Source organism: Acidovorax sp. LjRoot129 (assembly GCF_964253765.1).
Taxonomy (GTDB): Bacteria; Pseudomonadota; Gammaproteobacteria; order Burkholderiales; family Burkholderiaceae_C; genus Acidovorax.
On sequence record NZ_CAXUSE020000001.1, the window covers coordinates 830,367 to 1,740,998 of the forward strand.

Consider the following 910,632-nt stretch of genomic DNA (forward strand, 5'->3'; position numbering starts at 1 on the left):
GAAACGGCAGCTTTTGCTTTGAAGAAACCGGGTGATACCAGCGGCTTGGTAGAAACCAAGTTCGGCTACCACATCCTGCAACTGGACGACCGCAAGCCCCAGCGAATCCGTACTTTTGAGGAGGTGCGCGAAGAGTTGATGAAGGAAATGCACACCAAAGCCGCTCAGGATGCACGCGCTTCTGCTGCAGAAAAAATCCAACAAGGTGCCAAAGTCAACCAAAAAGCGATCGAGGCGTTCGCCGCAACTTATAAGACCACGAAGTAAGATTTTGGTTATGAGTTTTAACCTGTATCTCACTGACGGGCCTTCGCGTGGGAATTGAGATAGGGTTCGCTGGCGCATGTTGGAGGTGCGCCAGTAGAAGAGCCCCACATCCGCCTCGTTAATGGCGGTTCTCTGCTTTAACAATTTCGCTTTAGCATGGTGCTGACCACGTTGTTGGATGAAATCCAGGCGCTTTGGCGCGCGCGGGCTTTGGTGTGGGTGCTCACCCGCCGGGAGTTGGCGGCCCGCCACACCGGCACTGCCGCTGGTGTATTGTGGCCCTATCTGCAGCCGCTTCTTACAGTAGCAGCCTACTACTTAGTCTTCGACGTCGTGTTCTCCATGCGATTGGGTGAGGGCGCTCCCTCGCACGCTGTGGGTACTTTTCTTATCGTGGGTGCCCTGCCATGGATGGCTTTTTGTGATGCGGTTTCCCGGGGTATGAATAGCCTCATCGAAGCAGGCGGACTACTGCACAAAAACCCGCTGCCACCGGTACTGTTCGTCGCCAGAGCGGTGTTGGCCAGTGCGCTGATCTATGGACCGCTACTGATGGTGGTGGCCCTGGTGTATACGCCTTTGCATCGCTTTAACGGACCGGTGGTGGGCTTTGTGTTGTTGCTGGCGCTGCAGCTGCTGCTCTGCTTGCTACTAGGTTATTTGGCGGCGGTGTTGGCTGCGGCCCTGCGCGACACGGTACAGCTGGTAGGCTTTCTGTTATCAGTAGGTATTTATCTCTCGCCCATTCTGTTTCCGCTCAGCCTGTTTCCGGAGAACTGGCGCTGGGTGCTGTGGCTCAATCCCATGACAGCTTTAGTTCAGGGCTACCAACAAATATTGTTGCAGGGTGCCTGGCCTCCCGCGAGCGTGTGGTGGGTGACGGGGGCTTGGCTGGCAGTGGTATCTGTACTTTTGAATGTAGCGGTCAAACGCAGCCGCGACCAATTGGTGGACTGGCTATGACCAGTGCGATGCAGAGCTTGGCAGAGGGCAGCAACCCAGCTTCACCGCACGGCGACGCCACAGTTTTGCGTGTACAGGGTGTAAGCAAAGAATACAAGCTGTACCCCACACCTAGAGCGCGCTTACGCGCGTTGATCACCGGCAAGGCGACGCACCGCAGTCACTGGGCGCTGAACGACGTTTCCTTCGAGCTGCAGCGTGGGGAATGTATTGGTGTGATTGGCGACAACGGCGCGGGCAAGAGCACGCTGCTGAAGCTGCTGGCGGGCACGCTACAGCCGAGTCACGGCAAAATTAACCGAGCTGGCCGCGTTACCGCCATTCTGGAGCTGGGGGCGGGTTTCCACCCCGACTTCAGCGGGCGCGACAACCTCTATTTTGCGGGCAGTCTCATCGGCATCTCGCGCGATGAGATGGAGCGGCTAGAGCCCGGGATCATTGCTTTTTGCGAGTTAGGCGAAGCGCTGGACCGGGCCGTCAAGACCTATTCGTCTGGCATGACGGTAAGGCTTGCGTTTGCCCTGGTCACTGCGGTTCAGCCGGACGTACTGATCATCGATGAAGCACTTGCGGTAGGTGACCAGACCTTCCAGAAGAAGTGTGTGGAACGCATCACTGCCTTCCGCAACAACGGCTGCACCATCCTGTTTTGCTCACACAGCCCTTACCACATACGGCACTTGTGCGACCGCGCGCTGTGGCTCAAGGGCGGGCGAGTCGAACAATTCGGCGGTACGGAAACCGTATTGGCTGCCTATGACGTCTATACCCGTGAAAAGGAAAAAGCTGCGGCCGACATTGCCGGGCAACGGGTGTTGGATGGTGCGATGGAAACAGCGCACGTAGCCCCTGCAGATGGGCCGCAAAGCAATGAAGCAGGGATGGGCGTGGTCGATGTGGGTGGCCGTGCGAGCCAAAACGCGGGGGGTGTGTCGCGGACACAAATGCAGGGGGGGAGTGCGTGCATTCTTTCTGTCGATGTCGCCAATCTCGCGGAGGCCGAGCAGAACCAGCCGGCTGTCTTGAAAGGTCAGGATCTGGTGGTGACCATCAAGGCGCGTGGGCGTGGAGAGGAAAGGCCGAACATCGGCTTCATGATCGAGCAGTCCAAAGGGGTGGGCATCACGTCGCTGGCCACACACGAAGATGGTGCTGCGCCGACGCAATTGGAGGACGGCACCTGGCAATCCGTTCTGGCCTTCCCGGACCTGCCTTTGCACAGCGGGGACTACGTCATCAGCGCCTTTTTGTTTGACGAAACGGGCTTGGCGGTCTACGACGAGTGGTTCCAGTTCTTGCACTTTCGCTTCATCTTCCCCAAGCCCTTGCCTGGCTTGGTGCGGCTCCCACATCATTGGAGCTGAGGTGATGGCCTTAGCATCGATCGATGCGGCCAGTGAAGGCAGAACGGGGTTGGTAGGACATCAGGCGTTCGGGGACTCTCAGGCTGCGCGAAGCGCGGGATTCACACCGATACGCTGCAACCCCCGAATCAATGAATAATCGACAGCGACTATGACAACCAAGGCAATCCAACAAATGACGCCAGGAGAACAACTCCTTGATGAAGGTCGGCAACTGCTCGCCCGAGGTGACCGGGTCGGGGCCGCACAGGTTCTGGTGCGCGCCAGGGACGAGCGCGATACGCTCCTGGCAGCCCACCGCCTGATTGAAAGCAACGACCTCGTCGGTTCTTACAACAACGTGATGGGGCTGGACTGCACGATCTGCCCACAGGACGATATTTTTGGCTTCTTTGCCAGCCATCACTCGAGTCGCAATCCGCTGCGCGACTACCTGGCTGACGGGTGGCGGACCTTGTCCGAGCTGATGCTGCTGCTCGAAGCAGTGGATCAGCCGTTGCTTAAGACAGAGCGAATCCTTGAATTTGCCAGCGGCCACGGTCGCTTTACGCGCCACCTCGTGAAAGCGGTCGGGGCACAGAAGGTGGCAGTCTCAGACGTCGTCCCCAGCGCGGTGGAGTTCGCCACGGGCACGTTTGGTGTGGATGGGTTTCTTTCTGCCAGCACGCCCGAACAGGTGAAATGGCCGGCGCAGTACGACTTGGTGTTTGTGCTGTCCCTTTTCAGCCACCTTCCAAAGGCTACCTGGACACGCTGGCTGACCAAGTTGTACGAGGCCGTGGCACCCGGCGGACTGCTGGTTTTCAGTACGCACGGCATCAAGGCCGCAAACTTCGATCATGTGTCACTGGACGACGATGGCTATTTCTTCGCGGCCTCCAGCGAGTCGAACGCAATCGACGAGCAGGAATACGGCACCACTTTCACGTCTGAGGCGTTCGTGCTGGGCCGCATTGCAGAGACCATGGGTGCTGACACGCTCGTGCACAAAGTGCCAGTCCATTTCTGGAACCACCAGGATGCCTATGTGCTGCGCAAGCCTTGATATGGGAACCGCTTTGAATCTCAGGGCGCTATCGCTCGAAAGTCCTGACGAATGAGCTGGATACTCAAGCTACAAGAGCGCCTTTGGGGCATTGCCCCATGGGATGCGGCCCAAATCAGCGACGAATGGTTTCGTGCTCATTTCGAGTACGCGGCCGATGTTGTCAATCACTGGATGGGGAGTGCGCTCGACCTTAAAACTGCCCGCTTATTGAACTTCGGCTGTGGAGACGGCATCACCGACCTTTCGTTGGTGTTGCGTCATGGTGCAACGTCCATTCATGGCATCGATATCCGCCAGGAGTACGCAAAGCTGCCGCGCATTGCCAGGGAGCAACTGGGCATGGCCCGCACAACCTCTGCGTTGACCTTCGAGACCATCAAGCCCGGGGCAGCACTGGCCGGCAAGCGTCCGCAGTTCGACGGAATCATGAGTTGGTCGACCTTTGAGCATGTGCAACGCGATCAACTGCTCCCGATCCTGAAAGACCTGCATGCGTGCCTGCGTCCAGGGGGCGTTTTCTTCTTGCAGATAGAGCCGCTGTTCTATTCGCCTTTTGGATCTCACCTGCGCCGGTATGATGATGTGCCGTGGCACCATTTACTGGCCGATGAAGATACGCTCTGGGACATCATTCAGAAGCACGAAGGCCCAATCGACGCGGCAGAGGTCGACTTCGGTTTTGCGGACTTCGGGGTAGACGGTTATAAGAAATTCGTCTTCAAAGAATACCAGGCGCTCAACCGGCTGACGGCGGGTGAACTGGTCGAGATCACCGCGCAGGCAGGGTTCCATGTGGTGCGGCAAGAGCGGCGCCATGTCGACATGCCCATACCGCTGGAACTACGGGGTCGATACCCCGAAGAGTTACTGCTCAACAACGAGATATTCCTGCTGTTGGGCAAGTGAAGCGCGCGGCCAGTGTGTAGGTCGCGCCGAGCCGTGGCCTGGGGATATGCCCCAACCCACGGTCCGGAGGTTATTGCCATCGATGCGCACTTGGCGATGGTTGCAGCCTGCGATGAATCCGGTATGCCCTCCCAGCGCCTCGAACGTTCGTTCGCAACCGCGCCGAACCATGCACCTCGTTGAACCGGTCAATCGAGCGTTAACGCTGCAGCCAGTTCTTCACCCGGGTTTGCCAATGCTGCGGCACGCGCTTGGCAACCTCACGCAACAGAGGGTGAGATCGAAGGCGCAACACACCTGTGAGCAGAAGCGATTTCGCAGCCGCACCCGTGGCAGCGGTAACTTGATGCTTTTCCAGGAACTCGTGCGCCAACCCGTTCGGTTGCGTGCTTCCCAGGTTTGCCGAGAAGCCGCTCACATAGTCGGTGCTGTAGTGGACAGTGGCAGGCGATTCCTGCTGCAGTGCCGACGCTTCAGATTGGTGCGGGCGGGGCGGGGTGCTATTGCCAGAACCCTGCTGAGAGGCAAAATTCTCTTGTCGCACCCGCATAAACATGTCCACCCACTGCGCCGGTGACTGGTCCCAGCGCTCGACCCAACTCCAGGAGCGGCCGGCCAAGCGTTCAGAAAAAGCGCCAATGTCAGGTGCCACGACGGGCAGGCCGGCTTCCAGGCAGGCACTGAGCGTGTAACTGTAAGTCTCAGGCCACTGCGCCGGGAACCACGCCACATTGGGCCGCAGCCACGCCAGCAAACGGGGCAGGTCCTTGTCCTCGTAGGCGCCGTGCACGGTCAGATGCGTTTTGGGTTGGGTCTTGAGGCTGCGGTAGCCGTAACCTAAAAGATGAAACTCTACCGGCGCATTGCGACGCGCGGCTTCTTCAGCCACAGCCTCCAACACGTCTGCGCCCTTGATGGCGCTGAGCGCCCCCAACACGACAACCTTCAGCGAACCGTTCGAAGCCAAGCCTTCCGGGGCTGGAGTGATACGGGGGACGGCATGATCAAGGTCGGTATGCGGCACCACCAGAATATTCGCGCCGGGTGCAAGGCCAGCAATTCTTCGGGCCGTGTCGTGGCTTGGCGCGATGACGTGTCGAGCGGCTGTGAGAAAGTGGCGGTTTCGGTGCCGCCATTCCCCCACGGTGCCTCCATAGGGTGCTGCAGCATCCGGCGGGCAGCACTTGCATTTGCCAGGCGCTACATCGCCGACGTAGCGGCCGTCCAAGCCAGTCAAGGAAATGTGGGTGCAGTAGCTGTAGAAATCATGCGCTGTGAAGTCGTATCCAACGCCTAGTTGATGTGGCAGGTCCAGAACGCTCTCGTCATGGCCCAGCAAATGGTGATAGTGGATATGCACCACGCCCAGGCTGGTCAAGGCCTGTAGTAGTTGGTCTGTCTCGTCTTCCAAGGCGAATTGCAAGGCAAACCCTTCATTCGCACCTGCGAACTGCAGCTTCACAGTGCGACCCGGTGCGGGGGTGAGTATGAGGAACTGCGCGCGCTTTGACAGGTGAGCTGCCAGTTCGCGCACATGGCGAAGCGTGCCTCCAGCACGGTCATGCAAAATCGTCAGTACGACCGGGAGCTTCGCAGCGCGCATCCGCTCGACGTCCAGCGCCAACCGATAGGGTTTCGCAGGATCTTCCTGCACAAACGACATGACTTCGGCCTCGTACCGCGGATGCAGTCGCCGCAGCGTCTCCATGGCCGCCTTCTCCCGCGGGCTCTTGCTGTCGCCGAAGCTCACGCCGCCGGTGTGCAGCACAAAGGTGTCCAGGTTGTGCAGGTTGCGCCAGCCCTTGGCTGCAGCGCGCTGGCAGAAGTCGTTCTCTTCGCCGTAGCCTTTGCCGAAGTTCTCGGTGTCGAACAGCCCGACGTCGGCCAGGCAGTCGCGCCGGATGTACATGCAAAAGCCCACGCCAGTGGGCACATTCACCACGGCGCCAGGGTTGGTGGCTGCGCACAGGGCGTCCAGCTGGGCGGTGCTGTAGCCTTCCGGCAGGTCATTGCCTTCGCAGAAACGGGGGTAGCTGCAGATGGTGGCGTTGTTCGAAAACGGCGTGACGGACGCGACTTTCTGGTCGCTGTAAGCGGCGCGGCGGATGCGGTCCAGCCAGTCATTGGCGACTTCCGTGTCGCTGTTGAGCAGCAGCACATCGTGACTGTCGCTGAGCGCCATGCCGCGGTTCACGGTGCCGACAAAGCCCAGGTTCTCCGGGTTCTCCAGCAGGGTGACGCGGTCGTCCTGCGCGGCTTTTTCTCGCAGCCACTGGGTGACCTCGGGCTCTGGGCTTGCATCGTTGATCACGATTAGGCGATAGGCACTCTGGAAAGAGCTCGTCAGCACTGACTCAACGCACAGCCGGGTATCCGCCAAGCCGCGGTACACCGGGACGATGATGTCCACCGGTTTGTCCGGAGCGGGAACGGGTTGGGACGCAGGGCGCGCAGCGGCGCGACTCTTGGGCGCACGGCCCAACAAACGGTCAATGCGCATTTTTGCGTGTACCAATGGGCGGGTGGCGCGAAAGACGGTGGACGCCTCGATGCTTTGCAGATGCTGGGCCAGATCGTCGTAGTCTCGCTGAACGCGGGTGGCCTCCAGTTGCCACGTGGCTCGCTGGTGCGCTGTGGCGCGATTGCTTTCTTCCAGCAGTGCGTTGCGGCTTTGAACGGCAGCCAGATTGGTTTGCACCTGGTCCAGGTGTCCTTGTGCGTCGCGGGTCGCTGCTTCCAGCTGTGCAATACGGTCATGCAACGGGTGGACTGTTCCGGCAAGCGCCAAATAATCTGTAGACATGGGCCAGCCCAGCTCGATGTGCAAGGCAAGGCCATGGGGCGATCGAGACTCGAGAATCTGCGCAGGGATCGGCAACTCGAACCAGGGATCTTCTCCCGACATCAACAGCAAAGTAGCCCCGCTGGCCACCGGCAAAGGCGCCTGCCAGACAATCTGGTTGTGAGGCGTGGCCGCGAGCAAGGATCTCTGGCTTGCGTGAGCGTCCCACGTCCACAACTCAGCGCCTTCCGTATCCTTCAGCGTGATACTGTAAAGATGCAGATAACCTGCCCGGTCTGCCGGGTCGAACCGAAGGTGCGTATAAGGTGCGCTGGCGCTCGGAATGTCGAAGCGCACGGTCTGCCGCTCTTGCCCGATGACACCCGAAGCCGTCAGTTTGTTGTCTTCCTGGTACTGCCCGCCCTGGCCCAAATACAACTCGGCAGAAAAATGCGCCTTGCCTTCTGCAGGAAACGACTCCTGAACCACCACCGCTTCTTCGGCGGACTCGACGGGACGCGCCGCACCGACAAACTGGTAGCTCAGCGCGTCCGGGCCCGACAGGATGAAACGCGCCACCGACGGCGGCAGGTCGTCAAATTCGACCTTGAACTCCGATTCGGGGATCGGACGCTCGATGACCTCCAGGGTATCGATGGCCCAGCGCTGTTCCGTCATGAACCGCACCAACGACCGGCGCGTGAAGAAGCGCAGGTGCGTTTCATCCAGCAAGCCTTCCTTGCGGTACTTGAATTCGCCCTTGAGCAATTCGGCGATCAGCCCGCTGTAGCTGGCATTCGGAACGGAGATGAGCAGCCGGCCTCGGGCTGTCAGCATGTTCCGGGCGGCTGCCAACACCGATTCGGGGTGCCGCAAGTGCTCCAACACGTCTGCACAAACGATGGCGTCGTACCGTTCCCCGGCGAACAGGGTGGGCAGATCCGCGGTTTCCAGGTCTGCGACATGCACATGGTGATAGTGGGGGCGGGCGTGCGCCGCTTCCGCTTCACTCCACGTGACGCCATCGCTGACACAGCTGCGGGTTTCCGCCAGGTACTGCCCCAATGCGCCGCTGCCACAGCCCAGGTCGAGGACCTTGGAGCCTGTCGGGATCATCTCAGCGAGGGTAGAGAGAGAAGTTCGTTCTTCGGGACGGATGCTACGTAGATAGACGTGCAAGTCCTCAATTGTTTGCGTCATCACAGAATTATGACGGGGCTTGTCAGCACGCTCCCAGGAGATTGTTACAAGTAGGCCACTGTCCGGGTGACAATAGTGTGGTGTCTGACGCTCCCCTAATTCCCAAGCCCGACCTGGTCGTCTCAATCGTCAGCCACGGCCACGGCCCTCAAGTGCTCGCCTTGCTGAAATCCGTGGCCCGCTTGAATCGCGTGGTGTCGAGAGTCGTACTCACATTGAATGTTCCTGAGCCAGAGTTGCGCGCAGCGGTGGGAAATCTTCCCTTCACGCTGGAAGTCTTATGCAACGAAGCGCCCTTGGGATTTGGAGCAAACCATAACAAGGCGCTGGCCGGGGCCACCGAGACCCATGTTTGCATCTTGAACCCTGACGTGGTGTTGGATGCCGACCCTTTTGAATCCCTGATGGGCGCAGTTGCAGGGAAGAAGTCAACCTGTGCGTATCCCGTTCAGGTCGATGGGGGAGGCAGGATTCAGGACAGTGAGCGGGAGATTCCTTCACTGTGGACATTGTTTCGTCGGCGGTTGATGGGGCGGTCAGAGGTGCGTGTGGACTGGGTCAACGCGGCTTGCCTGCTGATGCCCACGGCCCTCTGGCGAGAACTGAAGGGGTTCGATGAGCGCTACTTCATGTATTGCGAAGATGTGGATTTCTGTCTCCGGTTGAAGCTCAACGGCGGGCATCTGGTCAAGGTGCCTGTGAAAATCATTCATGCGGGCCAACGCGCCAGCCAACGCAGGCTGAACCATCTCGCCTGGCACGTTCGAAGCTTGTTGCGGCTCTGGGCCTCGCCCGTTTATTGGAGAGCGCAACAGTTGCTAACTCGGGCCCCGTCCAGCAAAGGTACCATCGGCACCCGATGATTTGGTTATCTGTGGTCGGTTTTTTGGTAGCAGCGCTGGCTGCAGGGCTCATTGTGCGTTGGGGGCGCGAGCACGCGCTGGTGTATGGCAGTGCCATGCCTCAGCGCTTTCATCTTGGTGATGTTCCGCGTCTCGGTGGGGCGGCGCTTCTTGGCGGCATGGCGGTTAGTTGGTGCCTGGGAATATGGCAATCCTCCCAGTGGGGTGATCCTGGCTCGCTGAGGTTAGGGCCCTGGGTCTGGGGGTGGCTTGCGGTGTTGCTGCCCGCAGCGATGGGGGGCATCGTTGAAGATTTGACCCAACGCCTGTCCGTGCGATATCGACTGATCTTGACGGGGGCATCTGGGGCACTTGCCGTCATGCTGCTAGACCTTTCAATGCCTCGCATCGGGTGGTACTGGTTTGACTCTCTGCTGGTCGCTGCACCATGGATTGGTATCGCGATTGTTGTCCTCGCCGTCACCGGCCTCCCCCACGCCTTCAACATCATCGACGGCTACAACGGCCTCGCGGGCATGGTGGCGCTTATCGTCTGCCTCGCGCTTGCCCATGTGGCCCTGCAAGTCGGTGACCGCGCCTTGGCTGCGTTGCTGGTTTCCACCGCCGCGGCCACCGGCGGGTTCCTGGTCTGGAACTATCCGCGCGGGATGCTTTTTGCGGGCGATGGTGGCGCTTATGTGTGGGGCGTGGTGATCGCCCTTGCCAGCATTTCGCTGGTCCAGCGCAACGCCGATGTGTCGCCCTGGTTCCCCATGCTGCTGCTCATCTACCCCGTGTGGGAAACCATCTTCTCGATCTATCGCAAGACCGTACGGGGCGTATCGCCCGGCGTGGCCGATGCGCTGCACTTTCACCAGCTCATCTACCGGCGCATCGTGCGCGGGGTGTTCCATGACGATGAATCGCGCCGGGTGCTGATGCGCAACAACCGCACGTCCCCGTACCTCTGGGGTTTCACTTTGCTGACGGTTGTGCCTGCCGTGCTGTTCTGGAGCAACACGCCCCTGTTGATGGCGTTTTGTGGCCTTTTTGTCGTCAGCTACGTGATGGCGTACCTGGCCATTGTGCGGTTCAAAGTGCCCAGCTGGCTGCGCCACTGACGGGCGTGCGGGAAGGTGCGTGCCGGTGCCTCCGTGAATGCGGCACAATTTGCGCTTCACATCTTTCTCTTGCGGATGGCACGCCTCCATGACCGACCTTCTTTCGATTGCTCCCCGCGACAAGGCTGAAATACTGGCCCAGGCGCTGCCCTACATCCGCAAGTTCCATGGCAAGACGATTGTCATCAAGTACGGCGGCAATGCGATGACCGACCCGGCCCTGCAGGCCGACTTCGCCGAGGACGTGGTGCTGCTCAAGCTCGTGGGCATGAACCCAGTGGTGGTGCACGGCGGCGGCCCGCAGATCGAGACCGCACTCAACCGCCTCGGCAAGAAGGGCCAGTTCATCCAGGGCATGCGCGTGACGGATGCCGAGACGATGGAAGTTGTTGAATGGGTGCTGGCCGGTGAGGTGCAGCAGGACATCGTGGGTCTGATCAACCAGGCCGGTGGCAAGGCCGTGGGCCTGACTGGGCGAGACGGCGGCATGATCCGCGCGCAAAAACTCAAGATGGTCGACAGCAAAAATCCCTCCATCGAGCACGACGTGGGCCAAGTCGGCGACATCGTGTCCATCGACCCCAGTGTCGTCAAGGCGCTGCAGGACGACGCTTTCATTCCCGTCATCAGTCCCATCGGCTTTGGCGAGAACAACGAGAGCTACAACATCAACGCCGACGTGGTGGCCAGCAAGCTGGCGGAGGTGCTCAAGGCCGAAAAGCTGATGTTGCTCACCAACACCCCCGGCGTGTTGGACAAGGAGGGCAACCTGCTCACCGACCTGACAGCGCGCCGCATCGACGAGTTGTTTGCCGACGGCACCATCTCCGGCGGCATGCTGCCCAAGATTGCGGGGGCGCTGGACGCTGCCAAGGCGGGCGTCAACGCCGTCCACATCATTGATGGCCGCGTGCCGCACGCCATGCTGCTCGAGATCCTTACCGAGCAGGCCTACGGCACGATGATCCGGTCGCACTGAGCCACTCACGATGACAGGCCGACGCGTCCTTCAACCGGTCACCGGATGGGCGCCTTGGCACTGCGTGCCGTGGCGGCTGCGCGCACCGGTCGCACTCGGCAGTGTCTGCAAGTCGCATGAGGGGCCCCTGTGAGACTTTTGTTGGTCGAAGATGACGTGATGGTGGCCAGCGGCATCAAGCTTGGGCTGAGCGATGCTGGCTACGCGGTGGACTGGGTCGGCAGCGGCGAACGCGCTGAGGAGGTGCTGCGAACGGAGTCATTTGACGCAGCCATCATCGACATCGGTCTGCCTGCCATGGATGGCCTCGAGCTCACGCGCCGCCTGCGCCGCTCTGACATGGTGAGCCCCTCCATGCCGGTGCTGATTCTGACCGCACGCGACGCCCTGCACGACCGGGTACAGGGTCTGGACCTGGGGGCGGACGACTACATGGTCAAGCCGTTTGAGCTGCCCGAGCTGCTGGCCCGCCTGCGGGCCCTGTTGCGCCGCTCGCAGGCCGCTACGACGGCGGTGCTGAGCTTTGGCCCGCTGGAGCTCGACACCGCAGGCCGCCGGGCCAGCGTCCGCAGCGGCGATGGGGAGCAGGTGATCGAACTTGGACCGCGCGAGTGGACCGTGCTGGAGTACCTGCTCATCAACGCGCCCAAGCCCGCGAGCAAAGACAAGCTCCTTCAGGCCCTGACGGGGTGGGACAAGGAAATCACGCCCAATGCGGTGGAGGTCTATGTGTCGCGCCTGCGCGGCAAGCTGGAGCCCCATGGCGTGGCCCTGCGCTCCATCCGGGGGTTCGGCTACCGGCTCGAACTCCAGTCACCTTGAGGCGGCGTGGCCGGATCCGCATGCCCGCGCTGCCCACCCACCCGCAATCCCCTGCACTGCAAGCTGTGAGTCGCCATCGTGCTGTCCGGCCGGGCAGGGTGCGTTGCGAGAGGCCTGTTCGCCCCTGCGAGTGCCGCCAGCGCGCCGGCTGACAAAAGAGCGCCCGCGCTGAAATCAGGGATGCAGATGACACCGCCGGACAAGACCACCCTGTCCCAGCGCCCCCGGCTGCGCGCAATGACGTCCGACCTGCGCAACCGGCTGCTGCTGCTGCTGGTGCTGCCCCTGTGCATGCTGGCGCTGGTCGGCGTGTGGCTGGACTACCGCTCGGCCGACGAGGCGGCCGGCCGGCACGACCAGCGCCTTCTGAGGTTGCTGCCCGCGCTGGCCGATTCGGTGCTGGCGCCCTCGATCCGCGACAACGAGCCGCCCTTGTTGCTGCTCGCGCCGCCGGTCGAGGATTTCCTGCGCCAGAACGCAGGCTTTTCCGGCTACAGCGTGCGCGACACTTCTGGCCGCCTGCTGCTGGGGGACGAATGGGTGGCGAGCGCGGTGCCTGGCACCCATGCGCCGGAGTTCCACAGCCTCGAATTCAGCGGCGTGACTTACCGCGTGGCCGTGCAGCGGGGCCGCACCGGCGCCGGCGAGCTGGTCGTGGCACTGGCCGATGGTTCGGACCCGCGCCAGCAGTGGGCGCAACAACTGCTCTTGCGCGTACTGCTGCCCAATTTGGTGCTGGTGGCGGCGGCTGCGCTGGCCATCCACTGGGCGGTGGGGCGGGCTTTCAAGCCGCTGGTGGACCTGGCCGAGGCGGTAGAGCACCGTTCGCCCCGCGACCTGAGCCCGATTGACGAGGCCGCGTCGCCGGCCGAGGTCCGGCCGCTCGTGCATTCGCTCAACCGCTTGTTCGCGCTGGTCAACGCGCAGGCCGAAGGGCAGCGGCGTTTTGTGGCCGACGCAGCGCACCAGTTGCGCACCCCGCTCGCCGGCCTGCAGGCGCAGGTCGAAGCGTGGGCCATGATGGCCAAGGCGGCGGCACCGCCGCGCGTGCCATTGCCAGATTTTGATAAAAAAGTGCCTCTAGCGCAGGACGGACGTGCGCAGGGCGCTATTGTTTTGAGAGCAGATCAGATCGAAAAGCTGCGCAACGCCACGCGCCGTACCTCGCAGCTCGCGCACCAGCTGCTGGCGCTGTCGCGGGCCGATGCGCGCAGCCTGGACGCACAGCAGACGCAGCGGGTGGACCTGAAAGACCTGTGCGAAACGCTGCTTGAAACCTTCCTCGATCCCGCCACCGGCAAAGGCCTGGACCTGGGCCTGGAGGTCCAGCCGGTGCACGTCACCGGGCATGGCTGGCTGCTGCGCGAGCTGCTGTCCAATCTGGTGGACAACGCCATCAAATACACGCCGGCCGGGGGCGTGGTCACTATCCGCTGCGGCATGCGCCAGGGGCGCGCAGGTCCGCCGCGTGTCTTCCTGGAGGTCGAGGACGACGGCCCGGGCGTGCCCGAAGCCGAACGTGCCCGCGTCATGCAGCGCTTTTACCGCGTGCCCGGCACGGTGGGGGAGGGCACAGGCCTGGGCCTTGCGATTGCCGATGAAATCGCCCGCGTGCACCGCGCATCGCTCACCCTGGGCTCGGGCTCCGAAGGCCATGGACTGCTGGTGGCCGTGGTATTTCCGCTGTAGCGCGAGGCCCGCTGGCCTGTTCGGCAACTCTTCCTGAACGTCCCCAGGGGCTGTGCGAGAATCATTTCCACACATGATTTACGCCCTGCCGCAGCCCCGTGTGTGCCTTGTAGGCATGTGAATTTGGCGCAGGGTGCCACCGGCCGCATGGCCCCAAAGCCCCTGTTTGCATGTCCGAACTTTCTCCCCTGCCCGAGCCCGCATCCACCGACGACGCCGGGGGGGCTGCCGCGGCCCGCAAGCGCCCCAAGCCGGGCGAACGCCGCGTACAGATCCTGCAGGCGCTGGCCGCCATGCTCGAGCAGCCGGGGGCCGAGCGCATCACCACCGCCGCGCTCGCCGCGCGCCTGTCGGTGAGCGAGGCGGCCCTGTACCGCCACTTCGCCAGCAAGGCCCAAATGTTCGAGGGGCTCATCGACTTTGTCGAACAGTCCGTTTTCACCCTGGTGCAGCAGATCACCGGCCGCGAGGTGCCCGACCCGGCGCAGCCGCCCGAGGTGGGCAAGCGCCAGGCTGCGCGTATCGTCGCGGTGGTGCTGCAGTTTGGTGAACGCAACCCTGGCATGGTGCGCGTGATGGTGGGCGATGCCCTGGTGTTTGAGCACGACCGCCTGCAGCAGCGCATGAACCAGTTCTTTGACCGCATCGAATCCACACTGCGGCAGTGCTTGCGCTCGGCCACCGCCGCGTCGGCCACGCCCACGGTCGATGCCCAGGTGGCCGCCAGCGCGCTCACGGCGTTGGCGGTAGGGCGCCTGCAGCGCTATGCCCGTTCGGGCTTCAAGCGCCTACCGACAGAGCACCTCGAAGCCAGCCTCGCGCTGATGCTGTAACTGCGGCACGCCCGCTGCTGGGCAGCACGGTACGCCCGCGCTCTCGTTCCGCGTGGCAGAGAGCCCCATCGAGGTGGCGCCCGTGCAACGTGGCTTTGGGCGCCTCTCCCTATTTTTTCCGGGGGTTTTGGCCGGGCGGTGAATTTGCTGCAAAATAGAACGAACGTTCGTTTTTATTTGCCCGCATGTCCGCAACCTCTTCATCCAGCCAGGTCACCCGCATCCCGCGCGCTCGCAGCGGTACCGGCCGTGCCCTGCAAAAAGGCCAGCAAACCAAGGCGGCTATTGTCGAGGCGGCCCTCGGGCTGGCCACGCACATCGGGCTGGAAGGCCTGTCCATTGGGGCATTGGCCGACGTCACGGGCATGAGCAAGTCGGGCGTGTTCGCCCATTTTGGCTCGCGCGAAGAGCTGCAGATCTCCGTGGTCCGCGAATACCACACGCGTTTCGAGCAGGAAGTGTTCTACCCCGCCATGTCCGCGCCGCGTGGCCTGGCCCGGCTCAGCGCCATGTTCGACAACTGGATGAAGCGCACCTCCATCGAAATCGATTCGGGCTGCATCTACATCAGCGGTGCGGTCGAATTTGACGACCGCACCGGCCCCGTGCGCGACGCGCTGGCCAGCTCGGTGCTGACCTGGCACGCTGCCATGCGCCGCGCCATCGAGCAGTGCAAGGGCCTGGGCGAGCTGCGCGCGGACACCAATGCCGAGCAGATGCTGTTCGAAATACACGGCCTCATCCTTGCGCTGCATTACGAAGCGCGCTTCCTGCAGACCCCAGGCTCCATGGGCCGGGCCGTGCAGGGCTTTCACAACATCCTGGCGCGCTACAGCAGTGCCCAGGCCACGACCCCGGCCGCCGCCGCGTCTGCAGCACCGCCTGCTGCCGCCAAGCGCCGCAAAGTTTCCAACCAAACCACCACCTCCAAGGAGTAAACCCCATGCCTATCTACACGCCGCCCCTGCGCGACATGCAATTCGTCATGCACGAAGTGCTCAAGGTCAGTGATGAATTCAAGGCAATGCCGCCCCATGCCGAGGTGGATGTGGACACCATCAACGCCGTGATCGAAGAAGCCGGCAAGTTCGCCGCCGAGGTGACCTTCCCGCTGAACATCAGCGGCGACACCGAAGGCTGCGTGCTCGACAAGGCCACCCACGAAGTGAAGCCACCCTCGGGCTTCAAGGACGCCTATGCCAAGTACGTCGAAGGCGGCTGGGCGGCGCTGTCGTGCGACCCAGCCTATGGCGGCCAGGGCCTGCCCTTTGTGCTGAACCAGTGCCTGTACGAAATGATGAACTCGGCCAACCAGGCCTGGACCATGTACCCCGGCCTGTCGCACGGCGCGTACGAAGCCCTGCACGCCCACGGCACCGAAGAGCAAAAGGCCCTGTACCTGCCCAAGCTGACCAGCGGCGAATGGACCGGCACCATGTGCCTGACCGAACCCCATTGCGGTACCGACCTGGGCCTGCTGCGCACCAAGGCCGAACCCCAGGCCGATGGCACCTACAAGATCACCGGTAACAAGATCTTTATCAGCGCTGGCGAACACGACATGACCGCCAACATCGTGCACCTGGTGCTGGCCCGCCTGCCCGATGCGCCCAAGGGCAGCAAGGGCATCAGCCTGTTCGTCGTGCCCAAGTTCAACATCAAGGCCGACGGCTCGCTGGGCGAGCGCAACCCCATCTTCTGCACGGGCCTCGAGCACAAGATGGGCATCCACGGCAATGCCACCGCGCAGATCGCCATCGACGGCGCCATCGGCACCATGGTGGGCCAGCCCAACAAGGGCCTGGCCGCCATGTTCGTGATGATGAACGCCGCGCGCCTGGGCGTGGGCAACCAGTCGCTGGGCCTGACCGAAGTGGCCTACCAGAACGCGCTGGCCTACGCCAAGGACCGCATCCAGATGCGCTCCTTGAGCGGCACCAAGGCCAAGGACAAGGACGCTGACCCGATCATCGTGCACCCCGACGTGCGCAAGATGCTGCTGACCGCCAAGGCTTATGCCGAAGGTGGGCGCGCGCTGCAGATCTTCTGCACGCTGCTGCTGGACAAGGTGCACAGCCATCCCGACGAAAAAGTGCGCAAGGACTCCGAAGAACTCGTCGCCCTGCTCACCCCCATCGTCAAGGCCTTCATTACCGACAACGGCCACATCTCCACCAACGCCTGCATGCAGGTCTTCGGCGGCCATGGCTTCATCAAGGAATGGGGCATGGAGCAGTACGTGCGCGACAACCGCATCAACATGATCTATGAAGGCACCAACACCATCCAGTCGCTGGACCTGCTGGGCCGCAAGGTGCTGGGCAACAACGGCGCGACGCTCAAGAAGCTGGGCAGGCTGATCGGCAAGCTGGTGGAAGAAGAAGGCGTGAACGAGAAGATGGCCGAGTTCATCAACCCGGTCGCCATGCTGGGCGACCAGATGACCAAGTTCACCACCGAGATCGGCTTCAAGGGCATGCAGAACCCCGACGAAGTGGGCGCCGCCGCAGTGGACTACCTGCGCGTGGCCGGCCATCTGGTGTTCGGCTACCTGTTCGCCCGCATGGCCCAGGTCGCGCTGCGCGAGATTGCCGCTGGCAACACCGACCCCTTCTACGGCGCCAAGCTGCAGACGGCCCGCTTCTACTTCGCCAAGCTCTTCCCCGAGACCGCGACGCTGATGCGCACCGCCCGTGCCGGCAGCAAGGTGCTGATGGACACCGACCTGGCCCTGGCCTGATCGGTGCGTGGGTCGGTGGATGGATCGGATTTCAAGCCTTTTTGCGGGGTAGCGCTTATGTTTAAAGCGGTAGTGGCTATTGTTTTTGTAGCAGGCGCGTTGCCAGCCTGGGCGCAGGCAACGCCCGAGGGCCTGTGGCGCAACATCGACGACAAGACCGGCGAGGCCAAGGCCGAGATCCGCATCCGCGACACCGGCGGCGGCGTGCTGAACGGGGCGCTGGAAAAGCGCCTGTCCAAGGACGCCAAGGCCGATGACGTGTGCGACGAGTGCTCGGACGACCGCAAGGGCAAGCCGATCCTGGGGCTCGAGATCATCCGTGGCGCCAAGAAGGCCGAGGGCAAGGACGTGTGGGAGGGCGGCAAGATTCTCGACCCCGAGAACGGCCGCAACTACACCCTGCGCATGACGCCCATCGACGGCGGCAAGAAGCTGGAAGTGCGCGGCTCTTTCGGCCCCTTTGGCCGCACGCAGACCTGGATCCGGGTGCAATAAAGACGACAACACCGTGCGCGCCGCGCCCAGGCACGGCGTGCACAACAACGAGGGCAGGGCGCCCACCGCGGCCGCCTTTCTGGAGAAATACCGATGTCAAGATTCCAAGTGAAAAAAGTCGCCGTGCTCGGCGCGGGCGTGATGGGCGCGCAGATTGCCGCCCACCTCGTCAACGTGAAGGTGCCCGTGGTGCTGTTCGACCTGCCGGCCAAGGAAGGCCCCAAGAACGGCATCGTCACCAAGGCCGTCGAAGGCCTAAAGAAGCTCAAGCCCTCGCCCCTGGGCGTGGCCGAGGATGCGGCACTGATCCAGCAGGCCAACTACGAAGAGCACATGCACCTGCTCAAGGAATGCGACCTCGTGATCGAGGCCATTGCCGAGCGCATGGACTGGAAGCTCGACCTGTACACCAAGATCGCGCCCCACGTGGCCAAGCACGCCATCCTGGCGTCCAACACCTCGGGCCTGTCGATCACCAAGCTCTCTGAAGTGCTGCCCGAGAGCATCAAGCCGCGTTTCTGCGGCATCCACTTCTTCAACCCCCCGCGCTACATGACGCTGGTGGAGCTGATCAATACCCCCACCACGCAGCCCGAAGTGCTCGACCAGCTCGAAGCCTTCGTCACCAGCGGCCTGGGCAAGGGCGTGGTGCGCGCGCACGACACCCCCAACTTCGTCGCCAACCGCGTGGGCATCGCCGGCATGCTGGCCACCATGAAAGAGGTCGAGAACTTCGGCCTGACCTTCGACGTGGTGGACGACCTCACGGGCAAGAAGCTCGGTCGCGCATCGAGCGGCACCTTCCGCACTGCCGACGTGGTGGGCCTGGACACCATGGCGCACGTGATCAAGACGCTGCAGGACAACCTGAGCATCGAGACCGATCCGTTCTACGAAAGCTTTGGCACGCCCGCCGTGCTGAAAAAGCTGCTGGAGCTGGGCAACCTGGGCCAGAAGGCCAAGGCTGGTTTCTACAAGAAGGTCGGTCGCGACGTCATGCGATTCGACCTGGAGGCCGAAGAGTACGTGCCCGGCGGCCAGAAGGCCGACGAGGTGTACGCCCGCATGCTCAAGAAGCCTGCTGCCGAACGCCTGCGCCTGCTGCGCAACGCTGAAGGCGCGCCCGGCCAGTTCCTCTGGGCCATCCTGCGTAACAGCTTCCACTACGCCGCCGTGCATCTTGGCACCATTGCCGACAACGCCCGCGACGTGGACCAGGCCATGCGCTGGGGCTTTGGTATGAAGCAGGGCCCCTTCGAGCTGTGGCAAGAAGCTGGCTGGCTCGACGTGGCGAAAATGATTCAGGAAGACATCGACGCGGGTAAGGCCCTCTCCAATGCACCGCTGCCCGAGTGGGTCTTCAGAGGCCCCGTGGCTGAAGCCGGTGGCGTGCACACCGCGCAAGGTTCGTGGAGCGCATCGCAGAACAAGTTTGTCCCGCGCCGCCAGTTGCCTGTGTACGAGCGCCAGATCTTCCCAGAGGCCTTGCTGGGCGAGTCCAACCTTCCCGACTGGCGCACAGCCGGTACGACCATTGCCGAGTCCAAGGCGCTGCGCACCTGGACGTTGGATGAGGATGGAAGCCCCTTCGGTGGGCGGGTCCTGATCGCCAGCATCAAGAACAAGATGCACGCCATCAGCCCCGAGGTGATGGAAGCGCTGATGGAAGCCTTGGAGCTTGCCGAGGCCGAATACCAGGGCATGGTGATCTGGTCCGGCGACGCACCTTTCAGCGTGGGTGCCGACCTGGAAGCCACGATGCCGGCCTTTGTGGTGGGCGGTGCAGACGCCGTCGAAAGCATCGAGAAGGAACTGCAGAACCTGATGATGCGCATCCGCTACGCGCAAGTGCCTGTCGTCGCGGCCATCCACGGCATGGCGCTGGGCGGCGGCTGCGAGCTGGCTGTGTATTCGGCCAAGCGCGTGGCCCATATGGAAAGCTACATCGGCCTAGTCGAAGTGGGCGTGGGCCTGGTGCCTGGCGCCGGCGGCCTGACCTACATCGCGCGCCGCGCTGCCGAGAACATGGCGGCCTCTACCGGCAAGGACATCCTGCCCTTCCTGACCGAAGGCTTCACCGCCGCGGCCATGGCCAAGGTGGGCACGAGCGCCCTCGAATCGCGCAAGCTCGGCTTCCTGCTGGAGTCCGACATCATCGTGCCCCACAAGGACGAACTGCTGTTCGTGGCCATCAACGAAGCCAAGTCCATGGCCGCCAGCGGCTGGCGCGCGCCGCACAAGCGCCTGTTCCCCGTGGCGGGCCGCAGCGGCCTGGCCACCATCAAGGCACAGCTCGTGAACATGCGCGACGGCGGCTTCATCAGCGCCTATGACTTCAAGATCGGCGCCATGATCGCCGAAGTGGTGTGTGGGGGTGACGTGGACGCCGGCGCGCTGGTGAGCGAGGAATACCTACTCACGCTGGAGCGCAAGGTGTTCTGCCACCTGATCGCTCAGCCCAAGACGCACGAGCGCATCCTGGGCATGTTGTCCACCGGCAAGCCGGTTCGCAACTGATCCGAACGTCGATTGACAACCGGTTGACCGACATGAGCGAACACGCCCCCAACAAATTGCAGCGCTCGCTGATGCGCCTGGACGAGGCGCCCGCCTTCATGCGTGGCTTCGTGCAGAACATCATCCTGCGCCGGGCTGTGCCGTTCACCGGCACGGCCGGGGTGAAGTTCGTTTCGCTCACGCCCGAGCGCGTCGAGGTGCACCTGGCCAATGAGCACCGCGTGCAGAACCATATCGCTGGGGTGCATGCCTCGGCCATGAACCTGCTGGCCGAAACGGCCACGGGCATGGTGGTGGGCATGAACGTGCGCGACGACTGCATCCCGCTGGCCAAGGAGCTCTCCATGGCGTTCAGGAAGCGCGCCACCGGCGGCCTCAAGGCCGTGGCCACGCTGACCGCCGAGCAGCGCGCCGCCATGCAGGCCAGCGATAAGGGCGAGGTGAAGGTTGCGGTCACGGTGACCGACGAAGCCGGTGTGGAGCCGGTCGAATGTGTATTTACGTGGGCCTGGATTCCTTCCAGCCGCCCCGCAAAAAAGAATTGAAGGAGTTTCAACACCATGGCTCAAAAACAAGTCCAGGACGCCTACATCGTTGCTGCCACGCGCACGCCCATCGGGCGCTCGGGCCGCGGCTATTTCAAGAACACCCGCCCCGACGACCTGCTGGTCGCCGCCATCAAGAGTGCGATGCTGCAGGTGCCCACGCTGGACCCCAAGGCGATTGAAGACGCCATCATTGGCTGCTCGTTCCCCGAGGGCGAGCAGGGCATGAACATGGCGCGCATTGCTGTGGGCCTGGCGTTTGACCACCCTGTGGGCGGTGTCACCGTCAACCGCTTCTGCGCATCGGGCATCACCGCGCTGCAGATGGCCGCCGACCGCATCCGCGTGGGCGAGGCCGATGTGCTGATCGCCGGTGGCGCCGAGTCCATGAGCCTGGTGCCCATGGGTGGCAACAAGACCTCGTTCAACGCAGAAATATTTGCGCGCGACGAGAACGTGGGTATCGCCTACGGCATGGGTCTCACGGCCGAAAAGGTGGCCCAGCAGTGGAAGGTGAGCCGCGAAGCGCAAGACGCGTTCGCCCTCGAATCCCACCTGCGTGCCATCAAGGCGCAAAAGGCCGGTGAGTTCACCGACGAAATCACGCCGTTCGAGATCGTGGAGCGTTCGCCCAACCTCGTCACCGGTGAAGTGGTGGAAAAGCGCCGTACCGTGAGCCTGGATGAAGGCCCACGCCCCGACACGTCCCTCGAAGGCCTGGCCAAGCTCAAGCCCGTGTTTGCTGCGCGCGGCAGCGTCACGGCCGGCAACAGCTCGCAGACCAGTGATGGCGCGGGCGCGCTCATCGTGGCCAGCGAAAAGGCCGTGAAGCAGTTTGGACTGACGCCCCTGGCGCGTTTTGTGAGCTACGCCGCGCGTGGCGTGCCGCCCGAGATCATGGGCATTGGCCCTATCGAAGCCATTCCGGCAGCCCTGCGTTATGCGGGCCTCAAGAGCGATGACATTGGCTGGTACGAGCTGAACGAAGCGTTTGCGGCCCAGTCGCTGGCGGTCATCAACACGCTGGGGCTGAACCCTGCGAACGTGAACCCGATGGGAGGCGCGATTGCGTTGGGGCATCCGTTGGGGGCGACGGGTGCGATTCGGGCGGCTACGGTGGTGCATGCGCTGCGTCGGCACAAGCTGAAGTACGGGATGGTCACGATGTGTGTAGGTACCGGCCAAGGAGCCGCCGGCATCATCGAAGCGCTGTGAGTTAGCTGGCTACTGCGCGGGCCATCTGCGTCGTTGGGCGGTGCTCGGAATCCTCACGTACAGGAAGTACGTTCCGGTTCCTGCGCTCCGTCCGCCTAGCAGCTGATCCCGCTCGTTACGCCCTGGAGGGCGGGGTGTGAAGGCAGGGGAATGGGCGGGGTAAGACTTGAATTGCTCTCACCCAAACCGTTCGGGCTGAGCCTGTCGAAGCCAGGGTTCTGCCCTCAGCGATAGTTTCTTTTCAAGCCGGCGCAGATCGGTTTCGAACCAAGGAGACAGACATGAACAAGCAAACCTTGCAGGTCAACGGTGCAGTGGCTTTGGCGCTGCGCGTCTATGAACCCGAGGGCGCCCCGCGCGCCAGCGTCGTGATCGGCGGTGCGATGGGGGTGCGGCAGTCGTATTACGAGGCCTTTGCGCTGTGGATGGCGCAGCAGGGGTTTCGGGTCACCACGTTTGACTACCGGGGCCATGGGGATTCGTTGCACGGCGCCATGCGCGATGTGAAGGCGGACCTGTTTGATTGGGCGCAGGACTATGAAGCGGTGATCTCCGGCGCCAAGGCCGCGCTGCCGTCGCAGCCGCTGTACTTGCTGGGCCACAGTCTGGGCGCGCAGTTGCCCGGTCTCTTGAAGAAGCCCGAGCAGGTCGATGGCCTGCTCAGCGTGGCCGCAGGCAGCGGCTACTGGCGCGACAACGCGCCGCAGCTCAAGCGCATCGTTCCGTATTTCTGGTGGGTGCTGGTCCCGCTGGCCACGCGGCTGTGCGGGTACTTTCCGGGGCGCACGCTCAAGAAGGTGGGCGACCTACCGGCGGGGGTGATCCTGCAGTGGCGGCGCTGGTGCCTCGACCCAGGGTACAGCGTGGGGGCCGAAGGGCCTGCGGTGGCACAGAGTTATGGCGCGGTGCGGTTCCCGGTGCTGGCGCTGTCGATGGCCGACGATGAGCTCATGACACTGCGCGGCACGCACAACCTCGTCAACCTGTACGCCAACACCGAGCGCCGCGTGGAGAGCATCACCCCGGCCGACCTGCAGGTGCGGCGCATCGGGCACTTCGGATTCTTTCGTGACCAGTTCCGCCAGAGCCTGTGGCCGCGCGCGGCGGCGGCGTTCCTGGCGCTCGGTGCTGCCGCAGGCGTGCCGTCTGGCGAAGACGCCTCGCTGGCAGTCGCCGGCACGACGATCTGAGTTTTCGTTTGGCGGCACACTCGCAGCATGACTTCCGCACCCTCTTCACCACAGTCGCCATCACCACACCACCCGCTGGACGAAGCGCTGCAACTGCAAAGCGCTGCGGCGGATGCCGCGTCTGCTGCGGTCCGTTCTGCCGGTCAGTACCAAGGCACCACCCACCCGGGCTACTGGAACATGGTCGGCCCGTTTGGCGGCATCACGGCTGCGACGCTGCTGCAGGCCATCCTGCAGCACCCCCAGCGCCTGGGTGATCCGCTGTCGCTCACCGTCAACTACGCTGGCGCCCTGGCAGAGGGCCCGTTCACGGTGCAGGCCGTGCCCGTGCGCACCAACCGCTCGACCCAGCACTGGACCCTGTCCATCCTGCAGCCTGATGCCGACGGCGCGCCCGTGGTCACCACCACCGCCACGGCCGTGACGGCGGTGCGGCGCGAGACCTGGAGCGTCGGCGACGTGCCCATGCCCGAGGTGCCTCCCCCCGCTGAGCACAAGGCCATCGTGGCGCCCCCGGGTGCGGTCGAATGGCTCAACCGGTATGAGATGCGACCCATTGCTGGTTTCATCCCGCGCACCTGGGACGGCAGCGGCGACCACAGCCTCACGCAGCTGTGGATGCGCGATGCGCCGCCCCGGCCACTCGACTTTGTGGCGCTGGCTGCATTGGCCGATGTGTTCTTCCCCCGCGTGTGGCTGCGCCGCGCGCGCCAGGTGCCCGCGGGCACGGTGTCGATCACCGTGTACTTCCATGCCACGGCCGAGCAGCTGCAGGCCACGGGCACGGGCTTCCTGCTCGGCCAGGCACGTGGGCAGGAGTTTCGCAATGGCTTCTTCGACCAGACCGTGCAGCTGTGGAACGAGGCGGGCACCATGCTGGCCACCAGCCACCAGATCGTTTACTACAAGGAATAGGACGCAGGCACCCGCAGTTCTGTGCCGTTCCTAGTTCGTCTTCTCCCCATTCAGACACTGGAGTCCCACCACTATGACCGAAGCCACCCAAGACATCCTCGCCCACACCGAATCCGGCGTGACCACCATCACCTTCAACCGGGTGGACAAGAAGAACTCCATCACGCGCGACATGTACGCCGCCATGGCCGACGCGCTGGACGCCGCCAAGGCCGACGCCAGCGTGCGCGTGGTGGTGTTTCAGGGCGACGTGGCCATCTTCAGCGCAGGCAATGACATTGGCGACTTCTTGCAGCAGCCCCCGGCCACGCAGGACTCGCCCGTGTTCCGTTTTCTGCGCGGCATCGCTTCCTTTCCCAAGCCCGTGATCGCCTCGGTGTGTGGCCCGGCCGTGGGCATCGGCACGACGATGTTGTTCCATTGCGACCTGGTCTATGCGGGTGACAACGCGGCGTTCTCGATGCCGTTCGTCAACCTGGGTTTGTGCCCTGAGGCGGCATCGAGCCTGTTGGTGCCGCAGATGCTGGGGTATCACCGCGCTGCTGAGGCGCTGCTGTTGGGCGAGCCTTTTATGGCCGAGGCTGCGTTGGAAGTGGGGTTGGTGAACCGCGTGGTGCCTCCGACGGAGTGCAATGGGGTGGCGCAGGCGCAGGCGCGCAAGTTGGCTGCCAAGCCGTTGTCTTCGCTGATCGAGACGAAGCGGTTGATGAAGGGGGGGCAGACGGCGAAGGTGCTGGAGGTAATGGCGGAAGAGGGTGAGAGCTTTGGGCGCATGCTGCGCGAGCCCGCAGCGCGGGAGGCTTTCTCGGCGTTTATGGAAAAGCGTCGTCCCGACTTCAGCGCAGTCTGAAGGCGGGTAGCCGCGTCAGCGGCGTGGACTGCGGAGCAGGCCGACGGGCTTTCGATAAAAGAGAAAGCCTGATTTCAGCAAGAGCTGAAATTAGGCCACCGCGTTAGCGGCGAGAACCGCGCAGCGGGCCGAACGATCTTTCGGTAAAAGCGCCGGCTGGATTCCGGAGATCTCTGGGTCTTCGGATTTGGTCAATTTGGCTGCTGGCGCTTATCTAGCAAGCGCTAGCAGCTATTATTTTTGTAGTGTTGAGTCTTTTCTCAACCGTTCGGGCTGAGCCTGTCGAAGCCTGGACTTGCGTGTTGGTTTGGGCGGCGTGCTTGTCTTGAGGGCGGAGGCCGGGAGTCGCCCGGCGTGCGAGTAACTTTCTTTTGGGTCGCCAAAAGAAAGTCACCAAAGAAAAGGCGACCCCCAGTCTGCGACCCCTTCGCGGTGCGAAGGGGCGACCTGCGGCGGGGCGGTTGCGGGGTGCGCCGTGGAACTCGCTTTGCGCTGGCGCGCGCCGCTCGGACAGCCACGGCGAGCTAGACAACGAGGCATGCGCGCTCCGACGCGCATGCTCACCCCGCAACCGCCCCGCCGCAGGCGCAGCCAGCAGGGGGTGGACAGCCGAACAACCAAACATCCCGACATCCACACGGGCCATCGCGTTGCTCGGCCTCGCGGTCGCGGCGCGAAGCGCCCGCGCGTTCTGGGCCGAGCGAAGCAATGGCCCATGTGGATGTCCGCTCCCGGGTGCCCTTCAGGATGCGCCGAGGAGCGCAGGGCGCGGGGCGGGCGTGTGCCGAAGGACACACGCTTCGTGAACTGACTCGCTGCGGCTGTTTGAGCGTAGCGCGCAGCGCGTAGCGAGTTCCGCAGCGCGCCCCACGCACGAGCACCGCAGGTTGCCGCACTCGCCCGAAGGGCGGGTGGGGACGCAGCGTGTAGGGTCGCCTTTTCTTTGGTGACTTTCTTTTGGCGACCCAAAAGAAAGTTACTCGCACGCCGGGCGACTCCCGGCCTCCGCCCTCAGCAGAAGCACGCCGCCAGATCAGCACACGTGACCAGGCCCCGACAACTCAGTCCGAACGGCTGATTGCTATAAAAACAATAGCTAAAAACATAGACAGATAAAGCGCTAGCAGCCAAAAAAATCTAAAAAACCCACACCCCTACACTCGGATGAGTAATCTGCAAGTCTATTTTTACAAAGCACTTGCTTGCTAAAAATAAACCGTTTTGCTATCGTGCCACGCATGGACTCACCCGTGCGGCGCACCAGCGCCATCGCCCCCCCTTCTAAAAAATCCCCCGCCCGCCGCAACCAGGTGCCCGCCCCAGCGGCCACTGCAACCGCAACTGCAACCGTAACGGCAACAGCACCCAAACGCCCAGCCGCCGCCAAGCGCGCGCCTCCCACAACGCCTGTGCCGCAAGCAACAGAAGAACCCCGCCGCCCCCGCGGCCGCCCGCTCAAAACCGCGGGCGAACTCGACGACGGCAACCGCCGCCGCAAGCTCATGGACGGCGCGGCCAAGCTCTTCCAAACCAAAGGCTTTGCGGCCACCAGCACGCGTGACATTGCAGCCGCGGCCGGCATGCACAGCGGCTCGCCCTTCTACCATTTCGAAAGCAAAAACGCGCTGCTCTACGCCGTGATGAGCGAGGGCATGACCATGGCCACGCAGAGCCAGCAGCAGGCGCTGGATGCCCTGCCAACCGACGCCACGCCACGCGCACAGCTGCGCACCCTCATTCGCCATCATTTCGAAATCCTGCTCGGGCCGCGCAGCAGCTTCATCCCCGTAATGCTGTACGAATGGCGCTCGCTCACGCCCGCGCAGCGCAAAAGCATTGCGCGCATTAAGGACAGCTACGAGGCCGCGTGGATGCCTGCGCTTGAGGCCCTGGCGCAGCAGAACGCGCTGGAGGCCGAGCCCGCAGTGGCGCGGCTGTTCATCTTTGGTGCGCTCAACTGGGCGGTGCAGTGGTTTGCTCCCAAAAAGGGCAAGTCGCTTGACGGGCTGACCGACCAGGCGCTGGCGCTCTTCATCCGCAAAGCCTGAGCCAACGGCAACGACCAACACGATGGCGATCAACATGACGAAGACAAGCACGACCGCCGCGCTCCACACGCCCCAATATCGATCCGTCTTCGCCCTCGGCCTCTTCGATGGACAGGTGGTCGTCGTCACGGGTGGAGGCTCGGGCATAGGCCGCTGCACCGCGCACGAGCTGGCCCGTTTGGGCGCGCAGGTGGTTCTGGTGGGCCGCAAGCCAGAGAAGCTGCAGGCCGTAGCCGATGAGATCACTGCAGATGGCGGCGCAGCGTCTTGGCACGCCTGCGACATCCGCTCCGAAGACGCGGTGGTCGTGCTGGTGCAGCAGGTGCTGGCCGCGCACGGGCGCATCGATGGCCTCGTGAACAACGCGGGCGGGCAGTTCATGTCGCCGCTCGAATCCATCAGCGCCAAGGGCTGGGAGGCGGTGCTGCACACCAACCTCACCGGTGGCTTCCTCATGGCACGCGAGTGCTACCGGCAGTGGATGGCTGCGCAGGGCGGCGCCATCGTCAACATCGTGGCCGACATGTGGGGCTCCATGCCGGGCATGGGGCACAGCGGTGCGGCGCGCGCGGGCATGGTCAGCTTCACCGAAACCGCTGCGCTCGAATGGGCCTGCAGCGGCGTGCGCGTGAACGCTGTCGCGCCGGGCTACATCGCATCGAGCGGCATGGACAACTACCCGCCCGCCGCCGCGCACACGCTGCGCGCCATGCCGCAGACCGTGCCGCTGGGCCGCTTCGGCAACGAGGCCGAGGTGTCAGCGGCCATCGTCTTCTTGCTCAGCCCGGCAGCCAGCTTCATCAGCGGCAGCACGCTGCGTGTGGACGGCGCGCGGCCGCAGGTGCGCCTGGGCTGGCCGCTGCGCGTGCCCGATGCCGCCACGCAGCAGCGCGCTGCGGTCAAGCCCTATGCAGGCTTTCACCGCGCGCAGGTGCCGCGTGTGTTTGCAGCGTCCGCAGACCCTGCGGGCGATGCACCCAAGGACTCCGACGCATGACCACCGCCTTCGCTTCGCGCTTCCTCCCCGGCGCACCCGATGCGCAAAAGCGCCGCGCTGCCCTGGCTGCGCGCCTCGATGCCCTGCGCGCGCTGGAAGAGCGGGCCGCGGCGGCATCGGCCCGCTCGCAGCCCCAGTTCGACAAACGCGGCCAGCTGCTGCCGCGCCAGCGTGTGGCGCTGCTGCTGGATGTGGGTGCGCCCTGGCTGCCACTGTGCACCTTGGCGGGCTACCTGCAGGATGTGAAGGACCCGGCCAAGTCCGTGCCCGGCGGCGGGATGATTGCCGGCATCGGGTTTGTCAGCGGTGTGCGCTGCATGGTGGTGGCCAGCGACTCCGGCATCGAGGCGGGGGCCATCCAGCCCATGGGACTGGAAAAGATTCTGCGCGTGCAGGAGATCGCCCTGCGCGAGCGCCTGCCCTTCGTGCACCTGGTCGAGAGCGCAGGCGCCAACCTCATGCGCTACCGGGTCGAAGGCTTCGTGCACGGGGGCACGTTGTTCCGCAACCTCGCGCGGCTGTCGGCCGCGGGCATTCCGGTTATCACCGTGCAGCACGGCTCGGGCACCGCGGGCGGGGCCTACATGCCGGGGCTGTCGGACGTGGTCATCATGGTGCAGGGCCGCTCGCGCGCCTTCCTGGCTGGGCCGCCGCTGCTCATGGCCGCCACGGGCGAGGTGGCGACCGAAGAGGAACTGGGCGGCGCCGAGATGCACACCGCCGTCTCGGGTCTGGGCGAATACCTGGCGCAGGACGACCGCGAGGCCATCGGCATGGCACGCGACGTGATTGCGCAGCTGGGGTGGGCCACCCCCGCGCGACCCAGCGCACCCGCCCCTACACTGCCCGCCGACGACCTGCTGGCTCTGATGCCCGGCGACCTGCGCCAGCCCGTGGACATGCGCGAGGTGATCGCGCGGCTGGTGGATGGGTCTGAGCTGCTCGAGTTCAAGGCCCGCTACGGCATGGCCACCTTGTGCGCGCAGGGCCGCATCGGCGGCCATGCCGTTGGCTTCATCAGCAACAACGGCCCCATCGACGTGGCGGGCGCTAACAAGGCCACGCACTTCATCCAGTGGATGTGCCAGCTGGGCCACCCCATCATCTACTTGCAGAACACCACGGGCTTCATGGTGGGCAAGGACAGCGAGCAGGGCGGCATGATCAAGCACGGCAGCAAGATGATCCAGGCCGTGACCAACGCCACCGTGCCGCAGATCACCATCCAGTGCGGCGCCAGCTTTGGCGCAGGCAACTACGGCATGTGCGGGCGGGGCTATGCGCCGCGCTTCCTGTTCAGCTGGCCTGGGGCCAAGACGGCCGTGATGGGCGGCGAGCAGGCCGCGCGCACCATGCAGATCGTGACCGAGGCGGCGCTGGCGCGCAAAGGCATCACGCCCGACCCGGCTGAATCGCAAGCCCAGTTCGACAAGATCGTCGCCATGTTCGAAGCCCAGGCCGACGCGTTCTACACCAGCGGCCTGCTGCTGGACGACGGTGTGATCGACCCGCGCGACACGCGTGCCGTGCTGGCCTTTTGCCTCGATACCTGCGCTGAGGCACAGGCCCGCACGCTACGGCCTTTGAGCTTTGGCGTGGCGCGGATGTAAGCGAAGAGGGCGCAAGCACAAAGACACACATGGCCGAGCCTCTCAAATATTTGCTGAACGACACCGTGCCGCCGCGCATCGCCGCCATGGTGCAGCGCGCCTGGCGCAAGTTCGACACGGCCGCCTTTCTGCGGCAGGTCGAGCCCGGGTACGAATCGCTCGAATTAATGGCGCGCGGCCATCGCATTGCTCAAGCATTGCAGGTGCATCTGCCCCAGGACATACCGCGCGCACTGGCCGTGCTGGTCGACTCCATGGACCCGCCCATGGGCATCGACGCCGCCGGCGAGCCCGATGCGGGCGACCGCCCCTACAGCGCCTTCCTGTACCTGCCGCACAGCCTGTACATCGGATCGCAGGGCCTGGCGCATTTCGAGGCGGCCATGGCCGCGCAGCATGCGCTGACCCAGCGCTTTACCGCCGAGTTCTGCATACGCCCCTATCTGCTGCACCACCCACAGGCCACGCTCGCGCGGCTGAGGGACTGGATGCACGACGAGAACGCCCACGTGCGCCGCCTGGTGAGCGAAGGCACGCGGCCCCGCCTGCCCTGGGCGCCGCGCCTGCCCGCATTCCAGAAGGACCCGCAGCTGGCCCTGCCGCTGCTCGATGCGCTCAAGGACGACCCGTCGTCCTACGTGCGCCGTTCGGTGGCCAACCACCTGGGCGACATCGCCAAGGACCACCCCGACCTGGCCGTGGGCACCGCCCGCATCTGGCTGCAGGGCGCACCCGCCCCGCGCGAAGCCCTGGTGCGCCACGGCCTGCGTTTTCTCATCAAGCGCGGCGACGCTGGCGCGCTCGATGTCTTGGGCGTGGGCCACGCCGTGGCGCTGGATGTGCGGGCCGCCCGCGTGGTGCCCGAGCGCGCGCGCATCGGCGACAAGGTGCGCATCGAAGCCGAGCTGCACAACCCCACGCCATTGCCGCAGCGCGTGCTGGCCGACCTGAAGGTGCACTACGTCAAGGCCCACGGCGGCGCGGCGCCCAAGGTGTTCAAGCTGCAGACGCTGGACATCCCGCCAGGCGCCACCGTGGCCGTGGGCAAGACGCTGTCGCTGCAGCAGATGACCACGCGCACCCACTACCCCGGCGCGCACCAGGTCGAGCTGGTGCTCAACGGGCGGCCGCAGCCGCTGGGGCAGTTTCAGTTGTCGTGATCTAGGTCCGCACCAACAAAAAACCGGAGACAAACACCATGCAGTTCACGCACGAGCACCGCGAGATCCAGAAGACCTTGAAGCGCTTCATCGACGAAGAGATCAACCCCCACGTGGACGAGTGGGAGGCGGCCGAGATCTTCCCCGCGCACGAGGTCTTCAAGAAGATGGGCAACCTGGGCCTGCTGGGCCTGTGCAAGCCCGAGGAATACGGCGGCGCGGGGCTGGACTACTCGTACAGCCTGGCCATGGCCGAGACGCTGGGCCACATCCATTGCGGCGGCGTGCCCATGGCCATTGGCGTGCAGACCGATATGTGCACCCCGGCGCTGGCGCGCTACGGCAGCGAAGAGCTCAAGCGCCAGTTTCTGGCCCCGGCCATCGCGGGTGACATGGTGGGCTGCATCGGCGTGAGCGAGCCCGCGGCGGGCAGCGACGTGTCGGGCATCAAAAGTGTGGCGCGCAAGGATGGTGACGACTATGTGATCACCGGGCAGAAGATGTGGATCACCAACAGCCTGCAGGCCGACTGGATGTGCATGTTGGTGAACACGGGCGACGGACCCGTGCACAAGAACAAGAGCCTGGTCATGGTGCCCCTGCGCGATGGCCCCGGCGGCAAGCTGACGAAGGGCGTCGAGGTGGCGCAGAAGATCCGCAAGATCGGCATGCACAGCAGCGACACCGGGCTCATCTACTTCGACGAGGTGCGCGTGCCGCAGCGCTACCGCATCGGGGCGGAAGGGCAGGGCTTCATCTACCAGATGCAGCAGTTCCAGGAAGAGCGCCTGTGGTGCGCCGCGAGCACGCTCGAATCGCTGAACCACTGCATCCAGTGGACCATCGACTACGCACAGGAGCGCAAGCTGTTTGGCAGCACGCTCGCCGACCAGCAGTGGGTGCAGTTCAAGCTGGCCGAGCTCAAGACCGAGGTCGAAGCGCTGCGTGCACTCACCTACCGCGCCTGCGACCTGTACGTGAACGGGCAGGACGTGCTGGAACTGGCCAGCATGGCCAAGCTCAAGGCCGGCCGACTGAACCGCGAGGTGCCCGACACCTGCCTGCAGTTCTGGGGCGGCATGGGCTACACGCTGGAGAACAAGGTCTCGCGCATGTACCGCGACGGGCGGCTGGCGTCGATTGGTGGGGGCGCGGATGAGGTGATGTTGGGCATCCTCGCCAAGCTCATGGGCATCGCCAAGAGATGAACACCCCCCTGAGCGACTGCGCGCTTCCCCCCGCTCTCGCATTGCTGCGCAATGCGGGCAGGGGGACGCAGCCCTCGCTGCGGGGTGGACCTTGGCTTGCTGCCGTGGCACTGGGCCGCGCCAGTTTCGTATGTCGTGCGTAGCGCGCATCACGGTGGAGACCTGACATGCCTTTACAGATAACCCGCGCGCCGCTGGCCAGCGGCAGCGTGGAAACCTGGGCGCTGAACGACCCCGCCAGCCGCAACGCGCTGTCGGAGCCGATGGTGGACGCCTTGCTGGCCGCGTGCGAGCGGGCTGCAGCCGATGCCGACCTGCGCGGTGTGGTGCTGCGCGGCGCGGGCGGCCACTTCTGCGCGGGGGGCAGCCTGGATGGCTTTGCCAAGACCATCGGCCAGCCGCTGGCTGCGGATGAAGCCGATCCGCTCGTACCCCTGAACCGCCGATTCGGCACGCTGCTGCAGGCCCTGTGCGCGCTGCCGCAATGGCTCATCGTGGCGGTGGAGGGCGCTGCGATGGGCGGTGGCTTTGGCCTGGTGTGCTGCGCCGACCGTGTGCTGGCCCATTCCAGCGCACAGTTCGCCACGCCCGAGGTCACACTGGGCATCGTGCCTGCGCAGATCGCGCCCTTTGTGGTGCGGCGCCTTGGCCCCGCAGCGGCGCGGCGGTGTTTGCTGACGGGTGAACGCTGGGATGCCGCAGCCGCCCAGCGCTATGGCTTGGTCGATGACGTGGTGCATGGCGACATGGATGCCGCTGTGCAGGCCGCCATTGCGCGCCACGCCGCCGCAGCGCCCCAGGCCGTGGCCGCCACCAAACGGTTGTTGCTGGCCCAGACAGAGAGGCCGTTGCCCACGCTGCTCGATGACGCAGCCGTCGCCTTTGCGCAGGCGCTGCGCGGGCCCGAGGCGCCGCAAGGGCTGGCTGCATTTGCCGCGCGCAAGGCGCCGCCTTGGGGTGCGAACTCATGAAGAAAATCCTCATAGCCAATCGGGCTGTTCATGCTGCAGGCATGGCGAAGCACATTGCCCGTGCACGCGCAGCGTGCTGGCGGGCGATGGAGCCGCGAGGGCACAGCCTATGAACAAGATCCTCATCGCCAATCGCGGCGAGATCGCCCGCCGCATCATCCACACCGCCCACCGCATGGGCATCGAAACGGTGGCCGTCTACTCCGACCCCGACGCCAACGCCCAACATGTGCGCGAAGCCACGCAGGCCGTGGCGCTGGGTGGCGCCGCCAGTGCCGACACCTACCTGTGCACCGACAAGCTGCTGGCCGCAGCGCGCGCCACCGGCGCCGATGCGGTGCACCCCGGCTATGGCTTCCTCAGCGAGAACGCCGACTTTGCCCAGGCCGTGGTCGGTGCCGGCCTGACCTGGATCGGCCCGCCCCCCGCAGCCATCCGCGCGCTGGGCAGCAAGGCGGGGGCCAAGGCGCTGGCGGCGGTGCACGGGGTGCCGTGCCTGCCAGGTTATGCCGGTGACGAGCAGAGTGATGAGCGTTTTGCGCAAGAGGCCGCGCGCATCGGCTACCCCGCCATGGTCAAGGCCGTGGCGGGTGGGGGAGGGCGCGGCATGCGGCTGGTCACCGATGCGGCGCAACTGCCCGCCGCACTGGCCAGCGCCCGGTCCGAAGCGATCGCAGGCTTTGGCTGTGGCGACCTGCTGATCGAGCGCGCGCTGCTGCAGCCGCGCCATGTGGAGGTGCAGATCTTTGCCGACGCCCACGGCGCGTGCATCCACCTGGGCGAGCGCGATTGCTCGGTGCAGCGGCGCCACCAGAAGATCATCGAAGAATCCCCCAGCCCGGCCGTGGACGACGCGCTGCGTGCGCGCACGGGAGCCTGTGCCGTGGCGCTGGCGCAGGCTGCTGGGTATATCGGCGCGGGCACGGTGGAGTTCTTGCTGGACGGCCAAGATTTCTACTTGATGGAGATGAACACCCGCCTGCAGGTGGAGCACCCGGTGACCGAAGCGCTCACCGGCGTGGACCTGGTCGAGTGGCAAATCCGCATCGCGCGCGGCGAGCCACTGCCCATTACGCAGTCGCAGGTCGTGCTGCAGGGCCACGCCATTGAGGTGCGTCTGTGCGCCGAAGACGCGCACTTTCGGCCGCACACCGGCCGTGTGCTGCAGTTCAGCGCGCCCACGGCCACGGCCTTTGAACGTGCCGCGCCGGGTGCGCTGCGTTTTGACCACGCGCTGGAGGAAGGCGCCGAGGTCTCGCCCCACTACGACGCCATGCTGGGCAAGCTCATCGTGCACGCGCCCACGCGGGCCGAGGCCATCGACGCTTTGGTCCGCGCGCTGAACGGCACCCGCGTACTGGGCCTGCCCACCAACCGTGCGTTTCTGGCGGCGTGCCTGGGCCACCCGGTGTTCCAGGGTGGGCAAGCGCTGGTGCCGTTTCTCGCGGAGCATGCATCGGGCTTGCAGGGTTTGCTATTAAAAGATGAGCTATCAGCGATTATCCCTTCAGCGCTGGCGGCCATTTTTGCTTCAATTTCCACCGCTCCAGCCTCCGCCAGCCTGCCGTGCGCCCTGGCGCGTCCGCTGCGCCTACGCCACCAGGGCGCGGTGCTGCCGCTGGCGGTGCGCGAGCTGGGGGCCGGGTGGCTGCAGGTGGAGCGCGCGGGTGCCCTGCCTGCCGACGCCGCCCATCCTGCCGACATCTCGCAAGGGCCGAACGACGCAGACACGACCACCACCACGGTGCAGCTGACCCCGCAGCCCGGCGGTGCCGTGCGCGCCACCATCCACGGCGGCGACGCGCCGTTCACCGACCACACCGTGCACGCCGTGCCTGTGGGCCGACTGCGCTGGCACTGGCAGACCGGTGGGGTGGACGGCTGGGTGGAAGACGCATCGTGGGAGCCGGCAGCCCGCGCGGGCGCCGCCGGTGGCGCCACCGAACTGCGCGCGCCCTTCAACGGCAAGGTGGTCGCGCTGCCCGTGGCCGCGGGCCAGGCGCTGGCGGCGGGCGACACCGTGGTGGTCATCGAATCGATGAAGCTCGAACACAGCCTGGCGTGCCCCGTGGCTGCCACGGTGGCCGAGCTGCTGGTCGCGCCCGGCCAGCAGGTGGCGCCCGGGCAGGTGCTGGTCCGCTTTGCGCCCGCCCTGCCAGGAGCACCCGAATGACGGCCCCGGCCCATACGACGTTGGTGAGCGACGAAGACCGCACCGCGCTCACCGACACCGTCACCCGCTTCGCCCGCACCGAGATCGCGCCGCATGTCGGTGCCTGGGACGCGGCCGGCGAGTTTCCGCGCAGCCTGTACCGCCGCGCGGCCGACCTGGGCCTGCTGGGCCTGGGCTACCCTGAGCAGTACGGCGGCACGCCTGCCAGCTACCAGCTCCGCCTGCCGCTGTGGCGCGCACTCAGCCGCCACGGCGCCAGTGGCGGCGTGCTGGCCAGCCTGCTGTCGCACAACATCGGCCTGCCGCCCGTGCTGGCCCACGGCAGCGACCACGTGCGTGCCGAGGTCATCCCGCCCGTGCTGGCGGGCGAACAGATTGCCGCGCTGGCGATCACCGAGCCCGGTGGAGGGTCGGACGTGGCGCAGCTCAAAACCACCGCGCGGCGCGAGGGGTATGACTACATCGTCGAGGGCGAGAAGGTGTTCATCACGTCGGGCATGCGCGCGGACTGGATCACGGTCGCTGTACGAACGGGGGACGCCGGCAGCAAGGGAAGTGCCGGCATCTCCATGCTGCTCATCCCCGGCCACAGCGCAGGCCTGGCACGCACGCGCCTCGACAAGATGGGCTGGCTCTGCTCCGACACCGCGCACCTGCGCTTTGACAACGTGCGCGTGCCGGAGCGCTACCTGCTGGGCGAAGAGGGCGCGGGTTTTCGGATCATCATGTCCAACTTCAACAGCGAGCGCTTTGGCCTGGCCGTGTCGGCCCTGGGCTTTGCCGAGGCCTGCTACGACGAAGCCCTGGCTTGGGCCCGCCAGCGCAAGACCTTTGGCGCCGCGTTGGTGGAACACCAGGTCATCCGCCACAAGCTGGTCGACATGCAGATGCGCATCCAGTCCACGGCAGCGTGGTGCGAATCCGTGGCCGCGCAGGCGGATGCGGGCCGAACCGGCCCAGAGTGGGTGGCCAACGTCTGCATGCTCAAGAACCACGCTACCCAGACCATGCAGTTCTGCGCCGACCAGGCCGTGCAGATCCTGGGCGGCATGGGCTTCATGCGCGGCACCGTCAGCGAGCGCATCTACCGCGAGGTCAAGGTCATGATGATCGGCGGCGGTGCGGAAGAAATCATGAAGGACCTGGCTGCACGTCAGCTCGGCATTTGAAGGAGACAGGCAGCATGCACGGTACCGACCACGGCAACAAAGCCATCATCACCTGCGCCATCACCGGCGTGCTCACCGACCCCGGCCAGCACCACGTGCCCGTCACGCCCGAGCAGTTGGCGAAAGAAGCCCGTCGCGCCTACGACGCAGGCGCCGCCGTGGTGCATGTGCACTTTCGCAACCAAGAGCCCGGCAAAGGGCACCTACCCAGCTGGGACCCGCAGGTGGCGCGCGACTGCGTGCAAGCCATGCGCGAAGCCTGCCCCGGTTTGATCATCAACCAGACCACCGGCGTAGTGGGCCCCAACTACCAAGGCCCGCTCGACTGCCTGCGCGCCACCCGCCCCGAGATGGCCGCGTGCAACGCCGGTTCGCTCAACTACCTGAAGGTGCGCAGCAACGGCACCTGGGCCTGGCCGCCCATGCTGTTCGACAACCAGCCCGCCAAGGTCAAGGACTTCATCGACGTGATGCTGGAGACAGGCACGCTGCCCGAGTTTGAATGCTTCGACGTGGGCATCGTGCGCTGTGTGGAGATGTATGTGCAGACGGGCCTGTACACGCAGGGTCTGCCTGAATACAACTTTGTGATGGGCGTCGAATCCGGCATGCCCGCCGACCCGGACCTGCTGCCCATCCTGCTCAAGCTGAAGATCAAGGACGCCCCCTGGCAAGCCACCGTCATCGGCCGCAGCGAGATCTGGCCCGTGCACCAGCGCGTGGCCGAGCTGGGGGGGCATTTGCGCAGCGGTCTGGAAGACACGTTCTATCTGCCGGATGGGACGAAGGCGGATTCGAACGGGCCGTTGATTGAGCAGCTGGCGCGGTATGCAAGGAATGCGGGGCGAGAGGTGGCGTCGCCGCTGGAGGCGCGGGGGATGTTGGGTTTGAAGGCCGCGGGCATTCAGTGAGCGGGAATAGCGCCCAGCGCCGCAGCTTGGGTTAGCTAGCAGCGCCAGTTGACACTTTACCCAGCGGCGGAGTGGTCTCGGGTAGCGCTGCGTTAACTCTGCGAAGGGTCTGGACACACCCGCCGCGCAAGAAGCCAGCCGACTACAAGGCTCAAAGCTGCCGATAGCGAGAATCCGTAAATCACCACCATCCGAGAAAAGCGATGCCTTCCCCAATGAGCGTCTTCGTTGGTTTGGATGGCGCGTTTGTATTCGTTCAACTCACTGATCTGCGCAGGAGTCAACTGGTCGCGGTGTACATAATTTCTGTCGATGTTTTCGACCATCCCAATGGTGTCCGTCTTGATCATGGGAGAGTGAGACACCATGAACACGCCCGCTACACAGAAAGAGAGAACTGCTTGGCCAATGAGTACGCAAACGAGCTTCTTCACTATTTGTGGTGTTATCTCTACTGAGCATCTAAGGTGGCTGAGTACGCAGGACCGTAACGAGTCCGTTCGAACTGGAAAAATCACATGAACGTCTTCTACAGCTGGTGAAGGGGAAAGTCCGTGACGCAGTCCTCCTCGGTCCTCAAGGGATTTGCCGCGCTGTCGTATCGTGACCCCGCGGTAGTTCTGCGTGAACTCCGCCAGATCGAGGCACAAATGGTAGGCGCAAACTTGTCCCCACAAGTCCGCAATCTACGAACCAACGGCTTGAAGCACATACGCGAGTTCCGCCATGCTGCGCTTTTTTGCCATGGCATGTCACTGCGTCTGGGGCACCAGGTCTTGTTTTCCCCCGTGGAATCAAGTGACTATGACTTCGTTGCCACATGGCGGACTGCTGATGCTCAGCACTTTGCGCGAGTGCAACTCAAGGAGTTAGTGCCCGCGCATTTGAACGAAGGTGCAACTGTCCAGGCATTGGTCGATGGTTTGAGCAAATATTCCGGCGATGACCTGATAGTTGCTATCTTTCTCAACAGAGAGGGCCGTTTCTCTCTGGAGGAGGTTGTGTTTCCCGCCCTGCACATTGCAGAGTTGTGGTTCGTGTTCGCAACAACCCCAGACCAACATATGTGGCAGTTGGTCGGGGATGCATTGCGGGAGCCTGAAGTTAGCTCCTTCAGGTATCCGACTTGAAGGGCCCTGGTTCAGTCAATAGCGTGGCTGAAATTCGCGAATGGCATCTCGGACTTTTGTTTCTAACGTGAACCCCGCTCCATACTTCGCCGCCAGTTCATCCGCACGCTTCAGGAACGCCTCAACACCCGTTCCATAAACGAACTGCATCGCCCCTCCCGTCCACGCCGGAAACCCGATCCCAAAAATCGACCCAATGTTCGCGTCATGCACGCTGGTCAACACGCCCTCGGCCAGGCAGCGCGCGGTTTCGATGGCTTGGCGGTAGAGCAGACGGTCCTGGACCTCCTGCACGCTCCATTCCACGCCGGGCTTTTCGAACAGAGCTTTCAGCTCGGGCCACAGGTGCTTCTTGGCGCCAGCGGGGTAGTCGTAAAAACCGCCGCCGCCCGCACGGCCAGGGCGCTTCAACTCTTTGACCATGCGTTCCACCAGCAGCTCGCCGGGTGTGACGGTGTAGGTCTTGCCTTCGGCCGCGTAGTCGGCGCGGGTCTGGTCCAGCACGTGCACGCTTAGGGTCAGCGCGGTTTCATCCAGCACGGCCAGTGGGCCCACGGGCAGGCCGGCCTGCATGGCGGCGTTTTCAATGGCGGCGGCGGGGATGCCTTCGCCCAGCATGGCGGCGCCTTCCATCACAAAGGTGCCGAAGGTGCGGCTGGTGTAGAAGCCGCGTGAGTCGTTGACCACGATGGGCACCTTGCCAAGGGCCTGCACGTAGTCGAACGCGCGGGCCACGGTTTCGTCATCCGTCTGTTTGCCGCGGATGATCTCCACCAGCTTCATCTTGTCCACGGGGCTGAAGAAGTGGATGCCGACAAACTTTTCGGGCTTGCTGCTGGCCGTGGCCAGGCCGCTGATGGGCAGGGTGGAGGTGTTGCTGGCGAAGAAGCCGCTGGGGGCGAGTTGCGGCTCGGCCTCTTGCGTGACCTGGGCCTTGAGGTCGCGGCTTTCGAACACGGCTTCAATGATGAGGTCGCAGCCCGCCATGTCGGACGCGCTGGCGGTGGGCGTGATGCGGGCCAGCAGCGCTTGCTGCGCTTCAGCCGTCATGCGGCCCTTGTCCACGCGGGCCTGGGTGAGCTTGGCGCTGTAGGCCTTGCCGGCCTCGGCCTTCTCCGCGCTCACGTCCTTGAGCACCGTGGCAATGCCCCGGCTGGCCTGGGCCCAGGCGATGCCCGCGCCCATCATGCCGGCGCCCAGGATGCCGACTTTTTGGGGCCTGTAGCGTGGGGTGGCGCCGGGGCGCGACTTGCCGCTCTTGATCGCGTTCATGTCGAAGAAGAACGTGTTGATCATGTTGCGCGCCACGGGGCCGGTCATCAGGCGGGCGAGGTAGCGGCTTTCGATGCGCAGGGCGGTGTCGTAGTCCACCATCGCGCCTTCGACCATGGCGGCCAGCGCTGCCTCGGGCGCGGGGTAGCGGCCGCGGGTGGTCTTCTTGAGCATGGCGGGCGCGACCGTCAGGGCGCTGGCGATCTTGGGGTTGGGGGGTGTGCCGCCGGGCATCTTGTAGTTCTTGTCGTCCCACGGCTGCACGGCGTGCGGGTGGGTGGCGATGTGGGCCAGGGCTGCGGGCAGCAGCTGCTCGCGCGTAGCGACCAGCTCGTGCACCAGTTGCAGCTCCAGCGCTTCGTCGGGGTTGAAGAGCTTGCCTTCCAGGATGTAGGGCTGCGCGCCCATCAGGCCCAGCAGGCGCGTCATCTTGGTCACGCCGGTGGCGCCGGGCATCAGGCCCAGCGTGACCTCGGGCAGGCCGAACTGGATCTTGGCGTCGGCCACGGCGATGCGGTAGTGGGCTACCAGGGCGACTTCCCAGCCACCGCCTAGCGCGGCGCCGTTGAGGCAGGCCACCACGGGGATGCCCAGTGTTTCGAGCGTGCGGAAGTGCGCCTTCATGCGCTCGATTTCGCCGAACACGGCGGGCGCGTCGGCGGGCGTGAGGCGCATGGTCGCCTTGAGGTCTGCGCCGGCAAAGAAGCTGGTCTTGGCGGATGCGAGCACGATGCCCTTGAGCGCGGCGCCCAGGCGTTCGCGGTCGCCCAGCACCTGGGCCGTGACCTCGCCCAGCTCTTGCTGCCACTGGCGGCACATGGTGTTGACGGGGGAGTTGGTTTCGTCGAACGTGATGACGGCGACCTGGCCTTCGGTGCCCTGGGCGGGGATGAGTTCGTAGCGGATGGTTTGCATGCTGATGTCTCCGAATCTGTAATGCGCCGTGGCGCAGCTATGGGGCGCGGCCTTAGAAGAAGCGTGGCCGAGGCCAGCGGACGCCGTGGAACTGGCTTTGCCAGGCCAGTGGCGTCGTCCCCCTTCCCATCGCGCAGCGATGAGAGAAGGGGGAAGCGGCGCAGCCGCTCAGGGGGTTGTTCCTCATACGCGTTCAACGATGGTGGCGATGCCCATGCCGCCGCCCACGCACAGCGTGGCCAAACCATAGCGCTGCCCCCGGCGGTGCAGCTCGTCGATGAGGGTGCCGAGGATCATCGCGCCCGTGGCGCCCAGCGGGTGGCCCATGGCGATGGCGCCGCCGTTCACGTTGACCTTGTCGTGGGGCACGGCCAGCTCGCGCATGAAGCGCATGGGCACGGCGGCAAAGGCCTCGTTGACTTCGAACAAATCGATCTGGTCGATGGTCATGCCCGCACGGGCCAGCGCCTTTTTGGCGGCGGGCACGGGGCCGGTGAGCATGATGGTGGGGTCTGCACCGCTCAGTGCCGTGGCCACGATGCGCGCGCGCGGCGTGAGACCGTGGGCCTTGGCGGCGGCCTCGTTGCCGATGAGCACGGCGGCTGCACCGTCCACGATGCCCGACGAGTTGCCCGCGTGGTGCACGTGGTGGATGCGTTCTACCTGCGGGTAGCGCTGCAGCGCCACGGCATCGAAGCCCATGCCGCCCAGTTGCTCGAACGATGCTTTCAGCGCGCCCAGGCCTTCGAGGGTTGTCTTGGGCTTGATGAATTCGTCTTCCGCCAGGATGGTCTGGCCGATGAAGTCGCGCACGGGCACGATGGAATTCTTGAAGTGGCCGGCGGCACGCGCCGCGGTGGCGCGCCGCTGCGATTCGAGCGCGAAGGCGTCCACGTCGGCGCGGGTGTAGCCGTCCAGCGTGGCGATCAGGTCGGCGCCGATGCCCTGGGGCACGAACAGCGTTTCCGAATTGGTGGCGGGGTCTTGCGCCCAGGCACCGCCGTCGGAGCCGATGGGCACGCGGCTCATGCTCTCCACGCCACCGGCCACCACCAGGTCTTCCCAGCCGCTGCGCACTTTTTGCGCGGCCAGGTTCACGGCTTCAAGGCCGGATGCGCAGAAGCGGTTGACCTGCACACCCGCACAGCGAAAGTCCCACCCGGCCTTGAGCGCGGCCACCTTGGGCAGCACCGAGCCCTGTTCGCCCACGGGCGAGACGATACCCATGACCACATCGTCCACCGCGGCTGTGTCAAAGCGGTGGCGCGCCTGCAGCTCGATCAGCAAGCCAGTGAGCAGGTCGATGGGCTTGACCTCGTGCAGGGTGCCGTCCTTCTTGCCCTTGCCGCGCGGGGTGCGCAGCGCATCGAATACATAGGCTTCGGTCATGAATGGTCTCCGGTGGTCTTTAAACGAAGGCAAGGCCGAACAAGCCCATACAGGGCCTTGCTACGTGATGCCGTGAAAGTCGCATGGGAAATGCGCAGTGCCTTAAAACACGCTTCGTACACATCGACAGCGAACGGCGCCCGGCCGACCCACGCCACGACAGCACAATCTCTGACGCCGGCCCAGCCGTTTTTGCACTATCTTTCTGCAGTCGCTATCTAAATTTCTGGCTATGAAAACAAACACATCCTCTGCCGTGCAGCGCATGGCCCGTGGCGCCATCGAGTACGACGACACGCGTGACGGGTTTGCGCTGGAGCACCACGTGGTGCTGGCCGCATCCAGTGCGTTGGCGGTGGCGGCCTTCATGGCGCCCTCGCGCGGTGCGGCCGCCGTTCGCGGCATCGGCGCCGGGTTGCTGCTGATGCGCGCGCTGAGTGGCAGCCAAGGCATCCGCGCCTGGCTGAACGTCACAGACCGCCGTCCCGGGGCGCCGCTCAGCCCCGAGGAAGCCCGCGCCGCCTGGTACCTGTGACGGCGGGGGGCGCGCAACGCGGCGCTGTTTTGCGCGCTGCTGCGGGCGCTACGTGCGGCGCAGTCCATGGTGCTATTTGCCCAGGCCCATGGCGCGCGCAATCACCTCTTTCATGATCTCGTTCGTGCCGCCGTAGATGCGCTGCACGCGTGCATCGGCGTAGGCGCGGGTGATGGGGTATTCCCACATGTAGCCGTAGCCGCCGAAGAGCTGCACGCATTCGTCCATGACCTTGCACTGCAGGTCGGTCGTCCAGTACTTGGCCATGCTGGCGGTCTGGGTGTCGAGTTGGTCGTTAGCGATCAGCTCGCAGCACTTGTCGACGAACACACGCGCCACCTGCACCTGGGTCTGCAGCTCGGCCAGGGTGTGGCGGGTGTTTTGGAATGAGGCCACGCTCTGGCCGAAGACCTTGCGGTCCTTGACATAGTCCACCGTCCAGTCGATGGCGGCCTGCGCGGCGGACACGGCGGTGATAGCAATCTGCAGGCGCTCCCACGGTAGTTGCTCCATCAGGCAGATGAAGCCGCGCGCTTCCATGGCGGGGCCACCCAGCAGGTTGGCCGCGGGCACCTTCACGTCGGTGAAGAACAGCTCGGAGGTGTCCTGCGCCTTCATTCCCATCTTCTTGAGGCGCTGGCCTTTTTCAAACCCAGGCATGCCGCGCTCCACCAGGAAGAGGCTGGTGCCCTTGGCCCCGGCTGCCGGGTCGGTCTTGGCGACCACGATCACCAGGTCGGCATGCCAGCCGTTGGTGATGAAGGTCTTGCTGCCGTTCAGCACATAGTGCGATCCATCGGCGCTCTTCATGGCGGTGGTCTTGATGCCCTGCAGGTCGCTGCCCGCGGCGGGCTCGCTCATGGCGATTGCGCCCACCATGGCCCCGCTGGCCATCTGCGGCAGGTAGCGGCGCTTTTGCTCTTCGGTGCCGTAGTGCAGGATGTACGGCGCCACGATCTCGCTGTGAAGCCCAAAGCCGATGCCGGTCGTGCCGGCGCGCGCCAGTTCTTCCATCTGCGCCACCGAATAGAGCTTGTCTGCCCCGGCGCCGCCGTACTCTTCGGGCAGGCTCATGCACAAGAAGCCGTTGGCGCCCGCCTGGCTCCACACCTCGCGTGCCACGTAGCCCTGGTCTTCCCAGTCGGCGTGGTGGGGTGTCACTTCTTTCTCGATGAAGCGGCGGAAGCTGTCGGCAAAGGCCTGGTGGTCGGCCTGGAAGAGGGTGCGTTCGATCATGGCGGCGATCCTGTCTGTCTATTTATGCAAAGTTACTGCTTGGTTAAATTTTGCCATTGACCGGGCCCGAACGCACCCCCCAAAGAAAAAGCCGCCCCATGGCGGCTCTATGGCGGAGTAGCGGCGCGGTTACTTCACGTAGTCCGACACCACTTTCCATTTGCCATCGGTAATTTGCGACAGGCGGGACAGGTCGCTGCCCAGGCGCTTTTGCGGGCCGAAGGTTCCCTCTGCGCTGCCGAACATGTCGGGCGGCATCACCATGGTGTCCATGGCCTTGATGAAGCTGTCGGTGCTCAGACCGGGGCCTGCCTTTTGGGCGGCCTTGATGAAAGCATCGATCGCGTTGTAACCGTACACCGAGAACACCGTGGGGTCTTCGTTGAACTTGGTCTTGTACTTGTTGGCCCAGAAGCGGATGGGCTGGCTCGCCTCGTCCAGATACGGATGCTGCACCGTCATGGTGGCGTACAGGCCGTCCATGGGCTTGCCGCCCAGCTTGTGGATGAGGTCGGTGTATGCGGCGCTGGAGCCGAGGAAGGTGGGGTTGAAGCCCGTCTTGCGCGACTCGCCAATGGTGCCAATCGTCTCGCGGATGATGGTGCCCAGGATCACAAAGTCGCATTCGGACGACTTCATCTTGGCGACCTGCGATGAGAAATCGGTGGCGCCGCGCTTGTACGAGGTCTTCTCGGTGAACTCCATGCCCAGGGCCTTGAGCGCTGCCTCGCCACCGCGCATCACCTCCAGCCCGAACTCATCGTCCTGGTAGATGGTGCAGATTTTTTTGGCGCCCTTTTCCTTGATGAGCTTGGGCGCGGCCAGGCGGATCTGGTCGTAGTAGGTGGCGGCAAACGAGTACTTGAGCTTGTGGAAGGGCTCGTACATTTCGCGCGCGGCCGTGACCGGGAAGAAGTTGATCACGTTCTTGCTGAACTGCACGGGCATGGCAGCCAGGTTTTGCGCCGTGCCAATGTGCGCAATCATCATGAAGATCTTGTCCTGGTTCACGAGCTTCTGCGCGGCCAGCACCGCCTTCTTGGGGTCGTAGCCAGAATCTTCCACCTTGAGGTCGAGTTTGCGGCCGTTGACGCCGCCTTGCTCGTTGGCCTCGTCCACGCGCAGCATCATGCCCAGCCGCACCTGCTTGCCAAAGCCCGCCAGCGGGCCCGACAGATCCTGGATGGAGCCCAGCGTGATGGTGTCCTTGCTCACGCCCTGGGTGGCCTGCGCGTGCGCGGCGCCAGTTGCCAGAGCCATGACAGCAACGGCTGCGATGGAATGAAGTTTCATGGCACGTCTCCTTCGGTTGGATCGAACACGATCGCTCGTTATAGAACGATGCCCGGGGTGGGGCACCAGCACTTTCCCTATCCTGGTCGGATCGCGGTGGGGCTTGCCCTGGCTTCGATAAGCCCAGCCTGAACCGTGTGGGCATGTGAACTCGCCATCCCCATCCGTTCAGCCTGAGCCTGTCGAGACCGGTGCCTACCGGTACATCGCCTCAATCTGGGGCGCGTACTTCTGCTGCACCAGCTTGCGTTTTAGCTTCATGGTGGGCGTCAGCTCTTCGTCCTCGGCGGTGAGCTGCGTGTCGAGCAGGAAGAATTTCTTGATCTGCTCCACGCGCGCAAACTGGTTGTTCACGCGGTCGATCTCGGCCTGGATCAGGTCCTGCACCTCGCGGGCGCGGGTCAGGCTGGCGTAGTTGGAAAACGGTACGTCGCTGTCCTGCGCAAACTTTTCCACGTTCTCCTGGTCGATCATGATGATCACCGTCAGGTACGGAAGCTTGTCGCCAATGACCACCGCGTCGGTGATGTAGGGGCTGAACTTGAGTTCGTTCTCCAGCTCGCTGGGCGTGATGTTCTTGCCGCCCGCCGTGATGATGATGTCCTTCATGCGGTCGGTGATGCGCAGGTAGCCGTCGGCGTCGACGGTGCCCACATCACCCGTGTGCAGCCAGCCGTCGGCGTCGATGGTCTCGGCCGTCTTCTCCGGCAGGTTGAGATAGCCCTTGAACACGTTGGGGCCGCGCACCAAAATCTCTCCGGTGGCGGGGTCGATGCGCACCTCGTTGTACGCCGCAGCAGGGCCGATGGAGCCAGGCTTGATGCGGTTGGCCGGCACGCCGGTGGCGGCGCCGCAGGTCTCCGTCATGCCCCACACCTCCAGCATGGGCACGCCCAGGGCCAGGTACCACTTCACCAGTTCGGGCGAGATGGGCGCGGCGCCCGTGACCAGAAAACGCGCGCGGTGGATGCCGATGAGCTTGCGCACGTTGTTCAGCGCCAGAAAGCGCGCCAGCTGGAACTGCAGCTTCAGCAGACCGCCCACCGGCTGGCCCGCCAGCACCCTGTCGGCGATGCGCGTGCCCACGCCAATCGACCATGCATAGGCCGCCTGTTGCAGCGCGGTGGATTCCTTGAGCGCAATCATCACGCCCGAATAGAACTTCTCCCACACCCGCGGCACGGCGGTGAACACGGTGGGGGCGATCTCGCGCACGTTCTCTGGCACGGTGTCTGGGTTCTCGACAAAGTTCAGGCGCGAGCCGGTGTACAGCGAAAAGTACTCTCCGCCCATGCGCTCGGCAATGTGGCACAGCGGCAGGAAACACATGGCCTCGTCGTCTTCGGTGCGCGAGATCAGCGTGTTGTAGCCGCGCACGGTGTAGGTGAGCGCGGCGTGGGTGTGCATGGCGCCCTTGGGCTTGCCCGTGGTGCCCGAGGTGTAGACCAGGATGGCCACATCGTCGGGCTGGCAGGCCTGCACGCGACGCATGAGTGCGTCGGGGTTCTGTTGGTTCCACGCGCGGCCGACCTCGCGCAGCGCAGCCAGGCTGATGATGTCCGGGTCGTCCAGGCCCCGCAGACCCTCCATGTCGAACACGACGATCTTGCGCAACTGCGCCAATCCGCCGCGCACCTCCAGTGCTTTGTCGAGCTGCTCGTCGTCTTCGACAAACAACACGCTGGTCGCGGAGTCTTCGCTCAAATAGTGCACCTGCGCAGCCGCGTCGGTGGGGTAGATGCCGTTGGACACACCGCCACAGCTGAGCACGGCCAAGTCCGCCAGCACCCACTCGATGTTGGTGCTCGACAGGATGGATGCGCAGTTGCCCCGCGCAAAGCCCAGCGACATGAGCCCGCCCGCGATCTCGCGCACGGCCTCGGCAGTCTGGTCCCAGGTCCAGCTCTTCCAGATGCCCATTTCTTTTTGGCGCATCCACACGTTGGGGCCACGCAATGCCACGGCGTTCCAGAACATGGCAGACATGGTGGTGCCGGCCAGCACGTCGGTGCCAGCGGGCTGGATGTGATCGAGGTCCCAGAGATTCGACATGTCAGTGATCCACTCCGCAGTGCTTCATTGGCAGCGCATGAAACCGCCGAGGCCTAGGCCAGCGCCCCCGCGCAAGGGCCGCCCCGCCGTGCTGGGGGCGTCCCCCACCCCACTCGCGCAGCGAGTCGAGAGAGGGGGAAGGCGCGAAGCGACACAGGGGGTGCTTCATGTCACCGCCAAGTCTTTTTCTTCTTCCACCGCCGCTCGCCCCGCACACCTTCGTCCTTCATGCCCAGGTAGAACTCCTTGATGTCGTCCTTCTCGCGCAGGCGCTCGCAGCTGTCTTCCATCACGATGCGGCCGTTCTCCAGCACGTAGCCGTAGTCCGATGCGTTGAGCGCCATGTTCGCGTTCTGCTCCACCAGCAAGATGGTGGTGCCGCGCTCGCGGTTGATGCGCACCACGATCTCGAAGATTTCCTTGGTGAGCTTGGGCGATAGGCCCAGGCTGGGCTCGTCGAGCAGGATGAGCTCGGGGTTGGCCATGAGGGCGCGCGAGATGGCCAGCATCTGCTGCTGCCCGCCTGAGAGCAATCCGGCGTCTTGCGCGGCACGCTCTTTCAGGATGGGGAAGTAGCCGTACACGGTTTCGATGTCGCGGGCCACGGCGTCGGCGTCTTTGCGGGTGTAGGCACCCATCAGCAGGTTGTCGCGCACGGACAGCAGGGCAAACACCTCGCGCCCTTCCGGCACGTGCATGAGGCCTCGGCGCACGATGGCCGCGGGGTCGTTGGCGGTGATGTCGACGCCCGCGAATTCGATGGACCCTTTGCGCGGGTCGATGATGCCGCTGATGGTCTTGAGGATCGTGGTCTTGCCCGCGCCGTTGCTGCCCAGCACCGCCGCGATCTCGCCGCGCCGCACCTGCAGGCTCACGCCGCGGATGGCCTTGATGGGGCCGTAGGCGCTCTCGACGTTCTGCAGGCGCAGCAGGGGCTGGTCGGCCACGACGGGCTGTATGGGGGCGGCTGCAAGCACGGCGCTCATGCTCGCGCTCCCAGGCTGGCGCCTGCCGGACGCCGCAGGTTGCTCACGTCGTCGATGGTGCCCAGGTACGCCTCGATCACGCCGGGGTGGGCCTGCACCTCGCGCGGCGTGCCCATGGCCACCACTTCGCCCTGGTTCATGGCCAGTACGCGGTCGGACACTTTGGACACCAGTGACATGTCGTGCTCCACCATCAGCACCGTGATGCCCAGCTCATGCTGGATGTCCTGGATCCAGAAAGCCATGTCGTCGGTCTCCTCCACGTTCAGGCCCGACGAGGGCTCGTCGAGCAGCAGCAACTGGGGCTCGGTGCACAGCGCGCGCGCCAGCTCCACCACCTTGCGCACGCCGTACGGCAGGCCGGCCACCAGCGTGTCGCGGTAGTGCTGCAGGTCGAGGAAGTCGATGACCTGTTCGGCCTTCTCGCGGGCGCGCACCTCGGCGTCGCGCACCTTGCGGGTGAACAACATCTCGGCCCACAGTCCGGTCTCGCGGCGCGTGTGGCGGCCGATCAGCAGGTTGTGCAGCACGCTCGCGTGCTCAAACAGTTCAATGTTCTGGAAGGTGCGGGCGATCCCCAGGCCCGCCACCTTGTGCGGCGGCTGGTCGCTCAAAGGCAGCATGGCGCCGCCCGGCCCGGCATACGCGATGGTGCCGGTGGTGGGCGTGTAGATGCGGCTGATGAGGTTGAACACCGTGGTCTTGCCCGCGCCGTTGGGGCCGATGAGGGTGAACACCTCGCCCCGGCGCACGTCGAAGCTCACGTTGTTGACCGCGAGCACGCCGCCAAAGCGCACGCTGAGGTTCTGGGCCGAAAGCAGGATGTTGTCGGTCATCTCAGACGATCAGACTTTTGGAATGACTTCTGCCGCTTGAACAGGCCCCTGCGGTAGAACGGAAACATCTGCAGCCAGGTGCGCACCTTGAGCCAGCGGCCATACAGGCCCATGGGCTCGAACAGCACAAAGGCGATCAGCACCACCCCATAGACGACAGCCTGCAGGCCCGGCGCCTGGCCGATGGAGGCGGGAAGCCAGTCCTTGCTGAGCGAAATCATCTGCGGCATGGTGATGAGGAAGATGGCCCCCAGGAACGCGCCATGCACCGAGCCCAGCCCACCGATCACGATCATCAGCAGCAGGTCGATGGACTGCAGGATGTTGAACTGGTCGGGCGAGATGAACTGCAGCTTGTGCGCATACAGTGCGCCGCCGATGCCGGCCAGGGCGGCGGAGATGGAGAACGACAGCGTCTTGTACCGCGCCAGGTGGATGCCCATGCTCTGCGCCGAGATCTCCGAATCACGGATGGCCACGAAGGCCCGGCCCGTGGAGGAGCGCAGCAGGTTCAGGATGGCCAGCGTGCTGACCACGGCAATCACGAGGCACAGAAAGTAGAACGATTCGGTGGACTCGAACTTGAATCCCCATATCTCAGGAGGCACCAGGTGCTTGCCGGAGTTGCCGCCTGTGACCGACTCCCACCGCGCAAACACTTCCTCGACGATGAACCCAAACGACAGTGTGGCCATGCCCAGGTAGATGCCCTTGACGCGCAGCGCGGGCAGGCCCACCACCACGCCCACGGCGGCCGACAGCCCCGCCGCACAGGCCAGCGACAGCGCAAACGGCCAGCCCATGCCCGTGAGCACCGCCTGCGTGTACGCCCCAACGCCCAAGAAGGCCGCGTGCCCCAGCGAAAACAGCCCCGTGAACCCGGCCAGCAGCATGAGCCCCAGGCCCACGATGGCGTAGATCAGTACAAAGGTGAGCTGCGCCAGCCAGTACTCCGGCGCCACCCAGGGTGCTGCGACCAGCCCTGCGGCCAGCAGGCTGTACCAAAAGACATGCCCGCCATGTTTGGCCAGGCGCAGGTCTTGTTCGTAAGAGGTCTTGAAAAGAAAGCGCATGGGGTCAGACTTTCTTCCTGAGCTTTTCGCCGAACAGACCGTTAGGTTTGACCATCAACATGATCAGCACCACGATGTACGCCGCCGTGTCCTTGAAGCCATCGGGCAGGTAAAAGCCCGAAAGCGACTCGACAATGCCGATGACAAGCCCGCCCACAATCGCGCCCGGCAGGCTGCCAAAGCCACCCACCACAGCGGCCGGAAAAGCCTTGAGCCCGATGAGCCCCATGTTGGCGTGCACGAAGGTAATGGGCGCCAGCAGCAGGCCCGCCACGGCGGCCACCGCAGCGGCCAGGCCCCAGGCCAGCCCGTTGAGCCGCTGCACCGGGATGCCCATGTAATAAGCCGCCAGCTGGTTCTGCGACGAAGCCTGCATCGCGATGCCCAGCTTGCTGTAGCGGAACATCGCGAACAGCAGCACACACAGCGCGGCCGTGGCGCCGATCACCACCAACTGCTCGGCGTTGAGCACGAGCGCGCCAAGGCGAAAGGACATGTCCTTGTACGGCACAGGCAGCGTGTGCGTGTCGGTGCCGATGTTGGGGATCATGGTCACCAGCCCGCGCAGCACATAGCCAATGCCGATGGTGAGCATGACGATGGAGAAAGCCGGCTGGCCGAGGATGGGGCGGATGACGGCGCGCTCTAGCACCGTCCCAAACAGCCCCATGGCCAGAATGCTGGCAAGCACCGCCACCCAGAAGGGAAAGCCCAGCACCGTCATGAGCGCAAGGCCGCAGAAGGCGCCCAACATCATGAGTTCGCCCTGCGCAAAGCTCACGGTTTCAGTGGCTTTGTAGATGAGCACAAAGCCCAACGCGATCAACCCGTAGATGCATCCCTGCGAAACACCGCTGATCAACAGTTGGACGAATTGCACCCTGGCTCTCCAGAATAGGACTCACGCAAATCGGGCGGGGCGAAACGCGTGCCCAGGGGACGTGCGCTGTGTGCATCCTCGCTCGCGCAGGTCCTGCAGAATATTTTTACAAAGCGATTGCTTTGCATAAATAATGGTGCACGCGCTGCAGGCGCACCGCACTCGGGGCTAACCCTGATGGTCGGTCGTAGAGGCAGCGGCGCATATTGACGCAGCGCGGGGCAGGGCGCAATAAGGGTTGCGGCGGATGCCGCGCGGGGCGCAGGGCGCCGAATGCACAGGTAGAGAGCGGGGTGTGCGTGGAGACGCAGATCGCGCTGTGTCGCGCTGGTGACATCGCAAGGGGCGCGCGCAAGCGCTGCGGACGGAACACCGCGCCAACGCTGCATGCCCCGTTCATCGCATTGAACACGACGGGCGGCGCAGCCGGGTTTGCGGTGAGGGCTGGGATGGGCGCGCGACGGGTCCTGTGGGGAGCAGCCGTGCGGACCGCCGCAGCACTGCGCATCGCAGGGGCCTCACCGCGTAACAGGGGTACGCCTTGCATTTTTAGGTCAAAATGGCTGCCAGCGCCTTATTTATATGCACTCATAGCTATAAAAATAATAGCAATCGGCGCTGTTGCCTTCAGCAGGCCGGGCGCCACCGCACAGGAACCGCATGAGCAAAACCACCCACACCACCGCGCCGCCAGAGCATTTCGAGCCAGACTTCGTTGCCGGGCTCAAGGCCATCTTTGAAGAGAAGATCGTGTTCAACCAGGTGCTGGGCCTGAAGGTCACCAGCCTGCGCCCCGACGGCGTAACCGGCCGCATCGACATGAAGCCCGAGCTGGTGGGGCACTACGCGTACAACCGCATCCACGGCGGTGTGATCAGCGCGGGGCTTGACGCCATGGGCGGCCTGGCGGTGATGGCCGCGATTGGCGCCAAACACATGGACGAACCGCCGGAGCAGCGCCTGCACCGTTTTGCCAAGCTGGGCACGATCGATCTGCGCATTGACTACCTGCGCCCGGGCATCGGGACGCACTTCGAGCTGCGCGCGCACGTGCTGCGCCTGGGGTCGCGCGTGGCCAGCACGCGCATGGAGTTCTTGGGTCCCGATGGCCAGATCATGTCGGCGGGGGCGGCGGCGTACATCGTGTCTTGATCAGGCTTTCCGGAATCCATCCCTGCGCGATGGATGTGTGATCCCGCAAGCCTTGCAAGTGCATGCAACCAGAGAACCGTTTGGTTACCGTTCTTGCGTAACGAAGGCATCTTTCCCTACGCGCGGTCCCTACGATGAACCTCTTTTCAAGGAGATCTGATGGCCGTGCAAAACCCTTTCTTTGGCAAGCGTGAACCCGAATCGTTCCAACCCCGCCACAGCGCCACCACTTCCACACCCACCCCATCCGCTTCCGGCACAGGGCTGTCCGGCACCGCGGCCAGCAGTGTCGTCAATTCGCAATCGCTGACGGGAGCCGCCGCGGCCAAGGCAGCATCAGATTCCACCGGCAGCAAACTGACGGTAGGCCCCAACATCAAGCTCAAGGGCGTCGAGATCACCGATTGCGACACGCTGGTGGTCGAGGGCACAGTCGAAGCCACCATGGATTCGCGCGTGATCCAGATCTCGGAGAACGGTGCCTTCCGCGGCTCGGCCGAGATCGACATCGCCGAGATCCACGGCGAGTTCAACGGCACGCTGACCGTGCGCCAAAAGCTCGTGATCTACAGCACCGGCAAGGTCCACGGCAAGATCCGCTACGGCAAGCTCGTGGTGGAAGAGGGCGGCCAGCTGGCCGGCGAAATCGAAGCCGGTTTTGCCAACGGTGCGTCGTCCTCCGGCGCAAACCGCGCGGCTTCGGCGCCCATGCGCGCAGAGCCCACGGCGATGGCGGCCTGAGCGTCGGCCGTCACCGACGACCTCCACGCCAACACGCGCTGAAAAAGCACGCGGGGCACCCGGCGCGGCCCGGGTTGCCTAGCGTGCTGTGGTGGCTGGTGGCGACAGTGTCCTCGCACACAGAGGGCGTGACCTGGGCCTCTGCATCGCAATAGGGTTCGGCCGCCACACGGAGCGGTCGATGGCGCAGCTATGGGCGCGGGGTTTGAGTGGGCCCTGTGCCGGAACGTCTTTGTAGAATTTCCGCATCCCATCCACTCCCGCGCGCTCGCTGCGCGCTGGCCACCATGACGCGAGTTCTCCTTGCCGCGTGCCTGATGCTGATGTCGCTCTCTGCTTGGCCGCAGGCCGACCCGACCGAGCCCGTGCGGCGCGCCCGGCAGCCCGTACAGCGGGGTGCTGCAGAGCCCACCGCGTCCGCAACACCCACGCCGTCCTCAGCCGGAACGCCCATCCCGTTTGTCGATGCCCACGTGCACCTCAATAGCCTGCCGATGCAGCTGGAGCTGATGGCCCGCTGGGGCGCGAGCCACGCAGTGGTGTTCTGGGGCGGGCGCAGCAGCAACGAATCAGTGGCCGAGGCCGCGCGCCAGCATCCGGGCGTGCTGATTCCATTTGCCTCGATATCGCCCGAGCGCACGGCCTATCGGCTGCAGTGGGAGCAGCACAGCGGCGAGCTGCTCAAGCAGCTCGACACCCTGCTCGCGACCGGTGTCTACAAAGGCATCGGCGAAATCTCGGTGGCGCATTTCCCCTCTACCGGTTTTGACGAGACCGACTTTGGCGTGACCGGCCCGATGATGACCGGCATCCTCGAGCTGGCCCGCAAATACAAGGTGCCGGTGATGGTGCATGTCGAGAGCACACGCATGGCCGAGCTTTCGCAGCTGCTCCAGCGGTTTCCGGATGTGCCGGTAATCTGGGCGCACGGCGGGTACACGCCGCTGTTCCTTGCGCGGCGCATGCTGGAGCAGCACCCCAATCTGTATTACGAGCTCAGCGCGCGCACCTGGCCGCACCATCCCCGCTCGCCGGACTACACCATCCTGCGCGATGGGGCACGGGTCTGGCCCGAGTGGCTGGCGCTCATTGAGGAAAAGCCCGGGCGTTTTCTGGTGGGCACCGACGCCAGCCACCGCTCTGCGGCCAGCGACGACAGCAAGTACGCGAGCGTGCAGGGCTTTCTGGCGCAGCTGTCGCCGCCCGCACGCGAGCAGGTAGCGCGTGGCACGCTGCTGCGGCTGGTGGGCATGGGGCCTTGAAACCGGTGCAAGGTCTCGATGCGCCGCGCCCGGCTGGTGTCAGGACTCAGGGTCCTGCGTGCGCTTGGGCACGGGGCGGGGGCGCCCCTGCTCATCGATCGCCACGTAGGTCAGGCGTGCCTCGGTCACTTTTACATAACGGCCCTGGTCCGCAAAACGCTCGGCATACACCTCGACCTCCACGGTCACCGAGGTGTTGCCCACGCGGGTGATGGACGAGAAGAACGACAGGATGTCGCCCACGCGCACGGGCTGCTTGAAGATGAATTCATTGACGGCCACCGTGGCCATGCGGCCGCGCACGTAGCGCGCCGGCAGCACCGAGCCGGCCAGGTCGACCTGGGCCATTACCCAGCCGCCAAAGATGTCGCCATTGCCGTTGGTGTCGGCGGGCATGGGGATCACCTTGAGCACCAGTTCCTTGTCGGAGGGCAATGCGGCGGGGGGCGGGCTGAAAACGGCAGACATGGGCACAATCTCGGTTGGGGCTGAGCCAATCCTCTGGGAAACCAGTGGTTTCACAGGCGCTTGCGCCCCGCAAAGACCACCTGGGCGTCAGCCGGGTCGGTAAAAACAACAACCGGAATTGTCCCCCATGCGCCACCACGGCGAAACCGCCCCCACCGTCCCTGTCGTTCCCGGTGCCTCCGCCGCTCCCGCGCCCGTCCAGTCCGACTGGAGCACCCTGAACCGCCTGCTGCCCTACCTGTGGCAATACAAGTGGCGTGTGGTCGCCGCCATCGTCTTCATGGTGGGTGCCAAGGTGGCCAACGTGGGCGTGCCGCTCCTGCTCAAGACCCTGGTCGATGCGATGAGCTTCAAGCCCGGCGACCCGGCCTTGCTGCTGGTCGTGCCCGTGGGGCTGCTGGTGGGCTATGGTGCGCTGCGCCTGTCCACCTCGCTGTTCACCGAGCTGCGCGAGCTGGTGTTTGCCAAGGCCACGCAGGGCGCCGCGCGTTCGATTGCGCTGCAGACCTTTCAGCACCTGCATGCCCTGAGCCTGCGGTTTCACCTGGAGCGGCAGACCGGTGGCATGACGCGCGACATCGAGCGTGGGGTGCGTGGCATCGAGTCGCTGATCTCGTTCACGCTGTTCAATGTGGTGGCCACGCTGGTGGAGGTGGTGCTGGTGCTGTCTGTGCTGGCCGTCAAGTTCGACGCCTGGTTTGCCTGGATCACGCTGGCGGCACTGGGCCTGTACATCGTCTTCACCGTGCTGGTGACCGAGTGGCGCACGCAGTTTCGCCGCGAGGCCAACGAGTTCGACTCGGCCGCCCACACCAAGGCCGTGGATTCGCTGCTGAACTACGAGACCGTCAAATACTTCAACAACGAAGGCTTTGAAGCCCGCCGCTACGACGAGAGCCTGGAGCACCTGCGCCGCGCGCGCCTCAAGAGCCAGACCACGCTGTCGCTGCTCAACACCGGGCAGCAGCTCATCATCGCCACCGGTCTGGTGGCCATGCTTTGGCGCGCCACGCAGGGCGTGGTCGACGGCCGCATGACGCTGGGTGACCTGGTCATGGTCAACGCCTTCATGATCCAGCTGTACATCCCGCTCAATTTTTTGGGCGTGATCTACCGCGAGATCAAGCAGAGCCTCACGGACCTGGACAAGATGTTCACGCTCATGGACAAGGAGCGCGAGGTGGCCGACGCGCCCGGCGCGCAGCCGCTGGCGGGGCTGGACCAGCCCACCGTGCGTTTCGAGGACGTGCACTTTGCCTACGAGACCCGCAAGGGCAATGACCTGAGCTCCGGCCGGCCGATCCTGCAGGGCATCAGCTTCGAAATCCCGGCGGGTAAGACCGTGGCGGTGGTCGGGCCCTCGGGATCGGGCAAGTCCACGCTCGCGCGGCTGCTGTTTCGCTTCTACGACATCCAGCAAGGCCGCATCACCATCGCCGGGCAGGAGATCCGCGACGTTACGCAGGCCAGCGTGCGCCAGGCGATCGGCATCGTGCCGCAGGACACCGTGCTGTTCAACGACACCGTGGCCTACAACATCGCCTACGGCCGGCCCGGAGCCAGCCAGGAGGATGTGGAGGGCGCAGCACGCTCGGCGCGTATCCATGACTTCATCGCGTCCACCCCCAAGGGCTACGCCACCATGGTCGGCGAGCGCGGGCTCAAGCTCTCGGGCGGCGAAAAGCAGCGCGTGGCGATTGCGCGCACGTTGCTCAAGAACCCGCCCATCCTGATCTTTGACGAGGCCACCTCGGCGCTGGATTCGGCCAACGAACGCGCCATCCAGGCCGAGCTGCAAAGCGTGGCGCAGAACAAGACCACGCTGGTGATTGCGCACCGGCTGTCGACGGTGGTCGATGCGCACGAGATTCTGGTCATGGATGCGGGCCGCATCGTCGAGCGCGGTACCCATGCACAGCTGCTGTCGCTGGGAGGGCGCTACGCAAGCATGTGGTCCCTCCAGCAAAGTGATGCGGCTGCTTGAGCTGCGCATTCTTGGGCCCGCGTCCGCCGGTTTGAAGTCGTGCGCGCTCAGCCTGTCCAAGCGCCATGCGAGGGTTCGGCAAGCTCAGCCTGAATGGAAGTTTCAAATTCAGAAGATGCCGACCCCTCCGTTTCCACTCTTCATTTTTCTTTTGCAATCTCCTCACCCATGAAGCCTGTCCTGCTCGCCCTCATGTTCCTCTCCGACGAACACCGCGCCCAGATGGCGCAATCGTTCGAGTTGATCTACGCACCCGACGCCGCGCAAGCCGCAGCAGCTATCGCCGCCCACGGCGAGCGCATCACGGTGGCGCTGACCATCGGCGCCACGGGCCTCAGCGCGGCGCAGATCGACGCGCTCCCTCACCTGTCGCTCATCTGCGCGCTGGGCGCGGGCTACGAGAACATTGCGGTGGCGCACGCCAAGGCGCGCGGCATCGTGGTCGCCAACGGCGCGGGCACGAATGACGACTGCGTGGCCGACCATGCGTTTGGCCTCTTGATCGCCACCGTGCGCGGCATCCCCAAGCTCGACACCCTCACGCGCCAGGGCGTGTGGCGCACGGCGCTGCCCCTGCCGCCCAACGTGTCGCGCAAGCGGCTGGGCATCATCGGCCTGGGCACCATCGGCAAGAAGATCGCGCAGCGTGCGCTGGGCTTCGAGATGGAGGTCGGTTACCACAACCGCAGCGCACGCAGCGACGTGCCGCACCGCTACTTTGCCGACGTCACGTCGCTGGCCGAATGGGCCGACTTCCTCATCGTGGCCACGCCCGGGGGCGCAGGCACGCAGCACCTGGTGAACGCGCCCGTGCTTAAGGCGCTGGGCCCGCAGGGCCATGTGGTCAACATTGCGCGCGGCAGCGTGATCGACACCGCCGCGCTGGCTCAGGCGCTGCGGGACGGCACGCTGGGGGGCGCGGGCCTGGACGTGTACGAAAGCGAGCCCGCGCCTCCGGCCGAGCTGATGGACCTCGACAACGTCGTGCTCACCCCGCATGTGGCCGGCTGGTCGCCCGAGGCGGTGCAGGCGTCGGTGGACCGGTTCTTGGAGAACGCGCGCCGGCATCTGGCGGGCGAGGCGCCGGTGTCGCCTGTATAGGAAGCCCCCCTGAGTCGCCTTCGGCGCCTTCCCCCGGAGGGGGACGCCACCGGTGGCCCGGCGAAGCCGGTTCCACGGTGGCTCTGGCCTTGGGCCGCGCCAGTTGCAGCCGGTGTGTCGCAAGAATGCCTGCTACCACCCGATGGAAAAGCCCCAAGCCGTTATCAAATCAGGAGTGACGGGATGCCGATCGACCTTGACGACCTTCAAGCCCGGTTGCGTGCCTTCGCGGCCGAACGCAATTGGCAGCCGTTTCACACACCCAAAAATCTGTCGATGGCGCTGATGGTCGAAGCGGCAGAGCTGGCCGAGATCTTCCAGTGGATGACGCCCGAGCAATCGCTGGCGGCACGCAACGATACGGCGCTCAAGGAACCCATTGCCGACGAGGTAGCCGATGTGCTGCTGTACCTACTGCAGATCGCCGACCACGCGGGCGTGGACCTGGCCGCAGCGGTGGAGAAAAAGCTGCGCAAGAACGCCCTCAAGCACCCGGCTCCGCCAACGGGGTTGTAGGCGGGGTGTAAGCGCTAAATTTGAATGAAATAGGCCTCCAGCGCTTGTTGTATAAGCGTTGTATGCTATTAAATTAATAGCTTTCTGATTTTTGGCGTCTCGGGCGATTGCCGGGCAATGCCCATAAAAAAGCCCCGCCGAAGCGAGGCTGGTGCAGCGACAGGGGCGGGCAGCGCCGCAACCCGCGGGCATTTCTTTCGCCCGGCCGATGCGCTGTCCGGCTGCGTTACTTCTTGCGCGCCGTGATGGCCTTCTCGGCCGACGTCACCAGGTCGGCGCCGATCTGGCCCTTCCACTTTTCATAGACAGGGCGCGTGGCTTTTACGAAAGCGTCGCGCTCGGCGGGCGACAGCTGCGTCACCGTCACGCCGTTGGCAGCGATGTCCTTGAGCAGCGGCTTGTCGGCTTCGACCATGCCCTTGCGTGCGATCGCGATCTCTTCCTTGCCGGCATCGATGGCGGCCTGCTTGACGATCTCGCGGTCGGCGGGCGTCCAGGAGGCCCAGATGTCCTTGTTGACCACGAAGATCAGCGGGTCGTTCACGTAGCCCCACATCGTCACGTGCTTTTGCGCCACGGTGTGCAGCTTGGCGGCCATGTAGACGGCAATCGGGTTCTCCTGGCCGTCCACAGCGCCGCTGGCAAAGGCGGGTTGGGCGTCGGCCCAGCTCATCTGCGTGGGGTTGGCGCCCAGGGCGGTGAAGGTGTCGAGGAACAGGGGCGAGCCCACCACGCGGATCTTCAGGCCCTTCAAGTCTTCAGGAGTCTTGATGGTCTTCTTGGAGTTGGAGATTTCGCGGTAGCCGTTTTCACCCCAGGCGAGCGGCACCACCCCGGCCTTTTCCAGCGTGGTGAAGATCTGCTTGCCCACGTCGCCCTGCGTCACGGCGTCCACGGCCGCGTAATCAGGGAACAGGAAGGGCAGCGAGAACAGGTTGAGCTGCTTGACCTGGGGCGACCAGTTGATGGTGGAGCCCACGGCCATGTCGATCACGCCCTGGCGCAGCGCGCTGAACTCGCGCGTCTGGTCACCCTGGATCAGCGAGACGCCGGGGTACAGCTTGATGTTGATGCGGCCATTGGTGCGCTCGCGGACCTTGTTGGCCCACAGCTCGCCGCCCTTGCCCCAGGGGAAGGCGGTGCCCAGCACCAGCGACATGCGGTACTCGCTCTTGTAGGCGGTCTGGGCAATGGCGGGGGCGGTGAAGGCCAGGGCGGCGGCAGCGGCCACGGCAGAAGTGAGGAAGGTGCGCAGTTTCATTGTTTCAGTCTCCTTGTTAGAAATTCATCACTTAATCAATTACTCACTCAATAACCCAGCTTGGCCGGCAGCCACAGCGCCAACTGCGGGAAGGCAATCACCAGCACCATCACCAGGAACATCGCCAGCAGCATCCAGCCGACCCAGCGCACGGTCGACTCCATGCGCACGCCGGCAATGCGGCACGAGACCATGAGGTTCACGGCCAGCGGGGGGGTGAATTGGCCGAGCGCGACCTTCAGGGTCAGGATCACGCCGAACCAGACCGGGTCCCACTTGTAGAACTGCATGATGGGCAGCAGCAGTGGCACGAAGATCAAAAAGATGGAGATGCCGTCAAGGAACATGCCCACGGTAATCAGCAGCACGATGAGCAGCGCCAGCACACCGTATTCGCCCAGGCCCGAGTTCACGATGGCGTTGGCGACCGGGTCGATGACGCCCAGGGTGGACAGCGAATACGCAAAGATACCCGCGAGCGACACTACGATGAGGATCACCGCCGAGAGCTCGCCCGATTCGCGCAGGATGGGGAACAGGTCGCGCACGCCGATCGTGCGGTGGATCACCATGCCGACGAACAGGCCGTAGAACACTGCGACCACGGCAGCTTCGGTGGGGGTGAACCAACCGGCGCGCATGCCGCCCAGGATCAGCACCGGTGCGGCCAGGCCCCAGGTGGCCTCGCGCAGGCTTTTCCAGAACGGGGGGCGGGGCATGGTGGCTTCCAGTGCGCCCATCTTGTGCTTGCGGGCCATCCACACGGCCGGAATGATCAGTGCAATGCCAGCCAGGATGCCGGGGATCATCCCTGCGGCAAACAGCGCGGGCACCGAGGCACCGGGCACCAGCACCGAGTAGATGATGAACGCCACCGACGGCGGGATCAGGATGTCCGTGGCCGCAGCAGCGCCCACCACGCTGGCCGAGAACGACGGCGGGTAGCCCGCGCGCGACATGGCGGCGATCATCACGCCCCCCACGGCCGCGGCATTGGCCGGGCCCGAGCCCGAGATGCCACCCAGGAACATGGCCACGGCAATCGCCACCAGCGGCAGCATGCCCGGGCCGCGCCCCACGATGGCCACGGCAAAGTTGACCAGGCGCAGGGCCACGCCCGAGCGGTCGAAGATGGAGCCGACCAGCACGAACATCGGGATCGCCAGCAGCGGGTACTTGCCCAGGCCGGCATAGAAGTTCTGCGGCACGGCCAGGAGGCCGAACCACTGGCTGTCGGCATTGGCGAGCGCAATGGCGGCGGCACCCGCCAGCCCCAGGGCGGCGCCAATCGGCACGCCCACAAACATCAGGCCCAAAAAGGCCACGAAGAGCAGCGTGGCGATCATGGCTGGGCGTCCTCGGGCACTGCTTCTTTTTCAGCGCTGTCAGGCAGGGTGGCGCGGCTGCGGCGGATGAACAGGCCCACGGCGCGCGCCGTGATCAGCGCCGCAAACACGGGCAACCAGATCGAATACCACCACTGCGGAACGCCAATGCCGGGCGAGGTCTCGCCAAAGCTGTAGTCGTCCCACACCACGCGCACGCTCAGCACGGCGATCACACCAAACAGCAGCGCGACCGTGGCCGCGCCCAGCATCGACAGGCGTTTGCTGCGCAGGGCCGAGCCGCCCTCGGCAAAATATTCGATGCGAATGTGCTGGTCGCGCGCCACGGCAGCGGAGCCCGCGACCAGCGCCAGCACGATCATCAGGAAGACAGAGATTTCCTCCGTCCAGGCAAACGAGGAATTGGTGAAGTAGCGCACCAGCACATTGGCAAACGTGATGAGCGCGAGCGCCGCCATCACGAAGACGGTGAGCCAGTCTTCAAGGCGCAGCGAGCGGGGTTCGGCGTCGGGGCGGGCAGCGCCGGGTGATGTGTCGGGCAATGCGCCGGGTGGTGCGTCGGCCGCAGGCCCGGGGGTGGGAGAGGAGGACATGGGGGGCAGGGGTGGAGGAGAACAAACATGCGATTGCCAGCTGCCCTGCCCGGCGGCGTTGTGCGCCGAGGGCCTGGGGCGATCCCGCCCCGAGCGCAAAAAAAGCGCGGTAAGCGCCAGGGAATCTCTGCGCGGCTCACCGCGCCGTTCGCATCTGCGGTCTCGGGCGGTCTGCGTTGTTGCAAAAAATGCTCGCAATAGCTACGGCTATTGCTGCGCTTTGCGCCTAGCAGCCCATCCCGATCCACAGCGCACACTTGGCCAGCTGGATCCGTGCAGAGGCTTCCCAGCTTCCATTATGCGGTGCTTGCTATGCATGCACACCGTTTGGTTCCCCGAGGGCGCACTGTGAAAACCCTCATATCTTTGCGAAGCGCCGTTCTGGGTGGGCGCGGATAATGCACCCATGGAAACCAAGTGGCTCGAAGATTTCGTCAGTCTTGCGGAAACGCGCAGCTTCAGCCGGTCCGCCCAGCTCCGCCACGTGACCCAGCCCGCGTTTTCGCGGCGCATCCAGGCCCTGGAAGCCTGGGCCGGCACCGATCTGGTGGACCGCAGCTCCTACCCCACCCGCCTCACGCCCGCCGGCAAGACCCTGTACGACCAGGCGCTGGAAATGCTGCAGTCGCTGCAGAACACGCGGGCCATGCTGCGCGCGCACACCAGTGCCGGCAAGGACATGATCGAGTTTGCGGTGCCGCACACGTTGGCGTTCACGTTCTTCCCGGCCTGGGTGTCGAGCCTGCACGACAAGTTCGGCCCCTTCAAGAGCCGGCTCATCGCGCTGAACGTGCACGACGCCGTGATGCGGCTGGTGGAAGGGGGGTGCGACCTGCTCATCGCCTACCACCACCCCTCGCAGCCGTTTCAGCTCGATGCCGACCGCTACGAGATGGTGAGCCTGGGGCAAGAGGTGCTCTCGCCCTACAGCAAGGCCGATGCCGAAGGCGCGCCACTGCACCGCCTGCCGGGCCGCGCCGGGCAACCGTTGCCGTACCTGGGCTATGCGCCCGGGGCTTACCTCGGTCGGGTGACCGAGCTGATCCTCAAGGAATCCGGCACGCCCATCCACCTGGAGCGGGTGTACGAGACCGACATGGCCGAGGGCCTCAAAGCCATGGCGCTGGAAGGGCACGGGGTGGCCTTCTTGCCGCACAGCGCGGTCAAGAAAGAGTTGCGGTCGCGCCGGCTGGTCAGCGCGGCGCCAGCCGATACCGACGGCCTGCAGATGACCATGGACGTGCGGGCCTACCGCGAGAAGCCCGCCGGCAAAGAGGCACCCAAGGGCACGGCCCAGGCGCTGTGGACCTACCTCCAGGCGCAGGCAGGGTCATGCTAAGGGTAACTACTGATATAAACACTTTGCATAGTTGTGCCCGCAAACGGCATTGGAGTTTCATAGTAACGACACGTACAGTTCGCGCCATCGCCGGGTCGGGTACCGCAGGGCAGGCCCCTCGGGCCGCAGCAGATGGCACGAACATTGCGAATCCGATTCCATTCACTCACCGAGACGCCGTATGAAAGTTCAGCATTGGGAATTCGCCACAGGCCTTGCCGCCCTGTGCTGCGCATTGGCGCTGCCGGTTCAGGCAGCCACGGTGCTGGAGCGCATCAGCGCCGGCGGCAAGCTCGTGATTGCCCACCGCGAGTCGTCCGTACCGTTTTCGTACGTGGATTCCCAATCCGGCAAGCCCGTGGGCTACGCGGTGGATCTGTGCCTGCGCCTTGCCGACGTGGTGCGCAAGAAGACCGGCAAGAAGGACATGGAAGTGGAGTTCCTGGCCGTCACGCCCGCCAATCGCCTGGCGATGATCGAGCAGGGCAAGGCCGATATGGAGTGCGGCTCCACCACCAACAATGCCGAACGGCGCCAGAAAGTGGCGTTCACCATCCCCCATTTCATTACCGGGGCGCGCCTGCTGGTCAAGGCGGCCAGCCCCATCGACAAGGTGGAAGACCTGAACGGCAAGAAGCTGGTGTCCACCAAGGGCACCACCCCGCTCAAGGCGGCCGACCAGGCCAATCGTGAGCGCCTGATGGGCATCACCATCGTGGAAGCGCCCGACCATGCCAAGGCGGTCGAGATGGTGGAAAAGGGCGAGGCCGATGCCTTTGTGATGGACGACGTGCTGCTGTATGGCCTGGCCGCGGGTCGGCCCGACCCCAAGGCGCTCAAGGTGGTGGGAAGGTTCATGACCACCGAGCCGCTGGCGATCATGCTGCCTAAGAACGACCCCGAATTCAAGAAACTCATCGACGAGGAAATGCGCCGCCTGATCACCAGCCGCGACATCTACCCCATCTATGACAAGTGGTTCAACAAGCCCATTCCACCCGGCAACACGGTGCTGAACCTCCCGGTCAGCTATCTGCTGCGGGACTTCTGGAAATACCCTACTGACCAGGTTCCGTTCTGACTAACAATCCCTGGTTGCGTCCCCCTTTTGCAGAGCACTGCCCTCCGGCCATCCCGGCAGGCGCGGCGCCCTAAAATTCCCCTGTCCTTTCGCTATACACACAAGGAGATTCTCATGAAGAAACAATTGCTCGCGGTTGCAGTGACCGCTCTGGCAGCAGGCAGTGCGTTTGCCCAAGCCACTGACACGCTGGCCAAAATCAAGGCGTCGGGCAGTGTGACGCTGGGTGTGCGCGAGTCTTCGGGTCTGTCTTACACGCTGGGCAACGGCAAGTACGTGGGTTTTCACACCGAAATGGGTGAAATCATCCTGGCCGACATCCAGAAGCAACTGGGCCTGGCCAAGCTGGAAACCAAGTACCAGCCCGTGACCTCGCAAAACCGCATCCCCCTGGTGACCAACGGCACCGTGGACCTGGAGTGTGGCTCCACCACCAACAACGCCGCCCGCCAAAAGGACGTGGCTTTCGCCGTGACCACGTATGTGGAAGAAGTGCGCATCGCCACCAAGGCCAACTCGGGCGTCACGTCCGTGAAGGACCTGAACGGCAAGACCGTGGCCACCACCACGGGCACCACCTCGGTGCAAACGCTGCGCAAGCACGAACGCGCTGGCGGCATCGATTTCAAGGAAGTCTTCGGCAAGGACCACGCTGACAGTTTCCTGATGCTGGAAACCGGCCGCGCCGACGCCTTCGTGATGGACGGCTCGATCCTGGCTGCCAACATCTCCAAGTCCAAGAATCCGGCTGACTACAAGATCGTTGGCGAAGTGCTGAACGTGGAGCCTATCGCCTGCATGCTGCGCAAGGACGACCCCGCCTTCAAGAAGGCTGTGGACGACTCCATCAAGCGCCAGATCAAGGACGGCTCGCTGGCCAAGCTGTACGACAAGTGGTTCATGCAACCCGTGCCACCGACCAACACCAAGATTGGTCTGCCCGCATCCGACGCTACCAAGGATGCATGGGCCAACCCCAACGACAAGCCCATGGAAGACTACGCAAAGAAGTAATTTTCTGAACGCTTGTGCCCCTTCGGCCAAACGGTTTGAAGGGGCTTTTTTGTTGGGCTGGCACAGCGTTGCGTCCAACGCCACACCAAGAATTTAAGGGGTGCTCCTATGAGTTGGGATTGGCAGGTGTTCTGCCAGGACACCATGGACAGGGAAGTCGTGCAAAGCTGCTTTGGCAAGGGCGGCGACATCACGTACCTGGACTGGATGCTGTCGGCCTGGGGCTGGACGGTATCTGTTTCGCTGCTGGCACTCGTGCTGGCACTTGTGTTGGGCTCTCTCATTGGCACGCTGCGCACCTTGCAGGACCGGCCGATGATCGTTCGGCTGGGCAATGCCTGGGTCGAGCTGTTCCGCAATATTCCGCTCTTGGTCCAGATTTTCCTCTGGTACCACGTGCTCCCCAGCCTGTTCCCGGTGCTCAAGGGCGTCCCCGGTTTTGCGCTGGTGGTGCTGGCGCTCGGGTTCTTCACTTCTGCGCGGATCGCCGAGCAGGTGCGCTCGGGCATCCAGACGCTGCCGCGCGGCCAGCGCTATGCGGGCCTGGCCGTAGGGTTCACCACGTTCCAGACCTACCGCTACGTGCTGCTGCCCATGGCGTTTCGCATCATCATCCCGCCGCTCACCAGCGAGACGATGAACATCTTCAAGAACTCGTCGGTGGCGTTTGCCGTGTCGGTGGCCGAACTCACCATGTTCGCCATGCAGGCCCAGGAAGAAACGTCCCGCGGCATCGAGGTGTACATGGCCGTGACGGCGCTCTACATCATCTCGGCCTTTGCCATCAACCGGATCATGGCCTTCATCGAGAAGCGCGTGCGCATCCCTGGTGTGGTTGTGGCCAGCGCAGGCGGGGGTCACTGATATGAATCTCGACTTCTCCTTCTACAACTGGGACCTGATCTCCAACTTCGTGCTCAAAGGGCTGTACTTCAGCCTGCTGCTCACGTTGGTGGCCACGATTGGCGGCGTGCTCTTCGGCACCGTGCTCGCGCTGATGCGCTTGTCGGGCAAGAAGTGGCTGGACGTTCCGGCCACCATCTACGTCAACGGCATGCGCTCCATCCCGCTGGTGATGGTGATCCTGTGGTTCTTCCTGCTCGTGCCTGCCATCATCGGCCGGCCCATTGGCGCCGAAGTGTCTGCGGTCATCACCTTCATCGCGTTCGAGGCGGCGTACTTCAGCGAAATCATGCGTGCCGGCATCCAGTCCATTGCGCGCGGCCAGGTACATGCCGGCCAGGCGCTGGGCATGACCTATGGCCAGAACATGAAGCTGGTGGTGCTGCCCCAGGCGTTCCGCAACATGCTGCCGGTGCTGCTCACACAGACCATCATCCTGTTCCAGGACACGTCGCTGGTCTATGCCATCGGCGCCTACGACATGCTCAAGGGCTTTGAGGTGGCGGGCAAGAACTTCGGCCGCCCCATCGAGGCCTACCTCGCCGCGGCTGTCCTGTACTTCGTGATGTGCTATGCGCTGTCCTGGATGGTCAAACGCCTGCACCAGAAGATCGCGATCATTCGTTGATCCCGGGCACAACAAGCCAAAGCAAAAGAGATTGGATTGAGGAAAAAGAAATGATCGAACTCAAGAACGTATCCAAGTGGTATGGCCCGGTGCAGGTGCTCAACGAGTGCTCGGCCACCATCCAAAAGGGTGAAGTGGTGGTGGTGTGCGGCCCCTCAGGCTCCGGCAAGTCCACGCTGATCAAGACCATCAACGCGCTGGAGCCCTTCCAGAAGGGCGAGATCACGGTAGACGGCATCCGCCTGCACGACCCCAAGACCGACCTGCCCAAGCTGCGCAGCCGCGTGGGCATGGTGTTCCAGCATTTCGAGCTGTTCCCGCACCTGTCAGTGACGGAGAACCTGACGATCGCGCAGATCAAGGTGCTGGGCCGCAGTGCGGACGACGCCAAGAAGCGGGGCCTGAAGATGCTGGAGCGTGTGGGCCTGATGGCGCACAAGGACAAGTTTCCGGGCCAGCTCTCGGGCGGCCAGCAGCAGCGTGTGGCCATTGCCCGTGCGCTGTCGATGGACCCCATCGTGATGCTGTTCGACGAACCCACCTCAGCGCTCGACCCCGAAATGGTCGGCGAAGTGCTGGATGTGATGGTGGGCTTGGCCAACGAAGGCATGACCATGATGTGCGTGACCCACGAAATGGGCTTCGCCCGCAAGGTCAGCAACCGCGTGATCTTCATGGACGTGGGCGGCAAGATCCTGGAAGACTGCTCCAAGGACGACTTCTTCAACCACCCCGAAGCCCGCCAGCCTCGGACGAAGGACTTCCTCAACAAGATCCTTGCGCACTGATCGGTGCGTGCGCATCGGCGGCCCTCGCAGGCGCGATGCGGTGGTCGACCACAAAGGCGCCTTCGGGCGCCTTTGTTTTGGGCGCCCCACACCACCAGCCGAACGGCAGCCGACGCGTGCTGTCCCGCTACTTGCGTGACGGCCTGCGCACTGGCGGGGCAGCCACGATGAGCTGCTGGTCTTCCACGTCCTTCCACAGTGTGTCCCTGCGCTTGAGTGCCTCGGACACCTGCGCATGCCGAAGCTGCGCGACGGCCGAGACCAGGGCATTGCAGACGAAGAAGGCAGCGGTGTACGAGTCGAACGGCGATGCGTTGGACGTGCGCACCTGCACGAGGTGTTGGGCCAGTGCCGCCAGCGGGGCGGCCGGGCTGTCGGTGATGGCCAGGACCTGCGCGCCCGCGTCGCGAAAGCGCTGGGCCACCTTCACCGGCCCGCTGGCGTAGCGGCGGATGCTGAAGACGAGCAGTGTGTCTTCGGGCTGTACCCACAGCAGCTGGTCGGTGGCGGCCACCGCACCGGCACCCAGTTCGTGCACGCCAGGGCGGCACATGTTCAGGTGCAGCGCCAGCCACGCGGCCACGGGGGCGCTGTTGATCTGCGCCAGCACGAAGATCCGCCCCTGCGCCTGGGCGATGCGCCGGGTCATCGCTTCGAAAGCCGCCATGTCCAGGCTGTCGCGCGTGGCGGTGATGTTGTGCTGGTCGTGCAGCAGCGCATCGTCCACGCACTGCGGCAGGCTGCGCTCGGTGCCGATGGTCACCGGGGCGCGCTGGCCGGCCGTCTGCAGCAGAGCGGTGACTTCGCCGCGCGCCTCGCGCTGGGCCTCGGCATAGCTGGCGTAGCCCAGCTTGGCGAACAGCCGCACCACGGTCGACGCGCTGGTGCCGTTGCGCGCGGCCAGTGCCGTGGCGGATTCGAGCAGTGCGTGCGGGTAGTCGCGCCCCAGGGCCTCGGCCAGGGCGCGTTCGCTGGCAGTCAGCTCCGCGCTCTGCCGCGCCAGGCGCTCGGTCAGCAAGCCTGTGGATGTTTGCAATGATGATTTCATTGATGTCTCTTTGGTGAAAAACGTATTGCAAACACGGACGACGCGTGCAACACTTCAACCCAGATTCGCGCCCCGCTTCCGGGGCCAACCCCGAGGATTCAGATGCAGGATACCCTTGAAAACCAAGGCTTGGCGGTGCGCCAGCGCATTCTGGACTGGCTCGCCAGCCAGTCCCAAGCGATGCAAGACCTGTTGCAGAAAGTCGTGGACATCGACAGCGGCAGCCGCGACGAGGCGGGTGTGACGGCCGTGGCCACCGCGCTGCGCGAGCGGCTGGAAGCCGCTGGCGTGGCCGTGCAGTTCGAGCCAGTGCCAGGCTATGGCGTGCTGTTGCATGCCCACGTTCCCGGCGCCGCCGACGGCCCGCCCATCGTGCTCATGGGCCACATGGACACCGTGTTCCCCGCCGGCACCGCGGCGCGCCGCCCGTTTCGCGTGGCGGACGGCCGTGCCTACGGCCCCGGCGTGGCCGACATGAAATCGGGCCTGGTGATGAACGTGTTCGTGGCCGAGGCGTTTGCGCGCTGCGGTGGGCTCAAGGGGCCGCTGCAGCTGTTCTTCTCGTGCGACGAGGAGATCGGCTCGCCCGTCACGCGCGAGCGCATCATGGCCCAGGCGCGCGGCGTCAAGGCGGTGCTCAATGCCGAGCCCGGCCGCGTCAGCGGCAATTTGGTGACGAGCCGCAAGGGCTCGATGGTGGTGGAGTTCGAGGTGGAGGGCGTCGCCGCCCACGCCGGCATCAACCACGCGGCGGGCGCAAGCGCCATCGAGGCGCTGGCCCGCAAGACACTGGCACTGCACGCGCTGACCGACCCCGCCACGGGCACCACCGTCAACGTGGGCGTGGTGCACGGCGGCATCGTGCCCAACATAGTGGCCCCGCACGCCAAGGCCGAGGTGGACCTGCGCTTCACCTCCGACACCGACCCGGAGGTTTTGCTCCAGACAGTGCGTGCCATCGTCGAGGAAGAATCCGTGCCGCGCACCCAAGGCCGCATCACCGAATCGCGCCGCACGCTGCCCATGAAGCCCACGCCCGACGCGCTGCTGGCGCTGTACCAGCGCGGCGCTCGTTCGCTGGGCTTCGAGGTGCAGGGCGAGTTCACCGGCGGCGCGGCCGACAGCGGCCTGACCGCATCGGTGGGCGCGCCCACGCTGTGTGGCACCGGCCCCGTGGGTGGCCACCCGCACACCGAGCGCGAGTACTGCGAGCTGTCCACCTTCGTGCCGCGCGCGCAGGCGGTGGCGCTGGCGGTGCTGGACCATCCGTGATCCGGCCTCGTGATCACGCCAGGCCCTTACCTGATACGCACTTGATCTTCAGCTGATCCACGCCGCCCCCGCAGGACTGGCCCTGCCGCTGCGCGGACTCCCACTTCATTCCAGTTTCCTGAAAGTAGACCCATGCCCTTTGCTTCGCAATCCCCCCGCCGTCGCGTTCTTTCCGCCAGCCTGGCACTGGGCCTGGCGGCCTTGGCCGGCCTGGCGCCGCTGGCAGTGCAGGCCGACGACAAGTTTCCTTCGCGCCCGATCACGCTCGTGGTGCCGTTCCCGCCCGGCGGGTCGGTGGACATCATGGCGCGCCAGTATTCCGAGCCGCTGTCCAAGGTGCTGGGCGTGCCCATCGTGGTGGAGAACCGCGCCGGCGCGGGCGGGTCGGTGGGCGCGCAGTATGTGGCGCGCGCCAAGCCCGATGGCTACACGCTGGTCGTGTCGTCGCAAAGCAGCCACCTGGCCAACCCGCTGACCCAGCCCAAGGTGGGCTACGACCCGGTCAAGGATTTCGAGAACATCGCCATCCTGGGCCGCCAGCCCAACGCGCTCGTGGTGCACAGCAGCCTGCCGTTCAAGACGTTTGCCGAGTTCGTGGCCTACGCCAAGAAGAACCCCGGCAAGCTCAACTACGGCAGCGGCGGCGTGGGCAGCATGGGCCAGCTCAACGTGGAGATGTTCAAGGCCGCGACCGGCGCCTTCACCACGCACATCCCGTACCGCGGCGGCACGCCGCTGATCACGGCGGTGCTGGCCAACGAGGTGCAGTTCATCCTCGACAACCTGGTCATCATGCTGCCCCACATCCAGGCGGGCAAGGTGCGCGCTCTGGCGGTGGCCGCCGACCAGCGCCTGCCGCAACTGCCCGACGTGCCCACGCTGGCCGAGGTCGGCTACCCCGAGCTCAACCTCACGTCGTGGACCGGCCTGGCCGCGCCCGGCGGCACACCCGACGCCATCGTGCAGACCCTGTACAAGGCCGTGCGCCAGGTCGCCACGTCGCCCGCCATGGTGGCCAACCTCAAGGAGCGCGGCGTGATCGTGCCGGAAGAGATGGCGCCGGCCGCGTTCGAGAAGATGATGTCCGAGCGACTGGTGAAATTTGGCGAGGTGGTGCGCAAGGCGGGCATCACGGCCGAATGAGCGACGGGAAGCTTGATTTTTCGAGTGTTTTTGGCTGCTAGCGCTTATCTGGTAAGCGCTAGTAGCTATAAAAATGATAGTTTCTGAGCCGATGGGACAATGCTGCCCATGACAGCCGCCCCCCACACCCCCATCGACACCCTCACCATCACCCGCCCCGACGACTGGCACCTGCATGTGCGCGACGGCGAGCCGCTGCACACTGTGGTGCCGCACACGGCCGCCCAGTTTGGCCGCGCGATCATCATGCCCAACCTGCGCCCGCCCGTGACCACGGCACAGCAGGCGCTTGACTACAAGCAGCGCATCCTGGCCGCAGTACCGGCGGGCGTGCAGTTCGAGCCGCTGATGACGCTGTACCTCACCGACAACCTGCCCGCCGACGAGATCGCGCGCGCCAAGGACGCGGGCGTGGTGGCCTGCAAGCTCTACCCCGCCGGCGCCACCACCAACAGCGACGCGGGCGTGACCGACCTGCGCAAGACGTACAAGACGCTCGAAGCCATGCAAAAGGCCGGCATGCTGCTGCTGGTGCACGGCGAAGTCACCAGCAGCGACATCGACCTGTTCGACCGCGAGGCGGTGTTCATCGAGCAGCAGCTCATCCCGCTGCGCCGCGACTTCCCCGAGCTCAAGATCGTCTTCGAGCACATCACCACCAAGGACGCGGCCGACTACGTGCAGGCCTCCGACCGCTTCACGGCCGCCACCATCACCGCGCACCATCTGCTGTACAACCGCAACGCGATCTTCGTCGGCGGCGTGCGCCCGCACTACTACTGCCTGCCCGTGCTCAAGCGCGAGACGCACCGCGTGGCGCTGGTAGAGGCCGCCACCAGCGGCTCCGCCAAGTTCTTCCTGGGCACCGACAGCGCCCCGCACCCTGCGCACCTCAAGGAGCACGCCAGCGGCTGCGCCGGCTGCTACACCGCGCACGCCGCGATGGAGATGTACGCCGAGGCGTTCGACAACGCCGGCGCGCTCGACAAGCTCGAGGGCTTTGCCAGCTTCCACGGCCCCGACTTCTACAGCCTGCCGCGCAACACCGGCACCATCACCCTGCGCCGCGAGTCGTGGACCCCGCCCGAAAGTTTTGTCTTCGGCGAGGCCAACCTCAAGCCCTTGCGCTCCGGTGAAGCGCTGCCGTGGCGGGTGGTGTAGGCGACCCTCTCTGGGGCGGCATCGACTGGAGCGCTCCCTGGCTGGCGCCCTGGCGCGCCGTCGGCCAGCCGATCTCGGAGCAGCTGCAGGACCGCGGCGGTGACGGCACCGTGTGCCGCGCGCTGCAAGCCTCGGCACCCGCCAGTGCGGCCGTGCAGTTTGTCCCGCAGACCGATCTGCCTGAGGGCACGGCCTACGAGCAACACATTGGGGACACCCGCCGCGTGCCCACGCGCGACAACCTGCACGATTTTTTCAATGGTCTGGTGTGGCTGCAGTTCCCGCACACCAAGCGCCGCCTGAACCAGCTGCAGGCCGAGGCCATCGCTGCCAATGGCGTGCAGGCCGTGCGTGGGCCGCTGCGCGATGCGCTCACGGTGTTCGATGAAAACGGTGCGTTGCTGCAGGCGCCCGATGCGCTGTGGGAGGCATTCAGGGCGCGGGACTGGGAGCGCCTGTTCGGCCCTCTGCGCCCGCTGTGGCGCGATGCGCGGCTGGTGCTCTTCGGCCATGCGTTGATGGAAAAGCTGGTTTTGCCGCGAAAACCCATGGTGGCGCATGTCTATCAAGCGCCTGAAGCTATCGAATCAATAGCAGAGCTGGACGCCTGGCTTGCGCAGGACGTGCAGCCCTTGCTGTGGGCCTCCAAGCCGTTCACCCCGCTGCCAGTGCTGGGCGTGCCGGGCTGGTGGCCAGCTAACGACACACCGGGCTTCTATGCCGACGAGCGGGTGTTCCGCCCGCTGCGGGCTCCAGGCTCTAAGTCCCAACGGCGCTTGTGTGATAGCGCCCCGGCGCCGATTTGCACCTACCATTGCGCGATGAAATCGCGGCCAGAGGGATAGGGACTCGGGGGACTGCGCCGGCCCGCCGCAGCAAGCCTGCTGCTTGAAGCGCACGGCCCGGCCCCCATCTGGAACTGCGAACCTTGTTGTTGTTGTTGTTGACCCCACGGAGATTCATTCCATGAAGCGGATCCTTTTATTTGTGATGACCAACCTGGCCGTCGTGGTCGTGTTGGGGGTGGTTGCCAGCCTGCTGGGCGTCAACCGCTACCTCACGGCCAACGGGCTGAACCTGGGCGCGCTGCTGGGCTTTGCGCTCATCATGGGCTTTGGCGGCGCGATCATTTCGCTGCTGATCAGCAAGCCCATGGCCAAGTGGACCTCGGGCGTGCGCGTGATCGACGGCTCCGGCTCGCCGGATGAGCGCTGGATCGTCGAGACGGTGCGCAAGTTCGCCACCGAAGCCAAGATCGGCATGCCCGAAGTCGGCATCTTCGAAGGCGACCCGAATGCGTTTGCCACGGGTGCGTTCAAGAACTCGGCGCTGGTGGCGGTGTCCACCGGCTTGCTGCAGGGCATGACGCGCGAAGAGGTCGAGGCCGTGATCGGCCACGAGGTGGCGCACATCGCCAACGGCGACATGGTCACCATGACGCTGATCCAGGGCGTGATGAACACTTTTGTGGTGTTCCTGTCGCGGGTCATCGGCTACGCGGTGGACAGCTTTTTGCGCAAGAACGATGAGAACAGCTCGGGCCCCGGCATCGGCTACTACGTGACCACCATCGTGCTCGACATCGTGCTGGGCTTCGTGGCCGCGATGATCGTGGCCTGGTTCAGCCGCCAGCGCGAGTTCCGCGCCGACGCGGGTGCCGCCCAGCTCATGGGCCGCCGCCAGCCGATGATCAACGCCCTGGCCCGGCTGGGCGGCATGCACCCCGGCGAGCTGCCCAAGAGCGTGGCCGCTTTTGGCATCGCCGGCGGAATCGGCAAGCTGTTCAGCACCCACCCGCCGATCGAAGAGCGCATTGCCGCGCTGCAGAACGCGCAGAAGTAATGCTGATGCACGGCGGGCCACCGGCCCGCAACCAACGACAGAACGACCGCCGCAGGGTTTCCACCTTGCGGCGGTTTTTTTATGGCCCTTCACTGCAGGCACGGCAGTGCTGCAGTCAGAATGGCGCCCCTGCTCAGCCTCTGGGCAGAGCCCTCGCCGGCTCAAGTGGTTGTCACTTTGTGTCGATAAGCTCGTGTCGCCCCAGGCGCTCAGTGCGCGTGCCGCGGCTCCGCTTTGGTTCTTTCTCGCTTCCCGGAAATCTCTCTTATGTCTCTTTCCCACGCACGTGTTGCGGTGCGCCTGGCCCTGGCCTTTGGCGTGGTGTGCCTTGTGATGTCTTTGTCGGCTGCGGTGGGCATCTGGCGCCTGGCTGGCCTGCAAGACATTGCCGACGACCTGGGTGGCGCCTCTGCCGAACGCGCGCTGCTGGCGCGTGAACTGCACGCCATCGTGGTGCTCAGCTCGGTGCGTGCAGAGACATTGCTTGAAATTGACAACGCCGCCTACGCGGCCCGGATCGACGCGGACCGCAAGGTCACCTCCGCCCGGTCTGCCGAGGTGCGCAAGCGCCTGGATGAACTGGCGGCCGACCCGCCATCGCAGGCGCTGTTTGACGCCATCGACAAGACCGGCACCGCGTTTCGCACCGTGCGCGATGAGCTCGTCAAGCGCCGCAAGGACGGCGAAGCCCTGCCGCCCGATGCCATCGCCACGCGCCTGCGCCCCGCGGCCGATGCGTATGCTGCATCGGTGAACCAGTTGGCCGACTTCCAGCGCCAGCGTGTGGTCGAGGCCCGCGAGGCCGCCGCCCGCAGCGAGCGCCAGGGCATCACGCTGCTGGCCGCCGGCTCGCTCGTGGGCCTGCTGCTGAGCCTGGCCTGCGCCTGGTTGCTCTCGCGCTCCATCCTGGAGCCGCTGGCGCAGGCTTCTGACGTCACCGACCGCATTGCCGAAGGCGACCTGACCTCGGCCGTGCCTGTCGCTGGCGCCGGCAACCGCGACGAACTGCAGGCACTGCTTGCGCGCCTGGCCGGCATGCAGGCGCGTTTGGCCAGCCTGGTGGTGGGCATGCGCCAGGCCAGCACGTCGGTGGCCGGGGCCAGCAGCGAAATCGCCGCAGGCAATGCCGACCTGTCGGCCCGTACCGAACACACGGCGTCTAACCTCGAAGAGATCGCCGCCAGCATGGAAGAACTGCTGGCCACCGTGCGCCACAGCGCCGATGCCGCTGCGCAAGCCAGCAGCCTGGCCACGGGCGCGAGCGACGTGGCGCGCCGGGGCCGCGAGGCGGTGGACCGCGTGGTCGGCACCATGGACGGCATTGCGCTGTCCTCGCGCCGCATTGCCGACATCACCAGCGTGATCGATGGCATCGCGTTCCAGACCAACATCCTTGCGCTCAACGCCGCGGTGGAGGCCGCACGCGCCGGTGAGCAGGGCCGGGGCTTTGCCGTGGTGGCGGGCGAGGTGCGCAGCCTGGCCCAGCGCTCGGCCACCGCCGCCAAGGAAATCGGCGGGCTCATCACCGACAGCGTGCGCCAGGTGGACGAGGGCGCCAAGCTCGTGAATGCGGCCGGCAGCACCATGGGCGAGATTGTCGAATCGGTGCAGCAGGTGGCCACCATCATTGGCGAGATCAGCACCGCCGCGCGCGAGCAGACCACGGGCTTGAGCCAGGTCGGCGAAGCCGTCTCGCAGCTCGACCAGATGACGCAGCAGAACGCCGCCCTGGTCGAAGAATCATCCGCCGCCGCGCAGGGCCTGCGCGTGCAGGCGCAGCAGCTGGCCGAGCTGGTCGAGGCGTTCCGCCTGCCATCGGGCAACGCGCTGGTGCGGTAGCCCGTAGCCCGTAGCCCGTAGCCCGTAGCCCGTGCCCGTGCCCGTGCCCGTGCCCGTACTGCGGCTCAGCGCGGCGGCATTTCCACCCGCCAGCGCCGCCGTGGCGCGCGCAGGGCGTGGCGCTTGCGGTACTCGGCCGGCGCCATGCCGGTGTAGCGCGCAAAGATTCGGCGAAAGGCCGCCGGGTCCGCATAGCCGCAGGCCACGGCGATGCTGGGCACGCTCTCCAGCGTCACCTCCAGCATCACCCGGGCGCGCGCGCAGCGCAGGCCGTGCAGGTAGTCCAGCGGCGACTGCGACAGCTCTTGTTGAAAGTGCCGCAGCAAGGTGCGTTTGCTCACCGAAGCCGCGGCTGCCAACTGGGCCAGCGAGTAGGGCTGGTCCAGGTGCGCCTCCATCCAGGCCATCGCGCGCGCCAGGGTGCTGTCGCGCGTGGCCGGGATGTGCTGCTGCGCATTGGCCTGCAGCGCCGCGCGGGCGCGCTGGTGGTCGGGGGTCATCACGGTGGCGCAGGCGGCAGCCAGCTCGTCGCCCAGCGCGTGGCGCACCAGCGCAAGGGCCAGCAGGTTGACGCTTTGGGGCAGCGCGCAGCTGAGCCACGGGCCATCGTCCGACACATCCTGTGCCGGGCTGAAGCCGATGTCCGGGAAGTCCCGCTCAAACCCGGCGATGTAGAACCAGGGCAGGCTGGCTTGGTGGCCATTGAGCCGACCACTTTGCGCTGCGAGCCAGGCACCGCTGCCGACGGTGAGCACCTTCTGGCCCGCGTCGATGGCAATGCCCAACTGCCGCGAGAGCGCGCGGTGCCTGCTTGCCACCGCACGGATGGCCGGGATGTCCGCGGCGTGAATGGACGAGATGAACACCGCGTGCGCTGGAGTGTCCGCTGCGTTCTTGGCTGCTGACGGTTCTTGCGCTGCGGTGTACGCGGCCAATGGGCCGGGCAGCGGCGGCAGGGGCTGGTCATGGGCATCCGTCAGCCGCCAGGCCATGCGCGGCGCCTGTGCACCCAGGCGCAGGCCGGCCAGCAGATTGGCGCCGCGCACCAGGTCGATGAACTGCAGCGCGTTGCCCACGGCGGATTCGGGCAGCAGCGGGATGTCCACGGTAAACACCGGCGCCCGGGGCGCACTGGAAGGCAAGGGCATGGGGGACTGCAGCATGGCGATATTGGCTTGGTGGATGGCCATTTTCGCTTGTCATAAAGCAGGTGCCCGCTTTTAGCATGGACCTGCTTTTTCCCAAGACCGCGGCCTAACACGCTGCTACCCCCACCCTACGGATCTGCCCATGCACCAACCCCTCTCCGCCATCGCACTCGCCGCCAGCCTTGCCGCCAGCGCGCTCTGCGCCGTCTCTTCAGCCCACGCCCAGGCGCTGGACGCCGCCGGCCTGCAGGCCATCGACATCGCCGTGAACAAGGTCGCGCCCAAGATGGTCAACTGGCGCCGCGACATCCACGCGCATCCGGAACTCTCGGGCCAGGAAGTGCGCACCGCCAAGCTGGTGGCCGAGCACCTGAAAAAACTGGGCATGGAAGTGCAGACCCAAGTGGGCGGCACGGGTGTGGTGGGCACGTTGCGCGGCGGGCTGCCGGGCAAGGTGGTGGCGCTGCGGGCCGACATGGACGCGCTGCCGGTCCCCGAGAACACCGGACTGCCGTTCGCCTCGAAGGTGAAGGCCAACTACCTGGGCAAGGAAGTGCCGGTGATGCACGCCTGCGGCCACGATGCCCACGTGGCCATGCTCATGGGCGCGGCCGAGGCGCTGGCCGGCATGAAGGCCCAGTTGCCCGGCACCATCAAGTTCATTTTTCAGCCCGCCGAGGAAGGCGCGCCGGTGGAGGCCGACGCCAACGGCAAGGTGCCCAGCTTCGGCGCCAAGGCCATGGTGGAAGAGGGCGCGATGAAGGACGTGCAAGCCATCTACGGCCTGCACATCACGGCCAACCTGCCGTCTGGCGTGGTGGGCTACCGCAGCGGCCCGCTGATGGCGGGGTCGGACAACATCACGATCCAGGTCGAAGGCCGCGGCGGCCACGGATCGTCGCCCTGGAACGCGGTGGACCCGGTGGTGGCCGCCAGCCAGGTGGTGCTGGGCCTGCAGACGGTGGTCAGCCGCCAGCTCAATATCAGCCAGGAGCCCGCGGTGATCACCATTGGCTCCATCCACGGCGGCACGCGCTACAACATCATTCCGGACAACGTGGAACTGCTGGGCACGCTGCGCACGTTCGACGAAGGCATGCGCCAGGACGCCTTCAAGCGCATCACCACCACGGCCGAGCAGATCGCTGCATCGAGCGGCGCCAAGGCCAAGGTGCGCTTTGGCCCCGTGGCCTACCCCGTCACCACCAACCCGGCAGAGCTGACCGCAGCCTCGCTGCCCGCACTCAAGCTGGCCACGGGCGGCAAGGCGATGATCATCCCCAAGGTGAGCGGGTCGGAAGACTTCTCGGAGTTCCAGAAGGTGGCGCCCGGCTTCTTCTACTTTTTGGGCGCGCCACCCAAGGGCGCGGACTTCAGCAAGGCGCCGTCCAACCACTCGCCGTTGTTCGACATTGATGAAGACCAGTTGCCCGTGGGCGCGCGCACGCTGGCGGCGTTGGCGGTGGACTTTTTGCAGCGCAAGTAGGGCTGTCTCTGTTCTTCAGAGGGCCGACAAGGCGTTGCCTGAGAGACAGGCGCCGCGCAGGCCAGGGCGGCCCCGCCGCGCTGGCTACGCCGCCCTTCCCCCCGCGAGCGTGAGACAAGGGAAGGCGCGCAGCGCCTCAGGGCGTCGCGAGAATACTCCGGGCCACAGCCTCGCCCACCTTGATGCCATCGACCCCCGCCGACAAAATGCCGCCCGCGTAGCTCGCCCCTTCGCCCGCCGGGTACAGGCCCGGTGTGTTCAGGCTCTGCAGGTTTTCGCCCCGGCCGATCTTGAGCGGCGATGAAGTGCGCGTCTCGACGCCCGTCAGCACCGCGTCGTGCATGTCGAAGCCTTTGATCTTGCGGCCGAAGGCGGGCAGTGCCTCGCGCAGGGCCTCGATGGCGTAGCCGGGCAGGGCGGCGTGCAGGTCGCCCAGGGCGACGCCGGGCTTGTACGAGGGCTCCACATCTCCGAGGTGTTGGGACGGCGTGCCGCGGATGAAGTCGCCGACCAGCTGGCCCGGCGCGCTGTAGTCGCGCCCGCCCAGCACAAAGGCGTTCGATTCGAGCTGGCGCTGCAGCACGCTGCCCGACAGCGGGTGAAACTGCCCGGCGGGCAAACGCTCAACGCCATAGGTTTGGCCCAGGTGGGTTTCGAACGCGGCCGGATCGGTGGGGTAGTCGCGCGGATCGATGCCCACCACCATGCCGGCGTTGGCATTGCGTTCGTTGCGCGAGTACTGGCTCATGCCGTTGGTGACCACGCGGTTCGGCTCGCTGGTGGCGGCCACGACCGTACCGCCGGGGCACATGCAAAAGCTGTAGACCGCGCGCCCGTTGGCGGCGTGGTGCACCAGTTTGTAGTCGGCCGCGCCCAAGAGCGGGTGGCCGGCGTGGCGGCCCCAGCGCGCGCGGTCGATGATGCCCTGCGGGTGTTCGATGCGAAAGCCGATGGAGAACGGCTTGGCCTCCATGGCCACGCCGCGGTCATACAGCATCGCAAACGTGTCGCGCGAGCTGTGGCCCAACGCCATCACCACATGGTCGGCGCGCAGCTCGGTGGTCTCGCCGGTGGCCTGGTTCAGCACCTTCAGACCGCGCAGGTGCCTCGCGTCGCCCGTGCCTTCGACGATCACATCCGTCACGCGCTGCTCGAAGCGGATCTCGCCGCCCAGCGCAATGATCTGCTCGCGCAGGTTTTCCACCACCTTCACCAGTTTGAAGGTGCCGATGTGCGGGTGCGCCACGTACAGGATCTCCTCGGGCGCGCCGGCTTTGACGAACTCGTTCATCACCTTGCGGCCCAGGTGGCGCGGGTCCTTGATCTGGCTGTAGAGCTTGCCGTCGCTGAAGGTGCCAGCGCCGCCTTCGCCAAACTGCACATTGCTCTCGGCATGCAGCTCGCGCTTGCGCCACAGGCCCCAGGTGTCCTTGGTGCGCTCGCGCACCGGCTTGCCCCGTTCCAGCACGATGGGCTTGAAGCCCATTTGCGCCAGCACCAGCGCGGCAAAGATGCCGCAGGGGCCAAAGCCCACCACCACGGGCCGCAGGGGCAGGTCGGCAGGCGCCTGGCCCACAGGGTGCCACGCCATGTCGGGTGTGGGCTGGATGTGCGGGTGGTTTGCAAATTGCGCCAGCAGTGCCGCCTCGCGCTCGGGCTGGGTGAGGGTGAGGTCGATGATGTACACCGCCAGCAGGTCCACCTTGCGCGCATCAAAGCTGCGCTTGAAGACGTGCAGGCGGGCGATGTCGGCCAGGGCGATGCCCAGCAGCTTGGCGGCGGCGGCGCGCAGCAGCGCGTCAGGGGCTTCGGCGGCCGTGAAGGGCAGCCGGATTTCAGAGAGGCGGATCATGGTCTTGCGGGCCCGTGTCGATCGGGCGGCGTGCAAAGTCGTGGGGCCGTGATTTTACCGGCCGGGGGGTGGCGCGGTGTGCTCTGCCACGGGCTCTCCACCCGCCCACAGTGCGTTGCTATAAAATGTATAGCTATTAGCGCTTATGGAATAAGCGCTAGGGCCGTTTTTGACTCAATTTTTCGAGTCGTCGGCCGCTTCGCTTCGGCGCCAGCGCAGTTCGGCGACGCCAAATGCCACCGCGGCCAACACCAGCGGCAGGAAGTAGTACAGCGCCCGGTAGGCCAGCAGCGCGGCCAGCACCTTGTCTTGCCCCAGCGCGCCGTGCGCCAGCAGCGCCACGCCCACGGCCTCGAGCACGCCCAGGCCGGCGGGCACGCGCAGTACCAGGCCGGCGACGGCACCCAGCAGCACGGTGGCCAGCGCGGCGGCGTAACTCACCTCGCCCTGCAGCACCGTCCACAGCGCGGCACCCATCAGCATCCAGTTGGTGGCCGACACGGCCACCTGCCACAGGGCCACGGGCCAACGCGGCAGCGGAAACTCGTGGCCGCGCAGCGTGAGCGCCCGGCCCGCGCGTATTGCGCACAGCACGACATACGCCACCGGCAAGCAGCCCAGCACGGTGCCGCCCAGGCGCCACTGCCAAAGCTCCACCGTCCAGCCCGCCACCGTGGGCAGCTGCCACAGCCAGGCCAGCACCGCAGCCAGCAGCAGGTAGCCCACCCAGTTGGTGAGGATGCTGGTGCCCACCACCTGGCCGATGGTGCCGGGGTTGACACCGCGCCGCTCGTACAGCCGGTAGCGCACCCCCACCCCGCCGATCAGCGAGCCGAGGTTGAGCGTGAAGGGGTAGCTGGTCATCGCAATGCCCAGCGTGGTGGTACGCGACAGCCGATGGCCGATGCAATGCCGGCCGATCAAATCGAACGTGCCATAGGTGCAGTGGCTGGCCAGCGCCAGGGCGCCCGCCACCGCAAGCACGCTGGCCGGCAGGGCCAGCAACGCCTGCCACACCGCGGGCCAATCGACCGTGCGCGCCTGCCGCACGATGAGCCACGCGACCACCGCAAAAAACGCCAGTGCCACGCCGCGCGTGAGCCAGGGCCACCAGGGCCGCTCGGTGATGCCGCGCCAGCTGCCGCTGGTCGTGCGCTCTGCCTCGCCACCCATGTCGCGGTCAACGTCAGGCGCCAGGGAGAGTGGGCGCGGTGTGCTGGCGGCCATGGGCATATTGGGTGGGTGTGAGGGCGCGGCGTTCAGCGCGGTCAGGCCGCGGCACCTGCGTTGGACGTGGCGTTGGCGGTGGGATTGGAGGGCGCGGTAGCAGGCTTGCTGTTGCCCTGGCCGCCGCCCGTGTCATTGCCTTGGGCAGCGCCTGTGCCAGTGCGCACCATGGTGATGGTCGGCTCGTGGCGTGGCAGCCAGCCGGCCCAGGTGGGGAACCAGCGCATCAGGTGGAACACCACGTAGCTGCGCAGCAGCCGCAGCCAGTCAAAGCGCCCGGGGGGCGTGGCTTCGATCTGCCGGCAGCTGTTGTCCATCAGGTGTGCGAGGCGGTTGTGCAGGTGCGCGTTGAAGGCGCGGTCGCGGATGATGACGTTGGCTTCGAGGTTGAGCGACAGGCTCAGCGGGTCGAGGTTGCTCGAGCCCACGGTGGACCATTCGTCGTCCACCAGCGCCACCTTGCCGTGCAGCGGCCGGTCGCAGTATTCGTAGATGTGCACGCCGGCGCGCAGCAGGTGGTCGTACAGCATGCTCGCTGCCGTGCGCACGATGGCCATGTCGGGCTGGCCCTGCAGGATGAGCCGCACGTCCACGCCGCGCTTGGCGGCGCGCCGCATCTCGCGGATAAAGCGGTAGCCCGGGAAGAAGTACGCGTTGGCAATCACCACGCGATGGCGCGCAGAGCGCAAGGCCACGCGGTAGTGGCGCTCGATGTCGTTGGTGTGCTGGCCGTTGTCGCGCGTCACAAAGATCGCGTCGGCCGAGCCGGCGTGTGGCAGCTGCTGCGATGCCGCGCCTTGTGGCTGCCCTGGCACCGCGCCGCGCGGGGTGGCCGGTGCGGCGTTGTGTGCTGCGGGCTGCAGCCTGCGCCGCGCAGTGCCCAGTACCGCTGCCCGTGCAAACTGGTGCATCTGCGCCACGATGGGGCCGCGCACGGCCACCGAATAATCCTGCTTGGCCTCGGGCCCGAAGTCCGCCACATGGTCGGCCGAGTAGTTGATGCCGCCGATGAAACCCAGCTCGCCATCGACCACCACGATCTTGCGGTGCATGCGGCGCAGCAGGTTCAGCCGCTGGCCCATGAAGCTGCTGCCGGGGTCAAAAATGCGAAAGCGCACGCCCGCCTCGACCAGGCGGCCCACAAAGGTGTCGGGCAGATCGGGCGAGCCAAAGCCGTCCACCAGCACGTGCACCTCGACGCCCCGCTCGGCGGCGCTGAGCAAGGCGGCGTGCAGCTGCTGGCCAATCTTGTCGTCGAACAGGATGAAGGTCTCCAGCACCACCTCGCGCTGTGCATTGGCAATGGCCTCGAACACGCGGGGAAAGAATTCCTCGCCGTTCTCCAGCAGCTCGAAATGGTTGCCAGGCACCCAGCGGGACGACCGCGGCGGGAAGGCGGTGCGGCGCGCGCTCATAGGTAGATCTCCGCCGCCAGCGGCGCGTGGTCCGAGAGCTTGTCCCAGGGCTTCTTGGGCAGGGTGAGCGGCGAGTGCACGGCCGCGTTGCGCACATAGATGCGGTCCAGCGCGAGCAGCGGCATCGACGCTGGAAAGGTGCGCACGGCGCGCCCGAAGGCCTGCACAAACACCTCCTCCAGCCCTGCACCCTTGTGCAGGATGGCGTGGGCGCGGTGGCGCCAGTCGTTGAAGTCCCCGGCCAGCACCACCGGTTCGTCCTTGGGGAAGGTGCGCAGCAGGTCGCACACGCGCTGCAGCTGCCGCTGGCGGTGCGACTCCTGCAGGCCCAGGTGCACGCACACCGCATGCACAGGCAGGTGATGGCCCGGTGGCTGCAGCACACAGTGCAACATGCCGCGCCGCTCAGGCCCGGCAATCGAGATGTCGTGGTTCTCGTAATGCGTGATGGGAAACTTGGACAGCAGCGCATTGCCGTGGTCGCCGTTGTCATAGACCGCATTGCGGCCGTAGGCGTACTGCGACCAGATGGTGTCCGCCAAAAACTCGTAGTGCGGCACCTGCGGAAAGTTGGAATGCCGGCTCGCGTGCTTGTGGTGCGTACCCTGCACCTCCTGCAAAAACACCAGGTCCGCCTCCACCTCGCGCACCGCTTCGCGCAGTTCATGCAGGATGAAGCGCCGGTTGAACGTGGTAAAGCCCTTGTGTACGTTCACGGTCAGAACCTTGAACGCAATGGGCTGGGACGGGGTGGTATCCATGGGCAGAACAGTCGTTGTAGGGGCCCTGAGACAGCGCCGCAAAGGCCCAGCCCGAAGGGTCTAACGATTGTTCCGGCCGGAGGGGTGCCGCCTCTGTAGGACGGCTGGCCGTTGGCATGTGCTGCGGTGGCCGAAAAGGCTTTCGGAGCCCGCCTCGGCGCCCCTGGTGAGCATGGTGGGCAGCGCCACCAGCCCCTCAACTGGCGCGCCCTGACGCCCGTGCCACCGTGGCTTGCAGCGCCGCGAGGGAGGCGCGTTCAATCCAATACCGTTCGGGCTGAGCCTGTCGAAGCCTTGCGGGGCGCTTCGACAGGCTCAGCGTGAACGGTTTTGTGTTTTCGACAGCAACTGGTATCAGGGGAGCTTACGCCGGCAGAAAACCTTCGACCGAGAGGTAGCGCTCGCCCGTGTCGTAGTTGAATCCCAGCACCTTGGCGCCAGCCGGCAGCTCAGGCAGCTTTTGTGCGATGGCTGCCAGCGTGGCGCCCGAAGAGATGCCCACCAGCAGGCCTTCTTCGCGGGCGCTGCGGCGGGCATATTCGCGCGCCGGCTCGGCATCCACCTGGATCACGCCGTCTAGGATGCTGGTGTCCAGGTTCTTGGGGATAAAACCTGCGCCGATCCCCTGGATGGGGTGGGGCGACGGTGCGCCGCCCGAGATCACAGGAGACGCCGTGGGCTCCACCGCAAACACCTTGAGGTTTGGAAATTGGGCCTTCAGCACCCGCGCCACGCCGGTGATGTGGCCGCCCGTGCCCACGCCGGTGATGAGTACATCGATGCCATCGGGAAAGTCCGCCAGGATCTCCTGCGCCGTGGTGCGCACATGCACGTCGATGTTGGCCGGGTTCTCAAACTGCTGCGGAACCCACGAGCCCGGCGTCTGGGCCTGCAGTTCCTGCGCGCGGGCGATCGCGCCCTTCATGCCCTTTTCACGCGGCGTCAGGTCGAACTGCGCACCGTAGGCCAGCATCAGGCGGCGGCGCTCGATGCTCATGCTGTCGGGCATCACGAGGATGAGCTTGTAGCCCTTGACGGCCGCCACCAGCGCCAGGCCGATGCCGGTGTTGCCCGAGGTGGGCTCGATGATCGTGCCGCCGGGCTGCAGCGCACCCGACTTCTCGGCGTCTTCCACCATCGACAGTGCGATGCGGTCCTTGATCGAGCCGCCGGGGTTGCTGCGCTCGGATTTCACCCACACGTTGGCCGTGGAGCCAAACAGGCGGTTGATGCGCACATGGGGCGTGTTGCCGATGGTTTGCAGAATGTTGTCAGCTTTCATGGCGTCTCCTGGAGGTGAAGAGGGGGGAAGGGAAAGGGTGACGCGGATTCTGAACCAGTTGTGCCGCGTCACCGGCCGGATGGGCATGTTCGGCTGTGGCGTCGAGCGCCGATTGCCGAGCCCGCTCAGGCGGAGTCTTCGTTCGGCTTGGGCGTGATCTCCACGAGCATTGCACCCTCCACGGGCGTGATCTGCACCCGCACCGGCAGGCCCAGCGCAATGGTCTGCGCGTTGGTGGCCGTGTGCTGCGTCACCTCGCTGCAGGTGTAGCGCGCGGCGCGCCCGCTGCGCCACACCGCCAGAGCCAGCGGCAGCATCCACTGGTCAGCAAGATGCGGGCCCAGCGCGCCGCTGCTGCGCTGGTAGGCACGCACCTCGTCCACCAGCCGCCGCGCGACCTGCTCGGCCGACAGGCTGCGTTCGCCCAGCTGGCAGAACACCTCGGTCACGTGTTCATATTCCAGCGTGGCGATCAGCGCGTTGCCAGGCCCTTCGTTCTGGCGCGTTGGGGGTTGGCGCAATTGGCCGGCTTCGAACGTCCAGCCCATGCGCTGGCCCAACGCCTCCAGCTCGCGCGTCGCAATGTTGCGCGCCAGGCCCGGCACCAGTGCCTCGCCCCAGGCGTTGTTCAGCAGCCCGCGTTCCATGACATCCACTGGCGCCAACGGCTGGGCCGAGGGCGTGATGCGCGCCACCAGCTCGCCGCCCCCGGCGGGGTAGAAGCCGCGCCGCTGCAATTGCAGGTCCAGCCCCACGCCCAAACGCCGCACCAGCGGTGCAAACGCCCGCTCCAGAAAGTCGAACGGCGGTGCCATCGGGTTGTGCGTACCGCCCGACAGCTGCACGCGGCTTTCGCCATCCGCCAGCATCAGCGCGGGCAGCACGGTCTGCAGCACCAGCAGGCAGCTGCCCGCCGTTGCGATCTGAAAGCGGTAGTCGCCCGCCTGCACTGCGCCGGGCGTGAACAGCAGCGTTTGGGAGCCCAGCTCGGCGCCGTCCGCCTGCCCGCCGCACACCGCCACCGCGGCCTGCACGCAGGCCAGGTGCTGTCGCATCAGCCCGGGCTTGGCCCGCCCGGCGCGGATGCGCGTGATGTGCAGCGGGCGGCCGGTGACCATGGAGAGGGCCAGGCCCGTGCGCAGGATCTGGCCGCCGCCTTCGCCGGTGGAGCCGTCGAGGGTGACGGGGGATACAGCGAGCTCCGTCATGGCGACGCCTCCGCTGCCGCACTCTCGGCGCGGTGGTCGTATCGCAACACGGTGTCGTGCAGCAGTGCATCCAGCGCGGCGTGTCCGGGCACGGGCAGCGGCTGCACGGGTTCGGCCGCATTGCGCGCCAGCTCGGCCTCGATGAACGCGTGGATGCCGGGCCAGCGCGGGCTGGTGGCGGCCTCGCCGGCGCGCATCTTCACCTCCAGCAGGGCGTTGACCTCCGCGACCAGCGCAGCATCGGCCACCGGGTCCAGCGTGTGCTGGGCCAGCTCGGCAAAGCGCATGGGCGGCACGCCGGGGCGTGTGCGAATCCAGCGCGCAGCCAGCAGCGGGCGCAGCACGTACAGGTACTTCTTGTAGCGCACCTCGTCGGCCTGCAAGTACTCGCGGAAGTTCTTCTTGGCCATGGAGCTGTAGTGGTGCCATCCCTTGGCGTTGGAGAAAACGTTCTCTGCCAGCGCGCGGAACTGCGCCATGGTGGCCGCCTCTTCGCGGTAGACGATGGGCGAGCGCAGCCACTCCAGCAGCGTGGGGTTGGACTCGCGCAGCAGCCCGAGCGCCTTGCGCAGGTCCCAGCCGTTGATGTCCAAGTCACCGCTGATCGGCACCTCGATCACATCGCGGCCCGGCGCCACCGTGAGGTACCAGGGCAGCCGGTGCACGTAGATGAAGCGCACGTCGTAGTCGCTGTCGGGCGATGCAAAGCCCCAGCCGCGGCTGCCGGATTCGCAGGCGAAGAGGATGGCTACGCCGTGCGTGGACTCGATGCGCTGCAGCTCCTGCATCACTTGCGCGCGCATGTGCGGCTCCACGGGATGGTCAGAGCGCAGAAATTCTTGTTGTTGTTCTAGCTTGTGCATAAAAATCGGCCGTAGCGCTTATTGGATAAGCGCTAGCAGCTATCAAAAATATAGTATCTGAGTGCGGCGCTGCTGCCAGCGCCGCACGGGGCCGTCACCCCTTCACGCAAACCACCTGCTTGAGCGTGTAAACCACCTCCACCAGGTCCTCCTGCGCCGCCATCACCGCGTCGATGTTCTTGTACGCCATCGGGATCTCATCGATCACATCGGCGTCCTTGCGGCATTCCACGCCCTCGGTGGCCTTGATTTGGTCTTCGACCGTGAACATCTTCTTGGCCTTGGTACGGCTCATGGTGCGGCCAGCGCCGTGGCTGCAGCTGTTGAAGCTCTCGGGGTTGCCTTTCCCGCGCACGATGAAGCTCTTGGCGCCCATGCTCCCCGGGATGATCCCCAGCTTGCCTTGCTCGGCACTCACCGCGCCCTTGCGTGTCACGAAAACGTCCTGCCCAAAGTGCGTTTCGCGCTGCACGTAGTTGTGGTGGCAGTTCACCGCCTCCACGTGCGTCTCGAACGGCTTGGTGATCACTTTGCGCAGCGCGGCGATCACCCGGCCCATCATCACTTCGCGGTTGGCCGCGGCGAACTTCTGCGCCCACCCCACGGCCTTCACGTAGTCGCCGAAGTACTGCGCGCCTTCCTCGAAGTACGCCAGGTCCTTATCGGGCAGGTTGCGCTGGTTCATCTCGGCGTCCTTCTTGGCCAGCTCGATGAAGTGGGTGCCGATGGCGTTCCCCACCCCACGCGAGCCCGAGTGCAGCATCACCCACACGGACTGGTGTTCGTCCAGGCAGATCTCGATGAAGTGGTTACCCGTTCCGAGTGTTCCCAGGTGCTTGTAGTTGTTCGTGTTCTTGATGCGCGGGTGCGCTTCGCAGATCTCGTCGAATTCATGAACCAGGCCGGCCCAGGCGCGGTCGGTCTCGGTCGGCGGGGTATCCCAGCTTCCCTTGTCGCGACCGAAGCGCTTGGGCGTCATCCCTACTGGCACGGCGCGCTCGATGGCGGCGCGCACGCCGGACAGGTTGTCGGGCAGGTCGCTGGCAGTGAGCGTGGTCTTGCACGCCATCATTCCGCAACCCAGGTCCACCCCCACCGCGGCGGGGATGATGGCCTTGAGCGTCGGCACGACCGAGCCGATGGTGGCGCCGATCCCTAGGTGCACGTCGGGCATCACCGCCACGTGCTTGAACACGATGGGCAGGCGCGCAATGTTGCGCAGCTGGTTCTTGGCTTCTTCTTCCACGGGCACGCCGTTCGTCCACATCTTTACGGGGACGCCGTTGGGTACTTCGAGTTGTTGGTAGGTGGTCATATTGTTCTTTCGTCTTGTCTTCTTTGCCGTTCATTGAACCATTCCGCGTGCTGCGGCCTGGGCATAGTTCTTGAGTTCGTCGTCGTGCTTCACCTGGCGGATGAAGGCGTCCATGTGCGCCTGCAGTTCCTTGGGCCGCCCCAACCGCACGCCCTCGTGGCCGATCCCGTGCAATGCCGATTCCTGTGCGGCCCTGAACGGCATCGCCAGCATCTCGCAGAACACCTGCCACATCGCGTCGCGCCATTCAGGGATGTCCTTGGCGTTCCAGAACGTGGGCCACACGTCAAACCACATGTAGCTCACAAAGTACAGGCGGTCGCTTCGACTCCCGATGGGGGTCGGCCCGGTGTCCAGGCGCGGGCCGAGGCAGTCGCGCCACAAGGTGGGCAGGGCCCGCATCATGCGCATCGCGTCGGCCAGCGGCACGGACGGGTCGTTCACCATTTGCGGGATGTCGCCCGCGTTGTTGCTCATCACATGGTTCAGGCCCATACCCACCTGCTCGTCGCTGTAGGGTGCCCGCGTTAGCGAACAGCACGGTCTGGATGTGCGTCCACTGCAGCGGCGTGGCGTTGAATTCGGGCTCGTCGATCAGCCAGTACCACTCCTGCCCGCTCTTGTCGGGCACGGGGCGGTCGAACAGATAACGCAGGGCTGCGCTATAGACCGCCGGGTCCAGGTTTATCGACTCGCAACTCACCGGCGTCTCCTTGCGGTTCGCGCGCCTTTCACGTGCGGTCAGTTTCTTTGCTTTCATCTCGATTTCTCTTTCTTCATGAGAATCAACGCATCTTCACCAGTCCGTTCAGCACCTGGTCCAGGCCACCAAACACCGAGATCTTGTCGATCCGCTCGGCCACCCGCTCCAGCGTCTCCAGCTCCTTCATGCGCAGGGCGACGGGGTTGTCCTCCATCACCTTGGCGGTGTTGAGCAGCGACCGCGTGGCGGCGGTTTCCTCGCGGCGGCGGATCACGTTGGCCTGGGCCTGCTTTTCCGCCTGCACCACCTGCGTCAGGATGGTCTTCATCTCGCCGGGCAGCACGATGTCCTTCACGCCCACGCTCTCCAGTTGCATGCCGTAAGGCTGCAGCTTGGTGGCCAGGTGCGCGGTCACCACCTCGTCGATCACCGTCTTGTTCTCCAGCAGCTCGTCGAGCGTGCGGGTGCCCACGGCGGCGCGCAGCGCAAACTGCAGCTCGCGGTACAGGTAGTCGGCAGGCTTTTGCAGCTGGGCAAAGGCTTGCAGCACATTGGTGATGCGGTAGGTGGCCGACAGGTTCAGGCGCAGGCTCACCTTGTCGCGGGTCATGATGTCCTGGCCCGAGACCTCCACGGCCTGCAGCCGCAAATCCACCAGTTCCACAGCGATGGTGCGGCCATACTTCCAGAACGCGTAGGCACCGGCGGTCAGCAGGCGCTCGACCTTGCCGTCCACCGTCAGCAGCGCGCACTGGCCCTCGGGCACCTGCACCTGCAGCACGCCGTTCAGACCGGTCACTGCGCGCTGGCGCAGCTGGGTCTGAGTCAGGCGAGCGACCAGGTCGGAGGGCAGCTCGGCACCGTTTTGCAGGTTCACCACCTGCACGGTCACATCCACTAGGCCCTTCCAGTACAGGCGGCGCGTGCCAGGCGGCAGGATTTCGACCAGCACGCCGTTCTCGCTGCGCAGGCCCACTTCGCGCTCCGACAGGTTCACCTGCACGAAGTTGGCTGCCACCACCGCGGGCTCTTGGGCCATCAGGTAATCGGCCAGGCCATGCGTGAACGCGGGTTGCTCCAGGGCGAAGGTCTCCACGCGCAGCGTGTCCAGGCCGGCAAAGAGCCAGTGCGTGCCGCTCTGCAGCACGCGGTCGAAATCGCCGTTGCGCAGCAGCAGGGCGCGTTCGTTTTTCTTAACGGGGATGCGTTGGATCTTGTTGTTCAGCATTTCTTTTTCTCCTTGTTGCGGTCCGCGTCGCGGATTTCTCGTTCGTTCGTCTTCTCTTCTTCGTCGTCGTCTTCATGTCGGCTGCCGCACAGCGCAGGCAACACGACTCCAATCCCAAAAGGGCGCCGTTACAGCGGCGGCGGGGCTCCAGGCAGCGCAGCCGCGGGCCTTGCTGTGCGCCGTGGTGCCTGCCCTGCAAACAGGGCGGCAGCGTGGCTGGCTGCGGGCGCGGGCTGCACCGGGGTCTGGTGCAAACCGCCGCCGGCTGACGGAGTGCCTGCGGGGGCTGCCGTGCTGCAGCCTTTGCCTGCGCCCCGCGTCCGGCGGGTGGTCTTTCGACCGCTTCTTCAAAGCTCCGGCCTTGCGGCCGGAAGAATGGACAGGAGTCGAACCTGTGACAGACCCTTGCGGGTTGCTCTTCCTCTGAGCTACCAGTGGTGGCACGCCTGGAGTCGAACCAGACACGTCCTTTCGGAATGGTCTCCACGACCGTGCCGTTACCCGACGACGGCGACGTGCGGCATGCAGGGGTTCAACAAGAGCTTTTTTTATGGCTCCCGGAACCTCGGCACCGGCAGGGCGAACTTGTGTCCTAACCCTGGCCTGTGAGCGGTCGACGCTGGCGTCTGGTACCTATCTATTGCCAGATGCATGCCAGAGTGTGAACTTACGGTTCTAAAAAACGCAAGCTGTTGATTCATATGAATTTTCTGGCCCATTGGAAATTCTTGTTGCCCATCGATTTGCGTAAAAATTAGAATAGAAGCTAGTTAACTAGCTGAAAATGATGCGCAAAGAAAAAGTGGTCATTGGGTTTCTGGGCACCCAGCTGGACGCGGGCAAAGGGGCAGGCCGCTGGGAGAAATGGCGTCCCACGGTGTCGCTGGCCCAGCACGAGGACGTGGTCGTCAAGCGGATGGAGCTGCTCTACACCCCACCTCACGACGAGTTGGCCCAGCAGGTGCGCACCGACATCCACACCGCGTCGCCCGAAACCACCGTCCACCTCGTCAAGCTGGACATCGCCGACCCCTGGGACTTCGGCGAGGTTTACGCCACGCTGTTCGACTGGACGCAGGGCTACCGCTTCGACACCGAGCGCGAGGAGTACTGGACGCACATCACCACCGGCACGCACGTGGCGCAGATCTGCCTGTTCCTGCTGGTGGAGTCGCGCCGCATCCCGAGCGTGCTGGCGCAGACATCACCGCCTAAGCGCCAGCAGATGGGCGACCCGGGCAGCTATGCGCTGATCGACCTGGACCTGTCGCGCTACGACGTGATCGCGCAGCGCTTCGGCGCCGAGCAGCGCGATGCGGTCGACTTTCTCAAAAGCGGCATCGCCACGCGCAATGCGCGCTTCAACGCGCTGATCGAAGAGGTCGAGCGCGTGGCGGTGCGGTCACGGGCCCCCATCCTGTTTACCGGGCCGACGGGCGCGGGCAAGTCGCACCTGGCGCGGCGCATGTTCGAGCTCAAGAAGGCGCGCCACCAGGTCGAGGGCGACTTCGTCGAGGTCAACTGCGCCACGCTGCACGGCGACGGCGCGGCCTCCACACTGTTCGGCCACAAGAAAGGCGCCTTCACCGGCGCTGCGGCCGACCGCGCCGGCCTGCTGCGCACGGCGCACAAAGGCGTGCTGTTTCTCGACGAGATCGGCGAGCTGGGGCTGGACGAGCAGGCCATGCTGCTCAAGGCGGTGGAAGAAAAACGCTTCTACCCCATGGGCAGCGACCGCGAGGTGAGCAGCGATTTCGAGCTCATCGCGGGCACCAACCGCGACCTGCGCACCGAAGTGGCGGCGGGGCGCTTTCGCGAAGACCTGTACGCGCGCATCAACCTCTGGAGCTACCAGCTGCCGGGCCTGGCCCAGCGGCCCGAGGACATCGAGCCCAACCTGGACCACCTGCTCGCGCGCACCGGGGCCGAGCTGGGCCGCATGGTGCGCCTGTCGGCCGAGGCGCGCGTGGCCTACCTGCGCTACGCCCAGTCACCCGACGCGCTATGGAGCGGCAACTTCCGCGACCTGTCGGCCAGCGCCACGCGCTTGGCCACCCTGGCCGACAGCGGCCGCATCGGCCTGCCCCTGGTCGAGGCTGAGATCGCCCGACTGCGCTGGCTGTGGCAAGCCGCCCTGGATGCGCGCGATGGTTTGTCAAAGGCGGGCGCTAGCGCCGTGGGCCGCGACGACTTGGTGGATGTATTAGGCGACGAAGCGGTGCAGGCCATGGACCTGTTCGATCAACTGCAGCTGTCAGCCGTGCTGCAGGTGTGCCGCGATGCGCGCACGCTGTCGGACGCTGGGCGGCAGCTGTTTCAGGCCTCGCGCACCCAGCGCACGGTGGTCAACGATGCGGACCGGCTGCGCAAGTACCTGGGCAAGCTTGGGCTCGACTGGGACCGCGCAAGCCAGCGTGGCTGACGTGCCCCCAGCGCGCACCGCAGACGCGAGGTGCATCTGCGAGATAATCCAGTCCGTGAAGCACGCCAGACCGCCGCTGGTGCAATCTGGGAAACCAGGCACTGGAGGAACGTCCGGACTGCACAGGACAGCGTAGCAGCTAACGGCTGCCCACCGTGAGGTGAGGATTAGAGCAACAGAGACGAGTCCGGGTGGAAACTACCTGCCATGGAGTGTTCTGTGAGGCGCCAGCGCAAGCTGGCGAGAGGACAGCGAGAGCTGTCCGAACCCGGCGAAAGCCGGGTCCGAACAGCCACCCCGAGCGGGCAAGCCCGCTCGGGGTGAAACGGGCAATCTCTACGCGCAGCAATACCAAGTAGGCCAACGTTGATGTGGTTCCGCAGAGTTGGCGGGTAGGTAGCACCGAGCCGTGGTGGCGACACCCGGCCCAGATTAATGGCGGTCACGCTGCAGGGGCTCGCAAGAGCTTCGGCAGTGCACAGAATCCGGCTTATCGGTGTGCTTCACTTTTTAATTCAGACGGGTGTCTGCGCAATGCAGTTACACCCCCTCCAACGCGCCGCGCTACGGCGTGATTTCGCAGCGCAGGCTCGACGCCACCGCCTTGCCCCGGCGCACCCGGAAATGAATCACGGCGGAGGCCACGTCTTCTCCCGCCGCGTGGGTGATGGACAGCTTGCAACGCCCACCCGTGCAGCTGCCCACGATGATGTTCTGCCCGGCGTACAGATACCCCAATCGCAGTGCAAGCAGGTCTTTGACCCGCAGTGGGCCCGCCTGGCCGTGCGCACCCTGGCAGGTGGATGCCGTGGCAGGAATCGTGTCATTGGCCGCGCCCAGCAAGGCGGTCAGCGCCTGCGTGGTGGCCCTGGGGTCGGCTTCGTGGTCACTGGCATGCGCCATTGCAGGCCCGACGGCCATCGCAATACATAGCCAGGCGGTGGCCCAGCGCCCGCCGCGGTCTGCGGCCACGTGCGCCATGCGGGTCACCCCTTGCCGCAATGGGGCGCGTGCCCCTGCTCCAGGTCCGTGGCGCGCCGCACGGTGTCTGGGTGGCTGCTCAGCAACGACCACACGGGGTGGGCCTCGGCCTCCGCGCGGGCCTGGCCCTGGGTGCGGGGCTTTGGCGTGCTGGCGGGGGCGCTGCTGGCCTCGGCAGCCACTGCTGCCGTTTCTGCGGCCTGGCCTGAGGACGTCTTGTCGCCGTCCTTCTGTTGCTTCTTTTCCTTTTTCTCCTGCTCTTCTTCGTCGTGCGCAATCGCCAGCAGCAGCTTGCCCATGGGGGCGGTCGGCAGGGCGCTGTGGCGCATGAGGGCAATCGCGTAGCAGTCGGCTTCGCGCTCGTGGCTGCGGCTGTAGGCCAGGCCGGTGAGCACCGATGCACCCGTGGACACGATGGTGGACACATCCCCCAGCGCGAGGCCCAGGCCCACGTTGAGCACGCCTTGCTCCACCACCATGCGGGTGGTGTGGCGGTGCACCACGTGGCCGATCTCGTGCGCCAGCACGCCCACCAGGGCGTCGTCGGGCAGGCCCTTTTCGGCAGCCGCCTTGACGATGCCGTCGGTCATCACGATCTTGCCGCCCGGCAGCGCAAACGCGTTGGCGCCCATGCCCGCGCGGAACTCCAGCGACAGCGGCGGGCGGTAGCCGGCGTAGCGGTGGGACGTTGATGGCGCCTGCTGCACCAGGGTGTCGAAGCGTGCCTTGAGCTGCTCCTGCCGCTCCTTGGGGAGCTTGCTGGGCTTCAAGGTGCCGTCGTCCATCTGCTTGAGCACGTTGTCGGCGATGCTGGTCTCCCAGCCGAGGGGGACGAAGCGCGTGAGCTGTGTGGCTGTCCAGGGCGTGCCGTAGCGGTAGAACAGCGTGAGGCCGATGACGGCCGCCACCGTCACGCCCAGCAGTACGGGCCAGCGCGTCTGCATGCGCTGGGCGATGCCGGGGCGCTCGCCCGCAGCGGCCAGTGCGGCGCGCCAGTCCGCAACGGCGTCGATCTCGACACTGCCGTGGTCGCGCAGATCCACCACCACACGGGGCTGGGGCTTGCGCTCGTTCCAGGCCTCGGGCCAGCCGACGTTTTTCCAGGTGAACACGGTGGGCTCGGCACCCGGCTGCGAGAGCGGATGCAGCACCAGCGACGGGCCCTGGGGCGTAGGCCGCAGGCTCACCATCACGGGCCGTGCCTTGCTGCTCTGGCCGTCAAACCAGCGCCCGGGAACGAGAGCTGGCGTGTGGGGAGCGGTGGCGGTCATGCTCAGCCGATGAGGTCAAGGCCCGCCGCATCGGCCAGCGCATCGCCCAGGCCGCCTTGTTGCTGGCGCACCATGGCACCGGCGACCTGGTCCACGCCGCCCTTGACGTGCAGGGTCACGGATTCGAGCTTCATGCGGTATTCGCTCACACGGGCAAACGGCCGGTACAGGCCGAAGGTGAGCAGCGTGAGCAGCATGTTCTTGATGCGCAGGCCCACATAGCGGCCGGTGCGCAGGTGGCACTTGAAACGCGCCACATGGCTCACGCCGGTGTTGTTCCACTGCAGCTGAAACATGCGCGCCTCGCGGTAGGCGCGGGCTGGGGCAGACGCCAGGAACAGCATGAAGATGCCCACCACGAAGCCGACAATGATCGCCACGATGAGCCACAGCCCCATGCGCTCGCTGCGCGACGCGAACAGGGCGATGGAGCTGCCCGCGACCACGCCGACCAGGGCCGAGATGCCCACCACGCACAGGACGAACACCAGCACGGTGGCCAGCCACACCTTCACAAAATCCATGTACACCGGCTTCCAGCGGCCGCGCTCGGCGCCGACCTGGGCCTTGAGCACCAACAGGCTCTTGTAGTTGTACTCGAGGCGGATGAAACACAGCACCGTGAGCACCAGGCCCAGCCCCAGCAACCCGCCCATGGCGGGGGTAAAGCGGGGCAGTGCCTGCTTGACGTCTTCGTCCTCCATGGCGTCCAGCGCCTGCGCGAGTTCAGGAGACAGCGCCTGCATGCCAAAGAACACCCCAAACCACACCAGCGCCAGCGCAAACATGGGCCAGCTGGCGATGTAGACCTCTTTCCAGCTCGCGGTGAACTGCAGCCGCAGACCGCGCCAGCGCGTGGCCCCCAGCCGAAAGCGCATGGCACGGCCCCAGATCAGCGGTGAGAGCAGGGCGCCGGTCAGCAGGAACACGCCCACTGCGGCGTCCTGCCCGGTGTTGGCGGCGATGTTGTAGGCGATGGTGAGCAGCGTCAGCAGCACAAAACCCATCACCATCTTGCGCTGCTGCGCGGTGAACTCGAGCGGGCTGCCGGCTACGAGCGTGTGGCTGTAGAAATACTGCGCCGTGCGGCGCCGGGCCCAGGGCGTGTAGATGCCCAGCGTGATGATGGACAGCAGCACGTTGACGATCCACACCCTGAAATACTCGCCACCGCTGCCGGTGAATTCGAGTGGATGCGCATCGATTTCCTGCGGCATGAAGGTCGACATCGGTCCTGCCGCGTCGCCGGTCTTGTTTTCGTTCATGAACTCACTCCCTCCTGAGTGGCAGGCAGTGTAGCAGCGGCCTGCGAACGAAAATTTCAAGCCAAAACGGCCTCTAGCGCTTGATCTGTAAGCGCTATTAGCTATATATTTTGTAGCAATCTATCTAGGCAGCGCCGCTCGGCAAACTGGTGAGGCCCGGGGCAGTGCACCCGCAGAGCTGGCTTCACCAAGCCACCGGAGCCCTCCCCGTCCGGGGCTGAGTGGTCCGAGGCTCCAGCCTGCGTGCGCAGGCTTGGACATACCGAAGAGGCCGTGCCTCAGGCTCTGCCACAGAGCCGCACAGCCGCTCAGGGGGTCAGAACTTTTCCCAAGGCTGCAGATAGCGCCACTGGCCCTCGGGCACCTTGGACAGCGGCACCCGCCCGATGCGGATGCGCTTGATCGCCACCACCGACAGGCCCACGGCCTCGCACATCGCAGGGATCTGGCCAGGCCGGATGCCCTTGAGCGCAAAGCGCAGCTTGGTTTCGCTCTGCCAGCTCACCTTGATGGGCGGCAGCGGCCGGCCGTTGAAGGTGAGGCCGTGGCACAGGCGCTGCAGGCCATGCGGGGCGATCTCGCCTTTGACCTCCACCGTGCATTCCTGCTCCAGCGATTCGATGTCTTCGGCCAGCTTGCGCGCGATGCGTTTGTCCTGCGTGTAGACCACGAGCCCGCTGGCTTCAGTGGGCAGGGGAGTGAAGCATTCGAGCTGCTTGAAATGGCGCTGCAGCACACGAATGCCCGAGGCGTCTTCCGCCAGGTGCGACGCGGCGCCCAGCAGCGTGGTGGCCGGTGTGGCGCCCTGGCTGCGGCTGGCGTGGGCCGCCTGCCCGGCGGGCATTCCCAGGCCCGCTTCAAAGCCCGCTGGCTTGTGCAGCAGCAAGGTCACCGGGGTCAGCTCCAGCAGGCTGGCATCGGGGTCCACCGTCACGGCCTGGTCGGGGCGCACGCGGGCACCGGGGGCTTCCACCACCTGGCCCTCCACGCTCACAAAGCCGCCTTCGACGAATTGCTCGGCCGTGCTGCGCGAACAGTTCAGTTGGTCGGCCACGCGTTTGGCCAGGCGGATGTGGGTGGGGTCAGGGTTCTTGTCGGTCATAGGGGTATGGCTCGGTTCAGGAGGAATGCCACTGGGAGAGCGGTGCGGCATTTCCTTCAATGGTCGATCTGCGTGCGCTGATCTTGAGGCAAAGGACCCAGCAAACCCGTTCGTGCTGAGCTTGCCGAAGCATTGCGCGGCGCTTCGACGGGCTCAGCGTGAACGGTTTGTGGGGGGAGCGTAAGCGGTTTCGTGTCAGTCATTCCCGGGCTGCAGCGAGCGGATGCGTTCCACATGCGCCAGCAGCGAACGTTGGGCCACCGGCCACATGCGCTGTGGTACGTCGTCGTAGGCGTGGCGCACCCAGTCTTCCATGCTGCCCGCTGGCAGCGCCTGCATGGCGGCCAGCACCTTGGCCTCGCGCGCCAGGCGGTGGGCCTTGAGACGGGCAATCGCGCCCCGTGCATCGCCCAGAACATAGCCGTGCGCAGGCAGGATGAACTCCACGCCGTGCTGCGCGCAGACCGCGTCGAGCCGGTCGAGCGAATCCAGGTAGTCGGCCATGTTGCCGTCCGGCGGGTCCACCACCGTGGTGCTGCCGTTCAGGATGTGGTCGCCGCTGAACAGCAGGGCGTCTTCCACCAGCAGCAGGCACAGGTGGTTGGCCGCATGGCCGGGCGTATGGATGACCTGCAGCGTATGGGTAATTTCGCCCGCTGGCGCTTGCCCTGTCAGGGTCAATAGCTCATTTTTTTGTAGCACCCTGTCTGGCGTGAACACACTGGCCGCGCGCGCCGTGGGTGCGGACGGCAGGCCCAGGATGGGCGGCGGCGCCTTGCCCGCCTGCACGCACAGCGCCTGCAGCGGCGCCGCGCCCGGCGAGTGGTCGGCGTGCGAATGCGTGCACACGATCATGCGAATGTCGCCACCGGCTGCGCGCCAGAGCTTGTCCAGGTGCTCCAGGTCGGCCGGGCCGGGGTCGATGGCGATGAACCCGGTGGCCGGGTCGCCCACCAGGTAGCTGTTGGTGCCGGGCCCGGTCATCGCGCCCGGGTTGGGCGCGGTCAGTCGCTGTACGTTGCGCAGCAGCGGCACGGGCTGCGCGGTCTGCCAGTCGAGCGCGTGGACGATCTGCCCGTCGGGGCACACTAGCGCCAGTTCGCCGTAAGGCGTGTCGCTTTCCATGTAGCGCGCCTCCTTGCCGGCCAGGGTGCCCGCGCGGGGGCAACTGGTCCACAGCGGCTGCTCGTCGGCCAGCGCATCAAACACCGCCTCCGTGGTCTTGAAGGTGGCCAGCCGCTGCAGCGTGCGCACGGTTGGAAAGATCATGAAGAACTGCCCCGCCCCGTGCCGCGCCAGCGCATCGGCCGGGCGCACCCACACGGGCTCGAACTGCTCGGCTTCGTCGGCCACGGGCTCCTGGCCTTCAGGCATCCGGGCCACCAGAAAGGGCACATCGAAGCGGCGTGGCAGGTCGCGGTCGGTCGTCCAGTGGGCCAGCAGGAACACGCTGTCGGCCGCGAGCCGCAGGCCGCGTGCGCTGCATTGCTGGGCGAAGGGCTGGTGGCGGTCGATGGCGGCGATGTCGGCGGCATTGGCCCAGCGTCCATCGGCGGCATGGCGCGCCAGCAGCACGCCCAGCTCTTCGAAGCTCTCGCGGATGGCGGCGATGGCCTGTGTCAGATGCAGGTCGCTCTGCGTGGGGCGGCGGTCGGCGGACGCGTGGGTGCTGGGTGCAGCGTCCAGCGCGTCGATGCCGCCGCCGGGGAAGACGTACGCGCCCGGCGCAAAGCTGGCAGTGGCCGAGCGGCGCGTCATCAGGACTTCAAGGCCCCCCGCATCGCCCAGCGCATCGCGCAGCAGCAGCACGGTGGCGGCAGGGCGGGTGGCGACGGGTTCGCGGTGGGGGTGCAGTTGTTGGCTGGTGCGGGGCATCGGGCGATTATCGAGGGGCGCCCGCCTGCGCGCCCGTACGGGGTTCAGCCGCGCGCCGGGATGTTCAAGCCCTTGGCGACAGCTGGGCGGTTCACAAAGCCAGCCAGCACGCGCTGGACGTCTTTGAACTGGTCGAATTCCACCAGGTCGCCCGCGCCGTAAAAGCCCACCAGGTTGCGCACCCAGGGCAGGATGGCGATGTCGGCAATCGTGTAGGTGTCGCCCATCACCCACTGGCGGCCTTTGAGGCGCTCGTCCAGCACCTTCAAGAGGCGCTTCGATTCCGCCACATAGCGGTCGCGCGGGCGCTTGTCTTCATAGTCCTTGCCGGCAAATTTGTGGAAGAAACCGAGCTGGCCAAACATCGGGCCCAGGCCGCCCATCTGCCACATCAGCCACTGCAGGGTCTCGTAGCGGCCGGCGGTGTCCTGCGGCATCAGCTGGCCGGTCTTGCTGGCCAGGTACACCAGGATGGCGCCGGATTCGAACAGCGCCAGGGGTTGGCCGTCGGGCCCGTTCGGGTCCAGGATGGCCGGGATCTTGTTGTTGGGGTTGAGCGACAGGAACTCGGGCGAGGTCTGGTCGTTGGTTTCAAAGCTGACGAGGTGCGGCTCGTACGGCAGGCCCAGTTCTTCCAGCGCAATCGACACCTTCACGCCGTTGGGCGTGGGCAGCGAATACAGCTGGATGCGCTCGGGGTGCTGGGCGGGCCATTTGCGGGTGATGGCGAAGGCGGAAAGATCGGACTGGGGCATGGGGATTCATCCTTTCAAAGTGAGCGGCCGGGCGCGCGGCCAGGCAAAACAAGCGCGCAAGCCTAAACCGGCGCATCAACCGTTGCACGGCGAGGGCATTGGCCGCAGGCCCGTGGCGGGGGCGCACCGACGATAATCCGGCGGATGCAGATTCGCTTCACCAAGATGCAAGGCGCAGGCAACGATTTCGTCGTGCTCGACGAAACCTCCGGGCCGCTGGGTCTCACCGCCGCCCAATACCGCTTTCTGGCGGACCGCCACTTCGGCGTGGGGGCGGACCAGATCCTCACTGTGCGCCCCCCCACCCCCAATGCGGCGGCTGAGGGCATCGACTTCGAATACGTGATCCACAACGCCGACGGCGGCGAGGTGGAGCAGTGCGGCAACGGCGCCCGTTGTTTTGCGCGCTTCGTGCACGACAAGGGCCTCACGGCCAAGGACACGATCCGAGTGCAAACCAGGAGCGGCATCATCGCGCCCCGCCTCACGGGCGACGGCCGCGTGACCGTGGACATGGGCCGGCCAGAGTTCGAGCCGGCCAAGGTGCCGTTTGATGCGGTGGGCCTTGCGCCGGTGGAGCAGGGTTTTGGGCAAAAATGGCCTCTAGCGCTTGATACACAAGCGCAGTCAGCTACTGTTTTGATAGCGGTTGCCTCCATGGGCAATCCGCACGCTGTGCAGCTGGTGGACAACGTCGACACCGCCCCCGTCGCGCAGACCGGCCCGCTCATTGAAAACCACCCGCGCTTTCCGCAGCGCGTGAACGCTGGCTATCTGCAGATCGTGGACCGCGCCCATGTGCGCCTGCGTGTTTTCGAACGCGGCGTGGGCGAAACCCTGGCCTGCGGCACCGGTGCCTGCGCGGCCGTGGCCTCGGGCATCCGCCTGGGCTTGCTCGACCCCTCGGTGGAGGTCGAAACCCGGGGCGGGCGCCTCACCATTGCCTGGAGCGGCCAGGCGGCCGACTCTGTTTTCATGACCGGCCCGGCCACCACGGTGTTCGAAGGCCAGATCGACATTCCCGACACCCTCCTATGACGTCCCACATCCCACCGATCACCGAAGACGACATCGCCCAGTTTCTGAGCAACACGCCGGGCTTCTTCGAGCGCCACGCCGAGGTGCTGGCCAGCGTGCAGATCACGAGCCCGCACGGCGCGCGTGCCGTGAGCCTGCAGGAGCGCCAGGCCGAGATGCTGCGCGAGAAGATCAAGGGCCTGGAGCAGCGCATCATGGAAATGGTGCGCAACAGCCACGAGAACGCGTCCATCGCGCACAAGGTGCACCAGTGGACGAGTTCGCTGCTGGAGGTCAAGGACCCGTTCGACCTGCCCCTGGCCGTGGTGGAGGGCGTGCGCACCTTGTTTGATGTGCCGCAGGCGGCCGTGCGTGTGTGGGACGTGGCCGGCCCGTACATCGATGCCGATTTCACCCAGGGCGCGAGCGAAGATGCGCGCGCATTTGCCTCGTCGCTCACCATGCCGTTTTGCGGCCCCAACCTGGGCTTTGAGCCCGCCGGCTGGCTGGCGCAGGAGCCGGGTGAGCCGGCCCAGTCGCTGGCGCTGCTGCCGTTGCGCTCGGGCGCCATCGACAGCGCGACGCCGGCGTTTGGCCTGTTGGTGCTGGGCTCGCCCGATGCGCAGCGTTTTGACGCCACCATGGGCACGGACTTCCTGGCGCGCATGGCCGAGCTGGCCAGTGCGGCGCTGATTCGACTGAAGTAATGCTCCCCCCTGAAACGATGGAAGTGAACTCCCCCCTGAGTCGCTTCGCGCCTTCCCCCCTGAGGGGAGGCGCCACCCGTGGCCCGGCCAAGCCGGTTCCACGGTGGCGCTGGTGTGGGGCCGCGCCGGTTGCGGCCTGCGCGGTCACGGCTTAGAGCTTCACGCCTGCCGTTGTTCTGTTTGGCCGTTTCCACCATGCCCGACGCTGCGGCCACCTCGCCATTGCCCATCGACCCGCAGGTGCTGCGTTACTTGGAGCACGTGCGGGTAGAAAAACGGTTGGCCGACCGCACGCTCACGCTGTACACGTTGGACCTGGAGCGCCTTGCGCAGTTTGCGGCGGGTGTGAATCTGCCGCTGCTGAAGCTGACCAGCGCGCACATCCGCCGCTTTGTCGCCCAGATGCACAGCGCAGGGCGCAGCGGGCGGGGCATTGCGCTCATCCTGTCGGGCTGGCGCGGGTTTTTCACCTGGGCGGGGCGGCAGGGTTTGATCACGCACAACCCGGTGCAGGACGTGCGCGCGCCCAAGGCGCCCAAGCCCCTGCCCAAGGCGCTAGGCGTGGACGACGCGGTGCGCCTGGCCCAGTTCGACAACACCGGTGCCGACCCTTGGCTCGAGGCGCGCGATGCGGCCATGGTCGAGCTGCTCTACGGCTGTGGCCTGCGCGTGGGCGAGCTGGCCGGGCTGGATGCGATCCCCAACGCCGACACCCAGCGCCTGGGCCGCGGCTGGGTGGACCTGCAGGCCGGCGAGGCCCATGTGTTTGGCAAGGGCAGCAAGCGCCGCAGCGTGCCCGTGGGCCGCGCGGCCACGGCTGCGCTGCAAGCCTGGCTGGCATTGCGTGCCACGCCGTTTGGCGGCGAGGGCTCTGCGCGGCTCGACGCGGCGCTGTTCGTGGGCCAGCGCGGCGCCCGGCTCACGGCGCAGTCGATCTGGCTGCGCCTGCGCCAACGCAGCCAGCAGGCCGGGCTGACGACGCCCGTGCACCCGCACATGCTGCGCCACTCGTTCGCCAGCCACCTGCTGCAAAGCAGCGGAGACCTGCGCGCCGTGCAGGAGCTGCTGGGCCACGCCAACATCACCACCACGCAGGTCTACACGCGGCTGGATTTTCAGCACCTGGCCAAGGTGTATGACGCGGCGCATCCCCGGGCAAAGAAAAAGTAGCCCCCTGAGCGGCTGCGCCGCATCCCCCGGAGGGGGACGCACCCGGTGGCCTGGCAAAGCCAGTTCCACGGGTGCACTGGTAGGAGGCTCCGCGCGGGGGGAGCATTGCTTCCCAGAAGAAGACGCTCACGATGTCGCCGCGGACTGACGAACTGGCAGCGCGCCCATCAGCGCTTCTCGGGCGCCCGCCACGACGGAACCAAGATGCAACCCGACGTCTCCGAGCACAGTGGCGCCCGCTTTGGTGTGCCGTGGAGCTGTCCTCATGCGAAATTGGATCAAGTCGAACCGTGGGTTCATCGTGCTGCTGTTGTGCTTTGGCATCTTTCGCACTGCGGTGGCCGACTGGAACCCCATCCCCTCAGGCTCCATGCGCCCCACGCTGCTCGAAGGGGACGTGGTGTTCGTCAACCGGCTGGCCTATGACCTGAAGCTGCCCCTTACCGATGTCGTGCTGGCGCGCCTGGGCGAGCCTGAGCGCGGCGACGTCGTCACCTTCTCGTCGCCACGCGACGGCACGCGGCTGATCAAGCGCATCGCCGCCCTGCCGGGCGACACGGTGGAGATGCGCGACGAGGTGCTGTACCTCAACGGCGAGGCGGCGCGCTACGAGGCGCCCGAGTCCGTCACCGAAACCCTGGTCGAACTGGGCGCGCAGGTGCCCGCCACCCGCTGGACCGAACACCTGCAGGGCCACGAGCGCCGTGTGCAGTGGCTCGAGGGTGTGACCGCGCACCGCAGCTTCGGGCCCGTGACGGTGCCGCAAGGCCAATACCTGGTGCTGGGCGACAACCGCGACAACAGCGTCGATTCGCGCTACATCGGCTTCGTGCCACGCCATTTGCTCATCGGCCAGGCCCGCCGCGTGCTGGTGTCGGCCGACATCCTCACCAACTGGATGCCCCGCCTGGGGCGCATCGGGCACGCGCTTTAAAGAGCCTGTTCACGATCTCCCAGGGGTCGCGCAGCGGTCTTTGCCGGATGGGATGCAAAGCGCGTTGCGCAGCCAATAGCTCGGCTATTGGCAAGCGCCACAACGCCGCAGACCGCCCTCAAAGACCAATGCCCCAATGGTTGAAGCGAAATCGGGCCGATGAACTTGAGTGTTTGGCCCCCGCCTGCTTGCATGCGAGCGAGCCCCAACAGCAGCGTGGTTGGCGGCGTGGACGTGGGCAATGCGTCCGGGTACACCACCGTGCCTGGCGACAACGTAGCTTCATGTTCTTTTGCGTGACCCCAGTGGTGCCGGGGCTGTCTCCAGGCATGGAAGTCTGTTCGCCGGGCGTTCAGGTCAGTGCGGTGGCTGCAGCGTCTGCCGCCTCTATCCCGACGTTGTCTGAATGGGGGCTGATCATCTGTCGCTGCTGATCGGCGTGTTCAGCTCGGCTTCCCGCGACTTCGCCGGTAGAGGGCACTGCATGCAAGGGATCAAGCGCGGTGAACATGATAAAGCCCGCGGCGCTGGCCTGGGTGGCCGTGCTTTGAACTGAGCGGTCGGGCGCGTTTCGTCCGCCACCAGCCTTCGCAGTGGAGCCCAGTGCCTAGGGAGCCGGAGCTCAGCGCGCACCCTGTGTGCAACGTCCGCACCTTCACGGCGCCGCGCGTTGGACGACCTTGATCTGCTCGGGGACACCCCCAGGCCATGGGTAGCCGTCGAGAACGGCTGCATTTGCGCGTGTATGCCTGTGAACCCACAACCCCGATCATCGCGGCGAATCGCCACAAGGCGGAGGCACCACGGTCAACGGGGTGCGGACTTTCAGCTGATTGAAGGGCATCGGCCTTCGGCTCGAGGATCTTCGGGTGACGTGGCGATATCGGTATGCCGCTTGTCGTCCAGCCATGAAATGGAAAGTACATGTTTACCGCGTTGCGTCTTTTTTTTGTACTCACCCTTTGGTAGGGTGCGGTTCGATTGCCGGATGAAAGTTTGCCGGAAAATATGCTGAAACGACACACAGGGAGGGGCGCCCAGCGCCTGCAATGCATGGACGAGAACAAGAGGAGCGGACGGCAGGGGAGCGAGGCAGGGCGTTGGCTAGGTGCCATCCTTGCCATGGTGGTGCTGACAACCTTGGCAGGAGGTGGAGGGCTCTGGGCCCGGGCGAAGCTGCAGACTGTGGCCACCGCGAAGCCGGTGGATGTGACCGCACCGACAGGGCGCGCCATCGGCTACGTGGAGGCTTTCCGGCTGTCGGCAGGGGGCACGCTGCATATCCAGGGCTGGGCGGTCAGCCCGGACGTGGCGCGCGCAGTAGAGGTGTTTGTTAATGGCCGGTCGCAGGGCACTTTGCTCCTCGAGCTCTCGCGCCCAGATGTCGCCGCCGCGCACTCTGATCTGCCCGGATCGGCCGAGTCAGGCTTTAGTGGCGACGTCGTCATCCCGAGCCTGCGCCAGCGCATGGGATCCGTTGAAGTAGTTGTTGTGGACCGCAAGGGGCTCAAAACCACGCTGCTGCGTCAGTCCGTGTATCCGGACGACTACAGGACCCGCTGGCACGACCCTCTGCAGGGGCGAAGCCTTGACTCCAACGACGTTTTCTATTTCCCCATCGCCACCAGCCATGTAGGTGAAGGCGGCGCCGAGGGCATCCGCGAGACCTTCGCGCCCTATGAAAGTCGCACGGTCAAGGTCGGTATCCGCGTGCAGATCCTGTATATGCGCACCACCACCGGCGCCAGCGGTGACTACGCGTTTGACCCGGACTTCGCACTGGATAAGAAGTGCGGCGAGCGCTTCGTCGCAGAGGACAGCCTGAACCGCGTGATGCGTTTCGCCATCGAGCAGAAGATGCCCGTGCTGTTTACCCTCAACGCAGGGTTCTGGGCTGATGCCCCTTGTGACGCGCCGCAGTGGGACATCAACGATGTGCTGGAACAGGACGAGAACCTGTGCCAGTGGAACGAGAAGAACCAGGTGATGCCCGACAAGGCTCTGGCCGCGCAACCTGGCTCGTTCGATTCGCCGGAGCTCGGGCGTTCGCTCAGCCTGAACGTATTTGCCGAGCGTGCCCGCTTTTACAAACGGCGGAATCTACAGCAGGCTTCGGCCATCATCCAGCGCTTTGCGACTCAGCATCCCGATCTTTTTATCGGAGTAAACCTCGACCCGGACGTCTACATGAATCCGTTTTTTGAGGGGCGCCAGTGGTACGACTACAACCCCCAGACGCTGCGCCAGTTCCGCGATTGGCTGCAGGGCACTGGGGCCTACGCTGGCGCGGGCGGCCCCGGAGCGCCAGATCTTTCTGCCTACCGCCGCCAGCGCGTGCTGACGCTGGAAGATGTCAACAGACTGACGGGCAAGCGCTACGACAACTGGCGAGACGTGGACCCACCGCGCAAATTTCCCACGCAGGTGTCACAGTTTTGGAAGGACCCGTGGACGCAGGAATGGGAGCATTTCCGCCGTCACCTCGTCAAGCTGCACTATGACGAGCTGTCGCAGTGGGTCGCGCAGACAGGTGTGCCTGCAAACCGCATCTATTCCTCCCAGGGCTTCATGCCCCCGGGCGAGCTGATTGATCCATTTCCCGTGCGCCTGGATAGCCCGGCCAAAAACTATGACTCGGGTGGCATGTCGATCGAGGGTTCCGTGCCCGCGCAGGGACGCCTCGGGGCCATCATCTACGGCAACAGCGCCGTCAACGCCATCCGCATGGAGGGCCGCACGTCGCTCTTCTCCGAATTTCGGCGCTTCAGCCCGCAGTGGGCGGTGGTTGAATACAACACAGCGGATCTGTTGCACCCGCAACGCATGGCCCCCTACGACCAGGCCTACCGTTCTCTGCGGGACGTTTCGAACTTCGGCGCGCGTTTCATCTCCCCGATGGCCTGGAACGGCAGTCCTGGCGAGACTGCGGGCAGCAAAGGCTACGTCAGCTACACCTCGCTGCGCCGCACGCCGCTCGAAGAGGCCATCCAGCAATTCATGATGTCGCGCTATGACCTGCCGCGAAGCGCTCGGCTGTGGACCTTTGGCGCCGGCATGCACCGGGATACCGACCAGTGGCAAGCTGACGCGGGCGGACAGGCGTCCGCCACGGTCGAGGGGCTGCGGCTGCAACTCGGCGGCGATGGCCGCGTCAGCGTGGTTTCCCCCTCCGAGCTGGACGTGCGCAGCGGGGCGTTCGACGCGCTCATCGTGCAGGCAGAGGGCGGCGGCAATGGTTTGCAGCTGGGCGTGGACATGCAAGCTGAGGGCGGTGCATGGCAAGCCCTGGTGCTGGAGGCGCCGCTGAAGCAATGGCCGCGGGGCCCTGCGGGATTTCGCATCCCGTTCCCGGTGGAAACGGCTTTGGGTGCGCGTCCGTACGACCGTCTGCGCCTTGCGTGGCGCGGCCCGGCAGGCGAGGCTGTGGTTATTCGCTCTGTGGCTTTGTACCCATCGCGCCGCGATGCCTCTGCGCAGCCCGCGCGCTGACCTGTCGGGAGGTGGCGGGCCCGCGCGTGCCCCGCTCGGGGACAATACCAACCATGAAAACCCTCCGCCTTCGCCCTGGCAAAGAGCGCTCGCTCTTGCGCCGCCACCCCTGGATTTTTGAATCGGCCATCGCCAAAGGCGGCGGCGACAGCGGCGAGACCGTGCGGGTGGAGTCGCACGAAGGGCAGTTCCTGGCCTGGGCGGCCTACAGCCCGAGCTCGCGCATCCGCGCGCGGGTGTGGAGCTTTGACGAGGCTCAGCGCATTGATGCTCCGTTTTTCATCGCTGCTTGCGCACGTTCCATCATCGCCAGAGCCCGTTTTGATGTGCAAAGCGATGGCGTGCGCCTGGTGCACGGTGAATCCGACGGCCTGCCCGGGCTCATCGTGGACCGCTATGGCGACACTTTGGTGGCGCAGTTCACCAGCGCCGGCACGGAGCGCTGGAAGGATGTGATTGCCGACGCCTTGTTGCGCGAGACGGGTTTGGCCAAGCTGTACGAACGTTCGGACGCCAGCGTGCGCACCCTCGAAGGCCTGGAGCCTGCCACCGGCTGGCTGCGCGGCGGGCCCACGGGCGTGGGCGGCGACAGCGAGGGGCCCCCGCTCGAACTCGCCATCCATGAACACCAGTGGCGCCTGACGCTGAACATCGCCGAGGGGCACAAGACCGGCTTCTACCTCGACCAGCGCGACAGCCGCAAGCGTTTTGCCGACTATGCGCAGCGCCTGGGTTTCAAGCACGTGCTCAACTGCTTTTGCTACACCGGCGGCTTCAGCGTGGCCGCGCTGGCGGGCATGCGCGCGGCGGGCGCCGCGGCCGATGGGCATGTGACGTCGATCGATTCGTCCGGCCCAGCGCTGGAGCGTGCCCGCGCCCATGTGGCGCTCAACGGCTTCGATCTGAACCGCGCAAGCTTCATGGACGCGGACGTGAATGCCTCACTGCGCCAGTTCCTCAAGGAAGGGCAGCGCTTTGACGCCATCGTGCTCGATCCGCCCAAATTCGCACCCACCGCCGCGCACGCCGACCGCGCCGCGCGGGCCTACAAGGACATCAACCGGCTGGCGCTGCAGTTGCTCACCCCGGGCGGCGTGTTGTTCACGTTCTCGTGCTCGGGCGGCATCAGCGCCGACCTGTTCCACAAGATCGTTGCCTCGGCCGGCGCGGACGCGGGGGTGGACGGCTACATCCTGGAGCGGCTGGGCGGCGCGCCCGACCATCCGATGACGCTGGAGTTTCCGGAGGGTGAATACCTCAAGGGGCTGGTGGTGATGCGTAAATCTTGATGCTTTTTAGGGCCTGGCGCTTGATTGGTAAGGATGTGTAGCTATTAAAATAATAGCAATCCTGCCTGGCGCCTCTTGATTGCGTCGATAAACTCCCCATTTTCCCGGCTCACCCCCGCGGCCTGCCGCCGCGGCCGCTGCTGCCAACCACAAGGCCTTTTTCCATGTCCCTCATCCCTGTCACCATCCTCACCGGCTTTCTGGGCGCCGGCAAGACGACCTTGCTCAAGCGCCTGTTGTCGGAAGCCCATGGCCAGAAGATTGCCGTGATCGAAAACGAATTCGGCGAAGAGAACATCGACAACGACATCCTGGTGACCGAGTCCAAGGAGCAGATCGTGCAGATGAGCAACGGCTGCATCTGCTGCACCATCCGCGAGGACCTGCGCGAGACGCTGCAATTGCTGGCCGCCAAGCGGCGCAAGGGGCTGCTCGACTTTGACCGCATCGTGATCGAGACCACCGGCGTGGCCGACCCCGGCCCTGTGGCGCAGACCTTCTTCATGGACGAGGAGATCGCCGAGACCTATCTCATCGACTCCATCATCACGCTGGTAGATGCCAAACACGCCCCCCATCAGCTCAGCGACCGCCAGGAGGCGCGCCGCCAGGTCGGGTTTGCGGACCAGATCTTCCTGTCCAAGACCGACCTCGTGTCCAAGGACGAGACGGACGCGCTGATCCACCGCCTGAAGCACATGAACCCGCGCGCGCCCATCAAGGCCGTGCATTTTGGCGAGGTGCCGCTGGCAGAAGTGCTGGACCTGCGCGGCTTCAATCTCAACGCCAAGCTCGACATCGACCCTGACTTCCTCAAGGAGGAGGGCGATGGGCACGGCCATGACCACCACGACCATGACCATGAGCATGGCGAGCACTGCAGCCACCCGTCGCACCAGCACGAGCACGGACAGGGCCACCACCATCACCATGACGACGACGTGAAGAGCTTCGTCTACCGCTCCGAGCGGCCGTTCGATCCGGCCAAGCTCGAGGATTTTCTGGGGGCCATCGTCAATATTTACGGCCCGCGCATGCTGCGCTACAAAGGTGTGCTTAATATGAAGGGCACCGAGCGCAAGGTGATCTTCCAGGGCGTGCACCAGCTCATGGGCAGCGACCTGGGCCCGCAGTGGGCCGAGGGCGAGCCGAGGTTGAGCAAGATGGTCTTCATCGGCATTGACCTGCCCAAGGACATCTTTTTGCAGGGCCTGGAGCAAAGCCTGGTCTGATCACCACCCCGCCCGGACAGGCCGGCTTGCCACTGGTTTGTGTTGTATCCACAACATTTCCGTTTGCGTCAGCCGAGGTCGATACAATCGCGCCCCGGTAAAACCCCGGAAGGCTTGCCATCCGCCTGAGGCTGTAATAGCAGTCAAGGGCCAGCCCGTTAAGCGAGGAGACCAGGAAGTGAAAGCCGACACCAGCAAACCCAAGGCGGCCACCAAGGCAACCAAGCCTGCCGCCGCAGCCAAGAGCACGGCTGCACCGGCGCCAGCGCCCAAGGCTGCTGCAAAAGCCGCAGTGGCCAAGACTGCCGCCGCCCCCAAGGCCGTTGCTACCAAGGTCGCCAGTCCCGCAGTCGCTCCCGCACCGGCGCCGGTTCCCGCTGCCCCGACTGCAGCGCAGGTACCCGTGCGCACGACCCGGCCTTCTTCGCGATTGGCCCAATTGACCGTACCATCCATGGCACAGGCAGTGGCTTCCACCGCTGCCAAAGCCAGTTATCTACACACCATGCCCACGACCGTGCAAGCGCATCCGACCTATACGGCTGCGAAAAAAGACCCCAAGCTGGCGAACAACTGGAAGACCAAGACTGCCGCCGAGCTGACCGACCCTGAAGTCATGGCCATGCCCGACAGCGAGTACATGAACGAGAAGCAGATGGCGTTTTTCCGCCTGAAGCTCGTTCAACTCAAGCAGGACATCCACAACAGCGCTGGCGAGACCACCGAGCACCTTCGTGAAGACACCGTGGTGGTCCCCGATCCCGCAGACCGCGCCACGATTGAAGAAGAGCACGCCCTGGAGCTGCGCACCCGCGACCGCGAGCGCAAGCTGCTCAAGAAGATCGAACAGTCCATTGCCCGCATCGATGCTGGCGACTACGGCTACTGCGACGAAACCGGCGAACCCATCGGTGTCGGCCGCCTCATTGCCCGCCCCACCGCCACGCTGTCGCTGGAGGCGCAACAGCGCCGCGAACTCAAGCAGAAGATGTTTGGTGATTGATCTGGCTGCCAAGGCCAGACGCCGACCGCTGCGCAACCTGCACCCCGAGCCATGAGCAAGGAAGAAACCACCCCTGGCGGCCTGCTTTCGAAGGTGGTTCGGTTCGTGAAGAACCCGACGGTCAACTGGACGGAGCTCGACTCCGGCCTGAACGACCGCGAGAGCCAGTACAGCAAGCAGATGCTCAAGGAGATGATCGAGCGCAAGCGCCGCAACGACTTCGTGCGGCGCCGCGAGTTCGATCAGCTGCGCAAACTGCGCCAGCGCGAAGTGCTGCAAGGCCAGCGTGTGGAAGACGCCGCTGGCCGGCCCTCGTTCTTTCAAAGCAGCATGGCCTCGCCCGATGATCGGGCGGTCACGCTCAAGAAGATCGACGAGATCGAAGCGCAGATGTCCCAGCAGTGGTGGAAGAGCAAGCAGGGCGCCGACGCCCCCACCCAGCCTGGCGTGATGCCCGAATCGAGTTCCTCCAGCCCCGATTCGGCCCATTCGCGCGCCTACGCACCGACCTCGCCGGGGAGCCTGCCCGGCCCGCTTGAAGACAAGGCCGCCGTCCAGCCACTGTTTGCCGATGACAGCATGGCCATCGGGCGGTTCGGCGGCTCCGATGCGCAAATGCTCGCAGGCCCTGGGCCTGGCGAAGCGTCCTTCAGCCCTGCAGCGCCGACCGCGGCAACCCCAGCGCTTGCATCCGAACCGGAGGAATTCGTGCACGAACCCGATCTAGAAGAAGCCGCCATCCGGTTTGCCAACGGCGACCACGCTGGCGCGGAGTCCGGCCTGATGGATGTGCTCGCGCAGCACCAGCAGGACGATCCCGACGCGCAGCTTGAAATCTGGATGACGCTGTTCGACCTGTACCGCGCAACCGGACAGCACGACCGCTTCGACACCCTGGCCATCGACTTTGCTGCCCAGTACAGCCGTTCGGCACCCCTGTGGTTCTCGATTCCCGAGCAATTGGGCATGGCGAGTGCCCCGGCAGCCACAGCCGTACCGGGTGCGCCTGCGCGCCGGGACTTCAGCTGGAACGCGCCCGGTGCACTGGCCGTGTCGTCGGTCGCGGCTCTGCAGGCCTCGCTAGCCCGCTCGGCTTCGCCCTGGACCTTGTCCTGGGCACGCCTCGTGTCCATCGACGAGGCGGCCGTGCCGCTGCTGGCCGACCAGTTCACCCAGTGGGCGGAGCGCGACGGCCAGCTGGTGTTCTCGGGCGTTGAAAAGCTCAACGCCCTGCTGGACGCCAAGACCCAATCCGGTGACCGCGCCACCAGCCCCGAGTGGTGGCGCCTGCGCATGGCGGCGCTGCGGCTCATGGGCAAGCCCGACGAGTTCGAACTGGTTGCGCTCGACTACTGCGTGACGTACGAAGTCTCTCCCCCGTCGTGGATGTCGCCGCGCTGCGGGTATTCCGACAACGAAGGCGCGACTTCTGGCTCGGCTCCGCTGGCGGCCGACAGCGATTTCATGGCCTCGGACCTGGGGGATGCCTCGGCACCCGCGCCGCTCGACGCTGCACCCGTGGCGCAGCTCAGCGGCCACATCGACGGCGACGCGACGCCGCTGCTGGAGCCCTTCCAGGCTTTCCTGCGGCCGGGCGTGCCGCTCACGATTGCCTGCGACAAGCTCATCCGTGTGGACTTTGCGGCTGCTGGCTCCGTGCTCAACTGGGCGGCCGAGCAGCAGGCCCATGGCCACGTGATCCAGTTCCACAACCTGCAGCGGCTGGTGGCGATCTTCTTCAACGTGATCGGCATCAACGAGCACGCCTGGGTGGTGCCACGCAAGAACTGAGGAAACGACGATGGGCGAGGCCGCCTTGTCGCCGCAACCCGTTACCCTTTCAAAGCGCAGCCACGGCAAAGACCCGTGCTGCGCTTTGTGCATTGTGGGAGGGGGTTTGCTGGAGGGCTGAAGGGCACGCGCTGCGCTGCGAGTGTTCCCTGAGACAGTCGCAGGCTGCAGACCTTTGCGCGCTGTAAGCACTGATCGTGGCGAGAGCCAAGCCAAGCGTGGCGTGGTGCGTGCCCCTGGCCAGCCCTGCTCTCCACCGCTGCGGCGGGCCCTGCCAGCGCCGCGCAATGCACCCATTCCTTGCCGGGTTGCAAAACCGGCGCCCGGCCTTATCTTTCGCAGCTATGGATTCATCACACGACAACACCCCGGTGTTTCACGGCACCACCATCCTGAGCGTGCGCCGTCAGACGCCCGAAGGCATCCAGGTCGCGATTGGCGGCGATGGCCAGGTCACCCTGGGCAACATCGTGGTCAAGGGCACGGCGCGCAAGGTGCGCAGGCTCTACCACGGCAAGGTGCTGGCGGGCTTTGCGGGCGCCACGGCCGATGCCTTCACGCTGTTCGAGCGCTTCGAGGCCAAGCTGGAGAAGCACCAGGGCCACCTGACCCGTGCGGCCATCGAGCTCACCAAGGACTGGCGTACCGACCGCGTGCTGCGCCGCCTGGAGGCCATGCTGGCGGTGGCCGATGCGAGCGCCTCGCTCATCATCACCGGCAACGGCGACGTGCTGGAGCCCGAGCAGGGCATCGTGGCCATTGGCTCGGGCGGCGCGTACGCGCATTCGGCCGCCAAGGCGCTGCTCAACCACACCGACCTGTCGGCCCAGGACATCGTCAAGAAGTCGCTCGAGATCGCCGGCGAGCTGTGCATCTACACCAACATGAACCACACCATCGAGACGCTGTGATCCTGGTGTGTGGATACTATTAAATTGATAGCTACTAGCGCTTATTTATCAGGCGCTGGAGGCTAATTTTGCTTTGAATTTGAAGGCAGGCACCGCATGTCCTCCATGACCCCCCAGGAAATCGTCTCCGAACTCGACCACCACATCGTGGGCCAGACCAGCGCCAAGCGCGCGGTGGCCATTGCGCTGCGCAACCGCTGGCGGCGCCAGCAGGTCGAAGGCAGTCTGCGCCACGAGATCACGCCCAAGAACATCCTCATGATCGGCCCCACCGGCGTGGGCAAGACCGAGATCGCGCGCCGCCTGGCCCGGCTGGCCGACGCGCCGTTCATCAAGGTCGAGGCCACGAAGTTCACCGAGGTGGGCTATGTGGGCAAGGACGTCGATTCGATCATCCGCGACCTGGCCGAGATGGCCGTCAAGCAGACGCGCGAGTCCGAGATGAAAAAGGTGCGTGCCCGCGCCGAGGATGCCGCCGAGGAGCGCATCCTCGACGCGCTGATCCCGCCGGCCCGCGTGGCGTCAGGCGCCACCGAGCCCGTGGCCGACAACACCGCGCGCCAGGTGTTCCGCAAGAAGCTGCGCGAAGGCTCGCTGGCCGACAAGGAGATCGAAATCGAGGTGGCCGAGAGCCGCCCGTCGCTCGAGATCATGGGTCCGCAGGGCATGGAAGAGATGACCGAGCAATTGCGTGGCATGTTCAGCCAGATGGGCCAGGACAAGCGCAAGACGCGCAAGCTCAAGATCGCCGAAGCCCTGAAGCTGCTGACCGACGAAGAGGCTGGCAAGCTCGTCAACGAGGAAGAGATCAAGACCCGCGCCGTGGCCAACGCCGAGCAGAACGGCATCGTGTTCATCGACGAGATCGACAAGGTGGCCGCGCGCCAGGAGACGAGCGGGGCCGATGTGTCGCGCCAGGGTGTGCAGCGTGATTTGCTGCCGCTGGTGGAGGGCACCACGGTGTCCACCAAGTACGGGATGATCAAGACCGACCACATCCTGTTCATCGCCTCCGGCGCGTTCCACCTGTCCAAGCCCAGCGACTTGATCCCCGAGTTGCAGGGCCGCTTTCCGATCCGCGTCGAGCTGGAATCACTCTCGGTGCAGGACTTCGAGGCCATCCTTACCCAGACCCATGCGTCGCTCGTCAAGCAGTACCAGGCCCTGCTGGCCACCGAAGGCGTCACGCTCGAATTTGCGCCCGAAGGTATCACGCGCCTGGCGCACATTGCGTTTGAGGTGAACGAGCGCACCGAGAACATCGGCGCGCGGCGCTTGTCTACAGTCATGGAGCGGCTACTCGACGAGGTGAGCTTTGACGCGACGCGGCTTTCGGGCCAGACCATCACGGTGGACGCTGCGTATGTGGATGTCCGGCTCCAGACGCTGAGCCAGGACGAGGACCTGTCCCGCTACATTCTGTGACGACACGGTTGAGTACGGCCAGGCTTGAGAGGTCACTTTCATAGCCTGCCGTAAGTGCTTCTTTTTCAACGACTTTTGGTGCTTTTCGGGTCTATAAAGTCGCCGCTAAGTCGTTGATTTCATTACAAAAGTTTGGTGGACACCCCCTTGTTCGGTGGGCTTTTCCTGCTACAGTGCAAAAAAGTGCAATTAAGTGGTGAAAAGTGCCCTTCAGGCCATCGTCAGGCCCTGAAGGTTCTCAAAATTCCGAGTTGGGAAATCCTCCGTGTTCCAAGGTGCCTCGTCGCTAAGTCTCGATGCGAAGGGTCGGCTGTCCGTGCCGACCCGGCATCGTGACGTGCTCGCGGCCACCGCATCGGGCCAGCTCACGATCACCAAACACCCGCACGGCTGCCTGATGGTGTTTCCCCGCCCGGAGTGGGAGAAGTTTCGCGAGCGCATTGCAGAGTTGCCCATGTCCGCCCAGTGGTGGAAGCGGATCTTTCTGGGCAACGCGATGGATGTGGAGATGGACGCAACCGGCCGCGTGCTGATCTCGCCCGAGCTGCGCGAGGCGGCCGGCATTTCCAAAGACACCATGCTGCTGGGCATGGGCAACCATTTCGAACTCTGGGACAAGGCCACCTACGACGAGCAGGAGACCAAGGCCATGCAGGGCGACATGCCGGACGTCTTCAAGGACTTCTCTTTTTAAGGGCGCATGGTGACCGAGGTTTTGCAACACACCACTGTCCTGCTCGACGAAGCCGTGGATGCCCTGCTGGGCGGCGCGGGCGCCGAGCCTGCCGGCACGTGGATCGATGGCACCTTTGGGCGCGGGGGCCATTCACGGCTGATCCTGCTACGGCTGGGCCCTCAAGGGCGCCTCGTGGCCTTTGACAAGGACCCCGAAGCCATCGCCGAAGCAACGCGCATCACCGATGCGCGTTTTTCCATTCGGCACGAAGGTTTTCGGCACATTGCCGACCTGCCCGCGGGTAGCGCCGCGGGCGTGCTGATGGATCTGGGCGTGAGCTCGCCCCAGATCGACAGCCCCCAGCGGGGCTTCAGTTTCCGTTTTGACGGCCCCCTTGACATGCGCATGGACACCACGCGCGGCGAGAGCGTGGCCGATTGGTTGGCCACGGCCGAAGTCGGTCAGATTGCGGAGGTGATACGTGACTACGGTGAAGAACGGTTTGCTGGCCCCATTGCAAAGGCGATTGTTGCTCGGCGCGAGGAACGGGGCCCTCTTGCAACCACCGCCGAACTGGCCGATCTCGTGGCTGGCGCGGTCAAAACCCGCGAAGCGGGCCAGAACCCTGCAACGCGCACATTTCAAGCTCTTCGGATTTTCATCAACGCCGAGCTTGAAGAGCTGCAACAGGCGCTAGATGCTTGTCTGTCGGTGCTGCAGCCGGGTGGGCGGCTGGTGGTGATCAGCTTCCATTCGCTGGAAGACCGCATCGTCAAGCAGTTCATCGCCAAGCATTCCAAGGAGGTCTACGACCGCCGGGCCCCGTTTGCCGCGCCCCAGGCGATGAAGCTCGTAGCCCTCGACCGCATCAAGCCCAGCGCGGCCGAGGTTGCGGGCAATCCGCGCTCGCGCAGCGCCATCATGCGCGTGGCCGAGCGAACGGCTGTCGTCTGATATGACAAGGCTCAACATCGTCCTGCTGCTCGCGGTGCTCGCCAGCGCGATCTATCTGGTGCACACCCAGTACGAATCGCGCCGCCTGTTCACCGAGCTGGACCGCTCCGTGGCCGAGGCGCGCCGGCTGGAGACAGAGCACCAGCGCCTGCAGGTCGAAAAGCGCGCCCAGGCCACACCGCTGCGCGTGGAGAAAATCGCCCGTGCGCAGCTGAACATGCGTACGGCCACGCCGGCCATCACGCAGTACGTGTCCGACCCACAGGGTGTGGCGGGTGCTGCGGCAGGCGCAGCTGCGGCTTCTGCGGGCGCCGCGACGGCCCCGGTGCAGGGAGCCCAGCCGTGAGCCGCAGCGTGGTCTACACCGCCAGCCCCCTGCTGGCCAGCAAGACGCCCGTGTGGCGCAGCAAGTTCATCGTGGCCATGATTGCGCTCGGGTTCTTCGGCCTCGCGGGGCGTGCAGCCTATGTGCAGGTGTTTGGCAACGCCTTCTTTCAGCGCCAGGGCGAAGTGCGGTTTGCGCGCACGCTCGAGCTGCCCGCCAACCGCGGCAAGATCGTGGACCGCAACGGCCTCATCCTGGCCTCCAGCGTGCCGGCTGCCAGCATCTGGGCGATCCCCGAAGACGTGGAGCAGGACCGGCCCGAAGTCCGCGCCAAGCTCAAACAGCTGGCGAAGCTGCTCGACATGCCCCTGGCCGAGCTGAACAAGAAGCTGGCCGACGAGGACAAGACCTTTGTCTGGATCAAGCGCCAGCTCGACTGGGATGTGGGCCAGCAGATTGCGGCGCTCGACCTCAAGGGCGTCTACCAGCGCAAGGAGTACAAGCGCCAGTACCCCGAGGGCGAGGCCGCCGCGCACGTGGTGGGTTTCACCAACGTGGAGGACCACGGCCAGGAAGGCATGGAGCTGGCGTACGACAAGGACCTGGCCGGCAAGCCCGGCTCGCGCCGCGTGATCAAGGACCGGCTGGGCCGCGTGGTCGAGGGCGTCGGCGAAACCGTGCCGCCCGTGGACGGCAAGGACATGCAGCTGTCCATCGACAGCAAGGTGCAGTTCTTTGCGTACCAGAAGCTGCGCGACCAGGTCACTGCGCACAAGGCCAAGGCGGGCAGCGTGGTGGTGCTCGATGCGCACACGGGCGAACTGCTGGCGCTGGCCAACTACCCGAGCTACGTGCCCGACAAGCGCCAGAACCTCACGGGTGAGCAGTTGCGCAACCGCGCGCTCACTGATGTTTTCGAACCCGGCTCGACCATGAAGCCGTTCACCATCGGCCTGGCGCTGGAGTCCGGCCGCGTGCGTCCGGAGACGACCGTGGACACCACGCCGGGCCGCATCAACATCACCGGCTCCACCATCTCGGACACGCACAACTACGGGGTGCTGACGGTTGAAGGCGTGATCCAGAAATCGAGCAACGTGGGCACCACCAAGCTGGCGATGCAGATGCCGGCGCGCGAAATGTGGGAGACCTTCTCGGCCGCGGGCTTCGGCCAAAAGCCGCAAATTGGGTTCCCCGGCGCCATCAGCGGCCGCCTGCGCCCCTACAAAACTTGGCGGCCGGTGGAGCAGGCGACGATGTCGTACGGCTACGGCCTGTCGGCCAGCTTGTTCCAGATGGCGCGCTCGTACACCGTGTTTGCCAACGGCGGGCGCGTGATCCCCGCCACGCTGCTCAAGACGCAGGAAGCCGCAGTGGGCGTGCCAGTCTTCTCCGAGCGCACGGCCGATCAGGTGCGCAAGATGCTGCAGATGGCGGCCGGCCCCGGCGGCACCGGCCAGAAGGCGCAGACGCTGGGCTACTCGGTCGGTGGCAAGTCGGGCACGGCCCGCAAGCAGGTCGGCAAGAACTACGCCTCGGGCAAGTACCGCGCGTGGTTCACCGGCATGGCGCCCATCGACAAGCCCCGCATCATCGTCGCGGTGATGATTGATGAGCCCAGCAACGGCGTGTTCTACGGCGGTGCCGTGGCCGCGCCCGTGTTCAGCGAAGTCGTGCAGCAAACGCTGCGCATGATGGGCGTGCAACCGGACATGGCCGTCAAGCCGCAGATCGTGGCCAACGCCGTGGAGGAATCGCTATGACGACGACGCTGCCCTTGGTCCATTCGGTGCACGACGCTGTGGCCTGGCTGCGCGAGCGGGTCACCGGCACGCTGCAGACCGACAGCCGCCAGGTCCGTGCGGGCGACGGTTTCATCGCCTGGCCCGGCGCTGCCACCGACGGACGCGCGCACATTGGCGACGCCTTGTCGCGCGGTGCGGTGGCCTGCCTGGTGGAGCAGGAGGGCGCCGATGCCTTTCCGCTCGATGGCCTGCCCGTGGCGGCACTGCGGGGCTTGAAGGCCGCCACCGGCCCGATTGCCGCCGAGTGGTTCGAGCACCCCTCGCACCGGCTGGACGTGCTGGCTGTGACCGGCACCAACGGCAAGACCAGCACCAGCTGGTGGATTGCCGAAGCCCTCAATACGCTATCAAAAAATGAGCTGCTGGCGCAGGGCGGATGTGCGCTGGTGGGTACTTTGGGCATTGGGGTGCCGCCTGCCCTCACCACCACCGGCCTGACCACGCCCGACCCGGTGCGGCTGCAGCGCGCGTTCCAGCAGTTCACCGATGCGGGCCGCACGGCGTGCGCCATCGAGGCGTCGTCCATTGGCCTGGCCGAGCACCGCATGGTCGGCACACGCATCCGCGTGGCGCTGTTTACCAATTTCACGCAGGACCACCTCGACTACCACCCCAGCATGGCCGCCTACTGGCAGGCCAAGAGCATGCTGTTCGACTGGCCCGGCCTGCAGGCGGCCGTGGTCAACATCGACGACCCGCGCGGCGCCGAACTGCATGCCACGCTGGCCGAACGGCAACTGGACTTGTGGAGCGTCTCCACTGCCGGCCCGGCCCGCCTGGCAGCGCGCGACATCCACATGGGTGACGGCGGCCTGCGCTTTACCGTGGCCGAGGGCGTGCACACGCTGGTGCTGCAGACCCGCTTGATTGGCCACTACAACGTCTCCAACCTGCTCGGTGTGCTCGCCGGTCTGCGCGCACTGGGTGTGCCGCTGGAGCACGCTCTCTATGCCTGCGCCCAGCTCTCGCCCGTGCCCGGCCGCATGGAGCAGATTCAGAGCCCCGGCCAGCCTCTGGTGGCTGTGGACTACGCCCATACCCCGGATGCGCTCGACAAAGCCCTGCAGGCGCTGCGCCCCGTGGCGGCTGAACGCGGCGGGCAGCTGTGGTGCGTGTTTGGTTGCGGCGGCGACCGCGATGCCGGCAAGCGCCCGCTGATGGGCGCCGTGGCGCAGCAGCAGGCGGACCGGGTGGTGGTGACCAGCGACAACCCGCGCAGCGAAGACCCCGCGGCCATCCTGCACCAGATCCTGCAAGGCACGATTGCGGGCAATACCGTGCGCGCCGAACCCGACCGCGCCATCGCCATCGCCCAGACCCTGATCGAGGCTGCCTCCAACGATGTGGTGCTGATTGCCGGCAAGGGCCACGAAGACACGCAGGAGACGGCGGGCGTGCGCGTGCCGTTCTCGGACATGGCCCACGCGCAGAGCGCGCTGCAGGCCCGGGGAGCCCGCGCATGACCGCCCATGCCGATATGGCGATGACCCTGGCCCAGGCATACGACCTGTTGAAGCCCCACATTCCGGCGGCGCGGCTGGTCGGTGATGGCGCCACGCCCCTGGCCCGGGTGCACACCGACACGCGCACGCTGCAGGCGGGCGACTTGTTTGTGGCGCTCAAGGGCGAGCGCTTTGATGCCAACGCCTTCCTGGCCGACGCCCGCGCCGGTGGCGCCGCAGCGGCCATCGCACACGGTGGCCTGGAGGCCGCGGGCCTGCCCGGCATCGAAGTGCCGGACAGCCTGGCCGCGCTGGGCGCACTGGCCGCCGGCTGGCGCGCGCAGTTTGCGATCCCGTTGATCGGCGTGACCGGCAGCAATGGCAAGACCACCGTCACGCAGATGATCGCGTCCATCCTGCGCGCCTGGAAGGGCGATGCCGCCTTTGCCACGCAAGGCAATTTCAACAACGACATCGGCGTGCCTTTGACACTGCTGCGCCTGCGGGCCGGCCACGCGGCCGCGGTGATCGAGATGGGCATGAACCACCCCGGCGAGATCGCCACCCTGGCCACCATGGGCCAGCCCACGGTGGCCCTGGTCAACAACGCGCAGCGCGAGCACCTGGAATTCATGCACACGGTCGAAGCCGTGGCGCGCGAGAACGGCTCGGTGTTTGCCAGCCTGCCGGTTGATGGGGTCGCAATCTTCCCCGCGGGCGATCCCTACACCGCGCTGTGGCAGTCGCTGGCGCAGGGCCGCCGCTGCATCACCTTTGGCGACGGCGGCGATGTGCGCTGCACCGAGGCCACCTGGGTGCACGGCGCGTGGGACGTGACCCTGGCTACGCCGCAAGGCAGCGTAGCCACCCTGCTGCACATCGCCGGGCGCCACAACGTGACCAACGCACTGGCGGCCGCCGCATGCGCAGGGGCGGCCGGTGCGCCACTGGGCGTGATTGCCCGGGGGCTTGAAGCCTTCAACCCTGTCAAGGGCCGCTCGCGTGCCTTCAGCGTGTGCAGCGCTGGCCGCGACATCACGGTAGTGGACGACACCTACAACGCCAACCCCGACTCCATGCGCGCCGCCATCGACGTGCTGGCCGAGTTGCCCGGCCCCCAGCTGATGGTGCTGGGCGACATGGGTGAGGTGGGCGACCAGGGCCCGCAATTCCATGCCGAGGCCGGTGCCCATGCGCGCGCGGCCGGTGTCCCGCTGTTGTTCGCGCTGGGCGCCCAGTCGGTGCATGCCGCCACGGCGTACGGTGACGGCCCAGCGGATGTCAGTGGCCGCGCCCGCCATTTCAACGATATGAGCGCACTGCTGACAGCCGTGCGCGACGCGCTCCCCACGGTGGGCAGTGTGCTGGTCAAGGGATCCCGATTCATGAAGATGGAACAGGTGGTGGAAGCGATTTCCGCCACGACAAGCGCTGCCGGGCAGTCCGGGCAGCCGCAAGCACAAGAACAACAACAAACGCACAACTTGGCATCGGAGGGACACCATGGCGCAACGCACTGACCCCATCCGCGGGGTCGCGCCCCACGGCAGCCGGCCTGCGCACGGGGAGTCCACATGCTGCTGATGCTGTCGCAATGGCTGCAGGGCCTGTCGCCCGAGTTCGGCTTTTTCCGTGTGTTCCAGTACCTCACGTTCCGTGCGGTGATGGCCGCCATGACCGCGCTCTTGATCGGTCTGATCGCCGGCCCCAAGGTGATCCGCATGCTCACCTCGCTCAAGATCGGCCAGCCGATTCGCGGCTATGCGATGCAGTCGCACCTGTCCAAAAGCGGCACGCCCACCATGGGCGGCGTGCTCATCCTGCTGTCGATCGCGATCTCGACCCTGCTGTGGTTCGACCTGTCCAACCGCTTTGTCTGGATCGTGCTCATCGTGACGCTGGGCTTTGGCGCGATTGGCTGGGCCGACGACTGGCGCAAGGTGGTCAACAAGGACCCCGAGGGCATGCGCTCGCGTGAAAAATACATGTGGCAGTCGGCCATTGGCCTGTTGGCTGCGCTGTACCTGGTGTTCAGCATTTCAGAAAGCTCCAACGCCAAGGTGTGGGAGCTTTTCGTCGGTTGGGTGCAGTCGGGCTTCTCGCTCGACCTGCCGCCCAAGGCCGGGTTGCAGTTGCCGTTCTTCAAGGAGATCAGCTACCCGCTCGGGGTGCTGGGCTTTGTGATCCTGACCTACCTTGTCATCGTGGGCTCGAGCAACGCCGTGAACCTGACCGATGGCCTGGACGGCCTGGCCATCATGCCGGTGGTGATGGTGGGCTCGGCCCTCGGGGTGTTCGCATACGTCACGGGCAGCTCGGTGTATTCCAAGTACCTGTTCTTCCCGCACATCCCCGGCTCGGGCGAGCTGCTGATCTTCTGCGCCGCCATGGCGGGGGCCGGCCTGGCGTTTTTGTGGTTCAACGCGCACCCAGCCCAGGTCTTCATGGGCGACGTGGGCGCGCTGGCGCTGGGCGCGGCTCTGGGCACCATCGCCATCATCGTGCGGCAAGAGATCGTGCTGGCCATCATGGGCGGAATCTTTGTGGTCGAAGCGCTGTCGGTGATGCTGCAGGTGACCTGGTTCAAGTTCACCAAGCGCCGCTACGGCGAAGGCCGGCGCCTGCTCAAGATGGCGCCGCTGCACCACCATTTCGAGAAAAGCGGCTGGAAGGAAACGCAGGTCGTCGTGCGCTTCTGGATCATCACCATGCTGCTGTGCCTCATCGGCCTGTCGACCCTGAAACTGCGATGAACCCGGACGAGCCCCTCCACCCCGCGACTGCCGTCCCGCCGGCGGTGAAGCTGCCTCCAGACACGGATGCAGGCGGGGCCTTGCCTGACGATCTGCCAGCGGAAGGCGCGCCAGTGCCGCAGTCCAGCGGCGACACGGCGGGTGCGGACGACGCGGATGGCGCAGCGGCGGGAGTCATTGCTACGCCCGGCAGTGCTGCGCCGATGCAGTCGATGGCCGACGTGGAAGCATCCCCAGATTCCCTCGATACCCCCGTCGACACATCTATCGATCCGCCCATCGAACCACCGCCCGAGGCTGCGACGCCAGCGCCCGGCACCGCTGCACGCACAGCGGCAGCCGCCGCCGCTGCCTGGGACCCAGAAAAGCTTCCTGCCATCTCCGCCGCCAAGGCCGCCGCCGACTTTGTCGCGCAGATCTTTGCCGACGTCTCCGCCGCCGACCTGCCTGCGGACCCCAATTCCACCGGAGAGCCTGAAGCCGCCGCCCCCGCATCGGGCGACGAGCCTGCGCAGCCGACAGAGCCTTTGGGCCGCCCTGGCGAAGGCATGACGCCGCTGCAGGGCCAGAACATCCTCATCCTGGGCCTGGGCGCTTCGGGCCTGGCCATGGCGCGCTGGTGCGTGCGCTGCGGCGCCCAGGTCACGGTGGCCGACACGCGCGAGGCACCGCCACAACTGGCCGCGCTGCAGCAGGTGCTGCCGCAGGTGCGTTTTGTCGCCGGCGCCTTCGATGCGCGCCTTGTCGAGGGCCAGGGGCTGCACGCGGTCTACCGCTCGCCAGGATTGAGTCCTGAGACAATTGCTCCTGTTTTGATAGCTGCTGGTGCAAGTGGAATAAGCGCTGGCGGCGAATTAAGCTTGTATTCCATGGCGCTGTCCGCCATGCGCGCATCGCATGGCTATGCGCCCGCGGTGCTGGCGATCACGGGTACCAACGGCAAAACAACAGTGACCTCGCTCACCGGGCAGCTCGTGGAGCGATCGGGCAAAAGCGTGGCCGTGGCCGGCAACATCGGCCCCACGCTGCTCGACACACTGGCCGGCCACATCGATGCCGGCACGTTGCCCGAGGTGTGGGTGCTGGAGCTGTCGAGCTTTCAGCTCGACGGCGTGGCCGGGTTTGAGCCCACGGCGGCCACCGTGCTCAACATCACGCAGGACCACCTGGACTGGCACGGCGACATGGTTGCCTACGCCGCGGCCAAGGCCCGCATCTTTGGCCAGACGGGGCTCATGATTTTGAACCGCGAAGACGCGGAGGTCATGCGCATGCTTCCACCTCCGGTGAAGGTCAAGCTACAGAAACCCCAGGTGCGCGAGCACCTGACGTTTGGCGCCGACATGCCCCAGCGCCCCGGTGACTTCGGCATCGAGGTGGTGAGCGGCATGCCCTGGCTGGTGCGCGCCATGGATGCCGACGAAACCCGCAAGCGCGGCCGCAACGAGCCCGCCGAGGACCTGCACATCCAGCGCCTGATTCCGGCCGATGCGCTGCGCATCCGCGGCCGCCACAACGCGGTGAACGCGCTGGCCGCGCTGGCCCTGGCCTCGGCCGCGGGCTGCACGCTGGCGCCGCTGCTCTACGGCCTGCGCGAATACCGCGGCGAGCCCCACCGCGTGGAGCCCGTGGCCATCATCAACGGCATCGAGTATTTCGACGACAGCAAAGGCACCAACGTGGGCGCCACCGTGGCGGCCCTCACGGGCCTGGGCGCTGAGCGCCGCATCGTGGTCATCCTGGGCGGCGATGGCAAGGGCCAGGATTTTTCTCCGCTGGCCGCGCCTGTGTCGCGCTACGCACGCGCCGTGGTGCTCATCGGGCGCGATGCGCCGCTGATCCGCGCAGCGCTGGCCGACAGCGGCGTGGCGCTGGTCGATGCCGAGACGCTGCCGCAGGCGGTGGAGCTGGCCTCGCAGCGTGCCCATGCAGGCGACGCGGTGCTGATGTCGCCGGCCTGCGCCAGCTTTGACATGTTTCGCGGCTATGAACACCGCGCCGAGGTGTTTTGCGACACCGTGCGCGCGCTGGCCGATGACGCGATGGGAGGTGCGGCATGACTGCATCCGCTAACACCTTGCTGCAGCGCGTGACCGGCTGGTTCGGCGGCCTGCCGGGCAAGGCCGTGGACGTGCTGCCTGTGCGCGTGGGCGGCACCGACTACCGGCCCCGCACCACCAGCACGCCCGCGAGCGTGCTGGGCTTCGATCAGGCCCTTTTGTGGGTGGTGGTGGCGCTGCTCGCCTGGGGGCTGGTGATGGTGTATTCGGCCTCGATTGCGATGCCGGACAACCCGCGTTTTGCCAACTATGCGTCGACCCACTTTCTCACCCGCCATGTGATGTACCTCGTGGTGGGTTTTGTCGCCGCACTGCTGGCGTTCCAGATCCCGATGGCGCTGTGGGAGCGCGTGGCGCCGTGGCTCTTCGTGGCGGCGTTGCTGCTGCTGGTGGCAGTGCTGATCCCGGGCGTGGGCAAGGTGGTCAATGGCGCGCGGCGCTGGCTGTCCCTGGGGCCCATCGGCTTTCAGCCGTCCGAGGTGGCGAAGTTTGCGGTGCTCATCTACGCGGCCGATTACATGGTGCGCAAGATGGAAGTAAAGGAGCGGTTCTTCCGCGCCGTGCTGCCCATGGGCGCCGCTGTGGCCATCGTGGGCGTGCTGCTGCTGGCCGAGCCCGACATGGGCGCCTTCATGGTGGTGGCGGTGATCGCCATGGGCATTCTGTTTCTGGGCGGTGTGAATGCCCGCATGTTCTTCCTGATCGCCGGGGTGCTGGTCTCGGCCTTCGGCGTGATGATCGCCAGCTCCCCTTGGCGGCGCGAGCGTGTGTTTGCCTACCTCGACCCGTTCAGCGAAGAGCACGCGCTGGGCAAGGGCTACCAGCTGTCGCATTCGCTGATCGCCATCGGGCGCGGCGAGATCTTCGGCGTGGGCCTGGGCGGCAGCGTCGAAAAGCTGCACTGGCTGCCCGAAGCGCATACCGACTTCTTGCTGGCCGTGATCGGCGAGGAGTTCGGCCTCGTGGGTGTGGTCATCCTCATCGTGTTGTTCCTGTGGATGACGCGCCGCATCATGCACATCGGCCGCCAGGCCATCGCGCTCGACCGCGTGTTCGCCGGGCTGGTCGCGCAGGGTGTGGCCATCTGGATCGGCTTCCAGGCCTTCATCAACATGGGCGTGAACCTGGGCGCGCTGCCGACGAAGGGGCTGACGCTGCCGCTGATGAGTTTTGGCGGGTCGGCGATCTTGATGAATCTGGTGGCGTTGGCGGTGGTGCTGCGCGTCGACTATGAGAACAAATTGTTGATGCGCGGAGGTCGCGTATGAGTACGCAAAAGACCGCACTCATCATGGCCGGCGGCACCGGCGGCCACATCTTTCCGGGTCTCGCCGTGGCCGAAGAGTTGCGTGCGCGTGGCTGGCGTGTGCACTGGCTGGGCGCGCCCGGCAGCATGGAATCGCGCATCGTGCCCACGCACGGCTTCACACTGGAGCTCATCGATTTTTCGGGCGTGCGCGGCAAAGGCATCGTCACGCTGGCGTTGCTGCCGCTGCGCCTGTTGCGCGCGTTCGGGCAAGCGCTGGCGGTGGTGCGGCGTGTGCAGCCCGATGTGGTGGTGGGCCTCGGTGGCTACATCACCTTCCCGGGCGGAATGATGGGCGTGCTGGCGGGCAAGCCCCTGGTGCTGCACGAGCAGAACTCGGTGGCCGGCATGGCCAACAAGGTGCTGGCGGGGGTGGCAGACCGTGTGTTCACCGCCTTCCCCAATGTGTTCCCCAAAGGCCAGTGGGTGGGCAACCCGCTGCGCACCGCTTTCACCAGCAAGCCCGCACCGGCCGAGCGCTTTGCCGGGCGCAACGGGCCGCTGCGCCTTTTGGTGGTGGGTGGCAGCCTCGGCGCACGCGCGCTCAACGAGATCGTGCCGCACGCCGTCGCGCTGATGCCGGCTGACCAGCGCCCCGTGGTCATCCACCAGAGCGGCGCGACGCAGATCGACGCACTGCGCGCCAACTATGCCGCGGCCGGCGTCGAGGCGGAATGCACGCCCTTCATCGACGACACCGCAAGCGCCTTTGCCGATGCCGACATCGTTGTCTGCCGCGCGGGCGCCAGCACCGTGACCGAGATCGCTGCCGTGGGCGCGGCGGCGATTTTCGTGCCGTTCCCTTCGGCGGTAGACGACCACCAGACCACCAATGCGCAGTTTCTTGTGAACGCGGGCGGTGGCTGGCTGGTGCAGCAGCGCGACCTGACGCCCGAGGGTTTGGCCCAGATGCTATTAAATACAGAGCGCACTACCCTTATGGATAAAGCGCTGAAGGCCAAAAAAATGCAAAAAATCAACGCCACCCGCGAAGTGGTGACTGCCTGCGAGGAGTTGGCATGAGCCTGTCCAAAATCTTTTCGTGGTGCTCGTTGCCCCGCAAAGGCGGCAGGTGCAAGGCGCCCACCGCAAGTCGCACTGATGTGCGGCGAGGATGGGCAACGCCGCAGATGCCGCCTTTGCGGGGCAACCCTTCGGGCAAGGCGGCAAAAGGCCGCACTCGTCGTTGCGCGCCTTGTCCAGGCCACCAGCATGGCCTGCGGCACGCGCCTAGATTGCTGCCTTTTTCCGCCTTGCGAGCGCCACGAAAAGACTTTGGACAGGCTCTATGAAGCATGCGATCAGGCACATCCATTTCGTCGGCTTGGGCGGCGCCGGCATGAGCGGCATTGCCGAGGTGTTGTTCAACTTGGGCTACCGCATCTCGGGCTCGGACCTGGCCGACAGCGCCACGCTGCGTCGCCTGGAAGGCCTGGGCATCAAGACCTGCCTGGGCCACGCGGCGGCGCACATCGACGGAGCCGATGCGGTGGTCACATCCACCGCAGTCACGCCCGACAACCCTGAAGTGCTGGCCGCGCGCGAGAAGAAGATCCCCGTGGTGCCCCGCGCACTCATGCTGGCCGAGCTGATGCGCTTGAAGCAAGGCATCGCCATTGCCGGCACCCACGGCAAGACGACCACCACCAGCCTGGTGACCTGCGTGCTGGCCGAGGCGGGTCTGGACCCGACGTTTGTGATCGGCGGCAAGCTCAACAGCGCGGGCGCCAATGCCAAGTTGGGCAGCGGCGACTACATCGTGGTCGAGGCCGACGAGTCCGACGCGTCGTTTCTGAACCTGCTGCCGGTGATGGCTGTGGTGACCAACATCGACGCCGACCACATGGAGACCTATGGTCACGACTTCAGCCGGCTCAAGGGTGCGTTTGTCGAGTTCCTGCACCGCATGCCGTTCTACGGCACGGCGGTGTTGTGTGTGGACAGCCCGGCCGTGCGCGACATCCTGCAAAGCGTGAACTGCCCGATCACGAGCTACGGGTTTTCCGAAGACGCCCAGGTACGCGCAATCAACGTGCGCGCCGATGCCGGCCAGATGCGCTTTACCGTGCAGCGCCGCAACGGCGTGACGCTGCCCGACCTGGACATCGTGCTCAACCTCGCGGGCGAGCACAACGTGCTGAACGCGCTGTCTGCCATTGCGGTGGCGGTGGAGCTCAACATCCCCGACGAAGCGGTGCAGCGTGCGCTGGCTGGTTTCAAGGGCGTGGGCCGGCGCTTCCAACATTACGGCGATCTGCCCGCCAAAGACGGCGGTACGTTCACCGTGATCGACGACTACGGCCACCACCCGGTGGAGATGGCCGCCACGCTGGCGGCTGCGCGCGGTGCCTTTCCCGGTCGGCGCCTGGTGCTGGCGTTCCAGCCGCACCGCTACAGCCGCACGCGCGACTGTTTTGAGGATTTCGTCAAGGTCATTGGCAACGCCGACGCGGTGCTGCTGACCGAGGTGTATGCCGCCGGCGAAGCGCCGGTCGTCGCCGCCGATGGCCGTTCGCTGGCCCGCGCGCTGCGCGTGGCCGGGCGCGTGGAGCCGGTATTCGTCGACAACGTGGCCGACTTGCCGCAAGCGATTGCCGACAACGCGCGCAATGGCGACGTGGTGATGTGCATGGGCGCTGGCTCCATTGGGGCCGTGCCCGGCAAGGTGGTGGATATGCTACAAAATAATGAGCTGAAAGCGCTGGAGGGGAGCGCGCTATGACCGTTTTTGATTCAAATTTCGATGTGAAAACCCTGGGCAAGGTCGCCGTGCTGATGGGCGGTGACTCGGCCGAGCGCGAGGTCTCGCTCATGTCCGGCAGCGGCGTGCTGCAGGCGCTGCGCTCCAGCGGCGTGGACGCGCATGCGTTCGACCCCGTGCAGAACGCGCTGGGCGATCTCAAGCGTGACGGTTATGCCCGCTGCTTCATCGCGCTGCACGGCCGCCATGGCGAAGACGGCACGGTGCAGGGCGCGCTGGAACTGCTGGGCATCCCCTACACGGGCCCGGGCGTGATGGCCTCGGCCATTGCCATGGACAAGGTCATGACCAAGCGGGTGTGGCTGGCCGAGGGCCTGCCCACGCCACGCTACGTGTGGCTGGCACCCGACCGTCAGCAGCGCGAGGTGGTGCGCACCGTGCCCGACGAACTGGGACTGCCCCTCATCGTGAAGCCGCCGCGCGAGGGCTCGTCCATCGGCGTGACCAAGGTGCGTGGCTATTCGGACATGCAGGAAGCCGTGGCCCTGTCGGCCCGCTACGACCCCGATGTGCTCTGCGAGGAGTTCATCGACGGCGAGGAAGTGACCTGCCCGGTGCTGGGTCAGGGCGCCGGCGCGGTGGTGTTGCCGGTGATCCGCATCGCAGCGCCGGATGGCGCCTACGACTACCAGAACAAGTACTTCACCGACGATGTGAAGTACCAGTGCCCGAGCGGCCTGCCCGAAGCCGAAGAGCGCGAGATCCAGCGCATCGTGCTCGCCGCTTACCGCACCCTCGGCTGCCGGGGTTGGGGCCGCGCCGATCTGATGATCCGCGCCAGCGACCGCAAGCCCTTCCTGCTGGAGATGAACACGTCGCCCGGCATGACCGGTCACTCGCTCGTGCCCATGTCTGCGCGTGCTGCGGGTATCAGCTACGAAGAACTGTGCCTGCGCATCCTGGCCGATGCAGCGCTGGATACCACGCCGCGCACCGCCCAAGGAGCCGCCCACCCATGAACTCCACGCTGCCCGCGCCGCTGGACGTCAAGCTCATGAACTGGACCGCCTCGGCCCTGTTCGTGGGCCTGGCGCTGGGCGTGCTGGCGGCGGGGGCCTGGTGGGTGTTGCGTTATCCCGGCTTTGCCGTGTCGCGCATCGTGGTGCAGGGCGACCTGGTGCACAACAACGCGGTCACGCTGCGGGCCAATGTGGCGCCGCACCTGGCAGGCAATTTTTTTACGGTCGACCTGCGCGCCGCCCGTGCGGCCTTCGAGCAGGTGCCCTGGGTGCGCCGTGCGCAGGTGCAGCGGGTGTACCCCGGCAGCCTGTTCGTGCAGCTGCAAGAGCACGACGCCGTAGCGTACTGGGGCCCCGAGAGCGGATCGGCCCTGGTCAATGCCCAAGGCGAAGTCTTCGAGGCCAACGTGGGCGATGTCGAGCAGGAAGGCCTGCCGCGCCTGCTGGGGCCGGCGGGCAGCTCACCCGAGGTGCTGCAGATGTACGCGGTGCTCAAGCCGGTGTTCAAGCCCCTGGGGCTGGACGTGGACACGCTGGAACTCACAGGCCGGGGCGGATGGCGCGCGACGCTGGACAGCGATGCGGTGATCGAACTGGGCGGCGGCACGCGCGAGGAAGTGGTGCAGCGCACCCAGCGCTTCACGCGCACGCTCACGCAGGTGGCGGCGCAGTACGGCCGGCGCGTGGACGCGCTCGAGTCCGCGGACCTGCGCCACACGGGCGGGTATGCGCTGCGCATGCGGGGCGTGAGCACCGTGATTCCCGATGGCACGGGTGCCACGGCCACCGTGCGCAGGAGGTAGTGGCATGCGGCAAAGAACATCGCTGAGAAGAACGCTGAAGAACGTGCACCAGGGCGTGGTGGCGACCGAGGGGCGGCGGGGCAGAACAGAGAAGGACAGGGACTGATATGGCAAGAGAATACAAAGACGTTGTGGTGGGGCTCGATATCGGCACGGCCAAGGTCATGGCCGTGGTGGCCGAGGTACTGCCCAATGGCGAGCTCAAGCTGGCAGGCCTGGGCGTGGCCCCGAGCAATGGCCTCAAGCGCGGCGTGGTGGTGAACATCGACGCGACGGTGCAGAGCATTCAGCAGGCGCTGAAAGAGGCCGAGCTGATGGCCGACTGCAAGATCCAGCGCGTGTACACCGGCATCACCGGCAGCCACATCCGCGGCCTCAACTCCAGCGGCATGGTGGCCGTGAAGGACAAGGAAGTCACCTCGGCCGACGTGGCGCGCGTGGTGGAGACGGCCAAGGCCATCAACATCAGCAGCGACCAGCGCCTTTTGCTGGTGGAGCCGCAGGAGTTCGTGATCGACGGGCAGGACGTGAAGGAGCCCATCGGCATGAGCGGCATCCGCCTGGAGGCCAAGATTCACATCGTGACCGGCGCGCAGAGCGCGGCCGAAAACATCATCAAGTGCGTGCGCCGCTGTGGTCTGGAGGTCGAGCAGCTCATGCTGAACCCGCTGGCCAGCAGCCAGGCCGTGCTGACCGACGACGAGCGCGAGCTGGGCGTGGTGGTGGTCGACATCGGCGCCGGGACGACCGACGTGGCGATCTTCACCGGCGGGGCGATCCGCCACACCGCGGTGATCCCGATTGCGGGCGACCTCATCACCAGCGACATCGCGATGGCGCTGCGCACCCCGACGAAGGATGCCGAAGACATCAAGGTCGAAAGCGGCTACGCCAAGCAGCTGCTGGCCGACCCGGAGGCGCAGGTGGAAGTGCCCGGCCTGGGCGACCGCAGCCCGCGCATGCTGAGCAAGCAGGCGCTGGCGGGCGTGATCGAGCCCCGGGTGGAAGAGATCTTCTCGCTGGTGCAGCAGGTGATCCGTGAGTCAGGGTATGAAGAGGTGCTGTCCTCGGGCATCGTGCTCACGGGCGGCAGCTCGGTGATGCCCGGGATGATCGAACTCGGCGAGGACATCTTCTTGAAGCCCGTGCGGCGTGGCATTCCAAAATATTCCAGCGCCCTGTCCGACATGGTGGCCCAGCCCCGCGCCGCCACCGTCATGGGGCTGCTCGAAGAGGCGCGCCTGGCACGGTTGCGCGGCTTCAAGGTGGCGCAAAAGAGCGGGTCGATGAAGACCGCGTTTGGCCGCTTCAAAGATTTCATCGTGGGGAATTTCTGACCATGAAATACCCAGGAATGAGCGCCGCCGGGCCGCCCCAAGGCGCGAAGGCCCCCATGGGGGGCAGCGCAGCACACGCAGTGGCAAGCGTGGGGGCCTTGTGGTTGGCGCGAGGGAGTCCGCACTGGCTACCGCGCGAGCGGTGGCGATGTACCGGACCACCGGCGCACCGACTACCACCCACACCCATCCCCACATTCCGAATTTCGCGTTTGCAAACAAATTTAGTACCAGGAGCTCCAACATGACCATCGAAATGATCGAAGCCGAAGAATTCAACCAGGGCACCCAGATCAAGGTGATCGGCGTGGGCGGCGGCGGCAGCAATGCCGTCGAGCACATGATTGCCCGCAGCGTGCAGGGCGTGGAGTTTGTCTGCGCCAACACCGACGCGCAGGCGCTGACCCGCAGCTCTGCCCACCGCATCATCCAGCTGGGTGGCAGTGGCCTGGGTGCAGGCAGCAAGCCCGACAAGGGCCGCGACGCTGCGGAAGCCGCCGTGGACGATATCCGCCTGGCGATTGACGGCGCGCACATGCTGTTCATCACCGCCGGCATGGGCGGCGGCACGGGCACGGGCGCTGCACCCGTGATCGCCCGCGTGGCCAAGGAAATGGGCATCCTCACCGTGGGCGTGGTCACCAAGCCCTTCGACTGGGAAGGCGGCCGCCGCATGAAGAACGCCGACGACGGCCTGGCCGAGCTGGAAGCCAACGTCGACTCGCTGATCGTGGTGCTCAATGAAAAGCTGCTGGAAGTGCTGGGCGACGACATCACCCAGGACGAAGCGTTCGCACACGCCAACGACGTGCTCAAGAACGCCGTGGGCGGGATTGCCGAAATCATCAACGAATACGGCCAAGTGAACGTCGACTTCGAAGACGTGCGCACCGTGATGGGCGAGCCCGGCAAGGCCATGATGGGCACCGCCACCGCCAGCGGCCCTGACCGCGCGCGCATTGCGGCCGAGCAGGCGATTGCCTGCCCGTTGCTGGAAGGCATCGACCTGTCGGGCGCTAAGGGCGTCCTGGTGCTGGTGACGGCCGCCAAGGGCAGCTTGAAGCTGTCGGAATCGCGCATGGCAATGACCACGGTCAATGCCTACGCGTCGCCCGATGCGCACGTGATCTTTGGCGCTGCCTACGACGAGACCCTGGGCGACGAGATCCGCGTGACGGTGGTTGCGACCGGCCTGGCACGCCAGAACGCGCGCCGCCAGCCTATCTCGGTGGTGCAGGGCGGCCTGCGCACCGGCACGGACAACGTGGCCTATCAGATGCCCCTGGCCGGCGCGGGCGTGATGGGCTCGACCGTGGGTTTGCAGGGCGGCCACGCCGGCGGCACACAGGCCGACTACGGCAGCATGTCGGTGCCCAGCGTGTGGCGCACCAACCGCACGCAGGCTGCCGCGCGTGTCGACGCGCTGTCGTCGGGTGGCATGGACGACCTGGAAATCCCGGCGTTCCTGCGCAAGCAGGCCGACTAGTAGAGGTCTTCCCCCTGAGCGGCTTGCGCCGCTTCCCCCTTCTCTCTGCGCGCTGCGCGCTCCGGGAAGGGGGACGACACCAGCGCGGCGGGGCGGCCCTTGCGCGGTGTCTCTGGCATTGGGCCGTGACGGTTTACACCACCGCGCTTCCTATTTGGCTCGCATGCTCCTCAGCTGCGCAGCCACCGCCGTCTGGCTACGCGGGGCGCGCCAAGCAGCCGTTCTTGGCGCTACCTGCGTGTCCCTGGCAGCTTGCGCCGCGGTTTCCGGCTCTCCGTTTCCTATCAGGGTCATAGGCAGCAACGGGTGGTTTGTGCGGGGTCGGCCCATTAAAATCCAAAGATGCTCCAGCAACGCACCCTCAAGACGATCACCCGCGCCGTGGGCGTAGGCCTGCACAGTGGTCAGAGGGTCGAGCTGACCTTGCGGCCTGCGCAGCCGGACACCGGGATCGTTTTCCGGCGTGTGGACCTGCCGCAGCCTGTGGACATCCCCATCCGTGCCGAGGCGGTGACCGACACCCGGCTGGCCTCCACCATCGCGGTGGGCAGCGCCAAGGTGCATACGGTGGAGCATTTGATGTCGGCCTGCGCGGGGCTGGGCATCGACAACCTGTACGTCGACATCACGGCGGAAGAGGTGCCCATCCTCGACGGTTCGTCTGCGTCCTTCGTGTTCCTGCTGCAGAGCGCTGGCGTGGAACTGCAGAACGCGCCCAAGCGTTTTATCCGCGTTACTCGGCCAGTGGAGGTGCGCGAGGGCGAGGGCGCCAACACCAAATGGGCGCGTCTGGTGCCGTACCACGGCTACAAGCTCAGCTTCGAGATCGATTTTGACCACCCTGCGGTGGACTCCACCGGCCAGCGCGTGGAGTTCGACATGGGTGCGGGCAACTACAGCCGCGACATCGCCCGCGCCCGCACTTTTGGCTTCACACGCGATGTCGAGATGATGCGATCCAACGGCTTGGCCCTGGGCGGCGGGCTCGACAACGCCATCGTGATGGACGATTACAAGGTGCTCAACAGCGACGGCCTGCGCTACGACGATGAGTTCGTGAAGCACAAGATCCTCGATGCCATGGGCGACCTGTACCTCATCGGCAAGCCGCTCCTGGCGGCCTACAGTGCTTTCCGTTCCGGCCACGGCATGAACAACCGGCTGCTGCGCGAACTGCTGGCCCAGCGTGATGCGTGGGAGGTGGTGACCTTCGAAGACGAACGGCAAGCCCCCGGCGGTTTTGCGCAGCCGGCGCGCGCATGGTGAACGGCGGCGCGCGGTGCTGATCTTTCGCTGGCTTGCCATGCTGCTGCTTCTGGCAGCTGCCGTGTCGTTTGCGTTCTACGCCGGCACGGGCCAGGCACGCTACAAGCGGCTTGGGCTGGTGATCCTGAAGTGGACAGTGATTGCCGCCGTGTTTTTCTTTGCAGTGATCCTCATCGGCCGGCTCGCCTGAGGGCGGTGCGGGCGCGCCGGCAGCGCTGGCCTATACTCGCGCCTGCTCCGGGGTGTGCTGATGCACTGAGATGCGGACCGCTTGAAGAAATTCAGGCGGTTTGCGAACCCGACGAACTTGATCCGGTTCATACCGGCGGAAGAAGAGCCGACCTCCTTGTCCCATGCCTGCCATCCGTGCGGGCACATTTGCCTCAGGCGCGCGCGCACTGAGGGGCGCACAGGTCCATTCCGGAGCAGCCATCCACCGCCCCGGAACCAGGAGACCTGCCCCATGAACGCACCCGATCCCCACGCCCAGCTGGCCACCCGCGAGACCTTCGCCGAGTTGCTGGCGCTCACGCGCGAGCCTTTTCCCGCATCCCGCAAGGCCTACATCCCGGGCCATGTCCACCCGGGCCTGCGCGTGCCGGTACGCGACATTGCGTTGACCAACGGCGAGCAGGTCAGCGTCTACGACACCTCGGGCCCCTACACCGACGCCGAGGCCGTGATCGATGTGCGCAAGGGCCTGGCTGATGTGCGCGGTGGCTGGATCACTGGCCGCGGCGATGTGGAGCACTACGAAGGCCGCGCGCCCGTGGCGCTGGACGACGGCCAAAAGAGCGAGGACGCCACCCGCCTGGCGCAGCTGCGCGCGGAGGCTGCCGCCCTGCAGCGCAAGCCCCTGCGTGCCAAGGCTGGCGCCAACGTCACGCAGATGCACTACGCACGCAAAGGCATCGTCACCCCCGAGATGGAATACGTGGCCATCCGCGAAAACGGCAAGCGCGAGTGGATGGAGCAGTACATGGCCGACGCAGGCCGCGAGAAGCGCCTGATGGGCAACCCCATGGGCGCCACCATCCCGCGCATCATCACGCCCGAATTTGTGCGCGACGAGGTGGCACGGGGCCGCGCGATCATCCCCGCCAACATCAACCACCCCGAGGTCGAGCCCATGGCCATCGGGCGCAACTTCAAAGTCAAGATCAACGCCAACATCGGCAACTCGGCTGTCACCTCGAGCATTGAGGAAGAAGTCGAAAAGCTCGTGTGGGCGATCCGCTGGGGCGCCGACAACGTGATGGATTTGTCGACCGGCAAGAACATCCACACCACGCGCGACTGGATCGTGCGCAACTCGCCCGTGCCGATTGGCACGGTGCCGATCTACCAGGCGCTTGAGAAGGTTGGCGGCGTGGCCGAGGACCTGACCTGGGCGATCTATCGCGACACGCTGATCGAGCAGGCTGAGCAGGGCGTGGACTACTTCACCATCCACGCTGGCGTGCGCCTGGCGTACATCCACCTTACGGCGCAGCGGCGCACGGGCATCGTGTCGCGCGGCGGCTCCATCATGGCCAAGTGGTGCATGGCGCACCACCGCGAGAGCTTCCTGTACGAGCATTTCGAAGACATCTGCGACATCATGAAGGCGTACGACGTGTCGTTCAGCCTGGGCGACGGCCTGCGCCCCGGCTGCGCATCGGACGCCAACGACGAAGCCCAGTTCGCCGAGCTGCACACGCTGGGAGAGCTGACCCAGGTGGCCTGGAAGCACGACGTGCAGACCATGATCGAAGGCCCGGGCCACGTGCCCATGCACATGATCCAGGCCAACATGACCGAGCAGCTCAAGACCTGCCACGAGGCGCCGTTCTACACGCTGGGCCCGCTGACCATCGACATCGCACCGGGCTACGACCACATTGCGTCCGCCATCGGCGCGGCCATGATCGGCTGGATGGGCACGGCCATGCTGTGCTACGTGACGCCCAAGGAGCACCTGGGCCTGCCTGACCGCGACGACGTCAAGCAGGGGATCATTGCGTACAAGATCGCCGCGCACGCCGCCGACGTGGCCAAGGGCCACCCCGGTGCCCGCGCGCGCGACGATGCATTGAGCCAGGCGCGTTTTGACTTTCGCTGGCAGGACCAGTTCAACCTGGGCCTCGACCCCGACACGGCCAAGGAATACCACGATGAGACGCTGCCCAAGGACAGCGCCAAGGTGGCGCACTTCTGCTCCATGTGCGGGCCCAAGTTCTGCTCGATGAAGATCACGCAGGAGGTGCGCGAATTTGCCGCGCAGAAGGGCGTGGCAGACGCGGAGGCGCTGGCCAGCGGCATGAAAGCCAAGGCCGCGGAGTTCCAGCAAGGCGGGGGCCAGCTCTACATTCCAGTGATACCGGTGGCATAAGCCCGCCTACTGGCCCCGAGGATTCCCTGAAAGCCCCCTCGGGGCGGTGCTTACCCTGTGCGGCAGACCTCCAAGCTGGCCCTATAGTCCCGCCCAACCCGTCGGTCCAGAAGACCGGCGGTGTGGGTGTGTGGCACCAAATTTGCTATGCTGAGTTGTCTGTTAAAAAATGTAAGGAAGAGCCATGAATGCTCTGGGCCGCTTCTCCATCCGCACGCGCCTTTACTTCGGAACCGTCTTTTCCCTAATTTTGCTGGTTGTCATTGGCGGCATGGGTTATGTGGCACTGGACCGCACGCGCGGCACGCTGCAGGTTTTGTTCTCCGAGCGGGTGCAGACCTTGACCGACATGTCGGAGCTGCGTACCACCTTGGGTGACCTGCGCCGGACCGAAAAAGACATCATCATCAACTTCAACAACTCGGTCGAGGTCTCCGCGCTGCGCGAGAGCTGGGCCAAGACCCTGGCCGCGCTGCGCAAGAGCCTGGCTGAGGTGCGCCAGGTGCAGTCGGGCGACAAGGCCTTTGTCGAGTCCATCGACAAGTCGCTGGACGAGATCAAGCAGTACGAAACCGGCATTTCCCCCATCTTCGAGAAGATCGAGGGTGCGCAGCTCGATGGCGCGGGCGGCGGCGCCTATGCCGACCGGCTCAAGGTTCACATGGAGGCCACCGACAAGCTGTTCTCCAGCCTGGCCACCACGGCCCGCGCGCAGATGGACGAGGCCCGTGCGGGTGTCGAGTCGCGGACCTCCACCATGTCGGCCCTCATCGGCATCGGCCTGCTGCTGGGGCTGGCCGTGCTGATCCCGCTCACGTTTTTCAGCGTGCGGTCCATCACCAAGTCACTGGGCCAGGCGCAGGAGCTGGCCGACCGCATTGCCAGCGGCGACCTGTCGCGCGATGTGGAGGTCATGAACCAGGACGAGGTCGGCCAATTGGTGGCCGCCATGGGCCGCATGCAGGATGCCCTGCGCCGCCTGGTGCGTGAGGTGCAGGACGCCGCGGGCAACATCTCCACCGCCAGCTCCGAGATCGCGAGCGGCAACCACGACCTGAGCCACCGCACCGAGCAGACGGCCGCCAACCTGGAGGAAACCGCGTCATCGATGGAGATGCTGACCAGCACCGTGCAGCAAAGCGCGCAGTCCTCGCGCCAGGCCAGCGACTTCGCCTCCACCGCAGCCGAAGTGGCCGCACGTGGCGGCGCCGTGGTCTCGCAGGTGGTGACCACCATGGACCAGATCACCACCAGCTCGCGCAAGATCGCCGACATCACCGGCGTAATCGACTCCATCGCGTTCCAGACCAACATCCTGGCGCTGAATGCCGCCGTGGAAGCCGCGCGGGCGGGTGAGCAGGGCCGCGGTTTTGCCGTGGTGGCCAGCGAAGTGCGCAGTCTGGCGCAGCGCAGTGCCGAGGCCGCCAAAGAGATCAAGGGCCTGATCTCCTCGTCGGTCGAGCGGGTGGAAGACGGCTCGCGCCTGGTCAGCCAGGCCGGCCAGACCATGACCGAAATCGTGAGCAGCGTGCGCCGCGTCTCCGACATCATTGGCGAGATCACCGCGTCGTCGGCCGAGCAAAGCGACAACATCGGCCAGATCAGCCAGGCCGTGAGCCAGCTCGACCAGATGACGCAGCAGAACGCCGCGCTGGTGGAGCAATCCACCGCCGCATCGGAATCCCTGCGCGAACAAGCCGTACACCTGACCAGCGCCGTGAGGCAGTTCAGGCTGCAGGAAGGCGCAACGGCGGCAACTGCTGCGTTCAGTGCGCCGGCCGAAGTCCCTGCACCCGCCGTGGCGCAGACACCGCGCCGGCCCGCGCTGCAGATTCGCTAACGGTTCACCGGCGCGTACTGAAGGCGGTGAACACCCGGCCTTCAGCGCACCCCTACCGCAGGCGGGATCATCGCGCCGCCGAGGCTGCACCTGCAGCTGCGGGCAGGGCGGTTGGTGAGGTGGGTGGCGTAGTTGGCGGGGCGGCGGGAACCCCACCGCCCGCGGCTGGAGGTGTTGATTCGACCGGTAGCGCCACCGGCTTCGCGGGCGCTGTCCACCGGTCCAGCCACTGCAAACGCCACGCAGTGATTCCCAAAACCAGCACCACCACCAGCGCGCTGAGGCTCCACCACAGCGGCGCCTTCGATTCGGCAAACGGATCCTGCAAGGTGCGGCGCGCGTTGTCAGGCACCTTGGCCGTTTGCGACAGCGATCCGCCCAGCCGGGTGTTGATGCGCATGCGTCCGTTGATCGCCCAGCCGCTGGCATCCAAGAGCGGTCCCAGGCTGCGCTGGCGCAGCTTGAGCCAGGCGATCAGCATGCTCGGGCCCGAGATGGCCAGCACGATGCCCACGAGCGCCAGCGGTATCCACACCCCCAGGTCCACAAACTTGGCAAACACCCCCACCAGCACTGCGCTGATGCTGCCCAGCGCCACGCCAATGGCCGCCACGGTGCCCACATCGGTGCGCCGGGGCGCCGTGGCAGTGAGGGTGTCGGCGGTGGTGGCAGTGCCCGCTGCCTTGAGCGGTGTGTTGGTCAGTGCGCCTGCGGTGCTCCCCAGCGACTTTTGCGCACGCGCCTCGCCGGCCGCAGCCCGCTTGGCCACCTGCTCCTCGATCAGGCGCACGAACTTCTTGTAGGGGGACAGAAAGGCCTGGGCAATGCTGGTCGGGTTCTCGACGATGCGCGTGATCGTGGCATCCCAGTCCTGGCCCTTGCGGTCGTAGAACACGCCGTTGCGGCCCACGAAGAGAAAGTCCACATCGCCGGCCGTGAACGCCGCCACGATGCCCATGTTCTGGCCCCTGCGTGTGCACTGGCAATAGGCCAGGTAGGTCTTGGCCAGACCCGCCAGCTTGGCATGCTGCGCGGCGTCGGCCACCTGCACCGTCAGGTCGCAGCTGCGCGCGTCCAGGTACAGCGTGCCGGCCTGAAAGATCGCGCCCTTGCGTTGGTAGAACGCCGAGAACGACACGAAGTTGTTCAGCAGCTCCAGCAGGTCGCGCTTGAAGCGCAGAAGCTTCTCCAGGTCTTTGGTGTGATCGTTGTGCTTCTGCTCGGCCTCGTCCTCGGCGATCAGGGCCATCACGCGTTGCCGGGCGTCGCTGCGGTGCAAGGAGTGCAGCACCTCGTCACCCAGCACATCCAGCGGGGTGGCGGGCCGGTCTGCCAGCCACTGCTGGCACGGTGCCAGCGCCGTGGTGATGGTGTGCCATTCTTGCTGCGTCAAGGTATCTGCCTGGCGCCCCAGCAGCGGCGCCACCGTGTGATCGCGGAACGTGCGCACTGCGCCGGCCCAGGCCGGATTGACGCCCTCGGTCAGCGGCAGCAGAGCTTTGGGGGTGATCGGCGCCAGCGGCAAGGCCGTGATGGAGGGCGACGACAGATCCAGCTGGGTGCCTGCCATGGCGGTGTATTCCTCCAGCGACGGGTTGAGGGCCGTAGCCGCGCGCAGGTCGTAGGCCGCCAGTTGGCTGCGGGCGAAGAAATCCTCCACCTTGTGGGCGACTGTGTTCATGGCCTGGGTGGCCTGGAGCGTGTGTTCGCCCAGCGCGAGCGCAGTCGTCGCCTCCCGGGCCTTGGCGGCCCAGGCGGAGATCTTGTCCAGGTCGGCAAAAAACGCCTCGGCGCGGGGGCCGTCGATGCCGGGCAGCGGCGGGTCGCCCACCGGCGGTGTGCCTCCGTGGGTCTTCAGGATGTGCTCGATGGTCTCGCGCGCGAGCGTGTCGTCCTGCGCAGTGTCTGCAGTGATGATGCCGTCGCCGTTGAACCGCTGGGTACTCAGGTGCTCGCTGCGTGCCACCACGTCGGCCAGCGAAATGGCGGTGGCATCGGCTTGACCGGCCAGGGCCAGGATGCGCTGCGCCGCACCTGCCAGCGCTGCACCGGACTCGGTGTGGTCGTCGATGGCGGCGATGTCCAGTGTGTCGCCGGGCCGTGTCAGCTCGTCGGGGTCGCGCAGTTGCGCGCAGGCCCAGGCGCAGGCGGCCAGCAGCTCGGGCGGCCGGATGCGGCCATCGTGGTCGGTGTCGATGAGGTCCAGCGTGCGTTCATCGAATTCGATGCCACGCGTGGGGCAGGCCAGCGCCACCCACAGTTTCTGGTCCAGCTCCGGCAGACGGGCGATGTCCTCGCCGGTGCGGATGATGACCTGGTCTACGCCCCCGGCGCGAAAGAATTGCCAGGCGTGGGGCGGAGTGTGGGATGGGGGCATGAGCGACGGCAAGGCGGGGAAGGACTGCGAGGCAAGGAAGGACCGGAAAGGTGGCGCTGGTAGCGAAGCTGCTGCGGCGCCACGCGATAGCCACAGATTCTTCCGGGATGCCGCGCGTCGCTCCAGCGGCCAGGGGCCAAAGCCAGTGCAGGAAGGGGCCTACGCTGTAGGGCCGCTGAAGGGGGGGCTGGACGCGGGCAGGGCTCCCGGCGCGCCGCTGTGCGTCCGGCAGTGGTGCAGATTTTGTGCTTTATTGGTCGCTAGCGCTTATTCAATAAGCGCTGATAGCTATCAAATTAATAGCAGTGGATGCAACGCGCTGTGCGCTAGTCGGAAGCAGTGCCAGCGCCCCTGCGCCGCCCCAGCGCTCAGTCCCGCGTCACCCGCAGCACTTCTTCGCGGCTGGTGATGCCCGAGGCGATCAGTCGCTCTCCGTCCTCGCGCATCAATGCCATGCCATCGGCCAATGCAGCGGCGCGGATGTCGGCCTCCGACGCCTGGTTGTGGATTTGCGCTCGGATCGCGTCGGTGGTCACCAAGAGCTCGAACACCCCGGTGCGGCCGGTGTAGCCCGTCCGGCCGCAGTGCTCGCAACCGCTGCCATGGCAGTGGCTGCAGTACTTGCGCACCAGCCGCTGCGCCAGCACACCCAGCAGCGACGACGACAGCAGGAAGGGCTCCACGCCCATGTCGGTCAGCCGCGTCACCGCGCTGGCGGCGTCGTTGGTGTGCAGCGTGGCCAGCACCAGGTGGCCCGTCAGCGAGGCCTGGATGGCGATCTGCGCGGTCTCGAAATCGCGGATTTCGCCGATCATGATGATGTCCGGGTCCTGGCGCAGGATGGCGCGCAAGGCCTTGGCAAAGGTCAGCTCGATCTTGCTGTTGACTTGCGTTTGACCGACGCCGGGCAGCTCGTACTCGATGGGGTCTTCCACCGTCATGATGTTGTTGCGCGTGGCATCGAGCCGCCCCAGGCCCGCGTACAGCGTGGTCGTCTTGCCCGAGCCCGTGGGCCCGGTCACCAGGATGATGCCGTGCGGCTGCGAGATCAGGCCTTCGAAGCGGCGCAGGGTGTCGCCCTGCATGCCCACGGCTTCCAGGCTCAGCTTGCTTTCGCTCTTGTCCAAAAGCCGCAGCACCGCGCGCTCGCCGTGGGCGCTGGGCAGCGTGGACACACGCACGTCGATGGCACGCGTGCCCAGGCGCAGGCTGATGCGGCCGTCCTGCGGCAGGCGCTTTTCGGAGATGTCGAGGTCCGCCATGATCTTCAGGCGCGAGATCAGCGCGGCGTGCAGCGCGCGGTTGGGCTGCACGACTTCGCGCAGCGTGCCGTCCACCCGAAAGCGCACGCTGGAATGGCGCTCGTACGGCTCAATGTGGATATCGCTCGCGCCGTCGCGCGCGGCCTGCGTGAGCAGGGCGTTCAGCATGCGGATGATGGGCGCGTCGCCGGCGGACTCCAGCAGGTCTTCCACCGCGGGCAGCTCCTGCATCATGCGCGAGAGGTCGGCATCGCTTTCGACCTCGCTCACCACCGTGGCGGCGCTCGACTCGCTGTGCGAGTACGCCGCGCTAATGCGCTGCGCCAGACCGGGCGCATCCAGCGGCAGCAACTGGTGCACGGGGTGCTTGCGCAGCACCTCGGACAGCGCGCCCGCATCGGGGCTCGGGCCATGCCACAGCACCAGCTGCTGGCCGTCATCCTCCAGCAGCAGCTGGGCCGTGCGCGCAAAGGCGTAGGGCAAGGGGTGGCGCATAGAGAGTCAGTTCCTTGTCGGCGTCAACAACACGCTCACAGCGCCTGGGCGGCCACTGTGGCGTTCAGCGCCAGCTTGCCGCGCACCGTGGCGGCAGCGGCATGGGCCGCGTCCTCGGTCGAGAAAGGGCCCACGCGCACGCGGGTGGCCTTGCCGCGGTTGGTGTCCACCGCCTGCAGCGACAGCGGCAGGGCCGAGTCGCGCAGCTTGGCCAGGGTGCTGCGCGATTGCGCATCCTGGCCGAACACGCCCACGTTCACGTAGTACAGCGGCGCAGGGACCTGTGCCTTGGCCACCGCTGCCACGGGCTCGGCAGGCGCGCTGCTGAGGGGGGCCGCGGCCGGGGCCGGCTGCACCGGCGGCGCGATGGGGGTGAGCTGCTGCATGGGCAGCGGCACGGGGGCGGCCGGCTGCACGGGCATGGGGGTGGCGACGGGCACCACACGCTCTGGCAGCGGTGGCAGCACTGGGGCGCCGGACACCGACTTCATCGGCAGGCTTGGGGCAGGCTGGGTGGCATGCTGCAGCGCGCGAATGGCCTCGTAGCGGTCCATCATCAGCGCATCGCTGGTGGCGTTGTCGCGCACGACGATGGGACGCAAAAACACCATGAGGTTGGTCTTGTTGCGCGAGCGGGTCTCGCTGCGGAACAGGTTGCCCACCACCGGCAGGTCGCCCATCAGCGGGACCTTGTCTTGCCCTTGCGAGTAGCTGTCTTCCAGCAGGCCGCCGATCACGATAATGCTGCCGTCGTCCACCACCACGTTCGACTCGATAGAACGCTTGCTGGTGCTGGGGCCGTTGGCATTGCTGAGCGTGGAGGTATCGATCTTGGAGACCTCCTGGTAGATCGCCATCTTTACGGTGCCGTTCTCGCTGATCTGCGGGCGCACCTTGAGCATCAGGCCCACGTCCTTGCGCTCCACGGTCTGGAACGGGCTCACGGTGCTGCTGCCCGTGGTGTTAGCGTACGAGCCGGTGACGAAGGGCACGTTGTTGCCGATGATGATGCGCGCCTCTTCGTTGTCGAGCGTCATCAGGTTGGGCGTGGAGAGCACGTTGGCATCGCCACTGTTTTGCAGAAAGTTGGCCAGCGCGCCGAGGTAATACTGCCCGTTGACGCGGGGTGCCAGCGCCAGGTTCAGGCCCTGGCCCAGGCCGGCAGCGGCCGTGCCGATGGTGGAGACATTGCCCGACGCCAGCGCCGCGGTAATGCCCAGGATGTTTGCACCTGCCTGGCCGGAATTGGTACCGATCACGCCCACGGTGCCGTCACCCTGTTTGCCCAGAATGCCCTGCCACTGGATGCCGAACTCGGCCAGCTTGGTGGCGGAGACTTCCACGATCAGGCTCTCTACCAGCACCTGCGCGCGGCGGCCGTCGAGCTTGTCGATCACTGCGCGCAGCTGGCGGTACAGCGGCTCGGGCGCAGTGATGATGAGCGAGTTGGTGGTCGGGTCGGCCTGGATCTGTCCGCCCGTGGAGGGCTGGTTGTTGTTGGTGTTGCTGGTGCCCATGGCGCTGCTCCCAGCGCCCAGCCCGGAGCTGCTGTTGCTGCTGCCGCCCGCCAAGCCACTGCCGCCCGACAACATGCTGCTGCCCCCATTGCTGCCGCCGCTAAGCCCGCCGCTGGGCGCGGCCGGGCTGCTGCTGCCGCCGGCGCTCGCGCCACCGTTGCCGCCCGTGCCCATGGCCGCCATGGCCGCACGCAGCGTGGTGGCGAGCTTGGTGGCATCGGCGTTCTTCAGGTAGACCACGTGGATGTTGCCGGTGGCCGCGCTGCTGCCGGGCGCAGGCGCCTGGTCCAGCTGGGCGACCAGTGCGCGCACCTGGGACACGCGCGCGGGGTTGGCGGCGCGCAGGATCAGCGAGTTGCTGCGGGGCTCGGCAATCAGCGTGGTCTTGAACGAGGTATCGGCCTGGCCCGGCGCCGCTGCGGGCGCGGCGCCGGCGCCCGTGCCGCTGCCGCCGTCGATGAGGCGCGCCACCAGCGGGGCGAGGTCGGTGGCCACTGCATTGCGCAGCGGGATCACTTCCACGTCGCTGGCGTTCGAGACATCCATCGCCGCCACGATGCGCGCCAGGCGCTGCAGGTTGTCGGCGTAGTCGGTGATCACCAGCGAGTTGTTGCCGGGGTTCACGTTGATGGTGTTGTTGGGGCTGATCAGCGGGCGCAGCACCGGCACCAGGTTGGCCGCGTTTTCAAAATTCAGTTTGAAGATCTGCGTGACGATCTGCCCGCCACCGGGTGCGGAGCCCGAACTGCCTTGCACCACGCTCACGCTGCCGCCCTGCAGCTTGGCGTCGGCTTCGGGGACCACCTTGTACAGGCCCGCCGCCTCGACCACGGTGAAGCCCTGCAGCCGCAGCGCGGCCAGGAACTGCTGGAAGGCGGCGGCGGGGGTCACAGCGCGTTCGGTGACCAGGTTGAGCTGGCCCTTCACGCGCGGGTCCACCACCACGTTGCGGCCGGTGATGGTGGCCATGGTGCGCGCCACCGCCTCGATCTCGGCGTTGGCGAAGTTCAGCGTGACCGGCTCGCCCGAGCGCACGCTGCCGGTGCGGGTGTCGATCGCGGTCTGAGCATTGATTTGGCCGCCAGCGCATGTCAGTAAGGCGCTTGCAGCTATTGTTTTAATAGCAAATGCCAGGCGTGGTGACAACAGGGAATTCATAGGTTCAACCCACGGTGATGATGGAGCGCGCGCCGCTGCGCCGTCCGATGATGTTCAGGAGATTGGACAGGGCCGCCTCGCGCTCGGGGGCGGCGCTGGCCTCGCCCGCAAAACGCAGGCGCTGGCCCACCCATTGGCCGGTGCCGTTCAATTGCAGGTGGCCGTCGAGCGTGCTGAGCGTGAGCGTGGGCACCTCGCCCCCCGCCAGCACCAAACGGTAGCTGCCCATGGGCCGCAGGGTGGACAGGCGCGAAGACATCGCGCGCGCCTCCATCTGGGCCTGGCCTGCCAGCGTCATGCGGCCCGCGTTCCAGCTGGCCGCAAGGCCGCGGGTCTGCACGGCCAGCTGGCCCTGCGGCTGCAGCGTGTTCCAGGGCGTTCCCAGCCCGGCCAATACGGCGGCCGGCCATTGGCTCTGGCCGTCTTTGACAAGGACCAGCGGACCGGCCCAGCGCGGCCGCACTTGCAGCTGCAGGGGCTGGGGCGTGCAGCAGCTCGCGTGCAGCTGGGCGCTCAGGCCGGTCAGGCTGGGGCGCAGGCGCCAGTCCACCCGGCCGGGCAGCGCAGCGCGGTCTTGGCTGGCGGCGCCGCCGGTCAGCACCAGTTGCGCGGACCCGGTCCAGACCGTGCCACGCGCCTGCAGCAGCTGCACCTGCCCCTGGGTGGCGCGCGCCACGCTTTGTGCGAGCCACTGCGCGGGTGCAAAAACCACCACCGCCGGCAGCACGCCCGCCACGGCGCCGGCCAGCGCCCAACCCCACGCGGAACGGGGCGCGCGGACGGGAGGCTTGCGGTGTCGGTTGCTGGTGGCCACGTGGGGAAGGTTGTCGATGGGAGAGGGCGCGTGTGTGTCGGGCAGGTCGGTCGTGTGATCCGGCGTCGGTCAGCGGGCGGCCGGCAGGGCCAGCACCAACGTACCGTCCCAGCGCGGCATGGCCACGGCTGCAGCGCCCAGTACCACCGGTGTTGTGCCACCTGCCGCGGGGGTGGCCGCCGCAGTGCTGCGAACCAGGCGCGCCTCGACCGGCGTGGCGCGGGCGTTGCTGCGCGCTTGCGCCAGCCACTGGCCCAGCGCGTCGGCCGGCGCACCTTTGAGCGTGACGGTGGCCCGGTCGCCCACTACGTTGAGCTGGGCGGTGTTGCCCAGGCGCTGGGTGAGGGCGGTGCGCAGCGCGCCCACGGCGTCGCCGGTGGTGGTGCGTGGGGCCGATTGCAGCTGCTGGGCTTCGGCCTGCAGGCTCAGCATCTGCTGCAACTGCGTGTCGAGCGCCGCATGGCGCGCGGGGGCGGTGCGCAGTGTGGCCAGGGCAGGCGCCACGGCCAGCCACCACAACAGCGCGAACGCGATCAGTCCACCTGCAGCCAGGACCAGGGACTGTTCGCGTGGTGCCATGGCCTGCCAGCGCGCTCGCAGGGCTGCGGTGGTGGGGGTGTTGCGTGTCATTGGCTGCCTCCTGCGCTGGCCCGTAGAACCAGGCTGCCATCGTCAACCCGCGCGCGGTAGCCCAGGGGCTCGAGCCGGGTGGTGAAGGCGGTTTCCTCGTCGGGAGGCAGCGCCACGCCGCGCAGGCGCAGCTCACCAGGGGAATATTCGATGCCCGTGGGCTGGCGGCCGGCGGGCAGGGCCGTGCCCGCGGCGGCCAGCAGGGGCTCCAGGTCCCGCGTGGACACGCTGCCGGCGGCCTGGCGCAGCTGGGCGAGTTCCCGCTCCATTTGCACCGGTGCGTCGACGACGACCTGCACCTTGGGGAAGGTCTGCGTCAGCGTGGCGCGCACGGCGGCTTGTTTTGCGGCCAGCGACTGGCGTTCCTGCCAGGCCCAGGCATTGAGGCCGATCAGGTGCGCTGCCACAAGCACCCCGGCGCCCCAGCGCGCGGCACGCCACTGCGGCGCATAGAGCAAGGCGCTGGCCAGACTGCCCGCCTTGCGCAGCGCGCGCGTGCGTCCGGTGCTAGCCAGGTCGAACTGGGCCAGGTCCCAGTCGCTTCGCGCCGCGTCCAGCGCGCGCTGGCTGGCGGTGTGCAGCACCACACGCTGGCCCAGGGTGCGCTCGGCAAGCGCCGCCACGGCGGGCTCGGCGCGCACCACCAGGGCGTCACCGTCGCCGTCTTGTGGCGCGGCCTCAGCCGGTGCGCCAGCGCGGGCCAGCGCGATGGCCATGTTGGACAAGGGCAGCACCGCCACGCCTTGGTCGGCGCCCTGGCCAGTCAGCACCACACAGGCGTCTTCTGGCGTGCCCAGCGCGCACAGTTCGGGGCGCCCGCTGGCGGTGGGCCCGGGGGCAAATTCAGGCACCACACGCGACACACGGCGGCCTGCGGCTTCCAGCGCCTGCAGGTTGTCGCGCAGCCAGGCTCGGTCGCACACCGCCACCCACAGCGGCTCGCCGGCTTGCGCGCCGGGCTGCAGCGCAAAGTGCAGTTGCGTGGCGTCATCCAGCACCCGGTCTTCGAGCAGGCCGTCGAGCACGGAACGCAGTCGCGGCGTCTGCTGCCCAGGGCCGAGCGCGAGCCCCGGGGGCAATTGCACGCGTTGCCACGACAGTGCCCGTGCCGGCACCACGGCCACCACCTCGCCACCAGGGCGCGTGGGCTCGGGCAGCAGCGCGGCCGCTGCGGTGGCGTGTCGGGTGGCGGTGTGGCCGTCCGCCGTCAGCGTGTAGCTGTACTCGGTGGCGGGGCCCGGGCGGGCCAGCGGCAGGAAAAGGATGAGGGTGCTCATGGACGGGTTTTGCAGGCCATTTTAGGGGGAGGGCATGTCAGTGCCCGGCCCAGCGTGCGGATGTGTTGCGGATGGGATGCTTCTCAGCGCTGGCCCTGCGGCAGGCCCTGGGTGGTTTCGCGGTCGAAAGCGCCGCGTTCGCGCCACAGGGTGGTCACCTCAATGCCTTGTTTGCGCACCAGCGAACGCTCGTCCACCATCACGTCGCCCAGGCGCAGGCGGCCCCGCACCTCGAAGTAGGACGAGGCCACGGCGTGCGCGCCTTCGTTAATGTCGATGGTGGCCCCGAGCAGGTCGCGCACCTCGCTGAGCGTGCGGAAGTGGCGGGACTCGCGCGCCTGCAGGATCTTCTGGGCGCTGGCCATGTCCAGGCCATCGATGGCGGCCACCAGCACATCGATGTTGGCGGTGTTGAGGTTGACCGGCGTGCGCACAGGCAGCACGGCCACATGGGGGGTGAGCGTGGCCACGGTGGTGGGGCTCAGCCCCAGCCAGCTGAGTTGGGACACCGCGGGCGGCATCAGCGGCGCCGAGCTGCTGTCATTGCCGCTGGTGGCCTGGGCCCGCCGCAGGGCATCGGCCAGCAGGCTCAGCTCCTGCGGCGGCAGCCCGAGCCGCTCGAACAGCCGCGTGAACTGCCGCAGTGGCAAGGACTGGTCCGGCCCGCTGACCGCCAGGTTCATGAGGTTCAGGCGCCCCTGCATGTCCGAGATCTGCCCCGACAGAAACGCCTCGGTGGTGTCGATGCTGGCGTCATCGACCTGGCTCACGTTCTTGTCGGCTGCCAGAAAGGTTGACAGCCGCGCCTCTTGGAGTGGCACGGCCCAGGGCTCGGCCAGGTGGTCGGCACCGCCCGAGCGGCCGTCTTCGCGCAGGATGAGGCGAGACCAGTCGAGCGCACCCACCAAAATCCAGGTGGACTGGACCCGGCCACGCTCGGCCGTCTCGACCTCGACCGCGCGCCACTGCTGCCACATGGCCGCCGCCGCAAAAGTGGCCACCAGCGTGACCGTGAGCATGGCCAGCAGCAGCGCCGCGCCGCGGGATCGATGAAACGGTTGCGGCCTTGTGAAACGGGCTTTGCCAGTCCGCATGTCGGGCCCCGCGAGCGCGCAGTGGCACTGGCGCGCCCCAAGCCAGCGCCACCGCGGAACTGGCTTTGCCAAACCACCGGTGGCGTCCCCCTTCAGGGGGGGGGATGATGCGAAGCGGCTCAGGAGGGACCTCATGTTCTGCCCCCACCCAGCACCGGGCTCACCCAGTCGCGCGTGAGCCGGCCCACCAGGGCCTGGCCCGGCGGCAGCGTGATCTGCAGGCGCACGCCGTCGGGAATTGCGGTCGAATTGCCTGACCCGGCGCCGCTGCTCGACAGCGCGTTGGACCATGCACCGCCGCGGTAATAAAAGATCTGCCAGTTTTCGAGCGGCAGCAATGTGGTCTCGTAGCGCCGCTCGGCCTCGCCGGGGCTGCGTGCCCATTGGCCCGCCAGCTGCCAGGCTTCCTGCCATTCGGCGCGGGTGCGCACCGGGGGGGATTGCCAGCGCATCCACCGGCCTGCGCCCTGTGCGCCCCGCACCGTCCAGGCCACCACCAGCGCGCCTTCGTCGGGCACGGCGCTGCTGCGCCGGGTGATGCGCAAGACCTGGCCATCCCAATCGAGCGGCGTGGTGTTGGCAATGGGCATCAGCGCATCCAGGTCGGTGCCCCACTGACCCAGGGCCGCCTGCAGCACCAGCATCTCATCCGCCCGCTGCCGCGTGATCTCTTGCGCCCGCACCATGCCATCGAGCCCACGCCAACTGAGGATGGCCAAGAGGCTCATCACTGCGATGGCGAGAAGCAGCTCGACGAGCGTGAATCCGCGCGCGCCCCTGGCATGTGAAACCGGCGCTGCGCCATCGCGAGGACGGCCAGCAAGGGCCGCCCCGCAGCAAAGGCCGTCGTCCCCTCGGGGGGAAGGCGCGAAGCGACTCAGGGGGGCCATCAATACCTTCCGATGATGGTCGAGATGCGCAGGATGGAGTTATCGCCATCCAGCACCTGCGCGTCCATGCGGCGAAAGCTCGGGTTGGGCGTGGGCCGTACGATCAAGGCCACAGTCAGCTGCCGCCCGGCCTGCTCGCAGGTGACCGTGCTGTCGCCCACGCTGGGCATCTGCCGCGACAGGCGCGCAGCCACCAGCTCGTTCTCGGCGCACAGCTGGGCCAGCACGATGTCCGACTGCCGCAGCGCATTGCGTGTGAGCGCAGTGGTGGCCTGCAGACCCGCCATGAGCGCAATCGCGACGATGCTGAGCGCAACCAGCACCTCTACTAGGGTGAATCCGCCCTCGGGCGTACAACGGGCCGACTGCTGGCGTACTTTCACTGGACCGGCTCGACAGTGAACGGCCGCACGCCGTCGGTGGCCACGCGCAGCGTGCGGTCGGGGTACGTCTGGTGGGTGATCAGCACCTGCTGGGGGCCGATCAATGGTTCGGGCCCGAGCACCAGCACCGTCGGCGCGCGCACCGTGGTGCCCGCGTCCAGCCATTGGCTGGGCAGGGCTGCCTGCGCGCTGGGCGCCAGCCCTTCAAAACGAAACCCGCGTGCATCGGCACGCCAGCGCACCGGCATACCGCCAGCACGCGACTGGGCCCGCGCGGATTCGAGCAGCGCCGCCAGCCGGGCCGCCTCGCGCTCGACCAGCGTCTGCCCGCTGTCGCGCATCGCCACACCCACCCCGGCCGTGGCCAGCGCGATGATGCTGATGACGACCAGCAACTCAAGGAGAGTGAAACCGCGTGAGCGGTTCATGGGCTCATGCGACGCGAGGTTGCAACGGTCACGGCGTCACCCGAGGGCGTGCGGCCGCCGCGCCGGGCCGCCCCTAGGCGAAACGCAGGCCCTTGGGGGCAGCGACCACACGCAGTGGGGAGCGTGGGGGCCATGGTTTCGCCGCCGGGCCGTCCCAAGGCGAAACGCGCCCCTTGGGGGGCAGCGACCACACGCAGTGGGGAGCGTGGGGGCCATGGTTTCGCCGCCGGGCCGTCCCAAGGCGAAACGCGGCCCCCTCGGGGGGCAGGGAGCGACACGAAGTGCGCGACCGTGGGGGTCATGCCTACTGCCAACTGCCAACGTCCGCATCCTTGCCTTCGCCGCCGGACTGCCCATCGGCGCCGAACGACATCACGTCGATCTCGCCCTTGATGCCGGGGTTCAGGTACTGGTAGGGGCGGCCCCAGGGGTCGTTGGGCAGCTTTTCCAGATAGAGCTTCCAGTTGTTGGGCACGGGGCCGGAGGTGGGCTTGTTGATCAGCGACTGCAGGCCCTGCTCGGCCGTGGGGTAGCGCTGGTTGTCCAGGCGGTACAGCTTGAGCGCCTGCATGATGTTGGTGATGTCGGTGCGGGCGGCGGTCACGCGGGCATCGTCGGCGCGCTCGAGAACATTGGGCACGATGAGGGCGGCCAGCACGCCGATGATGACGAGCACCACCATCAGCTCGATGAGGGTGAAGCCCCGGGCCAGGCTGCGGCGGGCGGAGCGCAAGAGGAGAGGGAAGGAAGTGTTCACTGCTGGCGGTCTCTCGGGTGGTCGGTCGGTGTCAGATCGGGTGAATCATAATCCCCGCATGGTGACCAATTCACACAGCAAATGGGGCGTACGCCTGGGGACTTTGACCCTTTGGGCCGCGGCGGGCGCCAGCGTGGTGTTCTGGGGCTTGCGCCTGTCGGCCCCCGCGGCTGGGGCGGCCGCCCCGGTGATGGTGCCGACAGCGGTGTCGCCGGATGCCCAGGCCCTGGCCCGCTTGCTGGGCGCCGTGCCGGCCGTGGCGGGTGCTGCGCCCGCAGTGGCAGCGCCTACGCTGGCCAGCCGCTTCGCGCTGATCGGGGTGCTGTCGGGCCGGAGCAGTGGCGGCGGCGCAGCGCTGATCGCGGTGGATGGCAAGCCAGCCAAGCCCTTCCGGGTGGGCGCTGCGGTGGATGAAGGCCTGGTGCTGCAGGCGCTGGGTCCGCGCCAGGCGCAGCTGGGTGGGTCGATGGATGGCGCTGCCACCCTCACGCTGGACATGTCCCTGAAGAACTGAGTCAGGCCGGGGCGAGCCCCCGGGCTGGGCGAGCGGGCCGACTTAACTGTTGAAGGGCGCTTGGAGCGGTGCTTGCAAAAGCGCGATCTCCCACTGCCCCCAACCCGGTGCGGCCACGGGCCATTCCTCAGAACGCGGCAGCACGTCGCCCTGGGCCTGCAGCCAAGCCACGCAGCGGATCACGCCAGCGTGGGTGATCCACACGACATCCTGCGCGGGTTCGTGGGTCCGTTGGGCGGTGTCGCAATGGGAACGCAGCGCATCGGCAACGCGCGCCAGCACCGAGGCCAGGTTGTCGCCGCCGCCGGGGCGGTAGCTGGTAAACCCGGCCGTCCAGGCGTCGATGTCAGCGCGGGGGATGGTGTCCCAGGCCTGCCCTTCCCAGGTGCCGAAGTCCATTTCGCGCAGGCGGGCGTCGGGTTTTGATGCTAAATCGGGCCTCAGCGCTTGCAGGGACTGCGCAAGCTGCTCACATCTTTGTAGCGTTGAGTGAAACACAGCCGCTTGAGGGGGCAGGGCGGCGGCCAGGCGCCGTGCTGCGGCGCGGGTGGCGGTGGCGTCGGCGGGGATGTCCAGCGCGCCATAACAGGTGCCAGGCGCCACCAGCGGATCGGCATGGCGCACCAGCCAGAGTCGGCGGTTGTGGAAGGGGCCCTTCGCGGCGTCCGTGCCCGTCGCCTTCATCACATCCAGCGCAGCGCCAGCGCCGCGCCCAGATAAAAGCCGATTTCGCTGACCTGCTGCGTGGCGCCCAGGCAGTCGCCGGTAAAGCCTTGGAGCCGGCGCGCAAACCAGCGCGCCATCCAGGCGGCGGCCACGGCGCTCAAGGCGATGGATGCTATCAAATAGAGAGCTGGTTGGGCATATACCACCAGCGCTAGGGGCACTAAACACCACAAAACAGCAACCGCCAACGCGCCGCCCGAGATCTGGTCGGCCAGCGGCTTGCTTTTGGACCGGGCAGTGTCGCCCACATGCGGCAGGCTGCGCACGATGAACAGCGGCCACAGGCGCGACAGCACATGCGCGCCCACCAGGGCCGATGTGGCGGCCAGCAGACTGTGGGCGCCCAGCAGCGCCAGCAGGCTGAGCTTGGCCAACAGGGCCAGCACCAGCGCCATAGCGCCATAGGCCCCGATGCGCGAGTCTTTCATGATGTCGAGCGCGCGCTCCCGGTCGGCACTGCCGCCCAGGCCGTCGGCCACATCGGCCAGCCCGTCTTCATGGAAGCCGCCCGTCATCAGCACCGTGGCCACCGTGCACAGCACCGCGGCCACGGCGGGTGCCCACGGGCTGGGTGCTAGCGCCCAGTGCAGGGCGGTGTAGACGCCCACGGATAGCAGCGCGGCCAGCCACCCGATGCCCGGAAAGTGCGCCGCGCTGGCCCGCAGCATGGCGGGGCTGAATCCCACCCACTCGGCCAGCCGGCCGGTGACCGGGATGCGGGTGAAGAACTGCACGGCCAGCAGGTAGTGGCGCAGGGGTTGCATGGCGTGCGTGACCTGGGGTGTGGTGGAGTGGGGTGGTGAATTGCTACTATTTTTATAGCTGCTGGCGCTTGCCTATCAAGCGATAGAGGCTATTTTTTGGTATTATTTGGAGCGCAGGAACAGGCGGTAGGCCGGGTTCAGCGTCTCTTCCACATAGGGGTAGCCCAGCGTGGCCAGGAACGCGTCGAACGCGGCCTTGTCCTCGGCCGGCACCTGCATGCCCACGAGGATGCGGCCGTAGTCGGCGCCCTGGTTGCGGTAGTGGAACAGGCTGATGTTCCAGGTGGGCTGCATCAGGCTCAGGAACTTGAGCAGCGCACCGGGCCGCTCGGGGAAGGTGAAGCGCATCATCCGCTCGTCCTGGGCCAGCGCCGAATGGCCGCCCACCAGGTGGCGCAGGTGCTCCTTGGCCAGTTCATCGTGCGTGAGGTCCAGCGCCTCGAAACCTTGCTGGCCGAAGTGGCTGGCGATCTCGGTGGACTCGCCCTTGCCTTGCGTGGTCAGGCCCACGAACACATGCGCACGGTCTGCGTCGCTGATGCGGTAGATGAACTCGGTCACGTTGCGCGGGCCGCCGGGCAGGCCACCCACCACTTCGCAAAAGCGCCGGAAGCTGCCGCGCTCCTCGGGGATGGTGACGGCGAACAGGGCTTCGCGCTCTTCGCCCACTTCGGCGCGCTCGGCCACGAAGCGCAGGCGGTCGAAGTTCATGTTGGCGCCGCACAAAATGGCAGCGTAGGTCTCGCCCGTGGTCTTGTTCTCGGCCACGTACTGTTTGATGGCGGCCACGGCCATCGCGCCAGAGGGCTCGACGATGCTGCGCGTGTCCACGAAAACGTCCTTGATGGCGGCGCAGACGGCGTCAGTGTCCACCGTGATGAACTCATCCACCAGGCCGCTGGCGACGACGCGGAAGGTTTCCTCGCCCACCAGCTTGACGGCAGTGCCGTCGGCGAACAAGCCCACATCGGCCAGCGTGACGCGTTGATGGGCCTGCACAGACTGGTGCATGGCGTCGGAGTCGTAGGTTTGCACCCCGATCACCTTGATCTCGGGCCGCACCGCCTTGATGTAGTTGGCCACGCCCGAGATCAGCCCGCCGCCGCCGATGGCGACGAAGATGGCGTCCAGCTTCTGCGAGCCCAGGCCTTGCAGCTGGCGCAGGATTTCCATCGCGATGGTGCCCTGGCCCGCGATGACGTCTGGATCGTCGAAGGGGTGGACAAACGTCAGGCCTTGCTCTTGTTGCAACTGCAACGCGTGGTTGTACGAGTCGAAATAGCTTTCGCCGTGCAACACGACTTCGCCGCCCAGTTCCTTCACCGCATCGACCTTGATGTTGGGCGTAGTCGTGGGCATGACGATGATGGCGCGCACGCCCATCTTGCGGGAGCTGATGGCCACGCCCTGGGCATGGTTGCCGGCCGATGCGCAAATCACCCCGCGCGCCAGCTGCTCGGGCGTGAGGTGCGCCATCTTGTTGTAGGCGCCGCGCAGCTTGAAGCTGAACACCGGCTGCTGGTCTTCGCGCTTCAAGAGCACCTTGTTGTGAAGGCGCCGGCTGAGATTGTGGGCGGGCTCCAGCGCCGACTCGATGGCCACGTCGTAGACGCGGGCGGTCAGGATCTTCTTGAGGTAGTCGGCGGGGGTCAGAGGCTGGGACATGGCGGAGGCAGGCTGTGCAGGCGGTGGAGCGCCGCCAGATGGCGGGGCCCACATCATAGGGCGTCGACTTTCGCGGCCCTGGCGCAGCAACGCGCTGGTGAGGGCGCCACCACGGAAGGGCCGGCCAAAAAAAAGCCCCGGGTCGTGAGACCTGGGGCTGAATCCATCCTTTGAGGAGATGGAGGAGACAATCGGTGCGGGGCATGTGCCTGAAGCAGTGTTCGAGGCCGGTTGCCATCTGCTTTGCCCATTGCTGGAAAAGCAGCGCTTGGTGTGAAGTTTAGCGCGACTCGTGTTGCGATGCAGCAAAATCAACAGCAAATTTAATTCGCCGGGCTGATCCGTGCGAAAAAAACGACGTCATCAAGGAGAAATATCAATGGAATGCACAGTCAGCTGGACCGGCGGGGCCGGAACGCGCTCTGGCATGGGCTTTGTTGCGGAAACCGGCAGCGGCCATGTTCTGACCATGGACGGCGCGCCCGACACGGCGAACCCCGCCAACGGCGGCCAGAACCTGGCGCCTAGGCCCATGGAGACGGTGCTGGCGGGCACGGGAGGCTGCACCGCCTATGACGTGGTGCTGATCCTCAAGCGGGGCCGGCACGATGTGCGGGGTTGCAGTGTCAAGCTGACCACTGAGCGCGCGCAGGTCGATCCGAAGGTGTTCACCAAGATCCACATGCATTTCACGGTGACCGGCAAGGGCATCCCCGCCGCTGCAGTGGAACGCGCCATTGCCATGAGCCACGACAAATACTGCTCGGCCAGCATCATGCTGGGCAAGACTGCGGAGATCACGACCGGGTTTGATGTCGTGGAGGCCTGAGACGGGCGGGCCACAAGGCGTCGCGACACCGAGGTGCAGATTTTTTGCACTGAACCGGTGCGGGTGCCGATGGCCGGCTGCGCGTCAGATGTAGTGCGCCGTGGTCGTCATGACCTTCGCCGCGGCCCTCATCGCGGCACGGGCGGGGGCGGGCAATTCGATGGCTCCCGAGGCGCGCGCCTGCGCGGCGTGCCGCTCCTCGTCATCCTTCATGCGGGCCACCACTGCGCGGGACGGCAGATCCTGCTCCGGCAAGCGTTTGAGATGGCTCTCCAGGTGCGCCGCCACTTGTTTTTCGGTCTCGGCCACAAACCCCAGGCTCGCTCGGTCGCTGATCCTGGCGGCCACGAGGCCGAGCGCAAATGCCCCGGTGAACCACAGGGGGTTCAGCAGGCTGGGCCGTGCGCCCAGCGCATCCAGGCGCTGCTGCGTCCAGGCGAGGTGGTCGGTCTCCTCGCGGGCCGCGTCGAGCAATTGGGTCCGCAAGCCAGCGTCCTTCGTCACCGCGGCCTGGGCGGTATACAACGCTTGGGCGCATACCTCACCCACGTGATTGACACGCATCAACGCCCCTGCAAGCCGCTTCTGGGCTGCGTCCAGCGAGGGCTCCACCATGCCGTGCGCCGGCGTCGGCTCTACTGCCCGAGGGGCGGCGAAAAGCGTGCGAAGAGCATGGTCAGCGGCAACTAACAAAGAATCCATGGATGCTTTCAGATTGGCAATAGTGCAGAAACACAAGTTGCACATGGATACATGTGCTAGGCCTTGTTTTTTGGGTTCTTGCAAGGCAAAGCCGTGATTTTGCAGGGCCCCGGTCGAATGTTGCAACACTGCAACGAATTTCCCCTTTCGGGCCAATTGTGGGTGAATTCCTTTGCGAAACCCGGCCGGGTCTGGTGCAATAAGAGCAACTTCCCCACCAGGAGGTTGGCCCGGGGAACCGGCGGGACTGTGCAGGTGTGTATTCACCATAGACCCCCCGTACCGGCGCCCTATGTTTAACCTTGGAGTAACTCGCAATGAAAAAATCCCTGATTGCCCTGGCTGTGCTGGCTGCTTCCGGCGCTGCAATGGCTCAATCTTCCGTGACCCTGTTCGGCGTGGTTGATGCAACCTACGCTTACGGTTCCGGTAGCGTCGCTAACCGTTCGCAATTGACGAACTCCGGCTACAACAGCAGCCGTCTGGGTTTCCGCGGCGTTGAAGATCTGGGTGGCGGTTTGTCCGCTTCGTTCTGGCTCGAAGCTGGTCTGAACAATGACAACGGTACCGGTGGCGTTACCAACACCAACAACCAAGCAGCTACCAGCACTGGCGGCGGCCTGGTGTTCAACCGTCGTTCGACGGTTAGCCTGAACGGCGGCTTCGGTGAAGTTCGTCTGGGCCGTGATTACACTCCCCAATTCTGGAACCTGACTGTGTTCGATCCGTTCGGCACGAACGGCGTTGGCACGACCCAAACCCTGAACTCCAGCCTGGGTGGCCCAACCACCATCCGCGCTTCGAACGCCATCGGCTACTTCCTGCCAGGCAACCTGGGCGGATTCTACGGCCAAGCTCAGTACTATCTGGGTGAAAACCTGAGCAACGCTGCCAACAAGAAGGACGGCAACGGCCTGGCAGCTCGCGTTGGTTACGCCAACGGCCCTATCAACGTCGCTCTGGCCGCTTCGCAAACGAAGTACCTGGTTTCCGGCAACATCAAGTCGTGGAACCTGGGCGGTCAATATGACCTGGGCGTGGCCAAGATCATGGCTCACTACAACCAAGACAAGATCAGCGGCGGCGCTGACGGTAAGGGTTTCCTGATCGGTGGTCTGGTTCCCGTGGGCGCTGGCGAAGTTCGTCTGGCTTACTCCACGTACAAGGTTGACACCGTTGGTGCTGACCCACGTTCGAACAAGATCGCTCTGGGCTACGTGCACAACCTGTCGAAGCGCACTGCTCTGTACGCAACGTACGCTCACGTGAGCAACAAGAACGGCGCTGCTCAGTCCCTGAACGGTTCCGTGACTGCTGCTGGCGACAACTCCAACGGCTACGACTTCGGTATCCGTCACAGCTTCTAATATCGAACTGGCCTCTGGCCAGTTACCGATATACAAGCTTAAAAAGCCGCCTTCGGGCGGCTTTTTTTATGGCCAGCATTATCGACTCAGGTCTAGGTCATAGTGCTGGTGGAGACGCACAAGGGCCTCTGGAAATTCCTGTGGATGCACCGGTGCGAGGCAGATTTTCACTGCGCGTGCTCACAGGGTCGGCTGTCACTACGCAGAAGCTGCTGCGAATATTGTGTGCGCGGGTTCGAAGCAGGAGCCATCGTCACCGGCTTCTCCAACCACTGAGCACATGCCCCGTGCGGGCAGGGCCTTTGGCGTGAGTCGACTAACAAGCCTTGCAGCTTGCTCGGACAACACGTGTAACTCCGGGAACATTGCAGCGCGCCAAACGGCCTCGATAACCCCGCAACCGACGCGCGTTGGCAAACTGTCGCCCAGGTTCCTCTCCCTCTTGTCTCGATGCCAGTTCTTGGCACCATCCTTGCGTATCCTCCAGTGAAAAATTCCTTCCTTAGGCCCTTCTTAGTGCCTGGGATTCAGGGATTTCCCGTTGGCTATAGAGCAACCTTTACTGCATAGTAAAACTTTTATTCAAGAGGGCTCCATGAAACTCAAATACAGTCTCTTGCCGTTGGCTGCCGCAGCTGTACTGCTTGCCGCACCAGCTTTGCACGCAAAGCCCTTCAAGTGGGCAAGCCAGGGCGAAATCGCCACCTGGGATATTCATTCCCAGAACAATGCGCTGCAAAACGGCATCCATGCGAACGTGTACGAGAGCCTCGTCTACTACAACAGCAAGACTTTTGACGTAGAGCCCGTCCTCGCAACCGCGTGGAAAGAGATCAGCCCCACACAGGTGCGTTTTACGTTGCGCCAAGGTGTGAAGTTCCATGATGGATCGGCCTTCACCGCAGACGACGCCGTGTACTCGCTTCAGCGCGCCATGGCCAAGACATCCAACTTCACGCCATATGTCCAGGGCATCAGCAAAGTGAACAAGGTGGATGCCCAGACCATCGACGTCATCCTGAGCGCACCCAACCCGGTGTTGCTGCGCCAGATGACCGAGCTGCGCATCATGAGCAAGGCCTGGGCTGAAAAGAACAAGTCGGTCGAGCCGAAGGACATCAAGGGGTCTGACGAGAACTTTGCGCACCGCAACGCCATGGGCACCGGCCCCTACACGCTAGACTCCTGGCAGCCAGACGTGAAGATGGTCTTCAAGCGCAACCCCAACTGGTGGGGCAAGATGGACGGCAATGTGACCGAGATCGTCTACACCCCGATCAAGTCGGCCGCGACGCGCATTGCAGCGCTGCTGTCGGGCGAGGTGGACATGGTGCTCGACCCTACACCCCAGGACCTGGGCCGCCTGCGTGCCAGCCCTGATCTGAAGGTGATCGACGGCATTGAAAACCGCACCATCTTCCTCGGCATGGACCAGTTCCGTGAAGAGCTGCCGGGTTCCAACATCAAGGGCAAGAACCCGCTCAAGGATGTGCGCGTGCGCAAGGCGCTTTACCAAGCCATTGACGCAGACACGATTTCGCGCAACATCATGCGCGGCCTGGGCAAGCCCACCGGCACCATCGTGGCGCCCCAGGTGGCGGGCTACACCGAAGCCGTGGGCAAGCGCTTCCCCTACAGCGTTGAAGCCTCCAAGAAGCTTCTGGCGGAGGCGGGCTACCCCGACGGCTTTGAAGTGGACTTCGCCTGCCCCAACAACCGTTACATCAACGACGAAGCCATCTGCCAGGCCGTGACCGCGATGTGGTCCCGCGTGGGTGTGAAGGCCAAGCTGCGCACGCTGCCGCTGGTGAACTACTTCCCCATGATCCAGCGCTACGAAGCCAGCATCTACATGCTGGGCTGGGGCGTACCAACGTTTGACGCCCTGTACAGCCTGCAGTCGCTCACACGCTCGGTGGGCCAAGGCGGTGACGGCAACTACAACGTGGGCCGCTACAGCAACCAGCGCATGGACTATCTGGTCGACCGCATCAAGGCAGAGACGGACGCGCCCGTGCGCACCCGCATGCTGACCGAAGCGTTGCAGCTGTCCAACGACACGGTCTCCCACATCCCTCTGCATGACCAGGTGATCCCCTGGGCCCTGAAGAAGAACGTGGAGTTGGTCCACCGCGCCGACAACCGTGTGGACATGCGCACGGTCAAAGTGAACTGATCGATTGTCGATACGCTGAGAGCAAGGGCCTCGCAGGCCCTTGCTCTCTTTGATTCAGTTGACGACGACGTATTGCCAACCAGCGCCCCGGCCATCAAAAGTGGTCGCGGCGCTTTTATCGAACACTCACTCGACTTCCCGATGCTCGCTTTTATATTGCGCCGCCTGATACAGGCAGTGATCGTCATGGTCACGGTGGCCTTCATCTCCTTCATGCTGTTCCAGTACGTGGGGGACCCCGTGGTGTTTTTGCTGGGACAAGATGCCACCCCTGAACAGATACGCGAACTGCGGGCATCCCTCGGTTTGGACAAGCCCTTCTTTGTGCAGTTCTGGCACTTCCTGGTCAATGCCGCGCAAGGCGAATTCGGCTTGAGCCTGCGCCAGGGCGCGAAGGTCTCGCGCCTGATTGCCGAACGCTTCCCCGCCACGCTGGAGCTGGCCCTTGTCGCGGCCGTGCTCGCCCTGGCCATTGGTGTGCCGATGGGCGTGTATGCAGCGCTGAAGCGCGGCACCTTCACCAGCCAGCTGTTCATGACGCTGTCGCTGCTGGGTGTGTCCCTGCCGACCTTCCTCATCGGCATCCTGCTGATCCTGGTGTTCGCCGTCACGCTGGGCTGGTTCCCAAGCTTTGGCCGCGGCGAGGTCGTGCAAATGGGCTGGTGGAGTACCGGCCTGCTCAAGGCCAAGGGCTGGCACCACATCACGCTGCCCGCCATCACGCTGGCGATTTTCCAGCTCACGCTGATCATGCGGCTGGTGCGTGCCGAAATGCTGGAGGTGCTGCGCACCGACTACATCAAGTTTGCGCGGGCGCGCGGCCTGTCCAATCGGGCCATCCATTTCGGCCACGCGCTCAAGAACACGCTGGTGCCGGTGATGACCATCACCGGCCTGCAGCTGGGCGGCCTCATTGCGTTTGCCATCATCACCGAGACCGTGTTCCAGTGGCCCGGCATGGGTCTGCTGTTCATCCAGGCCGTCACGTTCGCCGACATCCCCGTGATGGCCGCCTACCTGTGCCTGATCGCCCTCATCTTCGTGGTGATCAACCTGGTGGTCGATCTGCTGTACTTCGCCGTCGATCCGCGCCTGCGCGTGGGCAAGGCAGGAGGCCACTGATGCAAGGCCCTCGCCTGAAGGCCGGCGGCCGGGCGTTTGCGCACATCGCGCAGTTCCATCCTGAGCTGACCGCGCTGCGGCGCGATCTGCATGCGCACCCTGAACTGGGCTTTGAAGAGATCTATACCGGCAGCAGGGTGAAAGAGGCGCTCAAGGTCTGCGGCGTGGACGAAATCCATGACGGCATCGGACGCACCGGCATTGTGGCGGTGATCCGCGGCCGCAGCACGTCCAGCGGCAGCATGGTCGGCCTGCGGGCGGACATGGACGCCTTGCCGCTGACCGAGCACAACGACTTTTCCTGGAAGTCGTGCAAGTCCGGGCTCATGCACGGCTGCGGCCATGATGGCCACACCGCCATGCTGGTCGGTGCTGCGCGCTACCTGGCGGAGACCCGCAACTTCGACGGCACCGCGGTGCTGGTGTTTCAGCCCGGAGAAGAAGGCTTGGCCGGCGCGCGCGTGATGATGGAAGACGGGCTGTTCGACAGGTTCCCGGTGCAGTCCATCTACGCCATGCACAACTGGCCTGCGATGAAGCCCGGAACCGTGGGCATCAATTCCGGCCCCATGATGGCCGCGGCCGACCGCTTCACCATCGAGATCACCGGCCGCGGTGGCCACGGTGCCCATGCGTACCAGACGGTCGATGTGGTGGTCGTGGCCGCGCACATCATCACGGCGGCGCAAAGCATCGTCTCGCGCAACGTGCGTCCCATCGAGAGCGCCGTGGTCAGCATCTGCGCCATGCAGGCCGGCGATCTGGGCGCGTTCAGCGTGCTGCCCGGCAGCGCGACGCTGGTGGGCACCGTGCGGACCTTTGATCCCCAGGTGCAAGAGATGGTGGAAAAGCGGCTCAAGGAGCTGTGCAACGCCATCGCCCTGGGCTTTGGCGCAACCGCCACCGTGCATTACGAGCGCATCTACCCGGCCACGATCAACAGCGAAAGCGAAGCCGTTTTTGCGGGCGACGTGGCCGAATCCCTGCTGGGCGCAGACCATGTGGTGCGCGACCTCGAGCCCAGCATGGGCGCAGAGGATTTCGCCTTCATGCTCCAGACCCGGCCGGGCGCGTACCTGCGCATTGGCCAGGGCTTGGGCGCGAGCGGCAGCGCCCTGCACAACAGCCGCTACGACTTCAACGACGACATCTTGCCCCTTGGCGCCGCCTTGCACGCGAGCCTGATCGAGCAGGCCATGCCCTTGCCCGCGGCTTGATGTCTTTGCCGACCACCGCATCTCTCCAAGACCATTCAACCCGAGAGCCCACACGCTTTCGACCACCGTTTTTCTACCAGGAGGTTTTCATGAAATTCCACAAGAAACTCGCCCGTACCGCTCTTTTTGCTGCGCTGACCGCGGCGAGTCTGGTAGCCCAGGCACAGACCCTCCGCATCGCCAACCAGGGCGATTCGCTGTCGATGGACCCGCACTCGCTCAACGAGTCACTGCAACTCAGTGTCACGGGCAACGTCTATGAGCCGCTGGTCGGCCGCAACAAGGACCTGAGCCTGGCGCCCGCGCTGGCCACCGCCTGGAAGCAGACATCCCCCTCCGTGTGGCGCTTCGAGCTGCGCAAGGGCGTGCAATTCCACGACGGCACGCCGTTCACCGCGGACGACGTGTTGTTCAGCTTTGCGCGCACCCAGGTGGAAGGCTCGGACATGAAGAGCTACACCAACGACTTCAAGGAAGTGCGCAAGATCGACGACCACACCGTCGAGATCGAAACCAAGACGCCATTCCCCATCCTTCCCGATGTGATCTCGCTCGTGTACATCATGAGCAAGAAGTGGTGCGAGACCAACCAGGCGCAGACGCCGGTGGACCGCCGCAAGGGCATCGAAAACGCTGCATCGTTCCGCGCCAACGGCACGGGCCCCTACCGCCTGCGCGAGCGCCAGCCCAACGTGCGCTCGGTGTTTGTGCGCAACGGCACCTACTGGGGCAAGATCGAAGGCAACGCGACCGAAGTCGTCTTCACCCCCATCGGCAACGACGCCACACGCGTGGCGGCCTTGTTGTCTGGCGAAGTGGATGTGATGGAACCTGTGCCAGTGCAGGACATCGACCGCGTGAACAGCAGCGCCAACACCCGTGCCATCACCGGCCCTGAGCTGCGCACGATCTTCCTGGGCATGGACCAGAAGCGCGACGAGCTGCTGTACTCCAGCGTGAAGGGCAAGAACCCCTTCAAGGACAAGCGCGTGCGCCAGGCCTTCTACCAGGCCATCGACATCGAAGGCATCAAGAAGACCGTGATGCGTGGCGCCTCCAACCCATCGGCCCTGCTCGTGGGCCCTGGCGTCAACGGCTTCCAGCCGGACGCCAAGCGCCTGCCGTTTGACGTGGAGGCTGCCAAGAAGTTGATGGCCGAAGCCGGTTACCCCAACGGTTTTGAAGTGGCGATGAACTGCCCGAACGACCGCTATGTGAACGACGGCCGCATCTGCCAGACCGTGGCCGCCAACCTGTCGCGCATCAACGTCAAAATCAACCTGCAGGCCGAAACCAAGGGAACGTACTTCCCCAAGATCCTGCGCCGCGACACCAGCTTCTACATGCTGGGCTGGACCCCCGCCACCTACGACTCGCACAACGCACTCAATGCCCTCATGCGCTGCGTGGACGACAAGGGTGCGGGCCAGTTCAACCTGGGTGCTTACTGCAACCCCAAGGTGGATGAGCTGACGCTCAAGATCCAGGCCGAGACCGACAAGGCCAAGCGCAACGCGATGATCAAGGAAGTCTTCGACCTGCACGCAGCCGACGTCGGCCACATCCCACTGCACCAGCAGGCGCTGGCCTGGGGCGTGGGCAAGAACGTCAAGCTGGTGCAGCTGGCCGACAACTTCATGCACTTCAAGTGGATGAGCATCGCCAAGTAAGTCAGCCGCACAGCCGACTACTGCAAGCGACTTCAGATCGTTAACACCCCACACCGCACCACGGTGATTGACTGCCCGCAGCAACACACGGCCGCTACCCGCGCCCTGTGTTGCTGCATGTCCACTAGTTTCCCACAATGAAAACAACCCTTGCCCGCTGGTTCGACAGCGATGTCGGCTACAGCTTTCGCACCTCGCCGGTGGCGATGGCCGCGGCCCTGATCGCGCTCATCTGCCTGTTCTGTTCGGTGTTTGCCGGATGGGTCGCACCCCACAACCCCTTTGACCTCGCCACGCTCGAACTGAGCGATGCGCGGCTGCCACCCGCCTGGATCGCCGATGGCTCCGCCAAGTACCCGCTGGGCACCGATGACCAGGGCCGCGACATCCTGTCGGCGCTGATCTATGGCGCGCGCATCTCCCTCGTCGTGGGCATCGCCTCGGTGCTGCTCTCGGTGGTGGTGGGTGTGGCGTTTGGCCTGCTGGCCGGCTTTCGCGGCGGCTGGATCGACGCTGTGCTCATGCGCCTGTGCGACGTGATGCTGTCCTTCCCCGCCATCCTCGTCGCGCTGCTGATTGCGGGCGTGGGCCGGGCACTGTTCCCCAACGCGCACGAATCGCTCGCGTTTGGCGTGCTGATCATCTCCATCTCGCTCACCGGCTGGGTGCAGTACGCGCGCACGGTGCGCGGCACCACGCTGGTCGAGCGCAACAAGGAATACGTGCAGGCCGCGCGCGTCACCGGCGTGTCGCCGCTGCGCATCATGCGCAAACACGTGCTGCCCAACGTGATGGGGCCCGTGCTGGTCCTGGCCACCATCCAGGTCGCCACGGCCATCATCACCGAGGCCACGTTGTCCTTCTTGGGCGTGGGCGCGCCGCCCACTTCGCCCTCGCTGGGCACGCTGATCCGCATCGGCAATGACTACCTGTTCTCCGGCGAATGGTGGATCACCGTGTTCCCCGGCGCCATGCTGGTGCTGATTGCTCTTTCCGTGAATCTATTGGGCGACTGGCTGCGTGATGCCCTCAATCCGCGCCTGCGCTGAACAAGAACAAGAAAAGCGATATCCCCATGAGCCTCCTAGAAGTCAAAAACCTCGTTGTCGAATTCCCGAGCCGCCGCGGTACCCTGCGCGCCCTGGACGACATTTCCTTTTCCATTGCGCCCGGCGAGATCCTGGGTGTGGTGGGAGAGTCCGGCGCCGGCAAATCGCTCACGGGCGCCGCCATCATCGGCCTGCTTGAACCCCCGGGCCGCATCGCCTCGGGCCAGATCCTGCTGGAGGGCCAGCGCATCGACAACCTCAGCAACGATGAGATGCGCCACATCCGCGGCCGCCGCATCGGCGCGATTTTTCAGGACCCGCTGACCTCGCTGAACCCGCTGTACACCGTCGGGCGCCAGCTGACAGAAACCGTCCTGGCCCATCTGCAGGTGACGCCGGCCGAAGCGCGCCAGCGTGCGATCCAGCTGCTCAAGGACACCGGCATCCCGGCCGCCGAAGAGCGCATCGACCACTACCCGCACCAGTTCTCTGGCGGCATGCGCCAGCGGGTGGTCATTGCGCTGGCGCTGGCCGCCGAGCCCAAGCTCATCGTGGCCGACGAGCCTACGACCGCGCTCGATGTGTCCATCCAGGCGCAGATCATCACGCTGCTGAAAAACATCTGCAAATCGCGCGGCGCGGCCGTGATGCTCATCACCCACGACATGGGCGTGATCGCCGAAACCTGCGACCGCGTGGCAGTGCTGTATGCCGGCCGCGTGGCAGAAATCGGCCCGGTGCACGACGTGATCAACAAGCCGTCGCACCCCTACACCGCGGGCCTCATGGCGTCCATCCCCGACATGACGATGGACCGCGAGCGCCTGAACCAGATCGACGGCGCCATGCCCCGCCTGAACGCCATCCCCACGGGCTGCGCCTACAACCCGCGCTGCCCCCACGCCTTTGACCGCTGCATGACCGAACGCCCTGACCTGTTGCCTGCGGGCTCCACCCGCGCTGCCTGCTGGCTGCACGCCGGCAACAACGCTGCCGCCGCTGTGCCGAACGCCGAGGTGACCGCATGAGCGCCACAACCACCACTCCGGCTGCAGCCACTGCGCCGGTCAAAAGCAAAGCCCTGGTGCAGGCGCACGACCTGGCCAAGACGTTTGATGTGTCCGCCCCCTGGCTCAACCGCGTGATCGAACGCAAGCCGCGCACGCTGCTGCATGCGGTGGACGGCGTGAGCTTCGAGATCGAAAAGGGCAAGACCCTGGCCCTGGTCGGCGAGTCCGGCTGCGGCAAGAGCACCGTGGCCCGCCTGCTGGTGGGCCTGTACGAGCCCACACGCGGTGGCCTCACTTTTGACGGCCAGGACGCGCACGCGGCCTTCAAGGGCAACGACGCCCGGGCCATGCGCCGCCGCATCCAGATGATCTTTCAGGACCCGTACGCGAGCCTGAACCCGCGCTGGCTGGTCGAAGACATCGTGGGTGAGCCGCTCAAGGAACATGGGCTCATCACCGACAAGGCCGAGCTCAAGCAGCGCGTGGGCGAGCTGCTCAAGTCCGTGGGCCTGTCGCCGCTCGACATGGTGAAGTACCCGCACCAGTTCTCCGGCGGCCAGCGCCAGCGCATCTCGATTGCGCGCGCTTTGGCCACCGAGCCCGAGTTTCTAGTGTGCGACGAGCCCACCTCGGCACTCGACGTGTCGGTGCAGGCCCAAGTGCTCAACATCATGAAGGACCTGCAGCGCGAGCGGCAGCTCACGTACCTCTTCATCAGCCACAACCTGGCCGTGGTCCGCCACGTGAGCGACCAGGTCGGCGTGATGTACCTGGGCCGGCTGGTGGAGCTGGCGGACAAGCACACGCTGTTCAATACCCCGCGCCACCCCTACACGCGCATGCTGCTCGACGCGATCCCCAAGATGCACGACACGGGCCGCGCGCGCACTCCCGTGCAGGGCGAGGTGCCCAACCCGCTGAATCCGCCCCCCGGCTGCGCCTTCAACCCGCGCTGCCCGCACGTCAACGACCGCTGCCGCGCCGAGCGCCCACAACTGCTCAACATTGGCGGCATCCGGATCGCGTGCCACGCGGTGGAAGAGGGGCGGATTTGAGGTTTGCTATTTAATTCATAGCTGCAAGCGCTTATGGAATAAGCGCTAGGGCCGCTTTGGAGCATAAAAGCCGGTCGCCATGCCTTTGCCAAGCGGTTGCAGTGCGCTGCTCCACGCTGGGTGATCACCACGCCACAGATCCTTCGGGGTCTGTGGCGTTTTGTTTGGGCGCTTGAAAGGCAGCGTACCTTGCCGATGACCTCAGGAAGGGCGGCTTCGCGCGTCCGCTGGGATGCCGCTGAGCGGGGCAACGGCTGCGGCAATGTGGGCCGTCGCGGCAGCCGAGTGCGAAGCGCTATCGCAAGCCGCTTGCTATCAAAAAATATAGCTTCAGACGCTCTACCATCAAGCGCTAGGGCCTCAAAAGACCCAAAATTCAAGCGTACCGCTTGGCCCGCAGGTTCTCTTTCATCTGCTGCAGGATCGGCTGCAGCGAACTGCCGATGCGCAGCGCCACGCAGGTCGCCAGCACGTCGATGATCAACAGGTGCATGAGCCGCGACACCATCGGGCTGTAGCGGTCGTAGCCCTCGGGGTGGTCGGCGGCCAGGTGGATCTGGCAGGTGCTGGCCAGGGGCGAGCCGCTGGCCGTGATGACGATGGTGGTGGCGCCGTTGCGGCGGGCGATGTCGGCGGCGTCCATCAGGTCGCGCGTGCGGCCCGAGTTGGAGATGATCACTGCGCAGTCGCCGGGCCCCAGCAGGGTGGCGCTCATCACCTGCATGTGGCCGTCGCTGCTGGCAATCGACGTGACGCCCAGCCGAAAGAACTTGTGCTGCGCGTCCTGCGCCACGATGCCCGAATTGCCCACGCCGTAGAACTCGATACGCTTGCCAGTCTTCCAGGTGGCGGCAATGGCCTCGGCCGCACGCTCGATGGCCACCGTGCTGGCCGCGTTGCGGTACTGCAGAAAGGCAGCCACCGCGTTGTCGACCACCTTCACCAGCACATCGCCCGTCTTGTCGTCGGCGTCCACGCTGCGGTGGATAAAGGGCACGCCCTCGCTCACGCTGCCGGCGAGCTTGAGCTTGAAATCGGCCAGCCCGTCGTAGCCCATGCTGCGGCAAAAGCGCACGACTGTGGGTTTGCTCACGTGCGCGCGTTCGGCCAGTTCGCGCACGGGCAGGCGGGCAAAAGCGCGGGGGTCGACCAGCACCAGTTTGCCCACGCGCTGTTCGGCGGGGGCCAGGGAGGACAGCGAGGCGGTGATGCGGTCCAGCATGTCAGCGGCGCTCCTGGGGCAGGCCTGCGCGGGGGGCGGCGGGGTGGGTGGTCATGGGTGTCCGGAAAGCAGGAATTAATGTAACTGGGTTCCTTCCGCGCGGGGTGTCCGGTTTCACGCTGCCGCCTTGGCGTTTACTCGTATTCCCGGTAGGCGCCCGCAGGGGCGGGGCCTACGATCCAGCGTAATTCCGTTACCCAGAAAGCAGAGGTTTTTTTATGCACAAGATCCTGGCAGGCACGGCCCTGGCGTTGGCCGCAGGCGGGGCCTTCGCGCAAGGGCAGGTCAACATGATTTGCTCGGTGCAGGCCGAGTGGTGCAGCCTGATGTCCACCGTGTATGCCAAGACCACGGGCACCAAGGTCAACATGACGGCCAAGGGCTCTGGCGAGGCGCTGGCCCAGCTCAACGCCGAGCGCGCCAACCCCAAGACCGACATCTGGTTTGGCGGCACGGGCGATCCGCACCTGCAGGCCGCCGAGCAGGGCCTCACGCTCGAGTACAAATCGCCGCAGCTGGCGCAGCTGTACCCCTGGGCGCAGAAGCAGGCGGTAGACTCCAAATACCGCACCGTCGGGGTGTACCTGGGCCCGCTGGGGTTTGGCTACAACAAGGAACTGCTGGCCAAACGCAAGCTCAACCCGCCGCAGTCGTGGGCCGACCTGCTCAAGCCCGAGTTCAAGGGCGAGGTGCAGATGGCCAACCCGGCATCCAGCGGCACGGCCTACACCATGATCGCCACGCTCGTGCAGATCATGGGCGAGGACAAGGCGTTTGACTACCTCAAGGCGCTGCACCCCAACGTCAGCACCTACACGCGCTCGGGCACCGCGCCCATCAAGGCCGCGGCGCGGGGCGAGACCGCGGTGTCGGTGAGCTTCGTGCACGACGTGACCACCGAGGCCGTCAACGGTTTCCCTGTGGGCTCGGTCACGCCGGCCGAGGGCACGGGCGCCGAGGTCGGCTCCATGAGCCTCGTCAAGAACAGCCCCAACGCCGAAGCTGCCAAGAAGTTCTACGAATGGGCGCTTACGCCGGGCGGCCAGCAGTTCGGGCTGGCGGCCAAGCAGTTCCAGCTGCCCAGCAACATGCAGGTGCCCAAGGACCCGCGCATGACCGATCCGGCCAAGATGAAACTCATCAACTACGACTACGCCAAGTACGGCGCTAGCGCCGAGCGCCGCCGCCTGATTGCGCGCTGGGAAAAGGAAGTGCAGAACGCTGCACGCTGACAGGGCAAGGCGCGGGCGATTCGGTACCGGTGTTTGTTAGGGCGTGTCATCCATCAATCCCCCCACGCGAAAGCCGGCCAGGCCGCGCAGTGCTAGGCGCCCTGAGAGCCGTGTAGCCCCGCTACACAAGCGAAGGGCAACGACGCAATGCGCGGCCTGGCTGGCTTTCCCTTCGGGCTGGCCCCGCAATGCGGCGTCTGCTTTGTCGCGTGGCTTGCACATAGATGACTATGGGCTGCGCCCCGCTTCGCGCATCCATCCGCATTGCGGGGCCGGCGCGTGGGGGGATTGATGGATGACTCGCCCTAGTACCGAGGCCCGCCGCGCCGATGCGGAATAATGGCGCCATGACCCAACTCGACGCCCTCAAACAGTTCACCACCGTGGTTGCCGACACCGGCGACTTCAAGCAACTGGCGCAGTTCCAGCCCCAGGACGCCACCACCAACCCCTCGCTGATCCTGAAGGCTGTGCAAAAGCCCGAGTACGCGCCGCTGTTGCAGGACACCGTGGCGCAGTTCAAGGGCCGGCCGATGGACGAGATCATCGACCGCCTGCTGGTGCGTTTTGGGCGCGAAATCCTGGCCACCATTCCGGGCCGCGTGTCCACCGAAGTCGATGCCCGCCTGAGCTTTGACACCCACGCCACCATCACCCGCGCCGAGCGCATCATCGAGCTGTACCAGGCCGAAGGCATCCACATCGACCGCGTGCTGATCAAGGTCGCCGCCACCTGGGAAGGCATCAAGGCCGCCGAAAAGCTCGAGCAGCGCGGCATCCACACCAACCTCACGCTGCTGTTCTCGTTCGCCCAGGCCGTGGCCTGCGGCCAGGCCAAGGTGCAGTTGATCTCGCCGTTTGTCGGCCGCATTTACGACTGGTACAAGAAGCAGGCCGGCGCCAGCTGGGACGAGGCTGCGCGCGCCGGCGCCAACGACCCGGGCGTGCAGTCCGTCACCCAGATCTACAACCACTACAAGCGCTTTGGCATCGCCACCGAGGTCATGGGCGCGAGCTTTCGCAACGTGGGCCAGATCACCGCGCTGGCCGGCTGCGACCTGCTGACCATCGCCCCCGAGCTGCTGGCCCAGCTGGCCGCCAGCGACGCGCCCCTGGCGCCAGCGCTCGACGCCAAGGCGGCCCAGCAGCTGGACTTGCCGGCAATGAACTACGACGAAGCGGGCTTTCGTTTTGCGCTCAACGAAGACGCGATGGCGACCGAAAAGCTGGCCGAAGGCATCCGCGGATTTGCGGCCGACGCGATCAAGCTCGACAAACTGGTCCTGGCGCTCTGACCGCTGGATTGAGTCACTGGCACACGGACTCGGCTACTGCGGCAGCGCATTCCCTGCCCCACAAAAAAGCGCCCTCTGGGGCGCTTTTTTATTGCCGCGCGATCCGGGAAGTCAAAGCGACCGCGCAGGCGGCACAGGCCGGCGCAGTGGCGCGGGCCCCTGGGGCAGCGGCAGCTTGATGCCCACCCGCAGGCCACGCGGCGCCACCGGTTCCGCTAGCGTGTGGCCACCATGGCGCAGCGCGATCTCTTCCACGATGGACAAGCCCAGGCCGCACCCGCCGGCGATGTCCGACCCACGCCAAAAACGTGCGAACAGTTCCGTCAGGTGCGCGGCCGGCACGCCGGGGCCGTCGTCTTCCACCACCAGCGTGGCCCACCGCCCCGGCGCGGTAGCCACACGCACCGTCACCGTGGCGCCCGGGCCGGCGTAGTGCAGTGCGTTGTCGATGAGGTTGTTGAGCGCCTCGCGCAGCAACAGCGGGTGGCCGAGCACGTCCAGCCGGTCGTCGCCCTCGTAGCCCAGGTCCATGCCCTGCGCCAGGGCGCGCGCCGCCCATTCGCGCGCCACCTCGCGGGCCAGCGCGGCCAGGTCGATGGGCTGCATCTCCACGTTGGATTCCGAGCGTGCCAACTGCAGCAGCTGGTGCACCAGGTGGGCGCTGCGCTGGGCAGCGGCGAGCACTTTCTGCAGGCGTTCCTGCACCGCCGGTTCATGGCTCTCGTGCAGGGCCAGCTCGGTCTGGCCGATGAGCCCGGCCAGGGGCGTGCGAAGCTGGTGCGCCGCATCGTTCAAGAAGCGCTTTTCCTTTTTCTGGCCGCGGGCCACCGTCTCGAGCAGACCGTTGATGGTGCTGGCCAGGGAGTGCACTTCCTGCGGGGCCGAGGTGAGCTCGATGGGCGGCAGCGGGTCGGCTGTGTTGTGCTTGCGCGCGCCCGCTTTCTCGATCTGCGCCTCCAGGCGCTTCAAGGGCTGCAAACCGCGCAGCACGCCGGCATACACCACCGCGCTCAGCGCCAGGCCCATGAGGCCCATGGGCAGCAGCATCTGCTCGAGCAACTCCTGCGCGATGCGCTCGCGCACGGTCAGGCTTTGCGCCACCTGCACGCGCAGGGTCTGGCGGGTCTGCGGCGTGCCGTAGTCCACGTCGAGCAAGGCCACACGCACCGGCTTGTCATCCACCCGCGCGTGGTACAGGTACGGGTCGCCCACTTGCACGTCTACCGGTGGGGGCGGGGGCAGCTGGGCATTGCCCAGCAAAAAGCGCCCGGGTGGGGACGACACCATGTAGGTGATGCGGTCGGCCGGGTCCTGCTCCAGGATGTCCTGCGCGGCCTTGGGGAAGTCCACCAGCAGCCCGTCGCCAATCGGCTTGATCTGCCGCGCCAGCGCGCGCACCGACTGGGTCAGCGTCTGGTCGATGCCCTTCTCGCCGTTTTGCAGCGCCACGCGCCACGCCAGAAACCCGCCCGAAAGCCACAGCACCAGCTGCGGCAGCAGCAGCCACAAAAGCAGCTTGCGCTGCAGCGAAACACCGTGGAGTGGCCGCATGTCAGTCGGAACCGGCAGGTCCCACGCCAGGGCCGCCCAGCAAGGGCCGCCACGCAGCAAGGGCGGCGTCCTCCCGGGGGGAAGGCGCGAAGTGCCTCAGGGGCGGAGCGACGCGCATCACGGTCTTTCGAGCATGTAGCCCAGGCCCCGGATATTGCGGATGGCCAGGCTGGTGTCGTCCAGCTTCTTGCGCAGGCGGTGCACATACACCTCCAGCGCGTTCGATGCGAGCGGCGGTGCCGACTGGCCGGGTTCGGGCGGGCCGGCGCGCCAGGCAGCCAGCACGTCGTCGCGTGTCACGACCTCGCCGCAGCGGTTGACCAGCAGCTCCAGCAGTTCCCACTCGCGCTGCGTCAGCTCCAGGGGGGCGCCGTCGAGCGTGGCGGCTTGGCCGGCATGGTCCAGCAGCAGTGGGCCGATGGTGGTGCTGGGACCGCCCGATGCGCTGCTGGGCTGCGTGAATGCGGGCTGCCGTGCGCGGCGCAGCATGGCCTGCAGGCGGGCCTGCAGCTCCTGCATGTTGAAGGGCTTGGTGATGTAGTCGTCGGCCCCGGCGTTCAGGCCCGCCACCCGGTCGTCGATGCCGTCGCGGGCAGTGAGAATCAGCACGGGCAGGCCGACGATGTGGCTGCGGACCCAGGTCAGCAGTTCCATGCCATCGGCCCCCGGAAGGCCCAGGTCCAGGATGATCCCGTCCACCGCCTGGGTCTGCAACAGCGCCATGGCCTGGGCCACGTTGCACGCCGTGCAGACGTCAAATTCGAGCTGTTTGAGCTGTCCCGTGAGAGCGTCGAGCAGCAGGGCATCGTCTTCGACGATCAGTAGGGTGGGCATGGATTGAGCATAACAAAGCGCCTCCCGCGGCGGTCGCCGTGGGCCTGTGTGTTCGGGGCGACCACACACTGCGCAAACGCGGTAATCGGATAACGGCGGCAGGGCACTGGCATGTAACCAACAACCCGGGAAAGCCCTGATATGTTCATTAATTATTGTAATTAAAGTACCGACTGCGCTGAACGGCACCGGACTGCTGCGCACCAAACGGATTCAAACATCGAGGAGACAAGGGTATGTGGAAGATGACAAAGATCGCCGCAGTCGCGGTGGGCCTGGCGGCAGCGATGTCGGCCAGCGCAGGGGAGGTCGAGGTTCTGCATTACTGGACTTCGGGCGGCGAGGCCAAGTCGGTCGCCGAGCTCAAGAAGATCATGCAGGCCAAGGGCCACACCTGGCGCGACTTTGCCGTGGCCGGCGGCGGTGGCGACAGCGCCATGACCGTGCTCAAGAGCCGCGTGATCTCGGGCAACCCACCCTCCGCTGCGCAGACCAAGGGTCCCGCCATCCAGGAATGGGCGTCCGAAGGCGTGCTGGCCAACATGGACACCCTGGCCAAGGCCGAGAAATGGGATGAGCTGCTGCCTAAGGTCGTCGCCGATGTCATGAAGTACAAGGGCGCCTACGTGGCCGCCCCCGTCAACGTGCACCGCGTCAACTGGATGTGGGGCAGCTCCGAGGCGCTGAAGAAGGCCGGCGTAGCCGCCATGCCCAAGACCTGGGACGAGTTCTTTGCTGCTGCCGACAAGCTCAAGGCCGCCGGCCTGGTGCCTGTGGCCCATGGTGGCCAGAACTGGCAGGACTTCACCACGTTTGAGTCCGTGGTGCTCGGTGTCGGTGGTCCCAAGTTCTACCAGGACGCACTGGTCAAGCTCGACGACAAGGCCATCAATAGCGACACGATGAAGAAGTCGCTCGAGACCTTCCGCCGCATCAAGTCGTACACCGACGCTGGCGCCCCCGGCCGCGACTGGAATCTGGCCACGGCCATGCTGATCCAGGGCAAGGCAGGCTTTCAGCTGATGGGCGACTGGGCCAAGGGCGAGTTCCTGGCCGCCAACAAGGTGCCCGGCAAGGACTTCCTGTGCGCTGCAGCACCGGGCACGACCACGTCGTACACCTTCAACGTGGACTCGTTCATCCTCTTCAAGCTCAAGGACGCCGCCGCCCAAAAGGCGCAGAGCGACCTGGCCAGCTCCATCATGAGCACCGAGTTCCAGGAAGTGTTCAACCTGAACAAGGGCTCGATCCCGGTACGGGCCGGCCAGAAGATGGACAAGTTCGACGACTGCGCCAAGGCCTCGGCCAAGGACTTCGTCGACACCGCCAAGAGCGGCAGCCTGCTGCCCAGCGTGGCCCACGGCATGGCGATTGCGCCCGCTACCGAAGGCGCCATCAAGGACGTTGTCAGCCAGTTCTGGAATGACGACAAGGTGAGCGTTGCGGACGCCATGAAGAAGATCGCGACCGCCGCCAAGACCAAGTAAGCCAAATAAACCACCACTAGAGGGATCCCATCATGAAGACAAGAAACCGCCTCACGGCGGTGGCTTTGGCCGCCGCATGCGCAAATGGCGCCTTTGCTATGGAAGTAGCGGGCTTTGAGTTCAACGGTTACTCGCGGGGCGGCCCCGTGTTCAACCACTCCGACGGCGTCAAAGGTCACATCGGCCTGGGCGGCGAGCTGCAGATGTTCCGCCTGGGCAATGAGGGCGACAACGGCATTGAAGTCAACTTCGCCCGCGGTTTTGAGACCAACGGCATCAAGTGGAAGGTGAACTACATGCCCGCCAAGTGGGGCAGTGGCGACATCAGCACCGAGCAGGCCTACGTGGAAATGAGCGGCTTCTCTTTCTCGCCAGAAGCCAAGTTCTGGGCCGGGCAGCGCCGCCTGCGCATTCAGGATGTGCACATCGTCGACTACTTTCTGCTGAACTACGGCGACAACATCGGTGCGGGCGTGACAGACATCCCGGTGGGCGGCATGAAGCTGGGCCTCGGCGTGTTCACGGGCGACAAGTTCGACGGCAACCTGCCCAACGACGTGAAGGCGCACCGTTTCAATGCCGACCTCTCGGAGATCAACACAAACCCTGGCGGCAAGCTGCGCGTGCTGCTGACTGCGGTGGGCGGCAAGAACCAGGTGGGTGGCGGTTCGGGCTCGGGCGTTTCGCTGATGCACACGCAAAAGGAATTCCTGCTGCCGAGCATCAGCAACACCCTGTTCCTGCAGACGTCCCGCGGCCATGCCCGCATCGATGGCGAGTTTGAATCCATCGACGGCACCCGTGCTGGCCGCCGCTCCACACGCATTGCCGACTCGATCAACTGGCAAAGCGGCCCCTTCGGTGGTCAAGCCATCATCGGCTACCAGACCAACAAGGCCGACCTGACCGGGGTGGAGACCAAGGACTTCTCGCTGGGCGGCCGCGGCTCGTACGCCGTAACGCAGAACTTCAAGATGCTGGCCGAGCTGTCGACCACCACGCGCAAGGGCAATACGGGTCCCGATCAGCGCCTGTCCAAGGCCACCCTGGCGGGTGCTCTGGCCTTGTCGGAAGACTTCTGGTCACGCCCCGAGCTGCGCCTGTATGTGACCAAGGTCAACTGGAACCAGGCAGCTGCCGTGGCGAATGCCGCCACGTTCGGCGCCAACGGCAAGACCTCGCGCACGTTGGTGGGCGTGCAGTACGAGGTCTGGTGGTAAGAAATTCCGCGTCGGGCCGCTGGGAACGCGGGGCGCTCGCTCCGCAAGCCTCGCGGCTTGGACATGGAATGGTGAGTGAGTTAGCGAGTTAGCGAGTTAGCGAGTTAGCGAGTTAGCGAGTTAGTCAGAGGTTACTTTGTTCATTTGGGGGGCACTCCTGCGTGCCCCCCGTTTTTTCTAATGCAGGACGATGACAAACACATTCCGCGGCCATGAGCAAAAACACGTTTGAAACATGGTTGCCCAAGCTGGTCGTGACACCGGCTTTTGTTCTGGGCTTTGCGTTCATCTATGGCCTCATGGTCTGGAACGGCGTGCTCAGCCTCTCCGCGTCGCGCATGCTCCCCAACTACGAGTGGGTGGGCCTGGCGCAATACGAAAAACTCTGGGAGATGGACCGCTGGTGGGTGGCGCTCAAGAACCTGGGCATCTTCGGGGTGGGCTATGTGGGCGGGTCGCTCGCCATTGGCGTGGTGCTGGCCGTGCTGCTGGACCAGAAGATCCGCGCTGAAGGCGCCCTCCGCACGATTTACCTGTACCCCATGGCCCTGTCGTTTGTGGTCACGGGCACGGCCTGGAAGTGGCTGCTGAACCCGGGCCTGGGCATCGAAAAAATGGTGCGCGACTGGGGCTTTCCCAATTTTGAATTTGGCTGGCTGGTCGATACCGACATGGCCATCTACTGCGTGGTGATCGCAGGCATCTGGCAAAGCGCGGGTTTTGCGATGGCGCTGTTTCTGGCGGGCCTGCGCGGCATCGACGACAGCATCATCAAGGCCGCACAGGTCGATGGCGCATCGCTCCCGCGCATCTACTGGCGCATCGTGCTGCCGGCGCTGCGGCCTGTGTTCTTTTCCACCGTCATGGTGCTGTCGCACCTGGCAATCAAGAGCTTTGACCTGGTGATGGCGCTCACGGCCGGTGGCCCCGGCTTTGCCACCGACGTGCCTGCAACGTTCATGTACACCATGTCGTTCTCGCGCGGGCAGATCGGCCTGGGCGCTGCCAGCGCCACCATGATGCTGGCCACCGTGGCGGCCCTGGTGATCCCGTACCTGTACAGCGAACTGCGGACCAAGCCCCATGACCGCTAAACCTTCACTTCTCCCTTCCGTGGGCCGCTTCCTGGTCTATGCGGTGCTGGCCCTGGCGACCGCGTTCTTCTTGCTGCCGCTGTACGCGATGCTTGTTACGTCGTTCAAGGATGCGGACGAGATCCGCAGCACCTCGCTGCTGGCCCTGCCCGCCGCATTGAATTGGGCGGCCTGGGGCTCGGCGTGGTCCACTGCCTGCACGGGTGTCGACTGCAACGGCCTGCGCCCGTTTTTCCTCAATTCGGTGGCCATGGCCGTGCCTGCGGTGCTGATCTCGACCGTGTGGGGCGCGCTCAACGGCTACGTGCTCAGCCTGTGGAAGTTCCGCGGCAGCGACGCGCTGTTCGGCATGTTGCTGTTCGGCGTGTTCATGCCCTTCCAGGTGGTGCTGCTGCCGATGAGTCAGGTGCTGGGCTGGCTGGGCTTGTCGAGCTCCATCACCGGCCTGGTGCTGGTGCACTGCCTGGCGGGCTTGGCGGGCACGACGCTGTTCTTTCGCAACTACTACGCGGCCATCCCGAAAGAGCTGGTGAACGCCGCACGCATGGACGGCGCGAGCTTCTTCCAGATCTTCTGGCGCATCGTGCTGCCGCTGTCCACACCCATCGTGATGGTCACGCTCATCTGGCAGTTCACCAACATCTGGAACGACTTCCTGTTTGGCGTGGTGTTCTCCGGCACCGACTCCAAGCCGGTGACCGTGGGGCTCAACAACCTGGCCAACACCAGCTCCAGCGTGAAGGCCTACAACGTCGATATGGCGGCCGCGATCATCGCGGGCTTGCCGACCATGGTGATCTACGTTCTCGCAGGCAAATTTTTTGTGCGCGGCCTCACTGCCGGCGCCGTAAAGGGATAAGGAATCATGGCGTCTTCATTGGACATCGCAGGCATCAACAAGCGTTTCGGCAAGGGCGACAAAAGCGTCGAGGTGCTGCGCAAGATCGACATCCACGTGGCACCGGGCGAGTTCCTGATCCTGGTCGGCCCCTCGGGCTGCGGCAAGTCGACGCTGCTCAACATCATCGCGGGCCTGGACGAGCCGACCGAGGGCGAGATCCGCATCGCCGACAAGAACGTGGTGGGCATGCCCCCGCGCGACCGCGACATCGCCATGGTGTTCCAGAGCTACGCGCTGTACCCCACGCTGTCGGTGGCGGACAACATCGGCTTTGCGCTGGAGATGCGCAAGATGCCCAAGCCCGAGCGGCAAAAGCGCATCGACGAAGTGGCGGCCATGCTGCAGATCAGCCACCTGCTGGACCGCCGGCCCAGCCAGCTCTCGGGCGGGCAGCGCCAGCGCGTGGCCATGGGCCGGGCGCTGGCGCGCCAGCCGCAGCTGTTCCTGTTCGACGAGCCGCTGTCCAACCTCGACGCCAAGCTGCGCGTGGAGATGCGCGCCGAGATCAAGCGCCTGCACCAGGCCAGCGGCATCACCAGCGTGTACGTGACGCACGACCAGGTCGAGGCCATGACGCTGGGATCGCGCATCGCGGTGATGAAGGGCGGCGTGGTCCAGCAGCTGGGCACGCCCGACGAGATCTACAACCGCCCGGCCAATACCTATGTGGCGACCTTCATCGGTTCGCCCACCATGAACCTGCTGCGCGGTGGTGCGCAGCCCGCCGGGCACTTTGGCATCGAGGGCGCATCGCTGAACCTGGCACCGCCCGCGGGCGCCGCTGAGATGTTGCTGGGCGTGCGCCCCGAACATCTGCAACTGCAGGACGACGCGCCCTGGCGCGGGCAGGTCAGCGTGGTGGAACCCACCGGCCCCGACACCTATGTGATGGTGGACACCGCGGCAGGCAGCGTCACGCTGCGCACCGACGCACAAACCCGCGTGCAGCCGGGCGATCAGGTGGGCCTGACCGTGGCACCGGCCAACGCCCACTGGTTTGATGCGAAGTCCGAAGAGCGCCTGGCCTGAGACTGCGGATTCAGCTGACCCGCCTCCACGCTGAAGAGGCGCGGTGGTTCCTCCGCCACCGGCGGCCCGCCCTGTCCTGGCCGCGGGCACCCGGCCCGGCTGACCTTGGCGGTACGCCGCCCGGTGCCCTCCCGCCGGCGGTTTGCCCAGTGGCCGCAGGGGCTTTGGTCTTTGCCAGGCCTTGGGTTTCAGGTAAAAACAGGCTCTACCGCTTGATGTATATCCACTTGTTGCTATATTTTTGGTAGCAAAAGGTTGCCCCCTGGCCGGGCCCTGCGCTACCGCCAACGACCTCTGCGATCGACCTATGCACCCACTGCGCCTTCTTGCCGACATTGGCGGCACCAACATCCGGCTGGCCTGGCAGGCATCGCCCACGGGCCCGCTCAACGACACGCGCGTGCTGCCTTGCGCGCAGTTCCCCACCGTCGACGCTGCGTTGGCGGCCTATCTGAAAGAGGTGGGCGTGCCCACCCCGCGCGAAGCAGCTTTCGGCATTGCCAACCCCGTGACAGGCGATGCGATCCGCATGACGAACCACAGCTGGAGCTTTTCGCAGCGCGCGGTCCGTGAAGCTTTTGGTTTTGAGCGCCTGGTGGTCATCAACGACTTCACGGCCCTGGCGCTGGCGCTGCCGCTGCTCACGCCCGACCTGCTGCGCCAGGTGGGCGGCGGTGAGGGCGTGGCGGGCAGCGCCATTGCGCTGGTCGGTCCCGGCACGGGGCTGGGCGTGTCAGGCCTGGTGTTTCCGCCGGGCTCCACCGCGGGCGTGCCGCTGTCGGGCGAGGGCGGCCACGTCACACTGGCCGCGCAGACCCAGCGCGAATTCGACGTGCTCAACATCCTGCAAGAGCGCTACGGCCATGTGTCGGCCGAACGCGCCGTGTGCGGCGCCGGCCTGGTGGACCTGTACCACGCGGTGCGCCGGCTGGCCCAGCGCGGCGGCAAAGAAGTTAGCTCCGCTGCGCAGGTGACCGAGCTCGCGTTGCAAGCGAACGACCCGCTGGCGCTGGAAGCCCTCGATCTTTTCTGCGGGTTCCTGGGCAGCGTCGCGGGCAACCTGGCCCTGACGCTGGGCGCGCGCGGTGGCGTGTACCTGGGCGGCGGCATGGTGCCGCGCCTCGGAACGTGGTTTGACAAATCGTCGTTCCGCGCGCGGTTCGAGGCCAAGGGGCGTTTTCAGTCCTATCTGGCGGCTATCCCCTGCTGGATCATCGACCCGACCGTCACCCCTGCGCTGTACGGCGCATCGCGCGCACTGGATATCGCGGGCGCAGAGTGATGGCGGACAGTGGCGCCGTGCCGCCCGCTTTGCCCGCGCTGCAGCTGGCAGGCATCCACCATGTCGCGATCATCGCCAGCGACTACGCGCGCTCGCGCCGCTTCTACACCGAGGTGCTGGGTCTTCAGGTCTTGAACGAGGTGTTCCGCGCCGAGCGGCAGTCCCACAAGCTTGATCTGCAGTTGCCCGATGGCTCGCAGGTCGAGCTTTTCTCCTTCCCCAACCCGCCACAGCGCCCTTCCTATCCGGAGGCCTGCGGTTTGCGCCATCTGGCGCTGCGGGTGGACGACCTGACCGCGAGCCTGGTGGTGCTGGCAGCGCACGGCGTGGCCGTGGAGCCGGTGCGAATTGACCCTTTTACCGGCGCCGAATTCACTTTCCTGGCCGATCCGGATGGGCTGCCGATTGAGCTGGTGGGGAGCTCAGCCGCGTAGCTGCCATGGAGCGGGATGCAGCGGCCTCAGCGTTCAGCCACTGGATGGGCGCTGGTCCGGTGCACCTCCACCAGCGCAGCGGATATGGCCGCCGATACAGCCGCCTGGGCCTGGGGGCTGTTCTTCCAGCACGACGATCCCGAGAGGCTGGCGCCCTTCGCCAGGATGTCGCGGGCGTCGGCTTCTGCGAGTTGGGCCATGCTGGCAAATCCCATTTGTTCCAGACGCAATACGACGGTGGGGCCGACGCCTTTGACTGCGAGAAGAACGGCGCGTTCAGCGGGAGAGAAAGAGGGGTTCATCCGTGAAGGAAGCGGTTTTGGCCGCGGGCAATGGGGTGAAGGGAGGCGGTGCGGAAGGGCCGGAAAAGGGCGGCGCTATTGGAAGCTTGCCTCATCACCTGTGGGCTCCACTGTAGCGGCGCTAACACGGAGGCAGCGCTACCGTTCGCTCTGGTTTGTAGCCCGAAAACGCCGGATCGCTGAATCGCTGGATTTGGAAGCCGCACCGCCGTTAGGCTGGGCTCCCGCTTCCCATCTACATCTCTTCGCTCCAGCAATGCCCATCGCGCGCAATCATCGCGCTGGCTGCACTCGGCCCCCAGCTGCCCGGCGCATACGGCCGCGGGCCCGCGGGGTCGTTCTTCCAGTGCTGCAGGATGGGCTCCACCCAGCGCCAAGCTTCCTCTTGCTCATCGCTGCGCACAAACAGGTTCAGGCGCCCAGCGATCACGTCGAGCAGCAGGCGCTCATACGCGCCCACGCGTTCGGTGCCAAAGCGCTGGTCGAAGTCGAGGTTGAGCGCCACCTGTGACAGCGCGGGCTCGGTCTGGTGCTGCGCGGCGCCCTGGGCCAGCAGGTGCAGCTCCAGCCCGTCCTTGGGCTGCAGGTTGATGACCAGCCGGTTCACCGCCCCCGAGGGCATTTTGAAGATGGGGTGGGGCACGGGACGGAAGTTGACGACGATGTGCGCGTCGCGCCCCGCCAGCCGCTTGCCGGTGCGGATGTAGAACGGCACGCCCGCCCAGCGCCAGTTGGAGATCTCGGTGCGCAGCGCGACAAAGGTCTCGGTGGTGCTGCCGGGCGCCACACCCTTTTCCTGCAGGTAGCCCGCCATGTTCTGGCCGTGGGTGTTGCCCGCGGCGTACTGGCCGCGAATCACATGCTGGCCGATGGTCTCCATGCTCCAGGGCTTGAGCGACTGCAGCACCTTGAGCTTTTCGTCGCGGATGGCGTTGGCGCTGGAGTTGATGGGTGGCTCCATGCCGATGGCGCAAAGCAGTTGCAGCGCGTGGTTTTGCACCATGTCGCGCAGTGCGCCGGTCTGGTCGTAGAAGGCGCCGCGCGTTTCCACGCCCAGCTCTTCGGCAATGGTGATCTGGATGTTGGCGATGTTCTCGCGCCGCCACAGGGGCTCGAACAGCGCGTTGCCAAAGCGCATGGCAAACAGGTTCTGCACCGCGGGCTTGCCCAGGTAGTGGTCGATGCGAAACACCTGCTCTTCCTTGAGCACGCGGCGCAAGGTGTCGTTGATGGCCTGGTTGGAGCGCAGGTCGTGGCCCAGGGGCTTTTCGAGCACGATGCGGGTGTTGGGGCCGTTCAGGCCGACAGCGGCAATCTGCTCGCACACGTTGGTGAACAGGCTCGGGGCGGTGGCCACGTACATCACCACGGTGTCGGCAGCGCGCTCTTGCAGCAGGCTGGCCAGGCGCGCGTAGTCCTGCGTTTGCGACAGGTCCATGCGCAGGTAGTGCAGCAGCGCGCCAAAGCGCTCGAACTCGTCGGGGGTGGGGCGCTTTGCCAGGTCCACGCTGTCAAAGCGCGACTGGATCAGGCTGCGGTATTGTTCATGGCTCAACTCGTCGCGTGCCACCGCAATGATGCGGCCCCCCTCGGGCAAGGTCCCGTGGCGGAAGGCCTGAAAAAGCGCCGGCATGAGCTTGCGCCAGGCCAGATCGCCGGTTCCGCCAAACAGGACGAGGTCAAAACTCATGGGGTCTCCGTATCAGTGTTGGTTGTTGGCACGCTGGCATGCAAGCCCACCGGCGCAGGCTGGAAATTGTAATCTCGTTACATCGAAATGTGTAGGTGCAAGGCCTGTAGAACGATTTATGACAGTTCCCAGATAGAAATTTATCGAACAAATTTGGTAATCAAGTTACTATCTCGCGGCATTGACCCTCCCACCCGAACCCACCATGTCCCTCCGTTGCGATCACACACCGCAGTGGCCTCAGCTGCAGGCTGCCTTTTCTGCCCAAGGGCGCGCGCTGGATCTGCGCCAGGCCTTTGCCCAGGACCATCAGCGGTTTGCCCACTTCAGCCAGTCGGCACCCCATGTGTTTGCCGACCTTTCCAAAAACCTGTGGGACCGCAGCACCGAAGCGCTGCTGCTGGACATGGCGCAGGCCACCGGCCTTGCGCAGCACCGTGACGCGATGTTGGGCGGCCAGCCCATCAACAGCACCGAAGGCCGCGCCGTGCTGCACACGCTGCTGCGCCGCCCCGCGGGCCTTTCGCTGCCGGGGGATAGCAGCAGCCTTGCCGGCCACCTGGCCGACGTGCACGCCACGCTCGACGCCATGCTCGCGTATGCCGACACCGTGCGTGCCGACGACGCCATCACCGACATCGTGAACATCGGCATCGGCGGCTCAGACCTGGGGCCGCACATGGCCGTGCTGGCGCTCGAGCAATTTCGCGCCCACGGCAAACGGCTGCACTTTGTATCCAACGTGGATGGGCATGAGCTGTACACGGCGCTGCAGTCGCTGCGCCCGCAGAACACACTGTTTCTGATCGCCTCCAAGACCTTCACCACGGCCGAGACCATGACCAACGCCGCCTCGGCCCTGGCATGGTTTGAGCAGCAGGGCGGGCGCGATGTGGGGCGCCACTTTGCGGCGCTCACCACCAATGTGGAGGCTGCACGGGCGCTGGGCATCACCACCACCTTCGGGTTCTGGGACTGGGTGGGCGGACGCTACTCACTGTGGTCCGCCATCGGACTGCCCGTGGCCATTGCCATCGGCTCCGCAGGTTTTCGCGATCTGCTGGCCGGCGCCCATGCCATGGACGAACACTTCCGCACGGCCCCATTCGCGCAGAACCTGCCGGTGCGCCTGGGCTTGCTTGACGTTTGGTACCGCAACTTCCACGGCTTCACCAGCCGCTGTATCGCGCCCTACCACGCGGCGCTGCGCCGCCTGCCGGCCTATTTGCAACAGCTCGAGATGGAAAGCAACGGCAAGCGCGTGGCGCGCGACGGCACGCCGCTGGCGCTGGCCACATCGCCCGTGTTGTGGGGCGAGCCGGGCACTAATGGCCAGCACGCGTTTTTTCAGATGCTGCACCAAGGCACCGACGTGCTGCCGCTGGAACTGATTGCCGTGCGCCAGGCCACCCATCCCCTGAAGGGACACCACGAGAAGCTGCTCGCCAATGCCCTGGCGCAAGCCCAGGCGCTGATGGTGGGCAAAGAGGGCGAAGACGGACATCGCCACTTCCCGGGCAACCGGCCCAGCACCTTCTTGCTGCTGGATGCACTCACGCCCGCTTCGCTGGGCGCGCTGATTGCGCTGCAGGAGCACCGCGTGTTTGTGAGCGGCAGCCTGTGGGGCATCAACAGCTTCGACCAGTGGGGCGTGGAGCTGGGCAAGGTGCTGGCCAAAGACATTGAAGCGCGGCTTGCCAGCGGCGATGCGGCGGGGCTGGATGGCTCCACCGCGGGGCTGCTGGGCCGCCTGCGCAGCGGCGCCTGAAGCGCAAGCGCACGGCATGACGCCGAGGCGCGCCCCTCACCGTTCAGGCTGACCCTGTCGAAGCCCCGCGCGCGCTACTGCCAGCACGCAACCAAACAAAAGTACAAGTCCGTTCACGCGGAGTTGTCGAAGCGACGCGCAAGGCTTCGACAAGCTCAGCCCGAACGGCTCAGGAGAGTTCCACCATGACTGCGTCCCAGCCCGATTTCCGCTCGCCCGACTTCCTGCGCGCGCACATCCGCCAGACCATGGCGTTCTACGACCCCGTGGCCACCGACGCAAGCGGCGGCATGTACCACTTCTTTCTGGACGACGGCACGGTCTACGACACCCGCACCCGCCACCTGGTGAGCGCCACACGGTTTGTGGTCACGCAAGCCATGCTCTACCGCACCACGGGCGAGCCCCGCTACCAGGCCGGCATGGTCCACGCCCTGCAGTTTCTGCGCGCCGCGTTTCTCGACCCTGCCACGGATGGCTACGCCTGGCTCGTCGACTGGCAGCATGGCCGGGCCACCGTGCTCGACGCTACGCGGCACTGCTACGGCATGGCATTTGTGATGCTGGCCTATGCCCGCGCGTTCGAAGCCGGCGTGCCCGAGGCGCGTGGCTGGTTGGCTGAGGCATTCGACACCGCCGAGCGCCACTTCTGGCAGCCTGCGAAGGGCTTGTACGCGGACGAGGCATCGCCCGACTGGGCGCTGACGGACTACCGCGGCCAGAACGCCAACATGCACGCCTGCGAGGCCATGATCTCGGCCTTTCGCGCGACGGGCGAGGCGCGCTACATCGAACGCGCAGAGCAGCTCGCGCAGGGCATTTGCCAGCGGCAGGCAGCGCTGTCAAACCGTGCCACGGCCCCCGGTGCCGAGGGCTGGGTGTGGGAGCATTTCCACGCCGACTGGTCGGTGGACTGGGAATACAACCGCCACGACCGCAGCAACATCTTCAGGCCCTGGGGCTACCAGGTCGGCCACCAGACCGAGTGGGCCAAGCTGCTCTTGCAACTCGACGCCCTGGTGCCTGCCGACTGGCACTTGCCCTGCGCCCAGTTCCTGTTCGATGCGGCCCTGGACAAGGGTTGGGATAGCGTGCACGGCGGCATCGTCTACGGCCTGGCACCGGATGGCAGCATCTGCGACGACGGCAAATACCACTGGGTGCAGGCTGAAAGCATGGCCGCCGCCGCGGTGCTGGCCCTGCGCACGGGCGACGCGCGCTATTGGCAGTGGTACGACCGTATCTGGGCGTACTGCTGGGAGCATTTCGTGGACCACGAACACGGCGCGTGGTTTCGCATCCTGGACCGCAGCAACCGCAACACGACCCGCGAGAAGAGCAATGCGGGGAAGGTGGACTATCACAACATGGGGGCGTGTTATGACGTGTTGTTGGCCTTGGGAGACGTGCGTGCGTGAGATGGCTGCTGTCGGTAGGCCGCAGCCAGGGCAGCTGCGACGGGCGGTCGCACAATGTTCGACGCAGGAGTCGGCCTGCGCCTTGGCACAAGGCATCCCCTGGACGGACGGTTAGATGTCTGGCGCGATGAGGGAAAAGACATAGGCATCGGTGAAGCTGCCTTGAATCTTGAGCCGATTTCGCGCGAGGCACTCTCGAACCGCACCTGACCGCTCCGCCGCGCTGAGACTGGGTGTGTTGTGTTCGGCAATGACGATCTCAACGCGATCAAGCTTGAGCTCCGCAAAGGCGTAATGGCTGAGTGCTTGAATGCTGGCCAAGGCGGCACCTCTGCGCTGCCAAGATTGGCGGACCCAATAGCCGAGGTTGCAAAAGCCGTTGGCTGGGTTGAACTGATTGAGGCCGCAGCCCCCAACAAGGATTTTTGATTCGGCGTCGAAGATGCCGAACTCGTAGCTGGAACCATTCTCCCGCTCGGCTTGGCAGTGGGCAAACCAGGCGTCAGCCTCGGCTGCTGTGTAGTTGGCATGGGCCCACGGCATCCATTTCCCGACGGTGTTGGTGGACTCCAGGACGGCCTCGACGAACGTCGGGAGATCGGATTCAACGAAGGGGCGGAATTGGAAGCGACCGGAAGCAAGCATGGGGACTGAAGCTGTAGCTGTGAATGGGGGCTTTCAAGCGCGGGCAGGCAGGGAGCCGCGGTCGACGGGGCCCGGCTCCAGGACGCTCCATTGCGGAGCGCTCCGTCTGCTCCCGCGGCGACGTTATCGGGACAGCCTGACTATTCCAAACGGATTGAACTTGAAATCATCGTCTTCATAAGTCGAGGTGAACGTAAGCTTGGCGCGGCGCTCTTTCAGCACCTCGACAAGTCCGCGCTGTGCGATCTCGTCCGCTACCGCATCCATCAAATTGACGATGAGCATCTCCGATCCCAGCGATTGCGGCACGTACACCTCTGGCAAGCCGACGAGGTGGAAGCCAACACTTTCAAGATAGCCTCGGGCCGAGAGCGGGCGTTTGGCGAAAGCCAGCCGGCCAATCCGTTGTTGTGCCAACAGGTCGCCCGACTTGAGTGCCTCCGCTCCTTGGCGGATCAGGTCCTTCCATCGATCGAGCCCGTGCGCGACCCCTGCACTTTCGCCCTTGGCAGCAATAGCTCCCGCATCGATCAACCGGCTGACCAGCTGCAACGCGGTCATCGAAACCTTGACCGTCTCGTGCTGGTGCATGCGCGGCCCCAGGACATAGAGGACGGACTGGTGGCTGGCGACTGATTTTTCGTCGGCTGCAGTCCATGCATTGGGTGCAACCCGATCCCGGCTGACCGCGAAAGACCTCTCCATGCGCTCGTCAGGCTCAGGCAGGGAGTAAGCCTCGTCCACACTGAACCCGGTCGCGAAATCACGGATCGCGCCAGACACTGCGTCCAACAGTGGCGTTTGATCGCGACTTTTCCCGAGGAAGCACAGGACGTGGCGGGGCTGTACCGACGATGCAGAAGCTGGAACCTCCTTGTTGGGGGATCCCTCCTCAGGCTTCAGGGCCGAGGCCACTTTCCAGCCCATGGCGGCTGCAATCCCTGCTGCAAGAAAACGGCGCATATGGTTCAAAGGTTTGTACTCATTGGAGGACAGCGATGGGGGATCCCACATCGTTTCCTAGTCGCATGGAATCAACAAGATGACTGCGCGTCTGCGCGCAAAGTAGGCGCCGACACAGACCACGCCCTGCAAAGGCATCAGGAAATTATGGCGGTTGGGGCGTCGCCCACGATGCAGCGCTAGCTGAGCGGGGTCTCGGGAGCTCGGCTCGGATCCATGCCCCGCGCCCGGCGCCTCTTTGTGACCTGCCGGGGCTTCGTGCTGCGCCCGTCAGGGTTCGAAGAAATTCACCCGCAGTCCCTGCACCTCCACGCGCAGGCTAAATAGCGATCCTGCTGGAACGTCTGCGTCCTGCTCTGCCACAGGCCTCCCTGCCCGTGCCGACGTAACGTACAGCGTCCGCAAATCCTCCCCGCCAAAACACACCATCGTCGGGCACACCACCGGCGTGGCGATGCGCTGCAGCACATCGCCAGCGGGCGAGAGCTGCAGCACGCAGCCGCCTTCATACATCGCCACCCAGTAGTTGCCCTCCACATCCACCGCAGCGCCGTCCGGCCGGCCGCCGTACGGCTGCCCATCCACTTTGCGGTCGAAATGCACCCAGGGCTGGCGGTTGGTGATGGCGCCCGTGGCCACGTCAAAGTCAAACCGGTCGATGCGGTGCTCGGGCGTGTTGGACCAGTACATCACCCGGTTGTCGGGGCTGAAGGCCAGGCCGTTGGCGGTGAAGTTGTCGCCCGCCATGTGGCGCACGGCGTAGCCGCCGGGGGTGGACTGCAATCTCCACAAGGCGGCGTTGGGCGCCGTGCGCGGGGTGATCATCGACCCCGCCCAGAAGCGGCCGGCCGTGTCGCAGCGGCCGTCGTTCAAGCGCAGCAGCCGGGTGTCGTGCTGCTCGTGTGGCAGCAAGGCCAACAGGGTGAGCGCGCCGTCGGCGGTATCGAGCAGGTAGAAGCCGTCCCGTAACCCGATTACTACTTTTCTGTTCGCTGCAGGCGCGCAGCAGGCGGGCTCGCTGGGCGTGTTCCACTGCCGGTGCACGCCGCTGACCGGGTCCCAAGCGTTCACTGTGCACCCCTGAATGTCACACCAGTAGAGGCAATTTTCGTCGGGATGCCAGAACGGCGATTCGCCCAGCTCGGAGGGCGGAAGGGGCAGGCGCTGGAGGGTCATGGGTTGAAACGGGGTGGTTATCGAGTTACATTGTAGGACTCAAAAACATGGCCTGAACACAGGCCCATCCAACGATGGAGCATCCCATGCATTCAGTCGTAGCGCGCGTGACGGCCCGCATCACCCTGCGCAGCCAGGACACCCGCGCGGCCTACCTGGCAACGGTGGACGCGATGGTCCGGCGCAAGCCCCCGCAAGACCGCATGGGCTGCGCCAATCTGGCCCATGCCTACGCGGCGCTGCCCGGTGCCGACAAGTTCAAGATCACGGTGGAGAAGGCGCCCAACATCGGCATCGTCACGGCCTACAACGACATGCTGTCGGCCCACCAGCCGTACCACAGCTACCCCGCATTGCTGCGCGACGAAGCCGCCCGCCACGGCGCCACGGCACAGGTCGCTGGCGGGGTGCCTGCGATGTGCGACGGCGTGACGCAGGGCACGCCCGGCATGGAGCTGTCACTGTTCTCCCGCGATGCCATTGCCATGGCCACGGCGATAGCGCTGTCCCACGATGTGTTCGATGGCGCACTGTTGCTGGGCGTGTGCGACAAGATCGTGCCCGGGCTGCTGATCGGTGCTTTGCACTATGGGCATCTGCCCTGCGTGTTTGTGCCAGCGGGCCCCATGGGCTCGGGCCTGTCGAACAAGGACAAGGCCAAGGTGCGCGAGCAGTATGCGCAAGGCCTGGTGGGGCGCGAAGAACTGCTCAAGGCCGAATCGGCTGCGTACCACGGCCCCGGCACCTGCACCTTCTACGGCACGGCCAACAGCAATCAGATGCTGCTGGAAGCCATGGGCCTGCACGTGCCCGGTGCGGCCTTTGCGCCGCCCGGCACGGGCGAGCGCGAATCCTTCACGCGGCAGGCCGTGCGCACGGTGCTCGACATCGGCAAGCGCGGCCAGCGTTTCACGCCCATCGGGCGCCTGGTGGACGAGCGCTGCATCGTCAACGCCATGGCGGCGCTGCTGGCCACCGGTGGCTCCACCAACCACCTGATCCACTGGGTGGCGATTGCGCGCAGCGCGGGCATCCTGATCGACTGGACGGACTTCGACGAGCTGTCGTCCGTGGTGCCGCTGCTGGCCCGCGTGTACCCCAACGGCGACGCCGATGTGAACCAGTTCCAGGACGCGGGTGGGCCGCCGTGGATCCTGCGCGAGCTGCTGGCCAACGGCCTTATGCATGGCGATGTGCTCAGCGTGAACGCAGGCGGCATTGCCGAAGGCGGGCAGAGCGCGCCGGCCGTATCGGGCGACACCAGCGTGCTGCGCCCGGTGAGCGCGCCGTTCAGCGCCACCGGTGGCCTGCGCCTGCTGCAGGGGCGCCTGGGCCGCGCGGTGATCAAAGTGTCGGCCGTTCCGGAAGACCACCACATCATCGAAGCACCCGCGCGCGTGTTCGATTCGCAAGAAGAACTCCTGGCCGCGTTCAGCGCAGGCGAAGTGCAACAAGACATGGTGGCTGTGGTGCGTTTTCAGGGACCGCAGGCCAATGGCATGCCCGAGCTGCACAAGCTCACCCCGCCGCTGGCCGTGCTACAGAACCAGGGCTTCAAGGTGGCGCTGGTGACCGATGGCCGCATGAGCGGTGCATCGGGCAAGGTGCCCGCTGCCATCCACGTCACGCCCGAAGCCATGTCGGGTGGCCCGCTGGCCAAGGTGCTCGACGGCGACATCGTGCGGGTCGATGCGGTGGCCGGCACGCTCGATGTGCTGGTCGACGAGGCCACCTGGGCCGCGCGGGCGCTGGCCCCTTACCCCGCCCCATCTGCCGCCGGCTTTGGCCGCGAGCTTTTCGCCAACTTTCGCCGCCATGCGGGCGGCGCTGAACAAGGAGCCTGCACATGGCTATGACCTCTTCATCCGTCCCCATGAACCCTCTCGATATCGCCAGCCATGGGCCGGTCATCCCGGTCATCGTGATCGACCGCGTGGAAGACGCGCTGCCACTGGCCGAAGCGTTGCTGGCCGGTGGCGTGAAGGTGCTGGAGGTGACGCTGCGCACTGCCGCCGGCCTGCCCGCCATCGAAGCCATTGCCCGCAACCTGCCTGAAGCCGTGGTCGGCGTGGGCACGGTGCTCAATGCCGATGACGCGCGCCGCGCGAGCGAGGCGGGCGCCCGTTTTGCCGTGAGCCCCGGCTACACCTCGGCCGTGGGCAGCGCCTGCAAGGGCCTGAACCTGCCGCTGCTGCCGGGCGTGGCCACGTCGGGCGAGATCATGGCGGCGCTGGCCGATGGGTTCTCTTTCTTGAAGCTGTTCCCGGCCGAGGCGGTGGGTGGCATTCCGCTGCTCAAGTCGTGGGTCAGCCCGTTTGGCGCGGTGAGCTTTTGCCCCACGGGCGGCATCACCACCGCCACTGCGCCCAACTATCTGGCGTTGCCCAACGTGCGCTGCGTGGGCGGGTCGTGGCTCACGCCCACCGACGCCGTGCGCGCGGGCGACTGGGCGCGCATCACGCAGCTGGCGCGCGACACGCAAAGCCTGCGCAAGGCGGCTTGAGTCGTATCAATTTCAGGTCAAATTGCCTACTAGCGCATGTTTTATAAGCTTTTATAGCTATTAAATATGTAGCAAATGCTGCGCAACGGTGTGGCAGCTTGCCGCGTGCGCGCACAGGCCATGGGCAGGCGACGAACAAGCGCGTGGTTTCGAAGCGCTGCTTCCCCCTATCATGCGCAGGGGCTTGCCCCACCATGAGGGAGCCTCTGCACCAATCACCGCGCGGCGCGCATTGCGGCTTTGGGCGTTTTGCCGGGTTGTGAATTGCCTGCGATACCTAGCGAAGGCTATTGATCGCGGCACTTCGCGCCTGGCAGCCGATCCGGGTCCACCAACGCGCGCTGGCTGCTGGATGTTTGGTCCGTGCAGAGGCTCCTTCGCCTTCATGATTTTTCTAAGAGAGGGAGTTCACTATGGATTTTGTTTCGGCTATCAAAAGCTGCCTGACGCAGTACGCGACTTTTTCGGGCCGCGCTGTGCGCTCCGAGTTCTGGTGGTTTTTCCTGTTCCAGATCATTGCGGTGATCGTTGCCAGCTTTCTGGGCGATGTGATTTCCGGCATCGTGTCCATCGCGCTGCTGCTGCCCGCACTGGCCGTGGGCGCCCGCCGCCTGCACGACATCGGCCGCTCTGGCTGGTGGCAGCTGCTGTCGCTGACCGGTATCGGTTTTCTGGTGCTGGTGTACTGGTGGGCGCAGCCTAGCGAAGGCTGATCCGCTGAAGGATGGTGGGCCGCTGCGGCCCGCACACCGAGCCCGCTGGCCGCAAGGCCCGCGGGCTTTTTTGTGCGTGTGCCCGGTGCGGGCGCTACTGGCAACGCACAGGGTCCCCACTTCGAAATCGGCATAAAAAATTGGCCCTAGCGCTTGTTGGTAAAGCGCTTATAGCTATCAAAAGAGAAGCATCTCGTGGCGGTAAGCTGGGGGAGAGCTGTTGCCGTGGTACGACAACGCGTGTTTGAGGCCGGCCGCACAGCACTTTGATTTCTAGAATAGTAATCATTCTTATTTCTATTCTTGAATATCATGACGTTTCAACATCGGCAGACCGCGGTTTGCATCGGCATTGCCCTGGCTTTTGGCGGCACACCGGCCTGGGTGATGGCGCAGGGCGTGGGCGCCACCTTGTCCGAGGTGCGCGTGGACGCGAGCGCCGAGAAAGAGACTGCCACCGCCCCGGTGATCGGCTACCGCGCGCGCAACGCAGCCACCGCCACCAAGACCGATACACCGCTGTCGGAAACCCCGCAGTCCGTCACCGTGGTCACCCGCGACCAGCTGGTGGACCAGGGCGCCACGACCTTCCAAGAGGCGCTCCTCTACGCGGCCGGCGTGCGCAGTGACGCCTATGGCCTGGACAGCCGCTCTGACAGTGTGCGGGTGCGCGGCAGTTACCCAGATACCTACCTCGACGGCCTGCGCCAGGGCTACAACTGGTACACCAGCACCACACCGGTCGAGATCTACACGCTGGAGCGCCTGGAGGTGCTGCGCGGCCCGGCCGGCATGCTCTTTGGCGCGGGCACGGTGGCCGGCGTGGTCAACATGGTGAGCAAGCGCCCGCTGCAGGAATCGCAGCGCGAAGTGGGCGTGCAGCTGGGCAGCTGGAACCGCAAGCAGCTGCAGGCCGACCTGACCGGCCCGCTCACCAAGGACGGCGAGTGGTCGTACCGCCTGGTGGCCGTGGCGCGCGATGCGGACACGCAAACCGACCATGTGCAGAACGACCGCCGCCTGATCGCGCCCTCGCTCGCCTGGCGGCCCAATGCCGCCACGTCGCTGGTCCTGCAGGCCCACTGGCAGCAAGACCGCACGGGCAGCACCGCGCAGTTTTTGCCGTGGTCGGGCACGCTCCTGCCCAACCCCGATGGCCAGCTGCCCATCAACCGCTTCATTGGCGAGCCCGGCGACTACTACGACAGCGACCGCGAATCCATCGGTTACCTGTTCGAACACCGCTTCAACGATGCCTGGACGGTGCGCCAGAACCTGCGCCTGGCGCGCAACGAAAACCGCGGCGGCTACCACTACGCGGACTTCTTCAGCACCGTCGGCGGCTTCGGCGCAGACCCCGTGAACCAGCGCCTGATTGGCCGCCTGTACGGCCAGAACGTCACGCGCACGCGCATGGCCACGGTGGACACGCACCTGCAAGGCAACCTCACCACGGGTGCCCTGCGCCACCAACTGCTGCTGGGCGTGGACTGGAACCGCCAGAGCGAAAACAAGAACGAAGCCGACGATTCGTACAACACGCCCATCGATGCCTACGCACCGGTGTATGGCCACCGCATCAATCCCACGCTAGTCAACAAACCAGAGAACGTGCAGCGCCAGAGCGGCCTGTATGTGCAGGACCAGATGAAGTGGGGCAATTGGATCTTCATCGCGGGCCTGCGCCATGACCGCGCGGTGAACAGCCTGGCGGGCTCGGCCGATGACCGCACCAGCGACACGACCAAACGCCTGGGCGTGATGTACCAGCTGGCCGGGGGCTGGACGCCCTACATCAGCTACGCCGAATCCTTCAGCCCCGTGAGCGGCACCAATGCCTACGGCCAGCGCTTCAAGCCGCTGGAGGGCGAGCAGATCGAGGTGGGTGTGAAGTACGTGCCCGAGGGCAGTTCCACCCAGTTCACCGCGGCGGTGTACGACCTCAAGGAAAAGAACCAGAAGGTGGTCGACCCGGTGGTTCCGAACAACTCGCTGCAGGTGGGCCAGACGCGCAACAAAGGCCTGGAGCTGGAATACAAGGCCCGCGTGGCCACTGCGTTCGACCTGACCGCCCACTACAACTACACCGATGTCGATCCGCTGCTGGAAGGCCTGCCGCGCCACCAGGCCGCCGTGTGGGGCGTGTACCGCTTCTCCATCGGCGGCGTGCGGGGCTTCTCGGCGGGCGCGGGCTACCGCTGGCTGTCGTCGTTCCGCGACGGCTCGGGCCCCAAGGTGCCTGCGGCGGGCGTGGTCGATGCGCTGCTGGCCTACGACACCCAGGACTGGCGCTACGCGCTGAACATCAGCAATCTGGCCGACAAGAAGTACATGAGCACCTGCCTGTCCCGTGGCGACTGCTGGTGGGCGACACGGCGCAACGTGGTGCTGAGTGCGACGTACCGGTTCTGATCCCGACAGGGGACTGGCCTGCGCCTCGGCCCCCATGTAAACCCGGTCACGTTGAGGCTGTCGAAGCGCCGCACAAGGCTTCGACGGGCTCAGCCCGAACGGTTGGAACGAATTGGAGGGTTGAGCGCGCGAGTTGTTGGTTTGGCGCCGGCTGTGGCGTAGATCCCTCGGAATGAATCGGGCACAGACGCGCGCACTCTCAACAGGTCGCCATCAAGACCTCCTACCCTCCGAGGTGGTATCGCCTGTGCAGCAGTGCTGCCTCGTCACCGTGACTAGCGACAGATAGCGGTCCCGCCAGTAAAAAACCCCGCAGGTTTCGCAACCTGCGGGGTTTTTTTGTGGAGACTTACGCGCAGCAGGATCGTGGCCCGCCGCGCGTATGGCCGGCCGGCAATTACATGCCCATGCCGCCCATGCCACCCATGCCGCCCATGTCAGGCATGCCGCCGCCAGCGCCGGCTTCGTCCTTGGGCGCGTCAGCCACCATGCACTCGGTCGTCAGCAGCAGCGATGCCACGGAAGCCGCGTTTTGCAGTGCGGTGCGGGTGACCTTCGTGGGGTCCAGAATGCCCAGTTCGAGCATGTCGCCGTAGCTGTCGTTGGCAGCGTTGAAGCCGAAGTTGCCCTTGCCGGCCAACACAGCGTTCACCACCACCGAGGCTTCGCCGCCGGCGTTGTTCACGATTTCGCGCAGGGGCGCTTCGATGGCCTTCAGCACCAGGGCAATGCCGTGGTCCTGGTCAGCGTTGTCACCCTTGATGGAGGTGCCAACAGCTTGCTTGGCACGCAGCAGGGCCACGCCACCACCGGCCACAACGCCTTCTTCCACAGCTGCGCGCGTTGCGTGCAGTGCGTCTTCCACGCGGGCCTTCTTTTCCTTCATTTCGACTTCGGTGGCAGCGCCCACCTTGATCACGGCCACACCGCCGGCCAGCTTGGCCACGCGTTCTTGCAGCTTTTCGCGGTCGTAGTCGGACGTGGCTTCTTCGATCTGCACGCGCACTTGCTTGACGCGGGCTTCGATGTCACCTGCAGCGCCAGCGCCGTCGATGATGATCGTGTTTTCCTTGCCCACTTCGATGCGCTTGGCTTGGCCCAGATCGGCCAGGGTCACCTTTTCGAGCGTCAGGCCCACTTCTTCAGCGATGACCTTGCCGCCCGTCAGGATGGCGATGTCTTCCAGCATGGCCTTGCGGCGGTCGCCGAAGCCAGGTGCCTTCACAGCCACAACCTTCAGGATCCCGCGGATGGTGTTGACCACCAGCGTCGCCAGGGCTTCGCCTTCGACTTCTTCGGCAATGATCAGCAGCGGACGGCCAGCCTTGGCAACTTGCTCCAGCGTGGGCAGCAGGTCGCGGATGTTGCTGATCTTCTTGTCGAACAGCAGCACGAAGGGGTTGTCCAGAATGGCGGATTGCTTTTCTGGGTTGTTGATGAAGTAGGGCGACAGGTAGCCGCGGTCAAACTGCATGCCTTCCACGACGTCCAGTTCGGAGTCGAGGGACTTGCCGTCTTCCACGGTGATCACGCCTTCCTTGCCAACCTTGTCCATGGCGTCAGCGATCAGCTTGCCAATGGTTTCGTCGGAATTGGCAGAGATCGAGCCGACCTGTGCGATTTCCTTGGAGGTGGTCGTGGGCTTGGAAGCCTTCTTCAGCTCGGCAACCAGGGCCGTCACAGCCTTGTCGATACCGCGCTTCAGGTCCATCGGGTTGATACCGGCGGCGACGTACTTGAAGCCTTCGCGCACGATGGCCTGGGCCAGCACGGTGGCGGTGGTGGTGCCATCACCAGCGTTGTCGCTGGTCTTGGAGGCCACTTCCTTCACGAGCTGGGCGCCCATGTTCTGCAGCTTGTCCTTGAGTTCGATTTCCTTGGCCACGGACACACCGTCCTTGGTCACGGTAGGGGCGCCGAACGAGCGCTCCAGCACCACATTGCGGCCCTTAGGACCCAGGGTCACCTTGACCGCGTTGGCCAGGATGTTCACGCCTTCAACCATGCGTGCGCGGGCTTCGCCGCCGAAAACTACGTCTTTTGCTGCCATGATGGAGCTCCTAAATTTGGTTCAAATTTACCGCTAGCGCTTGTCCAGTAAGCGTTAGCAGCTATGAAAATGTGAGTTCTGGAATGCTGGGTGACTTCTGTCTTCGGCCGGGCCTGCGGCCCTTAACTTGGCTGCGCCAAGTTAGCCTTCGACGAAAGTAATCGCTTTAGCGATTACTTTTCGACCACTGCAAACAGATCGTCTTCCTTCATGACCAGCAGCTCGTCGCCGTTGACCTTGACGGTCTGGCCCGAGTACTTGCCGAACAGAACGCGGTCGCCGACCTTCACGTTCAGGGCGAGCACGTCACCCTTGTCGTTCTTCTTGCCGGGGCCGACGGCCAGCACTTCACCTTGATCGGGCTTTTCAGCGGCGTTGTCAGGGATCACGATGCCGGAGGCCGTCGTGGTTTCGCTTTCGATACGCTTGACGATCACGCGATCGTGCAGAGGGCGAAGGTTCATTGCATTGCTCCTGTTTTCAGTAAAAAGCTAAGGGACTCAAGGCCTGGCGATGCCAAGCGCTACCAAATTCCCGGCAGAAGGGTGCTGTTAGCACTCGTCTGAGGTGAGTGCTAATGATACGGGCATTTGTTGCAGTTTCAAGACCACCGCCCGGCTGGGAGTGGGATTTCGGGCTCTGGCCGGCCGACAGGGTGCTGGGTGCCGTAGGCGGCCCATGTCGTGTGACCAAACCCCCTGCGGGCCCAAATTGTCGATTTCGGACAGTCCGCTTCGTCGTTGGTTGGAACATCCTTAGAAAGCTCTTTCCCATGAAATACCTCGGTCTCGCTTACTTCACCCCCGACCAATTCACGGCCATGTCGTCTGAAGACGTCAAGTCACTGGTAAGCCAATGTCCGGCCCTGGACGAAAAGATGCGCGCGACAGGCAAGGTCCTGGTTTCCGCTTCGCTTGGCGAGCCGAATAGCTGGACGACGCTGCACCCCCACAACCGCAAGACGCGCGTCAGCGATGGACCCTATACCGAGTCGAAGGAAGTGATCGGCGGCCTGTTCATCATCGAGGCGGATAGCCGGGAGGAGGCAATCCGCCTCGCATCCATGCACCCAGCCGCCATCCTGGGCGAAGAAGGGGGATGGGCCGTCGAACTCATCCCCATGGATTTCTACCTCGCGCGGTGAGCTGACGGGGAGGGGCGCTTTTACGAGGGGCATGCGTGAGAAATTTCGCGTTGCGGCAGGCCGATGCGCCAAGCGGCTGGTGCAACGCCGTGGGCAAAGCCTAGAGTCCCTGCTCCACGTTGTTGAACCGAACATCCTCCAAAAGGCAGCCATGAAATACACCACTTCGCGCCCCCGCAAAATCATGATCGTCGGAGCGGGTCAGGCGGGACTCCAGCTGGCGCTCGCACTGCAACGTCGGGGCGACGATGTGACCGTGGTCTCTAACCGCTCGGCGCAAGATATTCGCTCTGGCCGGGTGATGTCCAGTCAGTGCATGTTTGACGCGAGCCTTCAACTCGAGCGTGCTCTGGGCCTCAATTTGTGGGACGAAACGTGTCCACCCGTGGAGGGCATTGCGCTGGCCATCCCGAATCCTGGTGAGCCCGCAGCGAAGCTGCTCGACTGGGGCCATCGGCTGGACCATCCGGCACAGTCCGTCGACCAGAGGATGAAGATCCCAGCGTGGATGGCACTGTTTGAGGAAAGGGGTGGGACAGTGCTGTGGATGGAGGCCGGCACCCCGGAGCTGGAGCGCTGGGCCGTCGAATACGAATTGGTCATCGTCGCCGCGGGCAAGGGTGACATCTCTGGCCTCTTTGAACGAGACGCCGAAAAATCACCATTCACTGCACCGCAGCGCGCCCTTGCGCTCACCTATGTGCACGGTATGGCCCCGCGCCCCGAGTATTCGGCGGTGAGCTTCAACTTGATTCCGGGCGTGGGCGAATACTTTGTCTTTCCGGCACTGACCCACACCGGGCCTTGCGACATCATGGTGTTCGAAGGCGTGCCGGGTGGGCCAATGGACTGCTGGGCCGACGTGCAGTCGCCCCAGGAGCATCTTGCCAAGTCAAAGTGGATTCTGGAGACGTTCTTGCCGTGGGAGGCTCGGCGCTGCGATGCCGTTCGACTCACCGACGACAACGGCCGGCTTGTCGGCCGCTTTGCGCCGACAGTGCGCCATCCCGTGGGACGATTGCCCTCCGGCACTCCAGTGCTCGGCATGGGCGATGTCGTGTGTCTGAACGATCCGATCACCGGCCAAGGCGCCAATAACGCATCAAAGTGCGCTCACGCTTATTACGAGGCCATAGTGGCGCAGGGAGATGCGCCCTTTGATGCGGAATTCATGCAGCGAGCGTTCGATGACTTCTGGGCCTACGCGGAGCATGTCGTGAATTGGACCAACGCGCTCTTGCAGCCGCCGCCTGCGCATGTGCTGGAGGTACTCGGCGCCGCTGGCTCGGCGCCCTCGGTCGCCAAACGGTTTGTCAACGGCTTCAACGACCCGCGCGACTACGTCAACTTCTTCATGTCGCCAGGCAAAGCCTCGGAATACCTGGCACGCGAACTGGCGCCGGCTTGAACCAGGGCCGGCGATCTTCCCCCTCTGGCTTGCGCGCACGGCCAGCCCCATGCGGCTGGTGATGAACTCGGATGCGCCATGCGCCGGTTGGTGGGCGCCGTCACCATCGTGACCACACGGACGGCGCCACGCTGAGAGGGGCTCACCGCAATGGCGCTCACACCAGCTACTCAGCCCAGCATCAAATCCAGGTTCTGCACCGCGGCCCCTGAAGCTCCCTTGCCCAGGTTGTCAAACACTGCCGACAGCAGCACCTGCCCATGCTGCGGGTTGGCAAACACCGAGAGCCGCAGCTGGTTGGTGCCGTTCAGTGCCTGCGGGTCCAGGTGCTCGGTGGCCTGAACGTCCTCGGTCGCCACCACCTCGACATGCCTCGCCCCTGCGTAGTGGTCGTGCAGACAGGCCTGCAGTTGGTCCGCGGTGGCACCACCGGGTAGCTGGCGCAGCAGCAGGGGAATGGTCAGCACGATGCCTTGGCGGAACGCGCCGTAGGCGGGCAGAAAGAAGGGGCGCTCGGTGAGCAGGGCGTGTTTTTCGATCTCTGGCGTATGTTTGTGCGCAAGCTTCAGCCCATACACCTGGAACGCAGGTGCCTGCACTGCCGCTGCGCCTTCATGCTGGTCCACGCGAGCCCGCCCGCCGCCTGAGTAGCCAGACACCGCGTGGATGGCTATCGGGTGGTCGGCCGGGATCAACCCGGCCTGTACCAAGGGCCGCAGCAAGGCGATGGCGCCGGTGGGATAACAGCCGGGGTTGGTGACTCGCCGGGCGGACGCAATGCGTGCGGATTGTTCGGTGCTCATCTCGGGAAATCCGTAGACCCACTCCGCGTCCGTGCGATGGGCGGAGCTCGCGTCGATCACCCGCACGGCGGGGTTGACGATGGACGCTGCCGCCTCGCGTGCGGGCCCGTCGGGCAGGCACAGGATGGCGATATCGCAGCTGTTGATGGCCTCGGCGCGGCGGGCGGGGTCCTTGCGCTCGCCTTCGGGCAGGGTCAGCAGCTGCAGGTCGGTGCGCCCGCGCAGGCGCTCGTGGATCTGCAGGCCGGTGGTGCCTTGGTCGCCGTCGATAAAAACAAGGGGTGCGCTCATGGGGTGCTCCGGTGCCAGTGAATGGCTAACAAAAAAGGACAAGAACAAAAGGGAATGCCGAATCTTCGGTGCCACCGTAAACTTTGAAAAGTTGAATTTCATAAACACCAAAGTCAGATCGGCTGAACGTCATGCGCGAACTCAACCTCGACCGGCTGCGCACGCTGGTCACCATTGCCGATCTGGGGTCGTTCGCCGAGGCCGCGCGGGTGCTGCACTTGGCGGCACCCACGGTCAGCCTGCACATCGCGGACCTGGAGGCGCTCTTCGGCGCGCCGCTTTTGGTGCGCAAGCGCGGCGAGGTGCATCCCTCGGGCGTGGGGGAGGCGCTGGTCGAACGGGCGCGCCGCCTGCTGGCCGACGCGGACGAAACGCTCGAGGCCGTACAGCGCCAGGTGCTGGGCCTGGCCGGTCGGGTGCGCCTGGGTGCGTCCACCGGGGCCATCGCCCACCTGCTGCCGCAGGCGCTGGAGGTGCTGGGCCAACACCACCCTGGCATCGATGTGCACGTGGCAGTGCTGACGTCGCACGACACCATGGCGCGCCTGGCCAATGGCTCGCTGGATGTGGGGCTGGTCGCGCTGCCGCAAGGCGCGGTGCAGGGTGTCAAGGTGGAGCCCTGGCGGCGCGACCCGGTGATTGCGTTTGTGCCGTCGGCCTGGGCTGCGCCCCAGCGCGCCACACCGAAGTGGCTGGCAGGCCAGCCCCTGATCCTCAACGACGTGGGCACAAGCCTGTCGCGGCTGACGGCGGAATGGTTTGCACTGGCAGGTGAGCACCCGAAGGCGCGCATTCAGCTCAACTACAACGACGCGATCAAGAGCCTCGTGGCCGCGGGCTATGGCGCGACATTGCTTCCGCACGAAGCTTCACCATCCGCGACCACGCCGCTCGACCCGCGGATCCGCATGCTGCCCGTGCGTCCCGCGTTGTGGCGCCCGCTGGGCATCGCGCACCGGGCGGGGGCCGTGGAGCGGGCGACGCAGCATGTGCTGGATGTGCTGCGGCAGCAGCGCCAGGCGTGAACAAGACAGGTTGTCCGGCGCGCCCCGGTGCGGGCGTTAGTGGGCGTGCGCTAGGTCGCTGTGCAGCCAGAATATGAATAAAAAGTGCTGCCAGCGCTTATTTAATAAGCGCTTTTAGCTATAAAAACAGTAGCAAATGACTGTGAATCGTTAGGCGTGCACCCAGCGGCCGCCCACTCGGATGGCGGGTCTGCCAAACGGCGGCGCATCTCGTGGGCAGCTCGGCAGCGCGCGTGGGCCCGGTATGTCTTGCGAAGGCTCTGGCAGTCAGCCAGCGTCCTGCAGTGCGTTCAGGCCACGGCGTCCGGCGACAGCGCGCTGAGCACCATCCGGATGATCAGCTCCTCGGCCTTCTCGTAATCGCGCTCCGTCAGCGCGGCCTTGCCCAGCAGCAGGGCGAACTGCGCCTCTTGCTCGGCGTAGGCCTGCGTCACCGACCAGATGATGAACATCAGGTGCGTGAAGTTCACCTTGGCAATGCGGCCCTCGCGCGCCCAGCGCTCGAAGGTGCGCACCTCGGTCTTGAGCAGCGGCCCGACGCGGTCGATGATGGCCTGGCCGTAGCGTGGCGCACCGGCGATCACCTCTTTGGTGAACACCTTGGCCCCCTGAGGGCGCGTGCGCGAGTACTGGAGCTTGGCGCGGATGTACCGGCGCAGCGCCTGCTGCGGGTCGTCGCTGTGCGAAAGGTCTTCCATCCCGGCGAGCCACTGGGTCAGCACATCGTCCAGCACGCGCTGGTACAGCGCCTCCTTGCTGGGGAAGTAATACAGCAGGTTGTGGCGGCTGATGCCGATGGCGGCGGCGATGTTCTCGAGCGACGCGCCTTCGAAGCCGAACTGCGCAAAGTGGTTCTCTGCCTCGGCCAGCATGGCCTGTTCCTTGAGCAGGCGTGACGCGGTGGGTGCCCGGGGTGCGGCCTCGTCAGCGGCGGTGGGGCCTTTGGACCGGGTGGTGGGGGCGGGGCGGGCGGTGCTGGCTTTGAGGGGGCGGGCGGCTGTCATTGCACCATTGTGGAACAAGCCGCGCGCCAAAAACCTGCAAAAGGCTTGCAAAGGACACGAAACGCCTGGCATGGCGCTTGCTGTAGGGATTTTACCAATTGGTAAATTTTTACGCGTTGGTAAATTGGCCCCCATCGCAGGGCACCGCGGCACATCAAAGCAGCGGGCACCTGCACCCCACAGCGAGGACCTCCCGATGAAACCTCCGAAGTTCGCGGGCGCAAGCACCCTGGCTTGCGCTGCGTTGGCTGGCACGCGGCATGGCTGCCGCAACTGCGACAACTGCCAAAAAGCTCCAGGCCGCGCCGTGCTGCACGCCGCACCTGCCAGGCTCCCCACCCCGACCCTCTCGGAGGAACTCTGATGGACACACCCGCAAGCCGTGCCTGTGGCATTCATGCCGCGCGCCTGAACCTCGCCGACTACGCCACCAATTTTGGCGATGCGCACCCGCCGCTGACCCGGCCCCAGGCGCTGATCGAAGCCGAGCGTTGCTATTACTGCTACGACGCGCCCTGCGCCACCGCGTGCCCCACGGGCATCGACATCCCCTCTTTTGTGCACCGCATCGCGCAGGACAACAACCGCGGCGCGGCCCGCGCGATCCTGGAGGCCAATCCCCTGGGCGGCATGTGTGCCCGCGTGTGCCCCACCGAGGTGCTGTGTGAGCAGGCCTGCGTGCGCAACACCAACGAGGACAAGCCGGTAGAGATCGGCTCGCTGCAGCGCTACGCGACCGATGCCTTCTTTGCCAACCCGGGTGCGCCGATGTTCCAGCGCGCAGCCTCCACAGGCCGCCGCGTGGCGGTGGTGGGCGCGGGGCCTGCGGGCCTGGCCTGCGCCCATGGCCTGGCATTGCGCGGGCACGACGTGGTGCTGTTCGAGGCGCGCCCCAAGCTGGGTGGCCTGAACGAATACGGCCTGGCCAGCTACAAGACCACCGACAACTTTGCGCAGAAGGAAGTGGATTGGCTGTTGTCGATCGGCGGCATTGAGGTGCGCACTGCCCAGCAACTGGGGCGTGATTTCACCCTCGACAACCTGCTGGCCAGCTACGACGCGGTCTTTCTGGGCCTGGGCCTGCAGGGCGTCAATGCCCTCGGCATCGCAGAGCCCACGGCGACGGGCCTGCGCAATGCGGTGGACTTCATCGCCGAGCTGCGCCAGAGCACTGATCTGTCGACCCTGCCCGTCGGCCGCCGCGTGGTGGTGATCGGTGGCGGCATGACGGCGGTGGATGCCGCCGTGCAGTCGCGCAAGCTGGGCGCCGAAGAGGTGACCATCGTCTACCGCCGGGGTGCCGACGCAATGTCCGCATCCCATGTGGAGCAGGCATGGGCACAGACCAACGGCGTGAAGATCCGCCACTGGGCTGCGCCGCAAGAGGTGCTGTGCGAAGGCGGCGCCGTGCAAGGCGTGCGTTTTGCCGCCACGGCGCTCGATGCGGCGGGCAAGCTCGTGCCCACCGGCGAGACCTTCACGCTGGATGCCGACATGGTGCTCAAGGCCATCGGACAGACCTATGTGGCCGAGTCTGCGGGCAGGGGCATCACGCTGGAGGGCGGCCGCATCGCCACCGACAGCGCCGGCCGCACCAGCCTGGCCCGGGTGTGGGCTGGCGGCGACTGCCGCGTGGGCGGCCGCGACCTGACCGTTGAAGCGGTGGAGCACGGCAAGGTGGCCGCGCTGTCGATGCACGAAGCGCTGAGCGCGCCCGTGGCACTCGTAGCCTGACGCTGCCACAGCCATCCCACCGCAATCCGACCCAAATCACGGGAGCACCCCATGGCAGACATTCGCAGCAATTTCCTGGGCATCCAGAGCACCAACCCCTTCTGGCTCGCCTCCGCACCCCCCACCGACAAAGAGATCAACGTCACCCGTGCCTTCGAGGCGGGCTGGGGCGGCGTGGTCTGGAAGACGCTGGGCGAAGATCCGGCCGTGGTCAACGTCAACGGCCCGCGCTATTCCACGCTGCTGTCGCAAGACCGCCGGGTGATTGGCCTGAACAACATCGAGCTCATCACCGACCGCCCCTTGCACACCAACCTTGAAGAGATCAAGCGCGTCAAACGCAACTGGCCCGACCGCGCCATGATCGTCTCGCTCATGGTGCCCTGCGAAGAGCAGAGCTGGAAGGCCATCCTGCCGCTGGTGGAAGACACCGGTGCAGACGGCATTGAGCTGAACTTCGGCTGCCCGCACGGCATGAGCGAGCGCGGCATGGGTGCCGCAGTGGGGCAGGTGCCGGAGTACATCCAGATGGTCACGGCCTGGTGCAAGCACTACAGCCGCCTGCCGGTGATCGTGAAGCTCACCCCCAACATCACCGACGTGCGCCAGCCCGCGCGTGCGGCCAAGGCGGGCGGGGCCGATGCGGTGTCGCTGATCAACACCATCAACTCCGTGATGGGCGTGGACCTGGACCGCATGGTCATGAGCCCCAGCACCGATGGCTGGGGCTCACACGGCGGCTACTGCGGCCCGGCTGTCAAGCCTATTGCGCTGAACATGGTGGCCGAGATCGCGCGCGACACGCAGACCGCCGGCCTGCCCATCAGCGGCATCGGCGGCATCACCACGTGGCGCGATGCGGCCGAGTACATTGCGCTGGGCTGCGGCACGGTGCAGGTGTGCACGGCGGCGATGGTGTATGGCTTCAAGATCGTGCAAGACATGTGCGACGGCCTGTCCAACTTCATGGACGAGCATGGCTACGCCACCATCGACGACTTCAAGGGCCAGGCTGTGCCCACGGTCAAGGACTGGAAGAACCTCAACCTCAACCACATCGAAAAGGCCGTGATCAACCAGGATGCGTGCATCCAGTGCGGGCGCTGCCATGTGGTGTGCGAAGACACGTCGCACCAGGCCATTACGGCCATCGTCGACGGTGTGCGCCACTTCGAAGTGAAAGAAGAAGAGTGCGTGGGCTGCAACCTGTGCGTGTCGATTTGCCCGGTGCCGGAGTGCATCACCATGCGCGCGCTGGCGCCCGGCGAGGTGGATGCGCGGACCGGCATCCCGGTGACGGGGGAGTACGCCAACTGGACCACGCACCCCAACAACCCGCAGCGCATTTCGGCAGCCGCCTGAAACGGGCAACCTACGCAATGCAACCTAGCGCAATGAAGTATCTGGCCATCACGGTGGTGCGCATTCGCAACGCGTGCTGCGCTGCATCTGGTGCAGTTCTTGCGTGATCTATAGCATCGCTCGCTTCCTTTGGCCCGCCATCTGAGAGCACCGGAGCGCCGGACCAGGTAGCGGGTTGTGTGCAACCCAAGAGGTCTTTGACAGGAGTACAGGCATGACGAACAGTACGGGCAGCACTGCCCACGCGGCAGGGCACATGCCCAGCGCAATCAACACGCTCGCCAACGAAGATTTGCTCCCCACCACCGCGGCGCAGCGGCATTGGACCTGGAAGGACTTCGCGGCGCTGTGGGTGGGCATGGTGGTCTGTGTGCCCACCTACACCATGGCCAGCTCGATGCTGGACCAGGGCTTCACCTGGCAGATGGCCGTGTGGCTCGTGTTCCTGGCCAATTGCATCGTGCTGATTCCAATGGTGCTCATCGGCCGCGTGGGGCCCAAATACGGCGTTCCGTTCCCGGTGCTGGCGCGTGCGTCGTTTGGCGTGAAGGGCGCCAACCTGCCGGCTGTGCTGCGCGGCTTGGTGGCGTGCGGCTGGTTCTCCATCAACTGCTACTTTGGGGCGCTGGCGCTCCATGGTTTCCTCAACATCGTGGGCATGAACCTCGCGGGGCCGGCAGCCGGGGAGACCATCAGTACCTCGCAGTTCATGTGTTTCCTCGCCTTCTGGGCCGTGCATATCTACTTCATCTGGAAGGGGCCGGAGTCCATCCGCCTGCTGGAGGTCATTGCCGCGCCGCTGATGATTGGCGCCTCGGTGCTGTTCGTTGTGGTGTTGATGATGAAGGTGCCGTCGGGCCAACTTTTCAACCTGCCTGCCAAGGTGGTGGAGGGCGGGCCCAAGACCTGGGCTGCCCTCACGGGGCTGGTGGGCTTCTGGGCCACGCTGGCGCTCAACATCCCGGACTTCACGCGCTTTGCCAAATCCCAGAAGGACCAGGTCGTGGGCCAGGCCATCGGCCTGCCGCTGCCCATGGCGCTGTTCTCCATGGTGGGAGTGATCGGCTTCTCGGCGTCCGCCATCCTGTATGGCAAGGCCCAGTTGTTTCCCGATGGTCTGCTGACCCAGATGGGCAGCGTGGCAGCTGGCCTGGGTCTGCTGGTGATCCTGCTGGCCAACCTGACGACCAACGTGGCCGCCAACCTGGTGTCGCCTTCGTATGACTTCAGCCAGATCGCGCCGTCGAAGATCAGCTTTCGCATGGGCGGCGTCATTGCCGCGCTGATCGGGCTCGTGTTCATGCCCTGGAAGATCCTCGCCACCTCGGGCGGCTACCTCTTCACCTGGCTGGGCGGCTACGGCACGCTGCTGGGCGCCATCGCCGGCATCCTGCTGGTGGACTATTACCTGGTGCGCAAGAGCGAGCTGAAGGTGGACGACCTGTACCGCCGGGGCGGCGAGTACGAGTACAGCAATGGCTGGAACCTGCACGCGCTCATCGCCTTTGCATTGGGCGTGCTGCCTTGCCTGCCCGGCTACTTGGCGGTGTCTGGCGTGGTGGACAAGGCGGGCATGCCCGCCATCTGGCTCACGCTGTTCGACTCGGGCTGGTTCTTCAGCCTGGCTGTGGCCGGCACCTACTACTACCTGACCGCCAAAAAGAAGTGATCCCGTGGCCTGCCCTCGCCAGCGGCCAGGGCAGGCCTGATTTGAACGAGCATCCCTGAAGGAGACCCTCATGACCGAAGCCCTAGTGATCCGCGGTGGCACCGTGGTCAATGCCGACCGCGAACAACGAGCCGATGTGTTGTGCGTGGACGGCCGCATCGTGGCCGTGGGCGAAGGCGTGGCAGCGCAGGCGCCGGCAGGGGCGCAGACCCTGGATGCGAGTGGTCAGTACGTGCTGCCCGGCGGCATTGATCCGCACACCCACATGCAGCTGCCGTTCATGGGTACGGTGACCATGGACGACTTCTTCACCGGCACGGCCGCCGCGCTGGCTGGCGGCACGACGAGCATCATCGACTTCGTCATCCCCGACCCGCAGGAGCCCATCCTGGATGCCTACCGCAAGTGGCGCGGCTGGGCCGAGAAGTCGGCGGCCGATTACAGCTTCCACGTCGCCATCACTTGGTGGAGCGAGCAGGTGCGCGCCGACATGGGCACGCTGGTGCAGGACGAGGGCGTGAACAGCTTCAAGCACTTCATGGCCTACAAAAACGCCATCATGTGCGACGACGAAACCCTGGTGAACAGCTTTAAGCGCGCGCTGGAGCTGGGTGCCATGCCCACCGTGCATGCCGAGAACGGCGAGCTGGTGTACCTGCTGCAGCAAGAGGTCGCCAAGATGGGCATCACCGGCCCCGAAGGGCACCCGCTGTCGCGCCCACCCATGGTCGAGGCCGAGGCCGCCAACCGCGCCATCGCCATTGCCGATGTGCTGGGCGTTCCGATCTACGTGGTGCATGTGAGCTGCATGGAGTCGGCCGACGCCATTGCCCGCGCCCGCGCGCGCGGCCAGCGTGTGTACGGCGAGGTGCTGGCCGGGCACCTGGTAGTGGACGAGAGCGTCTACCGCGACCCCGACTTCGCCACGGCCGCCGCCTACGTGATGAGCCCGCCGTTCCGCCCCAAGGTGCACCAGGAGGCGCTGTGGCGCGGCCTGCAGTCCGGCCAGCTGCACACCACCGCGACGGACCACTGCACTTTCTGCGCTGCGCAAAAGGCCATGGGCCAAGAGAACTTCGCCAAGATCCCCAACGGCACCGGTGGCGTGGAAGAGCGCATGGCGGCCATCTGGGATGGCGGCGTGAACACCGGGCGCCTCACCCCCAGCGAGTTCGTGGCCATCACCTCGGCCAATGCGGCCAAGCTGTTCAACATTTACCCCCGCAAGGGCTTTATCGGCGAGGGCGCCGACGCCGACCTGGTGCTGTGGGACCCCGAGGGCACGAAGACCTTCTCGGCCAAAACCCAATTCAGCAAGGGCGACTTCAACATCTTTGAAGGCCGGACCGTGCGCGGCATTCCGACCCACACCATCAGCCAGGGCCGCGTGGTGTTTGCCCATGGCGACCTGCGGGCTGAAATGGGCAAAGGCCGCTACATCAAGCGCCCGGCGTTCGGCAGCAACTTCCAGGCAGTGCAAAAGCGTGCACACGACTTGGCGCCCACTGCCGTCGCGCGCTAACCGACCAGCATCCGGAGAACACCATGGATACCAAAGTCAAACCCGACATCGACAACCTGCGCATCAATGGCGAGCGCCTGTGGGATTCGCTCATGGAGCTGGCCCAGATCGGCGCCACACCCAAGGGCGGCGTCTGCCGCCTCACACTCACCGACCTGGACAAACAAGGCCGTGACCTCGTCACCCGCTGGGCGCGCGAAGCCGGCATGAGCGTCACCATCGACAAGATCGGCAACGGCTTCATGCGCCGCCCCGGGCGCAACAACAGCTTGCCGCCCATCATGACCGGCAGCCACATCGACACGCAGCCCACGGGCGGCAAGTTCGACGGCAACTATGGCGTGCTGGCCGGCATCGAGGTGGTGCGCACGCTCAACGACCACGGCATCGAGACCGAGGCACCCATCGAGGTAGCGTTCTGGACCAACGAGGAAGGCAGCCGCTTCGTGCCCGTGATGATGGGCTCGGGCGTGTTCGCCAAGGCCTTCACGCTGGAGCATGCCTACGCCGCCACCGACACCGAGGGCAAGACCGTGATGGGCGAGCTGGAGCGCATCGGCTACATCGGCGACCAGGAGCCGGGCGACCATCCCATCGGCGCGTACTTTGAGACCCACATCGAGCAGGGCCCGGTGCTGGAAGACAACGACAAGACCATCGGCGTAGTCAGCGGCGTGCTGGGCATCCGCTGGTTCGACTGCACTGTCACCGGCATGGAAGCCCACGCAGGCCCCACGCCCATGGCCCTGCGCAAGGACGCCCTGCTGGCCGCCACCCACATCATGCAGGACGTGGTGGCTGCCGCCCACCGCCATCCGCCGCATGGGCGCGGCACCGTGGGCATGGTGCAGGTCTTCCCCAACAGCCGCAACGTCATCCCCGGCCGGGTCAAGTTCAGCATCGACCTGCGCAACAGCACGGACGAACTCGTGGACCAGATGGCCGCAGAAGTGAAGGCGCGGGCCCACCAGGTGGCGCAGGAGCACGGCGTGCAGGTGCATATCGAGATGGTGTCCAGCTACCCGGCGCAGGTGTTCCACAGCGAATGCGTGGAGGCCGTGGCCCGCGCCACGGCCAAGCTGGGCTACAGCCACATGCCCGCCGTCTCGGGCGCGGGGCACGATGCCGTGTACATGGCCAAGCTGGCGCCCAGCGGCATGATCTTCATCCCTTGCAAAGACGGCATCAGCCACAACGAGATCGAAGACGCCAAGCCAGAACACATCACGGCAGGCTGCAACGTGCTGATGCACGCGATGCTGGAGCGGGCGGGTACCTGATCGGCCAATCCGCTGCTCGGCCGATTCCGCTGAGCCCTGATCCGCCGACTGTGGGGGCTCAGGCCGCCCCGGCGATTTGCGGCCCACGCTGCTCGCGCCTGTCAGAGGCCGTTGCGTTGTGGGTGCGCCACATCCCGCAGCTGTTACACCGGCCGGCCGTGCGGGCGCCAAGCCAAGTTCTCACGCGGCCTGCGGGCCGATGTGCCCCTATCAGAACCTCATGAAAAGACCGTGACGGTTTGGCGGTCTTGGCAGCCTCTCGGGGCTTTGGCCTGTATCGTATGGTTACTTATTATTTCGTATTCTGAAAAGTAACCGATGAAGCTGCGTACCCGAATCCTGTGGCTGTGTGCCGCGACCTTGCTGGGTCTGGTGGTGTTGTCTGCTGTGGCGCTGACCACGCTCTACCAGTCGATGATGAAAGAGCGCACCGCGCAGCTGTCCAACCTGGTGGTGCTGGCCCATGCGGCCGCGCAAAAGGCGCACGACAAGGAAAAGAGCGGCGCCCTGTCACGCGAGGACGCCATCAAGGAAGCCGAGCGCACCATCGGCAGTTTTGTCGACAAGGACAAATACTTCTTCGTGCGCGGCTTTGCCAACGACGTGAACTACGTGCACCCCAACCCCAAGCGCATCGGCATCGTCGATGAGAAGGGCGGCAAGGAAGCCGGCGTGCGCTACCGCGCTGCGCTGAAGGGCGTGACCGTGGGCACGGTCACGGCGCCCGGCACACGCCCGGGCGCCAAGGAGCCGGTGGACAAGCTCTACGCCATCATCAAGTTCGAGCCCTGGGACTGGATCATCGGTTTTGGCGACTATGTGGATGACATAGAAGACGCCTTCTGGCGCAACACCGCCATCCTGCTGTCCATCGGCGCGGTGCTGATGCTGGTGATTGCGATGATGGCCTGGCAGATGCTGCGCACGCTGGTGCACCAGCTCGGCGGTGAGCCGCAGTACGCGGCCGAGGTCGTGACCCAGATCGCCGAAGGCAACCTGGCCGTGGACGTGAAGACCCTGCCCGGAGACACCACGAGCATCCTGCACGCCATCCGCGTGATGCGCGACAACCTGGCGCACCTGGTGACGCAGGTGCGCGACAGCACCGATTCCATCACCACCGCGTCGTCCGAAATCGCTGCGGGCAACGGCGACCTGTCGGCGCGCACCGAATCGCAGGCGAGCGCCTTGCAAGAGACCGCCGCGTCCATGGAAGAGCTCACGGCCACCGTGCAGCAGAACGCGGCCAACGCCCGCCGTGCGGACGAACTGGCGCGCTCGGCCTCAGACATGGCAGTGCGCGGCGGCGACGTGGTGCACCAGGTGATCGGCACCATGGACTCCATCAACCAGTCCTCGCGCAAGATCGTGGACATCATCAGTGTGATCGACGGCATTGCGTTCCAGACCAACATCCTGGCGCTGAACGCCGCCGTGGAAGCCGCCCGCGCAGGCGAGCAGGGCCGGGGCTTTGCCGTGGTAGCCAGCGAAGTGCGCGGGCTGGCCCAGCGCAGCGCCGCGGCGGCCAAGGAGATCAAGGGCCTCATCGACGACTCGGTGGCCAAGGTGGGTGTGGGCACGCAGCTGGTGCAGCAGGCGGGCGCGACGATGGGCGAGGTGGTGGCGGGCGTGAAAAGCGTGACCACCATGGTCGGCGAGATCAGCGCGGCCAGCAGCGAGCAAAGCGCAGGCATTGCCCAGGTGAACCAGGCGATATCGCAGATGGACCAGGGCACGCAGCAGAACGCCGCGCTGGTCGAAGAGGCCCTGGCCGCCGCGCAGTCGCTCAGCCAGCAGGCGGCGGCGTTGTCGCAGACGGTGGGGCAGTTCCGCGTAGCCTGACGTCAGGGTGGAGGGGACCCTCGTCCTTTCCCCGGTGACCTATGACGGGCTGGATGTTGTCGGGTATGTTCGCCCGTCGGCTAGGTCGCTTGCTTTGAGCCACGGAAGCCATATCCCGGCGTGCCTTTGCCAGCATCGGGATCCTTCACTGCCTACAGCAGTCCGCGACTGGAGAAATCACGTGCCAGTCTCTGACCGTGTACTTGGATTGGTTGCCTTGCTGTATCTACTTCAATGGCCAAAACCAAATCTCTTGGGCTTGGAAGTAGCAGGCAGAGGAGCAGACGATGTATTCACTCGAAGAGTCGATTAGGTCGATATGACCACCTTGATAATCAGACATTTTCCAAAAAAATACAACGCCTTTGCGTCCTTTGACCTTTGTTGGGAAAGTCGTTGAGTTGTATATTTCTGGCGCCCCAAAAACATCAGGTCTTTTAAACTGATCTGCCAGCAACTTGGCCCCGGTTTCTAGTTTCTGGCCTTTGTGAGGCCCTGTTTTTGCGGCCAACCTTCCCGAAAAACCTACGCCTGACTTTAATAATGCCAGACTCACGCGCGTGGCGCACGTGTTGATGTAAGCGGGGTTCTGCTTTATTAAAGTTGCGTGATCTATTCCAATTTCTGCATAGAGTTTTTCTCCACTCACATAATTGGTTTGAAGTTCGCTGGAGGAGTAATAATTTGATCGTAAGGTTGAAAATGCCGGCTTCATTATTTTTTACAGGGAAGAATTTCTTTTAATCTGGATTTGATGGCCGCAGCGGGGCGGCTCTTTGGCAATTTTTCAGATGCGCTCTTCAATCCTATATAGACCTGCTCCTGAACTGCATCAGGCGAGGCTATTTTGAACCCGCACCACGACTCTCCCTCAGAACTTGCTATAACGCCAATTACGTACATTTCTGCCAGTCTTCTCTGCTCCAGATTCTCGCTCATGTATGCGGCAAAAAGAGAATCAGTTGTAAGGTATAGATTATTGGCAATCAGTCTTTGATTTTTATCGCCAGGAATAATTATTGGATTCGCAGCCACCGGGGAGATTAAAGCGAGAGCGAGAGCTAACGCCCCTAGGAATTTTTTCAACTTCTAACTCCTTGGTGATGAATATGGGGAGTGCGAGAAAATATCGCAACACGAATAATCGGGGCGGTTAAGAGCGCCGGAATGGTATATCGCGCCTAACGCGTTTCACAATGCTTTTACAAACAGATGCAGCAGTGTTGTATTTAAAGACCGGTGAGGGGGTGCGGCGAGGCATCAGCCGTTGCGCTGTGTGATGCCTAAGAAGTGATCCAGCATGTGGAAGTGGTCTTCAAAAAAGTCTTCTTCCATCCCCGCCAGCTGGTCAATCGGCGTCCACTGCACGTGCAGCGCGTCGTCATCGGCCTGCACGGCGGGGAAGGGCGCGTCGCCCAGATCAAAGTAATGCGCGTGGGTCAGCGTGCGTCCACGCTGGCTGCGGTCGGGGTGGTCGAACACGGCCACGGACTGCAGCGCGGCGCGCATGGTGGCTTCGGGCAGGGCGCAGTGGGTTTCTTCCACCAGCTCGCGCAGGCAGGACTGCCACACGGTTTCGCGCTGCTCGATGAAGCCGCCGGGCACGGCCAGCTGGCCCTTGCCGGGCGCGTGCGCGCGGCGGATCAGCAGCACCTGGTTCTGGCAGCGCAGCACCGCGTCTACCGTCACAAACACCGGCGGGTAGGGCGCGGCGGCCCAGGCTTCGCGGTAGCCGCGCAGCATGCGCCACTCTTCCTGCAGCGCGGGGTAGTGTGGGGTGTGCGCAAATTGCAGCAGGGCGGCCAGCGTGCTCTCCGGGATCTCATCGGCCAACGGCTGCAGGGCCGCCTGCACGGTGGCGGGCGTGGCGCCAAAGTACGCGTCGCGGATGGCGGTGGCGTCGATGCGGCCTTGGCGCTCGACATGAATGAGCTCCCACCCGGGGAAGGCGCTCAGGTAGCTGCTGGTCGCGTCCTTGAAGTGGCCGACCAGCCCGATGTGGGCGTTGGCGCCGGCGATCTCGGCCACGCCCCGGCGCACGGCCTGCACCCAGACGGCCTCGTTGTAGTAGTCCCGCACCGGCAGCACGCGCACGCGGGCGCGGTCTGCGGCGGGCAGGGCCTCGTGCAGCATGGCCTCGCGCTCTTGCCAGGTGAAGGGGTTCTTGGGCGACCGCGCCTGCCAGGCAGACCCGACCACCACGATCACCTGGCGGGCGCTGTCGAGCGCGCGTTGCAGCAGGGCCAGGTGGCCGGTGTGGACGGGCTCGAAGCGGCCGATATAGATGGCGGTGTCGTACATGGGCAGGTGTCTCTGCGGTGCTGTGGGGGCGGCAAATATGAACAAAAATGGCCGCCAGCGCTTGACGGATAAGCGCTACTAGCTATTGTTTTAGGAGTAATTCTACCTGGGCGGGTTTTATTCGTACCGTGCCGCAATCGGCATCTGCCGCCCGCTGCCAAACGCCCGGGGCCGTACGCGCAGGATGGGTGGGGCCTGGCGGCGCTTGTATTCGTTGCGCGCCACCATGCGGCGCACGCGCTGCACCAGCGCGCGGCCGGCATCGCCCTCTTGCAGCTTGAGCACAAAGGCCTGCGCGGCGGTGTGCTCGGCGGTCGACAGGCGGTCGCCCTCGATGAGCAGCTTGAGCACTTCGTCCAGCACCGGGTAGGGCGGCAGGCTGTCCACGTCGCGCTGGCCCGGGGCCAGTTCGGCCGAGGGTTCCTTGTCGATGATGGCCACTGGTATCAGCTCGCGCCCCGCGTGTTCGTTGACGTGGCGCGAGAGCGCAAACACTTCGGTCTTGTACAGGTCGCCCAGCAGGCCCAGGCCGCCGTTGGTGTCGCCGTACAGCGTGCAGTAGCCCACCGAGATCTCGGACTTGTTGCCCGTGGTGAGCAGCAGGTGGCCAAAGGCGTTGGAGTATTCCATCAGCACCGTGCCGCGGATGCGCGCCTGCAGGTTCTCCAGCGGCAGGCCCGCCAGCGGCTGGCCAAACGACGCCTCGTACTGCTGCGCGTAGCCCGCCACCAGGTCGGCAATCGGGTGCGTGTGGAGCTGGATGCCCAGGTTGCGGCACAGCTGTACCGAGTCATCGACCGAGCCGCTGCTGGAGTAGCGCGAGGGCATGGTGATGCCCACCACGTTCTCGGGCCCCAACGCCTCTGCGGCCAAGGCCAGGGTGAGGGCGCTGTCGATGCCGCCCGAGCTGCCCACCACCACCTGCTTGAAACCGCAGCGGCGCGCGTAGTCCGACAGGCCCAGCACGATCTGCTGGCGGTAGAACTCCATGGTGGGGATGCCCTCGGCGGGCACGCTGGCCGGGGCTTGGCCGTCGGCCATCATGAAGCGGCCGTTGTCGAACTGCAGCGTGCGCACGTCCTCCACAAACCGCGGCGCTTCAAACACGATGCCGGCGTCCGGCTCGGCCGCGAACGACCCGCCGTCGTACACCAGCTGGTCGTGGCCACCGATCTGGTTCACATACAGGATGGGCAGGCCGTGCCGCTTGGACGAGCCGCCGAACATCACGTGGCGCTGCTCACGCTTGCCCACGTGGCTGGGGCTGGCGTTGATGCTGATCACCAGGTCCGGTGACGCATCGCGCATGCGCACGAACGGGTTGACCACGTAGTCGCCGCCGTGGTCGTTCCAGCCGTCCTCGCACACCAGCAGCCCGACCTGGGCGGCGCCGATCCGCAGCACCTTGGCCACGTCCGGGCCGGGCTCGAAGTGGCGGCGCTCGTCAAAGATGTTGTAGGTGGGCAGCAGCTGCTTGGCGTACTGCAGGCGCACGGCGCCGTTCTGCAGCACCACCAGGCTGTTGTGCAGCCGCTTGCCGGGCCCGCTGGCGCGGGTGGGCGTGCCCACCACCCAGTGCAGGCTGGGCAGATGGGTGGACGCAGCCTGCAGCGCCGCCATGCCTGCCTCCACGCGCGCGATGAATTCGGGCTCGTCCAGCATGTCGCCGGGGTAGTAGCCGCACAGCGAGAGTTCGCTGAAGACGACGATATCGGACTGCTCGGCCGCAGCCTGCCGCGCGGCGGCCACCATGCGGTCGACGTTGCCTTCGATGTCGCCAACGGTGAAATTCAATTGAGCGATGGTGATGCGGAGCATGTTTCTTTTTCCTTAAGTGCTGCAGAGCGCGTCGGAGTGGCTGAAAAACTCAGCGAAGCGGTCCAGGGATTCTCTTCACGAATCAAGCGGTAAGTGGGCGCTGCGGATCGGGAGGGGCTGCAAGGCGCAAAACGCAGCAATAGCTGTAGCTATTGCGAGTATTTGCAACGCCGCAGACCGCCCGAGCCCGCGGATGCCCACGGCGCGGTGATTCGTGAAGAGAATCCCCGGGCGTTCAGTCGCAGACAGTACCGGAGGTACGGCAAGACGGAACAACGACGCCAGGAGAGTTTTCTCAGCCACTCAGTTAGCAACGTTGAAGACTTGGCGGAGGTAGGCTAGATAGGTTTCATCGTCGCACAGCGTCTTGCCCGGCGTGTCCGACAGCTTGGCCACCGGCTGGCCGTTGGCGCGGGTGAGCTTCATCACGATGTTGAGCGGCTTCATCTCCCGCGCGTCGCCCATGTCGTTGGTGAGGCTGGTGCCGATGCCAAAACCCAGCTGCGTGCGGTCGCCAAAGTGGCGATACAGCTCGAGCGCGCGATTGAGCGTGAGGCCATCCGAAAACACCAGCCGCTTGGTGTGCGCATCGATGCGCAGCTTCGCATAGTGCGCCAGGGCCTTCTCGCCCCAGGCCACCGGGTCGCCCGAGTCGTGCCGCAGGCCGTCGAACAGCTTGGCAAAGTACAGATCGAAGTCGGCCAGGAACGCGTCCATGCCCACGGTGTCGGTGAGCGCGATCCCAAGGTCGCCGCGGTACTCCTGCACCCAGTCTTCCAGCGCGGCCTTTTGAAAATCGCGCAGTCGCACGCCCAGCGCCTGAAAGGTCTGCAGGTACTCGTGCGCCATGGTGCCGATGGGCACCAGGTTCAAATCGCGCGCCAGCAGCACGTTGCTGGTGCCCTTGAACCACTGCGGCGTCTGCTCGGCAAATGTCTGCACGACCTCGCGCTGCCACGCGCCGCTGTAGCGCCGGCGCAGGCCAAAGTCGAAGATCTCGAACGGATGGCGCAGCGTGGCCTGCTGGGCCAGGTCCTGCAGCTGTTGCACCTTGGTGGCCAGGCGCTCGCGGCCGCTGGCAAGGGCTGCTGCGGCATCGAAGCGGCGAAAGTACAGCTCGTTGACGATGGCCAGCACGAAGATCTCGAAGCCCATCACGTGCACCTGCGGACCACGGGCCACGATGCTGAGCGTGTCGCCGTCGGCCCGCGCCTCGATGAAGTCGCGCTGGAACTGGAAGAGGCGCAGGAAGTCGACAAAGTCGCTCTTGATGAAGCGCAGGCCCGCAAGGTAGTCGAGCTCGCCCTTCGTGAAGCGCAGGGAACACAGGTGGTCAAGCGCAGCATTCACCTCGGGCAGGAGTTCGGCCAGCGGGTACTGCGGCTGGTTGCGGCACACAAAGCGGTACTCGCTCTGCGTCTGGGGGTGGCGGTGCAGCAGCGCCTGCCACATGGTGAACTTGTACAGGTCGGTGTCGAGCAGGCTGGTGATGACGGGGTTCATGGTGGTCCTTCGTGAGGCTGGGGCCGCAAGAGTGGTGGAGCGGGTGGATGGAGCCTGCGTGGTGCCTCAGACGGTGGGCGTGCAGGGTTTGTCAAAATTGATAGCTAAAAGTGCTTATCCAACAAGCGCTAGAGGCTAATTTCGCTGCTATTTGCAAGCTGCATGCCCTGCGCACGCATCGCCTCAAGGAACGCGGTGTGCTCTGCCTCGAAGCCAGGCACCGGGCTCATGCAATCGGTCAACAGCACGATGTGGTCGGGCCGGGCGCCGGCGGCCTGCAGGCGAGGCAGGTGCTGCACGATGTGTTCGGTGGTGGCGCGCACGCAGTGGCTGCTGGCTTCGCCCGCGATGTAGAGCACATCGGCGGTGTCGAGCGCTGCGAGCAACCGGGTGTTGAGCGCAGTATCCGGGTCGGCAGGGTCCACCACCTCGGCCTCAGTGGCGCTGTAGTGCTCGGTCCACGGGTTGGTGCCCTTGAACACGTTGTGCACTGCGCGCTGGCGCCGCAGTTGCCACTCGCCACAGGCAGACAGCACATCGGCATGCACGCCGTGGCCCCAGCTGCCGATCTCGCAGTGCACGGGCCAGACCATGAGCGTGTAGCGGCCCTGGGCTTCGAGTGCGTCGAGGTACGCCAGAGTGCGCGGCAGCGCTTCGGCATTGCGCGGGGCAAAGGCGCCGGCGCGCACCTGCGCTGCGGTGATGGGCGTGAATGGGGCCACTGCCTTGCCACCGCCTTGTTGCCAGAAACCGGGATGGGCAATGTCAAAACGCTGGTGCGAGTCGAGCGTGACGGTGATCGCATCGAGCTGGCCGGCGTGTGCGCGGATGAACGCCGCCACCCGCTGCATGTCGGCGTGGGCGCCCGCCACGGGCAGGCTGGGCGCTGTGCGGGTGCCGTCCGGGTTGTGGGGTTGCCAGTCGGCGGGCAGGTCACAAAAGTCATTTTGCGGGTCGATCACCAGCAGCTGGATATTGCGGGCCATGGTCTTCTCCTCAATGGTGATTCCAGTCTAGTATAGTTAATTCATAAATGCAACTAACTAGTGTTAATAGCTCTGTGCGGGTTGTCGTTGGTACGGCAATCATCGGGAATGATCTTCACCTTGCGCTTCGGCAGTGGTAGCCTTGTTTGTCTCAAGTTGCAATGAACCCCTCGCCGCCCATGAAAGACACCCCTGCCCCCGCCGTGATCTGCACCGTCGACGTGGTGTTGCTGACCCTGCGTGGCGACGCGCTGCAGGTGGCACTGGTGCGGCGGGATCGGGCGCCGTTTGAAGGTGCCCTGGCGCTGCCCGGCGGTTATGTGCACGCCCAGGAAGACGCCGACGCCCAGGCCAGCGCGGTGCGTGTGCTGCGCGACAAGGCGGGGCTGGCAAGCCCGTACCTGGAGCAACTGGCCACGTTCTCGGGCGCGGTGCGGGACCCGCGGGGCTGGTCGGTGGCGGTGGCGTACTGCGCGCTGGTGCCACCGGAGTTGCTGGCCGCAGCCGAGGGGCGCATTGAATTGGCGCCGGTTGATGCCCTGCCGCCGCTGCCGTTCGACCACCGCCAGATCGTGGAGGTGGCCGTGGCGCGGGTGCGCAGCAAAAGCCAGTATTCGTCGCTGCCGGTGCACCTGTGTGCTGAGCCCTTCACGTTGCCCCAGCTGCAGGCGGTGTACGAGGTGGTGTTGGGCGAGGCCATCAACAAGGTGAGCTTTCGGCGCAAGGTGGAAGAACTGGCGATGCTGGAGCCAATCCCGGGCGCGCTGCAAACGGGCGCAGCCCACCGCCCCGCCCAGCTGTACCGCCTGCGCCCGGCCTACCGCCGCAAGCTGTCGCTGAGCGAGCGTGGGCTGTAGCTGCCGGCGCGCGTTGGCGCAATAGTGTTGGACCTGTTGCGCAAAATCTGGCACAAACGCAAACTTTGCCTCCCATGATCGCCCGGTGCATCCTTGCAGCCAGGGCGGCAGGGCGGGCCCCACCGGGCGCCCGTCCTTTCCAATAACAAGCTGGCCCAGAGCGCCGGCACCTGAGGGATTTCCATGTCTTTGCGGCTCAAATTCAACCTGGTGCTGGCAGTGGTCCTGCTCGTGGCGGCGGCCGGTGCGGGGGCGTATGTGCACCGCTTCCTGCAGCAGTTGGCCATCGAGGAAGTGCAGCACAACTCGCAGATGATGATGAACGCGGCCATGGCCATCCGCGACTACACCACCGAGCTGGTCAAGCCGCACCTGGATGTGACGCTGGCCGAGAAGTTCTTGCCCCAGACCGTGCCCGCCTTTGCCGCCACCGAAACCCTGCGCCGCCTGCAAAGCCGGTTTCCGGGTTATGAGTACAAGGAGGCGGTGCTCAACCCGACCAACCTGCGCGACCGCGCCAACGAGTGGGAGGAGCGCATCATCGGCGACTTCCGCGAAGGACGGTCCGACCTCAAGAAAGAGGTTACGGGCGAGGTGGGCGAGGGCATGCACCGCGCGATGTACGTGGCGCGTCCCATCACCATCAAGCAGGCCCAGTGCATGGCCTGCCACAGCACGCCCGCCGTGGCGCCACCCACCATGCTCAAGGTGTATGGCGACAAGAACGGCTTTGGCTGGGGCATGAACGAGACCGTGGGCATCCAGGTGGTGAAGGTGCCCATGTACTTCCCGCTCGAGAAGGCGCGCCAGACGTTCAACACCGTGATGGCCGCGCTGCTGGGCAGCTTTTTGCTGCTGTTCGTGGTGCTCAACCTGTCGCTGTCGTCGCTGGTGATCGGGCCCATGGCGCGGCTCAACAGCAAGCTGGAAGACCTGGCGACCAAGGACTTCTTGACCGACCTCGTGAACCGGCGCCGGTTCTTCGAGCGGCTGGAGACCGAGATGGCCGACACGCGCATCAAGAAGAGCAGCCTGTCGGTGGTGATGTTCGACATTGATTTCTTCAAACGCATCAACGACACCTTCGGGCACGACTCGGGCGACGTGGTGCTCAAGAGCACCGCGCTGCGCGTGCGCGAGCTGCTGCGCACCTCGGACTGTGCGGCGCGTTTTGGCGGCGAGGAATTCATCATCCTGCTCAAGGAAACCCCGGTCGATGCCGCCATGGCCATGGCTGAAGCGGTGCGGGCGCGTATTGCCGGCGTGCCGTTTGATTCGGTAGGGCACGTGAGCGCCAGTTTTGGCGTGGCCACCTGGGACCACCACGAAGACGCGCATGCGCTCATCAAGCGCGCCGACACCGCGCTGTATGTGGCCAAGTCCAAGGGCCGCAACTGCGTGGTGCAGGCTGAAGAATCGGTTTGACGCACCTGGCGGTACGCTGCCGCGGGCTGGTCCGCAGCCCGGGCACTCTGCATTCAGTGGTTGGTCAGGCAGTCGCGGCCTTGGCCTTGGATTCTTCGTAGGTGGCGAAGTAATCCTTGGCCAGATCCAGCTTCTGCTTTTCGGTCAGGAGCTTGCCCGCCATCTGGAAGAACTTGTGCTCTTCTTCCTCAAGGTGATGCTCCACCTTCTCCGCGAGTTTCTTCGCCAGGGGCAGCCATGTAGGCGTTGCCGGGTCGGCATCTTCCAACGACTCCACCAGTTCATCCAGCTGATGGTGTTCAGAGATTGCGTGGCGTGACAGATCGACTCCAGCGTCGTGATCCATCAGCGGGATGTAGAAGTGCCGCTCCTCTGCCAGTTCATGGGCTAGAAGTTCGGCTTTGAGCTGCTCGAAAAGCTCGCGCCGCTCGGGGGTGTCGCCGCTGGTGTCGACCAGCTGCCGGTACAGCTCGCGTTGGCGTTCGTGGCTTTCGCGCAGCGCTTCGAAGATATTGAGGGCCATGGAAGTCCTGGTGTTCGATGAAGTGCCGTGCCGCTTACTTGAGCACCTTGCGTGCCGCGCCCACACCGACAGCGGCCAGGACCACGAACACCACGGCGATGATCAGGAAGATCACGAACAGAACCTTGGCAATGCCTGCAGCGCCAGCGGCCACGCCGGTGAAACCGAGTGCAGCTGCAACCAGGGAAATCAGGGCAAAAATGATGGCGTACTTCAGCATGGCAGTCGCTCCTAAGGAGGGGTTGGTTTAGCAGCGTGGGGCCGCAAGAGGGTGTGGTGGAACGATAGGGGAGGAGCCTTTGTGCGGCCGTCAGTACGGGCGGGTCGCGGCTGTAGGAGAGAGCCGCAACGGGGGTGTGCGCAATGCGAATGGGCAAAGAAAAAGCCGCAACGCGGGGCGTTGCGGCTTTGGAGTCGTGGTGTTGCGGTGGCTGACACACCGCACGTGCGCGAGGGCTTTACAGCCCGGTGGCAGCACGCAGTGCCGCTGCCTTATCCGTACCTTGGTCTTCGTTCACATCGCTGGCGCGGTATGAAACTGCGCCCGAAGACCGATAACCGCGCAAGTAGCGTGGCGGGATTTACAGCCCCGCTGCTGCACGCAGTGCAGCTGCCTTGTCCGTCCGTTCCCAGCTGAACTCAGGCTCTTCGCGGCCGAAGTGGCCGTAGGCTGCCGTCTTCTCGTAGATAGGCCGCAGCAGGTCCAGCATCTGGATGATGCCCTTGGGGCGCAGGTCGAAGTGCTCGCGCACCAGGGCGGCCAGGCGGTCGTCGGAGATCACGCCCGTGCCTTCGGTGTACACGGTGATGTTCATCGGCTCGGCCACGCCGATGGCGTAGGCCACCTGAATCTGGCACTGGCGCGCCAGGCCGGCGGCCACGATGTTCTTGGCCACGTAGCGCGCGGCGTAGGCGGCCGAGCGGTCCACCTTGGTTGGGTCCTTGCCGCTGAACGCGCCACCGCCGTGCGGGCAGGCGCCGCCGTAGGTGTCCACGATGATCTTGCGGCCGGTCAGGCCACAGTCGCCCTGGGGACCGCCGATGACGAAGCGGCCGGTGGGGTTGATCAGGTAGCGCGTGTTCTGCAGCCACTCTTTTGGCAGCACGGGTTTGATGATCTCTTCGATGATGGCTTCGGTGAACGAGGCCTTCATCTTGGTCTGGGTTTCGCTCTGGTCGGGGTGGTGCTGGGTGGAGAGCACCACGGTGTCGATGCTGTGGGGCTTGCCGTCCACATAGCGCATGGTCACTTGCGACTTGGCGTCGGGGCGCAGGAAGGGCAGGCGGCCGTCCTTGCGCAATTGGGCCTGACGCTCGACCAGGCGGTGGGCGTAGTAGATGGGCGCGGGCATCAGCTCGGGCGTTTCGTCGCAGGCGTAGCCGAACATCAGGCCCTGGTCGCCGGCGCCGGTGTTCAGGTGGTCGTCGGACGCGTGGTCCACGCCCTGGGCGATGTCGTTGGATTGCTTGTCATAGGCCACGAGCACGGCGCAGCCCTTGTAGTCGATGCCGTAGTCCGTGTTGTCGTAGCCGATGCGCTTGATGGTGTCGCGCGCCACCTGGATGTAGTCCACGTGGGCGTTGGTGGTGATTTCGCCGGCCAGCACCACAAGGCCGGTGTTGGTCAGCGTTTCGGCGGCAACGCGCGAGCGGGGGTCTTCTTTGAAGATCGCATCGAGAATCGCGTCCGAGATCTGGTCGGCCACCTTGTCGGGGTGGCCTTCGGAGACGGATTCCGAGGTAAAGAGAAAGTCGTTCGCCATTTGAATAAACTCCTGTGTTCCGGCATTTGGGGCGTTGCCCTCACCCCGAAGGAGCTTTGGCGAACGCTTTAGCAGATTTTTTTTACGTCGCCCTGCAAGTTGCTCATTTAACTCAGCGACCCGTCCATTTTAATGCCAGTCGTCTTCCAATTTTTTTCCGTGTTTCCGCTGTGGTTGCTCCACATCATGGGCGCGGCCATGGGCTGGGTGGCGTTTGTGGCGTCGGCCACGTACCGGCGGCGCTTTTTGGCCAACGTGGCGCTGGCCGGCTATTCGTTTGGCGCGGTGCGTGCCGCCGTGGCGCACGCCGGCCGCATGGTGACCGAGCTGCCGCGCCTGTGGCTGGGCGCGCCCATGCCCTGCCGAATCGAGGGCGAGGCGTGTGTCGAGGCGGCCTATGCGGCGGGCAAGGGCATCGTGTACCTCACGCCGCACCAGGGGTGTTTTGAGCTGTCGGCCCAGGCCGCCGCACGCCGCTGGAGCGCCGAGCGCGGCCCCATCACCGTGCTGTACCGCCCCGCGCGCCAGGCCTGGCTGGCCAAGGTGATGGAGACTGCCCGCAACCGCCCCGGCATGCTGGCCGTGCCCACCACGCTGGCAGGCGTGCGCCAGATGATCAAAGCCCTGCGCCGGGGCGAGGCTGTGGGCCTGCTGCCCGACCAGGTGCCGCCTGATGGGCAGGGCCTATGGGCGCCATTTTTTGGCCGCGATGCCTACACCATGACGCTGGCCGTGCGCCTGGCGCAGCAGACCGGCGCGGCCGTGGTGCTGGCGCGCTGCGAGCGACTGCCCTGGGGCCGCGGTTTTGTCACCCATTTCGAGCCGCTCGCAGAGCCGCTGTCCGACCAGATCGACGTTGCCGTCGTACAGATCAATCAGGCCATGGAACACCTCATCCGCCAATGCCCCGAGCAGTACCTCTGGGGCTACGCCCGCTACAAGAAACCCCGGGCCGACGCACCCGCCGCCGCTGCTGAGGTGCCTGCATGACGGGGCGCCTGGGCGTGTGGTTCATGCGCGTCCTGGCGCGGCTGCCGCTGCCGGTGCTGCGCGGCATGGGATGGCTGATTGGCCGCACGCTGTTCGTGCTGGCTGCGCCGCGCCGGCGCGTGGCTTTGCGCAACCTGGCGCTGTGCTACCCCGACGCCCCTGAGGCCCAGCGCCGCGCGTGGGCGCAAGAAACGTTTGTGGTGTTCTGCCAGTCCTGGCTCGACCGCAGCTGGCTGTGGTTTGCGCCGCGCGATGTGGTGCAGGCCCGCGTCAAGCTCACGGGCGCCCTGCAAGAGCTGGAGGGCGACACGCCCACCATCATCTTCGCGCCGCATTTCTACGGCATGGACGCGGGTGGCTCGGCCCTCACGCTGCACACGTCGCGGGCATTCACGTCAATCTTCTCGACCCATCCGGACCCGGCCGTGGACGCGTGGTTTCGCGAGGGGCGCCAGCGTTTTGGCGATGTGCGCATGCTCAACCGCAATGACGGGGTCAAGCCCATCATCGCCAACCTGCGCAAGGGCGGCCTGCTGTACCTGCTGCCCGACATGGACTTTGGCCGCAATGACTCGCTGTTCGTGCCATTTTTTGGCGTGCAGGCGGCCACCGTGCCGTCGCTGCCCCGGTTCGCGCGGCTGGGGCGGGCCAAGGTGATCGCCATGGTCACGCGCCTCACGCCTGCCGGCTACGTGGCTGAGATTTCGCCCGCCTGGCCCGGCTACCCGACCGAAGACGCCGAGGCCGATACCGCCCTCATGAATGCCAATCTGCAGGGCTACATCGATGCGTCCCCGGGGCAGTATTACTGGGTGCACAAGCGCTTCAAGACGCGGCCCGAGGGCGAAGCTTCGGTGTATTGACGGCAACGCTGCGCCGCGCGGCTGGCCATGTCGGGTGGAGCTGGCAACGCAGGTCTCCCCGGGCTTGGGTGCAAGGGACCTTCAGGGCCGGTTTTTTAGCAAAAACAGGCGTCAGCGCTTATCCATCAAGCGCTGATAGCTATCATTTTGATTGCAGAAAGCGCCGCAGCTCCATCGCCACGCGCTCGGGATGCTCGTGCACGACCCAGTGCGTGGCCTGCTCAATGCGTTGCAGTTGCAGCTGTGGAATCCACCCGGGCAGTCCGTCGAGCAGGGCCGGCAGCAGGGCCGGGTCGTCCATGGCCCAGAGCACCAGCGTGGGTACGGCAATGGTGAGCATGCTGTCGGGCAGGGTGATGGCCTGCACGCTGTCGTCCTCGGTTCCGCCCTCGCTGCCGGCCTTGTTGCGCGGCGGGCGCAGGGGGCTGGCGCGGTAGTAGTTGCAGGCGCCCGTCAGGCCCTGCTGCCAGAGCGCACGGTACTGGGCGCGCACGGGGTCGGTCAGCCAGGCGGGTGCGCGGCCATCGGGGCCGTCGAAAAAGCCGAACAGACGGGCGAAATCGTTCTCGGCCAGCAGCGCCTCGGCGTCCGCGCGGCACAGGAAGTGCATGTACTGGCTGGCCGCCTGCTGCGCGGGGTTGTGCTGCAGCTCGCGCAGAAAGGCGCCGGGGTGCGGGGAGTTGACGATGGCCAGCCGCTTCATCAGCTGGGGCTGCTGGTTGGCCAGGTTCCAGGCCACCGCGCCGCCCCAGTCGTGCGCCACCAGGCATTCGAGCGGGCCGCCGGGCGACTCCGACGCGATGAGCGCCACCAAATCCTGCACCAGGTGCTTGGCCCGGTAGGCTTCGACCTCGGCTGGGCTGCTGGAGGGCCCGAAGCCGCGCAGGTAGGGCGCGACGCAGCGGTAGCCGCCGTTCTCGGGACGGGCGAAGTACGCCAGCTGTTCGTCCCAGATGAATGCCCCCTCGGGGAAACCATGCAGAAAAAGCAGCACGGGCCGGCCGGCCACGCCGCTGGTGCGGCAGTGCAGGGTGATGCTGTGGGGCAGAGTGACGGGGCGGGTCTGGATCATGGCGCTATTAACTTGATAGCTACTAGCGCATGATAGATAAGCGCTGGAGCCTAATTTTTCTCAAATTCCTCATCGGCATCTGGCGTGGAGGCGTCAGCGGCGTCCGTGACGCCTGCCAGTGCGCCAGCGGCAGGCACCGCGGCCTGCTCCGGGTGCGCCCACTGCCACAGCAACTGGGCCACCTCGTCCACGCCCTGCTTCTTGAGGGCTGAGAACATCATCACCTCTCCGCCGGCCGCGTTCAGTCGCGTAATCGACAGGATCTTGGCTTGCTCAGAGCGTGTGAGCTTGTCCGCCTTGGTCAGCACGATGAGGAATTTCAGGCCTTCCTCGACCCGGGGGCGCAGCACTTCAAGCAGCGCCTCGTCCAGTTCGGTCAACCCGAGGCGGGGGTCACACAGCAAGACGATGCCGGTGAGCCCGGGGCGGCTGACCAGGTAGTTGACCATCACCTGCTGCCAACGCACCTTGTCGGACCGCGAGACCTTGGCGTAGCCGTAGCCTGGCAGATCCGCCAGCACCGCATCGGTCACGCCGTGTTTGCCCAGAGAGAAAAGGTTGATGTGCTGCGTGCGTCCTGGCCTTTTGGAGGCGAACGCCAGCTGCTTTTGTTGCGTCAGGGTGTTGATGCAAGTGGATTTGCCCGCGTTGGAACGGCCCACAAAGGCGATTTCGGGCACGTGGATGGGCGGCAGGTGGTGCAGCTGCGCGGCCGTGGTCAGGAACCTGGCCGTGTGCATCCAGCCCATGGCGATCTTGGCGTCGGGTGCGGGCGGGAGGGAGCCAGCAACTGGCGCAGAAGGGGTGGTCGTCATGGGGCGTTGGGAGAGAAAGAACCATCATTGTAGAATCGCGAGGTTTTGCGCACATAAACATAGACCCTCGATATGAAGTTGCTTGCCTCCTTGTTGACAGCTGCCGCACTGGCAGCACCTGTTTTCTCGGCCTTCGCAGCGGGGGAGGCTCCCGCGGCACCGCCCAAGGCGGCCAAGCCCGATCTGGTCAAAGGCGAGGCAAGCTTCACCGCCGTGTGCGCGGCTTGCCACGGCGCCGATGGCAACTCGGCCATCGCGGCCAACCCCAAGCTGTCGCAGCAACACCCTGAATACCTGGTCAAGCAGCTGCAGGAGTTCAAGTCCGGCAAGCGCAACGATCCCGTCATGAAGGGCTTTGCCTCGGCCCTGTCGGACGACGACATGCGCAACATCTCGTACTGGGTGGGTGGCAAGACCGCCAAACCCGGTTTCGCCAAGGACAAGGAGTTGGTGGCACTGGGCGAGCGCATTTACCGCGGTGGTATTGCTGACCGCAACATCGCTGCCTGCGCCGGCTGCCACAGCCCCAACGGTGCCGGCATCCCTGCCCAGTACCCGCGCCTGTCCGGCCAGCACGCCGACTACACGTCCAAGCAGCTGTCGGAGTTCCGCGAAGGCAAACGTGCCAACAGCATCCAGATGACGCAGATTGCGGCCAAGCTCAACGACAAGGAAATCCGGGCGGTATCGGACTACATCGCCGGCCTGCGCTGATTGATCTTCGTCAACCCGTGGCCCTGGTAAACGGGCCGCACGGAACCTACCGCCAATAACAACCCCAAAAAGGGCGGGTCCATCGCAAGGATGGTCCCGCCCTTTTTGCTTTGATCTCTCTCCCGCGCGCACCGCAGCACCCTCGCTCCATTTTTTCATTCATGTCCGACAACACCCAGGGCCTTCGCGTCCAGACTGGCTCAGCGGCACTGCGCGCCGGGGTCGAACTGCTGTCCTCCATGCGGTTTGCGATCTCGCTGCTGACGGTGATCTGCATCGCCTCGGTGATCGGCACGGTGCTCAAGCAGCATGAGCCGGCGGTCAACTACGTCAACCAGTTCGGGCCTTTCTGGGCCGAGCTGTTTGGCGCCGTGAAGCTCAACGCGGTGTACAGCGCCTGGTGGTTTTTGCTGATCCTGGCGTTCTTGGTGACGAGCACCTCGCTGTGCATTGCCCGCAACACCCCCAAGATCCTGGTGGACCTCAGGGTCTACAAAGAAAACATCCGCGAGCAGAGCCTGAAAGCCTTTCACCACAAGGCCGAGGCGGACCTCCACGAGACGCCCGAGGCCGAGGCACGCCGCATCGGCACGCTGCTGGCCGGGGGCGGCTGGAAGGTGCGCCTGCAGCAGCGCGATACGCCCGCGGGCCCCGGCACGGGCTGGATGGTGGCGGCCAAGGCGGGTGCGGCCAACAAGCTGGGTTACATCGCCGCGCACAGCGCCATCGTGCTGGTGTGCCTGGGCGGTCTGCTGGACGGCGACCTTATCGTGCGTGCCCAGATGCTGCTGGGCGGCAAGACGCCCTACCAGGGTGGCGGCTTGATCGCCGACGTGAAGCCCGAGCACCGGCTGTCCGAGCGCAACCCCACGTTCCGCGGCAACCTGCTGGTCGCCGAAGGCACGCAGTCGAGCACAGCGATCCTGAACCAGTCCGACGGCGTGCTGCTCCAGGACCTTCCATTCGCCATCGAGCTCAAGAAGTTCATCGTGGAGCACTACTCCACCGGCATGCCCAAGCTGTTCGCCAGCGAGATCGTCATCCACGACAAAGCCACGGGCGAGAAGATCCCGGCGCGCGTCGAGGTGAACCACCCGGCCAGCTACAAAGGCATCGAGATCTACCAGTCGAGCTTTGACGACGGCGGCTCGCACCTCAAGCTGCGGGCCGTGCCCATGGTGGCGGGCGCCAAGCCGTTCGACATCGAGGGCGTGGTGGGCAATTCCACCGAGCTCACCAACCAGGGCGGCGGCCCGGGCAGTGACAAGCTCACGCTCGAATTCACTGCGCTGCGCACGATCAACGTGGAAAATTTCGGTGGCGCCGGCCCCGGTGGTGCGGGCGTGGATGTCCGCAAAGTCGACTTGCGCGAATCGGTCGAATCACGCCTGGGCGCGGCCAACAAGACCGTCACCAAGAAAGAGCTGCGCAATGTCGGCCCGAGCGTGAGCTACAAGCTGCGCGACGCCGCTGGCCAGGCGCGCGAGTTCCACAACTACATGCTGCCGGTGGACACCGGCGATGGCGCTCCGGTGTTCCTGCTGGGTGTGCGCGAGACACCGGCAGAGCCCTTTCGCTACCTGCGGGTGCCCGCCGATGACAAGGGCAGCATGGACGGATTTATGCGCATGAAGGCCGCGTTGGCCGACGAGCAAGCACGCGAGGCGGCCGTGCGCCGCTACGTGGCGCAGGCCGTCGACCCCTCGCGCACCGATCTGGCCGAACAGCTGCGCCAGTCTGCGTCGCGCGCGCTGGCGCTGTTTGCCGGCCGCGGCATGGTCGATGGCAAGCCCACGGGCGGCCTGCAGGCGGTGTCGGACTTCATGGAAGCCAACGTGCCGGAGGCCGAGCGCGCACGCGCCGGCGAGGTGCTGGTGCGCATCCTCAACGGCACGTTGTTCGAGGTGGCGCAGCTGTCGCGCCAACGGGCCGGCCTACCGCCGCTGCCGCAGGACGAAAAGACCCAGGGTTTTATGACGCAGGCCGTGCTGTCGCTTTCTGACGCGCAGATCTACCCTGCGCCGCTGGTGTTTGAACTCAAGGACTTCACCCAGGTGCAGGCCAGCGTGTTCCAGGTGGCGCGCGCGCCGGGCAAGAGCATCGTCTATCTGGGCTGCGCCTTGCTGATCCTGGGCGTTTTTGCCATGCTGTACGTGCGTGAGCGGCGCGTATGGATCTGGGTTGCTCCCCACGAAGGTGAGGGTGGCCGCTCCCGCGCCACCATGGCCCTGTCGACCAACCGCAAGACGATGGATGGCGACCAAGAGTTCGTCCAGCTCGCACAGAAACTGATCGGGGCCGGCAAGGCCCCGGAAGGCACCGCATGAACACCGCCACCAGCAACACGAACAACACCGCGATCACCCTGAACGAGGGGTTCTTCGCCCGCCGCAACTGGTTCGATTGGCTGTTTGCCGCCATCGTCGCGGCCGGGGGGCTGTTTGCGCTGCAACGCTACGGCAGCTTCATGGATGGGTACGAGAAGGGCATCCTGCTGGGCGCCATTCCCTGCACGATCTGGTTGTGCTGGTTCTGGCGCCCGCTGCGTGTGCTGCTGCTGGTGGTGGCGGCGGTGGCGCTGATGGCCATCGGCCTGTACCAGCACGATGGTGCGGGCAGCCTGGCGCGGGCCGATACGGTGTTCGGCCTCAAGTACTTCCTGTCCAGCCAGTCCGCCATCCTGTGGATGAGCATGCTGTTCTTCATGAGCACCATCTTCTACTGGGTGGGCATGTTCTCGCGCGGAGAGGGCCGCACGATGAGCCTGCTGGGCTCGCGCATCGCCTGGGTGGCGGTGGCCATGGCGCTCATCGGCACGCTGGTGCGCTGGTACGAGAGCTACCTCATCGGCCCCGACATCGGCCACATCCCGGTGAGCAACCTGTACGAAGTGTTCGTGCTGTTCTGCTGGATGACGGCGGCCTTCTACCTGTACTACGAAGAGCAGTACGACACGCGGGCCCTGGGCGGCTTCGTGATGCTGGTGGTCAGTGCCGCGGTGGGCTTTTTGCTCTGGTACACCGTGGTGCGCGAGGCACACGAGATCCAGCCCCTGGTGCCGGCCTTGAAGAGCTGGTGGATGAAGCTGCACGTGCCCGCCAACTTCATCGGCTACGGCACCTTCGCGCTGGCTGCGATGGTGGCTTTTGCCTATCTGATCAAGCAGCAGGCTGATGAGACGCGTTGGTACAAGCTGACACCTCTATGGCTGCTGGGTGCGGCCCTGTGCTTCGTGCCCATCGCTTTCCGCCAGCGTGGCGTGGCCGAGGCGGGCGGCAGCTACTGGGTCGGTTATGCGGCTATCTCGGCGCTGATCGCTGTCGGCATCCTGTTCGGGCGCAAGCGGATTGCTGCACGCCTGCCGTCGTTCGAGATCCTTGACGACGTGATGTACAAATCCATCGCCGTGGGTTTTGCGTTCTTCACCATCGCCACGGTGCTGGGCGCCCTGTGGGCGGCCGAGGCCTGGGGCGGCTACTGGAGCTGGGACCCCAAGGAGACCTGGGCGCTGATCGTCTGGCTCAACTATGCGGCCTGGTTGCACATGCGCCTCATGAAAGGCCTGCGCGGCACGGTGTCGGCCTGGTGGGCGCTGGTCGGCCTGGCGGTGACGACGTTCGCCTTCCTGGGCGTGAACATGTTCTTGTCGGGGCTGCACAGCTACGGCACTTTGTAGGCCAGCCTCTGCGTGCTGCGCTCCGGGGTGGCGTGGAGGGTGGCGGGAAGGGTGTGGCTGGGTGAAGGCGCGCATGAAACTATTGCGTCTTCGGTGTAACCTGAGCGGTACAGGGAACGAACTAACAGTTGTTCTGCTCTACCGCCACATCGTTTCAACGTAAGAACGTGCCACGTTCCCCACCGGAGACCGCCATGCTGATCCCTCCCCGCGACACAGGTTTCAACCACCCTCATTTCTCCGAGATCACACCGCGCTCGGTCTACGAAGATCGGCGCCAGATGCTGCGCCTGATGGCCGGCGGCGCCGCAGGGGCGGCTCTGGCGGCCTGGGCAGGGCGCGAGGCCATGGCGCAGGCGGCGGCGGTGCCGCGGCCCGGCAAGCTGGCGGCGCTGGCCAGCACCCGATCGGCGGTGGCGGGGGCCGTCACGCTGGAAAAGCTCACCGATTACAAGGACGCGAGCACCTACAACAACTTCTACGAGTTCGGCACCGACAAGGCAGACCCCGCGCGCAACGCCCACACCCTGAAGACAATGCCCTGGACGGTGGAGGTCGAAGGCCTCGTCAAAAAGCCCGGCAAATACGGCATCGAAGACCTGCTCAAGCTCAGCGCGCAGGAAGAGCGCATCTATCGGATGCGCTGCGTGGAGGGCTGGTCGATGGTGGTGCCCTGGGTGGGCTATTCGCTGTCTGAGCTGATCAAGCGCGTGGAGCCGCAGGGCAGCGCCAAGTACGTGGAGTTTGTGACGCTGGCGGACAAGGCGACGATGCCCTTTGTCGGCTCCCGCGTGCTCGACTGGCCGTATGTGGAAGGCCTGCGCATGGATGAGGCGATGAATCCCCTCACGCTGTTGGCCTTTGGCATGTATGGGGAGGTGCTGCCCAACCAGAACGGCGCACCTGTGCGGCTGGTGGTGCCGTGGAAGTACGGTTTCAAGAGCGCCAAGAGCATTGTCAAGATCCGCTTTGTCGAGAAGGAGCCCGGCACGGCGTGGAACAAAGCCGCCAAGCAGGAGTACGGCTTTTATTCCAACGTGAACCCCGAGGTGGACCACCCGCGCTGGAGCCAGGCCACCGAGCGGCGCATTGGCGAGGACGGCCTGTTCGCCAAGAAGCGCAAGACACTGATGTTCAACGGCTACGAAGCGCAGGTAGGGCAGCTGTACGCGGGCATGGATCTCAAGAAGTTCTATTGATGCACGAGGGCACGCCTGACCACCTGCGCTGCACTTTGACTCCATAGGCCCGACAGATCCATGCGAAAACTCTTGCTCCATCCGGCCGCCAAGCCTGTGATGTTTGTGCTGTGCCTGCTGCCGCTGGCTTGGCTGGTGTTTGCCACTGCCACCAACCAGCTGGGCGCCAATCCTGCGGAGGCTTTGATCCGCGCCACCGGCGACTGGACGCTGCGCGCCCTGTGCCTGGTGCTGGCAGTCACGCCCTTGCGCGTGATCACGGCCACGCCCCAGCTTGCGCGGTTTCGCCGCATGCTGGGCCTGTTCGTGTTCTTCTATGGCCTGCTGCACCTGCTGAGCTACGCCTGGTTCGACATGGGCTTTGATGTGCCAGACATCGTGCGCGACATCATCAAGCGGCCGTTTATCCTGGTGGGGTCGTTGGCGTTGCTGCTGCTCACGCTGCTGGCGGCCACGTCGTTCAACCGCGCCATCAAGGTGATGGGTGCGCGGCGCTGGCAGGCGCTGCACCGCGCGGTCTACGTCGTTGCGGGGCTCGCCATCCTGCATTTTTTCTGGATGCGCTCGGGCAAGAACGATTTTGGCGAGGTCGCGATTTACGCCGTCGTCCTGGCGGCGTTGTTGGGTTGGCGGCTGTGGCAACGGCTGCGAAAAAAGGCTGTCTTAGGCCGCGCGGCTGCGCAGGGAACGTCGTCGCCAGCGCGAGCTCGGTAGGGGCTTAGGTTACGAATGCTATTAAAAAGATAGCTACATGTGTTTATAAATCAAGCGCTGGAGCCGTTTTTTGCCCTTATTCAAGCGATTTGGGGGCGCAGTTGCCGACTCACGGGGTCGATGCGGGCGGTAGGTATCTGGTAGGCCCGCTCGTCGAACAGGTCGATGCCACACACCAGGTTCTCGATCCAGTCAAAGAAGTCGCTGATCGCCTGCCGCCCTTGGATCGGGGCGCCATGCTGGGGCACCAGCATCGAAATATCCAGCTGCCGCGCCATGCGCGTCCACAGTCGCAGGATCTTGTTGGAGACCATGTAGCGACGGTGAAACCCCTCCATGCGCGGAATGTGTGCCTTGAGGTCGGTCACCGGGATACGCGCCTCGGCCCCTGTTGTCATCGACACGCCCAGATCGCCTGTGAATAGGATCCGGCTGACCGGATCGTAGAAGTGAAAGTTGCCTTCGGAGTGCATGAAGTGAGCGGGCAGCAGCATCAGCTCACCGCGCCCCAGCGGCAGGTTGCCTCCGCTGTCCGGCACGCCGATCACCCGGTTCTCTGTCTTGCCCGCCTTGGTGAAATGCGGCGCAAAGCGCTCCCACACGCGCGAGATCACCAGGTGGGCCTTGGTACTGGTCATCCAGCGGTCCAGCGACGCGATGATGTCCGGATCTGCATGGGACGCGATCACGTACGAAAGCTTATGCGGTGGGAAATGCTGGGTCATCCCCATGAACAACTCATTGAATGCGAGGTTGCCGCCCGGGTCGATGATGGCGCCGGTGTCGTCGTCCACGATCAGGAACTGATTGGCCTGCACGGCCTGGCCGTCGTCTTCAATGAGGTCGGTGAACATCAGACAAGCGTGGTTCTTGTCGCGGTAGAGTTCCAGGGCCATGGCCATCCTGCGGTGCAATAAAGCGCCCGACTCTACGGGGGACCCTGTACAGGGTCCTTGATGGAAATCAACGATGGGGAGGGTGGTGGCAAGGCCCTAGCTGGGGCTGCGAGGTGCGCTGCCCGGTGCCTCAGCGCGGCGTGGAAGCTGCGGCGGCCGGGGCCGCTGGCGTAGCACCGCTGCTGGTGGAACTGGTGCTGTTATCGCGGGCAGGTGTCAGGGTTTCGGAGAGTGTGGCCCGCTGCGCGGCAGCAGGGCCGGTAGGCAAATACAGCGGGCCGCGCTGGCCGCAACCGACGGCCGCTGCCGCACTGGCGGCAAGGACAAGCGTCCTGACTAGAATTTGGGAAGCTTTCAACATCCGCAAATTGTAATGACCGACCTTGAATTCATGGACCATGCCGAAAAACTGCTTCTCGCCGTGGAGCGCAGTTGCGATCGGATCAACGATGACACCGACGCCGACGTGGATGCCCAGCGGTCGGGCGGCATGGTGACTTTGACCTTCCCCAACCGCACCCAGATTGTGATCAACCTGCAAAGGCCGCTGCACGAGGTGTGGATGGCCGCCAAGTCTGGCGGCTATCACTACAGATTTGATGGCGCAGCCTGGCAGGACACGAAGGGCGCGGGCGAATTCTTTGCCTGCCTGAGCCGCGATGCAACCCAGCAGGCAGGGCTAGCGCTGCGGTTTTCTGCCTGATCCGGCCGCTTAGCCACAAGGCCGGTCGAGATTTGTTGAGCGGCCGATCTATCTTCCAACGATCAGCCGGCCATTTCTGGCAGCTCCGCTTTAATTGCGGAACAGGTCCAGGATGCGGTTGCGCTCCTCAGTTGGTGGAGGCGTGTGGGGCGCCGCGGCTGCCGCAGCGCCCGTCGAACGGTCCTCCAGGCCGACGCTCGCGACCCCAGCATTGCGCGCATATTCTTCGTAGAACCATTCACCGCCGACGTTGACAACACCGGGAGGAACCGTCGGTTCCATCACCGGCACGCCCTTGAGCGCACGCTCCATGAAGCTGATCCAAACGGGCAAGCTCAAACCGCCCCCGGTTTCGCGGCTGCCTAGGTTGCGTGGCGTGTCGTAGCCGATCCACGTCACGGCCGCCACCGTGGGCTGGTAGCCCGCGAACCATGCATCGACCGAGTCATTGGTGGTCCCGGTCTTGCCGTACAGGTCTGGGCGCTTGAGCGTTGCCTGTGCACGCGCAGCCGTGCCAGAGCGTGTGACTTCCTGCAGCAGGCTGTTCATCACAAATGCATTGCGGGCAGTGATGGCTCGGGGTTGCTCGCTTGTCGCGGGCGGGGTGGTTTCAGAGATTACACGTCCTTTGTGGTCGGTCACTTTGGTGATCAGCCAGGGGTTCACGCGGTACCCACCATTGGCAAAGACGGAATACGCCGTGGCCATCTGCAGCGGAGTGACGGAGCCAGCGCCCAGTGCCATCGTGAGATACGGCGGGTGCTTCTCGGCATCGAAGCCAAAGCGCGACACCCATTCCTGCGCCGTCTTGGGGCCGACGGATTGCAGGATGCGGATCGAGATCATGTTCTTGGACTTGGCCAGACCGGTGCGCATGCTCATCGGGCCGTCGTACTTGCCGTCGTAGTTCTTCGGCTCCCAGGGTTGACCACCGGTGGTGCCGGCGTCGAAGAAAAGCGGGGCATCGTTGATGACTGTGGCTGGCGTAAAACCCTTCTCCAGTGCCGCCGAGTAGATGAACGGCTTGAAGCTCGAGCCCGGCTGGCGCCACGCTTGTGCCGCATGGTTGAACTTGTTCTTGTCAAAGTCAAAGCCACCGACCAGAGCCCGAATGGCGCCAGTGCGGGGGTCGAGCGCGACCAAAGCGCCTTCCACCTCGGGAAGCTGGGTAATTTCCCATGCGTTCTTGGGTGTCTTCACAACGCGGATCACGGCGCCCCGGCGAATCTTGATGTTGGGCGGCGCCTTGTCGCTCAAACCCGACAAGGCTGGCTTGAGGCCATCGCCCGTGATTTCCAGGGTGTCACCACTGGCGCGGGCTGCAACAATCTTGCGGGGGGACGCTTCCAGGACGATGGCGGACAGTACATCGCCGTTGTCGGGATGGTTGGCAAGTGCGTCATCGATCGCATCTTCGACCTCCTGCGGCCCGGCAGGAAGGTTCACGAACTTCTCAGGGCCCCGGTATTGCTGGCGGCGTTCGTAATCCATGATGCCGCGCCGCAACGATGCATAGGCAGCATCCTGCTCCGCAGCATTGAGGGTGGTGTAGACATTGAGCCCGCGCGTATAGGCCTCGTTGCCGTACTGCGTGAAGATCAGCTGACGCGCCATCTCCGCCACGTATTCCGCGTGCACCCGGGTGTTGTCGGGGCCCGACCGGATCTTGAGTTCTTCTTTCTTGGCCTCGGTCGCTTGCTGGGCGGTGATGAAGCCGTTCTCTTCCATCCGCTCGATGATGTAGAGCTGCCGCGAGCGCGCGCGCTTGGGGTTGCTGATGGGGTTATATGCGGATGGGGCCTTAGGAAGGCCCGCCAGCATTGCGGCTTCAGCCACCGATACCGACTTCAACGGCTTGCCAAAATAGGACTCGGATGCTGCGGCAAATCCATAAGCTCGATTTCCCAGATAAATCTGGTTCATGTAAATCTCAAGAATCTGATCTTTGGTCAGTAAATGCTCGAGTTTGAACGTCAGTAAGATTTCGTAAATTTTGCGAGTAAATGTTTTCTCTGAAGACAGGTAAACATTTCGCGCGACCTGCATTGTGATAGTCGAAGCGCCTTGGCTTTTGACACGGCCCAGATTGGCCAGTGCAGCACGCACCATCCCCTTGTAATCAACACCGCCGTGTGAGAAGAAGCGTGCGTCTTCGATGGCGAGCACGGCATCCTTCATCACCTTGGGGATGTCGCCAATCGGCGTGAGGTTGCGCCGCTCTTCTCCAAACTCGCCCAGCAGTGCTCCTTCGGAGGAGTACACACGCAGGGGAAGCTTGGGCCTGTAGTCGGCCAAGTCCGAGATGTCGGGCAGATTGGGATAGGCGACCGAAAGCGCGACGGCAATGGTCAAAGCCAAGCCTGCAACTGCAGCGGCCGCGAGGCCAGCCATCCATGCAATGGCGCGAAAGAACCAGCGAAGCCAGGTAGGGCGTGCGCGATCGGCGGTGGAGTCCGACTTGTCGGAAGGCTTCGATGGAGAGGGCGACATATCGCTCCGGAGAGGTAAGACCTGCCATTATAAAAAGCGGATGTCCTACTGCCCCAAAAACTGTTCAGGTGTTGTCCATGGATCGTTAAATGGTGCATTGCCGCCGCCAAACGGCCTTGCACGGTGGCAAAAAATCGTCTGCTTTTGGCAACGCTCCACCGGTGTTACACGGGGAAAAATCTTTGCTGGAGAAGTACCTTACTGATAGCATTCATGTGAAGTGTTAAGTTTTGTTGCCTCATTTTGGCAAGTTACAGGGGACCAATCTTGAGCTCAATGGGGTCTTTGTTCAGTCGCCAGTCTGCGCCACTGCTGGGAATCGACATCAGTTCCTCCAGCGTGAAACTGGTGGAGCTCGGGCGTGATAAAGCCGGCGGTCTGGTTCTCGAGCGTTGCGCCATCGAGCCGCTGGAGCGCGGCTGGATCACCGACGGCAACATCGAAAAATTCGATGAAGTAGCGGACGCCTTGCGCCGCCTCGTCAAGAAGAGCGGCACCCGGACGAAAAACGTCGCCTTGGCACTGCCGCCTTCAGCCGTCATTACCAAGAAGATCACACTGCCTGGAGGAATGACTGAGCAAGAGCTTGAAGTCCAGGTGGAGTCGGAAGCCAACCAGTACATACCATTCTCTCTGGACGAAGTGAGCCTCGACTTCTGTGTCATTGGCCCCAGCAAAAATGCGCCCGGTGACGTTGATGTTCTGATTGCAGCCTCGCGCCGTGAAAAGGTTCAGGACCGCCAGGGGTTGGCGGAAGCTGCGGGGCTCAAGCCCGTAGTGGTGGACATCGAGTCCCACGCTTCCCGCCTCGCCGCTGGACGTCTGATTGAGTCGCTGCCCAAAAAGGGCGTGGACGCCATGGTTGCTCTTTTCGAGGTTGGTGCCCTGACTACAAGCATGCAGGTCATCCGTAATGAGGAAGTCCTTTATGACCGCGACCAGGCTTTTGGTGGAGCTCAACTCACGCAGCTGATCGTTCGCCAATACGGGTTCTCGGTGGAAGAGGCCGAGAGCAAAAAGCGAAACGGTGATCTACCTGAAGATTATCAATCCGCTGTGCTTAAGCCATTTGTCGATTCGATGGCCCAAGAAATTGGCCGTGCGCTCCAGTTCTTCTTTACCAGTACGCCCCATAACCGTGTTGACCACATCATGTTGGCTGGCGGCTCTGCGCCTCTCCCTGGCCTGACTGAAGCGGTGACTCAGCAGACCGGATTCGCATGCAGCGCGGTCAATCCATTCGATGGGATGGAGATTGGAAGTTCCGTGCGTTTGAAAAAAATGGTGCGTGAGGCGCCTTCTTATCTCACCTCATGCGGCTTGGCCATGCGGAGGTTCCTGCAGTGATTTTGATTAATTTACTCCCGCACAGAGAAGCCGCGCGCAAGCGCCGTAAAGAGGCTTTTCAAGCGACGATGTTTGCCTCGTTTCTGATCGGCTTGGCGATTGCCGGCGCGATCTATTGGTGGTACCAAATGATGATCACTGCTCAGCAGGAGAGGAATGCCTTTCTGCAGAGTGAAATCAAGGTGTTAGAGGAGCAAATCAAGGAAATTGCAACAATTGAAGATGAGATTGCATCGCTGCGTGCTCGGCAGAAAGCAGTGGAAGATCTCCAGTCAGATCGGAATTTACCGGTTCATTTGCTAAATGAATTGGTTCGGCAGATTCCAGAGGGTGCTTATATAACCAATATTAAGCAAACGGATCAGGTGATTGCTATGCAGGGCGTTGCACAGTCCAACGAGCGGGTATCCGAGATGCTTCGAAATTTAACGGATAACACCCCTTGGTTATCGAAGCCTGAGCTGGTGGAAATTGTGGCCAGTAATATTAATTTGTCGTCGAGGGATCAGCGTCGCGTGTCTGCATTCAATTTGCGATTCCGCTTAATGCGGACTGGCGAAGCGCAGAAGAGCAAAGACGTTACTACGGCTGAGAGTGGAAAGTAATTATGTCCAAAAACGCAAAATCACAAGTTGATTTGGTTGCTCTCCAGGCTGAACTCTCTAAACAGTTTCGAAATTTGGATCCAAAAGATCCCTCGTTGTGGCCTATTGCGCCCAAAATTTTACTATGCCTCTTTATCGCGCTTGCAGTAACTGCAGCATTGTGGTTCGCGAAGATAAATGAATATCAAGTGGAGTTGGACACAGAAATCGCAAAAGAGCAGACACTTCGCCAAGATTATCAAGCTAAGCTAACTAAAGCGGTGAGTCTTGAGGCGCTGAAACGCCAGCGGGAACAGGTGCAGCAATATGTAATTCAATTGGAGAAGCAACTACCAAGCAAAGCGGAGATGGCTGCACTTCTGTCTGATATTAACCAGGCAGGACTGGGGCGAAGCCTGCAGTTCGATTTATTTCGACCAGGACAAGTAGTAGTCAAGGAATATTATGCTGAGTTGCCGATTGAAGTGCGTGTGGTTGGAAAATACCATGATATGGGGGCGTTCGCTTCAGATGTAGCTCAACTCTCCAGAATTGTAACGCTGAACAACATTTCTATTGCTCCTGCCGCGAAAGAGGGGCGGGACAGCGCGGTGTTAACAATGGATGCGACAGCTCGGACATTTAGATATCTTGACCCAGAAGAGATTCAGGCGCAGAAAAAAGCTGTGGGAGGCAATAAACCATGATATGGAATAGGACGGGGGTTCTATCGGCCGTGGGATTTATTCTGGCGGGATGCGGCGGGGGGGGGGACGACGAATTGCGCGCATGGATGACAGATTTGCGTGCTACAACAAAGCCATATGTAACCCCATTGGTCGAGCCAAAGCAGTTTTTGCCTCAGGTTTATTCCGTTGGCGCCGGTATTGAACCTTTTAATTCTGTCAAATTGACCCTGGCTCTTAAAAGGGAGTCCACTCAGTCCGCTTCAAACGCTGCGTTAATCGCGCCAGAAATGGCCCGGCGTAAGGAGCCGCTTGAGGCATACCCGTTGGATGTGATGGCCATGGTTGGGAATCTTGAAAAAAAAGGTGCCCCTACCGCATTGTTGAAGGTTGATAGTCTGCTTTACCAAGTACGGGTTGGCAATTACATCGGGCAAAACTACGGGAAAATAATCCGTATTACAGAAAATTCTGTTCGTTTGCGTGAAATTGTTCAAGATGCTACTGGTGACTGGATCGAGCGCGAAGCATCATTGGAATTGCAAGAGGGTAAAAAGCAATGAAATACTTAGTAAGCCTTATAAACAAAGTTTGCCGTGATCGGATCTTGTGTGCAATCTTTGTTCTTGCGCCAGTTGTGGCAAACGCTCAAACCGCGATTCAGTCCGTATCAGGGAGCAGTCAAAATGGTACAGAGGTGATCCGTATCGATTTTGCACAACCGCTGCTGGCCCTTCCTACCGGTTTCTCTATCGAGACCCCTCCTCGTATTGCGCTCGACTTTGCTGATGCCGCAAACGCGAGTGGTAAAACTGCCTTTGAGGTGGGGCAAGGTAATGTAAAATCAGTTAATGTGGTCCAGGCAGGTAGTCGAACCCGCGTCGTGCTTAACTTAAAGCAGTCCACTTCGTATCAAGCCGAGATTCAGGGTCGAACACTGTTTATTTCTTTGGGTGCTGCCTCTGTTGTGACTGTGCCAGACCGTCAATCAAGTCAGGTGCAGAATTTTTCCGCCGCTGTCAATTCTGATGTGATTGCGCTCAAAGATATCGATTTTCGCCGTGGGGGTGATGGTTCTGCTCGAGTGGTGGTCGCACTAGGAGCCGCGCAGGTGGGTGTTGATATACGTCAGCAAGGTAAGGGTCTAGTGGTTGATTTTCTGAAATCCTCCTTACCTGAAGGGTTGCGGCGACGGATCGACGTAAGCGATTTTGGTACCCCGGTTCAAACGGTTAACACCGTTCAGCAGGGGGATCGCGTCAGGATGAGTATTGACCCCATCGGCGAATGGGAACATAGCGCTTATCAGAGCGATAATCAGTTTGTTCTGGAAATCCGCCAGAAGAAGGTAGATTTGAGTAAATTGACCCAAGGCCCCGGATTCAGCGGGGAAAAATTGTCATTGAATTTTCAGAACATCGAAGTTCGATCCTTGTTGCAAGTCATTGCGGATTTCACGAATTTCAATATCGTTACTTCGGATACGGTAACGGGCTCGCTTACGCTGCGTTTGAAAGATGTACCGTGGGACCAGGCTCTCCAGATAATTATGGATGCCAAGGGTTTGGGAATGAAAAAAACAGGTAGCGTGCTTTGGATTGCGCCCAAAGATGAGATTGATGATAGGACAAAGAAGGATTATGAAGCAGCGCTTACGATTCAGAAGCTGGAGCCGTTACGGACCCAGCCATTTCAGATGAACTATGCGAAGGCCGTGGATATGGTGACGCAGCTAACTGCATCAAGTGCGGGTAGCGGAGGAGGAACTTCAAACAGACTGTTGTCCGAGCGTGGCAGTGCGATGGCGGAGCCTCGGACCAATCAACTTTTTGTTACCGACACCGCGGCTAAATTGGAAGAGGTACGTCAGCTGTTGGCAACTCTTGACGTAGCGGTGCGGCAAGTAATGATTGAAGCGAGAATTGTGGAAGCGTCAGACACATTTGGAAGATCCCTGGGTGTTCGATTGGGCGGTGCTGACTTACGTGCAAATAGAGGTGGTACCGGTGGATATAACATCGGAGGGGGGCAAAGTCTCGCGTTCGGTACGAGTTATAGTAATGCTGTCGCTTCGTCCGGGGCGGGGGGTGTTACCAACACTTTGGGTAATTTCGTCAACCTGCCCGCGCAGGCCCAGGGTGGATTCGATCCTGCTAGTTTTGCGATATCTATATTTAACTCAGCGGCAAATCGGTTTTTGAATTTAGAAATTTCTGCTATGGAGGCCGACGGTAAGGGGCGAATCGTTTCCAGCCCGCGGGTGGTAACTGCCGACCAAACCAAGGCGTCGATTGAGCAAGGTACGGAATTTCCTTATCCGGTTACTGCACCAAATGGGGGGACGGTGATTGCCTTTAAGAAGGCTGTATTGAAGCTTGAGGTGACACCCCAGATAACCCCCGAGGGGAACATTATATTGGATCTGGATGTTAATAAAGACAGTCCAGGCGAAGTGCTCAATAATGTTCGTGCGATTAATACAAAGCACATTAAAACGCAAGTGTTGGTAGAAAATGGCGGGACGGTTGTTATAGGCGGTATTTTTGAACTGTTCGAAGATGACGCAGAGGCCAAAGTTCCAGTGCTTGGTGATATTCCGGGTTTGGGTAATTTGTTTAAAACAAAAACAAAGCAGGCGAACAAGCAAGAAATGTTAGTCTTTATTACTCCAAAAGTTATTACTGAGCGTTCCGCAATTCGTTGAAATATCGTTACGGGATAAAAATGTTTAAACTCTATAAGTTGCTTGCTGTGTTTTTTGTGGCCTCAATTACCGCTTGCGGCGGCGGGGGGGGGAGTCCTGGATCTTCGAATCTACCGTACAGCATTACCGTGCGGGCTGCAAAAAATCAGCTCCCCATCAACATCGGCAATGTGAGTGCAAGTATCGGTGCGTATGCTAGTTACACTACCACTATCTACATAGAAGCTCAGACAGGCGGAAAGCCAATCCCAGGTGGGGAGAATATTTTTGCGTGTAATCTAGTCGGTGGATTGGATTCTGGTGCGCTTTACTATTTGGATGGTAGTGAAAGTCATGAAGACGAAGATGGCAATCCGCTGGCTTATCGTTCTGTGACGCTGGGTTCAAATTCAGGGGGTGCCTCTTTCCATTTTCACGCTGGCGATCAAGCAGGTACCGCGCGCATCACCTGCTCCGTCACAAATCCGAGTGATAACTTAGTAACTAGCGCAAGTGTCGATATTGTTGTCGGGGCAGCCACAGGCAAGCCAGCAAATGTAATTGCCACCACAATGGCTCCCTTTTCGTTAGGATCGCGGCTTAACTCTGGCCTCGTGCCGGACAATGTTGGAATCCAAGCCTTTATTAGGGACGATGCTAATCAGCCGGTACCAAACCCGACCGGGGGTGCCAATTTGCAAGTCAGTATTCGACCGTTTGGGGCTTACATCGGGGCTCGTCTTCTTTCGGGAAGTCAGTCCGGTAATGTTTTGCAAGTTCGGACGATCAGCGGCGTTGGGATGGTGTCTCTGTCCAGTGGTTCAGATACAGGCGTCATTCTTTTAGAATACTCTACAGATCGTTTTGATAATGATGTTTCGAATGGAATTCAAGATCCTATCGTTTCTCTGCATGCGGTCAATGTGATTAATACTGTGGGCGCCGGTGTCCCCATCGCTATTACGAGTCCAGATTCTATTTCGGTAACTGCTGGCAATTTGTTTGCATACGCCTTGTCATTGACCGGTGGTGTAGGTCCCTATACATGGTCTACTATCGGTGCGCTGCCTTCTGGATTGGCACTGAGTGAAAGTGGAGTAATTAGTGGTTCTACAAATGCTGCTGCTGGCGATTACAACGTTGTGGTGCGTGTAATTGATGGGGTCGGAGCGGTTGCGGTACAGAATTTGAAAGTGACAGTGGTAGCTGCGGCTACAACGCCCACGACGCCCACGACGCCTACGACACCTACAACTCCCGCGATTGGACCACTTGTTTTTACGGTCAACGGCTGTAGTGCGGATGTTGGCACCGCTTGCCCTTTGCCTGGAGCTGTTAGTACGGGTTCATACTCGTTCGCTTTCTCTGCTAGCGGTGGAGATACAACAAAAGCTGTCACGTGGAATTTCAATGGAGTACCAGGGTGGTTAACAAGTGGTAGCGCTGGTAACAATGGCGTTGTCACGGGAACGCCGCCTGCAGGGCCCGCATGTTTTAATTTCTTGGTTACTGCGACTAGGGATACATTGTCAGTGACGCGGCAGGTTTCCGTCGCAGTAGACGGAGGGGTATGTCCATAGTGACTTTGTGTCATGTTTTGGTTATTGCCTTGTCGATGCGACAATTCTGAATTACCGTTCGACAACGACAATCTAAGCCCCTTGGTTCTGATCAGGGGGTTTTTTTTAACTTCACATGACTGTTAGGTCGGTTTCGGTTTCACAGTGAAGAATTTGGCCTTATTCCATTTCTTGCCTCAAATCATTTACAAATGAGCAATCGAACCCTATCTCCACCTCAGACGGATGCATCTAAGCAAGTAACAATAAATTTGGGCGAACGCAGCTATGACATTTGGATAGCAGAATACTGCGATGCGCATTGGGGCTCTCTACTTACCCTGCCGACAGGCAGCGCCGCTCTAATCGTTACAAATGAGGTCGTTGGCCCTTTGTATGCCGATCAGTTGGGCAGGCAGCTAAGCCAGATTTACCCTGCCGTACACACTCTATTTCTACCTGATGGAGAGGAATTCAAAGATTGGCGTACGCTAGAACTGATTTACAACACCTTGCTTTCCCATGGTTGTGATCGAAAGACGGTGCTGTACGCGCTGGGTGGCGGGGTAGTGGGCGACATGACAGGATTTGCCGCAGCCACCTATATGCGTGGAGTCCGATTTGTTCAAGTTCCAACCACTCTTCTTGCTCAAGTTGACTCTTCGGTGGGCGGAAAGACCGCAATCAATCACCCTTTGGGCAAAAATATGATCGGCTCGTTTCATCAACCGCAACTGGTGGTTTGTGATTTGTCGACACTAGCAACTTTGCCGCTACGAGAGTTGCGTTCGGGCCTAGCTGAAGTTCTAAAATACGGGCCCATCGCGAGCATGGAGTTTATGGAGTGGTTGGAGGTGTCGGTTGAGAAGGTGCTGGCGTATGACCTTGTCGCGTTGTCGCACTGTGTACGCCGAAGCTGTGAAATTAAAGCTTGGGTTGTGAGTCAAGACGAGCGTGAGGGCGGCGTACGCGCTATTCTCAACTTTGGCCACACCTTTGGTCATGCCATTGAAGCCGGGGTGGGCTACGGAGTTTGGCTCCACGGAGAAGGAATTGCCGCTGGGATGGTGATGGCCGCCGAGCTGTCACAGAGGCTGGGGATGGTTGACGACGCCTTTGTCGATCGACTTACAAGGCTGATTAAGCGTGCGGGCCTGCCGACAAAGGGTCCGATTTTGGACGCAACTGACAACGCGGGCCGGTATTTGGAACTGATGCGTGTCGATAAAAAATCCGACGCCGGGGAGATCCGCTTCGTACTCATCGACGGGCCAGGAACGGCGGTACTGCGCACGGCGCCAGACAAGCTGGTTCGAGAAGTGATCGATGCTTGCTGCGCATAGTGCACGTTCGGCCACCATGGTATGTATGGCTATCAGCGCTTTCTAGATAAGCAAGAGGGAATATTCTGGCTCGAAATTTCGATTTGGCTGTTTTCGCTTGCGACGCTGTGCTCAGTCGGGGCAGACGCTTCTACGAGACCCCCGCACCCACCCGCACCGACTACCAGCGCGATCGAGACCGCATCGTCCACTCCACCGCGTTCCGCCGGCTCGTCTACAAAACGCAGGTCTTCCTCAACCACGAAGGGGACCTGTTCCGCACGCGCCTCACCCACTCTCTCGAAGTCGCCCAACTCGGCCGCTCTATTGCAAGGTCCCTGCGCATCAACGAAGACTTGGTCGAAGCGATTTCGCTGGCCCATGACTTGGGCCACACGCCCTTTGGCCACGCGGGGCAGGATGCCCTGCATGCCTGCATGGGCGAGTACGGTGGCTTTGAGCACAACCTCCAGAGCCTTCGGGTAATAGACAAGCTGGAAGAGCGATATCCGCAATACGACGGGCTGAATCTCACCTTTGAAACCCGCGAGGGTGTTCTCAAACATTGTTCGCGTGCGCACGCCGAGCAACTGGAGGCCGCCGAGCCCAATGGCGTTGGGGCGCGGTTTCTGCGCCGCGAGCAGCCCAGCTTGGAAGCGCAGTTGTGCAACCTTGCGGATGAGATTGCCTACAACGCCCATGACATTGACGACGGCGTGCGATCGGGCCTGATCACGATGGCGCAACTTGAAGATGTGCCGCTGTTTGAGCACTACCGCCTGGAAGCGGTGGCGGAGCATTCCACGCTGGCGCAGCCGTCAAACCACCGTCGGCTTTTGTACGAGGCGATTCGACGGATGTTGAGTGCCCAGGTCTACGACGTGATCGATGCGACCCAAGCCGCCATCGCTCGCCATGGGCCTGAGAGTGTGGACGCCGTGCGTCAAGCCCCGCCGTTGGTGATGTTCAGCGACACCATGCGCGAGCGCTCGCAGTTGCTCAAACGGTTTTTGTTCAAGAACCTGTACCGGCACCCGCAGGTGATGGAAACCACGGGACGCGCGCAGCAGGTGGTGCGTGATCTGTTTCAGGCCTACACGACGGCGCCGCACGAGATGCAGGCGGCATTTGCCGAGCAAGCGTTCCTGGACGAGGGGCCGCTGCGGGCCCGCGCGGTAGCCGACTTCATTGCCGGAATGACAGACCGTTTTGCTGTGCGCGAGCATGAACGGCTGACAGGCCAACGGCTTTTGTCTGAATGAGCGGAGCCGTGCGAAGGTGAAGTGACCCAAGGCGATTCCCTGCCTTTTTTATTCAACGAAGTCAGGCTCAATACCCGAGCCCTTCGACCTTTGACCTTTGACCTTCGATCAATGGCTGCGGTTTTCGGCTCACGCACGCGATGAAGGGCAAAGAGGCGCCCACGTAAAATCAAGCGCTCCTCCGCGCCGCGCTTTCTCCCATGACGTTTCCTTCCCCTGCTGCCCCGGCGCGATCTTCAGATCCTGCTGTTTCTTCCCCGTTCATCAGTGACACCATTCGCTGGCTGGAGCGGGCGGTCATTGGACTCAATCTCTGCCCTTTTGCCAAAAGTGTCCACGTCAAAGGCCAGATCCACTATTCCTTGGCAATGACCGAAAGCCTGGATGAGCTGCTGGGGCTGCTGCGCGATGAACTGGCGGCCTTGGTGGTCACTCCCGCTGAAGAGCGTGACACGACACTCATCGTTCTCCCGCACTGCCTGCATGACTTTCTGGACTTCAATGAATTCCTCGGGCGCGCGGATGCGGTGCTGGAAGAGATGGACTTGGAAGGCACGGTGCAGATCGCCAGTTTTCACCCGTTGTACCAGTTTGCGGGAACCGACGTGGACGACGTCACCAACTGCACCAACCGCTCCCCCTATCCCACCTTGCACCTGCTGCGCGAAGACAGCATTGACCGTGCCGTCGAGGTGTTTCCCGAGGCTGAGATGATTTTCGAGCGCAACATAGCCACACTGGAGTCGCTGGGAGCCCTGGGTTGGGCTGAGCTGGGAGTCGGCCCTGAAAGCGGCCACGCTGTCCCCACTGTGCAGACGGCAGCGCCATGAAGGATTCAACGATGACTGCGAAGAACAAGCCCGCCTTCCGCGCCCAGGATGGCAAAGGGAAGGGCCCCAAGTCCAATGGCAAAAGCACGGCCGGTGATGCAACCCCGTCATCCGAGCTCTCCGAGCTGCGCCCCGGTCAATCCATAGAACTGCTCAAGGAGCTGCACATCCTCACCCGCGATGGACGGCTGAATCAGGATTCGCGGCGCAAGCTCAAGCAGGTGTACCACCTGTTCAACTTCATCGAGCCACTGTTGACCGAGCTTTCCGGCAGCGAGAAGGGCCCCACACTCGCGGACCACGGCGCAGGCAAGTCCTACCTGGGATTCATCCTTTACGACCTGTATTTCAAGGCACTCGGCCGCGGGCAGATCTATGGCGTGGAGACCCGCGCCGAGCTTGTCGAAAAGTCCCGCCAGCTCGCGCAAAAGCTGGGTTTTGAGCGCATGTCGTTCCTCAACGTGTCGGTGGCTGAATCCACGGATGCGGACGAGCTCCCGGCACAGATTGACGTCGTGACCGCACTGCACGCCTGCGATACCGCGACAGACGACGCGATAGCGTTTGGCCTGCAGAAAAGGGCACGCGCGATGGTGCTCGTGCCCTGCTGCCAGGCCGAGATGGCCGCCTGCCTGCGCCAGGGCAAGGCGTTGCAGCTTGCCCGCACGCCGCTGGCAGAACTCTGGCGGCATCCGCTGCACACGCGAGAGCTGGGAAGCCAGGTCACCAACGTGTTGAGGTGCCTGTACCTTGAGGCGAGCGGTTACCAAGTCACGGTGACGGAACTGGTGGGTTGGGAGCACAGCATGAAGAACGAGCTCATCATCGCGCGCTACACCGGTCATAAGAAGCGCAGCGCGGCCGAACGATTGCGAGCCATCCTGGAAGAATTCGGTCTTGAGCAGGCGCTCGCGAGCCGCTTTGGCCTCGACACCTCACCGCAGGCCAAGGTGTCTGCGTCGGTTGCTGCCTCCGATTGAAAAGGTGTGACGCGGGTTGACGGTGCCTGCCACGCCCTCTTTGCTTGCCTGGTAAGGGTGCCTTTTATCTCTGGCGGCTGCTTGAGGCGCAGTAGTCCAGCGCCCAGGATTCCAGAGCCCAGGAGCCCAGGGGGCAGTTGGCTGCTTTATGACGAACGCAGCCAATCGATGAGCGCCAGCTGCGTACGGGTTGCATCGGATGCTGGCTCTTAGCCCGGCTTCCCTTTCAAGCGGGGGGCGGGCCTTATGATCGCCACCCACCCCTCCCGCGAAGTCCACCATGGCCCGTCTTCCGCGCCTGACCCTGCCGGGTCACCTCCACCACGTTCTCCAGCGCGGCAACAACCGCCAGCCGATCTTTGTGGACCGCGAAGACTTCGAGACCATGCTTGCGCTGCTGACGGACAACGCGCAGCGCTACGCAGTGGCTGTCCATGCGTATGTGCTGATGGGCAACCACTTCCATCTGTTGGCGACACCAAGCACGGCCAGCGGGCTGCCGCAAATGATGCAGGCCGTGGGGCGCAGTTATGTGCAGTACTTCAACCGCCGCCACGGGCGCACGGGCACGCTCTGGGAGGGGCGCTACCGTTCCACGGTGCTGCAACCCGAGCGGTACTTGTTGCCCTGCATGGTCTATCTGGACCTGAACCCTGTGCGGGCCGGCCTCGTGGCGCAGGCGGCCGACTATCTCTGGTCGAGCCACGCCCATTGGCTGGGGTTGCGGGTTGATCGCCTGCTCACGCCCCACGCGCTCTACTGGGCACTGGGCAACACACCGTTTGCCCGCGAGGCAGCCTATGCAGCGGCGGCGCAGGCGGGCATCAGTTCACAGGAAGAAGCGGCACTGACCGCCTCCGCCCTCAGTGGATGGGCGCTGGGCGAGGTCGAATTTGTGGCCGAGTTGCAAAAGCACACTGCACGCCGCGTGACGCGCGGGCGCCCCGGTCGACCGGCGTTACAACTAATCTAAAGCAAAAATTGCGGCCTAGCGCTTGTCCTTATTGGCATTGCTGCTACGAATTTTGATGTGTCCCCGAAATGGTCAGTACGAATTAAAACATCCGATTAATTAGTATCTGACCCCATTTAATATGCTTGCGCCGCATGTTGCAATGCACTAATCTTCCACTCCCTGCGAAAATATAAGGAGTGCGCCATGACCACGGCTGCCGAGATCCAGCATCTCCAACAACACGGTTTGTATTCATCGGGTAACGAACACGACGCCTGCGGGCTCGGCTTCGTCGCCCACATCAAAGGTGTCAAGCGCCACGACATCGTGACGCAGGCCCTGAAGATTCTGGAAAACATCGACCACCGTGGCGCTGTGGGCGCCGACAAGCTCATGGGCGACGGTGCGGGCATCCTGATCCAGATCCCCGACGCGCTCTACCGCGAAGAAATGGCCCGCGCCGGGACCGCGCCTGACGGGTCTGTGGGCGTCACGCTCCCTCCTGCCGGCGAATACGGCGTAGGCATGATCTTCTTGCCCAAGGAACACGCTTCGCGCCTTGCGTGTGAGCAAGAGATGGAACGCGCGATCAAGGCCGAAGGCCAGGTGCTGTTGGGCTGGCGCGATGTGCCGGTCAACCGCGACATGCCCATGTCGCCCACCGTACGCAAGAAGGAGCCCATCCTGCGCCAGGTCTTCATTGGCCGCGGCAACGACGTGATCGTGCAGGACGCGCTGGAGCGCAAGCTGTACGTGATCCGCAAGACGGCGAGCGCCAACATCCAGGCCCTCAAGCTCAAGCACAGCAAAGAGTATTACGTGCCCAGCATGAGCAGCCGCACCGTGGTCTACAAGGGTCTGCTGCTGGCCGACCAGGTGGGCGTGTACTACAAGGACCTGTCCGACGAGCGCTGCATCTCTGCCATCGGCCTGGTGCACCAGCGCTTCTCGACCAACACCTTCCCCGAGTGGCCGCTGGCCCACCCGTACCGCTATGTGGCGCACAACGGTGAAATCAACACCGTCAAGGGCAACTACAACTGGATGAAGGCGCGCGAAGGCGTGATGGCATCGCCCGTGCTCGCCGCCGACCTGCAAAAGCTGTACCCCATCAGCTTCGCTGATCAGTCCGACACCGCCACGTTCGACAACTGCCTCGAACTGCTGACCATGGCTGGCTACCCCATCAGCCAGGCCGTGATGATGATGATCCCGGAGCCCTGGGAGCAGCACACCACTATGGACGAGCGCCGCCGCGCCTTCTATGAATACCACGCCGCCATGCTGGAGCCCTGGGATGGCCCGGCCTCCATCGTGTTCACCGACGGCCGCCAGATCGGCGCCACTCTGGACCGCAACGGCCTGCGCCCCTCGCGCTACTGCATTACCGACGATGACTTGGTCATCATGGGCTCGGAATCGGGCGTGCTGCCGATCCCGGAAAACAAGATCGTGCGCAAGTGGCGCCTGCAGCCCGGCAAGATGTTCCTGATCGATCTGGAGCAGGGCCGCATGATCGACGACGATGAGTTGAAAGCCAACATCGTCAACACCAAGCCCTACAAGCAGTGGATCGAGAACCTGCGCATCAAACTCGACAGCGTGGGCGCCGACACGGCCTCCACGCCTGACGTCGCGCCCCTGCCGCTGCTCGACCGCCAGCAGGCTTTTGGCTACAGCCAGGAAGACATCAAGTTCCTGATGGCGCCCATGGCCAAGAATGGTGAAGAAGGCATCGGCTCCATGGGCAACGACAGCCCGCTGGCCGTGCTTTCGGGCAAGAACAAGCCGCTGTACAACTACTTCAAGCAGCTGTTCGCGCAGGTAACCAACCCGCCGATCGACCCGATCCGCGAAGCCATCGTGATGTCGCTGGTGTCGTTCATCGGCCCCAAGCCCAACCTGCTCGATATCAACCAGGTCAACCCGCCGATGCGGCTCGAAGTGAGCCAGCCCGTGCTCGACTTCGCCGACATGGCCAAGCTGCGCCATATCGAGAAGTACACGCAAGGCAAGTTCAAGAGCGCCACCATCGACATCACGTACCCGCTCGATTGGGGCCGTGAAGGCGTAGAAGCCAAGCTGGCATCGCTGTGCGCGCAGGCGGTGGACGCCATCAAGGGCGGCGCCAACATCCTCATCATCAGCGACCGCGCCGTGAGCGCTACCCAGGTGGCCATCCCTGCGCTGCTGGCGCTGTCGGCCATCCACCAGCACCTGGTGCGTGAAGGCCTCCGCACCACGGCCGGCCTGGTGGTCGAGACGGGCACTGCGCGCGAAGTGCACCACTTCGCTGTGCTGGGCGGCTACGGCGCCGAGGCCGTCCACCCTTACCTGGCCATGGAAACCCTGGCCGAGATGCACAAGGACCTGGCCGGCGACCTGTCGGCAGACAAGGCCATCTACAACTACGTGAAGGCCATCGGCAAGGGCCTGTCCAAGATCATGTCCAAGATGGGCGTGAGCACGTACATGAGCTACTGCGGCGCGCAGCTGTTTGAGGCCATCGGCCTGAACACCGACACCGTGGGTAAGTATTTCACCGGGACCGCCAGCCGCGTGGAAGGCATCGGCGTGTTCGAGATCGCCGAGGAAGCCATCCGCATGCACAAGGCCGCGTTCAGTGACGACCCTGTGCTGGCCACGATGCTGGACGCTGGCGGTGAGTACGCCTGGCGCACCCGCGGCGAAGACCATATGTGGACGCCCGACGCGATTGCCAAGCTGCAGCACAGCACGCGCGCCAACAACTGGAACACGTACAAGGAGTACGCGCAGATCATCAACGACCAGAGCAAGCGCCACCTCACGTTGCGCGGTCTGTTCGAGTTCAAGATCGATCCATCAAAGGCGATTGCCATCGATGAGGTCGAGTCCGCCAAGGAGATCGTCAAGCGTTTTGCCACCGGCGCCATGTCGCTGGGCTCCATCTCCACCGAGGCGCATGCCACGCTGGCCGTGGCCATGAACCGCATCGGCGGCAAGAGCAACACCGGCGAAGGCGGCGAAGACGCCGCGCGCTACCGCAACGAACTCAAGGGCATCCCGATCAAGCAGGGCGATACCTTGAAGAGCGTGATCGGCGAAGCCAACGTCGAGGTCGATCTGCCCCTGCTGGACGGCGATTCGCTGCGCAGCCGCATCAAGCAGGTCGCGTCGGGCCGCTTTGGCGTCACGGCCGAATACCTGTCGTCGGCCGACCAGATCCAGATCAAGATGGCCCAGGGCGCAAAGCCCGGCGAAGGCGGCCAGCTGCCAGGTGGCAAGGTGTCCAACTACATCGGCAAGCTGCGCCACAGCGTGCCGGGCGTGGGTTTGATCTCGCCCCCGCCGCACCACGACATCTACTCCATCGAGGACTTGGCACAGCTGATCCACGATCTGAAGAACGTGGCACCCCACGCCAGCATCAGCACCAAGCTGGTGTCCGAAGTGGGTGTGGGCACCATCGCCGCAGGCGTGACAAAGTGCAAGAGCGACCACCTCGTGATCGCCGGCCACGACGGCGGCACGGGCGCATCGCCCTGGTCGTCCATCAAGCACGCGGGCGGCCCTTGGGAAATCGGCCTGGCCGAAACCCAGCAGACCCTGGTGCTCAACCGCCTGCGCGGCCGTGTGCGCGTGCAGGCCGATGGCCAGATGAAGACCGGCCGCGACGTAGCGATCGGCGCGCTGCTGGGTGCGGATGAATTCGGCTTTGCGACCGCACCGCTGGTGGTCGAGGGCTGCATCATGATGCGCAAGTGCCACCTGAACACCTGCCCGGTGGGCGTGGCCACGCAAGACCCTGAATTGCGCAAGAAATTCTCGGGCAAGCCCGAGCACGTGGTGAACTACTTCTTCTTCATCGCCGAAGAAGTGCGCCAGATCATGGCCCAGCTCGGCATCCGCAAGTTCAATGACCTGATCGGCCGCTCGGACCTGCTCGACACCCGTTCCGGCATCGAGCACTGGAAGGCACGTGGTCTGGACTTCGGGCGCCTGTTTGCCCAGCCCAATGTGCCCGCCGATGTGCCGCGCTACCACGTGGACGTGCAGGACCACAACATCACCGACACGCTAGACCGCAAGCTCATCGAGCGCAGCAAGCCCGCCATCGAAAAAGGCGAGCGCGTGCAGTTCATCGAGGTGGCCCGCAACGTCAACCGCTCCGTGGGCGCGATGCTCTCCGGCGCTGTGACGCGCGTGCACCCTGAAGGGCTCCCAGACGACACCATCCGCATCCAGCTGGAAGGCACGGGCGGCCAATCGTTCGGTGCGTTCCTCACACGCGGCATCACGCTGTACCTGATCGGCGACGCCAACGACTACACGGGCAAAGGCCTGTCGGGCGGCCGCGTGGTCGTGCGCCCCAGCATCGACTTCCGGGGCGATGCGGTGCGCAACACCATCGTGGGCAACACGGTGATGTACGGCGCTACGACGGGCGAAGCGTTCTTCAGCGGTGTGGCCGGCGAACGTTTTGCCGTGCGCCTGTCGGGCGCCACGGCGGTGGTGGAGGGCACAGGCGACCATGGTTGCGAATACATGACCGGCGGCACCGTGCTGGTGCTCGGCAAGACCGGCCGCAACTTTGCGGCGGGCATGAGTGGCGGCGTGGCCTACGTGTACGACGAAGACGGTCAGTTCGACACGCGCTGCAACATGTCCATGGTCACCCTGGAGCGCATCCTGCCCGCGTCCGAGCAAGAGGCCACGGTGCCGCGTGCCATCTGGCATGGCGGCCAGAGCGACGAGGCCCAGCTCAAGAAGCTGCTGGAAGACCACAACCGCTGGACCGGCAGCAAGCGCGCCCGCGAGATCCTGGACAACTGGGCCGCCTCACGCGGCAAGTTCGTCAAGGTTTTCCCGACGGAGTACAAGCGCGCATTGGCAGAGATTTATGAGCGAAAAGTGCTGGAAGAGCCCGCTACACCTGCGGTAGCAGCTACTAAAAAGGAAGCAGTACCGGCCAAGTAAGGCCGCCATTGCCTCTATCCGCACCACATTCATAGATCGAGATACAAGGACACCGTCATGGGAAAGACCACCGGCTTCATGGAGTACGAGCGCATCGAAGAGGGCTACAAGCCCGTCGGCGAGCGCCTGAAGCATTACAAGGAATTCGTCATCGGTCTCGATGACTCACAAGCCAAGGTCCAGAGCGCGCGCTGCATGGACTGCGGCACGCCGTTCTGCAACAACGGCTGCCCGGTCAACAACATCATTCCGGACTTCAACGACCTGGTGTACCACCAGGACTGGAAGAGCGCGTGGGCGGTGCTGGATTCGACCAACAACTTCCCCGAGTTCACCGGCCGAATTTGCCCCGCGCCCTGCGAGGCAGCTTGTGTGCTCAACGTGAACGACGACCCGGTGGGCATCAAGTCCATCGAGCACGCCATCATCGACCGTGCCTGGGAAGAAGGCTGGGTTCAGCCGAGGGTGGCCAAACATCAGACTGGCAAGAAGGTCGCCGTGGTGGGTTCCGGCCCCGCGGGCATGGCTGCGGCGCAGCAACTGGCGCGCGCGGGCCACAGCGTCACGCTGTTCGAAAAGAACGACCGCATCGGCGGCCTGCTGCGCTACGGCATCCCCGACTTCAAGATGGAGAAGTCGCACATCGACCGCCGCGCCAAGCAGATGGAAGCCGAAGGCGTGACCATCCGCACCGGCGTGTTTGTGGGTGCCGCCAAAGACGGCCTGGGCAAGGACTCCAAGGTCACCAACTGGGCCAAGGAAACCATCACGCCCGAGCAGTTGCAAAAGGACTTTGACGCTGTGGTGCTGACCGGCGGTGCTGAGCAGTCGCGCGATCTGCCCGTGCCTGGCCGCGACCTCGATGGCATCCATTTCGCGATGGAATTTCTGCCCCAGCAAAACAAGGTCAATGCCGGCGACAAGCTCAAGGGCCAGCTGCGCGCCGAAGGCAAGCACGTCATCGTGATCGGTGGCGGGGACACCGGCAGCGATTGTGTGGGCACCAGCAACCGCCATGGCGCTGCCAGCGTCACGCAGTTCGAGCTAATGCCCCAGCCGCCTGAGGTGGAAAACCGCCCTATGACCTGGCCCTACTGGCCGATCAAGCTGCGCACCAGCTCCAGCCATGAAGAAGGCTGCGAGCGCGAGTTCGCCATCTCCACCAAGGGGTTCATTGGCGAAAAGGGCAAGGTCACTGGCCTCAAGACCGTGCGCGTCGAATGGAAGGACGGCAAGATGGTCGAGGTGGCGGGCTCTGAAAAGATCCTCAAGGCCGACCTCGTGCTGCTGGCCATGGGCTTTGTGAGCCCTGTGGCTGCCGTGCTGGAAGCCTTCGGCGTGGACAAGGACGCCCGTGGCAATGCCCGGGCCACCACGGACTTTGACGGCGGCTACGCCACCAACGTGCCCAAGGTGTTCGCAGCCGGCGACATTCGCCGCGGCCAGTCGCTGGTGGTGTGGGCGATCCGTGAAGGCCGCCAGGCCGCGCGCTCGGTGGACGAGTTCCTGATGGGCTACTCGGACCTGCCACGATAACGCGCAGCGACATGGATAGGTGATATGGGGAGCCGGCAGTGGCCGGAGCCCAGTCCCTAGACCCTAAACGGCGCCGCTGGGGCGCCGTTTTTTATTGGCATTTGACTTGGCAGGAAGTCGGCCTGATGGATGCCGCGTAGCTTGCAGGCAACACCGGTGGGTGGGGGGCTTCCCGCCGCCGGCTTCGGCAAGTGTGGGCCGACCCCTCAATCGGTGGGCCGGCCAACCCTTTCGCGTGGGCACCTCCGCCACCTGCCAAGCCCTTTGTTGGCACAATCGGAGGTCTGTTGGGGAGCGGCACGACGCTTTCCCCGGTTCTCCAACCGCACGGACAAGTGCTTCAATTTGCAAACATACATGTATGTATGTTTAACCGTTCGGCTACCATCGTACTTGGCCCTTGCGGGTTTTCCCCATGCAGACTGCGCTGTGCGGTCTCACATCCACCTCTTCTTGCATGCCCGAGCCCTCCGTACTTGCTGAATTGCGCAACGTCACGTTTTCATACGGCGACCGCGAAATCCTGCGCGACGTGACGCTCACGGTGCCGCGCGGGAAGGTCACCGCGCTCATGGGCGCCTCTGGCGGCGGCAAGACGACGGTGCTGCGCCTGATCGGCGGACAGCAGCGTGCCCAGAGTGGCCAGGTGCTTTTCGATGGGCAAGACGTGGGGCGGCTGGACGCCGCAGCGCTCTACACGGCCCGCCGGCGGATGGGCATGCTCTTCCAGTTCGGGGCGCTGTTCACCGACCTCTCGGTGTTCGAGAACGTCGCCTTCCCCTTGCGCGAGCACACGGACCTGTCCGAGGCGCTGATCCGCGACGTCGTGCTCATGAAGCTGCACGCCGTAGGCCTGCGCGGTGCGCGGGATCTGATGCCGAGCCAGATCTCTGGCGGCATGGCCCGGCGCGTGGCGCTGGCGCGGGCGATTGCGCTGGACCCGGAGCTCGTCATGTACGACGAGCCCTTTGCCGGCCTGGACCCCATCTCGCTGGGCACCGCCGCGCAGCTGATCCGCCAGCTCAATGACGCCATGGGCCTCACCAGCATCGTGGTCTCTCACGACCTGGAAGAAACCTTTCGCCTCGCAGACCACGTGATCATTCTGGGGGCCGGTGTGGTCGCGGCGCAGGGCACGCCCGATGAAGTGCGTGCCAGCACCGATCCGTTGGTGCACCAGTTCGTGAACGCCCTGCCTACGGGGCCGGTGCCGTTTCACTACGCTGGGCCCGCGCCCGAAGAAGACTTTGGTCCCCTTGGGGGGAAAGTGCTGTGAGCTGGTACAAGCCTTCCGACGTGGGTTTTGCCGTGCGCCAAAAACTGGCCGACATCGGCATGGCGGCTCGCCTGCTGGCGCGGCTGCTGCAACTGACGGGCGCGGCATTCGGGCGGCCTTCGCTGGTGCGCGACCAGATCCATTTCTTGGGCAACTATTCGCTGGCCATCATTGGGGTGTCCGGCCTGTTCGTGGGTTTTGTGCTGGGCCTGCAGGGCTACTACACGCTGCAGCGCTACGGGGCATCGGAGGCCCTGGGCCTGCTGGTGGCGCTGTCGCTGGTGCGCGAACTCGGCCCGGTGGTCACGGCTCTGCTGTTTGCTGGCCGTGCGGGCACGTCGCTCACCGCCGAGATCGGCCTCATGCGCGCAGGCGAGCAGCTCAGCGCCATGGAGATGATGGCCGTGGACCCAGTGCGCCGCATCCTCGCGCCCCGCTTCTGGGCAGGTGTGATCACGCTGCCCCTGCTGGCGGCAGTCTTCAGCGCCGTGGGCGTGATCGGCGGCTGGGTGGTGGGCGTGGTCATGATCGGTGTCGATCACGGGGCGTTCTGGAGCCAAATGCAGGGCGGGGTGGACGTCTGGCGCGACCTGGGCAATGGGGTGCTCAAAAGTGTCGCGTTCGGCTTCACGGTCACGTTTGTCGCGCTGCTGCAGGGCTACGTCGCCAGGCCCACGCCTGAGGGCGTGGCGCGTGCGACCACTCGCACGGTGGTGATGGCGTCGCTGGCAGTGCTGGCGCTCGACTTCATTCTCACGGCGTTGATGTTCAGTCTCTGACACCGGCGCCATCAAGACATCAACGAAAAACATATACAGGCAGGCGAAGAGGACTCTCACATGCAAGCATCCAAAAACGATCTCTGGGTGGGGCTGTTCGTCATGCTGGGCACAGTGGCGCTGGTGTTCCTGGCCCTCCAGTCGGCCAACCTGCTGAGCCTCAACTTCCAGTCCGGCTACCGCATCACCGCGCGGTTTGACAACATCGGCGGGCTCAAGCCCCAGACGGCGGTGCGCAGCGCCGGCGTGGTGGTGGGGCGTGTGGAGTCCATCACGTTCGACGACAAGACCTACCAGGCGCGCGTGACGCTGGCGATGGAAAACCGCTACGCTTTCCCCAAAGACAGCTCGCTCAAGATCCTCACCAGTGGCCTGCTGGGCGAGCAGTACATCGGCATTGAGGCTGGCGCCGACGAGAAGACCCTGGCGGAAGGCGACACGGTCACTGCCACGCAGTCCGCCGTGGTGCTGGAGAACCTGATCGGACAATTCCTTTACAACAAAGCCGAAGACGGCAGCAACAGCAACAGCAAGCCCGCAGCGGCGGGTGACAAGAAATGACGAAGATGATGACAAACATCCCTCAACCTTCGGGCCGCGTACAAGGCCCGGCACGCGCGGCTTTCTGGCTGGCCTTGGTGTTGGGTGCGGCGCTGCTCACCGGCTGCGCCACCGTGGCCAACCCCGACCCGCGCGACCCGCTCGAGTCGTACAACCGCAGCATGACCAACTTCAACGAGCAGCTCGATGCGTTGGTGCTCAAGCCCGTGGCGATCGCCTACCAGGACGTCACGCCGCCGCCCGTGCGCACAGGCGTTAGCAACTTCTTCGCCAATATCGGCGATGTGTGGTCGTTCGTGAACAACGTGCTGCAGTTGCGCGGTGAGGCAGCCGCGTCGACCTTCATGCGGGTGAACGTCAACACCTTCATGGGTATCGGCGGTGTGCTCGACATTGCCAGCGAACTGGGCATCGACCGCTACAAGCAGGACTTTGGCTTGACGTTGGGCCACTGGGGCATGGCCACCGGCCCCTACCTGGTGCTGCCCATCCTCGGCCCATCGACGGTGCGTGACACGCTCGCATTGCCCGTCGACATGAAGGGCAATGTGATCGGCTATGTCGATCCGGTGTCAGCCCGCAATTCGCTGTATGTGCTGCGCGCGGTCGACGTGCGCGCCAACCTGCTGCGGGCAGGCTCGGTGCTTGACAGCGCTGCGCTGGACAAATACAGCTTCACGCGCGATGTGTTCCTGCAGGTGCGCAGCCAGCAGCAGGGCGGCACCGCCCAGAACGCTGAGGAAAAGGAAGAGCGCAATGCCAACGACGGCATGCTGCCGGAGGAACCCCCGCGCTGAGAGGCCGTGCCCGGTGGGCGTTGCACTTGCTTGCAACCCGCTACCGGCGCGACGCACGGAGGCCCTGCGCCCCACCCACAATGAAATGAATGCAGGGCGCCAGCGCCCGCAGCTTGCAAGAAAGTAGACACCCTCATGACGATGACCCGCCGCACCCTGGGCCATGCCGCCCTTGCCCTGACCGCCGTGGCCGCACTCGGCCTGCCTTTCGCAGCGTTGGCTGCGGAAGAAGCGCCGGATGCGCTGATCAAGCGCCTGTCCACGGACGTCCTCAGCACGGTGAAATCCGACAAGGCCATCCAGGGCGGCGACCTGTCTAAGATCATCGCGCTGGTCGACAAGACCGTGATGCCCAATGTGAACTTCCGCCGCATGACCGCCGCCGCGGTAGGCCCCGGCTGGCGCCAGGCCACGCCCGAGCAGCAAAAGCGCCTGCAGGACGAGTTCAAGATTTTGCTCGTGCGCACCTATGCCGGCGCTTTGGCTCAGGTGAACGACCAGTCCATCCAGGTCAAGCCCCTGCGGGCCGCACCCGAAGACAAGGACGTGCTCGTGCGCACCGAGATCGTGGGCCGCGGTGACCCCATCCAGCTCGACTACCGTCTGGAAAAGACCCCCGGCGACGGCGCAGGCTGGAAGATCTACAACCTGAACGTGCTGGGCGTGTGGCTTGTCGAAACCTACCGCGGCCAGTTCGCACAAGAGATCAATGCCAAAGGTGTCGATGGCCTGATCGAAACCCTGGTGGCGCGCAACAAGAGCAACGCCGCCAAATGATGCATCCACGGGTGCGCTGGCCTGTTGCACGTCCTGTGGGCGGGCCGCGGGCAGCGTTGCTCGGCAGGAGCCTTTGACATGCTGGTATTGCCCGCCGAACTCACGCACCGCCAGGCCACGGCCTGCCTGCACATGCTGCTGCAGGGGCTCAAGGTGCACCGCGAACCGGGCGTGGTGGTGGATGCGAGCGCGCTCACCGCCTTCGATACCTCCGCGCTGGCGGTGCTGCTCGAATGCCGCCACGAAGCGCTCACTCTGCGCAAGACCTTCGCCGTGCAGGGCCTGCCTACCGCGCTGCGGGGCATGGCGGGTCTCTATGGCGTCGGGACCTTGCTCGCTCCTGCGTCCTGAGCCTGCTGCCGCCGCCTGCCGGCATGCGGCCACGCCCCTGGCCGGCGCAGGTTGGAGCGAGGCCGTAAAATCATGGGCTTCATGCCCGCAGTCTCATTCCAAGCCGTCTCCAAGACCTTCTCCACGCCCAAGGGCCCTTTCCAGGCGCTGAACAACGTCAGTCTGGACATCGAGGAGGGCGAGTTCTTCGGCCTTCTGGGCCCCAACGGCGCGGGCAAGACCACCCTCATCAGCATCCTCGCGGGCCTGGCCCGGGCCAGTCAAGGAAGGGTGTTGGTGCAGGGCAGCGATGTGCAGGCCGACTATGCCGACGCGCGCCGCAAGCTCGGCATCGTGCCGCAAGAGCTGGTGTTCGACCCGTTCTTCAACGTGCGCGAATCGCTGCGCATCCAGTCGGGCTACTTCGGCGTAAAGAACAACGAGGCCTGGATCGACGAGCTGCTCGAAAACCTGGGCCTTACCGACAAGGCCAACGCGAACATGCGCCAGCTGTCGGGTGGCATGAAGCGCCGCGTGCTGGTGGCGCAGGCGCTGGTGCACAAGCCGCCGATCATCGTGCTGGACGAGCCCACAGCAGGCGTGGACGTAGAACTGCGCCAGACCCTGTGGCACTTTGTGGCCCGCCTGAACAAGGAAGGCCACACGGTGCTGCTGACCACGCACTACCTCGAAGAAGCCGAGGCACTGTGCGGGCGCATCGCCATGCTCAAGTCCGGCCAGATCGTGGCGCTCAACCGCACCAGCGAGCTGCTGCAGGCCGCCTCGGGCAGCGTGCTGCAGTTCAAGACCGATGCCGCGCTGCCGCCGTCGCTGGCCACAGTGGCGCGTGTCACGGGCCGCATCGTGCAACTGCCCGCACAAGACGCCGCCGAGATCGAAAGCCACCTGGCCGCATTGCGCGTGGCAGGGGTGGATGTGCATGACATGGAGATCCGCCGGCCAGACCTGGAGGACGTGTTTTTGCAGGTCATGTCAGGCACATCCGCTTCGAACATTTCCCTGGACAAGATCGCGATATGACTGGCTGGCAGACCCTGTTTTACAAAGAGGTGCTCCGCTTCTGGAAGGTCAGCTTCCAGACCGTGGCCGCGCCGGTGCTGACGGCCGTGCTGTATTTACTGATCTTCGGCCACGTGCTCGAAGACCATGTCAAGGTCTACGACCGCATCAGCTACACCGCCTTCCTGGTCCCCGGCCTTGTGATGATGAGCGTGCTGCAGAACGCGTTTGCCAACAGCTCGTCGAGCATCATCCAGAGCAAGATCATGGGCAGCCTCGTGTTCGTGCTGCTCACGCCGCTGTCGCACTGGGCGTGGTTCTGCGCCTACGTGGGCTCGTCCATCGTGCGCGGGCTGGCGGTGGGGCTGGGGGTGTTCATCGTCACCCTGGCGTTTGCGCGGCCCGAATTTGCGGCACCGCTGTGGATCCTGGCGTTCGCCTTTCTGGGCGCTGCGCTGCTGGCCACGCTGGGGCTGCTTGCGGGCCTGTGGGCAGACAAGTTCGACCAGATGGCCGCGTTCCAGAACTTCATCATCGTGCCCATGACTTTCCTGTCGGGCGTGTTCTATTCCATCCAGTCGCTGCCGCCGTTTTGGCAGACGGTGAGCCACCTCAACCCGTTCTTCTACATGATCGACGGCTTCCGCTACGGCTTCTTTGGCCAGAGCGACACCTCGCCCTGGCTCAGCCTGACCATCGTGGGCGTTGCCTGGCTGCTGGTCAGCGCGCTGGCCGTGAACCTGCTGCGCACGGGCTACAAGATTCGGAACTGACATGACCGCTGAAGAACTCCAGAACATCATCACCGCCGGCCTTGCCTGCGAACACATCACGCTCGAGGGCGATGGCCGCCATTGGTACGCCACGATCGTCTCGGCCGAGTTCGAAGGCAAACGCGCCATCCAGCGGCACCAGCGCGTGTACGCCACGCTGGGCGCCAAAATGCACACCGATGAAGTGCACGCGCTGTCGATGAAGACCTTCACGCCGGCCGAATGGGCCACACACGCGCGGTGACTGGCATTTGCTCCTAAATTTATAGCTGTTAGCGCTTATGCAATAAGCGCTGGCGGCATTTTTTACTCATATTTTTGGTTTTCGAGATGGACAAACTCCTGATTCGCGGCGGACGCAGCTTGCACGGCGAGGTGCTGGTCTCTGGCGCCAAGAACGCCGCGTTGCCGGAGTTGTGCGCCGCGCTGCTCACGGCCGAGCCGGTGACGCTGCTCAACGTGCCGCAACTGCAGGACGTGAGCACCATGCTCACCCTGATCCGCAACATGGGCGTCACGGCCAGCCGCTCGGACGACGGCACCGTGCGCATCGACGCCGGCGCGCTGAACACGCCCGAGGCACCCTACGAGCTGGTCAAGACCATGCGCGCCTCGGTGCTGGCGCTGGGCCCGCTGCTGGCGCGTTTTGGCGAGGCGACCGTCTCGCTGCCCGGCGGCTGCGCCATCGGCTCGCGCCCGGTGGACCAGCACATCAAGGGCCTGGCTGCGATGGGCGCCGAGATCGTCGTCGAGCACGGCTACATGATCGCCAAGCTGCCCGCAGGCGCCACCCGCCTGAAGGGCGCGCGCATCACGACCGACATGGTCACCGTGACCGGCACCGAGAACTTCCTCATGGCCGCCGCGCTGGCCGAGGGCGAGACGGTGCTGGAGAACGCCGCGCAAGAACCCGAGATCATCGACCTGGCCGAAATGCTGATCGCCATGGGCGCGCAGATCGAAGGCCACGGCACCAGCCGCATCCGCATCCAGGGCGTCGACAAGCTGCACGGCTGCACCCACCGCGTGGTGGCAGACCGCATTGAGGCCGGTACTTTTCTGTGCGCCGTCGCGGCCACGGGTGGCGACGTCACGCTGCGCCACGGCCGCGCCGACCACCTGGACGCCGTCATCGAAAAGCTGCGCGAAGCCGGCGCCGAGGTGCAGGCGGTGGAAGGCGGCATCCATGTGAAGAGCGCAGGCGGCGCCACGCTCAAGGCGCAGGGGTTCCGCACGACCGAATACCCCGGTTTTCCCACCGACATGCAGGCCCAGTTCATGGCGCTCAACTGCATTGCGCAGGGCACGGCCACGGTGACCGAGACCATCTTCGAGAACCGCTTCATGCACGTCGACGAACTGGTGCGCCTGGGCGCCAAGATCCAGACCGACGGCAAGGTCGCCATCATCGAAGGTGGGCCACGCCTCTCGGGCGCCACCGTGATGGCCACCGACCTGCGCGCCTCGGCCAGCCTCGTCATTGCGGGCCTGGTGGCCGACGGTGAAACCGTGGTGGACCGCATCTACCACCTGGACCGCGGGTACGACTGCATGGAAGCCAAATTGCGCGGCATCGGCGCAGACATTGAACGGATCACAGCATGAGCAGCAGCACGATTACCCTGGCGCTTTCCAAGGGCCGCATCTTCGATGAAACCCTGCCGCTTCTGGCCGCTGCCGGCATCGAGGTGCTGGAAGACCCCGAAAAATCGCGCAAGCTCATCCTGACCACCAACCAGCCCAACGTGCGCGTGGTGCTGGTGCGCGCCACCGACGTGCCCACCTATGTGCAGTACGGCGGCGCTGACATCGGCGTGACGGGCAAGGACACCTTGATTGAACATGGCGGCCAGGGCCTGTACCAGCCGCTTGACCTGCGCATCGCCAAGTGCCGCGTGAGCGTGGCCGTGCGCAGCGATTTTGACTACGAGCGCGCCGTCAAGCAGGGTTCGCGCCTGAAAGTGGCCACCAAATACACCAGCATTGCGCGCGACTTCTTTGCCACCAAGGGCGTGCACGTGGACATGGTCAAGCTCTACGGCAGCATGGAGCTGGCCCCGCTCACCGGTTTGGCCGATGCCATCGTCGATCTGGTGTCCACCGGCAACACGCTCAAGGCCAATCACCTCGTGGAGGTCGAGCGCATCATGGACATCAGCTCCTACCTGGTCGTGAACCAGGCTGCGCTCAAGCTCAAGCAGGCACCGCTGCGCCGCATCATCGATGCGTTTGCCTCGGCCATACCCGCCGACACGAACTGACTGCCACCAGAAACCACTTCGACTGACACTATGACTTTGGTAGCTGCTCCCGCCCGTCTGTCCACCGCTGCAGCCACTTTTGAGGCTGATTTTGCAGACCGCCTGCACTGGTCTGCCGACACCGACGCGGCCATCGAGCAGCGCGTGGCCGACATCCTGGCCGATGTGCAAAAGCGTGGCGATGCCGCCGTGCTGGAGTACACGGCTCGTTTCGACGGCCTCTCGGCCCCCGACATGGCGGCGCTGGAGCTTACCCAGGCCGACTTCAAGGCCGCGTTCGACGCCATTCCACAGGCCCAGCGCGACGCGCTGCAGGCCGCTGCCAAGCGCGTGCGCAGCTACCACGAGGCGCAGAAAAAAGCCTCGGGCGAAAGCTGGAGCTACCGCGACGAAGACGGCACCTTGCTGGGCCAGAAGGTCACGCCGCTCGACCGCGTGGGCATCTACGTGCCCGGTGGCAAGGCGGCGTACCCGTCCAGCCTGCTGATGAACGCCATCCCGGCCCACGTAGCGGGCGTGCAAGAGATCATCATGGTCGTGCCCACCCCCGTGCGCGGCAGTGTGGCCACCGGTGGATCGGGCGCGCAACTGGCGTCCGACAAGGGCGAGCGCAATGACCTGGTGCTGGCGGCTGCTTATGTGGCGGGCGTCACGCGCGCCTTCACCATCGGCGGCGCGCAGGCCGTGGCTGCGCTCGCCTACGGCACGGCCACGATTCCGAAGGTCGACAAGATCACCGGCCCGGGCAACGCCTATGTGGCCAGCGCCAAGAAGCGCGTGTTCGGCACGGTGGGCATTGACATGATCGCGGGACCGAGCGAGATCCTGGTGCTGGCCGACGGCAGCACGCCGCCCGACTGGGTGGCGATGGACCTCTTCAGCCAGGCCGAACACGACGAGCTGGCCCAGAGCATCCTGTTGTGCCCCGACGCGGCCTACATCGACGCCGTGCAGCGCGAGATCGACCGCCTGCTGCCCACCATGCCGCGCGCTGAGATCATCGCCAAGAGCCTGAACGGCCGCGGCGCGCTGATCCTGACCAAGGACATGGAAGAAGCCTGCGCGATCAGCAACCGCATCGCACCCGAGCATCTGGAAGTGAGCAGCACCGACCCACACCGCTGGGAGCCCCTGCTGCGCCACGCTGGTGCGATCTTCCTGGGGGCCTACACCTCCGAAAGCCTGGGCGACTACTGCGCAGGCCCCAACCACGTGCTGCCCACCAGCGGCACGGCACGCTTTTCGTCGCCGCTGGGCGTGTACGACTTCCAAAAGCGCAGCAGCATCATCGAGGTGAGCGAAGCCGGTGCCCAGGTGCTTGGAAAAATCGCCGCCGAGCTGGCCTACGGCGAGGGCCTGCAGGCCCACGCGCAGGCGGCCGAGATGCGCCTGAAAACCCCGCTCAAGCCGCGCTGACGGCGCCCCCCGGGAACGGCATTGGGGCCGCGGCGGGCGCCACGGTCAGCGGTTGCATGGGCGCTGCCGCTGCTGCCGGCGCATACGTTGCACCCGCCTTGGGCTGGTGCCGAGCCCAGTTCAGCCGGGCAGGGCGGCGGCCTTCGGCGCTCACGCGCAGCCGCACCGGGCCGGTGAACGACAGGCGCTGGCCGGCTTCGAGGAAATAGTCTTCCATCAGGCCGTCGCAGGTCACCCAGATGCGCCCGTCCTCGACTTCCAGCAGGGCGATCTCGCCCTTGGCAAATTCCAGCACCTGCACGGCCTGCAGCGGCGGCAGTGGCTGGCGCTTCCATTGAAGTGAAAGGGCACCCTGCGCTGGCGTGGCGGGGGTGGGCGACGGGAGAGTGGGGCAGGGCTGGGTGTTCATGGCATTGACTGTGCGCGCGGCTGTCGCTGGGTGCCAGCCACAGCCTGCGGCGATGTGGGGCAGTACAGATAGGCAGTACAGGGCATCTGTACTGTGCGTACAGCCGCCGCTCTGTACTGGCCATTTCCTGGAGACCCAGTACAGAATCCTGCCATGGCCACCCAAGACGCACCCCCGCTTTATCTGCAGATCGCCGAGCAATTGGCGCAACTGATCCGTAACGGCACGCTGGCGCGCGGCGAAAAGCTGCCGTCGGTGCGCGAACTGGCCCGCCAGCATGCGGTGGCACAGACCACGGTGGTGCAGGCCTACCACTGGCTGGAGGACGCGCGGCTTGTCACTGCGCGCCCGCGCTCCGGTTTCTTCGTCGCTGCGCGGCCGGTGAGCCTGCCCGAGCCCAGCACGCCGCGGCCCATGCGCCGCCCGCGCGAGGTGGCGGTGGACTGGCTGGGCCAGCGCATCCTCGGGCGCAACCAGCCCGAGGACATGATCTCCTTCAGCAGCGGCACGCCCGGCCACGAACTCTTCAACCCCGACCGCGTGCGCCGCGCCGTGGTGCGCGCCGCGCAGCGCCACCGTGCCCTGCTGTGCACCTATCCCACCTCGGCGGGGCACGAAGACGCGCGCCGTGCGCTGGCGCGCTACGCCGTCGGCATGGGCTGCAGCCTGGACCCCGAGAACATCGTCATCACCGGCGGCTGCATGGACTCCATTGCGCTGTGCCTGCGCGCGGTGACCCAGCCGGGGGATGTGGTGGCGCTGGAGTCGCCCACGCATTTTTCGTTTCTGGAAGTGCTGCAGGGCCTGCATTTGAAGGTGCTGGAAATCCCCACCCACCCGCGCCACGGCCTGTCGCTGGACGCACTGCAGCTGGCGCTCGACACCCAGCCGGTCAAGGCCGTGATGATCGTGCCCACGCTCAGCAACCCGCTGGGCAGCTGCATGCCGCAGGCCGAACGCAAGCGCCTGGCGCAGATGGCCGCGCGGCACGACCTGGCGGTGATCGAGGACGCGATCTACAACGACCTGGTCGAGGTCGACGAGATGCGCCGCACTGTCAAGTCGTATGACACCACCGGCCACGTGATGCTGTGCGATTCGTTTTCGAAGACGCTGGCGCCGGGGCTGCGCCTGGGCTGGCTGGAGGCCGGGCGCTGGACCGAGAAGGTGCGCGGCATCAAGGACCTGCAGGCAGGCGGCCAGTCGGCCGTGCTGGAGCTGGCGCTGGCCGACCTCATCACCCAGGCCGGCCACGCGGCTGCCATGCGCCAGCTGAGGGCGGGCGTGGCGGCGCGCATGGACGAGGCACGCCGGGTGATTGCATCGCACTTTCCGCAGGGCACCCGGGTGAGCGACCCGCCCGGCGGCCTGCTGATGTGGCTGGAGCTGCCGCGCGCGCTCGATTCGGTGCAGTTGCACGAGGCCTGCCTGGCCAAGAAGATCCTGATCGCGCCCGGCACGGTGTTCAGCACCAGTGGGCGGTTTCGCAACTGCCTGCGCATTGGCGTGGGGGGCGACTGGTCGCCGGCCCATCTGGAGGCGCTGCGCACGGTGGGCGACATGGCGACCCAGATGCTGCAGAGCCAGCGGCAGGCCGCGTAAAAAAACCCGTATCTATGCAAAATTAACGACACGAACTTCGTGGTACACGAAGTTCGTGTAATATCAATTCCATGAAAAACGTCACCGTGACCATGGACGACACTGTTGCCGAATGGGTGCGCGTGGAGGCCGCCAAACGCGGCAGCAGCGTCTCGCGCCTGCTGGGTGAATGGCTGGCCGAGAAGATGCGCCAGGAAGACGCCTATGCCCAGGCGATGCGTGAGGCGCTGGGCTTTGAATCCTGGGGCGCTTCCACGGGCCCGTACGTGCCGCGCGAAACCTTGTTTCTGCGCTGAACGGTGCAATACACATGAGCACCGTCCCCATCTTTGTCGATACCGAAATCCTGCTGGCCAGCGTGGACGACCGCGATGCCGAGCGCCAGGCGCGCGCCCGCGAGTGGATGAACTTTTGCTGGCAAACCCGCAGCGGCCGCATCAGCTCGCAGGTGCTCAACGAGCTGTACAACCAGGCGATCCAGCGCTTCGATGGCCCCCACGTGCTGCAGCAGGTGCGCGCCCAGGTGCGCCGCCTGCGGGTGTGGCTGCCGCCGCACCTCGATTCGTACACCGTCGACGGCGCCTGGGATCTGCAGGACCGCTACCGCCTGGGCTACTGGGACGCGCTCATCCTCTCGTCCGCCCACCAGCAGGGCTGCCGCTACCTGCTGACCGAAGCCTTGCCGCACGACCACGTCATGGACGCCGTGCGCCCCATCAACCCGTTTCTTGTCACCCCCAACGAACTGGACACCACCGAATGACTACTCCTGCGTCGTCTCCCCTCCAAGCCCTGGCCCGCATCCGCCCCGACGTGCGCGCCATGCACGCGTACGGCGTGCAGCCCTCCGCCGGCATGCTCAAGATGGACGCGATGGAGAACCCGTTCCGCCTGCCCGCGCACCTGCAGGCCGCGCTGGGCCAGCGGCTGGGCGCGCTGGCGCTCAACCGCTATCCGGGTGACCGCCTGCTGGACCTGAAGGCGGCCCTCGCCCAATACGCTGGTATGCCCGAGGGCTACGGCGTGGTGCTGGGCAACGGTTCGGACGAACTCATCACCTTGCTGGCCCTGGCCTGCGCCCAGCCCGGCACGGGCCAGCGCGCCACCATGCTCGCGCCCATGCCAGGATTTGTGATGTACCCGCTGTCGGCGCAGCTGCAGGGCCTGGACTTTGTCGGCGTGCCGCTCACCCCGGACTTTGAGCTGGACGAGCCCGCCATGCTGGCCGCCATCGCCGAGCACAACCCCGCCATCACCTACATCGCCTACCCCAACAACCCCACCGCCACGCTGTGGGACGAGGGCGCGGTGCAGCGCATCATCGACGCCGCAGGCGCGCAGGGCGGCCTGGTGGTGATGGACGAGGCCTACCAGCCCTTTGCCAGCCGCAGCTTCATCGACCGCATGCGCGCCGAGCCCGGCCGCAACGCCCACGTGCTGCTCATGCGCACGCTCAGCAAATTTGGCCTGGCGGGCGTGCGCCTGGGCTACCTCATCGGGCCGGGTGCCTTGGTGAGCGAGATCGACAAGGTGCGCCCGCCCTACAACGTGAGCGTGCTCAACTGCGAGGCTGCGCTGTTTGCCCTGGAGCACACCGAGGTGTTTGCCGCCCAGGCCGCCGAGATACGGGCCGAGCGTGCCAAGCTGGTCGCGGCCCTGCGCCAGATGCCCGGTGTTGAAAAATGCTGGGACAGCGAGGCCAACATGGTCCTGATCCGTGTGGCGGATTCCGCCAAGACCTATGACGGCATGAAAAACCGCAAGGTGCTGATCAAGAACGTTTCTACAATGCACCCACTCCTGGCCAACTGCCTGCGCCTGACGGTGGGCAATGCCGATGACAACGCGCAGATGCTGGCCGCCCTGCAAGCCTCCCTATGACTTCCTCCGCACTCGTCACCTCCACGACCCCTGACCCCCTGGCCGACCGCATCGCCGAGGTCAGCCGCAACACCGCCGAGACACGCATCAGCGTGCGCATCAACCTTGACGGCACCGGCCAGGCCAAGTTGCACACTGGCATCGGCTTTTTCGACCACATGCTCGACCAGATCGCCCGCCACGGGCTGATCGACCTCGACATCGACTGCGAAGGCGACCTGCACATCGACGGCCACCACACGGTGGAAGACGTGGGCATCACGCTAGGCCAGGCCTTTGCACGCGCCGTGGGCGACAAGAAGGGCATCCGCCGCTACGGCCACGCCTACGTGCCGCTCGACGAAGCGCTCTCGCGCGTGGTGGTCGATTTTTCGGGTCGCCCGGGGCTGCACATCGATGTGAAGTTCACGGCGGGCAGCATCGGCCAGCTCGATACGCAGCTGGTGTACGAGTTCTTCCAGGGTTTCGTGAACCACGCGGGCGTCACGCTGCACATCGACAACCTCAAGGGCATCAACGCCCACCACCAGTGCGAGACCATCTTCAAGGCGTTCGGGCGCACGCTGCGCGCAGCGCTGGAGCGCGACCCCCGCTCGGTGGGCGTCATCCCTTCCACCAAGGGCTCGTTGTGAGTTTTTTGAGTCAAATCGGGCGCTAGCGCTTGATGTATAAGCGTTGGTAGCTATGAATATGGAAGCAAAAACGGTAGCGGTCGTGGACTACGGCATGGGCAACCTGCACTCGGTTTCGCAGGCCGTGCGGCACGCCGCGCAGGACACGGGCTGGACGGTGGTCGTCACCCAGCGCCCTGAAGAAGTGCGCGCCGCCCAGCGCATCGTGCTGCCCGGGCAGGGCGCCATACCCGACTGCATGCGCGAGCTGCGTGAATCCGGCCTTCTCGAGTCCGTGCTCGAAGCCGCGGCGCAAAAGCCGATGTTTGGCGTGTGCGTGGGCATGCAGATGCTGCTGGACCACAGCGCCGAGGGCCCCAATGGCGGCACGCCGGGCCTGGGCCTGATCCATGGCGAGGTGAGCAAGTTCGACCTGATCGGCCGCACGCAGCCGGACGGCAGCCGCTACAAGGTGCCGCAGATGGGCTGGAACCAGGTGCGCCAGATGCCCCATAGCCAATCTGGCACGGTGCACCCGATCTGGGCGGGTGTGCCCGACGGCAGCTACTACTATTTTGTTCACAGTTTCTACGCGTTGCCGCAAGATGCGGCCCATTGCGCGGGGCAGACGGACTACGGTGGCTTGTTTGCGTCGGCGATTGCACGCGATAATATTTTTGCCACGCAGTTCCACCCAGAGAAAAGCGCGGAGCACGGCCTGGCCCTGTACCGCAATTTCCTGCACTGGAATCCCTGATTCCCCCCATCACCCTTTTTTCCTCAACCAGCCCGTTCGGTCCGAGCCGCGACTCGTGCCTTCCCCCGAACCCCACCACCATGCTGCTCATCCCCGCCATCGATCTCAAGGACGGCCACTGCGTTCGCCTCAAACAAGGCGATATGGACCAATCCACCACCTTCGGTGAAGACCCGGCGGCCATGGCACGCAAGTGGCTGGAGGCGGGCGCGCGGCGCCTGCACCTGGTGGACCTCAACGGCGCCTTTGCGGGCGTGCCCAAGAACTTCACCGCCATCAAGTCCATCCTCAAGGCTGTGGGCGAAGAGATTCCGGTGCAGCTGGGCGGCGGAATCCGTGACCTGGACACCATCGAGAAGTACATCGACGGCGGCCTGCGCTACGTGATCATCGGCACGGCGGCGGTCAAGAACCCCGGCTTTCTGAAAGACGCGTGCAGCGCCTTCGGCGGCCACATCATCGTGGGGCTGGACGCCAAGGACGGCAAGGTCGCCACCGACGGCTGGAGCAAACTCACCGGCCACGAGGTGGTGGACCTGGCCAAGAAGTTCGAGGACTGGGGCGTCGAATCCATCATCTACACCGACATCGGCCGCGACGGCATGCTGTCGGGCATCAACATCGATGCCACGGTCAAGCTCGCGCAGTCGCTGTCGATCCCGGTGATCGCCTCGGGCGGCCTGTCGAACATGGCCGACATCGAGCAGCTGTGTGCGGTGGAAGGCGAGGGCGTCGAAGGCGTGATCTGTGGCCGCGCGATCTACAGCGGCGACCTCGACTTTGCTGCTGCGCAGGCCCGCGCTGACGAACTGAACGGCTGAAACAGATAACCCCCTGAGCGGCTGCGCCGCTCCCCCCGGGGGACGACGCCAGTGGCCTGGCGAAGCCAGTTCCACGGCGCCTGCTGGCCTCGGCAGCGCCTCATCCACGAACCGCTGACTGACTGACCGACATGCTCGCCAAACGCATCATCCCTTGCCTCGACGTCACCGGAGGCCGCGTGGTCAAGGGTGTCAACTTCCTTGAACTGCGCGATGCGGGCGACCCCGTCGAGATCGCCGCGCGCTACAACGGGCAGGGCGCCGACGAGCTCACCTTCCTCGACATCACCGCCACCAGCGATGGGCGCGATTTAATCTTGCACATCATCGAAGCGGTGGCCAGCCAAGTCTTCATCCCGCTCACCGTGGGTGGCGGCGTGCGCTCGGTCGAAGACGTGCGCCGGCTGCTCAACGCGGGCGCCGACAAAACCAGCTTCAACTCGGCCGCGATTGCCAACCCCGACCTCATCAACGCGGTGTCGGAGAAGTACGGCTCGCAGTGCATCGTGGTGGCTATTGACGCCAAACGCCGCTCGGCCGAAGACGCCCAGCGCATCGGCGCCAACGGCCAGCCCGTGGGCGACGGCTGGGACGTGTACAGCCACGGCGGGCGCAAGAACATGGGCCTGGACGCCGTGGCCTGGGCCACCGAAATGGCGCGGCGCGGCGCGGGCGAGATTTTGCTCACCAGCATGGACCGTGACGGCACCAAGGCGGGCTTTGACCTCACCCTGACCCGCGCCGTGAGCGACGCGGTGAGCGTGCCCGTGATCGCGTCGGGCGGCGTGGGCAACCTCGACCACCTGGCCGACGGCGTGCAACAGGGCGGGGCGGATGCGGTGCTGGCTGCCAGCATCTTCCATTACGGTGAATACACCGTGGGCCAGGCCAAGGCCCGCATGGCCGAGCGCGGCATTCCGGTGCGGCTGCTGTGAAGCGCACTGCGGCGGTTGCCGCCCTGCGCTGCGCCCTGGCCCATACCGTGGTGCTTGCTGGGCTGGCTGCGGCACTGCCGGCTGCGGCACAGGTGCCGCCGCCGTCGTACACCCGGTTCTCTGAGCGCATGCCCTGCGTCGACCGCATCGGCCGCTGCTTTGACGCCACCATCGGCGGCAAGCCCGTGGTGGTGATCGGCGAGAAGGCCGAGTTCGACAAGCTCAAGGCGCAGCTCCAGTCGCTGAACGACAACGTGCGCGACGTCTACTGGATCGTGCGCGAACCGGTGCCCGGCAAACAAGCGCTGGACGTGGTGACCCAGCCCAACGCGCTCGGCCTGCCGCTGGTGGGCGATGAGAAGGAAGAGCCCGATGTCACCGTCTACGCCCTGGACGGCCAGAACCTGGAGAGCGAGCCGGAACTGGTGGCGAACCAGAGCGTGCGCGTCAATGGCCAGCCGGTGGTGACGCAGCAGGAAACCCTGACGCAGGACTTCCTGCCGCCGGGCCGCTACGCGTTTGCCATCAAGTACCTGGGCCGCAAGAACTGGGACCGCAAATGGGTGTTCTTGTCGGTGGTGAAGTGAATGCCAGATAAAAATCGGCCTCAGCGCTTGACTGGTAAGGGTTTTTTGCTATTAATATAATAGCAATCGGCCTCATCGCGGCTCGGGTGCCGCCGGGGATATCACCGCTGGCTTTGGCGGGCAATTATTCATATTTGATAGCTATCAGCGCATGATAGGCAAGCGCTGGCGGCCTAAAAGGCTTCAAAACGGGCGGCCGGGCCTGCCGACCCGCAATTCAAATCGCCGACAATCCCGCCCATGAACTGGCTCAACGATGTGAAATGGGACGCGCAGGGCTTGGTGCCCGTGATTGCGCAGGAGCAGGGCACGGGCGACGTGCTGATGTTTGCCTGGATGAACCGCGAGGCCCTGGAGAAAACCGCAGAACTGGGCCGCGCCGTGTACTTCAGCCGCTCGCGCAAGAAGCTCTGGTTCAAAGGCGAGGAATCCGGCCACGTGCAGACCGTGCACGAGATCCGCCTCGACTGCGACAACGACGTGGTGCTGCTCAAGGTCACCCAGCTCGGCCACGAGCCCGGCATCGCCTGCCACACCGGCCGCCACAGCTGCTTTTTCAGCGTGCTCAAGGACGGGGCCTGGCAACCGGTCGATCCGGTCTTGAAAGACCCTGAATCCATCTACAAGTAAGACCCATGAGCTCCAACGATTCCCTGGCCCGCCTCGCTGAGGTGATTGAAAGCCGCAAGCCCGCCAACGGCGGCGACCCCGAAAAGAGCTATGTTTCGCGCCTGCTGCACAAGGGGCCGGACGCTTTCCTGAAAAAGATCGGCGAGGAAGCCACCGAAGTCGTCATGGCCGCCAAGGACGTGGATCACGGGGCCGACAAATCCAAGCTGCTGTACGAAGTGGCGGACCTGTGGTTCCACTCGATGGTGGCGCTGGCCCATTACGGCCTGACCCCTGCCGATGTGCTCACCGAACTGGAGCGCCGCGAAGGCACCAGCGGTATCGAAGAAAAAGCCTTGCGCAAGGCCGTTGCGCGTGCCAGCCAGGAGGGTTCCACATGAACGACATCATTGACGTGCAAAGCAACGAGCAGAAGGCCCAGGGCCTCAAGAACGTGGGCTGGGTCAGCTACGTGCTGCACCTCATCGTGGCCGTGGGGGCCGTGGTGCCGGGCGCCCAGGCCAGCGCGCTGCTGCTGGTCATTGCGCTGGTGATCGATCTGGTCAAACGGGGCGACGCCGAGGGCACCTGGCAGGCCAACCATTTTTCGTGGCGCATCCGCTCGACGATCTGGGCCGGCGTGCTGTACGTGGTGACCTCGCCGCTGTGGCTGCTGCTGATCGCGCCGGGCTGGATCGCCTGGGGCATCATTTCCTTGTGGTTCCTGTACCGCATCGTGCGCGGCATGCTGGCCATGAGCAAGAACCAGGCGGTGGATGCCTGAGCCTGGCGCGCCACTGCCGCATCTGCCCTCCTTGACTCGGCTGAATCTGGCCCTGCAGGGCGGCGGCTCGCACGGCGCGCTGACCTGGGGCGTGCTCGATGCGCTGCTCGAAGACGGGCAGTGGCACTTTGACGGCGTGAGCGGCACCAGCGCCGGCGCCATGAATGCCGTGGCCTTGGCCCACGGGTTTGCCAAGGCGGCCCACGAGCACAAAGACCCCTACGAAGCCCACCTGGCGGGCTGCCAGCTGGCGCGCGAGACGCTCTCTCGTCTGTGGGAGGGCGTGGGCACTATGGGCAGCTTCATGTGGGGCTCGCCGCTGTCCGCCGCCAACCCCATGATGGGGCTGATGCGGCAATGGCTGTCGCCCTACCAGACCAACCCGCTCGACATCAACCCGCTGCGCCGCCTGCTCGAACGCGAAGTGGACTTTGACCTGCTGTGCAACGCGCGGCGCGCCGCCCATGCGGCCGGCGGGCCCAAGGTGTTTGTCTGCGCCACCAACGTGCGCACGGGGCGGGGCGAGATCTTCTCGGGCGCCAAGCTCAGTGCCGATGCGGTGATGGCCTCGGCCTGCCTGCCGCTGCTGTTCAAGGCGGTGGAAATCGACGGCCAGCATTACTGGGACGGCGGCTACTCGGGCAACCCCGCGTTGCACCCACTGATCTACCAGACTGACACCTCGGACATCCTGCTGGTGCAGATCAATCCCATCGAGCACCTGGAGCTGCCGCACTCCGGCGCCGAAATCATGGAGCGCATGAACGAGGTCACCTTCAACGCCAGCCTGCTGGCCGAGATGCGCGCCATCGAGTTCGTGCGCCGCCTGCTGGCCGAAGGCAAGCTCGACCCGCGCCGCTACAAGAACGTGCGCATGCACCGCATCGACGGCGGCTCGCTTTTAGCCCCGTTCGGCGCGGACAGCAAGATGCGCGCGGACCTCGCGTTTGTGCGCAAGCTCTTCGCCATCGGCCGCACGGCCGGGCAGGCGTGGCTGCATGCGCACCGCAAGGACGTGGGTGTGCGCCCGACGATCAAGATCGCTGACAATGCATGAAGCGCGCGAAGCGGCCCTCGGGGTGCTTCGTGCGTTGCCCTCTTGGTCGGAAGGCGCTGCCGACGACCCGGCAGCGCCTTCCGCAAAAAGCTGACTCCCATTTTTCTCCCGATTTCGCATGCACGATCCGAACTGTCTTTTCTGCAAGATCATCGCGGGCCAGATTCCTTCGAAGAAGGTCTACGAGGACGAGGAAATCTTCGCCTTCCACGACATTCATCCCTGGGCGCCAGTGCATTTCCTGATGGTGCCGAAGGTGCACATTGCGTCGATGGCCCAGGTTACGGCCGAACACGCACCGGTGCTGGGCCGCATGATGGCGTTGGCCCCCAAGCTGGCGCTGGAGCAGGGCTGCAACCCTTACCCGGAGGGCGGGTTTCGCGTCGTGGTAAACACGGGGCTTGAAGGTGGCCAGGAGATCCACCACCTGCATGTCCACGTGATGGGTGGCCCCCGCCCGTGGCTCAAGGGCTGAAACTGACCGGTGGCGCGGGCGCCTTTCCCGGGCTTGCGCAAGGCTGCTGTGGTTCGGTCACAGCGGCCGTCTAAAATGATTGCAATTCGTTAGGAGATATTCCATGGGCTCTTTTTCCATCTGGCACTGGCTGATCGTGCTGCTGATCGTCGTCATGGTGTTCGGCACCAAGAAGCTCAAGAACATGGGCTCCGACCTCGGGGGCGCCGTCAAGGGCTTCAAGGACGGCATGAAGGACGGCTCGGCCGAAGCGGCCGGCACGGCCACCCCACCCGCAGGTCAGGTCGCCAACAACCCGGCCGCTGACAAGACCACCATCGATGTCGAAGCCAAGCAAAAGAGCTGAGCCTGCCGCACCGACGGCTGATCGCACCGGCACCCGCGCTGACTGACACCCATGATTGATATTGGCCTGTCCAAGATGATGCTGATCGGTGCGGTCGCGCTCATCGTCATCGGCCCCGAAAAACTCCCCCGCGTAGCCCGCACGGTCGGCACCCTGCTAGGCAAGGCCCAGCGCTACGTGACCGACGTGAAAGCCGAGGTCAACCGGTCCATGGAGCTCGACGAGCTCAAGAAGATGAAGGACACGGTGGAGAGCGCTGCGCGCGATGTGCACAGCTCCATCCAGACCGGCGCGAGCGAGTTCGAGAAAGACTGGGCGGCCGTCACCGATTCCAGCAACAACGACCTGCACGAATCCCATGCCGCGGTGGTGCCGGCGTACAAACACCCGGGCAAGAATTGGCGCCTGAAGCGCGGTGCCGTGCCCCAGTGGTACAAGGCCAAGAGCGGCGTACGCACCAAGGCGCAGTCTGGCGCGGCCCGCGTGGCGCGCTACCGTCCCCAGAAATTTCACTGATCCGAAAGCGCCAGCAAGCAGCCGGCGTCGCCGTGCGCTGCATGGGCGGCCTCCACGCCCTGAAAACCCACTATGTCCGAAACCCCTTCCAAAGAAGACGAGCTGGCCGGTACCGAGCAGCCCTTCGTGCAGCACCTGATGGAGCTGCGCGACCGGCTGGTCAAGGCGCTCATTGCGATTGCCATCGCGGCGGCAATCCTGTTCTTCTTTCCTGGCCCTGGCGCGCTGTACGACTTCCTGGCGGCGCCGCTGGTGGCGCACCTGCCCAAGGGGGCGACGCTGATCGCCACCTCGGTGATCTCGCCGTTCATGGTGCCGCTCAAGATTTTGTTGATGTCGGCGTTTTTGCTGGCGCTGCCTTTTGTGCTGTGGCAGGTGTGGGCCTTCGTGGCGCCGGGCCTGTATTCGCACGAGAAGAAGCTGGTGCTGCCGCTGGTGGTCTCCAGCACGCTGCTGTTCTTCATCGGCGTGGCGTTTTGCTACTACCTCGTCTTCGGCCAGGTGTTTGCGTTCATTCAGAGCTTTGCGCCCAAGAGCATCACGGCCGCGCCTGACATCGAGGCGTACCTGAGCTTTGTGCTGTCAATGTTCCTTGCGTTCGGTCTGTCCTTTGAGGTGCCAATTGCCGTCGTGGTGCTGGCCCGCATGGGGATTGTCAGCGTGCAGAAGCTGCGCGAGTTCCGCGGCTATTTCATCGTGATCGCGTTTGTGATCGCCGCCGTGGTCACGCCGCCTGACGTGGTCTCGCAGCTGTCGCTGGCCATACCGATGTGCCTGTTGTACGAAGTGGGCATCTGGGCGGCACAGATCTTCATCAAGCACACCAAGGCGCCGGAAGAGCCTGAGGAACCTGCGTCGGCATCCTGATCGCAGCGCGCCCCGCGGCTGGTGAGCTGGGGAGTGGTCGATCGGTCGTCTGTGTGCTACTGCAGCTTCGCCTGGCCGTGCTCCGGCTTAGGTGCACCAGAAATTCAAACAAAAATAGCTGCTAGCGCTTGATGCATAAGCGCTAGCAGCTATTTTTTCGATAGCAGTGAGTGGACGGGCGCCTGCTCCCCCACTGGGGAAAGCCAGCCTGCAACAACGGGGTGCACGCCAGGCCAGCGCCTTCTTGGCACTGGCTCCGCGCGGCCCCCTGCAACGCCTCCTTAGGGGGCCTGCAGCTGGCCAGGGGCAAGTTACCGACGCTTGGGGCGCGGGCGCACGCCGGGAGTGATGTTCAACTCCACCATTTTGTCCGCGCGCTGCACGTTGAAGGGCGCCGCAGTGCCGGGCTTGAGCCCCGCCACAGCCGTCAGCAGTTCGGACACATTGCCCACGTTCTTGCCTTCCACGCGCACGATCACGTCGCCGGGCCGCATGCCGGCCAGGGCGGCAGGCCCGTCCTGCAGCACGCCGGTGATGATCACGCCCTCGGTGGCCTTCACGCCGAAGGTCTCGGCCAGTTCGGGCGACAGCTCATTGGGCTCCACACCGATCCAGCCGCGGGTGACCTGGCCGTCCTTCACGATGCCGTCGAGCACCAGGCGCGCGGTGGACACGGGAATGGCAAAACCGATGCCCATGCTGCCGCCCGAGCGCGAGTAGATCGCGGTGTTGATGCCCATCAGGTTGCCGTTCACGTCCACCAGTGCGCCGCCCGAATTGCCCGGGTTGATGGCCGCGTCGGTCTGGATGAAATTCTCGAAGGTGTTGATGCCGAGCTGCGTGCGGCCCAGTGCGCTCACGATGCCGCTCGTCACCGTCTGGCCCACGCCAAACGGGTTGCCGATGGCCAGCACCTGGTCTCCCACCGCCAGGCCGTCGGAATTGCCCAGCACGATGATGGGCAGCTTGTCGAGCTCGATCTTGAGGATGGCTAGGTCGGTGTCGGGGTCGGTGCCGATCACGCTGGCGCGGGCGCGGCGGCTGTCGGTGAGCGTGACCTCGATCTCGTCAGCGCCCTCGACCACGTGGTTGTTGGTGAGGATGTAGCCGTCGGGGCTCACGATCACGCCGCTGCCCAGCCCGGCCTGCGCCTGGGCACCCTGGTCGCCAAAGAAGAACTGGAACCACGGATCGTTGCTGCGCGGGTGGCGCACGGCCTTGCTGGTGTTGATGCTGACCACGGCGGGTGCAGCCTTGCGCGCGGCAGCGCTGAAGCTGCCCGCAGCCGGCTGCGGCACGGGCGCGTTGGGCGCCTCCAGCAGCGAGATGCCCGCACCGGAGCGGGTGGTACCGCGGCCCAGCCAGTCGGGCTGGAGCGTGGCGACGACGAAGTAGGCAGCAACAAACACGGTTACGGCCTGCGAAAAGAGCAGCCAGATGCGCTTCATGGGGTCCTGTCGAATGGTCGGGAAATCGAAGAAGCCGGGACGGAGTCCGGAGTGGGGCCGCAGCTTCTTGCAGCGTGCATTGTCCCCCAAGGCCTGATCCGGGGATGGCCTGCATAACCCTCGCGAGGCGGTGATAGTGCGGATCGAGGGGCCACAAGGCGTCTTTTGCAGGCAATAGCCGGGCTATTGGCAAGAAAAGTAACGCAGTAGACCGCCCGAGGCCGCGCTATCACAGACCGCAGGGAGTTGTGCAGGCCATCCCAACGGGCACGGGCGGCGCGCGACAATAGGCGCATGAGCATTTCCCGCACCGCGCTTTTGCAGGCCTTTGACAGCCTGCTGCAACCCGACCGCTTCAAGGACTACGGGCCCAACGGGCTGCAGGTCGAAGGCAGGCCAGAGATTGAGCGCATCGTGAGTGGCGTGACCGCCAGCCGCGCGCTGATCGAGGCCGCCATCGCTGCGCGGGCCGACGCGATCTTTGTGCACCACGGCCTGTTCTGGCGCGGGCAGGACGGCCGCGTGACGGGCTGGATGAAGCAGCGCCTGCAGCTGCTGCTAGCGCACGACATCAACCTGTTTGCCTACCACCTGCCGCTTGATGCCCATGCCGAACTGGGCAACAACGCGCAGCTGGGCCGCGTGCTGGGTTTTGTTGCCGACGCCCGTTTTGGCGAGCAGGACCTGGGCTTTGCGGCGCCCGCGGCTTTTGCCAATGGCCAGGCGTTGGCGGACCACGTGGGCGGGTTGCTGGGCCGCGCCGTGACCCTGGTGCAGCCGGAGGAAGGCGGCGCATTGCGGCCGATTCGCCGCGTGGCTTGGTGCACAGGCGGGGCGCAGGGCTATTTCGAATCGGCCATGGCCGCCGGGGCCGATGCGTTCATCACGGGCGAGATTTCAGAGCCCCAGGCGCACCTCGCGCGGGAGATGGGCGTGAGTTTTATCGCCGCGGGGCACCATGCCACCGAGCGCTACGGCGCACCGGCCGTGGCGGCGCACGTGGCGGGGCAGTTGCGCCTGGAGCATGCGTTCATCGAAATCCCCAATCCGGCCTGACCGCAAACTGCCTTGCGTCGTTTTGCTATTAAATTTATAGCTTATGGCGCTTTATCTACAAGCGCTGAGCACTGATTTCCCATTAATTTCACCCCACGCGCCCATGAAAACACTGGCCATCACCCAAGGCGACCCCGCAGGCGTCGGCCCCGAGATCGTGGCCAAGGCATTTCGCGATGCGCCGGAAGATTTGCGGGGCTGCTTCGTGGTGGGCGACATCGCCACGCTGCGCCGCGCTGCACAGGCCATCGCGCGCCCGGGCGTGCCATCGGTGCCGGTGGCGCTGATCGGCGCACCGGCAGAGGCTTTGGCAGTGCCCGACCGCTGCATCCCCGTCCTGGCTTTGCCGGGCATCCCGGGCCCGCAGCCCTGGGGACAGGTCAGCGCCGCCGCAGGGCGCGCGGCCGCAGACTGCGTCGTCTGGGCCGCGCGCGCGGCGCTGAGGGGCGAGGTGGCGGGGCTAGTGACGGCGCCGCTGCACAAGGAGGCTTTGTCTGCGGCGGGCGTCGCCTTTCCTGGCCATACCGAGCTGCTGCAGGCCGAGGCCGCCCAGCACCAGGGCGTGGCGCTGTCGGCGATGCCCGTACGCATGATGCTGGCCAGCGACGAGCTGCGCACGGTGCTGGTCAGCATCCACATGTCGCTGCGCGATGCCATCGCGGCCGTCACGCACGAGAACGTTTTGCAGACGCTGCAGATCACGCACGCCGCGCTGACCCGCAGCCTGGGACGTGCACCGCGCATGGCGGTTGCGGGACTCAACCCGCATGCGGGGGAGGGCGGGCTGTTCGGCCGTGAAGAGATCGAAGTCATCGCCCCGGCGGTCGCGGCGGCCCGCGCTGAGGGCCTCGATGCACAGGGTCCGTTCGCGCCCGACACGGTCTTCATGCGCGCCCGCCATACGCCCGAGCGGCCGGGCGAGTTCGACGTGGTGATCGCGATGTACCACGACCAGGGCCTGATCCCCGTGAAGTACCTGGGCGTGGACAAGGGCGTGAACGTGACGCTGGGTCTGCCCCTGGTGCGCACCAGCCCGGACCACGGCACCGCGTTCGATATCGCAGGTCAGGGCGGGGCCGACGCGGCCAGCCTCATCGAAGCGGTGCGCGTGGCGCGGGCCTTGTGTGCATGAATAGGCGCGGGCGCTTATCCGTAAAGCGCCATCAGCTACAAATAAAGTAGCAACTGGGGCGAATGGGCCCTACCGGGCGCGTTCTACCAAACTGGCGCGCCGCAAACAGTGCCTCCGTGGAGTCGGCTTTGCCGGGGCACTGCAGGCGTCCCCCCTTGGGGCTGAGGCCTGCTGCCCCAAGCCTGCCTGCGCAGGCTCGGACCGGCCGAAGAGGCCGCGCCTGCGGCGCGCACCACCGAGGCGCGTTGCGCCCCAGGGCTTACTTCTTCAAGCTATCCCTGATTTCGCGCAGCAGCACGATGTCCTCAGGCGTCGCTGCAGGCGCCGCAGCCGCAGCCGGGGTGTTGCGCTTGAGCCGGTTGATCTGCTTGATCATCATGAAGATGATGAACGCGAGGATGATGAAATTGACGGCAACGGTCAGGAAGTTGCCGTAGGCCAGCACCGGCACGCCGGCTTTTTTGAGCGCGTCCAGCGTCATCGCCGTGCCCGGTGGGACAGTGCCCAGCACCACAAAAAGATTGGAAAAATCCAGTTTGCCGAACACCAAGCCGACGACCGGCATGATGAGGTCGGACACCACGGAATCCACGATCTTGCTGAACGCGGCGCCGATGATCACCCCTACGGCGAGGTCGATCACATTGCCTTTGACGGCGAACTCTCTGAACTCCTGCATCATTCCCATGGGATCTCCTTGGCTGCCTGGACGGCGATGGGGGAGTATTGCGCAGCACAAGGCGGTGTCAAGGCTGGGGGAGGGGGTTTGAAATAACCATTTTCACTCCGCTACAATTCGCGGTTGACCCCAATGTAGCGATGATCAATCGAGGATCCCCATGAGTGACACTCCAATCGACTCCAGCAAGCGGACGTGGATCATCACGTCAGCATGTGCTGGTGCGGTGGGCGGCGTGGCAACCGCCGTTCCTTTCGTGAGTACGTTCCAGCCCTCCGAGCGTGCCAAAGCCGCCGGTGCTGCTGTCGAGGTGGATATTTCCGCCCTCAAGCCGGGCGAAAAAGTCACGGTGGAATGGCGCGGCAAGCCCGTCTGGATCATCAAGCGCACCCCCGAGCAACTGGCCGAACTGCCCAAGCTCGACGCTCAGCTCGCGGACCCCAAGTCGCAGCGCAATCAAGCCGATCTGACGCCCGAATACGCCCGCAACGAAGCGCGCTCCATCAAGCCCGAGATTTTTGTCGGCGTGGGCATCTGCTCGCACCTGGGCTGCTCGCCTTCCGACAAGTTCCAGCCCGGGGCCCAGCCCTCGCTGCCCGACGACTGGAAGGGCGGTTTTCTGTGCCCTTGCCACGGCTCCACGTTCGACATGGCCGGCCGCGTGTTCAAGAACAAGCCAGCGCCCGACAACCTTGAAGTGCCTCCGCACATGTACCTGTCCGATACCCGCCTCGTCATTGGCGAAGACAAGAAGGCTTGACGGAGAACGACATGGCCCACGAATTCAAAGAAATCTCCCCGAACGCGCCGATCAGCGCGCAGGTCACGAACTGGTTCGAGAACCGGTTCCCCACGGCCTTCGACGCCTACAAGGTGCATATGTCGGAGTACTACGCTCCGAAGAACTTCAACTTCTGGTACATCTTCGGCTCGCTGGCCCTGGTAGTGCTGGTGATCCAGATCGTGACCGGCATCTTCCTGGTCATGCACTACAAGCCGGATGCGGCCAAAGCATTCGAGTCGGTCGAGTACATCATGCGCGATGTGCCATGGGGCTGGCTGATCCGCTACATGCACTCCACGGGCGCATCGGCGTTCTTCGTGGTGGTGTACCTGCACATGTTTCGTGGCCTCATCTACGGCAGCTACCGCAAGCCGCGCGAGCTGGTCTGGGTCTTTGGCTGCGCGATCTTCCTGTGCCTGATGGCCGAGGCCTTCATGGGCTACCTGCTGCCCTGGGGCCAGATGTCGTACTGGGGCGCCCAGGTGATCGTGAACCTGTTCGCCGCCATTCCCTTCATCGGCCCTGACCTAGCGCTGCTGATCCGTGGCGACTACGTGGTGGGCGATGCCACGCTGAACCGCTTCTTCAGCTTCCACGTGATTGCCGTGCCGCTGGTGCTGCTGGGCCTGGTGGTGGCCCACTTGCTGGCGCTGCATGATGTGGGCTCCAACAACCCCGACGGCGTGGAAATCAAGGGCCCGCAGGCGCCCAAGGATGCCAACGGCAAGCCACTGGATGGCGTGCCCTTCCATCCGTACTACACGGTGCATGACATCTTCGCGCTGAGCATGTTCCTGATGGCATTCACGGCCGTGGTGTTCTTCGCGCCTGAGTTTGGTGGCTACTTTCTCGAGTACAACAACTTCATTCCGGCCGATCCGCTCAAGACCCCCGCGCACATTGCTCCGGTCTGGTACTTCACGCCGTTCTACTCAATGCTGCGTGCGATCACCACCGAAATGATGTACGTGCTGGTGCTGTGCGTGGTGGCAGGTGCAGGCTTCGGCATCCTCAAGGCTAAGCTGCCCAGCTTCGTCAAGGCAGGCATTGCAGTGGCAGCTATTGCCGTGATCGCGATGATGCTGTCCATCGACGCCAAGTTCTGGGGCGTGGTGGTGATGGGTGGTGCCGTGATCATCCTGTTCTTCCTGCCCTGGCTGGACTACAGCCCCGTCAAGTCGATCCGCTATCGCCCCGACTGGCACAAGTACCTGTACGGCATTTTCGTGATCATCTTCCTGATCCTGGGCTACCTGGGCGTGCAGCCCCCTTCGGCTATCGGCGAGCGCGTGTCGCAGGTGGGTACGCTGTTCTATTTCGGATTCTTCCTGCTGATGCCCTGGTGGAGCCGCATCGGCAAGACCAAGCCCGTGCCCGACCGCGTGACCTTTGTGGCGCACTGAGCCTGGAGATAACAACAATGAAGAAACTCATCCTCACGCTGATCGCCGCTGTCGGCCTGGCTGCCGGCGCGGCGCACGCTGCTGGCGGCGACACCATTGCCTGGGACAAGGCGCCCAACAAGACCAACGACATGGCTTCGTTGCAAAACGGCGCCAAGGTGTTCGTCAACTACTGCCTGAACTGCCACTCGGCAGCTTTCATGCGCTTCAACCGCCTGCGTGATATCGGCCTGACCGAGCAGCAGATCAAGGACAACCTGCTGTTCACGACCGACAAGGTCGGCGAGACCATGAAGGCCTCGATCGATCCCAAGCAGGCCAAGGAATGGTTTGGCGCCAACCCGCCGGACCTGACCGTGATCGCACGCTCACGTGCGGGCCACGGCGGCACCGGTGCAGACTATCTCTACACCTTCCTGCGCACCTTCTACCGCGACGACACCAAGGCCACGGGCTGGAACAACCTGGCGTTCCCCAGCGTGGGCATGCCCCACGTGCTGTGGCAAATGCAGGGTGACCGCCGCCCCGTGTTTGAAGAGCGCGAAAGCCACGGCCACAAGGTCCAGGTGTTCAAGGGCTGGGAGCAGATGAAGCCTGGCACCATGACCTCGCTGCAGTTCGACCAGACTGTCGGCGACCTGGTGAACTACCTGCAATGGATGGGCGAACCTGCCCAGAACACCCGCGTGCGTGTTGGCGTGTGGGTGTTGATTTTCCTCGGTATCTTCACCGTCATCGCCTGGAGGCTGAACGCAGCCTTCTGGAAGGACGTGAAGTAAGAACGCGAGTTCGGATCCACGTGAAGGCGCCCCTTCGGGGTGCCGCCGGATTCTTTGCAGAGTGGGCGCTTTTGGCGTCCCACTCTTTTGATTTTTAGGAGCCTCCCACCATGATGGTGCTTTATTCGGGTACGACCTGTCCCTTCTCCCACCGCTGCCGTTTTGTCCTGTTCGAAAAGGGCATGGACTTTGAAATCCGCGATGTGGACCTGTACAACAAGCCCGAAGACATCAGCGTGATGAACCCCTACGGCCAGGTGCCCATCCTGGTCGAGCGCGATCTGATCCTGTACGAGTCGAACATCATCAACGAGTACATCGACGAGCGCTTCCCGCATCCGCAGCTGATGCCCGGCGACCCAGTCGACCGCGCCCGCGTCCGCCTGTTCCTGCTCAACTTCGAGAAGGAACTGTTCGTGCACGTGAACATTCTGGAATCGCGCGCGACCAAGGGCAACGAAAAAGCGCTGGAAAAGGCCCGTGCCCACATTCGCGATCGCCTGACGCAACTGGCGCCCGTGTTCCTCAAGAACAAGTACATGCTGGGCGACAACTTCTCGATGCTGGACGTGGCCATTGCGCCGCTGCTCTGGCGTCTGGACTACTACGGCATCGATCTGTCGAAGAACGCTGCACCGCTGCTCAAGTACGCCGAGCGCATCTTCTCGCGCCCTGCGTACATCGAAGCGCTGACGCCTTCCGAGAAGGTCATGCGCAAGTAACTGTCGGTCTGCCTGCACCCTTCCCATCCACCGCTTTACCACCTTCATGACCGCACAGGAATCCACCTCCACGCGTCCCTACCTCATTCGTGCCTTATACGAGTGGTGCACCGACAACGGGCTCACGCCCTATGTCGCCGTGCGCGTGGACGATTCCGTGCAGGTGCCGCGCGAATATGTGAAGGACGGCGAGATCGTGTTGAACATCAGCTTCGACGCCACCAGTGCGCTGCAGCTGGGCAACGATTTCATCGAGTTCAAGGCACGCTTTGGTGGCAAGCCCCGGGAAATCCTGGTGCCGGTGGGGCGGGTGATCGCGATCTACGCGCGGGAAAACGGCCAGGGCATGGCCTTTCCTCCGCCGGTGGATGTGCTGGCAGGTAGCAGCAGCGCGGCAGCGCCTACGGTGCTTGAGCCGGTGGCGGGCATCGAGTCGGCGCCCGCAAGCCGTGCGCCTGCCGCCGCTTCTGAAGACCGGGTCGTTCAGCTGGTTTCTGCCGATGATGGCAAGAAGGATGGCGGCGGTGATGGTGATGCGCCAAGGCCCCCTCCCACATCGGGCGGAGCCCGTCCTTCGCTCAAGCGCGTGAAATAAGCGCTGGTTTTGAATTTTTGGTTGGTTTTTACGGGATAAAATCCAGCCCTCGCCGGTTTAGCTCAGTTGGTAGAGCACCCGCCTTGTAAGCGGTAGGTCGTCAGTTCGATTCCGACAACCGGCACCATTTTTTTCGGCCCTTCCCAAAATTCCCTGTTTCATGCCTGACTGTCAGGTTTGAACTTTCAGGCGAATCACGTTAACCTCCCACCCCCGGCTGCGCAAATGCGCCTGCAACGCAGGCAGCAGCTGGCGGATTTTTGCCGCTGCGGCATTGCTCTTGACCAGCAGGCACCAGGAATCCCCATCGATGGGGCCCGCCTGGATCGCTGGGCGCAAGGTTGCGGGAATCAGCATTTCAATGGCCTTGAGCCGATCACTGGAGTCGCGTGTCAGCGCAGTCAGCCTGGCCAGCGTGGGAGAGTCCGCGCTGGCTTGTTCGAGGCTCACGGCGTAGTGGCGGCGGTTCATGGCGTGCGTCTTCGGGCGTGGAGAATTCGTAGTGCATCTGATTATCACGGACGCCCGGCTGGCACGAAGCCGGGCCATTCATCTGTCCGGCACACGCTTGGTACTTGCTGGGTTGGGACTGTCTCTGTGCCTCATGCTGGTGGCGGCCACGCTGTACCACTGGGTTTTTCTCAAGGGCGCGCGCGAGGGCTGGCCCATCGTGGGCTCGCTGGTGCGTCTGGTCGTCAAGGACGAGTTTGCCGAGCGCGACCGCTTCATGCGCGCCAACCTGGATGCCATGGCGCGCCGCGTCGGCGAGATGCAGGCCCGCATGGTGCAGCTGGAATCGCTGGGCGACCGTGTGCTGGGCCTGGCGGGCATGGCGCCCTCGGACATCCAGAAGTCGGATGCGCGGGGCGGAGCCCTGGTGAGCGCCAGAAACCTGTCGATGGAAGAGCTTGAATCCACGCTCAACGAGCTGGAGCAACTGACCCACCAGCGCGTGGACCTCATGACGGTGCTCGAGTCGCGCCTGTTCGACCAGCACATCCGCAAGAAGATGGTGCCCACCCACGCGCCGGTGAGCGGCCGCGCACCGGGTTCTGCCTTTGGCTGGCGGGTGGACCCGATCACCGGGCAGTCGGCACTGCATACCGGGCTGGATTTCCAGGCCGACACCGGCACGCCCATCCTGGCTGCCGCGGGCGGTGTGGTGGTGACGCAGGAATTCCACCCTGCCTACGGCAACATGATCGAGGTGGACCACGGCAACCAGCTGGTCACGCGCTATGCCCACGCCTCGCGCACGCTGGTCAAACAAGGCGACATCGTCAAACGCGGGCAGAAGATCGCCGAGGTGGGCACAACCGGGCGCTCAACCGGCCCCCATCTGCACTTTGAGGTGCTGGTACAAGGGGTTTTTCAGGACCCGCAGAAGTTCTTGAGCGCTGGCGGCACGACTCCTGGCGCAGCGTCCGGCCCACAGGTCGCCTCGATTCAGCCCCGCGCTCCGCCAGCCCAGCCGGCTGCTCCCACAGCGGGCAGGTAAAATCGCGGGTCCGGCGTTCACGGCGCGGGGTTGCAATGCTTGCAATCCGCGGCGATGAACCCACCTGAACTCAATTCATCTTAGGGATTTCGGTCGCTTGGCGCGCTGGTTGCAGCGGGCAAGCGGTCCTGTTCGCATGGCCACCAACTTCCTCACCAAACTATTCGGCAGCCGCAATGACCGGCTCCTCAAGCAGTACCGCAAGACGGTCTCCCGCATCAATGCGATGGAGCCCGAGTACGAAAAGCTGTCGGACGAGCAGCTCAAGGCCAAGACGCAGGAGTTCAAGGAACGCGTGGCCAAGGGCGAGTCGCTGGACGATCTTTTGCCCGAAGCGTTTGCCGTAGTCCGCGAGGGCTCCAAGCGCATCATGAAGATGCGCCATTTCGACGTGCAGATGCTGGGAGGCATGTCGCTGCACTTCGGCAAGATTTCTGAAATGCGCACTGGCGAGGGCAAGACCCTCACGGCTACGCTGCCGGTGTACCTCAATGCCCTGTCGGGCAAGGGCGTGCACGTGGTGACGGTGAACGACTACCTCGCCAACCGCGATGCGCAGTGGATGGGACGGCTGTACAACTTCCTCGGTCTCACGGTGGGCATCAACCTGCCCAACATGCCACGCGAGCAAAAGCAGGAAGCCTACCGCGCCGACATCACTTACGGCACGAACAACGAATACGGCTTCGACTACCTGCGCGACAACATGGTCTATGAGGCCGCAGACCGCGTGCAGCAGGGCCTGAACTTTGCCATCGTGGACGAGGTGGACTCGATCCTGATCGATGAAGCCCGCACGCCCTTGATCATCAGCGGCCAGGCCGAAGACCACACGGCGATGTACATCGCCATGAACAAGGTGGTACCCCTGCTGGTGCGCCAAGAGGGCGAAGCCGACGCCCGCACCGGCGACGGCGTGACCAAGCCCGGCGACTTCACGCTGGACGAAAAGACCCACCAGGTGTTCCTGACGGAGCAGGGCCATGAAAGCGCCGAGCGCATTCTGGCCAGCCAGGGCCTGATCGCCGAGGGTGCCTCGGTGTACGACCCCGCCAACATCACGCTGATGCACCACCTGTATGCAGCGCTGCGTGCCAACCACCTCTACCACCGCGACCAGCACTACGTGGTGCAGGACGGCGAGATCGTGATCGTGGACGAGTTCACCGGCCGCCTGATGTCGGGCCGCCGCTGGAGCGAAGGCCTGCACCAAGCCGTGGAAGCCAAGGAAGGCGTGAACATCCAGGCCGAGAACCAGACGCTGGCCTCGATCACGTTCCAGAACTACTTCCGCCTGTACAACAAGCTGGCCGGCATGACCGGCACGGCCGATACCGAGGCCTACGAGTTCCAGGAAATCTACGGCCTCGAAACCGTGGTTATCCCGCCCAACCGTCCAAGCAAGCGCGACGATCAGCTCGACCGCGTGTACAAGACCACGCGCGAGAAGTACGAGGCGGCGATCAAGGACATCCGCGAGTGCCACGAACGCGGCCAACCCGTGCTGGTGGGCACGACGTCGATCGAGAACTCCGAAATCATCGACCAGCTGCTGAACAAGGAAGGCCTGCCGCACCAAGTGCTCAACGCCAAGCAGCACGCGCGTGAAGCCGACATCGTGGCCCAGGCCGGCCGCGCCGGCATGATCACCATTGCCACCAACATGGCAGGCCGCGGCACCGACATCGTGCTGGGCGGCAACATCGAAAAAGACGTTGCGGCCATCGAGGGCGACGAGTCTTTGTCTGAAGCTGAGCGCGAGGCCCGCGTGGCCGCGCTGCGCGAGCAGTGGACGGTGGAGCACGAGAAGATCAAGGCCCTGGGCGGCCTGCGCATCATTGCGACCGAACGCCACGAGTCGCGCCGCATCGATAACCAGCTGCGCGGCCGCTCGGGCCGCCAGGGTGACCCCGGCTCGTCGCGCTTTTACCTGAGCCTGGACGACTCGCTGATGCGCATCTTCGCGGGCGACCGCGTCAAGGCGATCATGGACCGCCTGAAGATGCCCGATGGCGAGGCCATCGAGGCCGGCATCGTGACCCGCAGCATCGAGTCGGCCCAGCGCAAGGTGGAAGCCCGCAACTTTGATATTCGCAAGCAGCTGCTCGAATACGACGACGTATCCAACGACCAGCGCAAGGTGATCTACCAGCAGCGCAACGACATCCTGGATGCGACCGACCTGTCCGACGTGATCGCCGCGATGCGCGAAGACTGCATGACCGACCTGGTGCGCCAGTACGTGCCTGCCGAATCGGTGGAAGAGCAGTGGGACCTGCCCACGCTCGAGAAGGTGCTGGCCGACGACTGGCAGGTATCCGTCGCGCTGCAGCAGGCTGTGCAGGGCGCCAGCAGCGTCACCGACGACGAGATCCTCGAGAAGGTGCTGGAGGCTGCCAACGCGTCGTTTGATGCGAAGGTGGAGCAAGTGGGCCGCGAGAACTTCACGCAGTTCGAGCGCATGGTGCTGCTGCAGAGCTTTGACTCCAACTGGCGCGACCACTTGTCCGCGCTGGACTATCTGCGCCAGGGCATTCACCTGCGCGGCTACGCACAAAAGCAGCCCAAGCAAGAGTACAAGCGCGAGGCCTTCGATCTGTTCCGCCAGCTGATCGACCTGGTCAAGAACGAGGTCACCAAGATCCTCATGACCGTGCAGGTGCAGTCGCAGGCGCAGCTCGACCAGGCCGCGCAGGACATGGAAAACCGCGGCGAGAGCATTGCCAACGTGACCTATACGGCGCCCACCGAGACCGGGGACGTGGAAACGACCCTGCAACAGAGCCAAGCCGCCGCGGCGCCGCTGCCAGAAGAGCTGCAAGGCCTTCGCGTGGGCCGCAACGACCCCTGCCCCTGCGGCAGCGGCAAGAAGTACAAGCAGTGCCACGGCAAGCTGGCCTGATGGGCTTGTGGCCCTCAGCGCTGATGGGACTGGATTGACTCACGCAACACGGGCTTCGGCCCGTGTTTTTCATTGGCGCGCCACCGTTTTCCGGATAATTGGCCGCAGTTTTTTTTATCGGACAGAAGTGGGCAACGCAGCCGTCGTTGCCGCCGGTCCGTCGTCATCACCACCGAAAGGCCCGCCCCTATGCCTGTGAATCTTGTTGCCCCCAATGCTGGCGATCTGCACCCGATCGCCGGTGTCCGTATCGGCGTTGCCGAAGCCGGCGTCCGCAAGGCCCACCGCAAGGACCTGACGGTTTTCCTGCTGGATGAAGGTGCCAGCGTGGCCGGCGTGTTTACGCAGAACCGCTTTTGCGCCGCGCCCGTGCAGATCAGCCGCGACCACCTAGCCAGCGGCCAATCGATCCGCGCGATGGTGATCAACACCGGCAACGCCAACGCCGGCACTGGCGCCGATGGACTTGCGCGTGCGCGCGCCACCTGCATCGCCATGGCGCGCCAGCTGAACGTGGCGCCCGAGCAGATCCTGCCGTTCTCGACCGGCGTGATCATGGAGCCTCTGCCCCACGACCGCATCGAAGCCGGGCTGCCCGCAGCCATCGCCGACGCGCAACCCGGCCATTGGGCCCGCGCGGCCGAGGGCATCATGACCACCGACACGCTGCCCAAGGCGTTCTCTGCGCAGGTCCAGATCGGCGGCGCCACCGTGTCCATCACCGGCATCAGCAAGGGTGCCGGCATGATCCGCCCGAACATGGCGACCATGCTCGGCTTCATGGCCACGGATGCCTGCGTGGCCCAGCCCGTGATGCAGCAGCTGGCGCGGGAGCTGGCCGATGGGTCGTTCAACCGCGTGACGATCGACGGCGACACGTCGACCAATGATTCGTTCGTGGTGGTGGCCACCAACAAGGCGGCGCACGCCCCCATCACCGCACTGGACAGCGCCGAGGGCCAGGCCCTCAAGGCGGCCATGCTGGCGGTGTCGCAAAAGCTGGCGCAGGCCATCGTGCGCGATGGCGAAGGCGCCACCAAGTTCATCACCGTGCAGGTAGAGGGCGGCAGGACCGGCAGCGAGTGCCGCCAGGTGGCGTACGCCATTGCCCACTCGCCCTTGGTCAAGACGGCTTTCTATGCCAGCGACCCAAACCTCGGACGCATCCTCGCGGCCGTGGGCTATGCGGGCATCGACGACCTCGACCAGACCGGCATTGACCTGTACCTGGACGATGTGCACGTGGCCCTCCAGGGCGGCCGCAACCCCGCCTACCGCGAAGAAGATGGCCAGCGCGTGATGAAACAAAGCGAGATCACGGTGCGCGTGCTGCTGGGCCGCGGAGAAGCCTCGGACACGGTGTGGACCTGCGACTTCAGCCACGACTACGTGACCATCAATGCAGACTATCGCTCCTGATTTAATAGCTGCTAGCGCTTTCTGAATAAGCGCTAGGTGCCAATATGAATGAAAAATTCGAACATTTGATCACGCGCGCCGAGCAGCTTATCGCCCGGATCGAGTCCGTGCTCCCGCAGCCGCTGGGCGCACCCGACTGGACCGCAGCCATCGCCTGGCGCTACCGCAAGCGCAGCAGCGGCCACGGCACGCTGGAGCCCGTGCGGCACATAGGGGCCCTGCAGCTGTCGGACCTGAAGGAGATCAATCCACAAAAGGAAAAGATCGAGCGCAACACCCAGCAGTTTGTGCAAGGCAAGCCCGCCAACAACGTGCTGCTGACGGGCGCGCGCGGCACCGGCAAGTCCTCGCTGATCAAGGCCTGCCTGAACGCCTATGCGCCCGCGGGCCTGCGCCTGATCGAAGTGGACAAGGCGGACCTTGTCGACCTGCCCGACATCGTGGATGTCGTCTCGGCGCGCCCCGAGAAGTTCATCGTCTTCTGTGACGACCTGAGCTTTGAAGACGGCGAGCCGGGCTACAAGGCGCTCAAGTCGATTCTGGATGGCTCGGTGGCCGCGGCCACGCCCAATGTGCTGATCTATGCCACTAGCAACCGCCGCCACCTGCTGCCCGAGTACATGGCGGAAAACCTCACCTACACCCACACCGAGGACGGCGAAGTGCACCCTGGCGAAGTGGTGGAGGAGAAGATCTCGCTGTCTGAGCGGTTCGGCCTGTGGGTGAGTTTTTATCCGTTCAGCCAGGAGGAGTACCTGACCATCGTTGCGCAGTGGCTCTCGTCGCTGGGCGTGTCTGCCGCGGCGATCACCGCAGCGCGGGCCGAAGCGCTGGTGTGGGCGCTGGAGCGCGGTTCGCGCAGCGGGCGGGTGGCGTACCAGTTTGCGCGCGACTACGCGGGGCGGGCATGACGGGCGGGGCCGTAGCACTGGCGGTGATGGGAGCGGCGAGCGCAGTCGATGCTGTGGGCATGCAGCACACGAGCGGCATTCGTCTGCGCCGCTGCGGGGCTTTCATGCGCCCTCTGCGATCACAGCGAACAGGAGTCACGTTCATGCCATTGCTTGAAGTGTGCGGTGGCAACGGCGCGGCATTGATTGGCCTGCGCAGCGCTGCACGTGCGCTGGGCGGCGGAAAGAGGGCATCATGATGTCCGAGCCACGCAAATACACAGAGGTCGCGGTGGGCATCCTGCTGCGTGCCGACGGCGCCATGCTGTTGTCGACCCGCCCGCCGGGCAAGCCCTATGCGGGCTATTGGGAGTTTCCGGGTGGCAAGCTCGAGGCGGGTGAAACCGTGGAGCAGGCCCTGCGCCGCGAGCTCATCGAGGAGCTCGGCGTGACCATCAGCGCCGCTGCCGTCTGGAAAGTGACCGAACACGATTACCCGCACGCGCTGGTGCGCCTGCACTGGTGCAAGGTGTGGGAATGGTCGGGTGACTTTGAGATGCGCGAGGGCCAGTCGATGGCCTGGCAGCAGATGCCGCTGACCGTGGCGCCCGTGCTGCCTGGGGCCTACCCGGTGCTGGAGTGGCTCGCCGAGGAACGCGGGCTGGCGTTCTCGCGAGGCGTTGAGGTCTGATGCTATTGTTTTAATAGCTATGAGCGCTTATAGAACAAGCGCTAGAGGCTATTTTCACTGAATTTTTTGGGCGGCGGACCTGTGCGGTGTCGCCGTCAGTGTTCCGTACGCGGGTCCCCGTACTGCGCATCGGTCGGTGGCGCTTCTGTCGGCATGCGGAAATCTTCACTGGCCCAGGCGCCCAGGTCGACCTGCTTGCAGCGTTCGCTGCAAAAGGGCCGGTAGGCGTTGGCGGGGCTGTAGAGGCTGTCGCCGCCACAGGTCGGGCAGACCACAATGCGGGTCTGGGCTGGTGTTAATGCCGTGCCGTTGTTGGCACCGGCGCGTGGAGGGGTGGCCATGCTCGTCGTCCTCAAATCACAAAGCGCTGCGCTCACTGCCCAGCGGCGGTCAGGCGCACAGGGTCAGCTCGAAGGCTGCGTCTTCATTGCTCGCATGCAGCCGCGCGTCGTCTTCCAACCGCATAAGGCGCACCGACACAATGAGGCGGTTGCCGCTGATCTCGGGGATCAGGTTCAGAGCCGGGTCGATGCGCAGGCGCAGCAGCTGAAAGGTGCGGCCCTGTGGCAGGTTCTGCTGAAACTGACCGCGCTCGGCAGCGACCTTCTGCGGCACACCGGAATCGCGCAGCAGCTTGAGCAACACATAAATCGATTCGGCCAGGGGCGCCAGCGTGGAGGCCCATTGCTCGAGTGCTTGCTGGCGCACATCCGGGGCATGGTGCTGCCAAGCGTAGTAAGCCGGCAGGTCAAACCCACAGGTACCGCCCGGGATGCCGACGCGGCTGCGAATGCTCATCAGCCAGTCGTTCTCAGTCAGCGAATGTCCGGACTTGCCGGACTGGGTGTTGAGCGCGGTAAAACAACGGTCCAGCTGCGCGATCACGGCATCGAGCGCGGCTTCAGAGATGGACGGGTTGCCGCGGTAGCCATCGAGCTGGTGCTTGTGTTTTTCCAGATCCTTGAGCACATCCGACTTCAGGTCGGCGCGCGCCGCCACGTCCATGATCTCGAAGATCGTGACCAGCGCGAAGTGGTGGTCCAGTGCGTGAGAGCGGGGGATCAGCTCCCCCAGGCGCCGAAAGAGCTGTTCAAGCCGCAGGTAGGTGCGCAGGCGCTCGTTAAAAGGGTATTCGTAAAGGATCACGCTGGCGGGTTCCTGGGGGCTCAGGGAATGTTCTGACGCCGGTGGCGCACGGCAGGGAGTGAAAGCACAAACGGTTTGTCGCGCATCATAGCCCGAACAGTGTGGCCGCCTGCCGCGCCTGGGTGTGCAGGTTCTCCAGCGTGCAGTCCATCTCGTTCGCAATGACCGCATCGGCCGCCGCCCGACGTACCGGCCGGCTGGCTTGTGACGCGATGATTCCCTGAACCACCTCGCGGGCAAGGCCGCTGCGGCGCATGACGCGCGCGATCTGTGTCTCGGCCGAGCAATCCACGACCACCACCGCATCCAACCGCCCCGCCCAGCGGCCCGACTCCACCAGCAGTGGGATATCAAAGACGACCAACCGGTGTCCGTCATCCATCGCTTGCTGGGCCTTGAGGGTGCTGTGCAGCGTGACCAGGGGGTGCACGATGGCCTCCAGCTGGGCCCGCGCCTCCGGCCGGCTGAAGGCGAGGGCGCGCATGCGTGCGCGGTCCAGCGCGCCGGTTTCGCCATCTACAAAATCGCTGCCAAACGCCGCGCGGATCGCCTCCATCGCGGCCCCTTGCGGCCCCGTGACCTCGCGCGCAATCTGGTCCGCGTCGATGAGCGCGGCACCCAACGCCACCCACATGTGGCCCACCGTGCTTTTGCCGCTGCCAATCCCCCCGGTCAATCCCAGGCGCAAGGGGCGTGGTTCACGGTGCGGCATAAATCAAAACCCGAACAGCCTTAGGACGGTGTCCAAGATCGCATTGGGCCCAAACACCATGGCCGTGAAACCGGCACCGACCAAGAATGGCCCAAAGGGCACATAGCCGCCCTCGCGCAGGCTGCTGAAAATCTTCATCCCGATGCCCACGATAGCCCCGATGACCGAAGACATCAGGATGATGGGCACCAGCGCCTGCCAGCCAAACCACGCGCCCAGCGCAGCGAACAGCTTGAAGTCACCATAGCCCATGCCCTCTTTGCCGGTCGCGAGCTTGAAACCCCAGTACACCAGCCAGAGCGAAAGGTAACCCGCCGCGGCGCCGATGACCGAAGCATTCAGCGGCACATTCGTCCACTGCAGAGCCGATGCCAGAAGCCCGGCCCACAGGAGTGGCAAGGTGATGTCGTCCGGCAGCAGGGTGGTATCCCAGTCGATGAACGCAAGCGCAACCAACGCCGCAGAGAAACCACACCATGCAACGCCCGTAGGAGTGAAGCCCCAGCGTTGGATGCAGAAGAAAAACAGGGCGCCGGTGGCTATTTCCACCAACGGATAGCGGACCGAAATCCGCACCTTGCAAGACGAGCACCGGCCGCGCAGGAAGAGGTAGCTCAATACCGGGATGTTTTCGTACCACTGGACCTCGTGCCCACAGGCTGGGCAGCGGGAGCGTGGGACCATGAGGTTGAACTTTGCCAGTTCAGGCGCCGGGTACTGTTGCTGGTTTGTCTCGTCTGAACTTACCGACATTGCCGCGAGCTCTGCAGCCCACTGGTGCTCCATCATCTTTGGGAGTCGGTAGATAACGACGTTAAGAAAACTACCGATCAGGAGCCCGAAGAGTCCACCAAGTCCCGCATTCAACCAGACCTCTAACTCCATTACACGACTTGACCGAGTTTGAAAATGGGTAGGTACATCGAAACCACGATGCCGCCGATCAAGGTACCAAGGAATACGATGATGATGGGCTCCATCAAACTCGACAGACCAGCAACCATTTCATCAACTTCCGCTTCGTAAAAATCAGCAGCTTTCCCTAGCATGTGATCGATCGATCCAGATTCTTCGCCAATCGCACACATTTGCAAAACCATGGACGGGAAAATGTTGGCATTCCCCATGGCGGCTGTCAGGCTGGTGCCTGTGGAAACTTCCTGCTGAATTTTCTCGGTCGCCATGGCATAAAGAGAGTTGCCGGATGCGCCGCCAACTGAGTCCAGAGCTTCAACCAACGGGACGCCTGCAGCAAACATGGTGGAGAGCGTGCGGGTCCATCGAGCTACACAAGATTTCTCAATCAGTGCGCCAAAGATCGGCATCTTTAAAAGAATTCGATCCATAAACATTTGCATCTTTTCGTTTCGCTTCCATGCCTGCATAAAGAAGTAAAAACCACCGCCGATTGCACCGAAGATCAGCCACCACCACTTCACAAAAACCTCGCTGATGCCCATCACAATTAAGGTCGGAGCAGGTAAGTCCGCGCCGAAGGAGGAAAAAACCTCCTTAAATGCAGGAATAACAAAAATCATGATCACGGCAACAACTACAAATGCGACGATTACCACGGAAATCGGATACATTAAGGCCGATCTGATTTTGGACTTGATGGCTTCAGTTTTTTCCATATAGGTGGCGAGCCTGTCAAGCAGCGCCTCTAAAATACCGGCTGCTTCGCCTGCCTCTACCAAATTGCAGTAGAGACTATCAAAATACATCGGATGCTTGCGGAAAGCGGCATTTAGCGAGGTACCCGTCTCCACATCGGTCCGGATATCATTGAGTAGTTTGGTAACGCTCGCGTTAGTATTGCCGCGACCTACGATATCAAATGACTGAAGCAGTGGTACGCCAGCCTTCATCATTGTGGCGAGTTGTCTCGTGAAAAGTGCGATGTCTTTCGGCTTAATCTTCTTTCCCGAGCGCATCCGACGCTTCTTGATCTTGGTCGGGAAAACGCCTTGCCGCCGCAGCGTCGCTTGCACCTGATTCTCCCCAGATGCACGTACTTCCCCCCGTACGATCTTCCCGTGGCGGTCTTTGCCTTCCCACTCGTAGACGAACTCTTTGATATCTCTTGATGCAGCAGTAGCCATGCTCGCCCTCTAGCTATTATTCGTTTGTGACGGCCAGCACTTCTTCTAATGAAGTGAAGCCAAGCCTCGCTTTGTGCAGGCCCGATTGGCGCAGGGAACGCACCCCTTCCGCTTTCGCCTGCTCGGCAATCTCCAGTGCGCTTCCATCGCGCAAGATAATGCGCTGAATTTCTTCGGAGATTGGCATAACCTGGTATATGCCAACCCGGCCTTTATATCCGTTATTGCAGGCGGAGCAACCCACTGGTTGGTAAGTTACCAAATTGCCATCAATATCCTCGTCCTTATAACCCGCTTCTAACAATGATTCATGGGGTATATCTGCCGGCACCTTGCAAATTGGGCACAGCCGACGGGCAAGACGCTGTGCTGTGATGAGGATGACACTCGATGCTATATTAAAAGGAGCAATACCCATGTTACGCATACGCGTTAGCGTAGTTGGTGCGTCATTGGTGTGAAGGGTCGACAAGACCAAATGGCCTGTCTGTGCTGCCTTGATGGAGATGTCCGCTGTTTCGAGATCCCGGATTTCACCCACCATAATAATGTCGGGATCTTGGCGTAAAAAGGATTTCAAAGCGACGGCGAATGTTAGGCCGGCTTTATCGTTAACGTTAACCTGATTGACGCCTGGCAAATTGATTTCCGAGGGGTCTTCTGCAGTGGCGATATTGACACCAGGCTTGTTGAGTAGGTTCAGACATGTGTAGAGCGAAACAGTCTTCCCTGAACCGGTGGGCCCCGTAACCAATATCATTCCGTAAGGACGACTAATCGCTTGGAGAAGGCGTTCTTTTTCCTCGGGCTCATAACCGAGGGCTTCAATGCCCAGTTTTGCACTGCTGGGATCGAGAATACGGATAACGATCTTCTCTCCGAACAAGGTCGGCAATGTGCTGACCCGAAAATCGATTACGCGGTCGGGACCGACCTTCAATTTCATCTTGCCGTCTTGAGGTACTCTCTTCTCGGAAATGTCCAATCGCGAGATCACCTTGATGCGGGAGGCAAGCTTGTCCTTGATCGCGATCGGGGGCGATGCAATCTCACGCAGCTCTCCATCGATGCGGAAACGAACGCGGTACTGATGCTCATAAGGTTCAAAATGCAAATCGGATGCTCGCATATTGAATGCATCGAGCAGCATTTTGTGGAGAAATTTGACAATGGGGGCATCTTCCACATCGCCCGCCCCAGCATCGTTATTATCTGGAGCCTCTTCTACGGGAACATCATCAAACTCAAAGTCTCCACCAGTCGAATTTAATGTTTCGAGTGAATCTCCCGCGGATTTTGAATTTACCTCTACCAATCTGCTAAGTTTATCGTACTCTGCTATTATCCAATCCACGCCCATTTGGGTGGTGAATTTGATTTTTTCCGCTGCTTCTTGGTCGGTCGGGTCTGCGGTCGCAACGATGAGCCGATTATTGCGCTTGCTAAGGACAACAACCCGATAGGCTTGGCATATTTTGCCATCCAAGAGGTCTTTAGGGAGCCTCAAAGGATCGATGGCGTCAAGGTCCAATAAAGGGGCGCCAAAAACTGCAGATACCGTGTGAGCTAAGTCCTTGGCCGACACAGCCCCGGACCCGGTCAGTTCCGCGATGAAACTAGTGCGGCCAATCTGTGACTTTTTGTAAATATCCTCTGCTGACTTTTGAGTCAATTTTCCAGCAGACATCAACGCCCTACCTAGACCGGGAAGGGCGACCGCAGAAGCTTCTTTGGGGGCAGTATCAACAGCGGCCATGTAACCAGGAGGGGTAGGTATGGAAAAGAATCCATCCTATCATCGTCGATTGCATACAGGGTGTACAGCAACCGGTATTGGCGCTCGCGCTACAGATAGCGCAAGCTGATTTGAAGGGTTTAGGGGCAGGTACGCGAGAATTGACCTCTAGCCTCAACATTCCGACCGAAGCGCTCCGCAATGCTAGCCACATTTGGCCTCGCGATTGCATCAACGGCTCGATGCAATTGGCAATTCAGTAACGTCGTGCAAGCAATTGTGCTGCTAAATCCAGCAAGCCAGACGTATATGGATTGGCAGGCAGTTGCTCTGCCGCTGCCATGGCGCGCCGAGCCTCGGCGTGGGCTGCGGCGCGGGTCGCGTCGAGGGCCCCGGTTTCCCGCACGATCTGAACTATCTCTGCCAATTCCTCCGTAGAGCCCTTTTCGATGGCCTCCCTCACGACGCGCGCTTGCGCTTCGGAGCCGCGCTGCATGGCGGCAATCAAGGGCAGGGTCGACTTCCCTTCCCGGAGGTCGTCGCCAAGGTTCTTCCCCATTTCCGTAGCATCGCCGTCGTAGTCGAGTACGTCGTCAATGATCTGGAAGGCGGTTCCAAGGGCTTGGCCATAGTTTGCACACGCATCTTCAATGGCTGGGGAGCTTTGAGCCAGGACGGCGCCTAAGCGGGCGCTTGCCTCGAAGAGTTTTGCGGTCTTGGATCGGATGACGCGCAAATACCCGGCTTCGTCCAGCGAGGCATCGTGCATGTTCATCAACTGCAAAACTTCGCCCTCTGCAATCACATTCGTCGCTTCGGAGAGAATCTCCATAATGCGCATGCTGCCCGCTTCGACCATCATCTGGAACGACCGGGTGTGCAGGAAATCGCCGACCAGCACACTGGCCGGATTGCCGAAGGTTTCATTGGCGGTGGGCCGCCCGCGCCGCAGGGTCGACGCGTCAACGACGTCGTCGTGCAGCAGAGTCGCAGTGTGGATCAACTCCACCACCGCTGCGAGGCTATGGCGGTGCTTGCCGCGATAGCCCAACGCCCCGCACACCATCAGCAGCAAAGCCGGACGCAGCCGCTTGCCGCCCGCAGCAATGATGTATTGAGAAATTTGGGCCACCAGCGGCACGCTGGACGTCAAGCGGTCGCTGATGACCTTGTCGACATCATGCATGTCTTGTGCAACGAGCAAGAGAGGGGATGCTGCAGGGGCGGTGTTGTCAGTCAAGATGATGGCCACAGAAAGTGCCCGGATTATAGGAAGCACAGCACGGCGATCTGCTGCGGCGAAGCCTATGGAATGTCGGGTCCGCGCAGGGCTGGCGCTTTTTGGTGCAGTGCGCTATACTCGCGGGCTCTGCGGAAATTCGTCTGCAGAACTCATATCAAGAGGTCATCATGTACGCGGTCATAAAAACCGGCGGCAAGCAGTATCGCGTTGCTTCCGGCGAAAAAATTAAAGTAGAACAGATTGCTGCGGACGTAGGCCAGGAGATCGTGATCGACCAAGTTTTGGCTGTCGGCAACGGCGCTGAACTCAAGGTTGGCACACCCCTGGTGTCCGGCGCAACCGTGACAGCCACCGTTGTGGCACACGGCAAGCACGACAAGGTTCGCATCTTCAAGATGCGCCGTCGTAAGCACTATCAGAAGCGCCAAGGCCATCGCCAGCAGTTCACTGAACTGCAAATCGGTGCGATTGCTGGTTAATCCAAGGAGCTAAGTCATGGCACAGAAAAAAGGCGGCGGCTCTACGCGAAACGGGCGTGATTCCAAGCCAAAGATGCTGGGTGTCAAGGCCTACGGGGGTGAACTGATCAGCGCTGGCTCGATCATCGTGCGTCAGCGTGGCACGCGTTTCCACCCCGGCAGCAATGTTGGCGTGGGCAAGGACCACACGTTGTTTGCTCTGGTCGATGGCCACGTGGCGTTTGGCGTCAAGGGCGCAATGTCCAAGTCAACGGTCAGCGTGACTCCTGCCTGAGGTTTTCCTCCGGCAACCATCGAAGCCCCGCCTGGTCGGGGCTTTGTTATTTGGTCTGTACGATAGCGGCGCGCCGCTGGGTGCGCAGGCCGCACTCGAATGGGGTTCTTTGCCGCTTTGCAAAAGCGGCAGCCAATGGGTTCCGCTGGCGCCACCCCCTTCTGTAAACTGGATATCCCATGAAGTTCGTCGACGAAGCCTTTATTGACATTGCTGCCGGTGATGGCGGCAATGGCTGCGTGTCCTTCCGGCACGAGAAATACAAGGAATTCGGCGGCCCAAATGGCGGCGACGGCGGCCGCGGTGGCCACGTGTTTGCAGTGGCGGACCCCAACCTCAACACGCTGGTGGATTTTCGTTACTCGCGCCGCCATGAGGCCAAGCGTGGCGAGCACGGCATGGGCTCCGACATGTTCGGCGCGGCCGGCGCGGACATCACGTTGAAAATGCCCGTGGGCACCATCATTACCGACGCTGAAACCGGCGAGGTGTTGTACGAACTTCTCACCCCCGGCGAGGTGATCACGATTGCCAAGGGCGGGGACGGCGGCTTCGGCAACATGCGCTTCAAGAGCGCCATCAACCGCGCACCGCGGCAAAAGACGCCCGGCTGGCCTGGCGACAAGAAAAATCTGAAGCTTGAGTTGAAGGTGTTGGCCGACGTCGGCCTGCTAGGCATGCCCAATGCGGGCAAATCGACCTTCATCACAGCCGTGTCGAACGCGCGCCCCAAAATTGCCGACTATCCGTTCACCACGCTGCACCCCAACCTGGGCGTCGTGCGCGTGGGCCCGGAGCAGAGCTTTGTCGTGGCCGACATTCCCGGGCTGATTGAAGGTGCGTCCGAGGGCGCAGGCCTGGGGCACCAATTCCTGCGCCACCTGCAGCGCACCCGCCTCTTGCTGCACATTGTGGATCTGGCGCCTTTCGACGATGCGGTCGACCCGGTTGCGCAGGCCAAGGCCATCGTGAACGAGCTGAAAAAGTACGACCAGAAGCTCTACAGCAAGCCGCGCTGGCTGGTGTTGAACAAGCTCGACATGGTCCCGCTCGAAGAGCGCGAGGCGCGCGTCAAGGATTTCGTCAAGCGCTTCAAGTGGAAAGGGCCTGTCTTCGAGATTTCGGCCCTCACCCGCGAAGGCTGCGAGCCGCTGATCCACGCAATCTTCCGCCACGTGCAGTCTGAGCAGCGCATAGAAAACGAACCGGTGGAGATTGATCCACGGTTTGCGGGCGATGCACCTGCCTGATGGGCATCTAGCAGGCGCTTAGTCTGATCGCTATAAATTTAATAGCTACCAGCGCTTTATAGATAAGCGCTAGGGCCTAAATAGACTCCAAAAAATGGTTTCCAGCGTATTGCGTGATGCCCGCCGCATCGTGGTCAAGGTGGGTTCGAGCCTCGTGACCAACGAAGGCCGCGGCCTGGATGAAGCGGCGATTGGCGAGTGGAGCCGCCAGCTCGCTGCCCTTGTGCGCGGTGACGGCGGCGCTCCGCGTGAAGTCATCATGGTCTCCAGCGGCGCGATTGCCGAGGGCATGAAGCGCCTGGGCTGGACCACACGGCCACACGAGATCCACGAATTGCAGGCCGCGGCTGCGGTGGGGCAGATGGGGCTGGCCCAGATGTACGAGACCAAGCTGCGCGAGCAGGGCATGGGCAGCGCCCAGGTGCTGCTCACCCACGCCGACCTGGCCGACCGCGAGCGCTACCTCAATGCGCGCTCCACCCTGCTGACGCTGCTGCGCCTGGGCGTGGTGCCCGTCATCAACGAGAACGACACGGTCGTCAACGACGAAATCAAGTTTGGCGACAACGACACCCTGGGTGCCCTGGTGGCAAATCTCGTCGAAGCCGACGCACTAATCATTCTCACTGACCAAAAGGGTCTGTACACCGCTGACCCGCGCCGCGACCCAGCTGCGCAATTCGTGCACGAAGCCAAAGCGGGCGACCCGGCGCTGGAGGCCATGGCCGGGGGCGCTGGCTCCAGCATTGGCAAGGGCGGCATGATCACCAAGATCCTGGCAGCCAAGCGGGCTGCGGGTTCGGGGGCCTCCACCGTGATCGCCTGGGGCCGGGAGCCTGATGTGCTGGTCCGTCTGGTGGGTGGCGAGGCATTGGGGACATTGCTCGTCGCACAGACGCAGAAGAAGCAGGCCCGCAAGCAATGGATGGCCGACCACTTGCAAATGCGCGGCGCCGTGGTGGTCGATGCGGGGGCTGCTGCCAAGGTGCGCGACGAAGGCAAGAGCCTGTTGCCGATTGGCATGGTGTCGGTGGAAGGCCATTTTTCGCGCGGCGATGTGATCGCGGTGCGCGATGCGGCCGGGGTGGAGATCGCCCGCGGCCTTGCCAACTATGCCGCCGCCGAAGCGCGCCTGTTGTGCCGAAAGCCATCGACCGAATTCGAAAAACTGCTCGGTTATGTGGCCGAAGCGGAAATGGTGCACCGGGACAACCTGGTGCTGGCGGCCCCCCAGGGCAGCCGCTGATTCATTGGCGGCCCGACGGGCCGGCCCGCAGCGGGAGGTGCTCAATAAGCTGCCGCCCCACGGAGTCACCAACAAAAATGCCTGCACATGGATGCAGGCATTTTTGTTTTGACGCTGGCCGCCAGCACATTCGCCAACGGGTCAGCTACTGCGCGGGCAGTCAACCACCGGGCACCACCGTCACAGGGCTCGGCGGCAAATCGTCCAATTCTGCAGGCATGCTGTTCTGCGGATCCGGGTCAAAGCTGGCGCCAGGCGGCAACTCCATCCCGGGGTTGAGCAGCATCGAACCTGTGCGGTACATCGCGCCGGCGTGCTCGCCTTCGCGTGTACGCATGCCACTGCGCAAATAGCGGTTGCGCTGTTCATGCCGCGGCAGGTAGCGGGCCAGTTCGGTCAGCGCCATTTCATAGACGCCCCGCTTGAATTCCACCACCACGTCGAGTGGCACCCAATAGTCATTCCAACGCCAGGCGTCAAACTCCGGATGGTTGGTGGCACGCAGGTTCAAGTCCCAGTCGTGGCCCACCAGTTGAAGCAGGTACCAGATTTGTTTCTGCCCTTTGTAGTGTCCCCGCGCATCGCGGCGGATGTACCGGTCAGGCACCTCGTAGCGCAACCAGTCCCGGGTGCGGGCCACCACGCGCACGTGGTTGGGCAATAATCCCACTTCTTCATGCAGCTCGCGGAACATGGCTTGCTCGGGGGTTTCGCCCCGGTCAATGCCGCCTTGCGGGAACTGCCAGCTGTGGGTGCGTATGCGCTTGCCCCAGAACACCTGGTTTTTCTGGTTGAGCAGGATGATGCCGACGTTCGGCCGAAAGCCGTCCCGGTCAAGCATAATCAAACCCCAATTTTTAAACTGTGTCCATTATGCACGGCGCTTTGCGTGCGGCAAGTGGGCTGCTCCCTTCTGCCCGAAATCGATTCCGATGAAAGCCTCCCAGTTCTTTATTTCCACCTTGAAGGAAGCTCCGGCAGATGCCGAAGTGGTCAGCCACAAGCTCATGACGCGGGCGGGCATGGTCAAGAAGCTCGGCGCAGGCATTTATAACTACATGCCCATGGGCTTGCGGGTGATCCGCAAGGTCGAGGCGATTGTGCGGGAAGAGATGAACCGTGCCGGTGCCGTGGAGTTGACCATGCCTGTGGTGCAGCCTGCTGAGTTCTGGCAGGAGACAGGGCGCTTCGAGAAAATGGGCCCCGAGTTGCTGCGCATTCAGGACCGCCATGGCCGGGACTTCGTGGTGCAGCCCACCAGCGAAGAAGTGATCACTGACATCGCGCGCCAGGAGCTCAAGAGCTACAAGCAGCTGCCCAAGAATTTCTACCAGATCCAGACCAAGTTCCGCGACGAGCGCCGTCCCCGGTTTGGCCTGATGCGCGGGCGTGAATTCATCATGAAGGACGCCTACAGCTTCGACAAGGACCAGACGGCCGCCAAGGCCAGCTACCAAGTCATGGCCCAGGCCTATCGCCAGATTTTCGACCGCTTCGGCCTGACCTACCGCGCCGTGGCGGCCGACAGCGGTGCCATCGGTGGCGACCTGTCTGAAGAGTTCCAGGTGATCGCTGCCACCGGCGAAGACGCCATCGTCTACTGCCCCGCGAGCGACTACGCCGCCAACATGGAAAAGGCCGAGGCACTGGCGCCAGCCGGCCCGCGCGGCGCTGCAACGCAAGCCCTGACCAAGACACCCACCCCCGGCAAGAGCACCTGCGCCGAGGTGGCCCAGCTGCTGGGCGTGCCGCTCAAGACCACCGTCAAGTCCCTGGTGCTGGCCACGGACGAAACCAACGGCGCGGGTGAAATCGTCAAGAGCCAGGTCTGGCTGCTGCTGTTGCGCGGCGACCATGACATGAACGAAATCAAGGCCGGCAAGGTGCCGGGGCTCGCCGGTTTCCGTTTCGCCACCTTGGGCGAAATCGAGGACCATTTCGGCTGCAAGCCTGGCTACCTCGGCCCCCTGCACCTCAAGAAGCCGGTAAAGATCGTGGCCGACCGCGAAGTCGCCCTGATGGCCGACTGGATCTGCGGGGCCAACGAGCCCGACTTCCACATCACCGGCGTGAACTGGGGCCGTGACCTGCCCGAGCCCGATGCCATTGCCGACCTGCGCAACGTGGTCGCCGGAGACCTCTCGCCGGACGGCAAGGGCGAGCTGGCGATTGAGCGTGGCATCGAGGTGGGCCATGTGTTCTACCTGGGCACCAAGTATTCCAAGGCGATGAACGCGACCTTCCTGGACGAAACCGGCAAGCCCCAGCCACTGGAAATGGGCTGCTACGGCATCGGCATCACGCGCCTGCCAGCTGCCGCCATCGAGCAGAACCACGACGAGCGCGGCATCATCTGGCCCGATGCGATTGCGCCATTCACCGTGGTCATCTGCCCCGTGGGCATGGACCGCAGCGAAGGCGTCAAGGCCACGGCCGAGCAGCTTTATGCCGACCTGCTGGCCGCCGGCGTCGACGTGATCCTGGACGACCGTGGTGAGCGCCCCGGCGCGATGTTTGCCGACTGGGAGCTGATCGGCGTGCCCCACCGCGTGACCATTGGCGACAAGAGCCTCAAGGAAGGTGTGGTCGAGTACCAGCACCGCCGCGACACGGCCGCCACCAAGGTGCTCACGGCAGACATTTTGGCCCACGTGAAGGGCCGCATGGCCGTATGAACGCGCCTTGGTTGGGTGCTGAGGATCGGCCTTCACCAGCGGGGGGCATGTCCCGGCGCGGTTGGCTGATGGCGGCTTCGTCCCTGGCTGCGCCGGCAGGCTGGCTGGCGGCGCCACCACTGGCGCACGCGGGCGGTCAGCTCGAAGAACCCCTGATGGATTCGGTGCGCACGGCGCTCAGCTCGGCGGTAGCCAACCAGGCCCCCCCCGAGCCCGAGTTCTTTACCACCGAAGCCCGCATCCACTACCTGCGCTGGCTGGGCACGATGAGCGATCGCCTGCGCCGGCGCAAGCCTGAATGGGAAGTGCGCCGCGATTTCCTGCAGACCGTCTGGTACGAGTCCAAGCGGGCCGGACTGGATGTGTCGTTGGTGATGGGGCTGATCCAGGTTGAAAGCGCGTTCCGAAAGTTCGCTGTCTCCAGCGTGGGGGCGCGTGGCTACATGCAGGTCATGCCGTTTTGGACGCGGGTGATCGGCGATGGCGACGCGGGCAAGCTCTTTCACATGCAGACCAACCTGCGGTTTGGGTGCGTGATCCTGCGCCACTACATCGACCGCGAGCGCGGCGACCTGTTCATGGCGTTGGGCCGCTATAACGGCAGCCGCGGGCGCTCGCCCTATCCGGATGCCGTGTTTGGCGCGCAGCGCACCTGGCTGTTTGGCGAGAAGCCACAAGTGCCGGCAGCTTGATTCGCTCCTATTTTTGTAGCTATCAACGCCTGATAGCCAAGCGCTGGGGCCGTATTTGATGCTTGATTTGGTGCGGTGGCTGGCGCCCGGGGCGCGGCGCGCCACGTTCCGGGGTGTGATGGAGCCAGGCAAGCGCTGCGCAGCGGCGAGTTTGGCGTGATCACGTTAAGGCCAGGGCGGGCACCACTGAGCTGGCGGCCGAAGTGGGCTTTCCCTCCGGCGCGCTCAACATCGTCACCGGCTATGGCCACGAGGCGGGCGACGCGCGATAGGCTGCTTCATGACGTTGCACATGCGGCGTTGCGTACACGGCGCTGCCAAGACGGCACGGCGCCAGCACAGGCGCGCTGACGCCAGCCCCCAAGGGGTCACCCCCCCTTGGTCGCCGATGGACCCTCTGGCACCGTCCCAGTCGCTGCCGCACCACTGCCATCGGCCAGGGCCGACCCCAGCCGGGACACCATCACCTGGTCGATGCGGTAGCTGTCCACGTCCAGCACCTCGAACTTGTAGCCACCCCAGATCACGCTGTCGGTGCGTCGCGGCACGCGGCGCAGCATCACCATCAAAAAGCCGGCCAGCGTCTCGTATTCGTCGGCATGTGGCAGATCGTCGAGCGACAGCGCATGCAGCACGTCCTGCACCGGCGTCACGCCGTCGATGAGCCACGAGTTTTCATCGCGCCGCACGATCTGCTCTTCATCCGCAGGGCCCACCACCAAGTCGCCCATCACCGTGCTCATCACGTCGTTGAGCGTGACCACGCCCACCACGAGGCTGTACTCGTTGACGATGACGGCAAAGTCCTCATGCACCTGCCGGAACTGCTCGAGCACCTCGGACAGCGTGAGCCGGTCGGGCACGATGAGCACCTTGCGCACCAGGCTGTCATCCGCCAGCGAGATCGGCTGGTTGTTCAGCACCCGCTGGAACAGGTCCTTGGCGTCCACATAACCCACCACGTGGTCGATGTCGCGCTCGCACACGGGGTAAGTCGAAAACGGCTCGGCGGCGATGCGCAGCCGGATCACCGAATCCGGCTCATCGCGCAGGAAGAACGCCACGCGGTCGCGCGGTGACATGGCGCTGGAGACCATGCGCGTGTCGAGCTCGAACACGTTGGTGATCACTTGCTGCTCGCGTGCGGCCAGCACGCCGGCGCGGGCGCCGGCTTCCATCATGGCCAGGATGTCATCGGACGTGATGCGGTCGTCGCGCAGGGACGACATGCCCAGCAGGCGAAACAATGCGTCCGCGCTTCGGCTATACAGCCACACCACCGGGCGCAGCAGCGTCATGCACCAAGCCATCGGCTCGGCCAGGCGCAGCACCAGCCGCTCGGGCTCCGCCATGCCAAGCCGCTTGGGGAACAGGTCGGCAAACAGGATGAACAGCGAGGTGATGACCGCAAACGACGCGAGGAACCCTGCGGTCAGGGCCGTGGCGTCCGACAGCCACAGGCCGAAGAAAGAAGTGAAGTGCGGGCTCAGCGCCCCCTCGCCGACGATACCGCCAAGGATCGCCACCGCGTTCTGCCCGACCTGCACCACCGTGAAGTAGTCGCCCGGTTGTTCCTGCATGCGCAGCACGCGGTCGGCTCGTGCGTCACCCTCGTCGGCCATCTGGCGCAGCCGCAAGCGGCGCGCGGCCGCGAGCGAAATCTCGGCCATCGAAAAAAAGGCACTGGCTGCAATCAGCAGCACGATCACGAAGAGGCTTTGGGAGAGGGAGAGAGTCATGGAGGGCGGCAGGGCGCGGCGCTAGTTCACACCGGTGCAGCAAGTGTATCTGTGCCTCCCGCGCGGGGATGTCGGGCCCGCGGAACGGGCACAGCCGCGCCGCCCGCGGATGGCCGCACAGGCTGGCTTGCGTGCCGGCGCGGCGGCCGCTGCAGCCAGCCGCCGCCAGCGCCCGGCGCGCCTACTGCACGAAGCCGATGCGCCCGCGCCCGGCCGCCGCCTTGGGCAGGTCGGCGATTTCCACCGTCGAGCGGCGGTCCAGACGGGCATTGCCAAACCCCGTCATCAGCGCCCGCCGCATCTCGCGCGGAGGCATGTGCGCCAAGTGGTCCAGCACATCGTCCAGTGGCTCCGGGTCCAGCAGGCGCCCCCAGTCGTGGCCGGCGCGGATGCCGGTGTACAGGTTGTGGGCGATCGTGCGGGCCTGCTCCAGCGTCGGCGCTTCCACCTCGAACACGTTCATGCGGTTCAAGATCGGGTCCGGGATGCCGCGCGGGTCGTTGGCGGTGGTGATCCAGATCACCTGGCTGGCGTCGATGGCGACTTCGGCGAACTCGTCGGTAAAGCTCTGCGCGGTGTCGTGCTCGAGCAGGCTGTACAGCGCGCCCAGCGGGTCGTATTGCGCGTCGGTGCTGGCCTTGTCAATTTCGTCCACCACGATGACGGGATTGGCGTATTCGCCCTCCACCAGCGCTTCGAACACCTTGCCGGGCCGGGCGCCTTTCCACTGCGCGGACGAACCCGACAGCAGCCAGCCTGCGGTCATCGAACTCATGGGCAGCAGGTTCATGCCAGTGCCCAGCAGCGTGGCCAGGTGGCGCGCAAAGTGCGTCTTGCCGATGCCGGGCGGGCCCAGCAGCAGCATGGGCGTGACCTCCAGGCCATCGCTGCTGTCCTGCGCCAGCGCCACATGGCGCTTCACATCGTCCAGCACGTCGGTAAAGTTGGGCAACTGCTCGTACAGGCTGGCCATGTCCGGGATGCCCGAGGGCTTGACCTGAAACCGCTCCGGGCCGCGCTCCAGCATGCGTTCGTACACGGTGCGCAGGGTTTCGTATTCGCGCTGGTTGCCGGACTCCTGCAGCCGTGCGAGCTTGCGCTCGACATCGCCGGGGTGGAACACATTGCGCATCTGGGCCACCGGCAGGCGAAGGGCGGGGGGCTGGGGAACAAGGCTATGGCTGGTCATTGCATGCTCCTTTGTGGCGTGAGGCCACAAAATCATTCAAGCACACAACATGCCCGCGTCAACATCGGAGAAGCCCGCTATTGGTGCCCCTGTTACCGATGCTGTTGCACGCGTGCATAAAAAAACCGCCCGAAGGCGGCTTTTGCGACGGAGCCGAGGCTCATGCTTCGGTGCCCAGCACCTGCTTGAGTTCGCCCGATTCGTACATCTCCATCATGATGTCCGAGCCACCAATGAACTCGCCCTTGACGTACAGCTGCGGGATGGTGGGCCAGTTGCTGTAATCCTTGATGCCCTGGCGAACGGCGTCGTCTTCGAGTACGTTCACGGTAACCACGCTTTTAGGGTCCACGCCGCAGGCCTTGAGGATCTGAATCGCGCGGCCCGAGAAGCCGCACATGGGGAAACTGGCGCTGCCTTTCATAAAGAGCAGGACTTCGCTGGACTTGACGAGGGCGTCGATGCGTTGCTGGGTGTTGTCGCTCATGGGGAATTCCGTAGGTTAAAGCCAGATACCCCCATTATCCCCGTTTAGCGCAAACCAGGGATGGCCTGCATAACCCCCGCGGGGCGGGGAAAGTGCGGATCGGGATGGGATACAAGGCGCCTTTTTGCAGCCAATAGCACGGCTATTGGCAAGAAAAGCAACGCGGTAGACCGCCCGAGGCCGCGCTATCCCCGGCCGCAGGGCGTTGTGCAGGCCATCCCTTGGTGCCCGGGTCAGCCTGTCAACTTTCGCAGTGTGCCTTCCATCTTTGCGACGTTGCCCGCTTCGGTCTCCAGCTTCTTGAGCAGCACGTTGACCTTGTCCAGGCTCGCCTGGGTCGTGGCCTGCACGTTCGAGCCCACGAAGGACACTTCCTTGGGGTTTTGCTCCACGTAGGTCACCAGCTCCATCGTCGCCGCCAGCATGCCCTTCATCGCGGGCAGCAGCTGCAGCATCACGCCGCCGAGCTGGGTGACGAGCTTGTCGAACGCGGCGTCGTACACCGCCTTCAGGTCCGCGGGCTGGCTCAGGGCGTTCTTGGCGGCCGTGGCGCGGTCGATGCGCGCCTTCACGTCCTGCTCGGCTTGGGGAATGTGCTCCAGCAGCTCGTTGACCTGCGTGCGCTTGGCAAGCAGCTGCGGCAGCGAGCGCATGCTCTGCATGGCGGCCATCATCTTGGTCAGCGGGGAGTCCGACATCTCCTGGTTGAAGCCCGTGATGATGTCGTAGTGCGCTGCATACGCGCCAAACGCCTTGCGCTGCTGTTCGTTGAGCTTGGGCACGGCGGCGCGCGGGGTGTTGAGCACGCGGGTCTGCAGAAATTCGATGAACGCCTTGCGTTCGCCGGGCTCGGAGCCGCAGCCGCTCAAGGCCAGGGCGGCGCCCAGGGACAGCGCACTCAGGCGGGTCAGCGCCCTGCGGCGCGAGGCAATGTGATGCATGAAGGTCTCGCAATAAAAAGCGGAAGGAGCCAGCAAGCCACACCGGCTGGGGAAATTGCCACGGGCCCCGGCATAGAACGCCACGGCGGCTGCCATGGTGGCTCGGTGACGGGGCGGGCAGTTCAGCGCGACAGGGTGTGCAAAGCTGCACACCGCCGCAGCTGCCGAGACACGGGCGCCCGGCGTGGACGGAAGCCGATGATTATCAAATCGACCCCATGGGCGGCCCGGCCTTTGTTGTAACAGTTGGTGGCCGTGAGAACGCGCGTAGGCGCTGTGACCAACGGGGGGCAGTCGCACTGAGCGGTGCTGGTCTCAACGACTCCGCCGCACGCAGGCTCCGGCAGGGGCCGCCACATCCAATGCCCCGAACTACCGCCAGCAGCCGCCGGTACAACGCTCCACACCCGCCAGGTCGCGCCGGCTCTCCACACCGCTGAAGCCTGCGGCACTCAGCAACGCGCGCACGGCCTCGGCCTGGTCGTAACCGTGCTCCAGCAGCAACCAGCCACCCGGCGCCAGGTGGCGGGGCGCCTGCAGGGCGATGGCGCGGATGTCCTCGAGCCCGTCGGCTCCGCTGGCCAGGGCTTCCAGCGGTTCGTGCGTCAGGGCCGCAAGGTGCGGGTCGGCGCTGGCGATGTACGGCGGGTTCGACACGATGGCGTCAAAGCTCGCGCCCTCCATCGGCGCCAGCCAGTTGCCCTGCTCAAACCGCACCGGCAGGCCCAGGCGGGTGGCGTTGCCCTGGGCCACGGCCAGGGCGTCGCTGCTGGCATCCACGGCCCACACCTGGGCGGTGGGGCGCTGGCTTTGCAGGGCCAGCGCGATGGCGCCGCTGCCGGTACCCAAGTCCACCACGCGCGGGGCAGGCAGGGGGGCGATCACGTCCAGCGCCCAGTCCACCAGTGTTTCGGTGTCGGGCCGCGGGTCGAGCACGCGCGCGTCGATGTGCAGCGGCAGGCCGTAGAACTCCTTGCGGCCGGTGAGGTACGCCACCGGCTCGCCCGCCGCGCGGCGCTGGCACAGGGCGATGAACTGCGCGTGCAAGGTGTCGTCCAGTGCATCGGTGTCGTGCGCCAGCAGCCACGCCCGGCCGGCGTCGGGGCGGCCCAGCGTGTGCAGCAGCAGCAACTGGGCGTCGATGCGGGCCAGGCCCAGGGTGTGGGCCTGGTGCAGCGCCTGGGCGAGGGTGTGAGAAACGTCGTTCACTATAAATTTGATAGCTGCCAGCGCTTATCAATCAAGCGCTGGAAGCTAATTTGACTCATATTTTGCGATAGGCGCCGCGGGCCGGGCTGCAGCAGGGCCGCGGCTCAGTTCGTCGCCCCGGTCTCCAGCTCTTCCAGCTGCTCAGCCTCGCGCGCATGCGCCAGGGCTTGCAGCACGTCGGCCAGGTCACCCTCCATCACGTACAGCAGCTTGTACAGCGTGAGGTTGATGCGGTGGTCCGTCAGCCGCCCCTGCGGAAAGTTGTACGTGCGGATGCGGTCGCTGCGGTCGCCGCTGCCGATCAGGCCCTTGCGCAGCGCAGCCTCCTTGGCGGCGCGTTCGCTGCGGTCCTTTTCTTGAATCCGCGCCTGCAGCACCTGCAGTGCCTTGGCCTTGTTGGCGTGCTGGCTGCGGCCGTCCTGGCATTCGGCCACGATGCCGGTGGGCAAGTGGACCACGCGCACGGCGGAGTCGGTCTTGTTGATGTGCTGCCCGCCCGCGCCCGATGCGCGGAAGGTGTCGATGCGCAGGTCGGCCGGGTTGAGCTTGATGGCCTCGTGCTCGTCGGGCTCGGGCATCACGGCCACGGTGCAGGCGCTAGTGTGGATGCGGCCTTGGGTTTCGGTGGCGGGCACACGCTGCACGCGGTGCCCGCCGGATTCGAATTTCAGGGCGCCGTACACATGGTCACCCTCAAAACGCAGCACGATTTCCTTGTAGCCGCCCAGTTCGGCCGCGTTCTCGCTCACGATCTCCACCTTCCAGCCCACGCGGTCGGCGTAGCGGGTGTACATGCGCGTGAGGTCGCCCGCGAACAGGGCCGATTCGTCGCCGCCCGTGCCCGCGCGGATTTCGACAAACGCATTGCGCGCATCGTCGGGGTCCTTCGGCAACAACAGGCGCTGCAGTTCGTCCGCGAGCTGCAGCAATTCGGCTTCAGCAGCGGTGATTTCTTCCTGCGCCATCTCGGCCATGTCGGGGTCGGCCAGCATCTCGCGCGCACTGGCCAGGTCGGCCTCGCGCACCTGGTAGCGCGCATAGCGGCCAGCGATCTGCGTGACCTCGGCATGTTCGACGGAGATCCGCCGGTACTGCGCCATGTCGCTCATGATGTCTTCGCGCGAGAGCAAAAAGTCGAGTTCGCCCAGGCGCTGCGCGTAGCGCTCCAGCTGGCTTCTGAGAAAGGGTTTCATGCGAGGAGGGGAAAAATAGGTTTGCTACTGATTTTGTAGCTGCTAGCGCTTATATATCAAGCGCTGGAGGCCGATTTGGCTTGAAATCGGGGCGGGCTGCGGAGCGGGCGAGCGCCGCTACAACCCGTGGGGAGGCTTGGCTTGCGAGCGCAGGAACAGGCGCGAGACCGTCTGGGCCGTCTGGGCGCGCATCTCGGCATCGCCCGCGCGCAGCTCGGCCAGGGTGCCGTGCAGCATCTTTTGCGTGAGGCCGCGCGACAGCGCCTCCAGCACCGCGTCCACGTCCTCGCCCTTGGCCAGGAGCTTCTTGGCGCGCGCGATTTCCAGCGCGCGCCACTCGTCCGTCTGCGCGTTGAGCTGCTGGATCAGCGGCACCACCGCGCCGGCTTCGGCCGCCGGGCTGCGCAGCTCCATCCAGTGCATGAAGCTCTGCACGCCCGCGTCGATGATGGCCTCGGCCTGCGCGACGGCGGCCTGGCGGTTGGCCTGCGCCGTCTGCACCACGCTGGCCAGGTCGTCCACGGTGTACAGGTACACATCACCCAGGGCCTTGACCTCGGGCTCGATGTCGCGCGGCACGGCCAGGTCGACCATGAACATCGGGCGGTGGCGGCGCTTTTTGAGCGCACGCTCCACGGCGCCCAGGCCGATGATGGGCAGGCTGCTGGCGGTGCAGCTGATGACGGCGTCGAACTCGTGCAGGCGCTCGGGCAGGTCGGCCAGGCGCATCACCTCGCCGCCGAAGCGGGTGGCGAGTTTTTCGCCGCGCTCGAGCGTGCGGTTGGCAATCGCGATCTGCTTGGGGTTCCGGGCCGCGAAGTGTGTGGCGCACAGCTCGATCATCTCGCCCGCGCCGACGAACAGCACGCGGATCTTGCCGAGGTCTTCAAACAACTGGCTGGCCAGGCGCACGGCGGCGGCGGCCATGCTGATGCTGTGCGCGCCGATCTCGGTGCTGCTGCGCACTTCCTTGGCGACGGCAAAGCTGCGCTGGAAAAGCTGGTTGAGCGTGGTGCCTAAAGCGCCGGCCGTCTCGGCGGCGCGCACTGCGTCCTTCATCTGGCCCAGGATCTGCGCCTCGCCGAGCACCATCGAATCGAGCCCGCTGGCCACGCGGAAGGCATGGCGCGCGACCAGGCTGTCTTCGAGCGTGTAGGAGTGCGATCGCAGCAGCGCGGGGCTCACGCCGCCGCTTTGCGCCAGCCAGCCCAGCGTGTGGTCCATGGCCGGAGCGTTGCCCGCGCAATAAATTTCGGTGCGGTTGCAGGTGGAGATGATGGCCGTCTCGACGCCCGGATGGTGGCCGGTACCACCCAGCGACTGGCGCAAACCCTGCAAGGTGGGGGCGATCTGGTCGAGCGCGAACGCGAACCGGCCACGCAGATCGAGCGGCGCGGTGGTGTGGTTGATGCCGAGGGCCCAGACTGCCATAGCCGCCGATTATAAAATTGTTGGCTTGTGTGAGCGACCGTGCTTGCCTAAGCCTTGATTTGGGTCAATTCCATGGGTCCTCTCGACATCCTCAACCACACACTGAATTTCCTGGCGCCGGCCGCTGCGCTGGCGCTGGTGCTCGTGCTGTGTGGCCGGTTTTTTGGCGCCAAGGGCGGTGCGGCGCTCTCGCGCTGGCGCCAGTTCGCTGTTGTTTTTGTGGTGGGCCTGGTGGTGCTGGCCTGCGGCCTGGTGGTGTGGGGGCGCGACGGCAAGATGCTGACCTATGCCGCGCTGGTGGTGGGCTGCGCGACCACGCAGTGGGTGCTATTGCGCGCTTGGCGCTAGGGACGCTCCCTGGCCGGCGCCGTCAGCCGAGCTTGTGCCGTGTCTGCAGCAAGCCCAGGCCCAGTGCGATGAAGGTTGCGCCCACGATGCGGTTGAACAGCTTGGCGCGCGCGACGACGTGGCCCTTCACGAGCGAAATCAGCGCCACGTAGAACGCGTGCGAGATCAGCGCCCAGACGGCGAACGTCGTGGTCAGCAGAAGGTATTGCGTGAACAGCGGGTCGCCAGGCGTGATGAACTGCGGGAACAGGGCCGAGAAGAACAGGATGGCTTTGGGGTTTGTCAACGACACGCCCAGGCCCTGCGCCACCAGCTGCCAGTTCTTGCGCTCCCGCCGCTCGGCAGGCGCGGTGCCCGCATCGTTGCCGATCAGCGCGTCCTTGCTGCGCCAGCGCTTGATGCCCAGCCAGACCAGGTACATCGCACCGGCCACTTTCATGGCGAGGAACGCGTTCGCCGACATGCTGAGAATGGTCCCCATGCCGATCATCGCCAGTCCCGACACGGCGAAGATGCCGATCACGCTGCCCAGCGAACTGAACGCCGTTCGTTTGGCGCCAACGTCCACCGAGTTCGAGACCGCCAGCAGCACGGCCGGGCCGGGGGTAAAACACATCAGCAGCGAGACGCCGCAAAAGACGAGCCAGTGGGTGAAGGTCATGGTGAGCGTGCTTTCAGTCGCTGCGAACAGCGGGTATTTTCGACGAGCGCGCAGTGCGTGCACTGCCTGCAATGCGTGCCAGAGGCTCTTGCGGGTAACACCCCGTGCCAGCCCCGGAAAGCCGGCCTAAGCTGCAGCCTTCCTGTTCAGAAACCTCAAAAAGGAGATCTTCGCATGCGCCTGCGCACCTGCCTGGCGGCCGCCGCCTTGGCTTGCCTTTCCTCCGTGGCCGCCCTGGCCCAGGGCTTTCCCTCCAAGCCGATCCGCATCGTCGTCGGTTTTCCGGCCGGCGGGCCGCTCGACCAACATGCGCGCCTGCTCACCGACAAGCTGCAGGCCGTGCTGGGCCAGCCGGTGCTGGTCGACTACAAGGCCGGCGCGGGCGGCACGGTGGGCGCGCAGGACGTGATGAAGGCGCCGCCTGACGGCCACACCCTCATGCTGGCCAACACCGGCGTGATGGTGATCAACCCCGGCCTGTACAGCCGGCTGCCGTACTCCACGCTCAAGGATTTCACGCCGATTGCGCGCACGGCCATGCAGCCGCTGGCGCTGCTGGTCAACCCCAACGTGCCGGCCAAGAATCTGCAGGAGTTCATGGCCTATGCCAAGGCCAAGCCGGGGCAGGTCAACTTTGGCTCGGCGGGCAATGGCGGCATCAGCCACCTGGTGCCCGAGATGTTCAAGACCGCCACCGGCCTCTTCATGGTGCACATCCCCTACCGCGGCAGTGCGCCTGCGTTCACCGACCTGATGGGCGGGCAGGTGCAGTTCATGGCCGAGAGCATTCCGCAGGCCGCGGCGTACCACAAGCAGGGCAAGGTGCGTGCCCTGGCGGTGACCAGCCGCGAGCGCAACCCCGCGCTGCCCGATGTGCCCACCGTGATCGAGAGCGGCATCAAGGGCTTCGAGGTGGTGGGCTTCTACGGCTTTCTGGCGCCCGCCGGTACGCCCAAGGACGTGGTGGCCAAGCTCAGCGATGCGTTCAGCCAGGTGATGCAGTCGCCCGAGGTGAAAAACCGCATGGTGAGCCAGGGGGCCGATCCGGCATTTCTGGGTGCGGACGACTTCGCGAAGTTTCTGGCTGCAGAAATGCCCCGCTGGGCGGATGCGGTGAAGAAGTCCGGCGCGAAGGTGGACTAACAGGCTGGACCCAAGTCCATGCACGCCGGGCTTGTCGATGCGCTGCATGAGGTGTCGACCCGCTCAGCGCGGACGGTGCGCACTGGTTTTTCAAGCCAAATTGGCGCCAGCGCTTGATCCATAAGCGCTTGTAGCTATTAAATAAATAGCATTCAGCCCGCCACAGTGCTGCCGCCACTGGCAGCGCCCTGCGGTTGTGGCACGTTCACCGTGGCCAAGGGTGCGTTGGATGAATCCGCCAACGCACCCGGCAACCCACCCGACAACGAACCCGGCACATAGGGCGCCACCGCCGTGGTGGCGGGTGGCGACAGCGCCAGCCCCGCGTCGCGCAGCCCGCTGAGGATGGTGAATAGCAGGTCGCTGCGCACCCCGCCCGCATTGCGCGGGTTGCTCACATAGCCGATGGCCAAAAAGGTGAGCGTGCCGTTGACGATGCCTTCGAGCTGCACGATGGGCTCGGGGTCTGTCATGACGCCGTCGTGGGCCTGGAAGGCGGTCAGGATCACGTCGCGCATGCGCTCGGCGTCGGTGTCCAGCGGGGCCGGCAGGCGCAGCAGCACGCGGCCGGGGGCGCCGGCCTGCGTCATATTGCGCACGGTCTTGGTGATGAATTCGGAGTTGGGCACGATCACGGTGGAGCGGTCCCCGAGCTGGATTTCGGTGGCGCGCACGTTCACGCGGCGCACGTCGCCCTCAGTCTCGCCCAGCACCACCCAGTCGCCCACCTTCACCGGCCGCTCGGCCAGAAGGATCAGGCCCGAGATGAAGTTCTGCACGATGGCCTGCAGCCCAAAGCCGATGCCCACCGACAGCGCGCTGGCCACCCACGCAATGCGCTCCACGCTGATGCCCAGGCCCGCCAGCGCCAGCGCAATCACCAGCACACCGCCCACGTAGCCCAGCAGCGTGGTGATGGAGCTGCGCATGCCCGGCTCCAGCGAGGTGTTGGGAAAGTAGCGCTCGGTCAGCCAGCGCTTGAGCACGCGGATCATGAACAGCCCCGCCACCACCACCACCAGCGCCGTCAGCAGCGCCTGCGGGGCCAGCGTGAGGTCGCCTACCTTGAGGTTGTGGTCCAGCGTGCTGCCGCGGCGGAAGACCTCGTCCGGCCCGGTGCCGAACGGCGCCACCAGCGCGATCACCATGTAGAACAGCAGCACCAGGCGCAGCACGCCCGAGAGCAGCACGGCCGCCTGGTCCAGCAGCTTGGCGTCCAGGCCCAGGCCCTTGTGCAGGCGCGCGCCAAAGCCACCCTTGGACGACAGCACCGCCTCGCACACATCGTCGACCAGCTGGAACAGCAGGTAGGTGGTGCCAAACACCACGCCCGTCCAGAGCATCTGCCGCGTGAGCGTGCCGGCCAGCGCCACATAGCCAAACGCGACCATGAGCACGGTGGCCACAATCGCCACGCCCGCCGCAGCCACCAGCAGGCCCACCCACAGTGGCCGCGTGGTTTCGGCCGGTGCGGCATCGCCCGCGTTGCCACCTGCATTCCCGCCTTCGCCCACGGCCGCATCGGGCGCGGCAGGCCCAGGGCTGGCCCGCAGGTGGCGCAGCGCCAGCGCCACGATGCCCGAGAGCAGCAGCGCCGTGACCGCGTGGACCGACACCTCGGCCACCAGGCTCGCGCCCACGATGCTGTTCACCTCGGTGAGCAGCCCGCTGACCGACGCGACGATGGCGATCCACCACGGGTACGGGCTCAGGCGCTTGGCCAGATCGTCCGAGATGCCGGGCAGGCGCCACGAGCTGCGTTTGCGCGACAGCAGCGCGTGGCCCAGGCCCACGATGAACGCCGCAAACACCGCCAGCCGCACGGTGGCCTGGGCCAGCGTCTTGAGGCCGTCGTGCAGGTTGCCGTCCACCTCCAGGCCCGACCAGGCCAGCTGCACGGCCATGCCGATGAGCACCACATAGACGAGCACCGACGCTGCGGCCAGCAGCGAGCGGCGCAGCCGCCCCGCGGGCAGGCGAGCGGGCGCCATGCGCACCAGCACGCGTTCGGCCAGCCAGGTGCCCGCCACGGCCAGCAGCAACGCGCCAGCCAGGCTCAACAGGAACGACGCGCGGTGCGCGGGTGCCATTGCCACAGCGGTCGCCCGGCGCAGCGCATCGCCCAGTGATTGCAGGCGGGCCATGTCGCCGGGCAGGGCATTGCGCAGCGCATACCAGAAGGTGCTGCCCAGCGGCGAATCGGTGCGGGTGGTGAGTTCGGCCTGAAACTGCTCGCGCCGCTGGCGGATGAGTTCGGTGCCGCGCTGCTCGGCATCCACGCTGATCAGGCGCGCGAGCTTGAGCTCGCCGTCGACCACGCCGCGCTGTTTGGCCAGGCTGGCGCGCTGCTCGGCCACGTCGGGCGCATCGGGCGTGGCGCCTTTGTCGGGGGCGGGGCCCAGGCCCGCCAGGCGCGAATCGATGTCGGCCAGCTCCTCGGTGCGCCGGGCGGCCAGCAGCTCGGCGGCGCTGCCGATGGCGTTCACTTCGGTCAGGAGCTTGCGGCCGTCGTCGTCCTCGCTGAGCTTTTGCGGAATGGCCTCCAGCTGCCTGCGAAGGTCGTCCACGCTGGGCAACGGTGCGTCGGCGACAGGTTTGCTGGCACTGGCCAGCGCCACGGGCGCCTCCTTGGGTTGCGCCTGGGCCAGCGCGTGGCCAGCAAACAGGCCCGCCAGGGCGAGCAGGCAGGGCAGCGACCAGTGCAACCACCAGCGCAACAACATGGTGTTCGGGAGCACGTCAGCGCAGGCAGTGCCTACGCAAGGGCTTGGGGCCGGGCGTGGGGCGATGGACGGGGTGGGGGTAGAAGCGGGCCGCGGGCGCGGCGCACCCGGGGTGCGGTGCAGGCAGGGCAAAAACATCCGGCCATTGTCGGCCTGCACCAGCACAAGTTGGTTAACAAACTGTAGGCCCGGGCCGCCGTGCCCTGTGGGCCGGGGCCGCGATCCGCGTGATTCAGAACCTGTTCAAAATCTTTTAGGGGATCGCGTTGGGGTGCAATCGGAACGAGTGGATGCCCTGGATGCGCCGCATGGGCTCATGCCCATGCAAGCGGCCGGGGCGCCAAAGCTCCGAGTTCATCGGCCCGATTTCACCCCAACCCTTCGGGCAAGTGCCTTGCCGGGCGGTCTGCGGCGTTGCGGCGCTTGTGGATAGCTGAGCTATCCACTGCACCCCGCGCCTAGCATCCCATCCCGGCAAGGCGCTTGCGCGACCCCGAAAAGATCTTGAACAGGTTCTTGCGGCAGAACCCGCTTTCAGAGCGCGGGGCTGAACAGGTCCACGCGGTCGGTGATGATGCCGTCGGTGCCCAGATCGATGAGGCGCTGCGCGGCCCAGTCGTCGTTGACGGTGTAGCTCAGCGTGCGCATGCCCAAGCCCTGCACCTGGGCCACGAGGGCCCGGTCCCACAGCGCGTGGTTGCACACGATGGCCACGCAGCCCAGCGCGCGGGCCGCATCCAGGCAGCCGTCCCACAGCGCATCGATGAGCAAGGCGCGGGGGATCTGCGGGGCCGTGGCGCGTGCGCCGGCCAGCGCGTCGGGCTTGAAGGAGGAGAACAGCGGTGGCACCGCCTGGCCCTGCCACAGGCGGGCCGACCACTCACCCACCACCTGCCCGGTCTTTTCTTCAAGCCCCGGTGTGGGCTTGATCTCGATGTTGAGAAAGTAGCCGTTGGCGATGCAGTAGCGCGCCAGGTTCTCGAGCGTGGGCAGCGGCTCGCCCGCGTGGCTGCGCGAATGCCAGGCGCCCGCGTCCAGCTGGGACAGCACCGACCACGGGTGGTCGCCGCCGGTGGCGCTGGCCGCTGCGCCCAGCACCTGCACGCCATTGGTGGTGCGGTTCAGCGTCGCGTCATGCATCAAGAAGGGCACACCGTCGGCCGAGAGCTTGGCGTCGCACTCGAACATGCGATAGCCGTGCTGTGCGCCCAGCCGGAAGGCGGCCAAGGTGTTCTCGGGCGCCAGCTTGCCGGCGCCACGGTGCGCGATCCAGCGGGGGTAGGGCCAGGGGGCCAAGGCGGACACAGGGGCGGGGGAGGGGGCGCTCATGCGGGTTCACCAAATTTCAGCAGGTTGCCATGCGGGTCGATGACATACATCTCCTTCATGCCCCAGGGCTGGACGATGGGCGCCGCCAATGCCAGGCCGCGTGCCGTGAAGTCGGCGTGCAGCGCATCGACATCGCCGCGCACGTAGCACGAGGTGTTCTCGGCGATGTGGCGTTCGTTGCAGGGCCAGAAATGCAGCTCGCAGCCGTCGCGCTGCACGATCAGGTAGTTGTCCATCGTGAGCAGCGGGGCAAAGCCCAGGTGCTCGGTATAGAACACCAGCGTTTCTGCAAGGTTCAGAGACGCCAGCACCGGGACGGTGGCCTGAACCCCGTTCCCGCTGCTGGCGGCCGGCTTGGGCAACATCGGCTCAGGCGGCGATGCGTTTGCCGGTGGTGGCGTCGAACGCGTGCAGGCGGTCAGCGCGGGGCTGCACGTGGATCACCGAATCGGGCGCGGGCGAGTGGGTGCCTTCTTCCACGCGCACGATGACCTGCTCGCCGTTGATGCGGCCGTAGATCAGGCGTTCGGCGCCCAGCAGTTCCACCGTCTCGACCTTGACTTCCCAGCCTTCGCTGCGCACGTCCAGGTGCTCGGGGCGGATGCCCAGGATGGTGCCAGGCGCGGCGCTGGGCGCGTTCTTGAGCAGGTTCATCGGCGGCGAGCCGATGAAGCTGGCCACGAAGGTGGTGGCAGGCGTGTGGTAGACCTCTTCGGGCGTGCCGAACTGCTCCATGTTGCCGGCGTTCATCACGATCATGCGTTCGGCCAGCGTCATGGCTTCGACCTGGTCGTGGGTCACGAACAGGCTGGTAATGCCGAGCTCGCGGTGCAGTTTCTGGATCTCGAGGCGGGTCTGGGCGCGCAGCTTGGCGTCCAGGTTGGACAGCGGCTCGTCGAACAGGAACACCTGGGGCTGGCGCACGATGGCGCGGCCCATGGCCACGCGCTGGCGCTGGCCGCCCGACAGCTCGCGCGGCTTGCGCTCGAGCAGGTGGCCCAGCTCCAGGATCTTGGCGGCCTTGTCCACGCGCGCCTTGATTTCTTCCTTGGGCACCTTGGCGATCTTCAGGCCATAGGCCATGTTGTCGAAGTTCGTCATGTGCGGGTAGAGCGCGTAGTTCTGGAACACCATCGCGATGTCGCGCTGGGCGGGTTCCAGGTTGTTGACCACGCGGTCGCCGATGCGCAGCTCGCCGCCGGAGATCTCTTCCAGGCCCGCCACCATGCGCAGCAGGGTGGATTTGCCGCAGCCGGAAGGGCCCACGATCACGATGAATTCACCGTCCTTGACCTCGGCGTTGACGCCGTGGATGACCTGGTTGGCCTTGGGGCCGTGGCCGTAGCGCTTGATGATGTTGCGAAGAGAGATGGATGCCATGATGCAATGAATTTGATAGCTACAAGTGCTTGATAGATCAGCGCTGGAGGGGTATTTGGCTTATTTTTCGGTGTCCACCAGGCCCTTGACGAACCAGCGCTGCATGACCACCACCACAAACGCCGGGGGCAGCATGGCCAGCAGGGCGGTGGCCATCACGATGTTCCATTCGTTGCCCGCGTCGCCGCCGGCCAGCATGCGCTTGATGCCGATCACCACGGGGTACATGTCTTCGGACGTGGTCACCAGCAGCGGCCACAGGTACTGGTTCCAGCCGTAGATGAACTGGATCACGAACAGCGCGGCAATCGACGTGCGCGACAGCGGCACCAGGATGTCCTTGAAGAAGCGCATCGGGCCGGCGCCGTCCACGCGGGCGGCTTCCACCAGTTCATCCGGCACCGTGAGGAAGAACTGCCGGAACAAAAACGTGGCCGTGGCTGAGGCAATCAGCGGCACCGTGAGGCCCGCGTAGCTGTTGAGCATGCCGAGGTCCGACACCACCTGGTAGGTGGGGCCGATGCGCACTTCCACCGGCAGCATCAGCGTGATGAAGATCAGCCAGAAGCAGATGCCCTTGAACGGGAAGCGGAAGTACACGATGGCAAACGCCGACAGCAGCGAGATCGCGATCTTGCCCAGCGTGATGACGATGGCGGTGACAAAACTCACCCACATCATGCGTGCCACGGGGGCGGTCGAGCCGGCGCCCGAGCCACCGCCAAACAGCGCGTCGTGGTAGGTCTGCCAGAAGTTGCCGCCCGGCAACATGGGCATGGGCACCTGCACGATGTCCTGCGCGGTGTGCGTGGAGGCCACGAAGGCCAGGTACAGCGGGAAGCCAACGATGAGCACGCCCAGCACCATGATGAGGTGCGAGAGTGCGGTGAGATAAGGACTACGTTCAACCATTGGAATCTTTCAGGATCAAAGCATGGCCCGCGGCGCCAAGAAAGGGCACGCTGCAGGCGAGGGCCGCCGAGCAAGGGCCGCCCCGCTGTGAGGGCGGCGTCCCCCTGGAGGGGGAAGGCGCGAAGCGACTCAGGGGGTGCTTCATCTCAGTACTGCACTTTCTTCTCGACGTAGCGGAACTGGATCACGGTGAGCACCACCACGATCGCCATCAGCACCACCGACTGCGCGGCGGAGCCGCCCATGTCCATGGCCTTGAAACCGTCGTGGTAGACCTTGTAGACCAGGATGGCCGTGTCGCGGCCCGGGCCGCCTTGTGTGGTCGCGTCGACAATGGCGAAGGTGTCAAAGAACGCGTACACCACGTTGATCACCAAAAGGAAGAAGGTGGTGGGCGACAGCAGCGGGAACTGGATGCTCCAGAACCGGCGCCAGGGGCCGGCACCGTCAATGGCCGCGGCTTCGATGAGCGACTTGGGGATCGACTGCAGGCCCGCGAGGAAAAACAGGAAGTTGTAGGAGATCTGCTTCCACACCGCGGCGATCACGATCAGCGCCATGGCATGGTCGGAATTGAGCATGTGGTTCCAGTCGAAGCCCGACTGGCGCAGCATGTACGCCACCACCCCCAGCGAGGGCGAGAACATGAACATCCACAGCACGCCCGCGACCGCCGGGGCCACCGCGTAGGGCAGCAGCAGCGCGGTCTTGTAGACCATGGCGCCCTTGATGATGCGGTCGGCAAAGATGGCCAGGAACAGCGACAGCGTGATGCCGCTCACCGCCACCAGGATCGAGAAGAACGCGGTGGTCTTGAACGATGCCAGGTAGCCCGGGTCCTGGAACAGATCCCTGAAGTTGTCGAAACCGACCCACTCCTTCGAGAAACCGAAGGAGTCCTGCATCTGGAACGACTGCACCAGGGCCTGGCCGGCGGGCCAGAAAAAGAAGACGCTGATGATGGCCAACTGGGGGGCCAGAAGCACCCACGGCAGCCATGCCGAGCGAAATAAAACGCGTTTTTCCATGTCCACACTCTCAAATAATCCCCGGCTGGGCTCTGCACGGGGGCGCTGCCCGCGCTGGGGCAGCGTTCTTGCCGCAGGCGGGGCCCGGCGGCAGAAAAAGGCAACCCGCCGCGCAGTCAACCACAGGGGTTCACAGGGCGGCGGGCTTGTGATGCGGCCCCGCCCGGGGGCTCGGCCGCATCAACGGTCGCTCAAAACAATCGGCTTACTTGTTAGCGCGTGCGAAGCGGGCCAGTTGCTCGTTGCCACGGGTCACAGCGGTGTCGAGCGCTTCCTTCGGGGTCTTCTTGCCCGACCAGATTTGCTCGGTTTCCTCGTCGATGATCGAGCGGATCTGCACGAAGTTGCCCAGGCGGATGCCGCGCGACTTGTCGGTGGCCTTCTTGATCATCTGCGTCACCGCGACGTCGGTGCCGGGGTTCTTGGTGTAGAAGCCCGATGCCTCGGTCAGCTGGTAGGCGCCCATGGTCACCGGCAGGTAACCCGTGCGCTGGTGGCTGGCGGCCTGCACCTTCGTGTCGTTCAGGAAGTTCAGGAAGTCGGCCACGCCCTTGTATTCCTCGGCCTTCTTGCCGGCCATCACCCACAGGCTGGCGCCACCGATGGCGGTGTTCTGGGGGGCACCCTTCACGTCGTCGTAGTAAGGCAGCGCAGAGATGCCGTAGGCAAACTTGGCTTCCTTGGCGACGCGGGCGTACAGGCCCGACGAGCCGGTGATCATGGCGCACTCGCCCGAGGGGAAAGATGCGTCCGGCAGGTTGCCGCGGCCCTTGTAGACGAAGCTGCCGTCCTTGGAAGCCTTGGCCAGGTTCTCGAAGTGGCGCACGTGCAGGGGAGTGTTGACCTGCAGCTGGGCGTCGTTGCCGTCAAAGCCGTTGTTCTTGGATGCGAACAGCGTGTTGTGCCACAGCGAGAAGCTCTCCAGTTGCGTCCAGCTGATCCAGCTGGTGGTGAACGGGCAGGTGTGGCCGCTGGCCTTGAGCTTGGTCGCGGCAGCAAACACTTCAGGCCAGGTCTTGGGCGGCTTGTCGGCGTCCAGGCCTGCTTTCTTGAAGGCGTCCTTGTTGTAATAGAAGATGGTGGTCGAGCTGTTGAGCGGGTAGCTCAGCATCTGGCCATTGGGTGCGGTGTAGTAGCCGGCCACAGCCGACACGTACTGCGTGGGGTCGAACTTGAAGCCCGCGTCGGTCAGCACCTTGGCCGCGGGGATGATTGCGCCCTTGCTCGACATCATGGTGGCGGTGCCCACTTCGAACACCTGCAGGATGTGCGGGGCGTTGCCGGCGCGGAAGGCGGCGATGGCGCCTGTCATGGATTCGTCATACGTGCCCTTGTAGGTTGGCACCACCTTGTACTTAGTCTGGCTGGCGTTGTACTGCTTGGCCAGGTCGTTGACCCAGTCGCCCAGCGCTGCGCTCATCGAATGCCACCACTGAATTTCGACCTGTTGCGCCTGTACGGGTGCGCAGACCGAAAAGGCGATGGCAGCACAGACTGCCAAATGCTTCGTTTGCATGAATATTTCCTCTGAGGATGACGAAAAACACAAAGGCCGGATGCTATGCAGCCGATGTGTCATTGATATGTCGTTGTCGCATGACCTTCCGACATGCAACAACCGGGAAACCCCTTGGGATGCCCGTGAGGGGAGCGATTGTGACTCTTTTGTGACAATGTGCGGCGCAATTGCCCAAGCTTGCAAGGTTTTGTGCAATGCACCATGCTGGTGTCTTCCCTCGCCCCGGTTCGTTCGCGCCGCCAGCGCGCCGGTCTCTCTACCGTTTGTCCACTCTTTCCCATTCCATGGCCACCAATTCGCTCGACAAAAACAAGATCAAATTTCTGTTGCTCGAGGGCATCCACGCTTCCGCGGTGGATGTGATCCGCGCAGCCGGCTACACGCAGATCGAAACCGTGTCCGGCGCGCTGCCGGACGAAGAGCTCAAGCGCAAGATTGCCGACGTGCACTTTTTGGGCATCCGCTCGCGCACGCAACTGACGGAAGAGGTGTTCTCCCACGCCAACAAACTCGTGGCGGTCGGGTGTTTTTGCATTGGCACCAACCAGGTGGACCTGAACGCCGCCCGCGAGCGCGGCATTGCGGTGTTCAATGCGCCGTACTCCAACACCCGCTCCGTGGCCGAGTTGGTGTTGGCCGAGGCCATCCTGCTCCTGCGCGGCATCCCCGAGAAGAATGCGGTGGCGCACCGCGGCGGCTGGCTCAAATCTGCCGACAACGCGTATGAGATCCGCGGCAAGACGCTGGGCATCGTGGGCTACGGCTCCATCGGCACCCAGCTGTCGGTGCTGGCCGAAGCCCTGGGCATGCACGTGGCGTTCTTTGATGTGGTCAACAAGCTCCCGCTGGGCAATGCCCGGCAGGTGCACAGCCTGCACGACCTGCTGGGCCAAAGCGACATCGTGAGCCTGCACGTGCCCGAGCTGCCCTCTACCGAGGGCATGCTGGGCGCCGCCGAGATCGCAGCCATGAAGCCCGGCGGCATCCTCATCAACGCCGCGCGCGGCACGGTGGTGGATATCGAGGCCCTGGCCGAGGCGCTCAAGGCCAAGAAGCTGCTGGGCGCGGCGATTGACGTCTTCCCGGTCGAGCCGCGCACCAACAAGGACGAGTTCCAGTCCCCGCTGCGCGGCCTGGACAACGTGATCCTCACCCCCCACGTGGGTGGATCCACCATGGAAGCCCAGGCCAACATCGGCCTGGAGGTGGCAGAGAAGCTGGTGAAGTACAGCGACAACGGCACCAGCATCTCGTCGGTCAACTTCCCCGAGGTGGCGCTGCCGGCGCACCCCGGCAAACACCGCCTGCTGCATATCCACCGCAACGTGCCGGGCGTGTTGTCCGAGATCAACCGCATCTTCTCGGACAACGCCATCAACATTTCGGCGCAGTACCTGCAGACGAACGAGAAGATTGGCTATGTGGTGATCGATATCGATGCCGCGTCGTCGGATCTGGCACTGGACAAGCTGGCCAAGGTCGGCGGCACGCTGCGCAGCCGGGTGCTGTTCTGAGCTTGCTCCTATAAGCATAGCTGCCAGCGCTTGTCGTGAAAGCGCTGCGGGCTGATTTGACTTAAAAGTCAGCATTGGCCGCCTTCCAGGCAGGCCCGGCACACGCTGCCGGGCGGCGCGCCCGGAGGCGGTGGCTTAAAATCACGCCCCCAAGGCTCATGGGCGCGCAGCGCCCGCCCCAGGTTGAGAGCTTGTTATGCACTTTTACGTACTCACGTTGGACCCTGAGGCCAGTGATCGCAAGGCGCGGGCCACCGCCAAGGCAGATGCCTTGGCAAGGTCCGCAACGCAGCGAGCGCTGGCCTCAGGGCCCAACCCTCCGGGAAAGCCGGGGAAAGGCCCGGCCACGTCGTTGCAGATCGCTTGCGGTATCCATACCGCAGCGCGTCCTGCGCCTAGTTGCCGGGCCTTTCCCCGGCTTTCGTGGGCACGTAAAAGTACATAACAAGCTCTAATCCCATGAATGTTCCGATTGCGTTGGCTGCCTTGCAGGCGCAGGCTGCCGAGCCTGTGCGTCTGCGCGAGATTCCCTATAACTACACCTCGTTCTCCGACCGGGAGATCGTGATCCGCCTGCTGGGGTCCCCCGCCTGGGACCTGCTGGACCAGCTGCGCAAGGAGCGCCGCACCGGCCGCTCTGCCCGCATGTTGTACGAGGTGCTGGGCGACATCTGGGTGGTGCAGCGCAACCCCTACCTGCAGGACGACCTGCTGGACAACCCCGCGCGGCGCAAGCTGCTGGTGGATGCCTTGCAGCACCGCCTGGGCGAAGTCGACAAGCGCCGCACCCCGGATGACGATGCCGGGCGCGACCGCCTGGTGGGCGAGCTGGTGGTCGCGGCACGCCGCGCCGTGGCCGAGTTCAACGCCACCTTTGAGCAGGCCGCGCAACTGCGCCGCCAGATCCAGAAGACGCTGGGCCGCCTCACGGCCAAGGACAACATCAAGTTTGACGGCCTCTCGCGCGTGTCCCACGTGACGGACGCGACCGACTGGCGGGTCGAATACCCGTTTGTGGTTCTGACGCCGGACACCGAGGTCGAAATGGCCGGCCTGGTCAAAGGCTGCATCGAGCTGGGCCTGACAATCATCCCGCGCGGGGGCGGCACCGGCTACACCGGCGGCGCCATCCCGCTGACCTGGAAGAGCGCGGTCATCAACACCGAGAAGCTGGAGGCCATGACCGAGGTGGAAATGCGCCGCTTGCCGGGCATGGACAGCGAAGTTGGCACCGTGTGGACGGAAGCCGGCGTGGTCACCCAGCGCGTGGCCGACGCGGCCGAGCGCGCGGGCTTTGTGTTTGCGGTGGACCCGACCAGCGCCGAGGCCAGCTGCATCGGCGGCAACATCGCCATGAACGCGGGCGGCAAGAAGGCCGTGCTGTGGGGCACGGCACTCGACAACCTGGCCAGCTGGCGCATGGTCACGCCCGACGCCCAGTGGCTCGAAGTGACCCGCCTGGACCACAACATGGGCAAGATCCATGACGCGGAGACGGCCACTTTCGAGCTGCAGTACTTCGAGGCCGACGGCAAGACGCCCGTGCGCACCGAGCGCCTGGCGATCCCGGGCAAGACTTTCCGCAAGGAGGGCCTGGGCAAGGACGTGACGGACAAGTTCTTGTCGGGCCTGCCGGGTATCCAAAAGGAAGGCTGCGACGGCCTGATCACCAGTGCGCGCTGGGTGGTGCACCGCATGCCCCAGCATACGCGCACCGTGTGCATGGAGTTCTTCGGCAATGCCAAGGACGCCGTGCCCAGCATTGTGGAAATCAAGGACTACATGTTCGCCGAGCAAAAGCGCAGTGGCGTGTTGCTGGCGGGCCTGGAGCACCTGGACGACCGTTATCTGAAGGCCGTGGGCTACGCCACCAAGAGCAAGAAGGGCAACGGCGGTTTGCCCAAGATGGTGCTGATCGGCGACATCGCAGGCGACAACGCCGATGAAGTGGCGCGCGTGACCAGCGAGGTGGTGCGCATCGCCAACTCGCGCAGCGGCGAAGGCTTTATCGCCATCAGCGCCGAGGCGCGCAAGAAGTTCTGGCTGGACCGCAAGCGCACGGCCGCCATCAGCCGGCACACCAACGCCTTCAAGATCAATGAAGACGTGGTGATCCCGCTGCCGCGCATGGCCGAGTACACCGACGGCATCGAGCGCATCAACATCGAATTGAGCCTGCGCAACAAGATCAAGCTGTGCGACGCGCTCACCGAGTTCTTTGAGCGCGGCAACCTGCCGCTGGGCAAACACGACGACGCCAACGAAATCCCGTCGGCCGAGCTGCTGGAAGACCGCGTGGGCCAGGCCATCACGCTCGTGGACGAGGTGCGCAGCCTGTGGGCCGGCTGGCTGCAGAACGTGGAGACCTTGTTCCCCGGGTTGCAGGACCACACCTTGCGCGCCAGCTGGAAGACGCAGCTGCGTGCGCCGCTGCAAAACATCTTCTCGGGCGCGGCGTTTCAGCCCATCCTGGAAGAAGCCACCGCCATCCACAAGCGCGTGCTCAAGGGCCGCGTCTGGGTCGCTTTGCACATGCACGCCGGCGATGGCAACGTGCACACCAACATCCCCGTCAACAGCGACGACTACGAGATGCTGCAGACCGCACACGAAGCGGTGGAGCGCATCATGGTGCTGGCGCGCAGCCTGGATGGCGTGATCTCGGGCGAACACGGCATCGGCATCACCAAGCTGGAATTCTTGACCGACGAAGAGCTGCGGCCGTTTGCTGAGTACAAGCAGAGAGTCGACCCCGAAGGCCGCTTCAACAAAGGCAAGTTGCTACGAAATCAGGAGCTACCAGCGCTTGATGGACAAGCGCCAGCGGCCTATTCGACTCAAAGTCCGGTGCGCCACGCCGACTTGACGAACGCCTACACGCCGAGTTTCGGCCTGATGGGGCACGAGTCGCTGATCATGCAGCAGAGCGACATCGGCGCGATCGCCGCGTCGGTCAAGGATTGCCTGCGCTGCGGCAAGTGCAAGCCCGTGTGCGCAACCCATGTGCCGCGCGCCAACCTGCTGTACAGCCCGCGCAACAAGATCCTCGCCACATCGCTGCTGGTGGAGGCATTTCTGTACGAAGAGCAGACGCGGCGTGGCGTGAGCATCAAGCACTGGCAAGAGTTTGAGGATGTAGCCGACCACTGCACGGTGTGCCACAAGTGCGAGAGCCCGTGCCCGGTGAACATCGACTTCGGCGACGTCACCATGAACATGCGCAACCTGCTGCGCAAGATGGGCAAGAAGACGTTCCGGCCCGGCAACGCGCTGGCGATGACCATGCTCAACGCCACCAACCCGGACACCATCAAGTTCATGCGCTCGGCCATGGTGGATGTGGGCTTCAAGGCCCAGCGCCTGGCCGTGGACCTGCTGCGCAAGGTGGGCCGCAAGCAGACGGTCAAGCCGCCGGCGACGGTGGGCACGGCTCCGATCAAGGAGCAGGTGATCCACTTCATCAACAAGAAGCTGCCGGGCGGGTTGCCCAAGAAGACGGCGCGCGCGCTGCTCGATATCGAGGACAAGGACTACGTGCCGATCATCCGCAACCCGGCTACCACCAACGCCGAGACGGAAGCCGTGTTCTATTTCCCCGGCTGCGGTTCCGAACGGTTGTTCTCGCAAGTTGGTCTCGCGACCCAGGCCATGCTGTGGCATGCGGGTGTGCAGACCGTGTTGCCGCCGGGTTACCTGTGCTGCGGCTACCCCCAGCGTGGCTCGGGCCAGTTCGACAAGGCCGAGAAGATGATCACCGACAACCGGGTGCTCTTTCACCGCGTGGCCAACACGCTCAACTACCTCGACATCAAGACCGTGGTGGTCAGCTGCGGCACCTGCTACGACCAGCTGCAGGGCTACGAATTCGACAAGATCTTCCCGGGCAGCCGGATCATCGACATCCATGAGTATTTGCTGGAGAAGGGCATCACCCTGCAGGGCAAGGGCGCGTACCTGTACCACGAGCCTTGCCACAACCCGATGAAGCTCGGCGATCCGATGAAGACCGTGAAGGCGCTGGTGGGCGAGCAGGTCTTGAAGAGCGAGCGCTGCTGCGGCGAGTCGGGCACGCTGGGCGTGACGCGGCCGGATGTGTCCACGCAGGTGCGCTTTCGCAAGGAAGAAGAGATCCGCAAGGGCGAAGCGAAGCTGCGCGCCAGCGGAGCAGTGGGCGAGAAGGACAACGTGAAGATCCTCACCAGCTGCCCCAGCTGCCTGCAGGGCCTTAACCGCTACCAGGACGATCTGCAAAATGGTTTGCTCGAAGCCGACTACATCGTGGTCGAGATGGCCCGCGAGATCCTGGGCGACAACTGGATGCCCGAGTACGTGCAGCGCGCCAACGGTGGCGGCATCGAGCGGGTGCTGGTCTAGATGACCGCTGCCAGCAGCAGCGCCTGCCCTTTGTGCGCCGAAGATGGCGGCACGCTTGTCTGGCGCGGGGCGCACCTGCGCGTGATCCGTCCTGACGAAGCGGGCTTTCCGGCGTTCTACCGCGTCGTGTGGAATGCGCATCTGCCGGAGTTCTCCGACCTGTCGGCCGCCGAGCGTGCGCACTGCATGGATGCGGTGGTCGTGGTGGAGCAGGCCCTGCGCGGGCACCTGTCACCCACCAAGGTCAACGTGGCGGCGCTGGGCAACATGGTGCCGCACCTGCACTGGCACGTGATTGCGCGCTTCGATTGGGACAGCCACTTTCCGTCGCCCGTGTGGGCGGCGGCCCAGCGGCCCAGCCCGGTAGCCCAAGAGGACGCCGTGCGTGCGCAGCTGCCGCAGCTGGAGGGCTGGATGCTGCCCCGGCTGGCGGCACTCCAGCTGCCATGACCGTCCGTGCCGGGCGGGTATTGATCAGCCCGCGGCGGCATGGCGGCGCGCCACAATTCACCACACAGTTTTCTCACAGGGGACATCCATGGCAGGTTTGAAAACGGGCGCGCCCACACCGCAAGCGATCACGGTGCACGAAGCTTCGCGCGTGCTGGAGGTCGGGTTTTCCGACGGTGCCACGTTCCGCATTCCGTTTGAGCTGATGCGCGTGTACTCGCCCTCGGCCGAAGTGCAGGGCCACGGCCCCGGCCAGGAAGTGCTGCAGACCGGCAAGCGCGATGTGGCGTTGGTCAACCTCGAGCCCGTGGGCAACTACGCGGTCAAGCCCACGTTCTCGGATGGCCACGACAGCGGCATCTTCAGCTGGGACTATCTCTACGAACTGGGTCAGCAGCAGGACGCGCTGTGGACGCAGTACACCGAGCGCTTGGCCGCTGCTGGCGCAGACCGCGACGCGCCCATGGCCCCCAAGGGCGGTGCGGCCGGCCATGCCTGCGGTGGACATTGAACACCAGGGCCCCGGAGGCTTGCAGATCGATTTGCTATTGAAAATGTAGCTATAAGTGCAATATAGACAAGCGCTAGCAGCTGCTTTGACTTGAAATCCATTGTCCTAATTGCGACACAAGCCCCGTTTCGGTGCGTGGTTGTCGCTGTACCTCCGGCGCCCACGCGCCTAGCATGATTCTTATGAGCACCACGCATTTCGGTTTTCAGTCGGTCGACGAGCAGGAAAAAGCCCGCCGTGTGCGCGGCGTGTTCGACTCGGTGGCCTCCAAATACGACGTGATGAACGACCTCATGTCCGCCGGCATGCACCGCGCCTGGAAGGCCTACACCGTGATGGTCGCCAACCTGCGCGAAGGCAGCCAGGTGCTGGACATCGCGGGTGGCACGGGCGACCTGGCGCTGGCGTTTTCCAAGAAGGTCGGCACCACGGGCCGTGTGGTGCACACCGACATCAACGAAGCCATGCTGCGCGTGGGCCGCGACCGCCTGATCGACGCCGGCGTGGTGTTGCCCACGCTGGTGTGCGACGCCGAAAAGCTGCCGTTTCCGGATGCGCATTTCGACGTGGTGAGCGTGGCCTTTGGCCTGCGCAACATGACGCACAAGGACCAGGCCATTGCCGAGATGTGCCGCGTGCTCAGGCCCGGCGGCAAGCTACTGGTGCTCGAGTTCTCCAAGGTGGCCAAGCCGCTCGAGAAGGTGTACGACTGGTATTCGTTCAAGGTGCTGCCCCAGTTGGGCAAGCTGGTGGCAGGCGATGACGCCAGCTACCGCTATCTGGCCGAATCGATCCGCATGCATCCAAGCCAGGAAGAACTCAAAAGCCTCATGCAAAAAAATGGCTTTGGGCATGTGGACTATCACAACATGACGGGGGGCATTGTGGCCTTGCATGTTGGAATCAAGTGCTGAGTGCTTCACTCAGCGATTAACGGAGACGGAGAATTCATGATGAAACTGTGGTCTGTGGTGTTGGTTGCAATGCTGGCGTTCGCACACGCCGATGCCGATGCCAAGCGCATGGGTGGTGGCAAATCGACGGGTCAGCAGTCGAATAACGTGACGCAACGCGAGTCGGCCTCACCGTCCGCGGCGCCTGGCGCACCCGCGCAAAACGCCGCGGCAGCCAAGCCGGGTGCGGCGGGCGCGGCAGCTGCAGCTCCGGCCAAGAAGCCCTGGGGCGCCATGCTCGGTGGCCTGGCCGCTGGTTTGGGCCTGGCCTGGCTGGCCAGCTCGCTGGGTCTGGGTGCAGGCTTTGGCAACATCCTGATGATTGCGCTGCTGGCCGTGGCGGCGTTTGCCATCTTCAAGATGGTGATGCGCTCGCGCAATGGTGGTGCAGGCAACCAAGGCGGCGCGGCCGGTGGTGCGCCGTTTGCCTTCCAGGGTGCCGGTGCCGCAACACCCGCGGCAGCGCAGGTGCCCCCGCAATACAGCCCCAACAACGTGGGTAACGACGCTTCAGCGCGCCCCTGGGAGCGCAGCAGCATGGCGTTTGATGCGTCGCGGGCCGGGCAGGGCGGTGCAGCAGGCGTGGTGATCGGCTCGGGCCTGTCGGGCTCGCAGAACTGGGGCGTGCCCATCGACTTTGACACCGACGGCTTCCTGACCGCCGCCAAGCGCAACTTCGTCACGCTGCAGGCTGCCTGGGACCGCTCGGACATCAACACGCTGCGCTCGATGATGACGGACGGCATGCTGGACGAGATCCGCACCCAGCTGACCGAACGCGAAGCGCACCGCGGCGTCCAGCCCAACCACACGGACGTGGTGATGATCGAGGCCCAGCTGCTGGGCATCGAGGACCTCGGTGACGGCTACATGGCCAGCGTGGAGTTCTCCGGCATGATCCGTGAGGAGCCCTCGGCCGGCCCGAGCCCCTTCCGCGAAGTGTGGAACATGACCAAGCCCAAGACCGGTGGCGGCGGCTGGTTGGTGGCAGGTGTGCAAGCCCTGCAGTAGTGAGGGACATAGCCCCGCTTTGGGGCTATCCCAGTTCAGGGAATAATCGGGGACTATGGCAACACCACAGTCCCCTTTTTCATTTCTGGACGGCCTTTTCGAGCGCGTGGCCGCCGGGCCGCAACCGCCGCAATGGCTGGTGCACGAGGTTCAGCAGCGGGTCGTGCTGTTCCTCAACCATGTGCTGATGCAGGAACCTGAGGCCATGGACCGGCTGGTGCGCCAAAAAGGCCGCACCGCCCGCGCGCAGTGGCGTGCGTATTCGATGGCCCTCGTGATCACCCCCGCGGGCCTGTTCAACCTGGCCCCAGAGACCGCTGTGCCCGACCTGCGGCTGGAAGTGACCGAGACCTCGGCCATCTCGCTCGCGCAGACGGCGCTGCGCGGCGACAAGCCTGCCATCCGCATTGAAGGCGATGTGCAACTGGCGGCTGAGATCAACTGGCTGGTCGACCATGTGCGCTGGGATGTCGAAGAAGACCTGGCCCGCGTGATCGGCGACGCCCCCGCCCACACGGTGGCGCAGGTGGCGCGGCGCGCAGCCCAGGCGCTGCGCCAGTTTGTCGGTTCGCGCATGGCGCCTGCGGAGCCCGCTGCGGCAGCCGCCACGTCCAACTCCATGGCCACGGCGCCCGTCGTGGTGCCCGAGCCGCTGGCGCCATCCGTGCCTGGCAGCAGCCCTGACCGGTCTGGCGCATGAAGCAATTCTTGAGGGGGGCGGCCATCCTGTGGGTGGTGTTTCGGTACGGGCTGGACGGTCTGGTGCTCGACAGCTTTCAGAAGCCCGGTTTGCGCATGGTGTCGCGCGTGCTTTCGGTGGGGCGCAAGCTGGATGCGCCGCGCGGCCAACGGCTGCGCGAAGCGCTGGAGGAACTGGGGCCCATCTTCGTGAAGTTTGGCCAGGTGCTGTCCACCCGGCGCGACCTGCTGCCGCCCGATGTGGCCGACGAGCTGGCCCGGCTGCAGGACCGGGTGCCTCCGTTCGACGCCCAGATCGCGGTGGCCACCATCGAGCGGGCTTTCCGCCGGCCGCTGTCTGAGATCTTCACGTCGTTCGACCACGTACCCGTGGCCAGCGCATCGATCGCCCAAGTGCATTTCGCCACGGTGCGGGACCGGCATGGCATCGAGCGCGAGGTGGCGGTCAAGGTGCTGCGCCCCGGCATGCTGCCCGTGATCGAGAAGGACTTGAGCCTGATGCGCATGATGGCCGGCTGGGTCGAGAGCCTGTCGGCCGACGGCAAACGCCTCAAGCCCCGCGAGGTGGTGGCTGAGTTCGACAACTACCTGCACGACGAGCTGGACCTGATCCGCGAGGCGGCCAACGCCGCCCAGCTGCGCCGCAACATGCAGGGCCTGGACCTGGTGCTGATCCCGGAGATTCTTTGGGACTTCTGCCACCCGGAAGTGATGGTGATGCAGCGCATGAACGGCGTGCCCATCAGCCAGATCGGCCGCCTGCGCGAAGCGGGGGTGGACATCCCCAAGCTGGCGCGCGACGGCGTCACCATCTTCTTCACGCAGGTGTTTCGCGACGGTTTTTTTCATGCCGACATGCACCCCGGCAACATCCAGGTCAGCCTGGACCCTGCCACCTTCGGGCGCTACATCTCTCTCGACTTCGGCATCGTCGGCACGCTCACCGAGTCGGACAAGGAATACCTCGCGCAGAACTTCGTGGCGTTCTTCCGCCGTGATTACAAGCGTGTGGCCGAGCTGCACATCGAAAGCGGGTGGGTGCCGCCCGAGACGCGCGTGAACGACCTGGAGTCGGCCATCCGCGCCGTGTGTGAGCCGTATTTCGACCGGCCGCTCAAGGAGATCTCGCTCGGCCTGGTGTTGATGCGCCTGTTCCAGACCTCGCGGCGCTTTCATGTGGAGATCCAGCCGCAGCTCGTGCTGCTGCAAAAAACACTGCTCAACATCGAAGGCCTGGGCCGCGAACTCGATCCGGAGCTCGACCTGTGGAGCACGGCCAAGCCCTTCCTTGAAAAGTGGATGCTCGAGCAGATGGGACCGCAACGGCTGTGGCGCGAATTGCGCGCCGAGGCGCCGCACTACGCCAAGCTGATCCCCGAGCTGCCCCGGCTTGTGTACGACGCGCTGCGCCAGCGGCAGCGCCAGCCCGACCACCAGCATGTGATGCGCGACTTGCTCGAAGCCCAGAAACGCACCAATCGCCTCCTGCAAGGCATCATTTTTGCTGGAGTCGGGTTTGTGCTGGGATTGCTGCTGGTGCAGTTGCTGATCAGAATCCGCCTGTTCTAAATTCGCTCGTTCCGGTGTCCCTGTGGGGCACCGGGCAGGCGCAGGTATGTCCGTCCGGCTAGATAAATCAAGACAAAGAGAGAGGAGCGCCCCGTGCTGTTGACCCTGGTTATCGTTTACCTGCTGATCACCATCGGCATCGGCCTGCTCGCTGCCCGGCGCGTGAAGAACGCGGCGGACTTTGCCATCGCAGGGCGCCATTTGCCGCTGTACATGATCATCACCACCACGTTTGCCACGTGGTTCGGGTCCGAGACGGTGCTGGGCATTCCTGCCAAGTTCATCGAAGGCGGATTGGGCAACGTGGTGGAAGACCCGTTCGGCGCCGGTTTCTGCCTGATCCTGGTGGGACTGTTCTTCGCGGGCAAGCTCTACCGCATGACGCTGCTGACCATCAGCGATTACTACCGCGAGCGCTATGGCCGCACGGTCGAAGTGGTCTGCTCGCTGATCATCATGCTCAGCTACCTGGGCTGGGTCTCGGCGCAGGTCACCGCGCTGGGGCTGGTGTTCAACCTGCTGTCGGGTGACGCCATCAGCATCCCCATGGGCATGGCCATCGGCGTGGTCTCCATCCTGGCCTACACGCTGTTCGGCGGCATGTGGTCGGTGGCCGTCACCGACTTCATCCAGATGATCATCCTGGTGGTGGGTCTGGCCATCATCGCGGTGTTTGCGGGCAACATGGCCGGAGGGGCCGACAAGGTGATCGAGTTCGCCTCCAACCGCGAGCTGTTCCGCTTTCTGCCCGAGCCCAAGTTCCACGACGTGGTGTTCTTCATCGCGGCGGGCATCACCATGATGTTCGGCTCCATCCCGCAGCAGGACGTGTTCCAGCGCGTGATGTCGGCCAACAACATCCAGGCCGCCACGCGCGGCCCGATCATCGGCGGCATCTGCTACATCCTGTTCGCCTTCGTGCCCATGTTCCTTGTGGCCAGTGCCCTGATCATCATGCCCGGCGAGACGGCGGCGCTGCTCAAGGAAGACCCCCAGAAGGTGCTGCCCACGCTGGTGATGGCCAAGATGCCCTTCATCATGCAGGTGCTGTTCTTCGGTGCGCTGCTCTCGGCGCTCAAGTCCACCGCCTCGGCCACCCTGCTGGCGCCCAGCGTCACCTTCACCGAGAACATCTGGCGCCAGTTCCGCCCCACGATGACGGACAAGGAACACCTGCGCACCATGCGCATCACCACCCTGGTGTTCAGCGCCTGCGTGCTGGCCTATGCGATCCGCATGCAAGGCACGTCCATCTACGAGCTGGTCTCGGGCGCCTACCAAGTGCCGCTGGTGGGCGCCTTCGTGCCGCTGGTGGCAGGCCTTTATTGGAAGCGGGCCACCACGCAGGGTGCGATTTTCGCCATCGTGCTCGGCCTGGGCACCTGGCTGCTGTTCCTGGCGACGCCCATGGGCGCGGTCTTCCCGGCGCAGCTGGCCGGTCTGCTGGCGGCGCTGGCGGGCATGCTCGTGGGTTCGCTGGCCCCTCAGGCCATTGGCAACAGCCACGCCTCTCACCATAAGTTGGTCGGCGCGGAGTAACGGTGTGGTTGAAGGCGTGCCGCCTATAATTGAGGGTTTTGCACTTTCCCTCAACACACTGACATGCCTATTTACGCCTACAAATGCGGCTCCTGCGGCCATGCCAAGGATGTGCTGCAAAAACTCTCCGACACACCCCTCTCCGTTTGCCCCGCCTGCGGGGCAGAGGCCTTTTCCAAGCAGGTGACTGCCGCCGGATTCCAGCTCAAGGGTTCGGGTTGGTACGTGACCGATTTCCGTGGCGGCAACAGCGGCGGTGCGGCCCCCGCAGCGGATTCCAAGGCGGACTCCGCCTCGGCGCCCAAGTCCGAGGCGGCCGCCCCTGCCAGTGCTGGCGATGCTCCTAAAAAAGAAGCAGCCAGCGCAAGTCCAGCAAGCGCTGGCGGCAGTTCTGCCTCTACAACCACCTCTTCGAGCTGAGTCACTGCATGGCTGCCTTGCGCAAATGGCTGTTGACCGGCCTCCTGGTGATTGTGCCGGGGGTTATCACGGCGTGGGTGCTCAACTGGATTGTGAGCACCCTGGACCAGACCCTGCAGATCCTGCCGGGCGCATGGCATCCCGACAAGCTGCTGGGCGTTCACGTGCCCGGCTTTGGTGTGGTGCTCACCCTGCTGATCCTGCTGGTGGTGGGCGCCATCGCCAGCAACTTCGCCGGCCGCAAGCTGGTGCAGTGGGGCGATGCGGTGGTGCACCGCATCCCCGTGGTGCGCTCCATCTATTCCAGCGTCAAGCAGGTCTCCGACACGCTGTTCTCCGAAAGCGGCAACGCCTTTCGCAAGGCGGTGCTGGTGCAGTGGCCGCGAGAAGGCGTCTGGACCGTGGCCTTTGTGACGGGCGCGCCCAACGGCGAAGTGGCCGCCTACCTGCGTGACGAGTTCGTGAGTGTGTATGTGCCCACCACGCCCAACCCCACAGGCGGCTATTTTGTGATGCTGCGCAAGAGCGACTGCGTCGAGCTCGACATGAGCGTGGACTCGGCCCTCAAATACATTGTTTCGATGGGCGTGGTCGCCCCGGCTGACCCCACGCTTGTTTCCCCCAGTAAGTTGTGAATCCCCTTTAACGCGCCACTGCGGCGCCGGAAGTTTTTCCCATGGCCATGCGTTCCCACTATTGCGGTCTTGTGACCGAAGCCCTGATGGGCCAAACCGTCACCCTGTCGGGCTGGGTGAACCGCCGCCGCGACCATGGCGGCGTGATCTTCATCGACCTGCGCGACCGCGAAGGCTATGTGCAGGTGGTGTGCGACCCGGACCGCGCCGAGATGTTCAAGACTGCCGAAGGCGTGCGCAACGAGTTTTGCGTGCAGGTGGTGGGCCTGGTGCGCCCGCGCCCGGATGGCACGACCAATGACAAGCTCAAGAGCGGCCAGATCGAAGTGCTGTGCCACGAGTTGAACGTGCTCAACCCCTCGGTCACGCCTCCGTTCCAGATGGACGACGAGAATTTGTCGGAAACCACGCGGCTCACGCACCGCGTGATGGACCTGCGCCGCCCGCACATGCAGCGCAACATGATGCTGCGCTACAAGACCTCCATCCAGGTGCGCAACTTCCTGGACAAGGAAGGCTTCATCGACATCGAGACGCCCATGCTGGGCAAGAGCACGCCCGAAGGCGCGCGCGACTACCTGGTCCCGAGCCGTGTGCACGACGGCCAGTTCTTCGCGCTGCCGCAGTCGCCCCAGCTGTACAAGCAAATGCTGATGGTGGCCGGCTACGACCGCTACTACCAGATCACCAAGTGCTTCCGCGACGAAGACCTGCGCGCCGACCGCCAGCCCGAATTCACGCAGATCGACTGCGAGACTTCGTTCCTGAACGAAGAAGAAATCCGCGCGATCTTCCAGCGCATGATCACCGAGGTGTTCCAGCAGCAGCTGGGCGTGGACCTGGGCGAGTTCCCCATCATGACGTACCAGGAAGCGGCTTTCCGCTTCGGCTCCGACAAGCCTGACCTGCGCGTGAAGCTCGAGTTCACCGAGCTGACCGAAGTGATGAAGGACGTGGACTTCAAGGTGTTCTCGGCGCCCGCCACCACCAAGGGTGGCCGTGTGGTGGCCCTGCGCGTACCCGGCGGCTCGCAGATCTCGCGCGGCGAGATCGATGCCTACACCGAGTTCGTGAAAATCTACGGCGCCAAGGGCCTGGCCTGGATCAAGGTCAACGAAGTGGCCAACGGCCGCGAGGGCCTGCAGTCGCCCATCGTCAAGAACCTGCACGACGCAGCCATCGCCGAAATCTTGAAGCGCACCGGCGCACAGGACGGCGACCTGCTGTTCTTCGGTGCCGACAAGGAAAAGATCGTCAACGACTCCATCGGCGCGCTGCGCCTGAAGGTCGGCCACAGCGAGTTTGGCAAGAAGAACGGCCTGTTCGAAAGCCGCTGGGCGCCGCTGTGGGTGGTGGACTTCCCGATGTTCGAGCATGACGAAGAGAACGACCGCTGGGCCGCCGTGCACCACCCCTTCACGTCACCGAAGGATGGCCACGAGGACCTGATGGACACGGACCCTGGCAAGTGCATTGCCAAGGCCTACGACATGGTGCTCAACGGCTGGGAACTCGGCGGCGGCTCGGTGCGTATTCACCGTGCCGACGTGCAAAAGAAGGTGTTCGATGCGCTCAAGATCTCGCCAGAAGACGCGCAGGCCAAGTTCGGCTACCTGCTGGATGCCCTGCAGTACGGCGCTCCCCCGCACGGTGGGCTGGCCTTCGGCCTTGACCGTCTGATCACGCTGATGACCGGCGCCGAGTCGATCCGCGACGTGATCGCCTTCCCCAAGACCCAGCGCGCGCAAGACCTGTTGACCCAGGCGCCTTCGCCCGTGGACGAAAAGCAGCTGCGCGAGCTGCACATCCGCCTGCGCAACCTCGACGCTGTCAAGGCAGCCTGATACGGCACTGCCCCCGACCCGGCGGATGCGGTCTCGTGGCATCGCAATACAAAGCGGCAAGGGCCTGGAGGCCCGCGCCGCTTTTTTCTTGGCCAGTCCACCGCGGTGTGGCGCTGGCATTGAAAGGAAACCCTTCATGCGTTCAATGACGACCCGGGCCTTGTGGATGGGCGCTGCGCTGCTGGCACTGGCAGGCTGCGGCGAAAAAAAAACCGAACTGGGCCAGGGTGGTTCGGTGGTCACCGGCTCGGCGGGGCCGGTGGGCGCGAGCAACGCCGCGCGTGAACTGGTGCGCTGCGAAGCGCCCGTCGCCACGCTGGCGTTGGCCGAAAACCCCAACGGCTACGTCATGGGTTCGGGCTACAGCCTCCCACCGTCCCCCGTGCCCCTGGTAAAGCTCCTGGCCCAGCAGAGCGGCTGTTTCCGCGTGGTGGACCGGTCGGCCGGCCTGCGCGGCACCATCCAGGAGCAGGACCTCAAGGACTCCGGGGTGCTGCGCAAGAACAACTCCACCGTGGCCAAAGGCAAGGGCTACGAGGCGCAGTACACGCTTACGCCCAGCCTCACGTTCAGCGAGCAGGATGCGGGGCGCGGACTGGCCGGGGTGATCGCGATGATTCCGGTGCTGCGGGACATCGCCGGCCTGGCCGGCATCGTTGAACAGGTCAAGTTCAAAGAGGCGCAAACGGCCTTGCTGCTGTCCGACAACGAAACCACCGAGCAGGTCGCCGCGGCCACCGGGGCGGCTCGCACCACGGATCTGGGCGTGGGCGGGCTCGTGTTCGGCAAGCTGGGTGGGGCCGCCGGAGCCGGTTGGAGCAATACCAACGAAGGCAAGGTCATTGCAGCCGCCTTCCTGGATGCGCACAACCAGCTGGTCGTGCAAGTGCGCGCATTGCAGGCCAAGGAGCTGCCGCCGCCGGTGCCCACCACCACGGCAACACCGCGTTCCAAGGGCGGCTAAAGAGATCGCGGCACGTGGTGGCAGCAGCAGCGCAGCAGCGGCCTTACAAGCTCCCGGAGTCGGTGCTGGTGGTCATCCACACGCCGGCGCTGGAGGTCCTGCTCATCCGCCGCACCGGCGGTGAAGGGCACTGGCAGTCCGTTACCGGAAGCAAAGACCAGCTGGACGAGCCTTTCGAGGAAACCGCCCGCCGCGAAGTGGCCGAAGAGACCGGCCTCGATGCGCGCGCACCCGGTTGCGTGCTCACGGACTGGGCGCTGGAAAACGTCTACGACATCTGGCCGCAATGGCTGCACCGCTACGCCCCCGGTGTTGTGCGCAACCGGGAGCGCGTCTTTGGCTTGTGTGTGCCCACGGCCACGCCGGTCGTGCTGAGCCCCCGCGAGCACGATGCCTTTGAATGGCTGCCCTGGCAATGCGCAGCCGACCGGTGCTTCTCGGCCTCCAACGCCGAGGCCTGCCTGCTTCTTCCTCGGTTCACTGCGCAACGGGCGAAGTAGCGCGAACCGAGCGCCACCTGGAGCTATCGCTCATTTGCTTTTGGCGAGGGTCTGGATCAGGTGGTCTGAAAAGCCTTCTGCCGCTGGCGAGGTCGCGCGCCGCGCGGGGCTGTAGAGGCACACGTAGCGCATGACCTCGGGCGACAGGATGCGCCGGCGCACCAAGCCCAGGGGCTTGGCCAGTGCGCCGACATAGTCGGGCGCCAGGGTCGCAGCCACATCAGCGGCTGCCAGGCCCATGGCGGTGGAGATGTTGTCCACGATCTCCACCGGCGTCACCCGTTGCCCGCTGGGCAGGCCGGTGTGCATCTGCGCCACGCTGCGCTCATGGTCGCGGCCGGCGGCCACCAGGGGGTAGGCGTGCAGCTGGTTCCAGGTCACGCTGCGCTTGTGGGCCAGGGGATGGGTGGGCGCGCACCACAGCACCCAGGGGCTCTCGAACAGCTGGGTGCGCACGACGTCATCGCCGCAGGCGCGGTCCGGGCCCAACGCCAGGTCGGCATCGCCGCTGGCGACGGCATCCACGAGCTTTTCTACCGGCACATCGCGGATGTGGATGCGCACCTTGGGACGTTTTTGCACGTAGGCCTTGATGGCCTTGGGCAGGATCACGCTGGCCACCACCAGCGGTGCTGCAATCCGCACGATGCCGGCGGCGCGGTTGCGCACATCGCTGGCGGCCGATTGCGCCATGCGCAGGTGCTTGAGCACCGACTCTGCCGAGGCCAGGAACTCCCGCCCGGCGCTGGTGATGTCCACCCGGCGCGTGCTGCGCTCGAACAGCTTGAAGCCGAGTGCGTCTTCCAGTTCTCCCACCAGCTGGCTTACCGCCGACGGAGTGAGCGCGAGGCGGTCTGCCGTGGCTGCAAAGCTGCGCAGCTCGGCCACGGTGACAAAGGCTTCGAGCTGGCGGGGCGTGAAGTGGGGAAATGACATGGCTGGTGATCTCCGGCGCTCTCGGGTGCCATTAATTAGATCATCTTCACAATCGATCAGAAAGCATTGATTGTGGTGCGACGGGGGGCTCTCGATACTCCGCGGCAGATGCAGACAGCCGCGCTGGTCCAGCGTCACTGCCCAGCGAATTCAAGAAAACGATATGCCCACCTGCAGCACCAAATGATGAACGACTCCCGCTCAGAAACCGCACTGGCATCGCTGCGCAGTGCCTATGCAGGCCGTTTGTGGACGGAGCCAGCGGAGACCGCGGCGTTTCTCACGGACTGGCGCGGCAAGTGGACGGGGCCTGCGCTGGCAGTTGCCCAGCCTGCGGACACTGCCGAGGTGGCGCAGCTGCTCGCCTGGTGCCATGTGCACCGGGTGCCGGTGGTGCCGCAGGGCGGAAATACCGGGCTCTCCGGCGGCTCGGTGCCAGAGGCCGACATGGCGGAGGGGAGCTTGCCGCTGTTGCTGTCCCTCACCCGGCTCAACCGCGTGCGCCAGATGGACCCGCTCAACAACACCGTGGTGGTGGAGGCCGGCGCGACACTGTTGCAGGTGCAGGAGGCCGCCCGCGCAGCCGGGCGCCTGTTTCCGCTGAGCCTGGCCGCGGAGGGTTCATGCACCATCGGCGGCAATCTGGCCACCAATGCCGGCGGCGTGCAGGTGTTGCGCTACGGCAATGCGCGCGAGCTGTGCCTGGGGCTGGAGGTCGTCACGCCGGAGGGCGAGGTCTGGAACGGGTTGCGCACCCTGCGCAAGGACAACACCGGCTACGACCTGCGCGACCTGTACATCGGCTCCGAAGGCACGCTGGGTGTGATCACGGCCGCCGTGCTCAAGCTGTTCCCCCTGCCGGCCGCGCAGATGGTGGCGCTGGTCGGGGTGCCCACTCCCGAGGATGCGCTGCAGCTTTTGGTGCTGGCCCAACAGCGCGTGGGCGCCTCGCTGACCGCGTTCGAACTGTTGTCGGACACCTGTATGCAGCTGGTGGTCCACCATGTGCCGGGCACACGGCGCCCGTTGGCGGAAGCTTCGCCCTGGTATGTGCTCCTGGAAGTTTCGGTCACGGGCGCCGAGGCGGATGCCCAGGTGCACGCGGCCCAGTCGATGGAGGGCTTGCTCGAAGCGGCGATCGAGCAGGGTGTTGTCACGGATGCGGCCCTGTCGACCACGCTTGCGCAGTTCGAGGCTTTGTGGGCGCTGCGCGAGAACATTTCTGAGGCGCAGGGCGCCGAGGGCCCGACCATCAAACACGACATCGCCCTGCCGATCTCGCGCATCCCTGAATTCATTGCCCGCACCGATGCCGCGGTGGCTTCCACGTTTCCGCAAGTGCGCCAGGTCACGTTCGGCCACCTGGGCGATGGCAACCTGCACTACAACGCCTCGCCCGCCATTCCCGTGACTCCCGGGCCACTCGGCGCAGCGGCCAAGGCGGCCTTCCTGGCGCTCGAAGGGCCGCTCAACCAACTGGTGCACGACGCCGTGCACGACTTCGGTGGCTCCATCAGCGCGGAGCATGGACTGGGTGTGCTGCGGCGCGACGAATCGGCGCGCTACAAGGCGCCGCTGGAGCTTCGCCTGATGCATCGCATCAAGGCCGCGCTCGACCCAGAGGGCCTGATGAACCCGGCCAAGCTGTTGCCCCAGCCAGCGGCAGGCCACCGCCACTAATTGCATCTATCGCATTGGAAACCACATGAACAATGACACGCTCAGCGTTGCCGGCATCGCCGTATCGCCCCACCATTACATCGACGGCCAGCGCGTGGCGTCGGACCTGCGCTTCGACCTGCACTCGCCCATCGACCAGGCGCTGTTGGGCCGTATCAGCGAGGGTTCGCCCGCGCAGGTGGATGCCGCAGTTACCGCCGCAGCGCGTGCCTTCCCGGCGTGGAGTGCGCTCACGGCCGCCGAGCGCAAGCCGTATCTCGACCGATTCGCGGCCGAGATCGGCCAGCGCGCCGAGGCCTTCTGCACGCTCGAATCCAACGACGCCGGCGTGCTGCTCTCGCGCATGAAGCACGGCGTGGTGCCGCGCGCCATGCTCAACATCACCTGGTTCGCCGAGCATGCGCTGACCCTGCAGGACCGGCCCATCGAGACCGAGCAGGCGACCCACCTCGTGCGCCACGACCCGGCCGGCGTGGTGGCCATCATCACGCCCTGGAACGCGCCGCTGATGCTGGCCACCTGGAAGCTCGGCCCGGCGCTGGCCGCAGGCAACTGCGTCATCGTCAAGCCGCCGGAATGGGCCCCGCTGACCAGCAGCCTGCTGGCCGACTGTGCGCACGCTGCCGGCCTGCCGCCCGGGGTGTTCAACATCGTGCAGGGCGCGGGCGCCAGCACCGGTGCACGCCTGGTCAGCGACCCGCGCCTGGCGCGCATCTCGTTCACCGGCTCGGTGCCCACGGCCAAGTGGATCGCGCAGTCCGCCGGCGCCAACCTCGTGCCCTGCAGCCTGGAGTTGGGCGGCAAGTCGGCCTTCATCGTGCTGGATGATGCTGACATCGACAACGCGGCCGCCACCGGCGCGCTGATGTACCGCAACGCCGGCCAGGTGTGCCTGGCGGGCACGCGCTTCCTGGTGCACCGCAAAGTGCACGATGCCTTCGTGGCCGCGCTGCGCGGCTATGTCGAAAAGCTCACCGTGGGCGACCCGCGCGAGGAGGCCACCGAGGTCGGCCCCATCATCCACCCGCGCCAGGTCGAGCGTGTGCACGGCTTCGTGCAGCGTGCCGTGGCCGATGGCGCCACGCTGCTCTGGGGCGGCTCGCACCACCCCTTCGGCGCGCAGTATTACCAGCCCACCCTGCTCACCGACCTGCGCCAGGACAGCGAAATCGTGCAGAACGAGGTCTTCGGCCCGGTGCTCACCTTGCAGGCCTTCGACAGCGACGAGGAGGCCATCGCCCTGGCCAACGGCACGGACTACGGCCTGGGCGGCGTCTGCTACGGCGAAACGCAGCACGCCAGTGCCGTGGCGCAGCAGGTGCGCACCGGCTTCATCTGGGTCAACAGCTTCGGCATCCGCGACCTGGCCGCGCCCTTCGGCGGCATCAAGCGCAGCGGCGTGGGCCGCGAGGGCGGGGACTGGAGCTTCGAGTTCTTCTGCGACGTCAAGGATGTCGTCGTTCCGAAAAAGCCTTTCCGCGCCAGCTTCAGCCACCGTTGAGCGTTACCTACACACAGGAGACATACCCCATGGGAAACATCGTTGGCGCCGCCATCGTCTCGCACCACCCCGGCCTGATGCAGTGCGAAGAGTTTCGCGTGCTGCAAGGCGCCGGAGCGGACTCGGACTTGATCCCCGGCTATGCGCGCCTGCGCGCAAAGATCGCCGCAGCCCGGCCCGACGTGGTCATCATTTTCGATTCGCACTGGTTCACCACCGGCTATCACCTGGTGGATGGCGCTCCGCGCTACCAGGGCCACTACATCTCCGACGAGATGCCTTGGTACCTGCACGGCGTGCCCTACGACTACCGCGGCCACCCGGACCTGGCATTGGAGATCGAGGCCGTCTCGCGCGAGCAGGGCGGCTACAACCGAGTCATCAACCACCCTGACCTGGGCAAGCAGTACGCCACCATCAACCTGGTCAAGCACCTGCGCCTGGAGCGCAGCGACACACCGGTAGTCACCGTGAGCTCGTGCCAGAACTGCGACTGGCGCCACTTCCTCCAATCGGGCGAGGCCATCGCCGAGGCCGTGCGCCGCAGCGACCTGCGCGTGCTGCTGCTGGCATCGGGCGCGCTCAGCCACAAGTTCAACCCCATCGACTGGAAGCCGAACCACCCGCGCATCTTCCACGAGAGCAATGTCTCGCGCCCCGAGAACATCGTGAGCGACAAGGGCGCCATCGCGCTGATGGAGCAGGGCCGGCACGACAGGGTGCTCGATCGCTGGCAGGACGAATACCGCAAGATGCCCTGGGAGGCCTTCGGCGCCCACTATCTGCAGATGCTGGGCGCCATGGGCGGGGCCGACTGCCGCGCGCGCGGCGTGGCCCTGTCGGCCTACGAGAATGCACGCGGCACGGGCAACGTGCACATGTGGTTCGATGGGGAAACGCAAGCGGCGGAGGCGGCGGCATGAACTTCGAATTCCCGGTCACCGAACTGCCCGCCGTGATGCGCGGCCCGCGCGTGGAGCGCCGCCGCGTGCTGGTGGGCGGCAGCGCCTGCTGGGGCACCCTGGTGGAAGAAGGCGCGCAGCAGGGGCAGTTGCGCCTGGACGATGGCCGCGTGCTCGACCCTGCCACGGTGCAGCACCTGCCACCGGTCGCGCCCAGCAAGATCATCGCGGTGCACATCTCCTACAGCTCGCGCAGCTTGGAGACGCGCAACCAGCCCAAGCCGACCGAGACGCCCACCTACTTCACCAAGCCACCGACCTCCGTCAACGGCCATGGCTGCGAGATCCACAAGCCTGCCGACAGCCTGTACCTCAACTACGAGGGCGAGTACGCTGTGGTCATCGGCAAGACCTGCCGCAACGTGCTGCCTGATGAGGCCTGGGACTACATCGAAGGCTTTTGCCCCGCGCTCGACATGGGCCTGCAGAACTACCGCGACACCGACCAGGGCAGCATGCTGCGCGTGAAGGGCGCGGACACGCTGCTCCCCATCGGCCCCGGCATCGTGCGCGGCGTGAACCTGTTCGAGCAGACGCTGCGCACCTACCGCAACGGCCTGGTGGTGCAGGAGGCACACATCGGCGACGAGACCATCTGGGGCCCGCACTACGTGGTGGCCGACATCGCGCGCCACATCACCCTGGTGCCGGGCGATGTGATCCTGATGGGCACGCCCTGCCACTCGCGCTCTGTGGACCCGGGCGACATAGTCGAATGCGAGATCACCGGCCTGGGCCGCCTGGCGGGCACCGTGGTGGCCATCGATGCGCCGCGCGCCTCGGCATTGGGCGTGGGCCACCAGCCCACCGACAGCCCCGAGGTGCGGCGGGTTGCGTTTGGCTTTGACGAGCGGGTGCCCGAGCGCTTCAAAGCCAACTACCAACAGGCCGCAACAAAACAGGCGCGAACGCCGTAGCCCTTTCCCCGCTCCCGTTTTCCTTGATCGCACTACAACACCGGAGACAAACCATGAACCGTTCCTTCCCCACATCGCGCCGCAACGTTCTGCACATCGCGCTGGCCGGCGCCGCGGGCACACTGCCCATCATCGGGCGCGCCCAATCCATCGACACGGTCAAGATACTGGCGGGCTTTGCTGCCGGGGGCACCGTGGACACGCTCGCCCGGCGCGTCGCGACCCAATTGGCCCCGGTCTATGCCAAGTCGGCCGTGGTCGAGAACAAGACAGGCGCCGGCGGGCAGATCGCGATTGCCACGCTCAAAGCAGCCCCAGCAGACGGTGCCACCTTGTTGGTCACACCCATGTCCATGCTGGGCATCTACCCCCACACCTACAAGAAGCTTCCCTACGACCCGGTGGCCGATGTGACGCCGGTCTCGCTGGGCGTGGTGTTCGACATGGGTTTTGCCGTGGGCCCCCAGGTACCCCTGTCAGTGAAGACGGTGCCCGAGTTCCTCGAGTGGTGCAAGGCCAACCCCACGGGCGCCAACTTCGGCTCGCCCGCCCCGGGCTCGGTACCTCATTTCGTGGGCGAGCTGATCAGCCGCGCCGGCAAGGTCGACATGCGCCATGTGGGCTTTCGTGGCTCGCAGCCGGCCATCCTGGACCTGCTGGGCGGGCAGATCGCGGCCGTGTCGGCCCCGGTGGGTGAGTTCTTGCCGCACCTCTCAGGCGGCAAGATCCGCGTGCTGGCCACCTCCGGCGCCACGCGCAACAAGTTCATGCCCAATGTCAGCACGCTGGTCGAGCAGGGCTACAAGGACATGGTCTACAACGAGTGGTTTGGCTTCTTCCTGCCGGGCAAGGCGCCTGCCGATCTGGTGCAAAAGGCCAACGCGGCCATCCGCACCGCCCTGGCCGACAAGGACGTGATTGCCGGATTGGCGGCCATGGGGCTGGAGGCGCGTTCGTCGAGCCCCGCCGAGCTGGCGGCGCTGCTCAAGGCCGATGGGGAGAAGTGGGGTCCCATCGTGAAGGCCATCGGCTTCACCGCTGAGTCCTGAGGCCCGCACGATGCTCGACGACGCATTGATCCAGCAACTGGCCCGTGAACTGCACCAGGCCGAGAAGACCCGGGTGCAGGTAGAGCACTTCTCCAAACGCCACCCCGGCATGACGGTGCAGGACGGCTATGCCATCTCTCGCGCCTGGGTGGCGATGAAGATCGCCGAGGGGCGCACGGTGCGCGGCCACAAGATCGGCCTGACCTCGCGCGCCATGCAGGTCGCCAGCCAGATCACCGAGCCCGACTTTGGCACCTTGCTGGACGACATGTTTTTTGCCGAAGGCGGCGACATCCCGATGCAGCGCTTCATCCTGCCGCGTGTGGAGGTGGAGCTGGCCTTCGTGCTCCACAAGCCGCTGCGCGGCGAGCCGGGGCGGCCTCCTGTGAACATCTTCGACGTGCTGGCCGCCACCGAGTACGTGGTGCCGGCCATCGAGATCATCGACGCGCGTATCGAGCAGCACGACCGCCACACGGGCGTGATGCGCAAGGTGTTCGACACCATCTCGGACAACGCGGCCAATGCCGGCATCGTCACCGGCGGGCGCCCCGTGCGGCCCGATGCGGTGGACCTGCGCTGGTGCGGCGCGCTGCTCTACAAGAACGGGGTGATCGAGGAGTCTGGCCTGGCGGCCGCCGTGCTCAACCATCCGGCCACGGGCGTGGCCTGGCTGGCCAACAAGCTGGCACCCTATGGCGAGGGGCTGGAGGCGGGCGAGGTGGTACTGGGCGGCTCGTTCACGCGGCCTGTGGCGGCTGCTGCGGGCGACACCTTCCATGCGGACTACGGGCCGCTGGGCAATATCGCCTTCCGTTTTGTCTGAGGCCTCCACCATGCAGACACCGGTGAACACCTTCAAGCAGGCGCTGGCAGCGCGCACGCCGCAAATCGGCCTGTGGTTCGGTCTGGCCAGCGGCTACGCGGCCGAACTCGTCGCAGGGGCAGGCTTCGACTGGCTGCTGCTCGACGGCGAGCACGCGCCCAACGACGTGCCGCGCATGCTGGAGCAGTTGCAGGGCATTTCCAGCGCCCGCGCCATGCTGGGCACTGGCCCGCACCCCGTGGCCCGGGTGCCCGTGGGCGACACGGCGCTCATCAAGCAGTACCTGGACATCGGCGCGCAGACCCTGCTGGTGCCCATGGTGGACACGGCCGAACAGGCGGGCCAGCTGGTGCGTGCCATGCGCTACCCGCAGGACGACGGGCGGGGCGGCATCCGCGGCATGGGTGCCGGTTTGGCACGCGCCTCGCAGTGGATGCGCTACCCCGGCTACCTCACGGAGGCCAATGCCCAGGTGTGCCTGCTGGTGCAGGCTGAGAGCACCCTCGCCATCCAGAACCTGGATGCGATTGCCAGCACGCCCGGGGTGGATGGGGTCTTCTTCGGCCCCGCCGACCTGTCGGCCAGCATGGGCCATGTGGGCAACCCGGGCCATCCGGCGGTGCAGGCTGTCATCGAAGACGGCATACGCCGCGTGTTGGCGGCGGGCAAGGCCCCCGGCATCTTGATGGCCGACGAGACACTGGCGCGCCGCTACCTGGAGCTGGGCGCCGTGTTTGTGGCCGTGGGGGTGGACACCAGCGTGCTGGTGGCGGCCACACGCGACCTGGCGGCGCGGTATGGCAGGGCCGTGCGTTCGGTCCCGTCGGCCACCGCGCCAGCGCTGGCGGTGTACTGATCTGCCAAGAGGGTTAGGGCCGCAGCCGGAGCTTTTCCATCGGATCGTCTGGCACGCTGTCATCGCCCTCACCGAGGTCGCTGCCGCCTGGCGCGTTCGGCGTCGGTCCCAGCTCGGCAGCGTTGCGCGACCGGATGGCGACACCCCCCGGCCGGCGGTCGCTCTCCTGCCCCAGGATCGCGCGCGCTGGCGCACTTCCCACGCGGGTCCGCAGGGCGTTGATGGCCTCTTGCAGCGCTTCGGGCGATGCGATGCGTGCGCTGTGGCGCAGCAGCACCTGCTGCGACATGTCCAGCAGCTTGGAGTTGAGCGTGCGCTCAGCCTGTTGCAACAGTTGCTGCACGGCGCCGGCCGGGTCGCCCGCCAGGCTCTGCGCCATGGCAGCTTCGGCGGTCTTGTTGACCAGGGGCAGGCAATCGCGCACCACTTCACTGTAGGGCGCGTGCAGGTTGCAGGCGTTGGCCAGCAGCTCGGTCAGGCCGCGGGTATTGGCATAGCGCATGCCCACCGCCCGGATCCAGCCCTCGCCCTCAGACAGGTCGATGGACGTGACCGCCAGCACGGCCAGCAGGCTGCCCAGGTTGCACGCCGCCTCAAAGTCAAAACTGCTGGACGTGATCTCGGCCGCCATGTCGCGTACAGACTCCACCGCCTGCGAGAACTGCCGCTGCTGGATAAGCTGCAGCGCGCGCGCCACGGTGGTGAACCGCTGGATGCGCGCGCTGCCCTGGTGGCGTTCCAGCACGCGGCCGAAGTCCGCCATGCAGCGCTCAATGCCCTTGCGGTCGTTTTCGGCAAAGTACGCAAAGGTGAGCAGCACCAGCGACTGGAAGTCGAACAGTTTGGAGTCGATGCCCAGGATGGCGGCGCGCGACAGCACCTTGGTGGCCGTTTCCCGGTCGCCCATGTAGTACGACATCATTCCCAGCTTCTGCAGCCGCACCACCGAATCCGGCGTGAGCCCGCTGGCAGTGCGATAGGTCTCGATAGCCTGCGAGAAATTGCCCAGCTCCACCTGCGCGCGGCCCAGCACATCGTAGGCGTCGGCAAACGACGCGTCCTCGCCAATCAGCTCCTGCAGCGTGGTCACGGCGCGCGCCGCCTGGCCGGACTCGATCTGCGCACGCGCCACACCCAGCTTGGCCCAGGGCAGGGCGCGCGCCGCAATCACCGCCTCAAACAGCGTGCGTGCTTCGTCGTGGCGGGCAAGCCGCAGCAGCAACTCGGAGCCGATGCGCGCGGCGTACAGCCAGTAGGGCTGGCGGGCCTCGAATCGGGCCACACACAGGCGCGCGGCACTTTCAAAATCCTCGGCCTCGATGGCGTCAAAGATGGGGCGCAGGTGCACCTTGCGCAAGCGGGCCAGGCTCAGCCGCTCGAACAACGCACTCGGGGTAAAGGGTTTGAGCAGATAGCCATCGAGCGCCGACTCGGCGGCCTCGGCCACGGCGGCGTACGAGGCTTCGGACGTGACCATGAAGAACACCGTGGAGAAGGGCAGCAACTGGGCACGGCGCAGGTCGTCCAGCAGGGTCTGGCCGGAGTAGCCGCCTTCGCCAAAGTATTGGTCGCACAACACGTAGTCGAAAACGGTGTGCTCCAGCCGGTTGCGTGCGTCCTGCACGCGGGTGCATTGCACGATGCGGGTCACGCCGTACTCGCGCAGCTGCCCCACCAGAATGCTGCGCGACGTGGCATTGCTGTCGACGATCAGCGCCAGGACCGGGGGCGGTGCGGCGGATGGGTCGTTCTCGGTAGCCATCAGGGGTGTGGTCCGGGCCGCCGGGGCGGCAAGTGGATGCAACCAAGTGTAAGTCGATGGTTGCTGGCCGAGCGTCGGGCAAACCCGCACCGGGTGCGGCTTGCGACACAATCCCAGGTCCTACAAGCGGCAGACGACCGCCTGCTATCTTCTAGAGCGCCCCATGGACACTGACTTTCGCTGCTTCGTAGCGCGCCCTGCGGCGTTGCTTCTCCTTGCGGGCATGGGCCCGCCGCGTTGTCGCGGTTTGCCTGGCGCGCCCATCACCGCACTGGCCAGTGCGTTCAACTACCGTTTCTAGGACCATGCAACACGACGACATTCTGCGGGTGGCGACCTACAACATCCACAAGGGGGTACAAGGCATTGGTCCCGTGCGGCGGCTTGAAATCCACAACCTCGGGCTGGCGGTGGAGCAACTTGACGCCGACATCGTGTGCCTTCAGGAGGTGCGCAAGCTGCACCGGCGCGAGGCCACGTACTTTCAGCGCTGGCCCGAGCTGCCCCAGGCCGAGTTCCTTGCGCCCGAAGGCTACGAGGCGGTGTACCGCACCAACGCCGTCACCAAACACGGTGAACACGGCAACGCGCTGCTGTCGCGCTGGCCCGTGGTCGGGCACCAGCACGAGGACATCTCCGACCACCGCTTCGAGCAGCGTGGTTTGCTGCACGTCGAGGTCGATGCCCACGGCCGGCGCATCCACGTGATCGTGGTGCACCTGGGCTTGATTCCCGGCAGCCGCATCCGCCAGATCGAGCGGCTGGCGCGTTTTATCGAACGCGAAGTGCCGCCCGATGCCGCGGTGGTGGTGGCGGGTGACTTCAACGACTGGGGGCAGCAGATCAAGCGCATGCTGGCAGGATTTGCGTTGCACGAGTTCGATGCGCCGCGCGCCTTCACCTACCCCGCGCGCCTGCCGCTGGCGCAGCTCGACCATGTCTACGTGCGCGGGCTCACGCCGCTGTCGCTGCACGTGCCGCGTGGCCGCATCTGGTGGCGCATGTCCGACCACCTGCCCTTGATCGCCGAGTTCCGGCTGTAGCCCCACCCGTGAAGAAAAAATCGCCCTTCAGGACCCACGGTTTCGAATTTGCCGACGACCACCGGGTCCGGCTGCTGCAGGGGACGGAAGAGCTGTTCCCCGCGCTCATCGAGGCCATGGACGCCGCGCTGTCGGACATCCAGTTCGAAACCTACATCTTTGACTTCACGGGCGCCGGGGCCTCGGTGGCCGAAGCGCTGATGCGCGCCGCCCAGCGCGGCGTGCGCACCCAGCTGGTGGTGGATGGCGTGGGCACCGGCGCGCTGCCGGTGGCGTGGGCCGAGCGCCTTCAGGCGGCCGGCGTGCTGTACCGCGTGTATTCGCCCCTGGGGCCGCTGGGTCTGCTGCTGCCGCACCGCTGGCGCCGCCTGCACCGCAAGCTGTGCGTGGTGGACGGCCGCACGCTGTTTTGCGGCGGCATCAACGTGCTCGATGATTTTCACGACCCGAACTATGGCGCGCTGGAGGCACCGCGGTTTGACTTTGCCGTGCAGGCCACCGGCAGCCTGGTGACGGCCGCCAGCGAAACCATGGACCAATTGTGGTGGCGCATGCAGGCCGTGCGCGACGCGCGCGAGCGCCGCCTGCCCGAGGCGCTGCAATCCCTGCGCGCCGCCAGCGCAGCCCAACACGCGGCCGATGTGGCCAACGCCGACACCGGCCCGCCCATGCGCGCTGCGCTGGTGCTGCGCGACAACGTGCGCAACCGCAGCCGCATCGAAAAAGCCTACCGCCGGGCGATTGGCGCCGCGCGGCACGAGGTCATCATCGCCAACGCCTACTTCATGCCCGGCGGCAAGCTGCGCCGCGCGCTGGTGATGGCCGCGCGCCGGGGGGTGCGCGTGCGCCTCTTGCTGCAGGGCCGGTACGAATACTTCATGCAGTACCACGCGGCGCGGCCGGTGTACGGTGCGCTGCTGGAGGCAGGCGTCGAGATCCACGAGTACGAACCCAGTTTTCTGCACGCCAAAGTGGCCGTGATCGACGCGCTGGGCGACCGGCCCTGGGCCACGGTGGGCTCGTCCAACCTCGACCCGCTGAGCCTGCTGCTGGCGCGCGAGGCGAATGTGGTGGTCGAAGACGCCGCCTTTGCTGCCGACCTGCGCCAGCGCCTGGTGCACGCCATGCAACACGCCGGCCGGCGCATGGACCCGGCGCAGTACGCGGGCCGCCCGCTGGGCCAGCGCCTGCTCGACCGCATCGCCTTTGGCCTGATGCGGCTGGCGCTGTGGATCAACGGAAAAAGGTATTGAGGCTGGGTGAGAGTCCCCCAGGGCGGCTGAACCGCCTTCCCCCCGGGGGGACGCCACCGGCGGCCCGGCAAAGCGGGTTCCACGGGGTGCACTGGTGGGAGGGCGGCGCTTGCTTTTTGCGCAGTGGGCGGGCGGGGCTTGGTTAAATGCGGGATTCCTGCATCTGAATTTGCTATGTTTTTAATAGCTATTAGCGCTTATGGATCAAGCGCTGGAGGCCAAAAACCCTTCAAATCCGGATTGTTGCAATCGCTGTTACGATTCCTGCCATGTCCAGCACCACTGCCGCCGATATGACGCCCACCCCGCCGGACGAAGGCACGCCTGTCTCCGTCAAAATCCGGGAGCGCCTTGCCGCCGCCCGCAAGCGCTTTCATGCCAATGACAACATTGCAGAGTTCATCGAACCGGGCGAGCTGGAGAAGCTGCTCGACGAGGTGGAGCACAAGATGCAGGGCGTGCTGGACAGCCTGGTGATCAACACCGTGGGCGACCACAACACCAACAACACGGCGCGCCGCGTGGCCAAGATGTACCTCAATGAGGTGTTCAAGGGCCGCTACGTGGCCCAGCCGCCCATCACCGAATTCCCCAACGCCGAGCACTTGAATGAGCTCATGATCGTCGGCCCCATCACCGTGCGCAGTGCCTGCAGCCACCACTTCTGCCCGGTCATCGGCAAGATCTGGATCGGCGTGATGCCCAACGAACACACCAACGTGATCGGACTGTCCAAGTACGCGCGCCTGGTCGACTGGGTGATGGGCCGCCCGCAGATCCAGGAAGAAGCCGTGGTGCAGCTGGCCGACCTGATCATGGAAAAGACCCAGCCCGACGGCCTGGCCATCGTGATGGAAGCCAGCCACTTTTGCATGTCCTGGCGCGGTGTGCGCGAGATGGACAGCAAGATGATCAACTCCGTGATGCGCGGCGTGTTCCTCAAGGACTCGGCGCTGCGCCGCGAATTCCTCTCCCTCATTCCCCGGTAAGAACCGAGCTTCTTGCCCTCACCACTTTCGGAAAGAACAGACCATGCTTGTACGCCTGCTCTATGCCAGCCGCGCGGTGGACACCTCGCCCGCCGCCATCGAAGCCATCCTCACGCAATCGCGCCAGCACAACCCGGGTTGCGGCATCACCGGGGTGCTGTGCTACGGCGGCGGCGTGTTTCTGCAGGCCATCGAAGGCGGGCGCGCGGCGGTGAGCGACCTGTATGGCCACATCCAGCGCGATGTGCGCCACAAGAACGTGGAGTTGCTGCACTACGAAGAGATTTCGGAGCGCCGCTTTGGCGGCTGGACGATGGGCCAGGTGAACCTGTCCAAGATCAACCATTCGATCCTGCTCAAGTATTCCGAGAAACCCGAGCTGGACCCGTATGCGGTGTCGGGCAAGGTGTCGTTTGCGCTGCTCGAAGAGCTGATGGCCACCGCCGCCATCATCGGCAGAGCCTGAAAAGCGGGGTGCTTGGCTACTGCGCGGCCACATCCCGGGCCTGCGGTACTCGCCGCACGGGAGTGCGGCTGCGTTCCTCAACCCAGGCTGAGGCCGCTCGCTACGCAAATCACCCCACTTTTCTGCGCAGCTATAGATAGCGTTTCCTAGCCGCAGCTGCCCAGAAGGCGCTGCGGTTTTTTGCGTTCAGGCCGTTCCTTTTCCCACCCCGTGACCCTCACCGCCTTCGCCCTCATCATCCTCGCCGGCCTTATCCACGCCTGCTGGAACATCGTGGCCAAGAAAGCAGGGGGCGACTCGCGCTTCGCGTTCTTCACTTCGGTGCTGATGATGCTGTTCTGGGCGCCCCTGGGCTGGACCCTGGGGCGCGATGCGGTGCCGCTGTGGGGCGCGGTGGAGTGGGGCTTTGTGGTGGCCAGCGGGCTGCTGCACGTGGGCTACTTTGTCATCTTGTTGCGTGGCTACCGCAAGGCCGACCTCACGGTGGTGTATCCGCTGGCGCGGGGCTCGGGGCCGCTGTTGTCGTCGCTGGTGGCCATCACGCTGCTGGGCGAGCGCATCTCGGCGCTGGGGGCGTTGGGCATCGTTGGCGTGGTGGGCGGCGTGTTCCTCATCGCGGGCGGCCCGGGCCTGCTGCGTGCGGCGCACGACCCGGCGGCGCGCGCGCGTGTGCACAAGGGCATTGCCTACGGGCTGCTCACCGGCGCCTTCATCGCCAGCTACACGGTGGTCGATGGCTACGCGGTCAAGATTTTGCTGATGTCGCCCATCCTGATCGACTACATGGGCAACTTCGTGCGGGTGGCGCTGCTGGCGCCCGTGGTGCTGCGCGATGTGCCTGCCGCGCGCGCGCTGTGGCTCACGCAGTGGCGCGTGGCCCTGCTGGTGGCGGTGGTGAGCCCTGTGGCCTATGTGCTCGTGCTGTATGCGATGCGCGAGGCGCCCCTGTCGCACGTGGCCCCCGCGCGCGAGGTGTCCATGCTGTTTGCCGCGCTCATCGGCGGCCACCTGCTGGGCGAGGGCGACCGTGCGGCGCGCATTGCGGGCGCGGTGTGTATTGCCGCCGGCGTCACGGCCCTGGCGTTGGGATAAGAGGATGCACCCCCTGAGTCGCTTCGCGCCTTCCCCCTCTCTCGTCTCGCTGCGCGAGCCGGGAGGGGGACGCCCCCACCGCGGCGGGGCGGCCCTTGCGCGGGGGCACTGGCATTGGTCGCGCCAGTGGCATAGGTTGCGTCCAGTTGATCGGCCGGAGTCTGAAGGGGAAGGGCATGTTGGTCGGATGTGATTTCTCCAGCAGCCCCACGCGGCGCAAGCCCATCGTGCTGGCGCTGGGCCAGCGCCAGGGCGCGCGCGTGCAGCTCACCGCGCTGGAGCGGTTGGACACGCTCGCTGCGTTCGGCCAGTGGCTGGCACGGCCGGGCGACGACTGGGTGGGTGGTTTTGATCTGCCGTTCGGCCTGCCGCGCGAACTGGTGCAGACCCTGGGCTGGCCCACCGAATGGCTCGCCTGCATGGCGCACTACCGCAGCCTCAGCCGCGAGCAGATCCGGGCGCAATTTGCGGCGTTCTGCGATGCGCGGCCCGTGGGCGGCAAGTTTGCGCACCGCGCTACCGATGGGCCCGCGGGCTCCAGCCCGTCGATGAAATGGGTGAACCCGCCGGTGGCCTACATGCTGCACGCGGGCGTGCCGCTGCTGCTCGATGCCGGCGTGCACCTGCCGGGCTTGCAGGAAGGCCCGCCCGGGCAGGCCGGCCGCCGTGTGGCGCTGGAGGCCTACCCCGGCCTGCTGGCGCGCGAGGTGCTGCAGCGGCGCAGCTACAAAAGCGATGACCGCGCCAAACATACGCCCGACCGGCTCATTGCCCGCAAAGATTTGGTGAACGCGCTGGAGATGGGCCAGACACGCCTGGGTTTGCGCCTGAAGCTCAGCCACGCGCAGCGCGATGCACTGGTAGACGACGCCAGCGGCGACAGCCTGGACGCCGTGTTGTGCCTGCTGCAGGCCGCCTGGGGCCAGCAGCGCTACGCCGAGGGCGACCCGTTCTACGGCCTGCCGCCGGGGCTGGACCCGCTCGAAGGCTGGATCGTGACGGCCTGAGCGTGGTGAGCAAGGTCAGTCTAAGCGCTTGCTATCAAATCAATAGCTTTAAGCGCTTATCCATCAAGCGCTAAGTGCCAAAAACATCCAAAGTTTCTTCTGAAGAAGACTCTGAGAGTGCGGCCCCGGGCACCCCGCCGATGCCAAAGTGAAACAGAGAGAAACAGCCGCGTCGGCGGCGAACAACACATTGACCTCTGCGGTGCCGGGCCGCTGCCCCCAAACGGTGCAAGCCGCTGCTACGCTCGCGGGCGCTCTTCCGTGGAGGGAGGGTGAAGCGCATCAACGATCGGGAAAAAATGAACAAAAAAGCAGTGTGGGGCACCGCGGCGGTGCTGGTGGTTGCGGGCTATGGCGCCGCGACCTGGTACCTGGGCGAACGCGCGCAGAGCGCCTACCAGGAGGCGCTGGCCGAGATGCAAAAGCTCGTCGGCCCGGAGGTGCTGGTGTCCCAGCAATACACCCGCGGTTTCTGGACATCCCAAGGCCAGCTGGTGCTGCAGTGGACCCCGCCCGCGGCGACTGAAGAGGAAGAAGATGGCGAGGAAGCTGATGCGGCCCCGGCGGTCGCACCGCAGCCCATCCGCTTCACGGTGGAGAACACCGTGCGCCACGGCCCGTTGGCCGGCTGGCGCCTGGCTGCGGCGGTCATCGAAACGCGCGTGGCCAGTGTGGACGGTGTGGACGACAAGATGCGCAAGACCTTTGCCAAGGTCAGCGCCCCCACATTGACCACCGTGCGCAACCTCACTGGCAGCCATGACATCGCGGTGGCCTGGCCTGCGGGCGAGGTAGGTGAGGGCGAGGACCTGGTGCGCTGGCAGCCCTTGGTCTACCAGATGACTTTGAGCGCCGATCGCAGCCGCCTGAGCGGCGACTTCGCCTGGCCAGAGTTCATCCTGCAGACGCAACACCAGCCGGAGGAAGACGACGACGAGCCTGCCGCCGCCGAACGCCCGGTTGAGCGGTTTGCCGTGGCAGTCCAGGGCATGAAAGGCGACTTCAACATGCAGTTTCAGGACGGCCTGTGGCTGCTGGCGCCTGGCCATGGCAAAGGCACGTTCAGCAAGCTGACGGTCACGCGGACGCCGGCAACCGCTGCAGCTGCGGGCGCCGCACCCGAGCCGCTGATGGCGCTGAAGGACCTGTCGTATGGCATCAACATCGAGCGCACCGGCGCCAACCTGGGCTGGGTCACGACCATGAAGGGCACCGGCAGCGTGGGGCCCCTGGCGCTGGAGTCGCTGGAGCTCAACGAGACCGTGAGCCGCATCGATGTCGAAGCGCTGAAACTGGTGCAAAAGGCACTGATCGACGCCTACAAGGCAGATCCGGCCACCGCGATCCCGACGGGCGAAATGCCTTGGGCGGCATCGCTGATGGAAGCGGTTCCGAAATTTGTGGCCGCTTTGCCTGCCTATGCGGTCAAGCTGTCGGCCAAGGTGGACGGCGAGCAAGGCGAGTTGCAATACGGCGTCGAGCTCAAAAGCGTGCCCGATGCCGAGCAGATCGCAGAAGGCGCCTGGGGCCAGGCCGTGCTCAAGAGCAGCGCCCTGCATGCCAGCCTGCGGTTGCCCAAGGCCTGGTTGCCTCGCCTGGCGCAAGCTGCAGGCACCAAAGTGCCCAAGCCCGAAGAGATGGATGTGATGCTGGGCATGGCCCAGGCGCAAGGCTTCGTCAGGCAGGAAGGCAACCACCTGACCAGCGCCGTGCGCATGGAGGACGGCAAAGTGGTGCTCAATGGCAAGGAAATCGCCGTGCCACTGATGCGCCAGTGATCTATTGATCTATTGACCCGTTGCGCTGGCCGCACACCATGCCCATGCCTATGCCCGCACCAAGCGTTTCACGCATTGCACGCACGGCAGACCCTGCGGGGACTGCCAAGGGCTTGGCGGCAGCTGCCCTGGTGCTGGCGCTCTCAGCCCTGTCTGGCGCTGCGTTTGCGGCGCCTGCCCCGTGGTACTACTGGCGCAGCAAGGTGGATGGCGCGCGGGTCTGCGCACAGACCTCTCCCGGCTCCGGCTGGGAGCGCGACAGCGCCGCCTACGAAGGCCCGGGCTGCCAGCCCCGGCGCAAGGTGCTGGTCATCCCCATGCGCTGACCGCCACGCCCGTGCTTCCAGGGCGGCTTGTTATAAAAATCATAGCTAACAGCGCTTGTCACATAAGCGCTGGCAGCCAAAATCGCTTGCAATAGTGTGTATGCATTCGATAATGGCACGCATGACCGAACTGATCCTCATCCGCCACGGAGAAACCGACTGGAACCGCGAGCTGCGCTTTCAGGGCCACGTGGACGTACCGCTCAACGCTACGGGGCGCGAGCAAGCCCGCCGCCTGGCCGAGCGCCTGGCCTTTGACAAGCTGGCGGTGGACCACCTGGTCTGCAGCGACCTCATCCGCACACAAGAAACCGCCGCGCCCAGCCTGCAGGTGCTGTTTCCGCAACTGCGCATCGACACCCTCACCGACAGCGCTCTGCGCGAGCAGAACTTCGGCATCGTCGACGGCAAGCGGGTGGACGACGTCAAGCTCGAACATGCCGACGCATGGAACCAGTGGCTGCGCTTTGAGGCCGACTACGGCATGCCCGGCGGCGAGACCACGCGCCAGTTCCACACCCGCGTGATGGACGCCGTGCGCCGCATCGCGCAGCAGTACTCCGGCCAGAAAATCATGGTGGTCACCCACGGCGGCGTGCTCGACATGATCTGGCGCACTGCCCGCGGCACGGGCCTCGATGGGCCGCGCCAGAGCGACATCCCGAACGCGGGGCTCAACCGGGTGCGTGTGCAGGGCGATGCGGTGGAGGTGCTGGACTGGGCGGATGTGCGGCACCTGGCGGATCTGCCGGCGCAGCCGGTGTATGACCAGACAAAGTTGGTGGTGCGGTAGGGCCGCACAAGCTTGGCCGCCTCGCACGTGGCGCGGCGAGGTATCGTGATGGGACGTTGCTCTGTCAGCCGGCCAACCAGTCCGGGCGGCAGTCCCCACTCTCGATCTGAGCCGCGTTTATGCACAGGTATTTGCTGCCGTCTTCCCTCGCCAGCGCCAGGTAGTGGCCCAGTTGGCGTGATTCAATGGTGAGCAGAACCCACAGTGCCATGATCCGCTGGTATTCATGTCCGGACTCCCACGCTTGGCGGCACAGCCGCTCTGCGTGCGGCGACCCTATGAATCCCAGGGCTTGCAGTGCGATCCGGCGCACGTATTCATCCTGGTCTTCCACCAGCTGCAACAAGGCGCTTTCGGCCGTTGCGAACGGGAGTACATGCTTGCCGAGTTGTTTCGCAGTTTGCCACCGGGTGTCCGGTTCCTCGCAGGAAAGGATGTAGGGGAGCAACTCCGACAGCAGCAGGGGTCGTTGACCCAACTGAGATGAGAGGTAGCTGATTTCGTTGTCCCGGGCGATCGCGTAGATGAGGTCGTCCACGACGTCGACGCACAAGTCTGCGGCAGACACCGTTTCCAGACAATCGATGAAGGCGTGATGAAGTTCGGTCCACGCTTGGTAGCCGCATTCCCACTCACCGTAGCGGTCCTCAGCGGGATACTGTTGCGCCCAGGCGCGAAACTTGGCGACCTCGCTGCGGATCGCGCTTGGCCCTGCACTGTCACCGTCCCCCATCAATGGCGCCGTACTGGTGCATGCCCTTGGCACCTTAGACATCCTGCACAGCGCTGAGCGCAGGCAACCCCAACACCCCATTCAAAACCCCCACCTGCCGCGCCAGCCGCACCGACTCCGGCTGCGCATTCGCCATCGGCTGCAGCACGTTCTGCACCGCCGCCCACTGCCCGTTGCGCTGCAGTGCATCCATCCAGATCTGGTGAAAGAGGTCGCGTTGCGCATGGCTGCCACCGATCTCGATGAGCCTTGGCAAGGCAATGCCCAACTGCTGTGCTGCTGTCGCCCACTCGCCCTGCGCGTGTGCCAGCAGGCCCTCGGCGGCGGGCACACAGACCTGCTGCCACACGGTGCGCTCGTGCGCTTCGGTGCGGGTGGCGGCGTGGGCCTCGATGTTGTGCAGCAGCGTGCGCGCGGCGTCCAGGCGGCCGGCGCGGGCCAGGCCGTAGAGGTATTGCAGGTCCAGAAAGGGCAGCACGTGGTCGGACAGGCGTTGTGCCAGGTGGTCGGCCACATCGGCCCAGCGCGGTCCTACATCGACGCCGGCCAACTCCAGCCGCGCCAGCAGCGACACGGCGTTGATCTGGTCCTGCGTGTATTCCTTGACCACGCCCCACACCTGCTGGTCGTAAAGCGCCAGCACCTCGGCGTGGCGGTCCTGCTCCAGCAGGAAGAGCGCTTGGTGCCACCAGTTGTGGGTGACCATGAAGGAGTTCAGGCCCGTCCAGGTGTCGCTGACGCTGGCCAAGAAGTCCGTGCCTTCGGCGATGCGCCCCTGCGTCAGCATCACGTGCGCAAGCGCGTGGTGGGCCCAGGGCTCCTTGCGGCACAGGTGGACGGCGTGGCGCGCGGCCGCTTCGGCCTGGCCGAGCAGGTGGCACTGCTCCCAGCCAAAGGCCAGCATGCCGTGCAGGTAGGGCACGTCGGCCGCGGCGGGCACGGCCTGCAGGGCCAGGCGCAGCATGCCGGGCGAGTTGCCGCGGTTGAACAGGTGGTACTGGCCGAGCTTGAGCGATGCGAGGTCGCGCGGGTGCAGGCGGGCTTGCTCTTCATGCAGCGCGATGGCGCGGGGCAGGTCGCCGTCGACCCAGGCGGCCACGGCGGCCACAAAGCGCTGTTCGCGTTCACTGGCCTCCGGGGCGCTGGCGAGGGCCTGGTCGATGAAGGGGCGCGCATTGCGGGCTGCATCCGCCGATTCGGCAAACATGTGCAGCGCCGCGCAGCTGGCCTGCACGATGGCGCTGGTGTCGGCCGCTGCGCCCAGCACATTCACCGCACGGGCTTCGCAGGCGATAAAGCCTTCCACAAAGTCGTTTAACGCCGCCAGGCTGGCCGGGTCGTGCAGCGTGGTGGGGTTGCCCAGGCTATCGGTCAAGGGAGCGTGCTGCATGGATGGTTTGGGTAGGCCACTTACACGGATTCCTGTTTCAGGATCCCATGCCGTTCGGGCTGAGCTGGTCGAAGCTCTGCACTGCACTGCGCTTCGACAAGCTCAGCGTGAACGGGTTGTCGTGGTGAAGGCGAGCTGGCATCAGCCCCCCTTGATCAGGGTCAGGTACGCGTTGCGGGTTTCGGCGGAGACCGAGTTCACCAACTGCTCGTGCGGTGTCTGGTGGCGTGCCAGCATGCGGGCCGTGGCGATGGTCTTGGATTTGCAGAACCAGTGGCAGGTGTGCTGCATGAGGAACAGCTCCGCCGTCATCATGAAGGCGCGCTCCTTGGGCGACAGGTGCTGGGTGTTTTGCACCACGTGGGCAATGCCGCGCGCATGGATGGCCAGGGCCTTGCGCATGTCAAAGGTCATTGCCGGCAGCAGCTTCTCGGCAAACGGAATCGCCATCGACAGGCGGCTGACCCGCGCGTCCGCCTCTGCCACTTTGGCAAAGTCGGCGGCAAAGCGGTTGAATTGTTCGCTCAGCTGCAGTTCGGTGGTGCTCAGCAGGTTCCAGATCTGCGTGCGGCGCTCGTCGGTGCTCTCGCCCAGGGCGCGCAGGTAGCCGTCGGTCAGTGCTTCCATGAGCTTTTCGATCTGGAAGTTGGCCAGGTGGCTGCCCAGCAGGGCAATGCGCTTGCGCTGCTCTTTGGCGTTGAGCATGAAGGTGCCGGTGGCGATGAGGATCGCCAGGATGAGGATGTCCATGCGTCGAGGAGTGAAGGCGTTGTGTGGTGGTGGCCCGGGCGCGTGCCGGTCTCGGCGGAGGTTGGGGCCGGCGGTGGCTGCAGACCCTCAAGGGTACCAATAACCCGCGGCCTGCGGCTGCGCGCGTGCTGGCAAGTTCGGTGGTGGCGGCTCGGACGGAGGCCGATCATGCAAGGCGCACACATCGGCGCACTCACCGCAGCGGTGGCGCGGGCTTGCGGCGCAGCGGGACGTCCAGGCTGGCATGCGCGGATCGGCGCACGGGTGAACGACTTGCCGCTCAGTGCCCCTAGTGCCCTCAGTGCCCTCAGTGCCCTCAGTGCCCTCAGTGCCTCAGTGCCCTTAGTGGCCTCAGCCTGCGGGCGGCTGCGGCCAAGGCTGTTGTGGCTCGCGGATCAATTCGAACGCGTGCGCCACCTGCAGCACGCCCAGGTCGTCAAACCGCGCACCCGCAATCTGAAGGCCAATGGGCAGGCCGTTGGCGGTGTAGCCGCAGTTCACCGAAGCAGCAGGTTGCTCGGACATGTTGAATGGCACGGTAAAGCCGATGTGCTCCAGCGGGCGCAGCGGGTCGTTGGTGGGCGAGGGCAGCTCGGCCTGGAAGGCGGGCATGGGCGCCACGGGCGAGATCACGTAGTCGAACGCGCTGCAGGCTTTGACGGTAGCCACGCGTGTCAGGTGGAACTGGTGGCTGGCGTGGAAGACCTCAGTGCCGCTCATGCCGGCCGCGCTGTCGGCCCAGGTGCGGATGTAGGGCAGCACCTTGTCGCGGCGCTCTGCGGGCAGGGCCTGCAGGTCGGTGTGCGAGCGCATGCGCCAGAAGTGGTCCATGCCGTCGAGCATGGCTTGCGTCATGAACGGCAACATGGGCACGATGGTGGCGCCAGCGGCTTCCAGCCAGCGCGCCGCGCGCTCCACGGCGGCCTTCACCTCGGGCTCTACCGCCAGGCCGCAGCCTGCGTCCAGCAGCAGACCGATGCGCAGGCCGCGCAGGCGGTCGACACCCTGGTCGAACTCGCCCCAGGCGATGTCCTGCGCGGGCAGGCTCATGCTGTCGCGCGCGTCGGGCTGGCTGAGCACCTGCATCATCAGCGCGGCGTCGGCCACCGTGCGGGTCATCGGGCCGGCGGCGCGGCCGGTGTAGGGCGGGTCGATGGGAATGCGGCCCAGGCTGGGCTTCAGGCTGAAGATGCCGCACCAGCTGGCCGGCAGGCGCAGCGATCCGCCGATGTCGGTGCCGATGTGCAGCGGGCCGTAGCCGGCGGCCGCCGCAGCCCCGCCGCCCGCGCTGGAGCCGCCGGGGCCCTTGCGGGTGTCCCACGGGTTGCGCGACAGCGGATGAAAGGTGGACAGACCCGACGACAACATGCCGTAGTCGGGCATGGTGGTCTTGGCGACGATGACGGCGCCGGCCTCGCGCATGCGTGCCGCGGGTGGGGCGTCGGCCGCCGCAGGAGTCAGCTCGACGGACGCCGTGCCCAGCGGGGTCGGGTCACCTCGCGTCGCGATGTTTTCCTTGATGGTGCTGGGCACGCCGTCGAGCAGGCCCTGGGGCGCGCCCGTGTGCCAGCGGGCTTCGGACGCATGGGCCTGCGCGAGCGCAGCCTCGGGCCGCAGCAGGTAGGTGGCCTTTATGTGCGGCTCCCAGCGCTCGATGTGCGCCAGCACGGCCTGCGTGACCTCCACGGGGGACAACGTGCGCTGGCGGTAGGCGGCCAGGAGTTCGTGGGCGGGCAGGTCGTGCAAGGCAGTCATGGCGGGTATGGGGAGTTTTATCAATAAAAAAGGCTGCCAGCGCTTATGGATAAAGCGCTGGCAGCTATTGTTTTAGGAGCTATCTACGTCTGCGTGCTTCAGCTATTCATTGCACTGTGCGCTGCCCGCGAAACTGGCGCAGCCCAGGCGCGGGCAGCCGAGCAAGGGCCGCCCCGCAGCGAGGGCTGCGTCCCCCTGCCCGCGCGCAGCGCGAGAGCGGGGGGAAGACGCGAAGCGTCTCAGGGGGGTGTCCGAATCTCAAGACCAGGAGAGCGACGAGATGTCGTTCACGAACACGGGCATGTCTTTCCACAGGCCCTTGAGGTTCTTGTTGGCCACCGTGATCCACTGGTTGGAGTACAGGAAGGCGTGCACCGAATCCTGCGCCAGCAGGCGCTGCGCTTCGCCCAGCAGGCGCGAGCGGTCCGCGGGGCGGGCGGCGTTCTTGATCTGGCTGAACAGCTCGTTGAACTTGGGCGAGTTGTAGCCCCAGTAGTAGTCGGGCTTGGCAAAGTTGCCCAGGTCAAACGGCTCGACGTGGCTGATGATGGTCAGGTCGTAGTTCTTGCTGCCGTAGGTGCCGGACAGCCACTGCGCCCATTCCACGTTCTGGATCTTGGCGACGATGCCGACCTTGGCCAGCTGGGCCGCCACCACCTCGCCGCCCTGGCGGGCGTAGGGCGTGGGCGGCAGCGTCAGGGTGAGCTCCAGCGGCGTCTTGATGCCGGCGTCGGCCAGCAGCTTCTTGGCCTTCTCGGGGTCGTAGGGGTTCACGCCCGTGGTGTCCACGTAGCCGAACGCGCCAGGCACGTAGTGGCTGCCAATCGGTGCGCCATAGCCGTCGCCCGCGCCTTCGATCACGGCCTTGCGGTCCACGGCGGCGGCGATGGCGCGGCGCACGCGCACGTCGTCCAGCGGCTTCTTGCTGTTGTTGATCGCCAGGATGGTCTTGGCGCGCGAGCCGCTGACCACCACCTGGAACTTGGGGTTGGTCTTGAACTGCGGCACGCTGCGCGGCGTGACGCGGGGGAACGCATCCACGTCGCCGGCCAGCAGGGCCGCCACCTGCGCGGCGGGGTCGGAGATGAAGCGGAACGTGGCGCGCTTGATCTTGAGCGCCTTGGCGTCGCGAAAGCCTTCCCACGCCGTCAGCACGATGGACGAGCCCTTGTTCCAGGCCTGGAGCTGGTAGGGACCGGTGCCCACGGGCTTGTTGGCGTTGGTGTCGGCGCTCTTGGGCTCCACGATGATCGAGGTGGCCTGGCCCAGCACGAAGAGCAGGTCGGGATCGATCTCTTTGTTGAGCAGCACCACGGTGTAGTCATCCACCACCTGGGTGGTCAGGCCTGCGAAGGTGCGCTTGTCCTTGTTGGTGCTCTTCTCGCCACCTGCGCGGTCGTACGAGAACTTGACGGCGGTGGCGTTGAAGGGCTCGCCGTTCTGGAACTTCACGCCGCGGCGCAGCTTGAAGGTGTAGGTCTTGAGGTCGGGCGAGACTTCCCAGCTCTCGGCCAGCAGGGGCGACACGCTGCCGTCGGCATTGATCTTGGTGAGCGTCTCGAAGATGTTGTACTGAACGATCTCTGCAATGGCAGACGCCGCGCCGGCGGTCGGGTCCAGGCCTGGGGGTTCGAGCGTCATGGCCAGCGTCACCGCATCTTTGCGGCTCTGCGCCAGCGCGCTGAGGGGGGTGGACAACGGCACGGCGGCGATGGCGCCGGTGGCAAGGACGGTACGGCGGTTCAGCATGTTCGGATACTCCAGACAAAGGACCTGACAACAACCAGAGAAAAGCCCCGGCGCAATTTGTTACCGGGGCGCACAAAAGCGTTTTACACCATCACGTGCGCATTTGGTTATGCGGTTTTTGCGGTTGCTTTTGCCGCAGCGGCCGCAGCGGCCGCAGCGGCCGCACGGCGTGCGCGGGCGCGGCCGGGCAACACCTGGGGCACCGCGCCCACCAATGACCGCGTGTACGGGTGCTGCGCGTGGTGAAACAGCTCTGCGGGCGAGCCGCGCTCGACGATGCGGCCCTGGTACAGCACCACGACCTCGTCGCACAGGTGGTTGACCACGGCCAGGTCGTGGCTGATGAGCATGTAGGTGATGCCGAACTCCTGCTGCAGGTCCTGCATCAGGTTCAGCACCTGCGCCTGCACGGACACGTCAAGCGCGCTCACAGGCTCGTCCGCCACGATGAGGCGCGGGCGCGTGACGAGTGCACGGGCAATCGCGATGCGCTGGCGCTGGCCGCCAGAGAATTCGTGCGGGTACTTGCCCAGGTCGTTGGTGCGCAGGCCCACCTGCGACAGCACCTGGCCGGCCTGCTCGCGCTGCTCGGCGCGGCTGGTCTGGCCCTGCGCCTGCAGCGGCTCGGTCACGATGCGCTCGACCGTCTGGCGTGGGTCCAGCGAGCCATACGGGTCCTGGAACACCATCTGGAAGTCGCGCCGTGCTTCGCGCAATGCACCAGGCGCGAGTTCATGCAGATTGCGGCCCTGCAGGTGGACGGTGCCCGACGTGGGCGCGTCCAGCGCCATCACCAGGCGCGCGAGGGTGGACTTGCCCGAGCCCGACTCGCCCACGATGCCCAGGCTGCGGCCCGGGGCGATCGAAAAGCTCACGCCGTTCAAGGCATGCACTTTGCCCGGTGGGCGGAACAGGTGATCGCGTGGCAGCGTGTATTCACGCACCAGGTCTTTCACTTGCAGCAGCGTGCCGTCGGACGGTGCTGCGGAGGTGCCCTGCGTGGATGGAGCGATGACGTTGTTCATGCGGCCACCTCCACGACCCTCACGGCCTCGGCGCTCAGTGCCGCGGCGATGGCTTCGCGGCGGATGCAGCGCACCACATGGTCGCCGTCGACATCGGTAGACACCAGCGTGGGTGCCGGCGGCTCTTGGTGGCAGGCGTCGATGGTGTAGCTGCAGCGGCCCGCAAACGGGCAGCCCGCGGGCAGGTCGACCAGCTCGGGCACCGTGCCGGCGATGGTGGAGAGGCGAGGGCGCTGGCCCGGTGCATGCACCGCACCCAGATGCGGCCGTGCCGCAAACAGGCCCCGGGTGTAGGGATGGGTCATCGCGGAGAAAACGGACGCCGTCGAGCCGCTCTCAACCACGCTGCCGCCGTACATCACCATCATGCGGTCCACGTTCTGCGAGATCACGCCCAGGTCGTGCGAGATGAGGATCAGCGCCATGTTGCGCTCGGCCACCAGGTCGCTGATGAGGTCCAGGATCTGCTGCTGGATGGTCACATCGAGCGCGGTGGTGGGCTCATCGGCAATCAGCAAATCAGGTCCGCAGGCCAGGGCCATCGCAATGGTGATGCGCTGGCGCTGCCCGCCCGAGAACTGGTGCGGGTAGGCATCAAAGCGCTGCGCCGCGTTGGGAATGCCCACGCGGTCCAGCAACGCAATCGCCTCGGTGCGTGCGGCCGCCGCGTTCATGCCGCGGTGCAGCCGCAGCGGCTCGGCCACCTGGCGGCCGATGGTGTGCACCGGGTTGAGCGCCGTCATGGGCTCCTGGAAGACCATGCCGATGCGGTTGCCGCGCAACTTGCACATCTGCGCATCGGTCCGGCCCACGAGTTCTTCGCCGTCAAAGCGGATGCTGCCGGTGACCTGTGCACTGTCGGGCAGCAGGCCCAGGAGCGACATCGCCGTGATGGACTTGCCGCAGCCCGATTCGCCGATCAGGCCCAGGGTTTCGCCGCGCGCCAGCGAAAAGCTCACGCCGCGCACAGCATCGGCCGGACCGCGGTGGGTCTGCAGGCGGATGCGGAGGTTGGACACTTCTAACAGGGGCATCGTGGGCTCTTGGCTTGTCTTTTGATATGGCCGGTCAGCGCTTACGGGATAGGCGGGGATCAAGGAGGTCCCGCAGACCGTCGCCCAGCAGATTCAGGCCGAGCACGGCCATGGCAATCGCGACACCAGGCCACACGGCGAGCAGGGGCGCCTGGAACATCAGCGTCTGCGCCTCGCTGAGCATGCGGCCCCACGAGGGCTGGGGCGGCTGTGTGCCCAGGCCCAGGTACGACAGGGCGGCCTCGGCCAGGATGGCGATGGCGAACTGGATGGTGGCCTGCACGATGAGCACCGACAGGATGTTGGGGAGCACGTGCTCGAGGGTGATGCGCCAGGCGCCCTTGCCACAGGCGCGCGAAGCCATGATGTATTCGCGTGACCAGACCGCATTGGCCGAAGCGCGGGTGACGCGCGCAAAGGTCGGGATATTGAAAATCCCGATGGCGATGATGGAGTTGACGATGCCCGCGCCGAACACCGCCGTCATCATGATGGCCGACAGGATCGCAGGGAAGGCGAAGGTGAAGTCCGCCAGCCGCATGATGAGTTCCTCGACCCAGCCGCGCTTGGCCGCGGCCAGCAGGCCCAATGCCGTGCCGATGGTCAGGCCGATGCCCACGGCGATCACGCCCACCAGGATGGAGTTGCGCGCGCCCACCAGCAGCAGCGATGCGACATCGCGCCCATAGGCATCGGTGCCTAGCCAGTGGATGCCAGTGGGCGGCTGCAGCTTTGCGGCCAGGTCCATCTCGTACGGGGACCAGGGTGTCCAGACCAGCGACAGGGCCGCGGCCAGGATGAGCAGCAGCGACAGCACCGCGCCGATGACAAAGCTGCGGTGGCGCAGCGCGCGGTGCAGCCAGCCGGGTGCCGAGGTGGCAGGAGAGGAGGGGGTGATGGCGGCGCTCATGGTCGGGTCAGATATCGGAGGCCTTCACGCGCGGGTCGATCACGGCGTAAAGGATGTCCACGACGAAGTTGACGATGACCACCATGGCGGCGAGCAGCATCACGCAGTTGCGCACCACGATCAGGTCGCGGTTGGAGATGGACTGGAAGATCAGCCGGCCGAGGCCCGGCAGGTAGAACACGTTCTCCACCACGATGGTGCCGGCCAGCAGGTTGGCGAACTGCAGCCCCATCACGGTGATCACCGGAATCATGGCGTTGCGCAGCACATGGCCCCAGAGCGCGGCGCGCTGCGACAGCCCCTTGGCACGCGCGGTGCGCACGAAGTCTTCGCGCAGCACCTCGAGCACCGCCGATCGCGTGATGCGCGCCAGGATGGCGGCCTGCACCACCGCCAGCGCGATGGCTGGCAGCAGCAGCGCCTTGAGCGCTTCGAGCGGGCCGCCGCCGGCATCCTCTGTCCAGCCCGGAAAGCCGCCGGCCGAGAACCATTGCAGCTTGACCGAGAACAGCAGGATCAAGAGGATGGCGAACCAGAAGTTGGGGATGGCAATGCCGATCTGTGCCAGGCCCATCACGCCCACGTCGCCCAGCTTGTTGTGGCGCGATGCGGCGTACACGCCTGCAACCAGCGCCAGCACCGTGGTGATGGCCATGGCCATGAGCGCGAGTGGCACGGTGAGCGCCAGGCGCTCCAGCACCAGGTCCAGCACGGGGGAGCTGTAGGCGTAGCTGTCGCCCATGTTGCCCACCACCAGGCCGCTGACCCATTGCCAATAGCGCACGCCAGCGGGCTGGTCCAGGCCCAGCTTGGTGGCAAGCGCTGCCACCGCTTCGGGTGCTGCGTCGGGGCCCATCAGGATCTGGGCGGCGTTGCCCGGCAGGATCTCGAGCACAAGAAAGACCACCACGGAAGCGCCGATTAGCGTGGCCAGAAGGGTGATGAACCGCTTGAGAAAAAACAGACCCATGGGAGGCAAGCGTGGGGAGGGGATGGCGGCGCGGGCGCGTCAAAATTAATGTGTATACACAGCATAACGGCAAAAACATCCCCGTCAGCGGTGTTGGGTTGCAGTGTCGCACGCAAGGCACATGCCAACAGCGCGGGATAATACGGGCATGAACCGCGCCGCCCCTTCCACCGCCGCCGCTGTCGGCACCGCACCTCAGGGGGCCCCATGGCGCTGATGATCACCGACGAATGCATCAACTGCGATGTGTGCGAGCCCGAGTGCCCCAACCAAGCGATCTACCTGGGGCAGGAAATCTATGAGATTGACCCGCACAAGTGCACGGAATGCGTCGGGCATTTTGACGAGCCGCAGTGTGTGCAGGTCTGCCCTGTGGCCTGCATCCCGGTGAACCCGCAGCACACGGAAACCCGTGAGACCCTGTGGCAGAAATTTCAGCGGCTGCAGCCCGCCGCGTCGGCTTGAACCGGCAAAATTCAGGTCTTTTTGTGCCCTAGCGCTTGTCTGTAAAGCGCTAATAGCTATCAAAACAATAGCATATTACCGATCAGTCTTCGACTGGGCGTGGCGGCTTGGGACGGGGCGGTTTGGTGGTGTGGATGAGCAGGGTGGCCTTGTCCATCTCGCCGGCCAGCAGGGCGGGGTAGGCCTTCATTGAATGGACGATGCTGTCCTCGATCAGCGTGCGCTGGTCGGGTGAGGGTTTCTTGAGCACCCAGTTGGCGACCTCGCTTTTTATCCCGGGGTGGCCAATGCCCACGCGCAGGCGCCAGTAGTCGGGTGATCCCAGTTGGCCGTGGATGTCGCGCAACCCGTTGTGGCCCGCGTGGCTGCCACCGCGCTTGAGCTTGACTTGGCCGGGCGGGATGTCGAGTTCATCGTGCACCACCAGAATTTCTTCGGGCAGGATCTTGAAGAAGCGCGCGAGCGAGGCGACCGACTTGCCCGAAAGATTCATGAAGGTCTGGGGCTGCAGCAGCCAGACGCTCTGGCCGTGCACCGTGGTGCGCGCCACCAGCCCGTGGTAGCTGCGCTCGGGCACGAGGGTGGTTTTGAGCTCGCGCGCCAGAGCGTCAATCCACCAGAAGCCGGCATTGTGGCGGGTGGCTTCGTAGTCCGGCCCGGGGTTTCCGAGGCCTACAAACAGCTTGATCATCAGCTCGATTATCCGGGTTGTGTCGGCCAGCAATGCCGGCAGTCTGCGTCCTCACCGGGTGGCTTGCCGCGCGCATTCGCTGGCTTCAGCGCACGGGCCACCAAGTTCTGGCGACAGTGTTGTCTGCGGTTGGGGTGTGGGGGTTGGTCCGGCCCGCTGCAGTCGCCTGAAAACAAAACGGCCCACTTGCGTGGGCCGTTGTGCGCGTGGACAGCCTGCCGAGACAGGCGGGCCATGCATGCATGCAGAAGGGCTGCGGGCAGCCCCTCGTTGCAGGGCTGAATTACTTCTTGCCCTTGCCCTTGCCCTTGGCATCCGCTGCAGGAGCTGCTTCGGTAGGAGCAGCAACTTCCACGACGGGAGGCACCACAGACACCAACACGGGGTTGTTCTGGTTGCCGCGCAGCTTGGCGGTCACGCCCTTGGGCAGCTTGACGTTCTTGAGGGTCAGCGACGAACCCTTTTCGAGCTTGGACAGGTCCACGTTGATGAACTCAGGCAGGTCGGACGGCATGCAGGTCACGTCCAGTTCGTTCACGATGGGGTTCACCATGCACTTGTCGACCTTCACGGCAGGCGATTCTTCAGCGCCGGAGAAGTGCAGTGGCACCTTCATGTGCAGCTTGGTCTTCTCGTCCACGCGCTGGAAGTCGATGTGCAGAACGAGCTGCTTGTAGGGGTGGTATTGCACGTCGCGCAGCAGGACCTTGGCGGTCTTGCCGGCCACTTCCATGTCCAGCACGCTGGAGTGGAATGCTTCCTTCTTGAGGGCGTGCCACAGAGCGTTGTGGTCGATCTCGATCAGTTGGGGTTCAGCAGCACCGCCGTAGACGATGCCAGGTGTCTTGCCCGAAATGCGGAGACGGCGGCTCGCACCCGTACCCTGCTTGGCGCGCTCAAAAGCGACGAAGTTCATATTTAGCTCCTGATAAGAGGCGACCGCGACCAGTCATCCTCTGTTTTAAAAGGGCTTGAGGCCACATTGCCGCAAACCTGCTTGCTGCTCTCAAACAGACAACAAGCCTCCCGAAGGAGGCTTGTGTGCAGAACCCGTGCTCCCATGCTCCCGAAGGAGCGGGTCAGAAAAGGTTTTCTTGGTCCGAGAACAGGCTCATCACCGACTCACCCTTGGCAATGCGCTGGATCGTCTCGGCGATCAGCGGGGCCACGGAGAGTTGGCGAATCTTGGTGCATCCCTTGGCGTTGTCGCTCAGGGGGATGGTGTTGGTCACTACCACTTCATCGAGGGCCGAGCCCTTGGCGATGCGTTCAATGGCAGGGCCCGAGAAAATAGGGTGCGTACAGTAGGCGTACACCTTCTTGGCGCCGCGCTCCTTGAGCACTTCGGCCGCCTTCACCAGCGTGCCGGCGGTGTCGATCATGTCGTCCATGATCACGCAGTTGCGGCCTTCGATCTCGCCGATCACGTGCATGACTTCGGACACGTTGGCCTTGGGGCGGCGCTTGTCGATGATGGCCAGGTCGCAGTTGAGCTGCTTGGCCAGCGCACGGGCGCGCACCACGCCACCCACGTCGGGGGACACGACGATCAGGTCCTCGTAGTTCTTCTGGCGCAGGTCGCCCAGCAGCACGGGGGAGGCGTAGATATTGTCTACCGGAATGTCAAAAAAACCCTGGATCTGGTCGGCATGCAGGTCCATCGTCAGCACGCGGGCCACGCCCACGGCCTGCAGCATGTTGGCCACCACCTTGGCGGTGATGGGCACCCGCGAGGAACGTGGGCGACGGTCCTGGCGCGCGTAGCCGAAGTAGGGGATCACGGCGCTGATGCGTTCTGCCGACGCACGCTTGAGCGCATCGACCATGATCAGCAGTTCCATCAGGTTTTCGTTGGTCGGCGCGCAGGTCGACTGCACCACGAACACATCGCGTGCACGCACGTTCTGCCTGATTTCAACGGTAACTTCACCGTCAGAGAAGCGTCCCACGTCGGCTGCACCCAGGGTCGTACCGAGGTGCTGGGCGATTTCAGCTGCCATGCCAGGATTGGCATTGCCGGTGAAAACCATGAAGTCGGGGTGATTGGCTTGCATGAGAGTCCCAGCAGTCTGAAAAAAAATCCCGTACGCGAGAAGATATTTGGCAGGGGAAGAAGGATTCGAACCTTCGCATGCCGGAATCAAAATCCGGTGCCTTAACCAACTTGGCGACTCCCCTACACAGGTCAATTGCCGAAGGCAACCAACCTCAATTCTCGTCCGATGCCCAACCCGCAAGAGGGTGAATCATCAGATTCTCACATGCTCTGACCTGCCAGCCCTGGGGGGCTCCATTCAGATCAACCGCATGAGACATTTGCGCAAACACCGCACTGCCCGAGCCCGTCATCCGACCTTGCAATCCGCGTGACCTGAGCCAATCAAGGGCCTCGGTAACCTCGGGGCAAAGTGCCTGGGCAACGGGCTGCAAGTCGTTCTGACCGAAGTCAAAGTGTGCTGCAGCAAAGCCTAAGATTGTAGCACTGTCTGAATCACGTTTCAAACTCGACGACGAAAAAATTAATTTTGTCTCGAGGCCCGCTGCAGGTTTCACGACGGCGAAGCGTGCAGGTGGCACTTGGTGCGCTCTCTCAAGCGGCGTGATTGTCTCACCAATTCCCTCGACCCAAGCGTTGCAGCCGCGTAAAAAAAACGGAACGTCTGCGCCCAGCGTAAGGCCAATCGCTTCTAGGGCGGAGCGGGGCAATCGCAGGCCCCACAAGCGGTTCAAGGCCAGAAGGGTGGTCGCCGCATCAGAGGAGCCGCCACCCATGCCGGCCTGGGCAGGGATGCTTTTGTCCACCGTGATATGCGCGCCCTGTGTGCACCCGGTGGCTGACTGCAGCGCGCGTGCTGCCCTGATCGTCAAGTCCACGTCGGGCAGCGCCGGGCCGAGGTCTTCGCGTGTGATGTCGGTAGTTGCGCTGCGGAGTTCAAAGTGCAGGGTGTCGCACCAATCAATCAGCATGAAAACCGACTGCAGCAGGTGGTACCCGTCGTCGCGCCGTCCGGTGATGTGCAGGAAAAGATTGAGCTTGGCCGGAGCCGGCACGTCGTAGAGGGCTTGCATGGAAGCGGACAGGGCCCTAGCGGGTCAGGGCAATACGCAAGGTAGCCTGCGGTGCCGGATCGTCGCGGTGCGCTACGAGGCGACCCTCTGCGACCCCAGTCAGATCGGCGCGCCAGCCAGGTGCCGTAGCTTGGGTGCCCTGCAGCCAGCTGAACAGTGCAGTGACGGGAATGCGGGTGCCGGTGACGTCCTGCAGCAGCGCCTCCAACGAGTCGGAAGTCCGGTTCTCTTGCGCGCTGACCAGTTGGGCGTGTCCGTCTTTCCAATCAAGCTGGGCAAGCCTGTTGCCGAGCGGGCTGAGGAGCACAAGACCACCATTTTCGGGCGTGCCCCGGAGTTCGAACATGGCTGAAAAGGACTGCAAGGCCTGGCCTTCGACTTGCAACGCCAGCCTGCCGCTCCAGGCGTTTTCCTCAGTGTTGGATTTGGCGACTGGCTGCGCACAGCCAGCCAGCCACAGGGCGCAGATAGCCAAAAGGAACCACCAACCGTGCATGTTGCCACTGCGCGCAAGCGGTGCTGGCGCTTGGTGCACCGCGGGCATCAGAGCTTCACCCCAAGGCGCGACAAGGTTTCCTTCAAGGTCTCGTTGTCTGGGCTGACGCGCTGGCTCTCTTTCCAGATTTTCAAGGCAGCGTCTCGGTCCCCAAGGCTCCACAGCACTTCGCCCAAGTGCACGCCGATTTCCACGTCAGGCCTGGCCTTGTAAGCTGCCTCAAGGTGTTTGCGGGCATCGGCCGAATTGCCCATGCGGAACTCCACCCAGCCCAGGCTGTCGGTGATGAAGGGATCGGCTGGGGCGAACTCCAGGGCTTTGAGGATCAGTTGCTTGGCCTCCGGAAGGCGCTGGCCACGTTCCGCCAGCGAATAGCCCAGGGCGTTGTAGGCATGGTGGTAGTCGGGCTTTTGCGCTATCACTTGGCGCAGCAATCGCTCCATCACATCGAGCTGTCCAGCCTTTTCGGCAAGCATGGCCTGGTCGTACACCAGCTCCGCGTCGGTCGGCGCCAGCGCAACCAGTTCGGTCTGCACTTTGTAGGCTTCCTGATAAAGGCGCATCTCACGAAGCAATTGCACTTCTGCGAGCAGCTTCATGCGCTTGTCATCGACAGACGTGCCAGGCAGGTTGCGCAGCAGTGCCCGAGCCTGGTCCACCTTGCCCTGGCGCGCCAACAGCGATGCCCGGCGGCTTTGCGCGCTGAAGATCTCGTCCACGTTGTCGATGCGTTTGAGCCAGGCTTCGGCTGCGGGGAAGTCTTGCTTCTTTTCCGCGATCTGTGCGTAAAGCAGGTAAGCCTGCGTCAGGCCCCGTTGGCGCACTTCCGCGTCTTGGGATGCGGACATGAGTTCTATAAAACGCTTGAGGTCGTTCTCTGCCGCCGGCAACTGGTTGTTTTGCAGGTGCAGCGTGGCCAACACCAACCAGGCTTCAACCAAATCAGGTTTTTCTTTTGTCGCCGATTCCAGCTGACGGCTTGCGTCGGGATAGCGCTGCAAACCCAGGAGAACCCGAGCATAAGCCATGCGCAACTCGGGCACGGGCAGCTTGGTGAGCGCCTGTGTCACAAGCGCTTCGGCTTCCGGTGTGCCTTCTTCCATCAGCTCAAGCGCCAGTTGGGCCGCGCCTTCGCTGGCGTTGTCCAGCGCCTGTGCTTTGCGCGCGGCGTCCAGCGCGCCCGACTTATCTCCGGCCGCTAGGCGAATGCGCCCAAGGGATACCCAGGCCACGGGCCCCGTGGCCGGATGAGCAAGCTCGTCAACGAGTGCGGCCTCCACCACCTTGGCGGCAAGGGTCTTGTCGCTCGCCCGACCATACATTTGCGGCAATGCAGCAAGCGTGGATGCCTTGGCGCGCGGAGGCGATTGCGCGAGTTCTTGCCGGAGCAGATCAGGTGTTTCGCCAATCCGGTTCAATGCCACCAGAATCTGGAGTACATATCGATTGGCTTCCCGCGATTGCGGCAGGGCTTCCTTCCACGCCTTGGCGGCTGCCAGTGCGTACTCGCCAGACCGCGATTGCAGCGCAATATCTGCGGCTCGTTGGTACAGCTGGCCGTCGACGCTGCGGCGCGCTGCTTCAAGCATGAAGGCGTACCCGGCACCTGGATCGCCCGTGCGGGCGCTGATCTCGCCCAGAAAAATCTCGTAGAACAGTTCAGCATCCAGTGCCGGATTCGACGCGGGGGGCGGGGCGTCAGCGGCGGCGGAGTCCGCGTCTTTTTGCTGAGCCCACGCTGAACTGGCAACTACCGCTATCAGGGTAGTCAATGCGGCGATCCGAAAGCTGTGAAATAGCACCATCAGGTCATAATAATCCATGCCTGTTAACCCATTGCCCGGGTCTTTGTATGCCTGAGTTGCCAGAGGTGGAAGTGACCCGCCGCGGTTTGGCCGGAGCCATCACTGGTGCGCGCATCGAGGCGGTCACGATGGGCAAGCCCTTGCGTTGGCCCCTGGGTTGCAATCCTCAGATTTTGGTGGGCCAACGCGTCCTCGATCTGCGGCGTCGCGGCAAATATCTGCTCGCGGATACCAGCAACGGGCTGCTGCTCGTGCACCTGGGGATGTCAGGGAGCCTTCGCTTTGACCAAGGATTGCCGGCGCCAGGCTCCCATGACCACTTCGACATGGTGACTGACCGGGGGACGCTGCGTCTGCACGATCCAAGGCGATTCGGAGCCGTGGTGTATGCCCAGGGGGAGCAGGACCCTGTGGCTGCCAAGCTGCTCGGCGGGCTGGGTGTGGAGCCGCTGTCGGACGGGTTTTCGCTGGCAGCTTTCCAGGCAGGACTGAAGCAGAGCCGGGTGCCCATCAAACAGTTGCTGCTCGCGGGGCGGTTGGTGGTCGGGGTTGGAAACATCTATGCGTCCGAGGTGCTGTTCCTGGCGGGGGTACGGCCGACGACGAAGGCTTCGCTCATCGGGCCGCTGCGGGCGCGCAGGTTGCATACCGCTATTCAACAGGTGCTGGCGCGGGCCGTAGAGATGGGCGGCAGCACGTTGCGCGACTTCTCCGGCGCGGATGGGGCTGCGGGGCACTTTCAAACCCAGGCCAACGTTTACGGCCGGGACGGGGAGCCATGCCACGTGTGTGGCACCTCAATTCAGTTGTTGCGCCAGGGCCAGCGCAGCAGTTACTTCTGTCCTACCTGCCAGCGTCATTGACCACGGGCCGTCAAATGCAGGCTTTATGACAGCCGGCGGGCGGTCGATGCTATATTTTGTATGTGCCAGCCGTATAGGCCATACATAGATATCTGGGAGCAAAGTGGGACCATCCTTCAACGAACAGTTCGACCAGCATGGCGCCTGGCGGCGTGAGTTCGCCCAGCAACTCAAGCGGCTGGCCGAATGGATGTCCTCGCACGAGCTCATGGACGCTGCTGTGCAAGAGCGCCTGCATCGCCTGGAAGAGCAGGTCCGCAGTGACAAGGTGATGGTGGCGTTTGTCGCCGAGTTCTCGCGCGGCAAGTCAGAATTGATCAACGCGATTTTCTTCGCGGACTATGGGCGGCGCATCATGCCCGCCAGCGCAGGGCGCACGACCATGTGCCCCACCGAGCTTGGCTACGATGCCAGCTTGGCGCCCAGCCTCAGGTTGTTGCCGATTGAAACCCGCCTGCAGATGCAGAGCCTGGCTGAATGGCGCGTGAAGCCCGAACGTTGGCAACAGATTCCTCTTGATGTCGGGAATGCGGACCAGATTGCCAAGGCCCTTGAGAAAGTTGCCGAAGTGCGCAAGGTGAGCCTGGACAACGCGCGCGCCCTGGGGTTTTGGCACGACGACCTGACCGACGAAAACCCTGTCCCTGATGCGCAGGGGCTGGTGGAAGTGCCGATGTGGCGCCACGCCATCATCAATATCCCTCATCCGTTGCTCAAACAAGGCCTGGTGATCCTCGACACTCCAGGGCTGAATGCCGTCGGGGCGGAGCCGGAACTTACCGTCAACCTCATCCCGCAGGCGCATGCGGTCGTTTTCATCTTGAGCGCCGATACTGGGGTGACGCGCTCCGACCTGTCCATCTGGCGAGAGCATCTGGCCACGTCGGTTGACAGCATGGAAGCGCGCCTCGTAGTGTTGAACAAGATCGACACTTTGTGGGACACGCTGAACTCGGCCGAGCAGGTTCAGGCGCAGATGGAGCGCCAGTGCCGCACGTCCGCCGAGATGCTAGGAGTCCCGTTGGAAAGGGTGGTACCCGTCTCTGCGCAGAAGGGTTTGGTTGCCAAGATCGCCGCAGACGATGTGTTGTTGGAGACAAGCGGCCTACCTGTGCTCGAAGAAGCCTTGGCCAAAGGAATCATGGGCCGGCGCCAGACCATCCTGCGCGCGGCGGTAGCCAACGGTGTCGGTAGTCTGCGCACCGAAACATCGCGGGTGATCAACATCCGTCGCCGTGATCTGGACGACCAGATGGCCGAGCTGCGAAGCTTGCGCGGAAAGAACGCATCGGTCATCGAATCGATGCGCCACCGCATTGAACAGGAGCAGCGCGAATTTGACCTCAGTACGGCCAAGATCCAGGCGGTGCGGGCTGTCCACTTGAAACTTCTGCGGGATGTATTCCAGCAACTCGGCGCGAAGGCCCTCAAGGCGGAACTCTCTGAACTTGCAAACACCTTGCAGCAAAAGGGGCTCAAGCTTGGTATCAAGCGGGTCTACGTAGAGACTTTTGACAAGCTTCGCGGTACCTTGGACAAAGCCCAGGCGTCGGGTACAGAAATCCAAGCCATGCTGGGCGGTACGTTCAGGCAACTCAATGCGGAGTTTGGGTTTTCGTTGCAAGTGCCAGCGCCACCGCAGCTTGAGCACTTCATGCTCGATTTTAACCAGATCGAGCAAAGCCATCTGCAGTACCTGGGCCTGAGCAACGCCCTGAAGCTGGCACAGCCGGAGTTTGCAGAACGCTTGGTACGGGCGCTGGCGATGCGTCTGCGGACCGTCTACGAATCTGCAGCGAACGATCTGGAGTTGTGGAGCAAGTCTGCCACTGCCCAGCTGGACGCTCAATTGCGTGAGCGCCGCCGAAGTTTCGCGCGCCGCATTGAAGCCGTGGACCGCATTCAGCATGCCGCCAGCGGACTGATTGAGCGCATTGCTGAAATAGAGGCAAGTGAGGCCGAGTTGGTGCAGCTGGAGGAGCGTCTTCAGGACCTAACCTCCAAGCTCATTGCCTTGCCTGCTGTGGACACTGCGGCCATGGACGGCCAGCTCGTGTCGGCATGAGCGATGTCGGCAAAGAGAGCGTCGCAGAACTTGTAGTCGCTTGGCAGGCGGCGCATGGGCGCAACCATCTGCCCTGGCAGCAAACTCGGGATCCCTACAAAGTCTGGCTGTCCGAAATCATGCTGCAGCAAACGCAGGTGGCCACGGTCCTCGACTATTACGCGCGTTTCCTCGCGCGGTTTCCAGATGTCGCAGCTCTGGCGGCGGCCAGTCAGGACGAGGTAATGGGCCTTTGGAGTGGGCTCGGCTATTACACGCGTGCCCGCAATCTGCACCGTTGTGCTCAGCAAGTTGTTGCAGAGCACGGCGGGGCATTTCCTTGTACTGCGGACATGCTGGCCACTTTGCCCGGCATCGGCCGATCCACCGCGGGGGCCATCGCGGCATTTTGTTTTTCCGAGCGCGTTCCTATTCTCGACGCCAACGTGCGCCGGGTGCTTACGCGCTTGTTGGGTTTTGAAAAGGACCTGGCATCGGCTGCGAATGAACGCTTGTTGTGGAGTGCCGCGGAGTCTCTACTTCCGCAGAAGAACCTCCGCGACGCCATGCCCCGCTATACGCAAGGGCTCATGGACCTTGGCGCTTCTATTTGTACGCCGCGGGCGCCGCGTTGTAGCCAATGTCCATTGGCAAGCCGCTGCGTGGCCTATCAGGCTGGTGACCCGGAGCGTTACCCTGTCAAGACGCGCAGGCTGGCTAGGCGTTCTGAATCTTGGCAACTGCTCTTGCTGCGTGGCCCCGAGGGGCGGGTGTGGCTCCAACGACGTCCGGCCTCGGGCATATGGGCGGGGATGCATTGCGTTCCTGTATTTGCCGATGATGCCTCTTTGAGCAGCTACGTTGCCTCTCTTGGCGACGCGTCGCGCGTGTCCTGCAATACGCTTCAGCCGTTCCTTCATGTGCTGACCCATCGGGATTTGCACCTCCACCCGATCTTGGTCACCGGAGAAATCGCGGAGCGGCCGACAGAAGAGGGCGAATGGTTCGGTCCTGATCAATGGGCTGCAATCGGTCTACCCGCGCCCATCCGCAAGCTCCTTGACTCGACCCAAGCACAATTGTGGTAATTGCTTGGTGCTACCGCCCGTCAAGTTCTCGGTGTCTTCTGAGAGCCGTCCATCGGTTGCTCAGGACCTCCGCCAATTGCTCGACCAGATAGACCGATCGGTGCTGACCACCAGTGCAGCCGATGGCGACGGTGACATAGCTCCGATGGTTTCGATCCAGCATTTCCAGCCAATGCGCTAGAAATTGTTGGATGTGTGCTTGCATCAATGAAACCTCAGGTTGCTGCCGCAGAAAGTTGGCAACGGGTTCGTCCAGCCCAGTCAAATCGCGCAGAGCCGGTTCGTAGTGCGGGTTGGGCAACATCCGCACGTCAAAGACGTAGTCCGCATCCATGGGAATGCCGCGCTTGAACGCAAAGGACTGAAAAACAAGGGTCATCTGGCCGCGGGACGTGACGATCAGGCTTTTGACATAGCTCTGCAACTGAGACGACCGTATCGTGCTCGTGTCGATCACATGAGATTGTTCGCGGAGTTCGGCCAGCAGTTCGCGCTCCAGCTCAATGATCTGGACCAGTGCTCTGCGTCCTTGCTGAAGATCGTCATGCGAAAGCGGGTGGCGCCGCCGCGTTTCCGAAAACCGTCTTACCAGCGTATCAATGGTTGCGTCCAAAAAGATGGACTGCACCGTCACGCCTTGGCTTCGAAGTCGGTTCAGCTCCTGCGGCACTTGGTGCAATGATGTCGCACTGCGCACGTCCATGGCGATGGCCACCCGGTTTCCGTGGTGCCGATGCTCAAGCGCCACGAAGGCTGGCAGCAGCTCGGGAGGCAAGTTGTCCACGCAGTAGTACCCGGCATCCTCCAGCGCGTGCAGCGCCACAGATTTCCCTGAGCCGGACATGCCCGTAATCAGTACGATTTCGAGCACCATCAGCTGTCGCCTCCTGAGTTCGTCGCCGCAAGATCCAGCATTTCCCGCGCATGGGCGAGCGTGGTGTCGGTAGAGCGTTCGCCCCCCAGCATGCGCGCAATCTCTGCAACGCGTTGGTCTGCAAGCATCGGTAATACCGTGCTCGTGGTTCCGCTTGGGCTCTTGCGTTTAGACACCTTGAGATGATGGTGAGCGCAGGCAGCTACCTGGGGTAAGTGCGTGACAGCCAGCACCTGGCGATCACTGCCGAGCTGCTGCATCAGCCGTCCTACCGTCTCCGCAACAGCGCCACCGACACCGGAGTCGACCTCATCAAAGATCAAAGTCGGAGCCATGCCCAACTCACTGGTGGTCACGGAGATCGCCAAGGAGATCCGAGAAAGTTCACCCCCAGAGGCCACTTTGCCTATTGGCTTGGGTGTCATGCCAGGGTGGCCGGCAACGAGAAACGCAACATCGTCAATGCCATGGGCAGAGGGCTCCTCAGACTTTGTCACAGAGACTTCGAATTTCCCGCCGTCCATGCCAAGGCCCTGCATAGCTTGCGTGATGGCGTGCGACAACTTGGGAGCAGCCTTGCCTCGGCCTAGCGACAGAGCCCGTGCCGCCGCGTGGTAAGCCTTGGCACTTGCCGCTTCGGCCGCTGTCAGATGGCCCAGATCGGTTGCTGCGTCGAGACGAAGCATTTCTTTCTTCCAGCCCTCGAGCAGTGCAGGCAATTCCGTGGGAGCCCGCTTGTACTTGCGTGCCAAGGTCATCCACAGTGAGAGGCGGCTGTCGAGTTCTGCCAAACGCTGAGGGTCAATCTCGCCATGCCTTAAATACAGCTGAAGCGAATGGACGACATCACTGGCCTGCGCCAGGCTCGACGAAAGAATGTCTGCAAGATTGGCGAACTCCGGCTCAATATGCTCATGGCTTTGGAGTAGGGCGTGCGCGCGCGAGAGTCCGGCCAGTGCACCTGCCTCATCGTCTTGCAGCGTCTGGAGGGATCCCTGTGCTGAATCGAGCAGCGCCTGTGCATGCGACAAGCGCTTGTGTTGGGCATCCAGCTCTTCCCATTCGCCCTCGGTAGGCGCGAGCTTGTCCACTTCGTTGATTTGCCACTGCAGGCGTTCACGTTCTTGCTGCAGAGTCGCCTGCGCTTGGCGGGCTTCCTGCAGAGCTTTCTGGTCCATACGCCACTGCGTCCACCGCGCCGTGGTCTCTGCCGCCTGCACGCCTGCGAAGGCATCGAGCAGTGCCCGCACCGAGTCAGGCTTTGTGAGGCTTTGCCACGCATGCTGACCATGGATGTCCAAGAGACTGTCGCCCAGTGTCCGGAGCTGGGCCGCTGTGGCGGGCGTCCCATTGATCCAAGCGCGGCTTTTCCCTTGCGCATCCACCGTGCGTCGCAGGAGCAGCAACTCGTCAATATCAAAGCCCGCTTCCTCCAGCCACGGTTGAAGGTGGGCCGGGCAGTCGAATTCAGCACAAAGGTCGGCCTTGGCGGCGCCCTCGCGGACTACTCCCGCATCGGAGCGCGCTCCCAATATCAGCTGTATGGCATCGATCAAGATTGACTTGCCAGCGCCGGTTTCCCCGGTAAGCACCGAAAAGCCAGAGTTCAGCTCCAGTTCCAAGTCTTGAACGATCACAAAATCACGCAAGGTGACCCGCTTCAACGCCATGCTCAAGAGCCCCCTTCATTCCACCGAAGCTTTTTACGCAACGTGGCAAAGTAGTTCCAACCCAAGGGGTGAAGAAAGCGCACGCAGTGTTCCGAGCGCTTGACCAGGATGCGATCACCGTGCAGGAGCGACGCGAGCGATTGCATGTCGAAATTGGCGCTGACATCACGGCCGCTGACCACCTCTACCGCCACTTCTGTCGCGTCTGATAGAACGATCGGCCGATTGGACAGCGTATGGGGGGCTATAGGGACCAGGACCCACCCCGGAATAGAAGGGTGGAGCATGGGGCCTCCGGCCGAGAGGGAGTAGGCCGTGGATCCCGTCGGCGATGCAATGATGAGGCCATCCGCACGCTGATTGGCGACAAACCGTCCCCCGACTTCCACACGCAATTCCACCATGCCGGAAGTCGCGCCACGGTTCACCACCACATCATTCATTGCGAGGGCTTCAAAAACGATCCGCTCGTCCCGGACTACCGTCGCATGCATGAGTGGCCTGAGGTCCTCTTCATACTCCCCCTGAAGCATTGGCAGCAGAGTGGCCTTGTATGCGTCGAGAGGAATGTCAGTGATAAAGCCCAACCGCCCTTGGTTGATGCCAATCAGCGGAGTGCCAAACTTGGCAAGCCTTCGCCCGATGCCGAGCATGGTCCCATCACCGCCAACGACCAGCCCCAGGTCGCAGTGTTTGCCTATTTCATCTACAGTGAGCGCGGAGTACTGGGCCATGCCGGTGTTGCTTGCAGTCTCTGCTTCAAGCACTACCTCGCAACCCTGGTCTTCCAAGAATTGGGCAATGCCTTCCAGCGCTTGGCGGGAGGTGTCGCCCACGGAGCCTGCCGCTGAAGCCTGGTACTTGCCTATGAGCGCAACATGGCGGAAATTGGACGTCATCGCGAAATTACATCATTAAAGTGACGTAATTTTTTTGATCCGCTTAAGCATGCGGTCTTTGCACGCGCTGTCTCGCTCTGACTCCAGCGCCGCCACCACTATCCAGTCGCGAGGGTCTTGTCCCAAGACGTCCGCCAAGGCACCTGCGATTGCAGGGCTCAAATGTCCGCGCTCTTTCGCGTTGTACAGCGCCTGCTTAGATAGCCCAAGCTCCTTGGTCCACTCGGCTACGTTCTTCACTTCTAGCGCTTTCTCGAGAAGATTCATTGTGTGTGTCATGGCTACTCCTGTTGTGTAGAAAATACACGAATTGAGTAGATTCTAGAAAGCTCTTGATACTCAATGTGAGTAGTTGTATGGTTCGGCCCTACTCAATGTGAGTATTTGGAGCCGCCATGACCTCGATATCAACGGTTTGCACGCCCCCTGCCATTAAACGGTCCGGCGACAGCTTGGCGGCTCCAGCCGCTGCCGGGCAAGGGGTGTGCATCTCGGCAGAGGACTATCGCTCTGCGCGTAGGTCCATCAGCTCAGCGGGGACGGTGGGCACCGATTGCGACGTGAAATCGTCCCGCACCTGCTGCACGTCTGGCACCCGGGGATACCGCACCACGCGATATCCGGCGTCTAAAAGCAGTGCGTCGCGGGCTCCGTCTTCCTTCTCCCGCCCACGGTGGCTGCTGTCGTCCAGCTCAACCACAGCAAGCACGCCCAGCGCTTTGTCGCAAACCACGAAGTCCGCGACCTTGCGATCAAACGTGTTGCGCGTCGCGTATGACCGCGCCGTGAGTAGCGCACTAAAGCCGACCTGCGCTAGCACGACCAAATCGGGTAAAGCCTGCACAAGCCGGTTGTACATGGCTTGCTCACGCTCAGTCATCAGCACTTTTGGTCTGACCTTTTCGCGTGTTGTGGTGCCCCTCTTTTTCGCCGCACCCATAGCGACGACTACGACGCCCAGAAGAGCCAACACGGCCAGCAGGACAAGCAAACTTTTCATTGGCTCTCTCTCCTTTGTTGCGGCAGTTTCGCATGTCTAAGCAGCCCTCCTTTCGCGGCCAATCCGGGGCCGGCATGGTCCCCATGCACACAGGCCGCATTCCCAACCAATGGCAGCAGATCACTGACTTCATCGCAGCCCTGCCACAGCGCGACGCGGACGCGACCGGCAAGCGCAGCGCGGGCGCGGCAGCGGCGGGCGTTCAAGCCATCCCCGTTGGTAATCACGGGGATAACAGGAGGTCGATCAAGTGACCCGTCCGGCTATGTCCACGCTCGTCCTTGACGGCTCAGAAATCAAGGCCCGCCTGCTCGCTGAGCGCACCGCTTCGCGCTCGGTGGTGCACATCGATTGGGTCCGCTTCACCTGCCTGCTGCGCAACGCGCCCGCACCGTCGATCGATGACCTCTTTCCGGTCGATCCTGGCCCACGCTTTGCGCCCAGCATCTGGGACCCGCAAGAGCTGTTCAACCCCAAGCAACGAATCATTGACCTCAAGCGCGAATTGGCCCTGTTGCCCGACGCCGACTACGCCGCCAGCATCCAGGCCAAAGACCTTGCAGACGCTGTAGCTGCGGCGCTTGGAAGCGACTATGCCGTCGCCCCCGAAGTGCGCAAGGGCCACGACTTCTACCGCTTCCGCTGGAGCATCGAGCGCAACGGCACAGAGTGCGGATGGGTCGGCTACCTGTCCAGCGGCGACAGCCCGCGCCAGCAAGCTCAAGGCCGGACCATTCACTGCAACCTCTACGGCACCGCGTGCACGTTTGCAGAGCACGGATGGAATGACCGCATAGCCTCCATCATCGAATCGCGCGATGGTGACATGACACGGTGTGACCTCGCACTCGACTTCTTCGATGGCCTGCCCGGTGGCATGGATCGCGTCGTTGAAGACTACAAAGCGGGCCTCTGCGACTCAGGCGGCAAGCGCCTCAAATGCAACATGGTCGGCGACTGGGCCAACGGCCATGAGCGCTCGTTCTACATGGGCAGCAAAGAGGCCGGCAAGCAAACCAACGCCTACGAAAAAGGCGATCAGCTCTTTGGCGTGGATGCGCAATCGCCCTGGATTCGCATCGAGTTGCGCTACGGCAACAAGCTGCGCGTCCTCTCCCCCGACATGCTGCGCCGCCCTGCCGATTTCTTTGCAGGGGCCAGCGAGTGGCACGCAGCGCAACTGCTCATGGCTGACCACACCGCCACGCCCGAGCCCGTGAAAACGACAGGCCGCCTAGCGCTGGAAACCGTCGAGGCCGAGGTCACCCGCAACACCCGCTGGCTGCGCAACGTCGCCGCGCCCACCGTCGCCGCCGCCATCAAGTTTTTGGGCACTGATGACCTCTGGTCCTGGCTGCAAAACCAAAAGCTCCCGGGCCGCTTGCAAAAGTTCTCCGTCGCAGAAATCGAGCGTGCCTTCATGCCCGCCTTCGAACGCTCCTCACTGGTCGCAGGCGCTGGCCCCGCCACTGCATAGACCACCACCCAAGGCCCAAGGAAAACACCATGCGTTTCAACTCTCAAGTCATCGTCCACGGCGTCAAAGAAAGCTCCGGCGAGTTCGAAGGCAAAGCCTTCTCCAGCACCACGTTTCATTGCGAAGTAGACCTTAAGGAAAACGGCGCCGGTCGCAGCATTGGCCGTGTCACGCGCCCTTTCAAGATCAAGGACGCTGGCGAGTTCGACAAGTGGGCGCACCTGGGTGCATCGCTGCCCATCTCTGCAAACGCGGTGTTCGAAATGGGTGCTGCCCGCGAAGACGGAACCACGCTGGTACTCGTGGAAATCAAGCCTGTAGAGCAGGCCAAAAAGGCCGCCTAAATGCGCCTGCTCATCCAGTCCCAAAGCACGGGCCGGTTCCTCGCGCCTTCGCTGGAAGACGGCCAACCCGAGTGGGTGGCTTCCTTGCGCGAAGCGGGCGGCGGCGTAGTCCCTGACGTGGAAAGCGCGCACCAGCTCGTGCAGGACTGGTGTGAGCCCGAAGACCGCCCCCAGCTCATCGACCTTGACCGCCTCGGCACCGAAGCCGACTACATGCCATGAACGAAATCAACCTCTCTCATGTGGCCCAGCAACTAGCCATCCTGGGCATCTGCGCAGGCTTCGTAGGCGCTGCCCTGTGGGCTCTTTTGACCGGCACCCTCGGCGTCCTGGCAGAGCGTCTGCATGCTCGCGCAGCACGCCGCCAACGCATCGCCGCTGCACGCAATCGAGTCTTCGGCGATGTCTGAACAAATTGTTTTGGCTACGGCTTGGGAGGTCTGGGGCGTCGCTGCCGCTGGTGGTTTTTCGGGCGCGGCGCTCTGCTACTTATGGCTTTCCTTCGTGTCTGACCCGCGCGTCTATCGCTGGCTTCGGCGTATTTGCCCTTGGGCAAAGAGGCACCTCTGATGCCTGAGCAAACCATTCAATGCACCTCGGCCTGCACGGTCACGGTGCAACACGAAATCACCCTTCATGTGCTCAACCTGAGCCCAGCCGAAGGGGCCGCAATCAGCAGTGCCGTCCTGCTGGTGTGGGCTGTGGCGTGGGCCTTTAGGACCCTCATCCAGACCATTAAATCAACCGACGGAAACCAACCTTCAGAGGACTGAAAAATGAACCGCTTCAATACGCAAACCCGTCGCTTCGCAACCGCTGCTGCAGCTGGCGCCCTGGTGCTGGCAACCAACATGGCTCACGCAGCCATCGACGTCACTGGCGTGGTCACTGAGATCAACGACACCATCACCCCCATCGGCCTGATCGGCGCTGCCGTTCTGCTGGTTGTGGTGGCCGTGGCCGCCTTCAAGTGGGTGCGCCGCGCTATCTCCTAAGCGCCCCTCGCATGTGCTCCCTGACCGGCCGGCAGGGGCCTTGCAAAAGCTCACGTCGTGGGCTTCTTCAAGGTGCAAGCAAATGGGCCTCATCGTCATGATCGCAATCCTGGGGGCCGCATGGCTTATCTTCTCCGCATAGTTGCGTTGTTGGTGCTGCTGTGCACCAGTCCATTTGCCAGTGCCCTCGTGCCTGCGCAGACGAACTACAAAGCTCTGAGCGGATGTGCCGCAGTGTGGCTCGGGCCTTTCAGCTCACTATCCGAAGCTTGTGCGGCCTACGCAACCGAGTTGACCGGCTGCAGTTCTGGCTACAGCTTTACGCCAGTCGTCACTAACGGCACATGCAGGGCGAAGCGCTCCGACAATGCAATGCTCAACGTTGAGATCACGGCAGAGGGCGGTTCTTGCCCTGCTAACTCATCGCCGGTCACGGGCGGTTGCCAGTGCAATACGGGCTACAGCGAAAACGGCACCCAATGCAAGCCCACCAACCCCTGCCCAGCAGGGCAGCACGAAGAAGGCGGCGCATGCGTTCCCGACAAGTGCCAGCCCAACGAAGTGCGTGTAAATGGCGTCTGCGTGAAAGAGCCGGACTGCCCCCCTGGCGAGACCCGCGTCAACGGGGTTTGCAAAAAGAACGGTTGCGAGGCCGGTAAATCCCTCGGGGAGTTTGAGACCAACGGCGAGGCCACCACGTTCTATTGCGAGCCCTACGGCGGCAAAAACTGCATGGTCCGTGTGAACCCCAGCGTGTGTGTCACGGCCGATGGAAAAACAAGCTGCTGGGGCACCGGCAAGATGACCGGCTCGACCTGCTCCCCTGGCAGTAGCGAGCCCGGCCAGGGTGGCCCAGGTGACAACCCCGGCGATGGCCCGGGCAACGGAGATGGCCCCGGCACCGGTCCAGGCACTGGCGGCAACGGTCCAGGCCCTGGCGATGGTGACAACGATGGTCCCGGTCCCGGTCCGACGCAGCCGCCTGTGCAGCCACCGCCACCGGTTCCACCGGACCCGAACACCGGCAAATGCCCTCCGGGCACCTCGCGCTATCCCGATGGGAATTGCTACGCACCCACGCCTCCCCCTAAGGAGCCCGACAACGACGGCAAGTGTCCGCCCGGCACAGTCAAGGTCGGTACGCAATGCGTCTATCCATCGCCTCCAGGCAAGCCCGTTCCGGACACCGGTACACCGGAGAACCCGAACCCGGGCGGCGGTGATGGGGACGGTGATGGGGATGGAGATGGAGATTCGATGTTTGCCGGCTCGTGCATGGGCGGCTTTACCTGCGAGGGTGATGCGATTCAGTGCGCCATTGCACGTGAGCAACACCGGCGCTCATGCCGGCTGTTTGACGACAAAAGCCTTGAATCGGAGCTCTACGAGAAAGAGAAAGGCAAGACCGGCGAGCAGACAAAGGATCTTCCTGGCAACAGGTCGGAGAGCATGGCCAATCGCATCAGCACCGCTGACGCCTTCGGCTCTGGGCAGTGCATCCAGGACTTGAACATCGTGGTTGCTGGCCGCGCTATCTCGCTGCCCATGAGCAAGATATGCCCGAGTCTCGCCATCATCGGAAACATCATGATCGGCGTGGCTTTGCTGCTGGCCGTTCGCATCGTTGGACGGGGGTAAGCCATGCCTGTATTCGTCGCCGCCATTGGGGGCATGCTCATCAATCTGGTTGGCTCCATCGTGGGCCGTGTCCTCGTCGCGCTGGGCATGGCCGTCGTCACTTACACGGGCGTGAATGCCAGTCTCGATGCCCTGAAAACGCAGGCTATCAACAGTTTCCAGTCGCTGCCGCCCGAGGTGTTCGGCATGCTCTCGATCATGAAGGTGGGTGTGGCGATCAGCATTGTCACCAGCGCCATTGCAGCGCGCTTGCTGCTCGATGGCCTGACCTCTGACACGTTCAAACGCTTCGTGCTGAAGTAGCCCATGCTGTACCTCATCAGCGGCGCAAACGGCGCGGGTAAGACTCTCAACACCCTCAAATGGGTGCGTGAACGCCAGCTCAAAGAAAACCGGCCTGTATGCCACAACGGGCGGTTTGAGCCGGTCGACGGCGGCGAGCTTTCCAACTGGAAGAAGATCGACTTCAAAGACTGGCAGGCCGAGCCGGATGGGACGATCTTCCTGATCGATGAGGCGCACAACGATCTGCCCAATCGTGCTGCAGGTGCCACCGTGCCCGAGGCCGTCAAGATGCTCGCTGAGCACCGTCGCCGCGGCTTTGATTTCTACATGGTGACCCAGCACCCGCAGAACATCGACAGCTTCGTGCGCCGGCTCATCGGCCCGCCTGGATGGCACCGCCACCTAAAGCGTTCCTTCGGTGTGGACATGGTGAGCGTGTTGGAGTGGCCCGCAGTCAATCCCAACTGCGAGAAAGACGGCAGTGGCAAGACCGGCACCGTCACGATGCAGGCCTACCCGAAAGAGGTCTACGGCTGGTACAAGTCGGCCAGCCTGCACACCGGCAAAAAGCGCATTCCCGGAAAGGTGTGGGTGTTCCTGGTTTGCCTGCTGCTGATACCTCTGCTGATCTGGTTTGCATCGTCCAAGCTGCTGGCAAAGACCGAAGCGAAGACCGCAGCAAAGGCCGCCACCGAGGTCCAGGGAAAGGCAGACGCCGCGCCCATGCCGGTGTCTACAAAGCTCACCTATGAGCAGTACATCACCGAGCGATCACCGCGCCTGAAAGACTTCCCACACACCGCGCCGGCCTACGATGAGGTCACTAAGCCAACGGTGGCTCCGTACCCTGCAGCGTGCGTCAGCATGGGCAAAACCTGCAAGTGCTACAGCCAGCAGGCGACCCTGCTGCAGGTCAGTGGGCCTACGTGCCTCCAGATCGTCGCGCAGGGCTTCTTTGTGGACTGGCAGCAGGCTACCCCTCATCAACCGCCGCAGGGCCTCCAGCAGCCCGCGAAAGGCACGCCGACCGGTCAGAACGTGCCAGGCACAACGCCACCGCTGCGAGAGGTCAGAACGGTCCCCATGCCGATCATTCCAGCGCCTGACCCCACGCAGATCACGCAGGCCGATGTGACCGGGGCACTGCGCACCCGAAACCCAGCCTTCCGATAGACAAGAAGGGCCCCGAGAACGAAGCCCTTGTGGCGCAGTGGCGGGGTCGGGGTATGGGGTGACAAACCCCATGTTGACAGTCGTTAACCTTGTGCCGGTTTTCCGTGTGCTTTCTCAAATTCACATCAAGTTTCTTTTGATACATTGAAGCTATCAAAACCCTAGCTGAGTAGCATTGTCTTGACTATTTACGGATATGCCAGGGTGTCCACCTTGGAGCAAAACACGGCCGCACAACTAGCCGCATTTCGTCGGGTAGGCATCGATGAGGTAGTGCAAGAAAAGCGCTCAGCGATAAAGGACCGTCCAGAGCTTGAAAAGCTTCTCACGATTATGGTCAAGGGCGATGTTTTAGTGGTGTACAAGCTCGACAGGCTTGCTCGATCTGTGTCGCATTTCGTCAAGGTGTTTGAGCTACTCAAGTCGAAAGGTGTGGGCTTCCGCTCGCTAACAGAAGCTATTGAAACGGACACCTCGCAGGGCCGTATGTTCTTGCATCTGCTGTCAGCCTTTGCTGAGTTTGAGCGTGAACTTATCAGAGAGCGTTGCCTTGCCGGGCAACGTGCTGCACGGGCCGCTGGGAAAACTTGGGGGCGTAAGCGGGCGTTGTCCGACGATGATGTAGCGTACGCCGCTGCTGCGTGGCGCTCAGGTTGGTTTGATCAAGACACTCTGGCAGGCATGTTCGACGTGTCTATTTCGTGTTTGCGTGATCACATCCATCGCCACGAAGGACGAGGCAGGTGGGCAAAGATGCAGTTGCAAAGATTGGCTGGCGCATGACTGCCGATGGCAGAATTCGGCCAGGAGCGGTCGTTGCTAGACGGTGAAAGGAGACATCAACGCTGATCGCCTCCGGAACGCCCACAGGCTAGATTTCGTGTTCGTGGTCATCCACATAGTAAAAGTCTAGATCCAGCGCTAACCCTAGTAGAGCAGCTTTACGGACTTGCTCGCGGTCGAAGTGCATCCCATGCCCGCTTGGCGGAAAGTAGCCCACGCACACCAAAGTAAGGTCGTGCTCAACCCATAGTTGCCGGAGATCCGATGCTTTAGGCTGCAGCCAAAGTAAAAGGGCGGCAATGTGCTCCGCGAGTGGATTGGTGTCGTCAAGGCCGCTACCCATACGCCAGCTCATTGACTTTCGTAGCCTCCCATTGCGTGGATTGGCGTCACCAACATTCCATGCTTCTGAAGGTCTCAAACCGAGCAACGCTGTGACTTCCTCATGCGTGCCTGGCCCCGTGACATGAAAGTAGGCGTACTCACGGGTTGTAAGTGGTGGGGATGTCATGAGCGGTGTGTGGGCAGGTAAAAAAATCCGCAAAACCCGGCTAACTTCAAGTAGGCAAACTATAGCCAGGAACTGGCTGGGTTCAGGCCACGAGCTACCCTGTGATGAATCAATGATCGCTTTGCGGTAGTTTGACCCACTGTCGAATTTGGGCCCTAAGCAGCCGCTCGACATTTGTGATATCAATGAACGAGGGGAGGACAGCAGGCCCCGTTCTATGCTCGAGAAGTCACATAATGAATCGTTGGTGCATCCAAGACGTAACCTCAACACATGAACCTCCTTGCCTTATGTCTTACCGCAAGTTGATGGTTACCGGGGTTCAACTCATCGGCGGTCTTCTGCTGATGGTTGGATTGGTAGTTATGGTCACCGACATGGATCCGCTATTACTGTGCTTTAAACAGTGCCGAGCACTTGAAGGCTGGCGTGTTCTCATCGGGCAAACGATATTTCGTTGGGTGACCGGACTTGGCTACGCTGGACTTGGAATAGGGTTCCTGCTGCTGCCCCGCCCCAAGAGTACTGGGGATGCAGGGAGGCATGAACGGTGATCACGTTTTTAGGCTCCAGCAAACATTCCTGCCTCGCGCCGCTTTCATCTTTTTTCTCCACCGGCCCAGCGCAGTGGTCGGCCGAATTCTGCCTAACAGCGAAGGACGCTCACGGGCCCTGAGCCGACAGTGGGCATCCCTTCCCAAAAGCGGCTATTTATCCGAAGCAGGCTGATCTAAATTACGTTAAGTAGCTATGCGAACTCATTCAGTTATGAATCGCCCTGGGTTCCGTGGAGGCCCGTTGGTTTAAGTCAGGCCGCCGTTGTGGCGGGCTGACTGGCGAGTTGCCGATAGTAGTTTGCCTCAGCTTCTGCAGGCGGGATGTACCCGATGGGTTCAAGCAGGCGATGGTGGTTGAACCACGATACCCATTCGAGCGTGGCGAACTCGACTGCCTCCTTCGTTTTCCAGGGAGCGCGGCGGTGGATGAGTTCGGCCTTGTAGAGCCCGTTGATCGTCTCGGCCAGCGCGTTGTCATAGCTGTCTCCCTTGCTGCCCACCGAGGGCTCGACGCCAGCTTCTGCCAAGCGTTCGGTGTACCGAATGCTGACGTATTGCGAGCCCCTGTCGGAGTGGTGAATCAGGCTGCTGTCCCGCTCGGGTTGGCGCGCGTATAGCGCCTGCTCAAGCGCATCGAGGACGAAGTCAGTTCGCATCGAACTGCTCACGCGCCAGCCCACGATGCGCCGGGCAAACACGTCGATGACAAAGGCCACGTACAACCAGCCCTGCCAGGTCGAGACATATGTGAAGTCACTGACCCACAACTGGTTCGGCCGCTCGGCTCGGAACTGGCGGTTAACTCGGTCCAGCGGGCATGGCGCCTTGCTATCACTGACGGTGGTTCGCACGACTTTGCCGCGCATCACACCGCGCAGCCCCAGCTTGCGCATCAGCCGCTCCACTGTGCAGCGGGCTACTGCTGTACCCTCCCGACGAAGTTGACGCCAGACCTTGTCTGCGCCGTAGACCTGCATGTTGGCCTGCCAGACACGTTCGATTTGCAATGCCAGCAGTTCGTCGCGACGGGCCCGAGCGCAGCGCCTGCCGGGCTCGCGCATCAGCGCTGCGTGTCTTCGATACCCCGACGGGGCGATCTGCAACACCTTGCAGATCGGCTCGACCCCGAAGGTGCCACGATGCCTGTCGATGAAATCCCTCAGGACTTCAAACGGCGGTCGAGCTCCGCCTGGGCGAAAAACGCGCTGGCCAGCTTCAGTATCTCGTTGGCCCGACGCAGCTCCTTGTTCTCGCGCTCCAGTTCCTTGACCCGTTGGGCTTCGGCTGTGGTGACACCTTCTCGCGCGCCTGCATCCACTTCGGCACGTTTGACCCATTCGTTCAGAGTCTGCGGAACACAGCCAATCTTGGGGGCAATAGATTCGATGGCCGCCCAAAGGGATGGGTACTCCCCGCGCTGTTCCTGCACCATCCTCACTGCGCGCTCACGCACCTCAGGCGAGAACTTGTTTGTCTTCTTCATGGCTCAATCCTCTCAGAGTGTTGAGCCTCCTCAAAACCCGGGGCGATTCAGTTATCGTTCTTGCCGCAGCAATTGGCGGTCTCGCTAGCGGACCGTTCTCGCTCCATGCTACTTCGGCCAGTCAGCCTTCACATGTGTGGGAAGACATCCCACTCGTATTTATCGGCTGTGCACTTGGCCTATTCATGGTCATTGGCTTTCAGGCTCTGCTGCGAAACTTCCGCGCCGCTCGGTTTGCCTCACTTGCGTTTGGCGCGATTGGTGTCTATTTTCTTGCTGCTGGCGTGGCAGCTGCCGTATGGGGACTGATCCAGTTCGGAGCCGTCCCTCACGCTTTCATTTTGCTGGCCTGCGGGCTAGGAATCATTGCGGGGGTTGCGGTGTGCCGTCTTCTATTCTCTTCAAAATGGTCAGCGATCTAACTGGTTGCTCTATAGGATCGACCGTGTCGTCCGCTAGCCAACGTTGAGTGTCTGCTTTGCTAAGCGCCACCGACTGTTACTGGCCGAATTCTGCCCAAGGTCTAAAAACGTTAGCGGGGACCCAGCACAAGGTGGGCCAAGACCCTAAAAAATTTAGCACGCTATGTCACGAACGAAAACCTCAGATTTCCAGTTGCATGAAGACATACGCTGCGTCGGCGGGGAATCTGACGACCAAGAGCCTGACGGTCCACTAAGTGCGGGACAGCAAGCACGCGTTGAAGCGCTATCGCAGTGCCAAGTAGCTGCGGCCGACGATGCGCTCATGAGTGCGGCGGCACCCCAGTGGCAAAAAGTCGCCCGTTTGGTCGCAGAGGTAATGACGAGCACTTGGCCCAACAAACCGAGCGGAATTGCGGATGTCTACTACGCTCAGCGTGTGGATAGGCTGGTCCAGAAAGGCATCCTGGAAGCGCAGGGAGACTTAAGAAGAATGCGATTTAGCGAAGTGCGACTGGCAACTTCACACAATCCAACGTGACCTAGCAGTAAGGCTGACACACTAAAAGCAGCCCGCTTGCTTTGTCGGTTGAGTGCGTGCCTTTATCTATCGCCAGAGACTGCTTCTGGCCGTCAGGTGTCGGTCGTAACGTCATCCCACAACTGGCCACAGTATCCGACCAGCCAGTTAATCGCATGGTGACGCTCCCTAACGACGTCCTCGTCGACCGCTGAGACGCTCGGTCGATAGCCTGGGCGCGACAAGCGACGCTGACGCGCGACCACGTGTAGCTCTTGTATTTCATAGGCTGCAGCAAAGAGCTCATCCTCCGACCTGAGCCTCGCAGAAGCGCGAAATTCCGTCGCAGACTCGTCGCCGTAAGGAGGAAGGAGCTCTTCTATGAAAGCCACACTGGTCTCAGGCGCCGGAAATGGGATGGCTGGAATCTTATTTAGTGCCCAGAGCAAAACAACGAGACGCTCGCTTTGCCAGGAGAAATCAATAACGAGCTGTCTGCTCGCCTGCTCATTCAATAGCATCTGCTCACTCGTCGTGAGCTCGCTTAAGAGGCCCATCTCGGCTATCCATGCCAGAAGCTCGTCGCACGGAGCACCGACAGTTCCTGCAACGGCCGCACCAAGAGCCAACGTGCGGTTCAGCACATCTTGAAGGGGACGAACCGCGTCCTTTTCGTCGCCGCCAATTTCCAGGGACCGAGCTGCCATAGGTGAAATGAAAGTTGATGACCGAGTGCGCCGTTGACGGGGTGGTCGCGTTAGATGGACTGCGATTGTTGCCTGGACAGTAGCCAGTGCGCGCGCTTCAGAGCTTGACAGCGACAGTCTGCTTTTGGCCGATAGCGGTCATGTTACCAACGGCTGGCAAGGCTGCACCCACGGCCGTTTCGCGCTGCTACTATGAATGTTTGCCTGCGAGCGACCTTACAACCGTAAAATCACTTCATGCTCGATGACCGTGCCAAGTTGTTGCTGAAAGCTCTGGTCGAGCGCTACATCGCCGACGGCCAACCTGTCGGTTCGAGAACACTCTCACGTGCGTCTGGACTCGATTTGTCGCCCGCCACCATTCGTAATGTCATGGCGGATCTGGAGGAGATGGGCCTTATCGCAAGCCCGCATACCTCCGCAGGCCGGATTCCCACTGCACGTGGCTATCGACTGTTTGTCGACACCATGCTCACCGTGCAGCGAGATCCGCTCATGCACCCGGAACTGGTGGCAGAGCAACCCCAAAAAGTGATCAGCAACGCCGCCCAGGTGTTGTCCAATCTTTCCCAGTTCGTCGGCGTTGTCATGGCGCCTCGGCGGACGTCGGTGTTTCGCCACATTGAGTTCCTGCGTCTGTCTGAGCGGCGGTTCCTGGTCATCATTGTGTCGCCGGAAGGGGATGTTCAAAACCGTGTGATCTTTACGGACGTGGACTACTCGCAGTCGCAACTCATCGAGGCTTCGAACTTTTTGAATACGCACTATGCAGGGCTTGCAATGGAGCAAGTGCGTGAGCGCCTCAAGTCTGAAGTGGACCTGTTGCGCGGTGAGATCGCATCACTCATGCAGGCGGCTGTGAATGTAGGGTCCGAGGCCCTTTCGCAAGCGCAGGACGAGGTGGTGATCTCGGGTGAGCGCAATTTGCTTGCAGTGAGTGATTTCTCCAGCGACATGGGGAACCTGCGGCGCGCGTTTGACCTGTTCGAACAAAAGACCCAGATACTGCGGTTGCTGGACATTTCCAGCCAAGCAGAGGGGGTGCGCATCTACATCGGCGGCGAGAGCCATGTGGTGCCGTTCGAAGAATTGTCAGTGGTCAGTTCGCCGTACGAAGTTGATGGCAAGGTGGTGGGTACCCTCGGTGTTATCGGCCCCACGCGCATGCCGTATGACCGCATGATTCAAATTGTCGACATCACGTCAAAGCTCCTGTCCAACGCCCTCAGCCATCGCAAGTAACACCTACAATACGGCGCTTGCCCCGTTGTATGCAAAGCGCTGGAGCATGGCCTGGGGCGTTAGCTCAGTTGGTTAGAGCAGAGGACTCATAATCCTTTGGTCGTTGGTTCAAGTCCAACACGCCCTACCACTCTTCGGTTCCACTCTGGACGGTTCGCAAAGCCAGTTTGTTGCGATGCTTGGCGGTTTTCGCTTTTTGAAGCTTTGCCGTGCATTACAATCGTGGCTTGCGTTGAATTGAGTAGTCGACAGCCTCTCGTTAGAGAGATAGAAGACAGAAAAAATGCAGGGTTTCGAGGGTCGCCAAGAAATCATGCTATAATTCGAAGCTTAGCGGCTGTAGCTCAGCTGGATAGAGTACTTGGCTACGAACCAAGGGGTCGTGGGTTCGATTCCTGCCAGCCGCACCAATGTTTAAAGCCTGCAATCGAAAGATTGCAGGCTTTTTCCATTTGTCCCGGTGCTTTGTATCGAGGGGGAGATTTGCCATGAGCAAGGCCTTTACCAAAGAAACCGATGGGGCGGACGACGATGAGTTGACCCTCCCCGCGCTACCTGCTGGCGGTAAAAACTACATCACGCCGGCCGGCTACAAGCGCCTGCGGGACGAGTTGTTCGACCTGATCGACAACGAGCGCCCGAAGGTGGTCGAAGCTGTCCATTGGGCTGCGAGCAACGGGGACCGGTCTGAAAACGGGGACTATCTATACGGCAAGAAGCGGTTGCGTGAAATCGACCGCCGCATACGGTTTCTGACCAAGCGTCTGGAGATTGCCGAGGTGGTGGATCCAAGCCTGCACGCCGGCAGTGATCAAGTTTTCTTTGGCGCTACAGTGACTTACGCAGACGACGCAGGGGTTGAGCGTTCCATCACCATCCTGGGCATCGATGAGGCCGAGAGCCGCGACGCCCAGGTCAGCTGGATTTCGCCAGTGGCACGCGCGTTGTTGAAGGCGCGCGTGGGAGATGAAGTGCAGCTTCCGACGCCGGGGGGCGTCCGCACACTCGAGGTCGTAGCCGTGAATTACCCTCGTACTTCAACAGCAGCTTGAGCGAATGCGTTAGCACTCGCCGCGCCATCAAGAGCGGACGGTGTTACGCCTGCGGGGTGATGCGGGCTGCACGGATGACGGCTTGTGTCCGCCGCAGATTGCGCAGGGCCGTCTCCAGGTGAGTCTGATCACGCACGGCCACGATGAAGCGCAAATCCGTGGTATCAAGCGCTGCTTCGTCGTCCATGTCGACATGGGTGATGTCCGCTTCCGAATTGGCGAGTTCTGCAGCCACTCGGGCGAGTACGCCCTTGCCATTGCTCACTGTCACCACCACCCCGGTTTCGAACATGCGGGTAGGCTCATCGGACCAGTCCACCGCAATGAAGCGCTCGCTGTCTTTGTGCTGAAGGCGCTTGGCTACGGTGCAGTGGGCGTTGTGGACCACCAACCCCTCACCCCGCCCCAGGTAACCCACGATGCTGTCGCCCGGCACCGGCCTGCAGCAGGTTGCGTATTGCACAGAGGCGTTTTCGCTGCCGTCGAGGGTGACCGCACCCTGTGACAGCGTTTCGTGCGATGTGTAGCGCTCACGGGTCATGAGCAGCGCGTCGGGGCGATGGCCATGTTCTGACATGAGCACCATGAGCCGTTTTGCCACGATGCTGGCAATGCGTTTGCCAAGGCCCAGGTCGGTCATCAGTTCGCTGCGAGTGCGGTTGCCGGTGAAGCGCAGCAACTTGTCCCACAGGGGCTGCGTTTCTGCATCGAGCGGCGGCAGTTGCTGCAGGCCCTCGGCGCGGATCGCCTGGGTCAGCAGCTTCTCTCCCAACCCTTCAGACTCGGTTTGTGCCAGGGTCTTGAGGTAGTGGCGAATCTTGGAGCGCGCGCGGCCTGTGCGGACAAAGCCCAGCCATGCGGGATTGGGGGTGGATACCGGCGCAGTGATGATTTCAACGACGTCGCCGTTCTTGAGCTCCGTGCGCAGAGGGACCTGCTCGTTGTTGATCTTGGCGGCCGTCGTGCGGTCGCCCACGTTGCTGTGAATAGCGTAGGCGAAGTCCACCACGGTAGCGCCACGTGGCAGCGCCATGATCTGGCTTTTTGGGGTGAAAACGTACACCGCGTCAGGAAACAGGTCCACTTTGACGTGGTCCCAAAACTCCGCGGCATCGCGTGTTTCATTCTGGATGTCGAGCAGCGACTGAAGCCACTTCGTTCCGAGTCGCTCGGCCGAACTGCCGTCGCCGTCCTGCGCCTTGTAAAGCCAATGCGCAGCCACCCCGGCTTCGGCAATGACATGCATCTCGTCGGTGCGCATCTGAAACTCAATGTTCACCCCGGACGGCCCCACCAATGTGGTGTGCAACGACTGATAGCCGTTGAGCTTGGCAATCGCGATGTGGTCTTTGAACTTGCCGGGAACCGGCTTGTACATCTGATGCAACACGCCCAAGGCTGTGTAGCAGTCCGTCACTGAGGGGACGATCACCCGAAAGCCGTAGATGTCTGTCACCTGGGCAAAGCTCAGGTGCTTGAGGTCCATCTTTTGATAGATGGCGTACAAGGTCTTTTCGCGACCGGCGAGACGGACCTTCATGCCGATCTTGGAAAACGCTGCGTCCACTTCGCTCTGGACCTTTTGCACGAGATCGCGGCGGCGGTTGCGTGATTTGTGGACCGCCTTCGAGAGCGTCGCGTAACGCCACGGATGCAAATGGCGGAAAGAAAGGTCCTGCAGTTCCCGGTAGGTCTGGTTCAGCCCCAGTCGGTGCGCAATGGGAGCGTAGATCTCCAGTGTTTCTGACGAGATGCGTCCCCACTTGCTGCGAGGCATGTCCGACAACGTGCGCATGTTGTGGGTGCGGTCGGCCAGCTTGATGAGAATGACGCGCACATCACGAGCCATGGCCAGCAGCATCTTGCGAAAAGATTCCGCCTGGTTCTCTTCGCGGGTGTGGAACTGCAGCTTGTCGAGTTTGGTGAGGCCGTCTACCAGCTCGGCCACCGGCGCGCCAAAGCGATCAATCAAATCCGCCTTGGTCACGCCGCAGTCTTCCATCGCGTCGTGGAGCAGTGCTGCCATCAGGGCCTGCGCATCAAGCTTCCAGGTAGCGCATTGGGCCGCCACCGCAATCGGATGTGTGATGTAGGGCTCGCCGCTGTTACGCAACTGACCCAGGTGGGCCTCGTCTGCAAATCGGTAGGCTTGGCGCACCTGCTCGATGCTGGCAGCGTCGAGATAGTCCAGGTTGTCGGTCAGCGCAGCAAAACTGGCCGCTGCTGCGTTGGCTGCCGCTGCGGCCGCCGAGAGGGCGCCTGGCGCAGGCGAATCGCCAGGCCGGGACTGCGTTGCAGAAGGTAAGTTGAGCACCGCGTTCATGCCTTTAATGTAGCGCGGAGTGCATCCGGCCACTGTGGCGCAAAAAAAAGCACCGCAGCAGCGGTGCTTTTTGGTGGCTAACGCCGAGGAGAAACCTCAACCAGGAACCTTCTTGAGCATCTCCAGGCCAACCTTGCCTTCAGCGATTTCGCGCAGGGCGGTCACGGCAGGCTTGTTACGGCTTTCAATGCGGGGCGCGTGGCCCTGGCTCAGCATGCGTGCGCGGTAAGTAGCGGCCAACACGAGCTGGAATCGGTTGGGGATCTTTTCCAGACAATCTTCTACGGTGATGCGTGCCATGGGGGTGCTCCGGGATTCAGGTGATGTTGAGCGACTGGAATGTGTCAGCACGGGCGCGGCGCTGGGCGGCGTACTTCAGTCGCTGGGCATGAACCACGGCTTTCAAATCGAAAAGCGCGCGTTCAAATAACTCGTTGATTATAACGAAGTCGAATTTACTGACCTGCGCCATCTCTGTGGCCGCATTTTTGAGCCGCACCTCGATGACGTCTGCGGAGTCTTCACCTCGACGCTCGAGGCGGGACCTCAGCTCTTCCCAGCTGGGGGGGAGGATGAACACCAAGATTGCATTGGCGAAGGCCTGCTTGATCTGCAACGCCCCCTGAAAGTCGATCTCCAGGATGACGTCCGTGCCCTGCGCAATCCGCTCCTCGATGGCTTTCTTGGAGGTGCCGTAGCGGTTGCCGTGGACATGGGCCCATTCGACGAACGCGTTGCCCTCGACCATGGCGTCGAACTCGGGTTGCGACGCAAAGTAGTAGTCGCGCCCGTGCTTTTCCTGCCCGCGCGGAGGTCGGGTGGTATGGGATATCGACAGATGCACGTGGGAGTCAAGTTCCAGCAGTGCCTTCACCAGGCTGGATTTGCCGGCACCGCTGGGCGCCGCCACTACGAAGAGATTTCCTGGATAGTCCATGGTAGATCAGCGCCGGGCGCTATCAAAATATGAGTCTTATTCGATATTCTGCACTTGCTCGCGCATTTGCTCGATCAGCACCTTCATGTCCACGCTGATGCGGGTGAGGTCCAGCGCCGCGGATTTGGAGCCCAACGTATTGGCCTCGCGGTGCAGTTCCTGGATCAGGAAATCCAGACGTTTTCCGACCTCGCCACCCTTTTTCAGCAAGCGCTCGATTTCGTCCAGGTGTGAATCAAGCCGCGTGATCTCCTCAGCCACATCAATGCGGATGGCAAAGGCGGTGGCCTCCGTCAGGGCGCGGTCCCGGGCCGCCTCGGGCAGCGTGGCACCGTCGGTCAGAGCCATGGCCTCTTTCCAGCGCTCCATGAAGCGCAAGCGCTGTTGTTCAACCAGTTGCGGAACCATGGGCACGGCCTGGGCGGCCAGGGCCCGCAGTTGCTTCAAACGGTCCAGCAGCATGGTGGCCAGGCGTTTGCCTTCACGCTCCCGCGCTGTCATCAAGGCTTCCAGTGCCTCCTCGGCGAGTGCCGGCACGGCTTCGCTCCAATCCTGGGAGCCGGACGGCGCATTGGCGCACAAGCGCAGGGCATCGGCCACCGTGAGCGGGGCTGCATCGGGCAACCATGCCCTCACGGAATCCTGAATCGAATTGAGCCGTTGCAACAAACGGGGTGGCGGGTCTTGCAGCGCATTGCTGTCTTCGTTTTCCAGGGCAGCACGCACCTCGACCTTGCCCCGCTTGAGGCGGGCAGTGAGCAGGCTGCGCAAGGCCGGCTCCATCGCGCGAAGCTCGTCGGGGAGGCGGAAGGACAGGTCCAGAAAACGGCTGTTGACCGAACGGATTTCGAGCCCCAGCCGGCGCGATTGGGGTGCGCGGGCGTCGGTTTCTGCGCCAGTGGCGGACGTGCCATGCTGTGCGCTGGCGTATCCGGTCATGCTGTAAACTGGCATTGGACTTTTTGATGGTTGCTTGCGATCCGGCGATTATCCGGGTTCCGCTCTACCCCCGAGTCATCTTCGCAAAATATGTCAAAAATCAAGCCGGCTCCCTTGCCGCCCGACACCGCCATCGGTGGATACCGCGTGGTCCGCAGGGTGTCCTCCGGGGGCTTTGGCGTGGTGTACCTCGCCACGGACAGCGAAGGCCAGCAGGTCGCCATCAAGGAATATCTCCCGTCGTCGTTGGCGACCCGCGCGCCCGGCGAACTCCTGCCCAAGGTGCAGTCCGAAAAGCTGTCGCTGTACCGCCTGGGCCTCAAAAGCTTCTTTGAAGAAGGCCGTTCGCTGGCCCAGATTTCGCACGCCTCGGTGGTGAGCGTGCTCAATTTCTTTCGCGAGAACGAAACCGTCTACATGGTGATGAACTACCTGGAGGGCGCGACCCTGCAGGACTTCATCATCACCGCACGCGACCTCAAGACGCAGAAGGTCTTCCGCGAATCCACCATCCGTTCGCTGTTCGACGAGGTCCTGCGCGGCCTGCGCATCGTGCACCAGCACAAGATGCTGCACCTGGATATCAAGCCGGCCAACATTTTCATCACCGACGACAACAAAGCCGTGATGATCGACTTTGGCGCCGCGCGCGAAGTGCTGTCCAAAGAGGGCAACTTCATTCGCCCGATGTATACGCCCGGCTTTGCCGCGCCCGAGATGTACCGCCGCGATTCGCAAATGGGACCCTGGACGGACATCTACGCCATTGGCGCCTGCATCTACGCCTGCATGCAGGGTTTTCCGCCCAACGAGGCGCCCCAGCGCATCGAAAAAGACCGCCTCTCGCTGGCGCTGACCAAGCTGCGCGGCGTGTATTCCGACAACCTCATCGAGGTGGTGGAGTGGTGCATGGCGCTCGACCCTTTGTCGCGGCCGCAGTCGGTGTTTGCGCTGCAAAAGGAGCTCAGCCGTGAAGGCGAGCGCCGCTACACCAAGCTCACGGTGGCCGAGAAGATGCGGTTGCAGCTGGACACCCTGGTGTCAGACACCAAGAAGAATGTGCAGAAGGTGGGTGAAGCCACCGGTATCGGAGCGAAACCCAAATGAAAACGACCCAGGCGAAGCGGGTTCAGGCGGGGCGCCTATTCATTAACGATGCCGTGCTGCATCCCCGTTTGCGCGAGTCTCTATGAAGTTCTCGGTATTCCAGATCAGCCGCCGCGGCGGCCGCGAGAAGAACGAGGACCGCATGGGCTATTGCTACACGCGCGAATCGGGCCTTTTTGTGCTGGCCGATGGCATGGGTGGCCACCCTGAAGGCGAGGTCGCCGCGCAGATCGCGCTGCAGACCATTTCGGCACTGTTCCAGCGCCAGGCCAAGCCGCAACTCAAAGATGTGCAGGAGTTCCTGTCAGGCGCGCTGCTGGCGGCGCACCACCAGATCCTGCGCTACGCCACTGACAAGGGCATGCTCGACACGCCCCGCACGACGTTGGTCGCGGCGGTGCTCCAGTCAGGCACCGCTACCTGGATCCACTGCGGCGACTCGCGTTTGTACATGGTGCGCGATGGCGACTTGCTGACCCGCACACGTGACCACTCGTACATGGAACTGCGCAACTCGCCGCCGCCGGGGCTCGAGCGCATCAACCGCAACGTGCTGTTCACCTGCCTGGGCTCGCCCACCAAGCCCATCTACGACATCACCGGGCCGGTGTATTTGGAGCAGGGCGACCGCATCCTCCTGTGCTCCGATGGCTTGTGGGGCACGATCAGCGACGAAGAGATCGCCAAACAACTGGCCCGCAATGCGGTGGCGCACGCGGTGCCCGAGCTGGTGGAAGACGCCCTGCGCAAGGCCGGCGACACCAGCGACAACGTCACCGTGATTGCGATGGAGTGGGAAACACCCGACGCGTTCGAGTCCACCCAGGGCGTCTCGACCGACAGCATCAGCGACGACGTGTTTGCCTCGACCATTCAGGCGGGGCCGCTGGATGGACTGGTGGACGACCTGGATGACGCGGCCATCGAGCGGTCCATTGCCGAAATCAACGAGGCCATCCGCCGCTCTGCTGCACGGAAAGCCTGAGACTGGCAGGCATCGCGAGGTCGGTGCGCATGATGCCCTGAGGGCTGCAATGTCGCCAGCCACCGGTTGCCTGCCATGCCAAGGGATCAAGTCGGGGTTCGAGCTTCACCTCCCTGTGGTCCTGCCAGCTGCGATCTGGGAGCGGTGACTTGGGCTCATGCCGGCGCTGGCATTTGCGCAGCGGCGATTGGGGTTGCAATGGCGTGGCCCAGGCCCGGCGCGACATGCAGCACCTCGGGTCTTCCTGGGGCGGCAGGCCGGCGAACCCAGGCGCTGACCTCGACCGACCAGCCCGTGGCCGAATCGCCCTGGGACAACTCTAGAGCATCTACTTTTGACATCGGAAACAAACCACATGACCACGACGTTCACCCGCACCGATGCCCGCGCCGCCGACCAACTGCGCCCCGTGCGCATCACGCGCCACTACACGATGCACGCCGAGGGCTCGGTGCTCATCGAGTTTGGCAACACCAAGGTGCTCTGCACGGCGTCCGTGGAAGAGCGCGTGCCGCCGCACAAGCGCGGCAGCGGCGAGGGCTGGGTCACGGCCGAATACGGCATGCTGCCGCGTGCCACGCACACGCGCAGCGACCGCGAAGCAGCGCGGGGCAAACAAAACGGCCGCACGCAAGAGATCCAGCGCCTTATCGGCCGCTCGCTGCGCGCGGTGTTCGACTTGAAGTTGCTGGGTGAGCGCACCATCCAGCTCGACTGCGACGTCATTCAGGCCGACGGCGGAACCCGCACTGCAGCAATCACGGGTGCCTGGGTAGCGGCCCAGGATGCAGTCAGCCACTTGATGGCGGCGGGCAAGATCAACCAGTCGCCCCTGCTCCAACCGGTGGCCGCCGTGTCCGTCGGCATCGTCCACGGCATGCCCCTGCTGGACCTGGAATACGTCGAGGACGTGGGCTGCGACACCGACATGAACGTCGTGATGACGGGCGCCGGCCATTTTGTGGAAGTGCAGGGCACCGCAGAGGGCGTGGCCTTCACCCGCACCGAGATGGACAAGCTCTTGGCCCTGGCCGAAAAAGGCATTGCCGAGCTGGTGTTGCTCCAGCAGCAATCGCTTAGGGTTGCTATTTAATTAATAGCTAAAAGTGCAATACAGATAAGCGGTAGAGGCTATTTTGACCATGAAAATTGTGTTGGCGTCGAACAACCGCGGCAAGCTGGCCGAGCTGCAGGCCATGCTGGCGCCGTTGTCGGTGGAGCTCGTGCGCCAGGCGGACCTGGGCGTGGGCGAAGCGGACGAGCCTTTTCGCACCTTCGTCGAGAACGCGCTGGCGAAGGCGCGGTTTGCGGCGGCGCACACCGGCCTGCCTGCGCTGGCGGACGATGCCGGCCTGTGCGTGGATGCGTTTGGCGGCCTGCCCGGCGTCGACACGGCCTACTACGCCACCCAGTTCGGCTACGAGAAGGGCGATGACACCAACGTGCGCGCGCTCCTGGAGCAAATGCAAGGCATCGACCACCGGCGTGCCGCGATGGTCAGCACCCTGGTGGCTGTGCGCAGCCCTGAAGACCCCGAGCCGCTGATCGCCGTCGGCCGGGTGGCGGGCGAAATCACCCGCGAGCCACGCGGCAGCAACGGCTTTGGGTTCGATCCCGTCATGTTCATCCCCGAATTTGGCAAGACGTTTGCCGAACTCCCGGTCGAAGTGAAAAACGCACACAGCCACCGCGGCCGCGCGGCGCAGCAGATGCTGGCGCTGCTGCGCGAGCGCTGGTTTTAGGCCGCTGCTGCCGCTGTCCCAGTCCCTGCCATGGCCCATATCCCGATCACGCCCGCAGCCGAATCTGCGCCCGCGCCTGTGCGCGACATCCAGCACTACATGCGCCCCGGCTTGCTGCAGCTGGCCAGCCTGCCGCCGCTGTCGCTGTACGTGCACCTGCCCTGGTGCCTCAAGAAGTGCCCGTACTGCGATTTCAATTCGCACGAGTTCCGGGACGGCACCGCCGCGGCCGCCGGCACGGCACAGGTGCCCGAGCAGCGCTACATCGACGCGCTCATGGCCGACCTGGAGGCCGCGCTGCCGTTGATCTGGGGCCGCACGGTGCACAGCATCTTCATCGGTGGCGGCACGCCCAGCTTGTTTTCACCCGCAGCCATCGACCGGCTGATCGGCGACATCCGCGCCCGGCTGCGGCTGGAGCCTGACTGTGAAATCACGCTGGAGGCCAACCCCGGCACCTTTGAGAAAGACCGCTTCCGTGCCTTCCGCGCTGCCGGCGTCACGCGCCTGTCCATTGGCGTGCAGAGCTTCAACGACCAGCACCTGAAGGCCCTGGGCCGCGTGCACGACCGCGCGCAGGCGCTGGCCGCGGTCCAGGAGGCGGCCCAAGCGTTCGACACCTTCAACCTGGACATCATGTATGCGCTGCCGGGCCAGACCCTGCAGGAGCTCGAACAGGACATGCAGACGGCGCTGGCGCTGCAGCCGCCGCACATCTCCATCTACCACCTGACCATCGAGCCCAACACCTACTTCGCCAAGTTCCCCCCTACCATCCCCGAGGACGACCAGGCGTACGCCATGCTCGACCGCATCACCGAGATGGCAGGCCAGGCCGGTTTGGACCGCTACGAAATATCGGCCTACGCAAAGCCCGGCCACCAGTGTTTTCACAACACCAACTACTGGCAGTTTGGCGACTACCTGGGCATTGGCGCGGGTGCACACAGCAAGCTCAGCTTTGCGCACCGTGTGGTGCGGCAAGTGCGGTTTCGAGAGCCGCGCCTGTACATGGACAACGCGCTGGCGGGCCGTGCCGTGGCGCAAGACGATGAGGTGCGCCGGGGCGACCTGCCGTTTGAATACATGCTCAACGCCCTGCGATTGCGCGAAGGTTTTGCGCTGCAGGACTTCACCGCGCGCACAGGCCTGCCGTTGACGGCCATTGCCAAGGGCCTGGAGGCGGCCCAGCGCAAGGGCTTGATCGAGCGCGACATGGCCCGCGTACGCCCGACCGAGCGGGGCTTTGACTTCCTCAGCGACCTGCAGGAGCTGTTCCTCGCGGACTGAGGCCGCCGCCATGGGCGTCAGCCGCAGCGCACCGCGATGATCTTTCCGGCGCTATCCACCTCCAGGTTCAGCCGCTGCGCGTCAAATTCCTTGGTGATCATTTGTCCGGGCCGAAGAATGCGCGCCATCTGCGCCCCAGAGCGGGCACGCGCAGATTCCATCACCGACGAGGTGCTGTTTTGCCCCACCGCAAACTGCGCGGGCTGCGCGTTGCATTGGCCCGTGGCCGGGGGTGGGGTACTGGCCGCAGGTGGCGTCGAGGCCGATGCCCCGGGCGCAGTGCCGTAGCCGCTACAGGCTGTCATGGCAATGGCGGTGGTCACGGTGGCAAACGAGAGGACGGCAGTGGATCTGGACATTTTTTCTGGCTCCGAGCTTCAAGGACTTTTCACCATACTGGAACACGCATTGCGAGGCAGTGTCCAGCCGTAACAACAACGGACGTTGGCGTAGAAGAGTGCGCTCGTCGCCGGCCGCGATGATCAATCTACAGACGCCTCCTACGGCAATGTCGGTTGCGTCCTACAGCGATTTCGCAAACCCACTTTTACTATCCATCCGTCGATACCCCCTCGACATCCCTCCCGCTTGCACAGCAAGTGTTAAGCCTGCATCTGCAGGCTTTTTTTTGCCCAGAAGAAACGTCGGAATTGGAGTCGGGTTGCACGGCCGCATCGCGTTGGCGTGCGATGTGAAGAGTAAAAAAGCCTCTGGCACGCATCTCAAGAGTAGAGTGCGCCAGATCGCCACGACAGGAGAACTCCATGGTCAGCAAAAACACGATATGCCTGTGGTACGACGGCACCGCGCTGGAGGCCGCAACGTTCTACGCTAAGACCTTCCCCGACAGCAGGGTGGGCGCCGTCCACTGTGCCCCCGGGGACTACCCCGCAGGCAAGCAGGGTGATGTCCTCACGGTCGAATTCACGGTGATGGGCATACCCTGCCTGGGCCTGAACGGCGGACCGCAGTTCAAACACAACGAGGCGTTTTCTTTCCAGGTTGCGACCGAGGACCAGGCCGAAACCGACCGCCTCTGGAATGCCATCGTCGGCCACGGTGGTCAGGAAAGCGCGTGCGGCTGGTGCAAGGACCAGTGGGGCCTCTCCTGGCAAATCACACCCCGTGCCCTCACGGAAGCGATCACCGATCCCGACCAGGCCGCAGCCCAGCGCGCGTTCACGGCCATGATGGGGATGACAAAAATCGACATCGCAGTGATTGAGGCCGCGCGGCGGGGTTGACCTCGCGTTGACTTTGGCGACGACAGGCGCGACCGCTACTGAGAGTGTTGTAATCGCCGGCCTTGCTCCTCAAAGGTGCCGCATTGAAGACCGTCCTGCTCTTCGTCATCACAGCCCTTGCTGAAATCGTGGGCTGCTACTTGCCCTACCTGTGGCTCACCAAAGGCGGCTCAGTCTGGTTGCTGCTCCCTGCTGCGATCTCACTGGGGCTTTTCGCGTGGCTGCTCACCTTGCATCCCGCAGCGGCGGGGCGGGTCTACGCAGCCTACGGGGGGGTCTACATCGCTGTGGCGTTGGCGTGGCTCTGGGGCGTGGATGGCATCCGTCCGAGCGCGTGGGACATCGCCGGGGTCGTGGTCAGCCTGGCGGGCATGGCGTTGATCGCGTTCCAGCCAAGGACCGCTTAGCCGCAGCAGCCCTTGGGCTGGGCCAAAGCAGATGCGCCCAGGCTCAGGTCCTTCAAGATGGTGCATTGGGGCGCGGGGCCGCCGATGCATTCGTCCGAGCAGGCCTTCACAAACTTGGCCAAGCTGCGCTCCAGGTTTTGCAGCTCATTGAGCTTGGATCGAACGGCGTCAAGGTGTACCTGTGCAATGTCACGTGCCTCTGCGCAGTCGCTTTCATCGCTGGTCGAAAGCGCTACCAGCGCGCGCGTTTCTTCAATCGAAAAACCAAAGTCCCGGCACTGTCGGATAAGCGTCAGCACCTCCTGCACTTTTTCGTCATACACACGGTGACCGCTCGGGCGCCGCATGGCGGGCGGAATCAACCCCACTTCTTCGTAGTACCGCAGGGCGGACACGTTGAACCCTGTGCGCTGGGCCAGCGCCCCGATGCTCAATTGCCCGTCAATCGATAGGGTATTCATGCGTTGCTCCTTGCATCTCAAGCTACTTGAGGTTTTAGAGTCAGTGTACGGGAATGTTCCCGGCAAACCCTGAAGAGTAAGACGATGAAAAAACCCATCTTGGCCGCAGTCGGACTGGCCGGCGCGTGTGTCGCATGCTGCTCCATCCCCATCGCACTCACCCTGGTGAGCGGCATCTCCGCGGCGGGGTTGGCGGGATGGGTTGTGGGTGACCTCACGGGTCAAATCGCCGCTGCAGGTTTGGGCGTTGTGGTGATCGGTGGCCTGTGGGCTTGGAGGGTCCGCCGCGCCAACGCTGATTGCGCCACACAGGCTGCCCCATCGTGCGCGACAGGTGCGGGGAGTTGCGGATGCGCGGCGAAAGCAGGCTAGGGACGGCAACACGCACGGAAGGCAGAGCTTGCTCATCGCGTGGTTGAAGCGGCGGACAAGGCTGGAGCGTGTTGCGGCGGTAACGATCCCTAGGCTCTGGTTGAGGAACACGGTAAGCGTCCGGGCATCCCACATTGATCTGTAGTTGAAGGTTGCTGAGTAGGCGAACCTCTACGTTTTGGAACCGCAGCAGGTGTCGTCGCCACCGGCTTGGATTGGAGGGCACGGCACCGAACCGAACGAGCAGAACACACAACAATCGCCCGGTTTTGGACGCAAGACGGTGTGGCACCTTTCACACTCGTAGAACCATTGGCACGCGTCCGTCGGCATTGTTTCGTTCTTGGCATGCCCACACACTGGGCATGTCAGAACAGAGTCCAAGATCAAACCTGTCATGGCTTTGCCGCGGCAACAGATGACGGGAACCCGGCTTCCGCGGTGGCCTTGGTCAGCACGTCCACCTTGACCCTGGTGTCATCAAAGACCACCGTGGTCTCTCGTTTGGCCAGGTTGGATTTGACGCCAATGACTCCGTCAATCTGGGTCAGTGCCTTCTTCACCGTGATGGGGCAAGTGGCACAACTCATGCCGGGCACCGAAAGAGTGACGCTCTGTTGGGCAGCCCAGCCGGGCGTCAGCAGCAAGACTGCTGCAGTGGTCATGATCAACCGCTTCATGTCGGAGCCTTTCATCAGTAGAACCAGTGGGCGAACAGGGGGAACACCAGCGCGGCCACCAGTAACAGGGTCACCATGGCAAACAGCACCTTGTAGGAGAGGCTGACCATCGGCCGCTGACATACCTGTCCCGCTTCACAGGCCACAACCGGGCGCCATAACCGGCGCGCCGCAAAGATCAAGGCGATAGTGGCTGCACCAATGAACAGTGGTTGGTACGGCTCCAGCAGCGTCAACGTGCTGATCCATGCCCCAGAGATGCCCAGCATGATCAGCACCAGAGGGCCAAGACAGCAGGCCGACGCCAAGAGCGCGGACAGGCCCCCCGCGATCAAAGCCTTGCCACCGCGAGCGGAACGGTCAGAGCTATCGGTAGATTTTGTTGACATGGCTTAAGCTTAGTCCCGTACATTGGTACGGAGTCAAGCACCATGAGCCTTCCTCTTCCGCATGCCCACCCCGGCTTGACCATTGGTGATCTGGCCAAGGCGGCCGGTGTCAATGTAGAGACCATACGGTTCTACCAACGCAAGGAGCTGATGCCCGAGCCAGAACGGCCCCAGGGCAGCATTCGGCGATATGATCGAAATGACCTATCGCGATTGCATTTCATCAAGACTGCGAAGCGGCTGGGGTTCAGCCTGGATGAGACCGCGCAGTTGCTGCAACTCGACGATGGTGCGAGCTGCGCTCAAGCCCGTACACACGCGGAGTCCAAACTCGCCGAAGTTCAACTCAAGCTTGCAGACCTGCACCGAATGGAAGCCGTACTCTCTGAACTGATCGATCTCTGCGGTTCTGGGAGAGGCAAGGTCCGCTGCCCGCTGATCGCGGCAATGGTGAGGCAGTCGCCCCCTCTACAGATTTGAAGCAGTGGTGGACTGCCAGTAATGTGGCAACAGATCTTGAATGCGGCTGGCGCGCTGCATGGGCAGGCGTGCCATCACATCGTGCAGGTAGGCATACGGGTCGTGGCCATTCATTCGCGCTGACTGGATCAGGCTCATGACGGCCGCCGCCCGCTGGCCCGCGCGCAGGCTGCCAGCGAAGAGCCAGTTATTGCGGCCAATGGCGATGGGCCGAATCTGGTTCTCGATCCAGTTGTTGTCCGCGGGCAGCTGCCCGTCATCGACGAACCGCGTCAACGCTTCCCAGCGCCGTAGGCTGTAGTCCAGCGCCTTGGCGCTTGCAGAACCCTCAGGCACCTTCTGGCGTTGCAGCAGCATCCACCGGTGCAAGGCATCGAGCAGCGGCTTCGTTTGCTGTTGCCGGATGGCTTGGCGATGATCGGCGCTGAGCTCCTTGACTTCACGCTCAATCTCGTAGACCCGACCGAACTGCTGCAGCGCGAACTCTGCGATCTGACTTTGATTGGCCGCATGCAGATCGAAGAACTTGCGCCGCGCGTGCGCCAGGCAGCCAACCTCGGTCACGCCGCTGGCGATCAAGGCCTTGTAGCCGCTGAAGTCGTCACAGGTGAGGCTGCCTCTCCAGTCACCCAGGAAGCGCCGGGCGTGTTCGCCCGAGCGTGATTCACAGAAGTCGTAGACGACCACCTTCGTGTCCTCGAAGGCCCCCGTGGCGTAGGCCCAGAGGTATGCGCGGTGCGTCTTGCCATTGCCCGGTTTGAGCATGGACACCGGCGTCTCGTCGGCATGCAGCACGCGGTGCTGCAGCAGCTCGTTTCTCATGGCATCCACCAGCGGCTGCAGCTGCACGCCGCAGGAGCCCACCCATTGCGCCAACGTCGAGCGTGGGATGGCGAGACCAGCTCGGCCGAAGATCGCTTCCTGGCGGTACAGCGGCAGGTGATCGGCGTACTTGGCCACCAGCACCTGCGCCAATAGACCGGTGGTGGGGATGCCCTTGTCGATAACGTGAGGATCGACAGGCACTTGGGTGAGCGTCTCGCACTTCGCGCAAGCCCACTTACCCCGGATGTGGCGCTCCACGGTGAACACACCAGGCACGTAGTCCAGCTTCTCGGCCACGTCCTCGCCCACGCGCTTCATCTGGCAGCCGCACTGGCACAAGGTGGATTCGGGCTCGTGGCGGATCTCGCGCCGCGGCAGGCTCGATGGCAGCGGCGCGCGTTTGGGAACCTTCTTCTCTTCCAGCTTGGCTGGTGCCTGCGCTTCCTGCAGCGCATCGATCTCCGTGGCCACGGCCGCCAGGTCAGCTTCGATCTCGTCTTCGAGCAGGCTCTTCTGCTCGGGGTTGAAGCGTTCGGACTGAGCGGCAAACTTCATGCGCTTCAAGAGCGCGTTCTCGTGCGTGAGTTTGTCCAGCAGCGCGCTCTGGTGGCGCAGCTGCGTCATGAGGCGCGTGGTCAGCTCACGCAGCTCTTCTGCGCTCAGGCTCTGCAGGGATTGAGGCTCGACCACCATGGGCATTCACTGTGCCAGCACTGGCACATGCGCACCATTGGCGCATGCCCCAATTGGCAAGCACCGGTCCGCGCTTCAGAGTCAGACCACGGTGATGACTCCGCCGTCTGCCAGGCGCTGCCAGGGCAGGCCCAGCACCAGCGCATCGAACTGCGCGCGGGTGAGCGAGGCGGTGCTTGCCGCATCACGCGGCCAGACGAACTTGCCGCTGTTCAGGCGCCGCGCCGCCAGCCACACACCAATGCCATCGTGCACCAGCACCTTCATGCGGTTGGCGCGTCGATTGGCGAAGAGATAGGCGTGGTGCGGGCGCGCTGCGCCGAAGACCGACACCACGCGCGCCAGCGCCGTCTCGGTCCCAGCTCGCATGTCCAGAGGTTCAGTGGCCAGCCACAGTGCATCCACCCGGATCACTTGAGCAGCTCTCGCATCCACACGCCGCACTGCTCGGCCGCCGCCAGGGGCCAGGTCACCGAGACGCTGGTGGCGCCACGGCGCAGCTCGATGCGGATGTCTGGTGCAGGCGCGCACGTCGCGGGCGGCAGCGCTACAGGAACGAATGCAGGGGCCTGCAGTCCAGGCAGCGCGTTGCCATCCTGGCGGCGCCACTTGTGCACGACGTTGGCGTTGATGCCGTGCGACAGGGCAATGCCGGCCACCGAAGCGCCTGGCTCGGCGCACTTGGCAAGGATCTGCTTCTTGAGCTCGGCGCCGTATCTCCGGCGGGTCTTCTTCTTGGCTTCATTCATGGTGTCCACCTAACGCTTGGTGGACACCATCGTTGCCGCTTAGGTCAATGCATTCAAGGGTGGGATGACCGCGCGCTTACGGAACACGGAACAGGTGCAGCAGATGACCCCGACCTGTTTCTGCGTGTGTGCAATAGCCGCAGCGCCAATAAAAAAGCACCTCATGTGAGGTGCTTTCAATTTGGCGGAGACTGTGGTTTTCGAACCAAGAGTTTTTGCTCAAGCGCATGCTCGCCGACTTGGCTAACCCATTTTGAGATGCAGGCAAAATGTCAGCTATCGGCCAGAAGCGGCCAGTGGATGCGGATGAAAGCGGACGCTCAACGTTTGAGATGAGAGGCTGCCGGAGGCACTCCTCACCATTGAAGGGTTAGGCGCCATGCTGCGGAGTGCAGTGGATTGGCGGCCTCATCGGTTAGCTCTTTTTTTCGAGCCCCCCAGCACGTACGACAGGAAGCTCCCGCATAAGTGTTTGCGCCAGCCCGTAGGCGAGAGCGAGCCATGATGCGAGCATGATGAAGTGCACCCCCGTCGGGACTTTGCCGCCGCCGTATGGGCCCCCGCTCAGCAAGAACATCAGAGACAACGCTACGAGATATAGACCGGTGCCTAAAAGTCCAGCTGTCAGCCATTTCTTATAGACGTGGAGATGGGGTGCTGATGCAGCCACCCGCAGCATACGAACTACAAGGAGCGCCACGCATAGGCCAAGCAAAAGTATCGTGGCCCACCTTAGCGAGAGGACAGCCGCGATTGCGCCGACCGGATGATTTTCTTTGAAGAGTGCCTCGACGTTTACTCCCGCCTTCGATAGATATGTATCGGGCCACGGGAGAAAAAATGGGTAGCTCGCACTGACCAAAGTGGTTAAAGAGAGAACGATTCGAAGCATTTATTGGACCTAGCGTGGTGTATTCCGGAAAACATGAAGGATAAACGGGGTGGTGCGGGATATTCTGGACACTGATTCCTCCTGAAAGTGGTGTCCAGCTTGCGCTTGCGGCCTGTGCGGCATTCGAAAGTACAGATATAAATTTCTACAAATCCGGCAAGCATCAACTCAGCAACCTATAGCCTGCCAGTAGGCAGGCACAGGAACCTAGACAGCGCGGTTTGGACTGCAAGCCAGCGGGTATTGACCCAACGGCAGCTACGGATAGTTTTTTGCAACGGCGGCTTCGGGCCCTAAGCAGCCGGTGGACAAAACTACCCCAAAGCTACCGTTGACTCGCTACCTGCTGGCTTGACGTCCAAACCGCGCTGTTCCAGTGTCCGATGCTTGCCTACTGGCATATAGTCTGCTGAGTTGATGCCTGCCGGGTTTGTCGGAAATTTTATACCTGTGCTTTTGAACAGCGCACTGACCGCAAGCCCAATCTGCAAGCCCTTTCAGGGGGAATCAGTGTCCAGAATATCCCGCACGGTCCAGTTTATCCCGCAGGTTTTGCGAGATACATCACGTTAATCCTCACGATGCGCATCTTCAGTTTCGAGGTCGGCGACCCCATGCTTCTCGACAACGAGGAGGGGTTGCGCGCGTTTGGTTCTGAGCTGGAGGCGTTTTTGGCAAGCGCGGCTAGCGCACATTCGTTCCCGTCGCATACGTCTGGGAGCGCGGAGCCTTATGCCCAGTTTCTCGAAGGGCTCAGGGTTGAGAAAGTCGAACTCTTAGCGCCCGAACTTCAGATCGGGGAAGACCGTTGGCTTGCGTTGAAGGCCAGCGTTCCGGAACTGGTTCAACTTCGCGAGCGGATAGGCGTCCTGCAGAATGGCGATCACACGCATCTGTATGCATCGCCGATTTCGCTTGTCGTGGAGGCCGACGATACGTGGCCAAGCTGAGGATTAACTTGAAAATCGACACGGACCCACAACAGCAGCAGGCGGCTTCGCCGCTTGTGTTCGTAGTCCGGTCATTTTTACGTTAGCCGTCACTAAGAACCCATGAGCCCCGTCGAGATATTTGAGTGGGAGTTCTCGCCTGCCGACTACTTCGAAGAGTCATTCAACGTTGTCCGCGACCAGTACTCGCTGTCGGTGCGTCCCGGCAAGGCCGAGGCGCGCGTCTCGGCAGAGCTTTATGCGAGCGACCCGACGATTCGCCAACGGATTCAGGCGTCGCTCAATGACCACCTCCTCGGCGTCCAGCTATTGACTTTTCGGCCCTACACGCTCTCGTCAGCGAGAAGGACGCGTGAGCATCCAGATGGAAGAAGAGACACCTTCATCGAGCTCGAGGGGACTTCCGTAATCGCAATGGGCGGTTCTGTCGATTTCCGAATCACGGCCGCCGACGGAACGGTCGTCGCCGATACCAAGGCCGATCGAATCGCCGAGAAGAGGGTGCTCGCCGAGCGAATCGCAAAGTACAGGCCTTCCAGTCCAACGCTCGCCTCTATGCTGTCCAGCTTTGGGGCAGCTACTCGCGACCCCCAGAATGAACTCGTTCACCTCTATGAGGTTCGAGACGCCCTAAGCTCAGAACTCGGCGGAAAGTCTGGAGCCATGAGGACCCTCGGCATACCTGCCGCCACTTGGTCCCGCCTGGGCCAACTCTGCAACGATGAGCCTTTGCGTCAAGGGCGCCATCGTGGGAAAGGTGGCGCTAGCCTCCGCGACGCCACTGACGCCGAGTTGTCAGAGGCCCGCGAACTGGCTCGCTCCATGCTGCGCGCCTACGTCAACTTGCTCGCTACCCAGAGCGGGCAGTGACGGCTAACCCTTCGCTCGAGCGGATCCCACCGGCATGGCACTCGGGCCGCGAGGCCGTGCCTCTTATCATCGGCCTCGCGGCCCAAGCGCCATACCGGCGGCGGCCCGCTCAGCTCAAACGTTGAGCGTCCGCTTTAACCTGCAGCCAAAGGCCGCTCCTGGCCGGATTCTGCCCCACGGCGAGGGACGCTAGCGGGAGGCCCTAAGCGGCTGTACGCCTTTCTCCGGAGCCGACACTCGATGTGTTCAGTCCAGCGACATCAGTGCCCTGGCCAAGGCTTCCATGGAAGCCATCTCGAAGCTCCCTTCGTTCGAATCGGTTTCATGGAAAGAGCCCGCTACCACGCGGATCAGCAGGCCATCGGGGCTGTATCCGCCGAAATGAGCGTCTGCTTCAAACGACCGTCGGACACCCCGGTAGACGGCGTCCCTGAACATGTCTGGAATCTGGTCCGGCAAGACCTCCCAGATGAACGACAGGTCGGCGCCGGGTGCAGCCTCGATGGACAGGACAACGTGGCCGTACCGATGGAGTCCACCGGATTGGCGCACGATTCGACCTTCCCCACTCACGGGTGCAGGAACAAGCAGATTCTTCATTGCTGCGTATGTCGTTCGTGGCCGATCAATGCCGTTTCCTACGGCTCAAAATCTTCGCCTTGCTGCCATCGATCGGTCCGCAATCTAGCCAAGTAGTTTGCCTCTACGCGGAAATCCGGGATGAATTTGGCGACAAGGTCGGGTGGGTTGATTTTTTCAGCGTTGGCGACGCGCGCTTCGTCGCTCTGGTCCCCGGCCAGAAGAGTTACTAGACAATCATCTGAGACGAGGCCCGATTGTCGAATCTTCCTCAATACTGAGATAAAGACCTCGTGGATTGCGATGTAAGCGCGGTCTGAATCCTCTTCAGAAGCCCCCCGCGCTGTCTGCCAAATCTGCTCGAGCAACTCGTTCGGGCGGTCGAAAAGACTTTCATTTGCAAGGTGAAAAGGCCAGTCACAGGGGCTCCATTTGTACGCATCCGTAGCCGACGCTAAATCGGTATGGAGGCCTCGCGCAATGCTGGCTTCGGCTAGGTCGTGAAGGCCCTTCTTTGTATTGGCTGTATCACAAACATAGTTGTAGCCGCTGCTGGTAAATAGCGCTGCGCAGTAGATGTGGTCGCTCGCGTGCGCTTCTGCAAGGCGCCGGAAAGCCTCAAACGCGGCCCTCTCTAAGGTACTTTCGAGTAGCGGGTACAACTTAAGAACCTCCTATCAATGCCTGCTTCTGGCCGAATGCCGTATTCTGCTACTGCTACTGCTACTGCTGTTGCACGACGAGGTGGCTCAGTAGCCCATCTAGCTCTTCATCGGAGTGGCCTTTACCGTCTGCAGCCATATCCCAATGCCAGATTGCTTGTATTTCAGGAGTCGTGACGTTTTGGCATACGTCGGCAGCGACCCATGCGACATCAGTCCGCTGAAGCTGGAAGCGTCTTGCGATTGCTCGCAAAGCGGCCGATGGCGGGCCTGCGGATAGCTCGGCTCGGGCGGCGGCAAGAATTTCTGGTGTGACTTCAAACATACGTGAACTTGCGGTGCGTGACTGCGGGTTAAACGACTGCTCCTGGTCGAATTCTGCCCACAGCGAAGGACGCTACCGGGCCATGTGCGGACTTTGCGTTAGGGACGCCAGACCTGGATGCCCCCGTCTGGTCCCGCTCCAGTTAGGAGCATTTGCCCGCGCCAATCGACGAGCATGACTTTGTATTTCTGGTTTATACGGGTAAAAGCTGAGGTTAGAGCGAGGTCGTCGCCACCACGCTCAACCATGGCAGCTAGCGAAGTGACGCTCGAGTCAGTGGCGATGCCATAAAGGAACACCGACTCTGCTACCCGAATGGTGAAACCATCCTTGACTTGCCCTATCGGTGCCGACGATGTGGTGAGGATTGGCGCAGGCTTAATGGGACGCTGCATAAGCCCTGCCAGCTCAGTGCTGCCGGCCGTTCCAAGAACCGGTGCGCCGGCGATTCTTCGAGCGTAGATGTTCTTCCAACCATACTGAATTCGATTGTCTTTCTCAAAGGCTTTGAATTCCTTCAAACGCTTTTGAATCTCAGCTAGGCGAGCTACCGGGTAAAACTCGACTTGGCGCCATTCGTCTTCGTGGAACTGTGGCGCCCCGTCAAATGTTTTACCCGTCGGTATCTCAAATTGGAGCTCGTCTGCCGCGACAGTGGGCATTGTGAAGTTAATCGCCTTGGGACTCATCGTGCTGACAGGGGGCGCCGCTGTAGCAGCGGTGCCGATGCCCAGCACCGACATACTGGCAAGGAAGAACTTTTTCAGTGTCATGGTTTTGATGGTTGCCGATGTCCGCTATTGGCCGATAGCGGCCTGATTCCGCTGGGAATTTCGAACCCTATCTTAAGCTGCTGTGTGTAGGCTTCGTAACCCTATAAATCGCTCGTTTGACGCTTGAGGTGTGCACGTCAAAATGTTCAGCTAGAGCCTGCATCGTGTATTTGCCGGTCAGGTACATGCGGACCAGTTTGGCTTCGGTATTTCCAGGCATAGAGCGCTCCCGCCCGAACTTTTGTCCTCTTGCCCTAGCCGCTTCAAACCCGGCAGCGCAGCGCTCGCGAATCATGGCGCGCTCGAATTCTGCGAAGGCACCCAGCATCTGGAAGAACATGCGGCCGGCCGGCGTGCTGGTATCAATGGATTCCGTGAGACTGCGGAACTTGATACCTGCCTGCTCGAGCGACTCCAGCAGCCGCAGGAGGTCGCGCAGGCTGCGGGATAGTCGGTCGAGTTTGTAGACGACAAGCATGTCACCTGGGCGCAGTTTGGCAATCAGTGCCAACAGTTCAGGACGTCGAGCGACGCCGCTGCGCTTTTCCTGCACAACGTGTTTGATTCCTGCGCGTTTGAATGCCGCGAGCTGGACGGCAGTGTTCTGCTCGGTGGTGGAAACGCGCGCGTATCCGTAGGCCGTCACCGGTCCACGTACTGGCTATCGAAGCGCTTGCGAGCCACCATGTGCTCATTTGCGCATGCGGTGGTGCCTGGGTCAGCTTTGCAGCCGGGCGAGGGCTGAAAGAAGTGTGACCATGCCGTGTCCTTGCGCTGCTGCCTTTCAGTCTCAAGACGCTGCGCAAGAGCCATTGCTGATCTGAGTTGATCGGCGTCACGTGCAGCGGCATAGCGAGCGTCGGAATCTGCTTGTTGATTCGCCGCAAAGTCTCTTTTGATCCGGTCTGTCTCTGCCTTAACGTTCTCCTGGATCTTGCGCAGCGCCGCCTCGGTTCGGTAGGCCAAAATCGCTTCGTAGGTGAACGCGGCAGCGAGGCCGCCAATAAACACACCAACTGCAATCTTCAAAATGTCCAACAGGAATGTTCCCTCATCCTCTGTCTGGAATGAACGCCTTTGCATGCTCTCCCTCCTGCGAAATAGTGTAGCTGTGCTTAAGCATGCGGCACGAGTTGAGCGACGGTTTACATGGGGTTTGTCACCCCATACCCCGACCCCACCACTGCGCCACAAGGGCTCCGTTCCCGGGGCCCGTCTGTCTATCGGAAAGCTGAGTTTCGGGTGCGCAGTGCCCCGGTCACATCGGCCTGCGTGATCTGCGTGGGGTCCGGCGCTGGGATGATCGGCATCGGCACCGTTCTGACCTCTCGCGGCGGTGGCGCTGTGCCTGGCACGTTCTGACCTGTCGGCGTGCCTTTTGCGGGCTGCTGGAGGCCCTGCGGCGATTGATGAGGGGTTGCCTGCTGCCAGTCCACAAAAAAGCCCTGCGCGACGATCTGCAGGCACGTGGGCCCACTCACCTGCAGTAGGGTTGCCTGCTGGCTGTAGCACTTGCAGGTTTTTCCCATGCTGACGCACGCGGCAGGGTACGGAGCCACCGTTGGCTTAGTGACCTCATCGTAGGCCGGCGCGGTGTGCGGGAAGTCTTTCAGGCGCGGTGATCGCTCGGTGATGTACTGCTCGTAGGTGAGCTTCGTGGACACCGGCATGGATGCTGCATTTGCCGTGGTTTGGGCCTCTGTGGAGGTCTTTGCTGCGGCTTTGGCCTCGGTCTTTGCCAGCAGCTTCGACGATGCAAACCAGATCAGCAGCGGAATCAGCAGCAGGCAAGCCAGGAACACCCACACCTTTCCGGGAATGCGCTTTTTGCCGGTGTGCAGGCTGGCCGACTTGTACCAGCCGTAGACCTCTTTCGGGTAGGCCTGCATCGTGACGGTGCCGGTCTTGCCACTGCCGTCTTTCTCACAGTTGGGATTGACTGCGGGCCACTCCAACACGCTCACCATGTCCACACCGAAGGAACGCTTTAGGTGGCGGTGCCATCCAGGCGGTCCGATGAGCCGGCGCACGAAGCTGTCGATGTTCTGTGGGTGCTGGGTCACCATGTAGAAATCGAAGCCGCGGCGGCGGTGCTCAGCGAGCATCTTGACGGCCTCCGGCACGGTGGCACCTGCAGCACGATTGGGCAGATCGTTGTGCGCCTCATCGATCAGGAAGATCGTCCCATCCGGCTCGGCCTGCCAGTCTTTGAAGTCGATCTTTTTCCAGTTGGCAAGTTCGCCACCCTCGACCGGTTCAAAGCGCCCGTTGTGGCACACGGGCCGGTTTTCTTTGAGCTGGCGTTCACGCACCCATTTGAGGGTGTTGAGAGTCTTACCCGCGCCGTTTGCGCCGCTGATGAGGTACAGCATGGGCTACTTCAGCACGAAGCGTTTGAACGTGTCAGAGGTCAGGCCATCGAGCAGCAAGCGCGCTGCAATGGCGCTGGTGACAATGCTGATCGCCACACCCACCTTCATGATCGAGAGCATGCCGAACACCTCGGGCGGCAGCGACTGGAAACTGTTGATAGCCTGCGTTTTCAGGGCATCGAGACTGGCATTCACGCCCGTGTAAGTGACGACGGCCATGCCCAGCGCGACGAGGACACGGCCCACGATGGAGCCAACCAGATTGATGAGCATGCCCCCAATGGCGGCGACGAATACAGGCATGGCTTACCCCCGTCCAACGATGCGAACGGCCAGCAGCAAAGCCACGCCGATCATGATGTTTCCGATGATGGCGAGACTCGGGCATATCTTGCTCATGGGCAGCGAGATAGCGCGGCCAGCAACCACGATGTTCAAGTCCTGGATGCACTGCCCAGAGCCGAAGGCGTCAGCGGTGCTGATGCGATTGGCCATGCTCTCCGACCTGTTGCCAGGAAGATCCTTTGTCTGCTCGCCGGTCTTGCCTTTCTCTTTCTCGTAGAGCTCCGATTCAAGGCTTTTATCGTCGAACAGCTTGCATGAGCGCCGGTGCTGCTCACGGGCTATAGCGCACTGGATCGCATCACCCTCGCAGGTGAAGCCGCCCATGCACGAGCCTGCAAACATCGAATCGCCGTCACCATCTCCCTCGCCATCCCCGCCGCCCGGGTTCGGGTTCTCAGGCGTGCCGGTGTCCGGCACGGGCTTGCCTGGAGGCGATGGATAGACGCATTTGCTGCCGACCTTGACCGTTCCGGGCGGGCACTTGCCGTCACCGTTGGGGTTCTCAGGCGGAGGCGTGGGCGGATAGCAGTTGCCATCGGGATATCGCGAGGTGCCGGGCGGGCACTTGCCAGTATTGGTGTCCGGTGGCACCGGCGGCGGTGGCGTCACTGGCGGCTGCGTCGGGCCTGACCCTGGTGCGTCGTTGTCTCCATCGCCAGGGCCTGGGCCATTGCCGCCACTGCCTGGACCATCGCCGCCGTCGCCATTGCCTGGACCATCACCAGGACCATCGCCGTCGCCACTACTTGGAGGACTGCCGGGGGTGCACGTTGCGCCGGTCATCCGGCCGGTGCCCCAGCAACTGTTGTGACCATCCGCCCTGACGCAAACGCTTGGGTTGACGCGGACGAGGCAGTTTTTTCCGCCGTAGGACTCGCACAAGAAGCTAACGCTGTCGCCGTTGGTCTCGAACTCACCAAGAGACTTGCCTTCCTCGCAGCCGTTCTTTTTGCACACGCCATTCACGCGAGTTTGCCCAGCGGGGCAATCAGGCTCTTTCACGCAGACGCCGTTCACGCGCACTTCATTGGGTCCGCAGGCGTCTGGAACGCATGCGCCACCTTCCTCGTGTTGGCCTGCTGGGCATGGGTTCTTGGGCCTGCACTGGCCGTCTTTTTCCTCAAAGCCGGCTTCGCAAACGCAGCTGGAGCCTTGTTGCGTGGAATTAGCAGGGCAAGAGCCGCCGCTACTCATAAGGTCTAAGTACATGGTGCTGCCAGCACTTCCCCCGGACCCCTTGAATTGACACTGGTTAGGTGGGTTGCCGTTGGTTCTTTCCACGGTCCAATCGCCGGGTGAGGAGAAGAAAAACGGGATAGAGGCGGCACACGCGGCAGTCGCGGATGACATCCAGCCGGTATAGCCAGTTTTGAACTGGAGCGGCACAGGCAAAGCGCTAGCCGACAAAGCGACGACCATCAGAAGCGCCGCGCTGATCAGGCGGTAAAGATTAGCCATGCGGCCCCCAGCGTTGCGAGCAGTACAAGAAGGCCCATGTTTTTCACCTTGAAGAAGCCCACCGCGTGGACTTTTGCAAGGCCCCTGCCGGCCGGTCAGGGAGCACATGCGAGGGGCGCTTAGGAGATAGCGCGGCGCACCCACTTGAAGGCGGCGACAGCCACCACGACCAGCAGAACGGCAGCGCCGATCAGGCCGATGGGAGCAATCGTGTCGTCGATTTCGGCGACCACGCCGGTAACGTCGATGGCTGCGTGAGCCATGTTGGTTGCCAGCACCAGAGCACCAGCTGCGGCAGCAGTGGCGAGGCGACGGGTTTGCGTGTTGAAGCGGTTCATTTTTCAGTCCTCAGAAGGTTGATTGCCATCGGTTGATTTAATGGACCGGATGAGGACCCGGAAGGCCCACGCCACAGCCCACACCAGCAGGATGGAGCTGCTGATTTGTGCCGCCTCCGCTGGGCTCAGATCGAGCAGCGGAAGCGTGATTTCGTGTTGCACCGTGACCGTGCAGGCCGAGGTGCATTGAATGGTTTGCTCAGGCATTGCCGAGGGCTCGGGCACGCGCTGCGGCGATGCGTTGGCGGCGTGCTGCGCGAGCATGAAGACGCTCAGCCAGGACGACGAGAGAACCGGTGAACAGAGTCCACAGGGCAGCGCCTACGAAGCCTGCGCAGATGCCCAGGATGGCGAGTTGCTGGGCGACATGAGAGAGGTCGATTTCATTCATGACGAGACTTTCCATAGAGGTCATCGAGGTCAACCAGGGCGGGCCGGTAGAACGGCTCCACGTGGTCTTCGATCAGCTGCACGCAGGTTTCCACGTCACCCAGCGTTGCGGCCTCAGACAGCAACATGACCCACTCGGGCTGGCCGTCTTCGTTGTTGGGCGCAAGGAATGAGCCCGTGGTGCGCGACTGGATGACGAGGCGCATGGTCAGGCTGCGGCCTTGGCTGTAGATGCTGGGCGGATGCCCAAGAGCGTCAGCTTCGTGGAGTTGTCAGCACCTGCGACCACATCAAATTCGCAATCGCACATGACCCCGGTGATGGGCCATTTGGTCTTGAGGTGAGCCCACTTCTGGAACTCGGATGAGTCACCAAACTTGAATGGACGAGTGACCACGCCGATGCTTTCACCGCTGGCGCTTTGGCCCATGTCCACCGAAAGGTGGAACGTGGTGGAGTCGAAGGGTCGGCCTTCGTAATCACCCTTGCTGGACTTGATACCGTGCAACACGGCTTGGCTTTGCATACGCATTTGGGTTTCCTTTTTTGGCCGGTTTAAGCGGCAATCGCAGCGTGGCCAGCGCTGGTGCCAGATACTTTTTTGAACATCGCTTGATAGACGCGCTCGACCTCTTGGCGCTTGAACTTGGACAGGCGACCCGGTAGCTCGGCGCAGTTTTCGATGAAGGCTGCGAGGGTTTCGCGGTCCATGTACAGAAAGGCCAGAGCGGCAGACTTGCCAGCGGTCGAGAAGAACCACCGTGCATTGCGCGTGCACTCGGCCATGAGCGTTTCCAGGGCCAGCCGAGGCTCTGTTTTGATGGGCTCGGCCTGGGCGACGTCGCCGTGCTCAGCCAAGAGCAGTGCATGCCATTCGCTGGTGCCTGCAAAGAAGTTCGCGGGCCTGCGGAGCAGATCGACAGGCAGCAGCCGCTTTTGGTTGCCGTAGCGGACCTCGATGCGCTGCCAGCCGGTGGCGTCCTGTTCGCCGTACAGCTGCACACCCTTGTCATAGACGTTGGTCTGCTTGCCTGCGGCTTTGCTGCCGAAGTAGAACGAGCGACCCACGCCACCAGCACGCCATGCGCCCACACAGCTGTGCTTTGGCCGGTGGCCCATGTGGTCCATCAAGCCGGCGTCGTAGTCGGAGCCGATGCGATCCATGCCACCTGAGATGCCCTCGAAGAAATCCAAGGCAAGATCGCAGCGCGTGACGACAGCGCGATGCTCTTCGAGGTAGTCGGCCATCTGGTAATGCCAGCCAGGACGGGCGAAGGTGCAAGCAGCGCCGTACAGATTGCAGTGCAGGGTCTTGCCCTGTGCGGATTGGCGCGGGCTGTCGCCGCTTGACAGGCATCCAACCCAACCGCATTCAGAGCCTGCGCGCATGATCGACCAGCGGTAGCGGTAGAAGTCATGGCCCTTCTTCAGCTCGGGGTCCACGGTGAAGCCATCGCCTAGCAGCGCGGCGACGTTTTCCGCGAGTTCCAGGGCCTGCGTGGTGGCTGCAAAGTCCGGGTCTTCCAGGCCGCGAAGGATGCGGCAGAGGTCATAGCGGCGGCGGTCTTCTTCGCTGATCGAATGGACCGATTTGTCCCAGTCGGTGGCTTCATCCCGTGCGGGAAAGAGGGTGTCAACCGTGGGAATCGGTGCGAAGCGCAGGTTGATGGTGAAGCGCAGCCAATCGATATGGACCGGCGAGCCTGTCACCGTGCGCTCTTCGTGCAAGCGCAACAGCACTTCATTGCCGTCGAGGACGAGAGGGGTGGAGGTGGTCACGCTCTGACCTCATCGAAGTTGTCCCCGTGATTACCATCGGGGACAGCTGTTGCTGACGCTACGCACCCCCCAAAATTGATAGCAGAGGATTCAGCAGCCGCCGCCGCTGGCGCGCCCGCGCTGCGCTTGCCGGTCGCGCCCGCGTCGTCTTGCTTGGGCAGAAGCGCTATGAAGGCAGTGATCTGCTGCCAGTGGTTGGGGATGCTGCCGGTGTGCATGTGGACCATGCCGGCACCGGATTGGCCGTTGAACTTCATGCGAAGAACCTCCGCTCGATCCAGTCGAAAAGAGGGACGATCACCCAATGGAAAATGACCACGGCCAAAAGGCAGGCCGAGAACATCACGCCAAACCACAGAAAGACTTCCATGCCCATCGACGTTTCACCGGCTGAAATAGTGTTTGCAGCAGTGCTTTTGGCTGTCGTCGCAATTGGCACAGCAAGGCTTTTCATGCGGAACAGCGACAAAAAAGAAAAGGCCGAGGAGCGTGACGCCATGCTGCGCGAGGCGCGCAACGCTGCTGAGGAGGCCAGATGCAACCGCAGGCGCTGACTGGTGCACACCCCCTGCCCGGCTGCGGCTGGAGCCGCCAAGCTGTCGCCGGGCCGTTTGGTGGCAAGGGGCGTGCAAACCAGTGGTGAGAGTTTCAAGGCGGCTCCAAACATATTGAAACGGTTTCAATATGCGGAGTATTGAGAGCCTTTCAAACAACTGCCAAGAGCTTTGTGGTGAAATCCCCTCAATATTGAAGGGTTCTAAACATGCCTCAAACGATGGATTTGCTTCAGAAAGCGCTGGTCGTTCAGAACGCTGCGGCGTGGTCGCGGACGTTCAATATCACACCGGGCGCGCTGTCTCACGCGATCAAGCAAGGGCGCCTTAGCCCTCTACTTGCTGGAAACTTTGCTATCGAATTGGGAGAAGAGCCTGAACCGTGGATGGCAATTGCTGCCATGGAGGCCGAGAAGGAAAGCGAGCTACTTGCACGGCTGAAAAGCCGCGTCAAGGCATGGCGGAGACTGTGAGATTCGAACTCACGGACGGTTGCCCGTCGGCAGTTTTCAAGACTGCTGGTTTAAACCACTCACCCAAGTCTCCGGGAGGGAAGGCGCGTATTCTAGCCGGCCGCCGGGACGGGCTTTTGCAGCATGCCCTTGGCTTCGATGAAGGCGATCACCTCGGTAAGGCCCGCCAGGGTTTTGAGGTTGGTCATCACAAACGGCTTGAGCACCCCCTGGCCGTTTGTGCGCATGCGGGTCGTGTCGGCGTGCATCACATCCAGGTTAGCGCCCACGTGGGGGGCCAGGTCGGTCTTATTGATGATGAACAGGTCGCTCTTGGTGATGCCGGGGCCGCCCTTGCGGGGGATTTTCTCGCCGGCGGCGACGTCGATGACGTAGATGGTGAGGTCCGAGAGTTCGGGGCTGAATGTGGCGGCCAGATTGTCGCCGCCGCTTTCCACGAAGACGATGTCGGCGTTGGGGTGCTCGCCCAGCATGCGGTCGATGGCCTCGAGGTTGATGGAGCAGTCTTCGCGGATGGCGGTGTGGGGGCAGCCGCCGGTCTCCACACCCAGGATGCGCTCAGGTGGCAGGGCGCCGCTCACCGTGAGCAGGCGCTGGTCTTCCTTGGTGTAGATGTCGTTGGTGATGGCGATCAGGTCGTAGTCGTCGCGCATGGCCTTGCAGAGCATCTCCAGCAGGGTGGTCTTGCCGGAGCCCACGGGGCCGCCGATGCCTACGCGCAAGGGGGGGAGATTTTTAGTGCGATTGGCGATGTGGTGCAGTGTGTTGGTCATGGCGTTGTTCACTATCAAATCAATAGCTGCTAGCGCAGGTGGAGAAAGCGCTAGGAGCGGAAAAGTCTTGAATATTGCACTTCGTGCCGGGCGCTCAGGATGGCCAGCATGGGGGAGAAGGCCTGGCGTTCGCTGTCCATCAGGCCGATGGCGTGGTCGGCGGCAGCAGGGATGGCATCGGCCAGTTTTGCCAGGATGCGCTGGCCGGCGCTTTGGCCCAGTTGCATGGATTTGAGGGCGGCCTGCACCATGTTCTCGGCCCAGCCGAAGGCATAGGCCAGCAGCACGTCGCGCACGGGCGCTTGGGTGAAGGATGCAGCCAGTGCAAAGGCCACGGGGTAGGTGGGGGGCAGGGCGGCCAGATACTGCACGGCGGGCATGACCTGGTCATCGCCCTGGTGCTGGTTGCGCAGCCAGTCGGCCATGGAGCGGCCCATCTGCTCGGTCTGCAGGCGCAGCTCGCTCGTCTCGCGGGTGTGCAGCACCCAGTCGTTGAGTTCGCGCACATGCGCCAAGTCGCCGCCGTCGCCACGCCGCCATGCGCCCACGGCCTTGGCGATCAGGGCCATGTCGCCGCGGGACTGGGTGATGTGCAGCTGGTCGAGCAGCCATGCGGCTACGGCGGCTTCGTTGTCGACGCCGGCGTTTTCGATGGCGCTTTCAAGACCTTCGGAATACGAGAAGCCGCCCACGGGCAGGGCCGGCGACGCGAGCCAGATGAGCTGCAGCAGGCTGGCGGCGGGCAGGGGGGCGGGGCGGTCGGGGCGCACGGGCAGGGGGCTCAAGAGTCCGTTCGGGGAGGTATGGGCGCAGGGCGCGCGGCGTGCAGTGCCCAGGCTTCGACAGGCTCAGCCCGAACGGTGGGGGAGGCGCAGGCGCAGATGCAGATGCAAACGGTGCCCATGCTCAGTGGTCGTGGCCGTGGTTGCACTGCGGGCCGTGCACATGGCCCTGGGCCTGGGCCACCACCGGGATGGCGACGGTGCGACCGCGGGCGGGTGCTGCGGGCTGCGATGGATCGGCCTGATGGTTGTGGTCCGGACTGTGGCCGTGGGTGTGCCCATGATCGTGCGCCGGCGATGGCGACGCCGTCTGCGCGTGGCTGTGTCCGTGGTCGTGCCCATGTGCATGGTCATGATCGTGGTCATGGCCTTCATGCCCATGCCCACCATGGTGATGGTGCCCGCCGCCGTGCCCCGCAGCGTAGGCGCCGCCTTCGGGTTCGAAGGGCAGGTCCTGCGCCTTCACGATGAGGTGCATCGCCCGCAGCATGTCGGCCAGCACGTGGTCGGGTTCGATCTTGAGGTGGTCGGGTTGCAGCTCGATGGGCACGTGCCGGTTGCCCAGGTGGTAGGCGGCGCGGGTCAGGTCGAAGGGGGTGCCGTGCTGCGTGCAGTGCGTGACGACCAAGACGGGCTGCGGCGCAGCGATGACGCGGACCATGGAGCCGTCTTCGGCCACCAGCACGTCGCCGCCGCGCACCAGCGTGCCGCGCGGCAAAAAGATGCCCAGCTCGCGCCCGGCGGAGTCGGTGGCGGCAAAGCGGCTTTTCTGGCGCACGTCCCAGTCCAGCTCGATGGTGGTGGCGCGCTTGACGAGGACAGGGGCCAGGCCTTTGCCCTGGGGGATGAGTTTGGAGGCTTGGATCATGGAGGGGGTGTCGTTGGGGCGTGCGGCAAAACGCGCATTGTGGCCCGGCGGGACGGGGGAGGGGCGCGGTGCGTAGCCACTACAGCGGGCGGGTCATGAAGAAGCTGTACGGGTCCAGGTGGTAGTCGGCAAACGGCCCGCATTCGACAAAACCGTGCTGAAAGTACAGCTTGCGCGCGGGCTCGAAGAACGGCTGCGGCCCGGTCTCCAGGCTCACCTGGGTGTGGCCGCGTGCGCGGGCCTGTTGCAGCAGGTGGTTCAGCACCTGGCGGGCGATGCCGCGGCCCCGATGGTGGGCGCTGGTGCGCATGGACTTGAGCTCGGCATGCGCGTCGTCGAGCCGCTTGAGCGCGCCGGTGCCCACCAGCACGTCGCCGCCCGCATGCGGCAGCCAGGCCGACCAGAACGCGATCTCGGGCTGGCGCAGCTGGTCCATGTCCAGCGCGTGCACGCTTTCCGGCGGCGACACCGTGTACATGTCCTGCAAGTGCTCTTGCATGAAGGCTTCGATGCGCGGGTCGCTCAGGTCGTCCAGGCGGATGTTCAGGTCTTGCAGCACAGCATTCACGGGGTGTGGTCTCAGAACAGGAAGTAGCGCTGCGCCATGGGCAGCACGGTGGCGGGCTCGCAGGTCAGCAACTGGCCGTCGGCGCGCACGGTGTAGGTCTGGGCGTCCACTTCCATCTTCGGGGTGTAGCTGTTGTGCAGCATGTCGCGCTTGCGGATCCCGCGGATGTTGTGCACGGCGGACAGCGTCTTGCGCAGGCCGAAGCGCTCGCCGATGCCGGCATGCAAGCCTGCCTGCGATACGAAGGTGAGCGACGTCCTGGCAATGGCCCCGCCGAAAGCGCCGAACATCGGCCGGTAGTGCACGGGCTGCGGCGTGGGGATGGAAGCGTTCGGGTCGCCCATCGCAGCCATGGCGATCATGCCGCCCTTCAGGATGAGCGCGGGCTTCACGCCGAAGAAGGCGGGCTTCCAGATCACGATGTCGGCCCATTTGCCCACTTCGAGCGAGCCCACTTCGTGGCTGATGCCGTGGGCAATGGCGGGGTTGATGGTGTACTTGGCCACGTAGCGCTTGATGCGCGTGTTGTCGTGGCGGCTGGTGTCGCCCTGCAGGCTGCCGCGCTGCACCTTCATCTTGTGCGCGGTCTGCCAGGTGCGCAGGATGACTTCGCCCACGCGGCCCATGGCCTGGCTGTCGCTCGACATCATGCTGATGGCGCCCAGGTCGTGCAGGATGTCTTCGGCGGCGATGGTTTCCTTGCGGATGCGGCTTTCGGCAAAGGCCAGGTCCTCGGCAATGCTGGCATCGAGGTGGTGGCACACCATGAGCATGTCCACGTGCTCGTCCAGCGTGTTCTGGGTGTAGGGCATCGTGGGGTTGGTGGACGATGGCAAGAAGTTGTCCTCGCCCACCACACGCAGGATGTCGGGGGCATGGCCGCCGCCCGCGCCTTCGGTGTGAAAGGCGCAGATGCCGCGACCGCCCACGGCCGCGATGGTGTTCTCCACAAAGCCTGATTCGTTGAGTGTGTCGCTGTGGATGGCGACCTGCGTGTCGGTGGCCTCGGCCACGTCCAGGCAGTTGCTGATGGCCGCGGGCGTGGTGCCCCAGTCTTCGTGCAGCTTGAGGCCAATGGCGCCCGCGTTGATCTGCTCGTGCAGCGCGTCGGGCAGGCTGGCGTTGCCCTTGCCGAGAAAGCCCAGGTTCATGGGGAAGGCGTCTGCCGCCTGCAGCATGCGCTCCAGGTTGAAGGGGCCGGACGTGCAGGTGGTGGCCAGCGTGCCGGTGGCAGGGCCGGTGCCGCCGCCCAGCATGGTGGTCACGCCGCTGGCCAGGGCCTCTTCGATCTGCTGCGGACATATGAAGTGGATGTGGCTGTCGATGCCGCCCGCGGTGACGACGTTGCCCTCGCAGCTGATGACCTCGGTGCCGGGGCCGATGATGATGTCCACGCCCGGCTGGGTGTCGGGGTTGCCCGCCTTGCCGATGGCGGCGATGCGGCCCGCGCGCAGGCCGATGTCGGCCTTGATGATGCCGGTGTGGTCGACGATGAGGGCGTTGGTCAGCACCGTATCCACAGCCCCGCCACCGGAGGGGCCTGTTCCCGTCCCGGCGTTGGTGCGCTGGCTCTGCGCCATGCCGTCGCGGATGGTCTTGCCGCCGCCGAACTTCACCTCTTCGCCGTAGCTGCCGGCGCGTAGGGTGTAGTCGGCCTCGACCTCCAGGATGAGTTCGGTATCTGCCAGGCGCACGCGGTCGCCCACGGTGGGGCCGAACATCTCGGCGTAGGCGCGTCGTCCAATGGTTGCCATGGTGAAATTGCTCCGCGAAAACGGTTTGCTATTGTTTTAATAGCTATAAGTGCTTATAGAACAAGCGCTAGGGCCTGTTTTGGCTTGAAATGGGGCTCAAAGCGCGCCCTGCACACGACCCTGGAAGCCGAAGACGCGGCGCTCGCCCGCGTAGTCCACCAGCTCCACCGTGCGCTCCTGCCCGGGCTCGAAGCGCACGGCCGTGCCCGACGCAATGTTCAGCCGCATGCCGTGCGCGGCGGCGCGATCGAACCCCAGCGCGTTGTTGGTCTCGGCAAAGTGGTAGTGCGAGCCCACCTGGATGGGGCGGTCGCCGGTGTTGCGCACGACCATGGTCAGCGTGCGGCGGCCGGTGTTGAGCGGATGGTCGCCCGCGTCGATGAGGAGTTCGCCTGGGGTCATGGTGTGTACCTCGAATGCTGTGGCGGTTCAGGCCATCCGGGCCATCAACAGCACGCCACCAAAAGCGGCCACGCCGGCGCCCGCCAGCCGTGCTACCCACACGTGGCGCTGGCGCAGCGCCCAACCTGCGGCCAGGCCCGCGCAGTGCAGCAGCACCGTGGCGGCCAGCATGCCCGCCAGGGTCTGCCACGCACTGTGGCTGCCCGCCAACTCGTAGCCATGCGCCGCGCCATGGAACACCGCGAACACACCCACGCCCAGCGCTGCCACGATGCCCGGCACCCGCAGGCGCGAGACCACGAGCAGGCCGGTGGCCAGCAGCGATGCGGCGATCATGGGCTCCACCGCAGGCATGGCCACGCCCTGCAACCCGACGGCTGCGCCCGCCAGCAGCATGGCCGCAAATCCCGCGGGGCCCCACAGAAGCTCTGGCCCCGCGCGGCGGGCCGCCAGCGCGCTCCACAAGCCCACGGCCACCATGGCGGCCAGGTGGTCCATGCCGAACAGCGGGTGCATCAAGCCGTCGAAGAAGCTGTTGTGAGCGTGCGATGGCGCACCGGTGTGTGCGTTGGCACCCAGGCTGACGGCGCTGAGGGCCAGGAAGAGAAGGGGGTTTTGGATACGGGAAGAACGCATGCTGAAGATCTCCAAAATTGAAAGGGCGGCGTTGGCGCGTCAGCGGGCCAGATTGCAGTCAAGGTGCACAGCGGTCAAAACTGGTACGTCCCGGCCGAGTGCCACGCGAGACCTGGCTTGGCCAGGTCGCCGGTGGCGTCCCTCTGTGGCGTAAGGCGCGAAGCGAATCAGGGGTGCTTTCACACGATCGGTTGGTGCACGGTGACGAGCTTGGTGCCATCGGGGAACGTCGCCTCGACCTGGATGTCCGGGATCATCTCGGCGATGCCGTCCATCACATCGGCGCGGGTCAGCACGGTGCGGCCTTCGCTCATGAGTTGCGCCACCGTCTTGCCATCGCGGGCGCCTTCCATCACGGCGGCGCTGATCAGGGCCATGGCCTCGGGGTAGTTGAGCTTGAGACCCCGGGCCTTGCGGCGCTCGGCCAGCAGGGCTGCGGTGAAGATCAGCAGCTTGTCTTTTTCGCGAGGGGTCAGTTCCATTTCGTTTCACTCAATGCTGGGGTCATTGGCTCGCGCGGCCACGAATGAGGCCGAACGCGAGGGGTCAGTTCCATATCGTTTCACTCAATGCTGGGGTCATTGGCTGATGCAGCCGGAGTGCGGGCCAATTGCCGGTTTGCGTTGCCTCGTATTCAGAGGGGGCTTGTGAGGGCCGTCCCATCATAGGCAGCAAGCCCCGTGCCCGCCATACGTCATCTGGCGCAGGGGCAGTGCCCGCTACGGTGGGCCGTGGCATGGAAACTGCACCTGCAGGGCTTGCTGTCCTCCCACCCCATGCCCCTGCCCACCGCCCCCCTTGCTCCCGCCGATGCTGCGCCGGTGCAGCCGTCGGGGCAGGAGGTGGACGGGCAAACGCCGCAGCAGCAGGCGCCGCAACAGGTCGTCAAAATCCGGCGCGACTACAACAGCTGGGTGGCCACCGAGACCATGGAGGACTACGCGCTGCGCTACACCCCCCAGCGCTTTCGCAAGTGGTCTGAATGGCGGGTCGCCAACACGGCATTCGGGGCGGCGTCGTTCCTGATCCTGGAGGCGATCGGCGCCACGCTCCTCGTGCAGTACGGCTTCATCAACGCTTTCTGGGCCATCGTGGCCACAGGGCTCATCATCTTTCTGGCGGGGCTGCCCATCAGTGTGTACGCGGCGCGCTACGGTGTGGACATGGACCTGCTCACGCGCGGCGCGGGTTTTGGTTACATCGGCTCCACGCTCACATCGCTGATCTACGCGAGCTTCACCTTCATCTTCTTCGCGCTCGAAGCCGCCGTCATGGCCTATGCGCTGGAGCTCGCGCTCGACATCCCGCCCACCTGGGGCTACCTGATCTGCGCCGTGGTGGTAATTCCGCTCGTCACGCACGGCGTCTCGGCCATCAGCCGGCTGCAGGTGTGGACGCAGCCGCTGTGGCTGGTGATGCTGGTCGTGCCCTTTGCCTACGTGCTGGTGCGCGATCCTGGTGCGTTTTCTGGCGTCGTGCACTACGGCGGTGAATCCGCACGCGGCGCGAGCTTTCAATTGCCCTTGTTTGGTGCGGCGCTCACCGTCGGCATTGCACTCATTACCCAAATGGGGGAGCAGGCCGACTACCTGCGCTTCATGCCCGCGCGCACCCAGGCCACACGCGGGCGCTGGTGGCTGGGCGTGCTGGTGGGCGGGCCGGGCTGGGTGGTGCTGGGGGTGCTCAAGATGCTGGGCGGCGCGCTGCTGGCCTACCTGGCGCTCACCCACATGGTGCCGGTGGACCGTGCGGTCGACCCCAACCAGATGTACCTGGCCGCGTATGAATATGTGTTCCCGCACTACGGCTGGGCGGTGGCGGCCACGGCGTTGTTTGTGGTGATCTCGCAGCTCAAGATCAATGTGACCAATGCCTATGCGGGCTCGCTGGCGTGGTCCAACTTCTTCTCGCGCCTCACGCACAGCCACCCGGGGCGGGTGGTGTGGGTGGTGTTCAACACGCTGATCGCCTTCATGCTGATGGAGATGAACGTGTTTCGCGCCATGGGCGAGGTGCTGGGGCTGTACTCCAACATCGCCATCGCCTGGATCATGTCGGTGGTGGCCGACTTGGTCATCAACAAGCCGCTGGGCCTGTCGCCCAAGGGCATCGAGTTCAAGCGCGCGCACCTGTACGACATCAACCCGGTGGGCGTGGGGTCGATGGCGCTGGCGTCGGCGCTGTCCATCACCGCCCACCTGGGCCTGTTTGGTCCGCTGCCGCAGGCCTTCTCGGCAGTGATCGCGATGGCCGTGGCGTTTGTGGCTGCGCCGCTCATTGCGTGGGCCACACAGGGGCGCTACTACATCGCACGCCAGTCCGAGCCCACCACGCTGGCCGATGTGCAGGCAGTGCCCATCCATGGCCCCGTCCGCCGCAAAGCGGGCGGCAACGGGGGGACGGACCTTGGCAGCTATGTGCAGTACACCGTGCAGCGCTGCGTGATCTGCGAGCGCGAGTACGAAGCGCCCGACATGGCCCAGTGCCCCGCGTACCGCGGCGCCATCTGCTCGCTGTGCTGCACGTTGGATGCGCGCTGCGGCGATTTGTGCAAGCCCCATGCGAGCATGGCGGTGCAGTGGTCGGCCGCACTGCGCTGGCTGCTGCCGCGCACCAGCTGGCGCTACCTCGACACCGGCCTGGGCCACTTCCTGCTGCTGATGCTGGTGATCGCACCCCTGCTGGCGTCCGTCATGGGGCTGCTGTACCACCAGGAGCTCAACACCATCGCCCAGGCATTGACGGCGACCGAGGTGCTGGCCGCGCCCGAGGTGGCGCTGCGCTCGGGGCTGCTCAAGGCCTACCTGGCGCTGCTCGTCATCTCCGGCATCGTGGCGTGGTGGCTGGTGCTGGCGCACAAGAGCCGCCAGGTGGCACAAGAGGAATCCAACCGCCAGACGGGCCTTTTGGTGCGCGAGATCGAGCTGCACCGCCAGACCGACGAGGCTCTGCAGACCGCCCGCAGCGTGGCCGAGCAGGCGCGCCAGGTGGCCGAAGAGGCCCAGCAGCAGGCTGAGGACGCGCGCATCCTGGCCGACCAGGCCAACCAGGCCAAGAGCCGCTACATCAGCGCCATCAGCCACGAGATCCGCACGCCACTCAACTCCATCCTGGGCTACGCGCAGCTGATGGGCGAAGACGCGGGCGTGCCGCCGCACCGCAAGCAGGCGGTGCACGTGATCCGCCGCGGCGGCGAGCACTTGCTGTCGCTGATCGAAGGCACGCTCGACATCGCGCGCATCGAGTCGGGCAAGCTCACGCTCGACATTGCGCCCATGCGTTTTGCCGATGGCCTGCACGAAATGGCGGCCCTGTTCGAGCTCCAGGCTTCGGCCAAGGGCCTGGCGTTCGTGTTCGACGTGCAGGGCGTGATCCCCGAGGTGGTCCGCGCCGACGACAAGCGCCTGCGCCAGATCCTCATCAACCTGCTGGGCAACGCCGTCAAGTTCACCGCGGCCGGCACGGTGACGCTGCGCGTGCGCTACGCCCGCGAGATGGCGCGCATCGAAGTGCAGGACACCGGCCCGGGCCTGAGTGCTGACGAAATCGACCGCATCTTCGAGCCCTTCGCCCGCGCGGGCGCCAGCGGCAGCGGCCCCGCCGCAGCGCCCGGTGCGGGCCTGGGGCTGACCATTGCCAGGATGCTCACCGTGCTGATGGGCGGCGAGATGTCGGTCTCAAGCCAGCCCGGCGTGGGCTCGGTGTTTCACATCAAGCTGTTCCTGCCCGAGGTGCACGCCGAGGCGCTGGGCAAGGCCGCCACCGCGCCCGGAAGTGGCCGCATAGCGCCGGTGCGCAAGGCCCGGGTGGGCTATACGGGCGAGCGCCGCCGCGTCCTGGTGGTAGACAACGAAGAGCCCGACCGCGAGCTGCTGGTGCACTTGCTGGAACCCCTGGGGTTCGAGCTGCGCCAGGCTGCCAGCGGGCACGACGCGCTCGACCTGCTGGCCACCGGGTATCGGCCCCACGCCATCTTCATGGACCTGGCCATGCCCGGTATCGATGGCTGGGAGACGCTGCGGCGGGTACGGCAGATGGACCTTGTTGGAATCCGCCCGGCGCCGGGCCGCCCCAAACCGGACGGGCCCCTCTCGGGGGGCAGCGACGACACGCAGTGCGGAGCGTGGGGGCACTCCATCCACTGCGCCATCGTTTCGGCCAACGCGTTCGACAAGGCGCTGGACAACGATGTGGACATCCGCCCCGAAGACTTCATCGTCAAGCCCGTGCGCCACACGGAACTGCTGGACTGGTTGGGGCGCCGCCTGGCATTGCAGTGGCAACACGAAGGCGATGCCTCGGCCGCTGCGCCATCCACCGCTTTGCCCGCTGGCACGGCCCCCGCCCTGGGCAGCGCGCTGACCTACCCCGATGCCGCCACCCTCGCCCCGCTGATGCAGGCCGTGGCGCTGGGTTACTACCGCGGCATCCTCAATACCCTGGACGACATCGAGCGCAGCCAGCCTGCGCACCAGGCGTTCGTCCACACCCTGCGGCAGATGGCGCGCGAATTCCAGTTCGACGCCATGGGCCAGATCCTGGAGCAGGCCCCTTCGTGAGCACGACGACAACGATGATGACCACCGCCTCTTCTTATCCACCCGGCCTGGCTGCCAGCGGCGCCGCCGCGCTGGACCGCAGCGACAGCGACGTGGTGCTGATCGTGGACGACGTGCCCGACAACCTGGCTGTGCTGCACGATGCCCTCGATGAGTCAGGCTACACCGTGCTGGTGGCCATGCATGGCGAGGCCGCACTGCAGCGCGCCGCGCAGGCGCTGCCCGACATCGTCCTGCTCGACGCGATGATGCCGGGCATGGACGGCTTCGAGGTGGCGCGGCGCCTCAAGGCGTCGCCTGCCACGGCGCACATCCCCATCATCTTCATGACCGGCCTGACCGAGACCGAGCACCTGGTGGCCGCGCTGGAGGCCGGCGGCGTCGACTACGTCACCAAGCCCATCAAACCGCGCGAAGTGATGGCGCGCATGGGCGTGCACCTGGGCGCGGCGCGCAAGGCCCGGCAGGACGCCAGCCAGGCCCGCGAGGCGCGCAATGCGCTCGACGCCTTCGGCTACGCCAGCATCACCGTGCGCGCGGTCGATGGCCGCATCGTGTGGCAGACGCCGCTGGCGCGCGAGCTGCTGCAGGGCTACTTTGGCGAGGCCAGCCCGTGGGCGCCCGAGCTGGTGCAGGCCTGGCTGCGCCGCCACGTGCTGGCCGAAAACGCGGCCGAGCTGCTGGCCCACGCGTTGGCCGAACCCCCGCGCCTGGCGGTAGAGCAGGGCGCACGCCGCCTCACCTTCCGCCTGCACCAGCAGGCCGGCGACAGCGAGGGCGGTGGCGACTGGCTGATCGTGATGCGCGAGGTGTCGGACGCGAAGATCATCGAATCCATGAGCCTGTCCTTCAAGCTCACCGCGCGCGAGGCCGAGGTGCTGTACTGGGTGGTCAAGGGCAAGATCAACCGCGACATCGGCGACATCCTGGGCGCCAGCCCGGCGACGGTGAAGAAACACCTGGAGCGCGTGTTTGCCAAGCTCGGGGTAGAGACGCGCACCGCCGCGGCGGCGATGGCGATGAACCGCATCCGGCAGCTGCATCCGCAGTTTGAAGGCTGAATTTCAAGTCTTTTTGGCTGCTAGCGCTTATTATATAAGCGCCTGTAGCTATCAAATTAATAGTTTGCTAGCAGCGGGGCTTGCGCCTGCAGCGTGCCATGCCGATGGGCTTCGGTCAGCGGCCGACGGCCTGCTCCAGCGCCTGCTTGTTCATCTTGGACCGGCCTTCGATCCCCTTCTTGCGCGCTTCTTCGTACAGCTGATCCCGCGTGCGGCCCTGCGCGCCCTGGTGTGACCGTTTGCCGCCGCGCACCGGCGCTGGCGTGTCCTTCAGCGTCTTGGGGTTGGCTGTTTTGCTTTCACCGTGCTGGGCGCGTTCCTTGTTCACGGTGCGCGCGGCAATCTCTTCGGCCGTGGCGGTGCTTTTGCCGCGTTTTTTCAGACTGGTTTTGATGTGCTTGAACTGGCGTTCGCGCTGGGCAGTCCATTGGGCTTGGGGCATGGCGGGCTCCTTCGAAAGGTGGACGGGTGGCGCAGCGGCACTGCCCCACGGCTGTGGACCAATCTACCCAGCGTGCGGTCCGTGTGCGTCAGCAGCTTTGGCGCGCCGATGTAGGACAAGGCAATCGCACTGCGCTCCATGCGCCAGTGGGCAGCACTGGCCCGCAGCTCACCGCCCGGAGGTTGGGGCGGCACGGGGCCGTCGAAGCCACCGCAATGCAACCCACCCCAGCGCGCCCACCACCATGCCCGCCGTGCACAGCAGGTGCAGGGTCGGCAGCGGGAGGGCCGCGTACAACCCATTGGCGTCGGACCACGGCGCCCAGGGCTGGATGTCCAGGTGCATCACGCTGTCGAGCAGCACGTGAGAGAAAGTCCCGGTCAGCGCGCTGACCACCAGCACCCGCGGCTTCCACGAAACGGTCTCTTGCAACCACGGCATCCCGTAGTGCACGACTTCGTGGTTCCAGCGCCGCAGCAGCGGCCCGCACAGCCAGGGCGTGAGCGCCGCGGCCGCCAGCGCAATCGGCACCGCGCCCAGGTAGGTGTGGGTGGGCCCGTGCAGCACGGCCGAATCGCGGAGCATGCCGATCAGCGGCTCGATGTCCATGGCCACCTGGGCGATGCCAAACGTGAGCACGCTGAAGTGCCGCCCGCCGACCGCCTTGGCGGCCAGGCCGACGCCCATGTGGAAGGGGGTGAAGGGCATGGCTTGGTGGAATCAGCGCGTGGCTATGGGGGCGAGGGGAGCACAGCGCGCGATCGGTCTGCGCGTGCTGCGTGGCATCGGGGCGGCTGCGGTGGCGGCGATCAGAGGCGGCGTGCGGCCGTATCGGTCGCTGTGATTGCTGTGTTTGATATAAAAATCAGGCCTATCACTTGTTGTATAAGCGTTTTAAGCTATTATTTTTGTAGCAATTGCCTGGTGCGTCGGCACTCTGCCCGGCGCCCGCAACTACATCCCCAACGACTTGAGCAGCGCGTCCGTATCGTCCTGCCCGGCGGGCGGCGGCACGGGCACAGGCGGCGCGGCCTGCGACTGCGCCATCAGGGCGTCCGGGTCAGGGGCCTCTTGTGCTTCGAAGTCGTAGAGCTTGATGAACTCGGTGCGGTCGATCGCCAGTTCCAGATAGAAGATGTTGTTGTTGCTGGTGTAGAAGGTCACGCGCCGGGCCTCGGGCTTGTCGAGGTTGGCGTCTACCGAGAGTTGCACCTGCTTGTTCAGCACCAGCATCTTGGGCTGGTTCTGCGTGATGTGGGTCTGCAGCTCGCGCCGCACCTTGCCGGTGAAGTCGCCCACCACCTGGTTCATGAGCTCGCCCATCACATTGCTCACTTCGTCCGAGGTGTACGAGGTGACCAGGTCGTCCTTGGACATGCCCATGTTGAGCAGGTAGCTGGCGTACAGCTCCATGGCGGCCTGGGCCGAGAAGTTGATGATCACCAGCCCGGAGAAGCCGCCGTCGAACAGCACGAAGCAGCCGATGTCAGGCTTGAGGCAGGTCTTGCTGATGCGCTGCACCATGCCGCTGTAATGGATCTGGCTGTGTGTGGCCACGCCCAGTACCCGGGTGACGGAGTTGCACAGGCTGATCAGCAGGTCTTCGGTGCTGTAGACGGGGGAGGTTTCGGGAAGGCTCATGGTGTGTGGGGCGACGGCCGGAAATGCGCGAAATGCAGGCCCGAGCATAGGCCATGGCGCGGCCCGAAGCCAGTGTGCAGCCGCGTTGTGGCGTGCAGTCCGCTGCGGGATGCGTCACGGGATGGCGCTGATTGACTTTCGCCCGCGCTCGCGTATCGTGCCTGCCAGCGACATTCCGTTACACAGGGCCGCAGCGGCCTGCTGTGGACGGGCAACACAACGAACAGCCGACAGCAGAGAGGGATGTGCACCGATGGGCAATGTCTATTCCTATGGCCTGACCGACTTCCAGGCAATCGCCACGGGCGCTGCGGTGCTCGCCAGCGGCGGCGGCGGCAGCTACACCGACGCCTGCTCCATCGTGCAGGAGCTGGCCAACCAGGGCTTCAGCGGCACCGTCAAGGTGCAGGATTACGACGGCGCCACCCCGGCGTGTGTGCTGGCCATCATGGGCTCGCCCGACGCGGCCTCCAGCCTCGACCTTGCGGCAATCCAGAACTCCATCAGCAACACCCTGGCGGTGCAGCAGGGCATGACGGGCATGCAGATCGGTGCGCTGATCCCTGTCGAGATCGGGCCGATCAACTCCCTGGTGCCGCTCATTGGTGCCGCGATGTCCAACGGCTCAGTCTGGGTGGTTAACGGCGACGGCGCGGGCCGCGCCGTGCCCGAGCTGCCCCAGACCACGTTCACCAGCCCGTCCGGCCCCGCGCCCAGCCCCGCGGTGCTGGCCAGCGATGCGCCCACCCTGGTGGCTGCCCAATACGCGGTGCTGGGGTCGGCCACGGCTTCGGGCATTGAGTCGCTGGCGGGCGGCGTGGTGGGTGGCTTCGGCGGGTATTCGGGGATCGCCATGTGGCCGTCGAACGCGACGAACCAGTTTGCGTTGTCGGGCAGCTACATCGAAGGCACCCTGGAGCAGGCGCGGGCGCTGGGCTTGCAGATGCTGCAGGCCGTTACGCCACTGTCCACAAACGACGTCGCCACCGCCATCCAGAACCTGACCGGGCGGGCTGCCAGCGCAGTGGTCACCAACTTTTTCATCACCTCGGTCACCCAGTCCACATCCAGCGCCACGTCACTGGACTCGGGCATCATCCGACTGGACAATGCGCAGGACTCGAGCCAGAGCACGGCCACGCACTACCTCTACAACCTGAACGAGAACCTGATCATGTATTCGTCGTCGAGCACGGCTCCCGACATCATCGCGCCGGACTCGATTTGCTACTACTCCGAGAGCACAGGGCGCGGGTTCTCCAATGCCAACGACGACCTGGCCGTGTATTTCGACGCGACCACCGGCCGCAGCACGGGCAAGGCGGTGAGCGTGATCGCCGTGCAGACAGCGCCGCAGCTGTACAACACGCCGGGCGTCGTGGCGTCATTTGCGGGTCTGCTGCGCAAGATCGGCTACGCCGGCGGCATGCCACCGGCCTGACCCTGTCGGCAACCTCGAAAGCCAGTGAGCCGCCATGGGTGAAGCAGACCTGAACAAGGAGCGGCTGGAGTTGGCGCTGGAAGCCGCCGGGCTGGACCTGTGGGAGAACGATCTGGTGACCGGCAACGTCACCCGCAAGGCCACCAAGACCTTCCTGGAGCTGGGCTTTACCGAAGAAGAGATCGTCTCGGGCGTGCAGGACATCTATGGCCTGTTCCACCCCGACGACGTGGACATGGTGCGCCAGTCCGTGGCCGACCACCTGTCGGGCATCACACCGCAATACCGCTGCGAATTCCGCCTGCGGGCCAAAAACGGCGAATGGGTCTGGTTTGCCAACTACGGCCGCATCATGGACGGCAGCAGCGATACGCCGGGCAAGCGCTTGATCGGCGTCACCTTCAACATCAACGACCGCAAGCAGCGCGAAACCGAGATCGCGCAGATCAACCGCCAGCTCATCGAGCAAAACAGGCTGCTGCAGCAGCTCAACACCACGCTGGAGCTGCTGGCGGCCCACGATGCACTTACCGGGCTGGCCAACCGCCGCACGCTGATGGAGCTGGGCGCCAACGAGTGCAAGCGCACCGAGCGGTTCGACCACCCGCTGTCGCTGCTGGTGGTGGACATCGACCTCTTCAAGCCCGTCAACGACGTGTGGGGCCACCTGGCCGGCGACCGCGTGATCTGCGCCGTGGCCCAGGCCTGTGCAGCGCGCAAACGCAGCGGCGTGGACATCGTGGCCCGCTTCGGCGGCGAAGAGTTCGTCATCGTGCTGCCCGAGACCGACACCGCCAACGCCGTGCGCCTGGCTGAATCGCTGCGCCACGATGTGTCGGTGATGAGCGTGCCCATCAACGAGGAGGGTGCGCGCATTTCGGTCACGGTGAGCATTGGCGTGGCCACGCTGCACAAGGGCGCGGGGCTGAGCTTTGAAGAGCTTGTCAACCGCGCCGACAAGGCGCTTTACCGCGCCAAGGGCGCCGGGCGCAACACCGTGGTTTGCGCGGATGTGCACCACGCCAGCGCCACCGTGCACGTGCTCCCCAGTGTCGGCGATGCGCCGGATGGGGTCTTCGCGGCCACCTGACTCCCCGTTTGAGGTGCTGCCCGCTGCAGCCCCCGGTCAGGGGTCTCGGGCGCTAAGAACCTGTTCAAAATCTTTTCGGGGATCGCGTTGGGATGAAATCGGGAGGAGTGGATGCTTCTGATGCGCCGCAGGGGTTCATGCCCATGCAAGCAGCCGGGGCGTCCAATGACCCGATGTCACTCCAACCCTTCGGGCAAGCGCCTTGCCGGGCCGTCTGCAGCGTTGCGGCGCTTGCCAATAGCCGAGCTATTGGCTGCGCACCGCGCCTAGCCTCCCCTCCCGGCAAGGTGCTTGCGCGGCCCCGCAAAGATCTTGAACAGGGTCTTATTCCTCGCTCGTCCACTCCACCTGAACGCCCAGGCTGCGCAGGTTTTCCACAAAGCGCGGGTGCGCGCGTCGGATGGGGGTGGCGTTGCGGATCTCAGAGCGGCCGGGCGTGCTGGCCGCCACCATGAAAAGCGCAATCGCCACGCGGATGATGTAGGGGCTCTCGACCACGGCGGGGGTGAGCGGGTTGCCGCCAAAGGTCACGAGCCGGTGTGGGTCGGACTGGAACACATGCGCGCCAAATTTGGACAGCTCGCCCGCCCAGCCCAGGGCGCCGTCGTAGACCTTGTTCCAGAACAGCGCGTTGCCCTCGGCCCGCACCCCCAGCGCGATGAAAATGGGCAGCAGGTCCACCGGAAAATACGGCCAGGGCGCGGCCTCGACCTTGGTCAGCACATTGCTCGTGAACGGCGTTTGCACCTTGAGCGGGCCATCGCACCGGGCGCGTGACCAGCCGTCCTCGTGCGTGACCGTGACGCCGAACTTGGCAAACGTGCGGTCGATGAGCGGGAAGTTCTCGGGCGCGCTATTGCGCACCACCACGTCGCCACCGGTGATGGCGCCCAGCGCCAGGAAGGTCGTGATCTCGTGGAAGTCCTCGTCGAAGCGGAACTCGCCGCCGCGCAGCGTGGTACCGCCATGCACCGTGAGGCGCGAGGTGCCCATACCCTCGATGCGCACGCCGATCATGGTCATGAACCGGCAGAACTCCTGCACGTGGGGCTCTGACGCCGCGTTGGTCAGCACCGATGTGCCCTCGGCCGTTGCGGCGCACAGCACGAAGTTTTCGGTGGTGGTCACTGATGCGTAGTCCAGCCAATGCTGCGTGGCCTGCAGCCGCCCGTGGGCATTGCGCACCAGCAGAGAGCCCTCGGCGCGCTCCACCGTGCCGCCAAAGCGGCGGAACACTTCCACATGCGGGTCGATCTCGCGCACGCCGAGCGTGCAGCCCTTCACGTTGTCCTCCAGCCGCGCCACGCCAAAACGCGCCAGCAGCGGCGGCACCAGCATGATCGACGAGCGCATCTCCTCCGGCAGGCGGTGCTGCGAGGCGTCGAACACGGTGGCGTGGTGGTGCAGGTCAAGCGTGCCGGTGTCGTGGTCCATGCGCACATCGCTGCCCAGGGTGCGAAAGATATCCAGGATCTTGCGCACGTCGGTGATGTCCGGCACGCGCAGCAGGCGCAGCGGCTCGTTGGTGAGCAGCGTGGCGCACAGCACCGGCAGCACGGCGTTCTTGTTGGCCGAAGGATGGATGCGGCCCTTGAGCGGGGTGCCACCGTGGACGACGAGGTTGGACATGGGGGATGGGGGGCGGGGGAGGGTAGAGGGTGCGTGCTGGGCGGCGCCAGGCGCTGCGCGAGGTCGATACTCTAACCAACCAGCGGCGCTGGCCCGTAGTGGAGCGGCGCACGGGCAAACACGCGGCATTGCTGGCCTTGTAGTGTGTTTTGAGTGATTGCTATAAAAGGAATAGCAATAAGTGCAATAGGAACAAGCGCTAGGGGCCTAAATGATGCGAATTGGCCGGCGTTGTGGGCTCCGTAACGTCACGCCAGAGCCCGAACCTGCAAGCTCTCAGCACAGGCCACGCCACGCCACACCACACCACACTGCGCTACGCGGCCGCACGCACCTCCCACCGCCTGCAAATCGCAGCGGCGCCGCACACGCCAGCGCCGTGTACGCCACCCGGCGTATTTCCGCCGCGGGCCCTGCTCTTCAGAATCCATTGCATCGCCCGATCCCAACCGCAGACAGGCTTCAAGGGGGAGCCTGCCGGGCGAGACGGTCCGTTTGAGACCACCACCGGAGAAGCCCACATGCAACGTCGTTATTCCCTCAAGGCCCTTGCGGCCGTCGCTACGCTCGCTGGTCTGTCTGCATTGCCAGCCCATGCGCAAGAGACCATCAAGGTCGGCATCCTGCACAGCCTGTCGGGCACCATGGCCATTTCGGAAACCGTGTTGAAAGACACGGTGCTGATGGCCATCGACGAGATCAACGCCAAGGGCGGCGTGCTGGGCAAGAAGCTCGAGCCCGTGATCGTGGACCCAGCCTCCAACTGGCCCCTGTTCGCTGAAAAGACCAAGCAGCTGCTGGGCCAGGACAAGGTCTCGGTGATCTTCGGCTGCTGGACTTCGGTGTCGCGCAAGTCGGTGCTGCCCGTCGTCGAAGAAATGAACGGCCTCTTGTTCTACCCCGTGCAGTACGAGGGTGAAGAGCTGTCCAAGAACGTGTTCTACACCGGCGCTGCGCCCAACCAGCAAGCCATCCCCGCGGTGGACTACCTGATGAGCAAGGACGGCGGCGGCGCCAAGCGCTGGGTGCTGCTGGGCACCGACTACGTGTACCCCCGCACCACCAACAAGATCCTGCGCGCCTACCTGAAGTCCAAGGGCGTAAAGGATTCCGACATCGACGAGAAGTACACCCCGTTCGGCCACTCTGACTATCAGACCATCGTGGCCGACGTGAAGAAGTTCAGCCAGGGCGGCAAGACCGCCGTGGTCTCCACCATCAATGGCGACTCCAACGTGCCCTTCTACAAAGAGCTCGGCAACGCGGGCCTGAAGGCGAAGGACGTTCCGGTTGTTGCCTTCTCCGTGGGCGAAGAAGAACTGCGCGGCGTGGACACCAAGCCACTCGTGGGCCACCTGGCTGCCTGGAACTACTTCCAGTCCATCAAGAGCCCTGAGAACACCGCCTTCATCAAGAAGTGGGGCGACTACGCCAAGGCCAAGGGCATCGCCGGCCACAAGGACAAGCCGCTCACCAACGACCCGATGGAAGCCACCTACATCGGCATCAACATGTGGAAGCAGGCCGTTGAAAAGGCCAAGAGCACGGACGTGGACAAGGTGATCGCCGCCATGGCCGGCCAGACCTTCAAGGCACCGAGCGGCATCGTCAGCAAGATGGATGAGAAGAACCACCACTTGCACAAGAGCGTGTTCATCGGCGAGATCAAGGCCGACGGCCAGTTCAACGTAGTGTGGAAGACGCCTGGTCCGGTGAAGGCCAAGCCATGGAGCCCGTACATCGAAGGCAACGACAAGAAGAAGGATGAGCCGGACGGCAAGACGAAACTCTGAGCACCCCCCTGAGGCGCTTACGCGCCTTCACCCCCTCTCTCGCCTCGCTGCGCGATGCGGGAGGGGGGACGCCGCCAGCGCGGCGGGGCGGCCCTTGCGCGGCGGCCCTCGCTTCTAGATCGCGCGTGCTTTGCGGCCCACTGCTTTTCACACAGCTCTCGTCATGCTTGCTTCCATCTTTTCTCGCTTGATCGCCTGCCTGCTGTTGTGCACAGCGGTGCAGGCGCACGCGCTCACGGCCGAGGCTGCTCGGGCCATGGCGGCGGGTGATACCGATGACCGGATCGCCGCGCTACAGAAGGCCATCGCCACGCCCGACGAAGCCACGTTGGCGTTTATCCGTGCGATGGGTGACGACGCCGTGAAGATCGCGGGCGACAAGGCCATCGTGATCCAGGGCGACAAGGGGCTGGACCCCGTGACCGGCGCCGAGGTGCCGGTGCCTGACGACGCCGAAGACATCGTCAACAACAACCGCATGCGTGGCGAGTTCGACACCGCGCTGGCTTCGCTGCAGCTGATGTCCACTGACATTGCACAGCGCCGCAGCGCCATCGAAGCGCTGCGCGAAGAGACCGACGAGGCGCGCCTGCCGCTCGTCGAAAAGGCGCTGGCCGCCGAGCAGGATGTGGCCCTGAAGGCGCGCCTCGCCAGCATCCGTGCGCGCATCCTGCTGAGCAGCAGCGACGCCGCCAAGCGCCTGGAGGCCGCGCAACACCTGGCCGCCAGCGGCAACCCCGCCACGCGCACCGTGCTGCTGGAGCAGCTGCGCAACGAACAGGATCCCAAGGTCAAAGCCGCGCTGCAGGCTGCGCTCAAGACGGTGGAAGACAGCCTGAAATGGGGCGAGCGCCTGGCGGCGATGTTCACCGGCATCAGCCTGGGCTCTATCCTGCTCTTGGTGGCGCTGGGCCTGGCCATTACCTATGGCCTCATGGGCGTGATCAACATGGCCCATGGCGAGCTGATGATGATCGGCGCCTACGCCACGTACGTGATGCAGGGCGTGTTCCAGAAATACTTTCCGGGTGCCTTCGACTGGTATCTGGTGGCGGCCGTGCCCGCCGCCTTCATGGCGTCGGCCCTGATGGGCGCGGTGCTGGAGCGCAGCGTGATCCGCTTCCTGTACGGCCGGCCGCTCGAGACCTTGCTGGCCACCTGGGGCATCAGCCTGATGCTGCAGCAGCTGGTGCGCACGGTCTTCGGCGCGCAGAACGTGGGTGTCGAAAACCCCTCGTGGATGAGCGGCGGCGTGCAGCTCATGGAGAACCTGCAGCTGCCCTGGAACCGCGTGATCATCGTGGCCTTTGCGCTGGCGGTGCTGGGTGGCGTGGCCTTCCTCATCAGCAAGACGCGCCTGGGTCTGTTCGTGCGCGGCGTCACGCAAAACCGCCCCATTGCCTCGTGCATGGGCGTGAACACGGCCCGTGTCGATACCTACGCCTTCGCGTTGGGCTCCGGCATTGCGGGCCTGGCGGGCTGTGCGCTCAGCCAGGTGGGCAACGTGGGGCCGGACCTGGGCCAGGGCTACATCGTCGACTCGTTCATGGTGGTGGTGCTGGGCGGCGTGGGCCAGCTGGCCGGCACCGTGTATGCCGCGCTGGGCCTGGGCGTGCTCAACAAGTTCCTCGAAGGCTGGACGGGCGCCGTGCTGGCCAAGATCGCCGTGCTGGTGTTCATCATCATCTTCATCCAGAAGCGGCCGCAGGGCATCTTCGCGGTGAAGGGCCGTACGGCGGATTGAGACTGTTATGAATACCCCTGCTATCCAACTCCCCGCACCCGCTCCGCTGCTTACCCGCAGCGGCTGGTCGGCCTTCATCGTGGCGCTCATCGTGGTGTGTGCCGTGGCGCCCGTGCTCAACCTGTGGGTACCCGCTGGCAGCCCGCTGCACCTGTCCGACTACGCCGTGGCGCTGCTCGGCAAGATCATGTGCTACGCCATCTGCGCGCTCGCCATGGACCTCATCTGGGGCTACACCGGCATCCTGAGCCTGGGCCATGGCCTGTTCTTTGCACTGGGCGGCTACGTGATGGGCATGTACCTCATGCGCCAGATCGGCCGCGACGGCAACTACAAAAGCGACCTGCCCGATTTCATGGTGTTCCTCGACTGGAAGGAACTGCCCTGGCACTGGGCGCTGTCCGACAGCTTTGTGGCCACGCTGATCTTGATCGTGGCGGTCCCCGGCTTCATCGCATTTGTCTTCGGCTACTTCGCCTTCCGCTCGCGCATCAAGGGCGTGTATTTCTCGATCATCACGCAGGCCATGACGTATGCGGCCATGCTGCTGTTCTTTCGCAACGAGACGGGCTTTGGCGGCAACAACGGTTTTACCGATTTCAAGCGCATCCTGGGCCAGCCGATTGCCACGCAGAACATGCGCATGCTGCTGTTCGTGATGACGGGCGTCACGCTGCTGGTGTTCTTTTTGCTGGCGCGCTGGCTGGTGCGCAGCAAGTTCGGCCGCGTGCTGCAGGCCGTGCGCGATGCCGAGACGCGCGTCATGTTCTCGGGCTACTCGCCGCTGCCCTACAAGCTCACCATCTGGACCATCAGCGCCATGATGTGTGGCGTGGCGGGCGCGTTGTACGTGCCCCAGGTGGGCATCATCAACCCCGGGGAGATGAGCGCCGCCAACTCCATCGAGATCGCGGTCTGGGCCGCAGTGGGCGGGCGTGCGTCGCTGATCGGCCCCATCGTCGGCGCCTTCATCGTCAACGGCGCCAAGAGCTGGCTCACCGTCACGGCGCCCGAGTTCTGGCTGTACTTCCTCGGCGCGCTGTTCATCGCCGTCACGCTGTTCCTGCCCGATGGTGTGGTGGGCCTGGTGAAGAAGCTGAAGAAAAACAAGAAAACTCCAGGAGCCGCACCATGACGCCCGATCTGATGGACGAAGGCGCAAGGCGCGTTCAGGCCAAGCTGGCACCCGCTGCCCCGGGCCAGACCGAGTCCGGCGGGCGCGCTGCAGGTTTTTCGCGCATCGCCACGCCCGGTGAGGTGGACATCACCCACGGCCGCATCCTGTACCTGGAAGATGTGAGCGTGAGCTTTGACGGCTTCAAGGCCATCAACAACCTGAGCCTCGATATCGCACCCGGCGAGCTGCGCTGCATCATCGGCCCGAACGGTGCGGGCAAGACGACGATGATGGACATCATCACCGGCAAGACCCGTCCGGACAGCGGCACGGTGTACTTCGGCTCGACCATCGACCTCTTGCGCCACAACGAACCCGAGATCGCCAGCTTGGGGATAGGGCGCAAGTTCCAGAAGCCCACGGTGTTCGAGCAGCTGTCGGTGTTTGAAAACCTGGAACTGGCTTTGAAGACCCACAAGGGTGTGAAGTCGAGCATGTTCTTTCGGCTGGATTCGACCCAGTCGGATCGGTTGGCCGAGGTCCTGCACACGATTCACTTGGCGGACAGCGTGACGCGCATGGCGGGCAATCTGAGCCATGGCCAGAAGCAGTGGCTGGAGATCGGTATGCTGCTGATGCAGGACCCGAAGTTGCTGCTGCTCGACGAGCCTGTGGCGGGGATGACGGACGAGGAAACTGCGCGGACTGCGGAGTTGTTTTTGACGTTGAAGGGCAAGCATTCGCTGATGGTGGTGGAGCACGATATGTCGTTCATCCGCACCATTTCTGAGATCGTGACGGTGTTGTGCGATGGGGCGGTGTTGGCGCAGGGGACGCTGGATCAGGTGCAGTCGGATGAGCGGGTGATTGAGGTTTATCTGGGGCGGTGATGGTGTGTTTGCGCTCTTCGGCTGCGGTGCTTTTTGGTGGTGGCGTGGTGCGTCACCAACCGTTGGGGCTGAGCTTGTCGGAGCCGGCGCAGGCACGTTCGATGATCTGTGCGGCGTGCTTGGTTGGAGGGCGGGAGCCGGGGTGTGCGCCCGGCGGCGCAGTAACTTTCTTTTGGGTCGCCAAAAGAAAGTCACCAAAGAAAAGGCGACCCTACACGCTGCGTCCCCACCCGCCCTGCGGGCGAGCGGGGAAACCTGCGGTGCTCGCGTCCAGCGGGGTCTCGCTCGAACTCGCTTCGCTCAAACAATCGCGAGCCCTGATCCGCTGGCCGCTGCGCTCCTCGGCGCATCCTGAAGGGAACCCGGGGATCGGACATCCATACGGGCCATTGCTTCGCTCGGCCCCGAACGCGCGGGCGCAAGCGCCTCGCGCTGCGCAGGCTGGGCCGAGCGAAGCAATGGCCCGTGTGGCTGTCGGCTGTTGGGCTTCCGGTTGTCCAACCCCCTGCTGGCTGCGCCTGCGGCGGGGCGGTTGCGGGGTGAGCATGCGCGTCGAAGCGCGCATGCCTCGTGAACTGACTCGCCGTGGCTGTCCGAACGTAGCGCCAAAGGCGCGAAGTGAGTTCCACGGCGCACCCCGCAATCGCCCCGCCGCAGGTTGCCCCTTCGCACCGCGAAGGGGTCGCAGACTGGGGGTCGCCTTTTCTTTGGTGACTTTCTTTTGGCGACCCAAAAGAAAGTTACTCGCACGCCGGGCGACTCCCGGCCTCCGCCCTCAACACGAGCATGCCTTTCAAACCAGCACGCCCAGGCTTCGACAAGCTCAGCCCGAACGGCTGGGGACTGCCCCAGGATCCTGCAAAAGCCCAGCCCGAACGGGGATGGCAGCACCACTATCAAAACAATAGCTACTAGCGCTTACTGAACAAGCGCTAGCGGTCAAAAAGGTTAAAAATGCTCACCGTCCAAAACATCAACCAGTACTACGGCGGCTCCCACATCCTGCGCGACGTGAGCCTCACCGCCGCCCCCGGCAAAGTCACCGTCCTGCTCGGCCGCAACGGCGTCGGCAAGACCACCCTGCTCAAAAGCCTCATGGGCCTCGTCCCCATCAAAAGCGGCGCCATCCACTTCGACGGCAAACCCATCGACAAAACCACCCCCTACGACAGGGCGAGAGCAGGCATCGGCTTCGTCCCCCAAGGCCGCGAAATCTTCGGCCGCCTCACGGTGGAAGAAAACCTGCGCATGGGCCTCGCCTACAAAAGCGGCTCCACGCCCATCCCCCCGCATCTGTACGAGCTGTTCCCTGTGCTCAAGCAGATGCTCCACCGCCGCGGCGGCGACCTCTCGGGCGGGCAGCAGCAGCAGCTGGCCATTGCCCGCGCGTTGGCGCCCGGCCCGCGCCTGTTGATCCTGGACGAGCCCACCGAGGGCATCCAGCCCAGCATCATCAAGGACATCGGCCGCGTGATTCGCATGCTGGCCGACAAGGGCGAGATGGCGATCCTGCTGTGCGAGCAGTACTACGACTTCGCGCAGGAGCTGGCCGACGAATACCTGGTGATGGAGCGCGGCGAAGTTATTGCGCGCGGCCCCGGCAGCGAGATGGAAGCCAAGGGCATTCGCAACCTCGTGGCGATTTGACCCCGGTTGCTGTGGCAGCCGGCGTGTGCGCTGCTGCGATCAGACCGGCTCCGTCGCCGGGCGGCGATCCGCGTGCCAGCGCGACACGCTCTCCATGATGAGCACCGTGCACACCATCCACGTCCCGCCCAGCAGCCAGCCTGCGAGCACGTCGCTGGCGTAGTGCACCTGCAGTACGACGCGACTCCAGCCCGTGGTGACGATGAGCGCGCCGGCGAGTAGGGCCGAGGGCAGGTGCCAGGGCCGTGGCAGCAAGCGTGTGGCCAGGTAGGCGAGCATGGCGTAGGCCACCATCGACGCGCTGCTATGCCCGCTGGGAAAGCTGTAGCCGTGCGCCTCGGCGATGCCGTGCACATGCTCGGGCCGCACGCGATCAAAAGTGTTCTTGAGGATTCGGGTCAGCGCGCCGTTGCCGGCCAGGGCCACCAGCCAGGCCGTGGCCAGCATGCGGTGCTGGCGCAGCCACAGCGCACCGGCCACCGCCGCCGTGAGCGCGGTCAGCATCCAGGTGTCCCCCAGGTGGGTCAGCGTGGCAAACCACCGCAGTACGGCGGTGTCTGCGTGTGCGCGCAGGCCAGCCGCTATCGCGTCGTCGAGTTCGCCCCAAGGGCCTTCGGTGCCGCTCTCGGCCAGCTCGGCCATGACCTCGCCGGCCATCACCAGCGCGCAGGCCGCAGCCGCCATCGCGGCGAGCATGAGCCAGCGCGCCTTGACGGGGACAAAGCGGTGCAGCGGCGGCCCGGCACGGCGCAGGCCGCGCAGCCCGAGGAGGGCGCCCCAGGCCAGCGATGCACCCATCAACACGCCGGCCACCCACCAGGCCATGGGGTGTTGCGCCAGCAGGGCGCCTAGCTCGGAGGGGGAGAAGATTGCTGTTGTCATGGGCAGTGGTGGTGCGCTGTCTCGGTGGTGGCTCATGGAGAGGGAACCCGCGTTTGTCTCAGAGTTCCCAGCATCCCTTGAGGCGGTAGGTGATTGATGGGTGGTTGAGAGAGGCATGGAAGTGGCAACCCCGCGGGCTGTCGGCGCGCGCTGACAGGCCCAAGGCGTGGCTACCGGCGGCGCGCGCCGGGCGCTGCTGCGACCATCATTTATCCCAACGGCGGTGCGCGGATGGCGTGCGCCACAGCCTGCGGCCCCGCTGCACAACTTTGTAGACATGACACCTCCACGGCATCCCATTCCAGCCCGGCCCGATGGGCCCATCCACATCGTGGTGCCCAAGCGTCCCGGTGCCGATCTGGATTTGCTGCGCGCCAAGCTCGAAGGCGTGGCGGCGCTGCAGCAGCACAACGTGGTGTGGCACGTGCCGGGCCAGCGCGGCGACATCGTGCAATTGGCCCGCGACGCGGCCTATGCCGCGCGGGGCGATGGCGGGCTGGTGGTGGCTGCGGGCGGCGACGGCACCATCAACGCTGTGGCGGCGGCCGCGCTGCGCGTGGGCGTACCGATGGGCGTGTTGCCCATGGGCACCTTCAACTACTTCAGCCGCGAGCATGGCCTCTCGCTCGACCCGGAAGCTGCTGTGCAAGACCTGCTGCAGGCCCTGCACGCCGGCGACATGCGCCCGGTGCAGGTGGGGTTTGTCAACCAGCGCATGTTTGTGGTCAACGCCAGCGTGGGCCTGTACCCCAAGCTGCTGGCCGAGCGCGAGAAGGCCTCCAAGCGGTTTGGCCGGTCGCGCCTGGTGGCCGTGGCATCGGCGGTGTGGAGCATGTTCCGCCCCGCGTCCGGCCGCCGCTGGCGTGTGGTGATGAAAACCCACGAAGGCGCGCAGGCGCGGCAGGAGGAGCACCTGGTGACCACGCTGTTCGTGGGCAACAACCCGCTGCAGCTCGACCGCATGGGCCTGCCCCAGGGGCGCATGGTGGCCGACGGCGGCAAGCTGGCCGTGGTGCTGCTGCAGCCCCAGGGCCGCTGGGCCGTGGCGCGCACGGTGTGGAACGCCGCCACCGGCCAGCTCCACAAGGACCACGCCGTGACCAGCATGGCCTGCACCGAGCTGACCGTGGAGCCCGCCAGTTGGCGCCCGCCCCAGGTCAAGGTTGCGTTTGATGGCGAGCGCGAGTGGATGGCGCCACCCCTGCACTTTCACATCGGCAAGCGGCCGTTGTGGCTGGTGACGCCTACAACGCTGATCCGTGATGATCCGCCCGAGGTGGCGAGCGCGGTGGTGCCGCAGGAAGACCCCGTGCCGGTGGTGCCGGTCGGCGGCCTTTTGCCCGCATGACGGCGCAGGTGCCGCCTATCTCCTGCCGGACGCGCCCATGGATGTGCTGATGCACCTGTCGGACCTGCACTTCGGGGCGCACGACCCGGCGGTGTGCGCGGCGGTGCAGCGCCTGGCGCAGCGGCTGGGCGTGTCGATGGCCGTGGTGTCGGGCGACCTGACGCAGCGGGCCACGGCCCCCCAGTTCGAGCAGGCCGCGCGTTTTGTGCAGGGTCTGCACGCGCGGTCCACGCTGGTGCTGGCCGGCAACCACGACCTGCCGTTGTTTGCCTGGTGGATGCGCTGGGGCCGGGCGTACGAGCGGTTTGCCGAGCAGTTTGGTGTCGACCACGAACCCGTGCGCCAAGCGGGGCCGTTCTACGTGGTGGGCGTGAACACCACGCGCGCATGGCGGCACGAACGCGGCAGCCTGTCGTCGGCGCAGATCGACCACGTGGCCGACCTGCTGGGCCGTGCGCCGCCCGATGCGTGGCGCATTGTGGCCAGCCACCACCCCTTGGTGGCCCGCGACGCGGCGGACCGCGACCACCGACCGCACCGTGCGGAAGAGGCGCTGCAGCGGTGGCGTGCCGCCGGGGCGCACATGATGCTGTCGGGCCACGCCCACCAGCCGGCACTGCTCAACCCGCTGCCTGGCCTGTGGGCCAGCCACGCGGGCACGGCCGTATCGCACCGCCTGCGCCATGGCAGCCCCAACAGCCTGGTGATACTGACCCTGGAGCCGTCGGGCACGGCCGAGGGCGGCTGGGCGCGCTGCGCGACGCGGTGGGATTACGACACGACCGCGGGCGAGTTTCAACGCGTGCTGCGCGAGACGGTGGGCTAGGAGCCTGCGTGGCAGAAGGCATCGAAGCGAAACTCGCGAAAACCGAGGATCGTGTGGTGCTACCGACAAGCCCAGGGTGGGCCCCTGGGCGCAGGAGGCAGGACCGCACGACACCAGTTTGTCGCGCGTTGCAGCCGATGTTCCTTCTGCCGCGCAGGCTCCTAGGCCGCCGTTACCAGCTTAGCCAGCCAAAAAAAGGGGCGCCTGCAAGCGCCCCCAACCTTGGATAAAAACTCAGCGCGTTGCTCAGAAGCGGTGGCGCACCCCCACGGCAAAGCTGGTGCCCTGGGCGCTGACCACCGAGGGCGGCGCGGGCAGGGTGTGGGTGCGGGTGCTGTCGCGCATCACAATGGCATACAGGTCCGTGCGTTTGGACAGGAAATAGTCATACCCCACGGTGAATACCTTGCGCTCTACATTGCCCCCCGCCAGCGTGGCGGGCACCGGCCCCACGGCATCGCCCGTACGGCGCACGGCATAGCCTGCCAGCACGCGGCCGGCACCCACCGGCACGGCCGCGCTCACATCCCACACCCGGTACGACACGTCGAGCGGCAACGCCGCTGTGCCCCGGTTGTGAATGCGGCCCAGGTGGGCAAACAGCTTGACGACCTCGAAGTCATACGAAGCTGCCAGCTGCCACGTCCGCGTGTTGTTGGCAGAGGTCCCGTCTGCGAAGGTCAGCGGGTTTTTCTTTACGCTTTGCCATGCCAGCGATGCTGCCAGCGGCCCCTGGGCATAGGCCAGGCGCGCGGCGCTGTTGCCGCCGCCCTGGCCTTCGGAGATGGCGTGCGCCACCGATCCGCCCAAGCCCGCGAACTGGGGTGTGTCGTAGACCACCGAGTTGGCCCAGGCGGTGCCACCGGTCAGCAGGCCGCCGATGAAGGTGGTGAGGTTGAGCGGGCCGAACACGGTGGAGTCGCCAAACGCGTTGGACGTGATGGCGTTGATGAACAGCTGCGTGGTGATGTTGCCGGCCCGCACCCGGCCCCAGGTGGGGTGGGCCAGGCCCACCCACGCGGCGCGCGCAAACACCGGATCGGCGCCGACATTCACCGGGGCGGGCAGGGCATCGCTGCGCCCGGTGGCGCCGGAGTCGTTGCGCACGAAGGAGGACAGCTCGAACTGCGCCGACAGCCCGCTGCCCAGGTCTTCATGGCCACGCACACCCCAGTGGCTGGTGGACATGCCGCCGCCGTCGAGCTTGGTGATGGCCCGGTCTTGTGCGTTCACACCCCCTGCCGGGCTGGCGAAGCGGCCCACAGCGGCGTCGACAAGCCCGTAGAGCTGTAGCCCCGGCGCGGCGGTGGGCTGGGCTTGTGCAGCCAGGGCAGCGGCCGAGAGGGTGGTGGTGCACAAGGTGCGCGCCCACAGGCGGCGCGGGGCAGGGGTGTGCAATGGACGGCAGAGGTGGCGGTGTGTCATGGTGGCTTTCGGTTTGAAGTGGGTGGGGACAGGCGCGCACGGACCCGCGGCGCAGCCGAAGGCGGCTGTTCCGAGGGGACGAGACGGGGCGGGCGGTGGCGGTGGGTCAGCGTCTTGTGAACGCTGAAATGGGGCTGTCAGGAACCTGTGGGACCTGGAGCGCAGATGCTGAAATAAGGCGCAGCAAGGCCCGGGCTCGCCGGATCTGCACCATCCGTCGTGGACGGGAGCAGAGCGCGGGTGAGCCGTGGACACGCCGTGGTGGCTTATCTCAGCGGGTGACTTGTGGGGTGGCCGCTAGGGCGCACCGGTCTGGCGCGACGATTCAGCGGGGGTGGCGGCGGTGCGCTGCCCCTGCCACGGCTGGCGGCGGGCGGCAGACCGCGGGGGAGCGCGGGCAGGGCTTTTCATGCGGGGCTCAGCGCAATGGGTTGGAGGATCGTCGCGCGCGCGGTCAGTGCACCGCGCCGCCACACGCGCCGCGCAAACCCTGGGCGATAAAGCGCACCAGCAGCGGCCCGGCAGTGGCCTCGTCGCCCGGCTGGTTCTGGCCCAGCGACAGCCGCTCGATGCGCCGGTCGTTGACGTGGTGCAGCAGGGCGCCCAGCGCAAACTGGTAGCACCACGCCGCCTGGCTGCGCGTGGCCTGGGGCAGGGCGGCGGCCATTGCGTCGATGAAGGCATGCGCCAGCGGATCGAACAGCTCGCGAATGATGGGCTCGTCTTCTTCCAGGTGGTCGTTCATGCCGCGCGACAGCAGGCGCAGAAAGTGGTGGCCTGCCGGCTGGCTGGCGACTTCCAGCACGGGCAGCACGAAAGCCTTGACGATCTCTTCGAGCAACTGGCCCGGCGGGGCCGCTTGCTGTGCCTGGGCCAGGGACTGCAGCCGCACATCGATATACCCCGCATGCGCCCGGAAGATCGCGTGGTACAGCGACAGCTTGGGGCCGTAGTAGTAGCCCACCAGCGCCAGCGGCACGCCCGCCTCGTCGGCGATGTCGCGGATGGACACGCCATGAAAACCGCGCGTGGCAAACAGCCGCTCGGCGGCTTGCAGGATGTTGGCCTGGCGGTTGGGCGCCAGGGTGTCGTCGGCGGCGGCTGCGCGGCCCGCGGCCCGCTTGCGCGGCGTGGTGGTGGCGGTTTGCGTCAGGGCTGCGGCTTTGGCAGGAGCCGCAGGCGTTTTGGAAACTGATTTGGTACGGGACATGGGTTCCGTTTATACGGTTGTATAAATTTATTGAACACTCGTACAAACCCCAGTCGACGAGAATTTGTACGTTCGTATAATTTTTGGCATGGGCGCCTGGAGGCCCTGCTGCACAAGGCCGGCGCGGTCGCTGGGCAGCCCGCCCATCTTGCGCTTACGGAGACACACCACCATGATCAGCCGCCGCCGCTTTGCCCAGCTTTCCACTGCCCTGCTGCCCGCCGCCTGGGCCGGCCCCACCTGGGCGCAGGCGCCCAGGGCGCCGCTGCCCGACGTGGCAAAAATCATCACGGGTTTTCCGGCGGGCGGCACGCTCGATGCCCTGGCGCGCCGCGTGGCCGACCGCCTGCGCGACAAATACGCGGCGGCAGTGCTGGTTGACAACAAGCCCGGCGCGGGCGGCCAGATCGGCATCCTCACGCTGCGCGACAGCCCGGCCGATGGCACCACCCTGCTCATCACGCCGTCGTCGATGCTCTCCATCTACCCCTACACCTACCCCAAGCTGCGCTACACGCTCGACGACGTGGCGCCGGTATCGCTGGGCGCGATGATGGACCACGGCCTCGCCGTAGGGCCGGGCACGCCCGACAGCGTCCGCACGCTGGCGGACTTCCTCGCTTGGATCAAGGCCAACCCCAACAGCGCCAACTACGGCAGCCCGGGCGCGGGCTCCATGCCGCACATGGTGGGCGTGCTGCTGGGCCAGTTTGCCAAGCTCGACATGCGCCACATTGCCTACCGTGGCACGGTGCCGGGCATACAGGACCTGCTGGGTGGCCAGATCCCCGCGTTCTGGGGGCCGATTGGCGACTACCTGCAGCATGCCAAGGGCGGCAAGCTGCGCGTGCTGGCCACCGCCGGGGCCAAGCGCTCGCCGTTCTTGCCGCAGGTGCCCACCTTGCAAGAGCTGGGCTACCCGCTCAAGGTGAGCGAGTGGTACGGCTTCTTCCTGCCGGGCAAGGCATCGGCCGAGACGGTGCAGCGCGCCGCCGACGCGCTGCGCGTGGCACTGGTGCACCCGGATGTGGTCGAGCATGGCAAGCAGTACGGGCTGGAGGTCAAGCCGTCCACCACGGCCGAACTGGCGCAGATGCTCAAGGCCGATGCCGACCAGTGGCGCTCGCTCATCAAGCAGACCGGCTTCACGGCGGAGTCGTGAACGCTGTCCCTCCCACTCCTCTGCACGAAAGCCGCCCATGACCTCCCTGCCGCCGCGTCGCATCGTCGACATCTCCATGCACCTTGAGAACGACGTGGTCTCCGACCCGCCGGGCCTGGGGCCACGCATCACGTACATCGACCACCAGATGAGCTTTGACGACCTGGCGCAGTTTTTTCCGGGCCTCCAGAAGGAAGACCTGCCCGACGGCGAATCGTGGGCGGTGGAAGACGTGCAGCTCAACACCCACAACGGCACCCACCTGGATGCGCCCTACCACTTTGCCTCCACCATGGATGGCGGGCAGCGGGCGCTGTCGATTGACGAGGTGGACCTTGACTGGTGTTTTCAGCCCGGCGTGAAGCTCGATTTTCGGCACCTGCCCGACGGCTACGTGGTGCAGGCCGCCGATGTAGAGGCGGAGCTTGCGCGCATCGGCCACACGCTGCAGCCGCTCGAGATCGTGGTCGTCAACACTCGGGCCGGCAGCGCCTACGGCACGGCGGGCTACACGCGTGCGGGTTGCGGCATGGGCTACGAGGCCACCATGTACCTGCTGGAGCGCGGCGTGCGCCTGACCGGCACCGACGCCTGGAGCTGGGACGCCCCCTTTGCCTACACCGCGCAGCGCTACGCCGAAAGCGGCGATGCCTCGCTGATCTGGGAGGGCCACAAGGCCGGGCGCGACATTGGCTACTGCCACCTTGAAAAGCTGCACAACCTCGAGGCGCTGCCCGCCAACGGTTTTTACATCTCGTGTTTTCCGGTCAAGGTGCGCGGCGCCTCGGCGGGGTGGACGCGGGCCGTGGCGATCTTCGACCCGATGCTGCCGCTGCGCCGCGCCGAAGGGGCATCGGCATGAAGCTAGCGACCCTGCGCAACGGGCAGCGTGACGGCCGCTTGGTGGTGGTGTCAAACGACGCCCGCCGCTGCATCGATGCCTGCGCCGTCGCGCCCACGCTGCTGGATGCACTGGAGCGCTGGAGCACCGTGCACCCTGCGCTCGAGGCGTTGTCCCGTGCGGTCAATGCGCCCAGCGCGCTGGACGCCATGCCCTTCGATGCCCGCCAATGCAGGGCGCCGCTGCCGCGCACGTGGCAGTGGCTGGATGGCTCGGCGTTTTTGAACCACGGCCACCTGATGGAGCGTGCGTTCAAGGTACCGCCCGTCGCCGACTTCGAGACCATGCCGCTCATGTACCAGGGCGCCGCCGACGATTTTTTGGGCCCGCACGACGCGGTGGTTCTCCCGTCAGAGGCCGATCAGATCGACTTTGAGGGCGAGTTTGGCGTGGTGCTGGACGAGACCCCGATGGGCATCGGAGCCGAAGACGCGCTGGCGCATGTGCGGCTGGTGGTGCTGATCAACGACTGGAGCCTCAGGGCGTTCGGCCCGCGCGAGGCCAAAAGCGGCTTCGGTTTTTTGCAGGCCAAGCCGTCCACGGCCTTTGCGCCCATCGCGGTCACGCCGGACGAGCTCGGCCCCGCGTGGAAGGGGGGCCGGGTGCACCTGCGGCTGCAGACAGAGCGCAATGGCGAATGGTTTGGCCACCCGCACGGTGGCGCCATGCACTTTCATTTTGGCCAGCTCATCGCGCATGCGGCCCGCACGCGCCGGCTCTCCGCCGGGACGGTGATCGGCTCGGGCACGGTGTCGAACGCCGATGCTGGCGCGGGCTCGTCGTGCATCGCCGAGCGCCGCATGATCGAGACGCTGGCCGATGGTGCCGCCCGCACACCTTTCTTGCGCTTTGGCGAGCGCGTGCGCATGGTCGCGCTGGACGCCCAAGGCCAGCCGGGGCCGTTTGGCGTGATCGACCAGCCTGTGGTGGCGAGCGTGGACAGCCTGGCAGAGGCAGTTAGGTTGGATGCTACTAATTTGATAGCTATGAGCGCTTATTGAACAAGCGCTAGGGCCCAAAAACACCTAAAAACCAGGTTGTATGGAGCCGCTCGGAGCTGTTTGGATCTCCGCAGATGGCATGGCGACCGGTGCTGCCGCGTGCCAGAGCTCGGCGCGGTGCCATGGAGTGTTTTCACCGGTTGACCCGCCCAGGGGCGCCACCTATTCTGGTGTGATGGTGGGCGGGGGACTGCGGCGTGTGTCGAGCCGGGGCCTTGCCCGTCCGATCACGCAGCCCTCTGACTTCCATGCACAAAGAATTCAACCACGATGCGCTGCGCCGCCTGCAGACGCTGATCGAACGCGAAACTGGCGCGCCACTGAGCGAGGCTGCGCAGGCTGAAGTCGCTGCCATATTGCGCGGCGTCGAGTCGCCGCAGGGTGCGGCCATCGAAGGTGTGGACGCCGCGCCGCGGGAGGTCACCATCTTGCTGGCCGACCTGCGCGGGTTCACGGCACTGTCGGGCTCGCAGCCGGCGGCCGTGGTGATTGCTGCGCTCAACCGCTGCCTGTCGCGGCTCAGCGAGGTGGTGTTCAAGTACCGGGGCAGCATCGACAAGTTCATGGGCGACTCGATCATGGTGCTGTTCGGTGCGCCGGTCGCCAGCGACGACGATGTGGACCGCGCTCTGATGTGCGCCGTGGAAATGCAGATCGCCATGCGCGAGCTGAACCTTGAACACCTGCGTGAGCGGCTGCCCGAAGTTTTTCTGGGCATCGGTGTGAACACCGGCACGGTGATGGCCGGCCGCTTCGGCTCCGACGTGTATTCCGAGTACACGGTGATCGGCGAGGCGGTCAACCTGGCCTCGCGCATCGAGGCGCTGAGCCTGCGCGGCCAGGTGTTGATCAGCGACGCGACCTACCAGCGGTGTTGGGGGCTGGTGTCGGCGTCAGAGCCCATGCTGGTCCACGTCAAAGGCCGCAGCCAGCCCGTGAGCCTGCGCGAGCTGATTGCGATTCCGTCGCAAAAGCTCAAGGTGCCGCGGCAGGAGTTTCGCCGCAGCCACCGGGTGGATGCGCGCTTGCCGTGCCTGTGCCAGCGCATGCAGCACAAGATCGTCGTGCCCCACATCGTGCACGGCGCCATCCGCGACATCGGCTACCACGGCTTGCTGGTGGAGCTGATCGAGCCGCTGCAGGCCCACAGCGAGATCAAGCTGGAGTTCGAGCTGCCGCTGGTGGACTACCGCGTGGCCGACGTGTATGCGCGCGTCATTACGGTCAAGCAGGAGGGCGACGAATGGGTGGCCGGGCTGGAGTTCACCTCCATCAGTGCCGAATGCCACGCCAAGGTGCAGATGTTTGTGCAGCTGCTAGTGGCGCACTGACGGTCGCGGCGCAGTCCGTCTGCCCGTACTGCGGAGTGTTTTCCACAGCCCCGCCGTGAGGCCAAGGGCAAGGCTTCAAGCCCCTCGCTCGTGGAGCTTGTTCATGGGCTGCGGTGGGCGCCTGGATCGTGTCCGTTGGCGGTCATGCGGATCCCATGAAAAGACTTTGAACAGGTTCTTGGTACGCCGCGCCGACCCGGCGGCTGGGCGCAGGGCTGCAACCCGCAGGAAGACGCCCACACCGACCGCTGGCGGTGGCTTGTATCAGCAGCCCAGCATCCGCGCCACGTCGTTCATGCCCGTGGCATGCAGGTCATTGCCCGGCTCAGGCGTCCCATCCTTGGGCCGGGCCTGCCCCAGCTCATAAGGCCGCTCGACATACACAGTGCGCAGGCCACATTCACGGGCAGCGGCCAGGTCGTCGTGGTGCGTGGCTACCAGCGCCACCTGTTCGGGCTGCAGGTCAAACAGGCGCGCCACGCCCAGGTAGGTGTCGGGGCTGGGTTTGTAGGCCTTGAACACCTCGGCGCTCAGCACGCAGTCCCAGGGCAGACCAGCACGCTTGGCCATGTTGGTGAGCAGGCCGATGTTGCCGTTAGACAGCGTGGTGATGGTGAAGCGTGTCTTGAGCCGCGTGAGGCCCTCCACGCTGTCGGGCCAGGCATCAAGCCGGTGCCACACATGGTTGAGGTGGCGGCGCTCGGGCTCGGACAGGTGCGCCAGGCCAAAGCGCGGCAGGATCTCGTCCAGCACGCCGCGGTGCAGGTCGTCGATCCGCGTCCAGCCCTGCTCGCCTCGCATCACGCGGGCCATGGCAGGCTGGTAGCCGGCGCGCCAGGCCAGCGCAAACGCGTCTCCATCCACCGCGGGGTAGAGCGCCTGCATCTCGCGCACGATGCTGCCGTGCCAGTCCACCACGGTGCCGAAGATGTCGAAGGCCAGCACTTTCACGGTGCTGGCAATGCTGTCTGCAGGGCTCTGGATCGTTGTCATTCGCAGTCCTTGGTGAAGGGAGAGAAAGGGCAGGGCAGGGTTCGGGGCGCCAGCGTAGCAGCCCCAGCGGCCTGAATTGTTCCCCCAGGGGACACATGCCCCCAGCACTGCAGCGCAAGGCATGCCGTGCTAAGGTTACGAAAATCGGGTTTACCCCCGTAACTCAGTTTCTTCGCCCCATCCCATTTTTTGTTTGACCTCCCGCGCCGGCCCCTCGCGTGCCGGTCCGGCGTTTGCCTGTTGCCGCCATGACCGCGTCCCTATCCCCCACGTCGCCCACCGCCCACACACCCACAGACGACCGCACCCTGGTGCGCGCCGTGCTGGCCCTGGGGGTGGGGGGCTTCTCCATCGGCACGGGCGAATTCGTCATCATGGGCCTGCTGCCCGAGGTGGCGCAGGACATCGGGGTCAGCATTCCGCAGGCCGGCCATGTCATCAGCGCCTATGCGCTGGGCGTGGTGGTGGGCGCACCCGTGCTGGCCGTGCTGTGCGCCAATTGGGGGCGGCGCGCGCTGCTCATGGCGCTGATGGTGGTGTACGCGCTGGGCAACTTTGCATCGGCCCTGGCACCGGGCTACCTGTCGCTCAGCGCCATGCGCCTGTTCACCGGCCTGCCGCATGGCACCTACTTTGGCGTGGCGGCGCTGGTGGCCGCAGCCCTTGCGCCGCCCGGGCGCCGCGCGCGCGCTGTGGGCTGGGTGATGCTGGGGCTGACCACCGCCACCCTTGTGGGCGTGCCCATTGCGGCGGCGCTGGGCGAATATTTTGGCTGGCGCGCGGCGTTTGTTTTTGTGGGTCTGATCGCCGTGGCGGCTGTCGTCATGGTGCGCTTGTGGGTGCCCAACATGCCCGCATCGCATGGCGCCAGCCCGCTGCGTGAGCTGGGCGCGCTGGCGCGCAAGCAGGTGTGGTTCACCCTGGGCATTGGCGCCATCGGCTTCGGCGGCATGTTCGCGGTGTTCAGCTACATCAAGCCCACGCTTATCGAGGTGGCTGGCATGCCGCCTGCGCTCATGCCCTTCGTGCTGTCGCTGTTTGGCCTGGGCATGGTGGTGGGCAACATCGTCGGCTCGCGCATGGCCGACAAGGCGCTGATGCCTTCCATCGGCAAGGTGCTGCTGTGGTCCATCGTGGTCATGGCGCTGTTTGTGCCCGCCGCGCACCACCCGGTGAGCGCCGCGTTGGTCACTTTCTTTTTGGGCACGCTGGTGGCCATTGGCCCCGCGCTGCAGATCCGGCTGATGGATGTCGCGGGCGACGCGCAGACGTTGGCCGCTGCGCTCAACCACTCGGCCTTCAACGCCGCCAACGCCCTGGGCGCGTGGCTGGGCGGCGTGTCCATAGCGGCGGGCCTGGGGTGGACGTCCACCGGCTGGGTGGGCGTGGTGCTGGGCATCTGCGGCGTGGGTATCTTTGCGTGGTCGCTGGCCAGCGAACGGACTACCAAAGCCCCGACGAGCTGACGACTCACCTGCGTCGCGGCGGTGCGACACCGCTGAAATCGAGAGAGCAATCACCGCGTTGTGCATTAAAGTGACCGCGGGCTGGCCTTTCTGCCAGCCACGTCGCTCGGACGGTTCCGGGCGCTTACGTGAAAGTTCTTCAGCATGTCTGCTTCTCAGGGCAAGCGCCGCTTCGCGCGCATTGATCGCCTTCCTCCCTACGTCTTCAACATCACGGCCGAGCTGAAACTGGCTGCCCGCCGCCGTGGCGAGGACATCATCGACATGAGCATGGGCAACCCCGATGGCGCGACCCCGCCGCACATCGTGGCCAAGCTCACCGAGGTGGCCCAGCGGCCCGACACCCACGGCTACTCCGCCAGCAAGGGCATCCCCCGCCTGCGCCGCGCCATCAGCCACTGGTACAAAGACCGCTATGCCGTGGACATCGACCCCGACACCGAGGCCATCGTCACCATCGGCTCCAAGGAGGGCCTGGCCCACCTGATGCTGGCCACGCTGGACCGGGGCGACACCGTGCTCGTGCCCGACCCGAGCTACCCCATCCACATCTATGGCGCCGTCATTGCCGGGGCCGACATCCGCAGCGTGCCCGTGGCGCCCGACGTCGACTTTTTTGCCGAGCTGGAAAAAGCCATCCGCGGCAGTTACCCCAAGCCCAAGATGATGATCTTTGGCTTTCCGAGCAACCCTACCGCGCAGTGCGTGGAGCTGTCGTTCTTCGAGCGCGTGATCGCCCTGGCCAAGAAACACGACATCCTGGTGGTGCACGACCTGGCCTACGCCGACATCGTGTACGACGGCTACCGGGCCCCCAGCATCATGGAAGTGCCCGGCGCCAAGGACGTGGCCGTGGAGTTCTTCACCCTCTCCAAAAGCTACAACATGGCCGGCTGGCGCGTGGGCTTCATGGTCGGCAACCCCGACCTGGTGGCAGCGCTGGCGCGCATCAAGAGTTACCACGACTACGGCACATTCACCCCGCTGCAGGTGGCTGCGATTGCTGCGCTGGAGGGTGACCAGCAATGCGTGAAGGACATCGCCGCCCAGTACCAGCGCCGCCGCGACGTGCTCTACAAGGGTCTTTGTGAATCCGGCTGGGCGGTGGATTGCCCCAAAGCCAGCATGTACATCTGGGCGCGCATCCCCGAGCCTTACCGTGCGCTGGGCTCGCTGGAGTTCGCGCGGCAACTGCTCGACAAGGCGAAAGTGTGCGTGTCGCCGGGTATCGGCTTTGGTGACCAGGGCGACGAATATGTGCGGTTTGCGCTGATCGAGAACGAGGCGCGCATTCGCCAGGCGGTGCGGGGCATACGCGCCATGTTCAAGGCCGATGGGTTGCTGAAGGTGCCTGCCGCAGCCGCGGGCTGACGGGCGCGCTCCGCGCCCGCCTGCCTTAGACGTGTCGGAGGTGCGGGGCGCCGTGTGCCGGTGCATCGGTTGCGCGGGTGCCGCGCCGCGCAAATCTGTGTATGGGTTGGTCGATGGAACGCCTCTAGTGGAAGCGTTCCCTCCATCGCTGCACCTCGACGGGGCTGTCGGCGGGTCGCCACCGTCGGTTACCGCCGTTTACAGTTGCGCGCCTGCGGGCACAATGCCGGGATGCGCCTATCCGCTTTCATCACTTCAAACTTGGATGCGATCCTCCGTGACTGGGTCGCATTTGCGGGCAAGCAGCTGCCGGCCGCCACTCACATGGATGAGACCGCTTTGCTGGACCATGGCCGAACCATGCTCCAGGAACTTGTCATCAACATGGATCGCCCGGAGGGCGAAACCGAGCGAAAGGCCAAGTCCGAGGGTGCCAGCAGCGAGGCGTCGACAGCGGCCTCCGTGCCATCGCGCAGCCACGCCCGCCAGCGGGAGAGCCAGGGTTTCGAGATCGGTCAGATGGTCGCGGAATACCGCGCACTGCGCGCGACCGTGCTGCGGCTGTGGCAGGCGGCCCACCCCCGGCCCGAGGTCCACGATCTGGAGGACATGGTGCGATTCAACGAAGCGCTCGACCAGGCCCTCGCAGAGTCAGTCGATGTCTTCGTGAAGGAGGTGGACCGCGCCAGGGATTTGTTCCTCGGGATGACCGGGCACGACCTGCGCGGCCCGCTGAGCACCATCGCCAGTTGCGCGGCGGTGGAACTGCGCAAGCGGCCTGAAGACGGCCGCTATGCGTTGTTGACGCTGCGCAGCGTGGCGCAGATGAAGGCGCTCTTGAACGATCTGATGGAGTTCACCGCCCACCGCCTGGGCAAGGGCATCGTCATCGCGTCAGCACCGTTGAAGTTGGACGAGTTTGCGCGCAACACGTTGGACGAAATCAATACCGTTTATATCGAGCGCACCATCGTCCTTGAGACCCACGGCGACATGCAGGGCCAATGGGACCGGACCCGGCTGCACCAGGCCTTGTCCAACCTTGTCTTCAACGCGTTGAAGTACGGAGATGCAGGCCAGCCGATAGGTGTGTTCATCGATGGCACCCATCAAGAAGAGGTGCAGCTGACCGTGCGCAATACGGGTAAACCGATTGCCCCGCACCTGCTTCCGCACCTGTTCGACCCGCTGGTGCGTGAATCGCGCGACGACAACGTTGAGAGCGCTTCGTCGTCGATCCCTGTAGCGGGTGCCAACCTGGGGCTAGGCCTGTATGTGGTGCGAGAGATCGCGCAGGCGCACGGCGGCTCGGTCAACGTTGTGTCGGAAGGGCCGAACACGGCATTCACCCTCTCCTTGCCGCGTGTCCAGCCGAGTGCTGGCGGATCACGCGGCCGGGGGGCAGGCGTCGACAGGGGTTGAAAAGACAGGGCATCGGAAGCTTCGTGAGAAGCCACCCGGGTCCCGCGTCATTCATTTGATCGGAGTTCGCACGGAGACGCCGGGCGGACCCGGCCGCAACACTACATCGCCCAGACCCGGGGCGGCTCGCCAGCCACATCCCACAGCGTGCGCCGCCAGGCGGCGCGCACGGCCTTGAGCAACTGCATCGCTGGCTCCACCTGCGGCGCCAGCACGCGCACCACCACCATGCGGTCGTTCGGGCTGGTGGCACCGGCAGTGGGTTTGAGCACATGGGCGTCCATCACGGCGCGGGCGGCGTCCAGTGCGGCGTCGCGGCGATTGCGCGCCAGCGGGGTGCCGGCGGCAAAAAACAGGCTGGCCACACAGCGCTGGCCGGCCAGGCCCAGCGGGCTTTGCAGCAGGCGTTCATCGGCAGCGTCGATCACACCGCGCTCCAGCCAGAGGCCGGGCACTTCGAGATGCTGCACAAACCGACCCTGCACGAAGGGCTGATCGGCATGGGGCAGGCCGAGCGCCGTGACGTCCCACCCCAGGCACTCGGCGCCGGGCGCAAGGTTCAGCGTGAGGTGGTTCTCGGCATTGCAGGCGCTGTAGCACAGGGCCTCCAGCGGCAGCCACTCCAGCCGCGCGCCTTCGGCAAGGGTGAGGTGGCTGCGCTGCAGCGCCAGCGGGCCGGTGGAGCGGTAAAAGCGCGTGGCACCCGGGGTGGTCACCAGCCCGTGGGCACCGGGGCCTACGGTGGCCGCGATGTCCAGCGTATCTCCACCCACCAGGCCACCGGGCGGGTGCACCAGTACGTTGTGGCAGACGGCGTCACCCTCGGGGTACAGGCTCTGCAAGATGCGCAGCGGCCCGTTGTGCTCATAGCGCGCCACCGTGCGGGCTTGCTCGAGCGTGTAGTTCAACTGCAAGCGTGCGTGCCAGGCCATGGGATAAAACAATCCGTTTGCTATTAAATGAGTAGCTAATTATGACCTCCAGATAAGCGGTGGAGGCCTAAAAGGCTTCAAACCACGGGGCTGGGCACGCCCAGGACGGACGGAACCCGCTTGCGGCACGCTGAGGTGCTCACGGTGCGCTCAACAGCGCCGCCACCAACACTTGCACGCTGTTCACCTGCGCGCCCTCTGGTGTCATGCAGATGAGCAGCTTGCGGCGGGCCCAGGCATCGGTCAGCGCGAGCACGCGGGTGCCGATGCCGCAGTGGCGTGACGCAGCGCTGTGCGGCATCACCGCAGCGCCAGCACCTCCAGCCACCAGTTGCGCAAGTGCATCGAAGCTGCCCAGCCGGACGCGATGGCGCGGAATCCGGCCGCTGCGGCTGGCCTGCGCCGCGAGAAAGCGGCTGAGCCCGCTGTCACGGGGCAGGCCGACCAGCGGATGCTCCAGCAGTTCGCTGTAGGCCATGGCACGCCGGCGCCCCATGGGCCAGCTGCGGGGCAACACGGCGACCAGCCGGTCATCGACCCACGGTCGCACCAGCAATCCGGCGGTGTCGATGTGATCCGCCACGATGCCCAGGTCGGCCGTGCCGCGGCGCAGGGCGTCGATCACCGCGTCGCTGGGCAGCTCCTGCACATCGACATCCAGGTCGGGCGTCGTCGACAGGAAATGGCCGATCCTGTGTGGCAGGGCTTCTGACATGGCCGCTGTGTTGCACAACAGCCGCACAGTACCGCGCAGCCCTTGTCCGAAGCTCGCCATGTCCATGTGCAGCGACTCCAGCTCAGCCAGCACGCGGTGGGCATGCCGTGCCAGGGCCCGCCCAGCATCGGTGAGCGCCGCGCCAGCCTTGGAGCGCTCCAATAGGCGCGCGCCGGTCGCGTTCTCCAAGGCCTTCAAGCGCGCGCTGGCTGCGGCCAGCGAAAGGTTCACCGCAGCCGCCGCGGCGGTAATGGTCCCGTGTTCCACGACGGCGGCGAACAGGTGGAGATCAAAAGGGTTGATGCGGTAGTCAACGGTGCGGCGCAGCTGGGTCATGGCCTTCATCCTACGGATTTTCCGAAGGATGGCTACGCGGCATTGCGATGGACACCGGCCGGTCTTGGCCGAACCATACGTCCATGAATCTGTGGCAACTTCTGATGGTGATGGCGGTGTTCGTTCTGGCGGGCGGCGTCAAGGGCGTGACCGGCATGGGGCTGCCCACCGTGGCGATGAGCCTGCTCGGGTTGTGGATGGTGCCGGTGCAGGCGGCGGCATTGCTCGTCGTTCCCTCGCTGGCCACCAATGTGGCGCAGTGCCGAGGTCCCCATCTGCGCATGCTGGCCACGCGCTTGTGGCCGGGCTGGGTGGCGATCTTCGTGGTCACCGTGGCTGCTCCCGGAGTCAGCAGCACCGCATCGGCGGATATCGCCAGGCTGTGGCTGGGGGCGATTCTCATCGCCTACGGCGCCTGGGGACTCTGGCGCCCAGTCCTCCCTGACCTCTCAGCGCACGGCGCCTGGCTGAGTGCCGTGGCCGGTGCCACCACAGGGGCGGCCACAGCGTTGACAGCCGTCTTCGTTCTGCCATGGGTGCCGTACCTCCAGGCGCTGCGACTCGGAAAGGACCAGATGGTGCAGGCGCTGGGCCTTTCCTTTACCGTCGCCACAGTGGCACTGGCGGTGCGGGTGCAGGCATCGGCTTCCGCGGGATGGTGGTCAGCCTCGGGTGCCATCGCTGTGTGCCTGGCACTGGTCGGCGCTTTCGCCGGGCTGAAAGTAGGAGAGGCCTTGCGCGGCCGGCTCGCGGGGCCCTCGTTTCAGAAGGCACTGTTCCTGGTGTTCATTGCGCTGGGGTTGACCAACCTCGTGCGGGCAGGTTGAGCGCGAGGAGCAACCCGATGGACCTGCTGCCCCTGGCTGCGCTGCTGGAGAGGGCTTACCGCCTCGCCTTGGTTGTCCAGGACGACCGCGCGATCTCGCCCGGCACCGGAGAGTTCCTCTTGATCGAGCTTGTCGATGTGCTGGACGAGGCGCGTGTCGCTCTTCTCGCGGCGCACCGAACTTTCACGGTGGGCTGATTGCGCAGGCAAGGGCTGGGTTTCCGAGGTGGCGGCGCACCTGGCCACCCAGAGAGAACGCTCAGGCTGCCTGCAGCACCAGCTGCAATTCATGCGTCCCCGAACTGATGGGAATGCGCAGCGGGCCGCCATCGCAGCCGAGGGGGGCATTGTCCAAAGTTGCCGATAGAACTCTGCGTCCTGGCGCATCGGTGGCGGTCACCTTGATGCTGTAGTGCGCGTCGCCGAGGGCGATGCTGGCTTCGAAACCCGGCCAATGGGTGGGAATGCAAGGGTCGATCACCAGCACCTGCCCCTCGCGCCGTATGCCCAGGATGCTTTCCACCCCTGCGCGGTACATCCAGCCTGCGGCTCCGGTGTACCAGGTCCAGCCGCCACGCCCGGTGTGCGGTGCCACCGAATAGACGTCGGCCGCGACGACATACGGCTCCACCCGGTAGCGCGCCACTTCTGTGGGCGTGCGCGCATGGTGGATAGGATTGACCAGCGCAAACAGCGCGTGGGCCCGGGTGCCGGCCTGCGAGTCATTGCGCAGCTGGGCCCGGGCCATGATGGCCCACATGGCCGCATGGCTGTACTGCCCGCCGTTCTCGCGCAGGCCGGGCGGGTAGCCTTTGATATACCCGGGGTCGTGTGGCGTCTGATCGAACGGCGGGGTGAACAGCAGGGCCAGGCCCTCCTGCGGCAGCACCAGCTTGTCGCCCAGCGAGGCCATCGCGATCAAAGCCCGCGCTGGGTCAGCGGCGCCCGAGAGCACCGCCCACGATTGCGCGATGGAATCGATGCGGCATTCCTGCCCGTTGTGCGTGCCCAGCCAGGTGCCGTCGTCGAAGGTCGCACGCCGGTACCAGGCGCCGTCCCAGGCCTCGCGCTCCAGCGCGGCGCGCACCGATTCGGCATGCGCGCGCCATCGCGCCGCGCGGCCCGGGTCGCGGGCATCCGCCAGCGGCGCCATCAGCGCCACCGTGCGCACCAGCAGCCAGCCCAGCCACACGCTCTGGCCCCGGCCCTCCTGGCCCACGCGGTTCATGCCGTCGTTCCAGTCGCCGGTGCCCATGAGCGGCAGGCCCAGGTCACCGGTCAGTTCCATGGTCTGGTCCAGCGCCAGCGCGCAGTGCTCGAACAAGGTGGCCGATGCATCCGCCAGCATGGGCTGGAAGAACGCGTCGTGCTCGCCCGGCTGCAGCGGCGGCCCGTCCAGGAAGGGTACGGCTTCGTCCAGCACCGCCGCGTCGCCCGACACCTGCACGTAGCTGGCGGTGGCAAACGCCAGCCACACCCGGTCGTCCGAGATGCGCGTGCGCACGCCCTGGCCCGAGTGCGGCAGCCACCAGTGCTGCACATCGCCTTCGGCAAACTGCCGGCCCGCCGCGCGCAGCAGATGCGCGCGCGTCTCTTCGGGGCGTGCGAACGCCAGCGCCATGCCGTCCTGCAACTGGTCGCGAAAGCCGTAGGCCCCGCTGGCCTGGTAGAAGGCCGACCGGGCCCAGATGCGGCAGGCCTGCGTCTGGTACAGCAGCCAGCCGTTGAGCATGATGTCCATGGCACGGTCGGGCGTGCGCACCTGCACGGCGCCCAGCAGGCTGCGCCAATGCTGCACCACCTCCTGCAGCAGGGCGTCCACGTCCAGCAGGCGGTAGCGGGCCACCAGGGCCAGGCTCTCCGCCGCCGATGCGCATTGCCCGATGAAGCCGGTCACCTCCCTGGTTTCCCCAGGCTGCAGCGTGAGCGTGCACTGCAGCGCCGCGCAGGGGTCGCGCCCCGCACCGCCGCCGCCAGACAGCACGGCCTGGCCGCGCAGCGCCGCTGGCGCCGCCAGGCTGCCATGCCGCCCCAGGAACTCCGTGCGGTCGCTCGTCCACGCCGTCTGCTGGCCGCCCAGGTCGGCAAAGGCCACGCGGCCGGCAAACGCCGTGCTCCAGGGGTTGCGTGCCAGCAGCACGCCGCTGTCCGCATCGCGCTCCGCCAGGATGAACGGGCCCGATGCCCCGCGCGACGTGCCCAGCACCCATTCGGCATACAGCGTCACGGTGATCTGCCGCACCTGCGCCGTGCGGTTGTGCAGGGTCAGGCGCGACACCTTGATCGGGTCATCGATCGGCACGAACTGCAGCAGCTCCAGCGCGATGCCATGGGCCTCGTGCAGAAAGCGGCTGTAGCCGTGCCCATGGCGCGCCGTGTAGGTGCCGTTGCTGCGAATGGGCTGCGCGGTGGGGCTCCACAGCTGGCCGCTGGCATCGTCGCGCACGAAGAAGGCCTCGCCCGCCGGGTCGCTTACCGGGTCGTTGGACCAGGGCGTGAGCTGGTTCTCGCGGCTGTTGCCGGCCCAGGTGTAGCCGCTGCCATCGGCCGATACGTGAAAGCCGAAGGCCGGGTTGGCGATCACGTTGATCCACGGCGCGGGCGTGGTGTCCCCGTCTCGCAGGATGGTCACGTACTCCGTGCCGTCCTTGTCGAAGCCGCCCAGGCCGTTGAAGAACTCCAGCCCGGCGGGGTCCGGCGCGGTGGCCTGCCCGTACTGTGGCTGCGGCGCCGGCACAGGCGCTGGTCTGGCCGCCGGTTCGGGCACCTCCGCGGGCATCAATGCCAGTTGCTGGGAAATGGGGCCGCGCCGCGCCACAAGGGCCACGCGGGCAATGGACTGCAGCAGCGCGCGTGAGGTCGCATCCATGAGGTCGGCACGCAGCGTGTGCACCACGCCCTGCGCCAGCGACTCACCCAGGCGCGGCCTCGACTGGCTGCTGCGCACGGCGGTCTCGATAGCGATCTGCAGGTCTTGCACGTAGGACGACGCACGCTCGTTGATGACCACCAGGTCCACGCCCAGGCGCTTCATGCGCCAGTACTCGTGCGCCTGCAGCAACTGGTGCAGTTGGGCGATGTCCTCCATGTCGTCGATGCGCAGCAGCACGATGGGCAGGTCGCCCGAGATGCCGTGCTGCCACAGGCCCGACTGCGGCCCCGCCCCGCGCGCAATGGCGTCGGCCGGTGCGCGAAAGCGTGCATCGGCATACAGGATGGGCGCGGCCAGGCGCTGAAAGTCCGCCGCCGCATCGGCGCCGATGCCGATGTGGCGCAGCTGTACCTGGGCCTGGGTCCAGGCCAGGGTGCGGGCGCGCTCGAAGGCGCTGCGGTCGTGGTGCTGGTCCAGCAGGTCGAGCAGCGCCTCGCGCGTGGGCGCCACCAGCGTCCAGAAGGCCACACGGGCCATCTGACCCGGGGCGATGCGCACGCGCTGGCGCAGGGCGAACACCGGGTCCAGCACCGTGCCCACGGTGTTGGAGAGCGCACCGCCGCCATGCACCGCCAGCGCATTGCGCGCCGTGCGGCCCCGGCCGAGGAACAGACCCCGGTCGGTCTCGTACTGCGCCAGGGCGATCACCGTGCCTTCCACCACCGCGAAATGCGCGGCCCACACCCCCGGCTCGCCCGGGCTGCGCGCGCGCCGCGTGGCCAGCAGCGCGCCAAACTCGGGCAGGTACTCGGTCTGCACGAACATCTTGGAGAACGCCGGGTGGGCGTTGTCCGCCGCAGGCGGGGCCAGCACCAGCTCGGCGTACGAGGTCAGGTCGATCTCGCGCGCCCGCGGCCCGGTGTTGACCAAGGTGACCTGGCGCACCTCGCCATCGGCCTCGGCCGATACGATCACCTCGGTGGTGGTGGTCATGCTGCCGTCGTGGCGGGTGAAGGCCGCATGGTCCTCGGCAAACGCAACCTCGTAGCTGTCGGCCGCGCGCCCCGAGGGCTCCGCCGCCGCGGACCACGTGCGGCCGCTGTGCGCATCGCGCAGGTAGACATGCGAGCCCCAGTCCTCGCTGGTGGCGTCCTCGCGCCAGCGGGTCACGGCCAGGTCGCGCCAGCGGCTGTAGCCGGTGCCGGCCGCCGTGAGCATGACGGCATAGCGCCCGTTGGACAGCAGGTGCGTGGCCGGTGCACCCGCGCCCGGCGCGCCCATGCGCCGCACGGCATGCAGGTCGTCGCGCACGTCGGCAGGGCCGGTCTGCGTTTCTTCGGCGCGCGGGTGGGCCACGGCCACCAGGCGCGGCATGCGCTCCTGCAGCAGCAGCTCGCAGGCCTGCACCATGGGCTCGCGGTGAAAGCGCTCGCGCATCTGCCCGCCGTGCAAGGTGTTGGCAATGGCCACAATGGTCATGCCCTGGTGGTGCGCCATGTAGTTGCGCACGATGGCCACGGCCTGCCCATCGGGCAGGCGGCTGCGGGTGAAATCAAGCGCCTCGTAAAAGCCATGCTGCCCCAGGGCGCCGAGCTGCGCCAGGCGCGCGAAGTTGTGGCCCGCCGCGGTCGCGTCCACCATGCACGCCAGGCCCGTGGCGTAGGGGGCGATCACCAGGTTCTCGGCCAGCCCGCGCTTGAGCCCCAGGCCCGGCACGCCGAAGTTGGAGTATTGGTAGGTGAACTCCAGGTCGCGCGCGTTGTAGGCCGACTCGGAGATACCCCACGGTATGCCCTGCTGCGCGCCGTAGGCCATCTGCCGCTGCACCACCAGGGTGTTGGTCTGCTCCAGCAGGCTGCCCGCGGGCGCGCGCATCACCAGGGATGGCATCAGGTACTCGAACATCGAGCCCGACCACGACACCAGCGCCGAGCCCTTGCCCACGGGGATCGCCGTGCGCCCCAGGCGGAACCAGTGGCGCGTTTCCACATCGCCCTTGGCGATGGCGAACAGGCTGGCCAGCCGCGCTTCGGAGGCCAGCAGGTCGTAGCAGTTGGCGTCGAGCCGGTTTTCCACCGCCGCGTAGCCGATGGACAAGAGCTTGCGCTCGGGGTCGAGCAGAAAGGCGAAGTCCATGTCCAGCGCCAGGGCGCGGGCGGTGTCGGCCAGCGACTGCCAGCGCGCGTCGAGCGGGGGCGCATCCGCGCCCATCCCGACAGCCTGCAGGTCGCGCCCCTGCTCGGCGATGCGCGAGCGCACGGCGTTGGTCCAGAACAGCAGGGCATCGCCATCGCCGCTGCCTGCCGGCACGCCGATGTCCTGCGCCTCCTTCAGCGCCTTGTCGGCCAGGCGCTGCAGGGCGGGCAGGCCCATCTCCACGGCGCCGCCCGCCACCGCGGTGTCGATCTCGGCCAGCATGGCCAGCAGCCTGCGGCCCTGTGCGCCCTGGGCTGCGGGCACGCCCTGCACCGCCTCGCGCGCCAGCGCCAGGGCATCGCCCAGCCCCTGCACCCAGGTGCCGGGCAGCGGCGCGCGCACCCAGCCCTCGCAGGCATTGGCCAGCGCGATCAGGTGGCCGGCCAGGTTGCCGCTGTCCACCGACGACACGTAGGGCGGCGCCAGCACCTGCGCCGTGCCTGTGTCGTACCAGTTGTAGAAGTGGCCCCGGTGGCGCGCCAGCGCGCCCATGCTGGCCAGCGTGGCCTCCAGCCGGTCGGCGGTCTGCACCGCGCCGGCCCAGCCGAAATCGCGCGACGCAACGGCCGACAGCAGGTAAAGCCCCATGTTGGTGGGCGAGGTGCGGCGCGCCACCACGGGCTTGGGGTCCTCCTGGAAGTTGTCGGGCGGCAGATGGTGCTCGGCCGCGGTGACGAAGGTCTCGAAAAAGCGCCAGGTGCGCCGCGCGATGCGCCGCAGGGCCATCGCGTTGTCCAGGGCGGGTGCGCTCTGTGGCGCGGGCACGGAACGGCGGCTCGAACGCCAGGCCAGGGCCGGCGCCGCCAGCCACAGCGCCAGCAGCGGCAGCACCAAGGCCCGCGATGCCGGTGCGAAGACGACAGTAGCAGCCGCCAGCACCGTGGCCAGCAGCAGGCCACCGGCCATCAGCCGGTAGAAGCCCGCAGGCCCTGGGCGCGGCTTGGTGGCCGACTGCGCGGCGGTCTTCCACTCCAGCATCTGCCGGTGCGTGGCGTACAGCCGAACCAGCGCGCGCACGATGGCATCGACCGCACGCCAGGCGTGGTCGGGCAGCAGTGCGATGGCGGCCACGGTCTGCAGCACCGCCACGCGAAAGTCGCTCACGAGCAGGCGCAGGTGGCTGGCCACGCGGATGCCGGGGCGGCTGGCCCACAGCTCGGCCATGCCCGGCAAAAATGCCGGCACGCCCAGCGCCGCGAGCACCAGCAGCACGCCCCAGGGTGCCTGCGGCCAGGGCAGCGCGCAGCACAGCACCAGGGTCAGCAGGCCGGTCGGGGCCAGCAGCGAGCGGCGCAAGTTGTCCAGCATCTTCCATCGGCCCAGCGCGGGCAAGGCGGCACCCTGGTGGCGCCGGCCCAGCAGCCAGGGCAGCAGCTGCCAGTCGCCGCGCGTCCAGCGGTGCTGGCGCTGCACGGCCACGTCGTAGCGGGCCGGAAAGTCCTCGACCACCTCCACGTCCGACGCCAGGCCGGCGCGCGCCAGCACGCCCTCGAACAAATCGTGGCTGAGCAGCGTGTTCTCGGGAATGCGCCCGGCCAGCGCGGCCTCGAAGGCATCCACGTCGTAGATGCCCTTGCCGGTGTACGAGCCCTCGCCGAACAGGTCCTGGTACACGTCCGACACCGCGGCCGCATACGGGTCCATGCCGCCCGGGCCCGAGGTCAGCCGCTGGTACAGCGAGCCCTCCAGCCCCATGGGAAGCGCCGGCGTCACACGTGGCTGCAGGATGGCATGGCCCCCCACCACGCGCTGCTCGGTCAGGCTGAAAGTGGGCTGGTTCAGCGGGTGGGCCATCTTGCCGATCAGGCGCAGCGCGGCGTCGCGCGGCAGCCGGGTGTCGGCATCGAGCGTGATGACGTAGCGCACGCCGGGCAGGATGTCGGGCTGCGCACCACCGTCCAGCGCCATGAAGCTGGTGTCCGTGGCACCGCGCAGCAGGCGGTTGAGTTCGTGCAGCTTGCCGCGCTTGCGCTCCCAGCCCATGAAGCAGCCCTCGCCGGCATTGAAGCGGCGGTGCCGGTGCAGCAGGTAAAAGCGCTGGCCGCCCGGCGCCGGGCCGTGCCGCAGGTTGAGCGCGGCAATCGCTTCCTGCGCCACGGCAATCAGGTGGGCGTCGCTATCGACGACCTCAGTGGCGGCATCGAGCCCGTCGGACAGCAGTGCAAACGACAGGTCGCCCCCCGCGCCCGCCAGGTGGTGCACCTCCAGGCTCTCGATGTGGGCGCGCAGGTCGGCCTCGCTGGTCAGCAGCGTGGGCACCACCACCAGGGTGCGCAGGTGGGTTGGCACGCCGTCATCGAGCGCCAGGCCCGGCAACCCTACTGCGCCGAAGCGCCGGGTGACGCGCCGGTTGACGAGCACGCTCGCCACCTCGGTGGCGGGCAGAAAGCCGGCCAGCGCCAGGGCCACCAGCCAGCCCGGGTGCGTGCCGTGCATGCCGGCCCAACCCAGCGCCGCGCCCAGCAGCAGCATCGTCAGGCCCATGATGGCGGCAATGTAGCCGCGCACGCCCAGCCCCACCTGCCAGCGGTTGAAGCGAAAGCCCCAGGGAGGCTTGAAGCCGATGGCCCGCTCCAGCGCGGGGCGGCCCTCGGCCACCAGGTGGTAGCCAGGGTCGGCGGCGCGCATGGGGGTGGCTCCGGTGCCTTGGGCGGCCGCTGCGGCCTGCGCGCTGGCCAGGGCCTGCTCGGCAATGGCCAGCTCCGACAGGGCCGAACCGCGTGCCAGTTGCTCGATGGCGTTGCGGTAGAGGTTGCGCGTGGCAAAGTCCATCGCCGCAAAGCCGCTGCTCTCACGCAGGCGCGTGTCCACCAGGCTCATGCCCTCGACCAGATCAGCCCAGTCGATGTCGGACATCAGGCGCATGCTGGTGATCACGTTGCGCACGCTGACGTTCGATGCGCCTTGGCGCTGCTGCGAGTGTTCGATCACCAGGCCCACGCTGGTGCCCTGCAGCTCGAGCCGCTCTTCCAGCCACTGCAGCGCCGGGGTGGTGCGCGGGTCCTGGTCGCGCAGCCGCTTGGCCAGCTGCGCGGCAAACAGCTCCGACAGCGGGCCGTGGGCGCGCGTACCGATGTCGCCCACCAGGGCCGAGTAGGCGCTGCCCGACGCGAGCAGGCGGTCGGCCAGCGCCTGGGCATCGGCGCGGTCGGCCCGGCCGGCCGTGATCTGGTCCGCCAGCCGGCGCAGGTTTTCCACCAGCACGATGCGCAAGGTGATGGCCACCGCCCACAGCTCGCTGATCATCAGCGGCTGCACCTCCTGGTAGGCCGCGATGAAGCGGCGCAACGCCAGCGGATCGAAGTAGCTGTCGGTATGGGCGACAAAGGCCCAGGCAATGCCCAAAACGCGTGGGTAGCCGGCAAACGGCCCCTGCGCCAGCTTGGGCAACTGCCGGTAGTAACCCGGGGGCAGGTCCACGCGAATCTCCCGGATCTGCTCTTCCACCACGTGGTAGTTGTCCAGCAGCCAGTCGGCGGCGGGCACCACGCTGGATCCCGATGCCAACTCGGCGGCGCTGGCGCGGTACGCGGCAAGCAACTGGCTGGCATTGGCGCGCAGGCGCCGGTGCAAAGAGGGCACAGCCACGGGCTTGGAGCTTATTTGCTGCGCCACAGCCAGCGTGCGGGCATGCTGCTCCAGCCGCTCTATCCCGAACAGTTCCTCGCGCACGGGGGCGGCGTCGTTCCACGGCGGCATGGCTGTGCCTCGCCAAGCATGAGCAAGAGAAGGCAACACAGAAACCTTTCAGGGCCCCCGTGACACCACGATGCCTGCGAGTTGCCCACGGCAAGAGGTGCGGACAGGCCTGGCCTGTTCGCACCTAAAAAAGCTATGGCGTCGGGCGCAGGCAAAAGCCTGCGCGGCAACGTGCGAGTGGAAATGTCATGGGCTCTTTTCAGAGCCGTTGCCTGGAGGGAGGCGCTCAGCGGGGGAAGGAGATCAGTCTATTTTTCAGCGGGCGCCAACGCAGTATGGCCCTGGTCTTCGTCGATACAGCGGAATGACCTCTTCGCGCTGCTTCGCCGATCGATAGCCCGCAGTGATCTCAAGCCACTGAAATGACCATCAAAGGGGAAGGGTTGGGTTGGCGCATGACCGAGCTACATGGATGCCATCTGCAGACGGGTTGGTGTCGGGCTTTCGACATCGATACTTGGAGGCGATCAGCTGGATTGCAAGCGAGACTGAGCAGCCCGGTCGAGGGGCGTCGCAAGCGCCATGATCCCTGGAGGTTCGCTGCAGCGCGAAAGAGGTAGCGCGGCTGGCCATTGAGGCTACACGACCATCATGATGGGTGGTCAAAAGCCGAGCTTTCCGAGCCACGGCCTTGGTTGAGACGCGGAGTGCGAGGATTGAAGTGCTCGCGGAGCCTGCTGGAAAAATACCGCGATGGCTGCGGTATCTGCGGTACGGCCGTACCTTAGAAAACATGCCAGCGGAGCTGCCGCGACAAACCGGAGCGACCTGACGGCACCGAAGTGGCGACTACCCTGCCGCAGTTCGGGTTACCGCATGCCTGCCACTTGGTCCTCAAACGCCGCCCCGGCAGCCAAGTCGTTCATTGCGCGAGCCGCTCGACCAGTGCCTCGAGTTCGTCAAGCTCAAAAGGCTTCCTCAGCGGATGAGCGGTAGGGCCGAGCGACAGGACGATGTCCCTCAAGTCCTGTCCGGAGCACACAATCACCGGCAGCTTCGGGTCCTGCTGAAGTGCCTCGCGCGCTACGTCAAGGCCCGATCCGTCGGGGAGGTTGATGTCGGTCATCAGCAGGTTCACCTTCTGCGCGCGCAGCGCCTCGCGCGCGCCAGCGCCGTCCGCCACACACACGACCCGGCGGTCGGCAGTGGTGAGCAACTCGGCGAACGACTCGCGGATCAAGTCGTTGTCTTCGACGTAGAGGATGACGAAAGGGTTGGCGGTCATGGTGGGCGGGCTGCTCGATTCTGTGCAAGGTCCAGGTGGGGCTGGGCGACGGCCTATTTGGTTTCTGATGACCAGGGGAAATTAATGTAGTTCTCGCGCGTTTCGAAACAGATATTGCCGTACATCTTCAGATAAGTCGCGCGCCGCGACGGATCGGCATACACCGCGCCGGGGTTGGCCGTATCGCGCTCATAGTCCGCGATGTTGCCGCTGGTAAGTGCCCTGGGCAGGATGTCCATTGCCTGCGGGATGGATTTTCCGTCCAGCCAATCAGCGGCATGCTGGCCCATCGCAAAGCCGAATATGGATGATGCAAGGCTGATGCTCGCCTTGTAGGGGCTGTCGCCTTTTTTGATTTCGACGACCGCTTCCTGCTCGCCGTCTATCCCGCCCAGAAATTGCTCCGGCCGCGCCTTGCCCGCCTCACGCAATGCCGACAGCGCTCCCAGCACCACCGTGTCTGCACCGAGCACCACGTCGATATTCGGTTGCGCCAGCAGGATCGTCTTCATCGTGCGATATCCGCCCTCCTTGTCGACCGTGGCGGGCGAAATGTCGGCCACGATCGTCACGCCCGGCAGTGCCCGCAGGGTATCGCGCATGGCTGTGAAACGCGGCGCCAGAAATTGCAGGCTGTCATGCGTCAGCAGCACAACCTTGGCCTTTCCGCCAAGCCGCGTGCGGATGTAATGTGATGCGGATTCCGCCAGAACCTTGCCGGTCAGATATTGCGGCGCGTTCAACACCGTCGTTGCCGGCGGCGCCACGACGGCCCCCACATAAGCGCCTCCGCCGATCACCTTCTTCAGTGCCGGCGCCAACGATGGCGGATCGATGGGTGCCACCACCATCGCGCCGGTCTTGTCGGCTGCGATGCCGCTCACCTGTTTGATCATCAGCTCAGGATCGTTGTTGGCAAAGGCAACGCTGTAGTTGAGGCCCCGCGCCCGTGCTGCGGCCTCCAGCCCGCGCCCTACGCCCTTCATGAACTCGCGCCTGTTGTCCTGCACGAACACCAGTTTTTTCTGAAATCCAATGGGCGCTCTGCAAGAAGCCCGTGCTGCGTCGTAGGCGGGCAACTTGACGGACGTGGTAAGCCCGTCGCCGCCCGTGGCAAACGAAGCGCCGCTGAGGCAGGCTAAGGAAACAACCACAGACATTCGAAATTTCATCGCAGGTCCCATTCCCATTACGCGGTGGTCAGCACCAGCCGTGCTGCCGTGCCAGGCATGCGGTTGATGTATTCCACATGTGTCTTCAACGACGACGCCATCGTTTGAATGATCTTGCTGCCCAATCCCGTGCCCGCATGCGTGGCGTTGGGCGCAATCCCGACGCCGTCATCCTCAACCGTCAGTTCGGCCTTGCCGCCGTCCAAGCGCTTCAGCCGCACCCGGACCTCGCCGGGCTTGTCGGCGGGGTAGGCATATTTGAAGGCGTTGGTCACCAGTTCCTGTACGGCCACGCCCAGGCTGACGCTGGCATCAGTGCTGAGCGAAATCGGCTCCAGATAGCACTTCAGGATGGCGGTATGGCCGTCCTTCTTCATCGCCGTCTCCATATTGCTCAGCATGGCGCCCAGGTAATCGTTCAGCGCCACGTTGGTCACATCGCCAGATGTGTAAAGGCTCTTGTGGATCAGCGAGATGGCATTGATCCGCGATTGCGTTTCGGCCAACGCATCCTTTGCCGCCGCATCAGTGACGGAACGCGTCTGCATCCTCACCAGCGCCGCCACCAGCTGCAGGCTGTTGGCCACGCGGTGATTGACCTCGCCCAGCAGAACTTCTGCGCGTTCCCGCGCCATGGCCAGATCGGAAGTGCGGGCCTTCACACGTTCTTCGAGTGTGAGATTGACTGCCTGCACTTCGTCGCGCGCCTGCTTCAAATCCTGTCCGTTGCGGTAGACCGTATAGGCCACCACAAGCACCACCAGGATGATGACCACCGCGGCGCCCGCCGAGATCCAGCGCAGCAGCGACGCATTGCGTTGCTGTTCCGCGCTGTTGAGCGTGCTGTTCTCGTCGGCGATCAAGATCGCGCCATAGAGAAAGACATTGATTTCATCCATCAGCGTCTTACCGCGATTTCTCTGGAGCAATGCCATGGCCTCGGCATCGCGGCCGGCGCTTTTCAGCGTAATGCTGGAGTCCATGTCGGCGATTTTTTCGCTTACTGCTTCCGACAACCTGGGCAGCATGGCCCGGTTGGGGGCATCCGGCGCAATCATCCTGCTCAGATCGTCCAGCTCCTGCCGCGCCCGCGTCTTGGCCGTGTCGTAAGGGGCCAGATAAATCTGGTTGCCGGTCAGAAGGAATCCCCGCTGGCTCGACTCTGCGGTGCGTAAATGATCGCGCAGCTCCACCGCGGCGATGCGGATCGTGCGCTGGAACGCTGATTGCTCAATCAGGCTGTTGCCGCGTTCCACCAGCCAGAGGGTGGTGCTGACGATCACGATCAGCGCCAGAAAGCCAATCGTCAAGCCCGCGCCAACACCTACCGCCAACCGACTTCGTTCGAACATCAATCAACTTTCAAAGGGCTGGGTGGACAAAATAGAGCGTGCGCCTTCGCTCCGTGTTCCATACTAAAAACGGGTCTGTCGCTAAGTTGGAAAACCTGGCAATGATAATTGCTGACATGCCTCATGGCCCGACCCGGGGGCAGCCCGCCTGACGGCACGGAGGCAGCGCATGTATCACCGGTCATAAGGCTGCGTCGCGCCTCTTTTGGGCAAGATCGGACAGCCAACCCGCCGAGGCAGCTCGCGCGCTCCTCCCTGTTTATTAGCCAGAACCGCGCGGTGGTCCGGGCAGGGCGGCAAGCGGCATCTTTCTCTCAGTCAAAGCGCTTGCAATACCTGCTCCCGGCCAGTACGCACCCGCGTGGGCTGCCACCCGCAAGCGGCCTTGCTACTTGTTAACCGCAGGCCCAGCACACCCCTCACCCATTCCCGCCATGCCCGCCAGCCGCTGCAAGCGCGACCGGTTTTCCATGCAAGCCTTGTGCTCCGCTTCCATCACCTTCTGCTGAGCCAATTGAGCGGCGCGCACACGCTCGGCCTGCAATTGCGCGATGCGTTCCCGGATCTGCGGCATGGCGGCCAGGGCGGCTTTTTCGCCCTCCAGGATCGCGCTGGCACGCTGGCCGAAGTCGGCAGGGCCGATGTCGAGCACCTTGGGGCGGATGACCACATCGGCGCGGGCCAGTTCGGCCTCGCCCAGTTTCTGTCCCATGATCGCAATCGACTGGTTCAGTGCGCCCAGCATGTGGGCCGGCGCCTGGCCGCGGGCCTTGTTGGAGATGTCCACGGCCACCACGATGTCGGCGCCCAGCTGGCGCGCTGCGTCTACCGGCACGGGGCTCACGATGCCACCGTCCACGAAGTGGTACTTGCCGATGGTGACGGGCTGGAACACGCCGGGCACGCTGCTGGATGCGCGCACCGCCTGGCCGGTGTTGCCGCGTGCGAACACAGTGCGCTCGCCGTCTTCAAGCCGCGTAGCTACCACCGCAAACGGTTTGACCATCTGCTCGAGCGGTTTGCGGCGCACTTGTTCGTTCACGTAGTCCTCGAGCTTCTGGCCGAGCACCAGGCCGCCCGACGACAGCTGCAGGTCGCGGATCTTCGCTTCGTCCAGCGCGACGGCTTTTTCCTGCATCTCGAACGCGTTCATGCCGCTGGCATACAGCGCGCCCACGACGCTGCCTGCGCTGGTGCCCGAGACGACTGCAGGCGCAAAGCCATTGGCCTCCAGCATCTTGATCACGCCGATGTGCGCAAAGCCTTTGGCCGCCCCGCCGCCCAGGGCGATGCCAACCTTGATGGCACCGCCTGCAGGGGCCGCAGCGGCGGCGCTGGCCGGGGCCGGTGTGGTTGCAGCGGGCTGGGTGGGTTGCGTGCCACCGCATGCGGCAAGGCCTGCACAGCCCAGAAGGGCCAACGGGCGAAAGAAAACGTCCAACCGCATGTGCAGGATCCTGTTGTCAACGGAGGCGGCGAGTGTAGCGGCAGGGGGATGCTGACGATTTCATGGGTCGGCAGATAGGTGCAGATGGATGCGAGTTGCTGCCCGCGACCGGGCGCGTGAATCGAACGCGATGAGACTCGCCAGCACAAATTGTCACAGGCGCCGGCATGCCCGTTACCTACACTGCCACGTCCTTTTTCTGGCTAACCTCCACAACCAATCCAACATGGCCAAACCTGCTGTATCCGTCATCCCTGGCACCATCATCACTGGCGGCGAACTGAGCCCATCCACCATCCTTGCAGTGAACCAGGCGGCCTCCAAAACCCCCGCGCAATGGCGCCGGTTCGTCGCTTATACCGGGGTCGTCAAAGTGGGCGGTTCGCTGGCCTGGCGCGCCAATAACCCGGGCAACTTGCGCGACTCACCCTTCAAGATCGGCAACGTCACCGGCGGCGTGGGTGTTTTTGCAGTGTTTGCCAACATGGACGATGGCCATGCCGCTCAACGCGCGCTTTACCTCAACAAATACGGAGCCATGAAAGTGCGCGACGCCATCTCCAAGCTCACGCCACCAAGCGAAAACAACACTGAGCGGTACCTCAAAGCGTTGGAGAAGGCGGGCGTCGACCTGGATAAAGATGTCAAATCGCAGATTGACGTGCTTATGCCCGCGGTGGCGGTGAGCGAAGGTGTCATTGCCGGTATTGAGGTGCCCCGATGATGAAACGCCTGGGTCTCGTGGCTTTGCTTCTCGCGACGCACTTGCTGGTGCATGCGGGAGAACGGATCGCTGTGGGCTGCAAGAGCGTGCAACTGGTGCTGGATGAGCGGGTAACGCCCAGCGAGCTTGACCGTCTGTGGGCCAGCGGCGAGCCGGCATCGGGCGGGCCGGCTGCGTTGCAGCTGCGTGGTTGCCACGGTGAATTGCTCGACAGCCTGACGCTGGAATCGCCCCTGGCCAAACTGGACCGTACCCCGTTGCGAGGCGTGCGCGTCCCCACATTGCTCGTGACGGTGGACCTGACGGCGCCTGCGGGCAGCTACAGCGGGCCGCTGACCAAGCCGGTTCAAGTCGACGGCAACCGGCTGATCCACGCGCAGGCCCGCGGGGTCGATGGCCGACTTGTGCCGATCGTGTTGGCCCACACTGGCAAAGCTGCCTGGAAGAAGGTACGCATCCGCGGGGCAGATCAGCTGCTGGCTGTGCGCAGCGAGCCGCAGGATGGTGATTTCACCACCAGCTTTCACCGCTATGCACCCGGGCCGCAGGGTTGGCGCATGCAGGTGCGTTCACAGCCGGGACTGTGGGAGTCCGACGGTGAGTTTCCGTCGCGGCGGTCTTTCCCTTGAGTCGGTAGTCGCCAGTCGCCAGTCGCCGCAGGGCTTAAGCCGACATGAGCACGCAGGGGCAGGGCGGCGCCTGCCCTCAGACCCGATCCTGCGGCCTCACTCCCCTTGCGACCCTCGGTGTGCCCAGCCCGTGGTGCGCTTCTCGACCCAGCTGAACAGCTCGTACATCACCATGGCCATGGCGCCCACCACCATCAGCCCGGCAAACGCCAGGCCCATCTGCATGGACGAACCCGCAGAGATCAACAGGTAGCCGATGCCTTCGTTGGCCGCCGTCATCTCCGACACGGTGGTGCCCACAAAGGCGAGCGTGATGGCGACCTTGAGCGAGCCGTAAAAATAGGGCATGGACCGCGGCAGGCCGACCTTGACCAGCACGTCCCAGCGCTTGGCGCCCAGCACGCGCAGCACGTCTTCCAACTCGGGCTCCAGCGTGGCCAGGCCCGTGGCGATGTTCACCATGATCGGAAAGAAGCTGATGAGAAACGCGGTGAGGATGGCTGGCCCCACGCCGATGCCGAACCACACCACCAGGATGGGCACGAAGGCTGCCTTGGGGAGGGCGTTGAAGGCGGTCATCAGCGGGTAGACGGCGGCATACGCCAGGCGAGAGCTACCGATGAGGAAGCCGAGCAGCACGCCCACGACGATGGCAATGCCGAAGCCCGCCATGGTGACCCAGTAGGTGCGCCAGGCGTGGGCGGCAATCACGCCTCCAAACTCCACCATCTGCGTGGCGATGACCCAGGGGCTGGGAAAGAGGTATTCAGGGATGCTGAACGCCGAGCAGATGATCTGCCACAGCAGGATGATGGCGACGAGCAGGACCCAGGGGGACCAGCGCTCCACGGTTTTCTTGTGCATGAATCGCTTTGATCTTTTATTGCGGGATAGGAGCGACGGCCTTGCCTGCTGCACCTTGGCGCAAGGCGCCGATGTGGCCGCGCAGCTCGTGCACGATGTCGGTGAACTCCTTCGTGTAGGTGATCTCCAGGTCGCGCGGGCGCGGCAGCTCAATGTCGCGCTGGACGACAAACCGGCCGGGGCTCTTGCTCATCACGTACACCTTGTCGGCCAAAAAGACTGATTCGCGCAGGTCGTGCGTGACCAGGATCACGTTGAACTGCTGCTCGGCCTGAAGGTCGCGCAGGATGCACCACAGCTCTTCGCGCGTGAAGGCGTCGAGCGCGCCGAAGGGCTCGTCCAGCAGCAGCATCTTGGGCTCGTGGATCAGCGCGCGGCAGATGCTGGCGCGCTGCTGCATGCCACCCGACAGCTGCCAGGGGAACTTGTCTTCATAACCGCCGAGGCCTACCTTCTGCAGCAGGGCACGGGCGCGTGCCTCGTACTCCTTGCGCTTGGCCTTGAACTGGCTGCGGTGGGGCTCGACGATCTCGAGCGGCAGGAGCACGTTGTCGACCGTGGTGCGCCAGGGCAGCAGCGATGGCGCCTGAAACGCCATGCCCGAGATCTTGAGCGGGCCGGTCACCGGCTGGCCGTCGATGAGGATCTTGCCGCGCGACGGCATCTTGAGGCCCGTGGCCAGCTTCATGAAGGTGGACTTGCCACAGCCGGACGGGCCGACGATGGCGATGAACTCGCCCTGCCGGATCTGCAGGTCGATCGCCTCGACGGCGAAGTGGTTCTGCGCGAGAAGCTCGTCGTTGTACGCGAGCCAGACGTCGCGGAAGTCCACGAAGTAGGAGTCAGCAGCCTGCATGGGAAGTGATTTTTGAATAAAAATGGCCGCCAGCGCTTGATGAATAAGCGCTGGTAGCTATCAAATTGATAGTATTTACTTCTTGGGCAGGATGTTCAGCTCGGCCGCGCTGGGCAGGAAGCTGGCGTTCCACACATCGTCGGCGTTCACGCGCGTCTTGGTGTTGAAAGCGTCGGACACCTGCGAGGCCATCAGCGACAGGCGGCCGGGCTTGGCCTGGCCAAAACCTTCGGCGCGTGCGTCGGGGCTGTTGATCACGGTGTCGATGGCCAGCTGCAGGCGGCGGGTTTCGAGCGGCACGTTCACGATGCCGTCGCGCGCCTTCACGTGTTCGATGGAGGCCGCGGGGTTGGCGACCACCTCCTTGGCACCCTTGGTGAAGGCGGAGAGGAAGGCCTTGATGGCGGCCGGGTTCTCCTTGATGAGCTTGGGGCTGGCAATGATCACGTTGCCGTAGAGCTTCACGCCGAAGTCGGCATACGGCAGCACCACCACGTCGGCCGCCTTGGCGCCGCGGGCTTCCAGGTTCAAAAGCGACGTGAAGGTGAAGCCGGTGATGGCGTCCACGTCGCCGCGCACCAGCATGGTCTCGCGCAGCGGTGGGTCCATGGCGGTCCACTGCACGTTGCCGATGCCGTTGGCCTTCTGGAAGATCGGGAACGCGCGGCGGCCGGCATCAAACACCGGGGCGCCCAGCTTCTTGCCGGCCAGGTCGGCGGGCTTGGTGATGCCGCTTTTCTTGAGTGCCATGACCGAGGCGGGCGTGTTGTTGTAGACCATCATCACGGCCACGGGCTTGTTCTGCGCGTCGGGGTTGTTGGCGTGGAACTCCATCACCGCGGCCAGGTCGGCAAAGCCCATGTCATAGGTGCCCGAGGCCACGCGCTGCACGGCGCCGCCCGAGCCGTTGCCGGCGTCGACCGTCACGTCGAGGCCCGCGGCCTTGAAGTAGCCCTTGGCCACCGGCTGCAGGAACAGGGCTGCGGGCCCCTCAAAGCGCCAGTCGAGCTGGAACTTGATGGGCGTGAGCGTCTGCGCCTGGGCCAGCGAGAACACGCTGGTGGCAGCCATCAGCACAGTGGTTTGCAAGAACGAACGTTTTTTCATGGGGGCTCCTGTCAGAAGACGGCAAGGGCGGGCAAGGGAGAAGGGGAAGAGAGAACACGGGGCGCGGCGACCGGTCGGGCCAGGCGTGCGCTGCCCATGCCGTCAAGTCAGCAAAAACGATGCCCGCTTTGGTGGTTGTGGTGTCGGGCAGGCACCCATTGTTCACCGAAGCGGTGCATCGGTGCATGCAGGGTTTCCCGAAATGGTGCACGGGGCAGCGCCTGCTGCGCCCGTAGGAGCGCAGCGACTGCGTGGGCTGAAGGTGCCGCGCCGGTGCAAGGCAGGCGGCTGCACGGGGCGGCCGAGAGCATTGCGCCCCCGGCGTGGTGCCCTTACTTGGGGCGCGCGGCCGCGCTGGCCACTGCCAGTGCCGTCATGTTGAACACCCGGCGCACGGTGGCGGCGGGCGTCAGGATGTAGGCGGTGTCGGCCACGCCCATCAGGATCGGGCCCACCGTCACGCCACCGCTGGTGGTGGTCTTGAGCACGTTGTAGAGGATGTTGGCCGCGTCCAGGTTCGGGCAGATCAGCAGGTTGGCCGAATCGGTCAGCGTGGAGTCCGCCATGTAGGCGTTGCGGATGTTGGGCTCCAGCGCCGCGTCGCCATGCAGTTCGCCATCGCACTCGATCTCGGGGTGCGCCGCCACGAACAGGTCGCGCGCCTCGCGCATCTTCTTGGCCGACGCGCGCTTGGACGAGCCGTAGCTCGAGTGCGACAGGAAGGCCACCTTGGCCGGCAGGCCAAAGCGCTGCACCTCTTGCACCGACATCCACGCGATATCCGACAGCTGCTGCGCCGTGGGGTTCTCGTTCACATAGGTGTCGGCGATGAAGAGCGTGCCGCGGTTGGTCATCAGCGCGTTCAGCGCCGCGTAGTCGTTCACGCCTTCCTGGCGGCCCAGGATGCTGTGGATGCGCTCCAGGTGCGTCTCGTACGTGCCCACCAGGCCGCAGATCATCGCGTCGGCATCGCCCAAGGCCACCATCAGCGAGGCGATGATGGTGTTGGAGCGGCGCACGGCGGCCTTGGCCACTTCGGGCGTCGCGCCGTTGCGCTTTTGCAGCTGGTGGTAATGCTCCCAGTACTGGCGAAAGCGCGGGTCGTCCTCGGGGTTGCACACCTCCACATCCTTGCCCAGCTGCATGCGCAGGCCGGCTTTTTCGATGCGGGCGGCAATCACCGCGGGGCGGCCGATAAGGATCGGCTGGGCGATCTTGTCGTCGATGGCCATCTGCGCGGCGCGCAGCGCGCGCTCGTCTTCGCCGTCGGCGTAGGCCACGCGTTTCTGGCCTTCGGGCAGGGCCTTGGCCGCCGTGATCACGGGGCGCATCAGCATGCCAGTCTGGTAGACAAAGCGCGACAGGGCCTCCTTGTAGGCCTCCATGTCCTCGATGGGGCGCGTGGCCACGCCGGACTCTGCCGCCGCCTTGGCTACCGCGGGCGCGATCTTCAGGATCAGGCGCGAGTCGAACGGCGTGGGGATCAGGTAGTCGGGGCCGAAGGTGAGTTCCTTGCCGGCATAGGCGCTGGCCACTTCTTCACTGATGTCGGCCTTGGCCAGGTCGGCGATCTGGCGCACGCAGGCCAGCTTCATGGCCTCGGTGATCTTGGTCGCGCCGCAGTCCAGCGCGCCGCGGAAGATGTACGGGAAACACAGGACGTTGTTGACCTGGTTGGGGTAGTCCGAACGGCCGGTGGCAATGATGCAGTCGGGCCGGATGGCCTTGGCCAGTTCGGGGCGGATCTCGGGCTCGGGGTTGGCCAGCGCCAGGATGATGGGCTTGGTGCCCATGGTCTTGACCATCTCGGCCGTGAGCACGCCGGGCGCGGAGCAGCCCAGGAACACATCGGCACCGTCGACCACGTCGGCCAGCGTGCGGGCCTCGGTCTTTTGCGCGTAGCGCTGCTTGGACACATCCAGACCGCCGGGGCGGCCTTCATAGATCACGCCCTTGGAGTCGACCATGAAGACGTTTTCGCGCTTCACGCCCAGGCCCACCATCACGTCCACGCAGGCAATGGCGGCGGCACCGGCGCCCGACACCGCGATCTTCACCGCGCCGATCTCCTTGCCCACCAGCTCCAGGCCGTTGAGCAGGGCGGCGCTGGAGATGATGGCCGTGCCGTGCTGGTCGTCATGGAACACCGGGATGTTCATGCGCGCGCTGAGTTGCTGCTCGATGTAGAAGCACTCGGGCGCCTTGATGTCTTCCAGGTTGATACCACCCAGCGTAGGCTCCATCGCGGCAATGATTTCGATGAGCTTGTCAGGGTCGCGCTCGGCCAGTTCGATGTCGAACACGTCCACGCCCGCAAACTTCTTGAACAGGCAGCCCTTGCCTTCCATCACCGGCTTGCTGGCCAGCGGGCCGATGTCGCCCAGGCCCAGCACGGCCGTGCCGTTGGTGATCACGCCCACGAGGTTGCCGCGCGAGGTGTAGTCGAACGCCTTGGACGGGTCTGCCGCGATATCCAGGCAGGGGTAGGCCACACCGGGCGAGTACGCCAGCGACAGGTCACGCTGGTTGGACAGGGGTTTGGTGGGGGTCACCGCAATCTTGCCCCGACCGGGGTTGCGGTGGTATTCGCGCGCAGCGTCGCGCAGTGCCTCTTCGGCGGCGGAAAGTTTCTGGGTCATAGGGAAATCCTGGAAGTCCTCGGCGGAATGCAAAACAAGCGTACCCGATGGGGGAACGGGTCCGTATGGCGGTTTATGCGTATGCGGCATGGAGCCAAAACCCCCCGGGCGGCCAGGCCGGCCAGAGGGCAGCGCCCCGGATGTGCGGGGCCGTTTCTTCATCAGCGGGCAGGCGGGACGCTGGTGCGCGTCGGCCTGGCGTGGGGCGTGCTCAGCGGCGGAGGTGTCGCGGCTGGTGCCAGGGAAGAAAACGTTCAGGGCCATGGCCTTGAGCGAGGCACGCAGGATACCGGATTCGGAGGGGCTTTTTTGGAGTCCATCCAGCCGCATTCCCCACACCTTCAGGACGGTGCCCGCTGCGCGGCCAGCGGCGTGAGCGAGTCGCGCAAGCGGTCGCGCACCAGCGGGTGGTCGGGGTTGAGCGCCGCCTCCACATGCCCGATGTGCGCCAGGAGGCGCTCGCGGGCCAGCGCCGTGTCGCCAGCTTCCAGGGCTTCCACGATCGACTCGTGTTCCGCGCACGACTGCTTGGCCTCATGCCGTGATTGGTAGAGCGAGGCCGCCAGCGTGGTGCGCGCGGTCAGGTCGCGCAGGATGTCGCTCAGGCTGCGGTGGCCCATGGCTTCTGCCAGGCAGACATGGAAGTCGGCCAGCAGGAAGGCGCGCGTGGCGGCGTCAGCCCCCTCGATGGCTTGCTGCTCGTCGGCAATGTGCGCGCGCAGCCGGGGCGTGACCGACTGCAGCGGCCGGCCGGCATCGGCCAGGATGCCCGACTCGATGATCCGCCGTGCCGAGAACGCATCGCGCGCATCCTCCACAGAGGGCTCCACCACGTACCAGCCGCGCCGTGGCCGCACCTCTACAAAGCCGCGTGCCTGCAGCTGCATCAGCGCCTCGCGCACCAGGGTGCGGCTCACGCCGAACAGGTCGGCCAGTTCCTGCTCGCCCAGGCGCTCGCCGGGTGCAAGCTTCTGGGCCAGGATGGACTCCACCACCTGTTGTGCGATTGGGTTCTGCTGGATGCTCATGGGGCCGATTGTGGCGCCACCTCTGGGGCCACCCGCGGTGCCACTGGCGGCAGGCTCTGGCCGTCCAGCACGGCGTGGGCGCGCTCGCGGTCGATGTCGCCCTCCCACGCGGCGATGGCCACCGTGGCCACACAGTTGCCGATCAGGTTGCCCAGGGCGCGGGCAATGCCCATGAACCAGTCCACCGACAGCACCAGCACCAGCCCGATGGCGGGGATCGCCGGAATGGCGTGCAGCGTGGCCGCCAGCACCACGATGGCCGAGCCTGGCACGCCGTGCGCGCCCTTGGACGTGACCAGCGAAATCGCGAGGATGGTCAGCAGGTCGGCCATCGAGATCGGCGTGTTCGTGGCCTGTGCGATGAACACGGCCGCCAGCGTGATGTAGATCGAGAACGCGTCGAGGTTGAACGAATAGCCCGTGGGGATCACCAGGCCCACGGTCGAGTCGCGGATGCCCAGGTGCTTGAGCTTGGCCATGATCTGCGGCAGAACGCTGTCCGACGATGTGGTGGCGAACACCACGGCAAGCTCTTCGCGCAGGTAGCGCAGCAGCTTGAACAGGCTGAAGCCCGAAAACCGCATGATGAGCCCGAGCACCACCACGACGAACAGGAACACCGCTGCATAGAACAGCACCACCAGCATGCCCAGCTGCTTGAGCGAGCCGATGCCGTACTTGCCCACCGTGAACGCAATGGCACCCAGCACGCCCAGCGGCGCCAGCTTGATGATCAGGCCCATGGTCTTGAACAGCACGTGCGACAGGTCTTCGATGAGCAGGGTGACGCGTGCGCCGCGCTCGCCCAGCAGTGCCAGCGCGCAACCGAAGACGATGGAGAACAGCAGCACCTGCAGCACGTCGCCATTGGCAAATGCGCTCACGGCTGTCGTGGGGATGAGCTTGAGCAAAAAGTCGCTGAAGCCGCCACCGGTGAGCTTGCTCGCGTTTTCGGCATAAGCACCCATGGCCTTCGGGTCCAGCGCGCTCGGGTCCACGTTCATGCCCACGCCCGGCTCGAACCAGAACGCGAGCGCCAGGCCCAGCACCAGCGCGATGGACGTGACCACCTCGAAGTAGATCAGCGCCTTGATGCCCACCCGGCCCACGCGCTTGAGGTCGCCCGTACCGGCAATGCCGTGCACCACGACGCAGAAGACGATGAGCGGAATCAGCATCTTGATGAGCTTGATGAAGCCGTCGCCCAGGGGCTTGAGCTGCACCGCTGTGTCGGGCCAGAGCAGCCCCACGGCCACGCCGGCGATCAAGGCCAGGATCACCCGGCCAAACAAGGAGTTGAGAAAACGAAGCATGGGAACCCTTCGATATGTGGATAAGCAAGCACGGAAATCAGTCTTGCATACAAGAAATGTAGACAAGTGTGTGCCGCCATGACATGGGGTTATCCCGCGCTCTGCCAGCGCTTGCCGGCGCACTGCTGCGGCTGCGCAGTTGCAGTGGCGGTTGAACCCCGTTTGACTTTCAAGCGCGGCTGCGCCGTGGCCGCTGCCGCACAATCGCCCGCGGAGACACACCATGACCCCAGCCCCATCCCACCACCCCGTGCCCGATCCGGTTCGCCAGAGCAGCGAGTTCCTCGAATACCTGTACCGCGTCGCCGTGCGCCGCGCGCTGCCCCTGCACAACACCGCCGCCTTTCTGCCCGCCCCGCCTACGCCCGAAAGCGGTGGCCGCACCCTGGTGCTGGGCGCGGGCAAGGCCGGGGGCGCGATGGCGCAGGCCGTGGAGGCTCTGTGGCCGGCCGATGCGCCGCTGTCCGGCCTGGTCGTCACGCGCTACCACCACACGCCGCCGCGGCCCGAAGGTCTGCCGCAACGCATCGAGGTGGTCGAGGCCGCGCACCCCGTGCCCGACGCCGCAGGTCTCGACGCGGCGCAGCGCATCCTGGCGCTTACCCAGGATCTGACGGAAAACGATCTGGTGTTGTGTCTGATCTCGGGCGGCGGCTCCGCCCTGCTCACGCTGCCGGCCGACGGTCTCACGCTCGAAGACAAGCAGCGCATCAACAAGGCGCTGCTGGAGAGCGGCGCTGCCATCGACGAGATGAACTGCGTGCGCAAGCACCTCTCGCGCATCAAGGGCGGGCGGCTTGCCGCTGCCTGCGCACCCGCGCGCGTGGTCACGCTCACCATCAGCGATGTGCCCGGCGACGATCCCTCGGTGATCGCCAGCGGCCCCACGGTGCCCGACGCCACCACCTGCGCCGATGCGCTGCGCATCCTGGCGCGCTACCGCATCGACATCCCGGCCAGCGTGCGCGCAGCATTGGAGGCGGGTGATTTGGAAACCCCCAAGCCCGGCGACGCCGTCTTCGCAGGCCATGCCGTGCACATGACGGCCACGCCCCAGCAGTCACTGGAAGCTGCGGCCGAAGCCGCGCGGGCGGCGGGCGTGCCGGCGTACATCCTCTCCGACGAAATCGAAGGCGAATCGCGTGAGGTGGGCAAGGTGCATGCAGCGCTGGCGCGGGCCGTGGCGCGCCACGGCCAGCCGTTTCCGCGGCCCTGCGTGATCCTCTCGGGCGGTGAGACCACCGTCACGGTGCGGCAGCGGCCACCTGGGGCCCCGAAGGGCCGGGGCGGGCGTGCGGGCGAGTTCTGCATGGGCCTCGCGCAAGCACTGCAAGGGCAGGAGGGTGTGTGGGCGCTGGCGGCAGACACCGATGGCGTCGACGGCGTGGAAGACAACGCCGGTGCCCGCGTCGCGCCCGACACCCTGGCGCGCGCCGCCGCGCAGGGCCTGCGCATTGCGGACCACCTGGACCGCAACGATGCCTATGGGTACTTTGATGCGCTGGGCGACCTCGTCATCACGGGGCCGACGCACACGAACGTCAACGACTTTCGGGCACTGCTGATCTTGTAGCGGGCCGTGCTGCAGCCCGCGCGCCGTGTGAAAAGTGGCAGCGGGGCTGGGACGCGGCGAGGGTATAAAAAAATCCCGCTGGCCTTTACGGCGAGCGGGATTTTGCATTGAAATGGCCTCTAGCGCTTATCTATCAAGCGCTAGTAGCTATGAATATAGTAGCAATCAGTACCCCAGCGTCTTCCCGTCCGGATTGCGCGGGTCCGAGTACCCATACAGCGCGCCTCCACGGATCTGAATCGTCTGCGTGCGGCCCATCGATGGTTTCACGGCGATGTTGTGGCCGCGCTGCTTGAGCAGGGCGATGGTGTCGGGCGACAGGCCCTTTTCCACGCGCAGCTCATCGGGCGTCCACTGGTGGTGCACACGCGGTGCGGCAGCGGCTTCGGCGGGGTTCATGCCGAAGTCGATGGTGTTGACCACCGTCTGCAGCACCGTGGTGATGATGCGCGCGCCGCCGGGGCTGCCGGTCACCAGGGTGGGCTTGCCATCCTTCAATACCAGGGTGGGCGTCATCGACGACAGGGGGCGCTTCTTGGCCGCCACCGCGTTGGCGTCGCCGCCGACCAGGCCGTAGGCGTTGGCCACCCCGGGCTTGGCTGAGAAGTCGTCCATCTCGTTGTTCAGCAGGATGCCCGTGCCCTTGGCGACGATGCCGCTGCCGAAGTTGGTGTTCAGCGTGTACGTCACGGCCACGGCGTTGCCAGCCTTGTCCACCACCGAGTAGTGGGTGGTCTGGTCGCTCTCATACGGCTGGGGCTGGCCGGGCTTGATGCTTTTGCCCGAGCGCGCGGTCTTCTCGTCGATGCCCTTGGCCAGCGATGCGGCGTAGCGCTTCGAGGTCAGGCCCTTGAGCGGGATCTTCACGAAGTCCGGGTCGCCCAGGTACTCGGCGCGGTCGGCGTACGCGAGCTTCATGCTCTCGGCCATGTAGTGGATGGTCTGCGCGCTGTTGGGGCCCCACTGGGCCAGGGGCAGGGGCTCCAACATGTTCAGGATCTGCACCAGGTGCGGGCCACCGGAGGAGGGTGGCGGCATGGTCACGATCTCATAACCGCGGTAGGTGCCGCGCGTGGGCACGCGCTCGGCCACCTTGTACTCGCGCAGGTCCTGCAGCGTCAGGGCTCCGGCGTGCGGCGCCATTTCGGCCGCGATCTTCTGGGCGATCTCGCCTTCGTAAAACGCCTTGGCGCCCTGCTGGCCGATCAGGCGCATGGACTGGGCCAGGTCTTTCTGCACCAGCGGGTCACCCACTTTCAGCGGCTCGCCGTTCTTCCAGAAGATGGCCTGGGTGGCGGGCCAGTTGCCCATGTTCTTCTTTTCCTGCTGCAGGATCTTGGCCAGCGTTTCGCTGACCGGGAAGCCCTTGTCGGCCAGCTCGATGGCGGGTGCGATCACGCGCGACAGCGGCAGCGTGCCCCATGTCTTGAGCGCGTGCTCCATGCCGGCCACGGTGCCGGGCACGCCCACGGCGTAGTGGGTGTACAGCGACTTGCCGTCCACCACGTTGCCCTTGGCATCGAGGTACATGTCGCGCGTGGCCTTGATGGGCGCCACTTCGCGGAAGTCCAGGGCCACGCTCTTGCCGGTCTTGGCGTCGTGCACCATCATGAATCCGCCGCCGCCCAGGTTGCCCGCATTGGGCAGGGCCACGGCCAGCGCAAAACCGATGCCCACGGCCGCGTCCACCGCGTTGCCACCGGCCTTCAGGATGTCGAGGCCGATCTGCGAGGCCAGCTCTTGCTCGGTGGCGACCATGCCGTTGCGCGCCACCACGGGGTGGAACACGTCCATGTCGAAGTCGTACGCGGCGCTGGCGGCCTGGGCCGAGGCCGTTTGCTGTACGGCGGGGGCGGGTGCTGCGGTAACGGCAGGCGGCGTGCTGCCGCAGGCGGTGAGGCTGGCCAGGGCCAGCGCGACGCTGCCAGCAAGCAGCGTTTGGCGAATGTTCATTGCATATCTCCGGTGTTGTTAGGGGCGCAAATCAAAACGGGCGCACCCGTTGTAGGGATGCGCCCGCGACAGTGTAGGCCGGTCAATGCGTCGCACATGGCCACCCAGCCATGACACTGCAGCGGGGCAGTGATGCGCAGCTGGCATTGCCGAGCTTACGGACTGACACCAGCTGCCTTCGAAAATACAAAACCGTTCACGCTGAGCCTGTCGAAGCGCCGCGCGAGGCTTTGACAGGCTCAGCCCGAACGGTATGGGGGTGTTGAATGATTGAACGCGAATCCGTGCGAGATCGTCAAAGCGTTGCAAGGTCAGGCGAGCAGGTCACTCAGCGAGCGCGCAATCACCTTCGTGGCGCGGCGCAGGTCCTCGAGCTGCAGGCGCTCGTCGGCACGCTTGGCGTGCGATTCGAGCACGGTGCGCGGGCCGGAACCGTAGATCACGCCCGGGATGCCGCGCTCCACATACAGGCGCACGTCGGTGTACAGCGGTGTGCCCACGGCAGGCACGGGCTCGCCGATCACGGCCTGCGCGTGCTTCTGGATGGCGTCCACCAGCGGCTGGTTGCCGGCCAGCGGCGTCATCGCGTTGGCCAGCAGCAGGCGCTTGATGTCGACGCTGATGCCCGCGCGCTCGCCCGCTGCCTGCTCGATGATGCGGCGGATGGCGGCTTCCACTTCCACCGGGTTCTCTTCGGGGATCATGCGGCGGTCGAGCTTGAATATCACCTTGCCGGGCACGACGTTGGTGTTGGTGCCGCCCTCGATGCGGCCCACGTTCAGGTACGGGTGCTTGATGCCTTCGACTTTGGACGTGACCTTCCTGTACTCGTCGTTCTGCGCATACAGCGCGTTCAGGATGTGCACCGCTCCCTGCAATGCGTCCACGCCGGTGTGGGGCACGGCGGCGTGGGCCATCTTGCCGTGCACGGTCACTTCCAGCTGCAGGCAGCCGTTGTGAGCGGTGACCACTTCGTAGCTGAAGCCGGCGGCGATCATCAGGTCGGGCTTGGTCAAGCCCTTCTCAAGCAGCCAGCCGGGGCCGAGTTCGCCGCCGAATTCCTCGTCGTAGGTGAAGTGCAGCTCCACCGCGCCCCGGGCGGGCTTGGCGACGGCTTCGAGCGCGCGCACCGCGAAGGTAAAGCTTGCAAAGTCGCTCTTGCTAACCGCGGTGGCGCGGCCGTACATGGCGCCGTCCACAATCTCCGCGCCGTAGGGGTCGTGTGTCCAGCCTTCGCCCGGGGGCACCACGTCGCCGTGGGCGTTCAGGGCAATGGTCTTGCCGCCGTCTCCGTACGGCCTGCGCACGATGAGGTTGGTGATGGACTCCATGCCGTAGGCCAACACATCGGCGGTGGGTACAGCATGTTTCTCGGCCTCGTAGCCGAAGTCCTTGAGCAGCTCGGCGGTGCGCTCGGCGTGCGGTGCGTTGTTGCCGGGTGGCGTGTCGGTGGGCACGCGCACCAGGGCCTGCAGAAAGCGCACTTCCTCGTCGAAGTGCTGGTCGATCCAGGCGTCCAGCGCGGCGTAGTTCTGTGGGGTGTTCGTCGTCATGGTTGTTGTTCCTCGGCAAGTTGGAGCAGGACCTGGGTGAAGGCGTCCACGGCCAGCTGAATATCGTTATTGGTGGTGCTTTCCAGCGGGTTGTGACTGATGCCGGAGTTCTGGCCGCGCACAAACAGCATGGCCTGGGGCATGACTTCGTGCAGCTTCATCGCATCGTGTCCCGCCCCGCTGGGCATGCGGAACACGGGCACGCCCAGCGTGTCTACGGCGCGTTCCCAGTGGTGCTGCCACGCGGGTGCGCTGGGTGCGGCGGCGGCGCGCATGGATTCTTCCAGCGTGTAGCGCAGGCCGCGGCGGGCGGCGATCCTGGCAAGCTGCTCTTTCACGTCGCTCACCAGCGCATCGCGCTGCGTGTCGGTGGGCGCGCGCAGGTCGAGGCTGAACTGGCAGCGACCGGGCACCACGTTGATGGAGCCTGCAGGCACCTGCAACTGGCCGATGGTGCCCACCGAGTCGCCGTCCTGCGCGGCGCGCTGCTCCACGTACAGCGCCAGCTCTGCCACGGCCACGGCTGCGTCGCGGCGGCGGTCCATGGGGGTGGTGCCGGCGTGGCTGGCGGTGCCGATCATCTCGCACAGAAACCGCACGCTGCCGTTGATGGAGGTGACCACGCCCAGGGGCAGGTCCAGCTCGTTGAGCACCGGGCCCTGCTCGATGTGCACTTCGATAAAGCCCAGGTACTGCGCGGGGTCGCGCTGCAGCTTGGGAATGTCGTCGATGCACAGGCCCGCGTGCTGCATGGCCGCGCGCATGGTCACGCCGTCCACGTCCTTCTGGTCCAGCCAGACGGGGTTGAAGTCGCCGATGAGCGCGCCCGAGCCGAGGAAGGTGGCCTTGTAGCGCTGGCCTTCTTCTTCGGCAAATCCCACCACCTCGATGCCGAAGGGCAGGCGCCGGCCGGCGCGGTGCAGTTCGCGCACGCAGGCCATGGGCACGAAGATGCCCAGGCGGCCGTCGTACTTGCCGCCGTTGCGCACCGTGTCGTAGTGCGACCCGGTGATGAGGTAGCGGGCCCCATCAGTGGCGGGGTGGTAGCGGCCCACCACGTTGCCCACGGCGTCCACTTCCACTTCGTCAAAGCCGCAGTCGCGCATCCAGTGGCTGATGCGCTGGGCGCAGGCGCGGTGCGCGTCGGTCAGATACGTGACGGTGAGCTGGCCCTTTTCGGCGAAGCCGGGGTCGGAGTGTTCGGCCAGCTTTTCCTGCCAGTCCCACACGTCGTTGCCCAGCAGGGGCTCGGCGGCGAACTTGTCGTTCAGGCGGATCTCGGCGATGCGGTGGATGTTGCGCAGGGCCTCAGCCAGCTCGAACTCGGGGTGGTTGTCCAGGCGGCGCGCAAAGGTGTCGATGATTTCCTGCTTGGCCAGGCCCGTGCCACGCGGACCGCGCACCGCCAGGATGAAGGGGAAGCCGAAGCGCTCGTTGTAGGCGGCGTTGAGCGCCTGGATGCGCTCGAACTCTTCGGGTGTGCACTGCGTGAGGCCTGCCTTGCTCTGCTCGTTGGTGGACTCGGCCGTGAGGTTCTGCGCCACCATGGCCTTGCCCGCGAGTTCGGGGTGGGCGCGGATGAGGGTCAGCTGCGCTTCCTGCCCTGCCGTGCGCACGGCCTGGGCCATGGCGTGCTGCAGGTGGGCCAGCGAGCGGAAGGGCCGCTGCGCCAGCGCCTGCTCGGCGATCCAAGGCGAGTGCTCGTACAGGCCGTCCAGCAGCTGCAGGGCCTCCGCCGCACCGGCCGTGTTGAGTTGTTCCAGGGTCAGGGCCATGGGTCAGCCTGCTTTCTGTGAAGGGTAGGGGTGCGCCTGTTTCCAGTGGCGCGCGATGTCGATGCGGCGGCACACCCACACGTCGCTGTGCTGCCCGATGTGGTCCAGGAAACGCTGCAGCGCCGTGATGCGGCCGGGGCGCCCGAGCAGGCGGCAGTGCATGCCGATGCTCATCATCTTGGGCGCGTTGTCGCCGGCCGGGTCGCCTTCGGCATACAGCGCGTCGAACGTGTCCTTCAGGTATCGGAAAAACGGGTCCGCGTGCGAGTAGCCCTGCGGCAGCGCAAAGCGCATGTCGTTGCAGTCGAGCGTGTACGGCACGATGAGCTGGGGCACGGTGGCTCCGTTGCTCTTCTTCACGTCCATCCAGAACGGCAGGTCGTCGCCGTAGTAGTCGCTGTCGTACTCGAAGCCGCCGAAGTCGGCCACCAGGCGGCGGGTGTTGGGGCTGTCGCGGCCGGTGTACCAACCCAGGGCCCTGTGTCCGGTCATGCGCTGGATGATCTCCATGGCTTCGGCCATGTGGGCACGCTCGACTTCTTCAGGGATGTGCTGGTAGTGGATCCACTTCAGGCCGTGGCAGGCGATCTCGTGGCCGAGTTGCACGAAGGCCTGGGTGAGCTCGGGGTGGCGCTGCAGCGCGCTCGACACACCGAACACCGTTAGCGGCAGCTTGCGCTTTTCGAATTCGCGCAGGATGCGCCACACGCCGGCCCGCGAGCCGTATTCGTAGATGCCTTCCATGCTCATGTGCCGCTCGGGGTAGCTCGCGGGGTTGAACATTTCGGACAGGAACTGCTCGCTGCCCGCATCGCCGTGCAGCACGGCGTTCTCGCCGCCTTCTTCGTAGTTCAGCACAAACTGCACGGCGATGCGCGCACCGCCCGGCCACTGCGCGTGGGGCGGGGTCTTGCCGTAGCCGATGAGGTCGCGGGGGTAGGGCTGGGTGGAGTCGTAGATCATGGGCGTCGGGATTCAAGGGGTCATGTCACGGACGGGAATGTCACGCGCTGAGCGCGGCGGCCAGGTCGCTGGCCGGGCGCTTGCGGTCGAAGGTCAGGCTGGCTTCCACGTGTTCCAGGTGGGCCTGCATCAGCGACACGGCCAGGGCCTCGTCGCGTGCGGCGAGGGCCGCCACGATGTCGCCATGTTCCTCGTGGGAGTGCTCGGCCGCGCTGGCCGACTGGTACATCAGCGTGATGAGCGCGCAGCGCGAGATCAGGTCGCCCAGCATCTGCGCCAGCACCTCGTTGCCCATGAGCTCGGCCATGCGCACGTGAAAGTCGCCCAGCAGCTCGGTGCGGCTGCTGGCATCGGCCGTGCCCATGGCGGCCTTCTCGCTGGCCACGTGGGCGCGCAAGGCCTTGATCTTGGCGGGGGGCACGCTCTGCACGAAGGCGCGGGTCATCTCGGTCTCGAGCATGCGGCGCACAGCAAATACCTGGCGGGCTTCTTCCACCGACGGGGTGGACACGAACGCGCCGCGCGCGGGCTCCAGCGTGACCAGTCGGTTCTGTGCCAGCTGAAACAGCGCCTGGCGCACCAGCGTGCGCGACACGCCGAAGTGGTCGGCGAGCTTCTGCTCGGCCAGCTTGGTGCCGGGCTGCAAGCGGTGCTCCACGATGGCACGGGTCAACGCCTCGACAATCGCACTGGTGGAGGAGGATTCCATGGCGGCATGATACGGTGGATTGGCGAAAAGTGTATACACTTTTGGTCTACACGCCGCGCCTGTGACACCCTCTCCGATAGGCCGTGCCCCACTTCAGGAGATTCCCCATGGGATTGAGCACCCACGTTCTGGACACCATGAACGGCTGCCCTGCCGCTGGCATGGAGGTCGCCTTGTACGCCACTGAGGGCGACACCGTGACCCTGATCAAACGCCTGGTGTTGAACCAAGACGGCCGCAGCGATGCGCCGCTGTTCGACAACGCGAGCCTGCGCACCGGCACCTACCGGCTGCGCTTTGACGTGGCGGGGTACTTCAAGGCCCGTGGCGTGCAACTGCCCGAGCCCAACTTCCTAAATCAGGTGAATCTGGACTTCGGCATTGCGCATGCCGACCAGCACTACCACGTGCCGCTGCTGGTGAGCCCGTGGAGCTATTCGACCTACAGGGGATCTTGATCGCTATGAAATGGATAGCTGGTAGCGCTTGCCGGGTGCAGGTTTCAGGCCAAAAGAACCTGAGACCCCATGCAATCAAGCGCTAGAGGCTATCTTTTTAAAGCTGCCCCTCGGTCAGGGTGTCCAGTTGGAAATTACCACTCTTGTCCCACAGCCAGGTTTCTGTGTAGGTGACCTTGCCCAGGCGCGTGGGCGCAGGAAAGGGCGCTGCGGCGCGCACGGTGCGCTCGATTTCCTTGACCACCTCGGGCGCGTGGCGCGGGGCGCGCAGCCAGTTCAGGCGCAGGACCTTGCCGGTGCGGTCGATGTCCACCTCGAGCACGCCAATGGCGTAGAGCTGCGGCGGCAGCTTGCCCTTGAAGATGCGTTCGCTGTTGAGGCCGTACAGGTGCGTGGCCCCGTCCTGGCGGTAGGCTTTGGGCGTGGCGGCGGCAGAGGCGCGGGCCGAGCCGGCGGTTGCGGGCACGGGGCCCTTCACAGCCGGGGCGTCCGGGGCAGACGGCGAGCGGCTCTCTGGCGCGGGCGTGGGGGTAGGCTCAGGGCCCGACCTGCAGGCGGCTACCAGGGCCGCGCCTGCGGCCATGATGCCTGCCAGCAGCCAGTGGCTGCGCTTGCCGGTGGGGCCTGGGGGCGGGGTGTTGGACATGGTGGGCGGGCTCGTGGTGGGTGGCCGAAGGCGCTGTTCAGGCAGCGCTGCAGGGCATAACGAAAGGACGATGGCGGTGGAACACTTGCGCTTGTTGCTGGAAGGCCTTGCGGCCGGCCCGGTGTGCCTGGTCAGGGTGGAGTCTACCCAAGGGTCGGTGCCCCGTGAATCCGGGACCTGGATGGCCGTGTTCGCCGATAGGTTGGTGGGGACCATCGGTGGAGGGCACCTGGAGCACCAGGCCATCGCCGAGGCGCGCCGCCGCCTGTCGGGCATGCCGGCGTCCGGCGCCGGGCCCCTGCGCTTTGCACTCGGCCCGGCGCTGGGCCAATGCTGCGGCGGGGTAGTGCATCTGGCGTTCGAGCTGCTGACCGCCGCGGATGCGCCCACGTTGGCCGAGCGCCTTGCGCCCCGCCGGCACCCGGTGGCGCTGTTCGGCGGCGGGCATGTGGGGCATGCGCTGGCGCGGGTGCTGGCGCCGCTGCCGTTCGCGCTCACCTGGATCGACAGCCGCGACGGGATCTTTCCGCAACCGGCGCCCAGCGGCGTGGCCTGCGAGCATTCCGACCCGGTGCAGATGGCGGTGCCGGGGCTGGCTCCGGGCACCCGCGTGCTGATCATGAGCTTCAGCCATGCCGAAGACCTGGACGTGGTGGCCGCCTGCCTGCGACGCCAGCGGGAGCGGCAGGACCTGCCGTTCATTGGCCTTATCGGCAGCAAGACTAAATGGGCGACTTTCTCGAACCGCCTGCACGGGCGCGGCTTTGCGCAAGAGGAACTGGCCCACGTTACCTGCCCCATCGGCATTCCTGGCATTACCGGCAAGGAGCCCGAAGTCATCGCTGTGGCTGTGGCGGCCCAGGTGCTGCGGACGCTGGGTGATGGTGGAGGAGCGACCTCAGGGTAACCACGGCCCATCAGCTCCGCGGCAGGGCTGGAGCCGGGAACAAATCCTGCATACACTTTTCACCGATTCATGGGTCGCAGCGGTGCCCCGGCCAGACCCGCTTCCTGGCCAAGGTGCGCGACCTTTATTTCTGCTCAGAGCGCCCGCAGTGGTGAGCAGGTTTGTGGCGCACACGCGCCACCAAGGTTGAGATATGGAAAGCTACTTTCTCGACTGGGCCAACCTGCTGTTGCGCTGGGTCCACGTCATCACTGCCATCGCCTGGATTGGCTCGTCGTTTTACTTCGTTTTTCTGGACAGCAGCCTCACGCCGCCCGAGGACGAAGACCTGAAAAAGCAGGGCGTCTCCGGCGAGCTCTGGGCCGTGCATGGCGGCGGGTTCTACCACCCGGTCAAATTCGCGGTGTCGCCCCCGCAGCTGCCCAAACACCTGCACTGGTTCTTCTGGGAAAGCTACAGCACCTGGATCAGCGGCTTTGCGCTGTTCACGGTGTCCTATCTGTACAGCGCCAGCACCTACCTCATCGACAAGTCGCGCATGGACTGGGCGCCCGCCACGGCCATCGTGGTGGCGCTGGCGTTCTTTGTAGTGTTCTGGCTGCTGTACGACGCGATCTGCCGCATCTTCGGCCAGAAGAAAAACGGCGACGCCATCGTGGGCGCACTGGTGTTTGGGCTGGTGTGCATCGCGTCCTGGCTGGCCTGCCACTGGTTTGCCGGGCGCGCGGCCTTCTTGCTGGTAGGCGCGATGATCGCCACGGCCATGAGCGCCAACGTGTTCTTCTGGATCATCCCGGGCCAGCGCACCGTGATACGCCAGATCCGCACCGGCCAGGACGTGGACCCGATCCACGGCAAGCGCGGCAAGCAGCGCAGCGTGCACAACACCTACTTCACGCTGCCCGTGCTGTTTGCGATGCTGAGCAATCACTACAGCTTCACCTGGGGCCATCCGCAAAACTGGCTGGTGCTCATCCTCATGATGTTTGCGGGCGCGGCCATTCGGCAGTTCTTCGTCATGCGCCACGGCTACAAGCTGGGCCGCAATGGCAACCCGCTGCCCTACGCACTGGTGGGTGTGGCGGTGATCGTGGGCGCCATCGTCTGGATGCGGCCCGCACCGGTGGCGGCCCCCACTGCGGCTCCCACCGTGAATGCTCCTGTTTTAGGAGCTAATGGCGCAATACCATCAAGCGCTGGCGGCCAATTTGGTTATCAATCCTTGCAACCCGTGCTGGCGCAACGCTGCACCAGCTGCCATGGCGAGCAGTTGCAGATGAAGAACGTGCGGCTGGATTCGCCCGCCGGCGTCAAGCAACACGCGCAGGCCATCTACCAGCAGGTGGTGGTGCAAAAACTCATGCCCATGAACAATGCCACCGGCATGACCGATGCCGAGCGCGCGCTCTTCAAGCGCTGGTTCGAGGCGGGTGCAGCGACGGGGCCTTGAGGTTTGCGGAGTGCAGTGGCTCATTGGCAGGGTTCGGTCTGGAGCCACCACTGAAGAAAGAGTGAATGCAGACGTTCAACTGTTGACGTCACCGGCGCGACGACGCGAGACCTTAGTCCGGCGGGCTGAAGGTCAGGCTGCAGCGGGGTTGGGAACGCGGAACACATCTCTCTCCAGATTGTCGGGAAACAAGCGCCTGTCCGTCTTCACGCCGCCCAGGCGGAGAACCAATGCACGGGCTGATTCGTTTTCATCGTTCATGTATGTTTCGACCGACTCCCACCGGAAAGCCTCGTAAGCATGAGCGACCGCCGCGAGAGATGCCTCGCGAGCAAAGCCCCCGCCCCGGGCCTCGGGCACGAGCCACCACGTCAGCTCGCGAGGCCAACCCTGGCCTTGCCAGAACCCACACACTCCAATGAAGTCGCCCTCCTTGCGCCTCTGAATGGCCCAGACCCCAAATCCTTGCAGGTACCAGCTTCCTATGTCGCTAGCCAATCTCGTCCACGCGGCCGCTGGTGACAAGGGGCCGCCATAGGCTCGTGATGCGTTCGCATCTGTGTAGAAGCGCTGGTAGATGTCTTCACAGGCCGCTTCAGGTGGAAGCAGCAGCAGGCGATCGGTGGCAAGGGTTGGAATTTTCACGGGAGGTGAGCGAAAGGGTTCATCTGTGGCCTAACGCGATTGCAACGCAAACCCAAGGGACAAACGCTCCTTTCGAAGCGTTAAACATTTTTGTGCAGCTTGCATATGCCTGCGTGTCGGTCGATCCATCAGCAGCGTGGATTGCACCATCCCGCTGAAAAGACCCAGACGAGAAGCCAGATCAGTCCGCCGACAAGTGCTGCTACACCGGCAATAGACAGGAAGGCTGTGGCGGCAGTCCCGACAACTAACGAACCCGTACTTGTTCGGGTGATGGCCTTGACCCGTTTGCTGAAGAGCAGTGCGCCAAAAGTTGCTGCAATGGCTACTCCGCAGAGAACCGCGTAGAAGTTTCCGTTAGGGCTCCCGTCTTGGACGAAGCCAGGTTGACTTAAGAATGAGGCCACTATTGCGACGACGAAAAGCGTCGGTAGGAGAATCACAAAGATGGAGATGTGAAGGAAGACACGCAGTGCCGTTTCGCCAAAGGTTTTTTTTTGAGTCTCCACAGAAGCTCTCCCTTTTATCTGCTGTTCCAAAGCGCTTGACCTAACGTATCCCGCAGAACCTGTGACATCGACTAGGCGGTGAACGGGCCTCGCAAGACCCGGCCAGATCCCACGACCTTCGGGCCCTCAAAAACTTCGAAATGAGTACCAACCGCCAATGCGGAGTAATCGACGCCGGGTTCGTACACCAGAGCAGCTAAGGCACGGGCTAGCAACGCGGGACGCGCCTGCGAGCCATCAACAAACGAGACCCCGAGGTATTCGCCGTCTTCCACGCGCAGATGCGGACGATAGATACCTCCGGTCAGGACGGGCATCGTTGCACGACCGTCGATGGTCAATTCCACCTCGATAAGACGTCTCGACATTTGTGCGCTCCTGGCCGCCTGCAGCCCACGAAGCCGTGAGCATAGCCGCCAGCAGGACGGCAATGGCAGGCTTCTGTCTCCCATGCGCGGCATCCTGCAGTGTGATCCCCCCTCAAGCCCGTAGCCTTGGCCTTGGTTCTGTCTCTGCGTATCCCCTACGCCGCCAGCGCATCCTGCAGCGCCCGGCTGGCCGTCAGGCCACCCAGGACCGAGTCCGCACCACCACCGTGCAGCACCACTCCGCTGGAGGATTGCTTGGCCTCGCGTTTGGCGGCGGCTGCGAGATTGGCTACCTCCTCCGCGTGCCGGTAGCGCCCGGGCGTGATGCGCACCGCGCCGATGGCCAGCGTGGTGCACGGAAAAAACCGCGGCACCCCGTGGCGGTCCTCCGCCTGGATACCTCCGGCCTGCCGAGCCGCGTCGTCAAACAGCGTGAGCGCCTCGCGCGCGAATTCGTCCACGATGTTCTTGCAGCGCTGCAGCCAGTTGTTGCTCTGAAAGATCAGCATGAAGTCGTCTCCGCCGACGTGGCCGACGAAGTCGCGGCGCGCATCGCAGTGCGCCGTGGCCAGGCGCGCCACCAGGCGAATCATCTGGTCACCACGCCAGTAGCCGTAGTGGTCGTTGAAAGGCTTGAAGTTGTTCAGGTCGGCATAGCAGGCAACAAACTCGGTCTGGTGGTCCAGCAGCCGCTGCATGTGCAGGCTGATGGGGATGTTGCCGGGCAAAAAGGTCAGCGGATTGGCGTGGCGCGCGGCCTCGATGCGGGTCTCCGTCACGGCTCGCACCAGCTGGTCGCCTGTGCCCAGGCCCAGGTAGCGGCCGTTGTCGGTCACGATGTAGCCGTCGCTCAGGTAGCGCTGGTCTTGCGAGGTGAGGATGCCCACCAGCTGGTCCACGTCGCAGTCCAGTTCGACCACGCGCGGGGCCTGGTTGGCGAACGCCAGGCACGGTTTGCGGCCGTGCACTTCGCGGAAGTACAGCGTGGCGTAGTGGTTCATGAACTGCTGGCGGTTGATGAGCGCCACGGGGCGGGTTCCGTCCACCACCGCCAGCGCATGCAGGTCGGTGCGTTCATGGAACATGGCGGCCACAGCGTCGTTGCTGGTGGCGGGCGCGGCCGTGGGGGCCTGCACCACCAGCAGGCTGCGCAGGATGCCCGGTCGCGCGGTCTGGCCCAGGTGGGGCAGCACGGCCACGCGGCGGTCCTGCATCACTTCCATTGCCGGGCCGTCCACCGCGTCGCGCGGGGCCGGCGCCGGCCGGCCCAGCAGCCAGCCCTGGCCGTAGGGGATGTCCAGGTCGCGCAGCGCACGCAGGTCGTCGCGTGTTTCGATGCCCTCGGCAATCAGCGTGGTGCCGAACACATCGGCGATGCCCTTGATGGCCTGCAGCATTTGCAGGTTTTCGGGGTGGTCGCTGATTTCGCGGATGAAGTATTTGTCGATCTTCACGAAGTCGGGTTTCACCTCGGACCACAGCCGCAGGCTGGATCGGCCATCGCCAAAATCATCCAGTGCCATGCGCGCGCCGCAGGCATGCACTGCCTTGATGGCCTGGCGCAGCAGCGGCATGTCGCTCACGCGCTCGTGCTCGGTGATCTCCAGCACCAGCATGCGGGCGCTCATGCCAAAGCTGCGCACCGTCTCGCCCAGCTTGTCGGCGCCCACCAGGGCCACGCCGTGCACCAGCGCGTCGGCGCTGATGTTGACAAACAGGCGCCCCGGCGCATCGTGCTGGCCCCACTGCTGCAGCGCGGTGAACACACACAGCAATTCGAAATCCTGCAGGATGCGCTCGCGCCGGGCGAGGTCCAGCAGGGTATCGGGGCTGTGCAGGGGTGTGCCCTCGGGTCCGCGGATCAGGGCCTCATGGGCATAGACGCTGCCTTCGCGCAAGTCCGCCAGCGGCTGGAACACGCAGTGCAGCCCGCCCGCACGCATGAGCGTGGCCAGCGGGCCGGTGCCCTGGCGCGCGGCCGGGGACAGCAGCGCCATCATGGCGTCCAGCCGGCTCGATGGGGTGGTGTGCATCGCAGTGGGGTGATGGTCTCTGGGCAAGGGGCCACGATATCGGTCGGGTGTGACAGCCTGGTTACAGACTGTCACGATTAGGTCCAGGTGGCGGACTTGCGCCTGGCGACTGCATGCCGCCAAGCTGAGCGGGCGGAGCTTGTCCCAGCCGGTGCGGGACGGGACGTGCTTCTGGCGGGGTGCACGGGTCGTCACCGTCCTGTGTGCTGCCTCAACCCAGGCACGGCGCGGTCGTGCGGCGCGACGCCCGTTTGATCTTGCGCAATGCACCGCCGCCACCGGCGCGGCACAGTCGGTTCCATGCTGCCCTCCACCTGCTTCTCCCTGCCTGCCCACACCGAGGTCGTCCCCGCGGGGGAAGTGCTGCGCCGGCGCAATGAGGTACTGACATCGGTGCTGCACCTGGAGAGCGGCCGCGTGCTGCGCGGCGTGCTCGACGATGGGTTTCTGCGCCACCAGCTCGGGGCTGTGGAAGGGCCGTTCTGGCTCGACGCCGCGTCGGCGCTGCTGGGGCAGCCGTTCCCGGTGGACATGGTGGCCGACACCCCGCTGCGGCTGCGCCGCCTGCCCATTGAAGCGTTTCAGCGCAGCCTGGCCGACATGCCTGCCGGCGCGCGTGGCCTGCTGCTGGACATGGCCCAGGGCTACCGCCAGCAGTCCGAGCTGGCCGTGAGCCGGCTGGCGCAAGACGCCGAATCGCGCTGCGCGCAGTGGCTGCTTCAACACGCCGAGCCGGCCCCCAGCGGCGCCATGCAAGTGACACTGCACCTGCGCAAGCGGTTGATTGCGGCCCAGTTGGGAATCGCGCCCGAGACCTTCTCGCGCGTGCTGCGCCATCTGCGCGAGCTGGGGCTCATCCAAGGCACCGGCAATGTGATGAACCTGCCGCATCCGCGGGCGCTGCAGTCCATGGCTGGCTGCTGAGCCTGCGGACAATGCCGCGGCGACGGCGCGGCGTCGTGGCCCGCGCAGCGCCCTCACTCAGGGTTTCTCCCTGCGGGTTTTTCCGTGGGCTGGATGGCGTTGACTGAGGGTTGTACCCAAGCGCCTAGGCGCGGGGGCTGCGTATATTTGTTGGGACCAGCCGGTCTGATCCGTCGTCCCGATGCCCAACGCCACGCCCTGTCACTGCCGGGGTGCTCCCCCAGCGGAGTGCCCATGAAACCACCTGCCCCGCCCGCGCCGACGCTGCTGCAGACGCCGCAGCATGACGCCCAGGGCTGGTACGTGCCGGGTGCGCTGGTGTGGCGCCTGGTGCTGGTGGCGGTGCTGGCGGTGGCGTTGTCGGGCGCCGTGTCGGCCTGGCTCGTGACCCGCGCCTCGGGGCAAGAGGCCATGCGACGCGTGGTGAGCCAGCAGACCGACGAGGTCGAAGTCGTGGCCCGCCTGCTGGCCAGCAAGATCGAGCAGAGCCAGAAGGTGCTGCGCACCGTGGCCGCCGGCATCACGCCGGGCATGCTCGAATCTCCCTCGACCCTGGAGTGGCTGCTGCAGCAGGGCCTGCCTGCGGTGCAATTTTTTGACGCCATGCAGGTGGCGCGCGACAACGGCGAGCTGCGCATGAGCCTGCGCGCCGGCCGGCTCGAGAAAGCCGCCGACCTGGACCCCGCAGAGCGCGATGCGCTGCGCCGCACGCTCATCGATGGCAAGCCGCTGGTCTCTGAGCTCATTGCCGCCCGCACCAGTGATGCGCGCGTGATGTTCACCATGCCGCTGCACCGCGAGGACGGCACCGTGCTGGGCGTCGTGGCCGGCGCGCTGCGCCTGCAGTCGCAGGGCCTGCTGCCGCCGTCGATGACGCTGCCCGCGCGCGATGACTCCCGGCTGGTGGTGTTCACGCGCGACGGCACCATCCTGTCGCACTCCAACCCAGCACGCATCCTGGGCAAGGTGCGTGACGAGGCCGGTTTGGCCCCCGTGTACGCGCGCTGGCTGGACCAGGCGCAGCCCGTGGCCGGGCGCGGCGCCACCCATGTCGAGGCCGAGCACATCGTCAGCATGGCGGGCATGCCCTTGCCGCAATGGATCGTGGCGCGGGTGAGCCCGTCGCAGGCGCTGCTGGCCCCGCTGCAGGGCGCGCAGCGCGAAGCCTGGTGGCTGGCCGCCGCCAGCATGATGCTGTGCATGTTGCTGGCCGTGGTGACGATGGCCTGGCTTGCCCAGCCACTGGCCCATCTCACCCACAGCGCCCGCCAGATGCTGCGGCGTGATGGGACCGTGGCCACGGGGGCAGGCGCATCTTCGAACGCGGCCAGCGCAGCACCACCGCCCGCCGGCATCGCCTGGCCGCGCGCTGGCGGCGAGGTGGGCGAACTGGTGCAGGTGTTCCAGGGCCTGGCGCAGCAGGGCCAGCGCGAGCAGATGCACAAAGCCACGCTGGAAGGGCAGTTCCAGTCCGTGCTGGACAACGCCTCGGTGGGAATCGTGATCTCGCGCCACGGCATTCTGGAAGTGGTGGGGCGCCAGGCCTGCGTGATGCTGGGCTACACGGCCGGCGAGCTGCAGGGCCGCCCGGCCCGCACGCTGTACGCCACCGACGCGGAGTACGAGCGCGCGGACGACCGCGTGCAGGCCGAGTTTGCGGCGCATGGCGCGTTTGACGGCGACGTGTGCTTCATGCGCAAGGACGGCAGCCCGGTGTGGGCGCGGGTGCAGGGGCGCGGCGTGCAGCCCGACGAAATGGCAGGCGGCACGGTGTGGATCCTGGAGGACATCACCGCCGCGCGCGAAGCGCAGGCCCAGCACGTGTGGGAGCGCGCCCACGATGCGCTCACCCAGCTCTACAACCGCAACGCCTTCGACGAGCGCCTGGGCGCGCTGTTGGCCGAGCGCTCAGCCCGCCCGCGCGCGCCGGATGCCCATGGCGAGGCGTCTGGCGACGGGGTGGTGCTGTTCCTGGACCTGGACCACTTCACGGTGGTGAACGACATTGCCGGCCACGACGCGGGGGACGATGTGCTGCGGCATGTGGCCCGGTTGCTTGAATCCCAGGTGCGGCAGGTGGGGTGGGCTGCGCGGCTGGGGGGCGATGAGTTTGCGGTGGTGCTGCCGGGGTGCGCGCTGGCACGGGGGCAAGCGGTGGCCGAGCAGCTGCGCGCGTCGGTGCAGGCGTGGGAGCCGTCGTACCAGGGGCGCAGCTTTACGCTGGGGGTGAGCATTGGGCTGGTGGTGCTGGATGCGAGCTTGCAGGATGTGCCGTCGGTGTTGTATGCGGCGGATATGGCTTGTTATGACGCGAAGCGGGCGGGGCGCAATCGGGTGGAGACGCGGCATGCGAGGCAGGCGACTGCGTCGGGGAGGATGGCGTTGGGGCCGGTTTGAAGGTTTTTTGGGCTCTGGCGCTTGTATATCAAGCTGTAATAGCTATTAATTTGATAGCTGATTGGTTCGTCTGTCACTCGTGCGTCGTTCATTCGTTTGCTCTCACCTGTTTGGGCTGAGCTTTTCGAATCTGGGCACCACCAAACCGTTCGGGCTGAGCCTGTCGAAGCCTGGGTGTGCTGGTTTGAGAGGCATGCCCGCGTTCAGGGCGGAGGCCGGGAGTCGCCCGGCATGCGAGTAACTTTCTTTTGGGTCGCCAAAAGAAAGTCACCAAAGAAAAGGCGACCCCCAGTCTGCGACCCCTTCGCTTCGCTGCGGGGCAACCTGCGTCGAGGCGGTTGCGGGGTGCGCCGCAGAACTCACTGCGCTGCGTCGCAGCTCCGTTCGAACAGCTGCGGCGAGTCAGTTCACAAGGCATGGGCGCTCCGACGCCCATGCTCACCCCGCAACCGCCCCGCCGCAGGCGCAGCCAGCAGGGGGTTGGGCAGCCGAACCTCCAAACAGCCACACGGGCCATCGCGTTGCTCGGCCTCGCGGTCGCGGCGCGAAGCGCAAGCGCGTTCGGGGCCGAGCGAAGCAATGGCCCGTATGGATGTCCGCTCCCGGGTGCCCTTCAGGATGCGCCGAGGAGCGCAGGGCGGGGGGCGGGCGTGTGCCGAAGGACACACGCCTTCGTGAACTGACTCGCTGCGGCTGTTTGAGCGGAGCGCGCAGCGCGTAGCGAGTTCCGCAGCGCGCCCCACGCTCGAGCACCGCAGGTTGCCGCGCCCGCCCGCAGGGCGGGTGGGGACGCAGGCTGTAGGGTCGCCTTTTCTTTGGTGACTTTCTTTTGGCGACCCAAAAGAAAGTTACTCGCACGCCGGGCGACTCCCGGCCTCCGGCCTCAGCAAAGGCACGCCGCCAGATCAGCGCATGAGCCCCGGCTTCGACAGGCTCAGCCCGAACGGGTGCGGTAGCACCCAGCTTCGAGACGCTGAGCCCGAACAGTTGGAGAGACGACAACTGCTCTGTCCCCCTTCGACCGTACAACGAACTGAGCACAGATCAGCTCAACCAGATCGTCGGAAGATGGGCTGCTACAAAAATAGTAGCTAATAACGCTTACCAGACAAGCGCCAGAGCCCAAAAAAATCAATCCCCCATCCGCCCCAACGCCCGGAGCACATTCTCCGCAGTCGCCGGCGCCATCAACACCACCGGCGCGGTCGTATCCCCACCACCCCGCCCCGCAGCCACCGCATTGCGCAACGCCTCATACACACTGATCGCCAGCATGAACGGCGGCTCCCCCACCGCCTTGCTGCCCCCCACGTTGTCCTCGCGGTTCGCCTCGGGCCACAGGTCCACCTTGAAGTGCGCCGGAATATCGCCCGTCGCCGGGATCTTGTACGTGCTGGGCGCATGCGTGGCCAGATACCCCTTGTCAGTCCACACCAGCTGCTCCGTGGTCAGCCAGCCCATGCCCTGCACAAAGCCGCCTTCGATCTGCCCGATGTCGATGGCCGGGTTGATGCTGTGGCCCACGTCGTGCAGGATGTCCACGGCGATCACGCGGCTCTCGCCGGTCAGGGTGTCGATGACCACCTCAGAGCACGCTGCGCCATAGCTGAAGTAATAAAACGGCCGGCCCGTGAGCGTGGCTTTGTCGTAGTGGATCTTGGGCGTGCGATAAAACCCGTCGCTCCACAGCTGGATGCGGTTGGCATACGCCTCCTTCACCACGTCGTCGAACGCGCGCACCTTCTTGGGTGAGATCACCTGGCCGCCTTCGGCGCCGCACTTGAACTGCACCGCCCCCGCGCCGCAGCCGTCGAGCCCGGCGACAAACGACGCCAGGTTGTCGCGCACGTTGCGCGCCGCGAACTGCGCGGCGCGGCCGTTCAGGTCGGTGCCGCTGCTGGCCGCGGTGGCGCTGGCGTTGGGCACCTTGCTGGTGTCGCTCGCCGTGACCAGCACCCGGTGCAGCGGCAGGCCCAGCTCGTCGGCCACGATCTGCGCCACCTTGGTGTGCAGGCCCTGGCCCATCTCGGTGCCGCCGTGGTTCACCTGCACGCTGCCGTCGGTGTACACGTGCACCAGCGCGCCGGCCTGGTTGAACAAGGTGGCCGTGAAGCTGATGCCGAACTTGACCGGCGTGATCGCCATGCCACGCTTGAGAACCGGACTCTTGGCGTTCCACGCGGCAATCGCCGCCTGGCGCTCCCGGTAGTTGGCATCGCGCTCCAGCTGGGGCATCAGCGCATGAAGGATGTTGTCCTCCACCGTCATCTGGTAGTGGGTGACGTTGCGGCCTTCAGCCGCGTCCTTGCCGTACAGGTTGCGCAGGCGCACGTCCTGCGCATCGAGGCCCAGCGTGCGCGCGATGTCGCCCAGGATGGCTTCGATCACGATCACGCCCTGCGGGCCGCCGAAACCGCGGAACGCGGTATGGCTCTGCGTGTTGGTTTTGCAGCGGTACGACGCGATCTCCACGTCGCCCAGGTAATAGGCGTTGTCGCTGTGGAAGACCGCGCGGTCGGCCACGGGGCCCGACAGGTCGGCGCTGAAGCCGCAGTTGGCCGCCATTTGCAGCTTCAGGCCCGTAATGCGGCCCGTGCCGTCAAAGCCCACGTCGTATTCATACGCAAACGGGTGGCGCTTGCCGGTGACCATGAAATCTTCATCGCGGTCCAGCCGCAGCTTGACGGCGCGGCCGAACTTGTGGGCGGCCACGGCCGCCCACACGGCCAGGTGCCCGGCCTGGGTCTCCTTGCCGCCAAAGCCGCCGCCCATGCGTCGGCACTCCACGCGCACTGCGTGGTTGTCGATGCCCAAAGCATGCGCCACCCAGTGCTGTACTTCGCCCGGGTGTTGGGTGCTGGAATAGATCCACCACTGCTTTTGCTCCAGCGGCAGCGCGTAGGCGATCTGGCCTTCTAAATAAAAGTGTTCCTGCCCGCCCACCTCGAAGGCGCCTTTGAGGCGGTGCGGCGACTGCGCCAGGCCCGTGGCAGCGTCGCCCCGGCGCACAAATACGGGGGGCAGAACGTAGCTCTCGGCCTTGAGCGCCTCGTGCACCGACAGCACGGCCGGCAGTGGCGTGATGTCGAGCTGGACCGCCCGAACGGCCCGGCGCGCCTGCATCACCGACTCGGCCACCACCAGGCCGATCACCTGGCCGATGTGCTGCACCGTGTCGATGGCAAACACGGGCTCGTCGTGCGCAAACGCAGCCAGCAGCTTGTCGCCGGGCACGTCGGCCGACAGCACCACGCCGCGCACGCCGGGCAGGGCCAGTGCCGCGCTGGCGTCCACGCCGTTCAGGCGGCCGTGGGCCACGGTGGAGAGGATGGGCGCTGCGTACAACGTGCCTTTGACCTCGGGAAGGTCGTCTATGTAGTGGGCCGCGCCGGCCACCTGCGCGCGGGCGCTTTCGTGGATGTGGGACTGGCCCATGGCCCGCTGGCTGGAGGCTGGGGTGGGTGCTGCCGGCGCGCGGGCGGCCAGGGGCTCGGCCGCCTTGGCATCGGCCGCGGCCACCATGGGGTCGTCCCCGGCATCGCGGCTCAAGGGAAGGGTATCGCGCTGGTTCATACGGCTTCCTCCAGGCGGAAGTTCTCTACGCTCACCGTCTCTTCGCCCTGGCTCTCGAGCCAGAAGCGTTGCAGCAGGCTGGCCAGCACGGTGCGGCGGTACGCGCCGCTGGCGCGCATGTCCGAGATGGGGTTGAACTCGGCCTGCAATGCGGCTGCGGCCTTTTTCACTGTCTCGGCGGTCCAGGGCTGGCCGGTGAGTGCTGCTTCGGTCTGGTGCGCACGCGCCGGTGTGGCGGCCACGCCGCCCGCGCCGATGCTGGCATGGCGCACCACGTCCGCTTCGATGTCGAGGTTGATGACGAGGCACACGGCCGAGATGTCGTCGTCAAACCGTTTCGAAATCTTGTACGCGCGCAGTGCCTCCGTGACCCCAGGCCGCGGCACCACGATGCGCACCAACAGCTCATCAGCCGCCATCACGTTCTGGCGGTATCCGGTGTACAGCTTCTCGAGCGGAAGCGTGCGTTCGCCACGCGTGCTGGCCAGCACCACCTCCGCCCGCAGGGCGATCAGGAGCGGCATCGAATCGCCAATCGGCGAGCCATTGGCCACGTTGCCGCCCAGCGTGCCCGAGTTGCGCACGGGCAGGCCGGCAAAGCGGGTGGCAAAGGTGTGCAGTTGCGGCCACTGCGCCGTCAGCGCAGCAAAGGCATCGGTCAGCGTGACCGCGGCGCCAAGGGTGATGTGGTGCGCGTCCTGCTGAACTTGCCGCAGCTCGGCCACACGGGTCACGTCGAGGATGCGCGCGAACTGCTTGTGCTGCTTGGTCACCCACAGGCCCACATCGGTGCAGCCCGCTACCACCTGGGCGTCGGGGTGTGCTGCGCGTGCGGCCAGCAGATCGGGCAGGCGGGTGGGCGAAATATATGAAGAATCAGGCCCTGGCGCTTGTCCTGCTTGCGATAGTTGATCTAATTTTTGTAGCAACAGCGTTTCGTTGACGGCCACGGGGGGCAGCGCGGCCATCTGCTGGGCTGCATCCAGGATGGGCCGGTAGCCCGTGCAGCGGCACAGGTTGCCGGAGAGTTCTTCCTGTGCCAGCTCGCGCGTGATGGGCTGGGTCGGCGGGGCGGTGCAGCCAGAGGTGTAGATGGGGACGATGTGCCGCTGGTACATGCCGAACAGGCTCATCACAAAACCGGGGGTGCAGAAGCCGCATTGGGAGCCGTGGCACTGCACCATCGCCTCTTGTGCGGGGTGCAAACCTGCTGCGCGAACGGGGGGCGTCGTTGCGCCGGAATGGGAGGCGGGCCCCTTTCCTTCCCGCTTGTCGGAATCCTCATGGACTTGCATGTCCATCCCGGTTCCTGCACTCCGTGCGCCTAGCCCGCCGTCTGCTCGCGACGGTTTGTGGGTCGAGGGTACCGGCTGGATCAGCGGGTCTTCCGCCAGATCCTCCACCGTCCACAGCGCCATCCCATCCACCGAATGCGCAAGGCGAATGCAGCTGTTCACCGCGCTGTAGTGCACCCGGCCGCCCTTCGCCTCGCCCAGCACCACGGTGCAGGCGCCGCAGTCGCCTTCGCCGCAGCCCTCCTTGGTGCCGGTGCAGCCCAGGTCTTCGCGCAGCACCTCCAGCAGCGTGCGGTCGGGTGGTACATTGCCCAGCGCCACGGGCTGGCCTCGGCGCAGGAATTGCAAGGGTCGGTTTGTCATGGCAGGAGCCACCTCGGTGTTCTTCAGTTCGTCAGGTTGCACAAGAGGGTAGGGCGCCACAGCGCAACCGGCATAACCTCAAGCTTATGGCACCCATGCCCACACCGCTATGAGAGACCACGCCCTTTTCGACAAGATAGACCTCCATCTCATAAGGGTCTTGCACACCGTGCTCACAGAACGCAGCGTATCGAGGGCCGCCGTCCGGCTGGGCATGCACCAGCCTGCGGTGTCTGCCGCGCTCAAGCGCCTGCGAGACCTGGCCGGCGATCCGCTGCTGGTGCGCTCAGGCGCCAACATGATGCCCACCGATGCCGCGCTGCGCATGGTGGAGCCGGCCGGCGCGATCCTGCGGTCGGCCGAGGCGCTGTTCTCCGATGCGCGCGGGTTCGATCCGCGCACCTCCACCCGCACCTTCCGCGTGGCGGCGAGCGACTACCTCGATCCGCTCTTCTTGCCGCAGCTGGTTTCGCGCCTCAAGGTCGAGGCGCCCCTGTGCCCCATCGAGATCCTTCCGCTGTCGGCCGATGCGCATTACCACGCGCACCTGGCGCAGGGCGAAGTCGATGTGGTCATCGGCAACTGGCCGCAGCCGCCGGACGACCTGCACATGGGCCGCCTGTTTGGCGACGAGGTCGTGTGCCTGGTCAGCCGCGAGCACCCGGCCGTGCGCCGCGGCTGGGACGCCGACAGCTGGCTCGCCGCCGAGCACATCGCACCCACGCCCACCCACCCCGGCGCGCGGGGCGTGATCGATGCGCACCTCGACAGCCTGGGCATGGCGCGCAACATCACCGCCCGCTGCGCGCACTTCAGCGCCATACCGCCCATCGTGGCGTCGAGCCTGCTGGTACTGACCACCGGGCGCCAGTACTGCGAGCGTTATGTCGACCAGTTGCCACTGGCCATCCTGCCGTGCCCGGTGCCTTTCCCCCGCCTCATGTATTACCAGCTGTGGCACGCGCGCACCCACCACTCGGCGGCCGCGACGTGGCTGCGCGACTGCGTGAAGACGGTGGCCGCTTCGCTACGAAAAGAATAGCTATCAAGGCAATCAGGACAAGCGCAGGAAGGCATTTTTGCTCCAATAACCAGCGATAAGAACTGAGAGACAATCCCCGCATGAGTTCACCTCCTACTCCCCACACCCCGGGCGTGGCCCCGCCCCGGCTGCAGCTGGTGGGCATCACCAAGCGCTACCCGGCGGTGGTGGCCAACAGCGGTGTCTCGCTCACCGTGTTGCCCGGCGAGATCCATGCGGTGCTGGGCGAAAACGGCGCGGGCAAATCCACGCTGATGAAGATCATCTACGGCTCGGTCAAGCCCGACGAAGGCAGCGTGTCCTTCAACGGCCAGGCCGTGCAGGTGCGCAACCCGCACGAGGCGCGGGCCCTGGGCATCGCGATGGTGTTCCAGCATTTCAGCCTGTTCGATACGTTGACCGTGGCCGAGAACGTGTGGCTGGGCCTGGACAAAAGCCTGCAGCTCGCCGAGGTCACGCAGCGCATCACCGCCAAGGCGGCCGAATACGGCCTGGACATCGACCCGCTGCGCCCCGTGCACACCCTCTCGGTAGGCGAAATGCAGCGCGTGGAAATCATCCGCGCCCTGCTCACCAACCCCAAGGTGTTGATCCTCGATGAGCCCACCTCGGTGCTCACGCCCCAGGCGGTCGAAAAGCTCTTCGTGGTGCTGCGCAAGCTGGCCAGCGAGGGCTGCAGCATCCTCTACATCAGCCACAAGCTGCATGAGATTCGCGCGCTGTGCACGGCCTGCACGGTGCTGCGCGGCGGCAAGGTCACCGGGGTGTGCAACCCGGCCGAGGAATCCAATGCGTCGCTCTCGCGCCTGATGATCGGCGCCGAGCCGCCGGCGCTGGAGCATCGCGCGGTGCAGACGGGCGCCACGGTACTGCGCGTACAAGGCCTGTCGCTGCCGCGTGCCGACCAGTTCGGTGTGGACCTCGTCGACCTGCAGTTCGAAGTAAAAGCGGGCGAGGTTGTCGGCATTGCAGGCGTGTCGGGCAACGGCCAAAAGGAATTGCTCTACGCGCTGTCGGGCGAAGACACACGCGCCGAACCCGCCAGCATCCAGGTGGCCGGGCAGAACGCGGGCCGCATGGGCCCGAGCCAGCGCCGCGCGCTCGGCCTGCACTTTGTGCCCGAGGAACGCCTGGGCCGCGGGGCGGTGCCCACCATGGGCCTTGCGCACAACCTGCTGCTCACGCGCACCAACTCGGTGGCGGGCAGCGGCTGGATCAAGGTGGGTGCGCTGCAGGACCATGCCAAGGCCCTCATCGAGCGCTTCAACGTGAAGGCGGGCGGCCCCCACGCGGCGGCCAAATCGCTGTCGGGCGGCAACCTGCAAAAGTTCATCGTGGGGCGCGAGATCGACGCCAACCCGAAGCTGCTCATCGTCTCGCAGCCCACCTGGGGTGTGGACGTGGGGGCCGCTGCGCAGATCCGCGGTTCCATCCTGGCGCTGCGCGATGCGGGCTGCGCGGTGCTGGTTGTCAGCGAGGAGCTGGACGAATTGTTTGAAATCTGCGACCGGCTGCATGTGGTGGCCAAGGGGCATTTGTCGCCGCAGGTAGCACGCGCCGACGCCACGGTGGAGCAGATCGGCGAATGGATGAGTGGCCTGTGGAATGCCGATGTGCAGGCGCATCTGGCCCACAGCGGCCAAAGCGCCCACGGTGCGGAGGTGCAGCATGCTTAAGCTGGAACCGCGCCCCCAGAGCTCCAAGCTTTGGACATATGGATCGCCGCTGCTGGCGCTGGCGTTCACGGTGCTCATTGGCGTCGCACTGTTCATGGCGCTGGGCAAAGATCCGGTGCGCGGGCTGCAGGTGTTTTTCTGGGAGCCCATCAAGTCGCAGTACGCCATCGGCGAACTCATGGTCAAGGCCACGCCGCTGTTGCTCATCGCGCTGGGCCTGGCGGTGTGTTTTCGCTCCAACGTGTGGAACATCGGCGCGGAGGGTCAATTCGTTATCGGCGCCGTGGTGGCTGGCGGCGTGGCGCTGCTGGCCGACAAGACCACGGGCCCGTGGATCGTGCCCGCCATCCTGGTCGCGGGCGTGCTGGGCGGCATGGCGTGGGCGGGGCTCACGGCGCTGCTGCGCGACAAGTTCAATGCCAACGAAATCCTGGTCAGCCTGATGCTGGTGTACGTGGCCACGCTGGTGCTGGGCTACCTGGTCTACGGCCCGTGGAAGGACCCCATGGGCTACAACTTTCCGCAGACCAAGACGTTCGAAAAAGTCACGCAGATCCCGCGGCTGATGCAGGGCTCGCGCATGTCCATCGGCCTGCTGCTGGCGCTGGCCGGGGCTGCTGCGCTGTGGGTGTTTTTGTTCCGCACCCGGGCGGGCTTTGCCCAGCAGGTGGGCGGGCTGGCGCCGGCGGCTGCGCGGTACGCGGGCTTCTCGTCGCGCCGCGCGCTGTGGACGGCGCTGTTGATCTCCGGCGGCGCGGCCGGGCTTGCAGGCGCGCTGGAGGTGGCCGGGCCCATCGGCCAGCTCACGCCGTACGTGCCGGCGGGCTATGGCTTTGCAGCCATCATCGTGGCGTTTGTCGGGCGGCTGCACCCGGTCGGGATGATTCTGTCGGCCATCCTGATGAGCATGTTTTACATCGGTGGAGAACTCGCGCAGTCGCGCCTGGGCCTGCCCAAATCGCTCACCGGCGTGTTCCAGGGTTTGCTGCTGTTCACGCTGCTGGCCTGCGACACGTTGATTGCCTATCGCGTTCGCTGGGTGGGCAGCAAGAAAGGAGGTGTCTGATGGAGTCTTATGCACTGCTCATCGGCGCCACGCTCAGCGCAGGCACCGTATTGGCCATTGCGGCCCTGGGCCTGCTCATCAACGAAAAGGCCGGCATCGTCAACCTGGGCGCCGAGGGCATGATGCTCTGCGCCGCCATCGCCGGGTTTGCCACCGTGGTGCACACGGGCAACACCTGGTTGGGTTTTGCCGCGGGCATGGCGGCCGGGGCGCTGCTTGCGGCCATCTTTGGCGTGCTGGTGATCTGGCTCAACACCAACCAGTACGCCACAGGGCTCGCGCTGTCGCTGTTCGGCGTGGGCTTTTCGGCGTTTGCGGGCATCAGCTTCGTGCAGGCCAAGCTTCCCGAGCTGCCCAAGTACGCCATTCCGGTGCTGTCTGATGTGCCGCTGCTCGGGCCCGCGCTGTTCCAGCAGCACCCGCTGGTGTATTTGACGATGCTGCTTGTGGCAGGGTTGATCTGGTTCTTGTACCGCTCGCGCGCGGGCCTCGTGCTGCGCTCGGTGGGTGAGTCGCCCGAGTCGGCCCATGCGCTGGGCTACCCGGTGCGCCGCATCCGCCTGGCCGCGGTGGTGGCCGGCGGGGCGCTGTGTGGTCTGTCGGGCGCGTACATCTCCACCGTCTACACGCCGCTGTGGGTCGAAGGCATGGTGGCTGGCCGCGGCTGGATCGCGCTGGCCTTGACCACCTTTGCCACCTGGCGCCCGGCGCGGGTGCTGCTGGGGGCTTACCTGTTTGGTGGCGTCACGATGCTGCAGTTTCACCTGCAGGCCACGGGCGTGCAGGTGGCGAGCCAGTTGCTCTCCATGCTGCCGTACGTCGCCACCATCGTGGTGCTGGCGCTGATCTCGCGCAATCCGGCATGGATCCGCATCAATATGCCCGCGTCGTTGGGCAAGCCGTTCTACCCGGGGTCATAGGGTTGGCCCGCGTCTTGCGTTCGCGGATACCGCTGAAAAACCTTTGGTTACCGTCCGGTAGATCGGACCATAATCACCGATTTCGTCCCCTGCCGTTGTAAATCTCTCTTCATCTTCATCCATAAGGAAACCGACATGACTGATCTGCAGAAACGCTCCCTGTTCAAGGTGGCAGCGCTCTCCGCCATCGCCGCCGCCGCGCTCGTGGGCTGTGGCAAGAAGGAAGAAGCTGCACCAGCCGCGCCGGCTGCGCCCGCCCCCGAGCCCGTGGCATCGGCCCCCGCGCCGAAGCCAGAGCCTCTGAAGATCGCGTTTGCCTATGTCGGCCCGGTGGGTGACGGCGGCTGGTCGTTTGCCCACGACAACGGCCGCAAGGCCATCGAGAAGGAATTCGGCGACAAGGTCGTGACGAGCTTTGTGGAAAGCGTGCCCGAGTCGGCCGACGCCGAGCGCGTGCTGCGCGACCTGGCCGGCCAGGGCAACAAGCTGATCTTTGGCACGACCTTTGGCTACATGGAATCCATGCTCAAGGTGGCCGAGGACAACAAGGGCATCAAGTTTGAGCACGCCACCGGCTACAAGACGGCCGAGAACCTGCGCACCTACGACAGCCGCACCTACGAAGGCGCGTACATGGCCGGTGTGATTGCCGGCGCCATGACCAAGACCAACACGCTGGGCGTGGTCGGCTCGGTGCCAATCCCTGAAGTGATCCGCAACATCAACAGCTTCACGCTGGGTGCGCAGTCGGTCAATCCCAAGATCAAGACCAAGGTGGTGTGGGTGAACGAATGGTTCAGCCCACCGAAAGAAACGGAAGCCGCCACTTCGCTGATCAATGGCGGCGCCGACGTGCTGTTCCAGAACACCGACTCCCCCGCCGTGCTGAAGACCGCGCAAGAAAAGGGCAAGCGCGCGTTCGGCTGGGATTCGGACATGACGGCCTACGGCCCCAAGGCCCACCTCGCATCGGCCATCATCAACTGGGGCCCGTACTACATCAAGGCCACCAAGGATGCGCTGGATGGCCAGTGGGCCAGCGGCCAAAGCTGGTGGGGCGTGAAGGAAGGCGCGATCGACATCGTCTCCATCGCGGAAGACGTGCCGGCCGACACCAAGGCCAAGGTCGAAGCCGTGAAAAAGGGCCTGGCCGACGGCAGCTTCCAGATCTGGAAGGGTCCGATCGTGGGCCAGGACGGCAAGGAAGTGCTGGCCAAAGACGCTGTCGCTGACGACAAGTTCCTGGGTGGCGTCAACTTCTACGTCAAGGGCGTCGAGGGCAAGATCCCCGGCGGCGACAAGAAGTAGCCTTCTGTTGAAAGCGGGTGCGCACCTTGTGGCGCGCACCACCCAGGGCCGCTGTCTGCGGCCCTTTTCGTTGGTGCCGCGCCAGTGCATGATGTGGCATCGCAGACCTACAAGAGCCCCACCGCCATGTTCAAAGTCCCGCCCATCTCCGCCGCGCAACTGCCCACCTTGCTGCGTGCCATGCCCAAGGCAGAGCTGCACATCCACATCGAGGGCTCCCTCGAGCCCGAGCTGATCTTTGCGCTGGCGCAGCGCAACGAGTTGACGCTGCCCTATGCCAACGTGGAAGCGCTGCGCAGCGCGTATGCGTTCAGCAACCTGCAGAGTTTTCTCGACATCTACTACGCCGGGGCCAGCGTTCTGCTGCACGAGCAGGACTTCTACGACATGGCGCGCGCCTACCTGGGCCGGGCTGCGCGCGACAAAGTGCTGCACGCCGAATTGTTCTTTGATCCGCAGACCCACACCGAACGCGGCGTGGCGATGGAGACCGTGATCAACGGCCTGCACCGCGCCTGCCAGGACGCGCGCACCGAGCTGGGTATCAGCGCCACGCTGATCCTGTGTTTCTTGCGCCACCTGAGCGAGGAGTCCGCGTTTGAAACGCTCGAGCAGGCACTGCCGCTCATCGACAAGATTGTGGGCGTGGGGCTCGACTCCAGCGAACTGGGCCACCCGCCCGAGAAGTTTGCGCGTGTGTTCGCGCGCTGCCGCGAGCTTGGCCTGCACCTGGTGGCCCATGCGGGCGAGGAGGGTCCGCCGGCTTACATCTGGAGCGCGCTCGATGTCCTCAAGGTCGAGCGCATCGACCACGGCGTGCAGGCCGTGCACGACGCGGCGCTGATGCAGCGACTGGCGCAAGACCGCATCGCACTCACGGTGTGCCCGCTGTCCAACCAGAAGCTGTGCGTGTTCCCCAATCTGGCGGATCACAACCTGGGCAAGCTGCTCGATGCGGGGCTGGCCGCCACCGTCAATTCCGACGACCCTGCCTACTTTGGCGGCTACATCAACGACAACTTCACGCAGGTGTTTGCGGCCACGGGCCTCACGGCCAAGCATGCCTACCAATTGGCCTTCAACAGCTTTGAGGCCAGCTTTGCGGGCAACGCCGACAAGCGTGTGTGGGAGCACAAGCTCAAGGAGACCTTCGAGCGCTGCGTGGAGCACGACTACTGACGACCCCTCTGGCGGACCTGCCGGCCAGCCGGCATGCCCGCGGTAAAATAGCGCGAAAGGCTGCTGTCCCGGCAGCCTTTTGCTTTTTCTGCCATCGGGACCATGTAGAGGAACACCATGTACAAAAACCTCGCCACCGCACTGCGTGCGGGTTGTGTGAGTGCGCTTTTTTCTGGCGCCGTTTTCATTCTTGCCACCTCCCCCTTCACCGCCGCTCCCGCGTTCTCGCAGACCGCGGCTGTGGCCAAGGCGCCACCCGCTGGCCCCGTCAAAGCCGGGTTTGTGTATGTCTCGCCCATCACCGAAGCGGGCTGGACGCGCCAGCACGACGAAGGCCGCAAGGCCGTCGAAGCAGCCCTGGGCGCGCAGGTGCAGACCACCTTTGTCGAGAACGTGGCCGAGGGTGCTGACGCCGAGCGCGTGATCCGCGACCTGGCCGCCACGGGCCACCAGATCATCTTCACGCCCAGCTTTGGCTACATGGAGCCCACGCTCAAGGTCGCGCAGGATTACCCGAACGTGAAGTTCGAGTCCATCACGGGCTACAAGACAGCGCCCAACGTGGCGGTGGCCAATGCGCGTTACTACGAGGGCCGCTACCTTGCGGGCATCGCGGCGGGCCGCATGAGCAAGACCGGCGTGGCCGGCTATGTGGCGGGGTTCCCGATCCCCGAGGTGCTGCAGGGCATCAATGCCTTCACGCTGGGCATGCGCTCGGTCAACCCCAAGGCGACGGTCAAGGTCGTGTGGCTCAACGTGTGGTTCGACCCCCCCAAGGAGCGTGACGCCGCCATGGTGCTCTTCAACCAGGACGTGGACGTGATGGCGTTTCACACCGGCTCCACGGCCGTGATGGCGGCCGCGCAGGAGCGCGGCAAGATGGCCGTGGCCTACCACTCGGACATGCGCAAGGCCGGGCCCGATGCGCAGATCGTGGCCGTGACGCACCAGTGGGGCCGCTACTACACGGAGCGCGTGCGCGCGGTGCAGGGCGGCACCTGGAAAAGCGGCAACCTCTGGGGCGGTGTGCGCGAGGGTTTGATCCGCGTGGGCGACTTCGGTCCCAAGGTGCCGGCTGCCGTGCAGCAGGAAGTGCTCGCCGCACAAAAGGCGATCGGCGCCGGGCAGCTGCAGCCGTTTCGCGCCAGCGCCAAGGCCGCCGTACGCGACAACGAAGGCCATGAGGTGATCGCCGCCGGCCAGGCGTTGACCGATGCGCAGATCCTGCAGATGAACTGGCTGGTGGAAGGCGTGCAGGGCAAGGTCGCGCGCTGACGGTGCGGGCCGAGGAGGTCGCGCAGATTCGTAGTTCTCTATCGCGCGGCGCCCGCCGTGCAGGACCAGGTCAGCACGCGGCAATCGTCCGCCGTGCATTGCGCCAGCGCCTTGCGTTCGGCCTCGCGGCGGTTGGCGCCGGTGGCGGCGCCATAGCGCTCGCGGCCTGTGGCCAGCGCGCCGCAGCCGTTGGCAAACCACATCATTGACTGGCAATGGCTGCCTGCGCACTCACGCACCGCACGCTCCTCGGCCGCCGCGCGGGTCGGGTGGTCGAACGAGAACCCATAGGCCCGGGTGCGCTTGTCGAACGCGATGGCGCCGTACAGGTTGTTCTTGCCTGCCGTTGATTTCTTGGGTTCGGGGTGAGCGCCCGCGGCCGCCACGGGCATTGCTGCGGTGACCGCCAGGAGGAGCGCAGTGAGCAGGGCAGTGAGTTTTCTCTGGGACATGGGGCGGTGCCTTTCGTGGGTTCCCGGCTGCGTGCAGACATGCCGTTGCCGCGCAGCATATGGGCCGGGGCAGTGGTTGGGCCGTGTCGCGGCACGCTGGGCAGCGCAAAGCGTGAAATCCTTCCGGGATGCCGCGATCACGGGCCGATAGAGGTTATCGCCGCGCCGGTATGGCCAGATCTGTCCCGGCCGCTAAGCTATCCCCATGCCCGTATACCGTTCAGCCCTTTTGCGATTTGCCGACGATGGCTCGGCCCTGTATGACGAAGACGGCCTGCTGGCCATTGGCCCTGACGGCGCGGGCCGCCAGCGTGTGCTGGCAGCAGGCGCATGGCAGACCCTCGCGCCCCAGTACGCCGGTCAGCCCGTGACGCACCTGCCGGGGCGCATTCTGGCGCCCGGTTTTGTGGACATGCACATCCACTTTCCGCAGACCGACGTGATCGGCTCGCCCGCGCCCGGCCTGCTGCCCTGGCTCGAGAACTACACCTTTCCGCACGAATCGCGGTTTGTCGACCCGGCCTACGGGGCGCAGGTGGCGGGCTTCTTCGTCGATGAGCTGCTGCGCAACGGGGTGACCACGGCACTCACCTTTGCCACCTCGCACCCGGCGAGCGTGGATGCGTTGTTTACCGAAGCGCAGCGCCGGCACCTGCGCATGATCACCGGCAAGGTGCTGCAGGACCGCCATTCGCCCGACGGCGTGCGCGACGAAACGGAGCAAAGTTTGGCGCACACCGAAGCCCTGATCCAGCGCTGGCACGGCGTGGACCGCCTGGGTTATGCGATCACGCCGCGTTTTGCGCCCACCAGCACGCCCGAGCAGCTGCGTGGCGCAGGCGAGCTGGCGGCGCGCTATCCCGACGTGTGGATCCAGTCGCATGTGGCCGAGAACCTGGACGAGATCCGCTGGGCGCGCGAGCTGTTCCCGGCGTCGCGCAGCTACCTGGCGGTGTATGACGACTTTGGCCTGATGCGCGAGCGCGCGGTGTACGCGCACTGCATCCACTTCGACGACGACGACCGGGCGCTGATGAAGGACACCGGTACCGTGGCGGCCGTCAGCCCGACGAGCAACCTCTTTCTGGGCAGCGGTTTTTTCGACTACGCGGGCGCCGATCGCGTGGGTTTTGGCTACGGCCTGGCCAGCGACGTGGGCGGGGGGACGAGCTTCAGCCCTTTCAAGACCATGCTGGCGGCGTACTACGTGGGCCGTGAGGGGCAGAGCAAACAGGGCGTGAGCCTGTCGCCCCAGCAGCTGTGGTGGCAGCACACGGCGGGTGCGGCCCGGGCGTTGGGCCTGGGCGGGGTGGTGGGCAACCTGCAGCCGGGCTGCGAGGCGGATTTTGTGGTGCTCAACCCCCGCGCCACGCCGCTGCTCGCGCGCAAGACCAGCCAGGCGAGCAACCTGGATGAGCTGTTGTTTGCGCTGATCGTGCTGGGCGACGACCGGGTGGTGGAGGAAACGGTGATTTCTCAAGCAAAATACGGCTCCAGCGCTTGATCATCAAGCGCTAATAGCTACATATTTCATAGCGCCCGGCCGTGTATCGACTGCCTGGGCCACAGCGCAGGGAGTTCACCGATGAGCATCAAGAGCGACAAATGGATCCGCCGCATGGCTGCCGAGCACGGGATGATCGAGCCCTTCGAGCCCGCGCAGGTGCGTGAGGCCGAAGGCCGCAAGATCATCAGCTACGGCACCAGCAGCTACGGCTACGACATCCGCTGCGCGCCGGAATTCAAGGTTTTCACCAACATCCACAGCACCGTGGTGGACCCGAAGAACTTTGATGAAAAGAGCTTCGTGGACTTTCACGGCGACAGCTGCATCATCCCGCCCAACAGCTTTGCGCTGGCCCGCACGATGGAGTACTTCCGCATCCCGCGCAATGTGCTGACGATCTGCCTGGGCAAAAGCACCTATGCCCGCTGCGGCATCATCGTGAACGTAACGCCCTTCGAGCCCGAATGGGAAGGCTACGTCACGCTGGAGTTCTCCAATACCACCCCGCTCCCGGCCCGCATCTACGCTGGCGAAGGCTGCGCGCAGGTGCTGTTCTTCGAGAGCGACAAGGACGACGTGTGCGAGGTGAGTTACCGCGACCGCGGCGGCAAGTACCAGGGGCAAGTCGGGGTCACGCTGCCCAAGGCCTGAAGAAGGGTTGGCCTGGGCAATTCACCCGCATCGGGTGTTGCCATGGACGCCTGTGGCAAGGCAGCCGGGCGCCTTGGGTCGCAGGCTGCGAGCCCTGAGCGGCGGCAGGGCGTTTCCGTTTGCACCGTACTGGCCGGCGGCCGGTGTCCTACACCGGCGCAGCTTTTTGGCTGAAGTGCAAGCGCACGTAAGGTTTCTAGCATGGTGTCATGCACCGGATGTTCCGGCCGCACGACGAAAGGAGTTCCCCATGCTGATCTTTGCTGCACCCGCCGCACCCGTGCAGAACCGGGGTGCAGATCGTTCCCCTGGGGCCGCGACCGAGCCTAGCGCCTTCCCTGCGCACGACCGGGGGGCTACCCACGATGGCCGCACGGGCGCGCTGCACGCTACTTACTGGCCGTGCGAACTCCTGAACGCCTTCACCCTCAAGATGGCCAGCCTGGGCCGTTGTGTGAACACCGACATGATGCTGGGCCACCGGCCCTATGCGCTGCAGCAGCTGGCTGCGGCACGGGCCTCAGACGACACGGCGCTGAGCGCACTGGCCGCGCGGCTGCAGGTGTATTTCGATGCCGCGGCGCCCGACGGGTGCAAGGTCGCTGCCGCACTGGACGATGAGGCGTCGCGCGGCGAATTGCTGCTGGTCTGACACCACTGTTTGCGCTAAGGGGTAAAAAGGGTACACAGCGCCCGGCGCGCTGCCTTGCGCTCAGTCGCCTCAGCTGGCGCTGATTTCAGGCCTCCACACACACCCGGTTGCGGCCCTGGCCTTTGGCTTCGTACAAAGCAGCATCTGCGCGGCGCAGGACGGAGGCGCTGGTGTCTTCCGGTCCGCGCACGCTGGCCACGCCCGCGCTGACGGTGATCTGGCCCACGACGGGGTCTTGCTGCTCTGCCATCGCCACCACGAGCGACTCGGCAATCGCCCGCGCGCCGGTCAGGTCGGTGTCGGGCAGCAAGGCGACAAATTCTTCGCCCCCAAGCCGCGCCACCACGTCCGAATTGCGCAGCCGTACCTCGAGCGTGCGTGCCAGCCGGCGCAGCACCTCGTCGCCTGCCTCGTGGCCAAAGGTGTCGTTCACGCGCTTGAAATGGTCCACATCCACGGTGATCAGGCTCAGCGGCCGTGCGCCGCGGCGGGCCAGCGCCAGGGCAAACGCCATCTGCGTTTCAAAGCCACGGCGGTTGAGCAGGCCCGTGAGGACGTCGGTGCGGGCCTGAAGGTCGAGCGCCCGGTTGGCGGCCTCCAGCTCCAACGTGCGCAGGCGCACCTTCTCTTCCATGGCTTCGCGGGCGGTGAGCAGGTGGTGCGTCATGCGGCGCAGCGCGCCCGCGAGCTTGCGCACCTCGCGGCTGCTCGTGGCCTGCGGGATGCGGGTGCCGGGGGTGTTGGCTTCGACCGCGCTGGCGGCGCTGGCCAGCGCGTACAGGTCGTCGCTCAGGCGCCGCGCGGCGAGCCACGCCAGCGCGGCCGCCAGCAACGCGGCCGTGAGGCCGATGGCCAAGGCCATGCGCACCGTGCGGCCCGCTTCCGCAAAGGCCACTTCCACGGGTTCGCGCGCCACGATGCGCCAGCCCAGGTCGCTGGCGGTGTTGCGCGGCTGCAGCGGCGTGGTGGCGGTCAGGTAGTCGCGGCCGTCCAGCCAGCGCACAACGGCAATCGACGGCTGGGCGCCCGCCACGCCGGTGCTGCTGGCCGGGCCCGGGCTGGCCTCTGGCAGGCGCTGGCCGGCGGCCTGCAGGGCCTGCGTTTGACCATCGGGTGCAAAGATCAACTGGCCTGCGCGGTCGAACACGAAGAGCTCCACCGCAGCGGCGTCGGTGCGCGGCGGGGTGAGGCTCTCGATGACCTCGCGCGTCCACTCCCAGCTGCCGTGGATGCCGAGCACGCCGACGGTGGTGGGGCCGATGCGGATCGGTGCCGCGAAGTCCACAAAACGGTATGGCTCGCCCGAGGCCTGCGGTGGCAGCAACTGCTCCAGCAATTTGGCGGGGTGGACGTCGCCCACGTAGAGCTTCTCCAGCCCCGCCTTGAACCAGGGCCGTTCCAGCACGCTCTGGTTCACGAGCAGCCCGCCGGTGGCGGTGCGCACGATGCCTTCGGCGTCGGCCACGCCGATCCACACGCTGTTGGGTTGGGCGGCCTGGCTGCGCGACAACATGTGGTGGGCCTCGGGCGCATCCAGCCCCTTGACCCACACGACCTCGGCGGTGGCCAGCACCTCGGCTTCGCGGCTGCGATCAAGCAGGCCGTTGGCCAGCAACTTGCCGGCGTTTTCAGCAATCCTCTGCAGGGTGGCGCCCGCATCGCGTTCGTTGCGCAGCTTGATCAGCTCGCCAAAACCCAGCGACAGCAACACGGCCAGCGCGGCCATGATGGCGCCAAACACCAGCGCGATCTGTGCGCGCAGGCTCAGGTCGGAGAAGCGGCGCGCCCTCATGGTGTGGCCCACCCGGGTTGGTCGGCGAGGGCGGCGGTGCCTGCAGCGCTGGCTTCGGCAGGGCCGCGCAGGGCCAGCCGCGCGGCTGCCAGGTCCCACCCGGCCCAGCCGCAGCTCTTGAAGAGCACCGGCCCTGTGCGCTGGATGCGTGGCCCTTGCAGCACATCGCGAAGGGTGGGGAGCGTGCCGACATCGATGCCGGCTTGCAACAGGTCGCCGGCCTCGTGCCGCGCATCGGGCGTGTCGACGACGATGTGGCCGTGCTCGGCGATGTGCTGGCACAGCGCCGGGGACAGCTCCGCCATGGTGGGCGTGAACGCACCCACTGCGGCGAGAAAGGCATCGGCCAGGGGCGGCGTGTGGAGCACCACGCTGTGCGCGGGGGTGCAGGTCACGATCAGGGGGCAATGGCGGACTTCGGCATTGGCGTCATCCACCACCCGGGCTTTGACGCCCAGGGTGCGGGCGTGCTGCGCCAGGGCCTGCGCGCTGGCCGGGCTGCGCGACGCCACGCGCACATCCCGAACCCCGAGCCCATGCACGAACGCCTCAAGGTGCGCGACCCCCTGCACTCCGGCGCCGACGATGAGGAGCGGGCCCTGCGGCTCGTGGGCCAGGTGCCGGGCGGCCAGCAATGATGCGGCGGCTGTGCGCCGCGCGGTGATGGTGGGGCCGTCCAGCACCAGCCGGCGCTCCCCGGTGGCCACGTCGAAGACCACCACATCGCCCTGGATGGCGGGGCGCCCGGTGCCGGCGTTGGCGGGTGTCAGGGTGATGAGCTTGGTCATGGCCACCCGGCTGTCGGTGGCAGGCATCACGAACAAAGTGCCGCCCTGCGGCAGCGGCAGCACGCTGCGGGCGGGCACCAGCACCGATCCATCGCGCAGCACGGCAGCAATTTCGTCAGCCAGCGCGGCCCAGGGCAACCGCGCCGCAGTTGCGGCCGCATCGAGGGTGCGAGGGGGCTCGGGGCGGGGCGAAGCGTGCATGCCGGAACTGTACACACGCCAGGGCGCACCGGGGGGCGGGCAAGCCCCAGTGGCGGTGATTGGCAGGCAGGGCGTGCGCGCGCCGCCGCCTACGTCAGTGCGTGGCGCCTGCGCCCAGCGCGATGTCCTCGTGCGCCAGCACCGCCGCCCAGAGCGCCATGTACAGGCCCCGCACCATGTCGCGCAGGGGCAGGTAGGGCGCGCCTTGCCCTGGTAGCCAAGGCACATGGATGAAGCCACCGCGCACGCCCGCCGCGCCGCCGGAGCGCGTCGCCAGCAGGTGCATCAGCCCGTACAGGACATGGTTGCAGACAAAAGTGCCAGCGGTCTGCGACACCTCGCCGGGCACGCCCGCGCGCTGCACGCCGCGCAGCATGGCCTTGACGGGCAGGCTGGCAAAGTAGGCTGCGGGGCCGGCCGGCACAACCGGTGTGTCGATGGGCTGGGCGCCTGTGTTGTCCGGAATCCGCGCATCGTTGATGTTGATGCCCACACGCTCGATCGACAGCGCGGTGCGCCCGCCGGCCTGGCCCAGGCACACGACCATCGACGGCCGGTGCGCTTCAAGCAGTGCTTCCAGCTGGTACAGCGAGCGGCCAAACACCGTGGGCAGTTGCGCCGCCACCACCCGGTGCCCGCCGACGCGCTGGCCGTGCAGGGCTTGGGCGATGAGCCAGCTCGGGTTGAGCGTGTCGCCACCAAACGGGTCAAACCCTGTGAGCAGGATCACCCGTTCGCCGGGCGGCGCGTAGTGGGAGGCGTGGTGGAGCATGGTGTGGAGCGCCAAGTTGGCCGGGATGGCCGCGCTCGGCATCGTAATCCGGCGCGGAACCCGCGAACCCGCGGACGCGTTGGGAAAGTGCCGGGCTGGACGCCGTGTGGCGCAAAGCACGCTCTGCGGCCCCACTGGCCATTGCTGCAGTTTTGCGGGCTGCCCCGTCCTCAAGGCAGCGCGTGTTTTGCGCTCTCTTCCTGCAAAGCCGCACCGGCCGCGGCGCGTAATATGGCGGCCATGCCTTCCACGGGGAGGGCGCTGGAGACTGGCATGAAATGGGAAGGCAATCGCGAATCCGACAACGTGGAAGACCGCCGGGGTGACGGCGGCGGCGGTGGCGGCTCGCCAATCTTTGGCGGGCGCAGCATCGGTATCGGCACGATCGTGGTCGCGCTGGTGGGCGGGTGGGTGCTGGGCATCAACCCGCTGACCATCCTGGGCATGCTGAGCGGAGGCGCGCCACCGGCGCAGGTGCAAAGCCAGGGGCCGGCCCAGAAGCCCCCGGCGGACGACACCATGGCCCGGTTCGTCTCGACCGTTCTGGCCGACACCGAAGACGTGTGGCAAGGCGTGTTCCGCGAGGGTGGCGGGCAGTACAAGGAGCCGCGGCTGGTGCTGTTTCGCGGCGCCACGCAGACGGCCTGCGGCACCGGCCAGGCGGCCATGGGCCCGTTCTACTGCCCGGCCGACCAGAAGGTGTACATCGATCTGGGTTTCTATGAAACCTTGAAGACCCGGCTGGGCGCGCCCGGCGACTTTGCCCAGGCCTACGTGATCGCCCACGAGGTGGGCCACCATGTGCAAAACCAGCTGGGCATCAGCGGCAAGGTCGACCAGATGCGCGGCCGGGTAAGCAAGGCCGAATACAACCAGCTGTCGGTGCGCCTGGAGCTGCAGGCAGACTGCTTTGCCGGTGTGTGGGCCCACCACGCGCAGAACGCTCGCAAGATCCTGGAGCAGGGCGACGTGGAAGAAGCCATGAACGCCGCCGCCAAGATCGGCGACGACGCGCTGCAACGTTCAGGTGGTGGGGCGGTGGTGCCCGAGAGCTTCACCCACGGCACCAGCGCCCAGCGCCAGCGTTGGTTCAACAACGGCTTGCAGAACGGCAGCGTGAAGGGCTGCGACACCTTCAGCACCCGCAGCCTGTAGCCGGCGCAACGACCTACTCACCAACTCATCGCAGCGCGCAGCGGCCCAGCACCTCATGCCATCCGCCCCGCAGTCACAACCTGCACCGCTTCAGCCTCCCGCCTCTACCGGCTGGAACACGCTGGAGCCGGAAGCGGCTGCACCGCAGGCGTCCGGCACTGCTGCCGCGTGGTCGGCGGCGGCTGTCACCGTGCCGCACGCGGTGGGCCTTGGTTTGCTGGCGTTTGCGCCGCTGGCGGGAGACCACTCGCTGGCCGCGCTGGCGTTGTGGTCCGCTGCGCTGCCAGGGCTGTTGCTCACGCTGGTGGTGCCGCGCCCCGGTGTGGTCTATGCGCCCACCACCGTGGTGGCGCTGCTGTTTGCCGCGGTGCTGGCCACAGCGCACGGCGCCGCGCCGGGCCTCGGCCTGAGTGCCCGCCAGGTGCTGGCTGTGAGCGGGGCCACGGTGGCGCTGGCGTTTGTTTTCCAATGGCTGCTGGGCGTGCTGCGGCTGGCGTCGGTGGCGCGTTTTCTGCCGATTTCGGTCACCCATGGTTTTGCTGCCGGCGTAGGCCTGTCGATGGTGCTGGGGCAGGTGCGCAACGGCTTTGGCGCGGGCATGGACGCGCTGTGGGACGCCCGCACAGCCTGGCATGCGCTGGCCGCGCTGGCCGTGGTGGCACTGGCCTGGGCGCTGCGCCTGCGCTGGCCGCGCGCCCCCGGGCTGCTGACCGCCGTGGTCGTGGTGGCGCTGGCGGTGGCTTTGGCGGGCATCTGGGGCGTGGGGCTGGGCACGGTGTTTGCGCCCGCGGTGCAGCCCAGTACCTTTGCCGGGCCGCTGTGGCCCGACTGGACCGGCATCCCGTGGATGGCGCTGGCGCAGCAGCATGGCTCGGACCTTGTCGTGCTGGCGCTCTTGATGGCGCTGGTCAACAGCCTGGAGATCATGGTGTTCAACCAGGAGCTGGAGCTGGACCACGGCCTGCGCGGCAACGCCAACCAGACCCTCCGCAGCGAAAGCCTGCTGGGCGTGTTGTGTGGCCTGGCGGGGATGATCCCGGCCTCCACCAGCGCATCGCGCTCGCGCATCGTGCTGGCGCAGGCCGGCGGGTCGCCCGATGCCCCGCGCTGGCATGCGGCCATCATGCTGGGGGTGGCGGCCACGGGGGCCTGGTGGCTGCACTGGGTGCCCATGGCGTGCCTTGCGGGCGGGCTGGTGCTGGCGGGACTGATGCAGGTACCGGGCCTGATGTGGTCGCTGCGCTATGCCAAAAGCTCGCGCGTGACGTGGGCGCAGAGCTGGCTCGTGGCGCTGGTATTTGCGGTGATGGGCGGCGTGGGCGCGCTGGTGGCGGGGCTGGTGGTGGCCACGTTTGTGCTGCTGCACGATTCGGCCGCCAAGGTGCTGCGGCATGTGCGGCTGGACGGCGAGCTGCGTTCGCGCCGCCTGCGCCGCGCGGGGTCGGACACCTGGCTCGTGCCGCGCATGAACCAGGTTGCCGTGTTTGAACTGCAGGGCGTGATGTCGTTTGGCGTGGCCGCGCATTTGGCCGAGCAGGTGCGTTTGCTGCTGCAGCCGCGCCACCGCTGGGTGATTTTGGACGCGGCGCGCGTACCGGCGTGGGACAGCACGGCGCTGGCCCAGCTGCGTGCGCTGGTGCGCGACCTGGCGCAGCAGGGCGCATCGGCCGCCGTGGCGGGGCTCGACCCGATGGCCGCAGCGCATGCTGGCGAGCAGGTGCGCAGCTTTGCCGACCTGGACCGAGCGCTCGAATGGGCCGAGGCCGGCATTCTGCTGCAGCGCCCCATCGAGCAGCGGCCCGCGTACCCGCACCGCGACCTGCTCGGCGAGATCGGTGAGGGCGTGCCAGCCGCCGCCGGCGAGGCGCTGCAGGCCCTGCTGGTACCCCTGGCCGTGCCGGCCCGCAGCGTGGTGTTCAGCGCGGGCGACAGCGACCGCGACCTGCTGATCGTGCAGTCCGGCCATATCACGCTGGTCACGCAGTGGCCGCCAGAGATGGGCCTGCGCCTGGCCACGGTGGGGCCGGGCATGGCGTTTGGCGAGATGGCTTTTCTCAGTGGCGCGGCCCGCACCGCCAGCGCCGGGGCCGAGCGCCGGCCCGCCCAGCTGGTGCGCCTGTCGCGCAGCCATTTCGACAGCTGGGCCCGCCAATACCCCGAGGCTGCGCTCACGGTGATGAATAACCTCGCCATGATTGGGGCCCGCCGCCTGGGCGTTACCACGCGCCAGTTGCGGGCCGTGCTGGAGTAGTCTTCACGCGAAATTGGCCCCTAGCGCTTGATTGATAAGCGTTTATTGCTATGTAAATAATAGCAATCAGGTGGCTGATATCTCACATCCAGCCGGTGCCCTGATGTGCGCATACCTCAAAAAATAGCGTTTTCACGCGTCAATGCGACAATAGAGGGCTAAATGACAAGTTCCTTTTCCAATCTATCGCTGGCTGAGCCGCTGGCACGTGCCGTGGCCGAAATGGGCTACGAGTCCATGACTCCCATCCAGGAGCAGGCCATCCCGGTCGTTTTGACCGGCCAGGACGTGATGGGCGCAGCCCAGACCGGCACTGGCAAGACGGCGGCTTTTTCGCTGCCTCTGCTGCAACGCCTTCTCAAGCATGAAAGCAGCTCCACCTCCCCCGCGCGCCACCCGGTGCGGGCTCTGGTGTTGCTGCCCACACGAGAACTGGCCGACCAGGTCGCCCAGCAGATCGCGCTGTACGCCAAGTACACCAAGCTGCGCAGCACCGTGGTGTTTGGCGGCATGGACATGAAGCCGCAGACCATCGAGCTGAAAAAAGGCGTCGAGGTGCTGGTCGCCACGCCGGGCCGCTTGCTGGACCACATCGAGGCCAAAAACGCCGTGCTCAACCAGGTCGAGTACGTGGTGCTCGACGAGGCGGACCGCATGCTGGACATCGGCTTTTTGCCCGACCTGCAGCGCATCCTTTCGTACCTGCCCAAGCAGCGCACCACGCTCTTGTTCAGCGCCACGTTCTCGCCTGAGATCAAGCGCCTGGCCAGCAGCTACCTGCAAAACCCCATCACCATCGAAGTGGCCCGCCCGAACGAGACGGCCTCCACGGTGGAGCAACGCTTCTACAGCGCCAACGACGACGACAAGCGCCGTGCCATCCACCAGGTCCTCAAGACCCGGGGCATCAAGCAGGCCTTCATCTTTGTGAACAGCAAGCTCGGCTGCGCCCGCCTAGCCCGCAGCCTGGAGCGCGAAGGTCTCAAGACCACCGCATTGCACGGCGACAAGAGCCAGGACGAGCGCCTGAAAGCGCTGGAAGCTTTCAAGAGCGGCGAGGTCGACCTGCTGGTGTGTACCGACGTGGCCGCGCGCGGCCTCGACATCAAGGACGTGCCGGCGGTATTCAACTTCGACGTGCCGTTCAACGCCGAAGACTACGTGCACCGCATCGGCCGCACGGGCCGCGCGGGCGCCTCGGGCCTGGCGGTCACGCTCGTGTCCGGTAGCGACACGCGCCTGGTGGCCGACATCGAGAAGCTGATCAAGAAAAAGATCGAACTCGAAGCCATCGAATACGAAGAAGACCAGCCGCGTGGCCGCATCAATGACGGCCGCCGCGCCTGGCGCGAAGCGGGCGAGACCGGCGATGGGCGTGATGCCATCTCGGCCGCCCCGCGCCGCGAGCGCGAGCGTGATCCCCGCAGCGGCAGCGGGCGTGAAGGCCGCGAAGGTCGTGAGCCCCGCGAACAGCACCGCGGCTTTCGGCCCGCCGTCGCTTCGCGCGACCCATTCTTCGAAAAGCCGTACGAAGCCACTGCAGCCGCAGACGCCGCCCCCGCATGGGAAGCCGCCAAATCGGCACCGCGCAGCAGCGTGTCGGCCAACATCAAGCCCAAGCGCAAGGTGGCTGCGCTGTTCAAGGCGGTTCAGCCTGAGACCGAAACCGAGACTTCGACTCAATAATTGGTCTAAATGGCCGCTAGCGCTTGATGTGTAAGCGGTGGGCGCTATTTATTTGATAGTAAAAAGACTGGTCGAATCGCTGCCGTCCATCGTGGGGCCGAGAGGGCGAGCCCGTCAGCCCTGGGGCATCGACCGCACCAGCGCCGCATCGGTGGTGCTGACATTCAGCACTCTCCCTTTGCGCCGTTGCAGGAATCGCTGTGCGGCCGTATCTGCCAGCGCAGGGTCGTCGCCCGCGAACCTTGGGCTTGCGCGTACCGGGCTCTGCACATACAGCGCCGCCGCGCGAGCAGCCGCGCGTACCGTCCGTATCAGCGACGTAACAGGGGGCGTGGTGGCCTTGGCTGCATGCCGGCGTGCTGGCTCCCGCGGCCAGGCACATCGGCAACCTCAACGGCAAATCTAGACATAAGGGTGCCCGTTCGCCGCAAACGCTTGCGCGCCCGGCGCTCTGCTAGGGATGACCTCAGGCGCCCGGTGCCTGCGCCTGCTCGCAGTGCACCTGCAGCAACTCGCGGTCGGCCAGCGTGGCGCCAAAGCGCACCGCGCTCAGGCAGCCGCCCCATACGCAGCCGGTGTCGAGGCCAAGCAGGTCGCTGCGGTGGAGCCAGCCGAGCGTGGACCAATGGCCAAACGCAATCAGGGTGCCGGCAGTTTGGCGGCCGGGCACGTCGAACCAGGGCACCAAGCCGGGCGGCGCGGCGCTGGCGCTTTCGGTGCTCTCGAAATCCATGATGCCGTCAGCAGAGCAAAAGCGCAGCCGCGTGAGCGCGTTCACGATCACCCGCAGGCGATCCGTGCCCGTGAGGTCGTCGCGCCACTGGTCGGGGGTGTTGCCGTACATCGACTGCAAAAAGCCGGCAAGGTCCGGGCCGCGCAGCACTGCGGCCACCTCGTCGGCGCGCGCCAAAGTCTCTGCAGAAGACCAGGCAGGAAGCACGCCGGCGTGCACCATCAGCAGGGTTTCACCCGCGTGCTCGTGCGCGCGGGCCAGCGGCTGCTGGCGCACCCAGGCCAGCAGGGCATCGCGGTCGCTGGCTTCTAGCACCGAGGCCAGCGTGTCGCGGCGCGAGGGCTTGCGCGCGCCGTGCGCTGCCGCCAACAGATGCAGATCGTGGTTGCCGAGCAGGCAGCGCAGCGCGCCGTCCACGGCGACGCAGCGGCGCAGCACGGCGGCGGAGTCCGGGCCCCGGTTCACCAGGTCGCCGAGCAGGTAAACGGTGTCGCGGCTGGGGGAGAAGCCGATCTCATCGAGCAGGCGGCCGAGGGCCAGGTCGCAGCCCTGGATGTCGCCAATACAGTAAAGAGCCATGGGTCAGTGTCTGGTGTGAAGGTAACCGTGGATTCTGTGCTGATTGCGCGGTCGCGCTGGGCCGTCGTGGTCCAGGTGTTCAGTCGGGCTGTCTGTGAACTGTGCTTCGGGCCAGCCCGATGGGGTTTCCACTATTCGAAGTGCCAGGGGTTATCGCGCTCTCACGGAGTTTTTGCGCGAAATGCCACATTTTCTCCGGGGTCCAGGATGGGCGACAGGGTACGCAGCTCCCCACTGCCGTGCGCGGTTTAATCGGTTTCATTAAGCGAAACCGGGCCGGATTGCCGTAGGGATATGGCGGCATGTGAGGACGGCAATGGCGGCCCGCTGCACGTGTCGGGTGGTTCGCAGGCAGATTTACATTGCTAATCGCCAGCCGTCGGCATTCATTCCGAATTCCTTGGGTAACCCACCCATCGAAAGGATAGCTCTGCGCACTGACCGGCCGCTGGCTAAATCCGGCGGGCCGATGCCGAGGAGAATGATTTGCACCAATATGGTGGTTTCTGCGCTGAGTCGTAAAAATTCGATTTAATTTCAAAGCGGGCTGCACAGATGTATTACAGATTCCTATAATGGCGCGTCTTCATCCTTATTTAACCCAGACACCATGACCAGCTACAAAGAACTGTTGAAGCAGCGCGAAGCCCTTGAGCAACAAATCGGCGAAGCCCGCCGCCGTGAATTGTCGGACGCTGTGGCGCAGGTCCGTTCGCTGGTCACGGAGTTTGGCCTGACGGCCCAGGACGTGTTCCCCGCAGGCAAAGCCTCAGGCAAGACAGCACGCAGTTCCACCGCTGGTACCAAGGTAGCCCCCAAATACCGCAATCCCGCCACTGGCGAAACCTGGACTGGCCGCGGCAAGGCGCCCAAGTGGATTCAAAACGAAAATCGCGAAAAGTTTGTGATTTAAGGGCTTGGCCCCTGGTTAAAAAAACCCGCTGAAGCGGGTTTTTTTATGGGCGATGTTTTTTGAGGTCTAGGCCTGGAGGCGCCCCTACCACAGGCTGCTCCAACCTGCATCACGAGAGCACGCTGGTTTGGCCAAGGGTGTCGGCCGACCTTGGCGCGGCCATTCTGGGGTATTTGGTGATTTGTTTTGTGGCCCCAGCGATGAATCATGTCGCCCAGCGCTGTATTCCCGTCACCCTCGCGCTCAGGGGTTTTCCTCTGCCACCTTGCGCAATACCTGCGCCGTGAATTCGTCGGCCGGAAAGAACGACTCCACCGCCAGCTCTTGCAGCGTCACATCCACCGGCGTGCCGAATATCGTGGTGGTACTGATGAGTGACAACATGCCGTGCACGCTTTCAAAGCAGAACGGCATTACCACGCCCAGCATTTCCCCTGCCAGTACCAGTGCGTTGGCCTCGGCCGGCGCGGGATATTCCAGCAACTCCGCCTGCAGCGCGATCAGGGCCGGGTCGGCCGTGGCCTGGATTTGCTGGCGCAGGCGCTCGAACAGGTGGGCGCGCCACTGCGCCAGATTGGCAATGCGCGGCGCCAGGCCCTCGGGGTGCAGGCTCAGCCGGAACACGTTGATGGGTGGTGCGAGCAGAGCGGGATTGACATGCGCCGCCAACAGCGCCTGGGCCGCGCGGTTGGTGGCCACAACGTTCCAGCAGCGGTCCAGCGCAATGGCGGGGCAGGGTTCGTGGCCCTTGAGCACCAGTTCCACCGCCTGCCGCGCAGCTGCCAGGGCCGGGTCATCCAGCGCGCGTTCGCGGTACATGGGGGCATAACCCGCGGCCACCAGCAGAGCATTGCGTTCGCGCAGCGGCACGGCCAGGCGTTCGCACAGCCGCAGCACCATGTCGCGGCTGGGGTTGGTGCGGCCGGTTTCCATGAAGCTCACGTGCCGCGTGGAGATGTCTGCCTCGTCCGCCAGCTCCAGCTGGCTCAGGTGCCGCTGCTGGCGCCAGGTGCGCAGGTGGTCGCCAAACGATGCGGGCCCCGCCGGCGCCGGGCGGTGCGGCAGGGCGGGGCGCGGTGGGCGGTGCGATGGGGTGGATGCGGAGGAGGTCATGGGCCACATCCTAGGGTGAAAGCGCGCGCGGGCCATTACCTGGCAGGTCATCGACTTGGTGCGCCCGGGCGGCAACGATGCAGGCCTGTTCTTCATCGTTTTTACTTCACCAAGGAGCCTTCCATGTTCAACCTGATGTCGTCCCCCCGATTCCTGCGCGCTGTGGTCTGGTTTGATGCGTCCACCGGCGTTCTGCTGGGTGCCCTGCACCTGCTTCTGACCGAGCCGCTGGCCGTGTGGCTGGGGTTGCCTGTCGGGCTGCTGCAAGCATCTGGCGCGATGCTGCTGGGCTACGCAGCGCTTGCCATTGCGATCGCCCGGTCCGAGCCTATGCCCCGGGGCTGGCTGTGGGTGCTGATCGTGGGCAACCTTGCGTGGGCCCTGGCCAGCCTGGTGCTGCTGCTGGGCTCCACCCTCGCGCCCACGCTGCTGGGGCAGGCGTACCTGGTGGTGCATGTGGCGTCCGTGGCCATGTTGGCCGAGCTGCAATGGTTTGGCGTGCGCCGCCTGCCGGCCTGGGCTGCCGCGTAAGCTTGTGTTTAATTTGCTACAAAAGTGATAGCTGCCGGCGCTTGCTAATCAAGCGCTGGCAGCTGTTTTTCTCGAAATCGGGGGCGAACGGCCACACGCTGTGGCTCCCCGGGGGGCTTGGCCGGGCGGCCGGCGGCGCTGCTGCGCGCATAGCCCCACGTTTGCGTCGTCATGGGAGGCTGACAGAATGGGCGCGTTGCGTTTCACAGGAGTTCGCCATGGCCCCATCGCCCAAGCTGCCAGCCACGCCGTCGCCCAGCCGACCCCCCCGCCACGCTTTTGCAGACACGCTGAAAAGTTTCAGAACGGCCTCGGGTACGGAGGGCAAGCTCTACTCCCTGCCCGCGCTCGCGCGGCAGTTCCCCCAGATCAAACGCTTGCCGGTGTCCCTGCGCATCGTGCTCGAATCGGTGCTGCGCAACTGCGATGGCCGCAAGGTGACGGCCGAGCATGTGCAGCAGCTTGCGCACTGGCTGCCCAACGCTGAGCGCAAGGACGAAATCCCCTTTGTCGTCTCGCGCGTGGTGCTGCAGGATTTCACCGGCGTGCCCCTGCTGGCCGATCTGGCCGCCATGCGCAGCGTGGCAGTGCGGCTGGGCAAGGACCCCAAAAAGATCGAGCCGCTGGTGCCCGTGGATTTGGTGGTGGACCACTCGATCATGGTCGACTACTACGGGCAGAAGAACTCGCTCGACCTGAACATGAAGCTCGAATTTCAGCGCAATCGCGAGCGCTACGAGTTCATGAAGTGGGGCATGCAGGCCTTTGACACCTTTGGCGTCGTGCCGCCGGGCTTTGGCATCGTGCACCAGGTCAACCTGGAGTACCTGGCGCGCGGCGTGCACAAGACCAAGGGCGACGCGCCCCCCGTCTACTACCCCGACACCCTGGTCGGCACCGACAGCCACACGACCATGATCAACGGCATCGGCGTGGTGGGCTGGGGCGTGGGCGGCATCGAGGCCGAAGCGGCCATGCTGGGCCAGCCGGTGTACTTCCTCACGCCCGACGTGGTGGGTTTCGAGCTCAAGGGCCAGCTGCGCGAAGGCGTCACCGCCACCGACCTGGTGCTTACCGTCACCGAGATCCTGCGCCAGCACAAGGTGGTGGGCAAGTTCGTCGAATTTTTTGGCGAAGGCACGCGCACGCTGTCGCTGCCCGACCGCGCCACCATCGGCAACATGGCGCCCGAATACGGCGCCACCATGGGCTTCTTTCCGGTCGATGAGAAGACCATCGACTACTTCGAGGGCACGGGCCGCACTCCGGCGGAGATCGAAGCGTTTGAAGCGTATTTCCGCGCGCAGGGGCTGTTTGGTGTGCCGCTGGCCGGCGAGATCGACTACTCGCAGGTGGTGCGCCTGAACCTGGGCGACGTCACGCCCAGCCTGGCCGGCCCCAAGCGCCCGCAGGACCGCATCGAGTTGGGCAAGGTCAGCAGCCAGTTTGCCGACCTGTTCAGCAAGCCCAATGCGCAAAACGGCTTCAACCGCCCTGCGGAACTGCTGCATACACGCCACCATGTGCGTCCGGCGGATGCGCCCGCCGACCCGGTGGCCCCGGCCGAGAAGCCCGCGCCCTCGGGCGGGCCGCGTTTCCTGGTCGAGATGGAGCACAACAAGCCCACCATGGCCGCTGCGCACGCCGAGGTGCCCGCGCAGTTGGGCGGCAAGCCAGGCGACCTCTCCGTGGGCAACGGCGACGTGCTGATCGCCGCCATCACGAGCTGCACCAACACCAGCAACCCCAGCGTGCTGCTGGCCGCTGGTCTTCTGGCCAAGAAGGCGGTGGAGGCGGGGCTCAAGGTCAAGCCGCACATCAAGACATCGCTCGCGCCCGGCTCGCGCATCGTGACCGAATACCTCACAGAAGCCGGCCTGCTGCCCTACCTCGAAAAGCTGGGCTTTGCGCTGGCGGGCTATGGCTGCACGACCTGCATCGGCAACGCGGGCGACCTCACGCCCGAGCTCAACGACGTGATCACCCGCAACGACCTGGTGTGCGCGGCCGTGCTGTCGGGCAACCGCAATTTCGAGGCGCGCATCCACCCCAACCTCAAGGCCAACTTTTTGGCCAGCCCGCCGCTGGTGGTGGCCTACGCGATTGCCGGCACGGTGCTCAAGGACCTGATGACCGAGCCTGTGGGCCAGGGCAAGGGCGGCCGCGACATCTACCTGGGGGACATCTGGCCTACCAGCGACGAGATCCACCGGCTGATGAAGTTCGCGATGAACGGCAAGGCCTTCCGCGAGAACTACGCCAAGGTCGCCACCGACCCCGGCAAGCTGTGGGAGAAGATCAAGGGCGTGGGCGGCAACGCCTACACCTGGCCTGCCAGCACCTACATTGCCGAGCCGCCGTTTTTTGCGCAGTTTGCTATCAAAAATGGAGCTAATAGCGCAGGTGGATCAAGCGCTGGAAGCCAAAAAGATGCTCAAAATCCTTCCGTGGAGGGCGCGCGCATCATGGCGCTGTTTGGCGACTCCATCACCACCGACCACATCTCGCCTGCTGGCTCCATCAAGGAGAGTTCGCCCGCCGGCCAGTGGCTGCTGAACAACGGTGTGATGAAGCAGGACTTCAACAGCTACGGCGCGCGGCGCGGCAACCACGACGTGATGATGCGCGGCACGTTTGCCAACGTGCGCATCAAGAACCTCATGATCCCGCCCACGGCCGATGGCTCGCGCGAGGAGGGCGGCGTGACCGTGTTCCAGAGCGAGGGGCCGCTCTCGGGCGAGAAGATGTTCATCTTCGACGCCGCCATGCAGTACATCGCGCAGGGCACGCCCACCGTGATTTTTGCGGGCGAGGAATACGGCACGGGCTCCAGCCGCGACTGGGCGGCCAAGGGCACGCAGCTCCTGGGCATCAAGGCCGTGGTGGCGCGCAGCTTTGAGCGCATCCACCGCTCCAACCTGGTGGGCATGGGCGTGCTGCCGCTGCAGTTCAAGGCGGGCGAATCGTGGGAGACGCTGGGTCTCACCGGCGGCGAGACCATTGATGTGGTGCCTGACCCGGCCCTCACGCCGCAGAGCGACGCGAAGCTGGTGATCCGCCGCGCGGACGGCACGCGCCAGGAAGTGACCGTGACCCTGCGCATCGACACCCCCATCGAGGTCGACTACTACCAGGCCGGCGGCATCCTGCCGTATGTGCTGCGCCAGCTGCTGCAGGCGTGACGACGGCGGGGCTTCGTCCGGGCTGTGGGTTGGCGCAACAGTGCGAATGCAGGGCCGGACGAGGGCGCGCTGAACGTGCAGGCCGCAGGGTCGGGCGTGTGGGCTGAATCCGCGCCCCGAAACCCAGTTTCTTACTCGTAGATACACTTGTGCTGCGAGGCGGAACTCCGTAGAACAGTGGGAGGCCACCCGCCACTTCCTACCCACCGACATGCCGCCGTCGCCGAACCCTCATCCTCCCCCGAGGCGCACCCGCGTGCCCCTGGCGGATGCGCCCGCGTTGACGGTGCTGCTGGTGGTGGCCGCGCTGGCGGCCGTTATTGTGCCCATGGCGCAGATGCTGGGCGAAGGTGCGGGCTCGCAGCATGGGCTCGAGCCCTTCATGGAACTGGTGGCGGTGCTGCTCGGTTTGCTGGTGGTGTCGGTGTCGCTGCACACCCTGGATGGATCCGAGCAGGCGCGGGCCAACGTCCTGGTGGTGGGTTTCGGCGTGGCCGCGGTGTGCAACTTTCTGCACGGGGTGCTGGCGCATTCCACACCGGTGCACATGCCGTCCGGTACCGCGCACATCTCGCTGTGGCTCAGCAGCTGGGCGCGGGTGGCCGAGACAGCCGCGTTGCTGCTCACGGCGGCGCACTTGGTGGTGCCGGGCCCGCCCAAGGCCTGGCTGGCGGTGACGGGTGCGGCGGCGCTGATGCTGGTGGTGTCCGCCATGGGCCCGCTGCCGGCGTGGTTCGCCGCGGCACGCGGCGGTGCGCTGCGGCAAATGGTGGCGTTTGTGCTGGTGGTGGTGCTGGCCGGGGCGGCGCTTTGGCTCTACCGCAACGCCACGCGCCGCGCACAGCCGCGCGACCGCGTGTTTGCCTGGGCGGCCATGGCATTTTTGGGTGGCGAACTCACCGTGGGCCTGCTCGGCGGGCACTCGCCCGTGGGCGGGCCGCTCGCCCACGGTTTGCGGATCGTGGCCTATGCGCTGCTGTACCAGGCGGTGTTCAACGCGGGCATCCGGTTGCCGTTTGCGCGCGTGCAAGAGGCCGAGCGGCGCCTGCGCGAGAGCGAGGGCCGCCTGTCGCTGCTGGGGCGCAACCTGCCGCACAGCATGCTGTTCCAGGTGGTGCGCGAGCTCGACGGCCGCACGCATTTTGCGCACATCGGCGAGGCGGTCGAGCGCCTGCACGGGGTGCGGGCGGAGGACGTGGTGCGCGACCCCTGGGTGGTGTACCGGCAGATCCTCGAAGAAGACCGCGCCAAGCTGCTGGAGATGGAGCGGGCCTCTTTCTTCACCATGACCAGCATGGAGGCCGTGTTCCGCGTGCGCCGGGCCGACGGCCAGTTGCGGTGGATGCACCTGAGCGCATCGCCCCGCCTGCTGGACGACGGCCGCGTGATGTGGGACGGCGTGCAGACCGATATCACCGCCCACCACCTCGCCGAGCAAGCCACCCACGCGCACGAGGCCCTGATGGCCAACGTGCTGCGCCAGGTGCCCGGCGGCGTGGCGCGCCTGGACCGCGACCTGCGCGTGCTGTACGTCAACGAGCAGCAGGCCCGCTGGCTGCGCACTGAGCCTTCGCAGCTGCAGGGCCAGCTGCTCCAGGATGTGGTGGGCCCGGATCTCATGGCGCGCATGCAGCCGCACTTCGACAAGGCGTTTGCCGGCGAAACCTCGGTGTTCGAGAACCACATCGCCGGCCCCGACGGCACGCAGTGCCGCCACACCACCATCGCGCCCGAGACCGTGACCGAGCAGGGCGTGCCCGCCGTGGTGCTTTTTGCCTACGACCTCACGGAGCTCAAGCGCATCGAGCAGGAACTGGCGCACCAGAAGGCGCACCTGGCCCGCGTGGTCAATGCGATGCCCGACATGGTGTTCCTCAAGGATGCCGACGGCGTCTATCTCTCCGTCAATCCGGTGTTCGAGCGTTTTGCCGGCCGGCCGGAGCGGCAGATCGTAGGCTGCAACGACTTTGATCTGGTGGCGCCTGCGGAGGCCGAAAGCTTTCGCAAGTACGACCAGCGCGCCATGCAGGCCTGGCAGCCGCTGGTGTATGAAGAAACGCTCACCTTTGCCGAGGACGGCTACCAGGGCCAGTTCGAGACCATCAAGACGCCCATCCGCGACCTGACCGGCCGCGTGACCGGCGTGCTGGGCGTGTGCCGCGACATCACAGACCGCAAGCGCGCAGAGCAAGAAATCGAGCGCCTGGCCTTCTTCGACGCCCTCACGGGCCTGCCCAACCGCCGCCTGCTGCTCGATCGCCTGCAGCGCTCCATCGCCGCCTGCCAGCGCACCCGTAACCTCGGGGCCCTGCTGTTCATCGACCTCGACAACTTCAAGGACCTCAACGACACCCTGGGCCACGACATGGGCGACCAGCTATTGGCCCAGGTCGCCACCCGCCTGGTGGGCAGCGTGCGCGAAGCCGACACCGTGGCCCGCTTTGGCGGCGACGAATTCGTCGTCATGCTCGAAGCCCTGGCCCCGGACCTGCCCGAAGCCGCCACCCAGGCCGAGACCGTGGCCGAGAAACTCCTGGCCAGCCTGAACCTGCCCTTCGAGCTCGATGGAGCCCAGCACTACAGCACCCCCAGCATCGGCATCACCCTCTTTGGGGATGAACGCCTGTCAGTGGACGAACTCTTGAAACGGGCCGACCTGGCCATGTACCAGGCCAAGGCCGCAGGGCGCAACACCCAGCGCTTCTTCGACCCGGACATGCAAGCGGCCGTCAACGCCCGCTCCAACCTGGAAGCCGACCTGCGCCAAGGTCTCGCCCGGGGGGAACTCCTCGTGCACTACCAGCCCGTGGTCGACCACCAGGCCACTCTGCTGGGCGCCGAAGCCCTGGTGCGCTGGCGCCACCCCCAGCGCGGCATGATCAGCCCCGGCGACTTCATCCCCCTGGCCGAGCAGACCGGCCTCATCCTCCCCCTGGGCCAATACGTACTGCAGACCGCCTGCGAACAACTGCAGCGCTGGAGCCAGCATCCCGAAACCGCCCACCTGTCCATCTCCGTGAACGTCAGCGCCCGCCAGTTCCGCCAGAGCGGCTTCGTGGCCGAAGTGCTGCAGACCCTGCAAAACCACCAGGCAGACCCTAAAAAACTCAAGCTCGAACTCACCGAAAGCCTGCTGCTGGGGGACATCGAAGACACCATCGCCCGCATGGTGCAGCTCAAGAGCGAAGGCGTGGGCTTTGCCCTCGATGACTTTGGCACCGGCTACTCCTCCCTGTCCTACCTCAAGCGGCTGCCCCTGGACCAGGTCAAGATCGACCAGAGCTTCGTGCGCGACGTGCTGAGTGACCCCAACGACGCGGCGATCGTGCGCACCATCCTGGCGCTGGCCAAAAGCCTGGACCTGGAGGTGGTGGCCGAGGGGGTCGAGACGACGGGGCAGCTGGGTTTCTTGAGGCTGCATGGGTGTGAGGGGTTTCAGGGGTATTTGTTTGGGCGGCCGGTGCCCATCGACGTGTTTGCGCGCGAGCACCAGCTGGCGCTGCCTGGGCATGCCGTGCCCGTTGCCTCAGACGCTTTCGATCCAGGGGCTGCGCCATGAGCGCGCCGGGCATCCTGTGGGTGGACAGCGACACGCAGCACGCTGCGCTGGCTCGGCGCATGATCGGCACCGACCACCCCGACTGGCGCGTGGTGAACAGTCCCACGCCGGATACGGCCAAAGCACCGCTGGCCTCGCATGCGTGGGATGCCGTGGTGCTGTGCCTCAAGCCGTCGGTGACGGACTTGCCGGGGGTGCTGGAGCTGTGCGCTGCCCGCCCCGTGCTGATGTGCATCGACGCCCACCAGGAAGCCCTGGCCGCGCGCGCGTTTCGCTGCGGCCTGGGCGACTACATGGTGCGCGATGTCGACGGCGTGGCGCACCTGGGCGAGCTGATGCACCGGCTGGCCGCCCTGCTGCAGCGCACGCAGGGACAAGGCCAGCACGTGCGCATGGTGGATGCGCGCATCTGGCAGGAGGCGCTGACCCTGCTGCAGGGGCAGCGCGCCACGCTGCAGGTGACGCTGGCGAGCATGAGCCAGGGCATCTTCAAGACCGCACCGGACGGGACGATCACCGTCTACAACCAGCGCGTGCTCGAGTTGCTGGACCTGCCCGAATCGCTGATGGCCGCGCGGCCGTCACTGTCTGAGCTCACCCGCATCCAGGCCGAGCGCGGGGACTTCGGTGAGAGCCACAGCCTGGTCGACCGGCGTGGGCATGCTTATGTGGCCGGCGGCGGGCTGGCCAGGGCCCCGGAGGTCTACTGGCGCACCACGCGCGACGGCCGCACGTTTGAAGTGCGCACCACCGACCTGCCCGACGGCGGCCTGGTGCGCACCTTTGCCGATGTGAGCGACTATGTGCGCGTGGAAAACGAGCTGCGCGAGAGCGAGGCGCGTTTCCGCTCGCTCTCCGATCTGTCGTCCGACTGGTACTGGGAGCACGACACCGAAGGCCGTTTTGTGCAGCTCGCGGGCGACCTGAGCGTCAACGGCATTCCGCTGACGACCGTGATGGGCCGCACGCGCTGGGAGATCGGCGCGCTCAACATGACCGAGGCCGACTGGGCCGCGCACCGCGCGGTGCTGCAGGCGCGCCAGCCGTTTCGCGACCTGGAACTGCAGCGCCGCCGGCCCGATGGCAGCATGCACTGGATCTCGGTCAGCGGCGTGCCGGTGTTCGACGCCCAAGGTGCGCTCTGGGGCTACCGCGGGGTGGGCCGCGACATCACCGAGCGCAAGGAGGTCGAAAGCCAGATCGAGCGCCTGGCGTTCTACGACGTGCTCACCGGCCTGCCCAACCGCCGCATGCTGGTCGACCGCCTGCAGCGCGCCATGGCGGCGGTAGGGCGCTCGGGGGGGGCGCAGGGCGCGCTGCTGTTCATCGACCTCGACAACTTCAAGGACCTGAACGACACCCTGGGCCACGACACGGGCGACCAGTTGCTGGTGCAGGTGGCCCAGCGCCTGCAGACCTGCGTGCGCGAGGCTGACACGGTGTCGCGTTTTGGCGGCGACGAGTTTGTGGTGCTGCTGGAGGGCCTGAGCGCCGACGGGCCGCACGCCAGCGCCGAGGCCGCACTGGTGGCCAGCCACATTGCCACGACGCTGGGCAAGCCCTATGCGCTGGGCGAAACGAGCCACCACAGCACGCCCAGCATCGGCATTGCGCTCTTTGGCCAGCAGACTGGCAGCGTGGACGAACTGCTCAAGCACGCGGACCTGGCCATGTACCAGGCCAAGGCGGCCGGGCGAAATACGCAGCGTTTTTTTGACCCCGACATGCAGGCCGCCGTGAGCAACCGCGCGGCAATGGAGGCCGACTTGCGCCGGGGCTTGCAGGAAAAGGAACTGGTGCTGTACTACCAGCCCATCGTGGACGGCAAGGGCCGGCTGCTGGGAGCCGAGGCCCTTGTGCGCTGGAATCACCCGCGCCGCGGGCTGGTGTCGCCCGTCGAATTCATCCCGCTGGCCGAGCAGACGGGGCTCATCCTGCCCCTGGGGCACTGGGTGCTCGAAGCCGCCTGTGCGCAGCTGGTGGCCTGGTCGCGCAGTTCGCTCACGCGCCAGTTCTTCCTGTCGGTGAACGTGAGCGTGCGGCAGTTCCGCCAGCCCGATTTTGTGGAGCAACTGCTGGGCATCGTGCACAAGACGGGCGCCAACCCCGAACGGCTCAAACTGGAGCTGACCGAGAGCCTGCTGCTGGCCGACGTGGAGGACGTCATCGCGCGCATGGAGTACCTGCGGCGCTACGGGGTGGGTTTCTCGCTCGACGATTTCGGCACGGGCTATTCGTCGCTCTCATACCTCAAGCGCCTGCCGCTCGACCAGATCAAAATCGACCAGGGTTTTGTGCGTGACCTGCAGACCGACCCCAACGACGCCGCCATCGTGCGCACCATCCTTGCGCTGGCGCACAGCCTGGACCTTGCCGTGGTGGCTGAGGGTGTAGAGACCACAGGGCAACTCGAATTCTTGCAGCGCCACGGCTGCCAGGCGTTCCAGGGGTTTCTGTTTGGCCGCCCCATGCCGCCCGAGGTGCTCGAGCGTGCGCTGCGGCCCGCGTTGTGAGCGGGTGCGTCTGGTCCATGCCTGCGACAAGGCAAAGAGCGGCGCAGACCCCGCGGCACAATCGCCGCATGACTGATCGCACCCCGGCTCTTCGCGTCCACACCGTGTGGCTATTGCGCGCTGATAGCGCTAGTAGCGCTGATTTTTGCCCCACGGCCGCATCGCAATGAAAAAACAGGTACTGGTTGCCGGCGGCGGCATTGGCGGCCTGGCGGCGGCGCTGGGCGCATCGCGTGCGGGCTGGGATGTGCGGCTGTACGAGCGCGCCAGTGCCTTCAGCGAAGTGGGTGCTGGCGTGCAGATTGGGCCCAATGTGGTGCGCCGCTTGCAGGCCTGGGGCCTGCAGCAGCCGCTGCAGGCTGTGGCGGCCTTTCCCAGCCGGCTGCAGGTGCGCAATGCTGTCAGCGGCCGCGAGCTGGCCGTGCTGCCGCTGGGCGCCGCCGCGGTCGAGCGCTATGGCGCGGCCTACGCCACCATCCACCGCGCCGACCTGCATGGCCTGCTGTTGTCGGCCCTGACGAAATACACCGACACGCAACTGCACCTTGATCACGCCATTGACAGCTTTGCCGACGACGGCAGTGTGGTGACGGTGCGCACCAGCCGTGGCAAGGAGGTGGAGGGCGACGCGTTGATCGGCGCCGACGGACTGTGGAGCCGCACCCGCACGCAGCTGCTGGCGGGCAGTGGGGGTGCGTCGCCCCCGCGCGTGACTGGGCACCTGGCCTACCGCGCGCTGGTGCCACAGCACGCGCTGCCCGAGGTGCTGCGCACCGGCCAGATCACGGCCTGGCTCGGCCCGCGCCTGCATGCCGTGCAGTACCCCGTGCGCCGGGGCGAGCTGCAGAACATCGTTGTCATCGTGCAGGGGCTCGCACCGCAGGACCTGGAAAGCTGGGACCACGCCGCCCATGCCGCGGGCCTGGACCACGCACTGAAAGGCACATGCGCGGCGCTGCAGGATGTGGTGCGCAGCGTTGGCGACCATGCCCTTGCTGGCTGGCGCCTGTGGCCGCTGTGCGACCGCCCGCCGGTGCGCAGTGCCGACGAGATGGCGCGGGGCCTGGTGGGGTTGCTGGGTGATGCCGCGCACCCCATGCGCCCCTATCTGGCCCAGGGGGCGGGCATGGCCATCGAGGATGCGGCCGAGCTGCAGCGCGCCTTGTCGATGCATGACCTGGAAGTGCCGCTGCGCCTGCGTCGCTATGCCCTCAACCGCTGGCAGCGCAATGCCCGCGTGCAGGCCCGTGCAGTGCGCAATGGCCGCATCTTCCATGCGATGGGGCCTGTGCGCTGGGGGCGTGATCTTTCGTTGCGTTGGCTGGGCGAGCGCCTGCTGGATGTGCCCTGGCTGTACCGGGGCGATGGCTCCAGCGCAAGCTCGCTGTAAACACTCTCAACGGCTGACAGCAAGTGCTGGATGACCGGTCCTGCGCCCCCAGGGATGTGTGAATCCGCCACCTGCCGGCATCCGGCGAGTGCGGCAGAACTTTATGCAGTGTGCCACGCTCTATCCGTGTGCGGGCATGGTTGTAAAAAGCACCTGATGCGCACACTAATACCCTGTTCAAGGGTGGACCGTGGTGCTACAAAGAGATGAGCCGTTAGCGATTCCCACTGCAACACCGTGGCATGTCCTGAGCCCGCCAGGAGTGCCACACCAGGAGGTCCTATGGATGCCATCAGCAGTTTCGCCGCGCGTTACGCCCGTAGCCGCGAAGAGGAAATGTCGATCGACGAGTACCTCGCGGAATGCAAGCGCGATCCCATGGTCTACGCCGCGGCCGCCCAGCGCATGCTGGCGGCCATTGGCGAGCCCGAGATGGTGGACACGCGCAACGATCCGCGCCTGTCGCGCATCTTTGCCAACAAGGTGATCAAGCGCTATCCCGCGTTTGCCGAGTTTTACGGCATGGAGGACGCCATCGAGCAGGTGGTGAGCTTCTTTCGCCATGCTGCACAGGGGCTGGAGGAGCGCAAGCAGATTCTCTACCTGCTGGGCCCCGTGGGCGGCGGCAAGAGCTCGATCGCCGAGCGGCTCAAGTACCTGATGCAGAAGGTGCCGTTCTATGCGCTCAAGGGCTCGCCGGTCAACGAATCGCCGCTGGGCTTGTTCGATGCGGTGGAGGACGGCGCGCTGCTCGAAGAGCAGTTCGGCATTCCCCGGCGCTACCTGCAGCGTGTGCTCTCGCCCTGGGCGGTCAAGCGGCTGGAGGAGTTCGGCGGCGACATCCGGCAGTTCAAGGTCGTCAAGCGCTATCCCAGCATCTTGAAGCAGGTGGGCATCGCCAAGACCGAGCCGGGCGACGAGAACAACCAGGATATCTCGAGCCTGGTGGGCAAGGTGGACATCCGCAAGCTCGAGACCTTTGCGCAGGACGACACCGACGCCTACAGCTACAGCGGCGGCCTGTGCCTGGCCAACCAGGGGCTGCTGGAATTTGTGGAGATGTTCAAGGCGCCCATCAAGGTGCTGCACCCGCTGCTGACGGCCACGCAGGAGAGCAACTACAAGGGCACCGAAGGTTTTGGCGCCATCCCGTTCGACGGCGTGGTGCTGGCCCACAGCAACGAGAGCGAGTGGAAAGCCTTTCGCAACAACAAGAACAACGAGGCCTTCCTGGACCGCATCTACATCGTCAAGGTGCCTTACTGCCTGCGCGTGAGCGAGGAGATCCGCATCTACGACAAGCTGATACGCGAATCCTCGCTGGGCAACGCCGTGTGTGCGCCGGGCACGCTCAAGATGATGTCGCAGTTCGCCATCCTCACCCGTCTGAAGGAGCCCGAGAACTCCAGCATCTTCAGCAAGATGCAGGTGTACGACGGCGAGAGCCTGAAGGACACCGACCCGCGCGCCAAGAGCTACCAGGAGTACCGCGACTATGCCGGTGTGGACGAGGGCATGACGGGCATCTCCACGCGCTTTGCGTTCAAGATCCTGTCCAAGGTGTTCAACTTCGACAGTGCCGAGCTGGCGGCCAACCCGGTGCACCTGATGTACGTGCTCGAGAAACAGATCGAGCGCGAGCAGTTTCCCGCCGAGCTGGAAACCAAGTACACCAGCTACATCAAGGAGTTCCTCTCGCCGCGTTATGCCGAGTTCATCGGCAAGGAGATCCAGACAGCCTACCTGGAGAGCTACAGCGAGTACGGGCAGAACATCTTCGACCGCTACGTCACCTACGCCGACTACTGGATCCAGGACAACGAGTACCGCGACACCGATACCGGCGAGGTGTTCGACCGCAGTGCGCTCAATGCCGAGCTGGAGAAGATCGAAAAACCCGCGGGCATTGCCAACCCCAAGGATTTCCGCAACGAGATCGTCAACTTCGTGCTGCGCGCGCGCGCCAACAACCAGGGCAACAACCCGAGCTGGACCAGCTACGAGAAGCTGCGCCTGGTGATCGAGAAGAAGATGTTCTCCAACACCGAAGAGCTGCTGCCCGTCATCAGCTTCAACGCCAAGGGCAGTGCCGAGGAGGCGCGCAAGCACGAGGACTTCGTCACGCGCATGGTGGCCAAGGGCTACACGCCCAAGCAGGTGCGGTTGTTGTGCGAGTGGTATCTGCGCGTCAGAAAAAGCAGTTGATCGACCGGATTGCCAGCGTGTCCCGCGGGAGCGCTGGCCCATGATGGGGGCAAGGGATGGCATTGCAAATCATCGACCGCAGGCTCGCAGGCAAGAACAAGTCGGTGGGCAACCGCGAACGCTTTTTGCGACGCTTCAAGGAGCAGATCGCAGACAGCGTGCGCCGTGCGGTTTCGCAGCGCGACATCCGCGACATCGAACAGGCCGGCAGCGTCACCATCCCCCGCAAGGACATCGGCGAGCCGGTGTTCCACCACGGCCAGGGCGGCATCCGCGACGTGGTGCACCCCGGCAATGCGGAGCATGTGCGCGGCGACCGCATCCAGCGGCCCAAGGGCGGCAGCGGCAGCGGATCGCAGGCCAGCGACAGCGGGGAAGGGGAGGACGACTTCACCTTCACGCTGACCAAGGAAGAGTTCATGCAGCTCTTCTTCGAGGACCTGGCGCTGCCGCACCTGCTGCGCACGCACATTGGCGAGAACCCGCAGTGGAAGTCGCGCCGCGCCGGCTATAGCCAGTACGGCATTCCCAACAACCTGGCAGTGCTGCGCACCATGCGCGGGGCGCTGGGGCGGCGCATCGCGCTGGGCAAGGCACCACACCGCGAGCAACTGCTGCTGCAACAAGAGCTCGACGCCCTGCTGGCAGAGGATGACGGCACCAGCGAGGTGGTGGCCGAACTGCAGCGCCGCATCGACGTGCTCAAGGAGCGCATCGGCCGGGTGCCGTACCTCGACCCCATCGACCTGCGTTTTCGGGCGCGCACGCCCGTGCCGGTACCCAACAGCCAGGCGGTGATGTTTTGCCTGATGGATGTCTCGGGCTCCATGGACGAGGGGCGCAAGGACCTGGCCAAGCGCTTTTTCATCCTGCTGTACCTGTTCCTCACGCGGCACTACGAGAAGATCGACATCGTCTTCATCCGCCACCACACCCAGGCTGCCGAGGTGAGCGAGGAGCAGTTTTTTCACTCCACCGAAAGCGGGGGCACGGTGGTCAGCAGCGCGCTGGTACTGCTCGACCAGATCGTCCGCGCGCGTTATCCCTCCGGGGACTGGAACATCTACGTGGCCCAGGCCAGCGATGGCGACAACTTCAGCAACGACAGCGCCAATTGCCGCAGCCTGATGGTGGACAAGATCCTGCCGCTGGTGCGCTACTTTGCCTATGTGCAGGTGGCCGAGGAGGAGCAGAACCTGTGGGAGGAATACAGCCAGCTGCAGTCGCAGTTTGGCCACTTCGCCATGCGCAAGGTGTCCCAGGCCAGCGATATCTATCCCGTGTTCCGCGACCTCTTCAAGAAAGAAGGGGTCCAGGCATGAACAACATGATTCAGTACCCGGTGCTGGAGCGCCGCCTGCGCGACAACCCCTGGAAGGCGGCCGCCGTCGGCGAGCGCCGCCACCGTGGCGTGCCTGCGCAGCCGCTGCCCGCCGGGGCCCGCCCCGCGCAGCCGCTGCCCGATCCGAGCGACTGGACGTTCGAGCTGATCGAGCGCTACCACGCCGCGATCGCCGCCACCGCCGAGCGCTTTGGCCTCGATACCTACCCCAACCAGCTCGAGGTCATCACTGCCGAGCAGATGATGGACGCCTACTCCAGCGTGGGCATGCCGGTGAACTACCGCCACTGGAGCTACGGCAAGGAGTTCCTGGCCACCGAGCGGCGCTACCGGCGCGGGCACATGGGCCTGGCGTACGAGATCGTCATCAACTCCGACCCCTGCATCAGCTACCTGATGGAGGAGAACACCACCGCCATGCAGGCGCTGGTGATTGCCCATGCGGCCTACGGGCACAACAGCTTCTTCAAGGGCAACTACCTGTTTCGGATGTGGACGGATGCGTCGTCCATCATCGATTACCTGGTGTATGCCAAGGACTACGTGGCCCAGTGCGAAGAGCGCTACGGCTTCGGCGAGGTGGAGCAGCTCATGGACTCGTGCCATGCGCTGTCCAACTTTGGCGTGGACCGTTACCGGCGTCCCTCCAAGAAGCCCCTGGCGCGCGAGCGGCTGGAGCGCGAACAGCGCGAGGCCTATGCCCAGCAACAGGTCAACGACCTGTGGCGCACGCTGCCCACGCGCCCGGGCAAGGACGGTGCGGCGCAGGAGAACAACCGTTTCCCGCAAGAACCGCAAGAGAACATCCTGTACTTCATCGAGAAGAACGCGCCGCTGCTGGAGCCCTGGCAGCGCGAGATCGTGCGCATCGTGCGCAAGATCGCGCAGTACTTCTACCCGCAGCGCCAAAGCCAGGTCATGAACGAGGGCTGGGCCACCTTCTGGCACTACACCTTGCTCACCACCCTGTACGACGAGGGCCACCTGAGCGACGGGGTGATGATCGAGTGGCTGGGCTCGCACACCAACGTGATCTTTCAGCCGCCCGTGGGGCACCGCGCCTACAGCGGCATCAACCCCTACGCGCTGGGCTTTGGCATGTACCGCGACATCCAGCGCATCTGCCAGAACCCCACCGATGAAGACCGGCTGTGGTTCCCAGACCTTGCGGGCACACCCTGGCTGCCCGCGCTGGACCATGCCATGCGCAACTTCAAGGACGAGAGCTTTATCAGCCAGTACCTCAGCCCGCACTTGATGCGCGAGATGCGCCTGTTCGCCCTGCACGACGACACGCGCCAGAGCGAGCTGGTGGTCAGCGAGATCCACGACGAGAACGGCTACCGAAACCTGCGCCAGATCCTGTCGCAGCAGTACGACCTGGGCACGCGCGAACCCAACATCCAGGTGTGGAACGTGAACCTGCGCGGCGACCGCAGCCTGACCCTGCGCCACACGCAGTACCAGAGCCGCCCACTGGGCGACGACACACAGGAAGTGCTGCGGCATGTGGCGCGCCTGTGGGGCTTTGGCGTGCAGATCGAGGGGGTGGACGCGAATGGCAACAACCCGGTGCTGCTGCACTCGGTGCCCGCGCCCACCACATAGGCGGCTTCTGCTCGTAGTTGTGGGTGCGCGGGCGCGTGTGGGGCGTGGGGCGGGTGTAGATATGCCCAGGAACGTCGGGCGTGGGTTTGCCGCTGGCTATGTTGATTTGCTATGTATTTGATAGCTAAATAAGATTATCAATCAAGCGCTGGAGCCCATTTTGGCTTGAAATTTCGGCGGAGCAGACGCCTCAGAACGGCCCCACCGCGCGCAGTGGGCAATCGGTGGCCACGCGCTCGGCCAGTGTCTGGCGCAGGGCCTGCAGTGCGGCGATGCGCGCGTCGATCTCGCCGAGCTTGCCGGCCAGCACCTGGGCCAGCATGGGCGCGGGGTCGGGCGCGTCCCAGATGTCGGGCAGGCGGTCGCCAATCTCGGCCAGCGTAAAACCCAGCTGCTGCGCGGTGCGGATGTACTGCACCAGCATCACCGCCTCGGGCGGGTAGTCGCGGTAGCCGTTGGCCAGGCGCTGCGCGCGGATCAAGCCCTGCTGTTCGTAAAAGCGCAGCGCCTCGCGGCTCAGGCCCGAAGCGGTGGCCAGTTCACCGATCAGCATGGGGGGCTCCGCGGTGGTGGGTGCCGGCAGCGGCTTGTGCTTCGGCCGCCGATGCTGAGGCAAGGACCCAGCGCACGATGGCCATCTGCACCGGCAGCAGCAGCTCCTTTTGCGCGTGGCCCACAAAGCCGGGGTAGTCGACGGGGTCCACCGTCAGCTCGCGGCCCAGGGTGAAGGGCGGCGTGGGCAGCAGGGCCGGGTTGCCCATCGTGGCCAGGTGTTCTTCGGTCAAGGGCATCAGGTCGGTCTGCGTGGTGGCATCGGCCTCGGCGCTGGCCGGCCAGCTGTCGGTGATCACCACATCCACCGCGCTTGGCAGATGCTCGGGCTCCACAAACGCCACGTGGGGCAGCGCCTCATGAAAACGCCGGTCGCACACCTGCACCAGTTCGAACTCCAACACCTGCGCCAGTTCGTGCCACGAGCGGAACACATTGGTGCTGGGCCCCCACAGGCACACCCGCGCTTCCTGCAGCGGTTTGATTTTGGTGTCGACGTAGTACGCATCGGTCAGCACCTCGCAAGGGTGGCCCTGGGCCGACATCGCGTTGATCACCGGCCGCCGCGACGCCGCGGCAAAAGCCGAAATCAGCGGGTGGCCGGACTCGCGCACCACATACAACACATAGAACGGGTCGAGATAACCGGCCAGGTCCTCGGGCCGCTCGCCGGTCTTGAGCAGGTTGGGCAGCTCGGTGAACGCCAGGCCCAGCCGCCGGAACGCCTCGATGAACGTGGTGCGCGTGCGCACGCCGTTGCCCTCGAACGACCAGGCCACGGTGCCGTTCAACGCGGGGCCAGGTGCATCGCCTACCAGCGACCAGATGTGGCGGATGTCGGCGGGTTGCAGGTCGGTCAACTGGATGAGGTTCATGCGGTGGCCCAGATAAAAAAGTGCTTGACCCTGAAGCGTACTTCAGGCTCGAAGCTCGGGGCCTCCTTCACTTTGATGACCGCACGCCATGGCCACCTTTACCGCCACGCTACCTGCATTTTCAGAACCGCGCTACCTGCGCATCGTGCGCGCCAGCGGCTGGTACGACCTGTTCGTCACCTGGCCGTTTGCACTGCCCTGGACCTTTGCCTGGCTCTACGCGCAGCTCCAAGGGCTGGCCCAGGCGCTGGCCTTGCCCGGCATGCTGCACCCGCTCGACAGCACCCACATGCTGTTCGCCAACCTGCTGGGCTCGGTCGTGGTGGTGTGGTCCATCGCGCGCATCGCCGCACCCACCCTGCTGCTGGGCCGGCTCGATGGGCTGGCGCGGTTTCTGTTTGCGGCGTGGCAGATCTATGCCGTGACCCACGGCGCCAACGCCATCGTGCTGGGCTTTACCTTCTTTGAGCTGCTGTTTGGCGTGCTGCAGTGGTGGCGGGTGCGGGGTGCCGGCCTGGCTGTTTGTCCACCGGGGCCTGGCCAGATGAGCGCTAAGCGCAACCCGCGGGTCAGCGCGAAGGCGCAGGCAGAAGCCTGAAGGCAAACGCGCCCGCAGCCAGCATGCCGGCGATGGTGAGCATCACCGCCACATACGGGTCTGCGCCGCGCGCAGCCGCCAGCGACGCGGCCAGCCCGGTCACCCACTGCATCAGCGCCACACCCAGGAACAGCGCCATGGTGAAGACCGCCATGGCGCGCCCCGTCATGGCCGCGGGGTAGGACGAGCGCACGTCCGCGTACTGCAGCACCATGTAGCCCGACAACAGGCCCACCGCAATCGAGCCGCCCACGTCCAGCCATTCGGCGTGCAGCAGGCCCACCGCGCCAAACAGGGCCGCCAGCAGCACTGTAAAGCCGGTGATCCAGCGGCGCCGCCGCCCGGGGCCGGGGTCCAACCGTCCAAACAGGGCCGGGGTGAACAGCGACACCAGCGACGACAGCATGGCCACGTTGCCGCTGGCCACCAGGGAGTAGCCATGCCGCTCGATCAACAGCGGCCCGAGCCACAGCCCGCGCAGCGTGAGAAACGACGCATAGGTCATCAGCGCCAGCAGCATGATGCCGGCCGTGTGCGGCAGCAAAAACAGCGCGCCAAAGCCGCGCACCGCAGCGCCGATCGACTCGCGGGGCGGGGGCGTGCTGTGTGCACCCTGGTCACTGCCGACGGGCTGGGCGGGCTCATGCACCTTCCAGAAGATCAGCAGCCAGGCCAGCGTGGCCGCGCCCGCCAGCACGGCAAAGCCCATGCGCCAGGACGACTGCTGCACCAGCCACGCCAGCGGCGTGCCCGTGAACAGCATGCCCAGCCCGCCCACCCCCATCGCCACGCCCGACACCATCGCAAACCGGCTGGCCGGAAAGTAGCGCGCAATGAACACCGTGCACACCAGAAACGCCGGCGCGCAGCCCACGCCAATCAACACCTGCCCCAGCAGCACGCCGCCATAGCCGGGCGCCAGCGCCGACAGCAGCGAGCCTGCAATGGTGAGCGGAAACGCCACCAGCAGCGTGCGCCGCACGCCGTACAGATCGATCCCCACGCCCATGAAAAGCTGCATGGCGCCGAATGCAAATGCAAAGGCGCCCGCAAACACGCCCAGCGCCTGGGCCGACAGGCCGAACTCCGCCCGGAGCCCGGTGGCCATGATCGCCGTGATGGTGCGAAACGCCTGGCTCAGCGCAAAGCCGGAGACCAGCGCGAGCAGCATGGCCCATGCGGCGGAGGGCTGCAATGGCGGGGAAGGCGGTTGGGGCATCGAGGAGGTCAGGGAGGTCAGGGAGGTCAAGGAGGCCGGGGAGGTCGGGGAGGTCGGGGAAGAAGAGGGCGCCTGCAAGGTATTGGGTCTCCACACAACACGACGCTGGGGCGATGGCCGCGGTCGGTCTGTTTGTCTGTCGAGGGTACCTGCAGATGCGGAGGGGGCTGTCGCTGCGGGTGGATTGCCAGGCAAATGGGGCAGCAATGCCCGCAGCCAGTGGACGGGTTGACTTGGATCACACGCTGTTTCGGGCCTGAGTTGCCCCTCTAGACGGTCCGCACAGAGGCTCCCTAGGAGCTTGCGCGGCAGAAGGCATCGAAGCGAAACGCGCGAAAACCGAGGATCGTGCGGTGCTACCGACAAGCCCAGGGTGGGCCCCTGGACGCAGGGGGTAGAACTGCACGAGACCGGTTTGTCGCGCGTTGCAGCCGATGCTCCTTCTGCCGCGCAGGCTCCTAGGGTATGTCCTGATCTGCCGACGGCCCGTACGCGGTGCCTGCCAAACCCTGCTTTCTTTTCAACAAGTGCTCGCAATGCAGCAGCTGGGCAAACCATTGTGCCGGCGCATGCACCCAATGCGGGCCGGTTCGGGTCCCCCAGCACCGTCACGGGCGCGCCACAGCCCGGCGGCAGACTTTAGAGGGGGCTCTCGACGTGGGGATCACCCCAATGACGGGCCCCGGGCGCTGGGGCAATCTAGCAAACGTGCCCTGCACCGGGTGGTGTACATGGTTCTGGAGTCGCTGGTTTCGGTCTCTCGCCAGCAGGTGGTGCAGGTGTTTTTGGCAGTGGCAGGGTTCGTGCTTATGTGGCCTCAGGGCCGTTGTATGCAGGGGCCCAGCCGTTGAAAGTTGTCGGGTGTGCCGCAGGGTGCACCGCGATGTCAGGAGTGACTGATGAAGAAGATGGTTTTGCTGAGTTCGGGTGCGCTGGCCACGTTGATGTTGACGGGCTGCGCAAGCCAGCCGCCTGCGCTGCAGGCTTTCAGTGAGCCCACAGACCGCAGCAGCATGCAGTTTGCGTGCGGCAACGGCGAAAAGGTGGAGATGCAGTTCTTCCCCGACCAAGGCATGGGCGTCCTGCTGCGCAGCGGCTGGACGGTAGACCTGCCCAAGCAAGCCGCCGAGACCGGTTATGCCTACAGCAACGGCCCGACGACCGTGCTGGGCAAAGGCAACGAACTGACGATCCAGATCGGGCACCTGGCACCGATCTGGTGCCGCAGCAACCGCCCCATGATGGTGGCGGGCGGCAAGTAAACCGCACCCCGTTTTCGGCCCGCCTGCGCGGGTCTGGCGTGCACACCAGTGGTGTGGCAACACGTCAAAAACAATAGCTGCCCGTGCTTGCGTATCAAGCGCTGGCGGCTATTTTTATGCGCTTTTCACCGGCCGCAGCCGCTCACAGGTCCGTGCGCAGCTTCCAGATCTCGGGGAACAGCACCACGTCCAGCATCTTGCGCAGGTAGCTCACGCCGCCGGTGCCGCCCGTGCCGCGCTTGAAGCCAATCACCCGCTCCACCGTCGTCACGTGCCGAAAGCGCCAGAGGCGGAACGCGTCTTCCAGGTCGGTGAGTTCCTCGCCCAGTTGGTACAGGTCCCAGTGCTCCTTGGGGTTGCGGTACACGACCAGCCAGGCCTGCTCCACGCCGTCGCTCTCTGCGTAGGGCTGCGTCCAGTCGCGCTCCGTATGGCTGGCGGGCACGGGGATGCCGCGGCGCGCCAGCAGGCGCAGCGCTTCGTCGTACAGCGACGGCGCTTCATACGCGGCCTGCACCTGGGCCAGCAGGTCAGCGCGGTGCTCGTGGGGCTTGAGCATGGCGCGGTTCTTGTTGCCCAGGGCGAATTCGATGCTGCGGTACTGGTAGCTCTGGAACCCACTGGACTGGCCCAGGTAGGGGCGCATGGCGGTGTATTCGGGCGGCGTCATGGTGGCCAGCACATCCCAGGCGTGCACCAGCTGCTCCATGATCTTGGAGACGCGCGCCAGCATCTTGAAAGCCATCTGCAGTTCGTCGTTGGCGATGTGCGCAATGGCCGCGCGCAGCTCGTGCAGCATGAGCTTCATCCATAGCTCGCTGGTCTGGTGCTGCACGATGAACAGCATCTCGTCGTGCGCGGGCGACAGCGGCTTTTGCGCGGTGAGGATGGCGTCGAGCTGCAGGTAGTCGCCGTAGCTCATCGACTGGCTGAAGTCGAGCTGGGCGCGCTCCTCTTGCACGATGGATTCGGGCAGGGCGGCGGCCGGCGTGTCGCTGGCGGGAACGGTGGTTTGGGAAAAGGGGCACATGGTGGTCTCCTGCGTTCGCGCCGTGTCACACGGAGCGCTCGATCAATCAGAGCCGTTCGGGCTAAGCCTGTCGAAGCCTTGCGAGGCACTTCGACAAGCTCAGTGTGAACGGGTTGAGGTGTTTTTTGGCTACCAACAGGCCTCAGGTCACCGCGTGGGTCTGGTTGAACTCCGGCTTTTGCCAGTCGCCACTCTCCAGCACCTTGCGCAGATGCTCCACCGCATTCCACACGTCTTCAAAACCGATGTACAGCGGCGTGAAGCCAAAGCGCAGGATGTCCTTGTGCGGACCCTTGCCGCCGTCGCCCTTGCGGAAGTCGCCAATCACGCCGCGTGCGATCAGCGCCTGCACGATGGCGTAGGCGCCGCTGCCCTGGCCGTTGACGCCCGCGCCTTCGTCGCGCGTCAGGCACACCTGCGAGCCGCGCTGGGCATGGTCGCGCGGCGTGGCCAGGCCCAGGCCGTGGCCTGCGCAGCGCTCTTCCACGAGCTTTATGAACAGGTCGGTGAGCGCCAGCGACTTGGTGCGCAGCGCGGCCATGCCGCCCAGGTTTTCCGCGGCGGTGAACACATCCAGCCCGCACTGCAATGCCGACAGGCTGATGATGGGCTGGGTGCCGCACAGGTAGCGCGTGATGCCCGGTGCGGGTTTGTAGTCGGGGGTGAAGGCAAATGGCGCCGCGTGGCCCCACCAGCCCGACAGGGGCTGCCAGAAGCGATTGGCGTGGCGCGGGTGCACCCACACAAACGCCGGAGCGCCCGGCCCGCCGTTCAGGTATTTGTAGCCGCAGCCGATGGAGAAGTCGGCGCCCGCGCCGTTCAGATCGACGGGCACCGCGCCCGCGCTGTGCGCCAGGTCCCACACGCACAGGATGCCCTGGGCATGCGCGGCGGCCGTGATGGCGGCCATGTCGTGCATGGCGCCGGTGCGGTAGTTCACGTGGGTGAGCATCAGCACGGCGACGTCGCTCGTCAGCGCCGCAGTGATCTCCTCAGGCTCTACCAGCACCAGCTCCAGCCCACGCTCCTTGCACAGGCCTTCGGCGATGTACAGGTCGGTGGGGAAGTTGCTGCGCTCGCTCACGATGCGCTTGCGCGCGGGGTTGTCTTCGCGGGCGATGTTGAGCGCCGCGCTCAGCACCTTGTAGAGGTTGATGGACGTACTGTCGGTGCAGACCACCTCGTCCTGGCCCGCGCCGATCAGCGGGGCCAGCTGGTTGCCCAGGCGCTGGGGCAGATCGAACCAGCTCGCGGTGTTCCAGGATTGGATGAGGTCGGTGCCCCATTCGCGGGTGACCACATCGGCCACGCGGGCGGCTGCGGCTTTGGGCAGTACGCCCAGCGAGTTGCCGTCGAGATAGATCACGCCCGCAGGCAGCGTGAAGTGCTCACGCAGCGGGGCGATGGGGTCTTGCGCGTCGAGCGCGCGGCAGTCTTGAAGGGTGGTGGTCATGGCTGGCGAAAAGGTTTGCTTCTGTTTTGATAGCTGCTAGCGCTTATGGAAAAAGCGATAGAGGCCAAAAAGGCTTGAAATCGGTGAATTACAGCGCCCGCAGGACAGCGCGCACGGGCGACGCATCCGCGGTGGTCAGCTTGAGCGGCAGGGCGATCAACTCGTAGTCGCCCTCGGGCACATCGTCGAGCACGAGGTTCTCCAGCACCCGCAGGCCGCGGCGGCGGATTACCTGGTGGCTGTCGAGCGTCTTGCTGTCGGCCGGGTCGATGCTGGCGGTGTCGATGCCCACCAGCAGCACGCCCCGGTCGGCCAGGCGCTCGATGGTGTCGGGGGCATAGGCCGCCAGGGCGCCGTCCCAGTGGTCCACCGGCATGCGCTCGTAAGTGCGAACCAGCACGCGCTGCGGCAGGGAGGCATCTACCGCGTGGGCGATGTGGTCCCAGGTGATGAGCGGCCCATGTGCGATGGCATGGATCACGCGGCAGGGGCCCAGAAAGGCGTCGAGCGACACATCGCCGATGCTGGCGCCGTGCTCGTCGTAGTGCAGGGGCGCATCGGCATGCGCGCCCACGTGGGGCGACAGCGTGATGGTGCTCACATTCACCGGGCAGCCGGGCCCGATGGTGGCGCACCACTGCTGGCTGTAGGCCGTGTCGCCCGGAAACACGGGGCTGCCCGCATGCACGGGCGGCGAAATGTCCCAGAGCCTGCGGGTGGTGGAAGAAGAAGGGCTGGTTCGCATGGGACAAAGTTTGCATGTCCCTCAAAACCCGTGGTGTCGGTTATTTCCAACACCTGATGCATTTTGTTGAGGCCTAAACGATCAGCCTTTTTGCCGCGATGTCGGCAACCGATTTGCCCTGCGCTTTCAGAAGATCAGGCCTTCTGGCAGCGCCGGCAGCCCATGCCGCATGCGCGCGCGGTGGCAGGCGTGGTCGCCGGCTTCGAACTCGCGGCAGGGCGAAGGGCGCCATTCGTAGATGCCGCAGGCTGCCTTCACGCCCACCGTGCCGGTGAGCGCTGCGCAGCGCGCGGGCACGTGGTCGGTGCCGCGCATGCGACAGGTGCTGCTGGTCACCTCCACCGCCAGCCCGCCCGGCACCGTGCCGCCCAGCTCCTGCATTTCTTCCACCGCAAAGTCGACGCGAAAGCTGGCGCAGCAGGCGCCGCAAGTCAGGCAGGGGTGGATGGCGTCGGACATGGGGACATGCAGGTAGGTAGGTCGCGGTTGTTTTGGGGATGCGGCTGCGCGAGTGGGCGTTGAAAGGGCTCGTCAGCCAGCGTGCGGGAGGGGAATGCTAACGAAGAACCCCACGCCCGCACCGTTCAGTCCATCGCCCACGTGCACTTGCCCGCCCATGCGCAGCACGGCCTGCCGCACGATGGCCAGGCCCAGGCCCGACCCGTTGGCCGCGTGGCCCAGGCCGCGGTAAAAGCGTTCGAACACCCGACTGCGTTCAGTCACTGGAATGCCCGGCCCATCGTCCTGCACCGCCAGATGCAGCACCCCGCCCTCATGCCGCAGGGTCAGTGCCACATTGCCGCCCGCCGGTACATAACGCACCGCGTTGTCGATGAGGTTGTGCGCGATGGATTCGAGCGCCGGCAGGTCCAGCCGCGTGGGCAGGTTGTCCGGCGCGTCCAGCGACAGCTCGATCTGCCGCGCCATCGCTTGCGGTGCTGCCTGTGCCAGGGCTGCGCGCAGCCACTGCGCCACGTCCAGGTCGCGTGGCGCGGGGCGCTGCGCCTCGTCAAGCGCGGCCAGGTCCAGCAGTTGCTGCGCGAGGTGCGAGGTGCGTGCTATGGCCTGCTCCAGGTGCCCCTGGGCCTGTGTGCGCTCGTCCTCGCTTTGCGAGCGTGCCATCACATGCGCTTGCGCCGTGATCACGGCCAGGGGCGTGCGGATCTCGTGGGCCGCGTCCTGCACAAAGGCGCGTTCGCGTTCGACCTTTTGGCGCAGCTGGGCGAAAAGGTGGTCGAGCGATTGTTCGAGCGGCTTGAGTTCGCGGTGGCGGGCGTTGAAGCCTACGGGCTGCAAGTCGTCCCGGTCGCGCTGGGCGATCAGCTGGGCCAGTTGCTGCAGCGGGCGCAGACCGGTACGCACCGACAGCCACACGGGCAGCAGCACAAAGGGCGCGGCCAGCAACAGGTAGGGGATGAGCGTGCGGGCGTTGCGCGTCAGAAAGGCCGCGTCGCTGCGTTTGGGATCGGCAATGGTCAACATCCAGCGGTCGTTGCGCCCGGCGTAGATGCGGTAGACCTGCTCGTTGGCCGTGGTCTCTGTAATGCTGCCGTCAAGCGGGCGTTGCGGGAGCGGGGGCAGATGCTGCCAGCCGGGTGATGCAAACACCAGCCCGCCCTGCGCATTGCGCAGTTCGTACAGCGACACGCCCGGCAGCATGCCGAACTCACGGCGGCGAATGTTGGTCCAGATGTCGGTAGAGGACATGGCCGCGGCTGCCAGCGCGGGCTCGTTCACGTCTTTCAGAGAAACCAGCACGGCATCGCCGTATTTCTGCAGGCCCGGTTCGTTGGTGACGGTGTGCTTGTAATTTATGAAGTTGTAGCTCAGCAGCACCGCCCACACGAGTAGGAAAGCAACCGTGACTGACACCACGCTACGACGCACCAGCGTGGGTTCTGTCAGCCTTTTCCAAAGCCTACGCAGCTTGTGTGGAATGAACATGGCCCGGTTCATGCCTGCAGCAGATAGCCCACGCCGCGCACGGTGCGGATCAGCTCCGGACCAATCTTGCGGCGCAGGTTGGACACATGCACTTCAATGGCGCCAAAGTCCACCGGCTCGCCCAGGGGGTCGAGCCGCTGCGCGATCACGCCTTTGGGCACCACGGCGCCGGGCTCGCGCGCCAGCTCCAGCAGCAGTTGAAACTCCCGCGGCGACAGGTCCAGCGCCTCGCCGGCCCGCTGCGCCTGGTGGCGACGCGGCTCGATCACCAGCTCGCCCAGCACCCAGCGCTCGCTGGCCTGCCGGGCACTGCGGCGCAGCACGGCGCGGATGCGCGACATCAGCTCGGCCGTCGCAAAGGGCTTGACCACAAAGTCGTCCGCTCCGCCATCCAGCCCGGCCAGCCGGTCCTCCACCGCCGAACGCGCGGTGATCACGATGATGGGCACCTGCTCGCCTTGGGCTCGCCAGCGCGCGAGCAGATCGAACCCGCTGCCATCGGGCAATGTCAGGTCGAGCAGCACGCAGTCCACCGTGGTCGCATCGACCGTGGCGGGCGCATCCACGGCGCGGCGCAGCCACTCGCTGGTCAGGCCCTCCACCTTCAGGGCCGACTGCAGCGCGCGGCCGAGGTCCAGGTCGTCTTCGATCAGCAGGATGTGCATCGCGCGATTGTGGCCGGTGGCGGCTTAAGCGACGCCAAAGAACCGCGGGAGGGACTGCACCGGATGGCGGCACGGGCGGGCTTTGGGTAGAGTGCGGCGCAGCGCCGGCCGGGCCGCGCCCCACCAGGGCGATCAACGTCTGGCGCTGCACAGTCCAACCCTCACTGAAAGAAAGAAGAGCTCACCATGCACATCGGATTTATTGGCCTCGGCGTCATGGGGCTGCCCATGGCCCTGAATCTTGCGCGCGCAAACACCCCGCTGTGGGTGTGGAACCGGTCGCCCGACAAATGCGAAACCTTGCGTGCCGCCGGCGCGCGGGTGGCGTCCACCCCTGCCGAGGTTTGCGAGAACGCGCAGGTCATCATTCTTATGCTGGCCCATGAACAGGCGATGGACGAGGCGCTGCAGCGTGGCACGCGCGCGTTTGCCGGCCAGGTGAGCAACCGCACCATCGTGCACATGGGGACCACGTCGCCTGCGTACTCCAAGGGCCTGGAGAAAGACATCCTGGTGGCGGGTGGCCGCTATGTCGAAGCACCCGTATCGGGCTCGCGCAAACCGGCCGAGGCCGGGCAGCTTGTTGGCATGCTCGCGGGCGACGCGGCCAGCGTGGCGGCCGTGCAGCCGCTGCTGGCGCCGATCTGCCGCACCACCTTTGCCTGCGGGGCCGTGCCGTCTGCGCTGCTCATGAAGCTGTCGGTCAATCTCTTTCTCATCACCATGGTCACAGGGCTGTGCGAGGCCGCGCACTTTGCGGCCCAGCAGGGGCTCGACATGGAGCTGTTCCGCTCGGTGCTGGATGCTGGCCCCATGGCCAGCAGCGTGTCGCAGGTCAAGCTCGCCAAGCTGGTCGCGCGCGACTTCGAGGTGCAGGCCGCCATCCACGATGTGCTCAAGAACAACCAGCTGGTGGCGCAAGCCGCGCGCGATGCGCAGCTGGCATCGCCGCTGCTGGATGTGTGCCACGCACTCTTTGCGCAAACCGCGGCCATGGGGCTCGGGCAGGCCGACATGGTGGCGGTGGTGCAGGCGATGGAAGAGCGTACGCGGGCGCTGTAGCGGCGTTGAAGGGGGGAGCTGCCGGCGTGATGTAGCGCAGGTGCAACCTGTTGCGGTGAGCCTTTGGCATCGGCAAAGGTGGGGCACTCAACAATGCCATGATGCATCGCTACCACCCGGGCTTGGACACCCCAGCCTGTGTCTCCATCCCGCGCGTTCTCCGCCAGACGCGCCCTTTTATCCAGCCCGCACTGTGGCTTGGCGCTGTCTGCGCACTGGCGGGCTCGATAGGGATTGAGCCGGCAATAAACCCGGGCGCCACTGTCCGCTGCGCGTGGGCGGCGGACGACCACTGGACGCAGCAGAACCGCGGCACTGTGCGCCAGCGGCGGCCGCTGCTGGAGCGTGAGCTGCCCGGCTTCGCGAGGTCATAAGCGGCTTGCAGGGACGCCGACGCGCCAGCCTTTGGCTGGGCTTAAGGCGCGGCCTCCCACAATGGCGGCATCCAACGAGGGGGTTCTAGATGCAGTCGAGATTTATCGGTTTGTGGGGCGTGGTGTTGTCATGTGTGCTGGTGGCGGGCTGCGCCACCGGGCCATCGCACCCTGCGTTGGCCGGCGCGCCGCTGCCCGAGCTGATCCCGGTGCGCGACTTCGTGGCGAGCCGGCAGTCCACGGGCGGGTACCGGGTGTCGCCAGATGGCCAGCACATCGCGTGGTTTGGCACGGACGGCGTGGTTCCCGCGATCTGGATCCAGTCCATCGACGGCGGCGATGCCAAGGCGTTCCGCATTCGGGCGCGGTCCATTCGCTTCAGCGCTGATAGCCGCTGGCTCGGCATCACGGCCGACCCTACGGGAGACGAGAACACCCGCATCTATGCCGGCCCTGTCGAAGGGCCCGGCACGGATTTGCGCGAGCTGATGCCGGCGCCGCGCTCGGTGGCGCATTTCTCAGAAGCCGTGGAGGGCTCTGGCGACTTCATCGTCACCTCCAACCAGCGCGACAAGAAGGTGTTTGATCTGTACCGCGTGAACCCGGCGGGGGGTGCGCCCGTGCTGCTGGCTACCAACCCCGGCAACGTCAGCTGGTGGGGCGTGGATGTCAGTGGACAGCTGCGCGTGCGTGCGCGGCTCCAGGGCGATCAGACCTTGCTGGAAAGCCCAGGCGCGGAGCCTGGCACGTGGCAGGTCGTGACGCAGCGAAGCCGCTGGGAGACCCTGAACCTCTTCGGCCTGCACGACCAGGGGCGCAAAGCCTGGGCGCTGTCCAACCGGGGCCGCGACAAGCTCGCGCTGGTGCGGCTTGATCTGACCAATGGCGCCGAGGAGCTGGTGTACGCATCGCCCGATGTGGACCTGGACAACGTGACGCTGAGCCGGCGCACGCGCGAGCCGCTGGTGGCGTACTCCATGCCGGGCTATCCAGCGCGCAAGGTGTTTGACCCCGCGCTCGATGCGCGGCTGTCTGCGCTGGCAGGCTATCAGCCCGCCGAGGTTCTGGTGACCAGCGCAGACCATACCGACAGGGTGCTCACCGTGGCGGTGGCGACCGACCGGGGCACCCGCAACTACCTGCTGCGGGATGGCCAAGAGCCCAAGTTTCTGGGTGAGAACCGGCTGAGCCTGATTTCCAAGGACCTTGCACCGACGGAGCCCATCACCTTCACGGCGCGTGACGGGCTCCCCATGCATGGCTACCTGACGCTGCCCCAGGGCGTTGTGCAGCAGCAGCGGCTGCCGATGGTGCTGCTAGTGCATGGCGGTCCGTGGGCGCGCGACCGCTGGGGTGACGGAGCCACGAGCCGCGCGATGCAGCAGTTTTTGGCCAACCGCGGCTATGCGGTGCTGCAGGTCAACTACCGGGGTTCCAGCGGTTACGGTCGCGCGCACATGGAGAAAGCCATGGGCGAGTTCGCGGGCCGCATGCACGACGACTTGGTCGATGGTGTGCGCTGGGCGGTAGAGCGCGGGGTGGCCGACCCGCAGCGCGTGGCGATCTACGGCGCCAGCTACGGTGGCTACTCGGCCCTGGTCGGCGCCACCTTCACGCCCGAGGTTTTTGCCTGTGCGGTGGGTGTGGTGGGCGTGACGGACATCGCCCGCCTGCTGGAAGCTGCGCCGCCGTATTGGGAGCTGGGCTTGCCGTGGTGGCACCGCTATGTCGGCAACCCGGCCGTGCCGGAGGACCGCGCGCGCATGGATGCCAAGTCGCCGCTGTACCGGGCCCAGCATGCGCAAAAACCGATCCTCATCATGCATGGCGTGAACGATCCGCGCGTGAAGCTGGAGCAGTCTGAATGGATGGTGGCCGCCCTGCGCAAGGCGGGCAAGGACGTGCAGTACGTCACCTTTACGGGCGACGGCCATGGCAATCAGAAATGGACCAACAACCTCACGATGTACCGCAAGACCGAGGACTTCCTGGCGCAGTGCCTGGGCGGGCGCACCAGCGGGTTTGACTACTACCAGTTGGGGGCGTGGGCGTTTTGATGTGCCGTCCAGTCAAGGCATGGCGCAGGAGGGCGGTGTGATGGCGCAATGGAAAGAGATGAGGTTGGGGCTTGGGATGTGGGTCCCCGCGCTGAGGGGTGCGGCACTTGCCGCAGCCGCCATCGTGGCCATTGCGGCCAATGCCGCCGCGGCGCAGCCCGCTGTGTCGCCTGAGGCCACTTCTCCGTCTGGTCAGGCAGTCCCAGTGTTCACTCGTGCCCGTCTGGTGTCCGTTGAGCAGGACGCAGGGGGCAAGCTCTACGTCCGCTTGAAGTTGCTGCCGCGTGCCAAGCTTCCCTTCACGACGCAGGCGTTCAGGGTGCCTGATGGCGCGCTGTTGGCTGGCCTACCAGCAGGAGCTTGGGTGAAGTTCACCGCCCGGCATGTGGAGGGCGAGAACACGCTGACCTCCATTCAGGTCACCGAGGAATGCAAGCGCTTTTAACCCTGCGACTGACGGCTGGTTTACGCGTAGAGCGTTCTGGCCTGCAGCGCGCTCAATGCATTGCGGAGGTTGGTGCGTGCCTGCGTCTCGTAGCGCTCCTGAAACCAGTCGGTGCCGTAGATGCGCGGCCGATCAAGGAACCCCTGTAACACCGCAGTGCGCCCCGCTACATAGCGTGGCCAGCGCACGAAGAAATATTCGCGCCGCACGTTGTATTCGAACTGCCGGTACACCGCGTCGCTTTGGCCCAGGACCGCCAGGTCGATATCGACAACCCATTGCGCATCGCCGGTCAGCGGGCCTGGGGTGTGGCGCGTGTCCAGGATGTGCTGGTGCACGGTCTGCGCCAGCGCCGGAGGCAACTGCTGGCTGCGCAGAAAGCGCACCGCCCAGTCGGCACTGCGCTCCTCGTTGTGCTGGCTCCACGGCCAATAGATCGCGTCGTGGTACCACAGGGCGAGGGCCACCGCGTGCGGATCACTCAGAACGCAGGGCAACTGGTCTTGCACCGCCTGCAGGTGCCGCAGGCAGGCCCAAAGGTGGGTGGTGTCGTGGTACGCGCGGGGCCAGTGGGACCAGCTCAGGACGAGGCGGCGGCCCTCGGCGCGCCAAGCGGGCGTGTCTCGATCAAGCGCCTGGCCCAAGGCTTGCCAGTGCGCCAACAGTTCGGCGCTATGGGCAGGTTGGCGGCGCCACGGCATCTGACTTTGGAGCTCAGGCCACCTTGCCCAGAAGCAGGTATTCCATCAACGCCTTTTGCACGCGCATGCGATTTTGGCGGCGGCACGCAGTCCTCGACTGCTTCACGTCCGCGTTGCGGACATGAGCCTGCGCCGACACAGTCTGCTGGCGCTGGCGCGCCACCGCGCTGCATTTCATGCGACGCGGCCGAGCAAAAGGTACTCCATGAGTGCCTTTTGCACGTGCATCCTGTTTTCCGCTTCATCCCAGACCACCGACTGCGGCCCGTCGATCACATCGGCTTCCACCTCTTCGCCTCGGTGCGCGGGCAGGCAGTGCATGAACAGCGCGTCCGGCTTGGCGGCGGCCATCATTTCGGCGTCTACGCACCAGTCGGCAAAGGCAAGCCGGCGTTCTTCGTTCTCGGCCTCGTAGCCCATGCTGGTCCACACATCGGTGGTCACCAGGTCCGCGCCTTGGCAGGCCTCCAGAGGGTTGCTATAAAATTTATAGCTATCAGCGCTTATTCCACCAGCGCTAACGGCCAATTTCTCATCAATTTCGTAGCCGCGGGGGGTGCTCACATGCACCTTGAAGCCCAGCAGCGCGGCGGCCTGCAGCCAGGTGTTGGCCATGTTGTTGCCGTCGCCCACCCAGGCCACCGTCTTGCCTTTGATGGCGCCGCGGTGTTCGATGTACGTGAAGATGTCCGCCAGGATCTGGCAGGGGTGGTATTCGTTCGTCAGGCCGTTGATGACCGGCACGCGCGAGTTGGCGGCGAAGCTTTCGATCTTGGCTTGCTCGTAGGTGCGGATCATCACCAGGTCGACCATGCGGCTGATCACCTTGGCGCTGTCCTCGATGGGCTCGGCGCGGCCCAGCTGGCTGTCGCCGGTGGTCAGGTGCACCACGGAGCCGCCGAGCTGGTACATGCCGGCCTCAAAGCTCACGCGGGTGCGCGTGCTGGCCTTCTCGAAGATCATGGCCAGCGTGCGGTCCACGAGTGGATGGTGCTTTTCATACGCCTTGAACTTCTTCTTGATGAGCGCGGCGCGCTCGAACAGGTAGGCGTATTCGTCGGCGTTGAGGTCGTTGAACTGCAGGTAATGTTTCAGCGTCGTCGTCATGGCGGGGGTGCTTTTATTCATTCAGCCAGGATGGCTTTGACCAGCGGGGTCAGTTTGGCGACGATCTCGTCGGCCTCGGCAATGGTGAGGATCAGCGGGGGCACCAGGCGGATCACGGTGTCTGCTGTGACCGACAGCAGCAGGCCGGCCTCGGCCGCGCGGCCGATCAGGGCGCCGCAAGGCTTGTCGAGTTCGATGCCCAGCATCAGGCCCTGGCCGCGGATTTCCTTCACGCCGGGCAGGCTGCCCAGTTCGCGCTGCAGGGCGGCACGCAGGTGCGCACCCACGGTGGCCGCGTGCTGCAGCAAGCCGTCTTCTTCCATGATGCGGATGGTTTCGACCCCGGCGCGCATCGCCAGTGGATTGCCGCCAAAGGTCGTGCCATGGTTGCCCGGCTGCAGCACATTGGCGGCCTTGGGGCCAGCCACCACGGCGCCAATCGGCACGCCCGAGCCCAGGCCCTTGGCCAGGGGCATCACGTCGGGCACGATGCCCGCCCATTGGTGGGCGAACCACTTGCCGGTGCGGCCCATGCCGCACTGCACCTCGTCGATCATCATGAGCCAGCCGCGCTCGTCGCAGAGCTTGCGCAGCTGCTGCAGGTATTCCACCCGCATGCCGTTGATCCCGCCTTCGCCCTGGATGGTCTCGAAGAACACGGCCACCACGTTCGGATTGCCTTCGGTGGCCTTCTTGATGGCTTCGATGTCGTTCAGCGGTACGCGCACAAAGCCTTCGACCAGCGGGCCGAAGCCGTTGTAGATCTTGGGGTTGCCGGTGGCCGACATGGTGGCGATCGAGCGGCCGTGGAAGGCCTTCTCGTACACCACGATCTCGGGCTTGGCGATGCCCTTGTCCACGCCGTATTTGCGGGCGATCTTGAGCGCGGCTTCGTTGGCCTCGAGGCCCGAGTTGCAGAAGAACACGTTCTGCATGCCCGACAGCTCCACCAGCTTGGCCGCCAGGGCTTCTTGCAGGGGCGAGTGGTAGTAGTTGGAGGTGTGGATCAGCTTGGTGATCTGGTCCTGCAGCGCAGGCACGAGCCGGGGGTGGTTGTGGCCCAGCGTATTCACGGCGATGCCGCCCAGGCCATCGAGGTATTCCTTGCCGTTCACATCCCAGACTCGGCAGCCCTGACCACGGGCCAGCGCGATAGGGACGCGGCCATAGGTGTTCATCAGGTGGGGCGAGGCTGCCAGGGTGGAAGCGGTCATGCAGAAATCTCCAGACGGTACGGTGATGGGGCGGCTTGTGGCCGCAGGCCCGATAAAGCGAAGCACGATTCTAGGGGGAGCCCGATGAACGGCTGTTGACGATTGCGCATTACTGCAATGCGGTCTGCTGGGCTGTGCTTGCCGTGGTTTTGCACTCCGCCATGTGGATTGTGAGCCTCAGCTCTTATATAAGAGTTAGAATGCGCGCTGCAGTGCAGCAAGCAGCGATCCTGCCTTGCCCGCGCCCCACTACCACTTCCATCCGATGGTTTCCCCCTCCTCCAAAGAAGTCTTCATCCAGGGCATTACCCAAGACGGGAAGACCTTTCGCCCCAGTGATTGGGCCGAGCGGTTGGCCGGTGTGATGAGCAGCTTTCGTCCTGGCGGAGCCCGGCCTGGCAGCCATCTGAGCTATTCGCCGTGGTGCATTCCGACCACGCTGAACGGCGTCAAATGTGTGGTGGTGCACCGGGATCTGCGCGACCACGAGCCCATGGCCTGGGACTTCGTCATCAACTTTGCGCGGGACAACGACCTGCAGGTGGCTGAGGCCTGCCTGCTGCCCGACCCGCCCGCCAAGGGCTGACGTCTCTCGGGTCCTGTACTTGGCCTTAGGTCCGCTGAGACCCTGATCCAGGGCCGCCAGGACTGGCGCGCAACAGGTGGTCGGCCTGCAGCCGGGTCATCCAGGCTTTCTCCACAAACGGATCCGTCACGCCATAGTGCCCGTGTTTCACGCGCATGAGCAGGTTGGCCGAGGTCATCATGCCGATGATGCCCTGCACCTCCTGGGCCGTGACATCGCGTCCGATCTGCGCCGCGTACGCCTTGAGGGCCTCGCCGGTGAACACGCCCTTCACATCGCCGCCGATGCTGCAGATACGCGAGAAGACCGCCTCGGCCAGCGGGCCCATGGCTTCCACCTTTTGCAGCTCCACGTCGGCCGCCGCCGCACCCAATGACTGCGCGATGGTGGGCAGGTGCTCATTGGGCACGGCGTCCGGGGGCAGGCTGCGCAGCACGTTGAGGGCCTTCATCAACTCCTCGGGCCGGCTGCCCATGCTGCGAAACGCGGCCTCGGCCACGTCGGCCGAGGGCAACATGGGACCCAACTGGGGGCGCACCTGCGCGAGTACGTAGTCGATGAAGTCGCGACCCAGCACCGGAAACTCGTTGGTCACCGCGCCGTTGAAGGCCTGGTTGCCCTTGAGCGTGAGCTCTTGCACCCGCGCACGGTGCGAGCCGGTGCCGATGAAGAGGAAATAACCGGGTGTGCCTGGGCGGGTGTTGATCGCGTCACGCGCGGCTTTCAGCGCGTGCAGCAGGTGGTCGCCGTCGGTGCTGCCCAGTGCGTGCTGCACCTCGTCCACGATGAGCACCACATCGGTCCGGGCCTGGTCGATGAGTTCTTCAAACGCCCGGGCCAGGCTGGCGCCGTCGTCCTTGCCCACATCCGAGAGCTTGAAGCCAAACTTGAACCCCGCTGCACCCGCTTCGACGCTGGTGACCTGCTTGAGCCGCTTGAGGATGCCCGAGCCGGGTGTCTGCAGTTCCTTGAGCGTCTTGCGAATGGCCTCGTGCACCAGGTCTGCGGGGTTGGCCTGGGGTTGGCTCCACAAGTCGACATAGACCACGATGGCGCCCAGCGCTTCCAGCGCAGGGATCAGGTCGGTGGCCAGAAACGTGGTTTTGCCCACCCGCCGCTGGCCCGACAGGAACAGGCCCGAGCGCAGCGACGTGTCCAGGAACGAGGGCCGGAGCAGTTGCGTTGCCATCTGCTCGGCGAGGGCGGTGCGGCGAAAAGTCATGGTTTATTGGTTTTTATGAAATTCCAATAATTATGCTTTTTTGATAATTCCCCGTAAAGCCCGGCCTCTAGGTTCCTACCGAGAGGTCTTTATCCCGTTCGGAAACGAAAAAACCGCCCGGAGGCGGTTCGTTCGTTTTTTTTTGCTGGCAGCGCACCCGTTACAAACGGCGAACGGCACATGCCGTTCGGGCTGTTTGCCTGCCGAAGCAGGCGGGGATTGTTTAGGCGGCTGCCAGTGCCAGGGCTTTCACCTTGGCCGACAGACGGCTCTTATCGCGAGCTGCCTTGTTCTTGTGGAAGATGCCCTTGTCAGCCACGGTGTCGACCACGGCTTGCATCTTGGCGAACAGTTCGCTCGCCTTGGTCTTGTCGCCAGCCAGAACAGCCTTCTCGACGTTCTTGACAGCGGTACGGTATTTGGAGCGCAGCGAGGTGTTCGCGGCGTTGATCTTGACGTCCTGACGGACGCGCTTGCGGCCCGACGCCAGGCGCGGGTTCTTCTTCTTTGGTTTAGCGGATGCCATGTTTTTGATTCCTTGGGTCTGTGGATGATGCCAGCAAAGCCCGCGATTATAGCCCAGTGCGGGTTTCAGGCGCCATCACCCTCAAAAACCGGCGCAGTGCCATCGCGAGCGCACCCGTGGAACCGGCTTTGCCGGGCCACCGGGTGTGTCCCCCTCTGGGGGAAGACGCGCAGCGGCTCAGGGGGAATACACTCCCCGCCGTGTCACTGCTCAAAGCCGCCTCCACCGTATCCCTCCTGACCTTGGCTTCCCGCGTGACGGGACTCATGAGCCAGTTGCTCATGGCCTCGATGTTCGGGGCCAACGCCCTCACCGACGCCTTTCAGGTCGCCTTTCGCATCCCCAACCTGTTCCGCCGGCTGTTCGCCGAAGGGGCCTTCAGCCAGGCTTTTGTGCCGGTTTTGGGCACTGCCAAGACGCAGCAGGGCGAAGAAGCCACGCACAAGCTCATCTCCGCCGTGGCCACCGCCCTGGCCTGGGTGCTGCTTTTGGTCTGCATCCTGGGCGTGATCGGGGCGCCGCTTTTGGTGTGGGCGCTGGCCAGTGGCCTGCGCCAAAACCCTGAAGCCTACGACGCCGCCGTGCTGATGACGCGCTGGATGTTCCCGTACATCGGCTTCATGTCCATGGTCGCGCTGTCGGCCGGCATTCTCAACACCTGGAAGCACTTTGCCGTGCCTGCCGCTTCGCCCGTGCTGCTCAACGTGTGCATGATTGCCGCCGCCTGGCTGGGTGCACCGCAGCTGGAGGCCCGCGGTATCGAGCCGATTTTTGCCATGGCCGGCGGGGTGATGCTGGGGGGCGTGCTGCAACTGGCGGTGCAGGCGCCCGCCCTGGTGCGCCTGGGCCTCATGCCACGCATCGGCATCACCTGGGGCACCGTGCGTGCCGCCTGGGCCGACCCCGCCGTGCGCCGCGTGCTCACGCTCATGGGCCCGGCGGTGCTGGGAGTGGGCGTGGCCCAGATATCGCTGATGATCAACACCCAGATCGCCTCGTACCTGGCGCCCGGCAGCGTGACTTGGCTGTTCTACGCAGACCGGTTGATGGAGTTCCCCACTGCGCTGCTCGGTGTGGCGTTGGGCGTGGTGCTGACGCCGCAGCTCACGGCGGCCAAGGCCGCCGGAGACAGCGAAAAATACTCAGCCATGCTCGACTGGGGCCTGCGCATCGTGGTGCTGCTGGCCGTGCCCTGTGCGGTGGCGCTGCTCACGTTCTCCACCCCGCTGGTGGCCACGCTGTTCCACTACGGCAAGCTCACCGACCGCGACGTGGGGCAGATCGCTCTGGCGCTGTCGGGTTACGGCGCCGGCTTGGTCGGCATCGTGGCCATCAAGGTGCTGGCGCCCGGCTACTACGCCAGCCAGGACGTGCGCACACCCGTCAAGATCGCCATCGCCGTGCTGGTTATCACGCAGCTGCTCAACATCGGCCTCGTGCGCTGGATTGACCACGCGGGCCTGGCCTTGTCGATTGGCCTTGGGGCCCTGGTCAACGCGCTGTGGCTGCTGATCGGTTTGCTGCGGCGCGGCAGCTACCACCCGCAGCCGGGCTGGGGCAAGTTTGCGCTGCAAGTGATCGCCGCCAGCGCCTTGCTGGCCGTGCTGCTGGTGTGGGGCTCGCAGCACTTCGACTGGATTGACATGCGCGGGCAAACCCTCAAGCGCATAGGGCTGTTGGCAGGCCTCATGGTGGCCGCTGCAGTGCTGTATTTCGGCGCGCTGTGGGCTGCTGGCCTCAAGCTGCGCCAGCTCCTGCGGCGGTAAAGTCCGGCAGTGCGGGCAACAGGCCGGCAAAGTCCGGCTTTCTGCGGCTTGACGCGCCGGCAGGGTGCACTTACAACAATGCCATGCCTCTGAGCCTTTCCTTGCCTACCTCGCTGGAGTACTTTGCATCGCTGGTGCAAAGCGATGACCACTTTCCGCTGCTCGAAGCGGCTGCCAGCCTGGCCCAGGACGAATACCCCGAAGTGGACGTGCAGCTGCTGCTGGGCGACATGGACCAGCTGCTGGCGCGCATCAAGCGCCGCTTGCCGGCCGACGCTCCCGCGCTGCAGCGCCTGCGCACGCTCAACCAGTTCTTTTTTGCCGACCTGGGCTTTGGCGGCAACATCAACAACTACTACGACCCCGAGAACAGCTACCTCAATGCCGTGCTGCGCACGCGCCGCGGCATCCCGATCTCGCTGGCGGTGCTGTGGATGGAGCTGGCCCAGGGCCTGGGCCTGCACGCGCGCGGCATTGCGTTCCCGGGGCACTTCATGGTCAAGGTGCTGCTGCCGAAGGGGCAGGTGGTGCTCGACCCGATCTCGGGCCAGTCGCTCAGCCGCGAGGAGCTGGCCGAACGCCTGGAGCCTTACAAGCGCCGCAACGGACTGGTGGACGACTACGACGTGCCGCTGGGTCTGTACCTTCAGGCGGCCACGCCGCGCGACATCATCGCGCGCATGCTGCGCAACCTGAAGGAAGTACACCGCACCCAGCAGGACTGGCAGCGCCTGATCTGTGTGCTGGACCGCCTCATCGTGCTGCTGCCAGAAGCCTGGGGCGAGTGGCGCGACCGGGGCCTGGCCCATGCCGAGCGCGGCAACACTGCAGAGGCCATGGCCGACCTCGAAACCTACCTTGCCCATGTCGAGGACGGCCTGGACATTGATTTGGTGTCTGACCGGCTGAGCGCACTGCGCGCCGGCGGTTGATAGTCTGAGCCGTGGACCCGCTGATCAACTGATTGCGGAGTTAGCCGGTCCGCTCAGAACGGCGGGCTGTCCGCCGGCAGTGCAGCCTGCAGTTGCGACAGCTGCCTGCGCAACTCGGTGTTCTCGGCGGTGAGCTCGGCCACGCGGTGGCGCAGGGCCTGCAGTTCATCGGCACCTGTCCCCGCTTCTTTGGCAGGGCTGTCTTCCGAGGCCCCCTCGTCGCCTGCCTCGCGTGTTTCGCGCGGCTTGCGTTTGTTGAGTTCCCGCACCCGCTTGGCGGCCTGCTTGAGCTCGTCCTTGCCCGCCGCCACGGCCGCCACCTGCTCTTCGGCCGGCAGCGTGGCCACAGCCGCTGCAGCGTTGATCGAGATGGTGCCTGACTTCACGGCCGCCACCAGCTCCGGCGCGGCCTGTTTCTGGATCTTCTCGATCATCACCACCTGGCTGCTGCTGAGCCGCGCGGCCTTGGCAATGGCTTCGCGGCTGTTCAGCGGGTCGGGTGCGGGCAGTGCGGTGGATTCAGCAGCCGACACTGAGACGTCGACAGAACCTGCGGCTTCGCCGGCCTCTGGCGCAATGGCTGCACGCGCCTTGCGCTCAGCAATGATCTCGCGCTTGCGCAGCGCCAGCACGCCCCGCTGAAAGTCCGACACGCTGCGCCGACCCAGGTGCTGGTCGATCATCCACAGGTGCACGTCCTCCATCGACTGGAAGCGCGGGTTCTGCACCGTCTGGAACGGCAGGCCGTGTTTTTGGCAGATGCCGTAGCGGTTGTGGCCGTCCACCAGCACATCGCCCCACAGCACCAGCGCGTCGCGGCAGCCTTCGGACAGGATGCTGCGCTCCAGGGCCTCGTGCTCGTCGGGGGTCAGGGGTTCGATGTAGGCTTTGAGTTCTGGGTTGACGACGATGTTCATGGCAGGGGCGGGCGATTCGGAAGCGGGCAAGGGGCGGGATTGTAGACATGCCTGCGTACCCATCGGCCCAGCTGTCTCCCGCACTGTGCGGCGGTGCACCGCCGCATCGTCTCACCGGTCACGCGCACCCCGCAGCGCCAGCCAGCCCGCTACCGCCGTGAAGGCCAGCACCACCGCCACGATGATCCAGAAGCCGTGCGGGTCGTCGGCCAGCGGCACACCGCCCACGTTCATGCCAAACAGGCCCGCCAAAATGTTGATGGGCAAGGCCAGCACCGTGACCACGGTGAGCACAAACAGGCTGCGGCTGTTGGCCTCTTGCACGCTGGCGGCGATTTCTTCCTGCAGCAGCTTGATGCGCTCCTGCAGGCCCTGCATGTCGCGCAGCACCACCGAGAATTCTTCGGTGGAATCGCGCAGCTCCTGCGCGTCGTCCGCGCCCATCCACGCCGGCGGGTGCTGCAGCAGGCGGAACAGCGCCGCCGGCTCGGGCGCCAGCAGCCGCTGCAGGCGCACCAGCAGCCGCCGCAGCCCACCCAGCCGGGCGCGCTTGTGGTCCAGCCGGCCGGCCAGCAGTTCGTCCTCCACATCGTCGATGCGCTGCGTCACGCCGCGCACGATGTCCACCAGGCCCGACGCCTGCGTGCGCATGAGCTCGGCCAGCAGCCCCACGCTGGAGTTGGGAGCCTGCCCGCTGCGCACCGCGGTGCGCAGTGCGTCGACCGAGCGCAGCGGCCGCGTGCGCCCCGTCACCATCAGGTGCGGGGCCACGCTGGTCCACAGCGTAGCGATGTCCGAGGGTTCGAACGCAAAGTCGAACTGCGCGTCGTTGAGCACCGCAATCAGCGTGTCATCGTCGCGCTCGATGCGGGTGGAGACCGAGCGGTCCTTGAGCGCATCGAAGAATGCCTCGGGCAGGTCGGCGTGCCGCTCCATCCAGCGCATGGCCTGCGCCTGGCTCAGGTTGAAGTGCAGCCACAAGAACTCGCCTGCAGGTGCTGCGGCGCCGGTGGGCCCCGCCAAGGCCAGCCACTGTGCGGCTTGCACCGAGTCGACCTCGCGGGGCGCTGCATCCTCGCCCAGCAGATAGCCGCAGATGAGGCCTGCGGCGTCGCCGCCGTAGTTGAGGCTGGCGTTGAGCGCGGGCTGGCCAGAGGGGGAAGGGGCGGCGGGGGTGGACACAGGGCCTGCATCGTGGTGTGCGGCTGTGACGCTGGCGTGACAGATCACGCTGCTGTCACGCCGCTGTCACGATACCGTCACCGCCGGGCTCCAACATGGCCGTCTTTGCGACGACCTTCGAACCCTCCCATGCTCTACAACGACACCTTCGACACCCAGGAACTGATGCAACGCATCGCCAATGACCTGATCGACAGCTACGACGAGGAGCTGGAACTGGAGATCGAAGACCGCGAGGTCGATGACATCGGCGCGCCCAGCCCGGCCGACAAGCTGGCGCGCCAGCAATATTTCAAGGAACTGTTTCGCCTGCAGGGTGAGCTGGTCAAGCTGCAGGACTGGGTGCAGCACAGCCGCGAAAAGGTGGTGATCCTGTTCGAGGGCCGCGACGCCGCCGGCAAGGGCGGCGTGATCAAGCGCATCACCCAGCGCCTGAACCCTCGCGTGGCCCGCGTGGCCGCGCTGCCCGCGCCTAACGACCGTGAACGCACGCAGTGGTACTTCCAGCGCTACGTGGCGCACCTGCCCGCAGCCGGCGAGATCGTGATGTTCGACCGCAGCTGGTACAACCGCGCCGGTGTGGAACGGGTGATGGGGTTTTGCTCTGACGACGAGTACGAAGAATTTTTCCGCAGCGTGCCGGAGTTTGAAAAGATGCTCGTGCGCTCGGGCATCCGCCTCGTCAAATACTGGTTCTCGATCACCGACGAAGAGCAGCATCTGCGCTTTCTGGGCCGCATCCACGACCCGCTCAAGCAGTGGAAGCTCAGCCCCATGGACCTGGAAAGCCGCGTGCGCTGGGAGGCCTACACCAAGGCCAAGGAAACCATGCTCGAGCGCACCCACATCCCCGAGGCGCCGTGGTGGGTGGTGCAGGCGGTGGACAAGAAAAAAGCGCGCCTCAATTGCATCGCGCACCTGCTGTCGCAAATGCCGTATCAAGAGGTGCCGCACCCCACCGTCGTGCTGCCCGAGCGCGTGCGCAACCCCGAGTACCTGCGCCAGCCGGTGCCCGCGTCGATGTACGTGCCCGAGGTGTACTGACGCTGGCGAGTGCCCGGCGACCGGTGTTGGCGCTGGGCGGGCCGCTCCAGCCGATACGTAGATAACGCTACTAAATTGATAGCTATTAGCGCTTATTTATCAAGCGCTAGAGCACGAAAACACTCAAAATTTCCCGCTAGTCCGCACCCTTGAGCATCTGGATCGTCGCGATCACATCGCGCACCTTGAAGGGCTTGAGCAGCACGCGCCGCACCTGCAGCGCCTTCATCTGCACGGCGGTGGATGCATCGACTTGCGATGTGGTCACGGCGATGGGGGCGTCAGCCCGCAGGGCGTACTGCGCCGTGCGCACCTGCTCCAGCAGCATCACCGCGTCGTCATGTTCATCCAGCGACACGATGAGGGCTGAAAACTCCTGAGCCGCAAGCCGCTGCTGAGCCATCCGGATGCTGGCCACCTGGCGTACTGATGGGAGCACTAGCTGCCTGGCCGTCGCTACGATGATGCTGCCCGTGAGGGTGCTGGGCTCCACCAGCAAGATGGGGAGGCTGACCGTGCCGCTCACGTGGCGGATCCCTCTTCGCCGGACCGGCGCATGAGCTCTTCAATGGCCAGGTCGCGCAGTGACGCCAGGATGGCCAGATCGACTTCGTCCAAGGTACGTGGCTGACGGTCCAGCAGGCACAGGGTCCCCACGGTCTGCCCATTGGGCAGCTTGAGCGGCGCCCCCGCGTAAAACTGGATGTGGGGTGCGCCCGTGACGAGCGGGTTGTCGGCAAACCGTTCGTCCAGCGCCGCGTTGGGCACCACCATGGTCTCGTCCCGCAAGATGGCGTGGCCACAAAAGGAGATGTCGCGCGGCGTCTCAGGAATATCCAGGCCGACACGGGCCTTGAACCATTGCCGCTGGTCATCGATGAGCGAGAGCAGGACCACGGGCACGTCGAACTCCTGCGCTGCAAACGCAGCAATGCGGTCAAAGCGTTCTTCTGGTGGCGTGTCCAGGATCAGCAGCTCGCGCAGCGCCTGCAGGCGGCTGTCTTCATTGGCGGGGCGGGAGGGTGCTTGCATGGTGGATTCCTGGCGGGGCGCAACAGGCGCCACGGGATGAGCCCCATTATCGGCCGCGTGCCAACCCCGTGCCGCGGGCGCCCGCGCCGGGTTGCGCGGTCGCTAGGCGGGAGCCTGAGGCTCAATGCCTCCCGCTGCGTAGGCCCCTCAGCGGCGCAGCGTCATAGAGCCATTGCACTGCAGCTTGGCAGCGCTGCCCCAGCGATTTCAGTGGGCCCGGGCGCCCCCACGCGACGGCGTGCCGCTCCGGCCGAACTGGTGCCAGGCGCGGCGCAGTTGGGTGTCGGAGCTGAAGCCCGCCATCTGCGCTGCCTGGGTCCCGTTGCGCCCGGACTGCAGCGCGGCCTCGGCCGTGGCCAGGCGGATGCGGCGCAGGTAGGCCAGCGGCGCGATGCCGGCGTGTTCCAGAAACAGGCGTGTGAGGTGCCGCGGCGAGGTGTGCGCCACCTCGGCCATGGCGGGCACGCTCCACTCGGCCTGCGGCTGCAGGCCCACGGCGTCCTGCACGCGGTGCAGCGCGGCGTGCAGGTGGTTGCGGTGGTGCAGAAAGGGCGAGAACTGTGGGTCGTCCGGCCCGCGGCGCAGGCCGATCACCATGGCCTGCGCCACCTGCACGGCCACCGTGGGGCCACACAGGTCGGAGATGCGGTGCAGCAGCAGATCGATGCCGGTGGTGACGCCCGCGCTGGTGTAGACGGGGCCATCGGTCACGAACACGCGGTTGGCTGCCACGTCGCAGCGCGGGTCCACCTCGGCCAGCTCGTCCAGGTGCAGGTGGTGCGTGGTGGCGCGCCGGCCGGTGAGCAAGCCCGCATGCGCGGCCAGCACCGCGCCGGCGCACACGGTGACCAGCTCCAGCTGCCCGGCCACCGGGCGCAGGCCACGCAGCCAGTGCAGCAGCGCCTGGGCCTCGCTGCCGCTCACATCAATGCGCTGGCCCACCAGGCCGACCAGCACCACCCAGGCAGGGTTGGGCAGGGTCGCAGGCAGTGGCGCCAGCCCGCTGATCGCGACACCCACCGACGTCATCGACTCGGGCGTGGGGCTCACAAAGTGCTGCACAAACCGCTCGGGCAGGCCGCGCGCACGCAGCGTCTGGTTGGCGATGCGCAGCGCCTCGGCCGGGCCCGCCCAGTCCAGCACCAGGCTGCCGGGCAGCAGGGCGAAGTAGACGTGGATGGGGGAGGGCGGGGTGTCGTGCATCATGGGTTTGTGGCGGCTTCCAAGGTCAATGGCACTCTTTTAACCGGTCACGTCGACGCAGTGTGCCTTCAAGGCAGGGTGTTCCACGGGGTGTCCATCTGCCGTGCGGTGCGTTCCGACAGGGCTGCGCCCGCCAAACGCGTGACGAGGTGCAGGCTCATGTCGATGCCCGCGCTGATGCCGGCGGATGTGACGAGCGCGCCCCGGTCCACCCAGCGCACGTTTTCTTGCACGTCCAGGGCCGGGAACTGCGCGCGCAGGTCGGCAATGTCTTCCCAGTGGGTGGTGACGGCACCTTCGGTGACCACGCCGGCTGCCGCCAGGATGAACGCGCCGGTACACACCGACGCCGTGATCTGCGCGCCGCGCGCCGCCTGTGCCACCCAGGCGCGGGTCTCGGCGCAGGCTGCAGCGGCATCGATCACACCGCCGGGCACGATGAGCACATCGGGCTTGAGGGCCGTGGCGAAGTCGGCGTCTGGCAACACACGCAGGCCGGCGCGGGCCTGCACGGGCGCCAGGCTGCGGGCCACACACTGCACGGCAAAGGGGGCGGGTGCGCCGGGCTGCAAACGCTGCTGCATGCGGGTTGCGGTGGTGAACACTTCGTACGGGCCCCCCAGGTCCAAGGCTTCCACTTCGTCAAAGACGAGGATGGCGATCTGCAGGGGGTGATGGGCTGGGGTGGTTTCGGTCATGGTGCGGCGGCAGGTAGGAGGTGGGTGTCAGGCTTCGGTTGGGATCTGGCCTCGGGTGGCAGAAAACACGTAGCGTGGATAGGTGGCCTGCGCGTCCGTCACTGCCTGCAGATCCACATCGACGGTGCAAAACGGCTGCTCGGGCGTGGTGCGCGCGAGCAGCACGCCGTCGGGGCTGATGACCCAGCCGGCGCCGCCGTAGGTGCCGGCCGCAGCGTCCACGCGGTTGGACGACAGGCTGAACGCACCCGTGCGCACGGCGGCCACGGTGCCCACGGCCAGCCACTTGGCGGTGGTGGCAGCGGCCGTGGCGCGGGGCGACAGGATGGCCTGCACGCCGCCCTGTGCGGCGTAGTCACCGTAGGTTTCCAGGGCCCAGAGCTCAGAGCAGATGTTGAGCCCGAACGCCAGCGGGCCGGCGTCAAACCGGGGGAAGGCCGCGTCGCCACGCTCGAACCAGTGCGCCTCCCAGCCGCCGGGCTCGTCGGGCAGATGGAACTTGCGCCGCAGCGGCACATAGCCGCCCTGCAGTGACCACGCAAAACCTTCGTTGAAGCGCCGGCCGCCCACCGTGACCGGGCGTGCGCCCACCACACAGTCGGCGCCCAGCTCGTGCAGGCGCTGCTGCCAGGCATCGCTGAGCGCCACGGCGGCGTCCCAGCGCGCGGGGTCCATGGGCAGGGTCTCCCAGACGGGTTCGATGAAGGCGAACTCGGGCAGCAGCACCAGCTCGGACCGCTCGGCGCGGGTGTGCGCGCAGAGCGCGGCCCAGGCGGGGTCGAGCAGGGCGGGCAGGTGGGGCAATTCACAGACGGTGGCGCGCATGGGTGGGTCCTTTGGAGGGCGGGGAAAAGAGGGGCGGGGGGTGACAGGGACCGGCGGTCGGTGAAAACCAATCACTATCAGACAGGAGTGGATGACTTTCTGAATCCAGGGGAAACCTGTTATTGCCTATATTGCCTGCGCTGTGGAGCATGCGTCCGAACTGCATGGGACAGGTTTCGATCAATTTAGGCCACTGCTGGCGGCGTCCGGGGCTAAGCCGCTACCAGAGCGCGCTAGAGGGCTATGAAATATTGATAAAAATGGCTGCCAGCGCTTGCTGGATAAGGAATTGCAGCTATCAAATTAATAGTTTTCCGCTCCTGAAGCCAGATGCTGTTAAGGTGGTTAGGGTTTTCCCTGCTGTGGCGGTAGGCCGCCTGCCGTCCCCTTTGCTGACTTTTGGCCGCAACACGATCCCACACGACACACCATGGCCCGACGTTCTCGCCTGTTCTCCCTGTCAGCGCTGACGCGGGCGTACCAGCGCAACCTCAAGGCGCTGGTGCGTGCCACGCGGCCCGCACCCGCCAAGCGGCGCAAGGCGGTGGCCGCCAAGCCCCTGCTGAAGGACACGCCGGCCACTGCGCGCCGGTCTGCGGCTGGGGCGCCTCGTGCCGCGGCGCGCAAACCGCGCAGCGTGGCGCCTGCCGAATGGGTGGCCGGCGTTGCGCCCGGGCCTGCCGGTGCGCGGCGCTACCACCTCTTTGTGCCGCCCGGCCTTGCGCCGCTGCCGGGCGAGACCTTTCCATTGCTGGTCATGCTGCACGGCTGTGGCCAGACGGGCCGGGACCTGGCCGCCTCATCGCGCATGAACCGGCTGGCCGCCCGCGAGCGTTTTCTGGTGCTGTACCCCGAGCAGGAACGTGTGGCCAACGCCCATGGCTGCTGGAACTGGTTTGAGCGGCGCAATGGCAAGGCCGACGCCGAGGCCGCCACGCTGCTCGCGGCGGTCGACAAGGTGGCCAAGCGTTATCCCGTCGACCTCTCGCGCGTGGCAGTGGCGGGCCTGTCGGCCGGCGCCAGCATGGCGGTGCTGATGGCCGCGCTGTACCCGCACCGGTTTTGCGCCGTGGCCATGCATTCGGGCGTGGCGCCGGGCACGGCCGAATCGGCTGCCACCGCCATCGCCGCCATGCACGGGCGGCGCGATGCGCACCTGCCCGTGGCGATCTTGCCGCAGGTGCCCACGCAGGCAGCCGCCGCGGCGGGGGGCACCGTACTCGGCGCGGCGCAGCCTGCAGCGCTGCCCCCCTTGCTGGTGCTGCACGGCGATGCCGATGGTGTCGTGTCGGTGCGCAACGCGGCGGCCACCGCGTCGCTGTGGGCGCAGACGCTGGGCGCGCGGGCCGGCCCCGTGCGCACCCTGCAGCGCGGCCAGCGCCACGCCACGCAGGTGACGGAGTTCAAGGCGCGCGGCCGCACCGTGGTGGCATTGCGCGAAGTGGTGGGCCTGGCCCACGCCTGGAGCGGCGGTGCCGCCGACCACTCGTACAGCGATCCGGCCGGCCCCGATGCGTCAGCGCTGGTCTGGGCCTTTGTGGCGCGGCAGTTCAGTGCCAAAAAATGAATAAAAATGGGGTCTAGCGCTTGATGTATAAGCGCTAGTAGCTATGTATTTTATAGCAAACAGCGCTGGGCCCCTGCAGCCTGAGCCCGCAGCGTTTTTGCGCGCTGCGGTCGGTGCCGCCCGTGGGCGCGGCCGCCTGGCAAGGGCAGCGGCGGGCTGCCACCAAGCCATCTCCCTCCCTGCAGCGTGCGCCGCAGCATCGAGCGTGGCGCCCTGGCCCCGTTGTCGGCGCCTTGCCGCCCCCCCGCCAGCGCACCGCTGCCTCATCGCAACGGGCGCTGCACCGTCAGCGCAACTGGCGCTGCCCCGTGGCCGCCCCACCCGCACCGGCGAGCGCGGCGTGTGACGCAGTCGTAGCGCCTGCGCCATGCGCGCCGCCTTGCAGGTGAAACGCCGCCACCACCTGCTGTAACTCGTGCGCGTGCTGCTGCAGCGAGGCGGCTGCGGCCGTCGCTTCTTCCACCAGCGCGGCGTTCTGCTGCGTGCCCTGGTCCATTTGCGACACCGCCTGGTTGATCTGCTCGATACCGTCTGTCTGCTCGCGGCTGGCCTGGCTGATCTCTTCGATCACCGAGGACACCCGCTGCACGCTGTCCACTACGTTCTGCATGGTGGCCCCGGCCTCTTGCGCCAGCTGGGCGCCGGCCTTGACCTGCTCGGCCGAGTTGCCGATCAGCGCCTTGATCTCCTTGGCGGCCTCGGACGAGCGCTGCGCGAGGCTGCGCACCTCGCTGGCCACCACGGCAAAGCCCCGGCCTTGTTCGCCCGCCCGAGCGGCCTCCACCGCGGCGTTCAGCGCGAGGATGTTGGTCTGGAAGGCGATGCCTTCGATGACGCCGGTGATGTCAGACACCTTGCGCGATGACGCATCGATCGAGCCCATGGTCTGCACCACCTTCTCGACCACCGCGCCGCCCTTGCGCGCCACCTCGGACGCCGACTGCGCCAGCACGCTCGCCTGGCGCGCGTTGTCGGCGTTCTGCTTCACGTTGGATGTCATCTCTTCCATCGACGCGGCAGTCTGCTGCAGCGCGCTGGCCTGCGACTCGGTGCGGGCCGACAGGTCCTGGTTGCCCAGAGCGATCTCTTGCGACGCACCGGCAATGTGTTCGGTGCCGTCGCGCACGCGCTGCACGATGCGGTGCAGGCTGCCCTGCATCGCCTGCATGTCCACCATCAGGCTCGACGTGTCGCCCGTGCGTGTGGCCACCGCCACCGACAGATCACCTTCAGCAATGCTGCGGGCAATGCTGCGCGCATAGTCGGGCTCGCCCCCCAGCTGGTGCAGCAGGTTGCGCGAGATCAGCGTGCCCACCACCAGCAGCGCCGCGCCCAGCACCAGCGCGATGGCGCCAAAGCCCAGCGCGCGCTGCCAGATGGCGGTGTTGACGGTGTCGATGTACACGCCCGAGCCGATCACCCAGCCCCAGGGCGCAAAGCCTTTGACGTAGGAGGTTTTTTCCACCGGCGTGTCGCTGCCCGCCTTGGGCCAGAGGTAGGGCACAAACCCCGCACCGCTCGCCTGCACGGTGCGCACGAACTCGACAAACAGCTGCTTGCCGTTGGGGTCCTTGTTGGCAGTGAGGTCCTGGCCGTTGAGCTCGGGCCGGATGGGGTGCATGACCATGCGCGGGTGCATGTCGTTGATCCACAGGTATTCGTTGCCGCTGTAGCGCAGCGCCTGGATCGCCGCGGCGGCGCGCTTGCGGGCTTCGTCGTCCGGCATGCCGCCCTTGGTGCTCAGCTCATGAAAATGCGTGGCGATGCCATGTGCCGCCTCGACCACCTGGCGCACGCCGGTCTGCCGCTCTTCCAGGATCAGCTTGCGCTCGGAGATCAGGAACCAGGCTGTCATCACCGCGATGCCGAGCACTGCGCTCAGCACCAAAAGAGCGAGTTTTCTTGCGATGGTCATGAAAAACCTTTGTCTGCGGCAGAACGCACCGCGCCGCCTCAGGTTACTGCCGGATACATGCGCCCCCGCTTGGCACAAACCCGCATGGATGCTGGGCGCGGGGAGATCTGAGCAGGCGCGGCGGGCGCAAAAAAGCCCGGTCGGGCCGGGCTTTGCGCAGCAGCAGGGAAGCCAGGCGGCTACACCAGCCGCGCGGCCACCAGTTCTTTCTTGAGGTAGGCATAAAACAACGGTGCTGCCACCAGCCCCGCCGGCCCAAACACCGCTTCGGCCACGAACATCACCGACAGCAGCTCCCACACCCCCATCTGCGTGCGCCGGCCCACGACCTTGGCGTTGATCACGTACTCGGCCTTGTGGATCAAGATCAAGAAGCCCAGGCAGGCCGCCGCCGCCAGTGGCGACACCGACAGCCCCACGATGGTGATGACCACGTTGCACACCAGGTTGCCGACGATGGGCACCAGCCCCGCGATAAACGTGAAGGTGATGAGCACCGGCGTGTAGGGCAGCTCCAGATTCCACAGCGGCAAGATGAACAGCAGGAACAGCGCGGTCAGCAGGGTGTTGAACGCCGCAATCCAGAACTGGGCCGCCACGATCTGGCGGAAGGCCTCGCCGAACAGCGTGATCCGCAGCGTGAGCTGCTGGGCCAGTGGGCCGCGGGCCAGCACCGGCGGTCGTACCGCAGCCAGCGCGCCGATCAGCAGGCCCACATAGGCAAACAGCACCCCGGCCAGCCACGCACGCCCTGCAATCGCCAGTGCACCGGCCTTGGCGGCCAGGTAGTTGGCGATCATGCGTTGGATGTCGGCAGCGCCTTCGGGCAGGTGGGCGGCCATGTCGGCCGGCAGCTTCAGGCGCAGCTCCAGCACCGTGCGCGCCATGTAGTTCAGCAGCTCGCGGTATTGCTGCGGTGCATCGACCAGGTAGCCGCGCGAATGCGTGAGGCCGGCAGCCAGCAGCGCCAGCGGCAGCAGCATGACGATGGCCGCTGCCACCACCTGCGCCGCGCGCACCCCCCGGGTGGTAGGCGTGCTGGCCCGGCGCTGGACGCGCGTCAGGCCGCGGGTGAGCCAGCGGGTGAGCAAAAAGCCCAGGCACACGCACAGCAGGCCCGGCAGCAGCCCGCGCCACATCACGAGCAGCAGCGCGCCCGCCATCAGCAAATAGCTGGCCACAACGATGCCCCTGCTCAGCGGCCGGGGCGGCAGCGTGGTGGGTTCGGGCTGCGGGGCGAGCGCAGGCAGTGGAGGGCGCTGCGCCATGCGCGGGCGGCTCTGGACGGGTGTCGGTAGTTCAGCAGGGCCGGCGGCTCAGGCGACGACCACGGCCGCACCTTCGCCGCGCGCCGCGATCGTGCCGATCGTGTACACCTGCTCGCCCGCGGCGCGCAGCGTGGCGGCAGTCGCTTCGGCTGCAGCCGCGTCCACTACCACCACCATGCCGATGCCGTTGTTGAACGTGCGGTTCATCTCGATGTCGTCGATGCCGGCGGTCTTTTGCAGCCAGGCGAACAGCTCGGTCTGGGGCCAGCTGCCCTTCTTGAGGTGGGCGGCGGTGCCTTCAGGCAGCACGCGGGGAATGTTCTCGAGCAGGCCACCACCGGTGATGTGGGCCAGGGCTTTGATGCCGCCGGCATCCTGCGTATGCGGGTGGGCAGCCAGCGCAGCCAGCACGTTCTTCACGTACAGGCGGGTGGGCTCCATGATGGCCTGCTTGAAGGGCTTGCCGTCCAGCGTGGCCGGGGCGGTGGCGCCTGCGCGCTCGATGCACTTGCGCACCAGGCTGAAGCCGTTGGAGTGCACGCCGTGGCTGGCCAGGCCCAGCACCACGTCGCCAGGCTTCACGTCCTGGCCGGTCAGGATCTTGGCCTTTTCGACCGCACCGACGGCAAAACCGGCCAAGTCGTATTCGCCTGCGGGGTACATGCCAGGCATTTCAGCGGTTTCGCCGCCGATCAGCGCGCAGCCGGACAACTCGCAGCCTTTGGCAATGCCGCCGATCACGGCCGCTGCGGTGTCCACATCGAGCTTGCCGCAGGCGAAGTAATCAAGAAAGAACAGGGGCTCGGCGCCCTGCACCAGCACGTCGTTCACGCTCATGGCCACCAGGTCGATGCCCACCGTGTCGTGCATGTTCCATTCGAACGCCAGCTTGAGCTTGGTGCCCACGCCATCGGTGCCAGACACCAGCACAGGCTCCTTGTAGCGCTTGGGCACTTCGAACAAAGCGCCAAACCCACCGATGCCCGCCAGCACCCCTTCGCGCATAGTCTTCTTGGCCAGCGGTTTGATGCGCTCGATCAGCGCGTCGCCCGCGTCGATGTCAACGCCGGCGTCTTTGTAGGAGATGGGGGTGGAGGAGGCAGAGGAGCTCATGGAAGGGGCTTTGGTGCTGGTAGACCCGCCGGGCGGGCTGGAATCCGGGGATTTTAAGCGGCGCGCCACCCTCGGCTTTCGCAGCCCTGCCGGGGCGGGGGCTATGGGGCGCCAATCAATGCGGTACGCACGCTCGCGCACATGCCCTCACGACAGCAAGAACCTGTCGCAATGCATGGGCGTGACATTGATTGCTGCAGGGGTGTTCCCGCTGGGCGAACTAATAAGTTCACTCATCAAACTATGTCGGGTTTGCCCGGATGTGTGCACCCGTACGATCCTTTCATAATTAGTTCGTCGTCCGCACTATGTCGGGTTGAAGTCGTTGCCGGGCACCGGAAAACCCGTGCAACGGACTGCAGCCTGCAGGGTTCAGCGAGAGGGATCGCGGCGCGACAGTCGACGTCGTTCACACCAACCAAGGCCCGCACGAGGCCAATCAATGGAGACAAGAATGAAATTGAAGACAACCTTGACCGCCCTGGCAGCCCTGGTGCTGGGCCTGTCCAGCGCCAGTGCGTTCGCCCAGGTGGTGGGCGTGAGCTGGTCCAACTTCCAGGAAGAGCGCTGGAAGACCGACGAGAAAGCCATCAAGGACCAACTGACCAAGCTGGGCGCCAGCTACATCAGTGCCGATGCGGGCGGCTCGCCCGAAAAGCAGCTGTCCGACGTCGACTCCCTCATCGCCAAGGGCGCCAAGGTGCTGATCGTGCTGGCGATGGACAAGGACGCCATCCTGCCCGCCGTCAACAAGGCCGCGCAGCAGAAGATCCCGGTCGTGGCCTATGACCGCCTGATCGAGGCCCCGGGCGTGTTCTACATCACCTTCGACAACGTCGAGGTCGGCCGCATGCAGGCCCGCGCCGTGTTCGAGGCCAAGCCCAAGGGCAACTACGTGATGATCAAGGGCTCGCCCACCGACCCCAACGCCAACTTCCTGCGCGGCGGACAGCAGGAGGTGATCGAGGCGGCCGTCACCAAGGGCGACATCAAGATCGTCGGCGAGGAATACACCGAAGGCTGGAAGCCCGAGGTCGCGCAAAAGAACATGGAGCAGATCATCACCAAGAGCGGCGGCAAGATCGACGCCGTGGTGGCCTCCAACGACGGCACGGCCGGCGGTGTGGTGGCGGCGCTGACAGCTAAGGGCATCAAGGGCATCCCGGTGTCCGGCCAGGACGGCGACCATGCCGCGCTCAACCGCGTGGCCCAGGGCTCGCAGACGGTGTCGGTCTGGAAGGATGCCCGCGACCTGGGCCGCGACGCCGCAGCCGCCGCGGTCGCACTGGCCAAGGGGCAGAAGGTGGCGGGCGCACAAACCTGGAACGGCGGCGAGAAGAAGGTGCCGCTGCAGACGCAGTTCCTGAAACCCGTGCCCATCACCGCCAAGAACCTCGACCTGGTCGTGAAGGCCGGCTGGATTCAGAAAGACGCGTTGTGCAAGGGCGTGGACGCTGCCAAGGCGCCGGCCGCCTGCAAGTGAGCCCGGCGCGGCGCTGCGTACGGCCCGCTTGCTGAACAACACGTTTCGAAGCTCCCGGACCGGGAGCGGGGCCCCGCTGTGCGCGCCGTGGCGCGTGCAGAGCGGGCTGCCAGCCTGACTGCTTCCCGGTCCTTTCTTATTTCTGGCGGAGTGCGCTTGTGAGTCCTGTTCCCCATGCCTTCAGGCAGCTGGCCATCGACTGGCGGTTGGTGCTGATGGGCGCCGTGCTAATGGCCACGGCCATCGTGTTCAACATCCTCTCGGGCGGCTTGTTCCTGTCGCCCGAGAACCTCTACAACATTGCCCAGCAGACTGCTGTGGTCGGCATCGTGGCCACGGTGGTGGTGCTGGTGATCGTGGCGCGCCACATCGATCTCTCGGTGGGCTCGGTGATGGGTTTTGTCGGCGTGCTGATCGCTACGCTGATGTACACCGCCGGCTGGCACTGGGTGGCGGCGTCGCTGGCCGGGCTGGCGGTGGCGATCGGTGTGTCGCTCTACCAGGGCGCGCTCACGGCGATGCTCGGGGTGCCGTCGTTCGTGGTCACGCTGGGTGGGCTGATGTCGTTTCGCGGCGCGGCCTTCATGGTGGCCGACGGCAAGACCCAGCCGGTCAGCGACAGTTTCTTTCAGCGCCTGGGCGGCGGCTTCGATGGCGCCATCGGCGTGCAGGCCAGCTGGGTGCTGGCTTTGGTGCTGGTGGTGGCGCTGGGCTTGAAGACCTGGCTGCGGCGCCGGGCCAAGGCCTCGTATGGCGTGCCCAACCCGGCGCTGTGGCTGGATGCGCTGGTGGCAGCCGTGCCAGCGGTGATCGCCGTGGGCTTTGTCGCCACGATGAACGCGTACCAGATCCCCACCAAGGACGCGCCGCAGGGCGTGCCCATCCCCGTGCTCATCTGGGGGGGCGTGGCGGTGGTGCTGTCGTTCATCGTGCGGCGCACGCGCTTTGGGCGCTACGTGTTCGCCATCGGCGGCAACCCGGAGGCCGCGGCCCTGGTCGGCATTCCGGTGCGGCGCGTCACGCTGATGCTGTTTGCGCTGATGGGCGTGCTCATCACGATTGCGGCGATGGTCTCGATTGCGCGGCTCAACGCCGGCACCAATTCGCTGGGCACCGGCATGGAGCTGTTCGTGATCGCGGCGGCCGTGATCGGCGGCACGGCGCTTGCGGGCGGCAGCGGCTCCATCCTGGGGTCGGTGCTGGGGGCGCTCATCATGCAGAGCATCGACAGCGGGCTCTTGCTGCTCGACATCTCGATCGGCCTGCGCTACGTGATCATCGGGCAGGTGCTGATCGCGGCCGTGGTGTTCGACGTGGTGTACCGCCGCCTGACGGGAGACACCGCATGAACGCGCCCCTCGTGGAGATGCGCGGCATCCGCAAGTCGTTTGGCGGTGTGCGGGCGGTGGACGATGTCAGCCTCAACCTGTACCCGGGCGAGGTGGTGGCCCTGCTGGGGCACAACGGCGCGGGCAAGTCCACGCTGATGAAGATGCTGGCCGGCGCCTACCCCATCGACAGCGGCGAAGTGCTGGTGCAGGGGCAGAGCGCCCACATCCGCACGCCGGCCGACGCGCAGCGGCTGGGCATCGAATCCATCTACCAGACGCTGGCGCTCGCCGACAACCTGGACGCGGTGGCCAACCTGTTTCTGGGCCGTGAGCTGCTCACCCGCTGGAACACGCTGGACGACCACCGCATGGACGCCGAAGCCCGCAAGGTCTTCGAGCGCCTGAACAAGAACTTCCGCAACGTGCGCACGCCGGTGCGGCGCCTCTCGGGCGGGCAGCGCCAGGTGGTAGCCATCTCGCGGGCCATCTACTTCAACGCCCGCATCCTGATCATGGACGAGCCCACCGCCGCGCTGGGCCCCGAGGAGACCGCCATGGTGGGCCGCCTGGTGCGCCAGCTCAAGGCAGACGGCGTGGGCATCTTCCTCATCACCCACGACATGCCCGACGTGTTCGGGCTCAGCGACCGCCTGGCGGTGATGAAGAACGGGCGCATGGTGGGCGCCTACCGCACTGCAGACGTCACCGAGGACGAGGTTCTGGGCATGATCATCGCAGGCAAACAACCCGAAGGAAAAGCGCAGGCCCACCGCTTGGGCGAGCCTGCGCCGACCCCCACACCCGCATGAAGACCACCGGCGACCAGCAACTTGTCAAACGCATCAACCGCAGCGTGCTGCTGCGGCTGCTGCGCCAGCGCGGAAGCCTGTCCCGCGCCCAACTGGCCAGCGAAAGCGGCCTGACCAAATCCACCGTGAGCCTGCTGGTGCGGGAGCTGATCGACGAAGGCTGGCTCGCCGAAACCGGGCTGGCCGCCGCGCAAGGCATGGGCCGCCCGTCCACACCGCTGCGCCTGGACGGCAGCCGCCGCGCCATGGTGGGCGTGGAGATCGGCGTCGAGTCGCTGCGGGTGGTGGGCGTGTCGGTCACCGGCGAGGTGCTGTGCGCGGCCGAGGCGCCCCTGGCCGACCGCGACCCCGCCGCCGTGTGCCGCCAGGTGGCGGCGCTGGTGCTGCGCACGCAGGCCGAACTGGCGGCCAGGCCGGTCACCGTGTCGGGCGTGGGTATCGGCGTGCCCGGCGCTTTCGACGAGGCTACAGGCACCATCCGCTTTGCGCCCAACCTGGGCTGGCGCGACGTGGCCTTTCTGCCGCTGATCACGCGCGCCCTGGCCGATGTGGGCAGCCCGCCGGTGGCGGTGCATGTGCAGAACGAGGCGGACACCGCCGCGCTCAGCGAGTACGAGTTTGCAGATGGTGAAGCGACGGACTCGCTGATCTTCGTGACCTGCGGCGTGGGCGTGGGGGCGGGCATCGTGCTCAACGACCGGCTGTTCACCGGGCTGCAGGGCATGGCCGGCGAAATCGGCCACAGCATTTTGCAGATCGACGGGCCACTGTGTTCGTGCGGACGCAAGGGGTGTGCCGAGACTTTCTTCGGGGCACGTGCCCTGGAGCGCGAGAGCGACCCTGCGCGCGGCGGCGTGTTTCTGGGCGTGGTGCTGCAAAACCTCTGGACCACCTTCAACCCCGGCGCCCTGGTGGTGGGCGGGCCCTCGTGCGAGCGGTATCCCGGCATCGTGCGGCAGGCCCGCGACACGCTTGATGCGTACGCCGCCAGCGCCGGCGTGGCGGCGCCCAGCGTGCGCGCGGCCCGCTACGGCCTGCTGGCCTCGGCTGTGGGCGCGGCCGCGCTGGTGCTGCACCACGAGCTGCGGCCCATGCACTCACCGGTAGTCACCGCACTGGAGGGGGCCGAGGAGGACTTGGTTTCGTCATCGGCAGGCGGCACGCCGCCCCCTGATATTCACTGAACGCACCTATCCACCATGTACATCGGCATCGATATCGGCACCTCGGAAGTGAAGGCCCTTCTGCTCGGCCCGGACCAGCAGGTGCTGGGCACTGCAGGCGCACCCCTTTCCCTGTCGCGCCCCCACCCTGGCCACAGCGAGCAGAACCCGGCCGACTGGTGGGCGGCCACCCAGGACGCACTGGCCAGCCTGCGGGCGGTGCACTCGCAGGAGTACGCAGCCACCGAGGCCATCGGCCTGTCGGGCCAGATGCATGGCGCGGTGCTGCTCGATGCACACGACCGCGTGTTGCGCCCCGCCATCCTCTGGAACGACACGCGCAGCGCCGAGGAGTGCGCGGAGATGATGCGCGAGCTGCCTGCGCTGAGCGGTCTGGGCGGCAGCCTGGCCATGCCCGGCTTTACGGCACCCAAGCTGCGCTGGGTGGCACGCCACGAGCCCGCGGTGTTCAGGCAGATCGCCAAGGTGCTGCTGCCCAAGGACCATGTGCGCCTGATGCTGACCGGCGAGCACGTGAGCGACCTTTCCGACGCAAGCGGCACCCTGTGGCTCGATGTGCAGCGCCGCGACTGGTCGGATGAACTGCTCGCGCTGACTGGCCTGGCGCGCCGGCACATGCCGCGCCTGGTGGAAGGCAGCGCAGTGAGCGGGCGCCTGCGGGCCGATGTGGCGCAGTCCCTGGGCCTGCGGCCCGGCACGGTGGTGGCCGGTGGCGCGGGCGACAACGCCGCCAGCGCCGTGGGCATGGGCGCGGTGCAGCCCGGCCAGGGTTTCCTGTCGCTGGGCACCAGCGGCGTGCTGTTTGTGGTCACGCCGCACTACCAGCCCAATGCCGCCAGTGCCACGCACGCGTTCTGCCACGCGGTGCCGGGCCGCTGGCACCAGATGAGCGTGATGCTGGCCGCCGCCAGCGCGCTGCAGTGGGTGGCCCACCTGCTGGGCGCTGCGGACGCGGGCGAGGTGGCCGCACGCGCCGCGGCGCTGAGCGCCCACGACCGTGAGGCAGCGCCGGTGTTCTTGCCGTATCTCAGCGGCGAGCGCACGCCCCACAACGATGCCCGGGTGCGCGGCAGCTTCCATGGGCTGGATATGGACACCGACGCCGCACGCCTGGGCTATGCGGTGATGGAGGGCGTGAGTTTTGGCCTGCTGGACGGCCTCGCTGCCTTGCATGCCGCGGGCAGCGAGGTGTCGCGCCTGTCGTTGGTGGGCGGTGGCGCCCGCAGCGCCTTCTGGGCGCAGATGCTGGCCAGCGCGCTGGATGTAGAGATCGTGACCCACGGCGGCTCGGCCGTGGGCGGCGCACTGGGCGCGGCCCGCCTGGGCGCATTGAGCGTCGGCACCCCCATCGAGTGGGCGTGTCTGCCGCCGCCCATCGACACCGTGTACCACCCCGACGCCGTCGAGCACGCACTGCTGGCGCCGCGCCATGCCCTGTTTCGCAGCCTGTACCGCAAGCCCTGATGTCCCGAGGCATGTCCTGAGCCATCTTCTGTCCTTAGCCTTAGCCGAGAACCCCATGAGCACCTACTTCTCCGAAATTTCCCCCATTGCCTACAAAGGCCCCGAGTCCACCAATCCGCTGGCCTTCAAGTGGTACGACAAAGACCGCGTGGTGCTGGGCAAGCGCATGGAAGAGCAGCTGCGCTTTGCCGTGTGCTACTGGCACAGCTTCTGCTGGAACGGCCTGGACCCGTTTGGTGGCGACACCTTCCAGCGACCCTGGCAGCACATGGCCGACCCGATGGCCGCCGCCAAGGCCAAGGCCGATGTGGCGTTCGAGTTCTTCCGCAAACTCGGGGCGCCCTACTACTGCTTCCACGACCGTGACGTAGCCCCCGAAGGCGCCACCCCGCGTGACAGCGTGAACAACCTGCGCGAGATGGTGGACATCCTCGGCGCCAAGCAGGCTGAGACTGGCATGAAGCTGCTGTGGGGCACGGCCAACCTGTTCAGCCACCGCCGCTTCATGTCGGGCGCGGCCACCAACCCCAACCCCGAAATCTTTGCGCTGGGTGCCCTGCAGGTCAAAGAAGCCATGGACGCCACGCTGAAGCTGGGCGGCGCCAACTACGTGCTGTGGGGTGGCCGCGAAGGCTATGAGACCCTGCTCAACACCCGCATCGGCCACGAACTGGACCAGATGGGCCGCTTCCTGAACATGGTGGTGGAGTACAAGCACAAGATCGGTTTCAAGGGCACCATCCTGCTGGAACCCAAGCCGCGCGAACCCTCCAAGCACCAATACGACTTTGACAGCGCCACGGTCTACGGCTTCCTGTGCCGCTACGGCCTGGAGAAAGAAATCAAGGTCAACATCGAAGCCAACCACGCCACCCTGGCGGGCCACAGCTTCGAGCATGAAATCGCCACCGCAGTGGACCTGGGCATCTTCGGCTCGATCGACATGAACCGCGGCGACATGCAGTGCGCCTGGGACACCGACCAGTTCCCCAACAGCATTCCCGAGACGGCGCTGGCCATGTACACCATCATGCAGGGGGGCGGCTTCGTCAATGGCGGTGTGAACTTTGACGCCAAGGTGCGCCGCCAGTCCATCGACCCCGAAGACATGTTCCACGGCCACATTGGCGGCATGGACGTGACGGCCCGCGCACTGCTGATCGCAGAAAAGATGATCAACGACGGCAAGCTGGCCAGGCTGGTGGACGACCGCTATGCGGGCTGGAGCGCCGCGTTTGGCCAGGATGTGCTGGGCGGCCGGCTGGGGCTGGACCAGGTGGCTACCCGTGTGCTGGAGCGCAACCAGGACACGTTGCCGGTCTCCGGGCGGCAGGAGCTGCTCGAGAACCTGCTCAACAGCTATCTTTGAATCACCTTCTGAACAGGGAGCGCGCATGAAACCGGTGGTATGGGGGGTACTGAGCACGGCCAGGATTGGTATGCAGCATGTGATCCCCGCCCTGATGGCGAGCCCGCTGGTTGAGCTGCGCGCGATCGCCTCGCGCTCGCTGCCGGCCGCTCTGGAGGCCGCGCGGTCCCTGGGCATTGCCCAGGCCTACGGCAGCTACGAAAAGCTGCTGGCCGACCCGGCCATCGAGGCTGTCTACAACCCGCTGCCCAACCATCTGCACGTGCCGCTGACGCTGCACGCGGCGGCCGCCGGCAAGCATGTGTTGTGCGAGAAGCCGGTGGCGCTCAGTGCGGCAGAGGCCGAGCTGCTCAGGGCCGCCGGCAGCCGTGTGCACATCGAAGAAGCCTTCATGGTGCGCCACCACCCGCAGTGGCAACGCGCCCGCGAGCTGGTGCACGAAGGGCGCATTGGCACGCTGCGCGCGGTGCAGGTGTTCTTTTCGTACTTCAACAACGATGCCGGCAATATCCGCAACCAGCCCGGTATGGGTGGCGGGGCGCTCTTCGACATTGGTTGCTATGCGGTTCTGGCGGGGCGCTATCTGTTCGAGGGCGAGCCCCTGCGCGCTGTTTCGCTGGTGGACCGCGACCCGCAACTCGGAACCGACCGGCTCACCAGCGCCTTGCTGGACTTTGGCGCCGGCAGGCAGGCGACTTTTACGGTGTCGACGCAGAGCGTGCGTTTTCAAAGGGTGCAGGTCGTGGGCACGAAGGGCCGCATCGAACTGTTCATCCCGTTCAATGCGGTGCGGGGCGGCGAGATGCGCTTGGCGGTGGACGACGGCGGGCCGCTGGATGGAAGCGGCGTCACCGTCGAAACCTTGCCGGCCTGCGACCAGTACCAGCTGCAGGTCGAGGCATTTTCCCGGCAGGTGCGCGAAGGCGCGGGTCCGCAGCCCAGCGGGATCGATGGCGCGGTGGCCCAGGCGCGGGTGATCGATGCACTTTGGCTGTCCGAGCGCTCGGGGCGCTGGGAAGCGGTTGCCTGAAGCGGCGCGCGGCTGAAAGGGGCCGACGCTGAGGCGCGGCCCCACCCGGCCAATCGCCCGGGCGCAAGACGCTGGCGCGCAGGGCTGAGCACAGGGCGGCCTTCCGTTTCCAGGGCGAGGCCGGCTTGGTGCCGGGGGGCATTTGCGGCAGACTAAAATCGCGCGATTGCCGCCAAACGGTCCCTGCCAGCCAGGAGCGTGGCGGCATTGCGCCCGAAGCCGCTTTTTCGCCGCGCCCCGCCCGCCGCAGTTCCCCACGGCCAGGGGCCTTCCAATTCCACTGTGATGCCGCTGCCGACCCGATTCCTGCCCGCTGCTCCCAGATCCGCCCACCTGGGCCTGCCCCCGCTGCCGCGGCGGCGCGGCGCATGATGATGAAGCAGCTGGCGCTGGACATTGGCCTGGCCACCGGGCCCACGCTGGGGCGGTTTTATGCCGGCCCCAACGAAGCGGCCTTGCAGCACCTGCGGCTGGCGGTGGGCGAGGGCAGCAGCCAGGCCACCCGCTCCCCCGTGCCCACCTACCTGTGGGGCGAGCCGGGCAGCGGCAAGACGCATTTGCTCCAGGCCGTGCGCCAGGCCCTGCGTGAGCAAAGTGGCAGTGTCGGCTGGCTCGACCCCTCGGTGGCGGAACCGCCCGAGTTCGACGACCGCTGGGCCTGCGTGGTGATGGACGACGTGCACCTGTACAGCACCGCCCAGCAGGCCACGGCGTTCAACTGGTTCGTCAACGCCATCAGTCCGGCCAGCGGCAGCCAGCGCTGGGTGCTGGCCGCCGGCAACCTGCCCCCGGCCGACCTGCCCCTGCGCGACGACCTGCGAAGCCGCCTGGGGTGGGGCCATGTGTTCCAACTGCAGCTGCTGAACGAGGCCGAGCGCCGGTCGGTGCTGCGCCAGGAGGCAGACGCCCGCGGCGTGTTCCTGGGCGATGAGGTGATGGACTACATGCTCAACCGCTTCTCGCGCGACCTGGGCAGCCTGATGCTGCTGCTCGACCAGCTCGATGCCTTTGCGCTTCGCACCCAGCGGGCGATCACCATCCCCCTGCTCAAGACGATGCTGGAATCAGAGTGATGCCTTCTACCGTCCTAAGTGCCCCGTTTGCCTTTTGTGAACCTGAATGACCTCTGATACCCGCCGTCTGCGGCTTGCGCTGTTCGACCTTGACCACACGCTGCTCCCGCTCGACTCCGACTACGAGTGGGGCGAGTTCACCATCCGCATCGGCTGGAACGACCCGGTGGAGTTTGCGCGCCGCAACGACGAGTTCTATGCCCACTACCAGGCGGGCACCCTCAACGTGCACGACTATGTGCGGTTCGCGACCGAGGCCGTGCGCCAGCGCGGGCCAGAGGCCTCGGCCGCGGCCCATGCGCAGTTCATGCGCGAGGTGATTGGCCCGGCCATCCAGCCCCAGGCGCTCAAGCTGGTCCGCGAACACCAGGAAGCGGGCGACACGGTGCTGATCGTCACCGCCACCAACGAGTTCGTCACCCGCCCCATCGCGAAGGCGCTGGGGGTGGAGGATGCAGCCCTGCTGGCCGTGCAGCTGGTGCGCGACCCGCTCACCGGCTGGTACACCGGCGAGATCGACGGCGTGCCGACCATGCGCGAGGGCAAGGTGCGCCGCATGGAGGCCTGGCTGGCCGAGCGCGGGCTCACCTGGAGCGATGTGGACAGCACCTTCTACAGCGATTCCATGAACGACGTGCCCCTGCTCGACAAGGTGACCCACGCTGTGGCAACCAACCCCGACCCGCGCCTGCGCGCGCTGGCCCAGGAGCGTGGCTGGCGCATACTGGACCTGTTCCCGAAGACCGACGCCAGCCAGGACACTGCTTCCTGAAACACCGCGCCTCGGCGCCAGACCCATTGCTTCACCGCTGACCCATGATCAAGAAGTTCATCGACAAACTGCTGGGCAAATCGACCCCCGGCACCTCCGGCGGCAAGCCGCATTTCGGCAAGCGCGAAGAGGTGCCCGCCACCGTGCATGGCATCAACCCCGAGCTGGTGGACCGCCGGGCTGCCGAAGTGGTGGCCACGCTCAAGCAGGCCGGCTACGAGGCCTACATCGTGGGCGGTGCGGTGCGCGACCTGCTGCTGGGGTTGCGCCCCAAGGACTTCGACGTGGCCACCAACGCCACGCCCGAGCAGGTCAAGGGGCTGTTTCGCCGCGCCTTCATCATCGGCAAGCGCTTTCGCATCGTGCACGTGGTGCATGGCCGGGGCCGCGAACATGAGGTGATCGAGGTCTCTACCTTCCGCGCCTACCTCGACAACGCCGCCGCCGGGCAGGTCAGCGGCAACGAGAAGACGTCCAAGGCGGCCCTTGCGGGCATGCAACATGCCGTGGACGCGTCGGGCCGCGTGCTGCGCGACAACGTCTGGGGCCCGCAGGACGAGGACGCCACGCGCCGCGACTTCACCGTGAACGCCATGTATTACGACCCGGTCAGCCAGATCGTGGTGGACTACCACAAGGGTTTGCAGGACGCCAAGAAAAAGACGCTGCGCATGATTGGCGACCCTGCCACGCGCTACCGCGAAGATCCGGTGCGCATCATCCGCGCCGTGCGCTTTGCGGCCAAGCTGAGCGCGCTGGGCTTCACCATCGAAGCCAAGACCGCCGCGCCTCTGGTGCAGTCGCAGCTGCTGCTGGCCGAAGTGCCGCAAAGCCGCATGTTTGACGAAATGCTCAAGCTGCTGCAGACCGGCCACGCCATCGCCACCATCGAGCAGCTGCGCAAGCTGGGCATGGCCAAGGGCATTTATCCACTGCTGGACGTGGCGGTGGAGCGTGCCGACACCCCTTTCGTGAAGGCCGCGCTGCTCGACACCGACCGCCGCGTGAACGAAGGCAAGCCTGTGGCCCCGAGCTTCCTGCTCGCCTGCGTGTTGTGGGAAGACGTGCGCAAGAGCTGGACGGACCGCCTCGCCCAGCGCCAGCACCCGCTGCCGGCGCTGCAGGACGCCATCGACGACGTGTTCGACAAGCGCATCGGTGACGTGTCGGGCCGCGGCAAGCTGGCTGCCGACATGCGGGAGATCTGGGTCATGCAGCCCCGCTTTGAAAAGCGCGTGGGCAGCACGCCGTTTGGCATGGTGATCCAGCCGCGCTTCCGTGCGGGCTTCGACTTTTTGCGCCTGCGCGCCGATGTGGGCGAGGTGGACGAGGCCCTGGCCGAGTGGTGGCAGGACTTCCAGGGCGCCGACGACGAGCGCCGTGAAGACCTGATGGACCAGGCCAAGGAAGAACAAAAGAGCCGCCAGAAGTCCCAGCAGGCCGTCGTCAAGCGCGTGCCCCGCCCGGCCCCAGCTGCCTCGGCGGCCGGCCGAGAGGGTGGCGATTCTGGCGAGCGGGATGCCGATGACGGTGCCCCAGAGCTCGCCGGCGAAGGTGCTGCAGCCCCAAAGAAGCGCCGCCGCCGTCGCCGCAAGCCCGGCGGTGGCGAGAGCGCGGGCGGCGACGCTGTTGCCGGCCCGGCATCGGACGCCTGACCCGCGTTGCATCGCGCAAGCCGCTGCGGTGGGCGCGGCGGTTTGAAGTACACAACGCACCGTAGCCATGACACCCGTCCTGGAAGAAGGCCGCCACGCGCCGCGGCCTGACATCGCCCCAGGCGCCACGGCCTACATCGGCCTGGGCGCCAACCTGGGCGATGCGCCCGGCACGCTCAGTGCCGCTGTCGCCTCCGTCGCGGCCCTGCCGGGCACGAAAGTGCTGCGGGGGTCCTCGCTGTACCGCAGTGCACCGGTCGATGCCACCGGCCCCGACTACTACAACGCCGTCGTGGCCGTGCGCACGTCGCTGGCTCCCCGCGACCTGCTCACGGCGCTCCAGGCCATCGAGGCCGGTGCTGGGCGCGAGCGCCCCTTCCGCAACGCGCCCCGCACGCTGGACCTGGACATCCTGCTGTTTGGTGGACACGTCATCGATACCCCCACCCTCACCGTGCCCCACCCGCGCCTGCGCGAGCGCGCCTTCGTCTTGCTGCCGCTGGCCGAAATCGCGCCAGACCAGGTCGATGCCGCGTGGCTGGCCGGCGTGCAGGACCAGCGCATTGAGCGGCTGGGGGCAGTCTGGCTCTGAACCGAGGTCATTTGCACGGGTGGGCTGCCCCGGCCTGGCCCATCACTCCGCCTGCCGTGCGCGCTGGTTGGACGCAAACACGTTGTCCTTGGGCAAGGCCTCGCCAGCCTGCAGCGCCGTGACCCACTCGCTTGTCGAGGCCGCGGCAGCAAAGTTGCTGTGGAACACGACGCTGAACACGCGGTGAATCTCCTCGGCGCTGGCACTGCCGGCCGCATTGGCATAAGGCAGGGCGCCACTCGCGTCGCTCAGAAACTCCACGCCCAGGCCTCGGTGCGAGGCTTCGTAAATCGTGCTGGCATCGCAGTTGTGCGTCATGTAGCCCACGATGGTCAGGGTATCGATGCCGCGCTCGGCCAGCCACTCGGCCAGGCCGGTGTGGGTGAAGGCGCTGGCCATCGTCTTTTCGATGCGGTGGTCGGCGTGGCAGCGTGCCACCTCGGGGTGCAGCTGCCAGCGCTCGGTGGCCTTGTCGAACACGGGGGCACCCGAGGGTGCGGTGTGCTGCACCACCACCACCGGCACGCCGGCGGCGTGGGCGGCGTCCATCGCCCGGGCGATGTTGGGCAGCGTGTCGGCCACGGGTGGGTATTCGATGGGCAGGTTGCCGCCTGCGAAATACTCGTTCTGCACATCGATGACGATCAGGGCGCGGCGTGGGGCGGTGGTGGGGGAGGTCATGGTCTGGGTCCTTGGTGAAACGAGAGCGGGTTGAAGGAATGGAGTGATTGTTCGTCTTGCGGCGCATCATCAAAAGTGGCTTGATTGACACTCATCGATAGAATTGAGCCATCATGCACATCACTTTCCAGTCCGATTCCCGTGCCGTTTCTCCACCCGCCCCCACTGCCGCGACCGCCCCGGACACCGTGGCAGTGGTGGCCTTTGACGGCATCAGCCCTTTTCACCTCTCGGTACCCTGCCTGGTGTTTGGCGAGGACCGCACCGCCGAGGGCGTGCACCGCTACCGGCTCGTGGTGTGTGGTGTGGAGACCGGCCCGCTGCGTACCTCTGCCGGGTTTGGCATCCAGGTGGACCATGGCCTCGCGGCATTGCGGCGCGCGCAGATCATCGTAGTGCCGTCGTGGCGCGACGACCTGGCTGCCGCGCCGCCCGCGTTGCTGGCAGCGCTGCGGGCCGCGCACCGCCGGGGTGCGCGCATCGTGGGCCTGTGCCTGGGCGCCTTTGTGCTGGCCGAGGCGGGGCTGCTGGATGGCCGGGCCGCCACCACGCACTGGGCGCTGGCGTCGGAGTTTGCGCGGCGCTACCCGCAGGTACTGCCGCGCCCCGAGGTGCTGTACGTCGAGGACGGGCCCGTGCTCACGTCAGCCGGCACGGCGGCGGGCATCGACTGCTGCCTGCACTTGCTGCGCCAGCAACATGGCGCCGAAGTGGCCAACCGCGCGGCGCGGCGCATGGTGGTGGCGCCACACCGGCAAGGCGGGCAGGCGCAATACATTCAGCAGCCGGTGGCGCCTTCGGTGCGCGGGGATCGGCTGGCGCCGCTGCTGCAGTGGCTGGGCGAACACCTGCACGAAACACACACGCTGGAGGCCCTGGCCGAGCGTGCGGTGATGAGCCCACGGACCTTCACGCGGCGCTTTCGGCAGGCCACGGGGACCACGGTGGGGCTGTGGCTGCAGAACCAGCGCATTGCACTGGCCCAGCGCCTGCTGGAGGGCGGAGACCAATCCATCGAGGCCGTGGCCGCCGAAGCAGGGTTCGGATCGGCAGTCTCGCTGCGGCAGCATTTCTCTGCCGCGGTCGGCATCGCGCCGTCGGTGTACCGGCGGCAGTTTCGCGCTGCAGCTTGAATGCTATTGATTTAATAGCTACAAACGATTTACAGATAAGCGCTGGGTGCCTTTTTAAGCAATATTCTGGGGTGCGGGGCACGCCTCTCACGCCGTGGTCGCTACACAGCTCCCCGAAAACTGTCCGGCGCGGTGCGGTGCACCGGTGGGTACGGGCTCGGCAGGCCCACCGGATGCATCGCCTTTGCAGCCCAGTGCAAAGCGCGTCGCGGGGTCAGTCGACCTTGGCGCCGGAAGCCTTCACGACCTGCTGGTACTTGGCGCGCTCGGCGGCCATGAAGCTGTCGAACTGCGCGGGCGTGGTGGGCACGGGCTCAGCCAGCAGGGCGCCGAAGCGGGTCTTGGTCTCGGGCGCATTGAGGGCCGCCACAAAGGCCTTGTTCAGCTTGTCGACGATGGGCTTGGGCGTGGCTGCGGGTGCCACCAGGCCCCACCAGGTGTCGATGGAAAAACCCTTGAAGGTCGCGGACAGCGGCGGCACGCCGGGCAGCGAGGCCGAGGCGTCCTGCGAGGTCACGGCCAGTGCCTTGAGCTTGCCTGCGCGGATGTTGGGCGCAGCGGCGGCCAGGTTGTCGATGTTGAAGTCCACCTCGCCCGCCAGCAGCGCCAGCTGCGCCGGGTTGGCGCCGCGGTAGGGGATGTGCAGCGCGAAGATGCCCGCGCGCTGCTTGAACATCTCGCCCGCCAGGTGGCCTGCGCTGCCGTTGCCGCCGCTGCCGTAGTTGAGCTTGGCGGGGTTGGCCTTGGCGTACGCAATCAGATCGGCCACGGTGTTGATCTTGAGTTGCTCGGCCTTGGCGGCGTTGATGACCAGCACGTTGGGCACGCGCACCATCTGCGTGATGCCGGCGAAGTCCTTGGCGGCGTCAAAAGGCATCTTGGCGTAGAGCCAGGGGTTGACGGCATGGGTGGCGGTGGCCGAGATGCCGATGGTCAGGCCGTCAGGTGCTGCCTTGGCAATTGCGTCGGCACCAATGTTGCCGCCGGCACCCCCCTTGTTGTCGATGATCACCGTGCCCAGCGAGTCGCGCACACGCTCGGCCAGCGCACGCGCCGTGACGTCGATGGGGCCGCCGGCGGCGTAGGGCACGATCAGGCGGATGGGCTGGCCCGAGTCCTGCGCGAACGCGATGTGGGAAGAAAAAGCCGCTGCGATAGCGGTGCTGGCAAGGAGGAGGTTTCTGCGGTTCATGGTGCGATTGTGCAAAAAAATCGTAAGAGGGCTTATGAAGAGGTGCCAAGCAGTGTGATCGAAGCTGCGTTGGCGAAGTTTTCCGGGTCTCCTGCACCGGGCGGGCGGGGCGGGAGAGCCGGTCTTTTTGCAAGAAAGTACCCCGGCACATCCGAAGCAACCCGTGCAGTTGGCAAGCGCCGCGCTCCGGGCACTGAACGCAGCCTCACCCCATCTGCTGGATCAGCATGCCCAGCTCATGCGACGAGCGGATGTCCAGCTTCAAGAAGATGGCCGAGCGGTGCGTGTCCACCGTTCGTGGGTCGATCGGGCGTTCAGGGTCACGCTGGGCCATCGCCCGGGCGGCTTCCTTGCTGCTGATGCCGGTGGCCAGCAGGCGCGCCACCTCTTGCTGGCGGGGGCTGAGGGAATTCCAGCGCTCCAGTAGCTGGGTGCGCTGCAGCGCGCGCGTTGCCACTTCCTGCGACAACGTGGCGGCGCGCTGCACGGCGGCCAGCAGCGTGGCTTCGTCGCAAGGCTTCTCCAGCCAGTCCACGGCGCCTTGCTTGACAGCAGCCACGGCCGAGGCCAACTCGCCGTGGGCGGAGAGGAACACCGTCTTGAGCACCGTGCCCCGCTCGCGCATGGCCTCGAACACCTGCAGGCCGCTCATGCCATCCATGCGCAGGTCGAGCAGCACACAACCGGGGCGCGCCAGGTTGGCACCCGCGAGGAAATCCGGCCCGCTGGCAAACGACTGGGCTACGTGGCCGCCGGCCAGGAGCAGCGTGGCCAGCGAATGGCGCACGCCTTCGTCGTCGTCGACGATGTAGACGTGGAGCGGCACTGTGTGAGCGGCGTCGGTAAGGGAGGTGTGGGGTTCGGTCATGAAGAGGCTGCGGGGGGCTCGGTATGCAGGGGCAGCCGGATCTCGAAGATGGCGCCGCCGCCCTCGCGGTTGCGGGCCAGCAGCTCGCCACCCATGCTTTCGACGATGGATCTGCAGATGTTGAGGCCCAGCCCCAGGCCGTCGGAGCGGGTGGTAAAAAACGGCTCGAACAGACGGTCGGCAATTTCGGGCGCAAGGCCGGGGCCGCGGTCCAGCACTTCGAGTAACGCCCGGCCCGCGCTGGACGTGGTGCGCAGCAGCAGCTCATGCGCAGGGCGTGGCGCGGTGGGGAGTGGCATGGCCTGCATGGCCTGCAGAGCGTTCAGGCCCAGGTTGAGCACCACCTGCTCCAGCAGCACCCGGTCGGCGCTTACACACACCGGCTTTGGGGCCAGCTCGAGCTGCACGGCTACGCCATGGCGGCGTGCCTCGGCGCGCAGCAGCAGGGCCAGGGGCTGGTCCACGGCGGCGTTGAGGTCGCAGGGCTCGCGCGATTCTGGGTGCTGGCGCACCCAGCGGCGAATGCGGCCCACGATGTCGGCCGCACGCAGCGCCTGGGCAGACAGCGCAGCCAGGGTGTCGTTCAACAGCTCGGCCTTGCCCTGCGCCGCCAAAGACTTGGCGGCAGCCGCGTAGTTGACCAGTGCCGCCAGCGGCTGGTTGAGCTCGTGCGCCAGGGTCGAGGCCATCTCGCCCACGGTGATCACGCGCTGCACGCGTTGCAGCTGGGCCTCGCGCTGCTGCTGCTGTTCTTCGGCGCGCTTTTGGGCGGTGATGTCCACCACCGAGCTCATCCAGCCGATGTGCTGGCCGTTGCCGTCGATGAGGCGCGCCGTGTAGAACATGGTGTACACGTCCGTGCCGTTGCGGTGGCGCAGGCGGTTTTCCTTGCCCTGGGGGGTGAATTTGCCCGCCAGCACGGTGTCGATGTCGTTCCAATGCCGCGCAAGGTCGTCGGGGTGCCAGTAGGGGTAAGGAGGCACGCTGCCGATGAGCTCGGAAGCGGAATAGCCCACCATGTCGCACATGGCGGCGTTCACATAGACGATGCGGCCCTCCAGGTCACGCGCCCGCATGCCCACCAGGAGCGAATCTTCCATCGACTGGCGGAAAGCCTGCGCCTGCTGCAGGGCATGGGTGCGTTCCTGCACGCGCTGCTCCAGCTCGATGCGGGCCTGGCGGTTTTCAGCAAGTCGGCGTTCGCGCAGTTGCCAGTACAGCGCCCCCAGCACCAGCAGGCCCGAGGCCAGCGTGGCCAGCGCCCAGGCCTGCTGGCGCGCCAGGGCCACGACCTTGCTGTCGGCGGTGATGGTCAGCGTCCAGCCCAGGTCGGGCAGCGGTTCTTCGTAGGCCAGGTAGTCCTTGCCCGTGTCGGGTACACGCAGTTCTTTGCCAGGCTGGCCTTTGCGCGGTTCACTGCCCTGCAGCAGTTTCCAGGGCACGGGCTGCGGCGTCCATTGCGCGCCATATTGCTCGTCGTGCTGCACCTGCTGCACTGCATCGGGCGGCACGTCGCGGGTGGTTTTGTAAAGCCAGCTGGCGACAGAGCCGAGGAAAACAATGCCGCGCTCATCGGCCAGGAACACCGGATCGCGGAGCTGCGCCCAGGTGTCGACGATGGGCTGCATGCGCACCTTGACGGCCACCACGCCAATCACTGTGCCATCGGCCTGCCGCACCGGGGCCGACGCAAACAGCCCGGGCTCGCCAGTGGTTTTGCCCACGCCATAAAAGCGCCCCGCTGAACCATGCAGCGCATCGCGAAAGTAGGGGCGGTTGCGATAGTTCTGGTCCACAAAGCTGCTGGGGGTGTCCCAGTTGCTGGATGCCAGCGTCATGCCCTGCGCATCCATCACGTACAGGGTGTCGGAGCCGGCGTGGGTGTTGACGGTTTTCAGGTAGGCGTTGGCTGCCTCACGCACCTGCGGCGAGGCAGGGTTGCCCAACAGTTGTGTGACCAGCGGCTGCTGCGCGGCGGTGTAGGGCAAATAGCTGTAGCGCGTGGCCACCCCGCGCAGGGCCAGGGCCTGCACCTCGGCGGAGCGGCGCAGGTTGTCCCACTGGTTGTCGAGCTCATTGCGCGTGGCCCATTCGCCCGCGCCCAGCACCAGCAGCACGGCCACGCCCAGCACAGCGGACATGGGGCCCGCGCTACGCAAGGCCCGGCGCCAACCGGTGGGCTCGGCAGGCGGTGTGAGGCCTTGTGTGAATGGGGAAGGGGATGAAGGTGCGGGGGATGGCGAGGTTGGAATGGCCGCGCCCGCCCCCGCAGCCTCAGTACCGACGGATGGACGGGTAGGAATGGCCACGCCCGTTGTCCTCAGCCGCCGTGCTTGTCGGCCTCGGAGGTGAAGGCGTCGGCGTAGAACTCTTCGGGTGGCAGGCCGCGGTGCGCGCTGTAGCTGTCGCGCGCGGACTCCACCACGATGGGCGCGCCGCAGGCGTACACCTGATGCCCCGAAAGATCGGCAAAATCATCGAGCACCGCCTGGTGGACGAAGCCGCTGCGGCCCGTCCAGCCGTCCTCGGGCTGGGCGTCAGACACCACGGGCACATAAGTCAGGTGGGGCATCTCGGCCGCACGCGCCAACACCCAGTCGTGCATGTACAAATCGCCCGGGCGCCGGCCTCCCCAGTAGAGCGCGGTGGGGCGGGTGATGCCCTTGAACTGCATGTGCTCAATGAGTGCCTTGATGGGCGCAAAGCCCGTGCCCGAGGCCAGCAGCACGATGGGCTTGTTGGAGTCTTCGCGCAGGAAGAAGCTGCCAAAAGGCCCCTCGACCCGCAGGATCTCTTTTTCCTTCATTGCGCCGAACACATGGTCGGTGAACTTGCCACCGGCCATGTGGCGGATGTGCAGCTCCACGCCGGGGGCGCCGGTCTGCGTGTGGGGCGCATTGGCCATCGAGTACGCGCGGCGGGCGCCATCGCGCAGGATGAATTCGATGTACTGGCCCGCGTGGTAGCGGAAGGTGTCTGCTGCGGGCAACTGCAGGCGCACCTGCATCACGTCGTGTGATTTCTTTTCGAGCGTGGACACACGCACCGGCATCTTCTTGATCGGGTACGCGCTTTCGTCGGTGACCTGGCGGGATTCGAGCACCACGTCCGTCAAGGGCTGCGCGCAGCATGTCAGCACCAGGCCAGCGGCCTCTTCATCTGCGGTAAGCGCCTTGGACTGGTGGGGCCCATGGTGCACGGCGCCGCTGATCTTCTTGCACTTGCACGAGCCGCAGGCACCGTCCTTGCAGCCATAGGGCAGGCCGATCCCGCTGCGGATCGCGGCGCCGAGGATGGCTTCGCCAGGGTTGGCGTTGAAAGCGCGGCCGCTGGGCTGCACGGTGATCTGGAAGGCTGCTGCAGGGTTTGCGGCTTCGGCGCTGGTCATCTTGTGGGTATCCTTGGGACGTACTTCTTCAAGAACCGGTGTGTTTGTTCATTCCATTGCCGGGCTTTACCCGATGGACTGCCGGTTCGCGCAAACGGACCCGATTTTGCCCTCAATCCAAAACCCCCTTGGCGCCCTGCCAGCGCGCTTTCGCCGTGAACGCCTGCTGATCGTGGGCTGTGGCGATGTGGGCCAACGCGTCGCCCGCCGGCTTCAGAACGGGCCCGGCGCCGGCCGCGTGCAGGTGCTGGCTCTCACCTCGAGCCCTGAACGCACGGATGCCCTGCGCGCGCAGGGCATCCGCCCGCTGCTGGGCAATCTGGACGACATAGCCACATTGCGGCGCCTTGCGGGCCTGGCCACGCGTGTGCTGCATCTGGCGCCGCCACCGGGCGAGGGCGCTGGCGGCGATGGCTGGTGGCGTGACCCCCGCACGGTGGCGCTGGCCCGCGTGCTGCGGCTGCGCAGCCTGCCGGTCTCGTTCGTGTACGCGTCGACCACGGGCGTTTACGGTGACTGCCAGGGCGCGCTCGTGCCCGAGACACGCGCCGTGGCCCCCGCCACGCCCCGCGCCCAGCGCCGCGTGAATGCCGAGCGCGCCGTGCGCCACCTGGGTCGCACCGGTGTGCGCGCCAGCGTGCTGCGCATTCCCGGCATTTACGCGCCCGACCGCGAAGGCGGAACGCCCGAAGCGCGCCTGCGCCGCGGCACCCCGGTGCTGGCGCCTGAAGACGATGTGTTCACCAACCACATCCACGCCGACGATTTGGCACGTACCTGCCTGGCCGCCCTGTGGCGCGCCCGGCCCCAGCGCATCTACAACGCGAGCGACGATTCCGAACTGAAGATGGGGGACTACTTTGACCTTGCGGCCGACCTGTACGGCCTGCCGCGCCCGCCCAGGCTGCCGCGCAGCGCGGCGCAGGAGCAATTGCCGGTGATGCTGCTGAGCTTCATGAACGAGTCGCGCCGGCTGGACAACCGGCGGATGGTGGAGGAGTTGGGGGTGAGGCTGCGGTATCCGACGGTCGCTGAAGGGCTGCGCACTGCCGCGCCGTCATCGGGAACGAAGCAGGGTCAGCAGGGCGCCTGACCGCCGCTCGAGCGGCAGACGCCACCCGGTCCCGGGAACCGGCCTGGCCCCGCGCGGGGATAGGTGTTCCCCTGGTTGTCGGTGCAACGGAAATCGCCGCACTGTGTAAGGCGTGGCGGTGGCTGGGGAGTGCCCACCTGCGGGTACGGATCGGGAAACAAGGGGCGCGGCCGTCCGGTCGGCACCACCACCACGCGCGGCTGGTTCGCACGGGCCTTTTCCACCTCCGCATAACCCTGCGGGCCCAGGCAATCCAGGTCGACCTGGCGCTGCGCGGCTTCAAGCCTTAGCTCCTGCTCGTAGGTCGAGCGGCTGAGCCCGGCCGCCACACCCTCCAGGTTGCGCCGGGAGCGCGCGCACTCGGGGGAGCGGGCGTAGTCCTGGGGTTGCGGCGCAGCGGCCGCGGCCTGGGCGGCGCGTGCGCGGTCACGTTCCGCAGCACGGCGGGCGTCGGTTTCAGCCGCAGTGGCTTCGGCCTGCTGCCGTTGTTGCTTGCGCTCCAGCGCCTCGGCGGCCAGTTCGCGTTCCAATAGCCGCTCTTCCGGTGTCTTGCGCGCCTCCACCTCCCGAGCCGCGGTTCCGCCCTCGCAGCTTCCATCGGTGTACGTGACCTTGCCGGTGCGCGCATCGGTGCAGCGCAGGACCTGCGCCTGCGCGCCCCCAGCAATGACCACAGCGCACAGGCCGAAAAGGAGAGGGCGCATGCAAATCATCATGTCAAAGGCGTGGAGGCCAGGAAAGAGGTGGGCGGGGTGCAGGCGCCGCAATCCCGTCAGGGCTTGTCAGCGCTGTTCGACTGCTGACGCGAACGCCAGTCTTGCGGATGGGGCGTATAGCTGTCGGGCGCAATCCGGCCGGGGCGTGGTGCATCGCGGTTGCGGCGGTCGTCGGCGGCGCGGCGGTCGCGTTCGGCCTGCTCGCGGATGGCCTGGTCACGGTCGCGCTGGCGGCGGTCGGCGTCGCGGGCTTGCTGGTCACGGCGGTCGCGGGCCTGATCGCGTGCCGCACGGTCGCGCTCGGCGCGGTCCCTTTCGCGCTCACGTTCGCGCCAGTCGTTGCGGTTGCGGTCACGCTCCCAGCGGTCGTCCTGGCGGTCGCGGCCACCGTAGTAGATGACCGCGGGCGGGGCGGAATACGCGGGATAGACGGGCTGGGGGCTCGAATACACCGGGGAAGAGTTGTAGGTATAGCCTGGCTGCTGGTACACGGGGTACGGGGACGGATCGTAGTACGGGTCCCCGGGCACGGTGGCGCAGCCAGTCACCGCGGCGCCCAGGACCGCGATGGAAATGATGCGGGCGAATTTGTTTGTCATGCTGTTTCGACCCCGGCAGGCAGTGGGTGTTCCTGTCTGCTCGTAAAGCCCCCGAAAAGCACCCCGGCGGGATGTCACAAATTCGTGGGCTGGCGCATTGAAGCCGCTTTCACTTTAGCGCCCGGGCCCCCCATTTGGTTGACCTCTATGCCGATACGGGGAGTAGGACGAATTCTCTCGGCCTGCGCCGTCAACCGGCCTGCATGGGTCGGTAAATCAAAATTGATAGCAATCAATCGTTGCTATATAAGCGCTGGTAGCCATATTCACCAAATTATCCAGCCGCCAGGACGCCCATCCACAAGGTTTGTTCTTTACCCGCCGGTTACTTGGGCAGAACCCGCCGGATGGTCTGGGCCAGGTCTTCCGCCACGAACTTCGCCACGTAACCATCGGCCCCAACGCTGCGCACATGGTCTTCATTGGCCGAGCCCGACAGGGACGAGTGGATCAGCACGGGCAGGCCATGAAAGCGCGCGTCCTGCTTGATGTTGCGGGTCAGGGTGAAGCCGTCCATCTCGGGCATTTCCAGGTCGGTCAGCACCATGGCGACCTTGTCGAGCACCGTTTTGCCTTCGGCTTCGGCGTTTTTTGCGATGGCATTCAGGCGGTCCCAGGCCTCCTTGCCCGACTTGACCATTTCGTACGGCGCATTCAGGACCTTGAGTTCCTGCTCGATGAGCGAGCGCGCCACAAACGAGTCGTCGGCTGCCAGGATGATGGTGCCCGGCTTGAGCACCAGCTTGGCGCCCACCTTTTCTTCGGTGACCTCGTGCCCGTCCGATGGCGACACCATCTGCAGGATGGCTTCCACGTCCAGCACCTGAGCCAGGCGCGATTCGTCGGTGTTGCCATCGAGCCTGGCGATGCTGGTGACCAGCTTGCCGGCGGCGCCGCTGGTTTCGGCCGACAGCACCTGTTTCCAGTCCAGGCGCACGATGTCTTCGACCGACTCCACCGCAAACGCTTGGGTGGTGCGCGCGTATTCGGTCACCAGCATGATGTTCAGGCCGGTCTGGGGCTTGCAGCCGACGATGGCTGGCAGGTCCAGCACCGGGATCACTTGGCCGCGCAGGTTGACCACGCCCAGCGAGTACTGGGTGGTACCCGCAATCGGGGTGATGCTGGGCATGGCCACGATCTCGCGGATCTTGAAGACGTTGATGCCGAACAGCTCAGATTTACCCAGGGCACTGTCGGTACCCAGGCGGAACAGCAGCAATTCGAACTTGTTGGTGCTGGTGAGGTTGGTCCGCTCGTCGATATCCTGCTGCACAGCTTTCATGATGGGTCCTTCGCGCAGAAAAATGGAAGATACGCGCGTTTACAAATTCTAGGATCAGAACGGTATGCGCAGTGCGCTAAATGTTCAGGCAATACCCGAATAGTGCCAGTACAGCGCCCCGCGTCGCGCCACCGTCACAGCCAGGGCCACATCAGCCCGGCGGCAACGCCACCGGCGTGAAATGCACCACCGTAGGGAACGGGTCGTAGAAATGGTGCAGCAACTGCTTCCATTCCTGGTATTGCGGCGATTGGCGAAAGCCCACTTCGTGGTCTGCGAGCGTGAGCCAGCGCACGAGCAGAACGTAATCCTGCGGCCGTTCGATGCAGTGGCCCAGCTCGTGCGACACATAGCCGGCCATGGCGGCGATGATCTTCTGTGCCTGGGCAAATGCCTGCTCAAAGGCGGTGTTCTGCCCGGGGCGAACGGTCAGATGGGCGATTTCAAGGACCATGGTGGCTGCGCACTCGGCGCTGTGGGTGGCTGGAAGTGCCGTTGTACCGCATCCTGCCCAGCGCAATGGCAACCCTCGCAGCGTTCAAGAGCGACCAGAGTCGCCAGCGCTTACGCAGCGTTTGTCTTCGGAAACGCCGGTGCCACCAGGCACGATGCCAGGCGGCCCAGCAGCGCAAGCATGGGTGCGTCCGACGCGTCGCAGGCCAGGCCCAGGTGGCGTGAAAACGCCAGCGGTCCGTCCAGCGGCCGCGTGACGGCATGGCGCGCATGCGCCGCGTACGACTGCGGCACCACGGCCACGCCCAGGCCGCTGTCCACCATGTGCAGCAACAGTTCTTCGCGCTCGGCGCTGGCCTGTACCTCCAGTGCAATGCCGCGCTCGGCCAGCAGGCGGATAAAGGATTGGTGCAGCGGGCAGTGGGGCCATTCGATGAGCGGCACGCCCTGCAGGTCGGCCAGACCAAATTTCTTCTTGAAGCGCAGCGGGTGCTCTTCGGGCAGCAGCATCACATAGGGCTCGCGCCACAGCGATACAAAGGTGTCGCCGGGTGGTTTGCAATGCTCGGCCACCAGGCGCAGGCGCGCGTCCTGCGCAGTGGCCGTGAGCCGCACCAGCGCGTGGGGCAGCAGCTCGGCAATCTGCGCAAACAGCGGCGCGGCGGGGCCGACCATCAGGTCGTCCTGCAGGAACACGCCCAGCGTCTCCCGCGGCGCATCGCGAAAGTCCCGCATCATGGCAGTCGATTGCGCGAGCAGGCTGCAGGCGCGCGGATACAGGCGGTGGGCGGCGGGCGTGGGCGCCAGGCCCTGGCGGCTGCGCTCGAACAGCACCGTGTTCAGCGCGTCCTCCAGGCCCTTGATGGCCATGCTGATCGAGGGTTGCGCCACGAAGCAGCGGCGCGCGGCGGTGGTCACCGAGCGTTCTTCATAGGCCGCCACAAAATAGCCGAGGGCGCGCAGGTCAAACAGCATGGTGGTGCAGGGCTGCACGAGCAGCCTGGGGTGAGGTTCGTTCAGGTCGGGGTGATGGTGGTGACGGTTTCGCGGAAATAGTCCATCTGGCCGTTTTGCGAGTGGCTCACGATCCACGTCACCGATTCCACTTCGCGCTGTTGTACTGCATAAAAGAAGCGCTGGTGCAGTTGGGTGATCACCCAGTCATTGCCCAGGTCCTGGCTGTGGGTGTGCACGATGTGCGTGCCCCGCGGAAAAACCTCGGGGCCCAGCCGCTGCACCACGGTCATCAGCTCGGCCTTGTTGCGGGCCACCTGCCAGGCGGTGTCGGCGTCGTCGCGGTAGTGGTCGATGCGGAAATCGATGTCGTCGGCAATGCTGCCCAGCAGCGTGGGCACGTCGCCTTTTTCAAACGCGGCCAGAACGCGGTCGATGGGGAAATGGGTGGGGGTGGGGCGGGTGGTCATGGGCGTTCTCCAGTCGGCGGGTTACAGGGTCAGAAGCGAGTTCTGGGAGGCGACTGTAGGGAGCCCGCGCGGCCTGCACAACGATGGAATTTGTGGGGCCCAACGATAAAAAATCGATGGATGGAAAGGAGGCGCGGCCTCGGCCTATGCTCGCGACCAATCAGCCTTGCCCAGAGGCGGCGCCCCCCGTACAGCGCCGGGTCCGACAGAGGTCAACGCGCCGCGTGGCAGTCGACCTCAGGCCGTAACACCCGGCACCTGCCTGAGGTAATCGTGCAGCGCCGCGATGGCCTGGCGCACCTTGGCCGGCTGCGCATCGCGTTGGGGCGTGACAGCCCAGATGTCCATGGTTCCAAAAGACCAGTCCGGCAGCAGCCGCACCAGCCGGCCGGCCTGCAGCGCCTCGTGCGAATCCATGCTGCCCACCAGCGCCAGGCCCAGCCCGGCCTCGCACATCTGCTGGATCGACAGCTGGTTGTTGCTGGCAATGCGCGGCTCCACCCGCAGCGCGCGCGGCTCGCCCGCAGGGCTGCGCAGGTCGATGAGAAGGCCACCGCTCTCACGCGCAAAGCCCAGCCAGCTGTGCGAGAGCAGCGCATCAGGGTGCTGCGGCATGCCGTGGGCCGCGACCCAGCCGGGCGCGGCGCACAGCCACCACTGCATGCCCCCCAGCCGCCGCGCGGCCCAGTTGGAATCTGCCAGGCGCCCGTAGCGCACCGCCAGGTCAATGCGCGCGTTGATGAGGTCGATGGTGGCGTCGTCCACCAGCAGGCGCAGGCGCAGCGCCGGGTGGGCGGCCAGCAAATCGCCAAGTGCCGGGGCAATGTGCCGCGCAAAGCCCACCGTGGCCGACAGGCGCAGTTCGCCGCTGGGCGCGTCGCGGGAGGCCGCCAGCTCGGCCCGCGCCTGCTCGGCCGCGGCCCACATGGCGGCGCAGCGTGCGTGGTAGCGCTGGCCCGCCTCGGTCAGCGCCAGCTTGCGCGTGGAGCGGTGCAGCAGCGTGACGCCGCCATCGCTCTCGAGCTTGCGCACCTGCTGGCTCACGGCCGAGGTGCTCATGCCCAGGGCGCGCGCGGCGCCGCTCATCGATCCGTGCTGGATCACGGCGGCAAACACGGCCATGCGTTTGAGATCTTCCATGGGGAGGCGCCGAGTAGTGTGAGTAGGCGGATTGTGAAGTACAGCTTCAAGCACAAGGCATTTTTAGCCCTCTACCGCCTGCTTTGACAAGCTCCTATTCTCACTCCATCGCAACTTGACCTGAGGACCTTCCCATGAACATCGCCCTGATCGGTGCCACCGGCTTTGTCGGCTCGGCCGTGCTCGATGAGCTGCTGCAACGCGGCCACCGCGTGACCGTGCTGGCGCGCAGCCCCGGCAAGCTGGCCGCCCGCGAAGGCCTGACCGTGGTGCCCGGTGACGCGCAGAACGCTGCCGAGGTCGCTCAAGCGGCGGCTGGCCATGACGCTGTGGTCAGCGCCTACAACCCTGGCTGGACGGTGCCCGACCTCCACGACCAGTTCCTTGCCGGGACGCGCGCCATCATCGACGGCACCAAGCAGGCCGGCGTGCGCCGCCTGCTGGTGGTGGGCGGCGCTGGCAGCCTCTTCGTGGCGCCCGGCGTGCAGCTGGTGGACACGCCCGAGTTCCCCGCCGAATGGAAGCAGGGCGCCCTGGCCGCGCGCGAGGCGCTCAACTGGGTCCGCACCGAAAACACGCTGGACTGGACCTTCCTCTCGCCCCCCATCCTGCTGGCCCCGGGCGAGCGCACCGGCAAGTACCGCCTGGGCACCGAAGCGCCGCTGATGAACGGCGACCAGCCCGGCGGCATCAGCGTGACCGACCTGGCGGTCGCCATCGTGGATGAACTGGAAACGCCGCGGCATGTGCAGCAGCGGTTCACGGTAGCGCACTGAGCAAGCCGGACGAGACGCCGGCGCTGGGCTGAAACGCGCGGCGGACAGAACCACGGAGGCAGGCAGATGCCGGCAGTGTCGGCATCCCGTAGAAACGACGGGTGAGGGTGCAGCGCCGCTGGACGCGGCACCGCGCCTCATGTCCTAAATTTCCGATATTGCTATTAATTTAATAGCTACTAGCGCTTATACATCAAGCGCTGGAGGCCATTTTTATTCAAGAAAGGCGCCCTTGGGCGGCACGCCGCTGATCGCGGCACCCGTGCCAATGCCGCCGTCGGCCTGCGTGCTCGCGCCCTCAGCCGTCGATCAGGCTCGGGTCCCACGCAAACACGGTCTGCTCTTGCTCGCCCAGCTTCTCGATGCCCAGCCGCATCACGTCGCCGGGCTTCAAGAACTGCGCCGCGGGCTTCTTGCCCATGCCCACGCCCGGCGGGGTGCCGGTGGTGATCAGGTCGCCCGGCTCCAGGGTCATGAAGCGGCTGAGGTAGCTCACCAGCTTTGCCACCGTGAAGATCATCGTGCGGGTGCTGCCGTTCTGCTGGCGCTCGCCGTTCACGTCCAGCCACATCGACAAGTTCTGCGGATCGCCGACCTCGTCGGCGGTCACCAGCCAGGGGCCGATGGGGCCGAAGGTGTCGCAGCCCTTGCCCTTGTCCCAGGTGCCGCCGCGCTCGAGCTGGTATTCGCGCTCGGAGATGTCGTTGATGGTGCAGTAGCCGGCCACGTGGGCCAGCGCGTTGTCCTCGCTCACGTAGCGCGCGCGGCTGCCGATGACCACGCCCAGCTCGACTTCCCAGTCGGTCTTGACCGAGTCCTGCGGCAGCACCACCGGGTGGTGGCAGCCCACGGCGCAGTCCACGGTCTTGGTGAAGACGATGGGCTCCTGGGGGATTGGCATGTTCGCCTCGGCTGCGTGGTCTGCGTAGTTCAGGCCGATGGCGATGAACTTGCGCATGCCGGTCCACGGCACGGCCAGGCGGCCCTGCGGCACGACGGGCAGTGTGCCCGCGTCCAGCCCGGCCAGCGCCGCAAGGCCGGCAGGCGACAGGGTGGCGGGACCGATGTCGGCCAGCACGGTGCTCAGGTCGCGCAGCGTGCCATCGGTGTGCAGCAGGGCAGGTTTTTCGTGGCCCTTGGGGCCGTGGCGCAGCAGTTTCATGGCTTGAAGCTCAGGGTGGATGGATCGGCAGGTGAAGAGGGTAAGCGGCTTTGGATCAGTTGGACCAGCCGCCGTCGATGATCTGGGCGGTGCCCGTGGTAAACGATGACTCGTCGCTGGCCAGGTACACGGCCAGGGCCGCGATCTCCTCGGCCCGGCCCAGGCGCCCCATCGGCTGGCGCTCCACAAAGCCGGCCTCGACCGCCGCCAGGCTCTGGCCCGTGGCCGCGGCCTGGGCGGTGATGCGCTCCATCAGCGACGGTGACATCACGGTGCCGGGGCAGATGGCATTGCAGCGAATGCCCTGGGCGACAAAGTCCGCCGCCACCGATTTGGTCAGGCCCACCACGGCCGCCTTGGTCGTGCTGTACACAAAGCGCCGGGACACGCCCTTGATGCTGCCGGCCACCGAGGCCATGTTGATGATGGAGCCGCCGCCGCGCGCCAGCATGCCCGGCAAAAAAGCCTTGATGGTGCGAAATTGCGAGCGCACGTTGAGGTTGAACGCAAAGTCCCACTCGTCGTCCGTGCAGTCAAGCAGGCTGCCCGCGTGCACAAACCCCGCGCCGTTGAACAGCACATCCACCGGCCCGGCCGCCGTCGCAGCGTCCTGCACGGCCTGGGTTTGCGTCACGTCGAGCACCTGCGTGTGGCAATCGATCTCATCGCGCAAGGTGGCAAGGGCATCGGCATTGATGTCGGTGGCAATCACGCGGGCGCCCTGGGTGGCAAACGCGATGGCCGTGGCGCGGCCGATGCCCTGGCCGGCGGCGGTGAGGAAGGCGGTTTTACCTGCGAGTCGGAGTGTCATGGTGGTGCCTTGGTTGCGAAGCCGGGTGGGTAGATCGGATCGGGTGCGGAGGCCACGCGCGCGTCAGCCGGTAAACCAGCGCAGCGGCGCCAGCACGGTCTGCGGGAACAGCACCATGATGAACATCACCGCAAACTCGGCCGCCATGAAGGGCAGCACGCCGCGCGTGACCTCGTCCATCTTCATGCGCCCCACGCCCGCCACCACATTCAGGATGGTGCCCACCGGCGGGGTGACCAGGCCGATGGAGTTGTTGATGATGAACAGCACGCCGAAGTAGACCGGGTCAATGCCCGCGGCCTTGATGACGGGCATCAGCACGGGGGTCAGGATCAGGATGGTGGGCGTCATGTCCATGGCGGTGCCCACCAGCATCACCAGCACCATGATCGCAATCAACAGCAGTGTCTGGTTGTCCATCAAGGGCTTGAGCAGTTCCACCATCTGGGCCGGCAGATTGGCCACCGTGATGAGCCAGGACGACACCATCGCAGCCGCCACCAGGAACATCACCACCGCCGTCGTCTTGGCCGCGGTGGTGAGGATGGGCAGCAGCGCGCGCAGCGGCAGCTCGCGGTAGATCACGCTGGCCACAAACAGCGAATACACGGCCGCGACCACGGCGGCCTCGGTCGGCGTGAACACGCCCATGCGCAGGCCCACCAGGATGAACACCGGCAAGGTCAGCGCCCACACCGACTCCCGCGCGGAGCGCCAGACTTCGGCTCCTGTCTTCTTCTCGGGCATGGCCAGCACCTCCTTGCGGCCCACCCACCACCAGGTCACCGCCAGGCCCACGCCGATCATGATGCCGGGGAAGATGCCAGCGATGAAAAGCTTGCTGATCGACACGTTGGCTGCCACGCCAAAGATCACAAACCCGATGCTGGGCGGAATGATCGGCCCGATGACGCCCGAGGCCGCGATCAACCCGCCCGACACTTCTTTCTTGTGCCCGGCCTTCACCATCATGGGCAGCAGCAGCGCGGTCAGCGCCGCGGCATCGGCCACCGCCGAGCCCGACAGCGACGACAGCAGGCAGGCCGCCAGGATCACCACGTAGCCCAGCCCCCCCTTCACGTGGCCCACCAGCGCCAGCGCAAAGTTGACGATGCGCTGCGAGAGGCCGCCCACGTTCATGATCTCGCCGGCCAGCATGAAGAACGGCACGGCCAGCAGCGGAAAGCTGTCGGCGCCGTTGATGAAGTTCTGCGCGAGGATTTGCGAGTCAAACAGGTCGAGGTGCCACATCAGCCCGACGCCACTGGCCAGCAGCGCGTAGGCGATCGGGATGCCCAGGGCCATGGCGCCGATCAGGCCGCCCAAGAAAATCAGCACGGTCATGGTGTTGTCTCCGGTGTTGAGGCTGCGTTACTTGCCGGCGCGCGGCAGCGGGCGGTCGCCCAACGGGGACGGGCTCGCGGCGTTCTCGCGCGCGAGCTCCGCCTGCAGCGCTTCCAGCTCGGCCTGCTCTTCGGATTCCTTGACCATCACCAGCTCTTCCTCGCTCACCTTGCCCGCCAGCACGCGCAGCAGCTGCAGCACCAGCAGAAAGCCCGCGCACACCGAAAACACCACGCCCGACGCGTAGAAGATGCCCATCGACGCGCCGGTGACCGGGGCTTCCACATCCCAGTTGATCTTCATCTGCTTCCAGCTGCCTTCAAAGAACAGCCAGGTGATGTAGAGCATCAGCACATGCCCGACCACCATGCAGACCTTCTTTCCTTGCACCGACAGGCGCGACACCAGCATGTCGGTGCCCAGGTGTGCGTTCTCCTTGATGGCCGCCACCGCGCCCAGGAAGGTGATCCACACGAAGAGCCAGCGCGAAAGCTCCTCGCTGACGGCGATGCCCGAGTTGAAGACGTAGCGCAGCACCACGTTGCCGAACACGAGCACCACCATGGCGGCCAGCGCCAGCGCAATGAGAAGGTTGATGGCCCGGACGTAGTGGTGGATGACGGTGTTGAGCATGCGGGGGTCTCCGTGGATGGCGGGCGGGTATCGTGTTTTTGACGTGCTTAGAGCACCGCGCCCTGCAGCAGCCCGCGCGCCGCCAGGTTGGCCATGAAGGCCCGCAGTCCGAAGCGCCAGGGCGGCGCGGTTTCGCTGTGCGTCACGGTGTTGTGCAGCGCGCCCAGCCAGGCGCTCTGGATCGTGACCACATCGCCCAGCTTGTGCGTGAAGCCGCTGCCGGGCTGGTCGCGGTCTTCAATCGGCGCAAACAGCGTGCCCAGGAAGAGCATGAAGCCGTCGGGGTACTGGTGTGCGGCCAGGGTCTGGGCCACCAGGTCGGCTGGGTCGCGGCTGATGCTGGCCATGGTGTTGATGCCGCGCAGCGTGAAGCCGTCGGTGCCGGCCACACGCAGGTGCACGGTCTCGTTGCGTACATCGTCGAGACCGAAGCCGGCGTCGAACAGCCGGATGAAGGGACCGATGGCGCACGAGGCGTTGTTGTCCTTGGCCTTGCCCAGCAGCAGCGCGCTGCGGCCCTCGATGTCGCGCAGGTTGACGTCGTTGCCCAGCGTGGCACCCACGATGGCGCCGCGGCTGTTGACGGCCAGCACCACCTCGGGCTCAGGGTTGTTCCAGGCCGAATCGGCGCGGATGCCGATCTGCTCGCCCGTGCCCACCGAGGCCAGCACCGGTGCCTTGGTGAAGACCTCGGCGTCGGGGCCGATGCCCACTTCGAGGTACTGCGACCACAGGCCCTTGTCCTGCAGCAGTGCCTTCAAGGCCATGGCCTGCTCCGAGCCCGGACGGATGTCGGCCAGGCTCTCGCCGATGAGCTCCACCACCTGGCTGCGCAGGCCCTGGGCGCGGGCTGAATCGCCGCGGGCTTGTTCTTCGATCACACGCTCGATCAGGCTGGCCGCGAAGGTCACGCCGGCGGCCTTCACCACCTGCAGGTCGCAGGGGGCCAGGAGCCAGGGGCGCGTGGTGTCGCGCATGCCGATCTGGCTGTTTGCGAGCAATTCATTGACGCTGCACAGATATTGGCCCTTGGCCGCACGCGCAGCCTCGGCGGGCGCCGGGGTGTCCAGCAGCGTGCTCATGGTGGGGTACTCGCGGCTCAGGTCGAAGACACCCGCGTTGCGCAGCGCCACCACCGCCGGGCCGGGCACATCGCCGGGGATCCACGCACGGCCCACCAGGGTGCCGGCCACGCCATCGTGCGGAAGAATGTCGGCACGCGTCGCCCCACCGGCCGCTGCGGCCGCTGTCGTTTCAGTCATGGGAGTTCCTTGAAGAAGGGTTCTGAATCGGTGCCGCGCCCGCTTCGGGCGCAGCGTTTCAATGGTTGTGCCGCGGTGTGTGTTCGGAAATTCGGTGGTAGTCCAGCGCAAAGTCCAGCGTCGCGCCATCCACCAGCTGCCCAGTCTTCTCGCGGTACAGCGCCTCCCAGGGCGACTGGCTCTTGGGGATGGGTGGTGCCGGCAGTTCGCGGCGGCGGCGCTCGATCTCTTCGGGGGCCACCAGCGCATCGCAGCGGCCGGTGTTGAGGTCGATACGGATCGTGTCGCCACTCGCCAGCCAGCACAGGCCGCCGCCCACCGCACTCTCGGGCGACACGTTCAAAATCGACGGGCTGTCCGCCGTGCCTGACTGGCGCCCGTCGCCCAGCGTGGGCAAGGTGTTGATGCCGCGGCGGATCAGCGCGTCGGGTGGCTGCATGTTCACCACCTCGGCCGAGCCGGGCCACCCGATGGGGCCCGCGCCGCGCATCACCAGGATGCAGCCTTCGTCGATGTCGAGCGACGGGTCGTTGATGCGCGCGTGGTAGTCGTCCGCACCCTCGAACACCACGGCGCGCGCTTCAAAAATGCCTTCTGCGCCCGGCTGGCTCAGGTAGCGCTGGCGGAACGCCTGCGAGATCACTGACGTCTTCAGGATGCCAAAGTCGAACAGGTTGCCGTGCAGCACCAGGAAGCCGGCTTTGTCCATCAACGGCGCATTGAACGGGTAGATCACCTCGCGGTCGCGTGTCTCGCGGCCCTGCAGGTTGTCCGCCAGGGGCTTGCCCGTCACAGTCAGGCAGTCGCCGTGCAGGCGCCCGGCCTGCTGCAGCTCCCACAGCAGTGCCGGAACGCCCCCTGCGCGGAAGAAGCGCTCTCCCAAAAACTTGCCCGCGGGCTGCATGTTGAGCAGCAAGGGCAGGTCGTAGGCGTGTTGGGTCCAGTCCGACGGATGCAGCTCCACGCCCGCATGCCGCGCCATGGCCATGATGTGCACCTGCGCATTGCTGCTGCCCCCGGCCACGCTGACCACGGCCAGCGCGTTGAGAAAACTCTCGCGCGTCAGGATGCGCGACGGGCGCAGGTCCTCATACGCCATCTCGACGATGCGACGCCCGGTCTCGTACGCCATCTGGCCGCGTTCGCGGTAGGGCGCCGGAATCGCAGCGCAGCCGGGCAGCGAGAGGCCCAGGGCCTCGGCCACCGCGTTCATGGTGGACGCTGTGCCCATGGTGTTGCAGTGGCCGGCCGACGGCGCGCTGCTGCAGGCGCGCTGCAGAAATTCTTCTTCGTCGATGTCGCCCGCGGCCAGCTGGCGGCGGCTGCGCCAGATCACGGTGCCCGAGCCCACCAGCTCGCCGTCGTGCCAGCCGTCCAGCATGGGGCCGCCGGACAACACGATGGCCGGGATGTCTACGGTGGACGCCGCCATCACACCCGCTGGGGTGGTCTTGTCACAGCCCGTAGTCAGCACCACCGCGTCGATGGGGTAGCCGTACAGGATCTCCACCAGCCCCAGGTAGGCGAGGTTGCGGTCCAGTGCCGCCGTGGGGCGGCGGCAGTTTTCAAAGATGGGGTGGACCGGGAACTCCATCGGGATGCCCCCCGCGTCGCGGATGCCTTCGCGCACACGGCGGGCCAGGTCCACATGGATGCGGTTGCAGGGCGACAGGTCGCTGCCGGTCTGCGCGATGCCGATGAGGGGTCGGCCCGAGCGCAGTTCTTCGGGCGTGAGCCCGTAGTTCATGAAACGTTCGAGGTACAGCGCGGCCATGTCCGAGCGCTCGGGGGCGGCGAACCACTCGCGCGAGCGAAACGGGCGGCGGGGTGTCTTGTCCATGGGGAATCTTTGGAAGGCGATCAAAAAAAGCCAGGATGCGGCGGCGCGGGCGCAGGCCCGCACGCGCCGGATGAATGGCCTGCTTACTTGGCTGTGCCGCGCACCTTGGCCAGCTCGGCGTTCATCTCGCCAGTCGTTTCTTCGCCGAATTCCTTGGCGTACTTGACCAGCACCGGCTGCAGCTTGGTGCGCATCTTGGCCTGCTCGGCCGGGGCCAGCTCGGTCACCTGCATGCCCACTTTCTTGAGCTCGCCCAGCGCCTTGTCGCTGAACGCTCGGATGGTCTTGCGCTCGAACAGTGTGGCCTCGCGCGCGGCTTCCTGCACGATCTTTTGCTCCTGTGCCGAGAGGCCGTCCCAGGTCTTTTTGGACATCAGCAGCACCCAGGCGCTGTACATGTGGCGCGACAGCACCAGGTGCTTTTGCACCTCATAGAACTTGCTCGACAGGATGGTGGCAGGCGGGTTCTCTTGCCCATCCACCGCGGCCTGCTCCATGGCCGAATACAGCTCGGTAAACGGCATGGGCGTGGCGTTGGCACCCAATGCGTTGAAGGTATCGAGGAACAGCGGGCTCTGGATCACGCGCAGCTTCAGGCCGGCCAGGTCTTCTGCCTTGGTGATGGGGCGGCGCGAGTTCGTCACGTGGCGAAATCCGTTCTCCCAGAAGCCCAGGCCTACCAGGCCCTTTTCGGGCAGCTTGGCCAGCAGCTTCTGGCCGAAGGGGCCGTCCAGCACGGCGTCGGCTTCTTGTTCGTTGTTGAAGGTCAGCGGCAGGTTGAGTACGCCGAAGGGCTTGATCAGTGACATCAGCGTGGAGCTGTCGGGCACCGTCATCTCCAGCGTGCCGCCGCGCAGTGCCGAGGTCATGCTCACGTCATTGCCCAGCGAGCCGCTGGCATAGAGCTTGGCCACCAGTTTGCCGCCGCTCTTGGCCGCCAGTTGTTCGGCAAAGTGCTTCACGGCCTGGGCCTGCGGGTGGTCTTCGTTCAGGCCGATGCCGACCTTGAACACGTGGTCCTTGATCTGCGCCGACACGGGGGCGGCCACGGCGGCGAAAAGGGCGGCCGCCAGGGCGAGTGCTTTGAATTTCATGGTGAATGTCTCCGAATATGGAATGGCTGGGGCACGGTGGAGCACTGCGAAAGAAGGCCCATCGGCGCCATCGGGTCTCTGCTGGACCCTCCCGACGCAAGTGAGAGAGTAGGTTTCGCGCCGCGCGGGGTCCACTCAATTTTTTGCTAGCATCCATTCCAAATGCTTATGAGTTGCCATGGCCTCCGCTCCCGTTTCGGGTAAACCCTTGTCGATGGTGCAGGCCTGCGCGCGGCTGCGTTTTCGGCATTTGCAGTTTCTGGACATCCTGGGCCAGACCCGCAATCTGCGCCTGACGGCCGAGCAGATGCACATCACGCAGCCTGCGGCCACCAAGATCCTCATGGACATCGAAGAGATCCTGGAGTCCCGCCTTTTCGATCGCCTGTCGCGCGGCATGCGGCCCAACGAACTGGGCCTTTTCACGCTGCGCTATTCCGCCAGCGCGCTGGCAGGGCACCGCAAGTTTGTGGATGAATTCAATGCGCTCAAAGAGGGCGGGCACGGCCACCTGTCGATTGGCGCCATCACGGGTTCGGCCGCGCATGTGCTGATCGCGTCGGTGGCCGAGATCCAGCGCCTGCGTCCGCTGCTGGTGCTCAAGGTGCTGGAGCAAAGCAGCGACCAGCTCATCGTGTGGCTGGCCGAGCGAAAAATCGATTTGATGATCGGCCGCTTCACCGACGAGGCGCAGCGGGCGCAGTTTCACTACGAGCGCCTGTCCAACGAGCCGCTGCTGGTGGTGGGTGGCCTGCACCACCCCTTGCGCGGCGCGCGCGACCTGGACATGGCAGAGCTGTCGCACTGGCCGTGGATCCTGTACCCGGCATCCACCGCAGTGCGCAAGGTGTCGGACGACATCTTCGGGCGCAACGGCCTGGCGCTCAGCTCGGGTGTGGTTGAGACGCCGTCGTTTTTGTTTGCGCTCGAGATGATGCAGACCACCGACATGCTGTCGCTGCAGCCCCAGGCGCTGGTGGAGCGCTATATCGCCAAGGGCCTGCTTGCCCGCATCCCTGTGGAGCTGCCGGACCGCATGCCCGACTACGGTGCCATCACGCGGCTGGGCGAGGCGCCCACGCCCGCCATGCAGGCTTTCATGGAGGTGCTGCGCGACGTGGCGAACCCGGTGGTTGATGTACCGTGATGCTCACCTTGGCGGCCTCGTCGTCGCCCCTGAAGCCGATAGGACGCAGTCTTAAATGGTGGCTATCGATAACCAAACGTTATTGACGAACGCTGACAGCCGCGCCCGCGGCGGGCCGTTATGCTCTGCGCCCTTTCCTTGAATCTTCTGCGACGTTTTTTCCCATGCAAGACACCCCTGACACGCCCGAGACCCTCCAGGAACCGCGCCGTTGGTCCGACGGCCAGTGGACTGCGCAAGTGATCAAGAACGAAGACGACGACGGCTGGGCCGTGTCCATGACGCTCAAGGGCGAGACGGAGCCCGCGCTGGTCGGCCCCTGGACCATGGGGCGGGACAAGAAGAACCCCAAGCCGCTCGATGTCTCGGCCTTCCACACCCTGGTCAAGACCGCCAGCGAGGTGCTGCGCCGCCACGAGCAGCAACTGCACGCGCAGCTCAACAAGAACGTGTTGGTCACGGTGAATGGCCAGCGGCTGAAGGTGGCCCTGGCCATCGTCCCCGACGAAGAGGGCGCCACGGCCACGCTGAGCGCGCAGGACGAGCTGGGCGAAGAGCTGGCGCGGGTGCCGGCGCCGCCCACTTTCAAGCTCACTCCCGCCAGCGCCACGGCCTGGGTGGAGGGCGGTTTTGAAAAGCCTCGCTGATCGATGGCGGGCATCAATGGTGGCGGCAGGGCCATCACCTGGGCGACGGTGGGAGCTACGGGTAACCCCTAGAATGCGTTCGCCGGCCTTCAAGATGGTGAACACGATCTCGGGGCTGGCAGCGTTCTCAGGGCGGGGCGAAATTCCCCACCGGCGGTATCTGCAGGCGGCGTCTTCACAGCTGTACTGCAGCAGCCCGCGAGCGCCCGGGCCGTGCCAGCAGTGGCAGCGGCCTGGGGTCAGCAGATCTGGTGAGATGCCAGAGCCGACGGTCACAGTCCGGATGAAAGAGATCGCGAAACCAGGGCCCGCCCGCAAGGGTGGCGCCGTGTGTGCATCTGCGCAGTTTGTCGTTCGTGCGAGCCCCCGATGGTGATCCGTCACCTTTCCGGTGGCCCGGCCGGGCTCGTCGGCAGACGTGCGCGTGGCGCTGCCAAGGCACGGCGGCCCTGTTCGCGCGCCCTGATTCTGGTAATCCTTTCCTCGCTTTGAGATAAGTCCATGAATCAGTCCATTCCTTCCCAGACAGCCATCTCCGCCGCCACAGCGCGCCGCAGCGAACGCGTCGCGATCATCTGCGCCGGCTGGCACCGGGACATCGTCCACCAGTCGCGCGACGCAGCCGTCGCCGAGTTCGCGCGCAACGGGCTGCCCGCCGGGCAGATCGAGCAGTTCGAAGTGCCGGGCGCCTTCGAGATTCCGCTCCTGGCCAAGCGCCTGGCGCTAAGCGGCCGTTATGACGCCATCGTGGCCTGCGCGCTGGTGGTCAACGGCGGCATCTACCGCCACGAGTTCGTGACCACCGCCGTCATCGATGGCCTGATGCGCGTGCAGCTCGATACCGAAGTGCCCGTGATGTCCGCCGTGCTCACGCCGCGCGACTTCCACGAACACGAGGACCACCTGAAGTTCTTCCGCGAACATTTCGTGAAGAAGGGCGCCGAGGTGGCCGATGCCTGCCTGCGCACCATGGCGCAGTACAAGGCGCTGGAGCCAGCGCACGGGGATTGAGGCGGCGCGACCCGCTTCAGCTGCCGACCCGGTGCGTGGCTGGGTAAAAATGGCCCGATGAAAATCCTGGCCCTTTGCGGCAGTCTGCGTGCCGCGTCCATCAATGCTGCGTTGCTGCGCACGGCGGCGCGTTTAGCGCCACCGGGCATTGAGGTGGTTTGGTGTGCGGCGGTGGCCGAGCTGCCGCTGTTCAATCCCGACCTGGAAACCCAGCCGCCAGCCGCCGTGCTGCGCTTGCACGCCGGCGTGGCCTGGGCCGATGCGTTGCTGATCGCCAGCCCCGAATACGCCCACGGGGTGACGGGAGTGATCAAGAATGCGCTCGACTGGCTGGTGAGCCTGGAGGCCTTTGTGAACAAGCCGGTGGCGGTGCTCAATGCTTCGCCCCGCGCACACCACGCCGACGACGCGCTGCGTGAAACGCTTCGGACCATGTCGGCGCACATCGTGGAGCCTGCGTGCCTGAGCCTGCCCTTGCTTGGCGCGCACCTCGCAGAACGCGAGATGGCCATACACCCGCTGGTGGCCCCGGCATTGACCGTGGCACTGCAGGCCTTGCAGCGGGCCGCAGAACCACGCAATCATCAAATGCTATCAATAAAGTAGCATAAAACGCTTTATAGATAAGCGATAGGGGCATTTTTTATGGATTTTCTGCCCTCTGCCAGCCCATTCAACGGGCCATCAACCCAGAAGACCGCTGACGGGCGGCGGTAGCCCTATCAGCGCCCGGTGGAGCAGGGCATGCCAGCCTTCGGCCTGTGTGTCACACGGCAGCCAGCCGGGGCATGTGCGCCCTTGGCCCAGCGTGTTCGCCCGTGGACAGCCGGAACACCGCCACCGCGTCCACCAGCTGCTGCGCCTGCACCTTCAGGCTTTCGGCGGCGGCCGCGCTTTGTTCGACCAGTGCTGCGTTCTGCTGCGTGGCGCGGTCCATCTCGGTCACGGCCTCGCCCACCTGGGCCACGCCTGCGCTTTGCTCGGTGCTGGCGGCGCTGATCTCGCCGACGATGTCGGTCACGCGGCGGATCGATGCCACCACCTCCGTCATCGTGGCGCCCGCCTTGTCGACGAGGGCTGTGCCTTGCTCCACGCGCTCCACGCTGTTGTGGATCAGGGTCCGGATCTCCTTGGCCGCGTCGGCGCTGCGCCCGGCCAGGCTGCGCACTTCGCTGGCCACCACCGCAAAGCCCCGGCCTTGTTCGCCGGCGCGGGCGGCTTCTACCGCGGCGTTCAGCGCGAGGATGTTGGTCTGGAAGGCGATGCCATCGATCACGCTGATGATGTCGGCGATCTTCTTGCTGCTGTCGTTGATGCCCTTCATGGTGTGCACCACCTCGGCCACCACATCGCCGCCTTGCACCGCTACGGTCGATGCATTCACGGCCAGCTGGTTGGCCTGCCGCGCGTTGTCGGCGTTGGCTTGCACGGTGGAGCTCAGCTCCTCCATCGACGCCGAGGTTTCCTCCAGCGCCGACGCCTGCTGCTCGGTGCGCGCCGAGAGGTCGTTGTTGCCCTGGGCGATCTCGGTGCTGGCCGCGGCCACGTTGTCAGCGTTGTTGCGCACGTGGCTGACCACGCTCGACAGGCTCAGCTGCATGTCATGCAGTGCGTTCAGCAACAGGGCAATCTCGTCCTTGCCGCGCACGCGCTGCGCCACGGTCAAATCGCCACTGGCCACGGCCTGCGACACGCGCACCGCGTTGTCCAGCGGGTTCACCACCGTCCGGCTGAAGGCAATGGCGCCGGCTATGCCCAGCGCACACACCACCAGCATCACCACCAGGCTGATCGTGGTGGCGCGCTGCGCCGTGGCTGCGGCGCGTTCGGCCACCTCGCTGCTGGCCTTGGCGATCAAGTCGCCCGCCTGGTCGATCAGCTGCGAGGGTTCGCGGTCCATGCCCTGCACCGCCTTGTCGCCGGCCTCCGCATCCTGGCCCGCGGCCTTGAAGGCCTCGAAGCCCTTGCGGTAGGCCAGGCCCATGCGTTCGTGCGCCTGCGCAAACTGGGCCACGCGGTCGCGGCCTTCGCCCGGGGGCAGGGCGGCCAGCAGCTTTTGCGCTTGCGCCTTGATCGCCTGCTCCTGATTTTCAAACGCAGCCCAGTAGCGCGTGAGCTGGGCTGGGTCCTTGCCGCGCAGCAGCACGTTCTTCCACTCCTGCACCTGCACTTTGAAGCTGTTGAGCATGCCGGAGGCCAGCCGCTCGTTTTCAAAACTTTGCGCTACGGTGGTCTGGTAGGTGTCCAGCGCCTGGTTGAGCCGGCTGATGCCGAACAGCGCCGCTGCGAACAGCAGCAGCAAGGCAGCCGTAAAGGCCAGGGGGAGCTTGAGGCTGAGCTTCATGGGGAACTCCTTGCTTGCGTGGGCAGGGCGAAGGTAAGCGGGTGAAGTCTGCTGGCGTGCCCGTGCGCAGCAGCGGGCCGCAGAGGGGCCGCTCGCGCCATTGTGGAGCGGTCGTTACCTTCTGTAAACGAATATCCGGCTGCGGATTTCGCAGTTTTTTTGTCTGGGATGGAGGGCTGCGAGCTAGTGGGCGGCCCGGTCAAATTGCGTGGCGGTGGCTGGCCGGAGGGGTACGGACCGCAACGCCTCGGTGGGGAGGCGTGGGCATCCATTTACTCGCGTCGGACCGCACGGCGGCGACGCCCACCACGGGCGCAGGCTGGCTGTTACACCACACCCGCCGCCCGCAGCGCTGCGATGCGCGCCGCGTCCAGCCCCATCTCGGCCAGCACTTCGTCCGTGTGCTGCCCCAGCGCCGGCGGCGCATTGCGCAGCACCGGCGGCGTGACCGACAGGCGCAGCGGGCTGGCCACGCCGGTGATCTGCTGCACGCCATCGGTGGCGGCCTCGCCGTCCTTCCAGCGCGGCAGCGTTACCGCCAGGCCGCGCGCCTTCACCTGGGCATCGTCGAACGCCTGGGCAATGGTGTTGATGGGGCCGCAGGGCACGGCCTTGTCTTCCAGCAGCGCGATCCAGTCGGCGGTGGTGCGCGTGCGTGTCACGGCCTCCATCGCGGGGATCAGGTCGGTGCGGTGCTTCACGCGCAGCGTGTTGGTGGCGTAGCGCGGGTCGGCCGCCCACTGGGGCTGGCCGGCGGCGGCGCAAAAGCGCTGAAACTGCCCGTCGTTGCCGATGGCCAGCAGCATGTTGCCGTCCGCAGTTGCGAAGTCCTGGTAGGGCGCGAGGCTCGGGTGGCTGTTGCCCATGCGCTCGGGTGCTTTGCCGGTGGCGAGGAAGCCCGACGCCTGGTTGGCCAGCACGGCCATGCCTACGTCGAGCAGCGCCATGTCGATGTGCTGGCCCTGGCCGGTGCCGGTGGCCGCGTTGTCGCGCACATGCAGCGCGGCCAGGATGGCGTTGCTGGCGTACAGGCCGGTGAACAGGTCGATCACGGCCACGCCCACGCGCATCGGGCCGCCGCCGGGCTGGCTGTCGGCCTGGCCGGTGATGCTCATGAGGCCTGTGATGGCCTGCACCATCAGGTCGTAGCCCGCGCGCTCGGCGTACGGCCCGTCCTGCCCGAAGCCGGTGACCGAGCAGTAGATGAGCCGCGGGTTCAGCGCGCGCAGGCTCTCGTGGTCCAGGCCGTACTGCTTCAGGCCGCCGACCTTGAAGTTCTCGACCACGATGTCGGCCTCTTGCGCCATCTGCCGGATCAGCGCCTGCCCGTCGGGGGATGCCATGTCGATGGTGACCGACCGCTTGTTGCGGTTGCAGGCGGTGTAGTAGCTGGCTTGACTAGTGTCGTTGCCTTCGGCGTCCTTGAGGAACGGCGGGCCCCACTGGCGCGTGTCGTCGCCCACGCCCGGGCGCTCCACCTTCACCACATCCGCCCCCAGGTCGGCCAGTACCTGCGTACACCAGGGGCCGGCGAGCACGCGGGAGAGGTCGAGCACCTTGATGCCCGCCAGGGCGCCTGCATTGGATGTGGTCATGGAAATTTGAATAAAAAAGGCCGCTAGCGCTTATCTATGAAGCGCTAGCAGCTATCGTTTTAGGAGTGCCGGCAGTGAATCTGCCGGGCCATGATGGCTTGGAAGGCTTAGTTGCTGAATGCCGCAATGCCCGTCTGCGCACGGCCCAGGATCAGCGCATGCACATCGTGCGTGCCTTCATACGTGTTCACCACTTCCAGGTTCACCAGGTGGCGCGCCACGCCGAACTCGTCGCTGATGCCGTTGCCGCCCATCATGTCGCGCGCCAGGCGGGCAATGTCCAGGGCCTTGCCGCAGCTGTTGCGCTTGATGATGGAGGTGCCTTCCACGCTGGCGGTGCCCGCATCCTTCATGCGGCCAAACTGAAGGCAAGCTTGCAGGCCGATGGCGATCTCGGTCTGCATGTCGGCGAGCTTCTTCTGGATCAGCTGGTTGGCGGCCAGGGGGCGGCCGAACTGTTTGCGGTCCAGTGTGTACTGGCGGGCGGTGTGCCAGCAGAACTCGGCCGCACCCAGTGCGCCCCAGGCAATGCCGTAGCGCGCGCTGTTCAGGCAGGTGAAGGGACCCTTCAGGCCCTGCACTTCAGGGAAGGCGTTTTCTTCAGGCACGAAAACGTCGTCCATCACGATCTCGCCGGTGATGGAGGCGCGCAGGCCCACCTTGCCGTGGATGGCGGGGGCTGCCAGGCCCTTCATGCCCTTGTCCAGCACAAAGCCGCGGATGGGGCCCACGGCGCCGCCTTCAGACACTTCCTTGGCCCAGACGACGAACACATCCGCCACGGGGCTGTTGGTGATCCACATCTTGCTGCCCTTGAGCTTGTAGCCGCCATCGACCTTGTAGGCGCGCGTGGCCATGCTGCCGGGGTCGGAGCCGTGGTCGGGCTCGGTCAGGCCGAAGCAGCCGATCCACTCGCCGGTGGCGAGCTTGGGCAGGTACTTCTGCTTTTGCGCTTCGGTGCCGAACTCATGGATGGGCACCATCACCAGCGACGACTGCACGCTGGCCATCGAGCGGTAGCCCGAGTCCACACGCTCTACTTCGCGGGCGATCAGGCCGTAGGCCACGTACGACAGGCCGGGGCCGCCGTATTGCTCGGGGATGGTGGGGCCCAGGAGGCCCACTTCGCCCATCTCGCGAAAGATGCTCACGTCCATCTTTTCGTGGCGGAAGGCGTCCAGCACGCGGGGTGCCAGCTTGTCCTGGCAGTAGGCGGCGGCGGCATCGCGGATGGCGCGCTCGTCGTCCGTCAGCTGTTGGCTCAGGAGGAAAGGGTCATCCCATTGAAAAGAGGCGTGGGCCATGTGCGTGTCTCCAGGTGGAAAAAGGGTGGCAACAAAGGTGTTCTGGGCCAGATCGTAGGCCTCGCGCCAGCGTGCCGCAAGCGAGTTCTTTTCATCCAGATATGCACAAACGGAATGTATGAAAATGCTTTGTTCCATAGACCGCCTGCTGCCCTGGCCCGCAACAAATTCATCTTCATCATGCGCCGCAACATTCCATCGACCCAGGCCCTGGCCTGTTTTGAAGTCGCCGCCCGCCACGAGAGCTACACCCGCGCCGCGCAGGAGCTGTCTCTGACGCAGAGTGCCGTCTCGCGCCAGATCCAGGCGCTGGAAGAATTTTTGGGCGTGCAGCTGTTTCGCCGCACCCGCCACGGCGTGGTGCTGACGCCTGCCGGCGCGCACTACGGCCGCCAGGTGGCGCGCTGGCTGCAGGGGCTGGAGCGCGACACGCTGGACGTGATGGCGCACCAGGGCGAGGGCGGCACGCTGTCGCTGGCAGCCGTGCCCACCTTTGCCACCCGCTGGCTCATACCGCGCCTGCCGCAGTTGGCGCAGTTGCACCCCGACATCGTCGTGCACATCGACACCCAGACGCGGCCGTTTCTGTTTGCCGACACCACCTTCGACGCCGCGCTGTACGCGGGCACGCCCGAGCAGGTAGCCAACTGGCCCGGCGTGCAGGCCCTGCTGCTGATGCAAGAAGACGTGGTGCCCGTGTGCAGCCCCCGCCTGCTTGAATCCGCCGCGCCCCGGGGCCGGGGCCGCGCCCACCAGCCCGTGGCCGCCGAGGCGTTGGCCGACCTGCCCTTGCTGCAGCAGAGCACGCGCCCGTACGGCTGGCGGCAGTGGTTTGATGCCATGGCGGTCGAGGCGCCGCATGCGCTCGATGGCCCGCGCTACGAGCTTTTTTCCATGCTGGCCGTGGCGGCCACACATGGCATGGGCGTGGCGCTGATTCCGCCCCTGCTGATCGAGGCGGAACTGGCCAGCGGCGAGCTGGTGGTGGCTTGCAATCGCCCCCTGCGTGGCGAGCGCGGCTACTACCTCATCAGCCCCGCGCAGCCAGCGCAGTCGCCCGTGCTGGCGGCGTTCTCGGGCTGGCTGCAGGGGATGGTTGCAGCAGGGGGCGGCCCGGTGAAAGATGAACCGTAGCCGCGGCAGGCGCGTACGGGCGGGTCGCTTGCATCCACCGCGGCGGTGAACTAATCTGGCGCCAGGGGAGTCTGTCGAAAATCCACACACGGGAGTGACCTGATGACCACCTACCATGCGCCGCATTTCGATCCTACCGTCGACGAGATCGAAACCCTCAAGCAGTTAGAAATGGGCCAAATCATTACGCTCCCCCACGCGCTGAAGGACCACGTGTCCGGTCGCCTGCTGGAATGGGGTTTCATCACCAAAGGCAACGGTGGCGAGCTGGCCATCACGCCCAGTGGCCGGCAATTGATACGGCGACAGGACAACTGACCCGTGGCGTACTTCATCGGCCAGGAACGCGCCCGACCAAGAATGAGGGCCGTGCTGGCGTGGACGCTGGCCGCAGCGATGCTGGTGCTGCAAGGCTGCAGCGCGGTGAAGCTGGCCTACAACCAGGCGCCTCAGTTGATGGCGTGGCAGATCAACCGCTACCTGGGCCTGTCGGACGCGCAGGCTGAGCGAGTGCGCGACGAGCTGGACGATCTGCACCAGTGGCACCGCGACACCATGCTGCCGCAACATGCACAAGTGCTGCAAAAGGTGCAGCGCCAGTTGGCTGACAACATCACCTCACAGCAGGCCTGCGCCACCTACGCTGAGATCCGCACCCAGCTGGACCAGGTCGTGAGCCAGGCCGAACCCAAGATGCTGTGGCTGGCCGCCCAGCTGACCGATGCCCAGATCCGTCAGCTGGAACGCCGACAGGCCGACAGCAATGCCGACTGGCGCAAGGAATGGCTGGACCCCGCCCCCGACAAGCTGCGCGAACACCGTTTCAAGGAGCTGCTGTCACGTGCAGAAGGCTTCTACGGCCGGCTCGACGAGCCGCAAAAAGCGGCCCTGCGGGCGTTCATCGCCCAATCGTCGTTCGACTCCCAGCGAACCTACAACGAACGCTTGCGGCGGCAGAAAGACCTGGTGCAAGTGCTGCAGAAAATCGCCGAAGACCGCACCAACGCCGACCAGACCCGCAGCCTGCTGCGCGGTTACCTTGCCCGCTTCAATATGTCCCCCGACACGGCTTACCAACGTTATGCACAGACGCTGGTGGAAGAAGGTTGCGATGGCTATGCGCGCGTGCACAACGCAATGACGGTAGCGCAGCGGCTGAAAGCAGTGCAGTCGGTGAAGGGGTATGAGCAGGACTTCCTGGTGCTGGCGGTGCAGTAGCGCGGGAAGATTGAAAGACAAACAAGACGCTGCGTTGCCTCGGAAGACGCACAGCCTGTATCTAAGAGTCACCTGTAACGCCTGATCATTTCCCGCGCTCTGCATCGTGATCGCCAGCGCAAAATTGCTGTCATGCTCAGCCTTCATCACCTCAGGTAGTTACTTGTATGCGTTTCAACGGTTGTTGTGCTTTGGTCATTGCGATAACCGTGGCGGGTTTCGCCATCGCACAGCCGGCGAATCCGATGGATAACACCGCGCCATGCGCCGCAGAAAAGGCCGATGTCGAAAAACGCATGGAGGTCGCTCGGTCCAAGGGACAGATGCTGCTACGCCGGCAATTGGCGGACCAACTGGCGACGTTGCAATCGAGCTGTCACCCGACCGCGGCCGATGAGAGCCGTGCGGCAAATATCGAAAGGCTGGAGAAAGAAGTCAGGGTCCTCCGGGCGGAGCTTGAAGCTGCCGAGGAGCGGCTGCACAAGTTGAAAGGTGAAGCAAACCGCTAAACGGCCAAGTAGATGGCAGGAGCGGTGCTATGGCGCAGAAGTTCTGCCTCATGCAGCGGCCCCAGAGAGTGCTCAGCCTGATTGCCGCGTGAAAATGGGGCCAGAGAGCCGGTAGCGTCGCCAAGACCTCCTTTGGATTTTTGGCGTTGCGTGGCTGCATGGCCTTGCGGGTCTCGGGCCCTCATGGAATGCGCCGAAAATCGCACTTTAAAAATTGGAAATCGCCCGTGACCCCACCTGTTGCCCATGCCGAGCTGATCGCCACTTACAAAAGGGCACAGGCAGACGCCGCCCACAAGCAGGGACTGATCAAGGCCGTTGCTGCCAAGGGCCCGAAAGCTATTCAGGCGGCTATCGATGCGGCAGCCAAAGCAGTGAAGCGCAGGGATTCGTATGCGGCAAAGCTCGCCGCGCTGGGGGTGGTGCTTAAAAATTGAGCGGGGCCCCGCCGATGGCATCTGGCACGACAACGAGGCAGATATTGCTGAGGCCACGTGCTATGGGATCCGGGCCCTAAATGCGCCGTCACATTTTTGAAAACGTGCCCCGGTTTGGTGAGCGGGGCGACGGTCGATTTCAAAGAGGCAAGAAAAAAGGCCGTAAGAGCTTGCGCTCTTACGGCCTTGTTCGTGGTGCCCGGGGCCGGAATCGAACCGGCACGCCTTGCGGCGGGGGATTTTGAGTCCCCTGCGTCTACCAATTTCACCACCCGGGCTGGAATTCGTGAAGCCACAAATTATGGCACAGTAGGGCGCATGAAATATCCGACGATTGAAGACGCGGTTGGCAACACGCCGCTGGTCGCGCTGCAGCGCATTGGGGCCCAGGACAACGCCGCGCGCAGCAACGTGGTGCTGGGCAAGCTGGAGGGCAACAACCCGGCGGGGTCGGTGAAGGACCGGCCGGCGCTGTCGATGATCCGCAGGGCCGAAGAGCGGGGCGACATCCGGCCGGGCGACACGCTGATCGAGGCCACGTCGGGCAACACCGGCATTGCACTCGCGATGGCCGCGGCGATCAAGGGCTACCGCATGGTGCTGGTGATGCCCGAGGACCTGTCCATCGAGCGGGCCCAGACCATGAAGGCATTTGGCGCGGAGCTGGTGCTGACGCCCAAGAGCGGTGGCATGGAGCATGCACGCGATCTGGCCGAGGCCATGCAAAAGCGTGGCGAAGGCAAGGTGCTCGACCAGTTCGCCAACCCCGACAACCCGCGCATCCACTACGAAACCACGGGCCCTGAGTTGTGGGAACAAACGGGCGGGCGCATCACGCATTTTGTGAGCGCCATGGGCACCACCGGCACCATCACCGGTGTGTCGCGGTTCCTGAAGGAGAAGAACCCGAGCATCCAGATCATCGGCGCGCAGCCAGAAGAAGGTTCGCGCATTCCCGGCATCCGCAAGTGGCCGCAGGAGTACCTGCCCAAGATCTACGACGCCAGCACGGTGGATGAGCTGGTGTATGTGAGCCAGGACAACGCAGAAGAAATGTGCCGGCGCCTTGCACGCGAGGAAGGCATCTTTGCAGGCATCTCGGCCGCGGGCGCGTGCTGGGTGGCCCAGCAGATTGCCGCGCGGGAGAGCAACGCCACCATCGTGTTCGTGGTGTGCGACCGGGGCGACCGGTATCTGTCCACCGGCGTGTTCCCGGCGTGACGCCACGCGTCGGGTGGATGGCCAAAATCTGAGTCAAATTGGCTGCCAGCGCTTGATTTATAAGCCCTGATAGCTATAAAAATAATAGCATATGCACTACGAAACCCGTTTTTGCACCCATTGCGGCACGGCCTTGCAAGCCATCACCGTGGCTGAAGATGGCGGCGACAAGGAGCGCTTGCGCTGCCCCGCCTGCGGCTGGACTCACTGGAACAACCCCACACCGGTGCTGGCCGCCATCGTGGAGGTCAATGGCAAGGTGCTGCTGGCGCGCAACGCCGCCTGGCCCGCCAAGATGTTCGCGTTGATCACCGGCTTCATGGAAGCGGGCGAGTCACCCCAGGAGGGCATCGCGCGCGAGGTGAAGGAAGAAACCAACCTCGACGTGCGCTCCACCACGCTGGTCGGGGCGTACGAGTTTCTTCGGATGAACCAGATCATCATTGCCTACCACGTGGTGGCCGAGGGCGATGTGCGGCTGTCGCCCGAGCTCGTGGACTACCGGTTTTATGACCTGCACGAGCTCAGGTGCTGGCCTGCCGGCACGGGGTACGCGCTGGCCGACTGGCTGCGCACGCGTGGGCACGAGCCGGTGTTCTTCACGGCAGAGGAAAATGAGGAACGCCGCCGTGGCCTCAACCTGCCGCCCAAAAACTGAAGACGAAGAGACACCCCATGGACATCCACAAAGAAATCGACACACGGGGCCTGAACTGCCCCCTGCCCATCCTCAAGGCCAAGAAGGCGCTGGCCGACATGGCCAGCGGCCAGCTGCTCAAGGTGGTGGCCACCGACGGCGGCTCGCTGCGCGACTTCCAGGCTTTTGCCAAGCAAACGGGCAATGAGCTGGTGGAGCAGCAGACGGTGGGCGAGGAATTCATCCACGTTCTGCGGCGTCGCTGACGGAGTTGGCGGTGCGCGGTCGGCACGCCGCGCCACGGGCACGTTGCACGTCGCATGGCCTAGATTTCCGATGGGCGCGGTGGCTCCCCAGAACCGAGGCGAGCTGAAACAAAAATCCTCCCGCAGCGTGCGTTCGCTGCGGGAGGATTTTTTTGTTGTCGGGTGTCGGCTTTCGCATCGTGCGAAGCACCTTCACACAGTGCGTAGTCACGCTAAACGCGACCTGGACGCGCAGTTCGCCGGCAAATTGAAGCGCCTCCCAACAGGCTTCGACAAGCTCAGCCCGAACGATCTGGCGTAATCTGACGCAGGCCCGTTTTACAGCTCCAGCGCCTTCAAATATTCCCTGAAGTGCGCACCCACCTGCGGGTGTTGCAAAGCCAGCTCCACCGTCGCTTCCAGAAAACCTTCTTTGCTGCCGCAGTCGTAGCGCTTGCCTTCGTATTGAAAGGCGTACACGGCTTCGTGTTGCATCAGGCGGGCGATGCCGTCGGTGAGCTGGATTTCGCCGCCCACGCCGCGTGGCTGGTTGCGGATCTCGTCGAACACGCCGGGCGTGAGGATGTAGCGGCCGGCCACGCCCATGCGGGACGGGGCCACGTCGGCCTTGGGCTTTTCGACGATGCGCTCGATGCGGATCAGCGGGCCCCCGGCGGATTCACCGGCCACGATGCCGTACTTGTGCACCTGGTCTTCCGGCACTTCCTGCACCGCGATGACCGAGCGGCCTTGTTGGCGGAAGGCGGTGGCCATCTGGGCCAGCACGGGCTGGCCGCTCTGGGGGCCGACCATCAGGTCATCGGCCAGCAGCACGGCAAAAGGCTCCTTGCCCACCAGCGGCTCGGCGCACAGCACAGCGTGGCCCAGGCCCAGCGAGCGCGGCTGGCGCACGAAGGCGCAGTCCATGTCGTCGGGCTGGATGGAGCGCACCAGCGCCAGCAGTTCCTTCTTGCCGGCGGCTTCGAGTTCGGCTTCCAGCTCGTAGGCGGTGTCGAAATGGTCTTCGATGGCGCGCTTGCTGCGGCCGGTGACGAAGATCATGTGGCGGATGCCGGCAGCGTAGGCCTCTTCCACCGCGTACTGGATGAGCGGCTTGTCGACCACGGGCAGCATTTCCTTCGGAGACGCCTTGGTGGCGGGCAGAAAACGGGTGCCCAGGCCGGCAACGGGGAACACGGCTTTGCGGACGGTGGTGGCAACGGTCATGGAGAGAGTTCCTTCGGGGGTATGAAGTGAAGTCGGGGTGGGCCGCCACCAGGGCAGGCCCGTCATCCCGAAGAGTATGGCGTCGGTTTTTAGCCCAGGCGTGTCAGTTGATCGCGCAAACGGCCCAGCGTGACGCCGAAGTCGGCGATGCGCTTCCTTTCCTGGTCGATCACGGCAGGCGGTGCCTTGGCCACGAACGCTACGTTGGCGAGCTTGTTGTTGGCCTTGGTGATCTCCCCGTCGATGCGGGCGATTTCCTTGGACAGGCGGGCCTTTTCGGCCACCACGTCGATCTCCATGTACAGGCACATGCGGGCGTCGCCCACCACGGCCACGGGCGCAGCCTGCGCGGCGGCAGCCCAGGCGGCTTCGTCGTCGAACACCTTGACCTCGCTGAGCTTGGCCAGCGCCTGCAGCACCGGCGCCACGCCGCGCATGAACTCGGTGTCGCCCACCACGTACATGGGCAGGCGGGTCGATGGCGAGACGTTCATCTCGCCACGCAGGGCGCGGCAGGCGTCCACGAGGCCCTTCACGCGGGCCATGTGGGCTATTGAAGCCTCATCGATCTTTTCGAGCTGGGCTTGTGGGTAGCGGGCGATGCTGACCGACTCGCCAGGGATGCCTGCCACGGGCGCCACCGTCTGCCACAGCGCTTCGGTGATGAAAGGGATGATCGGGTGGGCCAGGCGCAGGATGGCTTCCAGTGTGCGGATCAGCGTGCGGCGCGTGGCGCGCTGCACGGCCAGACCCACTTGTGGGTCTTCGTGGTTCATGCCCTGCTGGATCTGCACCTTGGCGATCTCCAGGTACCAGTCGCAGTACTCGTTCCAGACAAAGTCGTAGATCGTGTTGGCCACGTTGTCCAGGCGGTACTCGGCAAAGCCCTTGGCCACTTCGGCCTCGGTCTTCTGCAGCAGCGAGGAGATCCAGCGGTCGGCCTGGCTGAAGTGCATGTAGCCATGGGCCGGGCCGCCGGGCTGGCACTCTTCCTTGGTGTGTTCCTTCAGGCCGCAGTCCTGGCCCTCGCAATTCATCAGCACGAAGCGGCTGGCGTTCCAGAGCTTGTTGCAGAAGTTGCGGTAGCCCTCGCAGCGCTTGCTGTCGAAGTTGATGCTGCGGCCCAGGCTGGCCAGCGCCGCAAAGGTAAAGCGCAGCGCATCGGCGCCGTAGGCCGGAATGCCTTCGGGGAATTCCTTCTGTGTGTTCTTGCGCACCGTGGGCGCAGTCTCGGGCTTGCGCAGGCCGGTGGTGCGCTTGTCCAGCAGCGGCTCCAGCGCAATGCCGTCGATCAGGTCCACCGGGTCGAGCACGTTGCCTTCCGACTTAGACATCTTCTTGCCCTGCGCGTCGCGCACCAGGCCGTGGATGTACACGTGCTTGAACGGCACGCGGCCGGTGAAGTGCGTGGTCATCATGATCATCCGGGCGACCCAGAAGAAGATGATGTCGTAGCCCGTCACCAGCACGGTGCTGGGCAGGTACAGGTTGAAGTCGTCGGTGGGTGCATCGCCCTGTTCAGGCCAGCCCATGGTGCTGAAGGGCACGAGCGCCGACGAGTACCAGGTGTCGAGCACGTCTTCATCGCGGCGCAGCGTCTTGCCGGGGGCCTTGGCCTGGGCCTCGGCTTCATTGCGGGCCACGATCACGTTGCCGTCTTCGTCGTACCAGGCTGGGATCTGGTGGCCCCACCAAAGCTGGCGGCTGATGCACCAGTCCTGGATGTTGTTCATCCACTGGTTGTACGTGTTGACCCAGTTCTCGGGCACGAAGGTCACTTCGCCCGTGGCCACGGCGTCGATGGCCTTTTGCGCGATGCTCTTGCCCGTGGGGTCCTGGTCGCTCACCTTGCTCATGGCCACGAACCACTGGTCGGTCAGCATGGGCTCGATGACCTGGCCGGTGCGGGTGCAGATCGGCACCATGAGTTTGTGCTTCTTCACCTCGACCAGCGCGCCGATGGCTTCGAGGTCTGCCACCACGGCCTTGCGAGCCACGAAGCGGTCCATGCCCTGGTACTTGGGCGGAGCGTTTTCGTTGATGGTGGCTTGCAGCGTCAGCACCACGATCATCGGCAGCTTGTGGCGCTGGCCCACGGCGTAGTCGTTCTGGTCGTGCGCGGGGGTGACCTTGACCACGCCCGTGCCAAATTCCTTGTCCACGTAGTCGTCGGCAATCACCGGGATCTGCCGGTCGCACAGCGGCAGGTTCACCATCTTGCCGATGAGGTGGGTGTAACGCGCGTCCTCCGGATGCACCATCAATGCCACGTCGCCCAGCATGGTCTCGGGGCGGGTGGTGGCCACCGTGAGGCTGCCCGATCCATCGGCCAGCGGGTAGGCGATGTGCCACAGCGAGCCGTCTTTTTCTTCGCTCTCGACTTCCAGGTCGGACACCGCCGACTGCAGCTTCGGGTCCCAGTTCACCAGGCGCTTGCCGCGGTAGATCAGGCCCTGCTCGTACAGCTTCACGAAGGTGTCGGTGACGACCTTAGAGAGCTTGTCGTCCATGGTGAAGTATTCACGGCTCCAGTCCACGCTGTCGCCCATGCGGCGCATCTGCGTGGTGATGGTGTTGCCGGACTTTTCCTTCCACTCCCACACCTTGCTCACAAAGTTCTTGCGCGCCTCGGGCGGGGTCGGGCCCATGTCGTAGCGGCTGATGCCTTGTTCCTGCAGCTGGCGCTCCACCACGATCTGCGTGGCGATGCCCGCGTGGTCGGTGCCCGGCACCCACACCGTGTTGAAGCCGCGCATGCGGTGGTAGCGCGTGAGGCTGTCCATGATCGTCTGGTTGAACGCATGGCCCATGTGCAGCGTGCCCGTCACATTGGGGGGCGGCAGCTGGATAGAAAACGCTGGTTCGCCCGCCTGGGCGGTGCCGGTGCCCCGGAACCCCGCGACGCCGTAGCCACGGCGTTCCCATTCAGGGCCCCAGTGGGCTTCCAGGGCGGCAGGTTCAAAAGACTTGGACAGGCTGTCGAGGCCAGGTTGTGCTTGGGGCGAGCTCATGGGGTGTGGGTGCTGCTGGGGTGCAAAGCGCGCGCGGGGCGTGGCGCCTTGTCGGACAAGATGGACCGGGCATTTTACGGGACCGCCCGCGTGCGTCGGAGGCTTGGTAACAAGCCCCGGTGCGACCGCCTGTCCGGCGTATCTTTCCGATGGTTACCTTGTTCCTTCGCGCGGCAGGCGCGCCCTGCCGATAATCGCGCCCCATGGAGCCAGCGGGCCGCTTGCGTGGCAGGCAGGGCTTCATGTTTGAGAGTGCTTAGGCGCTCGTCGGATCATCACCTACAGCACGGTGGGCGCAGCAGGGAAAGAGGTCGGGCTTCGGTGCCGCCCTCGCGGGGCGCGCCGCCACAACAGCCATCCGAATCCATGACAGTTTCATCTGCTTTCCGCAAGGCCTTGGCGAGGGTTTTTGTATTTGCGCTGCTCGCGCTGTTCCTTCTGCCCGTGGGGACGTATTTCTTTACCGGTTATGTGCAGCGCGACCAGGACGCCAGCTTTGTGGAAGGCATCAGCCAGCGCATCGATGCCGAAAAAGCCATGCCGCAGGCTGAAAAGCAGGCGCGCAAGGACTACTACCGCAGCAACCCCCCGTCTACCATCTGCGACAACACGGCGCCCGAGGCGCAGGACTACCGCGAAGCCCTGTGCGAGCGCTATTCAGACGTATGGCAGTTCGACATGGCGCGCAAGGCCTCGCTCTGGACCATCGTCGCCAGCGCACTGCTGCTGCTGGCCGTGCTGGGCCTGGGCGGCCTGGCCTTTGCCGACCGCACGCTGCAGTACAAAAGTTTTGTCACTGGCTGGCGGTTGACCACCTTTGCCAGCGCGGCGGCGCTGATCGTGCAAGGGGCCATGGCGGTGTGGCTGTCGTTCTGGGTCACGGCGTTCTTCTTCCACAAATACTCGCCCAAGCTCGTGCTCCTGGTCGGTTTTGTGGTGCTGGCGGCCGTGCTGGTAGCCGTGCGGGGCATCTTCAAGCGCGTGCAGTCCGACAACCGGGCCGTGGGCGAACTGGTGTCCGAAGACGATGCGCCTCTGCTGTGGACGCGCATCCGCCACATGGCCGAGCGCCTGAAGACCGCGCCGCCCGAGCACATCGTCGCCGGTATCGACGCCAACTTCTTCGTGACCGAGGCGCCGCTCACAGTGGGCGACAAGACCCTGACGGGCCGTACGCTGTTCGTGAGCCTGCCGCTGCTGCGCATCCTGGACCAGTCGGAAGCCGATGCGGTGTTTGGCCACGAGCTTGCCCACCTGCGCGGCGGCGACACCAAGAGCAGCGCGCTGCTTGGCCCCAAGCTCGTGCAGTACGACCACTACCGACACGCCATGCGCACCGGCGGGCTCACGGTGATGATCTCGCCCCTGCTCGACCTGTACCGCATCATTTTCGAGATCGCCCTGGCCCGCGACAGCCGCGAGCGCGAGTTCAAGGCCGACCGCATTGCCGCCAAGCTCATCTCGCCTGCGGCCATTGCGCAGTCGCTGGTCAAGATCGCGGCGTACGCACAGTACCGCTACAAGATCGAAGACGAGCTCTTTGGCCGCAATGAGCGCCACGACAACACCACGCTGGGCATCGCCAGTTTTGTGGCCCAGGGGCTGGCGCCGTATGCCGCGTCGGACGACTTCCTGTCCGCCATGAAGCACGCCAACGTGCCGCACCCTTACGACTCGCACCCGGCCATGCCGGAGCGCCTGCGCAACGTAGGCATGGCGCTGAAAGAGCAGGACTACGGCGGCATCGCTGTGCGTGTGCCCGCCGCCACCTGGGTGCAACAGATCCTCACGGCCGACGCTATCGAACAACGGCTGTGGAGCGCCTACGAACAGCAGTTCGCGCAGGACCACGAACGGAGCCTGGCCTACCGCTACGAGCCGGTGAACGACGAAGAACGTGCTGTCGTGCTGAAGTACTTCCCGCCGGTGGTGTTCCAGCTCAAAGACGATGACACGGTCGAAGTCAGCATTGAAGGCATCCGCACCAGCGCCGACGAAACCACCGTGTTCTGGGATGCCGTGAAGGCGCTCGAATACAAGGAAAGCAGCTTTGGCAATGCGCTGATCGTCACCCACCCCGAGAAGAACGCCCTGGGACTGGGTGCCAAGACCAGCAAGATCAAACTGGCCGGCATGAAGAAGGAAAAGGACCAATTCAACGCCACGGTGGGTCACTACTGGCAGCGTCACCAGATCATGCGCGCCCACCAACAAGGCGCTTGATCGCCAGCTACCGGTGTCGATCCGGTTCGGGGATCAGTTTTAGTGCCATGCGGCGCGCCGTTGGCTCGCGCGGGCGCTCTAGATGGTTTGCTACGCTATTTGTAGCTGCCAACGCTTGCCATTCAAGCGGTAGAGCCTGATTTGACCTGATTTTCTTTGGAGGCGCGCCTCGGCAGACATCTTGTCAGCCTTGGGCGTACTCCGGCCGGTCGTTCTGCTGCGGCTTGAGCGGTTCGGCCGCTTTGCCTGCGGCCCGCTCCTTGCGCCATTGCTCCTTGCGCGCCGTCCACTCGTTCAGCCGGGCGTGCGCCACGGTGCTGTCCTTGGCCATTTGCTCTTCGTTGGCCAACTGCGCCGACAGCTCAAGCCGGATGCCGTTGGGATCGAAGAAGTAGATGCTTTGGAAGATGTGGTGGTCCGTCACGCCCAACACCTCGATGCCGTGGGCTTCCAGGCGCTGCTTGGTGTTTTCGAGTTCCTCGACGGTGTTCACGCGGAAAGCGATGTGGTTGACCCACAGCGGCGTGTTGGGCGAAGGCTCAGCCTTGACGTCGTCGCCCAGGTCAAAGAAGGCGATGAACGAGCCGTCCCGCAGGCGAAAGAAGAAATGTGTGTAGGGGCAGTACTCGCCCGTGCTGGGCACGTAGTCGCTCTGGATGATGTGGTACAGCGGCAGGCCCAGGATGTCCTCGTAGAAGTGGCGCGTCTCTTCCGCATCGCGGGCCTTGTAGGCGTAGTGGTGCAGCTGCTGGATGGCTGCAGGTGCGGGGAGGGTGGCCAGGTCGGGTTTCAGGGCTGCGTTCATGCGGAGTCTCCTCAGATCGATTTTGTGATTCTACTATTCGTAATTGATTTACGTTAAGTTAATTATTGCCGCCGGCTGGGCTGGCCGTGCGGGGCATGAAAAAAGCCACCCGGCCGCGGGTGCGGTGGGTGGCTCTGGGTGGGGGCAGCGGACCAATGCCCACTGCGCCTGCCGGCTCCAGCCGTGCTGGATTACTGCTTCACGGCTTCGATCTGCACCACCAGGCGCACGTTCTTGGGGAAGCCCCAGTCCACGCCGTAGTTCAGGCCCCACTGGGTGCGGTCGATGGTGGTTTCGAAGTCGCCGCCACACACTTCGCGCTTGAGCATCGGGCTTTCGTAGCAGTTGAACTGCGTGGCCTTCAGCGTCACTGGCGCGGTCTTGCCCAGCAGCGTGAGCTGGCCGGTCACTTCGCTGACCTTGTCGCCGTTAAAACTGAACTTGTCCGACACGAACTTGATGGTGGGGTGCTTGGCAGCGTCGAACAGGTCGGCGCTTTGCAAGTGCTTGTCAAAGGTGGGCGTGCCCGAGTTCACCGAGGTGGTGTCGATCGTGATGTCCACCTTGCCGGTCTTGGCCGCGCGGTCGAATTCCACCGTGCCTTGCTTCTTGTCGAAGCGGGCGCGGTTGGTGGACGCGCCAAAGTGGCCGATCTCGAAGGTCACAAAGGTGTGCGTGGGGTCAATGGCGTAGTTGGCGGCCTGGGCGGCACCGGCGGTCAAGGCGGTGGCAGCAGCCACGGCCAGCAGGGAGAAGAGGGATTTGCGCATGCGAAAAACTCCTGAAGAAGGAAGGCTAGGGGAAAGGGAGCACGAAAAAGGGGTTTGGGTTGTCCGCTCACGCCTGAAACAGGCGCGGCCGAGGCCAGGGCTCCCGCGCAAGGGCCGCCCCGCCGCGCTGGGAGCGTTCCCCTCCCGCATTGCGCAGCAATGCGAGAGAGGGGGAAGGCGCGAAGCGACTCAGGGGAAGCTTCATTCAAAGCTTGCCCACGCCCGTGAGCGCCAGCTTGAACTTCACGGTCACGTCATCGGCCACCATCGAGGTGTCGGCCCACTCGTTCTCGCCGATCTTGAAAGCCAGGCGCTTGATGGGCAAGGTGCCCGTGGCCGTCGTGGTAGGCCCCGCTTGCGTCAGCGCCACGGGCACGACCACGTTCTGCGCGTTGCCCTTGATGGTGAGCTTGCCGGCCACCTCAAACTTGCCACCGCCCAGCGCCTTGATGCTGGACGACTCGAACTGCGCCTGGGGAAACTTGGGCACGTTGAACCAGGTGGGCTTGGGCAGCTCCGCATCAGTTTCGCGGGAGCCCAGCGTCGCGCTGCCGGTGTCGACCGTGAACGCAATCTTGCTCGTGGCCAGCTTGGCCGGGTCAAACGCCACCTGGGCGCTGAACTTCTTGAAATGGCCCTCCAGCGGCACGCCCATCTGGCGCGCGGTGAACTGCACCTCGCTCTGGGCGGGCACGAGCTGCTGCTGGGCTTGCGCGGACTGGGCACCAAGTGCCAGGGCAAGGCCCAACGCGGCGCTGGATAACGAGGAGGTCAAATTCATGCGGAAAGCTCCGGTCAAAAACAGAAAGTGGGATGTCGATTCAGTGATCTAAGCGCCGAGCGCCACCCGCTGCGCATGCCACTGGCGCGGCACAGGCCAGTGCACCCGTGGAACCGGCTTTGCCGGGCCACTGGGTGCGTCCCCCTCCCGAAGGAGAGGGGGAAGGCGCCGAAGGCGACTCAGGGGGTGCTTCATCCCCAAGGCAGCATGCGGGCCAGCAGGCCATCGCGGTCGACGATGTGGTGCTTGAGTGCGGCAGCCACATGCAGCACCACCAGGCCCGCCATGGCAAATGCGGTGCACTGGTGCCAGGGTTTGATGGCTTCGGCCAGGTCCTTGCTCACGGGGACAAAGTCGGGCAGCTGCCACAGCCCCAGAAACACGATGGGGAACCCCGCTGCCGAGCTGTACGCCCAGCCAATCAGCGGTACGGCAAAGAACAGGGCGTACAGCAGTGTGTGTGTGCCGTGGTGCGCGAGCTTCTGCCAGCCGGGCATCGCTTGCTCGACAGCTGCGGGCAGCGCGGGCGGCCGGTGTGTGGCGCGCCACAGCAGGCGAAGGGCCGACAACACGAGGATGGAAACACCCGCCCACTTGTGCCAGTTGTAGAGCTTGAGCCGCTGCGGCGAAAACGGCAGTCCCGTCATATACAGGCCCACGCAGAACAATCCGATCAGCGCCAGGGCCAGCACCCAGTGCAGGAGCATGGCAGTGCGCGTGTAGCGCCGGGGCGTTGTAGCCGCAGTGGAGGGAGTCGTGGCAGGGGCGGTCATCAAAACGAGGCTGGCGTTGCGGAGTGTGGAAGGTGCCGGGAGGCTGAGATCGGCCTGACTTGCGTCAAGCCTGGGCCAGACCATGGCGCAGTGTAGGAAGCCGTCGCCGCGTACGGCTTCAGGCAGATTGATGCTTCAATTCAAAAAAAATGAATTGAGACGGCCTGAGCGCTCAAAGTTCCCCAATGCTGTGCAAGTGGGCCGCGTTGCGCCTGGGGAGTTGTGTTGTGATCACACGCTGATCAGGTCGCGCTTATGTAAACCGCGCGGCGCTGAGACAGGCTCAGCATGAACGGTGTGAATTGCTGAGGCTGATGGGTATCGGGTCCCAGCGCGAAGCGGAGCTGGGCGTTGTAGGGCGATGGGGAGATGTCGCCTTGGAGCGGAGCCTAGGACGCCCGGCCGTCAGGTCGGGTCGTAAGAGCGGCTTGTCACAGGAGCCGCCGAAGAACACTCGTGACCTCGGGTTGAGAGGAGGCTTACCGCCCGAACGCAGCCTTCTTCCAGGCATCCGCCGCCGCGACATCGTCGCCGCGCTTTTCTGCCAGTTCGGCCAGGTGGCGCCACGCACTGGCGCGCAGGCCGGTGTCCGCCAGTTGGTGTGCTGCCTGGGTGAGCAGCTGCTGTGCCTTGCCCCACAACTGGCGCTTGAGGCAGGCCATGCCGGCCAGGTACTGCAGCCGCGCGTCGCGCGGGTTGCCCTGGTGGGCAGATTCAATGCGCGCCAGCCAAGGTGCGTCGAGCGCATCAAGCCCGGATTCGAGCGCGCGCACCAGTTTCAGCGCGTGGTGTTCGGCCAGGGCATCGGGCAGGTCGACCATGCGTTCCCACACCGGCAGCAGCCAAGCGCGCACCTGCGTGGCGTCGCCGCCCAGGCCGGCCAGCCGCTGCGCGGCGTGGATGGCCAGCTCGGGCATGTTGCGCTCGGCGGGCTCCAGCGATATCCAGATCTGCTGCAGCTGGGCCGTGTCGTGCGCGCTGTTGATGAGTTCGATGGCCAGGCCACGCACGATGCTCTGCGCCGCGGCGGGCGAGAACGCGCGGTGTTTGCCCAGCAGGCGTGCGGTGTCGAGGGCGTCCTGCGTCTGGCGGCCCAGGCGTGTGGCTTTGAGCTTGATGCGCAATGCCAGCGTGCGCCGCGCCGCGCCCTGGGGCAGGGCGGCCAGGCGCTCGAGGGCGGCGCTCGGGTCGCGGTCGTCCAGCGACCAGCGGGCGGCGCGCATTTGCGTGCCCTCGCGCATTTCCTGCTCGTTCACGGTGCCACGCGCCGGGGCTTCCTGCAGGGCGTCCTGCAAATGGCTTTCGCGCGTCGCGCTGTCCTGCAGGGCGTGCGACGCTTCGGCCGCAATCATGTGCGCCAGCGCGCGCAGCTGGCGGCCGTGGGGCACGCCCTCGCCCGAGGCGGCCAGCGCGCTTTCTTGCGACAGCGCGGCCACCGCGGCCTTGCGCGAGCGGATGAACCGGCCGCCCAGCATGTGGGTCAGCGCGTCGAGCAGGGCGGCGTGCATGGCGCGCTCTTTTTGCTGCACGCGCCAGCGGCGGGCCTGGTGCGGCAGCTCCAGCAGCGCGGTCAGCGCGCGCAGTGCCGCGTACACCGTGACAAAACCGCCCACCAGCAGCAGCACCACCATGTTCAGCGACAGGTCGATGCGGTAGGGCGGCCAGTACAGGGTGACGGTGCCCTGGTTGTTGCCCGCAAACAGCGCGGCCGCCACGGCCACGCCAAACAATGCCAAAAGCCAAAGTGCTGCGCGCATGTCGTTCAGCGCCCTGCAGCGGCGGTGGCCAAGGCAGACAAGGTCTCGTCCAGACGCGGCTGCTCGGCCGCCTTCATGCTCGCCTGGGCGGTCTGCAGCGTGCTGGCCGCGTTCTGGGTGCGGCGCGAGGCCGGGTCGAAATATTTGTTCAGCGCCATGGTGGCTGCAGCCAAGTCGGCACGGGCCGACTCAAACTGGCGGGCGAGCACGCCCAGGCGCGCGTTGAGCAGCTTGAGCTTGAGGTTCTCACGCAAAAAGAAGGTCTGCTCGGGCGCCAGCAAAATCGCCTCGGGCTGGTCGATGCGGCTCACGCGCACCAGGCCGCGGGCCTCGTCGCGCACGACCTCCCAGCTGCGCTGCAGGGCGGCCTGCCACCAGGCCATGCCTTCGGTAGGGGCCGCCGGCGCGCTGCCGGGCGCCGTGGCGCCGGCAAGGCGCCGCGTGGCAGCGGCCTGGGCCACGGCGTTCAGTACGGGCAACTCGTCCACCTGGCGCACCAGGTCATCCAGGCGGGCCAGCAGGCCGGCGGTGTCGGTGACGGTGGCGCGCGTCAGGCGGTCCAGGTCACGGCCGATGGCCCGTTGCACGGGCGCCAGGCGGGGCTGGGCTGCACGTTCGATGCGCGTGTTGGCGCTCTTGAGCGCGGCCACCAGCGGCTCCAGGCTGCCGGTGAGCTGGGATTGCTGCTGGGCCAGGCGGATGGCCGATTCGATGTCGACCACCAGGTTCTCGTCGCGCGAGCGCGACAGGCTTTGCATGAGTTCTTCGAGCTGGCTGCGCTGCAGGGCGACTTCGCTCACGCGGGCTTCGGCCACCGACAAGCGGGCGGCGGTCTCGCGCACCAGCTCTTCGGCCTGGCGGGCCATGGTGCGGGCTTCGATGGCCTGCGCGCCAGAGTCGGCGGATTGCCGGGCCAGCTGTTCCTGGATGGCGCTGAGCCGCTGCCACAACAGGCCGCTGCTGACCAGCGCGGCGGCGGCCACCGTGCCCAGCAGCAGGGTCAGCGCACCGCCACGGCCCGTGGCGGGCGGTGTGGGCGATGGTGCGGTGCTGACCGCCGGCGGGGCCACGGGGGCGGCGGCAGGTGCTGGTGGCAGGTCGTTGGAAGGCGCGGAACTCATGCGCCCGATTCTATCGACGCGACCACGTCTGCCAGCGCTGGCCGGCATTCGCGCACAGCGCCAAATCCCGCGGCACGGGCGGCCTGCGCGATGCGTGGATGTGTCACCAGCGCCCGCGCCTGGTCCCAGCGTTGCCCGGGCAGGGCCTCTGCCAGATGGGCCACCGCCTCGGAGCTGCTCAGCAGCCAGACCGACCCGTCGTGCGCGGCCTGTTGCGCCAGCGCCACCTCGGCCGCGCTGAACTGCGGCGCGCCGCGTTGGTATGCCACCACAAAGTCGACCTGCCCACCCGCCGCGGTGATCTGCTGCGCCAGCCAGTCGCGCCCGGTGCCCAATGCGGACTCGTGAGCGCCTTCGGGCGTGGCGGAGCGCCCGCGCACGATGAGCACGCGGCTGCCCGGGCCAATCTGGTGCCGCACCTGCTGCCACAGCGCCTCGGAATCGAACTGCGCCGCGTCGGCCGCAGGGCCGTCGATCTGGCGGGGCGATACGCCGGCCTGCACCAGCGCGGCCGCGGTGCCGGGCCCTGGCGCCCATGCTCTTGTTTTGATAGCTATCAGCGCTTTACTATCAAGCGCTAGGGCCTGATTTGATTCAAAAAAATGGGTTGCGGCATTGCCACTCACGAACATCAGCGCCCGGTAGTCGGCCAGCCGCGCGTGCGCTTGTGCCATCGCGTGCAAGGTCGCCGGGTCGGTGCACGGGCCGATGGCGATCAGGGGCAGCGCTACCGCGTTGATGCCATGGGTGCCGAGTTGCTCCACCCAGTGCGCAGCCTCGCGGGCTGGCCGCGTGACGATCACCCGGGGTTGGGGCATCGGAGCCTCAGCCTGGATGGCCTGCTGCGTCCACACCGCGCGCGCCGCCCGCGCGCAGGCGCTCTGCCACCGCGGTCCCCAGCGCCTCGGCCTGCGCCAGCGTGGTGGCGCGGCCGCTGGTCTGCGCGCGCACCAGGGGTGCATGGGCTTCCAGATCGCCCCAGGCTGCCTCGAGTTGCAGCACACCGCCGCTCAGCGTGCCGTGGGCCGCCAGCGGCATCGAGCAGCTGCCGCCCATCGCCCGGCTCACGGCGCGCTCGGCCGCCACGGTGAGCCAAGTGGGCTGGTGTGCCAGCGGCGCGAGTGCGTCGATCAGGTCCTGCCGGTCACTGCGCACTTCAATGCCCAAGGCGCCCTGGCCCGCCGCAGGCAGCATGGCGGTGGGCTCGAACGTTGCGCGGATGCGGGATTCAAGCCCCAGGCGCTTCAAGCCTGCGGCCGCGAGCACGATGGCGTCGTACTGGCCTTCGTCCAGCTTGCGCAGGCGGGTATCGAGGTTGCCGCGCAGCGGCTCGATCTTCAGGTCGGGCCGCAGGGCCTGCAGCAGCACCTGGCGGCGCAGGCTGGAGGTGCCGACCACTGCGCCCTGGGGCAGGTCTTGCAGCGACGCATAGTGGGGGGAGACGAAGGCATCGCGCGGGTCTTCGCGCTCCATCACGCAGGCCAGGGCAAAACCCTCGGGCAGCTCCATGGGCACATCCTTGAGCGAGTGCACGGCAATGTGCGCGCGGCCTTCTTCCAGCGCCACTTCCAGCTCCTTCACGAACAGGCCTTTGCCGCCCACTTTGGACAGCGAGCGGTCCAGGATCTGGTCGCCCTTGGTGGTCATGCCCAGCAGCTCCACCGTGTGGCCCCGTGCGCGCAGCAGGGCCTGCACATGCTCGGCTTGCCACAGTGCCAGGCGGCTTTCCCGGGTCGCAATGACGATGTCTAGCGGTGCTTTCGCCGCCGGGCCGCCCCCAGGCGAAAGGCGCCCCTCTTGGGGGGGCAGCGACCCGCGAAGCGGCGGAGCGTGGGGGGCTTTGGAGCTGCTCAAGTTCGTAACCTGTTTGTAATCTTTCCGGGGCGGGCGATGCTAGCATGCGCCCGCACTGGGGCTGGTGCGCCCGAGGGATGGGAGGCAGACAGCGCCGGGCGATATCTTCCATTCCCGGAGACACCTGCATGAAACGATCCGACAAGGACCAGCCCCTGATCGACGACATCCGCCTGCTCGGGCGCATCCTGGGGGACGTGATCCGGGAACAGGAGGGCGTGGCCGCCTATGAATTGGTCGAGCAGGTGCGCAAGCTTTCTGTCGCCTTCCGCCGCGATGCCGACCAGGAGGCCGACCGCGCGCTCAAGAAGCTGCTCAAGTCCCTGTCGGGCGACCAGACGGTGAGCGTGATCCGCGCCTTCACCTATTTCAGCCACCTGGCCAACCTGGCCGAAGACCGCCACCACATCCGCCGCCGCGCCGTGCACGAGCGCGCCGGCGACACGCAAGAGGGCAGCATCGAAGTCGCCCTGTCGCGCCTGCGCTGGGCCGGCATTGCGCCCAAGACCATCTCGCAGACGCTGGCCGGCAGCTACGTGGCCCCTGTGCTTACTGCCCACCCCACCGAAGTGCAGCGCAAGAGCATCCTTGACGCTGAGCGCGACATCGCCCAGCTGCTGGCCACACGCGACGACATCCAGGTGCGCGCCCAGCTGTACAACAGCGCCAAGGACGCACTCACACCCCGCGAGCTGGCTGCCAACGAGGCCCAGCTGCGTGCCCGTGTCGCCCAGCTGTGGCAAACGCGCCTGCTGCGCTACAGCAAGCTCACCGTGGCCGACGAGATTGAAAACGCGCTCTCTTATTACGAAGCAACCTTCTTGCGCGAGATCCCCAAGATCTACGCCGACCTGGAGGCCGAGCTGGGCCAGTACCCTGTGCACAGCTTTTTGCGCATGGGCCAGTGGATTGGCGGCGACCGCGACGGCAACCCCAATGTGACGGCGCAAACCCTGCGCTACGCCCTGGGCCGCCAGGCCGAGGTGGCGCTGCGCCACTACCTGACCGAAGTGCACTACCTGGGCGGCGAGCTGTCGCTGTCGGCGCGCCTGGTGCAGGTGTCGGCCGAGATGGAGGCGCTGGCCGAGCGGTCGCCCGACACCAGCGAGCACCGTGTAGACGAGCCCTACCGCCGCGCGCTCACGGGCATCTATGCGCGTCTGGCCGCGTCGCTCAAGGAGCTGACGGGTGGCGAGGCCGCCCGCCACGCCGTGGCGCCGCAAAACCCTTACGCCAGCGCCGATGAGTTTTTGGCCGACCTGCGCGTGATCGAGGCGTCCCTCCAATCGCACCACGGCGAGGCCCTGGCGGCAGAGCGCCTGCACCCGCTGATCCGCGCGGTGCAGGTGTTCGGTTTCCATCTGGCCACGGTGGACCTGCGCCAAAGCTCCGACAAGCATGAGGAGGTGGTGGCAGAACTGCTGGCCCAGGCCCGCATCGAGCCGAACTACGCCCACCTGCAAGAGGATGCCAAGCGGGCGCTGCTGCTCAAGCTGCTGAACGATGCGCGCCCGCTGCGCGTGGTGGGCGCCGAATACTCCGCCCATGCGCAAGGCGAGCTCGCGATCTTCGAGACCGCCCGTGCCATGCGCGAGCGCTTTGGCCACGAAGCCATCCGCCACTACATCATCAGCCACACCGAAACCGTGAGCGACCTGCTCGAAGTGCTGCTGCTGCAAAAGGAAGTGGGTCTGATGAACGGCACGCTCGACGCCGAGTCGCGCAACCACCTCATCGTGGTGCCCCTGTTCGAAACCATCGAAGACCTGCGCAATGCCGCGCCCATCATGCGCGATTTCTATGCGCTGCCCGGCGTGGCAGCCCTGGTGCAGCGCAGCGGTGGCGAGCAGGACATCATGCTGGGCTACAGCGACAGCAACAAGGATGGCGGCATCTTCACCAGCAACTGGGAGCTGTACCGCGCCGAGATCGCGCTGGTGGAGCTGTTCGACGAATTGGCCACCAGCCACGGCATCCAGCTGCGCATGTTCCACGGCCGCGGCGGCACCGTGGGCCGTGGCGGCGGCCCCAGCTACCAGGCCATCCTGGCCCAGCCTCCCGGCACCGTGCGCGGCCAGATCCGCCTGACGGAGCAGGGCGAAGTCATCGCGTCGAAATACGCCAACCCCGAGATCGGCCGGCGCAACCTGGAGACCCTGGTGGCTGCGACGCTGGAAGCCACGCTGCTGCAGCCCACCAAGCCCGCCACCAAGGCCTTTCTCGACGCCGCGGCGCAGCTCTCGCTGGCCAGCATGGGCAGCTACCGCGCGCTGGTGTACGAGACCCCGGGCTTCACCGAGTATTTCTTCAACTCCACCCCCATCCGCGAGATCGCCGAGCTCAACATCGGCTCCCGCCCGGCCAGCCGCAAGGCCAGCCAGAAGATCGAAGACCTGCGCGCCATCCCCTGGGGCTTCAGCTGGGGCCAGTGCCGCCTCACACTGCCCGGCTGGTACGGCTTTGGCTCGGCCGTCGATGCGTTTGTGAACCTGGAAGGCAAAGACCCCAAGACCCAGCTGGCCCTGCTGCAAAAGATGTACCGCCAATGGCCGTTCTTCCGCACGCTGCTGTCCAACATGGACATGGTGCTGGCCAAGAGCGACCTGGCCCTGGCATCACGCTACAGCGAACTGGTGACGGACGCCCGCCTGCGCAAAAAGGTGTTCACCAGCATCGAAGCCGAATGGCACCGCACCGCCGACGCCCTGACGCGCATCACCGGCGACAAGCAGCGCCTGATGCACAACGCGGCCCTGGCCCGGTCCATCAAACACCGCTTTCCGTACATCGACCCGCTGCACCACTTGCAGGTGGAACTGGTGCGCCGCTGGCGCGCGGGGCAGGGGGATGAGCGGGTGCAGACGGGGATTCATATTTCTATTAATGGGATTGCTGCAGGGTTGAGGAATACAGGGTGATAATCCATAAAGTTTTGAGTCATTAATTTATAAATTCTTCGAAGATAAAAAATTCTTCTGGATCACCAGGTGTGAGCAACTGTCGGGAGAGACTATTGCAGGCCGAACTACGGCTAATTATCTCGTGGGGCATGGCGATTTACTTATGCACGAGATACGCGGTGAACGGTCATGCGTAACCCGCGAAATGGTATTTTCAGGTGGCGCAGTCATTGAAATAACTTTCGGGGTTTTTTTGAATATCTTGCCGGCCGATAATCGAATGAATCAATGCAGAACGTAGAAAAAATTATGGGCGACCCGTTGGTAGCGCCGCTGGAGTGGCGCACGTAGCTACGACCAAGGCCTAGCTAGCTAAAACGATGTTCTGGATTGATAAAAATTAGGAGGGTGGGTGTGCGAAATTTATTGAGGGTTCTTTTCGGATCTCTGATTTGTATGTTTGCGGCGGGAGCTCAGGCTCAATTGCAGCAAGTCGGAGAAGTAAAAACAGATGCTATATTAAAATTCAAAAGCACAACCGCTGTAGATTGGTTTAATTCGCCGGAAGCCGTTGCAGCACAGGAGCTCCAGAAGGCGGTTTCTAGTTTTGTTCCTGATACTTGCAAAAATGTTTCTCTGAAGTGGTTGAGGCCATGGGACCCCGAAAGTAGTATTAATGGCGTTGCAAGAGTTCATGAATACGCTCTTTGGTGTGTGCATATTTTCGGTCCTGAATATGACATAATAATAGGAGGAGGGAATATCGACACTGGGGCCTTTTGTCCAGAGACAAGTGATGTCGGTATTGGTGCTTGGCTGGTCGAGATGCAACAAAACTCCAGAGCCTGGACTGCATGGTGCAAAGCCTCTGTAGACATACCTACTCGTGCGGAAAGTAAGACGTACAGTTGTACTCGTCAAGAAGGGGACAGGTTTGGTCATCCCATCATTGGCTCCACGGGTCAAAAAATTCGCGAGGAGGATGATTTTAAGGATGGAGCCGCGCACGGTTTGTCTTTTGTGCGAACCTTCTTAAGTCCCGTAAAGAGTGATGTTTATCGGCCTTCTGCATCTTTTGGGCACCATTGGTTTAATAATGTAGAAAGTCGAGTTAAAGTATTTAATGACCACGTCGCAGGAGTTTCTCTTGGAGGCGGTCAGCAGCAAATATTTATTCGTGACATTAGAAATGGTGAGCCGTTAGGATGGCGGCCTTTGGCCAATGATCTTGCAAGCCTCGAGGAGGCGCCGGCAGAATATGTATACAGGGATGCGAATTTAGGCGTCACGCAAGTGTACGACAATAAAGGCAATATAGCATCAAGAGCGAATCGTAATGGATGGATTAATTACTATAGATATGACAAACAGAATCGACTGTTGAAGGTGATAAACAACTTTGGGCGAAGCATGGAATTTTCGTACCATAGCAACGGCCAAATTGGGGCGGTCACACAGCCCGACGGCAAGCAGATTTCATACGCGTATAGCGACACTGACGCATTGCAGTCGGTTACTTACCCGGATGGCCGCTCGCGCACGTACTATTACGAAGATGGGCGCTACCCATCATTTTTAACAGGCATCGCAATCAATGGGGTGCGCTACTCCAGCTATACCTACGATGCCCAGGGGCGCGGACTTAGCACTCAACTGGCGGGAAATGTTGAGCACTATCGACTTGCTTTCGATAATGAATATCCGCGCAGTTCTATCGCTGTAATAGACCCCCTTGGGACTCTGCGCAACTACAGTTACGTTGGTAAAAACGGCTATGTGAGTGTGATCTCTAGCGCTCAGCCTTCTGCTGGGAGTGACTCAGGCGCTCAAAATCGCTCCCTCAACGATGAGGGACTGCTAGAACACGAAACCAACTTCGTTGGGGTGCAAACCCAATACAGTTGGAATTCTGCGCGGCGCGTACCCCTCGCAGTAATCGAAGCGGTAGGGACCCCTGCGCAACGCACGACCAGCACCACGTGGCACCCCCAATGGCGCCTGCCCGTCACCATCACCGAACCCGGCCGAGTCACCAGCTACACCTACGACAGCCTGGGCAACCCCCTATCCCAGACAGTCACTGACAGCGCATCCGGTGTATCTCGCACCACCAGCTGGACCTACCACCCCTCGGGCCTGGTAGCCACCGAGACCGCCCCCAACGGCGCTTTGTCCAGCTACGCCTACGACAGTGCAGGCAATCTCACCAGCACCACCAACGCCCTGGGCCACGTCAACACCTACACACACGACGGGGCAGGCCGGGTGCTCAGCCATACCGCCCCAACGGGCCTGGTGACCACCTACACCTACGACGCCCGCGGCCGGATGCTCACCTCCAGTGTGGCTGGGCGAGTCACCACGCTCACCTACCGCCCCAGCGGCCAGGTCGCCACCGCCACCTTGCCCCACGGCCATGTGGTCACCTACCAGTACGACGCAGCCCAGCGGCTGACCGGCTGGAGTGACAACCGGGGCGCCAGCGCCACCTACGTGCTGGACGGCATGGGCAACCGCACCTCCGAGGAAGTGCGCAACGCCCAAGGCCAGGCCGCCTGGACCCTGGCGCGCAGCATCAACAGCCTGAACCGCGTAGAGAGCACCACCGCAGGCCCTCAAGCCGCCACCACCTACGGCTACGACGCCAATGGTGACCTCACCAACACCACCAACGGCCTGGGCGAAGCCACCTCCTTGGGCCTGGATGCCCTGCGCAGAGTGCAAAGCATCACCAACGCCCAGAGCGCCACCGCCAGCCTGACCTACAACGCCCTGGACAGCGTCACCCAAGCGAGCGACTTCAAAGGCGTAGCCACCACCTACGAACGCGACGCGCTGGGCAACGCCAAGAGCGAAGCCAGCCCCGACGCCGGCACCCAAAGCGCCCAATACGACGCCCTGGGCCTGCCCAGCAGCATCACCGACGCCCTGGGCCGGGCCACCACCCTCGTGCGCGACAGCCTGGGCCGGCCCACCAGCATCACCCACGCGGCAGGCGCAGGCGCTGCCAGCCAGAGCACCACCCTGCGCTACGACCTGACCGGCAGCACCTACAACCAGGCAGGCCAGCCCAACGCCAGCAAAGGCTCCCTGAGCGAGATCGTGGATGCCAGCGGCACCACCACGTACCAGCGCGACTGGCACGGCCGCATCGTGCGCAAGACCCAACTGCTCAAGAACGGCAACAGCCGCAGCGTGGGCTACGGCTACAGCCCCTCGGGCCAGCTGGCCAGCATCACCTACCCGGACGGCAAGGTCCTGCAGCACCAGTACGACAGCACCGGCCAGCTCACCGCCCTTACCTGGAACAACCAACCCCTGGTCAGCGGCATCACCTGGAACCCTCTGGGCCAGCCCACCGGCTGGACATGGAGCCTGCAAGGAAGCAAAGGCAGCAGCAACCTGACCGTGGCCCGCAGCTACGACACCGCAGGCCAGCTCACACAAAGCGAGATCGCCAGCTACCAGTACAACGCCGCAGGCCGCATCGAGTCCCTCACCCAGAACTTGTGGGGCCCCGCCAGCACCAACCCGCTGGAGCAGACCGTGCAGGAGAGCCCTGCCACCTGGAGCGTGCAATACGACAGCGCCGGGCGCATTACCGGCTTCACCCGCCAGGTCCCAGCCAGCGCCCCAGCAGACGCGACCACCTACCAGTACGACGCCAACGGCAACCGCACCGCCAGCACCAGCGAACGCACCCTGGCGGGCAAACCCACCAGCACCAACCGCACCTACACCACCGACCCGGGCCACAACCAGCTGCTGGGGTTTGAGCAAACACAGACTGCCACCGACCCCCAAACGGGAGAAGTCAGCACCGCCACCACCAACGTGGCCTACAGCTACGACGCGGCCGGCGCCCAGCAAGGGGACGGCCTGTACGGCTACCACTACGACAGTGCGGGCCGGCTGGAGCGCATCACCTTGGGCACCGGTGCAGGCGCTCAGAGCGTGCAGTACGCCCACAACGCCCTGGGCCAGCGGGTGTTCAAGACCGAGGTGCTGGCAGGCGGCAGCACCAGCAGCAGCACCAGCCAAAGCACCACGAGCACCGGCAAGGGACAGATCACCCTGATGGGCGACGACGGTGATGACCAGGACGAAGCCCAGGCAGGCACCAAGACCAGCGTACTGCAGGACCTCAAGAACTTCTGGCTGCGCCTGTGGAGCCCACAGACCGACAGCAGCCAGGCCCATGGCCGGGCCTTTGTGTACGCAGAAGACGGCAGCCTGCTGGGCGAGTACCCCATGGAGAGCAACCCGGCCACCGCCCCCACCAAGGGAGCGCAGCACATCTGGCTGCCCACGGCCAACGGCCCGATGCCCATTGCAGTGGTGGGAGAAGGCCGGCAGTACGCAGTGCATGCGGACCACCTGAACACCCCCAGGCGCCTGACCCAGGAAGACGGCAAGGTGGCCTGGCAGTGGGCGTACTCCGCCTTTGGCGATGAGCAGCCGACCACGGCAGCGAACCGGTTCACCAGCGAGGGCACGAACCCGAGCACGGGATCAACGAGCGTGCCGGAAGTGCAATACAGCCTGCGGTATCCGGGGCAGTACTTCGACAGCGAGACGAACCTGCACTACAACTACTTCCGGAGCTATGACAGCAGGACGGGGCGGTATACGCAGGCTGATCCTATTGGGTTGGAGGGGGGGTGGAATCGGCGCTCATATGCCAATGGAAATGCTCTTGCGTACAGTGACCCCACCGGGTTACTGCCACCTCTCGTTATTGGGATACTTGCAGCGGGTGAATTAACTTTATTGATCGATTCAATTGCAAATGGTCCTGCCCCCTTGCCTGTTGGAGGGCGGTTGCTCGGCGGTGGTTTAGCAAACGGTGCAAAGAACTACAGCGTGCTCTTTGAGGCTCCGATTGTTGGTGCGACTAGGCAGGCGCATCGAGCCTCTGCAAATGCGTGTCTGGCCCGCGAGCTTGAGAAAGATGCTGCATTTTCGAGCAGGATGAGTCAAGAACTAGGTTCTGATGTTCTTCAGCATATGCAGGCTGGTCGTAGTTTGAAGAATCCTCCAGGTACTGTTTGGCACCACCCAGTAGATAACGCTTCTGCTGTGCAGTTGTTGCGACAAGGCGAGCACACTAACCCTGCTCTGCAGCATCTACTTCACCCTGAAGGAATTGGCGGATTTGGGACTTTTTATGGAAAATAAACTTGTTCGTGATAGATCTTTGGCTCGGGCGGCTGCGCTAGGATTTCCAATAAATATATCGTTACCTCTTCTGAGTGAAGAAATACATGAAAAATCTGCAGAGGAAATCCTGAATAGATTGTTGTGCCTACACGTGGTTGCAGCTTGTAGCTACGGGTTTAATCGAGAGAAAGCATGGGGTTGGGTTGAACAGGAAAATCTGCAAAATGCTCTTGTTGGGGGGGAGCTATTGTATTTGAGAGAAGGGATAGGGGAGCAAGAAAAGTATCGTCTTCAGATTGAAGGTATGTGGGCATTGTCATGGTCGTTAGGGGTAGTTCAAGAATTAGATTTCGGGAAGGGTTGCGCTAGTAGTTTTGCTCTGCTCTTGCCAAACTTAAAAATCTCCGAAAGTTCAGCTTCATTAAAATCAAAAATTGCGCCGCGTTCAATTGAGCAAATTTTTGAACAGTGTGATCTGGCCTACTGTTTGCATTGGGGAATTCGACAGGCGCAAATATCTAATAATTCCATTCCTGCTAAGGTGCCACCCTATGTAATCGTAGAGCGGCGGCGAGCACTTGAATGGTTAATTGGAGATGAAGATTGGGGTAACGTGATTCTTGACACTTAATGATGTAGCAGGAGCCTCGTCCGACACGAACCGCAATATTTCTCACGCCTGTCGAGGCCCGGCTATTGAGAACTTCGAAATTCATAGCTACCATCGCTTACCTATCAAGCGCTAGCGGCCAATTTGGCCTCAAACACCGCTTTGTGTACATCGACCCGCTGCACCACTTGCAGGTAGAGCTGTTGCGCCGCCGGCGCGCGGGGCAGGGGGATGAAAGGGTGCAGACGGGGATTCATATTTCTATTAATGGGATTGCGGCGGGGTTGAGGAATACGGGGTGACCGGGTGACTGGTGCGATGGCGGTACATACGCTTGGTGATTACGATTTATAAAAAAATACCGGGAGGATTATGTTTAGATTGATGGTGTCGCTCGCGTTTCTTTTTTCTATCAATTGCGCGCAAGCGCAGTTGAAGATCATTCCTGCGGAAAAAGGCTATGTCCCGCCCTCTGGGAAAATATATCAGAGCATTGATGCGGCGTGTATTGCGGGAACCCAAGGGGATATCGATGTCCACAATATTACGCAAACGGATAATATTGCGTGTACGGCAGATAAATTTGTCGTCCAGAGACAGGTAAATACTGCCGCGTATGTTGGATATAGACCAGGGTCAGGCGACTGGAACGGTGCCTATGCTTGCCGTGTAAAATTCACGCATACCTTGGATATCATCGCACCGTCACCGTGCGAAGCTATGGCGATGCATGACTATTCCGAAGTTACTTCGGACAGAATCCCCGTCGCAGAGGTTCGAGTGTGCGATAGAGCCGGCGGGTGGAGCAAATATGGTGAAGACACCTGCATTAAATACGAAGATACCCACGAAAAGTCAAATGATGTTCCGGCGTGCGGCAATCCGACCCGTGTCGGGAGCGGGTGCAAGTTGGAATCATTTCCACTCGGCTGGCTAACCACCACGGGCAATGCGCTGCAAATTGAGGCGAGGTATGCAAATCAGTTCGGAAAGGGTGTCCAAGGCGTATTTGGTGAGCCCGGCTGGTTTCTCGATCCTCTTGATCGGCGGCTAAGCTTCAAATGGTCATCGTTAGAGATCCAGCCGCGGATAGTGGCGTCCCGTGGACACGGCGAAATAGAAACGTTTTTAATTGAACCTGACGGGACCTATAAATCAATGGAGTCCCAGATAAAGTTGCAAAAAGTCAACGGCATCTGGATTCGACTTGATTTCAAAGCTGGGGTAAGGGAGGAATACGATAGCGTAGGGAGAATCACTAAGATACGTTCCTTTGCAGGGGGCGGTGCAGATATTGTGTACCCCGCAGGAGACGCGTCCCTTCCAGAGAAAATAGTCAGCCTCTCTGGAGCCACTATTCACCTTGAGTATGCTTCGGATCGCCTGGTGCGGATGCGTCTGCAGGACGGACAGCACGTGTCCTTTGAGTATGAAAACCTGAGCGATATAGGTCGAAACATTGCGGGTACTTACCTGAAGTCGATTGGTTATGAAAATGGCACCTCAACGCGCTTTAGTTATTCTCCGGGCGCGCGATTGCCGATGCCGTTTGCCAATTCCGCGGACCCTGAGGGCAAAGAGGTCTGGGCCGTCCCTGCTGGCAGCGCTTCAGGCGGAGGGATGGTGGGAGTCATTTCCTCGAATGTATTTGGTCGCACCTTCTTCAACTTAACACGGGTCGTTGATGAGAGCAGCAACAGCTTCGCTAATTTTTCGTACGACGAGGACGGTCGGGTAATCACTTCCGAGCGTAATGGCGGGACTTATCGCCACGAGTTCTCTTATTCATCTACAAGAACTGATGTCACGAAGCCTCGAGGCTCCGTGAACGCCTTTGAAATGAATCGTGTAGGCGATCAAGTTCGATTAACCTCGACGGCAGAATATGAAGATTCAAGTGGAGCACAACTTTCGAGTCTTTTTTACTATCAATATGATGCGAAAGGCAATGTTTCCGAAATCATCAATGCGGGAGCGAACAGGGGCATACATGTCTCCCAGTGCTTCAAATACGATCCATTGACCGATAGGCCGTCGGCTTTGATCGAAGGAGGCATATGCCCCAGCGATTTGCAAACGTATGTGCCCTCCGGGGTCGAGCGGATGAGGAGTTTTCGATGGAGCGGGCCGCTGCGCACGCTTGCTGCGGCTGCGGAGCCTGGCAGAAGACTTACCTATGTTTATCACGCACAGCCAGACCCCACAAATGGCGGCGCGAGCGCATCCTGCGCGCCTGCAGGGGCACGGTTGCCTGACGGCACCCCACTTGCCCTGCTCTGCAAACTCGTTGTTCACGCTACGAACGACCCCCAAGGCGCGCTGGGTTTTAATGCCCCCGTGAGATCGGCTGAGCCATCCCGCACCACCAGCTGGACCTACCACCCCTCGGGCCTGGTAGCCACCGAGACCGCCCCCAACGGCGCTTTGTCCAGCTACGCCTACGACAGTGCAGGCAATCTCACCAGCACCACCAACGCCCTGGGCCACGTCAACACCTACACACACGACGGGGCAGGCCGGGTGCTCAGCCATACCGCCCCAACGGGCCTGGTGACCACCTACACCTACGACGCCCGCGGCCGGATGCTCACCTCCAGTGTGGCTGGGCGAGTCACCACGCTCACCTACCGCCCCAGCGGCCAGGTCGCCACCGCCACCTTGCCCCACGGCCATGTGGTCACCTACCAGTACGACGCAGCCCAGCGGCTGACCGGCTGGAGTGACAACCGGGGCGCCAGCGCCACCTACGTGCTGGACGGCATGGGCAACCGCACCTCCGAGGAAGTGCGCAACGCCCAAGGCCAGGCCGCCTGGACCCTGGCGCGCAGCATCAACAGCCTGAACCGCGTAGAGAGCACCACCGCAGGCCCTCAAGCCGCCACCACCTACGGCTACGACGCCAATGGTGACCTCACCAACACCACCAACGGCCTGGGCGAAGCCACCTCCTTGGGCCTGGATGCCCTGCGCAGAGTGCAAAGCATCACCAACGCCCAGAGCGCCACCGCCAGCCTGACCTACAACGCCCTGGACAGCGTCACCCAAGCGAGCGACTTCAAAGGCGTAGCCACCACCTACGAACGCGACGCGCTGGGCAACGCCAAGAGCGAAGCCAGCCCCGACGCCGGCACCCAAAGCGCCCAATACGACGCCCTGGGCCTGCCCAGCAGCATCACCGACGCCCTGGGCCGGGCCACCACCCTCGTGCGCGACAGCCTGGGCCGGCCCACCAGCATCACCCACGCGGCAGGCGCAGGCGCTGCCAGCCAGAGCACCACCCTGCGCTACGACCTGACCGGCAGCACCTACAACCAGGCAGGCCAGCCCAACGCCAGCAAAGGCTCCCTGAGCGAGATCGTGGATGCCAGCGGCACCACCACGTACCAGCGCGACTGGCACGGCCGCATCGTGCGCAAGACCCAACTGCTCAAGAACGGCAACAGCCGCAGCGTGGGCTACGGCTACAGCCCCTCGGGCCAGCTGGCCAGCATCACCTACCCGGACGGCAAGGTCCTGCAGCACCAGTACGACAGCACCGGCCAGCTCACCGCCCTTACCTGGAACAACCAACCCCTGGTCAGCGGCATCACCTGGAACCCTCTGGGCCAGCCCACCGGCTGGACATGGAGCCTGCAAGGAAGCAAAGGCAGCAGCAACCTGACCGTGGCCCGCAGCTACGACACCGCAGGCCAGCTCACACAAAGCGAGATCGCCAGCTACCAGTACAACGCCGCAGGCCGCATCGAGTCCCTCACCCAGAACTTGTGGGGCCCCGCCAGCACCAACCCGCTGGAGCAGACCGTGCAGGAGAGCCCTGCCACCTGGAGCGTGCAATACGACAGCGCCGGGCGCATTACCGGCTTCACCCGCCAGGTCCCAGCCAGCGCCCCAGCAGACGCGACCACCTACCAGTACGACGCCAACGGCAACCGCACCGCCAGCACCAGCGAACGCACCCTGGCGGGCAAACCCACCAGCACCAACCGCACCTACACCACCGACCCGGGCCACAACCAGCTGCTGGGGTTTGAGCAAACACAGACTGCCACCGACCCCCAAACGGGAGAAGTCAGCACCGCCACCACCAACGTGGCCTACAGCTACGACGCGGCCGGCGCCCAGCAAGGGGACGGCCTGTACGGCTACCACTACGACAGTGCGGGCCGGCTGGAGCGCATCACCTTGGGCACCGGTGCAGGCGCTCAGAGCGTGCAGTACGCCCACAACGCCCTGGGCCAGCGGGTGTTCAAGACCGAGGTGCTGGCAGGCGGCAGCACCAGCAGCAGCACCAGCCAAAGCACCACGAGCACCGGCAAGGGACAGATCACCCTGATGGGCGACGACGGTGATGACCAGGACGAAGCCCAGGCAGGCACCAAGACCAGCGTACTGCAGGACCTCAAGAACTTCTGGCTGCGCCTGTGGAGCCCACAGACCGACAGCAGCCAGGCCCATGGCCGGGCCTTTGTGTACGCAGAAGACGGCAGCCTGCTGGGCGAGTACCCCATGGAGAGCAACCCGGCCACCGCCCCCACCAAGGGAGCGCAGCACATCTGGCTGCCCACGGCCAACGGCCCGATGCCCATTGCAGTGGTGGGAGAAGGCCGGCAGTACGCAGTGCATGCGGACCACCTGAACACCCCCAGGCGCCTGACCCAGGAAGACGGCAAGGTGGCCTGGCAGTGGGCGTACTCCGCCTTTGGCGATGAGCAGCCGACCACGGCAGCGAACCGGTTCACCAGCGAGGGCACGAACCCGAGCACGGGATCAACGAGCGTGCCGGAAGTGCAATACAGCCTGCGGTATCCGGGGCAGTACTTCGACAGCGAGACGAACCTGCACTACAACTACTTCCGGAGCTATGACAGCAGGACGGGGCGGTATACGCAGGCTGATCCGATTGGGCTTGATGGGGGATTTGACAGATATGCGTATGTGGGGGGGAATCCGGTGAGCAAGCGAGATCCCTATGGATTGACTGAGTCCGATGTTCGCTTCATCTTCAATGACGTGATGAACTCATTTGGAGATTTGAAGCCAAGAACCTCAGGCATCTACTTCAGAGATATGCCCATCTCCGAAGATGGCGAGACAAGGTACAACGGGGATATCACGATAGCCAGTAGATTTGCGCAGATTGACTGCTTTACATTCGAACAGTTCGGCAAGATATTTGGAGTACTGTTCCATGAATCCATGCACAGCACCGACAACTGGATCACAGTGCTCCACGACGGGTTTGGCAATGGTGAAACAGCGAATCACGCAAGAATTTATCGCCGCCAAGCGTACGAGACCTTAAGGTCATCCACGCAACGAACCGATATCCCGAAAGGCGATTTGTGGGGAAGGCCGAGCAGTAAGCCGGTCGATATGAAAAGGCTGTACGAAAGGTATCGATCAAGGACGAAGGCGTGCGAATGTTTCCGCTAGCAAAGAAGCCGAAGATTTATTTGATTACAGCGGCGGTCTCGATAGCTGCTTCAATATTTGTGCTCGATAAATTCGGCGGCGTCAAGCATGAGCGTAGTCGCCACGAGACCTTGGAAAGGCTCGCCACGATAAATCTTGCGCTCGAACTCTTCAGGAAAGATGTCGGACGCTGTCCAACTCCGACCGAGGGGTGGCAACTGATCTTGAAAAAGTATGGGCTACCCCAATCCCACAGTACAGATCCCTGGGGAAATGACTTCTCGTATTCTTACGCTGAGGACGGCGCCAAGTGCGAGCTGTATTCAATTGGAGAGAACCAAATAGACGAAAGAATGAAGGGCGACGACATAGTGTTTAGGTCGCGGAGATGAAGTAGCGGCTGAAGGCATGACATGTCCCATCGGGCGGCGGTATGCCTTCGACTACGGGGGGCGGCTGCAACCTGGGCCGGACTCCAATCCTTCTCTTCGAGGAAAGCCTCACCCGGCCCGCCTTCGGCGGGCTCACGGCGTTATCGGGGGTCAGGTCTTGCCTTTTGCCTAAATCGCACAAAACGTGGCGCCTTTCGACCGTGTATTTAAAAGTGAAGTCCAGCGCGCCCACTCATGCTGGCTTGCAGTTATTGAAAATTCCTCAATTCCATAGCTGCCAGTGCTTACCCATAAAGCGCCAGAGGCCAATTTGGCCTCAAACCTAGCAACGCAAGCAGGCTTCGCGGCCTGTTTCTCTTTTAATCTAAATAAAAAAAGCCACCCGCCACCTCTGCCAGCCGCTAAAGCTGTGGGGTTCCGGGTGGCTTCTTCGTTTAGCCGCTGGGTTGATTGGTTGGCGCTACGTCCTCTTGCGCTCCACCTTGCTAGCCTTTACCGCCTTGGCGCTCCCCTTGGCTTGTCGTGCTCCAGCGGCAAGAACCCGATAGGCCGCTTGGACGGTGGCGGCTCGGGCGGCGTCACCTTCTCGGCCAACTCGCGCAGCGCCTCAAACACTTGGCGCAGTTGATTGCGCGTATTGCGGTCGTGCGAGAGTTCCAGCCGCTCGGTGGACAGTTCCAGCTCGGTCAACCGCGTGGCCAGATCGGCATGCACCGCGCTGGCCTAGCGCAGCTGCACAAACGCGCGCACCACATAAATCCCCATTTCCACCGCCTGGGCTGAGGCCAACACATTGGCCAGCGCCACCGCGCCGTATTCGGTGAACGCAAACGGCAGCGCTTTAGAAAATTTGAGTTTGTGGAGGTGATCACAGTTTGTGACCACCTCGGCCTTCTCGGTCGCGTCGAGCTGGAACGGGAAATCCAGCGAAACCGCCCCGCATTGCGCTGACGGGCGGATTCAGAAGGCGGATTCAAAAGTGAAATGCCAGTTGCACGCACTTCGCATGGAAGCGTGGCGCTTCTAAAACTCCTAAATTTATAGCTACTAACGCTTATCTTTCAAGCGCTGGCGGTCAATTTGGCTTCAAACCCGGCAAGACATGCCGGGTTCGCGGCAGGTTTGCACTCGTCCTTGACGCACCGAAGACTGTTTCCCTACTCGCTCACCAACTGGGAATACCGCCAATACCCCCATACCACGCCAAAGACTATTCCGATACCCATTCCCCATCCCGCGTGGACATCGAAGCCAAAAATCAGCAGTGCCATCACGCCGACACTGACCAAGGAAATCCAGAGCAGGGTGAAGAAATTGAAGTGGGCGACCGCGGTGGCATCCTCGCCTATGCCGCGCGTTGTGCTGCCACGCTTTTCGCGTTCGCGCCTGAACAGAAAAACATCGGCAACGAACTCGGCAATGCCAGTCAGAAAATCGGTCACGATGCTCATGGCGAATACATCCCCTTTGCGGTGGCACCCAGAATTATTCAATGCGGCTGCATTGGATTGTCTCCCCGGGTGATAGGGCAGACCAGGCGCAATGTACCTTGACGGGGGTGTCTTCACGGGTCTGGGTTGCTCACAAGGCTGCGAGCCCCGCGGTGTTCTCGCGCACGGGCGAGGCCGCCGCTTGATGAGGGCGGCCGTGGGGCCTCAATCCCCCAACAACTCCCCCACCGCCTTCAAATCCTCCACCCGGTCGCACACGGCCTTCACGGCCATCATCACCGGGATGCCCAGCAGCAGGCCCCACAAACCCCAGAGCCAGCCCCACACCAGCACGCTCACAAACACAGCCACGGGGCTCATGTGGCTAGTGCGGCTGGTGAGCCAGGGGGTGAGCAGGTTGCCCACCAGCGTGTGGATGACCAGCGATGCGCCGCCGATGGCCAGCGCCATGTCCAGGGTGCCGAACTGCAGGAAGGCCACCAGGGCTGAGGCGCCGGCCGTGAGGGCGGAGCCGATGTACGGCGCCAGGTTGAGCACGCCCGCCACCACACCCCACACGGCCGCGTTTTCCAGGCCCAGGGCCCAGTAGGCGAGGCCGGTTGCCACACCCACCAGCACGCTGGTGAACACTTGCACCAGCAGGTAGCGCTGAATCTGGTTGGTGATGTCTTCAAGCACGTGGATGGTGACCTTGCGCCGCTCCAGGCTGGAGCCCGCGATGCGCAGCAGCTTGTTGCGAAACAGGTTGCCTGATGCCAGGGCGAAGAAGGTGAGAAACACCACCACCGTGAGCTGCCCCACAGCCGACACCAGCCCCATGGTGCCGCTCCACAGGTAGTCGCGCACGTTGAACGGCGGGCGTTCGACCACCACGCGCTGCACACCGCGCCGAGGCGCCTGGTTGGCAGAGTTTTCGTTGGCGGCCTGCTCGATCTGGGTGGCGGCCTGCTGGACGGTGTCGAGCGGGCTGGTTGTGCCGGTGCGGGCGCGGAGGTTGTCGCGCACCTTTTTGGCGGCCACCGGCAGCGAGTCCACCAGCTGCGCGGCGCCGTCGCTGAGTGACCAGGCGGCGCTGGCCACGCTGGCCACGATGGCGATTAGCAGGATGCCGGCGCCCGCCCAGCGCGGCACGTGCCAGCGGCGCAGCATCTCAACGCCGGGCCGCAGCGCGGTGGTCAACAGCAGGCTGAGCATGATCGGGATGAACACGGCGCTGGCCCAGTGCAGCAGGGCAACACTGGCAAATACGGTCAACAGCGCGAGCGATAGGTTGCGCACGTCGACCGGCATGTGGAGCATGAGCGGGCCGGCCAGGGGCGACAGGGGAATGGCGGAGGACGCGTCTGCGGCGGCTGAGGAGACTGCAGGGATTGAGAGGTCGGCTGCTGCCGCTGCGGGGGCGCTCTGGGCGGAAGCGGTGCTGCGGCCCGGTGCCGTGCCTGCGGCGTTGTCGGCGTCGGTGTTGGTGTCGGTGTTGGTGTTGGTGTTGGTGTTGGTGTTGGTGTTGGTGTTGGTGTTGGTGTTGGTGTTGGTGTTGGTGTCGGTGTTGGTGTTGGTGTTGGTGTCGGTGGGCGCTGTACTCGGTGCTGCCGCGGCGGCATGCAGTGTGGATTCAACCGTGATCGCGTCAAGCGCCTGGGCCGGCAGTGGCGCTGCAGCAGCTGCGGCGCGGTCGGCGTCGTCGCTGGGCGGCATGGCTGCGCGTGGGGGCGGAACGGTCAAGGTGGAAGCGGTGGAAGAGGGCAGTGGGGCGGCAGCGGGCGCGGTCATGCGCGGATTGTGCTGCAGCCCTTGCCTGGGCACTGTAGGTGGCGACCCCAGCCATGCCAGCGCTGTGAACCCACAGAAACAGCGCCGCGAAACCCGCGCTTATTGCCCGATGGCGACGGCGCGAGCCTACTAGGATGGCGCGATGCCATTGCCTTGCCTGCACTCCATCCACCACCTGACGACAAAGGGGTCGTGCGCATGAAGAAACAATACCAACGCCCCTTCGCCGCGCTGCCCTTGGGGCGCGCCGCTGTCGCCGCAGTTGCGGCCCTGCTGCTGGCGGGATGCTCGTCCCTGGATGTGCCGCGTGCCGACAACTATCCGGTATCCAACCAGAAGAAGGCGCGCGCCGTGCACCACTGGGACGTGCTGGCCGATGACGTGGCCACCCGCGTGGCCGGCAAGATCAGCGCGTGGCCCGCGGGCGAGTACCCGATCTACGTGGCTCCCTCGGCGGGCGACACCAGCTTCAACAACGGATTTCGCAAGCTCCTCATCACGCGCCTTCTGGACCGCGGTGTGACCCTGTCCACCCAGCCCGCAGCCGTCACCCTGACGTTTGAGACGCAGCTGGTGCAGCACGAGTCGCGCGTCGTCAGCATGGGCCCCATGCCCTGGACGCGCCTGGCGCTGGGTGTGGGCGTGGCGCGCGACTGGTACCTGTACCACCAGAGCGCCGGATCGATGCTGGGTGGGGTCGTGGCGCTGGGGGCGATCACCGACCTCACGCAGTACGCAATCAGCGGCCCCGCTGCGGGCGGACCCACGCGCACCGAGGTGCTGATCACCACGTCGCTGGAGAGTGGCGACCGGTACCTGGCGCGCACAGCCGATGTCTATTACGTGGAGCAGGAAGACTCGGGCCTGTACAAGGCCAAGGCGCCAGAGCCGCCACCGCCTCCGCCCCCGGCACCTCCGCCCCCCACGCCGGTCAAGACCTGGCGGGTGGTTGCGCCATGACGGCCGCAGCATGGGGCGCAGGCCCCGGCCGCGCAGCGGCGGTGCGTTGGCTGGCGTGCGCTGGCTTCGTGCTGGGCTTGCAGGGTTGCGAGACCACCATGGTCAACCCCATGCACAGTTACTACTACGGCGACCGGGGCGCTGGCGCGTCGCGCACCAACCTGATTGCTGCCAATGAGCGGGCAACCGATGCGTTGCTGAAATACGCGCCGCTGGATGCCAACCAGCCCGTGCTGGTGGCCACGCTGGTCAACATCGACCGGCTCACTGAATCGTCGCGACTGGGGCGCATCTTCTCGGAGCAGATCGCCGGCCGCATGGTGCACCAGGGCCTGCGCGTGACGGAGGTGAAGCTGCGCGAAAACCTGCTGCTGCAGCGCGACCAGGGCGAATTGCTGCTGTCGCGCGAGGTGCGCGAAGTGAGCCAGGCGCAGGATGCGCAGGCCGTGGTCGTGGGCACCTATGCGGTGTCGACGTCGGTGGTGTACATCAGCCTCAAGCTGGTGAATCCGGTGGGCAACACCGTGGTGGCCGCGCACAACTATGCGGTGCCGATGGATGAGAACGTGCGGGCGTTGCTGGCCGGGCGCTGAGCGGTCGTTGGCGGAGGAACAAAAAAGCCCCATCCAAGGGGCTTTTCTTTGTTGCTATAAAAATAGTAGCTGTGAGCGCTTATCTAGCAAGCGCTAGGGCCTGCTTTGACTGAGAAATCGCTCAGTGCAGCATCAGCGCACCGGCCGTCTTGCTCTTGCCAGCGCGGGCGGGCGGGTTGCACAGGCCGCAGGTGAAGTGGCGGTTTTCGTACAGCTCGGTCACGAACTGGCCGCTGCACTGGCTGCACTTGGTGCGCGTGAGCATGCCGGCGTCCACGAACTTCACCAGGCGCCAGGCGCGGGTGAAGGACAGCAGGGGTTCGATCTCGGCCGTGGCGACCTGTTCGTTGTACAGGCGGTAGGCCTTGGTCAGCAGTTCCACCGAATCCAGGTCCACGCCCTTGGACAGGTATTCGTAGATGTTGAGGAACAGCGAGCTGTGGATGTTTTCTTGCCAGGTCAGGAACCAGTCGGTGGAGAAGGGCAGTTGGCCCTTCGATGGCGACTTGCCGGCGATTTCCTTGTACAGGCGAATCAGGCGTTCATACGAAAGCGTGGTCTCCGACTCCAGCACCTGCATGCGGGCGCCCATCGCGATCAGCATCGCAGCGCGTTCGATCTGCTTGGACTCGTTGAGAACGCTCTTGGCAGGGGCCTTGGCGGCTGCGACGGGTGGGGTGCTGGTGGACATGGCGGGCTTTCGGCGTGGGGAGGGGCGACGTGCGGGAGAAGCTGAAGGAAGTGCGGGTTCAGAGCACTTCAGACACGCGGCTGGCCATCAGGATGTTGGCGTGCAGGGTGTTGGTAGCTTCGTTGCCTACCTTCTTGGCCGAGTGGTTGGTCAGCAAACTCCACACCAGGTTGTCGTCCACCCGGAAGCTGCAAAGAAGCGTGTTGCGGGAGGCCAGTTTCATCACTTGCGCTGCGGACAGCGAAGCGAGAATATCGGCAGACTCTTCGTTCATGCCCAAGCGGAACACGGCTTCTGCCTTGTCCTGGCGAATCAGGGTCTGGGCCAGCATCAGGTAAGTGAGGTTGGCTTCGCGGATTTCAGCGAGGATTTGTTCGTTGGTCATGGCAGCTTCCTTTGTTCCAGTGCCCGGATCCTGCGTGGTCTGCTGGTTGCAGGGTTTGCGTGATCCGTTGAAATGGATTGTGAAACCGCCCCAATCAGAAATTAAGTCGGGGTTTGGATGTGCCGCGTGTCTGGTTGTGCGGTGGGCCATGTAGGAATTTGCCTTACAAGCCGCTCAGCACCTGTCCGGCAATTTCATTGGGCAGCGCATGCTGTGCCTCTGAGGACATTGGGCCGGATCTTGCTCATGGTTTTGATAGCGCCTGCAAAACCATCTTTTTCGCGCTTTAGCAACTGCAGGACCCTGAACCTGCCGCAGCGACCCGCCAAAACGGGGTTTGCGCCGGCCCCATCTACCCCTGATGCGACAAAGACGTGCTCAAGGCAATACTCGCCTGGCTCGTCACCCGCGCCGCATGCCACAACGCGGTGGTGGCGGGTATGCACCAGGGCCAGCTACCCTCGTGCACTCAGCCTTTTTCGACCGGACGCGCCGGGTCTGAACACCATTCGCTCCAGCTGCCCGCAAACAGCGCGGTGGGGCCCAAGCCCGCCACTTCCATTGCCAGCAGGTTGGGCACGGCGCTCACGCCACTGCCGCACTGGTGCACCACCGTGGCCGGATCGCGGCCGGCGAGCAGCGCGTCGAACTCCGCGCGCAGCACGGCGGCCGGCTTGAAGCGGCCGTCGCTGCCGATGTTCTCGACAAAAGGCCGGTTGAGGGCGCCGGGGATGTGGCCTGCCACCGGGTCCAGCGGCTCCACTTCGCCGCGAAAGCGTGCGCCAGCACGGGCGTCGATCACGTTCTGGGCGGGGCTGTGCAAGCCGGCCAGCACATCGCCCGCGGTGGCCAGGCGGCGCAGGGGCTCGCCCAGCTCGAAATTGGATTGGAAATGTGCAGGCTCTTCGCCGCTGGCCACTGCACCACCGGCGGCCTGCCAGGCCTGAATGCCGCCATCAAGCACGGCCACGGCGTCGTGGCCCGCCCACTTGAGCATCCACCACAGGCGCCCGCAGTAGTTGGCGCCCTGGCGGTCGTACACCACGGCCTGCATGTTGTTGGCAAAGCCCACGCTGGAGAGCCACATCGCAAAACGCTCGCGGCTGGGCAGCGGGTGGCGGCCGCCCGACGCGGGCTTGTCGGCCTCTTGGGCGGTCAGCGTGCCATGCGCGCCGGGCACACCGTGTTTAGCGCTCAGGTCGTTGTTGAGGTCGGCGTACACCGCGCCGGGGATGTGCGCCTGCGCGTACTGCTGCGCACCGGCCGAGGCCTGCATCAGATCAAAGCTGCAGTCGAACACCATGAGCGGCGCGCCGCTGTCGATCAGTGCCTGCAGTTCAGAAGCGGAGATGAGCGTGGTGTAGGTCATGGTGTGGGCCGGGTGCAGCAGGGGTGCCGCCAAGGTGCTGAATGAAAACGGGGCTCCATTGTGTCCAGTTGCGGGCGCGCTGGCGCGTCGACTTCGTATCAATGTTCTTCCGCCGGCGTGCCCGGTGCGGCACGTGCCCGCAAGATGGTCGCTGCGATGCCGCTGCCCACAATGAGCATCATGCCCAGCCAGGCAATGGGTGGCAGCTTGTCGCCGAACAAGGCCACGCTGTAGACCGCCGCGAACACGATGCCCGAATACTGAAGGTTGGCCACCACCAGCGTGCCGCGCTGCGTCTTGGCGCTGGCGTAGGCCTTGGTCATGCACAGCTGGCCGCCGGCGGCCAGGATGCCGATGGGCAGCAGCCACAAGGCCTGCCAGCCCGGCCATGCCGAGGTGCCCGTGAACAGCATCGCCCCGCCGCCGGCCACCGCCGAGCCCAGCGCAAAGTAGAAGACCGTGCGCGACTCGGGCTCGCCCAGGCGCGACAGCGCCACCACCTGCATGTAGGCAAACGCGGCGGTCAGCCCCGACATCAGGCCGATCATTCCGGCGAAGGCCTGGTTCTGGTCGAGGCTGGGGCGCAGCATCAGCACCACGCCGACAAAACCCGTGAGCACGGTTGCGATCAGCGTGCCCTGCAGCGCAGGGCGCGGCGCCGCGGCCGAGGGCCGCCATGCCAGCAGCGTGCCGCCGACGAGGAAGGCCGCGATCCACACGCTGCTCATGTAGTTGAGCGTCATGGCCGTGGCCAGCGGCAGGTGGGCGATGGCATAGAACCATGCACCAAGCGACACCACACCCACCAGGCTGCGCCATGCGTGCATGCCTGGGTACTGCGTGGCCAGGGTCACTTTTTGTGATCGCGCCAGCAGCCAGAGGATGAGCATGCCGATGAGGCCGCGGTAGCACACCAGTTCGGCCGAATTGAAGAAGGCCGAGGCGAACTTGACGCACACGCCCATGCTGGCGAACAGGAACGCGGCCAACACCATCCACAGGGCTTGCATCGGGTCGTGACTTCTTGAAATGCACTGCGCGCCGGGGTGGCATGCAGCGCAATGTTTGAAATGAAAATAGCCGCCAGCGCTTATTTTTTAAGCACCGGCAGCTATTGTAATGAGAGCAGGTTGTGGCAGGCCTGCAGATTGGCGGGGTTTTGCGGCGGTGTTCAGCGCTTTGGCGCAGCGCGGTCGATGCTGCTGGAGTCCATCGCCTGCCGGTACCACTCATGAAAGTGCTGCATGCCATCTTCCATCGGGCTTTGGTAGGGGCCGACCTCGTTGTCGCCGCGTGCCAGCAGGGCCTTGCGCCCGGCGTCCATGCGCTCGCCGATCTCGTCGTCCTCAATGCAGGTTTCCATGTACGCGGCCTTCTGCGCCTCGACGAACTCGCGCTCGAACGCGGCGATCTCCTCGGGGTAGTAGAACTCCACCATGTTCATGGTCTTGGTCGGGCTGATGGGGTGCAGCGTGGACACGGTGAGCACGTGCGGGTACCACTCGACCATGATGTGCGGGTACAGCGTGAGCCAGATGGCGCCGTATTTGGGCGGCTTGCCTTCGCGGTAGGCCAGCAGGGCCTCGTGCCAGCGCTCGTACACGGGGCTGCCGGCCTTGCCCAGCCGGTTGGCCACGCCCACGGTCTGCACCGAGTAGTTCTTGCCGAACTCCCAGCGCAGGTCGTCGCAGGTCACGAAGCTACCGAGGCCCGGGTGGAAGGGGCCCACGTGGTAGTCCTCCAGGTAGACCTCGATGAAGGTCTTCCAGTTGTAGTTGCACTCGTGCAGCTCCACGTGGTCGAGCACATAGCCGCCAAAGTCCAGGTCGGCGCGCGGGCCCATCTGGGCCAGGTCGGCGGCCACGTCGTAGCCGTTGTCTTCAAACAGCAGGCCGTTCCACTCGCGCAGCGGGTAGTTGTTGAGGTTCAGGCATGGGTCGTCGGCAAAATGCGGCGCGCCCAGCAGTTCGCCCTGGGGGTTGTAGGTCCAGCGGTGCAAGGGGCACACGATGTTGCCGCCCGCGTGGCCCTTGCCCTGGCCCATGAGCGAGCCCTTGCCCTTGAGCATGACGGCCTGGCGGTGGCGGCACACGTTGGAGACCAGCTCGATGCCGCCCTGGGCATTGCGCACCAGCGCGCGGCCCTCGCCCTCCTGGGGCAGTGCGTAGTAGTCGCCGGGGTTCGGCACGCTGAGTTGGTGCCCCACATAGCGGGGCCCGCGCTGAAAGATACTGGCTAACTCGCGCTGGAACAGCGCATCGTCAAAGTAGCTTGAAACTGGTAGTTGGCTTGCGGCCTGCTGCAGTTGAAGACTTAAATCAGACATGGGTGACCTGACCTAAAGACTCCCCACAGGGAGGTGCGCCGGTGCGCATCTGGAAAAAAGAAACCGGCTACGGTGGGGTAGCCGGTGAGGGAATGGGATTATAGGTGGTGGGGTTATTCCCGCACCTCAGCTACGTGTATTGAAAGCGTCGTTCTAGATGCCCATCCAGCCAGGAGGCGGACCGCGCCAACGTTGGGCGGCGGTGAGCGTATCAAGGGAGCGCCGACCCATTGCGCTGTATTGCCCCCTGCACGATGGGGGTGCGCCTAAAATGACCGGTTTTTTCACCCGCGCTCAGCCGCCCCCTCCATGCCTAAGGCCCCCGCCACCCCCGCGCCACCTTCCGAACCCGCCAGCTACGAAGCGGCGCTGGAAGAGCTGGAGCAGCTTGTGGCCCGCATCGAGTCGGGCCAGTTGCCGCTGGACCAGATGCTGGCCGGCTACCAGCGCGGCGCGGTGCTGCTGGCGTTTTGCCGCCAGCGCCTTGAGGCCGTTCAGGACCAGATCAAGGTGCTGGACGAAGGCCAGCTCCAACCATGGACCCAGGAATGAGTGCAGTGCCCGCGCCGTCAGACCCGCAATCAGTCATGAGCCTCCCGCCGTTCGACGTCGCGCCGTGGACCCAGAACCACCTCGCCCGTGTAGAGCAGGCCCTCTCGCAATGGGTGGGCGACGGTGCACCCGCGGGCCTGGGCGATGCCATGCGCTACGCGGTGCTCGATGGCGGTAAGCGCCTGCGACCGCTGCTGGTGCTGGCTGCGTACGAGGCGGTGTGCAGCGCGGCCGTCGCCTCCTCTGACAAGGCCCCACAGGCAGCAACGTCCGAAGCAGCGCTGCGGGCGTCAACAAGCGAGGCGGCCCTGCGGGCCGCGTGTGCGGTCGAGCTGATCCATGCCTATTCCCTGGTGCACGACGACATGCCGTGCATGGACAACGACGTGCTGCGCCGTGGCAAGCCCACCGTGCACGTGCAGTTTGGCGAGGCCCAGGCGCTGCTGGCGGGCGATGCTTTGCAGGCGTTTGCGTTCGAGCTGCTCACGCCCGATGACAGCGCCATTTCCCCCGCCACGCAGGCCACGCTGTGCCGCCTGCTGGCGCGTGCCGCGGGCTCGGCTGGCATGGCGGGCGGGCAGGCCATCGACCTGGCCAGCGTGGGCGTGGCATTGACCGAAGACCAGTTGCGCCAGATGCACCGGCTCAAGACCGGCGCACTGCTGCAGGGCAGCGTGCTCATGGGTGCTGTTTGCGGCGCTGCTGCGCAGCCTGCGTACCAGGCGCTGTCGGCCTACGGCGCGGCCATGGGGCTGGCGTTCCAGGTGGTCGATGACATCCTGGATGTGGTCTCCGACTCGGCCACCCTCGGCAAAACGGCTGGCAAGGATGCCGCCGCCGACAAGCCTACCTATGTATCGCTGCTGGGCCTCTCGCGCGCCCAGGCCTATGCGCAGGAGCTGCTGCAGGAGTCGCATGCCGCGCTGGCCCAGAGCGGCCTGCCCGACACCCGCGCCCTGGCGGCTCTGGCCGACATGGTGGTACGCCGGTCCAACTGAGCAATGATGGACCCGGTGCACCGCCTGCCTTCGCGCCCGCCCATGGTGATGAAATTTCATATGAAATTGGCCTCCAGCGCTTGATTGGTAAGCACTGTTAGCTATTAAAATAATAGTACATGTCCACGACGCACTTCCCCCTGCTGCAGAACATCAACGACCCGGCAGACCTGCGCGAGCTTTCGCGTGCAGACCTCAAGGCACTGGCCACCGAGCTGCGCGAGTTCGTGCTGCAGAGCGTCTCGCAGACCGGCGGGCACCTGAGCTCCAACCTGGGCACGGTGGAGCTGACCGTGGCCCTCCACCATGTCTTCAACACCCCTGAAGACCGGCTGGTGTGGGACGTGGGCCACCAGACCTACCCGCACAAGATCCTCACCGGCCGGCGCGACCGCATGCACACGCTGCGGCAGATGGGCGGCATCTCGGGCTTTCCGCAGCGCGCCGAAAGCCCGTACGACACGTTCGGCACGGCGCATTCCAGCACCAGCATTTCAGCAGCACTGGGCATGGCCCTGGCGGCCAAGCGCAAGGGCGAAAGCCGCCACGCGGTGGCCATCATCGGCGACGGCGCCATGACGGCCGGCATGGCGTTCGAGGCGCTGAACAACGCCGGCGTGGCCGACTGCAATTTTCTGGTGGTGCTCAACGACAACGACATGTCGATCAGCCCGCCGGTGGGCGCGCTCAACCGCTATCTGGCACAACTCATGAGCGGCCAGTTCTACGCGGCCGCCAAGAACGTCGGCAAGACCGTGCTCAAGCCCGTGCCCCCACTGCTGGAGCTGGCCAAGCGCTTTGAGCAGCAGGCCAAGGGCATGGTCGTGCCTGCCACGCTGTTCGAGAAGTTCGGCTTCAACTACATCGGGCCGATCGACGGGCACGACCTTGATTCGTTGATCCCGACGCTCGAAAACATCAAGAGCCTGAAGGGCCCGCAGTTCCTGCACGTGGTCACCAAAAAAGGCCAGGGCTACAAGCTGGCCGAGGCCGACCCTGTGGCCTACCACGGCCCGGGCAAGTTCGACCCCAGCGTGGGCCTGACGAAGCCCGCTACGCCACCCAAGCCCACCTTCACCCAGGTGTTTGGCCAATGGCTTTGCGACATGGCCGCGCAGGACATGCGCCTGATGGCTATCACCCCCGCCATGCGTGAGGGCTCGGGCATGGTCGAGTTTGAAAAGCGCTTCCCCGACCGCTATTTCGACGTTGGCATCGCCGAGCAGCATGCCGTGACGTTTGCCGCCGGCATGGCCTGCGAGGGCGTCAAGCCCGTGGTGGCGATCTACTCCACGTTTTTGCAGCGCGGCTACGACCAACTGATCCACGACGTGGCGCTGCAGAACCTGCCCGTCGTCTTCGCGCTGGACCGCGCGGGCCTGGTGGGGGCCGACGGCGCCACGCACGCGGGGGCGTATGACATCCCCTTCGTGCGCTGCATTCCCAACATGAGCATGGCCTGCCCGGCGGACGAGCGCGAATGCCGCCAGCTGCTGTCCACCGCGTATGAGCAGAACCACCCCGTGGCCGTGCGTTATCCGCGCGGCAGTGGCGCGGGCGTGGCGCCGCTGGCGGGTCTGGAAGGCTTGCCTTTCGGCAAAGGCGAGATCCGGCGCGAGCGCCAGGGCACTGCGCCCGACGCCCCGCGCATCGCCATTCTCGCCTTCGGCACGCTGCTGTACCCGGCCCTGCAGGCGGGTGAGGCACTCGATGCCACCGTGGTCAACATGCGCTGGGCCAAGCCCATTGATGAGGACCTGCTGCGCGATGTGGCCGAGCGCCACGATGCGCTGGTCACGCTGGAGGAGGGCGCCATCCAGGGCGGCGCCGGCAGCGCTGTGACCGAGGCGCTCAATGCCATGGGCGTCGTGCGCCCCGTGCTGCAACTGGGCCTGCCGGATGTCTTCATCGAGCATGGCGAGCCGGCCAAGCTGCTGGCCCTGCAAGGGCTGGATGCCGCGGGCATCGCGCAATCCATCCGGCGCCGTTTCCTCACGGCCTGATTCGCTGCGGCCCTGCTGCGGCGTTGTGTTCAGTTGATCGCGGCCGACTGCTCCTAACCGCTGCACGCTGCTTGGCGCGCACAAAGCTGCGCGGCTGCTCGCCGTCGCTGTTTTCATGCCGCGTGCATGAATGACTCGGCGACTGTGAAGCGCGCATGTCTTTGCCCAAAGCCATGCGCCCAGGCTTGATGCTCCCTTGTTCGGCATCGAAGGTGGGGCCGATAGCCTTCTGTGCCGTTGCCCGTTGCCCGTTGCCCGTTGCTGTCGCCTGTGACGCTGCGGTGCGTTTGTTCAGGCACCATCGCGATACGCCGCAGAGCGCGGGAAAACCTAGAGGGCTGCCCACACCCCCGCCTCCTACAATTGCGACAAAAGGCAACAGGCCGAGGCTGGGGCGGGCGCAGTGGCAAGCGCTGCCCTGCATTCCGACCGGCACAACCCGTCTGGAGACACGTTTTATGGATCGCCGTTCTCTCATCAAGCACACAGGCATCGCGGGGGTCTTGGCCGCCGGCGCAGCGCCGGCGGTGTTTGCCCAGGCGTCCATCCGGTGGCGGCTTGCATCGAGTTTCCCCAAGTCCCTGGACACGATCTACGGCGGCGCCGAGGTGTTTGCCAAAGCCGTCAGGGGGATGACCAACGGCCGCTTCGAAATCTCCGTGCACGCTGGCGGTGATCTGATGCCCGCGTTTGGCGTGGTGGACGGCGTGCAGGGCGGCACGGTCGAGATGTGCCACACGGTGCCCTATTACTTCTACGGCAAGAGCCCTGCGTTCGCGCTTGGATCGGCCATTCCGTTCGGCTTCAACGCCCGCCAGATGAGCGCGTGGATGCTGCACGGCAACGGCCGCAAGCTCATGGACGAGTTCTACGCCGGCTTCAACATGGTGAGTTTTGCGGCCGGCAACACCGGCACGCAGATGGGCGGCTGGTACCTGCGCGAGATCAAGAGCCCGAGCGACTTCAAGGGCATGAAAGTGCGCGTGGGCAGCGGCTTGGTGGGCGACGTGATGGCGCGCCTGGGCGCCGTGCCGCAGAACCTGCCGGGCGCAGAGATTTATCAGGCCCTGCAAAAGGGCACCATTGATGCGGCCGAATGGGTGGGGCCCTACGACGACCAGAAGCTGGGGTTCAACAAGGTCGCGCCGTTCTACTACTACCCCGGCTGGTGGGAAGGCGGCCCCGAGGTCGACCTCTTCGTCAACAAGAAAGCGTTTGATGGGCTGTCTTCGGACAACAAGCTCATCATCGAGGCTGCGGCCTCCATTGCGCATGCGGACATGCTCGCCAAGTACGACGCGCTCAACCCCACGGCCTTGAAACAACTGGTGGCCGCTAAGACTAAGGTGCTGCCGTTCTCGCAAAGCGTCATGGACGCGGCCTTCAAGGCATCGATGGAAGTCTTTGCGCACAACGATTCCATCAACGCCGATTGGAAAAAGATCTACGGCGACATGCGCAACTTCCAGCGCGACCAGATCCTGTGGTTCCGGTTTGCCGAGGCGCGCTACGACACGTTCATGTCGGCGCAAAAAATCTGACAACCCCCTGAGGCGCTACGCGCCTTCACCCCTTCTCTCAAATGCTGCGCCATTCGGGAAGGGGGACGCAGCCGGTGCGGCGGGGCGGCCCTCGCACGGCTGCCCTGGCAGGGGGGCGCGCCAGTTTCAACCGTCTGCGGTGGCGCTGGCGCGCTGTGAACTCATAGGCTTTGTTGACTGGTCGGCGCCGATGCTTGCAGAACCCTGAAGCCCTCAGTCCAGGGACGGGCTTTCACGGGAAAACCCGCAAATACGGGGAGGGGCATGTTCCTACAATCAATTTCGGTCACAAGGTTCTTGGGGCCTGGGCACACAACTGCCCAGCGTGCCAAGTTTTGCAATTGAGTTTTCGGAGATAAGCACATGGATCGTCGTTCAATCATCAAGCACGCAGGCATCGCGGGCGTGCTGGCCGCAGGTGTCGCGCCTGCCGTTCACGCGCAGGCCGCAGTGCGCTGGCGCCTGGCTTCCAGCTTCCCCAAGCCCCTGGACACCATCTATGGCGGCGCCGAAGTGTTTGCCAACGCGGTCAAGGCCATGTCGGGCGGCAAATTTGAAATCTCGGTGCACGCTGGCGGCGAACTGATGCCTGCCATGGGCGTGGCAGACGGCGTGCAGCAGGGTTCGGTGGAGATGTGCCACACCGTGCCGTACTACTTCTACGGCAAGAACCCCGCGTTCGCGCTGGGCTCGGCCATCCCCTTTGGCCTGAACTCGCGCCAGATGAACGCGTGGATGATGCACGGCAACGGCCGCAAGCTCATGGACGAGTTCTACGCAGGCTACGGCATGATGAGCTTTGCAGGCGGCAACACCGGCACGCAGATGGGTGGCTGGTACCGCAAGGAAATCAAGTCGGTGGCTGACCTCAAGGGCCTGAAGATGCGCCTGGGTGGCGGCCTCGTCGGCGAGGTGATGACCAAGATGGGCGTGGTGCCCCAGAGCCTGCCTGGCGGCGAAATTTATCAAGCGCTGGAAAAGGGCACGATCGATGCGGCCGAGTGGGTCGGTCCTTACGATGACCAGAAGCTGGGCTTCAACAAGGTGGCGCCTCACTACTACTACCCCGGCTGGTGGGAAGGCGGTCCTGAAGTGGACTTCTTCGTCAACCAGAAGGCATTCGACGCACTGTCGCCCGAAAACAAGGCCATCGTCCAGGCTGCTTCGTCGCACGCCGCGGTGGACATGCTGGCCAAGTACGACGCCCGCAACCCCGTCGCATTGAAGCAGCTGATCGGCGCCAAGATCAAGCTCCTGCCTTTCACCAAGGACGTGCTGGACGCCTCGTTCAAGGCATCCCAAGAGGTGTATGCCGAGAACGATGCCAAGAGCCCCGAGTGGAAGAAGATCTACGCAGACTTCCGGAACTTCCAGCGCGACCAGGTGGCATGGTTCCGCGTGGCCGAAGGCCGTTTCGACAGCTACATGCAAACCGTCAAGCTCTGAGCTTTTGCGCCTTGCGGCGCAGGCTCCGTGCAAAGCAAAAAACCGCGCTACGGCGCGGTTTTTTTATGGGTGTCTTTTGCAGGGACAGCGTGGAGCTTGGATTAATTATTTGGGTGCGTGAATCAGGCCAGGGCCTTCGCGCTACGGATGGCGGTGGTTGAGCTGCATCCAGCTGTTTCATATGGCCTTGCGACTTCAACGCGCGACAGACATCACGGGGCAATGTCGGGCGCGACGGTTGCGCGTTGATGGAGCGACATGCCGGACCCCAGCGTTGAAGGCGCGCTCAGGCGCTGGGTTGAACCATGTTGGATGCCTGCTGTTTGCCATGCGCTGTGGCGGCGTGAGCATAGGCGCCGGCGGCGCGCATGTAGCACTTGAACGTGCTGGGGTGGCGCGTGCACCACGTGACGCGGGCAAGGTAACCGTCGAACTCCCAGGGCCCGGGAGCCGGCGATGAAGAGGCAATGGCTCTGGTAGCCGCATCCCAAAGCTTCAGCAGAGCCGCCTTCCCCGAGATCGATCTCCACCTCCACGCACGCAGCCGCCATGAAAAAAGCGGGTCCCCCTTCCGGAGTACCCGCCCATTCGCAAAAGCTTGAGCCGCTGATGACTCAGAACTGCCGAAACGCGCTGAGCTCCTTGCCCATGCGTTCGAACTCGCCGATCAACGCCGGCGTGGCACCGTAAAACACGGTGAACTTGCCCGCCAGGGTGCGCACATACAGGCGCGGAGCAATGAGCCAGCTGAACCCGCGAACGCGGATCAGCCGGACATAGGCCATATCGTCGTAGGGCATGTCCTTGTTCCACACCCACCGCTGGTGCAGGCCGCGCGGGTCCAGGCGCGTGGTGCTCACCATGATGCTCCACCAGGTCCAGGCCATCAGTGCCAGCCCGGCGATGAACCAGCCCGTGCCGGTGCCTACCGACGTGCCCAGGGCACCGCGGGTCCACAGCTGGGCAAACCACGCGGCACACCCGCCCACGATCAACGTGGCAATGAAGCGGAACGTGCGCGAGAACGCAGGGCCCGACACCGAGCCCCCTTCGGGGTTGAAGCGAAAGGGCTCGGGCGGTGGCAGGGGCGTGAAGTTCAGCATCGACGTGTTGCCGGTATCACTTGGCGGGCTCGGACGCTGCTTCGGCAGGGGCGTTGCCGAAGGGGTTCTCGCCCGCAGTTTCACCGCTTGCATTGGACGTGCCTTCCGAGCGCATCAGGTCGTCGGCCGGAATCTCGATCTGCACCTTGTCGGTGTCGATGATCTCCTGCTTGGGCAGGAACATGGTCACCGTCTGCGGCACGAAGATCACGATGGTCACCAGCAGCAACTGCATGATCACCCAGGGGATCGCGCCCATGTAGATGTCGCTGGAGAGCACGGGCTTGGGAATGCGCCCTTCCTTGAACAGCGTGTTGGCAATACCGCGCAGGTAGAACAGTGCAAAGCCGAACGGAGGATGCATGAAGCTCGTTTGCATGTTCACGCACAGCAGCACGCCAAACCAGATCAGGTCGATGCCCAGCTTGTCGGCCACGGGGCCCAGCATCGGCAAGATGATGAACGCGATCTCGAAGAAGTCGAGGAAGAACGCCAGGAAGAAGATGAACAGGTTCACCACGATCAGGAAGCCGATCTGGCCGCCGGGCAGGCCCGACAGCAGATGCTCCACCCACTTGGCGCCGTCCACGCCCTGGAACACCATCGAGAACACGCGGGCACCGATCAGGATGAACACCACCATGGCCGTCAGGCGCATGGTGCCTTGCATGGCCTCCCACATCAGCGCCCAGGTCAGGCGTTTGTGGATGGCCGCCAGGATCATGGCGCCCACGACGCCCATGGCACCGGCTTCGGTCGGTGTCGCGATGGCGGTGTCGATACCGGGCAGGCCGCCCATGGAGCCCAGCACGGCAAAGATCAGCAGGGCCGAGGGGATGATGCCGCGCAGGCACTTGAGCCACAGCTTGGCGCCGGACATGGTGCGCGCTTCTTTCGGAATGCCGGGCACATGCTGGGGCTTGAACACACCCAGCATGAAGGTGTAGCCCGCGAAGATCAGCACCTGCAGGATCGAAGGACCCCAGGCGCCACGGTACATGTCACCCACCGAGCGGCCGAGCTGGTCGGCCATCACGATCAGCACAAGCGACGGCGGCACCAGCTGCGTGATGGTGCCCGAGGCCGCCAGCACGCCGGTGGCGTAGCGCATGTTGTAGCCGTAGCGGATCATCACCGGCAGCGAGATCAGCGCCATGGCAATCACCTGGCCCGCCACGGTGCCGGTGATGGCGCCGAGGATGAAGCCCACGATGATCACCGAGTAGCCCAGGCCGCCTCGCACGGTGCCAAAGAGCTGGCCCATGGAGTCGAGCATGTCTTCGGCCAGGCCGCACTTCTCGAGGATGGCGCCCATGAAGGTGAAGAACGGGATGGCCAGCAAGAGCTCGTTGCTCAGAATCCCGAAGATGTTGATGGGCAAGTTGGCCATGAAGACGGCCGGGAACCAGCCCATCTCGATGGCGAAAAAGCCCGAGGCCAGCCCCAGCGCGGCCAGCGAGAAGGCGACGGGGAAGCCGATCAGCATCACCACCACCAAGCCCGCGAACATGATCGGGGCAAAGTTTTCCATTTGCATTTTGTTGTTCCTGAAAATCCGGAATTGAGATCGCGGTGCGGGGGGCTTGACAGCTCAGCGGCACGGCGGGTTCATGGTTGGCGCAGCGGGCCTGGTTACTGAACCGGTTTCTCGTAGTGGGTGTTCATCTCATGGATGCCGCGCAGGTACGCCACGCGCTTGATGATCTCTGCCAGGCCCTGCAGGAACATCAGCGAAAAGCCGACCGGCATGAGCAAAATGGCGGGCCAGCGGATCAGGCCGCCAGCGTTGTTGGACATCTCGCCCGAGAAAAATGCGCGGGTGAACAGCGGCCAGCTGAGGTAGGCGATCAGTGCCATGGCGGGCAGCAGGAACACCACCAGCCCCGCAATGTCGACATACACCTGCTTGTTGCCGCGCAGCTTGCCGTAGATGATGTCCACGCGGACATGCTCGTTCATGTACAGCACGAAGGGCGCGCCGAGCATCACGGTGGCTGCAAACATGTACCACTGGATCTCGAGCCACGCGTTGGAGCTCTGGTCGAGACCGTACCGAATGAAAGCATTGCCTGCAGAAATCATGGCGGCCGCAAGAACCGTCCACGTGGCAACCTTGCTGAGCTTGCCTGAAATCCAGTCCATGCCAAGGGCTAACTTGAGTAGTGCTGACACTGGGTGCCTCCTAGAGTATAAAAATGGGTGGCGGTGCCCAATGCGCTGTTGGGCACGCGGTCGTACGGGGTGTCCGAAAGTAACGCGCATCGTACCCCCGCAGCGCTGAAGAAAGCCTGACGCGCAGACATGGGGTTTTCCTCAGGGTGCCCGGTCAAAACTGCGGCGCCATGCGGTTTTTGCGCTGTAAATCTCGCCCTATCCCCCAACCCGCTCCTGTGGTGCCCCGATGTGGTGCAACATCCCCGCGGGTGCCTGGGCGCCCCTTTATTACCGTCAGGAAGCGACAGAACGCGGCGGCCGCTTGGGCTGGGCAAAACGCCACCACGGCAGCACCGAGCTCATGGCCAACACTTCGCCACAGCGCAGCGGCGTGTAGCCCGGCAGTTCTGCCATTTGTTCCAGCCAGTCGGGCGTTTGCAGCAGGGTGCGCAATGCCAGGGTGGCCGGCTGGTCCAGGCTGGCCTTGAGGCAGGCCAGGTGATAGCGCTCGTGCACCAGCGGGACAAAACCCAGGCCGCGCGCACGTGCAGCCAGTTCGATTCCCATGCCAACATCAGCGGCGCCCGCGGCCACGGCCTGCGCCACGGCGGTGTGTGAGGGCTCGTCGGAGGCATAGCCCGCCAATGCGCCTGCGGCCAGGCCATCCTGTGCCAGCAATTCATCGACGAGCACCCGTGTGCCGGAGCCCAGGGGGCGGTTCACAAAGCGCGCCCCGGTGCGGGCCACGTCGGCCAGGCTTTTCAATTGCAGCGGATTGCCTGGCGCCACGATGAGCCCTTGCGCGCGCTGCGCAAAACCGATGACCTTGTGCAGGCCCGGCTGCAGCAGCGGCTGGTAGGTGCGCGCGGTCAGCGAATCGGCCTGGGCGTTCTCGACGGTGTGAAAACCCGCCAGCGTGCAGCGGCCCTCGTTGAGAGCGCGGATTGCGTCCACGCTGCCCGTGAAGCGGATGTCCAGGTGCAGCCCGCCGGTGCGGCCCGGTGTGGCCGCATGCGCGCGCAGGGCGGCCAATGCGTCGTCGTGGCTGGCATACAGCGTGAGCACGTGGGCTTGCGGGTCGAAGGCGACAGCGAACGCGCGCTCCAGGTCCGCGTGCAACGCTGCGATCTGGGGCGCGAGCCGCGCCTGGGCCTGCCGCTCGGCCCACAGGAGCTTGGTGCCGAACTCGCTCAGCTGTGCCGACTGGCCCTTGCCCCAGATGATGAGCTCGCCACCGAGCTGCTCTTCCCAGCGTTTGAGTGCGCCCCAGACATGGCGGTAGGACAAGCCCAGCGCCCGTGCCGCACCCGAGATGGAGCCATGCTCCGCCACGGCCTGCAGCAGCTCGGGCAGCGGGTTGCGGATGAGTGCGGTGCCCGCATCGCGGCTCAGCGTGTAGTGGAGTTGGACCCTATGCACGGGATTTCATATGGCTGGATATTGCTGGGGTGCCTACGATAGCCCAGTTCAATAGGGCCACCATGTCCACTCTGTCTGAAAGCGCGGGCACAGCGCTACAACTTACGCTCTCCTTCGACCCGGTCCTGTGGACCATCGTGGGCCGCTCGCTGTCGGTCAGCGCCACTGCCTGTGTGTTGGCCTGCGGGCTGGGCCTGGTGCTGGGCGCGTGGCTGGGGGTGGCGCGGTTTGCAGGGCGCGGGGCGGTGCTGGCGGTGCTCAACACCCTGTTGGCCGTGCCTTCGGTGGTGGTGGGGCTGGTGGTGTACCTGTTGCTGTCGCGCAGCGGGCCGCTCGGGTCACTGGGCTGGCTGTTCAGCTTCAAGGCCATGGTGCTTGCGCAAACGATTCTGGTCCTGCCGGTCGTCACCGCGCTCACGCGGCAGGCGGTCGAAGATGCCGAGCGCGCGCATGGCGAGCAGCTGCGGTCCCTGGGAGCGGGCACCTTGCTGCGCAGCCTGCTGCTGGCGTGGGACGAACGCTATGCGCTGCTCACGGTGCTGATCGCATCGTTCGGCCGCGCGATCTCGGAGGTGGGCGCGGTGATGATCGTTGGCGGCAACATCGACGGCTTCACGCGGGTGATGACCACGGCGATTGCGCTGGAGACCAGCAAGGGCGACTTGCCGCTGGCGCTGGCACTGGGCATCGTTTTGCTGGCCGTGGTGCTGGCGCTCAACGTGGTGATCGCCACAGTACGCCGTTGGCGCGAGCGGGTGGACGGCGCGGCCTCCAGCACGCCGGTGGGGGTGGCGGCATGAGCGCAGTGCATGTCTCCCTGGGTGTGGGCCTGGCAGGCAGGTCAGGCCAAAAAGCCGCCAACGATGGCGCTCCGTGGGTAGAGCTGCACCGGATCAGCGTGCGCTATGGCCAGGTGATGGCGCTCACCCAGGTGAGCCTGCGCATAACGCCCGGCGAGCGTGTGGCCCTGGTGGGCGCCAACGGCAGTGGCAAGAGCACGTTGCTGCGCGTGCTGCATGGCCTGGCCGACGCCGATGTCAACGGTGAGGGTGGCGGCGCCCTGCGCTGCGACCCCACCCTGCGCCAGGCCATGCTGTTCCAGCGGCCCCACATGCTGCGCACCAGCGCCCTCAATAACGTTGCGCTGGCCCTGTGGCTGCGCGGCGCGCGCTGGCGTGATGCGCGGCTGGATGCGCTCACGGCGCTGCAGCGTGTAGGGCTGCAGGACATCGCTGCGCAGAACGCGCGCACGCTGTCGGGCGGCCAGCAGCAACGGCTGGCGCTGGCGCGGGCCTGGGCGCTGCGGCCCGATGTGCTGCTGCTCGACGAACCCACCGCCAGCCTCGACCCACACGCCAAGCGCGAGGTGGAGGCACTGATGGCCGACTTCGCTGCAGGCCACGGTGCGAGGGGCCCGGCCCATCCGGTGACCATGGTGTTCAGCAGCCACAACCTCGGCCAGGTCAAGCGCCTGGCCAGCCGCGTGATCTACATGGAGCACGGCCGCCTGGTGGCCGACCTGCCTGTGCACGACTTCTTCAACGGCCCACTGCCCGAGGCCGCCCGTTTGTTTGTGAAGGGAGAGTTGGTATGAAGAGAACGGACCCCCACGCTCGCCACTGTGTGTGGTCGCTGCCCCCCAGCGGGGCAGCCTTTTCATCTTGGGGCGGCCCGGCGATGAGGGGTTTTAGGCTTTTTAGGCCGCCAGCGCTTATCCATAAAGCGCTAGTAGCTATTGTTTTTATAGCAAATGGTGCTGCGGGCGCCCAGAGCATCACGATGGCATCCACGACGTCCACCGAGCAGTCCGGCCTGTTTGGCCATCTGCTGCCGGAGTTCAAGAAGGCAAGCGGCATCGACCTCAAGGTTGTGGCGCTGGGCACGGGCCAGGCGCTGGACATGGCACGCCGTGGCGATGCGGATGTGCTGTTTGTGCACGACCAGGCCGCGGAAGAGAAGTTCGTGGCCGAGGGCTGGGGCGTGAAGCGCTACCCGGTCATGTACAACGACTTCATCCTCATCGGCCCCAAGGGCGACCCCGCCGGAACGCGTGGCAAGGACATCGTGCAGGCGCTGCAAAAGCTTGCGGCAAGCAACGGCAGCTTCGTCTCGCGCGGCGACAAGAGCGGCACCCACGCGGCCGAACTGCGCTACTGGAAGCTTGCCGGCGCCGACGCCGCCAAAGGCAGTGGCTACAAGGAATGCGGCTGCGGCATGGGCCCCGCGCTCAACATCGCTGCATCAAGCAATGCCTATGTGCTGGCCGACCGTGGCACGTGGCTCAACTTCAAGAACCGCGCCGACCTGGCGGTGCTGGTCGAGGGCGACACCAAACTCTTCAACCAGTACGGCGTGATGGTCGTGAACCCCGCAAAACACCCCCATGTGAAGTCGCAGGAGGCGCAGAAGTTTGTGGACTGGGTGGTGTCGCCTGCGGGCCAGCAGGTGATTGCCAACTACCGGATTGGCGGCGAGCCGCTGTTCTTTCCGAACGCTGAAAAATGAGCACTGCCTGAGTTGCCAGGCGACGCGTGCTCCCACGGGCGCGGGCGGAGGCTGGGCTCACCCTTGTGGGCAGTCCCGCAGCGAACGCGACGGTGGCCTTAGAGCGGATAACAAAACTCAGCGAAGCGGTTCTGGCTAGGCGCTGCGTCGCAGGCAGTACGAGTAGTGCGACAAGTCGCGGCAACGACGCCAGAAGAGTTTTGTTAGCCGCTCTTAATCGTCGTCCCGCTGGTGCGAACTGCGCCAGATGGCCCGCACCAGCCACAGCCCGCAGACCACTGCGCCAAAGAATCCCAGGAACCCAAACGCCGGCAGGCCAAACAGCGTCGGCCCGCCCTTGACCGTCATCACGATTGACGATCCGATGATCAGCGCGGCAATCACCATGGCCATGGCCAGCCGGTTGGCCGAACGGTCGATCTGGTCGCCCACGCGCTTGAGGTGCGCGAGGTCAATGCCCACCTGCAAGCGCCCACGCCGCGCATTGCGCAGCAGCCGGGCCATGTCGTCGGGCAGTTGCTCTACGGTCGAAAGCGTGCGCCGCAGCGCCCACAACGCGCGCCCGGCCAGGGCCTGCGGGTGGTAGCGGTCGCGCGCCACCTGCTTGAGCAGCGGCAGCGCCTGCGTGGCCATGTGAAAGCCCGGGTCCAGGCTGCGGCCCATGCCCTCCAGCGCGACAAAAGCCTTGATCAGCAGCGCCAGGTCGGCGGGCAGCGCGAGGTGGTGTTCGCGCAGGATGGCGGTGACATCGCCCAGCATCTGGGCCAGGCTCAGCTGCGCCAGCGGAACTCCGTGGTACTGGTCCACGAAGGCTTCGATCTCGGTCTCGAGCTGGCCCAGGTTGATGCCGTGCTCATCGCCCGTCCAGTCCAGCAGCACATCGGCCACGGACTGGGGCTGGTGTTCCACCAGGCCCAGCAGCAGCTGCAGCAGTTCATCGCGCCGCCGCTGCGACAAGCGTCCCACCATGCCGAAGTCGATGAACGCAATGCGATCGCCCGGCTGGTAGAACACATTGCCGGGGTGTGGGTCGGCGTGGAAGAGGCCGTCCTCCAGGATCATTTTGAGCACCGCCTGCGCGCCCCGCTGCGCCAGCACTGTGCGATGAAAACCAGCCTCGGGCGTGAGCGCGTCGAGCGCATTGCCGGGCACGCCGGTGATGAAGTCCTGCACGTTGATGCGCTCGTGCGTGTGCTCCCAGTGCACACGCGGCACCACGATGTGCGGCAGCGCCTGCATGTTGATGGCAATGCGTTCGGCCTGGCGGCATTCGCCCGCCAGGTCGAGCTCGCGGCGCAGTGAACGTGCGAACTCACGCACCAGTTGCTGGGGCCGGTAGGGCTTGGCGGCGGGGAGCTCCGCCTCGGCCAGCGCAGCCAGGCGGTGCAGAAGCCGCAGGTCGGCGTGGATGGTGTCGGCAATGCCGGGGCGGCGGATCTTGACGATGACCTCGGTGCCACCATGCAGCCGTGCCCGGTGCACCTGCGCAATTGATGCCGCAGCCAGCGGGGTGGGGTCGAACCAGGCGAACACCTCTTCGGGCTCGGCGCCCAGGTCTTCGCGCAATTGCGGGCGCAGCGCATCAATGGGCACGGCAGGCACCTGGCTGTGCAGCTTCTCGAACTCGGCAATCCAGTCGGGGCCAAACAGGTCTGCACGGCCTGCCAGGATCTGCCCGAACTTCACAAAGGTCGGGCCCAGCTCTTCGAGCGCCAGCCGCACCTGGGCGGGTGGCTCCACGCGGGCCAGGTCGGCAGCATGCGTCCAGTGCAGCGCCTGGCCGGCGCGCTCAAGCTTGTCGGCCAGGCCCAGGCGGCGCACGGTGTCGCCAAAACCGTGGCGCACCATCACGCCCAGGATTTCCTTGAGCCGACCCAGGTCGCGTGCCGTGTCGAGGGTCTCGATGAGCATGGGGACGATGATAGTCTTGCAGGCCCGTTTTTCCGCAACGCCCAGTGCCCTCTAGGAATCGCCAGACCATGACAAAGACCGCTCCAACGCTGGATGCGCGCCCACACCGTTGCGGCAGGCCTTGCTGCCCGCCGGGTGGTGCGTGCGTGGCAAGGATGGGCCTGGTGGAGCGGCCCGCCTGATGCGGGCCTTGGCCCTGGTCGTTGCTGCCTGCGCCGCCGCCTGCGTGGGGGCGGCACTGTGGCTGCTGGTCATCACGGCGCGGTGGTATTTGAGCGCCGACTACGCGCCGCATGCGGCAGGCATGCCGGGCTACATGGCCGGTGGCGTGCAGGCCGATGGGGACGGTATCTTTGCGCCGGCCCTCCTGTTGCTGGCCGTGGGCATCTTTCTGGGCCGGTTTGCTTTCAACCTGTGGCGCAAGCCCTGAGCTGGCGCTGCCCGGCGCAGGCTTACGCCCAGAGGCCGGGCTTGTTCACCATCAGGTAGAACACGACCACCATCGCCACGAAGGCCGGGTAGCCCAGCGCCTCCCACCGGCGCGCGTAGCGCCAGTACCGCGGTGGCAAGGCGCTACCCTCAGCGGCGGCCTCGGCCGCCATGTCGCGCATGTGCAGCTGCAGCCACACCACCGGCAGCCAGCAGATGCCCGCCAGCACATACAGGCCCAGCGACAGCGCTAACCAGGGGGTGGTCAGCGGCAGGCCGACCATGGCGGCCATGGCCAGGCCCGTGGCAGGCTGAATGAACACCGTGGGCGTTGTGAACCACCAGTCCGCCCGCACCACCAGCCGCGTGACCACGGCCTGCGCCTGCACGCTGCCGCTGCGGTTGGTGAAGAACATGTAGAACGCCGACCCCAGACCCGTGCCCACCAACAGCATGCTGGAGATGATGTGAATCCACTTGAGGGTGAGGTACAGGCTCATGGCTTGGACATGCGTGCTGCGTGAGGTGTGCCCTGCAGCAGCACCCACAGGATGGCGGCGATAGGCAGGTTCTTGGTCAGCGGGCCGAGCGGGTGCAGCCACAGGTCGGGCTGGATCACCGTGGCCAGCACCGTCATCGCAGCCATGAGCAGCAGCGCTGCCGCATACGCAACGCGGCCCGGGCGCCAGGCCATCCACACGCCCAGGGCGGCATCGGCAGCGGCGCCCGCCAGGATGAGGGCGGTGGCCACGCCGGGCGTGTTCCACGCGGCTGGCAGCCCGGCCAGGAGGTCGCGGCTTTGGCCGTGCAGCTCCCACACGCTGACGGCTGCAGTGACCAGCCAGACAGCGACCAGGCTGTGGCGCAGCAAGCGTTCGGTGGCCTGGGGCAGGGGGCTCATGCTTCTTCCACCACGTCGGTCACCATGTCCCACCTTGCAAACTCGGGCGCAAAGGCTTCGAGCGTGAGCAGGCTGGTGCTGGTGTGTGCGCCCAAGGGCAAGGCGCTGCCGCCCGCCAGGCGCCGCGCCAGCAGGATGGCAGCCATGCAGGGGATCTCGGGGCCGTGGTCGTTGTCGGCCGCGATGTGCCAGGCGCGGCGGCGCGCAGTGCCAGTGGCATCCACACCTGCGACGCGCACCACCATGCCGCCCAGCGGCGTGCCCAGGCGATCGAACACGCCCCCAGCGCGGTGCATCAGCCCGGCCAGGCGCTCGGGGTGCGGCAACACGCCCCAGTGGCGCAGGGCGGCGATGGCGGCAAAGCTGCGCTGGGCCAGACCCACTTCCAGCGCGGCGCGAAACACCACGCGGTCGCGCACCTGGTAGCGCGCTGGGAAGAGTTCCAGGTCCGGGATATCGCACACCGCGGCGAGGCGTGGCTGCAGGCGCTCAAACTGGATCGGCACCGGCTCGGCCCAGCCGCGGCGGTGCTGCCATTGGCCGCCTTCCCACACGGGGATCGGCGCGCCGCAGTAGCTCAGAACCGCTGCCAGCGTGGCCTGTCCGCGCGGCGCGCGCTGAGCGGGGGCAATGCAGATATCGATGCTGTCGATGTGCTGCCAGCCAGCGCACAGGTGGTCGATGACGGCGGACGACAGCGCGGGCACGGTGCTTGCGCCCGTGATGGCCGTGCGCTGCGCCGTCACAAAGGCGCCGTGCACCGCGGCGGGAAAGTCGCACACAAAACGGCGGCCGTCGGCCAGGTCGATGTAGTGCGCGCCGGCCTCGGCCGCCGCTTGCGCTACCGCATAGGCCTGCGCCTGGAACGGCCCCGCGGTGTGGATCACCAGGCCCACGCCCCATTCGCGCAGCGTGCGCGCAAGGCCTGGGGCCTGGTGGTCCAGCGCCACGCCGAGGGCCCCGTGGTGCAGCGTGGTGGCCAGTGCCTGGGCACGCGATGCATTGCGGCCGGCCACCAGCAAGCTCATGCCGTGGTGCTGGGCAGGGTCGCCCGCCAGCGCACGGCAGATGCGCGCGCCAAAGTTGCCGTAGCCGCCGAGAACTAGGGTGGTGAGGGGATTCACAAATCGGGGAGCAAAGAGGGGAAGTGGAGCGAAATGATGAACGGCTCAGGCCCGCGGCAGCCCGGGCACCCGGTTTGCCCAGGGGGCGCGCGGCAGGGCTGCGGGCAGCGCCATCGGATAAGCCGCCACGGGCGCGACCGCCGTGTCGGGTTCCACCTGCCGCGGTGTTTTCAGCGTCAGCGCCTCAAGTGCCGCACGCCGCGCCGGCATCTCGCGGGTGGTCCAGGCGGCGACCGCATCGGCCGCCATGGGTTTGCCGTACAGGTAGCCCTGCACGCCGTGCAGACCCGCCGCGGCCACGGCCTGCAGTTCTTCTGCAGTCTCCACACCTTCCACCACCACCGACAAGCCAAACTCCTGCGCCAGCGCCCCGATGTGCCGCAGCAGCGACTGCCGGCGCGGGTCGCGGGCAAGCTGCTGCACAAACAGGCGGTCGCACTTGATGCCGGCTATCGGCAGGTCGGCCAGCATGCCCAGGGATGAGTAGCCGTGCCGAAATCGTCCATCACCACGGCGATGCCCAGCGCGGTCAGTTCTCGCAATGCACCCACCAGCGGCGCGCCCAGCGCGATGATCGCGTGCTCGGTCATCTCGAGCTTGAGCGCGTGGTGGGGCAGGGCGTGCTCGGCCAGCTCCATGCACAGCCAATCGGCAAAGCCACGCTCCAGCAGCGTGATGGGTGCCACGTTCACGCTGACCGAAATCTCCTGGAGCCCCTGGCGGTGCCAATGCGCCACGTGGCCGAGCGCATTGCGCAGGATCATGCGGTCCACCTCGGCCGTTTTGCCCTGGAGTTCGCACACCAGCAAGAAGATCTCGGGGTTGAGCGGCCCGAGGGCCGGGTCCTCGATGCGCAGCAGGGCCTCGAAGGGCGCGCCCGGCTGGCGAAAGTCGACCATTGGCTGAAAGTGCAGTTTCAGCCGGTCGGGCTGCAGCAGGTCGTGCAGGTGGTCGGCCACCAGGGACAGCTGCACGTCGCGCTCCGGGTTCTGCGCCATGTGGGACACCCGCATCATCGACAACCCGCGGCGCAGCAAATGCTGGCGATCCACATCGTGGCGCATGTTGCTCAACTGCTCCAGCGCCAGGGCCACGCCGAACAGCAACACGATGAACAGCAGCACGGTGCTGTGCACCCTGCCGCCCGCGGTGGCGCTGGCCAGCGGAAAGGTGTTGACCAGCAACCAGTGCAGCAGCAGGATGGCCGCGCCGCTCACGGCTTTTTCCTCCCACGTGCGGCGCAGCAGATGGGGCGTGAGCACGCTGAGCTTGGCGGCGCGGTGGCGCATCGCGGTCAGGCTGGCCAAAGCAAGCGCAATGGCCATGCCGAGCAGGATGGTCGCCCAGTTCACTGCCGCAAAGCTGCGCACCTGGTTTTGCGTGATCGTGAAGTGGGCCAGCAGCATGCCCGCGGCCAGCCAGGTGCCGGCGACGGTGATGTGCAGCTTGCGGGTGCTGGTGCTCAAGGTCGGAATCGTGAGCCGCGTGCTCACCGCCATGATGATGAGCCCGCTGAGCGCGGGCACCAGCTCCAGCGACGCTGCGTGCTGCGCGAGTTCGCCGTACATGAAAAGGCCCACCACGTCGAGCGCCCATGCAATGCAGCCGATGCACAGCGCCGCATGCGATGCGCTCACGCGCCGGCTCGACACGTCCACCGAGAACGCGGTGTGCTCCACCAGCCGCTGGCACACATGCACCATCAGCGATGCAGCCACCCAGAAAAGCAGGCCCGCCAGCGGCGCGGGAAACCCTATCGCGAACGCTTGCGCCGCGTCATGCCAGATCGAATCCATGTACCACCCTGGTTCCCACTCTTCATTTTGTTAGGCGGTCATCATACGACTGCCGCAGGGCCTTCCGAGGTGCTCAGTTGACGATGGCGACGCCCTTCACCTGCGCGTAGACCGGCGTGCCCGGCGCGAGCCCGAGCGCTGTGGCCGAGCGCTGCGTGACCCGCGCCAACAGCCGCGTGGGGCCCGCGTCCAGCGCCACCATCAGCTGGCCAGGGCTGTCCTCGGCCCATGCGGCTACGGTGGCGGGCAGGATGTTGAGGATGCTGCTGTCGGCGGGCGGCGAAAGCGCCAGGCTCACGTCGCGGGCCTGTATGCGCAGGCGGACCGGCTCCCCTGCGGCACGGGCCCGTGGGCTCACGAGCAGCAACTGCCCGCCGCCGAAGGCGATGGTGGTCACGTGGTCGTGCGCGTCATGGTGCAGGACCTGGCCTTCGATCACCGTGGCGGCCGAGTCGCCATGGGCCAGGGGCAGGTCGAGCCGCACGATGAGTTCTGGCGTGGTCCCCTGGGCCAGCACGCGGCCGTTGTCCATCAGCACCATGTGGGTGGCCAGCCGCGCCACCTCATCGATGGAGTGGCTCACGTACAGAACGGGGATGTCGAGCGTGCGGTGCAGCGTCTCCAGGTAGGGCAGCACCTCGGCCTTGCGCTGTGCGTCCAGCGCGGCCAAAGGCTCGTCCATGAGCAGCAGGCGCGGGCTGGTGGCCAGGGCGCGCGCAATCGCCACGCGCTGGCGCTCGCCGCCCGACAGGGCGTCGGGCTTGCGCTCCATCAACGCGCCAATGCCCAGGAGTTCGACTGCCTGCTCCAGCGCCACCTGGCGCCGCGCGGGCGGTGTGCGGGCCAGGCCGTAGGCAATGTTGCCGCGCACAGTCAGGTGGTCGAACAGGCTGGCCTCCTGGAACACATAGCCCAGGGCGCGTTCGTGTGTGGCGCGCCAGATGCGGCGGGCGTCGTCCTGCCAGACCTCGCCGTTGACCTCCACACGGGCCTGCTGGGCGCGGGTGAGGCCGGCGATCGCGCGCAGGCAGGTGGTCTTGCCGCAGCCCGAGGGGCCGAACAGCGCGGTCACGCCACGCCCGGGCAGGTGCAGGTCCACATCCAGCGCGAAGCCGGGGCGCGCCAGGTGCAGGCGGGCACTGATCTGGGGGGCGGCGGTTTGGCTTGCGTGCATCACGGCACCATCGACGCCCGGCGCCGCGTGAGGTTCAGGCCCAGCAACACCACAAACGAAAAGACCACCATGCCAGCGGCCAGCCAATGCGCCTGCGTGTATTCCAGCGCCTCGACGTGGTCGTAAATCTGCACCGACACCACCCGCGTCACGCCGGGGATGTTGCCGCCCAGCATGAGCACCACGCCAAACTCGCCCACGGTGTGCGCAAAGCTCAGGATCGCCGCGGTGATGAAGCCCGGCCGGGCCAGCGGCAGCGCCACGGTAAAGAACCGGTCCAGCGGGCCGGCGCCCAGCGTGGCCGCAGCTTCCAGCGGACGCTGGCCGATGCTTTCAAACGCGTGCTGCAGCGGCTGCACCGCAAACGGCAGCGAGTAAATCAGCGAGCCTGCGACCAGTCCCCAGAAGGTGAAGGGCAGCGTGCCCAGCCCCAGCCCTTGGGTGATCTGCCCGATCGGGCCATGGGGCCCCAGGGTCACCAGCAGGTAAAACCCGATGACGGTGGGCGGCAGCACCAGTGGCAGCGCCACTACCGCCGCTACCGGCCCGCGCCAGCGCGAGGGCGTGTGCGCCAGCCACCACGCCAGCGGCGTGCACAGCACCAGGAGCAGCACCATGGTCGTGCCTGCAAGGCGCAGCGTGAGTCCGATGGCCGCGAGATCGGCGTTGGAAAAGGGCATGGGGTTATGAACGGGCGGGGTTCAGATCACGGAGGGCCGTGCTGAGCGACGAATACAACTCAACGCGGCTATCCTGCACTGTGCCCGGCCCATACAGTGGGGCACGGTCCGTAAGCGTGCGCAACGGCGTTTGAGGCATTTGAACGGCCACTCCTTCAGAACCCATACCCATAGCCTTTGATGATGGCGCGCGCCTTGTCTCCGCGCAGGTATTTGAGCAGCGCTGCCGCCGCAGCGCTGTCCTTGCCGGGCAGGAGCAGCGCGGCATCCTGGCGGATCGGGTCGTGCAACTGGGAAGGGACTTGCCAGGCCGATCCTTGCGCGACCTTGCCGTCCACCATCACCTGCGACAGCGCCACAAAACCCAGCGGTGCGTTGCCGGTGGACACGAACTGAAAGGTCTGCGCGATGTTCTCGCCCTGTACGAGGCGCGGTTGCAGCCGGGCCGCGACGCCGAGTTTGTCCATGGCTTGCACGGCGGCCAGGCCGTAGGGCGCCAGCTTGGGGTTGGCGATGGCCAGGTGTTTGAAGTCTCCGGTCTGGAGCACGGCACCCTGTGCGTCCACATAGCCGGGTTGCGCGCTCCACAGCACCAGCGCGCCGATGGCGTAGGTAAAGCCTGCGTTGGCGACGGCCTTGCCCTCGCGCTCGAGCCTTGCGGGCGTGGTGTCGTCGGCCGCCAGCAGCACCTGGAACGGCGCGCCGTGCGTGATCTGCGCGTAGAACTTGCCCGTCGCACCGAACGACAGCTCGGCCTTGTGGCCGGTGTCGGCCTCAAAGGCCGCGGCGATCTTCTGCATGGGCGCCGTGAAGTTGGCGGCCACCGCGACCGACACGGTGTCGGCATGGGCGCAGGGTGCGCAGAGTGTGGCCAACGCGGCCAGGCCCCAGCCAGTCACTGCGCTGAATGAACTTGCGGAAATGTTTCGGGCCATGGTGCTGAGTGGCAGGCGCTATTCAAAAATGGAATAGCGCAGAGTATAGGCAGCTTCGGAAGGCGCCTCTGCTCTGCAGCAGGCAGGAATGTCCGCCAGCGCAGCGGCTGGTGGGCTTGTCCATGGAATACTCGTGCGATGGCCGAACGGCTCGCGTTTGCTGTCTTCCAACGCTTCTCACTACCCTGTCCGCCGATCTCCCTACGCTCTGCGCAATACGCGACCCCACTGCCGCACGCCTCTGCGATCCAGATCCTGCCCCACTTCAACCATGTCTGCATCCATCTCCCTGTCTGGCGCCCTGGGCCACGCCCTTACCGACAAGCGCATCGACATCCTGCGGCAGATTGGCGACACGGGCTCCATCTCGCAGGCCGCCCGGGTGGTGGGCGTGAGCTACAAGGCGGCGTGGCAGGCGGTGGACACGCTCACCAACCTGGCCGGCACGCCGCTGGTGGCGCGGGCCGTGGGCGGGGCGGGCGGTGGCGGCGCGCGGCTGACCGAGGCTGGCCAGCAGCTGCTGACTGCCGCCGACGCCATGGCCCAGGCGCGGGGTGCGGTGCTCTCGCGCTGGCAGGCCACGCCGCACGCTGGCCCTGCGCTGGCACGGCTGGCCGTGCGCACCAGCATGCGCAACCAGTGGCCTTGTGTGGTGCAGCGGCTGGAGGTGCTGGGGCAGATCGTGCGGGTGCACCTGGCGTTCGAGGCCGAGGTGCTGGCCGATGCGCCCACGTCGGCGCCCACCGTACTCGCCTCGCGCATCACGCGCGAAAGTGCCGAGCTGCTGGGGTTGGAGCCTGGGCTGGTGGTGCAGGCGCTGTGCAAGGCCACGGCGGTGCGGGTGGAGCGTGCGGGCAGCCCGCGCACCGCGACGCGAGTGCAGAGCGCAGAGGCGGGCCGCTTTCGCTTGGCCGCCAAGGCTGTGCGCGTGGTGCGTGGTGACTCGGGCGACGAAGTCTCGGCCGAACTCGCAGCCGGTGTGCAGATGGTGGGTTTTGCCGCGCCCGGCAGCGGACTGCGCGCGGGCAGCCGGGTGGAGCTGCTGGTGGACGACAACGCGGTGGTGCTGGCACTCGCAGAGGTCTGACCGAGCCCTGCATCAGGCCAGTCGTCAGCAGGAAAACACCGTTTGCTATTGTTTTTATAGCTTAAGGCGCTTATGTATCAAGCGCTAGGCCCTGTTTTTATTCAAATTTTGACCTGGCGCCAGCTCCGAATCCCATCGCGCTGAGCCAAAACCGCTGATCACTGCCGCGCCGGACGGCCGCCTCCTCAATGCCCCTTGGGTGCCCCCAGCTTGCGGTACACCGTGGCGCGGCTGATGCCCAGGGCTCGTGCGGCTTCGGCCACGTTGCCGCGTGCGTCCTGCACAGCGCGGCGGATGAGGGCGGTCTCGGCTTCGCGCAGCGGTGCCGGCGCGGCGGCGATCAGCGGCGGTGCCGCACTGCCTTGTGGCCAGGCACTGCGGGGCGCCGGTTGGTGGGGCCGCTGGGCCAGACCGGACAACCGCAGGCCCGACCACAGCGGGAGGTCGATCGGCGCGGGCATTCCGCCACGCGCCCGGGCAGCATCAAAGAGCTGCGGCCAGGGCAGGGCCACCAGGTCGCTGCAGTGTCGCAAGCTGCCGGGCGGGCACAGCGGCAGGGGCAGCAGTTGGCGGGCCAGGCTGTTGCAGCCCAGCACATAGCCGTCGGCGTCCAGCACCAGCAGCCCATCGGCTTCGCTGCCCAGTGTGCTGCCGGGCCAGTTCACGCGCAGCAGCAGCGCGTGGGGCAGCTGCAGCAGCAGCGCGTCTTCCATCGCGCGGGCGGAGCGGGCCACCAGGTGGCGCAGTTCGGGGCGCTCTGGCACGTCCACGCCGGTCAGGTCGAGCATGCCGATGCACTGCCCGTCGGGCCCGAACAGTGGCGCGCCTGCGCAGCTGTAGCTGCTGTTGTCGTCAAAGAAATGTTCGCCCCGGTGCAGCCACACCGGCTGCAGCTCGGCCAGCGCGGCGCCGATGGCGGTGGTGCCCACGGCGCCCTCCGACAGGTCGATGCCCACGCGGCCGATGGCACTGGCGCGCGGGTCATTGCGGTCGCAAGGGCCTTGCACGTCCACGACGATGCCGCGGGCGTCGGTGAGGATCGCAAAGTAGCGCATGCCCGCAATCGCACGGGTGAGCTGGTGCAGCACCGGGCGCGCGGCGGTCAGCAGCTGGTGGTTTTGCTCGCGGCTGCGGTGCTGGGCCGGTGCGCTCACCACATCAAACGCCACGCGCTGCGAGGGCTTCAAGCCCCGGTCCAGGCAGCGCTGCCACGAGCGCGTGATCCAAGGTTCGACGGCTGCGCGCGTGGTCAGCGTGCCGTCGTTCAGCAGCGCGCTGCGCGCCTGGGCGATGAGCGCGTGGCGGTCCTCGGCGGGTGATGGCGGTGCGGTGGCAAGCATCGGGATCCCGGTGGTGGGGCGGGGTGCAGCGCTTTTGCAAGGCGGCTGCAGCGGCGTGGCCGGATGATGCTCCGGGTGTGCGGCGCAACATGTTTCATTTTGAGAATATCCGGCGCCCGGTGCCGGGTATTCAGGGTTCTCCCTAGGGATGGGGCGGGGGGGCAGGCAGAAGATGCAGCGGCTTAGAACGTGAACACGTTCTTAGAACAGGTTCACAGCCAAACTCTTCGAGGAGACAGCCAGATGCAAGTCCAGTTCACGGTCAACGGGCGCGCGGCCAGCGTTGACGTCCCGCCCAACACCCTGCTTGTCCATGCGCTGCGAGAGCACCTGCTGCTCACCGGCACCCACGTGGGCTGCGACACCAGCCAGTGCGGCGCGTGCACCGTGCACGTCAACGGCCGCGCGGTCAAATCCTGCGCCATGCTGGCCGTGCAGGCCCAGGGCGCTGATGTGCAAACCATTGAAGGACTGGCCGCAGCGGACGGCACCATGCACCCGATGCAGGCAGCGTTCAAGGAGTGCCACGGCCTGCAGTGCGGCTTCTGCACGCCGGGCATGGTGATGAGTGCGGTGGACCTGTGCAACAGCCACCCGCACGCGAACGAAGGCGAAATCCGCGAGCTGCTCGAAGGCAACATCTGCCGCTGCACGGGCTACCAGAACATCGTGCGGGCAGTGCAAGTCGGCCAAAAAGCCATGGCCTCGGCATAACGGAAAACAAGGAGAACGACCATGGGTGCATCCGACTTTTCCAAGCTGCCGCACATCGGCGAATCGCTCAAGCGCAAGGAGGACTATCGCTTCCTCACCGGCGCCGGCCAGTACACAGACGACGTCGTACTGGCCGCGCAGAGCCATGCCGTGTTCCTGCGCTCGCCGCATGCGCATGCGCGCATCAACAGCATCAACATCGACGCTGCCAAGGCCGCGCCGGGCGTGTTGGGTGTCTTCGTCGGCACCGATGTGGCGGCCGACAACATCAACGGCCTGCCCTGCGGCTGGCTCATCACCAGCACCGACGGGCAGCCGATGAAGGAGCCGCCGCACCCCATCCTGGCGCAGGGCAAGGTGCGCTATGTGGGCGACCAGGTGGCGATGATCGTGGCCCTCACGCAGCAGCAGGCGCGCGACGCGGCCGAGCTGGTGGAGGTGGACTACGACGTGTTGCCCGCGGTGGTCAGCGTGGCCGATGCAGCAGCAGGCAAGGTGGCAGGCGCAGGCCTGCACGATGCTGCGGCCGACAACCACTGCTACAAGTGGGCCATCGGCGACAAGGGCGCGGTGGAAGCGGCCTTTGCCAACGCGGCGCACGTCACGCAGCTCGACCTGGTCAACAACCGCCTGATCCCCAACGCCATGGAGCCGCGCACGGCCATCGGCAGCTACAGCCGTGCCAACGATGAGTACACGCTGTACGTGAGCAACCAGAACCCGCACGTGGAACGGTTGCTGATGACCGCCTTCGTGATGGGCCTGCCCGAGCACAAGGTCCGCGTGATCGCGCCCGACGTGGGCGGCGGCTTTGGCTCCAAGATCTTTTTGTATGCCGAGGATGTGTGCCTGACCTGGGCCGCCAAAAAGCTCAATCGCAACATCAAGTGGGTGGCCGACCGCAGCGAGTCCTTTCTGACGGACGCCCATGGCCGCGACCACGTGAGCCATGCCGAAATGGCGATGGACAAGGACGGCAAGTTTTTGGCCATGCGCGTGCACACCGACGCCAACATGGGCGCCTACCTCAGCACCTTTGCCAGTGCGGTGCCCACCATCCTGTATGCCACGCTGCTGGCGGGCCAGTACACCACCCCGCAGATTTATGTGGAGGTCGATGCGTGGTTCACCAACACCGCGCCGGTCGACGCCTACCGCGGCGCAGGCCGGCCCGAGGCCACCTACCTGCTCGAGCGCCTGGTCTCGCGCTGCGGCTGGGAAATGAATTTGTCGCAGGACGAAATCCGCAAGCGCAACTTCATCACCAGCTGGCCGTACCAGACGCCTGTGGCGCTGCAGTACGACGTAGGCGACTACCACGCGTGCATGACGCAAGCGCAGGAGCTGGCCGACGTGGCGGGCTTTGCGGCCCGCAAGGCAGGCAGCGAGGCCAAGGGTTTGAAACGCGGAATCGGCTACAGCAGCTACATCGAGGCCTGCGGCATTGCGCCGTCCAACATCGCAGGCGCCCTGGGTGCGCGGGCGGGTTTGTTCGAATGCGGGGAGGTGCGCGTGCATCCCACGGGCAGCGTGACGGTGTTCACCGGCTCGCACAGCCACGGCCAGGGGCACGAGACCACCTTTGCGCAGGTGGTGGCCGCGCGCCTGGGCATCCCGGTGGAGAACGTGGACATCGTGCACGGCGACACGGGCCGCGTGCCCTTCGGCATGGGCACCTACGGCTCGCGCTCCATCAGCGTGGGCGGGGCGGCCATCATGAAGGCGCTGGACAAGATCGAGGCCAAGGCCAAGAAGATCGCCGCGCATTTGATGGAGGCCAGCGACGCGGACATTGACTTTGCCAATGGCGAATTCAGCGTGCGGGGCACTGACAAAAAGATTCCGTTCGGCCAGGTGTCTTTGGCTGCCTACGTGCCGCACAACTACCCCTTGGACGTGCTGGAGCCGGGCCTCAACGAGACCGCGTTCTACGACCCGACCAACTTCACCTTCCCCGCAGGCACCTACATCTGCGAGGTCGAGGTGGACCCGGCCACGGGCAGCACGCGCGTGGACAAGTTCACCGCGGTGGACGACTTCGGCACCATCATCAACCCCATGATCGTGGAGGGCCAGGTGCACGGCGGCCTGGTGCAGGGCATCGGCCAGGCGCTGATGGAAAACTGCGTGTACGACCGCGAGACGGGCCAGTTGCTGACGGGCAGCTTCATGGACTACGCCATGCCGCGCGCCGATGACTTCCCCGAGTTCAAGCTGGGCCACGTATGCACGCCCTGCACGCACAACCCGCTGGGCACCAAAGGCTGCGGCGAGGCGGGTGCCATCGGGTCGCCGCCAGCGGTGATCAACGCTTTGCTCGATGCGCTGCACCCACTGGGTGTGAAGGAATTCGACATGCCCGCATCGCCGCACCGCGTGTGGGAAGCCATCCAGAACGCCCGCTCATGAAACACCCCCTGAGTCGCTTCGCGCCTTCCCCCTCAAGGGGGACGCCGCCAGCGCGGCGGGGCGGCCCTTGCGCGGCGGCCGCTCGCCTTCGCTGCGCGCTTTTCTCCGGTTGTGAGCCTTTGCGGGCGCAGCTTGAAAACTGACAGGAGTTCGATATGTACGCCTTCACCTTTGAAAACCCATCCTCCACCGCTGCCGCCGCGCAGCTCATCGCCCAGGGCGGCAAGCTGCTGGCGGGCGGGCAGAGCCTGCTGCCGTCGATGCGCCTGCGGCTGGCCAACCCCGAGAAGATCGTCGATTTGAACAACATCGCCGAGCTGGCCGGCATCCGCCGCGAGGGCAACACGCTGGTCATCGGCGCCATGACGCGCCACATGGACGTGGCCAACAGTGCGGACGTGAAAGCCGCCATCCCCGGGCTGGCCGACCTGGCCGCGCACATCGGCGACCGGCAGGTGCGTGCACGCGGCACGCTGGGCGGGTCGGTGGCCAACAACGACCCTGCGGCTTGCTACCCCAGCGCGGTGCTGGGCCTGGGTGCGACGCTGATCACGAACCAGCGCGAGATTGCGGCGGATGATTTTTTTGTGGGCATGTACACCACCGCGCTGGAAGAGGGCGAGATCCTCACCGCGATCCGCTTTCCGATTCCGAAGCGCGCGAAGTACCTGAAGTTCAAGCAGGCGGCGTCGCGCTTCGCGCTGGTGGGCGTGTTCGTCGCGCAGACGGACGGCGGCGTGCGGGTGGCTGTGACCGGCGCTGCCAGCAGCGTGTTCCGCCATGCAGGGCTGGAGGCCGCGCTCAACCAGAGCTTCACACCTGCATCGGCCGCTGGTGTGAAGATTGATGCGAGCGATTTGAACAGCGACATCCACGCCAGCGCCGCCTACCGCGCCAACCTGATCAGCGTGCAGACGCAGCGGGCCGTGGAGCAGATGTTGGGTTGATGGGTGGGCGCACACGCCACCACCGCACGGCACCTGGGGGTGGTTTTTTGAATGAAATTGCCTCCAGCGCTTGATTTATAAGCGCTTGTAGCTATCAATTACGTAGCAATGACTTCCTCCAGCGCCGCACTCATTCCGGTTTCTATCGACGCATTGGTGCAGGCCTTACAGCGCGTGGGCTACTTTGCCGACCGGCGCCTGGCCACAGCGGTGTACCTGGCGCTCAAGCTGCAGCGCCCGCTGCTGCTGGAGGGCGAACCTGGCGTAGGCAAGACCGCTTTGGCCCGTGCGCTCTCCGAGGTGCTCGCGCGCAGCCTGATCCGCCTGCAGTGCTACGACGGGCTGGAGCAACGCGAGGCGCTGTATGAATGGAACTACGCGGCCCAATTGCTGCACATGCGTGCAGCCGAGGGCCAAGGCGGGGCCGACATGGCGCAGGTGGAGCGCGAGGTGTACCAAGACCGCTACCTTATCCGCCGCCCCTTGCTGCAGGCCCTGCAGGCCCCGGCGCCGGGTGCCGTACTGCTCATCGACGAGGTGGACCGTGCCGACGAGCCTTTCGAGGCGTTCTTGCTCGAATATCTGGGCGAGTACCAGGTCAGCATTCCCGAGATCGGCACCGTGCGCGCCAGTGCCACGCCCGTCACCTTGCTCACCAGCAACCGCACGCGCGACCTGCACGACGCCGTCAAGCGCCGCTGCCTGTACCACTGGCTCGACTACCCCGACCGCGACCGCGAGCTGGCCATCGTTCGCGCCCAGGTGCCGGGCGCCAGTGCGGCGCTGGCGCTGCAGGTGGCCGACTTTGTGAACCGGTTGCGCAGCCAGCCGTTTGCCAACGCCTTTCAGCGCGCACCGGGCATTGCAGAGAGCGTGGAATGGGCCAAGGCGCTGGTGGCGCTCGACACCATCGTGGTGGACCCGGAGGTCGTGTCCGACACCGCCGGCATTTTGTTCAAGCAGCGCGAGGACGTGGCGGCGCTGACGAGCGACATGGCGGCTCAGTTGCTGCAGCCTGCCGATGCAGCCCCCTGAGGTGCGGCGCCATGGCTGAGCAGCGCGTCACCACGGTCTCCCAATTCGGCGATGCCCGCACCGGCAAGCTGGCCGACAACCTCACCGGTTTTGGTCGCACGCTGCGCCGCGCCGGGGTGCCCGTGGATGCCGCGCGCATGGCGCTGGCGCAGCAGGCCGTGATGCTGGTGGGCGTGGGACGAGACGACTTTGGCGCCGCGCTGGAGTCGGTGCTGATCAGCCGCGAGCAGGACCGGCAGGTGTTCCGCGAGCTGTTCCATGCCTACTTCAAGAACCCCGCCATCGCGCAAAAGCTGCTCGCGCAGATGTTGCCCAGCGCCGAGACCAAAGCCGAACCTGCCAAGCGCCGCCCGCGCGTGAGCGAGGCCCTGGCCCCGGTGCGTGCGGCGCGCAACGCCCCGCCCGCGAGGGAGGACGAAAAGATCGACTTCGACGCCGCGATGACGGCCAGCGACCGGCAGCGCCTGCACCATGCGGATTTCAACCAGCTGTCGGCCAGCGAGTACCTGCTGGTAGAACGCCTGGCGCGCGACATGGCCTTGCCGCTGCCGCACTACGCGGCCCGCCGCACGCGCCCCGGCGTGCGTGGCAGCCGCCCGCACTGGCCCGGCGCCATGCAGCAGGCCGCGCGCACCGGCGGCGAGCTGTTGACCCTGCCGCGCCTGCAGCGCCGCCAGCAGCCGCTTCCCTTGCTGGTGCTGGTGGACGTGTCGGGCTCCATGGAGCGCTACGCGCGGCTGCTGCTGGCCTTTTTGCACGCCGCCACGGCGCCCCGCCATGCGGGGGCCGGCCTGCGGCGCGACGTGTTCGCGTTCGGCACGGGCCTGACCGACCTCACGCCCGCTTTTCGCTTGGCCGACACCGACGCCATGCTGGAAGTGGCCGGCCAGTCGATTGCCGACTTTGCTGGCGGCACACGCATGGGCGACAGCCTGGCCGCGCTGCGCCTGCAGCATGCGCGGCGCCTGGTGGGGCGGCGCACGCTGGTGCTGTTGATCAGCGACGGCCTGGACACCGGCACGCCCCAAGTGCTGGAGCGCGAGCTGGGCTGGCTGCGCCGCCACAGCGGCCGCCTGCTGTGGCTCAACCCGCTGCTGCGCTTTGACGGCTATGCACCCACTGCGCGCGGCGCGGCGGCGCTGCACCGGCAGGCGCACGGCATGCTGGCGGTGCACAACCTGGCGCGGCTGCAGGACCTGGCCGGCAGCCTGGCGGCGCTATTGCGGCAGTGAGGGTTTGGTTTGGAGCGGATGCGGTTGCCAACAAATGTCACCCCCCGTTCACGCTGAGCCTGTCGAAGCGCAGCACAGTGCTTCGACAGGCTCAGCACGAACGGTTGGTGGGGAGCTGTGCCGTGCATCCCTACAGCTTGATTTTTGAGACATGTGAACACTGAGAGGAATCCACCATGGAAATGCAAGCCAGCCGTACCCTTGCCGTGAGCCAGCAGCAGGCCTGGGACGCACTTAACGACCCCGAGGTGCTCAAGCTGTGCATCCCCGGCTGCGAGAAGGTCGAGCCCACGGGCGAGCAGCAGTACAGCGTGGCCATGGCGCTCAAGATTGGTCCGGTGTCCGCCAAGTTCGCTGGCAAGATCACGCTGTCGGACATCGTTCCGCCCGAGAGCTACACCATTGCCTTTGATGGATCGGGCGGCGTGGCCGGCTTTGGCAAGGGCAGTGCGCAGGTGCGGCTGGTGCCGCTGCCCGCCGATGCGGCTGGGCAGGACAGCTGCGAGCTGCACTACACCGTGCAGGCCACCGTGGGCGGCAAGATCGCGCAGCTGGGCCAGCGCCTGATCGACGGTGCCGCCAAGGGCATGGCCGAGGATTTCTTCAAGCGCTTTGACAACGAGATGCAGCGCCGCCATCCGCGTGCTGCACCTGAAGAGCCCGAGCCCGCGGCGGGTGTTGTGGGCGCCCCCGCTGTGGATGGTGCGGGTGCTGCGGTGGCGGGAGCCGGCGCGCTGGCGGCCACCGCCGGTGAGGGCAATCCCCCCAGCGGGATTCCGGTTTGGGTGTGGGTGGTCGGCGCGGGGGCGCTGGTGCTGTTAGCGTTGTGGATGAACTGAAGCCTCCCCAAGTCGCCTCGCGAAATGAACTGGTGAACAAGCAATGGAAAACCTGGATGTGATGGTGCTGCGCACGTTGCAGCGCTGGCGGGCTCTTGGCCGGCGGGCGCTGCTGGCGACGGTGGTGCGGACGTGGGGATCGTCTCCCCGGCCGGTGGGATCGATCATGGCGCTGTGCGAAGACGGCGCCGTGGTGGGGTCGGTGTCGGGCGGGTGCATTGAGGATGATCTGATCGACCGCCACACGCGCGCCTATGCGCAGGTGGCGGCGTCGGCCGGCGCGGGCGGCACTGGCATCGACCGGAGCATCCCGAGCGGACCACCCGCGTTTGTCAAGTACGGCATCACGGCGGACGAGGCGCACCGGTTTGGCCTGCCGTGTGGCGGCACGCTGGAGCTGCTGCTGGAATACGACCCCGACCCCGCCGGCCTGGCCGAGCTGATCCGCGCCCTGGAGGCGGGCCGCTTGATGCAGCGCAGCGTGCGCCTGGCCGACGGTGTGGCCACGCTGGCCGCTGCGGCAGCTCCGCAGGACCTGGTGCTGGACGCGCAGCAGCTGACCAACACCTTCGGCCCCGAATACCGCATGCTGCTGATCGGCGCGGGGCAGCTGGCCGAGTACCTGGCCACGATGGCGCTGTTCAACGGCTTTGCCGTGACGGTGTGCGACCCGCGCGAGGAGTACCGCGGCAGCTGGAACGTGTCGGCCGCCACGGTGGTGAGCGATATGCCCGACGACGTGGTGGCGGCCTTCAAGCCCGACCGGCGCAGCTGCGTGGTGGCGCTCACGCACGACCCCAAGCTCGATGACCTGGCACTGCTGGAGGCACTGAACACCGACGCGTTTTATGTTGGCGGCATCGGCTCGCGCCGCAACAACGAGGCCCGCCGCGCGCGGATGATGGAGCACTTCGGTCAGACCGCCCACAGCCTGGCGCGCCTGCGTGGGCCCATCGGCATCTACATCGGCAGCAAGACCCCGCCCGAGATCGCCGTGAGCGTGATGGCGGAGATCCTTGCCGTGAAGAATGGCGTGGCCCTGCCGCGCGACATGGAGGTGGCCCAGGCCAAGAACGAGCGGGAGGTTGCGCACAACGACCCCGGCCTGCTGGTGTGCGGCGTGGGCTGAAGCGGCTGCGTCAGGCAGCGCGCGGTGCGGCCTGCATCACGACCTGGTTGCGGCCGCCGTCCTTGGCCTGGACAGCGCCTGGTCGGCCGCTTCGATCATGCGCGCGGGGGGCGTGTCCTGGCCCGGGGGCAGGGCGGCCACACCGGCGCTGATGCTCACGTGCGGGTCGGTGGAGCACTGGCTGTGCGGGATCGACAGGCGCGACACGGCAAGTTGCAAGGCGGTGGCGATGTGCAGCGCGCCGTCCTGGTCGGTCTCGGGCAGCACCAGTGCAAATTCTTCGCCGCCGTAGCGCGCCGCGAGGTCCGACGGGCGGCGGCCGCAGGCCTGCAGCACCTTGGCGATGGTTCGCAGGCATTCATCGCCCTGCTGGTGGCCGTATTCGTCGTTGTAGGCCTTGAAATGGTCCACGTCCATCATCACCAGGGCCAGCGGGCGCTCGTGCCGTACGGCAAGGGCCACCTGCTCGGCCAGGTGGATGTCGAACGCCCGGCGGTTGGCCAGCTCGGTGAGCCCGTCCTGCATGGAGATGCGCCACAGCGAGTCGTTGGCAGCCTCCAGCGCGGCGGTCACCTGCCGCAGCCGGGCGTGGTGGCGGGCACTTTCGCTGAGCAGCACGATGAGCAGGAAGCCTGCAGCCAGGAGCCCGTAGACGCGCCCGACGTACCAGCCCAGGTCATAGCGCCCGGTGTTGAGCACGGCCGCCAGCGCAATGTCGAGTAACCACACGCACAGCACCACCTGCAGCCACACGTCGAGCAGCGAATGGGGCTTGCGCCGCCACAGCATGGCAAGCGCCACCAGGCTCAGCAGCCAGATGCCCGAGAGGACGGCCTTGCCCACGGGCGTGGTGCGGTTGCCGTTGAGGAAAACAGGGAGGTGTTCGTGCCCGGCGGTGGCAATGGTGGTGACCAGGGTCACCACGGCCAGCACCACCAGGGCTGCTGCGATGACGCCTTTGCGGGTCTGGCGGCGCTCCAGCCATTGGGCGCCTTGGGGCGTCCGGTGCTTGAGCTTGGCATACGCCATCACGGCCACGGGAAAGCCCGAGTGCCACAGCATGTACAACGCCGACGATGTCTGCGGGCCTGATCCGAACAAGCCCGTGGGCGTGAACAGCCCGGGAAAGATCAGCGCGTATGCCCCGGTGGCCGTGGCCGTGAAGAGATAGGCGCCGCCCAGCACCAGCAGGCCCACAGAACCCAGCGCGCGGTACTGCCCGAACAACAGCACGGCCGTGATCAGGTCGAAGATCACCAGGGCGGTGACATAGATCGGGATGAAGGCGGGAAACGGAACCAGCGCCACGGTCGCGTAGGGCACGGCGATGACAAACAGCACGACCGAAACGAAAACGGTGGCACCCGCGGCAAAAGTTTCCCTGGACCCCGCCGGTTCGGTGGCGAGGTAGGCCGTAGACGGCCGTTGGGGCGGAATGCTGTGCATGTTGGCCGATGCAACCCCGCGCGGGAGGGGGCGCCTCACATCTTATTCTTTTGTTACAAAAAAGCTATTTGCTTACATATCATCGCGAACGGGGACCTTGCTTGGCCGGATCACCGTTGCAAATAGTGGGGTCGCGTGCGTGCGAGCGCGTGGGGATCGCCGTCAGTCGCCCCATCACCACCGGGCCACCCTTGGCAATACCGCGCTGGTACGCGGGCCGGGCCTCCATGCGCTTGCGGTAGGCCTGAAGGTGGGGGCAACTGCTGGCCTTGTTGGCGCGGGCCAGGGCGGCTTCGACCGCAAAGCTCATCTGAAAGTCGGCCATGCTCAGGTGTTCCCCGGCGAACCAGGTGTTCTGGCCCAGGTGCTGTTCTATGAACTCCAGGGCCGTGTCCACGTTGGGATCGATCAGCTTGGCCTGCACCTTGCCGCACAGGGCCTTGGCGATGGGCTTCACAAAGAACGGCATCGGTTGCGTGGGGATGGTCATGAACACCAGTTTCATCACCAGCCAGTTCATGAGCGAGCCTTCTGCGTAGTGCATCCAGAACCGGCACTGGCGGTACGCCGCCGTGCCCCGCGCGGGCTGCAGATGGGCCAGGTCTCCGCCAGCGTTGGCGCCGTAGGTCTCGACCAGATATTCCACGATGGCGCCGGATTCGGCGATCACCTCATCGCCGTCCGTGATCACCGGGGACTTGCCCAGCGGATGGATTTTTTTCAGCTCGGGCGGGGCCAGCTTGGTGGCCTTGTCGCGCTGGTAGATCTTGAGCTGGTAGGGCACGCCCAGTTCCTCCAGGAGCCAAAGAACGCGTTGCGAGCGGGAGGTTTCGAGGTGGTGGACGGTGATCATGGTGCTGGGGCTGCTGCTGGGGAGGGGGCTACCGCTGAGTGAGTGGGCCCTTCACAAAAAAGAAATGCCCTCACGCGGAGGGCATTGCTTGCAGGCATCGGGTGAGCCGCTTGGGGGATCAACCGCCCTTGCTGGGGCGCTTGCCGGGGTTCTTCTTGCTGCGGGTTGCCACACCACGCTCCAGGCTCACGCGCTGGCCACGGCCAGGAGTTGCCGCAGGCATGCCAGGCATGGGCGCGGGACGGGGAGTGGCCTTACGGTCTGCTTCGGTAACGATCTTGTTGCCCATGATGAATCTCGGTCGGAGTTGGAAAAAAACGTGATTTTAGGCCAGAGCCGGACCGGGGGCTTTTTTCCCGGTCTGGCACAGCCCTGCGGTATCCCCGGTTTTCATGGCTGAGTGCGGCCGCGCATGCCGGTTCAGGGCAGCGTCAAAAGGCCGGGTGCGGCCGTTCCCTGGTCGGTCGACAGCGCTTCCAGGCAGTGCACGGGGCGTACAAAACCCTGCGCGGCGTCCTCGATGGCGGTGGTGCGGATGACGGGCGCAGCCGCGCGCACCCCGCCAAAAATGGTGGCGAAGGCCACGTCGGCTGCATCGCGCCCACTGCCAAAGCGCAGCAAACCCATGGGGATCGCCGTGCCGGACGGATCGAAGATGTACCAACGGCCGCCCAGGTACACCTCGACATAGGCATGGAAATCTGGCGGCCCGAGCGCCGGGTCTGCACCGTAGTCCGTGCCGGTGGTGAAGCGGGCGGGGATGTTGACGGCGCGGCACAGCGCGATCATTAAGTGAGCGAAATCACGGCATACGCCCACCTGCTCGATGAGCGTGTCGACCGCCGCGGTGTTGGAGTTCGAGGTGTTGGACGTGAACGCCACGTGCTTGCGAACCCAGTCGCAGATGGCCTGCACCCGGCTGTGGCCTTGCCACAGGGCACCGAACTCATTGTTTGCCAGGCGCAGCAGCCGGTCTGACTGGCAGTAGCGGCTGGGGTAGATGTAGCCCAGCACTTCTTGTGGCAGGTAGCGCACCGGCACCTCGGCCAGCTGCGACGGGTCGCTGCGGTGGTGGGTGATGTCTACCGTGGCGGTGTACGACAGCTCCAGCGTGCCGGGCTCGCCGTGCAGCCGCAGGTAGCGGTTGTTGGTGGCCGGGTCCGTGTGCACCTGGTAGGGGATGGCCTGGTTGATCACCAGGCGTTCGCCACTGACGGCTTGGCTGGCCGTGTGGGCGGCATGAATGTTGAACACGAAGTCGGCGCCGTAGGCATCGATCTCGTAGCTCAGGTCGATCTGGACCTCCATGCGCACGCGTGACTGCGTGGAGTGCAAGGCAGGCGCCGATGGCGCGTTGGCTGCACCCTGCCAGGGGGCAGCTTGGTAAGGGGTCGACTGGGCGTGCGCGAAGCTGTGGTTATGTGCCATGTCGGTTCTCAGCGCCTCCGGGCCGGGCGCAGGGTGGCAAAGATCGGTGCAGCAGGGCAGGCCATCGGCTGCCGTGCCGCCATCTGCTGGGTGACGGTCAGAGTTGGATGCATGAACGAATCCTCAGGTACGGCGAACACTGCACATCTCGTGCAAGAAGCATACCTGCAGGATAAATTCCTGGAAGAGGAGACGCTGTAGGCCGACCGCCCGCGATCACGCAGGTACCGCCAGACGCGCCAGCACCTGGGCCGTGCCGCCGCGGCCGGGCGCCAGGATCAGGCCTTCGCCCGACGAGACCGAGGTTTGCGCAAGGTCCGACAACACGAACATGTGCGTGAACCAGGCCTCGAAGCGGCCGGGGCGATGCGCGGCCGCCGTCAGCGCCTGCTGCAGCTCTTGCAGGTGGCGTGCGCCGGTGGTTTCTGGCGCGCCGTGCGGCGAGCCCAGGGCCGGCCACACCTCGGGCGGGCTGAAGGCGAGCGTCGCGCTGTCGATGCAGCGGCACCACGGGCTGGATAAAACCTTGGCCGGCTGCAGCTGGTGTGTGCGGAACCACTCCCCCATGCGGCGGGCCTGGGCTCGGCCCTCGTCGCTCAGGTTGCGCTGGGTGCTGCAGTCGCCCAGGCGGAACCCTGGCGGGTCGAAGGTGCCGGGCGCCAGGGCATGGCGGAACGCCACCACCACGCCGCCCTTGCGCAGCAGCGCCTGTGCGTTGGCGTCCTGCGCTGCCCAGCCAGGCAGCGCGGCAAGCCCCAGCCCCGCGCCCAGCAGTGTGCGGCGGCTGGGCGCCGCCGGGTCAGGCCGCAGGCTGGAAGGCATAGCCGTTGCCCGACGCCGCCATGCGGCCAAAGGCCGGGAAGGGGAAGTGGAAGCCGCCCAGCATGGCGTTGCTGGCGGTGATGCGCTGGAACACCTCGCGCCGCACCTTGCGCGCGGCCTCGGCGTCCATGTCAAACGTCACGGCCCAGTCGGGGTTGCGGGCAAACAGAGCCGGCACATTGGTGAGGTCGGCCACGTAAAAGAAGTTTTGCCCGGCGGACTTCAGCTCGAACAGCGTGTGGCCGGGCGTGTGGCCGTAGGCTGCTACCGACTGGATACCCGGGGCGACTTCGGTGCCCGCTGCAAATTGCACCAGTGTGTCGGCCGGCAGGGTGGCAAAGGTGCGCCGCACGTTCTCGAACGCGCCCTTCATGCCTGCGGGCGCTGCGGCCATGCGGGCATCGTCCATCCAGAACGCGTGTTCGGCCGCGGGCACCATCACCTTGGCCTTGGGGAACACCAGCTCACCGGCCTTGTTGCGGATGCCATTGATGTGGTCACCGTGGTAGTGGCTGATCAGCACCGTGTCGATGTCGGCCGCCTGCAGGCCGGCGGCGCGCAGGCTGTCGAGCAGCTTGCCCGTGGTGGCGCCGCCAAACTCACCCAGGCCGGTGTCGATGAGGATCTTGCGCCCGCCCGTCACCACCAGGAACGGCGTATAGGGCACGTCGATGTAGTCCGTAGGCAAGCCCTGGGAGGCCAGCAGCGCGCGCACTTCGGCCAGCGGCGCGTTCTTCACAAACTCCTCGCCCAGCGGGCGGCGCGTGATGCCGTCGTTCAACGCGACCACTTCCGCATCGCCCACCTTCATGCGGCGGAAGGCGGGGCTGGGCAGGGTGGGCGTGCCGAGGTTGGGCGCGTTTTGGGCCCAGACGGGCACAAAGGATCCCGCGGCGTAAACGGTGGTGGCCAGGCTTGCACCCAGGAAGTGGCGACGAGACAGCATGAAACTCTCCGGTAATGAGTTGAACTGATGAGTCGCAACTGTAGCCGTGCCAAGAGTTTGCCGTTTGCCGATGCGCTAACCTGTACGCAACGTGGGGCTTTTGCGGGTAACTGGGGTTAACCCGTTAGCGAAGGCTTACTCGATCGCAAAGGTTTCGCGCAGCGCACCGCAAAACGCAGCAGTGCCGCTGACCGTCAGGGTGATCGTGGTCCGGGGCGGAGCGGGGCTGCCTGCCGTCGTGTGCAGTTGCCCAGCGGTCTCATCAAATGTCAGCACCAGCGGTGTGCTGACTTCCTGCGCACCCTGCAGGTCGTATTGCCATTCGCCCCCATCTTCGGAGGGGCCGCGGACATCGGGGAAATGCTGGTGTGCCCAGGCCAGCACGGCACTGATCTCCGCGTGCAACGCGGGAATCTGTGCGGGCGATACGCTGGCCATGGCATCAAAAGTACCTGCACCGTCCGCGTCCTCGCTGTAGTCAAAGTCCAGGTAGTTCAGGTTCATGTTTGTCATTCGGGTGAGGCATGCCCAGGTGCGGCCGGCGCAGCCGAGGACCAGCAACCGGGGTGAGGTGTCGGGCCATGCCAAGCGTATTGCCGGGTCAGTTGGTCAGAACGGGTGGCTCAAACGACGGCAACTGTCAGCAGCGTCTCGCGCTATGGGAACGAAGCGACTCGTTGCCGAGGTTTTGGCTACCCGCCCTGATTGTCTTGGATGGAGTCTTTGACCGGGAGGAGTTCGCCCCTCAAGGCTTTTGTAGTGCCACGCCGACACCGACCAAATCGCCACTATCCGGTGCCAGTGCCAGTGCCAGTGCCAGTGCCAGTGCCAGTGCCAGTGCCAGTGCCAGTGCCAGTGCCAGTGCCAGTGCCAGTGCCAGTGCCAGTGCCAGTGCCAGTGCCAAATTTGCACTCTAATTGGCACCTAGCGCAAGCTATATATGCCTCAATAGCTCCTACATTTATAGCAAAAGCTTCTATGGCGGCTTCCGGTGTCGCAGCCCCACCTGTCGGGAAAACCCTGAACCTTGCTCGCGTTCATCCGTTCACAATGCGGCCAACTGGTCTTACCAATTTACCTTTGAGCCAATTTCTGCATGCCTTTCCAACCCATAGAGCCCCGCCGCTTGTACCGCCAGATTGCCGACCAGCTGCGCCAGCTCATCCAAAGCGGCGAATTTGCCGTGGGATCCAAACTGCCCGCCGAGCGCGACCTGGCCGCAAAGATGGGCGTGTCCCGCCCGTCGGTGCGGGAAGCGCTGATTGCGCTGGAGGTGGAGGGCCTGATTGAAGTGCGCATGGGTTCGGGCATTGTGGTGATTGGCCGCGAGAGCGTGCGCCTGCTGGACAACGCGCACGGCCCGCTGGAAATCATCCGCGCACGCCAGCTCATCGAATGTGAACTGGCCGCGCTGGCTGCAAAGAGCACGGACCCCACGCTAGTACCCGACCTGCTGGAGACCCTGCGCGACATGGAGGCCGACATTGCCGCGCGCACCCTGCCCATCCGCGGCGACCGCGCTTTCCACATCCGCATTGCCCAGGCCAGCGATAACAGTGCCTTGCAAGCGGTGGTGACCCAGCTGTTTGACGAGCGCAATGGGCCACTGTTCACCACGCTGGGCGGCCACTTCGAGCGCGAAGCCACCTGGAAAGAGGCGGTGGACGAGCACCGCGCCGTAGTCGCCGCCATTGCCTCCCGAGACCCCGACATGGCCCGCGCCGCCATGAGCGGTCACCTGGATCGCTCGCACCAACGTTTCTCGGCCGGCTGGAACAGCCCCGCCGACGCGTGAACCCACCGGACGCCTGACCATGAGCCTTGCCTGCACCCTGAATGGCCCGCTGAACCTCAGCGTGGAACAACTTGCCCTTCAGGAGCCCGGCCCCGGCCAGGTGCGCCTGCGCCTGGGTGCGGGTGGCATCTGCGGGTCGGACCTGCACTACTACCAGCATGGCCGCGCCGGCATCTTCGCCATCCGCGCGCCCTTTGTGCCGGGGCATGAAGCCTCGGGCGTGGTGGACGCCGTGGGCGAAGGGGTGACCAAGGTGCAAACGGGGCAAAAAGTGGCGGTCAATCCTGCCCATCCCTGTGGCGTATGCCCCGCCTGCCGCGCCGGGCGCAGCAACCTGTGCGAGAAGATGGTGTTCCTGGGCAGCGCGGCCATTTTTCCGCACATCCCCGGCTTCTTCCGTGAGCACTTTGTGATGCAAGAGGCACAGCTCACTGCCATTGACGAGGATGTGAGCCTGGGCGAAATTGCCTGTGCCGAGCCCCTGTCGGTGGGCCTGCATGCAGTGCGCCGCGCGGGCGCAATTCTGGGCGCCACCGTGCTGGTCACCGGCGCGGGCACCATCGGCTGCATGTCGGTCATTGCCGCGCGCCTGGCCGGTGCCGGCCGCGTGATTGCCTGCGACCCCAGCGAGCGCGCCCGCGCAATGGCGCTGACCGTGGGCGCCGACGAGGCCCTGCCCGATGCCAGCGCCTGGAAGGGCCGCGTGGATGTGGCGCTCGAAGCCGCAGGCCACCCCGCCGCACTGGCCAGCTGCCTGGCGGCGGTGCGCCGCGGCGGGCGCGTGGTGCAGGTGGGCACGCTGCCGCCCGAAATTCCTTTCCCGGCCAACGACATCATGTCGCGCGAGCTGGACTACGTGGGCGCCTTCCGCGCCGACATCGAATTCGACTGGGCCGTGCAGGCCATTCGCAGCCGGCGGGCCGATGTGCGCCCGCTCATCAGCGCCCAGTTGCCGATCAGCCAATCGAAAGCGGCCTTCGATCTGGCTTTGGACAGAGGCCGCAGTACCAAGGTGCAGCTTGTTCCCGGCTAAACCCCGGTGACGACCCGGCTGCGCAACATCCACAACAACAGGAGACAAAGAGCATGACATTCCAACGGATTACCCTGGCCCTGGCTGCAAGCCTTTTGGTTGCGGCCCCCGCCTTTGCGCAGACCAAGCTCAAGTGGGCCCATGTGTACGAGCCGGGTGAGCCCTTCCACACCGCATCGGTGTGGGCAGCCGAAGAGATCAAGAAGCGCAGTGCCGGCCGCTACCAGATCGATGTGTACCCCGCGTCGCAACTGGGCAAGGAGAACGACATCAACCAGGGCCTGAGCCTGGGCACGGTGGACATCATCATCTCGGGCTCGAGCTTTGCGGCCAAGGCCTTTCCGCGCATTGGCGTCACCTACTACCCCTACACCTTCCGCAATGTGGACCACCTGCTGGCCTACACCAAGAGTGACATCTACAAAGAGCTGACCGCCGGCTACGAACAGAAAAGCGGCAACCAGATCATTGCGACCACCTACTACGGCACCCGCCATACCACCAGCAACAAACCCATTGCCAAGTGCGCCGACCTCAAGGGCCTGAAGATGCGCGTGCCCGACGTGCCGGCCTACCTGGCCATGCCACGCGCCTGCGGTGCCAACACCTCGCCCATCGCGTTTGCCGAGGTCTACCTGGCGCTGCAAAACGGCACCGTTGAAGCCCAGGAGAACCCGCTGCCCACCATCGAAGCCAAGAAGTTCTACGAAGTGCAAAAACACATCGTGCTGACCGGCCACATCGTGGACCACCTGAACACCGTGGTGGCGGGCGGGCTGTGGAAAAAACTGTCGGACGCCGACAAGAAGATGTTCTCGGAAGTCGCGCTCGAAGCCGCTGCCAAGGCCTCCAAGGAAGTGGCAGCCCGCGAGGGCGAACTGGCCGCCGTGTTCCGCAGCAAGGGCATCAGCGTGACCGAGGTGAACACCGGCGAGTTTCGCGACACCGTGCTCAAGAACGTGCCGTTTGAGCAGTACGGCTACCAGAAAGCCGACTGGGACCGCATCCAGGCCATCAAGTAAGGCGACACCATGACGCTTCACAGCTCCCTGCCCCTGTCGGGCGGCGCGGCGGAGTCGCATCCCGTCGAAACCAGCGCGGAAGAGCTGGTGGCCAGCTTCGCAGAGGCCGACCAGCACACGGTCGACCTCTCCGTCTATGGCGTCGAAGACTGGATTTGCCTGGGCTTTTTCTGGACCATGGCCGGCCTGGTGTTTCTGCAGTTCTTCAGCCGCTATGTGCTGAACGACTCGTTTGCCTGGACTGAGGAGCTGGCCGTGTACTGCCTGATGCCGGTGGTGTTCATCGGGGCGTCCATGTGTGTGCGGCGGGTGCGGCACATCCAGGTCAACCTGGTCTACCGCTACCTGCCCGTTCCTGCAGGCCGGGCCCTGTCGACGGCGGTAGACATCGCCGCCATTGCCTTCTACAGCTATGGGGCCTGGCTCGTTGCACGCTATGCATTGGCCGTGAACAACGAACCCATGACCACCATCGACTGGAACAAGAGCCATGTGTACTGGCTCGCGTTTGCCGGTTTTGCCCTCATGGCCGTGCGGGCCGTGCAGGTGGCCATCGAAAACTGGCGGCGCGGCTTCTCGGCACTGCAAAACCCTGGCTTCTTTGACGGCTCCGCCGACTGAACGGAACCTGCACCATGCTAATCCTGATTGTTTCCTTCCTAGGGCTGATGCTGTGTGGCCTGCCGGTGGCGGTGGCCATGGCCGGCGGCTCGCTGGTCTACATCCTGGTGTCCGGCAGCGTGCCCGACATCGTGCTGGCCCAGCGCATGATTGCGGGCATCGAGTCCTTCCCGCTGCTGGCTGTGCCCTTCTTCATCCTGGCTGGCAACCTGATGAACATTGCCGGCATCACCAGCCGCATCTACAACTTTGCCGTGGCGCTGGTGGGCTGGATGAAGGGCGGCCTGGGGCAGGTCAACATCATCGGCTCGGTCATCTTCTCGGGCATGTCCGGCACGGCCATTGCCGATGCTGCAGGCTTGGGTGCGATCGAGATCAAGGCCATGAAAGAGCACGGCTACAGCACCGAATTTGCCGTGGGCGTTACCGCTGCATCGGCCACGCTGGGCCCCATCATTCCGCCTTCGCTGCCCTTTGTGATCTACGGGATGATGGCCAACGTGTCCATCGGCGCGCTGTTTGTGGCGGGCATCATCCCCGGCCTGTTCATGACCGCGCTGATGATGGCCACGGTGGCCTACTTTGCCCACCGCAATGGCTGGGGTGGGGACGTCGCCTTCCAATGGGCCCGCCTGGGCGGTGCCACGCTGGAGATTCTGGTGGTGCTGGCCTTTCCCATGACGGTGTGGCTGGCGGTGAAAGCCGGCATGTCAGTCAACGTGGCTGCGGGCCTGGCCTTTGTGGCCCTGCTGGTGCTGGACTGGCGCTTCAACTTTTCGGCCGTGCTGGCCCTCATGGCGCCCGTCATCCTGATTGGCGGCATGACCATGGGCTGGTTCACCCCCACCGAAGCGGCCATGGCGGCGGTCATCTGGGCGCTGTTTCTGGGCCTGGTGCGCTACCGCTCCATGACCCTCCGCACGCTGGCCCAGGCCACGTTCGAGACGATTGAGACCACCGCTTCGGTGCTGTTCATCGTGACCGCGGCGTCCATCTTTGCCTGGCTGCTCACCACCACCCAGGCCGCCCAAGCCCTGGCGGACTGGATTTTGTCCATCACCAGCAACAAGTGGGTGTTCCTGCTGCTGGCCAACCTGCTGATCCTGTTTGTGGGCTGCTTCATCGACACGATTGCGGCCATCACCATCCTGGTGCCCATCCTCTTGCCCATCGTGCTCAAGCTCGGCATTGACCCCATCCAGTTCGGCCTGATCATGACGCTGAACCTGATGATTGGCCTGCTGCATCCTCCCTTGGGCATGGTGCTGTTTGTGCTGGCACGCATCTCCAAGCTTTCGGTCGAGCGCACCACCGTCGCCATCCTGCCCTGGCTGGTACCGCTGATGCTGGCGCTGATCGCCATCACCTACATCCCGGCGCTCACCCTGTGGTTGCCGCAGCAAATGGGGTTGGTCAAGTGAATCCGGTGATCCGCATCCACCCGCAAGACGATGTGGTCATCGCCCGGCAGCAACTGCTGGGCGGCACCCGCATTGAATCCGAGGGCATCACCGTCTCGGGCCTGGTGCCGCCGGGCCACAAGATCGCGGTGCGCGCCATTGCGGCCGGTGCGCCGGTGCGGCGCTACAACCAGATTATTGGTACCGCCACGCAGCCCATTGCAGCCGGCCAGCATGTGCACACGCACAACCTGGCGTTCAGCCACTTTGACCGCGGCCACACTGTGGGCGGCGATGTGCGGCCCGTGGCCTATGTCGATACCCCGGCCACGTTCGACGGCATCAAGCGCCCCGACGGGCGTGTGGCCACGCGCAACTACATCGGTGTGCTGACCAGTGTGAACTGCTCGGCCACCGTGGCACGCGCCATAGCCGACCACTTCCGCCGCGACATCCACCCCGAAGCCCTGGCCGCCTTCCCCCAGGTGGACGGGATCGTGGCCCTGACCCACGGCGCGGGCTGCGCCACCGACAGCGAGGGCGAAGGCCTGCAGGTGCTGCGCCGCACACTCGCAGGCTACGCCCGCCATGCCAACTTTGCCGCCGTCATCGTGGTGGGCCTGGGCTGCGAGACCAACCAGATCCAGGGACTGATGGCGCAGGAAGGTCTGCGCGAAGGTGCCAAGCTGGTGACCTTCAGCATCCAGGACACGGGCGGCACGGCCAAAAGTGTGGCGCGCGGCATCGAGGTAGTGAAGCAATTGCTGCCCGAGGCCAATGCCGTGCAGCGTGAACCGGTGCCTGCCAGCCATTTGGTAGTGGGCCTGCAATGCGGCGGCTCCGACGGCTACTCCGGCATCAGCGCCAACCCGGCCCTGGGTGCCGCGGTGGACCTGGTGGTGCGCCACGGTGGCACGGCCGTGCTGTCCGAAACCCCCGAGATTTATGGCGGCGAACACTTGCTGCTGCAGCGCGCGGTGTCGCAAGCCGTGGCCGACAAACTGGAGGCCCGCCTGAAGTGGTGGACCGACTACTGCGCCCGCCACCACGCCGAGATGGACAACAACCCGTCCGCCGGCAACAAGGCCGGCGGCCTGACCACCATCCTCGAAAAATCGCTGGGCGCCATTGCCAAGGGCGGCACCACGCCCATGGTGGACGTTTACGAATACGCCCAGCCCATCACCGCCAAAGGTTTTGTCTACATGGACACGCCGGGCTACGACCCGGTGTCGGCCACGGGCCAGGTGGCAGGTGGTGCCAACCTGATCTGCTTTACCACTGGCCGTGGCTCGGCGTATGGCTGCGCGCCCTCGCCTTCGCTCAAGCTGGCCACCAACAGCGCACTGTGGGCCAAGCAGGAAGAGGACATGGACATCAACTGCGGCACCGTGATCGACGGCAGCGAGAGCGTGGAGCAGCTGGGCGAGCGCATCTTTCTGGAAATGCTGGCCGCAGCCTCGGGCCGCAAGACCAAAAGCGAGCTGCATGGCTACGGCCAAAACGAATTTGTCCCCTGGGCGCTGGGCGCCGTGATGTAACCCCTCTTCATCCGACAAGACCATGAAAATCACTTCCGCCAAAGTCATCATCTGCGCACCCAGCCGCAACTTTGTCACCCTGAAAATCGAAACCGACGAGGGCCTGACAGGCATCGGCGACGCCACCTTGAACGGCCGCGAGCTGGCCGTGGCCAGCTACCTCACCGAGCACGTCATTCCCTGCCTGATCGGCCGCGACCCGCAGCAGATCGAAGACATCTGGCAGTACCTCTACAAGGGCGCTTACTGGCGCCGTGGCCCGGTCACCATGAGTGCCATTGCCGGGGTGGACACGGCGCTGTGGGACATCAAGGCCAAGGCGGCCAACATGCCGCTCTACCAGTTGCTGGGCGGCAAGAGCCGCACCGGCGTCATGGTCTACGGCCACGCCAATGGCAAAGACATCACGCAGACCGTGGAAGAGGTGTTGCGCTACAAGGAGATGGGCTACAAGGCCATCCGCGCGCAAAGCGGTGTGCCGGGTTTGGAGAAGGTGTACGGCGTGGGCCGCGGCACCATGTTCTACGAACCGGCCGATGCCGACATGCCCAGCGAGCACGACTGGTCCACCGAGAAATACCTGCGCCACACGCCCGAGCTGTTTGACAAGGTGCGCGCGGCCGTGGGGCCAGACATCCACCTGCTGCACGATGTGCACCACCGCCTCACGCCCATCGAGGCCGGCCGCCTGGGCAAAGACCTGGAGCCCTACCGTTTGTTCTGGATGGAAGACGCCACGCCTGCCGAAAACCAGGAGGCCTTCCGCCTGATCCGACAGCACACCACCACGCCGCTGGCCGTGGGCGAGATTTTCAACACCATCTGGGACTGCAAGGACCTGATCGAGAACCAGCTGATCGACTACATCCGCACCACCGTGGTCCACGCCGGCGGCATCACCCACCTGCGCCGCATTGCGGATCTGGCCGCGCTCTACCAGGTGCGCACCGGCTCGCATGGCGCCACCGATTTGTCGCCCGTGTGCATGGGCGCCGCGCTCAACTTTGACCTGTGGGTGCCCAACTTCGGCATCCAGGAATACATGCGCCACACCGATGAGACGGACGCCGTGTTCCCACACGCCTACAGCTTCAAGGACGGCTATATGCATCCCGGCGAGGCACCGGGCCACGGCGTGACCATCGACGAGGCCTTGGCCGCCAAGTACCCCTACCAACGTGCCTACCTGCCGGTCAACCGCCTGCAGCACGACGGTACGCTGACCAACTGGTGATGGCGGACATGAACCGATTGAACGACACCACGGTGGGCACATTGCCTGCCGCCGTGGTGCGCCCGCCCTACGACCGCCGTGCGTTGAAAAACGGCATCGTGCATCTCGGCATAGGTGCCTTCATGCGTGCCCACATGGGCGCTGCCACCGAGGCCGCGATTGCCGCCGGCGACCTGCGCTGGGGCATCACCGGCGTGTCGCTGCGCCAAGCCGATACCCGCGATGCCCTGGCGCCGCAGGACGGGCTGTACACACTGGCGATTCGTGATGCGGATGCGCAAGGCCAACCCCGCCAGCGCCTGCAAGTCATTGGTGCCGTGCGCAACCTGCTGGTAGCACCCGAGAACCCGCAAGCCGTGCTGGAGGCAATAGCCGCCCCAGACACCCGCATCGTGAGCCTGACGGTGACGGAAAAAGGCTACTGCCACGACCCTGCCACCGGTGCCTTGCGGCTGGACCATCCCGACATCGTGCACGACCTGGCGCACCCGCAAGTTCCCCGCTCCGCCATCGGCATGCTGGTGCTCGGCTTGCAGCTGCGCCACGCCCAAGGCCATGGGCCGCTTACGCTCATGTCGCTGGATAACCTGCCAGCCAACGGGCGTGTGCTGCGTGCCGCCGTACTGCGCTTTGCTGAAGAAATTGATAGCGCCTTGCGCACGTGGATAGAGCGCCAGTGCCGTTTTCCATGCTCTATGGTGGACCGCATCGTGCCCAAAACCACCGATGGCGACCGTGCAATGGTGAGTGCTGCGCTGGGTTGCGTTGACGCATGGCCGGTGCTAGGCGAGCCTTTTTTTGACTGGGCCATTGAAGACGAATTTGCCGCAGACCGACCGGACTGGACACTGGGCGGCGCACGTTTTGTGCCCGATGCCGAACCTTTTGAGCGGCTCAAGCTGCGCATGGTCAATGGCACCCACTCCAGCCTCGCCTACCTGGGCGCCATGGCCGGCTGGCAGACCGTAGATGAGGCGATTGCGCAGCCTGCATTGCACACGCACATCGAAGCGCTGATGCGCGACGAGATTGAACCCACCCTGCCTGCCTTGCCCGGCCTGGACCTGGCGGCCTACCGCCACAACCTGCTGGCCCGCTACGCCAACCCGGCCCTGGCCCACCGCACGCAGCAGATCGCCATGGACGGCTCGCAAAAACTGCCGCAACGCCTGCTGGGCACGCTGCGCGACCGCCTGGCCCGGCCACTGCCCGTGCCGCGCATGGCCCTCGGCCTAGCCGCGTGGATGCACTACCTGCGTGGCGTGGACGAACTGGGCCAGGCCTACGGCATTGACGACCCGCATGCCACCCAGCTCACCGCGCTGTACCAGCAGTCGCTGGGCCAAGGCGTGAGTCCGCACACCGTGCAAGCGATGCTGGCCTATGCGCCGGTATTTGGCGACCTGGCGGGCCATGCAGCACTCACGGCCGCGCTGCTGCCCTTGCTGCAGTCGCTGCAAGCACACGGGGTTGCGGCCACGCTGGAAGCGGTGAACCGCGGGGAGTTGACTGCATGAGCACCCTTCCCGACACAATCGACGTTCTGTCCATGGGCGAAACCATGGCACTGCTGGTTGCGCAGGAGCCCGGCCCACTGGCCGAGGTACAAAGTTTCAGCAAACGCATTGCCGGTGCCGACACCAATGTGGCCATCGGCCTAGCGCGCCTGGGCTTCCGGGTTGGCTGGGTGAGCCGCCTGGGGACGGATTCGTTTGGCAGCTATGTGCGCAAGACGATTGAGGCCGAGGGCGTGGACACCTCGCAGGTGGAGCTGGACCCGCAACGCTCCACAGGCTTCATGCTCAAGTCGCGCAGCGTGGACGGCAGCGACCCGGCGATCGAGTACTACCGCCGCGGCTCGGCCGCCAGCCAGCTCAGCGTGGCGCACTTGAAAACCGATTACGCGCTGCGCGCAAGGCATGTGCACACCACGGGCATCACGCCCGCCCTGTCGCCCGCCGCACGCGAACTGGTGGCCCACGCCATGTTGACCGTGCGGGCCGCCGGCCGCAGCGTGTCGTTCGACCCCAACCTGCGTCCCAGCCTGTGGCCTGATGTGGCCACCATGCGCGACACCCTCAACGACCTGGCCCGCCATGCGGACTGGGTGTTGCCAGGCATTGATGAAGGCAAGCTGCTGACTGGCCAAAACACCCCGGCGGACATTGCCGCGTGGTACCTGGACCGGGGCGCCAAGGCCGTGGTCATCAAGCAAGGCGCTGAAGGCGCTTACTTTCGCACCGCCAGCGGTGAACAAGGCCAGGTGCCCGGTGTGACCGTGCCTGTGGTGGTGGACACCGTGGGTGCCGGTGACGCGTTTGCCGTGGGCATCATCAGCGCGCAGCTTGAAGGGCTGGGCTGGCCGCAGGCCGTGCGTCGCGCCAACTGGATTGCCTCGCGCGCACTGCAGGTGGTGGGCGACATGGAAGGCCTGCCCACGCGCGCGGAACTGAACGCACGGAATTTGGATTGAACCTGAGGAACCCGTCATGCTGACCGTTGTCTGCGAAATCCCCGGCACCCTGCGTGCCCACGACCGCCCCCTGCCCGAACGCGCGGCGGACGAAGTGCTGCTGCGCGTCAAGCGCGTGGGCGTGTGTGGCACCGACCTGCACATCTTCACCGGCAACCAGCCTTACCTGAGCTACCCCCGCGTGATGGGGCACGAGCTGTCGGGCATTGTGGAAACTGCGCCTGCGGGCAGCGCCCTGCAATCCGGCGACACGGTGTACGTGATGCCCTACCTCTCGTGCGGCAACTGCATTGCCTGCCGCGCCGGCAAGACCAACTGCTGCACCCGCATCCAGGTGCTGGGCGTGCACACCGATGGCGCGTTTACCGAATACCTGTGCGTGCCCCAGCAGTTTGTGCACAAGGCCGAGGGTGTGTCGTTGGACCAGGCCGCCATGGTGGAGTTTTTGTCCATCGGCGCCCATGCCGTGCGCCGCTCGGGCGTGGGGCTAGGCCAGAGGGTGCTGGTGGTGGGCGCTGGGCCGATTGGCATGGCGGCCATGATTTTTGCGCAGCTGCGCGGCGCCACGGTCACTGCACTGGACGGGCGCCAGGACCGGCTGGACTTCTGCACGCAGTCGCTGGGAGTGAGAGCCGGTGTTTCTTTGGGTGAGTCCGATGAGACGCAACTCGCAGCACTGACAGACAGTGAGTTTTATGACGTGGTGTTCGACGCCACCGGCAACCCCAAGGCCATGGAGCGCGGCTTCCAATTTGTTGCGCATGGCGGCACCTATGTGCTGATCTCGGTGGTGGGCGCAAACATCACTTTCTCCGACCCCGAATTCCACAAACGCGAAATGACCCTGATGAGCAGCCGCAATGCCACCGCCGAAGATTTTGAGACCGTGCTGAACGCCATGCGTGCGGGATTAATTCCACAGGCACTGAACACCCACCGCCTGACCCTGGCCGAAGTGCCCACCAAGTTCCAGGAGCTGCTGGACCCCAAGGCGGGTGTGATCAAGGCGATTGTGGAGTGTTGACTGGCTCAACCACTCGGTAGGTCCGCTGCAATGGGCGGGCGCAGACACCGCGTTGTGGGGGTTGTGCATCAACCAGGCCAGGGGTTGGCTGCGGGGGCAGCCGAGACAAACCCAACCGCTCTCTAGAATCGCAGGGCGGCGCAGGCTGTAGAAGAAGAATGCCCTGCGCCATCCATCAACCCAAGGGAGCAGGATGTCTGAGAACGTGGTGTTGCAGGTGGAGGGCCTGTGTTTTGCCTACCCCGAATGTGGGGTGCTGGACCAGTGGTCGGCGGCGCTGCCCGCAGGCCTGGCGCTCGTGCGTGGCGACGAGAGCAGTGGCAAGACCACGCTGCTGCGCCTGCTGGCGGGGAACCTGACGGCGCAGGCCGGGCGCATCACGCTGCAGGGTGTGAACCCGCGCGACAACCCCCAGGCCTATGCCCAACAAGTCTTCTGGGCCGATCCCCGCTCGGGCGACCTGGACCAACTCACGGCCCGTGGCTGGCTAGGCAGCCTTCCGGCGCGTTACCCATCGTGGGATGCCGCTGCACTCGCGGTCCACACCGAAGGGTTCAGCCTGCACGAACACCTGGACAAGCCGTTCTACGCGCTGTCCACCGGCAGCAAACGCAAGGTGCTCATGGCCGGGGCGCTGGCATCGGGCGCGCCGCTGACCTTGATTGACGAGCCGGTGGGCGGGCTCGACAAACCGTCTGCCGCGTACCTGGGTCGCGCCCTGGAGCAGGCTGTGAGCCCGCCGGGGCGGGTGATTGTGGTGGCGCACTACGAAGCTTTGCCGGGTGTGCCGTGGGGCACAGTGGTGGGCCTCAACGGTTGAGCTGAGCGCGACTAAAAAATCCGTCGGCGTCGTTGTTGCGCCTTGTCGTACTGCCGCACTGCCGGCACCACTGCGCTTGGTCAAACCGCTTCGCGGAGTGTTGTGGGCCGCGCTTCTCCATGGCGCTCAACGCCGTGGCCGTCTGCTCCCCCCTTGTTTTAGACTGCACCGCTGTTTAGTGTTTCTCCGTTCCTTGAAGGACTGCTCATGGACGCTCTTCTTTTTGCCCCGGTGGCGGTGGCCATTGCGCTCACGCCCGGCCCCAACAATTTCTGCGGTCTCAACAACGGCATCCGCGCGGGGGTGGGTGTGGCGCTGGTCGCCACGCTCGGGCGTGTGGCGGCGTTCGCGATTTTCCTGACGATTTCTGCGGTGGGCCTGGGGGCTATGCTGCTGGCGTCCGAAACCGCGTTCACCGTGGTGAAGTGGGTAGGCGCCTGTTATTTGTTCTGGCTGGGCTGGCGTGCCTGGCGCAGCCGCGAGTTCAGCGGTCTGGAGGTGGTGGACGGCGGTGAGGTCAAGGCGTCGTCCGGCCCGGTGCGGCTGAAGGCGCTCATCGCGCAGGAGTTTCTGCTGGGCATCACCAACCCCAAGGCCATCATTCTGTTTGCGGCGGTCTTTCCGCAGTTCATCGACCCCGGGCAGCCGGCAGTGCGCCAGTTTGTGGTGCTGGGCGCCGTGTATTTGGCGGCGGAGTTTGTGTCCACGGCGGTGTACGCCGCCGGCGGGCGCCAGATTCGCCGCTTCATCCGCACCTCGCGCGGTGTGGTGCGCCTGAACAAGGCCACGGGCGGGTTCTTTATGGGTGCAGGCGGCCTGCTGCTGGCGACCAACCGGTAGCGCGACGCAAGCCAACGTCGCGCCGGGGGCCGCTACATCGCCTTGAACAAATGGGCGTAGAGCCGGCTCACCGGCAGCTTCTCGGGCCGCCCGGCCAGCTCCAGGTGCAGCTTGCCCGCCTCGTCGCGGCTCACGGTGGTGATGCAGCTGGCGCGCACCATGGTGCTGCGGTGGATCTGCCAGAACACCTGGGTGTCCAGCTGGCCGATCAGGTCCTTGAGCGGCGTGCGGATCAGGTATTCGCGTGCCGCGGTGAGCACCCGCACGTACTTGTCGGCCGCTTCGAAGTACAACACGTCGGCCACCGGCACCATGTGGATCTGCGTGCCGCTGCTCGCCTGGATGAGGGTAAGTGGCGCGCTGGCGGCCGGGACGCCGGGGGCGGCGGCCGGTGCGCTGGCGGGTGCAGGCGCCGCCACCCCGGGCGCCACCAGCAGGTGCCGCAGCCGGGCCATGGTTGCTTCCAAATCGATAGCTGCAGGCGCTTTACTGGCAAGCGCTAGCTGCAGTTTTTGCACTGTTTTTTGCAGGCGTGCGGCCTGCACGGGCTTGAGCAGGTAGTCCACAGCCTGGGCCTCGAAGGCCTGCACAGCGTACTGGTCGTACGCGGTGACGAACACCAGCGCCGGAAAAGGGCGGCCCGTGGGCCCATCGGTGGGCCAGGCGTCGGCCAGTTCGACCGCGGCATCCAGCCCGCTTTGGCCTGGCATGCGGATGTCGAAGAACAGCACATCGGGCTGCAGCGCCAGGGCCTGGCGTACGGCGGACAGGCCGTCTCCCACGGTGGCCACCACCTGGAGGTCGGGCCAGGCGCGGGCCAGCTCCTGCTGCAGCGCGGCGGCCAGGAGGGGTTCGTCTTCGGCGATCAGGGCACGCGGGGCTGGCGAATTCATGGGTGGGGGCTGGATTTCAAGGGAAAAGTGACCGTAGCGCTGGTCCCGCCTTCATTTCTTGCTATCAAATGAAGAGTGCCTGCGCTGCCGTGCAGTGTGGCAAGCCGCTCGCGGGCCTGGGCCAGGCCAAAGCTCTGGCCCGGCCCGGGCGTGGGCAGGGTGGCGGGCAGCCCGGCGCCGGTGTCGCTGACCTCCAGCACCAGCTGCGGCCCGGCGTCGCCAGGCTGGGTGCTGGCGCGCACAGTGATGTGGCCGCCGTCCACTTGCGGCTCGAGCCCGTGGCGGATGGCGTTTTCGACCAGGGGCTGCAGCAGGAGCGGGGGCACGGGCACGCCGCGCAGGGCGTCGGGCAGGTCCAGCGTGTAGGCCAGCCGCGGGCCCATGCGCACAGCCATCAGCTCCAGGTAGTCGCGCAGGCGGTCGAATTCGTTTTCGAGCGGATGCTGGGTGCTGCGCGATGCACTGAGCGTGGCGCGCAGGTAGCCGATGATGCGGTCCAGCATCTCCTGCGCGCGTGCCGGGTCGGTACCAATCAGCATGCGCAGGTTGGCCAGTGTGTTGAACAACATGTGGGGCTCGAGCTGCGTCTCCAGCAGCTTCAGTTGCGCCTCACTGGCCTGGCTGCGCACCTCGTTGACCTTGGCGTGCAGCCAGGCGCTTTTGCTCTTGTTGTAGAAATAGTAGGTGCCCAGCGAACCGGCGAGCAAGGTGATGCCGATGGACACGCGCAACTGCGCGCGGCCGCCTTCGTCCCATGAGGAGATGCCGCACCACCAGTCACCCAGTGTGGTGCCGCCCAGGTAGCCCAGCACCACGCCGCCCACTGGCAGCAAAAGCCCGGCCAAGCCCGTGGGCCAGCCTCTTTCCTCGCTGGACGGGAAAAAGTGCCGCCCGAAATCGATGATTGCCCAGATCAGCGTGCCAATGGCCAGGGAATAGCGGGCCGGGATGTCATAGGGCTTGTCAGGCCGAAACGCGTACTGCAGCGCCGCGATGGCCAGGGAGAAGGCCACCACCTGCAGCAGGTGCTGCAGTTTCTCGATCCAATCGATTTTCATGAAAACGCCGTTGGGTTGGAGCCTGCGGCCTACTGCTGGTTGCGGTCTTGCTGCTGGCGCAGCAAACGCTCACGTTCTTTTTGCACCATGCGCTCGCGCAGGCCGCTGCCGGTGCCCAGCACAAACACCGAGATGCCATGCAGCGCCAGCCCCAGGCCCCAGCCCAGCAGCGGGAACACCGACCACGGCCGGTTGCCAAAGCCGTAGCGCGACATGCTGAACACCACCAGGTTGACCACCGTGAAGGCCGCTGCGTGCACGTACCAGCCCAGCTTGGCGCCAGCGCGGCGGCGGGCCAGTTGTTCGATGTCGTCGGGGGTCATGGGGTGGGGCATGGTGGGTGGATTCTAGGGGGCGGGGGTACGCCGATCAGCCGTTGCAGGCCAGTGCCACGGTGCGCACGGCGGTGGCGTCGAGCGTGAGTCCGATGTGGTTGACGCCCGGGACCAGGGTCACGGGCACGGATTTGCCAGCCTTGGCAAAGGTGTCGGCAAGCCGGTCGGCGTAGAAGAGTTCATCGTTCTGCCCGGCCACGATGCAGACCTTGCCGCGGGCATTGCGGATGTCCGCCTCGTAGTCGCTGTGGGGGCGAAAGTTCATGGCCAGGGCGAACGAGTAGCTCGGCGTGAGGTTGGCGGCCGAGGCTTCGTCCAGCGCAAAGCGCAGCACCGGCAGGTGGTTCCACTGCGTGATACCCACGCGGTTGAGCAGGGTCAGCGCAATCAGCCTTGGTACACCCGCGGATGCCCAGCCGCCGCTGTCGGGCCGCGCCGTGGGGGCGTCCTGGTGCAGGAAGGGCGAGAGCAGAACGTAGCGGTCGAACAGCGCTTGCCGGTCACTGCCGGCAAAGCGCAGCGCAAAGCCGCCGCCGGCCGAAAAGCCCATGAGCGTCTGCGGACCGGCGTGGGGCACGGCGCGCACAAAGTCTTCGACGTCGTCTTCCATCTGGCCGATGTACGCCACCTGCCCGCGTGGCCCTGACTCGCCATGGCCCCGCATGTCGAGCGTCGCCACCGCAAACCCCTGGGCTGCCAGCGCCTGCGCCAGCACATGGGTGGACCGCGCGCGCGACGACGAGCCATGCACCAGCACCACGCGGCGTGGCGGTGTGCTGGCCGCGTCGCTGGCCGGTGCGTAGGCGTACCACGCCAGAGCAGTGCCGTCCCGGGCGGTGTAGCGCTGCGCCGGCGGCACGCCGCTGAAGTCCACCCCGTCGAAAGGCGTGTTGACGCTGGCCAGCGGCGTGATGTCCTTCGGGCCGCCCCACGCAATGGCAGCTGCAAGCGCTGCCAGGCAGACGGTCAAAACGATGAGGGGAATGAGCATGATGACAAGCCGGTGGCGCAAGGGTTTGGACGACTGTGACAGGGTGGTGGTCGTTGCAAGCAAGGCGAGTGTGGCAGCGGAGATGAGCAGCATGGCGGGGGCGGATGGGGGGTCTTTTTAATGCAGCCGGTCATCACGGCGTGCGGGATTGCAGCGGCTGCAAGTGCTGCGCGAAGAAGGCCACGATCTTGGTATCCACCTGCGCCAATTGGCTGCGGTCGAATCCAGGCGGATCGATGAGCAGCTCGCGGGTCACATCGCTGAGCAGGTGCAGCGGTGGCATGGGCGACAGCATCACGCCATGGCTCCCATCCGTGAAGTCGGCGATGTGGGTGCACCGGCCCTGGCAGGCGGCGAGCACGGCGCTGCTGTGAAAACGCGGGATCTGATTGACGTCCTTGCTGGCGGTGACCAGCCCGAGCGGGATGAGCGGTGCAGCCAGCGAGGCCATGTCGAAGTCGGCCGCAAATGGCACGCTGGCAACGGCCGCATGCACGCGCGGGTCCTGGTAGGCCTGCTCGGCCGGATCGTCAAAGCGCATGCGGATCACGCCCAGCGCCACCGCCTTCTTGAGGCCATCGAACAGGTTGCCGCGCAGCCGCGTGAACGAACCCACGCACGAGGAAAAGTCGTCTGCAATGTGCGCGTCGCAGTGCTGTTTGAACCGCGCAGGCGACCAGCGGCCGCCCGCAAAGGTCAGCGCCGTGTGGCCCCCGGCAGAGCCTCCAAACACGCCGACCTTGTCCAGCGCCAACAGCGGCGCAAAGCGGGTGTCCTGCGCGATGGCATCTATCGCGCGCGACACCTCACCGGGGCGGCGTTTCCAGCTGTCGGGGCCGGGCGTGGACGGGTCTTTGGAGTTGTCGCCCGCGTGCTCCGGCAGGGCCACCACAAAGCCCGCCGCCACCAGCGCACGGGCCAGGTCGGTATGCACCCAGGGGTTGCCACCCGAGCCGTGCGTGATGACAACAAGGCGGCCGTTGCCGTGCACCGGCTCTGCCTGGTGCGCAAGTTGCAGGGTGAACGCTGCCCGCTGCACGGCCTGGTCGGCAGCGGCGGTGGGGTAAAACACGGTGACGGGGCCATCGCCCTGCAGGCCGGGCAGCTCCGCGAGGCCGGTGCCGGCATGGCTGGCGGTCGGCATGAAGACGGCGGTCGCGGCGGCGAGGGCCAGCAGGCCGGCAGCCAGCTGTTGCAGTAGGGTTTGTGCGACTGGGTGGGTCATGGCGGGCTTTGGTGAGTGGTTCAGGAGCGATTGCCCTGCGCTGCGGTCAGGCGGTCCCGCTCGGCCTGGACCATGCGCTCGTGCAGGCCAGAGCCGCCTGCCAGCACAAACACCATGGCGCCGTGCACCGCCAGCCCGATGCCCCAGCCCACGGCAGGGAAGACGGCCCAGTGGCGGCCGCTGGCGGCCGACAGGGTGATCAAGAGCAGATTGACCAGCAGGTAGATGCCGGCGTGCATGTACCAGCCCAGCTTGGCACCTGCGCGCCTCCTGGCCAGGCGTTCGATGGGGTCTTGGGTGAGGGTGTCGTGGCGCATGGCAGGTCTCCAGAAAGGGTGGAAATCGACGGAAAAGCTCAAGTGGCCAAAGGGGAGCTGAAGACGGGGCTCTGCTGGGCCAGGCGCCACAGCCGGAACCCACGGGCTGCAAACAGGCCGTTGAACACGCCGTACAGGGCCGAGATCTGCAGTGCAAAGCTGGCATCCCGGGCCAGCAACGGCTGCATGGCCAGCTCGACACCCACGAAATACTTGGTCAGGAAGATGCCCAGGATGAGCACCAGCGGCATGGCGCTGCCCGGGATGTGGAAGCTGCGCGCAGACGCGGTGTAGCGCGTGCCTTCGGGGGCGGTGGGCTGAAACCACAGGGCCAGCGCCGTGATCACCGCTGCGGCCAACAGCCATGCGCCCACGGCCTGCGCCGCCGTCTGGCCTGAGGCACCAAACGCGGACACCACGCCCGCTGCCGAGAAGACGGCCATGCCCAAGGGCATGAGCAGGATGCGGCGCAAGCCGGCGCTGCGGTCGCGCAGCTGGCTTGCGCCCAGCGCCACCAGGGCAGCCAGCAGGCCCCAGACCCAGTACGGGGTGTGTGAAACGACCTGGATCAGCGACTGGGGCTGGTGAACAACCATATTGATCAGCATGGGGAACTCCTTGGGATATGGGGAATGGATGGGGCTGGCTCAGATCACGCCCAGCGTGGACCAGAGCGAGTGCCCCAGAAAACGCCCGGGGAGCAGCGTGAACCCGCCGGCGACCACGCAGGCGCCGATGTAGACGCGCTGCATGACCTTGCGGTGGCCGACGATGTTGCGCCGGGCCAGGTAGACAAATGACATCACCAGCATGCCCAGCGTCAGCGGGATCAGCAGATGGATGAGCCCGAAGCTCCCCCAGCGCGGGCCGTTGCCGCCGTTGATGAAGATGGCCGAGACAGCAGCGGCCACCATCAGCGTGACCCAGGCGTACCCGGCGGCACGGTGCAGGCGGGGGCGCTGGGTGGCGCCCTTGCGGGCCCACAGTGCGATGGGGCCGATGGCGGTGGCAGCCAGCGCGGCGGCGAGGTGGATGGCGATGATGGGGGTGAGTTGCATGGGTTGCTCCTGGCGCGTTCGATGGAGCGGACTGTGCCGGCCGCCGCCCGTGGCAGCCAGCGCCTTGCGACGAAATGCGTCAGCACCGCCGCGAAATGCAGCAGCGCGGCGGGAGTTGCAGCGGGTTTTGCCTCTGTACAGGGGGAGGTGGGGACCATCGCCCCACCTGCGGGGGCTGTTTAACCCCCAGGTTTACTTTTCTTCGCACGCCGTTCAAGACAGAGCCTGAAATGAACCTCTACGATCCGGTACGGCGCGGGCCCGGCGTTGGGGCGTACTGCCACGCCGAGCCAGCCGGCCCGCAGCCCAGAACACAAATCAGGACCGTCATGAACCCGCCAGAAGTCAACGCGCCCCCACCACCCGCCATCCCACCCGCGCCACAAGCCAAGCCGCCACGCCGCTCCCGCTGGGTGGGCAGCCTGGTGGCCCTGGTACTGGTGGGGCTGGTTGGCGGTGCCGCCTGGTACCTGGTCAACCGGGCCAACAGCGACGGCGGCGAAGGGCCCCCCGGCAGGGGCGGGCCTGGGGGCGGGCGTGCCATGGTCACAGTGGGGGACGCGGTCGCCCGGAAGGCCGATCTGCCGGTCATCGTCGATGCGCTGGGCACGGTGATCCCGGCCACCACGGTCATCCTCCGGCCCCAGGTGTCGGGCATGCTCACCCAAGTGCTGTTTACCGAAGGGCAGATGGTCAAGAAGGGGCAGCTGCTGGCGCAGATCGACCCACGGCCCTTCGAGCAGGCGCTGATGCAGGCCCAGGGCACCCGCCAGCGGGATGAAGCGCAGCTGGAGAACGCGCGCCTCACCCTCGCGCGCTACCGCACGCTGCTGTCGCAGGATTCGATTGCCCGCCAGGATGTCGACACCCAGGCGGCGCTGGTCAAGCAGCTGGAAGGCACGGTCATGACCGACAAGGCCCAGGAAGGCACGGCAAGACTGAACCTGGACTACACCCGCATCGCCTCGCCCGCCACCGGGCGCATCGGCTTGCGCGCGGTGGACCCGGGCAACTACGTGACCTCGGGCGACGCCACCGGCATTGCCACCATCACCCAGGTGGCGCCCATCGACGTGCAGTTCTCTGTACCGCAGGACCGGGTCGGAGACATCCGCGCAGCCCAGGGCGAGGCGGGCACGCTGGCCGTGACGGCGCTGGACCGTGGGCGCAAGGCCGAATTGGGCAAGGGCCAGTTCTCCACACTCGACAACCAGGTGGACACGACCACCGGCACCGTCAAGGCCAAGGCGCGCTTCGACAACGCGGATGGAGCGCTGTTCCCCAACCAGTTCGTGAACGTGCAACTGCTGCTGCGCAATGTGCCCGCGGTGGTGGTGCCGGTGACGGCGGTGCGCACCGGGGCCAATGGCGACTATGTGTATGTCATCAACGAGGACCGCACGGTGTCGCTGCGCAAGGTCAAGCGCGGGCAGGCCACCATGGGGCTGATGGCGATCGCCGAAGGTTTGACCGAAGGCGAGCGTGTGGTGACCGAAGGCGGCGACCGATTGCAGGATGGCATGGCCGTGCAGCTGCCTGGCGCGCAGGCCGCCCGCGCACCGCGCGCGGGGGCCAGCGGGCCGCGCAGCGGGGCATCGGGTCCTCGCGGGGAGCGTGGCGAACGTGGAGAGGGCGGCCAGCGTCGCCAGCGTCCTCCTCAGAATCCCTGAGCGCGAATCGACACCATGAGTCCTTCGCGTCCGTTCATTGAAAGGCCCGTGGCCACTGCGCTGCTGATGGTCGCCATCGTGCTGGCGGGGCTGGTGGGTTTCCGCTTTCTGCCGCTGTCGGCCTTGCCCGAGGTGGACTACCCCACCATCCAGGTGCAGACGCTGTACCCCGGCGCGAGCCCTGAGGTGATGAGCCGCACGGTGAGTGCGCCGCTCGAGCGCCAGTTTGGCCAGATGCCGGGGCTGGAGCGCATGGCCTCCACCAGTGCCTCCGGGGTGTCCATCATCACGCTGCAGTTCGGCCTGGGGCTGGCTCTGGACGTGGCCGAGCAGGAGGTCCAGGCGGCCATCAACGCCGGGAATTCGCTGCTGCCAGCCGACCTCCCCGCACCGCCGGTGTATGCCAAGGTCAACCCCGCCGATGCGCCGGTGCTCACCCTGGCCATCAGCTCCGAGACGATGCCGTTGACCGAGGTGCAGAACCTGGTGAACACGCGCCTGGCGCAAAAGATCAGCCAGGTGACGGGTGTGGGGCTGGTGTCGCTCGCAGGCGGTCAGCGCCCTGCAGTGCGCATCCAGGCCGACAGCAAGGCGCTGGCGTCGTACGGCATTGGCCTCGATACGCTGCGCACTGCCATCACGTCGGCCAACGCCAACAGCGCCAAGGGGAGCTTTGACGGGCCCCAGCGTTCCTACACCATCAATGCCAACGACCAGTTGCTGACGGTGGACGACTACAAGAACCTCATCGTGTCGTGGCGCAACGGGGCGCCCGTACGGATGCTGGAGGTCGCGCGGGTGGTGGACAGCGCCGAGAACAACCGGCTGGGCGCCTGGGCGGGGACCCACAGCGGCAGCGGATCAGGCGAGGCGGGGAATGGCGAGGCGACAGTCACTCCAGCCATCATCCTCAATGTGCAGCGTCAACCGGGCGCCAACGTCATCGCCACGGTAGACAGCATCAAGAAGCTGCTGCCCGAGCTGCAGGCAGGCCTGCCCGCATCGCTCAAGGTGCAGGTGCTGTCCGACCGTACGACCGGCATCCGTGGGTCCGTCCACCATGTGGAACTGGAGCTGATGCTTGCCGTGCTGATGGTGGTGCTGGTGATCTTTTTCTTCTTGCACAGCGTGCGGGCCACCGTGATCGCCAGCCTGGCCGTGCCCATCTCGCTCATCGGCACCTGCGGGGTGATGTACCTGCTGGGCTACAGCCTGAACAACCTGAGCTTGATGGCGCTGACGATTGCCACCGGCTTTGTGGTGGACGACGCTATCGTGATGATCGAGAACATTGCGCGCTACCTGGAGGAGGGCGAGCCGCCGTTCCAGGCGGCGCTCAAGGGTGCGACACAGATCGGGTTCACCATCATTTCGCTCACGGTGTCGCTGATTGCGGTGTTGATTCCGCTCTTGTTCATGAGCGACGTGGTCGGCCGCCTGTTCCGCGAGTTCGCGGTCACGCTGGCCATCACGATTTTGATCTCTGGCGTGGTGTCTCTCACGCTCGTGCCGATGATGGCTGCGCGTTGGCTGCGGCCCGAACCCGTGGGCGGACAGCGCGGCGTGGCCGGCCGCATCAACCGCGGCTTCGAGCGCGTGATCGCGGGCTATGACCGCTGGCTGCACTGGGTGCTGCGCCACCAGGGCGCAACCTTGGTGGTGGCCGTGCTCACGCTGGCGCTGACTGCGCTGCTGTATGTGGTCATCCCCAAGGGCCTGTTCCCCACGCAGGACACGGGCCAGTTGCAGGCGCGCATCGAGGCATCGCAAGACGTCTCATACGACCGCATGAGCCAGCTGCAGCAATCCGCCGTGCGCGCGATTTTACAAGACCCGGATGTGCAGTCGCTCAGCTCCTTCGTGGGCGTGGACGCGGCCAACAACACCATGCTCAACGCCGGGCGCATGCTGATCAACCTGAAACCCGAACGCGACGGGCAGGAGGCAATCATGCAGCGCCTGCGCGAGCGCGTGCGGTCGGTGGCGGGCGTCACGCTGTACCTGCAGCCCACGCAGGACCTGACGATCGACGCCGAGACCGGACCCACCGAGTACCGCGTGTCCGTCGGCGGAGTGGATTCGGCCCAGGTGAATGAATGGACCCGCAAACTGGTCGAGCGCCTGAAAACCGAGCCCAAGGTGCGCAATGCCACCACCGACGCCGGCGCCCAGGGCCTGTCGGCGTATGTCGACATCGACCGCGACACGGCGTCGCGCCTGTCGGTGACGGCCAGCACCGTGGACGACACGCTCTACAGCGCGTTTGGCCAGCGCATCGTCTCCACCATCTTCACCGAGACCAACCAGTACCGGGTGATCCTGGAGGCGCAGCAAGAGCAGCTCAACACGCCCGAGTCTCTGGGTACGCTGCAACTGCGCACGGGGGGCGGCACGCCCACCCCGCTGTCTGCCGTGGCCACCATCCGCGAGCAGCTGGCACCTCTGCAGATCACCCGGGTGGCGCAGTACCCTGCCGCCACGCTGGGGTTCGACAAGGCCGAGGGCGTCTCCCTGGGCACGGCGGTGGACGCAATCCGCGCGGCTGCCAAGGACATCGGCATGCCGCCCGGGCTGTCGATGGAGTTCCTGGGTGCTGCGGGTGCGTACGAGAAATCGCTCTCCAGCCAGTTGTGGCTCATCCTGGCCGCGATGGTGTGCGTCTACATCGTCCTGGGCGTGCTGTACGAAAGCTATATCCACCCGGTGACGATCCTTTCTACCTTGCCGTCTGCCGGCGTGGGCGCGCTGCTGGCGCTCATGGTGTCGGGCAACGACCTGGGGGTGATCGGCATCATCGGCATCATCCTGCTCATCGGCATCGTCAAGAAGAACGCGATCATGATGATCGACTTCGCCATCGACGCCGAGCGCAACCAGAACATGCCGCCGCAGCAGGCGATCCACCAGGCGGCGTTGCTGCGTTTTCGCCCGATCCTGATGACGACGCTGGCGGCGCTGTTTGCGGCACTGCCGCTGATGCTGGGCTGGGGCGAGGGTGCAGAGTTGCGCCGCCCACTGGGCCTGGCAATTTTTGGCGGGCTCATCCTGAGCCAGATGCTCACGCTCTTCACCACACCGGTGATCTACCTCGCGTTTGACCGCCTGGGCCGGCGCGTCACGGGCCGGGGTACAGCCGCCGCGCCCGTGCAGCCGGGGGACGTGCGATGAATCTGTCGCGCCCCTTTGTCGAGCGGCCGGTGGCCACGGTGCTGCTCACCATCGGCATCGCGCTGGCGGGCATTGCGGCGTTTTTTGTGTTGCCGGTCTCGCCGCTGCCGCAGGTGGACTACCCGGCCATTTCGGTGTCGGCCAGCCTGGCGGGTGCAAGCCCCGAGACCATGGCCACCAGCGTCGCGACGCCGCTGGAGCGGCGGCTGGGCGTGATCCCGGGCGTCAATGAAATGACCTCGTCGAGCTCCAACGGCTCGGCCCGGGTGAGCTTGCAGTTTGACCTCAACCGCAACATCGACGCGGCCGCCCGCGAAGTCCAGGCGGCCATCAACGCTGCGCGCGCAGACCTGCCCGCCACGCTGCGCAGCAACCCCACCTACCGCAAGCGCAATTCGGCCGCCTCGCCGGTGATCATCCTGGCGCTCACGTCCAAGACGCGGTCGCCGGGCGAGATCTACGACGCGGTTTCCAACGTGGTGAGTCAGCGCCTGTCGCAAGTGGACGGCGTGGGCGAGGTGGAAATCGGCGGCGGGTCGCTGCCGGCCGTGCGGGTGGAGCTGCTGCCGTTTGCGCTCAACCGCTACGGGATCAGTACCGAAGATGTGCGCGCTGCCATCCAGGCCTCCAACGCCAACCGGCCCAAGGGCGCCATCGAAGGCGACGGCCGCCGCCTGCAGATCTACACGCCGTCCCCCGCCCGCAAGGCGGCCGAGTACCAATCGCTGATCGTCGCCTGGCGCAACAACGCGGCCGTGCGCCTGGGGGACGTGGCACGCGTGGTGGACGGCGTGGAAAACCGCCGCACGGTGGGGCTGTTCAATGGCGACCCTGCCATCGTCGTGCTGGTCACGCGCCAGCCGGGCGCCAACATCATTGAGACCGTGGACAGTGTGCGGGCCCTGCTGCCCGAGTTGCAGGCGCAATTGCCGCAGGACATTCAGGTGGCGGTGGCGTCCGACAGCACCAACACCATCCGCTCGTCGCTGCACGAAATCGAACTCACGCTCATGGTGTCGATTGCGCTCGTGGTGCTGGTCGTGGGGCTGTTTCTGCGCAAGGCGCGGGCCACGGTGATCCCGGCGGTGGCCACGGTGGTGTCGCTGCTGGGCACCTTCGGCGTGATGTACTTTTTGGGCTTCAGCCTCAACAACCTGAGCCTGATGGCGCTGACAGTCGCTACAGGATTCGTGGTGGACGATGCCATCGTGGTGCTCGAGAACACCATGCGCCACATCGAAGCCGGCATGGGCCGCCTGGAGGCCGCGCTGCAGGGCGCGCGCGAGGTGGGCTTTACCGTGTTGTCCATCAGCCTTTCGCTGGTGGCGGTGTTCATCCCGCTGCTGTTCATGGACGGGCAGGTCGGGCGGCTGTTCCGAGAATTTGCGGTCACGTTGTCGGTGGCGGTGATGATCTCGCTGGTCATCTCGCTCACCACCACGCCCATGATGTGCGCCTGGCTGCTGCGCGCGCACGACCCGGCCACGGACAAACCGCCGTCACGCATGGCCCGCTGGGCCGAACGCGGCTATGACGGCGTGCTGCGCGTGTACGAGCGTAGCCTGGACTGGGCGCTGGCCAGCAAGGCACTGGTGGTGCTCATCCTGCTGGCGGTGATCGGCCTCAATGTGTACCTGTTTGCCAAGATCCCCAAGGGCTACTTCCCCGAGCAGGACAACGGCCAGCTCAACGCCGGCCTGCGCGCGGACCAGAGCATTTCGTCCGAAGCGCTGGCGCGCAAGTTGCGCGAGGCGGTCGAGATCATCCGCAAGGACCCGGCCGTGGACACGGTGGTGGGTTTTTCGGGCGGCAGCCGGGCCGGGGGCGGGTTCATGTTCGTGAACCTCAAGCCTATGAGCCAGCGCACCGACACCACACCCGCCGTCATCGCGCGCCTGCGGCCGCAGCTCAACCAGATCACCGGGCTGCGCGTGTTCCTGAACCCGGTGCAGGACCTGCGCATGGGCGGGCGCTCGAGCAACTCGACCTACCAGTACACGCTCAAGAGCGACAACATGGCCGACCTCAAGCTGTGGGCCGGCAAGTTGGCCGATCGCCTCAAGGACGAGCCGCTGCTCAAGGACGTGGACACGGACCAGGCCGAAAACGGTGTCGAGACCTACGTCGAGGTCGACCGCGCCAGCGCCTCGCGCCTGGGGGTCAGCGCCTCGGCCGTCGACAACGCGCTGTACAACGCGTTCGGTCAGCGTTCCGTGGCCACGATCTACGGCGAGCTCAACCAGTACGCCGTCATCATGGAATGGGCGCCCGAGTACACGCGCGGGCCGCCGGCCCTGAAGGACATCTACGTGGCGGCCAACCCGACGGGCGCCACCGGCACGGCCGCCAATCCGGGCCAGCGCGGTGCATCCACCGGCCAGGTGATCAGCACCACGCCCTCCACCATGGTGCCGCTCAGTGCCATTGCGCGGGTGGTCGAGCGGGCCTCGCCCACGTCCATCAGCCACCAGGACGGCGAACTGGCCACGACGGTCTCGTTCAACATTGACCCCGGCACGACGCTCGGCCAGGCCCGCCAAGTGATCGAGCAGGCCGAGGCCGACATCGCCATGCCGACCAATGTGCGTGGCACCTTCCAGGGCACGGCGCTCAGCGCTCAGCAATCGCAGGGCCAGCAGCTGTTCTTGATCATCACCGCCATCGTGGTGATCTACATCGTGCTGGGCATCCTGTACGAAAGCCTGATCCATCCCATCACGGTGCTCACCACCTTGCCCTCGGCCGGGGTGGGGGCGGTGCTGGCGCTGCTGCTGTTCAACATGCAGTTCACCATCATTGCGTTGATCGGCGTGTTCCTGCTCATTGGCATCGTCAAGAAGAACGCCATCATGATCATCGACTTTGCACTGGACGCCGAGCGGGCCCGCGGGCTCTCGGCCCTGGAGGCCGTGCGCGAGGCCTGCATATTGCGCTTTCGGCCCATCCTGATGACCACCATGGCTGCTGCGCTCGGTGCGTTGCCGCTGGCCATTGGGTTTGGCCAGGGCTCCGAGCTGCGCCAGCCGCTGGGGGTGGCGATCATCGGCGGCCTCATTGCCAGCCAGCTGCTTACCTTGCTGACCACGCCCGTGGTCTATGTGCTGCTCGACAAGCTGCGCACGCCCGCGCCCAATGAACAACACCTGAGCCGCGCTGCAGCCCAGAGCGCCGCCACCTGATTGCGTCCCATGCCCTTCCGATCCCTATCCCTGACCCCTGGCGCCGCGTCGGTGCGCACGGCCTGCGCAGGCGCCGCGCTGGCGCTGCTGGTGGGCTGCGCGGCCACCACGCCTTACCAACAGCCCGACATGCCGGTACCTGCCGCTTTCAAGGAGGCTGGCGCCACCTGGGCACCGGCGGCACCGGCCGACGCGCTGGACCGCGGGCCGTGGTGGGAGCTGTTTGGCGACGCCGAACTGAACCGGCTGGCGGAGCAGGTGCAGCTGTCCAACCAGAACATCGCCGCGGCCGTGGCCGCCTATGCGCAGGCGCAGGCGGTGGTGCGGCAGCAGCGTGCGGGGCTGTTCCCCTCGGTGGGCCTTTCGGGCGGCGCGACCCGGACGGGCGGCGAGGGCGCGAGTCGCTCGGGCACGACCACACAGGCGTCGCTGGGCGTGGACTGGGCGCCCGACTTGTGGGGCCGCCTCGCCAGCGGCGTGAACAACGCCCAGGCCAGCGCGCAGGCCAGCGAGGCCGATCTGGCTTCAGCGCGGCTCTCAGCCGTGGGCACCTTGGCGTCTGCGTACTTTCAGCTGCGCGAGGCAGATGCAGAAATCGAACTGCTGGAGGCCACCGTAGAGGGCTATGAGCGCAGCCTGCAAATCGCCAGGAACCGCTACGCCGCTGGCGTGGTCGCCCAGACCGATGTGCTGCAGGCGCAGACGCAACTGGCCAATGCACGGGCCGACCTGGCTACCGCGCGCCAGAACCGCGCGCGCTTCGAGCACGCCATTGCGGTGCTGACGGGGCGGGCGCCTGCGGACTTTGCGCTGGCGCGCGCGCAGTGGGTGGCATCGGTGCCCGACGTGCCGCTCGGCGTGCCTTCGACGCTGCTGCAGCGCCGGCCCGACATCGCCGCGGCGGAGCGCGCCGTGGCCGCTGCCAATGCGCAGATCGGGATCCAGCGCGCGGCGTACTTCCCGAGCCTGAGTCTGGGGGCCTCATTGGGCAGCGGCGGCACCAGCGTGGCCGACCTGTTCAAGGCGTCCACGCTGGTGTGGTCGCTGGGCTTGTCGGTGGCGCAGACCATTTTTGACGCGGGCGCGACCACGGCCCGGGTCGACGAGGCCAAAGCGGCGCGCGACGGCCGCGTGGCCAACTACCGCCAGACGGTGCTGACGGCCTTCCAGACCGTGGAAGACCAGCTCACCGTGCTGCACACGTTGCAGGAGCAGGAGCCGCTGCGGCGCGAGGCCGTGTCGGCGGCTGAACGCACGGCGCAGCAGCTGCTCAACCGCTACCGCGAGGGCCAGGTGGGCTATACCGATGTGGTCACGGCGCAGGCGTCGGCGCTGTCGGCGCAGCGCGCGCTGCTGCAGCTGCAGGTCAACCGCCAGCTGGCGGCGGTCACGCTGGTGCAGGCGCTAGGCGGCGGTTGGCAGGCGCCGTGGAAAGCGCCGGAGCAGGTGCAGCCACCCGTGCAGTAACCGTTGCCGCACCAAGCGCAGGCCTGGGGAGGCGCGCGCCCGCAGGGCATATACTCCTGTTTTGATAGCTGCTAGCGCATATGTGATAAGCGCTAGAGCCCTATTTGACTCAAATTTTCTCTCAAGGAGTGCGCGTGGACGTTCTATTGCTGGTCAAGGCCGCCATCATGGGCGTGGTCGAGGGCCTGACCGAGTTCCTGCCGATCTCCTCCACGGGGCATCTGATCCTTGCTGGCTCGCTGCTGGGTTTCGACGATGCCAAGGCCAAGGTGTTCGACATCGCCATTCAGACCGGCGCGATCTTTGCGGTGATCCTGGTGTACTGGCAGAAAATCCGCGACACGCTGGTGGCGTTGCCCACCGAGCGCCAAGCCCAGCGTTTAGTCCTCAACGTGCTGATCGGCTTCCTGCCTGCGGTGGTGCTGGGCCTGCTGTTCGGCAAGATGATCAAGGCGCACCTGTTCACGCCGGTCGTGGTGGCCAGCACCTTCATCGTGGGCGGCTTCATCATCCTGTGGGCCGAGCGCCGCCCCCCGTCCGCCACGCGCATCCAGACCGTAGACGAGATGACGCCGCTCGATGCGCTCAAGGTTGGCCTCGTGCAATGCCTGGCCATGGTGCCCGGCACGAGCCGCAGTGGCTCGACCATCATCGGCGGCATGCTGCTCGGTCTGTCACGCAAGGCGGCGACCGACTTCTCGTTCTTCCTGGCCATCCCCACGCTGATCGGCGCGGGCGTGTACAGCCTGTACAAGGAGCGAGCGCTGCTGTCGGCGGCCGACCTGCCGATGTTCCTCACCGGGCTGGTGTTTTCGTTCTTCAGCGCCTGGCTGTGTGTGCGGTGGCTGTTGCGCTACATCAGCACGCACAGCTTTGTGCCGTTTGCGTACTACCGCATCGTGTTCGGCATCGTGGTGCTGGTGACGGCGTGGACCGGGTGGGTGCAGTGGGCTGATTGAGCCCGCGCCTCCGGCTGTGCTGGGCGCGGGGGCAGGTGATTGTCGGAAGTGATAAGCTGCTATTGACATACTGTTACCCAGGGTGCCTCCCGCCGGGGCGTTCGCCGCATGATGCAAGACGAGCCCAAGTTGCCGCAGTCTCCCGATGTTGTCTGCAAGGATTCCTGGTCCCAGGCGGAACTGCTTGAGCTGATCACCCGCAGCGCGGGTGCCACCATGGCGGTGGTGGACCGCCGTCTGACTGTGATCTATGCCAACGACGAATATGCGCGGTGGTTTGGCACCGTACCCGAGCAGTTGGTCGGCAAGTCTCTGCCCGAGGTATACGGCGAAGTGGAATGCAACCGCTTCATGCCCTTTGTCGAGCGCGTGCTGGCGGGCGAGCGGGTGCAGTACCAGCGCCTGCTGCGCACCCCTTACGGCTTTGACGAGTGGCGCACCATCTGCCTGACCCCCTGGCACAACCCGCAAGGATCCATCGACGGTTTCATTGCCACCGCGCTCGACGTGCATGAACTGCAGGTCACCATGAACGCGCTGCGTGCCGCCAATCAGCGGCTGTCCTCCCACATGGAAAACAGCCCGCTCGCCGTGCTGGAAATGGACCACAACCTGAGGCTGTTGCATTGCTCGCAACGTGCCGTACAGCTCATGGGCTGGCTGCATGTGGCGGGACTGGAGGGCCGGTTGCTGACCGAACTCGTGGACCTGTCGCCCCAGCAGGGCGGGCTTGATGGAGCCTTGCAGCGCCTGCAGTCGGGGCAGGAGTCGCAAAACCGCGCGGAAACTAGCTTTGTGCGTGACGATGGCACCGAGGTGCATTGCGAGTGGTTCAACTCCGCGCTGACCGATGCACAGGGGCAGGTGACATCGATCATGGCCCTGGTGCAGGACGTCTCGGCCAAGATCCAGATTGCGCGCCAGCAGCACTATCTGGCCAATCACGACTCCCTCACGGGCCTGTTCAATCGTGCGGCCTTTCAGGGCCGTCTTGAACAGGCCCTGAGCCATGCGCGGCACGGCGCAGGTTCTGTGGCGTTGCTGTTCATCGATCTGGACGGCTTCAAGCGCATCAATGATGCCGAAGGCCACCGCGCAGGGGACGAAGTGCTGCGCCTCGTGGCCCAGCGCATTGCCAGTACGGTGCGTTCGGGCGACACCATGGCGCGCCTGGGGGGCGATGAATTCCTGGTCATGCTGGACCAGGATGTCACCCGCGACGTGACGGACACGATTGGCCACCGAATCATTGAAGCCCTGCACCAGCCGATGGCCGTGGAGGGGCGGGATCTGCGCATCGGAGCCAGCATCGGCGTGGCAATGCACCCTCCGCTGGAGTGCGATATCGATGCCCTGATGAGCCGTGCCGACCAGGCGATGTATTCAGCCAAGCGGGCAGGCAAAGGCCGGCTCCACTACGCCGAAGCCCTCGAGCCTTGACGTAGCTGCGTCGCAGTGTCGGCATGGACCTGTTGCGGACCCCGGGGCCACGGGTGTGACACTGCAGGCCCGGGGGCAACAGCGAGGGCCTCTTTCCTAGTCGCTTGCGTGCGGCAGCCGGATGCTCTGCTGAAAGTGAAAGAAGTTCGTGGGATCGTATTGCGCCTTGACGTTCTGCAGCCTTGGGTAGGCGGGGCCCCAATAGGCTGAGGCGAAGTCCTGCAAACGCGCATCCGGGTAGTTCTGGTAAACATGCCCGTTGAGGAATGGCCTGGCCAGGTCCATGAACCCCTCGAGCCAGGCTTCCATCACGGCCCGCTCGTCCGCATTGGTCCAGAACACATCCACCACCAGATCGGCGTCAGCGTAGCGGTGGATGAAAGCGCTGTCGGCTACCGGATAGCGGTTGATCGCGCCGCCATAGGGCTCCAGGTAGGCCAGCGACCAGGGATTCGGCGAGGTCTTGAAGTAGTCGATGATGCCCTGCCAGTCCGCCGTGGACAGCGGCACGCCGATGTAGCCGGTGGACTTGGTTTCCGCCACGCCGTCCGGCAGGTTGTCGGGCAGTGTGTAGGGATGGTCCTCCAGCCAGACGTTCATTTCCGGGTAGGTCCCCGTCTTGTCCACCAGCAGCTGGGCGCTGGGCACGGCCAGTAGAGGCGCAATGGCAAGCAGGCCTTCCTCACGCGTGCCGCAGTACATGCCTTGCACCATGTAGACCGGCACGCCGTTCTGGTAGCCCAGGTTCATCATGTAGCCCAGCGCATCGGGCGCGCCGGCTTTCATGAACTGGTTTTGCATCAGTGTCAGCACCTGCGCCGCGTGGGCTTCGTCCCAGCTGATGGCCCAGGCCCAGACCTGGTCGAGGCGTTTCATGCGGTAGGTGACCTGCAGCAGCACCCCAAAGTTGCCGCCAGTGCCGCCGCGCATCGCCCAGTACAGGTCGGCGTGCTCGCCAGCGCTTGCGACAATTATCGAGCCGTCGGCCAGCGCTACGCGGAAGGATTCCACCACGTCCGACTGGATGCCGAACGCACGGGACGTATAGCCGTAGCCCCCGCCCTGTACAAACCCGCCCACGCACACGCTGCCGCAGGCGCCGGTAGGCACGTGCCAGCCCGTGTTGTTCATCGCTCCATTGAAGCGGTCAAAGTCGGTGCCGGGCAGCACATGCACGCGCTCGCGATCGGGGTCCAGCACGACGCCTTTCATGTCGCTCAGGTCCACCACCATGCCGCTGTTGACTGAATACCCCGCCGTGCTGTGGCCGCCACAGCGCACGGCAACCCACAGGTCGTAGGTCCGCGCGACTGCGATGCATTCAAGGACGTCGTTCTCGCAGGCGCAGTAAACGATGATTTCGGGATAGGCCTGGAAAGCGGGGTTGGACTCCTGCCGCGCGTCGTTGTAGTCCGGGCTCGTCGGCACGACGATGCGGCCTGCGATGCGCATTTCCAGTGCGGCGAGGGCTTCCCACGCGACGGCCGGGGCTGGGATTTTGGAGGGGGCTGTGGCGGATTTTTGGGCTGCGAGCACACGAAACTGTGCGACACGAGCGTCTTTGGCGATGCGGGCAGGACTCTTGCGATGGGCCATGGCAAACGGTTCCTTTGTGAAAAAAGCGCGAAGCGTAGTGTGGTGTTGCATGCTTGACGGCGCACTTAAAACCGGTGAATTTTTGGTCAGAGCGAGGCGCAAACCACAGCGATACCCGTGGGTATCGCGCGGATTAGCAACGCAGCCCTGGCCGAAAAGACGCGGTTTTAAGTGCCGGATAGCGTGCAACACCACACTAGGGTGTATCCGAAGCCCCGTGCTTTGACCAGTTCGAATTTGCCCAGGTTGCCTGGCCAGGGCATCGCCACTGGCGCATTGGTTTGGCGCGCAGCTCAGGCGGACGACAGCGCAAGGTCGCCGCCGGTATTGCGCCGCAGGCAGAACTTGCCGCCTTGTTTTCCGCTGTACATCGCGGCGTCCGCGAGCTTGATCAAACCGATGGCGTCATTGCTGTCGTCGGGCGCAATCGCGTAGCCGATGGTCAGGCCCACATCCACCTGCACATTGCCCAAAGAGAAGGGCGAGCGGAACGCATTCAGCAGCTTGTGCCCCAGCTCCTCGGCCTGCTGCGCGCTCCCCAGGTGGCCGGCCATCACCACAAACTCGTCGCCGCCCAGGCGCGCCACCAGGTCGCTCTGGCGCACGTGGCCCTGCAGGCGCCGCGTGACCGCCACCAGCAATTCATCGCCCACGTCGTGCCCATGCTGGTCGTTGACGGGCTTGAAGCCGTCGAGGTCCATCACGTACACGGCCAGCAGCTTTTCGGGCCCGCAGCGGGGCAGGGCAGTCGCCAGCGCAATGTTCAATCCGCGCCGGTTGAGCAAACCCGTGAGGGGGTCGGTGTGCGCCAGCGAGCGCATGGCGTCGCGTTCGCGGTTGGCATGAATGGCTTCCCCGCGCAGCGCCTTTGTGCGCAAGCCCAGCACGCGCATGAACAGCAGCATGTCGAGGGTCGCACCGAACTCAAACGAGTGCAGGGTCCAGAAGTTCGCCGGCACCCAGCCGCGGATCACACCAATCACCGTGGCCGTGGCCGCAAAGTAGATCACCCAGGCGAGCAGCAGGCTGGTGCCCACCGGGTCGCCCCGGCGCGCCCGGCGCACGGCGCCCGGGATGCCCATGAGCGCCGGCATCAGGCCCAGGATGCTGACGATGGCTGCCACCGCCGGGATGCTCAACACGTCCAGCGCATGGATGAATGCCAGCAGCACGCAGAGCAAAGCACCCCCGCGCATCATGAGCAGCAGACGGCTTTGGGGGCGGTCGCCGACCAGGGCCTGGCTGATGAAGAGAAACGAGCCACACGTGGCCATCAGGGCCGAGAGTCCTGCCGCGTGCACCTCGAACCAGGTGTTGTCTTGCCAGAGGTACTGGGCGCCCAGCCCAAAAAAATGAAGCGAAAAGAGCAGGCTGCCGGTGAGCAGCAATGCGTACTGGATGAACAGCACCTCGCGCAGGTTGATCCATTGCGCCAGGCTGTAGATCAGCAGGCACAGCGCCAGTCCGGTGAGCAGGCCTTGCAGCATCTGCTCGTTCATGGCAGCGCTGTGCCAGGCGGCGGGCTTGTTGAGCGTGATGGGCAGCACCATCGCGCCGGTCGTCTCCACGCGCAGCAGCAACTCGTAGTGGTGCCCCGGCTGCATGGTGAGCGGAAGGGCGTGCGAGCGGGTGCGCAGCGGGCGCTGTGAGAAAGGTTGCAGGCTACCCAGCGTGGCCCGCTGGGTGACGTGGCCGCCGTGGGTCAGGTAGACCTCGATTCGCTGGAGCACGGGGTAGTCGATATCCAACACCCACATGCCGTCTGAGGTCGGTGCCACGGCGACCGGCACGCGCAGCCACACTGCGTCAGTCTGCACGCCCAGCGTCCCGCTGCTGCGAGGTGGGGCGGCAAACTCGGGGGTTCGCGCGATGACGTTCTGGATCGACAGCACGCGTGAAGCATCGTTCAGGATGCTGACCGCCGGCCAGGCGTGGTGCAGCGGCATGTCATCGCGCAGCTCGATGCGGTTGGCATCCGCCCAGGCGCTGTGGCTCGATGCCAGCAGAATCAGCAGCACACAGCCCGCCATCCAGCGTCTCATGAGTGCAGGCAACCGTGGGGCCTGCTGCGAAAGGAGCGCGGGGCGCATGGTGGAGCGACGCTCAGGCTGTATAGGAAGCCGGTAGAGGCTTGGGGCTGTTTGCGAAGGCCGTTGTTCAAGTAGACGGCGCCAGCTCGCTGCCGCCGCGGCGCACCGAGCGCTTGCCGTTTTGCTTGCCCTGGTACATCGCTGCATCCGCCAGACGTATCAGTCCATGCGGGTCTTCACCGTCTAGCGGGGCTATGGCATAGCCGGCCGTGAGTCCCACTTGCAGTCGGAGGTGGCTCAGGCTGAAAGGCTGCTCGAAGGCGCGCAGCAGCGCCTGGCCCAGTTCATGGGCCTGCTCAGGTGTATCAAGGCCCTGCGCCATGATGATGAACTCATCTCCGCCCAGGCGGGCGACCACGTCCGTATGGTGGCGCACGCTGCGTTCCAGGCGGTGAGCCACAGCCACCAACAGGTCGTCACCGACGTCATGGCCGTGTGCATCGTTCACGGGCTTGAACCCATCCAGGTCCATGAGATACACCGCCACCAGCCGATGCTCGGAACACTGGGCCAGCGCAGCATGCAGGGCATTCTGCAAACCGCGCCGGTTGCTCAGGCCTGTGAGGTGGTCGGTATAAGCCAGCGAGCGCATCAGGTCACGCTCTTGCATGGTTTCCCGTGCCTGGGTCTGTGCGGCTTTTGCGCGCAGGCCCAGCACCCGAAAGAAAAGCAGCGTGTCCACCGTGGCACCGAACTGAAACGAATGCATCGTCCAGAAATTCGCGGGTACCCAGCCCTGGACCAGGCACACCATGACCGCAGCGGCCACGCCAAAGGCGATCCACGCCGCCAGCAGGGTGGTGCCGATGGGGTCTTTCTGCCGCACTCGGGCGATGGCGGCAGGTAGGCTGATGAGGGACGGCAGGGCCCCCGCCAGGCTCATGTAGGCGATGGCCATGGGCACGCTCACCCAGCCCAGCACAAGTGCGGCGCAGACTGCTGCAGTGATCGCGGCGCCTGCGCGCATGGTGCGCGCGTAACGGCTGTTGGGTGTATCGCCTGCCAGCGTGTGGCCCAGGAAGAGGAACGAGCCCGCCAGGGCCATCAGCCCTGCTGCTAGGCCCGCATACCGCCCCATCCAAAGATTGTTCGGCCACAGAAACTGAGCACCCAGCCCAAAGAACTGCAACGAAAAAGCCGCGCTGCCCAGCACCACCAGAGCGTAGAACCCGAACATCCGATCGCGCTGCGTGACCCACTGGACCAGGCTGTACATCAGCAGGAAGAACGCCAGCCCGTTGAGCAGACCCTGCAGCATCTGCTCGCTCAGGGCTTTGTGCATCTGGTAGGGCAGTTCACCCACTGTGATGGGCAGGATCAGCGGCCCTGTGGCCTGCACCCGGATCAGCAGGTCGTAAGGCTGACCGGCCTGCAGCTCAAACACCATCGCGGGCGTGCGGGTGGAGAGCTGCGTTTCCCCGGGCTGGTGGGTGCGGGCCTGCTGGAGCACTTGGCCATCGCGGGCCAGGTAGATCTCGGCCTGCAGCGAGCTGTAGCCCACATCGACCATGAAGGGTGTGCGTGGCGTTTCGGTCGCGATGATGGGGATGTGCAGCCAGATTGCCGCCTTGTGGACGCCCAATGACCCGCCGCGCCGGGCGGGTGCCTCGAACTCGCCCAGGCGGTCCAGCATTTCCTGCGCAGAGAGCTTGTACGTGGGATCCGCCTTGAGCGTGATCGCCTCCCACGCAGTCACTCGGGGACTTCCCTGCGTCAGCACCAAGGGCGCGCCAGCCTGCGCCCCCAGAGGCTGGGCCAGGGGGATGAGCAGCAGCAGTGCCGATATCTTGCCGCCATGCGTACGCCAAAACCTGGCCAGCATGTGGAGGGCGTAGAGCAGTGCGTGCATCGGCTGGGACTCTGGCTATGCGGGCCGCTGCGCCTGGGCCGGGCGCGCGGCCTGTGCCCTGCGGGCCAGGCCCGTGCTCCAGCTGCCGCGGGTGGTGAGCCGGTCTTCCAGGCGATTGAGCCACCGCGGCGCGTGCGGGTCGTCGCTCCACGCGTGGACCACGTCGTCGACCTGGTTGAGCAGCTCGGTGGGCAACTGCAGGGGCCGTGTCTGGCTCATCAGAACGTGGCTCATGAAGTGGTAGCCCAGCACCCGGGTGAGCGCGCGGACCAACGAAAACCGCGGCATCACCAGGCGCGCCACCGCATCCAGCACGCGGGCCACTGTCAGCACGACCCAGAACAGCAGCGCGGACGACCAGGGAACGGGCTGGGTCAGCCCCAGGTCGCTTGCCGTGGCGCGCCCGCAGAGGTAGCGTGTCATGAGCCGGGGGAACGGTTTCACGATGTCCCAGGGCAGGTATTTGGCCATGGTCTCCATCAGCGCCTGGCCCAGGGCCGGGCGCGGGTCGGGTGCGATAGAGTCTGCGCGCCCCCGCGCCTGCATCTGCGCCATCAGCACCTTGCCGTGCGCCATGGTGTCGACCATCAGAGAGCGCTCAATACCGAGGACATGGCCCACCACGTTCCAGGTGTGCAGGTAGGCCTCTTCATCGCGACGGGGCAAGCCGATGCCCAGCCTTTGTAGGCTGCGCAGGAACACGTAGCCGAAGGTCAGCAGTGTGTAGGCCAGCTCTTCCTGGTTGCAGGGCAGTCCGTCGGCGGCCACGTCCCAGCCGCGCGCGTGCAGCATCTGGAACATCGTCACGCGGCCACCAGGCGGCAGCGCCGTCGGCGGTATCAGGCTGTCGTGGCCCGCGTTCATGTTGGCCAAGGCACGCTGCGGGCTGCCGTGCAGGATGAGGTTGCGAATGGTCGCGTGGATGAGCCGCACCTTCAGAACCTGGGCCACGCCCGCGCCACGCTCACTCATGCCGCCGTGCAGCATCACCGGAAAGATCATCGCCGCGGTGGAGCGGATGCGGTATTCGGTGTTCTGCTCCAACTGCCCTGCGGTGTGCAGCACTGCCGACAAATCCGGGATCACATAGCACTCGGGCAGGCTGGAACAAAAGAGCAGGATGCAAGACAACGCGCCGTGCTCCATGAACAGTTTTTCGGCGCGTTCGATCCTGTGGGCGTCGGCCCAGTCGGGCAAGACCTGGGCGGTGCACACATAGTGGTTCAGTGCATCGGCCATGGCCTGATCCACATACCCGTCAACAGGCTTGCCGCCTACGGTGCCCTGCACGGGGCCTACGCCAACCGTCCACTGCGCAATGCCCGCGTTGTCGGCCCACTGGCCCAGCAGAATGTTCACGGTGTCCAGACGCTTCCATTGCTCGGCGTCGGCATTGACGGTGCCCGGCGGCCAAGGGCCCAGCATGTCGGCGACCGTCTGGTCGGCTAAAGGGTCGGCCTGGTGCTGCATGCCGGCCAGCTCAGCCTCGGGAAGGGGGGGCATGCGGGTGGTTGCGGTGTTCATGCTGCAGTGCCGTTCTTGGCAATGATCTTGCCACCTAGCAGATAGGTGGCGCTGGCCCAGCAGCACGCAAACATCAGCACCGACGCGATGACGATGGCAATGGTGGTGTCGTTGTGGGTGCGCACCGCGGTGACCACCAGAAAGGCAGCCAGCAGGGCAGAGGTCAGCGCGGGCAGGCGCGCGGCCAGCGGGGTCTGTGCAGGCATGTTGGGTGTATCACGCTGTTACAAACCCCCAGTGTAGGGGATGGATTGCGAAAGTGGCGACGCCTGTTTGTCCTGCGCGTCAGCACCAGTACGGCCATTTGCGGTACCCGTATTTGGTGCTATAGCAGCAGTTCAGCCAGTGAGCGAGGCCAGATTGAGTAGCGACGCCTCGATGGCGGCGGCTGTGGCCAGGGGCTGCTCCATCGGAAAAAGATGGCTGCCGTCCAGCATCATCGTGCGGCCCTGGGTGATGCGCAGTGTCATCGCCATGCCGACCTGCTTCATCTCGTCAGAGTCCCGCCCGCCGATGAATGCCGCAGGGCATTGCAGCGGATGGGTGCTGAGCAGGCGGCCTAGGTTGTGCGGCAGCGTGTTGTAGATGGCCGTCTCGACGGCGCGGTCGAAGCCCAGCACGCGCTTGCCGTCGTGGTCTTGCAGGCCGTGGGTGATGTAGTCGTTCAAGACTTCGGGGGCCCACTGGGCAAACACTTTTTTCTTGCGAAAGTGCTCCAGCGCCTCTTCGTTGCTGGCCCAGCTGAAGCGCCGTTGCCGGCTGACCTTGCCCGGCGAGATGGAGCCCACCACCTGGGTACGCTTGGCCACATCGAGCGCATTGGCCTTCCAGCCGCCTAGCAGGGGCGAGTCGATCAGCAGCACGCCGCGCACCAGGTGCGGGTGGCGGGCCGCGGCCATCACGCTCAAGAAACCGCCCAGCGAGTGCCCGACCAGAAACACCGGCTGGCCCAGCCGCTCCACGTGCGGCGTGGCGAAATCGGCCAGCTGCTGCACCAGGTGCGGCCAGTTGTTGGTGACGGGGTACTGGGCTTCGTGCCCATAGCGCTCCACCGCATTCACCTCGAACCCACGGGCCCTGAGGTGCTTGAACAAGACGCGGTAGGTGCTCGCAGGAAAGCTGTTGGCGTGCGAAAAGACGATAGGGAGCATGGGGTACCGACAGGGACAGAAACAACAAAGCGGTAGGCACCCGCGCCACCAGCCTTGCTGGCGAGGTCAGATGAGCTTGTCCAGGTGGGTGGTGATTTTCTTAAGCGGCTTGCTGCGTGCCGGGTTCACCATGATGGGCACATTGGTCGCGCCGCCGCCCCAGGCCGGGTCCTCGATGCTGTCGAAGACTTCGCGCAGCTTCTGGCCCCAGCTGTCGTGCAGCATCCGAAAGTAAGGATTGTTCTCGTCGATGCAGACCACCTTGGCGGTCGAGAAGCTGTCCACCTCGTAGACCACCAGGTCGAGGGGCAAACCGACGGAGAGGTTGGATTTGAGCGTGCTGTCCATGGACACCAGCGCGCACTTGGCGGCTTCGTCCAGCGGGGTTTCGGGCGTGAGCACGCGGTCGAGCACGGGCTTGCCGTATTTGGATTCGCCCACCTGGAAGTACGGCGTCTCCGACGTAGCCTCAATGAAGTTGCCGGCCGAGTAGACCTGGAAGAGGCGCATGCCCTCGCCCTTGATCTGCCCGCCGAACACCATCGACACATTGAAGTCCACGCCCGAGCGCTTGAGCGCTGCGCCGTCGCGTTCATGCACATGGCGCACCGCGGCGCCCAGCACGCGGGCGGCGTCGAACATGCTCTTGGCGTTCCAGATCGAGATGCTCTCGCCCGAGTCGCCATCCTTGAGCTGCTCGGTCTGCAAAATTTCGCGCACCGACTGCGAAATCGACAGGTTGCCCGCAGACAGCAGCACCATGAAGCGGTCGCCCGCCTTCTCATAGACCATCATTTTGCGAAACGAGCTGATCTGGTCCAGGCCGGCGTTGGTGCGGGAATCGGACAGGAAAACCAGCCCGGCATTGAGCTTGATGGCAACGCAATACGTCATGGAGCTAAAGAGGGTCTGTGGGTGGGGGAACCCGCGAGTTTAGTCCGGCCCGCGATCTGGCTTGGTGCATTGCCCCCGCAGGGCGCTGCGGGGGAACGGCACTGCGCGGTGGTGAAAAGCCAAAATATCAAAAATGATAGCTACCAGTGCTTATTAGATAAGCGCTAGAGGCCTATTTGACTCAAAATTTGTGCCCACCGACACCGGAAAGCCGTGCACAAAGAAGGTGCATTCGTTCAAACCCCCGCCAGCTTCTTGAGCTGGTACAGCGCATCCAGCGCCTCGCGCGGGCTCAGGGCGTCGGGGTTGATGCCGGCCAGCGCCGCCTCTAGCGGGCCAGCGCCCACACCCTCCGGCGCGGCGGGGGCGGCAAACAAATCCACCTGCAGATCGTCTTCGCCCGCGCGCTCTTCCAGCGCGGCCAGCGCGTGCCGGGCGTGGTGCAGCACGGGCGACGGCATGCCCGCCAGTTTGGCCACCTGGATTCCGTAGCTGCGGCTGGCAGGCCCGGGCTGGATCTCGTGCAAAAAGACGATGTCGGTGCCCGACTCGGTCGCGCTCACATGCATGTTGATCGCGTGGCGCGCCTTGGCCGGCAACTCGGTCAGCTCAAAGTAGTGCGTGGCAAACAGCGCAAACGCACGCGTCTTGTCGTGCAGGTGTGTGGCAATGCCGCTGGCCAGCGCCAGGCCGTCAAAGGTGCTTGTGCCGCGGCCGATCTCGTCCATCAGTACCAGGCTGTGCGGCGTGGCGGCGTGCAGGATCTGCGCGGCCTCGGTCATTTCGAGCATGAAGGTCGACTGCGCGTTGGCCAGGTCGTCCGCCGCGCCGATGCGCGTGTGGATCGCGTCGATGGGCCCCAGGCGGCAGTGGCTGGCGGGCACATGGCTGCCCATGCTGGCCAGCAGCACGATGAGCGCCACCTGCCGCATGTAGGTGCTCTTGCCGCCCATGTTGGGGCCGGTGATGACCTGCATGCGCGTGTTGGCGTTCAGGCGCGTGTGGTTGGCGATGAAGCTGCCGCTGGAGGTCTCGGCCAAGCGCGCTTCGACCACCGGGTGGCGGCCACCTTCGATGTCGATACACGGCTCGGGCACGAACTGCGGCGCGCACCAGTTCAGGGTGAGCGAGCGCTCGGCCAGCGTACACAGCACATCCAGGGTGGCCAGCGCCTGCGCCAGGCGGGTGAGGGCGGGCACGTGCGGCTGGAGCTGATCGAGGATCTGCTCGTACAGCCACTTCTCGCGCGACAGCGCGCGCTCGTTGGCCGACAGCGCCTTGTCCTCGAAAGTCTTGAGCTCGGGCGTGATGAAACGCTCGGCGTTTTTCAGCGTCTGGCGGCGGCGGTAGTCGTCGGGCACTTTGTCCGCATGGCTGCTCGTCACCTCGATGTAGAAGCCGTGCACCTTGTTGAATTGCACGCGCAGGTTGCTGATGCCGGTGCGCGCCTTCTCACGGGTTTCCAGGTCCAGCAGAAAGGCATCGCAGTTGGTCTGGATGGCGCGCAGCTCGTCGAGTTCGGTGTCGAAACCCGAGGCAATCACGCCGCCGTCGCGCACCAGCGCGGCCGGCTCCTCGGCAATGGCCGCGCACAGCAGGGCCGTGCAGCCCTCGGGCGGGTGCAGGTGGCTGAAAATTTGAATCAGATAGGGCTCTGGCGCTTGTCCTGAAAGCGCAAGGTGCTCTGATTTTTGTAGTGTTTTGCACAAGGCGACCAATTCGCGCGGCCGCACCTGGCGCAGCGCAATGCGGGCCGTGATGCGCTCCACATCGCTCACGCCCTTGAGCTCGCCGCGCAGCAGTGCCCACGGGCCGCTGTTGCCGCCCACGTCCCCGGCAGCCCCGTCGCCGCGCAAGGCCGCGGTGGCCGACAGGCGTTGGCGCGCCTGGTCGCGGTCGCGGCGCGGCTCCAGCAGCCAGGTCTTGAGCAAGCGGCTGCCCATGCCGGTCATGCAGGTGTCGAGCAACGAAAAGAGCGTGGGTGCGTCCTCGCCGCGCAGGGTCTTGACCAACTCCAGGTTGCGGCGCGTGGTGGCGGGCAGATCGATCAGGTCGTCGCCGCGCTGTACCTGCACGCTGTGCACGTGCGTGAGCGTGCGGCCCTGTGTGTGTTCGGCGTACGCCAGCAGGCCGGCGGCGGCGGCATGCGCCTCGCCCAGGTCTTGCGCGCCCCAGGCCTGCAGGCTGGCGGCGCCCAGGTTCTCGAGCAGCTTGCGCTCGCCCAAGGCGCTGTCGAACTGCCAATCGGGCCGCGGGCTCATGGGGCAGGTGAAGGCGCCGCCCTGGCGCAGCACCTGCAGTTGCTGCTCAAAGCGTTCGGTCACGCCGGCGCTGTAGATCAGCTCGCTGGGCGCCACGCGTGCCAGCCAGGCGCCGAGTTCGTCGTGCGCGCATTCGGCCAGGTACACGCGGCCCTGCGTCACGCTCAGCCAGGCCAGGCCGCAGCGCGCACGCGGCGCCTGGTGCACGGCCATCAGCAGCGATTCCGTTTTGTCGGACAGCAGCTCGGTATCGGTCAGCGTGCCGGGCGTGACCACGCGCACCACCTTGCGCTCCACCGGCCCCTTGGTCGCGCCCACCTCGCCCACCTGCTCGGCAATGGCGACCGATTCGCCCATCTTGATCAGGCGGGCCAGGTAATTCTCAAGCGCATGGAAAGGCACGCCCGCCATCGTCACCGGCTGGCCCGCGGACTGCCCGCGCTGCGTGAGCGTGATGTCCAGCAGCCGCGCGGCCTTCTCGGCGTCTTGCCAGAAGACCTCGTAGAAGTCGCCCATGCGGTAGAACAGCAGCGTCTCAGGGTGGTCGGCCTTGAGCGCCAGGTACTGCTGCATCATGGGCGTGTGCTCAGGGGCTTCGAGTTTTTCCATATCAATCAAAAGCTTGTCAGTTCTGCCTGTGTTCTTGGGCCACTATGGGGCAGGTTTTTCCACGTTTTGCAACGCCGTTCCAGGTGCGCCGCGGCTCACTGAGGGATTCCGTTGCTACCCATCGACCATAAACGGTGACGAGCCCTGAATAGTTCCGGTGTCTCTGCGCGCCGGATCAGCTGGTCGGCCACCTCGCGCGGCTTGTCGAAATGGCATGTCCGGAAGTGGCGCGCCTTGCGGGTGGACATGCGATGGAATCGGCCCCCTACCCACTATGGATTATTAAGGCGGCGCGATGAGACTTTCTGTTCAAGGTATTTCGGGCGCGGAAATGCTCAGTTTCCTGAGTGGCGGCGCGGATGCAAATGGGCACCCCCCGTTGCGGCGCGTTGCGCAAGGCGCGGGAAACCCCTGCCGCCACTGCCTGCAACCCATCGCCGATGGTGATGAAAAACTCGTCCTTTCGTACCGGCCGTTCGACGAGGCCCAGCCCTATGCCGAAATAGGGCCCGTCTTCTTGCACGCCCGGGACTGCGTTCGCTACGAGTCGGATCGGCTGCCCGACTGGTTTGCCTACCTGGACCCCGCCATCGTGCGTGGCTATGGCCACGACCACTGGATCAAATATGAAACCGGGGCCGTGGTTGCGGGCAAGGATCTGGCCCGGCGGTGCGAGGACATCTTGGCCGACCTGGAAGTGGCCTACGTGCACATTCGTTCCAAGTTCAACTGCTTCCAGTGCAGGATCGACCGGGCGTAAGGCTGTGGGCGCTCAAACAAGAAGACGTTTGCCGTGCGTGGCTACGCCCTAAAGCGCGCACTCCACAAGATAGTCGATGAAGACGCGCACGCGCAGTGGCATGTGGCGGCCTGCCGGATAGAGGATGGAAAACGGCCGGGAGCGGCCACCGTGTCTCTGCAAGACTTCCACCAGGTCACCCCGGCGAAGGTCGTCTTCCACGATGAATCGGTAGGTCTGCAGCAGCCCTGCACCATGCCGCGCCAGGGTCGCTACGCCCAGAAGATCATCAAAGCAGGTCAGGCCACCGGTGGTGCCGACTTCGACGTCTTGGTCATCTTTCCGAAAGACCCAGGGAACGGGCTGGCCTGTGCTGGGCAGTACGAACTGGATGCACTCGTGAGAGGCCAAGTCCTCCAACTGCTCGGGCACGCCGGCAGATTGCAGGTAGCCCGGCGTAGCGACCACGACCAGTTCGGCGTCCATGAGCTTTCGGGCGATGAGGCCCGAATCTGCTTGCGCCCGCGCCCGCACGGCCAGATCGAAGCCGTCGGCAGTGAAGTCCACGTTTCGGTTGCTCAGCTGCACTTCGATCTGCACCTTGGGATAGCGCGCCCGAAAGCCTGGCAGGGCAGGGAGGACCCGGCAGTGTCCCAGCGTCGTGGGCACGCTGATGCGCAGCTTGCCGGCGGGCTCCGCCTGTGTGCCCGTGAGCTCGCGTTCCGCCTCGCTCAACCGGTTGAGCGCTTGTCGGCACTGGTCGAAGTAGCTTTTGCCCCCATCGGTCAGGCGAATCTTGCGCGTCGTGCGCACGAAAAGCCTCACCTGAAGCCGCTCTTCCAGCCGCGCGATAGACCGGCTCACTGCCGCCGGAGTCAGCCCGGCCTGCTGCGCCGCGCCCGTGAAGCTCTCGGCTTCGGCGGCCAAGCAGAAAAGCTCAATGCTTCCCAGCATCACTTCACCAAATTCGCGGGGCATGACTTACCTCATGTAATGAATGAAGTTAACGCGGGTGAGTTTATCAATTGCAAAGTATTCAATAACCTGCGGTTCCCTCATTTGTTTTGCCAGGACCGCCATGCCTTCCCCTATTTCCATCGTCTTTCACAGCGGCTACGGCCACACCCACGAGGTCGCGAAGGCCGTCGCTGCGGGCAGTGGCGGCACGCTTCTCGCCATTGACGATCAAGGCGAACTCAATGCCGATGGCTGGGCGCAGCTCGATGCTTCGCGTGCCATCGTGTTCGGCTCACCCACCTACATGGCTAATGTGAGTTGGCAGTTCAAGCGTTTTGTGGATGCCAGCTCTGCCGTGTGGGCCCGGCAGGGATGGAAGGACAAGCTTGCCGCCGGGTTTACCAACAGCGCGGGCATCCATGGAGACAAGCTCACGACGCTGTACACCCTGTTTTCGCTGTCGCAGCAACACGGCATGCTCTGGGCCGGCACCGCCATGATGCCCAGCAATACCAAGGCGGCTGTTCGCGACGACCTCAACTACCTGGCCTCCTTTGCGGGCCTGATGACCGCTACGCCTTCCGATGCCTCACCCGCGGAGATGGTGGCGGGCGACCTGGCGACCGCCAGGGCGTTTGGCGAGCGCATTGCCCAAGTCGTGGGCCGCATCGGCTGAAAGGATTTCCATGCCCTACGTGAACATTCAGGTCACCCGCGAAGGGGTGACGCGCGAACAAAAGGCTGAGCTCATCGCTGGCGTCACGGAGCTGCTGGTGCGTGTGCTGCACAAGAACCCGGCGACCACGCACGTGGTCATCGACGAGATCGATCTCGACAACTGGGGCGTGGGCGGGCTGCTGGTCACCGAGTTCAGAAAGCACAAGACATGAGCGCCGCCCCCGACTTTGCCGGCGTTACCGCCACGCTGAATCTCTACTTCGACGGCCTGTACCACTGCGACACCGCCCGGTTGGCCCAGGCCTTTCACCCAACCGCTACGTACTACAGCGCGACCGAGGGGCGGCTGCTGCATTTGGATATGAAGCAGTACTTTCCCATCGTGGACCAGCGCACCTCACCGGCGAGTCAAGGGCATAGCCGCCGTGACAGCATCCTGTCGATTGAGTTTGCGGGGCCGGTGACTGCCTTTGCGCGCGTGGAGTGCGCAATTGCGCCACGCTTTTTTACCGACTTTCTCACGCTGGTGCGTCTGGACGAACGCTGGCAGATTGTGAGCAAGGTGTTCCATTTCGACGTGATGGAGTGACTGCCCGCTCCTTCGCCACCGTCATAGATCGCGCGGCGCGTCGTGCCAGCAGCGTGGGTGTGTCGGGGCGTGTCTGCGCGGCTCAGTCCGCCATGGCATCCAGCCGGTACCCGAACCCCCGCACGGTCTTGATCAGCGCGAGGGCATGGCCTTCGTCGATCTTGGTGCGCAGGCGGCGCACGTACACATCGACCACGTTCGTCAGCGGGTCCTCGTTGGTGCCCCAGACGTTGGAGAGGATGCGCTCACGGCTGTACACGCGACCGGGGGCGCTCATGAGCAGCTCCAGAAACGCCAGCTCGCGCGCAGTCAGCACGATGGGCTGGCCGGCGCGGCTGGCCTGCATGCGCTCGAGGTCCAGCACCAGGTCGGCCACTTGCAAGGTGCTGGCGCGCGGGCGCTGCTCGCGGCCGCGGCGCAGCAGCGCTTCGATGCGGGCCAGCAGTTCTTCAAACGCAAAGGGCTTGGTGAGGTAGTCGTCCGCGCCCAGGCGCAGGCCTGTGACCTTGTCTTCGGTATTGCTCAGCGCGCTGAGCATCAGCACCGGCAAATGGTGGCCTTCGGCGCGCAGCGTCTGGCACAGCTCCAGCCCACTCAGGCCAGGCAACATCAGGTCGAGCAACAGCAGTACGCCGGGCTCGGCGCTCCGCGCCAGGGCCAGGCCTTCGGGGCCGGTGCGCGCGAGCTCTACGCGGTAGCCCTCGGCCTTGAGGCCGCGCACCAGGAAGTCGGCCACGCGCGCATCGTCTTCCACGACCAGGATGTGGGTCATATGCGGCGCTCCGGTGGTGCGGCTTTGGCGTTGTGGGCGGGGGTTGTGGTGTTGCCGTCCATCAACGGCAGCGCGATACGGGCCACGGTGCCCTGTTGCGCCACGCTGGTGATGGCAATGTGCCCGCCGTGTGCCTGCACGATGGACTGCGCGATGGACAGCCCGATGCCCGTCCCATCGGCCCGGTGCGCCCGCGCCCTGCGCCCGCGCACAAAGCGGTCGAACACGTGCGGCAATTCGTCCGCGTCGATGCCGATGCCCGCATCGCGCACCACCACCTCGACCCCTCCTGGAGCAGCCTGAAGCCACAAGCTCACGGTGCTGCCGCTGGCGGAGTAGCGCACCGCGTTGTCCAGCACGATCACCAGGGCCTGGCGCAGCCGGTCGGCGTCGGCATGCACGACGACCGCCGGGCCGGGCGGCAGTGCAGCGCCGCCCTCCTGGGGGCTGGGCGGGCTTGGCAGCAGTTGCACCTGCACGCCATGGGACGCCCCCAGGGCAGCCGCCTGCTCAGCAGCGTCGCCCACTAGTGCATGGACGTCCACCGGTGCGGGGTGCATCACCAGTTGGTCGGCGTCGGCTTTGGCAATCAGCATCAGGTCATGGATCACGCGGGTGAGCTGGTCTACGCCCCCCACGATGCGCGCCAGTGTCTGGCGGTATTCGTCCACGGGTTTGTCGCCGCCGCGCAGGGCGATCTCGGCCTCGCCGCGGATGGAGGTGGCGGGGGTGCGCAGTTCGTGGCCCAGGTCTGCAAACAACTGGCGGCGGCGCTGGTCCAGGCGCTGCAGGGTGTCGTGGGCAGCGCTCAGCTCTTGTGTGCGTGCCTGCACGGCGTCTTCCAGGCCACGGCGGGCGGCGTCGGCCTGGGCGCGGTGTTGCTGCAGCTCGGCCGCCATGGCGTTGAAGTGCTGGGCCACGCGGTCGAATTCATCGTTGAAGCCGGTGGCCACCCGGTGGTCGAGTGCGCCGGCTTGCAGTGCCTGCGTGCCCGCCAGCAGCCGGTCCAGCGGGCGCTGCAACCGTTGCTTGAGGTGCAGGGCCAGTGCCACCGCCACGGCCAGGGTGATCAGGGCCATGCCGATGGCTTGTGCGCGCAGCAGATCGAGGCCGCGCTCGGTGGCGGCGCGCGCCACGGGCACGGCCGCGCGCTGGTGCGCAATCGCGCCGTTGATCAGTTCGCGCAGGTCGCGCCCGCGGGCCATGTCGAAAACCTGCGTGAGTTCAGCCCACAGGGCCGGAAAGTCCGCTCCTTGCTCCAGCGGCACCAGTTGCGCCAATCGCGCCTCCACAGCCTGGATGTTGTCGCGCATCAGCTCCGTCACGCCCACGAGCTGGGGCACCTCGGCCGGCATACTCACCCCTTCACGGCGCACCATCTCGTTCCACAGCGCCAGATCGCGCTGTACCAGGTCATCCAGGTTGGCGGCGCTGGCGTACATCGCAGCCACCAGGCGCTCGCGCTGCTCGGGCTGGGCGTCGGTGTTCATCAGCCGCTGCAGGGCCCACACGCGCAGCCGCTGCTTGTTGGCCGACAGGTCGAGCAGCTCCGACTGGATGTCGCTGGCCAGCCGGCTGTGCTGCGCATAGTCGTTGACGCGGTTGGCTCCCCAGTACACAAAAGCGGCCTGGATACACACCAGGGCCACCAGGGCGGCGAATGCCAAGGAGAGTCGTGCGCGGTACATGGGGGCTTAAGCGGCGGTCCAGCTGTGACGGTGGCGCAGATGCTCGCGGCCGTCGCAGGCCTCGCTGCGGTGGAGTCGTCGGTCTGGCGTGGAATCCATCGGATTTACGGGCGGCATCGTTGAGCAGGAGGGCTCACGGAACAAGGCATGGATTATGAAGCCGGCCCCGGCGCGCCGGTCGCACGCCCGGGGGCTTCGCTCAAAGGGGGCGGGGTCGCCCCGCGTCGGTCCGTCAGTTGGCGCTGAAGGGCAGGGACGAGTGGTGCACCACGATGCGCAGCTTGCCCGCGTCATCCTTGACGAAAGCCCAGGTCTTGTCCACGCTGGTCACCTTGCCGTCCTTGCCCGTGAACATCACGTTGCCCATGGTCGTGGCCGAGTCACCTGCAATGAACACAGCGGCATTGGCGATTTCGCACTTTGTCCAGCCCTTGAGTGCAAAGCCCGTGTCCTTGGGGAAGGCGGGATTGCCGCCCACAAAGTACGACAGCGCGCCCTCGCGGGTGATGCGGAAGGTCTGGGGCACTTCGGTCAGGGTGGGCTTGAACAGCACGGCCCCCATCTGGTAGCCGTAGGCGGCGTCGATCACCTTCTCGGCCAGCGCTTTGGCGGCTGGCTGGCCGCTGGTGGTGTTGACGGTGGAGATATCCACGAGTGCCTTGCACCACGCCTGCTGGGCAGCCAGCACTTCGCTTTCCGAAATGGCGTGGTTGACGACCGGGCCCTGGGCCAGGGCAGGCAGGGCGGCCGCGCCCATCAGGAGGCTGGCGACGGCGATCGAGGTAAGTTTTTTCATGATTTTTAGATGCTGGGTTGAGGGTTGAATCCCGCAAGGCTGGGTGGCCGTTTGCGAGGACTACAGTTCACCAAAGGGAGATGGACGCACCCTGAATTCCAGATGAGCAAAGCCTGAGCGGAACATGAACAACGGATGAATCCAGTGACGCGGCGGGGTGGAAAGGTGGTCGGAGAGGATCAGGAAACGGCCAAAGACGAAGCGCCGGCTTGCCCACATGCCTTTGCCGGCTCAGTGCGATATCGGGTTTTCCCTGGGGCGAATGCCCCTGGTTTTGCCGACCCGTTACGTTTAGACATACTCTTGCCTGTATGCTGGCGCGTCGGCGTTTACAGCCGGCCCCGCATGCGCAGCGGGTCCATTTCAACTGTAGGTTTCAGAGGTTTCAGAGCGACCGTGATCTCGTCCGAACTGTTGACCGATCTTCTCGCCCCCACAGGTGATGGCCTGATAGAGCCCATGGCGCAGGCGCGTTTGCAGGCCCTGGTGGATGCCGTCCCTGTCGCGTTGATGGAATTCCGCTTGCAGCACGGCCGACTGCTGCTGTTGGCGGCCAACGCGGCCGCGCGGCGCATGCCTGGGCTGGGCGCAGTGCGCAATCCTGGGGCCGACGCCAGCGAGGTGTTCGACCTGCTTGCGGACACCTCGCTGCTTGATCAGTTGCATGGCGTGGTCCGCATTGGCGCCCCGCTCGAATGCCGCCAGGTGGTTCGTGAACCCGGCCGGCTGCTGCTGGCCTGGGACCTCTCGGCCCGCCGCGTGACCAACGACTGCATTGTGGTCACCGTGCGCGATGCCACCGAGGCGGAAACACTGCGCGTGGCGCTGGCAAGCGCCGAGCAGTCGCTCGAAGAAATGCGCCGCGAGTTGCGCGAACAGACCGACGTCTTCAACACCATGGAGAGCCTGGCCCGCGCTGGCCATTGGCGGCGCATCGAGGACCCGGGCGAAACGGTGCTGCTGTGGTCCCCGGGGCTGTGCAACATTGCCGGCTTTGAGCAACAGGAGTGGGTGGACCCCGAGCGGGCCGTGAGTGGCATCCTGCCCGAAGACCGCCAGGTATTTGACCAGGTGCGCGAGCGCGGCAAGGGCCTGGATGTGGAGTACCGCTGGCGCCGCCCCGACGGCGAGGTGCGCTGGATGCGCTCGCGCGTGCAGCGCACGCTGCCCCGCGATGGAGTACAGGTGGTGATGGGCGTGGTGCAGGACGTGACGGACGAACACCGCGCGGCCGAGCAGTTGCGCGAGCAGTTGCTGTTCATCCAGCGCATCGCCAGCCGCATTCCCGGCTTCATTTATGAGTACCGGCTGCATGCCGATGGTGGGACCAGCGTGCAGTACATCAGCGATGCCGTGCGCGACTTCATGGGCGTAGAGCCGCACGAGGTCACGGCCGACCACGGTGTGCTGATGCACCGCGTGTTCCCGGAAGACCTCGCGCATGTGCAGAAGTCTGCCATCACCTCGGTGCGCAAGCTGGTGCCCTGGCAATGCGAATACCGCGTGCGCATGCCGGACGGCAGCGTCCGCTGGCACATGACCAACGCGATACCGCACCGCGAGCCCGATGGCTCGGTGGTGTCCCATGGCTTCACCATGGACATCACAGACCGCAAGCGCGCAGAGCAAGAAATCGAGCGCCTGGCCTTCTTCGACGCCCTCACGGGCCTGCCCAACCGCCGCCTGCTCCTGGACCGCCTGCAGCGCTCCATCGCCGCCTGCCAGCGCACCCGTAACCTCGGGGCCCTGCTGTTCATCGACCTCGACAACTTCAAGGACTTGAACGACACCCTGGGCCACGACATGGGCGACCAGCTATTGGCCCAGGTCGCCACCCGCCTGGTGGGCAGCGTGCGCGAAGCCGACACCGTCGCCCGCTTTGGCGGCGATGAATTCGTCGTCATGCTCGAAGCCCTGGCCCCGGACCTGCCCGAAGCCGCCACCCAGGCCGAGACCGTGGCCGAGAAACTCCTGGCCAGCCTGAACCTGCCCTTCGAACTGGACGGCGCCCAGCACTACAGCACCCCCAGCATCGGCATCACCCTCTTTGGGGATGAACGCCTGTCAGTGGACGAACTCTTGAAACGGGCCGACCTGGCCATGTACCAGGCCAAGGCCGCAGGGCGCAACACCCAGCGCTTCTTCGACCCCGACATGCAAGCGGCCGTCAACGCCCGCTCCAACCTGGAAGCCGACCTGCGCCAAGGTCTCGCCCGGGGGGAACTGCTTGTGCACTACCAGCCCGTGGTCGACCACCAGGCCACCCTGCTGGGCGCCGAAGCCCTGGTGCGCTGGCGCCACCCCCAGCGCGGCATGATCAGCCCCGGGGACTTCATCCCCCTGGCCGAGCAGACCGGCCTCATCCTCCCCCTGGGCCAATACGTGCTGCAGACCGCCTGCGAACAACTGCAGCGCTGGAGCCAGCACCCCGAAACCGCCCACCTGTCGATCTCCGTGAACGTCAGCGCCCGCCAGTTCCGCCAGAGCGGCTTCGTGGCCGAAGTGCTGCAGACCCTGCAAAACCACCAGGCAGACCCGAAAAAACTCAAACTCGAACTCACCGAAAGCCTGCTGCTGGGGGACATCGAAGACACCATCGCCCGCATGGTCCAGCTCAAGAGCGAAGGCGTGGGCTTTGCCCTCGATGACTTTGGCACCGGCTACTCCTCCCTGTCCTACCTCAAGCGGCTGCCCCTGGACCAGGTCAAGATCGACCAGAGCTTTGTGCGCGACGTGCTGAGCGACCCCAACGACGCGGCGATCGTGCGCACCATCCTGGCGCTGGCCAAAAGCCTGGACCTGGAGGTGGTGGCCGAGGGGGTGGAGACGACGGGGCAGCTGGGTTTCTTGAGGCTGCATGGGTGTGAGGGGTTTCAGGGGTATTTGTTTGGGCGGCCCGGGCCGGTGGAGGACATCGATGCCTTTTTGTTTCCGACGCGATAAAGACAGCCGAAAGCGGGACCCACAGATGGTGGGGGGCGGGGCATGACACGGGTCGGCGAGGGGGTTGGCCTCTTTCTCGACAAGGTGGTGGACGGCAAGGCGTCCGGGGCGCGGGGCTTTGTGCTGGTGGTGGTGGGAGCCTTGGTGGGCGCGTGGCTTGTGGTGTTGGGCGCCTTGCAGTGGCAAGGTACCGAGCGTGCTGCCGACCGGTCGAAGCTGTTGCAGCAGACCGTCGACACCGTGCAAAGCCGCATTACCGGCGGCGGCATGCTCGGCGCGGTCTCATTGCTCGGCCTGAGTGAACCCATGCTCAAGGCCATGGCCCGGGGCGAGCTGCCGCGGGACGATCCCGAAGCGCTGGCGCGGCTGGGTGTGGCCCGCGGGCGGTTTTTGGTGAACGGGGTGTATGTGATGTCCGCCGACGGCACCGTCGTGGCCCACGAAACGCCCGGCACCCGGTCTACCGGCATCAACCTGGCGTTTCGGCCGTATTTCCAGCAGGCGATCCGGGGCGCGGTCAGCATCCATGCCGCCATCGGCAGCAATTCGCAGGAGCGGGGCCTGTATTACGCCGCGCCGCTGTACGAGGGCGACTCACCCGCGAGTTCCATCATTGGCGTGGTGATGTTCAAGGTCGGGTTCGAGGCCGTGGACGAAGTCCTCAAGCGCAACGACATGCCGACAGTGCTGCTGTCTCCGCAGGGGGTGGTGTTTGCCTCCACCCGGCCCGATTGGCTGTTCACCATGGCCCCGCCGCTCACCCAGGCGCGCATCGATGCCATCCGCGCGTCGCGCCAGTTCGGCAACCAGTTCGACAAGGGCATGGCGTCGGCCCTGCCGTTTGCACCCGATGCGGCCGAAGTGGTCCTCAATGGAGTGACCTATGCGGTGGAGCGCCGCAGTGTCGACTGGGGCGATCCTGGCGGGCAGTGGCAGGTGGCGATGCTCGATGACGTGAGCGCACTGATGCCGGTGGCCCAGCGTCTGCAAGTGGGCGGCGCCGCCTTTGTGGTGCTGTGCCTGATGGGCCTGCTGCTGCTCGACCTGCTGCGCAGCCGCGCGCGGGTGGCTGCGGCGCTGGAGCGTTTCAGGGTGCTGGGCGCTGCGTTGCAGAGCAGCCCCGTGTCGGTGGTGATCACCGATGGCGATGGCCGCGTCGACTGGGTCAACCCCCAGTACGAACGCAATACGGGCTACACCCTGGAAGAGGTGCGGGGCAAGAAACCGTCGCTGGTCGCGAGTGGCCAGACCTCGGCGCAGACGTACCAGGACATGTGGTCCACGTTGCTCTCGGGCCGCTCGTGGCAAGGCCAGTTCGTGAACCGCCGCAAGGACGGAAGCATCTACTACGACGAGGCCACGCTGTCGCCTGTGTTCGATGAGCGCGGCAGGCGGATCGCCATTGTCGGCCTGCACGAGGATGTGTCCGAGCGCTTCCAGGCCCAGTCGGAGCTGGAGCGCCGCGAGCGGTTGCTTAATGAACTGCTGGAGCAACAGACCGCGATCTTCGACAACGCGCCGCCCATCGTCCTCGTGGGCGACGGGAAGTTCCGGCAGTTCAACCCTGCGTTCCTGGAACTCATGGGAGGCACCGCCGCGGACCTGCAAGGGCTTGGCGTGGCGACGCTGCTGGGGCAGGGTGTCCGCGCCAAACGCTTCTACGCCGATGTGGGGCCGGTGCTGATCGCGGGGCAGGCGGTGCGCCAGGTCAACACGCTGTTTCGCCTGGACGGGCGCAGCTTCGAGGCGCGCATGGCCGGCCGCAGCGTGCAGATGGACGGTTACCGGAATGCCTCCATCTGGGTGATTGAGGACGTCAGCGAGCAGCGGCGGGCGGAGATCGCCATGGAGCAAGCCAAGGAACGGCTGGAGCTGGCGCAAGAGGCCGGCAAGATCGGCGTGTTCGACATCGACCTCATCGCTGACAAGGCGCTGTGGAGCGACAAGCTGGTGGCCATGATGGGGCTGCCTGCAGGGAGCGCCGAGCGCAGCCAAGCCGAGTGGCGTGAGCGCTTGCACCCGGAAGACCGCGACCGTGCCCTCAACAATTTCTACAACGTGATGGCCAGTGGTGCCATGGACTTGCGCGACTCCTGGCGCATCGTGCGGCCCGATGGCGAAACCCGCTGGTTCTTGTCTGCGGCCCGGGTGTTTCGCGACGACAGGGGCACGGCGGTGCGGGTGGTCGGCGTCAATGTGGACATTCACGACCAGAAGCTGCTCGAAGCCAAGGTGGCCGAGCAGCTCGATTTTCAGCAGGCGCTCATCGACGCCATCCCGGTGCCGCTGTTCTACAAGGGCGCGGACGGGCGGTACATCGGATTCAACCGCGCCTACGAGCATGCCTTTGGCGTCCAGCGCGAAGCCTTGATCGGCAAAACGGTGCTCGACCTGGCTTTTTTGCCGGAGTCCGAGCGCGAGCGCTTTGACGCCGATGCCGAGCAGGCCCTGCAGGGGGTGCAGTCGGTGCACAAAGAGGTGGACCTACCGTACGCCGACGGGAAAATCCACCACACGCTGTTCTGGCTGCATGGTTTCTCGCGGCCCGATGGTTCCTCGGGTGGCGCCATCGGCACGTTTGTGGACATCACCGACCGCCAGCGCGCAGAGGAGGACTTGCGCCGCGCCAAGGAACTGGCGGAGGAATCCACCGCGCTCAAGTCCAACTTCCTGGCCAATATGAGCCACGAGATCCGCACCCCGATGAACGCCATCATCGGCATGTCGCACCTCGCGCTCAAATCCGGCCTTTCGCCGCGCCAACACGATTACGTCAGCAAGATCCAGCAGGCGGGCCAGCACCTTTTGGGGGTGATCAACGACATCCTCGATTTTTCCAAGATCGAGGCCGGCAAGCTCACGGTCGAGAAGCAACCTTTTGTGCTCGACCGCATGCTCGAGAGCGTGTCCGATGTCGTGGGATACAAGGCCGGTGCCAAGGGGCTGGAGCTGGTGTGCGATGTGGCGGCCGACGTGCCACCCAACCTGGTGGGCGATTCGCTGCGCCTGGGGCAGATCCTCATCAACTTTGCGAACAACGCCATCAAGTTCACCGAATCCGGCGAGATCAGCATTGCCGTGCGGCTGCTGGAGGCTGCCGGCAACCGCGTGATGCTTCGTTTTGAGGTGCGCGACACAGGCATCGGCCTCACGCAGGACCAGATGGGACGGTTGTTCCAGAGCTTCCAGCAGGCCGATACCTCTACCACGCGCCGCTATGGCGGCACGGGCCTCGGTCTGGCAATCTGCAAGAGCCTGGCGGAGCTGATGGGGGGCGAGGTCGGCGTGGAGAGCACCTATGGCAAAGGTTCCACCTTCTGGGTGGCTGTGCCGCTCGAGCGCGGTGCGGTGGCCCGGTTGTTGTTGCCACCGCCTGACCTGCGCGGGCGCCGCGTGCTGGTGGTCGACGACAACCACACGGCGGCCACGGTGCTGTCCGACATGCTGCAGGCCATGGGCTTCGAGGTGGAGCAGGCGTATTCGGGGCTGGAGGCGCTCGACAGGCTGCGCGAGTCCATGGTGCAGCACCAGCCTTTCGGTCTGCTGTTGCTGGACTGGCGCATGCCGGGCATGGACGGCATTCAGTTGGCCGGCCACATCCGCGGCCTGGGCATGGCGCAGGTACCCAAGATGCTCATGGTTACGGCCTACGGGCGCGAAGACGTGATGCGCGCCGCCCGCGCCCAGGGCATCGAGACGGTGCTCATCAAGCCCGTGAATGCATCGCTGCTGTTCGACACGCTGATGCAGCCGCAGGAGCACTCCACCTACAGCCCGCCCCGCGTGATCACTCCCGCGCCGACGGCCGACGAGTTGCCGCTGTCCATTCGCGGTGCGTCTGTCCTGCTGGTGGAAGACAACGAACTGAACCAGATGGTGGCGGTAGAGCTTTTGGTGGAGGCCGGGTTTTCGGTGGACGTTGCCGAGAACGGGCAGATGGCCATCGACCGCATCGAGCGCAAATCGTATGACGTGGTGCTGATGGACATGCAGATGCCGGTGATGGACGGTGAAACCGCCACGCGCCAGTTGCGCAGCGACCCGCGGCATGCCCACCTGCCCATCGTGGCGATGACGGCCAACGCTATGGAAGCGGACCGCCAGCGCTGCTTTGCCGCCGGCATGAACGACCATGTGGCCAAACCCATCGAGCCCGCGGCGTTGTGGGCGGCCCTCATCCGGTGGATTCGGCCGCGGCCGGGGCTGGGCCAGCCGGCCGAGGGTATGGCGGCCCCGTCCGGCCCGGGCCAGGATGGCGCTGTATCCGCGTCCGCCGGGGGCGAGGCGACCGCGTTGCCCGCGGCCGATGCCGTGCCAGCGCAACCTTTCCCGCAGGTGGCGGGGCTGGACACGGCATTGGGCCTGCAACGTGCGCTGGGCAAACCCGGTCTGTACGCCGAGATGTTGCGCCGGTTTGTGCAAGGACAGGCGACGGTGGTTGCCGCCATCCGCGAGGCGCGGGGCAGTGGCGATGGGGTGGTGGCCGAGCGTTTGGCACACACGCTGCGCTCGGTGGCGGCCAATATCGGCGCCCAGGCGGTGGCGGACCACGCCCAGGCGCTGGAGCAGGCCATCCGCAACCGGCAGGCGGGCGTCAAGGTGGATGCCTTGCTTGCGGCGGTGGATGCGGCGCTCCACCCACTTTTGAGCGGATTGGGGGCCTGGAGTAAAGGCCAGGTACAGGACGGCGTGCACGCAGCGCCCGCAGTAACAAGCCCCGACGGGCTGGACCCCGCCGACGCGGTGCGGCGCCTGCGCGGCCTTCTGGAGCGCGATGATGCTGCAGCGCCGGAGTTTTTCCAACACAATGCCTCTGTGCTGATGTCCGCGCTGGGGAACGCCTTCACGCTGGTCGAAATGCACACCCTGAATTTTGATTTTGAGCAGGCCCTGGAGGCCTTGGACGCAGCGCCGTCCTCCGAACCGTCGGCCGCTGAAACCCCTTGAGTGACACAACACGCAGGAACTTTCATGGACAACGCGCCCTTCGCCTCCCCGCAGGCCGCTCTGGTAGACAAACACATCGCCACCGTGCTGGTGGTGGACGACACGCCCGACAACCTCACCCTGATGGGCAGCCTGCTGCGTGAGCATTTTCTGGTGAAGGTGGCCAACCACGGCGAAAAGGCGCTCAAGATTGCGCAGTCCGAAGCAGCCCCCGACCTCATCCTGCTCGACATCATGATGCCGGAGATGGATGGCTACGAAGTCTGCCGCCGCTTGAAGGCCGCGCCCGCCACGCGCGACATCCCGGTGATCTTCCTCACGGCCCGCTCCGACCCCGACGACGAGCGCATGGGCCTGGCGCTGGGCGCGGTGGACTACATCACCAAGCCCATCAGCCCGCCCATCCTGCTGGCCCGGGTCAACACGCACCTGGCGCTCAAAGCCACGGCGGATTTCCTGCGCGACAAGAGCTCTTACCTGGAGCGCGAGGTCGCCATGCGCACGCTCGAGGTGCAGGCCATCCAGGACGTGACCATCATGGCCATGACCTCGCTCGCCGAGACGCGCGACAACGAGACGGGCAACCACATCCGCCGCACGCAGCTGTATGTCAAGACGCTGGCCGAGCGGTTGCGCAGCCATCCGCGCTTCGAGAACGTGCTCAACGACCGCATGATCGAGCTGCTGTACAAGTCGGCTCCGCTGCACGACATCGGCAAGATCGGCATCCCCGACAGCATCCTGCTCAAGCCAGGCAAGCTCACGGTGGAAGAGTTCGAGATCATGAAAACCCACACCACGCTCGGCCGCAATGCCATCGACGAGGCCGAGCGGCGCCTGGGGATGCGGGTGGCGTTCTTGAGCGTGTCCAAGGAAATCGCCTACAGCCACCAGGAAAAGTGGGACGGCTCGGGCTACCCCGAGGGGCTCAAGGGCGATGAGATCCCGGTGTCGGCACGCCTCATGGCGGTGGCGGACGTGTACGACGCGCTGATCAGCAAGCGGGTCTACAAGCCGGCGTTCTCACACGACCAAGCGGCCAGCACCATCGTGCGCGGCAAGGGCACGCACTTTGACCCGGACATGGTGGACGCCTTTGTGGACATCGCGGAAGACTTCCGCAGCATCGCGCAGAAGTATCCTGATCCCGGCTAGAGCGCTGGCCCTGCGCTCTGCGCTGTTTGGCAGTGGGCGAGCGCAGCGGCGCGTGCTTTAGATGGCCTGGAACAGGGCCATGCGCGTGTCGCGCATCACCCTGTCTTCAACACCCACTTCAGAACGGCGCGTCTTGGCTCTTGGCGTTGTTGTCTTGTGCAGTGGCGCCGCCCTGACCTTCGTCAACGGCATCCGTGACCTCTGCCGGCTCGTTGGCTACATCGGCGCTGCCGGCTTCTTCCGCTGCGGCTTGTCGCACGGCCGCCTTGTCGCCAGCACTCGCGAACTTGCTGTATTTGCCCAGGATAGGTACCAGCTGGCCGTAGATGCGCGGGTTGCCGGCCAGGCATTCGCGCTGCTCTAAAAAGTCTGCTTCGCCCGTGAAGTTGCCGACCAGGCCACCAGCCTCGGTCACCAGCAGCGAGCCGGCGGCCACGTCCCAGATCGACAGGCCGGTTTCAAAGAAACCATCGGTGAAGCCGGCGGCCACATAGGCCAGGTCCAGCGCCGCGGCGCCGGGGCGGCGCAGGCCGGCCGTGCGCTGCATCACGTCGGCCATCATGTTCAGGTAGCTCTTAAAGTTGTCGCCCGGGCGGAAGGGGAAGCCGGTGGAGATCAGGCAGTCCTTGAGCTGCGTGCGCTTGCTCACGCGGATGCGGCGCTCGTTGAGGTAGGCGCCGCGGCCCTTGGTGGCGGTGAACAGGTCGTTGCGCGAGGGGTCAAAGATGACGGCTTGCTCGACCTTGCCGCGCACGGCCAGCGCAATGCTCACGCAGTACACGGGAAAACCGTGGATGAAGTTGGTGGTGCCGTCCAGCGGGTCGATGATCCAGACGAATTCGGAATCCTTGGCGCCGTATTCAGAGCCCGACTCTTCGGCCAGGATGCCGTGGCCGGGGTAGGCCGTCAGCAGCGTCTCGATGATGATTTTCTCGGAGGCGTGGTCCACCTCGGTCACAAAGTCGTTGATCTGCTTTTGCGAGATCCGCACCGATTCCACGTCCAGGGCCGCGCGGTTGATGATGGCGCCGGCGGCGCGTGCAGCCTTGATGGCCACGTTGAGCATGGGGTGCAGATTGGACGACATAAATTGTGGTGGTGAGCAGGGCGCCCGCGCAAAAGGGCGGAGGCGGCCTGCGAATCATGAGCGGATCGACCCGTCCCGGCGATGCGGGCGGCGACAATGAGGGCGGGATTTTACCCGCTACTACTTTTTTTGCCTAACCTCCGGCTGGAGGTAGGCTCTTTCCCCGCCCCTGTTCCACCCGGTTTCCGCGCCCATGAAGACCCGTTTTGTCCTGATCAATACCAGCCACGCCGGCAATGTGGGCGCTGCCGCCCGCGCGATGAAAACCATGGGTTTCGACGACCTGGTGCTGGTGGCCCCGCGCTGGCCCAATGTCCTGCGGCGCGAGGAAACCATCCAGCGCGCGAGTGGCGCCCTCGACGTGCTGGAGAACGCCCGCATCGTGGCCACGCTGGACGAAGCCCTGGACGGCATCAGCCACCTGTGCGCCACGGCGATGACCCCGCGCGACTTCGGCCCCCCCACGGCAGCGCCGCGTGCGCATTTCGAGTTGCTATTAAAACAAGAGCTGCTAGCGCTTGAGGGACAAGCGATAGAGGCCAAAAACACTCGAAATTCTGAGGAATCGGCACCCACCGCGCAGGGGGGAGCTGGTCAGGCGGGGGTGGCTTTTCTGTTTGGCTCCGAGCGTTTTGGCATGACCAACGAGGACGTCTACCGCTGCCATGTGGCGCTGTCGATCCCCACCAATCCAGGTTTTGGTTCGCTCAATCTGGGCGCGGCCATCCAGGTGATTGCCTACGAATGGCGCATGGCGCTGGGCGGTTTTGCCGTGCAGGACGCGACCCCCCCGCGGGCCCTGGCCGATGCCGCCCAGGTGGCCGGCATGCTCACCCACTGGGAGCAGGCGCTCACCGACATCGGCTTCCTCGACCCCGCCGCGCCCAAGAAGCTCATGCCGCGCCTTAACCAGCTTTTCAACCGCGCGCAGCTGGCGCCCGAGGAAATCCACATCCTGCGAGGTGTCGCCAAAGCCATGATCGAGACCGCGCAGGCAAAACGATAGACTGCGCAGCCAATAAGCACATAACCAAAAGAAACGACACCACGATGTTCGCCCGCCTGCGTTCCGATATCCAGTGCATCCTCGACCGCGATCCTGCCGCGCGCAGCACGTGGGAGGTGATCACCTGTTATCCGGGCCTGCATGCGATCTGGCTGCATCGCCCTGCGCACTGGTTCTGGACCCATGGCCTCAAGTGGCTGGGCCGCTTCACCTCGCACTTTGCGCGCTGGTTCACCGGCATCGAGATCCACCCGGGTGCCAAGATCGGCGAGCGCGTTTTCTTCGACCATGCCATGGGCGTGGTGGTGGGCGAGACTGCCGAGATCGGCGACGGTTGCACCATCTACCAGGGGGTGACGCTGGGCGGGACCTCGCTCTACAAGGGCGCCAAGCGCCACCCCACGCTGGGCAAGGATGTTGTGGTGAGCGCCGGCGCCAAGGTGCTGGGCGGCTTCGAGGTGGGCGACGGGGCCAAGATCGGCAGCAACGCGGTGGTTATCAAGCCGGTGCCCGCGGGTGCCACGGCGGTGGGGATCCCTGCGCGCATCATCCCCTCCAAGGCGGGCGAAAGCGCCGACGTCACCGAGCCGCAGCAGGCGCGCAAATTTTCGGCCTACGGCATCACGCAAGAGGACGACCCGCTCTCGCAGGCCATGCGCGGCCTGATCGACAACGCGTCGTCACAAGAGCACCAGATCGCCCTCTTGTGGCAGGCCATCGAGAAGCTCTCGGCCGGCTCGCAGCAGGCCACGGACTGCGTGCCTTGCGATGCGGCGCTCAAGGAGCAGTTCGAGGCGGGCAAGCTCAACGAGCTGGTGGGCAAGTAGGCCGCCCTGGCTTGCAGAGCATTTGCTATTAAAAGCATAGCTACTAGCGCTTAGATATCAAGCGCTGGCGGCCATTTTGATGCCCGAAACGCCGTTTCAGACCGCGCGCGGCGCCCGCACGGCACTCTTGGGGCGGAACGCCTTGCACACCTCGTCGCGCGACTCCAGGTACGGCCCGCCGATCAGGTCTATGCAATAGGGCACGGCGGCAAAGATGCCGGGCACGACCTGTTTGCCCTCGGCGTCCTTCAAACCTTCCAGTGTCTCGGCAATCGCCTTGGGCTGGCCGGGCAGGTTGATGACGAGGCTCTGGCCCCGGATCACCGCCACCTGGCGCGAGAGGATGGCGGTGGGCACAAACTTCAGGCTGATCTGGCGCATCTGCTCGCCAAAGCCCGGCATCTCCTTGTGCGCCACGGCCAGCGTGGCCTCGGGCGTCACGTCGCGCAGGGCCGGGCCGGTGCCGCCGGTGGTCAGCACCAGGTGGCAGCCTACCGTGTCGACCAGATCGATCAGCGTGGCGCTGATGCGCTCCTGCTCGTCGGGGATCAGGCGCGGCTCGAAGGTGATGGGGTTGTGCAGCGCGCGGGTCAGCCAGTCCTGCAGTGCAGGCAGGCCCTTGTCTTCGTACACACCGCTGCTTGCGCGGTCGCTGACGGAGACGATGCCAATGCGCACGGCATCGTGGGGTGCGCTCGCGGCGTCATGGGCAGTGTCAGTCATTGCCGTCTTCTTCAGAGTCGTCGTCGGCATCGTCCGCATCACCGGCGCCAGCGCCCAGATGCTCGCGCACCAGCTGGAACAGCTCGCGGTAGGCACGGCCCTTGCGCGGCGCCAGACCTTGCGAGACCTGAACATTGGCCTCCTTGCCGGCCGGCTGTGCATCCTTGCGCGCCTGGCGGATCAGAGCTCGCAGCTGCTGGGTGTCGGTGCCAGGCTGCTCCTCCATCCACTGCGGCAGGGCGCTGTCGTCAGCGATCAACCGGTCGCGCCATTGCTCGGCCAGGTGCAGGGCGAGCTTGTCAGAGGCCGAGCCCGTGCGCTGCGTCTCGAGCGCGCGGCGCGCGGCTTCCACCACCTGGGGCTCCAGCTTGCGCATGAGCTTGCCCACAAACTGCATCTGGCGGCGCTTGCCCTCGAAATTGGTGATGCGCTTGGCCTCCTTCATGGCGTCCGCCAGCTTGTCCGGCAGGCCCACACTTTCGAAAAGGTCGGGGCGCAAGCCCATCAATTCCTTGCCCAGATCCTGAAGTTCATCGCTCTCGCGCTTCATATCCGTGCGGCTGGCATCGGGCGTGCCTTTGAGTTCGGCCTTGAGCTGGATGTCCATTTCGCTGCCTTCGGCAACGAACTGGCCTCTCACAAAGTAGCCTTTTTTGGGTTTGCGTGACATGGGGTGGGGGCAAAAATGAATCGGACGGGGCAGTGCCACAGCGGCAAGTATCATAGCCGTCGCTATGAACAAACCCTCCCAAAGCGCCGCGCGCGCGCCTGGCGCTGTTGCTGCAGCCGCCGCTCCCCGCACCCCCGACTCGGGCTTCAGCTACAGCCGCCCTTTCTTTGAAGAGCTGGTGGACCGCGCCCTGGCACACGCCAAGAAGCTGGGCGCCACCGATGCGGGTGCCGAAGCGTCCGAAGGCTGCGGCCTGTCGGTCAGCGTGCGCAAGGGCGAGCTTGAGAACGTGGAGCGCAACCGCGACAAGTCCCTGGGCGTGACGGTCTACCTGGGCAACCGCCGCGGCAATGCCAGTACTTCTGATTTCTCCACCAAGGCCATCGAGCAGACCGTGCAGGCTGCATACGACATCGCCCGCTTCACGGCCGAAGACCCCGTGGCCGGCCTGCCCGACGCCGACGATATCGCGCCCGCCGACACCCACCGCGACCTCGACCTGTTCCACCCCTGGGCCATCGACAGCGAAGGCGCCGCGCGCATGGCGATGGAGTGCGAAGCCGCGGCGCTCAAAACCCACCGCCGAATCACCAACAGCGAAGGCGCCGGTGTCTCGGCGCAGCAAAGCCACTTCTTCAGCGCCCACACGCGCGGCTTTCGCGGCGGCTATGCCAGCTCGCGCCACAGCTTTTCGGTGGCGCCGATTGCCTCGCTGCCCGGCCGCAACGCCGAGATGCAGCGCGACGCCTGGTACAGCTCCATGCGCGATGCGTCCGAGCTGGCCTCCCCCGCGGCCGTGGGCCGCTACGCCGCTGAGCGCGCGCTAAGCCGCCTGGGCAGCCGCAAGATCCCCACCACGCAGTGCTCTGTGCTGTTCGAATCGACCCTGGCCGCCGGCCTCTTGGGCGGTTTTGTGCAGGCTGTGAGCGGTGGTTCGCTCTACCGCAAGAGCAGCTTCCTGCTCGACTCGCTGGGCAAGATGGTTTTCCCCAAACACATTGACATCGCCGAAGACCCGTTCGTGCTGCGCGGCAAGGGCAGCTCGCCGTTTGACGAAGAAGGCGTGCGCGTGGCGCCGCGCAAGGTGGTGCAGGGCGGCCGCGTGCAGGGCTACTTCCTCTCGAGCTACTCGGCGCGCAAGCTGGGCATGAAGACCACAGGCAATGCCGGCGGCTCGCACAACCTGGTGATGAATTCGCGCCTTACCCAGCCCGGCGATGACCTCGATGCCATGCTCAAGAAACTGGGCACGGGCCTTTTTGTTGTGGAGCTCATGGGCCAGGGGGTGAACTACGTGACGGGTGACTACTCGCGCGGCGCAAGCGGCTTCTGGGTCGAGAACGGCCAGATCGCCTTTCCCGTGCACGAGATCACCATTGCCGGCAACCTCAAGGACATGCTCAAGGGCATCGAGGCCGTGGGATCGGACGTCTACAACTACGGTGCGAAGACGGTGGGATCGATTCTGGTGAACCGGATGAAGGTCGCAGGCAGCTGATGTGTTGACGCGTTGATATGCTGCTGGGCGCCGTGAGACCGGCCCCCTGCGCTCCCGTCAAAGGCTCCTGCACCCGCCGGAGCCTTTTTTCATGGGCTTGCGGCGCGGGGAGGCCTTTGCACTGCGATTCAACGGTCTGTATGGTCCGCCACCACGGCTTGGACGGCCTGCAGCGCGGCGCGCAGCTGGTTGTGCGACACCGAGCCCAACGCGAGCCGAACTGCATGGGGAACCTGCCGTGAGGTCGCAAACGGCTCGGCCGTGGACACCGCAACACCCGCCGCCAACAGCGCGGCCGATACGCGGTCGGCACGCACCCCTTCGGGCAGCGGCAGCCAGCTGAAGTACGACGCTGGGTGACCCACCAGCGGCAGCCCGGTCAGTACCTTGCGTGCGATGGCCTGCCGAGCGCTGGCGTCGCGGCGCTTTTCTGCCTCCAGGCGTCGCACGGTGCCGTCCTGCAACCAGCCGCAGGCCAGGGCAGTGACCACCCCGGGCGTGTTCCAGGTGGTGGCACGGATGGCGCGCTCGAGCAGCGGCGCCCACGGCAGCGGCGCGGCCACAAACCCGAAGCGCAGCCCGGTGGCCATGCTTTTGGACAGGCCCGAGACATACACCGTGGCTTCGGGCGCAAAGGTGGCCAGGGGCGAAGGCGCATCCTTGGCCAGGAAGGCGTAAGCCGCATCCTCGATGGCCACCAGGCCATGCTGGCGCACGATGGCCGCCAGGCCCTGGCGCCACTGCGCGCTGCTCACCCATCCCAGCGGGTTGTGCAGGGTGGGCATGGTGTAGACGGCCTTCACGCGCCGCCGTGCGCACAGGCGCCGCAGCGCATCCAGGTCCATACCGCCCGTGCCGTCAGTTGCTGCGGGCACGGGCGCCAGCGTGAGGTGCAGCATGCCGGCCAGCGCCTTGAAGCCAGGGTAGGTCAGCGCGTCCACCGCCACCACATCGCCGGGTTGCAGCAGGGCCATGCAGGTCACGGCGAGGCCGTGCTGCGCGCCGTCCACGATCAGCACCTGCGCCGGGTCCACAGCCAGGCCACGTGCGCTGGCCAGGTGCTGTGCGACGCAGGCGCGCTCGTGCAGGCGGCCGCTGTGCGGGGCATAGCGCAGCAATGCCTCCAGGTCGCCGCCGGCAGCCAGCCGGCGCAGGCCGCTGGCCAGCAGCCGGGCTTGCCCTGGCAATGCGGGGTAGTTGAAGTTCAGGTCCATCACGCCCACCGCCACCGCCTGCTGGTCGATGGCCAGGCCCGGAGGCACGGCGGTCTCGCGCACAAATGTGCCGCGGCCCACCTCGCCGCTGGCCAGGCCCAGCGCCTGCAACTCGGCATACACCCGTGTGGCCGTGGTCAGCGCAATGCCATGCTGGCGCGCCAGCTGGCGGTGCGTGGGCAGGCGCGTGCCGGGCGGCAGCCGGCCAGTGCGAATCTGCGCGGCCAGTGCGTCCACCAGCGGTTGGTACAAGGCAGAAGTCATGGTTGGCAGCAAGCGCTGGTGGATGTACTCAGGACAATTTTTTGATTGTATTGGGCATGTTGCCTATGATGGATTTTGTTGTTCAACCTCCTACCGACGCCCGCTGTGGCGCACCTGCGATGCACATTGCCATCCTCACCTTCGACGGCTTCAACGAACTCGACTCGCTCATCGCCCTGGGCGTCCTTCACCGTATCAAGCGCCCTGGCTGGCGCGTGAGCCTGTGCTGCCCCACGCCGGAGGTCACGTCCATGAACGGGGTCACGGTGCGCGCGCAATCCCTGCTGGATGAAGTTCGCACGGCCGATGCCGTCATCGTGGGCAGCGGTGTGCGCACGCGTGAGGTGGTGGCAGATGCCGCGCTGATGGCCCAGCTGGCGCTGGACCCGGCCCGGCAGCTGATTGCAGCGCAGTGCTCCGGCACGCTGGTCCTGGCCAAGCTGGGTTTGCTGGGCACCGTGCCGGCCTGCACGGACCTCACCACCAAGCCCTGGGTGCTGGAAGCCGGCGTCGAGGTGCTGAACCAGCCTTTTTACGCCCAGGGCAATGTGGCGACGGCCGGAGGCTGCCTGGCCTCACCCTACCTCGCGGCCTGGATCATCGCCCGCACGGAGGGCCTGGAGGCTGCCGCTGGCGCGTTGCACTATGTGGCGCCGGTGGGCGAAAAGGAGGCCTATGTGGCGAACGCCATGAAGCACCTGATGCCTTACCTGCCCGAGCACCACGGTGCACAGGCACGGGTGGCGACACGTCGGCGCTAGGGAGGGCCTGCATAACTCCCTGCGGTCTGTGATAGCGCGGCCTCGGGCGGTCTACTGCGTTGCTTTTCTTGCCAATAGCCCGGCTATTGGCTGCAAAAAGACGCCTTGTAGCCCACCCGATCCGCACTATCACCGCCTCGCGAGGGTTGTGCAGGCCCTCCCTGGCGCCGACGCGCGAACGTACCTACACTGACCATCCGACCCAGTGACCCGGTCAGCTGGGTCGGTGCCGCGGGGCAATGCCAGGCCGGATCGAGCGAAAGGACCTCCCATGTTGTCCAATTCCTCTGTAACCACCATGCTGCCGGTGAAGGACATGGACCGCGCCCGCGCCTTTTACGAGGGTTGCCTGGGCTTGAAACCCGGCGGTTTCCGGCCCGACGGCAAGTTCGTCTATGAGGTCGGGGGCAGCACGCTGGCGCTGTTCCCGAAGCCGGAAGGGACCAAGGCCGACCACACTGCGATCAGCTTCAAGGTGGCGGACATTGCAGCCACCATCGACGAGCTCAAGCAGGCGCAGGTTGTGTTCGAGGACTATGACTTCCCCGGGTTCAAGACGGTCAACCATGTGTGCGTGCTCGGGGCAGAAAAGGCCGCGTGGTTCAAGGACCCGGAAGGCAACTATCTGTGCATCCATGAGGACATCGAACCGGGCTGAGGGTGCGCCGCCGTGAGTGTCCTGGCGTTGGGGGGGCCGGGCCCTCCTGGCGCAACAGCCCAGCGATGCCAGGGCAGTAACCGGTGCCTTGGGCCCGCGTGATTCTTGCGCGGGTTGGGGCCTGGACGATTCGCTCAGCGCCGCTTCGCACCGCTTGAACGAAGCGGGATAAGCTGCCGGGCTACCGCTGCTGCTGCCGCCCTCTACGCACCATGCCATCCCGCAACGACCCTCGCACCCCGTCCCCAGACCCCAAAGAAACCGGAGCGCAGCAAGACCCCGCCCTGCTGCGCCGCCTGCTGCGTGCAAAGGACCGCATGGATGCCGCGTCACACGAGGCTTGGCCCGTGGAGCGGCTGGCGCAGGTCAGCGGGGTGTCGCCAGCGCATTTCGCGCGATCGTTTCGCGAGGCCTTCGGCATTCCGCCCCACCGCTACCTGCTGACGCGGCGCATCGAGCAGGCAACAACGCTGCTGCGGGACACCGAGCTGCCCATCATCGACATCGCTTACGCCACCGGCTGGGAAAGCCTGGGGACCTTCGGCCGCACGTTCCGGTACATCACGGGCCAAAGCCCGAGTGCGCTGCGGGCCGCCTCCCGCATGGAGATGCAACCGCTGGACCGCGTTCCCGCCTGTGTGCTCAAGGCAGCCCAGCGCCCGGACCTCACCACCGCAGTTTCGGAGAAGCGCCGCCGCCTGTCCGAAGGTACAACCCAGCCTTCAACCAAGGAGATGTAATGACGGTCAACCAAGGTATCGGGGTGGTGGGTGTGTATGTCGATGACCAAGACGAGGCGCTGGCGTTCTATGTCGACAAGCTGGGATTTAGTGTGCACACCGATGTGCGCAATGGTGCCTACCGCTGGCTCACGGTGCAGCATCCGCAGCAGCCATCCTTCCAGTTGGGTTTGTTCACCCCTGGGCCTCCCATCCACGACGAGGCCACAGCGCAGACGCTGCGCTCCATGGTGGCCAAAGGCGCGATGCCGCCCCTGGTCTTGTACGTGGCCGACTGCCGCGCAGCCTATGCCGAGCTGGTCGCCAAGGGTGTGGAGTTCACGCAGGAGCCGGTGGACCGGTATGGCCATGTGGATGCAGGCTTTCGGGACCCTGCGGGCAATGGCTGGAAGATGATCCAGACGGCGGAGGCCGTGCAATGAGTGGCGGCGGTGGATGGGGCGGCGGCTGGGTGCGGCCGGTGCACCGATGGGTGTCGGTGGTTTTCACGGTCACCGTCACGGCCAACTTTGTGGCGATGGCGGTGAGCGCGGGCGGGCCCCCGCCCTGGATCACTTATGCGCCCTTGGCGCCGCTGGCCGTGCTGTGGTTGACGGGTGTGTACCTCTTCGTGCGTGCAATGCTGCAGCGCAAAAGCACGCCGCGCGCTGTTGGCGGCCACAAGGTACCGGTGGCGTGAGCGCAGGCCTGCAGGCTGTGGCGCGGCGCGATGGCCATGGCCGCGTGGCTGACTCATGCTGGCCGGAAGGCCGGCCCTATTGCAGCTTGCGGCTGATCCACAGACCGGCAATGCCCAACGCCACCACAATCCAGCCCGCCGTGTAGCCGCCGCTGTTCGACTCCGCGAGCTTTTGTTTGTACGCGGCCGTATCGCGGTAGTTGATCAACTGCCGGTTGGGCGTACTCAGGCTGAACACCGCTTTTTCGTCTTTGGGGTCGAACTTGGCAGTCACGGTTTCACCGCTCAATCCGGTCAGCACGCGCTCGGAATGGGGCTCTCCAACCCGCACCGTGACGACGCCCTCGGCGCCCTTGATATCGAGTTCGGCAAAGCGGCCCGCCAGCACATTCTTCTTGGCCTTGCGTTCGACGACCCGCGCGCCCATGGCCTTGCCGGACACGGTGCTCAACTCGGTTTCGGCAGGAACCTTCAGCCGCGATGGCCGGTTGCGGTTCTCTGCATATTCGGCGCCCAGCCAGGCCAGGCCGCCAATGATGAGTACCAGCGGGATGATTTTGAGACTCAAGGTAGCGCTCCTGGCAGAGGGGTGAAGGGGAGGTCCGTAGTCTCTCATTCAGCCATTCGCGCGACCCTGGGCGCGCCAGATTTTTCAGTGATCGGCGCGTTCAGTGGCGTGCCACCAACGCCGCCACCGCCTCGCCCATCTGCGTGGTGTTGGCGGTTCCGCCCAGGTCCGGCGTGCGCGGCCCGCTCTTGAGGATCTCTTCGATCGCACCCACGATGGCATCGTGCGCTGCGCGGCCTGCGCCCTGGCCCTGCGTGAGGAAGTCCAGCATCAGTGCCCCGGACCAGATCATGGCGACGGGATTGGCGATGTTCTTGCCGTAGATGTCCGGCGCCGAGCCGTGCACGGGCTCGAACAGGCTGGGGAACGTGCGCCCGGGGTTCAGGTTGGCCGAGGGGGCCAGTCCAATGGTGCCGGTCGTGGCGGGGCCCAGGTCGCTCAAGATGTCGCCGAACAGGTTGGTGGCGGCCACCACGTCGAAGCGGCCGGGCTGCAGCACGAAGCGGGCGGTGAGGATGTCGATGTGCTGCTTGTCCAGTGTGACCTCGGGGTAGTCCTTGGCCACATCGTCCGCCCTCTTATCCCACCAGGGCATGCTGATGGCGATGCCGTTGCTCTTGGTGGCCAGGGTGACGTGCTTCTTGGGGCGGCTCTGGGCCAGGTCGAACGCGAACTTCAAGAGGCGGTTGGCCCCGTGGCGGGAGTAGACCGACTCCTGGATCACGATCTCGCGGTCGGTGCCCTCGTACATGATGCCGCCCAGGGACGTGTACTCGCCCTCGGTGTTCTCGCGCACCACGTAGTAGTCGATATCACCGGGCTTGCGGCCGGCCAGGGGGCAGGGCACGCCCTCGAACAGGCGCACGGGGCGCAGGTTGATGTACTGGTCGAACTCGCGGCGGAACTTGAGCAGCGAGCCCCACAGCGACACGTGGTCGGGCACCGTGGCGGGCCAGCCGACGGCGCCGAAGAAGATCGCGTCCATGCCTGACAGTTGGGCCTTCCAGTCGTCGGGCATCATCTTTCCGTGGGCGGCGTAGTAGTCGCAGCTGGCCCAGTCAATGGTGGTGGTTTCCAGTTGGATGCCAAAGCGCGCAGCAGCGGCCTGCACCACGCGCAGGCCCTCGGGCATAACTTCCTTGCCGATACCGTCGCCGGGGATGACGGCGATCTTGTAGGTCTTGGGTGGAGTACTGGTGCTCATTGGGATTCCTTGCAAAAGGTGAAAAAACTGCGCGTGGTTTCGGGGCGTTGTGAATGCCGGGCGGCAGGGCGGGCGGCGGTGGTTGCGGTGGCCGCCACCGCCGCGACGCATCGATGGACTGGATTGTTTGGCACCGCACCAGAAAATACAATCCGCCAACTGTGCTTCTATTCTTCACACATCGTGCATAAAAATCCCGCCACCGACGACCTGCGCGTGTTCACCGTGGTGGTGCGCAAGTCGAGCTTCGGCGATGCCGCGGCAGAGCTGGGCGTCTCGCCCGCGTACGTGAGCAAGCGCATCCGCCTGCTGGAGCAGGAGCTTGCGGTGAAACTGCTGCACCGCACCACCCGGCGCGTGGCGGTGACGGAGGAGGGCGAGCGCGTTTTCCACTGGGCGCAGCGCATCCTCGACGACATGGACCAGCTGCTGCAAGAGGTGGCCATCACCCGGCGTGAGCCGCGCGGGCAGCTGCGGGTGAGCAGCAGTTTTGGCTTTGGCCGGCAGATCGTGGCGCCTGCGCTGTCGCGTCTGGTGGAGCAGCACCCGGGCTTGCAGGTGCGCCTGGAGGTGTTCGACCGTGTAGTGGACGTGGCGGGTGAAGGGTTCGATCTGGATGTGCGCGTGGGCGACGAGATCGCGCCGCACCTGATCGCCCGGCGCCTGGCCGACAACCACCGCGTGCTGTGCGCCGCGCCCACCTATCTGGCGCGCCACGGCACGCCGCGTGCGCTGTCAGAGCTGTCCAGCCACGACTGCCTGGTGATCAAGGAGCGTGACCACCCATTTGGCGTGTGGCGCCTGCGCAGCGGTGCGGTGGACGAGACGGTCAAGGTGCGCGGCCCGCTGTCGGCCAACAACGGCGAGATGGTGGTGCAGTGGGCGGTGGACGGGCGCGGCATCGCGTTGCGATCGCTGTGGGATGTGGGTGCGCACCTGCGTGCGGAGCGGCTGGTGCAGGTGCTGCCCGACTGGCGGCAGGAGGCCAATGTGTGGGCCGTGTACCCCACACGCCTCGACCGCTCGGCCAAGGTGCGGGTATGTGTGGAGTTTCTGGAGGCCTACTTCCGCCACGAATGGGGCCGCTGGCAGGGCACGGGCGCAGGCGGCTGAAGGCCCCCCGCCGCTGCGGCGAGCGCAATTGTGCCGATTTACAAGCAAAAATAGCCGCCAGCGCTTGATGGGTAAGCGTTAGCAGCTATTTATTTAATAGCAATCGCCCCTGGAAGGAGCGGTGTTTCAGCAGGCGAGCGGGTCAGCTCGCCCGAATCAGCCGGCCAGCGCGGCTTTCACCGCTGCAGACACCTGGCCCATGTCGGCCTTGCCGGCCAGGCGGGTCTTGACCACGCCCATGACCTTGCCCATGTCGCCGGGGCCCACACTGCGTCCCAGTTCTGCGCCCAGTTCGGCCACGATGGCCTTGACGGCAGCCAGGGTCTCCTCGGCGGACATCCGCGCGGGCAGGTAGGCCTGCAGCACCGCCATTTCAGACTTTTCCTTGTCGGCCAGATCCTGGCGGCCCGCGCCTTCAAAGGCGGTGATGGAGTCCTTGCGCTGCTTGATCAGCTTGTCCACGATGGCGACCACAGCCACATCGTCGAGCTCAATGCGCTCGTCCACTTCCCGTTGCTTCATGGCGGCCTGCAGCAGACGGATGGTGCCCAGGCGCTCGCTGTCCTTGGCGCGCATGGCGGTTTTCATGTCTTCGGTGATCTGTTCCTTGAGGCTCATGGGGCTTCCTTTTTGAGTAAGACAGAGTCGGAGGGTTTGCACAAAGCCCCTCTGGCTAGGCGCAGCGCCGCAGACAGTAGTTTTGCTACGGCAAAGCGCTGCAAACGACGTCAGAGGGGCTTTGTGCAGACCCGAAAAACAAAAACCCGCGCTTGGCGTCCCTAGCGCGGGTTTGGGGATCCAAGCGAAGCTCGGGATCCGAAGATGAATTAGTACATCTTCTTGGGCAATTGCATGCTGCGAACGCGCTTGTAGTGGCGCTTCACGGCAGCTGCCTTCTTGCGCTTGCGCTCGGCGGTGGGCTTTTCGTAGAACTCACGGGCGCGCAGGTCGGTCAGCAGGCCGAGCTTTTCAATGGTGCGCTTGAAGCGGCGCAGTGCAACGTCAAAGGGTTCGTTTTCTTTTACGCGGATCGTAGTCATTAGCTAATGGTTTCCAAAATGTTGCCCGCAGAGGGTCTTGGGGAGATCGGGCCTCAAGACCATACGTGGCGGTTTCCCCGTCTGTAACTAGTATTGGCCGACGGGGCATTGCCAGCAAAGCCGGAGATTATAGCCCGTGTCACGCCAATTGACGCAAGGGCACACTGTCAACGCTGCCGCGCGCAGGGCCCGAAAACGACGCGGTTGGCCGTGGCGTGGAAGTTGCTTCACGTTGTAACAGCAAACTCCACCCCAACGGCCGCGGCGCCAGCGCATGCGCTGACCGCCTCCGCCACGGACCCAAGACCATGGCATTCATGCACCGCGTATCCAGCTGGCTGGGCCGTCTCAGTGTGGGCCGCAAGCTCATGCTCATCTATCTGCTGGACCTGTCGGCGGTGATCTATGTCTCCGGCATCCTGATCCACGAAAAGTACGTGGCCATCGACTTCACCCGCAAGGAAATCGTGGGCACCACGTATGCCGCGGTGCTGCGCGACGGACTCATGGGGCAGTTTCTGGATGCGTCCCAGCAGCCACCGCGGGCCGCCGACGTGATGGCCCGGCTGGCGGCGGTGCGCCAGGCGCATGACGAGCAACTGCACACTGAGGAAGTGGGCGAACGCTTCAGCTTGGTGCTGGGGCAGCTGGCATTACAGGCGCCGCCCTCGGCCACCGATGCGCAAGCACTCACCGCCCTGCGCAGCCAGCTGCTGCGTGAAGGGCGCGAGTTGCTCACCACCGTGGGCAACCAGTCCAACCTGATTCTCGACCCGGACCTGGACAGCTACTACGGCATGTCGCTGGTGGTGCTGCGCTTCCCCGAGCTCCTGCAGGCCATGCACGACACCGTGGTCTTCTTGAACGCGCAGACCGGCCGCGGACCGCAATGGTCCTTTGACCTGCTCACACTGGTGGGCCGGCTTGACGCAGTGATGCAGGGCATCGAGTCGGACTACAACCAGGCGTTCATCGCCGGCTCGCCCGAAATGCGCGCTGCGCTGGGGCCGCAGCGCCAGGCGCTCAAGGCGTCGTTGCAGGGCTTTCAGGCGCTGCTGCAGGGCGTGGCCGGGGGAGAGTCGCGCCTCACGCCTGCGCAGATGGGCGCGCAGCAGATGCAGGTGCTGGGCGCACTGCGCGATGCCTGGACGGTGGGCATCGTGGACCTGGAGCGGCTGCTCAACCGCCGTGTCGATGGCCTTTTTGCGCGCATGTGGCTGCACCTGGGCACCGCCTTGGTGCTGCTCGGGTGCATCCTCAGCCTGGTCACGCTGGTGGCGCGGCAGATTGCCAAGCCGCTGCAGCAGCTGGCCCGGGTGGCCGACCAGGTGCGCCACAGCGGCGACCACACGCTGCGTGCGCACTGGGTCAGCCGAGACGAGATCGGCCGGCTGGTCACCGCGTTCAACGAGATGCTGTCTCAGCTCGACCGCGACCGCGTGCTGCAGCAGGAGCTGGCGGCCAGCGCCCGCGCGGCCGAGGCGCAGCGCGAGCTGGTGGAGGCGTTTCCGATCCCGATGGTGGTCACGTCCATCCCCGAGCATGAGGTGCTGCACTCCAACGCTCCGGCGGGCCACTGGCTTAATGACCGCAAGACCGACCCCTGGGCCGCGGGCCTGGAGCCCGGCGTGCGCGCCCGGTTTTTCCAGCGCCTGGCAGACCAGGGTGTGGTTGATGAGTTCGAGGTGCGCTGGAAGGGCAGCACCGAGCCATCCTGGGCCGTGCTGTCGGCGCGGCGCCTGCAGTTCCAGGGGCGGGATGCGGTGCTCACGGCCTTCACCCCGATCAACGTGCTCAAAGTGATGGAGCAGCGGCTGGAACTCTGGGCCAAGGTGTTCGAGGCCTCGTCCGAAGGCATCATCATCATGAACGCCGACCAGCAGATCATCAGCGTGAACAAGGCGTTTTGCCGCAGCACGCACTACGACTTCTATGAAGTCATCGGCGAGGGCCTAAGCTTTTTGCTGGAGGAAACCGGGGGCGAGCCGCTCACCGCGCAGATCCAGCGCACCATGGTCGACAAGGAGTCGTGGCAGGGCGAAGTGCGGTTTCGCCGTCGGTCTGGCGAGACCTACCCGGCCTGGCTGATGGTGTCGGCCGTGCGTGACGGCAAAGGCCATGGCAAGGGCGGGGAGGTGACCAACCACATCGGTATCGCCATCGACATCACCGACCGCAAGCGCAGCGAGGAACGCATCCAGTTTCTCGCGCACCACGACGTGCTGACCGAGCTGCCCAACCGCTCGCTGTGTGTGCAGCGGCTGCAGACGGCGCTGGCGCAGGCGCCCATCACGGGCGAAAAGGTGGCGGTGCTGTTCATTGACCTGGACCGCTTCAAGGCCATCAACGACACACTGGGCCACCACATCGGCGACGGGCTGCTGCGTTCGGTGGCCGGGCGGCTCACGCAGGCCATGCGCAGCCGCGATGCCGTCAGTCGGCTGGGCGGCGACGAGTTTGTGGTGGTGATGCGCGACGTGGCCGGGCGGGACGATGTGCAGCAACTCGTGGAGCGGCGCCTGATTCCGCTCATCCGCCAGGGGCACCCGGTGGAAGGGCATGAGCTCAATGTGTCGTGCAGCGTGGGCATTGCCGTCTACCCTGAGGACGGCAGCGACATCGACGAGTTGATGCGCCGTGCCGACGCCGCCATGTACGAGGCCAAGACCACCGGGCGCGACATGGCGCTGTTCTATTCGGCCGAGACCGACCAGCGTGCGCTGGCCCGCCAGACCCTGGAGCAGCACTTGCGCCGCGCGCTGGAGCGCCAGGAACTGAGCCTGCACTACCAGCCGCGCCTTGCCGCCCAGGGCGGCCGGTTGCTGGGTGTGGAGGCGCTGCTGCGCTGGAACAGCCCTGCGCTGGGCGCCATCCCGCCCAGCGAGTTCATCCCGATTGCCGAAGAGACCGGCATGATCCGCGCCATCGGCGGCTGGGTGCTGCAGCAGGCCTGCGAACAGTGGGCGCGGTGGCAGATGTCGCCAGCGGGCCCATCTGTGCGCGACGATGGGGGGCGCGACCCGGCTCGCGACTTTGCAGGCGCCGCGGGCTTGCCCTTGGGGGACGTGTCCATCTCGGTCAACCTCTCCGCGGCGCAACTGGCCGACCCGCAGCTCGTGCCCGACATCGAGGCCCTGCTGGCCCGCACGGGCATGCCCGCGCACCGGCTCGAGCTGGAGATCACCGAATCGCAGCTAATGGACAACGCCCATGCGGCCGCGCTGCAGCTGGCGGCCCTCAAGGCGCTGGGCGTGCAGCTGGCCATCGACGATTTTGGTACCGGGTACTCGAGCCTCGCTTACCTCAAGCGTTTTGACATCGACCGGCTCAAGGTCGACAAATCCTTCGTGCACGACATGCTGAGCAACCCCGCCGACATGGCGATCACGCGCGCCATCATTGCGCTGGGCCACACGCTAGGCCTCAAGATCGTGGCCGAGGGCGTGGAAGACCTCGCCACGGCACAGGTGCTGGGTGCGCTGGACTGCGAGGAACTGCAGGGCTACCACTTCAGCCGGCCGCTGCCACCGGAGGCGATGGTGGCGTGGGCGGTGCAGCACCGGCTGCGCGAACAGGCTGGGGCGCTGCGGGGCGGCGATCCATCATGTACAGAGCCAGCGCCGCTGGCGGCTTGAAGTGGGTGGAAAGTAGGCAGGCCGGTAGGTTGGCGCCAGGAGCGCGCGCCGGCCTTGCATCCGTCCATCGATCACCTTTGGGTTGAACTGTCTCGCGTGTAGCTTCCAGTGCCCTCAACATACCCCACAAGACGCTCAATCAAGTTCGCCTTCGTCGGCGGCAACCGTCGTGGCCGCATCTTGATGCGCGTGGATCGTGCGGCGCTGCCTGGTGTTCTGTGCGTACCACCATGGCCTGCTTTCCAGGGCTTCTGTCAGTGGCAGACGGCAGTCATGCCCCGGTGAGGAGGCCGGAGCGTCAGACGCTGGCGAGGGGCAACGCCTGCGCGCACGCATGGCCGCTGGCCCAGGCCCACTGGAAGTTGTAGCCCCCCAGCCAGCCCGTCACATCCACCACCTCGCCAATGAAATACAGCCCTGGCTGAGACTTGCACTCCATGGTCTGCTGCGACAACGCCTTGGTGTCCACGCCGCCCAGGGTGACCTCCGCCTTTTTGTAGCCCTCGGTGCCCGTGGGCGTGAGCTCCCAGCGCGCCAACTGCTCGGCCAGGCGCGCCAGGGCTTTGTCCGATGCCTCGTTCACCGGGCGCTGCCAGTCCGCTTCGCGCTGCGCCCAGGCGTCCGCCAGCCGGCTCGGGACCAGCGTGGCCAGCTCATTGGCAATCAGCTTGCGGGAGCGGGACTTGGCCAGCGCCAGCGCGGCGGGCAGGTCCACGGTGGGCGCCAGATTGACGGCCAGCGGTGCGCCCTCGCGCCAGTAACTCGAAATTTGCAGCACCGCGGGGCCTGACAGACCGCGGTGCGTGAACAGCAGGTCTTCGTGGAACGTCATGCGTTCCTTCTTCGCCCCGGTGGTGATCTCTACCGGAAGCGCCAGCCCGGCCAGCTGCGCATAAGGCGCCCAGCCGTCGCCATCAAAAGTCAGCGGCACCAGGCCCGCCCGGCGCTCGACCAGGGGCAGCTTGAACTGCTGCGCGAGCCGGTAGCCAAAATCGGTGGCGCCGATCTTGGGGATCGACAACCCGCCGGTGGCGATCACCAGAGAACGAGTTTGCATAGACCCCCGTGCGGTATCAATTTGATAGCTATAACCGCTTGTCCCGTCAGCGCTGGCAGGCAAAAAGGCTATATTTTTGACACTACAAGGCTGCCAGTGTTCGACACCACCGGCCGCGCATTCGGCCAGCAGCATGGCGATGATGTCCTCGGCCGAGCGGTCGGCAAACAGCTGGCCCTTGTGCTTTTCATGAAACGGGATGCCATGCTTTTGCACCAGCGCCATGAAGTCCGCAGGCGTGTAGCGCGACAGCGCCGAGCGGCAAAACTGCGGGTTCTGGCCGACGAAGTGCTTATGCGGCGCGGACGGGTCGAGGTCACGGTTGGTGAAGTTACACCGCCCGCCGCCCGAGATGCGGATCTTCTCCGCCACCTTTTCGGCATGGTCGATCAGCAGCACCTTCAGGCCGCGCTGGCCGGCCTGGCCCGCGCAGAAAAGGCCGGCGGCGCCTGCGCCGATGATGATGGTGTCAAAGAACGGCGTGGTCATGGAAGCGGCGGATTGTAGGGGGTAGGGCGATGGCTCAGTACATGAGCATCGACGTGAGAAAGCGAGAAGCAGGACGGGAGGCCTGGGGATGGCGGGGCACACCGCTCTGGCTTTGCGGGCTGGACAATGGTGCGAGCGGCCCGGTCGGGTCCAACATCGCATCCGATGCCGCGTCCGCCGCCGCCTGCCGCGCAAGTATCGCGGACGCTGCGCCGCGCGTTAGCATGCATGCGCCATCCACTCGCCAAGGACTGCCCCATGAATCCGATCCGCTACACCGTCCTCGCTCTGGCCCTGGGCTTTCTGGTCCCGGCCTGGGCCGTCAACAAGTGCACCGACGCCACTGGCAAGGTGTCGTTTCAGGACGCGCCCTGCGCGGGCCAGGGCGAGAAGATCGAGGTGCGGCCTGCCATGCAGGGAGCGGCCCCTGTGCAACCCGCTCCCACCGCATCCAAGGAGGGGGCGTTTGGCGCAGCGTGGCAGCGCAAGCACTACCTGCAGAACCAGGGCGTGCCGCAGGCGCGGGCAGCCATTGAGCGCAACCAGAAGGAATGCGCAGCCCCTCCCGATGCGGCGGTGGCCCACGCCGGGCCTCTGCGGCGCAGCACTTTGGCGGGGACGCAGTTCGCGCAAGAGGGCGCAGCCAGCGCCGCCAAGGACAAGGCCGCGTGCGAGGCGCGCACCCAAGAGCTGCGCAACCAGCTCAAAGCGCTGGAGGACGAACTGCGCGCGCTGTAGTGCAACCTTCTCTTGTGCGGTGCCTTGTCCGGCTCGCCGCAACCGGCTGTTCCTCTTCAGCCCTTCCAGGTAAACGGAAACTTGAACTGCTTCACAAACCCGTTGGGCACGTAGTCGCCCAGCACACCGTACTTCTCAGGCCACAGCTTGGTGCTTTTCACGGCCGTGCCGAACAGGTAGTCCAGAAACGCAAAGTGCGCTGAGTAGTTCTTGTCCAGCGCCTCCTGGTCCTGGCTGTGGTGCCAGTGGTGGAAGTTAGGGGTGACCAGCACGTAGCGCAGCGGGCCCAGGCGCACGCTGACATTGGCGTGGTTGAAAACCGCCTGAAAGCCGACAACGACGATGTAAGCGTCGATCACTTCCTTGGAAAAGCCCAGCACATAGATGGGCGCGAGCACCAGGGTGCGCGTGATGATGAGTTCCAGGATGTGCTGGCGCGAACCGGCCATCCAGTCCATGCTTTTGACGCTGTGGTGCACTGCGTGCAGGCGCCACAACACGGGCACTTCGTGGTAGGCGCGGTGGGTCCAGTACTGCACCAGATCAGCCACCAGGACGATGAGGAACAGCGCCACCCAGAAGTTCAGGCCTTGCACCCAGCCGCGGATGCCGTCGTTGGCCGCCCAGCCGAAGAACTTGTGCACGATGAGGTTGGTGGCCAGCAGCACGAAGCCCACCACCATGTGGTTCACGATGAAATGGTGAAAGTCGGTCTGCCACTCCTCGCGAAAGATCGGCTGGTCCTTGCGCAACGCGAAAAGCTTTTCGATGAAGATGAAGATCAGCGAGCTGCCCAAGAGGTCGAGGATGAACCAATCAAGGCCGATGTAGGGCGTGTTGTCCGGGAAGTTCGGGTCCACCTCCACCTTGTGGCCGCCCAGGAAGGCCGTCAGCGCGACCATGGCAAACGCGAACGTGGCGAGCCAGCGCGAGCGGTTAAAGAGGATGTTGACCAGCGAGATGCCGCCAGCAATGGCCAAGGCCACCAGCATGATGTTTCGGATCACCGTCACGTCGTAGCTCTTGCGCAGCTGGGGCGTAGTCAGGTATTCAGGGAAGTGGAAGGCCAGCACACCCAGAAAACACAGGATCGCCAGCGTGAGCGCGATCACGCCCGACACCAGCCCGCGCCCGGTGCGCAGCGCGCCATGGCTTTCGGTGAATTCATTGAGCTTGTCGATTTCGAGCATGGTTCCCTCCGGTGTCTGACGCCTTTGAACAGGCTTATGCAGGCTTGTGTGGCGCGAGTGTAGCGGCCGTTGCGTTGCGCCCGGGAGACGGCACGCCCCCTAAAATCGCGGCATGAACATCCCCTCGCACCAACTCAGCATGACCGTGCTCATGTCGCCCGACATGGCCAATTTTTCGGGCAACGTGCACGGGGGCGCCATCCTCAAGCTGCTGGACCAGGTGGCTTATTCGTGCGCCAGCCGGTATTCGGCATGCTACGTAGTGACCTTGAGCGTGGACCAGGTGATGTTCCTGCAGCCCATCCATGTGGGCGAGCTGGTGACCTTTCTGGCCAGCGTCAACTACACCGGTTCATCGTCGATGGAGATCGGCATCAAGGTGGTGGCCGAGGACATCCGCTCGCAAGTCGTGCGCCACGTGAACAGCTGCTTCTTCACCATGGTGGCGGTGGACGAGTCGCGCAAGCCGGTGACGGTGCCGGTGTTGTCCCCGTCAACACCTGACGAGCGTCGCCGCTGGGAGGCTGCCTTGCTGCGCAAATCATTGCGCAAGGAATTGGCCGCGCGGTTTCAGGAGGTGCGGGCCACCGCAGGGACCTGAAGAAGAAGCCCGCACGGCTTATCGCAGGTAGGCCGGTAGTTTCATCTGGCCTTCGCCCGTCAGCTGACAGGCGAAGGACACCCGATCAGCGGGCCGCGCAGAAACCGAATTCAGCCGCCGCCCCGGGAGCGAGCGTCTTGTTCCAGTCCACGCCCGATGCGCTCAGGTTGCTGCCCACCTGGGACCACGTAGCGTTCCACAAGTTGTTGACGATGCCGCTCACCGGAATGTTGATCGCCCAGTTGCCCGCGGCGGTGCCCAGGTTGAGCACCTTCACCCGCTGGCAATAGCCTGCGCCCCAGTCGCTGTCCACGGTCTGCAGCACCGAGAAATTGCTCACCGGGGTGGGCGTAGGCGTGGGGGTCGGTGTGGGCGTAGGAGTTGGCGTGGGGACCGGCGTCGGGTTGGTGGCTGCATCACCCCACAGCCGCTTGAGCAACTGCACCTTGTCGGCGCGCACCGTGGTCCAGTCATCGTCCAGAATGCCGCCCGTGTCGCCGCTGTTGGGGTTCCACGACCAGTAGAAACCGCTGCGCATGCCCTTGCCGACCATGTAGTCGACCAGGGCGTTTTGCCACTGCACATCGCGCGCATCGCCCCGACCAAACTTGCCGCCAAACTCGCCCAGCAGCACCGCATGACCCGCCTGCACAAACTGCCCAAAATGCTGGTCCCAGATGGCCGGCATGTTGCTGGGGAAGTTGGCGGCGTTGAAGTACGGCTGCACATACACGTCCGGCCCGTAGGTGTGCGGAGCCAGCAGCAGGCGGTTGGCAGGGATGTTCAGGGGCGTGCAGGCCAGGGGTTCGAGGTTGCCACCCCAGAAGTGCGCGTTGCTGCCCGAGCAGCTGGGGTTCTCGCCAATGCCTTCCACCGCGATCAGCCACTGGGGCGCTATCTGCAGCACGGCCGCTGCAGCACGCTCTGCTGCGCGGTTCCAGTCGGTGGCGTTGTTGCCGGTACCCCAGGTGGCGGCGCCATGGGGCTCGTTCTTGATGTCGATGCCAATCACGCCAGGCACGCCCGCGTAGCGCTGGGCGACAAAGCTCAGGTCGCTGATCCACTGCTGCTCGCTGTAGCTGGGTGTGTACCAGAGCTCGCTAATGGTCTGGCAATCGGGGGTGTGGTGGTCGAGCAGCACGTACATGCCGCGGTTGCTGAGCTCGCTCACCACCTTGTCCATCACCTGAAGCGCCGACAGACCTTGCAAATCGGCATTGCGGCCGTAATCGACGCTGTTGGGCGGCGCGGAGCCGTGCAGCGTGGCAGGGCAAAAGGGCAGGCGCACGGCGTTGAAGCCCTGGGCTTGCATCTGCGTGATCATGTCCGTCCAGTTGCGGGCCCACAGGCCATGCACCACGTGGTTGTTGGTTTCAAAACCGAACCAGTTCACGCCACGCAGCTGGATCGCCTTGCCAGCGCCGTCCAGCACCTTGCCTGCATTGATTTCATAGCTCCAGGCCGAACTGGCACTTGCCAGCAGGCAACCCGCCAATGCCAGGCTTTTGCACAGGGTGGTGATCTTCATGGCGCAGGCGCCTCCCAAAAAATGATGTGTGTGTGGCGCGGGCATGGGGCCGACTGGGGTAGCGGCCGTGTGACGCTGCAGCACCTTGTGGGTTGCCGCGTGACCTTCGGGAGTGTGGGCCCCTGGGCAGCTTCAGCGGTTTCCTACGCGTGCCAATTGTAAAAGCTTGCAAACAGGCGCCCGGCCTGTTTCGGGGGGCTTTTCAGGCCACGCTGCGACTGCGGCCCGCGAGCGACACAGCCTGCAGGGACAGCCCGTCGATCTCGTTGGTGATGCCTGACAGCACATTGGCGACCACGGCAAATTCACGCCCGTGCTGGCCTGCGCGGGCCGCCATGACCTGCGCATTGAAGCTCACCACCTTGGCTTCGCGCGCCACGGTCTGGATCGACGCGACGATTCCTGCCAGCTCCTTCATCAGGGTCTCGGACTTGGCTTTGCCGACTTGGTCGAACACCGTGGTGGCGGTGTTGAGCGCTTCCAGCGCCGCGTCGGTGCTTTCGACCAGGCGGGTCAGCGCGTCCTCGACTCGCGGGCTGCGGCGCTCGGTCAGGTCCAGCGCCGTGCCGACCTGCTGGGCAAACGCGTCGATGGTCGCGCCCACGCCGTTCGGGCCGCTGTAGGCCTGGCGGATGCGCTCTGCATCGGCGGGCTCGAGATGGCGTGGCGTATCCACCAGCTGGGCCTGGCTGGCGGTGAACACGGCCAGCGTGCCGCGTGCCGCTTTCAGGTGCAGATCGCTGCCGCCTGCGGCCAGAACAGTTTGCAGCACCATGCGCTGCGACAGCATGCGCTGGCGCGCTGCAAGGTTGACAAGCGACATCCCTGCATCGAGCGACGGGGCGGGGCCTGCGGGCGCTGCGTAGGTTGGCGATGCGGGCATGCCGGAGCGTGGGGAGAGGGAGTGGGCTGCCATGATGGTCCTTGTGCTCATTGCATTCAGATACATCCGTAAGCAATAGGTGGGCCAAGCCGCCGGGGTTTTTTGAGTGTGCCCGTCGGCAGGAACACCTGTCCGCGCACGTCGGATGGGCTGCGGAAGGGGGTTAGGAAATAGGTATGCTGGTGCAGGGATGCTGTGTGGGGCACAACATCTGCAAGTCGTGCCCCGCACGACATTCCACAGAGCCCCAGTTGCGTTTTTTGGGGTCCCCGTCTGTAGTCGGCGACCCGGCGCGCGCACCCTGCGCGCGTGGAGCGCTCAGACGGCAGCGCGGCGCGCCAGCGGGACGTCCTGCGATGCCAGCGCCACTCCACGCACCACATCGCCCACCACGATCACCGAAGGGCTGGCCAGCCCCTCGCGCGTGATGGTGGCGTGCAAGGCGCCGAGGGTGGTGATGGCGTGCCGCTGCTGCGGCAGGCTGGCGTGCTGGATGATGGCCACGGGCGTGTGCGCCGGCAGGCCAGTGAGGAGTTCCTGCTCGATGGTGGAGGCACCGCTCACGCCCATGTAGATCACCAGCGTGAGCTTGGCGTCGCGCGCGGTGGCGGCCAGTTGGCGCCAGTCGGTGCCGGCGTCGCCCGGCTTGGCGTGGCCGGTGACAAACACCACGCCGTGTGCATGTTCGCGGTGTGTGAGCGGCGCACCCAGCGAGGTGAGGCCCGCCAGGCCCGAGGTGATTCCGTTGATCACCGTGACGGCCACGCCGGCTGCCCGCAGGTGCTCGACCTCTTCGCCACCGCGCCCAAAGATGAAGGGGTCGCCGCCCTTGAGGCGCACCACGTTTTCACCCTCGTTGACCGCCATGAGCATCAGCTTTTCGATGAAGGCCTGGGGCGTGCTCTTGCAGCCGCCGCGCTTGCCCACGTGCACGATGCGCGCGTTGGGTGAGGCGTGGGCCACGATGTCGTCGCTCACCAAGTCATCCACCAGCAGCACGGTGGCCGCCTGGATGGCCTTCAGTGCCTTGATGGTCAGCAGTTCCGGGTCGCCCGGGCCTGCGCCCACCAGCGTGCAACTGCCCACGCCCGTGCGGGCAGCAAGCGGGTGCGAACCCGACAGGGCGCTGAGAAGGCCGGGCGTATTGGGGGGAAGCTGGGGTGGCGTGGGGCTGCGGCTCATGGCGATGTCTCCGAAACGGTTTGATCTGCGAGACGCAAGATATGTTCCACCTGCCGCTCAATCGCGGGCGGAATCGGCAACTCGCCGGCCAGCACGCGGCGCGTATAGACGGCCGTGGTGGCCACGTCGATTTCGGCGGGCAGGCCGGGTACCTCGCTGGCGGTGCCGGGCTGCTGGGATTCGAGCACCGCGTGGGTGCCGCGCACAAAACCGTCGTAGCGCGGCGTGCGGCGCGGGTCGGTGGCGACCTCGCCCTCCAGCCCGCGCGATAGCAACGCCGTCATGCCCAGCGTGCTGAATGTGGTTTGCAGCATCGCAAAGTATTCGGGGTGCGTGTACGCGGTAACCACCACCGACGGCCCGGCGCACGGGTTCATCAGCTTGACCACGCTGTGCCCCGGGTTGCGCAGCCCCACGACTTCGCGCACTGACAACAGGCGCGCCAAGCCCTCGTGCAAGTGCTGGGTGTGGATGTGGCGCACGGTGCCGTTTGCTATCTTTTCAGGAGCTGTCAGTGCAGGTACATCCAGCGCCAGCAGCACATCCGATGCCAAAATTCGGCGCGCCTCGGTGCGCATGCCATGCAGCAGCACAGGCAGGCCCTTGCGCGCCAGCAGCAGCGCCAGCAGCGGTGTCAGCACCGGCAGCTTGCGCGCGCCGTTGTAGCTGGGCAGCACGATGAGCGGGCGGTCGGTGGCGGGCAGCAGGGCTAGGCGCTGGTGCGTGGCATCGAGAAAGCCGCACATCTCATCAAAGGTTTCGCCCTTGATGCGCATCGCCAGGCAGAACGCGCCGATCTCCAGGTCCGTCACGCCGCCGTCCAGCACCTGGCCGAACAGGTCGGTGGCCTGCTCGCGGGTGAGGGGCTTGGCGCCGCGCGCGCCACGCCCAATTTCCTTGATGTACTGGCTTATGCCCATGGTAATAGTTGGCGGGACTTGTGAAACAGGGCTCCAGCGTCGTTATTTCGGCTTGCCGTACAGGCGTACTGTCTGCGCCGAAAATGCCTAGCTGGAGCCCTGTTGCACAAGTCCTTGTGGGTGATCGAAGAGGGGCTGAGCTGCAATTCTCCTGCAACCCAGACAACTTTTGGTTATATGGCGGCCTGCGCCATGGGTTTGGACGCCAGTGGCCCCGTAGCGCGCACCATGCGCTTGAGTTCTGGGAGGCACGAGCCGCAGTTGGTGCCGCAGCGCAGCTGGCCCTGCAGTTGCGCCAGGCGGTCGTCGTCGGTGCCATGGCAGCGCGACAGCTCGGCAGTGATGGCGGTGTCCGTCACGTTGAAGCAGGTGCACACCGATTTGCCGCGCGACTGCACGGCCACGGGTGCCTTGGCGCCGGGCACCAGCAGCAGGCGGCCGTAGGTTTGCGCGGGCAGCTCTTCCTGCAGCAGGGTCTTGAGCCAGCCTTCGGCGCTGGTGTCGCCCGCCAGCACGATGCCTTCGAGCGTGGTGGCGTCGTCCCGGCGCATCAGCCGTGCGGCCCGGCGCTGCCCGCGCTTCTTGTCGGCGTAGCGCAGCGTGTCGGTGGTGGCCAGGCCCATCAGCGATTCGATGCGCTCCAGCGTGGCGTCTGGCGGGGCCTCGTGCGCCGCGGCGCGCAGCAGCACGCCGACACGCTCGCGGCCGGGTTCGCCTAAAGGCGTGTTGTTGCTGAACGGCACGCAGCTGGCAAAGGGGAACAACGCCATCAGCGCAGACAGTGCCTCGCGTGTGGCCTGGGCGTTGCCGGCGGGCAACCAGGCCATGGCCAGCAAGGTCCAGGGCAGCTCGGCCTTGAGGATCTTCACCGCCGCGTGTTTGAGTTCAGGTTGCTTGGACGTGGGGCAGTAGGCCGACGTGGTGAGCGCGTTCACGCCCGCCAGCCGCTCGCCGGTGGACGACGAGCCGCTCAAGAATTCGCTGCCCCAGTGCATGGCCATGAAGGCCTGCGACAGCCCCACCGTGGTGTCAGCCTGCGCGGGCACCACGATGGTGCCGCGCTTGCTGGTCACGTAGACCAGGTCACCGTTCTTCAGGCCGCGCCGCTCCATGTCCTGCGGGTGCAGCTGCACGCTGGGCTCGGCCACATGGCCGAACAGGCGGCCCAGCGTGCCGGTGCGGGTCATGCCGTGCCACTGGTCGCGCAGGCGGCCGGTGGTCAGGCTGAAGGGGTAGCGCGATTCGCGCGGCTCGGCCACGGGCTTCCACGCGTGGGCTGCAAAGCGGGCGCGGCCATCGGCTGTGGGGTAGACGCCGTCCTCGTACAGGCGGGCCTTGCCGGTGGTGCTGCCCTCAGGCAGCGGCCATTGCTGCGGGCCCTGTGATGTGAGCATCTCCCACGACAGGCCGGTGATGTCCAGGTCGCGCCCGCGGGTGCTTTCGCGGTGCTCTTGCCACACGGTCTCGGCGCCTGCATCGGCGTGGTCCGTGGAATAGGGGAAGAGGGTGGGCACACCCGGGCGCAGCCGGGCCTCGAGCTGCTGCGCAAACTGCACGGCAATCGCCCAGTCGTGGCGGGCCTCGCCGGGTGCGGGCACTGCGGTGCGCACGCGAGAGATGCGGCGTTCGCTGTTGGTCACCGTACCGGTTTTTTCGCCCCAGGTGGTGGCGGGCAGCAGCAGGTCGGCATAGGCGCAGGTGGCGGCCGTGGCAAAGGCCTCCTGCACCACCACAAATTCGGCGCGCTGCAGGGCGCGCCGCACGGTGGCCTGGTCGGGCATGCTTTGCGCGGGGTTGGTGCAGGCAATCCACAGGGCCTTGATCTCGCCATCGGCCGCGGCCTGGAACATCTCCACCGCCGTCTTGCCGGGCTGGCTGGGCACATCGGCCACGCCCCACAGCGCGGCCACTTCCGCGCGATGCTGGGGGTTCGCCAGATCGCGGTGCGCGCTGAGCAAGTTGGCCAGGCCGCCCACTTCGCGCCCGCCCATGGCGTTGGGCTGGCCGGTCAGGCTGAACGGGCCTGCGCCGGGCTTGCCGATCTGCGCGGTGGCCAGGTGCAGGTTGATGAGCGCAGCGTTCTTGGCGGTTCCGCTGCTGCTTTGGTTCAGGCCCTGGCAGTACAGGCTGAGCGTCGCTTTGGAAGTGGCAAACCACTTGGCCGCGGTGGTCAGGTCGGCCACCGAAATGCCACACACCTCGGCCACGCGGTCGGGCGTGTAGTCGCGCACCAGCGCCTTGAGCTCGTCAAAACCCGTGGTGTGTGCCGCGATGTATTCGGCATCGGTCCAGCCCTCCCACAGCATCAGGTGCAGCATGCCGTTGAACAGCATCACGTCGCTGCCGGGCTGGATGGGCAAGAACAGGTCGGCCATGCCGGCCGTGTCGGTGCGGCGCGGGTCGGCCACGATGACCTTCATGCCCGGGTTGGCGGCGCGTGCGTCTTCGATGCGCCTGAACAAAATCGGGTGCGCCCACGCCGCGTTGCTGCCCACGATGAACAGGCATTGCGCGTGCTTGACGTCGTCGTAGCAGGCCGGTGGCGCGTCGGCACCCAGGGTCTGCTTGTAGCCGGCCACCGCGCTGCTCATGCACAGGCGTGAGTTGGTGTCGATGTTGTTGGTGCCGATCAAGCCCTTGGCCAGCTTGTTGAAGACGTAGTAGTCCTCGGTCAGCAACTGGCCGCTGACGTAAAAGCCCACGGCGTCGGGGCCGTGGTTCTGGATGACGTGGGCAAACTTACCGGCCGCCAGGGTCAGGGCCGCGTCCCACGCCAGCGGCTTGGGCGTGTCGGCCCGCTGGGTGCGGTGTTGCGGCTGCAGCAGCCGGGTCTGCAGGGTAATGGGGCTGGTGGCGGTGAGGTGCAGCGTGGAGCCCTTGGTGCACAGCCGCCCGAAGTTGGCCGGATGGTTCGGGTCGCCCCGCACGCCGGTGATCTGCGCGCCATCGCTTTCAATGATCACGCCGCAGCCTACGCCGCAGTAGGGGCAGGTCGATTGGGTTTCTTGCATGCGTGAATTCCAGGTGTTTTAGTGCTCTAGCGCTTGAATAGTAAGCGCTTATAGCTATCAAAATAGTAGCGTTTGTGCGATATGGGCTCGGGGCCGCCTGCTGCGTGCGTTGGGGTCGCGGCAGGTGTTTCAGGCCGCCAGGCCGCGCCGCGCGGGCCCGGCCAGCGGCCGCACCAGATCGACCGCGTGGGTGGCCAGCTCTTCGGTGTTGAGGTACACGGCGCCATCTTCCACCTTCACTGCAAACTTTGGGGTGCAACCTTCATCGGGCGCTGCGGCCTGGCCGTCGCACAGGCCGATGGTCCAGTTGTGCAGCGGGCAGGCCACCTGCGTGCCAAAAACGATGCCCTGCGACAGCGGGCCGCCTTTGTGTGGGCAGCGGTCCAGCAGGGCAAACACGCCGCCTGCGTCATTGCGGAACACGGCCACGTCCAGGCCCTGTGCACGCTCCACGCGGCGCGAGCCCAGCTCGGGGATGTCTTCCACGCGGCAGATGAGCTTCCAGTCGGCGGGGGTGGTCGTGGTCATCGCAAATCCTTGGGTTGTCTTGTTGTTGTCGGCGGGGGCGCTTGGCGTCGGCAGTCAGGCAGAAAGGGCCGCGTACAGCCCGGTCACGCGGTCCATGCTGGAGAGCAGGTTCTCGCTGGCCACAAACACATCAGACACCTTGCGGCCCAGGTTGGTGCCGCCTTGCATGCGCTGCAGTGCGGCATCAAAAAACACCCATTGCCCGTCGGCCAGTTGTAGTTCCTGCCGGATGCGGTTGGTGGCCTGGGGCGCGTTGCGCAGCAGCTCGGTGGCAGCCACAAATTCGCCGCGGGCCTTGGCGATTTCGGCGGTGGCGGTGGCAGCGTCCACCGGCAGCATGGCCGCCAGGTAGAACTTGGCCATGCGCTGGCTCAGCATGCGCTGGCGGCCGGCAATGTTGACGAGCTGACCCACTGCCTTGCCAGACGCTGCTTCGTACTGCGTGGTGCCCTGGTGGGCCAGGGCCAGAACCTTGGCGTCGGCCTGCAGCAGGGCGCTGGCGGCGTCGGGCGATGCGGCGGGGTTTTGCAGCGTGACCTTGTGCGCAACCCAGGCGGCTTCGAGCTTCACATAGGTCTCGCGGATGGCGGTGGACGGTGCAAACCCCCTGAGCTCGCCCAGATTGCGCTCGAACTGCGCGATCGACTGGTCGAGCACCTGGCGTGCCGTGGGCATGTCGGCCTGGTGCGCCAGCGCCAGCCAGGCCTTGCCCACGCGCTGGCTCAGCATGCGCTGGCGCCCGGCCTTGTTGATGGCGTCGTTCAGGTCGGTGATCTCGGCATGCGCCGCGCTGATCGGCGCGAGGCCGAGGGCGACGGCTGCGCTGCCGCAGGCGGTGGCAAGGAGGGTTCTTCGTTGCATGGGGCGGGTTCCGTCGGGGGCTGTGCTGCGGCGCATTCGTTCAAGTTGGGTGCGGTTGGGCGCGGAGGCGATCAGGCGCTCAGCGGCGCAAACTGGCGCGTGTCCACTGCGGCCTTGTCAAACTCGAACCACGGGTCGGGCTCGCCGTCCAGCGCAAACTGCAGCTGCTCCCACAGCGCCTTGCGGCCTTCGTGGTCGTCGAGGATGCGCTTTTTCACGTAGTCCAGGCCCACGCGGTCCACGTAGTGCACGGTGCGCTCCAGGTACCAACCTTCCTGGCGGTACAACTCGCAGAACGCGCCGGTGTACTCCAGCACTTCTTCCGACGTCTTGAGCTTGGTAAAGAAGTGCGCCACCTCGGTCTTGATGCCGCCATTGCCGGCCACGTACATCTCCCAGCCCGAGTCCACGCCGATGATGCCCACGTCCTTGATGCCGGCCTCGGCGCAGTTGCGCGGGCAGCCCGAGACCGCAAACTTGACCTTGTGCGGCGCGTACATGCGCCACATGGCGCGCTCCAGGTCCTTGCCCATCTGCGTGCTGTCCTGCGTGCCCATGCGGCACCACTCACTGCCCACGCAGGTCTTCACGGTGCGCAGGGCCTTGGCGTAGGCGTGGCCGCTGGGCATGCCGATGTCCTTCCACACATTGACCAGGTCTTCCTTCTTCACGCCCAGCAAATCGATGCGCTGGCCGCCCGTGACCTTGACGGTGGGGATCTTGTATTTGTCCACCGCATCGGCAATGCGGCGCAGTTCGTCGGCTGTGGTTTCGCCGCCCCACATGCGCGGGATCACGCTGTAGGTGCCGTCTTTCTGGATGTTGGCGTGGCTGCGTTCGTTGATGAAGCGGCTTTGCGGGTCGTCCTTGGCCTCCTTGGGCCAGGTGCTGATGAGGTAGTAGTTGACCGCGGGGCGGCAGCTGGCGCAGCCGTTGGGCGTCTTCCATTCCAGAACAGAGAACACGTCGGCGATGGTCACCAGCTTGGATGTGCGGATCGCATCGCGCACGGCCTGGTGGCCATGGTCGGTGCAGCCGCACATGGCCTTGGTCTTGGGCGTGGCGCTGTAGTCGCCGCCGGCCGTGAACATCAGGATTTGCTCGACCAGGCCGGTGCACGAGCCGCACGACGCACTGGCCTTGGTGTGCTTTTTGACCTCTTCCAGCGTGAACAAGCCCTTGTCCTTGATGGCCTTGCAGATCGCGCCCTTGGTCACGCCGTTGCAGCCGCAGACTTCGTCGCTGTCCTGCATGGCGGCGGCTTTGCTTTGGCCCTGGTGGCCCGTGTCGCCCAGGTGCGATTCGCCAAACATCAGCTTGTCGCGCAGGTCGGTCACGCTGCGGCCGTCGCGCAGCAGCTTGAAGTACCAGCTGCCGTCCACCGTGTCGCCATACAGGCAGGCGCCCACCAGCTTGTCGTCCTTGATGACCAGTTTTTTGTACACGCCGCCAAAGGGGTCGCTCATCACGATCTCTTCGGTGCCCTCGCCGCCCTGGAAGTCGCCGGCCGAGAACAAATCGATGCCGGTGACCTTGAGCTTGGTGGAGGTCAGCGAGCCCTGGTAGCGGCCGATGCCGAACTCGGCCAGGTGGTTGGCCAGCACCTTGCCCTGCTCGAACAGCGGGGCCACCAGGCCATAGGCGATGCCCCGGTGCGCGGCGCATTCGCCCACGGCGTAGATGCGTGCGTCGGTGGTGGTCTGCAGCGTGTCGCTCACCACGATGCCGCGGTTCACGTGCAGGCGCATCTTTTCAGCCAGCGCGGTGTTGGGGCGGATGCCCACGGCCATTACCACCAGGTCGGCGGGCACCTCGGTGCCGTCCTTGAACTTGATGCCTGCCACGCGCCCGTCGGCATTGCCCACGAGTTCCTGCGTCTGCGCGCCGATCAAGAACTGCATGCCGCGCTGCTGCAGCGAGTCCTGTAGCATCTTGCCCGCCACATCGTCCAGCTGGCGTTCCATGAGCCACGGTGCCACATGCACCACGGTGACCTGCATGCCACGCTTCATGAGGCCGTTGGCAGCCTCCAGGCCCAGCAGGCCGCCGCCGATGACCACGGCGTGTTTGTAGGTGGCTGCTGCGTCGATCATGGCCTGGGTGTCGGCAATGTCGCGGTAGGCCAGCACACCCTTCAAGTCCTTGCCCGGCACAGGCAGGATGAAGGGGTTGGAGCCGGTGGCCATGATCAGGCGGTCGTATTCGGCGGTGATCACATCGCCTGCGGCACTGGTGGCGCTGACCACGCGGCGCACGCGGTCCACGTCGGTCACCGTAAAGCCGGTGTGCAGCGTGATGTGGTTGTCCGCATACCAGGACCAGTCGTTCAGAATGATCTCGTCGATGGTCTGCTCGCCGGCCAGCACGGGTGAGAGCAGGATGCGGTTGTAGTTGGGATGGGGCTCGGCACCGAACACCGTGATGTCATACAGATCGGGGGCAATCTTGAGCAGCTCTTCCAGCGTGCGCACACCGGCCATGCCGTTTCCTACCATCACCAGCTTGAGCTTTTTCATCATGACTCCTTCTGTCCCACCGCCTGGGCAGCGCAAAAAACAAAAAAGGCGTCCACACGATGCAGCTTCGACCGGGATCGAAATCACATGTGGGGACGCCTTTGTCCTGAGAACCTGTTGTTGACCGGTGGTGATCGTGAACAAATTCCTCAACCCCTCCGCGCGCCTTTGCACGGGTGGATTGCGGGACCCGCGAGGGTCGTTGTTTTGTCTAAGCAATGCTTGTGCCAGCCGCGGTGCACTGATGCAGGGCGCGACGCCGCGATGGGGCCGGGCGCGCCCGCGCCGATGCCCGCGAGTTGCGCACGCGCAGCCAGTGCGCGCCCTGGCGGGGCACGGCATGCACCAGCTTGGGCATGAAACCTGCATGGAGCTGGTGCATGAGTTTTGAACTGGACTTTGGCCAATCCTCCGAAGCCGGGCGCAAGGAGCTGAACGAGGACTTCGCCGCGCTGGTGTCGGGGCAGGGCCGCGACCGCGACCGCGGGGCCATCGCCGCCATCGCCGATGGGGTGAGCACTGGCGGCAACGGCCGCGAGGCCGCGCAGACCACGGTCAACACGCTGGTCAACGACTACTTCGCCACGCCCGACACCTGGGACACCACGGTGGCGCTCGACCGCATCCTGAGCGCCCACAACGGCTGGCTCGCGTCCATGAACCGGCGCCGCCAGCCCGCGGTGGGGCTGACCACCGTGACCGCGCTCGTGCTGCGCGGCCAGTCGTACACGCTGGCCCATGTGGGCGACACACGCGCCTATCTTCTGCGCGGCGGGCGGCTGCAGCAGCTCACGGCCGACCATGTCATGTCGCAGCGCGAGTTCTCGCACCAGCTCACCCGCGCCATGGGGCTCGACGACCATGTCGTGGTGGACTACAGCCAGGGCGAACTGCACAGCGGCGACCTCTTTGTGCTGCTGTCCGACGGTGTGCACGGCAGCATCCCCGAGCGCGAGTTGCGCCAGATGCTGCGCCAGGGCGGCGCGGCGCAGGCGCTGTGCGACGAGCTCACGCAGGTGGCGCTGCGCCGCGGCAGCAACGACAACGTGACCGCGCTGATCGTGCGCGTGCAGGGCGTGCAAGAGGCCACGCTGCAGGACGAATCCCGCCGCGCGCAGGACCTGCCGGTGCTGCCGCTCTTGAAGGTCGGCGACCCGGTGGACGGCCTCACGGTGACCGCGCTGGTGGCCGACAGCGGCATCCACCGCATCTACCAGGTGCGCGACCCCGCCAGCCAGCGGCTGTACGCGCTCAAGACCTTGCTGCCGTCGCGCGCGCACGATGCCGAGGAGCGCGCCACGCTGGCACACGAGGCCTGGGTGGCACGCCGCATGCAGTCGGGCCAGGCCGCCACGCACCTTGCGAGGCTGAACGACTGGCCGCCCCACGGCAGCACAGACGCCAGCGTGGACGGTGAGGGCCGCACGCCACCCCAGGCCAGCGCCTTTTACCTGCTGTACGACTGGCATGCGGGCGACACGCTGGGCCAGCGCCTGCGCCGCCGCCAGCCGCTGAGCGTGGCGCAGATCCTGTCCGTCACCGTGCAAGCCGCGCGCGTGCTGGGCTGGCTGCACCGCCAGGGCGTCGTGCACCGGGACATCAAGCCCGACAACCTGCACCTGGGCGACGACGGCGTGCTGCGCGTGCTCGACCTCGGCGTCGCGCTGTCAGGCCGCGAGCCCGAGGCCACGCGCCGGCTGCACGCCGGCACTCCCAGCTACATGAACCCCGAGCAGTGGGCCGGCTACGAACGCAGCAGCGATGGCGAAGGGCGCCTGCCCGACGCGGGCAGCGACCTGTTTGCGCTGGGCGTGACGCTGTACCAGCTGCTCAGCCACGGGCGCCTGCCGTATGGCGAGGTCGTGCCCTACCAGTTGGGCCGCTACCACCGCGACCCGGTGGCCCCCAGCCGCCACAACCCGGGCGTGCCGATCTGGCTTGACCAGATCGCCTTGAAGGCCGTGGCCCGCCAGCGTGCGCAGCGGTTTGAGACGGCAGAAGAACTGCTGCTGGCGCTGGAGCGCGGTGCCTCGCGCCCTTTGGGCTCTGCCGGCCCCCAGCCGCTGATGCAGCGTGACGCTACGGCGCTGTGGAAGATCGCGCTGGCGGTGAGTGTGCTGGTGAACCTGCTGTTGATCTATTGGCTGCTGTTCTTGCCGCGGTGAGCGTTCGCGGCATATTGCTATTAAAAATATAGCTGGTAGCGCTTATGGGATAAGCGCTGGGGCCTTTTTTGGGTCTAAAACACGGCAACAGGGACAGAGGCCCACGGTCGGGCGACGGGTCCTACCGCCCTCTGTGACGCCTATTCAGCCCTGCTCACTGCGTTCAACTTTGCTTCGCAATGTGAGCCTTGATTGAAGAGGCGGAAAGTGAGAAGGCGCACGTGGCGCCTTAACGGCTGCGCCGTTCACGCGCTGCGCGCGCGTCCACCTTTCTAGCGAAAGTGCGGCAAGCGCTGCGCGCTTACATGCTCGCGCATGTCACGCGCTGCGCGCACGACCTCCCTTTTAGCTCCGGCCCACTTCGTTTAACTTTGCTTCGCAAAGTGAGCCTGCGCTGGAAAGTTGGAAAGGCGCTGTGCGCCTTAACGGCTGCGCCGTTCACGCGCTGCGCGCGTGCCCACCCTTTTAGCGAAAGTGCGATCAACGCTGCGCGTTGGCTGGCTGCGCCAGCTCAGGCACTGCGTGCCCGACCACCCTTTTCTGCCCACGTGCGCGTCCAGCGGATCTGCATCACCCGCAGCAGTACCAGCATGGCCAGCGCGCACACCGCGATGCCGACAAAGCCCCACAGGTAGGTGCCGGTGAACTGGCGCGAGACGCCCATGCCGTTGGGGATCAGGCCGCCGCCCAGCGCGCCGATCTCGCCAATCATCGAGCCCGCCACCGCCGTGGTCAGCGGCCAGCGCAGGGGCACCAGCTGGAACAGCGCGCCGTTGCCTGCGCCCAGCGCGGCAAAACACACCAGGAACAGCAGCATCGTGATGGGCAGCGAGTTTTCGGCCAGGCCACACAGCACCATGCTCACCGCGGTGATGGCAAGCACGCCGGTCAGCGTGTTGACGCCGCCCCAGTGGTCCGACAGCCAGCCGCCGAACACCCGCAGCGCTGCACCCAGAAAGGCCGCCATCATCGTCAGCTGGCCGGCCTGCACCTTGCTCACGTTGAACTGGTCATTGAAGTAGCTGGGCAGAAACGTCGTGAGGCCGATGAAGCCGCCAAACGTCACTGCGTAGATCAGGCTGAAGGCCCAGCCGTCTTTCTCGAACAGGCAGGCGACGTGATCGCGGAAGGTGCTGTGGGCCGGCAGGTCGGGTGGCTCCTTGGCGTAGATAGCCATCACCAGCGCGGGGATGGCGACGCTCACGGCGGCAAAGCCGTACACGGCCTGCCAGCCGAACTTTTGCGCCAGCGCGGGCGCCAGCAGGGCCGCCACCGCCGTGCCCACGTTGCCGGCACCCACGATGCCCATGGCCAGGCCCTTGTATCGGGGCGGGAACGAGCCCGAGCCCAGCGACAGCGCTACGCCAAAGCTGGCACCCGCCACGCCCAGCAGCACGCCCATGGCCAGCAGGTCGTTGTAGGTGTGCACAAACAAAAAGCCATAGCCCATGGCGAAGAAGATGCCGGCCATTTCGACCAGCGTGGCGTTCTTGCGCCCGATGTACTGCGCGAGGATGCCCAGCGGAAAGCGCATGAGCGCGCCGGCAAAGATGGGGATCGACAGCATCATGCCCATCTGCGTGGGCGTGAGGTTGAAGGTCTCGCGGATGAACGGCGCCATCGCGCCGTTGATCACCCAGATGGCGCACGAGAAGCCGAAATAGAGAAACGACGACCACAGCGTGGGGGCGTGGCCCGACTTGAGGAACTCTCGGAATTGAAGCATGGCTGTCTTGTGCGAAGAGGCTGCGGCGGCTTTTGGGAGCCACCTGCAACCGGGCCAGAAAAACAAAAAGGCGCCTGCACGGACCACGCAGGCGGCTGAGCCTGTGCATTCCGTGAAGACGCCGACGTCTGTTCGCCCAATCCACCGTTGCACTGGGCTGTACGCAGCCCACTTTGGCCGCAGCTGGGTTCATGCAATGGCTGTGCCAGCTGCGTGCGGTACTGCAGTTTTAGGGTCTGGCAGGGCCCTGGCGCTTGTCCAATCAGCGTAAGGTGCTATCCATTTCGAAGTAAAGGCACTGGCAGTACCTCGAATGGTGCAGTGCAGCGAAACGGCCCGGCATGGCTTTGGTGCAGTGCACTGTTTTGGTGACCTGCCTCGGCACGCGGGCGGGGCCGGGTTGGCCGTGGGGGCGCTGCAAGTGCGCAGCCTGTCGCACCGCACGCTGGCGGCCACCAAGTAGGACGGGTGACGGCTTGCGCGCTCCCCTATCTCCGATTTGCTATCGAAACCAGAGCTGAAAAGTCAATGCCAATAAGCGCCAGAGCGCGAAAACTTCCAAAAATCTGGCCTCACGGCCTTGGCCAGCGGTCTTTACACCTCAGGTGCTTGCCCGCACCGTCAACTCAAACCCCAGGTTCACCGAGTTCTGCTCCGGCACCTCGCCGCGCATCAGGGCCAGCAGCATCTGCGCGCTGGCTTCACCAATCGCCGAGCGCGGGGTGCGCACGGTGGTCAGCGGCGGCAGCATCTGGTCGCTGCCTGCCAGATCGTTGAACCCGGCGATGGCCAGCTGGCCGGGCACCGACAGGCCCAGGCGTTGCGCGGCCAGCACACCGCCCTGGGCCAGGTCGTCGTTGCAAAAGAAGATGGCGTCCACACCCGGGCGGGTGCGCAGCACTTCTTCGAGCAGTTCGGCGCCCAGTCGAATGGAGGAGGGCTGGGAGCTCAGTAGCTCCAGCCGCGGGTCGTACAGGCCGGCCTCCTTCAGGCAGCGGCGGTAGCCTTCGGCGCGCTGCATGGTGCGCGGGTCGAGTTGCGCCGCGACAAAGGCCACATGGCGGCGGCCTTGGGCCAAGAGGTGCGCCGTCATGCTGTGGCCTGCGTCATGCTGCGAAAAGCCCACGCAGTACACGCCGGGTGCAGACGTCATCTCCATCAGGTGCACGCAGGGCACGCCGCTGGCGGCAATCATCTGGCGCGATGCCTCGGTGCGGTCAAAACCGGTGACGAGCAGGCCCGCCGGGCGGTGTGCGAGGTAGGTGCGCAGCAGCTGTTCTTCTTCCTGCGGGTCGTAGTGCGTGACGCCGATCAGCGCCTGGTAGCCGTGCGGGAACAGCGTGCGGTGCACGGCATCCAGCACGTCGACAAACAGCGCGTTGGACAGCAAGGGCACGAGCACCGGTACCTGCACGCTGCGTTGCGAGGCCAGCGCGCGGGCGGCAGGGTCGGGCACATAGCCCAGTTGCGCTGCGGCATCTTTCACGCGCTGCACCAATTCTTGTGCCACACCGCGTTCGCCACGCAGCGCGCGCGATGCGGTGATGGGGCTGACACCTGCAGTGCGGGCGACGTCGCTGAGCGTCATGCGGCCGCTGGAGCGGCGCCGGGATTCTGGTTTGGTCAAGGGTTAACCCGAATTTGAGTGGGCGGTGGATCTGGTTAGGATAGCGCTGTCCAATGGCTTGGGCAACGTGGCTGGCCTTCTTTTTAACCGAAGTCGCTGAAATCCCACCGTAATTTGAGGCATCCCGCAGGGGTGCTTTTTTATGAGATCTTTGGATAGCGCTACCAATATGACTGTTTCGTCGTCGGTGTACCTGGTCGTGATGGGCGTGGCGGGCTGCGGCAAGTCGAGCCTGGGCCTGGCGTTGGCGCAGGCCGAGGGCTTGCCGCTGATTGAAGGGGACGACCACCACAGCCCCACCAGCCGCGAAAAAATGCGCAAAGGTATTGCGCTCACCGACGCGGACCGCGAGGGCTGGCTCGTCACGCTCGGCGAGTTGCTGCAGGCCCATCCCGCGGGCGTGGTGCTGACCTGCTCGGCCCTCAAGCGGGCCTACCGCGACCGCCTGCGCAAGGCCTGCCCGGCGCTGCGTTTTGTGTTTCTGGAGATTGACCGCACGAGCGCCGGCCAGCGTGTGGCAGCCCGCGCGGGCACGCACTTTTTTTCCTCGGCGCTGGTGGACAGCCAGTTCGCCACGCTCGAGTCGCCCGTGGGCGAGGCCGGCGTGCTGCGGCTGGATGCGCTGGCCGAACTCACCACCCTGCAACAGCAGGCTTCGGCCTGGCTTGCCACGACGGAGGCTGCATGAACATGACAACCCCACCGGACCCGTCCGCCCCACCACGCCCCGGCAAGCTGACGCGGATTGCCGAGGCCCTGATGGCCGCCTGCCTGGGCGTGATGGCTGTGGCCGTCTTCGTCAACGTGGTGCTGCGCTACGGCTTTGGCAGTGGCGTGGTCGCCAGCGAAGAGCTCTCGCGCCTGTTGTTCGTCTGGATGGTGTTCATCGGCGCGGCCGCGGCCTACCCCAAGGGCGAACACATGGCGTTCACCACACTGGCCGGCCTGCTTGCCAAGCGTCCTGTGGCCTTTGGCGTACTCACCGCTGCCATCCGCCTGCTGGTGATTGCGGCCTGCGCAATGCTGGCCTGGGGTGCCTGGGCCCAGGTGGTGGTGGGGGTGGACAGCCATTCCGTGGTGCTGGGCTACTCGTCTGCGCTGCTGCCGCTGCCGGCGTTTTTGTGCGCTGTCGCCATTGGTGTGATGGCGCTGGTGGAATTGATTCAACGCACACCGCTGGACCTCGGTCACGGCGCTGAGCTGGAGTGATGGCGATGGGTGCAGAAGCGCAAGCCTTCCTCGTGTTTTCCGTGGGCATGCTCATGCTCATGGCCACGGGCATGAACATGGGCCTGGCCCTGGTGCTGACCGGTGCCGGCATGGCCTGGGTGCTGGATTTCTGGGACGCGCAGCTGCTTGCCCAGAACCTCGTGGCCGGGGTCGACAGCTTTCCGCTGCTGGCCGTGCCGTTCTTCATCCTGGCGGGGGAGCTCATGAACTCGGGCGGCATCAGCCGCCGCATCATCGACATGGCGCAGGCCTGGGTGGGCCACATCCGCGGTGGCCTGGGCTATGTGGCCGTGGGTGCGGCCGTGCTGTTGTCGGCCATGTCGGGATCGGCCCTGGCCGACGCGGCAGCCATGTCGTCCATCTTGTTGCCCATGATGCGCAAGAACGGCTACCCGGTCGATTCCTCCGCCGGCCTCATCGCCGCGGGCAGCGTGATCGGCCCCATCATCCCGCCGTCGATGGCATTCGTGATCTACGGCGTGACCACCAACACCTCGATCTCGGCGCTGTTCATCTCGGGCGTGGTGCCCGGCCTGCTGATGGGCGCGGGCCTGCTCGTTGCCTGGCGCTGGGTGCTGCGCGGCATGGTGCTGCCGCCGGGCCCCGAGCCGCTGCCGATGCGCGAGCGCCTGCGCGCCACGGGCAAGGCGTTCTGGGCGCTGCTGATGCCCGTCATCATCATCGGCGGCATGAAGTCGGGCATCTTCACGCCCACCGAAGCCGCCGTGGTGGCCGCGTTCTATGCGCTGGTGGTGGCCCTCTTCGTGCACCGCGAGATCCGCGTTGTGGAGATCTATGGTGTGCTGGTGCGCGCCGCCAAGACGACATCGATCGTGATGTTCCTGTGCGCCGGCGCCCAGGTGGCCAGCTACATGATCACCCTGGCCGACCTGCCCAGCGTGTTGACCGGATGGCTGGGCCCGCTGGTCGAGAACCCGCGCATGTTGATGACCGTGATGATGATCGTGCTGGTGCTGATCGGCACGGCGCTGGACCTCACGCCCACCATCCTGATCTTTGCGCCGGTGATGCTGCCGATCGCCGTCAAGGCGGGGATCGACCCGGTTTACTTCGGCCTGATGTTCGTGCTCAACGGCTCCATCGGCCTCGTCACGCCGCCCGTGGGCACGGTGCTCAACGTGGTGGCCGGCGTGGGGCGCATCTCCATGCCGACCGTGATCCGCGGGGTCAATCCGTTCTTGCTGACCTACGTCGTGATCATGGCGCTGCTGGTGGTGTTTCCACAGATCGTGACCGCGCCTGTGGCCTGGATGCGCTGATCCCGACCTTCCCTCTTTTTCCTGTGCGTTTGCTTTCTCTCTTTCCCCTTGCCAATCAATGGAGACAACCATGAAAACTTTCCGCCGTACCCTGCTGGCCGCCCTGTCGGTGGCCGCCCTTGCTGCTTCGTTCCAGGTCGCTGCCCAGGACTTCAAGCCGCGCATCATCCGTTTTGGCTATGGCCTCAATGAAGTGTCCAACCAGGGCCGCGCGTCCAAGCTCTTTGCCGAAGAAGTCGAGAAGGCCTCGGGCGGCAAGATGAAGGTGCGCGCCATCGGCGCCGCCGCGCTGGGCTCGGACGTGCAGATGCAGCAGGCGCTGATCGGCGGTGCGCAGGAGATGATGGTCGGCTCCACCGCCACGCTGGTCGGCATCACCAAGGAAATGGCGATCTGGGATACGCCCTTCCTGTTCAACAACGCCAAGGAGGCTGACGTCGTGCTCGACGGGCCCGTCGGCCAGAAGGTGATGGACAAGCTGCAAGAAAAAGGCCTCGTGGGCCTGGTGTATTGGGAGAATGGTTTTCGCAACCTGACCAACAGCAAGCGCCCCGTTACCAAGCTCGAAGACATGAACGGCATCAAGCTGCGCGTGATGCAGAACAACGTCTTCCTCGACAGCTTCAAGACCCTGGGTGCCAACGCCGTGCCGCTGCCGTTCTCCGAGCTGTTCTCGGCACTGGAGACCAACACGGTGGACGGCCAGGAGAACCCTTACAACACCATCCTGTCGAGCAAGTTCTATGAGGTACAGAAGTACCTAACTGTGACCAACCACGTCTACAGCCCCTGGATCGTGCTGGTCAGCAAGAAGTACTGGGACGGCTTGTCGAAAGCTGAGCAGAAGGTGCTGCTCGACGCTGCCAAGAAGAGCCGCGACTTCGAACGCCAGGACACCCGCGATGAGGCCAACAAGGCCCTGGCCGAGCTCAAGGGCAAGGGCATGCAAGTCAACGAACTGTCCCCCGCCGAAGCCAACCGCATGCGCGAAAAGCTGGGTGCGGTGAACACCAGCATCGCTGCCAATGTGGGTGAAAGCCTGTGGAAGGAAGTGCAGGGCGCAGTGGCTGCCGCGCGAGGTGGGAAGTAGCCACAGGGGCGCGGCCGGGGGGTTGGGGCCATCTGTGCTCGGCCCCGCGTGTGGCTTCAAGTCATTGTGAAAGATCGGCCCGCCACAAAGCGCCTTGCAAGGTGCGTTGGGGCTCGGTCTCGTGCTGCACCAGCCAATGCAGGCCATCGCTGGAGATGGCCTGCAGGTTGAAGTCGCTCACCGGCGGGGTGAGTTCCTGCAGCCGCAGCGGGCTGCTTTGCAGGTCGATGCGGTACAGATGGCTGTTGACTTGCAGGCCCAGCCAGCGGCCGTTGGTGGAGAACGCAACCTGCTGCTGGCCGGTTCTCCGATTGGTGGGCGGTCTTGTGTAGGGGGCATGTGCCAGCGTGGCTACCTGCTTCATTTCCGGACTCTTGAAGATCTTGATGGAGTTGTGGTTGAGATACACGAGCCAGGAGCCGTCGGGCGACACAACGGGCTGGTCTGGGGGCAACTCGGCTGTCGCGACAGGCTCCGGATGACCGCATGGCAGCTCGGCACATGGGTAGGGTTCGTTGTCAGGGTTCTTGGCAAACGCTTCCCGCGCGAACGGAAGCGCGAAAAGCTTGCGGTCAGACCATTCAGACATGCCTAAAAGACGCGTCCCGCTGGAATGCACCATTAGCCAGCGTCCTTGGGGGTCGAGCGTAGGGGTCAGCCGTCGGGCATCGCCAAACGGCATGATGAAGGCCCGACCTGTGGCCATCTCGCACACGGCCAGCGGCTTGGGCGGCTGTGGGCCCGTGGGTGCCAGCTGATTGGCGAACCAGCTGTCGGTGAAAGCGGCGTTTGATAACCAGCCCACGCGTGGAAACTGGCACACGCTGCGTTTTTCCTGCAGATCGTAGACGTCACTGACTGCGCCGTAGTAGTTGGGCGTGAAGTCATCCTCGCCTGGCCGCGGTCCGTTGCGCACGGCATACCGGCCGTTGGGACTCAGGAGGTCTGCCTTGCTGCCAATGCCCTGCCCCAAATCGGCAGTGATCCAGCCGTGCCTGCCGCCATTGATGTAGTGGAGTTGGCCGTTGGGACTGAATAGCAGTTGACTCAAGCCCAGCAGGGGGGCCCTCGGGATGCGTATCAAGCGCTTGAGCGGCTGGGTGCTCCACAACTCCAGCCCATTGACATCCCGGTGTGCAACTCGATCCCCCGTGGGCGAGAAAACTAGTTGTTCACTTCCTCCGTCACCGCCCAAGCTGCCGACTGGCTCCAATCGCACGGATCGGGTGCTGACTTCGGTGGTGTTGCCTGAAACGGCGGCAGGCTGAACCGCGTGGGCGGACCCGGGGACTGCGGCCTGCAGGCAAGCGGTGGTCAATACGGCTAAAGCGACGGCACTTGCGCGGGGGCGTCGCGCTGTGTGCGGCAGTGGATGCTCGGAAGTGCAGCAGGTATAGGGCATGGATCGATCTGGCTTAGGCGTGAACACCGTCCAAGGCTGGCAGGCGACCTGGTGCAGACAGCTCAAAGAGCCCCCGCGCAGCCCATCAGCGGCAGGTTCACGGGATGGATGAAAAGGCGATGCCTCCGTGGAAGCACTTGAGGAAGTGCGACAAGTGGGGCAATGCTTTGGTCGTGGCGAGTCCTTGGGCTTCGTTGCCCCAGGTGAACACGCGCGCCTGGATGGACGCAGTTTCCAGATCGGGTTTGTTGGTCTTGGTATAGCCGTTGATGGGGCGGCCGTTGACCATGATGGGCCCGTTCAATACCACCCAGTGATTCTTGTAGGTGCTTCCCCCGGCCCCTTGGAACATGGCAGCGGACACCAGCATCACTACCCAACCGCTCGCTTGGTAGGGAGCGAGGTCCAGCAATTCGTTCCAGTCCGCGCACGGGATGATTTCGTTGGTGTTGTCGAGCAATGTGGTAGCGCCTGCCGCGTTGAACCAACCCTGCATATATTTGGGGCGCGTGATCGCCGACACCGTCGCACTCGGGTGGTCGTAGTCTGCAAATGGGTTCAGGTCGGGACTGTCGTTGCGCAAACTCGCCATGCTGATCCAATCCACCGCATTGATGTCGGCAGCGCCCGGTATCGTTGTCTGCGAATTCGGGGCCAAGGTTTCCGCAGTGGTCTTCACCTGCGCGCTGGGCTGGACGCTCCGTTTGCCCAAGGTGGCAGGCCGGCCGGCCCACAGGTCGATGATGTGGTTGACGTAAAGGTCGGGCCGGTCCTGGATCAGGCAGAACATGAAGGCTGCCGGGCCGCACAAGCTGGTTTGGCCCTGCGACGGCCAAGTGGTGCTCCCCCCGCTCACCCGCACGCCCAACTGGTCGGCCAATTCCACGTTGTTCACGCCCCAGGCTTTGTACCCGTCAAATTGGCGGGTATTGCGGAGTTGGTTAATAAGTGCGGTGGCTGTAGACAGCGCGGCAGCGTTGATCATGAAACGTCGAGTTGAATTGAAGAGCAGACCGCGCTATTGCTTTGTCCGCGAATGGACTGGCGTGCAGAAATTCTATGGGCGGTAGGCAGAGGTGCAGATGTAAGGTTCTGTTTCCCGGTGGTGGTCCGCAAGGCGTTGACGAGCGACCAAAAAGAGAAAAGCCGGAGCCCTCTTCAGGGCTCCGGCTTGGATCGGAGTGGCGACTGCGAGACAGCCGCCATTTCTCAGACGACGCTGATTACATCGAGCCGATTTCGCCCGAAGGGATCTGGCCGGTGCGCAGGGCTTCAGCCGCCTGGGCACGCACGGCGGCGCGGTCGGCGGTGGACTTGTAGGTCACGACGCGCGAACCTGCTGGCTCGGTGCTGCGGGTCTGTGCCACGGTGGCGCCTTCGGCTTGCACTTCGGCGCGGGTGCGGTTGGTTTCGAACTTGGTGGCGAACTGCGAAGCGTCGGCTTCGTCAGCCTGGGCGCCAAAAGAAGCAAAAGCAGCAACGGCGGCGATGGAGAGGAAACGTGCGGTGTTGTTCATGGTGAAACTCCTGTGAAATTCAAAAATTGGGATGTGGTGCAAGGGTGCAGGCTGAGAAAGCTGGGACTCAAAAAGAATCAACCGCCTTCAGCAGGGCCCACGCGGCCGGTGCGCATGGCTTGGGCGGCAGCCTCGGCGCGCACTGCAGCGCGGTCGGCTGTGGACTTGTAGGTCACCACGCGGGAGCCGGCGGGCTCCTGGCTGCGCATCTGGACAGCGTTGGAGGCTTCGGCAACCACTTCAGCGCGGGTACGGCTGGTTTCGAATTGGGTGGCAAATTGCGAAGCATCGGCTTCGTCGGCTTGGGCACCGAAAGAAGCAAAAGCGGCAACAGCGGCGATGGAGAGGAAGCGTGCAGTGTTGTTCATGATGAAGGTCCTTTGAATAAATAAAGCGTCTCAAGAAAGCCGGGAAAAGGCGGAACAGCGAAAGATGCCAACTGCCAGATCCCGGGTTCGGTGAGTCGCCTTGCGGGTTCGGCTCATCGATGGGATGAACTGTACGCCGGTGACGTCCAGAGAAAAACTGCCTGGTCGCAAACTAACTATTCCAGTATTGGAAACAATCAGACTGCTCTTTCCTGAATTGCGTGAAGCGTTTTGGGTTAGCTCCACCGCTGCCTTGCGGCCCAGGTCACCTGGCGTTGAACTCTTGGGAAGTGCGTTGAACATGGGCTCTATCGTGCCCATCGGTGCGTTTGGCGTCGTCTCGTCGCGGTTTCGGTTCTTTTCAGTTTGTTTCGCTCCGGACCGAATGCAACAGACACGAAACAACTACGGGTGCGAATGGGCCACAAAGCGCGGCAAATCGGGCTTGCGCGGGTTGCGCTGGCCGGGGTTATGGGCTGAAATCAGTGGCATCTATTCCATGTCTCAGAGGGAGGTTCTCATGACCGTCGTCTCCAAAATTCTTCAGAGCAAGCCTGACGCCACCGTGCAGACCATCGCGCCGGGCTCCTCGGTGTTCGAGGCCCTGAAGCTCATGTCCGACAAGGGCATCGGCGCCTTGGTCGTCACGGAAGGCCCCACCATCGTGGGCATCTTCACCGAGCGGGACTACGCGCGAAAGATTGCGCTCATGGGCCGCACGTCGTCGATCACCCAGGTGCGCGACGTGATGACCACCGCCGTGTTGTTCGTGCGGCCGGACCAGACCAGCGAGCAGTGCATGCAGCTCATGAGCACCAACCGGCTGCGCCACTTGCCGGTGGTCGAGGATGGCGCCCTGGTCGGCATGATCTCGATTGGCGACTTGGTCAAGGACATCATCTCGGAGCAGAAATTCATCATTGAGCAGCTGGAGCAGTACATCAGCGGCGCGCGGTGACGCTGTAGGGGAGTCCCAGGGGTCCCCGCGACGGGGCGCAGCAGCGTCGCGAAGTGGTGTTGTGTTGTGAATGCGCGCGATATCTATAAAGGCTACCGCTGCATTTCACTCACGTTTCGGTCCAATGCCGCAGTGCACCCGTGCCGTTACGCTCGAGCAGAGACCCAAATAAAAATGGGGGCTGACTTCGCAAGTCAGCCCCCATTTCTTGTCTGCTGTGCATCCACGCGCGCAAGCCATGATGCGCTGGCGCGTGCTCCCCGCGCTACCGCCGCTACGACGATTTCAGGCCGCCTTCTCCACGTGCCCCTGGCGCGTGTACAGAAAATCGATCACGGCCTTGCGGTAGTGCACGTAGCGCGGGTCTTCGGCCAGCTCCACGCGGCGGCGGGGGCGGGGCAGATCGACGGACAACACCTCGCCAATCGTGGCTGCGGGGCCGTTGGTCATCATCACGATCTTGTCGCACAGCAGCACGGCCTCGTCCACGTCGTGCGTCACCATGACGACGGTGCTTTGCGTGCGGGCGACGATCTCCAGCAGCTCGTCCTGCAGCTTGGCGCGGGTGAGGGCGTCGAGAGCGCCAAAGGGCTCGTCCATCAGCAGCACTTGCGGTTCCATCGACAGGGCGCGGGCGATGCCCACGCGCTGCTTCATGCCGCCCGAGATTTCACCTGGGCGCTTTTGGCCCGCGGGCGTCAGGCCGACCAATGCCAGGGCGGCGTCGGTGCGGGCTTTGAGTTGCGCCTTGTTCTCCTTGCCCCCAAACACACGTTCCACCGCCAGGTAGATGTTGTCAAAGCAGGTGAGCCACGGCAACAGCGAGTGGTTCTGGAAGACCACAGCCCGCTCGGGCCCGGGCCCGCTGATCTCCTTGTTGGCGCAGATCAGCGCACCATTGGTGGGCGTGGTCAGGCCAGCGATCAGGTTCAGCAAGGTGGACTTGCCGCAGCCCGAGTGGCCGATCAGCGCCACGAACTCGCCCTTGGCGATGGTCAGGTTGATGTCGCGCAGCGCGGGGAACATGCCCTTGGCGGTCTTGAAGGTCTGCTCGACGCCCTGGACCTGGATGAATTTGGTAGTGAGAGATGTGTTCATGAGGAACTCCTGGTTTTTTACGAGGACCACGTGGAACCGGCTTTGCCGGGCCACTGGTGGTGCCCCCTGGAGGGGGTGACGCGCCGCAGGCGCGGCTCAGGGGTGGATCAAGCCTTGACCTCTTCAAACGTAAATGCGGTGGCCAGCTTGATGAGCGCAAACTCCAGCACCAGCCCGACGATGCCGATCACGAAGATGGCGATGATGATGTTCTTGACGTTGAGGTTGTTCCACTCGTCCCACACCCAGAAGCCGATGCCCACGCCGCCGGTCAGCATCTCGGCCGCCACGATCACCAGCCACGCGGTGCCTACGGCCAGGCGCACGCCGGTCAGCATGTACGGCAGCACGGCGGGGAACAGGATCTTGGTGGCGATCTTCCACTCCGACAGATTCAGCACGCGGGCCACGTTCATGTAGTCCTGCGGCACACGCTGCACGCCGACGGCGGTGTTGATGATCATGGGCCAGATGGAGCAGATGAAGATGGTCCAGATGGCGGCCGGGTTGGCGCCCTTGAACACCAAGAGGCCAATCGGCAGCCAGGCCAGCGGCGACACGGGGCGCAGCAGGCTGATGAGCGGATTGAACATGCGCGACAGGAAGTTGAAGCGCCCGATCACAAAGCCGGCCGGGATGCCCACCAGTGCCGCCATGCCAAAGCCCACCGCCACGCGCTGCAGGCTCATCAGCACGTTCCATCCCACGCCCTGGTCGTTGGGGCCGTTGCGATAGAACGGGTTGCTGAATACATCGAGTGCCTGCTTCCAGGTCTCCAAGGGCGTAGGAATGCTGTTGCCCGTGCTCACGGACACCACGGCCCACAGCGCCACCAGCAGGCCCAGGCCACACGCGGGTGGCAGTACCGCCAGCCAGAAGCTGCGCGAGATGGCAGCCCAGTCGCGTCCGGCGGCTGCGGGCGCAGCGGCAGCAGTCGACGCCGCAGGGCGCCCGCCGCTGGTCGTTTGGGAGGCTTTTGAGGCCCTAGCGCTTGATGTATTTGCGCTTGTAGCTACATTATTCATAGCATTGTGTGTAGCCGCGGGGGCTGCATCCATCGGGGTGTGAAAAACGGCGCTGACCATGGTGGTCTCCTTGAAAAGGGGCGGGCTGGCGGATCGAGGACGTCAGGACGGCGCTCAGGCCTTGATCTTGAAACTGTCGGCGTACTTGGCCGGGTCCTTGCCGTCCCACACCACGCCATCGAGCAACTTGCTGGTGCGCATTTCGGCCTTGGGCAGGGGCGTCTTGGAGGCCGCCGCGGCCTGCTTGTAGACATCGATGCGGTTCACCGCCTTGGCCACGCCCAGGTAGTCAGGGTGGTCCTTGATCAGGCCCCAGCGCTTGTGCTGCGTGAGGAACCACATGCCGTCCGTGAGGTAGGGGAAGTTGACCGTGCCCTCGTTGAAGAACTTCATGTGGTTGGGGTCGTCCCAGGTCTTGCCCATGCCGTCCTGGTAGCGGCCCAGGATGCGCTGGTTGATCGCATCGACACCCGTGTTCACGTAGGCCTTGCCGGCAATGGTTTCGGCCATCTTGGTCTTGTTGGCCAGGCCTTCGTCGATCCACTTGCTCGCTTCAAGGATGGCGGCCGTCACGGCGCGGGCCGTGTTGGGGTACTTCTGCACGAACTCGGACGTGGTGCCCAGCACCTTTTCGGGGTGGTCCTTCCAGATGTCCTGTGTGGTGGCGGCGGTGATGCCGATGCCATCCATGATGGCGCGGTGGTTCCACGGCTCGCCCACGCAGAATCCGTCCATGTTGCCCACGCGCATGTTCGCCACCATTTGCGGCGGCGGCACGGTGATGACCTTGGCATCCTGCATGGGGTTGATGCCGTGTGCGGCCAGCCAGTAGTACAGCCACATGGCGTGTGTGCCGGTGGGGAAGGTTTGCGCAAAGGTGTACTCGCGCTTTTCGCTGGCCATCAGCTTGGCCAGGCCCGCGCCGTTGACCGCGCCCTTGTCGGCGAGCTTTTTCGACAGCGTGATGGCCTGGCCGTTCTGGTTCAGGTTCATCAGCACGGCCATGTCCTTCTTGGGGCCGGCGAGGCCCAGGTGCACGCCGTAGACAAGGCCGTAGAGAACATGGGCAAAGTCCAGCTCCCCGGTCACGAGCTTGTCGCGCACGCCGGCCCACGAGGCTTCCTTGGTGGGGATGATGGTCACGCCGTATTTCTTGTCGATGCCCAGCACCGACGCCATCACCACGCTGGCGCAGTCGGTCAGCGGGATGAAACCGATCTTCACTTCTTTCTTCTCAGGGGCGTCCGACCCCTGGGCGTGCACCAGGGCGCGCAGGGCCGGGCTGACGCCGACGGCGCCCACGGTAGCGGCCTGCAGCACGGTGCGGCGGTTGAGGCTGGTTTTGAGCAGATCGGTCATGGGGCGTTTCCTCGAAGCGTTAAAAACGAAAAGGCGTCCACACCACACCCCGCGAGATGCACGCATGCATACGTCGGGGCGGGTGGGGACGCCTTTGTCCATTACGAAGCATTGGGGCTTCGCATCAGCACCGACCCGCCATTGGGCCGCTGCTGTCTGGGGCAAGACCGTCATTGGTCTTGCAAGGGTTAACGCAAGCTGCGTGCCAGCCGTTTGCGCACCGGCATCGCGCCAATGCGGAGCATGCATTGCTACAAAATTAATAGCTACACGTGCTTATGAATAAAGCGCTAGCGGCCTGTTTGGCGTGAAATGTGCGGAGGTGGTGCGCGCTGAGGAGGCTGCACTGCCTTTGTGCGGTGCACCATCTGGGGAGCATTGCTAGATGGGGCGCTGCCCAAGCGCACAAGCCATGGCGAGAGCGCCTGTAGTGGGTGCATCGTTGCCCTTCCAGAGGGGGCAGCGGCTTGAGAGAAGGGCCGGGCGCCGCGCCTCCAAGTCTGTCGTGGGCAGGTGGCAGGTAGGGCGGCCCGAAGGGCTGTCGCCTCTGGTGGCTGCACCGAGGCGCGCGTGGCGCCTCAGGCAGAAGTCCCTAGTTCAGCCGAGCAAATCCATCACGTCGAGCATGCGCTGGGCCACGTCCACGAGCTTGAGGCCCTTGTCCATCGCAGTCTTGCGCAGCTTTTCGTAGGCGGCTTGTTCGGTGAGGCCCTGGCGCTGCATGAGCAAGCCCTTGGCGCGGTCGATGGTCTTGCGGTCCTTGAGCTCGGTCTTGGCGTCGGCCAGCTCAGCGCGCAGGGCCTGTTCGTGCTGAAAGCGCGCCATCGCCACATCCAGTATGGGGCGGATGCGCTGCGGCGCGAGGCCGGCCACGATGTAGGCCGAGACACCCGCGGCCACGGCATCCTTGACGTGCGAGGTGTCCTCGTCATTGGTGAACATGACGATGGGCCGGCGCTCGTGGCGCGTGGCAACCACCACATGCTCCAGCGCATCGCGGGCTTCGCTTTCGGCGTCCACGATGATGAGGTCGGGTTGCAGCTGCGCGATGCGCTCGCTCAAGAAGACATCGGCCGGCAGCGTGGCTACCAGGTTGAAATTGTTCTCTAGCAGGCCGATGCGCAGCGCCCGCGACCGATCCGCCTGCAGCACGGCATGCTCGTCGGTAGGGTCGGCAACGGCCAGGTCAGGGGCCACCACCACGATGCGCAGAGACTCGTTCATACCCCGGAGCATAAGCAATTTTTACGCCATAAATTGGTGCGCCGAAGCAGTGCACGGAAGGGCGTCCCCATAGGATGAGGGCGGGCGCGCACTACAAGCCAGCGTTGCAGGGCCTGAAACTTGCTAATTATTGGGTGATTGGCAGGGCATACCCGATAGCGCCTTGCCGTCTGGCTCGCATATACATCTGGTCACATTGACATATTGATGAGGATTCCGCATGAACAAGCACATTGACCGGCGCCGATTTTCCGGTGCGCTGGCCGTCACCACCACCGTGGCTGTCACGGGGGCGCTGATGCTGTTGTCCGGCTGCAGCAAGGTACCCGACACGATCAAGATCGGCGTTGCCCAACCCCTGAGCGGCCCGCTGGGTGCCTTGGGGCAGGACTTGCTCAACGGCGTGAACCTGGCCGTGGCCGAGCTCAACAAGGGCGGCTACAGCGTGGACGGCAAGCGGGTGACGCTCGAAGTCGTGGCTGTGGACGACAAGGCCGACGCCGCCACCGGCAAGACCGTGGCCCAGCAACTGGTGGACGCTGGCGTGGTCGCCGTGATCGGGCACCTGAACTCGGGCGTGAGCATCGAGACCGCGCCCATCTACGCCGCCAAGGACATCCCGCAGATCGCCATCTCGACCAACCCCAAGTTCACGCAGATGGGCTTCCCCACCACGTTCCGCATGGTGGCCAACGACACCCTGCAGGCACGCGCCATCGGCTCGTTTGCCGCTACCCAATTGGGCGTTGCGCGTTATGCCGCACTGGACGACGGCACACCCTACGGCAAGGGCCTGGCCGACGGCGCGGCTGCGCAGCTCAAGGCCGAGAAGAAAGAAGTGGCGGTGCGCAAGTCGTTTGACGACAAGACCACCGCGTTTGACGAACTGGCTGCCGAACTCAAAGCCGCCAAGGTCGAGGTGATCGTCTCCACCCTCAACGACTTCCAGGCGCTGGCGCTGCTCGAAGCCCTGCGCAAGATCGGCCACACCAAGGTGAGCCTGCTGGGCGGCGACACCATCAAGACCACCGACATGACCAAGGGCGCGGGCATCATCGAGGGCGTGTACGCCACCTCGCCGGTGCTCGAAGCCAAGGAGTTCTCGACCGGCAAGCCGTTCCTTGAAAAATACATCGAGGCCTACAAGAAGCCCCCGGCCTACGGCGGGCACTACAGCTACGACAGCACGTATGTGCTGACGGCCGCGATCCAGAAGGCCAAGTCGGCCGACCCCAAAGAGATCACCAAGGCCATGCACAGCATCAACGGCTATGCGCCAGTGATCGGCACGATGACCTGGGACGATAAGGGTGAGCAGCGCTACGGCGCGGTGGGCGTGTACGAGCTGCGCAGCGGCAGCTGGGAGCTGCGGATGCGGTCCGACCGCTGGTAGTAACAAGACAGAGACGGGCGAGCGGGCGCGGCCATTCGGTCGTTCGTGGGTGATGAACCTGCTCCATCCGTTGCGCTCCGCTCCGCGCGGCATAACCCCTGCTGGTGACCCGCCCGCAGGGGTTTTTGCTTCAGGGTCCGCGAGGGGCCGGGTTTTACACTCGGGGCATGAGTCTGCTGATCCTTGGAATCGAATCGTCGTGCGACGAAACCGGCGTGGCCCTGGTGCGCTCCACCAGCGGCGATGCCGTGCCCACTTTGTTGTCGCACGCGCTGCACAGCCAGATCGAGATGCACCAAGCCTATGGCGGCGTGGTGCCTGAGCTTGCAAGCCGCGACCACATTCGCCGCGTGTTGCCCCTGGCCACGCAGGTCCTTAACGAATCGGGCCAGACGCTGGCGGACGTGGACGTGGTGGCCTACACGCGCGGCCCCGGGCTGGCGGGCGCGCTGCTGGTAGGGGCTGGCGTGGCCTGCGCGCTGGGGGCTGCGTTGGGCAAGCCGGTGCTCGGCGTGCACCACCTTGAAGGACACCTGCTCTCGCCCTTCCTGAGTGCCGACCCGCCCGAGTTCCCCTTTGTCGCCTTGCTCGTGTCCGGCGGCCACACCCAGCTGATGCGCGTGGACGGCGTAGGCCGCTACGAGATTCTGGGCGAGACCATCGACGACGCCGCCGGCGAAGCGTTCGACAAGTCCGCCAAGCTCATGGGCCTGGGCTACCCCGGCGGCCCGGCGCTGTCGCGGCTGGCGGAGCAGGGCAGTGCCACTGCGTTCAAGCTGCCCCGGCCGCTGCTGCACAGCGGGGACCTGGATTTCTCTTTTGCCGGGCTCAAGACGGCGGTGCTCACGCAGGCCAAAAAACTGGGCGACGAGCTGGAGGCGCGCAAGGCGGACTTGGCTGCAAGTACCGAGGCTGCCATCGTGGATGTGCTGGTGAAGAAGACGTTGACGGCGCTCAAGCAGACGGGTTTGAAGCGTGTGGTGGTGGCTGGGGGCGTGGGGGCCAATCGGCATTTGCGGGCCCAGCTGAATGCGGCGTGTGCGGCGGCCAAGGTGCGGGTGCATTACCCGGAGCTGCACTTGTGCACGGACAACGGCGCGATGATTGCCATGGCGGCGGCGATGCGGTTGCAGGCGGGGCAGCAGGAGGCCAGCAGCGACTATGCGTTTGATGTGAAGCCGCGGTGGCCGTTGGATGCGATTACGGTTGCTGGGTGACTGGATTGTGATTAAAAATGGCCTCCAGCGCTTTTCTGTAAAGCGCGAGATGCTATTGTTTTTGTAGTAATTGCATATCTTTAGACCGTTCGGGCTGAGCCTGTCGAAGCCTGGGCTTGTGTGCTGATCTGGCCGCGTGCCTTTGCAAAGGGCGGAGGCCGGGAGTCGCCCGGCGTGCGAGTAACTTTCTTTCGCGTCGCCGAAAGAAAGTCACCAAAGAAAGGGCGACCCCCAGTCTGCGACCCCTTCGCGGTGCGAAGGGGCAAACCTGCGGCGGGGCGGTTGCGGGGTGCGCCGCAGAACTCACTGCGCTGCGTTGCAGCTCCGTTCAGACAACTGCGGCGAGTTAGACCACGAGGCATGCGCGCTTCGACGCGCATGCTCACCCCGCAACCGCCCCGCCGCAGGCGCAGCCAGCAGGGGGTTGGACAGCCGAACATCCAAACAGCCCCACGGGCCATTGCTGCGCTCGGCCCAGAGGGGCGCAAGCGCTTCGCGCTGCGCAGGTGGGGCCGAGCGTAGCGACGGCCCGAATGGGTGTCCGATCCCGGTGGGCTCCCTTCTGGATGCGCCTGGGGCGCGCAGGGCGCGGGGTGGCACGCGCGTCGGAGCGCGCGTGCTTCGTGAACTGACTCACCGCAGTTGTCCGAGCGGAGCGCCGCAGGCGCGCAGCGAGTTCTGCGGTGCACCCCGTGACCGAGCACCCCAGGTTGCCCCGTAGCGCAGCGAAGGGGTCGCAGACAGCAGGGTCGCCTTCTCTTTGGTGACTTTCTCTTGGCGATCCAAGAGAAAATTACTGCGCCGCCGGGCGCACATCCCGGCCTCCGCCCTGAACAAAAGCACGCGGCCAGATCAGCACACGAGCCCTGGATTCGACAAGATCAGCCAGAACGGTTGATGGGATAAAACCACTATCAAAACAGGAGCTTCCGCGCTTTATGGATAAGCGCCAGAGCCCAAAAAGAACTAGAAAAAATCAGAACGGATAGTGCCGCTCAGTCGTCTGCACCGTAATCCACCGCAGCTCCGTAAACTCCCGCACCCCCGCCATTCCCCCAAACCGCCCGTACCCCGAACTCTTCACCCCCCCAAACGGCATCTGCCCCTCGTCATGCACGGTCGGCCCATTGATGTGGCAGATCCCAGACTCGATGCGCGCGGCGACATTCCAGGCCTTTGCCACATCGCGGCTGAACACGGCAGCCGAGAGGCCGAACTCGTTGTCGTTGGCACAGGCAATCGCTTCTTCCATGCCGTTGACCCGCACCACCGGCTTGACTGGTGCAAACGACTCCTCGCGGTAGATCAGCATGTCGGCCGTCACGTGGTCGAGCACCGTGGCGGGCATCAGCGTGTTTTCGCTCTTGCCGCCGCACACCAGTGTGGCGCCCTTGGCCAGTGCGTCGTCGATGAGCGCGTTGCAGCGCTCCACCGTCGCCATGTCCACCACCGATCCGAGCACCACCGGGCCTTTGCGTGGGTCGCCCAATGGCAGGGCTTTGGCGCGTTCGCCCAGCTTGGTGACGTACTCATCGGCAATGCGGTTGTCCACAATGATGCGTTCGGTGGACATGCAGATCTGCCCCGAATTGGCGAAGGCGCCGAACACGGTGCCCGCCACCGCGGCGTCGATATCGGCGTCGTCCAGCACCAGCAGCGGGGCCTTGCCGCCTAGCTCCAGCACCACCGGTTTGAGGTACTTGGCACAGGTCTGCGCCACGATGCGGCCCACCTTGGTGGAGCCGGTGAAGTTGACGCGGCGCACCGCAGGGTGGGCGACGATGGCCTCGACCACGGCGCCCGCGTCAGCAGGCGCGTTGGTGACGAAGTTCACCACGCCCGGCGGCAGGCCAGCCTCTTGCAGCGCTTCGATGATCAGGCCGTGCGTGGCGGGGCACAGCTCCGATCCCTTCAGGATCACCGTGTTGCCGCAGGCCAGCGGGGTGGCGATGGCGCGCACGCCGAGGATGATGGGCGCGTTCCACGGCGCGATGCCCAGCACCACACCCGCGGCCTGGCGCACGCCCATGGCCAGGCTGCCGGGCACGTCGGACGGGATCACCTCGCCCGCGATCTGCGTGGTCAGCGCAGCGGCCTCCTGCAGCAGGCCTGCCGCCAGGTGCACGTTGAAGCCGGCCCACAGGCCCGAGGCGCCGGTCTCTGCGGCCATTGCGGCGGCAAAGGCATCGCCCTTGGCTTCAAGCGCATGCGCGGCCTTGAGCAGCATGGCACGGCGAGCGTTGGGCCCCAGGGCCGACCAGGCCGGAAAGGCCTTGGCGGCGGCGTCGGCCGCGGCCACCGCGTCGGCCACGGTGGCGGCAGGCGCAGTGGTGGCAATGGAGCCGTCGAGCGGGTTGCGGCGTTCAAATGTGGCGCCGCTGTGGGCTTGCACGCGCTCGCCGTTAATCAGCATGGAAATGGCAGTCATGAATAGCTCCTGAATGGCATGAAAGAACAAACAAAATTTTGTGAATCCGCGGCGCTGTCGGCTCCTGCGCACCGGGCTTCTCGAAAGGCGCTGGGTGGCAGCGCCAAGGCTTCGACCAGCGCGGTCGGGACGGGGCAGGACGCAGGCCTTGAACTCGGGGTTTGCATACGAAGAGAGGGTCAAGCCACCCCCAGGTACGCCTGGCGCACCACGTCCGACTGCAGCAGCGTGACCGCATCGCCAGACGCCACGATGCGCCCGCGCTCCAGCACGTAGCCGCGCTGGGCCACCTGCAAGGCCTTGCGCACGTTCTGCTCGACCATGAGCACCGTGACGCCTTGCGCCGCGATGCGCTGCACGATGGCGAGCAGCTCGTCCACCATGCGCGGTGCCAGCCCCAGCGAGGGCTCGTCCAGCATCAGCAGGCGTGGTCCGCTCATCATGGCGCGGGCCACGGCCACCATCTGCTGCTCGCCACCGCTCATGGTGCCGGCCAGCTGCTGGGCGCGCTCCTTGAGGCGCGGAAAGTCCTCGAAGGCCTGGGCCAGACGCACGGCGCGCATGCGCGAAGGCACCAGCCAGCCGCCGAGCTCCAGGTTCTCGGTCACCGTCATCTGTGGAAACAGCTGGCGCCCCTCGGCCACCAGGGCCAGGCCGCGCTGCACGCAGGCCGTGGCATTCATCGCGGGCACCGGCTGACCATCGAGCTGCACCGTGCCCTGGCGCGGCAGCAGGCCGGCCAGCGCCTTGAGCAGCGTGGTCTTGCCCGCGCCGTTGGGGCCGACGATCACCGTGATGCCGGGCTGGGCCTCCAGCGACAGGTCCTGCAGCACCTGAAAGCCGTTGTAGCCCGTGGTCAGGCCCTGTACCGTGAGGTGTGCGCCGCTCATGCCGTGGCTCCTTCGGGTGTTGCCTGTGTGGCCATTTCATCTCCCAGATAGGCTTCGATCACCTGCGGGTCGCGCACCACCTCGGCCGGTGTGCCGTCGGCGATCTTGCGGCCCTGGTGCAGCACCAGGACGCGCTCCACGTACTTGAGCAGGGTGGTCACCGCATGCTCGATCCACACCACGGTCAGCCCCCAGTCGTCGCGCAGGCGGCGGATGCGCTGGGCCATGGCGTCCACCTCGGCCTCGGTCAGGCCGGCGGCCACCTCGTCGAGCAGCAAGAGGCGCGGGCGCGTGCCCAAGGCCATGCCGATCTCCAGCAGGCGCTGCTGCGAAGGCGTCACGTCGGCGGCGGGCCGGTCGGCCAGGATGGAGAGGCCCAGCATGGCCAGGATCTCGTCCTCATTGCGCAAGCCCACGGGGCCCTGGCGGTGGCGACCCGCGAACTGCATGCCAAAGCGCACGTTGTCGCGCACCGTCATGTCCGGGAACACGCGCGGCGTCTGGAAGGTGCGCGCGATGCCGTGGGCTGCATAGTGGTGCGGCCCCTTGCCGGTGAGGTTGTCGGCACCGCAGTGCAGCGTGCCCGAAGTGGGGGGCTGCACGCCCGAGATGGCGTTGAAGAACGTGGTCTTGCCCGCGCCGTTGGGGCCGATGATGCCGATGAGCTCGCCCGCATGCAGCGTGGCGCTCACGCCGTCCACGGCGGTCAGGCCGCCAAAGCGCACGGTCACGCTGTCGATGGTCAGCAAGGCTTCAGACATGGCCGGCCTCCGCTGCAGGCGTGGCCGCCCGCTTGCGCTGCCACAGCGTGGCCAGCCCGTTGGGCAGGTACATCACGCACAGGATGAGCAGCAGGCCCAGCACCATCATGTAGCCGTAGGGCAGCTGCAGGCGCAGCGTCTCGGCCAACAGGCTGAAGACGATGGCCGCCAGCACCGGCCCGCCGATGCTGGCCGCGCCGCCGATCAGCGCGATCAGCACCGTCTGGAAGCCGATGAAGGGGCTGAACACGGCCGCCGGCTCGATGTAGGTCCAGCGCACGGCCATGGCCGCGCCCACGGCGCCCGCAAAGGCCGCAGTGATGCCGAAGCCGGCGATCTTGGCCAGGCGCGTGTCCACCCCCAGCGTCTGTGCGCGCTGCTCGTCGGCGCCGATGCCCGACAGCGCCAGGCCAAAGCGGCTGCGCTTTACCGCAATCGACGTGGCAATGGCCGCCGCCGCGATCAGCAGCACCGTGAGGTACACCGTCTCATTGCTGGGCACCACCGTGAGCACACGGCCCACGGTGCCCGAGACCTGCTTCTCGACAAAGGTCACCGCATGGCGGATCAGCTCTGTCATGCCGAAGGTGAGCACGGCAAAGTAGGTGCCGCGCAGGTGCAGCACGGCCGCACCCATCACCACCGCAACGACGGTGGCAATGAGTGCGCCGCTCAAAATCACCAGCGGCCAGGGCAGCACGGCCAGGAGCGTGGCGCTGGTGTACGCACCGATGCCAAAGAAGGCCGATGTGGCCAGCGACAGGTAGCGCGTGGCGCCGCAGAACAGCGACCAGCTGGTGGCCAGCGCGATGTACATCAGGCAGCTGAGCAGCACCGAGGCCATGAACTCGGACACCAGCCACGGCAAGGTGGCAACAACCGCCACCCCCGCAGCCAGCGCCAGCCATGGCTTGTTGGAACGTAGAGAAGTCATTTTTTGGAGAACAGTCCGTTGGGGCGCCAGATGAGCACGCCGATGAACACCGCATAGCTCAGCAGCATCTTGAGAGACGGGCTGCTGAAGTGCATACCCAGGGCCTCGACCACACCCAGCAGCAGGCCACCGGCCAGGCTGCCGGCCAGGCTGCCGAAGCCGCCCAGCGTGATCACGATCAGCGCCGTCACGGTGTACGGCTCGCCCATCGACGGGGAGATCTCGTAGGTCATCGACAGCAAGGCCCCTGCCACGCCCGACAGGCCCAGGCCAATGCCGAACATCATCGGGTGCAGGCGCCGGGTGTTGATGCCCACCAGCTGCGCCCCGGTGGGCGACTGCATGAGCGCCCGCACAGCCTTGCCCAGCAAGGTGAGCTTGAGCAGCGCGATCAGCGCGGCCGACAGCGCCAGCGCCACGCCGAACAGCACCAGCTTGTTCTCGGTGAAGCGCATGCCCGCGATCTGCACCGGGTCGGCCAGGTACTCGTAGCCGCGCAGGTCGCCGCCCCAGATCAGCAGGGCGGTGTTCTGCACCAGGAACATCAGGCCGAAGCCCACCATCAGGCTGCGCGCCTCGAACACATCCACGTTCGGCGCGCGTGCCGCCAGGCGCTTGAAGCACAGCGCATGCACCGCCACGCCCAGCACGAACAGCGCGATGAAGGCCAGCGGCATCAGCGCCAGCGGCGACCAGCCCCAGGCGGTGTGCGCCCACCAGGTCAGAAAGGCGCCGAGCATCAGGAACTCGCCATGCGAGATGTTCATGATGCGCATCAGCCCGTATTGCAGGTTCAGGCCCATGGCCACCAGCGCATAGATGCCGCCGGTAATCAGGCCACTGGCGACCAGTTCGGCCCAGGAAGTCAGGGACACTTTGTTATTTCCAAACGGGTTTAGCCGTGTTGAGCTGCGCCGTGGCGCGGTCCTTGGGCCATACCACCTCGAAGTCGCTGCCCTGCCACTGGCTCACGGTGCCGGGGATGGAGGCGTTCTCGCTGCCCGCAAAGCGGATGCCGCCCAGGATGGTCTTGAACTCGTTCTTGGCGATGTGCTCGCGCAGCGCCTTGCGGTCGAGGCCCACCTTCTCCACGGCCTGCTGCAGGATCTGCAGGCCTGCCCAGGCGTGGCCGCTGGCCCAGCGGTCGGGCTCCTTATTGAATTTCTTCACATGGGCGTCGAAGTAGGCCTTGGCCTCGGGGCTGGTCTTCACGCTCCACGAGCCCATGCCGATCACGCCCTCGGTGTTGGCCTGCATCACGTTCTTGTACAGCTGGAAGGCCGTGCCCACCGAGGCATAGAAGAACTTGGGGTTCAGCCCCACCTCGCGCGCCTGGCGGCTGGCCAGGATGGTGTCGGGCGGGTAGGTGATGCCGATGAAGGCGTCGGGATTCAGGTCCTTGATGCCGCGCAGCACGGGCGCCAGGTCCTTGACGCCCAGCGGGTAGCTCTTCCTCTCCACCACCTGGATGCTGGTCTTCTTGAGCGCGCTGTTCAGCGCCGCGAAGTTCTCCAGGCCGAACAGGTCGTCCATGTAGACGATGGCCACCGACTTCACGCCGTTGGCCACCAGCATGTCCACCAGCGCGCCCATCATCTTGTCGGGCTGCTGCAGCAGCGAGAAGAAGTAGGGCAGGTTCATGTCGATCAGCTTGCGCGACAGGGCGGTGGGAGCCAGCAGCGGGTAGCCGAAGCGGTTGGCCAGCGGCGCGATGGCGAAGTTGGCGCCCGAGCCCCAGGGCGGCAGGATCAGGTCTACCTTGTCGCTGCCCATGAGCTTCTCGAACGTGCGCACGCAGGTTTCGGTCTCGCTGCGGTCGTCGTAGCCGATGAGCTCGATGGGGCGCTTGGCGCCCTTGATGCTCAGGCCGCCCGCCGCGTTGACCTGCTCGGCCCACAGCAGGTAGTTGGGCTCCTGGCTGACCTGTGCGCCCGCGGCCCAGGGGCCTGTGCGGGCAATCGCGTAGCCGATGCGCACGGGGCCGCTGCCAGTGCTTTGGGCCAGCAGCTGCGGCGCCACGGCCAGCGCGCCCACGGTGGCGGCGGCCCCCTTGATCCATTGGCGCTTGGAGGGTTGGGATGGTGAATGCGTTGTCATTGTGTGTCTCCTCGGATGGGAGGCCCGCGCAGCGCAGGCCGTACCCGGATCGTAGGAAGACGCCGCCCGGCACGCTGCGCTGAGCGTGCACAAAAGCCTTGTCCCTGCGTGCACGGCGCAGGGGGTTTACCCGGATTTCCGTGCCCGCCGCAGGAATAGCGGCGCGGCCGATAATCCCGCTGAGACACGCGGCACCGTCTGCATGACGACTGGAGACAACCATGGCCCACCCTCTGACCGAGGTATCGACCGACACCGTGCCACCGCGCGACCGCCTGCACCTGTGGGGCGATGCGGTGTGGCGCCTCATTGGCGGGCTGGAGTCCGATGCGTTTGGCGACGAGGCCTTCGCGGGCCATATCACGTCGGGCCAGGCGGGCTACGTCAACCTGTGCCAGCTCGACGTGAGCCGCCACCGCGTGGTGCGCACCCCCAGCCTCATCCGCAGCAGCGACCGGGCCTACATCAAGGTGGTGGCGCAGCTCGAAGGGCGCGCCTGCTTTGAGCAGAACGGCCGCCAGGTGTGGCTGTCGCCCGGCGAGTGGAGCGTGTACGACACCACCCGCGCCTACGCCGTGAGCAACCCCGAGGCCGTGCGCCAGATGGTGCTGATGATCCCCAAGGAGCAGATGCCCGAGCGCAGGCTTAAGCTCGACGACCTCATGGTGCAGCGCTTCTCCGGCACGTCGGGCGTGTCGCGCCTCGCGTGGGACACCATGCGGGCCGCTTTCAACGAGTTGCCCAGCATGTCCGACGCTGCCGCCGACGGGGTCGCCGATGTGATCACGCACCTGGTGCAGCTGTCGCTGCTGGAGCGCAACGGCCAGCACAGCGCCGTGTCGCAGCGCGAGGCCCTGCGCGACCGGATCGGCCAGTACATCGACCGCCACCTTGCAGACCCGGACCTCACCATCGACCGCATTGCGCAGGCGCTCAACTGCAGCAAACGGCACTTGTACAACGCCGTGGCCGACGATGAGGAAACGCTGGCGACGATGATCCAGCAGCGCCGGCTGGAGGCCTGTCTGCGCGACCTGCGCAATGGCGCGCAAGCGCAGCGCTCGGTCACGGACATCGCGCTGTCCTGGGGCTTTTCCAACAGCGCACATTTCAGCCGCGTGTTTCGCGCCCATGTGGGCTGCAGCCCCAGCGAATACCGCACAAGGGCCCGGGTTCCGGCACTGGCGCACTGAGACCAAGGGGTCATCGACCGTTCAACGGCGAACCACTCTGAACCTGTCAAATCGCCGCACGGGTTGTGCGCACGCCAATTCACAAAGAAAAAGTGCCCTACCGCAAGCGGTACGGGCACTTTTTGCTATCAATAAAATAGCGTTCGTAGCCAAACCGCCCGCCTTAGGCGAGCGGGCTGCGCCAGCGTTACTGAATGCTCAGCGACGTGGCTTTGCTCACGGGCTCCAGGCGGGCCAGCGTCAGAGTCAGCACGCCGTTTTCGAGCTTGGCAGAGCTGTTGGCTGCGTCAATGTCGGTGGCCAGCTCCCAGGCGCGTTGCACCTGGCGGGGCGCGCCTTCTACGCTTTGCAGGCGGACCTGGTTGCCTTCGATGCTGATGGACAGCTGCTCGCGGGCGAGGCCGGGCACATCCAGCTGCAAGGTGGTGGTCTTTTCGTCCTGGGTCACGGTGCAGCCGGCAGAGGTGGCAGCAGCAGGTGCGGCCAGTGCGCCCATCAGAAAACGCTGCAGTGCGAGGTCTGCGGAACGGGGGGATTGGGCGTAAGCGGCACGGCGGATCACGGGGGCGAAGATCATGGGTAACTCCTATAAACTGCGCGGCTCTCGACGTGGTCGCCGCATGCCAAGGAGTTGTGTACGGCCGGGTTGCTTTTCAAGGGAAAAATGGCATGAATAAATTGCGCTCCGTGGGCTTGAAAACAGGCGCAGCGGCATTACGTCAACCGGTTTTGGCGGCCGCCACAGCGCTGGTGTGCGCTCTGATGCCTTTGTCTGCCAGCCATGCCCAAGGCGCGCCAGGCGTCGCTGCAGGCACAGCCCAGACGCAGGCCAAACCGGTCAAGGTGGCCCTCATCGAAAGCCTGTCGGGCGCCTTTGCCAACACGGGTGAGGCGGTCTACCGCAACGTGTACTGGGCCATGGAACGCGTGAACGCACGCGGCGGCGTGCAGCTGCCTGCCAGCAGCGGCGGCCCCCGCCCGCTGGCGCTGGAGCGCTACGACAGCAAGGGCCAGAACGAAGAGGCCTTGTCGGCACTGCGCGCGGCCATCGACGACGGCGCGCAGGTCATCCTGCAGGGCAATTCGTCGGCCACGGCGGCGGTGCTGATCGAGGCCATCAACAAGCACAACGAGCGCGAGCCGAACAAGCGCGTGATCTTCCTCAACTACTCCGCGGTGGACCCCATCCTCACCAACGAGAAGTGCAGCTTCTGGCACTTTCGCTTCGACGCCCATGCCGACATGCGCATGGCCGCGCTCATGGAAGTGATGCGCGAAGACAAGGGCCTTAAGAGTGTCTACCTCATCGGCCAGGACTACAGCTTCGGCCAGGCCGTGCTGCGCGAGGCGAAGAAGCAGCTGGCCGCCCAACGCCCCGATGTGGCCGTGGTGGGCGACGAGCTGCACCCCATCGGCCGCGTGAAGGACTTCGCGCCCTATGCGGTGAAGATCAAGACCAGCGGCGCGCAGGCCGTGGTCACGGGCAATTGGGGCAACGACCTCACGCTGTTGGTCAAGGCCGCACGCGAGGTGGGCTACGAAGGCAGCTTCTACACCTTCTATGGCAACGCGCTGGGTGCGCCCGCCGCCATCGGCGACGCAGGCATCGGCAAGGTGGTGGCCGTGGCCGACTGGCTGCCCAACGTGCCGGGCGCGCAGAGCGAGACGTTCTACCAGTCGTTCCGCACACGCTTTCCCAAGCCGCAGGATGACTACGTGCACATGCGCATGCAGCTCATGGTCGAGGCGCTGGCCCAGTCCATCGAACGCGCGGGCAGCACCGACGCCGTGGCCGTGGCGCGCCAGATGGAGAGCGCCAATGTGCAGCTCTCGGGCCAGGGCGGCAGCATGCGTGCGGCGGACCACCAGTTCCAGCAGGCGCTGGTGGTGGGCGTGATGGACAAGAAGGGCGCCCAGGGCGTGAAGTTCGACGTGGAAGGCTCGGGCTACGGCTTTCGCGTGGTGCGGCAGATCTCCGCCGCCAAGGCACAGCAGCCGCACAGCTGCACCATGCAGCGGCCCTGACCTACGGCGTGGGCGGTATGCGGCGCAGCGCGCGCCGCATATCGATATGAAAAGTTAGCGCAACCGGTGCAGGCCGTCGGGCCACAGAATTTGTCGCATTGATCACCCATGCGCGAATCGCTGCCTCCACCGTGTCCTACGCCCTTTCCCTCCTCGACAAAAGTCCCATCCCCGACGGGGCCACGGCGGCCGAGGCGCTGCAGCGCACCGTAGCGCTGGCCCAGCGCGCCGAGCAGCTGGGCTACCGCCGCTTCTGGGTGGCCGAGCACCATGGCAACCCGGGCCTGGCCGGCTCGGCGCCTGAGGTGCTGGTGGCCCACCTGCTGGCGCGCACCTCTCGCATCCGCATCGGCTCGGGCGGCGTGATGCTGCAGCACTACAGCCCCTTCAAGGTAGCCGAGGCGTTCAAGGTGCTTGCATCCCTGGCGCCCGGCCGCGTGGACTTGGGCGTGGGCAAGGCGCCCGGTGGCCTGCCGCTGGCCACGCGGGCGCTGCAGGCGCTGCACGACAAATCCAGGCCGTCCGATTTCAGCGCGCGCTTTGCGGAGCTGGACGCCTTTCTGCAAGGCACGTTGGACCCTGAGCATGCGCTGGCGGGCGCCGTGGCCTACCCCGCGCCGCCCAGCCTGCCCGAGCGCCATCTGCTCGGCGGCAGCCCCGACAGCGCGGCGTTGGCGGCGCGCCATGGCTGGCACTTCACGTACGCGGGCCATTTCAACGGCGACCCGGTGAACATCGAGCGCACGGTGCGCGTGTACCGCGAAGCCGCCGGCCGGGCCCCGTCGCTGGCGCTCTATGCGTTGGTGGCCCCCACGCAAGCGCAGGCCGACAGCCTGGTGGGCGCATTGCGTGTCTTCAAGCTGCATTTGTCCACCGGGCAGAGCGTGAACCTGCCCAGCGCGCAGGCCGCCGCGGAGTTTGCGCGCCAGGCCGGCGTGGCGGATTACCGGCTCGAAGAAACCCGGCCCCACGTGATCGCCGGCTCGCCCGAGCATGTGCGCGAGCAGCTCGATGCGCTCAGCGAGCGCTACGGCATCGAAGAGTTCGTGGTCGACACGCCCGTCACAGGCTTTGCCGAGCGCCTGGCCTCGGTCGAGCTGCTGGCGGGCGCCTATGCCACCGCCGAGGCCTGACCCGCTGGCCGCCCCCTTTTCCCAGGAACAGACACCATGAGCAACACCCCACAACCCATCCGATTCGGCGTCATGCTGCACGGTGCAGGCGGCCACATGAATTCGTGGAAGCACCCCGCAGGCCCCGCGGACGCAAGCGTCAACCTCGACTTCTACATCGAGACCACGCGGAAGGCCGAGGCCAACGGCATCGCCTTCGCGTTCGTGGCCGACGGGCTGTTCATCAACGCGAAGTCCATCCCGCACTTTCTGAATCGCTTCGAACCCATCTCCATCCTGTCGGCGCTGGCCGTGGCGACGTCGAAGATCGGGCTGGCGGGCACCATCTCCACGTCGTACAGCGAGCCATTCACCGTGGCGCGGCAGTTCGCGTCGCTGGATCTCATCAGCAAGGGGCGCGCCGGCTGGAACGTGGTGACCACGCCGCTGGAGGGCACGGCCAGCAACTACAGCCGCAATCACCCCGACCATGCGCTGCGCTACGAGATCGCCGACGAATACCTGCAGGTGACGCAAGGCCTGTGGGACAGCTGGGACGAAGACGCCGTGGTGCGCAACCGCGCCACGGGCCAGTTCTTCGACCCCGCCAAGCTGCACACACTGGACCACAAGGGCCGCTTCTTCCAGGTGGCGGGGCCGCTCAACATCGGCCGGTCGCAGCAGGGGCAGCCGGTGATCTTTCAGGCGGGCTCATCCGATGCGGGTATCGGCCTGGCGGGCAAGTACGCCGATGCGGTGTTCACCCACTCGCCGTCGGTGGAAGAGACGCGCAGCTTTCTGCGCAAGGTCAAAGCCAGTGCCGTGGTGCATGGCCGCCAGGCCGACGACGTGAAGATCTTCCCCGGCATCGGGCCCGTGGTGGGCGCCACGCAGGAAGAGGCGGACGCCAAGTACCAGGCCATCCGCGAGCTGCTCACGGTCGATGAAGCGCTGGCCTACCTGGGCCGCTACTTCGACCACCACGACTTCAGCCAGTACCCGCTGGACGCGCCCTTCCCGGAGCTGGGCGAGATCGGGCGCAACAGTTTTCGCTCCACCACCGACCGCATCAAGGCCGATGCCAAGGCGCGTGGCCTGACGCTGCGCCAGGTAGCGCTGGAGGCCGCCACGCCGCGTTCGCAGTTCGTCGGCACGGGCGAGCGCGTGGCCGACGAGATCATCCGCTGGGTGGACGAGGGCGCGGCCGATGGCTTCATCCTGGGCTTCCCCGTGCTGTCGCAGGGGCTCGACGATTTCATCACCCATGTGATCCCGGCGCTGGAAGCGCGCGGCCGCTACCAGCGCACGCTGCCGGGCCACACCCTGCGCAACCACCTGGGTCTGCCGCGCAAGGCCAGCCGGTACGCGCAGGCCGATGTGGATGCAGCCACGGCGCCACAGAAGAAGGTCGCGTGATGGGCGCAGCATTGCCAACAGCAGCTTCGGCGCATGACGTGCAGCGGGTGAAACGTGTGGAAGAGGGCATTGCCGCCTTCATTCACGAGTTCCAGGCATTGCGCCGGGACCTGCACCAGCACCCCGAGCTGTCGTTCCAGGAGCACCGCACCTCGGCCATTGTGGCCGAGCGCCTGGCGTCCTGGGGCTACGAAGTCACCACCGGCATCGCGGGCACCGGCCTGGTGGGCACGCTGCGCAAAGGGCAGGGCACCAAGACCCTGGGCATCCGTGCCGATATGGATGCACTGCCCATCACCGAGGCCACGGGCCTGCCGTATGCCAGCCAGAACGCGGGCGTGATGCACGCCTGCGGACACGACGGGCACACCACGGTGCTGCTAGCGGCCGCGCGCTTTCTGGCCGAGTCGGGCCGCTTCGACGGCACGCTCAACCTGATCTTTCAGCCCGCCGAGGAGAACGGCGGCGGTGCACAGCACATGATCGCCGACGGCCTGTTTGAGCGTTTTCCGTGCGACGCTGTGTTCGGCCTGCACAACTGGCCCTGCGTGGGCGAGGGGCATTTCGGCTGCGTCACGGGGCCTGCCATGGCCTCGGTGGACCAGATCACCATCACCGTGCGCGGCAAGGGCGGCCACGGCGCCGCGCCGCACGAGACGGTGGACCCGGTGGTGGCCAGCGCACACATCATCACCGCGCTGCAGACGGTGGTCTCGCGAAACGTGGACCCGCTCGACATGGGCGTGGTCACCGTGGGTTCCATCCATGGCGGCAACGCACCCAACGTGGTGCCCGAGAGTGTGGAACTGAAGCTCACCGCCCGCGCCTTCAAGCCCGAGGTGCGCGCGGTCTTGCAAGAGCGCATCCCGGCCATCGCCCGTGCGCAGGCCGAGAGCTTCGGGGCCACGGCCGATGTGTTGTACCGGCCCGGCTACCCGGCCGTGCTCAACCACGAGGCAGAAACGGAGCTGGCGCGCAGCGTGGCGCTGGACACCTTTGGCGCAGCCCGCGTGGACGCAGGCTTTCGCCCCCGCACGGCCAGCGAGGACTTCGCCTTCATGCTGCTCAAACGCCCCGGCAGCTACGTGTTCGTGGGCAATGGCGATGGGGCATCGCTGCACAGCCCGTACTACGACTTCAACGACGCCATCCTGGCGCCCTCGGCCACGTACTGGGTGCGGCTGGCCGAGCGGTTTCTGGCCTGAGACCCTTTCACGAGAAAGCCCTCCCCATGAGTGACAGCTTCATCTACACCTCGCCTGCCGATCCCCTGGCCCGCCCCCTCATCGAAGAGCTGTCGCACGAGTACGAATCGCGCTACGGCGAGTTCTACGACCGCGAAGGCGGGCAGCGCGAGATGGAGAAGTACCCGCCCGAGCTGTTCACGCCGGAGCACGGCGGCAGCTTCGTGCTGCTGCTGCGCGGCGGGCAGGCCATTGGCGGCGGCGCCTTCAAGCGCCACAGCGATGCGCACACGGCGGAGCTCAAGCGCGTGTGGACGCATTCGGCCCACCGTCGCCAGGGCCTCGCCGCCAAGGTGCTGCTGGAGCTCGAAGCCCAGGCGCTGCGCCAGGGCTATGCGCGGCTGTACCTCACCACCGGCTTTCGCCAGCCCGAGGCCGTGGGGCTGTATCTGGGCCATGGGTACACGGCGCTGTTCGACACATCGCTGCCGCACGAGACGTACCGCCATCTGCCGTTTGAGAAGACTTTGCGCGCCGTGGAGGGCCTGGAGCCCACCGCCAGGTTGACGACGGCGCCCGTCACGCCGCAAGCCCCGGGCGTAGGGCGCGCCGCGGTCGTTGCGCAAGCGGCCTGAAAGCCGCCACGGACACCGGCCCCACCTGCCCCCGCTCTTTTCCACGAACCCCGACAGCCTGCGAGACCTCACCACCATGTCCACCTCCACCACCCTGGACGCCGCTGCCGGTCTGCCGCTGGGCCCTGGCCATGCCGCACCCCCTGGTGCGCATAGCCATGCGCCCAGCGCGCCGGCCCTCACACCCTCGTCCTCCTCGGCCCCTGCCCCGGTGAAGGGCGACTATTCACACTACAAAGTCGTGCCCGCGCGCTACCGGGCACGGGCGGCCGGCACGGTGTTTGCTGCCGTGGTCATCGCGCTGGTGCTGTATTCGGTGTTTACCAACCCGCGCTGGGGTTGGAGCATCTTCGGCGAGTATTTTTTCTCGGAGCCTGTGCTGGTGGGCCTGGGCCGCACCCTGCTGCTCACCGCGCTGGGGGCGCTGTTCGGCTTCACGCTGGGCACGGCGCTGGCGTTGGCCCGCGTGTCGCGCTCGCCGCTGCTGGCGGGGCTGTCGTGGACCTTCATCTGGATCTTCCGGTCCATCCCGGTCATCGTGCTGCTGCTCATCATCAACAACCTGGGCTATTTGTACGAGACCCTGAGCGTGGGCGTGCCGTTCACCAGCTGGACGCTCTTCTCGTACCCCACCACGCAGCTCATCAGCCCCTTCGTGGCGGCGCTGATCGGCCTCACGCTGAACCAGGCAGCCTTTGCATCGGAGATCGTGCGTGGCGGCATCCTGTCGGTGGACCAGGGGCAGCTCGAAGCGGCGGCCGCCCTGGGCCTGCCGCGCCGCCGGCAGGCGTTTCGCATCGTGCTGCCGCAGGCCATGCGGTCCATCTTGCCCGCAGGCTTCAACGACATCATCGGCTTGGCCAAGGGCACGTCCAACGTGTACATCCTGGCCTTGCCCGAGCTGTTCTACACCATCCAGATCATCTACCGCCGCAACCTGGAGGTGATCCCGCTGCTGATGGTGGCGACCGTGTGGTACCTGGTGATCCTCACGGTGCTGTCGCTGCTGCAGTACTACATCGAGCGCCATTTTTCCAAGGGCGCGCTGCGCAGCCCGCCGCCATCGATCTTCAGCGGCATTGCGCAGCGCCTGTGGCCTGCGCCGCGCGTGGCTACTCAAGCTGATACGGCAGTGGCCGCACCGGCAGCAGCGCCCACGCCCGCCGTCGCCACCGTGCCGCGCTGGACGGGCGAGCGCAACCGCGGTGGCGAGGTCACCATCCACGGCGTGTCCAAGAGCTACGGTGCCTTGCGCGTACTGAAGGATGTGACGCTGACGGTGCCGCCCGGCAGCGTCACGGTGATCCTCGGGCAGTCGGGCTCGGGCAAGTCGACCTTGCTGCGCACCATCAACCACCTGGAGCGCGTGGACGACGGTTTCATCGCCATCGATGGCGAGTTGATCGGCTACCGCCAGGACGCGGACACCCTGTACGAGCTGAGCGAGAAGGACATCCTCCAACGCCGGGTGGACGTGGGAATGGTGTTCCAGAACTTCAACCTGTTCCCACACCTCACGGTGCTGGAGAATATCGTCGAAGCCCCGGTCACCGTGCGCAAGCTGCCACGTGCTGAGGCTGAAGCCCTTGCGCTGGAGCTGCTGGCGCGCGTGGGCTTGTCCGACAAGGCGCACAGCTATCCGCGGCAGCTCTCCGGCGGGCAGCAGCAGCGCGTGGCCATTGCACGGGCCCTGGCGCTCAAGCCCAAGGTGCTGCTGTTCGACGAGCCCACCTCGGCGCTGGACCCGGAGCTGGTGGGCGAAGTGCTCGACGTGATCAAGGAGCTGGCGCGCACCGGCACCACGCTCATCATCGTCACGCACGAGATAGGCTTTGCCCGTGAGGTGGCCGACACCGTGGTCTTCATGGAGCAGGGCCGTGTGCTGGAGACCGGCACCCCCGCCAAGGTGTTCAGCCAGCCCGACCACCCCCGCACGGCGGAGTTCCTGGCCAAGGTGCTCTGAGCCACCGCCCGCCTCACATTCCCCTACCCGCAGCGGCCTTGTGCGGCAGCCGGCCTGTGGCCCAGGCCGGGCTGCGGCATGGGCGCCGCTGTGATCTGTCCGATTTTTTTTTCTCCCTTTGCCTGTTTTCCTGACCCATCCATTTCATCCCCGGAGCCGAACCATGACCCTTGTGAACCGAACCCTCGCAGCCCTCGCGCTGGCCGCTGCCTCCATCGCCGCACTGGCGCCCATCCACGCGGCTGCTCAGGCCATCGACCTGAGTCCCGAGCAGCCCACGCGCCCCCGCTCGCAGAAGGTGGACGAAGCGCTCAAGCTCGTCGGCAAGGACTTCAAGTTCGCCAAGGACGGCGTGCTCACCGTGGGCACCACCACGGGCCGGCTGCCGTTTGGCGCCTATGCCACCGACAACAAGACGCCCGTGGGCAACGCGCCGGACATCGCGCAGCTCGTGGCCGACAGCCTGGGGCGCAAGCTGGAGCTGGTGTCCGTGGCCTGGGCCGACTGGCCGCTGGGCCTGCAGTCGGGCAAGTTCGACGTGGTGATCTCCAACGTCACCGTGACCGAGGAGCGCAAGGAGAAGTTCGACTTCTCGACCTACCGCAATGACCAGCTGGGCGTGTACGTGAAGGCCGACAGCAAGATCACGTCCGTGAAGGAGCCCAAGGATGTGGCGGGCCTGAAGGTGGTGGTCGGCGCGAGCACTAACCAGGAGCAGATCCTGCTGCGCTGGAACCAGCAGAACATCGCCGCGGGCCTCAAGCCCGTGGACATCCAGTACTACGACGACGATGTGGTGCTGTACCTGGCGCTGGCCTCGGGCCGAGCCGACGCGTACCTGGCCCCCAACGGCATCGCCGCGCACAACGCGCGCGATGGCAAGACGAAACTGGTGGGCACCTTCTCGGGCGGCTGGCCACAGGCGGCCGAGATTGCCGTGACCTCGCGCAAGGGCTCGGGCATCGCCGATGCCGTCACCGCGGCGCTGAACGCGCAGATCAAGAACGGCAACTACGCCAAGGCGCTCGAGCGCTGGAACCTGCAGTCCGAAGCGATCCAGGTCTCGCGCACCAACCCTCCCGGCCTGCCCAAGAAGTAAGGCTGCGGCCTTCAAGGACCATCCATGACTCTCCATTCCTTATCGCGCCGCAGCCTGGTGGCCCTGGCCTCGGCGTGCGCGCTGTGCTGCGCATGGACCGTGGCCAATGCCGCCACTGCGTTTGATTTCAGCCCAGAGCAAAAAGGCCGCATCCGCGCCGAGAAAGACGCAGCGGCCGTGCAGGCCATTCCGAAGAATTTCAAGTTCGTGAAGGAAGGCGTCTTCACCGTGGCGATCGCGCCGTTTGCGCCGCCCATCGCCACGTATGCCAGCGACGCCAAGACCGTGGTGGGGTTCGATCCGGACTATGCGCAGCTGATTGCCGACGCGCTGGGGCTCAAGCTCGAACTGCTGCCGATTGCCTGGGCCGACTGGCCGCTGGGGCTCACCTCGGGCAAGTACGACGCGGTGATCTCCAACGTGGGCGTGACGGAGCTGCGCAAGGAGAAGTACGACTTCTCTACCTACCGCCTGGGGCTGCACGGCTTTTACGTGCGCGCCGACAGCAAGATCACGTCCATCAAGGAACCCAAGGACATTGCGGGGCTCAAGGTCATCACCGGCTCGGGCACCAACCAGGAGCGCATCCTGCTGGAGTGGAACAAGCAGAACGTCGCCGCGGGCCTCAAGCCCGTGGAGCCCGTGTACTTCGACGACGACGCTGCGCGCATCCTGGGCGTGATCTCGGGCCGGGCCGACGCCAACTTCAACCCCAATGCACCGCAGGCCTACCACGCGGCCAAGGACGGCAAGATCAAGCTCGTGGGCACGGTGAACGCGGGCTGGCCGCTCAAGTCCGACGTGGCCATCACGACGCGCAAGAGTTCGGGCCTGGCCGATGCGCTGACGCTGGCGACCAACGGGCTCATCAAGAACGGCAAATACACGCAGGCGCTGCAGCGCTGGAGTTTGCTGGAAGAAGCTTTGCCCAAGTCCGAAACCAACCCCCCAGGACTACCGAAGTTTTGACCATGGCCATCGCGCATCTCGCATTCCTGACCCCTGGCAACTACGCCGAGAACAGCCCGCTGCAAGGGCTGGAAGACACCCTGCGGTTGTTCGAGCACGGGGAAGCCCTGGGCTACCAGGGCGCCTGGGTGCGCCAGCGGCACCTGGAGCGGGCGGTGTCGTCTGCGGCCACGCTGCTGGCCGCCGCCACGCAGCGCACGCGTCGCATCGCGCTGGGCACGGCAGTGATCCAGATGGGGTACGAGAACCCTTTCCGGTTGGCCGAGGACCTGGCGACGGTGGACGTGCTGTCGCGCGGGCGCCTGCAGGTGGGGCTGAGTGCGGGGGCGCCGCCGTACGGGCCACTGCTGGGCGGGCGCTTGTTCGACGGCGATGCGCAGGCCATCGATTTCTCGCACGCCCGGGTGGAGCGCTTGCGCAGCAATTTGCGCGGCGACTTCTTGGGTGACGATGATTTCTTCGTGGAGTCGCCCGCAGGCCGCCAGCGCCCGCGGGTGCAGCCGCATGCGGCAGGGCTGGTGGAGCGCCTGTGGTACGGCGGCGGGTCGCTGAAGTCTGCGCAGTGGGCGGGCGCGCAGGGCTACCACCTGCTGATCGGCAACCTCAACCGTGGGGAGCAGACCGACGACTTCTTCGCGGCGCAGCGCAGTCAGCTCGACCTGTTCCACGCAAATTGGTCGGCCCCGTACGCGCCGCGCGTGGCGTTGGGGCGGGTCATCGTGCCGCTGGACAGTGCAGACGTCACCACCCGCGCGCGCTACCGTACATGGGCTGCATTGCGGCTGCCGCGCACTTTGGCGCCGCAGGGCGAGCGCCGCACGCTGTTCGCGCGCGACCTGGTGGGCACGTCGGACGAGATTCTGGAGAGCCTGCGCAAGGACCCCATCGTGCCGCGAGTGCAGGAGCTGCGGCTGGAGCTGCCGTATGACTTCAACGTGCACGAATACGCGCAGATTCTGAGCGACACCGCGCAGTACATCGCGCCGGAGCTGGGCTGGACTCCGGCGGCGGCCGGCCCCACTGCAGACAAATACTGTGTGGACCGCGCAGCCGCGACTTCGCAGCCCAGCTCGATCACCGACATGGCGTAGTAGCTCGACCAGTGGTAGCGGGTGATGGCGTAGCGGTTTTCGGTGCCCGCCACGTAGCTCGGCGTATCACCGCCGTTATGTAGTTCGACGAGGCCAGGGGCCCAAGATGCTGCGCGGCGGCGCCATCCAGCACGCCGCCCTTTGCCTGCATGCTGGCAACGCTGAAGGGGGCAGGATGTGTTACGGCAAGAGGTCATCCAGTTGCAGCAGGCTCAGACCGAACGGGTTGTTTCAAGTTCAAAATGCTGACGCTATGAAGCACCGCCCAGCCGACGTCTTGCGGTGCGTTCAGCGCCGGATGCGGCGCCCCGTCTTGAACACCCACCACACCACAACGAGGCACGAGGCCATGAACACGAGCGTCATGCCTGCGCTCACACCGATGTGGACATCGGCCTGGCCGTAGAACGCCCAGCGCAGCCCGCTGATGAGATAGACCACCGGGTTGAACAGGGAGACGGTCTGCCAGAACGGCGGCAGCATGCCGATGCTGTAGAACGCACCGCCTAAAAAGGTCAGCGGCGTGATGACCAGCAGCGGGATCACCTGCAGCTTTTGAAAGCTGTCGGCCCACAGGCCAATGATGAAACCGAACAGGCAGAACGTGACGGCAGTGAGCACGAGGAAACCCACCATCCATAGCGGATGCGCCACTTCGTAGGGCACGAACACCCTGGCGGTGGTGAGGATGAGCACCGACACCAGCAGCGATTTGCTGGCTGCAGCGCCCACATAGCCCAGCAGCACTTCCACCCAGTTGACCGGCGCGCTGAGCAGTTCGTAGATGGTGCCAGACCATTTGGGCATGTAGATGCCAAAAGCCGAGTTGGAAATGCTTTCGGAAAGCAGCGACAGCATGAGCAGGCCGGGAATGATGTACGCCCCGTAGCTCACGCCGCCGATGTCACCCATGCGCGAGCCGATGGCCGAGCCAAAGACGATGAAATACAGCGCCGTGGACAGCACCGGAGCGATCAGGCTTTGCATCCAGGTGCGAAACGCCCGATTCATCTCGAAGCGGTAGATGGCGCGCACGCCATGCAGGTTCAGGCCGGTCATGCTCGGGGTGCTTTCTGTTGCGACGGGGCGTCGTCCTGGTCCTTGTCCTGGTGTACCAGGCTCACAAAAATGTCTTCGAGAGAACTCTCGCTCGAATGCAGATCCTTGAAGTCGATGCCGTGTTCGGCCAGCGCACGCAAAAGCGCGGCGATGCCAGTGTCTTCTTGCTGGGTGTCGAAGGTGTAGGTGAGCGTGGTGCCACCCTGGCTGAGCGCCAGCGGCCAGCGGGCGAGCGCCGGGGGCACCTGCTCCATCGGTTGCTGCAGCGTGAGTGCCAGCTGCTTCTTGCCCAGCTTGCGCATCAGCACGTCTTTGTCTTCCACCACGATCAACTCGCCCTTGCGGATCACGCCGATGCGGTCGGCCATGTCTTCGGCCTCCTCCAGGTAGTGCGTGGTCAGGATGATGGTGGTGCCCGCATCGCGCAGCGCACGCACCAGGCGCCACATGTCGTGGCGCAGCTCCACGTCCACGCCCGCGCTGGGCTCGTCAAGGAACAAGATCTTGGGCTCGTGCGATAGCGCCTTCGCGATCAGCACGCGGCGTTTCATGCCGCCGGACAGCGCGAGGATCTTGCTGTCCTTCTTGTCCCAGAGCGACAGGTCCTTGAGGATTTTTTCGATGAACGCAGGGTCGGGCGCCTTGCCGAACAGCCCCCGGCTGAAATTGACCGTGGCCCACACGGTCTCGAACGAGTCGGTATGCAGCTCCTGGGGCACCAAGCCGATGGCCGCACGGGCTGCGCGGTAGTCCCGCACGGTGTCGTGGCCGTCAGCGCTGATGGTTCCGGCCGTGGCGTTGCTCATGCCGCAGATCACGCTGATGAGCGTGGTCTTGCCCGCGCCGTTCGGGCCGAGCAGGGCGAAGATCTCGCCGCGCCGGATGTCGAGGTCAATGTTCTTGAGCGCTTCGAAGCCGCCAGCGTAGGTTTTGCTCACGCCGCGCACACGGACGATGGCGTCTGCCGCGGGTGTTGGTGAAAGTGGTGCAGGCATGGGCATGGGTAGGCAAGGACGCGTGCCGTTGCGGCAAGCTGCCGCAGCGTTCGCAATGGTCGCAATGGTGGAAGCGAGGCATTGTGGACCGACTTGCGCCCGCGCGCTGGAAGGCCGCGGCAAACCCCGCCCGGCCATCCTGTCGTTCCCCTGTACAGCCGGACGCGTGCCGCAAAGTGTTCCCGAATGCGCCCCGGCGCGGGGGGTTAGCGTGCGCGGGCCGCCGCGACTTCGCGGCCCAGCTCGATCACCGACATGGCGTAGTAGCTCGACCAGTTGTAGCGGGTGATGGCGTAGAAGTTTTCGGTGCCCGCCACGTAGGTGGGCGCGTCGCCGCCGTTCTGCAGCTCCACCAAGGCCAACGGCCCGTTGTGCTGCACGCCAGCGGCGTCGAGGACGGCGCCCTTGGCCAACATGCTGGCCACGCTGAAGGTGGGCAGGATGTCGGGTGCCATCAATTCGTCGAGCTGCAGGCGCGCCGTGTCGAACTGCACCCCGAAGTGTGTGGGCATGCCCGGCGTCCAGCCGTGGCCGCGAAAGTAGTTGGCCACCGAGCCAATCGCGTCGGCCGGGCTGTTGAACAGGTCCACCCGGCCGTCGCCATCGAAGTCGATCGCATAGCGCACCCAGCTGGAAGGCATGAACTGGCCCAGGCCCATCGCCCCGGCGTAACTGCCGCGCGGCTCGAAGGGGTCGGTGTTGCTGCGGTTGGTGAAGCTCAGGAACTGCTCAAGCTCGCGGCGGAAGAACTCGGTGCGCTCCTTGGCGCGCGGGTGCGCCGAGGGGAAGTCGAACGCTAGTGTGGCCAGCGCGTCCATCACGCGGAAGGTACCCATCTGCTGGCCGTAGATGGTCTCGACGCCGATGATGCCGACGATGATCTCGGCGGGAACGCCGTACTCGCGCTCGGCGCGCTCCAGCGCGGCCTGGTTTTGCTGCCAGAAGCGCACACCCGCGCGGATGCGGATCGGCTCGACGAAGCGGCTGCGGTACACGCGCCAGTTCTTGGGCGTGCCTGCGGGGGGCGGCAGCATGAGGCGCGGCACCTGTGTGAGAAACCGGGCCTGGCCAATCGCCTGGCGCACCCATTCGCGGTCCAGGTCGCGTCGCGCGGCCAGGTCGTCGGCAAACTGCAGGGCCTCGGGACGGGTGGCGTACAGCACGGCGGGTTGCCGCGCGGGCGTGGTGCTGTTTTTGACTGATTCTTTCTGGCTTTTTTGCGGGCTAGCGCTTGTTGATATTGGTGTTATGGCTATAAATACGATAGCAAGTGCAGTAGCGGTGCGGCGCAGGGTCTTCAGCATGTCCGGTGTCGGTGGAATTCAGTGTTTGGCGGGCTTGGGCCACGGCAGGCTGCGGAACTCGCTGCGCAGGGCGCCCAGTTCGGCTTCAGGCTCGCGGGCGTAGCGCAGGCGCTCCAGGCGCAGCAGCCAGTCGGCCAGCGCGGCGGCTGGGGCCCCGAATTGTGCCCGCACGCGTTCAGCCATGGCGCGGGGCGGGAGGTTGTCTGGCAGTTTGAGGCCGGCGCGCGCCAGGCGCTGGCGCGTGCGCGCCAGAAGCCGCAGCCACGGGTCGTGCTGGCTGCGCTCCCACAGGCTCCAGGCCCCTGCGCCCAGTGCCGTGGTGATGATCAGATAGCCCAGAACCGTGGTCAGGTCCTGCCAGCTCGGCGACTCGAACCCCAGGGCCTTGAGCAAGTCCATCTGGCGGCTCTGGGTGTAGTTGAGCACCCACTGGTTCCAGCTGTTGTTGACGGCTTCCCAGACAGCGCGCACGTTTTGCACCATGCCGGGGCTGAAGCTGCCCATGGCCGCGGCAAACGCGCCTTGGGGCGCCCGCAGGCGCTGAAACGCCCCCACCCGGCCCGGCGACACCGCACCGGTGGGGTCCACGCGCACCCAGCCACGGCCTTCCATCCAGACCTCGGCCCAGGCGTGGGCATCGGCATTGCGCACCGTCCAGTAGCCGTCCACGGGGTTGCGTTCGCCGCCCTGGTAGCCGGTGACGATGCGCGAAGGCACGTCCATGGCGCGCATGAGCACCACGAAGGCGGAGGCGATGTGCTCGCAAAAGCCTTCCTTGCGGCTGAACCAGAACTCGTCGGCGGTGTGTTCGCCATAGACGCCGGGGTCGAGCGAATAGGTGTAGCCGCCGGTGCGCAGGCGCTGCAGGACGGCGTTGACCAGGACGTCCGTGCGGGCATTGGCCAGGGCCGGGTCCGCGCGCATCTGTGCGGCCAGCTCCAGCGTGCGGGGGTTGAAGCCGGGCGGCAGTTCGGTGTACACGCGCAATTGGCGGACGGACTGCTGGGGGCCGTGGCGGAACTCGGGGTAGCTCACGGCCTTGTAGCGCAGCACATCGGTGATGGGCCGCGTGGTCATCCACTGCAGGTCCTGTGTCATGTAAGCCTGCATGTTGGGCAGCTGCGGTGCTTCGGGCGTGGCCTCCAGCACCATGAGCCAGGGCTGCCGCTGGGGCTCCAGCGTTACTTCGTAGCGCACCGCCGGGCCACTGGTCTGCAGGTTGGCGGGCAGCGCCGCGCGGGCGGCCCAGGCGCTGTCTTCGCGAAACGGTTCGGCCTGCCACTGCCGGCCGTCGAACCCGGTCATGACGGGGCCGCGGAAGTACAGCATCGACTGTGGTGGCACGTCGGTGGGCGCGCCCTCAAAACGCAGGCGAATCGCCACCCGCTCGTCGAGCGCAATCTCGGCCATGTCGCCGATCTTCATATTGCCGGACAGGCCGCTGCGCCCGGTGAGGTTCTCGCTGGGCATGCCCCACAGCGGCGACATGCGCGGGAACAGCATGAACAGCGCCACCATGATGGGCGCACCCAAAAGTGCCATGGCGCCTGCGATGCGAAAAGTCTGCGCGAGCGGCGGGCGCCCGACCGGCATATGGGCGTTGACCAGGGCCATCAGCAGGCCCAGCAGCGCGACCAGCATGGCGGCGGCGGTCAGCAGCGACTGCGAGAAGAAGAAGTTGCTGAGCATCGTGAAGAAGCCCAGGAAAAACACGACCATGGCATCGCGCCGCGCGCGCAGCTCCAGCATCTTGAGCGCGAGCAGCACCACGATCAGCGTCACCCCCGCGTCGCGCCCGAGGATGGTGCGGTGGGTGAACAGCGTGCCGGCCACCGCCACCACCAGCAAGGCGGCCACCGTCCAGCGGCCGGGCAGGGGCCGGCCCTTCAAGGCAAGCCAGCCACGCCACAGCAGCAGGCCGGCGGCCAAGAGGCTCGTCCACACCGGCAGGTTGGGCACCTGCGGCGCGATGACCCACACGATCACGAATAGCAAAAAGAGCGTGTCGCGCGCATCGCGGGGCAGGGAAGTGATGGTCTGGCGCAGGTTCATCGCAAGGGGTGTGTGCCGATGGAATTCATTGAGTTGCTATGAATAAAATAGCTATAAAGGCAATTGGAATAAGCGGTAGGTAGCTTTTTTATGCCCAATTGGGCAGCTTTTCAGCACAGTGCCAGTGCCTCCAGGCAGTTTCTTTTGTGCGCAGGGCCCGAGTCCGGCGCGAACTCAGCATTGGGCAGGCGCAGGCCGTAGTCCACGCCCAGCTGGTCGGCCTGCAGCACCCAGGCGGTCAGGCGCGACACGCGGGCCTCGTGCTCGGCCAGAGTGGCGCGTGCCAGGTCTAGCCACAGCTCCTGCCGCTGGGCCTGCTGCGCATCGCGGCTGACCAGGTCGTCGGTGCCGGTGCCCAGCGACTTGGCGGCTTTTTTCCAGACCACCAGCTTCAGCGGGTCGCCGCGCCGGTACGCACGCACGCCGTCAAATTCGCCAATGCCTTGCGTGGGTGTGCTGCCCGCGCCGCCAGCGCGCGGCTCGCCGGGCGGCAGGGGCGGTGCGGGCGTCTCGGGAGCGGGGTACACCATGACCTGCGCGGCGGGCCGCCAGTAGGTCCACACGCGAAAGGTGCCCAGGGGAAACCGCGTCTCGGCCGTCAGCGTGGGTACGCGGTGCAGGCCGCGCCGCTCGGGCTTGAAGGCCACCTGCACGCTGGATTGGCCTTGTGCAGGAACGTCCGTCCATGCCCAGTGGTGCGGCTCCTTGCCGCTGCCGTGCACCGCCAGCGCGATGCCGTAGCGCGGGCTTTTGCGGTCGCTCGACAGCTGGATCTCGAACGCCGTGCTGGTGCCCATGAAGTGCGCATCGGGCGCTTTGAGGTGGAGCGTGAGGCCACGCAGGTTGGCGTGGCAGATGTGCATGCCGATCAGCGCGCTGCCTGCGAGCAGAAACGTGAGCAGATAACCCAGGTTGAGCTGGTAGTTGATGGACGCAATCAGCAGCACGATCAGCGTCAGCGCCAGCATCCAGCCCGAGCTGGTGGGCAGGATGTAGACGTTGCGCTGGGTGAGCGTCAAGGTGTCGTGCAGCGGCAGCCGCGCCTGCCACCAGCGCTGGAATCGCCGGCGCACGGGGGCCAGCGGGTTCAGCAGGGCGGCGCGGGCGCGCCACTGGCCCAGGGTGGAGGTGGTGGGGTTGGCGGATGTCATTTCAATTCTTCATGGCGCTGGGGCGCCACCCAGTGCCGGGGGCAGTGCTTGCCGGTGTCGCGGCGAAACCAGCGAGGGTGGTGAGGCCTCTCGCAGAATGGATCGCGCCATCGGCAGTGCATCGGTGTCTCATGGCCGCCAAGGCCTCACGGCAGCGGCACGGCTTCGACCATGGCACGCACTTGTTCCACCGCGCCGCGGCCAGCGTCCCCGACCGGGACGAGCCGGTGCGCGATCGTCTGCGGCAGCACCGCCTGCACGTCATCCGGCGCCACGTAGTCGCGCCCGCTGATGAGCGCCTGCGCCTTGGCCGCGCGCACCAGGGCAATGCCGGCGCGCGGCGACAGGCCTTGCAGAAACCAGCGGCCGGAGCGCGTGGCGGCCATCAGGTCCTGCACGTAGTTGAGCAGCGGGTCGGCCGTGTGGATGGCCTGCACCTCGCGCTGCAGTTGCTCCAGCTCGTCGCCGGACAGCAGCGGCAGCATGCTGTCGACCATGTCGCGCCGGTCGGCACCAGCTAGCAGCAGGCGCTCGGCCGCGCGGTCGGGATAGCCAATGGAGATGCGCATCAGGAAGCGGTCGAGCTGCGATTCGGGCAGCGCAAAAGTGCCCAGCTGGTCGTGCGGGTTTTGCGTGGCGATCACAAAAAACGGGTGGGGCAGGGCGCGGGTCTCGCCTTCGACCGACACCTGCTTTTCTTCCATGGCTTCGAGCAGCGCGCTTTGTGTCTTGGGGCTGGCGCGGTTGATTTCGTCGGCCAGCAGCACCTGGGCAAACACCGGGCCGGGGTGGAACACAAACGACTCCTTGCCGCGCTCGTACACCGACACGCCGGTAAGGTCGCTGGGCATCAGGTCGGCCGTGAACTGCACGCGCGAAAACTGCAGCCCGAAGGTGCGCGACAGTGCATGGGCCAGCGTGGTCTTGCCCACCCCCGGAACGTCCTCGATGAGCAGGTGCCCGCCGGCCAGCAGGCACGCCACGCAGTCCTGGACCTGCGCCTGTTTGCCCACAATCACCGTGTTAAGCTGATCCAGTAAGGATTTGATCTTGTGCTGTGCATTCATAGCGCGACGTTATCCGAAAAACTCCAAAAATTGCGAGACGCGGGGACAAGACTGTGAGCAAGACGGGCTATTTCACCCATCGGGATTGTTGGAAACACGAGATGGGCCCGGGCCACCCAGAATGCCCCGAACGGCTGGATGCCATCGAAGACCGTTTGCTGGTCACCGGCGTGGGCGATGCGCTGGAGCGTTATGACGCCCCCGAGGCCTCACTGGCCGACATCGAACTGGCGCACGGCCGCATGCACATTGCTGCGTTGCGCGGCATGTCCGACCGGCTCAACGAAGAGCTTCTGGCCGGCGGCCCCAACTACGCGCAGATCGACACCGACACCTCCATCAACGCCCACACCTGGAAGGCATCGCTGCGCGCCGCTGGGGCCGCGCTGGCCGCCACCGATGCAGTGATGGCCGGGGAGATTGAAAACGCGTTCTGCTCGGTGCGGCCACCCGGTCACCACGCCTGCCGCGACAAGGCCATGGGTTTTTGCTTCTTCAACAACGTGGCCGTGGCGGCCAAGTACGCGCTGCAGCGCTACAACCTGCAGCGCGTGGCCGTGGTGGATTTTGACGTGCACCACGGCAATGGCACCGAGGACATTCTGGCCAACGACCCGCGCGCGCTGATGGTCAGCATCTTTCAGCACCCGTTCTACCCGTACAGCGGCGACCAGAGCCCGGCCCCCAACATGGTCAACGTGCCCGTGCCGGCGTACACACGTGGCATGGACATCCGCGAAATCATCGAGATGATGTGGATGCCGCGGCTCGAAGCCTTCAAGCCCGAGATGATCTTTGTGAGCGCAGGCTTCGACGGCCACCGCGAGGACGACATGGGCCAGCTGGGCCTGACCGAGCAGGACTACGCCTGGATCACCCAGCGCGTGAAGGATGTGGCGCTGCGCTATGCAAAGGGGCGCATCGTCTCGTGCCTGGAGGGCGGCTATGTGATGGGCCCGCTGGCGCGCAGCGTGGAAGCGCATTTGCGGGTTCTTGCGGATCTTTGACTCCTCCTGAGCCGCAAGGTATTGCCCCCCTGAGCCGCCTGCGGCGTCTTCCCCCCAGGGGGACGCCACCCGTGGCCTGGCGGAGCCAGTTCCACGGTGGCGCTGGCGGGGCGGTGCCCACCAGTGACCCCCGCTGCCACTGGAGAAGTAAGACATGACGACTGCGAATGCTGAGGCGACCATGAATCCTGAAATTTTCTTGATGAACACCCGCGATGCGCGCGGCGTGGTCACCCTGACCTTGAATGACCCGGCGCGCTTCAACGCGCTGGGCACCGACATGCTGTCTGCGCTGCAGCAGGCGCTGGACGACGCGGGCCGCGACGAGTCGGTGCGCGTGGTGGTGTTGGCTGCAGCGGGCAAGGCCTTCTGTGCAGGCCATAACTTGAAGGAGATGGCAGCGAACCCTGAGTTGGCTTACTACCAAAAGCTGTTTGCCCAGTGCAGCCGCATGATGCTCACCATCCATAAGCTGCCTGTGCCGGTGATTGCGCGGGTGCAGGGCATGGCCACTGCGGCGGGTTGCCAACTGGTGGCGCAGTGCGATCTGGCGGTGGCGGCGGATACCGCCAGCTTTGCCACCAGCGGTATTCACTACGGCCTGTTCTGTGCCACGCCCAGCGTGCCGCTGGTGCGCAATGTGCCGGCCAAGCGGGCAATGGAGATGCTGCTGACGGGCGACTTCATCGACGCGCCCACCGCACTGGCGCAGGGGCTGGTCAACCGGGTGGTGCAGGCCGATGCGCTGGATGCCGAGGTCGAACAACTGGTGCAGGCCATCCTGAACAAACCGCGCGTGGCCGTGGCCATGGGCAAGGCGCTGGTGTACCAGCAGCGCGAGCTGGGCCTGGAGGCCGCCTACCAACTGGCGGGCCAGGCCATGGCTACCAACATGATGGACGAGGCCGCGCAGGAGGGCGCGCGCGCCTTTGCCGAAAAGCGCCCACCCCACTGGAAACAATGACCCATGGCTGTGGACACAACCTTGATCCTGGATGACCTGGGCCGTTGGGCAGAGGCCTTTTTGCGCCCCACGGTGCTGGTGGAGCTGGCCGCGCTGGCAGCCTGCGTGGGGCTGGCCTGGTTGCTGGTGTTGCTGTTGCAGCGCGGGCTGCGCCAGGGCGACCCGCGCTCGATCTTGTTTGGCACGCGGGTGATTGACGGGGCGCTGTTTCCGCTGGCCCTGCTGAGCCTGGCCTACGTGGCACGTACCTCGTTGATGCACTGGATCCCGCTGGCCGTGTTCACGGTGGCCATCCCGGTGCTGGTGTCGCTGGTGGTGATCCGCATCGGCGTCAAGGTCTTGCAGGTCGCCTACCCAGACGCCGGCTGGGTGCGGCCCATCGAGCGGTCGATCTCCTGGATGGCGTGGCTGGGCATGGTGCTGTGGGTCACGGGACTCTTGCCGCTGGTGCTCGAGGAGCTGGACCAGATCCACTGGAAGGTGGGCGGTGCCACGCTCTCGGTACGGACCCTCATCGAAGGCGCACTCACCGCGGGCGCGGTGCTGCTGATTGCGCTGTGGATTTCGGCGGCGATCGAGGCGCGGCTGCTGCGCGCCGCCTCAGGGGCCGATCTGTCGCTGCGCAAGGCGGTGAGCAACGCAGTGCGGGCGCTTTTGGTCTTTGTGGGGCTCATCATGGCCCTTTCGGCGGTGGGGATCGATCTGACCGCGTTGTCGGTGCTGGGTGGTGCCGTGGGTGTAGGGCTAGGTTTCGGCCTGCAGAAGCTCGCGTCCAACTATGTGAGTGGTTTCGTCATCCTGGCCGAACGCAGCATGCGGATTGGCGACAACGTGCGCGTGGACAACTTCGAGGGCCGCATCACCGACATCAACGCGCGCTACACCGTGGTGCGCTCGTCTACCGGGCGCGAGTCCATCGTGCCCAACGAGATGCTGATCATTCAGCGGGTCGAGAACCTCTCGCTGGCGGATCCCCGCGTGTGGCTGTCGACCGTGGTCAGCGTGGGCTACGACAGCGACGTGGATCTGGTCACCCAGCTGCTGTCCGACGCAGCCCAGGCCAGCAGCCGGGTGCTGCGCGACCCCGCGCCCAGCGTGGCCTTGTCGGCCTTTGGCGCGGACGGCCTGGAGTTCACCGTGGGGTTCTGGATCGCCGATCCGGAGAACGGGTCGCTCGGGCTGCGCTCCGAAATCAATCGCGCCATCCTCAAGGCGCTGCGCACCCACCAGATCCAGATTCCCTTCCCGCAGCGCGTCATGCACGTGCAGGTGGATGGCGCGCGGTCCGCCGGTCTGGCAGGGGGTGCTGCACCAGTTGCCTCGGCAGCGCTAGCGCCCAGTCCCGCTCCTTGAGCGACGGCCAGCCGCACCCGCCGGTTCCCGCATGCGACAGCAAACTCTAGACAGGGTCTCCATGCCCTGGCCTATAATCGACAAAAAGCACGATCGTTCGTTTTTCTGATCTTGCCCCCTGTGCCGCGGCTCCATGGCCCCCTCGCTGCGGTGCGGCATAGAATGTTCTAGTTTACGTAAACGTCAATTCAACCAACTCTCTAGGAGCCGCAGCAATGAAGGTCTTGGTCCCTGTCAAGCGCGTGGTGGACTACAACGTGAAAGTCCGAGTCAAGTCGGACCAAACGGGTGTGGACATCGCCAACGTGAAGATGAGCATGAACCCCTTTGACGAAATCGCCGTCGAAGAGGCTGTGCGCCTGAAAGAAAAGGGCCTGGTGACCGAAGTCATCGCTGTGTCCTGCGGTGTGACCCAGTGCCAGGAAACCCTGCGCACCGCCATGGCCATCGGCGCCGACCGCGCCATCCTGGTCGAGACCGATGTAGAGCTGCAGCCCCTGGCCGTGGCCAAGCTGCTCAAGGCCCTGGTCGATAAGGAACAGCCCGGCCTGATCATCCTCGGCAAGCAGGCCATCGACGACGATGCCAACCAGACCGGCCAGATGCTGGCTGCGCTGGCCGACCTGCCCCAGGCCACGTTCGCCAGCAAGGTCGAACTGTCGGCCGACAAGGTCAGCGTGACCCGCGAAGTGGATGGCGGCGCTGAGACGCTGTCCCTCACGCTGCCTGCCGTCATCACCACCGACCTGCGCCTGAACGAGCCCCGCTACGTCACCTTGCCCAACATCATGAAGGCCAAGAAGAAGCAGCTGGACGTCGTCAAGCCTGAAGACCTCGGCGTGGACGTGGCGCCTCGCCTCAAGACCCTGAAGGTGACCGAGCCTGCCAAGCGCGGTGCCGGCGTCAAGGTGGCCGACGTGGCCGCCCTGGTCGACAAGCTCAAGAACGAAGCCAAAGTCATCTAAGGAGAACAAGAAATGACCGTACTCGTTATTGCTGAACACGACAACGCGTCCATCAAAGGCGCAACCCTCAACACCGTGACCGCCGCAGTCGCCTGCGGTGGCGACGTGCACGTGCTGGTGGCCGGCCACAACGCAGGCGGCGCCGCCGCCGCTGCGGGCCAGATCGCCGGTGTCGCCAAGGTCATCCATGCCGATGCCCCGGGCCTCGAACACGGCCTGGCCGAAAACGTGGCCGCCCAGGTGCTGGCCATCGCGTCTAGCTACAGCCACATCCTGTTTGCGTCCACTGCCAGCGGCAAGAACGTGGCTCCCCGCGTGGCCGCCAAGCTGGATGTCGCGCAGATCAGCGACATCACCAAAGTCGTCGCTGCCGACACCTTCGAGCGCCCCATCTACGCCGGCAACGCCGTCGCCACGGTGCAGAGCGCCGACAGCGTGAAGGTCATCACCGTGCGCACCACGGGCTTTGACGCTGCGGCCGCCACCGGTGGCTCCGCTGCGGTGGAAACCGCTGCAGCAACTGCGGACGCCGGCAAGAGCACCTTCCTGGGCAGCGAGATCGCCAAGAACGACCGCCCCGAGCTGACCGCCGCCAAGATCATCGTGTCGGGTGGTCGGGCGCTGGGCAGCAAGGAAAAGTTCGACGAAGTCATCACTCCCCTGGCCGACAAGCTGGGCGCCGCCATCGGCGCATCGCGCGCAGCGGTGGATGCAGGCTACGCACCGAACGACCTGCAAGTGGGCCAGACCGGCAAGATCGTCGCGCCGCAGCTGTACGTGGCCGCCGGTATCTCGGGCGCCATCCAGCATTTGGCCGGCATGAAGGACTCCAAGGTGATCGTCGCGATCAACAAGGACCCCGAAGCGCCGATCTTCAGCGTGGCCGACTACGGCCTGGAGGCCGACCTGTTCACGGCCGTTCCCGAACTGGTCAAGGCGCTCTGAGCACGCCGCTGGCCCGCAAAAAGGCATCGCTTGCGATGCCTTTTTTTTGACGAAATTTCGCTTTCCCGGAGACTTTCATGAGCTACATCGCCCCCGTCAAGGACATGCTGTTCGCCATCGAGCACTTGGCCCGCATTGAACAGATCGCGCAGATCCCCGGTTTTGAAGACGCGGGCCTCGACACCGCGCAGGCCGTGCTGGAAGAGTGCGCCAAGTTCAACGAGGGCGTGCTGGCTCCGCTCAACTTTGAAGGCGACAAGAACCCGTCGAGCTGGAAAGACGGTGTCGTCACCACCACCCCCGGCTTCAAAGACGCCTTCCGCCAGTACGGCGAAGGCGGCTGGCAAGGTTTGCAGCACCCCGCGGACTTTGGCGGCCAGGGCCTGCCCAAGACCATCGGCGCGGCCTGCATCGAGATGACCAACAGCGCCAACATGAGCTTTGCGCTGTGCCCGCTGCTGACCGACGGCGCCATCGAGGCGCTGCTCACCGCGGGCAGCGACGAGCTCAAGGCCACGTACCTTGAAAAGCTGGTGACGGGCGAGTGGACTGGCACGATGAACCTGACCGAACCCCAGGCGGGCTCGGACCTGGCCCTGGTGCGCACACGTGCCGAGCCTCAGGCCGATGGCAGCTACAAAATCTTCGGCACCAAGATCTTCATCACCTACGGTGAACACGACATGGCCGAGAACATCGTGCACCTGGTGCTGGCCCGCGTGCAGGGCGCGCCTGAGGGCGTCAAGGGCATTAGCCTGTTTGTGGTGCCCAAATTCATGGTCAACCAGGACGGCACGCTGGGCGCGCGCAACGACGCGCACTGCGTGAGCATCGAGCACAAGCTGGGCATCAAGGCATCGCCCACGGCGGTGCTGCAGTTCGGCGACCACGGTGGTGCGGTGGGCTTCTTGGTCGGCGAGGAAAACCGCGGCCTCGAATACATGTTCATCATGATGAACGCCGCCCGCTACGCCGTGGGCATGCAGGGCATCGCGATCTCGGAGCGCGCCTACCAGAAGGCCGTGCAGTACGCCAAGGACCGCGTGCAGAGCCGCCCGGTGGATGGCAGCATTGCCGCCAGCGCCGCCATCATTCACCACCCCGATGTGAAGCGCATGCTCATGACCATGCGCGCCACGGTAGAAGGCTGCCGCGCCATGGCCACCGTGGCGGCTGCCGCGTTCGATGCTGCGCACCACCACCCGGACGCCGACACCCGCAAGCAGAACCAGGCGTTCTATGAATTCATGGTGCCGCTGGTCAAGGGCTACAGCACCGAGACCAGCCTGGAGGTCACCAGCCTGGGCGTGCAGGTGCACGGCGGCATGGGCTTCATCGAAGAAACCGGCGCCGCGCAGTACTACCGCGACGCCAAGATCCTGACCATCTACGAAGGTACCACCGCCATCCAGGCCAACGACCTGGTGGGCCGCAAGACCGCGCGCGACGGCGGCCAGGTGGCCAAGGGCATCGCCGCGCAGATCGAGAAGACTGAAGGCGAATTGCTGGCCAACGGCACCCCGGCCGCCCTGGCCGTGGCCAAGCGCCTGACGGCTGCACGCAAGGCGCTGCTCGACGTGATCGACTTCGTGGCGGGCGGCACCAAGGCCCAGCCCAACGCCGTGTTTGCCGGCAGCGTGCCTTACCTGATGCTCGCGGGCAATGTGGTGGCGGGCTGGCAGCTGGCGCGCAGCCTGCTGGTGGCGCAAGAGCTGTTGCACAAGGGACAGGACGCCGCCTTCATGCGCGCAAAAATCACTACGGCGCAGTTCTACGCAGAGCACATCCTGGTCAAGGCGCCCGGCCTGCGCGACTCCATTGTGGAAGGCGCTGCCAGCGTGACCGAGCTGGCGCTGGACTCGTTCTGAGTGTTGCCTGCGGACTGCGGGCTGTGAGGAGACGGGCTGTCTGCGGGGTAGCGGCCTATTGCTATAAAAATAATAGCTACTAGCGCTTGCTAATCAAGCGCTAGAGCCCTATTTCATCTAAAAATTCTGTTCAGGAAGTTGTTGCCATGTCCAAACTGCCCGCCGCGCTGCAAAACCTTTCGCTGCCTGTCATCGGCTCGCCGCTGTTCATCATCAGCAACCCCAAGCTTGTGATCGAGCAGTGCAAGGCCGGCGTGGTGGGCTCGATGCCCGCGCTCAATGCCCGCCCCGCCGAGCTGCTCGACGAATGGCTGGCCGAGATCACCGAAACGCTGGCCGCCTACAACAAGGCCAACCCCGACAAGCCGGCCGCGCCCTTTGCCATCAACCAGATCGTGCACAAGAGCAATGACCGGCTGGACCACGACATGCAGGTCTGCGCCAAGTACAAGGTGCCGATCATCATCACCAGCCTGGGCGCGCGCGAGGATGTGAACCAGGCCGTGCACGCCTGGGGCGGCGTGGTGCTGCACGACATCATCAACAACAAGTTTGCGCACAAGGCCATCGAGAAGGGCGCCGACGGACTGATCGCCGTGGCAGCCGGCGCTGGCGGCCACGCGGGCGTGAAGAGCCCGTTCGCGCTGATCCAGGAGATTCGCCAGTGGTTCGACGGCCCCATCGCCCTCAGTGGCTCCATCGCCAGCGGCGACGCGGTGCTGGCCGCACAGGCCATGGGCGCTGACTTCGGCTACATCGGCTCGGCCTTCATCGCCACGCACGAGGCGCGTGCGAGCGACGAGTACAAGCAGGCCATCGTGGCCGGCAGCTCCGACGACATCGTTTACAGCAACCTGTTCACCGGCGTGCATGGCAACTACCTGGCGCCGTCCATCCGCGCGGCCGGCATGGACCCGGACAACCTGCCCGAGTCCGACCCCAGCAAGATGAACTTCGGCGGCGACGCCAAGAAGGCCTGGAAGGACATCTGGGGCTGCGGCCAGGGCATTGGCGCCATCGACGCCGTGACCAGCACCGCTGAACTCGTCGCCCGCCTGCGCGCCGAATACGAGGCCGCGCGCGCCCGCCTCAAGCTCTGACGCTGGTTCCCGCAGCCGCTTCCTGCGCCCGCAGTGTGTATTGCGCTGCGGGCGTTGCCGTTTCGGGGACGCCTCCTGCGTCCGCACACGGTCACCGGGGCAGGGCAAACCCCTGGTAGACGGCATGCGGCGCGGTAGGTAATGATGATGATCAATAACCAAAAAAGTGCCACACGGTGTGGCACCGGTCGTCATTGTTGCGAGGGGACGTGCCATGCTTCGTTCGAGTTTGCTGGGGCTGCTGCTGGCCCTGGGTGCCAGCCAGGGGGCGCAGGCCCGCAATGAGGGGGTGACGGGCGACGAGATTCGCCTGGGCGCGTCGGCCGTGCTGTCGGGCCCGCTCGGCCCGCAGACGGCGCAGTATGGCGAGGGCTCGCGGCTGATGTTTGACGCCGTCAACGCGCAGGGTGGCGTACACGGCCGCATGATCCGCTACACCACGCTGGACGACGGTTTTGACGCGGCAAAAGCTGTGGCCAACACGCGCCAGCTGCTGGAGACCGACAAGGTCTTCATGATCTACAACAGCACCGGCACGGCGCAAACAGCGGCCATCCTGCCGCTGATCAAGGAACACCGCACGCTGCTGTTTGGGCCGGTCACCGGAGCATCGGCCTTCCGTGAAACGCTGAACCCGCTGGTGTTCCACGTGCGCGCCGGTTATGCCAGCGAGGCCGGCAAGATCGTGTCGCAGCTGCGCCACCAGGGCATGAGCCGTGTCGCCGTGTTCTATCAGGACGATGGCCTTGGCAAGACGCTGCTGGCCGAGCTCAAGAAGGCGTCTGAGGAAGAAAAACTCGCCTTCGTGGCCGAGGTCAAGGTCGACCCCAAGCAGCCGGACTTTGCCGCCGCCGCGCAGGCGACCGAAAAAGCCCAGCCCCAGGCCGTCATCGTGGCTACCGCCGGCACCACGTTCACCAGCTACGTGAAGGCCGTGCAATCGACCGCGGCCCGGCCCGCGTACTACGGCTTTTCGGTGGCCAGCATGGACGTGATCAACCGCGAACTCAAGGACAAGGCGCGCGGCATCATCCTGGCGCAGATCATGCCGTCGCTGCGCAATACCACCGTGCCCGTGGTGGCCGAGTACCTGGCCTTGCTGCGTGCCAAGTCGCCCAGCGCACAGCCGTCGGCCTCGCAGTTCGAGGGCTTCGTGCACGCCCGGCTGCTGGTCGAGGGTCTGCGCCGCACCGGCCGCAACCTGACCACCGAGTCCTTCACCAAGACCATGGAAGACGCGGGCGAAATCTCGTTCGGGCGCTTCAACGTCAAGTACTCGCCCAAGAGCCACAACGGCTCCACCTATGTGGAACTGGCCATCGTGGATGCGGAGGGGAGCTTGCGGTATTGAGCCGCTGCGAGCGGTGAGGTGTTGGGCAAGTCCACGGGGTCGCCAGATGGGAGCAATTCCTGCAGTCCACCACCGTCGGGCTGAGCTTGTCGAAGCCTTGCGCAGCGCTTCCACGAGCTCAGCGTGAACGGTTTGAGGGTCGTCTGGCCTGCAGCGATGGCCCTTACAACCCATACGTCAGCTCCCTTGCCTTGCCCCAGAACACGCGGTACATGAACACCGTGTAGACAATGATCGCCGGCAGGGTGATGGCCATGCCGATGCCGATCACGGCCAGCGACTCAGGGGCGCTCGCAGCCTGCCACACCGTGAGCCGGTCGATCACGATGTACGGATAGATGCTGTAGGCCAAGCCCAGAAACGCCAGCACGAAGATCAACACTGTGGCCGCGAACACAATCCAGCCGTAGCCTGCCGTCACCACGCGCTCGGTGGCCAGCACGTGGCGAATGGCAAAGAACGCCGCCACACACGCCAGCGGAATCGGCAGCAGCGCAAACAACTCGGGCAGCACGAACCATTTGGCGAACACGGTGTGGCTGACCAGCGGCGTGGCCAGCGAGATCCCGAGCAGCGCCAGCCCCATCGGCCACAGCACGCGACGGCCCCAGCGGGTCGCCTTGCGCTGCAGGTCGCCGTCCGTTTTCATCAGCAGCCAGCCTACGCCCAGCATGGCATACGCCGCCGGCAACATGAGCGCGATGCCGGCGGAAAACAGCAGTCCCCAGGCGTCGTTCTGAAAACCCGTGACGTACGCGCCCAGCATCCAGCCCTGCGCCAGCGTGGTCACCAGCGAGCCACCCGCAAACAGCTTGTTCCAGGTGGCCTTGTGCGCATCGCGCGCCTTCACCCGAAAGTCGAACGCCACGCCCCGCAGGGTCAGCCCCAGCAGCATGGCGGCCACGGGCAGGTACAGGGCCGAAAGCACCACGCTGTGCGCAAACGGAAAGCAGATCAGCAGCACGCCCACGCCCAACACCAGCCAGGTTTCGTTGGCGTCCCAGAAGGGGCCGATGCTGGAGACCATCACATCCTTTTCGGCATCGGTGGCGAAGGGCAGCAAGATGCCCACGCCCAGGTCGTAGCCGTCCAGGATCACATAGGCCAGCAGCGCCAGGCCCATGATGGCCATGAAGACCAGGGGCAGGGTGTGGGCCAGGGTCAGTTCCATGGCGGTCTCCTTATGCGGCAGGGGGCAGGGGCAGCGGCGACTGCCCTGGGGGCGGCACAGCGGGCACGGGCATGGTCGCGTGCTCGGACATGTACTTGATCACGCCGATGTAGGCCACGAGCAGCAGCACATACACAGCGAGGTAAGCCGCCAAGGTGGTCGCCACCATGCCCGCAGGGTGCGAGGCCACTGCATCCGCCGTCTTGAACAGGCCATAGACCAGGTAGGGCTGGCGGCCGATCTCGGTCACGTACCAGCCGGCCAGCGTGGCCACCCAGCCCGAGAACGTCATGCCCACCAGCGTGACCAGCAGCGCGCGGGGCAGGGCCGCCGATGCACGCTGACGGCGGCGGTACAAGACCCAGGCGCTGGTCCAGGCCACGGCCAACATGAGCATCCCCATGCCGACCATCACACGAAAAGCCCAGAACACCGGCGCCACCGGCGGGTGGGCACCGGGGAACTCGTTCAGGCCCTTGAGTTCGGCCTCGATGTCGTGCGCGAGGATCAGGCTCGCGGCCTTGGGAATCTGCAGCGCGTAGTCGGTGCGGCCCTCCTTCTCGTTGGGCACACCGAACAGGGTGAGCGCCGCGCCCTTTTCGGTGTGCCACAGGCCTTCGATGGCAGCGATCTTGGCAGGCTGGTGCTGCAGCGTGTTCAGGCCGTGCAGATCGCCCATGAAGATCTGCAGCGGGATCGCAATGGCCACGGTGGTGACGGCGGTGCGCAAGGCCTTGCGCGTGCCCTCGGTGGCCGCGCCCTTGAGCAGCTGCCAGGCGCTCACCCCGGCGATGAGGAAACCCGCGGTGAGCGTCGACGCCAGCAGCTTGTGGCCCAGGCGGTAGGGAAACGATGGGTTGAACACGATGGCGAGCCAGTCCACTGCGTGGAATCTGCCATCGATGATTTCGTAGCCCACGGGCGTTTGCATCCACGAGTTCAGGCTCAGAATCCAGAACGCCGACAGCGTGGTGCCCAAAGCCACCATGAGCGTGGCGATGAGGTGCACCCGCTCGGACACACGGCCCCGGCCAAACAGCATGATGCCGAGGAACGTGGCCTCGAGGAAGAACGCGGTGAGCACCTCATAGCCCAGCAGCGGGCCCGCAATGTTGCCCACGTGCTCCATAAAGCCGGGCCAGTTGGTGCCGAACTGAAAGCTCATCGTGATGCCCGAGACCACGCCCAATGCAAATGTGAGCGCAAACACCTTGGTCCACAGGTAGTAAGACTGCTCCCACCCCTTGGCAGCCGGCGTGCCGCGCGTGGCCGAGTGCCGCAGGCGGAAGAACACCAGAAACCAGCACAGGGCAATCGTGATGGTGGGGAACAGGATATGAAAGCTGATGTTGGCAGCGAACTGGATGCGCGACAGCGTGAAGGTGTCCATGGTCAAGCTCCTTGCGTCGTACTGCTGGCTTTACTGTGCAATCGCGGGCTGGCGAACCCATGGCGGCCCAGCTCCCCAGCGGCTCCACTGCACTGGTACCGAAGGCCAAATTCCGGCCACTGCGCGGTGGCAGGCGGGCATCCCGGAGCCTCCGCACAGGCGCAGGATCGCGGTCCAGGCGACAATAGAGGGCTTTGGCAAGCGTTGCTGTAGGCGCATTGCCCCTTCGCTCCCACCGTCTCTCATGTCTTCTTCCGCATCCCGTACGCCCATCATCGACATGGCCAAAGGCCTGGCGTGCGCCACCATTGTGTGGCACCACCTGGCCTTCTATGGGCCCATGTCGGACATCGCCCAGCCCCTGGCCCCCGCGCTGATTGCGTGGCTGTACGACTACGGGCGCATGGCCGTGCAGGTGTTCCTGGTGCTCGGGGGCTACCTGGCCGCCGCCAGCCTTGCGCCGCAGGGCATTGCGCGGTTTGACCATGCGGGCCATGCAATGGCCAAGCGGTTTGTGCGGCTGGTGGTGCCGTATGCCGTGGCCCTGCTGCTGACGGTGGTGGTGGCAGCCTTGGTGCGGCCGTGGATGAACCATCCCTCCGTGCCCGATGAGCCCACCTTGGCGCAACTGGTGGCCAACGCACTGCTGCTTCAGGATCTCCTGGGCGAAAGCGCCTTGTCGGCCGGCGTGTGGTACGTGGCCATCGACTTTCAGCTGTTTGTATTGAGCGTGCTGCTCTGGGCCGGCGTGCGCGCACTGCCGGGTGATTGGGCACGGCGCCATGCAGCGATGCTGGCGCAGGGCACGGTGGTGGCGGGCGTAGCCGCGTCGCTGTGGGTGTTCAACCGCATGTCCGGTCTGGATATGTGGGCGGTGTATTTCTTTGGCGCCTACGGCCTGGGGATGCTGGCCTGCTGGGCTGTGCGGTCGCCTCGCCCGTGGGGCTGGCTGGCCGCCATCTTGGTGTTGGGGGGCGTCGCCCTGGCCATCGACTACCGCGGCCGCATTGCAGTGGCTTTGGTGACCGCGCTGTGCCTCGTGGCTGCGTTGCGCTCGGAGCGCCTGCGTTCTTGGGCCGGGGTGCAGCCGATGGTGCAGTTGGGGCAAATGTCGTATTCGGTCTTCCTCGTGCACTTTGCCGTCTGCCTGCTGGTCAACGCCGTGGTCAGCCACCTGTGGCCCGCATCGCCCGGGCTCAATGCGCTGGGCATGCTGCTGGCGTTTGTGCTGTCGCTGGCGGCGGGGCGCCAGCTCTACCTGCGGGTAGAGCGCCACGTGCCCACCTGGAGCACTGCGTTTCGCTGGCAGATGGTGCTGGTGGGGGCGGGCCTGTTGGTGCCATTGATCGACAACTGGGCATGAAATTGCCCGCTTGCTGAGCGCCGGGTTTTTGGCGCCGATCCTCCGCGCTGGGAGCTCAGCGCTCTCTACGTTGTCGCAACGACGAGCACTGCGCGACGGGCTTTAAAGCATCGAACACCGCACAGCCAGCGCGACTGGCAATGCCCCACGCGTTTCAGTGTGGCTGGTGGACTAGCCCGACAGCTTGCGCTCGCGGCGCTTGCGTTGTTTGTCCAGAAACCAGGCCATGAAGGGCAGCAGCAACATCGAGCCCGGAATCACCCAGATAAACAGATAGGGGCTGACCGACGACGCCGACCGCATCACATCGCGCAGGTGCGTTCGTTCTTCGGCGGTCCAGTTGCCCTGGCGGCGCTGCTGCACCAGCCACACGACCGAGCCCTTCATCGTGGCCATCTCGCGCTTGAGGCGGCTTTTTTCGCGGCTGTTGCCGGCCAGGAAGGAGCAGAACCACTCGGGCGCCCGCTCCATGCGGCGCTGAAACGCGAGGGTGGAGTCCGGATCGAACGTGTCGATGCCGGGTGGCATGTCGGGCGGGAGTGGCGTGGTCATGACTGGTGCCATTGTCACTGCTGGGGGCGGGCGCACCAAGCCGTGTGTTGCCAGCAGTCTCGCGGGCGGCCCTCAGTGGTGCAGCTCGCCCGCGCTTTCGGACGGGTGTTCAGCGCAAAGCGAAGGGCTCCGTACCGCCTCTGTCCATAGATCAATCGCCCTGAATGTTGCGTGCCTTGATCAGCGCGCCAAAGCGTTTGCTGTCGATGGAAGCGCGGGCGCCGAAGTCGGCCGGCGACATCGGTGCAGGTATGCCGCCCAGCGCGTTGATGCGTTCCTGCACGGCCGGAGTGGCCAGCACCTTGTTGATCTCGCGGTTCAGCCGGGTCACCACCTCGGCGGGCGTGCCCGCAGGCGCATAAAAACCAAACCAGGTATCGGCGTCAAACCCCTTGAGCCCCACTTCGTCGAGCGTGGGCACGTCGGGGAACAGCGGCGAGCGCTTGGAACTGCCGACGGCCAGCAGCTTGAGCTTGCCGGCCTTCACATGCTGCAGGCCAATGCCCGGATCGAACATGAAGTCCACCTGCCCGCCCAGCAAGTCCTGCATGGCGGGGGCCGCGCCGCGGTACGGCACGTGCACGGCAAACACGTCGGCCTGGGTCTTGAGCATCTCGGCCGCCAGGTGTGGCGAGCTGCCGTTGCCCGGCGTGCCAAAGCTCAGCTTGCCGGGGTTGGCCTTGAGGTACTTCAGGAACTCCTCGATGTTGTTGACCGGCAGCGTGGGCCGGACCTCGAGGAACACCAGCACCCGCGCCGCAGCGGCCACGGGCACCAGGTCCTTGACGGGGTCGAACGGCATTTTGGGATACAGGTGCGGGTTGACCGACACCATGCCACCCGAGCTCATGAGCAAGGTGTAGCCGTCGGCCGGCGACTTGGCCACCGCCTCGCCGCCGATGTTGCCGCCGGCGCCGCCCCTGTTCTCGACCACCACGGGCTGGCCCAGCGCCGCCTGCAGCGGCACGGTCACCGCGCGGGCGATCTGGTCGGCCGCCCCGCCCGCCGGGAAGTTGACGACCACCTTGATGGGCTTGCCGGGCCAGGTGTCGGCCCCTGCTGCAGCGGGCAGCAGCAGGGCAGATGCAACGCCTGCGAGGGCCAGGGCGCCCAGCAGGCGGCGCGGTGTGGAAAGGGTAAGAAATGAACGCATGCTTGTCTCCGGGTGGGGCCCGGGTGTGCCGGGTCTTGTGGGGTGCAACGAAGGGATGAAAAGGTTTTGGCTTGTGCAGAGGTGTTTGGGCGTTCAGCGGGCGCTCACGCCACATCCACCTCCACCAGGATGGCGCGGGGGTGTGCCAGCGCCTCACGCAGCACGCCGGGCAGCTGTGCGGCGTCGCTCACGCGCACGGCCTCGCAGCCCTGGCCGCGGGCCAGCGCCAGGAAGTCCAGGTCCGGCAGGTCGGTGCCCTCCAATTTGTCGCCTTCGTGAAAGCCGAAGGTGGGCGCGAACTCCTGCAGCGCCGCATACCGCCGGTTCTTCAGGATGATGAAGGTGATGGGCAGCTTGAGCTGCGCGGCGCTCCACAGCGCCTGGATGGAATACATCGCCGAGCCATCGCCGATGAGCCCGATGACCTTGCGGTCAGGCTTGGCCAGGGCCACGCCCACGGCGGCGGGCAGGCCATAGCCCAGCCCGCCGCTGCACATGGTGTAGAAGGTTTCGCTCTGCAGGATAGGCAGGTGGGCATGCATGGCGGCGCGGGAGCTGGGTGCTTCCTCCACCACGATCGAGGCCGCATCGCGCACCTCTGCCAGGGTCTGCATCACATAGGGCACGCTCATCAGTTCGGAGGGCGCTGAAGGCTCCGCGCGCGGCCGCGGGGCGCGTGCAGGGGGCAGGGGGCGCGCAGCGGGTGCCGGGCGCGTCAGGAGCTCTTGCACGCCCAGGCGCACGCTGCCTACGGCCGAGGTGCCCTCGGGCGTCCACGCGGCTGTGCCCGGGTCGTCGATCAACTGCACCAGTTGCGCGCCCGGCGGCACGTGGGGGCCAAAACCTTCGACGTGGTAGGTGAACGCGGCAGCGCCCAGCGCAAACACCAGGTCGTGCCCACCGAGCAGCGCCACGATCTTCTCGCGCATGGCAGGCAACACGCCTGCAAACAGACGGTGGTCTTGCGGAAAACCGCAGCGGCCGGACATGGGCGCGATCCACACGGCAGCGTTGTGCCGCTCAGCCAGCGCCAGCACATCGTTCCAGGCGCGGTCGCGGTCCACGGCGGCGCCCACCACAAAGACGGGGCGCTGCGCGGCATCCAGCGCATCGCCGATGGCCTGCAGCACGCGCGGCTCGGGGCGCGTCTCGGTGCTCACGGTGCGCGCCTGCAGGGGCTCGCAAGGCTTGTCCCAGTCGTCCGCCGGGATCGACACCAGCACCGGCCCGCGCGGCTGCTGCATGGCGATGTAGTAGGCGCGGGCAACGGCCAGCGGCACGTCTTCGGCGCGGGCGGGTTCGATGCTCCATTTGACGTAGGGCTTGGGCAGCTCGGTGGCCTGGCCCGAGAACAAAAAGGGGTCGAACGGCAGGATGGACCGCGCCTGCTGCCCGGCCGTGATGACCATGGGCGTGCGGTTCTTGTGCGCCGTGAAGATGTTGCCCATGGAGTGGCCCACGCCCGCGGCCGAGTGCAGGTTCACAAACGCCGCGTTGTGCGTGGCCTGCGCGTAGCCGTCGGCCATGCCCACCACCACCGACTCCTGCAGACCCAGGATGTAGTGGAAGTCGCTCGGGAAGTCGAGGAACAGCGGCAGCTCGGTCGAGCCCGGGTTGCCGAAGATGGTGTTGATCTGGAACCCGCGCAACAGGTCGAGCACCACTTCGCGCACGGTAGGGGGCTGCGCGGGCGCGGCGGTAGCCTGGGTGGAGGGGTGCGCAGCGGCGGGTACAGCTTTGGCGGAGTGGGCCTGGTGCATAACAAGGGCTTGAAAGAGGAGCAGTGGCCGATCTTGGGCCGATACGGACCATCCATCAATACAATGAAACGACTAAGCGGTATTCATTGAATGCATATCAAGGACATTGACCTCAACCTGCTGCGGCTGTTCGACGCCGTCTACCGCACCCGCAACGTGAGCCGCGCGGCCGACCTGCTGGACCTCACGCAGCCGGCCGCGAGCCAGGCGCTGACGCGGCTGCGCTTGTTGATCAAGGACCCGCTGTTCGTGCGCGCTGGCGGCGGCGTGGAGCCCACGCCCAAGGCCGACCGGCTGGCCGATGCCGTGCGCAACGCGCTCGGCCTGCTGGAGGAGGCGCTCAACGAATCCGCGCTGTTCAGCCCCACGGATTCGCGCAAGGTGTTTCGCATCCACATGAGCGACATCGGCGAGGGCCGTTTTCTGCCCGAGCTCATGGTGGCGCTGCGCCGCGAGGCGCCCGGCGTGCGGCTTGAGACCCTGCCCGTGCCGCGCAGCGAGATCGCCCAGCGCCTGGACAGCGGCCGCATCGACTTCGCGTTCGGCTTTTTGCCCACGGTCAAGGACACGCAGCGCGTGCAGCTCATCAAGGACCGCTACGTGGTGCTGCTGCGTGCCGGACACCCGTTCGCCGCGCGCCGGCGCAGCGGGCCGGCGTTGCTCAGCGATTTACGCCAACTCGAATTTGTGGCGGTGCGCAGCCACTCGGACACGCTGCGCATCCTTGAAATGCAGCAGCTCGAAGACCGCCTGCGCCTGACCACTGAGCACTTCATGGTGCTGCCCGCCATCGTGCGCGCCACCGACCTCGCGGTGGTGATGCCGCGCAACATCGCCCGCGGTTTTGCGGCCGAGGGTGGCTACACCGTGATCGAGCCGGCGCTGCCGCTGCGCGACTTCACGGTCTCGCTGCACTGGAGCCGGCGCTTTGAAAGCGACCCTGGCAACCAGTGGCTGCGGGGCTTGATCGAGCAACTCTTCAAGGAATAGCCCCGGCTGCTGTGGTGGTGCGGCGATGCGCGTACGGATACGGTGGGCGCAAAATAACTGTATATTTGTACAGTCATGAACCCCAACCGCCCTCCCGACCCTGATGCGCACGACCTGCCGGTCGAAGTGCGCGTGCCGCTGCAGGCCATCCGCGGGCGCGGGGCGGCCACTGCGATGCCACACCGGTTTAGCCGCGATGTGCGGGAGGTGGTGGATGACGGCTGGCACCACGGGAGTGCCCCGGCGGATGCGGGCCCTGGTTCGGAAAGCGATGGCGACGATGACGCGCTGCCAGCGCTTGCCACCACGGTGCACTTTGAGAACGCGCGCAGTGCCCTCAGCGCCAACGACTCGCCCGACATCTCGTTTGACCTGTCCGTCAATCCTTACCGCGGCTGTGAGCACGGCTGCATCTACTGCTTTGCGCGGCCCACCCACAGCTACCTCAACTTTTCGCCCGGGCTGGATTTTGAGACGCAGCTCATCGCCAAACGCAACATTGCCGAGGTGCTGCGCCACGAGCTGAGCGCGCCGCGCTATGTGCCCAAGCTCATCAACATCGGCTCGAACACCGACTGCTACCAGCCCATAGAGCGCGAGCTGCGCCTGACCCGGGCGTTGATCGAGGTAATGCGTGATGCGCGCCATCCGTTCTCGTTGATCACCAAGTCCAGCGCGGTCGAGCGCGACCTGGACCTGCTGGCACCGCTGGCCGCGCAAAACCTGTGCGCGGTCTACATCACGGTCACCACGCTCGATGCGCAATTGGCCCGTTGCCTGGAGCCCCGCGCCGCCGCGCCGCACCGGCGCCTTCGCACCATTCGCACATTGGTCGAGGCGGGCGTGCCGGTGGGCGTGAGCGTCGCGCCGCAGATTCCCTTCTTGAACGAAGACATGGAACACGTGCTGGAGGCCGCGTATGACGCGGGGGCTCGCAGCGCGTTCTACACCGTGCTGCGCTTGCCGTGGGAGCTGGACGGGCTGTTCAAGGAATGGCTTGAAGTGCATTACCCACAGCGGGCGGCCCGGATCCTGGCCCGCGTGCAGGACCTGCACAGCATCGACGCGGCGCAGCGCAGCGCGGGCAAAAGCTATGACGCCAACTTTGCAACGCGCATGAAGGGCAGCGGCCTGTGGGCCGACCTGCTGCGCCAGCGGTTTGCGGGCGCGTGCCGGCGCCTGGGACTTAACCGCGAGCGGGTGGAGCTGGACCTGTCGCAGTTCCGGCCGGGTCTCACGCGGGGGCAGGGGAGTCTGTTTTGATGGTCTGGTAATTCCCAGCCCAGCCCAGGGACTAGCGGGGCCAAAGTCAGTCGCGGGCGCCGCTGCGGCGCGCGCCGGCACAAGCACGCAGCGTGTTCGTGTTGCGGAGACATGCCTTAGGGGGTGAAATTTGAATGAAAATGTGCTCTAGCGCTTATTTTTTAAGCGGTTGTAGCTATCATTTTTATAGTATTTGCTTTGGCGGCGTTTTCCAGGCGCTATCGGGCGTTCCAGGTGTTTCGGAGGCCTGTCAGGGTTTAAGGAAGACAAACGGCGCGCTCCGGTCCGCGCCTCCCCGTGGTGGCGGGTGGTCTGCGTGTGCGGGGGGCGTGCAGCCCGGGATCGGACGACGCGGTGACGCCGTGGCCACCGTTACGCGGGCAGTGTGCGGCCCGTCGCGGCGCGGCAGGCAGGCAGCCCTCAGGTGGTGGTCTGCACGTGCAACCGGCTCGACTTGCAGCGGTGCAGCGCGTTGTAGTACTCCAGGCGCCGGCCGTTGGCGCCATAGGCAATCGACTCAATGCGCAGCAGCGGCTCGGGCGTTGCCAACTGCAGCAGTTCGCAGGTCTCGGCATCGGGCAGCACGGCGTCGATCCAGCGCTCGGCGCGCACCAGGCGCACGCCGTATTGGCGGCGCAGCACGTCGTACAGCGAGCGGTCGTCCAGGCGCATGCGGTGCAGGCCGGGCGCAAGGTCCGCGGGCACCACGGTTTCCACCAGCAGGCGCAGTTCACCGTCGACGCTGCGCAGCCGCTTGAGCGCGACCACCTGGGTGTCGTCCGTGAGCCCCAGTGCGCTGATCTCCTGCGGCGTGGGGTCCCGCAGCTGTTGCACGAGGACCTGGGTGCGCACCGAGCGGCCCTTGCGCTCCATTTCGTCCGAGAAGCCCAGCACGGTCGAGACGAAATCCTCGTCGCGTTCGCGCGCCGCCACGAAGGCGCCGCGGCCCTTGATCTTGTAGATGAGGTTGTTGCGCACGAGGTCGGCCAGCGCCTCGCGCACCACGATGCGCGAGATGCCGAACTGCTCGCCGAGCTCGGCCTCGGACGGCAGCTTGGCCCCGATGGCCAGCTCGCCCTGCAGGATCTGCAGGCGCAGGGCGTCGCGAAACTGCGCCCACAGGGGCGACTCGGAGTTGCGGTCGAGCAGGGGAGGGAGTTCGTTCGGAGAGTTCACGTCAGGACGGGCTCAGGGCCGGATGGATGGTCAATGGTGCCTGCACAGCGGGTGCGGCATCGGTGGGGGCCGTCGTGGTTTCGGTGGTGTCGTGGGCATGGGTCGCGGCGGCAGGTGCCAGCCGCACGCCATGGCGCTCGCGCAATGCGGTGGCGCAATTGTGCAGTTCCTGCTGTTCGCGCCCGGTGTCCCAGCCCAGTGCCTCCGCCGCAATGCGGGCCATTTCGGCGAGCAGGGCGTCTGTCACCAGCCCGCGGATGGCCAGCAGCGTGCGGCGGATCACGAGGTCATCGAGGTGGATCACCCCGGTTTCGGTGCACAGCCAGGCAATTTCGGCCACCGAATATTCAGAGGCGTGCTGCAGCGGCGTATCGCCCGCCACCTTGAAGCCCTGCGCCAAGCCAAAAGCCTCGGCGCCATAGCGGCGCAGCAGCGCCTGGGCGCGGGTGCGGGCCAGGCCCGACTCTGTGGTGATGCGGTGGACAAACTGCTCGGTCGCCTGCGCGTCTTGCGGCATGTGGGCTCCGCCGCCAATGGGCAGCTGCCGGGTGGATGCGGTGCGCTCGCGCCCCAGCCACTGCAGCACCTCGTCGGTGGCCTCTTCGGCCAACGCGCGGAAGGTGGTCCACTTGCCGCCCACCAGCCCGACCACCGGAATGTCGCGCGAAGGCGAGGGTGGATCGACCACCACCGAATGGTCGCGGGAGATCTGGCCCGGCTTGTCCGCATCCGACCGCGCCAGCGGCCGCACGCCCACGTAGGTGTAGACCACGTTGCCCCGGCCAAAGCGGAAGTTGGGGAACACCTCGCCCAGCACCTCCAGCAGGTAGTCCACCTCGGCCGGCTCGGTGGTGATCTGGTCCGGGTCGTCCACGGGGATGTCGGTGGAGCCGACCAGCACGCGGCCGAGGAAGGGGTAGACGATGCACACGCGCCCGTCGAGCGCTTCGAAGTACGCCATGCGCCCGCTCAGTGCGTCGCGCAGCGCGGGGTGGTCGAGCACCAGGTGCGAGCCTTTGGTGCCCATCACGCGCGGCACGGCGCCACCGAGCAGCGCGGTGCTGCGGTCCAGCCACGCACCGCTGGCGTTCACTACGCTATCGGCGGTGACCTGCACGACCTCGCCCGTGATCTCGTCGCGCAGCGTGATCGTTTTGCCCGCACAGCCCGTCACGCGGCAGTGGTTGGTGGCGGCCGAACGCGGCTCGTCGCGGCAGGCGTCGCGCATCAGCTCCAGCACCAGCCATTCGGGATGGCTGATCCAGGCATCGAAGAACGTGGCCGTCCAGCGCACCGCCGTGCGAAACAGCAGGCGGTCCGCCGGCTGCACGCGGCCGATGCGGTGGTTGGGCATCACGCGCTGGCGCCGTCCCAGCAGGTCGTACAGGCGCAGCCCCGTCGCCACGGCCAGCAGGCCACGCGTGCGCTGGGGCGGTGTGCGGCCCAAAAACTTGAGCGCGCTGCTCATCAGCCCGCCGAAAAAGCTCGACAGCGGCACCACGGTCTTCAAAGGCTGGACCAGGTGCGGCGCGTTGCGCAGCAGCAGGTTGCGTTCGCGCGTGGCCTCCGCCACCAACGAGAAGCTGCCGCTCTCCAGATAGCGCAGGCCGCCGTGGATCATGCGCGAGGGCGCGCTGCTGGCGCCGGCGCTGAAGTCGCCTTTGTCCACGATGAGGCAGTCCACGCCCTGCAGCGAAAGATCTCGGAACACGCCCACGCCGTTGATGCCGGCGCCGACGATCACGGTCGAGAAATGCCGGCCCGCCACGGCGGCCGGGCGCACGAAGGGCGATGGAGAGAAGCTGCTGGCGCTGTTCATGGCAACACCTCCACGCTGTGCGAGGGCGCCGCCGCGCGCTGCGGTGGCGCTTGCTGTGGCTGCGGCAACGGCGGCGGGGCTGCGCTGCCCGCCAGGTGACCCAACACAGGCGCCATGGTGTCGATCAATTCGTTGAAGGCAGCGTTGTAGTCCGCATGGGCCCGCGCCTGGCGGGCATCGGGTTCGACCGTGTCGCAGGGCGCGCGCAAAGGCTCCGTATCCATACCGCGCGACATCGCTGCGTAGATCGCCGCGCCGCGCGCGCCGGTCTCGTCGTCGGCGCAACGCTCCACCGGCCGCCCGAGCAGGCCGGCCAGCAGGCGTACCAGGCGCGTGTCGCTGGCGCCGCCACCCAGGATGGTGGACTCCGACACCGCAAGCCCCGCCGCCGCCAGGCGCGCCGTGTGGCGCACATGCAGCGCCGCCGTGGCATCGACCACCGCGCGGGCCATGTCGCCCCGCGTGTGGTGGCTCTTGAGGCCGACAAACCCCGCGGTGACACCGCCACCGCCGTTCACAAACGGCAAAAATCGCAGTCCGCCCGCGCCCAGCGGCACGGACATCGCCAGGTCGACCACCGCCCGCGCGTCCGGCAGCCCCAGCACACCGGCCAGCCAGGCGATGTTGGCCATCGACGAGGGGCTGTTCTCCATGTACAGGCGCCGGTTGGTGGGGCCGAAGTTGACGGTGCCAGCCACGCGGGGCTGTGGTTCCATCACCGGGCCGATGACGGCGTTGACGCACCAAGTGCCCAGCACCGATACGGCGCGGCCGCGTTCTTCGGCGCAGATGGCGGTCATCGACGCCAGCAGGTCGATCGCGCCCATGGCCACGGGGATGCCCGCGGGCAGGCCGTGCGCCGCGGCCGCGAGGGGTTGCACCGTGCCGACGGGCTTGCCGCTTTGCACCAGCGGCCCAAAAGCCTGCGATGACAAGCCTGCAATACCCGAGGCGGCAAACGCCGTAGGCGACCAGGTCCCCGTGGACAGCGAAAGCAGCCCTGCCGTGCTCGCATCGCTGGCATCGGTGGCGATCTCGCCCGTGAGCAAAAAGCCCACGTAGTCCTTGGCAAACATCAGGCGTTGCACTGCGCCGCTGCGCACGGCATCGCTGCCCAGCAGCTCGGCCGCAATCACGGTGGGCTGGCCCGGCCAGGGCTGGCAGCCCACATCGGCCAGCAGCCGCTCGCCATGGCTGCGCGCCAGCGACTGCGCCCGCGCGTCGGCCCGCTGGTCGGTCGAGGCCACGGCCCGGCCGCCCACCAGTTCCTGGTCAGTGCCCAGCGCGTACAGCCCCGCGCCGTGGCCGGTGCAACCGATGGCGCGGACATCGCCCACGCGGTTGCCCAGCTGGTGCGACACGTCGCGCAGCACGGTGGCCAGGGCCGAGCGGATCACGGAGGCGGGCACCTCGCACCCGCCCCCAGGCAGGCGGTTGTGCAGCAGGGGCATGCGGGACAGGGCCACGGTGCGGCCGGTCGCGGCCTCCAGGGCCAGGGCTTTGAGGCTGCTCGACCCCAGGTCGATGCCGATGAGTATGTTGGTCTTCATGTCATAACAGCTTCTGCCGGATCAGGCGGTAGTTCCAGTAGTGTTTCCCCTAACTAGCTGGTGAATCGATCCATGATTACATTCTACCTGTCATAACAACTGTCGTGACACCAAGAGCCCGAAGCTGCTGTCAATGAGCAGCATCGCAAGCTGTGCCACTCAACAAAGAGGAGACAAAACATGAGGCGTAATTTCTTGAAGTCCGCAGCCGCTGCCGGTATCGGTCTGGCCGGTACCACCGCTTTCGCGCAGCAACCGGCAGCCGCCGCACCCGCAGCGGGCGCTGGCCTGCGCGGCAATGCGAGCGACGTCTACGTGATGAACGTGATGGTCTCGGGTGTGGAGTACTGGTTTCCGGTCTACGAAATGATGAAACAGCTCGGCCGCACGCTGGGCGTGAAGACCCGCTATACCGGCACGCCTGAGTACGACGTGAACAAGCAGTTGGCGTCGTTTGAGCAGGAGCTGGCCCGCAAGCCCGCCGGCATCCTGCTGCACCCCATGAACCCCGATCCGTTCATCGAGCCCATCAACCGCGCCGCTGCGATGGGCATCCCGGTGGTCACGTTCGCGGCCGATTCGCCGAACTCCAAGCGCACATCGTTCATCACGTCGGACAACGACCGCGAGGGTGCCCAGGCAGCCGACGCTATCGCTGCATCGATGGGTGGCAAGGGCGAATTCGCCGTGCTGGAGAACCCCGGCCAGGACAACCACGACCGCCGCATCGCCGCGTTTGTCAACCGCATGAAGACCAAGCACCCCGGCATGAAGCTGGTGGGCCGCGCCGCCAGCAATCAGGACCCCAACAAGGCCTACCAGGCGGTGCAGAGCTTGGTGCAAGCCAACCCCAACCTGGGGGCCTTGTTCATGCCCGAGGCCAATTCGGCACTGGGTGCGGCGCAGGCCAAGGTCGAATCCAAGAAAAACATCAAGGTGATGTGCTGCGACGTGAACGCCAAGATCCTGGACATGATCAAGTCCGGCGACGTGTTCGGCGCGATCAACCCCAACCAGGGCATGCAGGGCTACATGGGGATGATGATGTTGTTCCTGGCCAAGAACCCCGGCCTCATCGACCCGATGAACGACGCCAAGCGCAACGGCGCCAACCCCATGGCCGTGCCTTTCTTGGACAACGGCCTGGCGGTGGTCAGCAAGGCCAACGCCGACGACTTCTACTGGGACAAGTACCTCACCCGCCGCGGTACCAAGGGCATCAACGAGTGAGCAGCAACGCCATGGGCTCTTCATTGCTCGAGTTGCGCGGCATCAGCAAGCGCTTCGGCGCTGCGCATGCGCTCTCGGGCGTGGATTTTTCGCTGCACAGGGGCGAGATCCACGCCCTGTGCGGCGAGAACGGCGCGGGCAAGTCCACGCTGATGAACATCATCGATGGCATCCACCAACCGGACGCGGGCGAGATCGTGCTCGACGGCCAGGTGGTGGCCATCGATGGTCCGGCCCAGGCCATGCGCTTAGGGTTGGCCCTGGTCCACCAGGAGATCGCCCTGTGCGGCGACGCCACCGTGGCCGAAAACATCTTCATGCCGGAGATCAACGCTGGCAAGCAGGCGTGGATGGACTACGGCAGCCTCAACGCACGGGCCGCAAAGGTGCTGGCGCGGCTGGGCCAGGACATCGACCCCGCGGCCCGGGTGAGCGACCTCTCCATATCGAGCCAGCAGCTGATCGAGATCGCCAAGGCACTCACGCTCGACTGCAAGGTGCTGATCCTTGACGAGCCGACGGCCGCGCTCACCGACAACGAGTCGGCAGCGCTGTTCCGCGTGCTGCACGACCTCAAGGACCAGGGCATCGGCATCATCTACATCAGCCACCGCATGGCCGAGATCTTTGCGCACTGCACCCGCGTGACCGTGCTGCGCGACGGACGCAATGTGCATTCGGGCCCGCTGGCCGAGCTGAACGCTGACGACCTGGTGCGCCGCATGGTCGGCCGCGACCTGGGCAGCTATTACCCCCCCAAGCAGCAGGATGCCGACCGCGGCGAGCATGTGCTCGAAGTGGCCGACCTGGCTGACGGCGAGCGGGTGCACGGCGTGTCTTTCACCCTGCAGCGCGGGGAGATTCTGGGCATCGCCGGGCTCATGGGCGCCGGGCGCAGCGAACTGGCGCAGACCCTGTGTGGCCTGCGCCCTGCCACGGGTGGCAGCGTGCGCCTGCGCGGCAAGGCACTCACCCTCCGCAAATACAGCGACGCGCTGCGCGCCGGCATTGCCTACCTCAGCGAGGACCGCAAGGCCGCTGGCGTGTACCTGGACCTTCCCATCGCCCAGAACATCACGGCGATGGCGCTCCAGCGCGTGAGCTCGCGATTCGGCCTGCTGCAGCGCGCGGCCGAGCACCGGCTGGCGCAGGAGCTGGGCGCGCGCCTCAAGCTCAAGTCCGACGGCGTGCAGATCGAGGTCGCCAGCCTGTCGGGCGGCAACCAGCAGAAGGTGGCCATTGCCAAGCTGCTGGCCACCAACCCGGCGGTGCTGCTGATGGACGAACCCACGCGCGGCGTGGACGTGGGCGCCAAGTCAGAGATCCACCACATCCTGCGCGACCTGGCCTGCCAGGGCGTGGGCGTGGTGGTCATCTCATCAGAGCTGCCCGAGATCATCGGGCTGTGCGACCGGGCCCTGGTGATCCGTGACGGCCGCATCGCGGGCGAGCTGCAAGGCAAAGACATGACCGAAGAGGCCCTGCTGCGGCTGGCCTCTGGATTGGAACGACAAGAGGAGATGGCATGAATCACCCCGCACAACTTGACGTCGGCATCGTGGCCGGCCTCCAGCCCCCGCGCGAGGCCCCGGGAGGGCCCGGAAAACCCGGCGGCACCACGCTCACCAGCATGCGCGAGATGGGCCTTCTGGTCATCATCGTGGCGCTGTGTGTGGGCATGAGCTTCGCGTCGCCGTATTTCCTCACGTGGGACAACATCCGCGCCATGCTGCTGTCGTTCTCCATCGAGGGCATCGTGGTGGTGGGCATGACCATCTTGCTGATCGTGGGCGGCATCGACCTGTCGGTGGGTTCGGTGGTGTGTTTTGCGATGGTGGTCACGGGCAAGCTGTTCCTGATGGGGATGGACCCGTGGTCGGCCGGGCTGATTGCGATTGCCGCCAGCGCGCTGATCGGCGCCATGATCGGCGGCTGCGTGGTGCGCATCGGGCTCAACCACTTCATTGCCTCGCTGGCCTTCATGGTCATCGTGCGCGGCCTGTGCCTGGCGCTCACGCAGGGCACGCCCCAGTCGCTGTTCTCGCTGCCCGCCGAGTTCAAGTTCATCGGCCAGGGCACTTTGTTTGGCATCCCGGCGGTGATCCTGATCTTCCTCACCATCGTGGTGGTCAGCGACTTCGTGCTGCGCCGCGCAAGCCTCCTGCGCCGCGTGTTCTACACCGGCAGCAACGAGAAGGCGGCGCTGTACTCCGGCATCCGCGTAGGCCACGTCAAGTTCTGGGTCACGGTGCTCTGCGCTGCATCGGCGGGCCTCGCCGGCGTGATCTACACCGCGCGCTTCGGCGCAGCCACGCCCACTTTTGGCGTGGGCATGGAACTCAACGTGATTGCGGCAGCCGTGATCGGCGGCGCCAGCCTGAAGGGAGGCTCGGGCACGGTGCTGGGCGCCGTCCTGGGCCTGGCGCTGCTCTCGGTGGTGACCAGCTCGCTGATCCTGCTGGACGTATCGCCTTATTGGCAAGACGTGATCAAGGGTTTGATCCTGCTGGCCGCCGTGACCATTGACCACCTCATGAACACCCGAAAGACCAAGCGATGAATGCCGTGCTGAACGCAGAAATGAAGACCACCACCCTCGGGCCCTCGGGCATCGAATGCTCGGCCATCGGCCTCGGAACCTGGGCCATGGGCGGATGGATGTGGGGCGGGCAGGACAGCGCCGCTGCCACCGAGGCCATTGCCGCTTCGCTCGACGCCGGGGTGACGCTGATCGACACCGCGCCCGCCTATGGCCTGGGCGCTTCCGAGAACATCGTCGGTGCCGCCCTCAAAGGCCGCCGCCACGAAGCAGTGGTTGCCACCAAGTGTGGCCTGGTGTGGCACACCCAAAAGGGCACGCACTTCTTTGATGAAGACGGCCACCCCGTGTACCGCCACCTGGGCCGGGAGTCGATTTTTCATGAGGCTGAAGAGAGCTTGAAGCGCCTGCAGACCGACTACATCGACCTGTACATCACGCACTGGCAGGATGCGACCACACCGGTCGAGGAGACCATGGACGCGCTGCTCACCCTCAAGAAGCAGGGAAAGATCCGCGCCATCGGCGTGAGCAACGTGAGCGCCGAGACGCTGTCGGAATACCTGCGCTATGGCCCGGTGGACGCAGCGCAGGAGCGCTACAGCCTGATCGACCGCGAGATCGAGCACACGCTGACGCCCCTGTGCAGCCAACACAACGTGGCGATGCTCGGTTATTCCTCCTTGGCGCTGGGCCTGCTGGCTGGCCCCATCGACCCGGCGCGCGAGTTCACCGGCGACGACCAGCGCGCCACCAACCCGCGTTTCAGCACGGCCAACCGCGCCAAGCTCAAGGCATTCTTTGAAGAGCTCGAACCCGTGCGCAACCAGATCGGCTGCTCGTTCGGCCAACTGATGATTGCCTGGACGGTGGCCAGCGGCAATGTGTCGGTGGCGCTGTGCGGTGCCCGCGTGCGCCAGCAGGCCGTGGAGAACGCCGCAGCCGGCGCCATCGACATTCCGCGCGAGGCCGTGCAGCGCATTGACGATGCCGCAGCCCGCCACCTGCGTGCGCTGGGCTGACATCGCCCGCTTCTCTTTCCCCGTCTCTCTTTCCCCATTTCACAAGGACCTCTTCGTATGTCGAAGGACAAGACCGCGCGCCTGAACCGTTTGCTCACCAACGGGCGTTGCCTGGATATCGCGCTCGACCACGGCGTCTGCAACGAACCCTCGTTCCTCAATGGCCTGGAGGACATGCCCCAGGTGATGGACAAGCTCGTGGCCGCCGGGCCCGATGCGATCCAGCTCAACTACGGCCAGGCTGACCTGCTGCAGGACCGCCCGGGCCGCAACAAGCCCGCGCTGGTGATGCGCATCGACATGGGCAACCCCTACAACGCCACCGCACACCGCGTGATGTGGGCCATGCTGCAAAACGAGCACGACCCGGTCCTGCCCGCCGTGCAGCGCGACGCCGCCTGCGTAGTGGTCAACCTGTTCATGCTGCCCAACGAGCCCGACCTGTTCCGCCAGTGCGTGGCCAACATCGCCCGCGTGCGCGCCGACTGCGACCGCTACGGCATGCCGCTGATGATCGAGCCGCTGGTCATGCGCCCGCACAGCGACCAGGGCGGCTACATGGTCGATGGCGACGCCGAGAAGATCGTCACCCTGGTGCGCCTGGCGCGCGAGATGGGAGCCGACATCGTGAAGGCCGACCCGACCACCGACCCCACCGACTTCCATCGTGTGGTGCAGGCCGCGCGCTGCCCGGTGCTGGTGCGCGGCGGCGGCCGCGAAGACCTGCAGCAGGTGTTTGCACGCTCGCGTGTGCTCATGGACCAGGGCGCCTCGGGCATGGTCTACGGGCGCAATGTGTACCAGCACGCCAACCCCTCGGCGGTGGTGAATGCGCTGATGTCCATGATCCACCGCGGCGCCAGCGCTGCCGAGGCGTGGCGCCTGTACGAATCCACGCCGGCCTGACCCTCCATGAAAACGCCCTGGATCCTCGCGGCAGCGCTGTTTTCGGCGGGCGCACTGGCACAGGGTGCGCCGGTGCGCATCGGGGTGATCGGCCCCTTCACCGGCGGCTCGGCCGATGTCGGCACCACCATGCTCAACGGCATCCGCATGGCCGTGGACGAGATCAATGCAGTGGGCGGCTACCTGGGGCGCCCGCTGGAACTCGACATCAAGGACGACTTCGCCGACCCTGAGAAGGGCCTGGCGGCCGCCAAAGAGTTGGTGGCCCAGAAGGTGGTGGCCACCATTGGCGTCTGCGACAACGGCGTGGGCATGAAGGTGGTGGACGTCTTCCAGCAAGCGAAGGTGCCGCTGGTGATCCCGTGCGCCACGGGCACGCCGCTCACCACCAAGGTGCCCCCGGCGCAGAGTTTCATCTTTCGCACCGCAGCGCGCGATGCGATCCAGGCGTCGTTCATCGTCGACGACATTCTCAAGCGCGGCTGGAGTCGGGTGGCGGTGTTTGCCGACACCACGGACTACGGCACTGCCGGTTTGCAAGACGTCACCCACGCCCTGGCACAGCAGGGCGTCAAACCCGTGTACGTGGCGCGCGTCGCGGCCAGCGCGAAGGAGGTGACGGCGCAGCTGGCCGAGGCCAGAGCGGCCCACGCCAACGTCATCCTGAGCTACGCAGCAGGCCCTGAGGCCGCCACCATTGCCAACGGCCGCAAGACCCTGGGCTGGAAAGTCCCTCAGGTCGGTGCCTGGCCCCTCTCGTTCCCGAACTACATCGATGGCGCCTATGGCGGCGCAGAAGGCTCGCTCATGGCGCAGACCTTCATTGCCGAGCCGAGCAACGAACGCCGCGCCGCCTTCCTCAGCGCCTATGCCCGCAAGTTCAGCATGTCGCGCATCCGCGTGCCCATGGCCGCAGCCCAGGCGTACGACGCGACTTACCTGCTGACCTACGCCTTGCTGGGCATCCACAACGGCGACCTGAGTGGGCCCGCCGTCAAGCACGCGCTGGAGACCATTCCCCGCGTTTTCTACGGCGTGGTCGCCACGTACGAAAAACCGTTCTCGCTAGAGGACAAGGAAGCCATCAGCCAGAACATGCTGGTGGTCGGGCTGGTGCGCAATTCCGCCGTCACCTTCGCGTATCCCGAGGATGCGCGGCGCAACCTGTTCGTGCAAAGAAAGAAGTAAGTCCCCCAACGCGCCCGGCCGTCTGGTCGTGGTCGCCTGGCGAACGCTGCCGTAGCAGGCACAGCGCGGGCCTGTTCCGCCACCGCCAATGAGTGAGAAGAAGACAAGAAGAGAGGGAGCGAGGGAGAAGAAAGAAAAAGAAGAGCCCTGCGGCCGGTGGCACACGCGCTACCGGCCGGGAGCGCCTGCGCGGGTTTGCGTGCGCTCGAGTACAGCGGCCTGTCGAAAAGACCGAGAAAAAAAGGTCCCACGAGGACCCACCCTAACCAGGAGACAACGATGAAGATCCGGTACTACTTGCTGGCGCTGTTGCTGCCATTCGCCACCTTGATGACGCACGCGGCAATCACGGGCGTGAGCCCGATGACCACCCTCAACACGATGGTGACTGCGGTCACGCGGGCTGGCGAGGCGACGCTGGCGCTGCAGGGCCCGGGCCTGGGCAACCTCACCTACACCTCGGCCGAGCTCTTCAAGCCGGTCTCCATGATCACCCGCGCCTCGGGCGATGTGCCGGCCACGTACCCGGGCCGCAAGGACTACGGGTTGAACGTGGGCATCATGCTCAACGGCTACTTCCTCACGTCCTTTGCGCCGGACAGCGGCCTGGGCCCTGGGGGCTTTCTGCTGTACGACGTGTCCAACCCGCGCGCCATTGTGCTGGTGAAAAAGATCTACGAGCCCGAGGGGCGCACCAAGGAGTTCCGCGAGGCACACTCCTTCGGCACCGCGAAGATCGGCGGCAAGCAATACGTGGTGGTGCCCAGCATCAAGGGCGTCGAGTTCTGGGACTTCACCGACATCAACAACATCCAGCAGATCAAGAAGCTGGCGCTGCCCACCGTGAACGGTGGCGACTACGCCAACGTGGCCTGGCAGCTGTGGTGGCAGGCGCCGTATCTGTATGTGGCCTCTGCCAACGACGGGGTCTACATCGTGGACGCCAGCGACCCGGCCAATGCCGTGATCGCCAACCGCGGCGCCGGCAAGCCCAACCCCGTGCCCACGGGCGAGCTGGGCGGTTTTCGTGTCGGGCCGATCTTCACCATGGGCAACCACATGGTGCTGACTTCGATGGACAACACCGACGGCTTTGCCAGCCTGGATATTTCCGATCCACTCAACCCCAAGGTGCTCGACACCGTGGGCTCCAACCCCAACTACTACGCCACCTGTTTTGATGGCAAGAACCTGCACGCGTCGGCACGCGGCAATGGCGCCAAGATGTACAGCTACGACCTGAGTGATCGCACGCAGTTTGTAGTGGAAGACAACCGGCTCGTGATCGACGAGCAGCTGTACTGCGGCATGCAGGACCACTACGTGTTCCAGGGCGCGCAGTTCAAGGTGCACAAGGTGGATGTGAGCAACCCGCTCAACCACGTCGAGGTGGGGCAGGGCAGCCTGTTCGCGACCAACCATCCTGACTATTCACATTCCGACCATGGCCAGGTCGCGCCCATGGGCAACCTGCTGTTCATTGGCAACGACCACGGCTCCGGCAGCGGCTTCATCGTGCACCAGACGGCACGCGACACCACGCCGCCCGCCGTCAAGCAGACATCGCCCACCAACGGCGCCAAGCAACAGGCACTGACATCGCGCATCGGCGTGGGCCTCACGGACAGCATCCTGCCCGAGAGCGTGACCGCCAGCACCTTCATCGTGCGGCCGGTCAACGGCAATGCGCTGGCTGGCACCTACAGCGTGCAGCTGGGCATCATCAACTTCCACCCCACGCAACCCCTGGCGGCCGGCACGAGCTACGAGATCGTGCTCCCCGCGGGCGGCGTGAAGGACTACGCGGGCAACGGCATCGCGGCCGAATACAAGGCGGTTTTCCACACCGGCAACGCCACCGACATCAGCCTGAGCAACCACTGGCCACTGACCAGCGCTTTGACCGATGAGATCGGCGCCAACAACGGCACGGCCTCGGCGGCCGACCGCTTCGAGAGCCTGGGCCTGAACTTCGCGCAGCGCACCGGCGGCGTCGCGCTCAAGAACGACAGCGTGGCCACTGCCCTGGGCGGTTCGGCATCGGTTGCGTTCTACATGAAGACGACGCAGGCCGGCTCGGCCAACCCGTGGACCGCGCCGGGCATTTTTGGGCGCGACCAGGCCAACGGCGCGGACGACGTGTTCTGGGGCTGGCTCGACAACACCGGGCGCGTGAACCTGTCGGTGGGCAACGTGGCGGCCAACAACCCCGGCACCCGGTCCACCTCCCCGGTGAACGATGGCGCCTGGCACCATGTGGTGATGACACGCGATGCCGCGTCGGGCGCGCAGACGGTGTACATCGACGGCACCAAGACAAGCTCGACCGGGCTCACCGGAACCAAGGGCTTGTCCACCAAGTTCACGGTGCTCGGGCAGATCCAGGGCAATGCCGACTTCTTCCGCGGCAGCCTGGCCGACGTGCGGGTCTACGGCCGCGTGCTCAGCGATGCCGACGTCGCGCAACTGCGCTCGCAGGCCATCATTGGCGACGTTGCCGTGAGCGGGGCGCCGCAGCTGGTCAATGGGCAGCTGACCTTCGACCCGACCCGCCTGGGCGGCGGCACGGGCCTCACCTATCGGTGGAATTTTGGCAACGGCACGCAGACCAACTTCTCGGCCCAGGCCAATGCCAGCTACGCCTACAACCGCCCCGGCCACTACACCGTGACCCTGACGGTGCGCGATGCTGCGGGCCGGGAGACGTTCTACACCTACAACGTGACCGTGGTCTTCCCGGTGACCGCCACGGCACCCGCGCATTCAAGCAACATCGTGGGTGACGCCAACAGCGTGTATGCGGTGAATCCGGACAGCGGCACGGTGGCCGCCATCGATGCGGTGTCGCTGGCCAAGCGCTGGGAAACGCGGGTGGGCGACGAGCCTAAAACCCTGGCTCGCGCGCCGGATGGCCGCATCTGGGTCACGGTGCAGGGCGAGGACAAGCTGGTGGCGCTGAACCCCGCGGACGGCAGCATTTCGGCCACGATCACGCTGGCGTACGGCAGCGGGCCGTACGGCGTGGCCTTCACGCCCAACGGCGCCAAGGGGCTGCTGACGCTGGAGAGCAAGTCCACGCTCATTGCCTTCGACCCGGCCAACGGCAACACCACGGGCACGCTGGCGCTGGAAGGCGACCTGCGCGGCATTGCCGTGGCGGCCGATTCGCAGACCGCCTACATCACGCGCTTCAAGTCCAGGATGACGGGCGGGCAACTGCACAAGGTGGGCTTGAACAGCATGGCGCTGGTGTCCACGATTGCGCTGCCGGTCGACACCACCACGGTCGACACCGAGAACAGCTCGCGCGGCGTGGCCAACTACCTGAGCCAGGTGGTGATCTCGCCCGACGGCGGCCGTGCGGTGCTGCCGGGCAAGAAGGACAACATCGTGCGCGGGCGCTTCCGCGACGGCAACGACCTGCCACACGACCAGACGGTGCGCTCCATCCTGTCGCAGGTGGACTTGTCGCAGGGCACGCATTTGCTGGCCGAGCAGATCGACTTCGACGACCGGGCACCGGCGCGTGCGGCCCTGTATTCCCCGGTGGGCGACTACCTGTTTGTCGCGCAGATGGAGGGCAACAACATCGCCATCGTCGATGCCTACACCCGCGCCGTGCGCGGCGAGATCAACGCCAGCAGCGCGCCGCATGGCCTGTACCTGGATGCCTCGCGCAAGCGGCTGTTCGTGAACAATTTTCTCGCGCGCTCGGTCACCGTGCACGACGTGGCCGATGTGCTGGCATCGCGCAGCGCGGCGGCGGTCTTTGTGCAGAACGTGGCCACGGTGGCACAGGAGCCCCTGGCGGCCGCGGCACTGCGCGGCAAGCAGGTGTTCTACAACGCAACCGACCGGCGCATGAGCAAGGACAACTACATGTCGTGCGCCAGCTGCCACGCCGATGGCGGCGACGACGGCATGGTGTGGGACTTCACCCAGCGCGGCGAGGGCCTGCGCCGCACCATCAGCCTGCAGGGCCGGCGCGGCCTGGGCCACGGCAAGCTGCACTGGAGCGCCAACTTCGACGAGGTGCAGGACTTCGAGAACGACATGCGCAGCGCGTTTGGGGGCACGGGCTTTTTGAGCGACGCCGACTTTGCAGCCACGTCCGACCCTCTGGGCGCGCCCAAGGCCGGGCGCAATGCGCAGCTCGACGACCTCGCGGCTTACCTTACTTCGCTGAACAAGTACATGCGCAGCCCGGCGCGTGCGGCCGACGGCAATCTCACGGTAGAGGCGGCACGCGGGCAGACCCTGTTTGCCAGTGCCAACTGCGCCAGCTGCCACGCGGGCGGCACGCTCACCGATGGGCTGCGGCATGACGTGGGCACGATCCAGCCATCGTCCGGCAAGGGCGGCAACCAGCCGCTGGCCGGCCTGGGTTTTGACACGCCCACGCTGATCGGCAGCTGGGCCGCCAAGTCCTACCTGCACAACGGCCAGAAGGCGAGCGTGCTGGATGTGATGGCGGGGGGCCACGGCAGTGCCGGCAGCCTGCCTGCTGCCGACCGGCAGGCGCTGGCCGAGTACGTGCGCTCGCTGGATACGGCGACGGACTTCACCACGCGCCTGCGCTCGGCCCACAGCACGCTGTGCGTGAACATTCGCGGCGCGTCACCCAACAGCGGTGTGGTCGCAATCCAGTGGCCTTGCGGCACGGCGGCCAATGAGACCTTTACGGTGCGCACCGTGGCGGGCGGTTTTGTGCAACTGGTGGCGCGGCACAGCAACCTGTGCCTGGCACAGGACAGCACGGCGGCGAGTGGTGCTGGCGTGGTGCAGCTGGCCTGCAGCACGGGCAACACGGCGCAGTGGAGCCTGGTGGGGTCGACGCTGCGCAACCGCGCATCGGGGGCCTGCCTGGATGTGCCCAACAACTCCACGGCGCAGGATATTCCGCTGGTCACCTGGACCTGCAACGGCGGAAACAACCAGAACTGGACCCAGCTGCCGTGAGGCAGGGGGCGCCGGCAGGCCCGTGAGCCTGCCGGCCGCCTCACAGCCTGCCAGCCCGTTCACAGCCTCCGGCTGGCGGGCGCGGCGGCCATCTCCTGGGCTTTCTGGCGGCAGGCTGTAAACATGTCCAGCGCGGGGTTGTAGGCACCGGTGCTCACATCCATGAGGCCGAGCACCGAGTGAAAGTAGTGGTCGTGCGTGATGCGCCGGCCGGCCAGATCCTGCTGCAGGCAACCCGTGGGCGCGCCGGTGCGCGACTGCATGGCGGGCGACAGCCAGGTGATCCAGGGCACGTGTTTTTGCACGTCGGGCGCAATAGCGTAGGGCAGGCCGTGCAGGTACAGGTTGTTCTCGCCCAGTGATTCCCCATGATCTGCTACATAAATCATAGCTGTCTGCGCTTTATTTTCCTGCGCTGATAGCCATTTGAGCACCGAATCCAGGAAGTAGTCCGTCTCGACGATGCTGTTGTCGTACGCGTTCACGACCTGGGCGCGCTCGCACTCCTGCAGCGCGGTCGATGTGCATTCGGGCAGGAACTTCTTGAGATCGGCGGACGAGCGTTTGGCATACGCCGGGCCGTGGCTGCCCAGCTGGTGCAGCACAACCACGGTGCCGCGCTGGCGCTGCTCGGCGGGGAGTGCGGCAATGCGTGCGTCCAGGTCCTTCAGCATGATGCGGTCCAGGCATTCGCCATGGGTGGGGCAGGCCGCAGCGTCTTTCGACTCCGACGTGTTGACCTCGTCGACGCGGTCGCACACGCCCTTGCAGCCCGACTGGTTGTCCACCCACAGCACCGCCAGGCCGGCGTGGTGCAGCACATCCACCAGGCTCTCAAAATTGGCCTCGCGCGCCTCGTAGCCGCTGCGCCCCAGGTGCGAGAACATGCACGGCACCGACGCGGCCGTGCTGGTGCCACACGACCAGGCGTTGCGGGCGCTGATGAGGTCGGTGCGTGCGGACAGCAGGGGCGTGGTGTGGCGCTCGTAGCCGTTGAGGCCGAAGTTGCCGCTGCGCCCGGTTTCGCCCAGCACCAGCACCAACAGCGGCGGCTTGGCCTGGCCCGCGTAGCTGGCGCCCAGCTGCGCGTCGCGCCCCAGTGGCAGCAGCTTGTGGGTGTCCATGCGCAAGGGCTTGGTGGCAAGGTTGGCCAGCGCGTACACGCTGTTGAGCGGGTTGATGAGGTAGCGCAGCTTGGTGTGGTTGCGCATGGTGGACGCAAAATCCTGGAACACCATCAGCACGCACACCACGATGACGGCGATGGAGCCCGCCAGCAGCAGGCCGTTGTGCGCGGCGTGGCGCAGCGGGGTGAGCCGCTGCACGGGGCGGCGCAGCAGCCAGACCAGCGGCGGCACGGCCAGTGCCAGCACGGTGCCCAGCATGCGGGCGTTGAGCAGGTCGCCCGCCTCGTGCACATCGGTTTGCAGCACGTTGGCGAGCATGCTTGCGTCAATGACCACCCCGTAGGCCAGCATGAAGTACGCCCCCAACGCAGCCATCACCACCAGTACGGCGGCAGCGGGCTTGAGTGTCCAGCGCCAGGCCAGCAGGCTCAGCAGTGCGGCGTTGCCCGCCGCCACGACAAGCGCCAACGCAAGTGCAAAAAACCAGCCCCGCAGGCTGCCCTGGCCCGGCAACTGCGCCACCTCGCGCCACAGCGGCACGTTGCAGGCCGTGGCCAGCCAGGCGCTGATGAGCACCACCACCCAGGCCGGGTGCAGGGGGCGGGGCGAATTGCTGGCTTGGGTTTGTGGAAGTGCCGCCGGAGCGGCGAAGGCGAAGGGCAGCAGGCGCCGCAGTGTCGTGTGCATGCGGCGCAGTCTCTGCGCCCAACCTTAACCTCGCATTAACGGATGTTCAGGCGCGGAAGGTATTCGCCACTGCGGGCCTGGCCCGGCGTGGGCTGCATGCCGGCATGCTGGAGTGCAGAACGTGCCCCCCGGCGCAGCCAGTGCCTGCCCTTCAGGCCAGCGCGACGGCGTGGTGCGCCAGGTGGTCGGCCATGAAGGTCTGGATGAAGTAGTAGCCGTGGTCGTAGCCCGCATGGCGGCGCAGCGTGAGCGGCTGGCCGATGGCCTGGCAGGCCGCTTCAAAGAGATGCGGGTGCAACTGCGTGGGCAAGAACTTGTCGGCCAGGCCCTGGTCGATGAGGATGCCGGCGGGGTAGGGTGCCAGCGGCTGGTTTTGCATGAGCACGGTGGCGTCGTGCTCGATCCAGCCCGTGCGGTCGGCACCCAGGTAGCCGGTGAAGGCCTTTTCGCCCCACGGGCACTGTGTGGGCGCGCAAATGGGCGCAAACGCCGACAGGCTCTTGAACCGGCCCGGGTGGCGCAGCGCCAAGGTCAGCGCGCCATGCCCGCCCATCGAATGGCCGGTGATGCCCAGCCGCTCGCCGTCGATCGGCAGCTGTGCCAGCACCTGCGGCAGCAGCTCGTTCATCAAGTAGCTTTCCATGCGCCAGTGGGGCGCCCAGGGCTCGGCCGTGGCGTCGAGGTAAAAGCCCGCACCCACGCCAAAGTCCCAGCTCTCGGCCTCGCCGGGCACATTGGCGCCGCGCGGGCTGGTGTCGGGCGCGATGAGCGCCAGGCCCATCTCGGCCGCCAGGCGCTGGGCACCGGCCTTGACCATGAAGGTTTCTTCGGTGCAGGTCAGGCCCGCCAGAAAGAGCAGTGCGGGCACGGGACCCTGCTGGGCCTGCGGCGGCAGGAACACCGAGAACTTCATCGGCAGGCCGATTTCGGTGGAAGCGTGCTGATAAAAGCGCTGCTCGCCGCCAAAGCAGGCGTGGCTGTTTTGCAGGTCCAGGGAAGTGGTCATGGGGTGTTTGCTCTGAAATTAATAGCGGCTAACGCTTTATGGATAAGCGCTGGAGGCTGTTTTTGCTTGAATCACCGGCGGTTTCAGAACGACCCGTCGTCCTGAACTTGTCAAGGACTGGCGGCATGGCGTGCCGTGGCCTCGACAGTCTCATCTCGAACGGGTGGAGTTGTTTCGGGCGCCTGATTCCAATCTGCGTTCGAATATAAAAACCGTTCACGCTGAGCCTGTCGAAGCGCCGCGCGACCCTTTGACAAGCTTAGGCGGAGCGCCACGGCTTCGACAGGCTCAGCCCGAACGGGTAGAGGCATCGTTCAGGCGCCATAGACGCTGGCTGCTCTGCAGGATCAGGCCGCGGCGTACTTGACGACCGAGCGGATGGACTTGCCCTCGTGCATCAGGTCAAACGCTTCGTTGATGTCCTTGAGGCCCATGGTGTGGGTCACGAAGGGCTCCAGCTGAATCCGCCCGGCCATTGCGTCTTCGACCATGCCCGGCAGCTCGCTGCGGCCCTTGACGCCGCCAAACGCCGTGCCCAGCCACTTGCGGCCGGTGACGAGCTGGAAGGGGCGGGTGCTGATCTCTTGCCCCGCGCCTGCCACGCCGATGATGACCGACTGGCCCCAGCCGCGGTGCGCGCATTCAAGCGCCGCGCGCATCACGTTCACGTTGCCGATGCACTCAAAACTGTGGTCCACGCCCCAGGTCGTCATCTCGACGATCACCTGCTGGATCGGCTTGTCGAAGTCCTTGGGGTTGATGCAGTCGGTGGCGCCAAAGGTGCGGGCCAGGTCGAACTTGGAGGGGTTGGTGTCCACCGCGATGATGCGGCCGGCCTTGGCCAGCTTGGCGCCCTGGATCACGGCCAGGCCGATGCCGCCCAGGCCAAACACGGCCACGGTGTCGCCCTCCTGCACCTTGGCCGTGTTCTTGACCGCGCCCAGGCCCGTGGTCACGCCGCAGCCCAGCAGGCAGACCTGCTCGGGGTTGGCGTTGGGGTTGATCTTGGCGAGCGATACCTCGGCCACCACGGTGTATTCGCTGAACGTCGAGCAGCCCATGTAGTGGTAGATGGGCTGGCCGTTGTAGCTGAACCGGGTGGTGCCGTCGGGCATCACGCCCTTGCCCTGCGTGGCGCGCACCGCCACGCACAGGTTGGTCTTGCCGGACTTGCAAAACAGGCACTCGCCACATTCGGCGGTGTACAGCGGGATCACATGGTCGCCGGGCTTCACGCTGGTCACGCCTTCGCCCACCTCCACCACAATGCCCGCGCCCTCATGGCCCAGCACGACAGGGAAGAGGCCCTCGGGGTCTTCCCCACTCAAGGTGAAGGCGTCGGTGTGGCAGACGCCGGTGTCGGTGATCTTGATGAGCACTTCGCCTTTTTTGGGCGGGGCCACGTCGATCTCGACGATCTGCAGGGGTTCTCCGGCTTTGAAGGCGACGGCGGCGCGGGATTTCATGGGGTGGTCCTTTCAGTCAATCGGCAGGGTGTGGAGGGGGCGGTCTATTTCAGATACGAGCGCAGCAGGGCCAGGGTTTCATCCACCGCCTGTTGGGACGGCGCGGGCTTTTCCGCAAGGATCTCGCGCACATGGCTGTCCAGCAGGTCGGCCATCAGCCCGTGCACTGCGCCACGCATGGCCGCCAGCTGCTGCAGGATGGGGGCGCATTCGCTGCCGGCTTCCACGGCGCGCTCGAGCGCCTCGGCCTGGCCCTTGATGCGGCGCAGGCGGGTGACGGCGCGTTGCTTGTCTTCGGCAGTGTGGGGCATGGAGAGCTGGGGGCGTCAGGCGGGTTCGAAGCAGAGATTATTTGCGAGCATTGAACGTACTGGGGTGCAGTATAGATGGATGGTGCTTATGGATAAAGCGCTGGCGGCCATAAATGCCTATTTACTAGGGGGTAGTATGGATTGGTCAAGGGTTAAAAGCGTGATTCAAAGCCGCACCCAACGTCGCCTCACCGCGCGCTGATTCGCCATGAAAAAAGCCCGCGGGCACTGCCAGCGGGCTTTGGGGGCGGGGTGGACGGCGCCGGGCGCCGTACCGATCAACGCTTGGCCAGTGGTGGCACGTCGCGGCGGTCGGAGCCGGTGAACAGCTGGCGGGGGCGGCCGATCTTGTACTCGGGGTCGCCGATCATTTCGTTCAGCTGGGCGATCCAGCCCACGGTGCGGGCCAGGCTGAAGATGCCGGTGAACAGGTTCACGGGGATGCCGATGGCGCGCTGCACGATGCCGGAGTAGAAGTCCACGTTCGGGTAGAGCTTGCGCTGCACGAAGTAGTCGTCTTCCAGGGCGATCTTTTCCAGTTCCTTGGCCAGCTTGAACAGGGGGTCGTTTTCCAGGCCCAGCTCGGCCAGCACTTCATTGCAAGTCTCTTGCATGAGCTTGGCGCGCGGGTCGTAGTTCTTGTACACGCGGTGGCCAAAGCCCATGAGCTTGACGCCGGAGTTCTTGTCCTTGACCTGCTTGATGAAGTCGCCGATCTTTTCCACGCCGCCTTGGGCCTGGATGTCGTACAGCATGTTCAGCGCAGCTTCGTTGGCACCGCCGTGGGCGGGGCCCCAGAGGCACGCCACGCCGGCAGCGATGGCGGCAAACGGGTTGGTGCCCGACGAGCCGCACAGGCGCACGGTGGAGGTCGAGGCGTTCTGCTCGTGGTCTGCGTGCAGGATGAAGATGCGGTCCAGCGCGCGTTCGAGCACGGGGTTGACCTTGTACTCTTCGCAGGGCGTGCCGAACATCATGCGCAGGAAGTTGCCGGCGTACGAGAGGTTGTTCTGCGGGTACATGTAGGGCTGGCCCACACCGTACTTGTATGCCATGGCCACCAGGGTGGGCATCTTGGCAATCAGGCGGATGGCGGCGATCTCGCGGTGCTGCGGATTGTTGATGTCCGTGCTGTCGTGATAGAAGGCCGACAGGGCGCCGACCAGGCCGGTCAACACCGCCATCGGGTGCGCGTCACGGCGGAAGCCACGCAGGAAGAACTGCATCTGCTCGTTGACCATGGTGTGGTTGGTCACGCGGCTGGTGAAGTCGGTCTTCTGGGCTTCGTTGGGCAGGTCACCATACAGCAGCAGGTGGCAGGTTTCCAGGAAGTCGCAGTTTTCAGCTAACTGCTCAATGGGGTAGCCGCGGTACAGCAGTTCGCCCTTGTCGCCATCGATGTAGGTGATGGCCGACTGGGTTGCTGCCGTCGACAGGAAGCCCGGGTCATAAGTGAACATGCCCGTCTGCGCATACAGCTTGCGGATGTCGATGACGTCCGGCCCGATGGTGCCCTGGTAGACCGGCAGGTCCACGCTGGGGCCGCCATTACTGAACGACAGGGTGGCTTTGTTGTCAGCTAGCTTCATTGTTAATTTCCTTGGGAGAGTTGCCGGGATTGCGGGGTGGCCTTGTCTGCGTGTCAGGCCGGTAGCCGTGCTGCGCCACCACTGAGCCGCAGCATGCCGAGTACTTCACGTACTTCTTCTGTGTCCAGGGGACCTTCGGGTTCACGCCGCCGCAGCAGCAAATCCAGCAGGTCGTTGTCCGCCAGGTCCATCAGCGTGGTCATGCCGTGGGCATGGCGCCAGGTCAGGCCCGCCCCGAAGCGTGCGAAGAAGTTCTCGATGTAGAGATCGTTCTCCAGCAGGCCGCGCCGGCTGCGCCAATGCAGCTTGGCCCGTTCGCGGTCTTCCATCACGTCGGACGGCGACGGCAGGACGGGGGTCGAGTTTTCAGACATGGCGGTGGTGCTCTGGAGAGGGTCAGACGGTGCGGCGCACCATCAATTCCTTGATCTTGCCGATCGCCATCGTGGGGTTCAGGCCCTTGGGGCACACGTCCACGCAGTTCATGATGGTGTGGCAGCGGAACAGGCGGTAGGGGTCTTCAAGGTTATCGAGGCGCGCACCGGTGGCTTCGTCGCGGCTGTCGGCGATGAAACGGTAGGCCTGCAGCAAACCGGCAGGGCCCACGAACTTGTCGGGGTTCCACCAGAAGCTGGGGCAGCTGGTGGAGCAGCTGGCGCACAGGATGCACTCGTACAGGCCGTTGAGCTCTTCGCGCTCTTCAGGGCTTTGCAGGCGTTCCTTTTCGGGCGCCAGGTCTTCCGTGATGAGGTAGGGCTTGATCGAGTTGTACTGCTTGAAGAACTGCGTCATGTCCACGATCAGATCGCGGATGACGGGCAGGCCGGGCAGGGGCTTGAGAACAATGGTGCCCTTGAGGGTGTTCATGTTCGTCAGGCACGCCAGGCCGTTCTTGCCGTTGATGTTCATGGCGTCCGAGCCGCACACGCCTTCGCGGCACGAGCGGCGGAACGACAGCGTGGGGTCTTGCTCCTTGAGCTTGACCAGGGCATCCAGCAGCATGCGTTCGTGGCCGTCGAGTTCGATCTCGATGGTCTGCATGTAGGGCTTGGCGTCCTTGTCCGGGTCGTAGCGGTAGATTTGAAAGGTGCGCTTCATGTGGTTCTCTCGTGAGGCTGCTGAATCAGAACGTACGGACCTTGGGAGGCACGCTGTCCACCGTCAGGGGCTTGAGGTTGACCGGCTTGTAGGTCAGGCTGTTGTTCGCGCTGTGCCACAGGGTGTGCTTCATCCACTCCTTGTCGTTGCGGCCCAGCGGGAACTCGGCGTGGTCCGCAGGGTGCTCGTAGTCGTACACCGTGTGCGCGCCGCGGCATTCCTTGCGGGCAGCGGCCGACGTCATCGTGGCCTGGGCCACTTCGATGAGGTTGTCCACTTCCAGTGCTTCCATGCGGGCCGTGTTCCAGACCTTGGACTTGTCCTTGAGCGTCACAGCGCCCACGCGTTCGCGGATGGCGTTGATCTTGACCGTGCCTTCGTCCATGCTGGCCTGCGTGCGGAACACGCCAGCGTGCAGTTGCATGCTGGAGCGGATGTCGTTGGCCACATCCTGCGCGTAGGTGCCTTCGTTGGAATCCTGCAGCTGGTTCAGGCGCGCCAGGGTGCGCTCTGCACCGTCGGCGGGCACTGCCAGGTGTTCACCCGAGCCCTTGACGAAGTTGACGATGTGTTTGCCGGCCGACTTGCCGAAGACCAGCAGGTCCAGCAGCGAGTTGGTGCCCAGGCGGTTGGCGCCGTGCACCGACACGCACGAGCATTCGCCCACAGCGTAGAGGCCGTTAACGATTTGGTTCTGCTGGCCGTCGTGCACGACCACCTGACCGTTGATGTTGGTCGGAATGCCACCCATCTGGTAGTGGATGGTGGGCACCACAGGGATCGGCTCCTTGGTGATGTCCACGTTGGCAAAGTTGTGGCCGATTTCTTCCACCGATGGCAGGCGCTTCCTGATGGTGTCCGCGCCGAGGTGGTCGAGCTTCATCAGGATGTAGTCCTTGTTCGGACCACAGCCACGGCCTTCCTTGATTTCCTGGTCCATCGAACGCGACACAAAGTCGCGCGGTGCCAGGTCCTTCAGGGTGGGCGCATAGCGCTCCATGAAGCGCTCGCCATTGCTGTTGAGCAAGATGGCGCCTTCGCCGCGGCAGCCTTCGGTCAGCAGCACGCCCGCGCCGGCCACGCCGGTGGGGTGGAACTGCCAGAACTCCATGTCCTGCAGCGGGATGCCAGCGCGTGCCGCCATGCCCAGGCCGTCGCCAGTGTTGATGAAGGCATTGGTCGATGCCGCAAAGATGCGGCCCGCGCCGCCGGTGGCCAGCAGCACGGCCTTCGCGTGCAGTTCGTACAGGTCGCCGGTCTCCAGCTCGAGCGCGGTCACGCCGACCACGTCGCCCTGGGTGTTGCGGATCAGGTCCAGCGCCATCCACTCGACGAAGAAGTTGGTCTTGGACTTCACGTTCTGCTGGTACAGCGTGTGCAGCATGGCGTGGCCGGTACGGTCGGCCGCGGCGCAGGCGCGCTGCACGGGCTTTTCGCCGTAGTTGGCGGTGTGGCCGCCGAAGGGGCGCTGGTAGATGGTGCCGTCAGGGTTGCGGTCGAACGGCATGCCGAAGTGTTCGAGCTCGATGACCACATTGGCGGCTTCGCGGCACATGAACTCGATGGCGTCCTGGTCGCCCAGCCAGTCGGAGCCCTTGATGGTGTCGTAGAAGTGGTAGTGCCAGTTGTCCTCGCTCATGTTGCCCAGCGAAGCGGACACGCCGCCTTGGGCTGCCACGGTGTGCGAACGGGTGGGGAACACCTTGGACAGGCACGCCACGTTCAGGCCGGCGCGGGACAGCTCCAGCGAGGCGCGCATGCCGGAACCGCCGGCGCCGACGATGACCACGTCGAACTTGCGCTTGGAAATGTTAGCTTTGGTGTAGCTCATTGTTATTTGCCTTCAGTCGCGGGGGAGATCAATCAAAGACGCCAGAGAGCCTGGACGCCCCAGCCGGCGCAGCCGACCAGCCAGACGATGACGAACACCTGCAGCGCCAGGCGCAGGACGACAGGCTGGATGTAGTCCATCAGGATTTCGCGCATGCCGACCCAGGCGTGCCAGGCCAGCGAGATGATCACGGTGAAGGTCAGCACCTTCATCCACTGGGCCGAGAAGATGCCGGCCCATTTGTCGTAGCCGATGGGGCCCTTGGAGAAAATCACCTGGGCCAGCAGGGCCAGCGTAAACAGGGCCATCAGGATGGCGGTGACGCGCTGGCTGAGCCAGTCGCGCAGGCCATAGTGGGCGCCGACGACGACGCGCTTGGAACCGTAGTTAACAGACATGGGAGCTTCCTCTTGTGCGGCGGTGTTTGCTGCGGAATGGCAGCGGTCACCGCTTTTTTTATGGGGTGGTTGTCAATCGTTCAGTACAAGCCGAAGAGCTTGGCGCCCAGCACCAGCGTCAGCGCGATGCTGATCACCAGGGTGGCGATGGCGGACGTGCGGCCGAATTCCTTGGTCACTGCAGCGTGGCTCACGTCCATCCACAGGTGGCGCAGGCCAGCGATGAAGTGGTGCAAAAAGGACCAGATCAGGGCCAGCACCGTCAGCTTGACGAACCAGCCGGGCACGAAGCCGATGCCGATGTTGAACGCCGCGGAGAAGCGGGCGAACGAGATTTCGGAAGATACCGACGTGTCGAACATCCAGATGATGAAAGGCAGCAGCAGGAACATGATCAGCCCGCTGCCGCGGTGCAGGATCGAGACCCACGATGCCGCAGTCATGCGGTAGGTGGTCAGGTCCTTGAACGCATTGATGTTGCGAAATTCAGGCCGTTTTTTGGCGAGCTCGGTCATGTTGAGTGCTTTCGTGGATGTAACTTCTTTGTAATTCGGACATGCAAAGAACGCAAAATTCTATTGCAACGCAACAAGAGGGTTGTGAGCCGGCCCCTATTTTCGACATTAATACTCGGGTGCCAGCTTGCCGTCAGCTCAATTCATTACGGTAATGGTGGGTGTCGGTCAGGTACAGACCGCGCCGTAACTCCATCGGAACATCGTTGTAGGTGTAGGCAATGCGCTCCACGCTCAGGAGGGGGGTGGTGGGAGTGACAGCCAGGAGGCCGGCCTGCTCCGCATCGGGCAGCACGGCGCGGATCTTTTCTTCGGCGCGCACCATGCGCACGCCAAAATCAATTTCGAACATCGCGTAGGTCGGGCCCTGGTAGTTGGCCAGCTGGTCCGCCGTCAGCCCTTTGAAAGCCTGGCCCGGCAGCCAGATGTCCTCCAGAATCGTCGGCACCCCGCCAAAAGCCAGGATTCGGCGCGCCTGCATCACGGCATCGCCGGTGCGCAGTGCCAGCACGCGCGCTACTTCGGCATTGGCGCGCACGCGGCGGCAGTCGATCACCTGGCGCTGGGCCGGACCCTCCACCCGGGCGTCGCCGGTGTCGGGCAGCAGTTTCAAGAATCGGTACTGCACATGCTGCTCGGCATGTGTGGCGACAAAGGTGCCCTTGCCCTGGCGGCGCATCACCAGGTTTTCGGCCGCCAACTCGTCAATTGCCTTGCGCACGGTGCCCTGGCTCACCCGAAAGCGCGCGGCCAATTCCATCTCGCTGGGAATGGCCTCGCCCGGCTTCCATTCGCCCTGCTGCAGGCTCTGAAGGATCAGCCCCTTGATCTGCTGGTACAGCGGGCTGAAGGCCGGCGTGGCACCGCCCGCGGCGCCAGGAGGCGTGGCAGGGTTGTCGGCGGCAAAGGGGAGGGATGACATGGTGGGCGGGCGCGATTCGCCTCTGGTGCGGCAGGGGCTGGCAGACGACAAACAGGCCACAATCATATCTTATATAAGACATAAGACAAATTGACCGGGGTGCTCAATCGGCGGTACACTCCAAGGCTGTTTTGCGGGGCACGGGCTGCTGGTAACAGACGCTGGTGCTTGTTTGCATCTCCTTCTGTTTTTTCACTTCCCTGGAGTTTTCACCATGAGCAAGAAGCCTGTTCGCGTAGCCGTCACTGGTGCCGCTGGCCAAATTGGTTACGCCCTGCTGTTCCGCATCGCCTCTGGCGAAATGCTGGGCAAGGACCAGCCCGTCATTCTTCAACTCCTCGAAATTCCCGACGAGAAGGCCCAGAAGGCGCTCAAGGGCGTGATGATGGAACTGGACGACTGCGCATTCCCCCTGCTGGCCGGCATGGAAGCCCACGGCGACCCGATGACCGCCTTCAAGGACGCCGACTATGCCCTGCTGGTGGGTTCGCGCCCCCGTGGCCCCGGCATGGAACGCGCCGAACTGCTGGCCGTCAACGGCGCCATCTTCACGGCACAAGGCAAGGCGCTGAACGCCGTCGCCAGCCGCAATGTGAAGGTGCTGGTCGTGGGCAACCCTGCTAACACCAACGCCTACATCGCCATGAAGTCGGCACCTGACCTGCCACGCAAGAACTTCACCGCCATGCTGCGCCTGGACCACAACCGCGCTGCCAGCCAGGTGGCTGCCAAGACCGGCAAGGCCGTGGCCGACATCGAAAAGTTGACCGTCTGGGGCAACCACTCGCCCACGATGTACGCCGACTACCGTTTCGCCACCATCAACGGCGAGTCCGTCGCCAAGATGATCAACGACCAGGAATGGAACGCCAACACCTTCCTGCCCACCGTCGGCAAGCGCGGCGCCGCCATCATCGAAGCCCGTGGGCTGTCGTCGGCTGCCTCGGCTGCCAACGCTGCCATCGACCACATGCGCGACTGGGCCCTGGGCACCAACGGCAAGTGGGTCACCATGGGCATCCCTTCGGACGGCCAGTACGGCATCCCGAAGGACACGATGTTCGGTTTCCCCGTCACCTGCGAAAACGGCGAATACAAGATCGTTGAAGGTCTGGAAATCGACGCTTTCTCGCAAGAGCGCATCAACATCACGCTGGCCGAGTTGCAAGGCGAGCAAGACGGCGTCAAGCACCTGCTGTAAGCGAGGTGAGCGCAATGCAGCCGACGCCACAGGCATCGGGCCTTCGGGCCGCCCAGACCCCCGCGCAGGGGCTGGGTGTTGCGCTACCCCATCCGCGCGATGTGTTGCTGGGCGCCCAGGCGCAGACCGGTTTTTTGCCGGTCTGCGACCACTACAGCGGCGTTGAAGCGCGCATGCGCAAGAGCCTGCAATTGCAGGCTGAGATGACGCAGGAATTTGGTACCTGCGTGTTCGATGTCACCCTGGACTGTGAAGACGGCGCGCCCGTCGGCCTGGAGGCCGAACATGCGCGGCTGGTGGCGGCGCTCGCGTTGTCGGCTGACCCGAAAGCCCGCGTGGCGGCCCGTGTCCATGCCGTAGACCACCCCGCGTTTGCAAACGATGTCGCAACCATTGCGGGCGAGGCCGGCCAGCGGCTGTGCCACATCATGGTGCCCAAGGTCGAGTCGGTGGACGATGTTCTGGCAGCTGAGCGCGCGATCAACCGCGCCGGTTCCACCCAACTGCCGATCCACGTGCTCATCGAATCCCCAGCCGCCGTGCACCGGGCGTTTGAAATTGCCGCCCATCCCCGGGTGCAGAGCCTGAGCTTCGGACTCATGGATTTTGTGTCGGCCCATGCAGGTGCGATTCCTGCACAGGGCATGACTTCGGCGGGGCAGTTTGCGCACCCGCTGGTGGTGCGCGCCAAGCTGGAGATCGCCGCGGCCTGCCACGCGCACGGCAAGGTGCCTTCGCATTGTGTGGTGACCGAATTTACAGACACGGCCGCCATGCAAAACGCGGCCAGCCGCGCGGCGAACGAGCTCGGCTACACCCGCATGTGGAGCATTCACCCCGCACAGATCCGCGCCATCCTGCAGGCGTTTG

At 65.2% G+C, this 910,632-nt stretch carries 801 protein-coding genes, 6 tRNA genes, 1 other RNA gene, 3 pseudogenes, 2 riboswitches and 1 other annotated feature (2 of these 814 running past the window's edge); of the genes and pseudogenes, 439 read left to right on the forward strand and 372 right to left on the reverse strand.

From position 1 onward, the window contains the following. The 5 genes from ACSQ3Q_RS03895 to ACSQ3Q_RS03915 all read left to right on the forward strand — a co-directional run. A protein-coding gene (locus ACSQ3Q_RS03895) for a peptidylprolyl isomerase (protein WP_436133101.1) crosses the window boundary here: on the forward strand, positions 1–267 show its final stretch. 663 nt of this gene lie to the left of the window's left edge; only the last 267 of its 930 coding nucleotides appear in the window; the start codon falls outside the window, past its left edge; it ends in the stop codon at positions 265–267. A gap of 156 nt (positions 268–423) precedes the next feature. After that, complete coding sequence (locus ACSQ3Q_RS03900; protein WP_436133102.1) at positions 424–1,230, forward strand: ABC transporter permease; 807 nt, start codon at positions 424–426, stop codon at positions 1,228–1,230. An 8-nt stretch (positions 1,231–1,238) separates the two neighbouring features. Continuing rightward, a complete protein-coding gene (locus ACSQ3Q_RS03905; RefSeq protein WP_436136933.1) occupies positions 1,239–2,594 on the forward strand; it encodes an ABC transporter ATP-binding protein in 1,356 nt (451 codons plus the stop codon). A 151-nt stretch (positions 2,595–2,745) separates the two neighbouring features. Next, the gene (locus ACSQ3Q_RS03910; protein ID WP_436133103.1) at positions 2,746–3,639 is read left to right on the forward strand and encodes a class I SAM-dependent methyltransferase; all 894 of its coding nucleotides are present in this window, start codon (positions 2,746–2,748) and stop codon (positions 3,637–3,639) included. 51 nt (positions 3,640–3,690) lie between these two features. Then, complete coding sequence (locus tag ACSQ3Q_RS03915; RefSeq protein ID WP_436133104.1) at positions 3,691–4,548, forward strand: SAM-dependent methyltransferase; 858 nt, start codon at positions 3,691–3,693, stop codon at positions 4,546–4,548. Between the two features lie 199 nt (positions 4,549–4,747). On the opposite strand, the gene ACSQ3Q_RS03920 is transcribed toward ACSQ3Q_RS03915, so the two are convergent. Further along, entirely contained in the window at positions 4,748–8,530 is a 3,783-nt protein-coding gene (locus tag ACSQ3Q_RS03920) for a methyltransferase domain-containing protein (RefSeq protein WP_436133105.1), read from the reverse strand. 80 nt (positions 8,531–8,610) lie between these two features. Between ACSQ3Q_RS03920 and ACSQ3Q_RS03925 the strand changes: the two genes are divergently transcribed. The 24 genes from ACSQ3Q_RS03925 (at position 8,611) to ACSQ3Q_RS04040 (ending at position 37,530) form a co-directional block, all read left to right on the forward strand. Then, on the forward strand, positions 8,611–9,393 hold the full coding sequence (locus ACSQ3Q_RS03925) for a glycosyltransferase family 2 protein (protein ID WP_436133106.1): 783 nt from the start codon (positions 8,611–8,613) through the stop codon (positions 9,391–9,393). After that, a complete protein-coding gene (locus tag ACSQ3Q_RS03930; RefSeq protein ID WP_436136934.1) occupies positions 9,390–10,493 on the forward strand; it encodes a glycosyltransferase family 4 protein in 1,104 nt (367 codons plus the stop codon). Before ACSQ3Q_RS03925 ends, ACSQ3Q_RS03930 begins: the two co-directional genes overlap by 4 nt. 88 nt (positions 10,494–10,581) lie before the next feature. Then, positions 10,582–11,472, forward strand: a complete 891-nt coding sequence (gene argB, locus ACSQ3Q_RS03935; RefSeq protein ID WP_436133107.1) for an acetylglutamate kinase — start codon at positions 10,582–10,584, stop codon at positions 11,470–11,472. A gap of 129 nt (positions 11,473–11,601) precedes the next feature. Further along, positions 11,602–12,294, forward strand: a complete 693-nt coding sequence (locus ACSQ3Q_RS03940) for a response regulator transcription factor (RefSeq protein WP_436133108.1) — start codon at positions 11,602–11,604, stop codon at positions 12,292–12,294. 237 nt (positions 12,295–12,531) lie between these two features. Continuing rightward, positions 12,532–13,983 carry an ATP-binding protein gene (locus tag ACSQ3Q_RS03945; protein WP_436136935.1) on the forward strand — a complete coding sequence of 484 codons (1,452 nt, stop codon included), beginning with the start codon at positions 12,532–12,534 and terminating at the stop codon, positions 13,981–13,983. Between the two features lie 170 nt (positions 13,984–14,153). Next, on the forward strand, positions 14,154–14,816 hold the full coding sequence (gene slmA, locus ACSQ3Q_RS03950; protein WP_436133109.1) for a nucleoid occlusion factor SlmA: 663 nt from the start codon (positions 14,154–14,156) through the stop codon (positions 14,814–14,816). Positions 14,817–15,001: 185 nt separating this feature from the next. Beyond that, positions 15,002–15,754 (forward strand): TetR/AcrR family transcriptional regulator, encoded by a 753-nt coding sequence (locus ACSQ3Q_RS03955; RefSeq protein ID WP_010462538.1) that lies wholly within the window; start codon positions 15,002–15,004, stop codon positions 15,752–15,754. Positions 15,755–15,759: 5 nt separating this feature from the next. Next, positions 15,760–17,556: an acyl-CoA dehydrogenase C-terminal domain-containing protein gene (locus tag ACSQ3Q_RS03960; RefSeq protein ID WP_436133110.1), complete on the forward strand. Its 1,797-nt coding sequence runs from the start codon at positions 15,760–15,762 to the stop codon at positions 17,554–17,556. Positions 17,557–17,613: 57 nt separating this feature from the next. After that, the gene (locus ACSQ3Q_RS03965; RefSeq protein ID WP_436133111.1) at positions 17,614–18,051 is read left to right on the forward strand and encodes a DUF2147 domain-containing protein; all 438 of its coding nucleotides are present in this window, start codon (positions 17,614–17,616) and stop codon (positions 18,049–18,051) included. A gap of 93 nt (positions 18,052–18,144) precedes the next feature. After that, complete coding sequence (locus tag ACSQ3Q_RS03970) at positions 18,145–20,568, forward strand: 3-hydroxyacyl-CoA dehydrogenase NAD-binding domain-containing protein (protein WP_436133112.1); 2,424 nt, start codon at positions 18,145–18,147, stop codon at positions 20,566–20,568. A 32-nt stretch (positions 20,569–20,600) separates the two neighbouring features. Further along, a complete protein-coding gene (locus ACSQ3Q_RS03975; RefSeq protein WP_436133113.1) occupies positions 20,601–21,113 on the forward strand; it encodes a DUF4442 domain-containing protein in 513 nt (170 codons plus the stop codon). Positions 21,114–21,128: 15 nt separating this feature from the next. Then, on the forward strand, positions 21,129–22,328 hold the full coding sequence (locus ACSQ3Q_RS03980) for an acetyl-CoA C-acyltransferase (protein ID WP_436133114.1): 1,200 nt from the start codon (positions 21,129–21,131) through the stop codon (positions 22,326–22,328). 281 nt (positions 22,329–22,609) lie between these two features. After that, the gene (locus ACSQ3Q_RS03985; RefSeq protein ID WP_436133115.1) at positions 22,610–23,518 is read left to right on the forward strand and encodes an alpha/beta hydrolase family protein; all 909 of its coding nucleotides are present in this window, start codon (positions 22,610–22,612) and stop codon (positions 23,516–23,518) included. 27 nt (positions 23,519–23,545) lie between these two features. Further along, a complete protein-coding gene (locus ACSQ3Q_RS03990; RefSeq protein WP_436133116.1) occupies positions 23,546–24,433 on the forward strand; it encodes an acyl-CoA thioesterase in 888 nt (295 codons plus the stop codon). A 73-nt stretch (positions 24,434–24,506) separates the two neighbouring features. Continuing rightward, the gene (locus ACSQ3Q_RS03995; RefSeq protein WP_436133117.1) at positions 24,507–25,283 is read left to right on the forward strand and encodes an enoyl-CoA hydratase; all 777 of its coding nucleotides are present in this window, start codon (positions 24,507–24,509) and stop codon (positions 25,281–25,283) included. 1,238 nt (positions 25,284–26,521) lie between these two features. Continuing rightward, entirely contained in the window at positions 26,522–27,331 is an 810-nt protein-coding gene (locus ACSQ3Q_RS04000) for a TetR/AcrR family transcriptional regulator (RefSeq protein ID WP_436133118.1), read from the forward strand. Between the two features lie 34 nt (positions 27,332–27,365). Beyond that, positions 27,366–28,328: an SDR family oxidoreductase gene (locus ACSQ3Q_RS04005; RefSeq protein WP_436133119.1), complete on the forward strand. Its 963-nt coding sequence runs from the start codon at positions 27,366–27,368 to the stop codon at positions 28,326–28,328. Further along, positions 28,325–29,938 carry an acyl-CoA carboxylase subunit beta gene (locus tag ACSQ3Q_RS04010; RefSeq protein WP_436133120.1) on the forward strand — a complete coding sequence of 538 codons (1,614 nt, stop codon included), beginning with the start codon at positions 28,325–28,327 and terminating at the stop codon, positions 29,936–29,938. Before ACSQ3Q_RS04005 ends, ACSQ3Q_RS04010 begins: the two co-directional genes overlap by 4 nt. Before the next feature lie 29 nt (positions 29,939–29,967). Further along, positions 29,968–31,098, forward strand: coding sequence for a DNA alkylation repair protein (locus ACSQ3Q_RS04015; protein WP_436133121.1), 1,131 nt, complete (start codon positions 29,968–29,970; stop codon positions 31,096–31,098). A 38-nt stretch (positions 31,099–31,136) separates the two neighbouring features. Continuing rightward, entirely contained in the window at positions 31,137–32,306 is a 1,170-nt protein-coding gene (locus ACSQ3Q_RS04020) for an acyl-CoA dehydrogenase family protein (protein ID WP_436133122.1), read from the forward strand. A 167-nt stretch (positions 32,307–32,473) separates the two neighbouring features. Then, positions 32,474–33,277, forward strand: a complete 804-nt coding sequence (locus ACSQ3Q_RS04025) for an enoyl-CoA hydratase/isomerase family protein (RefSeq protein WP_436133123.1) — start codon at positions 32,474–32,476, stop codon at positions 33,275–33,277. A 109-nt stretch (positions 33,278–33,386) separates the two neighbouring features. After that, positions 33,387–35,450 carry an acetyl/propionyl/methylcrotonyl-CoA carboxylase subunit alpha gene (locus ACSQ3Q_RS04030; RefSeq protein ID WP_436133124.1) on the forward strand — a complete coding sequence of 688 codons (2,064 nt, stop codon included), beginning with the start codon at positions 33,387–33,389 and terminating at the stop codon, positions 35,448–35,450. Then, positions 35,447–36,619 carry an acyl-CoA dehydrogenase family protein gene (locus ACSQ3Q_RS04035; RefSeq protein ID WP_436133125.1) on the forward strand — a complete coding sequence of 391 codons (1,173 nt, stop codon included), beginning with the start codon at positions 35,447–35,449 and terminating at the stop codon, positions 36,617–36,619. The genes ACSQ3Q_RS04030 and ACSQ3Q_RS04035 overlap by 4 nt, the downstream gene beginning before the upstream one ends. A 14-nt stretch (positions 36,620–36,633) precedes the next feature. Continuing rightward, the gene (locus ACSQ3Q_RS04040; protein WP_436133126.1) at positions 36,634–37,530 is read left to right on the forward strand and encodes a 3-keto-5-aminohexanoate cleavage protein; all 897 of its coding nucleotides are present in this window, start codon (positions 36,634–36,636) and stop codon (positions 37,528–37,530) included. 92 nt (positions 37,531–37,622) lie between these two features. Here the strand turns inward: ACSQ3Q_RS04040 and ACSQ3Q_RS04045 are convergent, their stop codons facing one another. Continuing rightward, positions 37,623–37,880 (reverse strand): hypothetical protein, encoded by a 258-nt coding sequence (locus ACSQ3Q_RS04045; protein ID WP_436133127.1) that lies wholly within the window; start codon positions 37,878–37,880, stop codon positions 37,623–37,625. Positions 37,881–38,084: 204 nt separating this feature from the next. On the opposite strand from ACSQ3Q_RS04045, the gene ACSQ3Q_RS04050 reads away from it, so the two are divergent. Further along, positions 38,085–38,660, forward strand: coding sequence for a hypothetical protein (locus tag ACSQ3Q_RS04050; RefSeq protein WP_121941951.1), 576 nt, complete (start codon positions 38,085–38,087; stop codon positions 38,658–38,660). 15 nt (positions 38,661–38,675) lie between these two features. On the opposite strand, the gene ACSQ3Q_RS04055 is transcribed toward ACSQ3Q_RS04050, so the two are convergent. Both ACSQ3Q_RS04055 and ACSQ3Q_RS04060 read right to left on the reverse strand, forming a co-directional pair. After that, the gene (locus ACSQ3Q_RS04055; protein WP_436133128.1) at positions 38,676–40,847 is read right to left on the reverse strand and encodes a 3-hydroxyacyl-CoA dehydrogenase NAD-binding domain-containing protein; all 2,172 of its coding nucleotides are present in this window, start codon (positions 40,845–40,847) and stop codon (positions 38,676–38,678) included. A 183-nt stretch (positions 40,848–41,030) separates the two neighbouring features. Further along, complete coding sequence (locus ACSQ3Q_RS04060) at positions 41,031–42,236, reverse strand: acetyl-CoA C-acetyltransferase (RefSeq protein WP_436133129.1); 1,206 nt, start codon at positions 42,234–42,236, stop codon at positions 41,031–41,033. Positions 42,237–42,468: 232 nt separating this feature from the next. On the opposite strand from ACSQ3Q_RS04060, the gene ACSQ3Q_RS04065 reads away from it, so the two are divergent. Further along, the gene (locus tag ACSQ3Q_RS04065) at positions 42,469–42,771 is read left to right on the forward strand and encodes a hypothetical protein (RefSeq protein WP_436133130.1); all 303 of its coding nucleotides are present in this window, start codon (positions 42,469–42,471) and stop codon (positions 42,769–42,771) included. A 72-nt stretch (positions 42,772–42,843) separates the two neighbouring features. Here ACSQ3Q_RS04065 and ACSQ3Q_RS04070 read toward each other — a convergent pair whose 3' ends face one another. The 7 genes from ACSQ3Q_RS04070 to ACSQ3Q_RS04100 all read right to left on the reverse strand — a co-directional run bounded on the left by ACSQ3Q_RS04070 (position 42,844) and on the right by ACSQ3Q_RS04100 (position 51,127). Further along, positions 42,844–44,007: an acyl-CoA dehydrogenase family protein gene (locus ACSQ3Q_RS04070; protein WP_436133131.1), complete on the reverse strand. Its 1,164-nt coding sequence runs from the start codon at positions 44,005–44,007 to the stop codon at positions 42,844–42,846. 129 nt (positions 44,008–44,136) lie between these two features. Beyond that, positions 44,137–45,300: an ABC transporter substrate-binding protein gene (locus ACSQ3Q_RS04075; protein ID WP_436133132.1), complete on the reverse strand. Its 1,164-nt coding sequence runs from the start codon at positions 45,298–45,300 to the stop codon at positions 44,137–44,139. A gap of 195 nt (positions 45,301–45,495) precedes the next feature. After that, positions 45,496–47,352, reverse strand: a complete 1,857-nt coding sequence (locus ACSQ3Q_RS04080) for an AMP-dependent synthetase/ligase (protein ID WP_436133133.1) — start codon at positions 47,350–47,352, stop codon at positions 45,496–45,498. Positions 47,353–47,522: 170 nt separating this feature from the next. Beyond that, entirely contained in the window at positions 47,523–48,338 is an 816-nt protein-coding gene (locus ACSQ3Q_RS04085) for an ABC transporter ATP-binding protein (protein ID WP_436133134.1), read from the reverse strand. After that, a complete protein-coding gene (locus ACSQ3Q_RS04090; protein ID WP_436133135.1) occupies positions 48,335–49,174 on the reverse strand; it encodes an ABC transporter ATP-binding protein in 840 nt (279 codons plus the stop codon). The genes ACSQ3Q_RS04085 and ACSQ3Q_RS04090 overlap by 4 nt, the downstream gene beginning before the upstream one ends. Beyond that, a complete protein-coding gene (locus ACSQ3Q_RS04095) occupies positions 49,171–50,247 on the reverse strand; it encodes a branched-chain amino acid ABC transporter permease (protein ID WP_436133136.1) in 1,077 nt (358 codons plus the stop codon). Before ACSQ3Q_RS04095 ends, ACSQ3Q_RS04090 begins: the two co-directional genes overlap by 4 nt. Positions 50,248–50,251: 4 nt before the next feature. After that, on the reverse strand, positions 50,252–51,127 hold the full coding sequence (locus tag ACSQ3Q_RS04100) for a branched-chain amino acid ABC transporter permease (RefSeq protein WP_436133137.1): 876 nt from the start codon (positions 51,125–51,127) through the stop codon (positions 50,252–50,254). Between the two features lie 660 nt (positions 51,128–51,787). Here ACSQ3Q_RS04100 and ACSQ3Q_RS04105 point away from each other — a divergent pair. The 3 genes from ACSQ3Q_RS04105 (at position 51,788) to ACSQ3Q_RS04115 (ending at position 54,282) form a co-directional block, all read left to right on the forward strand. Next, positions 51,788–52,279, forward strand: coding sequence for a thioesterase family protein (locus tag ACSQ3Q_RS04105; RefSeq protein WP_436133138.1), 492 nt, complete (start codon positions 51,788–51,790; stop codon positions 52,277–52,279). Positions 52,280–52,438: 159 nt separating this feature from the next. Next, complete coding sequence (locus tag ACSQ3Q_RS04110; RefSeq protein ID WP_436133139.1) at positions 52,439–53,020, forward strand: bactofilin family protein; 582 nt, start codon at positions 52,439–52,441, stop codon at positions 53,018–53,020. Positions 53,021–53,307: 287 nt separating this feature from the next. Further along, positions 53,308–54,282 (forward strand): amidohydrolase family protein, encoded by a 975-nt coding sequence (locus tag ACSQ3Q_RS04115; RefSeq protein ID WP_436133140.1) that lies wholly within the window; start codon positions 53,308–53,310, stop codon positions 54,280–54,282. 39 nt (positions 54,283–54,321) lie between these two features. On the opposite strand, the gene ACSQ3Q_RS04120 is transcribed toward ACSQ3Q_RS04115, so the two are convergent. Continuing rightward, positions 54,322–54,750 carry an acyl-CoA thioesterase gene (locus ACSQ3Q_RS04120; protein WP_436133141.1) on the reverse strand — a complete coding sequence of 143 codons (429 nt, stop codon included), beginning with the start codon at positions 54,748–54,750 and terminating at the stop codon, positions 54,322–54,324. Between the two features lie 127 nt (positions 54,751–54,877). Here ACSQ3Q_RS04120 and ACSQ3Q_RS04125 point away from each other — a divergent pair, with 127 nt between their 5' ends. The 3 genes from ACSQ3Q_RS04125 (at position 54,878) to ACSQ3Q_RS04135 (ending at position 58,351) form a co-directional block, all read left to right on the forward strand. After that, positions 54,878–56,734: an ABCB family ABC transporter ATP-binding protein/permease gene (locus tag ACSQ3Q_RS04125; RefSeq protein ID WP_436133142.1), complete on the forward strand. Its 1,857-nt coding sequence runs from the start codon at positions 54,878–54,880 to the stop codon at positions 56,732–56,734. A 168-nt stretch (positions 56,735–56,902) separates the two neighbouring features. Beyond that, positions 56,903–57,835: a 2-hydroxyacid dehydrogenase gene (locus tag ACSQ3Q_RS04130; RefSeq protein WP_436133143.1), complete on the forward strand. Its 933-nt coding sequence runs from the start codon at positions 56,903–56,905 to the stop codon at positions 57,833–57,835. Between the two features lie 183 nt (positions 57,836–58,018). After that, positions 58,019–58,351, forward strand: coding sequence for a nucleotide pyrophosphohydrolase (locus tag ACSQ3Q_RS04135; RefSeq protein ID WP_436133144.1), 333 nt, complete (start codon positions 58,019–58,021; stop codon positions 58,349–58,351). A gap of 226 nt (positions 58,352–58,577) precedes the next feature. On the opposite strand, the gene ACSQ3Q_RS04140 is transcribed toward ACSQ3Q_RS04135, so the two are convergent. From ACSQ3Q_RS04140 to ACSQ3Q_RS04150, 3 genes are read right to left on the reverse strand one after another with little or no spacing between them, the layout of a single operon-like run. Next, positions 58,578–59,612: a DctP family TRAP transporter solute-binding subunit gene (locus ACSQ3Q_RS04140; protein WP_436133145.1), complete on the reverse strand. Its 1,035-nt coding sequence runs from the start codon at positions 59,610–59,612 to the stop codon at positions 58,578–58,580. Positions 59,613–59,659: 47 nt separating this feature from the next. Continuing rightward, on the reverse strand, positions 59,660–60,958 hold the full coding sequence (locus ACSQ3Q_RS04145; RefSeq protein ID WP_436133146.1) for a TRAP transporter large permease: 1,299 nt from the start codon (positions 60,956–60,958) through the stop codon (positions 59,660–59,662). Then, a complete protein-coding gene (locus tag ACSQ3Q_RS04150; protein WP_436133147.1) occupies positions 60,955–61,551 on the reverse strand; it encodes a TRAP transporter small permease in 597 nt (198 codons plus the stop codon). The genes ACSQ3Q_RS04145 and ACSQ3Q_RS04150 overlap by 4 nt, the downstream gene beginning before the upstream one ends. Positions 61,552–61,957: 406 nt before the next feature. Here ACSQ3Q_RS04150 and ACSQ3Q_RS04155 point away from each other — a divergent pair, with 406 nt between their 5' ends. The 6 genes from ACSQ3Q_RS04155 (at position 61,958) to ACSQ3Q_RS04180 (ending at position 67,304) form a co-directional block, all read left to right on the forward strand. Beyond that, positions 61,958–62,890: a LysR family transcriptional regulator gene (locus ACSQ3Q_RS04155; protein ID WP_436133148.1), complete on the forward strand. Its 933-nt coding sequence runs from the start codon at positions 61,958–61,960 to the stop codon at positions 62,888–62,890. Positions 62,891–63,071: 181 nt separating this feature from the next. Further along, positions 63,072–63,971 (forward strand): amino acid ABC transporter substrate-binding protein, encoded by a 900-nt coding sequence (locus ACSQ3Q_RS04160; protein WP_436133149.1) that lies wholly within the window; start codon positions 63,072–63,074, stop codon positions 63,969–63,971. Between the two features lie 114 nt (positions 63,972–64,085). Then, complete coding sequence (locus tag ACSQ3Q_RS04165) at positions 64,086–64,985, forward strand: amino acid ABC transporter substrate-binding protein (protein WP_436133150.1); 900 nt, start codon at positions 64,086–64,088, stop codon at positions 64,983–64,985. Positions 64,986–65,093: 108 nt separating this feature from the next. Continuing rightward, positions 65,094–65,849: an amino acid ABC transporter permease gene (locus ACSQ3Q_RS04170; RefSeq protein ID WP_436133151.1), complete on the forward strand. Its 756-nt coding sequence runs from the start codon at positions 65,094–65,096 to the stop codon at positions 65,847–65,849. A 1-nt stretch (position 65,850) separates the two neighbouring features. Next, positions 65,851–66,516, forward strand: coding sequence for an amino acid ABC transporter permease (locus ACSQ3Q_RS04175; RefSeq protein WP_436133152.1), 666 nt, complete (start codon positions 65,851–65,853; stop codon positions 66,514–66,516). Positions 66,517–66,566: 50 nt separating this feature from the next. Next, positions 66,567–67,304 carry an amino acid ABC transporter ATP-binding protein gene (locus tag ACSQ3Q_RS04180; RefSeq protein WP_436133153.1) on the forward strand — a complete coding sequence of 246 codons (738 nt, stop codon included), beginning with the start codon at positions 66,567–66,569 and terminating at the stop codon, positions 67,302–67,304. A gap of 127 nt (positions 67,305–67,431) precedes the next feature. On the opposite strand, the gene ACSQ3Q_RS04185 is transcribed toward ACSQ3Q_RS04180, so the two are convergent. Next, on the reverse strand, positions 67,432–68,352 hold the full coding sequence (locus ACSQ3Q_RS04185; RefSeq protein WP_436133154.1) for a MurR/RpiR family transcriptional regulator: 921 nt from the start codon (positions 68,350–68,352) through the stop codon (positions 67,432–67,434). Between the two features lie 102 nt (positions 68,353–68,454). Here ACSQ3Q_RS04185 and ACSQ3Q_RS04190 point away from each other — a divergent pair, with 102 nt between their 5' ends. From ACSQ3Q_RS04190 to ACSQ3Q_RS04215, 6 genes are all read left to right on the forward strand, one after another. Beyond that, a complete protein-coding gene (locus ACSQ3Q_RS04190) occupies positions 68,455–69,624 on the forward strand; it encodes a M20 family metallopeptidase (protein WP_436133155.1) in 1,170 nt (389 codons plus the stop codon). A gap of 132 nt (positions 69,625–69,756) precedes the next feature. Continuing rightward, entirely contained in the window at positions 69,757–70,767 is a 1,011-nt protein-coding gene (locus tag ACSQ3Q_RS04195; RefSeq protein WP_436133156.1) for a Bug family tripartite tricarboxylate transporter substrate binding protein, read from the forward strand. Positions 70,768–70,875: 108 nt separating this feature from the next. Then, complete coding sequence (pyrC, locus tag ACSQ3Q_RS04200) at positions 70,876–71,928, forward strand: dihydroorotase (RefSeq protein WP_436133157.1); 1,053 nt, start codon at positions 70,876–70,878, stop codon at positions 71,926–71,928. After that, a complete protein-coding gene (locus ACSQ3Q_RS04205; protein WP_436133158.1) occupies positions 71,913–72,773 on the forward strand; it encodes a DUF3025 domain-containing protein in 861 nt (286 codons plus the stop codon). Before pyrC ends, ACSQ3Q_RS04205 begins: the two co-directional genes overlap by 16 nt. Positions 72,774–72,894: 121 nt before the next feature. Further along, positions 72,895–73,770, forward strand: coding sequence for a protease HtpX (gene htpX, locus ACSQ3Q_RS04210; protein WP_436133159.1), 876 nt, complete (start codon positions 72,895–72,897; stop codon positions 73,768–73,770). Between the two features lie 267 nt (positions 73,771–74,037). Further along, positions 74,038–75,609: a methyl-accepting chemotaxis protein gene (locus ACSQ3Q_RS04215; protein ID WP_436133160.1), complete on the forward strand. Its 1,572-nt coding sequence runs from the start codon at positions 74,038–74,040 to the stop codon at positions 75,607–75,609. Positions 75,610–75,674: 65 nt separating this feature from the next. On the opposite strand, the gene ACSQ3Q_RS04220 is transcribed toward ACSQ3Q_RS04215, so the two are convergent. Next, the gene (locus ACSQ3Q_RS04220; protein ID WP_436136936.1) at positions 75,675–76,757 is read right to left on the reverse strand and encodes a GlxA family transcriptional regulator; all 1,083 of its coding nucleotides are present in this window, start codon (positions 76,755–76,757) and stop codon (positions 75,675–75,677) included. 142 nt (positions 76,758–76,899) lie between these two features. On the opposite strand from ACSQ3Q_RS04220, the gene ACSQ3Q_RS04225 reads away from it, so the two are divergent. Next, complete coding sequence (locus tag ACSQ3Q_RS04225; protein WP_436133161.1) at positions 76,900–78,243, forward strand: amidohydrolase; 1,344 nt, start codon at positions 76,900–76,902, stop codon at positions 78,241–78,243. Between the two features lie 136 nt (positions 78,244–78,379). On the opposite strand, the gene ACSQ3Q_RS04230 is transcribed toward ACSQ3Q_RS04225, so the two are convergent. The 10 genes from ACSQ3Q_RS04230 to ACSQ3Q_RS04275 form a co-directional block, all read right to left on the reverse strand. Next, positions 78,380–80,095: an NAD(P)/FAD-dependent oxidoreductase gene (locus tag ACSQ3Q_RS04230; protein WP_436133162.1), complete on the reverse strand. Its 1,716-nt coding sequence runs from the start codon at positions 80,093–80,095 to the stop codon at positions 78,380–78,382. Between the two features lie 174 nt (positions 80,096–80,269). Beyond that, positions 80,270–81,322, reverse strand: a complete 1,053-nt coding sequence (locus ACSQ3Q_RS04235; protein ID WP_436133163.1) for a lysylphosphatidylglycerol synthase domain-containing protein — start codon at positions 81,320–81,322, stop codon at positions 80,270–80,272. A 41-nt stretch (positions 81,323–81,363) separates the two neighbouring features. Then, on the reverse strand, positions 81,364–82,737 hold the full coding sequence (clsB, locus tag ACSQ3Q_RS04240) for a cardiolipin synthase ClsB (protein ID WP_436133164.1): 1,374 nt from the start codon (positions 82,735–82,737) through the stop codon (positions 81,364–81,366). Beyond that, positions 82,734–83,498 (reverse strand): endonuclease/exonuclease/phosphatase family protein, encoded by a 765-nt coding sequence (locus tag ACSQ3Q_RS04245; RefSeq protein ID WP_436133165.1) that lies wholly within the window; start codon positions 83,496–83,498, stop codon positions 82,734–82,736. Before ACSQ3Q_RS04245 ends, clsB (ACSQ3Q_RS04240) begins: the two co-directional genes overlap by 4 nt. Before the next feature lie 364 nt (positions 83,499–83,862). Then, positions 83,863–84,780: a cysteine synthase A gene (cysK, locus tag ACSQ3Q_RS04250; RefSeq protein WP_436133166.1), complete on the reverse strand. Its 918-nt coding sequence runs from the start codon at positions 84,778–84,780 to the stop codon at positions 83,863–83,865. Positions 84,781–84,905: 125 nt separating this feature from the next. Further along, positions 84,906–85,988 (reverse strand): RNA 3'-terminal phosphate cyclase, encoded by a 1,083-nt coding sequence (gene rtcA, locus ACSQ3Q_RS04255; protein ID WP_436133167.1) that lies wholly within the window; start codon positions 85,986–85,988, stop codon positions 84,906–84,908. Continuing rightward, positions 85,985–86,851, reverse strand: a complete 867-nt coding sequence (locus tag ACSQ3Q_RS04260; protein ID WP_436133168.1) for a nucleotidyltransferase domain-containing protein — start codon at positions 86,849–86,851, stop codon at positions 85,985–85,987. Before ACSQ3Q_RS04260 ends, rtcA begins: the two co-directional genes overlap by 4 nt. A 94-nt stretch (positions 86,852–86,945) precedes the next feature. After that, positions 86,946–88,166 carry an RtcB family protein gene (locus ACSQ3Q_RS04265; RefSeq protein WP_436133169.1) on the reverse strand — a complete coding sequence of 407 codons (1,221 nt, stop codon included), beginning with the start codon at positions 88,164–88,166 and terminating at the stop codon, positions 86,946–86,948. Positions 88,167–88,196: 30 nt separating this feature from the next. Beyond that, on the reverse strand, positions 88,197–88,661 hold the full coding sequence (locus ACSQ3Q_RS04270) for a hypothetical protein (protein WP_436133170.1): 465 nt from the start codon (positions 88,659–88,661) through the stop codon (positions 88,197–88,199). Between the two features lie 290 nt (positions 88,662–88,951). Continuing rightward, positions 88,952–90,097: a slipin family protein gene (locus tag ACSQ3Q_RS04275; RefSeq protein ID WP_436133171.1), complete on the reverse strand. Its 1,146-nt coding sequence runs from the start codon at positions 90,095–90,097 to the stop codon at positions 88,952–88,954. Positions 90,098–90,884: 787 nt separating this feature from the next. On the opposite strand from ACSQ3Q_RS04275, the gene rtcR reads away from it, so the two are divergent. Beyond that, positions 90,885–92,519: an RNA repair transcriptional activator RtcR gene (gene rtcR, locus ACSQ3Q_RS04280; RefSeq protein WP_436133172.1), complete on the forward strand. Its 1,635-nt coding sequence runs from the start codon at positions 90,885–90,887 to the stop codon at positions 92,517–92,519. Between the two features lie 57 nt (positions 92,520–92,576). Then, positions 92,577–93,028, forward strand: an RNA gene (gene rnpB, locus ACSQ3Q_RS04285) — RNase P RNA component class A. Positions 93,029–93,083: 55 nt separating this feature from the next. Here the strand turns inward: rnpB and ACSQ3Q_RS04290 are convergent. The 6 genes from ACSQ3Q_RS04290 to ACSQ3Q_RS04315 form a co-directional block, all read right to left on the reverse strand. Next, positions 93,084–93,500 carry a hypothetical protein gene (locus tag ACSQ3Q_RS04290; protein ID WP_436133173.1) on the reverse strand — a complete coding sequence of 139 codons (417 nt, stop codon included), beginning with the start codon at positions 93,498–93,500 and terminating at the stop codon, positions 93,084–93,086. 5 nt (positions 93,501–93,505) lie between these two features. Then, the gene (locus ACSQ3Q_RS04295; RefSeq protein ID WP_436133174.1) at positions 93,506–94,771 is read right to left on the reverse strand and encodes a M48 family metallopeptidase; all 1,266 of its coding nucleotides are present in this window, start codon (positions 94,769–94,771) and stop codon (positions 93,506–93,508) included. Between the two features lie 2 nt (positions 94,772–94,773). After that, on the reverse strand, positions 94,774–96,036 hold the full coding sequence (locus ACSQ3Q_RS04300; RefSeq protein ID WP_436133175.1) for a YjgN family protein: 1,263 nt from the start codon (positions 96,034–96,036) through the stop codon (positions 94,774–94,776). Between the two features lie 316 nt (positions 96,037–96,352). Next, positions 96,353–97,138: an rRNA pseudouridine synthase gene (locus tag ACSQ3Q_RS04305; RefSeq protein WP_436133176.1), complete on the reverse strand. Its 786-nt coding sequence runs from the start codon at positions 97,136–97,138 to the stop codon at positions 96,353–96,355. A gap of 195 nt (positions 97,139–97,333) precedes the next feature. After that, entirely contained in the window at positions 97,334–99,013 is a 1,680-nt protein-coding gene (locus ACSQ3Q_RS04310; protein WP_436133177.1) for an MBL fold metallo-hydrolase, read from the reverse strand. 44 nt (positions 99,014–99,057) lie between these two features. Continuing rightward, positions 99,058–99,768, reverse strand: coding sequence for a glutathione S-transferase N-terminal domain-containing protein (locus ACSQ3Q_RS04315; RefSeq protein WP_436133178.1), 711 nt, complete (start codon positions 99,766–99,768; stop codon positions 99,058–99,060). A gap of 144 nt (positions 99,769–99,912) precedes the next feature. Between ACSQ3Q_RS04315 and dapF the strand changes: the two genes are divergently transcribed. From dapF to ACSQ3Q_RS04470, 31 genes are all read left to right on the forward strand, one after another. Further along, a complete protein-coding gene (gene dapF / locus ACSQ3Q_RS04320) occupies positions 99,913–100,806 on the forward strand; it encodes a diaminopimelate epimerase (RefSeq protein WP_436133179.1) in 894 nt (297 codons plus the stop codon). Beyond that, on the forward strand, positions 100,803–101,492 hold the full coding sequence (locus ACSQ3Q_RS04325) for a DUF484 family protein (protein WP_436133180.1): 690 nt from the start codon (positions 100,803–100,805) through the stop codon (positions 101,490–101,492). Before dapF ends, ACSQ3Q_RS04325 begins: the two co-directional genes overlap by 4 nt. 195 nt (positions 101,493–101,687) lie before the next feature. Further along, a complete protein-coding gene (locus ACSQ3Q_RS04330) occupies positions 101,688–102,662 on the forward strand; it encodes a tyrosine recombinase XerC (RefSeq protein ID WP_436133181.1) in 975 nt (324 codons plus the stop codon). Between the two features lie 265 nt (positions 102,663–102,927). Further along, positions 102,928–103,596: a signal peptidase I gene (gene lepB, locus ACSQ3Q_RS04335; RefSeq protein WP_436133182.1), complete on the forward strand. Its 669-nt coding sequence runs from the start codon at positions 102,928–102,930 to the stop codon at positions 103,594–103,596. A 329-nt stretch (positions 103,597–103,925) separates the two neighbouring features. Next, a complete protein-coding gene (locus ACSQ3Q_RS04340) occupies positions 103,926–104,030 on the forward strand; it encodes a hypothetical protein (RefSeq protein ID WP_436136937.1) in 105 nt (34 codons plus the stop codon). 619 nt (positions 104,031–104,649) lie between these two features. After that, on the forward strand, positions 104,650–107,085 hold the full coding sequence (locus tag ACSQ3Q_RS04345) for a hypothetical protein (protein WP_436133183.1): 2,436 nt from the start codon (positions 104,650–104,652) through the stop codon (positions 107,083–107,085). Between the two features lie 53 nt (positions 107,086–107,138). Further along, positions 107,139–108,374, forward strand: a complete 1,236-nt coding sequence (locus tag ACSQ3Q_RS04350; RefSeq protein ID WP_436133184.1) for a class I SAM-dependent rRNA methyltransferase — start codon at positions 107,139–107,141, stop codon at positions 108,372–108,374. A 164-nt stretch (positions 108,375–108,538) separates the two neighbouring features. Next, entirely contained in the window at positions 108,539–109,606 is a 1,068-nt protein-coding gene (locus tag ACSQ3Q_RS04355; RefSeq protein WP_436133185.1) for a CobW family GTP-binding protein, read from the forward strand. A 178-nt stretch (positions 109,607–109,784) separates the two neighbouring features. Continuing rightward, the gene (gene dksA / locus ACSQ3Q_RS04360) at positions 109,785–110,609 is read left to right on the forward strand and encodes an RNA polymerase-binding protein DksA (protein WP_436133186.1); all 825 of its coding nucleotides are present in this window, start codon (positions 109,785–109,787) and stop codon (positions 110,607–110,609) included. Positions 110,610–110,660: 51 nt separating this feature from the next. Next, a complete protein-coding gene (locus ACSQ3Q_RS04365) occupies positions 110,661–112,400 on the forward strand; it encodes an STAS domain-containing protein (protein ID WP_436133187.1) in 1,740 nt (579 codons plus the stop codon). A 344-nt stretch (positions 112,401–112,744) separates the two neighbouring features. Continuing rightward, complete coding sequence (gene hslV / locus ACSQ3Q_RS04370) at positions 112,745–113,311, forward strand: ATP-dependent protease subunit HslV (protein ID WP_436133188.1); 567 nt, start codon at positions 112,745–112,747, stop codon at positions 113,309–113,311. A 96-nt stretch (positions 113,312–113,407) separates the two neighbouring features. Then, entirely contained in the window at positions 113,408–114,736 is a 1,329-nt protein-coding gene (gene hslU / locus ACSQ3Q_RS04375) for an ATP-dependent protease ATPase subunit HslU (protein ID WP_436133189.1), read from the forward strand. A 265-nt stretch (positions 114,737–115,001) separates the two neighbouring features. After that, positions 115,002–115,430, forward strand: a complete 429-nt coding sequence (gene mraZ, locus ACSQ3Q_RS04380; protein ID WP_436133190.1) for a division/cell wall cluster transcriptional repressor MraZ — start codon at positions 115,002–115,004, stop codon at positions 115,428–115,430. 9 nt (positions 115,431–115,439) lie between these two features. Next, the gene (rsmH, locus tag ACSQ3Q_RS04385; RefSeq protein ID WP_436133191.1) at positions 115,440–116,366 is read left to right on the forward strand and encodes a 16S rRNA (cytosine(1402)-N(4))-methyltransferase RsmH; all 927 of its coding nucleotides are present in this window, start codon (positions 115,440–115,442) and stop codon (positions 116,364–116,366) included. A gap of 1 nt (position 116,367) precedes the next feature. Beyond that, positions 116,368–116,712: a cell division protein FtsL gene (gene ftsL / locus ACSQ3Q_RS04390; protein ID WP_436133192.1), complete on the forward strand. Its 345-nt coding sequence runs from the start codon at positions 116,368–116,370 to the stop codon at positions 116,710–116,712. Continuing rightward, complete coding sequence (locus ACSQ3Q_RS04395) at positions 116,709–118,454, forward strand: peptidoglycan D,D-transpeptidase FtsI family protein (RefSeq protein ID WP_436133193.1); 1,746 nt, start codon at positions 116,709–116,711, stop codon at positions 118,452–118,454. Before ftsL ends, ACSQ3Q_RS04395 begins: the two co-directional genes overlap by 4 nt. After that, positions 118,451–119,959, forward strand: a complete 1,509-nt coding sequence (locus ACSQ3Q_RS04400; protein ID WP_436133194.1) for a UDP-N-acetylmuramoyl-L-alanyl-D-glutamate--2,6-diaminopimelate ligase — start codon at positions 118,451–118,453, stop codon at positions 119,957–119,959. Before ACSQ3Q_RS04395 ends, ACSQ3Q_RS04400 begins: the two co-directional genes overlap by 4 nt. Beyond that, complete coding sequence (locus ACSQ3Q_RS04405; protein WP_436133195.1) at positions 119,956–121,458, forward strand: UDP-N-acetylmuramoyl-tripeptide--D-alanyl-D-alanine ligase; 1,503 nt, start codon at positions 119,956–119,958, stop codon at positions 121,456–121,458. Before ACSQ3Q_RS04400 ends, ACSQ3Q_RS04405 begins: the two co-directional genes overlap by 4 nt. Before the next feature lie 54 nt (positions 121,459–121,512). Beyond that, entirely contained in the window at positions 121,513–122,691 is a 1,179-nt protein-coding gene (gene mraY / locus ACSQ3Q_RS04410; RefSeq protein WP_436133196.1) for a phospho-N-acetylmuramoyl-pentapeptide-transferase, read from the forward strand. Further along, positions 122,688–124,751 (forward strand): UDP-N-acetylmuramoyl-L-alanine--D-glutamate ligase, encoded by a 2,064-nt coding sequence (murD, locus tag ACSQ3Q_RS04415; protein ID WP_436133197.1) that lies wholly within the window; start codon positions 122,688–122,690, stop codon positions 124,749–124,751. Before mraY ends, murD begins: the two co-directional genes overlap by 4 nt. Continuing rightward, complete coding sequence (gene ftsW, locus ACSQ3Q_RS04420; RefSeq protein ID WP_436133198.1) at positions 124,748–126,019, forward strand: putative lipid II flippase FtsW; 1,272 nt, start codon at positions 124,748–124,750, stop codon at positions 126,017–126,019. The genes murD and ftsW overlap by 4 nt, the downstream gene beginning before the upstream one ends. Continuing rightward, positions 126,016–127,080, forward strand: a complete 1,065-nt coding sequence (murG, locus tag ACSQ3Q_RS04425; RefSeq protein WP_436133199.1) for an undecaprenyldiphospho-muramoylpentapeptide beta-N-acetylglucosaminyltransferase — start codon at positions 126,016–126,018, stop codon at positions 127,078–127,080. Before ftsW ends, murG begins: the two co-directional genes overlap by 4 nt. 265 nt (positions 127,081–127,345) lie before the next feature. Next, positions 127,346–128,779 carry a UDP-N-acetylmuramate--L-alanine ligase gene (murC, locus tag ACSQ3Q_RS04430; protein ID WP_436133200.1) on the forward strand — a complete coding sequence of 478 codons (1,434 nt, stop codon included), beginning with the start codon at positions 127,346–127,348 and terminating at the stop codon, positions 128,777–128,779. Further along, the gene (locus tag ACSQ3Q_RS04435; RefSeq protein ID WP_436133201.1) at positions 128,776–129,777 is read left to right on the forward strand and encodes a D-alanine--D-alanine ligase; all 1,002 of its coding nucleotides are present in this window, start codon (positions 128,776–128,778) and stop codon (positions 129,775–129,777) included. Before murC ends, ACSQ3Q_RS04435 begins: the two co-directional genes overlap by 4 nt. Next, on the forward strand, positions 129,774–130,580 hold the full coding sequence (locus tag ACSQ3Q_RS04440; protein ID WP_436133202.1) for a cell division protein FtsQ/DivIB: 807 nt from the start codon (positions 129,774–129,776) through the stop codon (positions 130,578–130,580). Before ACSQ3Q_RS04435 ends, ACSQ3Q_RS04440 begins: the two co-directional genes overlap by 4 nt. 107 nt (positions 130,581–130,687) lie before the next feature. Beyond that, positions 130,688–131,917, forward strand: a complete 1,230-nt coding sequence (gene ftsA, locus ACSQ3Q_RS04445) for a cell division protein FtsA (RefSeq protein WP_436133203.1) — start codon at positions 130,688–130,690, stop codon at positions 131,915–131,917. A gap of 244 nt (positions 131,918–132,161) precedes the next feature. After that, complete coding sequence (ftsZ, locus tag ACSQ3Q_RS04450) at positions 132,162–133,403, forward strand: cell division protein FtsZ (RefSeq protein ID WP_436133204.1); 1,242 nt, start codon at positions 132,162–132,164, stop codon at positions 133,401–133,403. A gap of 342 nt (positions 133,404–133,745) precedes the next feature. Further along, positions 133,746–134,669: a UDP-3-O-acyl-N-acetylglucosamine deacetylase gene (gene lpxC / locus ACSQ3Q_RS04455; RefSeq protein WP_436133205.1), complete on the forward strand. Its 924-nt coding sequence runs from the start codon at positions 133,746–133,748 to the stop codon at positions 134,667–134,669. Positions 134,670–134,706: 37 nt separating this feature from the next. After that, a complete protein-coding gene (locus ACSQ3Q_RS04460) occupies positions 134,707–134,859 on the forward strand; it encodes a hypothetical protein (RefSeq protein ID WP_436137071.1) in 153 nt (50 codons plus the stop codon). Between the two features lie 38 nt (positions 134,860–134,897). Then, positions 134,898–135,020, forward strand: a riboswitch (TPP riboswitch). A gap of 112 nt (positions 135,021–135,132) precedes the next feature. After that, positions 135,133–137,040, forward strand: coding sequence for a phosphomethylpyrimidine synthase ThiC (thiC, locus tag ACSQ3Q_RS04465; protein ID WP_436133206.1), 1,908 nt, complete (start codon positions 135,133–135,135; stop codon positions 137,038–137,040). 184 nt (positions 137,041–137,224) lie between these two features. After that, complete coding sequence (locus ACSQ3Q_RS04470; protein WP_436133207.1) at positions 137,225–138,880, forward strand: methyl-accepting chemotaxis protein; 1,656 nt, start codon at positions 137,225–137,227, stop codon at positions 138,878–138,880. 67 nt (positions 138,881–138,947) lie between these two features. Here ACSQ3Q_RS04470 and ACSQ3Q_RS04475 read toward each other — a convergent pair whose 3' ends face one another. The 11 genes from ACSQ3Q_RS04475 to gspG all read right to left on the reverse strand — a co-directional run bounded on the left by ACSQ3Q_RS04475 (position 138,948) and on the right by gspG (position 151,938). Then, complete coding sequence (locus ACSQ3Q_RS04475) at positions 138,948–141,257, reverse strand: hypothetical protein (protein ID WP_436133208.1); 2,310 nt, start codon at positions 141,255–141,257, stop codon at positions 138,948–138,950. 368 nt (positions 141,258–141,625) lie between these two features. Then, positions 141,626–143,014 carry a GspE/PulE family protein gene (locus ACSQ3Q_RS04480; protein ID WP_436133209.1) on the reverse strand — a complete coding sequence of 463 codons (1,389 nt, stop codon included), beginning with the start codon at positions 143,012–143,014 and terminating at the stop codon, positions 141,626–141,628. A 35-nt stretch (positions 143,015–143,049) separates the two neighbouring features. Further along, positions 143,050–145,689, reverse strand: coding sequence for a type II secretion system secretin GspD (gene gspD / locus ACSQ3Q_RS04485; protein WP_436133210.1), 2,640 nt, complete (start codon positions 145,687–145,689; stop codon positions 143,050–143,052). A gap of 4 nt (positions 145,690–145,693) precedes the next feature. Further along, positions 145,694–146,503: a type II secretion system protein N gene (gene gspN, locus ACSQ3Q_RS04490; RefSeq protein WP_436133211.1), complete on the reverse strand. Its 810-nt coding sequence runs from the start codon at positions 146,501–146,503 to the stop codon at positions 145,694–145,696. 69 nt (positions 146,504–146,572) lie between these two features. Beyond that, complete coding sequence (gene gspM / locus ACSQ3Q_RS04495) at positions 146,573–147,133, reverse strand: type II secretion system protein GspM (RefSeq protein ID WP_436133212.1); 561 nt, start codon at positions 147,131–147,133, stop codon at positions 146,573–146,575. Further along, positions 147,130–148,410, reverse strand: a complete 1,281-nt coding sequence (gene gspL / locus ACSQ3Q_RS04500; protein WP_436133213.1) for a type II secretion system protein GspL — start codon at positions 148,408–148,410, stop codon at positions 147,130–147,132. The genes gspM and gspL overlap by 4 nt, the downstream gene beginning before the upstream one ends. A gap of 83 nt (positions 148,411–148,493) precedes the next feature. Continuing rightward, positions 148,494–149,504 carry a type II secretion system minor pseudopilin GspK gene (gene gspK / locus ACSQ3Q_RS04505; protein WP_436133214.1) on the reverse strand — a complete coding sequence of 337 codons (1,011 nt, stop codon included), beginning with the start codon at positions 149,502–149,504 and terminating at the stop codon, positions 148,494–148,496. Between the two features lie 131 nt (positions 149,505–149,635). After that, on the reverse strand, positions 149,636–150,394 hold the full coding sequence (locus ACSQ3Q_RS04510; protein ID WP_436133215.1) for a PulJ/GspJ family protein: 759 nt from the start codon (positions 150,392–150,394) through the stop codon (positions 149,636–149,638). Then, a complete protein-coding gene (gspI, locus tag ACSQ3Q_RS04515) occupies positions 150,394–150,777 on the reverse strand; it encodes a type II secretion system minor pseudopilin GspI (RefSeq protein ID WP_436133216.1) in 384 nt (127 codons plus the stop codon). Before gspI ends, ACSQ3Q_RS04510 begins: the two co-directional genes overlap by 1 nt. Continuing rightward, a complete protein-coding gene (locus ACSQ3Q_RS04520) occupies positions 150,774–151,205 on the reverse strand; it encodes a prepilin-type N-terminal cleavage/methylation domain-containing protein (RefSeq protein ID WP_436133217.1) in 432 nt (143 codons plus the stop codon). Before ACSQ3Q_RS04520 ends, gspI begins: the two co-directional genes overlap by 4 nt. Before the next feature lie 304 nt (positions 151,206–151,509). Next, positions 151,510–151,938: a type II secretion system major pseudopilin GspG gene (gene gspG / locus ACSQ3Q_RS04525; RefSeq protein WP_436133218.1), complete on the reverse strand. Its 429-nt coding sequence runs from the start codon at positions 151,936–151,938 to the stop codon at positions 151,510–151,512. Positions 151,939–152,020: 82 nt separating this feature from the next. Here gspG and ACSQ3Q_RS04530 point away from each other — a divergent pair, with 82 nt between their 5' ends. Further along, positions 152,021–152,476: a type II secretion system protein N gene (locus ACSQ3Q_RS04530; protein ID WP_436133219.1), complete on the forward strand. Its 456-nt coding sequence runs from the start codon at positions 152,021–152,023 to the stop codon at positions 152,474–152,476. 42 nt (positions 152,477–152,518) lie between these two features. Here the strand turns inward: ACSQ3Q_RS04530 and ACSQ3Q_RS04535 are convergent, their stop codons facing one another. The 3 genes from ACSQ3Q_RS04535 to ilvA all read right to left on the reverse strand — a co-directional run bounded on the left by ACSQ3Q_RS04535 (position 152,519) and on the right by ilvA (position 155,631). Next, the gene (locus tag ACSQ3Q_RS04535; RefSeq protein WP_436133220.1) at positions 152,519–153,160 is read right to left on the reverse strand and encodes a histidine phosphatase family protein; all 642 of its coding nucleotides are present in this window, start codon (positions 153,158–153,160) and stop codon (positions 152,519–152,521) included. Next, positions 153,160–153,966, reverse strand: a complete 807-nt coding sequence (gene cobS, locus ACSQ3Q_RS04540; RefSeq protein ID WP_436133221.1) for an adenosylcobinamide-GDP ribazoletransferase — start codon at positions 153,964–153,966, stop codon at positions 153,160–153,162. Before cobS ends, ACSQ3Q_RS04535 begins: the two co-directional genes overlap by 1 nt. Positions 153,967–154,068: 102 nt before the next feature. Further along, a complete protein-coding gene (gene ilvA / locus ACSQ3Q_RS04545) occupies positions 154,069–155,631 on the reverse strand; it encodes a threonine ammonia-lyase, biosynthetic (RefSeq protein WP_436133222.1) in 1,563 nt (520 codons plus the stop codon). Positions 155,632–156,010: 379 nt separating this feature from the next. Between ilvA and ACSQ3Q_RS04550 the strand changes: the two genes are divergently transcribed. Continuing rightward, positions 156,011–156,460 (forward strand): OsmC family protein, encoded by a 450-nt coding sequence (locus tag ACSQ3Q_RS04550; protein WP_436133223.1) that lies wholly within the window; start codon positions 156,011–156,013, stop codon positions 156,458–156,460. Positions 156,461–156,544: 84 nt separating this feature from the next. On the opposite strand, the gene coq7 is transcribed toward ACSQ3Q_RS04550, so the two are convergent. Further along, entirely contained in the window at positions 156,545–157,162 is a 618-nt protein-coding gene (gene coq7, locus ACSQ3Q_RS04555) for a 2-polyprenyl-3-methyl-6-methoxy-1,4-benzoquinone monooxygenase (protein WP_436136938.1), read from the reverse strand. Positions 157,163–157,479: 317 nt separating this feature from the next. Here coq7 and ACSQ3Q_RS04560 point away from each other — a divergent pair, with 317 nt between their 5' ends. The 8 genes from ACSQ3Q_RS04560 (at position 157,480) to ACSQ3Q_RS04595 (ending at position 167,828) form a co-directional block, all read left to right on the forward strand. Continuing rightward, positions 157,480–158,529: a porin gene (locus ACSQ3Q_RS04560; RefSeq protein WP_436133224.1), complete on the forward strand. Its 1,050-nt coding sequence runs from the start codon at positions 157,480–157,482 to the stop codon at positions 158,527–158,529. A 595-nt stretch (positions 158,530–159,124) separates the two neighbouring features. Further along, positions 159,125–160,705, forward strand: coding sequence for an ABC transporter substrate-binding protein (locus tag ACSQ3Q_RS04565; RefSeq protein ID WP_436133225.1), 1,581 nt, complete (start codon positions 159,125–159,127; stop codon positions 160,703–160,705). 141 nt (positions 160,706–160,846) lie between these two features. Next, a complete protein-coding gene (locus ACSQ3Q_RS04570) occupies positions 160,847–161,827 on the forward strand; it encodes an ABC transporter permease (RefSeq protein ID WP_436133226.1) in 981 nt (326 codons plus the stop codon). After that, complete coding sequence (locus ACSQ3Q_RS04575) at positions 161,827–163,044, forward strand: M20 aminoacylase family protein (protein WP_436133227.1); 1,218 nt, start codon at positions 161,827–161,829, stop codon at positions 163,042–163,044. The genes ACSQ3Q_RS04570 and ACSQ3Q_RS04575 overlap by 1 nt, the downstream gene beginning before the upstream one ends. 89 nt (positions 163,045–163,133) lie before the next feature. Further along, entirely contained in the window at positions 163,134–164,714 is a 1,581-nt protein-coding gene (locus ACSQ3Q_RS04580; RefSeq protein ID WP_436133228.1) for an ABC transporter substrate-binding protein, read from the forward strand. 137 nt (positions 164,715–164,851) lie between these two features. Then, on the forward strand, positions 164,852–165,763 hold the full coding sequence (locus tag ACSQ3Q_RS04585) for an ABC transporter permease (RefSeq protein ID WP_436133229.1): 912 nt from the start codon (positions 164,852–164,854) through the stop codon (positions 165,761–165,763). Between the two features lie 26 nt (positions 165,764–165,789). Beyond that, entirely contained in the window at positions 165,790–166,791 is a 1,002-nt protein-coding gene (locus tag ACSQ3Q_RS04590) for an ABC transporter ATP-binding protein (protein WP_436133230.1), read from the forward strand. Beyond that, on the forward strand, positions 166,788–167,828 hold the full coding sequence (locus tag ACSQ3Q_RS04595) for an ABC transporter ATP-binding protein (RefSeq protein WP_436133231.1): 1,041 nt from the start codon (positions 166,788–166,790) through the stop codon (positions 167,826–167,828). The genes ACSQ3Q_RS04590 and ACSQ3Q_RS04595 overlap by 4 nt, the downstream gene beginning before the upstream one ends. A gap of 376 nt (positions 167,829–168,204) precedes the next feature. On the opposite strand, the gene ACSQ3Q_RS04600 is transcribed toward ACSQ3Q_RS04595, so the two are convergent. Continuing rightward, a complete protein-coding gene (locus ACSQ3Q_RS04600; protein WP_436133232.1) occupies positions 168,205–169,050 on the reverse strand; it encodes an SIS domain-containing protein in 846 nt (281 codons plus the stop codon). Positions 169,051–169,268: 218 nt separating this feature from the next. Between ACSQ3Q_RS04600 and ACSQ3Q_RS04605 the strand changes: the two genes are divergently transcribed. Together ACSQ3Q_RS04605 and tal are read left to right on the forward strand one after the other, a co-directional pair. Continuing rightward, positions 169,269–170,282 (forward strand): ABC transporter substrate-binding protein, encoded by a 1,014-nt coding sequence (locus ACSQ3Q_RS04605; protein ID WP_436133233.1) that lies wholly within the window; start codon positions 169,269–169,271, stop codon positions 170,280–170,282. A gap of 347 nt (positions 170,283–170,629) precedes the next feature. Beyond that, positions 170,630–171,577 (forward strand): transaldolase, encoded by a 948-nt coding sequence (tal, locus tag ACSQ3Q_RS04610; protein ID WP_436133234.1) that lies wholly within the window; start codon positions 170,630–170,632, stop codon positions 171,575–171,577. A gap of 111 nt (positions 171,578–171,688) precedes the next feature. On the opposite strand, the gene ACSQ3Q_RS04615 is transcribed toward tal, so the two are convergent. Both ACSQ3Q_RS04615 and ACSQ3Q_RS04620 read right to left on the reverse strand, forming a co-directional pair. Next, complete coding sequence (locus ACSQ3Q_RS04615) at positions 171,689–173,128, reverse strand: sensor histidine kinase (protein WP_436133235.1); 1,440 nt, start codon at positions 173,126–173,128, stop codon at positions 171,689–171,691. 117 nt (positions 173,129–173,245) lie between these two features. Next, complete coding sequence (locus ACSQ3Q_RS04620; RefSeq protein WP_436133236.1) at positions 173,246–173,962, reverse strand: response regulator transcription factor; 717 nt, start codon at positions 173,960–173,962, stop codon at positions 173,246–173,248. Positions 173,963–174,198: 236 nt separating this feature from the next. Here ACSQ3Q_RS04620 and ACSQ3Q_RS04625 point away from each other — a divergent pair, with 236 nt between their 5' ends. The 7 genes from ACSQ3Q_RS04625 (at position 174,199) to gloA2 (ending at position 181,409) form a co-directional block, all read left to right on the forward strand. After that, positions 174,199–175,449, forward strand: coding sequence for an ABC transporter substrate-binding protein (locus ACSQ3Q_RS04625; protein WP_436133237.1), 1,251 nt, complete (start codon positions 174,199–174,201; stop codon positions 175,447–175,449). Between the two features lie 98 nt (positions 175,450–175,547). Further along, on the forward strand, positions 175,548–176,669 hold the full coding sequence (locus ACSQ3Q_RS04630; protein WP_436136939.1) for a carbohydrate porin: 1,122 nt from the start codon (positions 175,548–175,550) through the stop codon (positions 176,667–176,669). A gap of 212 nt (positions 176,670–176,881) precedes the next feature. Further along, positions 176,882–177,763, forward strand: coding sequence for a carbohydrate ABC transporter permease (locus ACSQ3Q_RS04635; RefSeq protein WP_436133238.1), 882 nt, complete (start codon positions 176,882–176,884; stop codon positions 177,761–177,763). After that, the gene (locus ACSQ3Q_RS04640) at positions 177,753–178,622 is read left to right on the forward strand and encodes a carbohydrate ABC transporter permease (RefSeq protein WP_436133239.1); all 870 of its coding nucleotides are present in this window, start codon (positions 177,753–177,755) and stop codon (positions 178,620–178,622) included. The genes ACSQ3Q_RS04635 and ACSQ3Q_RS04640 overlap by 11 nt, the downstream gene beginning before the upstream one ends. Positions 178,623–178,628: 6 nt before the next feature. Next, positions 178,629–179,693, forward strand: coding sequence for an ABC transporter ATP-binding protein (locus ACSQ3Q_RS04645; protein ID WP_436133240.1), 1,065 nt, complete (start codon positions 178,629–178,631; stop codon positions 179,691–179,693). 307 nt (positions 179,694–180,000) lie between these two features. Continuing rightward, positions 180,001–180,975, forward strand: coding sequence for a glucokinase (glk, locus tag ACSQ3Q_RS04650; RefSeq protein WP_436133241.1), 975 nt, complete (start codon positions 180,001–180,003; stop codon positions 180,973–180,975). Further along, a complete protein-coding gene (gloA2, locus tag ACSQ3Q_RS04655) occupies positions 180,975–181,409 on the forward strand; it encodes an SMU1112c/YaeR family gloxylase I-like metalloprotein (protein WP_436133242.1) in 435 nt (144 codons plus the stop codon). Before glk ends, gloA2 begins: the two co-directional genes overlap by 1 nt. Positions 181,410–181,435: 26 nt before the next feature. Here gloA2 and ACSQ3Q_RS04660 read toward each other — a convergent pair whose 3' ends face one another. Beyond that, positions 181,436–181,609, reverse strand: a complete 174-nt coding sequence (locus tag ACSQ3Q_RS04660; protein WP_436133243.1) for a hypothetical protein — start codon at positions 181,607–181,609, stop codon at positions 181,436–181,438. Between the two features lie 337 nt (positions 181,610–181,946). After that, positions 181,947–183,401, reverse strand: a complete 1,455-nt coding sequence (gene zwf / locus ACSQ3Q_RS04665; RefSeq protein WP_436133244.1) for a glucose-6-phosphate dehydrogenase — start codon at positions 183,399–183,401, stop codon at positions 181,947–181,949. A gap of 205 nt (positions 183,402–183,606) precedes the next feature. Here zwf and pgi point away from each other — a divergent pair, with 205 nt between their 5' ends. Both pgi and ACSQ3Q_RS04675 read left to right on the forward strand, forming a co-directional pair. Further along, positions 183,607–185,169, forward strand: coding sequence for a glucose-6-phosphate isomerase (pgi, locus tag ACSQ3Q_RS04670; RefSeq protein WP_436133245.1), 1,563 nt, complete (start codon positions 183,607–183,609; stop codon positions 185,167–185,169). Positions 185,170–185,354: 185 nt separating this feature from the next. Then, positions 185,355–186,587 carry an AGE family epimerase/isomerase gene (locus ACSQ3Q_RS04675; protein ID WP_436133246.1) on the forward strand — a complete coding sequence of 411 codons (1,233 nt, stop codon included), beginning with the start codon at positions 185,355–185,357 and terminating at the stop codon, positions 186,585–186,587. 111 nt (positions 186,588–186,698) lie between these two features. On the opposite strand, the gene ACSQ3Q_RS04680 is transcribed toward ACSQ3Q_RS04675, so the two are convergent. The 3 genes from ACSQ3Q_RS04680 to ACSQ3Q_RS04690 all read right to left on the reverse strand — a co-directional run bounded on the left by ACSQ3Q_RS04680 (position 186,699) and on the right by ACSQ3Q_RS04690 (position 189,371). Then, positions 186,699–187,232, reverse strand: a complete 534-nt coding sequence (locus ACSQ3Q_RS04680; protein ID WP_436133247.1) for a GNAT family N-acetyltransferase — start codon at positions 187,230–187,232, stop codon at positions 186,699–186,701. Between the two features lie 123 nt (positions 187,233–187,355). After that, entirely contained in the window at positions 187,356–188,195 is an 840-nt protein-coding gene (locus tag ACSQ3Q_RS04685; protein ID WP_436136940.1) for a hypothetical protein, read from the reverse strand. A gap of 270 nt (positions 188,196–188,465) precedes the next feature. Continuing rightward, positions 188,466–189,371 carry an SMP-30/gluconolactonase/LRE family protein gene (locus ACSQ3Q_RS04690; RefSeq protein WP_436133248.1) on the reverse strand — a complete coding sequence of 302 codons (906 nt, stop codon included), beginning with the start codon at positions 189,369–189,371 and terminating at the stop codon, positions 188,466–188,468. A gap of 86 nt (positions 189,372–189,457) precedes the next feature. Here ACSQ3Q_RS04690 and edd point away from each other — a divergent pair, with 86 nt between their 5' ends. From edd to ACSQ3Q_RS04710, 4 genes are all read left to right on the forward strand, one after another. Next, positions 189,458–191,227 carry a phosphogluconate dehydratase gene (gene edd, locus ACSQ3Q_RS04695; RefSeq protein WP_436133249.1) on the forward strand — a complete coding sequence of 590 codons (1,770 nt, stop codon included), beginning with the start codon at positions 189,458–189,460 and terminating at the stop codon, positions 191,225–191,227. A 17-nt stretch (positions 191,228–191,244) separates the two neighbouring features. Beyond that, on the forward strand, positions 191,245–191,874 hold the full coding sequence (gene eda, locus ACSQ3Q_RS04700) for a bifunctional 4-hydroxy-2-oxoglutarate aldolase/2-dehydro-3-deoxy-phosphogluconate aldolase (protein ID WP_436133250.1): 630 nt from the start codon (positions 191,245–191,247) through the stop codon (positions 191,872–191,874). Between the two features lie 413 nt (positions 191,875–192,287). Beyond that, the gene (locus ACSQ3Q_RS04705) at positions 192,288–192,587 is read left to right on the forward strand and encodes a DUF805 domain-containing protein (protein WP_436133251.1); all 300 of its coding nucleotides are present in this window, start codon (positions 192,288–192,290) and stop codon (positions 192,585–192,587) included. Between the two features lie 312 nt (positions 192,588–192,899). After that, positions 192,900–194,999 carry a TonB-dependent siderophore receptor gene (locus tag ACSQ3Q_RS04710; protein WP_436133252.1) on the forward strand — a complete coding sequence of 700 codons (2,100 nt, stop codon included), beginning with the start codon at positions 192,900–192,902 and terminating at the stop codon, positions 194,997–194,999. Positions 195,000–195,396: 397 nt separating this feature from the next. Here ACSQ3Q_RS04710 and groL read toward each other — a convergent pair whose 3' ends face one another. Both groL and ACSQ3Q_RS04720 read right to left on the reverse strand, forming a co-directional pair. Next, entirely contained in the window at positions 195,397–197,049 is a 1,653-nt protein-coding gene (gene groL / locus ACSQ3Q_RS04715) for a chaperonin GroEL (protein ID WP_436133253.1), read from the reverse strand. Between the two features lie 173 nt (positions 197,050–197,222). After that, positions 197,223–197,513 carry a co-chaperone GroES gene (locus tag ACSQ3Q_RS04720; protein WP_008905626.1) on the reverse strand — a complete coding sequence of 97 codons (291 nt, stop codon included), beginning with the start codon at positions 197,511–197,513 and terminating at the stop codon, positions 197,223–197,225. A 308-nt stretch (positions 197,514–197,821) separates the two neighbouring features. Between ACSQ3Q_RS04720 and ACSQ3Q_RS04725 the strand changes: the two genes are divergently transcribed. Both ACSQ3Q_RS04725 and ACSQ3Q_RS04730 read left to right on the forward strand, forming a co-directional pair. Further along, positions 197,822–198,193, forward strand: coding sequence for a YciI family protein (locus ACSQ3Q_RS04725; RefSeq protein ID WP_436133254.1), 372 nt, complete (start codon positions 197,822–197,824; stop codon positions 198,191–198,193). 151 nt (positions 198,194–198,344) lie between these two features. Next, positions 198,345–199,601, forward strand: coding sequence for a styrene monooxygenase/indole monooxygenase family protein (locus ACSQ3Q_RS04730; protein ID WP_436133255.1), 1,257 nt, complete (start codon positions 198,345–198,347; stop codon positions 199,599–199,601). A gap of 170 nt (positions 199,602–199,771) precedes the next feature. Here the strand turns inward: ACSQ3Q_RS04730 and argC are convergent, their stop codons facing one another. Beyond that, the gene (gene argC / locus ACSQ3Q_RS04735) at positions 199,772–200,695 is read right to left on the reverse strand and encodes an N-acetyl-gamma-glutamyl-phosphate reductase (RefSeq protein WP_436133256.1); all 924 of its coding nucleotides are present in this window, start codon (positions 200,693–200,695) and stop codon (positions 199,772–199,774) included. Positions 200,696–200,826: 131 nt separating this feature from the next. Between argC and ACSQ3Q_RS04740 the strand changes: the two genes are divergently transcribed. Continuing rightward, on the forward strand, positions 200,827–201,720 hold the full coding sequence (locus tag ACSQ3Q_RS04740; RefSeq protein ID WP_436133257.1) for a LysR family transcriptional regulator: 894 nt from the start codon (positions 200,827–200,829) through the stop codon (positions 201,718–201,720). 290 nt (positions 201,721–202,010) lie between these two features. Here the strand turns inward: ACSQ3Q_RS04740 and ACSQ3Q_RS04745 are convergent, their stop codons facing one another. After that, positions 202,011–202,724, reverse strand: a complete 714-nt coding sequence (locus tag ACSQ3Q_RS04745; RefSeq protein ID WP_436133258.1) for a TetR/AcrR family transcriptional regulator — start codon at positions 202,722–202,724, stop codon at positions 202,011–202,013. Positions 202,725–203,087: 363 nt separating this feature from the next. Here ACSQ3Q_RS04745 and ACSQ3Q_RS04750 point away from each other — a divergent pair, with 363 nt between their 5' ends. The 6 genes from ACSQ3Q_RS04750 (at position 203,088) to ACSQ3Q_RS04775 (ending at position 212,133) form a co-directional block, all read left to right on the forward strand. Beyond that, complete coding sequence (locus ACSQ3Q_RS04750; protein WP_436133259.1) at positions 203,088–204,458, forward strand: NAD(P)-dependent oxidoreductase; 1,371 nt, start codon at positions 203,088–203,090, stop codon at positions 204,456–204,458. 51 nt (positions 204,459–204,509) lie between these two features. Then, the gene (preA, locus tag ACSQ3Q_RS04755) at positions 204,510–205,820 is read left to right on the forward strand and encodes an NAD-dependent dihydropyrimidine dehydrogenase subunit PreA (RefSeq protein ID WP_436133260.1); all 1,311 of its coding nucleotides are present in this window, start codon (positions 204,510–204,512) and stop codon (positions 205,818–205,820) included. A 214-nt stretch (positions 205,821–206,034) separates the two neighbouring features. After that, positions 206,035–207,489 (forward strand): NCS1 family nucleobase:cation symporter-1, encoded by a 1,455-nt coding sequence (locus ACSQ3Q_RS04760; protein WP_436133261.1) that lies wholly within the window; start codon positions 206,035–206,037, stop codon positions 207,487–207,489. Between the two features lie 70 nt (positions 207,490–207,559). Beyond that, entirely contained in the window at positions 207,560–209,011 is a 1,452-nt protein-coding gene (hydA, locus tag ACSQ3Q_RS04765; RefSeq protein WP_436133262.1) for a dihydropyrimidinase, read from the forward strand. 23 nt (positions 209,012–209,034) lie between these two features. Further along, complete coding sequence (locus ACSQ3Q_RS04770; protein WP_436133263.1) at positions 209,035–210,291, forward strand: Zn-dependent hydrolase; 1,257 nt, start codon at positions 209,035–209,037, stop codon at positions 210,289–210,291. Positions 210,292–210,609: 318 nt separating this feature from the next. Next, the gene (locus ACSQ3Q_RS04775) at positions 210,610–212,133 is read left to right on the forward strand and encodes a methyl-accepting chemotaxis protein (protein ID WP_436133264.1); all 1,524 of its coding nucleotides are present in this window, start codon (positions 210,610–210,612) and stop codon (positions 212,131–212,133) included. Positions 212,134–212,359: 226 nt separating this feature from the next. Here the strand turns inward: ACSQ3Q_RS04775 and ACSQ3Q_RS04780 are convergent, their stop codons facing one another. The 6 genes from ACSQ3Q_RS04780 to ACSQ3Q_RS04805 all read right to left on the reverse strand — a co-directional run bounded on the left by ACSQ3Q_RS04780 (position 212,360) and on the right by ACSQ3Q_RS04805 (position 218,741). After that, complete coding sequence (locus tag ACSQ3Q_RS04780) at positions 212,360–212,848, reverse strand: T6SS effector amidase Tae4 family protein (RefSeq protein ID WP_436133265.1); 489 nt, start codon at positions 212,846–212,848, stop codon at positions 212,360–212,362. Continuing rightward, entirely contained in the window at positions 212,848–213,219 is a 372-nt protein-coding gene (locus ACSQ3Q_RS04785; RefSeq protein ID WP_436133266.1) for a hypothetical protein, read from the reverse strand. Before ACSQ3Q_RS04785 ends, ACSQ3Q_RS04780 begins: the two co-directional genes overlap by 1 nt. Before the next feature lie 174 nt (positions 213,220–213,393). Next, positions 213,394–214,434 carry a bifunctional nicotinamide-nucleotide adenylyltransferase/Nudix hydroxylase gene (locus ACSQ3Q_RS04790; protein ID WP_436133267.1) on the reverse strand — a complete coding sequence of 347 codons (1,041 nt, stop codon included), beginning with the start codon at positions 214,432–214,434 and terminating at the stop codon, positions 213,394–213,396. Between the two features lie 117 nt (positions 214,435–214,551). Then, entirely contained in the window at positions 214,552–216,252 is a 1,701-nt protein-coding gene (locus ACSQ3Q_RS04795; RefSeq protein ID WP_436133268.1) for an NAD+ synthase, read from the reverse strand. Positions 216,253–216,555: 303 nt separating this feature from the next. Beyond that, complete coding sequence (gene pncB, locus ACSQ3Q_RS04800; protein ID WP_436133269.1) at positions 216,556–217,755, reverse strand: nicotinate phosphoribosyltransferase; 1,200 nt, start codon at positions 217,753–217,755, stop codon at positions 216,556–216,558. Between the two features lie 128 nt (positions 217,756–217,883). After that, positions 217,884–218,741 carry a cysteine hydrolase gene (locus ACSQ3Q_RS04805; RefSeq protein ID WP_436133270.1) on the reverse strand — a complete coding sequence of 286 codons (858 nt, stop codon included), beginning with the start codon at positions 218,739–218,741 and terminating at the stop codon, positions 217,884–217,886. A gap of 179 nt (positions 218,742–218,920) precedes the next feature. On the opposite strand from ACSQ3Q_RS04805, the gene ACSQ3Q_RS04810 reads away from it, so the two are divergent. Both ACSQ3Q_RS04810 and ACSQ3Q_RS04815 read left to right on the forward strand, forming a co-directional pair. After that, complete coding sequence (locus ACSQ3Q_RS04810) at positions 218,921–219,598, forward strand: NUDIX hydrolase (protein ID WP_436133271.1); 678 nt, start codon at positions 218,921–218,923, stop codon at positions 219,596–219,598. Between the two features lie 183 nt (positions 219,599–219,781). Beyond that, positions 219,782–221,023, forward strand: coding sequence for a diguanylate cyclase (locus ACSQ3Q_RS04815; RefSeq protein ID WP_436133272.1), 1,242 nt, complete (start codon positions 219,782–219,784; stop codon positions 221,021–221,023). A gap of 64 nt (positions 221,024–221,087) precedes the next feature. On the opposite strand, the gene ACSQ3Q_RS04820 is transcribed toward ACSQ3Q_RS04815, so the two are convergent. The 3 genes from ACSQ3Q_RS04820 to metK all read right to left on the reverse strand — a co-directional run bounded on the left by ACSQ3Q_RS04820 (position 221,088) and on the right by metK (position 223,309). Next, complete coding sequence (locus tag ACSQ3Q_RS04820) at positions 221,088–221,546, reverse strand: hemerythrin domain-containing protein (RefSeq protein ID WP_436133273.1); 459 nt, start codon at positions 221,544–221,546, stop codon at positions 221,088–221,090. 34 nt (positions 221,547–221,580) lie between these two features. Beyond that, the gene (locus ACSQ3Q_RS04825; RefSeq protein WP_436133274.1) at positions 221,581–221,766 is read right to left on the reverse strand and encodes a DUF1328 domain-containing protein; all 186 of its coding nucleotides are present in this window, start codon (positions 221,764–221,766) and stop codon (positions 221,581–221,583) included. Positions 221,767–222,127: 361 nt separating this feature from the next. Further along, entirely contained in the window at positions 222,128–223,309 is a 1,182-nt protein-coding gene (gene metK, locus ACSQ3Q_RS04830; RefSeq protein WP_436133275.1) for a methionine adenosyltransferase, read from the reverse strand. Positions 223,310–223,441: 132 nt separating this feature from the next. On the opposite strand from metK, the gene ACSQ3Q_RS04835 reads away from it, so the two are divergent. Both ACSQ3Q_RS04835 and ACSQ3Q_RS04840 read left to right on the forward strand, forming a co-directional pair. After that, positions 223,442–224,299: a lysophospholipid acyltransferase family protein gene (locus ACSQ3Q_RS04835; RefSeq protein ID WP_436133276.1), complete on the forward strand. Its 858-nt coding sequence runs from the start codon at positions 223,442–223,444 to the stop codon at positions 224,297–224,299. After that, the gene (locus ACSQ3Q_RS04840) at positions 224,296–225,162 is read left to right on the forward strand and encodes a lysophospholipid acyltransferase family protein (protein ID WP_436133277.1); all 867 of its coding nucleotides are present in this window, start codon (positions 224,296–224,298) and stop codon (positions 225,160–225,162) included. Before ACSQ3Q_RS04835 ends, ACSQ3Q_RS04840 begins: the two co-directional genes overlap by 4 nt. Positions 225,163–225,304: 142 nt before the next feature. On the opposite strand, the gene ACSQ3Q_RS04845 is transcribed toward ACSQ3Q_RS04840, so the two are convergent. Further along, positions 225,305–226,234, reverse strand: coding sequence for an alpha/beta fold hydrolase (locus ACSQ3Q_RS04845; RefSeq protein WP_436133278.1), 930 nt, complete (start codon positions 226,232–226,234; stop codon positions 225,305–225,307). Positions 226,235–226,284: 50 nt separating this feature from the next. Continuing rightward, positions 226,285–227,049 carry a ribosome biogenesis GTP-binding protein YihA/YsxC gene (gene yihA, locus ACSQ3Q_RS04850; protein WP_436133279.1) on the reverse strand — a complete coding sequence of 255 codons (765 nt, stop codon included), beginning with the start codon at positions 227,047–227,049 and terminating at the stop codon, positions 226,285–226,287. Between the two features lie 72 nt (positions 227,050–227,121). Here yihA and ACSQ3Q_RS04855 point away from each other — a divergent pair, with 72 nt between their 5' ends. The 5 genes from ACSQ3Q_RS04855 (at position 227,122) to ACSQ3Q_RS04875 (ending at position 233,352) form a co-directional block, all read left to right on the forward strand. Next, a complete protein-coding gene (locus tag ACSQ3Q_RS04855; protein WP_436133280.1) occupies positions 227,122–227,763 on the forward strand; it encodes a c-type cytochrome in 642 nt (213 codons plus the stop codon). Positions 227,764–227,924: 161 nt separating this feature from the next. After that, entirely contained in the window at positions 227,925–230,090 is a 2,166-nt protein-coding gene (locus tag ACSQ3Q_RS04860) for a cytochrome c biogenesis protein ResB (protein WP_436133281.1), read from the forward strand. After that, complete coding sequence (gene ccsB / locus ACSQ3Q_RS04865) at positions 230,087–231,439, forward strand: c-type cytochrome biogenesis protein CcsB (RefSeq protein ID WP_436133282.1); 1,353 nt, start codon at positions 230,087–230,089, stop codon at positions 231,437–231,439. The genes ACSQ3Q_RS04860 and ccsB overlap by 4 nt, the downstream gene beginning before the upstream one ends. Positions 231,440–231,633: 194 nt before the next feature. Further along, entirely contained in the window at positions 231,634–232,638 is a 1,005-nt protein-coding gene (gene msrP, locus ACSQ3Q_RS04870; protein WP_436133283.1) for a protein-methionine-sulfoxide reductase catalytic subunit MsrP, read from the forward strand. A 60-nt stretch (positions 232,639–232,698) separates the two neighbouring features. Continuing rightward, complete coding sequence (locus tag ACSQ3Q_RS04875; protein WP_436133284.1) at positions 232,699–233,352, forward strand: sulfite oxidase heme-binding subunit YedZ; 654 nt, start codon at positions 232,699–232,701, stop codon at positions 233,350–233,352. Positions 233,353–233,432: 80 nt separating this feature from the next. Here the strand turns inward: ACSQ3Q_RS04875 and ACSQ3Q_RS04880 are convergent, their stop codons facing one another. Together ACSQ3Q_RS04880 and lptM are read right to left on the reverse strand one after the other, a co-directional pair. Next, on the reverse strand, positions 233,433–234,248 hold the full coding sequence (locus ACSQ3Q_RS04880; protein WP_436133285.1) for an MBL fold metallo-hydrolase: 816 nt from the start codon (positions 234,246–234,248) through the stop codon (positions 233,433–233,435). Positions 234,249–234,378: 130 nt separating this feature from the next. Then, positions 234,379–234,648, reverse strand: a complete 270-nt coding sequence (lptM, locus tag ACSQ3Q_RS04885; protein ID WP_436133286.1) for an LPS translocon maturation chaperone LptM — start codon at positions 234,646–234,648, stop codon at positions 234,379–234,381. Between lptM and cyaY the strand changes: the two genes are divergently transcribed. After that, the gene (cyaY, locus tag ACSQ3Q_RS04890) at positions 234,622–234,951 is read left to right on the forward strand and encodes an iron donor protein CyaY (protein WP_436133287.1); all 330 of its coding nucleotides are present in this window, start codon (positions 234,622–234,624) and stop codon (positions 234,949–234,951) included. The genes lptM and cyaY overlap by 27 nt on opposite strands. Positions 234,952–235,041: 90 nt before the next feature. Here cyaY and ACSQ3Q_RS04895 read toward each other — a convergent pair whose 3' ends face one another. Further along, a complete protein-coding gene (locus ACSQ3Q_RS04895) occupies positions 235,042–237,441 on the reverse strand; it encodes a penicillin-binding protein 1A (RefSeq protein ID WP_436133288.1) in 2,400 nt (799 codons plus the stop codon). 267 nt (positions 237,442–237,708) lie between these two features. Here ACSQ3Q_RS04895 and ACSQ3Q_RS04900 point away from each other — a divergent pair, with 267 nt between their 5' ends. From ACSQ3Q_RS04900 to hisD, 25 genes are all read left to right on the forward strand, one after another. Next, a complete protein-coding gene (locus tag ACSQ3Q_RS04900; RefSeq protein ID WP_436133289.1) occupies positions 237,709–238,788 on the forward strand; it encodes a pilus assembly protein PilM in 1,080 nt (359 codons plus the stop codon). Continuing rightward, positions 238,785–239,393, forward strand: coding sequence for a PilN domain-containing protein (locus tag ACSQ3Q_RS04905; RefSeq protein ID WP_436133290.1), 609 nt, complete (start codon positions 238,785–238,787; stop codon positions 239,391–239,393). Before ACSQ3Q_RS04900 ends, ACSQ3Q_RS04905 begins: the two co-directional genes overlap by 4 nt. Before the next feature lie 2 nt (positions 239,394–239,395). Then, complete coding sequence (locus ACSQ3Q_RS04910; RefSeq protein ID WP_436133291.1) at positions 239,396–240,079, forward strand: type 4a pilus biogenesis protein PilO; 684 nt, start codon at positions 239,396–239,398, stop codon at positions 240,077–240,079. Continuing rightward, positions 240,076–240,621 (forward strand): pilus assembly protein PilP, encoded by a 546-nt coding sequence (locus ACSQ3Q_RS04915; protein WP_436133292.1) that lies wholly within the window; start codon positions 240,076–240,078, stop codon positions 240,619–240,621. Before ACSQ3Q_RS04910 ends, ACSQ3Q_RS04915 begins: the two co-directional genes overlap by 4 nt. Continuing rightward, positions 240,618–242,762 (forward strand): type IV pilus secretin PilQ, encoded by a 2,145-nt coding sequence (gene pilQ, locus ACSQ3Q_RS04920; protein WP_436133293.1) that lies wholly within the window; start codon positions 240,618–240,620, stop codon positions 242,760–242,762. Before ACSQ3Q_RS04915 ends, pilQ begins: the two co-directional genes overlap by 4 nt. Then, positions 242,759–244,321: an Ig domain-containing protein gene (locus ACSQ3Q_RS04925; RefSeq protein WP_436133294.1), complete on the forward strand. Its 1,563-nt coding sequence runs from the start codon at positions 242,759–242,761 to the stop codon at positions 244,319–244,321. Before pilQ ends, ACSQ3Q_RS04925 begins: the two co-directional genes overlap by 4 nt. 191 nt (positions 244,322–244,512) lie before the next feature. Next, entirely contained in the window at positions 244,513–245,643 is a 1,131-nt protein-coding gene (gene aroB, locus ACSQ3Q_RS04930; protein WP_436133295.1) for a 3-dehydroquinate synthase, read from the forward strand. An 83-nt stretch (positions 245,644–245,726) separates the two neighbouring features. Then, entirely contained in the window at positions 245,727–246,884 is a 1,158-nt protein-coding gene (locus ACSQ3Q_RS04935) for a deoxyguanosinetriphosphate triphosphohydrolase (RefSeq protein ID WP_436133296.1), read from the forward strand. Between the two features lie 200 nt (positions 246,885–247,084). Beyond that, the gene (locus tag ACSQ3Q_RS04940; RefSeq protein ID WP_436133297.1) at positions 247,085–247,714 is read left to right on the forward strand and encodes a DUF1415 domain-containing protein; all 630 of its coding nucleotides are present in this window, start codon (positions 247,085–247,087) and stop codon (positions 247,712–247,714) included. Between the two features lie 11 nt (positions 247,715–247,725). Further along, the gene (locus ACSQ3Q_RS04945) at positions 247,726–248,694 is read left to right on the forward strand and encodes a class I SAM-dependent methyltransferase (RefSeq protein ID WP_436133298.1); all 969 of its coding nucleotides are present in this window, start codon (positions 247,726–247,728) and stop codon (positions 248,692–248,694) included. A gap of 280 nt (positions 248,695–248,974) precedes the next feature. Then, the gene (locus ACSQ3Q_RS04950) at positions 248,975–249,667 is read left to right on the forward strand and encodes a transposase (RefSeq protein ID WP_436133299.1); all 693 of its coding nucleotides are present in this window, start codon (positions 248,975–248,977) and stop codon (positions 249,665–249,667) included. A gap of 186 nt (positions 249,668–249,853) precedes the next feature. Further along, complete coding sequence (locus ACSQ3Q_RS04955) at positions 249,854–254,608, forward strand: glutamate synthase-related protein (protein ID WP_436133300.1); 4,755 nt, start codon at positions 249,854–249,856, stop codon at positions 254,606–254,608. Positions 254,609–254,665: 57 nt separating this feature from the next. Further along, a complete protein-coding gene (locus ACSQ3Q_RS04960) occupies positions 254,666–256,144 on the forward strand; it encodes a glutamate synthase subunit beta (RefSeq protein ID WP_436133301.1) in 1,479 nt (492 codons plus the stop codon). A 457-nt stretch (positions 256,145–256,601) separates the two neighbouring features. Continuing rightward, positions 256,602–257,420, forward strand: a complete 819-nt coding sequence (locus tag ACSQ3Q_RS04965) for an ABC transporter ATP-binding protein (RefSeq protein WP_436133302.1) — start codon at positions 256,602–256,604, stop codon at positions 257,418–257,420. Further along, positions 257,417–258,199, forward strand: coding sequence for a lipid asymmetry maintenance ABC transporter permease subunit MlaE (mlaE, locus tag ACSQ3Q_RS04970; protein WP_436133303.1), 783 nt, complete (start codon positions 257,417–257,419; stop codon positions 258,197–258,199). Before ACSQ3Q_RS04965 ends, mlaE begins: the two co-directional genes overlap by 4 nt. Positions 258,200–258,259: 60 nt before the next feature. Continuing rightward, positions 258,260–258,760, forward strand: a complete 501-nt coding sequence (gene mlaD / locus ACSQ3Q_RS04975; protein WP_436133304.1) for an outer membrane lipid asymmetry maintenance protein MlaD — start codon at positions 258,260–258,262, stop codon at positions 258,758–258,760. Positions 258,761–258,768: 8 nt separating this feature from the next. Next, positions 258,769–259,557, forward strand: coding sequence for an MlaA family lipoprotein (locus ACSQ3Q_RS04980; RefSeq protein ID WP_436133305.1), 789 nt, complete (start codon positions 258,769–258,771; stop codon positions 259,555–259,557). A 135-nt stretch (positions 259,558–259,692) separates the two neighbouring features. Next, complete coding sequence (locus tag ACSQ3Q_RS04985) at positions 259,693–260,334, forward strand: MlaC/ttg2D family ABC transporter substrate-binding protein (RefSeq protein ID WP_436133306.1); 642 nt, start codon at positions 259,693–259,695, stop codon at positions 260,332–260,334. Positions 260,335–260,412: 78 nt separating this feature from the next. Then, positions 260,413–260,685, forward strand: coding sequence for an STAS domain-containing protein (locus tag ACSQ3Q_RS04990; protein WP_436133307.1), 273 nt, complete (start codon positions 260,413–260,415; stop codon positions 260,683–260,685). Positions 260,686–260,766: 81 nt separating this feature from the next. Next, the gene (locus ACSQ3Q_RS04995) at positions 260,767–261,705 is read left to right on the forward strand and encodes an ABC transporter ATP-binding protein (RefSeq protein ID WP_436133308.1); all 939 of its coding nucleotides are present in this window, start codon (positions 260,767–260,769) and stop codon (positions 261,703–261,705) included. Beyond that, entirely contained in the window at positions 261,702–262,457 is a 756-nt protein-coding gene (locus ACSQ3Q_RS05000; protein ID WP_436133309.1) for an ABC transporter permease, read from the forward strand. Before ACSQ3Q_RS04995 ends, ACSQ3Q_RS05000 begins: the two co-directional genes overlap by 4 nt. A gap of 1 nt (position 262,458) precedes the next feature. After that, on the forward strand, positions 262,459–262,701 hold the full coding sequence (locus tag ACSQ3Q_RS05005; protein WP_436133310.1) for a BolA family protein: 243 nt from the start codon (positions 262,459–262,461) through the stop codon (positions 262,699–262,701). Between the two features lie 86 nt (positions 262,702–262,787). Then, a complete protein-coding gene (gene murA / locus ACSQ3Q_RS05010; RefSeq protein ID WP_436133311.1) occupies positions 262,788–264,062 on the forward strand; it encodes a UDP-N-acetylglucosamine 1-carboxyvinyltransferase in 1,275 nt (424 codons plus the stop codon). Beyond that, complete coding sequence (gene hisG, locus ACSQ3Q_RS05015; protein ID WP_436133312.1) at positions 264,059–264,718, forward strand: ATP phosphoribosyltransferase; 660 nt, start codon at positions 264,059–264,061, stop codon at positions 264,716–264,718. Before murA ends, hisG begins: the two co-directional genes overlap by 4 nt. Positions 264,719–264,748: 30 nt before the next feature. Next, the gene (gene hisD / locus ACSQ3Q_RS05020) at positions 264,749–266,134 is read left to right on the forward strand and encodes a histidinol dehydrogenase (protein WP_436133313.1); all 1,386 of its coding nucleotides are present in this window, start codon (positions 264,749–264,751) and stop codon (positions 266,132–266,134) included. On the opposite strand, the gene ACSQ3Q_RS05025 is transcribed toward hisD, so the two are convergent. Beyond that, a complete protein-coding gene (locus ACSQ3Q_RS05025; protein WP_436133314.1) occupies positions 266,121–266,543 on the reverse strand; it encodes a DUF2917 domain-containing protein in 423 nt (140 codons plus the stop codon). The two genes, hisD and ACSQ3Q_RS05025, sit on opposite strands and share 14 nt — an antisense overlap. A gap of 153 nt (positions 266,544–266,696) precedes the next feature. Here ACSQ3Q_RS05025 and ACSQ3Q_RS05030 point away from each other — a divergent pair, with 153 nt between their 5' ends. From ACSQ3Q_RS05030 to tatC, 17 genes are all read left to right on the forward strand, one after another. Next, entirely contained in the window at positions 266,697–268,145 is a 1,449-nt protein-coding gene (locus ACSQ3Q_RS05030; RefSeq protein WP_436133315.1) for a PLP-dependent aminotransferase family protein, read from the forward strand. Between the two features lie 71 nt (positions 268,146–268,216). Next, complete coding sequence (locus tag ACSQ3Q_RS05035; RefSeq protein WP_010462084.1) at positions 268,217–268,441, forward strand: hypothetical protein; 225 nt, start codon at positions 268,217–268,219, stop codon at positions 268,439–268,441. Between the two features lie 14 nt (positions 268,442–268,455). Further along, entirely contained in the window at positions 268,456–268,908 is a 453-nt protein-coding gene (locus ACSQ3Q_RS05040) for a PIN domain-containing protein (RefSeq protein WP_436133316.1), read from the forward strand. After that, on the forward strand, positions 268,905–270,026 hold the full coding sequence (hisC, locus tag ACSQ3Q_RS05045; protein WP_436133317.1) for a histidinol-phosphate transaminase: 1,122 nt from the start codon (positions 268,905–268,907) through the stop codon (positions 270,024–270,026). Before ACSQ3Q_RS05040 ends, hisC begins: the two co-directional genes overlap by 4 nt. Further along, the gene (gene hisB, locus ACSQ3Q_RS05050) at positions 270,023–270,658 is read left to right on the forward strand and encodes an imidazoleglycerol-phosphate dehydratase HisB (RefSeq protein ID WP_436133318.1); all 636 of its coding nucleotides are present in this window, start codon (positions 270,023–270,025) and stop codon (positions 270,656–270,658) included. Before hisC ends, hisB begins: the two co-directional genes overlap by 4 nt. A 52-nt stretch (positions 270,659–270,710) precedes the next feature. Continuing rightward, the gene (hisH, locus tag ACSQ3Q_RS05055; RefSeq protein ID WP_436133319.1) at positions 270,711–271,394 is read left to right on the forward strand and encodes an imidazole glycerol phosphate synthase subunit HisH; all 684 of its coding nucleotides are present in this window, start codon (positions 270,711–270,713) and stop codon (positions 271,392–271,394) included. 80 nt (positions 271,395–271,474) lie between these two features. Then, the gene (gene hisA / locus ACSQ3Q_RS05060; protein ID WP_436133320.1) at positions 271,475–272,215 is read left to right on the forward strand and encodes a 1-(5-phosphoribosyl)-5-[(5-phosphoribosylamino)methylideneamino]imidazole-4-carboxamide isomerase; all 741 of its coding nucleotides are present in this window, start codon (positions 271,475–271,477) and stop codon (positions 272,213–272,215) included. Between the two features lie 131 nt (positions 272,216–272,346). Next, the gene (hisF, locus tag ACSQ3Q_RS05065; RefSeq protein WP_436133321.1) at positions 272,347–273,150 is read left to right on the forward strand and encodes an imidazole glycerol phosphate synthase subunit HisF; all 804 of its coding nucleotides are present in this window, start codon (positions 272,347–272,349) and stop codon (positions 273,148–273,150) included. Then, entirely contained in the window at positions 273,147–273,737 is a 591-nt protein-coding gene (locus ACSQ3Q_RS05070; RefSeq protein WP_436133322.1) for a hypothetical protein, read from the forward strand. The genes hisF and ACSQ3Q_RS05070 overlap by 4 nt, the downstream gene beginning before the upstream one ends. 231 nt (positions 273,738–273,968) lie before the next feature. Continuing rightward, positions 273,969–274,367: a phosphoribosyl-AMP cyclohydrolase gene (gene hisI, locus ACSQ3Q_RS05075; RefSeq protein ID WP_436136941.1), complete on the forward strand. Its 399-nt coding sequence runs from the start codon at positions 273,969–273,971 to the stop codon at positions 274,365–274,367. A gap of 5 nt (positions 274,368–274,372) precedes the next feature. Then, on the forward strand, positions 274,373–274,747 hold the full coding sequence (locus tag ACSQ3Q_RS05080) for a phosphoribosyl-ATP diphosphatase (protein ID WP_436133323.1): 375 nt from the start codon (positions 274,373–274,375) through the stop codon (positions 274,745–274,747). Then, complete coding sequence (locus ACSQ3Q_RS05085; RefSeq protein ID WP_436133324.1) at positions 274,744–275,130, forward strand: DUF4870 family protein; 387 nt, start codon at positions 274,744–274,746, stop codon at positions 275,128–275,130. Before ACSQ3Q_RS05080 ends, ACSQ3Q_RS05085 begins: the two co-directional genes overlap by 4 nt. After that, on the forward strand, positions 275,123–276,187 hold the full coding sequence (locus ACSQ3Q_RS05090; protein ID WP_436133325.1) for a patatin-like phospholipase family protein: 1,065 nt from the start codon (positions 275,123–275,125) through the stop codon (positions 276,185–276,187). The genes ACSQ3Q_RS05085 and ACSQ3Q_RS05090 overlap by 8 nt, the downstream gene beginning before the upstream one ends. A gap of 118 nt (positions 276,188–276,305) precedes the next feature. Then, complete coding sequence (locus ACSQ3Q_RS05095; protein WP_436133326.1) at positions 276,306–276,662, forward strand: histidine triad nucleotide-binding protein; 357 nt, start codon at positions 276,306–276,308, stop codon at positions 276,660–276,662. Between the two features lie 103 nt (positions 276,663–276,765). Then, positions 276,766–277,008: a Sec-independent protein translocase subunit TatA gene (gene tatA, locus ACSQ3Q_RS05100; RefSeq protein WP_436133327.1), complete on the forward strand. Its 243-nt coding sequence runs from the start codon at positions 276,766–276,768 to the stop codon at positions 277,006–277,008. Positions 277,009–277,059: 51 nt separating this feature from the next. Then, complete coding sequence (gene tatB, locus ACSQ3Q_RS05105) at positions 277,060–277,524, forward strand: Sec-independent protein translocase protein TatB (protein WP_436133328.1); 465 nt, start codon at positions 277,060–277,062, stop codon at positions 277,522–277,524. A 72-nt stretch (positions 277,525–277,596) separates the two neighbouring features. Further along, positions 277,597–278,391: a twin-arginine translocase subunit TatC gene (gene tatC, locus ACSQ3Q_RS05110; RefSeq protein WP_436133329.1), complete on the forward strand. Its 795-nt coding sequence runs from the start codon at positions 277,597–277,599 to the stop codon at positions 278,389–278,391. A gap of 311 nt (positions 278,392–278,702) precedes the next feature. Here tatC and ACSQ3Q_RS05115 read toward each other — a convergent pair whose 3' ends face one another. Beyond that, on the reverse strand, positions 278,703–279,839 hold the full coding sequence (locus ACSQ3Q_RS05115) for a S1C family serine protease (protein ID WP_436133330.1): 1,137 nt from the start codon (positions 279,837–279,839) through the stop codon (positions 278,703–278,705). 294 nt (positions 279,840–280,133) lie between these two features. Here ACSQ3Q_RS05115 and ACSQ3Q_RS05120 point away from each other — a divergent pair, with 294 nt between their 5' ends. Both ACSQ3Q_RS05120 and pdxA read left to right on the forward strand, forming a co-directional pair. Beyond that, a complete protein-coding gene (locus ACSQ3Q_RS05120; protein WP_436133331.1) occupies positions 280,134–280,895 on the forward strand; it encodes a Nif3-like dinuclear metal center hexameric protein in 762 nt (253 codons plus the stop codon). Positions 280,896–280,998: 103 nt separating this feature from the next. After that, positions 280,999–282,027: a 4-hydroxythreonine-4-phosphate dehydrogenase PdxA gene (gene pdxA / locus ACSQ3Q_RS05125; RefSeq protein WP_436133332.1), complete on the forward strand. Its 1,029-nt coding sequence runs from the start codon at positions 280,999–281,001 to the stop codon at positions 282,025–282,027. A 259-nt stretch (positions 282,028–282,286) separates the two neighbouring features. On the opposite strand, the gene mscL is transcribed toward pdxA, so the two are convergent. Then, on the reverse strand, positions 282,287–282,715 hold the full coding sequence (gene mscL / locus ACSQ3Q_RS05130) for a large conductance mechanosensitive channel protein MscL (RefSeq protein ID WP_436133333.1): 429 nt from the start codon (positions 282,713–282,715) through the stop codon (positions 282,287–282,289). Between the two features lie 151 nt (positions 282,716–282,866). Here mscL and petA point away from each other — a divergent pair, with 151 nt between their 5' ends. From petA to ACSQ3Q_RS05160, 6 genes are all read left to right on the forward strand, one after another. Then, positions 282,867–283,466 carry a ubiquinol-cytochrome c reductase iron-sulfur subunit gene (petA, locus tag ACSQ3Q_RS05135; protein WP_436133334.1) on the forward strand — a complete coding sequence of 200 codons (600 nt, stop codon included), beginning with the start codon at positions 282,867–282,869 and terminating at the stop codon, positions 283,464–283,466. A gap of 11 nt (positions 283,467–283,477) precedes the next feature. Beyond that, positions 283,478–284,893, forward strand: a complete 1,416-nt coding sequence (locus ACSQ3Q_RS05140; protein WP_436133335.1) for a cytochrome b — start codon at positions 283,478–283,480, stop codon at positions 284,891–284,893. 17 nt (positions 284,894–284,910) lie between these two features. Further along, entirely contained in the window at positions 284,911–285,672 is a 762-nt protein-coding gene (locus tag ACSQ3Q_RS05145; protein ID WP_436133336.1) for a cytochrome c1, read from the forward strand. Positions 285,673–285,782: 110 nt separating this feature from the next. Further along, positions 285,783–286,394, forward strand: a complete 612-nt coding sequence (locus ACSQ3Q_RS05150) for a glutathione S-transferase N-terminal domain-containing protein (RefSeq protein ID WP_007854512.1) — start codon at positions 285,783–285,785, stop codon at positions 286,392–286,394. A 46-nt stretch (positions 286,395–286,440) separates the two neighbouring features. Continuing rightward, positions 286,441–286,989 carry a ClpXP protease specificity-enhancing factor gene (locus ACSQ3Q_RS05155; protein ID WP_436133337.1) on the forward strand — a complete coding sequence of 183 codons (549 nt, stop codon included), beginning with the start codon at positions 286,441–286,443 and terminating at the stop codon, positions 286,987–286,989. Between the two features lie 51 nt (positions 286,990–287,040). Further along, positions 287,041–287,116: transfer RNA gene (locus tag ACSQ3Q_RS05160), tRNA-Thr, on the forward strand. 44 nt (positions 287,117–287,160) lie between these two features. On the opposite strand, the gene ACSQ3Q_RS05165 is transcribed toward ACSQ3Q_RS05160, so the two are convergent. Continuing rightward, positions 287,161–287,460 carry a hypothetical protein gene (locus tag ACSQ3Q_RS05165; protein WP_436133338.1) on the reverse strand — a complete coding sequence of 100 codons (300 nt, stop codon included), beginning with the start codon at positions 287,458–287,460 and terminating at the stop codon, positions 287,161–287,163. On the opposite strand from ACSQ3Q_RS05165, the gene ACSQ3Q_RS05170 reads away from it, so the two are divergent. The 5 genes from ACSQ3Q_RS05170 to ACSQ3Q_RS05190 all read left to right on the forward strand — a co-directional run bounded on the left by ACSQ3Q_RS05170 (position 287,459) and on the right by ACSQ3Q_RS05190 (position 294,389). Then, positions 287,459–288,487 (forward strand): M23 family metallopeptidase, encoded by a 1,029-nt coding sequence (locus ACSQ3Q_RS05170; protein WP_436133339.1) that lies wholly within the window; start codon positions 287,459–287,461, stop codon positions 288,485–288,487. The two genes, ACSQ3Q_RS05165 and ACSQ3Q_RS05170, sit on opposite strands and share 2 nt — an antisense overlap. Positions 288,488–288,623: 136 nt before the next feature. After that, entirely contained in the window at positions 288,624–291,389 is a 2,766-nt protein-coding gene (gene secA, locus ACSQ3Q_RS05175) for a preprotein translocase subunit SecA (RefSeq protein WP_436133340.1), read from the forward strand. 189 nt (positions 291,390–291,578) lie between these two features. Continuing rightward, positions 291,579–292,808, forward strand: a complete 1,230-nt coding sequence (gene argJ, locus ACSQ3Q_RS05180; RefSeq protein WP_436133341.1) for a bifunctional glutamate N-acetyltransferase/amino-acid acetyltransferase ArgJ — start codon at positions 291,579–291,581, stop codon at positions 292,806–292,808. Positions 292,809–292,852: 44 nt separating this feature from the next. Next, on the forward strand, positions 292,853–293,719 hold the full coding sequence (locus tag ACSQ3Q_RS05185) for an ATP-binding protein (protein WP_436133342.1): 867 nt from the start codon (positions 292,853–292,855) through the stop codon (positions 293,717–293,719). A gap of 238 nt (positions 293,720–293,957) precedes the next feature. Further along, on the forward strand, positions 293,958–294,389 hold the full coding sequence (locus tag ACSQ3Q_RS05190; protein ID WP_436133343.1) for an NUDIX domain-containing protein: 432 nt from the start codon (positions 293,958–293,960) through the stop codon (positions 294,387–294,389). Between the two features lie 95 nt (positions 294,390–294,484). Here the strand turns inward: ACSQ3Q_RS05190 and ACSQ3Q_RS05195 are convergent, their stop codons facing one another. The 7 genes from ACSQ3Q_RS05195 to ACSQ3Q_RS05225 all read right to left on the reverse strand — a co-directional run bounded on the left by ACSQ3Q_RS05195 (position 294,485) and on the right by ACSQ3Q_RS05225 (position 301,270). Continuing rightward, positions 294,485–294,730 carry a DNA gyrase inhibitor YacG gene (locus ACSQ3Q_RS05195; protein WP_436133344.1) on the reverse strand — a complete coding sequence of 82 codons (246 nt, stop codon included), beginning with the start codon at positions 294,728–294,730 and terminating at the stop codon, positions 294,485–294,487. A 49-nt stretch (positions 294,731–294,779) separates the two neighbouring features. Beyond that, the gene (zapD, locus tag ACSQ3Q_RS05200) at positions 294,780–295,535 is read right to left on the reverse strand and encodes a cell division protein ZapD (RefSeq protein ID WP_436133345.1); all 756 of its coding nucleotides are present in this window, start codon (positions 295,533–295,535) and stop codon (positions 294,780–294,782) included. A gap of 85 nt (positions 295,536–295,620) precedes the next feature. Next, complete coding sequence (gene coaE, locus ACSQ3Q_RS05205) at positions 295,621–296,247, reverse strand: dephospho-CoA kinase (RefSeq protein ID WP_436133346.1); 627 nt, start codon at positions 296,245–296,247, stop codon at positions 295,621–295,623. Positions 296,248–296,250: 3 nt separating this feature from the next. Further along, a complete protein-coding gene (locus ACSQ3Q_RS05210; RefSeq protein ID WP_436133347.1) occupies positions 296,251–297,132 on the reverse strand; it encodes a prepilin peptidase in 882 nt (293 codons plus the stop codon). After that, positions 297,132–298,349 carry a type II secretion system F family protein gene (locus tag ACSQ3Q_RS05215; RefSeq protein ID WP_436133348.1) on the reverse strand — a complete coding sequence of 406 codons (1,218 nt, stop codon included), beginning with the start codon at positions 298,347–298,349 and terminating at the stop codon, positions 297,132–297,134. Before ACSQ3Q_RS05215 ends, ACSQ3Q_RS05210 begins: the two co-directional genes overlap by 1 nt. A 16-nt stretch (positions 298,350–298,365) precedes the next feature. Then, positions 298,366–300,105 carry a type IV-A pilus assembly ATPase PilB gene (pilB, locus tag ACSQ3Q_RS05220; protein ID WP_436133349.1) on the reverse strand — a complete coding sequence of 580 codons (1,740 nt, stop codon included), beginning with the start codon at positions 300,103–300,105 and terminating at the stop codon, positions 298,366–298,368. A 235-nt stretch (positions 300,106–300,340) separates the two neighbouring features. Further along, complete coding sequence (locus ACSQ3Q_RS05225; protein WP_436136942.1) at positions 300,341–301,270, reverse strand: polyprenyl synthetase family protein; 930 nt, start codon at positions 301,268–301,270, stop codon at positions 300,341–300,343. Between the two features lie 224 nt (positions 301,271–301,494). On the opposite strand from ACSQ3Q_RS05225, the gene rplU reads away from it, so the two are divergent. The 4 genes from rplU (at position 301,495) to proB (ending at position 304,576) form a co-directional block, all read left to right on the forward strand. Then, positions 301,495–301,806, forward strand: a complete 312-nt coding sequence (gene rplU, locus ACSQ3Q_RS05230; RefSeq protein WP_436133350.1) for a 50S ribosomal protein L21 — start codon at positions 301,495–301,497, stop codon at positions 301,804–301,806. A 16-nt stretch (positions 301,807–301,822) separates the two neighbouring features. Continuing rightward, a complete protein-coding gene (rpmA, locus tag ACSQ3Q_RS05235; protein WP_436133351.1) occupies positions 301,823–302,080 on the forward strand; it encodes a 50S ribosomal protein L27 in 258 nt (85 codons plus the stop codon). Between the two features lie 179 nt (positions 302,081–302,259). Continuing rightward, on the forward strand, positions 302,260–303,330 hold the full coding sequence (gene cgtA, locus ACSQ3Q_RS05240) for an Obg family GTPase CgtA (protein WP_436133352.1): 1,071 nt from the start codon (positions 302,260–302,262) through the stop codon (positions 303,328–303,330). A gap of 94 nt (positions 303,331–303,424) precedes the next feature. Beyond that, complete coding sequence (gene proB, locus ACSQ3Q_RS05245; RefSeq protein WP_436133353.1) at positions 303,425–304,576, forward strand: glutamate 5-kinase; 1,152 nt, start codon at positions 303,425–303,427, stop codon at positions 304,574–304,576. A 160-nt stretch (positions 304,577–304,736) separates the two neighbouring features. Here proB and ACSQ3Q_RS05250 read toward each other — a convergent pair whose 3' ends face one another. Then, the gene (locus ACSQ3Q_RS05250) at positions 304,737–305,417 is read right to left on the reverse strand and encodes an RNA pyrophosphohydrolase (RefSeq protein ID WP_436133354.1); all 681 of its coding nucleotides are present in this window, start codon (positions 305,415–305,417) and stop codon (positions 304,737–304,739) included. A gap of 91 nt (positions 305,418–305,508) precedes the next feature. Between ACSQ3Q_RS05250 and ACSQ3Q_RS05255 the strand changes: the two genes are divergently transcribed. Both ACSQ3Q_RS05255 and ACSQ3Q_RS05260 read left to right on the forward strand, forming a co-directional pair. After that, positions 305,509–307,251 (forward strand): proline--tRNA ligase, encoded by a 1,743-nt coding sequence (locus tag ACSQ3Q_RS05255; RefSeq protein WP_436133355.1) that lies wholly within the window; start codon positions 305,509–305,511, stop codon positions 307,249–307,251. A 47-nt stretch (positions 307,252–307,298) separates the two neighbouring features. Next, positions 307,299–307,943 (forward strand): lytic transglycosylase domain-containing protein, encoded by a 645-nt coding sequence (locus tag ACSQ3Q_RS05260; protein ID WP_436133356.1) that lies wholly within the window; start codon positions 307,299–307,301, stop codon positions 307,941–307,943. Between the two features lie 368 nt (positions 307,944–308,311). Here ACSQ3Q_RS05260 and ACSQ3Q_RS05265 read toward each other — a convergent pair whose 3' ends face one another. The 7 genes from ACSQ3Q_RS05265 to hemA form a co-directional block, all read right to left on the reverse strand. After that, positions 308,312–309,682: a hemolysin family protein gene (locus tag ACSQ3Q_RS05265; RefSeq protein WP_436133357.1), complete on the reverse strand. Its 1,371-nt coding sequence runs from the start codon at positions 309,680–309,682 to the stop codon at positions 308,312–308,314. Positions 309,683–309,863: 181 nt separating this feature from the next. Further along, entirely contained in the window at positions 309,864–310,871 is a 1,008-nt protein-coding gene (locus ACSQ3Q_RS05270) for an AAA family ATPase (RefSeq protein WP_436133358.1), read from the reverse strand. Positions 310,872–311,031: 160 nt separating this feature from the next. Beyond that, positions 311,032–311,358, reverse strand: coding sequence for a Grx4 family monothiol glutaredoxin (gene grxD / locus ACSQ3Q_RS05275; RefSeq protein ID WP_436133359.1), 327 nt, complete (start codon positions 311,356–311,358; stop codon positions 311,032–311,034). Positions 311,359–311,591: 233 nt separating this feature from the next. Next, positions 311,592–312,395 carry a DUF3053 family protein gene (locus ACSQ3Q_RS05280; RefSeq protein WP_436133360.1) on the reverse strand — a complete coding sequence of 268 codons (804 nt, stop codon included), beginning with the start codon at positions 312,393–312,395 and terminating at the stop codon, positions 311,592–311,594. A 276-nt stretch (positions 312,396–312,671) separates the two neighbouring features. Then, positions 312,672–313,508 (reverse strand): peptide chain release factor N(5)-glutamine methyltransferase, encoded by an 837-nt coding sequence (gene prmC, locus ACSQ3Q_RS05285; protein ID WP_436133361.1) that lies wholly within the window; start codon positions 313,506–313,508, stop codon positions 312,672–312,674. Positions 313,509–313,612: 104 nt separating this feature from the next. After that, positions 313,613–314,701 (reverse strand): peptide chain release factor 1, encoded by a 1,089-nt coding sequence (gene prfA / locus ACSQ3Q_RS05290; RefSeq protein WP_436133362.1) that lies wholly within the window; start codon positions 314,699–314,701, stop codon positions 313,613–313,615. Between the two features lie 117 nt (positions 314,702–314,818). Next, positions 314,819–316,132: a glutamyl-tRNA reductase gene (hemA, locus tag ACSQ3Q_RS05295; RefSeq protein ID WP_436133363.1), complete on the reverse strand. Its 1,314-nt coding sequence runs from the start codon at positions 316,130–316,132 to the stop codon at positions 314,819–314,821. Positions 316,133–316,204: 72 nt separating this feature from the next. Between hemA and ACSQ3Q_RS05300 the strand changes: the two genes are divergently transcribed. Then, positions 316,205–316,480: a hypothetical protein gene (locus tag ACSQ3Q_RS05300; RefSeq protein ID WP_436133364.1), complete on the forward strand. Its 276-nt coding sequence runs from the start codon at positions 316,205–316,207 to the stop codon at positions 316,478–316,480. Between the two features lie 22 nt (positions 316,481–316,502). On the opposite strand, the gene ACSQ3Q_RS05305 is transcribed toward ACSQ3Q_RS05300, so the two are convergent. Beyond that, a complete protein-coding gene (locus ACSQ3Q_RS05305) occupies positions 316,503–317,141 on the reverse strand; it encodes a LysE family translocator (protein WP_436133365.1) in 639 nt (212 codons plus the stop codon). A gap of 174 nt (positions 317,142–317,315) precedes the next feature. Between ACSQ3Q_RS05305 and ACSQ3Q_RS05310 the strand changes: the two genes are divergently transcribed. Then, on the forward strand, positions 317,316–318,284 hold the full coding sequence (locus tag ACSQ3Q_RS05310; protein WP_436133366.1) for a Bug family tripartite tricarboxylate transporter substrate binding protein: 969 nt from the start codon (positions 317,316–317,318) through the stop codon (positions 318,282–318,284). Between the two features lie 152 nt (positions 318,285–318,436). Here the strand turns inward: ACSQ3Q_RS05310 and ACSQ3Q_RS05315 are convergent, their stop codons facing one another. The 7 genes from ACSQ3Q_RS05315 to ugpB all read right to left on the reverse strand — a co-directional run bounded on the left by ACSQ3Q_RS05315 (position 318,437) and on the right by ugpB (position 327,172). Further along, positions 318,437–321,007 (reverse strand): DUF3772 domain-containing protein, encoded by a 2,571-nt coding sequence (locus ACSQ3Q_RS05315; RefSeq protein WP_436133367.1) that lies wholly within the window; start codon positions 321,005–321,007, stop codon positions 318,437–318,439. 534 nt (positions 321,008–321,541) lie between these two features. After that, positions 321,542–322,336 (reverse strand): glycerophosphodiester phosphodiesterase, encoded by a 795-nt coding sequence (gene ugpQ / locus ACSQ3Q_RS05320; RefSeq protein WP_436133368.1) that lies wholly within the window; start codon positions 322,334–322,336, stop codon positions 321,542–321,544. Further along, positions 322,333–322,701, reverse strand: coding sequence for a bleomycin resistance protein (locus ACSQ3Q_RS05325; protein ID WP_436133369.1), 369 nt, complete (start codon positions 322,699–322,701; stop codon positions 322,333–322,335). Before ACSQ3Q_RS05325 ends, ugpQ begins: the two co-directional genes overlap by 4 nt. A 4-nt stretch (positions 322,702–322,705) precedes the next feature. Continuing rightward, on the reverse strand, positions 322,706–323,716 hold the full coding sequence (locus tag ACSQ3Q_RS05330; RefSeq protein WP_436133370.1) for a sn-glycerol-3-phosphate import ATP-binding protein UgpC: 1,011 nt from the start codon (positions 323,714–323,716) through the stop codon (positions 322,706–322,708). Positions 323,717–323,776: 60 nt separating this feature from the next. After that, on the reverse strand, positions 323,777–324,628 hold the full coding sequence (gene ugpE, locus ACSQ3Q_RS05335; RefSeq protein ID WP_436133371.1) for a sn-glycerol-3-phosphate ABC transporter permease UgpE: 852 nt from the start codon (positions 324,626–324,628) through the stop codon (positions 323,777–323,779). Between the two features lie 146 nt (positions 324,629–324,774). Then, positions 324,775–325,656, reverse strand: a complete 882-nt coding sequence (gene ugpA, locus ACSQ3Q_RS05340) for a sn-glycerol-3-phosphate ABC transporter permease UgpA (protein ID WP_436133372.1) — start codon at positions 325,654–325,656, stop codon at positions 324,775–324,777. Between the two features lie 205 nt (positions 325,657–325,861). Then, positions 325,862–327,172, reverse strand: coding sequence for a sn-glycerol-3-phosphate ABC transporter substrate-binding protein UgpB (ugpB, locus tag ACSQ3Q_RS05345; protein WP_436133373.1), 1,311 nt, complete (start codon positions 327,170–327,172; stop codon positions 325,862–325,864). A gap of 287 nt (positions 327,173–327,459) precedes the next feature. Here ugpB and serA point away from each other — a divergent pair, with 287 nt between their 5' ends. From serA to nudB, 14 genes are all read left to right on the forward strand, one after another. Then, positions 327,460–328,689, forward strand: coding sequence for a phosphoglycerate dehydrogenase (serA, locus tag ACSQ3Q_RS05350; protein WP_436133374.1), 1,230 nt, complete (start codon positions 327,460–327,462; stop codon positions 328,687–328,689). A gap of 459 nt (positions 328,690–329,148) precedes the next feature. Further along, positions 329,149–333,063: a DUF3683 domain-containing protein gene (locus ACSQ3Q_RS05355; protein WP_436133375.1), complete on the forward strand. Its 3,915-nt coding sequence runs from the start codon at positions 329,149–329,151 to the stop codon at positions 333,061–333,063. After that, positions 333,064–333,513: an HIT family protein gene (locus tag ACSQ3Q_RS05360; RefSeq protein WP_436133376.1), complete on the forward strand. Its 450-nt coding sequence runs from the start codon at positions 333,064–333,066 to the stop codon at positions 333,511–333,513. It begins immediately after the preceding gene. Positions 333,514–333,601: 88 nt separating this feature from the next. Further along, the gene (locus ACSQ3Q_RS05365; RefSeq protein WP_436133377.1) at positions 333,602–334,024 is read left to right on the forward strand and encodes a gamma-butyrobetaine hydroxylase-like domain-containing protein; all 423 of its coding nucleotides are present in this window, start codon (positions 333,602–333,604) and stop codon (positions 334,022–334,024) included. A gap of 182 nt (positions 334,025–334,206) precedes the next feature. After that, positions 334,207–334,938, forward strand: coding sequence for a bifunctional demethylmenaquinone methyltransferase/2-methoxy-6-polyprenyl-1,4-benzoquinol methylase UbiE (gene ubiE / locus ACSQ3Q_RS05370; RefSeq protein ID WP_436133378.1), 732 nt, complete (start codon positions 334,207–334,209; stop codon positions 334,936–334,938). Positions 334,939–334,974: 36 nt separating this feature from the next. Continuing rightward, the gene (locus ACSQ3Q_RS05375) at positions 334,975–335,988 is read left to right on the forward strand and encodes a Tim44 domain-containing protein (RefSeq protein ID WP_436133379.1); all 1,014 of its coding nucleotides are present in this window, start codon (positions 334,975–334,977) and stop codon (positions 335,986–335,988) included. A 55-nt stretch (positions 335,989–336,043) separates the two neighbouring features. Further along, on the forward strand, positions 336,044–336,688 hold the full coding sequence (locus tag ACSQ3Q_RS05380; RefSeq protein ID WP_436133380.1) for a hypothetical protein: 645 nt from the start codon (positions 336,044–336,046) through the stop codon (positions 336,686–336,688). Next, positions 336,685–338,256, forward strand: coding sequence for a ubiquinone biosynthesis regulatory protein kinase UbiB (gene ubiB, locus ACSQ3Q_RS05385; RefSeq protein ID WP_436133381.1), 1,572 nt, complete (start codon positions 336,685–336,687; stop codon positions 338,254–338,256). The genes ACSQ3Q_RS05380 and ubiB overlap by 4 nt, the downstream gene beginning before the upstream one ends. Before the next feature lie 93 nt (positions 338,257–338,349). Next, positions 338,350–339,795, forward strand: coding sequence for a sodium:solute symporter family protein (locus ACSQ3Q_RS05390; RefSeq protein WP_436133382.1), 1,446 nt, complete (start codon positions 338,350–338,352; stop codon positions 339,793–339,795). Between the two features lie 63 nt (positions 339,796–339,858). Next, positions 339,859–340,215, forward strand: coding sequence for an FmdB family zinc ribbon protein (locus tag ACSQ3Q_RS05395; protein WP_436133383.1), 357 nt, complete (start codon positions 339,859–339,861; stop codon positions 340,213–340,215). Positions 340,216–340,223: 8 nt separating this feature from the next. After that, positions 340,224–340,850: a DUF502 domain-containing protein gene (locus ACSQ3Q_RS05400; RefSeq protein WP_192427698.1), complete on the forward strand. Its 627-nt coding sequence runs from the start codon at positions 340,224–340,226 to the stop codon at positions 340,848–340,850. Positions 340,851–340,891: 41 nt separating this feature from the next. After that, positions 340,892–342,694 (forward strand): aspartate--tRNA ligase, encoded by a 1,803-nt coding sequence (gene aspS, locus ACSQ3Q_RS05405; RefSeq protein ID WP_436133384.1) that lies wholly within the window; start codon positions 340,892–340,894, stop codon positions 342,692–342,694. Between the two features lie 145 nt (positions 342,695–342,839). Continuing rightward, positions 342,840–343,658 (forward strand): CsgG/HfaB family protein, encoded by an 819-nt coding sequence (locus ACSQ3Q_RS05410; RefSeq protein ID WP_436136943.1) that lies wholly within the window; start codon positions 342,840–342,842, stop codon positions 343,656–343,658. A gap of 17 nt (positions 343,659–343,675) precedes the next feature. Further along, positions 343,676–344,158, forward strand: coding sequence for a dihydroneopterin triphosphate diphosphatase (gene nudB / locus ACSQ3Q_RS05415; protein ID WP_436136944.1), 483 nt, complete (start codon positions 343,676–343,678; stop codon positions 344,156–344,158). A gap of 30 nt (positions 344,159–344,188) precedes the next feature. Here the strand turns inward: nudB and ACSQ3Q_RS05420 are convergent, their stop codons facing one another. After that, the gene (locus tag ACSQ3Q_RS05420; protein ID WP_436133385.1) at positions 344,189–345,094 is read right to left on the reverse strand and encodes a LysR family transcriptional regulator; all 906 of its coding nucleotides are present in this window, start codon (positions 345,092–345,094) and stop codon (positions 344,189–344,191) included. 186 nt (positions 345,095–345,280) lie between these two features. Here ACSQ3Q_RS05420 and ACSQ3Q_RS05425 point away from each other — a divergent pair, with 186 nt between their 5' ends. From ACSQ3Q_RS05425 to ACSQ3Q_RS05455, 7 genes are read left to right on the forward strand one after another with little or no spacing between them, the layout of a single operon-like run. Continuing rightward, entirely contained in the window at positions 345,281–346,774 is a 1,494-nt protein-coding gene (locus tag ACSQ3Q_RS05425; protein WP_436133386.1) for an FAD-binding oxidoreductase, read from the forward strand. Positions 346,775–346,799: 25 nt separating this feature from the next. Next, positions 346,800–348,275: an aldehyde dehydrogenase family protein gene (locus ACSQ3Q_RS05430; RefSeq protein ID WP_436133387.1), complete on the forward strand. Its 1,476-nt coding sequence runs from the start codon at positions 346,800–346,802 to the stop codon at positions 348,273–348,275. Positions 348,276–348,304: 29 nt separating this feature from the next. Then, positions 348,305–349,198, forward strand: a complete 894-nt coding sequence (locus ACSQ3Q_RS05435) for an extradiol ring-cleavage dioxygenase (protein WP_436133388.1) — start codon at positions 348,305–348,307, stop codon at positions 349,196–349,198. After that, positions 349,195–350,154, forward strand: a complete 960-nt coding sequence (locus tag ACSQ3Q_RS05440; protein ID WP_436133389.1) for a fumarylacetoacetate hydrolase family protein — start codon at positions 349,195–349,197, stop codon at positions 350,152–350,154. The genes ACSQ3Q_RS05435 and ACSQ3Q_RS05440 overlap by 4 nt, the downstream gene beginning before the upstream one ends. Before the next feature lie 53 nt (positions 350,155–350,207). Beyond that, positions 350,208–351,203 (forward strand): Bug family tripartite tricarboxylate transporter substrate binding protein, encoded by a 996-nt coding sequence (locus tag ACSQ3Q_RS05445; RefSeq protein WP_436133390.1) that lies wholly within the window; start codon positions 350,208–350,210, stop codon positions 351,201–351,203. A 10-nt stretch (positions 351,204–351,213) separates the two neighbouring features. Next, positions 351,214–352,029: a 2-oxo-hept-4-ene-1,7-dioate hydratase gene (gene hpaH / locus ACSQ3Q_RS05450; RefSeq protein WP_436133391.1), complete on the forward strand. Its 816-nt coding sequence runs from the start codon at positions 351,214–351,216 to the stop codon at positions 352,027–352,029. 10 nt (positions 352,030–352,039) lie between these two features. Then, on the forward strand, positions 352,040–352,885 hold the full coding sequence (locus ACSQ3Q_RS05455; protein WP_436133392.1) for an aldolase/citrate lyase family protein: 846 nt from the start codon (positions 352,040–352,042) through the stop codon (positions 352,883–352,885). Positions 352,886–352,898: 13 nt separating this feature from the next. Here the strand turns inward: ACSQ3Q_RS05455 and ACSQ3Q_RS05460 are convergent, their stop codons facing one another. Continuing rightward, positions 352,899–354,647 (reverse strand): response regulator, encoded by a 1,749-nt coding sequence (locus ACSQ3Q_RS05460; protein ID WP_436133393.1) that lies wholly within the window; start codon positions 354,645–354,647, stop codon positions 352,899–352,901. A gap of 305 nt (positions 354,648–354,952) precedes the next feature. Here ACSQ3Q_RS05460 and ACSQ3Q_RS05465 point away from each other — a divergent pair, with 305 nt between their 5' ends. From ACSQ3Q_RS05465 to ACSQ3Q_RS05505, 9 genes are all read left to right on the forward strand, one after another. Next, positions 354,953–355,690, forward strand: a complete 738-nt coding sequence (locus tag ACSQ3Q_RS05465; RefSeq protein WP_436133394.1) for an endonuclease/exonuclease/phosphatase family protein — start codon at positions 354,953–354,955, stop codon at positions 355,688–355,690. Between the two features lie 8 nt (positions 355,691–355,698). Further along, entirely contained in the window at positions 355,699–356,943 is a 1,245-nt protein-coding gene (gene clsB, locus ACSQ3Q_RS05470; RefSeq protein ID WP_436133395.1) for a cardiolipin synthase ClsB, read from the forward strand. A gap of 269 nt (positions 356,944–357,212) precedes the next feature. After that, the gene (gene folE / locus ACSQ3Q_RS05475) at positions 357,213–357,932 is read left to right on the forward strand and encodes a GTP cyclohydrolase I (protein WP_436133396.1); all 720 of its coding nucleotides are present in this window, start codon (positions 357,213–357,215) and stop codon (positions 357,930–357,932) included. Positions 357,933–357,975: 43 nt separating this feature from the next. Continuing rightward, a complete protein-coding gene (locus ACSQ3Q_RS05480) occupies positions 357,976–358,398 on the forward strand; it encodes a BLUF domain-containing protein (RefSeq protein ID WP_436133397.1) in 423 nt (140 codons plus the stop codon). A gap of 210 nt (positions 358,399–358,608) precedes the next feature. Further along, a complete protein-coding gene (locus tag ACSQ3Q_RS05485) occupies positions 358,609–359,490 on the forward strand; it encodes an EamA family transporter (protein WP_436133398.1) in 882 nt (293 codons plus the stop codon). Positions 359,491–359,666: 176 nt separating this feature from the next. Further along, positions 359,667–360,497 (forward strand): DUF429 domain-containing protein, encoded by an 831-nt coding sequence (locus ACSQ3Q_RS05490; protein ID WP_436133399.1) that lies wholly within the window; start codon positions 359,667–359,669, stop codon positions 360,495–360,497. A gap of 299 nt (positions 360,498–360,796) precedes the next feature. Next, positions 360,797–362,275: a YdgA family protein gene (locus ACSQ3Q_RS05495; protein WP_436133400.1), complete on the forward strand. Its 1,479-nt coding sequence runs from the start codon at positions 360,797–360,799 to the stop codon at positions 362,273–362,275. A gap of 50 nt (positions 362,276–362,325) precedes the next feature. After that, positions 362,326–362,601, forward strand: a complete 276-nt coding sequence (locus ACSQ3Q_RS05500) for a hypothetical protein (protein WP_436133401.1) — start codon at positions 362,326–362,328, stop codon at positions 362,599–362,601. A 121-nt stretch (positions 362,602–362,722) separates the two neighbouring features. After that, entirely contained in the window at positions 362,723–363,394 is a 672-nt protein-coding gene (locus ACSQ3Q_RS05505) for a histidine phosphatase family protein (RefSeq protein WP_436133402.1), read from the forward strand. Positions 363,395–363,458: 64 nt separating this feature from the next. Here the strand turns inward: ACSQ3Q_RS05505 and ACSQ3Q_RS05510 are convergent, their stop codons facing one another. The 9 genes from ACSQ3Q_RS05510 to ACSQ3Q_RS05550 all read right to left on the reverse strand — a co-directional run bounded on the left by ACSQ3Q_RS05510 (position 363,459) and on the right by ACSQ3Q_RS05550 (position 373,710). Further along, positions 363,459–364,127, reverse strand: a complete 669-nt coding sequence (locus ACSQ3Q_RS05510) for a HEAT repeat domain-containing protein (RefSeq protein WP_436133403.1) — start codon at positions 364,125–364,127, stop codon at positions 363,459–363,461. A 34-nt stretch (positions 364,128–364,161) separates the two neighbouring features. Then, entirely contained in the window at positions 364,162–365,517 is a 1,356-nt protein-coding gene (locus tag ACSQ3Q_RS05515) for a tetratricopeptide repeat protein (protein ID WP_436133404.1), read from the reverse strand. Positions 365,518–365,658: 141 nt separating this feature from the next. Further along, positions 365,659–366,267: a hypothetical protein gene (locus ACSQ3Q_RS05520; RefSeq protein WP_436133405.1), complete on the reverse strand. Its 609-nt coding sequence runs from the start codon at positions 366,265–366,267 to the stop codon at positions 365,659–365,661. 351 nt (positions 366,268–366,618) lie between these two features. After that, a complete protein-coding gene (locus ACSQ3Q_RS05525) occupies positions 366,619–368,022 on the reverse strand; it encodes an amidase (protein WP_436133406.1) in 1,404 nt (467 codons plus the stop codon). 258 nt (positions 368,023–368,280) lie between these two features. Beyond that, positions 368,281–369,771 carry an ABC transporter substrate-binding protein gene (locus ACSQ3Q_RS05530; RefSeq protein ID WP_436133407.1) on the reverse strand — a complete coding sequence of 497 codons (1,491 nt, stop codon included), beginning with the start codon at positions 369,769–369,771 and terminating at the stop codon, positions 368,281–368,283. Between the two features lie 107 nt (positions 369,772–369,878). Next, the gene (locus ACSQ3Q_RS05535) at positions 369,879–370,796 is read right to left on the reverse strand and encodes an ATP-binding cassette domain-containing protein (protein WP_436133408.1); all 918 of its coding nucleotides are present in this window, start codon (positions 370,794–370,796) and stop codon (positions 369,879–369,881) included. After that, entirely contained in the window at positions 370,793–371,830 is a 1,038-nt protein-coding gene (locus tag ACSQ3Q_RS05540) for an ABC transporter ATP-binding protein (protein ID WP_436133409.1), read from the reverse strand. Before ACSQ3Q_RS05540 ends, ACSQ3Q_RS05535 begins: the two co-directional genes overlap by 4 nt. A 34-nt stretch (positions 371,831–371,864) precedes the next feature. Next, the gene (locus ACSQ3Q_RS05545) at positions 371,865–372,740 is read right to left on the reverse strand and encodes an ABC transporter permease (protein WP_436133410.1); all 876 of its coding nucleotides are present in this window, start codon (positions 372,738–372,740) and stop codon (positions 371,865–371,867) included. A gap of 7 nt (positions 372,741–372,747) precedes the next feature. After that, the gene (locus ACSQ3Q_RS05550; protein WP_436133411.1) at positions 372,748–373,710 is read right to left on the reverse strand and encodes an ABC transporter permease; all 963 of its coding nucleotides are present in this window, start codon (positions 373,708–373,710) and stop codon (positions 372,748–372,750) included. A gap of 207 nt (positions 373,711–373,917) precedes the next feature. On the opposite strand from ACSQ3Q_RS05550, the gene ACSQ3Q_RS05555 reads away from it, so the two are divergent. Beyond that, positions 373,918–374,175 carry a YfhL family 4Fe-4S dicluster ferredoxin gene (locus ACSQ3Q_RS05555; protein WP_436133412.1) on the forward strand — a complete coding sequence of 86 codons (258 nt, stop codon included), beginning with the start codon at positions 373,918–373,920 and terminating at the stop codon, positions 374,173–374,175. Positions 374,176–374,257: 82 nt separating this feature from the next. On the opposite strand, the gene pth is transcribed toward ACSQ3Q_RS05555, so the two are convergent. From pth to ACSQ3Q_RS05590, 7 genes are all read right to left on the reverse strand, one after another. Next, positions 374,258–374,866 carry an aminoacyl-tRNA hydrolase gene (gene pth, locus ACSQ3Q_RS05560; RefSeq protein WP_436133413.1) on the reverse strand — a complete coding sequence of 203 codons (609 nt, stop codon included), beginning with the start codon at positions 374,864–374,866 and terminating at the stop codon, positions 374,258–374,260. A 283-nt stretch (positions 374,867–375,149) separates the two neighbouring features. Continuing rightward, positions 375,150–375,782, reverse strand: coding sequence for a 50S ribosomal protein L25/general stress protein Ctc (locus ACSQ3Q_RS05565; RefSeq protein WP_436133414.1), 633 nt, complete (start codon positions 375,780–375,782; stop codon positions 375,150–375,152). A 163-nt stretch (positions 375,783–375,945) separates the two neighbouring features. Continuing rightward, positions 375,946–376,920, reverse strand: a complete 975-nt coding sequence (locus ACSQ3Q_RS05570; RefSeq protein WP_436133415.1) for a ribose-phosphate pyrophosphokinase — start codon at positions 376,918–376,920, stop codon at positions 375,946–375,948. 47 nt (positions 376,921–376,967) lie between these two features. Further along, positions 376,968–377,044, reverse strand: a tRNA-Gln gene (locus ACSQ3Q_RS05575). Between the two features lie 30 nt (positions 377,045–377,074). After that, positions 377,075–377,935 carry a 4-(cytidine 5'-diphospho)-2-C-methyl-D-erythritol kinase gene (gene ispE, locus ACSQ3Q_RS05580; protein WP_436133416.1) on the reverse strand — a complete coding sequence of 287 codons (861 nt, stop codon included), beginning with the start codon at positions 377,933–377,935 and terminating at the stop codon, positions 377,075–377,077. 16 nt (positions 377,936–377,951) lie between these two features. After that, positions 377,952–378,479: a lipoprotein insertase outer membrane protein LolB gene (locus tag ACSQ3Q_RS05585; RefSeq protein WP_436133417.1), complete on the reverse strand. Its 528-nt coding sequence runs from the start codon at positions 378,477–378,479 to the stop codon at positions 377,952–377,954. Continuing rightward, positions 378,479–380,254: a tetratricopeptide repeat protein gene (locus tag ACSQ3Q_RS05590; RefSeq protein WP_436133418.1), complete on the reverse strand. Its 1,776-nt coding sequence runs from the start codon at positions 380,252–380,254 to the stop codon at positions 378,479–378,481. The genes ACSQ3Q_RS05585 and ACSQ3Q_RS05590 overlap by 1 nt, the downstream gene beginning before the upstream one ends. Before the next feature lie 29 nt (positions 380,255–380,283). On the opposite strand from ACSQ3Q_RS05590, the gene mutM reads away from it, so the two are divergent. The 3 genes from mutM (at position 380,284) to mutY (ending at position 384,231) form a co-directional block, all read left to right on the forward strand. Beyond that, positions 380,284–381,099: a bifunctional DNA-formamidopyrimidine glycosylase/DNA-(apurinic or apyrimidinic site) lyase gene (mutM, locus tag ACSQ3Q_RS05595; RefSeq protein ID WP_436133419.1), complete on the forward strand. Its 816-nt coding sequence runs from the start codon at positions 380,284–380,286 to the stop codon at positions 381,097–381,099. A gap of 103 nt (positions 381,100–381,202) precedes the next feature. Then, positions 381,203–383,164, forward strand: a complete 1,962-nt coding sequence (locus ACSQ3Q_RS05600) for a dynamin family protein (RefSeq protein WP_436133420.1) — start codon at positions 381,203–381,205, stop codon at positions 383,162–383,164. Continuing rightward, positions 383,161–384,231, forward strand: a complete 1,071-nt coding sequence (gene mutY, locus ACSQ3Q_RS05605; protein WP_436133421.1) for an A/G-specific adenine glycosylase — start codon at positions 383,161–383,163, stop codon at positions 384,229–384,231. The genes ACSQ3Q_RS05600 and mutY overlap by 4 nt, the downstream gene beginning before the upstream one ends. A gap of 10 nt (positions 384,232–384,241) precedes the next feature. On the opposite strand, the gene rapZ is transcribed toward mutY, so the two are convergent. From rapZ to ACSQ3Q_RS05630, 5 genes are all read right to left on the reverse strand, one after another. After that, a complete protein-coding gene (rapZ, locus tag ACSQ3Q_RS05610; protein WP_436133422.1) occupies positions 384,242–385,105 on the reverse strand; it encodes an RNase adapter RapZ in 864 nt (287 codons plus the stop codon). Beyond that, complete coding sequence (gene recN / locus ACSQ3Q_RS05615; RefSeq protein ID WP_436136945.1) at positions 385,105–386,775, reverse strand: DNA repair protein RecN; 1,671 nt, start codon at positions 386,773–386,775, stop codon at positions 385,105–385,107. Before recN ends, rapZ begins: the two co-directional genes overlap by 1 nt. 2 nt (positions 386,776–386,777) lie before the next feature. Next, entirely contained in the window at positions 386,778–387,674 is an 897-nt protein-coding gene (locus ACSQ3Q_RS05620; protein WP_436133423.1) for an NAD kinase, read from the reverse strand. Positions 387,675–387,689: 15 nt separating this feature from the next. Further along, entirely contained in the window at positions 387,690–387,953 is a 264-nt protein-coding gene (locus ACSQ3Q_RS05625; protein ID WP_176888558.1) for a hypothetical protein, read from the reverse strand. A 223-nt stretch (positions 387,954–388,176) separates the two neighbouring features. Further along, positions 388,177–388,674, reverse strand: a complete 498-nt coding sequence (locus tag ACSQ3Q_RS05630) for a DUF2726 domain-containing protein (protein WP_436133424.1) — start codon at positions 388,672–388,674, stop codon at positions 388,177–388,179. Between the two features lie 83 nt (positions 388,675–388,757). Between ACSQ3Q_RS05630 and ACSQ3Q_RS05635 the strand changes: the two genes are divergently transcribed. The 11 genes from ACSQ3Q_RS05635 to ACSQ3Q_RS05685 all read left to right on the forward strand — a co-directional run bounded on the left by ACSQ3Q_RS05635 (position 388,758) and on the right by ACSQ3Q_RS05685 (position 395,369). Then, the gene (locus ACSQ3Q_RS05635) at positions 388,758–388,928 is read left to right on the forward strand and encodes a hypothetical protein (RefSeq protein ID WP_436133425.1); all 171 of its coding nucleotides are present in this window, start codon (positions 388,758–388,760) and stop codon (positions 388,926–388,928) included. Between the two features lie 11 nt (positions 388,929–388,939). Next, the gene (locus tag ACSQ3Q_RS05640; protein ID WP_436133426.1) at positions 388,940–390,151 is read left to right on the forward strand and encodes a replication initiation factor domain-containing protein; all 1,212 of its coding nucleotides are present in this window, start codon (positions 388,940–388,942) and stop codon (positions 390,149–390,151) included. 29 nt (positions 390,152–390,180) lie between these two features. After that, entirely contained in the window at positions 390,181–390,495 is a 315-nt protein-coding gene (locus ACSQ3Q_RS05645; protein ID WP_436133427.1) for a hypothetical protein, read from the forward strand. Continuing rightward, a complete protein-coding gene (locus tag ACSQ3Q_RS05650) occupies positions 390,496–390,717 on the forward strand; it encodes a hypothetical protein (protein ID WP_436133428.1) in 222 nt (73 codons plus the stop codon). Further along, the gene (locus ACSQ3Q_RS05655; protein WP_436133429.1) at positions 390,714–390,905 is read left to right on the forward strand and encodes a hypothetical protein; all 192 of its coding nucleotides are present in this window, start codon (positions 390,714–390,716) and stop codon (positions 390,903–390,905) included. Before ACSQ3Q_RS05650 ends, ACSQ3Q_RS05655 begins: the two co-directional genes overlap by 4 nt. 159 nt (positions 390,906–391,064) lie before the next feature. Then, a complete protein-coding gene (locus ACSQ3Q_RS05660) occupies positions 391,065–391,268 on the forward strand; it encodes a hypothetical protein (protein ID WP_436133430.1) in 204 nt (67 codons plus the stop codon). Positions 391,269–391,271: 3 nt separating this feature from the next. Further along, entirely contained in the window at positions 391,272–391,490 is a 219-nt protein-coding gene (locus ACSQ3Q_RS05665) for a major capsid protein (protein WP_436133431.1), read from the forward strand. Between the two features lie 120 nt (positions 391,491–391,610). Continuing rightward, entirely contained in the window at positions 391,611–393,128 is a 1,518-nt protein-coding gene (locus ACSQ3Q_RS05670) for a hypothetical protein (RefSeq protein ID WP_436133432.1), read from the forward strand. A 3-nt stretch (positions 393,129–393,131) separates the two neighbouring features. Further along, positions 393,132–393,431 (forward strand): DUF2523 domain-containing protein, encoded by a 300-nt coding sequence (locus ACSQ3Q_RS05675; protein ID WP_436133433.1) that lies wholly within the window; start codon positions 393,132–393,134, stop codon positions 393,429–393,431. Positions 393,432–393,434: 3 nt separating this feature from the next. Continuing rightward, positions 393,435–394,586 (forward strand): zonular occludens toxin domain-containing protein, encoded by a 1,152-nt coding sequence (locus tag ACSQ3Q_RS05680; protein ID WP_436133434.1) that lies wholly within the window; start codon positions 393,435–393,437, stop codon positions 394,584–394,586. 180 nt (positions 394,587–394,766) lie between these two features. After that, entirely contained in the window at positions 394,767–395,369 is a 603-nt protein-coding gene (locus ACSQ3Q_RS05685; RefSeq protein ID WP_436133435.1) for a recombinase family protein, read from the forward strand. 88 nt (positions 395,370–395,457) lie between these two features. Here the strand turns inward: ACSQ3Q_RS05685 and ACSQ3Q_RS05690 are convergent, their stop codons facing one another. After that, entirely contained in the window at positions 395,458–395,880 is a 423-nt protein-coding gene (locus tag ACSQ3Q_RS05690; RefSeq protein ID WP_436133436.1) for a DUF4279 domain-containing protein, read from the reverse strand. A gap of 808 nt (positions 395,881–396,688) precedes the next feature. Continuing rightward, a protein-coding gene (locus ACSQ3Q_RS05695) for an IS3 family transposase (protein ID WP_436133437.1) occupies positions 396,689–397,920 on the reverse strand; the annotation gives its coding sequence in 2 pieces (ribosomal slippage) (positions 396,689–397,632 and positions 397,632–397,920; 1,233 coding nt in all). Continuing rightward, positions 397,526–397,642 (reverse strand) — a sequence feature (AL1L pseudoknot). (Overlaps the previous gene by 117 nt.) A gap of 20 nt (positions 397,921–397,940) precedes the next feature. Between ACSQ3Q_RS05695 and ACSQ3Q_RS05700 the strand changes: the two genes are divergently transcribed. Next, the gene (locus tag ACSQ3Q_RS05700; RefSeq protein ID WP_436133438.1) at positions 397,941–398,342 is read left to right on the forward strand and encodes a hypothetical protein; all 402 of its coding nucleotides are present in this window, start codon (positions 397,941–397,943) and stop codon (positions 398,340–398,342) included. A 163-nt stretch (positions 398,343–398,505) separates the two neighbouring features. Next, the gene (locus ACSQ3Q_RS05705) at positions 398,506–398,883 is read left to right on the forward strand and encodes a DUF3658 domain-containing protein (RefSeq protein WP_436133439.1); all 378 of its coding nucleotides are present in this window, start codon (positions 398,506–398,508) and stop codon (positions 398,881–398,883) included. Positions 398,884–398,975: 92 nt separating this feature from the next. Here ACSQ3Q_RS05705 and ACSQ3Q_RS05710 read toward each other — a convergent pair whose 3' ends face one another. After that, a complete protein-coding gene (locus tag ACSQ3Q_RS05710) occupies positions 398,976–399,569 on the reverse strand; it encodes a DUF4272 domain-containing protein (RefSeq protein WP_436133440.1) in 594 nt (197 codons plus the stop codon). Between the two features lie 237 nt (positions 399,570–399,806). Here ACSQ3Q_RS05710 and hrcA point away from each other — a divergent pair, with 237 nt between their 5' ends. From hrcA to greB, 4 genes are all read left to right on the forward strand, one after another. Next, positions 399,807–400,811, forward strand: a complete 1,005-nt coding sequence (gene hrcA / locus ACSQ3Q_RS05715; protein ID WP_436133441.1) for a heat-inducible transcriptional repressor HrcA — start codon at positions 399,807–399,809, stop codon at positions 400,809–400,811. 53 nt (positions 400,812–400,864) lie between these two features. Continuing rightward, positions 400,865–400,941: transfer RNA gene (locus ACSQ3Q_RS05720), tRNA-Ile, on the forward strand. 203 nt (positions 400,942–401,144) lie between these two features. Further along, positions 401,145–401,221: transfer RNA gene (locus ACSQ3Q_RS05725), tRNA-Arg, on the forward strand. A gap of 78 nt (positions 401,222–401,299) precedes the next feature. Next, positions 401,300–401,863: a transcription elongation factor GreB gene (gene greB, locus ACSQ3Q_RS05730; RefSeq protein WP_436133442.1), complete on the forward strand. Its 564-nt coding sequence runs from the start codon at positions 401,300–401,302 to the stop codon at positions 401,861–401,863. Between the two features lie 43 nt (positions 401,864–401,906). Here the strand turns inward: greB and ACSQ3Q_RS05735 are convergent, their stop codons facing one another. The 4 genes from ACSQ3Q_RS05735 to ACSQ3Q_RS05750 form a co-directional block, all read right to left on the reverse strand. Beyond that, positions 401,907–404,186 (reverse strand): RelA/SpoT family protein, encoded by a 2,280-nt coding sequence (locus ACSQ3Q_RS05735; protein WP_436133443.1) that lies wholly within the window; start codon positions 404,184–404,186, stop codon positions 401,907–401,909. 96 nt (positions 404,187–404,282) lie between these two features. Further along, entirely contained in the window at positions 404,283–404,486 is a 204-nt protein-coding gene (gene rpoZ / locus ACSQ3Q_RS05740; RefSeq protein ID WP_005794722.1) for a DNA-directed RNA polymerase subunit omega, read from the reverse strand. Between the two features lie 16 nt (positions 404,487–404,502). Beyond that, positions 404,503–405,123, reverse strand: a complete 621-nt coding sequence (gene gmk / locus ACSQ3Q_RS05745) for a guanylate kinase (protein ID WP_436133444.1) — start codon at positions 405,121–405,123, stop codon at positions 404,503–404,505. Positions 405,124–405,159: 36 nt separating this feature from the next. Next, positions 405,160–406,077, reverse strand: coding sequence for a YicC/YloC family endoribonuclease (locus ACSQ3Q_RS05750; RefSeq protein WP_436133445.1), 918 nt, complete (start codon positions 406,075–406,077; stop codon positions 405,160–405,162). A gap of 75 nt (positions 406,078–406,152) precedes the next feature. On the opposite strand from ACSQ3Q_RS05750, the gene ACSQ3Q_RS05755 reads away from it, so the two are divergent. The 5 genes from ACSQ3Q_RS05755 to hemW all read left to right on the forward strand — a co-directional run bounded on the left by ACSQ3Q_RS05755 (position 406,153) and on the right by hemW (position 411,186). Then, on the forward strand, positions 406,153–407,169 hold the full coding sequence (locus ACSQ3Q_RS05755; RefSeq protein ID WP_436133446.1) for a serine/threonine protein kinase: 1,017 nt from the start codon (positions 406,153–406,155) through the stop codon (positions 407,167–407,169). A gap of 82 nt (positions 407,170–407,251) precedes the next feature. Beyond that, a complete protein-coding gene (locus ACSQ3Q_RS05760) occupies positions 407,252–408,154 on the forward strand; it encodes a PP2C family protein-serine/threonine phosphatase (RefSeq protein ID WP_436133447.1) in 903 nt (300 codons plus the stop codon). A 355-nt stretch (positions 408,155–408,509) separates the two neighbouring features. Then, on the forward strand, positions 408,510–409,247 hold the full coding sequence (gene rph / locus ACSQ3Q_RS05765) for a ribonuclease PH (RefSeq protein ID WP_436133448.1): 738 nt from the start codon (positions 408,510–408,512) through the stop codon (positions 409,245–409,247). 49 nt (positions 409,248–409,296) lie between these two features. Further along, positions 409,297–409,896 (forward strand): RdgB/HAM1 family non-canonical purine NTP pyrophosphatase, encoded by a 600-nt coding sequence (gene rdgB, locus ACSQ3Q_RS05770; RefSeq protein ID WP_436133449.1) that lies wholly within the window; start codon positions 409,297–409,299, stop codon positions 409,894–409,896. A gap of 30 nt (positions 409,897–409,926) precedes the next feature. After that, the gene (hemW, locus tag ACSQ3Q_RS05775) at positions 409,927–411,186 is read left to right on the forward strand and encodes a radical SAM family heme chaperone HemW (protein WP_436133450.1); all 1,260 of its coding nucleotides are present in this window, start codon (positions 409,927–409,929) and stop codon (positions 411,184–411,186) included. Positions 411,187–411,203: 17 nt separating this feature from the next. Here hemW and ACSQ3Q_RS05780 read toward each other — a convergent pair whose 3' ends face one another. After that, a complete protein-coding gene (locus tag ACSQ3Q_RS05780) occupies positions 411,204–411,545 on the reverse strand; it encodes an I78 family peptidase inhibitor (RefSeq protein ID WP_436133451.1) in 342 nt (113 codons plus the stop codon). 405 nt (positions 411,546–411,950) lie between these two features. Between ACSQ3Q_RS05780 and ACSQ3Q_RS05785 the strand changes: the two genes are divergently transcribed. Together ACSQ3Q_RS05785 and ACSQ3Q_RS05790 are read left to right on the forward strand one after the other, a co-directional pair. Continuing rightward, positions 411,951–412,430: a VOC family protein gene (locus ACSQ3Q_RS05785; RefSeq protein ID WP_436133452.1), complete on the forward strand. Its 480-nt coding sequence runs from the start codon at positions 411,951–411,953 to the stop codon at positions 412,428–412,430. Positions 412,431–412,513: 83 nt separating this feature from the next. Beyond that, the gene (locus tag ACSQ3Q_RS05790; RefSeq protein WP_436133453.1) at positions 412,514–412,837 is read left to right on the forward strand and encodes a YnfA family protein; all 324 of its coding nucleotides are present in this window, start codon (positions 412,514–412,516) and stop codon (positions 412,835–412,837) included. Here the strand turns inward: ACSQ3Q_RS05790 and ACSQ3Q_RS05795 are convergent. The 4 genes from ACSQ3Q_RS05795 to merT all read right to left on the reverse strand — a co-directional run bounded on the left by ACSQ3Q_RS05795 (position 412,834) and on the right by merT (position 414,739). Continuing rightward, positions 412,834–413,298, reverse strand: a complete 465-nt coding sequence (locus ACSQ3Q_RS05795; protein WP_436133454.1) for a MerR family transcriptional regulator — start codon at positions 413,296–413,298, stop codon at positions 412,834–412,836. The two genes, ACSQ3Q_RS05790 and ACSQ3Q_RS05795, sit on opposite strands and share 4 nt — an antisense overlap. A 543-nt stretch (positions 413,299–413,841) precedes the next feature. After that, positions 413,842–414,069, reverse strand: a complete 228-nt coding sequence (locus tag ACSQ3Q_RS05800) for a GDCCVxC domain-containing (seleno)protein (RefSeq protein WP_436133455.1) — start codon at positions 414,067–414,069, stop codon at positions 413,842–413,844. After that, positions 414,066–414,365 (reverse strand): mercury resistance system periplasmic binding protein MerP, encoded by a 300-nt coding sequence (gene merP, locus ACSQ3Q_RS05805; RefSeq protein ID WP_436133456.1) that lies wholly within the window; start codon positions 414,363–414,365, stop codon positions 414,066–414,068. Before merP ends, ACSQ3Q_RS05800 begins: the two co-directional genes overlap by 4 nt. Further along, positions 414,365–414,739, reverse strand: a complete 375-nt coding sequence (merT, locus tag ACSQ3Q_RS05810) for a mercuric ion transporter MerT (protein ID WP_436133457.1) — start codon at positions 414,737–414,739, stop codon at positions 414,365–414,367. Before merT ends, merP begins: the two co-directional genes overlap by 1 nt. A 42-nt stretch (positions 414,740–414,781) precedes the next feature. Here merT and merR point away from each other — a divergent pair, with 42 nt between their 5' ends. Next, positions 414,782–415,219, forward strand: coding sequence for an Hg(II)-responsive transcriptional regulator (merR, locus tag ACSQ3Q_RS05815; protein ID WP_436133458.1), 438 nt, complete (start codon positions 414,782–414,784; stop codon positions 415,217–415,219). Here the strand turns inward: merR and tnpC are convergent. The 3 genes from tnpC to tnpA all read right to left on the reverse strand — a co-directional run bounded on the left by tnpC (position 415,208) and on the right by tnpA (position 417,486). Beyond that, positions 415,208–416,734, reverse strand: a complete 1,527-nt coding sequence (gene tnpC, locus ACSQ3Q_RS05820; protein ID WP_436136946.1) for an IS66 family transposase — start codon at positions 416,732–416,734, stop codon at positions 415,208–415,210. The two genes, merR and tnpC, sit on opposite strands and share 12 nt — an antisense overlap. Positions 416,735–416,818: 84 nt before the next feature. Next, on the reverse strand, positions 416,819–417,181 hold the full coding sequence (gene tnpB / locus ACSQ3Q_RS05825; RefSeq protein ID WP_436133459.1) for an IS66 family insertion sequence element accessory protein TnpB: 363 nt from the start codon (positions 417,179–417,181) through the stop codon (positions 416,819–416,821). Next, complete coding sequence (tnpA, locus tag ACSQ3Q_RS05830; protein ID WP_436133460.1) at positions 417,148–417,486, reverse strand: IS66-like element accessory protein TnpA; 339 nt, start codon at positions 417,484–417,486, stop codon at positions 417,148–417,150. The genes tnpB and tnpA overlap by 34 nt, the downstream gene beginning before the upstream one ends. Before the next feature lie 1,506 nt (positions 417,487–418,992). Here tnpA and ACSQ3Q_RS05835 point away from each other — a divergent pair. Both ACSQ3Q_RS05835 and ACSQ3Q_RS05840 read left to right on the forward strand, forming a co-directional pair. Continuing rightward, on the forward strand, positions 418,993–419,328 hold the full coding sequence (locus tag ACSQ3Q_RS05835; RefSeq protein WP_436133461.1) for a hypothetical protein: 336 nt from the start codon (positions 418,993–418,995) through the stop codon (positions 419,326–419,328). 102 nt (positions 419,329–419,430) lie between these two features. Continuing rightward, a complete protein-coding gene (locus ACSQ3Q_RS05840; RefSeq protein ID WP_436133462.1) occupies positions 419,431–420,198 on the forward strand; it encodes a hypothetical protein in 768 nt (255 codons plus the stop codon). A gap of 246 nt (positions 420,199–420,444) precedes the next feature. Here the strand turns inward: ACSQ3Q_RS05840 and ACSQ3Q_RS05845 are convergent, their stop codons facing one another. From ACSQ3Q_RS05845 to ACSQ3Q_RS05915, 15 genes are all read right to left on the reverse strand, one after another. Next, on the reverse strand, positions 420,445–420,798 hold the full coding sequence (locus ACSQ3Q_RS05845; protein ID WP_436133463.1) for a hypothetical protein: 354 nt from the start codon (positions 420,796–420,798) through the stop codon (positions 420,445–420,447). Between the two features lie 38 nt (positions 420,799–420,836). Then, positions 420,837–421,439 carry a DUF4303 domain-containing protein gene (locus ACSQ3Q_RS05850; RefSeq protein ID WP_436133464.1) on the reverse strand — a complete coding sequence of 201 codons (603 nt, stop codon included), beginning with the start codon at positions 421,437–421,439 and terminating at the stop codon, positions 420,837–420,839. A gap of 423 nt (positions 421,440–421,862) precedes the next feature. Continuing rightward, entirely contained in the window at positions 421,863–422,537 is a 675-nt protein-coding gene (locus tag ACSQ3Q_RS05855) for a hypothetical protein (RefSeq protein WP_436133465.1), read from the reverse strand. A gap of 67 nt (positions 422,538–422,604) precedes the next feature. Beyond that, positions 422,605–423,183 (reverse strand): recombinase family protein, encoded by a 579-nt coding sequence (locus ACSQ3Q_RS05860; RefSeq protein WP_436133466.1) that lies wholly within the window; start codon positions 423,181–423,183, stop codon positions 422,605–422,607. Beyond that, complete coding sequence (locus tag ACSQ3Q_RS05865; RefSeq protein ID WP_436133467.1) at positions 423,180–423,620, reverse strand: hypothetical protein; 441 nt, start codon at positions 423,618–423,620, stop codon at positions 423,180–423,182. The genes ACSQ3Q_RS05860 and ACSQ3Q_RS05865 overlap by 4 nt, the downstream gene beginning before the upstream one ends. Positions 423,621–423,757: 137 nt before the next feature. Further along, positions 423,758–424,909, reverse strand: a complete 1,152-nt coding sequence (locus ACSQ3Q_RS05870) for a zonular occludens toxin domain-containing protein (protein WP_436133468.1) — start codon at positions 424,907–424,909, stop codon at positions 423,758–423,760. A 3-nt stretch (positions 424,910–424,912) separates the two neighbouring features. Further along, entirely contained in the window at positions 424,913–425,212 is a 300-nt protein-coding gene (locus ACSQ3Q_RS05875) for a DUF2523 domain-containing protein (protein WP_436133433.1), read from the reverse strand. Positions 425,213–425,215: 3 nt separating this feature from the next. Continuing rightward, on the reverse strand, positions 425,216–426,712 hold the full coding sequence (locus tag ACSQ3Q_RS05880) for a hypothetical protein (RefSeq protein ID WP_436133469.1): 1,497 nt from the start codon (positions 426,710–426,712) through the stop codon (positions 425,216–425,218). A 119-nt stretch (positions 426,713–426,831) separates the two neighbouring features. Beyond that, on the reverse strand, positions 426,832–427,050 hold the full coding sequence (locus ACSQ3Q_RS05885) for a major capsid protein (protein ID WP_436133470.1): 219 nt from the start codon (positions 427,048–427,050) through the stop codon (positions 426,832–426,834). Positions 427,051–427,053: 3 nt separating this feature from the next. Beyond that, positions 427,054–427,314: a hypothetical protein gene (locus tag ACSQ3Q_RS05890; protein WP_436133471.1), complete on the reverse strand. Its 261-nt coding sequence runs from the start codon at positions 427,312–427,314 to the stop codon at positions 427,054–427,056. Positions 427,315–427,433: 119 nt separating this feature from the next. Then, on the reverse strand, positions 427,434–427,646 hold the full coding sequence (locus ACSQ3Q_RS05895) for a hypothetical protein (RefSeq protein ID WP_436133472.1): 213 nt from the start codon (positions 427,644–427,646) through the stop codon (positions 427,434–427,436). 2 nt (positions 427,647–427,648) lie between these two features. Then, on the reverse strand, positions 427,649–427,972 hold the full coding sequence (locus ACSQ3Q_RS05900) for a hypothetical protein (protein ID WP_436133473.1): 324 nt from the start codon (positions 427,970–427,972) through the stop codon (positions 427,649–427,651). A 23-nt stretch (positions 427,973–427,995) separates the two neighbouring features. Beyond that, positions 427,996–429,219, reverse strand: a complete 1,224-nt coding sequence (locus tag ACSQ3Q_RS05905; protein WP_436133474.1) for a replication initiation factor domain-containing protein — start codon at positions 429,217–429,219, stop codon at positions 427,996–427,998. Further along, a complete protein-coding gene (locus ACSQ3Q_RS05910) occupies positions 429,216–429,476 on the reverse strand; it encodes a hypothetical protein (RefSeq protein ID WP_436133475.1) in 261 nt (86 codons plus the stop codon). The genes ACSQ3Q_RS05905 and ACSQ3Q_RS05910 overlap by 4 nt, the downstream gene beginning before the upstream one ends. Next, positions 429,473–429,871 carry a hypothetical protein gene (locus ACSQ3Q_RS05915; protein ID WP_436133476.1) on the reverse strand — a complete coding sequence of 133 codons (399 nt, stop codon included), beginning with the start codon at positions 429,869–429,871 and terminating at the stop codon, positions 429,473–429,475. Before ACSQ3Q_RS05915 ends, ACSQ3Q_RS05910 begins: the two co-directional genes overlap by 4 nt. Before the next feature lie 111 nt (positions 429,872–429,982). Between ACSQ3Q_RS05915 and ACSQ3Q_RS05920 the strand changes: the two genes are divergently transcribed. Further along, positions 429,983–430,246 (forward strand): hypothetical protein, encoded by a 264-nt coding sequence (locus ACSQ3Q_RS05920; RefSeq protein WP_436133477.1) that lies wholly within the window; start codon positions 429,983–429,985, stop codon positions 430,244–430,246. Here the strand turns inward: ACSQ3Q_RS05920 and ACSQ3Q_RS05925 are convergent. The 9 genes from ACSQ3Q_RS05925 to ACSQ3Q_RS05965 form a co-directional block, all read right to left on the reverse strand. Then, positions 430,232–430,319 (reverse strand) — tRNA-Ser (locus ACSQ3Q_RS05925). The two genes, ACSQ3Q_RS05920 and ACSQ3Q_RS05925, sit on opposite strands and share 15 nt — an antisense overlap. Before the next feature lie 19 nt (positions 430,320–430,338). Continuing rightward, the gene (gene ureG / locus ACSQ3Q_RS05930; RefSeq protein WP_436133478.1) at positions 430,339–431,019 is read right to left on the reverse strand and encodes an urease accessory protein UreG; all 681 of its coding nucleotides are present in this window, start codon (positions 431,017–431,019) and stop codon (positions 430,339–430,341) included. A 50-nt stretch (positions 431,020–431,069) separates the two neighbouring features. Further along, positions 431,070–431,789 carry an urease accessory protein UreF gene (locus ACSQ3Q_RS05935; RefSeq protein WP_436136947.1) on the reverse strand — a complete coding sequence of 240 codons (720 nt, stop codon included), beginning with the start codon at positions 431,787–431,789 and terminating at the stop codon, positions 431,070–431,072. A gap of 136 nt (positions 431,790–431,925) precedes the next feature. Further along, the gene (ureE, locus tag ACSQ3Q_RS05940) at positions 431,926–432,669 is read right to left on the reverse strand and encodes an urease accessory protein UreE (protein ID WP_436133479.1); all 744 of its coding nucleotides are present in this window, start codon (positions 432,667–432,669) and stop codon (positions 431,926–431,928) included. Positions 432,670–432,748: 79 nt separating this feature from the next. Beyond that, positions 432,749–433,237, reverse strand: a complete 489-nt coding sequence (locus tag ACSQ3Q_RS05945; RefSeq protein ID WP_436133480.1) for a GNAT family N-acetyltransferase — start codon at positions 433,235–433,237, stop codon at positions 432,749–432,751. A gap of 11 nt (positions 433,238–433,248) precedes the next feature. Then, the gene (gene ureC, locus ACSQ3Q_RS05950) at positions 433,249–434,991 is read right to left on the reverse strand and encodes an urease subunit alpha (RefSeq protein ID WP_436133481.1); all 1,743 of its coding nucleotides are present in this window, start codon (positions 434,989–434,991) and stop codon (positions 433,249–433,251) included. A 96-nt stretch (positions 434,992–435,087) separates the two neighbouring features. After that, complete coding sequence (locus ACSQ3Q_RS05955; protein WP_436133482.1) at positions 435,088–435,393, reverse strand: urease subunit beta; 306 nt, start codon at positions 435,391–435,393, stop codon at positions 435,088–435,090. Positions 435,394–435,420: 27 nt separating this feature from the next. Next, on the reverse strand, positions 435,421–436,029 hold the full coding sequence (locus ACSQ3Q_RS05960; protein WP_436133483.1) for a HupE/UreJ family protein: 609 nt from the start codon (positions 436,027–436,029) through the stop codon (positions 435,421–435,423). 179 nt (positions 436,030–436,208) lie between these two features. Next, entirely contained in the window at positions 436,209–436,511 is a 303-nt protein-coding gene (locus ACSQ3Q_RS05965) for an urease subunit gamma (protein WP_055399013.1), read from the reverse strand. A 294-nt stretch (positions 436,512–436,805) separates the two neighbouring features. Between ACSQ3Q_RS05965 and ACSQ3Q_RS05970 the strand changes: the two genes are divergently transcribed. Both ACSQ3Q_RS05970 and ACSQ3Q_RS05975 read left to right on the forward strand, forming a co-directional pair. Continuing rightward, complete coding sequence (locus ACSQ3Q_RS05970; protein ID WP_436133484.1) at positions 436,806–440,588, forward strand: hybrid sensor histidine kinase/response regulator; 3,783 nt, start codon at positions 436,806–436,808, stop codon at positions 440,586–440,588. A gap of 17 nt (positions 440,589–440,605) precedes the next feature. Continuing rightward, positions 440,606–441,649: a response regulator gene (locus ACSQ3Q_RS05975; RefSeq protein WP_436133485.1), complete on the forward strand. Its 1,044-nt coding sequence runs from the start codon at positions 440,606–440,608 to the stop codon at positions 441,647–441,649. 115 nt (positions 441,650–441,764) lie between these two features. Here ACSQ3Q_RS05975 and ACSQ3Q_RS05980 read toward each other — a convergent pair whose 3' ends face one another. The 3 genes from ACSQ3Q_RS05980 to ACSQ3Q_RS05990 all read right to left on the reverse strand — a co-directional run bounded on the left by ACSQ3Q_RS05980 (position 441,765) and on the right by ACSQ3Q_RS05990 (position 443,732). After that, complete coding sequence (locus ACSQ3Q_RS05980) at positions 441,765–442,091, reverse strand: plasmid stabilization protein (RefSeq protein ID WP_436133486.1); 327 nt, start codon at positions 442,089–442,091, stop codon at positions 441,765–441,767. A gap of 168 nt (positions 442,092–442,259) precedes the next feature. Beyond that, on the reverse strand, positions 442,260–442,799 hold the full coding sequence (locus tag ACSQ3Q_RS05985) for a DUF4184 family protein (RefSeq protein WP_436133487.1): 540 nt from the start codon (positions 442,797–442,799) through the stop codon (positions 442,260–442,262). 246 nt (positions 442,800–443,045) lie between these two features. After that, positions 443,046–443,732, reverse strand: coding sequence for a DUF3334 family protein (locus ACSQ3Q_RS05990; protein WP_436133488.1), 687 nt, complete (start codon positions 443,730–443,732; stop codon positions 443,046–443,048). Positions 443,733–443,985: 253 nt separating this feature from the next. Here ACSQ3Q_RS05990 and ACSQ3Q_RS05995 point away from each other — a divergent pair, with 253 nt between their 5' ends. Both ACSQ3Q_RS05995 and ACSQ3Q_RS06000 read left to right on the forward strand, forming a co-directional pair. Then, the gene (locus tag ACSQ3Q_RS05995) at positions 443,986–445,173 is read left to right on the forward strand and encodes an S-methyl thiohydantoin desulfurase domain-containing protein (protein WP_436133489.1); all 1,188 of its coding nucleotides are present in this window, start codon (positions 443,986–443,988) and stop codon (positions 445,171–445,173) included. Between the two features lie 34 nt (positions 445,174–445,207). Then, positions 445,208–446,263: a sensor domain-containing diguanylate cyclase gene (locus tag ACSQ3Q_RS06000; protein ID WP_436133490.1), complete on the forward strand. Its 1,056-nt coding sequence runs from the start codon at positions 445,208–445,210 to the stop codon at positions 446,261–446,263. Positions 446,264–446,587: 324 nt separating this feature from the next. On the opposite strand, the gene ACSQ3Q_RS06005 is transcribed toward ACSQ3Q_RS06000, so the two are convergent. Continuing rightward, positions 446,588–447,892 carry a UDP-N-acetylglucosamine 1-carboxyvinyltransferase gene (locus tag ACSQ3Q_RS06005; protein ID WP_436133491.1) on the reverse strand — a complete coding sequence of 435 codons (1,305 nt, stop codon included), beginning with the start codon at positions 447,890–447,892 and terminating at the stop codon, positions 446,588–446,590. Positions 447,893–448,413: 521 nt separating this feature from the next. Between ACSQ3Q_RS06005 and urtA the strand changes: the two genes are divergently transcribed. From urtA to urtD, 4 genes are all read left to right on the forward strand, one after another. Further along, complete coding sequence (gene urtA / locus ACSQ3Q_RS06010; RefSeq protein ID WP_436133492.1) at positions 448,414–449,685, forward strand: urea ABC transporter substrate-binding protein; 1,272 nt, start codon at positions 448,414–448,416, stop codon at positions 449,683–449,685. 163 nt (positions 449,686–449,848) lie between these two features. After that, positions 449,849–451,429 (forward strand): urea ABC transporter permease subunit UrtB, encoded by a 1,581-nt coding sequence (gene urtB / locus ACSQ3Q_RS06015; protein ID WP_436133493.1) that lies wholly within the window; start codon positions 449,849–449,851, stop codon positions 451,427–451,429. Between the two features lie 7 nt (positions 451,430–451,436). Continuing rightward, positions 451,437–452,564 (forward strand): urea ABC transporter permease subunit UrtC, encoded by a 1,128-nt coding sequence (gene urtC, locus ACSQ3Q_RS06020; RefSeq protein WP_436133494.1) that lies wholly within the window; start codon positions 451,437–451,439, stop codon positions 452,562–452,564. Continuing rightward, a complete protein-coding gene (urtD, locus tag ACSQ3Q_RS06025) occupies positions 452,561–453,436 on the forward strand; it encodes an urea ABC transporter ATP-binding protein UrtD (protein WP_436133495.1) in 876 nt (291 codons plus the stop codon). The genes urtC and urtD overlap by 4 nt, the downstream gene beginning before the upstream one ends. 823 nt (positions 453,437–454,259) lie before the next feature. Here the strand turns inward: urtD and ACSQ3Q_RS06030 are convergent. After that, positions 454,260–454,379 (reverse strand): hypothetical protein, encoded by a 120-nt coding sequence (locus tag ACSQ3Q_RS06030; protein ID WP_436133496.1) that lies wholly within the window; start codon positions 454,377–454,379, stop codon positions 454,260–454,262. A gap of 11 nt (positions 454,380–454,390) precedes the next feature. On the opposite strand from ACSQ3Q_RS06030, the gene urtE reads away from it, so the two are divergent. Next, a complete protein-coding gene (gene urtE / locus ACSQ3Q_RS06035; RefSeq protein WP_436133497.1) occupies positions 454,391–455,083 on the forward strand; it encodes an urea ABC transporter ATP-binding subunit UrtE in 693 nt (230 codons plus the stop codon). Between the two features lie 39 nt (positions 455,084–455,122). Here the strand turns inward: urtE and ACSQ3Q_RS06040 are convergent, their stop codons facing one another. Then, entirely contained in the window at positions 455,123–455,965 is an 843-nt protein-coding gene (locus ACSQ3Q_RS06040) for a phosphatase PAP2 family protein (protein WP_436133498.1), read from the reverse strand. Positions 455,966–456,242: 277 nt separating this feature from the next. Here ACSQ3Q_RS06040 and ACSQ3Q_RS06045 point away from each other — a divergent pair, with 277 nt between their 5' ends. Then, entirely contained in the window at positions 456,243–457,313 is a 1,071-nt protein-coding gene (locus ACSQ3Q_RS06045) for a diacylglycerol/lipid kinase family protein (protein WP_436133499.1), read from the forward strand. 37 nt (positions 457,314–457,350) lie between these two features. Next, positions 457,351–458,139: a metallophosphoesterase family protein gene (locus ACSQ3Q_RS06050; protein WP_436133500.1), complete on the forward strand. Its 789-nt coding sequence runs from the start codon at positions 457,351–457,353 to the stop codon at positions 458,137–458,139. A 246-nt stretch (positions 458,140–458,385) separates the two neighbouring features. Here the strand turns inward: ACSQ3Q_RS06050 and ACSQ3Q_RS06055 are convergent, their stop codons facing one another. Both ACSQ3Q_RS06055 and ACSQ3Q_RS06060 read right to left on the reverse strand, forming a co-directional pair. Then, a complete protein-coding gene (locus ACSQ3Q_RS06055) occupies positions 458,386–459,564 on the reverse strand; it encodes a porin (RefSeq protein WP_436133501.1) in 1,179 nt (392 codons plus the stop codon). A gap of 454 nt (positions 459,565–460,018) precedes the next feature. Then, positions 460,019–460,774, reverse strand: a complete 756-nt coding sequence (locus ACSQ3Q_RS06060) for a TetR/AcrR family transcriptional regulator (RefSeq protein ID WP_436133502.1) — start codon at positions 460,772–460,774, stop codon at positions 460,019–460,021. A gap of 172 nt (positions 460,775–460,946) precedes the next feature. Here ACSQ3Q_RS06060 and ACSQ3Q_RS06065 point away from each other — a divergent pair, with 172 nt between their 5' ends. The 4 genes from ACSQ3Q_RS06065 to ACSQ3Q_RS06080 all read left to right on the forward strand — a co-directional run bounded on the left by ACSQ3Q_RS06065 (position 460,947) and on the right by ACSQ3Q_RS06080 (position 465,169). Continuing rightward, entirely contained in the window at positions 460,947–461,936 is a 990-nt protein-coding gene (locus ACSQ3Q_RS06065; RefSeq protein WP_436133503.1) for a tripartite tricarboxylate transporter substrate-binding protein, read from the forward strand. A 37-nt stretch (positions 461,937–461,973) separates the two neighbouring features. Next, positions 461,974–462,798 (forward strand): cyclase family protein, encoded by an 825-nt coding sequence (locus ACSQ3Q_RS06070; protein ID WP_436133504.1) that lies wholly within the window; start codon positions 461,974–461,976, stop codon positions 462,796–462,798. After that, a complete protein-coding gene (locus ACSQ3Q_RS06075) occupies positions 462,795–463,838 on the forward strand; it encodes a fumarylacetoacetate hydrolase family protein (protein WP_436133505.1) in 1,044 nt (347 codons plus the stop codon). Before ACSQ3Q_RS06070 ends, ACSQ3Q_RS06075 begins: the two co-directional genes overlap by 4 nt. A 248-nt stretch (positions 463,839–464,086) precedes the next feature. Next, entirely contained in the window at positions 464,087–465,169 is a 1,083-nt protein-coding gene (locus ACSQ3Q_RS06080; protein WP_436133506.1) for an adenylate/guanylate cyclase domain-containing protein, read from the forward strand. A 264-nt stretch (positions 465,170–465,433) separates the two neighbouring features. Here ACSQ3Q_RS06080 and ACSQ3Q_RS06085 read toward each other — a convergent pair whose 3' ends face one another. Further along, on the reverse strand, positions 465,434–466,162 hold the full coding sequence (locus ACSQ3Q_RS06085) for a haloacid dehalogenase type II (RefSeq protein ID WP_436133507.1): 729 nt from the start codon (positions 466,160–466,162) through the stop codon (positions 465,434–465,436). 248 nt (positions 466,163–466,410) lie between these two features. Here ACSQ3Q_RS06085 and ACSQ3Q_RS06090 point away from each other — a divergent pair, with 248 nt between their 5' ends. The 3 genes from ACSQ3Q_RS06090 to ACSQ3Q_RS06100 all read left to right on the forward strand — a co-directional run bounded on the left by ACSQ3Q_RS06090 (position 466,411) and on the right by ACSQ3Q_RS06100 (position 470,421). Next, a complete protein-coding gene (locus ACSQ3Q_RS06090) occupies positions 466,411–467,628 on the forward strand; it encodes an MFS transporter (RefSeq protein WP_436133508.1) in 1,218 nt (405 codons plus the stop codon). Positions 467,629–467,772: 144 nt separating this feature from the next. Then, complete coding sequence (gene alaC, locus ACSQ3Q_RS06095; RefSeq protein WP_436133509.1) at positions 467,773–468,999, forward strand: alanine transaminase; 1,227 nt, start codon at positions 467,773–467,775, stop codon at positions 468,997–468,999. Between the two features lie 231 nt (positions 469,000–469,230). Next, positions 469,231–470,421, forward strand: coding sequence for an ATP-binding protein (locus tag ACSQ3Q_RS06100; RefSeq protein ID WP_436133510.1), 1,191 nt, complete (start codon positions 469,231–469,233; stop codon positions 470,419–470,421). Positions 470,422–470,522: 101 nt separating this feature from the next. Here ACSQ3Q_RS06100 and ACSQ3Q_RS06105 read toward each other — a convergent pair whose 3' ends face one another. Together ACSQ3Q_RS06105 and ACSQ3Q_RS06110 are read right to left on the reverse strand one after the other, a co-directional pair. Beyond that, complete coding sequence (locus ACSQ3Q_RS06105; protein WP_436133511.1) at positions 470,523–471,353, reverse strand: urease accessory protein UreD; 831 nt, start codon at positions 471,351–471,353, stop codon at positions 470,523–470,525. A 139-nt stretch (positions 471,354–471,492) separates the two neighbouring features. Further along, complete coding sequence (locus ACSQ3Q_RS06110) at positions 471,493–472,404, reverse strand: LysR family transcriptional regulator (RefSeq protein ID WP_436133512.1); 912 nt, start codon at positions 472,402–472,404, stop codon at positions 471,493–471,495. A gap of 83 nt (positions 472,405–472,487) precedes the next feature. On the opposite strand from ACSQ3Q_RS06110, the gene ACSQ3Q_RS06115 reads away from it, so the two are divergent. Both ACSQ3Q_RS06115 and ACSQ3Q_RS06120 read left to right on the forward strand, forming a co-directional pair. Then, positions 472,488–473,231: a TSUP family transporter gene (locus ACSQ3Q_RS06115; RefSeq protein ID WP_436133513.1), complete on the forward strand. Its 744-nt coding sequence runs from the start codon at positions 472,488–472,490 to the stop codon at positions 473,229–473,231. A 17-nt stretch (positions 473,232–473,248) separates the two neighbouring features. Beyond that, positions 473,249–473,428 carry a hypothetical protein gene (locus tag ACSQ3Q_RS06120; protein ID WP_436133514.1) on the forward strand — a complete coding sequence of 60 codons (180 nt, stop codon included), beginning with the start codon at positions 473,249–473,251 and terminating at the stop codon, positions 473,426–473,428. Between the two features lie 61 nt (positions 473,429–473,489). Here ACSQ3Q_RS06120 and ACSQ3Q_RS06125 read toward each other — a convergent pair whose 3' ends face one another. The 5 genes from ACSQ3Q_RS06125 to ACSQ3Q_RS06145 all read right to left on the reverse strand — a co-directional run bounded on the left by ACSQ3Q_RS06125 (position 473,490) and on the right by ACSQ3Q_RS06145 (position 487,193). After that, entirely contained in the window at positions 473,490–481,997 is an 8,508-nt protein-coding gene (locus tag ACSQ3Q_RS06125; RefSeq protein WP_436133515.1) for a GH36-type glycosyl hydrolase domain-containing protein, read from the reverse strand. A gap of 862 nt (positions 481,998–482,859) precedes the next feature. Continuing rightward, entirely contained in the window at positions 482,860–483,222 is a 363-nt protein-coding gene (locus ACSQ3Q_RS06130) for a response regulator (RefSeq protein ID WP_436133516.1), read from the reverse strand. Positions 483,223–483,275: 53 nt separating this feature from the next. Then, complete coding sequence (locus ACSQ3Q_RS06135) at positions 483,276–484,382, reverse strand: sugar ABC transporter substrate-binding protein (RefSeq protein WP_436133517.1); 1,107 nt, start codon at positions 484,380–484,382, stop codon at positions 483,276–483,278. A 29-nt stretch (positions 484,383–484,411) separates the two neighbouring features. After that, positions 484,412–485,746, reverse strand: coding sequence for a sensor histidine kinase (locus ACSQ3Q_RS06140; RefSeq protein ID WP_436133518.1), 1,335 nt, complete (start codon positions 485,744–485,746; stop codon positions 484,412–484,414). Between the two features lie 388 nt (positions 485,747–486,134). Next, entirely contained in the window at positions 486,135–487,193 is a 1,059-nt protein-coding gene (locus tag ACSQ3Q_RS06145; RefSeq protein WP_436133519.1) for a patatin-like phospholipase family protein, read from the reverse strand. 226 nt (positions 487,194–487,419) lie between these two features. On the opposite strand from ACSQ3Q_RS06145, the gene ACSQ3Q_RS06150 reads away from it, so the two are divergent. Both ACSQ3Q_RS06150 and ACSQ3Q_RS06155 read left to right on the forward strand, forming a co-directional pair. Further along, positions 487,420–487,917 carry a hypothetical protein gene (locus ACSQ3Q_RS06150; RefSeq protein WP_436133520.1) on the forward strand — a complete coding sequence of 166 codons (498 nt, stop codon included), beginning with the start codon at positions 487,420–487,422 and terminating at the stop codon, positions 487,915–487,917. Then, a complete protein-coding gene (locus ACSQ3Q_RS06155; protein ID WP_436133521.1) occupies positions 487,917–488,546 on the forward strand; it encodes a hypothetical protein in 630 nt (209 codons plus the stop codon). The genes ACSQ3Q_RS06150 and ACSQ3Q_RS06155 overlap by 1 nt, the downstream gene beginning before the upstream one ends. Positions 488,547–488,642: 96 nt before the next feature. On the opposite strand, the gene ACSQ3Q_RS06160 is transcribed toward ACSQ3Q_RS06155, so the two are convergent. The 6 genes from ACSQ3Q_RS06160 to ACSQ3Q_RS06185 form a co-directional block, all read right to left on the reverse strand. Continuing rightward, entirely contained in the window at positions 488,643–489,410 is a 768-nt protein-coding gene (locus ACSQ3Q_RS06160; RefSeq protein WP_436133522.1) for an ABC transporter permease, read from the reverse strand. Positions 489,411–489,426: 16 nt separating this feature from the next. Then, complete coding sequence (locus ACSQ3Q_RS06165) at positions 489,427–490,266, reverse strand: ABC transporter ATP-binding protein (protein WP_436133523.1); 840 nt, start codon at positions 490,264–490,266, stop codon at positions 489,427–489,429. A 75-nt stretch (positions 490,267–490,341) separates the two neighbouring features. Then, positions 490,342–491,373: an ABC transporter substrate-binding protein gene (locus ACSQ3Q_RS06170; RefSeq protein ID WP_436133524.1), complete on the reverse strand. Its 1,032-nt coding sequence runs from the start codon at positions 491,371–491,373 to the stop codon at positions 490,342–490,344. Positions 491,374–491,705: 332 nt separating this feature from the next. Continuing rightward, positions 491,706–494,012, reverse strand: a complete 2,307-nt coding sequence (locus ACSQ3Q_RS06175; protein WP_436133525.1) for an NADP-dependent malic enzyme — start codon at positions 494,010–494,012, stop codon at positions 491,706–491,708. 341 nt (positions 494,013–494,353) lie between these two features. Beyond that, entirely contained in the window at positions 494,354–495,040 is a 687-nt protein-coding gene (locus tag ACSQ3Q_RS06180) for a GntR family transcriptional regulator (protein WP_436133526.1), read from the reverse strand. Then, positions 495,037–496,353, reverse strand: coding sequence for a C4-dicarboxylate transporter DctA (locus tag ACSQ3Q_RS06185; RefSeq protein WP_436133527.1), 1,317 nt, complete (start codon positions 496,351–496,353; stop codon positions 495,037–495,039). The genes ACSQ3Q_RS06180 and ACSQ3Q_RS06185 overlap by 4 nt, the downstream gene beginning before the upstream one ends. A 223-nt stretch (positions 496,354–496,576) precedes the next feature. On the opposite strand from ACSQ3Q_RS06185, the gene ACSQ3Q_RS06190 reads away from it, so the two are divergent. Then, on the forward strand, positions 496,577–497,926 hold the full coding sequence (locus ACSQ3Q_RS06190; RefSeq protein WP_436133528.1) for a glycerate kinase type-2 family protein: 1,350 nt from the start codon (positions 496,577–496,579) through the stop codon (positions 497,924–497,926). A gap of 165 nt (positions 497,927–498,091) precedes the next feature. On the opposite strand, the gene ggt is transcribed toward ACSQ3Q_RS06190, so the two are convergent. The 5 genes from ggt to ACSQ3Q_RS06215 form a co-directional block, all read right to left on the reverse strand. Beyond that, complete coding sequence (gene ggt, locus ACSQ3Q_RS06195; protein ID WP_436133529.1) at positions 498,092–499,879, reverse strand: gamma-glutamyltransferase; 1,788 nt, start codon at positions 499,877–499,879, stop codon at positions 498,092–498,094. A gap of 311 nt (positions 499,880–500,190) precedes the next feature. After that, on the reverse strand, positions 500,191–501,432 hold the full coding sequence (locus tag ACSQ3Q_RS06200) for a M20 family metallopeptidase (protein ID WP_436133530.1): 1,242 nt from the start codon (positions 501,430–501,432) through the stop codon (positions 500,191–500,193). Then, on the reverse strand, positions 501,429–503,207 hold the full coding sequence (gene uraD, locus ACSQ3Q_RS06205; protein WP_436133531.1) for a 2-oxo-4-hydroxy-4-carboxy-5-ureidoimidazoline decarboxylase: 1,779 nt from the start codon (positions 503,205–503,207) through the stop codon (positions 501,429–501,431). Before uraD ends, ACSQ3Q_RS06200 begins: the two co-directional genes overlap by 4 nt. Before the next feature lie 3 nt (positions 503,208–503,210). Further along, on the reverse strand, positions 503,211–504,170 hold the full coding sequence (gene puuE / locus ACSQ3Q_RS06210) for an allantoinase PuuE (RefSeq protein WP_436133532.1): 960 nt from the start codon (positions 504,168–504,170) through the stop codon (positions 503,211–503,213). A 40-nt stretch (positions 504,171–504,210) separates the two neighbouring features. Beyond that, on the reverse strand, positions 504,211–504,879 hold the full coding sequence (locus tag ACSQ3Q_RS06215) for a GntR family transcriptional regulator (RefSeq protein WP_436133533.1): 669 nt from the start codon (positions 504,877–504,879) through the stop codon (positions 504,211–504,213). A 107-nt stretch (positions 504,880–504,986) separates the two neighbouring features. Here ACSQ3Q_RS06215 and uraH point away from each other — a divergent pair, with 107 nt between their 5' ends. Continuing rightward, the gene (gene uraH, locus ACSQ3Q_RS06220) at positions 504,987–505,337 is read left to right on the forward strand and encodes a hydroxyisourate hydrolase (RefSeq protein ID WP_436133534.1); all 351 of its coding nucleotides are present in this window, start codon (positions 504,987–504,989) and stop codon (positions 505,335–505,337) included. Positions 505,338–505,434: 97 nt separating this feature from the next. Here uraH and ACSQ3Q_RS06225 read toward each other — a convergent pair whose 3' ends face one another. Beyond that, positions 505,435–505,920 carry a hypothetical protein gene (locus ACSQ3Q_RS06225; protein WP_436136948.1) on the reverse strand — a complete coding sequence of 162 codons (486 nt, stop codon included), beginning with the start codon at positions 505,918–505,920 and terminating at the stop codon, positions 505,435–505,437. Between the two features lie 139 nt (positions 505,921–506,059). On the opposite strand from ACSQ3Q_RS06225, the gene xdhC reads away from it, so the two are divergent. Both xdhC and ACSQ3Q_RS06235 read left to right on the forward strand, forming a co-directional pair. Further along, complete coding sequence (gene xdhC / locus ACSQ3Q_RS06230; RefSeq protein WP_436133535.1) at positions 506,060–506,890, forward strand: xanthine dehydrogenase accessory protein XdhC; 831 nt, start codon at positions 506,060–506,062, stop codon at positions 506,888–506,890. A gap of 193 nt (positions 506,891–507,083) precedes the next feature. Further along, the gene (locus ACSQ3Q_RS06235; RefSeq protein ID WP_436133536.1) at positions 507,084–508,340 is read left to right on the forward strand and encodes a urate hydroxylase PuuD; all 1,257 of its coding nucleotides are present in this window, start codon (positions 507,084–507,086) and stop codon (positions 508,338–508,340) included. Between the two features lie 132 nt (positions 508,341–508,472). Here the strand turns inward: ACSQ3Q_RS06235 and ACSQ3Q_RS06240 are convergent, their stop codons facing one another. From ACSQ3Q_RS06240 to ACSQ3Q_RS06255, 4 genes are all read right to left on the reverse strand, one after another. Then, the gene (locus ACSQ3Q_RS06240) at positions 508,473–508,985 is read right to left on the reverse strand and encodes a GNAT family N-acetyltransferase (protein ID WP_436133537.1); all 513 of its coding nucleotides are present in this window, start codon (positions 508,983–508,985) and stop codon (positions 508,473–508,475) included. Positions 508,986–509,113: 128 nt separating this feature from the next. Next, a complete protein-coding gene (locus ACSQ3Q_RS06245; RefSeq protein ID WP_436133538.1) occupies positions 509,114–509,494 on the reverse strand; it encodes a hypothetical protein in 381 nt (126 codons plus the stop codon). 71 nt (positions 509,495–509,565) lie between these two features. Next, on the reverse strand, positions 509,566–509,862 hold the full coding sequence (locus ACSQ3Q_RS06250; protein WP_436133539.1) for a hypothetical protein: 297 nt from the start codon (positions 509,860–509,862) through the stop codon (positions 509,566–509,568). Between the two features lie 155 nt (positions 509,863–510,017). Then, a complete protein-coding gene (locus ACSQ3Q_RS06255) occupies positions 510,018–511,895 on the reverse strand; it encodes an EAL domain-containing protein (protein ID WP_436133540.1) in 1,878 nt (625 codons plus the stop codon). A 300-nt stretch (positions 511,896–512,195) separates the two neighbouring features. On the opposite strand from ACSQ3Q_RS06255, the gene ACSQ3Q_RS06260 reads away from it, so the two are divergent. Together ACSQ3Q_RS06260 and ACSQ3Q_RS06265 are read left to right on the forward strand one after the other, a co-directional pair. After that, complete coding sequence (locus tag ACSQ3Q_RS06260) at positions 512,196–512,819, forward strand: Crp/Fnr family transcriptional regulator (protein WP_436133541.1); 624 nt, start codon at positions 512,196–512,198, stop codon at positions 512,817–512,819. Between the two features lie 234 nt (positions 512,820–513,053). Further along, entirely contained in the window at positions 513,054–515,216 is a 2,163-nt protein-coding gene (locus tag ACSQ3Q_RS06265; RefSeq protein WP_436133542.1) for a diguanylate cyclase domain-containing protein, read from the forward strand. Positions 515,217–516,347: 1,131 nt separating this feature from the next. Here ACSQ3Q_RS06265 and xdhB read toward each other — a convergent pair. Then, positions 516,348–518,789 carry a xanthine dehydrogenase molybdopterin binding subunit gene (gene xdhB, locus ACSQ3Q_RS06270; RefSeq protein ID WP_436133543.1) on the reverse strand — a complete coding sequence of 814 codons (2,442 nt, stop codon included), beginning with the start codon at positions 518,787–518,789 and terminating at the stop codon, positions 516,348–516,350. Beyond that, positions 518,786–520,447 carry a xanthine dehydrogenase small subunit gene (locus tag ACSQ3Q_RS06275; protein WP_436133544.1) on the reverse strand — a complete coding sequence of 554 codons (1,662 nt, stop codon included), beginning with the start codon at positions 520,445–520,447 and terminating at the stop codon, positions 518,786–518,788. The genes xdhB and ACSQ3Q_RS06275 overlap by 4 nt, the downstream gene beginning before the upstream one ends. A gap of 109 nt (positions 520,448–520,556) precedes the next feature. On the opposite strand from ACSQ3Q_RS06275, the gene ACSQ3Q_RS06280 reads away from it, so the two are divergent. The 7 genes from ACSQ3Q_RS06280 to ACSQ3Q_RS06310 all read left to right on the forward strand — a co-directional run bounded on the left by ACSQ3Q_RS06280 (position 520,557) and on the right by ACSQ3Q_RS06310 (position 528,913). Beyond that, a complete protein-coding gene (locus tag ACSQ3Q_RS06280; RefSeq protein ID WP_436133545.1) occupies positions 520,557–521,489 on the forward strand; it encodes a LysR family transcriptional regulator in 933 nt (310 codons plus the stop codon). An 80-nt stretch (positions 521,490–521,569) separates the two neighbouring features. Further along, entirely contained in the window at positions 521,570–523,165 is a 1,596-nt protein-coding gene (locus tag ACSQ3Q_RS06285; RefSeq protein ID WP_436133546.1) for an ABC transporter ATP-binding protein, read from the forward strand. Continuing rightward, positions 523,158–524,231, forward strand: a complete 1,074-nt coding sequence (locus ACSQ3Q_RS06290) for an ABC transporter permease (RefSeq protein WP_436133547.1) — start codon at positions 523,158–523,160, stop codon at positions 524,229–524,231. The genes ACSQ3Q_RS06285 and ACSQ3Q_RS06290 overlap by 8 nt, the downstream gene beginning before the upstream one ends. Next, complete coding sequence (locus tag ACSQ3Q_RS06295) at positions 524,231–525,151, forward strand: ABC transporter permease (protein ID WP_436133548.1); 921 nt, start codon at positions 524,231–524,233, stop codon at positions 525,149–525,151. Before ACSQ3Q_RS06290 ends, ACSQ3Q_RS06295 begins: the two co-directional genes overlap by 1 nt. 135 nt (positions 525,152–525,286) lie before the next feature. Next, positions 525,287–526,459, forward strand: a complete 1,173-nt coding sequence (locus ACSQ3Q_RS06300; RefSeq protein WP_436133549.1) for a BMP family ABC transporter substrate-binding protein — start codon at positions 525,287–525,289, stop codon at positions 526,457–526,459. A gap of 126 nt (positions 526,460–526,585) precedes the next feature. Next, positions 526,586–527,638 carry an adenosine deaminase gene (locus ACSQ3Q_RS06305; RefSeq protein ID WP_436133550.1) on the forward strand — a complete coding sequence of 351 codons (1,053 nt, stop codon included), beginning with the start codon at positions 526,586–526,588 and terminating at the stop codon, positions 527,636–527,638. 117 nt (positions 527,639–527,755) lie between these two features. Beyond that, positions 527,756–528,913, forward strand: a complete 1,158-nt coding sequence (locus ACSQ3Q_RS06310; protein ID WP_436133551.1) for a BMP family ABC transporter substrate-binding protein — start codon at positions 527,756–527,758, stop codon at positions 528,911–528,913. Between the two features lie 38 nt (positions 528,914–528,951). Here the strand turns inward: ACSQ3Q_RS06310 and ACSQ3Q_RS06315 are convergent, their stop codons facing one another. Continuing rightward, complete coding sequence (locus ACSQ3Q_RS06315; protein ID WP_436133552.1) at positions 528,952–529,365, reverse strand: DUF4189 domain-containing protein; 414 nt, start codon at positions 529,363–529,365, stop codon at positions 528,952–528,954. A 205-nt stretch (positions 529,366–529,570) separates the two neighbouring features. Between ACSQ3Q_RS06315 and guaD the strand changes: the two genes are divergently transcribed. The 3 genes from guaD to ACSQ3Q_RS06330 all read left to right on the forward strand — a co-directional run bounded on the left by guaD (position 529,571) and on the right by ACSQ3Q_RS06330 (position 532,175). Next, a complete protein-coding gene (gene guaD, locus ACSQ3Q_RS06320; RefSeq protein WP_436133553.1) occupies positions 529,571–530,869 on the forward strand; it encodes a guanine deaminase in 1,299 nt (432 codons plus the stop codon). Between the two features lie 81 nt (positions 530,870–530,950). Continuing rightward, entirely contained in the window at positions 530,951–531,523 is a 573-nt protein-coding gene (dcd, locus tag ACSQ3Q_RS06325) for a dCTP deaminase (protein ID WP_436133554.1), read from the forward strand. A 250-nt stretch (positions 531,524–531,773) separates the two neighbouring features. Beyond that, on the forward strand, positions 531,774–532,175 hold the full coding sequence (locus ACSQ3Q_RS06330) for a hypothetical protein (protein WP_436133555.1): 402 nt from the start codon (positions 531,774–531,776) through the stop codon (positions 532,173–532,175). 85 nt (positions 532,176–532,260) lie between these two features. Here ACSQ3Q_RS06330 and ACSQ3Q_RS06335 read toward each other — a convergent pair whose 3' ends face one another. The 3 genes from ACSQ3Q_RS06335 to pcp form a co-directional block, all read right to left on the reverse strand. Continuing rightward, on the reverse strand, positions 532,261–533,967 hold the full coding sequence (locus tag ACSQ3Q_RS06335; protein ID WP_436133556.1) for a diguanylate cyclase: 1,707 nt from the start codon (positions 533,965–533,967) through the stop codon (positions 532,261–532,263). Continuing rightward, positions 533,964–534,956, reverse strand: coding sequence for a delta(1)-pyrroline-2-carboxylate reductase family protein (locus ACSQ3Q_RS06340; RefSeq protein WP_436133557.1), 993 nt, complete (start codon positions 534,954–534,956; stop codon positions 533,964–533,966). Before ACSQ3Q_RS06340 ends, ACSQ3Q_RS06335 begins: the two co-directional genes overlap by 4 nt. 94 nt (positions 534,957–535,050) lie before the next feature. Further along, on the reverse strand, positions 535,051–535,728 hold the full coding sequence (gene pcp, locus ACSQ3Q_RS06345) for a pyroglutamyl-peptidase I (protein ID WP_436133558.1): 678 nt from the start codon (positions 535,726–535,728) through the stop codon (positions 535,051–535,053). A gap of 273 nt (positions 535,729–536,001) precedes the next feature. Here pcp and ypfJ point away from each other — a divergent pair, with 273 nt between their 5' ends. The 3 genes from ypfJ to ACSQ3Q_RS06360 all read left to right on the forward strand — a co-directional run bounded on the left by ypfJ (position 536,002) and on the right by ACSQ3Q_RS06360 (position 540,820). Then, on the forward strand, positions 536,002–536,883 hold the full coding sequence (gene ypfJ / locus ACSQ3Q_RS06350; RefSeq protein WP_436133559.1) for a KPN_02809 family neutral zinc metallopeptidase: 882 nt from the start codon (positions 536,002–536,004) through the stop codon (positions 536,881–536,883). Positions 536,884–536,938: 55 nt separating this feature from the next. Further along, positions 536,939–539,134 (forward strand): SulP family inorganic anion transporter, encoded by a 2,196-nt coding sequence (locus ACSQ3Q_RS06355; protein WP_436133560.1) that lies wholly within the window; start codon positions 536,939–536,941, stop codon positions 539,132–539,134. Between the two features lie 162 nt (positions 539,135–539,296). Continuing rightward, entirely contained in the window at positions 539,297–540,820 is a 1,524-nt protein-coding gene (locus tag ACSQ3Q_RS06360; protein WP_436133561.1) for a DEAD/DEAH box helicase, read from the forward strand. A 466-nt stretch (positions 540,821–541,286) separates the two neighbouring features. Here the strand turns inward: ACSQ3Q_RS06360 and ACSQ3Q_RS06365 are convergent, their stop codons facing one another. After that, positions 541,287–542,132 carry a symmetrical bis(5'-nucleosyl)-tetraphosphatase gene (locus ACSQ3Q_RS06365; RefSeq protein ID WP_436133562.1) on the reverse strand — a complete coding sequence of 282 codons (846 nt, stop codon included), beginning with the start codon at positions 542,130–542,132 and terminating at the stop codon, positions 541,287–541,289. A gap of 610 nt (positions 542,133–542,742) precedes the next feature. On the opposite strand from ACSQ3Q_RS06365, the gene ACSQ3Q_RS06370 reads away from it, so the two are divergent. Beyond that, positions 542,743–543,045, forward strand: a complete 303-nt coding sequence (locus tag ACSQ3Q_RS06370) for an H-NS histone family protein (protein ID WP_436133563.1) — start codon at positions 542,743–542,745, stop codon at positions 543,043–543,045. A gap of 243 nt (positions 543,046–543,288) precedes the next feature. Here ACSQ3Q_RS06370 and ACSQ3Q_RS06375 read toward each other — a convergent pair whose 3' ends face one another. Next, positions 543,289–544,158 (reverse strand): helix-turn-helix domain-containing protein, encoded by an 870-nt coding sequence (locus ACSQ3Q_RS06375; RefSeq protein WP_436133564.1) that lies wholly within the window; start codon positions 544,156–544,158, stop codon positions 543,289–543,291. A gap of 123 nt (positions 544,159–544,281) precedes the next feature. Here ACSQ3Q_RS06375 and ACSQ3Q_RS06380 point away from each other — a divergent pair, with 123 nt between their 5' ends. The 8 genes from ACSQ3Q_RS06380 to ACSQ3Q_RS06415 all read left to right on the forward strand — a co-directional run bounded on the left by ACSQ3Q_RS06380 (position 544,282) and on the right by ACSQ3Q_RS06415 (position 560,488). Then, the gene (locus ACSQ3Q_RS06380) at positions 544,282–544,689 is read left to right on the forward strand and encodes a hypothetical protein (RefSeq protein ID WP_436133565.1); all 408 of its coding nucleotides are present in this window, start codon (positions 544,282–544,284) and stop codon (positions 544,687–544,689) included. Between the two features lie 218 nt (positions 544,690–544,907). After that, entirely contained in the window at positions 544,908–547,871 is a 2,964-nt protein-coding gene (locus ACSQ3Q_RS06385; protein ID WP_436133566.1) for an aconitate hydratase, read from the forward strand. 211 nt (positions 547,872–548,082) lie between these two features. Beyond that, positions 548,083–551,430, forward strand: coding sequence for an EAL domain-containing protein (locus tag ACSQ3Q_RS06390; RefSeq protein WP_436133567.1), 3,348 nt, complete (start codon positions 548,083–548,085; stop codon positions 551,428–551,430). Next, positions 551,427–553,943, forward strand: a complete 2,517-nt coding sequence (locus tag ACSQ3Q_RS06395) for an EAL domain-containing protein (RefSeq protein WP_436133568.1) — start codon at positions 551,427–551,429, stop codon at positions 553,941–553,943. The genes ACSQ3Q_RS06390 and ACSQ3Q_RS06395 overlap by 4 nt, the downstream gene beginning before the upstream one ends. A gap of 166 nt (positions 553,944–554,109) precedes the next feature. Then, a complete protein-coding gene (locus ACSQ3Q_RS06400) occupies positions 554,110–555,333 on the forward strand; it encodes an FAD-dependent monooxygenase (protein ID WP_436133569.1) in 1,224 nt (407 codons plus the stop codon). 282 nt (positions 555,334–555,615) lie between these two features. Further along, positions 555,616–557,538: a PrkA family serine protein kinase gene (locus ACSQ3Q_RS06405; protein ID WP_436133570.1), complete on the forward strand. Its 1,923-nt coding sequence runs from the start codon at positions 555,616–555,618 to the stop codon at positions 557,536–557,538. Between the two features lie 56 nt (positions 557,539–557,594). Continuing rightward, positions 557,595–558,860, forward strand: coding sequence for a YeaH/YhbH family protein (locus ACSQ3Q_RS06410; protein WP_436133571.1), 1,266 nt, complete (start codon positions 557,595–557,597; stop codon positions 558,858–558,860). After that, on the forward strand, positions 558,857–560,488 hold the full coding sequence (locus ACSQ3Q_RS06415; protein WP_436133572.1) for a SpoVR family protein: 1,632 nt from the start codon (positions 558,857–558,859) through the stop codon (positions 560,486–560,488). Before ACSQ3Q_RS06410 ends, ACSQ3Q_RS06415 begins: the two co-directional genes overlap by 4 nt. A 190-nt stretch (positions 560,489–560,678) precedes the next feature. Here the strand turns inward: ACSQ3Q_RS06415 and ACSQ3Q_RS06420 are convergent, their stop codons facing one another. Then, complete coding sequence (locus ACSQ3Q_RS06420; RefSeq protein WP_436133573.1) at positions 560,679–561,041, reverse strand: MerR family DNA-binding protein; 363 nt, start codon at positions 561,039–561,041, stop codon at positions 560,679–560,681. Then, the gene (locus ACSQ3Q_RS06425; RefSeq protein WP_436133574.1) at positions 561,028–561,915 is read right to left on the reverse strand and encodes an ornithine carbamoyltransferase; all 888 of its coding nucleotides are present in this window, start codon (positions 561,913–561,915) and stop codon (positions 561,028–561,030) included. The genes ACSQ3Q_RS06420 and ACSQ3Q_RS06425 overlap by 14 nt, the downstream gene beginning before the upstream one ends. A gap of 88 nt (positions 561,916–562,003) precedes the next feature. On the opposite strand from ACSQ3Q_RS06425, the gene ACSQ3Q_RS06430 reads away from it, so the two are divergent. Beyond that, a complete protein-coding gene (locus ACSQ3Q_RS06430) occupies positions 562,004–562,513 on the forward strand; it encodes a hypothetical protein (protein WP_436133575.1) in 510 nt (169 codons plus the stop codon). Here ACSQ3Q_RS06430 and ACSQ3Q_RS06435 read toward each other — a convergent pair. Next, positions 562,485–563,732 (reverse strand): MFS transporter, encoded by a 1,248-nt coding sequence (locus ACSQ3Q_RS06435; protein WP_436133576.1) that lies wholly within the window; start codon positions 563,730–563,732, stop codon positions 562,485–562,487. The genes ACSQ3Q_RS06430 and ACSQ3Q_RS06435 overlap by 29 nt on opposite strands. Positions 563,733–564,631: 899 nt before the next feature. Here ACSQ3Q_RS06435 and ACSQ3Q_RS06440 point away from each other — a divergent pair. Continuing rightward, a complete protein-coding gene (locus tag ACSQ3Q_RS06440) occupies positions 564,632–564,994 on the forward strand; it encodes an MliC family protein (protein ID WP_436133577.1) in 363 nt (120 codons plus the stop codon). Between the two features lie 142 nt (positions 564,995–565,136). On the opposite strand, the gene kynA is transcribed toward ACSQ3Q_RS06440, so the two are convergent. The 6 genes from kynA to ACSQ3Q_RS06470 all read right to left on the reverse strand — a co-directional run bounded on the left by kynA (position 565,137) and on the right by ACSQ3Q_RS06470 (position 570,831). After that, the gene (gene kynA, locus ACSQ3Q_RS06445; RefSeq protein WP_436133578.1) at positions 565,137–566,024 is read right to left on the reverse strand and encodes a tryptophan 2,3-dioxygenase; all 888 of its coding nucleotides are present in this window, start codon (positions 566,022–566,024) and stop codon (positions 565,137–565,139) included. Positions 566,025–566,166: 142 nt separating this feature from the next. Beyond that, positions 566,167–567,477, reverse strand: coding sequence for a kynureninase (kynU, locus tag ACSQ3Q_RS06450; RefSeq protein WP_436133579.1), 1,311 nt, complete (start codon positions 567,475–567,477; stop codon positions 566,167–566,169). Between the two features lie 88 nt (positions 567,478–567,565). Further along, complete coding sequence (gene kynB / locus ACSQ3Q_RS06455; protein ID WP_436133580.1) at positions 567,566–568,222, reverse strand: arylformamidase; 657 nt, start codon at positions 568,220–568,222, stop codon at positions 567,566–567,568. 126 nt (positions 568,223–568,348) lie between these two features. Then, positions 568,349–568,681, reverse strand: a complete 333-nt coding sequence (locus tag ACSQ3Q_RS06460) for a YkgJ family cysteine cluster protein (protein ID WP_436133581.1) — start codon at positions 568,679–568,681, stop codon at positions 568,349–568,351. Between the two features lie 72 nt (positions 568,682–568,753). Further along, the gene (locus ACSQ3Q_RS06465; protein ID WP_436133582.1) at positions 568,754–570,166 is read right to left on the reverse strand and encodes a sensor histidine kinase; all 1,413 of its coding nucleotides are present in this window, start codon (positions 570,164–570,166) and stop codon (positions 568,754–568,756) included. An 8-nt stretch (positions 570,167–570,174) separates the two neighbouring features. Then, positions 570,175–570,831, reverse strand: coding sequence for a response regulator transcription factor (locus tag ACSQ3Q_RS06470; RefSeq protein ID WP_436133583.1), 657 nt, complete (start codon positions 570,829–570,831; stop codon positions 570,175–570,177). Between the two features lie 186 nt (positions 570,832–571,017). Between ACSQ3Q_RS06470 and ACSQ3Q_RS06475 the strand changes: the two genes are divergently transcribed. From ACSQ3Q_RS06475 to ACSQ3Q_RS06485, 3 genes are all read left to right on the forward strand, one after another. Continuing rightward, the gene (locus tag ACSQ3Q_RS06475; RefSeq protein ID WP_436133584.1) at positions 571,018–571,893 is read left to right on the forward strand and encodes an NAD(P)-dependent oxidoreductase; all 876 of its coding nucleotides are present in this window, start codon (positions 571,018–571,020) and stop codon (positions 571,891–571,893) included. A gap of 463 nt (positions 571,894–572,356) precedes the next feature. Further along, positions 572,357–574,324, forward strand: a complete 1,968-nt coding sequence (locus ACSQ3Q_RS06480; RefSeq protein ID WP_436133585.1) for a S9 family peptidase — start codon at positions 572,357–572,359, stop codon at positions 574,322–574,324. A gap of 40 nt (positions 574,325–574,364) precedes the next feature. Continuing rightward, the gene (locus ACSQ3Q_RS06485) at positions 574,365–574,769 is read left to right on the forward strand and encodes a copper-binding protein (protein WP_436133586.1); all 405 of its coding nucleotides are present in this window, start codon (positions 574,365–574,367) and stop codon (positions 574,767–574,769) included. Between the two features lie 20 nt (positions 574,770–574,789). Here ACSQ3Q_RS06485 and ACSQ3Q_RS06490 read toward each other — a convergent pair whose 3' ends face one another. From ACSQ3Q_RS06490 to ACSQ3Q_RS06500, 3 genes are all read right to left on the reverse strand, one after another. After that, complete coding sequence (locus ACSQ3Q_RS06490; protein WP_436133587.1) at positions 574,790–575,470, reverse strand: HD domain-containing protein; 681 nt, start codon at positions 575,468–575,470, stop codon at positions 574,790–574,792. A 174-nt stretch (positions 575,471–575,644) separates the two neighbouring features. Continuing rightward, positions 575,645–576,577, reverse strand: coding sequence for an ornithine carbamoyltransferase (argF, locus tag ACSQ3Q_RS06495; RefSeq protein WP_436133588.1), 933 nt, complete (start codon positions 576,575–576,577; stop codon positions 575,645–575,647). A gap of 17 nt (positions 576,578–576,594) precedes the next feature. Then, entirely contained in the window at positions 576,595–577,791 is a 1,197-nt protein-coding gene (locus ACSQ3Q_RS06500) for an aspartate aminotransferase family protein (protein WP_436133589.1), read from the reverse strand. Positions 577,792–578,056: 265 nt separating this feature from the next. On the opposite strand from ACSQ3Q_RS06500, the gene ACSQ3Q_RS06505 reads away from it, so the two are divergent. Then, positions 578,057–578,377 (forward strand): DUF3579 domain-containing protein, encoded by a 321-nt coding sequence (locus ACSQ3Q_RS06505; protein WP_436133590.1) that lies wholly within the window; start codon positions 578,057–578,059, stop codon positions 578,375–578,377. A gap of 25 nt (positions 578,378–578,402) precedes the next feature. Here ACSQ3Q_RS06505 and ACSQ3Q_RS06510 read toward each other — a convergent pair whose 3' ends face one another. Further along, complete coding sequence (locus ACSQ3Q_RS06510; RefSeq protein ID WP_436133591.1) at positions 578,403–579,599, reverse strand: AAA family ATPase; 1,197 nt, start codon at positions 579,597–579,599, stop codon at positions 578,403–578,405. Positions 579,600–579,822: 223 nt separating this feature from the next. Next, the gene (gene rpsT, locus ACSQ3Q_RS06515; RefSeq protein ID WP_436133592.1) at positions 579,823–580,125 is read right to left on the reverse strand and encodes a 30S ribosomal protein S20; all 303 of its coding nucleotides are present in this window, start codon (positions 580,123–580,125) and stop codon (positions 579,823–579,825) included. 200 nt (positions 580,126–580,325) lie between these two features. On the opposite strand from rpsT, the gene murJ reads away from it, so the two are divergent. Beyond that, positions 580,326–581,891, forward strand: a complete 1,566-nt coding sequence (gene murJ / locus ACSQ3Q_RS06520; RefSeq protein ID WP_436133593.1) for a murein biosynthesis integral membrane protein MurJ — start codon at positions 580,326–580,328, stop codon at positions 581,889–581,891. An 83-nt stretch (positions 581,892–581,974) separates the two neighbouring features. Beyond that, positions 581,975–582,823, forward strand: coding sequence for a SirB1 family protein (locus ACSQ3Q_RS06525; RefSeq protein WP_436133594.1), 849 nt, complete (start codon positions 581,975–581,977; stop codon positions 582,821–582,823). 53 nt (positions 582,824–582,876) lie between these two features. On the opposite strand, the gene ACSQ3Q_RS06530 is transcribed toward ACSQ3Q_RS06525, so the two are convergent. Together ACSQ3Q_RS06530 and ACSQ3Q_RS06535 are read right to left on the reverse strand one after the other, a co-directional pair. Continuing rightward, a complete protein-coding gene (locus tag ACSQ3Q_RS06530) occupies positions 582,877–583,740 on the reverse strand; it encodes a plasmid replication/partition related protein (RefSeq protein ID WP_436136949.1) in 864 nt (287 codons plus the stop codon). A 111-nt stretch (positions 583,741–583,851) separates the two neighbouring features. Further along, on the reverse strand, positions 583,852–584,922 hold the full coding sequence (locus ACSQ3Q_RS06535; RefSeq protein WP_436133595.1) for a transporter: 1,071 nt from the start codon (positions 584,920–584,922) through the stop codon (positions 583,852–583,854). A gap of 129 nt (positions 584,923–585,051) precedes the next feature. On the opposite strand from ACSQ3Q_RS06535, the gene ppk2 reads away from it, so the two are divergent. Beyond that, complete coding sequence (gene ppk2 / locus ACSQ3Q_RS06540; RefSeq protein WP_436133596.1) at positions 585,052–585,966, forward strand: polyphosphate kinase 2; 915 nt, start codon at positions 585,052–585,054, stop codon at positions 585,964–585,966. A 136-nt stretch (positions 585,967–586,102) separates the two neighbouring features. Here ppk2 and ACSQ3Q_RS06545 read toward each other — a convergent pair whose 3' ends face one another. The 5 genes from ACSQ3Q_RS06545 to ACSQ3Q_RS06565 form a co-directional block, all read right to left on the reverse strand. Beyond that, positions 586,103–586,492, reverse strand: coding sequence for a histidine kinase (locus ACSQ3Q_RS06545; protein WP_436133597.1), 390 nt, complete (start codon positions 586,490–586,492; stop codon positions 586,103–586,105). Then, positions 586,489–586,998, reverse strand: coding sequence for a GAF domain-containing protein (locus tag ACSQ3Q_RS06550; RefSeq protein WP_436133598.1), 510 nt, complete (start codon positions 586,996–586,998; stop codon positions 586,489–586,491). Before ACSQ3Q_RS06550 ends, ACSQ3Q_RS06545 begins: the two co-directional genes overlap by 4 nt. A gap of 207 nt (positions 586,999–587,205) precedes the next feature. Next, a complete protein-coding gene (locus tag ACSQ3Q_RS06555; RefSeq protein ID WP_436133599.1) occupies positions 587,206–588,201 on the reverse strand; it encodes a GlxA family transcriptional regulator in 996 nt (331 codons plus the stop codon). A gap of 68 nt (positions 588,202–588,269) precedes the next feature. Further along, entirely contained in the window at positions 588,270–588,899 is a 630-nt protein-coding gene (locus tag ACSQ3Q_RS06560; protein ID WP_436133600.1) for a DJ-1/PfpI family protein, read from the reverse strand. A 27-nt stretch (positions 588,900–588,926) separates the two neighbouring features. Continuing rightward, positions 588,927–589,724 carry a carbon-nitrogen hydrolase family protein gene (locus ACSQ3Q_RS06565; RefSeq protein WP_436133601.1) on the reverse strand — a complete coding sequence of 266 codons (798 nt, stop codon included), beginning with the start codon at positions 589,722–589,724 and terminating at the stop codon, positions 588,927–588,929. 430 nt (positions 589,725–590,154) lie between these two features. On the opposite strand from ACSQ3Q_RS06565, the gene ACSQ3Q_RS06570 reads away from it, so the two are divergent. Further along, positions 590,155–591,291: an extracellular catalytic domain type 1 short-chain-length polyhydroxyalkanoate depolymerase gene (locus tag ACSQ3Q_RS06570; protein ID WP_436133602.1), complete on the forward strand. Its 1,137-nt coding sequence runs from the start codon at positions 590,155–590,157 to the stop codon at positions 591,289–591,291. Between the two features lie 286 nt (positions 591,292–591,577). On the opposite strand, the gene ACSQ3Q_RS06575 is transcribed toward ACSQ3Q_RS06570, so the two are convergent. The 3 genes from ACSQ3Q_RS06575 to purM form a co-directional block, all read right to left on the reverse strand. Then, on the reverse strand, positions 591,578–593,206 hold the full coding sequence (locus ACSQ3Q_RS06575) for a methyl-accepting chemotaxis protein (protein WP_436133603.1): 1,629 nt from the start codon (positions 593,204–593,206) through the stop codon (positions 591,578–591,580). 179 nt (positions 593,207–593,385) lie between these two features. Beyond that, complete coding sequence (locus ACSQ3Q_RS06580) at positions 593,386–594,474, reverse strand: AI-2E family transporter (protein ID WP_436133604.1); 1,089 nt, start codon at positions 594,472–594,474, stop codon at positions 593,386–593,388. A 48-nt stretch (positions 594,475–594,522) separates the two neighbouring features. Continuing rightward, a complete protein-coding gene (purM, locus tag ACSQ3Q_RS06585; RefSeq protein WP_436133605.1) occupies positions 594,523–595,587 on the reverse strand; it encodes a phosphoribosylformylglycinamidine cyclo-ligase in 1,065 nt (354 codons plus the stop codon). Positions 595,588–596,041: 454 nt separating this feature from the next. Between purM and xylF the strand changes: the two genes are divergently transcribed. From xylF to folK, 11 genes are all read left to right on the forward strand, one after another. After that, entirely contained in the window at positions 596,042–597,070 is a 1,029-nt protein-coding gene (gene xylF / locus ACSQ3Q_RS06590) for a D-xylose ABC transporter substrate-binding protein (protein WP_436133606.1), read from the forward strand. Between the two features lie 215 nt (positions 597,071–597,285). Further along, positions 597,286–598,419: a sugar ABC transporter permease gene (locus ACSQ3Q_RS06595; protein WP_436136950.1), complete on the forward strand. Its 1,134-nt coding sequence runs from the start codon at positions 597,286–597,288 to the stop codon at positions 598,417–598,419. Next, a complete protein-coding gene (locus tag ACSQ3Q_RS06600) occupies positions 598,416–599,210 on the forward strand; it encodes an ATP-binding cassette domain-containing protein (protein WP_436133607.1) in 795 nt (264 codons plus the stop codon). The genes ACSQ3Q_RS06595 and ACSQ3Q_RS06600 overlap by 4 nt, the downstream gene beginning before the upstream one ends. Then, a complete protein-coding gene (locus ACSQ3Q_RS06605; protein WP_436133608.1) occupies positions 599,207–600,394 on the forward strand; it encodes an ROK family protein in 1,188 nt (395 codons plus the stop codon). The genes ACSQ3Q_RS06600 and ACSQ3Q_RS06605 overlap by 4 nt, the downstream gene beginning before the upstream one ends. Positions 600,395–600,409: 15 nt before the next feature. Further along, positions 600,410–601,858, forward strand: coding sequence for a xylulokinase (gene xylB / locus ACSQ3Q_RS06610; protein WP_436133609.1), 1,449 nt, complete (start codon positions 600,410–600,412; stop codon positions 601,856–601,858). 55 nt (positions 601,859–601,913) lie between these two features. Next, on the forward strand, positions 601,914–603,227 hold the full coding sequence (gene xylA / locus ACSQ3Q_RS06615) for a xylose isomerase (RefSeq protein WP_436133610.1): 1,314 nt from the start codon (positions 601,914–601,916) through the stop codon (positions 603,225–603,227). Positions 603,228–603,252: 25 nt separating this feature from the next. Continuing rightward, positions 603,253–604,257, forward strand: a complete 1,005-nt coding sequence (locus tag ACSQ3Q_RS06620) for a Gfo/Idh/MocA family protein (protein ID WP_436133611.1) — start codon at positions 603,253–603,255, stop codon at positions 604,255–604,257. A 374-nt stretch (positions 604,258–604,631) separates the two neighbouring features. Continuing rightward, positions 604,632–605,330, forward strand: coding sequence for a DnaA regulatory inactivator Hda (gene hda, locus ACSQ3Q_RS06625; protein ID WP_436136951.1), 699 nt, complete (start codon positions 604,632–604,634; stop codon positions 605,328–605,330). Between the two features lie 46 nt (positions 605,331–605,376). After that, positions 605,377–606,102, forward strand: coding sequence for an HAD family hydrolase (locus ACSQ3Q_RS06630; protein WP_436133612.1), 726 nt, complete (start codon positions 605,377–605,379; stop codon positions 606,100–606,102). A 44-nt stretch (positions 606,103–606,146) separates the two neighbouring features. Next, positions 606,147–607,757 (forward strand): polynucleotide adenylyltransferase PcnB, encoded by a 1,611-nt coding sequence (gene pcnB / locus ACSQ3Q_RS06635; RefSeq protein ID WP_436133613.1) that lies wholly within the window; start codon positions 606,147–606,149, stop codon positions 607,755–607,757. Between the two features lie 67 nt (positions 607,758–607,824). After that, positions 607,825–608,349: a 2-amino-4-hydroxy-6-hydroxymethyldihydropteridine diphosphokinase gene (gene folK, locus ACSQ3Q_RS06640; protein ID WP_436133614.1), complete on the forward strand. Its 525-nt coding sequence runs from the start codon at positions 607,825–607,827 to the stop codon at positions 608,347–608,349. A 42-nt stretch (positions 608,350–608,391) separates the two neighbouring features. Here the strand turns inward: folK and ACSQ3Q_RS06645 are convergent, their stop codons facing one another. Then, entirely contained in the window at positions 608,392–609,030 is a 639-nt protein-coding gene (locus tag ACSQ3Q_RS06645; RefSeq protein WP_436133615.1) for a cysteine hydrolase family protein, read from the reverse strand. 113 nt (positions 609,031–609,143) lie between these two features. Between ACSQ3Q_RS06645 and ACSQ3Q_RS06650 the strand changes: the two genes are divergently transcribed. Beyond that, a complete protein-coding gene (locus tag ACSQ3Q_RS06650) occupies positions 609,144–610,163 on the forward strand; it encodes a GlxA family transcriptional regulator (protein ID WP_436133616.1) in 1,020 nt (339 codons plus the stop codon). A gap of 214 nt (positions 610,164–610,377) precedes the next feature. Here the strand turns inward: ACSQ3Q_RS06650 and ACSQ3Q_RS06655 are convergent, their stop codons facing one another. The 4 genes from ACSQ3Q_RS06655 to ACSQ3Q_RS06670 form a co-directional block, all read right to left on the reverse strand. After that, complete coding sequence (locus ACSQ3Q_RS06655; RefSeq protein ID WP_436133617.1) at positions 610,378–611,355, reverse strand: Bug family tripartite tricarboxylate transporter substrate binding protein; 978 nt, start codon at positions 611,353–611,355, stop codon at positions 610,378–610,380. Between the two features lie 205 nt (positions 611,356–611,560). After that, entirely contained in the window at positions 611,561–612,223 is a 663-nt protein-coding gene (locus ACSQ3Q_RS06660) for a response regulator transcription factor (protein WP_436133618.1), read from the reverse strand. Next, entirely contained in the window at positions 612,220–614,364 is a 2,145-nt protein-coding gene (locus tag ACSQ3Q_RS06665) for a PAS domain S-box protein (RefSeq protein WP_436133619.1), read from the reverse strand. Before ACSQ3Q_RS06665 ends, ACSQ3Q_RS06660 begins: the two co-directional genes overlap by 4 nt. 179 nt (positions 614,365–614,543) lie before the next feature. Beyond that, entirely contained in the window at positions 614,544–615,611 is a 1,068-nt protein-coding gene (locus ACSQ3Q_RS06670; protein WP_436133620.1) for a CDP-6-deoxy-delta-3,4-glucoseen reductase, read from the reverse strand. Between the two features lie 106 nt (positions 615,612–615,717). Here ACSQ3Q_RS06670 and ACSQ3Q_RS06675 point away from each other — a divergent pair, with 106 nt between their 5' ends. Beyond that, entirely contained in the window at positions 615,718–616,704 is a 987-nt protein-coding gene (locus ACSQ3Q_RS06675) for an SDR family oxidoreductase (RefSeq protein WP_436133621.1), read from the forward strand. On the opposite strand, the gene ACSQ3Q_RS06680 is transcribed toward ACSQ3Q_RS06675, so the two are convergent. The 7 genes from ACSQ3Q_RS06680 to ACSQ3Q_RS06710 all read right to left on the reverse strand — a co-directional run bounded on the left by ACSQ3Q_RS06680 (position 616,689) and on the right by ACSQ3Q_RS06710 (position 622,321). After that, positions 616,689–617,408: a DUF4124 domain-containing protein gene (locus ACSQ3Q_RS06680; protein WP_436133622.1), complete on the reverse strand. Its 720-nt coding sequence runs from the start codon at positions 617,406–617,408 to the stop codon at positions 616,689–616,691. The genes ACSQ3Q_RS06675 and ACSQ3Q_RS06680 overlap by 16 nt on opposite strands. Before the next feature lie 68 nt (positions 617,409–617,476). After that, positions 617,477–618,019, reverse strand: coding sequence for a hypothetical protein (locus tag ACSQ3Q_RS06685; protein ID WP_436133623.1), 543 nt, complete (start codon positions 618,017–618,019; stop codon positions 617,477–617,479). Between the two features lie 325 nt (positions 618,020–618,344). Beyond that, a complete protein-coding gene (locus tag ACSQ3Q_RS06690; RefSeq protein ID WP_436133624.1) occupies positions 618,345–619,304 on the reverse strand; it encodes a chemotaxis protein in 960 nt (319 codons plus the stop codon). A 151-nt stretch (positions 619,305–619,455) separates the two neighbouring features. After that, positions 619,456–619,758: an antibiotic biosynthesis monooxygenase family protein gene (locus ACSQ3Q_RS06695; RefSeq protein ID WP_436133625.1), complete on the reverse strand. Its 303-nt coding sequence runs from the start codon at positions 619,756–619,758 to the stop codon at positions 619,456–619,458. Positions 619,759–619,868: 110 nt separating this feature from the next. Then, positions 619,869–620,732 (reverse strand): LysR family transcriptional regulator, encoded by an 864-nt coding sequence (locus tag ACSQ3Q_RS06700; RefSeq protein ID WP_436133626.1) that lies wholly within the window; start codon positions 620,730–620,732, stop codon positions 619,869–619,871. Positions 620,733–620,773: 41 nt separating this feature from the next. Next, positions 620,774–621,181 carry a hypothetical protein gene (locus ACSQ3Q_RS06705; RefSeq protein WP_436133627.1) on the reverse strand — a complete coding sequence of 136 codons (408 nt, stop codon included), beginning with the start codon at positions 621,179–621,181 and terminating at the stop codon, positions 620,774–620,776. 237 nt (positions 621,182–621,418) lie between these two features. Further along, positions 621,419–622,321, reverse strand: coding sequence for a LysR family transcriptional regulator (locus tag ACSQ3Q_RS06710; protein ID WP_436133628.1), 903 nt, complete (start codon positions 622,319–622,321; stop codon positions 621,419–621,421). Between the two features lie 134 nt (positions 622,322–622,455). On the opposite strand from ACSQ3Q_RS06710, the gene ACSQ3Q_RS06715 reads away from it, so the two are divergent. Continuing rightward, on the forward strand, positions 622,456–623,097 hold the full coding sequence (locus tag ACSQ3Q_RS06715; protein ID WP_436133629.1) for an NAD(P)-dependent oxidoreductase: 642 nt from the start codon (positions 622,456–622,458) through the stop codon (positions 623,095–623,097). Positions 623,098–623,395: 298 nt separating this feature from the next. On the opposite strand, the gene ACSQ3Q_RS06720 is transcribed toward ACSQ3Q_RS06715, so the two are convergent. The 7 genes from ACSQ3Q_RS06720 to ACSQ3Q_RS06750 all read right to left on the reverse strand — a co-directional run bounded on the left by ACSQ3Q_RS06720 (position 623,396) and on the right by ACSQ3Q_RS06750 (position 631,243). Next, the gene (locus tag ACSQ3Q_RS06720) at positions 623,396–624,259 is read right to left on the reverse strand and encodes a fumarylacetoacetate hydrolase family protein (RefSeq protein WP_436133630.1); all 864 of its coding nucleotides are present in this window, start codon (positions 624,257–624,259) and stop codon (positions 623,396–623,398) included. Positions 624,260–624,314: 55 nt separating this feature from the next. Beyond that, positions 624,315–625,070: an SDR family oxidoreductase gene (locus tag ACSQ3Q_RS06725; RefSeq protein ID WP_436133631.1), complete on the reverse strand. Its 756-nt coding sequence runs from the start codon at positions 625,068–625,070 to the stop codon at positions 624,315–624,317. Positions 625,071–625,133: 63 nt separating this feature from the next. Beyond that, on the reverse strand, positions 625,134–626,414 hold the full coding sequence (locus ACSQ3Q_RS06730; protein ID WP_436133632.1) for a TRAP transporter large permease subunit: 1,281 nt from the start codon (positions 626,412–626,414) through the stop codon (positions 625,134–625,136). A gap of 27 nt (positions 626,415–626,441) precedes the next feature. Beyond that, positions 626,442–627,047 (reverse strand): TRAP transporter small permease, encoded by a 606-nt coding sequence (locus tag ACSQ3Q_RS06735; protein ID WP_436133633.1) that lies wholly within the window; start codon positions 627,045–627,047, stop codon positions 626,442–626,444. A 47-nt stretch (positions 627,048–627,094) separates the two neighbouring features. Continuing rightward, on the reverse strand, positions 627,095–628,309 hold the full coding sequence (locus ACSQ3Q_RS06740) for a fumarylacetoacetate hydrolase family protein (protein ID WP_436133634.1): 1,215 nt from the start codon (positions 628,307–628,309) through the stop codon (positions 627,095–627,097). A 58-nt stretch (positions 628,310–628,367) separates the two neighbouring features. After that, positions 628,368–630,149, reverse strand: coding sequence for an IlvD/Edd family dehydratase (locus ACSQ3Q_RS06745; RefSeq protein ID WP_436133635.1), 1,782 nt, complete (start codon positions 630,147–630,149; stop codon positions 628,368–628,370). 83 nt (positions 630,150–630,232) lie between these two features. Further along, positions 630,233–631,243, reverse strand: a complete 1,011-nt coding sequence (locus tag ACSQ3Q_RS06750; protein WP_436133636.1) for a TRAP transporter substrate-binding protein — start codon at positions 631,241–631,243, stop codon at positions 630,233–630,235. 178 nt (positions 631,244–631,421) lie between these two features. Here ACSQ3Q_RS06750 and ACSQ3Q_RS06755 point away from each other — a divergent pair, with 178 nt between their 5' ends. The 4 genes from ACSQ3Q_RS06755 to ACSQ3Q_RS06770 all read left to right on the forward strand — a co-directional run bounded on the left by ACSQ3Q_RS06755 (position 631,422) and on the right by ACSQ3Q_RS06770 (position 634,654). Beyond that, positions 631,422–632,390 (forward strand): LysR family transcriptional regulator, encoded by a 969-nt coding sequence (locus tag ACSQ3Q_RS06755; protein ID WP_436133637.1) that lies wholly within the window; start codon positions 631,422–631,424, stop codon positions 632,388–632,390. A gap of 164 nt (positions 632,391–632,554) precedes the next feature. Further along, entirely contained in the window at positions 632,555–633,037 is a 483-nt protein-coding gene (locus ACSQ3Q_RS06760; protein WP_436133638.1) for a hypothetical protein, read from the forward strand. 119 nt (positions 633,038–633,156) lie between these two features. After that, positions 633,157–633,336: riboswitch (FMN riboswitch) on the forward strand. Positions 633,337–633,538: 202 nt separating this feature from the next. Continuing rightward, entirely contained in the window at positions 633,539–634,048 is a 510-nt protein-coding gene (locus tag ACSQ3Q_RS06765; RefSeq protein ID WP_436133639.1) for a 6,7-dimethyl-8-ribityllumazine synthase, read from the forward strand. A 57-nt stretch (positions 634,049–634,105) separates the two neighbouring features. Continuing rightward, positions 634,106–634,654 (forward strand): NADPH-dependent FMN reductase, encoded by a 549-nt coding sequence (locus ACSQ3Q_RS06770; protein WP_436133640.1) that lies wholly within the window; start codon positions 634,106–634,108, stop codon positions 634,652–634,654. Between the two features lie 160 nt (positions 634,655–634,814). Here the strand turns inward: ACSQ3Q_RS06770 and ACSQ3Q_RS06775 are convergent, their stop codons facing one another. The 3 genes from ACSQ3Q_RS06775 to ACSQ3Q_RS06785 form a co-directional block, all read right to left on the reverse strand. After that, a complete protein-coding gene (locus tag ACSQ3Q_RS06775) occupies positions 634,815–636,392 on the reverse strand; it encodes a methyl-accepting chemotaxis protein (RefSeq protein ID WP_436133641.1) in 1,578 nt (525 codons plus the stop codon). Positions 636,393–636,718: 326 nt separating this feature from the next. After that, positions 636,719–637,987, reverse strand: coding sequence for a CaiB/BaiF CoA transferase family protein (locus tag ACSQ3Q_RS06780; protein WP_436133642.1), 1,269 nt, complete (start codon positions 637,985–637,987; stop codon positions 636,719–636,721). A 107-nt stretch (positions 637,988–638,094) separates the two neighbouring features. Further along, positions 638,095–639,291 carry an acyl-CoA dehydrogenase gene (locus ACSQ3Q_RS06785; protein ID WP_436133643.1) on the reverse strand — a complete coding sequence of 399 codons (1,197 nt, stop codon included), beginning with the start codon at positions 639,289–639,291 and terminating at the stop codon, positions 638,095–638,097. 180 nt (positions 639,292–639,471) lie between these two features. Between ACSQ3Q_RS06785 and ACSQ3Q_RS06790 the strand changes: the two genes are divergently transcribed. From ACSQ3Q_RS06790 to ACSQ3Q_RS06810, 5 genes are all read left to right on the forward strand, one after another. Then, complete coding sequence (locus ACSQ3Q_RS06790) at positions 639,472–640,425, forward strand: LysR family transcriptional regulator (protein ID WP_436136952.1); 954 nt, start codon at positions 639,472–639,474, stop codon at positions 640,423–640,425. 102 nt (positions 640,426–640,527) lie between these two features. Beyond that, positions 640,528–640,743, forward strand: a complete 216-nt coding sequence (locus tag ACSQ3Q_RS06795) for a hypothetical protein (RefSeq protein WP_436133644.1) — start codon at positions 640,528–640,530, stop codon at positions 640,741–640,743. A 3-nt stretch (positions 640,744–640,746) separates the two neighbouring features. Next, on the forward strand, positions 640,747–641,643 hold the full coding sequence (locus tag ACSQ3Q_RS06800; RefSeq protein ID WP_436133645.1) for a DUF6279 family lipoprotein: 897 nt from the start codon (positions 640,747–640,749) through the stop codon (positions 641,641–641,643). A gap of 167 nt (positions 641,644–641,810) precedes the next feature. Then, positions 641,811–642,152, forward strand: coding sequence for a DUF1090 family protein (locus tag ACSQ3Q_RS06805; RefSeq protein WP_436133646.1), 342 nt, complete (start codon positions 641,811–641,813; stop codon positions 642,150–642,152). Positions 642,153–642,379: 227 nt separating this feature from the next. Continuing rightward, entirely contained in the window at positions 642,380–642,589 is a 210-nt protein-coding gene (locus ACSQ3Q_RS06810; protein WP_436133647.1) for a hypothetical protein, read from the forward strand. 193 nt (positions 642,590–642,782) lie between these two features. Here the strand turns inward: ACSQ3Q_RS06810 and ACSQ3Q_RS06815 are convergent. Continuing rightward, positions 642,783–642,867 (reverse strand) — tRNA-Leu (locus ACSQ3Q_RS06815). Between the two features lie 40 nt (positions 642,868–642,907). On the opposite strand from ACSQ3Q_RS06815, the gene cysM reads away from it, so the two are divergent. The 3 genes from cysM to ACSQ3Q_RS06830 all read left to right on the forward strand — a co-directional run bounded on the left by cysM (position 642,908) and on the right by ACSQ3Q_RS06830 (position 644,713). After that, on the forward strand, positions 642,908–643,810 hold the full coding sequence (gene cysM / locus ACSQ3Q_RS06820; RefSeq protein WP_436133648.1) for a cysteine synthase CysM: 903 nt from the start codon (positions 642,908–642,910) through the stop codon (positions 643,808–643,810). 91 nt (positions 643,811–643,901) lie between these two features. Then, positions 643,902–644,468 carry an NUDIX hydrolase gene (locus tag ACSQ3Q_RS06825; RefSeq protein WP_436133649.1) on the forward strand — a complete coding sequence of 189 codons (567 nt, stop codon included), beginning with the start codon at positions 643,902–643,904 and terminating at the stop codon, positions 644,466–644,468. A 17-nt stretch (positions 644,469–644,485) separates the two neighbouring features. Then, positions 644,486–644,713, forward strand: a complete 228-nt coding sequence (locus ACSQ3Q_RS06830; RefSeq protein WP_436133650.1) for a sulfurtransferase TusA family protein — start codon at positions 644,486–644,488, stop codon at positions 644,711–644,713. A gap of 318 nt (positions 644,714–645,031) precedes the next feature. Here ACSQ3Q_RS06830 and galU read toward each other — a convergent pair whose 3' ends face one another. After that, the gene (gene galU / locus ACSQ3Q_RS06835; protein WP_436133651.1) at positions 645,032–645,919 is read right to left on the reverse strand and encodes a UTP--glucose-1-phosphate uridylyltransferase GalU; all 888 of its coding nucleotides are present in this window, start codon (positions 645,917–645,919) and stop codon (positions 645,032–645,034) included. A gap of 89 nt (positions 645,920–646,008) precedes the next feature. Further along, a complete protein-coding gene (locus ACSQ3Q_RS06840) occupies positions 646,009–648,930 on the reverse strand; it encodes a valine--tRNA ligase (protein WP_436133652.1) in 2,922 nt (973 codons plus the stop codon). Positions 648,931–649,296: 366 nt separating this feature from the next. On the opposite strand from ACSQ3Q_RS06840, the gene ACSQ3Q_RS06845 reads away from it, so the two are divergent. After that, positions 649,297–651,153 (forward strand): M48 family metallopeptidase, encoded by a 1,857-nt coding sequence (locus ACSQ3Q_RS06845; RefSeq protein WP_436133653.1) that lies wholly within the window; start codon positions 649,297–649,299, stop codon positions 651,151–651,153. A 184-nt stretch (positions 651,154–651,337) separates the two neighbouring features. On the opposite strand, the gene ACSQ3Q_RS06850 is transcribed toward ACSQ3Q_RS06845, so the two are convergent. From ACSQ3Q_RS06850 to hemC, 8 genes are all read right to left on the reverse strand, one after another. Further along, on the reverse strand, positions 651,338–651,958 hold the full coding sequence (locus ACSQ3Q_RS06850) for a VOC family protein (protein WP_436133654.1): 621 nt from the start codon (positions 651,956–651,958) through the stop codon (positions 651,338–651,340). Positions 651,959–652,149: 191 nt separating this feature from the next. Next, positions 652,150–652,728: a YceI family protein gene (locus tag ACSQ3Q_RS06855; protein WP_436133655.1), complete on the reverse strand. Its 579-nt coding sequence runs from the start codon at positions 652,726–652,728 to the stop codon at positions 652,150–652,152. 205 nt (positions 652,729–652,933) lie between these two features. Then, positions 652,934–653,509 carry a YceI family protein gene (locus ACSQ3Q_RS06860; RefSeq protein WP_436133656.1) on the reverse strand — a complete coding sequence of 192 codons (576 nt, stop codon included), beginning with the start codon at positions 653,507–653,509 and terminating at the stop codon, positions 652,934–652,936. A gap of 191 nt (positions 653,510–653,700) precedes the next feature. Next, positions 653,701–654,282: a cytochrome b gene (locus tag ACSQ3Q_RS06865; RefSeq protein WP_436133657.1), complete on the reverse strand. Its 582-nt coding sequence runs from the start codon at positions 654,280–654,282 to the stop codon at positions 653,701–653,703. 479 nt (positions 654,283–654,761) lie between these two features. After that, entirely contained in the window at positions 654,762–656,039 is a 1,278-nt protein-coding gene (locus ACSQ3Q_RS06870; RefSeq protein ID WP_436133658.1) for a heme biosynthesis HemY N-terminal domain-containing protein, read from the reverse strand. Between the two features lie 5 nt (positions 656,040–656,044). Beyond that, on the reverse strand, positions 656,045–657,160 hold the full coding sequence (locus ACSQ3Q_RS06875; protein WP_436133659.1) for a uroporphyrinogen-III C-methyltransferase: 1,116 nt from the start codon (positions 657,158–657,160) through the stop codon (positions 656,045–656,047). Beyond that, positions 657,157–657,978, reverse strand: coding sequence for a uroporphyrinogen-III synthase (locus ACSQ3Q_RS06880; protein ID WP_436133660.1), 822 nt, complete (start codon positions 657,976–657,978; stop codon positions 657,157–657,159). Before ACSQ3Q_RS06880 ends, ACSQ3Q_RS06875 begins: the two co-directional genes overlap by 4 nt. Before the next feature lie 7 nt (positions 657,979–657,985). After that, positions 657,986–658,906, reverse strand: a complete 921-nt coding sequence (hemC, locus tag ACSQ3Q_RS06885; protein WP_436136953.1) for a hydroxymethylbilane synthase — start codon at positions 658,904–658,906, stop codon at positions 657,986–657,988. A gap of 236 nt (positions 658,907–659,142) precedes the next feature. Here hemC and ppc point away from each other — a divergent pair, with 236 nt between their 5' ends. The 6 genes and pseudogenes from ppc (at position 659,143) to ACSQ3Q_RS06915 (ending at position 673,488) form a co-directional block, all read left to right on the forward strand. Beyond that, positions 659,143–661,932, forward strand: a complete 2,790-nt coding sequence (gene ppc, locus ACSQ3Q_RS06890) for a phosphoenolpyruvate carboxylase (RefSeq protein WP_436133661.1) — start codon at positions 659,143–659,145, stop codon at positions 661,930–661,932. A gap of 1,866 nt (positions 661,933–663,798) precedes the next feature. Beyond that, on the forward strand, positions 663,799–667,092 hold the full coding sequence (locus tag ACSQ3Q_RS06895; RefSeq protein WP_436133662.1) for an RHS repeat-associated core domain-containing protein: 3,294 nt from the start codon (positions 663,799–663,801) through the stop codon (positions 667,090–667,092). Further along, the gene (locus ACSQ3Q_RS06900) at positions 667,082–667,705 is read left to right on the forward strand and encodes a DUF4272 domain-containing protein (protein WP_436133663.1); all 624 of its coding nucleotides are present in this window, start codon (positions 667,082–667,084) and stop codon (positions 667,703–667,705) included. The genes ACSQ3Q_RS06895 and ACSQ3Q_RS06900 overlap by 11 nt, the downstream gene beginning before the upstream one ends. A gap of 128 nt (positions 667,706–667,833) precedes the next feature. Next, positions 667,834–667,986 (forward strand): annotated as a pseudogene (locus ACSQ3Q_RS06905) (phosphoenolpyruvate carboxylase); the annotation flags it as partial. A 2,035-nt stretch (positions 667,987–670,021) separates the two neighbouring features. Continuing rightward, positions 670,022–673,117: an RHS repeat-associated core domain-containing protein gene (locus ACSQ3Q_RS06910; protein ID WP_436133664.1), complete on the forward strand. Its 3,096-nt coding sequence runs from the start codon at positions 670,022–670,024 to the stop codon at positions 673,115–673,117. Further along, on the forward strand, positions 673,105–673,488 hold the full coding sequence (locus ACSQ3Q_RS06915; RefSeq protein ID WP_436133665.1) for a type II secretion system protein GspG: 384 nt from the start codon (positions 673,105–673,107) through the stop codon (positions 673,486–673,488). The genes ACSQ3Q_RS06910 and ACSQ3Q_RS06915 overlap by 13 nt, the downstream gene beginning before the upstream one ends. A gap of 492 nt (positions 673,489–673,980) precedes the next feature. Here ACSQ3Q_RS06915 and ACSQ3Q_RS06920 read toward each other — a convergent pair whose 3' ends face one another. The 4 genes from ACSQ3Q_RS06920 to ACSQ3Q_RS06935 all read right to left on the reverse strand — a co-directional run bounded on the left by ACSQ3Q_RS06920 (position 673,981) and on the right by ACSQ3Q_RS06935 (position 676,709). Next, positions 673,981–674,202: a hypothetical protein gene (locus ACSQ3Q_RS06920; protein ID WP_436133666.1), complete on the reverse strand. Its 222-nt coding sequence runs from the start codon at positions 674,200–674,202 to the stop codon at positions 673,981–673,983. Between the two features lie 9 nt (positions 674,203–674,211). Further along, positions 674,212–674,373, reverse strand: coding sequence for a hypothetical protein (locus tag ACSQ3Q_RS06925; protein WP_436133667.1), 162 nt, complete (start codon positions 674,371–674,373; stop codon positions 674,212–674,214). 272 nt (positions 674,374–674,645) lie between these two features. Further along, complete coding sequence (locus ACSQ3Q_RS06930) at positions 674,646–674,939, reverse strand: hypothetical protein (protein ID WP_436133668.1); 294 nt, start codon at positions 674,937–674,939, stop codon at positions 674,646–674,648. A 204-nt stretch (positions 674,940–675,143) separates the two neighbouring features. After that, positions 675,144–676,709, reverse strand: coding sequence for an AI-2E family transporter (locus ACSQ3Q_RS06935; RefSeq protein ID WP_436133669.1), 1,566 nt, complete (start codon positions 676,707–676,709; stop codon positions 675,144–675,146). A 198-nt stretch (positions 676,710–676,907) separates the two neighbouring features. On the opposite strand from ACSQ3Q_RS06935, the gene ACSQ3Q_RS06940 reads away from it, so the two are divergent. Both ACSQ3Q_RS06940 and ACSQ3Q_RS06945 read left to right on the forward strand, forming a co-directional pair. Further along, entirely contained in the window at positions 676,908–677,669 is a 762-nt protein-coding gene (locus ACSQ3Q_RS06940; RefSeq protein WP_436133670.1) for a hypothetical protein, read from the forward strand. After that, positions 677,666–678,262: a FlgO family outer membrane protein gene (locus ACSQ3Q_RS06945; RefSeq protein WP_436133671.1), complete on the forward strand. Its 597-nt coding sequence runs from the start codon at positions 677,666–677,668 to the stop codon at positions 678,260–678,262. The genes ACSQ3Q_RS06940 and ACSQ3Q_RS06945 overlap by 4 nt, the downstream gene beginning before the upstream one ends. A gap of 121 nt (positions 678,263–678,383) precedes the next feature. Here the strand turns inward: ACSQ3Q_RS06945 and flhC are convergent, their stop codons facing one another. The 5 genes from flhC to ACSQ3Q_RS06970 all read right to left on the reverse strand — a co-directional run bounded on the left by flhC (position 678,384) and on the right by ACSQ3Q_RS06970 (position 683,033). Next, complete coding sequence (gene flhC, locus ACSQ3Q_RS06950) at positions 678,384–678,953, reverse strand: flagellar transcriptional regulator FlhC (RefSeq protein WP_436133672.1); 570 nt, start codon at positions 678,951–678,953, stop codon at positions 678,384–678,386. 58 nt (positions 678,954–679,011) lie between these two features. Further along, positions 679,012–679,338: a flagellar transcriptional regulator FlhD gene (gene flhD, locus ACSQ3Q_RS06955; RefSeq protein ID WP_056166924.1), complete on the reverse strand. Its 327-nt coding sequence runs from the start codon at positions 679,336–679,338 to the stop codon at positions 679,012–679,014. Positions 679,339–679,807: 469 nt separating this feature from the next. After that, positions 679,808–680,707 (reverse strand): sulfurtransferase, encoded by a 900-nt coding sequence (locus ACSQ3Q_RS06960; RefSeq protein WP_436133673.1) that lies wholly within the window; start codon positions 680,705–680,707, stop codon positions 679,808–679,810. Positions 680,708–680,805: 98 nt separating this feature from the next. Next, positions 680,806–681,717, reverse strand: coding sequence for a DMT family transporter (locus ACSQ3Q_RS06965; RefSeq protein ID WP_436133674.1), 912 nt, complete (start codon positions 681,715–681,717; stop codon positions 680,806–680,808). Positions 681,718–681,878: 161 nt separating this feature from the next. Further along, positions 681,879–683,033, reverse strand: a complete 1,155-nt coding sequence (locus ACSQ3Q_RS06970; protein WP_436133675.1) for an aromatic ring-hydroxylating oxygenase subunit alpha — start codon at positions 683,031–683,033, stop codon at positions 681,879–681,881. A 309-nt stretch (positions 683,034–683,342) separates the two neighbouring features. Here ACSQ3Q_RS06970 and xseB point away from each other — a divergent pair, with 309 nt between their 5' ends. From xseB to ACSQ3Q_RS06995, 5 genes are all read left to right on the forward strand, one after another. Next, positions 683,343–683,585: an exodeoxyribonuclease VII small subunit gene (xseB, locus tag ACSQ3Q_RS06975; protein ID WP_436133676.1), complete on the forward strand. Its 243-nt coding sequence runs from the start codon at positions 683,343–683,345 to the stop codon at positions 683,583–683,585. A gap of 35 nt (positions 683,586–683,620) precedes the next feature. Continuing rightward, complete coding sequence (locus ACSQ3Q_RS06980) at positions 683,621–684,583, forward strand: polyprenyl synthetase family protein (RefSeq protein WP_436133677.1); 963 nt, start codon at positions 683,621–683,623, stop codon at positions 684,581–684,583. A 119-nt stretch (positions 684,584–684,702) separates the two neighbouring features. Then, the gene (dxs, locus tag ACSQ3Q_RS06985; RefSeq protein ID WP_436133678.1) at positions 684,703–686,586 is read left to right on the forward strand and encodes a 1-deoxy-D-xylulose-5-phosphate synthase; all 1,884 of its coding nucleotides are present in this window, start codon (positions 684,703–684,705) and stop codon (positions 686,584–686,586) included. A 458-nt stretch (positions 686,587–687,044) separates the two neighbouring features. Beyond that, the gene (locus tag ACSQ3Q_RS06990; protein WP_436133679.1) at positions 687,045–688,127 is read left to right on the forward strand and encodes a TRAP transporter substrate-binding protein; all 1,083 of its coding nucleotides are present in this window, start codon (positions 687,045–687,047) and stop codon (positions 688,125–688,127) included. Positions 688,128–688,490: 363 nt separating this feature from the next. Next, on the forward strand, positions 688,491–689,573 hold the full coding sequence (locus tag ACSQ3Q_RS06995) for a TRAP transporter substrate-binding protein (RefSeq protein ID WP_436133680.1): 1,083 nt from the start codon (positions 688,491–688,493) through the stop codon (positions 689,571–689,573). A gap of 614 nt (positions 689,574–690,187) precedes the next feature. On the opposite strand, the gene ACSQ3Q_RS07000 is transcribed toward ACSQ3Q_RS06995, so the two are convergent. From ACSQ3Q_RS07000 to ACSQ3Q_RS07015, 4 genes are all read right to left on the reverse strand, one after another. Further along, complete coding sequence (locus tag ACSQ3Q_RS07000) at positions 690,188–690,676, reverse strand: hypothetical protein (RefSeq protein WP_436133681.1); 489 nt, start codon at positions 690,674–690,676, stop codon at positions 690,188–690,190. Positions 690,677–690,692: 16 nt separating this feature from the next. Continuing rightward, positions 690,693–692,213 (reverse strand): TRAP transporter large permease, encoded by a 1,521-nt coding sequence (locus ACSQ3Q_RS07005; protein WP_436133682.1) that lies wholly within the window; start codon positions 692,211–692,213, stop codon positions 690,693–690,695. A gap of 95 nt (positions 692,214–692,308) precedes the next feature. After that, positions 692,309–692,848, reverse strand: coding sequence for a TRAP transporter small permease subunit (locus ACSQ3Q_RS07010; RefSeq protein ID WP_436133683.1), 540 nt, complete (start codon positions 692,846–692,848; stop codon positions 692,309–692,311). A gap of 276 nt (positions 692,849–693,124) precedes the next feature. Continuing rightward, on the reverse strand, positions 693,125–694,249 hold the full coding sequence (locus ACSQ3Q_RS07015; RefSeq protein WP_436133684.1) for a substrate-binding domain-containing protein: 1,125 nt from the start codon (positions 694,247–694,249) through the stop codon (positions 693,125–693,127). Positions 694,250–694,311: 62 nt separating this feature from the next. Between ACSQ3Q_RS07015 and ACSQ3Q_RS07020 the strand changes: the two genes are divergently transcribed. The 3 genes from ACSQ3Q_RS07020 (at position 694,312) to ACSQ3Q_RS07030 (ending at position 696,754) form a co-directional block, all read left to right on the forward strand. Then, on the forward strand, positions 694,312–695,049 hold the full coding sequence (locus tag ACSQ3Q_RS07020) for an ABC transporter permease (RefSeq protein WP_436133685.1): 738 nt from the start codon (positions 694,312–694,314) through the stop codon (positions 695,047–695,049). A gap of 116 nt (positions 695,050–695,165) precedes the next feature. Further along, positions 695,166–695,843, forward strand: coding sequence for an ABC transporter ATP-binding protein (locus tag ACSQ3Q_RS07025; RefSeq protein WP_436136954.1), 678 nt, complete (start codon positions 695,166–695,168; stop codon positions 695,841–695,843). 83 nt (positions 695,844–695,926) lie between these two features. Beyond that, a complete protein-coding gene (locus tag ACSQ3Q_RS07030; RefSeq protein ID WP_436136955.1) occupies positions 695,927–696,754 on the forward strand; it encodes an extracellular solute-binding protein in 828 nt (275 codons plus the stop codon). A 213-nt stretch (positions 696,755–696,967) separates the two neighbouring features. Here the strand turns inward: ACSQ3Q_RS07030 and ACSQ3Q_RS07035 are convergent, their stop codons facing one another. Further along, complete coding sequence (locus ACSQ3Q_RS07035) at positions 696,968–698,665, reverse strand: ABC1 kinase family protein (protein WP_436133686.1); 1,698 nt, start codon at positions 698,663–698,665, stop codon at positions 696,968–696,970. 181 nt (positions 698,666–698,846) lie between these two features. Between ACSQ3Q_RS07035 and ACSQ3Q_RS07040 the strand changes: the two genes are divergently transcribed. Continuing rightward, positions 698,847–699,095 carry a hypothetical protein gene (locus ACSQ3Q_RS07040; RefSeq protein WP_436133687.1) on the forward strand — a complete coding sequence of 83 codons (249 nt, stop codon included), beginning with the start codon at positions 698,847–698,849 and terminating at the stop codon, positions 699,093–699,095. A gap of 22 nt (positions 699,096–699,117) precedes the next feature. Here the strand turns inward: ACSQ3Q_RS07040 and ACSQ3Q_RS07045 are convergent, their stop codons facing one another. The 7 genes and pseudogenes from ACSQ3Q_RS07045 to modA form a co-directional block, all read right to left on the reverse strand. Continuing rightward, positions 699,118–699,594, reverse strand: coding sequence for a DUF2269 family protein (locus ACSQ3Q_RS07045; protein ID WP_436133688.1), 477 nt, complete (start codon positions 699,592–699,594; stop codon positions 699,118–699,120). Next, positions 699,591–699,995 (reverse strand): DoxX-like family protein, encoded by a 405-nt coding sequence (locus ACSQ3Q_RS07050; protein WP_436133689.1) that lies wholly within the window; start codon positions 699,993–699,995, stop codon positions 699,591–699,593. The genes ACSQ3Q_RS07045 and ACSQ3Q_RS07050 overlap by 4 nt, the downstream gene beginning before the upstream one ends. Continuing rightward, positions 699,992–701,119 (reverse strand): saccharopine dehydrogenase NADP-binding domain-containing protein, encoded by a 1,128-nt coding sequence (locus ACSQ3Q_RS07055; protein ID WP_436133690.1) that lies wholly within the window; start codon positions 701,117–701,119, stop codon positions 699,992–699,994. Before ACSQ3Q_RS07055 ends, ACSQ3Q_RS07050 begins: the two co-directional genes overlap by 4 nt. Positions 701,120–701,164: 45 nt before the next feature. Then, positions 701,165–702,915 (reverse strand): annotated as a pseudogene (locus ACSQ3Q_RS07060) (EAL domain-containing protein). 73 nt (positions 702,916–702,988) lie between these two features. Beyond that, on the reverse strand, positions 702,989–704,089 hold the full coding sequence (gene modC, locus ACSQ3Q_RS07065) for a molybdenum ABC transporter ATP-binding protein (RefSeq protein WP_436133691.1): 1,101 nt from the start codon (positions 704,087–704,089) through the stop codon (positions 702,989–702,991). Then, complete coding sequence (gene modB, locus ACSQ3Q_RS07070) at positions 704,089–704,769, reverse strand: molybdate ABC transporter permease subunit (RefSeq protein ID WP_436133692.1); 681 nt, start codon at positions 704,767–704,769, stop codon at positions 704,089–704,091. The genes modC and modB overlap by 1 nt, the downstream gene beginning before the upstream one ends. A gap of 155 nt (positions 704,770–704,924) precedes the next feature. After that, positions 704,925–705,704, reverse strand: a complete 780-nt coding sequence (gene modA, locus ACSQ3Q_RS07075; RefSeq protein WP_436133693.1) for a molybdate ABC transporter substrate-binding protein — start codon at positions 705,702–705,704, stop codon at positions 704,925–704,927. Between the two features lie 271 nt (positions 705,705–705,975). Between modA and ACSQ3Q_RS07080 the strand changes: the two genes are divergently transcribed. Then, positions 705,976–706,791 carry a TOBE domain-containing protein gene (locus tag ACSQ3Q_RS07080; protein WP_436133694.1) on the forward strand — a complete coding sequence of 272 codons (816 nt, stop codon included), beginning with the start codon at positions 705,976–705,978 and terminating at the stop codon, positions 706,789–706,791. Between the two features lie 185 nt (positions 706,792–706,976). On the opposite strand, the gene ACSQ3Q_RS07085 is transcribed toward ACSQ3Q_RS07080, so the two are convergent. Beyond that, positions 706,977–708,131 (reverse strand): helix-turn-helix domain-containing protein, encoded by a 1,155-nt coding sequence (locus tag ACSQ3Q_RS07085; RefSeq protein ID WP_436133695.1) that lies wholly within the window; start codon positions 708,129–708,131, stop codon positions 706,977–706,979. Between the two features lie 243 nt (positions 708,132–708,374). Between ACSQ3Q_RS07085 and ACSQ3Q_RS07090 the strand changes: the two genes are divergently transcribed. The 7 genes from ACSQ3Q_RS07090 (at position 708,375) to ACSQ3Q_RS07120 (ending at position 716,436) form a co-directional block, all read left to right on the forward strand. Further along, positions 708,375–708,845 carry a (2Fe-2S)-binding protein gene (locus ACSQ3Q_RS07090; RefSeq protein ID WP_436133696.1) on the forward strand — a complete coding sequence of 157 codons (471 nt, stop codon included), beginning with the start codon at positions 708,375–708,377 and terminating at the stop codon, positions 708,843–708,845. 21 nt (positions 708,846–708,866) lie between these two features. Further along, positions 708,867–711,254: a xanthine dehydrogenase family protein molybdopterin-binding subunit gene (locus ACSQ3Q_RS07095; protein WP_436133697.1), complete on the forward strand. Its 2,388-nt coding sequence runs from the start codon at positions 708,867–708,869 to the stop codon at positions 711,252–711,254. Positions 711,255–711,409: 155 nt separating this feature from the next. Then, complete coding sequence (locus ACSQ3Q_RS07100) at positions 711,410–712,201, forward strand: FAD binding domain-containing protein (RefSeq protein ID WP_436133698.1); 792 nt, start codon at positions 711,410–711,412, stop codon at positions 712,199–712,201. A 108-nt stretch (positions 712,202–712,309) separates the two neighbouring features. Continuing rightward, positions 712,310–713,236: an AAA family ATPase gene (locus ACSQ3Q_RS07105; protein WP_436133699.1), complete on the forward strand. Its 927-nt coding sequence runs from the start codon at positions 712,310–712,312 to the stop codon at positions 713,234–713,236. A gap of 11 nt (positions 713,237–713,247) precedes the next feature. Further along, the gene (locus tag ACSQ3Q_RS07110) at positions 713,248–714,468 is read left to right on the forward strand and encodes a vWA domain-containing protein (RefSeq protein ID WP_436133700.1); all 1,221 of its coding nucleotides are present in this window, start codon (positions 713,248–713,250) and stop codon (positions 714,466–714,468) included. A 176-nt stretch (positions 714,469–714,644) separates the two neighbouring features. Further along, complete coding sequence (locus ACSQ3Q_RS07115) at positions 714,645–715,307, forward strand: CoxG family protein (RefSeq protein ID WP_436133701.1); 663 nt, start codon at positions 714,645–714,647, stop codon at positions 715,305–715,307. Positions 715,308–715,350: 43 nt separating this feature from the next. Next, positions 715,351–716,436: an XdhC family protein gene (locus ACSQ3Q_RS07120; RefSeq protein ID WP_436133702.1), complete on the forward strand. Its 1,086-nt coding sequence runs from the start codon at positions 715,351–715,353 to the stop codon at positions 716,434–716,436. Between the two features lie 36 nt (positions 716,437–716,472). Here ACSQ3Q_RS07120 and ACSQ3Q_RS07125 read toward each other — a convergent pair whose 3' ends face one another. The 8 genes from ACSQ3Q_RS07125 to ACSQ3Q_RS07160 all read right to left on the reverse strand — a co-directional run bounded on the left by ACSQ3Q_RS07125 (position 716,473) and on the right by ACSQ3Q_RS07160 (position 722,835). Then, complete coding sequence (locus ACSQ3Q_RS07125) at positions 716,473–717,921, reverse strand: diguanylate cyclase domain-containing protein (RefSeq protein WP_436133703.1); 1,449 nt, start codon at positions 717,919–717,921, stop codon at positions 716,473–716,475. Positions 717,922–717,961: 40 nt separating this feature from the next. Beyond that, complete coding sequence (locus ACSQ3Q_RS07130; protein WP_436133704.1) at positions 717,962–718,735, reverse strand: glutathione S-transferase family protein; 774 nt, start codon at positions 718,733–718,735, stop codon at positions 717,962–717,964. 118 nt (positions 718,736–718,853) lie between these two features. Continuing rightward, a complete protein-coding gene (locus ACSQ3Q_RS07135) occupies positions 718,854–719,024 on the reverse strand; it encodes a hypothetical protein (RefSeq protein WP_436133705.1) in 171 nt (56 codons plus the stop codon). Between the two features lie 131 nt (positions 719,025–719,155). After that, positions 719,156–720,043 (reverse strand): transglutaminase-like domain-containing protein, encoded by an 888-nt coding sequence (locus ACSQ3Q_RS07140; protein WP_436136956.1) that lies wholly within the window; start codon positions 720,041–720,043, stop codon positions 719,156–719,158. A 336-nt stretch (positions 720,044–720,379) separates the two neighbouring features. Continuing rightward, positions 720,380–720,985 carry a histidine phosphatase family protein gene (locus ACSQ3Q_RS07145; protein WP_436133706.1) on the reverse strand — a complete coding sequence of 202 codons (606 nt, stop codon included), beginning with the start codon at positions 720,983–720,985 and terminating at the stop codon, positions 720,380–720,382. Continuing rightward, the gene (locus ACSQ3Q_RS07150) at positions 720,963–721,931 is read right to left on the reverse strand and encodes an MBL fold metallo-hydrolase (RefSeq protein WP_436133707.1); all 969 of its coding nucleotides are present in this window, start codon (positions 721,929–721,931) and stop codon (positions 720,963–720,965) included. The genes ACSQ3Q_RS07145 and ACSQ3Q_RS07150 overlap by 23 nt, the downstream gene beginning before the upstream one ends. A gap of 135 nt (positions 721,932–722,066) precedes the next feature. Beyond that, complete coding sequence (locus tag ACSQ3Q_RS07155) at positions 722,067–722,435, reverse strand: hypothetical protein (RefSeq protein WP_436133708.1); 369 nt, start codon at positions 722,433–722,435, stop codon at positions 722,067–722,069. 241 nt (positions 722,436–722,676) lie between these two features. Further along, positions 722,677–722,835: a hypothetical protein gene (locus ACSQ3Q_RS07160; RefSeq protein ID WP_436133709.1), complete on the reverse strand. Its 159-nt coding sequence runs from the start codon at positions 722,833–722,835 to the stop codon at positions 722,677–722,679. 192 nt (positions 722,836–723,027) lie between these two features. Here ACSQ3Q_RS07160 and ACSQ3Q_RS07165 point away from each other — a divergent pair, with 192 nt between their 5' ends. From ACSQ3Q_RS07165 to ACSQ3Q_RS07220, 12 genes are all read left to right on the forward strand, one after another. Beyond that, complete coding sequence (locus ACSQ3Q_RS07165) at positions 723,028–723,726, forward strand: FadR/GntR family transcriptional regulator (protein WP_029413359.1); 699 nt, start codon at positions 723,028–723,030, stop codon at positions 723,724–723,726. A 19-nt stretch (positions 723,727–723,745) separates the two neighbouring features. Then, entirely contained in the window at positions 723,746–724,759 is a 1,014-nt protein-coding gene (locus ACSQ3Q_RS07170) for an L-idonate 5-dehydrogenase (protein ID WP_436133710.1), read from the forward strand. A gap of 53 nt (positions 724,760–724,812) precedes the next feature. Further along, a complete protein-coding gene (locus ACSQ3Q_RS07175) occupies positions 724,813–725,781 on the forward strand; it encodes a sialic acid TRAP transporter substrate-binding protein SiaP (RefSeq protein WP_436133711.1) in 969 nt (322 codons plus the stop codon). Positions 725,782–725,790: 9 nt separating this feature from the next. After that, on the forward strand, positions 725,791–726,402 hold the full coding sequence (locus tag ACSQ3Q_RS07180) for a TRAP transporter small permease (protein ID WP_436133712.1): 612 nt from the start codon (positions 725,791–725,793) through the stop codon (positions 726,400–726,402). A 14-nt stretch (positions 726,403–726,416) separates the two neighbouring features. Continuing rightward, entirely contained in the window at positions 726,417–727,823 is a 1,407-nt protein-coding gene (locus ACSQ3Q_RS07185) for a TRAP transporter large permease (RefSeq protein WP_436133713.1), read from the forward strand. Beyond that, positions 727,820–729,343 carry a UxaA family hydrolase gene (locus tag ACSQ3Q_RS07190; RefSeq protein ID WP_436133714.1) on the forward strand — a complete coding sequence of 508 codons (1,524 nt, stop codon included), beginning with the start codon at positions 727,820–727,822 and terminating at the stop codon, positions 729,341–729,343. The genes ACSQ3Q_RS07185 and ACSQ3Q_RS07190 overlap by 4 nt, the downstream gene beginning before the upstream one ends. 22 nt (positions 729,344–729,365) lie before the next feature. Next, the gene (gene manD, locus ACSQ3Q_RS07195) at positions 729,366–730,577 is read left to right on the forward strand and encodes a D-mannonate dehydratase ManD (protein ID WP_436133715.1); all 1,212 of its coding nucleotides are present in this window, start codon (positions 729,366–729,368) and stop codon (positions 730,575–730,577) included. Next, positions 730,577–732,094, forward strand: a complete 1,518-nt coding sequence (locus ACSQ3Q_RS07200; protein WP_436133716.1) for a mannitol dehydrogenase family protein — start codon at positions 730,577–730,579, stop codon at positions 732,092–732,094. The genes manD and ACSQ3Q_RS07200 overlap by 1 nt, the downstream gene beginning before the upstream one ends. Next, a complete protein-coding gene (locus ACSQ3Q_RS07205) occupies positions 732,091–733,050 on the forward strand; it encodes a sugar kinase (RefSeq protein ID WP_436133717.1) in 960 nt (319 codons plus the stop codon). The genes ACSQ3Q_RS07200 and ACSQ3Q_RS07205 overlap by 4 nt, the downstream gene beginning before the upstream one ends. 16 nt (positions 733,051–733,066) lie before the next feature. After that, positions 733,067–734,074, forward strand: coding sequence for a zinc-binding alcohol dehydrogenase family protein (locus tag ACSQ3Q_RS07210; RefSeq protein WP_436133718.1), 1,008 nt, complete (start codon positions 733,067–733,069; stop codon positions 734,072–734,074). Between the two features lie 193 nt (positions 734,075–734,267). Next, on the forward strand, positions 734,268–734,894 hold the full coding sequence (locus ACSQ3Q_RS07215; protein WP_436133719.1) for an ABC transporter ATP-binding protein: 627 nt from the start codon (positions 734,268–734,270) through the stop codon (positions 734,892–734,894). Positions 734,895–735,101: 207 nt separating this feature from the next. After that, positions 735,102–735,734 carry a LysE family translocator gene (locus ACSQ3Q_RS07220; protein WP_436133720.1) on the forward strand — a complete coding sequence of 211 codons (633 nt, stop codon included), beginning with the start codon at positions 735,102–735,104 and terminating at the stop codon, positions 735,732–735,734. Positions 735,735–735,766: 32 nt separating this feature from the next. Here the strand turns inward: ACSQ3Q_RS07220 and ACSQ3Q_RS07225 are convergent, their stop codons facing one another. From ACSQ3Q_RS07225 to ACSQ3Q_RS07260, 8 genes are read right to left on the reverse strand one after another with little or no spacing between them, the layout of a single operon-like run. Further along, positions 735,767–736,627: a LytR/AlgR family response regulator transcription factor gene (locus ACSQ3Q_RS07225; protein WP_436133721.1), complete on the reverse strand. Its 861-nt coding sequence runs from the start codon at positions 736,625–736,627 to the stop codon at positions 735,767–735,769. Then, positions 736,624–737,685, reverse strand: a complete 1,062-nt coding sequence (locus ACSQ3Q_RS07230) for a sensor histidine kinase (protein WP_436133722.1) — start codon at positions 737,683–737,685, stop codon at positions 736,624–736,626. Before ACSQ3Q_RS07230 ends, ACSQ3Q_RS07225 begins: the two co-directional genes overlap by 4 nt. Positions 737,686–737,714: 29 nt before the next feature. Next, positions 737,715–738,020 carry a 2TM domain-containing protein gene (locus ACSQ3Q_RS07235; protein WP_436133723.1) on the reverse strand — a complete coding sequence of 102 codons (306 nt, stop codon included), beginning with the start codon at positions 738,018–738,020 and terminating at the stop codon, positions 737,715–737,717. A gap of 34 nt (positions 738,021–738,054) precedes the next feature. Further along, positions 738,055–739,104, reverse strand: a complete 1,050-nt coding sequence (locus tag ACSQ3Q_RS07240) for an alpha/beta hydrolase (RefSeq protein ID WP_436133724.1) — start codon at positions 739,102–739,104, stop codon at positions 738,055–738,057. A 40-nt stretch (positions 739,105–739,144) separates the two neighbouring features. Next, positions 739,145–740,236: an alpha/beta hydrolase family protein gene (locus ACSQ3Q_RS07245; protein ID WP_436133725.1), complete on the reverse strand. Its 1,092-nt coding sequence runs from the start codon at positions 740,234–740,236 to the stop codon at positions 739,145–739,147. A 20-nt stretch (positions 740,237–740,256) separates the two neighbouring features. Beyond that, positions 740,257–740,553: a 2TM domain-containing protein gene (locus ACSQ3Q_RS07250; RefSeq protein WP_436133726.1), complete on the reverse strand. Its 297-nt coding sequence runs from the start codon at positions 740,551–740,553 to the stop codon at positions 740,257–740,259. A gap of 38 nt (positions 740,554–740,591) precedes the next feature. Continuing rightward, complete coding sequence (locus tag ACSQ3Q_RS07255) at positions 740,592–741,161, reverse strand: DUF6622 family protein (RefSeq protein ID WP_436133727.1); 570 nt, start codon at positions 741,159–741,161, stop codon at positions 740,592–740,594. A 39-nt stretch (positions 741,162–741,200) separates the two neighbouring features. Beyond that, complete coding sequence (locus ACSQ3Q_RS07260; protein WP_436133728.1) at positions 741,201–741,611, reverse strand: DUF2306 domain-containing protein; 411 nt, start codon at positions 741,609–741,611, stop codon at positions 741,201–741,203. A 329-nt stretch (positions 741,612–741,940) separates the two neighbouring features. Here ACSQ3Q_RS07260 and ACSQ3Q_RS07265 point away from each other — a divergent pair, with 329 nt between their 5' ends. The 6 genes from ACSQ3Q_RS07265 to ACSQ3Q_RS07290 all read left to right on the forward strand — a co-directional run bounded on the left by ACSQ3Q_RS07265 (position 741,941) and on the right by ACSQ3Q_RS07290 (position 753,494). Then, positions 741,941–743,281: an efflux RND transporter periplasmic adaptor subunit gene (locus ACSQ3Q_RS07265; protein WP_436133729.1), complete on the forward strand. Its 1,341-nt coding sequence runs from the start codon at positions 741,941–741,943 to the stop codon at positions 743,279–743,281. A 15-nt stretch (positions 743,282–743,296) separates the two neighbouring features. Continuing rightward, positions 743,297–746,449, forward strand: a complete 3,153-nt coding sequence (locus ACSQ3Q_RS07270) for an efflux RND transporter permease subunit (protein ID WP_436133730.1) — start codon at positions 743,297–743,299, stop codon at positions 746,447–746,449. Continuing rightward, on the forward strand, positions 746,446–749,628 hold the full coding sequence (locus ACSQ3Q_RS07275; RefSeq protein WP_436133731.1) for an efflux RND transporter permease subunit: 3,183 nt from the start codon (positions 746,446–746,448) through the stop codon (positions 749,626–749,628). Before ACSQ3Q_RS07270 ends, ACSQ3Q_RS07275 begins: the two co-directional genes overlap by 4 nt. A gap of 9 nt (positions 749,629–749,637) precedes the next feature. After that, positions 749,638–751,095 carry an efflux transporter outer membrane subunit gene (locus ACSQ3Q_RS07280; protein ID WP_436133732.1) on the forward strand — a complete coding sequence of 486 codons (1,458 nt, stop codon included), beginning with the start codon at positions 749,638–749,640 and terminating at the stop codon, positions 751,093–751,095. Between the two features lie 134 nt (positions 751,096–751,229). Next, entirely contained in the window at positions 751,230–752,054 is an 825-nt protein-coding gene (locus ACSQ3Q_RS07285) for an undecaprenyl-diphosphate phosphatase (protein WP_436133733.1), read from the forward strand. Between the two features lie 108 nt (positions 752,055–752,162). Beyond that, a complete protein-coding gene (locus tag ACSQ3Q_RS07290) occupies positions 752,163–753,494 on the forward strand; it encodes a diguanylate cyclase domain-containing protein (protein WP_436133734.1) in 1,332 nt (443 codons plus the stop codon). 96 nt (positions 753,495–753,590) lie between these two features. Here ACSQ3Q_RS07290 and ACSQ3Q_RS07295 read toward each other — a convergent pair whose 3' ends face one another. The 8 genes from ACSQ3Q_RS07295 to mutS form a co-directional block, all read right to left on the reverse strand. After that, positions 753,591–755,090: an FAD-binding oxidoreductase gene (locus ACSQ3Q_RS07295; protein WP_436133735.1), complete on the reverse strand. Its 1,500-nt coding sequence runs from the start codon at positions 755,088–755,090 to the stop codon at positions 753,591–753,593. Between the two features lie 293 nt (positions 755,091–755,383). Continuing rightward, positions 755,384–757,132, reverse strand: a complete 1,749-nt coding sequence (locus ACSQ3Q_RS07300) for a diguanylate cyclase domain-containing protein (RefSeq protein WP_436133736.1) — start codon at positions 757,130–757,132, stop codon at positions 755,384–755,386. Positions 757,133–757,247: 115 nt separating this feature from the next. Then, positions 757,248–759,029, reverse strand: coding sequence for a diguanylate cyclase domain-containing protein (locus ACSQ3Q_RS07305; RefSeq protein WP_436133737.1), 1,782 nt, complete (start codon positions 759,027–759,029; stop codon positions 757,248–757,250). Positions 759,030–759,044: 15 nt separating this feature from the next. Next, entirely contained in the window at positions 759,045–760,532 is a 1,488-nt protein-coding gene (locus ACSQ3Q_RS07310; RefSeq protein WP_436133738.1) for an oxygenase MpaB family protein, read from the reverse strand. A 17-nt stretch (positions 760,533–760,549) separates the two neighbouring features. Continuing rightward, positions 760,550–760,759 (reverse strand): hypothetical protein, encoded by a 210-nt coding sequence (locus ACSQ3Q_RS07315; RefSeq protein WP_436133739.1) that lies wholly within the window; start codon positions 760,757–760,759, stop codon positions 760,550–760,552. A gap of 132 nt (positions 760,760–760,891) precedes the next feature. Continuing rightward, complete coding sequence (locus tag ACSQ3Q_RS07320; protein ID WP_436133740.1) at positions 760,892–761,704, reverse strand: alpha/beta hydrolase; 813 nt, start codon at positions 761,702–761,704, stop codon at positions 760,892–760,894. A gap of 66 nt (positions 761,705–761,770) precedes the next feature. Next, positions 761,771–762,598: a peptidase gene (locus ACSQ3Q_RS07325; protein WP_436133741.1), complete on the reverse strand. Its 828-nt coding sequence runs from the start codon at positions 762,596–762,598 to the stop codon at positions 761,771–761,773. 236 nt (positions 762,599–762,834) lie between these two features. Further along, positions 762,835–765,468, reverse strand: coding sequence for a DNA mismatch repair protein MutS (gene mutS / locus ACSQ3Q_RS07330; RefSeq protein WP_436133742.1), 2,634 nt, complete (start codon positions 765,466–765,468; stop codon positions 762,835–762,837). A 295-nt stretch (positions 765,469–765,763) separates the two neighbouring features. Here mutS and ACSQ3Q_RS07335 point away from each other — a divergent pair, with 295 nt between their 5' ends. Then, entirely contained in the window at positions 765,764–766,228 is a 465-nt protein-coding gene (locus tag ACSQ3Q_RS07335) for a DUF1203 domain-containing protein (protein WP_436133743.1), read from the forward strand. 48 nt (positions 766,229–766,276) lie between these two features. Here ACSQ3Q_RS07335 and ACSQ3Q_RS07340 read toward each other — a convergent pair whose 3' ends face one another. Next, positions 766,277–767,185 carry a LysR family transcriptional regulator gene (locus ACSQ3Q_RS07340; protein ID WP_436133744.1) on the reverse strand — a complete coding sequence of 303 codons (909 nt, stop codon included), beginning with the start codon at positions 767,183–767,185 and terminating at the stop codon, positions 766,277–766,279. A gap of 100 nt (positions 767,186–767,285) precedes the next feature. Here ACSQ3Q_RS07340 and ACSQ3Q_RS07345 point away from each other — a divergent pair, with 100 nt between their 5' ends. From ACSQ3Q_RS07345 to ACSQ3Q_RS07355, 3 genes are read left to right on the forward strand one after another with little or no spacing between them, the layout of a single operon-like run. After that, complete coding sequence (locus ACSQ3Q_RS07345) at positions 767,286–767,840, forward strand: flavodoxin family protein (RefSeq protein ID WP_436133745.1); 555 nt, start codon at positions 767,286–767,288, stop codon at positions 767,838–767,840. A 10-nt stretch (positions 767,841–767,850) separates the two neighbouring features. Beyond that, entirely contained in the window at positions 767,851–768,054 is a 204-nt protein-coding gene (locus ACSQ3Q_RS07350; protein ID WP_436133746.1) for a tautomerase family protein, read from the forward strand. After that, positions 768,051–768,431, forward strand: coding sequence for a nuclear transport factor 2 family protein (locus ACSQ3Q_RS07355; RefSeq protein ID WP_436133747.1), 381 nt, complete (start codon positions 768,051–768,053; stop codon positions 768,429–768,431). The genes ACSQ3Q_RS07350 and ACSQ3Q_RS07355 overlap by 4 nt, the downstream gene beginning before the upstream one ends. 82 nt (positions 768,432–768,513) lie before the next feature. Here ACSQ3Q_RS07355 and ACSQ3Q_RS07360 read toward each other — a convergent pair whose 3' ends face one another. The 3 genes from ACSQ3Q_RS07360 to ACSQ3Q_RS07370 all read right to left on the reverse strand — a co-directional run bounded on the left by ACSQ3Q_RS07360 (position 768,514) and on the right by ACSQ3Q_RS07370 (position 771,687). Beyond that, positions 768,514–769,203, reverse strand: a complete 690-nt coding sequence (locus tag ACSQ3Q_RS07360; protein ID WP_436133748.1) for a response regulator transcription factor — start codon at positions 769,201–769,203, stop codon at positions 768,514–768,516. Then, the gene (locus tag ACSQ3Q_RS07365) at positions 769,200–770,891 is read right to left on the reverse strand and encodes a sensor histidine kinase (RefSeq protein WP_436133749.1); all 1,692 of its coding nucleotides are present in this window, start codon (positions 770,889–770,891) and stop codon (positions 769,200–769,202) included. Before ACSQ3Q_RS07365 ends, ACSQ3Q_RS07360 begins: the two co-directional genes overlap by 4 nt. Before the next feature lie 232 nt (positions 770,892–771,123). Beyond that, positions 771,124–771,687 (reverse strand): hypothetical protein, encoded by a 564-nt coding sequence (locus ACSQ3Q_RS07370; RefSeq protein ID WP_436133750.1) that lies wholly within the window; start codon positions 771,685–771,687, stop codon positions 771,124–771,126. 396 nt (positions 771,688–772,083) lie between these two features. Here ACSQ3Q_RS07370 and ACSQ3Q_RS07375 point away from each other — a divergent pair, with 396 nt between their 5' ends. Genes ACSQ3Q_RS07375 through ACSQ3Q_RS07385 form a run of 3 tightly spaced genes read left to right on the forward strand, consistent with a single transcriptional unit; the run spans position 772,084 to position 780,732 of the window. Further along, positions 772,084–774,630 (forward strand): putative bifunctional diguanylate cyclase/phosphodiesterase, encoded by a 2,547-nt coding sequence (locus tag ACSQ3Q_RS07375; protein ID WP_436133751.1) that lies wholly within the window; start codon positions 772,084–772,086, stop codon positions 774,628–774,630. A 42-nt stretch (positions 774,631–774,672) separates the two neighbouring features. Next, the gene (locus ACSQ3Q_RS07380; RefSeq protein ID WP_436133752.1) at positions 774,673–779,577 is read left to right on the forward strand and encodes a PAS domain S-box protein; all 4,905 of its coding nucleotides are present in this window, start codon (positions 774,673–774,675) and stop codon (positions 779,575–779,577) included. Between the two features lie 24 nt (positions 779,578–779,601). Further along, a complete protein-coding gene (locus tag ACSQ3Q_RS07385) occupies positions 779,602–780,732 on the forward strand; it encodes a response regulator (RefSeq protein WP_436133753.1) in 1,131 nt (376 codons plus the stop codon). 118 nt (positions 780,733–780,850) lie between these two features. Here the strand turns inward: ACSQ3Q_RS07385 and ACSQ3Q_RS07390 are convergent, their stop codons facing one another. Continuing rightward, positions 780,851–781,819: an inositol monophosphatase family protein gene (locus ACSQ3Q_RS07390; RefSeq protein WP_436133754.1), complete on the reverse strand. Its 969-nt coding sequence runs from the start codon at positions 781,817–781,819 to the stop codon at positions 780,851–780,853. Positions 781,820–782,012: 193 nt separating this feature from the next. Here ACSQ3Q_RS07390 and ACSQ3Q_RS07395 point away from each other — a divergent pair, with 193 nt between their 5' ends. Together ACSQ3Q_RS07395 and cysE are read left to right on the forward strand one after the other, a co-directional pair. Further along, entirely contained in the window at positions 782,013–782,825 is an 813-nt protein-coding gene (locus ACSQ3Q_RS07395; protein WP_436133755.1) for an RNA methyltransferase, read from the forward strand. A 44-nt stretch (positions 782,826–782,869) separates the two neighbouring features. Beyond that, positions 782,870–783,652, forward strand: a complete 783-nt coding sequence (gene cysE, locus ACSQ3Q_RS07400; protein ID WP_436133756.1) for a serine O-acetyltransferase — start codon at positions 782,870–782,872, stop codon at positions 783,650–783,652. A 96-nt stretch (positions 783,653–783,748) separates the two neighbouring features. Here cysE and mog read toward each other — a convergent pair whose 3' ends face one another. Together mog and yjgA are read right to left on the reverse strand one after the other, a co-directional pair. Then, positions 783,749–784,375 carry a molybdopterin adenylyltransferase gene (mog, locus tag ACSQ3Q_RS07405; RefSeq protein ID WP_436133757.1) on the reverse strand — a complete coding sequence of 209 codons (627 nt, stop codon included), beginning with the start codon at positions 784,373–784,375 and terminating at the stop codon, positions 783,749–783,751. Continuing rightward, on the reverse strand, positions 784,368–785,045 hold the full coding sequence (yjgA, locus tag ACSQ3Q_RS07410; protein WP_436133758.1) for a ribosome biogenesis factor YjgA: 678 nt from the start codon (positions 785,043–785,045) through the stop codon (positions 784,368–784,370). Before yjgA ends, mog begins: the two co-directional genes overlap by 8 nt. Positions 785,046–785,109: 64 nt before the next feature. Here yjgA and pmbA point away from each other — a divergent pair, with 64 nt between their 5' ends. Continuing rightward, entirely contained in the window at positions 785,110–786,543 is a 1,434-nt protein-coding gene (gene pmbA, locus ACSQ3Q_RS07415) for a metalloprotease PmbA (protein WP_436133759.1), read from the forward strand. Positions 786,544–786,671: 128 nt separating this feature from the next. Here pmbA and ACSQ3Q_RS07420 read toward each other — a convergent pair whose 3' ends face one another. Further along, positions 786,672–788,021: a PLP-dependent aminotransferase family protein gene (locus ACSQ3Q_RS07420; RefSeq protein ID WP_436133760.1), complete on the reverse strand. Its 1,350-nt coding sequence runs from the start codon at positions 788,019–788,021 to the stop codon at positions 786,672–786,674. Positions 788,022–788,140: 119 nt separating this feature from the next. Here ACSQ3Q_RS07420 and ACSQ3Q_RS07425 point away from each other — a divergent pair, with 119 nt between their 5' ends. The 5 genes from ACSQ3Q_RS07425 (at position 788,141) to ACSQ3Q_RS07445 (ending at position 790,859) form a co-directional block, all read left to right on the forward strand. Then, entirely contained in the window at positions 788,141–788,782 is a 642-nt protein-coding gene (locus ACSQ3Q_RS07425; RefSeq protein WP_436133761.1) for a DJ-1/PfpI family protein, read from the forward strand. A 271-nt stretch (positions 788,783–789,053) separates the two neighbouring features. Beyond that, positions 789,054–789,440, forward strand: a complete 387-nt coding sequence (locus ACSQ3Q_RS07430) for a VOC family protein (protein ID WP_436133762.1) — start codon at positions 789,054–789,056, stop codon at positions 789,438–789,440. 212 nt (positions 789,441–789,652) lie between these two features. Further along, a complete protein-coding gene (locus ACSQ3Q_RS07435) occupies positions 789,653–790,180 on the forward strand; it encodes a helix-turn-helix transcriptional regulator (protein WP_436133763.1) in 528 nt (175 codons plus the stop codon). Then, complete coding sequence (locus ACSQ3Q_RS07440) at positions 790,180–790,602, forward strand: VOC family protein (RefSeq protein ID WP_436133764.1); 423 nt, start codon at positions 790,180–790,182, stop codon at positions 790,600–790,602. The genes ACSQ3Q_RS07435 and ACSQ3Q_RS07440 overlap by 1 nt, the downstream gene beginning before the upstream one ends. Further along, complete coding sequence (locus ACSQ3Q_RS07445) at positions 790,599–790,859, forward strand: hypothetical protein (RefSeq protein WP_436133765.1); 261 nt, start codon at positions 790,599–790,601, stop codon at positions 790,857–790,859. Before ACSQ3Q_RS07440 ends, ACSQ3Q_RS07445 begins: the two co-directional genes overlap by 4 nt. A gap of 76 nt (positions 790,860–790,935) precedes the next feature. On the opposite strand, the gene ACSQ3Q_RS07450 is transcribed toward ACSQ3Q_RS07445, so the two are convergent. Both ACSQ3Q_RS07450 and ACSQ3Q_RS07455 read right to left on the reverse strand, forming a co-directional pair. Further along, entirely contained in the window at positions 790,936–791,427 is a 492-nt protein-coding gene (locus ACSQ3Q_RS07450; protein ID WP_436133766.1) for a hypothetical protein, read from the reverse strand. A 100-nt stretch (positions 791,428–791,527) separates the two neighbouring features. Further along, positions 791,528–792,631, reverse strand: a complete 1,104-nt coding sequence (locus tag ACSQ3Q_RS07455; protein WP_436133767.1) for a tartrate dehydrogenase — start codon at positions 792,629–792,631, stop codon at positions 791,528–791,530. 183 nt (positions 792,632–792,814) lie between these two features. On the opposite strand from ACSQ3Q_RS07455, the gene ACSQ3Q_RS07460 reads away from it, so the two are divergent. Next, positions 792,815–793,744 carry a LysR substrate-binding domain-containing protein gene (locus ACSQ3Q_RS07460; RefSeq protein WP_436133768.1) on the forward strand — a complete coding sequence of 310 codons (930 nt, stop codon included), beginning with the start codon at positions 792,815–792,817 and terminating at the stop codon, positions 793,742–793,744. Between the two features lie 156 nt (positions 793,745–793,900). Here the strand turns inward: ACSQ3Q_RS07460 and ACSQ3Q_RS07465 are convergent, their stop codons facing one another. Together ACSQ3Q_RS07465 and rpsU are read right to left on the reverse strand one after the other, a co-directional pair. After that, positions 793,901–794,362, reverse strand: a complete 462-nt coding sequence (locus ACSQ3Q_RS07465) for a GatB/YqeY domain-containing protein (RefSeq protein ID WP_436133769.1) — start codon at positions 794,360–794,362, stop codon at positions 793,901–793,903. 209 nt (positions 794,363–794,571) lie between these two features. Further along, positions 794,572–794,784, reverse strand: coding sequence for a 30S ribosomal protein S21 (gene rpsU / locus ACSQ3Q_RS07470; protein WP_005799779.1), 213 nt, complete (start codon positions 794,782–794,784; stop codon positions 794,572–794,574). A gap of 308 nt (positions 794,785–795,092) precedes the next feature. Here rpsU and ACSQ3Q_RS07475 point away from each other — a divergent pair, with 308 nt between their 5' ends. Next, positions 795,093–798,419: an EAL domain-containing protein gene (locus tag ACSQ3Q_RS07475; RefSeq protein ID WP_436133770.1), complete on the forward strand. Its 3,327-nt coding sequence runs from the start codon at positions 795,093–795,095 to the stop codon at positions 798,417–798,419. Between the two features lie 298 nt (positions 798,420–798,717). On the opposite strand, the gene ACSQ3Q_RS07480 is transcribed toward ACSQ3Q_RS07475, so the two are convergent. After that, positions 798,718–799,965, reverse strand: coding sequence for an NAD(P)/FAD-dependent oxidoreductase (locus ACSQ3Q_RS07480; protein WP_436133771.1), 1,248 nt, complete (start codon positions 799,963–799,965; stop codon positions 798,718–798,720). A 258-nt stretch (positions 799,966–800,223) separates the two neighbouring features. Here ACSQ3Q_RS07480 and ACSQ3Q_RS07485 point away from each other — a divergent pair, with 258 nt between their 5' ends. Continuing rightward, on the forward strand, positions 800,224–800,703 hold the full coding sequence (locus ACSQ3Q_RS07485) for a DUF4124 domain-containing protein (RefSeq protein ID WP_436133772.1): 480 nt from the start codon (positions 800,224–800,226) through the stop codon (positions 800,701–800,703). Between the two features lie 56 nt (positions 800,704–800,759). Here ACSQ3Q_RS07485 and ACSQ3Q_RS07490 read toward each other — a convergent pair whose 3' ends face one another. Continuing rightward, on the reverse strand, positions 800,760–801,893 hold the full coding sequence (locus ACSQ3Q_RS07490) for a sterol desaturase family protein (RefSeq protein WP_436133773.1): 1,134 nt from the start codon (positions 801,891–801,893) through the stop codon (positions 800,760–800,762). A gap of 112 nt (positions 801,894–802,005) precedes the next feature. Here ACSQ3Q_RS07490 and ACSQ3Q_RS07495 point away from each other — a divergent pair, with 112 nt between their 5' ends. Next, the gene (locus ACSQ3Q_RS07495; protein WP_436133774.1) at positions 802,006–802,494 is read left to right on the forward strand and encodes an acyl-CoA thioesterase; all 489 of its coding nucleotides are present in this window, start codon (positions 802,006–802,008) and stop codon (positions 802,492–802,494) included. Between the two features lie 85 nt (positions 802,495–802,579). Here the strand turns inward: ACSQ3Q_RS07495 and ACSQ3Q_RS07500 are convergent, their stop codons facing one another. The 8 genes from ACSQ3Q_RS07500 to nirB all read right to left on the reverse strand — a co-directional run bounded on the left by ACSQ3Q_RS07500 (position 802,580) and on the right by nirB (position 813,923). Next, the gene (locus ACSQ3Q_RS07500; protein ID WP_436133775.1) at positions 802,580–804,022 is read right to left on the reverse strand and encodes a cellulase family glycosylhydrolase; all 1,443 of its coding nucleotides are present in this window, start codon (positions 804,020–804,022) and stop codon (positions 802,580–802,582) included. A 202-nt stretch (positions 804,023–804,224) separates the two neighbouring features. Continuing rightward, entirely contained in the window at positions 804,225–804,938 is a 714-nt protein-coding gene (locus ACSQ3Q_RS07505; protein ID WP_436133776.1) for a methyl-accepting chemotaxis protein, read from the reverse strand. A 285-nt stretch (positions 804,939–805,223) separates the two neighbouring features. Beyond that, complete coding sequence (gene cobA, locus ACSQ3Q_RS07510; RefSeq protein WP_436133777.1) at positions 805,224–806,087, reverse strand: uroporphyrinogen-III C-methyltransferase; 864 nt, start codon at positions 806,085–806,087, stop codon at positions 805,224–805,226. Continuing rightward, a complete protein-coding gene (ybiB, locus tag ACSQ3Q_RS07515; protein ID WP_436133778.1) occupies positions 806,084–807,007 on the reverse strand; it encodes a DNA-binding protein YbiB in 924 nt (307 codons plus the stop codon). Before ybiB ends, cobA begins: the two co-directional genes overlap by 4 nt. A 173-nt stretch (positions 807,008–807,180) precedes the next feature. After that, the gene (locus ACSQ3Q_RS07520) at positions 807,181–810,018 is read right to left on the reverse strand and encodes a nitrate reductase (protein WP_436133779.1); all 2,838 of its coding nucleotides are present in this window, start codon (positions 810,016–810,018) and stop codon (positions 807,181–807,183) included. Between the two features lie 129 nt (positions 810,019–810,147). Beyond that, a complete protein-coding gene (nirD, locus tag ACSQ3Q_RS07525; protein WP_436133780.1) occupies positions 810,148–810,546 on the reverse strand; it encodes a nitrite reductase small subunit NirD in 399 nt (132 codons plus the stop codon). Positions 810,547–810,600: 54 nt separating this feature from the next. Next, positions 810,601–811,407, reverse strand: a complete 807-nt coding sequence (locus tag ACSQ3Q_RS07530) for a type IV pili methyl-accepting chemotaxis transducer N-terminal domain-containing protein (RefSeq protein WP_436133781.1) — start codon at positions 811,405–811,407, stop codon at positions 810,601–810,603. A gap of 71 nt (positions 811,408–811,478) precedes the next feature. Next, complete coding sequence (gene nirB, locus ACSQ3Q_RS07535; protein WP_436133782.1) at positions 811,479–813,923, reverse strand: nitrite reductase large subunit NirB; 2,445 nt, start codon at positions 813,921–813,923, stop codon at positions 811,479–811,481. 380 nt (positions 813,924–814,303) lie between these two features. Between nirB and ACSQ3Q_RS07540 the strand changes: the two genes are divergently transcribed. Then, positions 814,304–816,088 carry a protein kinase domain-containing protein gene (locus ACSQ3Q_RS07540; RefSeq protein WP_436133783.1) on the forward strand — a complete coding sequence of 595 codons (1,785 nt, stop codon included), beginning with the start codon at positions 814,304–814,306 and terminating at the stop codon, positions 816,086–816,088. A gap of 511 nt (positions 816,089–816,599) precedes the next feature. On the opposite strand, the gene ACSQ3Q_RS07545 is transcribed toward ACSQ3Q_RS07540, so the two are convergent. Continuing rightward, complete coding sequence (locus ACSQ3Q_RS07545) at positions 816,600–817,814, reverse strand: MFS transporter (RefSeq protein ID WP_436133784.1); 1,215 nt, start codon at positions 817,812–817,814, stop codon at positions 816,600–816,602. Positions 817,815–818,415: 601 nt separating this feature from the next. After that, positions 818,416–819,402, reverse strand: coding sequence for a LacI family DNA-binding transcriptional regulator (locus ACSQ3Q_RS07550; protein WP_436136957.1), 987 nt, complete (start codon positions 819,400–819,402; stop codon positions 818,416–818,418). Positions 819,403–819,643: 241 nt separating this feature from the next. On the opposite strand from ACSQ3Q_RS07550, the gene ACSQ3Q_RS07555 reads away from it, so the two are divergent. The 4 genes from ACSQ3Q_RS07555 (at position 819,644) to ACSQ3Q_RS07570 (ending at position 823,041) form a co-directional block, all read left to right on the forward strand. After that, a complete protein-coding gene (locus ACSQ3Q_RS07555; RefSeq protein WP_436136958.1) occupies positions 819,644–820,129 on the forward strand; it encodes a gluconokinase in 486 nt (161 codons plus the stop codon). A gap of 2 nt (positions 820,130–820,131) precedes the next feature. Further along, positions 820,132–820,650 (forward strand): TRAP transporter small permease subunit, encoded by a 519-nt coding sequence (locus ACSQ3Q_RS07560; protein ID WP_436136959.1) that lies wholly within the window; start codon positions 820,132–820,134, stop codon positions 820,648–820,650. Positions 820,651–820,655: 5 nt separating this feature from the next. Continuing rightward, positions 820,656–821,951, forward strand: a complete 1,296-nt coding sequence (locus ACSQ3Q_RS07565; RefSeq protein ID WP_436133785.1) for a TRAP transporter large permease — start codon at positions 820,656–820,658, stop codon at positions 821,949–821,951. Between the two features lie 70 nt (positions 821,952–822,021). Then, entirely contained in the window at positions 822,022–823,041 is a 1,020-nt protein-coding gene (locus tag ACSQ3Q_RS07570; protein WP_436133786.1) for a TRAP transporter substrate-binding protein, read from the forward strand. 61 nt (positions 823,042–823,102) lie between these two features. Here ACSQ3Q_RS07570 and ACSQ3Q_RS07575 read toward each other — a convergent pair whose 3' ends face one another. From ACSQ3Q_RS07575 to ACSQ3Q_RS07595, 5 genes are all read right to left on the reverse strand, one after another. Continuing rightward, positions 823,103–824,092, reverse strand: coding sequence for a hypothetical protein (locus ACSQ3Q_RS07575; RefSeq protein ID WP_436133787.1), 990 nt, complete (start codon positions 824,090–824,092; stop codon positions 823,103–823,105). A 448-nt stretch (positions 824,093–824,540) separates the two neighbouring features. Then, entirely contained in the window at positions 824,541–825,428 is an 888-nt protein-coding gene (locus ACSQ3Q_RS07580) for a hypothetical protein (RefSeq protein ID WP_436133788.1), read from the reverse strand. Between the two features lie 238 nt (positions 825,429–825,666). Then, complete coding sequence (locus ACSQ3Q_RS07585; RefSeq protein ID WP_436133789.1) at positions 825,667–825,960, reverse strand: DUF4148 domain-containing protein; 294 nt, start codon at positions 825,958–825,960, stop codon at positions 825,667–825,669. 77 nt (positions 825,961–826,037) lie between these two features. Then, complete coding sequence (locus ACSQ3Q_RS07590; protein WP_436133790.1) at positions 826,038–826,328, reverse strand: DUF4148 domain-containing protein; 291 nt, start codon at positions 826,326–826,328, stop codon at positions 826,038–826,040. A gap of 30 nt (positions 826,329–826,358) precedes the next feature. Then, positions 826,359–826,631 carry a hypothetical protein gene (locus ACSQ3Q_RS07595; RefSeq protein ID WP_436133791.1) on the reverse strand — a complete coding sequence of 91 codons (273 nt, stop codon included), beginning with the start codon at positions 826,629–826,631 and terminating at the stop codon, positions 826,359–826,361. Between the two features lie 217 nt (positions 826,632–826,848). Between ACSQ3Q_RS07595 and ACSQ3Q_RS07600 the strand changes: the two genes are divergently transcribed. Next, a complete protein-coding gene (locus ACSQ3Q_RS07600) occupies positions 826,849–827,286 on the forward strand; it encodes a CBS domain-containing protein (protein ID WP_436133792.1) in 438 nt (145 codons plus the stop codon). A gap of 285 nt (positions 827,287–827,571) precedes the next feature. Here the strand turns inward: ACSQ3Q_RS07600 and ACSQ3Q_RS07605 are convergent, their stop codons facing one another. The 4 genes from ACSQ3Q_RS07605 to ACSQ3Q_RS07620 form a co-directional block, all read right to left on the reverse strand. Beyond that, complete coding sequence (locus tag ACSQ3Q_RS07605) at positions 827,572–828,384, reverse strand: ABC transporter ATP-binding protein (RefSeq protein WP_436133793.1); 813 nt, start codon at positions 828,382–828,384, stop codon at positions 827,572–827,574. Between the two features lie 107 nt (positions 828,385–828,491). Then, on the reverse strand, positions 828,492–829,469 hold the full coding sequence (ntrB, locus tag ACSQ3Q_RS07610) for a nitrate ABC transporter permease (RefSeq protein WP_436133794.1): 978 nt from the start codon (positions 829,467–829,469) through the stop codon (positions 828,492–828,494). Positions 829,470–829,523: 54 nt separating this feature from the next. Next, complete coding sequence (locus ACSQ3Q_RS07615) at positions 829,524–830,768, reverse strand: CmpA/NrtA family ABC transporter substrate-binding protein (protein ID WP_436133795.1); 1,245 nt, start codon at positions 830,766–830,768, stop codon at positions 829,524–829,526. A 597-nt stretch (positions 830,769–831,365) separates the two neighbouring features. Beyond that, a complete protein-coding gene (locus ACSQ3Q_RS07620) occupies positions 831,366–831,992 on the reverse strand; it encodes an ANTAR domain-containing response regulator (protein WP_436133796.1) in 627 nt (208 codons plus the stop codon). 220 nt (positions 831,993–832,212) lie between these two features. Between ACSQ3Q_RS07620 and ACSQ3Q_RS07625 the strand changes: the two genes are divergently transcribed. Both ACSQ3Q_RS07625 and tsaD read left to right on the forward strand, forming a co-directional pair. Further along, entirely contained in the window at positions 832,213–833,385 is a 1,173-nt protein-coding gene (locus ACSQ3Q_RS07625; protein ID WP_436133797.1) for a branched-chain amino acid ABC transporter substrate-binding protein, read from the forward strand. Between the two features lie 167 nt (positions 833,386–833,552). Beyond that, positions 833,553–834,602, forward strand: a complete 1,050-nt coding sequence (gene tsaD, locus ACSQ3Q_RS07630) for a tRNA (adenosine(37)-N6)-threonylcarbamoyltransferase complex transferase subunit TsaD (RefSeq protein ID WP_436133798.1) — start codon at positions 833,553–833,555, stop codon at positions 834,600–834,602. Positions 834,603–835,578: 976 nt separating this feature from the next. Here tsaD and ACSQ3Q_RS07635 read toward each other — a convergent pair. From ACSQ3Q_RS07635 to ACSQ3Q_RS07660, 6 genes are all read right to left on the reverse strand, one after another. Further along, positions 835,579–837,030, reverse strand: a complete 1,452-nt coding sequence (locus ACSQ3Q_RS07635; protein ID WP_436133799.1) for an aldehyde dehydrogenase — start codon at positions 837,028–837,030, stop codon at positions 835,579–835,581. A gap of 179 nt (positions 837,031–837,209) precedes the next feature. Next, positions 837,210–837,920 (reverse strand): ABC transporter ATP-binding protein, encoded by a 711-nt coding sequence (locus tag ACSQ3Q_RS07640; RefSeq protein WP_436133800.1) that lies wholly within the window; start codon positions 837,918–837,920, stop codon positions 837,210–837,212. Next, a complete protein-coding gene (locus tag ACSQ3Q_RS07645; protein WP_436133801.1) occupies positions 837,917–838,681 on the reverse strand; it encodes an ABC transporter ATP-binding protein in 765 nt (254 codons plus the stop codon). The genes ACSQ3Q_RS07640 and ACSQ3Q_RS07645 overlap by 4 nt, the downstream gene beginning before the upstream one ends. Continuing rightward, positions 838,674–839,615: a branched-chain amino acid ABC transporter permease gene (locus ACSQ3Q_RS07650; RefSeq protein WP_436133802.1), complete on the reverse strand. Its 942-nt coding sequence runs from the start codon at positions 839,613–839,615 to the stop codon at positions 838,674–838,676. The genes ACSQ3Q_RS07645 and ACSQ3Q_RS07650 overlap by 8 nt, the downstream gene beginning before the upstream one ends. Beyond that, the gene (locus tag ACSQ3Q_RS07655) at positions 839,612–840,490 is read right to left on the reverse strand and encodes a branched-chain amino acid ABC transporter permease (protein ID WP_436133803.1); all 879 of its coding nucleotides are present in this window, start codon (positions 840,488–840,490) and stop codon (positions 839,612–839,614) included. Before ACSQ3Q_RS07655 ends, ACSQ3Q_RS07650 begins: the two co-directional genes overlap by 4 nt. Positions 840,491–840,494: 4 nt before the next feature. Then, on the reverse strand, positions 840,495–841,712 hold the full coding sequence (locus ACSQ3Q_RS07660) for an amino acid ABC transporter substrate-binding protein (protein ID WP_436133804.1): 1,218 nt from the start codon (positions 841,710–841,712) through the stop codon (positions 840,495–840,497). Between the two features lie 221 nt (positions 841,713–841,933). Here ACSQ3Q_RS07660 and ACSQ3Q_RS07665 point away from each other — a divergent pair, with 221 nt between their 5' ends. After that, positions 841,934–842,905 carry a helix-turn-helix domain-containing protein gene (locus tag ACSQ3Q_RS07665; protein WP_436133805.1) on the forward strand — a complete coding sequence of 324 codons (972 nt, stop codon included), beginning with the start codon at positions 841,934–841,936 and terminating at the stop codon, positions 842,903–842,905. A gap of 187 nt (positions 842,906–843,092) precedes the next feature. Here ACSQ3Q_RS07665 and ACSQ3Q_RS07670 read toward each other — a convergent pair whose 3' ends face one another. Beyond that, positions 843,093–843,482, reverse strand: coding sequence for an Hsp20/alpha crystallin family protein (locus ACSQ3Q_RS07670; protein WP_436133806.1), 390 nt, complete (start codon positions 843,480–843,482; stop codon positions 843,093–843,095). Positions 843,483–843,574: 92 nt separating this feature from the next. Between ACSQ3Q_RS07670 and ACSQ3Q_RS07675 the strand changes: the two genes are divergently transcribed. The 9 genes from ACSQ3Q_RS07675 (at position 843,575) to ACSQ3Q_RS07715 (ending at position 854,399) form a co-directional block, all read left to right on the forward strand. Next, positions 843,575–844,930, forward strand: a complete 1,356-nt coding sequence (locus tag ACSQ3Q_RS07675; RefSeq protein WP_436133807.1) for a branched-chain amino acid ABC transporter substrate-binding protein — start codon at positions 843,575–843,577, stop codon at positions 844,928–844,930. A 131-nt stretch (positions 844,931–845,061) separates the two neighbouring features. Continuing rightward, positions 845,062–846,063 (forward strand): LLM class flavin-dependent oxidoreductase, encoded by a 1,002-nt coding sequence (locus tag ACSQ3Q_RS07680; RefSeq protein ID WP_436133808.1) that lies wholly within the window; start codon positions 845,062–845,064, stop codon positions 846,061–846,063. Between the two features lie 36 nt (positions 846,064–846,099). Next, positions 846,100–847,458: an LLM class flavin-dependent oxidoreductase gene (locus ACSQ3Q_RS07685; protein WP_436133809.1), complete on the forward strand. Its 1,359-nt coding sequence runs from the start codon at positions 846,100–846,102 to the stop codon at positions 847,456–847,458. After that, positions 847,458–848,663, forward strand: a complete 1,206-nt coding sequence (locus tag ACSQ3Q_RS07690; protein WP_436133810.1) for a M20 aminoacylase family protein — start codon at positions 847,458–847,460, stop codon at positions 848,661–848,663. The genes ACSQ3Q_RS07685 and ACSQ3Q_RS07690 overlap by 1 nt, the downstream gene beginning before the upstream one ends. Positions 848,664–848,689: 26 nt before the next feature. Continuing rightward, the gene (locus ACSQ3Q_RS07695; protein ID WP_436133811.1) at positions 848,690–849,277 is read left to right on the forward strand and encodes a GNAT family N-acetyltransferase; all 588 of its coding nucleotides are present in this window, start codon (positions 848,690–848,692) and stop codon (positions 849,275–849,277) included. Positions 849,278–849,353: 76 nt separating this feature from the next. After that, positions 849,354–851,240 (forward strand): amino acid ABC transporter permease/ATP-binding protein, encoded by a 1,887-nt coding sequence (locus tag ACSQ3Q_RS07700; protein ID WP_436133812.1) that lies wholly within the window; start codon positions 849,354–849,356, stop codon positions 851,238–851,240. A gap of 163 nt (positions 851,241–851,403) precedes the next feature. Continuing rightward, entirely contained in the window at positions 851,404–852,339 is a 936-nt protein-coding gene (locus ACSQ3Q_RS07705) for an ABC transporter substrate-binding protein (protein WP_436133813.1), read from the forward strand. Between the two features lie 24 nt (positions 852,340–852,363). After that, the gene (locus tag ACSQ3Q_RS07710; protein WP_436133814.1) at positions 852,364–853,308 is read left to right on the forward strand and encodes an ABC transporter substrate-binding protein; all 945 of its coding nucleotides are present in this window, start codon (positions 852,364–852,366) and stop codon (positions 853,306–853,308) included. A 2-nt stretch (positions 853,309–853,310) separates the two neighbouring features. Further along, entirely contained in the window at positions 853,311–854,399 is a 1,089-nt protein-coding gene (locus tag ACSQ3Q_RS07715; protein ID WP_436133815.1) for an LLM class flavin-dependent oxidoreductase, read from the forward strand. Here the strand turns inward: ACSQ3Q_RS07715 and ACSQ3Q_RS07720 are convergent. The 7 genes and pseudogenes from ACSQ3Q_RS07720 to ACSQ3Q_RS07750 form a co-directional block, all read right to left on the reverse strand. Then, positions 854,348–854,565, reverse strand: a pseudogene (locus tag ACSQ3Q_RS07720) (lytic murein transglycosylase B); the annotation flags it as partial. The gene ACSQ3Q_RS07715 and the pseudogene ACSQ3Q_RS07720 overlap by 52 nt on opposite strands. A gap of 122 nt (positions 854,566–854,687) precedes the next feature. After that, on the reverse strand, positions 854,688–855,449 hold the full coding sequence (locus ACSQ3Q_RS07725; RefSeq protein WP_436136960.1) for an ABC transporter permease: 762 nt from the start codon (positions 855,447–855,449) through the stop codon (positions 854,688–854,690). Positions 855,450–855,454: 5 nt separating this feature from the next. Beyond that, complete coding sequence (locus ACSQ3Q_RS07730) at positions 855,455–856,453, reverse strand: ABC transporter ATP-binding protein (protein WP_436133816.1); 999 nt, start codon at positions 856,451–856,453, stop codon at positions 855,455–855,457. Between the two features lie 206 nt (positions 856,454–856,659). Further along, positions 856,660–857,616: a lytic murein transglycosylase B gene (gene mltB, locus ACSQ3Q_RS07735; RefSeq protein ID WP_436133817.1), complete on the reverse strand. Its 957-nt coding sequence runs from the start codon at positions 857,614–857,616 to the stop codon at positions 856,660–856,662. A gap of 159 nt (positions 857,617–857,775) precedes the next feature. Beyond that, positions 857,776–859,809 (reverse strand): transglutaminase TgpA family protein, encoded by a 2,034-nt coding sequence (locus ACSQ3Q_RS07740; RefSeq protein ID WP_436133818.1) that lies wholly within the window; start codon positions 859,807–859,809, stop codon positions 857,776–857,778. Positions 859,810–859,919: 110 nt separating this feature from the next. After that, positions 859,920–860,960, reverse strand: a complete 1,041-nt coding sequence (locus ACSQ3Q_RS07745) for a DUF58 domain-containing protein (RefSeq protein WP_436133819.1) — start codon at positions 860,958–860,960, stop codon at positions 859,920–859,922. Between the two features lie 146 nt (positions 860,961–861,106). Beyond that, entirely contained in the window at positions 861,107–862,027 is a 921-nt protein-coding gene (locus tag ACSQ3Q_RS07750; RefSeq protein ID WP_436133820.1) for an AAA family ATPase, read from the reverse strand. 101 nt (positions 862,028–862,128) lie between these two features. On the opposite strand from ACSQ3Q_RS07750, the gene ACSQ3Q_RS07755 reads away from it, so the two are divergent. The 8 genes from ACSQ3Q_RS07755 to ACSQ3Q_RS07790 all read left to right on the forward strand — a co-directional run bounded on the left by ACSQ3Q_RS07755 (position 862,129) and on the right by ACSQ3Q_RS07790 (position 871,580). Then, positions 862,129–863,034 carry a histone deacetylase family protein gene (locus ACSQ3Q_RS07755; RefSeq protein ID WP_436133821.1) on the forward strand — a complete coding sequence of 302 codons (906 nt, stop codon included), beginning with the start codon at positions 862,129–862,131 and terminating at the stop codon, positions 863,032–863,034. A gap of 181 nt (positions 863,035–863,215) precedes the next feature. Next, positions 863,216–863,998 carry an enoyl-CoA hydratase gene (locus ACSQ3Q_RS07760; RefSeq protein ID WP_436133822.1) on the forward strand — a complete coding sequence of 261 codons (783 nt, stop codon included), beginning with the start codon at positions 863,216–863,218 and terminating at the stop codon, positions 863,996–863,998. 3 nt (positions 863,999–864,001) lie between these two features. Further along, complete coding sequence (locus ACSQ3Q_RS07765; RefSeq protein ID WP_436133823.1) at positions 864,002–865,351, forward strand: mechanosensitive ion channel family protein; 1,350 nt, start codon at positions 864,002–864,004, stop codon at positions 865,349–865,351. A gap of 215 nt (positions 865,352–865,566) precedes the next feature. Continuing rightward, positions 865,567–866,316: an electron transfer flavoprotein subunit beta/FixA family protein gene (locus ACSQ3Q_RS07770; protein WP_436133824.1), complete on the forward strand. Its 750-nt coding sequence runs from the start codon at positions 865,567–865,569 to the stop codon at positions 866,314–866,316. A 12-nt stretch (positions 866,317–866,328) separates the two neighbouring features. Then, complete coding sequence (locus ACSQ3Q_RS07775; protein WP_436133825.1) at positions 866,329–867,261, forward strand: electron transfer flavoprotein subunit alpha/FixB family protein; 933 nt, start codon at positions 866,329–866,331, stop codon at positions 867,259–867,261. A gap of 77 nt (positions 867,262–867,338) precedes the next feature. Beyond that, positions 867,339–869,129 (forward strand): acyl-CoA dehydrogenase, encoded by a 1,791-nt coding sequence (locus tag ACSQ3Q_RS07780; protein WP_436133826.1) that lies wholly within the window; start codon positions 867,339–867,341, stop codon positions 869,127–869,129. 146 nt (positions 869,130–869,275) lie between these two features. Further along, positions 869,276–870,229 (forward strand): NAD(P)H-dependent flavin oxidoreductase, encoded by a 954-nt coding sequence (locus tag ACSQ3Q_RS07785; protein WP_436133827.1) that lies wholly within the window; start codon positions 869,276–869,278, stop codon positions 870,227–870,229. A 214-nt stretch (positions 870,230–870,443) separates the two neighbouring features. After that, entirely contained in the window at positions 870,444–871,580 is a 1,137-nt protein-coding gene (locus ACSQ3Q_RS07790; RefSeq protein WP_436133828.1) for an ABC transporter substrate-binding protein, read from the forward strand. A gap of 163 nt (positions 871,581–871,743) precedes the next feature. Here ACSQ3Q_RS07790 and ACSQ3Q_RS07795 read toward each other — a convergent pair whose 3' ends face one another. Both ACSQ3Q_RS07795 and ACSQ3Q_RS07800 read right to left on the reverse strand, forming a co-directional pair. Then, positions 871,744–872,751, reverse strand: a complete 1,008-nt coding sequence (locus ACSQ3Q_RS07795) for a cytochrome d ubiquinol oxidase subunit II (protein WP_436133829.1) — start codon at positions 872,749–872,751, stop codon at positions 871,744–871,746. 10 nt (positions 872,752–872,761) lie between these two features. Continuing rightward, a complete protein-coding gene (locus ACSQ3Q_RS07800) occupies positions 872,762–874,141 on the reverse strand; it encodes a cytochrome ubiquinol oxidase subunit I (protein ID WP_436133830.1) in 1,380 nt (459 codons plus the stop codon). Between the two features lie 244 nt (positions 874,142–874,385). Between ACSQ3Q_RS07800 and ACSQ3Q_RS07805 the strand changes: the two genes are divergently transcribed. Then, positions 874,386–875,504, forward strand: coding sequence for an acyltransferase family protein (locus tag ACSQ3Q_RS07805; protein ID WP_436133831.1), 1,119 nt, complete (start codon positions 874,386–874,388; stop codon positions 875,502–875,504). A gap of 171 nt (positions 875,505–875,675) precedes the next feature. On the opposite strand, the gene ACSQ3Q_RS07810 is transcribed toward ACSQ3Q_RS07805, so the two are convergent. The 3 genes from ACSQ3Q_RS07810 to mdlC all read right to left on the reverse strand — a co-directional run bounded on the left by ACSQ3Q_RS07810 (position 875,676) and on the right by mdlC (position 878,969). Further along, entirely contained in the window at positions 875,676–876,056 is a 381-nt protein-coding gene (locus tag ACSQ3Q_RS07810; RefSeq protein WP_436133832.1) for a hypothetical protein, read from the reverse strand. Positions 876,057–876,207: 151 nt separating this feature from the next. Then, positions 876,208–877,209 (reverse strand): Bug family tripartite tricarboxylate transporter substrate binding protein, encoded by a 1,002-nt coding sequence (locus ACSQ3Q_RS07815; RefSeq protein WP_436133833.1) that lies wholly within the window; start codon positions 877,207–877,209, stop codon positions 876,208–876,210. 104 nt (positions 877,210–877,313) lie between these two features. Next, entirely contained in the window at positions 877,314–878,969 is a 1,656-nt protein-coding gene (gene mdlC / locus ACSQ3Q_RS07820) for a benzoylformate decarboxylase (protein WP_436133834.1), read from the reverse strand. Positions 878,970–879,059: 90 nt separating this feature from the next. On the opposite strand from mdlC, the gene ACSQ3Q_RS07825 reads away from it, so the two are divergent. Together ACSQ3Q_RS07825 and ACSQ3Q_RS07830 are read left to right on the forward strand one after the other, a co-directional pair. Next, entirely contained in the window at positions 879,060–879,959 is a 900-nt protein-coding gene (locus tag ACSQ3Q_RS07825; protein ID WP_436133835.1) for a LysR family transcriptional regulator, read from the forward strand. 75 nt (positions 879,960–880,034) lie between these two features. Further along, positions 880,035–881,222: a PA0069 family radical SAM protein gene (locus tag ACSQ3Q_RS07830; protein WP_436133836.1), complete on the forward strand. Its 1,188-nt coding sequence runs from the start codon at positions 880,035–880,037 to the stop codon at positions 881,220–881,222. A 420-nt stretch (positions 881,223–881,642) separates the two neighbouring features. Here ACSQ3Q_RS07830 and ACSQ3Q_RS07835 read toward each other — a convergent pair whose 3' ends face one another. The 3 genes from ACSQ3Q_RS07835 to ACSQ3Q_RS07845 are packed head-to-tail and all read right to left on the reverse strand — an operon-like array spanning position 881,643 to position 885,767. Continuing rightward, the gene (locus tag ACSQ3Q_RS07835; RefSeq protein ID WP_436133837.1) at positions 881,643–882,398 is read right to left on the reverse strand and encodes a GntR family transcriptional regulator; all 756 of its coding nucleotides are present in this window, start codon (positions 882,396–882,398) and stop codon (positions 881,643–881,645) included. Between the two features lies 1 nt (position 882,399). Continuing rightward, positions 882,400–884,217, reverse strand: coding sequence for a glycerol-3-phosphate dehydrogenase/oxidase (locus ACSQ3Q_RS07840; protein ID WP_436133838.1), 1,818 nt, complete (start codon positions 884,215–884,217; stop codon positions 882,400–882,402). After that, positions 884,214–885,767 (reverse strand): FGGY family carbohydrate kinase, encoded by a 1,554-nt coding sequence (locus ACSQ3Q_RS07845; RefSeq protein ID WP_436133839.1) that lies wholly within the window; start codon positions 885,765–885,767, stop codon positions 884,214–884,216. The genes ACSQ3Q_RS07840 and ACSQ3Q_RS07845 overlap by 4 nt, the downstream gene beginning before the upstream one ends. A gap of 180 nt (positions 885,768–885,947) precedes the next feature. Between ACSQ3Q_RS07845 and ACSQ3Q_RS07850 the strand changes: the two genes are divergently transcribed. From ACSQ3Q_RS07850 to ACSQ3Q_RS07880, 7 genes are all read left to right on the forward strand, one after another. Continuing rightward, positions 885,948–886,997: a substrate-binding domain-containing protein gene (locus ACSQ3Q_RS07850; protein ID WP_436133840.1), complete on the forward strand. Its 1,050-nt coding sequence runs from the start codon at positions 885,948–885,950 to the stop codon at positions 886,995–886,997. An 11-nt stretch (positions 886,998–887,008) separates the two neighbouring features. Beyond that, positions 887,009–888,526 carry a sugar ABC transporter ATP-binding protein gene (locus ACSQ3Q_RS07855; RefSeq protein WP_436133841.1) on the forward strand — a complete coding sequence of 506 codons (1,518 nt, stop codon included), beginning with the start codon at positions 887,009–887,011 and terminating at the stop codon, positions 888,524–888,526. After that, positions 888,523–889,557 carry an ABC transporter permease gene (locus ACSQ3Q_RS07860; protein ID WP_436133842.1) on the forward strand — a complete coding sequence of 345 codons (1,035 nt, stop codon included), beginning with the start codon at positions 888,523–888,525 and terminating at the stop codon, positions 889,555–889,557. Before ACSQ3Q_RS07855 ends, ACSQ3Q_RS07860 begins: the two co-directional genes overlap by 4 nt. Next, on the forward strand, positions 889,554–890,558 hold the full coding sequence (locus tag ACSQ3Q_RS07865; protein ID WP_436133843.1) for an aldo/keto reductase: 1,005 nt from the start codon (positions 889,554–889,556) through the stop codon (positions 890,556–890,558). Before ACSQ3Q_RS07860 ends, ACSQ3Q_RS07865 begins: the two co-directional genes overlap by 4 nt. A 57-nt stretch (positions 890,559–890,615) precedes the next feature. Beyond that, entirely contained in the window at positions 890,616–891,464 is an 849-nt protein-coding gene (locus ACSQ3Q_RS07870; RefSeq protein WP_436133844.1) for a class I fructose-bisphosphate aldolase, read from the forward strand. A 6-nt stretch (positions 891,465–891,470) separates the two neighbouring features. Next, positions 891,471–892,652, forward strand: a complete 1,182-nt coding sequence (locus tag ACSQ3Q_RS07875; RefSeq protein ID WP_436133845.1) for an ABC transporter substrate-binding protein — start codon at positions 891,471–891,473, stop codon at positions 892,650–892,652. 279 nt (positions 892,653–892,931) lie between these two features. Continuing rightward, positions 892,932–897,611, forward strand: a complete 4,680-nt coding sequence (locus ACSQ3Q_RS07880; RefSeq protein WP_436133846.1) for an Ig-like domain-containing protein — start codon at positions 892,932–892,934, stop codon at positions 897,609–897,611. A 59-nt stretch (positions 897,612–897,670) separates the two neighbouring features. Here ACSQ3Q_RS07880 and ACSQ3Q_RS07885 read toward each other — a convergent pair whose 3' ends face one another. The 11 genes from ACSQ3Q_RS07885 to ACSQ3Q_RS07935 all read right to left on the reverse strand — a co-directional run bounded on the left by ACSQ3Q_RS07885 (position 897,671) and on the right by ACSQ3Q_RS07935 (position 908,561). After that, positions 897,671–899,425 carry a phosphoethanolamine transferase gene (locus ACSQ3Q_RS07885; RefSeq protein WP_436133847.1) on the reverse strand — a complete coding sequence of 585 codons (1,755 nt, stop codon included), beginning with the start codon at positions 899,423–899,425 and terminating at the stop codon, positions 897,671–897,673. A 151-nt stretch (positions 899,426–899,576) separates the two neighbouring features. Next, on the reverse strand, positions 899,577–900,431 hold the full coding sequence (fghA, locus tag ACSQ3Q_RS07890) for an S-formylglutathione hydrolase (protein WP_436133848.1): 855 nt from the start codon (positions 900,429–900,431) through the stop codon (positions 899,577–899,579). 347 nt (positions 900,432–900,778) lie between these two features. Continuing rightward, on the reverse strand, positions 900,779–901,897 hold the full coding sequence (locus tag ACSQ3Q_RS07895; RefSeq protein WP_436133849.1) for an S-(hydroxymethyl)glutathione dehydrogenase/class III alcohol dehydrogenase: 1,119 nt from the start codon (positions 901,895–901,897) through the stop codon (positions 900,779–900,781). 44 nt (positions 901,898–901,941) lie between these two features. Then, positions 901,942–902,208, reverse strand: coding sequence for a metal/formaldehyde-sensitive transcriptional repressor (locus ACSQ3Q_RS07900; RefSeq protein ID WP_436133850.1), 267 nt, complete (start codon positions 902,206–902,208; stop codon positions 901,942–901,944). Between the two features lie 278 nt (positions 902,209–902,486). After that, entirely contained in the window at positions 902,487–903,797 is a 1,311-nt protein-coding gene (locus ACSQ3Q_RS07905) for a citrate synthase (RefSeq protein WP_436133851.1), read from the reverse strand. 53 nt (positions 903,798–903,850) lie between these two features. Further along, the gene (locus ACSQ3Q_RS07910; RefSeq protein WP_436133852.1) at positions 903,851–904,171 is read right to left on the reverse strand and encodes a succinate dehydrogenase assembly factor 2; all 321 of its coding nucleotides are present in this window, start codon (positions 904,169–904,171) and stop codon (positions 903,851–903,853) included. 22 nt (positions 904,172–904,193) lie between these two features. Further along, on the reverse strand, positions 904,194–904,895 hold the full coding sequence (locus ACSQ3Q_RS07915; protein WP_436133853.1) for a succinate dehydrogenase iron-sulfur subunit: 702 nt from the start codon (positions 904,893–904,895) through the stop codon (positions 904,194–904,196). A gap of 25 nt (positions 904,896–904,920) precedes the next feature. Then, positions 904,921–906,726, reverse strand: a complete 1,806-nt coding sequence (sdhA, locus tag ACSQ3Q_RS07920; protein WP_436133854.1) for a succinate dehydrogenase flavoprotein subunit — start codon at positions 906,724–906,726, stop codon at positions 904,921–904,923. Between the two features lie 32 nt (positions 906,727–906,758). After that, on the reverse strand, positions 906,759–907,124 hold the full coding sequence (sdhD, locus tag ACSQ3Q_RS07925; protein ID WP_436133855.1) for a succinate dehydrogenase, hydrophobic membrane anchor protein: 366 nt from the start codon (positions 907,122–907,124) through the stop codon (positions 906,759–906,761). A gap of 80 nt (positions 907,125–907,204) precedes the next feature. After that, positions 907,205–907,639 carry a succinate dehydrogenase, cytochrome b556 subunit gene (sdhC, locus tag ACSQ3Q_RS07930; RefSeq protein WP_436133856.1) on the reverse strand — a complete coding sequence of 145 codons (435 nt, stop codon included), beginning with the start codon at positions 907,637–907,639 and terminating at the stop codon, positions 907,205–907,207. A gap of 133 nt (positions 907,640–907,772) precedes the next feature. Beyond that, positions 907,773–908,561: a GntR family transcriptional regulator gene (locus tag ACSQ3Q_RS07935; RefSeq protein ID WP_436133857.1), complete on the reverse strand. Its 789-nt coding sequence runs from the start codon at positions 908,559–908,561 to the stop codon at positions 907,773–907,775. A 214-nt stretch (positions 908,562–908,775) separates the two neighbouring features. On the opposite strand from ACSQ3Q_RS07935, the gene ACSQ3Q_RS07940 reads away from it, so the two are divergent. Both ACSQ3Q_RS07940 and ACSQ3Q_RS07945 read left to right on the forward strand, forming a co-directional pair. Beyond that, complete coding sequence (locus ACSQ3Q_RS07940) at positions 908,776–909,762, forward strand: malate dehydrogenase (protein ID WP_436133858.1); 987 nt, start codon at positions 908,776–908,778, stop codon at positions 909,760–909,762. Between the two features lie 14 nt (positions 909,763–909,776). After that, positions 909,777–910,632, forward strand: partial view of an HpcH/HpaI aldolase/citrate lyase family protein gene (locus tag ACSQ3Q_RS07945; RefSeq protein WP_436133859.1) — the 5' portion only. The gene runs 212 nt beyond the window's last position; the window shows 856 of its 1,068 coding nt (coding positions 1–856); the start codon lies at positions 909,777–909,779; the stop codon falls past the right edge of the window.

Bases quoted from the DNA above. Each gene is read 5' to 3' on its own strand.
- ACSQ3Q_RS03900 (WP_436133102.1), top strand. From the start codon at position 424: ATGGTGCTGACCACGTTGTTGGATGAAATCCAGGCGCTTTGGCGCGCG.
- ACSQ3Q_RS03905 (WP_436136933.1), top strand. From the start codon at position 1,239: ATGCAGAGCTTGGCAGAGGGCAGCAACCCAGCTTCACCGCACGGCGAC.
- ACSQ3Q_RS03910 (WP_436133103.1), top strand. From the start codon at position 2,746: ATGACAACCAAGGCAATCCAACAAATGACGCCAGGAGAACAACTCCTT.
- ACSQ3Q_RS03915 (WP_436133104.1), top strand. From the start codon at position 3,691: ATGAGCTGGATACTCAAGCTACAAGAGCGCCTTTGGGGCATTGCCCCA.
- ACSQ3Q_RS03920 (WP_436133105.1), bottom strand. From the start codon at position 8,530: ATGACGCAAACAATTGAGGACTTGCACGTCTATCTACGTAGCATCCGT.
- ACSQ3Q_RS03930 (WP_436136934.1), top strand. From the start codon at position 9,390: ATGATTTGGTTATCTGTGGTCGGTTTTTTGGTAGCAGCGCTGGCTGCA.
- argB (WP_436133107.1), top strand. From the start codon at position 10,582: ATGACCGACCTTCTTTCGATTGCTCCCCGCGACAAGGCTGAAATACTG.
- ACSQ3Q_RS03945 (WP_436136935.1), top strand. From the start codon at position 12,532: ATGACGTCCGACCTGCGCAACCGGCTGCTGCTGCTGCTGGTGCTGCCC.
- slmA (WP_436133109.1), top strand. From the start codon at position 14,154: ATGTCCGAACTTTCTCCCCTGCCCGAGCCCGCATCCACCGACGACGCC.
- ACSQ3Q_RS03955 (WP_010462538.1), top strand. From the start codon at position 15,002: ATGTCCGCAACCTCTTCATCCAGCCAGGTCACCCGCATCCCGCGCGCT.
- ACSQ3Q_RS03960 (WP_436133110.1), top strand. From the start codon at position 15,760: ATGCCTATCTACACGCCGCCCCTGCGCGACATGCAATTCGTCATGCAC.
- ACSQ3Q_RS03965 (WP_436133111.1), top strand. From the start codon at position 17,614: ATGTTTAAAGCGGTAGTGGCTATTGTTTTTGTAGCAGGCGCGTTGCCA.
- ACSQ3Q_RS03970 (WP_436133112.1), top strand. From the start codon at position 18,145: ATGTCAAGATTCCAAGTGAAAAAAGTCGCCGTGCTCGGCGCGGGCGTG.
- ACSQ3Q_RS03975 (WP_436133113.1), top strand. From the start codon at position 20,601: ATGAGCGAACACGCCCCCAACAAATTGCAGCGCTCGCTGATGCGCCTG.
- ACSQ3Q_RS03980 (WP_436133114.1), top strand. From the start codon at position 21,129: ATGGCTCAAAAACAAGTCCAGGACGCCTACATCGTTGCTGCCACGCGC.
- ACSQ3Q_RS03985 (WP_436133115.1), top strand. From the start codon at position 22,610: ATGAACAAGCAAACCTTGCAGGTCAACGGTGCAGTGGCTTTGGCGCTG.
- ACSQ3Q_RS03990 (WP_436133116.1), top strand. From the start codon at position 23,546: ATGACTTCCGCACCCTCTTCACCACAGTCGCCATCACCACACCACCCG.
- ACSQ3Q_RS03995 (WP_436133117.1), top strand. From the start codon at position 24,507: ATGACCGAAGCCACCCAAGACATCCTCGCCCACACCGAATCCGGCGTG.
- ACSQ3Q_RS04000 (WP_436133118.1), top strand. From the start codon at position 26,522: ATGGACTCACCCGTGCGGCGCACCAGCGCCATCGCCCCCCCTTCTAAA.
- ACSQ3Q_RS04005 (WP_436133119.1), top strand. From the start codon at position 27,366: ATGACGAAGACAAGCACGACCGCCGCGCTCCACACGCCCCAATATCGA.
- ACSQ3Q_RS04010 (WP_436133120.1), top strand. From the start codon at position 28,325: ATGACCACCGCCTTCGCTTCGCGCTTCCTCCCCGGCGCACCCGATGCG.
- ACSQ3Q_RS04015 (WP_436133121.1), top strand. From the start codon at position 29,968: ATGGCCGAGCCTCTCAAATATTTGCTGAACGACACCGTGCCGCCGCGC.
- ACSQ3Q_RS04020 (WP_436133122.1), top strand. From the start codon at position 31,137: ATGCAGTTCACGCACGAGCACCGCGAGATCCAGAAGACCTTGAAGCGC.
- ACSQ3Q_RS04025 (WP_436133123.1), top strand. From the start codon at position 32,474: ATGCCTTTACAGATAACCCGCGCGCCGCTGGCCAGCGGCAGCGTGGAA.
- ACSQ3Q_RS04030 (WP_436133124.1), top strand. From the start codon at position 33,387: ATGAACAAGATCCTCATCGCCAATCGCGGCGAGATCGCCCGCCGCATC.
- ACSQ3Q_RS04035 (WP_436133125.1), top strand. From the start codon at position 35,447: ATGACGGCCCCGGCCCATACGACGTTGGTGAGCGACGAAGACCGCACC.
- ACSQ3Q_RS04040 (WP_436133126.1), top strand. From the start codon at position 36,634: ATGCACGGTACCGACCACGGCAACAAAGCCATCATCACCTGCGCCATC.
- ACSQ3Q_RS04045 (WP_436133127.1), bottom strand. From the start codon at position 37,880: ATGATCAAGACGGACACCATTGGGATGGTCGAAAACATCGACAGAAAT.
- ACSQ3Q_RS04055 (WP_436133128.1), bottom strand. From the start codon at position 40,847: ATGCAAACCATCCGCTACGAACTCATCCCCGCCCAGGGCACCGAAGGC.
- ACSQ3Q_RS04060 (WP_436133129.1), bottom strand. From the start codon at position 42,236: ATGACCGAAGCCTATGTATTCGATGCGCTGCGCACCCCGCGCGGCAAG.
- ACSQ3Q_RS04065 (WP_436133130.1), top strand. From the start codon at position 42,469: ATGAAAACAAACACATCCTCTGCCGTGCAGCGCATGGCCCGTGGCGCC.
- ACSQ3Q_RS04070 (WP_436133131.1), bottom strand. From the start codon at position 44,007: ATGATCGAACGCACCCTCTTCCAGGCCGACCACCAGGCCTTTGCCGAC.
- ACSQ3Q_RS04075 (WP_436133132.1), bottom strand. From the start codon at position 45,300: ATGAAACTTCATTCCATCGCAGCCGTTGCTGTCATGGCTCTGGCAACT.
- ACSQ3Q_RS04080 (WP_436133133.1), bottom strand. From the start codon at position 47,352: ATGTCGAATCTCTGGGACCTCGATCACATCCAGCCCGCTGGCACCGAC.
- ACSQ3Q_RS04085 (WP_436133134.1), bottom strand. From the start codon at position 48,338: ATGAGCGCCGTGCTTGCAGCCGCCCCCATACAGCCCGTCGTGGCCGAC.
- ACSQ3Q_RS04090 (WP_436133135.1), bottom strand. From the start codon at position 49,174: ATGACCGACAACATCCTGCTTTCGGCCCAGAACCTCAGCGTGCGCTTT.
- ACSQ3Q_RS04095 (WP_436133136.1), bottom strand. From the start codon at position 50,247: ATGCGCTTTCTTTTCAAGACCTCTTACGAACAAGACCTGCGCCTGGCC.
- ACSQ3Q_RS04105 (WP_436133138.1), top strand. From the start codon at position 51,788: ATGAGCAAAACCACCCACACCACCGCGCCGCCAGAGCATTTCGAGCCA.
- ACSQ3Q_RS04110 (WP_436133139.1), top strand. From the start codon at position 52,439: ATGGCCGTGCAAAACCCTTTCTTTGGCAAGCGTGAACCCGAATCGTTC.
- ACSQ3Q_RS04115 (WP_436133140.1), top strand. From the start codon at position 53,308: ATGACGCGAGTTCTCCTTGCCGCGTGCCTGATGCTGATGTCGCTCTCT.
- ACSQ3Q_RS04120 (WP_436133141.1), bottom strand. From the start codon at position 54,750: ATGTCTGCCGTTTTCAGCCCGCCCCCCGCCGCATTGCCCTCCGACAAG.
- ACSQ3Q_RS04125 (WP_436133142.1), top strand. From the start codon at position 54,878: ATGCGCCACCACGGCGAAACCGCCCCCACCGTCCCTGTCGTTCCCGGT.
- ACSQ3Q_RS04130 (WP_436133143.1), top strand. From the start codon at position 56,903: ATGAAGCCTGTCCTGCTCGCCCTCATGTTCCTCTCCGACGAACACCGC.
- ACSQ3Q_RS04135 (WP_436133144.1), top strand. From the start codon at position 58,019: ATGCCGATCGACCTTGACGACCTTCAAGCCCGGTTGCGTGCCTTCGCG.
- ACSQ3Q_RS04140 (WP_436133145.1), bottom strand. From the start codon at position 59,612: ATGAAACTGCGCACCTTCCTCACTTCTGCCGTGGCCGCTGCCGCCGCC.
- ACSQ3Q_RS04145 (WP_436133146.1), bottom strand. From the start codon at position 60,958: ATGATCGCCACGCTGCTCTTCGTGGCCTTTTTGGGCCTGATGTTTGTG.
- ACSQ3Q_RS04150 (WP_436133147.1), bottom strand. From the start codon at position 61,551: ATGTCCTCCTCTCCCACCCCCGGGCCTGCGGCCGACGCACCACCCGGC.
- ACSQ3Q_RS04155 (WP_436133148.1), top strand. From the start codon at position 61,958: ATGGAAACCAAGTGGCTCGAAGATTTCGTCAGTCTTGCGGAAACGCGC.
- ACSQ3Q_RS04160 (WP_436133149.1), top strand. From the start codon at position 63,072: ATGAAAGTTCAGCATTGGGAATTCGCCACAGGCCTTGCCGCCCTGTGC.
- ACSQ3Q_RS04165 (WP_436133150.1), top strand. From the start codon at position 64,086: ATGAAGAAACAATTGCTCGCGGTTGCAGTGACCGCTCTGGCAGCAGGC.
- ACSQ3Q_RS04170 (WP_436133151.1), top strand. From the start codon at position 65,094: ATGAGTTGGGATTGGCAGGTGTTCTGCCAGGACACCATGGACAGGGAA.
- ACSQ3Q_RS04175 (WP_436133152.1), top strand. From the start codon at position 65,851: ATGAATCTCGACTTCTCCTTCTACAACTGGGACCTGATCTCCAACTTC.
- ACSQ3Q_RS04180 (WP_436133153.1), top strand. From the start codon at position 66,567: ATGATCGAACTCAAGAACGTATCCAAGTGGTATGGCCCGGTGCAGGTG.
- ACSQ3Q_RS04185 (WP_436133154.1), bottom strand. From the start codon at position 68,352: ATGAAATCATCATTGCAAACATCCACAGGCTTGCTGACCGAGCGCCTG.
- ACSQ3Q_RS04190 (WP_436133155.1), top strand. From the start codon at position 68,455: ATGCAGGATACCCTTGAAAACCAAGGCTTGGCGGTGCGCCAGCGCATT.
- ACSQ3Q_RS04195 (WP_436133156.1), top strand. From the start codon at position 69,757: ATGCCCTTTGCTTCGCAATCCCCCCGCCGTCGCGTTCTTTCCGCCAGC.
- pyrC (WP_436133157.1), top strand. From the start codon at position 70,876: ATGACAGCCGCCCCCCACACCCCCATCGACACCCTCACCATCACCCGC.
- htpX (WP_436133159.1), top strand. From the start codon at position 72,895: ATGAAGCGGATCCTTTTATTTGTGATGACCAACCTGGCCGTCGTGGTC.
- ACSQ3Q_RS04215 (WP_436133160.1), top strand. From the start codon at position 74,038: ATGTCTCTTTCCCACGCACGTGTTGCGGTGCGCCTGGCCCTGGCCTTT.
- ACSQ3Q_RS04220 (WP_436136936.1), bottom strand. From the start codon at position 76,757: ATGCCCTTGCCTTCCAGTGCGCCCCGGGCGCCGGTGTTTACCGTGGAC.
- ACSQ3Q_RS04225 (WP_436133161.1), top strand. From the start codon at position 76,900: ATGCACCAACCCCTCTCCGCCATCGCACTCGCCGCCAGCCTTGCCGCC.
- ACSQ3Q_RS04230 (WP_436133162.1), bottom strand. From the start codon at position 80,095: ATGATCCGCCTCTCTGAAATCCGGCTGCCCTTCACGGCCGCCGAAGCC.
- ACSQ3Q_RS04235 (WP_436133163.1), bottom strand. From the start codon at position 81,322: ATGGCCGCCAGCACACCGCGCCCACTCTCCCTGGCGCCTGACGTTGAC.
- clsB (WP_436133164.1), bottom strand. From the start codon at position 82,737: ATGAGCGCGCGCCGCACCGCCTTCCCGCCGCGGTCGTCCCGCTGGGTG.
- ACSQ3Q_RS04245 (WP_436133165.1), bottom strand. From the start codon at position 83,498: ATGGATACCACCCCGTCCCAGCCCATTGCGTTCAAGGTTCTGACCGTG.
- cysK (WP_436133166.1), bottom strand. From the start codon at position 84,780: ATGAAAGCTGACAACATTCTGCAAACCATCGGCAACACGCCCCATGTG.
- rtcA (WP_436133167.1), bottom strand. From the start codon at position 85,988: ATGACGGAGCTCGCTGTATCCCCCGTCACCCTCGACGGCTCCACCGGC.
- ACSQ3Q_RS04260 (WP_436133168.1), bottom strand. From the start codon at position 86,851: ATGCACAAGCTAGAACAACAACAAGAATTTCTGCGCTCTGACCATCCC.
- ACSQ3Q_RS04265 (WP_436133169.1), bottom strand. From the start codon at position 88,166: ATGACCACCTACCAACAACTCGAAGTACCCAACGGCGTCCCCGTAAAG.
- ACSQ3Q_RS04270 (WP_436133170.1), bottom strand. From the start codon at position 88,661: ATGGGCCTGAACCATGTGATGAGCAACAACGCGGGCGACATCCCGCAA.
- ACSQ3Q_RS04275 (WP_436133171.1), bottom strand. From the start codon at position 90,097: ATGCTGAACAACAAGATCCAACGCATCCCCGTTAAGAAAAACGAACGC.
- rtcR (WP_436133172.1), top strand. From the start codon at position 90,885: ATGCGCAAAGAAAAAGTGGTCATTGGGTTTCTGGGCACCCAGCTGGAC.
- ACSQ3Q_RS04290 (WP_436133173.1), bottom strand. From the start codon at position 93,500: ATGGCGCACGTGGCCGCAGACCGCGGCGGGCGCTGGGCCACCGCCTGG.
- ACSQ3Q_RS04295 (WP_436133174.1), bottom strand. From the start codon at position 94,771: ATGACCGCCACCGCTCCCCACACGCCAGCTCTCGTTCCCGGGCGCTGG.
- ACSQ3Q_RS04300 (WP_436133175.1), bottom strand. From the start codon at position 96,036: ATGAACGAAAACAAGACCGGCGACGCGGCAGGACCGATGTCGACCTTC.
- ACSQ3Q_RS04305 (WP_436133176.1), bottom strand. From the start codon at position 97,138: ATGACCGACAAGAACCCTGACCCCACCCACATCCGCCTGGCCAAACGC.
- ACSQ3Q_RS04310 (WP_436133177.1), bottom strand. From the start codon at position 99,013: ATGCCCCGCACCAGCCAACAACTGCACCCCCACCGCGAACCCGTCGCC.
- ACSQ3Q_RS04315 (WP_436133178.1), bottom strand. From the start codon at position 99,768: ATGCCCCAGTCCGATCTTTCCGCCTTCGCCATCACCCGCAAATGGCCC.
- dapF (WP_436133179.1), top strand. From the start codon at position 99,913: ATGCAGATTCGCTTCACCAAGATGCAAGGCGCAGGCAACGATTTCGTC.
- ACSQ3Q_RS04325 (WP_436133180.1), top strand. From the start codon at position 100,803: ATGACGTCCCACATCCCACCGATCACCGAAGACGACATCGCCCAGTTT.
- ACSQ3Q_RS04330 (WP_436133181.1), top strand. From the start codon at position 101,688: ATGCCCGACGCTGCGGCCACCTCGCCATTGCCCATCGACCCGCAGGTG.
- lepB (WP_436133182.1), top strand. From the start codon at position 102,928: ATGCGAAATTGGATCAAGTCGAACCGTGGGTTCATCGTGCTGCTGTTG.
- ACSQ3Q_RS04340 (WP_436136937.1), top strand. From the start codon at position 103,926: ATGGAAGTCTGTTCGCCGGGCGTTCAGGTCAGTGCGGTGGCTGCAGCG.
- ACSQ3Q_RS04345 (WP_436133183.1), top strand. From the start codon at position 104,650: ATGGACGAGAACAAGAGGAGCGGACGGCAGGGGAGCGAGGCAGGGCGT.
- ACSQ3Q_RS04350 (WP_436133184.1), top strand. From the start codon at position 107,139: ATGAAAACCCTCCGCCTTCGCCCTGGCAAAGAGCGCTCGCTCTTGCGC.
- ACSQ3Q_RS04355 (WP_436133185.1), top strand. From the start codon at position 108,539: ATGTCCCTCATCCCTGTCACCATCCTCACCGGCTTTCTGGGCGCCGGC.
- ACSQ3Q_RS04365 (WP_436133187.1), top strand. From the start codon at position 110,661: ATGAGCAAGGAAGAAACCACCCCTGGCGGCCTGCTTTCGAAGGTGGTT.
- hslV (WP_436133188.1), top strand. From the start codon at position 112,745: ATGGATTCATCACACGACAACACCCCGGTGTTTCACGGCACCACCATC.
- hslU (WP_436133189.1), top strand. From the start codon at position 113,408: ATGTCCTCCATGACCCCCCAGGAAATCGTCTCCGAACTCGACCACCAC.
- ftsL (WP_436133192.1), top strand. From the start codon at position 116,368: ATGACAAGGCTCAACATCGTCCTGCTGCTCGCGGTGCTCGCCAGCGCG.
- ACSQ3Q_RS04400 (WP_436133194.1), top strand. From the start codon at position 118,451: ATGACGACGACGCTGCCCTTGGTCCATTCGGTGCACGACGCTGTGGCC.
- ACSQ3Q_RS04405 (WP_436133195.1), top strand. From the start codon at position 119,956: ATGACCGCCCATGCCGATATGGCGATGACCCTGGCCCAGGCATACGAC.
- mraY (WP_436133196.1), top strand. From the start codon at position 121,513: ATGCTGCTGATGCTGTCGCAATGGCTGCAGGGCCTGTCGCCCGAGTTC.
- murD (WP_436133197.1), top strand. From the start codon at position 122,688: ATGAACCCGGACGAGCCCCTCCACCCCGCGACTGCCGTCCCGCCGGCG.
- ftsW (WP_436133198.1), top strand. From the start codon at position 124,748: ATGACTGCATCCGCTAACACCTTGCTGCAGCGCGTGACCGGCTGGTTC.
- murG (WP_436133199.1), top strand. From the start codon at position 126,016: ATGAGTACGCAAAAGACCGCACTCATCATGGCCGGCGGCACCGGCGGC.
- murC (WP_436133200.1), top strand. From the start codon at position 127,346: ATGAAGCATGCGATCAGGCACATCCATTTCGTCGGCTTGGGCGGCGCC.
- ACSQ3Q_RS04435 (WP_436133201.1), top strand. From the start codon at position 128,776: ATGACCGTTTTTGATTCAAATTTCGATGTGAAAACCCTGGGCAAGGTC.
- ACSQ3Q_RS04440 (WP_436133202.1), top strand. From the start codon at position 129,774: ATGAACTCCACGCTGCCCGCGCCGCTGGACGTCAAGCTCATGAACTGG.
- ftsA (WP_436133203.1), top strand. From the start codon at position 130,688: ATGGCAAGAGAATACAAAGACGTTGTGGTGGGGCTCGATATCGGCACG.
- ftsZ (WP_436133204.1), top strand. From the start codon at position 132,162: ATGACCATCGAAATGATCGAAGCCGAAGAATTCAACCAGGGCACCCAG.
- lpxC (WP_436133205.1), top strand. From the start codon at position 133,746: ATGCTCCAGCAACGCACCCTCAAGACGATCACCCGCGCCGTGGGCGTA.
- ACSQ3Q_RS04460 (WP_436137071.1), top strand. From the start codon at position 134,707: ATGCTGCTGCTTCTGGCAGCTGCCGTGTCGTTTGCGTTCTACGCCGGC.
- thiC (WP_436133206.1), top strand. From the start codon at position 135,133: ATGAACGCACCCGATCCCCACGCCCAGCTGGCCACCCGCGAGACCTTC.
- ACSQ3Q_RS04470 (WP_436133207.1), top strand. From the start codon at position 137,225: ATGAATGCTCTGGGCCGCTTCTCCATCCGCACGCGCCTTTACTTCGGA.
- ACSQ3Q_RS04475 (WP_436133208.1), bottom strand. From the start codon at position 141,257: ATGCCCCCATCCCACACTCCGCCCCACGCCTGGCAATTCTTTCGCGCC.
- ACSQ3Q_RS04480 (WP_436133209.1), bottom strand. From the start codon at position 143,014: ATGCGCCACCCCTTGCCCTACGCCTTTGCGCGCACGGCCCAGCTGCTG.
- gspD (WP_436133210.1), bottom strand. From the start codon at position 145,689: ATGAATTCCCTGTTGTCACCACGCCTGGCATTTGCTATTAAAACAATA.
- gspM (WP_436133212.1), bottom strand. From the start codon at position 147,133: ATGACACGCAACACCCCCACCACCGCAGCCCTGCGAGCGCGCTGGCAG.
- gspL (WP_436133213.1), bottom strand. From the start codon at position 148,410: ATGAGCACCCTCATCCTTTTCCTGCCGCTGGCCCGCCCGGGCCCCGCC.
- gspK (WP_436133214.1), bottom strand. From the start codon at position 149,504: ATGCGGACTGGCAAAGCCCGTTTCACAAGGCCGCAACCGTTTCATCGA.
- ACSQ3Q_RS04510 (WP_436133215.1), bottom strand. From the start codon at position 150,394: ATGGCCCCCCTGAGTCGCTTCGCGCCTTCCCCCCGAGGGGACGACGGC.
- ACSQ3Q_RS04520 (WP_436133217.1), bottom strand. From the start codon at position 151,205: ATGAACCGCTCACGCGGTTTCACTCTCCTTGAGTTGCTGGTCGTCATC.
- ACSQ3Q_RS04530 (WP_436133219.1), top strand. From the start codon at position 152,021: ATGGTGACCAATTCACACAGCAAATGGGGCGTACGCCTGGGGACTTTG.
- ACSQ3Q_RS04535 (WP_436133220.1), bottom strand. From the start codon at position 153,160: ATGAAGGCGACGGGCACGGACGCCGCGAAGGGCCCCTTCCACAACCGC.
- cobS (WP_436133221.1), bottom strand. From the start codon at position 153,966: ATGCAACCCCTGCGCCACTACCTGCTGGCCGTGCAGTTCTTCACCCGC.
- ilvA (WP_436133222.1), bottom strand. From the start codon at position 155,631: ATGTCCCAGCCTCTGACCCCCGCCGACTACCTCAAGAAGATCCTGACC.
- ACSQ3Q_RS04550 (WP_436133223.1), top strand. From the start codon at position 156,011: ATGGAATGCACAGTCAGCTGGACCGGCGGGGCCGGAACGCGCTCTGGC.
- coq7 (WP_436136938.1), bottom strand. From the start codon at position 157,162: ATGGATTCTTTGTTAGTTGCCGCTGACCATGCTCTTCGCACGCTTTTC.
- ACSQ3Q_RS04560 (WP_436133224.1), top strand. From the start codon at position 157,480: ATGAAAAAATCCCTGATTGCCCTGGCTGTGCTGGCTGCTTCCGGCGCT.
- ACSQ3Q_RS04565 (WP_436133225.1), top strand. From the start codon at position 159,125: ATGAAACTCAAATACAGTCTCTTGCCGTTGGCTGCCGCAGCTGTACTG.
- ACSQ3Q_RS04570 (WP_436133226.1), top strand. From the start codon at position 160,847: ATGCTCGCTTTTATATTGCGCCGCCTGATACAGGCAGTGATCGTCATG.
- ACSQ3Q_RS04575 (WP_436133227.1), top strand. From the start codon at position 161,827: ATGCAAGGCCCTCGCCTGAAGGCCGGCGGCCGGGCGTTTGCGCACATC.
- ACSQ3Q_RS04580 (WP_436133228.1), top strand. From the start codon at position 163,134: ATGAAATTCCACAAGAAACTCGCCCGTACCGCTCTTTTTGCTGCGCTG.
- ACSQ3Q_RS04585 (WP_436133229.1), top strand. From the start codon at position 164,852: ATGAAAACAACCCTTGCCCGCTGGTTCGACAGCGATGTCGGCTACAGC.
- ACSQ3Q_RS04590 (WP_436133230.1), top strand. From the start codon at position 165,790: ATGAGCCTCCTAGAAGTCAAAAACCTCGTTGTCGAATTCCCGAGCCGC.
- ACSQ3Q_RS04595 (WP_436133231.1), top strand. From the start codon at position 166,788: ATGAGCGCCACAACCACCACTCCGGCTGCAGCCACTGCGCCGGTCAAA.
- ACSQ3Q_RS04600 (WP_436133232.1), bottom strand. From the start codon at position 169,050: ATGCTGGACCGCATCACCGCCTCGCTGTCCTCCCTGGCCCCCGCCGAA.
- ACSQ3Q_RS04605 (WP_436133233.1), top strand. From the start codon at position 169,269: ATGCACAAGATCCTGGCAGGCACGGCCCTGGCGTTGGCCGCAGGCGGG.
- tal (WP_436133234.1), top strand. From the start codon at position 170,630: ATGACCCAACTCGACGCCCTCAAACAGTTCACCACCGTGGTTGCCGAC.
- ACSQ3Q_RS04615 (WP_436133235.1), bottom strand. From the start codon at position 173,128: ATGCGGCCACTCCACGGTGTTTCGCTGCAGCGCAAGCTGCTTTTGTGG.
- ACSQ3Q_RS04620 (WP_436133236.1), bottom strand. From the start codon at position 173,962: ATGCCCACCCTACTGATCGTCGAAGACGATGCCCTGCTGCTCGACGCT.
- ACSQ3Q_RS04625 (WP_436133237.1), top strand. From the start codon at position 174,199: ATGTGGAAGATGACAAAGATCGCCGCAGTCGCGGTGGGCCTGGCGGCA.
- ACSQ3Q_RS04630 (WP_436136939.1), top strand. From the start codon at position 175,548: ATGGAAGTAGCGGGCTTTGAGTTCAACGGTTACTCGCGGGGCGGCCCC.
- ACSQ3Q_RS04635 (WP_436133238.1), top strand. From the start codon at position 176,882: ATGAGCAAAAACACGTTTGAAACATGGTTGCCCAAGCTGGTCGTGACA.
- ACSQ3Q_RS04640 (WP_436133239.1), top strand. From the start codon at position 177,753: ATGACCGCTAAACCTTCACTTCTCCCTTCCGTGGGCCGCTTCCTGGTC.
- ACSQ3Q_RS04645 (WP_436133240.1), top strand. From the start codon at position 178,629: ATGGCGTCTTCATTGGACATCGCAGGCATCAACAAGCGTTTCGGCAAG.
- glk (WP_436133241.1), top strand. From the start codon at position 180,001: ATGCACCCACTGCGCCTTCTTGCCGACATTGGCGGCACCAACATCCGG.
- gloA2 (WP_436133242.1), top strand. From the start codon at position 180,975: ATGGCGGACAGTGGCGCCGTGCCGCCCGCTTTGCCCGCGCTGCAGCTG.
- ACSQ3Q_RS04660 (WP_436133243.1), bottom strand. From the start codon at position 181,609: ATGGCCCAACTCGCAGAAGCCGACGCCCGCGACATCCTGGCGAAGGGC.
- zwf (WP_436133244.1), bottom strand. From the start codon at position 183,401: ATGAGTTTTGACCTCGTCCTGTTTGGCGGAACCGGCGATCTGGCCTGG.
- pgi (WP_436133245.1), top strand. From the start codon at position 183,607: ATGTCCCTCCGTTGCGATCACACACCGCAGTGGCCTCAGCTGCAGGCT.
- ACSQ3Q_RS04675 (WP_436133246.1), top strand. From the start codon at position 185,355: ATGACTGCGTCCCAGCCCGATTTCCGCTCGCCCGACTTCCTGCGCGCG.
- ACSQ3Q_RS04680 (WP_436133247.1), bottom strand. From the start codon at position 187,232: ATGCTTGCTTCCGGTCGCTTCCAATTCCGCCCCTTCGTTGAATCCGAT.
- ACSQ3Q_RS04685 (WP_436136940.1), bottom strand. From the start codon at position 188,195: ATGCGCCGTTTTCTTGCAGCAGGGATTGCAGCCGCCATGGGCTGGAAA.
- ACSQ3Q_RS04690 (WP_436133248.1), bottom strand. From the start codon at position 189,371: ATGACCCTCCAGCGCCTGCCCCTTCCGCCCTCCGAGCTGGGCGAATCG.
- edd (WP_436133249.1), top strand. From the start codon at position 189,458: ATGCATTCAGTCGTAGCGCGCGTGACGGCCCGCATCACCCTGCGCAGC.
- eda (WP_436133250.1), top strand. From the start codon at position 191,245: ATGAACCCTCTCGATATCGCCAGCCATGGGCCGGTCATCCCGGTCATC.
- ACSQ3Q_RS04705 (WP_436133251.1), top strand. From the start codon at position 192,288: ATGGATTTTGTTTCGGCTATCAAAAGCTGCCTGACGCAGTACGCGACT.
- ACSQ3Q_RS04710 (WP_436133252.1), top strand. From the start codon at position 192,900: ATGACGTTTCAACATCGGCAGACCGCGGTTTGCATCGGCATTGCCCTG.
- groL (WP_436133253.1), bottom strand. From the start codon at position 197,049: ATGGCAGCAAAAGACGTAGTTTTCGGCGGCGAAGCCCGCGCACGCATG.
- ACSQ3Q_RS04720 (WP_008905626.1), bottom strand. From the start codon at position 197,513: ATGAACCTTCGCCCTCTGCACGATCGCGTGATCGTCAAGCGTATCGAA.
- ACSQ3Q_RS04725 (WP_436133254.1), top strand. From the start codon at position 197,822: ATGAAATACCTCGGTCTCGCTTACTTCACCCCCGACCAATTCACGGCC.
- ACSQ3Q_RS04730 (WP_436133255.1), top strand. From the start codon at position 198,345: ATGAAATACACCACTTCGCGCCCCCGCAAAATCATGATCGTCGGAGCG.
- argC (WP_436133256.1), bottom strand. From the start codon at position 200,695: ATGAGCGCACCCCTTGTTTTTATCGACGGCGACCAAGGCACCACCGGC.
- ACSQ3Q_RS04740 (WP_436133257.1), top strand. From the start codon at position 200,827: ATGCGCGAACTCAACCTCGACCGGCTGCGCACGCTGGTCACCATTGCC.
- ACSQ3Q_RS04745 (WP_436133258.1), bottom strand. From the start codon at position 202,724: ATGACAGCCGCCCGCCCCCTCAAAGCCAGCACCGCCCGCCCCGCCCCC.
- ACSQ3Q_RS04750 (WP_436133259.1), top strand. From the start codon at position 203,088: ATGGACACACCCGCAAGCCGTGCCTGTGGCATTCATGCCGCGCGCCTG.
- preA (WP_436133260.1), top strand. From the start codon at position 204,510: ATGGCAGACATTCGCAGCAATTTCCTGGGCATCCAGAGCACCAACCCC.
- ACSQ3Q_RS04760 (WP_436133261.1), top strand. From the start codon at position 206,035: ATGACGAACAGTACGGGCAGCACTGCCCACGCGGCAGGGCACATGCCC.
- hydA (WP_436133262.1), top strand. From the start codon at position 207,560: ATGACCGAAGCCCTAGTGATCCGCGGTGGCACCGTGGTCAATGCCGAC.
- ACSQ3Q_RS04770 (WP_436133263.1), top strand. From the start codon at position 209,035: ATGGATACCAAAGTCAAACCCGACATCGACAACCTGCGCATCAATGGC.
- ACSQ3Q_RS04775 (WP_436133264.1), top strand. From the start codon at position 210,610: ATGAAGCTGCGTACCCGAATCCTGTGGCTGTGTGCCGCGACCTTGCTG.
- ACSQ3Q_RS04780 (WP_436133265.1), bottom strand. From the start codon at position 212,848: ATGAAGCCGGCATTTTCAACCTTACGATCAAATTATTACTCCTCCAGC.
- ACSQ3Q_RS04790 (WP_436133267.1), bottom strand. From the start codon at position 214,434: ATGTACGACACCGCCATCTATATCGGCCGCTTCGAGCCCGTCCACACC.
- ACSQ3Q_RS04795 (WP_436133268.1), bottom strand. From the start codon at position 216,252: ATGCTCCGCATCACCATCGCTCAATTGAATTTCACCGTTGGCGACATC.
- pncB (WP_436133269.1), bottom strand. From the start codon at position 217,755: ATGAACCCCGTCATCACCAGCCTGCTCGACACCGACCTGTACAAGTTC.
- ACSQ3Q_RS04805 (WP_436133270.1), bottom strand. From the start codon at position 218,741: ATGGCCCGCAATATCCAGCTGCTGGTGATCGACCCGCAAAATGACTTT.
- ACSQ3Q_RS04810 (WP_436133271.1), top strand. From the start codon at position 218,921: ATGAAAGACACCCCTGCCCCCGCCGTGATCTGCACCGTCGACGTGGTG.
- ACSQ3Q_RS04815 (WP_436133272.1), top strand. From the start codon at position 219,782: ATGTCTTTGCGGCTCAAATTCAACCTGGTGCTGGCAGTGGTCCTGCTC.
- ACSQ3Q_RS04820 (WP_436133273.1), bottom strand. From the start codon at position 221,546: ATGGCCCTCAATATCTTCGAAGCGCTGCGCGAAAGCCACGAACGCCAA.
- ACSQ3Q_RS04825 (WP_436133274.1), bottom strand. From the start codon at position 221,766: ATGCTGAAGTACGCCATCATTTTTGCCCTGATTTCCCTGGTTGCAGCT.
- metK (WP_436133275.1), bottom strand. From the start codon at position 223,309: ATGGCGAACGACTTTCTCTTTACCTCGGAATCCGTCTCCGAAGGCCAC.
- ACSQ3Q_RS04835 (WP_436133276.1), top strand. From the start codon at position 223,442: ATGCCAGTCGTCTTCCAATTTTTTTCCGTGTTTCCGCTGTGGTTGCTC.
- ACSQ3Q_RS04840 (WP_436133277.1), top strand. From the start codon at position 224,296: ATGACGGGGCGCCTGGGCGTGTGGTTCATGCGCGTCCTGGCGCGGCTG.
- ACSQ3Q_RS04845 (WP_436133278.1), bottom strand. From the start codon at position 226,234: ATGATCCAGACCCGCCCCGTCACTCTGCCCCACAGCATCACCCTGCAC.
- yihA (WP_436133279.1), bottom strand. From the start codon at position 227,049: ATGACGACCACCCCTTCTGCGCCAGTTGCTGGCTCCCTCCCGCCCGCA.
- ACSQ3Q_RS04855 (WP_436133280.1), top strand. From the start codon at position 227,122: ATGAAGTTGCTTGCCTCCTTGTTGACAGCTGCCGCACTGGCAGCACCT.
- ACSQ3Q_RS04860 (WP_436133281.1), top strand. From the start codon at position 227,925: ATGTCCGACAACACCCAGGGCCTTCGCGTCCAGACTGGCTCAGCGGCA.
- ccsB (WP_436133282.1), top strand. From the start codon at position 230,087: ATGAACACCGCCACCAGCAACACGAACAACACCGCGATCACCCTGAAC.
- msrP (WP_436133283.1), top strand. From the start codon at position 231,634: ATGCTGATCCCTCCCCGCGACACAGGTTTCAACCACCCTCATTTCTCC.
- ACSQ3Q_RS04875 (WP_436133284.1), top strand. From the start codon at position 232,699: ATGCGAAAACTCTTGCTCCATCCGGCCGCCAAGCCTGTGATGTTTGTG.
- ACSQ3Q_RS04880 (WP_436133285.1), bottom strand. From the start codon at position 234,248: ATGGCCCTGGAACTCTACCGCGACAAGAACCACGCTTGTCTGATGTTC.
- cyaY (WP_436133287.1), top strand. From the start codon at position 234,622: ATGACCGACCTTGAATTCATGGACCATGCCGAAAAACTGCTTCTCGCC.
- lptM (WP_436133286.1), bottom strand. From the start codon at position 234,648: ATGGTCCATGAATTCAAGGTCGGTCATTACAATTTGCGGATGTTGAAA.
- ACSQ3Q_RS04895 (WP_436133288.1), bottom strand. From the start codon at position 237,441: ATGTCGCCCTCTCCATCGAAGCCTTCCGACAAGTCGGACTCCACCGCC.
- ACSQ3Q_RS04910 (WP_436133291.1), top strand. From the start codon at position 239,396: ATGTCCAAAAACGCAAAATCACAAGTTGATTTGGTTGCTCTCCAGGCT.
- ACSQ3Q_RS04915 (WP_436133292.1), top strand. From the start codon at position 240,076: ATGATATGGAATAGGACGGGGGTTCTATCGGCCGTGGGATTTATTCTG.
- pilQ (WP_436133293.1), top strand. From the start codon at position 240,618: ATGAAATACTTAGTAAGCCTTATAAACAAAGTTTGCCGTGATCGGATC.
- aroB (WP_436133295.1), top strand. From the start codon at position 244,513: ATGAGCAATCGAACCCTATCTCCACCTCAGACGGATGCATCTAAGCAA.
- ACSQ3Q_RS04940 (WP_436133297.1), top strand. From the start codon at position 247,085: ATGACGTTTCCTTCCCCTGCTGCCCCGGCGCGATCTTCAGATCCTGCT.
- ACSQ3Q_RS04945 (WP_436133298.1), top strand. From the start codon at position 247,726: ATGACTGCGAAGAACAAGCCCGCCTTCCGCGCCCAGGATGGCAAAGGG.
- ACSQ3Q_RS04950 (WP_436133299.1), top strand. From the start codon at position 248,975: ATGGCCCGTCTTCCGCGCCTGACCCTGCCGGGTCACCTCCACCACGTT.
- ACSQ3Q_RS04955 (WP_436133300.1), top strand. From the start codon at position 249,854: ATGACCACGGCTGCCGAGATCCAGCATCTCCAACAACACGGTTTGTAT.
- ACSQ3Q_RS04960 (WP_436133301.1), top strand. From the start codon at position 254,666: ATGGGAAAGACCACCGGCTTCATGGAGTACGAGCGCATCGAAGAGGGC.
- ACSQ3Q_RS04965 (WP_436133302.1), top strand. From the start codon at position 256,602: ATGCCCGAGCCCTCCGTACTTGCTGAATTGCGCAACGTCACGTTTTCA.
- mlaD (WP_436133304.1), top strand. From the start codon at position 258,260: ATGCAAGCATCCAAAAACGATCTCTGGGTGGGGCTGTTCGTCATGCTG.
- ACSQ3Q_RS04980 (WP_436133305.1), top strand. From the start codon at position 258,769: ATGACAAACATCCCTCAACCTTCGGGCCGCGTACAAGGCCCGGCACGC.
- ACSQ3Q_RS04985 (WP_436133306.1), top strand. From the start codon at position 259,693: ATGACGATGACCCGCCGCACCCTGGGCCATGCCGCCCTTGCCCTGACC.
- ACSQ3Q_RS04990 (WP_436133307.1), top strand. From the start codon at position 260,413: ATGCTGGTATTGCCCGCCGAACTCACGCACCGCCAGGCCACGGCCTGC.
- ACSQ3Q_RS04995 (WP_436133308.1), top strand. From the start codon at position 260,767: ATGCCCGCAGTCTCATTCCAAGCCGTCTCCAAGACCTTCTCCACGCCC.
- ACSQ3Q_RS05000 (WP_436133309.1), top strand. From the start codon at position 261,702: ATGACTGGCTGGCAGACCCTGTTTTACAAAGAGGTGCTCCGCTTCTGG.
- ACSQ3Q_RS05005 (WP_436133310.1), top strand. From the start codon at position 262,459: ATGACCGCTGAAGAACTCCAGAACATCATCACCGCCGGCCTTGCCTGC.
- murA (WP_436133311.1), top strand. From the start codon at position 262,788: ATGGACAAACTCCTGATTCGCGGCGGACGCAGCTTGCACGGCGAGGTG.
- hisG (WP_436133312.1), top strand. From the start codon at position 264,059: ATGAGCAGCAGCACGATTACCCTGGCGCTTTCCAAGGGCCGCATCTTC.
- hisD (WP_436133313.1), top strand. From the start codon at position 264,749: ATGACTTTGGTAGCTGCTCCCGCCCGTCTGTCCACCGCTGCAGCCACT.
- ACSQ3Q_RS05025 (WP_436133314.1), bottom strand. From the start codon at position 266,543: ATGAACACCCAGCCCTGCCCCACTCTCCCGTCGCCCACCCCCGCCACG.
- ACSQ3Q_RS05030 (WP_436133315.1), top strand. From the start codon at position 266,697: ATGGCCACCCAAGACGCACCCCCGCTTTATCTGCAGATCGCCGAGCAA.
- ACSQ3Q_RS05035 (WP_010462084.1), top strand. From the start codon at position 268,217: ATGAAAAACGTCACCGTGACCATGGACGACACTGTTGCCGAATGGGTG.
- ACSQ3Q_RS05040 (WP_436133316.1), top strand. From the start codon at position 268,456: ATGAGCACCGTCCCCATCTTTGTCGATACCGAAATCCTGCTGGCCAGC.
- hisC (WP_436133317.1), top strand. From the start codon at position 268,905: ATGACTACTCCTGCGTCGTCTCCCCTCCAAGCCCTGGCCCGCATCCGC.
- hisB (WP_436133318.1), top strand. From the start codon at position 270,023: ATGACTTCCTCCGCACTCGTCACCTCCACGACCCCTGACCCCCTGGCC.
- hisH (WP_436133319.1), top strand. From the start codon at position 270,711: ATGAATATGGAAGCAAAAACGGTAGCGGTCGTGGACTACGGCATGGGC.
- hisA (WP_436133320.1), top strand. From the start codon at position 271,475: ATGCTGCTCATCCCCGCCATCGATCTCAAGGACGGCCACTGCGTTCGC.
- hisF (WP_436133321.1), top strand. From the start codon at position 272,347: ATGCTCGCCAAACGCATCATCCCTTGCCTCGACGTCACCGGAGGCCGC.
- ACSQ3Q_RS05080 (WP_436133323.1), top strand. From the start codon at position 274,373: ATGAGCTCCAACGATTCCCTGGCCCGCCTCGCTGAGGTGATTGAAAGC.
- ACSQ3Q_RS05085 (WP_436133324.1), top strand. From the start codon at position 274,744: ATGAACGACATCATTGACGTGCAAAGCAACGAGCAGAAGGCCCAGGGC.
- ACSQ3Q_RS05090 (WP_436133325.1), top strand. From the start codon at position 275,123: ATGCCTGAGCCTGGCGCGCCACTGCCGCATCTGCCCTCCTTGACTCGG.
- ACSQ3Q_RS05095 (WP_436133326.1), top strand. From the start codon at position 276,306: ATGCACGATCCGAACTGTCTTTTCTGCAAGATCATCGCGGGCCAGATT.
- tatA (WP_436133327.1), top strand. From the start codon at position 276,766: ATGGGCTCTTTTTCCATCTGGCACTGGCTGATCGTGCTGCTGATCGTC.
- tatB (WP_436133328.1), top strand. From the start codon at position 277,060: ATGATTGATATTGGCCTGTCCAAGATGATGCTGATCGGTGCGGTCGCG.
- tatC (WP_436133329.1), top strand. From the start codon at position 277,597: ATGTCCGAAACCCCTTCCAAAGAAGACGAGCTGGCCGGTACCGAGCAG.
- ACSQ3Q_RS05115 (WP_436133330.1), bottom strand. From the start codon at position 279,839: ATGAAGCGCATCTGGCTGCTCTTTTCGCAGGCCGTAACCGTGTTTGTT.
- ACSQ3Q_RS05120 (WP_436133331.1), top strand. From the start codon at position 280,134: ATGAGCATTTCCCGCACCGCGCTTTTGCAGGCCTTTGACAGCCTGCTG.
- pdxA (WP_436133332.1), top strand. From the start codon at position 280,999: ATGAAAACACTGGCCATCACCCAAGGCGACCCCGCAGGCGTCGGCCCC.
- mscL (WP_436133333.1), bottom strand. From the start codon at position 282,715: ATGGGAATGATGCAGGAGTTCAGAGAGTTCGCCGTCAAAGGCAATGTG.
- petA (WP_436133334.1), top strand. From the start codon at position 282,867: ATGAGTGACACTCCAATCGACTCCAGCAAGCGGACGTGGATCATCACG.
- ACSQ3Q_RS05140 (WP_436133335.1), top strand. From the start codon at position 283,478: ATGGCCCACGAATTCAAAGAAATCTCCCCGAACGCGCCGATCAGCGCG.
- ACSQ3Q_RS05145 (WP_436133336.1), top strand. From the start codon at position 284,911: ATGAAGAAACTCATCCTCACGCTGATCGCCGCTGTCGGCCTGGCTGCC.
- ACSQ3Q_RS05150 (WP_007854512.1), top strand. From the start codon at position 285,783: ATGATGGTGCTTTATTCGGGTACGACCTGTCCCTTCTCCCACCGCTGC.
- ACSQ3Q_RS05155 (WP_436133337.1), top strand. From the start codon at position 286,441: ATGACCGCACAGGAATCCACCTCCACGCGTCCCTACCTCATTCGTGCC.
- ACSQ3Q_RS05170 (WP_436133339.1), top strand. From the start codon at position 287,459: ATGGCGTGCGTCTTCGGGCGTGGAGAATTCGTAGTGCATCTGATTATC.
- ACSQ3Q_RS05165 (WP_436133338.1), bottom strand. From the start codon at position 287,460: ATGAACCGCCGCCACTACGCCGTGAGCCTCGAACAAGCCAGCGCGGAC.
- secA (WP_436133340.1), top strand. From the start codon at position 288,624: ATGGCCACCAACTTCCTCACCAAACTATTCGGCAGCCGCAATGACCGG.
- argJ (WP_436133341.1), top strand. From the start codon at position 291,579: ATGCCTGTGAATCTTGTTGCCCCCAATGCTGGCGATCTGCACCCGATC.
- ACSQ3Q_RS05185 (WP_436133342.1), top strand. From the start codon at position 292,853: ATGAATGAAAAATTCGAACATTTGATCACGCGCGCCGAGCAGCTTATC.
- ACSQ3Q_RS05190 (WP_436133343.1), top strand. From the start codon at position 293,958: ATGTCCGAGCCACGCAAATACACAGAGGTCGCGGTGGGCATCCTGCTG.
- ACSQ3Q_RS05195 (WP_436133344.1), bottom strand. From the start codon at position 294,730: ATGGCCACCCCTCCACGCGCCGGTGCCAACAACGGCACGGCATTAACA.
- coaE (WP_436133346.1), bottom strand. From the start codon at position 296,247: ATGCCGCACCGTGAACCACGCCCCTTGCGCCTGGGATTGACCGGGGGG.
- ACSQ3Q_RS05210 (WP_436133347.1), bottom strand. From the start codon at position 297,132: ATGGAGTTAGAGGTCTGGTTGAATGCGGGACTTGGTGGACTCTTCGGG.
- ACSQ3Q_RS05215 (WP_436133348.1), bottom strand. From the start codon at position 298,349: ATGGCTACTGCTGCATCAAGAGATATCAAAGAGTTCGTCTACGAGTGG.
- pilB (WP_436133349.1), bottom strand. From the start codon at position 300,105: ATGGCCGCTGTTGATACTGCCCCCAAAGAAGCTTCTGCGGTCGCCCTT.
- ACSQ3Q_RS05225 (WP_436136942.1), bottom strand. From the start codon at position 301,270: ATGCATGATGTCGACAAGGTCATCAGCGACCGCTTGACGTCCAGCGTG.
- rplU (WP_436133350.1), top strand. From the start codon at position 301,495: ATGTACGCGGTCATAAAAACCGGCGGCAAGCAGTATCGCGTTGCTTCC.
- rpmA (WP_436133351.1), top strand. From the start codon at position 301,823: ATGGCACAGAAAAAAGGCGGCGGCTCTACGCGAAACGGGCGTGATTCC.
- cgtA (WP_436133352.1), top strand. From the start codon at position 302,260: ATGAAGTTCGTCGACGAAGCCTTTATTGACATTGCTGCCGGTGATGGC.
- proB (WP_436133353.1), top strand. From the start codon at position 303,425: ATGGTTTCCAGCGTATTGCGTGATGCCCGCCGCATCGTGGTCAAGGTG.
- ACSQ3Q_RS05250 (WP_436133354.1), bottom strand. From the start codon at position 305,417: ATGCTTGACCGGGACGGCTTTCGGCCGAACGTCGGCATCATCCTGCTC.
- ACSQ3Q_RS05255 (WP_436133355.1), top strand. From the start codon at position 305,509: ATGAAAGCCTCCCAGTTCTTTATTTCCACCTTGAAGGAAGCTCCGGCA.
- ACSQ3Q_RS05260 (WP_436133356.1), top strand. From the start codon at position 307,299: ATGTCCCGGCGCGGTTGGCTGATGGCGGCTTCGTCCCTGGCTGCGCCG.
- ACSQ3Q_RS05265 (WP_436133357.1), bottom strand. From the start codon at position 309,682: ATGACTCTCTCCCTCTCCCAAAGCCTCTTCGTGATCGTGCTGCTGATT.
- ACSQ3Q_RS05270 (WP_436133358.1), bottom strand. From the start codon at position 310,871: ATGACCAGCCATAGCCTTGTTCCCCAGCCCCCCGCCCTTCGCCTGCCG.
- grxD (WP_436133359.1), bottom strand. From the start codon at position 311,358: ATGAGCGACAACACCCAGCAACGCATCGACGCCCTCGTCAAGTCCAGC.
- ACSQ3Q_RS05280 (WP_436133360.1), bottom strand. From the start codon at position 312,395: ATGGCAGCCGCCGTGGCGTTCTATGCCGGGGCCCGTGGCAATTTCCCC.
- prfA (WP_436133362.1), bottom strand. From the start codon at position 314,701: ATGAAACCCTTTCTCAGAAGCCAGCTGGAGCGCTACGCGCAGCGCCTG.
- hemA (WP_436133363.1), bottom strand. From the start codon at position 316,132: ATGGCAGTCTGGGCCCTCGGCATCAACCACACCACCGCGCCGCTCGAT.
- ACSQ3Q_RS05300 (WP_436133364.1), top strand. From the start codon at position 316,205: ATGGGTCCTCTCGACATCCTCAACCACACACTGAATTTCCTGGCGCCG.
- ACSQ3Q_RS05305 (WP_436133365.1), bottom strand. From the start codon at position 317,141: ATGACCTTCACCCACTGGCTCGTCTTTTGCGGCGTCTCGCTGCTGATG.
- ACSQ3Q_RS05310 (WP_436133366.1), top strand. From the start codon at position 317,316: ATGCGCCTGCGCACCTGCCTGGCGGCCGCCGCCTTGGCTTGCCTTTCC.
- ACSQ3Q_RS05315 (WP_436133367.1), bottom strand. From the start codon at position 321,007: ATGTTGTTGCGCTGGTGGTTGCACTGGTCGCTGCCCTGCCTGCTCGCC.
- ugpQ (WP_436133368.1), bottom strand. From the start codon at position 322,336: ATGAGCGCCCCCTCCCCCGCCCCTGTGTCCGCCTTGGCCCCCTGGCCC.
- ACSQ3Q_RS05325 (WP_436133369.1), bottom strand. From the start codon at position 322,701: ATGTTGCCCAAGCCGGCCGCCAGCAGCGGGAACGGGGTTCAGGCCACC.
- ACSQ3Q_RS05330 (WP_436133370.1), bottom strand. From the start codon at position 323,716: ATGGCATCCATCTCTCTTCGCAACATCATCAAGCGCTACGGCCACGGC.
- ugpE (WP_436133371.1), bottom strand. From the start codon at position 324,628: ATGGTTGAACGTAGTCCTTATCTCACCGCACTCTCGCACCTCATCATG.
- ugpA (WP_436133372.1), bottom strand. From the start codon at position 325,656: ATGGAAAAACGCGTTTTATTTCGCTCGGCATGGCTGCCGTGGGTGCTT.
- ugpB (WP_436133373.1), bottom strand. From the start codon at position 327,172: ATGCAAACGAAGCATTTGGCAGTCTGTGCTGCCATCGCCTTTTCGGTC.
- serA (WP_436133374.1), top strand. From the start codon at position 327,460: ATGGCCACCAATTCGCTCGACAAAAACAAGATCAAATTTCTGTTGCTC.
- ACSQ3Q_RS05355 (WP_436133375.1), top strand. From the start codon at position 329,149: ATGAATGTTCCGATTGCGTTGGCTGCCTTGCAGGCGCAGGCTGCCGAG.
- ACSQ3Q_RS05360 (WP_436133376.1), top strand. From the start codon at position 333,064: ATGACCGCTGCCAGCAGCAGCGCCTGCCCTTTGTGCGCCGAAGATGGC.
- ACSQ3Q_RS05365 (WP_436133377.1), top strand. From the start codon at position 333,602: ATGGCAGGTTTGAAAACGGGCGCGCCCACACCGCAAGCGATCACGGTG.
- ubiE (WP_436133378.1), top strand. From the start codon at position 334,207: ATGAGCACCACGCATTTCGGTTTTCAGTCGGTCGACGAGCAGGAAAAA.
- ACSQ3Q_RS05375 (WP_436133379.1), top strand. From the start codon at position 334,975: ATGATGAAACTGTGGTCTGTGGTGTTGGTTGCAATGCTGGCGTTCGCA.
- ACSQ3Q_RS05380 (WP_436133380.1), top strand. From the start codon at position 336,044: ATGGCAACACCACAGTCCCCTTTTTCATTTCTGGACGGCCTTTTCGAG.
- ubiB (WP_436133381.1), top strand. From the start codon at position 336,685: ATGAAGCAATTCTTGAGGGGGGCGGCCATCCTGTGGGTGGTGTTTCGG.
- ACSQ3Q_RS05395 (WP_436133383.1), top strand. From the start codon at position 339,859: ATGCCTATTTACGCCTACAAATGCGGCTCCTGCGGCCATGCCAAGGAT.
- ACSQ3Q_RS05400 (WP_192427698.1), top strand. From the start codon at position 340,224: ATGGCTGCCTTGCGCAAATGGCTGTTGACCGGCCTCCTGGTGATTGTG.
- aspS (WP_436133384.1), top strand. From the start codon at position 340,892: ATGGCCATGCGTTCCCACTATTGCGGTCTTGTGACCGAAGCCCTGATG.
- ACSQ3Q_RS05410 (WP_436136943.1), top strand. From the start codon at position 342,840: ATGACGACCCGGGCCTTGTGGATGGGCGCTGCGCTGCTGGCACTGGCA.
- ACSQ3Q_RS05420 (WP_436133385.1), bottom strand. From the start codon at position 345,094: ATGTCATTTCCCCACTTCACGCCCCGCCAGCTCGAAGCCTTTGTCACC.
- ACSQ3Q_RS05425 (WP_436133386.1), top strand. From the start codon at position 345,281: ATGAACGACTCCCGCTCAGAAACCGCACTGGCATCGCTGCGCAGTGCC.
- ACSQ3Q_RS05430 (WP_436133387.1), top strand. From the start codon at position 346,800: ATGAACAATGACACGCTCAGCGTTGCCGGCATCGCCGTATCGCCCCAC.
- ACSQ3Q_RS05435 (WP_436133388.1), top strand. From the start codon at position 348,305: ATGGGAAACATCGTTGGCGCCGCCATCGTCTCGCACCACCCCGGCCTG.
- ACSQ3Q_RS05440 (WP_436133389.1), top strand. From the start codon at position 349,195: ATGAACTTCGAATTCCCGGTCACCGAACTGCCCGCCGTGATGCGCGGC.
- ACSQ3Q_RS05445 (WP_436133390.1), top strand. From the start codon at position 350,208: ATGAACCGTTCCTTCCCCACATCGCGCCGCAACGTTCTGCACATCGCG.
- hpaH (WP_436133391.1), top strand. From the start codon at position 351,214: ATGCTCGACGACGCATTGATCCAGCAACTGGCCCGTGAACTGCACCAG.
- ACSQ3Q_RS05455 (WP_436133392.1), top strand. From the start codon at position 352,040: ATGCAGACACCGGTGAACACCTTCAAGCAGGCGCTGGCAGCGCGCACG.
- ACSQ3Q_RS05460 (WP_436133393.1), bottom strand. From the start codon at position 354,647: ATGGCTACCGAGAACGACCCATCCGCCGCACCGCCCCCGGTCCTGGCG.
- ACSQ3Q_RS05465 (WP_436133394.1), top strand. From the start codon at position 354,953: ATGCAACACGACGACATTCTGCGGGTGGCGACCTACAACATCCACAAG.
- folE (WP_436133396.1), top strand. From the start codon at position 357,213: ATGTCCAGCACCACTGCCGCCGATATGACGCCCACCCCGCCGGACGAA.
- ACSQ3Q_RS05480 (WP_436133397.1), top strand. From the start codon at position 357,976: ATGCTTGTACGCCTGCTCTATGCCAGCCGCGCGGTGGACACCTCGCCC.
- ACSQ3Q_RS05490 (WP_436133399.1), top strand. From the start codon at position 359,667: ATGTTGGTCGGATGTGATTTCTCCAGCAGCCCCACGCGGCGCAAGCCC.
- ACSQ3Q_RS05495 (WP_436133400.1), top strand. From the start codon at position 360,797: ATGAACAAAAAAGCAGTGTGGGGCACCGCGGCGGTGCTGGTGGTTGCG.
- ACSQ3Q_RS05500 (WP_436133401.1), top strand. From the start codon at position 362,326: ATGCCCGCACCAAGCGTTTCACGCATTGCACGCACGGCAGACCCTGCG.
- ACSQ3Q_RS05505 (WP_436133402.1), top strand. From the start codon at position 362,723: ATGACCGAACTGATCCTCATCCGCCACGGAGAAACCGACTGGAACCGC.
- ACSQ3Q_RS05510 (WP_436133403.1), bottom strand. From the start codon at position 364,127: ATGGGGGACGGTGACAGTGCAGGGCCAAGCGCGATCCGCAGCGAGGTC.
- ACSQ3Q_RS05515 (WP_436133404.1), bottom strand. From the start codon at position 365,517: ATGCAGCACGCTCCCTTGACCGATAGCCTGGGCAACCCCACCACGCTG.
- ACSQ3Q_RS05520 (WP_436133405.1), bottom strand. From the start codon at position 366,267: ATGGACATCCTCATCCTGGCGATCCTCATCGCCACCGGCACCTTCATG.
- ACSQ3Q_RS05525 (WP_436133406.1), bottom strand. From the start codon at position 368,022: ATGACTGCCTTGCACGACCTGCCCGCCCACGAACTCCTGGCCGCCTAC.
- ACSQ3Q_RS05530 (WP_436133407.1), bottom strand. From the start codon at position 369,771: ATGCTGAACCGCCGTACCGTCCTTGCCACCGGCGCCATCGCCGCCGTG.
- ACSQ3Q_RS05535 (WP_436133408.1), bottom strand. From the start codon at position 370,796: ATGAACAACGTCATCGCTCCATCCACGCAGGGCACCTCCGCAGCACCG.
- ACSQ3Q_RS05540 (WP_436133409.1), bottom strand. From the start codon at position 371,830: ATGCCCCTGTTAGAAGTGTCCAACCTCCGCATCCGCCTGCAGACCCAC.
- ACSQ3Q_RS05545 (WP_436133410.1), bottom strand. From the start codon at position 372,740: ATGAGCGCCGCCATCACCCCCTCCTCTCCTGCCACCTCGGCACCCGGC.
- ACSQ3Q_RS05550 (WP_436133411.1), bottom strand. From the start codon at position 373,710: ATGGGTCTGTTTTTTCTCAAGCGGTTCATCACCCTTCTGGCCACGCTA.
- ACSQ3Q_RS05555 (WP_436133412.1), top strand. From the start codon at position 373,918: ATGGCGCTGATGATCACCGACGAATGCATCAACTGCGATGTGTGCGAG.
- pth (WP_436133413.1), bottom strand. From the start codon at position 374,866: ATGATCAAGCTGTTTGTAGGCCTCGGAAACCCCGGGCCGGACTACGAA.
- ACSQ3Q_RS05565 (WP_436133414.1), bottom strand. From the start codon at position 375,782: ATGAACTTCGTCGCTTTTGAGCGCGCCAAGCAGGGTACGGGTGCGAGC.
- ACSQ3Q_RS05570 (WP_436133415.1), bottom strand. From the start codon at position 376,920: ATGCAAGCCAATCACCCCGACTTCATGGTTTTCACCGGCAATGCCAAT.
- ispE (WP_436133416.1), bottom strand. From the start codon at position 377,935: ATGCAAGCCCTCTACGACGTGCCGGCTCCGGCCAAGCTCAATCTTTTC.
- ACSQ3Q_RS05585 (WP_436133417.1), bottom strand. From the start codon at position 378,479: ATGCCCGCGGTGCACCAAGCGCCAGCACCGCTTGCGCGCAGTGGCAAC.
- ACSQ3Q_RS05590 (WP_436133418.1), bottom strand. From the start codon at position 380,254: ATGGATTATTATGACCTGATGGTGCTATTTCACAGCTTTCGGATCGCC.
- mutM (WP_436133419.1), top strand. From the start codon at position 380,284: ATGCCTGAGTTGCCAGAGGTGGAAGTGACCCGCCGCGGTTTGGCCGGA.
- mutY (WP_436133421.1), top strand. From the start codon at position 383,161: ATGAGCGATGTCGGCAAAGAGAGCGTCGCAGAACTTGTAGTCGCTTGG.
- rapZ (WP_436133422.1), bottom strand. From the start codon at position 385,105: ATGGTGCTCGAAATCGTACTGATTACGGGCATGTCCGGCTCAGGGAAA.
- recN (WP_436136945.1), bottom strand. From the start codon at position 386,775: ATGGCGTTGAAGCGGGTCACCTTGCGTGATTTTGTGATCGTTCAAGAC.
- ACSQ3Q_RS05620 (WP_436133423.1), bottom strand. From the start codon at position 387,674: ATGACGTCCAATTTCCGCCATGTTGCGCTCATAGGCAAGTACCAGGCT.
- ACSQ3Q_RS05625 (WP_176888558.1), bottom strand. From the start codon at position 387,953: ATGACACACACAATGAATCTTCTCGAGAAAGCGCTAGAAGTGAAGAAC.
- ACSQ3Q_RS05630 (WP_436133424.1), bottom strand. From the start codon at position 388,674: ATGAAAAGTTTGCTTGTCCTGCTGGCCGTGTTGGCTCTTCTGGGCGTC.
- ACSQ3Q_RS05635 (WP_436133425.1), top strand. From the start codon at position 388,758: ATGCACACAGGCCGCATTCCCAACCAATGGCAGCAGATCACTGACTTC.
- ACSQ3Q_RS05640 (WP_436133426.1), top strand. From the start codon at position 388,940: ATGTCCACGCTCGTCCTTGACGGCTCAGAAATCAAGGCCCGCCTGCTC.
- ACSQ3Q_RS05645 (WP_436133427.1), top strand. From the start codon at position 390,181: ATGCGTTTCAACTCTCAAGTCATCGTCCACGGCGTCAAAGAAAGCTCC.
- ACSQ3Q_RS05650 (WP_436133428.1), top strand. From the start codon at position 390,496: ATGCGCCTGCTCATCCAGTCCCAAAGCACGGGCCGGTTCCTCGCGCCT.
- ACSQ3Q_RS05655 (WP_436133429.1), top strand. From the start codon at position 390,714: ATGAACGAAATCAACCTCTCTCATGTGGCCCAGCAACTAGCCATCCTG.
- ACSQ3Q_RS05660 (WP_436133430.1), top strand. From the start codon at position 391,065: ATGCCTGAGCAAACCATTCAATGCACCTCGGCCTGCACGGTCACGGTG.
- ACSQ3Q_RS05665 (WP_436133431.1), top strand. From the start codon at position 391,272: ATGAACCGCTTCAATACGCAAACCCGTCGCTTCGCAACCGCTGCTGCA.
- ACSQ3Q_RS05670 (WP_436133432.1), top strand. From the start codon at position 391,611: ATGGCTTATCTTCTCCGCATAGTTGCGTTGTTGGTGCTGCTGTGCACC.
- ACSQ3Q_RS05675 (WP_436133433.1), top strand. From the start codon at position 393,132: ATGCCTGTATTCGTCGCCGCCATTGGGGGCATGCTCATCAATCTGGTT.
- ACSQ3Q_RS05680 (WP_436133434.1), top strand. From the start codon at position 393,435: ATGCTGTACCTCATCAGCGGCGCAAACGGCGCGGGTAAGACTCTCAAC.
- ACSQ3Q_RS05690 (WP_436133436.1), bottom strand. From the start codon at position 395,880: ATGACATCCCCACCACTTACAACCCGTGAGTACGCCTACTTTCATGTC.
- ACSQ3Q_RS05705 (WP_436133439.1), top strand. From the start codon at position 398,506: ATGTCACGAACGAAAACCTCAGATTTCCAGTTGCATGAAGACATACGC.
- ACSQ3Q_RS05710 (WP_436133440.1), bottom strand. From the start codon at position 399,569: ATGGCAGCTCGGTCCCTGGAAATTGGCGGCGACGAAAAGGACGCGGTT.
- hrcA (WP_436133441.1), top strand. From the start codon at position 399,807: ATGCTCGATGACCGTGCCAAGTTGTTGCTGAAAGCTCTGGTCGAGCGC.
- greB (WP_436133442.1), top strand. From the start codon at position 401,300: ATGAGCAAGGCCTTTACCAAAGAAACCGATGGGGCGGACGACGATGAG.
- ACSQ3Q_RS05735 (WP_436133443.1), bottom strand. From the start codon at position 404,186: ATGAACGCGGTGCTCAACTTACCTTCTGCAACGCAGTCCCGGCCTGGC.
- rpoZ (WP_005794722.1), bottom strand. From the start codon at position 404,486: ATGGCACGCATCACCGTAGAAGATTGTCTGGAAAAGATCCCCAACCGA.
- gmk (WP_436133444.1), bottom strand. From the start codon at position 405,123: ATGGACTATCCAGGAAATCTCTTCGTAGTGGCGGCGCCCAGCGGTGCC.
- ACSQ3Q_RS05750 (WP_436133445.1), bottom strand. From the start codon at position 406,077: ATGCCAGTTTACAGCATGACCGGATACGCCAGCGCACAGCATGGCACG.
- ACSQ3Q_RS05755 (WP_436133446.1), top strand. From the start codon at position 406,153: ATGTCAAAAATCAAGCCGGCTCCCTTGCCGCCCGACACCGCCATCGGT.
- ACSQ3Q_RS05760 (WP_436133447.1), top strand. From the start codon at position 407,252: ATGAAGTTCTCGGTATTCCAGATCAGCCGCCGCGGCGGCCGCGAGAAG.
- rph (WP_436133448.1), top strand. From the start codon at position 408,510: ATGACCACGACGTTCACCCGCACCGATGCCCGCGCCGCCGACCAACTG.
- rdgB (WP_436133449.1), top strand. From the start codon at position 409,297: ATGAAAATTGTGTTGGCGTCGAACAACCGCGGCAAGCTGGCCGAGCTG.
- hemW (WP_436133450.1), top strand. From the start codon at position 409,927: ATGGCCCATATCCCGATCACGCCCGCAGCCGAATCTGCGCCCGCGCCT.
- ACSQ3Q_RS05780 (WP_436133451.1), bottom strand. From the start codon at position 411,545: ATGTCCAGATCCACTGCCGTCCTCTCGTTTGCCACCGTGACCACCGCC.
- ACSQ3Q_RS05785 (WP_436133452.1), top strand. From the start codon at position 411,951: ATGGTCAGCAAAAACACGATATGCCTGTGGTACGACGGCACCGCGCTG.
- ACSQ3Q_RS05795 (WP_436133454.1), bottom strand. From the start codon at position 413,298: ATGAATACCCTATCGATTGACGGGCAATTGAGCATCGGGGCGCTGGCC.
- ACSQ3Q_RS05800 (WP_436133455.1), bottom strand. From the start codon at position 414,069: ATGACAGGTTTGATCTTGGACTCTGTTCTGACATGCCCAGTGTGTGGG.
- merP (WP_436133456.1), bottom strand. From the start codon at position 414,365: ATGAAAGGCTCCGACATGAAGCGGTTGATCATGACCACTGCAGCAGTC.
- merT (WP_436133457.1), bottom strand. From the start codon at position 414,739: ATGTCAACAAAATCTACCGATAGCTCTGACCGTTCCGCTCGCGGTGGC.
- merR (WP_436133458.1), top strand. From the start codon at position 414,782: ATGAGCCTTCCTCTTCCGCATGCCCACCCCGGCTTGACCATTGGTGAT.
- tnpA (WP_436133460.1), bottom strand. From the start codon at position 417,486: ATGAATGAAGCCAAGAAGAAGACCCGCCGGAGATACGGCGCCGAGCTC.
- ACSQ3Q_RS05835 (WP_436133461.1), top strand. From the start codon at position 418,993: ATGCTTCTCGACAACGAGGAGGGGTTGCGCGCGTTTGGTTCTGAGCTG.
- ACSQ3Q_RS05840 (WP_436133462.1), top strand. From the start codon at position 419,431: ATGAGCCCCGTCGAGATATTTGAGTGGGAGTTCTCGCCTGCCGACTAC.
- ACSQ3Q_RS05845 (WP_436133463.1), bottom strand. From the start codon at position 420,798: ATGAAGAATCTGCTTGTTCCTGCACCCGTGAGTGGGGAAGGTCGAATC.
- ACSQ3Q_RS05855 (WP_436133465.1), bottom strand. From the start codon at position 422,537: ATGACACTGAAAAAGTTCTTCCTTGCCAGTATGTCGGTGCTGGGCATC.
- ACSQ3Q_RS05865 (WP_436133467.1), bottom strand. From the start codon at position 423,620: ATGCAAAGGCGTTCATTCCAGACAGAGGATGAGGGAACATTCCTGTTG.
- ACSQ3Q_RS05870 (WP_436133468.1), bottom strand. From the start codon at position 424,909: ATGCTGTACCTCATCAGCGGCGCAAACGGCGCGGGTAAGACTCTCAAC.
- ACSQ3Q_RS05875 (WP_436133433.1), bottom strand. From the start codon at position 425,212: ATGCCTGTATTCGTCGCCGCCATTGGGGGCATGCTCATCAATCTGGTT.
- ACSQ3Q_RS05880 (WP_436133469.1), bottom strand. From the start codon at position 426,712: ATGGCTAATCTTTACCGCCTGATCAGCGCGGCGCTTCTGATGGTCGTC.
- ACSQ3Q_RS05885 (WP_436133470.1), bottom strand. From the start codon at position 427,050: ATGAACCGCTTCAACACGCAAACCCGTCGCCTCGCCACTGCTGCCGCA.
- ACSQ3Q_RS05890 (WP_436133471.1), bottom strand. From the start codon at position 427,314: ATGCTCGCGCAGCACGCCGCCAACGCATCGCCGCAGCGCGTGCCCGAG.
- ACSQ3Q_RS05895 (WP_436133472.1), bottom strand. From the start codon at position 427,646: ATGCGCCTCGTCATCCAGTCGCGCACCACGGGCTCATTCCTTGCGCCC.
- ACSQ3Q_RS05900 (WP_436133473.1), bottom strand. From the start codon at position 427,972: ATGCGTATGCAAAGCCAAGCCGTGTTGCACGGTATCAAGTCCAGCAAG.
- ACSQ3Q_RS05910 (WP_436133475.1), bottom strand. From the start codon at position 429,476: ATGAAGTTCAACGGCCAATCCGGTGCCGGCATGGTCCACATGCACACC.
- ACSQ3Q_RS05920 (WP_436133477.1), top strand. From the start codon at position 429,983: ATGCCTCAAACGATGGATTTGCTTCAGAAAGCGCTGGTCGTTCAGAAC.
- ureG (WP_436133478.1), bottom strand. From the start codon at position 431,019: ATGACCAACACACTGCACCACATCGCCAATCGCACTAAAAATCTCCCC.
- ureE (WP_436133479.1), bottom strand. From the start codon at position 432,669: ATGATCCAAGCCTCCAAACTCATCCCCCAGGGCAAAGGCCTGGCCCCT.
- ureC (WP_436133481.1), bottom strand. From the start codon at position 434,991: ATGGCAACCATTGGACGACGCGCCTACGCCGAGATGTTCGGCCCCACC.
- ACSQ3Q_RS05955 (WP_436133482.1), bottom strand. From the start codon at position 435,393: ATGACCCCAGGCGAACTCCTCATCGACGCGGGCGACCATCCGCTCAAC.
- ACSQ3Q_RS05960 (WP_436133483.1), bottom strand. From the start codon at position 436,029: ATGCGTTCTTCCCGTATCCAAAACCCCCTTCTCTTCCTGGCCCTCAGC.
- ACSQ3Q_RS05965 (WP_055399013.1), bottom strand. From the start codon at position 436,511: ATGGAACTGACCCCTCGCGAAAAAGACAAGCTGCTGATCTTCACCGCA.
- ACSQ3Q_RS05970 (WP_436133484.1), top strand. From the start codon at position 436,806: ATGCCCCTGCCCACCGCCCCCCTTGCTCCCGCCGATGCTGCGCCGGTG.
- ACSQ3Q_RS05975 (WP_436133485.1), top strand. From the start codon at position 440,606: ATGACCACCGCCTCTTCTTATCCACCCGGCCTGGCTGCCAGCGGCGCC.
- ACSQ3Q_RS05980 (WP_436133486.1), bottom strand. From the start codon at position 442,091: ATGCCCCAAGCCCAATGGACTGCCCAGCGCGAACGCCAGTTCAAGCAC.
- ACSQ3Q_RS05985 (WP_436133487.1), bottom strand. From the start codon at position 442,799: ATGCCCTTCACCCCCTTCCACATGGGCGTCGGCCTGGCCGCCAAGGCG.
- ACSQ3Q_RS05990 (WP_436133488.1), bottom strand. From the start codon at position 443,732: ATGAGCCTTCCCGAAACCTCCCCCGTCTACAGCACCGAAGACCTGCTG.
- ACSQ3Q_RS05995 (WP_436133489.1), top strand. From the start codon at position 443,986: ATGGGCAATGTCTATTCCTATGGCCTGACCGACTTCCAGGCAATCGCC.
- ACSQ3Q_RS06000 (WP_436133490.1), top strand. From the start codon at position 445,208: ATGGGTGAAGCAGACCTGAACAAGGAGCGGCTGGAGTTGGCGCTGGAA.
- ACSQ3Q_RS06005 (WP_436133491.1), bottom strand. From the start codon at position 447,892: ATGTCCAACCTCGTCGTCCACGGTGGCACCCCGCTCAAGGGCCGCATC.
- urtA (WP_436133492.1), top strand. From the start codon at position 448,414: ATGCAACGTCGTTATTCCCTCAAGGCCCTTGCGGCCGTCGCTACGCTC.
- urtB (WP_436133493.1), top strand. From the start codon at position 449,849: ATGCTTGCTTCCATCTTTTCTCGCTTGATCGCCTGCCTGCTGTTGTGC.
- urtC (WP_436133494.1), top strand. From the start codon at position 451,437: ATGAATACCCCTGCTATCCAACTCCCCGCACCCGCTCCGCTGCTTACC.
- urtD (WP_436133495.1), top strand. From the start codon at position 452,561: ATGACGCCCGATCTGATGGACGAAGGCGCAAGGCGCGTTCAGGCCAAG.
- urtE (WP_436133497.1), top strand. From the start codon at position 454,391: ATGCTCACCGTCCAAAACATCAACCAGTACTACGGCGGCTCCCACATC.
- ACSQ3Q_RS06040 (WP_436133498.1), bottom strand. From the start codon at position 455,965: ATGACAACAGCAATCTTCTCCCCCTCCGAGCTAGGCGCCCTGCTGGCG.
- ACSQ3Q_RS06045 (WP_436133499.1), top strand. From the start codon at position 456,243: ATGACACCTCCACGGCATCCCATTCCAGCCCGGCCCGATGGGCCCATC.
- ACSQ3Q_RS06050 (WP_436133500.1), top strand. From the start codon at position 457,351: ATGGATGTGCTGATGCACCTGTCGGACCTGCACTTCGGGGCGCACGAC.
- ACSQ3Q_RS06055 (WP_436133501.1), bottom strand. From the start codon at position 459,564: ATGACACACCGCCACCTCTGCCGTCCATTGCACACCCCTGCCCCGCGC.
- ACSQ3Q_RS06060 (WP_436133502.1), bottom strand. From the start codon at position 460,774: ATGTCCCGTACCAAATCAGTTTCCAAAACGCCTGCGGCTCCTGCCAAA.
- ACSQ3Q_RS06065 (WP_436133503.1), top strand. From the start codon at position 460,947: ATGATCAGCCGCCGCCGCTTTGCCCAGCTTTCCACTGCCCTGCTGCCC.
- ACSQ3Q_RS06070 (WP_436133504.1), top strand. From the start codon at position 461,974: ATGACCTCCCTGCCGCCGCGTCGCATCGTCGACATCTCCATGCACCTT.
- ACSQ3Q_RS06075 (WP_436133505.1), top strand. From the start codon at position 462,795: ATGAAGCTAGCGACCCTGCGCAACGGGCAGCGTGACGGCCGCTTGGTG.
- ACSQ3Q_RS06080 (WP_436133506.1), top strand. From the start codon at position 464,087: ATGCACAAAGAATTCAACCACGATGCGCTGCGCCGCCTGCAGACGCTG.
- ACSQ3Q_RS06085 (WP_436133507.1), bottom strand. From the start codon at position 466,162: ATGACAACGATCCAGAGCCCTGCAGACAGCATTGCCAGCACCGTGAAA.
- ACSQ3Q_RS06090 (WP_436133508.1), top strand. From the start codon at position 466,411: ATGACCGCGTCCCTATCCCCCACGTCGCCCACCGCCCACACACCCACA.
- alaC (WP_436133509.1), top strand. From the start codon at position 467,773: ATGTCTGCTTCTCAGGGCAAGCGCCGCTTCGCGCGCATTGATCGCCTT.
- ACSQ3Q_RS06100 (WP_436133510.1), top strand. From the start codon at position 469,231: ATGCGCCTATCCGCTTTCATCACTTCAAACTTGGATGCGATCCTCCGT.
- ACSQ3Q_RS06105 (WP_436133511.1), bottom strand. From the start codon at position 471,353: ATGGCCTGGCACGCACGCTTGCAGTTGAACTACACGCTCGAGCAAGCC.
- ACSQ3Q_RS06110 (WP_436133512.1), bottom strand. From the start codon at position 472,404: ATGACCCAGCTGCGCCGCACCGTTGACTACCGCATCAACCCTTTTGAT.
- ACSQ3Q_RS06115 (WP_436133513.1), top strand. From the start codon at position 472,488: ATGAATCTGTGGCAACTTCTGATGGTGATGGCGGTGTTCGTTCTGGCG.
- ACSQ3Q_RS06120 (WP_436133514.1), top strand. From the start codon at position 473,249: ATGGACCTGCTGCCCCTGGCTGCGCTGCTGGAGAGGGCTTACCGCCTC.
- ACSQ3Q_RS06125 (WP_436133515.1), bottom strand. From the start codon at position 481,997: ATGCCGCCGTGGAACGACGCCGCCCCCGTGCGCGAGGAACTGTTCGGG.
- ACSQ3Q_RS06130 (WP_436133516.1), bottom strand. From the start codon at position 483,222: ATGACCGCCAACCCTTTCGTCATCCTCTACGTCGAAGACAACGACTTG.
- ACSQ3Q_RS06135 (WP_436133517.1), bottom strand. From the start codon at position 484,382: ATGTCTGTGGTTGTTTCCTTAGCCTGCCTCAGCGGCGCTTCGTTTGCC.
- ACSQ3Q_RS06140 (WP_436133518.1), bottom strand. From the start codon at position 485,746: ATGTTCGAACGAAGTCGGTTGGCGGTAGGTGTTGGCGCGGGCTTGACG.
- ACSQ3Q_RS06145 (WP_436133519.1), bottom strand. From the start codon at position 487,193: ATGCGGTTGGACGTTTTCTTTCGCCCGTTGGCCCTTCTGGGCTGTGCA.
- ACSQ3Q_RS06150 (WP_436133520.1), top strand. From the start codon at position 487,420: ATGGCCAAACCTGCTGTATCCGTCATCCCTGGCACCATCATCACTGGC.
- ACSQ3Q_RS06155 (WP_436133521.1), top strand. From the start codon at position 487,917: ATGAAACGCCTGGGTCTCGTGGCTTTGCTTCTCGCGACGCACTTGCTG.
- ACSQ3Q_RS06160 (WP_436133522.1), bottom strand. From the start codon at position 489,410: ATGCACAAGAAAACCGTGGAGCGCTGGTCCCCCTGGGTCCTGCTCGTC.
- ACSQ3Q_RS06165 (WP_436133523.1), bottom strand. From the start codon at position 490,266: ATGCAGGCTGCTGACTCCTACTTCGTGGACTTCCGCGACGTCTGGCTC.
- ACSQ3Q_RS06170 (WP_436133524.1), bottom strand. From the start codon at position 491,373: ATGAAAAAACGTTCGTTCTTGCAAACCACTGTGCTGATGGCTGCCACC.
- ACSQ3Q_RS06175 (WP_436133525.1), bottom strand. From the start codon at position 494,012: ATGACCCAGAAACTTTCCGCCGCCGAAGAGGCACTGCGCGACGCTGCG.
- ACSQ3Q_RS06180 (WP_436133526.1), bottom strand. From the start codon at position 495,040: ATGAGCATCCAGCAGAACCCAATCGCACAACAGGTGGTGGAGTCCATC.
- ACSQ3Q_RS06185 (WP_436133527.1), bottom strand. From the start codon at position 496,353: ATGCTTCGTTTTCTCAACTCCTTGTTTGGCCGGGTGATCCTGGCCTTG.
- ACSQ3Q_RS06190 (WP_436133528.1), top strand. From the start codon at position 496,577: ATGACCCCAGCCCCATCCCACCACCCCGTGCCCGATCCGGTTCGCCAG.
- ggt (WP_436133529.1), bottom strand. From the start codon at position 499,879: ATGAACATTCGCCAAACGCTGCTTGCTGGCAGCGTCGCGCTGGCCCTG.
- ACSQ3Q_RS06200 (WP_436133530.1), bottom strand. From the start codon at position 501,432: ATGACGACGAACACCCCACAGAACTACGCCGCGCTGGACGCCTGGATC.
- uraD (WP_436133531.1), bottom strand. From the start codon at position 503,207: ATGGCCCTGACCCTGGAACAACTCAACACGGCCGGTGCGGCGGAGGCC.
- puuE (WP_436133532.1), bottom strand. From the start codon at position 504,170: ATGATCTACGACTCCACCCAGCCCTACCCCCGCGACCTCATCGGCTAC.
- ACSQ3Q_RS06215 (WP_436133533.1), bottom strand. From the start codon at position 504,879: ATGGAATCCTCCTCCACCAGTGCGATTGTCGAGGCGTTGACCCGTGCC.
- uraH (WP_436133534.1), top strand. From the start codon at position 504,987: ATGGGATTGAGCACCCACGTTCTGGACACCATGAACGGCTGCCCTGCC.
- ACSQ3Q_RS06225 (WP_436136948.1), bottom strand. From the start codon at position 505,920: ATGGCCGCAGGCGCGGCCCTGGTAGCCGCCTGCAGGTCGGGCCCTGAG.
- ACSQ3Q_RS06235 (WP_436133536.1), top strand. From the start codon at position 507,084: ATGGAAAGCTACTTTCTCGACTGGGCCAACCTGCTGTTGCGCTGGGTC.
- ACSQ3Q_RS06250 (WP_436133539.1), bottom strand. From the start codon at position 509,862: ATGTCGAGACGTCTTATCGAGGTGGAATTGACCATCGACGGTCGTGCA.
- ACSQ3Q_RS06255 (WP_436133540.1), bottom strand. From the start codon at position 511,895: ATGCACACCACCCCATCGAGCCGGCTGGACGCCATGATGGCGCTGCTG.
- ACSQ3Q_RS06260 (WP_436133541.1), top strand. From the start codon at position 512,196: ATGCTGCCCTCCACCTGCTTCTCCCTGCCTGCCCACACCGAGGTCGTC.
- ACSQ3Q_RS06265 (WP_436133542.1), top strand. From the start codon at position 513,054: ATGAAACCACCTGCCCCGCCCGCGCCGACGCTGCTGCAGACGCCGCAG.
- xdhB (WP_436133543.1), bottom strand. From the start codon at position 518,789: ATGAACCAGCGCGATACCCTTCCCTTGAGCCGCGATGCCGGGGACGAC.
- ACSQ3Q_RS06275 (WP_436133544.1), bottom strand. From the start codon at position 520,447: ATGACAAACCGACCCTTGCAATTCCTGCGCCGAGGCCAGCCCGTGGCG.
- ACSQ3Q_RS06280 (WP_436133545.1), top strand. From the start codon at position 520,557: ATGAGAGACCACGCCCTTTTCGACAAGATAGACCTCCATCTCATAAGG.
- ACSQ3Q_RS06285 (WP_436133546.1), top strand. From the start codon at position 521,570: ATGAGTTCACCTCCTACTCCCCACACCCCGGGCGTGGCCCCGCCCCGG.
- ACSQ3Q_RS06290 (WP_436133547.1), top strand. From the start codon at position 523,158: ATGCTTAAGCTGGAACCGCGCCCCCAGAGCTCCAAGCTTTGGACATAT.
- ACSQ3Q_RS06295 (WP_436133548.1), top strand. From the start codon at position 524,231: ATGGAGTCTTATGCACTGCTCATCGGCGCCACGCTCAGCGCAGGCACC.
- ACSQ3Q_RS06300 (WP_436133549.1), top strand. From the start codon at position 525,287: ATGACTGATCTGCAGAAACGCTCCCTGTTCAAGGTGGCAGCGCTCTCC.
- ACSQ3Q_RS06305 (WP_436133550.1), top strand. From the start codon at position 526,586: ATGTTCAAAGTCCCGCCCATCTCCGCCGCGCAACTGCCCACCTTGCTG.
- ACSQ3Q_RS06310 (WP_436133551.1), top strand. From the start codon at position 527,756: ATGTACAAAAACCTCGCCACCGCACTGCGTGCGGGTTGTGTGAGTGCG.
- ACSQ3Q_RS06315 (WP_436133552.1), bottom strand. From the start codon at position 529,365: ATGTCCCAGAGAAAACTCACTGCCCTGCTCACTGCGCTCCTCCTGGCG.
- guaD (WP_436133553.1), top strand. From the start codon at position 529,571: ATGCCCGTATACCGTTCAGCCCTTTTGCGATTTGCCGACGATGGCTCG.
- dcd (WP_436133554.1), top strand. From the start codon at position 530,951: ATGAGCATCAAGAGCGACAAATGGATCCGCCGCATGGCTGCCGAGCAC.
- ACSQ3Q_RS06330 (WP_436133555.1), top strand. From the start codon at position 531,774: ATGCTGATCTTTGCTGCACCCGCCGCACCCGTGCAGAACCGGGGTGCA.
- ACSQ3Q_RS06335 (WP_436133556.1), bottom strand. From the start codon at position 533,967: ATGAGGGCGCGCCGCTTCTCCGACCTGAGCCTGCGCGCACAGATCGCG.
- ACSQ3Q_RS06340 (WP_436133557.1), bottom strand. From the start codon at position 534,956: ATGCACGCTTCGCCCCGCCCCGAGCCCCCTCGCACCCTCGATGCGGCC.
- pcp (WP_436133558.1), bottom strand. From the start codon at position 535,728: ATGCTCCACCACGCCTCCCACTACGCGCCGCCCGGCGAACGGGTGATC.
- ypfJ (WP_436133559.1), top strand. From the start codon at position 536,002: ATGAAATGGGAAGGCAATCGCGAATCCGACAACGTGGAAGACCGCCGG.
- ACSQ3Q_RS06355 (WP_436133560.1), top strand. From the start codon at position 536,939: ATGCCATCCGCCCCGCAGTCACAACCTGCACCGCTTCAGCCTCCCGCC.
- ACSQ3Q_RS06360 (WP_436133561.1), top strand. From the start codon at position 539,297: ATGACAAGTTCCTTTTCCAATCTATCGCTGGCTGAGCCGCTGGCACGT.
- ACSQ3Q_RS06365 (WP_436133562.1), bottom strand. From the start codon at position 542,132: ATGGCTCTTTACTGTATTGGCGACATCCAGGGCTGCGACCTGGCCCTC.
- ACSQ3Q_RS06370 (WP_436133563.1), top strand. From the start codon at position 542,743: ATGACCAGCTACAAAGAACTGTTGAAGCAGCGCGAAGCCCTTGAGCAA.
- ACSQ3Q_RS06375 (WP_436133564.1), bottom strand. From the start codon at position 544,158: ATGACCTCCTCCGCATCCACCCCATCGCACCGCCCACCGCGCCCCGCC.
- ACSQ3Q_RS06380 (WP_436133565.1), top strand. From the start codon at position 544,282: ATGTTCAACCTGATGTCGTCCCCCCGATTCCTGCGCGCTGTGGTCTGG.
- ACSQ3Q_RS06385 (WP_436133566.1), top strand. From the start codon at position 544,908: ATGGCCCCATCGCCCAAGCTGCCAGCCACGCCGTCGCCCAGCCGACCC.
- ACSQ3Q_RS06390 (WP_436133567.1), top strand. From the start codon at position 548,083: ATGCCGCCGTCGCCGAACCCTCATCCTCCCCCGAGGCGCACCCGCGTG.
- ACSQ3Q_RS06395 (WP_436133568.1), top strand. From the start codon at position 551,427: ATGAGCGCGCCGGGCATCCTGTGGGTGGACAGCGACACGCAGCACGCT.
- ACSQ3Q_RS06400 (WP_436133569.1), top strand. From the start codon at position 554,110: ATGAAAAAACAGGTACTGGTTGCCGGCGGCGGCATTGGCGGCCTGGCG.
- ACSQ3Q_RS06405 (WP_436133570.1), top strand. From the start codon at position 555,616: ATGGATGCCATCAGCAGTTTCGCCGCGCGTTACGCCCGTAGCCGCGAA.
- ACSQ3Q_RS06410 (WP_436133571.1), top strand. From the start codon at position 557,595: ATGGCATTGCAAATCATCGACCGCAGGCTCGCAGGCAAGAACAAGTCG.
- ACSQ3Q_RS06415 (WP_436133572.1), top strand. From the start codon at position 558,857: ATGAACAACATGATTCAGTACCCGGTGCTGGAGCGCCGCCTGCGCGAC.
- ACSQ3Q_RS06420 (WP_436133573.1), bottom strand. From the start codon at position 561,041: ATGCTGATCGGTGAACTGGCCACCGCTTCGGGCCTGAGCCGCGAGGCG.
- ACSQ3Q_RS06425 (WP_436133574.1), bottom strand. From the start codon at position 561,915: ATGAACCTCATCCAGTTGACCGACCTGCAACCCGCCGACATCCGCCAC.
- ACSQ3Q_RS06430 (WP_436133575.1), top strand. From the start codon at position 562,004: ATGGCCACCTTTACCGCCACGCTACCTGCATTTTCAGAACCGCGCTAC.
- ACSQ3Q_RS06435 (WP_436133576.1), bottom strand. From the start codon at position 563,732: ATGCCCCAACCGCCTTCCCCGCCATTGCAGCCCTCCGCCGCATGGGCC.
- ACSQ3Q_RS06440 (WP_436133577.1), top strand. From the start codon at position 564,632: ATGAAGAAGATGGTTTTGCTGAGTTCGGGTGCGCTGGCCACGTTGATG.
- kynA (WP_436133578.1), bottom strand. From the start codon at position 566,024: ATGTGCCCCTTTTCCCAAACCACCGTTCCCGCCAGCGACACGCCGGCC.
- kynU (WP_436133579.1), bottom strand. From the start codon at position 567,477: ATGACCACCACCCTTCAAGACTGCCGCGCGCTCGACGCGCAAGACCCC.
- kynB (WP_436133580.1), bottom strand. From the start codon at position 568,222: ATGCGAACCAGCCCTTCTTCTTCCACCACCCGCAGGCTCTGGGACATT.
- ACSQ3Q_RS06460 (WP_436133581.1), bottom strand. From the start codon at position 568,681: ATGTCCGACGCCATCCACCCCTGCCTGACTTGCGGCGCCTGCTGCGCC.
- ACSQ3Q_RS06465 (WP_436133582.1), bottom strand. From the start codon at position 570,166: ATGTTCATTCCACACAAGCTGCGTAGGCTTTGGAAAAGGCTGACAGAA.
- ACSQ3Q_RS06470 (WP_436133583.1), bottom strand. From the start codon at position 570,831: ATGCACATCCTGCTGATCGAAGACGACCTGGACCTCGGCCGCGCGCTG.
- ACSQ3Q_RS06475 (WP_436133584.1), top strand. From the start codon at position 571,018: ATGCACATCGGATTTATTGGCCTCGGCGTCATGGGGCTGCCCATGGCC.
- ACSQ3Q_RS06480 (WP_436133585.1), top strand. From the start codon at position 572,357: ATGCAGTCGAGATTTATCGGTTTGTGGGGCGTGGTGTTGTCATGTGTG.
- ACSQ3Q_RS06485 (WP_436133586.1), top strand. From the start codon at position 574,365: ATGGCGCAATGGAAAGAGATGAGGTTGGGGCTTGGGATGTGGGTCCCC.
- ACSQ3Q_RS06490 (WP_436133587.1), bottom strand. From the start codon at position 575,470: ATGCCGTGGCGCCGCCAACCTGCCCATAGCGCCGAACTGTTGGCGCAC.
- argF (WP_436133588.1), bottom strand. From the start codon at position 576,577: ATGACGACGACGCTGAAACATTACCTGCAGTTCAACGACCTCAACGCC.
- ACSQ3Q_RS06500 (WP_436133589.1), bottom strand. From the start codon at position 577,791: ATGACCGCTTCCACCCTGGCAGCCTCGCCCCACCTGATGAACACCTAT.
- ACSQ3Q_RS06505 (WP_436133590.1), top strand. From the start codon at position 578,057: ATGGTTTCCCCCTCCTCCAAAGAAGTCTTCATCCAGGGCATTACCCAA.
- ACSQ3Q_RS06510 (WP_436133591.1), bottom strand. From the start codon at position 579,599: ATGACTTTTCGCCGCACCGCCCTCGCCGAGCAGATGGCAACGCAACTG.
- rpsT (WP_436133592.1), bottom strand. From the start codon at position 580,125: ATGGCATCCGCTAAACCAAAGAAGAAGAACCCGCGCCTGGCGTCGGGC.
- ACSQ3Q_RS06525 (WP_436133594.1), top strand. From the start codon at position 581,975: ATGCCTCTGAGCCTTTCCTTGCCTACCTCGCTGGAGTACTTTGCATCG.
- ACSQ3Q_RS06530 (WP_436136949.1), bottom strand. From the start codon at position 583,740: ATGAACATCGTCGTCAACCCAGAACTCAAAGCCTACATCGAACCCCTG.
- ppk2 (WP_436133596.1), top strand. From the start codon at position 585,052: ATGCTCTACAACGACACCTTCGACACCCAGGAACTGATGCAACGCATC.
- ACSQ3Q_RS06550 (WP_436133598.1), bottom strand. From the start codon at position 586,998: ATGCAAGCACCCTCCCGCCCCGCCAATGAAGACAGCCGCCTGCAGGCG.
- ACSQ3Q_RS06555 (WP_436133599.1), bottom strand. From the start codon at position 588,201: ATGCACGACACCCCGCCCTCCCCCATCCACGTCTACTTCGCCCTGCTG.
- ACSQ3Q_RS06560 (WP_436133600.1), bottom strand. From the start codon at position 588,899: ATGACCGAAACCACCCCAGCCCATCACCCCCTGCAGATCGCCATCCTC.
- ACSQ3Q_RS06565 (WP_436133601.1), bottom strand. From the start codon at position 589,724: ATGCGCGCCACCGTCTGTGAATTGCCCCACCTGCCCGCCCTGCTCGAC.
- ACSQ3Q_RS06570 (WP_436133602.1), top strand. From the start codon at position 590,155: ATGGCCCGACGTTCTCGCCTGTTCTCCCTGTCAGCGCTGACGCGGGCG.
- ACSQ3Q_RS06575 (WP_436133603.1), bottom strand. From the start codon at position 593,206: ATGACCATCGCAAGAAAACTCGCTCTTTTGGTGCTGAGCGCAGTGCTC.
- ACSQ3Q_RS06580 (WP_436133604.1), bottom strand. From the start codon at position 594,474: ATGGCGCAGCGCCCTCCACTGCCTGCGCTCGCCCCGCAGCCCGAACCC.
- purM (WP_436133605.1), bottom strand. From the start codon at position 595,587: ATGAGCTCCTCTGCCTCCTCCACCCCCATCTCCTACAAAGACGCCGGC.
- xylF (WP_436133606.1), top strand. From the start codon at position 596,042: ATGAAATTGAAGACAACCTTGACCGCCCTGGCAGCCCTGGTGCTGGGC.
- ACSQ3Q_RS06595 (WP_436136950.1), top strand. From the start codon at position 597,286: ATGGGCGCCGTGCTAATGGCCACGGCCATCGTGTTCAACATCCTCTCG.
- ACSQ3Q_RS06600 (WP_436133607.1), top strand. From the start codon at position 598,416: ATGAACGCGCCCCTCGTGGAGATGCGCGGCATCCGCAAGTCGTTTGGC.
- ACSQ3Q_RS06605 (WP_436133608.1), top strand. From the start codon at position 599,207: ATGAAGACCACCGGCGACCAGCAACTTGTCAAACGCATCAACCGCAGC.
- xylB (WP_436133609.1), top strand. From the start codon at position 600,410: ATGTACATCGGCATCGATATCGGCACCTCGGAAGTGAAGGCCCTTCTG.
- xylA (WP_436133610.1), top strand. From the start codon at position 601,914: ATGAGCACCTACTTCTCCGAAATTTCCCCCATTGCCTACAAAGGCCCC.
- ACSQ3Q_RS06620 (WP_436133611.1), top strand. From the start codon at position 603,253: ATGAAACCGGTGGTATGGGGGGTACTGAGCACGGCCAGGATTGGTATG.
- hda (WP_436136951.1), top strand. From the start codon at position 604,632: ATGAAGCAGCTGGCGCTGGACATTGGCCTGGCCACCGGGCCCACGCTG.
- ACSQ3Q_RS06630 (WP_436133612.1), top strand. From the start codon at position 605,377: ATGACCTCTGATACCCGCCGTCTGCGGCTTGCGCTGTTCGACCTTGAC.
- pcnB (WP_436133613.1), top strand. From the start codon at position 606,147: ATGATCAAGAAGTTCATCGACAAACTGCTGGGCAAATCGACCCCCGGC.
- folK (WP_436133614.1), top strand. From the start codon at position 607,825: ATGACACCCGTCCTGGAAGAAGGCCGCCACGCGCCGCGGCCTGACATC.
- ACSQ3Q_RS06645 (WP_436133615.1), bottom strand. From the start codon at position 609,030: ATGACCTCCCCCACCACCGCCCCACGCCGCGCCCTGATCGTCATCGAT.
- ACSQ3Q_RS06650 (WP_436133616.1), top strand. From the start codon at position 609,144: ATGCACATCACTTTCCAGTCCGATTCCCGTGCCGTTTCTCCACCCGCC.
- ACSQ3Q_RS06655 (WP_436133617.1), bottom strand. From the start codon at position 611,355: ATGAACCGCAGAAACCTCCTCCTTGCCAGCACCGCTATCGCAGCGGCT.
- ACSQ3Q_RS06660 (WP_436133618.1), bottom strand. From the start codon at position 612,223: ATGACCGAACCCCACACCTCCCTTACCGACGCCGCTCACACAGTGCCG.
- ACSQ3Q_RS06665 (WP_436133619.1), bottom strand. From the start codon at position 614,364: ATGTCCGCTGTGCTGGGCGTGGCCGTGCTGCTGGTGCTGGGCGCGGGC.
- ACSQ3Q_RS06670 (WP_436133620.1), bottom strand. From the start codon at position 615,611: ATGACCAGCGCCGAAGCCGCAAACCCTGCAGCAGCCTTCCAGATCACC.
- ACSQ3Q_RS06680 (WP_436133622.1), bottom strand. From the start codon at position 617,408: ATGCGCCCTCTCCTTTTCGGCCTGTGCGCTGTGGTCATTGCTGGGGGC.
- ACSQ3Q_RS06685 (WP_436133623.1), bottom strand. From the start codon at position 618,019: ATGACAAACAAATTCGCCCGCATCATTTCCATCGCGGTCCTGGGCGCC.
- ACSQ3Q_RS06690 (WP_436133624.1), bottom strand. From the start codon at position 619,304: ATGAAAGCTGTGCAGCAGGATATCGACGAGCGGACCAACCTCACCAGC.
- ACSQ3Q_RS06695 (WP_436133625.1), bottom strand. From the start codon at position 619,758: ATGGTCCTTGAAATCGCCCATCTGACCGTTCGCCCCGGGCAGAACACC.
- ACSQ3Q_RS06700 (WP_436133626.1), bottom strand. From the start codon at position 620,732: ATGCTGTTTGACCTGCGCGCCCTCGGCTATTTTGTGGCGGCCTATGAA.
- ACSQ3Q_RS06705 (WP_436133627.1), bottom strand. From the start codon at position 621,181: ATGACCACCCGCCCCACCCCCACCCATTTCCCCATCGACCGCGTTCTG.
- ACSQ3Q_RS06710 (WP_436133628.1), bottom strand. From the start codon at position 622,321: ATGGAAGATCTCAAACGCATGGCCGTGTTTGCCGCCGTGATCCAGCAC.
- ACSQ3Q_RS06715 (WP_436133629.1), top strand. From the start codon at position 622,456: ATGAACATCGCCCTGATCGGTGCCACCGGCTTTGTCGGCTCGGCCGTG.
- ACSQ3Q_RS06720 (WP_436133630.1), bottom strand. From the start codon at position 624,259: ATGAAACTGCTGCGCCACGGCCCCAAGGGCCACGAAAAACCTGCCCTG.
- ACSQ3Q_RS06725 (WP_436133631.1), bottom strand. From the start codon at position 625,070: ATGACACTCCGACTCGCAGGTAAAACCGCCTTCCTCACCGCCGCCGGC.
- ACSQ3Q_RS06730 (WP_436133632.1), bottom strand. From the start codon at position 626,414: ATGACCGTGCTGATTTTCTTGGGCGGCCTGATCGGCGCCATGGCCCTG.
- ACSQ3Q_RS06735 (WP_436133633.1), bottom strand. From the start codon at position 627,047: ATGCTCAACACCGTCATCCACCACTACGTCCGGGCCATCAACCTTCTC.
- ACSQ3Q_RS06740 (WP_436133634.1), bottom strand. From the start codon at position 628,309: ATGACTGAAACGACAGCGGCCGCAGCGGCCGGTGGGGCGACGCGTGCC.
- ACSQ3Q_RS06745 (WP_436133635.1), bottom strand. From the start codon at position 630,149: ATGGACAAGACACCCCGCCGCCCGTTTCGCTCGCGCGAGTGGTTCGCC.
- ACSQ3Q_RS06750 (WP_436133636.1), bottom strand. From the start codon at position 631,243: ATGAAATTCAAAGCACTCGCCCTGGCGGCCGCCCTTTTCGCCGCCGTG.
- ACSQ3Q_RS06755 (WP_436133637.1), top strand. From the start codon at position 631,422: ATGGCCTCCGCTCCCGTTTCGGGTAAACCCTTGTCGATGGTGCAGGCC.
- ACSQ3Q_RS06760 (WP_436133638.1), top strand. From the start codon at position 632,555: ATGCAAGACACCCCTGACACGCCCGAGACCCTCCAGGAACCGCGCCGT.
- ACSQ3Q_RS06765 (WP_436133639.1), top strand. From the start codon at position 633,539: ATGAATCAGTCCATTCCTTCCCAGACAGCCATCTCCGCCGCCACAGCG.
- ACSQ3Q_RS06770 (WP_436133640.1), top strand. From the start codon at position 634,106: ATGAAAATCCTGGCCCTTTGCGGCAGTCTGCGTGCCGCGTCCATCAAT.
- ACSQ3Q_RS06775 (WP_436133641.1), bottom strand. From the start codon at position 636,392: ATGAAGCTCAGCCTCAAGCTCCCCCTGGCCTTTACGGCTGCCTTGCTG.
- ACSQ3Q_RS06780 (WP_436133642.1), bottom strand. From the start codon at position 637,987: ATGACCACATCCAATGCAGGCGCCCTGGCGGGCATCAAGGTGCTCGAC.
- ACSQ3Q_RS06785 (WP_436133643.1), bottom strand. From the start codon at position 639,291: ATGGCCCACGCCTCTTTTCAATGGGATGACCCTTTCCTCCTGAGCCAA.
- ACSQ3Q_RS06790 (WP_436136952.1), top strand. From the start codon at position 639,472: ATGCGCCGCAACATTCCATCGACCCAGGCCCTGGCCTGTTTTGAAGTC.
- ACSQ3Q_RS06795 (WP_436133644.1), top strand. From the start codon at position 640,528: ATGACCACCTACCATGCGCCGCATTTCGATCCTACCGTCGACGAGATC.
- ACSQ3Q_RS06805 (WP_436133646.1), top strand. From the start codon at position 641,811: ATGCGTTTCAACGGTTGTTGTGCTTTGGTCATTGCGATAACCGTGGCG.
- cysM (WP_436133648.1), top strand. From the start codon at position 642,908: ATGAAATATCCGACGATTGAAGACGCGGTTGGCAACACGCCGCTGGTC.
- ACSQ3Q_RS06825 (WP_436133649.1), top strand. From the start codon at position 643,902: ATGCACTACGAAACCCGTTTTTGCACCCATTGCGGCACGGCCTTGCAA.
- ACSQ3Q_RS06830 (WP_436133650.1), top strand. From the start codon at position 644,486: ATGGACATCCACAAAGAAATCGACACACGGGGCCTGAACTGCCCCCTG.
- galU (WP_436133651.1), bottom strand. From the start codon at position 645,919: ATGACCGTTGCCACCACCGTCCGCAAAGCCGTGTTCCCCGTTGCCGGC.
- ACSQ3Q_RS06840 (WP_436133652.1), bottom strand. From the start codon at position 648,930: ATGAGCTCGCCCCAAGCACAACCTGGCCTCGACAGCCTGTCCAAGTCT.
- ACSQ3Q_RS06845 (WP_436133653.1), top strand. From the start codon at position 649,297: ATGACAGTTTCATCTGCTTTCCGCAAGGCCTTGGCGAGGGTTTTTGTA.
- ACSQ3Q_RS06850 (WP_436133654.1), bottom strand. From the start codon at position 651,958: ATGAACGCAGCCCTGAAACCCGACCTGGCCACCCTCCCCGCACCTGCA.
- ACSQ3Q_RS06855 (WP_436133655.1), bottom strand. From the start codon at position 652,728: ATGCGCAAATCCCTCTTCTCCCTGCTGGCCGTGGCTGCTGCCACCGCC.
- ACSQ3Q_RS06860 (WP_436133656.1), bottom strand. From the start codon at position 653,509: ATGAATTTGACCTCCTCGTTATCCAGCGCCGCGTTGGGCCTTGCCCTG.
- ACSQ3Q_RS06865 (WP_436133657.1), bottom strand. From the start codon at position 654,282: ATGACCGCCCCTGCCACGACTCCCTCCACTGCGGCTACAACGCCCCGG.
- ACSQ3Q_RS06870 (WP_436133658.1), bottom strand. From the start codon at position 656,039: ATGCGCGCAGCACTTTGGCTTTTGGCATTGTTTGGCGTGGCCGTGGCG.
- ACSQ3Q_RS06875 (WP_436133659.1), bottom strand. From the start codon at position 657,160: ATGAGTTCCGCGCCTTCCAACGACCTGCCACCAGCACCTGCCGCCGCC.
- ACSQ3Q_RS06880 (WP_436133660.1), bottom strand. From the start codon at position 657,978: ATGCCCCAACCCCGGGTGATCGTCACGCGGCCAGCCCGCGAGGCTGCG.
- ppc (WP_436133661.1), top strand. From the start codon at position 659,143: ATGAAACGATCCGACAAGGACCAGCCCCTGATCGACGACATCCGCCTG.
- ACSQ3Q_RS06900 (WP_436133663.1), top strand. From the start codon at position 667,082: ATGGAAAATAAACTTGTTCGTGATAGATCTTTGGCTCGGGCGGCTGCG.
- ACSQ3Q_RS06915 (WP_436133665.1), top strand. From the start codon at position 673,105: ATGTTTCCGCTAGCAAAGAAGCCGAAGATTTATTTGATTACAGCGGCG.
- ACSQ3Q_RS06930 (WP_436133668.1), bottom strand. From the start codon at position 674,939: ATGAGCATCGTGACCGATTTTCTGACTGGCATTGCCGAGTTCGTTGCC.
- ACSQ3Q_RS06935 (WP_436133669.1), bottom strand. From the start codon at position 676,709: ATGACCGCGCCCGCTGCCGCCCCACTGCCCTCTTCCACCGCTTCCACC.
- ACSQ3Q_RS06940 (WP_436133670.1), top strand. From the start codon at position 676,908: ATGAAGAAACAATACCAACGCCCCTTCGCCGCGCTGCCCTTGGGGCGC.
- ACSQ3Q_RS06945 (WP_436133671.1), top strand. From the start codon at position 677,666: ATGACGGCCGCAGCATGGGGCGCAGGCCCCGGCCGCGCAGCGGCGGTG.
- flhC (WP_436133672.1), bottom strand. From the start codon at position 678,953: ATGTCCACCAGCACCCCACCCGTCGCAGCCGCCAAGGCCCCTGCCAAG.
- flhD (WP_056166924.1), bottom strand. From the start codon at position 679,338: ATGACCAACGAACAAATCCTCGCTGAAATCCGCGAAGCCAACCTCACT.
- ACSQ3Q_RS06960 (WP_436133673.1), bottom strand. From the start codon at position 680,707: ATGACCTACACCACGCTCATCTCCGCTTCTGAACTGCAGGCACTGATC.
- ACSQ3Q_RS06965 (WP_436133674.1), bottom strand. From the start codon at position 681,717: ATGCAAGCCCTGTGGATGGTGTTGGCCGCGTTCCTGTTCGCCAGCATG.
- ACSQ3Q_RS06970 (WP_436133675.1), bottom strand. From the start codon at position 683,033: ATGTCTGATTTAAGTCTTCAACTGCAGCAGGCCGCAAGCCAACTACCA.
- xseB (WP_436133676.1), top strand. From the start codon at position 683,343: ATGCCTAAGGCCCCCGCCACCCCCGCGCCACCTTCCGAACCCGCCAGC.
- ACSQ3Q_RS06980 (WP_436133677.1), top strand. From the start codon at position 683,621: ATGAGCCTCCCGCCGTTCGACGTCGCGCCGTGGACCCAGAACCACCTC.
- dxs (WP_436133678.1), top strand. From the start codon at position 684,703: ATGTCCACGACGCACTTCCCCCTGCTGCAGAACATCAACGACCCGGCA.
- ACSQ3Q_RS06990 (WP_436133679.1), top strand. From the start codon at position 687,045: ATGGATCGCCGTTCTCTCATCAAGCACACAGGCATCGCGGGGGTCTTG.
- ACSQ3Q_RS06995 (WP_436133680.1), top strand. From the start codon at position 688,491: ATGGATCGTCGTTCAATCATCAAGCACGCAGGCATCGCGGGCGTGCTG.
- ACSQ3Q_RS07000 (WP_436133681.1), bottom strand. From the start codon at position 690,676: ATGCTGAACTTCACGCCCCTGCCACCGCCCGAGCCCTTTCGCTTCAAC.
- ACSQ3Q_RS07005 (WP_436133682.1), bottom strand. From the start codon at position 692,213: ATGCAAATGGAAAACTTTGCCCCGATCATGTTCGCGGGCTTGGTGGTG.
- ACSQ3Q_RS07020 (WP_436133685.1), top strand. From the start codon at position 694,312: ATGTCCACTCTGTCTGAAAGCGCGGGCACAGCGCTACAACTTACGCTC.
- ACSQ3Q_RS07025 (WP_436136954.1), top strand. From the start codon at position 695,166: ATGGCGCTCACCCAGGTGAGCCTGCGCATAACGCCCGGCGAGCGTGTG.
- ACSQ3Q_RS07030 (WP_436136955.1), top strand. From the start codon at position 695,927: ATGAGGGGTTTTAGGCTTTTTAGGCCGCCAGCGCTTATCCATAAAGCG.
- ACSQ3Q_RS07035 (WP_436133686.1), bottom strand. From the start codon at position 698,665: ATGCTCATCGAGACCCTCGACACGGCACGCGACCTGGGTCGGCTCAAG.
- ACSQ3Q_RS07040 (WP_436133687.1), top strand. From the start codon at position 698,847: ATGCGGGCCTTGGCCCTGGTCGTTGCTGCCTGCGCCGCCGCCTGCGTG.
- ACSQ3Q_RS07045 (WP_436133688.1), bottom strand. From the start codon at position 699,594: ATGAGCCTGTACCTCACCCTCAAGTGGATTCACATCATCTCCAGCATG.
- ACSQ3Q_RS07050 (WP_436133689.1), bottom strand. From the start codon at position 699,995: ATGAGCCCCCTGCCCCAGGCCACCGAACGCTTGCTGCGCCACAGCCTG.
- modC (WP_436133691.1), bottom strand. From the start codon at position 704,089: ATGCACGCAAGCCAAACCGCCGCCCCCCAGATCAGTGCCCGCCTGCAC.
- modB (WP_436133692.1), bottom strand. From the start codon at position 704,769: ATGCCCTTTTCCAACGCCGATCTCGCGGCCATCGGACTCACGCTGCGC.
- modA (WP_436133693.1), bottom strand. From the start codon at position 705,704: ATGGCCCGAAACATTTCCGCAAGTTCATTCAGCGCAGTGACTGGCTGG.
- ACSQ3Q_RS07080 (WP_436133694.1), top strand. From the start codon at position 705,976: ATGTCTGCATCCATCTCCCTGTCTGGCGCCCTGGGCCACGCCCTTACC.
- ACSQ3Q_RS07085 (WP_436133695.1), bottom strand. From the start codon at position 708,131: ATGCTTGCCACCGCACCGCCATCACCCGCCGAGGACCGCCACGCGCTC.
- ACSQ3Q_RS07090 (WP_436133696.1), top strand. From the start codon at position 708,375: ATGCAAGTCCAGTTCACGGTCAACGGGCGCGCGGCCAGCGTTGACGTC.
- ACSQ3Q_RS07095 (WP_436133697.1), top strand. From the start codon at position 708,867: ATGGGTGCATCCGACTTTTCCAAGCTGCCGCACATCGGCGAATCGCTC.
- ACSQ3Q_RS07100 (WP_436133698.1), top strand. From the start codon at position 711,410: ATGTACGCCTTCACCTTTGAAAACCCATCCTCCACCGCTGCCGCCGCG.
- ACSQ3Q_RS07105 (WP_436133699.1), top strand. From the start codon at position 712,310: ATGACTTCCTCCAGCGCCGCACTCATTCCGGTTTCTATCGACGCATTG.
- ACSQ3Q_RS07110 (WP_436133700.1), top strand. From the start codon at position 713,248: ATGGCTGAGCAGCGCGTCACCACGGTCTCCCAATTCGGCGATGCCCGC.
- ACSQ3Q_RS07115 (WP_436133701.1), top strand. From the start codon at position 714,645: ATGGAAATGCAAGCCAGCCGTACCCTTGCCGTGAGCCAGCAGCAGGCC.
- ACSQ3Q_RS07120 (WP_436133702.1), top strand. From the start codon at position 715,351: ATGGAAAACCTGGATGTGATGGTGCTGCGCACGTTGCAGCGCTGGCGG.
- ACSQ3Q_RS07130 (WP_436133704.1), bottom strand. From the start codon at position 718,735: ATGATCACCGTCCACCACCTCGAAACCTCCCGCTCGCAACGCGTTCTT.
- ACSQ3Q_RS07135 (WP_436133705.1), bottom strand. From the start codon at position 719,024: ATGGGCAACAAGATCGTTACCGAAGCAGACCGTAAGGCCACTCCCCGT.
- ACSQ3Q_RS07140 (WP_436136956.1), bottom strand. From the start codon at position 720,043: ATGGAGGTCCAGATCGACCTGAGCTACGAGATCGATGCCTACGGCGCC.
- ACSQ3Q_RS07145 (WP_436133706.1), bottom strand. From the start codon at position 720,985: ATGCCTTCCAGCCTGCGGCCTGACCCGGCGGCGCCCAGCCGCCGCACA.
- ACSQ3Q_RS07150 (WP_436133707.1), bottom strand. From the start codon at position 721,931: ATGCTGTCTCGTCGCCACTTCCTGGGTGCAAGCCTGGCCACCACCGTT.
- ACSQ3Q_RS07155 (WP_436133708.1), bottom strand. From the start codon at position 722,435: ATGAACCTGAACTACCTGGACTTTGACTACAGCGAGGACGCGGACGGT.
- ACSQ3Q_RS07165 (WP_029413359.1), top strand. From the start codon at position 723,028: ATGCCTTTCCAACCCATAGAGCCCCGCCGCTTGTACCGCCAGATTGCC.
- ACSQ3Q_RS07170 (WP_436133710.1), top strand. From the start codon at position 723,746: ATGAGCCTTGCCTGCACCCTGAATGGCCCGCTGAACCTCAGCGTGGAA.
- ACSQ3Q_RS07175 (WP_436133711.1), top strand. From the start codon at position 724,813: ATGACATTCCAACGGATTACCCTGGCCCTGGCTGCAAGCCTTTTGGTT.
- ACSQ3Q_RS07180 (WP_436133712.1), top strand. From the start codon at position 725,791: ATGACGCTTCACAGCTCCCTGCCCCTGTCGGGCGGCGCGGCGGAGTCG.
- ACSQ3Q_RS07185 (WP_436133713.1), top strand. From the start codon at position 726,417: ATGCTAATCCTGATTGTTTCCTTCCTAGGGCTGATGCTGTGTGGCCTG.
- manD (WP_436133715.1), top strand. From the start codon at position 729,366: ATGAAAATCACTTCCGCCAAAGTCATCATCTGCGCACCCAGCCGCAAC.
- ACSQ3Q_RS07200 (WP_436133716.1), top strand. From the start codon at position 730,577: ATGGCGGACATGAACCGATTGAACGACACCACGGTGGGCACATTGCCT.
- ACSQ3Q_RS07205 (WP_436133717.1), top strand. From the start codon at position 732,091: ATGAGCACCCTTCCCGACACAATCGACGTTCTGTCCATGGGCGAAACC.
- ACSQ3Q_RS07210 (WP_436133718.1), top strand. From the start codon at position 733,067: ATGCTGACCGTTGTCTGCGAAATCCCCGGCACCCTGCGTGCCCACGAC.
- ACSQ3Q_RS07215 (WP_436133719.1), top strand. From the start codon at position 734,268: ATGTCTGAGAACGTGGTGTTGCAGGTGGAGGGCCTGTGTTTTGCCTAC.
- ACSQ3Q_RS07220 (WP_436133720.1), top strand. From the start codon at position 735,102: ATGGACGCTCTTCTTTTTGCCCCGGTGGCGGTGGCCATTGCGCTCACG.
- ACSQ3Q_RS07225 (WP_436133721.1), bottom strand. From the start codon at position 736,627: ATGAATTCGCCAGCCCCGCGTGCCCTGATCGCCGAAGACGAACCCCTC.
- ACSQ3Q_RS07230 (WP_436133722.1), bottom strand. From the start codon at position 737,685: ATGAAAATCGATTGGATCGAGAAACTGCAGCACCTGCTGCAGGTGGTG.
- ACSQ3Q_RS07235 (WP_436133723.1), bottom strand. From the start codon at position 738,020: ATGCCCCACCCCATGACCCCCGACGACATCGAACAACTGGCCCGCCGC.
- ACSQ3Q_RS07240 (WP_436133724.1), bottom strand. From the start codon at position 739,104: ATGCTGCTCATCTCCGCTGCCACACTCGCCTTGCTTGCAACGACCACC.
- ACSQ3Q_RS07245 (WP_436133725.1), bottom strand. From the start codon at position 740,236: ATGACCCACCCAGTCGCACAAACCCTACTGCAACAGCTGGCTGCCGGC.
- ACSQ3Q_RS07250 (WP_436133726.1), bottom strand. From the start codon at position 740,553: ATGCGCCACGACACCCTCACCCAAGACCCCATCGAACGCCTGGCCAGG.
- ACSQ3Q_RS07255 (WP_436133727.1), bottom strand. From the start codon at position 741,161: ATGCTGATCAATATGGTTGTTCACCAGCCCCAGTCGCTGATCCAGGTC.
- ACSQ3Q_RS07260 (WP_436133728.1), bottom strand. From the start codon at position 741,611: ATGCAACTCACCCCCATCATCGCCATCCACCTCGCCGCCGCGCTGGCT.
- ACSQ3Q_RS07265 (WP_436133729.1), top strand. From the start codon at position 741,941: ATGAACCCGCCAGAAGTCAACGCGCCCCCACCACCCGCCATCCCACCC.
- ACSQ3Q_RS07270 (WP_436133730.1), top strand. From the start codon at position 743,297: ATGAGTCCTTCGCGTCCGTTCATTGAAAGGCCCGTGGCCACTGCGCTG.
- ACSQ3Q_RS07275 (WP_436133731.1), top strand. From the start codon at position 746,446: ATGAATCTGTCGCGCCCCTTTGTCGAGCGGCCGGTGGCCACGGTGCTG.
- ACSQ3Q_RS07280 (WP_436133732.1), top strand. From the start codon at position 749,638: ATGCCCTTCCGATCCCTATCCCTGACCCCTGGCGCCGCGTCGGTGCGC.
- ACSQ3Q_RS07290 (WP_436133734.1), top strand. From the start codon at position 752,163: ATGATGCAAGACGAGCCCAAGTTGCCGCAGTCTCCCGATGTTGTCTGC.
- ACSQ3Q_RS07295 (WP_436133735.1), bottom strand. From the start codon at position 755,090: ATGGCCCATCGCAAGAGTCCTGCCCGCATCGCCAAAGACGCTCGTGTC.
- ACSQ3Q_RS07300 (WP_436133736.1), bottom strand. From the start codon at position 757,132: ATGAGACGCTGGATGGCGGGCTGTGTGCTGCTGATTCTGCTGGCATCG.
- ACSQ3Q_RS07305 (WP_436133737.1), bottom strand. From the start codon at position 759,029: ATGCACGCACTGCTCTACGCCCTCCACATGCTGGCCAGGTTTTGGCGT.
- ACSQ3Q_RS07310 (WP_436133738.1), bottom strand. From the start codon at position 760,532: ATGCCCCCCCTTCCCGAGGCTGAGCTGGCCGGCATGCAGCACCAGGCC.
- ACSQ3Q_RS07315 (WP_436133739.1), bottom strand. From the start codon at position 760,759: ATGCCTGCACAGACCCCGCTGGCCGCGCGCCTGCCCGCGCTGACCTCT.
- ACSQ3Q_RS07320 (WP_436133740.1), bottom strand. From the start codon at position 761,704: ATGCTCCCTATCGTCTTTTCGCACGCCAACAGCTTTCCTGCGAGCACC.
- ACSQ3Q_RS07325 (WP_436133741.1), bottom strand. From the start codon at position 762,598: ATGACGTATTGCGTTGCCATCAAGCTCAATGCCGGGCTGGTTTTCCTG.
- mutS (WP_436133742.1), bottom strand. From the start codon at position 765,468: ATGGAAAAACTCGAAGCCCCTGAGCACACGCCCATGATGCAGCAGTAC.
- ACSQ3Q_RS07335 (WP_436133743.1), top strand. From the start codon at position 765,764: ATGAGACTTTCTGTTCAAGGTATTTCGGGCGCGGAAATGCTCAGTTTC.
- ACSQ3Q_RS07340 (WP_436133744.1), bottom strand. From the start codon at position 767,185: ATGCCCCGCGAATTTGGTGAAGTGATGCTGGGAAGCATTGAGCTTTTC.
- ACSQ3Q_RS07345 (WP_436133745.1), top strand. From the start codon at position 767,286: ATGCCTTCCCCTATTTCCATCGTCTTTCACAGCGGCTACGGCCACACC.
- ACSQ3Q_RS07350 (WP_436133746.1), top strand. From the start codon at position 767,851: ATGCCCTACGTGAACATTCAGGTCACCCGCGAAGGGGTGACGCGCGAA.
- ACSQ3Q_RS07355 (WP_436133747.1), top strand. From the start codon at position 768,051: ATGAGCGCCGCCCCCGACTTTGCCGGCGTTACCGCCACGCTGAATCTC.
- ACSQ3Q_RS07360 (WP_436133748.1), bottom strand. From the start codon at position 769,203: ATGACCCACATCCTGGTCGTGGAAGACGATGCGCGCGTGGCCGACTTC.
- ACSQ3Q_RS07365 (WP_436133749.1), bottom strand. From the start codon at position 770,891: ATGTACCGCGCACGACTCTCCTTGGCATTCGCCGCCCTGGTGGCCCTG.
- ACSQ3Q_RS07370 (WP_436133750.1), bottom strand. From the start codon at position 771,687: ATGAAAAAACTTACCTCGATCGCCGTCGCCAGCCTCCTGATGGGCGCG.
- ACSQ3Q_RS07380 (WP_436133752.1), top strand. From the start codon at position 774,673: ATGACACGGGTCGGCGAGGGGGTTGGCCTCTTTCTCGACAAGGTGGTG.
- ACSQ3Q_RS07385 (WP_436133753.1), top strand. From the start codon at position 779,602: ATGGACAACGCGCCCTTCGCCTCCCCGCAGGCCGCTCTGGTAGACAAA.
- ACSQ3Q_RS07390 (WP_436133754.1), bottom strand. From the start codon at position 781,819: ATGTCGTCCAATCTGCACCCCATGCTCAACGTGGCCATCAAGGCTGCA.
- ACSQ3Q_RS07395 (WP_436133755.1), top strand. From the start codon at position 782,013: ATGAAGACCCGTTTTGTCCTGATCAATACCAGCCACGCCGGCAATGTG.
- cysE (WP_436133756.1), top strand. From the start codon at position 782,870: ATGTTCGCCCGCCTGCGTTCCGATATCCAGTGCATCCTCGACCGCGAT.
- mog (WP_436133757.1), bottom strand. From the start codon at position 784,375: ATGACTGACACTGCCCATGACGCCGCGAGCGCACCCCACGATGCCGTG.
- yjgA (WP_436133758.1), bottom strand. From the start codon at position 785,045: ATGTCACGCAAACCCAAAAAAGGCTACTTTGTGAGAGGCCAGTTCGTT.
- pmbA (WP_436133759.1), top strand. From the start codon at position 785,110: ATGAACAAACCCTCCCAAAGCGCCGCGCGCGCGCCTGGCGCTGTTGCT.
- ACSQ3Q_RS07420 (WP_436133760.1), bottom strand. From the start codon at position 788,021: ATGACTTCTGCCTTGTACCAACCGCTGGTGGACGCACTGGCCGCGCAG.
- ACSQ3Q_RS07425 (WP_436133761.1), top strand. From the start codon at position 788,141: ATGCACATTGCCATCCTCACCTTCGACGGCTTCAACGAACTCGACTCG.
- ACSQ3Q_RS07430 (WP_436133762.1), top strand. From the start codon at position 789,054: ATGTTGTCCAATTCCTCTGTAACCACCATGCTGCCGGTGAAGGACATG.
- ACSQ3Q_RS07435 (WP_436133763.1), top strand. From the start codon at position 789,653: ATGCCATCCCGCAACGACCCTCGCACCCCGTCCCCAGACCCCAAAGAA.
- ACSQ3Q_RS07440 (WP_436133764.1), top strand. From the start codon at position 790,180: ATGACGGTCAACCAAGGTATCGGGGTGGTGGGTGTGTATGTCGATGAC.
- ACSQ3Q_RS07445 (WP_436133765.1), top strand. From the start codon at position 790,599: ATGAGTGGCGGCGGTGGATGGGGCGGCGGCTGGGTGCGGCCGGTGCAC.
- ACSQ3Q_RS07455 (WP_436133767.1), bottom strand. From the start codon at position 792,631: ATGAGCACCAGTACTCCACCCAAGACCTACAAGATCGCCGTCATCCCC.
- ACSQ3Q_RS07465 (WP_436133769.1), bottom strand. From the start codon at position 794,362: ATGAGCCTCAAGGAACAGATCACCGAAGACATGAAAACCGCCATGCGC.
- rpsU (WP_005799779.1), bottom strand. From the start codon at position 794,784: ATGACTACGATCCGCGTAAAAGAAAACGAACCCTTTGACGTTGCACTG.
- ACSQ3Q_RS07475 (WP_436133770.1), top strand. From the start codon at position 795,093: ATGGCATTCATGCACCGCGTATCCAGCTGGCTGGGCCGTCTCAGTGTG.
- ACSQ3Q_RS07480 (WP_436133771.1), bottom strand. From the start codon at position 799,965: ATGACCACGCCGTTCTTTGACACCATCATCATCGGCGCAGGCGCCGCC.
- ACSQ3Q_RS07485 (WP_436133772.1), top strand. From the start codon at position 800,224: ATGAATCCGATCCGCTACACCGTCCTCGCTCTGGCCCTGGGCTTTCTG.
- ACSQ3Q_RS07490 (WP_436133773.1), bottom strand. From the start codon at position 801,893: ATGCTCGAAATCGACAAGCTCAATGAATTCACCGAAAGCCATGGCGCG.
- ACSQ3Q_RS07495 (WP_436133774.1), top strand. From the start codon at position 802,006: ATGAACATCCCCTCGCACCAACTCAGCATGACCGTGCTCATGTCGCCC.
- ACSQ3Q_RS07500 (WP_436133775.1), bottom strand. From the start codon at position 804,022: ATGAAGATCACCACCCTGTGCAAAAGCCTGGCATTGGCGGGTTGCCTG.
- ACSQ3Q_RS07505 (WP_436133776.1), bottom strand. From the start codon at position 804,938: ATGGCAGCCCACTCCCTCTCCCCACGCTCCGGCATGCCCGCATCGCCA.
- cobA (WP_436133777.1), bottom strand. From the start codon at position 806,087: ATGAGCCGCAGCCCCACGCCACCCCAGCTTCCCCCCAATACGCCCGGC.
- ybiB (WP_436133778.1), bottom strand. From the start codon at position 807,007: ATGGGCATAAGCCAGTACATCAAGGAAATTGGGCGTGGCGCGCGCGGC.
- ACSQ3Q_RS07520 (WP_436133779.1), bottom strand. From the start codon at position 810,018: ATGCAAGAAACCCAATCGACCTGCCCCTACTGCGGCGTAGGCTGCGGC.
- nirD (WP_436133780.1), bottom strand. From the start codon at position 810,546: ATGACCACGACCACCCCCGCCGACTGGAAGCTCATCTGCCGCGTGGAA.
- ACSQ3Q_RS07530 (WP_436133781.1), bottom strand. From the start codon at position 811,407: ATGCAACGAAGAACCCTCCTTGCCACCGCCTGCGGCAGCGCAGCCGTC.
- nirB (WP_436133782.1), bottom strand. From the start codon at position 813,923: ATGAAAAAGCTCAAGCTGGTGATGGTAGGAAACGGCATGGCCGGTGTG.
- ACSQ3Q_RS07540 (WP_436133783.1), top strand. From the start codon at position 814,304: ATGAGTTTTGAACTGGACTTTGGCCAATCCTCCGAAGCCGGGCGCAAG.
- ACSQ3Q_RS07545 (WP_436133784.1), bottom strand. From the start codon at position 817,814: ATGCTTCAATTCCGAGAGTTCCTCAAGTCGGGCCACGCCCCCACGCTG.
- ACSQ3Q_RS07550 (WP_436136957.1), bottom strand. From the start codon at position 819,402: ATGACGCTCAGCGACGTCGCCCGCACTGCAGGTGTCAGCCCCATCACC.
- ACSQ3Q_RS07555 (WP_436136958.1), top strand. From the start codon at position 819,644: ATGGGCGTGGCGGGCTGCGGCAAGTCGAGCCTGGGCCTGGCGTTGGCG.
- ACSQ3Q_RS07560 (WP_436136959.1), top strand. From the start codon at position 820,132: ATGACAACCCCACCGGACCCGTCCGCCCCACCACGCCCCGGCAAGCTG.
- ACSQ3Q_RS07565 (WP_436133785.1), top strand. From the start codon at position 820,656: ATGGGTGCAGAAGCGCAAGCCTTCCTCGTGTTTTCCGTGGGCATGCTC.
- ACSQ3Q_RS07570 (WP_436133786.1), top strand. From the start codon at position 822,022: ATGAAAACTTTCCGCCGTACCCTGCTGGCCGCCCTGTCGGTGGCCGCC.
- ACSQ3Q_RS07580 (WP_436133788.1), bottom strand. From the start codon at position 825,428: ATGATCAACGCTGCCGCGCTGTCTACAGCCACCGCACTTATTAACCAA.
- ACSQ3Q_RS07585 (WP_436133789.1), bottom strand. From the start codon at position 825,960: ATGAACAACACCGCACGTTTCCTCTCCATCGCCGCCGTTGCTGCTTTT.
- ACSQ3Q_RS07590 (WP_436133790.1), bottom strand. From the start codon at position 826,328: ATGAACAACACTGCACGCTTCCTCTCCATCGCCGCTGTTGCCGCTTTT.
- ACSQ3Q_RS07595 (WP_436133791.1), bottom strand. From the start codon at position 826,631: ATGTTCAACGCACTTCCCAAGAGTTCAACGCCAGGTGACCTGGGCCGC.
- ACSQ3Q_RS07600 (WP_436133792.1), top strand. From the start codon at position 826,849: ATGACCGTCGTCTCCAAAATTCTTCAGAGCAAGCCTGACGCCACCGTG.
- ACSQ3Q_RS07605 (WP_436133793.1), bottom strand. From the start codon at position 828,384: ATGAACACATCTCTCACTACCAAATTCATCCAGGTCCAGGGCGTCGAG.
- ntrB (WP_436133794.1), bottom strand. From the start codon at position 829,469: ATGGTCAGCGCCGTTTTTCACACCCCGATGGATGCAGCCCCCGCGGCT.
- ACSQ3Q_RS07615 (WP_436133795.1), bottom strand. From the start codon at position 830,768: ATGACCGATCTGCTCAAAACCAGCCTCAACCGCCGCACCGTGCTGCAG.
- ACSQ3Q_RS07620 (WP_436133796.1), bottom strand. From the start codon at position 831,992: ATGAACGAGTCTCTGCGCATCGTGGTGGTGGCCCCTGACCTGGCCGTT.
- ACSQ3Q_RS07625 (WP_436133797.1), top strand. From the start codon at position 832,213: ATGAACAAGCACATTGACCGGCGCCGATTTTCCGGTGCGCTGGCCGTC.
- tsaD (WP_436133798.1), top strand. From the start codon at position 833,553: ATGAGTCTGCTGATCCTTGGAATCGAATCGTCGTGCGACGAAACCGGC.
- ACSQ3Q_RS07635 (WP_436133799.1), bottom strand. From the start codon at position 837,030: ATGACTGCCATTTCCATGCTGATTAACGGCGAGCGCGTGCAAGCCCAC.
- ACSQ3Q_RS07640 (WP_436133800.1), bottom strand. From the start codon at position 837,920: ATGAGCGGCGCACACCTCACGGTACAGGGCCTGACCACGGGCTACAAC.
- ACSQ3Q_RS07645 (WP_436133801.1), bottom strand. From the start codon at position 838,681: ATGTCTGAAGCCTTGCTGACCATCGACAGCGTGACCGTGCGCTTTGGC.
- ACSQ3Q_RS07650 (WP_436133802.1), bottom strand. From the start codon at position 839,615: ATGACTTCTCTACGTTCCAACAAGCCATGGCTGGCGCTGGCTGCGGGG.
- ACSQ3Q_RS07660 (WP_436133804.1), bottom strand. From the start codon at position 841,712: ATGACAACGCATTCACCATCCCAACCCTCCAAGCGCCAATGGATCAAG.
- ACSQ3Q_RS07665 (WP_436133805.1), top strand. From the start codon at position 841,934: ATGGCCCACCCTCTGACCGAGGTATCGACCGACACCGTGCCACCGCGC.
- ACSQ3Q_RS07670 (WP_436133806.1), bottom strand. From the start codon at position 843,482: ATGATCTTCGCCCCCGTGATCCGCCGTGCCGCTTACGCCCAATCCCCC.
- ACSQ3Q_RS07675 (WP_436133807.1), top strand. From the start codon at position 843,575: ATGAATAAATTGCGCTCCGTGGGCTTGAAAACAGGCGCAGCGGCATTA.
- ACSQ3Q_RS07685 (WP_436133809.1), top strand. From the start codon at position 846,100: ATGAGCAACACCCCACAACCCATCCGATTCGGCGTCATGCTGCACGGT.
- ACSQ3Q_RS07690 (WP_436133810.1), top strand. From the start codon at position 847,458: ATGGGCGCAGCATTGCCAACAGCAGCTTCGGCGCATGACGTGCAGCGG.
- ACSQ3Q_RS07695 (WP_436133811.1), top strand. From the start codon at position 848,690: ATGAGTGACAGCTTCATCTACACCTCGCCTGCCGATCCCCTGGCCCGC.
- ACSQ3Q_RS07700 (WP_436133812.1), top strand. From the start codon at position 849,354: ATGTCCACCTCCACCACCCTGGACGCCGCTGCCGGTCTGCCGCTGGGC.
- ACSQ3Q_RS07705 (WP_436133813.1), top strand. From the start codon at position 851,404: ATGACCCTTGTGAACCGAACCCTCGCAGCCCTCGCGCTGGCCGCTGCC.
- ACSQ3Q_RS07710 (WP_436133814.1), top strand. From the start codon at position 852,364: ATGACTCTCCATTCCTTATCGCGCCGCAGCCTGGTGGCCCTGGCCTCG.
- ACSQ3Q_RS07715 (WP_436133815.1), top strand. From the start codon at position 853,311: ATGGCCATCGCGCATCTCGCATTCCTGACCCCTGGCAACTACGCCGAG.
- ACSQ3Q_RS07730 (WP_436133816.1), bottom strand. From the start codon at position 856,453: ATGCCTGCACCACTTTCACCAACACCCGCGGCAGACGCCATCGTCCGT.
- ACSQ3Q_RS07740 (WP_436133818.1), bottom strand. From the start codon at position 859,809: ATGAACCTGCGCCAGACCATCACTTCCCTGCCCCGCGATGCGCGCGAC.
- ACSQ3Q_RS07745 (WP_436133819.1), bottom strand. From the start codon at position 860,960: ATGACATCCGCCAACCCCACCACCTCCACCCTGGGCCAGTGGCGCGCC.
- ACSQ3Q_RS07750 (WP_436133820.1), bottom strand. From the start codon at position 862,027: ATGAATGCACAGCACAAGATCAAATCCTTACTGGATCAGCTTAACACG.
- ACSQ3Q_RS07755 (WP_436133821.1), top strand. From the start codon at position 862,129: ATGGGCCCGGGCCACCCAGAATGCCCCGAACGGCTGGATGCCATCGAA.
- ACSQ3Q_RS07760 (WP_436133822.1), top strand. From the start codon at position 863,216: ATGAATCCTGAAATTTTCTTGATGAACACCCGCGATGCGCGCGGCGTG.
- ACSQ3Q_RS07765 (WP_436133823.1), top strand. From the start codon at position 864,002: ATGGCTGTGGACACAACCTTGATCCTGGATGACCTGGGCCGTTGGGCA.
- ACSQ3Q_RS07770 (WP_436133824.1), top strand. From the start codon at position 865,567: ATGAAGGTCTTGGTCCCTGTCAAGCGCGTGGTGGACTACAACGTGAAA.
- ACSQ3Q_RS07775 (WP_436133825.1), top strand. From the start codon at position 866,329: ATGACCGTACTCGTTATTGCTGAACACGACAACGCGTCCATCAAAGGC.
- ACSQ3Q_RS07780 (WP_436133826.1), top strand. From the start codon at position 867,339: ATGAGCTACATCGCCCCCGTCAAGGACATGCTGTTCGCCATCGAGCAC.
- ACSQ3Q_RS07785 (WP_436133827.1), top strand. From the start codon at position 869,276: ATGTCCAAACTGCCCGCCGCGCTGCAAAACCTTTCGCTGCCTGTCATC.
- ACSQ3Q_RS07790 (WP_436133828.1), top strand. From the start codon at position 870,444: ATGCTTCGTTCGAGTTTGCTGGGGCTGCTGCTGGCCCTGGGTGCCAGC.
- ACSQ3Q_RS07795 (WP_436133829.1), bottom strand. From the start codon at position 872,751: ATGGAACTGACCCTGGCCCACACCCTGCCCCTGGTCTTCATGGCCATC.
- ACSQ3Q_RS07800 (WP_436133830.1), bottom strand. From the start codon at position 874,141: ATGGACACCTTCACGCTGTCGCGCATCCAGTTCGCTGCCAACATCAGC.
- ACSQ3Q_RS07805 (WP_436133831.1), top strand. From the start codon at position 874,386: ATGTCTTCTTCCGCATCCCGTACGCCCATCATCGACATGGCCAAAGGC.
- ACSQ3Q_RS07810 (WP_436133832.1), bottom strand. From the start codon at position 876,056: ATGACCACGCCACTCCCGCCCGACATGCCACCCGGCATCGACACGTTC.
- ACSQ3Q_RS07815 (WP_436133833.1), bottom strand. From the start codon at position 877,209: ATGCGTTCATTTCTTACCCTTTCCACACCGCGCCGCCTGCTGGGCGCC.
- mdlC (WP_436133834.1), bottom strand. From the start codon at position 878,969: ATGCACCAGGCCCACTCCGCCAAAGCTGTACCCGCCGCTGCGCACCCC.
- ACSQ3Q_RS07825 (WP_436133835.1), top strand. From the start codon at position 879,060: ATGCATATCAAGGACATTGACCTCAACCTGCTGCGGCTGTTCGACGCC.
- ACSQ3Q_RS07830 (WP_436133836.1), top strand. From the start codon at position 880,035: ATGAACCCCAACCGCCCTCCCGACCCTGATGCGCACGACCTGCCGGTC.
- ACSQ3Q_RS07840 (WP_436133838.1), bottom strand. From the start codon at position 884,217: ATGAACAGCGCCAGCAGCTTCTCTCCATCGCCCTTCGTGCGCCCGGCC.
- ACSQ3Q_RS07845 (WP_436133839.1), bottom strand. From the start codon at position 885,767: ATGAAGACCAACATACTCATCGGCATCGACCTGGGGTCGAGCAGCCTC.
- ACSQ3Q_RS07850 (WP_436133840.1), top strand. From the start codon at position 885,948: ATGAGGCGTAATTTCTTGAAGTCCGCAGCCGCTGCCGGTATCGGTCTG.
- ACSQ3Q_RS07855 (WP_436133841.1), top strand. From the start codon at position 887,009: ATGGGCTCTTCATTGCTCGAGTTGCGCGGCATCAGCAAGCGCTTCGGC.
- ACSQ3Q_RS07860 (WP_436133842.1), top strand. From the start codon at position 888,523: ATGAATCACCCCGCACAACTTGACGTCGGCATCGTGGCCGGCCTCCAG.
- ACSQ3Q_RS07865 (WP_436133843.1), top strand. From the start codon at position 889,554: ATGAATGCCGTGCTGAACGCAGAAATGAAGACCACCACCCTCGGGCCC.
- ACSQ3Q_RS07870 (WP_436133844.1), top strand. From the start codon at position 890,616: ATGTCGAAGGACAAGACCGCGCGCCTGAACCGTTTGCTCACCAACGGG.
- ACSQ3Q_RS07875 (WP_436133845.1), top strand. From the start codon at position 891,471: ATGAAAACGCCCTGGATCCTCGCGGCAGCGCTGTTTTCGGCGGGCGCA.
- ACSQ3Q_RS07880 (WP_436133846.1), top strand. From the start codon at position 892,932: ATGAAGATCCGGTACTACTTGCTGGCGCTGTTGCTGCCATTCGCCACC.
- ACSQ3Q_RS07885 (WP_436133847.1), bottom strand. From the start codon at position 899,425: ATGCACACGACACTGCGGCGCCTGCTGCCCTTCGCCTTCGCCGCTCCG.
- fghA (WP_436133848.1), bottom strand. From the start codon at position 900,431: ATGACCACTTCCCTGGACCTGCAAAACAGCCACGCCTGCTTTGGCGGC.
- ACSQ3Q_RS07895 (WP_436133849.1), bottom strand. From the start codon at position 901,897: ATGAAATCCCGCGCCGCCGTCGCCTTCAAAGCCGGAGAACCCCTGCAG.
- ACSQ3Q_RS07900 (WP_436133850.1), bottom strand. From the start codon at position 902,208: ATGCCCCACACTGCCGAAGACAAGCAACGCGCCGTCACCCGCCTGCGC.
- ACSQ3Q_RS07905 (WP_436133851.1), bottom strand. From the start codon at position 903,797: ATGAAGCTAGCTGACAACAAAGCCACCCTGTCGTTCAGTAATGGCGGC.
- ACSQ3Q_RS07910 (WP_436133852.1), bottom strand. From the start codon at position 904,171: ATGTCTGAAAACTCGACCCCCGTCCTGCCGTCGCCGTCCGACGTGATG.
- ACSQ3Q_RS07915 (WP_436133853.1), bottom strand. From the start codon at position 904,895: ATGAAGCGCACCTTTCAAATCTACCGCTACGACCCGGACAAGGACGCC.
- sdhA (WP_436133854.1), bottom strand. From the start codon at position 906,726: ATGAGCTACACCAAAGCTAACATTTCCAAGCGCAAGTTCGACGTGGTC.
- sdhD (WP_436133855.1), bottom strand. From the start codon at position 907,124: ATGTCTGTTAACTACGGTTCCAAGCGCGTCGTCGTCGGCGCCCACTAT.
- sdhC (WP_436133856.1), bottom strand. From the start codon at position 907,639: ATGACCGAGCTCGCCAAAAAACGGCCTGAATTTCGCAACATCAATGCG.
- ACSQ3Q_RS07935 (WP_436133857.1), bottom strand. From the start codon at position 908,561: ATGTCATCCCTCCCCTTTGCCGCCGACAACCCTGCCACGCCTCCTGGC.
- ACSQ3Q_RS07940 (WP_436133858.1), top strand. From the start codon at position 908,776: ATGAGCAAGAAGCCTGTTCGCGTAGCCGTCACTGGTGCCGCTGGCCAA.